The sequence below is a fragment of the Pseudomonas sp. FDAARGOS_761 genome (assembly GCF_013343155.1).
Classification (GTDB): Bacteria; Pseudomonadota; Gammaproteobacteria; order Pseudomonadales; family Pseudomonadaceae; genus Pseudomonas; species Pseudomonas aeruginosa.
In genome coordinates this window covers 2673737-3582067 of record NZ_CP054572.1, presented here as the reverse complement: position 1 = coordinate 3582067, position 908331 = coordinate 2673737, and the positions used below count along the sequence as shown (strand labels likewise).

Here is a 908331-nt window from a genome sequence, read left to right as displayed (position 1 = left end):
GGTTTCGTCACCGGCCAGGAATTCCTGGTCGATGGCGGCATGACCCGGAAAATGGTCTACCTCGACTGAGTGTTGCCATGTCGATGTGAAAAAGGCGCTGACCCGCAAGGGGCCGCGCCTTTTTTGTTGTCCTCCGCTGTCTCGCAGGAGAGCCTGAGGAACGTTACTCCGCTTTCAGGTCGCGCAGGTCGACGGTCTGACCGTCGAACAATTGTCCGGCGCTGCTCGGCAAGATGCTCCCACGGCCTTCTGGGCTGCGACGGCCGTCGAGCACGCGGATGTCGCTGTACTTCTTCCCGGAAATCGCCGCCAGGCCTGCGCCGTCGAGCACTACGGTCGGGCGCAGGAAGACCATCAGGTTGCGCTTGGTGTGAGTGTCCTTGGTCGAGCGGAATAGCTTGCCCAGCCAGGGAATGTCGCCGAGCAGCGGTACCTTGGACTCTGCCTGCACCACGTCGTCCTGGATCAGGCCGCCGAGCACGATGACCTGGCCGTTCTCGGCGAGGATGGTGCTCTTGATCGAGCGCTTGTTGGTGATGATGTCGGTGTTGCTGACCTGCTGCACGCTGGGGGCGATGGAGGAGATTTCTTGCTCGATCTCCAGGCGCAGGGCCGCGCCGTCGTTGATGTGCGGGGTGACCTTGAGGTTGACGCCGATGTCCTTGCGTTCGACCGTGGTGAAAGGATTGCTCGAACCTTCGCTGTTGGTAGTGTAGGAGCCGGTATTGAAGGGGACGTTCTGACCGACCAGTATTTCCGCTTTCTGGTTGTCCAGGGTCAGCAGGCTCGGGGTCGACAGCAGGTTGCTCTTGCTGTTCGCCGACAGCGCGGTGACCAGCGCGCCGAAGCTGCTGCTGCCGATACCGACGATGGCGCCGTCGGGAAGCGCCGGCGGCTTGTCGTCCTTGAGCGCTTGCAGCAGGGTGCCGATGGACAGCCCGGTATTGCCGAAGTTGGTCCTGGTCCCGCCCATGCCGCCCTTGTTGATCGCCCATTGCACGCCGACGGCATCCTGGATGTCGCCGGAGATTTCGACGATGGCCGCTTCCACCAATACCTGGGCGCGCGGCACGTCGAGCTGGCGAACGATGTCCTCGAGGGCGTTGACCGTATCCGGGTCGGCCAGCAGGATCAGCGCATTGGTGCTTTCGTCGGCACGGATCAGGATGTTGCTCGGTCGGCCGCCGCCGGTCTGTTCGCCGCCCTGGCCGCCGTTGTTCTTCATGCCTTCGGAGATCTGGCCGAGGGTTTCCGCGAGGGTCTTGGCGTCGTTATGGCGCAGGCGGATCACCCGGGTGTTGGCCGAGCGCGCGGTCGGGGTGTCCAGCGACTGCGCCAGTTGCACCAGCTTGGCGCGCGCCTGCGGCGGGCCGAGGATGATCAGGCGGTTGGTGCGCGCGTCGGCGATCACCTGGGCGCCCGCCGCGCCCTTGGCCTGGCCGCGGCTCATGGCGTTGTTGAGCACCTCGGCGGCGTCCATCACCCAGCCGTAGCGCAGGTTGATCACGCTGTAGTCGTGGCTGCCCTTCTGGTCGAGTTGGCGGATCACGTCTTCGATTCGCGCGATATTGGCGCTGCGGTCGCTGATGATCAGCGCGTTGGCTGAGGGCACCGCGGCGAGGTGGCCATATTGTGGGACCAGCGGACGGATCAGCGGGATGAGTTCCGATACCGGGCTCTGCTGCACCTGGATCACTCGCGTCTCCAGGCGATCCGGCGCGCTCTGGCCGCCACCGGCCTCGGTCTTGGCCTCAGCGTTGGGCACGATGCGCGCCTGGTCGCCCTGGGCGACCACGGTGAAGCCGTGGGTGCTCATCACCGAGAGGAACAGCTGGTAGACCTCGCTCAGCGACAGTTGCGCCTTGGAGACCACGCTGACCTGGCCCTTGACCCGCGGGTCGACGACGAAGGTCTCGCCGGTGATTTCGGAAATCTGGTCGATGAATTCGCGGATGTCGGCATCCTTGAGGTTGATCGTCCAGTGCGCCTCCTGCTGGTTGCCGGCCGGGACGAAGGCGTTCCCGCCGCTGTTTTCGGCGTGCGCCGCCTGGATGCCGAGGGCCAGGCTGAGAAGGACGGCGGGAACGTACGAACGACTGGAAGGGGCAAACAGGGCGCGGAGCAAAGGCTGGGACATCGGGTCAGTCGCTTTCCGTAGGCGTGGTCGTGGGCTCGCTCGAGTCTTCTTCGGCGGGTTCTGCGATGGGCGTGGCTTCCATCTGCTGGCGCAAGGCGTCCAGGCGCTCGCGCAATGCTGCAGCGTTCTCATCCTGCAGGCTTTGCAGTTGTTCGATCGAGTCGTTCTCGCTTGTAATGTCGTCCGCGCTGGCCAGCAGTCCCCCGGAACGGTGCGGGAAGGGCAGGCTTTCCAGGCGCCCGCCGCGCTGCAGTTCGACGCGGTCGCGGTAGACCGCGTGCAGCTTCACGCCGTCGCTGATCTCGCCGCCGACCGCGTAGCGGTGCGGCTTGTCGCCCTGGCGCTGGATGATCGCGCTGGACAGCTTGGGATCGCTCTGGACGAAGCTGCCCTTGAGCACCAGGTCGAGGTTGGTGGCCGGTGGCGGGGCGTTGGGGTCCTGGGCGCTGGTGCCGAAGAGGCGCGCCAGGCGGGTCGGATCGCTGCGGATCGACTCGTGGCTGACCGGCGAGGCGGCGACGGCTACCGGGCTGCGTTGCAGGCGCAACCAGCCGGCCGCCTGCCAGGCGAGGCTGATGCTCATGGCGATGATCAGGGCAACAGCCAGAAGGGCCGGGGCGTACCGCTGCAGCCAGCGGGAAGAGGCGCCGGAGAAAGGCAATACATCACTCCTGGTCTTTATCGTTATGTCTGAAGATCGCCGAGGGATCATAGCAGTTCGTTGCCGGTAGGCTACCTACTTCTATCAATAGGTGTGACTGGCCGGGCCAGGCACGCTTGTGCTTAAGATAACGGCTCGCCAGGATACTTCTGCAAGAGGAACTCGGGATCGGCCGCACAAAACGACTAACAACTAACAATACTGACGGTAACCGTTCAGTGGTCATATACGACCAAGATACTTCTGTAAGGTTACCGCTATAAGGCATCCATGATGACAGCCCCATTACCCGACATCGCCGCGCCGGCCGCACCGCCACGGCGTCTGCCGTTCAGCTTCGCCAAGCGCCAGGGCCTGTTGTTCCTGTGCCTGGAGGAGCAGTACTGGCTGGCCTGCCGGCCGCAGGTGGAGCTGGCGGCGATCGCCGAGGCGCAGCGCTTCGCCGGCCGCCGCCTGCCGCTCAAGGCGCTCGGCGAGGACGCCTTCAACCAGGCCCTGGCGGCCTCCTACCAGCACGACTCCTCGGCGGCCATGCAGCTCGCCGAGGACCTCGGCGGCAGCCTGGACCTCGCCGCGCTGGCCGACCAGGTCCCGGAAACCGAGGACCTGATGGAGCAGGAGGACGACGCGCCGATCATTCGCCTGATCAACGCGATCCTCGGCGAGGCGATCCGCGAGAACGCCTCGGACATCCACCTGGAAACCTTCGAGAAACGCCTGGTGGTGCGCTTCCGCGTCGACGGCGTGCTGCGCGAGGTGCTGGAGCCCAAGCGCGAGCTGGCGGCCCTGCTGGTATCGCGGATCAAGGTCATGGCGCGGCTGGACATCGCCGAGAAACGCATTCCCCAGGATGGACGGATTTCCCTGCGGGTCGGCGGGCGCGAGGTGGACATCCGCGTCTCGACCCTGCCCTCGGCCAACGGCGAACGGGTGGTGCTGCGTCTGCTCGACAAGCAGGCCGGGCGCCTGAACCTGCAACACCTGGGCATGAGCGAGCGCGACCGCAAGCTGATGGACGAAACGGTGCGCAAGCCGCACGGCATCCTGCTGGTCACCGGCCCCACCGGCTCGGGCAAGACCACCACCCTGTACGCCAGCCTGACCACGCTCAACGACCGCACGCGGAACATCCTCACCGTCGAGGATCCGATCGAATACCACCTGGAGGGCATCGGCCAGACCCAGGTCAACGCCAAGGTCGACATGACCTTCGCCCGCGGCCTGCGGGCGATCCTCCGGCAGGACCCGGACGTGGTGATGGTCGGCGAGATCCGCGACCGGGAGACCGCCGAGATCGCGGTGCAGGCTTCGCTGACCGGCCACCTGGTGCTCTCGACCCTGCACACCAACAGCGCCATCGGCGCGATCACCCGACTGGTGGACATGGGCATCGAGCCGTTCCTGCTGTCCTCCTCCATGCTTGGCGTGCTGGCCCAGCGCCTGGTGCGGGTGCTCTGCCCGGCGTGCAAGGAGCCCTACCGCGCCGACGAGGCCGAGTGCGCGCTGCTCGGCGTCGATCCCGCCGCGCCGCCGACCCTGCATCGCGCCCGCGGCTGCGGCGAGTGCCACCAGCATGGCTATCGCGGGCGTACCGGTATCTATGAACTGGTGGTGTTCGACGACCACATGCGCTCGCTGATCCACAACGAATCCTCCGAGCAGGAAATGACCCGGCATGCCCGCACCAGCGGACCAAGCATCCGCGACGACGGTCGGCGCAAGGTGCTGGAAGGCGTCACCACGGTCGAGGAAGTCCTGCGCGTGACCCGGGAAGAATAATGGCCGCCTTCGAATACCTCGCCCTCGACCCCAGCGGTCGCCAGCAGAAGGGCGTGCTGGAGGCGGACAGCGCGCGCCAGGTTCGCCAGTTGCTGCGCGAGCGCCAATTGGCGCCGCTCGACGTGAAGCCCACCCGTACCCGTGAGCAGAGCGGGCAGGGCGGGCGCCTGACGTTCGCCCGCGGACTGTCCGCGCGCGACCTGGCATTGGTAACCCGCCAACTGGCCACCCTGGTCCAGGCCGCGTTGCCGATCGAGGAGGCGCTGCGCGCCGCCGCGGCGCAGTCCACCTCGCAGCGCATCCAGTCGATGCTCCTCGCGGTGCGCGCCAAGGTCCTCGAAGGCCACAGCCTGGCCGGCAGCCTGCGCGAGTTTCCCACCGCCTTTCCCGAGCTGTACCGGGCGACGGTGGCTGCCGGCGAGCATGCCGGGCACCTCGGCCCGGTGCTGGAGCAACTTGCCGACTACACCGAGCAGCGCCAGCAGTCGCGGCAGAAGATCCAGCTGGCGCTGCTCTATCCGGTGATCCTGATGGTCGCTTCGCTGGCCATCGTCGGCTTCCTGCTGGGCTACGTGGTGCCCGACGTGGTCCGGGTGTTCATCGACAGCGGGCAGACCCTGCCGCTGTTGACCCGCGTGCTGATCGGCGTCAGCGACTGGGTCAAGGCCTGGGGCGCGCTGGCCTTCGTCGCGGCGATCGGCGGCGTGATCGGCTTCCGCTACGCGCTGCGCAAGGATGCCTTTCGCGAGCGCTGGCATGGTTTCCTGCTGCGCGTGCCGCTGGTCGGTCGGCTGGTGCGTTCCACCGACACCGCGCGCTTCGCCTCGACCCTGGCGATCCTCACCCGCAGCGGCGTGCCGCTGGTGGAGGCGCTGGCGATCGCCGCCGAGGTGATCGCCAACCGGATCATCCGCAACGAAGTGGTCAAGGCCGCGCAGAAGGTCCGCGAGGGCGCCAGCCTGACCCGCTCGCTGGAAGCCACCGGGCAGTTCCCGCCGATGATGCTGCACATGATCGCCAGCGGCGAGCGCTCCGGCGAGCTGGACCAGATGCTGGCGCGCACCGCGCGCAACCAGGAGAACGACCTGGCGGCGCAGATCGGCCTGATGGTCGGCCTGTTCGAACCGTTCATGCTGATATTCATGGGCGCGGTGGTGCTGGTCATCGTCCTTGCCATTCTTCTTCCGATCCTTTCTCTCAACCAACTCGTGGGGTAATCGCGTGAATCAGAGCCGCCCATTGCAGCGTCGCCAACAGTCGGGCTTCACCCTGATCGAAATCATGGTCGTGGTGGTCATCCTCGGCATCCTCGCCGCCCTGGTGGTGCCGCAGGTGATGAGCCGTCCCGACCAGGCCAAGGTCACCGTGGCCAAGGGCGACATCAAGGCCATCGCTGCCGCGCTGGACATGTACAAGCTGGACAACTTCGCCTATCCGAGCACCCAGCAGGGCCTCGAGGCGCTGGTGAAGAAGCCCACCGGCAACCCGCAGCCGAAGAACTGGAACAAGGACGGCTACCTGAAGAAGCTGCCGGTCGATCCGTGGGGCAATCCCTACCAGTACCTGGCGCCGGGCACCAAGGGCCCGTTCGACCTGTATTCGCTGGGCGCCGACGGCAAGGAAGGCGGCAGCGACAACGACGCCGAAATCGGCAACTGGGACAACTGACCGGACATGCAGGCTTCGCGCGGCTTCACCCTCATCGAGCTGATGGTGGTGATGGTCATCATCAGCGTGCTGATCGGCCTGGCGGTGCTCAGCACCGGCTTCGCCAGCACCTCGCGGGAGCTGGACAGCGAGGCCGAGCGGCTCGCCGGGCTGATCGGCGTGCTGACCGACGAGGCCGTGCTGGACAACCGCGAGTACGGCCTGCGCCTGGAGCGCGATGCCTATCAGGTGCTGCGCTACGACGAAGCGAAGGCGCGCTGGTTGCCGGTGGCGCGCGACAGCCACCGCCTGCCGGAGTGGGCGGAGCTGACCTTCGAGCTGGACGGCCAGCCGCTGGTGCTGGCCGGCAGCAAGGGCGAGAAGGAGCAGAAGAAAGGCACCGATCAGCCGCAATTGCTGATCCTTTCCAGTGGCGAACTCAGCCCGTTCCGCCTGCGCCTGGCCGAGCGCGGACCCGAGGGGCGGGCGTTGTCGCTGAGCAGCGACGGTTTCCGCCTGCCACGGGTCGAGGTGGCGCGGCGATGAGGCGCGCGCGTGGTTTCACCCTGCTGGAAGTGCTGGTGGCCCTGGCGATCTTCGCCATGGTCGCGGCCAGCGTGCTCAGTGCCAGCGCGCGCAGCCTGCAGAACGCCTCGCGGCTGGAAGACAAGACCCTGGCGATGTGGATCGCCGACAACCGTCTCAACGAATTGCAACTGGAACAGACGCCGCCCTCCAGCGGCCGCAACCAGGGCGAGCTGGAGTTCGCCGGGCGCCGCTGGGAGTGGCGCACCCAGGTCGACAGCACCGCCGAGCAGGATATGCGGCGGGTGATCGTCTGGGTCGCGGCGAAGCCCCTCGGCCGCGAGCGTGGCAGCATCGAGGAACGCGCCGCGGCGCGCCTCGTCGGTTTCCTCGGGAGCCAGCCATGAGGCTACAGCGGGGCTTCACCCTGCTCGAGCTGCTGATCGCCATCGCCATCTTCGCCCTGCTGGCCCTGGCCACCTACCGCATGTTCGACAGCGTGATGCAGACCGACCAGGCGACTCGCGTGCAGGAGCAGCGCATGCGCGAGCTGGTGCGGGCGATGGGCGCCCTGGAGCGCGACCTGACCCAGGCGGTCGAACGTCCGGTACGCGACGAACTGGGCGATAACCGTGGCGCCTTCCTCAGCGAGGGCGAGAACGACCAGATCGTCGAATTCACCCGTGGCGGCTGGCGCAACCCGCTCGGCCAGGCGCGCTCGCGCCTGCAGCGGGTGCGCTGGTCGCTGTCCGGGGAGACCCTCGAACGCCGCTACTGGCTGGTTCTGGACCGCGCCCAGGACAGCAAGCCACGGGTGCAGCAGGTGCTGGACGGGGTTACCGCGCTGAGCTGGCGCTTCCTCGACAAGGAGCACAACTGGCAGGGCCACTGGCCGACCGACGAAGGCAGCGAGGAGGAGCGCCTGGAAAGCCTGCCGCTGGCGGTGGAGATGACCCTGGAGCACCGCCACTACGGCAAGCTGGTGCGCGTCTGGCGTCTGCTCGATCCGCCGCTCAAGCAGGACCAGCCGCAGGGCCAGCCGGGCGGCGAGAATGGCGAGAACGGCGAGGGCGGGGTGCCGCAGCCGCCGGAAGGCATGCCGGGGGCGCCGGAATGAGGCGCGGGCAGAGCGGCGTCGCGCTGATTACCGTGCTGCTGGTGGTGGCGGTGGTGACCATCGTCTGCGCCGGGCTGATCATCCGCCAGCAGTTGGCGATACGCAGCAGCGCCAACCAGTTGCACGTGCGCCAGGCCTGGCACTATGCGCTGGGCGGCGAACGCCTGGCGGAAGCGGTGCTGCGCCGCGACCTGCGCCAGGGCGGCGAGAATACCCGCGAGCCGGTGGACCACCTGGGCGAGGCCTGGGCGCGACCGATGACGCCGTTCAAGCTGGACGACGGCGGCGAGCTGCGGGTGCGGATCGAGGACCCCAGCGGGCGTTTCAACCTCAACGGACTGGTGCGCAAGCGCAAGGTCAAGCCGGATTCGGTGAAGCAGTTCCGTCGCCTGCTGGCCACCCTGGGGATGAAGGAAGAGATCGTCCAGGGCTTGCCGGACCGGCTGGCCGACTGGCTCGACGCCGACCAGAATCCGCAGGGCGAGCAAGGCGCCGAGGACAACCAGTACCTGCTGGAGGCGCCGGCCTACCGCGCCGCCAACCGCAGTTTCAAGGACGTGTCCGAGCTGCGCCTGCTGAAATTGTCGGAAGCCGACTATCGACGCCTGCTGCCGTTCGTCAGCGCCTTGCCCGAAGATGCGCCGCTGAACGTGAACACTGCCAGCGTGCCGGTGCTGGCCGCCATGTTCGAGATCGATCCGGGACAGGCGGAAAACATCGTGGACGCCCGCGGTCGGGAAGGTTTCCAGAGCAAGGACGATTTCACCAAGCATCTGACCCAGTTGGGTTCGAAGACCGGAAACGTCAGTTATGCCGTTGGTACCCGCTACTTCCAGGTGATCAGCGAGGTCAGCCTGGGCGACCGCCGGCAGGTGCTGGTGAGTACCTTGCAGCGGGGCAAGGACGGCAAGATACGCGTGATGGCCCGCGACATGGGACAGGGCGGCCTGCCCATCCCGTCGACGGGCGGCGACGATTGGAAGAAGGACGAGTGATGAGTGGAGTGAGTGCGCTGTTCCTGCCGCCCGCCAGCACGGCGGGGGCCGATGGGGAACTGGCGGTATGGTGGGTGCAGGATGGCGAGTGCCGGCGCGCGCCGTTCGCCCAGGCGCTGGCGGAAATCCGTGCGCCCTGGCGGCTGTACCTGCCGGTGGAGGCGGTGACCGCCTGCGCGGTGAACCTGCCTACGCAGAAGGCGCGCTGGTTGCGCCAGTCGCTGCCGTTCGCGGTGGAGGAACAACTGGCCGACGATGTCGAGCAGATGCACCTTGCCCTTGGTCCGGCGCTGGCCGACGGCCGCCACCGGGTATTCGCCGTGCAGCGCACCTGGCTCGCCGCCTGGCTGGCGCTGGCCGAGGGCGCGGGCAAGGCGCCGGCTTCGCTGCATGTCGATGCCGATTGCCTGCCGGGCGAGGGCAGTTGCCTGTTCTGGCTGGAAGAGCGCTGGTTGCTCGGCGGCAGCGGCGCCGTACGCCTGGCCTGCGGCAGCGAGGATTGGCCGGTACTGCGCGACAGTTGCCCGCCGCCCCAGCGGGCCTTCGCCGCGCAGGAGGTGGCGCCCCCGGAGGGAGTGGAAGTCCAGCCCCTGGCGGGCAATCCGCACGTCTGGCTGAGCGAGCAGCCGCTGGGCACCGACCTGGCCCAGGCCGAGTTCGCCGCGCGCCAGCAGAGCAGCCAGTGGCGCCGCTGGCGGCCGCTGCTGGGGTTGGTCGGGCTGTGGCTGGTGTTGCAATGGGGCTTCACCCTGGTCCAGGCCTGGCAGTTGCAGCGCGAAGGCGACCGCTACGCGGCGCAGAGCGCAGAGCTCTACCGCCAGTTGTTTCCGGAGGACCGCAAGCTGATCAACCTGCGCGCGCAGTTCGACCAGCACCTGGCCGACAGCGCCAGCAGCGGCGGCGAGGGCCAGTTGCTCGGCCTGCTTGGCCAGGCCGCCACGGTGATCGGCGGCGAGCCGACGGTGAGCGTCGAGCAACTGGACTTCAGCGCCGCTCGCGGCGACGTCGCCCTCCAGGTGCGGGCTCCCGGTTTCGACGTGCTGGAACGGCTGCGTTCGCGTCTCAGCGAGTCCGGGTTGGCGGTGCAGCTGGGTTCGGCCAGCCGCGATGGCTCGACGGTCAGCGCGCGCCTGGTGATAGGAGGTTGAGATGAAGGTGATGACGCAATTCCACGAGCGCCTCAGGGCCCAGGCGGAAACCTCGCAGCTGGCGATCCGCTGGCGCGGGCTGCCGGCGCGGGACCGCCTGGCGCTGCTCTGGCTCGGTGCGTTCCTCCTGCTGGTGGTGCTCTACCTGGCGCTGTGGCGCCCGGCCGAGCGCCATCTGCAGTCGGCGCGGCAGTACTTCACCGAACAGCGCGCGCTGCATGCCTACATCCAGCAGCAGGCGCCCAACGTGCGCCAGGCCGATGCCGCGGCGCCACAGGCGCAGATCGACCCGGCGGCGCTGCAGGGCATGGTCACGGCTTCGGCGGCCCAGGCCGGACTGAGTGTCGAGCGCCTCGACAACGAAGGCGAGGGCGCCGTGCAGGTGGCCCTGCAGCCGGCGCCATTTGCCAAGCTGCTGCCCTGGCTGGAGCAGTTGAACGGGCAGGGCGTGCAGGTGGCGGAGGCCGGCCTGGACCGCCAGGTCGACGGCCGGGTCTCGGCGCGCCTGAGCCTGCGGGTCGAGTGAGCGGCCCGTGGCTGGGGCCGGCATGGGCCCCGGCGCCGACCTTGGCGACAGGCGATCGCCGAAATTTCAAAAAAAATTCAATCAGGGCATTGACTTAGGTTTTTCGGTCGGTAGAATGCGCCCCACTTCGAGAGTGAAGGGTGATTAGCTCAGCTGGGAGAGCATCTGCCTTACAAGCAGAGGGTCGGCGGTTCGATCCCGTCATCACCCACCAATCTCGCAAGTTACGCGCAGCGGTAGTTCAGTCGGTTAGAATACCGGCCTGTCACGCCGGGGGTCGCGGGTTCGAGTCCCGTCCGCTGCGCCATTCACTTCCCCTCCCGAGTTCACCACCCCGAACTCGCCGTCTTCCGCCAGAAGGCGGGCAGCCAGGCTGCAACGAGAGGAAGTCGCTTTACCGGGCATCTTGCCCAGCCGACGCGCAGCGGTAGTTCAGTCGGTTAGAATACCGGCCTGTCACGCCGGGGGTCGCGGGTTCGAGTCCCGTCCGCTGCGCCATACATCTTCACCACGCCGAGGCGGGGTGAGCCACGAAGAAAGCGGCCAATGGCCGCTTTTTTCGTTTCCGTCGTCCCCTGCGTCTTCCGTTTTCTCCTTGTTTGCCGGATTTCCTGCTCCGTCGGTCCGCGCGCGGTAATCCCGCTGTCATCTTCCTCGTCTACAGCTGAAAGACACAGACGAACGAAAGGTGATCCGCGATGGACGACTACCAGGAAGAACTGCTGGAGCAGCATGCCGCCGAATGCGACCTGCCGGAGCCGGCGGACGACGCCACCGAGATGTGATCAGGCGCTCTGTCGCTGGGCGCGGCGGAATTCGCCGGGCGTCTGCCCGCTCCAGCGCTTGAAGGCGCGCTGGAAGGCTTCCGCCGAGGCGAAGCCGAGCAGGTAGGCGATTTCGCCGAAAGCCAGGTCGGTCTCGCGGATGTAGACCATCGCCAGGTCGCGGCGGGTGTCGTTGAGGATGCTGCGGAACTGGGTGCCTTCCTCGGCCAGCTTGCGCCGCAGGGTCCAGGTCGGCAACTTGAGGCGCGCGGCGACTTCCTCGAGGTCCGGCTCGCGGCCATTGAGCATCGGCCCCAGCAGGCGGCTGACGCGCTCGCGCCAACTGCGGGTGCGGGTCAACTGCTCCAGTTCGCGGTTGCAGAGTTCCAGCATCTGGTTCCAGGTGCTCGGACAGTGCTCGGCATTCGCCAGGGCCAGGCTGGCCTGGCTCAGGCGCAACTGGTTGGTCGGCGCGCCGAATTCCACCGGGCAGCCGAAGAATGCCTCGTAGCGCTCGGCCCAAGGCGGCGCTGGATATTCGATCTCCACCCGCTCCGCTTTCAACGGCTGCCTTGCCAGGGCGCCGAGATGGCTGATCCAGCCTGCCAGCACCGAATCGACGACGAAGCGGTTGTAGGCGTTGTAAGGGCTGATCGAATAGAAGCGCAGCCAGGCGCCGCCGGCGTCTTCCACCAGGCTCGACTGGCCCCGGTAGTTCTGCGCGTAAAGCGGTTCCAGGTGGATCATTGCCCGCGCGGCGGCGCGCAGGTTGGGCGCCTGGGCGACGCTGACGCCGGCCAGGCCCATCTGTCCGAGACGGCTCAGGCGGCCCATCTGCAGGCCGAGGGCGGGGTCGCCGCTGAGCTGTATGGCGGCATGGCCGAGGCGCATGTAGCGAGGGATCGACAGGCGCGCCCCGGGTTCGGCCAGGCGCCGCTGGTCGAGGCCGTACTGCTCGAGCAGTGGCGCGGGCTCGACGCCGGCGGCGAGCAGGGCGTCGGCCAGCGCCTGGACGAAGCCGACCGAGAGGTCGCCGAGGCGAACCCGGGGCGCGCTCATAGCCAGAGATTGACCAGTTGCGCACCGCCGCCGGGATTGGCCTGGCGCATGCCCTGCGGCGAGCCGAGCAGGCTCTGGCCGTCTTCGGTGACGTTCCACAGGCGGCTATGGGCGAAGGCCACGGCGGCGCCGCGTGCACCGCTGGCCAGCAGGCGCTCGCCGACCGCCAGGCGCTGCCAGGCCTCGGCGTTGCTCAGGCTGTTCGGCGCCAGGCGCACGTCGCCGGGAACCAGCTCGGCATCGAAGCCGGGCCAGGGTTGCTGCCAGCGACCGCTCTGGTTCAGGGCGGCGGGGATCGCCAACAGTTCGACGCGCTGTTCGACCAGGGTGGCGTAGGTGTCCGGGTACCAGCTGTCGGTGCCGATCAGCACGCCCAGGCGTCCTGCCGGCGTATCCAGCACCTGCAGGCGCTCGCCGCGACCATTGTTGAGGTAGCTCAGTTCGTGACGGGTCGGGAACACCTTGCGTTGCGGCTGTCCGAGCGGCCGGCCGTCGGGACCGAAGGTCAGGCTGACGTTGTACAGCTGGCCGGTGCCGGGACGCAGCTCGCCGTCCTCGACCTCGGGGTCGGGCAGGACGATGGAGCCGGCGACCACCGTCACCTTGAAATCATGGGCGAGCCCGCCGAACAGGGTCTGGTAGTCGTGGGCCATGTCCACCGCCTTCATCCGGAACAGGGTGTCGGTGAGACGCTGATCGCCGCGCGCGGTGATCCAGCCGCGCGCCACCTTCAGCGGGTTGCTCGCGGCCATCCAGTCCATCGCCGTGGGCCAGTCGGCGGCGGCATAGACCTCGGGCTTCTCGCCGCTGGCCACCAGCCAGGTGCCGACATGCTCGGGGAACACCACCACCGTGCGCTCGTTGAGCAGGCCCTGGCGGCGGGCATTTTCCAGGTAGGCGTGGAATTTCAGCTGCAACCGTTCGGCGCTCTGGTAGTCCGGCGTGAACAGTTCCGGCTGGACCGCCAGCAGGTTGCCGCGCTCGCCGGGCTGGCCCTGGACCACGCTGACCTGGCTGCGCAGGTCGGACAGGTAGTGGCCTACCGGGCGGCGTTCGGCCCAGCCGGCGTAGGCGGCGAAGAGGGTGATCAGAATCAGGAAGATCAGCTTGCGCATGCGGGTCTCCAAGGCAGCCCACAGGGTAGGGGAGTGGCGTCGGCTTGCCAAGCATCCCTGTGCATTCCGATCAGTAACTTGTCATTTAGGATCATTGAGCGCTCCGGTGGCGCTCCTTAGAGTCGTCGCCATACCGACCGCTGCCCGTCCCGCGCATTGCGCCCGAGGCCGCGGCATATCCGTGAACGCGTTTCGCCCGATGTGGAGACCCCCGATGACCGCCGCCGTTCCCTATCCGCACCTGCTCGCCCCGCTGGACCTCGGCTTCACCACCCTGCGCAACCGCACCCTGATGGGGTCCATGCACACCGGTCTGGAAGAGAAGCCGCAGGGCTTCGAGCGCATGGCGGCGTATTTCGCCGAACGCGCCCGTGGCGGCGTCGGCCTGATGGTCACCGGCGGCATCGGCCCGAACGAAGAGGGCGGCGTGTATTCCGGCGCGGCCAAGCTGAGCACGCCGGAAGAGGCGGAGAAGCACAGGATCGTGACCCAGGCGGTGCATGAGGCGGGCGGCAAGATCTGCATGCAGATCCTGCATGCCGGCCGCTACGCCTACAGCCCGAAGCAGGTGGCGCCGAGCGCGATCCAGGCGCCGATCAATCCGTTCAAGCCCAAGGAACTCGACGAGGAAGGCATCGAGAAGCAGATCGCCGACTTCGTCAACTGCGCCAGCCTGGCCCAGGTCGCCGGCTACGACGGCGTCGAGATCATGGGGTCGGAAGGCTACTTCATCAACCAGTTCCTCGTGCAGCACACCAACCAGCGCACCGACCGCTGGGGCGGCAGCTACGAGAACCGCATGCGCCTGCCGGTGGAGATCGTCCGCCGGGTGCGCGAGGCGGTGGGGCCGAACTTCATCATCATCTATCGCCTGTCGATGCTCGACCTGGTCGAGGGCGGCAGCAGCTGGGACGAGATCGTGCTGCTGGCCAAGGCCGTCGAGAAGGCCGGCGCGACCCTGATCAACACCGGTATCGGCTGGCACGAGGCGCGCATCCCGACCATCGCCACCAAGGTGCCGCGCGCGGCCTTCACCAAGGTCACCGCCAAGCTGCGTGGCGAGGTCGGCATCCCGCTGATCACCACCAACCGCATCAACACTCCCGAGGTGGCGGAGAAGGTCCTGGCCGAGGGCGATGCCGACATGGTCTCCATGGCCCGGCCGTTCCTCGCCGACCCGGACTTCGTCAACAAGGCCGCCGCCGGCCACGCTGAACGGATCAACACCTGCATCGGCTGCAACCAGGCCTGCCTCGACCACACCTTCGGCGGCAAGCTGACCAGTTGCCTGGTCAACCCGCGCGCCTGCCACGAAACCGAGCTGAACTACATTCCCACCGCCAGGCCGAAGAAGATCGCCGTGGTCGGCGCCGGTCCGGCCGGCCTGGCCGCCGCCACCGTGGCCGCCGAGCGCGGGCACCGGGTCAGCCTGTTCGACGCCGCCGGCGAGATCGGCGGGCAGTTCAACGTGGCCAAGCGGGTTCCCGGCAAGGAAGAGTTCCACGAGACCCTGCGCTACTTCCGCAACAAGCTGGAGAGCACCGGCGTCGAGCTGCACCTGAACCGCCGGGTCGGCGTGGACGATCTGGTCGCGGGCGGCTACGACGAGATCGTCCTCGCCACCGGCATCGTCCCGCGCACGCCGGCGATCCCCGGCATCGAGCATCCGAAGGTGATCAGCTACCTGGACGCGATCCTCGAGCGCAAGCCGGTGGGCGGCAAGGTGGCGGTGATCGGCGCCGGCGGCATCGGCTTCGACGTCTCCGAATTCATCACCCATGCCGGTCCGTCCACCAGCCTGGAGCGCGAAGCGTTCTGGAAGGAGTGGGGGATCGATACCCGCCTGGAGGCCCGCGGCGGCATCGCCGGGGTCAAGGCCGAGGTGCATCCGGCAGCGCGCCAGGTGTTCCTCCTGCAACGCAAGAAGAGCAAGGTCGGCGACGGCCTCGGCAAGACCACCGGCTGGATCCATCGCGCCGGCCTGAAGAACAAGCAGGTGCAGATGGTGAATGCCGTGGAGTATCTCGGGATCGACGACGCCGGCCTACATATCCGCGTTGCCGAGGGCGAGCCGCAGGTGCTGCCGGTGGATACCGTGATCGTCTGCGCCGGCCAGGACCCACTGCGCGAGTTGCAGGACGGCCTGCTGGCGGCCGGCCGGAGCGTGCACCTGATCGGCGGCGCCGATGTCGCCGCCGAGCTGGATGCCAAGCGCGCCATCAACCAGGGTTCGCGCCTGGCTGCCGAACTCTGAGAACCTGTCCGCGATCTGTTGCGTAGCGGAGAAACTGCGTTGAAAACGGCTTTTCTCCAGCTCGCACAGGTTCTGCGTATCGTCCCTGTCCGCGCTCGTCGGCGCGGCGGGGCGCTGCGCACCGGTTTGGTGAACGGTGGCGCTCTGCCACGGTGATCTCCGTCCGCTCAAAACCCGACCGCTTCACAATTTCCCCTACCGCTCGGCGGGCCGTCCGGCATCGCCCGGGTGTCTGCCAACCCAGTCACATTGCCCGCGACATTTTTTCCCCTAGACTTGCCCGAACAACGAGATAGCGCCTGTTTTTCAGGTGACATGCCAGATGGGTACTGCCGGATGCGGGCCGCCTCGCCAGGCGTTCGAGGGTTAGCGATGAGCATGCAGAAAAAGCCACAGATGGCGGAGGCCGTGCTGTTCTTCAACGACAGCGGCGTCTGCAAGGAAATGCTGTATCCCGAATTCGAGGCGCTGCTCGATGGCCTGGTGCGCATGCCGGAATACGCCGACCGGCAGATGCACCTGGCCTATGTGTTGATCAATCCGCGCCTGCAGGCGCGGGCGGCGGTGTTCTTCTATCTCGATTTCGACGAGCAGGGCGGCGCCGACACCGGCTGGAACCTGCCTCTGCGCAACCTCGCCGAACGCGCCGGACGCGGCCCCGACATGGGCGGCGGGCCGATCCGCCTGGCCTGTCGCAGCCAGTGTCCGGTGTCCTGGCACCAGATGCACCTCTGGGACCCGGAGAGCAGCGCCGGACGCAACCATTTCGTGCTCATCCGCGACGCGCTCAGGCGCAATCAGCTGGGCCTGCTGGTGGACGAAGAGCCTGCCGCGGTGGAGCCGCAGCGGCTGCAGATGGCCGCCGAAGAGCAATGGTACGCCGCCGGTCCCGCCGCCCCGAAGGCAGCGCCCGCGGAGCCGCCGCGCAAGCAGGAGGACGAGCAGACGGCGCGCCTGGCGCAACTGGTCAAGCAGCAGCGACAACAGCTCGCCGCCCTGGCCCGGCAGCAGGAGCAGCGCCTGGCCGGGCTCGCCCGGCAGCACGAAGAGGAACTGGCCAGGCGCGAACAGGACGCCCGCGGGCAACTGGACATCCTGCGCAGCGAAGTGCTCAGCCTGCAACAGGCCCTGGAACGGCAGGCGCGGGAGAACGCCGAGTTGCAGCAGCGTCTGCTGGAGCAGGGCGAGCAGTTCCAGCGCAACCGCGAGGAACTGACCCGGCAACTGCGTTTCATCGAGAACCAGGGGCGCAACGAGACCGACCTGCTGCGCTCGGAGTTCGCCGACGAACTGGAGGCTCGGGTGGCGGTGGCGGTGGCCGGCTACAAGGAGCAGGTCTCGATCCGCGACGTCGAACTGGCCTACCGCAACGAGCTGGACCAGCAACTGGAGCAGGAACTGGCCGAGCTGCGCGCCGAGCGCGACCGTCTGGCCGCCCAGGGGCCGGAGCAACTGCTGGAGCGTCTATCCGGCCAGGGCGTGGTATTCGTCGCCTACCATCCCGGCGCCGGGCACCTGACCATCCCCTTGCAGGACATCCCGCGTTACCAGGACAATCCGCTGGCCTACGCGGCGGCCAAGTGCTTCGTCTCCGAGAGCCAGTACCGCCAGTGGCTGGACCACTTCCAGCAGCCGCGCTGCGAGGCGCTGCTGCCCGGCGGCGAACGCTGCAACCTGCCGCTCGACCGGGTCGACAACCCGGCGCGCTTCGTCGCCGGCGACACCAACTGCTGCGCCCGGCACAAGACCACGGGGCGCCTGCGCACCGTGAGCTGACTTCTTGCCGTTTCCCCACTGGTCACCGCATACACCCTTGCAGCGTCTCGAACTCGACTGGCTGCAACGGGCCGGGGTCGAACTGGCGCTGCTGCGCCTGGACCAGGCCGATCCGTTGATCTCCGGCAACAAGGGGTTCAAGCTCGCGCCACACCTGGCGCTGGCCCGCGAGCAGGGGCTGGACGGCCTGATCAGCCTCGGCGGCGCCCACTCCAACCACCTGCACGCGCTGGCCGGCGCCGGCGCGCGTTTCGATTTCCGTTGCGTCGGCCTGTTGCGCGGACACGAAGTCGATACGCCGACGGTGCGCGACCTGCGCAGTCTCGGCATGGAACTGCACTGGCTCGGCTACGGTGGCTATCGCCAGCGGCATGCCGCCGGCTTCTGGCTTCCCTGGCGGGAACGTTACCCAGGTTTGCTGCCGGTCGCCGAGGGCGGTGGCGGGCTGCTGGGCGCGCGCGGTTGCATCGGACTGGTGGAGCGCATAGCGACCCAGTTGCCGACGCTCGGCTGGGACGATTACGACGCGATCTGGGTGGCCGCCGGTACCGGTACGACACTGGCCGGCCTGGTGCTCGGCGAGGCCGGGCGGCATCCCGTGGTGGGCGCGCTGGCGGTGCCGGAGGACCACGGCGTCGCCGCCCAGGTCGCGGCGACCCTTGCCGAGGCGGGCTGGGCCGATACCGGCTATCGCCTGCTGGACGCCAGCCGTGGTGGTTTCGCCCGCCTCGATGGGCGATTGGCGCGGTTCATCGTCGAGTTCGAGACGGCCAGCGGCGTCGCCCTCGAACCGCTGTACACCGGCAAGCTGCTGCTCGCCCTGCGCGAGGCCGTGGAGAGCGGCGCGGTGGCTCGCGGCAGCCGGCTGGTGGCGCTGCACAGCGGAGGCCTGCAGGGCCGCCGGGCATTGCAGGAGCGTTTGCTGGCGTTGCTCTGATCAGGCATCCGCGGCCTGGCGCGCGCTACCCCACAGGCTGAGCCCCGGGGGCCAGTCGTCGCTGGCCAGGAACAGGCGCTCGGCCTCTACCCAGTAGCCGTCGCGCGGCACCACCCTTACCAGCATTTGCGGACGTGCCTCGTCGGCGAAGGCGATGTTCCAGCAGGCGCCGTCGCGCGGTGGGTCGAGCGGGTCCTGCCGCCGCATGGCCGGCGCCAGCCAGTGCTCGCGCGACAGATGCAGCCAATGCTGCCCGGCCTGCGGTCCGGCCAGGCTGGCCAGGTACGCCGGCCAGTCGCGCTGGCGGAGCCAGCGGCCACGCAGATGCCGTGGCTCGATGTCGGCGGGCAGGCTGCCCGGCCCGGGCCAGGGATGGAACAGGTAGCCGCTCAGCCACAATGCGGAAACGGCCGATTCGGCGCCATGGGCGGCCAGCACCTGGCGACCCTCGCGGGTCGCCGCCAGCGGCAACTGGTGTCGGCAGAGGTGTTCCAGCTTGCGTGACAGGCGGTCCTGGCCGCCGGGCCCGAGCCAGTCGCCGGGGCCGGACTGGGGCCCCAGGTAGAGTTTGATCGCCAGTTCCAGATGGTGGATGCCGTCGTCGTCCCGCAGCAGCAGGTCGAGTTCGCCAAGGGTATGCCCGCCGTCGCGCACCGGCAGGTTGGCGGCGATCAGGCGCACGTCCGGGGCTTGTTCCAGGGCGAATTGCCAGAGATGTTCGTAGTACAGGCCGAGACGCTGCCGTGGCCACTGCGCGAGCCAGGCGGCGAGGTGCTGCGGCTGTCGCTCCTGTTCGCGCAACCAGGCGGCCAGGCGCTCCGGCTCCTGGCGCCAGCGGCTGGCGGCGAGCGGATGGCGCTGCGGCTCCGGGGTCCGGCGCAGCAACGGCGGGGCGAGCAGGGTCCAGGCCAGGTCGCGGACGGCCGGGTGGCGCAATTCGTCGAGCAATTCGGTCAGCAGCGTCATACCCAGAGGTTAGCCGGGTTGCGCCACTCGCGGCGATTTCCCGTACATGCGCGGGTTTGCCGCTGTCCGCGGCTTTCGCCCATAATCCGCTCTATCCCGCCCGCCAGCTTTTCGCAGGAACCGCATGGAACCCTTTCGCAATATCGGCATCATCGGCCGCCTCGGCAGCACCCAGGTGCTGGACACCATCCGCCGGCTGAAGAAATTCCTGATCGATCGCCACCTGCATGTGATCCTCGAGGACACCATCGCCGAAGTCCTGCCCGGACACGGCCTGCAGACCTGCTCGCGGAAGATCATGGGCGAGATCTGCGACCTGGTGGTGGTGGTCGGCGGCGATGGCAGCATGCTCGGCGCGGCCCGCGCGCTGGCCCGGCACAAGGTGCCGGTGCTGGGGATCAACCGCGGCAGCCTGGGCTTCCTCACCGACATCCGCCCGGACGAACTGGAGGTCAAGGTCGGCGAGGTGCTGGACGGCCAGTACATCGTCGAGAGCCGCTTCCTCCTCGATGCCCAGGTGCGTCGCGGTATCGACTCGATGGGGCAGGGCGATGCGCTCAACGACGTGGTCCTGCACCCGGGCAAGTCGACCCGGATGATCGAGTTCGAGCTGTATATCGACGGCCAGTTCGTCTGCAGCCAGAAGGCCGACGGCCTGATCGTCGCCACGCCCACCGGTTCCACCGCCTACGCGCTGTCCGCCGGCGGTCCGATCATGCATCCGAAGCTGGATGCCATCGTCATCGTGCCGATGTACCCGCACATGCTTTCCAGCCGCCCGATCGTGGTGGACGGCAACAGCGAGCTGAAGATCGTCGTGTCGCCGAACATGCAGATCTACCCGCAGGTCTCCTGCGACGGGCAGAACCATTTCACCTGCGCCCCCGGCGATACCGTGACGATCAGCAAGAAGCCGCAGAAGCTGCGCCTGATCCACCCCATCGACCACAACTACTACGAGATCTGCCGGACCAAGCTCGGCTGGGGCAGCCGCCTGGGCGGAGGCGACTGATGCAACTCGACCCCGGACGTGGCTACGACCTGATCGGCGATGTCCACGGCTGCGCGCATACCCTGGACCGCCTCCTCGACCTGCTCGGCTACCGCCTGCAGGGCGGCGTCTGGCGCCATCCGCGGCGCCAGGCGCTGTTCCTCGGCGACATCGTCGACCGCGGCCCGCGCATCCGCGAGGCCCTGCACCGGGTGCACGCGATGGTCGACGCCGGCGAGGCGCTGTGCATCATGGGCAACCACGAATTCAACGCGCTCGGCTGGAGCACCCCGGCGGCGCCCGGCAGCGGCCGCCAGTACGTCCGCGAGCATACGCCGCGGCATGCCCGGCTGATCAAGGAGACCCTCGAGCAGTTCGAGGGCCACGATGCCGACTGGCGCGACTTCCTCGGCTGGTTCCAGCAACTGCCGCTGTTCCTCGATGCCGGGCGCTTCCGCATGGTCCATGCCTGCTGGGATGGCGAGCTGATCGCGACCCTGCGCCGGCAGTTCCCCGACGGGCGGATCAGCGAAGCCTTCCTGCAGGAGTCGGCGGAGCCCGGCAGCTTCGCCGACCTGGCCTGCAACCGCCTGCTGCGCGGCACCGACATGCGCCTGCCGCACGGTGCCACCCTGACCAGCAGCGATGGCTATACGCGCGCCTTCTTCCGCACCAAGTTCTGGGTCGAGGACGAGGCGCCGCGCACCTACGGCGATATCGTCTTCCAGCCCGACGCGTTGCCCGAAGCGATCGCCCGCGAGCCGCTCAGCGAGGAGCAGAAGTCCAGCCTGCTGACCTACGGCGCCGACGAACCGCTGTTGTTCGTCGGCCACTACTGGCGACGCGGCACGCCGGCGCCGATCCGGCCGAACCTGGCCTGCCTGGACTACAGCGCGGTGATGTACGGCAAGCTGGCGGCCTACCGCCTGGATGAGGAAACCCGCCTGGACCGGCACAAGTTCGTCTGGGTCGAAGTGAAGCGGCCGGAGGCTGACGAGTGAGCGCGGTGCAGGTCCTGAAGTTTCCCCTGTCGGTCGACCTGGCCGGCTTCGTCGGCCTGCTGCGGCGTCTGAACGTGCCGCACCGGGTCAGCGAGGAATCCGGCCAGCAGGTCCTCTGGGTGCCCGACGAGCGGCTCGCCGAGCAGGTCCGCGAGTTGTACCGGCGTTATCCCGAAGGCGATCCGCAGGCGACCCTGGAGGCCGCGCCGCGACCGGCGGGGCAGGGTTTCGTCCGGCAACTGCGGATGAGCCCGATGACCGCCGCGGTGTTGCTGCTGACCTTCGTCGTCGCCGCCGTCACCTACCTTGGCGACAACTTCGCGACGATGCGCTGGCTGACCTTCCAGGACTTCCGTATCCAGGGCCAGTACGCGCTGTTCACGCCGTTGGCCGAGAGCCTGGCGGCGGGTCAATGGTGGCGGCTGTTCACGCCGATGCTGATCCACTTCGGCTGGCTGCACCTGGCGATGAACGCCATGTGGTTCTGGGAGCTGGGCCGGCGCATCGAATTCCGCCAGGGCCGTCCGATGCTGCTCGGCCTGACCCTGCTGTTCGGCCTGGTGTCCAACGTGGTGCAGTACGCGGTGAGCGGCGCCAGCCTGTTCGGCGGGTTGTCCGGGGTGCTCTATGGCCTGCTCGGGCACTGCTGGATCTTCCAGTACCTGGCGCCGAACCAGGCCTATCGCCTGCCCAGGGGCGTCGTGGCGATGATGCTGATCTGGCTGCTGGTGTGCCTGTCCGGGGTGATCGACCTGCTCGGCTTCGGCTCCATCGCCAACGGCGCGCACGTTGGCGGGCTGCTGGTCGGTTGCCTCAGCGGTTTGCTGGGCGGCCTGCTGGCGCGGCGTCGCCGTTGAGCGAGGGGCTGCGGCAGCTTCGATGTGCGCCGCCGGCCCCGGCCCGGTAGAATGGCCGGTACGCCTTTTCACCGGAGCCGGCCATGTCGTCCTTCAACCAAGCGATCGAGAACATCACTCCAGAGATCTACCAGAACCTCAAGCTGGCCATCGAGATCGGTAAGTGGCCGGACGGCCGCAAGCTGACCCAGGAGCAGAAGGAACTCTGCCTGCAGGCGGTGATCGCCTGGGAGCTGCAGAACCTCCCCGAGGAGGAGCGCACCGGCTACATGGGCCCGCAGCACTGCTCCTCGCATTCCGACGAGCCGATCCCGAACATCCTGTTCAAGTCGGACTCCGTGCACTGATGGAAGAAATCGCCCGCGGCGCGCTGAGCAAGATGACGGCGCGCCTGGAAAGCAATGCCCCCGTGCAATACGCCTTCCGCCTCGACGACCGCGAAGTCGCGGTGAACCCGCTGATCGGCCGGCCGCTGCGCCTGGAGTACCTCGGCAGCATCTTCTGCACCCATTGCGGCCGCAAGACGAAGAAGAGTTTCAGCCAGGGCTATTGCTATCCCTGCTTCACCCGGCTGGCGCAGTGCGACAGTTGCATCGTCAGCCCGGAGAAGTGCCACTACGAGCAGGGCACCTGCCGCGAACCGGAGTGGGGCGAGCGGTTCTGCATGACCGACCACGTGGTGTACCTGGCCAACTCCTCCGGGGTGAAGGTCGGCATCACCCGCGCCAGCCAGATTCCCACCCGCTGGATCGACCAGGGCGCGCGCCAGGCGCTGCCGATCCTGCGCGTGGCCACCCGCCAGCAGTCCGGCCTGGTGGAAGACCTGCTGCGCAGCCAGGTCGCCGACCGCACCAACTGGCGAGCCATGCTCAAGGGCGAGGCCGAGCCGGTCGATCTGGCGGCAGTCCGCGAGCAGTTGTTCGACCAGTGCGCCGACGGCCTGCGCGAATTGCAGCAACGTTTCGGCCTGCAGGCGATCCAACCGGTTATCGATCTCGATCCGCTCGAGATCGCCTACCCGGTCGAGGCCTACCCGAGCAAGGTCGCCAGCCTCGACCTGGAAAAAACGCCTATCGTCGAAGGCACGCTTCGCGGTATCAAGGGCCAGTACCTGATCCTCGACACCGGGGTGATCAACATTCGCAAATACACGGCCTACCAGATCGCCGTGCATCACTGAGCAGAAGGGCCACAAGCCATGCGCACCGAGCAACCGAAAGTCATCCACCTCAAGGACTATCAGGCGCCGGACTACCTGATCGACGAGACCCACCTGAAGTTCGAACTGTTCGAAGACCACAGCCTGGTGCACGCCGAGTTGAAGCTGCGGCGCAACCCCGAGCGCGGCGCCGGCCTGCCGCCGCTGTTGCTGCATGGTCAGCAACTGGAGCTGCTGGCGCTCGAACTGGACGGCCAGGCGCTCGGCGCGGACGACTACCAACTGGACGACGAGCAGCTCGGGGTGCAACCGCGGCAAGCCGAGTTCGTCCTCAGGAGCACGGTGCGTATCCATCCGGAGAGCAACACCGCGCTGGAAGGCCTGTACAAGTCCGGCAAGATGTTCTGCACCCAGTGCGAGGCCGAGGGTTTCCGCAAGATCACCTATTACCTCGACCGTCCCGACGTGATGAGTCGCTTCACCACCACCGTCAGCGCCGAACAGCAGCGCTACCCGGTGCTGCTCTCCAACGGCAACCCGGTGGCCAGCGGTTCCGAAGGCAACGGCCGGCACTGGGCGACCTGGGAAGACCCGTTCAAGAAGCCGGCCTACCTGTTCGCCCTGGTCGCCGGCGACCTCTGGTGCGTCGAGGACAGCTTCCGCACCATGAGCCAGCGCGACGTGGCGCTGCGCATCTACGTCGAGCCGGAGAACATCGACAAGGTCCAGCACGCCATGGACAGCCTGAAGAAGTCGATGCGCTGGGACGAGGAGGTCTACGGCCGCGAATACGACCTGGACATCTTCATGATCGTCGCGGTCAACGACTTCAACATGGGCGCGATGGAGAACAAGGGCCTCAACATCTTCAACTCCAGTTGCGTCCTGGCCCGCGCCGAAACCGCCACCGACGCCGCCCACCAGCGGGTCGAGGGCGTGGTGGCGCATGAGTATTTCCACAACTGGTCGGGCAACCGGGTGACCTGCCGCGACTGGTTCCAGCTGTCGCTCAAGGAAGGCTTCACCGTATTCCGCGACTCGGAATTCTCCGCCGACATGAACTCGCGCACGGTCAAGCGCGTCGAGGACGTCGCCTTCCTGCGCACCAACCAGTTCGCCGAGGACGCCGGGCCGATGGCGCATCCGGTGCGCCCCGACTCGTTCATCGAGATTTCCAACTTCTACACCCTGACCGTCTACGAGAAGGGCTCGGAAGTGGTGCGGATGATCCACACCCTGCTCGGCGCCGAAGGCTTCCGCAAGGGCTCGGACCTGTACTTCCAGCGCCACGACGGCCAGGCGGTGACCTGCGACGATTTCGTCAAGGCCATGGAAGACGCCAATGGCGTCGACCTGACCCAGTTCAAGCGCTGGTACAGCCAGTCCGGCACTCCGCGCCTGGCGGTGGAAGGCGAGTACGAGGCCGCCGCCCGCCGCTACACCCTGACGGTGCGCCAGAGCTGCCCGCCGACTCCCGGCCAGCCGAGCAAGGAACCCTTCGTCATCCCGCTGGAGCTGGGCCTGCTCGACGGCCAGGGCCACGAACTCCCGCTGCGCCTGGAAGGCGAGGCCGCGGCCCAGGGCGGCAACCGCGTGCTGGCGGTGACCGAGGCCGAGCAGCGCTTCGTCTTCGTCGAGGTGCCGGAGCAGCCGCTGCCATCGCTGCTGCGCGGCTTCTCCGCGCCGGTGAAACTGAGCTTCCCCTACAGCCGCGACCAGTTGCTGTTCCTCATGCAGCACGACAGCGACGGCTTCAACCGCTGGGAGGCCGGCCAACAGCTTTCGGTGCAGGTCCTGCAGGAGCTGATCGGCCAGCACCAGCGCGGCGCGCAACTGGTACTCGACCCGCGCCTGATCGAGGCCTACCGCACCCTCCTGGCGGACGAGGCGCTGGACCAGGCGATGGTCGCCGAGATGCTCTCGCTGCCCAGCGAGGCCTATCTCACCGAGATCAGCGAAGTCGCCGATGTCGACGCGATCCATGCCGCCCGCGAATTCGCCCGCCAGCGTATCGGCGAAGCGCTGTTCGAGCCGCTGTGGCAGCGTTACCAGGCCAACCGCAAGATTTCCCGCGACACCGCCTACCTCGCCGAGGCCTCGCACATCGCCCGGCGCAGCCTGCAGAACATCGCGCTGTCCTACCTGTCGCTGTCGGGCCGGGAGGAAATCCTCGCCGCCTGCCTGGAGCAGTACGAAGGCTGCGACAACATGACCGAGCGCCTGACCGCCCTGGCGGTGCTGGTCAACTCCGGCTTCGAGGCGGAGAAGGGCAAGGCCCTGGCCATGTTCGCCGACTACTTCAAGGACGACCCGCTGGTGATGGACCAGTGGTTCAGCGTGCAGGCCGGCTCGCCGCTGCCGGGCGGGCTGGAGCGGGTCCAGGCGCTGATGCAGCACCCGGCCTTCACCCTGAAGAACCCGAACAAGGTGCGCGCGCTGATCGGCGCGTTCGCCAACCAGAACCTGGTCAACTTCCATCGTCCTGACGGCGCCGGCTATCGCTTCCTCGCCGACCAGGTGATCGTGCTCAACGCACTCAACCCGCAGATCGCCTCGCGCCTGCTGGTGCCGCTGACCCGCTGGCGCAAGTACGACGAGGCGCGGCAGGCGCTGATGCGCGGCGAGCTGGAACGCATCCTGGCCTCCGGCGAGCTGTCCAGCGACGTCTACGAAGTGGTGAGCAAGAGCCTGGCCTGATCCGCCAGCTTCTCCCGGAAGAGGGTGTTACTGGCCACTGGCTGGTAACGCCCTTTGTTACTTCTGGGAATCGCTTCACTGTTTTCCATTGATGGAGCCCGCTTAATCGTGTTTCGCGAACCTCCCTGCGCAGGCTCTGCGAAGGGACTTTTCGCGCCACCGGCGACATTCGCCTGGCGCGTTTTGTCGGACACTTCCTGTTTTCTGGTCGGTGAATGAACAGTCATCTGGCAGGAAGTCCTGTTTTTGTCGCAATCCATTGAATTCCCTGGAGGATTCCGTTGAGTTGGCATCCCGGTTGCACTGCCTCGTCGCGCGGTTCCCTTTCGTCGACGCGAGGCCGGTGACGCCGCGACCACCCATAACAAGGCCGCAGAGAAACGGCCGAACGGCGAACCGCCCGCAGTGGCGGCGCCCAACGCATGACCACATGGAGTGAGTTCCCGATGTACATCCCCAACCGCCAGCCCCGGCTGCGCTCCGCGCCGGCCCGGGCCGGCTTCGCCTTCGCCGGGCTGCTGCCGCTGCTGGGCGGCCAGGCCCAGGCCGTCGAATTCAGCTTCCTCGACAACGAGGTGTCCGGTTCGCTCGATACCACCCTGTCCTACGGCACCCTGTGGCGGGTGCAGGGGCAGGACAAGAGCAACAACGACATCAACACCAACGACGGCAACCGCAACTTCGATACCGGCCTGGTTTCCGAGGTCTACAAGATCACCTCGGACCTGGAGGCGACCTGGCGCAACTATGGCGTGTTCATTCGCGGCACGGCGTTCTATGACACCCAGATCATGGACAAGCGCAACGACTACTACAGCCACAACGATCCATCGCAGCCGAGCCAGAGCTATCCCCACGACGACCGTTTCACCAGCCAGACCCGCGACATCGCCGGGCACAAGGCGGAAATCCTCGACGCCTACGTCTACGGCAGCTGGGACATCGGCAACATGCCGCTGAGCGCGCGCTTCGGCCGCCAGGTGTTCAACTGGGGCGAGGGCATCTTCTACCGTGGCGGGGTCAACACCACCAACCCGGTGGACGCCGCCAAGTACCGCCTGCCCGGTTCCGAGCTCAAGGAAGTGCTGATGCCGGTGGAAGCGCTGAGCTTCAACATCGGCCTGACCGACAACCTGTCGATGGAAACCTTCTACCAGTGGAACTGGAAGGAAACCCGCCTCGACCCGGTCGGTACCTTCTTCTCCGAGACCGACCTGTTCGCCGACGGCGGCAACACCGGCTACAGCGACTTCACCGGCACCGCGCTGGACACCCCGGTGCCCGGCTTCGGCAACGTCATCGGCCTGTACCAGGCGCTGGGCAACAATCCGCTGCTCAGCGGCGCGCTGAAGAACACCGGCCTCTATGCCAACGGCGTGACCCCGGCCTACGGCAACGTAATGAAGGTGTCGTCCATCGGCAAGGACATCAACGCGCGCAACGACGGCCAGTTCGGCGTGGCCTTCCGCTACATCGCCGAGGAACTGAACAGCACCGAGTTCGGCTTCTACTTCGTCAACTACCACTCCAAGGAGCCGACCCTGTACGCCGACATCGGCGACTATGCCGGGGCCGACCTGGCGGCGCTGGCCAACACCCTGCGGCCGATCGCCGGTAACCTCGCCGAAGCCCTGGCCAACGGCCTGGTGACCGCCGACGTGATGGGCAACATCAATGCCCGGCGCGAGTTCGCCGAAGACATCCGCATGTACGGCTTCAGCTTCAACACCACGGTGGGCGACGCCTCGGTGTTCGGCGAGCTGGCCTACCGGCCGAACCTGCCGATCGGCATCGCCGCCACCAACGACCTGATCGGCGACCTCGCCCACGGTGCGGCGGAAGCCGCCAACGGCGGGCAGATCAACGTCGGCGGGCAGATGGTCGGCCTCGGCGGGCAGATCCACAACTACGAGCGGGTCGAGGCGTTCAACACCTCCCTCGGGACCATCTACAACTTCGGCCCGTCACTGAGCTTCGACTCGTTGACCGGCGTCGCCGAGCTGGCCTCGGAACACCTGCGCGGCAGCAGCCTGAAGTACACCGCCTATGACGGCAGCACCCGCTACTACGCCGGGCGCGGCAACAGCTCGTACGTTTCCGGCGGCGACCGTGGCGACCAGGTGAACCGCAACGCCTACGGCTACACCCTGCTGCTCAGCGGCACCTGGAACGACGTGTTCGCCGGGGTCAACGTGTCGCCCTACGTGGTCTACAAGGACGACTTCGAAGGCAACTCCTACCAGACCGGCAACTTCATCGAAGGTCGCAAGGCCTACACCCTGGGGGTCAAGGCCACCTACCTGAACAGCCTGGAAGGCGAACTGCAGTACACCGAGTTCTACGGCGGCGGACAGAACAACAACATCCGCGACCGCGACAACATCGGCCTGACCGTCAAGTACTCCTTCTGACCGAACCGATAACGACACGGGCGCCGCGAGCGCCCGGCACCTCACACGGAGATCCCTCATGTTGAACAAGCACCTGCTGATCGGCGCTTCCCTGGCGCTGGCACTGGGCAGCGGCGGCGCGCTGGCCGGCGTTTCCGCCGGCGAGGCGGCGCAACTGAAGTCGAGCCTCACCCCGCTGGGCGCGGAGAAGGCCGGCAACGCCGCCGGCAGCATTCCCGCCTGGACCGGCGGCATCACCCAGGCGCCGGCCGGCTACAAGCCGGGCCAGCACCACCCGGACCCGTTCGCCGCGGACAAGCCGCTGTTCACCATCGACAAGGCCAACCTGGAGCAGTACAGGGAACACCTGACCCCGGGCCAACTGGCGCTGTTCAAGACCTACCCGGACAGCTTCCGGATGCCGGTCTACCCCAGTCGCCGTTCCGGCTCGGCGCCGCAGTGGCTGTACGACAACACCTTCGCCAATGCCACCAGCGCCAGGCTGCTGGACGGCGGCAACGGGTTCGCCGACGCCTATGGCGGGGTGCCGTTCCCGATTCCGAAGAGCGGCGTGGAGGCGCTGTGGAACCATGTCGCCCGCTACCGCGGCACCTATGTCGTGCGCCGCGCCTCGGAAGTCGCGGTACAGCGCAACGGTAGCTACTCGCTGGTGACCTCGCAGCAGGAAGCGCTGTTCAAGTACTACCTCAAGGGCGGCAGCTTCGCCGACCTGAACAACCTGATGTTCTACTACCTGTCGTTCACCAAGAGCCCGGCGCGCCTGGCCGGCGGCGCGGTGCTGGTGCACGAGACCCTCGACCAGGTCAAGGAGCCGCGCCAGGCCTGGGGCTACAACGCCGGCCAGCGCCGTGTGCGGCGTGCGCCGAACCTTGCCTACGACACGCCGATCGCCGCCGCCGACGGCCTGCGCACCGCCGACGACACCGATATGTTCAACGGCGCGCCGGACCGCTATGACTGGAAGCTGCTGGGCAAGAAGGAAATCTACATTCCCTACAACAACTACAAGGTCAGCAGCCCCGAGGTGAAGTACGAGGAACTGCTCAAGCCGGGCCATCTCGATCCGCAATACACCCGCTACGAACTGCACCGCGTGTGGGTGGTGGAAGGTACCCTGAAGCCGGGCGCGCGGCATATCTACTCCAAACGCACCCTGTACCTCGACGAGGACAGCTGGAGCGCGGCGGTGGTCGACCAGTACGACGGTCGCGGCGAACTGTGGCGGGTGTCCATGGCCTACCTGAAGAACTTCTACGACCTGCCGTACACCTGGAGCGCGCTGGACGTGTTCCACGACCTGCAGGCGCGTCGCTACCACGTGCAGAACCTGGACAACGAGGAGCCGGGTACCATCGACTTCACCCAGGCGATACCGGACGACTCCTACTTCAAGCCCTCGGCCCTGCGCCGCCGCGGCACTCGCTGATCGCTCCGCTCGCCGGCGCCGACCGCTTCCCTCCGGGGAGGAGGGCGGCGCCGATCCCCCGTTACAGACGGCTTACACGCTTAACAAAAGATAACGTGGCTTCAATTGTCTCCGTCGCCAAACGCTGGCTATATAACGCTCACCACGAACCACTAATAACAACAACGGGGACGGTATCCATGCGTGAGCCCACGACGTGGCGCACTTCGCCCGGCCAATCCGCGGACGCTTCGCGGCATCCGGCCATTCCTTCCAGATCGCCCCTGGCCAGCAGGGCCCTGTCGTTTCTCGGGGCGCTTTCTCTTCTGACCTTCGCCGCGACCCCGGTCCTGGCCGAGTCGACGCCAACCGCCGCGCCGCCGCAATTCGCCGTGGAATCGCCGAAGGCCGCCAGCAGCCTGCTGCTCAGCGTCGCCCATGCCGGCAAGCGGCTGGTCGCGGTCGGCGACCGTGGGCATATCCTGCTCTCCGACGACGACGGCAAGACCTGGACCCAGGCCAAGGTGCCGACCCGCCAGTTGCTCACCTCGGTGTTCTTCGTCAACGAGCGCAAGGGCTGGGCGGTCGGGCACGATGCGCAGATCCTCGTCAGCGACGACGCCGGCAGCACCTGGACCAGGCAGTTCGAGGACCTCGGCCGCGAAGCGCCGTTGCTGGACATCTGGTTCGCCGACGAACAGCACGGCCTGGCCGTCGGTGCCTATGGCGCGCTGCTGGAGACCCGCGACGGCGGCCAGCACTGGGAAGACGTCAGCGAGCGCCTGGACAACGAGGACCAGTTCCACCTCAACGCCATCGCCGCGGTCAAGGACAACGGCCTGCTGGTGGTCGGCGAAGCCGGCAGTCTGTTCCGCTCGAAGGACTGGGGCGCCACCTGGGAAAAACTCGAAGGCCCCTACGAGGGCTCGCTGTTCGGCGCCATCGGTACCGCCGATGCGGGCGGCGTGCTGGTCTACGGCCTGCGCGGCCACCTGTTCCGCTCCGCCGATTTCGGCGACAGCTGGGAAGAGATACCGCTGAAGGCGGCGTCCGGCGACCTGGAATTCGGTCTCTCCGACGGCGCGCTGCTGGCGGACGGGCGGATCGTCGTGGTCGGTCACGGCGGTAGCGTTCTCGAAAGCACCGACGGCGGGCGCAGCTTCAGCGTGTTCAACCGTCCCGACCGGCTGTCCCTGGCCGGCGTCAGCGCCACCGGCGACGGCCACCTGATCCTGGTCGGCCAGGGCGGCGTGCACCTCGCTGCGGCGAACGGTGCCGCGCTCGAACAACCACAATAAGGCGGGGTCGCATGAGTGCCATGAACCAGCATCAGCAAAACAAGGCGAGCCTGCTCGAACGCCTGATCTTCAACAACCGGCCGGTGGTGATCTTCCTCTGCCTGCTGGTCAGCGTCTTCCTGTTCTACCAGGCCACCCAGGTGCGGCCGTCCACCAGCTTCGAGAAGATGATCCCGCTGGAGCACCCGTTCATCCAGAAAATGCTCGAGCACCGCAACGACCTGGCCAACCTCGGCAACACCGTGCGCATCTCGGTGGAGGCGGTGAACGGCGACATCTTCACCAAGGAGTACATGGAAACGCTCCGGCAGATCCATGACGAGGTGTTCTACATCCCCGGCGTCGACCGTTCCGGCCTGAAGTCGTTGTGGAGCCCCAGCGTGCGCTGGACCGAAGTGACCGAGGAAGGCTTCGCCGGCGGCGAGGTGATCCCGCAGACCTACGACGGTTCGCCGCGGGCGCTGGAGGAACTGCGCAACAACGTGCTCAAGTCCGGGCAGATCGGCCGCCTGGTAGCGAACAACTTCAAGTCGAGCATCGTCGACGTGCCGCTGCTGGAGATGTACCCGAATCCGAAGAACCAGAGCGAACTGATCAAGCTCGACTACCGCCAGTTCTCCCATGAGCTGGAAGAGAAGATCCGCGACAAGTACCAGTTGCAGAACCCCAACGTGAAGGTGCACATCGTCGGCTTCGCGAAGAAGGTCGGCGATCTGATCGACGGGCTGGTGATGGTGGTCGGCTTCTTCGGTATCTGCCTGCTGATCACCCTGGTCCTGCTGTACTGGTTCACCAAGTGCATCCGCAGCACCATCGCCGTGCTGATCACCACCCTGGTGGCGGTGCTCTGGCAGCTCGGCCTGCTCAACCTGGTCGGTTTCGGCCTCGATCCCTACTCGATGCTGGTGCCGTTCCTGATCTTCGCCATCGGCATCTCCCACGGCGTGCAGAAGATCAACGGCATCGCCTTGCAGTCCAGCGGCGCCGACAATGCGCTGATGGCGGCGCGGCTGACTTTCCGCCAACTGTTCCTGCCCGGGATGATCGCGATCCTCGCCGACGCCGTCGGCTTCATCACCCTGCTGGTGATCGACATCGGGGTGATCCGCGAGCTGGCCATCGGCGCCTCGATCGGCGTGGCGGTCATCGTCTTCACCAACCTGATCCTGCTGCCCGTGGCGATCTCCTACATCGGCATCAGCAAGAAGGCGGTACAGCGCAGTAAGGACGACGCGGTGCGCGAGCACCCGTTCTGGCGCCTGCTGTCGAACTTCGCCAGCCCGAAGGTGGCCCCGGTGTCCATCGCCATCGCCTTGCTGATGCTCGGCGGCGGCCTCTGGTATGGCAAGCACCTGAAGATCGGCGACCTCGACCAGGGCGCGCCGGAACTGCGTCCCGACTCGCGCTACAACCTCGACAACGACTTCATCATCCGCAACTACTCGACCAGTTCGGACGTGCTGGTGGTGATGGTCAAGACCACCCCGGAAGGCTGCTCCACCCACCAGGCCCTGGCGGCCATGGACGAGCTGGCCTGGAAGCTGGAGAACACCGAGGGCGTGCAGTCGGCGATCTCGATGGTCACCGTGTCCAAGCAGGTGATCAAGGGGATGAACGAAGGCAACCTGAAATGGGAGACCCTGTCGCGCAACCAGGACGTGCTGAACAACTCCATCGCCCGTGCCGACGGTCTCTACAACACCGACTGCTCGCTGGCGCCGCTGCTGGTCTTCCTCAACGACCACAAGGCCGAGACCCTCGACCGCGCGGTGGCGGCGGTGCAGGCCTTCGCCGCGGAGAATGACAAGGACGACCTGCAGTTCCAGCTGGCCGCCGGCAACGCCGGGATCGAGGCCGCCACCAACGAGGTGATCAAGCAGTCCGAACTGATCATCCTGGTGCTGGTGTACATCTGCGTGGCGGCCATGTGCATGATCACCTTCCGTTCCTTCGCCGCGACCCTCTGCATCGTCCTGCCGCTGATCCTCACCTCGGTGCTGGGCAACGCGCTGATGGCGGCGCTGGGCATCGGCGTGAAGGTCGCGACCCTGCCGGTGATCGCCCTCGGCGTCGGCATCGGGGTGGACTACGGGATCTACATCTACACCCGCCTGGAGTCTTTCCTGCGCATGGGCCTGCCGTTGCAGGAGGCCTACTACGAGACCCTCCGCTCCACCGGCAAGGCGGTGCTGTTCACCGGCCTGTGCCTGGCGATCGGCGTGGCCACCTGGATCTTCTCGGCGATCAAGTTCCAGGCCGACATGGGCCTGATGCTGACCTTCATGCTGCTCTGGAACATGTTCGGCGCCCTTTGGCTGCTGCCGGCCCTGGCGCGTTTCCTGATCAACCCGGCCAAGCTGCAGGCCAGGAAGGCCTCGCTGTTCGCTCACTGAGTCGCACCGAGCCTCGCCAAGACCGCGGCCCCGGCCCCGGCCGCGGTTTTTTTCGCGCGGAGGAAGGCCGCCGCGCTTCAGTCCGGTGTGGCGGGGAACAGCAGCTCGCAGCGGAAGCGCTGCTCGTCGCTGCTGTAATGCATGCGCCAGCCGCTCTTCTGGCACAGGCGCTGGACCAGGTCGAGGCCCAGGCCATAACCGAACGCCATCGACTCCTCCGTGCCCTGGGCCGCGCCGATGGGGTTGCTGATCAGCAGGCTGCGGTCGCGCACGACGATTTCCACCACGCCCTCGTCGCTGTACTGCAGGGCGTTGCGCAGCAGGTTGCCGATGATGATCCGTGCGCGGGTCTGCGGCAGGCTGTGTGGCTCCACGTCGAGGTGGAAGGTCAGGCCGCGGCGCTGGCTCAGCGCCTGCTGTTCCTCGAGCAGTTCCTCCAGCAGGCGGCCGACCTCGATGTGTCCGTCGTCGCGCAGTTCGCCGCTCTCGCGGCTGAGCCAGAGCAGGGTCTCGGTCATCTGCTGCATGCCCAGCGCCGAGCGGCGGATGCGTTGCAAGGCATGCGGGGAGGGCGCGCGGCCGGGTTGGTCGAGCAGCTCCAGGTTCATGCCGATCACCGCCAGCGGGGTGCGCAGCTCATGGCTGGCGTAGCGCAGGAAGCGCTCCTCGCGCTGGCTGAAGTCCTTGATCCGGGTCACGCTGTTCCACAGGGTATCCGCCAGCACGTTGAGTTCGCGGTAGTTGAAGCGCGGCCGCTGGCTGTCCGGGGCGAGGTCGTCGAGGGTCATCGACCAGCGCGTCAGCTTGCGCAGCGGGGCGACGATGAACCAGACCAGCAGGCCGACGGCGGCCAGCGAAGGCAGGGTGACCGACAGGGTGACGATCCAGGTCTGCCTGATGCGGGCGTCGATGATGGCGTCGGACAGCGGCGTGTCGATGCTGCCGGCGGCGTCGTTGTCGTAGAGGTAGAGCGTCTTGCCGTCGGCCAGTGGCTGGCGGACCACCACGTAGGCATCGTCGCTGGGCGCGTCGTCATCCTCCTCTTCGTCATCGTCGTCCCAGTTGCCGAGCAGTTGCATGGCGCCGATGCTCTTGTAGGGCGGGGTGTCGAGCATCTCCCTGAGTTTCGGCGGCAGCCCCGCGGTGCCGACGCTGCCCTTGAAGTAGTAGCTGTCCGGCGCCGGCGTAGCCGGGTCTTCCTGGTAGCGCTGGGCGAAGTACAGCCCTTCCTCTTCCATCATCATGCTGAGCAGGTAGAGGGCGCCGGTCTCACCGTAGTCGCCGAGCATGCGCGTGTAGACCAGCAGCACCCCGGCGAGGATCAGGCTGACGCCGCCGCCGACGATGGGGATCAGGCTCAGGCCGCGTTTCATTTGCGCTCCAGCTGGAAGCCGACGCTGTGCAGGGTATGGATCAGAGGGGTGGCGAACCCCTTGTCGACGGTGCTGCGCAGGTGGTGCATGTGCACGTTGAGGGTGTTGCTTTCCGGCGGCTCGTCGCCCCAGACGCTGCGCCCCAGCTGCTCGCGGGTGACCAGCGCGGGGCTGGCGCGCATCAGGCACTCGAGGATCTTCCAGGCGGTGGGGGACAGCGCTAGGGGCGTGCCGCCGCGGCTGGCCTGGCGGCTGTCGAGGTCCATCACCAGGTCGTCGACCTGCAGGCGCTGGGCCTGGCCGCTGCGGCGCCGGCTGAGGGCTTGCAGGCGGACCAGCAGCTCCGGCAGTTCGAAGGGCTTGAGCAGATAGTCGTCGGCGCCGGCGTCGAAGCCGTCGAGCTTGTCCTGCAAGGTATCCAGGGCGGTGAGCATGAGTACCGGGGTCTGCAGGCCGGCTTCGCGCAGCTGGCGACAGACCTGCCGGCCGTTGATGCGCGGCAGCATGATGTCCAGCAGGATCACGTCGTAGCGGTTGGCGCGCGCCAGGTTGAGGCCGGCCTGGCCGTCGCGGGCGTGATCGCAGACCACCCCGGCGGCCTCGAGGTAGTCGATGACGGTGCCGGCGAGATCGAAATTGTCTTCGACGACGAGTACGTGGATATGCATGGCCTGGGTCGCGTGACGAATGGGCTGGTCGACTGGCGGTGGATGGCCGTCGCGCCATGGGCGGTTCGGGAGAGGCGGGCGGTCGGCGGTTTTCGCGAGTCGGGCAGCGATGTTCGTCGATCGGGGCGCGGGCTGTCCAGTTGCCTACCCGGTTTGCGCCTCCGCTGTGACCCCGTGCCGCTCCCGTCGGCGTGTCCGCGTTAAGCCTTTTTTAACCCCCCGGGAGCTAGCGTGCGCCTGCTCGGAACGCTAGCCGCCAGGCTATTGCCGGGTGCCATCCGCGAAGAGTGCGGGTGCCTTTCGTTTTTGGGGGATTTTTTGCCATGTCGCGGACGACGCGTTGGAAGGATGTTCGAAAGTGCGGGATACGCACACTGGTGCCGCTGGGCGTTTCGCTATCGCTGTCGCCCTGTGCGTTGGCCGAAGCCCGGTCCAGCGGCTGGGAGCAGGACTTCATCGGCGTGCCGGTCGCGCGCGCGTTGGGCCTGACCGGCAAAGGCGTGGATGTCGGGGTGATCGATGGCGGTTTCCTTCCGCAGCATCCGGCGTTCGCCGGCCAGGCGATCACTCCGCTGGCCAACCGAGTGGCCATCGACGGCGAGGAAGCGATCGCCGATCCCTCCCGGCCGCTCTTCGATCGCGATGAGCAAAGCGGAGAAATCCAGGTCGCCAGCCATGGCGCGAATGTCAGCGGAATCATCGCGGCCAGGCCGGAGGTCATTGCCGATTTCACCTATCGTGGTGGCGTGGCGCCGAAGGTCGGGCTTTTCCAGACGCAAATCAGGCCCAGCGACGAAGCCGATGACGAGGATGCCGACATAGAGGAGGAACAAGACGAAGCGGCGAGCCAGGCCAGCCTGCTGCAACCGGGCAGCGAGGAACTCGTCCATGGCGCCCTGAGCACCCTCTACCGGGGCGCGCCGACGGTACGGATCATCAACAACAGCTACAACGACGATCCTATCGGCAATGACGCCGCCGCGGTGGATGCCGCTTATGCGGCGATCGATCCCGCAGCGCCGCATCCCTACCTGAATGCCCTGGCCGACGGCGTGCGCGACGGGCGCCTGCTGGTGTTCGCAGCCGGCAACGAAAGCCGCGCGCAGCCCGGCTTGCTCGCCACCTTGCCGCGCTTCATGCCCGGACTGGAAAGCGGTTTCCTCAGCGTGGTCGCGCTGGGTCCGGACCGCGAACTCACCGACTACTCCAACCAGTGCGGGGTGACGAAAGACTGGTGCCTGGCGGCGCCCGGCGACATGTACGTGGCCGCGGCGAACGGTGCCTCGGCCGAACGCTTGACCTACACCTATGCCGACCAGAGCGGTACCTCCTACGCCACGCCGCTAGTCAGCGCCAGCGCGGCATTGCTGGCCGAGCGTTTTCCCTACATGGACATGGCGCAGGTGCGGATGACCATGTTGAGCACCGCCGTCGATCTTGGCGAGTCTGGGGTCGACGCGCGTTTCGGCTGGGGGTTGCTGGACCTGGCCCGTGCGGTACGTGGACCAGGCCAGCTGTTCGGCGATCAGCGGGTGACGCTGGACGCGGCGCGCGGCGGCTGGAATGCCAGGGATGTCTGGAACAACGACATCCGCGCCGGTGGCATGCTTGGCAAGGCCGGCAGCGGCGCGCTGCGGCTGTCGGGCGATAACCGTTTCGCCGGGGTCGCGGTCGAGGCCGGCGAACTGGCGCTCGCCGGGCGCAACCGGTTCTCTGCCGCCAGCGAGGTTCGCGGCGGGCGCCTGGTGGTGGACGGCACGCTCGAAGGACCGGGGTTGAGGGTAGCCCGGGCCGGCGAGCTGGGCGGCGGCGGCACCATTGCCGCGCCGACCCGGATCGACGGCGTGCTCGCCGCCGACCGCCTCGCGGGCGCGCCGAGTTTCACCCGCTCGCTCGAACTGTCGCCGTCGAGCACGACCCGGGTGGCGCTGGGCGGGCAACCGCCGATCCGCCTCGACGGCGCGGCTGCTTTCGCCCGGTTGGGCGGGCGGCTGCAACTGACGGCGGCCGATGCGGCGGGGGCGGGGCAGAAGTTCCTGACGGTCGCGCGGGGCGCCACCTACCAGGGCGGTTTCGATGCCTTGCAACAGGCGCCGGGCCTGGCCGCGCGGGGCCTGCGCCACGACTTGCGCTTCGCTGCGGATGGCATCGCCCTGGCCCTGGCTCCGCTCGACCTGCCGGGGCAGGTCAACCTACAAGGCAACGCCGGGCGTTCTGCGGCGGCGTTGAACGCGCTCCGTGACCGGCCCATCGCCCTGCGCCCCGGCGCCTACAACGATTGGCTGCAGGCCAGCCTGGCGCGCGGCGATCTCGCTGGCCTGCCACGCAGCGCCGGCGGCCAGGTGTATGCCGACAGCCTGGCCTACCTGAGTCGGCAGCCGTCGCAAGTGGATCGCGCGATGTTCGGCGAGCTTTCCTGGGCGCAGCCCGGGCAGGCGCCGCGGTTGTGGTTCCAGGGGCTCGCTTCCGGCTTGCGCAATGAGGGGCGCTCAGGCGTCAGCGGCAGTCGCGAGCGTAGCGACGGCATTGCCCTGGGCCTGGTCCAGGCGCTCGACGAACGAACCCAGGGCGGCGCGACGCTGGCGCAGACCAAGGGACGGATCAACAGCGCCGGCGGCAAGGTCGAGCTGGACATCACCCAGCTCGCCGTGGGCTTGCTACACGCCTTCGACAGCCTGGAACAGGGCGGTTACGTCAGTGCCATGCTCGGCGCCGGCTACCTCGACGCCGCCAGCAAGCGGCGCCTGCCGGGCTTTGCCACGGCCAAGGGCGACAGCGAGGGCTGGCTATACCACGCCAGCGTCAAGAGCGGCTACCGCTGGCGCAAGGACGATTGGCGGGTCGAGCCGCGGGTCGGCCTGCTGGCGACCCGCACGGAATGGAAAGGTTTCCGCGAAAAGCACAGCGAGCTGGCGCTGGACGTCGACCGCGCGGCCAGGGATGCGACCTTCGCCACCCTGGAACTGAGCGTCGCGCGCAGCCTGCGGGTGGCCGACTGGTCGCTGGAGCCGGAGCTGAACCTGGGCTACGAGCGTGCCCTGGGAGTGCCGGCGAGCCACACCGAGGCTAGCCTGCAGGGCGTCGACCTGAAGCAGGTTTCGGCCCATCGGGGGCGCGACCTGTTCAGTGCGGGGATGGCGCTGCACGCCCGCCGCGGTCCGTTGCAGGGCAGCCTGGAGCTGCAGGGGACGAAAGGCGAGCGGGTCGGCGGCAGCGCCGTCAACCTGCGCCTGAGCTACGACTTTTAGCGCTGGCTACTTGAGCACCTTGATTGGCTTCACCGGGGTGCCGTCGCTCCATTGGCCCATGCCGGTCTGCTCCGGCGTAGCGCCCAGGGCGTACTGGCGGTTGCGGTTGTAGAACGCCGCGTCGGTGAGGCCATCGAACAGCTTCCAGGTGCCGTACCAGTCGAGGGCGTCGATCACCAGCGGGTCGTGGCCGGTATAGCGGCCTTCGGCCTGCTGCACTTCGAGGCGCTTCTCGACGCGGTCGAGCAACCAGTCGCTGTCTTCTTCCTTCGGATACTGCGGGCCGAATACCGGCGCGGTGGGCGCCGCGTGGTTGGCCAGCAGCGGCGGAGCGCCGTGGCGATCGCTGCGCAGCAGCAGGAGGTTCTTGTCGCTGGGCGGAATGTGCCGGCTCTGGCGGTAGATGCGCTTGGCGTCGGTGCAGGCCACGTGGCTGTCCTCGTCGCCGCAGACCGCCAGCAGCAGGGTACCTTTGGCCAGCCCCGACAGGCGTTCCTGGGCCATGCCGTCCCAGCGCTTGCCCTGGCTCTTGCCGGGCTCGACCACCATCAGCGCCTTCGCTGCCGGCAGCTTCAGGCGTTCGCTGGCGGCCGCCAGGTTGGCGGCGAGCAGTCCGCCGGCGGAGTGGCCGAGGTAGGCGACCTGGTTCAGCCGCGGGCGCACCCCCAGCTCGCCGGCCTGCAGGCGCCTGAGGGCGTCGCCGAGGGCGCCGGCGGCATTGTCGAGGAAGTCTGCGTTGGGCGTCTTCAGGTCCGGCTGGTAGCGCGGGTAGACCACCACCATGCCGCGGCGGACGATATGGTCGATCCAGGCGCGGTAGAGGTCCGGCTGCATCACGCTCCAGCCGTGCAGGAAGATCACCAGCGGAGCGTTGCCGGGGACCGGTTGCTCGGGGGTGAACACCCAGTATTCGCGAGCGCCTTCGCCGAAGTGCCACTGATGCACGCTGGCATGGCGATAGGCCGCGCCGCCCGGCCCTTCGGCCGGCTGCGTCGGCGGCGTGGGCGCGGTCGGCGGTTCGGCGGCCGTCGCGGCGTGGCCCAGGAGCAGGCCGCACAGGACGAGGTACAGGGTACGGAAGCGCATGCGGGCCCTCTTGCGGAATCGGAATGTCGTGCCAGTCCTAACCATAGCGCCGTTCAGCGCGGATAGAGCGGTGGCAGGCCGCCATTGTCGACCGCTCCCGCCGGCGCTTGTTCCGTGGTGGGCAGGGCGCGGATCGCCCGCCACAGGTCCTCGCCCTGCCAGGAATGGCCGCTCTCGCTGTACAGCGCGCCGTTGAGGCCATCCAGGGCGTCGGACAGCGGTACGAAGCGGGCCGCCATGTCGGCCAGGGTATCGGGTTGCTGACGGGCCCAGGCGTCCAGGGCCTGGCGGGTCGCCTGGGGATCGTTGGCCAGGCAGGCGCGGCGCAGCTCGTCGAGCAGGCTGCGGCTGCTCGGGCCGTTGGCTGCGGCGCGGATCACCGCCGGCAGCTGGCGGGCGCGCCACCAGAGGCCGAAGCCGAGCAGGGTGGTCAGGGCCAGCACGGCGGTAGCCAGTTGCCAGGGCCAGAGCGTCGGCTCCAGGCGTTCGCCGAGCGGCAGCGCCGCCGCCGGCGGCTCCGCCTCGGCCTGCGGCGCGGCGGCCACTTCCAGGGTGCGCGGTGGCAGGCTGGTGCGCTCCAGGCGGTCTTCGCGGGTGTTCCACCAGACCACTTCGAGCGCCGGCAACTCGATGCGCCCGGCGTGCTCGGGCACCAGCGCCTCGCGTTCCTCGCGACTGCCGATGAGGCCCTGGTCGGTGCTCTGGTCGGCCAACTGCGGTTGGTCCGGGTAGCGCCGCAGGCCTTGCACGTCGGGCAGCGGCAACGGCGGAAGCTGGGTGCCGGAAAGCCCCTCGACCTTCAGCAGCACGTTGCGCGTCAGCGATTCGCCGACCTGCGCTTGCTCCGGCTGCGGGCTCCAGCTTTCGCTGATGCTCAGCGCGCGGGCCGGCATCCAGGGCGCGTCGGCCGGATAGTCGGCAGGCTTGGGCCGGACCTGCAGCGGGATGCTCGGCGAAGTCACCCGCATCTGCCGGCCGGGGCGCGGGCCGAAGGGGTTGTAGTCGTCGCTGCCACGGTCGACCAGGGTCGCGCTGAAGGCTTGCGCAGGAATCTCCAGGGCGCCGCTCTTCTGCGGGAAGATCGCGTAGCGCACCTCGATCACGCCGTGGCGGATGCCGTTGATCTCCTTCTCGTAGGTACGCGCCTCGCCGAGCTGTTCGACCTTCGCGTCGTTCATCGCCAGCGGGGTCAGGCTGCTGTCGTCGTATAGCGACACCGAGTGGTAGATGCGCAGGGTGAGGATCGCCTGGGCCTGCACGTAGACCGTCTCCTGGTCGACGCTGGCATCGATGAAGACCGGCGCCAGCTTGCTGCTCTTGGCGCGGTCGCGCGCCTCCAGTACGTGCAGCCTGATCGGCTGGGTGCTGCTGGCGCCGAGGCTGATCGGCGGGATCGCCACGTAGCCGCTCTGCTTCGGCAGGAGGGTGACGATCCAGCGGGTGGTGGCCTGGGCCCGGCCGTTCTGCGTGGCGAGACGGTTGACCTGGCGCGTGCCGAGGACCTCGAAGAGGGCGTCCAGCGGGCTCAGGTCGGGCTTGCCGAAGAGGGTCGGGTCGTCCGATTCCAGCGTCAGTTCGACGCTTTCCCCTTCGGTCAGGCGGGCGCGGTCGACGCTGGCGCTGAAGCTGGCGTGGGCGGAGACGCAGAGGAGCGCGAGAAGCAGGCTGCAGAACAGGCGGATCATGGCGTGGCTTCCTGGCGTTGCTGCTGTTGGTACCAGAACTTGCGCCGCAGCAACTCGGCGGGATCGTCGGGAATCTGTCGCAGCCATTGCTCGAGGGCCTGGCGACGTTCGTCGTCGAGTCCGTCGTCGGCTTCCTCGTCGCCCGTCCGCTCGTCCTCGGCGTCGGGCTGCGGCTGCGCTTGGCCGGGTGCTCCGGCGGTCTTCTCGCCTTCGTCTTCCGGCAGGCTGGTCGAGGGCGCCGCGGCCTGGGCCTTCTGCGCATCGACGGTCGCCGCGTCGCGCGGCGGCCGCTGGCTGCTTCCGGATGGCGGGCTCTGCTGGCTCGCTTCCTGGCGCTGTTCCTTGTTCTCGCCGGCCTGCTGCTGCGCCGCCTGTTCCTGGCGCTGGCGCAGCAGTTCCTCGACCAGGGCCTTGTTGCGTTGCGCGGCGACCAGTTGCGGCTGGCGCTCCAGGGCTTGTTCGTAGGCGTCGACGGCGGCTTCCAGTTCGCCCTGGCGGGCCAGGGCGTTGCCACGGTTGTAGTGATCGTCGGCCTGGTCGCCCTGGGCGAAGGCCTGGGCCGCGGCGGCGTAGTCGCGGGCCTGGTAGAGCGACAGGCCTTTCCAGCGGAAGTCCTCGAAGCGCTTCGCCGCCTCGTCCGCCTGGCCCCGTTGCAACAGGCGCTGGCCTTGCTGGTCCGGACGCAGCCAGAGGTCTTCGAACTGGAAGGCCATGGCCGGTTGCGGCAGGCTCAGCATCAACAGCGGCAGGCAGAACAGCCAGCCGCGCCGTCCGGCACAGGCGGCCAGCAGGAGCAGCGGCAGGAGCAGCCAGTAACCCTGGTCGGCCCAGCGTTGCAGGCGCAGCAGGGCGTTCTCGCGGTCTTCCTCCAGCGTGCCGCCGCGGGCCAGCAGGCCGAGGCTGTCGAGGTCGCGGTCGTTCGGCCGCAGGCGCTGGTAGCCGGCGCCGATCTCCGCGGCGAAGCGGCGCAGCCCGCTTTCGTCGAGCCTGGGCAGGAGGATGCCGCCCTGGTCGTCCTTGAGGAAGCTGCCATCCTCCTGCTGCACCGGAGCGCCCTTCGGCGTGCCGACGCCGAGCACGGCGAGGCGCGCCGCCCGGTGCTCGAGGGCGCTGCGGATGCCCTGGCGCTCGGGTTCGCTCAGCCCGCTGGTCAGCAGCAGCAGGCGGCCGCGGCCCTGGGCGCCCTGTTCCAGCAGGTCGAGGGCCTGGCGCACGGCGAGGTCGGCGCGCTGGCCGGGCTCGGGCATGATCGAAGGTTTCAGGGCGTCGAGCAGGTTGCGCGCGGTGAGCTGGTCGTCCGACAGCGGCACCAGGGTATGCGCGCTGCCGGCGTAGACGACGATCGCGGTCTGCGCGTCGTTGCGCGTGCGAAGCAGGTCGAGCAGCTTGCGCCGGGCCTGTTCCAGGCGGGTCGGCGACAGGTCGCCGGCAAGCATCCCGGGAGTCAGCTGGAGGATCGCCACCAGCGGGTCGCTACGCTTCATCGAGGGCTGTTCCAGTTGCTGCCAACTGGGCCCGAGCAAGGCCAGCAGGGCCAGCAGCCAGGCGATGCCGAGGCAGATCCAGGGCATGCGGTTCTGCCGCCCGGCGCCGCCGACCAGCAGCCAGGGCTGGAAGGCCGTCGGCAGCAGCAATTGCCAGCGTCCGGCACGACGCTGGCGATGCAGCAGCTTCCACAGCAACCAGCCAAGCAGCGGCGCCAGCAGCAGCCAGTAGGGGCGCAGCCAGTGCGGCCAGGCGTCCAGCAACAGGTTCATGGTTGCCTCCCGGAACGGCGGCGCGGCCAGGTCCGGTTTTCCCGTGGCCAGAGTTCCAGCGCCACCAGCAGCACGCTCAGGCCGAGGGCGGCGGCCAGCGGCCAACTGTACAGCGCCAGGGCCGGGCGCGCCCGGGTAGTCTGCTGGGCGACCGGTTCGAGGCGGTCGAGGGTCGCGGAAATGCTTTCCAGCTCGGCGCTGGATCGCGCGCGGAAGTATTCGCCGCCAGTGATCTCGGCGATACCGCGCAGGGTCGGCTCGTCGAGATCGAGCCCCGGGTTGAAGCCGAACAGGCCGGGCACGCCGCCCTGCTGCGGGTCGGCGCCGACGCCGATGGTGTAGATCTTCACCTGTTGCTCGGCGGCCAGTTGCGCGGCGATCTGCGGGGCTATCTGTCCGCCGGTGTTGGCGCCGTCGGTGATCAGCACCAGCACCCGGCTTTCCGCGGGCCGCTGGCGCAGGCGCTTGACCGCCAGGCCGATGGCGTCGCCGATCGCGGTGTTCTTGCCGGCGATGCCGATCTGCGCCTCGTCCAGCCAGACCCGCACGGTGTGCCGGTCGAAGGTCAGCGGCGCCTGCAGGTAGGCCTGGCTGCCGAACAGGATCAGGCCGACGCGGTCGCCACGACGGTCTTCGATGAAGTCGCCGAAGAGTTTCTTGATCAGTTCCAGGCGGCTGATCTCGTCGTCCTGCCAGCGCATGTCGCGGTAGTCCATGGAGCCGGAGACATCCACCGCGAGCAGCAGGTCACGGCCGCTGGCGGGTAGCGGCAGGGGTTCGCCGACCCACTGCGGGCGGGCCGCGGCGAGCAGCAGGAGGAACCAGAGCAGGGCGAAGCGCACCTGCTGCCGCCAGGCCGGCAGGCGTGCGCGGGCACGGCGTCCGGCGAGGCTTTCGAGTTCGTCGAGGAAGCTCACCTTGAGCGCCGCCTCGCCGCTGTCGGCGGCCGGCAGCACCAGGCGCAGCAGCCAGGGCAACGGGGCGAGGGCGAAGACCCAGGGCCAGGCGAACTCAAACATGCTTGCGAATCCAGGTGGCGACGGCGGCGTCGAGGCCGTCCACGGCCTTGTCGTCGAGGGTGCAGTCGGCACGGTAGCCGCCTTCCACCAGGATCATCCAGCGGGTCAGGCCGGCGGCCGGGCAACGGTTGTCGAGGAACGCCAGCCAGGCGCGGCCGCTGAGGGCGTGGCTGCCGCTATCTGGCCAGCGCGCCCTGCAGACCCGCTTGAGCAGGCCGTTGATGGCCTGCAACCAGGGCCCGGCGGAAGCCCTGCCGTAGGGCTTGGCAAGCGCGGCCAGTTCGGCCAGGGCCGCTTCGCGCAGCGGATCCAGCGGCGCTTCGCCGCGGGTGGCGATGGTGCGCCGCGGCAGGTGCCGGCGCAGTCGCCAGAGCCCCCAACCGAGCAACGGCAGCAGGGCGGCCAGCAACCACCAGCCGGGCGCCGGCGGCCACCAGCCGATGGGCGGGGGGGCGATAAGCGGTGCCAGCCGGTCGAGCGGATTCATGCGCGATACCCCGGCTGGTGTTGTTCCAGCAGGTCCCGCAACTGCTCCACCAGGTCTTCCTGGGTCGACAGCGGCAGCAGCGGCACGCCCAGTCGCTGGGCCAGCCGCTGCCAGCGCGCGCGGCGCGCCTCGGCCAGTTCGCGATAGGCCTGGCGCAGCTCGTCGGCGTGGGTGTCCAGCTCGAGGTCGGCGGCGCCTTCGCGGAAGCGCAGCAGTCCGGCGGCGGGGAGGGCATGGTCGAGCGGGTCGGACAGCGGCAGCAGCACCAGGTCGGTATGGCGTGCGATCAGGCTGAGTTGCTGCTCGGCGACGTCATTGAGGGTGCGCTCGTCGCACAGCACCAGGATCAGGCTGCCCGGGCGCAGCACTTCGCGGGCGCGGCGCAGGGCCAGGCCGAACAGTTCGCCAGGTCGCTCGGCCGGCGTCTCGCGCAGCTCGCGATTGGCCCGCAATAGCTGGTTGAACAGTTGTAGCAGGCTGTGCTTGCTGCGTCGCGGCTTGATTTCGTGGCAGTCGCGGTCGCTGAATACCAGGCCGCCGATACGGTCGTTGTGGGCCAGCGCCGACCAGCCGATGAAGGCCGCCGCGCGTGCCGCCAGCACCGCCTTGAAGCACAGGCCGGAGCCGAAGAACAGGCGCTGGCTCTGTTCGACCAGGACGAACACCGGTCGCTCGCGTTCCTCGTGGAACAGCTTGGTGTGCGGCTCGCGGGTGCGCGCGGTGACGCGCCAGTCGATGGTCCGTACGTCGTCGCCGGGCTGGTAGATGCGCACCTGGTCGAAGTCCACGCCGCGTCCGCGCAGGCGCGAGTGATGCAGGCCGACCAGCGGGCTGCGGCGGTTCTGCGAGGAGAACAGGCGCGCTTCGTGGAGCCGGTGGCGCATTTCCAGAAGCTCGTCGAGGCCCAGTTCGACGCCAGGGGCGGCGCTCAGCATGGCGGCGGCCTCAGGCCACGGCGACCACGTCGAGGATGCGCTGCACGACCCGGTCCTGGTCGATGCCGGCGGCTTCCGCCTCGAAGGTCAGGATCAGGCGATGGCGCAGCACGTCGAACAGCACCGCCTGGATGTCCTCGGGGCTGACGAAGTCGCGTCCGCCCAGCCAGGCGTGGGCGCGCGCGCAGCGGTCGAGGGCGATGGAGCCGCGCGGGCTGGCGCCGTAGGAGATCCATTCGGCGAGTTCCGCGTCGTGCTTGGCCGGGGTGCGGGTGGCCATGATCAGTTGCACCAGGTATTCCTCCACCGCGTCGGCCATGTACAGGCCGAGGATTTCCTGGCGCGCGGCGAAGATGGTTTCCTGGGTCACCCGGCGCTCCGGCCGGGCCTCGCCGTTCAGTGCCTCGCCACGCGCCTGCTGGAGGATGCGGCGTTCCACCGAGGCCTCCGGGTAGCCGATCTTGACGTGCATGAGGAAGCGGTCGAGCTGGGCTTCCGGCAACGGGTAGGTACCTTCCTGCTCGATCGGGTTCTGTGTCGCCATCACCAGGAACAGCTGTGGCAGGTCGTAGGTGCTGCGGCCGACCGAAACCTGGCGCTCGGCCATGGCTTCGAGCAGCGCCGATTGCACCTTGGCCGGGGCGCGGTTGATCTCGTCGGCCAGCACCAGGTGATGGAAGATCGGGCCTTGCTGGAACACGAAGGTGCCGGTCTCCGGACGGTAGATCTCGGTGCCGGTGATGTCGGCGGGGAGCAGGTCGGGAGTGAACTGGATACGGTGGAACTCGGCTTCGAGGCCTTCGGCGAGGTCCTTGATGGCCTTGGTCTTGGCCAGTCCCGGCGCGCCTTCCACCAGCAGGTGGCCGTCGGCTAGCAGCGCGATCAGCAGGCGGTCGACGAGTTTTTCCTGGCCGAGGATCTGGCTCGACAGGTAGCCCTTCAGTCCCTGCAGGGCGCTCTTGTGCTGCGTGCTTTCTGGCTCGTTGCTCATTGTCTGGACTACCGGTTCCAAGGCCTGCTGGGGTGTCGCTCGGTGGCGCACGGCGAGGCCGGCGCGGGCGGGCGGGGAGAAGGCTCCGCTCTGCGGCGGATGACGGCCCCCCGATCCCGCACATGTTAGCGCACGGCGACTGCCTAGCGTACTCTCCGACGCTCGTGCCGCGCCTATTCGTGAACCCGCGCGGGTATGCCGGTGAAAAGCCTCCGCCTCTCGCCGTGACCTGCCTCGCGAAGCGCGGCGGATCGACGCGCCCGGGGAACTTCGCCGGCGCACGCGGGTCGGTTTCCGCGATGCGAACAGCGAATGGACAGAGCGTTTGTCAGGAGCGACATTGCCGGGGCTTGCCCGGCGCAAGGGGGAGGGCCGCGCCCGGCGTGGGTGGCGGCGCTGGGTCGGTGGGCTGCTGTTGCTGCTCGGCGCGCTCGCCAGCGGATGTTCGAACGCGCCGCGCAACGCCGCCGGCGAGGACACCAGCCAGGGTTCGATGCGCGCCGGCGAATTCCTCCAGACCGATGCCGATCGCATGGCCACCCTGGCCATGCGCGACAACCTGCAAAGCCTCTACCAGTTGCTCTGGAAGCTGTACAAGCGCAATCCCGCCGAATGGAAGAAGACCGGCCTGCCGAGCCAGGCCGACGCCGAGCTGGCGATCCGCCGGGCCATCGAGCAGAACCGCGAACTCAGCGACCTGGGCGGCCGCCGCGACATCGCCGCGCTGTCCTACTCCCTCGATCCGGCGTTCAGGGGCGACCGCGTCGGCGCCTTCATCTATTCCCTGGCCAGCATGCTGATCACCGCCCATGGCGGGCGTACCGAGTTCTACGTCTACCAGGGGATCGACGCGCAGTACGTCTACAACGCCGCGCGCAACGTCGAGGTCGCCACCTGGATGCTGGCTACCCGCAAGGACGACAAGGGCGCCCCGTTGCTGCTTTCCAACGCCCTCACCGACGACGCCAGCAACCTCAGCTACGCCCGCGAGTTCGCCAAGATCGTCGCGCGCCTGGACCTGCTCGCCGAGGTGCTCGGCGAACGCTACCGGCGGATCAGCGTGAACTACGCCCAGGGACTGCTGTTCATGCATTTCCTGCCGGTGCAGTGAGCCGATGCTCCCGGGGTGAACGAATATGTCGCAGCACGGTAAGTGTTTTGCCTTGCCGGCTCGTTAAGCTCTGTCGGATATGACCGGCGGGTCGCTCGCCGAAAAGGGCGGTTCCCGGTCAGCCTTTGCTGTGCGCCTGCCTGCCTGGATTAATGCTCAGCTTCTGCTGAACTTCATGGACGCAGCGAGGGTCGGTCCGAAGGTGCGTTGCTCGCGACCTTTCCCGCGAACCGCTCGCCTCCATGAAATAACAAGCCAAGCGGAGTACAACCATGGCGTTCTTCACCGCGGCCAGCAAAGCCGATTTCCAGCATCAACTGCAGACGGCACTGGCGCAGCACCTCGGCGACAAGGCGTTACCACAAGTCACGCTGTTCGCCGAACAGTTCTTCAGCCTGATCTCCCTCGATGAACTGACCCAGCGTCGGCTTTCCGACCTGGTCGGTTGCACCCTTTCCGCCTGGCGCCTGCTGGAGCGCTTCGACCGCGACCAGCCCGAAGTCCGCGTATACAACCCCGACTACGAGAAGCACGGCTGGCAATCCACCCACACCGCGGTGGAAGTGCTGCACCCGGACCTGCCGTTCCTGGTCGACTCGGTGCGCATGGAACTGAACCGCCGCGGCTACAGCATCCATACCCTGCAGACCAACGTCCTCAGCGTGCGCCGCTCGGCCAAGGGCGAGCTGAAGGAAATCCTGCCCAAGGGCACCCAGGGCAAGGACGTCAGCCAGGAATCGCTGATGTACCTGGAGATCGACCGTTGCGCCCACGCCGGCGAACTGCGGGCGCTGGAGAAGGCCATCCTGGAAGTGCTCGGTGAAGTACGCGTGACCGTCGCCGACTTCGAACCGATGAAGGCCAAGGCCCGCGAACTGCTGACCTGGCTCGGCAAGGCCAAGCTGAAGGTGCCGGCGGAGGAGCTGAAGGAAGTGCGCAGCTATCTCGAATGGCTGCTGGACAACCACTTCACCTTCCTCGGCTACGAGGAATTCAGCGTCGCCGACGAGGCCGACGGCGGGCGCATGGTCTACGACGAGAAATCCTTCCTCGGCCTGACCCGTCTGCTGCGCGCCGGCCTGAGCAAGGATGACCTGCACATCGAGGACTATGCCGTCGCCTACCTGCGCGAACCGGTCCTGCTGTCCTTCGCCAAGGCTGCCCATCCGAGCCGCGTGCACCGCCCGGCCTACCCGGACTACGTGTCGATCCGCGAGCTGGACGGCAAGGGCCGGGTGATCCGCGAGTGCCGCTTCATGGGCCTGTTCACCTCCTCGGTGTACAACGAGAGCGTCAACGACATTCCCTTCATCCGCGGCAAGGTCGCCGAAGTGATGCGGCGCTCCGGTTTCGACACCAAGGCCCACCTCGGCAAGGAACTGGCCCAGGTGCTGGAAGTACTGCCGCGCGACGACCTGTTCCAGACCCCGGTGGACGAGCTGTTCAGCACCGCCCTGGCGATCGTCCGCATCCAGGAGCGCAACAAGATCCGCGTGTTCCTGCGCAAGGACCCCTACGGTCGCTTCTGCTACTGCCTGGCCTACGTGCCGCGCGACGTGTATTCCACCGAGACGCGCCTGAAGATCCAGCAGGTCCTGATGGAGCGCCTGCAAGCCAGCGACTGCGAGTTCTGGACTTTCTTCTCCGAGTCGGTGCTGGCCCGCGTGCAGTTCATCCTCCGCGTCGACCCGAAGTCGCGCATCGACATCGACCCGGCGCGCCTGGAGGAAGAAGTGATCCAGGCCTGCCGTTCCTGGCAGGACGACTACAGCAGCCTGGTGGTGGAAAACCTCGGCGAGGCCAAGGGCACCAACGTCCTGGCCGACTTCCCGAAAGGCTTCCCGGCCGGCTATCGCGAGCGCTTCGCCCCGCACTTCGCGGTGGTCGACCTGCAGCACCTGCTCAGCCTGTCCGAGCAGCGCCCGCTGGTGATGAGCTTCTACCAGCCGCTGGCGCAGGGCGAGCAGCAACTGCACTGCAAGCTGTACCACGCCGACACCCCGCTGGCCCTGTCCGACGTCCTGCCGATCCTGGAGAACCTCGGCCTGCGCGTGCTCGGCGAATTCCCCTACCGCCTGCGCCACCAGAACGGCCGTGAATACTGGATCCACGACTTCGCCTTCACCTACGCCGAAGGGCTGGACGTGGACATCCAGCAGCTCAACGAGATCCTCCAGGACGCCTTCGTCCACATCGTCAGCGGCGAAGCCGAGAACGACGCCTTCAACCGCCTGGTGCTGACCGCCAACCTGCCGTGGCGCGACGTCGCCCTGCTGCGTGCCTACGCGCGTTACCTGAAGCAGATCCGCCTGGGCTTCGACCTCGGTTACATCGCCAGTGCGCTGAATGCCCACACCGACATCGCCCGCGAGCTGGTGCGGCTGTTCAAGACCCGCTTCTACCTGGCGCGCAAACTCACCGCGGAAGACCTGGAAGACAAGCAACAGAAGCTGGAGCAGGCGATCCTCGGTGCCCTCGACGAAGTCCAGGTGCTCAACGAGGACCGCATCCTGCGGCGCTACCTCGACCTGATCAAGGCGACCCTGCGGACCAACTTCTACCAGCCCGACGGCAACGGCCAGAACAAGAGCTACTTCAGCTTCAAGTTCAACCCGAAGGCCATCCCGGAGCTGCCCAGGCCGGTGCCCAAGTATGAGATCTTCGTCTACTCGCCGCGCGTCGAGGGCGTGCACCTGCGCGGCGGCAAGGTGGCTCGCGGCGGCTTGCGCTGGTCGGACCGCGAGGAAGACTTCCGCACCGAGGTGCTCGGCCTGGTCAAGGCCCAGCAGGTGAAGAACGCGGTGATCGTGCCGGTCGGCGCCAAGGGCGGCTTCGTCCCGCGCCGCCTGCCGCTTGGCGGTAGCCGCGACGAGATCCAGGCCGAGGCGATCGCCTGCTACCGGATCTTCATTTCCGGCCTGCTCGATATCACCGACAACCTCAAGGAAGGCGAAGTGGTGCCGCCGGCCAACGTGGTCCGCCACGACGAGGACGATCCCTACCTGGTGGTCGCCGCGGACAAGGGCACGGCGACCTTCTCCGACATCGCCAACGGCATCGCCGCCGAGTACGGCTTCTGGCTCGGCGACGCCTTCGCCTCGGGCGGCTCCGCCGGCTACGACCACAAGGGCATGGGGATTACCGCCAAGGGCGCCTGGGTCAGCGTGCAACGGCACTTCCGCGAGCGCGGCATCGACGTGCAGAAGGACAACATCAGCGTCATCGGCATCGGCGACATGGCCGGCGACGTGTTCGGCAACGGCCTGCTGATGTCGGACAAGCTGCAACTGGTGGCCGCCTTCAACCACATGCATATCTTCATCGACCCGAACCCGGACGCCGCCAGCAGCTTCGTCGAGCGCCAGCGCCTGTTCAACCTGCCGCGTTCGAGCTGGGCCGACTACGACGCCAAGCTGATCTCCGCCGGCGGCGGGATCTTCCTGCGCAGCGCCAAGAGCATCGCCATCACCCCGGAAATGCAGGCGCGCTTCGACATCCAGGCCGACAGGCTGGCGCCCACCGAGCTGATCCATGCGCTGCTCAAGGCGCCGGTCGACCTGCTCTGGAACGGCGGGATCGGTACCTACGTGAAGTCGAGCAAGGAAACCCACGCCGATGTCGGCGACAAGGCCAACGACGGTCTGCGCGTCGACGGCCGCGAGCTGCGCGCGAAGGTGGTGGGCGAGGGCGGCAACCTGGGCATGACCCAACTGGCGCGGGTCGAGTTCGGCCTGCACGGCGGTGCCAACAACACCGACTTCATCGACAACGCCGGTGGCGTGGACTGCTCCGACCATGAGGTCAACATCAAGATCCTGCTCAACGAAGTGGTGCAGGCCGGCGACATGACCGAGAAGCAGCGCAACGCGCTGCTGGTGAAGATGACCGACGCGGTCGGCGCCCTGGTGCTGGGCAACAACTACAAGCAGACCCAGGCGCTGTCCCTGGCGCAACGTCGCGCCCGCGAGCGGATCGCCGAGTACAAGCGGCTGATGGGCGACCTCGAGGCGCGCGGCAAGCTCGATCGCGCCCTGGAGTTCCTGCCTTCCGACGAGGAGCTGGCGGAACGCATCAGTGCCGGCCAGGGGCTGACCCGCGCCGAGCTGTCGGTGCTGATCTCCTACAGCAAGATCGACCTCAAGGAATCGCTGCTGAAATCGCTGGTGCCGGACGACGACTACCTGACCCGCGACATGGAGACCGCCTTCCCGGCATTGCTGGCGGAGAAGTTCGGCGACGCCATGCGCCGCCATCGCCTGAAGCGCGAGATCGTCAGCACGCAGATCGCCAACGACCTGGTCAACCACATGGGCATCACCTTCGTGCAGCGCCTGAAGGAGTCCACCGGCATGAGCGCGGCCAACGTCGCCGGGGCCTACGTGATCGTCCGCGACGTGTTCCACCTGCCGCACTGGTTCCGCCAGATCGAGAACCTCGACTACCAGGTGCCCGCTGATATCCAGCTGACCCTGATGGACGAACTGATGCGTCTCGGTCGCCGCGCCACCCGCTGGTTCCTCCGCAGCCGCCGCAACGAGCTGGACGCGGCGCGCGACGTGGCCCACTTCGGCCCGCGCATCGCCGCCCTCGGCCTGAAGCTCAACGAGCTGCTCGAAGGGCCGACCCGCGAGCTGTGGCAGGCGCGCTACCAGACCTACGTCGACGCCGGCGTGCCGGAACTGCTGGCACGCATGGTGGCCGGCACCAGCCACCTGTATACGCTGCTGCCGATCATCGAGGCGTCCGACGTGACCGGGCAGGACACCGCGGAAGTGGCCAAGGCCTATTTCGCCGTGGGCAGCGCGCTGGACCTGACCTGGTACCTGCAACAGATCACCAACCTGCCGGTGGAGAACAACTGGCAGGCGCTGGCCCGCGAGGCGTTCCGCGACGACCTCGACTGGCAGCAGCGGGCGATCACCGTCTCGGTGTTGCAGATGCAGGACGGACCGAAGGAGGTCGAGGCGCGCGTCGGCCTGTGGCTGGAACAGCACCTGCCGCTGGTCGAGCGCTGGCGGGCGATGCTGGTCGAACTGCGTGCCGCGTCGGGTACCGACTACGCCATGTACGCCGTGGCCAACCGCGAGCTGATGGACCTGGCGCAGAGCAGCCAGCACGGTGTCTGCATCCCCTGATGCGAGCGGCCTGACGGCAAGCAAGAGCCCCGCCTGAGTGCGGGGCTCTTTCATTCTGGCGCGGCGAAAACCTGCGATGTTTGCGGTGGCTGAGGCGCTGCGCGGCGACAAATGTCCGGCGCCCGGCGTTAGCCCGGAAAGGACAACCTGACTCACAGATTTAATAAATATTTAGTTATTAGAAAATCTATTGATAGGTTCATATGGATCTATGACTTCTCCGCTTCGTATGCCTTGGCCGGGATCCTGTCGATCGCATAAACCCCCGGCAGCCCGTACTTCCTTCCCCGCCCGGTGAGTTTTCCGATGACGTCGCGGCGGTCACGCGGGAGGCAAGAGCAGGCAAAAGGACACTATGTCGCCATGGGTGCGTCTAAAAATTGACAGTTTCCGCTTAAAAAATTAGCAATTAGCATATTTAGTCATTAGATTGACGTTAATCGCCTGCGGCTGCTTTGGCCGTGCCCGCACTGTCAGGGATTCGACGTTGCCATCGGAAACCGCATCCATGCTCCCGACCTGCCGCTTCGGTCGGTATCGACCCTGCCGCGTGGGCTGGGCATGCGGTTCAGCAAGAAAGGAATCGCCGTGCTGCGTCTGCCGTCCCGCCGTAACACCCTTCGACCCATCGAACGCCCGCTCGCCTGGCTTGCCGGCCTGGCGCTGGCGCTTTGTGCCGGCGCTGCCGCAGGGGCTGCCGGCGGGCCGTCCAGCGTGGCGTTCTGGTACGCCGAGCGGCCGCCGCTGGCCGAGCTTTCCCAGTTCGACTGGGTGGTGCTCGAAGCGGCGCACCTCAAGCCGGCCGATGTCGGGTATCTGAAAGAGCAGGGCAGCACGCCCTTCGCCTATCTGTCGGTCGGCGAGTTCGACGGCGACGCCGCCGCCATCGCCGACAGCGGCCTGGCCCGGGGCAAGAGCGCGGTCCGCAACCAAGCCTGGAACAGCCAGGTAATGGACCTCGCCGCGCCGAGCTGGCGGGCGCACCTGCTCAAGCGCGCCGCGGAGCTGCGCAAACAGGGCTACGCCGGCCTGTTCCTCGATACCCTGGACAGCTTCCAGCTACAGGCCGAGGAGCGCCGCGAGGGCCAGCGCCGGGCGCTGGCCAGTTTCCTCGCCCAGCTGCATCGCCAGGAGCCGGGCCTCAAGCTGTTTTTCAATCGCGGTTTCGAAGTGCTGCCGGAGTTGCCCGGCGTCGCGTCGGCGGTGGCCGTGGAGTCGATCCATGCCGGTTGGGACGCCGCTGCCGGGCAATACCGCGAGGTGCCCCAGGACGATCGCGATTGGCTGAAGGGTCACCTGGATGCCCTGCGCGCCCAGGGCATGCCCATCGTCGCCATCGACTACCTGCCGCCGGAGCGGCGCGACGAGGCGCGCGCGCTCGCTGCGCGCCTGCGTAGCGAAGGCTACGTGCCGTTCGTCAGCACCCCGGCGCTGGACTACCTGGGGGTGAGCGACGTCGAGGTGCAACCGCGGCGCATCGCGCTGCTCTACGATCCGCGCGAGGGCGACCTGACCCTGAGCCCCGGCCACGTCTACCTCGGCGGCCTGCTCGAATACCTCGGTTATCGGGTCGACTACCTGCCCACCGACCAGCCGCTGCCCGAACGTCCGCTGAGCGGTCTCTACGCCGGGGTAGTCACCTGGATGACCAGTGGACCGCCGCTGGCCAGCGACGCCTTCGACAACTGGATCGCTGCGCGTCTCGACGAAAAGGTGCCGGTGGCGTTCCTCGCCGGCCTGCCCACCGAGAACGACGGCCTGTTGCAGCGCCTGGGTATTCGCCGGCTGTCGCAGAAGCTCAAGGTCAAGCCGAGCACCGAGACCCACGACCAGGCGCTGTTGGGCGCCTTCGAGGCGCCGCTGGTGATCCGGATCCGCGACCTGCCGGCGCTCACCGTACTCGACCCGGCGCGGGTGGCCCCGGCGCTCAAGCTCAAGGGCGACGGCAAGGAGTACGTGCCGGTGGCGACCGCCGACTGGGGCGGCTTCGCCCTGGCGCCCTATGTGCTGGAGGAGGGTAGCGAGCACCGGCGCTGGATCCTCGATCCGTTCGCTTTCCTGCGCAAGGCCTTGCGCCTTGCGCCGCTGCCGAGTCCCGACGCGACCACCGAGAATGGCCGGCGCATCGCCACCGTGCACATCGATGGCGACGGCTTCGTCTCCCGTGCCGAGGTGCCCGGCAGTCCCTATGCCGGCCAGCAGGTGCTGGAGGACTTCATCAAGCCCTATCCGTTCCTCACCTCGGTCTCGGTGATCGAAGGCGAGGTCGGGCCGAAGGGCATGTACCCGCACCTGGCCAGGGAGCTGGAGCCGATCGCCCGGCGCATCTTCGCCGACGACAAGGTCGAGGTCGCCAGCCATACCTTCAGCCATCCGTTCTTCTGGCAGCCGCAACTGGCCGAGCAGGGCGAGAACTTCGAGGCCCAGTATGGCTACAAGATGGCCATCCCGGGCTACGACAAGGTCGACTTCGTACGCGAGGTGATCGGGGCCCGCGACTACATCGAGCAGCGCCTGACCACCCCGCGGAAGCCGGTCAAGATGATCTTCTGGTCCGGCGACGCGCTGCCCGACGCCGCCACCATCAAGCTCGCCTACGACGCCGGGCTGATGAACGTCAACGGCGGCAATACCGCGCTGACCCGGGCCTTTCCCTCGCTGACCGGACTCTACCCGCTGATCCGGCCCACCCGCGGCGGCGTGCAGTACTACGCGCCGATCATCAACGAGAACGTCTACACCAATCTCTGGCAGGGGCCGTACTACGGCTTCCGCGGCGTCATCGATACCTTCGCCCTGACTGACAGCCCGCGCCGCCTGCGCGGCCTGCACCTCTACTACCACTTCTATTCGGGGACCAAGCAGGCCTCGATCCGCACCATGCACCAGATCTACGCGGCGATGCAGGCGGAGCATCCGTTGTCGCTGTGGATGAGCGACTACATCCCGCGCCTGGAAGGCCTGCATCGCGCCAGCCTGGCCAAGCGTGCCGATGGCAGCTGGCAACTGCGTGGCTTCGCCGCCCTGCGCACCCTGCGCCTGGACCCGGCGCTGGGTTGGCCGGACCTCGCTCGCTCCACGGGAGTCGCGGGCGTGCGCGACCTGCCCCAGGGGCGCTATGTACACCTGAGTGCGGCGAATGCGCACCTGGTCCTGCGCGACAGCCGCGATCCGCGGCCGGCGCTGGAGGAGGCCAACCTGCCGCTGAAGCACTGGCGCTACCGCGACGATGGCCGCGTCGAGTTCGCCTTCGCCGGGCACCTGCCGTTGCGCCTGGTGGTGCGCGCGGCGGGCGATTGCCGGCTTAGCGCGGCCGGCAAGGCCTTCCCGGGAAAGGCCGGCAACGGCCTGTGGACGTTCGAGTTGCCGATGGAGCAGGTGCGCGATGGCCAACTCGCCTGCCGCTGACAAGCATCCCAAGGCGCGCCTGCTGAATCCCTGGGCCCTGCTGCCGGTCGCTCTCGGGGTGGCGCTGGTGCTGTGGCTGACCTTCAACAGCGAAGAGGTATTCATGCCCAGCGGCGATGGCGAGCCCGACGCGGTCTCGGTGAACTACGCCGAACTGCTGTTGCAGGCGCACCCGGAGAACGACGCGCTGCGCCTGACCCTGATCGACCTGCTGGTCAAGCTCGGCGACTTCGAGCAGGCGCGTCATCACCTCGCCCTTCTGCGCGGCAAGGACCGCCTGGCAACGCCGTTCTACGAGGTGGAACTGGACATCCTCGGCGCCCTGGCCAGGCCCGAGGGCATGGATGAGGAGCAGACGCGCCGATTGCTGGAGCGCCTGCGCAAGATCGAGCATGTTTCGTTGAACGACGCCATGCTCGAACGACTTGCCCGTCATGCCCTGGCCCTGGACGCGCCGGACCTGGCGGCGCGGACCTTTGCCGAACTGGCCGGCCGCGACCCGCAGGGCCGGCAGCGCTGGCTGGACGAGGCGGCGCGCTGGTACCTGGCTTCCGGCGAGCCGCTGCCGGCGGCGGACATCCAGCGGCAACTGGCCGAAGCGCAAACCGAGCCGGCGAAGCGCCTGGCCTATCTGCGCCAGGCCTTCGCCAGCCTGCTCGCTGGCGAGCGCGGCGAACAGGCGGCGTTGTTGCTGGACGAGCGGCTGGACGCCTTGCCGGAGGATGAATCGACCCTGGCCTGGCTCGCCGAGGGCGTACGCGCCGCCGAAGGCAGCCAGCGCTACGACCTGGCCGAACGCTTCATCCGGCGCTGGCGCGAATTGCGCCCCGAGGACCATGAGGCGCTGGCCGCCGACCTGCGCCTGAACATGGCCGCCGGGCGGATCGAGCGGGCCTGGGAGGTCGGCCAGGAGCTGCTGGCCCTGCGCCCGCAGGACAGGACGCTGCTGGCCGATCTCGCGCGCCTTGGCGAATGGACCGGCAACGGCCCGCAGGCCCTGGGCCTGTGGAAGCAACTGCTGGCCGGCGCCGATGACCCGGCCCTGCGCGAGCATGCCTGGCGCCTGTCGCTGCAGATGTTCGATTTCGACAGCGCCATCGAGCTGCTGGCGCCCATCGGCGCGCAGCGACAGATGACCGACGAGGAACTCGATGCGCTGGTCTACAGCCATGAAACCCGCGGCACGCCGGAAGAGGGCGAGGCATGGCTGCGCGGCTACGTGCAGGGTTATCCGAAACAGCGCCTGGCCTGGCAGCGCTTGCAGCAGATCCTCGAACACACCCAGCAGTTGCAGGAAGAGACCGGGGTCTGGGCGCGGATGGCCCGGCATTTCCCGCTGAGCGTCAAGGAACGCATGCAGTGGGCGGAAACCCACTGGAACCTGTTCGATCCGCGCCAGGCCTGGAAGGTCCTCGCCGGCGTGGATACCCGCGCGATCCGCGAGCCGGAGTTCTGGCGCCTGCGCGCGGCGCTGGCCTGGGCCCTGGAGCAGGACGACGATGCCCGCGCCGCCTACGAGCGCATGCTGGCCCTGGACATCCGCCTGAACAGCAGCGACGAGGACCAGTTGATCGCCCTGTACCGGGACAGCAATCCGCAGCAGGCCTTGCAGGTGCTTATCGGCAGTTGGCAGCGCAGCCGCGATCCGCGGCGCCTGGCCAGCGCCCTGCAACTGGCGGAGAACCTCCACGACTGGCCGGCCCTGAAGAGCCTGCTGGCCGAGGCCGAAGGCCTGCCGGAAGCGCAGGGCAGCCCCTATTACTGGGTGGCCAGGGCGCGGTTGGCGGAACAGGAAGGCCATGGCGACGTCGCCGAGCGCCTGTACCGGGAAGCCCTGGTGCGTTTCCCCGGCGAGAACCTGGTGCGCGAACGCCTGCTCTGGTTCTACATCGACCGTGGCCGTCGCGACAGCCTGGTGCCCCTGTTGGCGCAGTGGCATGGCCTGGCGCTGCGGGACAGCACGCTGTGGCTGCCGTTCGCCAGCGCCAGCCTGCTGCTCGAGCGTAACGACCAGGCGCTGGCCTGGTTCCGCCTGTACCTCAAGTCCAATCCCAACGACTGGCTGGTGCAGGCCGCCTACGCCGACGCGCTGGATGCCAGCGGCTACCAGGACAAGGCCCTGCGCCTGCGCCGGCAACTGCTCCGGCGGCTCGACCGCGAGGCGGTCAGGGCCACCCCGGACAGCTTCGCCGCCTACCTGCGCCTGCTCGCCGTGGCCCAGGGGCCGCTGCTCGCCCAGGGCGAGGCGCGGCGGGCCTGGAATGGCGAGCCGGCGATGCTGCAGCTGTGGTTCGAGCAGTTCCTCGACCAGCTCGCCGCCACCAACCAGGAGCCGCTGAAGGATGACTGGCTGGCCTGGGCGCGCGGCCAGGGCTTGAAGATCGGGCGCAACGAAGAGATCCTGGCCGCCCTGCGCAGCCAGAATCGCGCCGCCCTGCAACGCCTGCTGGAGCGCGGCGAGCTGGATCCGGCGCAGCGGGTCGAGGCGCTAGTGCGTCTCGGCCATGGCGGCGAAGCGCTGGGCGAGGCCCTGGGCGCACTGGGCGACGGCCACTCGCGCGACAACCGCGAGCAGTTGCGGCGGCAGGCGGCGGAAATCCTCGAACGCACGCCCCAGGGCCTGCAACTGGGTTGGAACAAGCGCGACTTCGGCGGTCTCGACTTCAAGGGACCGACGCTGCGCGCGGCGCGCCACCTCGGCGACGACTGGTACGCCGATCTCGAACTGGGCAGCGGTCGCTATCACGGTGATGCGCTGGATAGTTCGCTCCTCGGTAGCGAACGCAACGCCAGGCTGACGTTGCGGCGCGAACTGGCCGATGGCTTCGCCGCGGCGACGCTCGATGGCAGTTGGCGCGACGACGAGGACCGCCACGGCCTGGGCCTGCTGCGCAACTGGCGGCTGAGTGCGCGCGACGAACTGGAAGCGGGCCTCGACTGGCACCGCGAGACCGACGAGACCGGCCTGATGCGCGCCCTCGGCATGCGCGACAGCGTGAAACTCGGCGGCCGCCACACCCTCAGCGGGCGCGACCAGTTGAGCTGGTCGCTGGCGCACAACCGCTTCTCCACCCGCCAGGGCGACGACCTCGGCAACGGCGAGGCGCTGTCCCTGGAGTGGGCCCACACACTGTTCTTCGATGGCCCGGCCTGGCAACTGCGCGGCGGCATCGACTACCAGCGCAATCGCCTGGAGAACCGTCTGCCGGACGACCTGCTGGCGGCCCATGGCGGTGCGCTGACGCTCGATGGCGCGCGCAGCCAGGACCTGCTGCAGGACCGCTATGGCCAGGTCTACCTCGGCAGCACCTGGCGCCGTGGCTTCCCTGGCGCGCTGAACCGCAGCCGTCCGCAATACACCTGGATCGTCGACACCCTGGCCGGCTGGCAGTGGACAGAGAAGGAGTTCAACTACGGCATCGATCTCGGCATCGGCATGGAGCTGCTGGGCGACGACGAACTGGCGTTCACCTTCGGCTACCAGTCGGCTCCCCAGGGCGGCGGCGGCGATGCCGGCGGCACGCTCGGGGTGACCTACAGCACGCGCTTCGGCCGCTGAACGCGGCCCGGATACGGAATTCAACAGGAGGAACACAACATGCAATCCATCCGCTGCCTGGCTCTCGCGGCCGTCGCCCTGTTCATGGCGGGCTGCTCCAGCTTCACCAGCGAAAGCGCTACGCCGCTGGCGCGCGGCGCGCAGTGGGGCCTGGTGCCGCTGCTCAATTACTCCCAGGCGCCGCAGGCCGGCGAGCGTGCCGAGCAGATCCTGCTCAGCGTGCTGGCCGAGGAGGGCGTGCGGCCGCGCCTGTACCCGGCGCAGCCGCAAGGCGACCTGCAACTGGTCGACGACCGCGAGCGCCAGCAGCGCGCGCTGGACTGGGCACGCCAGCAGAAGCTGGCCTACGTGGTCACCGGCAGCGTCGAGGAGTGGCAGTACAAGAACGGCCTCGACGGCGAGCCGGCGGTGGGCGTCAGCCTGCAGGTGCTGGAGCCGGCCTCCGGGCGGGTGCTCTGGAGCACCAGCGGGGCGCGCGCCGGCTGGTCCCGGGAAAGCCTGGCGGGCGCCGCGCAGAAAGTCCTGCGCGAGCTGGTCGGCGACCTGCGGCTCGAGTGACGGCGATGTCCGCGCACAAGGATTTCACCCTCGCACCGCGCGCCAGCGGCAGTGTCTCCTGGGTCGAGACGCTGGTCATCAGCGCGCTCGCGCTGGGCCTGGGCTGGTGGTTCAGCCCGGACGACCCGCTGCAGGTCAACGCCACCTTTCCCTGGGTGATCCTCGCGCCCCTGTTGCTGGGCATGCGCTACGGCTTCGTCCGCGGGTTGGCCAGCGCGGCGCTGCTAGTGGCGGCGCTGTTCGCGTTTCGCGTCCAGGGCGTCGAGGCCTATGCTCAGGTACCGGCGGCCTTCATCGTCGGCGTGCTGCTCTGCGCCATGTTGGTGGGCGAGTTCCGCGACATCTGGGAACGCCGCCTGGAGCGCCTGGAGCTGGCGAACGAGTACCGCCAGTTGCGCCTCGACGAATTCACCCGCGCCCATCACATCCTGCGCATCTCCCACGATCGCCTGGAACAGCGGGTCGCCGGCAACGACCAGAGCCTGCGCAGTTCGCTGCTCGGTCTGCGACAACTGCTGCGCGAGCTGCCGGGCGATGAGGCACCGCTCGATGCGCTGGCGGAAACCGTGCTGGCGCTGCTGGCCCAGTACGGTTCGCTGCGCATCGCCGGACTCTACCGGGTGCGCCACGACCGCACCCCGGAGCCGCAACCCTTGGCGACGCTCGGCGAGATGCCGGCGCTGGACGCCGACGATCTGCTGGTGCGCACCTGCCTGGAGCGCGGCGAACTGGTCAGCGTGCGCCAGGAACTGCTGGAGCGCGGCGAGCAGCGTGCGCACAGCGCGCTGCAGGTGTGCGTGCCGCTGGTCGACACCGATGGGCGGATCCTCGCCCTGCTGGCGGTGGAGCAGATGCCGTTCTTCGTCTTCAACGAACGTACTTTCAGCCTGCTGGCGATCCTCGCCGGGCACGTCGCCGACTTGCTGCAGAGCGACCGCCGCGCACTGCAACTGGCCGACATCGACGCCCAGCGCTTCTCCCAGTACCTCAAGCGCTCCCTGCTGGACGCCCGCGACCATGGATTGCCGGCCTGCCTGTATGCCTTCGAGTTGACCGATGCGCGCTACGGCGAAGAGGTCCAGCGTCTGCTGGAAGGCAGCCAGCGTGGCCTCGACGTGCAGTTGCGACTGCGCAACGACGAGGGCCGGCGGGTCCTGCTGGTGTTGTTGCCGCTGACTTCCGCCGAAGGCTCCCAGGGGTATCTGCAGCGCCTGAGGATTCTCTTCGCCGAACGCTTCGGCCAGGCCCGCGAGCTGGAGTCGCTGGGCGTGCGCATCCGCCAGTACGAACTGGACGCCGGCAACGATCGGCAGGCGCTGGGACATTTCCTTTTCAACGAGTGCGGCCTGAATGATCAGCAAGTGGCTGTTTAGCGGCGCCTTCCTGTTCGAGCTGAGCAGTTGGGCGAGCGTCTTCGCCGACCTGCCGTTCGGCCAGGCGCTGGCGCTCTACCTGTTCGCCCACGGCCTGGGCAGCGCGCTGCTGTGCGTCGGCGTATGGCTGCTGCTGCCGCGGCGCTACAAGTTCCCGCTGCCGTGGAGCCCGCTGTTCCTCTTCAGCCTGGCCTTCTTCGTGCCGCTGATCGGGGCGGTCGGCGTCGCCGCGGCGGTATTCCCGGCGCTGTACCTGCCGCGCCAGCGTGGCGAGCAGGCCTGGCAGGCGATGGGCGTCCCCGAGCTGCCGTTCCGGCCGAAGGAAAAGCGCCTCGACATGATGTTCAGCGACGGCGGCCTGCAGGACGTCCTGCGCCATGCGCCGGACCCGAACCAGCGGCTCACGGCGATCTTCGCCACCCGGCGGATGCCCGGCAAGGAGGCGATCCCGATCCTCAAGCTGGCCCTGCGCGACCCTGCCGACGACGTCCGCCTGCTGGCCTACTCGATGCTCGACCAGAAGGAAAGCCGGATCAACCAGCGCATCGAGGCCGCCCTCGGCCGCCTCGCCGGCGCCACGCCGGCGCGACGCGGCGCGTTGCACGGGACCCTGGCGCGCTGGTACTGGGAACTGGCCTACCTGGGGTTGGCCCAGGGCAGCGTGCTGGAGCACATCCTCGAACAGGCGCGCGAACATACCGAGCAGGCGCTGCGCGGCGGACCCTCGGCCGAGCTGCATCTGCTGGCCGGGCGCATCGCCCTCGAACAAGGCCGCCTGGAGGATGCCGGGCCCGCCCTCCAGGCCGCCGAGGAGGCGGGAATCGATAGCGCCCAGCTGGCGCCGTTCCGCGCCGAGGTGGCGTTCTTCCAGCGACGCTACCGGGACATTCCCCGCCTCCTCGCCGGAATGCCCGACGACATGCTGCAACGGCCGCCCTTCGCGGCCCTGGCGAGATACTGGACATGACCGAACACACCGCTCCGACGGCGCCCGTCGCCGATGTCTGCCTGCTGCTGGAGGGCACCTGGCCCTATGTCCGCGGCGGCGTCTCCAGCTGGGTCAACCAGTTGATCCTCGGTCTCCCCGACCTGACCTTCTCGGTGTTCTTCATCGGCGGCCAGAAGGATGCCTACGGCAAGCGCCACTACCCGATCCCGGACAATGTGCTGCACATCGAGGAACACTTCCTGGAAACCGCCTGGAGTTCGCCGAACCCGCAGACGCGACAGGGCAGTAGCGAGACCGAAAAGGCGTTGCGCGACCTGCACCGTTTCTTCCACTACCCGGAGACGCCGGACGTGGAGGAGGGCGACGCGCTGCTCGACCTGCTCGCCGAGGGCCGCATCGGCCGCGAGGACTTTCTCCACAGCAAGGCCAGTTGGGAAGCGATCACCGCAGGCTACGAGCGCTATTGCACCGATCCGTCCTTCGTCAATTACTTCTGGACCCTACGCTCGATGCAGGCGCCGGTGTTCATGCTCGCCGAGGCGGCCCGGCGGATGCCGCGGGCGCGCATGCTGCACTCGATCTCCACCGGCTACGCCGGCCTGCTGGGCTGCATCCTGCAACGTCGCTGGGGCTGCCGCTACCTGCTCAGCGAGCACGGCATCTACACCAAGGAGCGCAAGATCGACCTGGCCCAGGCCAGTTGGATCGCGGAGAACCCCGACGAGCAGCTGAGTACCGGACTGGATGCCGAGGTCAGCTACATCCGTCGCTTGTGGATCCGCTTCTTCGAGCGTGTCGGCCTGCTCACCTATCGCGCCGCCAATCCGATCGTCGCCCTCTACGAAGGCAACCGCCAGCGCCAGGTACTCGATGGCGCCGAGCCACGGCGCACCCGGGTGATCCCCAACGGCATCGACCTCGATGCCTGGGCCGGCGCCCTCGAACGGCGGCCGCCGGGGATTCCGCCGGTGGTCGGGCTGGTCGGCCGGGTAGTGCCGATCAAGGACGTGAAGACCTTCATCCGCGCCATGCGCGGGGTGGTCAGCGCGATGCCGGAGGCGGAGGGCTGGATCGTCGGTCCGGAGGAGGAAGACCCGGACTATGCCAGCGAATGCCGCAGCCTGGTGGCCAGCCTCGGCCTGCAGGACAAGGTGAAGTTCCTCGGTTTCCGTCGGATCGGCGAGGTCCTGCCGCAACTCGGCCTGATGGTCCTCACCTCGATCAGCGAAGCGCAGCCGCTGGTGATCCTCGAGGCCTGGGCTGCCGGCGCCCCGGTGGTGAGCAGCGACGTCGGCTCCTGCCGCGAACTGATCGAAGGCGCCGACGCCCAAGATCGCGCCCTGGGCCGCGCCGGGGAGGTGGTGGCGATCGCCGACCCGCAGGCCACTTCGCGGGCGATCCTCGCCCTGCTGCGCAATCCGCAGCGCTGGCAGGCGGCCCAGGCGGTCGGCCTGCAACGGGTCGAACGCTACTACACCGAGGCGCTGATGCTCGGACGTTACCGCGGGCTGTACCGCGAAGCCACGGAGATTGCATGACATGGCCGGCATCGGCTTCGAACTGCGGAAGATCCTTTCCCGCGATTCCTATACGGCGACCCTGCGCGCCTATCTCTACGCCGGGCTGATCAGCTCCGGTCCCTGGGTGCTGTCGATCGTCAGCGTGATGCTGATCGGCGTGCTGAGCCTCGGCGTGGTGGTGCCGGACGTGCTGGTCCGGCAGTTCCTGATCACGGTGACCTACCTGATGGCGTTGTCGCTGATCTTCACCGGGGGACTGCAACTGTTCTTCACCCGCTTCATTTCCGATCGCCTGTTCGAGCGCAAGCACGAGGCGATCCTGCCCAACCTGGTGGGCGTGCTGTTGCTGGTGACGTTGGCGTCGGGCCTGCTCTCGGCGATATTGCTGGCGACCCTGTTCGATGAGCCGTTCGCCTACCGCCTGCTGGTGATGGCCAACTTCGTGGTGCTCTGCAACCTGTGGCTGGTGATCATCTTCCTGTCGGGAATGAAGGCCTACAAACGCATCCTGCTGGTGATGTTCATCGGCTACGCGCTGATGGTCGCCTGTGCCTACCTGCTGCGCTTCATGCAGATGGACGGCCTGCTGCTGGCATTGCTGATCGGCCACGCCAGCCTGCTGTTCGTCTTCCTCTACGACATCCTCCGCGAGTACCCGGCCAGGCGCATGGTGGCCTTCGACTTCCTCGACCGCCGGCAGGTCTTCGTCAGCCTGCTGCTGACCGGCCTCTGCTACAACCTGGGGATCTGGATCGACAAGTTCATCTTCTGGTTCAACCCATCCACCTCGGACCTGGTGATCGGCCCGCTGCGCGCCTCGATCCTCTACGACCTGCCGATCTTCCTCGCCTACCTGTCGATCATTCCCGGCATGGCGGTGTTCCTGGTGCGCATCGAGACCGACTTCGCCGAGTGGTACGAGCGGGTCTACGAGGCGATCCGCGGCGGCGAGACCCTGCAGCACATCGGCCTGCTCAAGGAGCAGATGATCCTCGCCATCCGCCAGGGCCTGCTGGAAATCTGCAAGGTGCAGGGGCTGGCGGTAGTCCTGCTGTTCCTGCTGGCGCCGCAACTGCTCGGCTGGCTGGGAATTTCCCGCTACTACCTGCCCCTGTTCTACATCGACCTGATCGGGGTGAGCATCCAGGTAGTGTTCATGGCCTTGCTCAACGTCTTCTTCTACCTGGACAAGCGCCGCATCGTCCTCGAACTCTGCGTGCTGTTCGTGATCGTCAACGGCGCCCTGACCTTCGTCAGCCTGCTGCTCGGGCCGAGCTTCTTCGGCTACGGCTTCACCCTGTCGCTGCTGGTCTGCGTGCTGGTCGGGCTGTACCGCCTGACCACCGCGCTGGACGACCTGGAGTACGAGACCTTCATGCTCAATCGCTGAGGGGTTTCGCCGGCGGCAGGGTCTTTCAGAAAGGGCCGATTCACCCGGTTGAATCGGCCCCTTTTTTTGATTCCTCGATGCGTTTTTGCAGCTTCTGCATATCCACCAGGCGTTGCGTACCGAAGGTTCGCATCGGCAGGTCGCCGCTCTCTATCCAGGCATAGAGCAGGTCCGGCCGATCGCTGAGGCCGGTCAGGAAGGCGAAACGCATCAGGGTTATATAGCGGGGGCACTCGGCGAAACCCTCTTGGGGGAGTTCTTCCACTTTCATCAGGCGTCCTGCACCATGGTCCGATGTTGGAGGGGAACCCTCGGTCTAGAGGGCTTGGATTCATATTGATCTACTAACAGTTAGTGAATCAATATGCATAGGGAACCATCAGACGCGGACTACACATGGTAAAGAATCGACGTTTGTTCACTGCTGGCAAGCGCTTGCGCGCCCTGCGCGAGCTGATGGGCTTGAGCCGTCCGCAGTTCGCCGAGTTGGTGGGGATGACGGCCAAGCGCCTGGAGAACATCGAGAACGAACTGCAGCGCATGCACGACGAGGACTTCGAGAAGGTCTGCGGAACCTTCCCGGAGTTCAGCGACTGGATCGCCTATGAAGGCAGCATCGAGCCGCAGTCGATCGCCTGGAAGGTCGCCGACTCGGCGCAGGCGGCCGCGGTCTACCTGGTGGAGCGCAACCCGGTGCTGCTGGAGCGGCACGGCATCGACATGCAGGCCTGGCGCGAACGCCACCGCGAGATACGCGAGGCGCTGCTGGCGGCGGAACAGGCGCCGGAGGCGGAGCCGGCGCCCCTGGAAGAGCCGCCGGAGCCCAGGCGCCAGCGGAAGAGGAAAACGCCCGCGAGCGGCAAGGGCGACTGAGGCGCATCGCGCCAGAAACGAAGGGAAGTATCTGTACATGGTCTATGTAGTGAGGAAGCGCTGCCTGTTTCGCGCCGGCGAGCGCCTGTTCGGGTTGCGCGGGCTGACGGGGTTGAACCGACCGCAGTTTTCCGAAGTGGTCGGCATGGATCCCAAACGCCTTGAGAACATCGAGAGTGGCCGGCAGCGCATGCACGACGAGGATTTCGAGAAGGTCTGCGGGACCTTTCCGGAGTTCAGCGACTGGATCGCCTATGAAGGCAGCATCGAACCGCAGTCGATCGCCTGGAAGATCGCCGAGGCCGCCCAGGAAGCGGCGGTCTATCTGGTGGAGCGCAACCCCGAGCTGCTCGAACTCCACGGTCTCGACGTGCCGGCCTGGCGCGAGAAGCATCGGGAAATCCTCAAGAAGCTGCGCAAGCGGGAACTGTCGCCGCCACCCGAAAAACCACCGAAACCCAGGCGCAAGCGCAAGCCGAGAAGCAACCTGCCCACACCCACCGACGGTACCTGAGACCGGCTCCCTCTCCCCAGCCCTCTCCCGCAAGCGGGAGAGGGAACGGGGCTCCCGAAGCCCAGCGGTAGGGCGGATAACGCGCAGCGTTGTCCGCCGTCAGCCCCAGGTGGGCCTCAGAACACCACTCCTACCGGATAGACGAAGGCGTTCACGTCGTAGAACGGCGTGCGCTGGTAGAACCATTGCAGGCGCGCCTGCGGATCGGCGGCGAAGGCCTTGTCCTCGCGCAGGCGTTTGTCGAAGGCGGCCTTCAGCGCCGGGTCTTCCGCCAGCATCTTGCGCGCCATCGGCTCCATCACGTATTCCTCCGGCTCCTCGGCGGCCACCAGGGTGGAATTGAAGAAGCCCCAGGACCAGAAGGAATCCGGACTCTGCGGTTGCAGCAGGTCGATGGCCAGGACGCCCAGCGGCTGGGCGGTGTCGATCGACAGCGAGCCGGCCGGGAAGGTCTGCAAGCGCTGGAACGGCTTCGGCGTGCCGCTGACCAGCAGGCGACCTTCGTAGCCCGGAATCCGGTTGCCTTGCACGCGATCCGGTTCGAAGCCATCGGCGAGCTTGATGTCGTCCATGCGGTACAGGGTCACGGCGATTTCGGTCGGACGCTCCAGGGTGGTGTAGCGGATGCCGTGGGCCTTGATCCGGGCGATCACTTCGTGCCACTGCGCCGGGACGATGAAACGCTGGGGACGCGGCACCACCAGGTCGGGTACGCCGTTGTCGGTCACCGGCAGTTTCAGCGTCTTCGGCCGGTTGCTCCAGACGATGGTGCGGGCCCCGGTGACCGGCGATTGCTCGTAGCGGTAGTCGCCGACCACGAATGGCGTCTCGGCGGTCTCGCCCGGCTTCCAGGTGAGGATCACCTCCTTCTGCCGCAGCAGGCGCTCGCGGTCGCTGGCGATGGCCTGGCGCAGGCTGGCGGCCTGCTCGCCGATCACCTCGAACATCGCCTTGAGCATCACGTAGTTGCCCAGCACCTGGGTCTTGTACGGATGCAGGGCGTGTTGCTCGATGAGGATCGACGGCACGTTGCGGATATCGCCGTACTGGTTGGAGAAGCGCGCCAGGTCGGTGCGGTAGGGGTAGTAGCCCTGGGTCGGATCCTGATTGTCGTTCAGGCTGATGCATTCATGGACCATGTGCCCGAGGCTTTCCAGCGCCTGGTACACCGGCTTGCGCATGACCTGGTCCATCCAGGCGCTGCTCGCCGGTGACCAGCCATTGCCGTTGTGGCAGTAGGAGCTGTCGTAGGGATACATGGCGCCGTCGGTGGAGTGAGTGTCGGCGAAGAAGCTCAGTTCGTAGTGGTTGAACACCCAGGCGACGTTGCGGATCTCCGCGCTGTCGAGCTTGGTGAAGTCGCGGTTGAGATTGAGATTGCGGCCGTTTACCCGCCAGCCGGTCTCCCGCGGGCCGTTCTGGTTGATCCGCCCGTAGGCGCTGCGGCGCAGGTCGCCGTCGACGTTGACCACCGGGATGAACAGCAGGTTGATCTTCTCCAGCAGCCCGGCGAGCGGGCGGTCCGCAGCGCTCATGTCGCGCAGCAGCATGAACATGGCGTCCTTGCCGTTGGCCTCGCCGGGATGGATCTCGGCTTCCACCAGCAAGGTCGGCTTGGCGGAGCGCTTCAGGCCGGCGGCGGACTTGTCAGCCTCGGTGGAGGCGGTCACCAGCAGCATCGGGTGGCCCTCGGCGCTGCGCTCGGGCAACTCGCGCAGGGCGATGCGGCCGGAGGAGGCGGCTACCAGTTTCTCCAGGTAGGCGCGGGTCTCGCGGTAGTCGCTGGTGCGCTGGAAGTCGCTGCTCTCGGCCTGGGTGATCAAGGGGTCGCCGGGCTTGGCGAGGTAGCGCAGGCTGCCCAGCTTCTGCTCGAACATCGGTGGCAGGATGCGCTGGCGGGCCGCGGCCGGGTAGGCGCTGTCATCGATGTAGGCGGGCGCGTGGGGCAGCTCCGCGTGAGCGGGCAGGGCGCTCGCCAGCAGGACGCCGGCGAGTAGCGAACGGGGTTGGCAAGGGAACACGATGAACCTCCATGTGGATGGGAACGGCCGCGGCGTGGGTGGGCTTGCGCGACGCGAGCCACGCGTCGTCGCGCAGCCAGTGCAGTGAAACGCCGGCGGCAGGCATCGGTGTTGACGCCGGGCAAGGCGCGGCGAAGCCGATGGCGAGAGCGCCGCCGGTGGATGGTTCAGGGCTGGGTTTGCAGACCCTTCAGCAGTGCCTGGTGGAAGCGTTCCGGAGCCTGTATCTGCGGGGTATGGCCAAGGTCGGGGAATTCCACCAGGGTCGCCTGGGGAATCCGTCGGGCGGCGTCCTTGCCCAGTTGCGCGTAGTTGCCCAGCCTGGCTTTCAGTTCCGCCGGCGCGGCGTCCTTGCCGATGGCGGTGTTGTCTTTCTCGCCGATCAGCAGCAGGGTCGGCATCTGCAACCGGTCCAGTTCGTAGACTACCGGCTGGGTGAAGATCATGTCGTAGGTCAGCGCCGAGTTCCAGGCCACCGACTCGCGCCCCTTGCCGCGATACATGCCGGCCTGCATCTGTACCCAGCGATCGAACTCGGGGCGCCATTCGCCGGCGTAGTAGGTGGCTTGCTGGTATTGGCGAATGCCTTCGGCGCTGGTCTGCAAGTCGCGCCTGTACCAGTCGTCGACACTACGCCAGGGCACGCCCAGGGCCTTCCAGTCCTCCAGGCCGATGGGGTTGACCAGCACCAGTCGTTCGACCTGCCGCGGGTAGAGCAGGGCGTAGCGGGTAGCGAGCATGCCGCCCATGGAATGGCCGATCACGCTGGCCCGGGCGACGCCGAGCCGTTCCAGCAGGGCGTGGGTGTTGGCTGCCAGTTGCTGGAAGCTGTACTGGTAATGGGCCGGCTTGCTCGACTTGCAGAAGCCGACCTGGTCGACGGCGATCACCCGGTAGCCGGCGTCGGCGAGCACGTCGATGGTGCGCTCCCAGGTCCCGGCGCAGAAATTCTTGCCGTGCATGAGCAGGATGGTGCGGCCGTTGGCTTTCTTCGGCGCGACGTCGAGGTAGGCCATGCTCAGCGGCTGGCCCTGGGAGGTGAAGTCCAGATAATGCACCGGATAGGCGTAGTCGAAGCCTTCCAGGCGTTCGCCGTAGACCGGCGCCTGGCTGGCCAGCGCCGGCCCGCAGGCGAGGGCGAGGGCGAGACAGAGACTGAGGCGGGGTAGGGACATGCGATCGCTCCTGTGTGGGTCTGCTGGAGGATGCACGTCAGGGCGCGAGCTGGCCAGTCCTGGCCGGTTGCCTACAGTTGCTTCAGATACTTCACCACGTCTGCCGCGCCAGCCGCCCGCAGACCTTCGCCGAGGGAATCGGCGCGTTCGTCGTTGCGGGGCAGCAACAGGCACTCCGGGGTTTCCGGGGTGAACAGGGCGAGTCGCGCATAGGGCAGGCCGGTATCCAGCAGCAGGCTCATGAAGGTCGGCTCGGACCAGGCCTGGGTCGGAATCCGCAGCATGTGGTAGCGCTGTTCCAGTTCGTCCAGCGCGCCGGGCTCCAGTTCGTAGCGTTCCAGGTGTGCCGGCAGCTTCAGTTCCAGTTCGCGGCGGCGGGCGTAGACGATCGCCGCGGCGAAGGCGCAGGCCTGACGTTCGCCCGCCCAGAACAGGCGCTCGCCGTGCCAGGCGGCCTGGCGCAGGCGGATGCTGTCGCCGTTGGTGAAACGCGGCAGGGCCAGGCTCAGGGCCTTGACGAAATCCTTGTAGCTGATGATCCGTACGCCCCGGCAGACCTCGGCCGTGGCCAGGTCTTCCAGGCGTGGGCAAGGTGTCTGGACGAGGATCTCGCGGCTGCATACGCCTTCGATGGTCTTCAGGTCGACCGACTCCAGGGTGGAGTGACTGACCCGCACCAGGCGCTTGAGGACCGCGTGGGCTTCCGCCTTGTCTTCCTGGACCGGGCCGGACAGCGCGCCGCGCGGCAGATCGACCAGGGTGTGCAGGGGCGGTCCGGCCTGCCACCAGACGCTCGGCTCCGGCCGTCGCAATGGCTGGAACGGCAGCTCGAGGGCGGCCGCCCGTTCGCGCAGCTCCCGGCCATCGCTTCGCGCGGCACCCAGGCGCAGGCGGTTGGCGAGTGCGGAAAGGCGACCGGTGAAGGTGCTGTTGCTACGCGAGTTGGAACTCATGATCGACGGAGGGCTCCTCGGGCTCGGCGACCGACGCGGAAAGGGGCGGGAGGGGACGGCGACGGTCCGTCCATTGAAGCACAGGTTCGGGCGTGACATTCAACCGCGTGGTTTGTGGCAAGCTGTCGTGGTTCATTCAAGCGGGGGGCTCCATGCCCAGTCTCATCATGGATATCGCCCTGTCCGGCGAACGCCTGCAGGCCATCTACGGCGGCAGGGCCAATCGGGTCCTGCTGCGCAGCCGCGACGGTCGCCGGGTGAACCTGCCGGCCCATCACCTGCGTCCGTTCATCGGCCACGATGGCGTGCATGGCACGTTCCGCCTCGATTTCAGCGAGGACGGCCGCCTGCTGGCGCTGCAACGCCTCGCCTGAGCGGGTGCTCGACGGCTATAATCGGCACCCTTCATTCTGCCGACCGATACCCGACCATGTACACCCTGGCCCGCCAGCTGCTGTTCAAACTGTCCCCGGAAACCTCCCACGAACTGTCCATCGACCTGATCGGGGCCGGCGGTCGCCTGGGCCTGAACCGCCTGCTGACGCCCAAGCCGGCCAGCCTGCCGGTCTCTGTGCTGGGCCTGGAGTTTCCCAATCCGGTGGGGCTGGCCGCGGGCCTGGACAAGAACGGCGACGCCATCGACGGGTTCGGCCAGCTCGGTTTCGGCTTCATCGAGATCGGCACCGTCACTCCGCGACCGCAGCCGGGCAATCCCAAGCCGCGCCTGTTCCGCCTGCCGCAAGCCAACGCGATCATCAATCGCATGGGCTTCAACAACCACGGCGTCGACCACCTGCTGGCACGGGTGCGCGCGGCGAAGTATCGCGGCGTACTGGGGATCAACATCGGCAAGAACTTCGATACCCCGGTGGAGCGCGCGGTCGACGACTACCTGATCTGCCTGGACAAGGTCTACGCCGACGCCAGTTACGTCACCGTCAACGTCAGCTCGCCGAACACGCCCGGCCTGCGCAGCCTGCAGTTCGGCGATTCGCTCAAGCAACTGCTGGAGGCACTGCGCCAGCGCCAGGAAGCGCTGGCGCTGCGGCATGGCCGGCGGGTACCGCTGGCGATCAAGATCGCCCCGGACATGACCGACGAAGAGACCGCGCTGGTCGCCGCGGCGCTGGTCGAGGCGGGGATGGACGCGGTGATCGCGACCAATACCACTCTCGGCCGCGAAGGTGTGGAAGGCATGCCGCATGGCGACGAGGCGGGTGGCCTGTCCGGCGCGCCGGTGCGGGAGAAGAGCACGCACACGGTGAAGGTGCTGGCCGGCGAGCTGGGCGGACGGCTGCCGATCATCGCCGCCGGCGGTATCACCGAGGGCGCGCACGCGGCGGAGAAGATCGCCGCCGGGGCGAGCCTGGTGCAGATCTATTCGGGTTTCATCTACAAGGGACCGGCGTTGATCCGCGAAGCGGTGGACGCCATCGCCGCATTGCCGCGGCGGAATTGAAAAGGGCTCCTTGCGGAGCCCTTGGGCTTGCGCCCGCCGCCCGGATGGGGCGTGCCTTGGGGAAATCGGTGCTATCCGTGTTGTCGCTTACACGTGCTGGAGTTGATTGAGACGTTGTAAGCCGGCCGTGCCAGTGAGGCCGTCCCAGTTGTCGCCACGGCCCTCGCGCCAGCCGTTGAGCCAGGACTGCCGCGTCGTAGGATGGGTGAACGGACAAAGATCACGAGATTTACCGGTTATGCCGTTCTGATAACCACGCAAGAAGGCTCTTTCCAACGGATCACGCTTAAGTCTTCTCATAGGGTGTTGCCCTCACTTGTTGACTGTTATGTCCCGTTGGCCCCCAGGGGAGGCCTGGCGAAGCTTTCGCCGAAAGGGGTCGTTGCCGGCGTGACGACCCTCGCCCGACACCGTTGCGGTGGCGGATTAACTGGAGTTCTAACCAAAGCGTTCAGGCGTGTGAATGACCGATTTGTCATAAAGACTTAACGCTTTCGTCGATAGGGCCATATGTTGCAGGCTCATGACGCCTGGTTTCCGGCGCTAACGCCGCAGGGTCGCGGGGTTGCGCCTTATAACGATTTGCACCCCCACCAATTGAGATTTCCTCGCATTCCGACGAAGGGTCGCCCAGACTGCGACTCGGGGTCGCAGCGAGCAACGCCGGGAGCGTTCCGGCAATCGAACCACGGCACCTGGTGCCAAAGAAGTGCCCATGAGGGTGCTTCCACTGACAAGGGCTACGGCCCGGGAAGGCGATATGGCTGATGTTTACGAATTGTTTCTGACCTGCCCGAAAGGCCTGGAAAGCCTGCTCCTCGAAGAGGCGCAGGGGCTCGGCCTGGACGAGGCGCGCGCCCAGGTGTCGGCGGTGCGCGGGCAGGGCAGCCTGGAGGTGGCCTATCGCCTCTGCCTGTGGTCGCGCCTGGCCAACCGGGTCTTGCTGGTGCTGGCGCGATTCCCGGTGGAGAACGCCGAGTCCATGTACATGGCGGTCCACGCGGTGAACTGGGAAGACCACCTGGACGCCGGCGGCACGCTGGCGGTGGAGTTCAGCGGCAAGGGCTCGGGCATCGACAACACCCATTTCGGGGCGCTGAAGGTCAAGGATGCGATCGTCGACAACCTGCGCGAGCGCTCCGGCCGACGTCCGTCGGTGGACAAGGTCAATCCGGACGTGCGCGTCCACCTGCACCTCGACCGCGGCCAGGCGACCCTTTCCCTGGACCTCTCCGGGCATAGCCTGCACCAGCGCGGCTATCGTCTGCAGCAGGGCGCCGCGCCGCTGAAGGAGAACCTGGCGGCGGCGGTGTTGATCCGTGCCGGCTGGCCGAAGATCGCCGCCGAGGGCGGTGCCCTGGCCGACCCGATGTGTGGCGTCGGCACCTTCCTGGTCGAGGCGGCGCTGATGGCTGCCGATATCGCGCCGAACCTCAAGCGCGAGCGCTGGGGCTTCAGCAATTGGCTGGGGCACGTGCCGGCGCTGTGGCGCAAGCTCCACGAGGAAGCCCAGCAGCGCGCGGCGGCCGGCCTGGCCAGGCCGCCGTTGTGGATTCGCGGCTACGAGGCCGACCCGCGCCTGATCCAGCCGGCGCGCAACAATATCGAGCGTGCCGGAGTGGCCGACTGGGTGAAGATCTACCAGGGCGAACTGGCGACTTTCGAGCCGCGCCCGGACAAGGGCCAGACCGGCCTGGTGATCTGCAACCCGCCCTATGGCGAGCGCCTCGGCGACGAAGCCAGCCTGCTGTATCTCTACCAGAACCTCGGCGAGCGCCTGCGCCAGAGCTGCATCGGCTGGAGCGCCGGGGTGTTCACCGGGGCGCCGGAACTGGGCAAGCGCATGGGTATCCGCAGCCATAAGCAATACGCGTTCTGGAACGGCGCGCTGGCCTGCAAGCTGCTGATGATCCAGGTCGAGCCGCGCCAGTTCGTCACCGGCGAGCGTGGCGAACGCAACGACGAAGGCCTGGCGCGGGCGCCGAGCGAGCCGGCACGGCTGAGCGAGGGCGGGCAGATGTTCGCCAATCGCCTGCAGAAGAACCTCCGGCAACTGGGCAAATGGGCGCGCCGCGACAAGATCGAGTGCTATCGCCTGTATGACGCCGACATGCCGGAGTATGCCCTGGCGGTGGATATCTACGGCGATTGGGTTCACGTCCAGGAGTACGCCGCGCCCAAGTCGATCGATCCGGCAAAAGCCCAGGCGCGCCTGTTCGACGCCCTGGCGGCGATTCCGCAGACCCTGGGCGTTGCCCAGGAGCGGGTGGTGGTCAAGCGCCGCGAGCGCCAGGCCGGCAAGAAGCAGTACGAACGGCAGAGCAGCGAGGGCAAGTTCCTCGAGGTGGGCGAGGGCGATGTGCGCCTGCTGGTGAACCTGACCGATTACCTGGATACCGGGCTGTTCCTCGATCACCGGCCGATGCGCCTGCGCATCCAGAAGGAGGCGGCCGGCAAGCGCTTCCTCAACCTGTTCTGCTATACCGCCACGGCCACCGTGCATGCGGCCAGGGGCGGCGCGCGCAGCACCACCAGCGTCGACCTGTCGAAGACCTACCTGGACTGGGCGCGGCGCAACCTGTCGCTCAACGGCTTTTCCGACAAGCAGCGCCTGGTGCACGGCGACGTGATGGAGTGGTTGCGGGAAGACGATGGCCAGTACGAACTGATCTTCATCGACCCGCCGACCTTCTCCAACTCCAAGCGTATGGAAGGCGTGTTCGACGTGCAGCGCGACCATGTCGAACTGCTCGACCTGGCCATGGCGCGGCTGGCGCCGGGCGGGGTGCTGTATTTCTCCAACAACTTCCGCAAGTTCGAACTGGACGAGAGCGTGCAGGCCCGCTATGCGGTCGAAGAGATCACTGGCGAAACCCTCGATCCGGATTTCGCGCGTAATCCGAAGATCCATCGGGCCTGGAGAATCACCGTTCGCTGAGGCGAGCGGTATTCATGCAAAAGGCCGCCGGCGGGCAACCGCTGGCGGCCTTTTTCGTACCGCGCCTTATTTCCGCGCGTGCAGGCTCAGCAGTACCTGGTCGAGGATCGCCGAAGCGCCCCACGGCCGCGGGCTGTTGAGGATCGCCACCACCACCCAGTTGTGGCCGCTGGCGTCGCGGCTGAAGCCGGCGAGGGCGCGCACGGTGTTGAGGGTGCCGGTCTTCACGTGCGCCTCGCCGACCAGTGCGGTGCGCCGCAGGCGTTTGCGCATGGTGCCGTCGAGGCCCGCCAGCGGCAGCGAGGAGATGTACTCCGCTGCATAGGGGCTGTGCCAGGCGGCTTGCAGCATCGCCGCCATCTCACGGGCGCTGACCCGTTCCTGGCGCGACAGTCCCGAGCCGTTCTCCATCACCAGGCGCGGCGCGGTGATGCCCTTGCGTGCCAGCCACTGCCGCACCACCCGCTGCGCGGCCTGGGCGTCGTCGCCGTCGGCGCTGTTGCGGAACTGCGCGCCGATGGAGAGGAACAACTGCCGGGCCATGGTGTTGTTACTGTATTTGTTGATGTCGCGGATGATCTCGACCAGGTCTGGCGAGAAGGCCTTGGCGATCAGCGTGGCGTTGCGCGGTACGCTGCCCTGGCGGTCCTTGCCGAGGATGCTGCCGCCCAGTTCCTGCCAGATGCCGCGCACCGCGCCGGCGGTGTAGCCGGGGTGGTCGAGCAGCGACATGTAGGTCTGCGCGCTACAGCCCTGGGGAATCTGTCCGGTGGCCAGCAGGGTGGTGCCGTCGAACTGGGTCACCGGGCTGAAGCGCAGCTTCGGCCAGGCCGGGCAGGTGGCCGGCGCGGTCATCTTCACCTGGTTGTCGATGCGTACGTTGGCCAGCGGCGGGTCCATCTGCACGTTGACCTTGTTGCCGTCGGTGCGCACCACCATGCGCACGCTCTTCAGGTTGACCAGCAGCGAGTCCGGACCGACCAGGAACGGCTTGGTGTCGTCGCCGCCGTCGTCGTTGAATACCGGCAACTGCGGGATGTTGAAGTAGCTGCGGTCGAGTACCAGGTCACCGGTGACCTTGGTCACGCCATTGGCGCGCAGGTCGCGCATCAGCAGCCAGAGCTTCTCCATGTTCAGTTTCGGATCGCCGCCGCCCTTGAGGTAGAGGTTGCCGTTGAGCACTCCGTTCTTGAGCTGGCCGTCGGTGTAGAACTCGGTCTTCCACTGGTAGGTCGGGCCGAGCATTTCCAGGGCGGCATAGGTGGTGAACAGCTTCATGGTCGAGGCCGGGTTCACCGATACGTCGGCGTTGTAGTAGGTGGGGTTGCCCGGGCCGTCGAGCGGAATCAGCACCAGCGACAGATCGTTGCCGGTCAGCTTGTTGGTCTGCAGGGCTTTCTGCACGTTGGCCGGCAGGGTGGCGTTGACCTGGGCGAGGGTGGGAAGGGCGAAAGGCAGGAGCGTGGCGAAGGCAAGAGTACGCAGCGACTTGAACATTAATGAAGAACCCTTGAAGACGGAGGGTAGAAAATGAAATGAAGATGAAAAACGAAGCGAACCTGAAAAAAGAGACGGACATCACGCGAAGAGGCCGTCTTGCTCATTATGCCGCAAGGCGGATAACGATGCGCTGGAGTTTCGCGGAGTTCGCCGTCATATCGCCGAATGGTCGGAACTGGTAGAGTGCGCCGGCAATCCGGCCGCGCCGCGCGGAGCTTGCCGGGGTTCGCCCGCGGCTCCAGCGGCGTCGGCTACTGTCTGTAATGCGAGGCTCCGCCAATGGAGCGTCAATCCAGGAGATGCCGCCATGGCTACTAATCGTTCCCGCCGCCTGCGCAAGAAATTGTGCGTCGATGAATTCCAGGAGCTGGGTTTCGAATTGAACTTCCACTACAAGGAAGGCGTGGATGCCGATGCGGTGAACGCTTTCATGTTGCGCTTCATCGATCAGGCGATCGAAGCCAACGAACTGACCTATGGCGGCTGCGACGAATTCGGTTTCGTCTGCCTGGCGCGCCGTGGCTCGGTCAATGAAGAGCAGCGGGCCCTGATCGAGGCCTGGTTGAAGCAGCAACCGGAACTGGCCAGCGTCGAGGTCGGCGCGTTGGTCGACGCCTGGTACCCGGAACAGCCTGTCCTGCCGAAGCTCTAAGCGATAGCGCCGCCATCCCGCCCGAGGATGGCGGTCGCGTCTTCCCTCCCTTTCAATCCTGCTCCGGCGCTATCTGGCCCGGCGCCCGTCGTGCTTTCCTTTGCCCTGCCGAAGGCATGTCGGCGGCTTGTGGCCGTACATGCGGATAGCATTACTCCGAAGCCCCTGACGAACTATTCAACTCGCTCTGGCAGATAACGAGCCGGGAGAGCGCGTATATATGCGGGTGTTTTTCATGCAGATAACCAGGCCAATTGCTTGGCAATATACGAGGTTTTGAATTCGCCGTAAGAAATAAATTAAGTTTCCGTGAGAATATTCCTTAAAGTATATGAGTTGCCATCGAATATCTCGACAATATGGCTCCCGTCTATATCTTGCTCAGGAGAATTTTTTCTGAATTTTTATTGGCAAGGAAATCAGACAATGAGCCGTATCCTGATAGTCGACGATCATCCCGTGATTCGCATGGCCATGAAGATGTTGCTGGAAGCCGAAGGGCACCAGATCGTCGGCGATACCGATAATGGCGTGGATGCCATCAGCCTCGGGCGGGAGCTGAAGCCGGACCTGGTCATCCTCGATATCGGCATTCCCAGGCTGGACGGCCTCGAGGTCATCAGCCGCCTGATGGTGCTGGCGTTGCCCCTGAAGATCCTCGTCCTGACCGGCCAGAGCGCCTCGCTCTTCGCCCTGCGCAGCATGCAGGCGGGCGCCGCCGGGTTCGTCTGCAAGCAGGGCGGACTGGCCGAACTGGTGACGGCGGTGAATGCGGTCGCCTCGGGATACAGTTACTTTCCCAGCTCGGCCATGCGTCCTGTGCAACAGGGCGCCTATTCCGACGATGTGGAATTGCTCGGACGCCTGTCCGATCGCGAAGTATCGGTATTGCAATACCTCAGCCAGGGTTATTCGAACAAGCAGATATCCGAGCAGATGTTTATCAGCAACAAGACCGTCAGCACTTACAAGGCGCGCTTGTTGTTGAAGTTGAACGCCGGCTCGCTGGTGGATCTCATCGAGTTCGCCAAACGCAATACGCTTATCTAAGGGCCGGAACCGAATGAAGTTCCAGAAACGCAGTGCGTGCATGCTCGGCCTGCTTCTCATATTCGCCTGCATGGCGGGATATGCCGTTCCGGCGAGGGCGACGGCTGGCGAATATGCTTCCATGCTCCGGATTCCCGCTCCGGATCGTCCGGGGGACGCCGATGTGGTCGACGAAGCGCCGCTACGCCAGGCTGCCGACGGGCTGCGCTCGCCATCCCCTTCCAGCCTGGTGCTCGGCCTGCTGGTGGCCTGCCTGGTCTGCGTCGGATGCCTGGGCTGGAATACCGTCCTGCAGCTCAGGCTCAGGCGTTGGCAACGTACCGAAGCCGACCTGAGCGGCCGCCTGGCATTGAAGCAGGCGCTGGTCGACGGGATTCCCTACCCGGTGAGCATCCGCACGCTCGACGGTCGCCTGCTGGCCTGCAACCGCAATTACCTGGAAAGCCTGCGGATGACCCGTGAGCAGGCCCGCGGCACCCTGTTGACCGATTCCGACTGGGTCGAGGGCAGCAAGGCACGGCTCATGCACCAGCAGTGCCTGGCGGTGGCTCGGGGAGGAACGGCGAGCTTCACCGACATGGCGGTGCGCATCGGCGGGCAATTGCTGGAGATCCACCATTGGGTCACGCCCTACAGGGATCGCCAGGGACGGGTGCTCGGCCTGATGAACGGCTGGATCGACATCACCGAACGGGAGCGCCTGGCCCGCCAGTTGCGCGAGGCGATGCGCCAGGCGGACGAGGCGAATCGGGCGAAGAGCGTCTTCCTGGCGACCATGAGCCACGAGATCCGTACGCCGATGAATGCGGTCATCGGTATCCTCGAACTGGTCCTGCAGCGCCTGGCGCCGGAGCAGCGCGAACGCGCCTCGCTGGAGGTCGCCTACGAGGCTGCGGGGTCGCTGCAACTGCTCATCGGCGACATCCTCGACGTCGCCAAGATCGAGTCCGGCCACCTGACCCTCACGCCCGAGCGGGTTCGCCTGCGCCATGTCGTGGAGTCGGTGCGCCGCATGTTCGAAGGCCTGGCCCGGCAGAAAGGCCTGAGGCTCGTTGTGGAGCTGGACGATGCCCCAGGACGGGACGTGCTGATCGATCCCCTGCGCTTCAAGCAGGTGCTCTCCAACCTGGTGAGCAATGCGATCAAGTTCACCGAGCGGGGACAGGTGACGATCCGTCTCCAGGAAAGGAGCCTGGACGAGGGGAGGGCGATCGTCCGGGTGGACGTGGAGGATTCCGGTATCGGTATCGCTCCGGCGGACCAGGCGCGCCTGTTCCAGCCTTTCATCCAGGTGGCCAAGGGACGCACGGTGCAGGGCGGGACCGGCCTTGGGCTGGCGATCTGTCGGAAGTTGGTGGACCTCATGGGCGGCGATGTCGAGATGCACAGCGAGCCGGGCAAAGGCACCCGGGTGTCGCTCGACCTGCTCTTGCGCCAGTGCGGGCCGAAAATGCCTGAATCCGGCCAGGACCCGCTGGCAGCATCCATGGAGCCGTCTCGCCGCCTGCATATCCTCATCGCCGACGACTATCCGCCCAACCGGGTACTGCTGCGCCAGCAACTGGAGTTTCTCGGCCACCGGGTGGCGGAAGCGGAGGATGGCCAGGTGGCGCTGGAACTCTGGGCCGACGAGCGCTTCGAGGTGCTGATCAGCGACTGCAACATGCCGCGCCTGAACGGCTATCAGCTGGCACGCAGGATACGCATCCAGGAACGGTGCGAGCGGCGCGCGCCGATCCTGATCCTCGGCTATACCGCCGACGCCGAGCCGGACGAGGTACAGCGCTGCCGCGACGCGGGCATGGATGATTGCCTGTTCAAGCCGCTCGGCCTGGAGACCCTGCGCAACTACCTCGCGACCTCTTTCGGCCGCGACGCCGCGCAGCCCCGGGGGCTCTATGACGCGGACGCTCTCAGCAGCCTCGGTGGCGGCCGCCCGGAACGGCTGCGCGAACTGCTGGAGACCCTGCTAGGCAGCAACCGTCAGGACCTCCAGCGCCTTGCCATCCTCCTGCGCGAGGGCGACAGGACCCGGCTCGCCGAGCATGCCCACCGCATCAAGGGCGCCGCGCGGATGATCGGGGCGCGTACCCTGCTGGAGGCCTGCGAGGCCCTGGAGGACGCCTGCCGGCGAGGTGGCGACGGGGAGTGCCTGCAGGCGTCTGGCGAAAGACTCCGGCTGGCCCTGGAGGCGTTGCAGGAGGAACTCCAGGAGCAGTTGGCGGCCGCTGCGGTATGAGCCCTTCCGTTCAGGAGGGGCTCGAGCGTCCGGTCATTTCCCGGGCCATTTCCGTGGCGTAGCTGTCGGTCATGCCGGCGATGAAATCGATCACCTGGAGAAAGGCGCGGTACAGCGGCCACTGCGGGTCGGGCGCGTTGCGTCCGAGCAGGTCGAGGATGCGCCGGTTCTTGAACGACGGCGTATGCCCGCCGTATTGCTCCAGCGCGGCGCCACAGAAGGCGTTGAGGAGGATCTCCAGAGTGGTGTAGGCGCCGATCTCGTGGAGGGTCTTGCGCTTGTCCTGGAAGATCTTTTCCCGCGCGATGGCCTTGGCCCGCTGCACGCAGAGCTTGGCCGGGCCGTGCATGTGTTCCACCAGGTCGCCGGCAAGCTGCCCGGCGAGCAGGGCCTGCTGCTGGTCGACGAAGGCACGGGCGGCGGCATTGGTCAGGTGCTCGATGGCCTTGCCGCGGAGGATCGCCAGTTTACGCCGGCGGGAGTCCCTGGGGCCGAGTTGGCGATAGGTGTCGGGCAGGTCGTCGCCGACCAGGCCGAGCAGCAGCGCCTCGACCTCGCTGTATTCGAGCAGCTCCATTTCCAGGCCGTCTTCGAGGTCGATCAGGCCGTAGCAGATGTCGTCCGCCGCTTCCATCAGGTAGACCAGCGGATGGCGAGCCCAGCGCTCGTCGTCGAGTTGCGGCATGCCGAGCTTATGGGTGATCTGCTCGAGCAGTGGCAGTTCGCTCTGGTAGCAGCCGAACTTGTGCTTCTTGTAGCCCAGCGCTTCGGCGTGGCGCGAGGTCCAGGGGTACTTCAGGTAGGTGCCCAGGGTGGCGTAGGTCAACCGCGTGCCGCCGTCGAACTGGTGGTATTCCAGTTGGGTGAGGACCCGGAAGCCCTGGGCGTTGCCTTCGAAGTGGAGAAAGTCGGAACGCTCGGCGTCGCTCATTTCGTCCAGCCAGCCACGTCCGGCGGCTTGCTGGAACCAGTTGCGGATCGCGTCTTCGCCGGAGTGCCCGAACGGTGGGTTGCCGATGTCGTGGGCCAGGCAGGCCGACTGGACGATGACCCCGAGGTCGCTGGGGTCGCACCACTCGGGTAGCTCCTCGCGGAGGATCTCGCCGACCCGCATGCCCAGCGAGCGGCCGACGCAGGCGACTTCCAGGGAGTGGGTCAGGCGGGTGTGGATGTGATCGTTGCTGGAGACCGGATGGACCTGGGTCTTGCGTCCGAGGCGGCGAAACGCGCCGGAGAAGATGATCCGGTCATGATCCTTGTGGAAGGCGCTGCGGCCCAGTTCATCGTTGCTGTGTACCGGCTTTCCGAGCCGTTCGCGGGTGAGCAGGGTCTGCCAGTCCATCGGGAATTCCAGGGATGCGCTGAGGCGATGCGGACACGCTAACGGTTTGCCTCGGCAAGCTCAATCGTCGCGTTGGGGAAACGGAGGGCGCCGACCGTTGCCGGTCGGCGCATCCTTCAACGGCCTTTCCGCGTGCGCAGGCCGAGCAACAGCGGGGCCAGGGCGACGCCCAGGCGCAGCAGACGCTGCCAGCGTCCGCCCTTGCCAAGCAGTACGCCCAGCAGTGCGGCTCCGCCGGCGCCCCAGAGCGCCGCATTGCCACCGCCGAACAGTTGCTGGCTGAGGTTGTGGCCCAGCCCCTGGGCCTGGCGGAAGGGTTGCACCAGCAGTTGGCTTTCGCGGCGCAATTGCTGGCGCTGCATTTCCAGGCGCAGGCGGATCACCGCCTTGCGCAATTCGCGACGCGACAGGCCGGTCGCGTTCACCGGTAGTTGGCTCATGCGCGTTTCCTTGTCATGGCAGCAGTCGCTCGCGGTCGTTGGCCAGTTCTTCCAGGGTGGCGCTGAACGGCGAGCTTTCGTCGTTGATCGACTGGTACAGGCGCCAGCCGCAGAACAGCGAGCCGATCACGTAGAACAGGCACAACCCGAGCGCCGCTGCGAGCCGGTTGGTGTCCCAGAACACGATCAGCACCAGCAGCGACAGGCCGACCAGCAGGAGCAGGGCGAATACCAGGGCCAGCCCGGCGAACAGCAGCAGGCGCAGGGTGTTGGCCTTCTGTTCCTGCAGCTCGATGCCGAACAGCTCGACGTGACCGTGCAACAGGCCGAGGAAGGCGGCGCCGAAGCGCCGCAGGGAGGGGCGGCCGTCCGCCGGGTCCTTTCCTTCGCTCATGGCTCAGCGCCGGCTGACCAACAGGCCAAGCAGGAAGCCGACGCCGGCGGCGATGCCGATGCTCTGCCAGGGGTGTTCGCCGACGTACACCTCGGTGGCGTCCACCGCGGCCTGGCTGCGTTCGCGGACGTTGTCCTTCAGCGAGTCCTTGGTGTCGCGCAAGGTGTCGCGAGCGCGCTTGAGGCTGTCGTGGATCTTGCCGCGGATTTCTTCCGCCTGGTCGCCCGCCACGTCGGCGGTGCTTTGCAGGAGTTTCTCGGTATCGGCGACCAGTGCCTGGAATTCAGCCAACAGTTCATCCTTTGCAGCGTTTGCAGTGGTCTTGCGGGGCATGACGAGCTCCTCTGGTCATGGGGTGTGTTTTTTTCGAGCCGAGCGCGGGGCGGAAGGTTCAACCGATGGGTAATTTCCGCGCGTTGCCGGTCGCTCCCGGCGCTCCTTTCATTAAAGACTGCCACAGCGTGCCTGTCGGCGCGGCTGCGGCGAGATGACGCCCATCCGGCTGCCTCGCAACGGGGCGCGAACTGGTATGGCGCTTGCAATTCCCTGGTGCGTACGTCGGCCGGAATGCCCCTTGCGAGGGCGCCAGGCGCTCCCGGAGGGTACTTCGGGATGAACGTCCAACCCAATGAAAATCAAGGAAAGTCCGGGAGCTTTCCATGCTGGCTCAAGCACCTTGCGAAATGTCCGCCGAAGAAAAGCGGCGGTTCGCACGACGACTACTGCTTCGTCATGGTGCGTCGAAGGGTGGGCGTGGGCGTTTCTGGTGCTTTCTCTCTACGCGCGAAGGCTGCCTCAATCCATGGATAACCTGAATAGTGCGGTGCAAGTCCTGATCCACGGCTCCAATACCCTGTTCATCCTGCTCGGAGCGGTGATGGTGCTGGCGATGCACGCCGGCTTCGCCTTCCTCGAGGTGGGCACCGTGCGCCTGAAGAACCAGGTCAACGCCTTGTCGAAGATCCTGTCCGACTTCGCCATCTCGGCGCTGGCCTATTTCTTCGTCGGCTACTGGATCGCCTACGGCGTGACCTTCTTCCACCCGGCAGCGGCGCTGACCGTGGACAGTGGCTATGCGCTGGTGAAGTTCTTCTTCCTGCTGACCTTCGCCGCGGCAATCCCGGCGATCATCTCCGGCGGCATCGCCGAGCGTGCCCGGTTCGGCCCGCAGTTGTGCGCCACGGCGCTGATCGTGGCCTTCGTGTACCCGTTCTTCGAAGGCTTGGTGTGGAACGGCAATTTCGGCTTGCAGGAATGGCTGAAGTTGGAGTTCGGCGCACCTTTCCACGATTTCGCCGGCTCCGTGGTGGTGCATGCGCTGGGCGGCTGGCTGGCATTGGCGGCGGTGCTATTGCTGGGCAGCCGCAACGGCCGCTATCGCGACGGCAAGCTGGTGGCGATGGCGCCGTCGAGCATCCCGTTCCTGGCACTGGGGTCGTGGATCCTGATCATCGGCTGGTTCGGCTTCAACGTGATGAGCGCCCAGACCCTCGCTGGGGTCAGCGGGCTGGTGGCGGTCAACTCCTTGCTGGCGATGGTTGGCGGCACCATGGCGTCGCTGCTGATCGGCCGCAACGACCCGGGTTTCCTGCACAACGGTCCGCTGGCCGGGTTGGTGGCGGTGTGCGCCGGTTCCGACCTGATGCATCCGATCGGCGCGCTGGCTACCGGCCTGGTGGCGGGGGCCCTGTTCGTCTGGGCGTTCACCGCGACCCAGGTGCGCTGGAAGATCGACGACGTCCTCGGTGTCTGGCCGTTGCACGGTCTTTGCGGGGTCTGGGGCGGGATTGCCTGCGGCATCTTTGGCCAGCAGGCATTGGGTGGGCTCGGCGGGGTGAGCCTGGCCAGCCAGGCGCTCGGCAGCCTGCTGGGGGTGACGGTGGCTTTCGCCGGTGGCCTGTCGGTCTATGGGCTGATGAAGGCGCTGCTGGGCATCCGCTTGAGCCAGGAGGAGGAGTACTACGGCGCGGACCTGTCGATCCACAAGATCGGCGCGATCAGCCACGAATGAGGGGGCGGACTTCCTTGGTCCGGCGGGGTATCGGCGGATAACGCCCCAGGCGCTATCCGTCCTGCACGTTGCGAGCGAGGCATCCCGCCATGAAAGAGGCCACCCAAGGGTGGCCTCTTCGTTCCGCCGCGGGGCTCTGGGGAGGGGCGGATGGCCGTAGCGCGGCTATCCGCCGGTCCTGCCGTTACCAGAGCGGCAGCGTGTAGCTGACGATCAGGCGATTTTCGTCGTAGTCGTTGGTGTAGTTGGTGCGCATGGTCGCGTTGCGCCACTTCACCCCGAGGTTCTTCAACGGGCCGCTCTGGAACACGTAGGCGATGTCCATGTCGCGTTCCCATTCCTTGCCTTCGCCCGAGGTGGTCAGCAGGTCGATGTTGTCGCCCTTGACGTAGCGGGTCATGAAGGTCAGGCCGGGAATGCCGACGCCGGCGAAGTTGTAGTCGTAGCGCGCCTGCCAGGATTTCTCGTCCTTGTTGGCGAAGTCGCCGATCTGGATGAAGTTCACCAGGTAGGGGTCGGCGCCGTTGATGTAGGCGAAGCCGGTGTCGCCGCTCATCTTCTGGTAGCCGACGCCGAAGGCGTGGTAGCCGAGGCTGTAGGTGAACATGGCGTTGAGCGCCTTGTTGTCGACGTTGCTGGAGCCGTCGTCGGTGGAGCGCGCCCAGCGGATGTCGGATTTCAGCGACTGCTTGTCGGCGATCGGCAGGGTGTGCACCAGGCCGAGGTAATGCTGCTTGTAGAAGTTGTCGAGCTTGCCGTAGTGGTAGCTGGTGCTGAGGTTGTCGGTCCACTTGTAGCTGCCGCCGGCGAAGTCGAACTTGTCCGAAGTCAGCCCGGAACGGACCACGATGTTGCGCTTGCCGCCACCGGTGATGGTCATGTCCTCGTTGTCCGAGGAGTCGCGCTGGTTGACCTTCTTCAGGCGCCCGGCGTCGAGGGTCAGGCCGTCGATCTCCATGGAGTTCAGCGCGCCGCCCTGGAAGGTCTGTGGCAGCAGGCGGCTGTCGTTGGGCATGATCACCGGCAGCTTGGGGGTCAGGGTGCCGATCTTCAGGGTGCTCTTCGACGCCCGCAGCTTGGCGGTGATCCCTGCCTCGCCATAGTCGTCCTGGGCGCGGCCGGTCTCGCGGTCGCGCTTGAGCAGGCCGGTGCCGCTGCGGTCGGGGCTGGAGTCGAGCTTCACCCCGAGCAGGCCGATGGCGTCGACGCCGAAACCGATGGTGCCCTCGGTGTAGCCGGACTCGTAGCGCAGGAGGAAGCCCTGGGCCCATTCCTCGGCCTTGGACTGGCTGGCGCCTTCCTGGCGGAAATCACGGTTGAAGTAGAAGTTGCGGAGTTCGATGCTGGCCTTGCTGTCCTTGATGAACTCGGCATGGGCCAGGGTTGGGACGGTAATGCTGGAACCCAGCGTGGCAAAAGCCACGGCACGGGCGATCGGGGTCATGCTCATTGTTATTGTCTCCTCGAGCGCTTGGGGCAGGCCGATGGCGGCGGCGTGACGCCACGTCGGCCTGTGACAGCCCGGTTACTTAAGCACTACAGGAAGACGGCCACTGTTAGACATTAGTCGAGGGTGGCCGCGAATTGGCACGAACCCTGTCTAGGACGGGCTTTCCCGCTATTCCAGCCAGTGCGGGAAGTAGCCCAGGGCGGCCTGGACCCGCGCATCGTGCGCCGGAATCACGCTCAGGCGCGGGTCGCTGCGGAGCAGCAGGCGGATCTTCGCCAGTTGCGCGAGGGTGCGCGCGGGATCGCGATCGACCAGGGCGCGGCCGGCGAAGAATTTCTGCCGTGGGCCTTCGACGCCTTCGAGTCGCCAACTGGTGTCGCCGCTGAAGAACAGCCGGCGCCCGCTGTCGAGGGTGACGAACAGACCGACCGAGCCGGGCGTATGGCCGGGCAGGGGGACCAGCACCAGGCGGCCGTCGCCAAACAGGTCGAGGCTTTCGTCGAAGCCCATGAACGGCTGCGGATCGAAGCTGTAAGGTCGCCAGCGCACGCCATGGCGGAATTGGCTGGGGAAGGCGGCCGGCGGGGTGGCGATGCGGCTGAAGGCGATCTCCTCGTAGGGTGCCCAGACCGGTACTTCGGGGAAGTCGACCAGGCCCGAGGCGTGATCCCAGTGTGCGTGGGACAGCAGGATGCGATCGACGCGGATACCGGCTGCGTCCAGTTGGTCGCGCGCCGGGACGACTTTCTGGTAAGCGAACAGCGGCGCTGCCCACCAAGGCATGTCGGCGCGGAACTGGGCGTCGATGTCGCGCCCCAGGCCAGTGTCGAAGAGCAGGGTGGCGGCGTGGTGCTCGATCAGCACCGCGGTATGGCTGAGCGGCACCCGGCGCACCCAGGAGCCGCCGTCGACGGTGAGCGCATCGAGGGTTTCCACTCCCGAGGTGCGCAACAGGGCGACTCGCATTTCCGCCGCCTGCACCGGCAGGACGAGGAGGGCGATCAACAACGAGGCAAGGCGATACAGGAAAGGCATCAAGATTCACCGGCAGGAAGAAAAGGGGATGGCTGGGGCTCGCCGAATGCCAGCGGCAGGCGGCCGCGCCGCCAGCGCCAGCCTGCGGGGCGCAACGCCAGCAGGCGCTCGGCGCCGGCGGGCCAGGGGATGGATGGCTGCGAACCCGGCCAGAACAGCTCGGCCTCGGCGTGCAGGTGCAGCAGGTCGCCGTTGTCGAAATCGATGAACAGGAGGCCGCAGCGAGGCTCCTGGAGCAGGTTGCCGAGGGTATTGAACAGGCGGTTGCCGGCGTAGTCGGGCAACCACAGGCGGCCATCCGCGCCGAGCCGGAGAAAGCCCGGCGGCCCGCCCCGATGGGAGACGTCGACGCCGCCCCTGAGTGGGTCGGCATGCTGGCTGGCGATGAACAGCGTATCGCTGCGCGAGACCAGCGACAGCCAGCGCGGATCGAGTCCTTCGCCCTGCAACGCGGGACTTGCGATCCTGGAGACGGGCTGATGGCTGCGCGCCTGGATGTACTTGGGACAGTTGCCGAAGGACTGCTCGACGCCGACCGTGAAACCCTTTCCGTCCCGCGCCAGGACCCGTCCATTCATGCGGTTGCGGCGGCGTGTCGGCCATTCCAGGCCGAGGATGCCGAGGCGGGTGCCAGCCTCGAGATTGGCCGCCAGCGGATCGTCCGCTTGCGGCAGGTTGTCGATGCGCAGGCGGGTCGGTTCCGGCGAACGGGCGAAGCCGGGGGGGCCCCAGAGCACCGAGGCGCTGGGGTAGCCGTCGGCGTCGAGGCTGCCCACCAGCAACAGCGGTAGCAGGGCGAAGAACTCCCGATGCTGGTCCGGCATGAAGGTGCGGATCGCGCGGCTGCCGAAGCCGGCGACCTGCTCGCGAACGCCGGCGCGTTCCTGGATCGCCAGTTCGCCGGCGTGGAAGGGACTCTGTTCCTGGCTCATGCTGCCTCCTGTCGAGCTACAGGCCGGGCATCGGGATGTAGCCGGGCAGCGCGCGGATGCGGGCGATCCAGGCGTTCAGCGCCGGGTAGTGGTCCAGCGCCAGGCCGCCCTCGGGGGCCAGGGCCAGGTAGGGGTAGAGGGCCACGTCGGCGATGCTCGGCTGTTCGCCCTGGGCCAGCCAGCGATGCTCGGCCAGGTGCCGCTCGACCAGGCGCAGCACTTCCAGGCCTCGCTGGTGGGTCTGCTCGCGATCCAGCGGCAGGTCGAAGCGGGCGATCAGCCGGGCGCTGGCCGGACCGTTCTGCACCTCGTTGGCCGAATAGCTGAGCCAGTAGGCGATTCGGCCTTGGCTGACGGGGTCGAGCGGATACCACACGGGATCGGCATGGCGCCGCGCCAGATAGACGAGGATGGCATGGGAGTCGCCCAGTTGCAGCTCGCCGTCTTCCAGCACCGGGATCTGCCCGCGGGGATTCATGCGGAGGAAGGCTTGGGTCTTGTGCTCGCGGTTGAGGAAATCGACCGGCCGCAGCGTCGCCTCGCGGCCGATGAGGGAGAGGAACAGGCGGACCTTGTAGGCGTTGCCGGAGAGATCCAGGTCATGGAGTTTCATCTGAGGGTTCCAGGCGGGTATTGGTGTCTGGATATTAGACAGACAGGTCTGTATATTTCAAGGCACGCGTTCGCCTTTTTCCGTCGGTATTCGTCCGGGGAGCGACGCAGAGCGGTTCAAGGGGGCGGCAGGGTCGCGCATAATGGGCCGCTCAGGAGGCTTTCCATGACATCCCGCAAACGCGAGCAACTGCTCAGCACCGCCGTCGACCTGTTCTATCGCGAGGGTTACCACGCCACCGGCATCGACCGCATCCTGGCCGAATCCGGCGTGGCGAAGATGACGCTGTACAAACACTTTCGCTCGAAGGACGAACTGATCATGGCCGCCCTGGAGGTGCGTCGGCAGCGCACCGCCGAACGCATGCTCGAAGCCGAGGCACGGTTGCAGCCGCGCGCGGCGATCCTGGCGGTGTTCGATGGTCTGCAGGAGTTTCTCCAGGACGAGGCGTTCCGTGGCTGTGCCTTCATCCATGCCGCCGCCGAGTTCCATGAGCGCTCGCATCCGATCCACCGCCAGGCGGCCGAGCAAAAGGCCTTCGTCGAAGCCTACTTCCAGCGCCAGCTGGAGCGCCTGGGCGTGCGTTCGGCGGCACTGCTTGCGCGGCAGTTGCAATACCTGATGGAGGGCGCCCTGGTGATGGCGCACATCCACGGGCCGGCGGACCAGGCCCGCGAGGCCCGGCAGGCGGCCGAAAGTCTGTTGCAGGTCGCTGGCATCTGAGCGCGGGTGCTACCATCGCCGCGAAACACTGCACAGGTCCTTTCGATGCCCCCGGAATGCCAACTCTTCGGAACCCTCGGTTGCCACCTCTGCGAAGTCGCGGAGGCGGTGCTGATGCCCTTCGTCGAACATGGCCTGCTGGTCGAACTGGTGGACATCGCCGACGACGAAGCCTGGGTCGAGCGCTATGGCCTGCGGATCCCGGTGCTGCGCCGCTGCGACAATGGCGCCGAGCTGAACTGGCCGTTCGAGGCCGAGCAGGTCGCAGCCTTCCTCAGCCGCTGATGCCTATTCATTCGCGCTAAGCGCGGCACCGCTGGTAACCCCGCGCGCTATGCGCAAACCGGACTGCGTTCCGCTTCCTTCCCCCATGCCGCGCGGTGCCTGGCTTCGGCGATGCTGGCGAAGCGATGCATAGGCGTTTCTCAATGGTTTTCATAGCCTGAGCCTATTGGCTCGGCAGGCTGCGTTCGGCTAGGCCTAAGGGCGATGGATAAACCCTGAGTTCCCTTCAGGACTGACTGGAAACAGCCGGGAACCCGCGTGGCGCAGGACGCGTCGCAGGTCGTTCGGTCCGCTGTCGCGGACCGCCGGGGTGTGGGGTCGGGACGACGAGGCTCGGCGTTTCCTCATAACGAAAGAGGACGCCTGATGAAAACGCCCGCCTGGACGCGCCATGCCCTCTGGGTCATGCCGCTCGCCCTGGGGCTGCAATCCGCCGTGGTCGCGGGGGATGAGCAGCCAAGCAAGACTTCCAGCTATTCGCCGGTGGTGATCAACGAGGACTTCGCCACCATCATGAAGCGCATGACGGCGAACAAGCCGTCGATCGAGCAGGCCCACAAGACGCTTCTCGAGCAGCGTTACGATCTCAGCGACAGGCCGGCCAAGGGTGCCAGCATGACGCGCGGCAAGCCGCTGCAGGAAGGGGGCCGGGTGAAGCTGCCGGCCGGCACCAGCTGGGAGGAACTGGCCAGGCTGAGCCCCGAGGAAATCCGCAAGCAGGGGCTGTTCCCCGGCGGCTTCCTGCCGCTGCCACACCCCAACCATGCGGAGGGCGGGATGGTCTTTCCCAAGTTCCTCATCGACGAGATCAAGCGCCAGGAAAGCCGCGACCTGACCCGTTTCGACCTCGACTACGACCTGCCGGACCACTTCCTGCCGGAATTCCCGGCACCGATGTTCCTTACCACCCGGCCTGACCTGGGCGATGTGTCCAAGGGCAAGCTGGTGACCATCGACAACTATTTCGAGCTGTTCAACGGGATTCTCAATCCCAAGCAGCTGGAAGGGCTGCGCCTGCTGCTAACGGCCTTTCCGCAGCAGCAGTTCAACCTCACCGACGATCGCCGTAGCGAGCATCCGAGCCGCGGCGTGGCCTGCTTCGACTGCCATGCGAACGGCCACACCAATGCCGCTACCCACCTGGCCGGCGACGTGCGCCCGCAGCCGTTCCGCCACCGCATCGACACGCCGACGCTGCGCGGGGTGAACATCCAGCGGCTGTTCGGCTCGCAGAGGGCGCTGAAGACCGTCGAGGACTTCACCGAGTTCGAGCAGCGTGCCGCCTACTTCGACGGCGACCCGGTAATCGCCACCAAGAAGGGGGTGAACGTGCTCGAGCGTGGCAGTCAGGTGCATTTCATGGGTGAGTTCCAGGCGCTGCTGGACTTCCCCCCGGCACCGAAGCTGGATGTGGAGGGGCGGCTCGATCCGGGCAAGGCCAGCGAGCAGGAATTGCGTGGCGAAAAGCTGTTCTACGGCAAGGCGGCCTGCGCCGGGTGCCATGCGCCGCCTTACTTCACCGACAACCTGATGCACAACCTGAAGGTGGAGCGCTTCTACGATCCGAAACTGGTCAATGGCGTGATGGCGTCCGCCGACGGGCCGATCAAGACCTTCCCGTTGCGCGGGATCAAGGATTCGCCGCCGTACCTGCACGACGACCGCCTGCTGACCCTGGAGGACACGGTGGAGTTCTTCAACCTGGTGCTGGAGCGCAAGCTGTCCGCGGAAGAGAAGGGCGACCTGGTGGCCTACCTGCGTACCCTGTGAGAAAAGACCGAATCGCAGGCAATAAAAAACCCGCCGTTGAGGCGGGTTTTTCGGGATATGGTCGGAGCGACTGGATTCGAACCAGCGACCTTCTCGTCCCGAACGAGACGCGCTACCAAGCTGCGCTACGCTCCGTTTTGTTGGGGCGCATTCTACAGAAAAAGTTTTGGCACACAAGGGGTTAGATGAACTTTTTTTCGAGCCCCGGTTTCCCCGGGCGGAAAAGCAAAGACCCCGTCGCTCGTTCGAGTCGACGGGGTCTTCAGGAAAACCTGTTACGCGACGGTATCAGAGTTCCTTGACGGTGCGGACCTGGTCCTTGTTCACGCGGGCGCGCTTGCCGTCGAGCTGTTCGAACTCGTAGAAGCCGGAATCCTCGTCATAGGAAGGGGTGTCTACGGCCTGGATTTCACGTCCGTCGTTGAGGGTGATCACGGTAGGGCTGGAACAACCCGCGAGGGCGCCGAGGCCTACGGCGAGGAGGAGGGCGGGTAGCATCCGCTTGATCATTGCGCAGTTCTCCTGTGCGGTCAGACTTTGAAGTTACGAGTTTCTGACAGACGAGTTCTAGGAAGAGTTCCCCCCTAAAAACGAGTGTTCCCCCCACCTTCGAGAAAATTCGACTCGACGTCCCTTCCGTTTTACTTCAGTTCGCGGTGATTAGCCAACAGCTCGGGGGTGTTCAGGTTGGCCAGCCGCGGATCGCCCGCGGCCAGCTCGATGGCCTCCGCGCCAAGCGGCAACAGGACGTGGCGTGGGCTACGGTCGCCCTGGCGCCAGGCGTGTTCTATCTCTTCGGCCAGGTGCGTCGGGATCAGGCTGAACAGCGGTTCCCACTGGCCGCCGCAGCGCAGCATCCAGGGGCGCGCCGGTGTGCGGCCGGCGGCCTGCAGCAGGGTTTCCAGCAAGGCGCGGTCGATGCGCGGCGCGTCGCAGGGCAGCACCAGCAGCCAGGGATGCCGGGCCACCGCCAGGCCGGCGCGGATGCCGGCGAGCGGGCCGGGGAAGTCTCGGCTGTCGTCGCTCACCAGGCGGTCGGCATAGGCCGCATAGCGTTCCTGGTTGCGGTTGCAGGAGACGATCAGGTCATCGGTGAGCGGGCGCACCAGGCGATGCAGGTGGGCGATCAGGGGCAGGTCCTGCCACTCGATCAGGCCCTTGTCGCGACCGCCCATGCGCTGGCCGCGGCCTCCCGCCAGGAGAAGGATGGAGCAGGGGGGCAGGGCGCTATCGGGCATCTGGGGTCTCCGTGTCGGGCCTGTGATATAACACCGCGATCACGTCCACAAGCAAGGGCCAACCCCATGAGCCACAAGGCCGAAACGGCATTCGTGCCGTTGAACATCGCCGTCCTGACCGTCAGCGATACCCGTACCCTGGAAACCGATACCTCAGGCCAGTTGTTCGTCGACCGCCTGACCGAGGCCGGGCACAACCTGGCCGCTCGCGTGCTGCTGAAGGATGACCTGTACCGGATCCGCGCACAGGTCGCGACCTGGATCGCCGAGGACAGCGTGCAGGTCGTGCTGATCACCGGCGGCACCGGTTTCACCGGCCGCGACAGCACCCCGGAAGCGGTGGCCTGCCTGCTGGACAAGCAGGTGGACGGCTTCGGCGAGCTGTTCCGGCAGATTTCGCTGGCCGACATCGGTACCTCCACCATCCAGTCGCGGGCCCTGGCCGGGCTTTCCAACGGTACCCTGGTCTGTTGCCTGCCGGGCTCCACCAATGCGTGCCGCACTGCCTGGGAAGGCATCCTCGTCGAGCAACTGGACGCCCGTCATCGCCCGTGCAACTTCGTCCCGCACCTGAAACAGGCGGCGCCCTGCGAGAGCCGCGGGTGAGCGGCTGCTGCGAACAGCCGGGGCTGATGCCGGTCGAGACGGCGCTGGAACGGCTCCTCGAACTGGCCGCGCAAACGCCTATCGATACGTGTGAGCAGGTGCCCCTGGAGCAGGCTGGCGGCCGCGTGCTGGCGGTCGACCTGCTGGCCGGCCTGGACCTGCCGCCGTGGCCGAACAGCGCCATGGACGGCTACGCCTTGCGACTCGCCGACTGGAACGGCGAGCCACTGCCGGTCAGCCAGAAGATCTTTGCCGGACAGGCGCCGGAGCCGCTGCAAGCGGGTACCTGTGCGCGGATCTTCACCGGTGCGCCGCTGCCGGAAGGCGCCGATCTGGTAGAGATGCAGGAAAACGCCGAAGCGCTCGACGATGGCCGCGTGCGCTTCACCCAGCCGTTGCGCGCGGGCCAGCATGTGCGCCCGCGTGGCCAGGAAATCCGCCAGGGCGACCTGGTCCTGCCGGCCGGCACGCGCCTGCGCTCCATCGAACTGGGGCTGGCGGCTTCGCTCGGCTGCGCGACCCTGGAGGTGCGATGCAAGCCGCGGGTGGCGCTGCTGTCCACCGGCGACGAGCTGGTCGAGGCGGGCCAGCCGCTGCAGGCCGGGCAGATCTACAACAGCAACCGCCCGTTGCTCAAGGATTGGCTGCAACGCCTGGGCTGCGACGTGCTCGACGCCGGTATCCTTCCCGACGACCTGGCACGTACCCGCGAGCGCCTGGCCGGGTTGGCCGGGGTGGACCTTATCCTTTCCACTGGCGGCGTATCGGTGGGCGAGGCCGACTTCCTCGGCATGGCGCTGCGCGAAGCCGGCGAGCTGACCCTCTGGAAGCTGGCGATAAAACCCGGCAAGCCGCTGACCGTCGGCCAGTTCCAGGGCATCCCGGTGATCGGCCTGCCGGGCAATCCGGCTTCGACCCTGGTCACCTTCGCCCTGCTGGCGCGTCCCTACCTGCTGCGCCGGCTCGGCGTGGCGCAGGTCGCGCCGCTGCGGGTGGAGGTACCGGCCGGCTTCGCCTGGACCAAGGCGGGGCAGCGTCGCGAGTACCTGCGTGGTCGCCTGGAGCAGGGCCGTGCGGTGCTCTATCCGAACCAGAGTTCCGGGGTACTGCGCAGCGCTTCCTGGGCCGAGGGGCTGGTGGAGGTCCGCGAGGGACGTACCCTCGTGGAAGGCGAGGGCGTGGCGTTCATTCCGCTGAGCGAACTGCTCGACTGAGCCGACGGTGGCCGGATGGCCGCCGTTCTCATTGCGCCGCCGGCTCCTTCCGCCGTTGCCGGTACTCGCCGGGCGTCTGCCCGGTCCAGCCCTTGAAACTGCGATGGAACGAGCGGGACTCGGTGAAGCCCAGGTACTGGGCGATGTCCTGGATCGGCAGCTCGCTATGCAGCAGGTAGTGCTCGGCCAGTTCGCGGCGCAGTTCGTCGAGGGTCTGCTGGTAGCTGCTGCCGGCTTGCTGCAGGTGGCGTTGCAGGGTGCGTACGGTCATGCCGAACTTCTCCGCCACCCGTTCCTTGCGCGGCAGGCCGTCCTTGAGTAGCTGGCGCAGGGCGTTCTTCACCCGCAGCGGCAGCGGCTCGTCATCGTCCAGCTCGGCCATCAGCGCCAGGGCATGTTCTTCCAGGGTGCGCAGCAGCGTCGCGTCGGCCTGGCGCAGCGGCAGCGCCAGGTAGTCCAGTGGTACCAGCAGCGCCGAACAGGGTTGGGTGAAGCGCACCGGACAGCCGAAGAAGGTCTCGTAGTCTTCCACGCGGGTTCCGTCCGGCAGGTCGTGTTCCAGCCAGACCTCGTCCGGCGAACCTTCCAGGTCGGCGATCCAGCGCGCGTAGAGGACCCAGGAAGCCAGGACGTGCTCGACCATGTGGCGCCGTACCAGGGGTGTCTGGTGGCGGCAGTTCCAGATCAGCCGGACCTGCCCGCCGGCCGCCTCGATGCGGCTGGTGCCCATGTCGCCGACCAGCTTCTCGTAGGGCGTGATGCGGCTCATGGCCTCGCCCAGGGTGGCGCAGTTCATCGCGATGTAGCCGAGCACGCTCCAGGAGCCGGGCTGGACGAAGCGCGCCGAATGCAGGCCGAACAGGGGATCGCCGGAATGCTCGCAGAAATAGCCGAGCAGGCGCTCGTGGGCTTCGCCCGGCAGGCGCTGGCGATTGTCGTTGAGCTGGTCGGCCTGGAGGCCGGCGGCGGCCAGGGCAGGGGCGATGTCCAGGCCGAGCCGTTCGGCGTGGCGCAGGTACTTCAGCAGGGCCGGAACCGAGGTGGAGCCAAGGGTCTGCATGGTCGTTGTTCTTGTCGTGGCGGGTGGAACAGGCCGTCCGGCGTGCGTGCCGGCTGTCTTGATCGGTCACAGGGAGTGTCTCGATCCGACAGTGACAGGCGAGGGCGGCTGGCTAGTATAGGCAGCCAGAAAGGTTCCGATAAACAGGTTGCCGCGACAAGCGAGGGGAGAGGTTCATGCGTCGTTGGAATGGCTGGGGCGAAGAAAGCACCGTGGTCGAATTGCCGGACAGCGCCCGTGGGTTCCTGGCGGAACTGGTCGGGCAGGGCGCACGCTTGCCGGACGCCAGCCTGGAGGCGGCGCTCGCGAAGGTCCCGGCGTCGCGCCTGGAGGCCGATCCGCGCTACAGCATCGACCCCCGTGAGCGTCTGCTGCATGCCCGCGGGCAGAGCCTGCCGGACTGGCTGGCGATGCGCGAGGGCGACTTCGGCGTCTACCCGGACGCCGTGGCCTATCCGGAAACCGCCGAGCAGATCCGCGAGTTGCTGGCCCTGGCCGACTCCCGCGACCTGCAACTGATTCCCTATGGCGGCGGTACTTCCGTGGCCGGCCATATCAATCCGCAAGCCTCGCGGCGGCCGGTACTGACGGTCTCGCTGGAGCGCATGAACCGCCTGATCGATCTGGACCGCGAGAGCCTGGTCGCGACCTTCGGCCCCGGCGCCGCCGGCCCGCAGGTGGAGAGCCAGTTGCGTGCGCTGGGCTACACGCTCGGGCATTTCCCGCAGTCCTGGGAGTTGTCGACCCTCGGCGGCTGGGTCGCCAGCCGCTCCAGCGGCCAGCAGTCGCTGCGCTACGGGCGGATCGAACAACTTTTCGCCGGCGGGACCCTGGAGACCTTCGCCGGGCCGCTTGAAATCGCTACCTTCCCGGCATCCGCGGCGGGACCGGACCTGCGCGAACTGGTGCTGGGCTCTGAGGGACGCTTCGGGATCATTTCCTCGGTGAAGGTGCGGGTCTCGCCGCTGGCCGAGGACGAGCGCTTCTACAGCGTCTTCCTGCCGAACTGGCAGCAGGCCCTGCAAGCCACCCGCGAGCTGGCCCAGGCGCGCGTGCCGCTGTCGATGCTGCGCCTGTCCAACGCCGTGGAAACCATGACCCAACTGGCCCTGGCCGGCCATCCCGGACAGATCGCCTGGCTGGAAAAATACCTGGCACTGCGCGGCGCGGGCGAGGGCAAGTGCATGCTGACCTTCGGCGTGACCGGCAACCGTCGGCAGAACGGATTGTCGCTGAGCCAGGCGAAGGCCTTGCTGAAACGCTTCGGCGGGGTCTTCACCGGCACCCTGCTGGGGCGCAAGTGGGCGCAGAACCGCTTCCGCTTCCCCTACCTGCGCGAGGCCCTGTGGCAGGCGGGCTACGCCGTGGACACCCTGGAGACCGCCACCGACTGGAGCAACGTCGACGGCCTGCTGCAGAAGATCGAGGCCAGCCTGCGCGACGGCCTGGCCGCCGAGGGCGAGAGGGTCCATGTGTTCACCCACCTCTCGCATGTCTATGGCGAGGGGTCGAGCATCTATACCACCTACGTGTTCCGTCCGGCCGCGAGCTATGCGGCGACGCTGGAGCGCTGGAAGCGTCTCAAGCATGCGGCCAGCCAGGCGATCGTCGACAATCGCGGCACCATCAGCCACCAGCATGGCGTCGGCAAGGACCACGCACCCTACCTGCCCCGCGAGAAGGGCGAACTGGGCGTCGCCGCGCTGCGTGCCATGGCCGGTCACTTCGATCCGGCCGGGCGGCTCAACCGCGGCACCTTGCTGCAGGACTGAGCGGAATGACTTCAGCCTGGAACGAGGAGTGGCGTCGCCGCCGCCTGCCGGCGCTGGCGGGGCAGGAGTGGGACCTGATCGTGGTCGGCGGCGGCATCAGCGGTGCCGGCATCCTCCGCGAAGCCGCGCGGCGCGGCTGGCGCTGCCTGCTGCTGGAGCAGCGGGACTTCGCCTGGGGCACCTCGAGCCGCTCGTCGAAGATGGTCCATGGCGGCCTGCGCTACATCGCCAAGGGCCAGTGGCGGCTGACCCGCGACTCGGTGCGCGAGCGCCAGCGCCTGCTCGGCGAGGCGCCTGGGCTGGTGGAGCCGTTGAGCTTCGTGATGGCCCACTACCGCGGCGGCTTTCCCGGCCCGCGGCTATTCGGCGGCCTGCTGAGCGTCTACGACGCCCTTGCCGGGCGGCGCAACCACCGTTTCTACGACGCCGCCGCGTTGCGCTACCTGGCGCCGGGCCTGAAGGAACAACGGCTGCTCGGCGGCACGCGATTCTTCGATGCGGTGACCGACGATGCGCGCCTGGTGCTGCGGGTGCTGGCCGAGGCGCGTCACGACGGCGGCGAGGCATTCAACGGCATGCGTGTGCGCGAATTGCTGCGCGAGGGCGGCCAGGTGGTCGGCCTGCGCGCCGAGGACCGCGAGAGCGGCGAGCTTCTCGACTTTCGCTGCCGTGCCCTGGCGGTGGCCACCGGGGCCTGGGCCGATGAGTTGCGCCAGCCCGGCGGAAGCGAGCACATCCGCCCGCTGCGCGGTAGCCATCTATTGCTGCCGGCCTGGCGCCTGCCGGTGGCCCATGCCTTCAGCTTCATGCACGCCACGGACCGGCGACCGGTGTTCGTGTTCCCCTGGGAGGGTGCGACGGTGGTCGGCACCACCGATCTCGACCATCGCGACGGCCTTGGGGAGGACGCGCGGATCAGCCGCGCCGAACTCGACTACCTGCTGGCGGCCTGCGCCCAGCAGTTTCCCGCCGCTGCCATCGAGGCGTGCGACGTGCTGTCGACCTGGGCCGGCGTGCGACCGGTGGTCAGCAGCGGCGACGACAGCGGCAAGCCTTCCGACGAGAAACGCGAGCATGTGCTCTGGCGCGAGCCGGGCTGCGTGACCCTGGCCGGCGGCAAGCTGACCACCTTCCGGCCGCTGGCGGTGGAGGTGCTACAAGCCTGCGCGCCGCTGCTCGGGCGCACGGTCACGGACGATGGCGCGGCGGTCTTCGACGCCTGCGAAGGCCCGCTCATCGACGGGCTCGGCAGCGGCCAGCGACGCCGCCTGGCCGGTCGCTACGGACGCGACCTGGTCCGCCTCAAGCGGCTGGTGGACACCCTCGGAACGGACTGCGTGGGTGCCAGTGAAACGCTCTGGGCCGAACTGGCGTTCGCCGCCGAGGCGGAAATGGTGCTGCATCTCGACGACCTGCTGTTGCGCCGCACCCGCCTCGGCCTGCTGTTGCCCGGAGGCGGCGCGGCATACCTGCCGCGTATCCGCGCACTCTGCCAAGCGCGCCTGGGCTGGGACGACCCGCGCTGGGAACGTGAGCAACAGGCCTATCTGGACCTCTGGCGCCGGCACTACAGCCTGCCCGTCTGACCAGCCGAGACGAGAACGAGATGAACGACAAGAACTATCTGCTGGCGATCGACAATGGCACCCAGAGCGTGCGCGCCCTGCTGTTCGACTTGCAGGGCAACCTGCTGGGCAAGGGCAAGGTGGAGCTGGAGGCCTACTACTCGAAGCATCCGGGCTGGGCCGAACAGGACCCCGAGTACTACTGGGCGATGCTCGGCGAGGCCTGTCGGCGGCTCTGGGACCAGGTGGACATCGATCGCGGGCTCATCCGCGGGGTGTCGCTGACCACCCAGCGTGGCACGGTGATCCACGTCGATGCCGAGGGCAGGCCGTTGCGTCCGGCGATCCTCTGGCTCGACCAGCGCCGGGCGGAGGTCCGCGAGCGCATCAGGGGGCCGTGGGGCTGGCTGTTCAAGCTGGTCGGCGCCGAGGGCGCGGTGGAGCATTTCCGCGCCCAGGCCGAGGTCAACTGGGTGGCGCAGGAGCAGCCGGAGATCGCCGCGAAGACCGACAAGGTGTTGCTGCTTTCCGGCTTTCTCAGCCACCGCCTGACCGGCCGTTTCGTCGATTCGGTGGGGTGCTGCGTAGCCTACCTGCCGTTCGACTACAAGCGCCTGCGCTGGGCCGCCCCGCGCGACTGGAAATGGCAGGCGCTGGCGGTACGCCGCGAGCAGTTGCCGGAGCTGTTCAAGCCGGGCGAGCGGCTCGGCGAGATCAGCGCCGAGGCCAGCCGGCACACCGGCATTCCACAAGGCCTGCCGTTGATCGCCGCGGGGGCCGACAAGGCCTGCGAGGTGCTCGGCGCAGGTGCGCTGGAGCCCACCATCGCCTGCCTCTCCTACGGCACCACGGCGACCATCAACACCACTCGCGCCCGCTACCTGGAAACCGTGCCGCTGATTCCACCCTATCCGGCGGCGATTCCCGATCATTTCAATACCGAGGTGATGATCTATCGCGGCTACTGGATGGTCAGCTGGTTCAAGCGCGAGTTCGGCTTGCGCGAGATGCAGCAGGCGCGCGAGCAGGGGGTCGAGCCGGAGCAACTGTTCGACGAACTGGTCAACGGCGTGCCGCCCGGCTCGATGGGCCTGACCCTGCAACCCTACTGGTCGCCGGGAATCCGCGAACCGGGACTGGAGGCCAAGGGGGCGATGATCGGTTTCGGCGACGTGCATACCCGGGCGCACATCTACCGGGCCATCCTCGAGGGCCTGGCCTATGCCCTGCGCCAGGGCAAGGAGCGCATCGAGAAGCGTTCGGGCACGCCGATCGTGCGCCTGCGCGTGGCCGGCGGCGGCTCGCAGAGCGACGCGGCGATGCAGCTCACCGCCGACATCTTCGGCCTGCCGGCCGAGCGCCCGCATGTCTACGAGGCGTCCGGCCTGGGTGCGGCGATCGACTGCGCGGTGGGGCTCGGCCTCTATCCGGACGTCGCCAGCGCGGTGGCCGGGATGACCCGCGTCGGCCGGGTTTTCCTGCCCCAGGCGGAAGCCCGGCAGATCTACCAGCGGCTCTATGGCGAGGTCTACCTGCGCATGTATCGCCAGTTGCGCCCGCTCTACCGCAGCATTCGCGAGATTACCGGCTACCCTGCCTGAACCGGGCGCCGCACTTCCGTCCCGGATACGCGGTCAATAGGCAAAGACAAGGCCACGACGAGGGGTTCGGTTCGATGGACAAGGACAAGGTTCTGCTGGTCCTGCATGGCAAGCAGGCGGGCAACGAAGAGGTTCGTGCCGCGGTCGCGGCGCAGCGCGAGGCCGGACGGGAGCTGGCGGTGCGAGTAACCTGGGAGGACGGCGACGCCCGGCGCATCGTCGAGGAGGCGCTGGCGGCCGGCTATGCGACGCTGGTCGCCGGCGGTGGCGACGGCACGCTGCGCGAGGTGGCCGAAGCGCTGGCGCGCGGGCGAGGCGAGGCGAGCCTGGCGATCCTGCCGCTGGGCACCGCCAACGATTTCGCCCGCGCCGCCGGGATTCCCCTGGAACCGGCCGCGGCGCTGGCGCTGCTCGACCAGACGGCGCGGCCGATCGACCTGGGCGAGGTGAACGGCAAGCTGTTCCTCAACATGGCCACTGGCGGCTTCGGTTCGAAGGTCACGGCGAATACCTCGGAGGACCTGAAGAAGGTTCTCGGCGGTGCCGCCTACCTGTTGACCGGGTTGACCCGTTTTTCCGAAGTGCATGCCGCCCAGGGCCGTTTCAGCGCCCCGGACTTCCAGTGGGAAGGCGAGTTCCTCGCCCTGGGCATCGGTAACGGGCGCCAGGCCGGCGGCGGACACGTACTGTGTCCGCAAGCGCGAGTGGACGACGGCCTGCTGGACGTGAGCATCCTGCCGACGCCGCAGGACATGGTCGGTACCCTGGGCACCCTGCTCGGCGGTGGCAACGGAGTGGAAAGCCTGTTCGTCCGCGCGCGGGTGCCATGGCTGGAAGTGGAGGCGGCGGAAGGTCTCGACGTCAATCTCGACGGCGAGCCGCTGGAGGGACGCAAGCTGCGTTTCTCGGTTTCCCCGGGCGCGCTGCGCGTGCACTTGCCGGCCGGTTCGCCGTTGTTGCGCGAGCCGCCGCGCGAGGACTGAGGGCGGGGCCGACTGATCCGCTGCCTGGAGTGGCGTCTGTGTCTTGTCGGCCTTTCCCGCGACACCGTATAACAGCATCTTTCCACCAAGGATGCTGGTTCCATGTTCCGTCTCTCCGCGCTGTACCGCTATCCGATCAAGTCTTCCGCCGCCGAGTCCCTGGAGCGCGTCGCGCTCGATGCGCTGGGCGTGGTCGGCGACCGACGCTGGATGGCGGTGGACACCGAAACCGGACGTTTCTTCACCCAGCGCCTGCTGCCGCAGCTGGGGCGTATCCAGGCGCGCTGGGCGGCGCCGGAGGTCCTGCGGCTGAATGCGCCGGGGATGTCCGAGCTGAGCCTCGAAGTACCGGCAGCCGACGCCAACCTGCGTGGCGTCACGGTCTGGCGCGATACCTTGCAGGCGCCGGATGCCGGCGACGCCGCAGCGGACTGGCTGACGCGCTTCCTCGGCCGCCCGACGCGCCTGGTGCACATTCCCGAGGCGCGCGCGCGGCAGGTCGATACCGGCTACGCCGAGCCGGGGCAGAAGGTGCATTTCGCCGACGGTTTCCCGCTGCTGCTGATCGGCCAGGCTTCGCTCGACGACCTCAGCCAGCGGGTCGGCCGGCCGTTGGAGATGCTGCGCTTCCGTCCCAACCTGGTGGTGGAAGGCAGCGCCGCGTTCGCCGAGGACGGCTGGAAACGCATCCGCATCGGCTCGGTCGAGTTCGTCGTGGCCAAGCCCTGTTCCCGCTGCATCCTCACCACCCTGGATCCGGCGACCGGCGAGCGCAACGAGGACCGCGAGCCGCTGACGACCCTGAAGACCTACCGGGAAAAGGATGGCGCGGTGCTGTTCGGGCAGAACCTGATTGCGCTGGGACAGGGCGGCCTGGAGGTGGGGATGCCGGTGGAAATCCTCGACTGAGGAACGGTCGCCCGCCGTTGCGGCGGGCGGCCATTGCCGGCGATCAGAGCTTGGCGTCGACGCAACCGGTGCTCAGGCACTCGCGCTCGCGTTCGCGGAGGAAGTCGAGGCGCTGGCGGGTCTTCTCGGTGGCGCAGTCGAGATTGACGAAATAACCGTTGTCCTTGCTTTCGCTGCAGGCCGCGTCGCGCTCCTTGATCCAGGCGATCTGGCTCTTCTTCAGCAGGGCTTTCTGGCCGTCGTTCAGGTGCTTGCGCAGGGTGCCGAACTGCTGGTTCAGCTCGCGGTCGGCCTGGGAAAACTCGCCGCTGCGGCAATACACGCTGTCGAAGGCGTTGCGCGGCGTACCGCAGGCGTCGGCGGCCAGGGCGCCGTCGGCGAGCAGCAGGCTGGAGGCGGCGAGCAGGGCGGTAGCGAGGGGCTTGTTCATCTTGAGGTCCTTTTCAAGGTACTGGAAAGGCCCGGGCGTCCGGGCCGGGTTGGGGGTCAGAGATCGTCGAAGTAGCGTTCGTGCCAGTCGACGATGGGCTGCGGTGCATTGAGCTTCTGCCCGTAGATCACCGCATAGGACAGCACGTTCTGCACGTACTGGCGAGTCTCGTCGAACGGAATGGTCTCGATCCACACGTCGAAGGCCAGGTGGCGGGTATCTTTCAGCCACTGGCGGACGCGGCCCGGACCGGCGTTGTAGGCGGCCGAGGCGAGTACCCGGTTGCCGTTGAACTGGCCATGCACCTGGCTCAGGTAGGCGGCGCCGAGGCGGATGTTGACGTCGGGCACGATCAGTTGCTGGGTCGAGGCCAGCGGGATGCCGAACTTGCGCGAGGTCTCCTTGGCGGTGCCGGGCATCAGCTGCATCAGCCCGGTGGCGCCGACTCCGGAACGGGCATCGGACATGAACGCGCTTTCCTGCCGGGTGATGGCGAAGATCCAGCTGGAGTGCAGGCCGCGGTTCTTCGCTTCGCGCACCAGGGTGGCGCGGTGCGCCATCGGGAAGCGGATGTCCAGGTCGTCCCAGTACTGCGCCTGGCTGATCGAGCGGATCGCCGGGAAATACCACTGCATGTCGTAGGCCAGCCTGGCCTGGGCGATCAGCTCGTCGCGATCGAACAGGCGCGCGGCGTGGTACCACTCGCGGCGGGCGTTGATCACTTCGCCACGGTTGAAGAACTCCATGGCCCGGCGCGTGCTGGCGGCGTTGCGTACGCGTTGCAGGACGCGCGGGTCGATGTGCGCAGGGCGGTTGCCGAGCTTGTACGGCACGCTCAGGCGGTCGGCGGCGAGGAAGCCGTAGAAGTCGCGCTCGCCGGCGAGCTTCTGGTACAGCGCGATCGGCTCCTTGCTGTTCGGCTGTGCCAGTTGCAGGCTGCGTGCCTGCCAATAGCGCCAGCGGCTGGTGGCGGCGAGATCCTGGGGCAGCTTGCGGGTCAGCGCATAGGCTTCGTCCCAGCGGCCCAGGCGCAGCAGCAGGCGGGTGCGCCATTCGGTGACGGTGTTGTCGCGCAGGCCGGGATCGTACTGGGTCATCAGCGGCAGTGCACGCGGATCGAAGCGCTTGGCCAGGCTGAGACCGATCTCGCGGGCGATGGCGACCTTCTCGTCGCTGGAGAAGGGTAGCGCCGAGCTGTAGTAGTCGAGCAGGCTCAGGGCCTTTTCCGGGTCCTGCCGCGCCAGGCGGCGCAGGCCGAGACCGACCACGTCGGCGGTGGCATGGTCGCGCTGGCTGAAGCGGCCGGTCTGGCTCAGCTGGGCGGGGTTCTGCGCCACGCTGACCATCAGCGCGCCCTGGTTGCCGAGGGTCGGCAGGCGCTGCGCGAGGTGCGAGGCGAGGCTGTAGTTGCGCGCTTCGGCGGCCAGCTTGAGGCGTTTCCAGACCTTTTCCTCGGTGAGCTGGCCTTCGCCCTGCCAGAGGCCGAACAGGGTGTCGCAGGCAGCCGGCTGCGACTTGCCGACCAGCCACAGGCGTTCGCTGGTGGCGTAGCCTTCGGCCTTCTGGCCGTGGCCCAGCTGGTACTGGCCATACAGGCAGTCGAGTTCGGTGAAGTTCAGCTTCGGATCGTAGTAGTTGACGAAGGTCTTCCAGTCGCCGCGGTCGGCCAGCAGGCGCAGCCAGCGCAGTTTCAGCCAGCCGATCTGCGGCAGGTCGCCGTGTTCGGTGAGGAAGCGCTCGACCTCCTCGTTGCTGGCGGACTTCAGCCGATGGGTCAGTTCGTCGTAGGCCAGGTAGGGTTCCAGCGGGTAATCGCGCAGGGCGCTGCGCGAGGCCATGTAGGGCGCGCTGTTGCCCTTGGCCAGGGCGGCCTTGGCCTGGTCGTAGAGACGGCGTTGTTCGGTCAGGGAAGCGGCGTGGGCCGCGTCGACGGAGGAAATACTGAGCAAAAGACAGGAAACGAGAGTGAACAGGCGACCGCGCATGACTTATCCGGGCAGGTGATGTCGGGTAACGTCGGCAGGTCCGCAACGGCTGCCTACGGGCGTTTCGACCGCTCGCGGGACTGGCGCGCGACCGCTGTCGCGGGGCGCGCCCGAAGCCGGGCGGATGGCTCGCCTAAGCTTAGCCGTTGCGGCATGGCGGTGAAAGCGCCGTGCCATCCGATGCCTATCCGGCGTAAAATGCGCGCCCTGTTTCCGGAGGCGCCCATGACCCTGCTCAAGTTCACCGATGTATCCCTTGCCTTTGGCACCACTCCCTTGCTGGACAAGGTGTCGTGGCAGATCGGCCGTGGCGAGCGGGTCTGCGTGATCGGGCGCAACGGTACCGGCAAGTCCAGCCTGTTCAAGGTGGTCAAGGGCGAACAGCAGGCCGACGACGGCGAAGTCTGGCGCGCACCGGCGCTGAAGATCGGCGAATTGCCCCAGGAACTGCCGCGTGCCGACGAACGGACAGTGTTCGACGTGGTGGCCGAGGGTCTGGCGGAAGTCGGCAAGCTGCTCGCCGAGTACCACCACCTGAGCCTGAACATCCATACCGACGATGACCTGGCGCGCCTCTCGCGGGTCCAGCAGGAACTCGAGGCGCGCGATGGCTGGCGCCTGCAGCAACTGGTGGACAGCACCCTCAGCCGCCTGCAGTTGCCGGCCGACAAGACCCTCGCCGAACTCTCCGGCGGCTGGCGTCGGCGCGTGCTGCTGGCCCAGGCGCTGGTCGCCGAGCCGGACCTGCTGCTGCTCGACGAACCGACCAACCACCTGGACATCGGCGCCATCGCCTGGCTCGAGGAAGCGCTGCTGGGCTTCAACGGCGCGGTGCTGTTCATTACCCACGACCGCGCCTTCCTGCAATCCCTGGCGACCCGCATCCTCGAGCTGGATCGTGGCCACCTGATCGACTGGAACGGCGACTACGCCAGTTTCCTGGTGCACAAGGAACAGCAACTGGCCGCCGAAGAAGCTGCCAACGCATTGTTCGACAAGCGCCTGGCCCAGGAAGAAGTGTGGATCCGCCAGGGCATCAAGGCCCGCCGCACGCGCAACGAAGGGCGGGTTCGGGCACTGAAGGAAATGCGTCGCGAACGCGCCGAGCGCCGCGAGCGCCAGGGCAAGGCCAGCTTCCAGCTGGAAAGCGCGGACAAGTCCGGCAAGCAGGTGATCGTGGTGGAGCACGTCAGCTTCGCCCATCCCGGCGGCCAGCCGCTGGTACGCGACTTCTCCATGGTCCTGCAGCGCGGCGACCGTATCGGCCTGCTCGGCGCCAACGGTACCGGCAAGACCACCTTGCTCAAGCTGCTGCTTGGCGACCTGCAGCCGACCTCGGGCAAGATCGAGGTGGGCACCAAGCTGGAAGTGGCCTACTTCGACCAGTTGCGCCATCAGCTCGAACCCGAGCAGACGGTGATCGACAATATCTCCGAAGGTCGCGAGTTCATCACCATCGACGGCCAGAACCGGCATGTGCTCAGCTATCTCGGCGACTTCCTGTTCAGTCCGCAGCGCGCCCGCACCCCGGTGAAGGCGTTGTCCGGCGGCGAGCGCGCGCGCCTGTTGCTGGCCAAGCTGTTCAGCAAGCCGGCCAACCTGCTGGTGCTCGACGAACCGACCAACGACCTCGACGTGGAAACCCTGGAACTGCTGGAGGAAGTCCTGCTCGGCTTCCAGGGCACCGTGCTGATGGTCAGCCACGATCGGGCCTTCCTCGACAACGTAGTGACCAGCACCCTGGTCTTCGAGGGCGAGGGCAAGGTTCGCGAATTCGTCGGTGGCTACCAGGACTGGCTGCGCCAAGGGGGCACGCCGCGCCTGCTCGGCGTGAGCGAGTCGAAGAGCGGCAAGGCCGAGCTGAATACCGCGCTGGCGCCCGCCGCCGAACCCGCGCCGGCTGCTGCGGCGCCGAGCGAGGCGCCGGCGAAGAAAAAGCTCAGCTACAAGTTGCAGCGCGAGCTGGAGGCTTTGCCCGGGCAGATCGACGCGGTCGAGGCGGAGCTGGCGGGTGTCCAGGAAACCATCGCGCAGCAGGATTTCTATCTGCGCCCGCAGGACGAGCAGCGCGAAACCCTGGCGCGGCTGGACGCGTTGCAGCAGGAACTCGATGCCTTGCTCGAACGCTGGGCCGAACTGGAAGACTGATCCATCTCGAAAAAGTGAGCTGCATCAATGTGATAGCGGCTCATCTCGATGATCCTTGCGGGCCTTGCCGGCGGTGGGTGCAGTCCCCCGTCGGTCCCTCTGGCTGGCGTCATTGACGGGCCGGCCGTCTCCCGAGAAAGGATCAGTCCATGGCAATCGAGTACCGCATCACGCTGGACGACCAGCATCAGCTCAACTATCGCATCGAGCTGGAGCGGCACTACGACCCGCAGGCGGCTGCCGCAGCGCCGCGCTGGACGCGCCTGGAACACAATCGCTGCAGCAACTGCCCGCTCGATCGCGAACGCTACAGCCATTGTCCGGCGGCGGTCGACCTGCATGGGGTGATCGAGGATTTCCGCAACCTGCCGGCGTTCCGCAAGGCCGGCATCTGCGTGCGCACGCCGGAGCGCGAGTACATCAAGCAGGCGGGCCTGGAGGAAGGACTGCGCGCGCTGATCGGCTTGATCATGGCCAGCAGCGCCTGTCCGCTGCTGGCGCCGCTGAGGCCGATGGCCATGCAGCACCTGCCGTTCGCCAGCAACCAGGAGTTCGTGCTGCGGGTGGTGCCGCTGTACCTGATGCGCCAGTACTTCAACTTCCGCGAGGGGCGGCATGCCGATTGGGAACTGAAAGGGCTGGTGCGGCTGTTCCAGCAGTTGCAACTGGTCAACCAGGCGTTCTGGCAGCGAATCCACGACACCTGTGTCAGCGATTCCAACCTGAAGGCGTTCCTGACCTTCTTCTCGCTGTCGTCGAGCATCAGCTATTCGCTGGAAACCCAGTTGCAGAAGATCCGCCCGCTGGTGATGAGCGCCGAGGAAACGCTCGGCTGAGGCGCAGGCCCCGGCCGAGCGGGGAGAGATCAGGCTTTCTTCAGGTGCACCGCGAGCACGTCGCAGGGCGCGCCGTGCAGCACGTCGTTGGCAGTGGAACCGAGCAGCAGCGCCAGGCCGTGGCGACCGTGGCTGCCGACCACGATCAGGTCGCAGGCCTGTTCCGCGGCGAGGCGGTGGATTTCCTGGCGCGGTTGCCCGTAGACCAGGTGGCGCTGCTCGCTGCCGAGGTCCGGATAGCGTACGGCGAAGGCATCCAGGCGTTCACGGGCCTGGTCGAACTGCTGCTGCTGCAACATCGACAGGTCCATCGGCACGTCCCCACCGAAGGCCATGGCCATGGGCTCGACCACATGCACCACCGAGAGCCGGGCCTGGTTGCTGGTGGCCAGGGCCGCCGCACGCTTCATCACCGGGTCGCATTCGTCGGTCAGGTCGACGGCGACCAGAATGTGTTGATAGGGCATGAACGTCTCCTCCCAGAAGGGGATAGTGTTTTCATTATGGACTTTCGCGCCGCGCGTGGAACCTGTTCCGTTGCGCTGGGCAAAAAGCTGCTCCGCCGTGGTCGCATTCGCCTGTAAACTGCGCCTCCCTTGGCGACTGCGATCGATCCTGCCTGCGCGCGTGGATCGAGGCAAATGCCTTAACAGTTTTTCGAGTGTCCGTTCCTTATGACCACTTGGCTGGTGATCCTGCTGCTGGCTGTCATGCTCAGTCCCCTGGCCTGGCTGATGCCGTCCAACAGGCAGCGCGGCAAGATGGCCCTGCGCCTCGAGGCGCGCCGTCTCGGCCTGGCCATGCAGCTCGCGCGCCAGGATTGGCCGCATTGGCTGGAGAGTGCTCCGCCGACGTCCTGCGCGCAGTTCCACTGCCCGCGCCGACGCGGCCGGGAGGCCTGGTGCTATTGGCAGAATACCCCGGCCCAGTGGCTGAACCAGTGGCGCGAGCCGTGCGCGGACGATGAGTTGCTGGACGCCCTGCGCAGCCTCCCCGGGGATGTCTACAAGGTGGAGGCGACCGCCCAGTTCCTTGCCCTGTATTGGGGCGAGCGCGGCGATAGCGCCGACCTCGGGCGCATCGCCGAGTTTCTCCGCCAGCGCGCCTGAGGCGGCGCGCCGAGGTTCATTGGTTGCGCGCGGCATACAGCGCGGCGACCTTCTCCAGGCCATCGATGATCCGGTCTGCATTCTTGTTGACCAGGAACGGCACGCTGTTCTGGTTGTAGTTGCGCAGGGACTTCTCGATGTAGTGCCACTTGATCGCCACGCTGCGCAGCGCCCTGGCGATCTCCTCGTCGTTCTGCGGCGCCTGCTGCAGCTTCAACAGGTTGACCGAAAAGCGGCTGGCCAGGTCGTCCAGTGGACGCTCCTCGCCGCCGCCGAAGAAGCTGGCGCCCACCGACGCGTTGCGCGAGGCATAGTCCAGAGCAATGTCCTGCATCAGCAGGCTCTGTTCGCGGCTCTGCTCGGTGAGCGTCGGCACCGTGGCGGCGTTTTCCCGTTGCAGGCTGCGATACAACTGGCCGCCGAGGTCCATCAGTTGCTGGTTGCGCCGTGCCAGGTCGGCGACCGGTTGGAGGTCGCTGTAGCCCTTGTTGCGCACCGCGCCGGTCAGCTTGTCGAGGTCTTGCGCATAGTCCCGCCATTGCTCGCGAAGCTGGCCCAGCAGGCGCCGGGATTCGCTGCCGTTCACGCCGTCGAGTCGCTGCAGGCGGGCTTCCGCCGTCTGCGCCGAGCTTTCGATCAGGCTGGCGTAGCGTTGATCGCCTTCCTGGCCGACGTACATGAAGAAGGCGTTCAGGGATTTCTGCGTGGCGAGCCGCATCTGGTGCAGGGCGAGCAGGTCATCGGCGGTCCCTGCCGCGAAGACGGGGAGGCTCAGCAGGCCGAGCAGGGCCAGACAAAGAGTGAACGGACGGCAGATCATGGGTTCCATCTCCATGTGGCCCTGGAGGCCTTCTTGTTGTTCTTTTGTAACGGCCCGTGGCCGATCATGCATGGCGATCTGCGGCGACTCTAGCCTGCCTTTCCGCACCGGGACAAGCGCCCACGGCGCCGATCATCGAACATCTGAATGGTCCGACAGAGGCTGGCTGAATGGCCCTGCGCAGAGGGCCTGGAGGAGGGCAGGTGTTTTCCGGATGGCTGATTGACAATTCCCGGCTTTTGCCGGAATGTGTGCGCACCCAAGTCAAACGGGCGTATGAATCGAGCGTTTGCCTCGCGCAGGCCTCGACAATAGAGACCCGGTTATCGCGTCGGCGGGTGTGCCGAAGGGTTTGGGACTATGCTCGGCGGTTGCCGAAAGGGTCCCGACACGGCGTCCGATGTGTAAGTTCAAGCTTCCATAATAGCGTGGAGATCAGTTGATGATTTACCAAGGTAAAGCCATCACGGTTAAGCCTCTTGAGGGCGGCATCGTCGAGTTGAATTTCGATCTCAAGGGCGAGTCCGTCAACAAGTTCAACCGTCTCACCCTCAGTGAGTTGCGTGCGGCAGTCGATGCGATCAAGGCCGATGCATCGGTCAAGGGCGTGATCGTGACCAGCGGCAAGGACGTGTTCATCGTTGGTGCCGACATCACCGAGTTCGTTGACAACTTCCAGCTGCCCGACGAGGAACTGATGGCGGGCAACCTCGAAGCCAACAAGATCTTCAGCGACTTCGAAGACCTGGACGTACCCACCGTTGCCGCGATCAACGGCATCGCCCTCGGCGGCGGCCTGGAGATGTGCCTGGCCGCGGACTTCCGCGTGATGAGCGCGACCGCCAAGGTCGGCCTGCCGGAAGTCAAGCTGGGCATCTACCCGGGCTTCGGCGGCACCGTCCGCCTGCCGCGCCTGATCGGCTGCGATAACGCCGTCGAGTGGATCGCCTCGGGCAAGGAAAACAAGGCCGAGGACGCCCTGAAGGTCGGCGCCGTCGACGCCGTGGTCGCTCCCGAGCAACTGCAGGCCGCAGCCCTGGACCTGGCCAAGCGCGCCGTCGCCGGCGAGCTGGACCACAAGGCACGGCGCCAGCCGAAGCTGGAAAAGCTGAAGCTGAATGCAATCGAGCAGATGATGGCCTTCGAAACCGCCAAGGGCTTCGTCGCCGGCCAGGCCGGTCCGAACTACCCGGCGCCGGTGGAAGCCATCAAGAGCATCCAGAAGGCCGCCAACTTCGGCCGCGACAAGGCGCTGGAAGTCGAAGCCGCCGGCTTCGTCAAGCTGGCCAAGACCTCGGTCGCGCAGAGCCTGATCGGCCTGTTCCTGAATGACCAGGAACTGAAGAAGAAAGCCAAGAAATACGACGAAGTCGCCAAGGACGTGAAACTGGCCGCCGTGCTCGGCGCCGGCATCATGGGCGGCGGTATCGCCTATCAGTCGGCGCTCAAGGGCACCCCGATCCTGATGAAGGATATCCGCGAAGAGGGTATCCAGATGGGCCTGAACGAGGCCGCCAAGCTGCTCGGCAAGCGCGTCGAGAAGGGTCGCCTGACCCCGGCGAAGATGGCCGAGGCGCTCAATGGCATCCGTCCGACCATGTCCTATGGCGACTTCGGCAACGTCGACATCGTCGTCGAAGCCGTCGTCGAGAACCCCAAGGTCAAGCAAGCCGTGCTCGCCGAAGTGGAAGGCGCGGTGAAGGAAGACGCGATCATCGCCTCCAACACCTCGACCATCTCCATCAGCCTGCTGGCCCAGGCGCTGAAGCGTCCGGAAAACTTCTGCGGCATGCATTTCTTCAACCCGGTGCACATGATGCCGCTGGTGGAAGTGATCCGTGGCGAGAAGACCGGTGAAACCGCCATCGCCACCACCGTCGCCTACGCCAAGAAGATGGGCAAGAGCCCGATCGTGGTCAACGATTGCCCCGGCTTCCTGGTCAACCGTGTGCTGTTCCCGTACTTCGGCGGCTTCGCCAAGCTGCTGAGCTTCGGCGTCGACTTCGTGCGCATCGACAAGGTGATGGAGAAGTTCGGCTGGCCCATGGGCCCGGCCTACCTGTCCGACGTGGTCGGCATCGACACCGGCCACCATGGCCGCGACGTCATGGCCGAGGGCTTCCCGGACCGCATGGCGGTCGAGGGCAAGACCGCCGTCGACGTGATGTACGAGGCCAACCGCCTGGGCCAGAAGAACGGCAAGGGCTTCTACGCCTACGAGACCGACAAGCGCGGCAAGCCGAAGAAGGTCACCGATCCGCAGGCCTACGAAGTGCTCAAGCCGATCGTGGTCGAGCAGCGCGAAGTGACCGACGAGGACATCGTCAACTTCATGATGATCCCGCTGTGCCTGGAAACCGTGCGTTGCCTGGAAGACGGCATCGTCGAGACCGCTGCCGAGGCCGATATGGGCCTGATCTACGGCATCGGCTTCCCGCCCTTCCGTGGTGGTGCTCTGCGCTACATCGATTCGATCGGTGTCGCCGAGTTCGTGGCCCTGGCCGACAAGTACGCCGAGCTGGGCGCGCTGTACCACCCGACCGCGAAGCTGCGTGAAATGGCCAAGAACGGTCAGAAATTCTTCGGTTAATCGCGGAACGACTAGAGCGAGAGTGAATTTATGAGCCTGAATCCGAGAGACGTCGTCATTGTCGACTTCGGCCGCACCCCGATGGGTCGTTCCAAGGGTGGCATGCACCGCAACACCCGCGCCGAGACCATGTCGGCGCACCTGATCAGCAAGCTGCTGGAGCGTAACCCGAAGGTCGACCCGGCCGAAGTGGAAGACGTGATCTGGGGCTGCGTCAACCAGACCCTGGAACAGGGCTGGAACATCGCGCGCATGGCGTCGCTGATGACCCAGATCCCGCACACCAGCGCCGCGCAGACCGTCAGCCGCCTGTGCGGTTCGTCGATGAGCGCGCTGCACACCGCCGCCCAGGCGATCCAGACCGGCAATGGCGATGTATTCGTCATCGGCGGCGTGGAGCACATGGGCCACGTCGGCATGATGCATGGCGTCGACCCGAACCCGCACCTGTCCCTGTACGCGGCCAAGGCCTCGGGCATGATGGGCCTGACCGCGGAAATGCTCGGCAAGATGCACGGTATCAGCCGTGAGGCGCAGGACAAGTTCGGCGCGCGTTCGCACCAACTGGCCTGGAAGGCCACCCAGGAAGGCAAGTTCAAGGACGAGATCATCCCGATGGAAGGGTATGACGAGAACGGTTTCCTGAAAGTCTTCGACTTCGACGAGACCATTCGTCCGGAAACCACCGTCGAGACCCTGGCCGAGTTGAAGCCGGCGTTCAATCCGAAAGGCGGCACCGTGACCGCGGGGACCTCCTCGCAGATCACCGACGGTGCCTCCTGCATGATCGTGATGTCGGCCCAGCGCGCCCAGGACCTGGGCATCCAGCCGATGGCGGTGATCCGCTCCATGGCCGTGGCGGGTGTCGACCCGGCGATCATGGGCTACGGCCCGGTGCCGTCGACCAACAAGGCGCTCAAGCGCGCCGGCCTGACCATCGCCGACATCGATTTCGTCGAACTCAACGAAGCCTTCGCCGCCCAGGCCCTGCCGGTGCTGAAGGACCTCAAGCTGCTCGACAAGATGGACGAGAAGGTCAACCTCCACGGCGGCGCCATTGCCCTGGGTCACCCGTTCGGTTGCTCCGGTGCACGCATTTCCGGCACCCTGTTGAACGTGATGAAGCAGAACGGCGGTACCCTTGGCGTGTCCACCATGTGCGTGGGCCTGGGACAGGGTATCACCACCGTCTTCGAGCGCATCTAAGCGTTCGTCGAAGGGGAAAGCCGGGGCCTCGTGCCCCGGCTTTCGTTTTTCAGTGTCAGTCGTTTCCGGCTGCATCGAGCGAATGACGCCCCGGGAGCGCGGGTTTGCCTATTGTGCGATCCGTGCCTATACCGGGCTGTTGTATGTCGGCATTGTGCCGTTGTTTTCCGATTTTCGAGACAAGGTAAGGAACATGGACCTGCAGGCTGGGCTCTATCGTCATTACAAGGGACAGAACTACCGGGTCCTGGGTGTCGCGCGGCATTCGGAGACGGAAGAGGCGCTGGTGATCTACCAGGCGCTGTACGGCGAATTCGGTCTCTGGGTGCGTCCGCTGGAGATGTTCACCGAGGCCGTGGAGGTCGATGGCGAGTGGGTGCCGCGCTTCGTTCTGGTGAGTCCCGAGGCCGATCCCCTGGGCTTGCAGAAAGCTCCCGGCGGGGAAGACCGCGCTTGACCTTGGCTCGTTCGCCACTATATATAGCGGTGCCGCGCTAGTCGCTCCCTCCTTTATATTCATCTTTTCGACGCAGGAACCTTCCGATCCATGGGTAAATCGCTGGTCATCGTGGAATCCCCGGCCAAGGCCAAGACCATCAACAAGTACCTGGGCAGCCAGTACGTGGTGAAGTCGAGCATCGGCCACATCCGTGACCTGCCCACCAGTGGTTCGTCGAGTTCCAAGGAGCCGGCGGCCAAGGGCCGCAAGAGCGCCTCCGAGGCGCCGGCGCTGTCACCGAAGGAGAAGGCCAGGCGCCAACTGGTCTCGCGCATGGGGGTCGACCCCGAGCATGGCTGGAAGGCCAAGTACGAGATCCTGCCCGGCAAGGAAAAGGTCATCGACGAGCTGCGCCGCCTGGCCAAGGACGCCGACACCGTCTATCTCGCGACCGACTTGGACCGCGAAGGGGAGGCCATCGCCTGGCACCTGCGGGAAGCCATCGGCGGTGACGAAAGCCGCTACAAGCGCGTGGTATTCAACGAAATCACCAAGAAGGCCATTCAGGAGGCCTTCTCCCAGCCCGGCGAGCTCGATATCAACCGGGTGAACGCCCAGCAGGCGCGGCGTTTCCTCGACCGCGTGGTCGGCTACATGGTCTCGCCGCTGCTCTGGCAGAAGATTGCCCGCGGGTTGTCCGCCGGCCGCGTGCAGTCGGTGGCGGTGAAGCTGGTGGTGGAGCGCGAACGCGAGATCCGCGCCTTCGTCCCGGAAGAGTACTGGGAGGTGCATGCCGACCTCGGTACCGCCAAGGGCGCCAACGTGCGCTTCGAGGTTACCCGTGAGAAGGGCGAGGCCTTCAAGCCGCTCAACGAAGCCCAGGCCATGGCGGCCCTGGAAAAGCTCAAGGCGTCGGCCTATAGCGTCGCCAAGCGCGAGGACCGGCCGACCTCCAGCCGACCCTCGGCGCCGTTCATCACTTCCACCCTGCAGCAGGCGGCGAGCAACCGCCTGGGCTTCGGGGTGAAGAAGACCATGATGATGGCCCAGCGTCTCTACGAGGCCGGCTACATCACCTACATGCGTACCGACTCGACCAACCTGTCGGCCGATGCCATTGGCATGGTCCGCGGTTTCATCGAAGACGAGTTCGGCCAGAAGTACCTGCCGGGCAAGGCCAACGTCTACTCGAGCAAGGAGGGCGCCCAGGAAGCGCACGAGGCGATCCGTCCTTCCGACGTCAACCTCAAGCCGACCCAGCTGTCCGGCATGGAGCGCGACGCCGAGCGCCTGTACGACCTGATCTGGCGCCAATTCGTGGCGTGCCAGATGACCCCGGCCGAATACCTCTCGACCAGCGTGAGCGTCACCGCCGGCGATTTCGAACTGCGCGCCAAGGGCCGCATCCTCAAGTTCGACGGTTATACCCGGGTACTGCCGCAGCAGAGCAAGCCGGGCGAGGACGACGTCCTGCCGGAAATGAAGGAAGGCGAGAACCTCAAGCTGATCAAGCTCGATCCGAGCCAGCACTTCACCAAGCCGCCGGCGCGCTACTCCGAAGCGAGCCTGGTCAAGGAACTGGAGAAGCGCGGTATCGGCCGCCCCTCGACCTACGCGGCGATCATCTCCACCATCCAGGAGCGCGGCTACGTAACCACCCACAACCGCCGCTTCTATGCGGAGAAGATGGGCGACATCGTCACCGATCGGCTCAACGAGAGCTTCGCCAACCTGATGGACTACGGTTTCACCGCCGGGATGGAGGAGCATCTCGACGACGTGGCCCAGGGCGAGCGCGACTGGAAGCACCTGCTCGACGAGTTCTACGGCGATTTCAAGAAGAAGCTCGAGGTGGCCGAAGTCAGCGAGAAGGGGATGCGCGCCAACCAGCCGACCCTGACCAACATTCCCTGCCGCGAGTGCGGCCGGCCGATGATGATTCGTACCGCCTCCACCGGCGTGTTCCTCGGCTGCTCGGGCTACAGCCTGCCGCCGAAGGAACGTTGCAAGGCGACCGTCAACCTGATTCCCGGCGACGAGATCGCCGCGGACGACGAGGGCGAGTCCGAGTCGCGGGTGTTGCGTGGCAAGCATCGCTGCCCGATCTGCAGTACCGCGATGGACGCCTACCTGCTGGACGAGAAACACAAGCTGCATATCTGCGGCAACAACCCCGACTGTCCGGGCTACGAGATCGAGGAAGGCCAGTACCGGATCAAGGGCTACGAAGGGCCGAGCCTGGAATGCGACAAGTGTGGCAGCGAGATGCAGTTGAAGACCGGCCGTTTCGGCAAGTTCTTCGGTTGCACCAATCCGACCTGCAAGAACACCCGCAAGCTGCTGAAGAATGGCGAGGCGGCGCCGCCGAAGATGGACGCCATCCGCATGCCTGAATTGAAGTGCGAGAAGGTGGACGATATCTACGTGCTGCGCGACGGCGCTTCGGGCATGTTCCTGGCCGCCAGCCAGTTCCCGAAGAACCGCGAGACCCGCGCGCCGTTGGTGAGCGAGATCATCCCGCACAAGGCCGAGCTGGATCCCAAGTACCATTACCTCTGCGACGCCCCGCAGAAAGACCCGGACGGCCGTCCCGCGGTGATCCGTTTCAGCCGCAAGACCAAGGAGCAATACGTGCAGTCCGAGGTCGATGGCAAGCCCACCGGCTGGCGCGCCTTCTACGATGGCGGCAAGTGGAAGGTCGAAGACAAGCGCTGATGGATGGCGCGCCCGCTTGCATGGGGCGCGCTTATACTGCGCGAAGGCCGGGCGCTGACCTGGCCTGCGCTCCGCATTCCTTCCAGTTTTAATCGGGAGTACCGGCATGGCCCAAGAGCTTTATACCCGCACCAACCAGAAGCTGTATTTCGCCGGGTTGGCTCTGGAGGCCTGGAAGCGAGCCGATGCCGAGCGGGCGATGAATGCCCAGGCGATCATCCAGGGGGAGCGCGAATCGGCGCTGTTCCACCTTTATGGCGCAGTGCTCGGTGTATGCCATGAGATCGCCGGTTACTACCGTCTGCCGCAGGCTGCCGCTCCTCGCGTGGATGCATTGCTGAATGCCGAAGTGCTGGCGGCCGCGCCCAGCCCCGAGCTGGCTGAGCTGGTGGAGTTGGCGTCGCAGCCGGAAACCTGGCTGGGCCAGTTGCTGGGCGCCTACTCCGAGCTGTTCCTGCCGCCGCGACCGACCAAGGCAGCGAAGATCGACCCCAGCACACCGTTGATCGTTGCCGTGAGTATCGACGAAGACGCCCCCTTGCTTTCTCGCGAAACCCTCGAGGAATGGCGGCAGTCGCTGAAGCAATTGGTCCTGCGTTTTCGCGAGAGCCTGACGGAGCTGTAACGCCGTCGTCATTCGCCGATCAGCGGTAGGAAATTTTCCTACCGTTCCACTCGGTTGATTTGCCAGCAAAAAAATTTAGCGGATGCCGTCCGGGCGCTCTGGAACCGCCGTTACAGGCGCGAGAGCGGAACCGGAAGGCGGATGCGGGCTAGGGATGCACTGGATGGGCTGTTACAATGTCGCGTCTTCGTAGAGAGCGTCTGTCATGCCAACATCCTTCCTTGAAATCGTAGAAATGCCCGACGGGCGCATCGTGCTGCGTCGCGCCGATGACGAGGAGGCGTTGGTGACCCTGGAGTTCTCCGGGGACGCGAAGAATTTCCTGCAAGGCCAGCATGTCGAAGTGGCCAAGGCCATGTTCAATGTCGGCGTGCAAATGGCCGGTCGTCTTGCCGAGGGTGAGATGGAACACGACGAAGGCCCCCGCGTCCTGCACTGAACGCTGTCCCCCGCCGTTTTTTCAACCCAGACGAATATTCAGGCTCTGTGCTTGGCCCAGTTGGGCGGCGCGGGACAGTTGCTTGCGCGCCGCCCGGCTCAGCGGTTCCAGCCAACTGACCACGGTGTGGCTGCGACCCAGGCGCAAGGCCTCGCAACTGAGCGCCAGGGCAGCGGCGTTGTCCTTCGCCTGCAGTAGCAGGATGCGCTCGCGGTTCAGGCCGGCGCGGCGCAGCCATTCATGGGTCAGGCTCGCCGGCGGAGCGATCAGGGTCAGCCAGCGGGCATCCTGTTCCTCGCTGAGCTCGCGGAGAATCGGTGCGAGCAGGGTCAGGCAGTGCCCTGGCAGGCCGCTGAGCGAAAGTTCGCTAAAGGCAGCGGGTTCCTCGATGGAGGCGCTGGAAGGGCTGTCGATGACATCGTCGAGCAAGGGAGCGCCGTTGCTGGCCCAGAACGCTTCCTGGAACAGTGGCAACTGGGCGCTGGGCAGCGAGTGGGAGGTCTGCATGGTATCTCCTGTCAGCGTCGGATCACGCCGACGCTCAAGCCTTCGATGATCAGTTCCTGCTCCTTCAGATCGACTTCGATCGGAGCGAACTCAGGGTTTTCCGCCAGCAGCCAGACCTTGCTGCCTTCGCGCTTGAAGCGTTTCACCGTGACCTCCTCGCCGATCCGCGCGACCACCACCTGGCCGTTGCGCGCTTCGCGGGTGACGTGGACGGCCAGCAGGTCGCCGTCGAGGATGCCGATGTCCTTCATGCTCATGCCGCGCACGCGCAACAGGTAGTCGGCGCGAGGATTGAAGAAGGCGGGATTGATCCGGCAGGATTCCTCGATGTTCTGTTCGGCGAGGATCGGTGCGCCGGCGGCGACCCGTCCGATCACCGGCAGGCCCTCATCGTCGTTGGCGGCATGCGGTTCGAAGCCGGGAATGCGGATGCCGCGAGAGGCGCCCGGAGTCATTTCGATGGCGCCCTTGCGTGCCAGCGCCTTGAGGTGCTCCTCGGCGGCGTTCGGCGACTTGAAGCCGAGTTCCTGGGCGATTTCCGCCCGGGTCGGCGGAAAGCCGTGGTCTTCCAGGCAGCGCTTGATGAAGGAGAGGATCTCGGCTTGGCGGGGCGTCAGCTTCTGCATGTCGTCGCTCTGTGTTTTTATCCAGTGACTGGGATTATATACAGTGAGCGAGGTGTGGCAATGATTTTCCGCATGACATTTCGTCCTGCGTCACGATGAAGTTGGCCAGTGTCTTGCTTCCGTTTTTCGGGACTTCTCTGTAATTTTCCTGACTGGTGCGTCATCTGCCGCTTGACAAGGGATGTGGCTGAAACGTATGTTTCAAACAAGTGTTTGTCAGGCGGAGAAACCATGGCCCAGTCGGAAACCGTCGAACGCATTCTCGATGCGGCGGAACAGCTGTTCGCGGAAAAAGGCTTCGCCGAAACCTCGTTGCGTCTGATCACCAGCAAGGCCGGGGTCAACCTGGCGGCGGTGAATTATCACTTCGGTTCGAAGAAGGCGCTGATCCAGGCGGTGTTCTCGCGCTTCCTCGGGCCATTCTGCGCCAGCCTGGAAAAGGAGCTGGATCGTCGCCAGGCCAAGCCCGAGGCCCAGCACGCCACCCTGGAGGACCTCCTGCACCTGCTGGTGTCCCAGGCGATGGCGGTGAAGCCGCGCAGCGGCAACGACCTGTCGATCTTCATGCGCTTGCTCGGCCTGGCCTTCAGCCAGAGCCAGGGGCACCTGCGCAAGTACCTGGAGGAGGTCTACGGCAAGGTCTTCCGGCGCTACATGCTGCTGGTCAACGAGGCTGCGCCGAAGCTGCCGCCCATCGAGCTGTTCTGGCGCGTGCACTTCATGCTCGGCGCGGCCGCCTTCAGCATGTCGGGGATCAAGGCCCTGCGGGCGATGGCGGAAACCGATTTCGGCGTGAACACTTCCACCGAGCAGGTGATGCACCTGATGGTGCCGTTCTTCGCTGCCGGCATGCGCGCCGAGAGCGGCATCGACGATCCGCTGCTGGCCGGGGCGCAACTGCGCCCGCGGAACAAGACGCCCGCCAAGGCCTGATCGCAGACGGCGCCCCAGGGCGCCGTTTTCCTTTCTCCTTTCTCTGTGCTCCGGGCGGAACTCCATGCGCCGGGCCGGCTCCATTGGCAGGCGCGCGGTACCGCCCCGGGACTTAAGTCTTTCTGCCGGGTGCAGTACAGTGTGCGCTGTCTGAGGCCCGTGACGGCGGGCTTCGCTGATTTCCAGGCCATAGGACTTTTCATGCAAGGCTCTCTGATGCTCGACATCGGCGGCACCTGGCTGACCGCCGAGGACCGCCAAATCCTGCGCCACCCCGAGGTGGGCGGGCTGATCATCTTCGCTCGCAACATCGAGCATCCTACCCAGGTTCGCGAACTGTGTGCGGCCATTCGCGCTATCCGCCCCGACCTGTTGCTGGCCGTCGACCAGGAAGGAGGGCGCGTGCAGCGCCTGCGCCAGGGCTTCGTGCGCCTGCCGGCGATGCGCGCGATCGCCGACAACCCCAATGCCGAAGAGCTGGCCGAGCACTGTGGCTGGCTGATGGCGACCGAGGTGCAGGCGGTAGGCCTCGACCTGAGTTTCGCGCCGGTGCTGGATCTCGATCACCAGCGCAGCGCCGTGGTCGGTAGCCGCGCCTTCGAGGGCGACCCGGAGCGTGCCGCGCTGCTTGCCGGTGCTTTCATTCGCGGCATGCATGCCGCCGGGATGGCCGCCACCGGCAAGCATTTTCCCGGTCACGGCTGGGCCGAGGCCGACTCCCATGTGGCGATTCCCGAAGACGCGCGCAGCCTCGAGGAAATCCGGCGCAGCGACCTGGTTCCGTTCGCCCGCCTGGCCGGACAGCTCGACGCGCTGATGCCGGCCCATGTCATCTATCCGCAGGTCGACCCGCAGCCCGCCGGCTTTTCCCGGCGCTGGTTGCAGGAGATCCTGCGCGGCGAGCTGAAGTTCGACGGGGTGATCTTCAGCGACGACCTGTCGATGGCCGGCGCCCATGTGGTCGGCGACGCCGCCAGCCGCATCGAGGCCGCCCTGGCCGCGGGCTGCGACATGGGCCTGGTGTGCAACGCCCGGGCTTCCGCCGAGCTGGCCCTGGCTGCCCTGCAACGCCTGAAGGTGACCCCGCCGTCGCGTCTGCAACGCATGCGCGGCAAGGGCTACGCGAATACCGACTATCGCCAGCAGCCGCGCTGGCTGGAAGCACTGTCCGCGTTGCGCGCCGCGCAACTGATTGATTGAGGGAGCTGTCGATGAGTGTCTACGCGATTATCGGAGGAACCGGCCTGACCCAGCTGGAAGGGCTGACGCTGAGCGAGTCCCTGCCGATCGAAACGCCGTATGGCGCGCCGTCCGCGCCGCTCCAGCGTGGCCGCTACGCCGGGCGCGAGGTGCTGTTCCTGGCGCGTCACGGTCATCCGCACCGCTTCCCGCCGCACCAGGTGAACTACCGCGCCAATCTCTGGGCGCTGAAGCAGGCGGGTGCCGAGGCGGTGATCGCGGTGAACGCGGTGGGTGGCATCCATGCGGCGATGGGAACGGGGCACCTGTGCGTGCCGCACCAGTTGATCGACTACACCTCGGGACGCGAGCACACCTATTTCGCCGGCGATATCGAGCATGTCACCCATATCGACTTCAGCCACCCCTATGACGAGCCGTTGCGCCAGCGCCTGATCGAGGCATTGCGTGCGTTGGGGCTGGCGCACAGCAGCCATGGGGTCTACGCCTGCACCCAAGGGCCGCGCCTGGAAACGGTGGCGGAAATCGCCCGGTTGGAGCGGGACGGCAACGATATCGTCGGCATGACCGGCATGCCCGAGGCAGCACTGGCCCGCGAGCTGGACCTGCCCTACGCCTGCCTGGCGCTGGTGGTCAATCCCGCGGCGGGGAAGTCGGCGGGGATCATCACCATGGCCGAAATCGAACAGGCGTTGCACGATGGCATCGGCAAGGTGCGCGAGGTGTTGGCGCGGGTCCTGGCCGGCTAGGCGGCCATCGCAACGAAAAAAAAAGGCCGCTATTGCGGCCTTTTTCGCTATTGCGCAGGAGGTGCGGCGTCGAAACCGCCTTCGACGGGAGGCGCGTCCGCCGGTGCCTGCTGTTCTTCCAGTTCCATGGGATTGGGGGCGGCGGGACGGGCGCCGACCGGCACCACCTTGATCAGGATGCCCAGGCTCGGATGGTCGAGATAGGTCAGTTCGCCATTCTTCAGCCGCGTGCCCTGCCTTATGTGCTGGCTGCCGGCGAGGAAACCGTCGTCGCCGAAGCGATTGACCCAGAAATCGGCCTCCATGTCGACGAAGCGCACCTGGCTGAGGGTCAGCGTACCTTCCACCGGGAAATGATGATCCTGTTCCTGGCCTTCGCTGAGGGCGATCTTCACCGGGGTCTCGCCGATGTCCTGGCGCCAGGCCTTGTGCAGCAGCACGGTGTAGCCGTTGTCCTGGCTGAGCTTGGCGAGCTGGTTGTCGAGCGCGGTGGCGCGCAGGGCGTCGCTGGCCAGCGGCTGTGCGCCGGTGGCCCAGTCGTCCGGCGCCGGCTGGCTGGACGGCACGGCATCGCCGGCCTGGCGGAACACCACCAGTTCCACCTGGTAGGGACCGCCGGCGAATGCCGCGGGGGCGGCCAGTGAGAGCAGCAGGGCAAGGCAACGGAACAAGCGCATAGGCTAATCCTTAGGTGGTTTGCGGTGTCAGGCGCTCGAACAGCGCCTCCAGGGTATTGAAGCGTTCTTCCGGTCGTTCCATGGGCACCTGGAAGCGGAACAGGGTTGCGCCTTCGAACTTGTAGCGGTTCGGCTGGCCCTGGATCAGCTTGATCAGTACCAGCGGGTCGACCTGGGTATCGGCGGCGAATTCTATACGACCGCCCTGCGGTCCGGCATCGACCTTGAGGATTCCAAGTTTTTCCGCCTGCAGCTTCAGAAGGGTCAGGCGCATCAGGTTCTTCGCCGGATCGGGCAGGAGCCCGAAGCGGTCGATCATCTCCACCTGCAACTCGCGCAAACCTTCCTCGTCAGGGGCGTTGGCGATGCGCTTGTAGAGGATCAGCCGGGCATGCACGTCGGGCAGGTAATCCTCGGGGATCAGTGCAGGCACCCGCAGGTTGACCTCCGGCCCGCCGCCCAGTGGCTGCTCGAGGTTCGGTTGCTCGCCCTTGCGGATGGCCTTCACCGCCCGTTCGAGCATTTCCATGTAGAGGGTGAAGCCGACCGCCTGGATCTGCCCGCTCTGGCCGTCGCCGAGCAACTCGCCGGCGCCGCGGATCTCCAGGTCGTGGGTGGCGAGGACGAAGCCGGCGCCCAAATCCTGGGCGTTGGCGATGGCTTCCAGGCGTTTCTCGGCGTCCGGGGTCATCTGACGGCGCGGCGGTGTCAGCAGGTAGGCGTAGGCCTGGTGGTGGCTGCGACCGACACGGCCGCGCAACTGGTGCAACTGGGCCAGGCCGAACTTGTCGGCGCGCTCGATGAGGATGGTGTTGGCGCTGGGCACGTCGATGCCGGTCTCGATGATGGTCGAGGCCACCAGCACGTTGAAGCGCTTGTGGTAGAAGTCGCTCATCACCTGTTCCAGCTCGCGCTCGTGCATCTGTCCGTGGCCGATGCCGATGCGCGCCTCCGGGACCAGTTCGGCGAGGTCGCGGGCGCACTTCTCGATGGTCTTCACTTCGTTGTGCAGGTAGTACACCTGGCCGCCGCGCAGCAGTTCGCGGAGCAGCGCTTCCTTGATCACCGCGTTCTGCTGCTCCATGACGAAGGTGCGCACCGACAGGCGGCGCGCCGGCGGCGTGGCGATGATGGACAGGTCGCGCATGCCGGAGACGGCCATGTTCAGGGTCCGCGGGATCGGCGTGGCGGTGAGGGTGAGGATGTCCACTTCGCTGCGCAGGGCCTTGAGCTGCTCCTTCTGGCGCACCCCGAAGCGGTGTTCCTCGTCGATCACGACCAACCCCAGGTTGGCGAACTTCACGTCTTCCTGGAGCAGCTTATGGGTCCCGATGAGGATGTCGATCTTGCCTTCGGCCAGTAGCCGCGCGGCGTTCTCGACTTCCTTGGCGCTCTTGAAGCGGCTCATCACCTCGACGCTCACCGGCCAGTCGGCGAAGCGGTCGCGGAAGCTGTTGTAGTGCTGCTGGGCGAGCAGGGTGGTGGGCACCAGCACCGCCACCTGCTTGCCGCTATGCACGGCGACGAACGCCGCGCGCATCGCCACTTCGGTCTTGCCGAAGCCGACGTCGCCGCAGACCAGGCGGTCCATGGGCCTGGGCGCGAGCATGTCGGCGACCACCGCCTCGATGGCGCTTTGCTGGTCCGGCGTCTCCTCGAACGGGAAGCCGGCCGAGAAGGTCGCGTAGTCGGCCTGCGGATCCTTGAACGCGAAGCCTTCGCGGGCGGCGCGGCGGGCGTAGATGTCGAGCAGTTCGGCGGCGACGTCGCGAACCTGTTCGGCGGCCTTGCGCTTGGCCTTCTGCCAGGTTTCCGAGCCGAGTCGGTGCAGCGGCGCCAGGGCGTCGTCGGCGCCGGTGTAGCGGGCGATCAGGTGCAGGTTGGCGACCGGCACGTAGAGCTTGGCGTCCTCGGCGTATTGCAGCATGAGGAATTCCGCCTGCTGGTTGTCCACCTCGAGGGTGATCAGGCCCAGGTAGCGGCCGACGCCATGGTCGATGTGCACCACCGGCGCGCCTTCGCGCAGCTCGGTGAGGTTCTTGATCACCGCGTCGCCGCCGTCGCGGGTCTTTTCCCGGCGCCGGCGCTGCATGACGCGCTGGCCGAACAGCGGGCTTTCGGCGACCAGGGCGAGTGCCGGATGGTCCAGCAGCAGGCCCTCGTCCAGCGGCGCGATGCTGATCGCCAGGCGTGCCTGGCTGGCGAGGAAGGCCGGCCAGCCGTCGACTTCCTCGGGGCGCAGCTTCAGTCGGGCCAGCAGCTCCAGCAGGACTTCCCGGCGTCCGGGCGATTCGGCGCAGAACAGTACGCGGCCGGGGAACTCCTCGATGAACCGGCGCAGCGCGGCCAGCGGCTCGGCGGCCTTGGCTTCGATCGCCAGGTTCGGCAGCGGCAGGGCCGGGAAGCGCTCGCGCCCGACGCCCGGCTCGACGTCCTCCTGGCTGGCGACCACCCGTGGCCAGTTCTTCAGCCGGGCGAAGCAGTCTTCCACCGGAAGGAACACTTCCGCCGGCGGCAGCAATGGCCGTTCCGGATCGACCCGGCGGTCCTCGTAGCGGCTGCGTACGTCATTCCAGAACTGCTCGGCGGCCTGTTCGATGCCGGGCAGGGAGAACACCTGGGTGTCTTGCGGCAGGTAGTCGAAGAGGGTCGCGGTTTCCTCGAAGAACAGCGGCAGGTAGTACTCGATTCCCGAGGGTGTCAAACCGCTGGCGAGGTCCTGGTAGATCGGGCAGCGCCGGTAGTCGACGTCGAAGCGCTCGCGGAAGCGGCCGCGGAAACCGGTGACCGCTTCCTTGTTCAGGGGGAATTCGCGTGCCGGCAGCAGGCGGATCGACTCGACCTTGTCGATGGAGCGCTGGGTCTCCGGGTCGAAGGTGCGCAGGGTCTCGATCTCGTCGTCGAACAGGTCGATACGGAAGGGCAACTCGCTGCCCATTGGGAACAGGTCGATCAGCGCGCCGCGGACGGCGAACTCGCCGTGCTCGTAGACCGTGTCGACGCAGCGGTAGCCGGCGCCTTCCAGGCGCAGGCGCATCCGCTCGACATCGAGTTTCTGGCCGACGTCGAGGACCAGGCTGCTGCCGAGCAGGAAGCGGGTCGGCGCCAGGCGGTGCAGGGCGGTGGAGATCGGCACCACCAGCACGCCGTGCTTGAGCTGCGGCAACTGGTAGAGGGCGGCGATGCGCTGGGAAATGATGTCCTGATGCGGCGAAAAGACGTCGTAGGGCAGGGTTTCCCAATCGGGGAAATGCAATACCGGCAGGTCGGGGGCGAAGAACCGCAGTTCCTGTTCCAGGCGTTCGGCATTCTGGCTGTCGGCGGTCAGCAGCAAGGTGAAGCGCTTGGCGGAACTGGCGGCCTCGGCGACAGCCAGGCTCAGCGCGGCACCGGGGAGGTTGCCCCAGTGTTGCTTGCCGGCGCTGGCCGGCAGGCTGGGAAGACGCAGTACGGACACGGGCAAGCTGGGCTCCGGTCGGGAATTTGACCCGCCGGATTGTAACTTTCCCGACTGCTGGATGTCAGTCTTCCGACTGCTGCAGATTGCCGAGCCTGGCCGGCGCGGTCATAATGTAGCCCCTTTTTTCATCCCCTACATGTGGAAGGTATTGCCCGTGACTCAGAAGCCCGACCAGTGTCTCGGTGAATGGATCGATCGTGAAGCCATCGCGGAAGCCATGATCCCGCTGATTGGCCAGCTCTACCGCAATAACAATGTGGTGACCTCGATCCATGGCCGTGGTCTGATCAACCGCTCGGTGATCGCGATCATGAAGGCGCATCGTTTCGCCCGTCATCGCATGGCTGATGACGCCGAGCTGTCGGTTCACGAGACGTTCCCGATCCTCAAGGCGATGAGCGAGCTCAAGCTGGGTGCCGCTTCCGTCGATCTGGGCAAGATGGTCGCCAAGTTCAAGGCAGAAGGTAACGGCCGCAGCATCGAGGACTTCGTCAAGGCCGAGCTGGCCGAAGTGGCCGGCAAGCAGAACGGCGATGCCCGCGAAGGCACCGACGTCGTGCTCTACGGCTTCGGCCGCATCGGTCGCCTGCTGGCGCGTATCCTGATCGAGAAGACCGGCGGCGGCGACGGCCTGCGCCTGCGCGCGATCGTCGTGCGCAAGGGCGCCGAGAACGACCTGGTCAAGCGGGCCAGCCTGCTGCGTCGGGACTCGGTGCACGGTCCGTTCGACGGCACCATCACCATCGACGAAGAAAACAACACGCTGACCGCCAACGGCAACCTGATCCAGGTGATCTACTCCAACGACCCGGCGTCGATCGACTACACCCAGTACGGCATCAAGAACGCCCTGCTGGTCGACAACACCGGCAAGTGGCGCGACGCCGAAGGCCTCGGCCAGCACCTGAAGTGCCCGGGGATCGATCGCGTGGTCCTTACCGCGCCGGGCAAGGGTGCGCTGAAGAACATCGTGCACGGTATCAACCACACCGACATCGGCGCCGACGACAAGATCATCTCGGCCGCCTCCTGCACCACCAACGCCATCGTGCCGGTGCTGAAGGCTGTCAACGACCAGTACGGCATCGTCAACGGTCACGTCGAGACCGTTCACTCGTACACCAACGACCAGAACCTGATCGACAACTTCCACAAGGGCAGTCGTCGTGGCCGCAGCGCGCCGCTGAACATGGTGATCACCGAGACCGGTGCCGCCACCGCCGCGGCCAAGGCCCTGCCGGTGCTGAAAGGCAAGCTGACCGGCAATGCGATCCGCGTGCCGACGCCGAACGTGTCCATGGCGATCCTCAACCTGAACCTGGAAAAGGCCACCACCCGCGAAGAGATCAACGAGTACCTGCGCCAGATGGCCATGCACTCGGACCTGCAGAAGCAGATCGACTTCGTCAGCTCCCAGGAAGTGGTTTCCACCGACTTCGTCGGTTCGCGCCATGCCGGCGTGGTGGACGCCGAGGCGACCATCTGCAACGACAACCGTGTCGTCCTGTACGTGTGGTACGACAACGAGTTCGGCTACAGCTGCCAGGTAGTGCGCGTGATGGAAGACATGGCTGGGGTCAACCCGCCGGCCTTCCCGCGTTGATGCGCGAGGCGTAGAGGAAAACGGGAGCTCTCGGGCTCCCGTTTTTCATTTCTGTGGATAACCAGAACAAGAAACTACTCACTTCGATTTAGGGTTTTTCAATGGATGGTCAACATCTGCACCAGGGCGAGCTGAAGCGTGGCCTGAAGAATCGCCACATCCAGTTGATCGCGCTGGGCGGGGCGATCGGCACCGGGCTGTTCCTCGGCTCGGCGGGCGTCATCAAGACGGCCGGCCCGTCGATGATCCTCGGTTACGCCATTGGCGGCTTCATCGCCTTCCTGATCATGCGCCAGCTCGGCGAGATGATCGTCGAGGAGCCGGTGGCCGGTTCCTTCAGCCACTTTGCACACAAGTACTGGGGCGGCTTCGCCGGTTTCCTCTCCGGCTGGAACTACTGGGTGCTGTACATCCTGGTGGGCATGTCGGAGCTGACCGCGGTGGGCAAGTACATCCAGTACTGGTGGCCTGACGTGCCGACCTGGGCCACGGCGGCGGCGTTCTTCGTGCTGATCAACGCGATCAACCTGGCCAACGTGAAAGCCTTCGGCGAGACCGAGTTCTGGTTCGCGATCATCAAGGTAGCGGCGATCATCGGCATGATCCTGCTCGGTATCTACCTGCTGGTCGGCGGCGGTGGCGGGCCGCAAGCCTCGGTGAGCAACCTGTGGGACCGCGGCGGCTTCTTCCCCAACGGCCTCAGCGGCCTGGTGATGACCCTGGCGATCATCATGTTCTCCTTCGGTGGCCTGGAGCTGGTGGGCATCACCGCCGCCGAGGCGTCCGAGCCGAGGAAGGTGATTCCCAAGGCGATCAACCAGGTGATCTACCGGATCCTGATCTTCTATATCGGCGCCCTGGCGGTGCTGCTCTCGCTGTATCCATGGGACCAGTTGGTGGAGACCATCAACGCTTCCGGCGACGACTACAGTGGCAGCCCGTTCGTGCAGATCTTCTCGTTGATCGGCAGCGGCACCGCGGCCAACATCCTCAACTTCGTAGTCCTCACCGCGGCATTGTCGGTCTACAACAGCGGCGTCTACTGCAACAGCCGGATGCTCTACGGCCTGGCCGCCCAGGGCGACGCGCCGAAGGTGCTGATGTCGGTGGACCGCCGGGGCGTGCCGGTGCTGTCGATCCTGGTCTCGGCGCTGATCACCTTCCTCTGCGTGATCGTCAACTACGTATTGCCGCACAAGGCGCTGGAACTGCTGATGTCGCTGGTGGTGGCGGCGCTGGTGATCAACTGGGCGATGATCAGCCTGTCGCACCTGAAGTTCCGCGCGGCGATGAAGCGGCAGGGCGTGGACACCTTCTTCAAGGCACTCTGGTCGCCGTTCAGCAACCACCTGTGCCTGGCCTTCGTGGTGTTCATCCTTGGCATCATGCTGATGATCCCCGGGATCAACATCTCGGTGTACGCCATCCCATTCTGGCTGCTGCTGATGTGGTTGTGCTACCGGGTCAAGCTGTCGCTGGCGGAAAGGCGCGGGCTCGGCCAGCAGGCCTGAGCCTGCGGGTGGCGCGGGACGGGAGCTTCGGCTCCCGTTTTTCATTTCGCACGGGCAAGTTTTTCTGTCGTTTTCTGTTACGCGTTTCAAGGCCCGGTGTGCGGCTTGGGTGGCTCCCGGGGAGGTGGCTCTTTATAATCCCGGAGTTACCTTGCGGGGCCATTCATCAATCGTGCCAATTCAGTACGTTGTGCGCGATGATGGTCATTTTCTGACTTGGGCCTCGTCTTTTCTGTCCACGACCACTAGGCACTAGACATGATCAAGATAAAACGTGGCCTGGACCTGCCCATCAGCGGCGCCCCCGAACAGCGCATCGAGGCAGCACGCCCGGTACGCAGCGTGGCGTTGATCGGTTTCGACTACCACGGCATGAAGCCGACCATGGCGGTGCAGGTAGGCGACCGGGTGAAGCTGGGGCAGGTGCTGTTCACCGACAAGAAGAATCCCTCCGTCAGCTATACCGCACCCGGCGCCGGTGTGGTCAGTGCCATCCATCGTGGCGAGAAGCGCGTCCTGCAATCGGTGGTCATCGATCTCGACGGCGACGAGCAACTGGAGTTCGCCCGTTATCCCGCGGACCAACTCGCCACGCTGAGCGCCGAGCAGGTCCGCGACAACCTGTTGCAGTCGGGCCTGTGGACCGCGCTGCGGACCCGGCCGTTCAGCAAGGTGCCCGATCCCGAGTCCAGCCCCAGTTCGATTTTCGTCACTGCCATCGATACCCAGCCGCTGGCCGCCGATCCGCAGGTGGTTATCGCGGAGCAGGGCGAGGCCTTCCAGGCCGGGCTGACGGTGCTCGGGCGCCTGGCCCGGGTGTTCCTGTGCAAGGCGGAAGGCGTTTCGCTACCCGGCGAGGCGCTCTCCGGCGTGACCGCGCAAGCCTTCGCCGGTCCGCATCCGGCGGGCCTGCCCGGCACCCATATCCACTTCCTCGACCCGGTGGGTGCCGGCAAGAGCGTGTGGAACCTGAACTACCAGGACGTGATCGCCATCGGCAAGCTGTTCACGACCGGGCAATTGTGGACCGAGCGGGTGATCGCCCTGGCCGGTCCGGTGGTGGAAAAGCCGCGTCTGGTGCGCACCCGGTTGGGCGCCAACCTCGACGAACTGGCCGCCGGCCAGCTGCAGCCGGGCAACAACCGGCTGATCTCCGGCTCCGTGCTGGGCGGTCGCACCGCCCATGGCGCCTACGCCTACCTGGGGCGCTACCACCTGCAGTTGTCCTGTCTCAAGGAGGGCGACCAGCGTGAGTTCCTCCACTACCTGCGCGCCGGGGTGGAAAAGCATTCGTTGCTCAACGTGTTCGTCTCCAGGCTGCTCGGCGGCAAGCGTTTCGCCTTCACCACCAGCACCAACGGCAGCCCGCGGGCGATGGTGCCGGTAGGCAACTACGAGGCGGTGATGCCGCTGGATATCCTGCCGACCCAACTGCTGCGCTACCTGATCGTCGGCGACACGGAAATGGCCCAGAAGCTCGGCGCCCTGGAACTCGACGAAGAGGACCTGGCGCTGTGCAGCTACGTCTGCGCCGGCAAGTACGAATACGGCCCGATTCTGCGGGACAACCTGGCACGCATCGAGCAGGAGGGCTGAGCCATGGGTTTGCGTAACCTGCTCGACAAGGTCGAGCATCATTTCGAGAAGGGCGGGCGCTACGAGAAGTGGTACCCGCTGTACGAAGCCGTGGACACCTTCCTCTATCGTCCCGGCAGCGTCACCCGCACCACTGCACACGTGCGCGACGGCATCGACCTGAAGCGCATGATGATCATCGTCTGGCTGTGCACCTTCCCGGCGATGTTCTTCGGCATGTACAACGTCGGCCACCAGGCCAACCTGATCTTCGCCCAGAGCCCCGACCTGTTGAGCGCCCAGGATGGCTGGCGCTTCGCCCTGATCGGCGCGCTGGCCGGGTTCGACCCGAACAGCCTGTGGGATTGCCTGGTCCAGGGCGCCGCGTACTTCCTGCCGGTGTACCTGACCACCTTCATCGTCGGCGGTTTCTGGGAGGTGCTGTTCGCCAGCATCCGCCGCCACGAGGTCAACGAAGGCTTCTTCGTCACCTCGGTGCTGTTCGCCCTGACCCTGCCGCCGTCCGTCCCGCTGTGGCAGGTAGCCCTGGGGATCAGCTTCGGCGTGGTGCTGGGCAAGGAAGTGTTCGGCGGCACCGGGAAGAACTTCCTCAATCCGGCACTGGTCGGCCGGGCCTTCCTGTTCTTCGCCTACCCGGCGCAGATGTCCGGCGACGCGGTATGGACCTCGGTGGACGGCTTCGCCGGCGCCACCTCGCTGAGCCTGGCCGCCGCCGGCGGGGTGGACAACATCCTCGGCCACGGCCTGACCTGGATGGATGCCTTCCTCGGCCACATGCAGGGTTCGATGGGCGAGACCAGCACCCTGGCGATCTTCATCGGCGGCGCCGTGCTGCTGCTGACCCGCATCGCCTCCTGGCGCATCGTCGCCGGGGTGATGCTGGGGATGGTCGCCATGAGCTATCTGTTCAACGCCATCGGCTCGGCCAGCAACCCGATGTTCGCCATGCCCTGGTATTGGCACCTGGTCACCGGCGGCTTCGCCTTCGGCATGATCTTCATGGCCACCGACCCGGTCTCGGCGTCCATGACCGATACCGGCAAGTGGCTGTTCGGCGCCCTGATCGGAGTGATGGTCATGCTGATCCGGGTGGTCAACCCGGCGTTCCCGGAAGGCATGATGCTGGCGATCCTGTTCGCCAACCTGTTCGCACCGCTGATCGACCATTTCGTCGTTCAGGCCAACATCAAGCGGAGGCTGGCGCGCAATGGCTAATCAAGAATCCACCACCCGCACACTGCTGGTAGCCCTGGTGGTGTGCCTGGTCAGCTCGGTGTTCGTCGCCGGCGCGGCGGTGGCGCTGAAGCCGACCCAGGCGGAAAACCGCCTGCTCGACAAGCAGCGCAGCATCCTCGCCATCGCCGGTCTCGGCGAGCCGGGCATGTCCGGCAAAGAGGTCAAGGCGCTGTTCGACAGTCGCATCACCGCCAAGGTGGTCGACCTGCAGAGCGGCACCTTCAGCGATGCCCAGGACCCGCTCGGCTACGATCCGCTGAAAGCGGCCAAGGACCCTGCGCTTTCGGAAGCGCTGCCCGCCGCCGAGGACATCGCCTCGATCAAGCGCCGCGAGCGCTATACCACGGTCTACCTGGTGGAGACCGACGGCAAGCTCGACACCCTGATCCTGCCGGTGCGCGGCTACGGTCTGTGGTCGACCCTGTACGGCTTCCTGGCGCTCAAGGGCGACCTCAACACGGTCGCCGGCTTCGGCTTCTACCAGCATGGCGAGACCCCCGGTCTCGGCGGCGAGGTCGACAATCCGAAATGGAAGGCGCTGTGGGTCGGCAAGACCCTCTACGACGCCCAGGGCGATCTTGCCGTACAGATCATCAAGGGCTCGGTGGACCCGCAATCGGCGAAGGCGACCCACCAGGTCGACGGCCTGGCCGGCGCCACCCTGACCAGCAAGGGTGTCGACAACCTGCTGCATTTCTGGCTCGGCAAGGACGGTTTCGACGCCTTCCTCGCCAATCTGCGCAAAGGGGAGGCGTGATGGCTGCTCAACCCACGATCCGCGAAGTCCTGTTCAATCCGGTCTTCCAGAACAATCCGATCGGCCTGCAGATCCTCGGGATCTGCTCGGCGCTGGCGGTAACCTCGAACCTGAAGACCGCTACCGTCATGGCCATCGCCCTGACCCTGGTGACCGGCTTCTCCAACCTGTTCATCTCGATGATCCGCCGGCAGATTCCCAGCTCGATCCGGATGATCGTGCAGATGGTGATCATCGCCTCGCTGGTGATCGTCGTCGACCAGGTGCTCAAGGCCTATGCCTATAGCCTGAGCAAGCAGCTCTCGGTGTTCGTCGGGCTGATCATCACCAACTGCATCGTGATGGGCCGCGCCGAAGCCTTCGCCATGGCCAACCCGCCGCTCGTGTCGTTCTTCGACGGCATCGGCAACGGTCTCGGCTACAGCGCCATGCTGCTGGTGCTGGGCTTCGTCCGCGAGCTGTTCGGCGCCGGCAAGCTCTACGGCATCAGCGTGTTGCCGACGGTCAACGATGGCGGCTGGTACCAGCCGAACGGCCTGCTCCTGCTGCCGCCTTCGGCGTTCTTCCTGATCGGCCTGATCATCTGGGCCCTGCGGACCTGGAAGAAAGACCAGGTCGAGGCCCCGACCTACAAGATGGCCCCGCAGGTATCCAGCAAGGAGGCTTACTGATGGAGCACTACATCAGCCTGTTCGTGAAGGCCGTGTTCGTCGAGAACATGGCGCTGGCGTTCTTCCTCGGCATGTGTACCTTCATCGCCATCTCGAAGAAGGTGGAGACCGCCATCGGCCTGGGTATCGCGGTGATCGTGGTGCAGACCATCACCGTGCCGGCCAACAACCTGATCTACACCTACCTGCTCAAGGACGGCGCGCTGGCCTGGGCCGGGCTGCCCGAGGTGGACCTGAGCTTCCTCGGCCTGCTCAGCTACATCGGGGTGATCGCCGCCATCGTGCAGATCCTCGAGATGCTCCTCGACAAGTACGTACCCAGTCTCTACAACGCGCTGGGCGTGTTCCTGCCCCTGATCACGGTGAACTGCGCGATCATGGCCGGCTCGCTGTTCATGGTCGAGCGCGACTACAACCTTGCCGAGAGCACGGTGTACGGCGTCGGCTCGGGCTTTTCCTGGGCGCTGGCGATCGCCGCGCTGGCGGGTATCCGCGAGAAGCTCAAGTACAGCGACGTCCCCGAGGGCCTGCAGGGCCTGGGGATCACCTTCATCACCATCGGCCTGATGTCGTTGGGCTTCATGTCGTTCTCCGGCGTGCAGTTGTAAGGAGAGGCCCGTGATCGGATTCGAGATTTTCCTGGCCATCGGCATGTTCACCGCCATCGTCCTGGGCCTGGTGGCGATCATCCTGGTCGCCCGCGCCAAGCTGGTGTCGAGTGGCGACGTGACCATCCAGATCAACGGCGAGCACAGCCTGACCGTGCCGGCCGGCGGCAAGCTGCTGCAAACCCTGGCGACGAACAACGTGTTCCTGTCTTCCGCCTGCGGCGGCGGCGGCACCTGCGCGCAGTGCAAGTGCGTGGTGGTCGAGGGCGGCGGCGAGATGCTGCCCACCGAGGAGTCGCACTTCACCCGGCGCCAGGCGAAGGAGGGCTGGCGCCTGTCGTGCCAGACCCCGGTCAAGCAGGACATGCAGATCCGCGTGCCTGAAGAGGTCTTCGGGGTGAAGAAGTGGGAATGCACGGTGGAGTCCAACCCCAACGTCGCCACCTTCATCAAGGAGCTCACCCTGCGCCTGCCGGACGGCGAGAGCGTGGATTTCCGCGCCGGCGGCTACGTGCAGCTGGAATGCCCGCCGCACGTGGTCGAGTACAAGGACTTCGATATCCAGCCGGAATATCGCGGCGACTGGGACAAGTTCAACATGTGGCGCTACGTGTCGAAGGTCGACGAGACGGTGATCCGCGCCTACTCGATGGCCAACTACCCGGAAGAGCAGGGCGTGGTCAAGTTCAACATCCGCATCGCCTCGCCGCCGCCGGGCAGCGACCTGCCGCCGGGGCAGATGTCGTCCTGGGTGTTCAACCTCAAGCCGGGCGACAAGGTCACCGTGTACGGGCCGTTCGGCGAGTTCTTCGCCAAGGACACCGAGGCCGAGATGGTCTTCATCGGCGGTGGCGCCGGCATGGCGCCGATGCGTTCGCACATCTTCGACCAGTTGCGCCGGCTCAAGTCGAACCGCAAGATCAGCTTCTGGTACGGCGCGCGCTCGCTGCGCGAGGCCTTCTATACCGAGGAGTACGACCAGCTGCAGGCGGAGAACCCCAACTTCCAGTGGCACCTGGCGCTGTCCGACCCGCAGCCGGAGGACAACTGGACCGGCCTGACCGGCTTCATCCACAACGTGCTGTTCGAGAACTACCTGAAGGACCACCCGGCGCCCGAGGACTGCGAGTTCTACATGTGCGGCCCGCCGATGATGAATGCCGCGGTGATCAAGATGCTCACCGACCTGGGCGTGGAGCGCGAGAATATCCTGCTGGACGATTTCGGTGGCTGAGCGTTTCCGTCCGCTTGCCAAGGCCGGACTGGCAGCGCTGGCGCTGGTCCTGGCCGGTTGCGGCGACACCCTGGAAAGCTTCGGCGGCCCGACCATGGGCAGCACCTATTCGATCAAGTACGTGCGCGGCGCCTCGGCGCCCGACGTCCAGACGGCGAAAGCCGCGGTGGAAGCGATCCTCGCCGAGGTCGACCGGCAGATGTCCACCTACCGCGACGACTCCCTGGTCTCGCGTTTCAATGCGCTGCCGGCGCAGTCCTGCATGGAGCTGCCGCCACCGATGCTGGAGTTGCTGCGCTATGGCGGCGAGTTGTCGGAACAGAGCCAGGGCGCCTTCGACATGACCGTCGAGCCGCTGATGAACCTCTGGGGCTTCGGTCCGCAGGCGCGGGTGGAGAAGGTTCCCAGCACCGAGCAGATCGCCGCGGCGCGCCGTGACGTCGGCCATCGACACCTGCGCATCGACGGCCAGCGCCTGTGCAAGGACGCCGCCGTACAGCTGGACTTCGACAGCATCGCCGCTGGCTATACGGTGGACGCGGTAGGCGAACGCCTGAAGGAGCTTGGCGTGCGCAGCTACCTGGCGGAAATCACCGGCGAGTTGAAAGCCGAAGGGCGCAAGCCGGACGGCACGCCCTGGCGCATCGCTATCGAAGCGCCGCGCGAGGGCCAGCGGGTCGCCCAGCAGGTACTGGCGCTGGACGGCTACGGCGTCTCGACCTCGGGCGATTACCGCAACTATTTCGAAGAGAACGGCCAGCGCTATTCGCACACCTTCGACCCGCGCACCGGCGCGCCGATCGACCATCACCTGGCTTCGGTCACGGTGATCGATCCGTCGACGCGCAACGCCGACGGCCTGTCGACCCTGCTGATGGTGCTCGGTCCGGAAGAGGGCTACCGTTTCGCCGAGAAGCACCGACTGGCGGCGCTGTTCGTCAGTCGCCAGGGCAACGGTTTCGACAGCCGCACCACGCCACGCTACGAGCAACTGTTCGGCAACCAAGGAGAACGTCCATGACCTGGCTACTGGTCTTCGTCATCATGCTGCTGGTGGTCTTCGGCATGTCCATCGGGGTCATCATGGGCCGCAAGCCGATCGCCGGTTCCTGCGGCGGCATCGCCAACCTGGGGATCGAGAAGGAGTGCTCGATCTGCGGCGGCGACCGGCAGAAATGCGAGGAAGCCAACCGCGACGAATCTGTAGTGCCCGGAAAACTCGCCTACGACGCGACCAAACGCTAATGTGCGACATTTCGCACGGGGCGTAACATATGCCCGCCTCGAGGTCGGACCGAGCCTTGCCCGGCGAATGCCGTCGTTCGCACCGACCCGATGATCGAATCGATCCGCCGCGCACATGTTGTGCAGCGGCTTTGCCGGAGGCGCCAGTGGGCGCCTCGGCCTGTTCTGAGGAGTACGCATGGCTGTCTACAACTACGACGTGGTGATTTTGGGCACGGGTCCGGCGGGCGAAGGGGCGGCGATGAACGCCTCCAAGTACGGACGCAAGCTGGCGGTAGTCGACAGCCGTCGCGTGGTCGGAGGCAACTGCACGCACCTCGGCACCATTCCTTCCAAGGCCCTGCGCCACTCGGTGAAGCAGATCATCGAGTTCAACACCAACCCGATGTTCCGCCAGATCGGCGAGCCGCGCTGGTTCTCCTTCCCCGACGTGCTGAAGAGCGCCGACCGGGTGATCTCCAAGCAAGTCGCCTCGCGTACCGGCTACTACGCGCGCAATCGCATCGACATGTTCACCGGCACCGCCAGCTTCGTCGACGAACGCACCGTCGAAGTGGTGACGCCGAGCGGCGCGGTGGAGCGCCTGGTCGCCGACCAGTTCGTGATCGCCACCGGCTCGCGCCCGTATCGTCCTTCGGACATCAATTTCAACCACCCGCGGGTCTACGACAGTGACACCATCCTGTCCCTGAGCCACACCCCGCGCCGGCTGATCATCTACGGAGCCGGGGTGATCGGCTGCGAATACGCGTCGATCTTCAGCGGCCTGGGCGTGCTGGTGGACCTGATCGATACGCGCGACCAGTTGCTCAGCTTCCTCGATGACGAGATTTCCGATGCGCTGAGCTACCACCTGCGCAACAACAACGTGCTGATCCGCCACAACGAGGAGTACGAGCGCGTCGAGGGGCTGGACAACGGTGTCATCCTGCACCTGAAGTCGGGCAAGAAGATCAAGGCGGACGCGCTGCTCTGGTGCAACGGCCGGACCGGCAACACCGACAAGCTCGGCCTGGAGAACGTCGGCATCAAGGTCAACAGCCGTGGCCAGATCGAGGTGGACGAGAACTACCGCACTTCGGTGAGCAACATCTTCGCCGCCGGCGACGTGATCGGCTGGCCGAGCCTGGCCAGCGCTGCCTACGACCAGGGCCGCTCTGCCGCCGGCAACATCGTCGAGAGCGACAGCTGGCGCTTCGTCAACGATGTGCCGACCGGCATCTACACCATTCCGGAGATCAGCTCGATCGGCAAGAACGAAAGCGAACTGACCGCGGCGAAGATTCCCTACGAAGTGGGCAAGGCGTTCTTCAAGGGCATGGCCCGGGCGCAGATTTCCAACGAGCCGGTGGGCATGCTGAAGATCCTGTTCCATCGCGAGACCCTGGAGATCCTCGGCGTGCACTGCTTCGGCGACCAGGCTTCGGAAATCGTCCACATCGGCCAGGCGATCATGAACCAGCCGGGCGAGCTGAATACCCTGAAGTACTTCGTCAACACCACCTTCAACTACCCGACCATGGCGGAAGCCTATCGGGTAGCGGCGTTCGACGGCCTCAACCGGCTTTTTTGAAGGACTCCGGCCGGCGGCCTGAGCCGGCCGGAGGGGATGTGCTCAGCGATTCCCGAGGGTGGCGCTGGCCAAACCGGGAAAGTCTGTGATCAGGCTGTCCACGCCGAAGTCGGCGAGCCGGCGCATCAGCGCCGGTTCGTTGACCGTCCACACCGAGACGTGAAGCCCCTGGCGCTGGGCCTTGAGCAGGCGTTCCGGGGTGCATAGGGTCCAGTTCAGGGCGAGCAGGGCACAGCCATAGTGCTGGGCGACCTTCAGCGGGTCGAGCCAGGCGTATTCGGCGACCAGCCCGCGCGACAGCTCCGGGGTCAGTTCGTTGAGGGCCTTGAGCACGGTCCGCGAACCGCTGGTGACGGTGACCTTGTCGCGGTTGCCGAAGCGCTCGGTCAGCTCCCTGATCCGCGTTACCGTCCGCGCCGCGCGTTCGCGCGAGGCGCTCTTCACTTCCAGTTGCCAGTGCTCGAACGGGCACTTCTCGAACAACTCCTCCAGCCGCGGGATCGGCGTCGGCCGTACCCAGCCGGGGCCGCCTTCGCGCGCGTCGTAGGTGACCAGGGTGGCCGCGTCGTGTTCGGCGACCTTGCCGCGGCGGCCGGTGGTGCGCTTCAGGGTCGGGTCGTGGATCACCATCAGTTCGCCGTCGCGGGACAGGTGCAGGTCCAGTTCGCAACGGTTGACGCCATGCTCCAGGCAGCGCTGGAAGCTGGCCAGGGTGTTTTCCGGCGCTTCGCCCTTGGCGCCGCGATGTCCATAGATGAGAGTCACTGTGGCTCCTTGTTCGAGGGTTGCGCGGGATTCCGCGGCCGATGATGGCGAACGCTGTCGATCACCCGGCCGCTTTCGAAATATACCGAGAAGTCGCGGTAATCCCAGCGCACGATGGGCGGCTGGCCGACCGCGGGATGTTCCTCGTCGGCCAGGCCGAAGCGTTGCAGCACGGCTTCGCGGCTTTCGCCGCGCGCGGGCAGGGCGACCCGGGTATCGCCCTGGGCGCCCAGCGGAATGCTCAGGGTGTCGGCGAACAGCGGCGGGGCGAGGAGGAGGGAGCACAGCAGTAGCGAACGGAGCATCGGTACATCTCAGGTCGAAGAAGGTTGGCCCGGCTCGCCGAGCGGGCCTTGTCCGGCCCGTGCCAGGCGGCGCTGCTGGGCCTGCTTCTGGAGGATATGCCGGGCCAGCAACTGGCGCTGTGCGTCGCTCAACGCTTCGAACTCGGTGCCGATCTCGAATTCGTCGTCGTGTGGCTGGGCGTGGATTACCCGGGCCCGCAGTTCGAGGCCGAAACCCTGCGGCAACAGGACCATGCGCAGGACGAGCAACTGGCCGACCGGCAAAGCGCGGTCGTGGTGGAAGCTGACGCCCCCCTCGGACAGGCTGACCTTGCGCGGTTCGCCGATCTCCTTGAGCAGGCTCTGCACCATGACCTGGCCAAGCAGGTCGATGCGCTTGTTCATCACCTTCAGGTAGTTGGCCAGCGTGCGGTCGCGTTCGCTGATGTGGCGCAGCAGGTGCTGCGACTCGTAATCCATCAGGTGGAGGTCGCTGAGCAGGCTGAACAGGGTGGCCCCCGGCTCGCTCTCCAGGCCGTCTTCGACGGCCCCGGCAGGGCGAAATTCCAGTGCGAGGGTATCTTCGATACGGTAGTATTCGCGGCGGTCATCCGCGTCACGAGTGGACATGGCGAACCCACGGCGGCAGTGATGGTCAGAGTGTAAGGCCGCCGGCGATGCCTCGCCACTTCGCCATCCCGACGCATCCATTTTCTGCCAGCTAAGGGCGACATGTTCAGACCCCTGTCCGTTTTCATCGGCACGCGCTATACGCGGGCCAAACGTCGCAGCCATTTCGTCTCCTTCATTTCGCTGACCTCGATGATCGGCCTGGCACTGGGCGTGCTGGTGATGATCGTGGTGCTCTCGGTGATGAACGGCTTCGATCGCGAAATGCGTACCCGCATCCTCGGCATGGTGCCGCAGGCCACCGTCGAGTCGTACCAGCCCATCGATGACTGGCGCGCCCTGGCCGAGAAGGTTAAGGCCCACGAGCATGTCACCGCGGTAGCGCCGTTCACCCAGATGCAGGGCATGCTCAGCGCCAATGGCGCGGTGCAGACGGTGATGGTCGATGCGGTCGATCCGCTGGAAGAGGCCAAGGTCTCGATCATTCCCGATTTCTTCAGGCAGGGCTCGCTGGCGGAACTCAAGGCCGGCGGCTTTGGCATCGTCATTGGCCAACTGGCTGCGCAGAAGCTCGGCGTCGGCATCGGCGACAAGGTCACCCTGATCCTCCCCGAGGTGGCGGTCACCCCGGCCGGGGTGTTCCCGCGTATGAAGCGTTTCACCGTGGTCGGCACCTTCCGCGTCGGCGCCGGTGAACTGGATGGCGGCCTGTCGCTGATCCACCTGGAAGACGCCGCGCGCCTGCAGCGCTGGAAGACCAACCAGGTACAGGGGCTGCGCCTGAAGCTCGACGACCTGTTCCAGGCGCCGCGGGTGGCCTGGGAGATCGCCCGGACCCTGACCGACAATGACTTCTACGCCCGCGACTGGACGCGCAGCCACGGCAACCTGTACCAGGCCATCCGCATGGAAAAGACCATGATCGGCCTGTTGTTGCTGCTGATCGTCGCGGTCGCCGCGTTCAACATCATTTCCACCCTGGTGATGGTGGTCACCGACAAGAAGTCGGACATCGCCATCCTTCGTACCCTCGGCGCCACGCCGGGGCAGATCATGGCTACCTTCATGGTCCAGGGCACGGTGATCGGGGTGATCGGCACGCTGGTCGGCGGGGTCCTCGGGGTGGTCGCGGCGCTCAACGTCAGCGCCTGGATTTCCGCCCTGGAAAAGCTGCTGGGCCACCAGTTCCTCGCGTCCGACGTGTACTTCATCGATTACCTGCCGTCGCAACTGATGCTCGACGATGTCGTGCTGGTCTGCGGCGCGGCCCTGGTCCTCAGCTTCTTCGCCACTTTGTATCCAGCCTGGCGTGCGGCGCGCACCCAGCCTGCGGAGGCTTTGCGTTATGAATGACAAGTCGGTGCTGAGTTGCCGCAACCTGAGCAAGAGCTACGACGAGGGGCCGCAGTCGGTGCAGGTGCTGTCCGGCGTCGAGTTGAACCTGCTGCCTGGGGAGCGGGTGGCTATCGTCGGCAGCTCCGGTTCGGGCAAGAGCACCTTGCTGAACATGCTCGGCGGCCTGGACACGCCCTCCGCCGGCAGCGTCTGGCTCGCCGGCGAGGAACTCTCGGCGCTGAACGAGACGGCCCGCGGGCTGCTGCGCAACCGCGCGCTGGGCTTCGTCTACCAGTTCCACCACCTGTTGCCGGAGTTCACCGCCCTGGAGAACGTCTGCATGCCGCTGTTGATCGGCCGCACGCCGATCGCGGAAGCCCGCCAGCGGGCGGCCGAGCTGCTGGAGCGGGTCGGGCTGGGGCATCGCCTGTCGCACAAGCCGGCCGAGCTGTCCGGCGGCGAGCGCCAGCGGGTGGCGATCGCCCGCGCGCTGGTCAACCGTCCGCAGCTGGTACTGCTCGACGAGCCCACCGGCAACCTCGACCAGCATACCGCCCAGGGTATCCAGGAGCTGATGCTGGAACTGAGCCGTTCGTTGCAGACCTCGTTCCTGGTGGTAACCCACGATCTCCAGCTGGCCGGGCACATGGATCGCATCCTGCGCCTGGAAGAAGGCCGACTGATCGCCGCGTAGCGGGGCGACGGCGTGCCCGCCGTCCGCTCCCGTCCGGCGAATCCCCCATCGACTCGGTGCATCCGCGACATGTTCAGACCGTTACCGTTCTTCATAGGCCTGCGCTACACCCGCGCCAAACGCCGCAACCACTACATCTCGTTCATCTCGCTGACCTCGATGATCGGCCTGGCGCTGGGCGTGCTGGCGATGATCATCGTGCTCTCGGTGATGAACGGCTTCCAGAAGGAAATGCGCACGCGGATCCTCGGCATGGTGCCGCATGCCACCATCAGCGCGACGCAGCCGCTGGACGACTGGCAGACCGTCGCCAACGCGGCGCTGCGGCACCGCGAGGTGGTCGGCGCGGCGCCGTTCGCCGAACTGCAGGGCATGCTGTCGTACAAGGGCAACATGCTGCCGGTGCTGGTCAACGGCATCGACCCGCAGGAGGAGCGCAAGGTTTCCATCATCGGCGAGCACATCGTCCAGGGCAGCCTGGACGACCTCAAGCCTGGCGAGTTCGGCATCGTCCTCGGCGAGATCACCGCGCGGCGCTTCCATGTCAATGTCGGCGACAAGCTGACCCTGATCGTCCCGGAAGCCACCAGTGCGCCGGGTGGCATCACTCCGCGCATGCAGCGCTTCACCATCGTCGCCCTGTTCAAGGTCGGCGCCGAACTGGACAACTCGCTGGCGCTGATCGACATCGCCGATGCCGGACAGTTGCTGCGCCTGCAACCGGGCCAGGTGCCGAGCGTGCGCCTGGAACTGAAGGATCTCTACCAGTCGCCGCAGGTCGCCGCCAAGGTGGTCAAGGAGTTGGGGCAGGGCTTCAGGTCCAGCGACTGGACCAGGACCCAGGGCAGCCTGTTCAACGCGATGAAGATGGAAAAGACCATGATCGGCCTGCTCCTGCTGCTGATCATCGCGGTCGCCGCCTTCAACATCATCGCCACCCTGATCATGGTGGTCGCCGACAAGCGCACCGACATCGCGATTCTTCGTACCCTCGGCGCCACGCCGCGGCAGATCATGGCGATCTTCATGGTCCAGGGCACCGTCATCGGCGTGATCGGGACGGTCATCGGCGGGGTGCTCGGGGTGTTCGCGGCGTTGAACATCACCGGGATGATCGACCGCATCGAACGGTTGGTCGGACACAAGGTCTTCAGCTCGGACGTGTACTTCATCAACTACCTGCCTTCCGACCTGCAGGTGCTGGACGTGGTGCTGATCTGCAGCGCTGCATTGCTGATGAGCTTCCTCGCCACCCTGTACCCATCCTGGCGCGCGGCGCGGACACAACCGGCCGAGTCGCTGCGCTACGAGTGAGCGAGAAGGCCTGCGCCAGTCCCTGCACGGGGCGGACAAGGCCCACGAAAAAGCCGCCTTCGAGGCGGCTTTTTCATGTCAGGCGGATCACTTCGCGGCGACCCGTTCGCGACGTTGCCGGCAGCGTCGGCTCCAACTGCGCTGCACCCACCAGCGCCAGTAGAGCATCGTCAGCGCGTAGCCGAGGATGGCGGCGATGATGCCGCACACCACCGAACCGAGCAGGAAGGGCTGCCAGAGGCTGGACAGCTCCTGGCTGATCCATTCCCAGGTGAGATGGTCCGGCAGGGTGCGCGGCGGCACCTGCATCAACCAGGCGCCCAGCTTGTAGGTGCAATAGAAGACCGGGGGCATCGTGATCGGATTGGTCAGCCAGACCAATCCGACGGAGATTGGCAGATTGCTCCGAATCCACACCGCCAGACCGGCCGCCAGCAGCATCTGCATCGGCATCGGGATGAAGGCGGCGAACAGCCCGGCGGCCATGGCGCGCGATACCGAGTGGCGATTGAGATGCCAAAGGTTGGGATCGTGCGTCAACTTGCCGAGAAAGCGCAGCGACTTCTGCGAGCGGATGCTTTCCGGATCGGGCATGTAGCGCTTGAACAGGCGACGCGGCATGTGGGCTCTCGGTGGATATAGGCTTGCGTATTATGCCAAGCAAGATGACAGGATTTCGTTGCCCATTGTATGACCCCATGTGACATGTCGGGGAGCGGAGGGCACGCCACGGGGATGGGAGGAACCGTTCATGCGCCTGGGATTGCCAGCCCTCGCCGCGGGGCTGCTGGCCCTGCGCTTCCTGGCGGAATTGCCGTCGGTCGGCTGGCTGCTGGGCATGGCCGCCGCCGGACTGTTGCTGCTGTTCGGCCGGCTGTACTGGCTGGGGTTGTTCCTGCTCGGGTTCGCCTGGGCCTGCGGCTCGGCGCAAGTCGCCCTGGACGGACGCCTGGCCGCCGAGCTGGATGGTCGCACCCTTTGGCTGGAGGGGCGTGTGGTCGATCTGCCGGCGAGCGGCGAGGGCGACACGCGCTTCCGGCTGGAGGAGGTCAGCGCTGCGCGGGGCGTGCTTCTTCCCGAGCGTCTGCGCCTGAGCTGGCGCGGCGCGCCGCCGCTGATGGGCGGCGAACGCTGGCGCCTGGCGGTGACCCTGAAACGCCCCCGCGGCCTGGTGAACGCGGCGGGTTTCGACTACGAGGCCTGGTTGTTGGCGCAGCGGGTCGGTGCTGTGGGCACGGTGAAGGCGGGCGAACGCCTGCAGCCGGCCAGCGGCCTGGATGCCTGGCGCGATGCCTGGCGCCAGCGCCTGCTGGCGGTCGACGCACAGGGGCGCGGCGCCGCCCTGGCGGCGCTGGTGCTGGGGGATGGCTCGGGATTGAGTGCGGCCGAGTGGCGCATGTTCCAGGACACCGGCACCGTGCATCTGATGGTCATCTCCGGTTCGCATATCTCGTTGCTGGCGGGGATGCTCTATGGCCTGGTGGCGGCCTTGCATCGCCTGGGCTGCTGGCCGCGGCGCCTGCCCTGGCTGCCCTGTGCCTGCGCCCTGGGTTTGCTTGGTGCATGGAGCTACGGGTTGATGGCGGGTTTCGAGGTCCCGGTGCGGCGCGCCTGCCTGATGGTCAGCCTGGCGTTGGTCTGGCGCCTGCGTTTCCGCCACCTGGGCTTGCTGACCCCGCTGCTGGGAACGCTGGTGCTGGTCTTGCTGGTCGAGCCGCTGGCCAGCCTGCAGGCGGGGTTCTGGCTGTCGTTCCTGGCGGTTGCCCTGCTGCTCTGGCTGTTCGCCGGGCGCCTTGGGCGCTGGCGCTGGTGGGCGGCCTGGGGGCGGGCGCAGTGGGGGATGGCGCTGGGGCTGGCGATGCCGCTGCTGGCGCTGGGCCTGCCGTTGAGCCTGAGCGGAGCGCTGGCCAACCTGCTGGCGGTGCCTTGGATCGAACTGTTGGTAGTGCCCCCGGCCCTGGCGGGGAGCCTGCTGCTGTGGGTGCCCGGGCTGGGCGAGGGGCTGCTTCGCGCCGCTGGCGTTTCGCTGGACCTGCTGTTTCGTGCACTTGGCCTGCTGGCGGGCCTGGCCGAGGCCTGGCAGCCACCCGCCGCAGCGGCCTGGAGCGTAGCGCTGGGCATGCTCGGCGCGCTCTGCTGGCTGGCGCCGGCTGGCTTGCCGTTGCGTGCCCTCGGTGCCGCGTTGCTACTGCCGGCGTTGTTGCCGTCATCGCCGCCTGTCGAATGGGGGCGGGCGGAAGTGCGGGTGCTGGACGTCGGCCAGGGGCTGGCCGTGCTGGTGCGTACCCGGGAGCATGCCTTGCTCTATGACAGCGGTGCGCGGCAGGGGGCGTTCGACATGGGCGAGCGGGTGGTGGTGCCGGTGCTGCGCAGCCTGGACCTGCGGCGCCTGGACGGCCTGTTGCTGAGCCATGCCGACAACGACCATGCAGGCGGTGCTCCTACGGTCGCTTCCCGATTCCCGCCGGGTTGGCTGGTCAGCGGCGAACCCGCGCGCCTGCCTTCGCCGTTGTTCGCGGACAGCTGCGACGAGCGGAGCTGGTCCTGGGATGGCGTGGTTTTCGAACAGTGGGCATGGGCGCAGGCCGGCGACAGCAACGACCGCTCCTGTGTGCTGAGGGTCGAGGCCGATGGCGAAGTCCTGCTGCTGACCGGGGACATCTCGCGTGCGGCCGAGCATGCCTGGCTGGCGCGACAGGCCGATCCCCGGGTCGACTGGTTGCTGGCGCCGCATCATGGCAGCCGCAGTTCCTCCGGAGTCGCCTTCGTGTTGCGTACGCGACCTCGCCATGTGCTGGTCTCGCGAGGTTGGCGCAACGCCTTCGGCCATCCCCATGGCGAAGTGATGGAGCGTTACGCGAGGGTCGCCGCGCAGGTCCACGACACGGCACGCGACGGTGCCCTGACGTTTCTCCTCGGAAGCCGTGGCGGCGCACGCCGGGAGCGTGATTCGGCGCACTTCTGGCGGGAAAAATGAGAACCGTGGCGGTCGGCGGAAAATGGTCGCTGTGCTAGAGTGGCGCCACTTTTTTTTCGGGGATATGCCACTGTGTGGGAACTGGTTCAAGCCGGCGGCTGGATGATGCTGCCGATCATTCTGAGTTCGATCGCCGCCACCGCCATCGTCGCGGAGCGCCTGTGGACGCTGCGCAAGAGCCGCGTCGCGCCGCCCGAGCTGCTCGGCCAGGTGTGGAAGCAGATCAAGGGCAAGCAACTGAGCGCCCAGAAGCTCAAGGACCTGCGCGCCAACTCGCCGCTGGGAGAGATCCTCGCCGCCGGTCTGGCCAACTCCAAGCACGGTCGCGAGATCATGAAGGAGTGCATCGAGGAGGCTGCTTCCGGTGTCATCCACGAGCTGGAGCGCTACCTCAACGCCCTCGGCACCATCGCCGCGATGGCGCCGCTGCTGGGCCTGCTGGGTACGGTGTTCGGCATGATCCAGATCTTCGGCGCCTTCATGGACAACGGCATGGCCAACTCGCCGATGCTTGCCGCGGGCATCTCCAAGGCATTGATCACCACCGCCGCCGGCCTGCTGGTGGCGATTCCGGCGGTGTTCTTCCATCGCTACCTGCTGCGGCGGGTCGACGAACTGGTGATCGCCATGGAGCAGGAGGCCATCAAGCTGGTGGAAGTGGTGCAGGGCGATCGTGAAGTCGACTACGTCGAGGAAGGCAAAGCGTGAAATTCCGCCGCAGACGGGCGGGTGCCGCCCGTGAAGACGTCTTCATCAACCTGGCGTCGCTGATCGACGTGATCTTCGTCCTGCTGCTGTTCTTCGTGGTCAGTACCACCTTCACCCGCCCCGAGCAGCTCAACATCGAGCTGCCATCGGCGGAGAGCGGCGAAACCGCCGGCACCGAGCAGAAGCAACTGGAACTCTCGGTGGATGCCGAGGGGCACTACGCCTTGAACGGGCAGGCGCTGGCCAAGAGCGACCTGGCCACCCTGATGGCGGCGATGCAGCGTGAATCGGCGGGCGACAACAACCTGCCGGTGGTGATCAGCGCCGATGCCAAGTCCACCCACCAGTCGGTGGTCACGGCGATGGACGCAGCGGGCAAGCTGGGCTTCGTCCACCTGCGCATCACCACGGTCGAGAACACGGCGGCCAAGCCCTGATGTCGTTCTCCGAGCGGCTGCTCGCCGCCTGGTACCAGGGGCATCCGGCGCTGGCGTTGCTGCGTCCGCTGGAGGCTCTCTATCGCCGGGTGGCGAACGGCCGCCGGGCGGACTTCCTGTCCGGGCGCAAGCCCGCCTATCGGGCGCCGCTGCCGGTGCTGGTGGTAGGCAACATCACCGTCGGCGGAACCGGCAAGACGCCGATGATCCTCTGGATGATCGAGCACTGCAGGGCTCGCGGCTTGCGGGTTGGCGTGATCAGCCGCGGCTATGGTGCCCGGCCGCCCACCACGCCGTGGCGGGTGCGGGCCGAGCAGGACGCCGCGGAGGCCGGCGACGAACCGCTGATGATCGTCCGGCGCAGCGGCGTGCCGCTGATGATCGACCCGGATCGTCCGCGCGCCCTGCAGGCGCTGCTCGCCGAAGAGCAGTTGGACCTGGTCCTCTGCGACGATGGCTTGCAGCACTATCGCCTGGCGCGCGATCTGGAGCTGGTGCTGATCGATGCCGCGCGCGGTCTCGGCAATGGTCGTTGCCTGCCGGCCGGTCCGTTGCGCGAACCGGCGGAGCGTCTGGAAAGCGTCGACGCGCTGCTTTACAACGGCGCCGACGAGGATCCTGACGGCGGTTACGCATTCCGCTTGCAGCCTACTGCGCTGATCAACCTGCAGAGCGGCGAGCGTCGACCGCTGGAGCATTTTCCCGCGGGCCAGGAGGTCCATGCCCTGGCCGGGATCGGCAATCCGCAGCGTTTCTTCAGGACGCTCGAGGCGCTACACTGGCGGGCGATTCCGCATGCCTTCCCGGATCACGCGACCTACACGGCGGCCGAACTGGCGTTCAGCCCGCCGCTGCCGCTGCTGATGACCGAGAAGGATGCCGTTAAATGCCGGGCTTTCGCAGCGGCCGACTGGTGGTACCTGGCGGTCGATGCGGTGCCTTCCCCAGCATTCGTCGCCTGGTTCGACGCCCGACTCGAGCATCTCCTGGCGCGCTGACCGGCGGCCGTGCCGCCATTGTATGAAGGACTCCGCCATGGACCCGAAACTCCTCGATATTCTTGCCTGCCCGTTGACCAAGGGCCCGCTGGTGCTCAGCGAAGACAAGACCGAACTGATCAGCAAGCAGGCTGGCCTGGCCTATCCGATCCGCGACGGCATCCCGGTGATGCTGGAGAGCGAGGCTCGCTCCCTGAACGTGGACGAGCGGCTGGACAAGTAATGACCCAGGCGTTCACTGTCGTCATTCCCGCCCGCTACGCCTCCACTCGTCTGCCCGGCAAGCCATTGCAGGATATCGCCGGCCAGCCAATGATCCAGCGCGTCTGGAACCAGGCCCGCAAGAGCGCCGCCAGCCGCGTGGTCGTCGCCACCGACGACGAACGCATCCTGGCGGCGTGCCAGGGGTTCGGCGCCGAGGCGCTGCTGACGCGTGCCGAGCACAACTCCGGCACCGATCGCCTGGAGGAAGTCGCTTCCCGGCTCGGCCTGGCCAGCGATGCCATCGTGGTCAACGTCCAGGGCGACGAACCGCTGATCCCCCCGGCGCTCATCGACCAGGTGGCGGCCAACCTGGCGGCGCACCCGGAAGCCGCCATCGCTACCCTGGCCGAGCCGATCCATGAGGTCTCCGCGCTGTTCAATCCGAACGTGGTCAAGGTCGCCACCGACATCGACGGCCTGGCTCTGACTTTCAGTCGTGCGCCCTTGCCCTGGGCTCGCGACGCCTTCGCCCGCGATCGCGACAGGCTGCCGGAGGGCGTGCCCTATCGTCGCCACATCGGCATCTACGCTTATCGCGTGGGTTTCCTTGCCGATTTCGTCGCCTGGGGACCGTGCTGGCTGGAGAACGCCGAAAGCCTCGAGCAATTGCGCGCGCTCTGGCACGGGGTGCGAATCCATGTGGCCGATGCTCGCGAAACCATGCTTCCGGGCGTGGATACGCCGGAAGACCTCGAACGCGTTCGCCGCGTGCTGGGGGGCTGATGCGCGTCCTGTTCGTCTGCCTGGGCAACATCTGCCGGTCGCCCACCGCCGAAGGCGTGTTCCGGCGCAAGGTCGAGGAGGCCGGTCTGGCCTCCCGTATCCATGTCGATTCCGCTGGCACCGCCGGCTGGCATGTCGGCAAGGCGCCTGACCAGCGCACCCGCCTGGCCGCGCAAAGGCGTGGCTACGACCTGTCGGCACTGCGTGGACGCCAGGTCGGCATCGAGGATTTCTCCTGCCATGACCTGATCCTGGCCATGGACCTGTCCAACCTGGCTGACCTCGAGACCCTGCGTGCCGGGCGCGGTGCCGCCGAACTGGATCTGTTCCTGCGTCGCTACGGATCCGAGCGGGACGAAGTGCCCGATCCCTACTATGGCGGCGAAGAAGGCTTCGAGCAGGTCCTCGACCTGATCGAACATGCCTGCGACCGTCTGTTGATCGAAGCCAAGGGGCGACTGTGAGCCTGGAACTGCAAGAGCATTGCTCGCTGAAGCCCTATAACACCTTCGGCATCGACGTGCGCGCCCGCCTGCTGGCCCACGCCCGGGACGAGGCTGATGTGCGCGAGGCCCTGGCCCTGGCTCGGGAGCGTGGATTGCCGCTGCTGGTGATCGGTGGTGGCAGCAACCTCCTGCTGACCCGTGACGTCGAGGCGCTGGTTTTGCGCATGGCCAGCCAGGGGCGGCGAATTGTTTCCGATGCCGCGGATTCGGTGCTGGTCGAGGCGGAGGCGGGCGAGGCCTGGGACCCATTCGTGCAATGGAGCCTGGAGCGGGGCCTGGCCGGTCTGGAAAATCTCAGTCTGATTCCCGGCACCGTGGGTGCGGCGCCGATGCAGAACATCGGCGCCTATGGCGTGGAGCTGAAGGATGTCTTCGACAGCCTGACGGCGCTGGATCGCCAGGATGGAACCCTGCGTGAGTTCGATCGCCAGGCCTGCCGTTTCGGCTACCGCGACAGCCTGTTCAAGCAGGAGCCGGATCGCTGGCTGATCCTCCGCGTGCGCCTGCGCCTGACACGGCGGGAGAGGCTGCACCTGGACTACGGGCCGGTACGCCAGCGCCTGGAGGAGGAGGGCATCGCCAGTCCGACGGCCAGGGACGTAAGCCGGGTAATCTGCGCCATTCGCCGGGAAAAGCTGCCCGACCCCGCCGTATTGGGCAATGCCGGCAGCTTCTTCAAGAACCCGCTGGTGGATGCGGCGCAGGCCGAACGCTTGCGTCAGGCCTTCCCGGATCTGGTCGGCTATCCGCAGGCGGACGGTCGGCTGAAGCTGGCTGCAGGCTGGCTCATCGACAAGGGTGGCTGGAAGGGTTTCCGCGATGGCCCGGTGGGGGTACACGCGCAGCAGGCGCTGGTCCTGGTCAACCATGGCGGCGCCACTGGTGCCCAGGTCCGGGCATTGGCCGAGCGTATCCAGGAGGACGTCCGTCGGCGTTTCGGCGTCGAATTGGAGCCTGAACCCAATCTCTACTGAGGGTGCGGCTGGAGAATGAAAAAGGGATGCCGGCGGCATCCCTTTTTCATTGTGCGTGTTCGGCGGCTCTGGTCATGACGGGCGGTATGCCGGAGTGCCGCGGAATGGCGCGCAAAAAAAGGGGATGCCATGGCATCCCCTTTTTTCAGCCTGTCACTCAGGCATGCGGGCGCGAGGTTTCGCTTTCCTCGGTCTTTTTCGCGTGCTCCGTGTCGGCGGCGTCTTCGCCGGAAGCTTCAGGCTCGGCCTGTACCGCTTCCTGGGCTTCGTCCGCCTGAGACGGAACGTCGGCCTGGGCGATTTCTTCAGCCTGGGGTGCAGCAGGTTCCTCCTGGACCGACGCTTCCTCGCTCGCTACAGCCGGGATCTCCTCGACGGCGGGAGCGGCCTGAGCTGCCGCTTCGGCTGCTGCTGCGGCTTCGCGTGCCAGACGCTCGGCTTCGCGTTGCAGGCGACGTTTTTCCCGTGGGTCGTTGAGGGCACGGCCGGTCGCGTTGGCCGGCACCGCCGCGATGGCCGGGGTCGGCTCCTCGGTGGCTGCGGGCTCGCTAGGGGCTGCTACCTCGACGGGCGCCGGGGCGGCAACTTCTTCGGCCGCTTCCGTTGCCGGTTGCACGGCGCTCTCGGCGTCTTCGCGGCTTTCCACGCTTTCGCTGGCGAAGGGAGCTTCTTCAGTGACTTGCGCGACCAGCAGGGTGCTCTGGTCGGCTTCGTCCCGGACCACGCTGACGGTCACCGGCGCTTCGATGTCGGCGGTTTCGCCGGCATTGGCCTCGCTGTCCGCGCCCTGGGTTTCCACGGCTTCGCTGGTCGGTGCGTCGGTTTCATCGCTTGCCGTGGTTTCGCTGGCAGCCTCGCTGGTAGTGGCCGGGGCTTGCTCCACGTTTGCTTCTACGGCTTCGCTGGCGACAGCGATACCGGCAGCAGCGGCGGCTGCGACGGTGTTCAGCGGCGCGGCGGCGTTATCGGTCGCCTCGCTGCCTTCCAGCTCGCCGCTGACCTCGCGCTGGCGTTCGCGGCGGTTGCTGCGACGACGCTGGCCGCGGGAGCGGCGGCGCGGGCGCTCGCCATCGGTATCGTCCTGCTCGTCCTGCTCCAGGCTCTCGTCGTTCGGCAGCGCCTCGGCTTCCAGGGCCGCGGCGTCGCGAGCCTGGCGATCCTCGCGCGGCTGGCGCTCTTCGCGGGCCGGGCGCTCGGCGCGTTCTTCACGGCCTTCGCGGGGTTGGCGCTCTTCGCGAGCCGGGCGTTCGGCGCGCTCTTCGCGGCGGCGTTCGCTGCGTTCCTCGCGACCTTCGCGGCCTTCGCGCGGCTGGCGTTCTTCGCGGGGCGTCCGCTCGGCGCGCTCTTCACGGCCTTCGCGCGGCTGGCGCTCCTCGCGAGCCGGGCGCTCGGCGCGCTCTTCGCGGCGGCGTTCGCTGCGCTCTTCGCGGTTCGGGCGTTCGGCGCGCTCTTCGCGCGGTTGGCGCTCTGCGCGTTCCTCGCGGGGCTTGCGCTCTTCGTCGCGGCGATTGCCATCGCGGCCATCGCGGCGGCGGTTCTGCTGGCGGCCGTTGCGACGCTCGTCCTGGCGGGTTTGGCGCTCGGCAGCCGGCTTGCTGGTTTCAGCAGGCTTGGCGGCAGGTTGATCCTTGCCTGCGAACAGGCCGACCAGGGACTTCACCAGGCCCTGGAACAGGCTCGGCTCGGGCATCGGCTTGGCCGGCTCGACCGGTGCTTCGGTGTGTTGCGGTGCGGGCTGCTGGGGAGCGACGGTCTTGACTGCTGCTTCCTGGCGGACCAGGGTGCGGGTCGAGCTGACCGGCTGGGCTTCTTCGTGCTCGATGGTGGCCATTTCGTAGCTGGTCTGGCCGGCAACCAGTTCGGGGCTGTCATCGCGCAGACGCTGGACTTCGAAATGCGGGGTTTCCAGATGATCGTCCGGCAGGATGAAGATGCGCGCGCGGGTACGCAGTTCGATCTTGGTGATGGCGTTGCGCTTCTCGTTGAGCAGGAAGGCGGCGACCTGGAAGGGCACGCGGGCGCGGACTTCCGCGGTGCGGTCCTTCAGGGCTTCTTCCTCGATCAGGCGCAGGATGGCCAGCGACAGCGACTCGACATCGCGGATGATGCCCTGGCCGTTGCAGCGCGGGCAGACGATGCCGCTGGTCTCGCCGAGGGACGGACGCAGGCGCTGGCGGGACATTTCCAGCAGGCCGAAGCGCGAGATGCGACCGACCTGGACGCGCGCGCGGTCGGCCTCGAGGGCTTCGCGGACACGCTCTTCCACGGCGCGCTGGTTCTTCGCCGGGGTCATGTCGATGAAGTCGATGACGATCAGGCCGCCGATGTCACGCAGGCGCAGCTGGCGGGCGATTTCCTCGGCCGCTTCCAGGTTGGTCTGCAGGGCGGTTTCCTCGATGTCGCCGCCCTTGGTGGCGCGCGCCGAGTTGATGTCGATGGAAACCAGGGCCTCGGTCGGGTCGATGACGATGGAGCCGCCGGACGGCAGCTTCACTTCACGCTGGAAGGCGGTCTCGATCTGGCTCTCGATCTGGAAGCGATTGAACAGCGGAACGCTGTCCTGGTACAGCTTCACCTTGCTGGCGTACTGCGGCATCACCTGGCGGATGAAGTTCAGGGCTTCTTCCTGGGCGTCGATGCTGTCGATCAGCACTTCGCCGATGTCCTGGCGCAGGTAGTCGCGGATGGCGCGGATGATGACGTTGCTTTCCTGGTAGATCAGGAAGGGCGCGCCACGTTCGCCGGACGCTTCCTTGATCGCGCTCCACAGTTGCAGCAGGTAGTCGAGGTCCCACTGCAGTTCCTCGGTGCTGCGGCCGAGGCCGGCGGTGCGCACGATCAGGCCCATGTCGGCCGGTGCGTTGAGGCCGTTCAGGGCCTCGCGCAGCTCGTTGCGCTCTTCGCCTTCGATACGGCGGGAGATGCCGCCGGCGCGCGGGTTGTTCGGCATCAGCACCAGGTAACGGCCGGCCAGGCTGATGAAGGTGGTCAGGGCGGCGCCCTTGTTGCCGCGCTCTTCCTTCTCGACCTGGACGATGACTTCCTGGCCTTCGCTCAGGACTTCCTTGATGTTGATCCGGCCTTCGGGGGATTTCTTGAAGTATTCGCGGGAGATTTCTTTGAGGGGGAGGAAGCCGTGGCGTTCGGCGCCGAAGTCGACGAAGGCGGCTTCGAGGCTGGGTTCGACGCGAGTGATGCGGCCTTTGTAGATGTTGGCCTTCTTCTGCTCGCGGGCGCCCGACTCGATGTCGAGGTCGAACAGGCGTTGGCCGTCGACCAGTGCAACACGCAACTCCTCGGGTTGAGTCGCGTTGATCAGCATTCTTTTCATGTAGTACCAATGGTTTCCGGGGCTACCGGAAACGGCGATCGGCACACACGACTCTCACGGTCGGTGCTCGGGCGCGTATTCAGGAATGGCGGGCCATTCCCGTGTCCAGCGGCGCTCGGCACTGGGTGCCGGTCCGCGACTACGTCTCCTGCTTCCTGTGTTTCAGAAGCACTTGAGTCAGGAGGAGGAATCGGCTGTCGGAGGCGGACGAAAAATGCGTCTGGATCAAGCTAGAAGCTACGCAGTCCAACAGCCGTACATCTCCACCCTACACATGTTCCTTAAGAATCGGGCGCCGCTCGCAGTATCCGGAGCGGGTTGGCATCTCGCGCTCACCGAAGTGGTCGCGGCTCATGTTTCAAGGCTTTGGTTTCGAGTCGTTAGCGGGTTGGAAATTTTCGTATTTCCGCTGAAACGCCTCTGTAGGACGGCCTGACGTCCGTTCAAAGTGTTTGCAGGCGAGGGGGAAATGCAGGTTGGCAATCATCCGCAGGCCAGGCCGCTTATGGCGGCTTCCCGACTATAGCAGCAATGATTAAGTGCTTCAATTGAATGAAAAATTGTTATGATGTACGGATGACTACTCCCGCCTCTCCGACCACCGGTGTCCAGCTGCTCGATGTGCCGCCGGAACTGGCTGGTCAACGTATCGACAATTTCCTTATCGCCCGTCTCAAGGGTGCGCCCAAGACCCTGATCTATCGCATCCTGCGTAAGGGCGAAGTGCGCGTGAACAAGGGGCGGGTCAAGCCCGACTATCGGCTCCAGGCCGGAGATCAGGTGCGCGTGCCGCCGCTGCGCCTGGCCGAGCGTGATGAGCCGGCGCCGCTGGCGCAGGGGCTGCTGGAGCGGATGGAGGCGGCGATCGTCTACGAGGACAAGGCGCTGATCGTGGTCAACAAGCCCGCCGGGATCGCCGTGCATGGCGGCAGCGGCGTGAGCGCCGGGGTCATCGAGGTGTTTCGCCAGTTGCGCCCCGATGCCAAGGATATCGAATTGGTGCATCGTCTCGATCGCGATACCTCCGGCCTGCTGATGATCGCCAAGAAGCGCAGCATGTTGCGTCACCTGCATGAGGCCCTGCGGGGCGAGAAGATCGTCGACAAGCGCTATCACGCCCTGGTCCGTGGCCACTGGCCGGCTGGCAAGAAGAACGTGCGCGCGCCGCTGCTGAAGAACAACCTGCGTTCGGGCGAGCGGATGGTCGAGGTGAACGTCGAGGGCAAGGACGCGCTGACCGAGTTCCGGGTGCTGCGTCGCTTCGGCGATTTCGCCACCCTGGTGGAAGCGCGCCCGATCACCGGGCGGACCCACCAGATCCGCGTGCATGCCAAGCACGCCGGGCATGCCATCGCCGGCGACCCGAAGTATGGCGATGAGGATTTCTCCCGCGAGATCCGCGAGCTGGGCGGCAAGCGCCTGTTCCTGCATGCCGCGCAGTTGCGCGTGCCGCTGCCCGACGGGCAGGTGCTGGAGCTGGAGGCGCCGGTGGACGAGATGTGGCAGCGTTCGCTGGAGCGTTTGAATGACTGATTACGCGTTGCTGGTATTCGATTGGGACGGCACCCTGGTCGACTCGATCGCGCGCATCGTCGATTCGATGAAGGCAGCGGCGCGGGAAACCGCTCTGCCGGAGCGGGACGATACCCGGATCAAGGGCATCATCGGCCTCGGCTTGCCCGAGGCGATCGCTTCGCTCTATCCGGAGGTTGGCGATCCTGCTCTGGTCGAGCGTTTCCGGCGTGCCTACAGCGAGCATTACCTGGCGCAGGAGGTGCAGCCGTCGCGGTTGTTCCCCGGCGTGGCCGAAGCCATGGTGCATTTTCGCGAGGCAGGGTTCCGCCTGGCGGTCGCCACCGGCAAGAGTCGGCGTGGCCTGGACCGGGTGCTGGCGGGGCATGGCTGGAGCGATTTCTTCGATATCACCCGCTGCGCCGACGAAACGGCCAGCAAGCCGGACCCGTTGATGCTCCACGAGATCCTGGCGCACTGCCGGGTCGAGCCGGGGCGGGCGCTGATGATCGGTGATTCGCCGTTCGACCTGGAAATGGCGCGGCGGGCGGGGATGGATTCGGTTGCGGTGGCCTATGGCGCCCAATCGCTGGAGCAGTTGCGGCCTTATGCGCCGCGGCTGGAAGTTGAGCATTTCACCGAGTTGCGCGCCTGGTTGGGCGGTGCTCGACGTGAGGCGGTTTCAGGAGTGGTTGAGCATGTCTGACGAGTGGAAGTCGGAAACGCCGAAGGCGAATGACGACAAGAGCTGGAAGCTGCTGGAGAAGGCGGTTCTCGCCGGGGTCCAGGAGCAGCGGCGGGCGCGGCGCTGGGGGATATTCTTCAAGTCGCTGACCTTCATCTATCTCTTTGTCGTGCTGCTGGCCTTCAGTCCGTTCGGCAGCCTGGAGAAATCGGCCTCGCGCAGCGGTAGCCACACGGCGCTGATCGAGGTGAAGGGTATGATCGCCGACGATGAGCCGGCCAGTGCCGACAATATCGTCACGGCCTTGCGCGCGGCGTTCAAGGATGAGGGTACCAAGGGGATCGTCCTGCGGATCAACAGTCCGGGCGGCAGTCCGGTGCAGTCGGGCTATATCTATGACGAGATTCGTCGCCTGCGCGGCGAGCACCCGAACGTCAAGGTCTATGCGGTGATCAGCGACCTGGGTGCCTCCGGCGCCTACTACATCGCCAGCGCCGCCGACCAGATCTACGCTGACAAGGCCAGTCTGGTCGGTTCCATCGGCGTGACGGCGGCCAGCTTCGGTTTCGTCGGCACCATGGAGAAGCTCGGTGTCGAGCGACGCGTCTATACCTCCGGCGAGCACAAGTCGTTTCTCGATCCTTTCCAGCCGCAAAAGCCCGAGGAGACTCAGTTCTGGCAGCAGGTGCTGGATACTACCCACAAGCAGTTCATCGACAGCGTGAAAAAAGGGCGCGGCGACCGGCTCAAGGTCGAGGGGCATCCGGAGCTGTTCTCGGGTCTGGTCTGGTCCGGCGAACAGGCATTGCAGCTCGGTTTGATCGACGGTCTGGGCAATGCCAGCTATGTGGCGCGCGAAGTGGTGAAGGAGAAGAAGATCGAGGATTACACCGTGCAGGAGTCGCCTTTCGATCGCTTCGCCAAGAAGTTCGGTGCCAGTGTGGCGGAGCGCCTCGCGCTGTGGATGGGCTGGCAGGGGCCGGTACTGCGCTGAGAGCGTTTCCCTTCCTTATATAAAGAAGCCCGGCCGAAGCCGGGCTTCTTTATATGGGAATGCCGGATATGGGAATGCCGGCTCAGGGGATTTCGACGCCTTCCTCGAGGAGCATGTCGACCAGGCGGATCAGCGGCAGGCCCACCAGGCTGGTGGCGTCCTCTCCTTCGGTGGCGCGGAACAGGCTGACGCCCAGGCCTTCCGCCTTGAAGCTGCCGGCGCAGTCCAGCGGGCGTTCCGCTTCGACGTAGCGGCGGATGCGGCTCTCGTCGAGGTGGCGGAAGTGCACGGTGAACGGCACGCATGCCACCTGGATGCGCCGGCTGGCGCTGTTGAGGAGGGCCAGTCCGGTGAGGAAGGTCACGCTCTTGCCGCTGGCGTCCCGTAGCTGCTGGATGGCGCGTTCGGGGGTGTGCGGCTTGCCGAGGATGTCGCCGTCGAGTACGGCGACCTGGTCGGAGCCGATCACCAGGTGTTGCGGATAGCGTCCGGCCAGCGCTTCGGCCTTGCTGGCGGAAAGGCGGCGCACCAGTTCCTCGGCACTTTCCCCGGGGCGATGGCTTTCGTCGATATCGGGGCTGGCGCTTTCGAAGGGAAGGCGCAGGCGGGTCAGGAGTTCGCGTCGGTAGGGGGAGCTGGAGGCGAGGATCAGGTCGGGCATGAGGTTCTCCGTGGCGAGCGGCCGATTTTAACGAAAAGACTCGTCCTTACAGCGGTTTATGGCTAATTTCCTTTGACAGGCGCGGGGGCGTCCCTATAATGGCGCGCTTATGTTGAATGGGCCGATTCCACCTCATATCGATCCGCGCAAGTTGGTCGACCGCGGCGCCACCCTCGAGGGTGTGTACGCGCTCGCCGATATGCCGCGTGTATGCGAGCAACTGACCAGCGATGCCGGTGAGGTGCGCGTGAAGGTTTCCTTCGAGCGCGACCACCAGAAGCTGGCGGTCATGCATATGCAGCTCGATACCGAGGTGAGCATGGTATGCCAACGCTGCCTGGATGCGGCGGCCATTCCCGTGCATGGCGAATATACCTACGCCATTCTTCGGGAAGGTCAGTCCGCCGACGGTCTGCCGAAGGGGTACGATGCGCTGGAAGTGGGGGAGGAACCCCTGGACCTGCTGGCGCTGGTCGAGGACGAGCTGTTGCTCGCCTTACCCATCGTTCCGGCCCATGACCCCGAAGTATGTCAGCACCCGGCTGGATTCGTCGTCGAAGACGAGCCGGAGTCGAGCGAAGTCGAGGACAAGCGTCCTAATCCGTTCAGCGTACTGGCACAGTTGAAGCGTGACCCAAACGTTTAGGAGTTAATCAATCATGGCTGTTCAGCAGAACAAAAAGTCTCGTTCCGCTCGTGACATGCGTCGTTCCCACGATGCGCTCGAGTCCAATGCTCTGTCCGTGGAAAAGAGCACCGGTGAAGTCCACCTGCGCCACCACGTATCCCCGGACGGCTTCTATCGCGGCCGTAAGGTAGTAGACAAGGGCTCCGACGAGTAATCCTTGTCCGCACCAATCATCGCGATTGATGCAATGGGTGGGGACTTCGGTCCCCACTGCGTTGTTCCGGCCTCTATTGCCTTCCTGGCCGAGAATTCCTATTCGCAACTGATCCTCGTCGGTCAGCCTGCCCTCCTCGAAGAACTCCTTTCCCGCTATCCGTCGCTCGACCGGCAGCGCCTGCGCGTGCATGCGGCCAGCGAAGTGATAGGTTCAGACGAACGTCCCTCCCAGGCCTTGCGTGGCAAGCCGGACGCTTCCATGCGCGTGGCGCTGGAGCTGGTCCGCGACGGCCGGGCGCACGCGTGCGTCAGCGCCGGCAATACCGGGGCGTTGATGGCGCTGTCGCGGCACCTGCTGAAGACCCTGCCCGGTATCGACCGCCCTGCGATGGTGACGGCGGTTCCGACCGAGAAGGGGCATTGTCATCTGCTCGACCTCGGCGCCAACGTGGATTGCAGTGCCGAGCATCTCTACCAGTTCGCGGTGATGGGCGCGGTGGCGGCAGAGGCCTTGGGCTGCGTCTCGCCCCGGGTCGCCCTGCTCAACGTGGGGACCGAGGAGATCAAGGGCAACCAGCAGGTCAAGCTGGCGGCGAGCCTGTTGCAGAAGGCCCAGGGGTTGAATTTCAGCGGATATATAGAGGGCGATGGCCTGTATCGCGGCGAGGCCGACGTGGTGGTCTGCGACGGTTTCGTCGGCAACATCCTGCTGAAGGCCAGCGAAGGCCTGGCTGCCATGGTGTCGGCGCGGATCGAACAGCGCTTCCGCGATGGACTGGCGGCGAAGCTGGTCGGTGCGCTGGCGTTGCCGCTGCTGCGCCGGCTGCGCGGCGATATCGCTCCGGCACGCTATAACGGCGCCAGTTTCCTCGGATTGCAGGGGATAGTGGTGAAAAGCCATGGGTCTGCCGCCGAGGAGGGTTTCCAGAGCGCCTTGCGTCGCGCGGCACTGGAAGTCCGGGAAAACCTGCCGCAACGATTGCATGGCCGTCTCGAGCATCTGCTGCTCTAATGTGTGACCGGGCGGTCCAGGCAGCCATCCAACACTCAGTTTCCTGCGCCAGTCGCGGCTGGCGCGTTATCTCTGACGAGCAAAAGACCACAAGGGACCTATTCAATGTCTGCATCCCTCGCATTCGTCTTCCCCGGCCAGGGTTCGCAATCCCTCGGCATGCTGGCCGAGCTGGGCGCCCAGCAGGCGCTGGTGCGCGATACCTTCGCCGAGGCCTCCGAGGCGCTCGGTTACGACCTTTGGGCGCTGGTCCAGAATGGACCTGAAGAGCACCTGAACCAGACCGACAAGACCCAGCCGGCCATCCTCACGGTTTCGATCGCGCTCTGGCGCCTCTGGCTGGCCTCCGGCGGCGCGCGCCCGGCGTTCGTCGCCGGGCACAGCCTGGGCGAATATTCCGCGCTGGTCGCGGCCGAAAGCCTGGCGTTCGCCGATGCGGTCAAGCTGGTCGAGCGTAGGGGCCAACTGATGCAGCAGGCGGTTCCGGCGGGGCAGGGCGGCATGGCCGCGATCCTAGGCCTGGAAGACGCCGATGTATTGGCGGCCTGTGCCGAGGCGGCCCAGGGCGAGGTGGTCAGCGCGGTCAACTTCAACGCGCCGGGGCAGGTAGTGATCGCCGGTGCCGCGGCTGCCGTTGAGCGTGCCATCGAGGCGTGCAAGGCGCGCGGCGCCAAGCGCGCGGTGGCGCTGCCGGTCAGTGTGCCGTCGCATTGCGAACTGATGCGTCCGGCCGCCGAGCGGTTCGCCGCCTCGGTCGAAAGCTTGCAGTGGCAGGCGCCGAAGATTGCGCTGGTGCAGAACGTCAGCGCCGCCGTGCCGGCTGATCTCGATACGCTGCGCCGCGACCTGCTGGCACAGCTGTACAGCCCGGTTCGCTGGGTGGAGAGCATCCAGCTGCTGGCGGAAAAGGGCGTCACCGAGCTGGTCGAGTGCGGGCCGGGCAAGGTCCTGGCAGGCCTCAACAGGCGCTGTGCGAAGGGCATCAATACCCATGGCCTGGATGGTGTCGAGGCGTTCGCCGCCACGCGCGCCGCCCTGGCCTGAGAGAGAGTGAAAGGAGAGAATCCCATGAGTCTGCAAGGTAAGGTCGCATTGGTAACCGGCGCCAGCCGTGGCATCGGCCAGGCGATTGCGCTGGAACTGGGGCGCCTGGGTGCCGTGGTCATCGGCACCGCGACCAGCGCGTCCGGCGCCGAGAAGATCGCCGAAACCCTCAAGGCCAATGGCGTCGAGGGTGCGGGCCTGGTCCTGGACGTTTCCAGCGACGAATCCGTAGCCGCGACCCTGGAGCACATCCAGCAGCATCTCGGCCAACCGCTGATCGTGGTCAATAACGCCGGCATCACCCGCGATAATCTGCTGGTGCGCATGAAAGACGACGAGTGGTTCGATGTGGTCAACACCAACCTGAACAGTCTCTACCGTCTGTCGAAAGCCGTTCTGCGCGGTATGACCAAGGCCCGCTGGGGGCGCATCATCAACATCGGTTCCGTGGTCGGCGCCATGGGCAATGCCGGGCAAACCAACTATGCCGCGGCGAAGGCCGGCCTGGAGGGCTTCACCCGTGCGCTGGCCCGGGAAGTCGGTTCGCGTGCCATTACCGTGAATGCGGTGGCGCCGGGCTTCATCGACACCGACATGACCCGCGAGCTGCCGGAAGCCCAGCGCGAAGCGCTGCTGGGCCAGATTCCGCTGGGTCGCCTGGGGCAGGCGGAAGAGATCGCCAAGGTGGTCGGCTTCCTCGCTTCGGACGGCGCAGCCTATGTGACCGGGGCCACCGTGCCGGTCAATGGTGGGATGTACATGAGCTGAATGTGACGTTACCTTTCTCGGGTCTGTCATAAGCGCTGTCTAGAATTCGTTGCGGAATTGCAGCCGGGTTATTAGATAGAATTATCGAAGTGGCCGTGGGAAGGTGAGGCGTTCAGCTTGAAAAGCAGAAAACCCTTTCTATACACTTACCCGCAGCCCAGCTGCTCGGATTTTCCATAGGAGTGAAAACAAGGTATGAGCACCATCGAAGAACGCGTTAAGAAGATCGTCGCTGAACAACTCGGCGTGAAGGAAGAAGAAGTCACCAACAGCGCTTCCTTCGTCGAAGACCTGGGCGCCGACTCCCTTGACACCGTCGAGCTGGTGATGGCTCTGGAAGAGGAATTCGAGACCGAAATCCCTGACGAGAAAGCTGAAAAGATCACCACCGTTCAGGAAGCCATCGACTACATCGTTGCTCACCAGCAATAAGTAGTCGTCGGATTTTCCGACGTGGAAAAGCCGCACAGCCTGTAAGGGCGTGCGGCTTTTCTTTAGCGCCTTACCTACTCTGGTAGTCTGTCGGCGCAACCCCGTGAAATGAGAAAGAGGAAGTCGTAGTGTCGCGTAGACGCGTCGTCATTACTGGCATGGGCATGCTGTCGCCGCTGGGCCTGGATGTCCCGAGCAGTTGGGAAGGTATTCTCGCCGGTCGCAGCGGGATCGCCCCGATCGAGCATATGGACCTGTCCGCCTATTCCACCCGCTTCGGTGGTTCGGTCAAGGGTTTCAATGTCGAGGAATACCTGTCCGCCAAGGAAGCCCGCAAGCTCGACCTGTTCATCCAGTACGGTCTCGCCGCCAGCTTCCAGGCCGTTCGCGATTCCGGCCTGGAGGTCACCGACGCCAATCGTGAGCGTATCGGCGTATCCATGGGTTCCGGTATCGGCGGCCTGACCAATATCGAGAACAACTGCCGATCCCTGTTCGAGCAGGGGCCGCGGCGCATCTCGCCGTTCTTCGTGCCCGGTTCGATCATCAACATGGTTTCCGGCTTCCTGTCGATCCACCTGGGTCTGCAGGGGCCCAACTACGCCCTCACCACCGCCTGCACCACCGGTACCCACAGCATCGGCATGGCTGCTCGCAACATCGCCTATGGCGAGGCCGACGTGATGGTCGCCGGCGGTTCCGAAATGGCTGCCTGCGGTCTCGGCCTGGGCGGTTTCGGCGCGGCTCGCGCGCTCTCCACTCGCAACGACGAGCCGACCCGTGCCAGCCGTCCGTGGGACCGGGATCGCGACGGCTTCGTCCTGTCCGACGGTTCCGGCGCCCTGGTGCTCGAAGAACTGGAGCACGCCCGTGCCCGCGGCGCGCGGATCTATGCCGAGCTGGTTGGCTTCGGCATGAGCGGCGACGCCTTCCACATGACCGCGCCGCCGGAAGATGGCGCCGGTGCCGCCCGCTGCATGAAGAACGCGCTGCGCGATGCCGGCCTGGATCCTCGTCAGGTCGATTACATCAACGCCCATGGCACCTCCACCCCGGCCGGCGACATCGCCGAGATCGCCGCGGTGAAGAGCGTGTTCGGCGAGCATGCCCATGCGCTGTCGATGAGTTCGACCAAGTCGATGACCGGCCACCTGTTGGGTGCCGCCGGTGCGGTGGAGGCGATCTTCAGCGTGCTGGCCCTGCGCGACCAGGTCGCCCCACCGACCATCAACCTGGACAACCCGGACGAAGGTTGCGACCTCGACCTGGTGGCCCACGAAGCCAAGCCGCGCAAGATCGACGTGGCCCTGTCGAACTCGTTCGGTTTCGGCGGGACCAACGGCACCCTGGTGTTCCGCAGGTTCGCCGACTGATGCTGGACTGGGTCGACGGCCGGCCCGCCGCCGAGCTGTCCGTGCGCGATCGCGGACTGGCCTATGGCGACGGGCTGTTCGAGACCCTGGCGGTGCGCGCCGGCACGCCGCGTCTCCTGGAACGCCACCTGGCGCGCCTGGAAGAGGGGTGTCGACGCCTGGCGATCCCTCTCGACACCGCAGCGTTGCGCCAGGAGTTGCTGGCGTTCTGCGCGGCGCTGGGCGACGGTGTCGCCAAGCTGATCGTCACCCGCGGCGAGGGTTTGCGTGGCTACGCGCCGCCTGCCGAGGCCTCGCCGCGGCGAATCCTCTCCGGATCGCCGCGTCCGGCCTATCCCGAGCGCCACTGGCAGCAAGGCGTGCGCCTGTTCGCCTGCCGTACGCGCCTGGCCGAGCAGCCCCTGCTGGCCGGCCTCAAGCACCTCAATCGCCTGGAGCAGGTCCTCGCCCGTGCCGAGTGGAGCGACGCCGGGCATGCCGAAGGGCTCATGCTGGACGTGCACGAGCGGGTGGTGGAGGGCGTGTTCAGCAACCTGCTGCTGGTTCTCGACGGCACCCTCGTGGCGCCTGACCTGCGGCGCTGCGGCGTCGCGGGAGTGATGCGCGCGGAATTGCTCGAGCGCGCCGAAGGAATCGGCGTCCCGCTGGCGATACGGGATGTTTCCATGGCTGAACTGGCGACGGCCGACGAGGTCTTTCTGTGCAACAGCCAGTTCGGCATCTGGCCGGTCCGGGCATTGGACGAGCACGTCTGGCCGGTCGGCGAGCTGACCCGTAAACTGCAAGACCAACTTCGCGACGACCTGGATTTCTGACTTTGATGCGCAAACTGCTGGTGCTGCTGGAGAGTGGCCTGTTGTTCGTTGGCCTCTGCGTCGGCCTGGCTGCATGGCAGCAGCAGCGGGCGCTGGAGCAGCCCCTGCAATTGACCGAGGAGCGCCTGCTGGACGTTTCCTCGGGCTCCACGCCGGGCGGCATGCTCGCGCGTCTGGAGCAGGAAGAGGTGCTCCATGGCGCGTTCTGGCTGCGCCTCTACTGGCGTTTCAACCTGCCGGGCCAGGCCCTGCACAGCGGTGAATACCGCCTCTTGCCGGGGATGACGGGCGCCGACCTGCTGGAACTCTGGCGTGAAGGCGAGGTGGTGCAGTACAGCCTGACCCTGGTCGAGGGCTGGAGTTTCCGCCAGGTGCGCGAAGCGCTCGCCAGGCAGGGCAAGCTGGAGCAGACCCTGGCCGGCCTGAGCGACGGCGAGATCATGCAACGCCTCGGCAAGCCCGACGAAGTGGCCGAAGGGCGCTTCTTCCCCGATACCTACCGCTACACCCGTGGCATGCGCGACATCGACATACTGCGCAAGGCCTACCAGCGCATGCAGACCATCCTCGCCAAGGAATGGGATGGCCGCAGCCAGGACCTGCCTTATCGCGACGCCTACCAGGCGCTGATCATGGCCTCGCTGGTGGAAAAGGAAACCGGCGTGCCGGAAGAGCGTTCGCAGATCGCCGGCGTCTTCGTCCGCCGCCTGCAGCGCGGCATGCTGTTGCAGACCGATCCGACGGTGATCTATGGCATGGGCGAGCGCTACAACGGCAAGATCACCCGCGCCGACCTGCGCGAACCGACCCCTTACAATACCTATGTGGTGCCGGGCATGCCGCCGACCCCGATCGCCCTGGCCGGGCGCGAGGCGATTCGCGCCGCGCTGCATCCGGCCGAGGGCGAGACCCTGTATTTCGTGGCGCGCGGCGATGGCAGCCACGTGTTCTCCAGCAGCCTGGACGAACACAACAAGGCGGTCCGCGAGTATCAGTTGAAGCGTCGCTCGGACTATCGCTCCAGCCCCGCGCCCATCACCCCGCCGCCACAATGAGCGGCGCAGCCAAGATAAGGAGTGCCGTGTGACCGGCCTGTTCGTCACCCTGGAGGGCCCGGAAGGGGCCGGCAAGAGCACCAACCGCGACTACCTGGCCGAGCGCCTGCGCGAGCGCGGCATCGAGGTGCAGTTGACCCGCGAGCCTGGCGGCACGCCTCTCGCCGAGCGCATCCGTGAGCTGCTGCTGGCGCCCAGCGACGAGCCGATGGCCGCCGATACCGAGCTGTTGCTGATGTTCGCCGCGCGGGCCCAGCATATCGCCGGGGTCATCCGTCCGGCACTGGCGCGCGGGGCCGTGGTGCTCTGCGATCGCTTCACCGATGCCACCTATGCCTACCAGGGCGGCGGGCGCGGCTTGCCGGAGGCGCGCATCGCCGCGCTGGAAAGCTTCGTCCAGGGCGACCTGCGGCCCGACCTCACGCTGGTCTTCGACCTGCCGGTGGAAATCGGCCTGGCGCGGGCGGCGGCGCGTGGCCGGCTCGACCGTTTCGAGCAGGAGGACCGACGCTTCTTCGAGGCCGTGCGTCAGACCTACCTGCAGCGCGCCGCGCAGGCCCCGGAGCGTTACCAGGTGCTCGACGCCGGGTTGCCGCTGGCCGAGGTGCAGGCTGGCCTGGATCGGCTGCTGCCGAATCTGCTGGAGCGTCTGAATGGCTGATATCTATCCCTGGCAGCAGGCGCTCTGGAGCCAACTGGGCGGCCGCGCCCAGCACGCCCACGCCTATCTGCTCTACGGTCCCGCCGGGATCGGCAAGCGCGCCCTGGCCGAGCATTGGGCCGCCCAGCTGCTCTGCCAGCGGCCCGCCGCCGCTGGCGCATGCGGCGAGTGCAAGGCCTGCCAGTTGCTGGCCGCCGGTACTCATCCGGACTACTTCGTGCTGGAGCCGGAGGAAGCGGAGAAACCGATCCGGGTCGACCAGGTCCGCGACCTGGTTGGCTTCGTGGTGCAGACCGCGCAACTGGGCGGGCGCAAGGTCGTGTTGCTCGAGCCCGCCGAGGCGATGAACGTGAATGCCGCCAACGCCCTGTTGAAAAGCCTCGAAGAGCCCTCGGGCGATACCGTGCTGCTGCTGATCAGCCACCAGCCCAGCCGCCTGTTGCCGACCATCAAGAGCCGCTGCGTGCAGCAGGCCTGCCCTTTGCCGGGTGCGGCGGCGAGTCTGGAATGGCTGGCGCGGGCCCTGCCCGACGAGCCGGCCGAGGCCCTGGAGGAACTGTTGGCGCTTTCCGGCGGCTCGCCGCTCACCGCCCAGCGCCTGCACGGCCAGGGCGTGCGCGAGCAGCGCGCGCAGGTGGTCGAGGGGGTGAAGAAGCTGCTCAAGCAGCAGATCGCCGCCAGCCCACTGGCCGAAAGCTGGAACAGCGTGCCGCTGCCATTGCTGTTCGACTGGTTCTGCGACTGGACGCTGGGCATCCTGCGCTACCAGTTGACCCGCGACGAGGAGGGGCTGGGGCTGGCCGACATGCGCAAGGTGATCCAGTACCTGGGCGACAAGTCCGGGCAGGCCAAGGTGCTGGCCATGCAGGACTGGCTGCTGCAACAGCGGCAGAAAGTGTTGAACAAGGCCAACCTCAACCGTGTCCTGCTTCTCGAAGCCCTGCTGGTGCAGTGGGCAAGCCTGCCCGGGCCGGGCTAGAATCCCGCTGATATTCGACTGGCAGGAACCTGCATGAGTTTGCCACCCAATCTGGGGCCGCGTAACGGCATCCTGTCCTTGACCATCAAGGACAAGTCCGTGCTTTACGCCGCCTACATGCCGTTCATCAGGAACGGCGGGCTGTTCATTCCCACCAACAAGAACTACAAGCTTGGCGACGAGGTCTTCATGCTGCTCAACCTGATGGAAGAGCCGGAGAAGATCCCGGTGGCCGGCAAGGTCGTCTGGATCACCCCGAAGGGCGCTCAGGGCAACCGTGCGGCGGGCATCGGCGTGCAGTTCAACGACGGTGACAACACCGCCCGCAACAAGATCGAAACCTACCTGGCTGGGGCGCTGAAGTCGGACCGGCCGACCCACACGATGTAACGCTAGACAGGATCATGCTGGTCGATTCCCACTGCCACCTCGATCGCCTCGACCTGGCCGCCCATGGCGGCTCGCTCGATGCGGCGCTGGATGCCGCGCGAGCGCGTGGCGTCGGTCAATTCCTCTGCATCGGCGTCAGCGCCGACAATGCCCAGGCGGTGAAGGCCCTGGCCGAGCGCTATGCCGACGTGCACTGTTCGGTCGGCGTGCACCCGCTGGACCTGGAGCCCGGAAGCGCGCCAGCGCTGGACTGGCTGCTAGGCGAACTGGCGCATCCGCGGGTGGTGGCGATCGGCGAGACCGGCCTCGACTACCACTACGAACCGGAAGCCGCCGAGTTGCAGCAGGAGGCGTTTCGCCTGCACCTGGAAGCCGCGCGGATCACCGCCAAGCCAGTGATCGTGCACACCCGCGAGGCGCGCGCCGATACGCTGGCGCTGCTGCGCGAGGCGGCGTTGCCGCAGGCCGGCGTGCTGCATTGCTTCACCGAGGACTGGGAGATGGCGCGATCGGCGCTGGACCTGGGCTTCTACATTTCCCTGTCCGGCATCGTCACCTTCCGCAATGCCGATGCCCTGCGCGAGGTGGCTCGCCAGGTACCGGCCGACCGCCTGCTGGTGGAGACCGACTCGCCCTACCTGGCGCCGATTCCCCATCGCGGCAAGCCGAACCTGCCGGAATACGTGCGCGATGTCGCCGAATTCCTCGCGACGTTGCGTGGCGTCAGCCTGGAAACCCTGGCGGAGCAGACTACCGCCAATTTCCATCGGCTGTTTCCGTTGGCCCGCTAGGCCGACAAACGGATAAAAAAAACCCGGGTTCTGGGGGATGAATCCGGGTCAAGACCATTAGGAGTGGAACAAAGGTACGCATTCCTCGGTACCTTCACTGGCTGGGTACTTGGGGGGAGATACCGCGCGCCAGTACCTTTCAGTATTGGTCATGTTCGTGGGGCGTCCAGACAGGGCTGGCGGTTTTTTAAACAGATTTGGAATACCCTCGCCGTCCTTGAGCACCTAGGTGCCTGCGACCTGGCGCAAGATCGCCAGGGTGTCGTCGATCACCGTCGAACTCGTGTAGAAGTGCGGGGAAAAACGGATACCTCCGCCACGCTGGGCGCAAATGACCCGCTCCTGGCGAAGCGTTTCGAAGAGTGTCCGGCTGTCCTGGCCGTCCAGGCTGAAGGTCAGGATACCCGCGCGTCGGCTCGGGTTCCGCGGACTGTGCAGGCGTACCCCGGGAATTCCCGACAGACCGTCCTGTAGCCACTGGACGCGCTCGGCGATGTCTCTGCCGACCCGCTCCATGCCGACCTCCTCCAACAGCCCCAGGCTGGCCTCCAGGGCCATCGCGCCGAGCATGTTCGGGCTGCCGCATTCGAAGCGCCGGGCGCTGCGCGCCGGCCGCCAGTCGCGACGCTCGTAATCGAGGGCATGTTCCAGCATGTGCCAGCCATATTCGTGCAGCGCCAGGCGCTCGCGCTGCTCGGGATGGCAATAGAAGACGCCCAGCCCTTCGGGGCCGAGCATCCACTTGTGCCCATCGGCCATGGCGAAGGCACAATCGTAGGCCTGTACGTCGAAGGGCAGGGCGCCGAGCTGCTGGATCGCGTCGATGCAGAACAGCACGCCGCGGCGGCGACATCCCGTGCCGATGCGCTCCAGGTCAAGGCGCAGGCCGCTGGCGTACTGCACCGCGCTGATCGACAGCAGGCGGGTGCGTGGGCCGCAGGCGGCGAGCAGGGCGCCCTCGGGGTCGTCGCCGGCGAGACCGACCTCGACCACTTCGACGCCGCGCGGGCGCAAGGCTTCCCAGACCACTCTATTGGAGGGGAACTCCTCGTTGCCGATGACGACCTGGTCGCCCTCTCGCCAATCCAGGCCGAAGGCTACGAAGGAAAGCGCCTCGGAGGTGTTCTTGACCAGTGCGAGGTCGCTGCCGGCGCGCGCATTGAGCAGTCGGGCAAGGCGCTCGCGCAGGCGATGTTCTATCTTCAGCCATTCCGGATAGTCGCTGGCGCCGTGGGCGACGTTCTCCCGGGCGAAGGCGCTCACCGCGTCGGCGGCGCGTCTAGGCAGGGTGCGACCGCTGCGTGGTTGAGGTAGCGCAGACCGTTGGTCTGGTCGAATTCGTCCTGGTAACAATTCATCGTCGGATGTTCCGTGCATTTTCGTGCTGAATAGGCATAATACGCGGCTTCGATTTTTGACTCATTTTGACCTGACAGTCTTTTTATGCAGAAAGAGCCTCGCAAAGTTCGTGAATTTCGTCGCCGTGAACAGGAGATTCTCGATACCGCCCTCAAGCTGTTCCTCGAACAGGGGGAAGACAGCGTAACGGTCGAGATGATCGCGGATGCCGTCGGCATCGGCAAAGGCACGATCTACAAGCACTTCAAGTCCAAGGCGGAGATCTACCTGCGCCTGATGCTGGACTACGAGCGCGATCTCGCCGCCCTGTTCCATTCCGAAGACGTAGCCCGCGACAAGGAAGCCCTGTCGCGCGCCTACTTCGAGTTCCGCATGCGCGATCCGCAGCGCTACCGCCTGTTCGACCGCCTGGAAGAGAAGGTGGTGAAGACCAGCCAGGTGCCGGAGATGGTCGAGGAACTGCACAAGATCCGCGCCTCCAACTTCGAACGCCTGACCCAGCTGATCAAGGAGCGTATCGCCGACGGCAAGCTGGAGAACGTTCCGCCGTACTTCCATTATTGCGCTGCCTGGGCGTTGGTGCATGGCGCCGTGGCGCTGTACCACTCGCCGTTCTGGCGCGAGGTGCTGGAAGACCAGGAAGGTTTCTTCCACTTCCTGATGGATATCGGCGTGCGCATGGGCAACAAGCGCAAGCGCGAAGGCGACGCTCCCAGCGCCTGATGCCTGTGGTGCCGGGACGCAGTCACTGCGCCCCGCGCACTCTTTGCCGGCAGGGATATACTCGTCGCCCATCGATCCGCCGGCGGGACGTCGGCTGCCCATTTCCGGCGAATCCGCCGGCGGCACCGGCCCGCTGGCGGCTCCACGTTCGTTCAGGAGTTCTCCGATGAGTGTCCGTGAATTCCCTATCCACTACATCGAACCGGTGTTCCGGCCCCCGAGCGAGGCGCATTCGCTGATCCTCCCGGTGACCAATGGCTGTTCCTGGAACAAATGCGGCTTTTGCGAGATGTATACCCAGCCGCAAAAGAAATTTCGCGCCCGCGACGAGAACGAGGTACTGGAGGAGATCCGCCGCTGCGGCGAGCGCCTGATCGTCAAGCGGGTGTTTCTCGCCGATGGCGACGCCCTGGTATTGCCGACCCGCCGGCTGCTCGCGGTGCTGCAGGCGATTCGCGAGCACTTGCCGGAGGTGGAGCGGGTATCCAGCTACTGCCTGCCGCGCAACCTGCGCAGGAAGTCGGTCGACGAGTTGCGCGAACTGGCCGACGCCGGGCTGCGAATGGCCTATGTCGGCGCCGAGTCCGGCGACGACGAAGTGCTGGCACGGGTCAACAAGGGCGAGACCTATTCCTCTACCCTGGATGCGCTGGAAAAGCTTGGCGAGGCGGGGATCAGTCGTTCGGTGATGATCCTCAACGGTCTGGGCGGAATGACCCTGAGCGCGCAGCACGCGGACAACTCCGCGCGCCTGATGAACGCCGCCCAGCCGGAGTACCTGTCGACCCTGGTGGTGAGTTTCCCTACCGGCGAGCAGCGTTTCCGTGCTGGCTTCGCCGATTTCGAGGCGCTGGATCGGCGTGCCCTGTTCGTCGAGGTCGAACGCCTGTTGCAGGGATTGGAGCTCGAAGACACGGTATTTCGCAGCGACCACGCTTCCAACTATCTGGTGCTCAAGGGCGAGCTGGGTGCCGACAAGGCGCGCCTGCTGGCCGAGGTCCGCCAGGCCATCGAGCAGCCGCAGCACGCTGCCCTGCGCCAGGAGTGGCAGCGTGGCCTGTGATGGCGCGGAAGCTGCATCGGCTCGTCATTCGCCGGTTTTCCGACGCCGGCAGGGGAGATGACCGATGTTGCACCTGTTCCGTATCGCCCTGGCGATGCTCCTCCTGGGCAGCCTGTCCGCCTGCATGAAGCCCAGCGACCTGGCCGACGGCGCCGACTACTACCTGCGCGACGCCGGGGTGCTCGATCACAGCGCCAGCCAGCGCAGCAACAACCGGCGGATCCAGGCCGACTCCTTCATCTACATCGGCCAGGGCCCGTTCGTGCCGCCGGGCTACCGGTACGCGCGGCCGAACGTGGTGGCCGAGCAGGCCTTCGAAGGTTTCGTCGAGTATTTCCCGCTGGTGCGCCGCGCCAAGGCGCCGCTCGGCCTGGACGACGCGATGCGCGAGGCGCGTGCCGCCGGCGCCCACTACCTGCTGTACTGCCGTTTCGCCCGGGGCGACAACAGGATCGGCAACTGGGAGGAGTGGGAAGACGAAGAGGAACTCGGCCGGGTCGGGCGCGATCGCAGTGTCATCCAGGTCATGCTGATCGAGACCAGCACCCGTTTCCTGGTGGACAGCGCGACCATTCGCAGCCGCGGCGGTTTCCTGACGTTCTACGACGCCACCCCGGAAGACCTGCTGCGTCCGCCGCTGGAGCAATACGCCCAGGAATTGCTGGGCCTGAACAGTCGAGGAACAGGCTATGAGTGATACCGGCAAGGCCAACGACCTGCTGGCGCAGATCCCCAGGGGCGAAAAGAAGGGCCTGCCGCCCGTGCACCTGTGGAATCCGCCGTTCTGCGGCGACATCGACATGCGCATCGCCCGCGACGGCAGCTGGTTCTACCTGGGCACGCCGATCGGACGCAAGCCGATGGTGAAGCTGTTCTCCAGCATCATTCGCCGCGACGGCGACGACTATTTCCTGGTGACTCCGGTGGAAAAGGTCGGTATCCGCGTCGACGATGCGCCCTTCGTCGCGGTGACCCTGCAGGTGCAGGGCGAGGGCGGGGCGCAGGTACTGCGCTTCGCCACCAACGTCGAGGACGAGGTCGAGGCGGACGCCGGGCATCCGCTGCGCGTCGAGATCGACCCCCGCACCCAGGAACCCACGCCCTACCTGCGGGTGCGCGACAACCTCGAGGCGCTGGTGCATCGCAACGTGTTCTACCAACTGGTCGAGCTGGCGGTGCCGCGCCGGATCGACGGCATCGAATGGCTCGGCGTCTGGAGCCACGGCGAGTTCTTTCCCATCGGTCCGCAGCCGGACTGACAGGCGCAGCATGAAAAAAGGCTCCCGAGGGAGCCTTTTTCGTTTGCCTTACATGTTGGGGTAGTTCGGCCCGCCGGTACCTTCCGGCGCCACCCAGGTGATGTTCTGCGCCGGGTCCTTGATGTCGCAGGTCTTGCAGTGCACGCAGTTCTGCGCGTTGATCTGGAAGCGCTTGCTGCCGTCGTCGTTGGCCACCACTTCGTACACGCCTGCCGGGCAGTAGCGCTGGGCCGGCTCGTCGTAGAGCGGCAGGTTCTTCTCGATCGGAATGCTCGCATCGGCCAGCTTGAGGTGGATCGGCTGGTCTTCCTCGTGGTTGGTATTGGAGAGGAACACCGAGGACAGCTTGTCGAAGCTGAGCTTGCCGTCCGGCTTCGGGTAGTCGATCTTCGGCGCTTCGCTGGCCTTTTTCAGGCAGGCGTAGTCCGGCTTGTCGTCATGCAGGGTGACGGGGATCTTGCCGCCGAAGATGTTCTGGTCGATGAAGTTGAACGCGCCGCCGCCGATAGCGCCGAACTTGTGGATGGCCGCGCCGAAGTTGCGGCTGCGGAACAGTTCGTCGTACAACCAGCTGGCCTTGAACGCATCGACGTAGTTGGACAGCTCGTCGCCGCCTTCGCGGCCGGCGGCCAGGGCCTCGGCGATCGCGTCGGCGGCGAGCATGCCGGACTTCATCGCGGTGTGGCTGCCCTTGATCTTGGCGAAGTTCAGGGTGCCGAGGTCGCAACCGATCAGCGCGCCGCCGGGGAAGACCATCTTCGGCAGCGAATTCAGGCCGCCCTTGCAGATGGCCCGGGCGCCGTAGGCCACGCGCTTGCCGCCTTCCAGGTACTGCTTGACCACCGGGTGGTGCTTGTAGCGCTGGAACTCGTCGAACGGCGACAGGTGCGGGTTGCTGTAGGACAGGTCGATGATCAGGCCGACGAACACCTGGTTGTTCTCCAGGTGGTAGAGGAACGAGCCGCCGGTATTTTCGTCGTTCAGCGGCCAGCCGGCGGTATGGACCACCAGGCCGGGCTTGTGCTTGGACGGGTCGATGTCCCAGATTTCCTTGATGCCGATACCGTAGTGCTGGGCATCGGCCTCGCTGTCCAGGTTGTATTTCTTGATCAGTTGCTTGCCGATGTGCCCGCGGCAGCCTTCGGCAAACAGGGTGTACTTGGCCCGCAGCTCCATGCCGGGGGTGTAGTAGCCTTCTTTCGGGTTGCCTTCGCGGTCGACGCCGAGGTCGCCGGTGACGATGCCGCGGACCACGCCGTTCTCGTCGATCAGCGCTTCCTGGGCGGCGAAGCCCGGGTAGATCTCCACGCCCAGTCCTTCGGCCTGCTGGGCCAGCCAGCGGCAGAGGTTGCCCAGGGAGATGATATAGTTGCCCTCGTTGTGCATGGTCTTGGGCACGAAGAAGTTGGGCACCTTGGTAGCGCTCTCGGCGCTCTTCAGGACGTAGATGTCGTCGCCGGTCACCGGAGTATTGAGCGGCGCGCCGAGTTCCTTCCAGTCGGGGAACAGCTCGTTCAGCGCGCGCGGCTCGAACACCGCGCCGGAGAGGATGTGGGCGCCCACTTCGGAACCCTTCTCGACCACGCAGACGCTGATCTCTTGACCGGCTTCGGCGGCCTTCTGCTTCAGTCGGCATGCGGCGGACAGACCGGCGGGGCCGGCGCCGACGATGACGACGTCGAATTCCATGTATTCGCGTTCCACTATCGATCTCCTACTCAAGGCTCACGGTATCTGTTTATTGGTGGCTGAGATCTTTCCCTGATCAGAGCGGGCGCATTATATATAGCTGCATGGGCAGGTCCAATACAAACGTTTGTTTGAATTCTTTGGAAGCCTGATAGAATCGGCATTCGAGGGGGGGAAACCACCCTTTTGCCGTATTGACCGAAAAGGGTGATCCGGTCAAGATACGGGCGGTTTTGCGGTCGCTGTCTAGCAGAGTGTCGGTTTCCGGCCGGCGAGCATCACCGGCCAGGCCTGTCTGGCGACATCCTTATTCACCGGAGAATAACGAGGAATCCATGAAGGTTCTTGTAGCAGTCAAACGAGTGGTCGACTACAACGTCAAGGTCCGCGTCAAGGCGGACAACTCCGGCGTCGACCTCGCCAACGTCAAGATGTCCATGAACCCCTTCTGCGAAATCGCCGTGGAAGAAGCCGTGCGCCTGAAAGAGAAGGGCGTGGCTACCGAGATCGTCGCTGTCTCCGTCGGCCCGACCGCCGCCCAGGAGCAACTGCGCACCGCGCTGGCGCTGGGCGCTGACCGTGCGATCCTGGTGGAGAGCAACGACGAGCTGAACTCCCTGGCCGTGGCCAAGCTGCTCAAGGCCGTGGTCGACAAGGAGCAGCCGCAGCTGGTGATCCTCGGCAAGCAGGCCATCGACAGCGACAACAACCAGACCGGCCAGATGCTCGCCGCGCTGACCGGCTACGCCCAGGGCACCTTCGCCTCCAAGGTCGAGGTCGCTGGCGACAAGGTCAACGTGACCCGCGAGATCGATGGCGGTCTGCAGACCGTCGCGCTGAACCTGCCGGCCATCGTCACCACCGACCTGCGCCTGAACGAGCCGCGCTACGCGTCGCTGCCGAACATCATGAAAGCCAAGAAGAAGCCGCTGGACGTGGTGACCCCGGACGCCCTGGGCGTTTCCACCGCTTCCACCGTGAAGACCCTGAAGGTCGAGGCGCCGGCTGCACGCTCCGCTGGCATCAAGGTCAAGTCCGTGGCTGAACTGGTAGAGAAACTGAAGAACGAGGCGAAGGTAATCTAATGGCTATCCTGGTTATCGCTGAGCACAACAACGCGGCCCTGGCGGCTGCCACCCTGAACACCGTTGCCGCTGCCAAGGCCATTGGCGGCGACATCCACGTGCTGGTCGCCGGACAGAACGTTGCCGCCGTGGCCGAAGCCGCCGCCAAGGTCGAGGGCGTCTCCAAGGTGCTGGTCGCCGACAACGCCGCCTACGCCCATCAACTGCCGGAAAACGTCGCACCGCTGATCGCCGAGCTGGGCAAGAACTACAGCCACGTGCTGGCCCCGGCTACCACCAACGGCAAGAACTTCCTGCCGCGCGTCGCCGCGCTGCTGGACGTCGACCAGATCTCCGAGATCGTCGAAGTGGTCAGCCCCGACACCTTCAAGCGTCCGATCTACGCCGGTAACGCCATCGCTACCGTGCAGTCCTCGGCTGCGGTCAAGGTGATCACCGTGCGTACCACCGGCTTCGACGCCGTCGCCGCCGAAGGCGGTTCGGCTGCCGTCGAGCAGGTTTCCGGCCCGGCCGATGCCGGCAAGTCCGCCTTCGTCGGCGAAGAGCTGGCCAAGTCCGACCGTCCGGAACTGACCGCTGCCAAGATCGTGGTCTCCGGCGGCCGCGGCATGCAGAACGGCGACAACTTCAAGATCCTCTACGCCCTGGCCGACAAGCTGGGTGCCGCAGTCGGCGCTTCCCGCGCCGCGGTCGACGCCGGTTTCGTGCCGAACGACATGCAGGTCGGCCAGACCGGCAAGATCGTCGCCCCGCAGCTGTACATCGCGGTGGGCATCTCCGGCGCCATCCAGCACCTGGCGGGCATGAAGGACTCGAAGGTGATCGTCGCGATCAACAAGGACGAAGAGGCGCCGATCTTCCAGGTCGCCGACTACGGCCTGGTCGCCGACCTGTTCGACGCCGTACCGGAGCTGGAAAAGGCCGTCTGAGCCCGATTCCAAGCCGACAAGACCCGCTCCCCGGAGCGGGTTTTTTTATGTCCGGGCTGCGACGCGTGACCCTTTGGTCACGATTCCTGCCTTCGGTCCGCCCAAGCGGAGGTGTCTCATTTACAATGCGCGACGTCTCTAGCTCCTGAATGTGCTTTTCCGGCATCTAGCAACCGAGGTTTTCATGATCATCAAACCGCGCGTGCGTGGCTTCATCTGCGTCACTACCCATCCGGCAGGCTGCGAGGCCAACGTCAAGCAACAGATCGACTACGTCGAGGCCAAGGGCCCCGTCGTCAACGGACCGAAGAAGGTCCTGGTCATCGGTTCCTCCACCGGCTATGGCCTGGCTGCCCGCATCACCGCCGCGTTCGGTTCCGGCGCCGATACCCTCGGGGTGTTCTTCGAGCGTCCGGGCAGCGAGAGCAAGCCGGGCACCGCCGGCTGGTACAACTCGGCGGCCTTCGAGAAGTTCGCCCACGAGAAAGGCCTGTATGCCCGCAGCATCAATGGCGACGCTTTCTCCGACGAGGTGAAGCGGCTGACCATCGAGACCATCAAGCGCGATCTCGGCAAGGTCGACCTGGTGGTCTACAGCCTGGCCGCGCCGCGCCGTACCCATCCGAAGAGCGGCGAAGTGTTCTCCTCGACCCTCAAGCCGATCGGCAAGTCGGTCAGCTTCCGTGGCCTGGACACCGACAAGGAAGTGATCAAGGACGTCGTCCTGGAGGCGGCCAGCGATCAGGAGGTCGCCGATACCGTTGCGGTGATGGGCGGCGAGGACTGGCAGATGTGGATCGATGCGCTGCTGGAGGCCGACGTGCTGGCCGACGGCGCGAAGACCACCGCGTTCACCTACCTGGGCGAGAAGATCACCCACGACATCTACTGGAACGGTTCCATCGGCGCGGCCAAGAAGGATCTCGACCAGAAGGTCCTCGGTATCCGCGACAAGCTCGCCCCTCTGGGCGGCGATGCGCGCGTGTCGGTGCTCAAGGCGGTGGTGACCCAGGCCAGCTCGGCGATCCCGATGATGCCGCTGTACCTGTCGCTGCTGTTCAAGGTGATGAAGGAGCAGGGCACCCACGAAGGTTGCATCGAGCAGGTCGACGGCCTGTACCGGGAGAGCCTGTACGGCGCCGAGCCGCGCCTCGACGAGGAAGGCCGCCTGCGTGCCGACTACAAGGAACTGCAGCCGGAAGTGCAGTCCCGTGTCGAGGAGCTGTGGGACAAGGTAACCAACGAGAACCTTTACGAGTTGACCGACTTCGCCGGCTACAAGAGCGAGTTCCTCAACCTGTTCGGTTTCGAGGTCGCTGGGGTCGACTACGAGCAGGACGTCAACCCGGACGTGCAGATCGCCAACCTGATCCAGGCCTGAGGCCTGTATCCGAGCCGTCCTCGCGACGGCTCCCGCTCCCCCGAACCGGCGCCCAGGCGCCGGTTCGCGTTTTCAGCGACCGGCCACCTGGGCGTTCCGTACGCCGTCGAGGAAGGCCTGGTAGTGCTGCGCGGTTTCCTCCGGGCGTTCGACCATCGGCACGTGTCCGCAGTTTTCCATGATCACCACGCTGGGCCGCTTCAGCAGCGGACGCATCACCTCGATGCTGGAGACGTCCAGCACGCGGTCGCGGTCGCCCCATAGCAGCAGGGTCGGTGCCTCGATCTTCGGCAGTTCCGGCTCCAGCGGGATGTAGCGCTGGCGCAGTTGTTCGAATATCTGCGCGTTGAACGCCGACGCGGCTACCGCGCGTTCGCCGAGGTAGCGCTTGAGCGGCGCCGGCAGCGGCGGTTGCTGGACGAACACGAAGTCGAGCAGCTTCTGGAAGTCTTCCGGCTGGCGCACCACCAGGGGATTCTCGCCGCGCTCCAGGTCCTCGAACAGTTCGCTCTTGCGCGCCGGCATTACCCCGGCGTTGTCGATCAGCGCCAGCGATAGCACCTGTTCCGGATGGCGCGCCGCGTAGAGCGCGGCGATGTGCCCGCCCATGGAGTTGCCGGCCAGGTGCAGGCGGCGCACGCCGATGGCGGCGGCGAAATTGGCGACTCGCTCGGCCTGGGTGCCGACGTCGTAGCTGGCCTGTTGCGGCTTGCTGCTGTCGCCGAAGCCGGGCAGGTCGAGGGCGACCACATGGTAGCGCTCGGTCAGCGGCCGGGCGAAGCGCAGCCAGTTGTCCTTGTCGGCGCCGAAGCCGTGGATCAGCAACAGGGTCGGGTTCTTTTCCGAGCCGCCTTCCAGGTAGGCGATCTCCAGGTTGTCGACCTGCACGCTGTGCTCGCTGAGACCGGCGAGGCCGCGCTCGACGGTGCGTACGCTGGCGAGGAGGGTAGCCGGGACGAAGTAGAGGACGCCGGCGGCGACCGCCAGCAGCAGAACCAGACCGAGGAGGAATCGTTTCATGGGTGTCCGAAGGCTTCAGGAAAAAAGGGGCCAGCGCTGAACGCTAGCCGTGCCGGCCCGCTGTCGCAAGCCTTGCGACGAGTCTAGGCGTGCTGCCGGTGGTCGGCGCCGAACCTAAGGACGGCGGTTCATTCGCCGGGTCGATAGAGATGTCGATGCTCGGCGCGGTACAGCGAAGAGTCGGCGAAGCCTTCGGCGGCCAGCACCTCGCCGACCAGGATCAGCGCGGTGCGACGGAAATTCCTGGCGGCGACCTTGGGCAGGATGTCGCCGAGGGTGCCGCGAACCTGTTCCTGGTCGGGCCAACTGGCCCGGTGGATCACCGCGACCGGGCAGTCGGCGCCGTAGTGCGGCAGCAGTTCCTCGACGATCTTCGCCAGGTGGGCGACGCCCAGGTGGATCGCCAGGGTCGCCCGGTGCCGCGCCAGGTCGCCCAGGCTCTCGCCTTCCGGCATCTTCGTGCGTGCGGCGTAGCGGGTCAGGATCAGCGTCTGGGACACTTCGGGCAGGGTCAGCTCGCAGCCGAGCAGGGCGGCACAGGCGGCGGTGGCGGTGACTCCGGGGACGATCTCATAGGGGATGCCGAGTTCGCGCAGGTGGCGAATCTGCTCGCCGATGGCGCCGTACAGGGAGGGATCGCCGGAATGCACGCGGGCTACGTCGAGGCCGCGGCGATGGGCTTGCGCGAGTAGCTCGACGATCTGTTCGAGGTCCAGCTCGGCGGTGTTCACCACCTGGCCGGCCTGGTGCCCCTCGAGCAGCGCTTGCGGAACCAGCGAGCCGGCGTAGAGGATCACCGGGCACTGGCGGATCAGGCGCTGCCCCTTGACGGTGATCAGGTCGGGGTCGCCGGGACCGGCGCCGATGAAATAGACGGTCATGGGAGTTCTCGTTCGGTGAGAAGACGTGCCAGGGCGATGCTCGCCCGATCATCGCTGCGTTTCGCCCCGAGCAGATCGGCGCGACTGCCACCCAGGCGTTCGGCCAGGGCCAGGGCGGCGGCCTCGGCGACGCTGGAGCAGCCGGTTTCGCGCAGCGCGACGGCGGAGGGGCTGAGCAGGCGCGGCTCGTAGTCGTGCAGGACGGCGGGCGCCAGGAAATGCACGGGGCGTTCGAGCAGCGTGGCCAGTTGCCGCAGGCCGGGTTCGTCGCGTTTGCCGTCGATGCTGGCGAGGGCGTCCAGGTCGGCCAGGCTGCGCCCGTGTTCGCCCAGCGTTCGCTCCAGCAGCGCGCGTAGATGCTCGGCGCTACAGCCTCGGCGGCAGCCGATGCCGGCGATCAGCAGGCTGGGGATGGGCAGGGGCATGCGCGCACCGGAGGAGATGGAAGGAGAGGCACTATGGACCCGCGACCGGCAAGGGTCGCGGGTGGCAGGAGGTCAGGCGTCGACGCCGCCCCGGTTGCGCCGGAACAGCCAGGCAGCGGCCAGGCCGAGGGCGGCCCAGAACAGCGCATTGCTGACCAGCGAGGCGATCACGAAACGCTGGGCCAGGGCTTCCGGCGCCAGGCTGGCATGGACCTCGGGCTGCGGCGCGCCGAACAGGTGCGGCAGCGCCAGCAGGACGGCGCCGACCAGCTTCAGCGGCCAGTTGCCGCCGAACACCAGCAGGGCCAGGCCCACCGCGGTGGCGGCGGCGGTGGCGATCCACCAGTACTGGCGTTGCACCAGGTCGGCCGCGGCGGTACCCGGCAGCTCCGGCGGCAGGCCCAGCGACGGCGCAAGGCAGAACACCGCGTAGCCGGCCAGGCCCCAGAGCAGGCCCTGCCAGGTCTGGCCCGGCGCGCGCAGGGTGAAGAGGCCGGCGAGCATCAGGGCGAAGCCGACCGCCACCACCAGGTTGCCGCCGGTGGTGGAGAGGGTACGCTGCCAGCCGTCCTCCGGCTCCCAGGCCTCCTCGTCGTGGACATGGGCGGCGACGCCGGGGGCGTGTTCGTGGGGCTGGGTCGCGACCGGCTCGCTCTTCTCGTAGGTCTCCGCCTCGAGGATCAGCGGGGTGACCCAGAGAATCTGCAGCAGGGTCAGCAGCAGGGCGGCGAGCAGGCCGGCGAAGCCGGCGGTCTGGGCGATGCGCTTGATCATTCTGGTTCTCTCGCGACTCAGTGGCAGGGGAAGCCGGAGCTGTGCCGGGTATCGTGGGCGGCGTTGTGTACCGCGTCGATGTGCGAGAAACCGGCGAAATAGACCAGCAGCGCGCCGAGCAGGCCGGCGCCGATGGCCAGGCTCAGTCGCTTCGACAGGGAGGTGGTGGAGCTGGCGTGCGCCAGGGTGCTGCTGGACATGGTGCGTTCCCTCTGGATTGGCATGGGCGTGGCAGAGGAGTACGCACGAGGAACGGGACCGGACGGCCCGCTTCACGCTTGCGCCCGCCCACCGCGGGTGAATCAAACGAAAGGTTCCAGGCCGGTCTCCGGGCTCGCGCGCGATGCGCTTACCGTTGCGGGGGCAGCGCCGGACTGGCTCGGAGAGCGTCACCGGCTTCCCGTTTCACCTCGTGCGCGCCGGCACGAGACACCTGGGACAACCCGCCTAGGACAGCATGAAGGACCGCCGGGCGTCAACCGGCCCGATTGACCCTGGCCCGCGCACTGCGTAGCCTTGCCGGTTCGAGGTTCCTCGCCGGCGACGGCGGGGCTAAGAGGGAACGCGGTCGATGCCGCGGCTGCCCCCGCAACTGTGAACGGCGATCGTTCCCCAATGCCACTGCGTGACGCGGGAAGGCGGGGAACCGGCGGAGACGCCAGACCGTGAGCCAGGAGACCTGCCTCGTCGATCCCGTGGCGCGATGCCCGGGGACAAGACTTCCATACAACCGGGCGGGGTGATCCGGTGGCGAATCCGTTGCGCGGCCCCTGCGTCCGCGCCACTCGTCCGCATGCCCGCCGAGCTGAACAAGGGCTGCCCATGAAAACCCTGGCGAAACTCCCCGTCACCATCGTCACCGGCTTCCTCGGCGCCGGCAAGACCACCTTGCTCCGGCACATGCTGGACAACGCCGAAGGCCGGCGCATCGCGGTGATCGTCAACGAGTTCGGCGAACTCGGCATCGACGGCGAGATCCTCAAGCAATGTTCCATCGGTTGCAGCGAAGAAGAGGCGCAGGGCCGCGTTTTCGAGCTGGCCAACGGTTGCCTGTGCTGCACCGTGCAGGAAGAGTTCTTCCCGGTGATGCGCGAGCTGGTGGCGCGCCGCGGCGACCTTGACCAGATCCTCATCGAGACCAGCGGCCTGGCCCTGCCCAAGCCGCTGGTGCAGGCTTTCCAGTGGCCGGAAATCCGCAACGCCTGCACGGTCGACGCGGTGATCACCGTGGTCGACAGCCCGGCGGTGGCGGCCGGCACCTTCGCCGCCCATCCCGAGCAGGTGGACCAGCAACGCCGCCAGGACCCCAACCTCGACCATGAATCGCCGCTGCACGAACTGTTCGAGGACCAGTTGGCCAGCGCCGACCTGGTGATCCTGAACAAGGCCGACCAGCTCGACGCCGAGGCCCTGGCGCGGGTCCGCGCGGAGATCGCCGGGGAGCTGCCGGCGGCGGTGAAGATCGTCGAGGCGAGCCGGGGCGAGCTGCCGCTCCCGGTCTTGCTGGGCCTCAACGCCGAGGCCGAGCTGCACATCGACGGCCGGCCGACCCACCACGACCACGAAGGCCACGAGGACCACGACCACGACGAGTTCGACTCCTTCCACGTCGATCTTCCCGAGGTGGAGGAATCTGCGCTGCTCGAGGCCCTCGGCGAACTGGTGGAGCGTCACGACATACTTCGCATCAAGGGGTTCGCCGCCATTCCGGGCAAGCCCATGCGCCTGTTGGTGCAGGGCGTCGGCAAGCGCTTCGACAGGCATTTCGACCGCAAGTGGCTGGCCGACGAAGCCCGCAGTACCCGGCTGGTGGTGATCGGCCAGGAGCTGGACCAGGCCGCCATCGCCAACCAGCTGCGCACAGCGCTTGCCTGATCCGTGATCCCCGGCCGGGGCCGGCGATGGCGATTCGCCGGCCCCAGCTTCTTGCGTCCTACCGGTAGAACGTCCATGCACCTGTTGCGCACCCAACCTGGCGGCTTCGTTCCCGACGACGGCATCGCCCACCTGGCCCAGACTCCCGCCGAGCTGGTGATCCTCTGCAGCGGCGATTCGCACCTGGCATTGCTGGCCGAGGCCGCCCGTGCGCTGCCGGACGACTACCCGAGCCTGCGCCTGGCCAACCCCATGCAGTTGCAGAACCACGCCTCGGTGGACCTCTACGTCGAGGAAGTGCTGCGGCACGCACGGGTGATCCTGCTTTCGCTGCACGGCGGCATCGGCTACTGGCGCTACGGCGTGGAGCAACTGGTGGCGCTGGCCGAGCGCGGCGCGCTGCTGATCCCGGTGCCCGGCGACGACCGCCCCGACCCGGAGCTGAGCGCCCTCGGCAACCTGCCGGCGGAGCAGGCCGAGCGCTTCTGGCAATACTTGCGCCAGGGTGGCCTGGAGAACGCCGGGCAGTTCTACCGCTGCCTGGCCAGCCAGTGCCTCGGCCGCGACTACGCCTGGCGCGAACCGCAGGCGCTGCCGCGGGTGGCGCTGTTCCATCCACGGCATGCCGAGGCGACCCTGGAACACTGGCGTGCCGACTGGCAGGCCGGGCGTCCGGTGGTCGCGTTGCTGTTCTATCGCACCCACCTGCAGGCAGCCAACACCGCCTTCATCGCACGCTTCTGCGAACGCCTCGCGGCGCAGGGGCTCAACCCGTTGCCGATCGCGCTGGCCAGCCTCAAGGAAAGCACCTGCCTGGCGCAGGTGGAAGACTGGCTGGAGCGCAGCGACGCCGCGCTGATCGTCAATACCACCGGTTTCGCCCAGTCCAATCCGGAGGCGCCCGAGTTGCGTCCGTTCCGTCGCGACGTGCCGGTGTTGCAGGCGATCTGCTCGCTGGACAACCGCCCGCTCTGGCTGGACAACCCGCAAGGCCTGGGGCCGCGCGACCTGGCCATGCACGTGGCGCTGCCGGAGCTGGACGGACGTATCGTCACCCGGCCGATCAGTTTCAAGGGCCTGGCCTGGCGCAGCGAACGCAGCGAGAGCGACGTGGTCTGCTACCTCGCCGACGACGAGCGCATGGGTTTCGTCGCCGAACTGGCGCGGCTCTGGGCCGAGCTGGCGCGCAAGCCAAACGCGGAAAAACGGGTGGCGCTGGTGCTGGCCAACTACCCGACCCGCGATGGCCGGATCGGCAACGGCGTCGGCCTGGACACCCCGGCCGCGGCGCTGAACATCCTTCGTGCCCTGCGCCAGCAGGGCTACCCGGTCGACGGACTGCCCGCCAGCGGAACCGAGCTGATCCGCCAGTTGCTCGGCGGCGTCAGCAACGACCTGGAGCATCTCGACCTACGGCCCTGCGCCCAGAGCCTGGCGCTGGACGACTACCTGGCCTGCTTCGCACGCCTGCCGGAGCGCAATCGCCAGGCGGTGCTGGCGCGCTGGGGCGAGCCGCAACAGGACCCGATGTTCCGCGACGGACGGATGATGGTCGCCGGCCTGCGCTATGGCCTGACCTTCGTCGGCATCCAGCCGGCGCGCGGCTATCAGCTCGATCCGGCAGCGATCTACCACGATCCCGACCTGGTGCCGCCGCACGGCTACCTGGCGTTCTACTTCTGGCTGCGCCACGCCTACCGCGCCGATGCCCTGCTGCACGTCGGCAAGCACGGCAACCTGGAATGGCTGCCGGGCAAGGGAGTCGGCCTGTCCGCCGAATGCTGGCCGGACGCGTTGCTCGGTCCGCTGCCGAACATCTATCCGTTCATCGTCAACGACCCGGGGGAGGGCGCCCAGGCCAAGCGCCGCACCCAGGCGGTGATCATCGACCACCTGATGCCGCCGCTGACCCGCGCCGAGAGCTACGGCCCGTTGCGCGACCTGGAGCGCCTGGCCGACGAGTTCTACGATGCCTCGCTGCTCGACCCGCGCCGCGCCGAACAGTTGCGCGGCGAGATTCTCGTCCTCCTGCGCGACAACCGTCTCGACCGCGAGATCGGCTTGCAGCTCAGCGACGATCCGGACAGTTGGCTGCCGCAGCTGGACGCCTATCTCTGCGACCTGAAGGAGTCGCAGATCCGCGACGGCCTGCATGTGTTCGGCGAATCGCCGAGCGGGCGATTGCGCCTGGATACCCTGCTGGCGCTGCTGCGGGTTCCGCGCGGCGATGGCAAGGGCGCCAACGCCGGGTTGCTGAAGAGCCTGGCGGACGACCTTGGCCTGGGCTTCGATCCGCTGGCCTGCGACATGGGCGAGGCCTGGCAGGGCGCGCGGCCGGCCTGCCTGGAAGAGCGGGGCGGGGAGCCCTGGCGTACTCTCGGGGATACCCGCGAACGCCTGGAATTGCTGGCGTTGCACTGGATAGAACGCTGCCTGGGCGGCGAATCGCCGCCTGCCACCTGGCGTGCCAGCGGCGAGGTGTTGCGCGGCTTGTGCGAACAGGTGGCACCGACCCTGGACGCCTGTGGCGCGGCCGAGATCGACGGGCTGCTGGCAGCCCTCGAAGGGCGCTTCGTACCGGCCGGTCCGAGCGGCGCGCCGAGTCGCGGGCGACTCGACGTGCTGCCCACCGGACGCAACTTCTTCTCGGTGGACGTGCGCAACCTGCCGACCCCGACCGCCTGGCGCATCGGCTTCCAGTCGGCCAACCTGCTGCTCGAGCGTCACCTGCAGGAACATGGCGATCACCTGCGCCAGCTCGGCCTCTCGGTGTGGGGCACGGCGACCATGCGCACCGGCGGCGACGACATCGCCCAGGCCCTGGCCCTGCTCGGCGTGCGACCGGTCTGGCAGGCCGGCAGCCAGCGCGTCGCCGATTTCGAGATCCTCCCGGTCTCCCTGCTGGACCGCCCGCGGGTCGACGTGACGCTGCGGGTCTCCGGGTTCTTCCGCGACGCCTTCGCCAACCTGATCCGCCTGTTCGATGCGGCGGTGCAGGCGGTCGCCGAGCTGGACGAGGCGGAGGAGTTGAACCCGCTGGCCGCTCGCGTACGCCTGGAACGCCAGCGCCTCGAGGCGCAGGGTACGGCGCCGGCGGAGGCGCGCCGGCAGGCCGGCTGGCGGATCTTCGGCGCCAAGCCGGGTGCCTACGGCGCCGGCGTGCAGGGCGCAATCGAAGAGCGGCTGTGGGAGACCCGCGCCGACCTTGCCGAGGTCTACCTGAACTGGGGCGGCTACGCCTACGGTGCCGCCGACGACGGCACGCCGGCGCGGGAACGCTTCGCCCAGCGCCTGGAACGCCTGCAGGCGGTGCTGCACAACCAGGACAACCGCGAGCACGACCTGCTCGATTCCAACGACTACTACCAGTTCCAGGGCGGCATGCTGGCGGCGGTGGAAACCCTGCGCGGCGCGCCGGTGGCCAGTTACCACGGCGACCACAGCCAGCCGGACAACCCGCGCATCCGCACGCTCAAGGAAGAACTCAACCGGGTGGTGCGGGCGCGGGCGGTGAATCCGAAGTGGATCGCCGGGATGAAGCGCCACGGCTACAAGGGTGCCTTCGAACTGGCGGCGACGGTGGACTACCTGTGCGCCTTCGATGCCACCAGCGAGCTGATCGACGACCACCAGTACGCGCTGCTGGCCGACGCCTACCTGCTCGACGCGGAGACCCGCGAGTTCGTCCGCCAGCACAATCCGCAAGCCTTGCGCGACATGGCCGAGCGCCTGGTGGAGGCGCAGCGGCGCGGGCTCTGGCAGGAGCCGGGGGCCTATCGCGAGGCCCTGGAGAACCTGCTGCTGGACGTCGAAGAGGAATAGCGGAGCGGCATGGCCGCTCGCGCCGCTTTCAGCGCCCCTCGGCGAGCCGCCGGGCGGCGTCGCGGAGAATCCGCTCGGTGCCTTCCCAGCCGAGGCAGCCGTCGGTGATCGAGACGCCGTAGCGCAGTTCGCCGCCGAGCGCCTGGCAACCGTCGAACAGGTGGCTTTCCAGCATTACCCCGACCAGGTCGCTGGCGCCGACCAGGCGCTGGTCCAGCACGCTGGCGAGGACGCCGGGCTGGTTCAGCGGGTTCTTGCCGCTGTTGGCGTGACTGCAATCGACCATCATCCGCGTGGCGATGCCCTGGCTTTCCAGGGCCTGGCGTACGGCCTGCACCTGCTCGGGGCCGTAGTTCGAACCGTGGCGGCCGCCGCGCAGCACCACATGGGTGTCCGGATTGCCGCGGGTCTCGATCAGCGCCGGGTGACCGTGCGGGTCGAGGCCGAAATGGCGGTGGCCGTGGGCCGCCGAACGGATCGCGTCGCAGGCGATGCCGACGCCGCCGTCGGTGCCGTTCTTGAAGCCCACCGGCAGGCCGAGGCCGCTGACCAGCTCGCGGTGGATCTGCGATTCGCTGGTGCGCGCGCCGATCGCCGCCCAGCTCAGCAGGTCGTCGAAGTAGCCGGCGGCCAGCGGTTGCAGGAGTTCGGTGGCCAGCGGCAGGCCGAGGCGCAGCATGTCCAGCATCAGTTGCCGGGATAGCGCCAGGCCGGCGGCCATGTCGTCGCTGCCATCCAGGTGCGGGTCGTAGGCGAGGCCCTTCCAGCCCACCGTGGTGCGTGGCTTTTCCACGTAGGCGCGCATCACCAGGAGCAACTGGCCGTCGAGTTCGTCGCTCAGCGCGGCGAGGCGTTCGGCGTATTCGAGGGCGGAGCGGGGATCGTGGATCGAACAGGGACCGACTACCACCAGCAGGCGTGGGTCGTCGCCGTCGAGGATGGCGCGGATGGCGTCGCGGCTGGCGGCGACCTGGCTGGCCAGCTCCAGCGGCAACGGCTGGCGAGCCTTGAGTTCGAGCGGGCTGGGCAGGCGTTCCAGGGCGGTACGGGCGGTGGCGCTGGGCAGGGCGACGGCCTGGGCGTTCGGCGAAAGGGCGGTCAGTGCGGATACGGATGAGTTCATGGTCTGGCTTCCTGGGCTGGCGGCGGGCATCCCGCGCGCGTCGTGCCCTATCGAGGTGTTCGGCAATGTCGTGGGTTGGCGAGCGGCTGGCGGCCGTCGCTAAATCGCCAGGTGTTGAGCGGGTAGCCAGTGCGGTAGCGGTATGCGGTCATGATCGATGTCCTGTGCGTTGGTCTGTGGTTGTGGCCTTGTGGGCCGGAAAATCGGGCTGGAAAAACAAAACCCCCGGTCGGGGAGCCGACCGGGGGTTTGCGTGTGCAGGGTAGGCGTCCCGTATACCGTGGGCGCCGTTGGGGTATCAGGCGCCGGAGTGGCTAAACCAATACCCGAAGAAATACGCGGCACGGGGTGCCTGCGGCGCACGCGCGCGCAACGACAGGCCAGGGCGCGAGGCGCTGGAGTGCAGGTGCGGATGGCGGGTGTGCGGCATGGGTTTCTCCCGTGAACGAGTCCCGAGCTTACTGCAAGCGAGGCGGCCGGTTCAACGACTGTTTCACGGTTCGATACCGGCGCCGCCGGCCTGATAGACTTGGCGGTCCGTATTTCCGTCCGCCGCAGGAATCCCCATGAGCGCTACCGTGCATTACCCCCTGTCCGCCGTGGTCGCCGCCGACGAACTGAAGCTGGCGCTGTGCCTGGCCGCGGTCGATCCGGCGATCGGCGGGGTACTGATCGAGGGGCCGCGCGGAATGGCCAAGTCGACCCTGGCGCGGGGCGTCGCCGAACTGCTGCCGGCGGGCGAGTTCGTTACCCTGCCGCTGGGCGCCAGCGAGGAGCGCATCGTCGGCAGCCTCGACCTGGACGCCGCCCTCGGCGAAGGTCGCGCGCGGTTTTCCCCGGGCGTGCTGGCCAAGGCCGACGGCGGCGTGCTCTACGTCGACGAGGTGAACCTGCTACCGGACCACCTGGTGGATTTGTTGCTCGACGTCGCCGCCAGCGGCGTCAACCTGGTCGAGCGCGATGGCATTTCCCACCGGCATCCGGCGCGTTTCGTGCTGATCGGCACGATGAACCCGGAAGAGGGCGAACTGCGCCCGCAACTGCTCGACCGTTTCGGCCTCAACGTGCGCCTCGACACCCAGCCGCCGCCGGCCGAGCGGGCAGAGATCATCCGTCGCCGGCTGGCCTTCGATGCCGACCCGCAGGCCTTCGTCGAACGCTGGGAAGGCCAGCAGGACACCCTGCGCCGCCGTTGCGCCGAGGCGCGCCGGCGGCTGGCGCGGATTCCCCTGGACGATGCGGCGCTGGACAGCATCGCCCGACGCTGCTTCGAGGCGGCTGTCGATGGCCTGCGCGCCGACCTGGTCTGGCTGCGCGCGGCGCGCGCCCATGCGGCCTGGCGCGGCGGCGAGCGGATCGAGGCGGAGGACATCGATGCGGTGGAACATTTCGCCCTGCTGCATCGCCGTCGCCAGTCGAGCCCGCCGCCATCGGCGGCCAATCCACCGCCACCGCCCGCGGCCCCTGCCGCGCTCCCGGAGCGCGCCGGCGACGGCGAAGGGCAGTGGGGCGAATTGCCGGCTCGGCCGGTGGCCATGGGGACCGCCCGCGAGCTGCCGCGCTGGCCAAAAAAGCCCTGAGCATCCGCCCGCGCTCGGTCATGGGTGCGGATGCCAGGAGCAGACCCGGAGCCCTGCGCGGCGGTCTTGGCGGCGCCCTGAGCCAGGGTGCGGAGGGCGCCATCCAATGGTTGCCGACCCTGCTGCGCGGACGTCCCCGACAGCGCCGCGACCTGCTTCGCCAGCCGCGCAGCCGGCACCCGGGCGAACTCTGGCTGGTGATCGTCGATGCCTCCGCCAGCACCCGCCGGTACGGCGCCCTGGCCCAGGCCAAGGGGTTGTTGGCGACGCTGTTCGAGGAGGCCTATCGGCAGCGCGTCCGCCTGGCCGTGCTGCACGCCACCGGGCAGCAGGCGCAATGGCTCTGGCAGGGGCAGAAGGCTTCGCGGGAGTTGCAGGACTGGCTACGCCAGCTGGGCGCCGGCGGCGGTACGCCGCTGCTCGACGCCCTGCACCAGGCCGCTGGCTGGCTGGCGCGCCGACAGCGGCAGAAACCCGCCGAGCATCAGCGTCTGCTGGTGCTTACCGACGGCCGCCTGCGCGACTGGCCGGCGCTGCCGGAGGCTGCCTGCCCGAGTCTGCTGATCGACCTCGAAAGCGGCCCGTTGCGCCTGGGCAAGGCCGAGCGCCTGGCCCGGGAGCTGGGGGCCGAGTATCGGCATATCAGTGAATTGAACGAAGTCTGAGGGCGTTTCGGCGAGCCCTGCGGCTTTTTCGGTCAAATTGTATTTCGAGTGTCATTCAATAAATATTATGCGCGTAATATCTTCCTGCGATCCAGCCAATCCATCTCACGGAGATATCCTCATGTCGCCGATTTCAGTCGTTATCGCCGGTTACGCCCGTTCGCCGTTCCACTTCGCCAGGAAAGGCGCGCTGGTCGATATCCGCCCGGATGACCTGGCCGCCGCGGTGCTCAAGGGCCTGGTGGAGAAACTCGATCTCGACCCTGTTCTGCTGGAGGACGTGGTCATGGGCTGCGCCTATCCGGAGGCGGAACAGGGCATGAACATCGCGCGCATCGCCAGTTTCCGCGCCGGCTTCCCGCAGAGCCTCGGCGGCGCGACCCTCAACCGTTTCTGCGGTTCGTCCATGAGCGCTGTCCACTACGCCGCCGGGCAAGTCCTGCTGGGCGCCGGAGAAGCCTTCATCGCCGCCGGGGTGGAGTCGATGACCCGGGTGCCGATGGGCGGCTTCAACCTGTCGCCCAATCCCGCGTTGCTGCAGGACTATCCGGCGGTATACATGAGCATGGGGCAGACCGCCGAGAATGTCGCCGAGCGCTACGCCGTCAGCCGCGTCGAGCAGGAAGAGATGGCCGTACGTTCCCACGCCAAGGCAGTCGCCGCGCGCGAGGCCGGCTTGCTGCGCGAGGAGATCGTCGCCATCGACACACCTGCCGGCCGGGTCGCCGAGGATGGCTGCATCCGCCCGGGTACCAACCTGGAGAGCCTGGCCCAACTGAAGCCGGCGTTCGGCGGCAGCGTCACCGCCGCCACCTCGTCGCCGCTCACCGATGGCAGCGCTGCGCTGCTGGTCTGTAGCGAGGAATTCGCGCGCCGCCACGGGCTGGCGATCCTGGCGCGGATCAAGGCGGTGGCGGTGGCCGGTTGTGCGCCGGAGATCATGGGCATGGGTCCGGTGCAGGCGACGCGCAAGGTCCTGCAACGGGCCGGGCTGGGCATCGCCGACATCGACCTGGTGGAGATCAACGAGGCCTTCGCCAGCCAATCCATCGCCTGCATCCGCGAACTGGGGCTGGACATGGACAGGATCAACCTGGATGGCGGCGCCCTGGCCATCGGCCATCCGCTGGGCGCCACCGGCGCGCGGATCACCGGCAAGGCCGCCGCGTTGCTGCGGCGCACCGGCGGGCGCTATGCCATCGCCACCCAGTGCATCGCCGGCGGCCAGGGCGTGGCGACCCTGCTGGAAGCGGTGGAGTGATCGCGCGCCAATGAAAAAAGGCCCGGTGGATGAGCCGGGCCTGGATGGGGAACCTGCGCCGGCGGCCCGGCGCAGGGTAGTCGCGGTTACTTGATGAAGTCGTGACCCCAGCGTTCGATCTGGCTGGCGCTCTTCTGCATCTGCAGCGACCGCGATTGTGCTTTCTGCCCGGCGGCGGCGATCTCGTCGTCGACCACCTTGGTCGACAGCGACAGCCAACTGGTCACGAAGGCCATGGCGTCGCTGTGGATCTCCAGGGCGTCCTGGTTGATGTTGGCGATGCCGTCGCACTTGCTGTGGTAGCACTCGTCGTAGGCCTTGCCGGCGGTGCCGCCGTACTTCTGCGCCTGCTCTTCGGTCTTCAGGCCCTCGGCGCCGGTGAACAGGCCGCCGAAAGCGATGCCGCTGTTGAAGAACTCGGCGTAGTCGGAGCGGAAGTCGATCTCGGTGCCTTCCGATTGCTGGCCGCGCAGGCGGAAGTAGGCTTCGAACAGGCGCTCGATGGCGGCCGAGCCGGGCGGACCCTGGAGGCCGAAGTCGGAACCGTCGCCGTCATAGATGAAGTTGCCGAAGTTCGGCGAGCCGATCATGTCGAAGTTCAGGTAGGCCTTGATCTTCTTCTTCTCTTCCGGGGCGAGGTTCTGCACGTAGTGGGTCGAGCCCACCAGGCCGGCTTCCTCGGCGCCCCACCAGGCGAAGCGCACCTTGTTGACCGGCAGCGCCTTGGCCAGCAGCACGGCCATCTCCAGTTGGGCGGCGCTGCCCGAACCGTTGTCGTTGATACCGGGGCCTTCGAACACCGAGTCGAGGTGCGCGCCGACCATCACCACGTTGTTCGGGTTGCCGCGACGGGTCTCGGCGACCACGTTGTAGGTCTCGGTCTTCTTGCGTACCACGTCGACCACCAGGTGCAACTGCAGGTCCGGGGTCTGCGACCAGGCCACGCCGTTGTCGTAGGTGGCGAAGATCACCGGGATGCCGCCCTCGTAGGACTCGCCCACGGTGACGTTCTCCAGGCCCTTGCGGTCGTCGGTGTTGCCCTGGTTGAAGATGATCACCCCGGCGGCACCGGCGGCCGCGGCGTTCTCGGCCTTCTGCTCGAAGTTGCAGGTGCCGCGCTGGATCAGCGCGATCGAGCCGGCCGGGAAGTTGGCGAAGTCTTCCGCTTCGCAACCGCTGGTGGAGGTGTTGCCGGCGCCGAGGGACAGGTCCACCGGGACCACCTTGGCGGTGACATCGCCTGCCTCGGTCTGCGACAGGTAGGTGAAATCCTTCTCCCATTCGTAGGTGACCGGCTGCGGCACGGTGGCGCTCAGGCTACCCGGGCCTTTCGGGTAGTAGGCGGTGAACGGGAAGGGCTGCACGCTGACCTTGTAGCCGGCTTTCTGCAGGGTCTGCTTCACGTAGTCGACGGAGGCCTGGTAGCCCGGCGTGGCGGCGGCGCGGTTGCCGTCGTTGAGGCTGGCGATGTCTTCCAGCTTCTGCAGGCGCTTGACCACGTTGCTGGCTTGCAGGCAGCGCGGCAGGCCAAGCGGGGTGCTGACCAGCAACGGCGATTTGCAGATCGACGGGTTGGGTTTGCCGGGGGTCCAGAACTCGGTGAACTGTTGCGCTTCCGAAGGTGCCGCCAGGGATGCGGCGGAAACCGAGAGGGCGAGGGCGCCGAGTGCGTATCTGAGATTGTTCTTGTTGCTCATGAGACTCCGTTCCTTGTGAGGCGATGATCGATAAGCCGTTGATGGCATGGCGCTATTGCCCGAAATGTCGCCTCGGGCACGGCCTGACTGCCAGACTAGGAGCGCTTTCCGGGCTGTCCTGGCGTAATTCCTGAAATGTGAATTTCATCAACTTTTCGCGGAAGAATTGCTGATAGCTCGCTGGCGGGATGGAGGGCGGCTTTCTATCGTTAATGCCCTTCGGCGCGGGCCCATGGCCGTTGGTCGGGGCTGGGAGGATGGTGCAGCAGGAAGGAAACCGTCTGGCGCGCGGATAAGCGCGCGAGCGGAGGTGAACGGCGGCAGCGCTGTCACAGATTTGTTGGAATTTTTGTATACATTCTTCTGGATATTTTCGGATCGAATTGTCTACAGTGTGCGCACAACAATAAAAGCGAGAACAGCGCACCATGAAAACGACGTCCTCCGGAACTCCATCCGTTCCACGGCCTGAAGACGAGAACCTCGGTGTCGGCGCCAACATGGCCTACGGCCTGCAACATGTGCTGACCATGTATGGCGGTATCGTCGCGGTCCCCCTGATCCTCGGCCAGGCCGCTGGCCTCGCGCCCGGCGACATCGGCCTGCTGATCGCCGCTTCGCTGTTCGCCGGCGGCCTGGCGACCCTGCTGCAAACCCTCGGCGTGCCGTTCTTCGGCTGTCAGTTGCCGCTGGTCCAGGGGGTGTCCTTCGCTGGCGTGGCGACCATGGTGGCGATCATCGGCAGCGGTGGCAGCGGCGGCATTCCCGCAGTGCTCGGCGCGGTGATGGCGGCCTCGCTGATCGGGTTGCTGATCACGCCGATCTTCTCGCGCATCACCAAATTCTTCCCGCCGCTGGTGACCGGCATCGTCATCACCACCATCGGCCTGACCCTGATGCCGGTCGCCGCGCGCTGGGCGATGGGCGGCAACAGCCACGCGCCGGACTTCGGCAGCATGGCCAACATCGGCCTGGCGGCGATCACCCTGGTCATCGTGCTGCTGCTGAGCAAGCTCGGCAGCGCCTCGATCTCGCGCCTGTCGATCCTCCTGGCGATGGTCATCGGCACCGTCATCGCGGTGTTCCTCGGCATGGCCGACTTCTCCAAGGTCACCGAAGGCCCGCTGGTGGCGTTTCCCACGCCGTTCCACTTCGGCATGCCGACCTTCCAGGTCGCCGCGATCATCTCGATGTGCATCGTGATCATGGTGACCCTGGTGGAAACCTCGGCGGACATCCTCGCGGTAGGCGAGATCATCGACACCAAGGTCGACTCGCGGCGCCTGGGCAACGGCCTGCGCGCGGACATGTTCTCCAGCATGCTGGCGCCGATCTTCGGCTCCTTCACCCAGAGCGCCTTCGCCCAGAACGTCGGCCTGGTGGCGGTGACCGGGATCAAGAGCCGCTACGTGGTCGCCACCGGCGGGTTGTTCCTGGTGATCCTCGGCCTGCTGCCGGTGATGGGCCGGGTGATCGCCGCGGTGCCCACCGCCGTGCTCGGCGGCGCCGGCATCGTGTTGTTCGGCACGGTCGCCGCCAGCGGCATCCGCACCCTGTCGAAGGTGGACTACCGCAACAACATGAACCTGATCATCGTCGCCACTTCGATCGGCTTCGGCATGATCCCGATCGCCGCGCCGACCTTCTACGATCACTTCCCCAGTTGGTTCGCCACCATCTTCCATTCCGGCATCAGTTCCTCGGCGATCATGGCGATCCTGCTCAACCTGGCGTTCAACCACTTCACTGCCGGCAACTCCGACCAGCAGTCGGTGTTCGTCGCCGCCAGCGAGCGGACCCTGCGCTACCAGGACATCGCCGCCCTGCACGAAGGCGACTATTTCCTCGACGGCAAGCTGTACGACGCCCAGGGCAACGAAGTGCCGCTGGCCGGCGACGACAGCCATGGCGCGCCGCCGCGACGGCGCAGCGAAACCGCTGAAGCCGGCAGCGCCTGAGCCGCGCCGCGATGAACGACGGCCCTCCTTGCGAGGGCCGTTTTCGTTGTGCGCTTCAGAACAGCGCCTTGCCGCGGTCCAGGCGCTGGTCCACCAGCCATTTGCCGTGGGCGATGGAGGCGCGCTGGGCGTTTTCCAGGTCGGCGAGGAAGGCGAAGCGCACGGGCAGGGCGATGCGCTTGCTGGTGTGGCCTTCGGGATCGGTGATGTGGCAGCCGCCGGCCCAGGGCGTGGGAATGCCCGGATGCTCGACGACGTCGGCGGTGATGGTGTAGCTGCGGTGCTGGCAGTGCAGGCTGGCCATGGCATGCTCCTCTCTGTCGGAGGCCGACCCGGCTACCTGCGCGACGCCTGTGGTTGCCACGGAGGAGCCTCGGGGCGGCGAGGTTTTCCCTGCGTGTCCCTACCTCTATAGCAGATCGTCGCCGAGCCGCCGCGAGAGCCGACGAAGGGCCCCGCTCAGCGGCGCTGGCGACGGCCGAGCATGCGCTCCAGGGTGCCGTCGCGGCGGACCCACTGGTGGTAGCCGGCGGCGAGCGCATGGAGCAGCACCACCGAGGTGCTCAGCCACAGGCCGACCACGCGGTGAACGGCGTCGAAGGGCTTCTCGAACGCCTCCCAGCTCAGGTTCCAGGTTTGCGAAATCCAGGCGAACAGCGCGGTGTCCTTGAAGCTGGGTACCACGAACAGGCCGAAGTCGGTGGGCAGGCGGGTGCCGACGTAGCCGGTGAGCGGCATCACCAGCATCAAGGCATACAGCGACAGGTGCGCGTAGTGCGCCAGGCGGTGCTCCAGCGGCGTGCCGGGGACCGCTGGCAGGCGCGGCCCGCGCAGCCGCGAGACGATCCGTGGGATCAGCAGCAGGCCGACCAGCAGGCCCAGCACCCAGTGCAGGTTGAGTACCGGCAGGCGCTGCGGGTGGTCGTGGCCGAGCACCCAGATGACGAAATAGGCCAGCACGATCGCGCCGATGAAACAGAACGCCATGCTCCAGTGCAGCAGGCGGGTGGACAGGCTGTAGACGGTCGCTGGATGCGTCACGGGAATGCCTCGCAGAGAGTGAAGGCGTGCAATCTATGAAACGTCCGGAGAGCGATCAAACGTATTTATGGATAATCGATAACGGAAAGCTTAATCGAAACTTTCACATGTGACGTTATTGCACCGAAACAGTGCTGCGAGTCGCTTTTTTCCGAAACGGAGCCCACTTGGCGGAATAATTCCGGGTCGGGATCATTGTAAGTGGGTTTTTCCTTCGCCGAGGCTATTCCTCACGCTGGGAGAGCCTGGGGGCGGCGCGCGGCAGACCCCGCAAGCATTATCGGGAAATATATTCCGTTGTCTTTCCGCTGACGTTTTGCCGACAGCAAGCTGACACAGATGTAATTGAACTCGATCGCTTCGTTTCTATAGTCTTCGAACACTTCGCCGTGCACTTTCAAGGACGGCAAGTGCATATCCTGCGTCTTTTCCGCCATGACGATTCTCGAGGTGAGAGCATGAGTAGTGAGCACGATGGCAAGGACCAGGACGACCTGTTCTCCCCGTTGCCTTACCTGCTGGTTTCCGGCGCTGTCGTGCTCATGACCCTGCTGCTGCGCTGCCTGTTCTGCCCGGGCGAGCAGTTCTGATCGCCCGGACCGGGACGACTCAGCGACCGCGGCTGAGGAAGTCGATCACCAGGCGATTCATCGGCGCGGCGCACTCTTCCGGCAGCCAGTGGCCGCAGCCGGGCAGGACATGGCCTTCGACGTCGTCCGCATAGGCTTTCATCTGCTCCAGCTGGAACGTGCCCATGCCGCCGTGGCCGCCGCCGGCGAGGGTCATGGTCGGCATCTGCAGGCGGGTCTTCGCCAGTTCGGCGTTCTGCCGCACGCTCTCGTTCAACGCGCGGTAGTACTCGAACGAGGCGTTCAGGCTGTGCGGCTTGGCGTACGACCTGGCGTACAGGTCCAGCAGGCGCTCGCTGAACACCTCGGTGTTGCTGGCATGGGACTTGATGAAGTGCTCGAGGAAGAAGCGCTCCTTGCCGGCGATCAGGGTTTCCGCCAGGCGGTCGTCGGCGGCGAAGAAACTGAAGTGCCAGACCAGCGACTCGCCCTGGGCGGTGAAGGCCGGGAAGCGGTAGATCCGCGCGTCCGGGATCGGCGCTTCCATGTACACCAGGCGGGCGATGTCGGCCTGGTTCTTCACCACCATCGGGTAGGTGTTCCAGATACCGATGTCATGGGCCACCAGGTCGAACGGGCGATCCGGGCTGAATTGCCGGGCCAGCTTGTGCAGGTAGACGGCGACCTGTTCGCCGCTATAGCCGGTCTTCGGCGGCTCGGACTGGCCGAGGCCGGGCAGGTCCGGCGCGATCACGGTGAAGCGCTTGGCCAGTTCCGGCATCAGTTGGTGCCATTCGTACCAGGTCTGGCCGAAGCCGTGCACCAGCATCACCAGCGGCCCCTGGCCGCCTTTCACGTAGTGCAGCTTCACGCCGTCGACTTCCCGGTAGGCGCTTTCGAAGCCATTCGGGACGGGGAATTCCTCGGCGGCGAAGCCGCCCAGGGAGAAGGTCAGGGCGATGCCGGCCAGGAGGCCGCGGCAGAGTCTATCGAGGATCATGGTTGTGCTTCCTTGGTGGGGTCAGTGAGGGATGTGGCCGCCGAGGGACGGCTCGGTGGCAGCTTGGCGTGGCGCCAGCATCAGCAGCAGGGCCACGGCCATCGCCGCCAGGCAGACCAGCGCGCCGACCTCGCCGAGCGGCGCCAGGCCGCTGCCGTCGATCACCCGGCTGCCGGCGAGGGCGCCGATGCCGATCCCGGCGTTGCAGGCGGAGATGTTCAGCGAGGCGGCGAACGCCGGGGCCCGCGGCGCGGACTTCATCACCCGCACCTGGCCGACGATGAACAGTGCTGCCTGGGCCACGCCCCAGGTCGCCAGGGTGGTGGCGAGCAGCCAGGCGTTGCCGAGGGTCGGCACCAGGGCGAGCATGCCCAGCGCCATCAGCAGGACGAACAGTAGGGTTGCGCCCAGCGGGCTACGATCCACCAGGCGCCCGCCGAGCCAGTTGCCGAGCAGGCCTACCGCGCCGAAGCCCATCAGCGTCCAGCCGACCAGCGAGCCGCTGAAGCCGGCCAGGCGCTGGAGGATGTCGGCCAGGTAGGTGTAGGGGGTGAACATGCCGGTGAAGACCAGCAGCGACAGCAACAGGTGGCCGAGCACCAGCGGTTGGCGCAACACGCTCGCCTGGCTGCGCAGCGAGACGCCCGGCCGTCCGGGAATGCGCGGCAGCCAGGCGGCCAGCAGCAGCGCCTTGGCCAGGGCCAGCGCGGCGAGTGCGGCGAATGCCAGGCGCCAACCCCAGGCGTCGGCGATCAGCGTGCCGATGGGAATGCCGAGCACGGTGGCGGCGACGATGCCGAAGAACACCAGCGCCACGGCGCGTCCTTCGCGCGAGGGGCCGGCCAGGTGCGCGGCGGTTTCGCTGGCCATGGCCCAGAACACCGGGAGCGCCAGGGCCGGGACGAAGCGCGCCACGGCCATCGTCCAGATATCGCCGGCCACGGCGGCCAGCGCATTGGCCGCGGCGAACAGCAGCAGGCAGGCTACGAACAGCCGCTTGCGTTCGACGCCCGCCAGCGCGGCGGTGAGGAATGGACCGAAGGCGGCGACGCTGAAGGCGAACAGGCTGACCAGCAGGCCGGCCTGGGCGACGCTGACCTGGAGGTCTGCGGCAAGCGCCGGGAGCAGGCCGACGATGACGAACTCGGTGGTCAGGATGGTGAAGCCGGCGGCGGCCAGCAGGAGGATGGGCAATAGCACGGCAAGACTCCTCCGCGAGCGCAGCCGTGGCCGCGCCCGGGAACGATGCATGGGAGGGAAGGGAATCAGGCCGTAGCGGACTGGCCGAGGGTCGGGTAATCGGTGTAGCCGGCAGCGTCGCCACCGTAGAACCGCGCCTGGTTGGCCTCGGCCAGCGGCGCGCCGAGACGGATCCGCTCGACCAGGTCGGGGTTGGCGATGAACGGCCGGCCGATCGCCACCGCGTCGGCCAGTCCGGCCTCGAGTATCGCTTCGGCGCGCTCGGCGTCGTAGTTGCCGCAGACGATCAGCGGCGCGCGGAAGCGTTCGCGCAGGCGCTCGCGGAAGCCTTGCGGGTAGGCCGGGCCGCCGCTCCATTCCCACTCGGCCAGGTGCAGGTAGGCGATGCCGCGTCGCTGCAGGGCTTCGGCGAGGTAAAGGGTCATCGCTTCCGGCTCGTCGTCGTGCATGTCGTTGATCGTGCCCCAGGGCGACAGGCGCAGGCCGACGCGCTCGGCACCGACCGCGGCGACCAGCGCGTCGACGATCTCCAGCAGGAACCGCGCGCGGTTCTCCAGGCTACCGCCATAGGCATCGCTGCGCCGGTTGCTGGCGCTGGCGAGGAACTGGTCGATCAGGTAGCCATTGGCGCCATGCAGCTCGACCAGGTCGAAGCCGGCGTCGAGCGCGTTGCGCGCGGCGCGGACGAATTCGTCGCGGACCCGGCGGATGTCTTCCAGGGTCATTTCCCGCGGCGCGTCGGCCGGCGCCATGGATCCGCCGCCCTGGCCATCGGCGATGAACACCTGGGCCTTGGCCTGGATCGGCGAGGGCGCGATCGGCGCCTCGCCGCCGGCCTGCAGCGAGCGATGCGACATGCGCCCGACATGCCAGAGCTGCGCGGCGATCAGTCCGCCGGCGGCGTGCACCGCCTCGGTGACCTGGCGCCAGCCGGCCAGTTGCGCCTCGCTGTAGATACCGGGGGTGTAGGCGTAGCCCTGGCCGAGGGGGGAAATCTGCGTGCCCTCGCTGACGATCAGCCCGGCGCCGGCGCGCTGCGCATAGTAGAGAGCGTTCAGGGCGGTCGGCACGTCGCCCGGCTGTTGCGCCCGGGAGCGGGTCATCGGCGCCATGACGATGCGGTTGCGCAAGGCCAGGTTGCCTACGGCGAGCGGGGAGAGGAGCAATTTGGACATGGTCTTTTCCTTTCGAAGGCGGCAGGGAGATGGCTTGAATATCTGTATCGGTCGCTAAATAATATGGCGACGGCAACGCTCGTCAAGTAAATTTATAGTGATCGATACAAATAATGGAGGTCAGGATGGCAACGCGAGGCAGGCCACGGGCATTCGACAGGGACACCGCCCTGCAGCGAGCCATGGACGTGTTCTGGGTGCGTGGCTACGAAGGCGCTTCGCTGGCGGCCCTGACCGAGGCGATGGAAATCAGGCCGCCCAGCCTGTACGCCGCCTTCGGCAGCAAGGAAGGGCTGTTCCGCGAAGCCCTGGCCCACTATCTCGGCCAGCACGGCCGCTATCGCCGGGATGTCCTCGATGGCGCGCCGAGCGCCCGCGAGGGCGTGGCCGAGCTGCTCCGCGAGACCGTCGCGCGCTTCTGTTCCGACGAGTTCCCGCGCGGTTGCCTGGTGGTGCTCGCGGCGCTGACCGGAACCCCGGAAAGCGAGGCGGTGCGGGACGCGTTGAGCGCCGAGCGCGGCGAGTCGATCCGCCTGTTCCGTGAGCGCATGCGGCGCGGCATCGCTGACGGCGACCTGGCGGCGGACACCGACGTGGAGGAGTTGGCGACCTTCTATGCTACCGTGCTGTTCGGCCTCAGCGTGCAGGCCAAGGACCGGGTGCCTTGCGAGCGCCTGCTGGCGGTGGTCGAACGGGCGCTGCGCGCCTGGCCCTGAGCGGGCCGCATCAGGCCGCCGCGCTGCGGCGCAGCCATTCCAGCAGCAGGGTGGCGGGCTCTCCGGCCTGCAACGGTCGCGGGGTCAGCAGGTGATAGCTGCTGCCGTCGGCGAGGAATCCCAGCGGCGCCGCCAGCAGGCCGGCGGACAGATCGTCGCGCACCAGTTGCCAGGGGCCGATGGCTACGCCGAGTCCGGCGCCGGCCGCCTGCAGGCTCAGGTAGAAGTGCTCGAAGCGCTGCCCTTCGGTCGTCGCCGGCGCCTGTCCGGCGAGACGGGTCCAGGTGTTCCAGGCTTGCGGGCGGGTCGCCGTGTGCAGGCGCGGTGCGACGGCGCGAAGCCCGGGCGGGCCTGCATTGAGGTGGAAATGCCGTTCGACGTCGCTCGCCCGGCAGACCGGCCCGACCTGCTCGTCGAACAGCCAGTGGGCATGGCTGCCGGGCGGCCAGGGGAAGTCGTTGCGGCGGATCGCCAGGTCGATGCCGCGGCCGAAGGCGAACGGCCCGCCGCCGGCGACCAGCTGGATCGACAGTCGTGGCTGTTCCTGCATGAATCCGGCGATCCGCGGGATCAGCCAGCGCATCAGCAAGGTCGGTTCGCAGGACAGCACCAGCGCGGTGGGTCCGGCCTCCGCGCGCAGGGCCTCGCCGGTGCGCTCGATCAGGTCGAGGGCCGGGCCGGTGCCGGCGAGCAGGCGCCTGCCGGCCTCGCTGAGGAAAACCCGCTGGCCGCGGCGTTCGAAGAGCGCACAACCGAGTTCCTCCTCCAGGGTCCGCACGGCGCGGCTGATGGCGCCGTGGGTCAGGCACAGGGCCTCGGCGGCACGGGAAAAGTTCTCCAGGCGGGCGGCGGCCTCGAAGCAGCGCAGGGCGTTCAGCGAGGGCAGGCGGCGGCGCCTGAATGGTGAGTTTTCCTCACCATGATTGTCAGTATTCATCGTTCTCGCTCGGCGCTGGAGACCGGTAGATTGTGCCATCCATTCTACCTTGGAGCCTTCCAGGCATGACAGAGTTGCTAGCTTTCCTGACCATCACCGTGCTTGCGGTGATCAGCCCCGGCGCCGATTTCGCCATGGTCTCGCGCAACAGCCTGCTGTATTCCCGCCGTGCCGGCCTGCTCACCGCGCTGGGCATCGGCGCGGGGGTGACGGTACATGTCGGCTACAGCATCCTCGGCGTCGGCGTGCTGGTGCGCGAGTCGCTGGCGCTGTTCACCGCGCTGAAGCTGGCGGGCGCCGCCTACCTGGTGTTCCTCGGCCTGCGCATGCTGCTGGCGCGAGAGGACACGGTGGCGGAGGAGGCGGCGGGCGGCGCCGGGGTTTCGTCCTGGGCGATGTTGCGCAGCGGCTTCCTGACCAATGCGCTCAATCCGAAGACCTGCCTGTTCGTGGTCAGCCTGTTCATGCAGGTGATCGATCCGCATACCGCGTTGCCGGCGCAACTGGGCTACGGGGCCTTCATCGCGCTCGCCCACGTGGCCTGGTTTGGCCTGGTCGCCTGCTTTCTCTCGAGCCCGGCGGTGCGCGGCCGGCTCCTGCGTTTCCGCCGGCGCATCGACCAGTTCTTCGGCGCCCTGCTGGTCGGTTTCGGCGTCCTGCTGGGGGCGAAAAGCCCATGAGCATGGACCACTGATGGCCGCTTGCCGCCTTTGAAGCGAGGCCGGCGGCTCCCTAGAATGCGCCGTTCATGCCGTCGCCAGTTGAGGGACGGTCCCAGGATCGCGGGACGCATGGGAGTTGCATGAAGAAGGGAGCGACGCTTTTCGCCGTCCTCTGGGCGGTACTCGGCCTGGGCCTGCTGGTCGGTTTGCCGGTGGCCATCCATTTCATTCTCGGCCAGTACGACGAGGCCGGGTTCAGCGGGCCGCAACTGGTCTTCGAGGAACAGGGCCATTCCTATCTGGCGTTCACCCTCGACGACTATCGCGCCAACGAAGTGGACAACGGCGTGGTGCACGGCAGCAGCCGCAGCTATGCCCAGGTGGTCGATCTCGAGGACGGCAGCCTGCGCTGGAGCGCGCGCCTGGATGCCGACAACGAGCGCGGCGACGACTGGGGTTCCGGCGAACTGCTGGGCCAGTCGTCGCGCTACCTGTTCTTCCTGCGCAACGAACTCTACGTACTCGACCGGCGCGACGCCGCCCCTGCGCTGGCGTTCGACGAGCTGGAGCGGCGCACTGGCGGCCTGCCGTTGAAGTCGGCGCCCTGGGGGAAGGACGCCTATCGCTACGACGAAGGCCGGGGCGGATTGCTGATGCTCGCGCTGGACGGCCGCGTCTGGTTCCTCGACGGCGACAGCCTGGCTCTGCGCGAAGCTCCGGAAGTCGATGCCGCGCGGTATTTCCAGGGCGACCCGCCGCCGCCGGCGAGTGCCGGGATCGCTTGGCAGGCGCCGGGCCTGACGCGCCTGCCCGACGGACGCCTGCTGATCCTCGCCAGCGATCACGAGGCCCGCGCGCTGGAGCGTGGCGAGGCGCTGCCGGCAGCGAACCAACGGGCGCGACGCCAGCGCCTGTCACTGGGCACCCTGGATTGGCGGTCGCCGGCAGAGAACCGACTGCGTCCGCTGCTCGACGCGGCCTTTCTGCAGGCTGGCCTGCTGCCCGATCCAGCCGCTGCCGAAGAGCCGCAGCGGCTGCTCGAGCGACCGTCCGAGCGGCAGCGCCAGCGTCCGTCGCTGCCGTCCGAGCCGCAGCCGCCGGAAGAGTTCGACGAGCGCGTGGAGCGTTTTCCCAGTACCCGTGCGTTCCTTGCGGCGCGCGACGCCTACCGCCAGGAACGGCGACGCTGGATCGCCGCGCACGACGCCTGGCGGGAACGGGTCGCCGACCTGGAGGCGGCGGCGGATGCCGAGTACCGTCGCCGGCGCGACGAGCAGACGCGCGAGGAGGCGTTGTACCGTCGCTATGCCTCGGCGCTGCCGGGCGGCGATTCCAGGTTGGCGCGCCGTCCCTGGCGAGTCGACGGCAACTGGCTGGTGCTGCACCGGCGCAGCCTGGCCGAGCGTAGCGAACTGCTGCTCAGCTCGGTGTCTGCCGACGGCAGCTTGCTCTGGACCCTGGGGCTGCCCATCGAGCGTCCCGAACGGCTGTTCCGCCTGGATGCCCGCAACCTGCTTCTCAGCGGCCGTGGAGAGGACGGCGGACGGTTGGTGCGGGTCGATCTGCGCCGGGGCAGCGGCATCGTCCATCGCCTCGGGCGCGGCGGCGCGCCATTGCAGCGGGTCGAGTGGCCCGAAGGCCAACCGTGATCGCCTGCGCCCGGCCTGGGTGGCTGCCCAGCGGGGGGCCGGGCGCCGACTCAGGGGTTCCTGAAGACGAATACGCCGCTGTCCACCAGGCGCGTCAGGCGGATGCGCAGCAGCAGGGTGCGGTGGGCGGCGAGGAAGCGCGGCACCTGCGCCAGCGGAATCGCCAGGCCTTCGCTGTCGCCGGGGCCCACCGCGGTATAGCCGACCGGCTGGCGCGGCGGATCGAACGGCGGCTGGGCCGACACGCTGAGCGACAGGGTGTCCACGGCGAAGCCGGCGAGCAGGTCGTCGAGGGACTCGATCGACAGGTACAGCGAGCGGTAGGCGGGGTTGTCCTCGTAGGGATGGACGTCGGCGATGACCTGCTCGTAGAAGCGCTGCTCGAAACGCCGGTCGCTGTTCAGCTTGCGGAAGAACTGGATGAAGTAGTCGCGCACCTCCTGGTCGAGGTCGTCGCAGACGTGGCTGACCAGGTTCAGGTAGCGCGGCGAGCGGCGCTCGATGCCGGGGTCGAGCTGATCGATGCGGCGCTGCCAGGGGAAGCTTGCGCCGCTGCTCCGGTAATCGGCGTCCTCGACCTCCAGTGCGGCGCGGATCAGCTCCAGGGTATGCGGGTTCTTCGGCCCGCGGTCCTTCAGCGCCACGCTGGCGTGGTTCTCGCCGTCGACGATGGCGAAGGCGATCTCGCCGCGCGATTCTTCCAGGCGCCAGCCGGGCCTGGCGCGCTGGCGGACATCCAGTTCGAGGCTCAGGCGGCAGGCGTTGAGGTTCGCCGTGGCGATCCGCACCGTGCCGTCGCCGCCGACTTCGTTGGCGATGGCTTCGACGCCGCTGTAGCCGACATTGCCCACCAGTACCGTGGCGAGCAGGCGGCCGGCGCCGTACCAGGCCTCGGCGCCGAACAGGTCGCGCTCGGCGAGTTGCCAGGAGTACGGCGAGCCCAGCTCCAGTCCCTTCAGCACCTGGGTGCCGGTCTGCCCGACGAAGCGGTTCCAGCCTTTCAGTACGCGACCGATGAAGGAGCGTCCCTTGTGCGCCAGCGGCGAGCCGAAGTTGGCCGGGGCGAGCATCAGGAAGCGCTTGACCGGCGCGCTGGCGGGGTCGAAGTGGCGGGTCAGCCAGTCGCGCAGCACCAGGGCGCCGGTGCTGTGCACCACCACGTCAACCGTGCGCGGTGCCCGCGACAGTCCCTGGGCGGTCCAGGCGCGATCCAGGGCGGCGGCGAGGTCGGCGTAGGTGACGTCGTCCTGCAGGGAGATCCAGTCGGCGAGGCGGATCTGCGTCGGCGCGCTGCCGAACCAGGCTTCCAGCTGCTCGGCGAGGCGGCGGAACGACTTCGAATCGTCGCTCCAGCCGTGGACGATGACGATCGAACGGGGCATGTCCGGCATCCTCTGGGGCTGATCCGGGCGACTATAGATCATGCGCCGCTGCGACGTGCCCTGACCTGTGAAAACGTCTAGGATGCGGCGGTCGCCCCCGACTGCCGCCGGCGCGGCATCGCCAGCGCGTTGCTGTGGCAGGCGCGGGACGACTGTCGCGGCGACCGCCTGTTCACTTCCTGCAACCGCTCCAACCTGCCGATGCGGCGCCTGCTGGAGCGCGAGGGATTCCAGCCGAGCGGGGTGATCGACAACCTCGACGAAGGCGATCCGGAGCTGGTCTTCGTGCGTTTCCTCGCGCCGTCGCGCTGAGTCCCGGGCTCATTTCAGGTTGCCGGCGAGGAACTGGCGCAGGCGCTCGCTGCGCGGCGCGCCGAACACCTGGTCCGGCGTCCCTTGCTCTTCGATCACGCCCTGGTGGAGGAAGATCACATGGCTGGAAACCTGGCGGGCGAAGGCCATCTCGTGGGTGACCAGGACCATGGTGCGACCTTCCTCGGCCAACTGCTGCATGACTTTCAGCACTTCGCCGACCAGTTCCGGATCGAGCGCCGAGGTCGGTTCGTCGAACAGCATCACCTGCGGCTCCATGGCCAGGGCGCGGGCGATCGCCACGCGCTGTTGCTGGCCGCCGGAGAGTTCGCAGGGATACTGCCGTTCGACCTTCTCCGCCAGGCCGACCTTGGCCAGGTAGTGGCGCGCGCGGGCCACGGCGTCGTCGCGGTTCATTCTCAGGACGTTGACCGGGCACTCGACCACGTTCTCCAGCACCGTCAGGTGGCTCCACAGGTTGAAATGCTGGAAGACCATCGCCAGCCGGCTGCGGATCCTCTGCAACTGCCGGGGATCGGCGGCGCGCAGCTCGCCCAGGGTGCCGGGACGGGTGCGCAGTTCCTCGTCGCCGACGCGGATGCGCCCGGCACAGGGCTTTTCCAGGAAGTTGACGCAGCGCAGGAAGGTGCTCTTGCCCGAGCCGGAGGAGCCGATGATGCTGATCACGTCTCCCTTGCCGGCCCTGAGCGAAACGCCCCTGAGCACCTCATGGCTGCCGTAGCGCTTGTGGATGTCTTCGACCTGCAGGCTGTACATGCGCGTGTCTCCGGGAGAGGTCAGTGGGTTTGCGGTCTGAGGTAGGCCAGCCAGCGCAGCTCGCCGCGGCGGAACAGCCAGATCAGCAGGAAGGCGGTGCCGGCGTAGAGCGCGCCGGCGATGCCGAAGGACAGGAACGGCGCATAGGTGGCGGAATTGACGTCGCGGGCCACCTTGAGCAGGTCCGGCACGGTGGCGGTGAACGCCACCGAGGTGGAATGCAGCATCAGGATCACTTCGTTGCTGAAGTACGGCAGTGCCCGGCGCAGCGCCGAGGGCAGGACGATGCGCCGGTAGAGGGTGAAGCCGCCCATGCCGTAGGCGCGCGCCGCTTCCACTTCGCCGTGGGGCGTGTTCCTGATCGCGCCGGCGAAGATTTCCGTCATGTAGGCGCAGGTGTTGAGGACGAAGGCCAGTACCGTGCAGTTGAAGCCGTCGCGGAAGAACGCGTTGAGAAAGTCCTGGGCGCGTATGGCATTCAGGCTGTAGACGCCGGTGTAGAAGAACAGCAACTGGATGTACAGCGGGGTGCCGCGGAACACGTAGGTGTAGAGCCAGACCGGGTAGCGCAGCAGCGGGTTGCCGCCGGTCCGCGCCACCGCCAGCGGGATGGCCAGCAGGAAGCCAAGCGCCACGGCGAGGATCAGTAGCCACAGGGTCATCGCCAGTCCGGTCAGTTGCAGGCCGTCGGTCCACAGGTAGGCCTGCCAGTATTCGTCGAGTACCGCGTTCATGGCAGCGGCCTCCTGACGCCCAGCGAGCTGCGCCGCTCCAGCCACAGCAGCGCGGCGTTGGAGATTGCGGTGATGGCCAGGTAGATCAGCCCGCAGACCAGGGTGAAGTGGAAGAACTGCAGGGTGCCCTTGCCGGCGTCCTGGGTGGCCTTGACCAGGTCGCCGAGGCCGATGATCGAGACCAGCGCGGTGGACTTGACCAGCACCTGCCAGTTGTTGCCGATGCCCGGCAGGGCGTAGCGCAGCATCTGCGGCAGGAGTACCCGGCGGAACACTCGCCAGCGCCCCATGCCGTAGGCTTGCGCGGCTTCGACCTGGCCGGCCGGGACCGCCTGGAAGGCGCCGCGGAAGGTTTCCGTGAAGTAGGCGCCATAGATGAACGCCAGGGTGACGCAGCCGGCGGCGAACGGGTCGATGTCGACCTGGGCGATGCCGAGGGCGTCGGTGACGCGGTTGAGGAGGATCTGCAGGCTGAAGAACAGCAACAGCATGATGACCAGGTCGGGGACGCTGCGGATCAGCGTCGTATAGCCGCTGGCCAGGGCGCGCAGCGGGCGGTTGGCGGCGAGCTTGGCGCTGGCGCCGAGGAGGCCGATGAGCACGGCGCCGAGCAGGGAGCCCAGCGCCAGTTTCAGGGTCACCAGGGTGCCGGTGAGTATCTGCGGGCCGAAGCCGTCGAGGAACATTTCACTCTCCATTGCTTGTTGTTGTCGGTCGAGGTGAAAAACGGCCGGACGCCGTTCAGGGCGCGCCGTAGAGGTCGAAATCGAAGTAGCGGGCATTGATTCGCGCGTAGGTCCCGTTGGCGCGGATCGTCGCCAGCGCCTTGTTCAGGTCCTCGCGCAGCGCCACGTCTTCCTTGCGCAGGCCGATGCCGTCGCCGACCCCGAAGTAGCGGGGGTCGTCCAGCACCGCTCCGGCCAGTTCGAAATCCTTGCCGACCGGCTTGTCGAGGAAGCCGTAGCTGGCCTGCACCGCGCCTTGCAGCGAGGCGTCGAGGCGGCCCATGACGAGGTCGGCGTAGACCTGGTCCTGGTTCTGGTAGGAGACGACCCGCACCCCCTTGGCGGCCCATTCGGCCTTGGCGTAGGCCTCCTGGTTGGAGCCCTGGCCGACCCCCACGCGCTTGCCGCGCAGGCTCTCGGCGTCGGGCAGGAGCGCCGAGCCACGGCGTACCACCAGGCGGCTCGGTGCGTTGGAGACGCGGTCGGTGAAGGCGATGTGCTGTGCGCGTTTCGGCGTGATGGTCATCGACGAGACGATGGCGTCGATCTTGCGCGACAGCAGCGCCGGGATGATGCCGTCCCAGTTGCTTTCGACCCATTCGCAGCGGGCTCGCAGCTCCGCGCAGAGGGCTTCGCCGATCTCGATGCCGAAGCCTGCCAGGCGGCCGTCCGGCTGCTTGTATTCGAGCGGCGGGTAGGTCGGGTCGACGCCCAGGCGCAGGACCTTGCCGGTCCAGTCGGCGGCGCCGGCCGGTGCGGCGAGGAGGAGGGAGAGGGCGATGCTGCCGAGGGTTCTTGTCATTGTGGTTGTCCTCTGTCGATCCGCGCGCGCCAGGCCGCGCGCCCGTTGAAAACCCTGGCTCAGGCCAGGAAACGCTCGGCCAGCCGCACCCAGTAGCTGGCGCCGACGGCCAGGCAGTCGTCGTTGAAGTCGTAGCCGGGGTTGTGCAACTGGCAGCCGCTCTCGCCCTGGCCATTGCCGATCACCAGGTAGCTGCCGGGGCAGCGTTCGAGGATGAAGGCGAAATCCTCGCTGGCGGTGAACGGCCGCAGTCCGTCGATCAGGCATTCCTCGCCCAGCCAGTCGCGGGCCACCTCGCGGGCGAACGCGGTCTGTCCGGGATGGTTGACCAGCACCGGATGGCAATGCCGGTAGTCGACCTCCGCCCGCGCGCCGAAGCTGGCGGCCTGGCCGCGGGCCAGTTCGCCGATGCGGCGCTCCAGCAGGGCACGGGTTTCCGCGGTCAGGGCGCGGACGCTGAGGATCATTTCGGCGCTGGCCGGGATCACGTTGGAGACCGTCCCGGCATGGATCGCGCCGACGCTGACGATCGCGGTGTCCTGCGGATCGACGTTGCGCGAGACGATGCTCTGCAAGGCCAGCACGATGGCGGAGCAGACCACCACCGGGTCGACGGTGCGCTGCGGCACCGCGCCGTGGCCGCCGCTGCCGATCACGCGGATGACCACGGTGTCGGCCGAGGCCATGAAGGGGCCGGGATGGAAGCCGAGGTGGCCGACGGGGTATCCCGGGACGTTGTGCATGGCGAAGATGGCGTCGCAGGGGAAGCGCTCCAGCAGCCCGTCGTCGAGCATCGCGCGGGCACCGCCGAGGCCCTCTTCGGCAGGCTGGAAGATCAGTTGCAGGGTGCCGCGCCAGTGCGGCGACTCGACCAGGTGCCTGGCCGCGGCGAGGAGCATCGCGGTGTGGCCGTCGTGGCCGCAGGCGTGCATCACGCCGTCCACCTGGCTGGCGTAGGGCAGGCCGGTGGCTTCCTGGATCGGCAGCGCGTCCATGTCGGCGCGCAGGCCCAGCGCGGGGCCCTCGCCGCGGCACAGGGTGCCGACCACGCCGGTGCGACCCACCCCACGGCTGACCTGGTAGCCCCAGGCCTCCAGGCATTCGGCGACCAGCGCGGCGGTTCGCCGTTCCTCGAAACCCAGCTCCGGGTGGGCATGGATGTGGCGGCGCAAGGTAACCATTTCTTCCCGCAGCGCCGCGATGGCGGGCAGGACGGCAGGCTCGGTCATTCTTCTTGTTCTCCTCAAGGGCTCCGACCGGTGGGCGGCAGGGTGTTGTCGAAGCCGATGGTAGGCAAGCGGGGGACTGGCGGGGAGGCTCGCTTTGGCTATGATGACAACCTTTCGTTGTCACCTCGGTAAGCCCGTGAAACTCCACCAGTTGCAAGCCCTGGTCGCCAGTGCCGACGCCGGCGGCATCCGCGCCGCCGCCCGCGCCCTGGGGATTTCCCAGGCGGCCGTGACCCGCGCGCTGCGCGAACTGGAAACCGAACAGCATCTGCCGCTGTTCGTCCGCACGCCCAGCGGCCTGACCTTCACCGAATACGGCAAGGCGCTGCTGATCCACGCCCGGCTGGTGCTCAAGCAACTGGAGCACGCGCAGGTCGAACTCGACCACCTGCGTGGCCAGGCCAGCGGCCGGCTGTGCATCGGGGTGACGCCTTGGGTGGCGCTGACCTTCCTCTCGGAGGCGGTGCAGGCGTTCCGCGAGCGCATGCCGGAGGTGCGCCTGGAGCTTTTCGAAAGCCTGATGGCGGTGGCCCAGCCATTGCTTCGCGACGGCAGCATGGATTTCGCCATCGGCCCGCTGCACGGCGCCCAGGCGGCCCAGGAATTCGCCTGCGAGAAGCTGCTCGACTACGACACCGCGGTGCTGGTCCGCCAGGGGCATCCGCTGGCGGGTTGCGGCTCGATCCACGAACTGCTGGAACAGGATTGGGCGTTGAACTACACCGGCGACGGCCACGACACCCTGATGCGCGAGCTGTTCTGGCGCCACGGCGCCTTGATCGACGAGCGGCGCATCGTTCGCGCGCACTCCGTGGCGATCCTGCAGACCCTGGTGGAGCAGGCCGACATGTGTACCTGGGTGCCGGCGATCATCGGCGCCGCCCCGCCGTTGCTCGGCCGGGTGGTGCCGCTGGCGCTGCGGGAAACCTTCGAGCCACGGCGGCTGGGCATCATCACCCGGCGCGGCGGCGCCCTCAGCAATCCGGCGCAATGCTTCGTCGAGTGCCTGCTGCAGGTGATCCGCCGCCACGCCCGCTCGGCGAAGAAGGATGACCGGCGCCTGTTCGAAACCCTGCGCCTGCTAGTCTGATTCCTACTGGCACGGACGTACGGTCGCTCAAGATCGGTCGTGCTGCGACCGATAGCCTGGAAAGCCACGAGCGAGGATGCCGGCATGCTGCAATGGTTCGCTAACCTATCGTTCCGCAGGAAAATCGCCCTGCCGATCCTCCTGCTCGCGGTGCTTCTGCTGCTGGTGGGCGCGCTCGGCGTGCATGGCATCGCCCAGCAGAACGAATCCAACCAGCGCCTGGGCAAGCGTTTTCTCCCCGGCATCGCCCTGCTGCTCAACGCCGACCGCGATCTCTACCAGGCCTTCGTCGCCGAGCGCAGCCTGCTCGATAGCCTCCTGAACGCCGAGCAGATCGCCGGCCTGAGGAACGATCACGCGGAAAACCTGCAGCAGGCCCTGGATCGGGTGCGCCAGTACGCGGCGATGCAGCCGGGCGAGGCGGAACTGGCCAAGGTCGCCGAGTTCGAGCGCGGCTATGCCCTCTGGAGCGCGACCTCGGCGCGGGTGCTGAGCCTGGCGGCCAGCGATCCGAGCGCCGCGGCGCAGCTCAGCTACGGTGACAGCGATCGCCAGTTCGGGGCGATGCGCGAGGTGATCAACCAGCTCGACGAGATGGAAGAGGCGGCCGCGGCCGCCGACGGCGAGGCGTCCTCCGCGCTGGGCGAGCGCCACCGCTGGCAGCAGGTGGCGCTGGTGGCGTTCGGCCTGCTGGTGTGCCTGTCGCTGGTACTGGTGTTCCCCGGCCTGGTGACCCGTCCGTTGCAGCGCCTGCTGCAACGCCTGGAAGAGATCGCCAACGGCGATGGTGACCTGCGCGTGCGTCTGGAGGTCACTTCGCGCGACGAACCCGGCCGCCTCGGCAGCGCCTTCAACGCCTTCCTCGACAAGTTGCAGCCGCTGATCCGCGAGGTCGGCCGGGTCACCGGCGAGGTCGCCGATTCCGCCGGTTCGCTGGCCGGCATGACCGCCGCCAACGATCGTCTGATCAACAGCGAGCACGCGTCGGTGGACCAGGTCAGCACCGCCGCGACGCAGATGAGCAGTGCCGTCCACGAGGTGGCGCGCAACGCCCAGAGCGCCGCGCAGGTGGCCGATGACGCCCGCCGGCAGGCGCGCGAGGGTGCCAACGTGGTGGAAGCGACCATCGAGGTGATCCGCCAGTTGGCGCAGGAAGTGGAGAGCAGTTCCGAGAGCATCCAGCAACTGGCCCAGGAAACCGCCAGCATCGACGCGGTGCTGACGGTGATCAAGGGCATCGCCGAACAGACCAACCTGCTCGCCCTCAACGCCGCCATCGAAGCCGCGCGGGCTGGCGAGCAGGGTCGCGGCTTTGCCGTGGTGGCCGACGAGGTGCGGGCGCTGGCGGCGCGCACCCAGGATTCGACCAAGGACATCCAGGCGCGCATCGAGCGCCTCCAGGCCGGGGTGCAGAACGCCGTGCGGGCCATGCAGTCGGGCAGCCTCAAGGCGCGCGACAGCGTCGAGCGCGCCGCCGGGGTCGACGGCGTGCTGGCCGCCACCGGCGACGCGGTGGGGCGGATCAACGACCTCGCCGCGCAGATCGCCTCGGCCTGCGAGGAGCAGAGCCGGGTGATCGACGAAATCGCCCGCAACATCAGCGAGGTGCGCGAGATTTCCGCCCAGGCGGCGGAACATTCGGAGCAGGGCACCGGGGCCAGCCGCCGGCTGTCCGAGCTGTCCTCGGAACTGGCGCGGCTGGTCGGCCGTTTCCGCGTCTGAAGCCCCGCCTAGCGCGGCGCCAGCCAGATCGCCACGCCGGCCAGTGCCGCCGGGACCAGGAAGACCAGCAGCAGGATCGGCAGTTCTTCGCGCAAGCCGTAGCCGGCGTGCTGGACGCCGACCCACAGGTTGACCAGCGCGACGGCCAGCCAGATCGGCAGGAACAGGCCGGCAGCGAGCGCCGGCCCGGCCTCCCAGAGTTTGCCGAAGAGCAGGAACAGACCGAGCAGGGCGATGCCGCCGGCGATTACCAGGGTCACGTGCATGGGGTCTTTCCCGGACAGGTGCCGGTCGCCGTGGCGGCGACCGGGACGCTGGGTCACTTGGTGGTGTAGCCGCCGTTGATGAGGATGGTCTGGCCGGTGATCCACCAGCCTTCGCTGACCAGGTGGCGGATGAACGGCACCACGTCCTCGATGTCGGTCAGGCCGGTCCTGGAGAAGGGCGACAGCGCCGCTGCGGTCTTGTGGTAGGCCACCGCGTCGGCGCCCTCGGCGGGATAGAAGAAGGGCGTGTCCATCGGACCCGGGCCGACCGCGGTGACCGAAATGCCGCGCGCGCCGAATTCCTTGGAGGCGGCGCGGGTGAAGTGCTCCACCGGCGCCTTGGTGCCGGCATAGGCGGCGTAGTACGGGGTATAGGCGCCAAGCAGGGAGGTCACCAGGGTGCAGATCTTGCCGTTGTCGTTGACGTGCTTGCCGGCTTCGCGCAGGAAGAAGAACGCAGACTTGGCATTGACCGCGCTCATCTCGTCGTATTCGGCCTCGCTGATCTCGGTGAAAGGCTTCTTCAACACCTTGCCGACGGTGTTGATGGCGATGTCCGGCTTGCCCACCGCGGCGATGGCGTCGGCGAACAGCTTTTCCATGGCCGCGGCGCTGGTGAGATCGCCCTGCAGCGCTACCGCCTTGGCCCCGGCTGCCTGCAGCGCGGCGACGGTGGCGTCGGCGTCGGCCTTGCTCGCGGCGCTGTTGTAGTGGATGGCGATGGCCTTCGCGCCGTGGGCGGCGAGATCGCGGGCGATCAGCCCACCCAGGTTCTTGGCGCCGCCGGTGACGAGGACGGTCTTGCCTTTGATGGAGTGGTCGACCATGGGGTGTTTCTCCTGCGGTGAGTGGAGAACCCAGTCTAGGGAGGGCGGCCTTGCGGAGTAATCGCGGCGGCCTGGATAGATTGTCCAGAAACGCCGATCAATTCCCGCCTCCGGAGGAGCGCAGCCGGCTGCACGAATCTTCTAGAACCCCGGGACGGGCGCGTTATAGTCGCGACGACGAAACCAACGAGTGGGAAGACCTGACGCACGATGGGCAGCCGAGACTGGATCGACCTGGCCCGCGACGCCGAGACCGGGATCGAGACCCTGCGCGCCCATTTCGAGGGCCACGCCTACGATCCGCACTGGCACGACAGCTACCTGATCGGCTACACCGAGATCGGCGTGCAGCAATTCAACTGCCGCCGACGCCGACACGACAGCACCGCCGGCCAGGTATTCCTGGTCGAACCGGGGGAGATCCACGACGGTCGCGCGCCGATCGCCGGCGGCTTCACCTACTCGATGCTGTACCTGCAGCCGGACTGGCTGCGGCGCGAACTGCGGGCGACCTTCGACGATGCGCCCAGCGACCGCGACCCCGGCTTCCACGCCAACCTCACCGAAGACCCGCGCCTGACCCTGGCCATCGCCCAGGCCTTCCGCGTCCTGCATGGCCGCGAGCTGCGACTGCTGCGGCAGACCGCCCTGGAGCTGGTGCTGGAGCGGCTGCGCGTGCACCTCGGCTGGCGCGAGGCGAAGCCATTCGATCCACGCCTGCCGCTGGTGGCGCAGAAAGCCCGCGACTACCTGCATGCGCACTTCTACCAGGACATCGGCCTGGACGAGCTGGCCAGCGCCTGCGGCACCGACCGCTTCCGCCTGAACCGTGCATTCAAGGCCGCCTACGGCTTGCCACCCTACGCCTACCTGGTCCAGTTGCGGCTGGCCAAGGCGCGGCAGATGCTCGCTGTCGGCGGGCAACCGGCGGACCTCGCCAGCGCCCTCGGCTTCGCCGACCAGAGCCATCTCGGCCGCTGGTTCCGGCGCGCCTACGGGATGACCCCGGCGGCCTACCGCCGGCAGTGCACCCAGCTTCCAGACTGAGGCCCGGCGCGTCGCCAGGATGAAGGCTCCCCCGCCACAGGAGCCCGTCCATGCAATCCCTCGTGCCCTTCCTGCTGTTCGCCGTCGTCGCCTCGATCACCCCCGGACCGACCAACATCCTGGTCCTGAGCAACAGCCAGCGCCACGGCCTGGCCGCCGCCTGGCCGATCGTGCTCGGCGCCTGCGCGGCGGTGGCGGCGCTGATCCTGCTGCTCGGGCTCGGCCTGGGCGAGCTGCTGCGGCGCCACCCATTGCTCCAGCAGGGGCTCGCCTGGCTTGGCGTCGGCTGGCTCAGCTACCTGGCCTGGAGCCTGTTCCGCAGCGCGGGCGGCATCGACGGCGCGGAGCCGCCGCGGCGCCTCGGCGTGCTCGGCGGCGCGGCGTTGCAACTGGTCAATCCCAAGGCCTGGATGATGGCCCTCGCCGCGCTGGCACTGTTCGCCGGGGAAGGCGCCGGACAGGCCGGGCGGATCGGCCTGCTGGCATTGCTGTTCTTCCTGGTTTCGCTGCCGTGCCTGGCCAGTTGGGCCTTGCTCGGCGTCGGCAGCGCGCGGCTGCTGCGCTCGCCGTCGCTGATGAAGCGCTTCAACCAGGGCATGGCGCTGTTGCTGCTGGCATCGGCCTGGGCCGCCCTGCTGCTCTGAGGCGGTCCGGTAGCTTCCTGACAAACCTGTGGGTTGGTACGCCGGGCCCGGGTTGGCTATGGTGGGACGATCCGTAGCCATGGCGCGGTCGCCGTCAGCACGCCGCGCAAGGAACCTCCATGTTGAAACCCGACATCACTGCCTTCTTCGACCCGGCCACCTCCACCTACAGCTACGTGGTGCGCGACCCGTCCAGCCGCGCCTGCGCCATCGTCGACCCGGTGCTCGACTACGACCCGGCCGCCGGGCGCACCAGCCATGCCAGCGCCGAACGCCTGATCGCCCACGTTCGCCAGCACGACCTGCAGGTGGAATGGCTGCTGGAGACCCACGTGCACGCCGACCACCTGTCGGCGGCCATCTTCCTGCAGCGCGAACTGGGCGGGCGCCTGGCCATCGGCGCGCGAATCACCCAGGTGCAGGCGAAATTCTCCGGCCTGTTCAACCTGGGCGAGGCGTTCCCGGTGGACGGCCGCCAGTTCGAACACCTGTTCGAGGACGGCGAGTCGTTCCGCATCGGCGCCCTGGAATGCCGCGCGCTGCATACCCCGGGGCATACCCCGGCGTGCATGACCTACCTGGTCGGCGACAGCGCCTTCGTCGGCGATACCCTGTTCATGCCCGACTACGGCACCGCCCGCTGCGATTTCCCCGGCGGCGACGCGCGCCAGCTGTATCGCTCGATCCAGCGCCTGTTCGCGCTACCCGACGCGACCCGCCTGTTCATGTGCCACGACTACACGGCTCCAGGCCGCGACGAGCACCGCTGCGAAACCAGCGTCGGCGAGCAGCGCCGGCACAACGTGCACGTCCGCGAAGGCGTCGACGAGGAGGCGTTCGTCGCCATGCGCCAGCAGCGCGATGCCACCCTCGGCATGCCGACCCTGATGCTGCCGGCGATCCAGGTCAACATGCGCGGCGGCAACCTGCCGCCGGTGGAAGGCAACGGGGTGCGTTACCTGAAGATCCCGCTGGATCTGTTCTGATCAGCTGCGGCGACGCAGCAGGAGAATGAAGAACAGCCCGCCGATGGCCGCGGTGGCGATGCCGATGGGCAGGTCCTGGGGGGCGATCAGGGTGCGCGCGGCGACATCCATCCAGACCAGGAACAGCGCGCCGAGCAGGGCGCACACCGGCAGCAGCCGGCGGTGCTCGGCGCCCACCAGCAGGCGCGCGGCGTGCGGCAGCATGAGACCGACGAAGCCGATGGCGCCGCTCACCGAGACCAGCACGCCGGTCAGCAGCGAGCAGCAGACGAAGACCCACAGGCGTACGCGACGGGCGTCCAGGCCGAGGGTCACGGCGGTCTGTTCGCCGGCCATCAGCGCGTTCAGCGCACGGCCCAGCCCGAGCAGCACCAGCAGGCCGCCGGCCACGCACAGCGCCGGCAGCCAGATCAGCGACCAGCGCGCCAGGCCGAGGCCGCCGAGCATCCAGAACAGCACCGAGGAGGCGGCGCGGTGGTCGCCGAGGAACAGCAGCAGGTTGGCCAGCGCCAGGAGCACGAAGGACACCGCGACCCCCGCCAGCAACAGCCGGTCGCTGCCCAGGCGGCCGCCGCGGCTGGCCACGCCGAGCACCAGCAGCATGCTGCCGAGGGCGCCGAGGAAGGCCGCCAGCGGCAGGGTCAGCAGGCCGATCACCTCGCCGATGTAGAGCACCACCAGCACCGCGCCGAGGGTCGCGCCGGAGGTGGCGCCGAGCAGGTGCGGATCGGCCAGCGGATTGCGCGTGACCGCCTGCAGCGCCGCTCCCACCAGCGCCAGGCCGGCGCCGACGCAGGCACCGAGCAGTACCCGTGGGGCGCGAATCAGCCAGACGATGTGCTCCTGGCCGGCGCTCCAGGCGCCGGGCTCCGCCGCCACGCCGAACAGGCGCTGGAGGACGATGCGGCCGACCAGGCCGCTGTCCAGTCGCGCCGGACCGAAGCCGAGGGCGACCACGCAGGACAAGCCGAGCAACAGGACCAGGCCGCCCAGCAACAGGCAATAGGCGCGAGGGCTGCGGAACAGGGTCATGGACGTGGCGCCCGAGGGTGGAGGCCGGCGACCAGGGTTTCTATCGCCGCGGCGTTGCCGATGCCCGGCGTGGCCTGGTTATAGGGCAGGACGATGAAGCGTCGCTCGCGGATCGCGGTCAGGCTGCGCAGCGCCGGGTTCTGTTCGAGGAAACGCTGCTTCTGCGCGGCGCTGGTCTCGCCGTAGTCGACGATGACGATGACCTGCGGATCGCGGGCGACCACGCTTTCCCAGTTGACCTGGGTCCAGCTGGCCGCCACGTCGTCGGTCACGCTGCGACCGCCGGCGGCCTCGATCAGCGCCTGCGGCATGCCCAGGCGGCCAGAGGTGAAGGGGCGGTCCTCGCCGCTGTCGTAGAGGAACACCCGCGGCGCCTCGGCGTTCGCCGGGATGCCGGCGCGGGCGCGCTCGATGCGTGCCTGGAGGCTGGCGACCAGGCGCTCGGCGCGCGGTTCGACGTCGAAGATCCGTCCCAGGTTGCGCAGGTCGCGGTACAGCTCGTCGAGGCTGGCGCGGCGCGGCTCGCCGATCTGCGCGCAGGATTCGCTCAGCTCGTAGACCTTCACCCCCAGCGGCTCCAGGCTGGCCGGAGTGAGGTCGCCGCCGACGCGCATGCCGTAGCCCCAACCGGCGAAGAAGAAGTCGGCGTCGACATCGAGCAGGGTTTCCGCCGTGGGGTAGCGCGCCACCAGCTCGGGCAGCGGCTTGAGCGCGGCGATCAATCCGGGATCGGCATTCTTCCACCAGCCGCTGATGCCGGTATAGCCGACCATGCGCGTCTGCAGACCGAGGGCGACCATCATCTCGGTGAGGTTGATGTCGTGGCTGACCGCGCGCGACGGCGCGCGCTCGAACGTCACTTCGCGCTCGCAACTGCGCACGCTGAGCGGGTAGCGCTCGGCCAGCGCGGCATCGGCGCAGGCGAGCAGGGCGCCGAGCAGCAGGTGGTGCAGGATCGGGTGCTTCATGCTTGGGTAATCCAGGTCAGGCGCGGGTGGTCGGCGAGGGGGTGGCGGTCGACCAGGGCGCCGACGCCGAACACCCGCCACAGCAGGTCGGCGTCGAGCACCTCGGTCGGCGTGCCCTGGGCGACGATGCGCCCGCCGTCGAGCACGTAGAGGCGGTCGCAGAAGGCCGCCGCCAGGTTGAGGTCGTGGAAGCTCGCCAGGGTGCTCAGGCCGAGGCCGCGCAGCAGGCGCAGAAGCTCCAGCTGGTAGCGCGGGTCGAGGTGGTTGGTCGGTTCGTCGAGGATCAGCAGGCGCGGTTCCTGGACCAGCGCGCGAGCCAGCAGGGCGCGCTGCTTCTCGCCACCGGAGAGGCTGGCGAAGGGGCTCGCGGCACGCCCTTCGAGACCGACCTGGAGCAGCGCCTGGCGGACCCGCTGGCGGTCGTCCGCGCCGTGGCCGTCGAACAGGCCCTTGTGCGGCGTGCGGCCCATGGCGACCACGTCCTCGACGGCGAGGCCGAAGTCCTCGGGGAATTCCTGCAACACCACCGCGATGCGCCGGGCGGCCCAGCGCGGCGGCTGGCGCCAGAGGTCGTCGCCGTCGAGCACCACCCGGCCGCGCTGCGGTCGCGCATAGCGGAAGGCGCAGCGCAGCAGGCTGGTCTTGCCGCTGCCGTTGGGGCCGATCAGGCCGACGAAGCTGCCGGCCGGGACTTCCAGGTGCACGCCGCGCAGCAACTCGGTGGAGGCGTCGGGCGACCAGTGCAGGGCATCGAGGTGAAGGGACGACATGGCTACTCGCAGGTCCGGTGGTTCAGCAGAGACGATTGCCGCGGTGCCGACTTCAGAAACTGAAGTCGGCGGTGACGTTGAACGAGCGCGGCTGGCCCATGATCCATTGCTGGCCGTTGTTGTTGTCAGCCAGGGCGTACTGGCGGTCGAACAGGTTGTACAGCTCAAGGCCGAGGGTCAGGTCCGGCCGTACCCGCCAGCCCAGGTTGGCGTCGACCACCGTGTAGCCGGGCAGGCTGGCCTGGTTGGCGGCGTCGGCGTAGCGCCGGTCGACGTAGCGCAGCCCGGCGCCGACGCGCAGGGTCTCGGCGAAGGACTTGTCCAGCCAGAGGTTGGCGGTGCGCCGTGGCACGTTCCTGGGGCGGTTGCCGTTGCGCGAGTAGGTCTGCTTGTCGATCGTTTCGTCGAAGTCGTCGTATTCGGCACGCACCAGCGCGGCGTTCGCCGACAGCCGCCAGTCCTGGGCCAGGTTCAGTTCCAGGCTGGCCTCCAGGCCGTCCGAACTCTGCTGGCCGACCTGCTGCGCGTCGTGCGGCGGCAGCGGGTTGGCGCTGAGCAGCTTCTTCTTGACGATATGGTAGGCGGCCAGGGTCCATTCGCCGCGACCGTCCGGGAACAGTTGCTTGAGGCCGACCTCGGTCTGCTTCGAGTGGGTCAGGTCCATTTGCTGCTGGGCCGCGTTGAGGGTGATCAGGTTGCTCACGCCGTCCTCGCTGGTGGAGTACTGGCCGTACAGCGACAGTTCCGGGGTCAGCGCGAAGACCAGCCCGGCGCGCCAGTTGCCGCCCTGCAGGCTGCGGTCGCTGCGGGTGCCGGCGCGCAGGTCGTCGCGGTCGATATGGTTCTGGTCGCGGCGCACCCCGGTCACCAGCGACAGGCGCTCGTTGAGCTGCAGGCGGTTCTCGGCGAACAGGGCGAAGGTGCGGGTCTGGCTGCGCGAGTGCGGCCGGTAGGGCGAGCGGCTTTCGAAGTAGCCAGGCGCGGGGTGCCAGGGGTCGATGTAGTCGCCGCCGACATCGGTATAGGGCGAGTTGTTGGTCAGGCGGAAGCGGATGCGGTTGTACTCGGCGCCGACCAGGGTGCGGCTGTCGAGGCCGAACAGGGCGTGCTGGAAGGCGAAGGTCTGGCGGTCGCCGATCTGCTCCTGCTCGTGGCTGATGCGCAGGTAGTCCCTGCGCAACAGCTCTTCGCGCGGGACGTCCCATTCGTAGGTTTCGGCGTTGCGCCAGTGACGGCGGGCCTTGATGTAGTACAGCTGGTTGCTCGCGGTGACGCTGTCGGAAAGGCTCCAGTCGCTGGTCAGGCGGGTCCACTGGTCGTTGTAGCGCTGCACGTCGTTGCGCACGTTGTAGTTCTTCTCGCGCAGGCGCTTGTGGTACTTGCCGCCGACCAGCGGGGTGCCGAAGTCGTTCATCGGCTCCTGGTCGCCATAGTCGTGGGCGAGAGTGAAGGCCAGATCGTCGCTGGCCTGCCAGCGCAGCGCCGCGCTGATGCCCAGGTTGCGCGAGTCGCCACGGTCGATCCAGCCGTGGCTCTGCTGCTGGTTCAGGTTGAGCCGGTAGCTGAGGCTGTCGGTCAGCGAGCCGCCGCTGTCCAGGGCCAACTGGCGGTTGTCGTAGGAGCCGTAGCCGAGGCGCAGGTGGTTGCGGATCTCGCCGGCGAAAGGCTTCTTCGGCACCACGTTGATCACCGCGCCGGTGGCGCCTTCGCCGTACAGCACCGAGGCCGGGCCGCGGATCACGTCGATGCGCTCGACCATCCACGGATCGCTGGGGAAGTTCACCGTGCCCATGCCGGTGTACAGGCGCGTGCCGTCGAACAGTTGCATCACCGATGCGTGGCCGCTGAAGCCGCGCGCCGAGAGGCCGGTACCGCCATCTCCTGGGGTGCCGATGAAGCTGATGCCGGGGCTGCGGGTGACGGCGGCCTGGACGCTGGGGTTGTTGCGCCGGCGAACTTCCTCGCCGCTGATGCTGCTGGTGCTCGCCGGGGTGTCCAGGGCGCTGAGGCCCAGGCGCGAACCGGCACTGACCGGCGTGGCGAGATCGATGTGGTCGAGTTCGGCGGGGTCCTGGCGAACGCTGACCAACTGGCTGGGCAGGGCGAGGGCGGCTTCCTCGGTTTCGGCGAGGGCGGGCGGTACCAGCAGCAGGCTGGTGGATAGGCCGAGGGCGAAAGGCTCGGTGCGCAAACGGCTGAAGCGGGGCATGGGCGTTCCATCTCATGACCGGGCAGGACGGAACGCGCAGGAAATCGCAGGCGCGACAGCGCCTCGAACAACCGGCTCGCTCCCGCCCACCGCGGGTGTGCCAACAGGGCGTTGCAGGCCGGTCTCCGGGCTTGCGAGGGTCGTGAAATCCTCGCCTTCCCATGCTGGAGCACAGTGGCCTGAAGAGGATTTCGCTCGCTTACCGTTGCGGGGGCAGCGCCGGACTGATCACCGAAGTGACGCACCGGCTTCCCGTTTCACCTCCTGCGCGGCGGCAGGAGGCACCTGGAACGGGCCGGATGGGAACATCCGCACCGTTTCCAGTCAAGCCTTGAACGATCTGGATTGAATAAAATGTTATACTATAACAATTCACCTGTGCAGTCTTTCTTCGCCGGACCCACGCCCCGGCGCAGCTTCCCGGGTCATCACATTTTCTTCACGCCGGCCTGCTATGCTGCCGGCCTTCCTTGGGGAGTAGCCTGCCGTCACCCGTTGACGGCGCGCTGGTCAACATTCTTGGCAACCTGCCATGGCCAGCGCATCCAACCGGATTGGTGAGACCAACGACATTCCTGCGCCAAAGCCGGGCCGCGGGGTCATGTCGTTGACTCATGCCCGGCTGGAGTATCCGCGTGAATCCCGTTTCCCTGATCTTCCTCGCCTTCGCCATGTCCACCGATGCCTTCGCCGCGGCCATCGGCAAGGGCTCCAGCCTGGATCGGCCGCGCCTGTCGGAGGCGCTGCGCACCGGGATAATCTTCGGCGTGATCGAGGCCATCACCCCTCTGGTCGGCTGGCTGCTTGGCCAGGCCGCCAGCCAGTTCGTCGCCGACTGGGACCACTGGATCGCCTTCGTCCTGCTGGTGCTGCTCGGCCTGCACATGATCCACAACGGCCTGCGCGCGGATCATGCGACGGAACAGGAAAAGCCCGGCCAGCATTCGTTCTGGATTCTCGCGGTGACGGCGCTGGCCACCAGCATCGACGCGCTGGCGGTGGGCGTCGGCCTGGCCTTCGTCGACGTCAACATCTTCCTCGCCGCTGGCGCCATCGGCCTGGCCACCATGACCATGGTCACCCTCGGCACCATGCTCGGCCGGGCGCTCGGCGCAGTGACCGGCAAGCGCGCGGAGATGGTCGGCGGGGTGGTGCTGATCCTGGTCGGTGCGACCATTCTCTACGAGCATCTCCGCGCGGCGTGAGCGGCATCGGAGACGGGGCGGGACAGGTCGCGGCGAGTGGGTGGGCGTTCGCTTCAGGCGCTTTCCCAATCGCGGATTGCCGCCAGCAGCGCCTCGCCGTCGGCGAACTCGCGGTCCGCCGGCGGCAGCGGCGGACGTGCCAGGACCAGCATCGGCAGGCCCATTTCCCGCGCCACCTGGAGCTTCGGCTCGGTGGCCTGGCTACCGCTGTTCTTGCTCACCAGCACGTCGCAGGCGAGGCGCTCGAACAACGCCCGTTCGCCATCCAGGCTGAACGGCCCGCGCGCGCCGATCACCTCGGCGCGCGGCGCGGCCGGCTGGCCTTGCAGGCAGCGCACGGTCCAGTGCTGGTGCGGCGGGACCTGGCCGAGATGCTCCAGCGGTTCGCGGCCGAGGGTGAACAGCGGACGGCGGAAGGGTGCGAGGGCGGCGATCAGCTCGCGCCAGTCGGCTACCTCGCGCCAGTCGTCGCCGGGCCCGGCCTGCCAGCCGGGCCGGCGCAGCGCCCAGCAGGGCACTCCGGCCAGTCGCGCGGCGCGCACGGCGTTCTGGCTGATCCGTGCGGCGTAGGGGTGGGTGGCGTCCACCAGCAGGTCGAAGCCCTGCTCGTCGATGAACGCCGCCAGCCCTTCGGCGCCGCCGTAGCCGCCGACCCGGACCCGGCAGGCCAGGTCGCCGGGCACCTTGCCCAGCCCGGCGAGGCTGTAGAGATGCGCCGGACCGAGCCGGCGGGCGAGGGCCAGGGCCTCACCGATCCCGCCGAGCAGCAACAGGCGCTTCATCGGCGCTCCTCGCAGGCCTGGCCGACCAGGTTGCCCTGGCGGTCGATGGCGAAGACTTCCAGCGCCACCTCGGTGGGCACGATGCCGCGGGCGAAGCGCAGGGCGTGGGCGCAGACCGCATCGCCCAGGGCCACGCCTTCGGCGTGTGCCTGGGCCAGCGCCTGCTGGCTGGTGTTGGCGGCGCGCATGCAGTCCTGTAGCGCGGCGCTGGCGCCGAGCGCGGCAGCCCAGCCGGCCAGTTGCGGCAGGTCGATGCTGGAGTGGCGGCTGTGCAGGTCGAGGTGGCCGCCGGCGAGCTTGCTGATCTTGCCGAAGCCGCCGCACAGGCTGAGCTTTTCCACCGGTGCCTTGCGCAGGTGCTTGAGCACCGCGCCGGCGAAGTCGCCCATCTCGATCAGGGCGATCTCCGGCAGCCCATAGCGCCGGCGCATGGCGTCCTCGCTGGCGTTGCCGGTACAGGCGGCGATGTGGCGGACGCCGTTGGCGCGAGCGACATCGATGCCCTGATGGATCGAGGCGATATAGGCCGAGCAGGAGAACGGCCGGACGATGCCGCTGGTGCCGAGGATCGACAGCCCGCCGAGGATGCCCAGGCGCGGGTTCATGGTCTTCAGCGCCAGCTCGGCACCGCCCTCCACGCCGATGGCGACTTCGAAGCCGCCGGCGTAGCCTCGTTCGGCGGCGAGCTGGGCGAGGTGGCGTTCGATCATCTGTCGCGGCACCGGATTGATCGCCGGCTCGCCGACCGCCAGGGTCAGCCCCGGGCGGGTCACCGTACCGACCCCGGGGCCGGCATGGAAGCGCACGCCAGGCTCGGCGCCCAGGCGCACCCGGGCGAACACCAGGGCGCCGTGGGTGACGTCGGGATCGTCGCCGGCATCCTTGAGGGTGCCGGCTTCCGCGCCGTTTTCCCAGGCGCGGCAGAATTCCAGGCGCATCAGCACCTGCTGGCCCTTGGGCAGGACGATCTGCACCGCGTCGCTGATCGTGCCACCCAGCAGCAGGCGCGCCGCCGCCAGGCTGGTGGCGGTGGCGCAACTGCCGGTGGTGTAGCCGCTGCGCAACGGCGCGGGCTGCTCGGGGGTTTCCTCACGCATCGCGGGGAGGCTTCCTGGCGGCGGGTTTGCGCAATTCCAGCAGGGTGATCGGCAAGGCCTGGCGCCAGGTGTCGAAACCGCCCAGCGGTCGCGCGTGGGCGACGCCGAGGCGGGTGAGGTCGCCCCCCAGGCGTTGCTGCCAGTCGAGCAGCACCCGTTCGCTCTGCAGAGTGACGGCGTTGGCGAGCAGGCGGCCGCCGGGCCGCAGGCGCTCCCAGCAGGTCTCCAGCACGCCCTCGGCGGTGACCCCGCCGCCGATGAAGATGGCGTCCGGCTCGGGCAGTTCCAGCAGCGCCTCCGGGGCGCTGCCGGCGACCAGGTGCAGGGTCGGTACGCCGAGGGCGTCGCGGTTGTGGCGGATATGTTCCTGGCGCTCGTCGTTGGCTTCGATGGCGATCGCCCGGCAACTGGGGTGCGCGCGCATCCATTCGATGCCGATGGAGCCGCAGCCGGCGCCGACGTCCCAGAGCAGCTCGCCGGGGCAGGGCGCCAGGCGCGCCAGGGTCACGGCGCGGACGTCGCGCTTGGTCAGCTGGCCGTCGTGGCGATAGGCTTCGTCGGCCAGGCCCGGGGTCAGCGGCAGGCGCACGGCGCCGGTGCCGGCGCGGCATTCCACCGCCACCAGGTTGAGATCGGCGGCGCGCGGCAGCGACCAGTCGCCGGCGAGGCCGTCGAGACGGCGCTCGAGCGGCCCGCCGAGGTGTTCCAGCACGCTCAGGCGACTGGCGCCGAAGCCACGGGCGTTCAACAGGCGGGCGATGGCGGCCGGGCTGTCGCCGTCGTTGCTGAGGACCAGCAGGCGCCGGCCGTCGTGGACCTGTGCCTGCAGCGCCGCCAGCGGGCGCGCCACCAGCGACAGGCAGGCGACTTCCTGCAGGGCCCAGCCGAGGCGGGCGGCGGCCAGCGAGAGGGAGGAGGGCGCCGGCAGGACCCGCAGTTCGGTCGCCGGCAGTTGCCGGGCGAGACTGGCGCCGACGCCGAACAGCATCGGGTCGCCGCTGGCCAGCACGCAGGTCGGCTGGCCGCGTCGGGCCAGCAATGGTTCCAGGGAGAACGGCGTCGGCCAGGTTTCGCGGGCGGCGCCGATGCACGGCGGCAGCAGTTCCAGCTGGCGTGCCGCGCCGACGATCCGGCTGGCTTGTAGCAGGGCACGCCGGGCCTGCTTGCCGAGGCCGGGATAACCGTCCTCGCCGATGCCCACCAGGGTCAGCCAGGGCGGCGTCGAGTCTGCCGATGACACGGTTCCGATACTCCTGAAATGCGTCTGTGAAGGGCCCGCGACGGCTTCCGGACGGAATGGGTTTTCCCGGCCCCGGGCTGGGCGGCATAATAGCGCGTTCGTCGGTGCCCGGCCCTTTCGCGTTAGCGCGGGGCCAACGAGGGCCGAAGAGGGAACACGGAGCCGCGGTCTTTTCGAAGCCCGGGCCTAGCCGTGGCTGCCCCCGCAACTGTATGCAGCCTGTATTCGCGCCATTCGCCACTGGATTACCGGGAAGGCGGCGCGAAGCGGAGGTTCCTCCCCCGGGTGGAACGCCGGGCTGCGAGCCAGGAGACCTGCCGCCGAAACCAGTCGCGAGTGCCAACATCGGGCGGGGTGTACCGATGCCGTGGTCTGTCCCTGGGGGACAGCGGTGCGGTCGCCGCGACGCCGATTCGAGTAGCGTTTTTGAACGACGACCAGACCCCGGCGCCCCTGCCCGTACCACGTCCGTCACCCTGTCCCGGCCTGCTGCGTATCGTCCAGGCGCTGGACGGCGGCATCTGCCGCATCAAGCTCGATGCCGGTCGCCTGGACGCCGCCCAGGCACGCGCCGTGGCGGCCGCGGCGCGGGATTGCGCCAGCGGCGTGATCGAGGCGACCAACCGTTCCAACCTGCAATTGCGTGGCGTCCGCCGCGGCGAGGAAGAGCGGCTCGTCCGCCGCCTGCTGGACGCCGGCCTCGGTCCCCGGCATGGGGCCCTGGCCGGCGCCGACGACGTGCGCAACCTGATGCTCAGCCCGGCCGCCGGGCTCGATCCGCACCTGTCGCTGGACGTGCGCCCGCTGGCCGCGCGGTTGCTGCTGCGGCTCCAGGCGGACAGCCGCTACCACGCGCTGTCGGCCAAGTTCGCCATCCAGCTGGACGGCGGCGAAGACCTGGCGATGCTCGAACATCCCCATGACATCTGGCTCTCGCCGATGCCTGCGGCGCCGACCGCGACGCTGGTCTTCGGACTCGCCGGCTGCCCGGCCCGCGACCGCCCCCTGGCGGCGTTGCCGGCGGAGCGGGGCGAGTCCCTGGTGCTGGCGCTGCTCGACCTGTTCCTCGAACGCGCCCAGCCGCAACAGACGCGGATGCGCCACCTGTTGCAGGAGCTGGCCGGAGAATCCTTGCTGGAGGCCTTGCAGGCGCGCCTGGATTTCCCTCTGCGGCGTGACGAGCGGGTGGCGGCCTGGCGGCGTCCGCCGGGGCGTGCGTGGAGTCATCTCGGCGTCCAGCCGCAACGCCAGCCGGGCCTGGCGATGGTCGGCGCGGCGGCGCCGCTCGGCCGGCTCGACAGCGCTTGCCTGGAAGGCCTGGCCGAGCTGGTCGAGCGCCATGGCGACGGCAGCCTGCGCCTGACCCCCTGGCAAGGCGTGCTCCTGCCGAACCTGGCGCAGGCCGAGGCCCACCAGGCGCTGCTCGGCCTGCGCGGACTCGGCCTGCTGACCGAGCCCGACGCGCCGTTGGCGCGGCTGATCGCCTGCAGCGGTTCCAGCGCCTGCGCCAGGGGCCTGGCCGACACCAAGGGCGACGCCTTGCGCCTGGCCGAACGCCTCGGCCCGCGCAGCGACCTGCCGCAACTGCACCTGTGCGGCTGCGAACGGTCCTGCGCCGCTGCCCACCGCGCGCCGCTCACCCTGCTGGCGCGCAGCGGCGGGTTCTACGACCTGTACCGGCGCGACCCATGCCACCCCGGATTCGGCCAGTTGCTGGCCAGCCGCCTGACTTTCGCCACGGCCGCCGACTACCTGGCGGCCCTGCCTTCCCAGCCCACTTCCGGAAAACCCGCATGATTGACTACATCCGCGATGGCCAGGCGATCTATCGCCAGTCGTTCGCCACCATCCGCGCCGAAGCGAACCTCGCCGGCATCCCGGCCGACCTGGAAAAGCTCGCGGTCAGGGTGATCCACGCCTGCGGCATGGTCGACGTGGTCGACGACCTGCGCTTCTCGCCCGGCGCCGGCGCCGCCGGCCGCGCCGCGCTGGCCGCCGGTGCGGCGATCCTCTGCGACGCGCGGATGGTCGCCGAAGGCGTGACCCGCTCGCGGCTGCCCGCCGCCAACCGGGTGATCTGTACCCTCAACGAAGCGGACGTGCCGGCGCTCGCCACGGAACTCGGCAATACCCGCTCGGCGGTGGCCCTGGAGCACTGGCGCGAGCACCTGGAGGGCAGCGTGGTGGTGATCGGCAACGCGCCGACCGCGCTGTTCTACCTGCTGGAAATGCTCGACGCCGGCGCGCCGAAACCGGCGCTGATCCTGGGCTTCCCGGTCGGCTTCGTCGGCGCCGCGGAATCCAAGGAGATGCTCGCCGCCGATAGCCGCGGGGTGCCCTACGTGATCGTCCGCGGTCGCCGTGGCGGCAGCGCCATGGCCGCCGCGGCGGTGAACGCCCTGGCCACGGAGCGCGAATGATGAGTGTCGTGAAGGGCCGCCTGCTGGGCCTGGGCGTCGGGCCCGGCGATCCCGAACTGATCACCCTCAAGGCCCTGCGCCTGCTGCGCGCGGCGCCGGTGGTCGGCTATTTCGTGGCCAAGGGCAAGAAGGGCAACGCCTTCGGCATCATCGAGGCGCACCTGGACCAGGCCCAGGTGCGCCTGCCGCTGGTCTACCCGGTGACCACCGAGAAGCTGGAACCGCCGCTGTGCTACGAGACCATCATCAGCGATTTCTACGACACCGCCGCCGAACAGCTGGCCGCGCACCTGGACGCCGGCCGCGACGTGGCGGTGATCTGCGAGGGCGACCCGTTCTTCTACGGTTCCTACATGTACCTGCACGACCGCCTGGCGACGCGCTACGAAAGCGAAGTGGTGCCTGGCGTCTGCTCGATGCTCGGCGGCGCGGCGGTGCTCGGTGCGCCGCTGGTATACCGCAACCAGAGCCTCTCGGTGCTCTCCGGAGTGCTGCCCGAGGAGGAGTTGCGCCGGCGCCTGGCGGATGCCGACGCGGCGGTGGTGATGAAACTCGGTCGCAATTTCGACAAGGTCCGCCGCGTGCTGGTCGAGCTTGGCCTCGAGCGCCGCGCGCTGTACGTCGAGCGGGCGACCATGGCCAACCAGCGGATCGTGCCGTTGGAACGGGTGGAGCCGATGGCCTCGCCGTACTTCTCGCTGATCGTCGTCCCCGGCGACAAGTGGCAGGGAGGGGCCGGCGGTGAGTGACGCCCAGCAGGTTCCGGCCATCGTCATCCTCGGCCAGGGTGCGCTGGATACCGCGCGGCGGGTCCAGGCGCGCTATCCCGGGGCGCTGGTCCACGGGCTCGCCGGGCGGGTCGAGGCCGACCGTTCCTATACGGACTTCGGCGACACCCTGCGCGAACTGTATTGCGCCGACCGCCCGATCGTCGCCCTGTGCGCCGCCGGCATCGTCATTCGCAGCCTGGCGCCGTTGTTGCAACGCAAGGGAGCGGAGCCGCCGGTGCTGGCCCTGGCCGAGGACGGCAGCGCGGTGGTGCCGCTGCTCGGCGGGCTGGCCGGGGTCAACCGGCTGGCGCGGGAAATCGGCGAGGTGCTGGCCGTGGCGCCGGCGATCACCACCAGCGGCGAGCTGCGCTTCGGCACCTGCGTGCTCAACCCGCCCGCCGGTTATGTCCTGGCCGACCTGGAGCAGGGCAAGCGCTTCGTTGCCGATTTGCTCGGTGGCCAGCCGGTGCGCGTCGAGGGTGCCGCCGGCTGGCTCGACGCGGCCCGTTTGCCGCGCGACCCGGCGGCGGCGCTGGCGATTCACGTGACGCCCTCGGCGCGTGCGCCGCGGGCCGAGGAACTGCTGATCCATCCGCGCTGCGTGCTGGCGGCGCTCGAACCTGCCGACGCGGCGGCGGACGCGGTGCGCCAGGCGCTGGTCGATGCCGGCCTGGCCGCGGCGGCGCTCGGCGGCTTGCTGGCCGACAGCGCGCGGATGGCCGATCCGCGCCTGCAGGCCGCCGCCGATGCGCTCGGCGTACCGCTGCGCTTCCTGCCGCAGGCCGATCCCGCTGCGCGCCTGCGCCAGGCCTTGCCCGCCGCCGAGCAGGTCGGCGACCGGCTGGCGGTGGCCGCCGCGCCCCTGGCGATGGACCGCATCGGCCAGCGTCGCGGCCGACTCACGGTGATCGGCCTGGGGCCCGGCTGCGCCGAGCTGATGGTGCCTGCGGCGCGGCGGGCACTGGACGAGGCCGAGGACATCCTCGGCTACCAGACCTACGTCGACATGGCCGGACCCTTCCGCGCCGGACAGGTGCTGCATGGCAGCGACAACCGCGAGGAATTGCAGCGCGCCCGGCATGCCTTCGAACTGGCGGCGACGGGCAGGGCGGTGGTGCTGGTATCGTCCGGCGACCCCGGCGTGTTCGCCATGGCCGCCGCGGTGCTGGAAGCCCTGCATGGCGCTGGCGAGCCGGCCTGGGACGTGGTCGAGCTGCGGATCTTCCCTGGCGTCTCGGCGGCCCTGGCCACCGCGGCCAGGGCGGGGGCGCCTCTGGGCCACGATTTCTGCCTGCTGTCGCTGTCCGACAACCTCAAGCCCTGGGAGGTGATCGAGCGGCGCCTCGACCTGGCCGGCGCCGCCGACCTGGCGATGGCTTTCTACAATCCGATCTCGCGGGCGCGGCCCTGGCAACTGGGACGGGCGCTGGAGATCGTCGCCCGCCATCGTTCGCCGCAGACCCTGGTAGTGCTCGGTCGCGACATCGGGCGGCCCGGCGAGCGCCTGCTGCGCACCACACTGGGCGAGCTGCGTGCGGAGCAGGTGGACATGCGCACCCTGGTGATCATCGGCTCGTCCACTACCCGCAGCTTCCCGCGCGCCGACGGCGAAGCCTGGGTCTACACGCCGCGCTGGTACCCATCGGAATAGCGGGGCGGGAGTGCGCGCGGAAATGTGGCAGACTGCTGCGCGCATCCCTGTACCGCGGAGCCTGAATCCATGTCCTTTCGCTGTTCCCCGTGCCGCCTGGCCGGCATCCTGCTGGTGGCGCTGTTCGTTCCGGGGCTGGCCGCGGCGGCCGGCTCCTGCGAGCGCCTGGTGGCCACCGGCAACCCGGAGTACCCACCCTACCTGTGGCGCGACCCGCAGGATCCGAAGCGCCTGATCGGAGCCAATGCCGACCTGTTGCAGCGCCTGGGCAAGGAGCTCGGCGTGCGCATCGACGTGCTCTACAGCGGCTCCTGGGAGAAGGCCCAGGAAGAGGTGACCAGCGGTCGCGCCGACCTGCTCGCCGGGGCCTACCTGACCCTGGCACGGCTCGGCAGCATGGACTATGTGCATCCGCCGTTCCTGATGACCAGCGGGGTGGTCTGGGTGAACAAGGACGCCGCGTTCCCGTTCATCGGCCGCGACGACCTGATCGGGCACAAGGGCAGCGTGCTGGCCGGCAGCAGCCTGGGCGAGGAGTTCGACCGTTTCGCCAAGGCCAGCCTCGACCTGAAGCCGGTGCCGAGCCTGACCCAGGGCTTGCAGGACCTGATGCTCAAGCGCAGCGAGTTCCTCCTCTACCAGGCGCTGCCCGGGCAGGCTCAGGTCGAGGCGCTGGGCATGGCCGACGACCTGGAGGCGCTGGAACCGGTGCTGAGCAGCGAGGGGCTGTACCTGACGCTGTCGCACAACTCCGCTTGCAACGATCCGTGGCTGCGCGGACAACTGGCGAAAAAGATGACAGAATTGTCGGCTGCCGGCGTTCCCGTAACGCTCTTGCAGGACAATCTCGAACGCTGGAAAGCCCAGCAATTGCCGGCTTCCGGCGCCAGTTCGACTACGCAGGAAAGTGACTTGTGAGCATTCGATGGATGATGGCCGCAGGCCTCGCCGCGCTGACCCTGAGCGGTTGTGCGAGCAACGACCCGGCTCCGCTGGAGCAGATGCGCCTGACCGAACAGGCGCTGGAGCAGGCCAAGGCGGTGGGTGCCACCGACGACGTGGCCGAGCTGAAACTGGCCCAGGACAAGTACGCCGCGGCGCAGATCGCGCTGACCGCGGAGTCCTACAAGAAGGCGCGCCTGTTGGCCGAGCAGGCCGAGCTGGACGCACGCCTCGCCGAGTCCAAGGTGCTGACGCAGAAGAGCAAGGACCAGCTCGGCGAGCTGGACAAGAGCCTGAAACGTCTGCGCAAGCAACTGGGGGAGACCGACTGATGCCGGGCAAAGCGACTCTCTTCGCCACCCTGCTGGCCTGCGCCGCGCTGGCTGGCTGCGCCGACCACAAGCTCAGCGAACAGTCGCTGGCCAAGGCGCAGAGCGAGTTCGACCAGGTCAAGGAAGATTCCGACGTGCTCCGCGCGGCGCCCAAGGATGTGATCCGCGCCGGCGAATCGCTGGCCCGCGCCGAACGCCTGTCCAGCTACTGGGGCAGCAGCAGCGACGTGATCCAGTATGCCTACCTGAGCCAGCGCTACAGCGAGATCGCTCGCCAGCACGCCTTGCTCAACCTCAACCAGGAGCGCCTGACCCGCCTGCAACTGGAGCGCGAGCGCCTGCAACTGGCCCTGCGCGAAGCCAAGCTGCTCAGCGTGCAGGAGCAGGGCCAGCGCCTGAGCGAGGAGATCGCCAGTCTCAGCACCGAGGAAACCGAGCGTGGCCTGGTGCTCACCCTTGGCGACGTGCTGTTCGACTTCAACCGCGCCGAACTCAAGCCGGCGGCCAACCGCACCGCGCTGAAGCTGGTGCAGTTCCTCCAGCTCAATCCGCGGCGGGTGATCCGCATCGAAGGCTATACCGACAGCGTCGGCGACAGGCAGGCCAACCTCGACCTGTCGCGCGAGCGCGCCCAGGCGGTGGCCGACGTGCTCGCCGATCTCGGCGTGGATCCCGCGCGCATGCAGGTGGTCGGCTACGGCGAAGCCTTCCCGGTCACCGACAACGCCTCCAACCGGGGACGGGCGCAGAACCGCCGGGTGGAGATCGTCTTCTCCAACGACAAGGGCCAGCTCAGCGCGCCGCGCTGAGAACCGCGCCGCCGCAGGAAGCCCCGGTACCCCAAAGGGTCCGGGGCTTTTTTCGTCTGGCGAACCGGGTGGCGCTGGATTCCTCTGTCAGAACTTGCGCAAGAGCGGGCTATCATCGGGATCGAACTAGTTCGAGCGGCAATCCGTGCAGCATAAGCACCTTGTATTTCGTTATAACGAGTAGAGAGGCGCCATGAGTTCGAACGAAACCCTGCCGGGGCTGGTGATCGCCGATTCCTTCCCGGTCATGCAGTGGGCGCTGCAGCGCTACCTCAGCGAGGAGTGCGGACGCCAGGTGCTGGCGGTGGTCGGCGATAGCGACAGCCTGGTGGAGCGCCTGGCCGACCTGCCGCCGGAAAGCATCCTGATCACCGAGCTGGGCTTGCCTGGCCAGCGCAGCCGCGACGGTATCCACCTGGTGGAATGGCTGACCCGGCACTGCCCGCAAATGAAGGTGATGGTCTACTCGGTGTTCAGCGCGCCGTTGCTGGCCAAGGCGGTCCTGCGCAGCGGCGCCTCGGCCTACATCAGCAAGCGCAGCCCGCTGGAGACGTTGAAGGCGGCGCTGGAGTGCATGGCGCTCGGACAGACCTTCCTCGACCCCGGCCTGCACCCGCAGCGGCATACCGGCAAGCCGCTGAGCCCCACCGAGGTGGACATCCTCCGGCGCCTGGCGCGTGGCGACACGGTCAGCGAGATCGCCCAGCGGACCATGCGCAGCGTGTCGACCATCAGCACCCACAAGAAGAACGCGATGGTCAAGATAGGCCTCAACAGTGACGCCGAACTGATCGCCCTGGGCGTGATGAACTGGCTCCACGAACTCGCCTGACCGGGGTTCGAAACATCTCGACCGCCAGTTGCGGAACAATCCTCGCCAGCCCCCGGGAGCCATCCCGCCGCAGCCGAGGAATCCGCATGATCCGCCAGCCCCGCTTTGCCCGTTTCGTCCTGCCGTTGTTGCTGAGCCTGTGCCAGCCGTCCTTCGCCGCCGAACTCCGCGCGGTTGCCGAAGCACGCCGCCAGGAACTCCTGCTGGAGGACTCGCCGGTGGCGTGCGGCGAGGCGGGCTGCACGGCGCGGGAAAGCCTCAGCCTGGTGGCGTTGCAGGTGCAGGCCCGGGTTCTGGTCACCCGCCTCGGCCGCGATGATTTTTCCCCGGTCGCCCGCCAGCCCGCCGCCGTCCCGGACTACCGCCTGTTCGGCGATCTCGGCCTGGCGCCAAGCCCCTTCGCCTGGCACGCGTCGACCGGCGAGAGCGCGGCGGCGGACGCGTTGCGTTTCTGACTTTCCCTATGGCCGCTCCCCAGGCGGCTCTTGGCGGACTGTTTCCCGCCCGCACCCGGCCGGTGGCGACCGACCGGGTTTTCTTTTTCTCGCGAACGCGCCGTCTCTGCGACCGACCCGTACAGTTTTGCGACTGTATGCCTGGTTGTCGGCCGAACTGTTCTGGAGCAGTTTCACGAATTGAGCTACTGTTTCGGTTCAATCGCCGAGGAAAACCCGCCATGACCAATCTGCTGCTTTACCAACGCATCGCCCAGCAGTTGGCCGAGGACATTCGCCGTGGCGTCTACCAGCCGGGCGAGCGGGTACCGTCGGTGCGCAAGCTCAGCACCCAGTTGAACGTCAGCCACGCCACCGTGCTGCAGGCCTACGCCACCCTCGAGGACCAGGGACTGATCCGCGCCCGTCCGCAATCCGGCTTCTACGTCCACCGCACCCCGGCACTGACCGCGCCGACCCCGGATATCGCGCGGGTCGAGCGTCCCGGCCTGGTCACCCGCAGCAGCATCATCAACCAGGTGCTCGCCGAGTCCCGCCGCGAAGGGGTGTTCCCGCTCGGCGCGGCGGTGCCGCACGTGGACTACCTGCCGGTGCGCGCCTTGCACCAGCAACTGGCCAAGGTCACCCGCTTCCAAAGCCCACGGGCGTTCAGCTACATGTTCAGCCCCGGTTTCGAGCCGCTGCGGCGGCAGGTGGCGATCCGCATGCGCGACGCCGGCGTGGTGGTCGACCCGTCGCAGGTGACCATCACCCACGGCTGCGTGGATGCGATCCACATGGCCCTGCGGGTGCTGACCCGTCCCGGCGACCTGATCGCCACCGAGTCGCCGAGCTACTACGGACTGCTGCAACTGGCCGACGTGCTGGGCCTGAAGGTCATCGAGATCCCCAGCGACCCGCGCACCGGGATCAGCCTGGAGGCGCTGCAACTGGCGGCCAACCAGTGGTCGATCAAGGCCTTGGTGCTGACCGCGCGGCTGAGCAATCCCTTCGGTGGGACGATTCCCGAGGATCGCCAGAAGCAACTGCTGAAACTGACCGCCGAACACAACATCGGGGTGGTCGAGGACGACATCTACGGCGAACTGATGTTCGACCAGGGCCAGGCGCGCTCGCTCAAGTCCCACGACCGCGACGGCCGGGTGATCTACTGCTCGAGTTTCTCCAAGACCATCTCGCCCGGCGTACGCATCGGCTGGATCATCGCCGAGCGCTACCAGGAGGAGATCCGTCGCCTGCAGACCTTCACCACCCATTCGGCCTGCACCGTGACCCAGATGGGCGTCGCCGCCTACTTGGAGAACGGCGGCTACGACCGCCACCTGCGCTACATCCGCCAGGAGTACCGGAAGAACATGACCGCCTACCAGTTGGCGGTGCAGCAGTACTTCCCGGAGGGGACGCAGATGACCCGGCCCAAGGGGGGCTTCATCCTCTGGGTCAGCCTGCCGGCCAAGGTCAACACCAAGGAACTCCACGTGCGGGCCCTGGAGCAGGGCATCAGCATCGCCCCGGGGCTGATCTTCAGCAACACCGAGCAGTTCAACAACTGCCTGCGGCTGACCTGCGGGATTCCCTGGAACCGCGAGGCGGAGCGGGCGATCATGACCCTCGGCATGCTTGCCGGGCAGCTTTGCCAGGAAGGCCTGATCGCCGCCTGAGCGCGAGGCGCTCCCTTGGCTGAGGGGCGCCCGTGGCAGTCCGCGAAGAATTTTTCCGGGGATTAACCCGAATCCACCGACAGCTTCGTCTCAGCGGGTATTCTCCGCTGCACGACGAGGTCGTCTCGATGTTTTTCCCGGCTTCCATCCGGAGCGGCACTTTCGCCGAACTGTCCGACGCTGGAAAATGTCTACCGATAGCCGCTCCGGTCGCGCTTCTGGCGACGGCCCGGGCGTTTCGTGGCGACGCCGATGCGCGCCGCGAAGGATGTGGCCGATGAGCCTGCTCTCGGTCGCCTTTGACACAGGACAGGAGTCGACCAGCGGCATGCATGCCTCCACCAGCGCCACGACGGCCGCCGGCAGCGACGAAACGCTGCTGGCGCGTTACCGCAAGGGCGACAGCGCGGCCTTCGAGGTGCTCTACCAGCGCCATCGGCAAGGTCTCTACCGTTTTCTCTGCGGCCTGGCCGGACAGACCGAACTGGCCGACGAGATCTACCAGGAAACCTGGCTCAGCCTGATCCGCAGCGAGAGCCAGCCACAGGGCCGGGCGAGCTTCCGCACCTGGCTCTACCAGATCGCCCGCAACCGCTTGATCGATCATTGGCGCAAGCATGGCCAGCGCCAGCCGTTGCAGGACAGCTACGACGAACAGTTGCACGCGCAACCCGACCAGGGCGCCGGCCCCGAGCAGCAGCTCAGCCTGAGCCGCGACGGCGAGCGCTTGCAGAGCGCGCTGGAGACCCTGCCCGAGGAACAGCGCGAGGTATTCCTGATGCGCGCCCACGGTGAACTGGAACTGGCCGAGATCGCCACGCTCACCCAGTCGCCGCTGGAGACGGTGAAGAGCCGTTTCCGCTACGCGGTGCAGAAGCTGCGCCGGCTGCTGGCCGAGGAGGTGGCGGTATGAACCCACAGAAGCATTCCGCGAGCGTCGCCGAAGAGCAGATGCTGGCGCATTTCCGCGCCCACGCGCCGCAGCAGCCGGCGCCGGCGCTGGACCAGGCGATCCTCGCCGCCGCGCGACGCCAGGCGGCGCATGTCGAACCCGCCCGGTCCTGGTGGCGGCGCTGGCTGGAAGCCTCCCGCAGGCCGCGTTGGCAGGCGGCCTTCGCCAGCCTGCTGGGCGTGGCGCTGGTGCTGGGGCTGGTGAGCCACAACGTGCTGGATGACCCCGAGCGCCAGGCCCGGCCCGAAGTGGCGTTCAGCGATGTGCCCCTGCGCGACGGAGTCGCCGGGGCCGCTGCGGCGAAGCGGGCCATGCGCGCGCCGGCGGCGCCGGCTCCGCTGTCCGGCGAGATGTCGGAGCCCCCGGCCTTGCTGGCCAGCTACGCATCGTCCGGGGAGGCGCCGCAACTGATGGCCGAGGCCGCGCCGCCGGCTCCGGCTGCCCTGGCCGACCGACCGCCGGCCCAGGCCGCGCAGCAGGCGAAGGTCCAGGCGGAGCTGGCTGGCGACTTCGTCGCCCAGGCCAGGGGCAAGGCGGTTGCGGTGAAGCCGGAGGTGCTCGACGAGGCGCTCGGGGCGGTCCTTGCCCTGCGTGAGCAGGGCAAGACGGAGCAGGCCGCGACCCAGTTGGCCGAGCTGCAGAAACGTTTCCCCGGAGAGAACCTGGTGGAACGACTGGAACGCCTCGCGACGATAGCCGCGAGCGCCAAGAAACGGCCGTGACGACCATGGCCCGCGACGCCGTGATGGCGTCGCGGGCTGACATCAAGCGGTTATCCGTGCATGACAGGTTAGACATGGGGCGAACAACCGAGAGAGTGCCAGGATGACGATAGTGACCCCTTGCCTTGGTTGCAGTCTGCCGTCAGCATTGCCGCAATTGGCCATACCTGCGTGACTATGAAACGTCTTTGCCGAATTTGCGTCGTTGTTCTTTTCGGTTGCTTCCTGGCGGCCTGTGATGACGGCTCCAAGGCACCGGAAAAGAAAGCCCCGGAAGCACCGCCGCAGGAGCAGCGCGCCCCTGCCAAGCCAGTGAAGCCTGCACGAGCGGAGCCAGCGCCTGCCGTGCCTGCCGCGCCGAAAACAGCTTCGAAGAAGGTCGCGCCAGCCGCGGAGCAGGTTGCCGAACCCAAGCCGCCGGCCAAGCCGAAGCCTGCGGCTGCGCCGCCGAAGCCGGCCAGCAGGCCGGTCGCCAAGGACAAGCCGGCGCCGGCGAAGCGCGCTTCCACCGCTCGTCTCGACCCCGAGGTGCGCAAGCCGCTGCCGAGCGCCAAGCTGGACCTGCGCCTGCCGAAGGAACTGGTGCAGAAGATGGCGCCGCCCGGCACGGAAGAGACCCATAAGCCCAAGCCGCTGTTGCCGCCGATGTTCGAGGAAAAGGACGACAGCGACTTCCGCCTCAACGGCCAGTTGCTCTATCGCGACCGCGAACTGGGCGTGTCGCGGCCCCTGGAAGGGGCCGAGTTGCAGTTCGAGTTCCGCCAGTAGGCCGCCCCGGCGCTCAGAAGCGGTAGCGCTGCTCCTGCAACGCCTGGTACAGCTCCGCGTCCAACGGCTGGTAGCCGGCGCTGCCGGGCAACCTGACGAAGAGTTTGTCGCTCACCCGCGCGGGATCGTAGGCGTCGCGCTTGAGGTCGGTCTTCTTGTACTTGAAGGTGCCGGTGGTCTCGACTTCGCGCAGCAGGCGCAGGAACACCGGCGTGGCATAGGCCGGCAACTCGCGGTCGAGGTGCGCGGCGAGGGCGTCGCGGTCCAGTTCGACGCCATCGGCCAGGCGCAGTGCGGCCATCCCGCAGCGGCCGTTGGTGCCGGGAATCTCCACGCCGTAGACCACCGCATCTTCGACCCCGTCGAAGGCGCCGAGAGCGTTTTCCACCTCGGTGGTGGAAACGTTCTCGCCCTTCCAGCGGAAGGTGTCGCCGAGACGGTCGACGAACTGGGTGTGCTTGAAACCGATGTCGCGCATCAGGTCACCGGTGTTGAACCAGGCGTCGCCCTTCTTGAACACGTCGCGGAGGATCACCGCTTCGCTCTTGGCCGGATCGGTGTAGCCGTCGAACGGCCACTTCGCGCTGATCTCGCTGATCAGCAGGCCGACCTCGCCCTTGCCGACCTTCTCCATGAAGCCCTTGGCGTCGCGCACCGGGCGGTCGTTCTCCAGGTCGTAGCGGACGATGGCGTAGGTGGCTGGGGAGAAGCCCACCGTATTGTCGAAATTGAATACGTTGGTGAAGCCGATGTTGCCTTCGCTGGAAGCGTAGAACTCGGTGATCCGCTGGATCTCGAAGCGTTGCTTGAACTCGGCCCAGATCGACGGGCGCAGGCCGTTGCCGATCATGCAGGTCAGGCTATTGCCGCGTTCCTCGGCGCACGGTGGCTGGTTCAGCAGGTAGCGGCAGAGCTCGCCGATGTAGCCGAAGCAGGTCGCCCGGTAGTGCTGCACGTCCTTCCAGAAACCGCTGGCGGAGAACTTGCGGCGCAGGGCCATGGCCGCGCCGCCGGCGAGCGCCGCGCTCCAGCAGACGGTCACGGCGTTGTTGTGGTAGCAGGGCAGGGTCAGGTAGAGCACGTCGTCGCGGCCCAGGCCCAGGCCGGAATGGCCGAAGCCGCCGTAGGCCTTGATCCACTTGCCGTGGCTCATGATCGAGGCTTTCGGCAGGCCGGTGGTGCCGGAGGTGTAGATGTAGAAGCAGGAGTCCTTGAGCCGCACCCTGCCGGTGTCCTCGAGGTTCTCCGAGGTCTGCCCCTGGGCCAGGCGCATCAGGTTGCGCCAGCCCATCGGCGGCGAGCCGGGATCGCCGAGGGTGTCGCCGTCGTCGACCCAGTAGCAATGGCCGGCGTTGCCGAGCACCTCCTGGCGGACTTCCTCGAACACCTCGCGCAACTCTTCGCCGACCACGAAGTGGCCGGGCTTCACCAGGTTCAGGCTGTGCACCAGGACCTTGCCGCGCTGGGTGGTGTTGACCAGTGCGCCGATGGCGCCGAGCTTGGCCAGGGCGGCGAGGATCGCCAGCAGCTCGACGCGGTTTTCCAGCATCACCGCGACCACGCTGCCGTGGCCTACGCCCTCGGCCTTGAAGGCGCGCGCCAGGCGATTGGCCCAGCCGTTGAACAGGGCGTAGCTGATCCGCCGCTGGCCGTCGAGCACCGCCGGGTTGTCCGGGTACAGGCGTGCCGCGCGCTCCAGCGCCCAGCCCAGGGACAGGCTCTTCTCGCGGTTACGGATCGCGGTGTAGTACAGGCCGCGCAGCATGCGCGGCACGCGGCCGAAGGTGGCAGGCAGGCGGGCAACGAAACGGTTGAAAGTGATCAGGTCGGCGTGGGTCATGGCTCTCGCGCTTTGTCGTTGTTGTGCGGGGCGTAGGACGCTCCCGCGACTCTAGACCGCAGCCGCCGCCTCGGCTATGACCGTTGCGCGGTCGCCCCGGGGCACTTCGGCAAATAGCCCGGAAGCCCGCCGCAGAGCGCCGCGCGCCTTTCGTCGGAGACCTCAGTCGAGGAACAGGTCGGGCACCAGCGCGCCACCCTCCGGGTCGTAGCGGTACTGCTCGAAATCGCTCTGGCCGCGCTCGCGCAGCAATTCCTCGTCGACCAGCAGGCGCCCGCTGAGGCTGCGCCCCTCGCTGGTGAGAATGGCGTGCGCGGCGTCGGCCATGATCGCCGGGGTGCGCGCGCGGCGGAAGGCGTCACGGCTGCCCAGCTCGAACTCGATGGCGGCGGTGGCGATCATGGTCTTCGGCCACAGTGCGTTGACGCTGATGGCGTATTTCCCGAACTCCTCGTGCATCCCCAGGGTAAGCATGCTCATGCCGTACTTGGTGACCGTGTAGGGGCCGTGCTGGGCGAACCACCTGCCGGCCAGGTTGATCGGCGGCGACAGGCTGAGGATGTGGCCGTTGGCGCTCCTGCGCAGGTAGGGCAGGGCGGCCTGGCTGCAGACCAGCACCGCGCGGGTGTTGATCTGGTACATCAGGTCGAAGCGCTTGGGCTCCAGCTTTTCCACCCCGACCAGGCGGATCGCCCCGGCGTTGTTGACCAGCGCGTCGATCCCGCCGAAGCGTTCGGCGGCGCGGGCCATGGCCGCCGCCACGGCCTGCTCGTCGCGCACGTCGAGTTGCAGCGGCAGGGCCTGACCGCCGGCGGCCTCGACCTCGGCGGCGACGCTGAAGATGGTGCCTTCCAGCTTCGGATGCGGCTCGGCGCTCTTCGCCGCGATCACCAGGTTGGCGCCATCGCGCGCGGCGCGCAGGGCTATCTCCCGGCCGATGCCGCGGCTGGCGCCGGTGATGAACAGGGTCTTGCCGTGCAGTGACATGGGCGTCTCCGTTTTCTTGTCGTTGTCGTTGCGGATGAGCGGCGGGGTGTCTCAGGCGTCGGCTTCCACCTCGACCAGCACCTGCCGGTTGCGCACCTGCTCGCCACGGCCGACCTGGACGCGGCGGACCACGCCGTCGACTCCGGCCTTCAGCGGGTGTTCCATCTTCATTGCCTCCAGCACCAGCAGCAGTTGGCCCTTGCCGACCCGTTCGCCCTCGCCGACCAGCACCTCGACGATGGCGCCGTCCATCGGCGCCTTGAGCGTGCCGGAACTGGCGCCGACCTGGGCGCTGGCGCCGGCGTGGGTGACGTCGAGCAGTTCGAGGTTGCCGCCGTGGCCGTATAGCCAGAGGCGCCCGCCGTCCAGGTGGTAGGCGTGGCGACGGCGAATGCCGTCGAGTTCGGCGCTGGCCCAGCGTCCGTCGCAGTCGAGCAGGCGCACGGCGATCTCGCGTCGCTCCAGGCGCGCCAGCAGTCGCGGCCGACGGCCGCTTTCGAGGACCTCCAGGCCGATCTCCAGGCGCTGTTCGGCGTGCTTCAGGACGATCTTCCACGGCGCCCCGGCGGCGCTGCGCCAGCCGGCCAGGCCGGGCTGGTGCGCACTGGCCTCGGCGCCGGCCTGGTAGAGCAGGGCGGCGGCCAGGGCCAGTTCCTCGGCGCCCGGCTGGCGCGGTTGCAGGCTGGGGTCTTCGGCGAAGCGTTCGCCGATGAAGGCGGTGGTCGCCTCGCCGGCGGCGAAGTCCGGATGCGCCAGGAGGTTGGCGAGGAACCGCTGGTTGCCGTCGACCCCCAGCAGCACGCAGCGCTCCAGCGCGCGGATCAGCTTGCGCCGGGCTTCGTCGCGGGTCGCCCCGTAGGCGATCAGCTTGGCCAGCATCGGGTCGTAGAAGGGCGTCACCGCCTGCCCCTCGACCAGGCCATGGTCGATGCGTACGCCGGGCAGCAGTTCCGGGTCCCAGCGCAGCACCGTGCCGGTCTGCGGCAGGAAGCCGCGACCGGCGTCCTCGGCGTAGAGGCGGACCTCGATGGCATGCCCGCGCAGTTCCACCTGCTCCTGCCGCAGCGGCAGCGGATGGCCCTCGGCGATGCGGATCTGCCAGGCCACCAGGTCCTGGCCGGTGACCAGTTCGGTGACCGGGTGTTCGACCTGCAGGCGGGTATTCATCTCCAGGAAGTAGAAGCGACCATCCTCGCCGAGAAGAAACTCGACGGTGCCGGCGCCCACGTAGTTGACCGAGGCCGCGGCCTTCACCGCCGCCTCGCCCATGGCGCGACGCAGGTCGGCATCGAGCACCGGGCAGGGGGCTTCCTCGATGACCTTCTGGTGGCGACGCTGCACCGAGCAGTCGCGTTCGCCGAGGTAGAGCAGGTTGCCGTGGCGGTCGCCGAACACCTGGATCTCCACGTGGCGCGGGCGCGGCACGGCCCTCTCCAGGATCAGCTCGGCGCTGCCGAAGGCGCCCAGCGCTTCCGAGCGCGCGGTGCGCAACTGTTCCAGCAGTTGGCCGGGTTCCTCCACCAGGCGCATGCCGCGGCCGCCGCCGCCGGCGCTGGCCTTGATCATCAGCGGGTAGCCGATGCGTTCGGCCTCGCGCCGCAGGGTCGCGTCGTCCTGTTCGGCGCCTTCGTAGCCGGGGATGCACGGCACCCCGGCGGCGAGCATGGCGATCTTCGACAGGCGCTTGCTGCCCATCAGGTGGATGGCTTCCGCATCCGGGCCGATGAAGACGATCCCGGCGGCTTCGCAGGCACGGGCGAATTCGGCGTTCTCGGAGAGGAAGCCGTAGCCGGGGTGGATCGCCTCGGCGCCGCTGCGACGGGCGGCGTCAAGGATCGCCTCGAGGTTCAGGTAGGACTGCGCCACCGCTGCCGGGCCGATGCACACGGCCTCGTCGGCCAGTTGCACATGGCGGGCGTCGGCGTCCGCCTCGCTGTACACGGCGACGCTGCGGTAGCCCAGTTCATGGGCGGTGCGCAGCACCCGGCAGGCGATTTCACCGCGGTTGGCGACGAGGATCTTGTTGAAGCTGGGCATGTCGTTCGGCTCCTGGAGGCTGTTGCCCTGTTTCGCGGTCGTGGCTCACTGGGCCCAGACCGGCTTGCGTTTCTGTACGAAGGCCAGGGTGCCTTCGCTGCCTTCGGCGCCGCCCACCGCTTCGGCGAACTGGCGCGCCGCATCGTCCAGCAGGGCGCCGAGTTCGCCGCTTTCGCTGGCCAGCAGCAGGGCCTTGGTGGCGGCGTTGGCGTTCGGCGCGCAGCGGCGCAGTTGCTCGAGGGTTTCCTCCAGGCGCTGTTCGAGGGCATCGGCGTCGGCCTCGCAGAAATGCACCAGGCCCAGGCGCAGTGCCTCGCGGCCGTCGAAGCGGGCGGCGGTGAGGGCCAGGCGGCGGGCCTGGGTCAGGCCGATGCGGCGGACCACGAAAGGCGCGATCTGCGCCGGGAGAATGCCGAGGCTGGTTTCCGGCAGGCCGAACTGCGCATCGGCGGCGGCGATCGCTACGTCCGACACGCAGGCCAGGCCGAAACCGCCACCGAGCACCGCGCCTTCCACCAGCGCCACCAGCAGTTGCGGGGCGGCCTGGGCTTCCTCCAGCAGGCTGCCGAAGGCGCGGTTCAGCGTGCGGTAGGCTTCCGCCCCGGCGGCGCGGGCACCGGCCATGTCCTTGATGTCGCCGCCGGCGCAGAAGTGCCCGTCGGCGCCGCGCAGCACCAGCGCCCGCACGCTACGGTCGTCGCGCACGGCGGCGAGCACCGCGCGCAGTTCGCCGACCATCGCCAGGCTCATGGCGTTGCGGCTTTGCGGGCGGTTCAGGGTGATCCGCAGGACGCCCTCGACGGGTTCCAGCAGCAGGGTCTCGCAATGCGGCAGGCTCATGCCGGTTTCCTCCTGGAACGTCAGCCTTTCTTCTTGCCCGGCAGGATGCCCATCAGCTTGCAGATGATGCCGAGCATGATCTCGTCGGCACCGCCGCCGATGGATACCAGGCGGGTGTCGCGGTAGGCGCGGGAGACCGGGTTGTCCCACATGAAGCCCATGCCGCCCCAGTACTGCAGGCAGGCGTCGCTGACCTCGCGGCCGAGGCGGCCGGCCTTGAGCTTGGCCATGGAAGCCAGGCGCGTCACGTCCCTGCCTTTCACGTACAGCTCGGTGGCCTGGTAGACCAGGGCGCGCAGCGCCTCGACCTCGGTCATCATCTCGGCCATGCGGAAGTGGATGACCTGGTTGTCGATCAGCGGCTGGCCGAAGGTCCTGCGCTCCTTGCAATACTCGATGGTGACGTCGATGCAGTGCTCCAGGCCCTTGATCATGTTGGCCGCGCCGAACAGCCGTTCTTCCTGGAACTGCAGCATCTGCATCATGAAGCCGGCACCTTCCGCGCCGATGCGGTTGCGCTGCGGTACGCGGACGTTATCGAAGAACACCTGGGCGGTCTCCGAACTGCGCATGCCGAGCTTGTCCAGGTGCGGACTGAGGGTAATGCCCGGGGTCTTCATCGGGACCACGATCAACGACTTGTTGACGTGCGGCTTGTCGTCGGAGGTATTGGCGAGCAGGCACATGAAGTCGGCCGACGGCGAGTTGGTGATCCACATCTTGCTGCCGTTGATCACATAGTCGTCGCCGTCCTTGCGCGCGGTGGTCTTCAGGCCGGCGACGTCGGAGCCGGCGCCGACCTCGGAGACGCCGATGCAGCCGACCATCTCGCCGGCGATGGCCGGGCGGAGGAACTCCTCGCGCAACTCGTCGGAACCGAAGCGGGCCAGGGCCGGGGTGCACATGTCGGTCTGCACGCCGATGGCCATCGGGATGCCGCCGCAGGTGATGCTGCCGAATTCCTCGGCGGCGACGATCGAGTAGCTGTAGTCCAGGCCCATGCCGCCGAACTTCTCCGGCTTGGAGATGCCCAGCAGGCCGAGTTCGCCGGCCTTGCGGAAGATCTCGTGGATCGGGAAGCGGCCGTCCTTTTCCCACTGGTCGACGTTGGGGTTGATTTCCCGCTCGACGAAGCTGCGAACGGTGCGGCGGAGTTCCTCGTGTTCCTGGGTGAAGATCATGGGTTGTCTTTCCTCCTGGGCATCATTGTTTTCCGGCAGGATCCGCTTGCTCTTTCCCAACCCTCTTCCTTCAGGGAGAGCGGGGAGAGGGGCTGTCGCCGGCTCGCCTGTTGCAGTCAGAACCTCGCGACCCCGAAGCTGTTGCCCTTCAGCGGCCGCGCCTCGGCTTCCGCGCAGATATCCAGCAGGTAGCCGAGCAGCCTGCGGCTGTCGCGCGGGTCGACCAGGCCGTCGTCCCACAGGCTGGCGGTGCCGTAAAGCGCGGTGGACTGGCTGTCGAGCTTCTGCGCGGTGACGGTTTCCAGCATGTCGAGCATCTTCGGGTCGGCTTCCTTGCCTTCCTTGGCGTGTTTCTCCTCGGTGACGATGCGCAGCACCTTGCCGGCCTGGGCGCCGCCCATCACCGCGGTGCGACTGTTCGGCCAGGCGAAGATGAAGCGCGGGTCGAGGCCGCGTCCGCACATCGCGTAGTTGCCGGCGCCGTAGGAGCCGCCGACCACCAGGGTCAGCTTGGGCACGCGGGCGTTGGCCACCGCCTGGATCATCTTCGAGCCGTGCTTGATCACGCCCTGGCGCTCCGACTCGGTGCCGACCATGAAGCCGGTGGTGTTGTGCAGGAACAGCAGCGGCGTGTTGCTCTGTTCGCAGAGTTGGATGAACTGCGCCGCCTTGGCCGCGCCCTGCGGGGTGATCGGTCCGTTGTTGCCGATCAGGCCGCAGGCGTGGCCCTCGATGCGCAGGTGGCCGCAGATGGTCTGGCCGTCGAACTCGTTCTTGAAGTCGAGGAACTCGGAGCCGTCGGCGATGCGCGCGACGATCTCGCGGACGTCGTAGGGCTTCTTCGGGTCGGCCGGAACCACCCCGAGCAGCTCCTCCACCGGGTACAGCGGTTCGCGCCAGGAACGCGCCGGGCGCGCCGGCAGTTGTGCGTTCCACGGCAACATGCCGACGATCTCGCGGGCCAGGCGCACGCCGTCGGCGTCGTTTTCCGCCAGGTATTCCGCGGTGCCGGCGACCTGCGCGTGCAGTTCGGCTCCGCCGAGTTCCTCGTCGCTGGCGATCTCGCCGGTGGCGGCCTTGAGCAACGGCGGCCCGGCGAGGAACATCTTGGCCTTGCCGCGCACCACCACCACGTAGTCCGACAGCCCCGGCTGGTAGGCACCGCCGGCGGTGCTGGAACCATGCACCACGGTGACCTGGGGAATGCCCATGGCGGAGATCCGCGCCTGGTTGGCGAAGCCGCGCGCACCTTCGACGAAGATCTCCGCCGCATAGTTGAGGTTGGCGCCGCCGCTTTCGGTGAGGGTCACCACCGGCAGCTTGTTCTCCATGGCGATCTGCTGCAGGCGCAGGGTCTTCTTCAGCCCGGTCGGGGAGATGGTGCCGCCCTTGATCGCGCTGTTGCTGGCACTGACCAGGCAGCGCACCCCGGCGATGTAGCCGATCCCGGCGATGATCCCGCCGCCGGCCTGGGTGCCGTCCTTGTCGTCGTGCAGCTTGTAGCCGGCCAGCGAGGACAGTTCGAGGAACGGCGCGCCCGGATCGAGCAGCAACGCCAGGCGTTCGCGCGGCAGCAGTTGTCCGCGTTTCTCGAACTTCGGCCTGGCCTCGGCGGCCTTGTCCAGGACCTTCTGCTCCAATTCGCGGAAGCCGGCCACGGCGGCGAGCATGGCCTCGCGGTTACGGGCGAAGTCCTCGCCGTTGACGTCGAGTTCCGACTGGATCGCGGGCATGTCAGTCCTCCTGGTCCTTCAGTACGTCGGGCAGGTAGGCGCGGTGGAAGCCGTTGTACGCGCGGCTCTGTCCCGGCTTGCCCTTGAGCAGCGGGAAGGCGCGGCTGCCCTGGCTGGCGGCGCCGTCGATGCGGATCGTGTTGCCGCTGACGAAGGCGGCGCCGGGGGAGAGCAGGAAGACGATGGCGGCGGCGACTTCCGACTCGCTGCCGATGCGCTTGAGCGGCACGTGCTCGCGCAGGGTCGGGATCACCGCCTTGAACGCGCCTTCGTAGGTATCCATGCCGCTGGACGCGATCCAGCCCGGCGCCACCGCGTTGACCCGCACGCCGGCATGGCCCCACTCGACGGCGGCGGTCCTGGTGAAATTCTCCATGCCGGAGCGCGCGGCGCCGGAGTGACCCATGCCGGGCATGCCGCCCCACATGTCGGCGAGCATGTTGACGATGCTGCCGCCGGTCTTGCTCATCGACTGGTTGAACACTTCGCGGGCGACCAGGAAGCCGCCGACCAGGTTGGTGCGGAGCACGGTCTCGAAGCCCTTCTGGCTGATCGAGGCGAGGGGCGAGGGATACTGGCCGCCGGCGTTGTTGACCAGGTGATGGATGGTCCCGCGTTCGGCCAGGATATTCGCCACCAGCGTCTTCACCGCTTCCTCCTCGCGGATGTCGCAGGCGTGCCAGCTGACGCTGCCGCCGTCTTCGACGATCTCGCCGGCGGTCTTCTCCAGCTTTTCCGCCTTGCGTCCGACCAGCACCACGTGGGCGCCGAGGGCCGCCAGTTCATGGGCGGTGCAGCGGCCGATGCCACTGCCGCCGCCGGTGACGATGATGGTCTGGCCGTCGAACAGGCCAGGTCGGAAGATCGAGTCGTAGCTCATTGTTCTGGTGACTCCGATGAATCCCGTGGGGTGGTTGCAGCGGAACGCCGCATTCGTCGTTCCTGGTCGTGGTTATCTGCCCTGCGTTTCCAGCGCGTCGGCGAGCGCCTGCGGCACCGCCACCGGGAACTCCAGCAACTGCTGGGCGAAGGCCTTGCCCTGCGGGTCAATGCGCAGGCTGGCGACGCCGCCGCCGCCGAGGGCGTTCTCCAGCAGGAAGTTCAGGCTGTGGCTGCCCGGCAGGTACCAGCGGCCGACCCGGCCGGTCTGCGGGTCGAGCACATGCTGCATCCAGTCCACCACCGCGCCTTCCTCCAGCGCCTCGGCGATCCACGGCAGGTACTCCGGACGCCGCGCCATGACCCCGATGTTGCTGTGGTTGCCCTTGTCGCCGGAGCGCGCCACCGCCAGCTTCACCAGCGGCACGCTGGCGCTGGCGGGCTGCTCCGGGCGTGGCGGCTGGCGCGCCTCGGCCAATCGTGCCGGGTCGAAGGCTTCGAGGACCGGCAGTTCCAGCGGATGGCGCTGGCCGTCGATCTCCACGCTCAACGCGCATTGCGCCTTGTCGATCAGGAAAGAGAACAGGCGGATCACCGGATACACCGTCGGCCGGCCGCCGACGATGCCGGTCAGGCCGGGCGCCATCCCGGTGGCGGCCTGGGCGATCTCGCGGGAGAACAGCACCAGGGCTTCCTTGCGCGGATGCCGGACGGCCAGCTTGACCACCACTTCGCGGCTGTCCTGCCGTCGCCCATGGGGACCATAGGTGGCTTCGCTGCCGAGCAGTTCGACATTGACCTCGCGGTAGGGCTCCCAGCCGCGCTCGGCGAAGATTTCCTCGGTCCTGGCGATGATCGCCTGGCTGACCCGCTCGGCCTTCTTCAGCGCATCGATGCCGGCGATCAGGCAACTGGCGGTGCAGCGGAAACCGTCCGGATAGGTGGCGCTGACCTTGTACCGGTCGGTGGGCGGCAGGCCGCGCGCGCCTTCCACCGCGACCCGGTCGGGACCGGCCTGGCGCAGGCGCACCTCGGTGAAGTCGCAGACCACGTCGGGCAGCAGGTAGGCGCGTGGGTCGCCGATCTCGTAGAGCATCTGTTCGCCGACGCTCAGTTCGCTGACCAGGCCACCGGTGCCGGGCGCCTTGGTCACTACGAAGCGCCCGTCGGCCTCGACCTCGACGATGGGGAAGCCGATGTGCTCGTAGTCCGGCACCTGCTCCCAGTCGGTGAAATTGCCGCCGGTGCATTGCGCGCCGCATTCGACGATGTGCCCGGCGAGGGCGGCCTGGGCCAGTCGGTCGTAGTCGTCCCAGGCCCAGCCGAACTCGTGCACCAGGGCGGCGCTGACCACCGCGCTGTCGACCACCCGGCCGGTGATCACGATGTCCGCGCCCAGGCGCAGGGCCTCGACGATGCCCGGCGCGCCGAGGTAGGCGTTGAGCGAGACGCACATCGGCGGGAAAGGCGCGTCGCTGAACATCTCGCGGATGCCGGACTTGGCCAGTTCGGCCTGGCGCGCTTGCAGGTTGTCGCCATGGAGCACGGCGATCTTCAGCTGCACCCCGGCCTTCTCGCAGGCCGCGGCGAGGGCGGCGGCACAGGCCTGCGGATTGATCCCGCCAGCGTTGCTGATGACGCGGATCTTCTTCTCGGCGATCTCGCCCAGCAGTGGTGCGAGGACCTCGACGAAGTCGGTGGCGTAGCCGGCGTCCGGCTGTTTCAGGCGGGCGCCGGCCATGATCGACATGGTGATCTCGGCCAGGTAGTCGAACACCAGGTAGTCCAGCGGCGCGCCGCGCACCAACTGGGCGGCCGCGGTGCAGGTGTCGCCCCAGAAGGCCGAGGCGCAGCCGATGCGTACGGTCTTTTGCATTGTTCTTGACCCGTGACGGCGGAAGTGTGGGGCGACATTACCAAGCAAGCGCTTGGTTGAGAAGGGGGCGGAAACAAATCCGTTCTCGGCTGTTACCCAAGCGCTTGCTCGGTCGTCTTCGCAGGCATACATTTCATGAATGCCGACAAGCACTTGCGGGGCAATCCCGAGGCCGGTCGGCAAATACGGAGCGGCCGGGCGCGCGGATGAGCGGCACCGAGCCGCCGACGATCCGGAAAAGGGGTACTCAGCGTTGGACGATCAGAAAGCCCGGGAAGTGATGCTGGAGCTGGTGGCTACCGGACAGCTCACCGATCCGGAAAGCGCCCGCGGCAAGCTGCTGCAGACCGCCGCCCACCTGTTCCGCAGCAAAGGCTACGAACGCACCACGGTGCGCGACCTGGCCAGCGCGGTGGGCATCCAGTCGGGCAGCATCTTCCATCACTTCAAGAGCAAGGACGAGATCCTGCGCTCGGTGATGGAAGAGACCATCCTCTACAACACCGCCCTGATGCGCGCCGCCCTGGCCGACGCCGAGGACCTGCGCGAGCGGGTGCTGGGACTGATCCGCTGCGAGCTGCAATCGATCATGGGCGGCACCGGCGAGGCGATGGCGGTGCTGGTCTACGAGTGGCGCTCGCTGTCCGCCGAAGGCCAGGCGTACATCCTCGGCCTGCGCGACATCTACGAGCAGATGTGGCTCGACGTGCTGGGGGAGGCGCGGCTGGCCGGCTACTGCCAGGGCGATCCGTTCATCCTGCGGCGCTTCCTCACCGGCGCGCTGTCCTGGACCACCACCTGGTTCCGTCCGGAAGGACCGATGAGTCTCGACCAGCTCGCCGAGGAGGCCCTGGCGCTGGTGATCAAGAACGCCTGATCACTCGGAGATCAGGCGGAACGGGTAGCTCAGCAGGAGGAAGTGCAGGGTGTTGATCGAAGCGTGCAGCAGCACCGCCAGGGACAGCCGCCCGCTGAAGTGCAGGACCATGCCGTAGCCCAGCCCGGCGATCCCGGCCAGCAGCGCGTACACCGGGTTCACCAGCAGGTGCAGCGCGGCGTAGGCGAGGGTCGCGACGATGATTCCCGGCCAGGCGCCGAACCAGCGGATCAACTGGCTTTGCAGCAGGCCGCGGAAGAACGCCTCCTCGGCCAGGGAGACCACCCCGACGTTCAGTACCAGCCACCACCAGAAGGCATCCGGCCACTTCGGCTGCCAGCTCGCGGCATTGGTCATGATCGACAGCAGCGGCACCACGAAGAAGGTCAGGCAGAAGGCCAGCGCGGTGATATCCAGCGACACCAGCGGCTGCTTCGGCCGGCGCAGCCACCAGGCGAGCAGGGTAAGGGCGACCAGGGCCTTGTCCCAGGGCAGCCAGATCATCTGGATCGGCGGGCTGGCGCTGGCCAGGTCCCAGGGGAACAGGCGCAGGGGAATGAAGCCGGGCAGGTAGTGGATGGCGATCAGGGCGCTGGCGGCGAGGCTCACCGGCCACCAGAGCAGGGTCGGCAGCCAGCGTTCGGCGTAGGTCACCCAGATGATGTAGAGCAGGACGATGACCGCCGTCAGCAGCGCGATGTGCCCGGTGAAGAAGCCCCCGAGCAGGAACAGAATGGGTAGAAGCGGTATCAGACGCCCGAGCATGCAGCCTCCCGTTTAAAGGAGGGATTCTAAAGGCATTTCGACCCGCGGATGGGAAAAGCGCAAGGAACGGACCTTCTGCCAGAGGGAAACACACGGGGAACGAACCCCAGGTTGCGCAGGAAAAACCACGCGCGGCCCGCATGACTCCGCCACGCGAGCCTTCGCCTCGCCGGTTTTTCGCCCGCCGGGGTTTTCCTACGAGACCTAGTGACCCGCCGGCAGGCCAATAGGTTCAGCGGTCCTTCGCCTCCTGCGCGTCCAGCTCGGCGTTGCGTTCATGGATGCGTTTGAGCTGTTCCTCGCTCAACGGCAGCTTCTTCGCCGAGTCGCGCAGCAGCAGGAGTCCGCCGACGATGGAGCCCAGGGCGAGGACGATGATCAACCAGGCGTACCAGGGCATGTTGTTCTCCCTCATCGATATGAATGTTCACCATACGCCGGGTTTGCCTTTCTGTCAGGCAACGTTCCGGCGCGAGGTCCTGTGGTTGAGACTCCCGGCGGCGCTTGGAAGTTGCGGGCGGAGAAAGCGCTGAGCCTGGTCGGCGTGATGCCTGTCACATGTTGGCAATCTGACATTGCTTAACTGGCGGGTATCCCTTCATTGCCCCGTCCGGGCCTGCCAGCGAGAGGTTGCCGATGTCTCCGAGCGCGTTGTCCCGTCTGTTGCGCCCGGTGGAACCCCTGACTCCGGCGATGAGCATCAGCGACGTCGCCGACCGCCTGCTGATGCCGGAGCACCGTGCCTTCCTCTCGCTGCCGGTGGTCGACGACGAGCGCCGGGTCCTCGGCCTGGTCAGCCGCTACACCCTCCAGGACATCTTCATGCAGCGTTTCGGCCGCGACCTCTGGGGCCGCCATCCGGTGCGCGACGTCATGAACCGGGCGCCCCTCAGCGTCTCCCTCGGCGCCAGCCTGGAAGAGGCGGCGCAGCAGGTCACCGGTCGCCTGCAGTATCCGATCACCGAGGACTTCGCCCTGGTCGACGAAGAGGGCCGCTACCGTGGCCTGGGCACCGTGCTCGACCTGCTGAAGGCCATGGAGGCGCGCATCGCCCAGCGCAACCGGGTGCTGCGCAAGGCGCTGGTGGACCTCAAGGAGTCCCAGGCGCAACTGGTGCAGTCGGAAAAGATGGCTTCGCTCGGGCAGATGGTGGCCGGGGTCGCACACGAGCTGAACACGCCGCTCGGCTACGTCGGCAACAACCTGGCGCTGCTGGAGGAGCTGAGCGATCCCTTGTTGCGCCTGGCCGATGCCCAGGCGGCGCTGGTCGACTGCCTGGGCGACCCGCAGTGCGACGAAGCGCGCCTGGCGCAGGCGCTGCAGGCGGCCGACGCGGTGCGCCGCGAGGCCGCCGTCGAACAGTTGCGCGAGGACCTGCGGCAGTTGTTCGTCGATACCCGCTACGGCCTCGGCCAGATCGGCGAGCTGGTTTCCGGGCTCAAGGACTTCGCCCGCCTGGACCGCGCCTTCAGCGAGGAGGTCGACCTCAACGACTGCGTGCGCAACGCCGTGCTGATCGCCCGCACCGCCATCAAGGACAAGGCCGAGATCAGCAGCCAGCTTGGCGAGCTGCCGCTTATCGCCTGCGCGCCGTCGCAGATCAACCAGGTGCTGCTGAACCTGCTGACCAACGCCGCGCAGGCCATGGAGCGTTTCGGTCGCATCCTGCTGAAGAGCTGGGCCGACGAGCGCCAGGTGTTCCTCTCCGTGCAGGACAACGGCAAGGGCATGCCCGCCGAGGTCCTCGGGCGGATCTTCGACCCGTTCTTCACCACCAAGCCGGTGGGGCAGGGCACCGGGCTCGGCCTGTCGATCAGCTACAAGATCATCCAGCAACATGGCGGGACCATCCGCGTGGCCTCCGAACCGGGCCGCGGAACCCGCTTCCTCATCAGCCTGCCGCGAGAGCAGGCCCGCGAACTGAAACGGAGCGCCTGACATGAGCCCATCTCCCGTCCGCATCCTCTTCGTCGATGACGAGGAGCGCATCCTGCGCAGCCTGGCCATGCAGTTCCGTCGCCATTACGAGGTGCTCACCGAGAGCGACCCGCGGCGCGCCCTGGAGCGCCTGAAGACGGAACGGATACAGGTGTTGGTCAGCGACCAGCGCATGCCGCAGATGAGCGGCGCCGAACTGCTGGCGCAGGCTCGCGAGCGCTATCCGGAAACCCTGCGGATTCTCCTCACCGGCTATTCCGACCTCGACGCCGCCGTCGACGCGCTCAACGACGGCGGCATCTTCCGCTACCTGACCAAGCCCTGGAATCCCCAGGAAATGGCCTTCACCCTGCGCCAGGCGGCGGAGATCGCCAGCCGCCAGGGCCTGCCGGCACCGCCCGCGGCCACGCTGGCGGCGCCGCTGAGCGTGCTGCTGCTCGACGACGACCCGGAAACCCTGGACTGCGTCGGGGCCTTCTGCCATGCCGGCGGGCATCGCCTGCTGCGCGCGCGCAACCTGGCCGAGGCGCTGGTGTGGCTGAACACCGAACCGGTGGAGGTGCTGGTCAGCGACCTGAAGCTGGCCGGGGAGCATACCGCGCCGCTGCTGAAATCCCTGGCCCAGGCCCATCCGCGCCTGCTCAGCCTGGTGGTTACGCCGTTCCGCGACACCCAGGCCCTGCTCGAGCTGATCAACCAGGCGCAGATATTCCGCTACCTGCCCAAGCCGATCCGCAGGGGATTGTTCGAGAAAGGCCTGAAGGCGGCCGCCGAGCAGGCCTTGTTGTGGCGCGGGCGAAGCCTGCCGGAGGTCGACCGGCTGGCCGAGGTGCCGCGCGACGAGCGCGAGAAGGAACGGGTCGGCAGCCTGCTCGGCATGCTCGGCCGCCTGCGCGAGCGGCTGACGGCCTGAACGCCGGCCTAGCCGGCGTCGCAACCGGCGGCCTTGGTCTGGCGGCTTTCCACCAGGCGTGCGCGGAGTACGTCGTAGCTCCAGTTGAAGGCCATGGTGTAGGGCAGGAAGAACAGGATCAGGCCCATGTCGAGGAGGAACGCCTCGACCAGTCCGATCGACAGCCACCAGGCGGCCAGCGGTACCAGCACCACGATCAGCCCCAGCTCGAAGAGCATCGCATGCAGCACCCGGACCTGCAGGGTGCGCTGGAAGCCCATGCGCCGCTGGGCGCGGTCGAAGAGGCTGTTGAAAAGCATGTTCCAGAGCATCGCCACGGTGGAGAACATCAGCGTCAGCGCACCCATGTGCGCCAGGGGCTTGTTCATCACCAGCGACAGCACCGGCGCGGTGAGGAGGACGGCCAGGCCCTCGAAGGCCAGGGCGTGGAAGATCCGCTCCTTGAGAGTCTTGTCGAGGGCGGTGTGGGTGTGGGTCATGGCGAACGCTCCCGGTTCGTCGTTGAAGTCGGGCTGTATTGTCATCGGTCTTTGGGATAGGGTTAAGTTGGATACCATCGGAAAAACCGATATGCATTTGTCGCCCGAATCCCTCGAGGCCTTCGTCCAGGCCGTTTCCCTCGGCTCCTTCAGCGCCGCCGCGCGCAAGCTGGGCAAGAGCCAGTCGACCGTCAGCGAGGCCATTGCCCGGCTGGAGATCGACCTCGGCCTGGAACTCTTCGATCGCAGTGGCCGCCAGCCGCAACTGACCGAGGCCGGACGCACCCTGCTGGGACGGGTCGAGGAGGTCCTCGGCGCATCCGACCGCCTGCGCCGGGTCGCCGCGCTGCTCGCCGGCGGCTCGGAGCCACGGGTGACCCTGGCGCTATCCGACACCTACCATTCGGCGCGCTACGAGGCGCGCCTGGCCGAACTGGACGAGCGTTACCCTGAGCTGGAGTTCGAATGCCTGATCGCCGAGGACCAGGACGTGATCGCCCAGGTCAGCCGCGGCCGCGCCACCCTCGGCCTGCTCGCCGCGCAGCCGCACTACCCGCCGGAGCTGGGCGTGGCGGCGGTCGCCGAGCGTGCCGAGTTCGGCCTGTTCGCCGCCGTCGACCATCCGCTGGCGGGCCTGGAGCGGGTCAGCGAGCGCGACCTTTCCGAATGGCGTTTGCTGCGCCTGAACACCTATAGCGAGACCGGCGCGGCGATCAACGACGGCCTGCCGTCCAGCGGCGGGCGCTGCTGGTCGGCGCCCAACTACCTGTTGCTGCTGGAAATGGCCACCCACGGCTTCGGTTGGGCCGAGCTGCCGCGCTGGCTGGTCAGCGGCTACGCCAACGGACGGCTGAAGGAGTTGCCGGTGTCCGGCTGGCCGCGCAGCCAGGCGGTGGACGTGGTCTGGTCGCGGCAGCGGCCGTTGGGACCGGCGGCCAACTGGTTGCTGGACCGCTTGCTGGATCGCGACCTGCCTATCTAGGGAGGGCCGGCTGAGCCCCGGTTCAGCCGGCGAAGCCGCCGGCGGCGAGGAAGGCGAGTTCCTCGGCGCTGGACGGGCGACCGAGGATCGGATTGCGATGGGGAAAGCGCCCGAAGCGGCGGATGATCTCGCGATGCTCACGAGCGTGGGCGAGGAAGGGCTGGCCGAGTCCGTGGTTCAGCGCTACCGAGCGATCCTGGTCGGCAAGGTTCTCGGCATGGGCGAACGGCAGGTAGAAGAACAGCCGCAGCGCGTCCCCGACCTGGCGGTCGAGGCCTTGTCCCAGAGCCCGCTCCGCCCAGCGCCGCGCTTGGGCGTCGCTGGCGTACATGCGCGGGGTTCCACGGAAGGCGTTGCGCGGGTACTGGTCGAGCAGCAACAGCAGGCCGAGATGGTCCTCGGCTTCACCGGCAGCCGGGCGCAGCGCGTTGGCGCAGGCAAGCTCGTAGAGGTGGGCGAAGCGCTCGCGGAAGCGCCGGTCGAAATCGGCGTTCCTGGCGAACCAGAGGGTAGGGCCGGCATCGCGCCAGAAACCGACCACTTCCGGCAGCGGGGACGCGCTGGGAGGAGGCAAAAGCACTGCATGGGGCATCTGCGGATCCAGGAAGTAGAGTAGGGACTCCAGGCTATTGGTCCGGGTTCTTTGGATAAACGTGGGTGGCATGGATAGACTGTCCAGCCATCCCGAATAGAGAGAAGGGGCCTGCCCATGGATCGTCTGGACAGCATGCGTGTGTTCCTGCGTGTTGCCGAAACCGGCAGCTTCACCAAGGCCGCGGACCTGCTGGACATGCCGCGGGCGACGGTCTCGGCGGCGGTCCAGCAGCTCGAAGCGCAACTCGGCAGCCGGCTGTTGCATCGCACCACCCGGCAGGTCCAGCTGACCCACGACGGCAGCGTGGTGCTGGAGCGTTGCCGTCACCTGCTGGAAGACATGGAAGAGCTGGAGAGCCTGTTCCACGACGGCAGCCGTGCCAGCGGCCGGCTCAAGGTCGACGTGCCGAGCCGGGTGGCGCGACTGCTGATCGCCCCGGCGCTGCCGGAATTCTTCCGCCAGCATCCGGACATCGAACTGGAACTGGGCTCGAGCGACCGTTCGGTGGACCTGGTGCAGGAGGGCGTCGACTGCGTCCTGCGGGTCGGCCAGTTGGGCAACAGCAGCCTGGTGGCGCGACGCCTTGGCGAGATGCAACTGATCAATTGCGCCAGTCCCGCCTACCTGGAAGAGCATGGCGAGCCACGGACGCCGGCCGACCTCGACCGGCACTGGGCGGTCAACTATGCCTCGCCCAGCAGCGGCCGGGTGTTGCCCTGGGAGTACCGCGAGGATGGGCGCACCCTGACCCGCGCGTTGCGCAGCCGGGTCACGGTGAACAACGCGGAAAGCTACATCGCCTGCTGCCTGTCCGGACTGGGCCTGATCCAGATCCCTGCCTACGACGTGCGCGAGCACCTCCAACGCGGCGAGCTGCGCGAGGTGCTGCCGCAGTGGCGGGCCGAAGCGATGCCGGCGTACGCCCTGTATCCGCACCGGCGGCATCTGTCGCGGCGGGTCAGGGCATTCGTCGACTGGCTGGAGCAACTGCTCCGCGCCCGCCTCTAGTCCGCGACGTTCATCTCCCCGGCGCGTTCCGGGCTACGGCAAACGGCCGGATTCTGCGACAATGCGCGCCGTTTTCGATTCGCCGCGAGAGAGCCCATGTCCGCCTGCCAGTCCCCCATCATCGTCGCCCTGGATTTCCCCACCCGTGAGGCCGCCCTGGCGCTGGCCGATCAGCTGGACCCGAAACTGTGCCGGGTGAAGGTCGGCAAGGAACTCTTCACCAGTTGTGCCGCGGGTATAGTCGAGACCTTGCGTGGCAAGGGCTTCGAGGTGTTCCTCGACCTGAAATTCCATGACATCCCGAACACCACGGCGATGGCGGTGAAGGCCGCTGCCGAGATGGGCGTGTGGATGGTCAACGTGCACTGCTCCGGCGGCCTGCGCATGATGGCCGCCTGCCGCGAGACGCTGGAGGCCTTCAGCGGACCCAGGCCGTTGCTCATCGGCGTGACCGTGCTGACCAGCATGGAGCGCGAGGACCTGGCGGGCATCGGCCTCGACATCGAGCCCCAGGAGCAGGTACTGCGCCTCGCCGCCCTGGCGCAGAAGGCCGGCATGGACGGCCTGGTCTGCTCGGCCCAGGAAGCGCCGGCGCTGAAGGCTGCCCATCCGGGCCTGCAACTGGTCACGCCGGGCATCCGCCCGGCCGGCAGCGCCCAGGACGACCAGCGGCGCATCCTCACCCCGCGCCAGGCCCTGGACGCCGGCTCCGACTACCTGGTGATCGGCCGGCCGATCAGCCAGGCCGCCGACCCGGCCAAGGCGCTGGCGGCGATCGTCGCCGAACTGGGCTGAGGCGGCTTCCCCCACGCCTGCCGTCGGTGACCGTCGCGCGTCGTGTCGAGCCGGACATGGCGCAGGCATCATCCGCACCGGCACCCAGGGGGGCGCCTGTCCCTCCCCAGCGTCTAGGCTTGTAGCGGGCACTCCGGCAAGTACCGGTGGCAACGGTTTCACAGTTTCGTGAGGAAAAATTGCAAGTGCCTTGCCGGCTGGCCCCAGGCCAGTAGGATCGCTGTTTTCCCCGGAAACGCGAGGTCGGGATGCTGAACACCCTGGAAGCCTGCCTGAAGGCGGTCGATGAGATTCTCCTGGGCAAGGACCGCCAGGTGCGCCTGGCCCTGGCCTGCCTGCTGGCCCGTGGGCACCTGTTGATCGAAGACCTGCCGGGGATGGGCAAGACCACCCTCAGCCATGCCCTGGCGCGGGTGCTCGGGCTCAGTTTCCAGCGCATCCAGTTCACCTCGGACCTGCTGCCGGGCGATATCCTCGGTACCTCGGTGTTCGACAAGGACAGCGGGCAATTCGTCTTCCATCCCGGGCCGATCTTCGCCGAGCTGGTGCTCGCCGACGAGATCAACCGCGCCACGCCGAAAAGCCAGAGCGCCTTGCTCGAGGCGATGGAAGAAGGCCAGGTGACCATCGAGGGCGCCACCCGGCCCTTGCCGGAACCGTTCTTCGTCATCGCCACGCAGAACCCGGCCAGCCAGGGCGGCACCTTCTCCCTGCCGGAATCGCAGCTGGATCGCTTCCTGATGCGCCTGTCGCTGGGCTACCCCGGACGCGCGGCGGAACGCTCGCTGTTGCTCGGCGAAGCCCGGCGCGATCTGCTGCCGCGCCTGGAGCCCTTGCTCGACCACGCGGCGCTGGCCGCTTTCCAGGCCGAAGTGCCGAAGGTCCGCGCCAGCGATGCGCTGGTGGACTACGTGCTGCGCCTGGTCGAAGCGACCCGCACGCAGCCGGCCTTCGCCCTCGGCCTGTCGCCGCGCGGTAGCCTGGCGTTGCTCGCCGCGGCGCGTGCCTGGGCGCTGCTGGCGGGACGCGACTATGTGATTCCGGAAGACGTCCAGGCGGTGTTGCCGGCGGTCGCCGGGCATCGCCTGCGCGACCAGGCGGACCCCACCGGGCACGGTGGCGGCGCGCTGGTGCAATGGCTGCTGCGCGAAGTCCCGGCGCTCTGATGCGCCTGCGCAACTGGCCGCGCTGGCAGCGCTGGCTGAACCGGCGGATACCGCCGGCGAGCAGCGTCGAGCTGAACCAGCGCCGCGTATTCATCCTGCCGACCCGCCAGGGCGGCGCTTTCGGTCTGGCGCTGCTGGTGATGCTGCTGGCGGCGATCAATTACCAGAACAGCCTGGCCTACGGGTTGACCTTCCTGCTGCTGTCCCTGGGCGTGGTGACCATCCTCCATACCTATCGCAACCTTGCCGGCCTGCGCCTCACCGCGTTGGGAGCGGACCCGGTGTTCGCCGGCGAGCGCGCCGGTTTCCGGGTGCGCCTGGAAAGCCCGCGGCGGGCGCGCCAGGCCATCGCCGTCGGCTGGCCGGAGCGGCCGCTGGAATACGCCGACCTGGCAGGCGACGCGGCTGCCGAGGTGCTGCTGTTCCACCCGACCGAGCGACGCGGCTGGCTGCGGCCGGGGCGCCTGCGGGTGGAGAGTCGCTTTCCCCTCGGCCTGCTGGTGGCCTGGAGCTGGGTCGACCTGCGCCAGCAGGCGCTGGTCTACCCTCGGCCGCTGGCCGGCGAGCCATTCCTCGCGCCGGGCGCGGAGGATGCCGAGGACCAGGGGCGCGCGCTGGCGAGCACGGGCGTCGACGACTACCAGGGACTGCGCGCCTACCAGCCGGGCGACTCGCGGCGGCGCCTGCACTGGAAGGCGTTTTCCCGTGGCCAGGGGCTGCTGGTGAAGGACTTCGCCGCGCTCGGCGGGGAAGACCTGTGGCTGGAATTCGAGCGCCTCGGCGGGGACCTCGAAAGTCGCCTGGGCCGCTTGTGCCATGCAGTCCTGGAACTCTCCGAGCGGCAGCAGCCCTATGGCCTGGCGCTGCCCGGCACGCGCCTGCAACCGGCCAGCGGCGAGGCCCAGCGCGAGGCCTGTCTGCGCGCGCTGGCGCTGTTCGGAGCGGCACGATGAACGCGATTCCGCGGGTCGCGCTGGTCTGGCTGCTGGTGGCGCAGGTACTGGTGATCCTGCCGCACCTGGCCTACATGCCGCTGTGGATCGCGGCCATGTGGCTCGGTTGCGCGGCCTGGCGGGTGCAGGTCTTCCGCATGCGTGCCGGCTATCCGCGCGCCTGGGTCAAGCTGGCCCTGGCGTTGCTCGCCGGGGCCGGGGTCTGGTTGTCGCGCGGCAGCCTGGTGGGCCTGGACGCGGGGGCGGTGCTGCTGATCGCCGCGTTCATCCTCAAGCTGGTGGAAATGAAGACCCGCCGCGATGCGCTGGTACTGGTGTTCCTCGGTTTCTTCGCAGTGGTGGTGGGCTACCTGTTCGACGACGGTTTCCTCGCCGCGCTGTACAGCCTGCTGCCGGTGACCGCGTTGCTGGCGGCGCTGATCGGCTTGCAGCAGAGCGCTTTCGCCAGCCGGCCCTGGCCGACCCTGCGGCTGGCCGGCGGGCTGTTGCTGCAGGCGCTGCCGCTGATGCTCCTGCTGTTCCTGTTCTTCCCCCGCCTGGGGCCGCTGTGGTCGTTGCCGATGCCCGGCAACAAGGGGGTCACCGGACTCTCGGAGAGCATGGCTCCAGGGGATATCGCCGAGCTTGGGCGCTCCGCCGAACTGGCGTTCCGGGTCCGCTTCGAGGGCGCACCGCCGCCGCGCGAGCAGCTCTACTGGCGCGCCTTGACCATGGAGCGTTTCGACGGACGACGTTGGGCTCAGGCGCCGCAATGGTCGGGCGAGGATGCTGTGCACTGGCAGAAGCGTGGCCCTGAGCTGCGCTACGACGTGATCATGCAGCCCAGTTCGCAGCCCTGGCTGTTCGCCCTCGACGTGGCGCAGACCGACCAGACCGACACGCGCCTGATGAGCGATTTCCACCTGCAGCGGCGGCAGCCGGTCGAGCAACGTCTGTTCTACCGAGTCAGTTCCTGGCCACAGGCGCTGCGCGAGTCCAGCATCGATCCGCGCATGCGCTGGCGCAACCTGCAGTTGCCGATGCACGGCAATCCGCGCGCGCGAGCGCTGGCCGACGAGTTGCGCCAGGCCCATGCGCAACCGCAGGCGCTGGTCGCGGCCCTGTTGCAGCGCTTCAACCGCGAGCCCTTCGCCTACACCCTGAAACCGCCAGCGACCGGCGCCGACGGGGTGGACGATTTCCTGTTCGACACGCGCAGCGGCTTCTGCGCGCATTACGCCGGGGCGATGGCTTTCGTCCTGCGCGCAGCGGGCATTCCTGCGCGAGTGGTGGCCGGTTACCAGGGCGGCGAGCTGAATCCGGCGGGCAACTACCTGCTGGTGCATCAGTTCGACGCCCACGCCTGGGTCGAATACTGGCAGCCGGAGCAGGGCTGGCTGAGCGTCGACCCGACCTACCAGGTGGCGCCCGAACGGATCGAACAGGGGCTGGAGCAGGCCCTGGCCGGAGACAGCGAGTACCTCGCCGACGCGCCGCTGTCGCCGTTGCGCTACCGTGGCCTGCCCTGGCTCAACGACATGCGTCTGGCCTGGGACAGCCTGAACTACGGCTGGCAACGCTGGGTCCTGGCCTACCAGGGTGAGCAGCAGGGCGCCTTCCTGCAGCGCTGGTTCGGCGGGCTCGATCCGACCCGACTGGGCCTGTTGCTCGGTGCCGCGGCGATATTGTCGGTCGGTCTGCTCGCGCTGTTCCTGCTCAAGCCCTGGCAAGGCCGTGGCGATCTGCGCAGCCGCCAACTGCGCCGCTTCGAACGCCTGCTGGAGATGCATGGCCTGCGCCGTTCCCCCGGCGAAGGGCTACGCTCCTACGGCGAGCGCGCCGCCCGCGTCCTGCCGGCGCAGGCGCCAGCCATCGCGGCCTTCGTCGGCGCGCTCGAAGCGCAACGCTATGGACACGGCGGTGCCGATGATCCAGGGTTGCGTCTGCGCGCATTGCGCCGGGCGCTGCCCTGGCGCCTGGTGCGCGCGCCCACGCGGGATGGCCGGGGAGAGGAGAAGGCATGACGGGGTTCATCGATGAACTGCTGGCCGAGGTGATCGGCCAGCAGGTGGCGTTGATGTCGGCGGTCGCCCGCCTGGAGGCGCGCACGGATGGCGAGGCACTGCACGACCTGCGCATCGCCCTGCGCCGTCTGCGCAGCCTGCTGCGGCCGATCCGCGGGGTTCCCGGCGTCGAGGAACTGGAGCATGCCGCCGCCGAGATCGGGCGGCTCAGCGGGCCGATCCGCGACCTGGAGGTGCTGCTGCCGGCGCTCGCCGCCGAAGGGCTGCGGGATGCGCTGGCGGTGCGCCGGCCGGTGCTGGAGTCCGGCTACGTAGCGGTTCTCGCCAGCCAGCCGCTGCACCGCCTGCAGCTTTGCCTGGACGTCTGGCCGGCCCTGTTGCGTACGGCCCAGCGGCATGCCGTGCTGGATGGCTTGCACGGCCGGGTGCGCAAGCGCCTGCGCCGGCAATGGAAGACCCTGCGCGCCGAGCTGGCGGACACCACCTACGAGCACTGGCACCCGCTACGGCTGCGGATCAAGCGCGTGCGCTACGGGCTGGAGGCCTATCCGCACGATTGCAGCATTCCCGGCTCGCTGCTGGCGCCGCTCAAGGCGGCCCAGTCGGCGCTGGGCGATTGGCACGACCTCGAACAGTGGCTGTTGCGATGCCAGCGCGAGCCGGACCTGGCGCCCGTGCGCGAGGTCTGGACGGCCCGCTTCGAACTGGCCCGGGAGCGTGCCGGACGGGCCCTGTCGACATTGCAGCAGGCGCTTGCCGGGCACTGACGCCGCCCGTATTCCGATCGGCTTTTTCCCAAGGATCGCCTCGCCTAAGATGGGCCCTCGAATCCCCTCGCGAGGCACACATGAATTTTTCCGAATTGATCCAGGCGGTCCGCCGCGACCCTTCCTCGGTGGTAGTACCGGCCAGTTGGGGCCAGGGCCGCGCCACCTTCGGTGGCCTGGTGGTGGCGTTGGCCTACGAGGCCATGCTTGCGGTGGTCGAGGCGGGGCGTCCGTTGCGCTCCATCGGCGTCAGCTTCGTCGGACCGCTGGCCCCCGAGCAGCCGGCTAGCTTCAGCGCCCGGTTGTTGCGCGAGGGCAAGGCGGTGAGCCAGGTACAGGTCGAGGTCCGTCAGGGCGAGCAGGTGGTGACGCTGGTCCAGGCCAGTTTCGGCGTCGCCCGCGCGTCGGCGGTGGCGGTGGAAGCGTTGCCGGCGGCCGGGATGAAGGGCCCCGAAGAGAGCCAGGAGCTGCCCTATATCCGTAACGTGACCCCGGAGTTCACTCGCTACATCGCCATGCGCTGGGCAGTGGGCGGCCTGCCGTTCTCTTCGAACAAGTCGCGCCAGATGGGCGGCTGGATGCGTTTCCGCGACGAACCCGAGGGAGAGCCCATGGAGGTTTCCCACCTGCTGGCGCTGCTCGACTCCTGGCCGCCGGCGCTGTTGCCGCACCTGGGCACCCCGGCGATGGCCAGCTCGCTGACCTGGACCGCCGAGTTCCTCCAGCCGCTGCCGCAGCAAGGCAGCGGCGACTGGTGCCGTTACCTGGCGGAGATCGAGGAGGCGCGCGACGGCTACGGCCACGTGGCGGCGCGGATGTGGAGCGCCGACGGCCAGTTGCTGGCGATCAGCCGGCAGATGGTCACGGTGTTCGGCTGAGGCGCATGTCAGGCGGGCGCGTACTCGGTGCGGTTGCGCCCGCCGCTCTTGGCCTGGTAGAGCGCGCTGTCGGCGCGCACCAGCAGGCTTTCCAGGTCGTCCCCGGCGTCCCTGCGCAGGGCGACGCCGATGCTCACGGTCATTCGCAACGGTTCGCCGTCGGGATTGCTCACCCGCAGCGCCTCGACGCCGGCGCGCAGCCGTTCGGCGACGTCCAGCGCCTGGTCCAGGCCGATTTCCGGTAGCAGCGCGGCGAATTCCTCGCCGCCCAGGCGGCCGAGCAGGTCCACTTCGCGCAGGCCCTGGCGCAGGGTCTCGGCGACACGTTGCAGGGCGCGGTCGCCGGTCAGGTGGCCGTGGCTGTCGTTGATGTTCTTGAAGTGGTCGATGTCCAGCATCAGCGCCACGCAGGGGTGGTGGAAGCGTTCGGCGGCCTTGAGCATGAGTTCCGCCTGGTGCAGGAACGAGTGGCGGTTGTGCAGGCCGGTCAGGGTATCGGTGCTGGCCAGCAGGCGCAGTTCCTGCTCCATGGCCTTGCGCCGGCTGATGTCGTAGCACCAGATCAGGGTCGCCGGCTCGCCGTCGATTTCCAGGTGGCGCGCGCAGATCACCGCCCAGCAAGGCGTTTCCCCGCATAGCTGGGCTTCCCAGCCATCCACCTGGCCGCGCGCCTCCAGGGCGTTCTGCAGGCGGCTGTATTCGCTGGCGCTGGCGAACAGCCGGGGCAGGTTGAAGTCGTCCTGGGCCTGGCAACCCAGGCGCTTGAGCAGGCGCGGGCTGACGTAATGGATGCTGGCGCCGCAGGCGCTGAGCAGGACCACGTCGCTCGGGCTGGCCTCGAGGATGAAATGCAGCAGCGCCTTGCCTTCGCTGAGCTGGCGGGTGCGCTCGCCGACGCGTTTCTCCAGGGTGGCGTTAAGCTCGATCAGATGCCCGGCCAGTTGCTGCGCGCGCTTGAAGTCGGCGACCAGGCGCAGCACCAGCAGGGCACCGCCGGCACCGATCCCGAGCAGCGCCCAGAACAACGCGTAGAACGCCCGGTGCAGGCGCTTGCGGTCGACGTCCAACTGGTTGGTCAGGGCGATGTTGCTGGCGACGACGATCTGGTGGGTCGGTTCGAGCAAGGGCGGGACCTGCTGGACGATCTCCGCGGCCAGGCGGCGCGCGGCGACGGGATCGCCCCAGGGGGCCTGGTCCGACCAGCGATCGCTGAGCTCGATCAGGCGTTGCAGGGTGGCCTGTACCTCCGGACGCGGTTCGGCGAGATGCCTGAACAACGACTGGCGGCGCAGCGGCGCGATCAGGCTGGCGAGGACTTCGAGACGGATCGCCAGGTCGTCGGCTTGGCCTTCGCCGCTCTCGATGTGCCGCGCGGCGTCCAGCGTGCGATCCAGTTCGGCGCGCAGCGAGTAGGTCTGCCACAGCTCGTTGTGCAGGTTCGGCTGGGCCAGTTGCTGGGCCTGGCGCACCGCCAGCCACAGCGCAGCCCCGGCGATCAGCGCCATGAGCAGCACCAGGCCGAGCAACAGCCCCATGATCTGGCGTTGCCGGCGCAGCTTTGTCGGATCGAGCAGCGGCACAGTCATGTCCGTTACTTACTCAAGAGTGATGGAGCTGACCTGCCAGACGGTACGGTTGTAGTAGACCTGGTTTCTCAACTCAGGATAGCGGGCCATCGGGTAGATGATGAAAAGCGGTCCGCGTTCGCGGATCGCCATGTAGGCGCCGTTGCGGCGATAGGCGAGGATGGGCTGGTAGCTGTCGAGGTCGCTGTACGGGATGATCGCCGAGTAGTCGTTCAGCGCCAGCACGCGCAGGCGCTTGGGCGGCGCCAGGTCCAGGTGGCGCAGCAACAGGCTGAGGCGCACGCCTTGCCAGCGGGCGTTGGCCTCGCCGGGGAGCTGGGCTTCCAGGGTCTCGCTGGGCAGGGCTTCGAGGTCGGACAGGGTCAGCCGTACGGGAGCGCCGCCGGACCGCTGCAGGGTGACGATCGGACGTCCGCCCAGCGGCACGGGTTCCGCGGCCTGGGCAAGAGGCAGCCCCAGGCAACAGGAAAAGACGATTAATTGACGCATTGACGGCATGTTGTCGGTCCACGACAGGATTCCGTCGATTATATCGGCAGCGTCGCGCTAAAACTGAAGGGCTGTGCAAAATCCCGGACGAACTGTCACTTATGCCGTTCGCGCCAGGCCCGCCACCAGGCGCCGCTGAGGACGAAACGGGGGAAGGTGACGAACTGCTCGACGAGCAGGCGACTGACAGCGTCGCGCCGATCGCTGAATGGCTCGGGTGCCTGTTCCTCCAGCGCGTGTCCCTTGGCCTGGATCGCCAGGCCGGCGCCGATGCCGATGACACCGAGTACCACCTGCAGCAGGTCCAGGCCGAACAGGCCGCCGAGCAGCAGGATCGCAGCGACGACGAACAGCGGCACGGCGATCAGGTGCAGGACCAGGTTGGTCGGGTTGCGGTGGTTGGCGGCATAGCCGCGCCATTGCCAGGCGAGCAGGTTGGGATGACGTTTGCCCATGTTCTCGGTACTCCGTGACGGCGACCCGCGAGGCGGGTCGTTGCATGTCGTCGAGTCTAGGCGGGGTGCGGCAGCGCGGCGAATGATTCCTGCCTATCCGGGCGATAGGCAGGTGCGCCTGCGGATCAGAGGCGTAGCTGGCCGATGGCGCGGGTCAGATCGCCCGCCAGGTCGACCAGTTGCTGGCTGGTGGCCGCCGACTCGACGGTCTGCTGCACGGTGAGTTCGGTGACGTCGCGGATGCCCACCACCGAACGGGTCATCTCTTCCGCGACCTGGCTCTGCTGTTCCGCGGCGACGGCGATCTGCGTGTTGCTTTCACGCATCTGCGCCACCGCGTTGGCGATCGCCGCCAGCGCCTCGCCGGCGTCGCCGGCCTGGCTGACGCAACCGTCTGCCTTGAGCGAGCTTTCCTGCATGAACTCCACGGCGTCGCGGGTACCCGACTGCAGGGCGAGGATCATCTGGGTGATCTCGTCGGTGGAGTCCTGCACGCGACGGGCGAGGTTGCGCACCTCATCGGCCACCACGGCGAAGCCGCGGCCCATTTCCCCGGCCCGCGCGGCCTCGATGGCGGCGTTGAGGGCAAGCAGGTTGGTCTGTTCGGCGATGCCGTGGATCACGTTGACCACGCCGCTGATCTTCTGGCTGTCTTCGGCCAGCTTCTGGATCATCTCGGCGGTGTCCTGGACGCCCTGGGACAACCCGGCGATCGACGCGCTGACCCGGCTCACCGCCTGCTGGCCGGCGCCGGCCAGGCGGTCGGCTTCCTGCGACTGGTCACGGGTATCGGCGGCGTGCTGGGCGATATGGAAGACCGTGGTGGACATTTCGTTGATCGCGGTGGCGGTCTGGTCGGTCTCGCTCTGCTGGCCGAGCATGCCCTGGCGTACCTGGCCCATGCTGCGGGCCAGCGCCTGGGCGCCTTCGTCGAGCTTGGTAGCGGCCGCGGCGACGGTGCCGACGATGCGCTGGTAGCCGGCCTGCATGGCGTTGAAGGCGCTGGCCATCTGGCCGACTTCGTCGCGTCCCTGCAGCGGTACGCGAGCGGACAGGTCGCCGCTCTTTTCGACGTGCAGCATCACGTCCTTGAGGGTATGCAGGTGGGTGAGGATGAAGCGGATCAGCAGTTGCGAGGCCGCCAGCAGCGCCAGCATCAGCACCAGCACGGCGACGGCGTAGGCGCCGGCCCGGTCGGCGAAGACCTGCCACAGGTCGCTGGCCGGGGCAAGCACGGCGAAGCGCTGGCCGGAGCCGGTCTGGCCGACCCAGGCGCCGAGCAGCGGGGTATCGCCCTGGCGCGCGCCGGACAACTCGATCCAACCCTGCCCCTTGCCCAGCGCCTGGGCAGCGGTGCCGCCCAGGTTCGCGGCCTGTTCCAGCGGCAGCAGGTTGCTGCGGGCGGGCAGGGCGCTGCCCGCCGGCCAGCTCTGAACCAGCTCGCCCTCGGCGGCGGCGGCGCGCTGGGCGGAAGCGTTGCGCCCGGCGGCTTCCTGCTGCATGGCGAACAACACCAACAGCAGGGTGGTGAAGAAGGCCACCGCGTTGACGGCCCAGAACTTGTATTTCAGTGGAATGTCGCTGATCCAGGTGCCCATAGGGGGATTTCTTCTTATCGGCAAGCTAATGGCAAGGCGCCATTATCTTGAAAGCTGAGTAAGGGGCAATCGTTGATGCGGGTCAACGAGACCGTTCGTCAGCTTAGCGGCCGATCCGCCGGGAGCTTGAGGGCGATCTCAGTCGATCGTCGGCAGGCCGAAGAACGCCCGCGCCGCGGCGCTGGTGTGAGCGGCCAGGCGCTCCGCGCTCTCGCCGCGATGGCGGGCCACGCAGGCGAGCACCTCGACCAGGTAGGCCGGCTCGTTGCGCCCGTTCTTCGGCTTCGGCCGCAGGCTGCGCGGCAGCAGGTAGGGCGCGTCGCTTTCCAGCATGAGACGGCCGACCGGGATCTCGCCTACCAGATCATGCAGGTGGGTGCCGCGGCGCTCGTCGTTGATCCAGCCGGTGATGCCGATGTGCAGGTCGAGGTCGAGGTAGCCATACAGCGCCCGGCGCTCGCCGGTGAAACAGTGTACGACGGCGGCCGGCAGGCGATCGCGGAAGTCGCGCAGGATCGCCAGCAGGCGCTCGCTGGCGTCGCGTTCGTGGAGGAACACCGGACGCTGTAGCTCGACGGCCAGTGCCAGTTGTTCCTCCAGGGCCTTTTCCTGGGCCGGACGGGGAGAGAAGTCGCGATTGAAGTCGAGACCGCATTCGCCCACCGCGCGTACCCGCTGGTCGTCGAACAGGGCGCGCAGGCCGCGAGCGGTGTCGGCGTTCCAGTGGCTGGCCTCGTGGGGGTGGACGCCGGCGGTGGTAAACAGCCGGCCGCCCTCGTCGAGTTCGCCGCAGAGCTGCAGCGCCTGTTCGCTGTCGGCCAGGCTGGTGCCGGTGATCACCATCTGCACCACCCCGGCGGCGCGCGCGCGGGCGAGCAGTGCTTCACGTTCCGGGGCGAAGCTGGCGTGGGTCAGATTGACGCCGATATCGATGAGTTGCATGGTGCCTTCCTGGAATTCGCAGCGAGGCGGCGCCCCCTCGATCGCGCCGGACCCGCCGGGGGATGGGTGGCAAACCGCTTGTAGAACAATCCGTTATAATCGCAGATCGGGTTCTTCGGCGCCCGGATTATCTACCCAATGCCTCCGTTTGCAGCCGCTGTCGGAGAGGAACTTGCCAAGACTGCCATGCTCTGATTGATCCGGTCCCCCGGAGAGGGACATCGAGCCTGGCCTCTGGAGACCTGGATGACGCGTCTGTTGCTGCTTTCGCTTTGCCTGCTGGTGCTCGCACCCTTGCCGGCGGCTGCGCGCATCACCGGCCAGCCGGACAACTGGCACAGGGAACAGCCGGAGACCCGCGACCTGGCGAGCATCCGCCGCGCTGGCGTGCTCAAGGTGCTGGTCAACCAGAGCCGCAACAGCTCGGGTGAGGTGAAGGGCGAGCCGATTGGCGTCGAGTACCGTCGCCTGCGCGCCTTCGAGCAATACCTCAACAGCCGCTCGCCGTCCGCGCGGAACCTCACCCTCAAGCTCATACCCAAGCCCAAGGACCAGTTGCTTGCCGCCCTGCAGCGTGGCGAAGGCGACCTGGTCGCCCCCGGCGAACTGCTGCCGGCGCACGACGGCCTGCAGGTCAGCCCGAGCGCGCCGGTGCGCGCCGATGTGCCGCTGGTGCTGGTGGCGCGCAAGGGCAACCGGCGCTACACGCGCCTGGAGCAGTTGTCCGGGCGGACCATCCCGCTGCCGGCCGGCAGCGCCGCCGAGGGCGCCATCGAACTGGTCAACCAGCGCCTGGCGCAACGCCGCATGGCACCGATCCGGATCGAAAAGCTGGACGCTTCCCTGGCCGTCGAGGATGTGATGGAAATGGTCCAGGCAGGCATCCTCGGCTTCACCGTGGTCGAGCAGCCCATCGCCGAACGCTGGGCCAAGGTGCTGCCGAAGCTGCGCGTCGACCGCCACCTGGTGCTGGACAATCGCGCCGACATGGCCTGGTACGTGCGCCGCGATGCCAGCACCCTGCGCGCGACCATCGACCGCTTCCTCGCCGACTACCGCGCGCCGGCCGACCAGGACGTGGCTTTCCAGCGCGTCTACCGGCGCGCCTACAAGGTCCGCAACCCCCTCGGCGCGGCGGACCGCAAGCGCCTGGAAGCGGTCCGTCCACTGCTGCAGCGCTACGCGCAGCAGAGCAGCATGGACTGGCTGGCGCTGGCGGCGGTGGCCTACAAGGAGTCGCACCTGAACCCGAAGGCGCGCGGTTCCGGCGGCGCCAGCGGGCTGATGCAGATCACCCCGGCGGCGGCGCGCAGCGTCGGGGTCGGCAACGTGCACGACAAGGACAGCAACGTGCTGGCCGCCAGTCGCTACCTGACCAAGATCCGCAAGCAGTTCTTCTCCAGCAAGCACCTCGACGAACGCGAGCGCCTGGCGTTCACCCTGGCGGCCTACAACATGGGCCCGGAGCGGGTACAGAACCTGCGCACCCAGGCGCGTCGCCGGGGGCTCGATCCGAATCGCTGGTTCTTCCAGGTCGAGCGGGTGGCTGCGGAAGAGATAGGCATGGGTGTGGTGAGTTATGTCAGCAGCGTCAACAAGTACTACCTTGCATATGAACGCGAACGGGTTCGCCTGGAGCCCGGGGTGCGTGCGAAGACGGCGACGGCTCAAAAATAATCTATAAATTCGATATTGATAACGCGTTTTTTGCGGTTTTAATATCGAATTATCTTTCCTATAGTGTGCCCATCTTATCCCACACCTGAGGACGCACCATGAATCCACTGATCAAGACCATCCTGTCGACCAACGCCGGTGCCGGCCTGGCCATCCTGCGTATCGTCACCGGTCTTACCCTGATGTCCCACGGTTCGCAAAAGCTCTTCGGCATGTTCGGCGGCGCCGGCCTGAACGGCATGGCGCAGTGGTTCGAATCCATCGGCCTGACCCCTGGCTACCTGCTGGCGACCCTGGCCGGCAGCGCCGAGTTCTTCGGCGGCCTGGCGCTGGTGATCGGCCTGCTGGTGCGTCCGGCGTCGGTGGTGGTGGGCTTCACCATGATCGTGGCGATCTTCAGCGTGCACATCGGCAATGGCTTCTTCATCACCGACAACGGCTATGAATATGCCCTGACCCTGCTGATGATCAGCGTGGCGCTGCTGATCGATGGCGCCGGCAAGTTCTCGCTGGACGGCAAGCTGTCCCGCTGAACCGGGCTGGCGACGAAAAAGGGCGGACACCTTCGGGTGGCCGCCCTTTTTCGTTGCGGCGCGCAGCACAAGGTTTCCGCCTCGCCGGCCACGCCAGGGCTGCACCCCTGAGGGTAGCGTTATCCGCCGAAGCGCCCTTCGCCGCGTTCTTGGCGTTTCCGTGTCGGTCAGCGCTGCTCGGCCTGGCGCATCTGTTCCAGCGCGCCCAGGCGCAAGCGTTCCTGTTCGCTGAAGCGCTCCTCGGCCAGGCGTTCGACCGCCGCGCGGCGGTCGGCTTCGCTCAGCCCGGTATTGCCTTCGATCCGGCTCTTCTCGGCGAAATAGTCGTCCAGCCGGCCCTTCCAGGCCGAGCGTTGCCGATCGAGTTGCTCCAGGCGGGTGGTGGCTTCGGCGCCCACCAGTTGCTGACGCATCTGGCGGATGGCTTCCGGGCCGGCGCCAGCGGCCTGGAGGGCGGCGGTCTGCTGCTGCAGTTCGCTTTGCAGTTGCGGCAGCACGCTTTCCTGCTGGTCTTCCGGCAGGCTGGCGCGCAGGCGGTCGATGGCGGCGGCCTTTTCCTCGGCGCTGAGCTTGCCGTCCTGGCGGATCGCCAGGCGCTCCAGGGTGAACTGGTTGTAGGTTTCCTCGTCGGCGAAGAACGCCACGTGCGCTTCGTTGCTGAAGATCCGCGCGCGCAGGGCTTTCACCGCGGCTTCCCGCTGGCGCAGGGCGTCGAGGTCGGCCAGGCGCGGCAGGTCGCGTTCGAGCAGCACCAGTTCCTTCTTGTAGTCGATGTATTGCTGCATCAGCGCCAACGCCTGGCCGCGCGCCGGCTCCTGGAGTTCGGCGGCGATGTAGGCGCGCAGGCGGTCCAGGCTTTGCTGCAGGGGCTCTTCGCCGACGGCGCTGAGGAAGTAGTCGAACAGGTTGCGGATGTCGCGGGTGATCAGCAGGTTGCCGCTGGCGTCGACACTGAAACTGCCATCGACGCTGGTGCCCCTGAAGGAGGTTGGCAGCGGCGCGACCTTGGCCGGCATGACCTGGGGGGCCGGCACCGCTTCTCCCGCGGAGGCTGCTGGCGGGGCGTGGACTGCGCCCGCCTGCGCGCTGGCCGGGGGCGCCGTCTCGGGTGCGGGGGAAGGTTCCAGCCAGACGAACCAGGCCAGGCTGGCGGCGAACGCCAGTGGAATCAGCAGGAGGATTTTCTTCACGCGAGGGGGCTTCCGGGAAAGGGCCGGGGCCGAGGCCCCGGCCGGGGTCCTACAGGCTGGCGTTCTTCAGGCGGTTGGCGTGCTGGCGGTAGACGCTGACCGGGCTGGTCTCGAACAGGCTGGTGAGGCCGAAGACCTGGTTCACCTCGTCCAGGTGGTTCATCCGGTAGTTGTCGCGGATCACCATGCCCAGGTGCGAACTGCAGGTGCCGACCAGGCCGTCGTTGGCGGTGCCGTTCTTGAAGGTCAGCGACGAGGCGCCGAGGAAGGCGTCGCTCGGATCGAGGAAGTTGGTCAGCGGCGAGGAACCGCTCCAAGAGTAATAGCTCACGCCGTTGACCTTGTAGGCGCCTTCGCCGCAGGCCGAGGTGGGGATGCCCTGCGGGTACTTGGCGTTGAAGCGCGCGGCACCCTCGCTGTTCAGCGACTCCAGCGAGCCCAGTGAATTCTGCGTACCGGTGCTGCCGCTGGAAAGGAAGCTGATCAGCGCGCCGAGGCTGTTGACCAGCCCGGAGAGGACTGCCTCGCCGGCCGAACCCGGTGGGATCTGGCGCAGGAAGTCGGCGGTGTCCGAACCCTTGTGCGGGGCGCCGACGCTGGTGGCGGAAGCGATCAGGTCGGGACGTACGGCGGCGACGTAGCGGATGGTCGGCCCGCCGTGGCTGTGGCCGATCAGGTTGACCTTGGGCTGGCCGCTGAGGGCGACGATTTCCTCCACCTGTTGCAGCAACTGCTCGCCGCGGACTTCCGAGGTGTCCAACTGGCTGACTTCGGTGACGTAGACCTGGGCACCGTCACGGCGCAAGGCGCTGGGAATGCCGAACCAGTAGTCGACCCCGAGGATGTTGTCGAAGCCGAGCATGCCGTGGGCCAGCACGATGGGGTATTTGGTCTGGGTGTAGGTGCTGGCCTGGATCAGAGGGCTGGCAGCGAGAGAGGCGAGGCCGATGGCCAGGCCGAGGGGGAGCAGAGACTTCTTCTTCATGTTGTTCTCATCTCAGGTTGATGGGGCCGAGGGGCGCGTCCTGCCAGCCATCGCCCGAATCCTTCCGGGAGAACCGCTTCGCTGTCCCTTGCGCAGGAACCGTGCCAGCTTCGGCTTTTTTCCTCCAGGCCAGGAAATCCGCGGCTTCCTGGCGGCCGGTCATAACTTTCGTGGCAGAGCGGGAGAGGCGGGTTGTTACGGCGCGAAACGCTCGTTTGAATCTTCCCCGCACAACGCCCAGCGACCGAGTGTGCGGTAGCGCACACCCGCGGCGTCGTTTTGCGAGCAAAACAGGCTGAAATGGTCGACCTGCCATACGAAGGTTGGGGGTAGCGGGGCGTCCTCCAGCGGCGCGACATCGCGAGCCAGGGTCAGATGGGGGCTGAATGGGCGGGTTTCCACAGGCAGCTCCAGTTCGGCAAGGCCGGAGCGCAGGGCGCGGCGCAGGCGCAGGAGGGCGCCGGGCGGTTGGCTGGGGGCCAGCAGCAGGATGCCGTTCCTCCAGCGTAGCAGACGGTCGAGACACAGGTCGAAGGGCGCGGCCTCGATGGCCGCGGCCATGTCCAGCAGGGCCTCGAGCCGAGCGGACGGGACCTGCCCGAGGAAGGCCAGGGTCAGGTGCAGGTTCGCCGTCGCCACCTGGCGTCCGGGCAGTGGCTGGTCATCGCGCCACCGGCCGATCCGCTCGGCGAGGGGAGGTGGACAGGGCAGGGCGAAGAACAGGCGAAGAGAGCGATCGGGCATGGGCGCCTCCGCGTGTTTCTTGACAGTCTCCATGCGGCTTTTCTAGGATGCGCGTGCGCCGATTTAAACAGCAACTTGCGGGGCGCCCGGCAGCAGCCGAAATACCGCTAAAGCGCTGGCTCGGTGTTGCCTCTCACCGCTGTCCAGCGGGACCGAAGAGGCGGAGACATGACGTCATGACCTGTCCCAGCACGCAATTGCGCCTGGCACCCATCACCACCGGCCTGGTCCGGCGGAACCCGAGGATTCTCCTCAGCGGGCCGCACCAGCCGACCCTCGTCCGTTACCTCGAAGGCTGGCCGAAGCGCTGGAACGGTTCGCGTACCTTCCTTATCCAGTTCGCCCAGGACGGCAAGGACCTGGCGCGCTTCCCCAGCGACGCGTTCGACTTCGCCGTGGTCCAGGCCCCCGGGGCGGAAGACCTGGACCTGGTGGTCCGGCAACTGATCCGGGTCGCCCGCCAGGGCCTGATCACCCGCCGTATCCTGCGCTGAGCGCGTGGCCCCTCAGGGCGCCGGCGGATATTCGATCTCGACGACGAACCAGAGCTTTTCCCCGGCCGGGGTGCGCACCAGCACCTCGGCGTCCAGCTCCTTGCCGACCAGTGCGCGGGCGAGCGGCGAGTCGATGCTGATCTGGTTGTTGCGCAGGTCCAGTTCGTCGGGGCCGACGATGCGATAGCGGGCCTGCTCGCCGTCTTCGTCTTCCAGGGTCACCCAGGCGCCGAAGTACACCCGGTTCGGATCCGCCGGCCGCTCGCCGACCACTTTCAGGTTCTCCAGGCGCTTGCGCAGGAAGCGCACGCGGCTGTCGATCTCGCGCAGCATCTTCTTGCCGTAGATGTATTCGGCGTTTTCCGAGCGATCGCCGAGGGCGGCGGCTTCGCTGACCGCCTGGGTCACCTGGGGACGGCGCACGTGCCAGAGTTCATGCAGCTCTGCGCGTAACCGCGCGGCGCCCTCCGGAGTGATCAGCGGGGTGCCGGCGGTGCGCGGTGGACGATAGCGACTCATGGTTCGGGTGGTTCCACAAATGAACGGATGAAAGCCTGCCAGTGTATCCGATCAGCCCTCGCGCAGGACCCGCAGCGGGCTGCTGTTGAGGGCGCGACGGGTACCCAGCAGGCCGGCGCCGCCTACCAGCACGGCGCCTACCAGAGGCAGCGCGAGCAACCAGGGGTGCGCTTGCCACGGCAGGTCGAAGACCAGTCGGTAGAGCAGCAGGCTGACCGCCTCGCAGCCGAGCGCCGCGAGCAGGCCGCTGACTGCGCCGAGCAGGGCGAACTCGACCCGCCGGGTACGTTGCAGCAACTCGCGCTCGGCACCCAGCGCGCGCAGCAGGGCACCCTGGCGCACGCGCTCGTCGAGGGTCGCCTGGAGGCCGGCGAAGAGCACCACGAAGCCCGCCGCGAGAACGAACACCAGCACGTACTCCACGGCCAGGGTGACCTGGTCGAGGATGCTCCGCAGCTGGCTCAGCAGGGCGTCTACCGGCAGCAGGGTGACGGTGGGGAAGGCGCGGGCCAGTTCGATCAGGTCGCGTTCCTGGCTGGCCGGCAGGTAGAAGCTGGTCAGGTAGGTCACCGGCAGGTCGGTCAGGGTGCCGGGCTGGAAGACCATGAAGAAGTTCGGCTGGAAATTGTCCCACTTCACCTTGCGCAGGCTCTGGACCTGGACCTCGCGATTCTGCCCGGCGACGCTGAAGGTGAGCCGGTCGCCGACCTGGATACGCAGGTTGGCGGCCAGCTTCTCTTCCACCGACACGCCCGGCAGGGCCCCCGGCTGCGGCGCGCTCCACCAGCGTCCGGCGGTGAGCTGGTTGCCGGAGGGCAGTCGCTCCGACCAGGTCAGGCCGAGGTCGCGCTGCAGGGCACGCTCGCTGCGCACGTCTTCGTCGAGCGCCTGGACCGGCTTGCCGTTCACCGCTACCAGGCGCCCGGGAACCATGGGGAACAGCGGCTCGGCGCCGGGGGAGAGCTTTTGCACGCGACGTTCGAAGGCGTCCTTTTCCGTCGGCAGGATGTTCAGGGCGAAATGGTTGGGGGCGTCCGGCGGCAACTGGGCCTGCCAGGTATCCAGCAGTTCGCCGCGGAGCAGGGCGATCAGGGCCATGGCCAGCAGGATCAGGCCGAAGGCCAGGCTCTGTCCGGCGGCGGCCAGCGGGTGCCGCAACAACTGGCCGAGTCCCAGCCGCCATGGCAGGCTGGCACGCGCCAGTGCCCGGCGCAGGCCGTTCAGGCCGAGCAGCAGGAGGGCGCCGAGCACCAGCGTGGCGACCAGGCCGCCGCCGAGCAGGGCGAGGGTCAGCTTCAGGTCGAGACTCAACCGCCACATGATCAGGCCCAGGGCGAGCAGGGCGCAGGCGTAGGCCATCCAGGTGCGCATCGGCACCGGCAGCAGGTCGCTGCGCAGGACCCGCAACGGCGGTACCCGGCCCAGGGCTGCCAGCGGCGGCAGGGCGAAGCCGGCCAGTGCTACCAGGCCGGTGGCGATCCCGGCGAAGGCGGGGAACAGGCCGCCGGCCGGTACGTCCGGCGGCAGCAGCGTGGCGAGCAGGCGGAACAGGCCGAGCTGCGCCAACCAGCCGAGCAGGGCGCCGATGGCGCTGGCGAGCAGGCCCAGCAGCAACAGTTGCAGCGCGTAGAGGAGCAGGGTTTCGCTGCGCGACAGACCGAGGCAGCGCAGCAGCGCGCTGGCGTCGTAGCGCCGTGCGGCGAAACGGGCGGCGGACAGCGCCACGGCGACGCCGGCGAGCAGCACCGCGGCCAGGCTGGCCAGGTTCAGGTAGCGCTCGGCACGGCCGAGGGCATCGCCCACCTGGCGGTTGCCGTCGCGGGCATCCTGCAGGCGCTGGTTGGCGGCGAGGCTGCCCTTGACCTGCTGGCGATAGGCCTGGAGGGCTTCCGGCGGGCCTTCCCACAGATCGCGGTAGCGCACCCGGCTGCCCGGCTGGACCACCCCGGTGGCATCGAGGTCGGCCAGGCTCATCATGGCGCGGGGCGTCAGGCTGTAGAAGTCGCCGGCGCGGTCCGGCTCGTAGGTGAGGATGCGCGCGATGCGCAGCGGCTTGCGGCCGATCTCGATGCTGTCGCCGACCTTCAGGTCGAGGCTGACCAGCAGGCGCGATTCGACCCATACCTCGCCCACCTGCGGACGACCGCCGGCCTGCTCGGCGGCGAACGGCGCGGCAGCGCTCTTGAGCTGGCCGCGCAAGGGGTAGCGGTCGCCGACCGCCTTGATGCTGCTGAGCTGGATGCCCTGGTCGGTGGCGATCACGCTGGAAAACTCGACGCTGTCGGCGTGGCGCAGGCCCAGACGGGTGCCGCGTTCGATCTGTTCGGCGCTTGCCGGCTGGGTACCGTTGAGCACCAGGTCGGCGCCGAGGAACTCGGCGGCGCGGGCGAGCATGGCGCCGTTCAGGCGGGCGCTGAAATAGCCGATGGCGGTGCTCGAGGCGACCGCGATCAGCAGGGCGAAGAACAGCACGCGCAGCTCGCCGCTGCGCGACTCGCGGAACAATTGGCGACCGGCGAGGCTCAGTAGGCGGGAGAGGGGCACCGGCTTCATCAGGGTTCGACCCGGTCGATCAGGCGTCCGCTTTCCAGACGGATCAGGCGCCGGCAGCGATGCGCCAGACGCTCGTCGTGGGTAACCAGGACCAGGGTGGTACCGCGTTCGCGGTTGAGTTCGAAGAGCAGGTCGCTGATCCGCTCGCCGGTGGCGCTGTCGAGGTTGCCGGTGGGTTCGTCAGCGAACAGCACGTCCGGCTCCGCCGCGAAGGCACGGGCAATGGCGACCCGCTGCTGCTCGCCGCCGGAGAGCTGGCGCGGATAGTGGCCCAGGCGTTGGCCGAGGCCGACTCGCTCGAGCAGTTCTCTGGCGCGCTGGCGAGCGTCGGCGCGGCCTTCCAGCTCCAGGGGCAGCATCACGTTCTCCAGCGCATCGAGGCTGTCGAGCAACTGGAACGACTGGAACACGAAGCCTACATGGGCCGCGCGGACGCGCGCCCGCTGGTCCTCGTCGAGGTCGCCGAGGGCGTGCCCGGCGAGACGGACCTCGCCGCCGCTGGGCTGGTCGAGCCCGGCGAGCAGGCCGAGCAGGGTCGACTTGCCGGAGCCGGAGCTGCCGACGATCGCCAGGCTGTCGCCGCGGGCGAGGTCGAGGGAGAGGTCGTGGAGGATGGTCAACTTGCCTTCCGCGCTACCGACAACCTTGCTAAGGTTCTGCGCGTTGAGAATGCTGGCGCTCATGGAGGTTCCGATGCGTGCATTGCTGTTGAGCGGCTGCCTGGCCCTGGTCCTGCTGACCCAGCAGGCCGCGGCGCAGACGCTGTTGGTCGTGGGCGATAGTATCAGCGCCGCTTTGGGACTGGATACCAGCCAGGGCTGGGTCGCCCTGTTGCAGAAGCGCCTCGCCGACGAAGGTTACGACTACCGGGTGGTGAACGCCTCGATCAGCGGCGACACCTCCGCGGGCGGCCTGGCGCGCCTGCCGGCGCTGCTTGCCGAGGAGAAGCCGGCGCTGGTGGTGATCGAGCTGGGAGGCAACGACGGGCTGCGCGGAATGGCGCCGGCGCAATTGCAACAGAATCTTGCCAGCATGGCGCAAAAGGCCCGGGCGGAAGGGGCGAAGGTGCTGCTGCTGGGTATCCAGTTGCCGCCGAACTACGGCCCGCGCTACATCGAGGCCTTTTCCAAGGTCTACGGCGCGGTTGCGGCGCAGGAAAAGACCGCCCTGGTGCCGTTTTTCCTCGAAGGGGTCGGCGGGGTCCAGGGGATGATGCAGGCGGATGGCATCCATCCGGCGCTCGCCGCCCAGCCGAGGCTCCTGGAAAATGTCTGGCCGACGCTGAAACCGCTGCTTTGAGACTTCCCCGGGAAACCGCTTTCGGCTAAGGTTGCGCACCCCTCAGGAGCCCCCCATGCCGCGTCCCGCCTGGACCCTCTACGCCTATCAACTGATCGAGCCCGACGATCAGCTGGACCTGTTCGCCTGTCGCGAGGTCCGGGTGCATGTGGTGGCGCGTCAGCTGGAGCTGGATACCCCGGCGGACCGCACGCTTTGCGGCAAGCTGCTGCCGGCCCAGCCGCGCTGGCAGCCGCTGGAACGGGCGCGTCTGCGCGACCGGCTGCTGTGTCCCGATTGCCGGAAACAACTGGAGGCGGAAAAGCGCGGGGAGCGCCTGTCCTGGTTGGTCTGAGCCCTCCCGGTGAAACCTGGCGGGGTGTTACACTGTCTTTCCTACTCCTTCATCGCACTCGCCAAGGATTCTCCGGAATGTTGTCGCGCGTACCCGTTGTCTCACTGTCTTTCGCCGCGCTGCTTTCGGCCGGCTCCGCATCGGCCCTGGAACTGCAGCTCCCGCCTCCGGGCGAGGACGTCGTCGGCCAGGTCCAGGTGATCAAGGCCAAGTACGAGGACACTTTCGCCGACCTCGGCGAGCAGTACAACCTGGGCTACAGCGAAATGGTCGCCGCCAACCCCGGCGTCGATCCCTGGTTGCCGGGCGTCGGCACCGAGGTGATCATCCCGACCCGCTTCGTGCTGCCGCCTGGCCCGCGCGAAGGCGTGGTGATCAACCTGGCCGAGTACCGCCTGTACTACTACCCGAAAGGGCAGAACGTGGTGCACACCTATCCGCTGGGCATCGGCCGCGAGGGCTGGGGTTCGCCGATCGCGAACACCCGCATCACCGCCAAGACCAAGGACCCGGCCTGGTATCCGCCGGCCTCGATCCGCGCCGAGCACGCCGCCGATGGCGATCCGCTGCCGACCGTGGTGCCGCCGGGCCCGGACAATCCGCTGGGACCGTACAAGCTGACCCTGGGCGTGCCGGGCTACCTGATCCATGGTTCGAACAAGAAGTTCGGCATCGGCACCCGCACCAGCCATGGCTGCTTCCGCATGTACAACGCCGACGTGACCCACCTGTTCTCGATGATCAGCGTCGGCACCAGCGTGCGTATCATCAACGAGCCCTACAAGTTCGGCGTGAGCAACGGCAAGGTCTACCTGGAGGCGCATACGCCGCTGAACGACCATGGCGACCCGTCGGTGGTGGATAAGCACACCGCGGTGATCAATACCCTGCTCAAGCGCGACGACCTGGCCAAGCGTATCCAGTTGAACTGGGACGTGGTCCGCGAAGTGGTGGCCTCGGAGGATGGCGTGCCGGTGGAAATCGCCCAGGAATCGGCGCCGGCGATGACCGCGACGGTGGATAGCGATCCTACCCAGCTTACGCCCTGACGGAGAGCGTCGAGGCAGAGGCCCGCGTACCCGCAAGGGACGCGGGTTTTTTCATGCCCGGCGAAACGCAGGCATAAAAAAACCGGCCCCGAGGGACCGGTTTTCAACAGGTCGTGAGACCTATTACTTGCGGCTGGCTTTTTCCAGCATGCGCAGGGCACGCTCGTTAGCCTCGTCAGCGGTCTGCTGAGCTTTCTGAGCAGCGCCCAGAGCTTCGTCAGCCTTGCGATAGGCTTCGTCAGCGCGAGCCTGAGCACGAGCAGCTGCGTCTTCGGTAGCGGTCAGACGAGCTTCGGTTTCTTTGGAGTGGCTGCTGCAACCGGTGGCCAGAACAGCAGCCAGAGCCAGAGCAGAGAATTTCAGAACGTTGTTCATCGTGTTCCCCTTAAGGTGGACATTTCCATAACAGCAATCTCCCCAGCCGGGGAAATTAGCCGGCTACATACTACCCATTACTTGTAGTAAGTAAACTGACCAAGCGCAAGCCGAGCAACTTTTTTTTTAGTCCCCCCGACTTTAGCAGTAGTTGGAGTGTCGTTTGTTCAAAAAATATCCAGCGTGCGGCGCAAGTAAGCAATTTCCCGGACCTTGGGTAGAGTTGCTGCAAGAGGCGGGGGATGAGGGCTGCCGGGTTGTCGAGAATGTTCCGCCGGAGTGGCTGGCGCTTATCGACTTGGCGGGGAGTGGCAAGTAACAACTAAGTTGCCAGCATGTTGCCGGAAATGCCGTAAGTATTGGTGCGGAAATGAAAAAGGCCCGGCTAACTTGATTAGCCGGGCCTTCTTGCGATCTGGCGGTGAGGGAGGGATTCGAACCCTCGATACGGTTTCCCGTATACACACTTTCCAGGCGTGCTCCTTCAACCACTCGGACACCTCACCAGGTTCTCGACAGCGCCGTGTCTGTCGAGGCGCGCAATTTACTCGAACATTTCCCGCTTGGCAAATATTTTTTTAACTTTTTCATCGGCTTAGGTCGTCGGAGGAAAGTCCGCGGGGTGCCTTGGTAGACTGCCGGGCACGAAGAGGAGAGGCGGATGGCGAGCTGGGAGATTTTCTGTAGCGTGGTCGACAACTATGGCGACATCGGCGTCACCTGGCGCCTGGCTCGCCAACTGGCCGCCGAGCACGGTCAGGCGGTGCGCCTGTGGGTGGACGAGCCGCAGGCCTTCGCCCGGATCTGTCCGCGGGCGGACCCGGCGGCGCACGTGCAGAGCCTGGATGGGGTCGAAGTGCGTGCCTGGGGCCGGCCGTGGGCACCGGTGGCGGCCGCCGACGTGGTGATCGAGGCCTTCGCCTGCGAACTGCCGGAGGCGCACCGGCAGGCCATGCGCGAGCGCGAGCGGCCGTCCCTGTGGCTGAACCTGGAGTACCTGAGTGCCGAGGAATGGATCGGCAGTTGCCACGCATTGCCGTCGCTGCAGGCGTGCGGGCTTTCCAAGTACTTCTTCTTTCCCGGGTTCCGCGAGCCCAGTGGCGGCCTGTTGCGCGAGGCCGGCCTGCTGGAACGTCGGCGCCGTTTCCAGGCCTCTGCCTCGGCGCAGGATGAGTTTCTCGCCTCCCTCGGCGTGCGGCGGAAGGTTGGCGAGCGACTGATTTCGCTGTTTGCCTACGAAAACCCGGCGCTGCCTGGCTGGCTGGAACAACTGCGCGACGCCCGCCAGCCGAGCCTGCTGCTGGTGCCGGAGGGGCGGGTGCTGGCGGATGTCGCCGATTGGCTGCGGGTGGCTACCCTGGCCGTCGGGGACGTCCACGTGCGCGACGCGTTGCGGGTCCAGGTGCTGCCGTTCATGGCGCAGGACGACTACGATCGCCTGTTGTGGTGCTGCGACCTGAACGCGGTGCGCGGCGAGGACTCCTTCGTTCGCGCGCAGTGGGCGGGACGGCCGCTGCTCTGGCACATCTATAGACAGGAAGAGGAGGCGCACCTGGCGAAGCTCGAGGCATTCCTCGAACTCTATTGCGCCGGCCTGCCCGTCGACCTGGCGGAAAACCTGCGCACCTTCTGGCTGGCGTGGAACGCCGGCGGTGGACTTGCCGGGGCCTGGGAGGGGCTGGAGAGGCAACTGCCCGAGTGGCGTAGGGAAGCGCAGCGCTGGGCCGACGAACAGGGCATGCGTCCGGATCTTGCGGCAAGGCTGGTGCAATTTTACGCAGATTGGCTATGATACGCGGCCTGATTTTTTGTCTTTCATCCATCGGATATTCGTATGAAAACCGCTCAAGAGTTCCGCGCCGGCCAGGTTGCCAACATCAATGGCGCTCCCTGGGTCATCCAGAAGGCCGAGTTCAACAAGTCCGGCCGTAACGCTGCCGTCGTCAAGATGAAGCTGAAGAACCTGCTGACCGGCGCCGGTACCGAGACCGTGTTCAAGGCCGACGACAAGCTGGAGCCGATCATCCTCGATCGCAAGGAAGTGACCTACTCCTACTTCGCCGACCCGCTGTACGTCTTCATGGACAGCGAGTTCAACCAGTACGAGATCGAGAAAGACGATCTGGAAGGCGTGCTGACCTTCATCGAAGACGGCATGACCGACATCTGCGAAGCCGTGTTCTACAACGACAAGGTGATCTCGGTAGAGCTGCCGACTACCATCGTTCGCCAGATCGCCTACACCGAGCCGGCCGTCCGCGGCGACACCTCGGGCAAGGTGATGAAGACCGCGCGCCTGAACAACGGCGCCGAGCTGCAGGTTTCCGCGTTCTGCGAAATCGGCGACTCGATCGAGATCGATACCCGCACCGGCGAGTACAAGTCCCGCGTCAAGGCCTGATCCCGCGCGACGAGAAAAAGCCCGGCATTCGCCGGGCTTTTTCGTTTCCGCTGTCCGCCGCCGCGGCGCGGAGAGTCAGAAGCTTCAAACCGACACGTTCAGGCGTACGTCGATATTGCCGCGGGTAGCGTTGGAGTAGGGGCAGACCTGGTGGGCGGCGGCTACCAGCGCTTCGGCGGCTTCGCGCTCCAGGCCCGGCAGGCTGATGTGCAGTTCGACCTCCAGGCCGAAGCCGCCGGGAATCTGGCCGATGCCGACCTTGCCGGTTATCGAGGCGTCGGCGGGAAGGGTCTGCTTGCGCTGGCCGGCAACGAACTTCAGGGCCCCGATGAAGCAGGCCGAGTAGCCGGCGGCGAACAGTTGTTCCGGGTTGGTGGCCGCGCCGCCCTGGCCGCCCAGTTCGCGCGGAGTGCTGAGTTTCACGTCGAGCACGCCGTCCGAGGATACCGCACGGCCGTCACGGCCTCCGGTGGCGGTTGCGCTTGCGGTGTAGAGAGCCTTGATGGTTTGCATGAGGGTCACCTGTCTAGGTTGTGCGTTAATTTCTTGCGCGCTAAGTAAGTGCGTGAAATGAAATTTATCGTCATGCTATTTTGTGCGCAAGATAAATCGTTGGAAGATTTGGCGATAAAAACCAGACAGGTAGGTATAAGCCCCTCAGTCCGGTGCTTGCAGGTTGCCGCGCAGGGCCAGCAGCTCATCCTTGAGGGCGACCAGCTGTGGCAAGTCGAGGCCGGTACTCTCCAGGATGCAGGCGGGAATGCTCTCGGCCTGTCGCTGCAGGGCGCGGCCCTTGTCGGTCAGGCGCAGCAGGACTACGCGTTCGTCTTCGCTGCTGCGAGTGCGGGTAATCAGACCTTCGCCCTCCAGGCGCTTGAGCAGAGGCGTGAGCGATCCCGGGTCGGTAAGCATGCGTGCGCTGATTTCGCCCACGGTCAGGCCGTCGCGTTCCCATAGCACCAGCATGGCGATGTACTGCGGATAGGTGAGGCCGAGCGCTTGCAGCAGGGGCTTGTAGACCTTGGTCATCTGCAGCGAGGTGGAATACAGGGCGAAGCACAGCTGGTTGTCCAGCTTGAGCTGCTCGCAAGGGGTGGTGGGCAGTCGGGACATGGCTGTCTTCCAAGTAAGTAGGGCGCTGTGCATGAATTTAGCGTAGTGGCTATTGGCTTTCCAGGTTTCCCGCCGGGTGGTGTCTTCAGCGCTCGCCGAGACGCTGCTGCAGGGTCTGGTCCCAGGGTGGCGGAAAACCGAAGCGCTCGCGGAGGAAAGCCAGCAGCAGGCGGGTTCGCGAACTGGCTTCGCGTTCCAGGCGCAGGGCATAGATGCAGGTGGGCTCGGCGGCGGGCAAGCCGTCGTCGCAGAACAGTGCCTGCAGTTCGCCGCGCAGCAGGTACTCGCTGCACAGCCAGGTCGGCAGGTGGGCGATGCCGAGGCCGGCCAGCGCCGCGTCGACCATCGCTTCGGCGTTATTGGTGGCCAGCCGCGTCCGTTTCGGCCGCAGGTGCTGGAGCTTGCCGTCGTGCTGGAAGCGCCAGGCATAGGGTGGCGACAGGTTGTCCCAATCGATGGCGGCATGCTCCGGCAGTTCGCCGGGGGATGCGGGAACGCCGTGTTCGCGCAGGTACTCCGGGCTGGCGCAGACCACCCGCACCATCGGCGCCAGCGAAGTGGCCACCAGGCGGCTGTCGGGCAGCGGGCCGGCGCGCAACACCAGGTCGACCTCGCCGAGATGTTCGCCCTGCAGGTCGATGAAGCTGCCGATCAGGCGCAATTGCACGTCCAGGCCGGGGTTGGCCTTGAGGAAGTCGGCGATCGCCGGGGCCAGGTGGCGGCGGCCGAAGGGCACCGGCGCATCGATACGGATCAGGCCCTGCGGCGCGGTGCTCAGGGACACCGCTTCGGCGCGGGCCAGGCGCAGTTCGGTGACGATCCGCCGGGCGCGGTCGGCGAAGGCCAGGCCGGCCGGCGTGGCGCGTACCGCATGGGTGGTGCGCACCAGCAGGGTGCTGCCGACGGCGCGCTCCAGGGCGTCCATCCGGCGCGCCACGGCGGATGGGGTGAGCGGGTGCTTGCGGGCAGCGGCGGAGAAGCTGCCGCCATCGAGGACATCGAGGTAGAGAACGAACTGTTCGCTGAGGGTATCGGGCAACATGCTCATGCCTTTGCGTGATTGGCATAGCCATTGTGCTTTCTTGTGCGTTTCCCATCCAGCCACGCTTGCCTAGCATGGAGGCGTCGAAAGAGGGGCTGACATGCTGGATGTATTTCTCGATTTCCTGCTGGGGATGGTGCTCGGTTGCCTGGGCGGTCTGTTCGGGATAGGCGGCGGCCTGCTGGCGATCCCGGCGCTGGGGGTGATCTTCGGCCTCGACCAGCAATTGGCGCAGGGTACCGCGCTGGTGATGGTGGTACCGAACGTGGTGCTGGCGTTGTGGCGCTACCACCAGCGCAACCGCATCGATCCGCGCCAGGCCGGAGTCCTTGCCCTGACCGGCCTGCTTTGCGCGTTCCTGGCGTCCAGCGTGGCCGCGCGGATCGATGCGGCGCGGATGCGCGAAGCGTTCGTGATCTTCCTCCTGGCGCTGGCCGGCTACATGTTCTGGCGCCTGTTCCGGCGCCCGCCGCAGGGCGGCGCGACGCCGCGCTACGGCTTGCCCTGGATGGGCGTGCTGGGCCTTGGCGCAGGTTCGCTCGGCGGGCTTTTCGGGGTGGGCGGCGGGGTGCTGGCGACACCGGTGCTGACTTCGGTGTTCGGCCTCGCCCAGGTCGTCGCCCAGGGCCTCGCGCTGGCCCTGGCCGCGCCGAGCACGGCGGTGGCGCTGGGGACCTACGCCATGCACGGTCATGTCGACTGGCGGATGGGAATCCCCCTGGCGCTGGGCGGCCTGCTGAGCATTTCCTGGGGCGTGAGGCTGGCCCACGCCGTGCCCGAGCGCAGCCTGCGCATGGCCTTCTGTGCCTTCCTCGCGTTGTGCGCGGTGCTCCTGCTGGTGCGCGGTTGAGTCAGAGACGGAAGCCCTCGCCGATGTATTCGGCGAGCTTCTCGGTGACCGGCGACTGGCTGTGCGGGTTGCGCATCAGCATGATGCTGGCCGAGGGCAGGGCGGGCAGGCCCTCGCTCTCGTCGAGGATGCGCAGGTTGCCGGTGAGCAGGCTACGCAGTTGCACGGTCACGGCGAGGCCGGCGCTGACCACCGCGAACAGCGCCGACAGGCTGGGGCTGCTGTAGGCGATGCGGTAGTCCAGTTCCGCCGCCTCCAGGGCGTTGCAGGCCCAGGCCCGGCAAAAGCAGGTGGTGTTGAACATGGCCAGCGGGATCGGCCGCTGGTCGTGGGGGCAGAAGCCCTCGGCGGCCATCCAGACGAAGGGCTCCTGGCGCAGCAACTGGCCGATCTCGGTGCCCGGCTCACGGGTGACGATGGACAGGTCGAGGTCGTTGCGCGCCAGCAGGTTGAGCGAGGTGTCGCAATGCACCTCGACCTGCACCAGCGGATAGGCTTCGGCGAAGCGCGACAGGATCGCCGGGAGGAAACGCATCACGTAGTCGTCCGGGGTGCCGATGCGCACCGAGCCGACCATGTGCGGGCGGCGCAGGGTGTTGAACACCTCGCCGTGCAGCTTGAGGATCCGCCGGGCATAGCCGAGCAGCACCTGGCCTTCGGCGGTGAGGCGGGTCTGTCTTCCGTCGCGCTCGAACAGCGAGCGCTGCAGGACGTCCTCCTCTAGCCGCTTCATCTGCATGCTGACCGCCGACTGGGTGCGATTCACCGCCTCCGCGGCACGGGTGAAACCACCGTGCTCGGCGATGGCGACGAAGGTGCGGAGCAATTCCGTATCGATGCCGGGCTGGTAGCTCATTCATCAATCTCCAAGATGCATTGCATAAGAATGATTCGTTGGATTGATCCTATGCCTGGCGGGAGACTGTGCCTATCCCGAACGGAGGGCAAGACGATGAAAGGTCAACAGGATTATTTCGGCAGTCACTGCCACGCTGCATCCCATCCCGCCTCGACCGCTGCGCCGTCGTTGTGGCGTCGCTGGCGGCGCTGGTTGCAGTTGGCCCGCGAGCGCCGGGAACTGCTGAGGATGAGCGACGAAGCGCTGAAGGACCTCGGCCTGAGTCGGGCGGATATCTTCCAAGAGGGCGAGCGGCATTTCTGGGACGACCCGCTGCGTCGGCATTGAGCGAACCGCAGCGGCGCGCCGGGCTGGCGCGGCGGCGGGGGCACGATAGACTCGCAGTCTCCTTCATCGACTGGGGCGCTCCATGAGTCTTTCGCTTTCCCTCGCCGAAGCCCGCCGCCTGGCCCTGGCCGCGCAGGGCTTCGACGGCCGGCGGACGCGCCGCAGCGTGCAGCGGCGGCATCTGCGCGAAATGCTCGCGCGCCTCGGCCTGCTACAGATCGATTCGGTGAATGCGCTGGTGCGCTCGCACTACCTGCCGCTGTTTTCCCGCCTCGGTCCCTACTCCATGACGCTGCTCGACGAGGCGGCCTGGAGTGTCGGCCGTCACCGCCAGTTGTTCGAATACTGGGGGCACGAGGCCTCGCTGCTGCCGCTGGAGCACTACCCGCTGATGCGCTGGCGGATGCGTCAGGCCGCCGACGGCCAGGGCATCTACCAGCAACTGGCACGTTTCGGCCGGGAACAGCAGCCACTGATCCGCCAGGTGTTGCAGGCGGTGCGCGAGCAAGGCGCGCTGGGTGCCGGCAGCCTGAGCACGCGGCAGGAGCGGGCCGGTCCCTGGTGGGACTGGAGCGCGGAAAAGCATGCGCTGGAATGGCTGTTCGCCGCCGGTGAGCTGACGGTGGCCGGACGGCGCGGCTTCGAGCGGCTCTATGACCTGCCGGAGCGAGTGTTTCCCGCGGAATTGCTGGCGCGTCCCGAGCTTTCGGAGGCACAGGCCCAGCGCGAGCTGTTGCGGATGGCGGCGAGCGCCCTGGGCGTGGCCACCGAAAAGGACCTGCGCGACTACTATCGGCTGAGCCCGGCGCAGAGCCGCGCGCGCCTCGCCGAACTGGTGGAGGCTGGCGAGCTGCTGCCGGTCCGGGTCGAGGGCTGGAGCCAGCCGGCCTACTGCCCCGGCGAACCGCAGGTGCCGAGGCGGCTGGGCGCCAGTGCCTTGCTCTCGCCCTTCGACTCGTTGGTCTGGGAGCGGGCGCGGGCCGAGCGCCTGTTCGATTTCCGCTATCGTCTGGAGATCTACACGCCGAAGGAAAAACGCGTGTACGGCTACTACGTGCTGCCATTCCTGTACAACGGCCGTCTGGTCGGCCGCGTCGACCTTCGCGCCGAGCGGGCGCGGGAGCGCCTGGCGGTGCATGCGCTGCATGCCGAGGCGAACGGCATGGACGATGCCGCCCTGCACGAGCTGGCCGAGCAGTTGCGCAGCATGGCCGCCTGGCTGGGCCTGGCGACGGTGGCGATCGAGGGGCGCGGGGAGTTGGCGGTGCGCTTGCGCGGGGTGCTGCTCTAGCGAACGCTCCCGCCGGGCGGCGGGAGCGGCCGCGGCGCGCTCAGCGGCGTACCTGCTTCAGGGTTTCGGCGATCAGGAAGGCCAGTTCCAGCGACTGGTCGGCGTTCAGCCGCGGGTCGCAGTGGGTGTGGTAGCGGTCGCTGAGGCCGTCTTCGGTGATCGGTCGCGAACCGCCGATGCATTCGGTGACGTTCTGCCCGGTCATCTCGATGTGGATGCCGCCGGCGTAGCTGCCTTCGGCCTGGTGCACCTCGAAGAACTGGCGGACTTCGGCGAGCACGCGGGCGAAGTCGCGGGTCTTGTAGCCGCTGGAGGCCTTGATGGTATTGCCGTGCATCGGGTCGGAACTCCACAGCACCTGGCGGCCCTCGCGCTGGATGGCCTGGATCAGGCGCGGCAGGTGGTCGCCGACCTTGTCGGCACCCATCCGCACGATCAGGTTGAGGCGGCCCGGATCGTTGTCCGGGTTGAGAATATCGATCAGGCGGATCAGCTCCTCGCTGTCCATGCTCGGTCCGACCTTGACCCCGATCGGATTGCCTACGCCGCGCAGCATCTCGACATGAGCGCCGTCGAGCTGGCGGGTGCGGTCGCCGATCCAGAGCATGTGCGCCGAGCAGTCGTACCACTCGCCGGTCAGGCTGTCGCGGCGGGTCAGGGCTTCCTCGTAGTTCAGCAGGAGCGCTTCGTGGGCGGTGAAGAAGCTGGTTTCGCGGAGCTGCGGCGCGCTGTCCAGGCCGCAGGCGCGCATGAAGGCGAGGGTCTCGTCGATGCGGTCGGCGAGTTGCTGGTAGCGCTCGGCCAGCGCCGAGTTGGCGATGAAGTCGAGGTTCCAGCGGTGCACCTGGTGCAGGTCGGCGAAGCCGCCCTGGGCGAAGGCGCGCAACAGGTTGAGGCTGGCGGTGGACTGGTGGTAGGCCTGCAACAGGCGCTCCGGGTCCGGCACGCGGCTCTTCTCGTCGAAGCCGATGCCGTTGACTATGTCGCCGCGATAGGCAGGCAGGGTCACGCCGTTCTGCGTTTCGTCGCCGGAGGAGCGCGGCTTGGCGAACTGGCCAGCCATGCGCCCGACCTTCACTACCGGGCAGCTGGCGGCGAAGGTCATTACCACCGCCATCTGCAACAGTACCTTGAAGGTATCGCGGATCTTCGCCGCGGAAAATTCGGCGAAGCTTTCCGCGCAATCCCCGCCCTGGAGCAAGAAGGCGCGTCCGGCGGTGACTTCGGCGAACTGCCGGCGCAGCTCGCGAGCCTCGCCGGCGAAGACCAGCGGCGGGTATCCGGCGAGGGTCTGCTCGACCCTGGCCAGGTGCGCGGCATCGGGGTACTCGGGTTGTTGCTGGATCGACTTGGCCCTCCAGCTCTCGGGGCTCCAGGACTGGCTCATCTACGACTCTTGGCAATGCTCGGGAAAGCGGATTGCGGCATGGTAGAGCAGCTCGCCGCAGCGCCGCCAGCGATCGTTGCAATAGCGGAAATCCATCGTCGGGCCGGCTTTGCTATGCTGCGGTGCTTTTGCCGGAGCGCCTGGCGATAGCCGGCGAAGCGGCGGGGGGAGGTGAGTGGTGAGCGAAGAACGTCTGCTGGTCGAGGAGCGCGACGAATACGGGGTCATCCGGGTCATCGAGTCCGGCGACTATCGCTTCCTCGAGTTCGGCGACGGTGTCGAGCAGAGCTGCGTGTTCATGCCCGATCCGGCCTGGCTGGAATACGACTACACCCGCGCCATGCTGCTCGGCGGGCTCTGCCATTCGCAACCGCGTCGCGCGTTGTTCCTCGGTTTCGGCGCCGGTAGCCTGACCCAGGCCTGCCTGCGTCACCTGCCGCTGGAGGAGGCCGAGGCCATCGAGCTGCGCCCGGCGATTCCGCGCCTGGCCCGTGAGCATCTGGGGCTGCGCGACGACCCGCGCCTGCGATTGCGCATCGGCGACGCACTGGAGAGCCTGGGCGAATGCGCGGAGGCCGACCTGATCTTCCTCGACCTCTATACCGATACCGGCCCGTCGGCCGCGCACCTGGCCTGGAATTTCCTCGGCGCCTGCCAGGAGCGCCTCGCCGAGGATGGCTGGCTGGTGATCAACCAGTGGAGCGGCACCGATGGCAAGCCGCTGGGCGCGCCGCTGCTGCGCGGGCGCTATCACCATCATTACTGGGAGTGTCCGGTGGCCGAGGGCAACGTGGTGATGCTGGTGCCGGCGAACCTGGCCCTCGAACTCGACCAGGAAGCCCTGCGGACGCGTGCCGCGGCGCTGGAGCCGCAACTCGGCTATTCGTTGCAGGGCTATATCGACAGCCTGCGCCCGGCCCAGTAGCCAGGGCGCGCGGACAAGGGTCCGGTCTAGCGTCCTTCGAAGCGTCCCGGGCGGCGTTCCTGGAGCGCGCGCAGGCCTTCCTTGGCGTCCTCGCTGTCGAGCAGGCGCCTGGCGGCTTCCGGCAACGCAGCGGCGGCGACCGCTTCGCCTTCCAGCAGGGCCTGGCGCGCCGAGCCGAGGGTGGCGCGCACGCCGAGCGGCGCCTGGGCCGCGACCCGTTCGGCGAGAGCGACGGCGTGGTCGAGGAGGTCTTCCGGGGCGGTGACTTCCTGCACCAGGCCGAGACGATAGGCTTCGTGGGCGTCGAATTCGTCGCCGGTGAGCAGCCAGCGCATGGCGTTGCCCCAGCCGGCGACCTGGTGCATGCGCAGTGTCGCGCCACCGAACGGGAGGATTCCGCGCTGCACTTCGAGCTGGGCGAAGCGCGCGTTGCTGGCGCAGAGGTTGATGTCGGCCGCCAGCATCAGTTCGATGCCGATGGTGTAGCAGTAGCCTTGCACGGCCACCACCAGCGGCTTGCTTGGACGCCGGCCGCCGAAGGTGCCCCAGGGATCGACGGCGCCTTCGGGGAGTTTCCAGCCCTGGCGGAAGGTCTCGCCGACATTGGCCAGGTCCAGCCCGGCGGTGAAATGCTCGCCGTGGGCGAAGAGCAGGGCACAGCGCAACTTGTCGTCGGCCTCGTATTCGCCGAGCGCGGCGACCAGGTCGTCGAGCATCGGCAGGTCGAAGGCGTTGCGCTTGGCCACGCGGTCGAGGCCGAGCAGCAGCAGGTGGCCGCGCCGTTCGCGGCTGATGCGTCCTGGGAGGGTGTCGTTCATGCGGCGGTTTCCTGGCGGGGGGCGGGCAACGTCGGTATAGACGTCTGGAATCGGGATGTCCATTGTCAGTCTCTCCGATGACGCATGTCGGAAAAAACGCACACAAACGTCAAAATTCCGGTATGATGCGCGCCGGTCAAAACTGACCCCGTTCAGGACCTGCATTTTTCGGAGCGCTGTGCTCTGGCTGTGTATCCGCTCTGCGGATTTCCTTTACGTAATCTTCTAATTCAAAAGCAATCTCGCAAATCCCCGCCCCAGCTGCCTGGGTGGCCGTTTCGGCCGTACAGGGCATGAGCAGCCATGGGTCATGGGTCTTTGCGGATGTATACGAGGCAAACCCATGACTCAGGAAACCGTCGGCTTCGCCGCGCTCGGTATTCACCCCAATGTGCTCGCGGCAATCGTCGCCGTAGGCTACGAAGAGCCTTCGCCTATCCAGGCTCAATCGATTCCGCTGATCCTCGAAGGCCACGACATGATCGGCCAGGCGCAGACCGGTACCGGCAAGACCGCCGCGTTCGCCCTGCCGCTGCTGTCGCGCATCGACCCGAGCCGTCGCGAGCCGCAGATGCTGGTGCTGGTGCCGACCCGCGAGCTGGCCCTGCAGGTCGCCACCGCCTGCGAAACCTATTCCAAGCAATTGCCGGGCGTCGGCGTGGTCGCCGTCTACGGCGGCGCGCCCATGGGGCCGCAGCTGAAGGCCCTGCGCCAGGGCGCACAGATCCTCGTCGCTACCCCCGGCCGCCTGTGCGACCACCTGCGCCGCGACGAGAAGCTGCTGGCCACCGTCCAGCGCCTGGTGCTCGACGAAGCCGACGAGATGCTCAAGCTCGGCTTCATGGACGACCTGGAAGTGATCTTCGAGGCGCTTCCCGAATCGCGCCAGACCGTGCTCTTCTCGGCGACCCTGCCGGCGTCCATCCGTGGCATCGCCGAGCGCCACCTGAAGCAGCCCAAGCACGTCAAGATCGCCGCCAAGACCCAGACCGTGGCGCGCATCGAGCAGGTCCACCTGATGGTCCATGCCGACCAGAAGGCCGGTTCGATCCAGCGCCTGCTGGAAGTCGAGCAGTTCGACGCGCTGATCGCCTTCGTCCGCACCAAGCAGGCCACCCTCGACTACGCCGAATTGCTCGAGCGCCAGGGCTACCGCGCCGCCGCGCTCAACGGCGACATGCCGCAGGCCCAGCGCGAGCGGGTCATCGAGTCGCTGAAGGACGGTTCGCTGGACATCGTCATCGCCACCGACGTTGCTGCCCGGGGCCTGGACGTACCGCGCATCACCCACGTGCTGAACATCGATATGCCCTACGACCCCGAGTCCTACGTGCACCGCATCGGCCGTACCGGCCGTGCCGGTCGGGAAGGGCGTGCGCTGTTGCTGGTGACTCCGCGCGAGCGGCGCATGCTGCAGGTGATCGAGCGGGTCACCGGGCAGAAGGTCGGCGAAGTCCGCCTGCCGGATGCCGAGACCGTGCTGGAGGCCCGCCTGGCGCGCCTGGCCGCGAGCCTGACGCCCTTGCTCGACAGCGCCGTCGAGCAGCGCGGCGCGGTGCGCGACGAGCTGTGCCGTCGCCTCGGCTGCGATGCCGAGACCCTGGCCGCCGCACTGCTGGCGCGCCTGACCGCCGGCAAGGCGCTGGACCTGGAGTCGGTGCGCCGCGAACAGCCGCTGACCCCATCGGCACCGCGCGAGCGTGCCGACCGTGGCGAACGCGGCGAGCGTCCGGAGCGCAGCGGCGAGCGTCGTCCGATGGCGCCGCCGAGCGAAGGCCGTGCCCGCTGCCGCACCGCCCTCGGCGCGCGCGACGGGGTCGCGGCGAAGAACCTGCTGGGCGCGATCCTCAACGAGGGCGGCCTGTCCCGCGAGGACATCGGTCGCATCCAGATTCGCGATACCTTCAGCCTGATCGAACTGCCCGAGGCCAACCTCGAGCGCCTGCTGACCAAGCTCAAGGACACCCGCGTCGCCGGCAAGGCCCTGCGCCTGCGCCGCTATCGCGAGGACTGAGGTCCAGCGCGATGAACAAAAGCCCCGCTTCGGCGGGGCTTTTTCATGGGCTTGATGTTTGCTGGCCGGGCTGTTTTTCGCGCCTGCCCCGGCTTCTCGTTTCGTCACCCCGGGCGAGTCCCTCTGGCAAGCGTCTAAAGGAAACAAAAGACTTGCCCAGCCGCCAGGGCAGGCACCACGTCGTGCATGCCAGACCTGCACATACCGAAGCCCTGATCCGCCGCCTATCCATGACATCGCGGATAACGCCTATGGCGTTATCCGCGCTACAGGACTATATCGCTCGCGATTTCCTGGCTGCCAGCCGAGTCCACCCAGCTTGCGGCGGGAAGCCAATGCTCTCCGCCAGTCCCACGAGAAGCTCTGTCAATCGAAGCGATAGATATCCATCCCCAACGAGCCCAGGGTAAAGCCGCTGTGCTCGACGCGCATCCCGCCGCCGCCCGCGCCGCGGGCGAAGAACAGCGGCAGCAGGTGCTCGTCGCTGGGGTGGTTGCGCGCCGCCCAGGGCGCCTGCCGGCGGTAGTCGTGAAGCGCGGCCTCGTCGTCGGCCTGGAGCTTTTCCACCATCCAGTCACGGAACTCCCGCGCCCAGGGCGCGATGGCTTCCGGTCCGGCGTGCCAGTCCAGTTCGCCCAGGTTGTGGGTGATGCTGCCGGAACCGATCAGCAGCACGCCTTCCCCGCGCAGTTGGCGCAGGGCCTGGCCGACGCGGCTCTGCAGGGCCGGACCGAGGCGGCTCGGCAGGGACAGCTGGAGCACCGGGATGTCCGCCTGCGGGTACATCAGGCTCAGCGGCACCCAGGTGCCGTGGTCGAATGGTTGCTGTGGGTCGGCCTGGGCCGGCAGGCCGGCGGCCTGGAGCAGTTCGATCGTCCGCTGCGCCAGCGCCGGCGCGCCCTTGGCCGGGTAGCGCACGGCGTAGAGGGGCGGCGGAAAGCCGTAGAAGTCGTGCCAGATATCCGGCGCCGCGGCGCCGGTTACTCGCAGGTCGTCGCTTTCCCAGTGCGCGGAAACCACCAGGATCGCCTTCGGCCGCGGCAGCTCTGTAGCCAGGCGGCGCAGTTGTACGCCGCTGGCGCCCGGTTCGAGGGCGAGCATCGGTGAGCCGTGGGAAATATAGAGAGTCGGTAGCATGATTCACCTCATGACTCGGATGAGCCATGTTCCTCCCTCGATCAATCGAAAACCAGTATATGTTTTTGAGGATACCTATCGATCCAGACGTTAGGTCGCGGTCTCGCGCGCTACGCCGGTTGGGCTTTCCGCCCAGTAGCGCCGATCGTCGAGAATCGCCCGGTCACGCTCGAACGCCAGGGGCAGGCGTTCCCTGAGGAAGTCCACCCAGGTGCGGATCTTGGCGTCCAGGTAGCGCCGCGAGGAGTACAGCACGAACACCTCGCGGACATGCAGTCGATGGCCCGGCAGTAGCCGCAACAGGCTGCCTTCCTGCAGCGCGCGGGCGGCGACGAAGCCGGGCAGCAGGCAGACGCCGAGCCCGGCCGCGGCGGCGGCGCAGGCGGCCTCGGGGAGGTTGACCTTGAGCGCCTCGTCGAGATCGAGCAGCGTTTCGCCGCGTTCGCCGACGAAGACCCAGCCCTGCGGGCAGGACGGCGCGGCCACGTTCAGGCAGCGATGCCGCAGCAGGTCCTCCGGCGTGCGCGGCACGCCATGCCGTGCCAGGTATTCCGGCGCGGCACAGACCACGCTGAACACCTGGCCGAGATCGCGGGCGACCAGGGTCGAGTCCGGCAAGGTTCGGCCGAGGGTGATCAGCACGTCCAGGCCTTCCTCGAGCAGGGCCGGGGTGCCCTGGGCCAGCGTGAGGTCGACGGAGACGTCCGGGTGGCCGTCCAGATAGTCCACCAGTAGCGGCATCAGGTGCTCGAGGCCCAGTTCGGTCACCGCGTGGAGGCGCAGGCGACCACTGGCGTGGGACTGGCTGTCTTCGACGTCCGCCGCGGCGGCGGCGACCGTACGCAGGATCTGCTTGCAATGCTCGTAGTAGCGCAGACCGCTTTCCGTCACCACGACGCTGCGCGTATTGCGTTGCAGCAGGCGCGCCGAGAGCGCCTGTTCGAGCCCGGCGACCTGGCGCGAAACGGTCGCCGGAGAGGTGCCCAGCGCCTGGGCGGCCTGGGTGAAGCTGCCGTGCTCCACCACGCGGACGAAGGTCCGGATACCGTGCAGCAGGTCCATTTCCAACTCCTTCGCCGGTCCGCGCCCGGCGTCGTCTCAGCCCGACGCCGGGTCGGACGTTGGGCTCCAGCCGCCGCCCAGCGCCTTGTAGAGGTTGACCAGGGTCAGAGACACCGCTTCGTCGCTGGCGACCTGCTGTTCCTGGTTGTCCAGCAGTTGCCGCTGGCTGTCGAGCACGCTGAGGAAGTCCACCGCGCCGGCGCGGTATTGCTCGCGGGCGCTCTGCAGGGCGCGGCGGTTCTGCGCCACGGCTTCGCCGAGGCGCTCCTGGCGGCGCTGGTTGGCGGCGTAGTCGTGCATCGCGTCGTCGACTTCCTGCCAGGCACGCAGCACGGTGCGCTGGTAGTCGATGGCGGCTTCCTGCTGCTGTGCCTCGCGTAGCTCCAGGCGTCCGCGCAGGCGTCCGCCTTCGAAGATCGGCAGGCTGAACGCCGGGCCGATGGCGAACTGGCGATGGTCCCAGTCGCCCAGGCTGGACAGTTGCAGGGATTCGAAACCGAAGTTGCCGTTGAGCGTGATGCGCGGATAGAAGTCCGCCTTGGCCACGCCGATGCTGGCGGTAGCGGCGTGCAGGCGCGCTTCGGCACGACGGATGTCGGGGCGGCGCTGGGCCAGTTCGGACGGCAGGCCGACCGGCACGCTGCCCGGCGGACGCGGAATCTCCCGCGCCGGGCCGAGTTCGGCGAGCAGGCTGCCGGGGCTGGCTCCGACCAGGTAGCCAAGGGCGTTGACCAGGTGCGCCTGGTTCTTTTCCACCTCGGGCAGGCGTGCCTCCATGCTGGCCACCTGGGCCAGCGCCTGGGCTACCTCGAGGTCGGTGGCGACGCCGTTGGCCAGGCGCGTGCGGGTGAGTTCCAGGCTGCGCCGTGCGGTCTCGAGGTTGTCGCGGATGATCGCCGCACGGCTCTGTTCGCCGCGCAACTGGATATAGTCGCGCGCGGCTTCCGCCAGCACCGAGACCTGCACGTCGCGCAGTTCGTTCTCGCTGGCTTCCACCGTCGCGTCGGCGGCTTCCAGTTCGCGTCGCACGCGGCCCCAGAAGTCCAGCTCCCAGGAGGCGTCGAAGCCGGCCAGGGCGTGGTTGTAGTTGCCTTTGCCGGCCTTGCCGGAAGGATCGAACAGGCCGGCGCTGGTGGTCCGCTGGCGCTGGTAGTTGCCGCTGGCGTCCACCGAGGGCAGGGCGTCACCGCCGAGGCTGCGACGGATCGCGCGGCTCTGCTGCAGGCGCGCCGCGGCGCTGCGCAGGTCGAGGTTGGCACGCTGGACCCGTTGCAGCAGGGCGTTCAATTGCGCGTCGTCGAACAGCGTCCACCATTGTGCTGCGAGTGGCGCGGCGGCGAGGTGGCTGGGGTTGCCGGCAGCGGCCTGGAGCGACCAGTCGCCGGGCGCAGGGCGGTCCGGGCGGGTGAAGTCGGGACCGAGGCTGCAGGCGCCGAGCGCAAGGCTGGCAATAAGCAGGAGCGGAGTGCCTTTCATTGCTGGGCGACCTCGGCGGAGTGGGTGCCGGTCGCGGTGTCGATCCGTGCTTCCACCGACATGCCCACACGCAACTTGCCCGCCATGGCCTGGCGCGGCTCGAGAACGATCTTCACCGGGATCCGCTGGACCACCTTGGTGAAGTTGCCGGTGGCGTTGTCCGGGGCGATCGGCGCGAAGCTCAGGCCGGTGGCCGGTGCGATGCTGTCGACATGGCCGCGCAGAACCTCGCCGGGGAAGGTATCGACGCGGATCTCCACGGCCTGTCCGGGAGAGACGTGGGTCAGTTGGGTTTCCTGGAAATTGCCGACCACGTAGGCCTGCTGCAGGGGCACCACCGCCAGCAGCGCGCTGCCCGGCGTGACATAGGCGCCGACGCGCAGTTGGCGGCGGCCGACCTGGCCGTCGAAGGGTGCGCGGAGTTCGCAGTAGGAGAGGTCCAGGCGGGCCTGGTCGCGTCGCGCCTGCATGCGTTGCAGGTCGCCACGGGCCTGGCCGACGCGGGCTTCGAGGACGCTCACCTGCTTGCGCGTGGCATCCACCGCGGCCTGGCCCTCGGCCAGCCGGGCGCTGGCGGTATCGATCCGCGATTGCGCCTGCTGGGCGTTCTGCAGGCTGCCGGCGCCCTTGCTGGCGAGGGTCTGGTAGCGGCTTTGCTCGTGACGGGCGAAGACCAGCTCGGCCTGCTCGGCGCGGACCTTGGCCCGCGCCTGTTCGATCATTGCCTGCTGGCGTTGCAGGTTGGCCTCGGCATTGGCCAGGTTGGCCTCGGCACCGAGCACGTCGGCCTCGGCGGCGGCCAGGGCGGTGCGGAAGTCGCGGTCGTCGAGGCGGGCGAGCAACTGGCCGGCCTTGACCGGCTGGTTGTCCTCGACCAGAACGTCCTGGACGAAGCCGGCGACTTTCGGCGCGACCAGGGTGAAATCGGCGTGCACATAGGCGTCGTCGGTGCTCTGCACGACCCGTGGGGCGAGCAGGTGGAACAGCAGGTAGACCAGCAGGATCAGGACCAGCAGGGCGGCGAGCAGCAGGCTGCCCTTGCGCGAAGTGATGAACGACATACAGCGACCTTTCAGTGTGTGGGAGCGACCGGGCGGGGCGGGTAGGCCCGTTGCGGCAGGATCGGAATCAGGATCAGCAGGGCGCAGGCCAGGCCGGTCATCGCCAGCAGCACGTCGGCGTTGCCCAGCACCTGGGCCTGTTGGCGGGCCTGTTCGGCCAGGTGCTGCCAGTGCGCGCCGGAGTCGGCGCCCGGTTGCAGGCCGGCGAACTGTTGCAGGCGCAGTTCGACGGCCTGGGGCGCATTGCCCAGGTGATCCACCAGGCGGTTGGAGTGGTAGTGCTCGCGGGCGGTGCCGAGGGCGCCGATCACCGCGGTGGCGACTACCCCGGAGAAGCCGCGGACGGTGTTGAACCAGGCTGAGGCGAAGGGCCCCTCGATGGGCGCGATGACGCTGGTGGAGAGCATCAACAGCGGAATCACCGCCATCGGCTGGCCGACCACCAGTAACAGCATCGGCAGGTAGAAGTCCTCGCGCACCCAGTCCGCCGTCAGTTGGCTGAAGCTCAGGCAGGCACCGGCGCACAGGCACAGGCCGCAGGCCAGCACCCAGCGGCAGTCGACCCGCGGGATGTTGCAGAGGGCCGCCACCAGCGGCAGCGCGACGAGCTGCGGAAGGGCCACCAGCAACACCATGGGTACGCTCTGCAGGGGGCGGTAGCCGCGGATCTCGGCGAGGAATTCGGTCGGCACGCCCATGCTCGCGCCGAGCACCACCAGCACGCCGGCCAGGGTGATCAGGGCGAAGGTCAGGTTGCGCCGCTTCAGCAACTGCAGGCGGAAGAACGGCAGCGGGTGGCTCCATTCGTTGACCAGGAACAGCCCTAGCAGGAGGCTGCCGCTGCCCAGCAGCAGGCAGATCAGCGGCGACTCGAACCAGTCCAGGCGTTCGCCTTGCAGCAGACCGATCACCAGGGCGCAGATCGCCGGGAAACCGGTGAGCAGGCCGATGCCGTCGAACTGGCGGAAGCGTTCCAGGCGCACCGGGTCCTGGGGGATGCCATGGGACACCGCGGCCATCGCCACCAGGCACAGTGGAATGACCTGCCAGAACACCCACTGCCAGCCGACGTATTCGAACCAGAACGCCGCCAGTGGCAGGCCCAGGTTGGGCCCGAAGGTCGCGGTGAGGGCATAGGCGCCCAGGCCGTAGAGCTTTATCCCGGGTGGCAGGAAGCGTAGCGCCACGGTCATCAGCATTGGCGGCAGGCAGCCGGCCATCAGCCCTTGCAGGGTGCGCAGGACCAGCAGGCTCTCGAGGTTCGGCGCGAACGGACAGAGCAGGGCCAGCAGGGCGAAGCCGCCGATGGCGAAGAGCGTGAAGCGGCGCAGGGAAAAGGTCACCGAACACCAGGGCGCGAATGCCATGGCGGCGACCTGGGTGGCTTCGTAGAGCACGGTCAGCCAGGTGCCTTCGTCATGGCCGATGGCGAGTGCGCCGCGCACATCGGTCATGGCGATCTCGGTGACATGACCATTGAGACCGGCGGTGAGCGAGGCGAGCAGCACGCCGAGCAGGCCGACCACGATGCGCGCGCCGAAAGGCTGGGCGGCGGGGGCGGCGGGGGCGGCGGGGGCTGCGGTTGGCGTCGGCTGGCCGAGCGGGGTGGCGAGCGAAGTCATCGCGACCTCGCTACGGCGAGGGTGGGGAAACAAGGCATGGGCGGAAACTCTTCTGATTTCCGCCGCAGTCTAGGGGCGTCCAGATAGTGTGAAAATTGAAATGATCGAAATGAATCAGTGCGTTTTACGCATCTATATCAGTTGGAGCCCAGCAGCGGATGGGGATCGTTCTGCACTTCCTCGCAAAGCCGCTTGACCGTTTGCCGGAACCAGCGGTGCGCGGGATCGTTGTCGAAGCGTGGATGCCAGGCCTGGACCACCATCACGGTCTTCAATGGCACCGGGATGTCGAACTGGCGCAGGCCCAGGCCCAGTCGGTTGGCCCGCCACAGGGAGTGCTCGGCGATCGGCAACAGCAGGTCGGAACCGGGCAGGGCGAAGATCGCCGAGTGGAAGGTTGCGCAGACCAGCTTGACCTGGCGGGTCACCCCCAGCTCTCCCAGGGCTTGGTCCAGTGGGCCGTGGTGGAGTCCGCGGCGCGAGACGCTGATGTGGGGGAAGGCGGCGAAGCGCTGCGGGGTGATGTCGCCGTCGAAGATCGGATGCCCCTGGCGGGCCAGGCCGACGAAGCGGGTGGTGAGCAGTTGCTGGGTCTTGACCTCGGGCTCCATCCAGGACGAGGCGCCGATGTAGAGGTCGATGCGGTTCTGCCGCAGGGCTTCGTCGTCTATGTCCGATTCCGGGGCGAAGCGCAGGGTACAGCGTGGCGCTTCCTTGCTGAAGATTTCCAGTATGCGGGTGGCCAGACCGCCGACCAGGGTGTTGTTGGAACGCAGGGTGAAGCAGCGCTCCAGCTTGTCCAGTTGGATGGTCTCGCGGGTGTTGAACAGGTCGCGGGCCTGATCCACCAGTTGTCGGACCTGCTCCTGCAGTTCCAGGGCGCGGGGCGTGGGCACCAGCTTGCGGCCGGCGCGGACCATGATCGGATCGCCTACCGCCTCGCGGATCCGCGACAGGGTACGGCTCATCGCCGGTGGGCTGAGGTGCATGCGGCGCGCGGCTCCGACCACGCTGCCCTCTTCGAGAAGAACGTTGAGGGCGACCAGGAGATTCATATCGGGAAGATGCATGGAGTGGAAGTATAAGCACCCTTGAGTGCGCAAGGTGCAGTCTTTTGCTCTCCCAGGCGTGCGTTCGCTGCATTGCTGGATTGCGTCCGCGATGCCTTTACGCGCGCCGGTGGCTACCGAAGAATGCCGGTGTACGCCCTGTCCGAGGATTTGCCGATGTTCCATACACTCCTGGTCGCCATCGACGGCGGCCCGCAGACCCGTCGCATTGCCGAGCTGGCGCGGCAGGCCGCCGCGCCGGGCGCGAGGGTCCACCTGCTGTGCGCGGTGGACGCCGGCTATGCGTTGCCGGGCCGGCCGACGCTGCTCGACTATCCGCCCGCCGCGCACGAGTGTGAAGAGGCCCGGCAGGTGCTCGACGAGGCCCGTGCGCTGCTAGCCGGGTGCGAGCTGGAGGTACGGGCCGAGCTACGCGCCGGCGACCCGGTGCAGGTGATCCTGGGCGAGGCGCGGCGCCTGGGCTGCGAGCTGATCGTCATCGGCCATCGGCACCTGGGACGGCTGGAGCGCCTGCTCGATCCTTCGGTCGGCGACCGGGTGATCCGCGAGGCGCCGTGTCCGGTGCTGGTGGAAGTGCGCGAGGAAGATGCGCAGGGGAGTTGACCTGCCGGCCGATTGTCGCCACCTTGCGGGTTTTTCCACGAATGCGGAGGGCAGGATGCAGGCGGATTTTTGGCACGCCCGCTGGGCGAACAACCAGATCGGCTTCCATCTGGACGAGATCAATCCCTACCTGATGCGCCACCTGTCGCGGCTGCGATTGCAAGCGGGCGAACGGATCCTGGTGCCGTTGTGCGGCAAGACCCTGGACCTGGCCTGGCTGGCCGCCCAGGGGCTGGAGGTGCTGGGGGTGGAGCTTTCGGAAAAGGCCGTGAGCGACTTCTTCGAGGAGCACGACCTGCGCCCCGAGATCGATCAACTGGGTGGTTTCCGCCGCTACCGGGTCGCCGGCATCACCCTGCTGCAGGGTGATTTCTTCGCCTTGCAGGCAGAGCACCTGGCGCAGTGCAGGGCGTTCTACGACCGCGCCGCGCTGATCGCCCTGCCGCCGGAGATGCGCGAGCGCTATGCCGGGCATCTCCAGGCGGTCCTGCCGACGCGCAGCCTCGGCTTGCTGGTCACCATCGACTACCCGCAGGCGGAGATGGCCGGTCCGCCGTTCGCCGTGCCCGACGAGGAGGTGCGTGGCTACTACGCTGGCGGTTGGCGGATCGAGGAACTGGAGCGCGGCGACGTGCTCGGCGTCAACTGGAAATTCCTCGAGCGCGGGGTGTCCTGGCTGAACGAGGCCGTCTACCTGCTGGAGAGAGGCTGAAACGGGGCGCCGCGCGGCGCCCCGTCCATTTTCAGCGGAGTTCGTCGACCAGCACCGCAAGGGTGCTCAGGACGTCCTGGCCGAGCCGCTTGGAGCGGGCGCCGGACCAGCCGGTCGCGGGCTCCGGGTTGTCGTCGTGGTCCTTGAACGGCATCTCGATGGTGAACGCCAGGCAGTCGTAGGTCTGCCCGACGAAGTTGCAGGCCAGCGCCAGGTTGGCCTGGCCCGGCGCACTACGTGGGTAGCCATGGCGGATCTGGAATTCGCCGCGCGCCATCAGTTCCTCGCGGAAGCGTTGCTCGAGTCGTTCCAGGCGGGGCGTATAGCCCGGGTTGCCCTCGCAGCCGGCGGCGAATACGTGGGGGATTTCCTCGTCGCCGTGGATGTCGAGGAACAGGTCGACGCCATGGCGCTTCATCTCCTGCTGGACGAACCAGACTTCCGGGCTGCGCTCGGCGCTCGGCTCCAGCCAGGCCCGGTTGAGATCCTGGCCGGCGGCGTTGGTGCGCAGGTTGCCGTGGAACGCGCCGTCCGGGTTCATGTTCGGCACCAGGTACAGGTCGGCCTTTTCCAGCAGGCGCTGCATTTCCGTGTCGTCCGGCCGCTGCAGGCGCTCGATCAGGCCTTCCATGAACCATTCGGCCATGTGTTCGCCGGGATGCTGCTGGGCGATGACCCACAGCTTCAGGTGGCTGTCGGGATGGCGCCTGACCCGCAGCAATTCGATGTCGCGGCCTTGCACGCTGGTGCCGACGGCGAGCCGTTCGACGCCCTCGATGCCGAGCGCACGTTCGACCAGGCGGGCATGCCGTTCGCGGCTGTAGGGCTCGAAGTAGGCGAAGCGGACTTCGCTTTCCTCCGGTTCAAGCTGGAAATGCAGGCCGTCGGCGTCGTATTGCGACGGTACGCGGAACCAGCGTTCGCCATCGTACGAGGCGACTGCCTGGTAGCCGCTCCAGGCATGGCTGTAGGCCGACTGGCCGGCGTTGACCAGGGTGAAGCGGTGCTCGGTGGCGGCAGTCATGCCCTCGACCTTGAAGTGGAACCACTGGAAATGCTGGCTGGCCAGGTCGGGACGGATCGCCAGGCGGATCCGGCGAGGATCGCTGGCATCGATGACCTGGATGTTGCCGCTGTCGAAATCGGCGCGGATCTGCATGGGAACCTCATCGGGCGAAATCACGGACCCGCATGTTCCGGGGCTGGCCCGCGGCTGTCAAAGCGACCATGGATAGGTGGCTTTCCCGGGCATAAAAAAAGGGCGACCGATGGTCGCCCTGTCCCAAGTGTGAAAGCGGATCAGCGTGCGCTGGCGCGCAGCGCTTCGATACGATCTTCCAGCGGCGGGTGGCTCATCAGCAGGCCGGCCAGGCCGTGCTTGAGGCCGCCATTGATGCCGAAGGCGTTCAGGGTGTCGGGCATCTGCACCGGCACGCCCTGTTCCGAACGCAGGCGTTGCAGCGCGGCGATCATCGCGCCGGTGCCGGCCAGGTGGGCGCCGGCGGCGTCGGCGCGGAACTCGCGGCGGCGCGAGAACCACATGACGATGATGCTGGCGAGGATGCCGAGCACCAGTTCGGCGAAGATGGTCGCGACGAAGTAGCCGATGCCCGGGCCGTCCTCGTTCTTCAGGATGGCCTTGTCGACGAAGTTGCCGAAGATTCGCGCGAAGAACATCACGAAGGTGTTCACCACGCCCTGGATCAACGCCAGGGTGACCATGTCGCCGTTGGCGACGTGGCCGATCTCGTGGGCGAGGACGGCTTTCACCTCATCGGGCGAGAAACGTTCGAGCAGGCCCTGGCTGACCGCGACCAGCGCGTCGTTCTTGTTCCAGCCGGTGGCGAAGGCGTTGGCCTCGTAGGCGGGGAAGATGCCGACCTCCGGCATCTTGATGCCGGCCTCGCGGGACAGCTCTTCGACGGTCTGCAGCAGCCACTGTTCGTGACGGGTGCGCGGCTGGCTGATGACTTCGGTACCGGTGCTCATCTTCGCCATCCACTTGGAGATGAACAGCGAGACCAGCGAACCGGCGAAACCGAACACGGCGCAGAAGACCAGCAGGCTGCCGTAATTCTGGCCGGTGAAGCGGTCCACCCCGAGCAGTTTCAGGGTGATGCTGGCAATCACCAGGACTGCCAGGTTGGTGGCCAGGAACAACAGGATGCGCATCATGGTGTAAAGCTTCTCCTCACGGCTGAAGGCACGGAGCGCGGTTCGCAGGCCGCCGGGGCGGGCGAACGGGCTCCTGATAATCATGCGGGGTTATATAAGGGGCGGTCCATGGCGATTCAATCGAGGGACTATTTCAAACTGTGTCGCCTTGCGCGCCCAGGTTGCCCTCGAACAGCAGGCGGGTCAGCCCGGCCAGGCGTTCGCCGTCGCCCTGCGCCAGCGCCTGGCGCAACTGGTTGGCCAGGCTGGCCTGTTCGCGGCGGACGCTGGCCGGCGCCTCGGCCAGCGCCGCCGCGGCCCGGGGGACGATACGGGTAAGTCTTAGGAAGGCCTTTTCGCTGAGCACCGCCTGGTCGAGAGCCTCGTAATGAATGGTGTTGGCGAAGCGCAGGTAGCCTTCCTCGGCGAGCCAGAGCAACGCGCCCAGACAACTTTGGTGACGTTTGCTCGGCAGGCCGAACTCGTCCGGCGCCTCGCGGCCGATCAGGTCTTCGACGTAGAGCGCGGTCTTGCGCGGAAACGCCTGGTAGAGAAGCAGGAGGCCGCCAGCGGCGTCCTTGTGGAAGTCGTCGATCTGCAGGTCCATGGATGGGTCGCCGGGCAGGGCGGCGCCAGCGGCGCCGCGGGAGCGGGGGGTTACTGCTGGTAGCCCTTGAGGAAGCTGCCGATGCGCAGGATCGCCTGCTCCAGGTCATCGACGCGGGGCAGGGTGACCACCCGGAAGTGGTCGGGCCACGGCCAGTTGAAGGCGGTGCCCTGGACGATCAGCAGTTTTTCCGAGAGCAGCAGGTCGAGGACGAACTTCTCGTCGTTGTGGATCGGGCAGACCTTCGGGTCGATCCGCGGGAAGGCGTACAGCGCGCCCATCGGCTTCACGCAGCTGACGCCGGGGATGTCGTTGAGCAGTTCCCAGGCGCGGTTGCGCTGCTCCAGCAGGCGCCCCGGCGGCAGGACCAGATCGTTGATGCTCTGGTAGCCGCCCAGAGCGGTCTGGATCGCGTGCTGCGCCGGGACGTTGGCGCACAGGCGCATGTTGGCGAGGATGTCGAGACCTTCGATATAGCTCTGTGCCCGCTGCTTGGGTCCGGAGATCGCCACCCAGCCGGAGCGGAAGCCGGCCACCCGGTAGGATTTGGACAGGCCGTTGAAGGTCAGGCAGAGCACGTCCGGCGCCAGCGAGGCGGTGGAGACGTGGACGGCGCCGTCGTAGAGGATCTTGTCGTAGATCTCGTCGGAGAACAGCACCAGGTTGTGCTGGCGGGCCAGCTCGACCATGCCTTCCAGCACTTCCCTGGAATACACCGCACCGGTGGGGTTGTTCGGGTTGATGATCACCATCGCCCTGGTGTTCGGCGTGATCTTCGCCTTGATGTCTTCGAGGTCCGGCCACCAGTTGGCCTGCTCGTCGCACAGGTAGTGCACCGGCTTGCCGCCGGCGAGGCTGACCGCGGCGGTCCACAGCGGGTAGTCGGGAGCGGGGATCAGCACCTCGTCGCCGTTGTTCAGCAGCGCCTGCATGGACATCACGATCAGTTCCGACACGCCGTTGCCGAGGTAGATGTCCTCGATGCCGACGCCCTCCACCTGCTTCTGCTGGTAATACTGCATCACTGCCTTGCGCGCGCTGAACAGACCCTTGGAGTCGCTGTAGCCCTGGGCGGTCGGCAGGTTGCGGATGACGTCCTGGAGGATTTCCTCGGGAGCTTCGAAACCGAACGGCGCCGGGTTGCCGATATTCAGCTTGAGGATGCGGTGACCCTCTTCCTCTAGGCGTTTGGCGTGCTTGAGCACCGGCCCGCGAATGTCATAGCAGACGTTGGCGAGCTTGTTCGATTTGCTGACCTGCATGATGTGTCGAGTCCCGAAGTGAGCGAACACCGTGGAACAGGCTGCGAAAAGCCCGCTGGATCGCGGCTTGGCAGGCTGTAACGCGGATGACAGACTGGCGTCTATAAGGAGCACGCATGATACGTGCGGCCCGTCCCCCGGAAAAGGGAGCGCCGGGCATTTTTCAGATCGCGAGGTAGAGCCGATGAGCAAGATCGACAAACCCCTGGACTCCTGGCGCGAGGAGTTGACCGAAGAGCAGTTCCACATCTGTCGCCTGGGCGGTACCGAACGCGCCTTCAGTGGCGAATACCACGCCACCAAGACCCCCGGGATCTATCATTGCACCTGCTGCGGCACGGCGTTGTTCGACTCCGACGCCAAGTACGACTCCGGCAGCGGTTGGCCGAGCTATTTCCAGCCGGTGGACGCCGAGGCGGTCCGCGAACTGGACGACTTCAGCCACGGCATGCACCGCATCGAAGTCCGCTGCGGCCGCTGCGATGCCCACCTGGGGCACGTCTTCCCGGATGGCCCCCGGCCCACCGGGTTGCGTTACTGCATCAACTCGGCCTCGCTGAAGCTGGTGCCGCGGGAGAGCTAGAGAGCGACGACCCGTCTTTGGTTCGGGTCGTTTTTCATTCAATCAAGTTGTGTGCAATTGAATTGCGAGCTACTTTGTTTCGAGACCCACCCTCAACAAGGAAGACAAGCCATGAGCGATTCGCTGCTGAGCATTCCCTGCACCACCATCAAGGGCGAACAGAAGACCCTGGCCGATTTCGGCGGCAAGGCGTTGCTGGTGGTGAACACCGCCAGCAAATGTGGCTTCACCCCGCAGTACCAGGGGCTGGAGGCCTTGTGGGAAAAATACCGTGAGCGCGGACTGGTGGTGCTCGGCTTCCCCTGCAACCAGTTCGGCAAGCAGGAACCGGGCGACGAGGGCGAGATTTCGCAGTTCTGCGAACTGAACTACGGGGTGAGCTTCCCGCTGTTCAGGAAGATCGAGGTCAACGGCGCCGGCGCCCACCCGTTGTTCGTCAGCCTGAAGAAGCGCGCGCCGGGCCTGCTCGGCAGCCAGGGCATCAAGTGGAACTTCACCAAGTTCCTGATCGGCCGCGATGGCCAGGTGGTGAAGCGCTACGCGCCGACCACCAAGCCGGAGGAGCTGAGCTCGGCGATCGAGGCGCTGCTTGAATGAGCACCCGGGGAAAAGTCGCCAGGCCGGATGGCGTCGAAGAATCGCTGCTGCTCGACAACCAGCTGTGTTTCAAGCTGTACGCCGCCTCGCGCGCAGTGATTCGCGGCTATCGGCCGCTGCTCGAACAGATCGGCCTGACCTATCCGCAGTACCTGGTCATGCTGGTGCTCTGGGAGTGGCATGCGAGCCCGCCGGAGCAGCCGACGGTGAAGGCCCTGGGCGACCGCCTGCTGCTCGACTCGGGAACCCTGACGCCCTTGCTCAAGCGCCTCGAACAGCTCGGCCTGGTGGATCGCCGTCGCGCCAGCCACGATGAGCGGGAGGTGCACCTGGCGCTGACGGTGCCAGGGATCACCTTGCGCGAACGGGTCATTCCGCTGCGCCAGCAACTGATCTGCAGCACCGGTTTCGACCTCAACGAGATGTTCGACCTGCACCAGCGCCTGGGCGGGTTGCTGTCGCGTTTTCGCCTGGTGGTGGGAGGCTAGCCGTCGTCGCGAGACCGGCTAGTCGCCCGCGGTGAGCGGGCACCAGCGGTCGAGGATGGCCTTCAGTTCGTCGCGGTGGAAGGGCTTGGCCAGGTAGTCGTCCATGCCGGCGGCACGACAACGTTCGCGCTCGTCCGGCAGGGCGTTGGCGGTCAGCGCGATGATCGGCAGGCCGCCCCAGCGTCCGCTGTCGCGGATCTGCCGGGTCGCTTCGTAGCCGTCCATCACCGGCATGTTGCAGTCCATCAGGACCAGGTCGATGGGATGCTCCTCCAGCATCTTCAGGGCATTCAGCCCGTGTTCGGCGATCCATACCTGGCAGCCGAGCTTGTGCAGCAGGCCCTTGGCGACCAACTGGTTGACCGGGTTGTCCTCCACCAGCAGGACCCGGGTGTTGCGCTGTTCTCCCGCGGTGTCCGAGGCGCTCGACGGGGCTATGGCGGTGTGTTCGAGCACGTGTTTCAGGGCCTGGTACAACTGGTTGCGACTCAGCGGCCTGGCCAGTTGGCGCAACGGCGACAGGCGGCGGGCCAGCTCCGGTTCGAGGAAACTGCCGTAGGCGGTGACCAGCAGGATCGGCGTACCGATGCTCGGACGCAGTCCCATCAGGCAGTCCGGGCAATCCGATATCAGTACGTCGAGCGAGTGGCCGAGCAGGCTGTCGTCGGTCTCCAGGCGCTTGTACTCCAGGCCCCAGCGCGGCAGCCAGGTTTGCAGCAGCTGCGCCAGCCCGCTGTTGGCCGAGCATTGCGCGATCACCCGGCCGCGCAGCGGCAGCGCCTGTAGCGGAGGGCTGACCGGTGCCAGCGGCAGGCCGACGCTGAACAGGCTGCCCAGGCCGACCGTCGACTCCACCGTCAGTTCGCCCTGCATGGCCTCGCACAGCTTGCGCGTGAGGGCCAGGCCGAGGCCGGTGCCGCCGTATTGGCGGGTGATACCCGCGTCGGCCTGGGTGAACGGTTGGAAGATGCGATCCAGCGCCTCCTGGGCGATGCCGATGCCGGTGTCGCGCACACTGATGCGCACACCCTCGGCGGTGGCTTCCACGCGAACGTCGACCCGCCCCAGGCGGGTGAACTTCAGCGCGTTGGACAGCAGGTTGCTGACGACCTGGCGAATCCGCGTCGGGTCGCCGGAAACCTGGGCGGGCAGGGCGGGGTCGACCAGGCAGGTCAACTCCACGCCGGCCGCGGCGTTCTGCGAGAGGAGGCTGGCGGTGTCTTCCACCAGGACGCCCAGGTCGAACGGGATCTGTTCCAGGACCAGTTGCCCGGCCTCGAACTTGGAGAGGTCGAGCACGTCGTTGAGCAATTCCACCAGTACCTTGCCGGAGTCGTGGGCGATCGACAGCTGTTGGCGCTGTTCCGGGGTGAGCGGGCCGTCGAGGCTCAGCGAGAGCATGCCGAGCAGGCCGTTCAGCGGCGTGCGGATCTCGTGGCTCATGTTGGCCAGGAAGCTGGCGCGGGCCTGGGCCATGTCGAGAGCGGTCTGGCGGGCTTCTTCGAGTTCCTGGTTGGACAGCGTCAGGCGCGCGTTGGCGGCCTTCAGCTCGGCGGTACGGGCGGCGACGATGCTTTCCAGCTCCTCCAGGTACTGGGTCAGGCGGTTCTCCGCCTCCCGGCGCTGTTCGATCTCTACCGAGATGCGCCCGAGCTGGCGGTTGATGACTTCCACCAGCACGCCGATCTCGTCGCGTTCGTGGCCCTTGGGGCAGGGCAGGCGCATGCGTGCCGGCGAGCGTGGATCGTGTCCGCTGAGGGCCTGGATCAGGCTGACCAGGGGCTTGGTCAGCAGGGTGTAGAAGAGCACCAGCAGGATCAGCGACAGCAGCAGGCTGCGCACGAAGCCGGAGAGCAGGGTGATGCCGGCGCGACGGAGGAAGTCGTTGCCGAACACGAAGGTGTCGATTTCCAGCTGCAGTACGCCGAGGGCCTCGCCCGGCGCATGGTCGACATGCAACGGGTCCTCGTAGACCCGCTTGTGGCCGAAGAGGAAGTCGCTGAGCGGCCGCAGGCGGCTTTCGGCGGGTTCGCGCGAGGCGCTGGCCAGCGGCAGGCCGGAGGTGTCGATGATTTCCGCGCGGACCACGGCGGGCGAACGCAGCAGGCCGAGGACCAGCTCCTGGGCCAGCTCCGCATCGATGTTGTAGGCGATTCGCGCGGCGGGGTTGTGGCTGACGTCCAGCAGCGCGCGCACTTCGCGATTGATGGATGCGTCCTGGCTGGCATAATCGACGCCAACCTGAATCAGGCTGAGCAGGGTTCCCAGGATAAAGGCCACCAGCACGGTGAGGCTGGCCTGTTTGAACGACAGGCGATGGGTCAGCGCTATATCCATGGGGGCGGGGATCAGCCTTGGCGAGGTTCTGCCGCCTAGCATAGCCCATCCCGACCGTCTGTCGGGGTTCCTGGGCGCAACCGATGATCGATCCGTGACGTCAGTCCGATCCGAGGAGAACAGAGTGGATTCCCGATTGAGCGATTTTCTTGCCCGCGCCGAAAGCGTGCTCGCGCGCCTGGAGCCGCTGCTGCCGGCCGTACGCGAAGCCGTCGACTGGGAGCGCAGCCTGGCGGCGCGCTGGCACCGCGACGGCCGCAGTGGCTACCTGCAGCCGCTGGAGGTCAGCCTCGACCTGTGCCTGGCCGACCTGCTGGGCGTAGAGCGGCAGCGCGAGCAACTGGAACGCAACACCCGCCAGTTCGTCGCCGGCCAGCCGGCCAACCACGCGTTGCTCTGGGGGGCCCGCGGGACCGGCAAGTCCTCTCTGGTTCGTGCGCTGCTGGCCGAGCTGGCCGGCGCCGGGCTGCGCCTGATCGAGATCGAGCGCGACCACCTGGCCGACCTGCCGCGCGTGGTCGAGCAACTGCAAGGCCTGCCGCAGCGCTTCGTGCTGTTCTGCGACGACCTCTCGTTCGATGCCGGGGAAGGCGACTACCGGGTACTCAAGAGCGTGCTCGACGGCTCGCTGGAGCAGGCGCCGGACAATGTGCTGCTCTACGCCACCTCCAACCGCCGGCACCTGGTTTCGGAGAAGCAGAGCGACAACGAGAACTGGAAGATGGTGGACGGCGAGCTGCATCCCAACGAAGCGGTGGAGGACAAGATCGCCTTGTCCGACCGTTTCGGCCTGTGGCTGTCGTTCTATCCCTTCACCCAGGAGCATTTCCTCAGCGTGGTTCGCCACTGGGTGGACGTGCTCGCGGAGAAGGCCGGGCTGGCCTGGAGCTGGAGCGAGGAGCTGGAGAAGGAAGCGATCCGCTGGGCGCTTGGCCGCGGCAACCGCAACGGCCGTTGCGCCTATCAGTTCTCCCGCTACTGGGTGGGCAAGCAACTGCTGGAGCGCCAGGCATGATCGATCTGCAGCAATCTGGCGCCGGGCTGGCCGGCTACGCCCTGCTGGCGGCGCAGGCCGAGGCGCTATTCGCCGACGAGCGTGATTTCATCGCCAACGCCGCGCAGTTCTCCGCCTTTCTCTTCCATGAGCTGGGCGACCTGAACTGGGCCGGCTTCTATCTGAACCGCAACGAGGAACTGGTCCTGGGACCGTTCCAGGGCAAGGTCGCCTGCGTCCGCATTCCCTTCTCCAAGGGCGTCTGCGGCGCCGCGGCGCGTACCCGGCTGACCCAGCGGGTCGACGACGTCCACGCGTTTCCCGGCCACATCGCCTGCGACAGCGCTTCCAGCAGCGAACTGGTGGTGCCCCTGCTCAAGGACGGCCGCCTGGTCGCTGTGCTCGATCTGGACAGCCCGAGCGTGGGACGCTTCAGCGCCGAGGACCAGGCCGGGATCGAAGGCCTGGTGGAGATATTCCTGCGCCTGACGGACTGCTGAGCGACGCGTTCAGGCTTTCGCTGCGAGCTTGTCGAGGGTCCGTCGTTCCCCCGGCAGCAGCGCTTGCATCGCCGGGCGTTCGAGCATCCGCGCGAAATGCGCGGCGAGGGCCGGCCAGCGTTGCTCGTCCAGGTTTTCGCCGGCGTGACGCAGGTTGACCAACTGGCTGGCGATCGCCAGGTCGGCGAGGGTCAGTCGCTCGCCGACGAAGAAGGCCCGGCCGTCGAGATGGTTTTCCAGGTAATCGAAGTGCGCTGGCAGCTTTTCCTCCAGCGCGCGACGCACGTCGTTCTCCTCGCAGGCCTGGCCCATCGCCGGCTTGAGTATCCGGTTGCGGAAGATCGTCAGCGTGGCCAGGGGAGCGATCTCGTAGTCGGCGTATTTTTCCAGCCAGCGCACCGCTGCGCGGCCGGCGGGGGCGTCGCCCTGGAGATTCGGCGGTTCGGGATAGCGTTCTTCCAGGTACTGGCAGATCACGCTGGAGTCGGCGAGGGCCAGGTCGCCGTCGCGTAACGCCGGGATGCGGCCCAGCGGACTGATCTCGCGATACCAGGCCGGCTGGCCGAACGGGGCGATCGCTTCCAACTGGTAGTCGAGGCCCTTTTCGGCCAGGAGCAGGCGGACCTTGCGGACGAACGGAGACAGCGGGGCTCCGTAGAGTGTCAGGCTCATAACGATTTCCTCGGTCGATATGAGCCTGGGTTATAGCACGGCTGCCGTGGGCAGGCCGGAATCAGTCGTAGACGTTCTTCTTCTTCCACAGGTCGTCTGCATCGAGGGCCTTCAATCCCTCGTTGAGTTCGCTGGGCTCCTCGCTCGCCGGCTGGCTGTTGTTCAGCACCATCGCGTTGGCGCGGGCCAGCTGCGCTTCCATCTGCTGCAGCTCCGCCTGGTAGCGCGCCAGCTCGGGCTGCTTGCGCAGGTACTGGGCGCCGCGCTCGAAGGCCAGGCGCGCCTGGCGCGGTTCGTTCTGCTGCAGGGCCTGCTGGCCGAGATTGCCGAAGAACTCGATATGCAGGCGCACCAGGAGGTGGCGAATCTCCTTGACCCAGATCTGCGCCTCGCTGCGCGGCAGGTGGCCGTCCTGGGTGAAACGGGTGAGCTGGGCATGCAGGGCTTCGAAGAGGAAGCGGACTTCCTTGGCCTTGTCCTCGGTCAGGATCGCCTGGGGCGGATTGCGCACCGGGATCGACTCGCCCTTGGCGACCAGCGCGCGCAACTCTTCTATGCGAGCCTTGAGCCCGGCATCGGCTTTCTTCTCCAGCGCCAGTTGCTGCTCGCTGAGGCTGAGCTCGATCTGGCTCATCAACAGCTTCAGAGACGGGCTGACGAACTGGCCGGGAAGGCTCTCGGAAATCTGCGCGCAGCGCCGGACCCGGTCGTTGAGTTCGGCTTTCAGGCGCGCTTTCTCCAGCTTGCTGTTTTCCACCACGTGGTTGATATAGCCAATGGCGATTAGGAGGGCGATCCCGCCGATGATGAGGGCGGTAATGAGGAGTGGCGACACCTTGGGACTCCGCTGTAAGAATTTTCTCAGTCTAATGTCTTGGTGCTACCACTGATAGCAGCAGCTCATTATTTGCACAGAAGTCTTTGATTTAAAAAAATTTTCTCAGAAGGGTTGACGCCTCCCCGGACGCTCCATAAAATGCGCGCCACTTCCAGCGTGAAGCCAAACGCGAAACACTGGAAGCCGGAAAGATCTGTTGTAAGTTCCGGGCCGCGTCCCCTTCGTCTAGTGGCCTAGGACACCGCCCTTTCACGGCGGTAACAGGGGTTCGAGTCCCCTAGGGGACGCCATTGCGGGAATAGCTCAGTTGGTAGAGCACGACCTTGCCAAGGTCGGGGTCGCGAGTTCGAGTCTCGTTTCCCGCTCCAAATTCTACAGCCTGGCTTCGGCGGGGTTGGTGAAAGTTAGGCGTCAAAGGTTCGGTTTCGGCCGAACGGGCAACAAGTTGTAACGCGGGAATAGCTCAGTTGGTAGAGCACGACCTTGCCAAGGTCGGGGTCGCGAGTTCGAGTCTCGTTTCCCGCTCCAAACATGATCCAGGTTTCGGCCTGGGTCGAAGAGAAAAGGGCCTTCGGGCCCTTTTTTCGTTTCTGCGAACCGCACCGCCCTGGTGCTTTTCCCGATTCCCCCCATGTTCCCCTCGGCAGGCCGCTGTCCCGCCGCATCTGCTCGCTCGATCGTCGAGACGAAAAAGGCCACTCGTGGAGTGGCCTTCTCTGGTGTAGCGACGGCGGCGATCAGGGCAGCGCTTTGAGCACCGTCAGCAGGCTGGTGAGGTTGTCGGCCACGCCCAACTGGCCGATCTTCTCGGTGGCGCCGCCGGCGGCGCTGGTATCCAGACTGTAGATCTGCATCACGCCCATGTTGGAAGCGGCCAGGGCCAGGGCGTTCTGCTGTTGCTGGGCAGCTACCGAATTCTCGAACAGGATGCCGGTGGAGTGGGCCATGGTCTGGAAGATCGAACCCAGCGCCATGGCCGGGGCTTCACCGATCACCTTGACGTTGGACTGGGTGACGGCATCGGTGATCTGGTTGTTTACTGCGGTTGGGAAGCTCATGGTGATTCTCCTGAATCATTGCGAAGGATGTACGGCGATTGCTTGGACCCGGCGGGTCAGGCTCAGGTGAAGGATTTCAGTACGGTCAGCAGGCTGGTGAGGTTGTCGGCCACGCCCAACTGGCCGACTTTCTCGGTGGCTCCGGCATCGGCGGCGGTGTCGAGGCTGTAGATCTGCATCACGCCCATGTTGGAGGCGGCCAGGGCCAGGGCGTTCTGCTGTTGCTGGGCGCTCACCGCGTTCTCGAAGAGAATCCCGGTGGAGTGGGCCATGGTCTGGTAGATGGTGCCCAGCGCCATGGCTGGCGCCTCACCGACGACCTTGACGTTGGACTGGGTGACGGCATCGGTGATCTGGTCGTTGACTGCGGTCGGAAAACTCATGATGTGACTCCCTGTGAGTGAACGGCACGGCTCATGTCGTGCTGTCTTGATGAACGCTCCAGCCAGGGAGTTGTGAATCCGTCGGCGCCAGGCCTGGCGGGCGGCGAAAATGCAAGCGCCCCGCGAGGCGGGGCGCTTGTCGGTGCGGTCTCATGCGGCGGGCGGGTCGGGCTTGTCCGGCGGCGGTGCGGACGTGTTGTGGTTGCTCTGGTTGAAGATGGCGATAGCGTTCTCCAGTTGCTGCTTGAGCGAGCCGAAGTTCTGCTCGAAGCACAGGCGTACCTCGCTCTTCACTAGGTTGGCCAGGCGGTCGGCAATCTGCGACATCACCAACTGGTTGGCGCTTGCCTGGCCGCTCTGCAGGTGGCCGGGACGCAGTTCGGCCAGGCTGCCGGCGGCATTGACCGCCTCGAGAATCGCCTGCTCGCCGCTGTCCTGGGCGCGGAGGGCCTGGGTCGAGGCCTGCTGGACGTTCTGCAGGATCTGGCGGATGGAGCCTTCGGAACGCTGCCGGCCGTTCTCGATCACCTGTTCGGCCTGCTGTCGCGCGTGCACGGCCGGATCGCTGCTGGCGTCGTTGCCGAGGCCGAGCTGGAACTGTCTCAACTGCTCGTGTTCTTCGCTGGTGAGGGGGCGTTTCAGCCAGCGTTGCGCCAGCTGGACCAGATTCCTTCCCAATTCTTCCGAGATCGACATGCGCGGACTCCTCTGCGATGGACGCGCGGTGCGCGGGGTGTCGTGGCGAGGCTTCAGTACTGCTGCGTGCCGTCCGCCGAGGGGGCCTGCGCGCTGCTGCCGGTATCGCCGGGGTAGGCGGCGGCAGCGGCCTGCAGGGTGCTGTAGGCGGTGCTCAACTGCACCGCCAACTGTCCGAGGCTGGCCGGGTCGTCCACGCTGTCTCCCTGGGACAGGGCCTGGAGCCAGCCTTGCAGGCATTCGGTGAGGAGTGCCTTGACCTGGGTGACGAGGGTTTCGAGTTCTTCCTTCATGACGCTTCTCCTGGGGTGGGTGCTCATCCGAGCAGTTTCAGCACGGCCAAGAGCTTGGCCGCATCGCTGTCCGATATTTCCAGCAGGCGCTTTCCGCTCGCCGGCCTGCTGGGGGGCGGTTGGTCCCGTGCCTCCTCGCTGGCGTCCGGCGAACGCTGCGCCGGGCGGTCCGCGGCGGCGAGCGCGCGGCGTCTGATGTAGCGTGCGTAGGCGCTCATCGGTCGCTCCTCAACTGCTGCGGGTGGAGATGCGCACGACCGAGGCGGGGGCGGCGAACCCTTCGAAGCGCTGCAGCTCTCGGTCCCGATGGGGCGCGCCGGCCAGGTCGAAGGCGCCGATGGTTTCCTCCCAGTAGGCGCTGCCCAGTTGCACCAGCAGGCGTTGGGCATTCTCCAGCGAAGCGACCGGTACCCGGCCGTGGCGGTCCGCGGCGGCATAGTTGAGCAGGAGCGCCATGCGGATCGCTTCGTCCTGTACGTTGGAGTGCTCGACACCCTGGCCGTCGGCGCCCAGCAGATAGGAGCGCCAGTTGAGGACCTGGGCGAAGAGGCGCCGGTAGGCTTCGAACTGGAAGTAGTGATCCTCCTCGGAGCGGTAGAGCGCGCACTGACTTACGAAGAACTGTTCCAGCGCGGGTTTCGCCCAGCCGGGTGTACCCGGGAGGTGTTCGCCCAGTTCGTCGAAGCCGCTCTGGCTTTCCGCCAGGGCATGGACGTACTGCATCTGTTGTGGGTCCAGGCGCTGTTCGCCCTGGTAGGCGATGGCCAGACTGAGTTCCTTGAGCTGGTCGGTGCCGACGTATCCGTCGAGATGGCGCAGGCCACGGTTCAGGCGGTATTCCTGCAGCGAGTCGAAGAGGCCGGAGGCGCCGGTAATGAAATTGCTTCCCAGGTTGGTGTCGAAGCACAGCTCGGGGAACTTGCTGGCCAGATAGTTGCGGTAGTAGTAGGCATGGCCGATGCGCAGGCTGAACAGATCGCTCTCCAGCAGGCGGCGGTAGTAGCTGTTGCCGTCGGCGTCGCGGCTGGCCAGCGCCTGGCAGAGGTTCACGACGTTGGTGCGGGCGTAGTAGGCGACCAGGGCCTGGGTAGTCCCGCTGGTGATGTCGAAGCGGCGTAGCCGCAGGCCGGAGGCGGTCAGGCTGTTGCCGAAAAACAGTTCGTCGAAAAGGCCGGCGAGGGCGCTGGGCGCCTTGTCACGGTCCTGCAGGTTCTCCCGTTCGCGTAGCCGCGCCTTGCCCTGGCGGATGGTGTTGCCATAGCACTTCCAGGCATAGGCGGAGAGCGCTGTGTAGAAATCGTCCAGCGCGTTGGCGTTGCGCAGGAAGTAACCGCACAGCGACCGGTTGTCGTCGGACACCCCGGTCCCCTCTCCACAATGGATGTGCAGGACCACCTTGCGGGTTTCCGGCTTGCCGTCCAGGTAGCGGCGAAACACCGCGGCCTGTCCGAGGAGGAAGTCGAAGAACTGTCGGTACAGGCCGGTAGCGGTCTCCATGCCGAGCAGGTCGATGCCGACCAGCCGGGCCTGCGGTGGCTGCCCCTGCTGTATTTCGAAATGACGGAGGATCCTGTGCAGCTCGGCATCGAAGGCGGCTTCGCTGGCATAGCCATGCGCGGTGTGGGCGAGCAGGCGGTAGGCGGTCTTCTCGGAGGCGTTGAATTGTTCGAACAGGGAATCGAGGACGGCCACCTCGTCTTCCCCCGTCGCCGTCTGGGTATGGCTGATTCCTTCGTGGAGGAGGAACCCCAGCGTCAGGCAGGCGAATTCGCCCGGATGGCGATCGCGGATGGCGCCGCGGGCCCAGTAGGCGTCGTCGAACGGCGTGTACTTGTTGCCGCTCCATATCTTGCGGTTGAAGTAGCGGACGAACTGGTCCGTCTCGCTGTCGCGAACCGCGCTCGCACCGAGCAGTTCCAGGGTGCCGAGGTAGATCGCCGGTTGGTCGATGGCCGCTGGCGGCGAGGTCCGGCCAAAGCGCTGCGCCAGGATGAGGCAGGCGAGATAGATGTTCTCCGCCGCGCATTCGCCGCGCAGGTAGCCCTGACGGTCGGTCGCGGCGAACGGATTGCGCCTGACCATCCGCTGCAGAGCCAGTTCGAACAGCTCATAGTGCGCGGCCTGGCGAGCCTCCTCCAGTGCCTTGCCGTCGACGTCCGGGGCGACGCCGCGGGCACTCATCAGCAGCCCGATCAGGGAAAGCTCCTGGCCTTTCTCCAGGCTCACCTGCCGCTCGCCGACGCGGAAGACCCGGCGGTCGCGCGTCCAGCGGCTGTTGCTTTCCACCGGCAGGATGCCGGCGAAGTGACTATGGAAGTCGAAGGGATAGCGATGGAACCTGACCGGTTCTTCCAGCTTGAAATAGGCCATGACGGCTCTCCTGTGCCAGGGCCGGACGCCGCCGGCCCCGCCGGTGGTGGCTACGATTGGGTGTCCTTGCCGCCGCGACTGGCGAGGGTCTCGCTGTACTTGGCGATGCTCTGGTCGATCTTGTCGATGGCGAAGCTGGCCGATTCCGCCTCGATCGCCCCGGCCGCCGCGGCTACCGCGGCGGCGGCGCCCATCAGCAGGTCGGTGGCGAGGGCGCCGAGCGCGTCCTCGGCAGCCTGGGCCAGCTTGTTTTCGGCGATGTTCTGGGTCATCTGCCGGAGCAGGATCGCCTGGCTGGCCAGGGCGATCTTGCTGACTCCGTCGAAGTAGCTGGCGGCGGATTGCGCCACCAGTCCGGAGGCCTGGCTGATCATCATGTTCGGCGCGATGGCGATCTGCGACGGCGCATAGCCGGCGGTTTCGCTGTTGCTCATCTGCACCGCCTGCACGACTTGACTGTTCAGGGCGCTGGTGTCCGGCGGCGGCGCCTCGGTCTGCTTGAGCAGGCGCTCGCTCATGCCGGCCAGCGGCGAAGGGCGCGACGGCAGCTTCACGTCGCCGTTGGCGGACGCCCTGCCGCCGCTGGCTGGCGTCTGCCGGCCGGCCTCGCCGGGGGCGGCGGCTTGCTCGCTGTCGCCGGATGGCGCGGGCGCGGGCGCGGATTTCTTGCCGAAGCCGAACATGTCTGGGCACTCCTGGGATCAAGGGGCGGGTCAGATACCTTTCTTGTCTTCTATCGCCATGATCATCGACACCGCCTTGGAAACCACCGCGGTGGAGATCTGGTTCAGGGCCTGCTGGCTGTAGACTGCGTTCTGCAGGGACAGGCCCGCGGAATGGCTGGCGATCTGGTAGAGCGCGGCGATGGCCTGGGCCGGGGCTTCGGCGACCACCTTGACGTTGGTCTGGGTGACGGCATCGGTGATCTGGGCATTCACAGCCGTGGGGTCAGCCATGGGACTCTCCTTGAATGGGCAGGTGCTCGTCGGGCAGGGGGCCGGTCGCACGGGCCTCGACTCGCTTGTCAGGAATGAACGCGGCTGCGTCTGTCTTGTGAAACGTCGCCGGCGAAAAAGTCGGCGCTCAGCCGCGAGCGCAGCAACTGCACGCGCTTGCGCACCAGCGGCGGGGCGATGCCGAGCTGGCTGGCGATGTCGGCATAGGGCAGTTCTTCGATGAAGCGCAGCTCGAAGAGCTGCTGCTGTTGGCGCGACAGCGAGGCCAGGGCCTTGTCCACCTGGTCGAGACGTTCCAGCTGCTCCAGGCGTTCCAGCGGCGAGCCGACGGCGGCGAAGCGCTCCAACTGGCCATCGTGCAGGTCGATGCCGCGGTCGATGAGGCGGTCCTCGCGGATCTGGTGGCGCGCGCTGTCCAGGTAGACGTGTTCCAGGACCAGGAACAGGAAGCCCTGGGGGTCGCGTACCCGCTCCGGTGACTGGCGCAGGAACAGCAGCGCCTTGACCGCGGTGCTCGACAGCCATTCTTCGGCCCGATGGCTGTTGCCGCGCGCAAGGCGTTGTGCGCGTTTGCGCAGGCCAGCCTGCGCGGCACGCCAGCTTTCCTCGAACAGGCGATCGGAACCGGTTTCGTTGCCGCCTGGCTGATTCGGACGATCCATAACCGCTACCTCCCTGGTTGCTCGTGTCGGCGAGCAGTCTGTGAGGCGGGCGGTGGGCGAGGCTGTTACCTGGGTGACAGGGGCGCGGCCGGCAGTTCGGCCTTGCGTCGCAGGCGACCGAGGTCGTTGATCAGGATCCGGTCGTTGCGGCAGCTGATCAGCCCTTCGCGTTTCCATATTTGCAGTTGCGCGTTGAGCTTCGGCCGGCTGGCGTTGAGCATCGCTGCTAGGATGCTCTGGTTGGTCGGTAGCGTCGCGCAGGCTCCCTCGGGCTGTTCGCTCGCCAGGCTGGCCAGGAGATGGCGCGCCAGGCGCGACTCCAGGCGATGCAGGCAGACCCTCTCGACGAAACCGGAGGCTTCGCGCAGGCGCGAACAGAGGAGGGCCAGCGCGCGGTTGAGGAATTCCGTGTCGGCGATCAACGGGGCGAAGTGACGTCGGTGGAGGATCAGCACCGACGCCGCGCCGGAGGCGTAGGCGGAGGTCTCGCGGCGGTTCGGCTGGATCAGCGCGGTTTCCCCGATCACTTCGCCAGGACGGATGTCATTGACGATCAGTTCCCGCCCGTCCGGCCCGTAGAGCACGGTATAGAGGTGTCCGCCGAGGACCAGGCCGATGAAGTCTTCAGGGTCGTGCTTGAGGAACAGGACGTCCTTGTCGCGCAACCGGCGCTCCGACGCATGGGTCGCCACGTGCCGCAGCAGATCGGGCAGCCCGTGCAGCAGCGGGCACCGTTGCAGCAGGGTGTAGTGGCGTGAACAGCGGTCTTCCGTTGACTCGTTCGAGTGCATGCCTGCGCCTTCGCCAGATTGATCGGCAGCTCCGGCGAGGTACGACATGCTCGCTGCAGAGCAATCAGTGGGGACGTGTGCGGCGAAGGGGTGTGAAGCTCCGGCTACCCGGCAGAACTGCTAGGTACGGACTCGGCGCGCTCCGGCAATCGGGCGGGCGGTCCGTTTTTTATTCGGAAAGGGTAGCGAGGTTTGGGCTGGCGGGAGGCGGCCCCGAGCGCACGGATGGCGGTCGGGGCGGGACGGCCGGTGGCCGTGGCGGGCTCAGTGCCGCGGGCTGTCCTCGGGCAGCGCGAGCAACTGCTTTTCGCGGTTCCAGTCGAACGTTTCGCCGCGCTTTTCGGCTTCGTAGCGGCGCTCGTCGAGGCGCTGGAACAGGTCGATCTCTTCGTCCGGCATGAAGTGCAGGCAATCGCCGCCGAAGAACCACAGCAGGTCGCGAGGTACCAGGTGGGCGATCTGCGGATAGCGGTGGAAGACCTGGGAAATCAGGTCCTGGCCGAGGTATTGGGCGCCTTCCGGGTCGCGCGGCAGTTCGTCCATCAGTTCGTCGAAACGCTCGAGGAACAGCCCGTGGTTTTCTTCCGGCACCTGCTCGGCCTCGCCCAGGGCGCCGAGGATGTTGCGCAGGTGCTGGAGCAGGGCGAGGTGGTGCTCGAGGTAGGAGTTGGCCATGACGGGTCCTCTGGAAAAAAGCTGGGCAGTATAAAGGGTTTCGCGGCGCCGGCCAGTTTCAGCGGATCGCCGGGGACTGGCTCTGGCGCCGGCGGTTTTCCAGTTGCCGGCGTTCGCTGTCGAGGCGCCGCTGGTCCTGCTCCAGGCGCCAGCGCTGCTGGTCCAGTTGCTGCTGGCGGATCAGGTTGTCCTGCATCTGTCGCTGCTGCCGTTGCCGCTGCAGGTTCTGCTGCTGGCGTTGCAGTTGATCCTGCTGCAATTGCAGGCGTTGTTCGTCGAAGCGCTGGCGCTGTTCCTGGAGCTGGCGTTGGCGCTGTTCGCCGGCGCGCTGCACCGCCTGCTGGTGCGGCTGCACGCCATAGGGCGCAGGCGGTGCGGCCTGCGCCGGGGGCAGGAGGAGAAACGAGGCTGCCAGGCCGGTGGCAAATAGCTTGAGCATGATGGCCTCCCGTACGTCAGGGATGTGCCCGTCGATTCTAGCCAATCGCCCGGGTTTGGGTGGGTGAAGACGACAAAGGCGCCGGAAGGCGCCTTTGTCGGTTGCGACCGTCGCTTTGCCGCGGAGTGTCAGCGGATCCTGCCGTCGGCCAGTTGCAGTTCCTCCTTGGCGAAGTCGTCGACGTCGATCACCTTGCGCCGTGCCGCTTCGGCCTGGTGCAGGGCTTGCGCCTGCTCGGCGCTCAGCACGCCGGCGGCGGCGCCGGCATCGATCGGGTTCTGCCCCGCTTGCGGCTGGACCCTGCCTTCCTTGATCGCCTTGTGCAGGGTTTTCTCCAGCGCGGCGCTTTCGCGTACCGCGTCGAAGGCGTGGGCGAGGGCACCGACCGGGTCCTGCGGGTCCTTCGGCAGGAACGCGCCAGCGAGGATCGCCTGCAACGCCGGGTCGTCGTCCGGACGGCCGAGGATTTCCGCGATCTCGGCGTCCAGTTCGTCGCTCGGCCCTTTGTGCCGGCGGCCGAACGGCAGTACCAGGACCTTCAGCGCGCAGCCGAAGAAGCGGCTGGGGAAGTTGTTCAGCAGGTCCTCCAGCGCCGCCTCGGCCTTGCCGAGGTTTTCCTCCATGGTCCAGCGCAGCAGCGGATGCAGGTAGTCCGGGTTGCCCAGGTCGTGGTAGCGCTTGAGCGCCGCCGAGCCCAGGTAGAGATAGCTGAGGACATCGCCGAGACGCGCGGAGAGGCGTTCCTTGCGCTTCAGTTCGCCGCCCAGCAGCATCATGCTGAAGTCGGCGAGCAGGGCGAAGGACGCCGCCAGGCGGTTCAGCGCGCGGAAGTAGGGACGGCTGATGCGGTCGCCGGGCGCGTTGCCGAGGTGGCCGCAGCTGAGACTGAGGAGGAAGCTGCTGGCGGCGTTGCCGACGGCGAAGCCGATGTGCTTCACCAGCAGCGCGTCGAACTCGCGGGCGGCCTGGTCCTTGTCTTCGCGCTGGGCCAGTTCCATTTCCTTGAGTACGTACGGATGGCAACGGATCGCGCCCTGGCCGAAGATCATCAGGTTGCGCGAGAGGATGTTCGCGCCTTCCACCGTGATGAAGATCGGCGCGCCCTGCCAGGAACGACCCAGGTAGTTGTTCGGGCCCATGATGATGCCCTTGCCGCCATGGATGTCCATGGCATGGGCGATGCACTCGCGGCCGCGCTCGGTGAGGTGGTACTTGAGGATCGCCGAAAGCACCGAGGGCTTCTCGCCGAGGTCCACCGCGTTGGCGGTGAGGATTCGCGCGCTGTCCATCAGCCAGGCGTTGCCGCCGATGCGGGCGAGCGCCTCCTGGATGCCTTCGAAGGCGGCGATCGGTACGTTGAACTGCTCGCGGACCTGGGCGTAGCGACCGCTGACGTAGCTGCTGGCTTTGCCGGCGCTGGTGCCCACCGCCGGCAGCGAGATGGAGCGTCCGACCGACAGGCAGTTCATCAGCATCATCCAGCCTTTGCCGATCATTTCCTGCCCGCCGATGATGTACTCCAGCGGCACGAACACGTCCTTGCCGGAGTTCGGACCGTTCATGAAGGCGGCGCCCAGCGGCACGTGGCGGCGGCCGATCTCGACCCCGGGGGTGTCGGTGGGGATCAGCGCCAGGGTGATGCCCAGGTCCTCCTCGTCGCCCAGCAAATGGTCCGGATCGTGGCACTTGAAGGCCAGGCCGAGGAGGGTGGCCACCGGGCTGAGGGTGATGTAGCGCTTTTCCCAGGTCAGGCGCAGGCCGAGCACCTCGCGACCTTCCCATTCGCCCTTGCAGACGATGCCGACGTCGGTCATGCCGCCGGCATCGGAGCCCGCGTAGGGGCCGGTGAGGGCGAAGCAGGGGATGTCGTCGCCCTTGGCCAGGCTCGGCAGGTAGCGCTGGCGCTGCTCGTCGGTGCCGTAGTGGAGCAGCAGCTCGGCCGGGCCGAGGGAGTTCGGCACCATCACCGTCGAGGCCAGGTCGCCGCTGCGGGTGGCGAGCTTCATCACCACCTGCGAGTGGGCGAAGGCGGAGAAGCCCTTGCCGCCGTACTCCTTGGGAATGATCAGGCCGAAGAAGCCGTGCTGCTTGATGAAGGCCCAGGCTTCTTCCGGCAGGTCCATGCGCTGGCCGATGTCCCAGTCGCTGACCATGGCGCAGAGTTCTTCGGTCGGGCCGTCGACGAAGGCCTGCTCTTCTTCGGTGAGTTGCGCCTTGGGGTAGTCGAGCAGTTTCTGCCAGTCCGGGCGGCCGCTGAACAATTCGCCATCCCACCACACGGTGCCCGCCTCGATGGCCTCGCGCTCGGTGTCGGACATCGGCGGCAGGACTTTCTGGAACCAGGCGAACAGCGGACCGCTGAGCACGCGCCGGCGCAGGTCGGGCAGGGCGAGGGGAAGCGCCACCGCCAGCCAGAGAAGCCAGAAGACCAGCAGCAGCCAGCCGGGCGCGTGGCTGAACACGCCCATCAGGATCAGGTAGGCGGCGCTGATGCCGAGCGCGGGAGCGGGTGGGGTACGCCGATGGGCGAGGTAAGCGACACCGAGTACCAGTACGACTAACCAGAGCAACAACATGCGGAATCCTCCATGAAGACGCCAGGCGGCGTCTCGAGCTTAGCCCGTTTGCCGCCGTTTGGCGGCAGGGCCGGTCAGCTTGGCCGGTTTGTCACGTTATAGGCGAAAACTTCCCGTTTAGACTGGGACAAATTGCCCGCCGGGAGCCCGCCATGCAGTCCTACCTACAATCCGGCCGCTTCGTGGATAGTGACCACCCCGTGGTGGTGGAGTTCGCGGAAAAATCCCGGGGGAATTCGGCGAAACCGCGTGACCAGGCGGTCGCGCTGTACTACGCGGTACGCGACGGGGTGCGCTACAACCCCTACGTGTTCAGCCGCGATCCGCAGACCCTGAAGGCCAGCCACGCGCTGCAGCAGGGCGAGTCCTATTGCGTGCCCAAGGCCATCCTGCTCGCCGCCTGCGCCCGGCATTGCCGGATTCCGGCGCGGATCGGCCTGGCCGACGTGCGCAACCACCTGGCCACGCCGCGCCTGCTGGAAGCGCTGCGCAGCGAGGTGTTCGCCATGCACGGCTATACCGAGCTGTACCTCGAGGGCCGCTGGGTGAAGGCCACCCCGGCGTTCAACCGTGCCTTGTGCCGCGCCTTCGACGTCGCTCCGCTGGAGTTCGACGGCGTCGCCGACAGCGTCTTCCATCCGTTCAACCGCCAGGGCGAGCGCTACATGGAATACCTGGCCGATCACGGCCAGTTCGCCGACCTGCCGGAGGAACTGTTCTTCTCTCACCTGCAGCAGCACTATCCGCACCTGTTCTCCGGCCGCCCGCTGGCCCTGGGCGGCGATTTCCAGGCCGAGGCCGGACAAGATGAAGGGCGTCGATAGTCACCATCAGCCGGCGCGTCTTCCTTCTTCGGTCCATCCTCGGTAGGGTGCGGCATGTCGTCCGGGCGCTCCGGCGACCCATCCGCCGCATCAACCGAAGAGGGAACGCAGAGTATGTTGACCATCTGGGGCCGGAAGAACTCGAGCAATGTGCGCAAGGCGCTGTGGTGCGCCGAGGAGGCTGGCCTGGAGTACCGGACGGTGGATGCCGGCGGGGCGTTCGGCCTGGTGGATGAGCCGGCGTTCCGCGCGATGAACCCGAACGGTCGGGTGCCGGTGATCGAGGACGACGGCTTCGTCCTCTGGGAGTCCAACGCCATCGTCCGCTACCTGGCCGCCCGCTATGCGCCGGGCGACCTCTATCCGCAGGACCCGGTGCGCCGCGCCGACGCCGACAAGTGGATGGACTGGACCACCTCGACTCTCGCCGGGCCGTTCCGCGACCTGTTCTGGGGAACGCTGCGTACGCCGCCGGAGCAACGCGACGAGGCCCTGATCGCAAAGGCGTTGCAGACCTGCGGCGAGTTGCTGCGGGTGCCGGACCAGACCCTGGCCGGCCAACCCTGGCTGTCCGGCGAACGCTTCGGCATGGGTGACATTCCCCTGGGCTGTTTCATCTACGCCTGGTTCGAGATGCCCATCGAGCGCCCGCCGCTGCCCCACCTCGATGCCTGGTACCTGCGCTTGCGCGAGCGCCCGGCGTTCCGCACCGCGGTAATGACCGAACTGACCTGAGCCGGCTACTGTTGCATTTTGTTACCCGTAGCCTTATCTAGCTCTTCCTCTTCACCTTCCGACACGGGAAGCCTAATGAGTTCCGCCCTGTCCATCCGTCAATTGACGAAAACCTACGGCAACGGTTTCCAGGCCCTCAAGGGCATCGACCTGGACGTCGCCGAAGGTGATTTCTTCGCCTTGCTCGGCCCCAACGGCGCGGGCAAGTCCACCACCATCGGGATTCTCTCGACCCTGGTGAACAAGACCAGCGGTTCGGTCTCGGTGTTCGGCCACGACCTCGACAAGGACCCGGCCGGCCTCAAGCGTTGCCTTGGCGTGGTGCCGCAGGAGTTCAACTTCAACCAGTTCGAGAAGGTCTTCGACATCGTCGTGACCCAGGCCGGCTACTACGGCATCCCGGCGAAGATCGCCAAGGAGCGCGCCGAGCGCTACCTGACCCAACTGGGCCTGTGGGACAAGCGCAACGAAGCCTCGCGGATGCTCTCCGGCGGCATGAAGCGGCGCCTGATGATCGCCCGCGCACTGGTCCACCAGCCGCGCCTGCTGATCCTCGACGAGCCCACCGCCGGGGTCGACATCGAGCTGCGTCGTTCGATGTGGAGCTTCCTCACAGAACTCAACCAGGAAGGCATCAGCATCATCCTCACCACCCACTACCTGGAAGAGGCGGAGCAGCTCTGCCGCAACATCGCCATCATCGACCACGGCGAGATCGTGCAGAACACCAGCATGCGCGACCTGCTGATGACCCTGCATTCGGAAACCTTCCTGCTCGACCTGAAGAACGTCCAGGCCCTGCCGCCGACTCTCGACGGCTACCCGACGCGGCTGGTGGACGATCACACCCTCGAAGTGCAGGTGGAGAAAAGCCAGGGCATCAACGATCTGTTCGCCCAGTTGGGCGCACAAGGCATCGAGGTACTGAGCCTGCGCAACAAGACCAATCGCCTGGAGGAGCTGTTCGTGTCGCTGGTGGAGAAGAACCTGACGAGGATCGCCCGATGAGCAGCGAGCTGAGCGCCAACCTGGTCGCCCTGAACACCATCGTCTACCGCGAGGTGCGCCGCTTCACCCGGATCTGGCCGCAGACCCTGCTGCCGCCGGCGATCACCATGGTCCTGTACTTCGTGATCTTCGGCAATTTGATCGGCCGCCAGATCGGCGATATGGGCGGCTTCACCTACATGGAATACATCGTGCCCGGCCTGATCATGATGTCGGTGATCACCAACGCCTACGGCAACGTGGTGTCGAGCTTCTTCGGCAGCAAGTTCCAGCGCTCGGTGGAGGAGCTGCTGGTGTCGCCGGTATCGCCGCACACCATCCTCCTCGGCTACACCATCGGCGGTGTGCTGCGCGGCCTGGCGGTGGGGGTGATCGTGACCATGCTGTCGCTGTTCTTCACCAAGCTGCAGGTGCACCACCTGGGCATCACGGTGCTGGTGGTGGTGCTTACCGCGACCATTTTCTCCCTGGGCGGTTTCATCAACGCGGTGTTCGCGCGCAACTTCGACGACATCTCGATCATCCCGACCTTCGTGCTGACGCCGCTGACCTACCTGGGCGGGGTGTTCTACTCGATCAACCTGCTGCCGCCGTTCTGGCAGACGGTGTCGCTGGCCAACCCGATCCTGCACATGGTCAACGCCTTCCGCTACGGCATCCTCGGCGTCTCCGACATTCGCATCGGCGTGGCCATCGGCTTCATGCTGCTGGCCACCGCGGTGCTCTATCTCGGCTGCGTAAGGCTGCTGGTGAGCGGGCGCGGCATGCGCCAATGAAACGCTCGAAGGCATGAAACAGAAGCCCCCGTCATGGGGGCTTCGCGTTTCATCGGCGCGGGCGAGCGAAATCGATGACGAAACGGGTCCAGCCGTCGGCAGACTCGCAGCGGATCTCGCCGCCGTGGGCCTGGACGATGGAGCGGCAGATCGCCAGGCCGAGCCCGGCGTGTTCGCCCTGGCCTTCGCGGCGCGCCGGATCGGCACGATAGAACCGGTCGAACAGGCGCGGCAAGCGCTCGGGAGGAATCGCCGGACCCTGGTTCTCCACGCTCAGGCGCCGGTCGCCGAGACGGATGCGGATCTCGCCGCCATCGGCGGTGAAGCGCAGGGCATTGTCCAGTAGATTGGCCAGCACCCGCCGCAGCATGCCGCGGTCGCCCGGCAGGCTCAGGCTGCCTTCGCGCAGCAGGCGGATATCGTGGTCTTCCGCCAGCGGCTGGTAGAACTCCAGCAGCGAGTCGACTTCCGCGCCCAGGTCCAGGGCCTGCCGGCTGGGCGCCAGCAGGCCGTGGTCGGCCTTGGCCAGCAACAGCATGTCGTTGACCATCGCGGTGAGCCGCTCCAGCTCCTCGAGGTTGCCGTGCAGGGCCTCGCGATAGTCCTCCAGCGAGCGCGGGCGGGACAGTACCACCTGGGTCTGGGTCAGCAGGCTGGTGAGCGGGGTGCGCAACTCGTGGGCGATGTCGGCGGAGAACGCCGAGAGGCGCTGGAAGGCTTCTTCCAGGCGCGCCAGCATGGCGTTCAGCTCGCCGGCCAGTCCGCGCAGCTCCTCTGGCATCCGGCTGGCGTCGAGGCGGGTGGTGAGGGAGTTGGCGGAAACCCGCGCGGCGACCTCGCGCATCCGTCGCAGCGGCGCCAGGCTGGCGCCGGTGGCCCAGGCGCCGAGCAGCGCGGTGGCCAGCGCCGACAGGCTCATGGTCAGCCAGATCAACTGGCGCATGCGTTGCAGGAAGTGCTGGTGATGACTGATGTCGAGGATCACGGTGAGTCGCGGCGAAGCGTCGTTGCCGGGCTCCAGCGGGGCGCCGAGTTCGCGGTTGGCGGGCAGGCCGGGATGCGCAGGCTGCGGCAGGCGCTCGAACCAGAGGTTGCCATCCGGGCCGTTCAGGCGCAGGCCGAGGTCGGGGTGGCGTGCCAGTTCGCGCAGCAGTTCCGCTTCGCGGCGGCGCATCTGCTGTTCCGAGCCGAGGCCGCGCAGTTCGTCGCGAAACACCGCGAGCTTGGCGGACATCGCCAGGTGGTCGAGTTCGACGAAATGCTCGTCGATGGCCCTGCTGAAGATCAACCCGGCGATCAGCGAGACCGCCGCCGTGCAGGCGGCGAACAGCAGGCTCAGGCGGACGCCGAGGGACATCCGCGAGCCGAACCCGGCGCTCATTCGTCGCGCTCTTCGAGAACGTAGCCCATGCCGCGCACGGTATGGATCAGGCGCTGCGGGTAGTCGTCGTCGACCTTGGCGCGCAGGCGGCGGATGGCCACCTCGATGACGTTGGTGTCGCTGTCGAAGTTCATGTCCCAGACCTGCGAGGCGATCAGCGACTTGGGCAGCACCTCGCCGCTGCGCCGCAGCAGCAGTTCGAGCAGGGCGAACTCCTTGGCGGTGAGGTCGATCCGCTTGCCCTGGCGTTGCACCCGGCGGCGCAGCAAATCGAGTTCGAGGTCGGCCAGTTGCAGGGTGGTTTCCTGCAACTGCTGGCTGCCCCGGCGCAGCAGGGTGCGCACCCGGGCGAGCAGTTCGACGAAGGCGAAGGGCTTCACCAGGTAATCGTCGGCGCCTTGTTCGAGGCCGCGCACGCGGTCCTCGACGGCATCGCGAGCGGTCAGGAACAGCACCGGTACGGTCATCCCGGCGTCGCGCACGCTGCGCAGGATCTGCCAGCCGTCACGGCCGGGCAGCATGACGTCGAGGATCAGCAGGTCGTAGTCGCCGCCCAGGGCCAGTTGTTCGCCTTCGTTGCCATCGTCGCTCAGGTCGACGGCGAAGCCTGCCTCGGCGAGCCCTTGGCGCAGGTACTGGCCGATGCGCGGTTCGTCTTCGACGATCAGCAGTTTCATGTTCATCCCTCGTTACATTTGCCGGCCATGCCGACCTGTTTCTGACAGCATCGTAATCAGTGGGTAACGGGGGCGACAGTGGCCCCCGCGCAGACTACAGGGGAACTCATTCGAGGAGACTTCCCATGCGTACCTTCACTGCCTCCACCCTCGCTTTCCTGTTGGTCCTCGCCCCGACCGTTCCGGCCATGGCCGACAGCGGCGGCGACATCGTCTTCGAGCGCATGCAGGCCCAGGCCGCCAAGGCTCGTGCCGCGCACCAGGAGAAACTGGCGAAGCAGGCCGAAGCGACGAAGAAGGACAAGGAAAACTGCTGATCGCCAGTTCTTCCATCCCCCGGCTCCACACGGGATGACGGAGGGCTCCGATCCCGTCTTCACCCGCCACCGGTTTCCTGGTTTCCGGTCGGCGGGTTTTTTATGCCCGTCGGTGGCGCTGGGCGATCTTAGCCTTCGCGGTCCGCAACGGCGGCAAGCTGACAAAGATGTAATGCTCCCGACAGCCAGCCGGCAGGCGCAGCGGCACAGGATAGGCGACATCAACCCCGATGGAGATTCCCCGTATGTTTCCGCGTCGCCTGCTTCCCGCTTCCCTGATCGTCCTCGGCGTGCTTTTCGGCGCCAGCGCCCAGGCTTCTCCGGCCCATGGCCAGGCCTTCGGCAAGCCGGCCCAGGCCGCGCAGGCCAGCCGCAGCATCGAGGTGGTGCTCGGCGACATGTACTTCAAGCCGCGGGCGATCGAGGTCAAGGCCGGCGAGACGGTCCGCTTCGTGCTGAAGAACGAAGGCAAGCTGTTGCACGAGTTCAACCTGGGCGACGCGGCGATGCATGCCGAGCACCAGAAGGAAATGCTGGAGATGCAGCAGTCCGGGATGCTCACCCCGACCGGCATGGCGTCGATGGACCATAGCCAGATGGGCCAGGGCATGGCCGGCATGGACCATGGCCGGATGATGAAGCACGACGACCCCAACAGCGTACTGGTCGAGCCGGGCAAGAGCGCCGAGCTGACCTGGACCTTCGCCAAGGCCACCCGGCTGGAGTTCGCCTGCAACATCCCCGGCCACTACCAGGCCGGAATGGTCGGCCAACTGACCGTGCAGCCCTGAGCCGGTGGACGGCCGGCGTGAAGATGCCGGCCGATCCGTATACACTTGCCGCCGCCCGCCAGTGCGGCGCGGCGCGCGGGGAAGGGCCCTGCGCGATTCATCCAGCAGGTTTCCCGCATGCAGCATCCCGCCGAACATTCGCCGCTGGGCAAGACCAGCGAATACGTCTCCAGCTACACGCCGTCGCTGCTGTTTCCCATTTCACGCACGGCGAAATGGGCCGAGCTTGGCCTGAGCGCCGAGACCCTGCCTTATCGCGGCGTGGATATCTGGAACTGCTACGAGCTGTCCTGGCTGACCCCGGCCGGCAAGCCGGTGGTGGCGATCGGCGAGTTCTCGATCCCGGCGGACTCGCCGAACATCATCGAGTCGAAGTCGTTCAAGCTCTACCTCAATTCTCTCAACCAGTCCGCCTTCGACAGTCGCGAGGCGCTCCGTACGGTGTTGGAGAAAGATCTCTCGTCCGCTGCCGGGGCGCCCGTGGGCGTGCGCCTGCGCAGCCTCGACGAGGTGGCCGAGGAGGGCATCGGGCGTCTGCCGGGGCGCTGCATCGACGAGCTGGACATCGCCGTCGACGGCTACGAGCAGCCGCGCCCGGAACTGCTGCGCTGCGACGCCGGGCGGATCGTCGAGGAGCAGCTCTACAGCCACCTGCTCAAGTCCAACTGCCCGGTCACCGGCCAGCCCGACTGGGGCACCCTGGTGGTCGACTACCAGGGCCCGGCGCTGGACCCGGCCAGCCTGCTGGCCTACCTGGTTTCCTTCCGCCAGCACCAGGACTTCCACGAACAGTGCGTCGAACGCATCTTCCTCGACCTGCAGCGCCTGCTGCAGCCGCAGGCGCTCAGCGTCTACGCGCGCTACGTACGCCGTGGCGGCCTGGATATCAATCCCTACCGCAGTCTGGCGGAGGTCGCACCGGACAACCGACGCCTGGTGCGCCAGTAACGCCTCGCAACACGCGGATACGAAAAAGCCCCGGCCATGCCGGGGCTTTTCATTTCGGCAAGTCGTTCAGATACCCATGTTGGCCATGCTCTGCACGATGGAGCGGAGCGTGCCGGCGAGGGTCGGGTGGCTGACCTCGAAGCGCTCGACGGCGAGGTTGACCCCATCGACCAGGCTGCCTTCGTTGAGGGCATCCTCGTTGGCCAGTTTCAGTTCGATGTCCCTGATCAGGAGTTCCAGTTCGGCGCGCTGCTCTTCGTTCAGCGGCGGTTGTTGCTCCAGTTGCTCGCGCAGGGCGGACAGTTCGCGCAGCAGACTCTCTTTCGGCATGGTATTTCCCTCGACGTACAAGTCTTCGGTGGACCTCCGGCGGGCGCCGAAAGGTCCGTCCATGCCGAACAGATTAACCTGTCGGGCGCAGATGTGCGCGATCCGGATCAATCCGCAGCAGGCGTTCCAGCAGCGGGAAGAAGTGCGGCAGTTCGGGGGTGCGCATGGCCGGGTCCTTGGCCAGGTCGTCGAGGCGGCGCAGGGTCAGGCCGTCCTGGGCATAGGGCGCCTTGATATAGGCCGCGGCGGCACGCTCGTCGAACGGCCCGCCTTGCAGCACCAGGCTGTGCCGGGAGGCCGGCGACAGGCTGGCGTGGTAGCTCGGGTCCACCGCGCAGAGGAAGCGCTTGGCCGATACGTGCAGGCGCACCGGCTGCCAGACCGACTCGGGGAACAGCTCGCGTAGCAGGCGTGCGCCGAATTCCTCGTGGCGCAGGTCCTCCTCGTCGATCTGCGCCGGGTCTTCGTAGAGGTGGCCGATATCGTGCAGCAGGGCGGCGACTACAAGGCTGTCCGAGCAGCCGGCGCGCTCGGCCAGGGTCGCACACTGCAGCGCGTGCTCGGCCTGGCTGACTGCCTCGCCATAGGGCTCGGCGCCATGGCTGGCGAAGCGTTCGGCCAGTTCGTCGAGAAAGCGGTGACGGGCGCGGCTCATGGTTTTTCTCCTTTCAGGCGGCGGACGGCGAGGTCGTGCAGGCAGGGTTGCAACTCGCCCAGGTGATCGATCACGGAATGCACGCCCAGGCGGTACAGTTCCAGGGTGGCGTCGGCGCGCAAGCGGTCGCGCTCGGTGTGTCCGAGAGCGTCCCAGTCGGCCGGCGAGAGGCCGCACGACGGCCCGCTGGCGGCCAGGCCGATGGTCCATAGCCCGGCATTGAGTCCGGCCTGGAGTTGACGCGGTTGGGCGCTGACCAGCACGCAGCCGTCGAGGCGCTCGATGCCCAGCCGGGCGAGGGCCTGCCAGCAGCCATCGGGGGCCGGCCAGGGGCGCGCGCCGGCGAGGGGGATCAGGGCATCCGCTCGGCCGAGCGGCGCGGCAAGGCGCTGGCAGACCGATTCCGGTAGCTCGTCCTGCCAGGCGTAGGGAATCCGTTGTTCGTCCAGGCTCTCCAACAGGGCCGCGGCACCGGCGATGGCCTCGGCCTGTTCCCCGGCGGCTTCGTCGAGGGCCTGCTCCAGGCGCTGGCGCTCGCTCTTGTTCGGCTTGCGCCGCAACAGGAAGCTTTGTGCCTCGGCGAAGGGCAGCAGACTGGCGTCGCGGAGGTGTTCGGCAGGGCTATGCGGATGGCTGCGCAGCAGCGCCAGGGACAGGGTCCGGGCGCCGAAATCCACCAGTCCGCCGGAGAGTCCGAAGAGCAGGGCGGTGAAGCGCGGGAGTTGGTCGGAGCTGGGCATGCGAAAGGCGTCTGGCAAATGGTCTAGGCCAGCCTAGAGGGGTTTTGTGACGCCGCCGTGACGTTTTCGTGGCAGTGGCGATAGGCCGACGGGCTGCCGTTATAATCGGCCGGTCTGAATCAGCGAGGCCGTCATGCCGGTCGATCAATCTCGTCAGTACCTGCGCATCCGCGACCAGCTCGCCGCGGATATCGCCCAGGGCGTGCTGCAGGTGAAACTTCCCTCCGAGCGGGAGTTGGCCGAGCGCTTCCTGTGTACCCGCATCACCCTTCGCGAAGCCCTGCAGCAACTGGAAACCGAAGGCCTGGTCTATCGCGAGAACCGCCGCGGCTGGTTCGTCGCGCCGCCGCGGATCCGCTACAACCCGACCCGCACCACCGGCTTCATGGAATACGTCAGCGCCCAGGGACGCCAGCCGCGTACCGAGACGTTGCACGCCGAGCGGCGAGCAGCCGGCGCCTGGCTGGCCAAGCGGATGGGGCTGGAGGACAGCGCGCCGGTGTATTTCCTGCAACGGCGCCGCTGGGTGGACGAGCGTCCGGTGCTGATCGAACTGATCGCCCTGGATGCCGGGTGGTGCCCGGGCCTGCTGGATCACGACCTCGATACTTCGCTGATGAGCCTGCTGCGCGAGCGTTTCGGCCTGCAGCCGACGCGCTGCCAACTGGCGATGCATCCGACCGCGCTGAACGCGGCCCAGGCCGAGCCGCTGCAACTGGCGCCGGGTTCGCCGGCGCTGTACCTGGAGCGACTGAGTTACGCGGAGGGGCAGAGGGTGGTCGAGTTCGACCAGGAGTTCTGGCGCCCGGACGCCCTGGAGATCGTGCTCGACGCGGCCTATCCGGGCGCCTGAGTCAGGCGATCGCGGCGCGTATGCTGTCCGGCACGGGCGTCGAGCGGTTTTCCGCGTGGCGCACCCAGACCAGCTTGCAGTGGCCTTCGCCATAGGTGCCTTGCGGATCTTCCAGGGTGCGCAGGCGATGTTCCAGTACCAGGCTGCTGGTGCCCAGCTTGCCGGCGTACAGTTCCACCACCACGGTGGCCGGATGCACCACCGGCTTCAGGTAGGTGTGCAGGCTTTGCAGCACCACCGGCCCCTCGGCAGCGCCTTCCAGGTCGACGCCGAGGGTTTCGAACCAGGCCACCCGGGCCTCTTCCAGGTACTGGAAATAGAGGGTGTTGTTGACGTGCCCGTAGCTGTCCATGTCGCCCCAGCGCACCGGGATATGGGCCGTGTGTAGCAATTGTCTGTCAGCCATCTCGTAACTCTTCTAGTCTCAAAATCGATGCGAGCCTATATACTGCGCGCACGCTGAAGCCGCGCTGGCGGCCAAGACTAGTCATGCAAAGGAGATACAGCAATGCGCGCCCGCGGCGTGAACTGGATCGAACGTAGTGCCCGAATCCTGGCTTGCGCCAGCCTCGCATTGGCACCCACGCTGTCCCTGGCGGCCAGTGAAGAAGACCCTTGGGAAAGCATCAACCGTCCCATCTTCACCTTCAACGACACCCTGGACACCTATGCGCTGAAACCGCTGGCCCAGGGTTACCAGAAGGTCACCCCGAACTTCGTTCAGGACGGCGTGCACAACTTCTTCAACAACCTCGGCGACGTGAAGAACCTGGCCAACAACCTGTTGCAGGCCAAGTTCCACAATGCCGGTGTGGACACCAGCCGCCTGCTGTTCAACAGCACCTTCGGTCTGGCCGGCTTGATCGACGTGGCGACCCCGATGGGCCTGCAGCGCAACGACGAGGACTTCGGCCAGACCCTGGGCTACTGGGGCGTCGGCAGCGGCCCGTACGTGATGCTGCCGTTCCTAGGCCCGAGCACGCTGCGCGATGCCCCGGCGAAGATCCCGGACATCTATGTCGGTCCCTACCACTACATGGACGACGTACGCGCGCGCAACGTGATGTTCGGCATCAACACCGTCGACACCCGTGCCAACCTGCTGAAGTCGGAAAAACTGATCAGCGGCGACAAGTACATCTTCATCCGCAACGCCTATCTGCAGAACCGCGAATTCAAGGTCAAGGACGGCGAGGTGGAGGACGACTTCTAAGTCGACCCGCTTCGTGCGACACCTGGAAAGGCGGCCCTTGGGTCGCCTTTCGTCGTTTCAGTGGATCGCGACGATGCTCAGCCCCAGGCTATGCCGCCCTGGGCCGAGCCGTTCGCAGCGCACCACGCGGGCTTCCAGTTCCAGGCCGGTGAGGGTCTCGTGGGTGGACGGGATGCTCACCCGCAGGTGGTCGCCCGGAGCCAGCTCGCTTTGCGCTTCCAGCAGCAGCCCGCTGGCGGACAGGTCCCGGCACAGGGCCACCGACTCGCGGCCTTCGCAGCGGATGGTGACCGGGGTGTCGAGCTTCATGCGGATGAAGTCGCGCTTCTCGCTGTAGTTGTGCTCGATGGGCTGCATGGGCTGATCCTCATGGTCGGGGCGATGGGAGGGCGACTGGCAATCCTGGCGATTATCGTCAAAGTTTATACCGTGCGGACGGGATCGGACGGACAAAGGCGGATTTTCCGGCAAAGGTCAACGGCTTGAACTGCTCAACGGATGGGAGTACCGTCTGCGCCTTGTCGAACCCCGTAGCCGCGCTGTTGTCACTTACAATAAGCGCCTAGGACCCACTGTTTCCGGCGCCGTTTGCCTGGATGACCCATGCATAAAGTCAGTGCCACGCTGCTGATCATCGATGACGACGAGGTGGTGCGCGAAAGCCTCGCCGCCTACTTGGAAGACAGCAACTTCAAGGTGTTGCAGGCCCTCAACGGTCTGCAGGGCCTGCAGATCTTCGAAAGCGAACAGCCGGACCTGGTCATTTGCGATTTGCGCATGCCGCAGATCGACGGCCTCGAACTGATCCGCCGCATCCGCCAGACCGCTTCGGAAACGCCGATCATCGTGCTTTCCGGAGCCGGCGTGATGAGCGATGCGGTGGAAGCCTTGCGCCTGGGCGCCGCCGACTACCTGATCAAGCCCCTGGAAGACCTCGCGGTGCTCGAGCATTCGGTGCGCCGGGCCCTGGATCGCGCCTACCTGCGGGTCGAGAACCAGCGCTACCGCGACAAGCTGGAAGCCGCCAACCGCGAATTGCAGGCCAGCCTGAACCTGCTCCAGGAAGACCAGAACGCCGGCCGCCAGGTGCAGATGAACATGCTTCCGGTGACGCCGTGGAGCATCGAGGGGCTGGAGTTTTCCCACCGGATCATTCCGTCGCTGTATCTCTCTGGCGACTTCGTCGACTACTTCCGGGTCGACGAGCGACGCGTGGCGTTCTACCTGGCCGACGTTTCCGGCCATGGTGCTTCCTCGGCCTTCGTCACGGTGCTGCTGAAGTTCATGACCACGCGTCTGCTCTACGAGTCGCGGCGCAACGGCACGCTCCCGGAGTTCAAGCCGTCCGAGGTGCTGGCGCACATCAACCGCGGCCTGATCAATACCAAGTTGGGCAAGCACGTGACCATGCTCGGCGGGGTCATCGACCTGGAGAAGAACAGCCTGACCTACAGCATCGGCGGCCACCTGCCGCTCCCGGTGCTGTTCGTCGACGGGCAGGCGAGCTACCTGGAAGGCCGTGGCCTGCCGGTGGGCCTGTTCGACGATGCGAGCTATGACGACCGGGTCATGGAGTTGCCCCCTTCCTTCAGCCTGTCGCTGTTTTCCGATGGCATCCTCGATGTGCTGCCAGGAGCTACGCTGAAGGAGAAAGAGGCTTCGCTACCGGAGCAGGTGGCAGCCGCCGGAGGCACCCTCGACGGGCTGCGCCAGGTCTTCGGGCTGGCCAACCTGGCGGAGATGCCGGATGATATCGCCTTGCTGGTGTTGAGCAGGAACCTTGCATGAGTACCGGTAAAATCCAGTTTGCCGAACAGAACGGCTCCTTCGTTCTGAAATTCGTCGGTGAGGTCCGCCTCACCCTGTGCTCGGCCCTGGATTCCACCATCGAAAAGATCTTCGCTGCGCTGAATTTCTCGGCGATCATCATCGATCTTACGGAAACCCAGAGCATCGATAGCACCACGCTCGGCCTGCTGGCCAAACTGTCCATCCTGTCGCGGCAGAAAATCGGCCTGTTGCCCACGCTGGTGACCACCAATCCGGACATTACCCGTCTGTTGCAGTCGATGGGTTTCGATCAGGTGTTCAATATCGTCGATCGTCCGATTCCGTGTCCGGAGTGCCTGTCCGACCTGCCGCCGCAGGACCAGTCGGAAGATGTGGTGCGCGACAAGGTCCTGGAGGCGCACCGCATCCTGATGGGCCTCAACGAATCCAACCGCGAAGCCTTCCACGACCTGGTCAGCGCCCTGGAGCGCCATTAACCGGTCGATCCCTTCTCGAACTCCTGCTGAATTCCGCTGCGCCGGAACGGGACGCCCTGCATGCGCGTCCCGCCGGCAGCGGCGATCAGTGGCGGGTCGCCAACTGGTATTCGAGCTTTTCCTGGTCGCGTGCGAACAGGCGGATGCCTTCGGCCAGCTTTTCGGTGGCCATGGCGTCCTCGTTCATCTGCCAACGGAAAGCGCTCTCGTCGAGCACCTGGCGCGGCTCGCCTTCGCCCGGCAGCAGCAGGCGCGGCAGCTCGCCCTGGGCGTCAGCCAGTTGTTGCAGCAGGTCGGGACTGATGGTCAGGCGGTCGCAGCCGGCCAGTTGCTCGATCTGGCCGAGATTGCGGAAGCTGGCGCCCATCACCACCGTCTTGTAGCCGTTGGCCTTGTAGTAGCGATAGATGCGCGAGACCGACTGCACGCCGGGATCCTCGGCGCCGGCGTAGTCGCGGTTCTCGCTCTTCTTGTACCAGTCGTAGATGCGCCCGACGAACGGCGAGATGAGGAACACCCCGGCGTCGGCGCAGGCCACCGCCTGAGCGAAGGAGAACAGCAGGGTCAGGTTGGTCTGGATGCCCTCGCGTTCCAGAATCTCGGCGGCGCGGATTCCTTCCCAGGTGGAGGCGATCTTGATCAGCACCCGCTCGCGGTCGATGCCCTGTTCGTCGTACAGCTCGATCAGGCGGTGGGCGCGGGCGAGGGTGGCCTCGCTGTCGAACGACAGGCGCGCGTCGACTTCGGTGGAAATACGTCCGGGAATGACTCCGAGGATGTCCTTGCCGACTGCCACGGCGAAGCGGTCGCAAGCCAGTCCGGCGTCGCCGCCGCTACCCGCGGTAGCCTGTCGAAGGTGCTCGGCGTAGCGCGGCAGGGCAGCGGCCTTGAGCAGCAGCGACGGGTTGGTGGTGGCGTCCACCGGCTTCAGGCGGGCAATGGCATCGAAGTCGCCGGTGTCGGCGACCACCGTGGTGTATTGCTTGAGTTGTTCCAGCTTCGAAGTCATGGCGAGGTCTTGTCAGGTGGGTTCTTGGGAAGAAGAATCCCCCGACCTTACCCGAGCCGCAGGCGCGGCTCAATGGGAGCTATCGCCCCGCCAGAAGTTCCAGCGCCTGGTCGAAAACCCGCAGCGGATCGGCGGCCTTGTGCACGTCCACCGAGAGCAACTGGCGGAATCGCCGGGAGCCGGGGAAGCCCTGGGCCAGGCCGAGGATATGGCGGGTCACGTGATGCATCGCGCCGCCTTCCGCCTGGTGTCGCTCGATGTACGGACGCAGACGGAGCAAGGCCTCGCTGCGACTGAGCGGCGGCGCTTCGCTGCCGAACAACTGGCTGTCCACCGCGGCCAGCAGGTAGGGGTTGTGGTAGGCCTCGCGACCGAGCATCACGCCGTCGAAGGTCTGCAGGTGCTCGCGGCAGGCCTCGAGGGTCTTGATGCCTCCGTTGAGGACGATCTCCAGGTCCGGGAAGTCCTTCTTCAATTGCGCCGCGACCTCGTAGCGCAGCGGCGGCACCTCGCGGTTCTCCTTGGGCGAGAGCCCTTCGAGGATGGCGATCCGTGCATGCACCATGAAGCTCCGGCAGCCGGCTTCGCGCACCTGGCCGACGAAATCGCAGAGCTCGGCATAGCTGTCGCGCCCGTTGATACCGATGCGGTGCTTCACCGTCACCGCTATCTCCACCGCATCCAGCATCGCCTTCACGCAGTCCGCCACCAGCGCCGGATGCCCCATCAGGCAGGCGCCGATCATGTTGTGCTGGACCCGGTCGCTGGGGCAACCGACGTTGAGGTTGACCTCGTCGTAGCTGGCCTCTTCCGCCAGCCGCGCGCAGGCCGCCAATTCCGCCGGCACGCTGCCGCCCAGCTGCAGCGCCAGCGGGTGCTCGCATTCGTCGTAGCGGAGGAAGCGCTGGCGATCGCCGTGCAGCAACGCGCCGGTCGTGACCATCTCGGTGTAGAGCAAGGTGTGACGGGACAGCTGGCGCAGGAAGAAGCGGCAGTGGCGATCGGTCCAGTCCATCATCGGTGCAACGGAGAAGCGGCGGGAGAGGGCGGCGGGGGTGGTAGTCGGTTCTGGGCGCATCGGGACTTCGGCAGGGAGAGCGGAGCAGGGCGAGGGATTTTATCAGGTATGGAGGTGGAGGAGGGGCGCGATGAGCGTGCTAGTGTGAATGCGTGCAAGAGCCGAGGCTGGTGGGATGCCGAGATGATTATAAGTCTGCCGTCGGTCCGGCACCTGTATTCATTCAAGAGTTTTTCATCAGGAATTTTTTCAATATTTATTTTTGAAGAATTTTATAGTTGGCCGGGTAGTCAAGGTTTGTAGGGTAGAGCTGTTGAGTGGTGGCGAGTGTGTTGGCCTAATTTGACCGAAGGAGTGAGGGATGAATACTTATTTTGATATTCCGCATCGGCTAGTGGGAAAGGCTCTGTATGAATCATATTATGATCATTTTGGCCAAATGGATATATTGTCAGATGGAGGTTTGTACCTAATATATAGGCGGGCAACAGAGCATGTAGGTGGTAGTGATGGGCGTGTTGTTTTCAGTAAACTGGAGGGTGGTATTTGGAGTGCGCCTACAATAGTTGCCCAGGCGGGAGGACAGGATTTTCGAGATGTAGCTGGTGGGACGATGCCTAGCGGAAGGATCGTCGCGGCCTCGACGGTTTATGAAACAGGAGAGGTGAAGGTCTATGTATCTGATGATTCAGGTGTGACATGGGTACATAAATTCACATTGGCTAGAGGTGGGGCGGATTATAATTTTGCTCATGGAAAAAGTTTTCAAGTAGGGGCGCGCTATGTGATTCCTCTTTACGCGGCGACGGGAGTCAATTATGAACTGAAATGGCTAGAGTCTTCTGATGGCGGAGAAACGTGGGGCGAAGGAAGCACGATCTACAGCGGGAACACACCATACAATGAGACTTCTTACCTTCCTGTGGGAGATGGCGTAATTCTGGCTGTAGCCAGAGTAGGATCTGGTGCCGGAGGAGCGTTACGTCAGTTTATAAGTCTGGACGACGGCGGCACATGGACTGATCAGGGTAATGTGACTGCACAAAATGGTGACTCTACCGATATTCTCGTAGCCCCTTCTCTCTCCTATGTTTATTCTGAGGGAGGTACACCACATGTAGTTCTCTTATACACGAACAGAACGACTCATTTTTGTTATTACAGAACAATCCTGCTGGCGAAAGCCGTAGCAGGCTCCTCCGGCTGGACGGAGCGTGTTCCTGTGTATAGTGCGCCAGCCGCCTCCGGTTATACTAGTCAAGTCGTTTTGGGAGGTCGGAGAATACTGGGTAATCTATTCAGGGAGACGTCTTCTACGACGTCGGGAGCTTATCAGTTTGAAGTGTATCTGGGAGGAGTCCCGGATTTTGAGTCAGACTGGTTTTCTGTTTCTTCAAATAGTTTGTATACCCTGAGTCATGGACTCCAGAGGTCGCCGCGTCGGGTGGTCGTTGAGTTTGCAAGGTCATCGAGTCCATCAACATGGAACATTGTCATGCCCAGTTATTTCAATGATGGAGGGCATAAAGGCAGTGGGGCTCAGATTGAAGTGGGTAGCTTGAATATTCGGCTTGGAACTGGAGCGGCAGTATGGGGCACGGGATATTTCGGAGGAATCGACAATAGTGCCACGACTCGATTCGCTACCGGGTATTATCGGGTCAGAGCATGGATTTAGCTGCCCACTGACTAGAAATCAAGCGGAGCGATTGCTGAATCGCATCTACCGGACGGGCAGGAGGTCTAGCTTGCTCGGCCCATTAAAAACTGCAGCGGTAAGGGTAGGCTGCGACCGTTTTTCAGTCACTGACAAAACCTCCGTAATATAGTGCTTACACCTGGTACATCTGGAAACTCTCCGAAGAGACTGGCGTGGCCTCAATGCGCGCGGGACCCACTCTTCCGGATGTGCACGTTTCCCGAGCCTGGCCTGCCAGACAACGCCGCTCCCAATGCCTGGAGGTTTGCGTAGGCGTAGAACCAACGAGAGCCGTGGCAGCTCCTGGCCCTGCCGGTGTGCCCCTGCCGACCTAGTTCATTTGAAATATTGCGATCCAGGCTGGGGCCAGTAAGATGGGCCGTCCGACGACCCGCACCAGCCTCTATCAAGGATCGATACATGAGACTGTCCCGCCCGCGTTTTACCCTTTCCGCCGCCTTGCTGCTTTCTCTTTCCCTTTCCGGTTGCGTGTCTGAACTCGATTCGGGCGCCTATGGCAGCATGGACGATCCGCGCAACGCGCAGATGCTGGACCTGGTGGACCAGGCGCTGAAAGGGAACATGGCCGTGGTACTGGTGGCCGACGTGATGCCGCACAAGTCCCTGAGCGATGCGCTGACCATGACCCAGTGGACGCCAACGGCGATCTGGGAGTACGAGAAGGACCCGAAGGTGACCTTCGGCCGCAAGTTCCAGACCAACGCGCTGCAGCGGAAGCCCGACGAGACCTATCTGTTCAAGGCCTTCGAGGTGCATATCCTGCCGCCCGGCAAGTACCTGCTGACCGGCGGCGACGACTACCAGATCCATGGCTTGCTCGACCAGGTCGGCGCCCGCGGCGGTCCGCCCGGTTCGGGCCATGGCGCCAACGGCACCGCGTACCTGTCCCCCGAGCTGTATCGCGAGTACTACCGGGAAGAAGTCTGGAAAGATGCCACCTATGGCAGCGAGATCAAGACCGAGAAGGTCTGCACCGCCGTGCATGTGGCCTCGGGCGCCTGCGTGAGCTGGGGCGAGCAGCAATACACGCAGACGACCCAGGGCTCCCAGGCCGGCTATTACCAGCAGACCGACTCCCGCGACGTACCTTCGATCAAGATCCAGGCACGCTTGCCGGTCGACAAGGCGCTGGCCAGCTTCAGCGTGCAGGGCGGGCAATTGCTGCTGGCCCCGCGCATGCACCTGAAGACCCCCGGCTACAAGTACCAGCAGTCGAAGTGCCGGGCGATCGATCCGAAGAAGATCGAATGCCCATTGGAAAACCTGACCGTCTACACCTGGCCGGCGCCGATGGACTTCAGCCAGTCCCTGATCGCCCAGCGGGCTCTGAGCGACAAGCACCGGCAACTGCTGTCCAGGCTCCAGCCCCTGCAGATCACACCGCTGCGCAAGCAGGGCATGGAAGACCCGGTCTGGGGCGTGCCGCTGTCATTGAAATAGCGGGTGTTCGCTCAGGGGCGCCGGGTGCCGCCCCTATCCACGATCGGCAGGGAAGCGTTTCCCCACAAAGGAAGGTGACATGAACGTCTATCGCAAGGTTTCCCGCAGTGCCGTGACTTGGCTGTGCTCCGCGCTGCTGGCCGCATCCGGCCATGCCTGGGCCGAAGACTGGTGGGTGGTACACAAGGGCGACGACCCTGCCGAGCTTGACGTGTTCCTGGCCGATGCCGATTCGCTGGCACCGGTGCCGGGTATCGAAAACGCCTGGCAGGTGCAGATCGCCATGCTGTTCGACTCCTTCCATCTGCTCAGCGCGCACCAGTACCGCTGCGATACGCGAGAGGTGAAGGTGGTCACCGCCAAGACCTTCTCCAACAACGGGCAACCCACGAACCTCCAGTTCACCTTCGCCAAGGGCTGGACCCCGCTGCCCAACGAAAGCCATGAGGCTGTCCTCCAGTTCATCTGCGCGCCGCAGCAACGCGAACGCAACGGCATGCGCTCCACCGGCAGGGGCGTGCCATTGCAGGCGGTGATCACCGCCGTCGGCATGGTCGAGATGGAGCGCGCCCAGGGCAATCTCGCCGAGGCCCGGCGCAAGCTCGAAGAGGCCAAGAGCGATCGCGTCATGGGCGAACTCGATCGTCTGCTCGGCAACGAGCCCCGGAAGCCCTGAGCCGCTCTGACTGAAGCAGGGTGAGGCGAGGCGGTTCGGGCCGTTTTCCGGGACGATCGGCGTAGGTCCGGAAGGCGCGTCGGGAGGGTATCGATGAAGTGGTATAGCCGCATCAGCCTGGGGCTCAGCCTCGCGGTCGCGAGCGCTTTCCTGGTGGCGTACTGGCGATCGCTCGACAGCCATAGCTATCCCAATATGAATGCGCCTGGGCTGTTCGCCTACCTGCTGGTCTTTCCTGCCTGCGCCCTGTTGCTGCATTCCACTGCGTTGGCATTCGTGCTCCAGCAGCGAAAGCTGGGGAGCGCTCGCGAAAGAGCGCTGCAATGGACGATCAACCTGGTGCTGTGGGTGGCGCCGCTTTGTTATGTCCTTGCCAGCGTCTAGCCCGATGTACTTCCCCTCAACCCGCAGAGCGACAAGCCATGAGGGCCGTTTCATCATTTTCCTGGGGGCAATGAGTGTGTTGTCCATTTCAATGGGTGGACGTTCAGCCGGCCCCGCCAGTAGACCGTGTAGCGTAGCTTCGTTTTCGCAGGAATGATGCCGAGCTTGGGACGGAAGTTGATGTCACGGTGCGATGGGGCTCAGAGGACTTGGGGCGGTGGGGCTTTGTCACGATCCCGGTCATATCATGGGCTGCTGACAAGGGAGCATGGCGATTGCGGCTGCCCTTTTCCCGGTGAAGTGCGAAACGGATTTTTCAGGAGGAAGCATGAGCTACGACACGACCGGTTCCATGGTGGGGGCCACAGTAGGAGACCCTAGCGATGAGCGATGGAATGCGTTGATTGACGAAACCGACCTCGTAAAGGGCGCATCACTTATAGGCAGATCGGCAATGGTTTTAGCCAGCCTGGCCGATCTTCCAGATGTTCCGCAAAGCTACACCCATGAGTACATCGTTCAAGGCCACAGACCCGGTATTACCACTGGTGGTGGCAGGTTCTACTGGGATGGGGCGGTTGCGCGGAATCGCCACAACGGCGGGACTATCATCAGCCCCACTGTTCCTGCGTACACTGCCCAGACGGGGTTGGCTGGCTATCTGGATGGCTCGGGGGAAACTGAGCCGTCCGCCTTTGGCTGCTTTGTCCGCAAAATCGAAGGCCATGGCATTCGCCTCGAATGGTTCGGCTGGCTGCCAGGGGAACTCGCCACCGCGCCAGCGCAAAAGCTTCTGCAACAAACCCGTTCGAACGAAGGCTCTGCGGCCCACATCGGTTACACGGCCATGTTTCCCCCGGCGACCGTTCGCTCCGGTCCATTAGTTATCGGTTCGGACCAGATCATCGCCGGAACCAGCCGGACTGTCATTCTCCAGGAGCCCGGTACGGTGACGATGGATGTCCAGCCGTTCATCAGCATGGCCGGACAGAGCAATGTGTTCATCTTCGGCAATGGAATGCAGATCAATGGACAGAAGAACGAGGCACGCAGCGGCGAAGGTCGATATGGACTTTTCATCTATGGCTCGAAAAAAGTCCTGGTCCAGGACCTGACAATCAACGCGTTCTCCGGTGATGGAATGGCCGTTACCGGCGATGCGGGGCGACCAAGCGAAGATGTACGCATCGACCGAGTCCTTTGCAACTTCAATGGACGCAATGGCTTTTCGGTCATCAATGCCAGGCGCGCGACGCTGCTGAATTGCCGAGCGACTAACACGAATACCAATGGACTTGGTGCATCAGCCAATGGACCCTGGGCGGCCTTCGACATAGAGCCCAATGAAGGAAGCGGTTACTTCATCGAAGATATCAACCTGATCGGTTGTTCGAGCGAGGGCAATGCTGGGAACGGACTCCAGTTCACCATCCCGAATACGGACTCCCCTGTCTCCGTCAGGGTCTCCGGATTCCAGTCCCGACGAGACGGTTCGGCTACTCAATACGGGGCGAAGAATGGCGGAGTGGGTTTCATATATGGAGGGGGCGTCTCTCCGAAAAACACTATGTCGGGTCTGATCCAACTGGTTGGCATCGTTGTCGACGAGCCTTTTGGCAGCGCTATGCGTTTCCGCAACTGGAGCGCCAGAAACGCGCCGGTACTCATCAGGGATGTCACGATAAGAAATGTGAACTTCGGCGTGGCCACGGGAAACATAAATCGATGCGGAGTCTGGCAGGACTCTTCTGACTCCATGGAAGTGATTGAACCAAAGGGCAATTTCGAAGTGGATGGGCTGACCGTCTTCGACGATAACCAACAGCTCATTCGACCCGTGTGGACCATGGGAATAGTGGCGGCTCCTACAATCGCCAAGGTGAGGAATGTCTACGTCAACCGACACGGCTATCCTGCTGTTTTGCCGTTACGTACGAAAGTACAAGGAGGCGTAGGGTGGAGCGAGCTGCCGATGGTGTCCTTGTCCTCGTCCTCAGCAATCGCAGGAACGGATTATGTCGGACAAATGGTCGAGTTGACGGGGAGCGGAGGATTCGTACTGCCGGAGGCCGCTCTTGCCTCGGGCTGTGTCTTCAGGATCAGGAATGGTTCGAGCGGCAGCATCAACGTCACGGCACTGGCTGGAGGAATCACGGGCAGTACCTACGGTAGCTACACCAACACAGGAAGCAGCCTGACCTTGATCAATGGGCAGTATGCCGAGCTATGGAGCAATGGAAGCACCTGGGTCCTGAAATGACGCGTAAACCTTTTATTTGGCTTGCCTCCGACTGTCATGGCGTATGGTCGGTATGCCAGGACAGCTTTTCGAGCGGCTCAGCGCTTCGGCGCAAAGACCATCTTCACCGGCGCATCGTGCTTCAGGCGCGAGCCGTCCGCTTGGTTTCCGGGCTCGAAGCTAGGGTGCCAGGCCCTGAGTTCCGTATCGGACAGCCACTCCAGTTGCAATTGGTCCGCGGATGCGCGCAGGTCGAATTGCGACAGCGACTGCACGACTGCATGGCACTTTTCCGATTTCCCGGTTTCGAGGAGGGAGACCTGTATTTCTTCGCCCCAGGTGATCGAACCTTTCTCCGGGCATTTCCGAACCTCGACGTGGTATTGCCCGTTCGGCGACGGCAGGTCGGAAATCAGCTTGTCGGGGCCGCAGGCGGCGAGGAGTACGCTCAGTATCAGCAGGGGGCTTTTTTTCATCCATGACCTCTGTGGAAATCTCGGAAAGGAATTCCTTTCTTTTCCTGGCGGAAAATGGGCAGGAAGCGTGCCTGCCCATCCTACGCGCGGACTGCTCGATCTGCCCATGGGCATCCACAGCTTCGTAGATGAGCGATATCAGATGGCACTGAGCGATTTCAGGATCAGATAGGTGCAGATGAGCACCCCTGCCATGGACAAGAGGCCCAGGGCGACAATGCTGAGTTTCATCGGGTTTCCTCGTTGAACTGCGATGGGCTGCTGTATCAAGGAGGGGAGAGGCAGCAGGTGAGAGGGAAAGCCCCGGGGGGATGAGCGGCCCCCGGGGCTTTGGTGACCACCATAGGAGAAAGTCACCTTGATAAGACTAGCCCTGTTTCGCTGTGCGGCAAGCGAAGCGGCATCGCTTTTCCCGCGGGATCGGGAAAATGCCTAGCCATACCGCAGTGATGGCCACGGAGGGTCCATGCGCCTCGTCCATTTCCTGATTGCCCTTCCCGCCGCGCTGCCGGCTGAGCCTCAGATAACCGCGAGGCGCGGGTTCAGCGGTCGTCGCCGATCTCCAGTTCGATGAAGTCGATGACTCCTGCCGCGCGGTTGTCGAGGCGCTCGAGTTCCTGGCCGTCCAGCGTCTGCAACAGCGAGGTGCCGTGTTCCAGGCGCTCGCCGGAGGCATGCGAAGCGGCTTCGCGGGTAGGACTGAACAGCCAGGCGTGCGGATGTTGCGCGCGCCAGGCGGCGCGGGGCGAAAGGCTGACCTCGGTGCCCGCCGGGTAGTGCCAGGCGCCCAGTTGCAAGGCCTCGGCGAGGACCGTGCCGCCGAGGCCGTACAGGCGGCGGTCGCGGTCGAAGGCCAGGGCGCCGCCGCTCAGCGCGATGCCGCGCACCGACACCCGTTGCCCGGTTTCCGGCATTACCCGCCAGCGCTCGGCGTCGCGGTAGCCGTCGGTGTAGACCATGCCGTCGCTGGCGAACAATCGCGCACCGGCGGGGAAGTCGATCTCGTCGGCGCGGTTGCCGGTCGCCAGGCTACAGCCTTCGAAGGCGGCGGGACGCCCGTCGCGCTCGCTGGCGAAGGCGATTTCCTGGCTGGCGTCGCAACGCCAACCTTCGATCTCGGCGACGCCCTCGCCACGCAGGCGCAGCGAAGTGGGATGGACGCCGGTGGTTTTCCATGGGGCCTGCGGGTCGTCCTGCTCGCTCTGCAGCCAGCGTTGCAGGTGGCGGGTGGCGACGCCGCGGATCGTCACCGGGATGGGGAATTCGGCTTCGCGGAAGCTTTCTGGCTGGTGCTTGAGTTCCAGCTTCAGCCGGGTGCCGGCAGGCATCTCGATGCCTCCGAGGCGCGAGGGGCGCTCGAGCACGGCGCTGTGCGCGGCTTCCTCGCGCGCGCGTTCGCGCTCGTACTGCCAGAGACCGATCTCCAGCCAGGCGCGCAGTCCCAACGGGATCAGCAGGAGCAGCATCAGCAGGCCGCGGCTCGGCCAGCGACGGCGCAAGCGCTGGCGCGCGCGCGGGCTGAAGGCCAGGAGCGATAGCCAGACCAGCAGCCAGATGCCGGCGACGAACGACGACAGGTAGATGAGCGGGACGATCAGGGGAAGAGGGGCGACGGGGATCACGCGGGCGTCCTTGCGGGCTGGGTTCCATGACGTCTCCGGCGCGGCGTGCCGGGTACCTGCCAGAGTTTACAGGGCGCGTCCCGATGCCGCAGCGGCAAACTGTCTTCAGGCCTTGCCCGCCGGGGGCCACGCTCTGGAGAGGGAGGCGCTCGGGGACGGAATCGGCGAAGTGACGATTCAAGCCCAGGCGCGACGGGCCGATGGGGTGGTTATCGGTTTCTGCAGTCCAGTGGGGAAAAGCCAATGAACGAAAGCGTCGCCAGGGTGTTCGATCGGATTCTGCGGGGGCTCGGGTTGAAGACCCTGAACGCCCAGTTCCTACTGTCCTATGCATTGATGTTCGGCCTGGCCGCCTGCGCCTCGGTGGCGTTGTACCTGAGCATGTCGATCTCGCCGGAAACCATCAACGTGGCCGGTGCGCAGCGCATGCTCAGCCAGAAGATGGCCCGCGAGGCGCTGCAATTGCGGCTCGGCGCCGGCGACCCAAAGACCCTGGCCGCGACCATCGCCCAGTACGAACGCTCGGCCGCCGACCTGGATGCGGGCAATGCCGAGCGCAACGTGAGCCGGATGGGCGCGCCGGAGATCGCCGCCCAGCGGCAGAAGGTGGCGCAGATCTGGGGCCGCTACCGGGCCATGCTCGACCAGGTGGCACAGCCTGCCAGCCAGGTCGACCTGCGCGGCTTCTCGCAGTATTCCGCCGAGCTGTTGGGCGAGCTGAACAAACTGGTCTCGCTGATGAGCGCGCGCGCCGACAGTGTCCAGCACACCCAGATGTGGATCGCCTTCGGTTGCCTGTTGGCGATCCTGGTGCTGGTGGTGCTCGGCCGGCAGTTCGGCCTGGCGCCGCTGATGCGGCAGTTGCGTGGGTTGGAGGTGGCGCTGACCGAGGTCGGTGCGGCTAACTTCACCCATGCCCTGGCGGCGGGCCATGCGGACAACGAGATCGGCCGCATCGTCGCCGGCTACGAGCGGATGCGCCAGGACGTCAGCGGTCTGCTGGCGAACGTCAAGCGCAGCGCGGCAGAGACCGACAAGGACGTGGCCGAGGCCCTGGAGCAGGCGCTCGGTGCCGGTGACCAGGTGGCGCGCCAGCACCAGGACCTGGACCAGGTGGCCACCGCGATGAACGAGATGAGCGCCACCGTGGCCGAGGTCGCCCGCCACGCCAACCATGCGGCGCATTCCACCCGCGACGCCGCGGCCCTGGCCCACGAGGGACGCCGTCTGGTGGAGCACGCCAGCAGCCAGACCGGTGCCTTGGCGGAGGAACTGGAACAGACCGCCCTGGCGCTGAACACCCTGCACCAGCACGCCGGCAGCGTCGGCCAGGTGCTTACGGTGATCAGCAGCATCGCCGAGCAGACCAACCTGCTGGCGCTCAATGCCGCCATCGAGGCGGCGCGGGCCGGGGAGGCCGGGCGCGGCTTCGCCGTGGTGGCGGATGAGGTGCGTTCGCTGGCCAACCGTACCCAGCAGTCGACCCAGGAGATCCAGGGGCTGATCGAGCAGTTGCAGGACGGCGCCAACGATGCGGTAGCCGCCATGCGCGGTAGCGCCAGCCATGCCCAGAGCAACCTCGCCGAGGCCGACAGCGCGGCCCAGGCGCTGGGGCGCATCGTCGCCACGGTGGAAGAGCTGGACGGCCTCAACCAGCAGATCGCGACCGCCGCCGAGGAACAGAGCCAGGTGGCCCAGGACATCGACCGCAACATCACCAACGTCTCCGGACTCTCCGAGCAGGCCCACGAAGGGACCGCCGCAGTGCTTTCGGCCAACCAGAGGGTCAAGGAGCACATGGCTGGCTTGCGCGTGGTGCTCGGTCGCTTCCGCACCTGAGGCTGGCTGCGGGCGTCGGCGCTAGTCGGCGGACAGCTCGCGGATCAGCGCCACCGTCAGGTACAGGCGCGGGGCGATGCTCGACAGTTCGAGGTATTCCGCCTCGCTGTGCAGGCCGGCGCCGACTACGCCGAGGGTTTCCAGCACCGCCGGCTTGTCGCTGCCGGGCACGTAGGCGTAGCCGGCGTCCGTGCCGAAGCGCATGGTGATCGGCTCGATGCGCTTGCCGATTCGACCGTAGAGCGTCTGCGCGGTTTCCGCCAGGCGCTGCGAGGCGGGGTTCTTCACCAGGGGCGGACGACCCTTGTCGAGACGCAGACTGACTTCGGTATCGGCGATCAGGCGTTCGCCGGTCAGCTTCCGGGCGTCGGCCAGTACCCGCTCGCTCTCGGCCGGGTCCGAGTAGCGCATGTCGGCTTCCGCCGAAGCCTCGGCGGGAATGATGTTGCGCTTCTCGCCGCCCCTGGCGAGGGTCCAGTTCAGCGTGGTGCCTTTCGCCGGATCGCCGAGGTCCTTGAGACGCAGCAACTGGTGCGACAGTTCGAGAATGGCGTTGCGGCCTTGCTCGGGTGCCGAGCCGGCATGGGACGAGCGACCCTTCACCTCGAGCAGCAGGCCGTCGATGCCATTGGTGGCTACCGTCACTGCGTCCCGGTCCGGCGGCTCGTAGGAGAAGACGTAGTCCTGCTGCCGGGCCAGCTCGGCGATCAGTTGCTTCGAGCCGGCGGAGCCGGTTTCTTCGTCGGGATTGAACAGCACGGTGATCCGTCCGTAGTCCCTGAAGCCTTGCTGCCTGAGCAGCGCCAGGGCATGCAGCACCATCGCCACGCCGCCCTTGGCGTCGGCCACGCCGGGTCCGTAGGCGCGCTCCGCGTCCTCGCGGAACGGACGCTTCGCCGCGCTGCCGGCGGCGAACACGGTGTCGTAGTGAATCATCAGCAGGAAGCGCTTGCTGCCGGTGCCATCGAGGGTGGCCACCAGGTTGTCGCCGGCCGAGGGCGTCGCCGGTGCGCTGCGGACTTGCGCGCCGAGCGCCTGCAGGCGTTCGGCGAGCAGCGCGGACAACTGGCCGAGGCCTTCGGCCTGGCCGGTACCGCTGTCCACCGCGACCAGTTGCCGGAGCGTGTCGAGGTAAGCCGGGCGTTCGGCTTCGGCCTGGCGCAGCAGCTCGGTGGCTGGCGTGTCGGCAGCGAAGGCGGCGGGCGAAAGCAGGAAGGCGAGGGCGAGCGGCAAGAGGTGGGGCAGGCGGCGGGCGTGCACGGAAGGTCCTCGTCTGGTGGGCGGAGGCGGCGCGGTTGTGCGCCGCGGTATCCGATTGACCTTAGGTCATGAGACGGTTTCCGCCAGCAGCGCCTCGACCTTGCGCCGCAATTCTTCCAGCAGGGCCCGTTCCTCGGCCGAATAGTCGCGCGGTCGGCTGTCGAGTACGCAGACGGTGCCGTACGGGGTGCCGTCGGGCGTATGAACCGGATAGCCAAGGTAGTTGCTCAGGCCGAACTCGACTTCATCCTCGTTGCCGGCCCATTCCGTCTCCTGGCGCGAGTCGCGCACGTGCAACGGGGCGTCGCGGTCGACCACGCGTTCGCAGTAGAGGGGTTGGGCGCCGTCTTCATGGACGCTCTTGCGGCCTTCGGCGCCGATCGGGTAGGTGTCCTCCAGGCGTCCGGCGGAGGCCTCGACGCGCATGTGCCGGGGCAGGGAACGCATGATCAGCACCGACGGCACGTCGAGCCGGCGGGCCAGTGCGTCGATATCCCGGCGCAGGGATTCGAATCGTTCGGAGGATTTCGCCATGCCCGACCTCGCCCATGTCTGGTGGATGAACCGCGACTGTAGCGGCGAAAGGGGGCTTGGCCTAAATACCCTTTGTTGCGCTCCCCCTCGCTCGAGCGCATAAGCGCCCGGCTGTCACCCCTCGGTCGGGCCGGGCAGGTACTCCAGCAGGTCTCCCGGCTGGCACGCCAGGTAGGCGCAGATGGCCTCCAGGGTAGCGAGGCGAATGCCCTTTACCTTGCCCTGCTTGAGCAGCGACAAGTTCTGTTCGGTGATGCCGATGGCCTGGGCCAGGTCCTTGGACCTGGCCTTGCGCAGGGCGAGCATGACGTCCAGCCTGATTTCGATGGGCATGGCGGACCTCAGACGAACTGGCGGTTTTCCTCGGCGAGCAGGGCGGCCTTGCGCTGGATGCGCGCGATCACCATCACCGAGGCGGCGGCGAACAGGCTGACCAGTTCCGCCGAACCGAAGCTGAGACTGACGATGCGTTGCCCCTGGGGTTGGAGGAAGGTGATCCAGACCGTCAGCAGCGGCTCCAGCAGGAAGTTCGCCAGCACCCAGCAAGCCAGGCACAGGCCGACCTTGCCGAGCAGCGCCGCGGCTTCTTCGCAGAAATACTCGCCGCGCCCGTAGTGCTGGAACAGCCGCCGCAGCGCTTGCAGTCCGCTGGCCAGGACCAGCAGCGGCAGGCTCGACAGGAGGATGCCGCCGAGGGCTTGCCAGAGCGGCATGTCTCGCGCCGCAACGCCGAGGTCGCCGGCGACGCCGGTGGCAGTGAGGGCGAAGCCGAGGCCGTGCTCGCTGGCGAGGTCGGGGAAGATCCAGCACGCGGCGTTGAGCAGCAGCATGCCGGCGATCAACAGCAGGGTCAGGGTAGCCATCAGGCGGCTGTAGCCGGCCAGGCGGTCGCTTGTCATCGGGGGTACTCCTGGGAAGGTGGGCAGGTCCCTCGGAAACGAGGGAAATTGGAGTGATCATAATTTAATAATAAGTTATCGTAAAACGATAATTTTATGATCGCTGCATCCAGCCTGGAGCGCTCCGCAAAATCCCCCCGTGCCTGCCGGGGGCACGGAGGGGAAGCGTCCTACTTCTGCAGCAACTGGACGTTGTCGATGAACATCGACTCCTGCTGGTTACCGCTGAGGATCATCAGTTCAGCACGCTTGATCGGCCCCTTCGGCAATTGCACCTGGCCGCGCAGGCTGGCCCAGCGGCCATTCTCGACCACCTTGTAGCCCAGGGGCAGGTATTCGCCGGGCCGACCCTGGCTTTCCAGGTAGAGGTAGGCATAGGTCATGGCCTGCGAGCCGCGACCGTCGCCGACCCGTACGTCCGCGCTGAACGCGTAGGTCCGGCCTGCTTCCAGGTTGCCCAGCAGGCTGGTGCTCGCGCCGGTGCCGGCGTAGCGCCGCTGGTAGGCTTCCAGGGCCAGCCGCCCGGCGCTGGCGACGCGCGTGGCGCGGGCGCTGGCATGCACGCCGCTCCAGCCGCCGATGCCGCTCTCGAAGTCGTAGGCGATGCGTTTCGGCGCCGGCGGTACGCTCGGCGGCGCGGCCTGGGCTTCCTGCAGGTTCATCTCGTCGACCAGCAGGCTGGCGCCGCTGTCGCTCCAGACCGCCACGTAGAGGTTGCGCTGGTCGGCGGCGGGACGGTAGTCGAAGGTCTTCTCCAGGCGACTGAACTCGTTGCCGCTGACCGACAGTTCGACGCTTTGCGCCGGGTTGTAGGCCAGGGCGCCATCGGCGCGTTCGCTGAGCAGCGCCATGCGCACGGTTTCACGGGTATTGGCGGCCTTGAGCATGACCTTGCCGCTCAGCCGGTAGCCGCTGCCGGCGCGCAGGGGGGCAATGGGGCGGACCAGCAGGTCGAAGCCACGCACGTCGACCAGCAAGGCATTGTCGCGGCAGCCCTTGGCGACGTTCACCAGGCTCAGCTGGGCGTTGCCGGACCATGCGCGCCAGCCTTCCATGCTGGCGAACTCGCCATCGCCGAGCAGGCCGCCGAGCTTGGCTTTCGTGCACCATGGCAGGTCCGGCGGGGTCGGCGTGTCGCCGCCGGAGCCCGGGTTGAGCGTGCCGGGTACCTTGGTCGGGCGAAAGTCGGCGATCTGCGTGGCCATGCTGTTCAGCGCGCGTACGGCGTCGGCGTGTTCTTCGCGGCCGCAGGGCTGGTTGGCGCATTCGGCGTTGACCAGGCGCGGGTTGGCGAAGAACGGTGCCTGCTTGTTGGTGCCGAAGGCATGCGGGTAGGCCATCACGGTGGCGAAGCGCCCCTGCACGCCGTAGCCGCGGCTCCATTCGTAGGTGCCGCTGTGGGCGTAGCGCGGATCGTAGTAGCTGGACTCCAGGTCCTGCTCGTAGGAGTGGCGCAGGCCCATGTTGTGGCCGGCTTCATGGGCGAAGGTGTTGAGCCCGCAGTCGACCCCGGTGAGGTTGTAGGCAATGTCCTTGGCGTTGCCGTGGAAGCGCCCGCTGTTCTTATCGCCCGAGCCCATGTAGCCGATGCCGCAGGTGATGTAGCCGTTGCCGCTGTTCTGCGAGCGGTTGACCAGGCTGACCAGGTCGGCGCCGTACTGCTCGCGCAGGCGCTGCACCTGCGGGTCGCGCATGAAGCGATCGAGGTTGGTGCCGGTCACCGTCGGGTAGTCGGCCCAGTCCAGGCGCTGCTTGTGCACCAGACGCAGGCGCAGGTTGACGCCGCTCTTCTCGTAGGCGGTGTTGGCGAACTCGATGTAGCTGGCGATCCGCGCATCGATGTCGCGTCCGTTTCCGGTCTGGGTCGCCGCGGGGGTGTAGAGCACCATGATGTCGACGGTCTTCGGCGCGGCCTGGGCGGCAGAGGCTACCGCCAGGGCGAGGGTGGAGCAGAGCAGGGATTTCTTCATGGGTTGCCTGTGTTCGGACAATAGGAAGCCATGGCGCCCCGAGGGCACCGCTGGGGAAACATGCTGGGAAGGTGGGCTCAGCCCTGGGCGGGCGGCGGCATCGGTGGCAGCTCGGCGAGCGGCGCGTCGACATGATCGCCATGCGGGTCGCTACGCGCGGCGATGTCGTTCTCGTCGATCACCCGGGTCTTGCCGCTGCGGTTGTCGACGATGATCGAGTAGCTGCCGTCGAGGGTGGCGACATTGATGTGGGTTTCCAGGCTGCCGCGCACCACGGTCAGGCTTTCCGCCTCGTCGCCGTCCACCAGGCCGCCGCGCCAGACCGGCAGGCCGGCGCTGTTATGGGTGCTGGCGAGGCGTGCCTGCAAGGGCCGCTCGCGACCCGGCAGGCTCATTTCCAGCACCTGGCCGAGCGCCAGCGTGTCGAGCAGGGCGGGTTCGATCTGCGCCAGGTATTCGGGAATGCCCTGGGCGCCTTCGCGGCTGCGCAGTTCGCCTTGCCAGAGCGTCACCCGCTCGCGTGGCGCGGGCGCTGCGACGGGGGCCGGGGCGAGCATGTGGGTAGTGTCCGCCGTCGGCGCCGCGAGCGCCGCTGCCGGGGCAGAGACTGCCTGGGCGGCGGGGGACTGGCGGGCCTGCGGCGGTGCCTCGGGCGGAGCCGGGTCGAGCAGCCAGCCGCCGATCAGCGCACCGCCGATGGCGGCGGCCGAGGCTGCGTAGATCCATGTCTTGGCCACGTTGTTTCTCCTCTGAGTGAACGTGGCGCGGAGTCTAGGAAGAAGCCTCTCCCGGCGTGGCGGCAACCGTTCACATTTGCGCCAGGCCGCGCGCCGGCGTGACGAAACTGCGAATCAGGCCGGAGCGCTGCGGGCGCCAGGTCACGTGCGCTCTGTGCGCTGCGGCAAGGCTGGCGTTCGGCCGCCACGCTGTTCGCGGCGGAAGGCTTCGGCGCACCTGGCCGACCTCGCGCTTGAAGAACTGGACGAAGTTGCTCGGCTCGTCGAAGCCGATGCCATCGTCTTCGGCAGCCCCACCTATATGGGCGGACCGGCCTGGCAGTTCAAGAAGTTCGCCGATGCCACCTCAAAGCCCTGGTTCGTCCAACTGGCTTCGCTGACGCCTCGCGCTGGCTATGGGGTGTCGACATCCCGGCCGACGCTGGCATGTTCGCTCATCTCCAGGCAACCCGGTACGGCCTCTAGCCGCGCTGGGGCCTCAGCCTCGCGCCAGTTGCAGGAGACGGGCGCGCTCCTGCATCAGCGGCCGGCAACTGCGGATGCCTTCGACGATGCTGTAGAGGCTTTCGATCTGCTGCTGGCTGAGGCTGTTGTTCTGGGCCCAGCCGAGCAACTGCAGCCAGGTCCAGCGGGCGATGGTCTCGCTCTGCGTCTCGGCCTTCCTGCGGTCGTCCCCGTCGCTCTGTCCGACCAGGGTCTCCACCAGCCCCGAGGCGCACAACGGCAGCAGCTCCCGGTACTGCTCCGGGTGCGTGTCGCGCAGGCGACGCAGGGCCATTATGGCGGTGGTTATCGAGTCTGAATCCAAGCTTTTGTTCACAGTTCACTCCTTGTGCGTACAGGCTGGCGGCTGGTGGATCCCTGGGCCGCGAGCAACTGTTCGATGAAACGCGTCAGCTCTTTCTTGAACTCGGGTGTCAGGCTGGACACCTTGAGGATGAGCTCGGCCAGCTCGTCCTCGGGGCAATAGAGGTAGGCCATGGGGACCTGGAGGACCATGGCCAGCTGTTCGGAAGTCCGCATGTTGGGGGAGTGCCGTTCGCGTTCGTATTGGTTCATCCGTGCGCTGGCGGAAAACTCGTCCATTCCCACCAACATGCCCAACTGCTTCTGCGAGTATCCCGCTCTGATTCTTGCGGCTTTTAGCCGGGTACCTAGCATCCATACAACTCCCGTCCCGTTGGCCCGCTCGCTCAAGGTTGGGCAAATCTGGACAAGATGGAAGCTCAGGAATCCTTAGTTTTCGCCGTGCCGGAGGCTCTGTCGTCCGGGGCGGCGCGCGGTTTCGACGCCGTGTACGAGGCTGCGGCGGGGATATGCGTCGATGTCGCCGAGATCGCGCATGCTCCGGTTTTCTCGCGGCGAGCCGGAGTATATGCGAATTGCATAAAGACGAATGCCGCTTCGTCGGCTGGGCGCGGCGGGTCGTCGTGCCGCCTGGGGCGGGCATCGGCGCCGAGGCGGCGGAAAACGGCGATCGGGACGATACTCAGGGGAGGTCGGCGACGCGGAACCAAGCTTCGCCTCCCAGGGCTGATAGTCGGGTTTCACGCAGAGGTCATTCCCATGAGAACAACAACAAGCATTCGCCGTGTCGCTGCTGTCCTGGCAGCGCTGCACCTGCTCACCTTCGCCGAGGTTCCGCTCGCCCAGGCGGCGATGATCGGCACCGCCGAGGTCATGCAGCAACAGCAGCACAACCTCGATCGCCAGCAACTGCTGAAGATGCTCGACGACCAGGGTGTACAGAAGAAACTGGAGGCCATGGGCGTGCCCCGCGACCAGGTGGCGAGCCGCATCAACAGCCTGACCAACGCCGAGCTGGCACAGTTCAACCAGCAACTGGACCAGGCACCGGCGGGCGGCATCATCGGCATCATCGTGCTGTTCCTGGTGATCTTCATCATCACCGACATGCTTTGCGCCACGGACATCTTCAGCTTCATCAAATGCATCAATCGGTGAGGCGGCTGGCAGGGGCGCTGCTGCTCGCCGCATTGCTCGGCGGCTGCGCGCAGCCGCCGAGGCTACCGCCGGAAAGCGCGGCGCTGCCCGCACGGGTGGAGCTGCGCGACGTGCCGTTCTTCCCTCAGGAAGCCTACCAGTGCGGTCCCGCCGCGCTGGCCACGATGCTCGGCCAGCGCGGCCTGGCGTTGACGCCGGGACAATTGAAGGACGAGGTGTTCATTCCCGGTCGCGAGGGCAGCTTGCAGTTGGAGATGGTCGCCGCGGCGCGCCGCCACGGCATGCTGGTCTATCCGCTGCAAGGCGGACTGGAGAGCGTGCTCGAGGAGGTCGCGGCGGGCAACCCGGTGCTGGTGCTACAGAACCAGGCTTTCTCCTGGTGGCCGCGCTGGCACTTCGCGGTGGTGGTCGGCTTCGATCGGGAGCGCCGCGAACTGGTGCTGCGCTCGGGCATCACCCGGCGCTGGGTCACCGACTTCACCAGCTTCGAATCGACCTGGAAGCGTTCGGGACGCTGGGCGGTGCTGACCCTGCCGGGTGACCGCCTGCCGGCCACGGCAGCGGCGGTCCCGTGGCTCAAGGCCGCCAGTGACAGCGAGGAAACCGGCCACCCCAAGGTTGCCCGGCGCGCCTACGAAGAAGCCGTGCGACGCTGGCCTGAGGACGCCTTCGCCTGGTTCGCCCTGGGCAACAGTCGCTACGCCGCAGGCGATTCCGCCGCTGCCGAACAGGCCATGCTCACCAGCGTCGAGCGTCGCGCGGATTTCGCCGCGGGTTGGTTCAACCTGTCCCAGTTGCTGGCGGAACGCGGTTGTGCGGCGCCGGCGCGCCAGGCGCAGGCCTGCGCGCGGGCATTGCAGCCTGGGGAAGCCCGCTTCGCTGCGGCCTTGCCGCAGGCCGTCGCACCCGCGGCTCGGTGCGCCGAGCTGCCGGCCTGTCCCGTTGGCGCACCGCCCCGCTGAGGCGGCCCAGCCGAAGGTTGTCGGAACCCCGTTCCAGCGAGACGGCTCTATACCTGGGTGGACCCCACTCAGGTGCAGAGCATGGCCAACGACAAGCAGACTTCGACTCCCGGCCCCCGACAACCGGCCAAGGGCGGCGCGGCGGGCAAGCGCCAGGGGCGTGCAGCGGAGGGCGCGCGCAAGCCGCGTGCGCGCGGCGAGGAGCGGAAAGAGAAACCGGCCGACGGACGTTCGGCCACGGCGCTGACCGCCAACGAGCGGCGGGAGATCGACGACAAGCAGCCACCGCGCGCCGCTGTCCTGCACGAGGTGATTCGCGTCCAGGGCGAACACGAGCTGCAGCGCACGGTGGCGGCGCTCTGGTGGTCGGCGGTGGCGGCGGGACTGACCATCGGCCTCTCGTTGATGGGCATGGGCCTGTTCCGCGCGGCCCTGCCCGAGCAGGAATGGGCGATCATCGTCAGCAGCTTCGGCTATCCCATGGGCTTCCTGGCAGTGATCCTCGCCCGCCAGCAACTGTTCACCGAAAACACCCTGACCGCCGTGTTGCCGGTGATGACCGAGCCGACCCTGGAAAAGGCCTGGCAACTGTTGCGTCTCTGGAGCGTGGTGCTGTTCGGCAATATCGTCGGTACGCTGCTGTTCGCCTGGGCGGTGCTGCATCTGCCGATCTTCAATGAAGCGGCCGACGCGGCGTTCCTCGAGATCGGCCGCGAGGTGATGCACAACGACCTGGCGCAGATGTTCGCCAAGGGCATCGTTTCCGGCTGGATGATCGCCACCATGGTCTGGCTGATCCCGGCGGCGGAGGGCGCGAAGATCTGGATCATCGCGATGGTCACCTACCTGATGGCGCTGGGCAGCTTCACCCACATCGTGGTGGGTTCGGCGGAGGTAGGCTACCTGGTGTTCGCCGGGGAAATCGACTGGTCCGAGTTCCTGCTGAAGTTCGCCCTGCCTACCCTGGGCGGCAACATCGTCGGCGGTAGCCTGATCTTCGCCCTGATCAGTCATGCGCAGATCCGTAGCGAAGGTTGAGGCGCGGATGGAAAAAACGGCACCCCGGGGTGCCGTTCTACCGACGCGGACTAGACCCCGAGCTTGTCGCGCAGGCTGTAGTACCAGGCGCCGATGGCGGTGAACGGTACGCGGAACAGCTTGCCGCCGGGGAAGGGGTAGTGCGGCAGGCCGGCGAATGCGTCGAAGCGCTCGGCCTGGCCGCGCAGGGCTTCGGCCAGGACCTTGCCGGCGACGTGGGTGTAGGTCACGCCGTGGCCGCTGCAACCCTGGGAATAGTAGATGTTGTCGCCGATGCGGCCGACCTGGGGCAGGCGCGAGAGGGTCAGCAGGAAGTTGCCGGTCCAGGCGAAGTCGATCTTCACGTCCTTCAGTTGCGGGAAGGTCTTGAGCATCTTCGGCCGGATGATCGCCTCGATGTCCGCCGGATCGCGAGCGCCATAGATCACGCCGCCACCATAGATCAGGCGCTTGTCGCCGGAGAGGCGATAGTAGTCGAGCAGGTAATTGCAGTCTTCCACGCAGTAGTCCTGCGGCAGCAGGCTGTGGGCCAGTTCCTCGTTCAGCGGCTCGGTGGTGATCACCTGGGTGCCGCAGGGCATCGACTTGGCCGCCAGTTCCGGGACCAGACCGTTGAGGTAGGCGTTACCGGCGACCACGATGAACTTCGCCTTCACTTTGCCTTGCGGGGTATGCACCACTGGGCTGGCGCCGCGCTCGATGCGGGTCGCCGGGCTCTGCTCGTAGATTCTGCCGCCGAGTGACTCCACTGCCGCCGCTTCACCGAGGGCGAGGTTCAGCGGCTGGATGTGGCCGCCGCTCATGTCGAGCATGCCGCCTATATAGTTGTCGGTCGCCACCACCTCGCGGATGCGCTTGGCGTCCATGATCTCCAATTGGTTGTGGCCGTAGCGTTCCCACAACTGTTTCTGTGCGCGCAGGTGATCCATCTGCTTCTCGGTGAAGGCGGCGAACACCCCGCCGTCCTTCAGGTCGCACTGGATACCGTAGCGGGCCACACGCTCGCGGATGATGCGCCCGCCTTCGAAGGCCATCTCGCCGAGCAACTGCGCTTCGCGCTTGCCGACGGTGCGCTCGATCACGTCGATGTCGCGGCTGTAGCTGTTGACGATCTGGCCGCCGTTGCGCCCGGAAGCGCCGAAGCCGACCTTGGCGGCTTCCAGTACGGTGACCTTGAAACCATTCTCCAACAGGAACAGGGCGGTGGAGAGGCCGGTATAGCCGGCACCGATCACGCAGACGTCGGTTTCGACCTCGCCCTGGAGTTCCGGGCGGGGCGGCGCGGGATTGGCCGACGCGGCGTAATAGGAGGAGGGGTAGGGGGTGTGCGGCATCTTGCACCTCTGTTTTTTATTTTTTACGGATGCCCGGATGCTACCCGAGTCGAAATCGGCCGGCTAGCCTCCGTGCAAAATTTTCAACGGACCCCCTGAAAATAAAAATTCCACTTTTTCAGAGAGTTAGCGAAAAAAAAGCTTGACGGTGTTTTTGGGGTCTGTAGAATGCGCGCCATCAGCAGGCACGTAGCTCAGTTGGTTAGAGCACCACCTTGACATGGTGGGGGTCGTTGGTTCGAATCCAATCGTGCCTACCAAACAAATCCCGCACTGCTGGCGGGGCAAGAAAGGCGATCCGAAAGGGTCGCCTTTTTTCGTTTGGGTCGGTCTTTGCCGACCCTGGCGCCTTCACGCTGGAGGCGTTGCCGGGCACCGGAACCGTCCCGCTCGCGGACGGCCTGGCGGGAGTGACTTGTCCCGCGACGACTTCACCGGGCCGTGCACGTACGTCGAACTCGGTGCCGGAGTCATTGCTAGCGGTTCGGGCACGGCGATCCTCTTCGGCCTCGATCCCAAGCTGCTGGCGGCGGCCTACCTGGGGGCGTTGTTCTGATGCAGGAGGGCGATCCGGGAGGATCGGCCTTTTTACTTTGCGCAGGCGTGCGGCGGCCAGAGCTTCGTTGAGTTCCATGGCCAGCGGGGCGGTGGCGGAAATCGTTACCGGCGTGGTGATCGTCAGTGTGCCGATCACGGGCATGCTGCGTTCCTCGCTTCGGTGCGCTCGGACGTCCGGCGCGGGGAACGGTCGTCGGAGATTCCGAACCGGCGTGGATCGATTCTTTCCAAACAAGCCCATCCACTCGTTCGAGGTGTCGTGCTTGTGTCCAGGTTGATCATGCCCGGAGGGCCGTTGTCGCAAGAATCCGATGTCCGGATCTTCTGTTCAGCCAAGGAGCGGCTGGACTTCTACCGGCGGGAAATCCACTACGAGACGGGCCAGCTATCCAGTCGGACCAACGCCTACCTGACGGCGCAGTCGTTCCTGGTCATCGCCTATGCCTCGTCGATGGCCAACTTGAACCCGGCCTGGGGCGAGCTGTTCACCCTGGTGGTGCCGGCGCTCCTGGCACTGCTCGGGATCGTCAATTCCCTGCATGCCTGGCCGGGCATCCAGGCATCCTCGGAGATCATCTGCCACTGGCAGTTCAAGCAGTCCTGCCTGCTGCACAGCGATCCGGAAATCGGCCTGGCCTACGATGATTCGCCATTGTTCAGCGAACGCGAGGTCAACCGCGGCAGCTTCGAGAAAACCTTGCTGTTCTCGCGACGCGTGCCGTTTCTGTTCGCCGGCTTCTGGTGTGCGCTGGGCGTGTTTTCGCTTTGGTTGCAACTGGCCGGTTAGCGCTGGTGGCCCATCGCTTCGGCAAGGCTTGGTGTTGGCGGAGGCTTGCCGGCTCGATAGGCGGGCGCCGTCGGATCCGGGAACGCTCGGCGTCAGGGCGCTGCCTGCTCGCAGAGATCGTTGCCGAGGAGGCGCGCGCCCAGGCCGCGAAGCAGGTAGGTCTCGACATGGCTGCCGTCCGGGCAGTCGACTCGGTAGCCGAGCGCCAGGCCGGCGGAAAGAAGAACGAACAGGAACAGGCCGATATGTTGCAGTTTGCTCATGGTGTTTTTTACGAAAGAGGCTTGAGGGCGCAGGCGATTCTAGTGCAATGAGGCAGGGGGAGGAGCCGATTTGCATGCCTAAGCGGTCTACATGGTCCAGGGCGCCCAGCGATTCGACAGTCGCCCTGCGCCGATCGACGGCGAGCCGGAGCGAATCCGGCCGCAACTGCGTCTGTACCTGGGTTGAGCCGTTGACGGGCGCTGTCGCTGCCTTTATAAGACCGCCTCACGCAGCCGGCAGGCAGTCGAAGATGAGCGACGAAGACGATATTCACGAACCCGAACACGATCACCTGCTGGATAACGATTACCTTGAGGACGAGCGTGACGAAGATACGTTCGGCGCGCTCGACGAGCCCGATGCCTGCGGAACCGGCAGGCGACGTTCCTGCGAATATTGCGACGCGGTCCAGGTGCCAGTCGATAGCGAGGGTTTCTCTATCTGCGCCGATTGCGCAGGGCTGGAGGACTAGCCCTGGTCAGACGCTGACCACCCGGTTGCGTCCGGCACGCTTGGCGTCGTACAGCGCGGCATCCGCCCGGGCGAGTGCCCGTTCCGGTTCTTCGCCGCTGCCGGCCAGGGTACAGCCGGCACTGATGGTCACCGGCACGGACGTGCCGGCACAGTCGATCGGGGTCGCTTCCATCAGTTCGCGGATGCGATTGGCGATCATGGTCAGTTCCGCGGTCTCGCGGACCCGGACCATCGCCACGAACTCCTCGCCGCCGAAACGCGCCAGGAGATCTTCCGGCCGCAGCGCCGCGCGCAGTCGCGAAGCCGCCTCGCGGAGGACGCTGTCGCCGGCCCGGTGCCCCAGGGTGTCGTTGATACGTTTGAAATGGTCGATATCGCTGTAGATGATGCCGATGCTCTGGCCGCTGGCCCGCGCCAACTCCAGTTCATGCTGGTGCAGCGCGTGGAAGCCGGCCCGGTTCCACAATTGGGTGAGGGGGTCGAGCAGTGACTTGCGCTGCTCCCGGTCGATCTCCTGGCGCAGGAAGCGGGTGTGCTCGGTGAGGCTGCGTAGCTGGAGATATCCTTCGGCCAGGATCGACAGTCGATTGAGCTGGCGTCCTTCCCGGAGATCCAGCAGCCGCGGGCTCGGGTCGATCAGGCAGAGTGTGCCGATGGCCTGGCCATTGCTGGCGTGCAGGGGCTCGCCGGCGTAGAAGCGGATGAAGGGCGGCCCGGTGACCAGCGGATTGTCGTGAAAACGCGGATCCCTGGAGGCGTCCGTCACCATCAGCGGTTCGCTGGCCAGGATGGCGTGGCCGCAGAAGGACAGGTCGCGCGGCGTCTGTTCGGCATCCAGGCCGATACGGGCCTTGAACCATTGGCGGTCGTGGTCGATCAGACTGATCAGCACGGTCTTCACCCCGAAGGTTTCCCGCGCCAGTTCCACCAGGGCGTCCAGATAGTGTTCGGCGGGGGTGTCGACCAGCACCATGTCGTCCAGGGCCTGCTGGCGCAGGGCTTCGTCGGGAGGGAGGGGGCAGGCGAGCATACTGGATCCTGATCACGGTGGAGTCTTTCGGTATAGCTGCCGGACAGGCTGAAGGCCAGCCTGGCGTCCGCAGTCGGCGCAAGGGTGAAGAGGGCAAAAAAAATCCCGGCCGCGTGGAGCAGGCCGGGAAAGGATCCAGGGATGTACAGCGCCCACAGCTTATGTCGGCGGCGGTTTCGATGAAGCTGCCGGATCTGGTAGGCGCGATTTTCGCGTCGATGTGTGACCCGCTTCGCCGACTATCCTGGCAAGTGGGGTCGCGAACCAATAGGATTTGCGGGTTTTATTCAATCTGGGTGAATGCGTGCAGGAAATCTACTCTGAAGAACAGATGCGCAAGGCGCTGGGCCTTGCCGAAACACGACCGAAAAAGGCCCGGACCGAGGCTAGCCAGCCGGTCCGCTACACCATCGTCGAACTGAGCGTGCGCAAGGACGGGGCGGGATTGCCGCTGCGTTTCGAACATCGCTCGCGCTCCATCAGCAAGGTCACCGCGCAACTGGAAGCGGAGAAGGAAGCCAAGCGCCAGGGTTACCAGGTCTGGGCGCTGCTGGATATCCGGCAGATCTGAGCGAGGCGCCTGCGCTGGCGCAACCGCGCGGGGGCGCGGCATTGTCCTGGTCGAGGTCCGGCTGCTAAGGTGCGCAGCCCATCGACACAGGAGTCCGGAACATGGAACTGACGATCTTCCAGGTCGACGCATTCGCCGACAGTCCCTTCCAGGGCAATCCGGCGGCGGTCTGCCCCCTCGATGCCTGGCTGGACGACGAGCGCCTGCAGGCTATCGCGGAAGAGAACAATCTTTCGGAAACCGCCTTTGTCGTCGGCCGCGACGGCGACTATCGATTGCGCTGGTTCACGCCGCAGGTCGAGGTGGACCTGTGCGGCCATGCGACCCTGGCGACGGCCTGGGTGCTGATCCACAAGCTCGACGACGCTTCCCCGGTACTGCGTTTCGCCACCCGCAGCGGCGAGCTGAGCGTACGGCGCGAGGGCGACTCGCTGGCGATGGACTTCCCGGCCAAGCGTCCGGAGCCTTGCGCGACACCGGACGGACTGCTGGAGGCGCTGGGTATTGCCGAGGCGGAAGTGCTGAAGACCGACGATTACCTCGTGGTGGTCGACGACGAAAAGACGATCGCTGCCCTGGCGCCTGACTTCGCCCGGCTGAAGGGCTTGCCGTGCCGCGGGGTGGCGGTGACCGCGCGCAGCCAGCGCTTCGATTTCGTCTCGCGCTGGTTCGGGCCCAACGTCGGCGTCAACGAAGACCCGGTGACCGGTTCCGCGCATACCTCCCTGGCGCCGTACTGGGCGCAGCGCCTGGGCAAGACCCGGCTGAGCGCCGAGCAGGGCGGGGCGCGCAAGGGGCGCCTGGAATGCGACGTGCGCGGCGAGCGGGTGGTCATCTCCGGCAAGGCGGCGTTGTACATGAGCGGTACGCTCCATCTCTGATCCCGAAGCAGGAGTGCGACGATGCCGGCACCGCAGGTAGGCGTGGGCGTCCTGATCTTGCGGGACGGCAAGGTGTTGCTGGGGCGCCGCAAGGGCAGCCACGGCGCTGGCTGCTGGTCGGCGCCCGGCGGCCATCTCGAGTTCGGCGAGGCGGTGGAGGACTGCGCCCTGCGCGAAGCCCTGGAAGAGACCGGCCTGGCGCTGAGCGAACTGCGCCACGGCCCGTTCAGCAATGACGTCTTCGAGGGGCGCCACTACCTCACCGCGTTCATCCTGGCCGGTTGCGCGGAGGATGCCGAGGCGCGCCTCATGGAGCCGGGCAAGTGCGACGGCTGGGCCTGGTTCGATTGGGCCGATCTGCCGGAGCCGCTGTTCGCGCCCCTGGCGAGCCTGCGCCGGCGGGGCTATTCGCCCTTCGATCCGGTGCGCTGAGCGACAGGCAAAAAAAATCCCGACCGCGGGGGAGCTGGTCGGGAAATACCCTTGGGGTTCGCACACACCGTGAGCATAGGCCAGTCCGCAACGGCATCAAGAGGAGCCTGTTCGAACTGCTAGGCCCCTTTGAGGCCGTTGCACCGTCGTCATCTCCGCTCGACGGCGAGCGAAGGGGCTGCCCGCTTGCGTTGCGGTATCCAGAACAGCATCAGCGGCAGCAGCGAGGCCCAGCCCAGCAGGACATCGCCGGCCAGGTGGATGTGTTCGCCGGGCATCAACAGTCCCTGCAGGAACATCAGGCCGAAGTGCGCGGCATTGGCCGCCACGGTGAAGTCGATGAACAGCCGGTGGCGGAAGGGCTGGCTGGCGGCGCGCCAGAGGAATGCGCCCCAGACCAGGTAGATCGTCGAGATCATCAGCTCGTAGTGCTGTCCGCCGCCTTGCTGGTCGCCCCAGCGAACCAGGCGGAGCAGCAGGCGCCCGGCGTCGGAGTCGAGCAGCGACTGGTCGAGCCGCAGGAGCAGCGTGGCCAGGGCCAGGCCGAAGAACAGCAGGAAGCCGCCGGCCATCAGGCGAATGCTCAGGGTCAGCCAAGGCGTGGCGGAAACCGGGGAAGGGGAAGCAGTCATGCAGATCACCTGTAGGCCATGTCGATGGCGTTGCCTTCGGTCAGGTCGTCGAAATCCGCACGGCGGAAAGGACGCTCTTCGCGGGTGATGGTGCGCACCCGTTCGATGTATTCGCGCATGGCGCGGCGGGTATTGCCTTGGGAGGCGGCGGAGAGGAAGCCGGCCTTTTCGCTGGCCATGCCCTCCGTCCAGTCGCGGGAAGCCGCCTGGTAGATCGAACGCTTGATCAGGTGCACCGCCTGCGGCGAGCGCCGGGACAGGCGTTGCGCCAGCGCGTCGGCGGCTTCCAGTAGCTCCTCCGCTGGCGCCAGCCCGTTGACCAGGCCCAGCGCAAGGGCCTGGCGCGGCTCCAGCAGTTGTCCTTCCAGGCACAACTCCAGGGCTTTGGCCACGCCCAGGCTGCGCGCCAGCATCTGGGTGCCGCCGCCTCCCGGTATCAGGCCGATGAGTACTTCCGGTTGGCCGAGGAAGCGTTCCACCTGGTCGTCCTCGGCCATCAGGCGCAGGTCGCAGGCCAGCGCCAGCTCGCAGCCGCCGCCCAGGGCCAGGCCGTTGATCGCGGCGATGAACACCTTGTCCATGCGGCGCATGTGCGCGGTGACCTCATGGAACAGGTTCATGTCGGCGACGCCGGCCAGCAGGGTGTGACGCAGCAGCTTCCTCGCTCCAGGCAGGTGGCGCAGGAGGCTTTCGCTTTCCAGCAGCAGGCGTGTCAGCCAGGCCGGCATGGAGAAGGTGATGGGGGCGACGGCGCGCTCGATCTCGTCGACGTCGAAGTGGGTCAGGAAGACCCCATCCGCCGCTCCGGAAAGGATGACGGCACCGATGTCCTGGCGCTGCTCCAGGTCGTCCAGCAGGTCGGCCAGTTCCTGCATCACCGCCGTGGTGAGGAAGTTCGCCGGGGGATTGTCGAGCAGGACCTGCAGGACGCGTCCTCGTTGTTCTATGCGCAGGTGTCGCGGTGCTAGAGTCATTGCGGCTTCCTCATTGGATAACGATTGTTATATAACGATCATTATCCAATGTCGCGCCATCGTCTCCCCAACCAACGGATAGTCTGCATGCGCTACAAACCGGAACAGAAACAGGCCACCCGCGCCCTGTTGTTGAGCAAGGCCGCTCCGCTGGTGAAGCGCCAGGGCTTCGCCAGCACCGGCCTGGACACCTTGATGAAGGCGGCTGGTCTTACTACCGGGGCGTTCTACTCGCAATTCTCCAGCAAGGCGGAGTTGCTCGAAGCGATCCTGCAGCGCGAGCTGAGCGCCCAGCACGATGCCTTTCCGCTGGACAGCCTGGAGCAACTGGCCGGCGCCACCCGTCTCTACCTCAGTCGCGGTCATGCGCAGCATGCCGACATGGGCTGCCCGATTCCGGCGCTGGCCGCCGAGGTGGGCCGGGCAGGGCCCGAGGTGCGGGAAACCTTCGAACGCGCCCTGGAACAACGGCAACGGCGGCTGGCCGAACTGATGGGCGACGAGAACCGGGCCTGGGTGCTCACCTGCCTGTCGGTCGGCGCGGTGCTTCTCGCGCGTGCCCAGGCGAGCGAGGTGGCGCGCGACAAGGTCCTGGATGCGGCGCTGGAGCATGCGCTGGGCCTGCTTTCGGCGAGCGGAGCGGTTTCGCCGCAAGCGGACCGGGACTGATTGCACAACTGCAATGTTCGGCGTCTAGCGTCAGGCTTTCCCTCCGACAGGTAAGCCCATGAACGCCCATCATCTCGAACTCGCCAAGGCCCTGCTGGTGTTTGCCCTTGCCGTCGCCGGCCTGGTGGTCGGTCTCATGCCGATGGAGTTCTGAGCGACGCAGGTCCGACTTCGCGCTTTTCCCTCGTCTTCGAGTGGTCTCTGGCGTTGCACCGGTTTAGGATGCGCGGGTATTTCGGAGCCGCTTCGCTTGGCGTCGCCTGCCGCTGCGCTCCGAAACCGAGCATTGCTCGAACCAGAACGAGATCGAAGGTGCATCGCCACGAGCGGCGCACGGCCTGATGATAGATGGAGGCAACATGAGCGCGGCTCAGCCAGGCATTCTCACCCCGATTCCGGTGGTGGGTCGCTACCTGTTTTTCAGCATTTCCCAACCCGAGCAGGTGGCCGCGACCTTGGCCAGCCTGGCCGCGGCCACCGATGGTTACCAGCTGGTGGTGGGTATCGGCCATTCGCTGATGCTCAGCCTCGGCAAGACCGTCGAGGGCATGAAGGACTATCCGGTGCTCGCCGCGCCCGGCATCGACCTGCCGTCCACGCCCTCCGCGCTGTGGTGCTGGCTGCGCGGCGAGGATCGCGGCGAGGTGACGCTGCGTTCGCACGCGCTGGAACGGTCGCTGGCGCCGGCCTTCCAGCGGACCGGCGCGGTGGATGCGTTCCTCTACGGCGAGGACCGCGACCTGTCCGGCTACAAGGACGGCACCGAGAATCCCAAGGGCGATGCGGCGCTCGAAGCCGCGCTGGTCTCCGGGCGCGGTGCGGGCCTGGATGGCGGCAGTTTCGTTGCTGTCCAGCAGTGGCTGCATGACTTCGACCGGATGCAGGCGATCCCCGGCGAGGAGATGGACAACATCATCGGCCGCCGCAAGTCCGACGATGAAGAACTGGAAGACGCGCCGGCCTACGCCCACGTCAAGCGCACCGAGCAGGAAAGCTTCGAGCCCGCCGCGTTCCTCCTGCGGCGCGGCGCGCCCTGGTCCGACGAGCACCGCGCGGGGCTGTTGTTCGCCGCCTTCGGCCGCTCGTTCGAGGCCTTCGAGGTCCAGTGGCTACGGATGATCGGCGTGGAAGACGGGGTGCTCGATGGCCTGTTCCGTTTCACCCGGCCGATCAGCGGCAGCTACTTCTGGTGTCCGCCCATGGCCGACGGCCGCCTCGACCTGTCCGCCCTCGGCCTCTGAGCCCGCCGCGGCAGCAGGCCAGGCCTGCTGCCGCGTCCTGCGCGGCGCTAGTGGGCGGTGGCCACGGCGGCCTCGTCGATCAGCGCCGCTACTTCCTTCGCTCGCGAGGCCAGTGACGCGTGGCTGGCATCGAGGGTGACGATCTTCCTCGGTGCGATCCGCGCGGCCATCCGCTCCTGGTTCTCCGGCGCAATCATGCGATCGGCGCTGGAAATCTGGTACCAGGAGGGCTTGCTCTTCCAGGCCGGGCTGCCGATGGCATCGCCGAAAGTGCTGGCCAGCGGAGCCTTCTGGGTGATGCCCATGACCAGCCCTTCGTCCGCAGCGAGATCCTGGCAGAAGCTTTCGTGGAACCTGTCCGCCTTCACCCAGAGATAGCCATCGCTGTCCGGCGCCAGGTTCGCTGCGGCCAGGGGCAAGTGCTCCTGGGTGATGCCACCGGGACTTTCGCCGCTGTCGGGGGCGAAGGCGGCGATATAGACCAGCCCGACCACATTCGGCTGGTTGCCGGCCTCGGTGATCACCGCGCCGCCATAGGAGTGTCCGACCAGCAGGACCGGCCCCTGTTGCTGCGCGATCATCTTGCGCGTCCGCTCGGCATCGTCCGCCAGCGAGGTCAACGGTAGTTCGACGGCATGCAGGTTGTCGTGGCCGAGGCGTTTCAGTTCGAGAATGACCTTGCTCCAGTGGGCGGCGCCGCCCCAGAAGCCGTGGACCAGGATGATCGCAGGCAGGTTGCTCATCGTGTTGCTCCCTTGTGGGTGAGGGTTGCTGGCATGAGGCATCGCCCGGCGAGCATACGAGGTCGCGATGGGCGGGCGATAGCGGGAGGCGAGGACGTTCGTCGAAAAGAACAACTCCTTGTTCCGGTAGGCGACGTGATATCGGCACGGCGGTATGTTGCAAGTCCGGACCCGACCGATCGGGTTGTCGCGACGGGCATGGAGGGGTGATCGGTCGGTCGGGTTCGCGTCTTTTCGGGGCACCCGAATCTGAAAAAATCTTGCTTCTCGCCATACCGGGGGAGCGGGGCGGGTAGATTTTCTTCCGAATCCTTCACTTTCTACCCGGTCATGGAAAAAGCTCTGAAATTGGCGTCATGCCTCTACGGCCTGCTGATTCTGCTCAGCCTGGCGATGGTCGCCTTCCTCAGCCAGTTTCCGTTTCTCCTCAGCTCGGGAGCGGAAAACCTCTCGATGTCGATTCTGCCGCTGCTGATCCCGCTGATGGTCGGGCTGGTCGTCTGCGAGGCGGTGCGGGCGGTGGTGCCGAAGAAGCGCTAGGCGCGGCGCCGGGATCAGCGGCCGAGAATGCGCTGGCGGCGCATCCGGTACTGCTCGTAGGGAAGGCCCTGGCGGTTCAGCTCTTCCAGCTGGCGTTCGCTGGCGCTGCGGGAAAACGATTCCTCGACTATCGAGTCCGGCGTGACAGGCTGTGCGCAGGCGCTGACCAGCAGCACACCCAGGACCAGGGCAATGCGTGGCATGCGATCTCCATGGACTACGGCAGAAGGGAAAAAAAGGCCATTACCAAGCGGGGGGAGGGTTGGTAATGGCCTGTACAAGGGACATTTGCCAGGCCTTGGGGATCTGGCGAAAAAGACGATATCAAGGGGGAATTTGATTAGCCAGCTAACAAAGTGGAATGAAGTTTTGCGGCAGGCGTAACAATTCTGTCCGAATCGTCATTCTTGCGTCACCGCCGGGACAGAGCGGTTTCGGCAGACTGCGGGGGAGTCGCCGAAGGAGATTCGTCGTGGACGATACGCTCAGGTTCGCCTCGCGCTTGTGCAAGTTCATCGTCGCCGCCAGCTTCCTGCTCGTGGCGGTCGCCAGCCTTTGCCTGTGGTGGACGGGCCAGGCCTACGAATACGCGGCGCTGGCGTTCTTTCCGTTCGCCGTGCCCATGCTGCTGCTGATCATGGTCTGCGACCTGCTGGCAGCGCTGAATGGCAGGCGTCGCTGAGCACCCGGGCTGCCTAGCGCTTTCAGCTAGGCGGATGTCGAACCCAGACAACCGGCGCCCCGCGCGTGGCCCTATGGTGAGGCATTCATCCACTGCCTTCCTGGAGCGACCATGTCAGATTTCATCACCGTACTGCGCGATACCTGTCCCGTACCCGTGCTGGACGCCACCAAGTGGAAGCGGATCGACGGCGATCCGCATACCGTCAACCTCAACGCATACGCCTCGGCGGACGGCAGCAAGCTGATGGGCACCTGGATCTGCACGCCGGGCAAGTGGGAGGTGAACTACGAACGCTGGGAGTTCTGCCACTTCCTCGACGGCTACTGCATCATCACCCCGGAAGGCGAGCAACCGGTGCACCTGAGGGCGGGCGACGTGTTCGTCATCGAGCCGGGCCTGCGTGGTACCTGGGAGGTAGTGGAGACGGTGCGCAAGTACTTCGTCTTCGCCTGACGGTATTGCCGCACGTCCGGGATGCCTGCCGGACGTCGCGCCTCAGTCCTGGTGGACGATGCGGCGGATGGTGCCGCCGCAGGACTGGTAGCAACTGCGGTACTCGTCCTGGCAGTCGTCGCCGAAATCGAAGTTGCGCTGCGGGTAGGGGCAGGACTTGCGCTTCTTCTTGTCGCTGTTCTGCATGCAGTAGTTGTAGGCCGTGTTCTGCGCCTGGTAGAGCGCCTCGTCCTGGCGCTGCTGCAGCTTGGCGAGGGTCTTGCACTGGCGCTTCTCGGCATTGCACTGGCTCACGCAGTGCAGGCCGGCATCGCTGGTCGGCGGAATGTAGGAGTAACTGACACTGGGGCCGCAACCGCCGAGCAGCAGGGCAAGACCGAGGAGGGGGAGCAGAAGGTGTTTCCGGAACGGCATTGTCGATATCGATAAGCAATGGCAAGCGAGAGCGAATGCTATCACCGGCTTTCCGATGCTGTGCGGCGCCACCCGATAAGGTTGAACTGGCGCACGAAACGCAAAAAAGAAAACCCCGGGACTGGCCCGGGGTTCTCGTCGCGCTCGCGGGTTCGATCAGAACACGCTGAACGGGTACTCGACGAAGGCACGGATTTCGTTGCCGTCGTCGTTGTACGAGCGGGCGTCGTTGGAGACACGCAGGAACGAGCTGCGCAGACGCAGGGTGAGGTCCTTGGCCGGACCGCTCTGCACCACGTACTGGACCTGGTTGAAGATCTCGCGCTCCTTGCCGTTGCTGGTCTCGGCGGTCTTGATGTTGTCGCCCCGCACGTAGGCTACGCGGTAGGTCAGGCCGGGCACGCCGTACTTGGCGAAGTCCAGGGCGTAGCTGACCTGCCAGGAACGCTCGTCCTCGGCGTTGAAGTCCGACCAGTAGGAGTTGGCCAGCCAGATGGTGGTGCCGCCGTCGCCGATGCCGCCGGCGTTCTGGTACCAGCCGTAGTTGTAGCCGGTGTCGCCGGTGTTGCGCTGGTGGGCGATCATGAAGGTGTGGGCGTCGATGGTGTAGGACGCCGCCAGGCTCCAGATCTTGTTGTCGCGGTTACCGTTGAAGTTCTGGTCGGCGAAGTCGCTGTCCAGCTTGGTGCGATAGCCGTTGAAGTCGAAGTTCAGCGACTGGTCGGCCTGCAGCGGGATGGTGTAGTTCAGGTTGATGTACTGCTTCTTCAGTACGTCCTCGACGTCGGAAGCGTACAGCGAGGCGTTGAAGTGATCGGTGAAGGCGTACTTGCCGCCGAACACGTTGATGCTCTTCAGGCCGCCGCTGTCGCGCCCTTCGGCGCTCTTGCGGGATTCCGCGGTGAAGCGACCGGCGTTCAGCTCCAGGCCCTCGATCTCCTTGGAGGTGATCAGGGTGCCGCTGTAGCTTTCCGGGAGCAGGCGCGAGTTGTCGTAGCTGAGCACCGGCAGGCTGGGCATCTGGTCGCCGTACTTGAGCACGGTGTTGGAGATGCGGAACTTCACCGCCGCGCCGCCCTTGGACAGATCGTCTGCCGCGGAGCCGCTGTCGCCCTGCTTGAAGAAGTCGATACCGGCGGCGCCGCTACGACCCTTGCCGCCGTCCAGGCGTACCGCGTACAGGCCGAACGCGTCGACACCGACGCCCACCGTCCCCTGGGTGAAGCCGGAGGTGAAGGTGGCAGTGGCGGCCTGGCCCCATTCGGCCTTGTCCTGCCGGCCATGTTTGTAGTCACGGCTGATGTAGCCATTGCGGAAGAACAGATCGAGGTGGCTGTCCTCGACAAACCCCTTTGCTGCTTCTTGGTCATTGGCCATCGCCTGGCTTGCAGTCGCGATGCCCAGTGCCAGCAGGCAAATCCTTTTCTTCAACATCTTATTGTTCCTGGTTGTTGGCTTGATGTGCGCTGAAATTGAAGGAAGCGCAAGGTTCGAAGTGCACGGGAGTCATTTGTCCCATTTACCGTGCGTGGCGGTTCTGGTTTCTTGTTTCTCCCGTTGGCGGCGCAACAATACCAGAACATTGTTCGATCCAAGAAAGCTTCGAGTCATTTGCTAATAACCAAAGTGCAAGGAAAGCCCCTTCCATAGGCTCTGAATCGGGCGTTGCCGGATCGCTTCGTCATGCGCCTGCAATATCAACCTTATCGATAAGTACCATGCCGCGAAGTCGCTGCAGTTCTCGCTTTGGGCGGTGATACCGTCGAATCGTGAACGGATCGACAAAGAGGGACGTGACATGAAGATTCTTATCGCTGTATTCGCCGCCCTGGCCTTGTCCGCCTGTGCCTCGCCTCCCGCTTCGAACGCCCCGGCGCTGGCCGCCAGCACCAGCAAGGCTCCCTACGATTACGCGATGTGCGTCTTGCCCAAGTGGCAACGCCAGGCGCCCGGCGTGGCGCTGGTGGAGGAAGGCCGCGGCTATCGCCTGGCGGACGCCGGTCAGTGGCTGGAGGTGCAGCCGGCGAGGGGTGGCAGCCTGGTGCGAATCCATGACCAGCAGCCCTGGGTCACCCGCGGGGCCTTCATCGATGCGGCCAGGACCTGTTCCTGAGCCGCGAGGAAGAGGGAAGAGCTCCGGCCCCCCTAGCATGAAGTGTCCGGAGCTCTACGGCCGCAAACGGAGGATGGCCGCAGAACGATCATCTGCCTATGGCCGGCGCTGCGCTTGATCGAGATCAAGTACTGGAGGCCGGGGAGCCGGCGTGTGCGGCGATTCGCGTGACGGGTCTCGTTTTTTCTGTGAAGTGCATTGCATAACGCTTCAATCGGGACGGGTGGCCAGCATGCCAACCAGTTCCTGGGCGGCCTTGCGCAATGGCTGGTTTTTCAGCCAGATAGCGTGGACAGGCAGTTTCAGCTCGTTCTTGGTATTCCTGAAGTCCAGGCGTACCAGCCTTCCCGTTGCCAGCAGCGGCGCGACCCGGGACAACGGGAAATTGCCCCAGCCGATCCCCGCCTCGACCATTTCCAGTGCCGTGCCCAGGCTGTCGGTGCGCCAGCAGGCGCCGGCAATCAGCGGACGGGTGTCGGCCAACGGCAGGTCGCAACTGGCCACCAGGATCTGCCGCACGTTCACCAGCTCTTCCAGGTACAGCGCCTGCCCCGGCTTCTGCAGGGCGGGATGGTGCGGCGAGATGGTCGCGACCAGCGATTCCGCGCCGACATACTGGAAGCGCTCCTGCGGGTTCACGCTGATGCCGGCGAATCCGAAGCACAGGCTGATGCGGCCGCCATGGAGCAGGGCGAGGGCATCGTCCTGCGCCGCGCTGAGCACCTCGACATCGAGCAGCGGGTAGCGCTCGGAAAGGGTGCGGAGGGCGCCGAACAGCCGCCCGCTGTCGATGTCCGCAACCACGCCGAGCGACAGGCGGCTTTCCAATCCCTGGGAGAGTTCCAGCGCATGCACCTGCAACTGGGCGAGCTGCTCGGCGATCATCCGCGCTTGCGGTGCCAGGGCCCTGGCCAGCGCCGTAGGACGGGCTTCGCGGTGGGTTCGCTCGAAAAGGGCGAAACCCAGCTCCGCCTCCAGGTTGGCGATGCCCATGCTCACCGCCGAAGGCACTCGACCCAAGGCACGGGCGGCGCCGGAAAAGGAGCCGCGGTCGAGGACGGCGAGGAACAGCTCGATGGTATCGCTGGAAAAGTTCATGGCAATTCTCCTGTCAGCAGATCTGAAAGCTGCTGACTTTTTCTGTCAAGAAAATTGATCCAACCTTGCCCGCCTTTCCGCTATCACGCCCGAGAGGTCCACGTGCAAGGCATCAAGCGCAAACTGGTCTACGTGACCGCCTACGAATTGATCGGGATGAGTATCTCGACCCTGGGGCTGGCCCTGCTCGCCGGTTCCACGCCCACTACCACCGGCCCCCTGGCGGTGGTGATCACCACCGTCGCGGTGACCTGGAACTTCATCTACAACTGCCTGTTCGAGTTCTGGGAGCGGCGCCAGGCCGTGCGCGGACGCAGCATTGCGCGGCGGGTGGCGCACGCCATCGGCTTCCAGCTGACCCTGGTGGTCTACCTGATCCCGCTGATCGCCTGGTGGATGGGGATTTCCCTGCTGGAGGCGTTCTGGCTGGACCTGGCGCTGATCGTCCTGATCCCGTGCTACACCTTCCTCTTCAACTGGGCCTTCGATCGCCTGTTCGGCCTCCCGACTTCCGCGTTGCCGGCCGGCGAGGCGGCCTCCGTCTGAGGATTTTTTTTCTTCAGCGCCATTCGCGCTCGCCTTGGCCGGGGCAAATCGCCTACCTTAGACGGACGTGCGCTGTGGTGCCGGTTCAGGGAGGAAGTACGACCGCAAGCCATGAAGGTCTGCCCCGGCGAGGATGGGGTGCGGCATTTCGATGAACGGATTGGGGTCACTATGCGGATTTTGGGGATGCTACTGGGGGCCGTCTTGCTGGCGGGTTGTTCGACATCGACGCCCTCGCTCGACGAGACGGACCAGGTACCGAAGGAGCGTTTGTACAACTACCAGTTCCGTGACGACGGCGACGCCTTCCTGGTGGTTTCCCGGGACCGCGAGTTCCTCGGCAGCGTCTGCAATACCCGCTTGATCATCGATAGCCGCCTGGCCGCCGAGATCCAGGCCGGCGAGAGCGCGCGTTTCCGTCTTCCGGCGGGGCTGCGGGTGGTATCCGTGCAGGGCGATGGGATCTGCCGCGGCGAGGCGCCCAAGCAGGTGGTGCATGTGCAGAACGGGCAGACCACGCATTACCGGATCACCGTGGACTCCGGCCTGAACATCGGCCTGGTGCCGGGCTGACGCCGGCGCAACGAAAAAGCCGCCCGTGGGCGGCTTTTTCATGCGCGGCGTTTATTCGCTGACCGCTTTCTCGACCTTTTCGGTCGCCGACCAGATCCGATAGCGGACCTCCACGTCCTTCGGCGCATAGACCACGATCGGCAGCTTGCTGTTGTAGCGCAGCAGGAAGCCTTCGCCGACCACCGGGATGAAGCGCTGCTCCTTCTTCTGGCCGGGGCAGGCCATCATCGTGCTCATCGGCCCGCTGACCTTGTCCAGGCGGTAGTAGGAGTAGCCCCAGCCTTCCAGGGTGTGTTCTTCCAGCTCGCCGCCCAGGCGCTGCTGGTTGCAGTCGGCCTCGAGGGTCTTGCCGGCGATGATCTCGACCTTGAATGCGTCTTCCGCGTCCTGTTTCGGCAGGTGGATGACCTGGCGGGTGAAGCCGGCATCTGCCTTCGGGTAGGGAACCTTTTCATCCAGTTTGGCGGCCATGGCGGTGCTGGAAAGAGCGGCAACGCCGGCGGCGATCAGTAGTGCTTTCATGTCCTTGAGGTTCTCCTTACGTGGTAACGCGAGCAGGGTAAGACACCGAGGCACGGGTGAAAAGTTCAGTGGGGGACGTAACGGAATGTTCCATGTCCTGGGCCAGCTGGTCGGGGCACGGCCGAATCGCGGGCAAAAAAAAGACCATCTGCGGGGGGAGGGCGATGGTCTTCAAAGGAGCGTCGGGGACTTGGGGTTCTCCCGACGTCGCTACGATCTCACGCCGCTCCGCTGGGGAAAAATGCTTTGGACTGATAGTGGCTATCGATGCCGGTGACTTGAAATTCCCCGCCAACTCATAGCAAGTTCCGCACGATAGAGCCGTCAGCGCATCAGTTTGCGTTTTTTCAGCGGGTCAGTTGCAAGGCCAGTTCATCGACCTGTTCGGCCCAGTCGGAGTCCTCGGCCAGGGCCTCGCGCAGGAAGCTGGCCTGGGCAGGGTTCCAGAATGGCGCATCGGGCAGCGCCGTGCCCTCCTCGAGGTGGTGCCGGGCGAGAAAGGCGACGATGTCGTCCCGCCCAGCGGGGAGCCCCAACTGGCGGAACAGGTTGGAAAAGGTGTGCGGGCTGGTGTCCATGACGGTTCCTCCTGGATTCGCTGTTTTTCCACTATAGCCGGCGGGACGGCAGGGCCGCCGTGGGAGCCGGGGGTGGGTAATTTTGTCGCAGATGAAAAAGACTGTTGTGCGCGGCGTGCTTCATGGCGAAGGGGCGGGCGCTTATTATTAGCAAGCTAATGATAACCGGAGTCAGCCTATGTCCAGAATCGAAGTCGCCGTGCTGGTGGGGACGTCCGTTCCCGAATCGCTGCGCAGCAAGGGATTGCTGGCCTGTTGGATCCTGATGGTGGACGGCGCCATGTGGGCCGGCCCCTTCACCAGCCGTGACGAGGCGGAAGCCTTGAAGGGAACCTGGGAACTGAGTTGGCCGCTGGAGGCGGCGATCTCCGCCTGAGCCAAGGCCCTTGCCTTGCCGAAAAGCCCGCCGAGCGCGGGCTTTCTGTTGCCTGCGGAAACGCCCTAGCGGCGGCCCACCAGCAAGCCGAGGAGGAAGCCGGCGCCGGCCGAGACGGCGATGGTCTGCCAGGGATGGTCCTCGACGTATTCCTCGGTCGCTTCGGCGGCCGCCTGGCTGCGTTGCACCACGCCGCGGCGGGTGCGCTCGATGGCGTCGCGACCACGATGCAGCACGGAATTGATCTGTTCACGCAGGTTCGCGCCCTCCTTGCCGGCCAGGCTGCCGGTGCCGCTCATCAACTGGTCCACCTCGGCGATCAGGTCCTGCAGTTCGGCCATGGCCTGGTCCTGGATAGCCTGCTTGGCGCGAGCGGAGCGGGTTTTCAGAGTCATGTCGGTCTCCTTGACGAGGATGGTTACCTAGGTATGGAGTCGCCCGCTTCGCTGAAAGTTGCACGGCATGGCCTGCGTCGGGGGCTTCCGTAGCATGCGGGAGAGCCGTTTCAGGATGCCCCGGCCTCGCCGCGCAGGTAGCGGTCGAGGTCGATCGCTTCGCCGCTCTTGAGTTTCAGGCGTCGGCGCAGGTCGTCGAACATAGCGTCGTACTCGCGGCGCTGGCGCACGATCGGTCCCTGCCGCAAGCGCAGGCCGTGGCGCCGGGCCAGGCGACTGGCACGGCTGGCGAAATGCACGGCGGCGTCGCGCGGCAGTTCGAAGCTTTCGCTGAAAGGCTGGCCGTCGATCCGGCCCTCCATGTCGAAGTGTACGGCCACCGGGCGGGCCTCGGCCTCCAGGACCCGGTAGCGCAGGTGGATATCGAATGCCTGGCGGTCGACTTCGCTGGCCGAGGCGAGATGCAGATGGCCGGGAATGAACATGGCCTGCCTCCTTTTCGGATAACCGGGGAAATGCCCTTGCCTGCCAGGGTATGCTTCGCCGGCCTCGGGACGGCTGTCCCAGGTCAGTTTTTTTCCGGATTGGAGTGGGGATGCGAATGGCGNTGGGAGCGTTCGGGTGTTGACTGACTGGGCCGCGTACGCCGGGCTGTTCCTCTCGGCGTTCGGTTCGGCGACCCTGCTGCCGTTGCAGTCGGAAACCGTGCTGGCCGCCTTGCTGCTGCGCGGCGGCCAGTCGGTCGCGTGGCTGCTGGCGCTGGCCATCGTCGGCAATGTGCTGGGTTCCTGGGTCAACTGGTGGCTGGGTCGCTACCTCGAGCATTTCCGCGGTCGCCGCTGGTTTCCCGTGGGCGAGGTGCAGTTGCTCAGGGCGCAGCGACACTATCGCCGCTACGGCCGCTGGACCCTGCTGCTCAGTTGGGTGCCGGTCATCGGCGATCCGCTGACGCTGGTGGCCGGCATCATGCGTGAGCCCTGCTGGAGTTTCCTGCTGATCGTCGGCCTGGCCAAGACGCTCCGCTACCTGGTCCTGGCTGCGCTGGTGCTGGGCTGGGCCGGCTGAGCGCTTCGTCGGCGAGCGTAGAACTATTTTTCGCGGGGCAATGTCCATTGCTGCGAGGTGTAACTGCCGCCTCATCGCCCCCGGGGCCTTTAGTTGCCGCTGTGGTCCCGGGGGCTTCTCTTTTCCTGCCTGTTTCCGGCGATGCGAGGTGCGCAATGTCGAGGGTGGTTGCGGGATCGCTGGTCTGCCTGCTGCTCGGTTCGGCGCCGGCCTGGGCTTCCACGGCCGAGGCGTGGCAGGCGCACGACGCCATGGTGCGTGCCGCCTGCCTGAAAGCCAGCGGCTTGCGCCAGGTACGCGCGGTGGGGCAGGTACTGCCCTTCGACGATGAGGTGGGCTATTCGGCGCTGCTCCTGCAGGGCCGCTATCCGCAGCCGCACATGCAGGGCCGCCAGGGCCGCGAGCTGTGTCTGTACCGGCGCGCCACCGGCAAGGCCAGCGTCAGCGAGGCCGACGCCCTGCTCAAGCCTTGAGTTCGGGGTCGTCGTTGTCCGGAAGTTCGCGTTCGCCAGGGTCCTTGCCGTCTTCCGAATGGTGTTCGATCACCGCGTTCAGTTCTGCGCCGAACAGCACCACTGCCGCCGACAGGTAGAAGTACAGCAGGAGGATGATGATCGCCCCGATGCTGCCGTACATGGCGTTGTAGTTGGCGAAGTTCTTCACGTAGAAGCCATAGGCGAGGGACGCGGCGATCCAGGCGATCACCGAGAGCACCGAGCCGGGGGTGATGAAGCGGAAACGCTGCTCGACATCCGGCACCAAGTAGTAGAACAGCGCCACCGCGAGCATCAGCAGGAACACCGCAAGAGGCCAGCGCAGCCAGGTCCAGAGCGTCACCAGGTACTGTTCCAGACCGACCAGGCCGGCGATCCAGGCGATTACCTGCGGCCCGGTGACCATCAGGCCGGCCGCCACCAGCAACAACAGGGCGATGCCGAGGGTGTAGAGGATCGACAGGGAGAAGCGCTTCCATACCGGGCGGCTCTCCTTCACGTCGTAGGCGGCGTTGAGCGCGATCATCATCGAGCGGATGCCCGCCGAGGAGGTCCACAGCGCCACCGCGATACCGATCGACAGCAGGCCGCCTTTCTGCTGCTGCAACTGGTCGATCACCGGGTTGACCTGATCCATCGCCTCGGGCGGCAGCAGCAACGCCGCCTGCTCGCGCAGCCAGGCGAAGAACTCCGGCAGGTGCAGGTAGCCTACGAGGGTGATCAGCACCAGCAGGAACGGAAACAGCGAGAACAGCATCTGGTAGGCGAGGGCCGAGGCGTAGGTCGGCATGTCGTCCTCGAGGAACTCGTTCACGGTGCGCTTGACCAGGCCGAACAGGCCTATTTCCCGATAAGCCGTACGGAACATTCCATCTCCTTGCTGTGTGCGTGCCGATGACGATCGACCACCGATGGCCGCTTGCCGCCAGGCGTTTTCCGTTGGGTGAAATTCGTCGCGTCCTTTCTGGGACGCCACGGCGGGCGAATTGGTTCGTCGCCGGCGTCATCATTCGGTCGCATCCGTTAGCCAGACTGCGCCTGCCCGCCGCGCGGCGGGCCTCCGTCCAACTTCTCAGAAATGGAGCGCACCATGTCTGTCGACCTGAAGAAAATCGCCGCTGCCTTTCCCGAGTTCCAGTTGTCCAGCAAGAGCCGCCACGACGGCGCGCTGTTGTTGCAGTTGCAGGCCGCCGACGGCCGCTACGTGGCTCGCACCATACCCTCGCCGCAGCTCAGCGCGCCGCCGGAGACCGAGTGGCTGATCCGCAGCATCCGCCGGGAACTGGCCGTGCCGGGCATGGAAATGGCGATGGCGGCACGCTGAGTTTTTTCGCCGCGGGAACCGATGATGCGATAATTCCGCCTTTCCACACAGCTAACGGGAAGGCAATGAAGCGCGAGAAGGTTCGGGACAGGCAGGCGGCAGGGAAGATCTCGGCGACCCACATCATCGCCAATCCCACCCTGGCCAGGGAATGGATCGTGTTCTTCAAGAAGGACGGCGGGCGCAGCTATTTCCTGGTCGACGAGAGCGACGAGGTGATGTCGTTCCGACGGCTCGACGACGCGGTCAAGGAACTGCGCGGGCTGGGCATCAAGTTCGCGGAGATCCATCTGTAGGAGCGGCGTCGCGCGGTCCCCACTGGCCAGCCTTGCGCGCCCGCGCTTCTTCCTCGGCGAACCGGTACTGGCCGCGCGCCTCGGCCGTCTGGCCGCTGTCCGGCGCGTCGCGCCAACTGGCCAGGCCAATGGTCAGCAGGGCCAGCCCGGCATCCAGGGTATGTCCGCAGGTGGGGCAGTCGGCCGGGGTCACCCAGGCCGCCCCGAGGATGCGGAAGCGCGCGTCGCGGCCTTGCTCGCGGATGGTCGCCGATTTGCCGAGCAGCATGTCTTCCAGGGCTTCCCGGGCGCGCCGACGCCAGGGCTCGGCGGCCGGTAGCTCGACGGCGTCGAGCTGGATGCGCAGTGCCTTGTTCGCGCCGGGCAGGCGGCAGCCCAGGCTGGCGTCGTCGTGGATCGCCACCACCGTGCAGTCGAAGCGGCGCTCCCCGGCGTCGGCGGCGAACGCCAGGGTGGCGCAGAGCGGCAGCAGGGCGAGGGTGCGGAAGATCATGGGCTACTCCGGCGGAGGTCAGCGTCGACGCGAGGATAGGTTGCTGCAGGTCGCCAGGTCCACCGGGCCGACATAGGGATTGCCCCAGCCCATCACGCAACCGACCATGTGGTTGCGCTGGCGCTCCCAGGTCTGTGGCGGGTACTGCTTGTGCCAGGCGTTGTAGAGCTGGCGATCCTGCTTCGACAGGCGCAGGCCGTAGCGGTCGCTCATGTAGAAGTAGGTGCGGGCGATCATCCCGCGGATCTGCGGGCGTGGCATCGCCTTGCGCGCCTTGAAGTCCACCACCATCGGGCAGGCGCCGTATTGCTGGGGTTTCTGCGGCAGCCAGCCGAAGCCGAAGTTGCTGCGGTCGCCGTTGACCTCGCCGATGCTCGGCACCAGGTTGTGCAGGTCGGCCTCGGCGCGCTGGTAGGTGCTGTCGTGCCTCGCGCAGTTGCTCCGCCCTCCGTTCTGCCAGCAGCGCCGCTGGTGACCGATCACCCAGGCCGGAACGATGTGTTCCCACTCGATGCGCCGCGCGCGGTTGGCGTTCTTCCTCGGCTTGTAGCCGCAACTGGCGAGGTCGACACGATTTCCCGAGTAGCGACAGCCGCAGTAGAACTCCACGGATTGCCGGGCGTAGAGCTTCCAGCCGATTTTCTTCGCTTCGGAGAACGTGCGCGGGGCGTTGGCCTGGCCGGCGCTGGCGAGGAGGAGGGCGAAAAGGCCTACAAACAAACGGGAAAGCATGCGGCAACTTCCAAAAAAATCCGCATGTTACTGATTTTGCAGGAGATGCCAATCGTGGCCAGTCCATGGCCAGGCGAGGGGCGGGCCTTCCCGTTTGCGCCGCGTCCATGCGATGGTTAGTATGCGTTCCGTATATGTTTTGTAGTCGAGGTGTAGTGTGGGCCTGGTGAAGATTTCCGAGCAATTGCACGAAGAGGCGCGCATCGCCTGCAAGGCCATGTCGCGCTCGATCAATGCCCAGGCCGAGCACTGGATGCGCATCGGCATGCTGATCGAAGCCAATCCCGGCCTGACCTATGCGCAGGTGCTACGTCAATTGATGGACGAAGCGCGCGAAAGCGACCGCCGCGAGCAGGACGCGGCGAGGATCTCGGGATGATCAAGAGCGCGGAGGAAATCCAGCGCATGAGCGTGGCCGGCGCGCTCACCGCGAAAGTCCTCGAAGCCCTCGACGAGGTGGTGCGGCCGGGCATCAGCACGGCAGAGATCGACCGCTTCTGCGAGCGCTACATCGTCGACACCCTCGCGGCGATTCCCGGCAGCAAGGGGCAGTACGGCTATCCGTTCACGGTGAACACCTCGGTCAACGAGGTGGTCTGCCATGGCTGGCCGTCGGCGCAACAGATCCTCCGCGACGGCGATATCGTCAACGTCGACGTCACGGTGATCAAGGACGGCTATTTCGGTGACAGCAGCAAGATGTACCGGGTCGGCGCCATCGACCGCAAGGCGCAGAAGCTGCTCGACGTCACCCGCGAATGCCTGTACCGGGCGATCCGCGTGGTGCGCCCGGACGCCACCCTCGGCGATATCGGGCATGCCATCCAGAGTCACGCCGAAGCCAACGGTTATTCGGTGGTCCGCGAATACTGCGGGCATGGCATCGGCCGCAAGATGCACGAGGCGCCGCAGGTCCTGCACTTCGGTCGCGCTGGCGCGGGTGCGCGGCTGAAGGCCGGGATGACCTTCACCATCGAACCGATGATCAACCAGGGCGGCCACGCGGTGAAGCTGCACAAGGACGGCTGGACCGTGACCACCCGCGACCGCCGCCTGTCGGCCCAGTACGAGCACACCGTGCTGGTCACCGAGCGGGGTTGCCGGGTCCTGACCCTGCGCGACGAGGAGCGCGAGGCGCTGGCCGACCTGGCTGGCTGATCGACGCCCGGCCTGGTTACACTGCGACGACTTTTCCGAAGGGAGGCTGGCGGGTGTCCGGCAGGCGTTTTGGCGAGTTCGAACTGCGCGCCACCTGGTTGCGCGAGGACAGCGGCTATCTGGCCGAGATCGAGATAACCAGCATCGACGACGGACGCACCGAATGGCTGGTGCTGCCGGGCCAGCCGCCGTGCGAGAGTCCGGCGGCCGCGCTGTCGCTGGCGGAAGCGGCGCTGTACCGGGTGCGCGGCTTCGATGCGCGGGGCCGGCCGCTGTTTTCCGACTGAGCCTGCTGGCAAATCGCATGATGCATTTCGCACGATCTTGCAGTTTGCACGGACCGCTTCGCTGAGTCTTTTCGTAAGTTATTGATTTTAAATTGTTTTAATTTTCCATGTGGCTGGCATGAAAGCTGCCACCTTTCCCCGTGTTGCGGCTGCGCTGAAGTTCGCGGTCGGTTTTCATGCAAGAGGGGATAAACGATCATGGAAAAGTCCATCAAGATGCTGTTCGATGCCTTCCAGGCCACCTTTGCCGTATCCACCCAGATGCGTCCAGACGGCGGCGCCCTGCTGACCCTGCGCAACGGCGAAGAGATCGTGACCCGTCGCGTGGTGTCCGCCGCTCAGTTGGCCGACGAGAAGCGCATGTACTGGTTCATCAACGCCGTGCGCCGCGACCTGGCCCTGGAGGCGGGGAGCCTGCCGGTGGATGTGGTCGGCACCCTGCGTCGTTTGCAGGAGCGCGGCCTGCCGAGCTACATGGCGGGCTGAACGGTTCGTCCGGAATCCTGGCGGAGGCCTCCGGCAGGGCGGGCGAGAGTGCTAGAGTGAAGCTTCGAGGGGGCTGGGCGAGGATCGACCGGCCCCGCTCGTGTCGGAAGGGAAGGCCAGGGCTGGTCTGCCCGTTCGGCGCTTCGGCAGGCTGGCGCAGAACGATGCAAGGTCGTTCGGGTCAGCATCAGGGATGAAATGACTGACAGGAGTCGGGATGCTGCGTTACGTCGTGGGTTTTCTCGCGTTCACCGTGCTGGCGGCCTATCTGTTGCTGGGGGTTTCCCAGCACGCCTTCCTGCCGTGACCGGTCGGCGTGGCGGCTTCAGCTGCGTTGTGGAAGAGGCTGTGGCGGTCGCGCGGGATGCCGGTTTTCGGCTTGCCGTGCCTTGCGTTGCAGGCGCGCGCGCCGACGCGGCACGCGCAGGAAGGCCCACAGGGTGACGCCGGCGAGGCCCAGCCAGGCGACGATCAGCAATGTGACGAAGGATTCGGGAGTCATGGTTCGTCCTCCTCTTACCCAAGGATAGACCCTGCGGGAAGGGGAATTACTGCAATCGGTCTTCGACCATGGTCTGAAACGCGGTCACTCGGGGCCGGCGCCGACCAGAGCCAGGCAGCCGGTGAGGCTGGTCAGCAGGGGCAGGGCGAGCAGGAAAGCCAGCCAGATGGCCTCCATGCGCAACAGCGTGGCGCCGAGGAACAGCGCGACCAGGAGGATGGTCATGAGCAGGGCGGTCCAGCCGAAGTACATGGCGAAGTTGTCGATGCCCAGGCCGATGCCCCAGCCCAGCAGCAGGGCCCATACCCCGGCCAGTGCCAGGCCGAGGGCCAGCATGCTCGCCAGGGTCCGGGCGGACGGGGCATGCAGCGGGTGGTTGCGGAATAGCTCGTAGAAGATCGGCGTATTCATCGGCGTCACCTCCGCAGGGGAACTTCCAGCCTAGCCCAGCGGGCGAGACGGCCCTAGACCTATTTGTCATTACGGGGCGTGACCTCAGGCCGCTAACATCCATCTTTTCCAGGCGATGCCGTGCATCGGGCTGCGGGCCCGATCACCGTTCGTCGCGCTGAGTCGAAAAAGAAACCGAAAGGGTTGCGTGCATGAGTGGCGAACTCGCCTCGTTCGAGGTGGATGGGTATCAACTGGTCTATCAGGACCTGGGCGAGGGCACGCCGGTGCTACTGGTCCACGGTTCGCTCTGCGACTACCGCTACTGGCAATGGCAGTTGCGCAGCCTCGGCGAGCGCCACCGGCTGATCGTGCCGAGCCTGCGTCACTACTACCCCGAGCGCTGGGACGGGCAGGGTGCGGACTTCACCAGCGCCCGCCACGTCGCCGACCTGCTGGCGCTGGTCGAGCGGCTCGGCGAGCCGGTACACCTGCTCGGCCATTCCCGTGGCGGCAACCTGGCGTTGCGCCTGGCGCTGGCCGCTCCGGACGCCCTGCGTTCGCTGAGCCTGGCCGATCCCGGCGGTGACTATGCCGCCGAGGTCTACGCTCACGCCGGCCTGCCTGCGCCCGAGGAGCCATTGGAACGCAACCAGTTCCGGCGCCAGGCGCTCGAATTGATCCGTGGCGGCGAGGCGGAGCGGGGGCTGGAACTGTTCGTCGATACGGTGAGCGGCGCCGGGGTATGGAAACGCTCGTCGGCGACGTTCCGCCGAATGACCCTGGACAACGCCATGACCCTGGTCGGGCAGGTGGCCGACCAGCCGCCGGCGCTGGCGCTGTCGGAACTGCGCTCGATCGACCTGCCGAGCCTGATCCTCAACGGCGAACGCAGTCCGCAACCGTTCCCGGCCACCGCCGAGGCGCTGGCGGCGGCCCTGCCGCGCGCCAAGCTGCAACGCATCCAGGGTGCGTCCCATGGCCTCAATGCCACCCGTCCGGCGGCTTTCAACCGGTCGGTACTGGAGTTCCTGGCGCGCGTCGATGGCGTTGCGCCGGACGTGGAAACGTCCTGAAGCGAGGCCGGGCGAACTGACCGCTCGTCAGCTCGCCACGGATGCTTTACCATGGGCGCTTCGCGCCGGATCAGCTCCGGCGTTTTTCGTCAGTATCCATTCCCAGTGATCTCCGTCCGCGCGCTTCGGCGCAGGGGTGCCGCAAGGCGCCTGCCACTGTGAGGCAGGCCGGCCCGGCGGGCGACGCTTACTGGCACATCCCAACCCACGTGGCCTTTGGTAGGGGTCACCACTAGGAGAGGAGGCGCCATGCCCATCATTACTCTTCCCGACGGCAGTCAACGTTCCTTCGATCACCCGGTCTCCGTGGCCGAGGTGGCCCAATCCATCGGCGCGGGCCTGGCCAAGGCGACCCTCGCCGGCAAGGTCGACGGCCGCCTGGTCGACGCCTGCGACACCATCGATCGCGACGCGACCCTGCAGATCATCACGCCCAAGGACGAGGAAGGACTGGAGATCATCCGCCACTCCTGTGCCCACCTGGTCGGCCATGCGGTCAAGCAGCTCTATCCGACCGCGAAGATGGTCATCGGCCCGGTGATCGAGGAAGGCTTCTACTACGACATCTTCTTCGAGCGCCCCTTCACCCCCGAGGACATGGCGGCGATCCAGCAGCGCATGCGCGAGCTGATCGACAAGGACTACGACGTGATCAAGAAGATGACCCCGCGCGCCGAGGTCATCGAGCTGTTCAAGTCCCGTGGCGAAGACTACAAGCTGCGCTTGATCGACGACATGCCGGACGAGAAGGCCATGGGCCTGTACTTCCATGAGGAGTATGTGGACATGTGCCGCGGCCCGCACGTGCCGAACACCCGCTTCCTCAAGGCGTTCCAACTGACCAAGATTTCCGGCGCCTACTGGCGCGGCGACTCGAAGAACGAGCAACTGCAACGTATCTACGGCACCGCCTGGGCCGACAAGAAGCAACTGGCGGCCTACATCCAGCGCATCGAAGAGGCCGAGAAGCGCGACCATCGCCGCATCGGCAAGCAGCTCGACCTGTTCCACCTGCAGGAAGAGGCGCCGGGCATGGTGTTCTGGCACCCGAACGGCTGGAGCGTCTACCAGGTGCTCGAGCAGTACATGCGCAAGGTCCAGCGCGACCATGGCTATGTCGAAGTGCGTACCCCGCAGGTGGTCGACCGCATCCTCTGGGAGCGTTCGGGCCACTGGTCGAACTACGCCGAGAACATGTTCACCACCTCCTCGGAAAGCCGCGACTACGCGGTCAAGCCGATGAACTGCCCGTGCCACGTGCAGATCTTCAACCAGGGCCTGAAGTCCTACCGCGACCTGCCGCTGCGCCTCGCCGAGTTCGGCGCCTGCCACCGCAACGAGCCGTCCGGCGCGCTGCACGGGATCATGCGCGTACGCGGCTTCACCCAGGACGACGCGCATATCTTCTGCACCGAAGAGCAGGTGAAGAAGGAAGCGGCCGATTTCATCAAGCTGACCCTGCAGGTCTACCGCGACTTCGGTTTCACCGACATCGCCATGAAGCTGTCGACCCGTCCGGCCAAGCGCGTCGGTTCCGACGAGCTGTGGGATCGCGCCGAAGGCGCGCTGGCCGATGCGCTGAACGAATCCGGCCTGGCCTGGGAATACCAGCCGGGCGAGGGCGCGTTCTATGGGCCAAAGATCGAGTTCACCCTGAAGGACTGCCTCGGCCGTAACTGGCAGTGCGGCACCCTGCAGTACGACCCGAACCTGCCGGAGCGCCTGGACGCCAGCTACATCGCCGAGGACAACAACCGTAAGCGCCCGGTGATGCTGCACCGTGCGATCCTCGGGTCCTTCGAGCGCTTCATCGGCATGCTCATCGAGCACTACGCCGGAGCCTTCCCGGCCTGGCTGGCGCCGACCCAGGCGGTGGTGATGAATATCACCGACAAGCAGGCCGATTTCGCCGCCGAGGTGGTGCGGATCCTCGGGGAAAGCGGATTCCGTGCCAAGTCCGACTTGAGAAACGAGAAGATCGGCTTTAAAATCCGCGAGCATACTTTGCTCAAGGTTCCCTATCTCTTGGTTATTGGAGATCGGGAAGTTGAATCGAAGGCCGTCGCGGTGCGTACGCGCGAAGGGGAAGACCTGGGCTCCATGCCCGTCACCCAGTTCGCTGAGCTGTTGGCACAGGCGGTTTCCCGGCGTGGTCGCCAAGACTCGGAGTAATCATTATTAAGCGTGAAATGAGACAGGATAAGCGAGCTCAACCGAAACCCCCGATCAACGAGAACATCTCGGCTCGTGAGGTACGGTTGATTGGAGCTGATGGCCAGCAGGTTGGTGTTGTTTCGATCGATGAGGCGATCCGCCTAGCCGAAGAGGCGAAGCTGGACCTGGTTGAGATTTCGGCCGACGCGGTGCCTCCTGTCTGCCGCATCATGGACTACGGCAAGCACCTGTTCGAGAAGAAGAAGCAGGCTGCGGTCGCCAAGAAGAACCAGAAGCAGGCGCAGGTCAAAGAAATCAAGTTTCGTCCAGGGACGGAAGAAGGGGATTACCAGGTAAAACTACGCAACCTGGTACGTTTCCTTAGTGAAGGGGACAAGGCCAAGGTATCCCTGCGATTCCGCGGCCGTGAGATGGCTCACCAGGAGCTGGGGATGGAGCTGTTGAAGCGGGTCGAAGCCGACCTCGTGGAGTACGGCACCGTCGAGCAGCATCCTAAGCTGGAAGGACGCCAGCTGATGATGGTCATCGCTCCCAAGAAGAAAAAGTAACCACCAGGGCACTGGCAGGCCTTGCGGTTATGCGTAATCACTCAATGCGGAGTATCCGAACATGCCAAAGATGAAGACCAAAAGTGGCGCGGCCAAGCGCTTCAAGAAGACTGCTGGTGGCCTCAAGCACAAGCACGCCTTCAAGAGCCACATCCTGACCAAGATGACCACCAAGCGTAAGCGTCAACTGCGCGGCACCTCGATGCTGAACAAGTCTGACGTTGCGCGCGTAGAACGCTCCCTGCGTCTGCGCTGATTATTAAGGTAGAGGATTAATTCATGGCTCGTGTTAAGCGTGGCGTTATCGCCCGTCGTCGTCACAAGAAAATTCTGAAGCTCGCCAAGGGCTACTACGGTGCACGCTCGCGCGTGTTCCGCGTTGCCAAGCAGGCGGTGATCAAGGCTGGCCAATACGCCTACCGTGACCGTCGTCAGCGCAAGCGTCAGTTCCGCGCACTGTGGATCGCCCGTATCAACGCTGGTGCTCGTCAGAACGGTCTGTCCTACAGCCGCCTGATCGCCGGCCTGAAAAAGGCGGCCATCGAGATCGACCGTAAGGTCCTGGCCGATCTGGCAGTGAACGAAAAAGCGGCGTTTACCGCGATTGTCGAGAAAGCGAAGGCAAGCTTGGCTTAAGCCCTACGACAATCACCGGACTTCGGTCCGGACGTAACGTCACCGATAGGGGAAGAGCCTTACCGCTCTTCCCCTATTTTGTATCTGGAGTCCATACATGGAAAACCTGGATGCGCTGGTCTCTCAAGCATTGGAGGCTGTGCGACACACCGAAGACGTCAATGCCCTGGAGCAGATCCGGGTTCACTACCTCGGCAAGAAAGGCGAACTGACCCAGGTGATGAAGACCCTGGGCGACCTGCCGGCCGAAGAGCGGCCGAAGGTCGGCGCGCTGATCAACGTGGCCAAGGAAAAGGTCCAGGATGCGCTGAACGCGCGTAAGACCGAGCTGGAAGGGGCCGCGCTGGCCGCCCGGCTGGCCGCGGAGCGCATCGACGTCACTCTGCCTGGCCGTGGCCAGCTGAGCGGCGGCCTGCATCCGGTCACCCGCACGCTGGAGCGCATCGAGCAGTGCTTCAGCCGCATCGGCTACGAAGTCGCCGAAGGCCCGGAAGTCGAAGACGACTACCACAACTTCGAGGCGCTCAATATTCCGGGCCACCACCCGGCGCGTGCCATGCACGATACTTTCTATTTCAATGCGAACATGCTGCTGCGTACCCACACCTCACCGGTGCAGGTGCGGACCATGGAGTGCCAGCAGCCGCCGATCCGCATTGTCTGCCCGGGGCGCGTCTACCGCTGCGACTCCGACCTGACCCACTCGCCGATGTTCCACCAGGTGGAAGGCCTGCTGGTGGACGAGGGCGTCAGCTTCGCCGACCTCAAGGGCACCATCGAGGAATTCCTCCGCGCCTTCTTCGAGAAGCAGCTCGAAGTGCGCTTCCGTCCGTCCTTCTTCCCCTTCACCGAGCCCTCGGCCGAAGTGGACATCCAGTGCGTGATCTGCAGCGGCAACGGCTGCCGCGTGTGCAAGCAGACCGGCTGGCTGGAAGTCATGGGTTGCGGCATGGTGCACCCGAACGTGCTGCGCATGTCCAACATCGATCCCGAGAAATTCCAGGGCTTCGCCTTCGGCATGGGCGCCGAGCGCCTGGCCATGCTGCGCTACGGGGTGAACGACCTGCGTCTGTTCTTCGATAACGATCTGCGCTTCCTCGGACAATTCCGCTAGGCCAGAACGCAACCGGATTCCTTAGGAGAACAGGATGAAATTCAGTGAAAAGTGGCTGCGGAGCTGGGCAAATCCGCAGGTTTCCCATGACGAGCTGGTCGCTCGCCTGTCCATGGTCGGCCTCGAGGTCGACGCCGACCTGCCGGTCGCCGGCGCCTTCAGCGGCGTGGTGGTCGGTGAGGTGCTCTCGACCGAACAGCATCCGGACGCCGACAAGCTGCGCGTCTGCCAGGTCAGCAACGGCAGCGAGACCTTCCAGGTCGTCTGCGGTGCGCCCAACGTGCGCGCGGGCCTGAAGATTCCCTTCGCCATGATCGGCGCCGAACTGCCGGGCGACTTCAAGATCAAGAAAGCCAAGCTGCGTGGCGTCGAGTCCTTCGGCATGCTCTGCTCGGCCAAGGAATTGCAGATCAGCGAAGAGAACGCCGGTCTGCTCGAGCTGCCGGCCGACGCGCCGGTCGGCCAGGACGTCCGCACCTACCTGGAGCTGGACGACTACACCATCGAGGTCGGCCTGACCCCGAACCGCGGCGACTGCCTGTCGCTCGCCGGCCTGGCCCGCGAAGTCAGCGCCATCTACGACGTCCCGCTGGCGTCGGTGGCGGTGGACGCGGTCGCCGCGCAGCACGACGAGATCCGTCCGGTCGAACTCGCCGCGCCGGCCGCCTGCCCGCGCTACCTCGGCCGGGTGATCCGCAACGTCGACCTGAGCCGGCCGACCCCGTTGTGGATGGTCGAGCGCCTGCGCCGTTCCGACATCCGCAGCATCGACCCGGTGGTCGACGTCACCAACTACGTGATGATCGAACTGGGCCAGCCGATGCATGCCTTCGACCTTGCCGAGATCAACGGCGGCGTGCGCGTGCGCATGGCCGAGGACGGCGAGAAACTGGTCCTGCTCGACGGCCAGGAAATCACCCTGCGCGCCGACACCCTGGTGATCGCCGACCACCAGCGCGCCCTGGCCATCGCCGGGGTGATGGGCGGCGAGCACAGCGGCGTCAGCGACAGCACCCGCGACCTGTTCCTCGAAGCCGCGTTCTTCGACACCATCGCCCTGGCCGGCAAGGCTCGCTCCTATGGCCTGCACACCGACTCCTCGCATCGCTTCGAGCGCGGCGTCGACAGCCAACTGGCGCGCAAGGCCATGGAGCGCGCGACGCGCCTGATCCTCGACATCGTCGGCGGCGAGCCGGGGCCGATCGTCGAGCAGGCCAGCGAAGCGCACCTGCCGAAGGTCGCGCCGATCAACCTGCGCGCCGAGCGTGTGACCCAGATGCTCGGCATGCCGCTGGACGCCGCCGAGATCGTGCGCCTGCTGCAAGCCCTGGAGCTGACGGTGGTAGCCGACGGGGAAGGGCAGTGGTCGGTCGGCGTACCGAGCCATCGCTTCGACATTTCCCTGGAAGTCGACCTGATCGAGGAACTGGCCCGTCTCTACGGATACAATCGCCTGCCGGTGCGCTACCCGCAGGCGCGCCTGGCGCCGAACAACAAGCCGGAAGCGCGCGCCGCGCTGCCGCTGCTGCGGCGCCTGCTGGTCGCCCGCGGCTACCAGGAAGCGATCACCTTCAGCTTCATCGATCCGGCCCTGTTCGAACTGTTCGATCCGGGCACCCAGCCGCTGACCCTGGCCAACCCGATCTCCGCCGACATGGCGGCGATGCGTTCCAGCCTCTGGCCGGGCCTGGTCAAGGCGCTGCAGCACAACCTCAACCGCCAACAGTCGCGGGTCCGCCTGTTCGAAAGTGGCCTGCGCTTCGTCGGTCAACTGGAAGGCCTGAAGCAGGAAGCCATGCTCGCCGGCGCCATCTGCGGCAAGCGCCTGCCGGAAGGCTGGGCCAACGGCCGTGACGGCGTGGACTTCTTCGACGCCAAGGCCGATGTCGAGGCAGTGCTGGCCAGTGCCGGTGCCCTCGGCGACTTCAGCTTCGTGCCCGGCGAGCACCCGGCGCTGCACCCGGGGCAGACCGCGCGCATCGAGCGGGAAGGGCGGCTGGTCGGCTACCTGGGCGCGCTGCATCCGGAATTGGCGAAGAAACTCGACCTCGAGCAGCCGGTGTTCCTCTTCGAGCTGCTGCTGGCCGAAGTGGTCGACGGCCACCTGCCGAAGTTCCGCGAGCTGTCGCGCTTCCCCGAAGTGCGCCGCGACCTGGCGCTGCTGGTGGATCAGGACGTGCCGGCACAAGACATCCTGACACAAATCCGTGCGGCGGCCGGCGAATGGCTGACGGACCTCAGGCTGTTTGATGTGTATCACGGTAAAGGCATTGATCCGCATAGAAAAAGCCTTGCCGTCGGCTTGACCTGGCAGCATCCATCGCGCACTCTTAATGACGATGAAGTCAATAGCACGACGCAGAACATCGTCACGTCGTTGGAAGAAAGGTTCAATGCCACGTTAAGGAAATAGCGTATGGGGGCTCTGACGAAAGCTGAAATTGCGGAACGTCTGTACGAAGAGCTGGGCCTGAACAAACGGGAAGCCAAGGAGTTGGTGGAGCTGTTCTTCGAAGAGATCCGCCAGGCGCTGGAGCATAACGAGCAGGTCAAGTTGTCCGGTTTCGGCAACTTCGACCTGCGCGACAAGCGCCAGCGCCCCGGACGCAACCCGAAGACCGGCGAAGAAATCCCGATCACGGCCCGCCGCGTTGTCACCTTTCGTCCAGGGCAGAAACTGAAGGCCAGGGTTGAGGCATATGCTGGAACCAAGTCATAACGACGAGCTGCCACCGATTCCCGGCAAGCGCTACTTCACCATCGGCGAAGTCAGCGACTTGTGCGCGGTCAAGCCCCACGTGCTGCGCTACTGGGAGCAGGAGTTCCCGCAGCTCAACCCGGTGAAGCGCCGCGGAAACCGCCGCTATTATCAGCGCCAGGACGTGCTGATGATCCGCCAGATCCGCGCGCTCCTCTACGACCAGGGCTTCACCATCGGCGGGGCGCGCCAGCGCCTCTCCGGCGACGAGGCCAAGGACGACGTCACCCAGTACAAGCAGCTCATCCGCCAGATGATCGCCGAGCTGGAAGAAGTCCTGCTGGTCCTGAAGAAGTGACGGAAGCAAAAAAAACTTCCACTTATCAGAAGCTTAGTATATAGTGCGGCTCACTTCGGAAGCACAGTCACTGAGCTTGGAAGTACAGTCGGGGCGTAGCGCAGCCTGGTAGCGCACTTGCATGGGGTGCAAGGGGTCGAGTGTTCGAATCACTCCGTCCCGACCAAAAATCCCTAGAAAATCCAGTCACTTAGCGGTGACTGGATTTTTTATGCCTGATGCTTTTGTAGCGTCTCCGAATTTTGCCCCACTTTTTGCTCCGCCGGTGTTTTTTGCTGCAATCTGCCGAGTGATAGGTGACCTGCTCCCAGTTTTAGTAGCGCTGCCTAGTTAGTAGGCCCTGGGGTTGATATCAATTTTTCCTGCTTCAATTGCTGCTGGCGAGCTCGCCAACTTGCAGCAAATTCCGCCGGGGTGAGATTGCCAATGGCGCTGTGCGGTCGGTGCTCGTTGTAATCCCGTCGCCAGGCCGCAACGCGGATTCTGGATTCGGCCAGCGAACAGAACCAGTACTCGTTGAGGCATTCATCCCGGAACTTGCCGTTGACCGACTTGATGAAGGCATTCTGCGTGGGCTTGCCAGGCTGAATCAGCTTCAGTTTGATGTCGCGCTGATAGGCCCATTGATTGAGCGCCTTGCCGGTGAACTCGGGACCTTGGTCGGTGCGGATCGCCTGCGAGTAGCCCCGAAAGTGTGCCATTTCGTCCAGAGCCCGGGTGACGTGAAACTGCTGATACCGTGCTCCACCAGGATGCCAACCGACTCCTTGGTGAAGTCATCGACCACCGTCAGGCATTTGATCCGCCGCCCTGTGCTGAGCGCGTCGAAGACGAAGTCCATCGACCAGACTTGGTTCGGTGCGCTCGGCAGGCTCAAGCGTTCGCGCTCCACCGCGATGCCGTGGCGGCGCCTCCGCCGCTTCACCATCAAGCCAGCGGCTCGGTATAGGCGGTAGATCCGCTTGTGGTTGACCTTCACGCCAGCACGCCGCAGCAGGATGTGCAGGTGGCGATAGCCAAAGTGCCGACGCTGCTGGGGCCAGCTCCACTAGTTGGGCTTGTAGCTCGGTGTTTTGCACGCTGGCTCGCGGGTGGTAGCGCAACACCGAGCGGGGCAGCCCGATCAACTGACAGGCACTGCCCTCGGAGATGCCAGTTCGCGCCTGCATCTCCTGCACCGCCTCCCGTCGCGCTGTCGGGCTTACCCTTTCCCTGGGCGACTACTTTGAGCGCCTTGATGTCGAGGTGGGCCTCGGCGAGCAGCTTCTTCAGCCGGCTGTTTTCCAGATCGAGATTCTTCAGGCGCTTGGCATCCGGCACGGTCATGCCGCCGAACTTGTCCCGCCAGGTGTAGAACGAGGCATCACTGAAACCGTGCCGGCGGCACAGCCCCTTTACCGGGACACTGACTTCGACCTGTTGAGGAAGTCGAGAATCTGCTCTTCGGTAAAACGCTTTTTCACTGCCGTCTCCTGCTCGGAAAACGGACTCTACTAAGTTTGACTTGGTACTGAAAGTGTGGGGCAGGTCATTTGGCCAACATAGGCCATTTGTTCGATTGATGAGCCATGCTGAGTTTCTTTTGAGCAATAGCTGGCAAAAGCAGGGAGTGCAGCATCAACCGGGAGTAGTGGGGGCGGAGGAGGATAGGGTGTCGGATCAGGCTGGCAGGTTGAAGTGGTGCCCGTAGATCAGTCATAAGTTGTTGGCCAGCACGTGATGATCCAGTCTCTCACCGAGCTGGGCGCCAGTGGCACAGCTACCGGTCCCGCCAACGAGTCCTCCGAGAATGGCGCCTGATACGGGTCCGAGCGTGTTGCCCGGCGGGTCAGCAATAGAATCAATTACTGCACCAGCCCGACCTCCGGCCAAGGCAGCACTGGCGCCGCGAGCGGCATCGCCTACAGTACCAACCGCGGCGGTGATTTTCATTGCATGGTGGACTGACGCGAATTTTGGGGGGTTACAGCAGGGGCACTGCAATGATGTATGACTGAGAACTTTTTGAATAAAATGGTTCTTTTTTTATATCTTGCTACGCTAGGCAGAAACTGAATAAGAGCTGCTGGCAACAGAGGTTGAAACGTGACATGGGTTGATTGTTGGGGTATTGCAATCAGGACGCGTCGGTACGATATGCCAACATATATATATCGTCTCTGGGAGCAACGAATGGATAATCTGAAAACACGAATCGTCAATTCATACAATGACCTGTCAGCGGACGCTGACTCATTTTCGGAGTCGAGCGGAAAGTCGCGAACTGTGGTGGAGCCAGTGCTCAGGCTGTTGCGCAAGGCGTTACTCTTGGATATTTCCGGTGGCGAAAAGCGAGTTCCTGATGCTGATGAAATCAAAGACTGGGTGCTGAAACTATTCGCGAAAAATCCCACCGTTGGTGACATGGTGCGAGCCCTTCTATTGATTAAGGAGGATCTAGTTGTTAGCGAGCACCAACTGCCTTCTATCGAAGAGGCACTGCGCGAAATCGGCCTATTGGAGCAGCTCCACTTGCCAGACTTCTTCTTCGTTTCCTCGGAGTTGGAGGGAGAGCCTTGTGGTGTACTGTTCGAACGTTATGAATCGGACGGTGAAGTCCTCGTGTTTCTGGCCACTCTCTTCGATAAGAAGAACCTAATGCAAAAGGTTGGCAGGATGGCGATTCGTGTCAGCAAAGAGTCTCCTGAGCCTTTCTTGTCCATCTGTACCCCGGACGGCTGGCTTAGGGTGCCAAAAAATCAGATCGTGCCGGGTTCAGTCAGTTCCTTCACGGTCCAATGCCTGCTTGAATATAAGTATTACATTTATCCCACTCTGCCCTTGAGCTCCATTATTGCTCCCGAATTGACTAGGAGAAAGGATAACATTCATTTAGTAAGCCTGATAAAAGAGGCTTATCTGGACAAAGTAGTTTGCACACGAGTCCGCGTTCCCCTAGACGTCGTGCAACCACGAGACATCGACTATGCACTGCATACGCCGGATGAGCAGATACGAGATTGTATGCCTTATGCGGCACATACTGAGTTCCTGCTATACGAAGAGGATGGAGTGCTTATCATGGATGATGACTATACCCCATATTTAGCCTGCCAAGCGCTCAGGGTCAAGGAAGTCACAGCGGTCATCTTGGGTAAGTTTAACCAGTCGCGGGCCAAAGTTCTTTCCATTGGGTACAGCGAGCTTATGCCTCCCATCTCCGTTTCACCCAGTGCACACCAGTCGCAGAAGCGCCTTAGAGACAAGCAAGAGCTTCTTAAGAAAAAATTACAATCCCTGAGGCCTTCCTTCCTCCCGGCGGCAAAAATGGAGAGGAGTTTCATTGAGTTGTGCTGGTTACTGAACAGGGTTAAAACTCGGGAAAGAGATCTACACAGATTCCTGAAGGAAAATTACCAGATACTGGACTCTCACCTGGCGGCAATCTTCAGCGAAGTACCCATAGGCAAGTATCGGGCAGACCTAGTTCTGCAGTATCACCAGTCTGACAAGCGTGTGGTGCTGGTCGAACTTGAGCCACACGATAAGCAAATTTTTACCAAAAAAAATCGCCTTAGGCACCAGGTGACTCATGCTCTACAGCAGGTAGAAGATTGGATACAGGAAATACATAGAGGCGTACCCAATATACCAGGCTGGCTTCAGGGAAGTTACACTGCAGAAGGCATGATAGTTATTGGACGCTCGAAAGACCTGACAGAAGAGCAGAGGGAAACTCTCGCGCTGAAGAATGCCAAATCCAGCATCAAGATACTGACCTACGATGATTTGCTGGAGCGCCTGTCTCGGCTTATAAAAACGCTTGACAAGGAATAGCCTTGAGTTGGTGTACCCCTTTTGATGAACGGCATTTTTTCATTGGCAACCGTTTCAGGTCGTTCCTGCCGATTAGCATCAGTAGCTGAGGGGCGATCCAGGAGGGCTATGGAATCGGAGGTGGGGCAGCCAGAGTTCCCTCTGAGCCCACATGCGTTCCGTCGGGGTGTTGGTCGCTGCTTTACTGGCGAGGGCGTTGGCTCTGCTACAACTCGCGGTTTTGAGACATCTTAACGCGTATATCCTGTTGACATATCTCGGCTGAGGGCTAGGGTGTGATGGACCTTGTGTATGTCCCCCGGAGGTGGTTAATGGAGCAAGGAGCCGTGTTTCAGAATAACTGTAGCCAGGCTGTGTGTTTGTCCAAAGCAGCTGCGTTGTCAGGTGAGGTGAAGCGTGTCGACATCGTTGTGGTTGGCAGGACCAAGATCATCATACCGGCAGGTGAGGTCTGGGAAAGTTGGTTCGATGATAAGGGCGTGACGGCTGGTTTATGCCTGAACGAGATCAATTATCAGGTAAGGCGAGCGAGGCGTTTTGATGCTGAAGTATCATGCTGATACCAATATCTGCATCTTCACTATCAGGTACCGTCCGCAGCATATGCGGGAGCTGTTTAAGCGCCACTGTGATTAAATTATCCTCAGTGCCATAACCTCTATGGAGCTGATTTATTGGGCCGAGAAATCGGCGACTCCTGAGCGCAATCTGTCTGACATTGATGGACTTGCTGCGCGCCTGGAAGTACTGAAGTACGACCAAGGTGTTGCCGCTCATACCGGACAGCTACGTGCAAAGCTGGTCAGGGCTGGTACTCACTGAGGTTCTTACGATTAAATTATTGCCAAACATGCTCGTTCGAAGGGATTTATTTTAGTGACGAATAGTCTGAGTGGGTTTGAGCGTGTACCTCTGCGCATTGAGAAATGGGTAGACTGCGATCGACTGTTGGAGTGTTGAGCGCATGAGAAAATACCAGCCACCGTTGACGTTAACGCCACGCATGTTGGCGCTGGCTGCCGAGATTGGGGAGCGTGTTGGGCATTTGTCCGCTCTGCATGAAGGGGCGCTGACGCCGCAACTGCGTCGGGGTAACCGCATCCGTACTATCCAGGCGTCACTCGCTATTGAGAACAACACGTTAAGCGTCGAGCAGGTCACTGCTGTGTTGGATGGCAAGCGTGTGCTTGGTTTGCCGCGTGAAATTCAGGAAGTGCGCAATGCCTTTTCAGCCTACGAGGTGATGCCCGAGTGGCAACCGAGTTTGCGTGATGATTTACTGGCAGCCCACGCGCTGCTGATGCACGGGCTGATCGATGATGCCGGTAGCTATCGGCGCGGGGGTGTAGGCATCTATCGAGGAGAACGTTTGCTGCACATGGCACCACCGGCCAACCGGGTTCCGCAGTTGATGGACGATTTGCTGGCATGGCTGAGCCGCTGCGAGCTGCATCCACTGATCGCCAGTTGCGTGTTCCATTACGAGTTCGAGTTCATCCACCCCTTCGCAGATGGCAATGGGCGAATGGGGCGCCTATGGCAAACCTTGATACTCAGCCAATGGCGAGCGGTTCTTGCGTATTTGCCCGTCGAGAGTGTGATTCGCGAGCAGCAGGATGCTTATTACGAGGCATTGGCTGTTTCTGACAAGGCAGCAGAGGCGGCGCCTTTTGTCGAATTCATGCTGGCTGCCCTGCGTCAGGCATTGCTTGAAGGTGTTTCAGGCGATCAAGTAAGCGATCAAGTAAGCGATCAAGTAGCACGCCTGCTGCAAGCGTTACCGCCAGGTGAGGCCCTCAAAGCCAGCGAATTGATGCAGCGCTTAGGGCTGGCGCACCGTCCGACCTTTAGCAACAACTACCTCAAGCCTGCCCTGGTTGCCGGCTTGATCGAGATGACCGACCCCGCGTCGCCGCGCAGTCCGGCACAGAAGTACCGGCGAACTGGGTTTTCCAAGTAAGCCTTAAAAGGCCTGTGTGGAGCCTAGATATCTCTTATCGGTGCTTGATTGATGGCATGATGATGTTCATCACCTCCATCGTTCATGCGCTAAATGATGATTGTCGTAACAGTTGAGCAGGGAATGCCCGTTTGATGTCGCCACTTCCTCAACCCAAGGGCCTGATATTCGATCTTGAGGTAGTGCCGCCCAAGAACAATCAACCTGCCCGAATCATGATGGTCGGTGCCCTTCGGCCTGACTTAGGGGCAGAGTTGGAGCTGAAGGTCTCTGGAGACCCGTCCCCAGCTTTGCAGCAGCTGGATGCACTGTCCGACGGGGCGAGTTTCGTGCTCGGCCACAATGTCATCGACCACGATCTGCCTATCTTGCGCGAACATTTTCCCGGCATGGCTTTGCATGCTCTGCCGGTCATCGACACCCTGCGTCTGTCGCCACTGGCGTTTCCACAAAACCCGTATCACCGGCTGATCAAGGATTACAAGCTTATCCGTGACAGCCTCAACTCGCCGTTGTCCGACTGCCGCTCGACGTTGGTTCTTTTTCTGGATCAACGCCAGGCCTTCACGCAGTTGAACGAGACCAACCAGACGGAGCTTCTCTGCTATCAGGCGTTGCTGGCGCCGAGTATGCGGGGAGATCTGGGGGCTTTCTTCGCATCCCTGACTGGGCAGTCTCCGGTGTCTGTACCCGAGCTCCGAGCGCGGTTTCCACAATTGCTGCAAGAGACGGATCCAGCCCTTCAGCGTGACTTGAAGGTATGCCGAGCACGGCTTGAGCAACTACTTGAGGAGGATTTACAGCGGGAGGATCTGCATTGGCCGTTGGCCTACGCACTGGCCTGGCTCCGTGTATCTGGCGGCAACTCGGTACTGGCGCCCTGGGTGCGACATCAGTTTCCAGAGGTTGGGCGGCTAATCTCCGAGCTGCGTGATATGCCGTGTGAGCGCGAGGATTGTCAGTACTGTCAGACGACTCATGACCCACGCCACGAGCTGAAGCGCTATTTCGGCTTCCCCGATTTTCGTTACGAGGGTCCTGGAGAGAGTCTCCAGCACGATATAGTGCTGGCCGGCATGCGTGGTCAACACGTCCTGGCCATCCTGGCGACCGGCGGGGGCAAGTCGCTGTGCTATCAGTTGCCGGCGCTGAACCGGTTTCATCGTAACGGCAGCCTTACCGTCATCGTCTCGCCGCTGCAGTCGCTGATGAAGGATCAGGTCGACGGGCTGCTGGAACGTAACGTCCAGTGCGCCGCAGCGCTGAATGGCCTGTTGACGATGCCGGAGCGCGCCGAGGTACTGGAGAAAATCCAGATGGGCGATGTCGGCATTTTGCTGGTATCGCCCGAGCAGTTCCGCAACAAGGCTTTCCGGCGAGCGATCCGCCAGCGTCAGGTCGGTGCCTGGATTTTCGATGAGGCGCATTGCCTGTCGAAATGGGGTAGCGACTTTCGGCCAGACTACCTGTATGTCTCCCGCTTCATCCGGGAGTACACCGGTGATCAACCGCTGGCGCAGATTGGTTGTTTTACCGCGACGGCCAAGCCTGATGTGCTCGCAGATATCCAGAGCCATTTCAGGGAAAGCCTGGGCATTGAGTTCAAGGTGTTCCCCGGAGGGCACGAGCGAACCAATCTGCATTTTGATGTGCTGCCCTGCACCAAGGCAGAGAAGTGGTCGCGTACGGATGGATTATTGCGAGAGCACCTGGACGCTCAGGAGGGCGGTGCAGTCGTCTTCGTTTCCAGTCGCAAGAGTGCTGAGGAGCTGTCCGATTTCCTGATTGGCCAAGGATGGCCTTGCAAGCACTTTCATGCCGGTCTTGAGCCCAACACCAAAACGGATATTCAGGACGACTTCAAGGCTGGGCAACTGAGAATCATCGTAGCTACCAACGCCTTCGGAATGGGCGTGGACAAGGCTGATATCCGTCTCGTCGTGCATGCCGACATACCAGGTTCGCTGGAGAACTACCTGCAGGAGGCGGGCAGGGCTGGGCGTGATCAGGGCGATGCGCGCTGTGTGCTGTTGTACGACCCGCAGGACATCGAAACCCAGTTCGGCATGAGCGAGCGCTCGAAGCTCAGCATCCGCGACATCCAGCAGATCCTGCGCAAGTTGCGTAACGAGAGCAATCGGCGTAAGGGCGGCAAGCTGGTCATCACGGCGGGTGAAATCCTGCTGGACGATGATGTTGAAACCAGCTTCTCCGCGGATGAGCGTGATGCCGAAACCAAGGTCGTTACGGCGGTTGCCTGGCTGGAGCGTGGTGATTACCTCAAACGTGAGGAAAACCATACGCAGATTTTCCCGGCACGGCTGGATGTGAGCGAGGAAGAGGCCGAGAAGCGCTTGCTGAAGGCCGAGTTGCCGCAACGTCGATTGGAGGAGTTCAAGGCTATTCTGCGCTTTCTCTACGGCGCCGATGTTGATGAACGGGTGAATACCGACCAGTTGATGCAGTTGACCAGTCTGGAGTCGGAAGAGGTTGCCAGCGCACTCAAGCAATTGGAGGAGATGGGGCTGCTGGTCAACGACTCGCAGATAACGCTGTATGTGCGCCATGGTGTGACGGGGGCTTCCAGTCAACGCCTTTCCAGCTCCCTGGAGCTGGAAAGGGCTTTGTTGCAATGCCTGCCAGAGCAGGCACCGGACGCCGAGCATGGCGATTGGCAGGATTTGAATCTGCCGGCATTGACCGCTGAACTTAAGTCCGCGACAGGGTTGGATGAACTGCTCCCGCTGCATGTGCTGCGGCTGTTGCGCAGCCTGGCCCAAGATCATGATGCCGATGATCAGCAGCGCAGTAGCCTTGAGCTCAGGCAACTCAATCGTGACTACCTCAAACTGCGTATCAAGGGTGGTCACTCCTGGGCGAAGATTGTTGGCTTTGGTGACGTGCGGCGTGCATTGGCTAGCAAGTTCCTGGAACTGTTGGTCGGTAAGCTACCGGCAGGATTGCGTGGCGCGGATCTGCTGGTCGAAACGAGTTTTGGCGAATTGCTCCAGGTGATCGAAGGTGACCTCGAACTGCCGCATCTGATTCCGCCGAACAGGCGCCGTAAGGTGATTGAGCATGTCCTGCTTTATTTGCATCGGCAGGACATTTTGACCCTCAACCACGGCATGACGGTCATGCGTCGGGCCATGACCATCGAGGTCAAGAAGGAAGACAAGCGTAAGACCTTCCTCAAGGAGGACTACTTGCGACTCGACGAGCACTACCGCGAGAAGCGCATTCAGGTTCATGTGATGCGTGAATATGCGGAAGTGGCGCTGAAGGAGATGGCTGAGGCGTTGCGCCTGGTGCTGGACTACTTCACCGACTCCAAGCAGGCGTTTATCAAGCGGCATTTTAATGGGCGGGAGGACGTGCTCAAGCTGGCGACCAGCGAGGAGTCATGGAAATCGATTATCGAGTCGCTGAGCACTACTCAGAAACTGATAGTCGCCGACGATGACGACATAAATCGGCTGGTGCTGGCTGGGCCGGGCTCCGGCAAGACACGTGTGATCGTGCATCGCATCGCTTACCTGCTGCGGGTGCGGCGAGTACCAGCGACCAGCATCGTGGCGTTGACCTTCAACCGCCACGCGGCGAACGAGATCCGCAAGCGGCTGTTGGCCTTGGTCGGGGCCGATGCCTACGGTGTCAGCGTCCTGACCTATCACAGCATGGCCATGCGCTTGACCGGCACCCGTTTCGAGCGAGGCGCGACGGTCGACGAGCGAGCCCTCAAACAAGTATTGAGCGATGCCGTCGAGTTGCTGGAGGGTAAGCGCAATATTGAGGGCGAGGACGACCTGCGCGAGCAGCTACTGCGCGGCTACCGTTACATCTTGGTTGATGAATACCAGGACATCGACGACCTGCAATACCGTCTGGTCAGTGCTCTGGCTGGGCGGCACGCGGAGGAAGATGGTCGGTTGTGCATCATGGCGGTAGGCGACGATGACCAGAACATCTATGCCTGGCGCGATACCAATAATCGTTATATCGAGCGCTTCCGCGAGGACTATGAGGCCTCGACCAGCTTCCTGGTCGATAACTATCGTTCTTCCCTGCGCATCATTGAGGCGGCCAACCAACTCATTGGCCAGAATTTGGCTCGACTGAAAGAGGCCAATCCCATCCGGATCGACAGGGCTCGGCAGGAGCTGCCCGCTGGCGGGCTATGGGAAGAGCGGGACGAGCAGCGGAAAGGTCAGGTAATGCGACTGCTGATCGACCCGAGCGACCGTGAGCAGGGCAACCTGCAGGCACAGGCGGCCATGGTGGAGTTGGGACGGTTACTCGCGCTAGAACAGGGGAGCTGGAACGGCTGTGCGGTTCTGGCTCGGACGCACCGCTATCTGTGGCCGATCCAGGCTTGGTGCGAGCAGCACGATATTCCTTATTTCCTGGCAGCAGACAAGGAAACGGCGTTACCCATTACTCGGCAGCGCAGTTTTGTGGCTGCAATCGACTATATGCGAGAAATCAAAGGTGCTTTGTGCGCGGCTGACGCATGGCAGCGTTTGTCGGGTAGCAATCAACTGGTGGAAGCCGAGTGGAAGAGTTTTTTCCAGACGGCCTTTGAGCAAATGCGAGGAGAATTGGGCGACTGCCAACTTGGCAGTGGTGCCTTGATCGACTGGCTGTACGACTACGCCCGTGAATTGCGTCAACAGTCCAAGGACGGCCTCTATCTTGGTACCGTGCATTCGGCCAAAGGTCTGGAGTTCCGCCATGTCGTTCTGCTGGATGGTGGCTGGAGCACGCAGGTCGATACCCTGGCTGATGAGCGACGTTTGTACTACGTGGGGGTGACGCGAGCCGAACAGACCCTGACGTTGTGCGAATTCGCTGACGGCAATCCATTCAGTCGCAGCCTGATGAGAGATGTTCAGCAGCATGAGTTTCAGGGACAACCTCTTCCTGGGTTGGAGGTGCGCTTTCAGCAACTCACGCTGAAGGAGATCGATATTGGTTTTGCCGGTCGTCAATCACCACATGCCCAGATACACAAGGCCATTGAGGCGCTTCGCGAGGGCGATCCGCTGACGTTGAAGGAAGAGGCTGGTCGGTATCAACTGCTCGACAGGCAAGGCAACGTGGTTGGGCGAACCGCTAAGTCATTCCAGCCACAGATCGGCTTCGATCAATGCGAAGTCGCAGCCGTCATGGTGCGGTTTACTGAGGATAGTGAGGAGCAGTATAGGGATTTGAATAAGTGTGAGCGCTGGGAGGTGGTTGTGCCGAGGGGGAGAGGGTAGGTGCTACGTTGGACAGGTAGCATACGGATATTTTGGGAGTTGGCTGTGAGGACGAAATCTTTAATACTGGCGATCGGCCTGCATTGAGTAGAGAGTGGATTGGAAATGGCAAGGAAGCGCAGAGGTAGAGGGAAGCCCAATTTGTCTGGCGGATTGATCCTCGCGGCTATCGTGCTGGGCCTTCTCGCTTCTATTCCTACGCAGGCCTGGATGGTTTTGATCGGCGTAGCGATTATCGGCTTTGGCGTATGGCTGATAGTGAGGTTCTCCGATAAACCGTCGGTCGTAGCTTTCCCTCCTAGCAAGCGCCCCTCTTCTTCGAAGGCAACACGGTCAGACAATGCAGCTCTGTCCCATGATCTGACATTTTCTCTAGATGAAGTCGCTCCCTTACAGGCAAATACGCTCACTCGTACTCAGAAAAAGGTTTCGGCTCAGGCTCCAGCGTCATCGTCTGAGAGGAGAGATAGCGCCGGGCTGTTTACCGTGACGCTTGAGGTATCGGAGCGGCCGTCCCATCGAATCCCAAGTGCGCCTGCTAATTTGGCCGTTTCTAAAGCGCGTTGGTTACCTCAGGACGAATTCATCGAGATTGCCGGAGAGAAGATTTCAGGCGGGATGATTTATGTCGGCGAGGATCGGAACAGCCGTTATGGTTCCTCGGAGCCCAGCCTGATCAACCCCAAGCTTAAGGTCGCGCGAGGTATTGTAGATATCGCCGAGCGCCTTACTTCCTACTGGTCGAGTTACGACAGCATCTCCCCTGAAGCACGACGTGCTTATCTACAATGGCTATCCAGCGGTCGGAAAGCCCCGCATGCCAACATCGGCTACGTCTTCCTGTTCTTCTATGGTCTGGAACGCAGGGTGTTTGTCGATGCGAAGACGGATCGAGCAGCGGCCGCCGAGACTCCCAGCATCATTGCCGAAGTCGAGAGGTTGCTCTCAATTTATGGTGAGAACCATTCCTTCAATAACTATGCAAGCCGCTTCGTGGACTTCCTTCGTCAGGGCGCGGTGCTTACTCGACTCTATTTGGAAACACCACCAACACCGTTGCCTTACGGCTACGAAATGCCTATCGAGTTGCGTATCGGCTTGGGGCAGTTGGCCGTCGATAAGCATCCGCTACCAGCCAACTGGGCATTGGCCTGGGTGCTATCCGATCACAGCATCGGAAAACGGACACCCGTAACTCGCTGTGAGGATGCATTTGCCCGCTTGTTTCATATGCGCTACGAAGAGCGGTATGGCGCAGGGATAGTCCTCCCACAGAACAAAACTCGGTTGAAATTTCAGTACAACACCGCCTCTGCGGGGCTACCTTCCCAGGAATTGGATGGCCTATCCGAAATTCCCGACGTAACTGCCACCTCTGCAGCGCGGAAGAAGCTGCAGCAACTGGTCGACGAATGTACGGTGCAATTGGAGCCATACAGCCGTTATCTCGGCCGTAATCCTGGCGCACCAGATGCATTGGAAGGGCTCCTACAATTACCTGTTAGCCTCTGGCCTGCGGGCGCTCGGGCAGAGCTTGATGAGTTGAAGCAACGCATCGGCGACGGCATGGTGGTCATGAGCTTCGGTGAGCTGGCGGGGCGGCTGCAGAGTGCAGGAGCCTTGTCGCGAGACAAAGTCCTCACACTGGCCCGAGCTTTGGAATCATTGCACATTGGTATCGAGCCAGATGTACTGGCAGGCAGCAGAACGCCCAAGCCTGAGGATCGCGTGGCGCTCTTCGCGACCCAGGCTGAAGATGGTGATCTACGTGCTTCACCGGCATACAGCGTCGCTTCTGTCACTTTGGATCTCGCCTGCGCTGTGGCGGCTGCCGATGGCGACACCTCGCCGAAGGAAATCATGCTGCTATCCCAGCATGTCGACTCTTGGAGCCATTTGAGTGGCGCGCATCGGAAGCGTCTGAAGGCCCATTTGCGTCTGCAGCTCAACCAGCCGCCAACTTTGCAGAGTTTGAAGAAGAAGCTGGAGCCCTTGGCCGACTCGGCGAGGAGGGCAGTGGCGGCATTCCTTGCCCACCTGGCGCAAGTAGATGGTGAGGTCAGCCCAGCAGAGGTGAAGCTGCTTGAGCGTGTCTACAAGACCCTACAATTAGATTCGCAATCGTTGTACAGCGACCTTCATGTCGTAGCCAGTGGCAATCCTGCTGGTTCATTGCAGGCCACGCCTGCTGCTCCTGGGGCAACTCAGTCCAAGACCATTGGCGGCTTTGCTTTGGATCACGATCGCATTGCTCAACTGCAGCGTGAGACCGAACAAGTGTCAGCGCTGTTGGCTCAGGTCTTTGTCGGCGAGCAGCCTGTTGAGCCGGAGGAGGTTTCCATTGAAGAGGCCGGTGAGGATACCTCTGGCGTCTGCGGATTGGATGCCGATCTCTCCGCCTTTCTACGTGTGCTTGTATCCCGTAATGAGTGGACGCGAGACGAGTTGGAGGCGGTAGCAAGCGATATGGAACTCATGCTCGATGGGGCATTGGAGCAGATCAATGATATGGCCTTCGAGCATTTCGATATGCCCGTCACTGAGGGTGAAGATCCCTTCGAAATCAATCCAGACGTCATGGAAAATCTACCGCTATGAGCAGCATCAGAGCCAAGGATCGCGATACGGTCATTCAATCCCTGCGAGCCGGTGTTGTTCCGCGGGCAGGCCAACACCTGATCCAGGTCGGACGTGCCGGTGAACTCGAAGCTCTCATTCGTGACGTTGAGCGTTTGGCCGAGAGCGGCTCCGCATTCCGGGTAGTGATTGGTGAATATGGTGCGGGTAAGACATTCTTCCTCAATCTGGTGCGTTCCATTGCAATGGAACGCAAGCTCGTCACCATGCATGCGGACTTGAACCCGGATCGCCGCCTACACGCTACTGGTGGGCAAGCACGTTCGCTGTATGCCGAGCTAGCGAAGAACATGGCTACCCGTACTAAGCCAGATGGCGGTGCTTTGCAGGGAGTTGTCGAGAGGTTTATCTCTCAGGCTAAGACCGAGGCCAAGGCATCCGGCAAAGACAGCGAGGTAGTTATTCGTGAGCATCTCGCCCAATTGACCGAGATGGTTAATGGCTACGATTTTGCCGAGGTGATCGCTGCTTACTGCAAAGGTTTTGAAGAAGGCAACGAGCAGCTAAAGGCTGAAGCGATTCGTTGGTTGCGTGGTGAGTTCACCACAAGAACCGATGCGCGATCCGCTCTGGGGGTGCGAACCATTGTCGACGATGCGTCCGTCTACGATCAGCTCAAGCTGCTTGCTCGGTTTGTCCGGCTGGCAGGCTTCAGTGGTCTGATGGTGTGCCTTGATGAGCTGGTCAACTTGTACAAGCTCTCCAATACACAGGCTCGTAACGCTAACTACGAGCAGATCCTGCGTATCCTGAACGACTCTCTGCAGGGGACAGCAGAGGGGCTTGGTTTTGTGCTGGGGGGGACACCCGAGTTCCTGATGGATACTCGCCGTGGCCTTTACAGCTATCCGGCCCTGCAGTCGCGTCTAGCGGAAAATAGTTTCGCCAAGTCCGGGCTGGTGGATCTCTCCGGACCTGTTATCCGGCTCGTCAGCCTGACACCTGAGGATTTCTACGTGCTGCTCCAGAAACTACGCCATGTCTATGCTGCGGGCGATAGCCAGCGGTACTTGCTGCCTGATGAGGCATTGCCGCTGTTCATGGGGCACTGCAATCAGCGGCTGGGAGAGGCCTACTTCCGTACCCCGAGGACTACCATCACCGCATTCATTAACCTTCTGGCGGTGTTGGAGCAGAACCCTGGAACCGACTGGCGAAGCCTCCTGGGTGCTGTAGAAATTGCGCCGGATAGAGGTGGCGAGGCCGACACTCAAGTAGATGCTGACGATGAGCTTGCCACCTTCCAGCTCTGAGTCCACTGGGTTCACATTACTCGAGCCAAGAATTCAGCGCTGGATCTGGGCCGAGGGCTGGACGTCCCTGCGGGACGCTCAGGAGCGCGCTATTCCGGCCCTCTTGGGGGCGGATCAGGATGTGATTATCGCGGCCGCGACAGCGGCGGGGAAAACTGAAGCTGCTTTCCTGCCCATTCTCAGCAACCTTCTGCAGGATCAGGACTCGCCTGGAGCTGTGCTGTATATCAGTCCGCTGAAGGCGCTGATCAATGATCAATGGGATCGCCTGACCAGGCTTTGTGATGATTTAGAGCTGCCTGTTATCGCTTGGCATGGAGATATTTCCGCAAGCCGCAAACATCGTTTCCTAAAGTTTCCGCAAGGCATTCTGCTGATTACTCCAGAGTCGCTTGAGGCGCTATTCGTGAACAGGGGAACAAGCCTCGCTGGGCTGTTTGTAAATATGCGCTACCTGGTAGTGGATGAGCTGCATGCCTTCATCGGCAGCGAGCGGGGCAAACAACTGCAGTCGCTTATGCATCGTGTGGAGTTGGTCATTGATCGACCTCTACCCAGAGTAGGGCTTTCCGCGACACTTGGAGATATGGCGCTGGCGGCAGCCTTCCTGCGTCCCAATGCTCCTGAGCATGTATCGGTGATTGAGTCGAAGGGGGCTAGCCAGGTACTGAAGGTTCAAATCAGGGGATATGAGGAGGCTCGACAGAACCTATCGGCGATATCTGAGGGTGAAGAGGTCTTCTCTGCTGACCATGCCATTGCAGAACATCTCTTTCAGGTGTTGAGGGGTAGCAATAACCTGATCTTTCCCAACAGCCGATCCCAGGTGGAGTGGTTCGCCGATAACCTGAGGCGGCGTTGCGAGCAGGATGGCGTGCCGAACGAGTTCTGGCCACATCACGGGAGTTTGGCGAAGGATATTCGAGAGGAAACCGAGAAAGCTCTGAAAGCTGGTGATCGACCTGCCACTGCAGTTTGCACCACAACACTAGAACTCGGGGTGGACATTGGCAGCATCAAGACGGTAGCGCAGATCGGGCCTCCACCGTCAGTTGCTAGCCTCCGTCAGCGCTTGGGGCGATCCGGTCGCCGTCCAGGTGAGGCAGCCATTCTCCGAAGCTACTGTAAGGAGCGGCAGTTGGATGATGGCTCTCCATTGTCGGCTCGGCTTCGCCAAGACCTGGTGCAGAGCATCGCTATGATCAGGCTGCTAATGCAAGGATGGTTTGAACCGCCTCGTGTTCAGGGGCTGCATTTGTCGACGTTAGTACAGCAGTGCCTCTCGGTGATTACCCAGCGAGGCGGGGCAACGGCAGCAGAGCTGTGGAGTACTCTGATTCGAAGTGGCCCGTTCGCCGGAGTGGAGCAGGGCAGTTTCCTCAGCTTGCTTCGTACTCTTGGCGAGCGCGATTTGATTGCTCAGGAAGCATCGGGTCTCCTACTGCCCGGAGTGCTGGGTGAGCGTATGATCAATCATTACGACTTCTACAGTGCATTCGTCAGCAACGAGGAGTTCCGCCTGGTATGCGATGGCAAACCACTTGGAGCATTACCGGTATCCAGGCCACTGACTATCGACCAACGCATTATCTTTGCTGGACGACGCTGGCGAGTCACGGATGTGGATACCGAGGCCAAGGTTATCGTCGTGAGATCTGACCCTGGTGGTGCTCCACCGTCCTTCGACGGACTTGGGGCTCGTGTCCATGATCGTGTCAGGCAAGAGATGAGGACAGTTTTACTTGAGGCGGACACCTATCCCTATCTTGACACTGCAGCTCAGAAGCTCTTAGCCGAGGCTCGTAGCACCTTCTCGGATCTTGGGTTGGCGCACTCAAGCATGATCGAAAGTGGAGGTAAGACTTACCTCTTTACCTGGCAAGGAGATTGGGCGAACGATGCTCTGGCCATCTTGTTAACTCATATGGGGCTACCCAGCGAGAATGTTGGTCTGGTCACTGAGGTAGAGGGGGATAGGGCTTCGCTTGAGAGCAAACTGCAAGAGATAGCTGGATGGGGTGGTATTGATGAGCCTACCGTTTTGGGTGACGTACAGAACATGGTTCAAGAAAAATGGGATTGGGCGCTTCCGCCGAAATTACTCATACAGTCGTACGCCACGATGTATCTGGACTTGGAGGGAGCAAAAGAGTTGGCAAATATTCTGTTGAGTTGTCGACACTGAATTGTAGGGGTCTGCTGATCCCGGACACCGATTTAGGCGAAAATCCTCGCCGTGAGAGAGGTGTCTGATGAGCAAGCAACGACGTACGTTTTCCGCCGAGTTCAAACGAGAGGCCGCGGCCCTGGTGTTGGACCAAGGCTACAGCCATATCGACGCCTGCCGTTCGCTGGGGGTGGTGATTCGGCCTTGCGCCGTTGGGTGAAACAGCTCCAGCAGGAGCGCGATAGCGTGACCCCGAAGAGCAAGACGTTGACGCTTGAGCAGCAAAAGATCCAGGAGCTAGAGGCTCGGATCAACCGGCTGGAGCGGGAGAAAGCGATCCTAAAAAAGGCTACCGCTCTCTTGATGTCGGACGAACTCGATCGTACGCGCTGATCGACCAGTTGAGTGAGCAGGAGTCGGTGGAAGTGGTCTGTTCAGCTTTCGATGTGGCGCGGTCTTGCTACTACGTCCACCGTCTTCGACGTCGTCGGGTCGATGCGCGCCGCGTGGCGCTACGCAGCCAGCTCAACCAGTTGTTCTACCAGAGTCGGGGCTCGGCTGGCAGTCGCAGCATCCTGGGCATGCTGCGCGAAGAGGGCGTCGGTTGATGCGTGAGCTGGGCTTGGTCAGCAAGCAACCGGGCTCGCACGCCTATAGACAGGCCATGTTGAGCGGCCGGATATCCCAAATCGGCTGAACCGCGAGTTCGCGACCGAGCATCCCAATCAGGTGTGGAGTGGCGACATCACCTACATCTGGGCGCAAGGCCGCTGGCATTACCTGGCGGCGATGCTGGATCTGCAGACACGGCGGGTGATCGGCTGGGCGTTCTCGGTCAAGCCGGATGCCGAGCTGGTGATCAAGGCCCTGGACAATGGCCTACGAACAGCGCGGCAAGCCACAGCAGGTGCTGTTCCATTCGGATCAGGGCTGCCCGGATCGAATGCCTCGCCGAGGCGCCAGCCGCCCCTTCACAACCCCCTCTGCCGCACCACCCCCATCTCCCGCTGCTCCTCCTCGCCAATCTCCTTCAACGCCACTTCCCCCACCCCCAGCGCGCGTTCCACGCTGAGTTCGCCGCCCTGGGCGGCGAGCAGGGCCTGGAGGCGTTGGAATTCGCCGCACCAGAGGGTTTCGATGTCGCGGTCGCGCTGGTTGTCGCGGTTGGCGTTGAGGGCGACGGCGCGCAGTTGCAGGCGGCCGTTGTCGGCCTTGCCGCCGACTTCCAGGCCGTAGCCGGGGGTGGCGGGTTTGCGCAGGACGACCCTGCCGGTCTGCGCCCAGGCGGTGGCCATGCCTTCGCGGACTTCGTAGCCGAGGCTGGCGAGGCCCTGGAGCACGGCCTGGCGGCGGGCGAGGGCGGCCTGTTGCTGGAGGTGGGCGGTGAGGATGGCGTTGCATCGCTCGGTGAGTTCGGCGAGTTGCTGCGGATCGCTGTCGGGCTGGCAGGCGGCGGCGCGCTGGAGCAGTTCGGCGTGTTCGGCGGCGCCCAGGGCGGCGACTTCGCTGGCGAGGTCTTGCAGGTGTTCCAGTCGCTGGCGTTGCTGCTGGTGTTCGCGGGCGGCCTGGGCGAGGTCGAGGACCAGGCTGTCGAGCAGCAGGTTGCGGCGCTCCAAGCGCTGTTCGGCTTCGGCGCGGGCCAGTCGCTCGAGGAACGCTTGGGCGCTGGCCTCGCCTTGCAGCAGTTGCAGTTCGGCGATGTGCCGGTCGATGCGCGCCAGGTGCTGTTCGCGCGGGGCGTCCTGTTGCTGGCGGGCGCGCCACTGTTCCAGGGTGATGGGCGCTTCGTCGGTCTTCAGGCGCTGGGCGAGTTCGTGCTGGGCTGCGCTGAGGCGTTCTTCGGTGGGAGCACTGGCGAGGGCGGCTAAGCCTTGGGCGAGCAGGGCTTCCGCGTCGTCGCGGAGGGCGCCGTCGGCCAGCGCTTGCAGGTTTTGCCGGAGTGCGGCGCTGGCGGCATCGGGCCTGGCGTCGAGGGCCTGGAGCAGGGCGCTGGCGTTTTCCTGGAGGCGGCGGTGTTGCTGGCGCGTTTCCGCGGCCTGGCGGATGGCGCGCTCTTCGCGTTCGGTGAGGTCGCGCTTGAGGAATTCGCTTTCGATCTTCACCTGTAGTTGCACGTCCAGCCAGCGTTCCTGTTCGAGCAGGGCGTGCAGGCTGGCGCGGCGGGCGTGGGCGGCGGCGCGCTCGGCGTCGCTGAGCTGGGCGAGCCGGCTGGCCTGGTTTTCCCAGCGCGCGAGGGCCTTGTCCAGGCGTTGCAGGTCGCGCTCGCAGGTGGCGATGGCTTCTTCCCGGGTGACGATTCGTACGACTTTCGGTCCGCTCATTGGGAGGCCTCCGCTGCTGCCGTGGGATGGGTTTCCGCGCTGGGCGCCAGGGCCTTCTCGATGGCGGCGCGCAGCCGTGCGCGTTCGTTGTCGCCGTCGTGGTACCAGCCCTGGGAGGAAACCCGGTGGAGGTGCGGGATCGCCCGTCGCAGCACCGAGGGTCGCCAGATTTCCCGGGCGCGGGCGCGTTCCAGCAGCGGGTGGCAGGGGGCGTCGCATTCGATGCCGATGGCGTAGAGGCCGGTGGCCGGGTTCTCGATGGCGAAGTCGAGGCCGAAGGCGTCGCCTTCGCTGGCGGGCGCGGCGGACCAGCCCAGCGAGCGAATGTACTCGCCGACGATCTCGCTGAAGCCGTCGTGCCGCTGGTAGTGCTGGCGGCGTTGGTCGCTGCGGTCGGTGTGCAGGCGCTCGAGCAGTTGGCCGGTACCGGCGAACTCGCCGGCGGACAGTGCGCGGGCGTATTCCAGGTAGCCTTGCAGGTAGTCGCGCGGGCTGCTCGGCGAGCGCTGGGTGCCGAGCATGTCGGAGATGTCGCCGATCGGCATCGAGGTGATCATCACCACCTTGCGCCGCGCGCGGGTCACCGCCACGTTGAGGCGGCGCTCGCCGCCGGTCTGCCCGAGCACGCCGAAGTTGCGCCGGAAGCTGCCCTGGCCGTTGCGGCCGAAGGTGGAGGAGAAGACGATCACGTCGCGCTCGTCGCCCTGCACGTTCTCCACGTTCTTCACGAACACGCCCATGTCCTCGCCGTCTTCGCTGCGCTCGCGCTCCTCGCTGTAGGCGGCGCGGAACGCCTCGTCCTGCTCGGCGCGCAGTTCCAGGCGCTCCTCGATGAGGTCGGCTTGCTTGCGGTTGAAGGTGACCACGCCCACCGACGGCCGCGCCGTGTAGGGTTGGCGCCAGAGTTCGGCGAGGTAGTCGACGACTCGCTCGGCCTCGCGCTCGTTGCTCTGGTTCTGGTACAGGCCGTTCACCTGGATCAGTTCCAGCGGCTTGATGCGCAGGATGTTGGCCTGCGGATGGCGTACCGGCACGCTCAGGCGGTTGCCGTAGAACGAGGCGTTGGAAAAACCGATCAGCTCGCGGTAGGCCGAGCGGTAGTGGATCTGCAAGGTGGTGCTGGGCAGGGCGTTGCGCGCCAGTTGCAGGAGGTCCGGGCAGTCCTTGATCTCGCGGCGGTTCCAGGTGTCCTCGTAGGCTTCGAGCTGCTCCTCGTCGGCGTCCTCGTCGGGCGCTTCGCCGTCGAACAGCTCGGCCTCGTCGCTTTCCACGCGGCTGGAGAAGAACGCGGTCGGCGGCATCTGCTTCTCGTCGCCGCTGACCACCGTGACCCGCCCGCGATAGAGGGTCGGTAGGGCGAATTCCACCGGCATCTGCGAGGCTTCGTCGTAGATCACCGTGTCGAACAGCCCAGCCTTGAGCGGCAGCACGCGGCTGGCCAGGTCGGGGTTCATCAGCCAGACCGGGCGCAGGCTCATCAGGCCGAGTTCGGCGCCCAGCTCGATGAACTCGCGCAGGCGCCGCGAGCGCTTGCCGGTCAGGCGGGTGACGTCTTCCCACTGCTTGCGGCTGCCCAGGCGCGCGGCGTCGATTCCCTTGCCGAGCAGTTCGCGGTTCAGCGCGCGCATCTGCACGTCGGCTTCGGCGAGGCTGGCGACCCTGGCCCTGGCTTCGTCCTGGCTGAACAGCAGTTCCGGATTGTCTTGTTCCAGGCGCTGCTTCCAGCCCAGCCGCGCTTCGCGATTGAGCATGCGGCGCACCGTGGCTTCGAGTGCTTCGGCGGGAATCGCGTCGAGTCGTTCCTGGCGCTGGCGCAGTAGGGCCAGGAATTCCAGGTCGGTGGCTTCGAGCTGGTTGGCGCGGCCACGGAAGCGCTGGTAGGCGACCAGTTGCGGCAGCGCCTCGCGCAGGCGGCCGAGGGCCGGCAGGTTGCTCTGGTTGCCGGCGATGGCGCGGTGCAGCTGTTCCAGCAGTTCGTCGCCGAGCCAGTCGGCGAGCACCTTCAGTTTGTCCAGGCTGAGCTGGCGAGCGGCCTGGCGGATCAGCGCGGCGTCGAGGTCGCCGAGCAGCGCTTCGAAGCGCTGTTTCTCGCCGGTGAGGATCACTACGTCGAGCTGCTCGGAGCGCGGCGCTTGGGCCAGGCCGCGAGCCAGGGCCTGGATCTCGCGCAGTTGCTGGCTGGCGTGGCCGGCCAGGTTGGCCAGTTCGGGGCCGGCGTCAGCGGCGAGCGCCGCCAGCCCCAGGCTCTGTTGCAGCGCCGCCAGTTGCCGGCGCAGCGGCCGCCACTGGCGCTCCAGGTCGCAGGCGCCGAGGAGGGTGGCCAGGCGGCTGTCGTCGTCGGCCTCGCCGTGCTCGCGCAGGAAGCGCCGCAGGCGGCCGCGCCGCAGCAGGCGCAGCGGGTTGAGCCGAGCCAGCCAGGTGCGTGCCTCGAGCACCTGGCGGGCGTGGGCCTGGAAGCGTTCGAGGTTGTTCTCTTCGAGCATGGCGAGGGCCGGCGACAGCAGCGGCGCATGCCGTTCGAGGTCGAGCTGGCGCAGTTGCCGTTCGATCTGCTCGGCCTCCGCCAACAGGCCGTCGCCACGGCTCGGCTGCCCTGGCGTGGCGTCGCGGAACAGCGGCAGCCAGTGGGCCAGGCGCTGGCGCTGCTCCTCGCGCAAATTCAGCAGGGTACCGACCTGGCTTGCCAGCCAGGCGCGGTAGGGCGTCGGGTCGTCGACCTCGAAGCTCGCCGGGTGTTCGTCGAGGGCTTTCTGCCGGGCCTTCTCCGCTTCGCCGAAGGCGCGCAGGCTGTCGGCGAAGGCTTGCAGGGTGGCCTGGTCGGTGGCGAAGGCGCGCAGTTGCGCCAGCGGGCTGCCTTCATAGTGGGCCGGTAGCCAGAGGCGGACCAGCGGCGCGCAGTTTTCCTCCAGGCGCGCCATGCTGCCGATGTCCAGCGCCGCCAGGCGCTGGCGCAGGGCCGGGAAGTCCAGCGGCGGCGAGCCTTTCTCCAGCTCGATCAGTTCGCCGAGCAGACGCCGGTAGCTCAGCCCGGTGGCCTCGTCCACGCGGTGCAGGCTCTGGTGGTAGCGGTCCAGTTCGCCTTCCAGCGCCTCGATACGCGCCGCCAGGCGCTCGCGCTGGCGCTCCCAGCCCTGGGCGCCGCCGGCGTCGGCGAACAGCGCTTCGAGTTGCTCGCGGATGTTGCGGATCACCGGTTCGCGGTCGCGGTTGACGTCGTTGAGCATGACGATGCGCTGGCCCAGGCCCTCGGCCACCAGGCGCTTGTGCACCACTTCCAGGGCGGCGTGCTTCTGGCAGACGATCAGCAGGCTGCGCTGGCGGCCGATGGCGTCGGCGACCATGTTGACGATGGTCTGGCTCTTGCCGGTACCGGGCGGGCCTTCCACCAGCAGCCCCGGGCTCTGCCGGGCCTGCAACACGGCGGCCTCCTGGGACGGGTCGCTGGCCACGGTGAAGTAGCGCTGCAACTCCGGCGGGCTCTCGCGGGCTTCCGGCTCGCCGTTCTCGCGCAGGCGCAGCGCGGTCTCCAGGCCGGTGCCGGAGGGCGGCAGGCTCTTCAACTGGCGCAGGTCCTCGCCGATCGCTTGGCCCATGAAGGTGACGTGGAACAGCACCGCGGCGCAGGCCAGTTGGTCCTGGTAGGGCGTGACCTCGGTGGAACTCGGCGGCAATCCTTCCAGCACCCGCCCGCGCGGGGTGGCGAGCAGGCCGAAGGCATCCATCACGTCGGCGGCGCGCAGCGCGGAGCGGCCGAGCAGTTCGTCGGCGACCTTGCGCCAGCGCTTGCACGGCTCGGGGCCGAGCAGGCTTTCCAGGGCCGGGTTGAGGCGCACTTCCTCGCGCTCGCCGTCGAAGGCCAGCGCCACCTGGCCGCGGCTGCCGACTTCCAGTTGCAGCTTCAGCGGCCACAGCAGCAGCGGCACGATGCGCGTGCGGGTGGTGCCGCGCGGGTCGCGGTTGAGCAGGAAGGGGAAGCCCAGGTAGAGCCCGTCGATGCCGGTGTCGCGCTTGTACAGCGAGCTTTGCCGGGACAGCGCGTTGAGCCGCACTTCCAGTTGCGGGTTGGCGAGGAAGCTGTCCGGGTCGAGGCTCACCGCGCGGGCGTTGCGTTGCAGCAGGTGGTCGAGCAGGGCGGCGGCGGGGCGTCGCGCGCTGTGCAGTTCGTTGAGGTCGATGCGTGGGGTGCTCTTGCCGATGCTCATGCGCACCAGCGGCCCGCGCATCACCGCGGCGACCACTTTCTTCTCGAAGAAATCGAGGATCTGCGACACGTACTGCTGCTTCTGCGGTTCCAGCCACTGTTCCGGCGGGATCGCCAGCAGCACCAGGACCCTCGCCAACGGCATGCGCCGCTCCAGGCGGAACTGCTCGGCCCATTCGTCGACCCTGGGCACGCCGCTGCGGGCGAAGCCGCTGATGCGTTCGTCGACGCGGCGGTACAGCTCCTGCCGCGAGTGCTGCAACAGGCCGCGCGCGGTCTCCGCGTCGAACAGGTGCACATCGGCGTCGCGGGCCAGGCCGGCGGCTTCCTCGACGATCGCCTCGGCGGCACGGAACTGGCCGATGTTGGCGCTGAGCAGGACGATCAGGTCTTCCTCGGCGATCACCCGGCGCTCGGCCAGGGCCAGCAGGCCGGGGTGCTCGGTGTCCGGCAGGAGGCGCTGGCGCTCCTGCCACTGCGCGGCGAGGCGCGCCCGCGAGGTCGACAGCAGGTAGATGCGCAACTGTTCTTCGGCGAGTTCGATGTGCTGGTGCAGGGCGCGCTGGCGGACGTTCTCGGCGCGGGTCTTGAGCCGCGACAGCCAGCTTTCGGTGTGCAACTGTTCGAGCAGGTCGGGGACCGAGCCGCTGATCAGCCGGTAGCCCTCCAGCGGATGCTCCAGCAGCCAGCCGGGGGTGACGATCTCGCCGCGCTGGATCAGCGGGATTTCCGGGTTCAGCAGCTTGAGCGCCAGCATCAGCCGGAAGTCGTCCTCCAGCCCCTCATGCTGGGCCACCTGGCGCAGGCCGGCGAGCAGCCTGGGCGACAGGCCGATGTGCTCGGCCCAGGTGACGATCGCCCCGCGCAGCAGGTGGTCGAGGGCCTCCGCCCAGTGCTCGGCCTGGGCCGCGGCCAGGGCGAAGACCGTTGGCTTGCGGAAGCGCCGGGCGCCGAGGGCGATGCTGGCGCCTTCGGCGTCGTCCTTTTCGCTGTCCGCCGAGGCCGGCGCGTCCACCGCCTCGCCGTTCAGCCAGGCCTGTACCTGCGGCCACTGCCAGCGCTGGTGGCGGTCGCGTGCAAGCAGGCCGCGCAGCAGCAGGTGCAACTGCGGGTCGAGGTCGTCGGGCAGCGCTACGCCGTTGGCCAGCACGTGGATCAGGAAGGCGTTGGCGTTGACTCCTTCGAAGCAGGCGCCGCGGGTCAACTGCTCCAGCAGGATCATGCCCAGGCTCCACCAGTCGGAAGCCGCCGCCACGCCGCCGGCGATCGCCTCGGGGGCCATGTAGCGGCTGGTCTCCAGCGGCGAGACGATATCCAGGTCGAACTCCGACAGGCGCGCCGAGCCGAAGCCGCTGATCACCAGGTCCAGCGGCTCGTGGCTGCGCACCAGCAGGCTGGCCGGGCGCAGGTCGCGGTGGCGCAGGCCGGCTTCGTTGAACACGTGCAGGGCGTGGCCCAGCTCGCGGACCACGTGGCGCACCGCCTCGCGGTCCTCCAGCACGGTGCCGAGGTCGGCGAGGCTGCCGCCGGTGAGTTCCTCGACCACTTCGTAGGCGCGCTCGTCCCAGCGGCCGGTGGCGAGGATTTCCGGTACGTGTTCGCGCGGCAGGCGGCGGATCACGTCGTAGATCGCCGGGTCCGGCTCGGCGCCCGGGCGATACAGGGTGAGCACCGCCTGGCGGGCGCTTTCCGCATGTTCGGCTAGGTAGCGCTCGCGCACGCCGTCGCTGCTGGCGATCTGCCGCAGCAGGCGCCAGCCGTCGATCAGGGTTTCCGTGACGGCGGGCTGCGGCGTGGCCTCGGCCTGCATCGGCAGCGGGCCTTCGGCCGGCGCGGCGCCGCACTCCAGGCACATCAGGTCGCCGGGTTGCAGCGGGTGGCCGTTGGCGCAGAGCGGGGCGGACGCCGTTGGCGGCTCGCTGGCGGGCGGCGCGATGGCTTCCTGGGTCAGCACCGGCTGTGGTCGCCAGCCGGCGGGATGGATGGCTTCGGCGGAAAGGTCCCAGCCGCAGGGCTGGCCCTGGATCGAGCCTTCGCAGAAGATTTCCGAAAGCGAGCGTTCGCTCTGGCAGTTGGGGCAGAAACGTATCATCGGTATCGATCCATTCAGCGCGGCCGATGGGCGCTGACGCTAAGTTGGTGGCCCTGTTCGCGCAGCAGGTCCTGTAGCCGCAGCAGGTCGTCGCGGCGCGGGATGCCGGCCATCCACACGCTGCCGTCATGGTCGAACATCAGGTCGAGGGCCTTGTCGTCTTCGCGCAGTGGCCGCTGGTAGCCGCCAAGGCGCGAGCGGCCGAGGTCGGTGAGCAGGCTCAGGCGCTGGTTGTCGCTGCCGCGCAGGGCCAGGCTCTGTTCGGCGTGCTGTTGGTAGGGGTCGCTGATCAGCGCGTCGATCAGCCCGGCGGCCTGTTCCAGTTGCGCGTGCAGATGCTCCAGCGGGTAGCCGCTGTAGACCAGGATGTCGGCGCGGCTGCGCTGGCGCAGTTCGCCGAGCAGGGCGAGGAGGGCAGCGAACTGCTCGAAGGGTTCACCGCCGGAGACGGTGATGCCCTCGGCCTGCTCCAGCCATGGCTGGATGTCGGCGAGCAGGCGTGCCAGGGCGATGCGCCGCTGGCCCGGCCCCCAGGTATCGGCGGAGATGCAGCCGGGGCAGCGGATGCTACAGCCCTGGAACCAGATGCCCAGGCGCCGTCCCGGGCCCAGGGTGGTCACCGGGAAATGCACCCGCGACAGGCTCAGTTCCATCTCAGCGGCGTTCCAGGGTCAGGCCGTCGGCGTCCAGGGCGCTGATCAGGAAGCGCTCGCCCGGCTGCGCGTCCTGGTCGAACAGCGCCCGCGACAACGGGTTGAGCAGGCGCGCTTCGAGCTGGTTGCGGATGCCGCGGCCGCCGTTGGACAGGTCGCCCAGGCAGAGGTCGTGCAGCGCCTGGCGCGGCGCCTCGGCCAGTTCGATGACGAGGCGCTGCTCGCGGAGGTCGGCGAAGGTGCCGTCGACCATTTGGGTGAAGATCTGCTCGGCGACGTCGGCGCGGATGAAGTCGAAGACGATGATGTTCTCGCCGATCCGGTTGAGGATTTCCGGGCGGTTGAGAACCAGCTTGAAGTAGCGCTCGATCTCGCCGTGGACCTTGCCCTGCACCGCCTCGAAGGGCTCGCCGGGGAGCACGTTGGCGACCCGTTCGCCGTTCTCCCCCTGGCGGTAGATGCCCAGGTTCGAGGTGAACACGATCAGCGCCTCGGAGAAGTACACGCGATCGCCGCGCCCGGAGGTGAGCACGCCGTCGTCGAGGATCTGCAGGAACTTGTCGAGGATCCGGGGGTGGGCTTTCTCGATCTCGTCGAAGAGCACCACGCTGAAGGGTTTTTCGCGGATCGCGTTGGTCAGTTCGCCGCCGACGTCGTAGCCGACGTAGCCGGGCGGCGCGCCGATCAGGCGCTGGTCGGCATGCTCGGCGCTGAACTCGGACATGTCGAAGCGGATGTAGGCGCTCTCGTCGCCGAACAGCAGGCTGGTGACGGTCTTCGCCAGCTCGGTCTTGCCGACCCCGGTGGGCCCGGCGAGGAAGGCCACGCCGCGCGGGCGGTTGCCCTTGCGGCTGGCGCCGACCCCGGTCATCGCGCGCTTGACGATGTCCAGCATGTGGGTCACCGCGTGCTGCTGGCCCTTGACCCGGCGGCGGACGATCTCGTCGGCCTGGCGGATGCGCTGGCGGTCGATCTTCAACCAGGGGTCTTCGGTGACGCCGACCTTGTAGCGGCGCACGGCGTCGGCGATGCGTTCCATGGCCAGGCCTTCCACGCGCGCCAACTGGACGATGGCGTTGAGATCGAGGAGCAGCAGGCCTTCGGTGTTCTCGACGAAGGTTGCGGCGGCCTGTTGCAGGGCCTCCTCGGCGACGCCCGCGCCGCCGAGCCCGCGGAGCAGCGCCGGGGCCAGGGCCCGGCGCGCCGGCTGGTCGGGCTTCGACACCGGGATATGGCGCAGGCGCGGGTTGTCCACCAGCAGCCAGTCGGGCAGGTCGCCTTCCTTTTCCACCACCCACAGCACGCTGTTGAAGAACGGTTTGCGCTGTTCCCCGGCGGGACGGCTGCGGGCCTGGTGGGAGAGCACCAGGGCCTGGGTGAACAACTGATGCTCGGCGGCGCTCAGGGCGTCGTTGCGCACCGCCAGGCGCGAGGCGAAGTCGACGATCAGGGCGATCGGCTCGCCGCTACGGTTGACCAGGCGTTGCAGGGTCGCGCCGAGCAGGTCGATGCCGGCCGGCGCGGCGCCGTCCACCGGGGTCAGGCCGAGGTCGAGAAGCACCTGCGGAGTGGCCCCCGCCTCGCTGCCCGGCCGGCCGAGCACGCGGAACCCGGCCAGCGGATCCCAGGCCAGCACCTGGGTGTAGCCGGCGTCCAGCAGGGCGTCGCAGAGGGTCTGGTTGAAGCTCTGCGCGGTGACCGTACCCGGCACCACTTCGCAGGCTTGCAGGTCGCGGATGTTCCCGGAGAGGACGAATTGACTCTTGAGGGGCAGGAAGCGCAGGAGGTCGCGCAACCAGCGTGGCTTTTCGAACAGTGCAGTCCCTGGCATCGATAGTCGCTCACAGCGTGTGTCGTGGCCACAGCATATTGCCCCGAGGGCCATGTCTCCAACCCTGACCTCGCCGGAGGCGACGAAAACCGCTACGAGTTCCGGGTGCCAGGCTTGGCGGAGCGCCTGCTCAACCGTCGTAGCTCCGGCAGCCCCAGCGGAACGCCTGCGCCGCCGCCTCGATCCCGCGGCCGATCACCAGGCGCGGCGGGCTTTCGTCGAGGCCGGGACGCGGCGGCAACGGACGGCTGTAGAGCACCTCCAGCTCGCCGAAACCATCCAGCGCGGCGCGTTCCGCCGGGTGCGGCGTCGCGCCCTGGCGCCGGGCGAAGTCTTCGAGGTCGCCCTCGGCGTAGGCCATCACCAGCACGCCGCTGTCGCCGCGTACCCGCACCGCGTTCACCAGGCTGCCGTCGATGCGCAGCGGGGTGGCGAAGCGGTAGAGCAGGTCGAGGGTCTCGCCGGGCGCGCGATCCAGCACTTCGACGCCCTCGGCGCGCAGGCGCTCGGCGGTTGCGCGGTCGCGGCCGTCGGGGAAGTCGCCGCGGCAGTGCAGGGCATCGGCGAACAGCGCGGTCAGGTTCGGTGCTGGCGGGGCAGGGGACGTGCAGGCGGCCGGCAGGAGCAGCGCCAGGCCGGCGGCGAGACGGAGCAGGTAGGGGCGGGTCATGTAGCCTTCCGTTGGCGGACAGTGCGGTGGGAGAAATTGCCAGCAGACGCTTCCGCGATACTGGCGGCCGGCGCTCAGAGCAGTACGGGCAGCGCGTCTTCGCCCAGCCCCGCTTCCCTCAATCGAGCCCTGGCCCTGGCGGTCGCGCGCACGGCGTCGAGGTCGCAGCCGCGAGGAATATAGACCGGATCGAAGCCTTCGAGCACCAGGTAGGTGGAGGCCTGGCCGCGGGCATTCAGGCAGGCGTTGAAAGCCTGGTCGGCCGGGCGCAGAAAGACATCGCACCAGTACGGCAAGCGCTGCGCGAACAGCGCCTTGGCGATCTCCAGGTGCTCTTCGAACAGTTCGTCCATGCTGCCTCCCTTCTCCTGGCGGAATAACGTCACTCTTCGCTACGGCCGTCGCCTTCGCGATCCCTTTCATAGTGCCGTGCCAGCGGAAACGCCGGCAACCAGCCCTCGCGGCGGATGGTCCAGAGTTCGTAGGTGGGCTGGAACTGGTCGGGAGCGTCGAGGGCGCCGAGGCTGACCTCGATCTCGTCGGCGCTGCGCGAGAACACCGACGAGCCGCACTGCGGACAGAAGAAACGCCCGGCGTAGTCGCGGGTCTCGCCCTCGATGCTCACCGCCTCCTCGGGGAAGATCGCCGAAGCGTGGAACAACGCGCCGTGGTGCTTGCGGCAGTCGAGGCAGTGGCAGAGGCCGACCCGATAGGGCTGGCCGCTCGCCACCAGGCGGACCTTGCCGCAGAGGCAGCCGCCGGTGAATCGATCCATTTCGGTACTCCTCTGCAAGGCGTTGGGGCGCTCAGCCCTTGAAGGCCTTCTCTATGGTGGCGATATCGATCCTGCCCATCGTCATCATCGCCTCGAAGGCGCGCCTGGCCGCCGCGCGGTCGGGGCTGGCGATGGCTTCGCTGAGAACCCGCGGGGTGATCTGCCAGGAGATGCCCCATTTGTCGCGGCACCAGCCGCAGGCGCTTTCCTCGCCGCCATTGTCGACGATGGCGTTCCACAGGCGGTCGGTCTCGGCCTGGTCGTCGGTGGCGACCTGGAAGGAGAACGCTTCGCTGTGGCGGAAGGCCGGGCCGCCGTTGAGGCCGAGGCAGGGAATGCCCATCACCCGGAACTCCACCGTCAGCACGTCACCCTCCTTGCCGGAAGGGTAGTCGCCGGGCGCACGATGGACAGCCAGCACGGCGCTGTCAGGAAATGTCTCGGCGTAGAAGGTCGCGGCCTCCAGGGCGGCACTGTCGTACCAGAGGCAGATGGTGTTCTTGCTGATCATGGCTGGGTCTCCATGGGCGGGGGCGACCGTGGAAGTCTAGACCTGCGGGCGTTTCGAGCCGTGCTGGGTGCCGAACGGTGGCGCTGCCGGGCGATCGCATGCGCAGTTGCAGTTCCGCTTCGGGCGTAAATAGAATGAGACTCATTATCATAAGTGTCGTGGACTGCCATGCTCCCTCCCGCCAGCCCCCATCCACCGCAAGAAGAACGGCCAGCGTGCCCGACGGCCTCGATAGGCAAACCCCGCGTCGAGCATGGGAGCCGGCTCCGGCAATGGCTTCGCCTGTGCCTGGGCAATGCCCAGGATGCCGCCGATTTCGCCCACGGCACCTTCGTGCGCGTGTTCGCCTCGCGTAGCGCCGAGGCCCTCCGCGAACAGTGCTGCTACCTGAGCGCGAGCGTCCGGGCGCTGATGAGCGACAGCTTCCGCCGCTGCGCCACCGAGCAGGCCTATCTGGACAGCCTGGCCGCGCGGCCGGAGCCGCTGGACATTCCAGCGCAAACGCGACTGTCGATCCTGGAGACCCTGACTGCCATCGACCTCGCCCTCGACGGCATGGGCGAGCGTACCCGCCAGGTGTTCCTCGCGGTACAGCTCGAAGGGCTTACCTACAGGTCGGCCGGCGAGCGCCTGGGCGTCTCGATGACCACCGTGGAGAACCACATGGTTCGCGCCATGACCCGCTGCCTGTTGCTCTGCAAGGACTGACCATGGAACTGGAGATCGAGGTGCTGGAGGCCGCCGCCACCTGGTACGTGCGCTTCGGCGCGGAACCGCCGAACGATGGCGAGCGCCAGGCCTGGCGCGAATGGCTGGAGGCCGACCCGCGACACCGTCGGGCCTGGGAGCGTATCGAGCGCTTGCAGGGCCAATGGGCGGTGCTGCCGGTGGAGACCTCCCTGCACACGCTGGCAGGCGTGCGTGCGCGGCGCCGAGCGCTGCTCAAGACGCTCGCCCTGCTGGCCTGCGCCGCGGGTAGCGGCTGGCTGGCGAGCGGCGGCCTGTCTTACCGTGCGCTCCTCGCCGGGGAGCGCACGGGCGTCGGCGAACGTCGCCAACTGCGCCTGGCGGACGGTACCCGGGTCGACCTGAGCAGCGCCACCGCGCTGGACCTGGCCTACGACGAAAGCCTGCGCCAGGCGTACCTGTGGCGGGGCGAGATCCTCATGGAAAGCGCGCAGAGCGCTCGCCCGTTCCTCGTGCACACCGCACAAGGCAGCGTGCGCGCGCTGGGAACCCGTTTCAGCGTGCGTTGCGAGGGGCCGCGCACGCGCGTTTGTGTCCTCAGCCATGCAGTGGAGCTACGCCCGTTGCAAACGCCGACCCGGCCGATGCGCCTGCCAGCCGGCCAGCAGGCTCTCTTCGACGAGCGACGCGGCTACTCGTCGACGCCCTTGCGCGAAGGCGAAGGCAGTTGGACGCAGGGCGTGCTGACGGTGGTGGACTGGCCGCTGGGCGAGTTCATCGCCGAGCTGTCCCGCTATCGCGCCGGGGTGTTGCGCTGCGCCGCCGAGGTGGCGGAGCTGCGCCTTTCCGGCGCCTACCGCCTGGACCGGATCGACGCGGTCCTGCAGAACCTGGGCAAGTCGCTGCCTGTGCGCGTGCGCTACCTGACGCGTTACTGGGTCACCGTCGAGTCGGTCTGAAGGACAGACGCAGAACAACGTCGCGGGCTTGCCGATGGTCATTCTTGTTCGGCCAACACATGAAGCAGCCGCGGACGTTGCCAAACAGGAAAATCTGATGTCGCATTCCCTTCCGGGTTCCTGCGCACTACGTCCGGCTCATAGTTACCGATGCGTTTCCCTGCCTATGCACCCGAGTTCTCGGCCAGGGCCTGGGAGGGGGCTTCGGCCCGACCTGTCCCACGCCTGCGCCAGACCAGCCAGGTGGACGAGGCCCCGCTCGCAGCAGCGACGGCAGGAGGGCTCTTGGCTGTCGCTGCGCCAGCGTGGCGAAGCTGGCGGCGCCGAGGATTCCGATCTGCGCTACCCTATGCCGCGTTTCGCCCGGCCTCGCCGGGCTTTCCGGGCAGCGCCTCGGCGGCGCGCCCTCGACCATGCAAGGACAACCCATGGAAGCGGTCTCCGTCTCGCAGCATCTGGCTGCTCTGTTCGAATCCCACCGGATCGAGTGCGTCGTGCACGGCGAATGGGTGGCGCCAGCCGGGCGGCTACCGGCGATCCGCGCCACCTGGTATGCGGGGGAGAAGACCGGGCGGCTGGATGTCGACGTGCTGCTGGAGGACGAGCGCCAGTTGCAGGAAGCCTTCGCCGGCATCGGCAGCGGCGAGGACGGCTTGCAGGACGCGTTGCGTAACTTCGCCTCCAACTCTTTCCACGTGCTGCTTTCCGCGCTCTGGGGCCAGGCCGAGGAGGACCAGGTGATGGTGGAGACCTGGGAGATCGGCGAGCGGCGTTTCGAGGTGCATATCGGCAACCTCGGCCTGCGCGGCGCCGAAGGCAAGGCGCCGCCGCTGCCGGCCGGGCTGTTCCCGAGCATCGAGCGGGCGATTCGCGCCGAGCCGCTGGACGCGCGCCTGCACTGGTTCCGGCATTTCTTCTGTGCCTTCGGCAACCAGCGCACGGTGGAGGCGCTGTTCGACAACCAGCCGTGGGAGGCCGGCATGCAGAACCTGGCCGCTCTCGACTGGCAGGATTCGCAGGGTTACTACAGCGTGCGCAACTTCCTCATGCTCAAGCCGCTGGCGTAGGCCGCCGCGTCGCGCAGCCCGCAAGGCGTCGATGGCGGCTCCATTCCTGTCAGGTCGCCCTTCGACGAGTTCGACCCCTACCACACGACCAGCACTGCGACGATCCTGCGGCCCCTGGCCGACGGCACGATGCAGATGTCGTTCTTCATCGGCAAGCGGCGCCACGACTTCCAGATGAGGCGCGCGCAGGACTGACGCGCCGCGTTCAGCCGAGCAGGGCGGCCACCTGCTCGGCCGTGGCCTTGGCCGACTGCGGGTTCTGCCCGGTGACCAGGCGGCCGTCGACCACCACCTTGCTGGTGAACGGCAGCAGGCTTCTTTCGTAGAGCGCGCCGCGTCGTTTCATTTCTTCCTCGACGTTGTACGGCACCTTGCGGGCGACCCCGGCGAGCACTTCCTCGATCCAGGAGTAGCCGGTCAGGCGGCGCCCGGCGACCAGCAGGCGGCCATCGTCCAGGCGTGTGTTGAGCAGGCCGCAATAGCCGTGGCAGACCGACGAGACGATGCCGCCGCGCTGGTAGATCTCGCGGGTCAGGCGCTGCAGCCCGGCGTCGTCGGGGAAGTCCCACATCACGCCGTGGCCGCCGGTGAAATAGATGGCGTCGAACGCCTCCGCGTCGACCTGTTCGGGGGCGGCGGTGTCGGCCAGCAGCGCCAGGCGCGCCTCGTCGGCCAGCCAGGCCTTGGCGCTGGCGTCGGCGTGGGGCCAGCCGAGGGCGCGCGGCTCCAGCGGCGACTCGCCGCCGCGGGGGCTGACCAGGCGTTGCTGGTAGCCCCGGGCGGCGAAGATCTCGTAGGCATGGGTCAACTCCGACAGCCACAGCCCGGTGGGCTGGGTCGGATCGGCATAGTGGGCGACGTTGGTGACGACGTGCAGGATGCGCTTGGTCATTGCGTTGACCTTCCTCGGTGAGTGATCCCTTCGGCAGCCGGTTTCGGCAGGCTGTTCGGGTGGGTTGGCGTCACTCTAAGATTCAAGTCGACTTCAAGGTCAAGCGTCGGAAAGCCGCTGCTCCGCCGGCGTGGAAGAGGCCCCTCGCGAGCGGGTTTGCCGTGGACGCCCGACCGTCTGTGGAGGGCCTTCCTCGCGCAGGCGCTCCAGCACGCGCTGGGTGTTTTCCGTGCACTGCAGGCCGTCCGGCTTGTTCTCGATGCTTTCGATGGCCACCAGCAATTGCGCCTTGTTCTGTTCCAGGCGTCGTTGCAGGGCCTCGATCTCGGCCACCTTGCGGCGCAAGCCTTCGAGCAGCTCGCCGTGCTGCCAGGCGCCGTCGCCGCTCGGCAGCAGGCGAGCGATCTCCTCCAGGGAGAAGCCGGCGCCCTGGGCGCCGGTGACCAACTCCAGGATCCACACGGTATCTGCCGCGTAGTCGCGGTAGCCGTTGGCCTTGCGCTGCGAGCGGATCAGGCCGCTGGCCTCGTAGAAGCGGATGCGCGATGTCGCCAGGCCGGTGAGCTTGGCCAGTTCGCCGATTTTCATGTCACACCTCGAAACGCGTTGACCTTCAAGCCTACTTCAAGCCTAGGGTGGTTTCACGGCCGGGCGACGAACTCGCCTCCATCGACGGGTTCGCCAGGCCGCATGGGCGCTACCGCCGGTCGCGTTTTCCTCGTCCAGGCGGCGCAACGCAGGCGGCTTTCTACTCTACACAGGGGTACGGCGGCCGCAGGGTGGCGCCGTTGCCTGCATCCACACCGATCGGGAGAAGCGACATGGGTTACGTGACAACGAAGGATGGCGTCGAACTCTTCTACAAGGACGGGGGGCCGCGCGACGCCCAGGTGATCTACTTCCATCATGGCTGGCCACTGAGTTCCGACGACTGGGATGCGCAGATGCTGTTCTTCCTCGCCGAGGGCTTTCGCGTAGTGGCCCACGACCGCCGTGGCCACGGTCGTTCCAGCCAGGTCTGGGACGGCCATGACATGGACCACTACGCCGACGACGTGGCGGCGGTGGTCGAGCGCCTCGGGGTGCGCGGGGCGATCCATGTCGGCCATTCCACCGGCGGCGGCGAGGTCGTCCACTACATCGCCCGCTATCCCGACGACCCGGTGCCGAAGGCGGCGATCATCAGCGCGGTACCGCCGCTGATGGTGAAGACCGAGGGCAATCCGGGCGGCCTGCCGAAGAGCGTCTTCGACGATCTCCAGGCGCAGCTCGCGGCCAATCGCGCGCAGTTCTACCAGGACATTCCCGCCGGCCCGTTCTATGGCTACAACCGTCCCGGGGCGCAGCCCTCGGAAGGGATCGTCCGCAACTGGTGGCGGCAGGGCATGATGGGCGGCGCCAAGGCCCACTACGATGGGATCGTGGCCTTTTCCCAGACCGACTTCAGCGATGACCTGAAGCGCATCGACATCCCGGTGCTGGTGATGCATGGCGACGACGACCAGATCGTGCCCTACGAGAATTCCGGCGTACTCTCGGCGAAGCTGTTGCGCAACGGCACGCTGAAGATCTATCCGGGGTTCCCGCACGGCATGCCGACCACCCAGGCCGAGGTGATCAACGCCGACCTGCTGGCCTTCATCCGCGGCTGAGCGCGCCGGGTGCCGGGGCGCGCTCCCGGCACCCGGTCGGGGCTCAGGCGGCGCGGAAAAAAAAGCGTTGACCTTGAAGTCGACTTCAATCTTATCGTCGGGCCACTGTCCTCATGAGGTAGGCCCATGAACCTGTTCGATACGCTGACGCTTCCCAACGGCTCGACCATTCCCAATCGCCTCGCCAAGGCCGCCATGGAGGAGAACATGGCCGATGCCGCGCAGGCCCCCTCCGAACGCCTGATGCGCCTCTACCAGGCCTGGGCAGACGGCGGCGCCGGGCTGCTGATCAGCGGTAACGTGATGGTCGACAGCCGTGCCATGACCGGCCCCGGCGGGGTGGTCCTGGAAAACGACGCGCAACTGGAGAAATTCCGCCGCTGGGCGCGCATCGGGCGTTCCGCCGGCGCGCAGTTCTGGTTGCAGATCAACCATCCCGGCCGGCAGATGCAGGCCAATCTCGGCCAGCAGGCCTGGGCGCCCTCGGCGGTGCCGCTGGAACTGGGCGGGATGTCCAGGCACTTCGCTACGCCGAAGGCGATGGACGAGGCGATGATCGCCGAGGTGATCCAGCGGTTCGCCCGCAGCGCCGGCCTGGCCGAGCGGGCCGGCTTCAGCGGGGTGGAGATCCATGCCGCCCACGGTTACCTGCTCAGCCAGTTCCTCTCGCCGCTGAGCAACCGCCGCAGCGACGCCTGGGGCGGCTCCCTGGAGAATCGCGCGCGCCTGCTGCTGGAGATCGTCCGGGCGGTGCGCGCCGAGGTTGCCCCTGGCTTCGCGGTGGCGGTGAAGCTGAATTCCGCCGATTTCCAGCGCGGCGGCTTCAGCGCCGACGATGCCCGCGAGGTGGTACGGATGCTCGATGGCCTGGGCATCGACCTGGTCGAGCTGTCGGGCGGCAGCTACGAGGCGCCGGCCATGCAGGGCGAAGCGCGCGACGGGCGGACCCTGGCCCGCGAGGCCTACTTCGTCGAGTTCGCCCGCGACATCCGCGCGGCGGCGCGGATGCCGGTAATGGTCACGGGCGGCATCCGCCGGCGGCCGGTGGCCGAGCAGGTGCTGGCTAGCGGGGTGGACATGGTCGGCATCGGCACGGCGCTGGCGATCGAGCCGAACCTGCCGCGCGACTGGCGCGCCGGCAAGGACTCGGCGCCGCAGTTGCGGCCGATAACCTGGAAGAACAAACCCCTGGCCTCGCTGGCGAACATGGCCGCGGTGAAGTTCCAGCTGCGCAAGCTGAGCCGGGGCAGGGCGACCAACCCACGGGTGTCGCCGCTGTGCGCGCTGCTCGCGCAGCAGGCCGGCGCGCTCCTGCAGACCCGCCGTTACCGGCGGCTCATGCGTTCGCGCGCCGAAGCCTGAGCGCCGTCAGCGCCTCAGGCGCCGTTGCGGTCGAGTTCGGCCAGCTTGCCCGGCAGGCCGAACCAGGCGTCGTGGTCGTCGGGCGCCGGCTTCTTGCGGGTGATCTGCGTCCAGTTGGGATGCGCGGCGAGTTCGCCATTGAGGGCGATGAACTGCCGTTGCCCGAGCGGCACCTCGTCCTCGGCGCGAATCGCGGCGACCGGGCATTCCGGCTCGCAGAGCGCGCAGTCGATGCATTCATCGGGGTGGATGACGAGGAAGTTGGGGCCTTCGTAGAAGCAGTCCACGGGACAGACTTCCACGCAGTCGGTGTGTTTGCAGCGGATGCATTCTTCCAGCACGACGAAGGTCATGATCGTCCTCCCTGGCTCAGGCGTTCGTAGCGGCGGGCGTCGCCAGCCGTTCCAGGCGCGCCGGCACGTACTTGTGCCAGGGCGTGCCGGCGAGGAAGTCGCGCTGGGTGCAGTCGGTCACCTCGTTGGGCGCCACGCCCCGGCGCACCACCTCGCCCTCGGCGTTGCGGTAGTCCAGGCCCTGGCCGTTGGGCAGGGAAATATTGCCCGGCTGCATCATGTCGCTGATCTCCACTTCCGCCTCGACGTCGCCGCGGCGGGTCACCACGCGCAGCACCTCGCCGTCGGCGCAGCCCAGCGCCTCGGCGTCCTGCGGGCTGATGCGCAGGGTGCCGTAGCGCCCGCGGCGGTGCCAGCCGGTGTCGCGCACGGCGGTATTGCTGGTGTCGCTGCGCCGCTCGCCGGCGGCGAGGATGAACGGGTAGGCCGGATCGTGGGGTGGCGCGCTGTGGGCGAGCTTGGCCAGTTCCGGCAACAGTTCGGGGATGTGCAGGTTGATCCGCTGTTCGGGACGGGCGACGGCCTGCCAGCTTTCGGCGTAGGTGGTTTCGGCGAAGACCACCCCGGACGGGTTGTCGAGCATGGCCTGGAACAGGCGGTCGGCGGCCAGCGGCGGCAACCCGTCGAAGCCGGCGCGGGCAGCGGTCTTGCGGTTGTTCAGCACGTGCAGTTGGCAGATGCCCCAGATCGCCGCGGCCGCTTCCATGCCGGCGGGCAGGGTCGGGCCGAGGGTACGGTAGAGCAGGACCGGCGCGTATTTCATGACCTTGGGGCGGGTCGCCGCGGCGGCGAGGAAAGCCGCCGAGAACGCCTTGCGCCCGAGCTTCAGGGCCAGGCGCAACGGCCGGTAGTCTTTCTCGCCGAGCACGCCCATGGCTTCCAGCAGGCGGGCGTGGATCTCCGCTTCCGGCAGGGTGCCGGGGCGCGCCGGGAACAGCGGCGCGCGCAGATGGAAGGCGTTGCGCGGGAATTCCAGGTTGAAGAAGGTCGCCTCGGCCTTTTCGAACTGGCTCGCCGCCGGCAACACATAGTCGGCGTGGCGCGCGGTCTCGGTCATGGCCACGTCGATCACCACCGACAGCTCCAGGGCGCGCATGGCTTCGCGCATGCGCTGGCTATCGGCCAGCGAATGCAGCGGGTTGCCGGTCTCCACCAGCATGGCGCGATAGCGCTTGGGATGGTCGGTGAGGATTTCCTCTGGAATCACGTTGCAGGGAATCAGGCCGATGATGATCTTGGCATTGGCCACCGGGCTGCGCTTCTCGACGCGTGGCGCGCCCTTCTTGCCCATCGAGGTATCGCCCTTGCTGGCCTTGGACAGCGAGAGGAAGGGCACGAAGGCGTTGCTGGTGCCGGGGCGCCCGTAATGGCCGGTGAGCAACCAGACCAGGCGTTGCAGGTAGCTGCCGAGGGTCGAGTGCAGGTTCATCTGCATGCCCAGGTCTTCCAGCGCCGATACGCTGCTGGCGCTGGCGATACGCCGGGCGGCGGCGCGCAGCTTGTCTTCCGCCACCCCGCAGGTCTCGGCGCAGTAGGCCACCGGGATGGCGTTCAGTTCGTCGACGATGTGCTCGTAGCCGCTGGTGTGTTCGGCCAGCCAGTCGCGCGCCAGCAGCCCGTCCTGGACGATGATCCCGACCAGCGCCGCCAGGCACCAGGCGTCGGTGCCCGGACGGATCTGCAGGTGGAAGTCGGCCAGGGCGGCGGTTTCGCTCAGGCGCGGGTCGATCACGATGATCGAGCGTGCGGGGTCCTTGGCCATGGCGTTGAGCAGCAGGCGGGCGCGGGCGAAACCATGGGATTGCCAGGGATTCTTGCCGATCAGGATGGCCACCTCGCAATGCTCGAAGTCGCCGTGCACGCCGGTACCGAACATCTTGCCCTGGACCCAGAACTCGCCGGTCTTTTCCTGGGCCAGGGCGTTGGAGCGGTACTTCACCCCGAGGGCCTTCAGCGTGCTGTCGCCGTAGGCGCCGCCGAGGTGGTTGCCCTGCGCGCCGCCGCCGTAGTAGAGGATGCTTTCGCCGCCATGCCTGCGCTTGATGGCGAGGAACTTCTCCGCCACCTCGCGGATCGCCGTGTCCCAGTCGATGGCTTCGTAGCTGCCATCGGGGCGCCGGCGCATCGGCGTGTCCAGGCGGTCGGCGCCGTTCTGGTAGTAGTCCATGCGCTGCGATTTCTCGCAGACGTAGCCCTGCGAGGCGGGGTGGTCGTCATCGCCGCGGATCTTGCTGATGCGGCCATTCTCGGTCTGCACTTCCAGCCCGCAGTTGAGGCTGCAGAGGATACAGGCGGTCTTCTTCCATTGCGGGGACGGCGTAGTCACGGTGTGTTCCTCGTTGTTGTCGTTGCCGGCGCAACCTGGGGCGCACCCCAGCCGTGCGGGCTTCGTTCTTTCGGGACTGCCTGACGCTGTGCTGCAAGGACGACGCGCGGGCGGCACACGGAACCCCGTCGTATCGGCCTTTCCCTCTCATGCTCGACGCTTCTACAGTTCCGAATCGGAACTTACTATGCGGGCGCTGATATGGGACCCGTCCGTAGTGCTGGTTTGTCCGATCCTGGCAGGAGCGCGCCGGGTCCATGACCTTTTCGGCCGGATACTAAGTTCCAATTTGGAACTGGTCAAGCTCCGAAGCGGCCCCCTAGAATGGACGGAGGTTTTTCCGGGAGAACCCCATGAAATGGCAAGAAGTCGGCGAAACGCCCTGTTCGATGGCGCGCAGCCTGGCGATCCTCGGCGACCGCTGGACGCTGCTGATCCTGCGCAACTGCTTTCTCGGCATGCGCCGCTTCGATGAGTTCCAGGCCAGCCTCGGGGTCACCCGTCAGGTACTGGCCGACCGCCTGAGCCGGCTGGTGGAGGCGGGCGCGCTGAAGAAGGTGCCTTACCAGGAGCGACCGCCGCGCTACGAATACCGCCTCACCGAGATGGGCCACGACCTGCATCCGGTGCTGCTGGCCCTGGCCAATTGGGGCGACCGCTGGCTCGACGAGGGCCGCGGCGCTCCGGTGGAGTATGTGCACAAGGCCTGTGGCCACAAGTTCCGGCCGACCATGGTCTGCCCGGAGTGCGGCGAGCCGGTGGGGTCGCGCGATGTGACGGCGGTGCCGGGGCCGGGGTTCGCGGCGATGGCTGGCAAGCTCGCGCAGAACTGAATCCGCGCGCACTCTGCCATGGGCGGGCCGCGACCCGCTCGGTTCGCTCAGCCGGCCTTGCGGAAGACGAACATTAGCCCCACCACGATCAGCCCCATGCCCAGCAGGCTGAGCCAGCCGAGGCGGTTGCCGAAGACCATGAAGTCCATGATCGCGGTCACCGCCGGCACCAGGTAGAACAGGCTGGTGACGTTGACCAGGTTGCCCTGGGCGATCAGCCGGTAGAGCAGCAGGGTCGCGCCCACCGAGACCACGACGCCCATCCATAGCGCGGGGACCAGGAAGCCGGCGTTCCATTCGAACTCGAACGGCTGGAAGGGCACGAACGCCAGGCACAGGCCGAGGCCGGCGAGGTACTGCAGGGGCAGGGTGCCCAGCGGGTTCTCGCGGATGCCCTTCTGCATGATCGAGCCGCCGGTGACGCCGGCCAGCGCCAGCAGTGCGCAGAGGATGCCGGCCGTGGACATCCCGGCCAGACCGATGCCCTGGTAGACCACCAGCACCAGGCCGGCCAGGCCCAGCAGCAGGCCGAACAGGCGCGCCGGCGACTGCCGGCGTTCGAGGATGACGGCGGTGAGGATCGGTTGCACGCCGAGGATGGTCGCCATCATGCCGGGAGTGACCTGCAGCTTCAGCGAGAAGATATAGAAGATCGGATAGACCCCCAGCATCACCAGGCCGGTGAGCAGGGCCTTGCCGCGCTCACGCGCGCTGCGCGGCGTGCGCAGCCTGAGCAGCGGGGCGAGCGGCAGCAGGCAGGCGAGGGCGATGCCGAAGCGGAACACCAGGAAGGCGAACGGCGAGGAATGCGCCAGGCCCCATTTCGAGGCGATGGCCCCGCTGCTCCAGAGCAGGACGAAGAGGCTGGTGCTGGCCAGGCCGGCCAGTGCGGATTTGTTCAGTGCAAACATGGATCTGCCACCTTGTAGTCGGGCATGCCGCGGGCTCGGGCCGGCGGCGGACGGCACGCCTCGGCAGCGGATGGCGCTGCTTGCGGCGGGCTGTGGAAGGGCGTTGGGGCGCTACCGCGCTCGTCAGGGACTGACGCCCGGCGGCGGGCAGGCGGCCGAACCGGGAGGGGGAGGCGGAGGCGAGGCGACTACAGGAGGGGAAACGCAGCCCAGGCTGGCGCACGGCTGGAGCGCGCCGACCTCGCCGGTGGCTACCGGAAGGGCGGGGAGCGAGCTGTGCGAGCGCTGGTTCATGGAGGCTATCCGGTCGATGGAGACAACGAGAGGGACTATAGCGGGCCGTCCGGGATTTGACGAGCCTGTGGGCGAGCCTTGCGCTAAAACGCCAGCCCGGCGACAAACCGGGCCGGCGCCGGGCTTCACTTGCCGGTCTTCACCGTGTTCCAGGTGCGCGTGCGCACGCGGTCGATCTTCTGCGGCATGGATTCCAGGGCGAACAGCTTGGCCATCTTCTCCTGCGGCGGGTAGATCGCCGGATCGGCCTTGATCTCGGCGTCCACCAGCGGGTCGGCGGCCAGGTTGCCGTTGGCGTAGTGCACATGGTTGCTGATCGCCGCCATCACCTCGGGACGCAGCAGGTAGTTCATGAAGGCGTAGCCGGCCTTCTCGTCGGGCGCGTCGACCGGCATCGAGACCATGTCGAACCACAGCGGCGAGCCTTCCTTCGGCGTCGAGTAGCGCACTTCCACGCCGTTGTTGGCCTCCTTGGCGCGGGTCGCGGCCTGCAGGATGTCGCCGGAGAAACCGACCACCATGCAGATCTCGCCGTTGGCCAGGTCGCTGACGTACTTCGAGGAGTGGAAGTAGCGGATGTACGGGCGCACCTTCAGCAGCGCCGCCTGGGCCTGCTTGTAGTCGTCGGCCTTCTGGCTGTGGTGTGGCAGGCCGAGGTAGTTGAGGGTGATGGGCAGCAGCTCGGGGCCGTTGTCCAGCACCGCCACCCCGCACTTGCTCAGTTTCTGCATGTATTCGGGCTTGAAGAAGATATCCCAGGAGTCCAGCGGCGCGTCGTCGCCGAGCACCGCCTTGATCTTCGCCGGGTTGTAGCCGATGCCGGTGGTGCCCCAGAGGTAGGGGAAGCCGTACTGGTTGCCCGGATCGTTGACCTCCAGGGCCTTGAGCAGCACCGGGTTGAGGTTCTTCCAGTTGGGCAGCTGGGACTTGTCCAGCTTCTTCAGGGCGCCGGCCTGGATCTGCTTGGCCATGAAGTGGTTCGACGGGAATACCACGTCGTAGCCGGATTGGCCGGTCATCAGCTTGCCGTCGAGGGTCTCGTTGCTGTCGTAGACGTCGTAGGTGGCCTGGATGCCGGTTTCCTTGGCGAAGTTCGCCACGGTTTCGGGAGCGATGTATTCGGACCAGTTGTAGATCTTCAGGTTGTCCGCGGCGAGGGTTGCGCCGCTGCCGCAAGCGAGGGCGAGGAGGGTGAGGGAAGCGATGCGGGTCTTCATTGTTGTAGGTGTCCTGTCGGCTGACGACAGCGTCGGCGACGGACTGGTTCGCCGCCGGCGCTCAGGGGGCGCCGGCAACGCTGGCCGGCACCCGGGTTTTATCCCGCGTTGCCGGAAGCGAGGAAAGGGGCGGCTTTTACCTGCGGGCCCGCAGACAGGCGCCGGCACCGCAGCGGGGCGTCGCTCCGCCCGCGTGCCTCAACTCAGGGCGACCTTGACCCCGAGGGCGATCAGCAGGCCGCCGAGCAGCTTGTCCACCACCCCCTGGGCCCTGGCCAGGCCACGGCGCACCACCGCGCTCTGGATCAGCACCACCAGCAGCGGCCACCAGAGTGCGGCGAGGCCGACGATGATGCCGGCGTACCAGAGCTTCTCGGCGAAGCTGGAGTCCAGGCTCAGCACCTGGGTGAACACGGCGAGGAAGAACAGCGTGGCCTTGGGGTTGAGCAGGTTGCACAGGTAGCCCTGGAGGAAGGCGCTCCAGTGGCCGACGCGCTGCACGCCGCCGACCGCCAGGTCGAGCGTGCCGCCGCCGCGCGAGCGCAGGGCCTGGATGCCGATCCAGATCAGGTAGACCGCGCCGGTGTACTTCAGCGCGTTGAACAGCCACGGCGTGGTGGTGATCAGCACCGCCAGGCCGGCGACGCAGTAGGCCATGTGGGTGGCCACGCCGAGGATCACCCCCAGCGAGGTCATCATCGCCGCCGAGCGCTGGTAGCGCGCCGCGTTGCGGATGATCAGGAAGAAGTCCGGGCCGGGCGAGAGCATGCCCAGGGTGGCGAGGGTGGCTACGAAGAGCGAGGTTTCCAGCATGATTCGATACGCCTGGCGCAAGGCGGCGCCGGTTCGCTGCGGCGCCGCGGGTCGGTGGTTACTGGGTCAGTTCCTGTTCGCTGAACAGGCCGTCGAAGAGCATGCTCGAAAGATAGCGCTCGCCGGAATCGGGGAGGATCACCACGATGGTCTTGCCCTGCATGTTCGGCTCCTCGGCCAGGCGCACCGCGGCGGCCATCGCCGCGCCGGAGGAGATGCCGCAGAGGATGCCTTCTTCCTGCATCAGGCGCAGCGCCATGTTCTTCGCTTCGTCGTCGCCGATCTTCTCGACCCGGTCGACCAACGACAGGTCGAGGTTCTTCGGCACGAAGCCGGCGCCGATGCCCTGGATCTTGTGCGGGGCGGGCTTGACCTCCTCGCCGGCGAGGGTCTGGCTGATCACCGGCGAGGTCACCGGCTCCACCGCCACGGCGAGGATCGGCTTGCCCCGGGTGTTCTTGATGTAGCGCGAGACGCCGGTGAGGGTGCCGCCGGTGCCGACCCCGGAAACCAGCACGTCCACCGCGCCCTCGGTATCGTTCCAGATCTCCGGGCCGGTGGTCTTCTCATGGATCGCCGGGTTGGCCGGGTTGTCGAACTGCTGCGGCATGAAGTACTTCCCGGGATCCCCCGCGACCAGTTCCTCGGCCTTCTGGATCGCACCCTTCATGCCCTTCGCCGGTTCGGTCAGGACCAGCTCCGCGCCCAGCGCCTTGAGCACCTTGCGTCGCTCCAGGCTCATCGACGCCGGCATGGTCAGGATCAGTTTGTAGCCGCGTGCGGCGGCGACGAAGGCGAGGCCGATGCCGGTGTTGCCGGAGGTCGGCTCGACCAGGGTCATGCCGGACTTCAGTCTGCCGCTGGCTTCGGCATCCCAGATCATGTTCGCGCCGATCCGGCACTTCACCGAATAGCCGGGGTTGCGCCCTTCGATCTTGGCCAGGATGGTGACGCCGCGCGGGGCGATGCGGTTGATCTGGACCAGCGGCGTGTTGCCGATGGACTGCGCGTTGTCTGCGAAGATGCGGCTCATGATGGTGTCCTTGTCGCATGGAGAAAGATCAATCAGCCTATTCCGCCCCCGCCCGCGCGTCCAGACGCGTTCGAACCAGCGGCGCGCCGCGCGTGTCCACTGTCCAGGAGGGCCGTACCGATGAAGAAACGCTATGCCATTCCCCTGGGCAGCCTGGCGGCGCTGCTTCTGTTGTTGCTGGCGCTGCACCTGGCGCTGCCGTACCTGGTGCGCGACTACCTGAACGGCAAGCTGGCCGACATGGGCGACTACCGTGGGCACATCGCCGACGTCGACCTGGCGCTCTGGCGCGGCGCGTATCGGATCGACGGGCTGAGCATCGTCAAGGACAACGGCAAGGTGCCGGTGCCGTTCCTCGACGCGCCGAGCATCGACCTGTCGGTGAGCTGGCAGGCGCTCTGGGATGATCACGCAGTAGTGGCGCGGGTGGTCTTCGAGCGTCCGCAGCTCAACTTCGTCGATGCCGGCGGCGACCGCGACGCCTCGCAGACCGGTGCCGGCACCGACTGGCGCGAGCAACTGGACAAGCTGCTGCCGATCACCCTCAACGAGGTGCGGGTGGTGGACGGCACCCTGCGTTTCCGCAACTTCACTTCGAAGCCGCCGGTGAACCTGCACGCCTCGGCGCTCAACGCCAGCATCTATAACCTGACCAACGTGGCCGACGCCCGGGGCGAGCGGCCGGCGCGTCTCGAAGGCACGGCGCGGATACTCGGCCAGGCGCCGCTGGAAGTGGCGGCGCATTTCGACCCGCTGAGCGACTTCGAGGACTTCGACCTGCGCCTGCGGGTCACCCAGGTCGAGCTGAAGCGGCTCAACGACTTCGCCAGCGCCTATGGCAAGTTCGACTTCAATGCCGGCACCGGCGACCTGGTGCTGGAGGCCCAGGCTAAACGCGGCCAGCTGGACGGCTACATCAAGCCGCTGCTGCGCGACGTGGACGTGTTCAACTGGCGGCAGGACGTGGAGGATGGCGACAAGAACCTGTTCCGCTCGGTGTGGGAGGCGCTGGTCGGCGGGGGCGAGACGGTGCTGAAGAACCAGCGCAAAGACCAGTTCGCAACCCGTGTGAGCCTGAGCGGTAATATCCACCAGCGGGACGTCAGCGCGTTCCAGGCGTTCCTCGGGATTCTCCGCAACGCGTTCGTCGAGGCGTTCAACGCCCGTTTCGAGCGTTCCCCGGCGACGCGCGACGACGACGGCTGAAGACGCGGGCGGAACGGCGGGTCGCGAGGTGGCCGGGCATTCAGTGACTGAATGACCCGTCTGCGTTCACAGTGCGCTTGTCCCCGCGTTATAGTCGGGTTTTCAAACAATACTGAACTGCCCGGTTTTCCAGCCAGGGCGTTACCGTTCGAGGATTTCCTGATGAAGTTCGAAGGCACCCAGTCCTACGTCGCCACCGACGACCTCAAGCTCGCGGTCAACGCCGCCATCACCCTGCAGCGGCCGCTGCTGGTGAAGGGCGAACCGGGCACCGGCAAGACCATGCTCGCCGAGCAGTTGGCCGAGTCCTTCGGCGCCAAGCTGATCACCTGGCACATCAAGTCCACCACCAAGGCCCACCAGGGCCTCTACGAGTACGATGCGGTAAGCCGCCTGCGCGATTCGCAGCTGGGCGTGGACAAGGTTCACGACGTGCGCAACTACATCAAGAAGGGCAAGCTCTGGGAGGCCTTCGAGGCCGAGGAGAGGGTGATCCTGCTGATCGACGAGATCGACAAGGCCGACATCGAGTTCCCCAACGACCTGCTGCAGGAACTCGACAAGATGGAGTTCTACGTCTACGAGACCAACGAAACCATCAAGGCGAAGCAGCGCCCGATCATCATCATCACCTCGAACAACGAGAAGGAACTGCCCGACGCCTTCCTGCGCCGCTGCTTCTTCCATTACATCGCCTTCCCCGACCGCGAGACGTTGCAGAAGATCGTCGACGTGCACTACCCGAACATCAAGCAGTCGCTGGTCAGCGAGGCGCTGGACATCTTCTTCGACGTGCGCAAGGTGCCCGGCCTGAAAAAGAAACCTTCGACTTCCGAGCTGGTCGACTGGCTGAAGCTGCTGATGGCCGACGAGATCGGCGAAGCGGTGCTGCGCGAGCGCGATCCGACCAAGGCGATCCCGCCGCTGGCCGGCGCCCTGGTGAAGAACGAGCAGGACGTGCAGCTTCTCGAGCGCCTGGCGTTCATGAGCCGCCGCGCCAGCCGCTGAGTGCGTCGGCCCTTTCCGGGGAAAGGGCCGCGGGGCGGCACGCCAGACAGCGGAGGAACATCCCATGCTCAGCGGAAGTTGCCTGTGCGGCGCGGTACGTTACGAGATCGACGCGCCCATCGAATCGGCCAGCCATTGTCATTGCAGCCAGTGCCGCAAGGCCCACGGCGCGGCGTTCGCCACCTACGGCAAGGTGCGCCGCGAGGCGTTCCGCTATGTCGCCGGGGCGGACGCGGTGGCCGAATACCACTCGTCGCCAGGCGTCACCCGTACCTTCTGCCGCCACTGCGGATCGAACCTGCAGTGGCTTGGCGGCAACGAGGACCCGACGTACACCTCTATCGCCCTCGGCACCCTCGACTCGCCGCTGCCATCGGTAGCGCAGCGGCACATCTACGTGGGTTCGAAAGCCGACTGGTACGTCATCGCCGACGACCTGCCGCAGGAACACCAATACTGACCGGCGCTCGCGCGCCGGGATCAACGGACAACAGACGAGGTCGCAGCCATGCTGCTCAACCTGTTCAACGAAATGCGCGCAGCCAAGGTGCCGGTGTCGGTGCGCGAGCTGCTCGACCTGATCGACGCCCTGAAGCACCGCGTGGTGTTCGCCGACATGGACGAGTTCTACTACCTGGCGCGCACCATCATGGTCAAGGACGAGCGCCACTTCGACAAGTTCGACCGGGCCTTCGGCGCCTACTTCAAGGGCCTGGAGAAGCTCGACGACCACCTCAAGGCGCTGATCCCCGAGGAATGGCTGCGCAAGGAATTCGAGCGCCTGCTGACCGACGAGGAAAAGGCGCAGATCCAGTCCCTCGGCGGCCTGGACAAGCTGATCGAGGAGTTCAAGAAACGCCTCGAGGAACAGAAGGAGCGCCATGCCGGCGGTAACAAGTGGATCGGTACCGGCGGTACCAGTCCGTTCGGCTCCGGCGGCTTCAACCCGGAGGGCGTCCGCGTCGGCGACGCCGGCAAGCGCCAGGGCAAGGCGGCCAAGGTCTGGGACCAGCGCGAATACAAGAACCTCGACGACCAGGTCGAACTGGGTACGCGCAACATCAAGATCGCCCTGCGGCGCCTGCGCAAGTTCGCCCGTGAGGGCGCGGCGGAGGAGCTGGACATCGACGGCACCATCGACCACACCGCGAAGGACGCCGGGCTACTCAACATCCAGATGCGCCCGGAGCGGCGCAACACGGTGAAGCTGTTGCTGCTGCTGGACATCGGCGGCTCGATGGACGCCCACGTCAAGGTCTGCGAGGAGCTGTTCTCGGCCTGCAAGACCGAGTTCAAGCACCTGGAGTATTTCTACTTCCACAACTTCATCTACGAGTCGGTCTGGAAGAACAACCTGCGCCGCAGCAGCGAACGCACCGCCACCTTCGACCTGCTGCACAAGTACGGTCCGGACTACAAGGTGGTGTTCGTCGGCGACGCGGCGATGGCGCCCTACGAAATCACCCAGGCCGGCGGCAGCGTCGAGCACTGGAACGAGGAAGCCGGTTACGTCTGGATGCAGCGCTTCATGGAGAAGTACAAGAAGCTCATCTGGATCAACCCCTATCCGAAGGACACCTGGAACTACACGGCGTCCACCGGCCTGGTCCGCGAACTGGTCAAGGAACAGATGTATCCGTTGACCCTGAGCGGCCTGGAGGAGGGTATGCGCTTCCTCTCGCGCGGTTGAGCCAACTGCCTGCGGGACCGGCGACAGGCGCGGCGGCACGCAACTTGCCTACCCTGTGTATCCCGTCCGCGCGGTAACAGCGCGGCGCGGCCACCGGTAACTATGGGCACGCCATGATCGATTCGACCTTCTCCCGCGCCACCTGGCTCAACTCGCTGCACATGTCGACCCTCACTCTCTCGCTGCTGGAGAAGGAAGGGTTCGCCCGCGAGCAACTGCTCGAAGGCAGTGGCATCACCCCCGCCGATCTGCTCGACCTGCGGCGCCTGATCAGCCCCTGGCAGGAGCAGCAGGTGTTCGCCAACGCCTGCCGGCTCAGCGACGAGCCGGCCCTCGGCCTGCGCCTGGGGCTGCGCACGCGGATTTCCGCCTACGGCCTGCTCGGCTACGCGCTGCTCTCCGCACCGACCCTCGGCGAGGCGCTGCGCATCGGCCTCAGCTATCCGGTCTTGCTCGGCACCTACTTCCACCTGTCGCTGGAGGTCGCCGACGGCCGCGCCTGGCTGGTGGCCACCGGCTACGGCGAGGACGAGGCGCTGCGGCCATTCAACACCGAGCTTTGCCTGGGCTCGCTGAAGGTCACCTGCGCCGACCTGCTCGGCCAGCCGCTGCCCTTGCTGGAAGCGGCCTTCGACTATGCCGGCGACGAGGCGATGGCGCGGGCCTACGCCGAGGGTTTCGCCTGCGAGTTGCACTTCGAACGCGAGCGCAGTGCCATCGGCTTCGCCGCCGAATGGCTGGAGCGCCCGTTGCCGCTGGCCGACCCGGTGACCCACCGGGAGATGCTGGAACAGTGCCGGCGGCAGAACATCGACCTGGCCGCGCGTCGTGCCTGGCTGGACAAGGTCCGGGCGATCCTCGCCGAGCGCTTGCAGGACCCGCCCGGCCTGGAGGAACTGGCCAGGCGCCTGAACTGTTCGTCGCGCAGCCTGCGCCGGCACCTTCAGCAGCAGCGCACCAGCTACCAGCAATTGCTCGACGAGTTGCGCTTCGCCCGCGCCAAGGAGTTGTTGCAGAGCGGCGACATGCCGATCTACCGGATCGCCGAGGAACTCGGCTTCAGCGAGACCGCCAGCCTGCGCCATGCCTTCCAGCGCTGGAGCGGCCAGCCGCCGAGCCATTTCCGCGCCTGAGCGCTCGCTCAGGCGGAGGGGCTGGTGTCGGCGTGGCGCCGCCGCCGTTCGTCCGCCACCTCACCCAGGGATTTTGCCGCGCCGTCGCCAATCCCGGCCATGAAGGCACGATCGAAGCGGAAGTCGGCGCCGCGCAGCCCGACGAGGAAGCGCCGTACGTCCTGGGCGTTGCGCTAGTCGCGGCACACTGCGGTGTCGCGGGTGATGGTGTCGCCGTGCCAGCCGAAGACCATCTGTCGTTTCTCTGCGCGCGCTGGAGCGGGCGGGCCAACGACGGCCCGCCCACGGGCCGTCAGGACACCGGCTCTTCGATCAGCCGGTCATAGGGCGGCAGGCCGCTGTATTGGCCCAGGGCTTGCTCGTAGGCGTTCTTCAGGTCGTCGGCGGCGAGGTCGTAGCCGACCAGCAACTGTTCGAGTTCAGCGGCGTTCTGCGGGTCGTCGTTCTGCAACTGCGCGTCGAGTTCGCGGGTGCGCGCGGCGACGCACTGGATCGCCACCATCAGGGTCTGGGGTTTCAGGTTCATGGTTCACTCCTAGAGCCCGCGGGCTTTTTCCCATTGGCGGCGGATGGCGTTGCGCACGAAGTTGTCCAGTTGGCCCATGAGGACCTCCCGGTACATCGGCTTGGCCGGCATGATGGTGTAGTGGGTGGCTTGCAGGCGCTTGTTGTAGCTGTCCTGCTTCACCTTAAGGTCCGGCGGGATGTCGGTGCCGTCGGGTATCACGAAGTCGCCGTCGGCGCGGCGCAGCACGCCGGCGCGGTCGAACACCGAGGTGCCGCCGGTGTCCGGGGCGTAGAGGCCGTCGCGGCCGGCGACGATGTCCGGCGCGCGGGCGGGGACGCCAGGGGTGTTGGGGCTGTCGAAGGTCGGATGCAGCAGCGGGGCGACTTCCGCAGCCTCGGCGAGTTCCTTGTCGGGACGCAGGTAGCGACCGACGTCGCCGTCGTAGTTGGCCTTGAATACCGCCCGGTAGAGGGTGAGGCTGGTTTTCTCGTAGTCGTAGGACATGCGTGGACTTCCCTGTGGGTTGCGTTCGCGGCGCCGCGGGTGCGCGGCATCGCTACCGACCACCGTCCTTGTGGCGCCATCGGCGAGCAGGATAACAGCCGTGGGCGGATCCGCCAGGGGCAGGCGACGACCGTCGCCCGGGAGGCTCAAGGCCTGGCCGCGCCGTGCAGGTAATGGCGGATGCGCACCTCCACGCCGGCGCTCTGGAAGCGCCGGGCGGCGGCCTCGACCCGCAACTCGCCGCGGGTCACCCGCTGGTGGTGGCGCAGGTGCTCCAGCCAGGATTCGTCGATGAAGAACTCCAGCCACAGGCGACGGTTGCCGCTGTCCTGGACCAGCCCCCAGGACACCGCGCCGTTGCGCCGACGCATGGCGCGCACCTCGACCATCGCCGCCTGGAATGCCGCGGCGTCCTGCGGGTCGATGTCGTACTCGAGGGTGACCATCACCGGGCCGCGTTCCTGGTCCACCTCTTCGTCGACCAGTGGTGCCGGCCAGTGCAGCGACGGCGCGAGGTCCTCGGCCTCGGTGACCGGCAGCCGGCAGTGCAGCGACGCGAACAGGCCGAGCAGCAGCGCGGCGCTGGCGCAGAGCAGGGCGAAGGCGATCGACAGGTGGCTGGCGACCAGACCCCACAGGGCGCCGCCGGCGGCCATGCTGCCGAAGAACACCAGGATGTAGACCGCCAGCGCGCGGGCGCGGACCCAGGCCGGCACGGAGGTCTGCGCGGCGACCTGCAGGCTGGAGAGCACGGCGATCCATGCCGCGCCGCTGAGCAGCATCACCGGCACCAGCAAATAGAGGTTGCGCAGCAGCGCCAGGGCCACCAGCACCAGTGCGTAGAGCACGCTGGAGAGCAGCACCAGGCGGTCGCTGCCGAGGCGTTCGCGCAGGCGCGGCAGGAACGCGGCGCCGAGCACCGCGCCGACGCCGACGCTGCCCAGCAGCAGGCCGAAGTCCATGGCGTTGCCATGCAGTTCGCCGCGCACGATCAGGGGCAGCAGCGACATGCCGGCGCTGGCGCCGAGGAAGAACGCCACCGCGCGCACCAGCACCGATTGCAGCGGCCTCGAGCTGCGGCTGTAGCGCCAGCCGGCGCGCAGGGCGCCGAACAGGCGTTCCGCCGGCAGCACCGAGGGCACGGCCTCGCGTTTCCAGGCCAGCAGCACGGCGATCACCGCGAAGAAGGAGAGGGCGTTGAGGGCGAAGGTCAGCCAGGGGCCGACCAGGCTCACCAGCACCCCGGCGATGGCCGGTCCGACCGCCCGCGCCAGGTTGACCCCGACACTGGACAGCGCCACCGCCGCCGGCAGTTCGTCCTTGCCCACCAGTTCCGGAGTGGTGGCGCTCCAGGCCGGCATCATCAGCGCGGTGCCGATGCCCATGCACAGGGTCAGGCCGAGCAGCAGCCAGACGCTGGTCAACTGGAGCAGGGTGAGGCTGGCCAGCAGGGTGGCCACCAAGGCCATCCACAATTGCACGCCGAGCAGGTAGCGGCGCTTGTCGACGATATCGGCGAGGGCGCCGGCCGGCAGGGCCAGGAAGAACATCGGCAGCGATCCGGCGACCTGCACCAGGGCCACGTTCAGCGGGCTGGCGGAGAGCGAGGTCATCAGCCAGCCGGCGCCCACCTCGTGCATCCAGGTGCCGATGTTCGAGGCGATGCTGGCCAGCCATAGCCAGCGGAAGGTGGCTTGGCGCAGGGGACTCCAGGGTGAGGCGGCGGGTGCGGTCATGGTCAGAGCGAGCCTTTGAGTGGGTATTCGACGATCAGGTAGAGGCGGTCGATGTCGTCGCCGGCCTGGGCCGCGTTGGCCCGGTGGCTGAGGTGCGAGACGTTCAGCGAGAGGTCCTTGAGCGGGCCCGAGGCGAACACGTAGCGCAGGTCGAGGTCGCGCTCCCAGTGCTTGCCGCCGCTGCCCTGCAAGGGCCGGTAGCGGCCATCGGCGCCCAGCGGGTTGTAGGCGCCGCCGGCCGGCGCATGGCTGCCGTCGATGGCGCGGCCGCTGACGTAACGCGCCATGAAGCTCAGCCCCGGCAGGCCGAACGGGGCCAGGTCGAGGTCGTAGCGGGCCTGCCAGGAGCGTTCGCCGGGACCGTTGAAATCGGCGTACTTGATCGAGTTGGCGAGGTAGATGGAGTCACCTCCGACGAAGTCGAACGGCGTATCCCCATGGACACGCTGGTAGGCCAGGGAGAAACCCTGCGCGCCGACGCGGTACTTCAGTTGCAGGCTGTAGGCCAGGGTGTCGATCGCGCCGGCCCGGCTGCGGCCCTGGTCGCGCGTGCGATAGAGGTTGCCATCCAGGCTGAACGCGGCACGTTGCAGGTTCATGTTGAGATAGACCTGGCGCCAGACGTTGTCCAGTTGCGCGGCGAACAGCGAGCCGCTCAGGTTGTCGCTGGCCGCCAGGCTGGCGCCGGCGAAGCCGATGGCGCTGCCGGCGGTGCTCGCGCCGTAGCCGTCGAAGTCGCCATGGCCGGAGCTGGAGGCCTGTTCCTTGAAGGCGGTGAAGCGCCCGGCCTGGATCCGCACGCGGTCGAGGTCGTCGCTCTGCAGGAAGAAGCCCCTGGCGTACTGGGGTTGCAGGCGCTTGTCGCTGGTATCGAAGACCGGGGTCTCGACGGTCATCTCGCCGACCTTGAGCAGACTCTCGCCGAGCCGCAGCTTGAGTGCGGCGCCGGCGTCGGAATACTCGCTGGCGTTATCGCCGGATGAGTCCAGCGGCAACAGGCCGGTGCCGGCATGGCCACGTCCGCCGTCGAGCTTGAAGCCGGCGAAGCCGTGGAGATCGAGGCCGAAACCGACGCGGCCGGGGGTATAGGCCGACTCCAGGTCGGCGATCAGGCCGTGTGCCCATTCCTTGCGGTAGCCGCGCCTGGCGTCCGCGCGGCGATAGTCGTTGTAGAGGAAGTAGTTGCGGTTGAGCAGGCGCCACTCCAGGTAGTCGGGTGCCTTGGCTTCCTCTGTCGCGGCGTGGCATGGCGAGGTGCCGCCCAGCGCCAGGAAAAGGGCCAGGCGGCCGACCGGTCGAACGCGGATCATCGGGAAAACTCCGGGCGAGGCGGGCCGCGAAGGGCCCGCCCGGGTACGTCAGAAAGCGAAGCAGGAACAGCCGAATGCGCCCCAGAAACCCTGGAAGTCGCTCACCGGTACGTTGGAGTGGCGCGCGCGGTTGTGCTCGTGGGCGTGTACCGCGCAGGCACCGACGCACTGGTGGACCTGGGCGGTCAGCGGCGCGCCTTGCCGCCAGTGGCCGGGTACCTTGGCCACCGGCGACCAGTCCGGCAGCACCGGCGGCGCCGGCGGACCGAGCTTGTCGAACTCGGCGGCGGCATAGACGATCTTGCCGTCGACCACCGTGAGCACCGACTCGATCCACTTGATGGCCTCTTCCTCGACGCCGAAGAAGTCCGCCGACAGCGCCGCCAGGTCGGCGAGCTGTCCAACCTTGATCTGTCCTTTCTTGCCCTGCTCGCTGGAGAACCAGGCGCTGCCGTGGGTGAACAGCTGCAACGCGGTTTCCCGCGGCAGGCCCTGCGGATACAGGGCCATGCCGCCGACGGTGCGGCCGCTGACCAGCCAGTACAGCGAGGTCCAGGGGTTGTAGCTGGAGACCCGGGTGGCGTCGGTGCCGGCACCCACCGGCACGCCCTCGGCGAGCATGCGCTGGATCGGCGGCGTGGCCTCGGCGGCCTTGGCACCGTAGCGGTCGACGAAGTACTCGCCCTGGAAGGCCATGCGGTCCTGGATCGCGATGCCGCCGCCGAGTGCCCGCACCCGCTCGATGTTGCGCGGGGTGATGGTCTCGGCGTGGTCGAAGAACCAGGGCAGGCCGTTGAACGGAATGTCGCGGTCGACCTTCTCGAACACGTCGAGCATCCGCGAGATCGATTCGTCGTAGGTGGCGTGCAGGCGGAACGGCCAGCGCTGCTCCACCAGGTGGCGGACCACCGGCTCCAGCTCCTGCTCCATGGTCTGCGGCAGGTCCGGGCGCGGTTCGAGGAAGTCCTCGAAGTCAGCGGCGGAGAACACTAGCATCTCGCCGGCGCCGTTGTGGCGGAAGAAATCGCTGCCCTGGCCGTACTTGACGCTGCCGGTCCAGTTCTTGAAGTCGGCGAGTTCTTCCTTCGGTTTCTGGGTGAACAGGTTGTAGGCGATGCGTACGGTGAGCTGGCCCTGGTCGGCCAGTTCGCGAATCACCTGGTAGTCGTCCGGGTAGTTCTGGAAGCCGCCGCCGGCGTCGATCGCGCTGGTCAGGCCGAGGCGGTTGAGTTCGCGCATGAACTGGCGGGTGGAGTTGACCTGGTACTCCAGCGGCAGCTTCGGTCCCTTGGCCAGGGTGGCGTAGAGAATCATCGCATTGGGCCGGGCGATCAGCATGCCGGTGGGTTCGCCGCTGCTGTCGCGGACGATCTCGCCGCCGGGCGGGTTGGGCGTGTCCTTGGTGTAGCCGACCACGCGCAGGGCGGCGCGGTTGAGCAGGGCGCGATCGTACAGGTGGAGGACGAACACCGGGGTGTCCGGCGCGGCCTTGTTCAATTCCTCCAGGGTCGGCATGCGCTTCTCGGCGAACTGGAACTCGTTCCAGCCGCCGACCACCCGCACCCACTGGGGGCTGGGCGTGCGTTCGGCCTGGTTCTTGAGCATGCGCAAGGCGTCGGCCAGGGAGGGCACGCCTTCCCAGCGCAGCTCCAGGTTGTAGTTGAGGCCACCGCGGATCAGGTGCAGGTGCGAGTCGTTGAGACCGGGGATCACGGTGCGCTTCTGCAGGTCGATCACCTGGGTGGCGCTGCCGCGATGGAGCATCGCCTCGGCGTCGTTGCCGACGGCAAGGAACTTGCCGTCCTTGATCGCCACGGCGGTGGCGGTGGGGTTGTCGCGGTCCACGGTGTGGAAGCGGCCGTTGTGCAGGATCAGGTCGGCGGTCATGGAACCTCCTGGGTTGCTTGCGGGAGAAAGGCTGGCGGCGTTGGCGAAGGGCAGGGCGGACCACAGGACTCCGGCGGCGCCCAGCACCGAACTGGTAGTGAGGAAATGGCGGCGGTCCTTGCTCGGCGGATCGTGGCTCATGGCGTGCTCCTGGCAGCGGGGCGGAATCGGTCAGCGAGGGCGGCGGCGAGAGAGGCCACCGGACAGGATAGGTGCGGCGGGAAACGTACGGGACGAAAGAGCGGTTTTCCCGAATGACGCATCCTCCTGCAAGCGCAACTTGCTGGTGGTCGATAGCAAGTAAGGCGCGAGACATGTCCTGAACTTCATGGGGGCTTTTTCTTATAGGGCGGACTGTCGATTCTGCTAGCTGGTAATCCTTCTTTTATTGTCTCTGTGTGCGCTTTTTGTATGGATGTGTCGAATATTTTGAATATCGCCTTTCAACTTTATCCGGGGCCGCAGTTCAGTGATTTATTTTCTCGAAAAGTTTGTTTTTTCCAATATCCATGCTTCATAGTCTGGCCGGCCACGGGAAATTATCTGTTGGCCCGCGTGCTGTTGTGCGCAACAGCTGGAATTCATCGTTCGTTGTCAGGAAACAATCATGAGCCACTATCTCGAAGTTCTAACTCCGCAGAACAGCCAGATCATCTTCATCGACCAGCAGCCACAGATGGCATTCGGCGTACAGTCCATCGATCGCCAGACGCTGAAGAACAACGTAGTGGGCCTGGCCAAGGCGGCGAAGGTATTCGACATCCCGGTCACCATCACCACGGTGGAAACCGACAGCTTCTCCGGCCCGACCTATCCGGAGCTGCTGGCGGTGTTCCCCGAGCAGAAGATCCTCGAACGCACCTCGATGAACTCCTGGGACGACCAGAACGTGCGCGACTCGCTGGCCGCCGCGGGGCGCAAGAAGGTCGTGGTCGCCGGGCTGTGGACCGAGGTCTGCAACACCACCTTCGCCCTCTGCGCCATGCTCGAGGGCGGCTACGAGATCTACATGGTGGCCGATGCCTCGGGCGGCACCTCCAGCGACGCCCACAAGTACGCCATGGACCGCATGGTCCAGGCCGGCGTGGTACCGGTGACCTGGCAGCAGGTCCTGCTGGAGTGGCAGCGCGACTGGGCCCGCCGGGATACCTACGACGCTGTGATGGCCATCGCCAAGGAGCATTCCGGGGCCTACGGCATGGGCGTGGACTACGCCTACACCATGGTGCACAAGGCGCCCGAGCGGGTGACCCACGGCGAACGCATCGGCCCGAATCCGGCCAAGTGAATGCCGGCCGTGCCGCTCCGGCCCGCCGGGCGGCACGGCTGCGAAGGAGAACGAAGATGAAGCTCTACGTATTGTCGCTGGGCGCCGGACTGTTGGTGGGGATCGTCTACAGCCTGCTGCAGGTGCGTTCGCCGGCTCCGCCGCTGGTGGCGCTGGTGGGGTTGCTCGGCATCCTGCTCGGCGAGCAGGTCATCCCGGTCGGCAAGCAATTGCTCGGCGGTTGCGCGTTCGCCTCGGCCTGCGACAAGGCGGGTTCGGTCGGCCATGTGCTGGGGCAACTACCGGGTCGGCATCGCCTCGACCAGGCCGCTGGCCCGTCGGAAAAGGAAAAGGGTTGAGCGCTATATCATCGAGTAACAGCGCAGTAATCTGGTAGTTATCTTCGTCGGTTAGATTTCCCCGGAACGGCTCCCTCGGATTAATCTCTGGGGGAGCTTTCGTGCGTCGTTTTTCGCGTCGAGAGAAAAGTGTCACGAGATCATCAGGCGCATGGAATCAGGGGGAGTCATGACTGTTGCCATAGACAGAACAAAGGGCGACCAATCCACGCCAGGGAACATCATAAGGGGAGAAGGGTACGCCTTGATTCGCAATAGTGAGGCGACTCCCGATCCGGACAAGGTGATCCATATTCCTTGTGCCGATTCGTTTTCCGTCATCGTTCAGTTGCGCGACTTCAATTCCCATCGTCTCTGGAATGGAAACAAACTGGTTTTCGATGGCGGACATCCACGGAAAAGTATCTCCATCGCCTATCTTGGCGATGAAATAAAGTGCCAGCACCGGACAACTTACGACAATGTCCGCTTCATGTTGCCGCGCGCTTCGATAAAGGAGTTTCTCTACGAAGAAGGGCAACGCGCGTCCGCCGAGCCGGAGCGGATCATCGGTGTCGACGATCCGGTGGTCTATCACCTGGCGCTGGCGCTGCTGCCCAGCTTCGCCAGGGCGGGGGAGCGCAACGAACTGTTCATCGAGCAGGTCATGCTGGCGCTGTTGACCCACGTTCAGGATCGCTTCGCTTCGACCCAGGTCCCGGTCTGCACCGGCAAGGGCCTGGCGCCCTGGCAATTGCGCAGGGCCAAGGAGCTGATCGCCGGGCATCTGGCCGAGGGCGTATCGGTGGCGCGCCTGGCCGAGGAGTGCGGGCTCTCGCGCAGCTATTTCACCAAGGCCTTCAAGTGCAGCACCGGTGTTTCGCCCCACGAATGGCTGATGCGCATGCGCGTCGACCGGGCCAAGGAGCTGATGCTGGGCAGCGACGAACCGCTTTCGCAGATCGGCGTCGCCTGCGGCTTTTCCGACCAGCCGCATTTCTCGCGGATCTTTCTCCGGCTGGCCGGCGCCTCGCCCTCGACCTGGCGTCGGGTCAAGCGGCAGCGCACCGACGCAGCGCTCTGAACCGCGACCGTGCGTGACGGACGGTACGGAAGCCGCCGGATGCTCGGCTAGAATGCCCTGGCTTCGGCGGTCGCCACCGGCCGCCCACTTCGCAACGGAACAGGGAATCGCAGATGAAAGCAGTACGCCAGGGTCGCGGCGTAACGGGGTTGCTCATGCTCCTGGCGCTGGCCGGGTGCAGTTCGCGGTCGGCGGAGCCGCCGCCGCCCAACCCCGACGAAGTACGGGCGAAGATCGTCCGCCTGATGCCGGCCACGGTGCGCGATCGCCAAGGGTGGGCCAGCGATATCTACGCGGCCTTTTCCGCCCAGCAGATCTACCCCAGCGACGAGAATCTCTGTGCGGTGCTGGCGGTGACCGAGCAGGAGTCCACCTACCAGGTCGACCCGCCGGTGGCCGGCCTGGGCAGGATCGCCACCCGCGAGGTCGAGCGTCGTGCCGGCAAGCTGCACGTGCCGGCGTTCCTGGTCAGCTCGGCGCTGAATATCAAGTCGCCCGATGGCCGCACCTACAGCCAGCGCCTGGCCGCGGCGCGCACGGAGAAGGAACTGAGCGAGACATTCGACGATTTCATCGCCATCGTGCCCATGGGCGGCAAGCTGTTCGGCGGCTTCAACCCGGTACACACCGGCGGGCCGATGCAGGTCAGCATCGCTTTCGCCGAGCAGCACGCGGACGGCTATCCCTATCCGCTGGACGGCAGCATCCGCCGCGAGGTGTTCAGCCGGCGCGGCGGCATGTATTTCGGCATCGCCCACCTGCTTGGCTATCCGGCGGACTACCCGGCGCCGCTGTACCGCTTCGCCGACTTCAACGCCGGCTGGTATGCCAGTCGCAACGCCGCGTTCCAGAATGCGGTGAGTCGCGTCTCGGGGATTCCGCTGGCGCTGGATGGCGATCTGATCCGCTACGGCACGCGCACGCCGGGCTCCACCGAACTGGCCGTGCGCAGCCTCGGCAAGCGCCTGGACATGAGCGACGCGGCGATCCGCCGGGCGCTGGAGCAGGGCGACAGCCCGGAGTTCGCCGATAGCGCGCTGTACCGCAAGGTCTTCGCCCTGGCCGAAAGCGCCACCGGCAAGACGCTGCCCCGCGCCGTGCTGCCGGGGATCGCCCTGGAGAGCCCGAAGATCACCCGCAAGCTGACCACCGCCTGGTTCGCCAAGCGCGTCGACGAACGCTACCAGCGCTGCATGGCGCGCGTGCGGAAACGCTGAGTCCATCGTCGCGCGGGTCGAACCTGGCGCCGCCGCGGGAGTCTGCCGTCCTGTCAGCCAAGTTCATGGAGAAGCAGCGTATGAAGACCCGATACAGCGCCGAGGCACCGGCGCGCGACGAACTGGACCGGCTCGCCGGTCCGACGCTGGTGGAGTTCGGTACCGACTGGTGCGGCCATTGCCAGGCCGCCCAGCCGCTGCTGGCGGAAGTATTCGACGACTATCCGGAGGTCGGCCACCTGAAGGTCGAGGACGGTCCCGGGCGCCGCCTGGGGCGCTCGTTCCAGGTCAAGCTGTGGCCGACCTTCGTCTTTCTTCGCGACGGCCGGGAGGTGGCGCGGGTAGTCCGCCCCGGCAGCGCCAGCGTGCTGGAAGAAGCGTTCGAAAGCCTGGTCGGCGAGGGCTGAGGACCCGGCCCGCGGGCCGGACGGCGTTCAGGCCGGCATCGCGTGATCCACCTGTTCGCGGATCTCCTGGTAGCGCAGTTCCATCAGCTTGCGCTGCTCGCGCCGGGCCAGGGCCTGGGCGTAGCGGCGTTTCTCGATCGCGGTCTCCGGTTCCAGCGGACGCACCGCCACCGGCCGGCGCTGGTCGTCCATCGCCACCATGGTGAAGAAGCAACTGTTGGTATGGCGCACGGTGCGCTCGTGGATGTTCTCGGTCATCACCTTCACCCCGACCTCCATCGAAGTGCGCCCGGTGTAGTTCACCGAGGCGAGGAAGGTCACCAGTTCGCCGACATGGATCGGCTCGCGGAAGATCACCTGATCCACCGACAGGGTCACCACGTAGCGTCCGGCGTAGCGCTTGGCGCAGGCGAAGGCCACTTCGTCGAGGAGCTTGAGCAGCGCGCCGCCGTGGACGTTGCCGGAGAAGTTCGCCTTGTCGGGGGTCATGAGCACGCTCATGGTCAGTTGGTAGCTGCCAGGTTCCATCGTTCACCTATCACGCAAGTTGGTCACGGGCCATTGCAGTGGGCCGGCGGCCGCTCTGCGGCGGCCTCTGGCGATAGGGTAGGGAGAAACGCCGGCGCGATTAGCACCGCAGTCGACAATGGTGTTTTCCGCGAAACGGGCTTGCGGCGCCGCTCCGTATGCGCCAGGGGCTAGTCGCGGGGGCCGCCGCGTCCTTCCCGGCTGGCATCCATCCAGCGCAGCACTTCTTCGCCGAACTCCGGCGGCGCGATACGCCCCACCCGGCGTACCAGGTCGAGGATGGTCTGCTGGGCCAGCGCTTCTTCCATGCGCTTCTGCGCGGTGAGCATCACCGCGTGGATCGAGCAGGTGTTGCGGGTCGCCCAGGAAGGCGGGTTGCCTTCGAAGATCGCGCAGCGCTCGCGGACCTCGCGGCATTCGAAGATCGATTTGTCGCCGTCGATGGCGCGGACCACGTCGAGCACGCTGATTTCGTTGGCCGGCCGTGCCAGGCGAAAGCCGCCGCGCACGCCTTCGGTGGCAGCCACCAGGCCGGCCTTGGCCAGGCGGGTGAAGACCTTGGCCAGCAGTTCCGGCGGCACGCCCTGCAACTCGGCGAGGGTGCGCACGCTGGACTCGCGGCTGTCGCCTTTCTCGTCGGCGAGGAACAACAGGCAGTGGATGCCGTATTCGACGCCGGCGCTATAGAGAGCCATCACTAACTCCGACAGAAATATTCGCAATATTCTGCGCGGTTTTCAGGTCGCTCACAAGGACAGGTCGTCCGCTGTCTTCCGCCTCGAAGCGCTATATCTCCGATTCTTTCCGTATGTTTTCGCCGTATTTCCCTCTCTTTCACGGCGAGGGGCGGTTGCCTGTCGGAGCACTTTTCGGGGATTGATTTCCGTAACTACGACAAATATAGTCGTAGTTACGGAGAGGCTTTTCTCCGGATATCCCGTCCTTTCCCTCCAGGAGCCCCCAATGAAACAACGTATCCTGATCGTCGGTGCCGGATTCGCCGGCATGTGGAGCGCGCTGAGCGCAGTGCGCCAGCTCGACCGCCAGGGCCGCGACGACGTCGAGGTCGCGGTGCTCGCGCCGCAGCCCGAGCTGCGCATCCGCCCGCGTTTCTACGAGCCTGACGTGCAGCGCATGGCGGCGCCGCTGGGCGAATTGTTCGCCGCGGTCGGCGTGCGTTTCGTGCAGGGCAGCGCGCAGCGCATCGACGTGGCCGGCAAGCGGGTGGAGTACCGCGATGCCGAGGGCACGCCGGCGCAGCTGGACTACGACCGCCTGGTACTGGCGGCCGGCAGCGGCGTGTGGCGTCCGGCGAGTGTCGTCGGCATCGACGCTGCCTTCGATGTCGACCAGTTGGAAGACGCCCTGCGCCTGGAGGCACACCTGCATGCCCTGCGCGACTTGCCGGATTCGCCGGCACGCAACACCGTGGTGGTCGCCGGCGGCGGCTTCACCGGCATCGAGACCGCCACCGAGATGCCGGCGCGCCTGCGGGCGATCCTCGGCGAGAAAGCGGCGCTGCGAGTGATCGTGGTCGACCGCGGCGCCGCCATCGGCGCATCGATGGGCGCGGACCTGAGCGGCTTGATCGCCGAGGCCTCGGCGGAACTGGGCGTGGAGTGGTGCCTGGGGCGTTCGGTGGCGGCGGTGGATGCCGAGGGCGTGACGCTCGACGACGGCCAGCGGATCGAGGCGAAGACCGTGGTCTGGACCGTGGGCGTGCGGGCCAGCACCCTGACCGGGCAGATTCCGGGCGAGCGCGATGCCCAGGGTCGCCTGCATGTCGACCGCAACCTCAAGGTGCTCGGTCTCGACGATGTCTACGCCACCGGCGACGTGGCCCGCGCGGCTACCGACGACCTCGGCAACCATGCCCTGATGACCTGCCAGCACGCCATCGCCCTGGGTCGCTCGGCCGGCAATAACGTGGCCGCCGACCTGCTCGGCGTCGAGCCGATTCCCTACAGCCAGGTGAAGTACGTGACCTGTCTCGACCTCGGCGGCTGGGGCGCGGTGTTCACCGAGGGCTGGGACCGCCAGGTACGGTTCGTGCGCGAGGAGGGCAAGAAGATCAAGACCGAGATCAATGGCGTGTGGATCTACCCGCCGGCGGCGGACCGCGCCGTGGCGCTGGCGGCGGCCGACCCGCTGATTCCGGTGGTGGCGTAGGGCGATTTTCCCTCACCCCAACCCTCTCCCGCAGGCGGGAGAGGATGCCGTGCAGCGTAGAGGGATGTCGCGGCGCGCGGATGTCTGGCCTCCGGTAGGGCGAATAACCGCGAAGCGGTTATCCGCCGTTGCCTCGGTTCTCTTGGGAGCGTGCGCCTTCAGCGCTGGCGTTCCACCGCCGGACGGGCGAGCAGAAGGCGCAACGAGGCCCCCAGCGTTTCGCCATGACCCAAGCCGTCGAGCGGCTGGAAGTCCAGCGTGAGCCCGGCAACCCGGCGCAGGTCATCTACCAGCCGCGCCATCGCCTGGCCCGGCTCGGCTTTCAGCGAGCCGCGCGGGCTGGCCGGTTCGGCGCTGCCGCGCCAGAGCAGGAGTTCCGTGCGCTTTCCGCGCAGGCGCTGTTCGAGCCCCGCTCGCTCGCCGAGGATCGCCCCGTCGCGCCACCACAGCGACGGGCTGGCCGCGGCGTAGCGGGCGAACTCGCCGGGACGGGTGAACAGTGCGTGGAGCACCAGCAAGCCGCCGTAGGAGTGTCCCCAGAGGGTTTGTCGCGCAGTGTCCAGGGGCGCCTGCGCCGCCACGGCCGGGCGCATGCCGTCGCGCAGCAGGTCGAGGAAGGCGTCGGCGCCGCCGCTGGGCAGGCCGTTGAGCGGGTCGCGCTGATCGGCCTGGCCGGGACTCGCGGGGGTGTAGTCGAAGGTACGCCCGGCGCGGTCGATGCGCAGCGGCGTGCGGTAGCCGATGGCGACCAGCAGCGGTGCGTCGCCGTCGGCCAGGCGTCTCAGGGTTGACTCGTCGAGGGCGCCGACGGCGGCGTTGCCGTCGAGCATCCAGACCACCGGGTAGCCGGCGGCGGGCGGTGCCTGCAGCGGTCGGCCGAGCCACAGCCGGTAATGCCGCTGGCCATCGACGGAGTCCAGGTCCACGGCGCTGAAGCGATAGGGCAGGTCCTGGCGTTGCAGCAGGCTGCGGTCCATGGTCGCCTCGGGGTCCGGTTGCGCCAGCGGCGCGCCGCCGGGCAGGGCCGCCGCCAGGGCGAGGCCCAGGGCGGCGACGAGCAGGGAGGTTCTCATCAGGCTTTCTCGTTATGGTTCAGAACGACGCGGTCAGGCTGGTATAGAAGGTCCGTCCGGGCTCGTTGTAGGTCGCCGCGCCGGCCCCGTCGATGCCGACCACGCCCTGGGCATTGCCGGCGCGGAACAGGCGCTTGTCGAACAGGTTGTCGACGCCGGCGCCGAGGCTCAGGTTCTTGCTCAACCGATAGGTGCCGCCGAGGCCGGCGATGGCGTAGGGCGAGAGCTGGTCGTTGGCGCTGCCGGTGACACGGTCGCCGTGATAGTCGTATTTCTTCGGCTTCTGCTTGCCGTACCAGGTGACCGTGGCTTGCAGCGAGAGGTCGTCGGTGGCCTGCCAGTCGAGCATCGAGTTGAGGGTGTAGCGCGGCGTCACCGAGAGCACGTCGCCGGTTTCCTTGTTCTTCGATTGCAGCATGTAGGTGAAGTTGTTGCTCCACTTCAGGCCGTCGGCCAGGGGCAGGGTCAGGGTGCCTTCGAGGCCCTCGACCACCGCCTTGGGCACGTTCTCCCACTGGTATATCGCCGCGTTGGCGTAGTCGCCCTTGCCGCCGCTGGCGTGGTCGACCGGCGACAGGCCGGATTCGATCTTGTTCTTGTAGTCGTTGCGGAAGTAGGTCAGCCCCGCTACCAGGCCGTCGTGGCTGTACTCGATGCCCAGTTCCTTGTTCACGCTGGTCTCGGCCTTGAGGCCGTCGTTGCCGCGCAGGTAGCAACTGGTGCTTTGCCCGTAGCAACCCTGGCCACGGCTGTAGAGCAGGTAGTCGGGGTTCAGCTGGTACAGGTTGGGGGCCTTGTAGGCGCGGGCGATACCGGCCTTCAGGGTGACCCGCTCGGTGAGCGCGTGGGACAGGTTCAGCGATGGGCTCCAGTTGTCGCCGACGATGTCGTGGTGGTCCCAACGCAGGCCTGGGGTGAGCATGGTGCCGGGCATCAGCTCGATGTTGTCCTCGGCGAACAGCGAGAAGATCCGCGCCGAGGAACTGCTGCTGCGGTTCTTTCCGGCGAGACCGGGGATCGAGCCGCCTTCCTCGGTGTTCTGGGTGTTGGAGCTGGGGTCGTCGAGCTTCTGCTCGGTCCACTCGCTGCCGAGGGTCAGGGTCTGCTCGTAGCCCAGGTGCAGCGGCAGGTTGACCTCGCCGTGGGCGGTCAGGTCGCGCAGGGTGGCGGTGTAGAAGCCGGCGTTGTTGGGGTCGAAGATACCTTCGGTGCCGCCGGCCAGGCCTTCGTTGATCCGGCTGTTGCGGGTCTTCTCGTACTGCAGGTAGGCCAGCGAGCTGCCGAAGTCCCATTCGCCGCGATGGGTGACCGAGTAGGTCTCGCGGTACATGCGGTTGGTCTCGTGGCCGAGCATCTGCTTCACGTAGTTGTTGCTGTTGGTGTTCTGCGTGTCGCCGGTGTAGATGTTGCCCTGGCGGCTGAAGCCGGCCTCGAACTCGAGAGTCTGCTCGGGCGTCAGGCGCCAGCTGAGCAGCCCGTCGATGTCCTTGTTGCGCACGCCTTCGCGACCGGCGGGGAGGGTGCCGGCCTGCTTGCCGGTGCGGTTGGATTCGTGGCCGGCGTTGATGTCCCAGTCGTCCGAGTCGGTCTTGGCGATGTTGCCGTAGACGCGGTAGCTGAGATTTTCCGTGAGCGGCCCGTTGAGACCGAAGCTCATCCGTTCGCTGGCGCCTTCGGCCTTGTGCTGCGGGAAATTGCTGTAGACGCTGAGATTACCGTGGGTTTCCGCGCCGGCCTGCTTGGTGATGATGTTCACCACGCCGCCCGCCGCGCCGTTGCCGTAGCGCGCCGCCGCCGGGCCGCGGATCACTTCGATGCGCTCGACCTGGTCGGCCGGCACCCAGTTGGTGTCGCCGCGGCTGTCGCGCTCGCCGCGCCAGCCGTAGCGCACCGAGTTGCGCGAGCTGACCGGCTTGCCGTCGACCAGGATCAGGGTGTTCTCCGGGCCCATGCCGCGGATGTCGATCTGCCGGTTGTTGCCACGCTGGCCGCTGGAGCTGTTGCCGGTCAGGTTGACCCCCGGCATGGTCCGGATGATCTGCGACAGGTCGTTGCTCGGCGGTCGCTTGGCGATGTCCTCGGCGGTGATGATGGAAACTCCCGGCGCCTGCTTGGTTTCCTCCTGGGCGGTGGCGACCACGGTCTGCTCGCCCAGCTCGATGACGGAGCCGTCGCCCTGGCCGGCGGCGTGTACGGCGTTGGCGAGCAGGCAACTGGACAGCAGCAGGAAGGGAACGGCGGGAAGGGCGCGTGAGGACATCGGTGATCTCCGGGCAATGCAGCGAAATGCAAGAGATCACGAATGATATTGATTGTTATTTGAGAGTAAAGCGCATTAACTTTCTAAACACTTCGCCCTCAGGCGGCCGCCGGCAGCCACAGGTGCAGGCACAATCCGGGCTTGCCGTTGCTGGCCCAGAGCCGGCCGCCCTGTAGCTCGATGGCGCGCCGGGCGATCGCCAGGCCGAGGCCGAAACCTTCGCCGGCGCTATCGTCCAGGCGCTGGTAGGGGAGGAAGATGCGTTCCAACTGGTCTTCCGCCACGCCAGGGCCCTGGTCCTGCAGGCGCAGGTGCCAGAAGTCGCCCTCGCGCTCGCCGTCGAGGCTGACCGTGCCGTTCTCGGGCGAGTGACGGATGGCGTTGCGCAGGAGGTTCTCCATGGCCTGGGCCAGGCTGTCCAGGTGGACCTCGACGCGACAGTCGACGCCCAAGCGGCAGGGTAGCCGCGCCGGGTCCCAGCCGCTTTCGAAACAGGCGTCATCGCGCAGCGCTTCCCACACCGACAGCGCCAGCACCGGCTCGGTGGGCAGTTGCGGGCGCTCGGTGTCCATCCAGGCGAGGTCGAGGGTGTCTTCCAGCAGTCGTTGCATGTCGCCGATTTCGCGATCCAGGCGCTGGCGCAACTGTTCCGGCGGTAGCTCGCTGTCGTGGGCGATGCGCAGGCGCGCCAGCGGCGTGCGCAGTTCGTGGGACAGGGTGCGCAGCAGCAGGCGCTGCTGGGCGAGACTCAGGCGCAGGCGCTCGGCCATGTGCTCCAGGGCCTGGGCCAGCTCGCCCAGTTCGTCGCGGCGGGCCGCCAGCGGTGCGGCGAGGGGAGTGCTTTCCAGTTCGTCGGCGCGCAGGGCGTCGGCGCGATCGCGCAAGCGGTTCAGCGGCACCACCAGGTGGCGATAGAGCAGCAGGCCGAGCAGGGCGGCCAGCAGGGTCGGGACTATGCCGTGGGTGACCAGGTGGGTCCAGGGGGTCAGTCCGCCGGGCAGCAGGCGCTCCGGTAACTGGATTACCAGCCGGCCCTGCTCGGGATGTCCGGGGAACTCGATGCTGACGTACGTCAGTTCGTCCTGCAGGCGCCGGCTCATCGGCCAGTCGAGCTTGCGCATGAAGGTCAGGTGGCTCGACTCCTCGGCGCTTAGCGGCGTGCTGCCGAGGCTTTCCAGGTGCGGTCCGACCAGCGCCACCCAGGTATCTTCCTTCGCCGACAGTTCCTTGCGGAAGCGTTCGGCGCCCGCGGCGCCCTCTCTGCGCCAGGCATCCTCCGCCTGCCGCGCGTAATCCGCCAGGTAGTGGCGGTCGGCCGGGGCGAGGAAGTAGGTGCTGCGCTCCACCGACAGGCCCCAGGTGTAGATCAGCCAGGTCAGCAGCAGGCAGAAGCCGACCTGCAGCAGCGCCAGTTTCCATAACAGCGGGTGCCTGCGCATCAGGGGTGTTCCGTCTCCACCAGCAGGTAGCCCTGGCCGCGCACCGCCTGGATCTGCAGGTGACGGACGGCGACCGCGGCGAGCTTGCGCCGCAGGTTGCAGACGTGCACGTCGAGACCGCGGTCGAGGCGCGTGTAGCTGCGGTGCAGCACGCTCCGGTAGAGGAACGGCTTGCTCAGCGCCTCGCCAGCGTGTTCGCGGAGCGTCGCCAGGAGGCGGTACTCGGATGGCGTCAGCCCCGCCGGAAGGCCCTGGTGGAGCACATCCTGGGCCTGGTCGTCGAACACCAGCCGGGTATCCCGCCGCTGCGCCGACGGCAGGCGGTCCAGTCGTACGCGGCGCAGCAGGGCGTCGGTGCGGGCATCCAGCTCGGCCAGGCTGAACGGCTTCGGCAGGTAGTCGTCGGCGCCGCGGGTGAAGCCGCTGATGCGATCCTGTTCGGCGCCCAGGGCCGACATCAGCATCACCGGCGTGGCCTGCTCGCGGCGCAGCGACTCCAGCAGGGCCAGGCCGTCGAGGCTGGGCAGCATGATGTCCAGCAACACCAGGTCGAACGCTTCGCGCCCGGCGGCTTCCAGCCCGTGCGAGCCATCGCCGCAGACGGTCACGCGGAAGCCGCGCCGGCGGAAATGCGCGTCGAGATCCTCGCGCAGACGCGGGTCGTCTTCGACCAGCAGCAGGCGGGGAGATGGGTTTGAGATATGAGAATGATTCACGTTCGTGAATATCTCATTTTTGCCGGGGATCGAGCAATGGGCCAGTGCGCCGCAGCGTGCTCGGAGCGGAAATACTTTTCGACAAAGCCGTCGTTGCTTCGGTTTTTTTTCTGGCTTAGGGTCGGCGGGTCCGCAGGAGGCGGGCAGGGGTGTCGTGGCTATTGGCTAGCCTTTCGCGACGGCACGGGGTTGTACGATCATCTGGCGCGCTGCTGGCGCGTTGTTCGGGCCGCCCGCCGCAGGTGACTATCAAGGAAGATTCCCCATGCTGTTCTCCCAACACACCCGCCTGGTACACGTGGACTCCCCGCTGGGCCCCGAGGTCCTGCAACTGCAACGGCTGGAAGGCCGCGAGGAGCTGGGCCGGCTGTTCAGCCACGAACTCGAACTGGTCTCGAGCAATCCCGCCTTGCCTCTGGATGCCCTGTTGGGCAAGCCGATGAGCCTCGCGCTGGAACTCCCCGGCGGTAGCCGGCGGCACTTCCACGGCATCGTCGCGCGCTGCAGTCAGGGCGCCGGCGCCGGCCAGTTCGCCAGCTACCAGGTCACCCTGCGCCCCTGGCTGTGGCTGCTGACGCGCACTTCGGACTGCCGCATCTTCCAGAACCAGAAGGTCCCGGACATCATCAAGCAGGTGTTCCGCGACCTCGGCTTCTCCGACTTCGAGGACGCCCTGAGCCGCTCCTACCGCGAGTGGGAATACTGCGTGCAATACCGCGAGACCAGCTTCGATTTCGTCAGCCGGTTGATGGAACAGGAAGGCATCTACTACTGGTTCCGCCACGAAAAGAAGCGCCACATCCTGGTGCTCTCCGATGCCTACGGCGCGCACCACAGCCCGGCCGGCTACACCAGCGTGCCCTATTACCCGCCGAGCCTCGGCCATCGCGAGCGCGACCACTTCTTCGACTGGCACATGGCGCGCGAGGTCCAGCCCGGCTCGCTGAGCCTCAACGACTACGACTTCCAGCGTCCCGGCACCCGCCTGGAAGTGCGCTCCAATGTCGGGCGCGCCCATGCCGCGGCCGACTACCCGCTCTACGACTACCCTGGCGAGTATGTGCAGAGCCAGGACGGCGAACACTATGCACGGACCCGCATCGAGGCGATCCAGACCCAGTACGAGCGAGTTCGCCTGCGGGGATGCGCCAGGGGTATCGGGGCGGGCCATCTGTTCCACCTGAGCAACTACCCGCGCCTGGACCAGAACCGCGAATACCTGGTGGTTGGCGCCGAGTACCGGGTAGTCCAGGAACTCTACGAGACCGGTAATGGCGGGGGCGGCGCGCAGTTCGAGAGCGAGCTGGACTGTATCGACGCCGGCCAGGCTTTCCGCCCCTTGCCGTCGACCCCGGTGCCGGTGGTGCGCGGCCCGCAGACCGCGGTGGTGGTCGGGCCCAAGGGCGAGGAGATCTGGACCGACCAGTACGGCCGGGTCAAGGTGCATTTCCATTGGGACCGCCACGACCAGTCCAACGAGAACAGCTCCTGCTGGATGCGCGTCTCGCAGGCCTGGGCCGGGAAGAACTGGGGCTCGATCCAGATCCCGCGGATCGGCCAGGAAGTGATCGTCAGCTTCCTCGAAGGCGACCCGGACCGGCCGATCATCACCGGGCGGGTCTACAACGCCGAGCAGACGGTGCCCTACGAGCTGCCGGCGAACGCTACCCAGAGCGGCACCAAGAGCCGTTCGAGCAAGGGCGGCACGCCGGCCAACTTCAACGAGATCCGCATGGAGGACAAGAAGGGCGCCGAGCAGTTGTTCATCCATGCCGAGAGGAACCAGGACATCGAGGTCGAGAACGACGAGACCCACTGGGTCGGCCACGACCGGACCAAGACCATCGACCACGACGAGACGGTGCATGTGAAGCACGATCGCACCGAGACCGTGGACAACAACGAGACCATCACCGTGCATGCCAACCGCAGCAAGACGGTCGACCGCAACGAGACGGTCAGGATCGGCATGAACAAGACGGAAACCATCCTCATGGCCTCGTTGCAGAACGTCGGCATGGGGCGCATGGAAAACGTCGGGCTCGGCTACAGCCTGAACGTCGGCATGATGATGAACACCGTGGTCGGGCTGAACCAGAGCACCCAGGTGATGAAGAAGAAGACCTTGTCGGTGGGCGATAGCTACGAAGTGAGCGTGGGCGGCAGCGACGATGGCTCGAAGATCACCCTGGACGGTCAGAGCATCACCCTCGGCAGCCAGCGCATCGAGCTGACCGCCGACCGCGAGATCCTCTTGCGCTGCGGCCAGAGCACGATCCGCCTGACGCCGGGGGAGATCGAGATCCTCTCGCCCAATGTCGATATCAACTGTTGAGCGGCGGGCAGATGTCCTGTCGCGGCTTTTCCCAAGGAAGGATGGATAGATGAGCGGCCTACCGGTTTCCCATGTCGGCGAGAAAGTCTCGGGAGGGGTGATCTCCACCGGCTCGCCCACCGTGCACGTCGGCAGCAGCGCGGTCGGCCTGGCCGACCGGGTGTCCGCCTGCGTGCCGTTGGTGGGCAAGCCGGTCAACCCGATGCTCGGCAGCAAGCTGCTGCCGGAAGAGGTCGATTTCGCCCTGGCGGCGCCGGACACCTTCACCTTCGCCCGTGGCTACCTGTCGAGCAACCCCCGTATCGGCCGGCTCGGCCGGGGCTGGTGGCTGCCGGGCGAGAGCATGCACCTGGAACTGAGCGAAGACGCCTGCGTGCTGGTCGACGCCCAGGGCCGCCGGATCGGCTTTCCTGCGCTGGCTCCCGGCGCGCAGCATTATTCCGGCAGCGAGGAGCTGTGGCTGCGCCGCGGCGGTTCGAGCGGCGGCGAAGCGCAGGCCTGGCGCGGGCGCTGGGCGGCGGTGCCGGCCGAACTGCAGACGCAGGAGGGCTCCGTGCTGGTGCTGTCCGGCCACAGCTACCTGCATTTCCAGCGTTGCCCCGACGGTATCTGGCGCCTGCAGGCCAGCTTCGGCCGCGCCGGCTACCGCACCGAGTTCCGCTGGAGCGGACGTGGCCTGCTCACCGGCGTGCGCGACAGCGCCGGGCGCAGCTATGCGCTGGTCTACCAGCAGGCCTGCGAGCCGAGCGAGGGCGACGACGGCCTGCGTCTGTTCGGCGTGATCCTGGCCAGCCACGACGGACCGCCTCCGGACTACATCGATCCGCAGAGCCCAGGGCTCGACTGGCTGGTGCGCTACCAGTTCAGCGACAGCGGCGACCTGATCGCCGTGCGCGACCGCCTCGGCCAGGTGGTCCGGGTATTCGCCTGGCGCGAGCACATGCTGGTCGCCCACGGCGAGCCGGGCGGGCTGGAGGTTCGCTACGAGTGGGATGTCCATGCTCCGCACGGGCGGGTCGTGAAGCAGATCGAGGCGGGCGGCCTGACCCGTACCTTCCGCTACCTGCGCGATGCCACCGAGGTCAGCGACAGCCTTGGCCGCGTCGAACGCTACGAGTTCGCCGGCGAGGGTGGGCAGCGGCGCTGGACCGCGCTGGTCAGGGCCGACGGCAGCCGTAGCGAGTTCGACTACGACCTGTTCGGCCGCCTGGTCGCCATGCGCGACCCGCTGGGGCGGGAGACGCGGCGCCGGCGCGATGGCCAGGGGCGGATGCTCGAGGAGGAGTCGCCGGGCAAGGCGCGCTATCGCAAGCGCGTCGACGAAGAGACCGGGCTGCTGGTCGAGCTGGAGGACGCGATGCAGCGCCGCTGGACCTTCGAGCGCGACGAACGGGGCAATGCGACGACGGTGCGCGGCCCGGCCGGCAGCACCCGCTACGCCTACGAAGACCCGCGCCTGCCCGACCGGCCGACGCGAATCGTCGACCCGCGCGGCGGCGAGCGGCGCCTGGAGTGGAACCGCTTCGGCCTGTTGGCGGCGTTGACCGATTGTTCCGGCCAGGTCTGGCGTTACGACTACGACAACGAAGGGCGTTTGGTCGCCAGCAGCGACCCGCTGGGACAACTGACCCGGCGCCGCTACGACCCGCTGGGGCAACTGATCGGCCTGGAATTGGCCGACGGCAGCGCCCTGAGCTATGAATACGACGCCCTTGGGCGGCAGACCCGTATCGCCGATGCCGAGGGGCACGCCACGCTGTTTTCCTGGGGCCACGGCGATCTGCTGGCGCGGGTTTCCGACGCCGGCGGCGGCGAACTGTCCTACCTGCACGACGAAGCCGGCAGGCTGGTCGCCCTGACCAACGAGAACGGCGTCCAGGCGCAGTTCCGCTACGACCTGCTGGACCGTCTGGTGGAAGAGACCGGTTTCGACGGTCGTCGCCAACGCTATCGCTACAACGCCGCTGACGAACTGGTCGCCCGCGAGGATGCCGACGGTCGCGAGACCACCTATGCCTACGACCGCGACGGCCGCCTGGCGAGCATCCGGGTTCCCGCCACCGAGCACGCACCGGCCCTGGTCGAGCGTTACCGCTGGTTGCCCGACGGCCGCCTGGCCAGCGCCGGCGGGGCGGATTGCGAGGTGCGCTACACGTACGACGAGGTCGGTAACCTGCGCCTGGAAAGCCAGGTACATGCCGACGGTTGGGTCTACAGCGTCGAGCACAGCCACGATGCGCTGGGCGTGCGCCAGACCAGCCGCTACGGCGACGCGCCGCCGGTCGCCTGGCTGACCTACGGCCCGGGTCATCTGCACGGCGCGCTGGTCGGTGCGGTCGAGCTGGCCTTCGAGCGCGACGCCCTGCACCGCGAGGTGCGTCGCGACGCCCGCCGTGACGGGCAGGATGACGCGTTGTTCACCCAGGAGCGCCAGCACGCGCCGCTGGGACGCCTGCAGCGCAGCCGTCTGCGTCTGGCCGGCGGTTTCGACTGGCAGCGCGGCTATCGCTACGACGGACTTGGACAACTGGTCGGCATCGACGACAACCAGTATCCGTCGGTGCGCTACGAATACGACCTCGGCGGTCGCCTACTGGCCAGCCGGCGCGCTGGCGCGGCGGCCAGCGCCTACCGCTACGACGCCGCCGGCAACCGCCTGGAGGGCGTCGGCGAGCATGCGCGCGAGGACGCTCGCCAGGCATTCGCCGAGAACGAACTGTACCGCTCCGGTTTCAGTCGCTCCGAGGCACGCGCGAGCCAGGCCGGCGAAGGTCCGGCGCGCTGGGCCGGCAACCGCGTGGAGAGGATCGCCGGCAACCGCTATCGCTTCGATGCGCTGGGCAACCTGGTCGAGCGTATCGGCGCCGACGGCGAGCGCCTGCGCCTGGCCTACGACGGCGCGCAGCGCCTGGTCCATCTGTCGCGCGATTGCGCCGACGGCACGCGGCTGGAGGCGCGCTACCGCTACGACGCGCTGTCGCGACGGATCGCCAAGGTGGTGCTGCGCGAGGGTGTCGAGCAGCAGGTGCGCTTCGGCTGGGACGGCGATCGCCAATGCGCCGAAGCCTTTGCGCGGGAACTGCGCACCACCGTTCACGAACCGGGCGGTTTCGTCCCGTTGCTGCGCCTGGAGCAGGCCTGCGAGCCCGATCCCCCGGAGCTGCTGCAACTGCGCCAGGCGTTCGCCGCCGAAGGCCAGCCGCTGCCGGCGCAATGCGTGCCGGCGCTGGGCGAGGCGCGGATCGCTTTCTTCCACACCGATCACCTCGGTACCCCCCTGCAGCTGAGCGACGAACGTGGCCAACTGCGTTGGCAGGGCGTTCCGGACGACTGGCGGGCGGTAGCGCCGGAACGACAGCCGGGTGCGCAGCCGATCCGCTTCCAGGGGCAGTACCACGATGAGGAAAGCGGCCTCTACTACAACCGCTACCGTTACTACCTGCCGGAAGCCGGGCGCTATGCCAGCCAGGACCCGCTCGGCCTGGGCGGTGGGCCCAACCCCTATGCCTACGCGCTGAACGCGCCCACGCTGGCCTACGATCCCACCGGCCTGATCATCCCGCTGGTGGTGATCGGCGCCTTCGCCGCCCGCGCCGCGATCGGAGCGGCGCTGGGCGCCGGCATCGAGCTGGGGATGCAGACCGGCAAGCAGGTGCTGGGGCAGATGAAGGACAACTGGGACAGCGATCGCGACCTCACCGATATCAAGTGGAAGTGCATCGACATCAACTGGAAACACGTCGGCGCCTCGGCGGCCATCGGCACCGTGGCGCCGGGCATGCTCAGCACCGGCAAGACCGTGGTGCAGTCCGCCAAGGCGATCAGGACCCTTTCCGGACAGGCGGCCAACACCGCCAACCGCGCGGCCAAGCTGGCCGCGCGCAAGGCCGCCCATGCCGATACCATCAAGAAGGCCGTGGCCACCCAGGCCGCCTGGCAGACGGGCAAGCAGATCGTCAAATGCCCGCTGAAGGACGAAGAAGAGGAGTGTCCGCCGCAATGATCAAGCATTACCTGCTGATGACCCTCGTCTGCATACCGCTGGCGTTGCTCTACGTCTGCCTGGAATGGTTCTTCGGCAACACCTGGGTGACCGTCGGGGTGTTCTTCGGCGTGCTCGTCGTGCTGCGCCTCGGGCTCTACCTCTACCGCCGCTCGAAGGGCATCAGGGACGGCTACCTGGACGAGTGAGGCCGACCCGGCATCGCGGAGCATCGACCCATGCAGGACCTCTTCGTCAATGGCTCCGCCAGTCTTCCGCCGCCGATGCTGTCGCGCAGGCGCTGCTGGCGGCGTTCGCCTGGTAACCTGGCGACCTGCCTGTCTTCTTTGCCAAGGTCCGAGGAACCGACCATGCACGACCTGCCTACCTACGACGATGTGATCGCCGCCGCCGCGCGGATCGCCGGGCATGCCAACCGCACGCCGGTGATGTCCTCGCGTACCCTCGACGAAGAACTCGGCGCGGAAGTCTTCTTCAAATGCGAAAACCTGCAGCGCATGGGAGCGTTCAAGTTCCGCGGCGCCTTCAACGCGCTGTCGCGGTTTTCCGCCGAGCAGCGTGCCGCCGGGGTGGTGGCGTTCTCCTCCGGCAACCACGCCCAGGCCATCGCCCTCTCGGCGCGCTTGCTGGGGATCCCGGCGACCATCGTGATGCCGGCCGACGCGCCGGCGGTGAAGATCGAGGCGACCCGTGGCTACGGCGGGCAGGTAGTGCTCTATGACCGCTATACGGAAGATCGCGAGCAGATCGGCCGCGACCTGGCGCAGCGCCATGGCCTGACCCTGATCCCGCCCTACGATCACCCCGACGTGCTGGCCGGGCAGGGCACCGCGGCCAAGGAACTGTTCGAAGAAGTCGGTCCGCTGGACGCCTTCTTCGCGCCCCTCGGCGGCGGCGGCTTGCTCTCCGGCTGCGCCCTGGCGATCCGCGCGCTGGCGCCGGCCTGCCGGATCTACGGGGTGGAGCCGGAGGCCGGCAACGATGGCCAGCGTTCGCTGCGCAGCGGCGCCATCGTGCATATCGATACGCCGCAGACCCTCGCCGATGGCGCCCAGACCCAGCATTTGGGCAATCTCACCTTCCCGCTGATCCAGCGCAACGTCGATGACATCCTCACCGCCAGCGACGCCGAACTGGTAGATGGCATGCGCTTCCTCGCCGCGCGGATGAAGCTGCTGGTCGAGCCCACCGGTTGCCTCGGCCTGGCCGCCGCCCGCCAGCGCAAGGACGAATTGCGCGGCAAGCGGGTCGGGATCCTGCTCAGCGGCGGTAACGTCGACCTGGTGCGTTTCTGCGCCTTGCTCGGCGGCTAGCCGGCCGCTAGAGGCCGAGTCCTTCGCTGGCTGCCCAGCGCGCCATCAGACGGTTCGACGGCAGGCTTTCGTCGAGCAGCTTGCGCGTGCTTTCCACCCCCGCGACCGGCAGGCCCTGCGGGTCGAGCAGGCCGATCTGCACCAGCACGCCGGCCTGGTCCCAATAGATGTGCTCGTGGTAAAGGCGGTCGCCGCGAAAGCGCACCACGCCGAGCATGGGGATTTCCACGAAGCGCCCGGTGGGTGGGACGCCGGGCAGCAGCCAGTCGATCTCGCAGCTGTGGGTGAAGCGCATGACGAACTCGTCGACCACCTGCAGCGCCCCCACCGTCCGCGAAATCGGCGTGAGGGTCATGTCCGGCGGGTTGCCGTGGATGAAGTGATGGCGGTAGAAGCGGCTCAGTTCGCGCTGGCCGACGCCGCCGGTGAGGGTCGGGACATGGTTGACGTAGGGCTCGGCGACCATGGTCGCCATGGTCGCGGCGACGTCGCGGGTATCGAACTCGTGGCGCACATGCTCGTCCCACAGCGCGGAGAGGTCGAAGTTCGGCCCGATCTCCCGCTTCAGGGCGGCGATGCTGCGTTCGTGGGCCATCAGGTAGGCCGGTTTGTCGAAGTGCATGCCGCCGACGCGGGCGAAGGCGTGATCGACGCCGGGGTAGAGGTACAACTCGGTCTTGGGCAGGTTGCGCAGGCAGGGCAGGATCGCGTCGCGGGCCTGCTGCGGGCAGTAGGCGTCCTGTTCGGCAAAATGCAGCACCAGCCGGCCCTTGATCTGTTTCGCCTCGTCGAGCAGCGCCTCGATGCCCATGCCGTAGTAGCCCACCGAGCAGGAGACGTCGGTGCGCGTCGCGGCGAGGTAGGCCAGCTTGCCGCCCATGCAGAAGCCGACGAAGCCGATCCCGGCGTGGACCACCTCCTCGCGTTGGCGCAGGTGCTCGATACAGGCGGCGATGTCGTCCACCGCGGCGTCCAGGTCGATGCGCTGGAACAGCTCGATGGCCTTGGCGAAGGCCGCTTCGTCGTAGCCCAGGTCGACGCCCGGCTGCAGCCGCCAGAACAGGTCGGGGACCAGGGCCACGTAGCCCTCTTCGGCGTACAGGTCGGCCACCGCGCGCATGTTCGCGTTGACGCCGAAGATTTCCTGACCGATCACCACGCCCGGCCCCTTGCCGCTGGCGGGGAGCGCGAGATACGCGTCGAACCGGCCGCTGCCGTCGGACGCGGCGATGCTGACGTACTGTCCCATGCCTGGATTCCTCATCGGGTTGTTGTTGGAGTGGGAAAACGGGAAAGCGAAGCGAACCAGCCTAGTAGGAACCGGTCGGCGGGTCATTGGCTATCCGCATGCTGGCGGGAGGGTATCCGGATTGTCCGGGAGCGAGGGGCGGGAGGCGGCGCGCTCCTCGGCGAGCCGCTCGCGGATACCGCTCAGGCCCGCTGGCGCTGCCAGGGCGGGCCAGCGGCGAACCGCGCTTCCACCCATTGGCGGAACGCGCTGGCCGCCGCCGTGGCGTAGCGCGCCGAGGGGCGCACCAGGTAGACGCCGGCGTCGGCATCCAGTTGCCACTCCGGCAGCACCCGTACCAGCCTGCCGGCTTCGAGGTCGCGGCTCATCAGCCACTCGCCGGCGGCGAAGATGCCCAGGCCCTGGCGTGCGGCGCAGAGCAGGGCCTCGTTGTCGTTGCTGACCATCGAGCCGCGTACCCGCACGGGCTGCTGTTCGTCCTGGCGGGTCAGCTTCCACTCCGGGTACGAGTGCAGTCCGCTGAAGCCGAGGCAATTGTGTGCCGCCAGGTCGGCCGGGATACGCGGTACCCCATGCCGCTTCAGGTAGTCGGGAGCGGCGCCGAGGATGCGCCGGTGGGCGCACAGCCGCCTGGCCACCAGGCGGCTGTCGGCCAGTTCGCCGACCCGGATCGCGAGGTCGAAGCCTTCCGCGATGATGTCGACGAAGCGCTCCGAATAGTCGGTTTCCAGCACCACCTGCGGATGCGCCAGGGCGAACTCCGCCAGCAGCGGACCGAGCCAGAGCCGGCCCATCGCCGACGGCAGGGCGATGCGCAGGCGTCCGCGCAGTTGCGCGGCGCCCAGGCTGGCTTCGTGCTCGGCCTCGTCGAGCAGGTCGACGGCCTGGCGGAAGCGGCTCGCCAGGCGCTCGCCTTCATCGGTGAAGCGCAGTTGCCGGGTGGTGCGTTCGACCAGGCGGATGCCGAGGCGACGCTCCAGTGCGCCGAGCCGCTTCGAGAGCACCGAGGGATGTCGTTGCAGGGCGCGGCCGGCGGCGGCGAACGAACCGTGCTCGGCCAGGGCCAGGAGCGTGGCGACTTCATCGGCCTGCCGGCTGTCGAACGGTTGCATGCATGCGCCTCTTGCGGGTGGGTCAGGGCAAGAGTACCAGCGCGCCTTGCGAGCGTCCCTCCAGCAGATCGGTATGCGCTACGGCCGCCTCGGCCAGCGGGTAGCGCCGCCAGACCCGGGGCTGGATGACACCGTCTGCATGAGCGCGCAGCACAGCCTGCGCGCGTAGCCGGTATTCCTCCGGGTTGGCGGTGTGGGCGGCGAGCGAGGGACGGGTGAGGAACAGCGAACCCTTGGCGTTGAGGGTGGCGACTTCGACGGCTGGCGGCACGCCGGAGGTAGCGCCGAAGGACACCAGCAGGCCGCGCGGACGCAAGCTGTCCAGGGATGCCTCGAAGGTAGCGCGACCGATGGGGTCGTAGACCACATCGACCTTGCGCCCGACAGTCAGCTCGGCGACCTGGGCGGCGAGACTGGCCGCGTCGAACACCAGCACCTCGTCGCAGCCGGCAGTCTTGGCCCGCTCGACACTTTCCGCCTTCGACACCACGCCGATCACCCAGGCGCCCAGGTGCCGGGCCCAGGCCGCCATCAACTGGCCGACGGCGCCCGCCGCGCCGTACAGCAGGATGCGTGTGCCGGGCCCGACGGGGTAGGTGGCGTGCAGCAGGTAGTGCGCGGTGATGCCCTTGAACAGCAGCGCCGCCGCGTCCTCGAAAGCGAGTGTGTCGGGCAGCTTCAGCAAGCGCTCGGCGGGGTAGAGCCGGGCGCTGGCATAGGCGCCCAGCGGGCCGGTGGCATAGGCGACGCGGTTGCCCGGCGCCAGTCCGGAGACTCCCGGACCCAGCGCGGCGACCACTCCGGCGCCTTCCAGGCCGAGGCCGGACGGCAGCGGAATCGGTACCGCTCCCGAGCGCTGGCCGAGGTCCAGCGGATTGACGCCGATGGCGGCCTGCTCCAGCCAGACCTCGCCGGGGCCCGGTTGCTGCGCCCGGACTTGCTCCAGGCGCAGGACCTCGGGGCCTCCGTTTGCGTTGAGGGTGATGCGACTGGGCATGGCGGTCTCCTTGGCTGCGTTCGTCGTTCCGGCAGTCTAATGAAGCATCCGGGGATGACCAGGTAGGTTCTTTGCAGTTGATTGCTGCACCGCATGCAGTAGTGAGACGGTGCTCCGAGGTGACCGAAAGTCGTGTTTCCGTATCGACGGGATTCGCCTAGTGTAAGGCGGCAGCCTGGACGGCCATGGTCCCTGTGGTCGCCGGGATCATTTCGGGAGAGTCCCATGACGGCACCTTTCAAGGATCATTTCTCCACGGGTTCGGCGAACTACGCCGCACATCGTCCGACCTACCCGGCGCGGCTGGTCGACGAGCTGGCCGCGCTCTGCCCCGGCACCCGCCTGGCCCTGGACTGCGGCTGCGGCACCGGACAGCTCACGGTGCTGTTGGCCGAGCGTTTCGAACGGGTGGTCGGTACCGACGCCAGCGCCGCGCAGATCGACAAGGCGCAGGCGCGCGAGCGGGTCGAGTATCGCGTGGCCCTGGCCGAGGACAGCGGGCTGGCGGCGGCCAGCGCTGACCTGGTGACGGTCGCCCAGGCCGCCCACTGGCTGGACCTGCCGCGCTTCTACGAGGAAGTCCGGCGTGTGGCCCGTGCGGACGCCATCCTGGCTCTGGTTACCTATGGCGTATTGCATGTCGACGGCCCCATGGAACCGCTGGTCCAGCACTTCTACCACCAGGTCGTCGGCCCCTACTGGCCTGCCGAGCGGCGCCACGTGGAGGAGGGCTACCGCAATCTGCCGTTCCCCTTCGAGGAGCGTCGCCTGCCGGACCTGGCCATCGAGGTGGCCTGGACCCTGGACGAACTGCTGGGCTATGTCGGTACCTGGTCGGCGGTGAAGGAAGCCGGCAAGGCCCTTGGCCAGGATCCGGGCGCCGCGTTCGTCGATGAGCTGCGCGAAGCCTGGGGCGACCCGCAGACGCGCTATCGGGTCAGTTGGCCGCTGACGGTGCGCGCCGGGGTGATCCGCTGAGCCATCGGACGCAATCCGAAACTCAACCATGACGGCGGGGAGAGCGCCGATCGCGTCCGCCTGCCGTCTACGCAGGTCGCTGCAACCCCTTGGCAGCCGCGGCGTCGCTTGAGCGCGGGCACAGGGGGCAGGTGGTGCGCCGAGTCGTATTCGTCGAACTCGCCATGCCGCCCCAGGGCGGGTCGGCGTGCAGGTTGCCAGTCCCTGGCGTACGGGGCGCTCAGTGCGTGCTTTCGTTTCACTGAGCCAGGTTTTCCAGCGCTATGAAGAAATCGCCCCGATTGCAGGATGAGTCTTGCTTTCGTCCCGGTTTCACTGCCGCTGGCTGCTGAATCGAGGGTGCACTCCGCGCAGTCCGGCCCCACACCTTGAGAGTCGTTGCCATTGCCGGGGTTACCCACGTGCTTTCCAGCAGGTACGGAGCCGATGGGAGATCGAGTTGGCGAGAGTGCCGGCTTGCTCCGGCCTTCTGAAGACTCTTCTTGAATCAGAAAAACCTTACGCCAGAAGTAGTGGGGGCTGATGGCCCAGCTCGCTTCGATCCTTCATGGTTAGCGGGTTCTGTTCTTCTTCGCCGTGGAGAGTTTTTCTGTGAGTGGTTCCCTCTTGGTACCGGCCAGTCTCGCCAGTCGCATCAGGCTCCTGCTGGTCATGACCCGGCGCGAGGTCGAACTGCGTTATCGCGACGCCATGTTGGGCCGCATCTGGATCATCGTCTCGCCGTTCCTGCTCTTGCTGATCTATACGTTTGTCTTCGGCTTCGTGCTGAAGTCGCGCTGGGGCGGAAGCCAGAGCACGCTTTCCTTCGCCTTGACCCTGTTTTCCGGACTCCTGCTGAACGGGATCCTCGCTGAAAGCCTGTCCAGGGCCCCGACTATCATCCAGGCCAACGCCAACTACGTGAAGAAGCTGGTTTTTCCCCTGGAGATACTCCCCCTCACACCGCTACTGGCCGCTTTCTTCAACGCCATGCTCGGCTACCTGGTGCTCTGTATCTTTCTTCTCTTCAGCGGCGTCGAGCCGGGCTGGCAACTGGTCCTGCTACCGCTTGCCCTGCTCCCCTTCCTGCTCTGCGTGACGGGGCTGGCGTGGTTCCTCGCGGGGCTCGGGGTCTATGTTCGCGACATAGGGCAGTTCGTCCAGTTTCTCCTGGTGCTTCTGCTATTCATCAGCCCGGTGTTCTATCCGCTGTCATCCTTGCCACCGGTAATGCAGCCCTACCTGTACCTCAATCCGCTGACGATCCCGGTGGAAATGGTCAGGGCGATCCTTTTCGATGCTCCCTATCCGACCCTTGGGGTCTTCAGCGTTTATTGCGTTGCGTCGCTGCTGGTCTGTTCATCGGGCTTCCTCTGGTTCCGTCGGGTACAGGAAGGTTTTGCAGATGTCCTCTGAGGCCGTTTCCCCGGGCCCGCAGGTGACGGCCGAGTGGATACCGCTGGGGCAGCGTTTGCTCGAACGCGGGTTGGTGAGCGGCCAGGAACTCGAGCGGGCGCTCGACCTGCAACGCCGGCTTGGCGGCCGCCTGGGAGGTATTCTCGTGCGTTCCGGAGCCATCTCGGAAAATACCCTCATGCAGGTGCTGGCGGAGCAACTGCGGTTGCCGCTGGTGGGGGACGACCTGCGGAAGCCGAGCGAAGAGTCCATCGCCGCATTCCTGCTCAGTACCCCGATCAATACCGACTGGTTCGTCGAAGAACAGCTGGTGGTCTGGGAGGAGGGCGAGCAACTGCTGTTCGCGGCGCGTGATCCGTTATCTCCTTCGATACGCGAAACCCTGGGCTATTTCTATCCGGAGCGCTCGATTCAAGCAGTGCTGTGCCGCTCCCAGGATCTGGACGGCTGGTTGGCGCATTCCCTGGACCTGGCCCGGCAAGGTGCGGATCGGCCCGCCTACGGCAGCGAAGACATCCGCTACCTGCGGGAGCTGGCGGAGGAGGCGCCGGTAGTCGAACTCGTCAACAACGTGATGAGCCAGGCCATGGAAAAGCGCTCTTCGGATATTCACATCGAACCCCGGGAGTTCGACTTCCGTATCCGCTTCCGCGTCGACGGCGTCCTGCACGACCAACTGAGCCTTCCCCGCGAGCGATTCGCGGCGGTTGTCTCGCGGATCAAGCTGATCTCCGCCATCGACATCGCGGAGCGACGGTTGCCGCAGGATGGACGCATGAGCATCCGGGTCAGCGGTACGGAGCTCGACGTGCGGGTCTCCACCTTGCCAGGGGTGCATGGCGAATCGGTGGTCATGCGCCTGTTGCCGAAGGAGCGCGAGGGGTTGCGCCTGGACCGGCTCGGGATGCTCCCGGACCACTTGCAGAGGATGCGTGCATGGGTAGCGGAACCCCACGGCATCATCCTGGTGACCGGCCCCACCGGATCGGGCAAGTCCACGACGCTCTATGGCGCGCTGGAGGAAATCAATGATGGCGTGCGCAAGCTCATCAGCGTGGAAGATCCCGTGGAATACCAGGTGCCCAACATCACCCAGGTCCAGGTCCATGCCGACATCGGCCTGACCTTCGCTGCCGCCTTGCGCTCGATCCTGCGGCAGGATCCCGATGTGATCATGATCGGGGAGATACGCGACCTGGAGACGGCGGAGATCGCCGTACAGTCCTCGCTCACCGGTCACCTGGTGCTTTCGACCCTGCATACCAACGATGCGGTGAGTGCCTTCACGCGCTTGATCGACATGGGCGTGGAACCCTTCCTGGTGGCTTCGCCGGTGCGCGGTGTCCAGGCCCAGCGACTGGTGCGCAGGTTGTGCGCCCACTGCGCGGAACCTTGCGAGCCAACCCTTGCTGCGGCCGATCTGGCAGCGACCGAGGCGGCCACCGCGCGGCTGTTCCCGGGGCAGGCAGCGCAATGGCGCGTGGCGCGAGGCTGCGGCCGCTGCGAAGGTACCGGCTACAGCGGCCGTGTGGGCATCTACGAACTCGTCGATCTGTCTTCCGAGATGCGCGACCTGATCGTGCAGAGAGCTTCCCTCGAACAGATGCATCGGCTTGCCGCCAGCCAGGGACAGCGCAATCTGCGTGAAGATGGCTTGATCAAGGCCTGGTTGGGTATGACCAGTCTTGACGAGGTGCATCGCGTGACCAGCGGCTAAGTCCATGAATTTCATCTACCAAGCCGTCGATCGCAAGGGCAGGCGCGTTCGTGGCGAACTCTGCCTCCCCACGCGCCAGGATGCGCTGCGGCAGTTGCAGCGCCAGGGGCTCACCCCGCTCAGCCTGGAGGTGAAACGCCGCAACCTGGGCTCGCGACGTCGGCTCAAGGCCGAGGAATTGAACATGGCCATCCACGAGCTGGCCACCATGCTCGCGGCGGGAGTGAGCATGGCCGACGCGGTGGAGGCCCAGGAGCGAGGCGCGCGCCACCCGAAGTTGATTTCCGCCCTGCAGGCGATGGCCAATGGTCTGCGCCAGGGGCAATCCTTTCCCGTGGTGCTGGAGAGCGCCGGCCTCGACCTGCCGCGCTATGTATATCAACTGGTGGCGGCCGGCGAGATGACCGGAAACCTCGCAGGAGCCCTGAGGGACTGTGCCACGCAGATGGAATACGAACGGCGAACCCGCGCCGAGTTGCAAGGGGCGCTGATCTACCCTGCGATTCTGGTGCTCAGCGGGGTGCTCGCCGTGGCGACCCTGTTCGTCTTCGTCGTTCCGAAATTCGCCAATCTCCTGAACGAGACCGCCCAGCTTCCGTGGCTTGCCTGGGCAGTGCTGAGCATCGGGGTATGGAGCAACGAGAGTTCCGGCTTGCTGGCGTTCGCCGTCCTGCTGCTTGCTGGCGGCATTGCCGTGGCGCTGCGCAATCCGGCGCTCCGCGCCCATGCGCTCGACCAGTTGGTGCGCCTGCCCGTAGTCGGGGAATGGTTGATGCAGGCGGAAATAGCGCAATGGTCGAAGGTGCTTGGAACCCTGCTGGGAAATCGTGTGCCGCTGGTGGAGGCCCTGGCGCTTTCCGCCGATGGCGTCCGCATTGCCCGGCAGCGCCGGACCCTGGAGCGAGTCACCCAGGATGTGCGGGCCGGCATCGCCTTGTCGGCAGCGTTGGAGGAGCGCCAGGCGGTCACGTCCATCGGTTCGAGCCTGGTGCGGGTTGGAGAGGCCTCCGGGCAGCTCGCGGAGATGCTGCAGAGCCTGGCGACGCTCTATGGAGAGGTCGGGCAGGCGCGAATGAAAAAGGCCCTGGTGCTGATCGAGCCTCTGGCGATCCTGCTGATCGGCTCTGTGTTCGGCCTGATCATTACCGGCGTGGTACTGGCGATTACCAGCGCCAACGACATGGTGCTTTGAATGCCGGGTATCGATGCCGCGGCTGGTTGGATGAGACGTGAAGTGGAAACCGTATGAACAGAGCTGCACAACAGGGCTTCACCCTGCTCGAGATGATTGTGGTGTTGGTGATTATCGGCATGCTGATGGGGCTCGTCGGGCCGCGACTGTTCAATCAGGCCGACAAGGCGAAGGCGCAGACGGCGGATACCCAGGTGAAGATGCTCAAGGGCGCGTTGCTCACCATGCGCCTGGACATCGGCCGGCTGCCGACCGAAGAAGAAGGCCTGGCGCTACTCAACACGCCGCCTTCCGATGAACGTCTCGGGGCCTTCTGGCACGGGCCCTACCTCGAGGGCGGCGTACCGCTGGACCCCTGGAACCGACCTTACCTGTACAGCGACAGGCCGAGTGCCGAACAACCCTTCACTCTCTACAGCCAGGGCGCGGATGGGCAGCCCGGTGGGAAAGGCCTGGATGCCGATGTCGGTTACGCGCCCAAACGTTGACCAGGCCGCGTTCACCTTGCTCGAACTGCTGGTGGTGCTGGTGATCGTCGGGGCCATTGCTGCGGTAGCGTTGCCCGGCCTGGTGAGGATGCAGGAGACCTGGGCGCGCAGGACCGCGCTGGACGATCTGTTCAATCAATTGCAGACCCTGGGCTATCGCGTGCGCAGCGACGGGCGGGAGCTGCTCATTGATGAGAGCGGGGCGGTTCCCGAGCAGTTGCTGCGACTGCCCGATGGCTGGACGGTTACTGCTCGGCCGCCGATACGTTACATGGCAAACGGAGTTTGCCTGGGCGGAAAGTTGCAGGTCCATCATGGGCGCGCGACACATACGCTGCTGCTTCAGCCACCCCTCTGCGCGCCCGGGACGATCCGCTGATGCCGGCGCGGCAGGAAGGCTTCACGCTCCTGGAGGCGGTGGTTGCGCTGACGCTCCTGGCAGTGGTCGGCGGTGCGCTTTTCGCCTGGCTCAACAGTGCCTTTCGGAGCATGCAGCGGGTCGAGGCGGCCGAGCTGCGCATTGAGACGGCCCGGGTGGCGATGGCCTATCTGGAGCGCATGAACCCTGCGCTCGAACCCGCAGGCAGGGTCCGGCTGGGGCATTACCGGCTGGAGTGGCGAAGTTCGCCACTGTCCGCATCGAAAGCGGCGGTGGGCCGCCATAGCGGCAGTCCGGGCATCTACGACGTGACCTTGTTCAGGGTCGTCGCCAACATCCGGGCCGGCGATGGAACGCCGCAGACGCTGCAACTGGAGCTTCCCGGGTACGTGGTCATCCCAGCGCGACTGGGTGATGGACCATGATCCGCTCGCGACGAAAACAGGGTGCATTCACCCTGCTCGAGATGATCGTGGTGCTGCTGGTCGTTTCCTTCATCGGCACGTTGCTCATGCAAGGGTTGAGCTATGCCAGCAGGGCCAACCAGTCCTTGTACCAGAACCTGGGGCGCGGACAGGTCCGGGCGCTGACCTTCGATTGGTTCCGTGATGCGGTGGAGAACCTGGTCGCTCCCGAGGCTGGCGAGGTCCGCTGGCGTCTGCGAGGGGACGAACTCAGTTTCGAGGCCATGTCTGCCGCGGCCCTGGATCGCCGTGCGGGCATCCCGACGCCCTTGGCCTTCCGGCTCGAGCGGCGGGCAGGAGAGGACAGGACCGAGTTGATCTATGTGCGAAGGCTGGAGGACAGTCGCTGGCCCCTCCTGCATCTGCGCGGCGAAGCTCGCTTCCGCTATCTGGACGGTCACGGCCAGTGGCACCGGGACTGGCCGCCGAGCGCGCAACTGGCCGATACCCTTCCCGAGGCGATGGCACTGACGGCTCCCGAGGAGCGCCTGTTTGTCCTTGTCGCGGTCGCGCTGCCCAGAGCGAGGCCCGCCGAACATGATTTCTGATGGCGCATGCCGACATGCGGCGTCTGCCCGCTCGTCTGGCTTCGTTCTGGTCGGAGTGGTCTGGTTCCTGGCCATCATGACCCTGCTGGCCAGTGCCGCTGTACTCTGGGTCGGGCGCTCGCTGGATGCCACGGAAAACCGGCGCAAGGCGCTGCTTCGTGAGCTGGAGGAGCATGCCTTGCTGGCGCGGGTCCAATGGCTGGTGGCTACCCAGCGCTATACCGTCGCGGGCCTGAGCGTACCGGGAAATGCTGGCGCCGCGCCGAGCAAGGTGGACATGGACACTTCGATCCTGCCCATTGGCGGGGAGCTGCCTCTGGATGGCCGGGAGTTCTGCATGGCCAATGGCTGGTGCATTGCGCTGCTCGATCGCTCCGCGCGCCTCAGTCTTTCCGGCATCGATCCGCGGGTACTGTCCAGGCTGCTGGCGGGGTTGGGGGTTCCCGCCGAGCAGGTGCAGGTCATGGTCGCCCAATGGTTCAGCTATCTCTATCCCGGCGCCGCTCCACGACTGGGTAGCGCCGCGCAAGCCAGCGACAGGTCCTCTCCGGGCCAGGCCCGGCGCCGTCCGTTGCGCTCGGTGATGGAAGTCTTCCGGCTGGAGGCCTGGCGCCCCTGGGAAGCGCATTTGCTCGACGCCGGTTGGCGCGATCTGGTTGCGGCGGACGAGGCGGCGCTGAACATCAACACCGCGGATGCCCGAATCCTGTCTCTTGCCTGGGGACTACCGGAGGACGCTGTCGGCCGACTGCTGCAAGCCCGCTGGCAGCGTCCGTTCACCCGGATGTCGGACCTGCATGACGTCCTCGGGGGGCATGCGAGGCTGGTTCCCGAGGATGGCTGGGCGCGCCTGGCCAGTCCGGTCCTGTCGATTCGGCTCTACCCGCCAGGAGCCGAGCAGGGGACGGAATACGAGGTCCGCTTCAACTCAGAGCACCGCCTGCTGCCACCCTGGCAGCTTCTCTCGAAGAGGTCCGTGAAGATAAATGATCGCTACTCGAATCCTCCGCTGCATCCCGATATCGCCCCCGGGGTTCTTGCCGCCCCGCCTGTGGCAAGGCCGTGGTAAGGATGGCCGGGCGCAGCTTGAGTGGGTACGTAGAGGTACAGGGTTGGCGCGGCGCGCCCCAGCGCAGTGGATCGTGGATCGGGCGTGGTGTGTCTATCGCTGTCTCGATCTCAATCATGTGCCGCGCTCTGACCGGTATCAGGCACTGGCGTTGAAGCTTGCCGCCCTGGCGCCTTTTCGCCGCGCAGGCCATTACGTAGCCTGGCGGGGTGGCCATGCTCTGGTCTGGTTCTGGGATGAGGAGGTCCGGGAGGCCGTTGCCGAAGACTGCGTCGACCAACCTCGGCGTTATCGCTGTATCCCCGAATCCCTCCTGCAGGCTCCCCCTCGGTCGGTCGCGGAAGGCGAGACGGTTCGGCTGCTTCGGGTTCGCTCCGGGCTGGATCTGCAGGTCTGGAGAGATGACTGCCTTGTCCTGAGCCATTTCTTTCCCAGCCCACCCCAGCCAGAACAATGGGTTCGGTTGCTCCGGGGGCTGGCGGGAATACGCATTCCGGAGAGCCTGGTTGCCGAGCCTGGGGAAGCGCTGGGCCGTCCCTGGGCCGTTCCGGCGGCGGAAGCAACGCTGCTGCGATGGGAGCGTTGGTTGCCGCATGGGCTCATAGCCACCCTGTTGCTGGGATGCGGATTCAATCTGGGGGAAGGTTTGTCCTGGTGGTGGGCCGAGCGTGCGCTGCGAACGCAGTACGACCAACTGAACGGCCAGGTCTCGCCGATCCTCAGCGCACGCAACCAGGCATTGCAGACCAATCGGATGGCCACGGAGCTGGGGCGCGCTTTGCAGCATCGCTCGCAGGTGGCGCTGCTGGGACAGGTAGCGGAACTGTTGCCGAAGGACAGTCGGTTGCTCGCCTGGCGCTATCGAGGCTCCGAGCTGGACTTGCGGATTGGCACCGACAGTGTCGACCCGCGTCTCTATGTGCGGCGTTTCATGGAGTCGGGGAGTTTCGAAGATGTCAGGGTGGAACCTTCGCAGAGCGAGGGGCTATCGCTGAGCCTGGTCCTGCGTACGCCGGGGGAGGGTGCCTGATGTCGGACTTCCAGCGATCACTGCAGTTCCAGGGGCGGAACCTGCAACGACAATGGCAGGAAAAACCACTCTTGCGCATGGCCATCTGGAGCCTGTGCCTGCTGCTGGTTGTGCATCTGGTCATGCTCAGCATGGATTGGAGGGAGGAACGAGGGGAGGAATATCGTCGTCTGGCCGGGGAATGGCTCAAGCTCCAGGACGTTTCCCGGCAGACCGCCTGGCCGGAGCGGGCGATGCAGGCGGAGCAGGTCCTGAACCTTCAGCGAGAGCGCTTCTGGCAGGCGCCGAATGCGTCGCAGGCGAGGGCCGATGTGCAGGCCTGGCTGACCGAGCGGGTTCGCCTGGCGGGCGTCCCTGACGCGGAAGTGAGCGTACTGCTTCCTCGCGGCTTCGAGAAGCAAGGGACGATCGCGCGTATCGAGGCCCAGGTTCGCGGGCAGTTGGAGCCAGCCTCGTTCAGTCGGTTGTTGCAGGATATAGAAGCGGAGCAGCGGCAAGTAGCGGTGGAGTTTCTGGAACTGAACAATATGTTGTCGCCCATGCTCAATCTACAGTTGTCGTTCCTGTTCGTAGCGGCCTATTGAAGCGGATGCGGATCGGGCAGCACCCGTTTGCCGGAAGAGTTCGGCAGAGGGCGGTGCCCGTCGATGGAGCGAGTTGCCGCCAGGCGGCCGGGAAACCGAATCCGCTCGGGACGCCTGCGATTCGGCTCCCCGGCCCGCCATTGTCGCATTCGCGCAGCGAAGAACGGCCAGTCTGGTCCGGCCTGTAAACAAGTGCAAAATTTTACTTCATGGTCGGCTTGGCACTCCGAGCCGGCTCGTCCATGCTGGAGCACAACTTTCCCATGGATACCATTGCCATGAAGTTCCTGCTGCCCCTGCTGCTGTTATTTCCGCTTTCCACTCTCGCCGACGACAAGGACTACGACCAATGCATACTCGACTACCAACGCACGGCGAAGAGCGGGGTGGCGGTTCACTTCATCACCCAGGCCTGCGACAAGTTGTATAACGACGGCTCCTTCCTGCTGTCGCGGGAAAAGGCTTATTACGAGTGTCTGCTGGAGAACCTGCCGGGGGTGGAGAACAACCTGGCGGCGCAGAAGATCAGGAGCGCTTGCGAATCGAAGTCGCAGAATTGATCTGGCGAGGAGGGGAGCGAAAGTAGCCAGTGGGGTTTCCGACGGCATCGGCAGGATGCCGTCGGGAAAACCGGCTTAGCGTTGCAGCCAGGATTCGACGGTTTCGGAACCGTACTGTTCTTTCCAGGCTTTCAGAACCTTGTGGTTGCCGCCCTTGGTTTCGACGACTTCACCGTTGTTCGGGTTCTTGTAGACCTTCAGGGCGCGGGCACGGCGCTGCGGAGCGGCGCTGACGGTGACCGGAGCCTTGGGGTCGAGGATGGCGATGATGTTGTGCAGGGTCATGCCGTACTTGTCCATCAACGCCTGCAACTTGTCCTTGAATTCCAGTTCCTGCTTCAGGCTGCTGTCGCTTTTCAGCTTTTCCAGCAGGGCCAGTTGCTCCTGAAGTTTGCGCTCTGCCTCGCGGAACTCGGCAAGTTTGGACATTCGTTTCACTCCCGTTCTAAAAATATGGTGCTGGGTTTTGGTGCATTTATAGTGGCTTTACGGACTTTCCATGTCCGCGGCAAAGGATAAGTCTTTATCTACTGGAAGAACAATATAGTTGCACGGTTTTATTGACTAACGGACTGTGGGGACAGCTTGCCGGATGTTTCCCGGAAGAATATGAAACCTTTATGTCCGTGGGGATAATGCTTCGTACAACCCATGGGAGAGAGATGGCAGAACGGGCCCGTTGTGTGGAAGCCCGTTTTAGAGCAGATGGCGAAGCGCCAGGGGAGAGTCGGGCGAATCAATCGCCCCGATATTCGCAACCGCTCGTGCAAGTTTCGTGGACGCGGACCTTGGAGAGTTCCGGCAACAGCGGCTTGAGTTGTTGCCAGATCCAGCGGCAGAGGTTTTCGCTGGTGGGGTTTTCCAAGCCTGGAATATCGTTCAGATAATTGTGGTCGAGTTGCTCGTAGATCGGCTTGAAGATCGCCTTGATTTCCGCGAAGTCGCGGATCCAGCCGGTATGCGGATCGACCTCGCCTTCGATGTGGATGGCGACACGGAACGAGTGGCCGTGCAGGCGCCCGCATTTGTGGCCTTCGGGGACGTGGGGCAGGCGATGGGCGGATTCGAAGGTGAATTCTTTGAAGAGTTCCACTGTAGTGCGCTCTGGATCGGGGTTATCGGACAACCGGAATGGGGGCGCCATGGTAGCAGGTTTGCGCGCCGGACCCGGTCTGCTCCGACCGGGCGGTCGTTCACCTGAGTTGCAGGCGGCGCGCCAGGCGCGCCAGGTTGGCGCGATCCAGGCCCAGCTCGCGTGCAGCCGAGGCCCAGCTTCCCTGGTGACGGGCCAGGCAGTCCTGGATCAGGTGGCGTTGGTAGGCGTCGGTGGCCGCGCGCAACGAGTGACCGGTCGTTGGCGCGGCGGGCGCGGGCTCGACCACGCTGCGAGGTGGCGCGGGGGTTTCCGCGGGCAGGTCGAGATCCTGCCGATGCAGGGTGACGATCCGCGACCGCTCCGGATTGTGGCCGAGGGCCTTGAGCGAGGCGCGGCCGACCAGGTGCTCGAGTTCGCGCACGTTGCCCGGCCAGCGATAGTCGAGGAGCGCGGCCTGGGCCTCGTGGTCCAGGCGCAGGCTGCGCAGTCCCAGGCGCGGTCGGTTTTCCTCGAGGAAGTAGCCGGCCAGCAGGAGGATATCGCGGCCGCGCTCGCGCAGCGGCGGCACGCGCAAGGGATAGACGCTGAGGCGATGGTAGAGATCGGCGCGGAAGCGCCCGGCGCGCACTTCCTCGGCCAGGTCGCGGTTGGTGGCTGCGATCAGGCGTACGTCGACGCGGTGCTCGCGATCGGAGCCGACCCGCTGCAACTGCCCGCTCTGCAGCACGCGGAGCAGCTTGGCCTGCACCGCCAGCGGCAACTCGCCGACCTCGTCGAGGAACAGGCTGCCGCCGTCGGCCAGTTCGAACTTGCCGCGCCGTTCGTTGACCGCGCCGGAGAAGGCGCCGCGCACATGGCCGAACAATTCGCTTTCCACCAGGGTCTCGGGCAGCGCGGCGCAGTTGAGACTGATCATCGGCTTGCCGCTGCGCATGGAATGCCGGTGGATGGATTGCGCCACCAGTTCCTTGCCGACCCCGGTCTCGCCGGTGATCAGTACGCTCAGGTCGCTGTTGGCGACCAGGCGGATTTCTTCCAGCAGCGCCTTGTGCGCGGCGCTCTGGCCGATCATTTCCCGTGGCCGCTCGCCAGCGGCTTCGAGATAGGCCTCGGCGCGCTGGTGCTCCTCCTCGGCGCGGCGGGTCAGGTCGCGCATCCGCTCGCTGGCCTTGACCGTGGCGGCGGCGAGGCTGGCGAAGGCCTCCAGGGTGTCCAGGTCGGCGCTGGCGAAACGCGACGGATCGAGGGTATCCAGGGTCAGCAAGCCCCAGGGCTGGTCGTCGAGGTACAGCGGACAGCCCAGGCAATCATGGATTTCCAGGTGGCCGTGGAGGCCTTCCACCAGACCGTCGTAGGGATCGGGCAGGCCGCAGTCGGCGGGGAAGCGGGTCGGCCCGCGGCGCTCCAGGAGAGCCTCGAGGCGCGGATGTTCGCCGACCCGGAAGCGCCGGCCGAGGGTGTCCGGGCTGAGGCCGTCCACCGCCAGCGGGATCAGGTATTCGCCGTCCAGGCGCAGCAGCGCGGTGGCGTCGCAGGGCAGCAGGTCGCGCAGGGCCTGGAGCAGGCGGCGGTAGCGTTCGTCTTCCGGCAGGTCGCGGGACAGGTCGGCAACCAGCGGGATCAGGGTGGCAAGCAAGGGATTGGTGGTCATTTCGACCTCTTTGCAGTCCTAATGACTCTGAATGGTTGCAGTCATTATGACCTATGCCGGCCTGCAAGGCCCGTGAATTCTGGTAGTTTGCCTTGGCACGCTTCCTGAAATGCTTCGAGGTGAAACAAAACCTTGCATGCGTCAGGAGTCATCTATGTTGTCCAATGCCCAACGTGCCCTCATCAAAGCCACCGTACCGCTGCTGGAGACCGGCGGTGAAGCGCTGATCACCCATTTCTACCGCACCATGCTCGGCGAGTACCCCGAGGTTCGCCCGCTGTTCAACCAGGCCCACCAGGCCAGCGGCGACCAGCCGCGGGCGCTGGCCAATGGCGTGCTGATGTACGCCAGGCACATCGACCAGTTGCAGGAACTCGGCCCGCTGGTGGCCAAGGTGGTGAACAAGCATGTCTCCCTGCAGGTGTTGCCCGAACACTATCCGATCGTCGGCACTTGCCTGTTGCGGGCGATCCGCGAGGTCCTCGGCGAACAGATCGCCACCGACGAAGTCCTCGAAGCCTGGGGCGCGGCCTACCAGCAACTGGCCGACCTGCTGATCGAGGCCGAGGAGTCGGTGTATGCCGCCAGCGCCCAGGCCGATGGCGGCTGGCGCGGCGTGCGGCGCTTCCGCGTGGCACGCAAGCAGGCGGAGAGCGAGGAAATCACCTCGTTCTACCTGGAGCCGGTGGACGGCCAGCCGCTGCTGGCGTTCCAGCCGGGACAGTACATCGGCCTGCGGCTGGACATCGACGGCGAGGAAGTGCGCCGCAACTACTCGCTTTCCGCTGCCAGCAACGGCCGCGAATACCGCATCAGCGTCAAGCGCGAGGCGGGTGGACGGGTCTCCAATCACCTGCATGACCGGGTCGCCGAGGGCGACGAGCTGGATCTGTTCCCCCCGGCTGGCGATTTCGTCCTGCGTGACAGCGACAAGCCGCTGGTGCTGATCACCGCCGGCGTCGGCATCACCCCGGCCCTGGCCATGTTGCAGGAAGCGCTGCCGCAGGCGCGGCCGATCCGCTTCATCCATTGCGCCCGGCATGGCGGCGTGCATGCCTTCCGCGACTGGATCGAAGACGTGTCGGCGCAGCACGAGCAGGTCGAGCACTTCTTCTGCTACAGCGAACCGCGTGCCGGCGACAGTCCCGACGCCGAGGGATTGCTGAGCCGCGAGAAACTGGCCGACTGGTTGCCGCAGGAGCGCGACCTGGACGCCTACTTCCTCGGACCCCGGCCTTTCATGGCGCAGGTCAAGCGCCACCTGGCCGACCTCGGCGTACCCTCGCAGCAATGCCACTACGAGTTCTTCGGTCCGGCCGCCGCGCTGGACGCCTGAAGCGACGGGTCGGCGCGAGGTGCGTCGGCCCTTTTCGGAAAAAGGAGATCGAGATGAACGCTCTGTTCGATTGTCCACGGCGGGTGCTGCGGATCGGTCACGGGCTGCTGGCGGCCGGCCTGGCGCTGCTCGTCGCCGGCGTGATCGCCGCCTATTTCCTCGACCGCTACCTGAACATGCCGGCGCTGGTGTTTTCCCATGCGCTGGTGATCCTCGGCCCGACCCTGTTGAAGATTGGCTACGTGATGCGCCTGAGCGCGCTGTTCCGCATGCGTCGACCCGGTTGGGAGGTCTGCTGTGCAAGTGCTTGATCGTTCCAGGCTGATGGCCATACCGCCGATCTGGCGCCTGGGCTTCCGCCCGTTCTTCCTCGGCGGCGCGCTGTTCGCGGTGCTCGCCATCGCGCTCTGGCTGGCGGCGCTGGCCGGGCTCTGGAGCGGCTGGCAACCGGTCGGAGGCTGGCTGGCCTGGCATCGTCACGAAATGCTCTTCGGTTTCGGTGTGGCGATCATCGCCGGCTTCCTGTTGACCGCCGTGCAGACCTGGACCGGCGTACCCGGCCTGCAGGGCAAACCCCTGGCCCTGCTCGCCGGGCTCTGGCTGGCGGCGCGCCTGGCCTGGCTATTCGATGCGCCGCTGGCGCTGCTGCTGGTGCTGCAACTGAGCTTCCTGCCGCTATTGGCCTGGGCTATCGGTCGCAGCCTGTGGCGGGTGCGGCAGAAGCGCAATTACCCGGTGGTGGGTCTGTTGCTGCTGTTGACCCTGGCCGACGCCCTGGTCCTGCTCGGCCTGTTCGAGGGCAACGACGACTGGCAACGGCGTGCCTCCATCGCCGCGCTATGGCTGATCGCCGGGATGATGAACCTGATCGGCGGGAGGGTGATCCCGTTCTTCACCCAGCGCGGTCTCGGCCGTCAGCAGCAGGTGCCGGCGATCGCCTGGCTGGACAATGGCATCCTGCTGGGCTGCGTGCTGGTGGCGCTGCTCACCGCCGCGGGCGTCACGACGCAGCCGACGCCCTGGCTTGCAGGACTGTTCGCCGCCCTCGGTGGTGCGCAACTGTGGCGCCTGTGGCGTTGGCGCGATCGCGGCATCTGGCAGGTGCCGCTGCTCTGGTCTCTGCACCTGGCATATTTCTGGATCGCCGTGGCGCCGCTCGGCATGGCGCTCTGGAGCCTGGGCCTGGCGCTGGCGCCGAGCCAGGCGCTGCACGCGCTGGCGGTGGGCGGCATGGGCGGGTTGATCCTGGCGATGCTGGCACGGGTCACTCTCGGCCATACCGGTCGCGCGCTGCAACCGCCGGCAGCGATGCCCTGGGCTTTCGCTCTGCTCAATCTCGGCTGCGCGGCGCGGGTGTTCCTGCCCAGCCTGTTGCCGGCGAACTGGGCGCTGCCCCTGGCAGGCGGACTGTGGGCTTTGGCGTTCCTGCTGTTCGCCTGGTTCTATGCGCCGATGCTGTGTCGTCCGCGGGTCGACGGCCATCCCGGTTGATCAGGGGGCTTGCCGCAGACGCCGCAGCTCCTGGTTCAGCCAGTCGGCGGAGTTGCGCGTCTGCGTGGCGCAGCGCACCTGGTAGGGCTTGCCGCTGAGGCTGCTCTGGGTCGCGGCGCGCTCGATGAAGTCCTCGCTGCTGGCGACCAGATCCTTGCGCTCCAGGTAGTCGAGCTTCTTCTGCAGGTGGGCGCGGGCTTCCGCGGCCGGGTATTCGCTGCCGTTGCGGATGAAGGTGCAGCCGCTGTCTTCAACAAAGCTCAGCAAGTGGCCGATCTCCTGGCTCGCCTGCGGGGAGGGCGCGGCCAGCGCCGGCAGGCTCGAGGCCAGCAGCCAACAGGCGGCGCAGGTAGTCCGCCAGGTAATCGTGAAAGCGCGCATCGTTCCAGTACTCCATGTGGCTCAACGGGGTGTGCCGCTTGTACCAGGGACCGACCGGCAGGGCGAGGTCCTCGTGGACGACCGCGGCGTAGTTCTGCAACGGCCGCAGCGGATAGCCGAGCGGATCGGCCGGCGCGTAGACGTTCAGCCAGCGTGCCTGCTGGCGGATCGCCGGGGTCAGGCAGTGGCCGGGAAAGCGGATCGGACAGACCTTCTCGTAGGCGAAGGTGAACAGCGGGATGTTACAACCGAAGGTGACCAGCCCGGCCAGGGTTTCCAGGCCGAGGAAGGGGTCGATCGAGCAACTCGGCGTGCGGTTGAGTTTCTGCTGGTCCCAGATGAAGTTGGATACGATGTGCCCGCCCAGGGAGTGGGCGAGGATCACCAGCGGCGTCTGCGGCCCGACCTTCGCGCGCAGGGCCATGATCCCGCTGCGCACGTGCTGGTGGACCTGCTGGTAGGTGGTGTCGTAGGCGGCGCTGACCTTTCGGTAGCCGCTGGCGTCGCCGAGGAACAGCGTCACCGCCCGGCGCAGCCAGCGCCAGCCCAGCGGCTCGCGCTCGATGCGCTTGAGGTAGTCCAGCTCGCGGGCGTCCAGTACGCTGGCCCAGTACAGGCTCTGGAAGGCCACCTCGCCGGCTTCCGCGCCGAGACGTCGGCGCAGCGCCGCTACCAGTTCGCGGGCGTAGCTGTGCAGACCGTTCTCGTCGCGGCTATCGGGCTGGTCGCCGATGCCGTGGATCAGCGCTACGGCCAGTTTCATGCAGGATCCTTCTCGTCGGTGGCGGCTCAGTCCAGCGCTTGCAGGCGTTCGCCGAGCCGGCCGCCGTCGACCAGTTCGAGGAATTCGTCGCCGAGCCTGCGGCTTTCCGCCATCGCCTGGCGCCAGTAGCGCTCGCGGCCGTCGTCGTCGCCGAGGTAGCGGGTGAAGTCCTTGCGGTCCGGCAGCTTGGCGTGCGGCAGGCGCGCCAGGTACTCGCGCGACGGCGCCAGCAGCAGCACGTCCTGCAGGCGCCCGGCGTCGCCACGGCGCCAGGGCAAGCCCTTGTCGAACCAGCCGGGGATCACCTTGTCGGTGAAGTGCGGGTAGAGCACCACGCCGCGGTCCTCGTAGGGCAGGTCGAGATGGTAGTCGAGCAGGCCGCCGTCGCGGTAGGTGCCGGGGCCGGCGCCAGGCAGGTCGCGGACGCCTTCCATGACCATCGGGATCGAGCCGGAGGCGAGCAGCGCCTGGCGCAGGTTGCCGCCGTCCAGGTGCAGGTAGCGCGACGGGAAGTCGGTCAGCGCGGCCAGCGGGGGCGCCTGGCGGGCGTCATGCAGGATCACCCGTTCGAAGTGGCGGTGCAGGTGGCGGCGGCCGATCAGGTTGTCGCGGATCACCGAGGACAGCCCCAGGCCGAGGCTGGCCTTGTGGTCGTGGGCGAGGCGCCCGTGGCTCTTCACCACCACCACGTTGAGGCGGTACAGCGGGTTGTCGAGGATCCGCGCGTCCTGGCCGGCGAGCAGGTCGTCGAGCATCGCCGCGCACTTGCGCGAGACTTCGGCGATGCTCACGCCCTTGGGAAAACGCTGCCGGGTGTACAGCTCGCCGAGGCGGGTGAGGCCGGCCACGGCGTCGGGCAGGCAGGCGCTGGCGAAGCGCCAGGAACCGATGGAGGCGCCGATCAGCGAGCGTTCGCGCGGGGCGCGCGGCAGCCACTCGCCGAAGATCGCCAGGTCCAGTCCCTGGATGCCCAGCGCCTTTGGCCCGCCGGCGGCACCGGGGACGATGCCGACGTCGGCCGGCTGCAGGCCGCGCTCGCGGATGCGGGCGAGGGCGCGGCGACCGGCCTTGAGGGTCAGTGCGGGGGACTTGATCTGGATGGCTGGCATGCTGGTCTTCTCCCTTGCGGACCGGCGATTATAGGACGAGTTGTCGCAGGACCAAGCGCTTTCGAACGCCGGCGAGCCCCATCGCAGAGGCTTTCCGTTACCCTATGGCGCGCCCCGGCCATGTCCTTGCGGCAAATTCAGCTTCAATTAAGAGCGCCCGGTTAATCTGCAAACCGTCGAAAGCAACACGATTGATTCCCACGGAGAGATTCCCATGAAGAAACTGACTGCCCTGTTCGCCGCCACCGCCATCGCCCTGACTGCCGGCCTGGCCCAGGCCCGCGACCTCGGCCCGGACGAGGCGCTGAAGCTGCGTGACGCCGGGACCATCAAGTCCTTCGAAGAGCTGAACAAGAACGCCATCGCCAAGCATCCCGGCTCGAGCGTCCACGATACCGAGCTGGAAGAGGAATACGGCCGCTACATCTACCAGGTCGAGTTGCGCGACCCGCAGGGCGTGAAGTGGGACCTGGAGCTGGATGCCGCTACCGGCGCCGTGCTCAAGGACCACCAGGACGACTGATGAAATGGCTCATGCGCTACGCCGGGATCGTCGCACTGGTCCTGGCGGTCATCAGCCTCGAGGCGATGGCGCGCGACCTGGACCAGGACGAGGTCCTGCGCCTGCGCCAGGACGGTGTGATACAGCCGCTCGAATCCCTCATGCAGGAAGCCCTGGGGCGTTACCCCGGGGCGCGCCTGCTGGAGGTCGAGCTGGAAGAGGAAGACGACGTCTATGTCTACGAGGTGGAACTGCTCACCCGCGACGGCGTCGTGCGTGAACTGGAACTGGATGCCCGCAACGGCCGCATCCTGAAGGACGAGGAAGACGACTGATGCGGTTGCTGCTGGTTGAGGATCACGTTCCCCTGGCCGACGAACTGATGGCCAGCCTGACCCGCCAGGGCTACGCGGTGGACTGGCTGGCCGACGGCCGCGACGCGGCGGTGCAGGGCGCCAGCGAGCCCTACGACCTGATCATCCTCGACCTCGGCCTGCCCGGGCGCCCCGGCCTGGAGATACTCCAGGAGTGGCGTGGCCTGGGACTCGCGACTCCGGTGCTGATCCTCACCGCGCGCGGTTCCTGGGCCGAACGCATCGATGGGCTCAAGGCCGGTGCCGACGACTACCTGACCAAGCCGTTCCATCCGGAAGAGTTGGCCTTGCGCATCCAGGCCCTGTTGCGCCGCGCCCATGGGCTGGCCAACCAGAGCCAGCTGGAGGCCGCCGGGCTGCGCCTGGACGAGCAGCGCCAGTGCGTGTGCCTGAACGGCGCCGACGTCGACCTGACCGCCGCCGAATTCCGCCTGCTGCGCTATTTCATGCTGCACCCCGGCCAGGTCCTGTCCAAGGGGCACCTGGCCGAGCATCTGTACGACGGCGAGACCGAACGCGATTCCAACGTCATCGAGGTCCACGTCAACCACCTGCGGCGCAAGCTCGGCCGCGAGGTGATCGAGACCCGCCGTGGCCAGGGCTACCGCTACGCCGGGGTGGCCGCCGGATGAGGTCGATCCAGCGGCGCCTGAGCGTCGGCCTGTTCGCGGTGCTGCTGGTGGTCGGGCTGGTCCTCGCGCAGACCGGCCTGTGGCTGTTCGACCAGGGCCTGCGGCGCTATTTCGCCGGCAACCTGCGCGAGGAGGCGGAGAACCTGCTGGTGGCCATGGTGCGCGGGCCGAACGGCATGCAACTGGACGAGCAACGCCTCAACCCGGCGTTCCAGCGCCCGTATTCCGGGCGCTATTTCGTCATCGAGCTGGAAAAGGACACCTGGCGCTCACGCTCCCTGTGGGACAGCGAGCTGGAGGTGCCGCACAAGAAAGGGCTGGTGCAGGGCCTGGTCGATGGGCCCGAGGAGCAGCGACTGCTGGTGTTCCGCGGCCACTACAAGCGCATGGGCCAGAAGCTGCGGATCGTGGTGGCGCAGGACTATACGCCGATCCTGGAAAGCTTCGCCCGCGTGCAGTGGATGGGTCTGGGCGCCGGCGCCCTGGCGCTGCTCCTGGTATTGCTGTTGCAGCGCCTGACCGTGCGTCGTTCGCTGCGTCCGCTGGAGGAGGTGCGCCTGCAGATCGCCCAGCTGCAGCAGGGCCAGCGTAGCCAACTGGACAACCAGGCTCCCGAGGAGCTGGAGCCGCTGGTGGAGCAGATCAACCACCTGCTGGCGCACACCGAGGAGACCCTGAAGCGTTCGCGCAACGCCCTGGGCAACCTCGGTCACGCCCTGAAGACGCCGCTGGCGGTGCTGGTCAGCCTCGCCGAGCGCGAGGAGATGGCGCGCCAGCCGGAGTTGCAACAGGTCCTGCGCGAACAGCTGGAACAGATCCAGCAGCGCCTCGGTCGCGAGTTGGGCAAGGCGCGCCTGGTCGGCGAAGCGCTGCCTGGCGCACATTTCGATTGCGCCGAGGAGTTGCCGTCGCTGTGCGACACCCTGCGCCTGATCCACGGCCCGCACCTGCGGGTGAGCTGGAGCGCGCCACCGGGGCTGCGCCTGCCATGGGACCGCGAGGACCTGCTGGAGATGCTCGGCAATCTGCTGGACAACGCCTGCAAGTGGGCCGATAGCGAAGTCCGCCTGACTGTCGCGCAGGGCGAGGGCATGGTCCGCCTGAAGGTCGACGATGACGGCCCCGGCATCCTCCCCGACCAGCGCCAGGCGGTGCTCGAGCGGGGTACCCGGCTCGACGAACAGGTCAGCGGCCATGGCCTGGGCCTGGGCATCGCGCGCGACATCGCCGAGGCCTGCGGTGGCCGCCTGAGTCTCGAAGACAGCCCGCTGGGCGGCCTGCGAGTGAGCATCGAGTTGTCGTTGCAGAAGAGCGGCCGCGCCGCCAGGGCTTAACAGTTCTTCACCATTTGCCGACAGTCCCGGCAAGATTTCCTCCTGCGCTTTCCCTAGCATCCCGGGCTTCTTGCAAGGAGGTCTTGGACGATGAAACGGCGGACGGGTACGGGCCGCTGGCGCTGGGCGCTGATGCTGCCGGTGCTGGTGTTCCTGTTGGGCGAGTCCAGTGGACAGCGAGAGGAGGGGCGGTCGCCGCGGTTACCCGCGCAGGCTCGCTACGAGCAGGCCGTGGAAAACGCGTTGCGCAGCGAGCGCGGCGAGCCGCGACAGGCCGGGACAGCGGCAGCGAAGGTGGCCGAGACGGGAGCCCCGGCGCGTCTGCGTGGCTGGCTGCGCTCGCTGGCCCGCCTGGCGATCTGGGGGACCTACGGCCCCCCGGCGCTATTCAGGCCGTGAACGGTCAGGCCTTGAACTGTTCCATCAGGCCCTGCTGGTGGTTGGCCAGGCGGTTCAGCGACTGACTGACCTGGGCCGATTCCTCGGCCTGGCTCGACAGCGACTCGGTGACGTCACGGATCGCCGCGACATTGCGGTTGATCTCCTCGGCTACCGAGCTCTGTTCCTCGGCGGCGCTGGCAATCTGTAGATTCATGTCGTTGATCACCGTCACCGCCTCGCCGATCCGTTGCAGCGCGGCCACCGCTTCATCCACCTGCTCGACGCTGCCCTGGGCCTGGCGATGGCTGCCGTGCATGGCGTCGACCACGTCGCGGGTGCCCTGTTGCAGGCCTTCGATCACCCCGCGGATCTGTTCCACCGAGTCCTGGGTGCGCCGGGCGAGGTTGCGCACTTCGTCGGCGACCACCGCGAAGCCGCGGCCGGCGTCGCCGGCGCGGGCCGCCTCGATGGCCGCGTTGAGCGCCAGCAGGTTGGTCTGCTCGGCGATGGCGCGGATCACTTCCAGCACCGAACCGATTTCCTCGCTGCTGCTGGCCAGTTGCTCGACCTGGCCCATGGCGCTGGTCAGGTTGGCGGCCAGGCTGTCGATGCTCTGGGTGGTGCGGTCGATCAGCGCCAGACCGTCGCGGGTCGCCTGGTCGGCACCGCGCGCGGCGTCGGCGGCCTGGGCGGCGCTACGGGCGACGTCCTGGGCAGTGGCGGTCATCTCGTGGGATGCGGTGGCGACCTGGTCGATCTCGCGGAACTGCTGCTGCATGCCGGCGCTGGTCTGGCTGGAAATCGCCGCCGACTGGTCGGCGGTACTGCGCGCATCGCGCACCGAGACCTTCACGTCGCGGATGATCGGCTGCAGCTTGTCGAGGAAACGGTTGAACCAACCGGCCAGTTCGCCCAGCTCGTCGCGCCCGGTGTGCGGCAGACGCTGGGTCAGGTCGCCTTCGCCGCTGGCGATGTCGCGCAGCATGTGGGCGACGCCGAGGATCGGCCGGGTCACGCCGCGGGCGGTCAGCCACAGCACCAGCAGGCCGAGCACCGCGGCGCCGAGGCCGAGGCCCAGTTCGACCCAGGTGCCTTCGCGGCGCATGTCGTCCAGTTGCCGCTCCAGCGCCAGGGCCGGGCCGAGCAGGGCGCTCTTCGGCACTTCGAGGAGCACGCCCCAGGGCTTGGCGCCGGGAATCGGCTGCAACGGTTGCAGCACCTTGAGGTCGTCGTTCTCGTTGAACAATTGGCTCTTGCCGGCGGCCAGCAGTTGCAGGAGTTCGCCGGCGTGCTGCGGATCCGCCTTGGCCAGGTTCTTGCCGAGCAGGCCGGCGTCGCGGCTGTTGCCGGCGAACAGCCCGGCCGGGCTGAGGATGCCGACCTGGCCGACGCCGTCGTAGAGTTCGCGGTTGCCCTGTTCGCTGAGCGCCTGCAGATTGCTCAGGTTGATGTCCAGGCCCATCACGCCGATCACCTTGCCATCCAGTTCGAGGGGGAAGGCGATGCTGGTCATCAGCAGTTGGCGCTCGCCGACCTTGTCGAAGTAGGGATCGAGCACGCAGGGTTGAGCGCTTTCCTTCGGGCAGGTGTACCAGGCGTTGTAGGCCGCGCCGCTGGGCCCGCTGCTGGTGTCGGCGAGTTCGGACTCGACCATCGACTCGGACTCCAGCTGTCCCGGCGTGGCCTGCGCCCAGTACAGGGAGAAGCGTCCCTTGTCGTTGCTGCCCAGGGCGGGCTGGTCGACGAACAGTTCGTCCTTGCCGTCCAGTGCGTTGGGTTCGAAGACCACGTACAGGCCGAGCACCTCGGGATTGGCGGCGAGCGCGGTGCGCACCTGGCGGGTCAGGTCTTCGCGCAGGTCGTAGGCGTCGAGGAAGCGCTTCTGCGCCTGGTCGCGGAGGAACAGGATCTGCCGGGAGAAACCCTTGCCGTATTGGAAGGCATCCATGAAATAGCGCTGGATGCGCAACGCCTGCAATTCCCCGCGGGCTTCCAGGCGCAGGCGCGCCGATTCGTCGAGCATCTGCGTACTGGCGCTTTTCACCAGTACGCTGCTGTGCTGCATGCGGTAGACCGAAAGGCCGACCAGCAAGGCGACCACGCCGAGCAGGCAGAGGCCTGCCAGCAGGGTGATCTTCCATTGGATGGACAGGCGGCGAAGGAACATGGGAGGGGTCCTTGTACGAAGAAACTGCGGGGGCCCAAGGCTTATCGGCAGGGCTCGCCCATTCTTGACGACGGTTCGTTCGCTGGCGCCGGATTGCCGTCGTGCGGCGAATCGCACGCAAGAACCGTGCACAACGGTTTATAGCCAGGCGACATTCGCCCATGCGCGGCTTTGACAGGCGGGGATGGCTGTAGCAGAGTACGCCCCTTTTTTCGGTCGCAGGCGGCCGGGTTCGTTTCATTTGCAAGGAGTTCAACGATGAACGCAGTGGTGCTGGCGGTCGCACTGATGCTCGTCCTCAGCCTTTGCCGTGTGCATGTCGTGCTGGCGCTGATCATCGGCGCGGTGGTCGGCGGACTGTTCGGTGGCCTAGGCCTGGAGGGGACTCTCAAGGCCTTCAACGGCGGCCTCGGCGGCGGCGCCACGGTGGCCCTGTCGTACGCCATGCTCGGCGCCTTCGCCGTGGCCATCGCTCGCTCCGGCGTGGCCCATGCGCTGGCCGACAAGGTCCTGGTGCTGCTCGGCCGGCACGACGAGCAGGGCAAGGGCGCCGGTGCGTTCAAGTGGATCCTGGTCGGCCTGCTGCTCTGCGTGGCGGTATCCTCGCAGAATATCCTGCCGATCCACATCGCCTTCATCCCGCTGCTGGTGCCGCCGCTGCTCTATGTGCTGAGCAAGCTGCAGATCGACCGGCGATTGATCGCCTGCGTCATCACCTTCGGCCTCATCACCCCGTACATGTTCCTGCCGGTGGGCTTCGGCAACATCTTCCTCAATGAAATCCTGCTGGCCAACGTGGCGCGCAACGGCGTCGACGTCAGCGGGATCAACGTCACCCACGCCATGTTCATCCCGGCCCTGGGCATGCTCGCCGGGTTGCTCATCGCGGTGCTGTTCAGCTACCGCCGCAAGCGCGTCTACGACTTGCAGCGGATCGAGCAGGCCGAACGCGTCGATGTCAGCTATAGCCCGAAAAGCCTGGCGGTGGCCGGGGTCTCCATCGTCGCCGCGTTCGTCGTGCAGCTGTGGCTGGACTCGATGATCATCGGCGCGCTGGTCGGTTTCGTGGTCTTCTCGCTGTCCGGCGTGGTGCGCTGGAAGGAGACCGACGACCTGTTCACCGAAGGCATGAAGATGATGGCCACCATCGGTTTCATCATGATCGCCGCGGCCGGTTTCGCCGAGGTGATGAAGGCCACCGGCGAGGTGCAGAGCCTGGTCGACGCCTCGGTGGCCTGGATCGGCAACAGCAAGGCGGTCGGCGCCATGCTGATGCTGCTGGTCGGCCTGCTGGTCACCATGGGCATCGGCTCGTCGTTCTCCACCGTGCCGATCATCGCCGCGATCTTCGTCCCGCTGGCGGTGCAACTGGGCTTCAGCCCGCTGGCCATCGTCAGCATCGTCGGCACCGCCGGCGCGCTGGGGGATGCAGGTTCTCCGGCGTCGGACTCGACCCTCGGGCCGACCTCCGGGCTCAACGTCGACGGCCAGCACAATCACATCTGGGACACCGTGGTGCCGACCTTCCTGCACTACAACCTGCCGTTGCTGGTGTTCGGCTGGGCCGCCGCGATGTTGCTCTGAGTCCCATTTCGGGCGGTCGCCTGACGGAATGTCGGGCCGGCCGCTTAAGCTTCCGACGGGATTGCCGATGAAACGGGAATCCCGTTTTTTATTGGGCGTCATGCTAGGAGTTGATGATGCGTCTGACCCTGAAATCCAAAGTCCTCCTGCTGGCCATGGTGCCGGTGCTGCTCTTCGCCCTGGTGCTCAGCGGCGGAGCGGTGCTGATCCTGAAAAAACAGGCTGATGCCGAAGTCAAGGATACCCGCGAGCGCCTGCTCGGCGACCGTCGTGCCGAACTCGAGCACTACGTGCAGATCGCCATGGGCAGTATCCAGGCCGAGTACGACCGCTCGGCCAACGGCGACCTGAACGCCCGTGCCGAGGCCATTGCGCGCCTGTCGAAGGTCAAGTACGGCAAGGACGGCTATATCTTCGGCTACGACTCCCAGGTGGTGCGCCTGTTCCGTGGCGACAGCCCGGTGGACGTCGGCAAGAGCTTCCGCGACCGCCGCGATCCCAGCGGCGTCTACCTCAACCGCGAACTGGTGGAGGCAGGCAAGAACGGCAGCCACTACGTGACCTATACCTCGCCGCTGCCGGGTAACGAAAGCGTCATGGTGCCGAAGCTGTCCTATACCCTGTACCTGCCGAAGTGGGACATGGTGATCGGCTCGGCGATCAACCTCGACGGCGTCGAGGCTCAACTGGTGGAGATCAAGCAAGCCATCGACGAGCGTATCGGCACCCTGATCGCCAGCATCGTGGCGATCGCCGGGGTCCTTCTGGTGGTCCTGCTGGTGATCGGCCTGGCGGTGGCCAACGCGATGCTGCGTCCGCTGCACCAGATCCGCCAGAACCTCGACGACATCGCCGCCGGCGAGGGCGACCTGACCCGCCGCCTGCCGGTGACCAGCCACGACGAGCTGGGCGAGCTGGCCGGTTCCTTCAACCGCTTCGTCGAGAAGATCCACGGTCTGGTGCGGCAGATCGCCGGGATGACCGGCGACCTCAAGCAACTGGTGGAGCAGATGTCGGCCCAGGCCGAGCGTTCCGAGCAGGCCATGGAGCGCCAGCGCCACGAGACCGATCAGGTCGCCACCGCGATCAACGAGATGTCCGCCGCCGCCCATGAAGTGGCGCAGAGCGCCCAGCGCGCCGCCGAGGCCGCGCAGCAGACCGACCACGAAGGCCAGGCGGCCAAGCGCGTGGTGGACGGCAGCATCGAGCGCATCCACGCGCTGGTGGACGAGATCCGCGACAGCGGTTCCTCGCTGGACAGCCTGCAACAGGACGTGCAGTCGATCGTCAGCGTGCTCGGGGTGATCCGCTCGATTGCCGAACAGACCAACCTGCTGGCGCTCAACGCGGCCATCGAGGCGGCCCGTGCCGGCGAGGCCGGACGTGGCTTCGCGGTGGTCGCCGACGAAGTGCGGGCGCTGGCCAGCCGCACCCAGCAGAGCACCCAGGAAATCCAGGGCATGATCGATCGCCTGCAGCAGGGCACCAACGCCGCGGTCGACGCCATGCGCCGTTCCGGCGAGGCCGGCGAGGGCACCAGCAACCAGGCCAACCAGGCCGGCGATTCGCTGGACGCCATCGCCCAGTTGATCGCCACCATCAACGCGATGAACGCGCAGATCGCCAGCGCCGCCGAGGAACAGACCGCGGTGGCCGAGGAGATCAACCGCAGCGTGCACCAGATCGCCGGCGCGGTGGACAGCGTCGCCGACGAGGCCCAGCAGGGCGCGCAGACCGCCCGCAGCCTGGCGCAACTGGGCCAGGGCCTGGGCCGGCTGGTCGGTCAGTTCCGCATCTGACCCTTCCCCCGGGCGACCGCTGCCGGCAAAAGAGCCAGCCGGCAGTGGTGCGCCACAGAGCCTTCCTGTCATTATTCGGCGGAGTCGGCCGGCAGTCGTGAACGATCCACCTCCGCCGGCTGACTAATGCTTTGCTTCCCACTGCCAGATGGATTGGACATGCTCGACACGAAACTGGAATCCCGGACTTTTCTCCTGTTGCTGGCGGTGGTCACGCTCGCCTTCGGCTGGCTCTTGCTGCCGTTCTACGGCGCGGTGTTCTGGGGCACCATCCTGGCGATCATCTTCGCCCCGGTGCAACGCCGCCTGCAGGTGCGTCTGAGGGATCGGAAGAACCTCGCCGCGCTGATCACCCTGCTGATCTGCGTGCTGATCGTGATCATCCCGGTGATCTTCATCGCCGGTTCGCTGGTGCAGGAAGGCGCGAGCGTCTACCAGCGGGTCAAGTCCGGCGAACTGAACTTCGCCGCCTACCTGCAGCAGGCGGTGGCCGCCTTGCCGCCATCGGTGCACCAGTGGCTGGAGCGCTTCGACCTGGCCAATCTCTCGAGCCTGCAGGAGAAGCTCTCCTCGGTGGCGATGCAGGCCAGCCAGGTGGTGGCGACCAAGGCGTTCAGCATCGGCCAGAACACCCTCGACTTCGTCATCAGCTTCGGCATCATGCTCTACCTGCTGTTCTTCCTCCTTCGCGACGGTCGCGTGCTCGGCCGGCGGATCAAGCAGGCGGTGCCGCTGAGCCAGGAACACAAGCACCACCTGTTCGCCAAGTTCACCACGGTGATCCGCGCCACGGTGAAGGGCAACATCGCCGTGGCTGCCACCCAGGGCGCTCTCGGCGGCCTGATCTTCTGGGTGCTGGGCATCGAGGGCGCCTTGCTCTGGGGCACCCTGATGGCCTTCCTGTCGCTGCTGCCGGCCATCGGCGCGGCGCTGATCTGGGCGCCGGTGGCGGCCTATTTCCTGCTCACCGGGGCGATCTGGCAGGGCGTAGTGCTGATCCTGTTCTGCGTGGTGGTGATCGGCCTGGTGGACAACATCCTGCGCCCGATCCTGGTCGGCAAGGACACCAAGATGCCGGACTACGTGGTGCTGATCTCCACCCTCGGCGGCATGGCCCTGTTCGGCCTCAACGGCTTCGTCATCGGCCCGCTGATCGCCGCGCTGTTCATGGCCAGCTGGGACCTGTTCACTGGTCGCGAGGAAGAACCACAGGCCTGAGTCGCGCCCGTGGCAGACAAGCCCCGCGAATGCGGGGCTTGTTCGTTTCAGGCCTTGAAGCATCATGGACGGCGCTGTCGTGGCTGAGCCGCTCCAGGCAGTGCCTGGGGCCTTCGGCTAACAGTGCGTCGAACCCGGTACATCGCGACCGTTGCGCAACCGGACATGGAGCAGCGCTTGCCGGCACTCCTCAGGGCTCGCCGCTATCAACCGGCGGCGGACCTCGGCTTGAGCGCGCAGGTGGCGAGGAAGGTCGGCATGAAGCGGTCGATGACGAAGCGCGGGTGCGGTTGCCAGTCTTCGTAGAGATCCTGCAGCAGCAGGCCGGCGGCGAGCTGGCCGGCGATCTGCTGGGTCAGGCTATGGCCGAACACCAGGGCTTCGCCTTTCTCGCGCTTCGCCGCGAGGGCTTCGGCGGAGAGGCTTTCCAGGTCGGAGTAGGGCAGGCGATGTCGCGGCCGGATCAGGCCCTGCTCTGCCAGTTCCGGCGAGCGGTCCTCGATGAACAGCGCCGGGTTGTAGAAGCTCGCCAGCAGCTTGCCGCCCGGCCGCAGCACCCGCGCGCATTCGCGCCAGACCGGCAGGACATCGTCGACGTAGAGATTGGAGATGGGATTGAAGACCAGGTCGAAGGAGACATCGGCGAAGGTCGAGAGGTCGCGCATGTCGCCCTGCACGCAGGCCAGTTCGAGGCGGTCGCGGGCGGCGACCTGGCGGTCCTTGTCCAGCTGTCCCGCCGAGGCGTCGAACAGCGTGACCCGTGCGCCGGCGGCGGCAAGGATCGGCGCCTGCTGGCCGCCGGCCGAGGCCAGGCAGAGGATCTCGCGGCCGCGTACGTCGCCCAGCCAGTGAGCGGGTAACGCGCCCGGGGTCAGCTTCACCGCCCAGTCGCCGCGGCGTGCGGCGGCGACCTCTTCGGCGCTGACCGGTCGCGACCATTCGCAGTCACGGGCGGCCTGGGCGTCCCAACTGGCGCTGTTGTGTCGCAGGACGTCGATATCGTGGAAGGTGGGCATGAGGCCTCCGGGTTCATCCATGGAGCGCGGAGCATGCCACGGCAGCGGGGCAGGGTGCGTGGGGCGGGCCAAAGAAAAACCCCGCCGAGGCGGGGTTTTCGTGGAGCGGGCGACTCAGCCGGCGAGGGCCAGGCCGGAATGCTGGAGGATTTCCAGCAGCGGCTGCGGGTAGACGCCGAGGAAGAACGCCAGCAGGGCGATGGCCACCAGCATGATGCCGCCGGCGCGCTGGCCCCAGTTGAACGGTGCGTCGTGCTGGCGGATGCCGGGCTCGACCAGGAACAGGGTGACCATGACCCGCAGGTAGTAGTACAGGCCGATGGCGCTGCCCAGCACCAGGGCGCCGATCAGCCACCACAGGTGCGACTCGACGCCGACCGCGATCACGTAGAACTTGCCGATGAAGCCGGCGGTCAGCGGGATGCCTGCCAGCGACAGCATCATCACGGTCATCACCGCGGTCAGCACCGGCCGGCGCCAGAACAGGCCGCGGTACTCGAACAGCGCATCGGCGTCGCGGCCGCTGTACGGGGTGGACATCAGGGTGATCACGCCGAACGCGCCGAGGGAGGTCAGTACGTAGGTGGCCAGGTAGACGCCGACCGCTTCCACGGCCATGCCCTTGCTGGCGATCAGGGCGACCAGCAGGTAGCCCAGGTGGGCGATGGACGAGTAGCCGAGCAGGCGCTTGATGTTGCTCTGGGTCAGTGCCAGCAGGTTGCCGAAGAGGATCGAGGCGACCGCGATGACGCTCAGGGAGATGTTCAGCAGTTGGTTGTCCAGAGCCGCCGGGGCGATCTGGAACAGCCGCAGCAGCACGGCGAACACCGCGACCTTGCTGGCGGTGGCGAGGAACGCCGAGACCGGTGCCGGGGCGCCTTCGTAGACGTCCGGGGTCCACAGGTGGAAGGGCACCAGCGACAGCTTGAAGCCCAGGCCGACCAGCATCATGCCGACGCCAACGCTGACCAGCGGACCGCTCAGCACGTGCTCGGCGACCTTGGCGCCAAGGCCGGCGAAGCCCAGGGTACCGGACTCGGCGTAGAGCAGGGCCATGCCGAACAGCAGGAAGGCGGAGCCGGCGGCCGAGAGCACGGTGTACTTGATGCCGGCTTCCAGCGAGCGCTTGTTGAAGAAGGCGTAGGCGACCATCCCGTAGACCGGGACCGAGAGCAGCTCCAGGCCGATGAACAGGCTGGCCAGGTGCTGCGCGCTGACCAGCACCAGGCCGCCGGCGGTGGCCAGCAGCAGGAGCAGGTACAGCTCTTCGCGGTTACCCGGATAGCTTTCCATGTAGGCGTGGGCGAGGGTCACGCAGGCCAGGGCGGAGACCAGCACCAGGGCCATGTAGAAGCAGGCGTAGTTGTCCACCAGCACCAGCGGGGTCACCTCGATCGGGGTGACGCCGAGGACCGGCAGCAGCGACAGCAGGGCCAGGTTGAGGCCGATCACCGAGAGAGTGGCGGTGAACGAGTGATTGCGTTTCCAGGCTACCGCCAGCATCACCACCACCAGGGTGGCGCTGGTGATCAGCAGTGGCAGGAGCGCGATGAAGTGTTGGATCGTAAAGGTCATTTCGCGACTACCGTCCTGCAAGGGTGGAAAGGGCTGCGCCCAGCCATTGCTGCACGCCGTGCATGCTGGCCGCGGAGATGTCCAGCACCGGCTGCGGGTAGACCCCGAGCAGGACCAGCAGGACCGCCAGGCCGAGCACCATGCTCAGTTCGCGGGCGTCGAGGCCGAGGATCGGCTCGTCGGACTGGCTGGGTCCGAAGTAGGCGCGGTGGATCATGATCAGCGAGTAGACCGAGGCGAAGACCAGGCCGAAGGTGGCGATCACGATGATCACCGGGACCACCTTGAAGGCGCCGATCAGGATCAGGAACTCGCCGACGAAGTTGCCGGTGCCGGGCAGGCCCAGCGACGCCGAGGCGAAGAACAGGCTGATCGCCGGCAGGTAGGGCATGCGCGACCACAGGCCGCCCATCTTGCGCATGTCGCGGGTATGCAGGCGCTCGTAGAGCTGGCCGCAGAGGATGAACAGCGCCGCGGCGGAGAGGCCGTGGGCGATCATCTGTACCACCACGCCCTGCAGCGCGACCTGGCTGCCGGAGTAGATGCCGATCATCACGAAGCCCATGTGCGAAACGCTGGAGTAGGCGACCAGGCGCTTGATGTCGGTCTGCGCGAAGGACAGCAGGGCACCGTAGAAGATGCCGATGATGCCGAGCCACATGGCGATCGGCGCGAATTCCGCCGAGGCGTTGGGGAACAGCGGCAGGGCGAAGCGGATCAGGCCGTAGGCGGCGGTCTTCAGGAGGATGCCGGCGAGGTCCACGGAGCCGGCGGTGGGCGCCTGGGCGTGGGCGTCCGGCAGCCAGGAATGCACCGGCACCACTGGCATCTTCACTGCGAAGGCGACGAAGAAGCCGAGCATCAGCAGCCATTCCACGTGGGGGCTCAGCTGGGTCTTCAGCAGGGTGGCGTAGTCGAAGGTGATCACGCCGGTGGCATTGAAGTTGACGAACACCAGGCCGAGGATCGCCACCAGCATCACCAGGCCGCTGGCCTGGGTGAAGATGAAGAACTTGGTGGCGGCGTAGATGCGGGTCTTCTTGCCGTCATCGGAGCTGTGTCCCCACAGCGCGATGAGGAAGTACATCGGCACCAGCATCATTTCCCAGAAGAAGAAGAACAGGAACAGGTCGATGGCGAGGAACACGCCGATCACACCGCCCAGGATCCACAGCAGGTTCAGATGGAAGAAGCCGATGCGGCGCTGGATCTCGTTCCACGAGCAGAGGACCGAGAGCACGCCGAGCAGGCCGGTGAGGGCGACCATCAGCAGCGACAGGCCATCCATCGCCAGGTGGACGCTGATGCCGAGACGCTCGATCCACAGCACCTTGAATTGCAGGGTCCATTCCGGCTCGCCGCCGGGCGCGGGCGCCAGCTGGAAGTCGCCGGTGGCCCAGATCCACAGGCTCAGGATCAGGACCAGGGTCATCGAAAGCAGCGCGATCCAGCGGGGCAGGGTCTTGCTGCTGTGTTCGGCGATCCAGCAGAGGAAACCGCCGATGAAGGGGATCAGGATTAGCCAGGGCAGAATCATGACAGGCTCAGTCTCTCCGTGAATTCGTTAGGCCAGCAGCAGCGCGCCGAGCAGGATGGCGGCGCCACCCACCAGGGAAGCGGCGTACCAGCGCAGGCGGCCGTTCTCGGTGAGGCTGAGGAGGTTGTGTCCGCCGCGCACGCTGAACGGAACGACGCCCAGGGTACGGTCGATGGGGTCGCGCCCCAGCAATTGGCAGAGCAGCAGGTAGGGTTTCACGAACAGCTTGTCGTACAGCCAGTCGAAGCCCCAGGCGTGGTACCACCAGGTACCGAAGAAACGACCCGGGGCGCTCTTCGCCAGGGCGCTGACGAAGCGGCGCTGGCCGAGGAACAGCAGGCCGGCCAGCAGGATGCCGGCGATGGCGATTGCGCCCGAGGCCAGTTCCAGGCTGTGCTTGGCTTCGCCACCGGCGTGGCCGACGCTTTCCGGCAGGACGCCGGCCAGCGGCGGGGTGATCAGGGCGCCGACGAAGGTCGACAGGACGATCAGCACGCTGAGCGGCAGCCAGTGGGAAATCCCGTGGCCGGCGTGGGCTTCGGTCTTCGGCTCGCCGTGGAAGGCGACGAAGATCAGGCGGAAGGTGTAGATCGAGGTCAGGAACGCACCCACCAGGCCGGCGATCAGCAGTTCGCGATGGCCGCTGGCGAAGGCCTCCCAGAGGATCTCGTCCTTGGAGTAGAAGCCCGCGGTGAGGAAGGGCAGGGCGGCCAGCGCCGCACCGCCGACCACGAAGCTGGCGTAGGCCAGCGGCAGCTTCTTCCACAAGCCGCCCATCTTGAAGATGTTCTGCTCGTGGTGGCAGGCGACGATCACCGCGCCCGAGGCGAGGAACAGCAGGGCCTTGAAGAAGGCGTGGGTCATCAGGTGGAAGATCGCCGCGTCCCAGGCGCCGACGCCGAGGGCGAGGAACATGTAGCCGATCTGGCTCATGGTCGAGTAGGCGAGGATGCGCTTGATATCGGTCTGCACCAGGGCGGCGAAGCCGGCCAGGACCAGGGTCACCGCGCCGACGATGCCGACCAGTTCGAGGATGTCCGGGGCCAGGGTGAACAGGCCGTGGCAACGGGCGATCAGGTAGACGCCGGCGGTCACCATGGTGGCGGCGTGGATCAGCGCGGAGACCGGGGTCGGGCCGGCCATGGCGTCGGCCAGCCAGGTCTGCAGCGGCAGCTGGGCGGACTTGCCGACCGCGCCGCCGAGCAGGGCCAGGGTCGCCAGGGTCAGCCAGAGGTTGCCTTCCGGGAACTTCTGCGGCGCCAGCACCAGCAGCTCCTGGATGTTCAGGGTGCCGAACTGCTGGAACAGGATGAACAGGCCGAAAGCCATGAACACGTCGCCGACGCGGGTGACGATGAACGCCTTGAGCGCCGCGTTACCGTTGTTGCGATTGCTGTAGTAGAAGCCGATCAGCAGGTAGCTGCACAGGCCCACGCCTTCCCAGCCGAAGTAGAGGAACAGCAGGTTGTCGCCCAGCACCAGGAACAGCATGCTGGCAATGAACAGGTTGGTGTAGGCGAAGAAGCGCGAATAGCCGGTTTCGCCACGCATGTACCAGGAGGCGAACAGGTGGATCAGGAAGCCGACGCCGGTAACCACGCCGAGCATGGTTACCGAGAGGCCGTCCAGGTACAGGGTGAAGTTGGTGCTGAAGTCGCCGGCCGCCATCCACTGCCACAGCACCAGGCTGTAGGCGCCGCCTTCCGGCGGACTGCTGTGGAAGCTGAAGATGGCCCAGGCCGCGCTCAGGGCGGAGAGGCCGACCGAGCCGACGCCGACCAGCGCCGAAAGGTTTTCCGACCACCTGCCGCGGGAGAACGACAGCAGCAGGAAGCCGACCAGGGGGAACAGGAAGGTAAGAGGTAGAAGGTTCATCCGCGCATCTCGCTGGCAGCGTCGATATCGAGGGTGTGGAAGCGGCGATACAGTTGCAGCAGGATCGCCAGGCCGATGCTCGCTTCGGCGGCCGCGAGGCTCAGCACCAGGATGAACATCACCTGGCCGTCGGGTTGGCCCCAGCGGCTGCCGGCGACCACGAAGGCGAGGGCGGCGGCGTTCATCATCACTTCCAGGCTCATCAGTACGAACAGGATGTTGCGTCGCACCATCAAGCCGACCAGTCCGAGGGCGAACAGGACGCTGGCGAGGGCCAGGCCGTGTTCCAGTGGTATTGCGTTCATAGCGTTACGTTCCCTTGGGGCGGGCGCAGGGCGCCCGCCGAACCTTTATTGTTTGGCGTCTTGACGACCCAGGTGATAGGCAGCGACCAGGGCCGCGAGCAACAGCATGGAGGCCAGTTCGACCACCAGCAGGTACGGGCCGTAGAGGCTGATGCCGACCGCCTTGGCGTCTACCGTGGTATGGCCGATGCCGGCACCGCTCGGGGTGCGGGCGAGGACCACCAGCAGTTCCACCAGCAGGACCAGGGCCAGGGCCGAAGGCCCGACCCAGATGCCGGGCGTGAGCCACTTGCGCTCCTGCTCGACCACGGCCGGGCCGAGGTTGAGCATCATCACCACGAAGACGAACAGAACCATGATGGCGCCAGCGTAGACGATGATCTCCAGGGCGCCGGCGAAGGGTGCGCCGAGGCTGAAGAAGGTCATCGAGATGGCCAGCAGGGAAATGATCAGGTAGAGCAGGGCATGCACCGGGTTGCTGTTGGTGATGACCCGCAGCGTGGCCAGTACGGCGACGCCGGCAGCGAAATAGAAAGCGAATTCCACGCGACGTCTCCTTATGGCAGCAGGCTTTTCACGTTGATCGGTTCGGCTTCGTTCTGCGCGGCGCCTTTCGGCTTGCCGGCGATCGCCATCCCCGCAACGCGGTAGTAGTTGTAGTCCGGGTTCTTGCCCGGGCCGGAGATCAGCAGGTCGTGCTTCTCGTAGACCAGGTCCTGGCGCTTGAACTCGCCCATCTCGAAGTCCGGGGTGAGCTGGATCGCGGTGGTCGGGCAGGCTTCCTCGCACAGGCCGCAGAAGATGCAGCGCGAGAAGTTGATGCGGAAGAACTCCGGATACCAGCGACCGTCCTCGGTCTCGGCCTTCTGCAGGGAGATGCAGCCAACCGGACAGGCCACGGCACACAGGTTGCAGGCTACGCAGCGTTCCTCGCCGTCGGGGTCGCGGGTCAGGACGATCCGGCCACGATAGCGCGGCGGCAGGTAGACCGGCTCTTCGGGGTATTGCAGGGTGTCGCGCTTGCGGAAGGCATGGCCGAAGATCATCACCAGGCTGCGAAGCTGGGTGAAGGTGCCATGCACGACGTTGATGATTTCTTTGATCACGGTGGTTCTCCTTACTGGGCCGCGGCCAGCACGAGCGCGCCGGTCACCAGCAGGTTGATCAGGGTCAGCGGCAGGCACACCTTCCAGCTGAACGCCATCACCTGGTCATAGCGCGGACGCGGCAGCGAGGCGCGGATCAGGATGAAGAGCATGATGAAGAAGCCAGTCTTGGCGGCGAAGTAGAAGAACGACAGCCAGGGCAAGGTGTCCAGGAACGGACCGTGCCAGCCGCCGAAGAACAGGGTCGCCAGCAGCGCCGAGACCAGCACGATGCCGATGTACTCGCCGACGAAGAACATGCCCCATTTCATCCCGGCGTACTCGATGTGGTAGCCGTCCGCCAGTTCCTGCTCCGCTTCCGGCTGGTCGAACGGGTGACGGTGGGTCACGGCGACGCCGGCGATGATGAAGGTGCAGAAGCCGAAGAACTGCGGAATGATGAACCAGACGTTGTCGATCTGGTACTGGACGATGTCGCGCATGTTGAACGAGCCGACCTGGGCGACGATGCCCATCAGCGACAGGGCCAGGAACACCTCGTAGGAGATGGTCTGGGCCGAGGCGCGCAGGCTGCCGAGCAGGGCGAACTTGTTGTTGCTCGACCAGCCGGCGAACAGCACGGCGTACACCGTCAGGCCGGCCATGGCGAAGAAGAACAGGATGCCGATGTTCAGGTCCGCCACGCCCCAGGTGGGGGTGATCGGCACGATGGCGAAGGCGACGAGCAGGGCGCCCATCGCGATCACCGGGGCCAGGGTGAAGATCATCTTGTCGGCGAACGGCGGGGTCCAGTCCTCCTTGAAGAACATCTTGACCATGTCCGCGCCGAGCTGGAACGCACCGAACGGACCGACCCGGTTGGGGCCGTAGCGGTCCTGCCAGAGGCCGAGCAGGCGGCGCTCGACCCAACTGAGCAGGGCGCCGCAGATGACCACGGCGAGCAGCACCACGATGGCCTTGACCACGGTGAGGATGATGGTGACCAGAGCGGGAGTCAGCCAACTCATTGTGCAGCCTCCTGCAGATCTTCCACGGAGCAGCCGGCGATCGCCGCCGGGATGCCGGCGAAGCCGACCGGCAGGCCGATCAGGCCGGCGCCGAGTTGTTCATCGATGCGCAGCGGCAGGCGCAGGGCCTGGCCCTTGAGCTGGAAGCCGAGGGTCGCGCCGTCGTTGACGCCGAGGCGGTCCGCGTCTTCCTTGGACAGGGCGACGTAGGTCTCCGGGATGCGCTGCTGGATCGGCGCGGCCCGCGAGCTGTTTTCCTCGCTACCGAACAGGTGGTACAGAGGCACTACCTTCCAGCTGTCGGCCTTGGCGCTGAACGGCACCGGCACGGCCTGGAACCAGTCGAGGCCTTCGCCCTTCGGTTCGATCAGGCGCACGCCGGGGTCGCCGGCGCGCAGGTGGCCGCCGACCTCGTCCTGGAACTTGTTCCAGGCCTGCGGCGAGTTCCAGCCCGGCGACCAGGCGAACGGGATCTGCTGACGGTCTTCCTGGCTGCCGGAGTAGCCTTCCATGGAGAAGGCGAACGCCGAGTCGATGTCCTGCGGGGTGCGCGGCTCGTGCACGCTGATGTTGGCGCGCATGGCGGTGCGCCCGCTGTAGCGGTGCGGTTCGCGGGCCAGCTTGAGGCCCTTGATGCGGAACGAGGCGGCCGGTGCGGCGTCGCGGATACCGGCCAGGATCGGCTTGGCCTCGGCCACGGCTTCGGTGACGTGGTCCAGCTGGGTCCAGTCGACGCGCTTGCCTTGCAGGGTGCTGTGGATCGCATGCAGCCAGCGCCAGCCCTCGCGGACCATGTTCCTGGCGTCGTAGTAGGTCGGGTCGAACACCTGGAAGAAGCGCTGGGCGCGGCCTTCCTGGCTGACCAGGGTGCCGTCGCCTTCGGCGAAGCTGGCCGCCGGCAGCACCAGGTGCGCCTTGGCGGTGGTGGCGGTCTGCTGGTGATCGGCGACGATCACCACCCTGGCCGCCGCCAGGGCTGCGTCGACACGGGCGGCGTCGGTGCGGCGGTAGAGATCGTTCTCCAGCACCACCACGGCGTCGGCCTGTCCGGAGGTCAGTCGCTCGAGCGCGGCTTCCACGGAGTCGCCGCCGAAGAGCGCCAGGCCGAGGCTGTTGGCTTCGCCGACCACCAGGCTGATGGAACCGTTCTTCTCGCGCTGCTTGAGGGCCTTGGCGATGTTCGCCGCGGCTTCGATCAATGCCTTGTTGCCCAGCGAGTTGCCGGACACCACCAGCGGACGCTTGGCCGCCAGCAGGGCATCGGCGATGCGCTGGGCGAAGGCCTGGGCCTGCGGGTCGAGGTCGGCCACGGATGGAGCGCTCGGGTCGATCGCGTGGGCCACGGCGAAGCCGAGGCGGGCGAGGTCGTCCGGTGCGGCGTGGACGGTTTCCTCGGCCACGTCGTCGAGGCGGGTCGCGCTGACGCTGGCGATGAACAGCGGGTTCTGCGCGTGCTGGGCGATGTTCTTCACCGCGGCGTCGAGCCACGGCTGGACCTTCATGTCGGCGGCCATCTCGACGGCCTTGCCCTTCACCGACTGGCGCAGGGCCAGGGCGATGCGGGCGGCGGTCTGGGTCAGGTCCTCGCCGAGGACGAAGACCGCGTCGTGGTCCTCGATGTCGCGGATGCTCGGCACCGGCAGCGGGCCTTCCTGCATGACCTGCAGGATCAGGCGCAGGCGGTCGAGCTCGCCTTCGTTGATGCCGCTGTAGAAGTTGCCTTCGCCAACCAGCTCGCGCAGGGCGAAGTTGCTTTCCAGGCTGGCGCGCGGCGAACCGATGCCGACCACCTTGCGCTCCTTCAGCAGGGCGGCGGCCTGGTCGAGGGCGCCGTCCAGGCTCAGCTTCTGCTTGCTCAGCACCAGCAGCGGCTGGCGCGGACGGTCTTCGCGGTTGACGTAGCCGTAGCCGAAGCGACCGCGGTCGCAGAGGAAGTAGTGGTTGACCGAGCCGTTGTAGCGGTTCTCGATGCGGCGGATCTCGCCGTAGCGCTCGCCGGGGCTGATGTTGCAGCCGCTGGAGCAGCCGTGGCAGATGCTCGGGGCGAACTGCATGTCCCACTTGCGGTTGTAGCGCTCGGAGTGGGTCTTGTCGGTGAACACGCCGGTGGGGCAGACCTCGGTGAGGTTGCCGGAGAACTCGCTTTCCAGCACGCCGTCCTCGACCCGTCCGAAGTAGACGTTGTCGTGGGCGCCGTAGACGCCGAGGTCGGTGCCGCCGGCGTAGTCCTTGTAGTAGCGCACGCAGCGGTAGCAGGCGATGCAGCGGTTCATCTCGTGGGCGATGAACGGGCCGAGTTCCTGGTTCTGGTGGGTGCGCTTGGTGAAGCGGTACCGGCGCTCGTTGTGGCCGGTCATCACCGTCATGTCCTGCAGGTGGCAGTGACCGCCTTCCTCGCACACCGGGCAGTCGTGCGGGTGGTTGGTCATCAGCCATTCGACGACGCTGGCGCGGAACTGCTTGGCCTCTTCGTCTTCGATGGAGATCCAGGTGTTGTCGGTGGCGGGGGTCATGCAGGACATGACGAGGCGACCACGCTTGTCGTTCTCGTCGGTGTACTGCTTCACCGCGCACTGGCGGCAGGCGCCGACGCTACCGAGCGCCGGGTGCCAGCAGAAGTAGGGAATGTCGAGACCGAGGGACAGACAGGCCTGCAGGAGGTTGTCTGCACCATCGACTTCGAGCGTCTTGCCGTCTACGTGGATAGTGGCCATGGTTCAAGTCTTCGTTGGCCCGTTGTCAGCGGGCGTGGCTAATAGAAACTCACGGTTCCGTCGGGCCTGCGGCCGGGCCGCGGCACGACGACGAAACATCGCCGGACGGCTGGCCGTCCGGCTGCAAAGCATCAGGCGCCGACCGTTGCCGGGCGCGGCGCGGCCGAAGGCTGGCGGGAGATGCCCGCCTCGAATTCGGCACGGAAATACTTGAGGGCGCTGCCCAGCGGCTCGACGGCTCCCGGCGCGTGGGCGCAGAAGGTCTTGCCTGGGCCGAGGAAGTTGACCAACTGCTCGAGGGTCTCGAGGTCGCCGGGCTGGCCTTCGCCACGCTCCAGGGCGCGCAGCAGCTTCACGCTCCACGGCAGGCCGTCGCGGCAGGGGGTGCACCAGCCGCAGGACTCGCGGGCGAAGAACTCTTCCATGTTGCGCAGCAGGGAAACCATGTTGATGCTGTCGTCCACCGCCATGGCCAGGCCGGTGCCCATCCGGGTGCCGACCTTGGCGATACCGCCGGCGAACATCTGCGCATCCAGGTGCTCCGGGAGCAGGAAGCCGGTACCGGCGCCGCCGGGCTGCCAGGCCTTGAGCTGGAAGCCGTCGCGCATGCCGCCGGCGTAGTCCTCGAACAGCTCGCGGGCGCTGACGCCGAACGGCAGTTCCCACAGGCCGGGGTTCTTCACCTTGCCGGAGAAGCCCATCAGCTTGGTGCCCATGTCTTCGCTGCCGGGGCGGGCCAGGGTCTTGTACCAGTCCACGCCGTTGCCGACGATGGCCGGCACGTTGCACAGCGTCTCCACGTTGTTCACGCAGGTCGGCTTGCCCCAGACGCCGACGGCGGCAGGGAAGGGCGGTTTGGAACGCGGGTTGGCGCGGCGGCCTTCCAGCGAGTTGATCAGCGCGGTCTCTTCGCCGCAGATGTAGCGGCCGGCACCGGTGTGGACGAACAGCTCGAAATCGAAGCCGCTGCCGAGGATGTTCTTGCCGAGCAGGCCGGCGGCCTTGGCTTCGTCGATGGCGCGGTTTAGGTTGCGCGCCGCATCGACGTATTCGCCGCGCAGGAAGATGTAGCCGCGGTAGGCCTTCAGCGCGCGCGCGGAAATCAGCATGCCTTCCACCAGCAGGTGCGGCAGCTGCTCCATGAGCATGCGGTCCTTCCAGGTGTTCGGCTCCATCTCGTCCGCGTTGCACAGCAGGTAGCGGATGTTCAGCGACTCGTCCTTCGGCATCAGGCCCCACTTCACGCCGGTGGGGAAGCCCGCGCCGCCGCGGCCCTTGAGGCCGGAGTCCTTGACGGTCTGGACGATGTCGTCCTGGGCCATCTGGGTCAGCGCCTTGCGCGCCGCGGCGTAGCCGTCCTTGCTCTGGTATTCCTCGAGCCAGACGGGCTGGGCGTCTTCGCGCAGGCGCCAGGTCAGCGGATGGGTTTCCGCCGAACGCGTCATGCGGTTGGCCGGACCAATGGAGGTAAGGGTCATACGTAGGCCTCCAGCAGTTTGGCGACACCGTCGGGACGCACGTCGCCATGGGTGTCGTCGTCGATCATCAGCGCCGGGGCCTTGTCGCAGTTGCCCAGGCAGCAGACCGGGAGCAGGGTGAAGCGTCCGTCGGCGGTAGTCTGGCCGAGACCGATGCCGAGTTGCTTCTGGATCTCGCCGACCACCGACTCGTGGCCGCCGATGTAGCAGACCATGCTGTCGCAGACGCGAATGATGTGGCGGCCCACCGGCTGGCGGAATATCTGACTATAGAAGGTGGCGACGCCTTCGACGTCGCTGGCCGGGATCCCCAGCACCTCGCCGATCGCCGGGATGGCGCCGTCCGGCACCCAGCCGCGCTGCTTCTGGACGATCTTCAGGGCTTCGATGGACGCCGCGCGCGGGTCCTCGTAGTGATGCATTTCATGCTCGATGGACGAGCGCTCGGTTTCGCTGAGGACGAAACGGTCGGTCTGAATCAGGTTGCTCTGGCTCATGTCAGCGGTCCACGTCAGCCATAACGAAATCGATGCTACCCAGGTAGGCGATCAGGTCCGCGATCATGCTGCCGTTGATCACCGAGGGGATCTGTTGCAGGTGCGCGAAGCTGGGCGTCCGGATACGCGTGCGGTAGCTCATGGTGCTGCCGTCGCTGGTCAGGTAGTAGCTGTTGATACCCTTGGTCGCCTCGATCATCTGGAAGGCTTCGTTGGCCGGCATGACCGGGCCCCAGGAAACCTGCAGGAAGTGGGTGATCAGGGTCTCGATGTGTTGCAGCGTGCGTTCTTTCGGCGGCGGCGTGGTCAGCGGATGGTCGGCCTTGTACGGGCCTTCCGGCATGTTCTTCAGGCACTGTTCGATGATCCGCAGGCTCTGGCGCATCTCGCCCATCTTGACCATACAGCGGTCGTAGGCGTCGCCGTTGTGGGCCAGCGGTACCTCGAACTCGAAGTTCTCGTAGCCGGAGTAGGGGCGGGCCTTGCGCAGGTCGAAGTCGCAACCGGTGGCGCGCAGGCCGGCGCCGGTGGTGCCCCACTCGAGGGCTTCCTTGGTGTTGTACTGGGCGACGCCGATGGTCCGGCCGCGCAGGATGCTGTTCTTCAGGGCCGCGGTCTCGTACTCGTCGAGGCGCTTGGGCATCCAGTCGAGGAACTCGCGGACCAGCTTGTCCCAGCCGCGCGGCAGGTCGTGGGCGACGCCGCCGATGCGGTACCAGGCCGGGTGCAGGCGGAAGCCGGTGATGGCCTCGACCACCTTGTAGGCGCGCTGGCGGTCGGTGAAGGTGAAGAACACCGGGGTCATGGCGCCGACGTCCTGGATATAGGTGCCCAGGTACAGCAGGTGGTTCAGGATACGGAAGAACTCCGCCATCATGATCCGGATCACGTCGACCCGCTGCGGCACCTTGATCCCGGCGAGCTTCTCCACCGAGAGTACGTAGGGCAGGTTGTTCATCACCCCGCCGAGGTAGTCGATGCGGTCGGTGTAGGGAATGAAACTGTGCCAGGACTGGCGCTCGGCCATCTTCTCGGCGCCGCGGTGGTGGTAGCCGATCTCCGGGACGCAGTCGATGATCTCCTCGCCGTCCAGTTGCAGGATGATGCGGAACGCGCCGTGGGCGGACGGGTGGTTCGGGCCGAGGTTGAGGAACATGTAGTCCTCGTTCTCGCCGTGGCGCTTCATGCCCCAGTCTTCCGGCTTGAAGCGCAGGGCCTCCTGCTCCAGGTCCTGCTTGGCGGCGGACAGGGAGTAGGGATCGAACTCGGTGGCGCGCGCCGGGTAGTCCTTGCGCAGCGGATGGCCCTGCCAGGTCGGCGGCATCAGCATGCGGGTCAGGTGCGGGTGGCCGGTGAAGGTGATGCCGTACATGTCCCACACTTCGCGCTCGTACCAGTTGGCGTTGGGCCAGATACGGGTGGCGGTGGGCAGGTTGAGGTCGCGCTCGGACAAGGCGACCTTGATCATCACGTCACTATTACGCTCCAGCGACATCAGGTGGTAGAACACGCTGAAGTCGGCGCTCGGCAGGCCGCGGCGATGGGTGCGCAGCCGCTCGTCGACGCCGTGCAGGTCGTAGAGCATCACGTAGGGCTTGGGTACCTGACGGAGGAAGGTCAGGACTTCGATCAGTCTTTCGCGCGGGACCCAGAGCACCGGCATGCCGGTACGGGTGGGCTGGACGGTGAAGGTCTCGGCGCCAAAGCGGGAATTCAGTTCGACGACGATATCCTGGTCGTCTGCCTTGTAAGGCGGGATGTACAGAGCGGAGTCTGCAGTCATGGTCTCGGTCGCTTTCGGTCAACGGTGGGGTGAACGCGGCTGGTCTCGGCCGGCCAGCGGGGCTGGCCGGGAGTTCCGGATCACACTTCGTCGGGGCTGCGCAGGTTGGTCACCTGGATGCGCTGCTCGCGTTTCAGGTCTTTCTGGGCCGGCATTTCGGCGCGGTAGACCCCCTGGTCGCCAACGACCCAGGACAACGGGCGGCGCTCCTGGCCGATGGATTCCTGCAGCAGCATCAGGCCTTGCAGGAACGCCTCCGGACGGGGCGGGCAGCCGGGGATGTAGACGTCCACGGGGAGGAACTTGTCGACCCCCTGGACCACCGAATAGATGTCGTACATGCCGCCGGAATTGGCGCACGAGCCCATGGAGATGACCCACTTGGGTTCGAGCATCTGCTCGTAGAGGCGCTGGATGACCGGGGCCATCTTGATGAAGCAGGTGCCGGCGATGACCATGAAGTCGGCCTGGCGCGGCGACGCCCGGATCACTTCGGCGCCGAAGCGGGCGATATCGTGCGGCGCGGTGAAGGCGGTGGTCATCTCCACGTAGCAGCACGACAGCCCGAAGTTATAGGGCCAGAGCGAGTTCTTGCGACCCCAGTTGACGGTGGAGTTCAGCACATCCTCGAGCTTGCCCATGAAGATGTTCTTGTGAACCTGGCCCTCGACCAGCGGGTCGGCTACGGTTTCCCGTTCGCCTATCGGGTATTGGTCGTTGGCCGCATCGGGATCGATCCGGGTAAGTTTGTATTGCATCGCCAAAGCCTCATTGTTTTAGCTTCGCCTGCCGCTTGCGACGGCTTTCGGGAGCCCAATCGAGCGCACCGATCCGCCAAAGATAGACAAGACCCGCCAACAGAATTGCTATGAAAATGGTTGCCTCGATCAGGCCGGCCCAGCCGCTTTCGCGAACCGACACCGACCAGGCGAAGAGGAAGAGGGCTTCGACGTCGAAGATCACGAAGAGCATCGCGACCAGATAGAATTTTGCCGAGAGACGCAGGCGTGCGCCTCCGGTGGGGACGATCCCGGATTCGAAGGGTTCGTTCTTGCTGCGACCAAATGCCTTGCTGCCAAGCAGGGACGAAACCCCTAGCATGAAGGCGAGAAGGCCAACGACCCCTAGAAGGAAGGCAGCGAATCCCCAGTGATGAGCTGCAAGTTCAGCTGGGTTTGGCATGCTGATACTCCTTCTGTACCGGATATATAAGATCGTGGGTTCTGGGCGCAATGCCCGACTTCTTGTGCAACCCGCTGCGTAGTGAGCTAAGGGTTGTATGTATCTTTCCGATTTTATGCCCAAAGCGCCGGACAAGTAAATTTTTCTAACACAAACAGACGCTTCTCTGCTTTTTCCAGCGCTTTGGTTAATCCCCGAAAGCCTCGTGAATGCTGTCTCTGCGAGAAATGGCGCGGCCTGGCTGGCTTTTGGTCGTATTGCCGCGAAGCGTGGGGGAGGGCTCTTTGCAAGACCTCAAACGATAATGAATATCGTTTGCAATGTCGCATCCGTATAACTTCGCTACATATATTCTTCGCCGCGTTACTATTGTTTACCCTTTTATTGGTAATTACTCGCGATCAATCCGTTATTGCATTAAACCGGGAATATTTTCCGGGCCGGGCGCATGGCGGTTTTTCTTCTTTCCGCACCATGACAACCCGGCTGTGGCGCCGCCTGGGGCTGCGCCCGCGGTTCTTCGTGACGGATGCGAAGGCGCTGGGCAAGGTTTGCGGCGGTTCGCTTCGCAGCGCAGATGTAGTCGCTCTGGAGGTGCGCTACCTAGGGGCTGCGGTAGCGTCCCGGGGTTTCTTGCCGACCCAGGCCCAGACCATCTCGCAGGCGATCGGCTGGTTGCCGTTCTCGTCGCTGACCAGCACCGCCACGCGGACCTCGCCCTTGTCCTGTTGCCGGATCTGCTCGATCTGTCCGGCCTCCAGCGTCGCGATGGCGGTCAGGTCGCCCTGGGCGCGCTTGAGATAGTCGATCTTCATGGTCTTGATCAGCGGCAGCTTGTCGTCCGGTACGTTCATTCCGACCAGGAAGCCACTGGCCGACTCGGCGAGCAAGGCCATCGCTGCGGCATGGATACCTTTTATGTGGTTCTGCACCGGTCGACGGTTCTTCAGGCTGAGGATGGCGCGCTCCTGCCCCAGTTCATGGATGCGCACCCTCGCCGTGCCGGCGAAGCGCACCTGGGAGCCCAGCAGCAGCGTCAGGCTGCGGCTGCGCAGGCGGCGGGGGAGGAGGTTGATGGCGCCGACGGCGCGGCTGAGACGATTGCGCTTGGGCATGCTGGCGTCCTTCCATAGAGAGGGGAGCCTGCATTCCACCCGCTTTGCCCGGGCTTGCCCACGGCTGTAGCGGCGACCTGCGCCGGCATTCCGGCCAACGCAGGTCGTCGTGGCACGTCAGAGCAGGCGTCGGCCGTCTTCGCGGGTGATCACCACGGTGGCCGAGCGTGGCCGGCGGCCCGGCCCGTCCGGCCAGGTGCTGAGGAGGTTATCGGCGGTCGAGCCTTCCCCCGGGTGCTGGATGTTGATGAACAGCGTACGGAAGTCCGGCGTCGCGGCAATGCCGGTCACCTCGCAACCCAGCGGACCGGTGAGGAAGCGCTTCAGTTCGCCGGTGCGCGGGTCGGCCACCAGCATCTGGTTGTTGCCGAACGGGCCGCTGCTCAACTGGCTGCCGCTCATGTCGGTCTGGATCCACAGGCGGCCTTCCGGGTCGAACCAGAGGCCGTCGGGGCTGGCCAGGATATTGTCCTGGTTCAGCGGCTTGCCGTCCGGGCCGCGGCTGTCTTCGCCGGGACCGGCGAGCATGAACAGGTCCCAGGTGAAGCGTTGCCCGGCATAGTCGCGGCTGCGTTCGCGCCAGCGGATGATATGGCCGTAGGCGTTCTTCACCCGTGGGTTGGCCGCGTCGGCGACGGTGCGCGACGTGTTGTTGGTGAGGGTGAAGTAGACGTCACCGTTGTCCGGGTTGACCGCGCCCCACTCCGGGCGATCCATCTTGGTCGCGCCGAGGACATCGGCGGCCAGGCGGGTGTTGATCAGCACTTCGCCCTGGTCGGCGAAGCTCACCCCGGCCTTGCGACAGGCCGCGCGGAAGTTGCCGTCGGCGATGTCCAGCGGCAGCCACTGGCCGCTGCCATCGGCGTTGAAGCGGGCGACGTAGAGGGTGCCTTCGTCGAGCAGGCGAGCGTTGCTGCGACCCGGACGGAACTTGTCGCGGCTGACGTACTTGTAGATGTACTCGTTCTGCGAGTCGTCGCCGGAGTAGCAGACTACCTGGCGGCCCGGCTTGACCGGGGCGAAGACCAGGCCTTCGTGGGCGAAGCGGCCGAGAGCGGTGCGCTTGACCGGTACCGATTGCGGGTCGAACGGGTCGATCTCGACGATCCAGCCGAAGTTGTTCGGTTCGTTGCGGTAGTCGTCCTGAGCCTGTTTGCCCTTGCGGGTGGCGTCGAAGCGCTCGAACTCGTCGCCCGCCAGGGTCTCCCAGCCGAAACGGCTGGTGTTGCGAATGCCGTAGCGGGTCAGTTCGCGCGGCAGTTCGCTGTCCTGGGTGGAGAAATAGCCGACCCAGTTCTCCTCGCAGGTGAGGTAGGTGCCCCAGGGGGTGAAACCGTTGGAACAGTTGTTGTGGGTGCCGCGGGTGCGGGTGCCGTCCGGACTGTGGCGGGTGCGCAGCAGTTCGTGGCCGCGCGCCGGGCCGGCGATACGCATCGGCGTGGCGGCGGTGATCCGCCGATTGCGTTGCGACGGTACGACATTCCACTCGCCACGCACGTTGCGACGGATCTCCACGACGGAAACGCCATGGGCGTTGATTTCCTTGCGCACTTCATCGGCGACGGTGCGCTTGCCATCGACCACGGTCGGGCCATTGGTGTGCAGCAGCGGCGCGTCGATGTATTCATGGTTGAGCACCAGCAGGCCATGGTTGCTGATGTGTCCGCCGCCGAAGCCGAACTGCGCGTCGATCGGGAAGAAGTGCATGCCGTCGTGGTGCATGCCGATCTGTTCGGCCTGGTCCTGGGCGCTGTTGCTGGCGTCGTCGAGGAATCCCGGATAACTGCCGCTGATCGGGGTGCCCCAGGGTATGAAGGGCGTCGCCTTGTAGCCGGCGGGCACCCGGATGGTATCGGCGCGGCCGCTGGCGATGGCTTCGAAGGGTAAGCGGTTGCGGCGTTTGAAAGGCAAGCCGCGCAGGCCTTCCGCGGCGGGCGCCTGCGCTTCGGCGGGAGCGGCGCTGGCGGGGAGCGCGACGCCGAGGAAGGCGAGGGCGCCGAGCGCCGCGCCGCCGGCCAGGACCTGGCGGCGGCCGAGGCCGGCGATCAGGTCGTTCATGTGCGGGTTGTTCGAATGGTTGCTGGGCAACTCGTCGCCATCACCGAACAGGATGGCATCTTTTTTCTCCAGGCTCACGGACGTGCTCCTTGTGGGCTGATCGACGGAGCATTGACGCTAACCGCTGAAAGCGACGGGACGATGACAGGCACTCGAGGCCTTTTGCCATGATCCGGAAATGAAAAACCCCGGCCGGAGCCGGGGTTTTCGCGAGGCGGGCCGGGCAGATCGTGGCTGCCCGGCTGGCCCCTGTTCCTTAGTGGAACTGGTTCATGGTGTTGTCTTTGCCGCTGGCCTTCAGAGCGGCTTCGCCTGCGAAGTACTCTTTATGGTTGTCGCCGATGTCGGAGCCCGCCATGTTCTGGTGCTTGACGCAGGCGATGCCCTGGCGCAGTTCCTGGCGCTGCACGCCCTTCACGTAGGCCAGCATGCCTTCGTCGGCGAAGTAGCCCTTGGCCAGGTTGTCGGTGGACAGCGCGGCGGTGTGGTAGGTCGGCAGGGTGATCAGGTGGTGGAAGATGCCGGCGTGGGCCGAGCCATCGCGCTGGAAGGTGCGGATCTTCTCGTCGGCGACCTTGGCCAGCTCGGTGTCGTCGTACTCGACGCTCATCAGCTTGTTGCGGTCGTAGGCGGAAACGTCCTTGCCTTCGGCGACGAACGCATCGAACACCTGCTGGCGGAAGTTCAGGGTCCAGTTGAAGGACGGGCTGTTGTTGTAGACCAGCTTGGCGTTCGGAATCACTTCGCGGATGCGATCGACCATTGCCTTGATCTGGCCGACGTGCGGCTTCTCGGTTTCGATCCAGAGCAGGTCGGCGCCGTTCTGCAGCGAGGTGATGCAGTCCAGGACGCAGCGATCTTCGCCGGTGCCCTTGCGGAACTGGAACAGGTTGGAAGCCAGGCGCTTCGGACGCAGCAGCTTGCCTTCGCGCTTGATCACGACGTCGCCGTTGCCCAGCTCGGCCTCGGAGATCTCTTCGCAATCCAGGAAGGAGTTGTACAGGTCGCCCAGGTCGCCCGGCTCATTGGTCACGGCGATCTGCTTGGTCAGGCCGGCGCCCAGGGAGTCGGTACGGGCGACGATCACGCCATCGTCCACGCCCAGCTCGAGGAAGGCGTAGCGTACGGCATTGATCTTGGCGAGGAAGTCGATGTGCGGAACGGTGACCTTGCCGTCCTGGTGGCCGCACTGCTTCTCGTCGGACACCTGGTTTTCGATCTGGATGCAGCAGGCGCCGGCTTCGATCATCTTCTTGGCCAGCAGGTAGGTCGCCTCGGCGTTGCCGAAGCCGGCGTCGATGTCGGCGATGATCGGCACCACGTGGGTTTCGAAGTTGTCGATCTGGGCCAGCAGCTCGGCTTCCTTGGCCTTGTCGCCAGCGGCGCGGGCAGCGTCCAGGCCGGTGAACAGCAGGTCCAACTCGCGGGCGTCAGCCTGGCGCAGGAAGGTGTACAGCTCTTCGATCAGGCCGGAAACCGCGGTTTTCTCGTGCATGGACTGGTCCGGCAGCGGGCCGAAGTCGGAGCGCAGCGCGGCGACCATCCAACCGGACAGGTAGAGGTAGCGCTTGTTGGTGGTCTTCAGGTGCTTCTTGATCGAGATCAGCTTCTGCTGCCCGATGAAGCCGTGCCAGCAACCCAGCGACTGGGTGTAGACGGAGGAGTCCGCATCGTATTCGGCCATGTCCTTGCGCATGATGGCCGCGGTGTACTTGGCGATATCCAGGCCGGTCTTGAAGCGGTTCTGGATACGCATGCGAGCTGCGTACTCGGGGTTGATCGCGCTCCAGCTGCTGCCGTTCTTCTCTTTCAGCGCGGCAACTGCCTTGATCTCGTTCTGATATGCGGACATGGTCAATCCTTCAAGAAATGTATTGGTTGAGCACCGACTGACCCACTCAAAACCTGCTGGTGAAGGTTGTCTTGCGGGTGGCTCACCGCTGCATGGCGAGAGAATGACCGTGGCGAAGAATGACGCCGAGGAGGGGGTGGAGACGAACAGTTCGCGGACCGTGCTTCTCGACTGGCTCAAGTGCCGTTCGGCTCGTGGTTGCCGGTGGGCGACTCGCTGTCGAGTCTTTCGATCTGGCTGATACGTAAACGCTTCCCCGTCCCTCAGGACAACTTCGTTCCAGTCGCAATCTCGTCAAGCCGCCTTGTGGGCAGATCAACACGGTGGAGGCCGAGGGCGTATCGGCGCAGGCACCGGGAGCTCGTCGTTTCAGAGCCCCTGATTAGCGGGAGCGGGGCCATCATGCTCTGGAAAAAATCCGTCGTCAAACGTTTTGTAGTGTTTTTTCAAGACTACTACACGAAGGTCTAAGAGTGACCGGATGGTCTTGTCTGGTCGAGATGTTTCCGTTTGCATCGAAAATGCCCGCAAGAGCCCGCGCCCCGCGGCTTTGCCGGAGCGGGAGGCAATTCGCGCTGGAAAGAGCGCCGTCGGTCAGTCGAGGGTTTCGACTTTCAGGCGCAGGCTGGTGTCGTCGCGTCCCTGGGTCGAGTAGCGACGCACGAAGCCGCGCTGGTCGGCCTGGTTCTGTTCGCTGACGCCGCCCAGGGTGATCCACTCGCCGAGCTTGCCGCTGACCCGGGTGTCGGTGCTCTGGGTATCGATGACGCCGGGATGGCTCTGGCTGAGGCGGTCATTGCTGGAGCTGATGGTGACGTGCACCAGATTGCCGGTCAGCGTCGCGGTGACGTAGAAGCCGCGGTTGACGTTGCGGTATTCGGTCTGGCTGTAGATCTGCCCGTAGGGACCGGTGGCGGTGCTGGTGATGGGGACGCTCTGGCCGACCTGGATCAGCGCCGGGTAGCCCTCGGTGGCCTGGACCTGCTGGCTGCCGCCGGAACGGCTGTCGGTGGAGCGACGGATGATGCGGACGCGATCCTTGCCGTTGACCTCGCCGCGGCCGCTCTGGATCTCGATGTTGCCGGCGCTGGCCGAACCATCCACCGAATAGCCGCGGCTGTCCTGTTGCAGGTTCTCGCTGGTATCCACGGTGATCAGCAGGCGATGCGGGCGCGAGTCGATCTGCTGCAGGACCGATTGCAACTCGCGGATCTTCGCCGGCTCGGCATTGACGATCAGCTGGTTGCCATAGGCGGTGACCTTGCCTTCGCTGCCGATGACCGACTGGGCCACCGCCATCACGTCGTCGGCGGTGCGGTAGTTGAGCGGGATCACTTCGGTGCGCGGGGCGGCCGAGGCGCCGAGAACGACCGTCGCCAGCAGCGAGGAGAGCAGGGTGGTGCGCAACAGGGTCACAGGAGGAAGCTCCGCAGGTCCGGGTCGGAAAGGCTGGTGTCCCAGGCCTGCTCGAAGCGGGCCTGGAGTTGACGCACCCGCCCGGCGGCACGGTAGCAGGCGTAGCCCGCCGGTTGCGCCGGTTTCGGGCGCAGTAGCAGGCCCTGGTCGTCGGCCAGGAGGAAGGCGTCGTCCTCTTTAGGGTAGTCCGGGTTGAGCCGGCGGATCAGGCAGTTGCTCGACAGGCGGCGCGAAAGGCTGATCAGGCGGTGGCCGTTGCGCACGGCCTGGGCGCTGTCGCCAACGAGGATACGCAGGCGATTGCGTGGATTGGCCAGGAGGAAACGGGTGCAGGCTTCCTGGATGCTGCTGTGGTGATAGAGCCAGCTTTCCAGGTCGGGACTGTGCAGGCAGAGCGAGCGGCGGGCCTGCTGCAGGAGGGCCAGGGCATGGGCGCGGGCTTCCTGCGGATGCTCGAAGCGCTCCAGCGGCTCATGTTCGCCGAGGCGGAATGGCGCTGGTTCCCAGCGTTCCGCGGGTAGTGCGGCGCTTGCCGGGTTGCGTACCGCAAAGCGCCCCGGAGAGCTGAATTCGATGGCCGGCAGGTCGGCCGGCGAGGTCTCCGGGGTGTCGCTCATCGGGCCTCAGTCGCTGTCGCGAACCATGTCGACATGGGGCAGGCCGGCATCGAGGAATTCGCCGCTATCGACCTTGAAGCCCAGTCGCTCGTAGAAGGGAATGGCGTAGACCTGCGCGGTCAGCAACTGACGCTTCAGGCCGCGTCGCTCGGCTTCCTCGATGGCCGCGCGCATCAGCGCGTCGCCGACCTTCAGGCCGCGCCAGTCCTTGAGTACCGAGACCCTGCCGATGTGCCCGTCGCCCAGCAGGCGCGCGGTGCCGATCGCGTATTCGCCTTCATAGGCGAGAAAATGCACGGCTTCGTCGTCTTCGGCGTCCCACTCCAGTTCCGGCGGAACCGACTGTTCGGCAATGAAGACCGCTTCGCGGATGCGGCGCAGCTCGGCATTGTCCTTCTGCCAGTCGGCTACGCGTACGCGGATCTTATTCATCTGCAAACTCCAAACTGCCCTGTTTGACCAACTCCGCCAACAGCTTACGCGCATCGTCGTCGGCCAGCCATTGGCCGAGGTTTTCCAGATGCAACGCATCGGCCGAGCAGACCAGCTTCAGCAGTTCCTTGAGTTGGCCGGGCAGGAGTACGCTCTGGCCGCTGGCGAACAGCACCAGGCCGATGTCGATCTCGCTCCAGGCCAGGCGGGCGCTGGGGTTGCGCACCAGCAGCGCGCCATCCTCGAGGGCGCCGAATAGCTCCTCTTCGGGGATATCCTCGCCGGCAACCAGTTCAGGATAGCGCGGCTCGGTCATGAACTGGCCGAACCAGGTCAGCAGCAGGCGCTCGTCGCTCATGTGCTCCTGGATCAGGCCCTGCAGGCGCTCCAGAGCGTCGCGCTGGATCTGGTGCGGATCGTCGCCTACCGGTTGCAGGCCGGCATCGGTGTAGCGCTCCTCGTCGGAGAGGAACTGGCCGAGGAAGTCGGTGAAATGGGTCAGCACTTCGGCGGCGCTGGGCGCGCGGAAGCCGATCGAGTAGGTCATGCACTCGTCTTCGGCAATGCCGTAGTGGGCGAGGCGCGGGGGCAGGTAGAGCATGTCGCCGGGCTCCAGGACCCACTCGTCGCTCTGTTCGAAGTCGGCGAGGATGCGTAGGTCGGCGTGCTCGCGCAGCGGGCTGTCGCTGCTGCACATCTGTCCGACTTTCCAGCGCCGGCGTCCGTGGCCCTGAAGCAGGAATACGTCGTAGTTGTCGAAGTGCGGACCGACGCCGCCGCCGGGAGCGGCGTAGCTGATCATCACGTCGTCGATCCGCCAGCTGGGCAGGAAGCGGAATTGCTCCAGCAGTTGGGCGACTTCCGGGACGAACTGGTCGACCGCCTGCACCAGCAGGGTCCAGTCCTGTTCCGGCAGGTGCTGGTAGTCCTCCTCCTGGAACGGGCCACGGCGCATTTCCCACGGGGTTTTCCCGTGTTCGAGGACGATGCGCGATTCCACCGACTCCTCCAGCGACAGCCCGGCCAGCTCGTCGGCGGACAGCGGGCTTTCGAAGTCCGGGATCGCCTGGCGGACCAGCAGCGGTTTGCGCTGCCAGTAGTCGCGGAGGAATTCGGCAGCGGTCAGTCCGCCCAGAAGTTGCAGGGGAGTATCAGCATTCATGGTTAAGTCCTTGAAACAAAAACGCCCGGCGCAGCCGGGCGTGCAAAAGGGTTGCGTGCTCAGATGCGCTTGGCCTGGGCGGCGGCATTGCCGACGTAGCCGGCCGGGGTCAGCTTCTTCAGCTCGACCTTGGCCTCGGCGGGAATCGCCAGCTCTTCGATGAAAGTCTGCAAGGCTTCGGCGCTGATGCCTTTGCCGCGGGTCAGTTCCTTCAGCTTCTCGTAGGGGTTTTCCACACCATAGCGACGCATCACGGTCTGCACCGGCTCGGCGAGGACTTCCCAGCAGGCGTCCAGGTCCTCGGCGATGCGCTGGGCGTTCAGCTCCAGCTTGCCGATGCCCTTCAGGCTGGCCTCGTAGGCGATGACGCTGTGGGCGATGCCGACACCGAGGTTGCGCAGCACGGTGGAGTCGGTCAGGTCGCGCTGCCAGCGCGAGATCGGCAGCTTGCTGGCCAGGTGCTGGAACAGCGCGTTGGCGATGCCGAGGTTGCCCTCGGAGTTCTCGAAGTCGATCGGGTTGACCTTGTGCGGCATGGTCGAGGAGCCGATCTCGCCGGCCACGGTCTTCTGCTTGAAATAGCCGAGGGAGATGTAGCCCCAGACGTCGCGGTCGAAGTCGATGAGGATGGTGTTGAAGCGGGCGATCGCATCGAACAGCTCGGCGATGTAGTCGTGCGGCTCGATCTGGGTGGTGTAGGGGTTGAAGGTCAGGCCGAGGTCGCCTTCGATGAACTGGCGGGCGTTGGCTTCCCAGTCGACTTCGGGATAGGCGGACAGGTGGGCGTTGTAGTTGCCCACGGCGCCGTTGATCTTGCCCAGCAACTCGATGCCGGCGACCTGCTTGATCTGCCGCTCCAGGCGGTAGACGACGTTGGCCAGTTCCTTGCCCAGGGTGGTCGGTGAGGCGGGCTGGCCGTGGGTGCGGGAGAGCATCGGCACGTCGGCGAATTTCACCGCCAGTTCGCGGATGGCCTCGGCGATCTGGCGCATCAGCGGCAGCAGCACGCTGTCGCGACCCTCGCGGAGCATCAGGGCGTGGGACAGGTTGTTGATGTCCTCGGAGGTGCAGGCGAAGTGGATGAACTCGCTGACCGCGGCCAGCTCCGGGAGCTTGGCGGCCTGTTCCTTGAGCAGGTACTCCACGGCTTTCACGTCGTGGTTGGTGGTGCGCTCGATTTCCTTGATGCGTTCGGCGTGTTCCAGCTGGAAGTCGCTGGCCAGGCTGTCGAGCAGGGCGTTGGCTTCGGCGGAGAACGGCGCGACCTCGGGAATCCCGGCGTGGGCGGCGAGGCGCTGCAGCCAGCGGACTTCCACCATGACGCGGAAACGGATCAGGCCGTATTCGCTGAAGATCGGACGCAGGCTGCTGGTTTTGCCGGCATAGCGGCCATCGACGGGGGATACCGCGGTGAGCGAGGAAAGCTGCATGAGACGTTCTCGTGGCTGGAAGTCAACGAAAAAGGGGCGCATATCATACATGAAAGGTGCGCCCCGGTGGGGCATTCAGCGGGGCCTTTCGGCGGGGCGGTTGCCCAGCAGGGGGATCAGGCTGGCGGCGAAGATCAGGGCGGCGCCGAGCAGCGACGTGTGGCTGGGCAGTTCGTCCCAGCGCAGCCAGGCGATCACCCCAGCGAAAACGATGGCCATGTAGGCGATCGGTCCGATCACTCCCGGGGAGGCCAGGGCATAGGCCTGCGACATGGTCAGTTGGCCGAGGCTGGCGAACAGTCCGGCGCCGAGCAGCAGGAGCAGTTCCTGGCCGTTCAGCGGCTGCCAGGCCCAGGCCAGCGGCACGGCGGAGAACAGGGTGCCGAACAGGGCGAAGTAGAAGACGATGCGATAGGCCGGCTCGCTGTCGCTCATTTCGCGGATCGAGACGAAGGCACAGGCGGCCATCAGGCTGGAGGCGATGCCGACCAGGGCGATCGGCGCCACTACCGCGCCGCTGGGCCTGGCCACCAGCAGCACGCCGAGGAAGCCGACCAGGGTGGCGACCATCATGCGGCGGGTCAGCGGCTCCTTGATCCACAGGTGTGCGATCAGCGGCGTGAACACCGGCGCGGCATAGCTGAACAGCATGGCGTCGGTCAGCGGTAGGTGGGCGAGGGCGTAGAAGTAGCAGTACATGCCGCCCAGGCCGTAGGTGGTGCGCAGCAGGTGCGATAGCGGGCGGCGGGTGCGCAGCGGGCCGATGCCGCGAGTCAGCGCCAGGGGCAGGAAGAACAGCACGCCGACGAGGTTGCGGAAGAACACCACGGTTTCGTTGTTGACGGTGCTGGAAGCCTCGCGGATCAGGCCGCCCATCAGGGCGAAGAACAGCGCCGAAAGAGCCAGCATGGCGGCGCCCTGGGTCGGGCTGTTGCGCCGTTGCGGCTGGCTCCCGGCCATGGCCATGGCTAGCCGCGCAGCAGGGGATAGAGTTCGTTGAGCAGCCGGCGCCGGCTGAACACCATCTGCCAGCGGCTGCCGCCCAGTTGCCGCCAGAGCCGCGCCGAGCGGATGCCGGCGAGCAGCAGGGCGCGGATCCGCGCGGCGTTGCTGCTGACCTGCAGGTGGCGCATGTCGCCGTGTACCTGGATGCGCTGGCGGAAGGTGCTGAGGGTGTCCTGGTAGATGCTGGCGAACGAGGCGATGACGTTCTCGTGGACCAGGCCGAAGTGCTGGACCTGCTGTTCGACCTGGTCGAGGCGCTGGCCGATCAGGTCGAGCATGTCGCCGCGCTTGTCCAGTTGCCGTTCCAGGGTCAGCATCGCCAGGGCGTAGCGCAGCGGTTCGCGCTGCAGGCTGCCGGGCTTGCGCTCCAGGGCGCTGGCCAGGGCCTTGAAGCCGTCGCGCAGGTTGAGGCTGTCGCCACCGTAGACGTCCAGGGTGCTGGCCGGGTTGCGCGCCAGCAGGCTGCCGAGCATGCAGCCCATCGGGGCTTCGCTGATCTGCCCGGTGCGTGCCAGCTTGTCGACCAGGGCTGCGGATTCGAAGACGGCGCCGAGGGCAATCAGTTGCTGTCGCGGATCGCTCACGGGCGTCCTCCGAAATCCCAGGCTTCCGCCGTTTCGATCACGCCGCCGCCGAGGCAGACGTCGCCGTCGTAGAACACCACCGATTGCCCCGGGGTCACTGCGCGCTGCGGTTCGTCGAACACCGCGCGGTAGCCTTCGGCGGTTTTCTCCAGGACGCAGTCCTGGTCGCTCTGCCGGTAGCGCACCTTGGCCCGCAGGCGACGTGGCCGCTCCAGTTCGACCGGGTTGACCCAGTAGATTCGCGAGGCCAGCAGGGCGCGGGAGAACAGCAGCGGGTGGTCGTTGCCCTGGCCGACCAGCAGTACGTTGCGTTGCAGGTCCTTGCCGAGTACGTACCAGGGATCGTCGCCGGCTTCCTTGAGACCGCCGATGCCGAGGCCCTGGCGCTGGCCGATGGTGTGGTACATCAGGCCGCTGTGGCGACCGATGACCTTGCCTTCGGTGGTCTCGATGTCGCCCGGCTGGGCCGGCAGGTACTGCTTGAGGAAATCGGTGAAGCGTCGCTCGCCAATGAAGCAGATGCCCGTGGAGTCCTTCTTCTTCGCCGTGGCGAGGCCGTGCTTCTCGGCGATGGCGCGGACTTCCGGTTTCTCCAGTTCGCCGACGGGGAACAGGCTGCGGGCGATCTGCTCGCCGCCCACCGCGTGCAGGAAGTAGCTCTGGTCCTTGTTCGGGTCCAGGCCCTTGAGCAGCTCGGTGCGCCCGTCGCGGTCGCGGCGCCGCACATAGTGGCCGGTGGCGATCAGGTCCGCGCCGAGCATCAGCGCGTAGTCGAGGAATGCCTTGAACTTGATTTCGCGGTTGCAGAGGATGTCCGGGTTCGGCGTACGGCCTGCCTTGTACTCGGCAAGGAAATGCTCGAACACGTTATCCCAGTATTCCGCGGCGAAGTTCGCCGTGTGCAGCTTGATGCCGATCCGGTCGCAGACGGCCTGGGCGTCGGCCAGGTCCTCGCGGGCGGTACAGTATTCGGTGCCGTCGTCCTCGTCCCAGTTCTTCATGAACAGGCCTTCGACCTGATAGCCCTGCTGCAACAGGAGCAGGGCGGAGACGGACGAGTCGACGCCGCCGGACATGCCGACGATCACGCGCTCGCGGCGTGGGGTGGGGGCGGATTCAGACATAGCGATCAGGCGTCACGGGCGAATTCGTAAAACGCGGATTCTATCAGGCCTGGGGCAGGGAGGGCGACACGTGGGTGTCGCGGATCAGCGCCAGGGGATAGCGGCCGCCGGCCAGGTAGTCGTCGATGCAGCGCAGCACCAGGTGGCTGCGCCAGCGCTGCGGCTGGGCGGCCAGTTCGTCGCGGGTCAGCCAGCGCGGGCCGATGATGCCGTCGTCGAGGGCGCGTTCGGGATGGTGGCGCACGGGGCGGGCGGCGAAGCATACGCGCTGGTAGGTGACGCCGTTGGACGGGGCGGTGTACAGGTAGATGCCGGTGACGGCGCTCAGCTCGACCTCCCAGCCGGTTTCCTCGAGGGTTTCGCGCAGGGCGGCCTCGAGCAGGCTTTCGGCGGGCTCCAGGTGCCCGGCGGGCTGGTTCAGCACCTCGCGGCCGTCGGCCTGTTCCTCGACCAGCAGGAAGCGGCCCTGGTCCTCGACGATGGTCGCTACGGTGACATGGGGATGCCAGCTCATGGATGTCTCCTCGGTACGGAAAAGGCCTCGATAAAAAGAAACCCCGAGCGTAGGCCCGGGGTTTCTGCTTCGTCAGCGTGACGCCATCAGGCCAGGCTGTCGATCGCTGCGTTGAAGGTGGCGCTGGGGCGCATCACCTTGCTGGTCAGCTCCGGGTTGGAGCGATAGTAGCCGCCGATCTCGGCCGGCTTGCCCTGGACCGCATTGAGTTCGGCGACGATGGTCGCTTCCTGCTCGGTCAGGGCCTTGGCCAGCGGTGCGAAGTGCGCTTTCAGTTCGGCGTCTTCGTCCTGGGCGGCCAGGGCCTGGGCCCAGTACATCGCCAGGTAGAAGTGGCTGCCGCGGTTGTCGATGTCGCCGACCTTGCGCGACGGCGACTTGTTGTTGTCCAGCAGCTTGCCGGTGGCTTCGTCCAGCGCCTTGCCGAGCAGCTTGGCCTTGGCGTTGCCGGTCTTGATCCCGGTTTCCTCCAGGGACACGGCCAGGGCCAGGAACTCGCCCAGGGAGTCCCAGCGCAGGTAGTTCTCTTCCACCAGTTGCTGGACGTGCTTGGGTGCCGAGCCGCCGGCGCCGGTTTCGTACATGCCGCCGCCCGCCATCAGCGGAACGATGGAGAGCATCTTGGCCGAGGTGCCCAGTTCCATGATCGGGAACAGGTCGGTCAGGTAGTCGCGCAGGACGTTGCCGGTCACCGAGATGGTGTCCTTGCCGCGGATCAGGCGTTCCATGCTGACGCGAATGGCCTCGTTGTAGCCCATGATGCTGATGTCGAGGCCGGTCAGGTCGTGGTCCTTGAGGTACAGCTCGACCTTCTTGCGCAGTTCGCGGTCGTGGGCGCGCTCCGGGTCCAGCCAGAAGATCGCCGGGGTGTCGGACTGGCGGGCGCGGGTGACGGCCAGCTTGACCCAGTCGCGGATCGGCGCGTCCTTGGTCTGGCAGGCGCGCCAGATGTCGCCGGTCTCCACCTCGTGCTGCATCAGCACGCTGCCGTCGGCCAGGACCACGCGCATGGTGCCGTCGGCGGTCATTTCGAAGGTCTTGTCGTGGGAGCCGTATTCCTCGGCCTTCTGCGCCATCAGGCCGACGTTCGGCACGCTGCCCATGGTGGTCGGGTCGAAGGCGCCGTTGGTCTTGCAGAAGTTGATCATTTCCTGGTAGATGCGGGCGTAGGTGCTTTCCGGCATTACCGCCTTGGTGTCTTTCTGCTTGCCGTCCTTGCCCCACATCTGGCCGGAGTTGCGGATCATCGCCGGCATCGAGGCGTCGACGATGACGTCGCTCGGAATGTGCAGGTTGGTGATGCCTTTCACGGAGTCGACCATCGCCATTTCCGGGCGGTGGCTGTACACCTCGTGGATGTCGTGGAGGATCTCTTCCTGCTGGGAGGCGGGCAGCGACTTGATCTTGTCGTAGACGCTGGAGATACCGTTGTTCGGGTTCACGCCGAGCTCTTCGAAGAGTTGGCCCCACTTGTCGAAGACGTCCTTGTAGTAGACGCTCACCGCATGTCCGAAGACGATCGGGTGGGAAATCTTCATCATGGTCGCCTTGACGTGCAGGGACCACATGACGCCGGTTTCCTTGCAGTCCTGCAGGGTCTTCTCGAAGAAGTCGCGCAGCTTGCCGCAGCTCATGAACATGCTGTCGAGCACTTCGCCTTCCTGCAGGCTCAGTTGCTTCTTGACCTCGACCTTGCCGTCCTTGCCGACGAACTCGATGCGCACGTCACCGGCCTTGGCCATGGTGATGGACTGTTCGCTGGAGAAGAAGTCGCCGCCGCGCATGTAGTCGGCGTGGGAGCGCGAGGCCATGCTCCACTTGCCCATGGAGTGCGGGTGCTTGCGGGCGTAGGCCTTCACCGCGGCAGGCGCGCGACGGTCGGAGTTGCCTTCGCGCAGGACCGGGTTCACGGCGCTGCCGAGGATCTTCGCGTAGCGTGCGCGAACCTCTTTCTCTTCGTCGGTCTGCGGGTCTTCCGGGAAGTCGGGAACCTTGTAGCCCAGGCCCTGCAGCTCGGCGATCGCGCCTTTCAGCTGGGGCACCGAGGCGCTGATGTTGGGCAGCTTGATGATATTGGCGTCGGGCGAGGTGGCCAGGACCGCCAGGCGGGCGAGGTCGTCTTCGATACGCTGGTCGGCGTCGAGGCGGTCGGCGAAGTTGGCCAGGATGCGTCCTGCAAGAGAGATGTCGCTGGTCTCGACGTCGATGCCGGCGGACGCGGCAAAGGCCTTGACGATGGGGAGGAGCGAGTAGGTGGCGAGCGCAGGTGCTTCGTCGGTGAAGGTGTAGGTGATCTTCGAGCGGATGGACATCTACGGTAACTCTCTTTTTTGCTGGGCGCGCACAGAGTCTCGATACGCGTTGGTGGACGCGATGCCTTCGCTCAACATCGGGTTGAATCGAAATCGAGATATGCCGCGGGATATAGGGGCGCCAGTAGAGCGTTGTACGGCGGGCTCATGGTGGCGAACCCGACGCTGCGAGGGGAGAGGGTCTGGTCCCAGACTGCTCGGACCTCGATGACTGCGAAGTCATGGCGCGCAGTATACCACCCTCTCGCCGGGCTGATGCGCTCGCCTGTTTAGACTAAGGAAGATGTGGTTTCCGGGCGGACAACTGGGCTACCCTAGAAGGCTGCAACAGGGTTTTAACCACAACACGGAGTTCAGCATGGGATACCAAAAGATCCAGGTGCCGGCGACCGGTGACAAAATCACTGTGAATGCCGACATGTCCTTGAGCGTACCGAAGAACCCGATCATCCCGTTCATCGAGGGTGATGGCATCGGCGTCGATATCAGCCCGGTCATGATCAAGGTTGTCGACGCTGCAGTGGAAAAAGCATACAAGGGCGAGCGCAAGATCGCCTGGATGGAAGTCTACGCCGGCGAGAAGGCCACCCAGGTCTATGACCAGGACACCTGGCTGCCCCAGGAAACCCTGGACGCCGTGCGCGACTACGTGGTTTCCATCAAGGGCCCGCTGACCACCCCGGTCGGTGGCGGCATCCGCTCCCTGAACGTGGCCCTGCGCCAGCAACTCGATCTCTACGTCTGCCAGCGCCCGGTACGCTGGTTCGAAGGCGTGCCCAGCCCGGTGAAGAAGCCCGGCGACGTAGACATGGTGATCTTCCGCGAGAACTCCGAGGACATCTATGCCGGCGTCGAGTGGAAGGCCGGTTCGCCGGAGGCGGAGAAGGTCATCAAGTTCCTCACCGAGGAAATGGGCGTCAAGAAGATCCGCTTCACCGAGAACTGCGGCATCGGCATCAAGCCGGTTTCCCAGGAAGGCACCAAGCGCCTGGTGCGCAAGGCCCTGCAATACGCCGTCGACAACGACCGCAGTTCGGTGACCCTGGTGCACAAGGGCAACATCATGAAGTTCACCGAGGGTGCCTTCAAGGATTGGGGCTACGAAGTCGCGCGCGATGAATTCGGCGCCGAGCTGCTGGACGGCGGTCCGTGGATGCAGTTCAAGAATCCGAAGACCGGCAAGAACGTCGTGGTCAAGGACGTGATCGCCGACGCCATGTTGCAGCAGATCCTGCTGCGCCCCGCCGAGTACGACGTGATCGCCACCCTGAACCTGAACGGCGACTATCTCTCCGACGCCCTGGCAGCCGAGGTCGGCGGCATCGGCATCGCGCCCGGCGCCAACCTGTCCGATTCGGTGGCCATGTTCGAGGCGACCCACGGCACCGCGCCGAAGTACGCCGGCCAGGACAAGGTCAACCCGGGTTCGCTGATCCTCTCCGCGGAGATGATGCTGCGCCACATGGGCTGGACCGAGGCGGCCGACCTGATCATCAAGGGCACCAACGGGGCGATCGCCGCCAAGACCGTGACCTATGACTTCGAACGCCTGATGGACGGCGCGACCCTGCTGTCCTGCTCGGAGTTCGGCGACGCGATGATTGCCAAGATGTAGGAAGGGCTAGCGCCCGAACGAGAAAAAGGCCGGTTCGCACCGGCCTTTTTCATTTCCGCATCCGCGCTGGGGTCAGGCTTCGATGGGCGTCGCCTGCGGCTCTTCCTGCGGGGCGGGGGCGGAGGGTGCGGCGGTTGTCGCGGTGGCGGGGCTGATGTTGATGGCATGCAGTCCCTTCGGTCCCTGGATGATCTCGAAATTGACCGGCTGGCCCGCCTTGAGTGTCTTGTAACCGTCCATCTGAATGGCCGAGTAATGGGCGAACAGGTCCTCATCTCGGCCCTCGGCCAGGATGAACCCGTAGCCCTTGGCGTTGTTGAACCACTTGACCTTACCGCTGAGCATGCTCATATCCCTCTGCAAAGGACTCCAACGCTGGAGTATCATCCACTACGATCCCGCGTCCGACCTGGGTCGAGACGGGTGCGGAACCCCTGATACCCTGTAGGGGTATTCCATTGTTTGTAACACCCTTTTGCAGTTAGTCAAGGCGCTGAACCATACGCCTGAGAAACGGATCAACATCATGTCGGTCCATAACTTTCCAGAAAGGCAAAGCTTTTTTTCCTCATGCATGCACCTAGCCAGATTCGACTAACATTCAATCAGGACCATCCCGAGCCTCATGAACACGAGGACGAAGGGGCGGGGCTCGCGGTACAGGAGTCGAAGCCTGTATTACAGCCGCCACCGTTGTATAAGGTGGTACTGTTCAACGACGATTACACGCCGATGGACTTTGTTGTTGAAGTGCTGGAAGTGTTCTTCAACATGGACCGGGAAAAAGCCACCAAGATCATGTTGACGGTACATACTCAGGGTAAGGCGGTCTGCGGCTTGTTTACCCGGGACGTGGCCGAAACCAAGGCGATGCAGGTCAATCAGTATGCACGGGAGAGCCAGCATCCATTGCTCTGCGAGATAGAGAAAGACAGTTGATCGGATGTTTGGGAGCGAGGTGAAGCCATGTTGAATCGAGAGCTCGAAGTCACCCTCAATCTCGCCTTCAAGGAGGCGAGGGCCAAACGCCATGAATTCATGACGGTTGAGCACCTGCTGCTGGCCTTGCTGGACAATGAGGCGGCGGCAACGGTATTGCGTGCGTGCGGTGCCAACCTGGACAAGCTGCGGCGCGACCTGCAGGAATTCATCGATTCCACCACGCCGCTGATCCCGCAGCACGACGACGAGCGCGAAACCCAGCCGACGCTGGGCTTCCAGCGCGTCCTGCAGCGTGCGGTGTTCCACGTGCAGAGTTCCGGCAAGCGCGAAGTGACCGGGGCCAATGTCCTGGTGGCGATCTTCAGCGAACAGGAAAGCCAGGCGGTGTTCCTGCTCAAGCAGCAGAGCATCGCGCGTATCGATGTGGTGAACTACATCGCCCACGGCATCTCCAAGGTGCCCGGGCATGCCGAACATCCGCAGGATGGGGAGCAGGATATGCAGGATGAGGAAGGTGGCGAGTCGGCCACGTCCAACCATCCGCTGGACGCCTATGCCAGCAACCTCAACGAACTGGCTCGCCAGGGGCGGATCGACCCGCTGGTGGGGCGCGAGCATGAAGTCGAGCGGGTGGCGCAGATCCTTGCCCGTCGGCGCAAGAACAACCCGCTGCTGGTAGGTGAGGCGGGGGTCGGCAAGACGGCCATCGCCGAGGGCCTGGCCAAACGCATCGTCGATGGCCAGGTGCCGGACCTGCTGGCCGACAGCGTGGTCTACTCCCTCGACCTGGGTGCCTTGCTCGCGGGTACCAAGTACCGCGGCGACTTCGAGAAGCGCTTCAAGGCCTTGCTCAACGAGTTGCGCAAGCGCCCGCACGCGGTGCTGTTCATCGACGAGATCCATACCATCATCGGCGCCGGTGCGGCATCCGGCGGGGTAATGGACGCCTCCAACCTGCTCAAGCCGGTCTTGTCCTCGGGCGAGATCCGCTGCATCGGCTCGACCACCTTCCAGGAGTTCCGCGGCATCTTCGAGAAGGACCGGGCCTTGGCGCGGCGCTTCCAGAAGGTCGACGTGACCGAGCCGTCGGTGGAAGATACCTATGGCATCCTCAAGGGCCTCAAGGGGCGCTTCGAGCAGCATCACCACATCGAGTACAGCGACGAGGCGCTGCGCGCCGCGGCCGAGCTGGCGGCGCGCTACATCAACGACCGGCACATGCCGGACAAGGCCATCGACGTCATCGACGAGGCGGGCGCCTACCAGCGCCTGCAGCCGGAAGAGAAGCGCGTGAAGCGCATCGAGGTGGCGCAGGTCGAGGATATCGTGGCGAAGATCGCGCGGATCCCGCCGAAACACGTCACCACCTCCGACAAGGAGTTGCTGCGCAACCTCGAACGCGACCTCAAGCTGACCGTGTTCGGCCAGGACGACGCCATCGAGTCGCTGTCCACCGCGATCAAGCTGTCCCGGGCCGGGCTCAAGGCGCCGGACAAGCCGGTCGGCTCGTTCCTCTTCGCCGGTCCCACCGGCGTGGGCAAGACCGAAGTGGCGCGGCAGTTGGCGAAGGCCTTGGGCGTGGAACTGGTGCGCTTCGACATGTCCGAGTACATGGAGCGGCATACCGTGTCGCGGCTGATCGGTGCGCCTCCGGGCTACGTCGGCTTCGACCAGGGCGGCCTGCTCACCGAGGCGATCACCAAGACCCCGCACTGCGTGTTGCTGCTCGACGAGATCGAGAAGGCTCACCCGGAGGTCTTCAACCTGCTGCTGCAGGTGATGGACCACGGCACCCTGACCGACAACAACGGGCGCAAGGCGGACTTCCGCAACATCATCCTGATCATGACCACCAACGCCGGCGCAGAAGTGGCGGCGCGCGCGTCGATCGGCTTCAACCAGCAGGATCACACCACCGATGCGATGGAAGTGATCAAGAAGAGCTTCACCCCGGAGTTCCGCAACCGCCTGGATACCATCATCCAGTTCGGCCGCCTGAGCACCGAGACGATCAAGAGCGTGGTCGACAAGTTCCTCACCGAGCTGCAGGCGCAGTTGGAGGACAAGCGCGTCCAGCTCGAGGTCAGCGATGCGGCGCGCGGCTGGCTGGCGGAGAAGGGCTACGACGTGCAGATGGGTGCGCGACCGATGGCGCGGCTTATCCAGGACAAGATCAAGCGGCCGTTGGCCGAGGAGATCCTGTTCGGCGAGCTGGCCGAGCATGGCGGCCTGGTGCATGTCGACCTGAAGGGCGACGAGCTGGCCTTCGAGTTCGAGATCACGGCGGCGGAGCCCGCCTGATCCGAGCGCGGCAACGAAAACGCCCGGCAGATGCCGGGCGTTTTCTTTTGCAATCGGCGAGCCGCAGCGGCTCGTGTCGACTCAGCGGGCGCGGTAGGTGATGCGGCCCTTGCTCAGGTCGTAGGGCGTCAGTTCCACGCGGACCTTGTCGCCGGTGAGGATGCGGATGTAGTTCTTGCGCATTTTGCCGGAGATGTGCGCGGTGACGACGTGCCCATTTTCCAACTCCACACGGAACATGGTGTTGGGCAGGGTGTCGACGACAGTACCTTCCATTTCGAAGCTGTCTTCTTTCGACATGCAGTAGAGCCCTCGGTATCTATGGGTGGCCCTTTCAATGAGAGGTGGGCCGTGAAAAGCGGCGTGCATTGTGCCAGAAAATCGACAATAGCGCCACACGGCTATCAGGTGAGGGCGACCCAGCGCTGGTTGACGAACAGTTCGATGGGCCGGTACTGGGTCTTGTAGTTCATCTTGCGGCAATTCTTGATCCAGTAGCCCAGGTAGACGGCCTGCAGGCCCAGGCGTTCGGTCTCGGCGATCTGCCAGAGGATCGCGTAGCGTCCCAGGCTGCGCTGCTCTTCGTCGGGATCGTAGAAGGTATAGACGGCCGAGAGTCCGTTCGGTAGCACGTCCGTCACGGCTATGGCCAGCAGGCGGCCATGCAGGCGGAACTCGAAGAAGCAGCAGAAGGGCAGGTCGCGGACCAGGAAGGTGGCGAACTGGTCGCGGCTGGGCGGATACATGTCGCCGTCGGCGTGGCGTTGCTCGATGTAGCGCCGATAGAGGTCGTAGTACTCCTCGTTGAAGCTCGGTCGCTTGCGGATCACCTGCAGTTCCGCATTGCGCTTGAGGATGCGCCGCTGCTGGCGGTTCGGGCTGAAGCCGGCGACCGGTATGCGCGCGGCGATGCAGGCGGTGCAATGCTGGCAGTGCGGACGATAGAGATGGTCGCCGCTGCGGCGGAAGCCGACCTCCGACAGCGAGGCGTACAGCTGCGTGTCCATGGGCTGGCTGGGATCGAGGAACAGGGTGGTTGCCTGCTCCTCGGGCAGGTAGCTGCACGGGTGCGGTTGCGTCGCGTAGAACTTCAGTCGGGCGAGTTCGGTCATGGTGAACTCCAGCAGGGACCCATAAGCAAGTTTATGCCAGGCACGGAAACTCGCCTAAAAATCCAGGTCGCCGGTAGGAGGCTGGTCGCAATAGCGTTGCAGGTAGTCGGCGAATTCCCCCCGGCCGATGGCGCGGGCGCCCAGGCTGTGCAGGTGGCGGGTCGGCATCTGGCAGTCGATGAGGACGAAGCCGGCGTCGCGCAGATGGCGGACCAGCGTGACGAAGCCGACCTTGGAAGCGTTGTCGGCGCGGCTGAACATCGATTCGCCGAAGAACAGCCTGCCCATGGCCAGGCCGTAGAGGCCGCCGACCAGTTGTCGCTCCTGCCAGACTTCCACGGAGTGGGCAATTCCGCGCAGGTGCAGCTCCTGGTAGGCCAGTTGCATCGGCGTGGTGATCCAGGTGCCGTCGGCGTAGTCACGCGGCGCGGCACAAGCCTGGATCACCGCCCGGAAGTCATGGTTGAAAGTGACTTCGAAGCGTTGCTGGCGCAGGCACTTGGCCAGGCTGCGGGAAACGTGCAGTTCGTCGGGGAACAGGACGGTGCGCGGGTCGGGCGACCACCAGAGGATCGGCTGGCCATCCTGGTACCAGGGGAAGCAGCCGTGGCGATAGGCTGCGACCAGGCGTTGCGGATTGAGGTCGCCGCCGGCCGCGAGCAGCCCGTTGGGCTCCTGCAGGGCCTTGTCGAGGGGCGGAAAGTCGAAGTCGGTGCGGGAAAGCCAGGTCAGCATGGCGGGGTAGGGGAGGGCGGGCCTCCCCCGGGTCCGATCAATGGTCGTCGAGGTATTTTTCGGCATCCAGCGCGGCCATGCAGCCGGCGCCGGCGGAAGTGATGGCCTGGCGGTAGACGTGGTCGGCCACGTCGCCGGCGGCGAACACGCCTTCGATGCTGGTCTGGGTGGCGTTGCCTTCGCTGCCGCCGTGGATCCGCAGGTAGCCGTCGCGCATTTCCAGTTGGCCCTGGAACAGGTCGGTGTTCGGCTTGTGGCCGATGGCGATGAACACGCCGGCCAGCGATAGCTCGCTGGTGCTGCCGTCGATGGTGCTCTTCAGGCGTACGCCGGTGACGCCGCTGGCGTCGCCCAGCACCTCGTCCAGGGTGGTGTTCCAGTGCAGGCGCACGTTGCCGTTCTCGGCCTTGTCGAACAGCTTGTCCTGGAGGATCTTCTCCGAGCGCAGCTTGTCGCGACGGTGGATCAGGTGGACTTCCTTGGCGATGTTGGCCAGGTACAGCGCTTCCTCGACGGCGGTATTGCCGCCGCCGACCACGCAGACCACCTGGTTGCGGTAGAAGAAGCCGTCGCAGGTGGCGCAGGCGGAAACGCCCTTGCCCATGAAGGCTTCTTCCGACGACATGCCCAGGTATTGCGCGGAGGCACCGGTGGCAATGATCAATGCATCGCAGGTATAAGTGCCACTATCGCCCTTCAGTGTGAAGGGGCGCTGTTGCAACTCGGCGGTGTGGATGTGGTCGTAGACGATCTCGGTGTCGAAACGCTCGGCGTGCTGCTGCATGCGGGTCATTAGCGCCGGGCCGGTAAGGCCTTCGACGTCGCCCGGCCAGTTGTCGACTTCGGTGGTGGTGGTCAGCTGGCCGCCTGGCTGGATGCCGGTGATCACCACTGGCTTGAGATTGGCGCGTGCGGCGTACACGGCGGCGGTATAGCCGGCCGGACCGGAGCCCAGGATGATGAGGCGCGAATGCTTGACTTCACTCATAAAAAGACTCCATAAGCCTTTGTCACATAAGAAAATGCGTGCTCCAATGGAGCCGCCTGAAGAGTTCTGCCGGCTATGCTACACCTATCCGCAAAAGGCCGGCAAAACCCCGGGGCCGGGATCAGCCACGCACGGATTGCCGCTGATTTCGGGTGTGATTTTTCAGAGTTTCCCTAAAGCCGTACAATAGGCGCGTTTTGACCAAGACAGCTTCTAAAGCACCAGCCGTGCGCAGGAAAAATAGCGATTTGAAGGATTCGACCACCGCGAGCCATGCCGCCGCATGGCGTCAGCAACTGCATTCCCGCCTGAAGGAAGGGGTCCTGATCGCGCTGGGCGCGCTCTGCCTCTACTTGTGGATGGCTCTGCTCACCTATGACCCGGCCGATCCGAGCTGGAGTCACTCGAGCCAGGTTGACCAGGTGCAGAATGCCGCCGGTCGGCTCGGTGCGGTATCCGCCGATATCCTGTTCATGACGCTCGGCTACTTCGCCTACCTCTTTCCGCTGTTGCTGGGCATCAAGACCTGGCAGGTATTCCGCCGCCGCAACCTGCCGTGGGAATGGAACACCTGGCTGTTTTCTTGGCGCCTGGTCGGGCTGATCTTCCTGATCCTGGCCGGCTCGGCACTGGCCTACATCCATTTCCACGCCAGCGGCCACATGCCGGCCAGCGCCTCGGCCGGCGGCGCCATCGGCCAGAGCCTGGGCCGCGTCGCGGTGGATGCGCTGAACGTGCAGGGTAGCACGCTGGTGTTCTTCGCCCTGTTCCTCTTCGGCCTGACGGTGTTCGCCGACCTCTCCTGGTTCAAGGTGATGGATGTCACCGGCAAGATCACCCTGGACTTCTTCGAACTGATCCAGAACGCCTTCAATCGCTGGATGGGCGCGCGCGCCGAGCGCAAGCAACTGGTCGCGCAACTGCGCGAGGTCGACGAGCGCGTCGCCGAGGTGGTGGCGCCGAGCGTGCCGGACCGCCGCGAACAGTCCAAGGCCAAGGAGCGCCTGCTGGAACGCGAAGAGGCCCTGGCCAAGCACATGAGCGAGCGGGAGAAGCGCCCGCCGCCGAAGATCGATCCGCCACCGCCTCCGAAGGCCCCGGAGCCGAGCAAGCGCGTGCTGAAAGAGAAGCAGGCGCCGCTGTTCGTCGATACGGCGGTGGAGGGCACCCTGCCGCCGCTGTCGCTGCTCGACCCGGCGGAAGTGAAGCAGAAGAGCTACTCGCCCGAGTCGCTGGAGGCGATGTCGCGCCTGCTGGAGATCAAGCTGAAGGAGTTCGGCGTCGAGGTCAGCGTGGATTCGGTGCATCCGGGCCCCGTGATCACCCGTTTCGAGATCCAGCCCGCGGCGGGGGTCAAGGTCAGCCGCATTTCCAACCTGGCCAAGGACCTGGCGCGCTCGCTGGCGGTGATCAGCGTGCGGGTGGTGGAAGTGATTCCCGGCAAGACCACTGTCGGCATCGAGATTCCCAACGAAGACCGGCAGATGGTGCGCTTCTCCGAAGTGCTGTCGTCGCCGGAGTACGACGAGCACAAGTCCACCGTGCCGCTGGCCCTGGGCCACGACATCGGCGGTCGGCCGATCATCACCGACCTGGCGAAGATGCCGCACCTGCTGGTGGCCGGTACCACCGGCTCCGGTAAGTCGGTGGGGGTCAACGCCATGCTCCTGTCGATCCTGTTCAAGTCCACGCCGAGTGAGGCGCGACTGATCATGATCGACCCGAAGATGCTCGAACTGTCGATCTACGAAGGGATCCCGCACCTGCTCTGCCCGGTGGTCACCGACATGAAGGAAGCCGCCAACGCCCTGCGCTGGAGCGTGGCGGAGATGGAGCGGCGCTACCGCCTGATGGCGGCCATGGGCGTGCGCAACCTGGCTGGCTTCAACCGCAAGGTGAAGGACGCCGAGGAGGCCGGCACGCCGCTGACCGACCCGCTGTTCCGTCGCGAAAGCCCGGACGACGAGCCGCCGCAGCTGAGCACCCTGCCGACCATCGTGGTGGTGGTCGACGAATTCGCCGACATGATGATGATCGTCGGCAAGAAGGTCGAGGAGCTTATCGCCCGTATCGCGCAGAAGGCGCGGGCGGCCGGTATCCACCTGATCCTGGCGACCCAGCGGCCGTCGGTGGACGTGATCACCGGCCTGATCAAGGCCAACATTCCGACCCGGATCGCCTTCCAGGTCTCCAGCAAGATCGACTCGCGCACCATCCTCGACCAGGGGGGCGCCGAACAACTGCTCGGCCACGGCGACATGCTCTACCTGCCGCCGGGCACAGGCCTGCCGATTCGCGTACACGGCGCCTTCGTTTCCGACGACGAGGTGCACCGGGTGGTCGAGGCCTGGAAGCTGCGCGGCGCGCCCGACTACATCGAGGACATCCTCGCTGGCGTCGACGAAGGCGGCGGCGGTGGCGGTTCCTTCGATGGCGGCGACGGCTCCGGCGAAGGCAGCGAGGACGACCCGCTCTACGACGAGGCGGTACGTTTCGTCACCGAGAGTCGCCGGGCATCGATCTCCGCCGTGCAACGCAAGCTGAAGATCGGCTACAACCGCGCCGCGCGGATGATCGAGGCGATGGAGATGGCCGGCGTGGTCACCCCGATGAATACCAACGGCTCCCGCGAAGTCATCGCGCCGGCGCCGGTTCGTGATTGAACCCGACAGGTTTTAGAGGATTCCGATGCGACTTATCCGCACGTTGTTCGTTGCCGCCCTGGCCATGGGCGCTTCGCTGGCCCATGCCGACGACAGCGCCGCCGTCCAGCGCCTGACCGGCCTGCTGAACAAGGCCCAGACCCTGACCGCGCGTTTTTCCCAACTGACCCTGGACGGTAGCGGCACGCGCCTGCAGGAAACCGCCGGCCAACTGAGCCTGAAGCGGCCGGGACTGTTCCGCTGGCATACCGATGCGCCGAACGAGCAATTGCTCATTTCCAACGGCGAGAAGGTCTGGCTGTACGACCCGGACCTGGAACAGGTGACCATCCAGAAGCTCGACCAGCGCCTGACCCAGACGCCGGCGCTGCTGCTCTCCGGCGACATCTCGAAGATCAGCGAAAGCTTCGCCATCACCTACAAGGAAGGCGGCAACGTAGTCGATTTCGTGCTCAAGCCGAAGACCAAGGACACCCTCTTCGACACCTTGCGCCTGTCGTTCCGCAGCGGCAAGGTGAACGACATGCAGATGATCGATGGCGTCGGCCAGCGCACCAACATCCTGTTCTTCGACGTGAAGATGAACGAGGCGCTGGATGCCAAGCAATTCACCTTCGACGTTCCGCCGGGCGTCGACGTGATCCAGGAGTAAGCGCAAGCCGTGGATCTGTTCCGCAGCGAGCCCGTCGCGCAGCCCCTGGCGGCACGGCTGAGGCCCGCAAATCTGGACGAATACGTGGGGCAGGAACACCTGCTGGCCCGCGGCAAGCCCTTGCGCGAGGCGCTGGAGCAGGGCGCGCTGCACTCGATGATCTTCTGGGGCCCGCCGGGAGTCGGCAAGACCACCCTGGCGCGGCTGCTGGCGCAGGTGTCGGACGCCCATTTCGAGACCATTTCCGCGGTGCTGTCCGGGGTCAAGGAGATCCGCCAGGCGGTCGAGGTGGCCAAGCAGCACGCGGCGCAATACGGGCGCCGGACCATCCTGTTCGTCGATGAGGTGCACCGCTTCAACAAGAGCCAGCAGGATGCCTTCCTGCCCTATGTGGAAGACGGCACGCTGATCTTCATTGGCGCGACCACCGAGAACCCGTCCTTCGAGTTGAACAATGCGCTGCTCTCGCGGGCTCGCGTGTATGTCCTCAAGAGCCTCGACGAAGCCGCCCTGCGCAAGCTGGTGGGCCGCGCGCTGAACGAGGACAAGGGCCTCGGCAAGCGCAAGCTGAGGCTGCCGGAGGAGAGCTTCCAGGTTCTCCTGGCCGCCGCCGACGGCGATGGGCGGCGCCTGCTGAACCTGCTGGAGAACGCTGCCGACCTCGCCGAGGACGGCAGCGAGATCAGCCCCGAGCTGCTGCAGAATCTGCTCGGCGATACCCGCCGACGTTTCGACAAGGGCGGCGAGGCGTTCTACGACCAGATCAGCGCGCTGCACAAGTCGGTGCGCGGCTCCAATCCCGATGCGGCACTCTATTGGTTCGCGCGCATGCTCGACGGCGGCTGCGATCCCCTGTACATCGCCCGGCGGGTGGTGCGCATGGCCAGCGAGGAGGTTGGCAACGCCGATCCTCGCGCCCTCGGCCTGTGCCTGTCGGCCTGGGACGTGCAGGAGCGCCTGGGCAGCCCCGAAGGCGAGCTGGCGGTGGCCCAGGCCATCGTCTACCTGGCCTGTGCGCCGAAGAGCAATGCGGTGTACAGCGCGTTCAACGCGGCGATGCGCGACGTCGCCGAAAGCGGCTCGCGGGAAGTGCCATTGCACTTGCGCAACGCGCCGACCAAATTGATGAAGAGCCTCGGCTATGGCGAGGAATACCGCTACGCCCACGACGAGCCGGATGCCTATGCCGCCGGAGAGGATTATTTCCCCGAGGATCTGGAGCCGCGGCGTTACTATCAACCGGTGCCGAGGGGCCTGGAACTGAAGATCCGCGACAAGCTGGAACACCTGGCCGAGCTGGATCGCACCAGTCCCCGCCAACGCAGAAAATCCTGAGCGGTATGGGCTCGGCGGAGCTAGCCAGGCTTCCGCGACGGCGTCGATGACGTCGCCGGGGCCGGCGAAGCGCCAACCGGGCCAAGAACCGCCGATAACCGACACGAGACGAGAAAAGAGCATGCTCGATCCCAAACTGGTACGCACCCAGCCGCAAGAAGTGGCTGCCCGCCTGGCCACCCGTGGCTTCCAACTGGATGTCGCGCGCATCGAAGCGCTGGAAGAGCAGCGCAAGTCGGTACAGACCCGTACCGAGCAACTGCAGGCCGAGCGCAACGCGCGCTCCAAGGCGATCGGCCAGGCCAAGCAACGTGGCGAGGACATCGCGCCGCTGCTGGCCGATGTCGACCGCATGGGCTCCGAGCTGGAGGAAGGCAAGCGCCAACTGGACGCCATCCAGGGCGAACTGGATGCCATGCTGCTGGGCATTCCCAACCTGCCGCACGAGTCGGTGCCGGTCGGTGCCGACGAGGACGCCAACGTCGAAGTGCGTCGCTGGGGCACGCCGAAGACCTTCGATTTCGAGGTAAAGGACCATGTCGCCCTCGGTGAACGGCACGGCTGGCTGGATTTCGAGACCGCTGCCAAGCTTTCCGGCGCGCGCTTCGCCCTCATGCGCGGCCCGATCGCCCGCCTGCATCGCGCCCTGGCGCAGTTCATGATCAACCTGCATACCGCCGAGCATGGCTACGAGGAGGCCTACACCCCCTATCTCGTCCAGGCTCCGGCGCTGCAAGGCACCGGCCAGTTGCCGAAGTTCGAGGAGGACCTGTTCAAGATCGGCCGCGACGGCGAAGCCGACCTCTACCTGATCCCGACCGCCGAGGTTTCGCTGACCAACATCGTCTCCGGGCAGATCCTCGACGCCAAGCAATTGCCGCTGAAGTTCGTCGCCCATACCCCGTGCTTCCGCAGCGAGGCCGGTGCCTCCGGGCGCGATACCCGCGGCATGATCCGCCAGCACCAGTTCGACAAGGTGGAGATGGTGCAGATCGTCGATCCGGCCACCTCCTACGAGGCGCTGGAAGGCCTGACCGCCAACGCCGAGCGCGTCCTGCAACTGCTCGAGCTGCCGTATCGGGTGCTGGCGCTGTGCACCGGCGACATGGGCTTCGGTGCGACCAAGACCTACGACCTGGAAGTCTGGGTTCCCAGCCAGGACAAGTACCGCGAGATTTCCTCCTGCTCCAACTGCGGCGACTTCCAGGCCCGGCGCATGCAGGCCCGCTACCGCAATCCGGAAACCGGCAAGCCCGAGCTGGTGCACACCCTCAACGGCTCCGGCCTGGCCGTCGGCCGCACCCTGGTGGCGGTGCTGGAGAACTACCAGCAGGCGGACGGCTCGATCCGTGTGCCGGAAGTCCTCAAGCCCTACATGGCTGGCATCGAGGTGATCGGCTGACATGGATTTCCTGCCGCTGTTCCACTCCTTGCAAGGGCGCCTCGCGCTGGTGGTCGGCGGCGGCGAAGTCGCCCTGCGCAAGGCGCGCCTGCTGGCCGACGCCGGCGCGCGCCTGCGCGTGGTCGCGCCGCAGATCCACATCGAACTGCGGCATCTGGTGGAGCAGGGCGGCGGCGAGCTGCTCGAACGCGACTACCAGGACGGCGACCAGCCCGGCTGCGCCCTGATCATCGCCGCCACCGACGACGAACCGCTGAACGCCGAGGTGTCGCGAGCGGCCAATGCGCGCGGGATACCGGTCAACGTGGTGGACGCGCCGGCCCTGTGCAGCGTGATCTTCCCGGCCATCGTCGACCGTTCGCCGCTGGTGGTGGCGGTCTCCAGCGGCGGCGATGCGCCCGTGCTGGCGCGGCTGATCCGGGCCAAGCTGGAAACCTGGATTCCCTCGACCTACGGGCAACTGGCCGGACTCGCCAGCCGCTTCCGCCACCGGGTCAAGGAATTGCTACCCGACCTGCAGCAGCGCCGGGTGTTCTGGGAAAACCTGTTCCAGGGCGAGATCGCCGAGCGTGTCCTGGCCGGCCGTCCGGCGGAAGCCGAGCGTCTCCTGGAAGAGCGCCTGGCCGGCGGCCTCGCGCACATAGCCACGGGCGAGGTATATCTGGTCGGGGCCGGGCCGGGGGATCCGGACCTGCTGACGTTCCGTGCCCTGCGCCTGATGCAGCAGGCCGACGTGGTGCTCTACGATCGCCTGGTGGCGCCGTCGATCCTCGAATTATGCCGCCGCGATGCCGAACGCCTGTACGTCGGCAAGCGCCGCGCCGAACATGCGGTGCCGCAGGATCGGATCAACCGCCTGCTGGTGGAGCTGGCCAGCCAGGGCAAGCGCGTGCTGCGCCTGAAGGGTGGCGACCCGTTCATCTTCGGCCGCGGCGGTGAGGAAATCGACGAACTGGCTGCCCACGGCATACCTTTCCAGGTCGTGCCGGGAATCACCGCGGCCAGCGGCTGCGCGGCCTACGCCGGGATTCCACTGACTCATCGCGATCATGCGCAATCGGTTCGTTTCGTCACCGGTCATCTGAAGGACGGCACCACCGACCTGCCGTGGCAGGACCTGGTAGCGCCTGGCCAGACCCTGGTGTTCTACATGGGCCTGGTGGGATTGCCGGTGATCTGCGAGCAACTGGTCGCCCACGGTCGCTCCGCCCAGACCCCGGCGGCGCTGATCCAGCAGGGGACCACCACCCAGCAGCGGGTATTCACCGGAACCCTGGAAAACCTGCCGCAACTGGTGGCTGAGCACGAAGTGCATGCGCCGACCCTGGTGATCGTCGGCGAAGTCGTGCAACTGCGCGACAAGCTGGCCTGGTTCGAAGGCGCCCGCGAGGACGCCTGAGCCTTCAGCCTTCTCCCCAGATGCCCTTGCCGGGAAGTCGTTCCCGGCCTGGCGCGCGCGCCAGGTCGAGACGCGGGCCCAGCGGTACTATCCCGGTCGGGTTGATGGTGCGGTGGCTGGCGTAGTAGTGCCCCTTGATATGTTCGAAGTCCACTGTCTCGCCGATGCCCGGACGTTGGTACAGCTCGCGCAACCAGCCGGAAAGATTCGGGTAGTCTTCGATGCGCCGCAGGTTGCACTTGAAGTGTCCGTGGTACACCGCATCGAAGCGCACCAGGGTGGTGAACAGGCGGATATCGGCCTCGGTCAGGTATTCGCCGGCCAGGTAGCGGCGTTCGCCGAGCAAGCCTTCCAGGTAGTCCAGCTCCTCGAACAACTGGACGAAGGCCTCCTCGTAGGCGTCCTGGCGAGTGGCGAAGCCAGCACGGTACACGCCGTTGTTGACCGCAGGATAGATGCGTCCGTTGAGGCGTTCGATCTCCTCGCGCAGCGGCTCCGGGTAGAAGTCCAGCGCGTTGGCGCCGATGGCGTCGAAGGCGCTGTTGAAGATGCGGACGATATCGGCTGATTCGTTGTTGACGATCTTCTGCGCCCGCTTGTCCCACAGCAGCGGCACCGTGACCCGGCCGCTGTAGTGCGGGTCGTCGCGGGTATAGCGCTGGTGCAGAAAGGCCAGGCCGTCGAGGCGATCGCCAGTGGAGCCGTGGGCGGGGTCGAAGGTCCAGCCGTTCTCGCGCATCAGCCAACTGACCACCGAAACATCCACCAGCGACTCCAGCCCCTTCAGCTTGCGCACGATCAGGGTCCGATGGGCCCAGGGGCAGGCCAGCGAGACATAGAGATGGTAGCGCCCGCCCTCGGCGGGGAACGCCGGCTCGCCCAGCCAATGGCGGCGCTGGGCGTTTTCGCGCTGGAAGCGGCCGTCTTTCTGTGTGTCATACCACTGGTCGTGCCAGCGGCCATCGATCAACTGTCCCATGAGCGGGTTCCTCCATACGTCGTTGGAGGAACAGTCTAGTGTCGGTTGATCGATAAATTTATATAAATAAAGGGCTATTCGTATCGATCAGATCGATTCGTTTCGGGTCGCCCAGTAGTGTGCGGCTTCCTTGAAGGCTTCTTCGCGATTCTTGCCAAGGGCCCGTAGCGCCAGGGCCATGCTGGAGAGCACCGCCAGGTGGCCATAGGCGTCGCCTTCGCGGCCGTCCCAGACGGCCCGAAGGAAACCCGGGTCGAGCTGTTCCGGCTTCATGTGCCGGTGCGTCGACAATGCCGGCCATTCCTCGTCCCAGGCTTCGCCCTGGTCGCAACCATACAGGTGGGCGACGACGTCCGGGTTGACTTCGACCTCGCCGCCTTCGCCCTTGATGACGATGGCCCGGTCGCCGAGCAGGCGGCTGGCCTCGCGGTGGGTTTCCTGGTAACCGGGGTGGAAGATGCTCTGCAGGATGCAATCCGCATTCAGGGGGTTGAGCAGGCGAACCAGCGAATGGATCGGCGAGCGCAGACCGAGGGTATTGCGCAGATCGATCATACGTTGCAGCACCGGCATCCAGGCGCCGAGCGGAATGAACGCCAGGTGGCCGCGCTCCAGGGCCTGTTCTACCTGCAGCCAGTCGTGGCAGAGCGGGATCTCCAGCGCCGCCAGCAACTGTTCGCTGTACAGGCGTCCGGCGGTATGCGCGCCGCCGCCGTGCATGAGGATGCGCACGCCATGGCCGGCCAGGCACTTGGCGGCCAGCAGGTACCAGGGCAGGTGGCGCTTCTTGCCGGCGTAACTCGGCCAGTCGAGGTCGACGCGCAAGGACGGGACTTGCAGGCGCTCGCGCACCGCCTCGGTGAAACCGGCCAGTTCCTCGCTGCTTTCCTCCTTGTGCCGCAGGAGCATGAGGAAGGCGCCCAGCTGGGTGTCCTCGACCCTGCCGTCGAGGATCATGCCGAGGGCCTCGCGGGCTTCCTCCCGGGTCAGGCTGCGCGCTCCGCGCTTGCCTTTGCCGAGGATGCGGACGAACTGGGCGAACGGATGTTCGGCGGGAGTCGAGAGAGTCATAGACAGTTGCTCGGTTTCGGCAGGCCGGCCAGCTTCGCGCCAAGCTTGGCCGGGGCGCCCTTGAACAGGTGGTTGAGGTGCAGGCTGTTGCCCTTGTCCGGACCCAGTCGCTGGGCGACGTACTTGATCAGCGGGCGGTTGGCCGGAGACAGCTGGAACTCCGCATAGAACTCGCGGAGCAGTTGGAGAATCTCCCAGTGCTCGGCGGTCAGGGCCAGCTCCTCGCGGGCGGCCAGGGCTTCCGCCACCGGCTCCGACCAATCGTCGAGGGCGGCGAGGTAGCCGTCCTTGTCCAGCCGGATTTCCCGGCCTTCCAGCGTAAGGAGCGTCATAGCCAACTGTTGACCTTGTCGAAGCGGGTGGCGAGTTCGACGAAGCCGGGGTAGTCCACCGCCACCAGGCGAGCGGGGACGTCCTCGATACCGCGCGCCTGGAGGTCTTCCAGCAGGGCGAACAGTTCGATTTCCGCCGGCATCAGTTCCAGGGCCTGGCAGGCGTGGCTGCCGGCCAGCAAGGCGTGCACGGCGTCGCCGCAGAGCAGCAGGCCGTCGCCGGGGTTGAGCAGGTACAGGCAACTGCCCAGGCGGCCGTCATTGAACGGCGAGCGGGACAGTACGTGGAGGGTCGTGGCCATCAGAGGGTAATCACCTGGTCGTAGCGTTGCAGCAGGTCGCGCAGGGCCTGGTCGTCGAGCACCTCGACCGCGAGGGCCAGGCGCTCTTCCGCCAGGCCACGCTCGCGCAGGCTGCGGGCCGAGACGTAGAGGTCGTCCACGCCGAACATCGGCAGGGCCTGCAGGTTGGCCTGCAGGTCCTTCTGCTGCAGGTGCGCAGGATGCTGGCCGGGAGCCAGCTGGAACGCGCCGTCGTCGAGGAACAGCATGCCGACCGGTAGATCGAAGGCGCCGCCGGCCAGGGCTATGTCCAGCGCCTCGCGGGCGCTCGGGCCGGACCAGGGCGACTGGCGGCTGATGATCAGCAGCGACTGGCTCATCGGTCGCCTCCGAAGCAGACCAGGCGGTCCGTGCTTTGCGCCGCCTCGTGCAACTGGCCGAGTCCGGACAGTTCCCATGGTGCGCCAAGGTTGGCGCCGGGACGGCCGTAGCGTTCGGCTTCCTCGGCGTTCAGCACGCCGCGGCGCAGGGCGGCGGCGATGCAGACCACGGCGTCCAGGCCGTTGCGCTCGACCAACTCGCGCCAGGCGGCGGGCAGGTCGAACTCGTCCTGGCCGCTCACGACGTTGGCCGAGGCGCTGTGCACGCCGTCCTGGTAGAAGAACAGGCGGACGATTTCGTGCCCGCCGGCCAGCGCGGCTTCGCTGAAGCGCAGCGCGCGGCGGGCGGCGGGGGAGTGGGGAGGGTCGAATAGGGCGATGGCGAATTTCATGCTGCGATACGCGAAGGATTTCTTCGAATGATAAACCAATGCCTGTGTTTTGCCGGTCCGCAAATGAAAAAGCCCGTCGCGGGGACGGGCTTTTCCGGAGGCGCTTTCTATCAGTCGTCGCCGCCGGCGATGCCGAAGATCTGCAACAGGCTGATGAACAGGTTGTAGATCGACACGTACAGGCTGATGGTGGCCATGATGTAGTTGCGTTCGCCGCCGTGGATGATCGCGCTGGTCTGGTAGAGGATCATCGCCGAGGAGAACAGGACGAAGCCGGCGCTGATCGCCAGTTGCAGGCCACTGATCTGGAAGAACAGCGATACCAGCACGGCGCCCAGCAGGACGAAGAAGCCGGCGGTGATGAAGCCGGACAGGAAGCTCATGTCCTTGCGGGTGGTCAGCACATAGGCGGACAGGCCGAAGAACACCAGGGCGGTCATGGCGAACGCCGAAGTGATGACGCTGCCGCCGTTGGGCAGGCCGAGGTACATGTTGAGGATCGGGCCGAGCGTGTAGCCCATGAAGCCGGTCAGGGCGAAAGTGCTGACCAGGCCCCAGGCGCTGTTGCGCAGCTTCACGGTGAGGAAGAACAGGCCGTAGAAGCCGATCAGCACCACGAACACGTTCGGATAGGGCAGGCGCATCTGCTGCGAAACGTAGGCCACCAGGCCGCTGAAGGCCAGGGTGAGTGCCAGCAGGCCGTAGGTATTGCGCAGAACGCCGCTGACTTCACGCTGTTCCGCGACGGCGGAGTTCAGCTGATATTGCTGTTCTTGCATGGTGTGGGTACTCCTTAACGGGAACGGGTCCATGACGTACTGATGGGCATGATAGCAAAGCCTCTGCCAGGGCCAATCGATAGAGTTTGACAGTGTGTTGCTATCCGGTACTATGGCGCCCCGCGATGCGGAGGTGTGGCCGAGTGGTTTAAGGCAACGGTCTTGAAAACCGTCGATGGGGAGACCTATCCTAGAGTTCGAATCTCTACACCTCCGCCATTTCATCGCTGAAAGCCCCGTTAGCCGGGGCTTTTGCATTTCTGGATCGTCTCCCCACCGTTGCGCGGCGACACTGACCATTTCCGCAACATCCATGTCATTTCCGCAACTCTTCCTTACTTCGTTGGCTCCACGATCTCGCCGACACGACGATAGACGGTCTCGGTGATGCGCTTGTCGGTGTGTCCAAGCAGCCTGGATGCCCGGCCGAGGTCAGCAATTTCAGAGGCTGCCTTCGGGCGGATGTCTCGGAACTGAAACTGACGAATCGCGGTGGCCAGTGTCTCGTCGAGTTCCTCCAGCGCCGCGCCGGCGGCGGCCGACCGTGCTTCGTCAAAGCGAATGCGCAGCATGGAGGATGTCATCCGGCGCCCATCGGGTGTTGTGATCAGATACGGGCCGGCTACGCCGCGCTGCCGCCGCTGCTCGCACAGCCGCGCAACGAGTTCTCCAAGCGCTGTCGGGCTGCCGTCGACATCGAGCATGATGCGCAACTTCTTCGACGTCTTGCCCTGGGCGATCTGCAAGTGCCCGTCCTGAATGTCCGCCTCCCGAATGATCAGCACGTCGCTCGGCCGCTGAGCGGTGAGATAGGCAAGGTCCATTGCGTCGCGGAGTTCTGGTGGTGCCGCGCCGTATACCGCGTTCCAGACCTCGGCCCTGGCGTAGAAGTCGCGCGGCGTCTCGCGGTTCTTGCGAACCCCCTTCACCGGGTTTTCAGCCGTGACGATCCCCCACTCCCTGGCGATGTTGAAGATGTGGGAGAAGAGGGAGAGCTCCCTGTTCGCCCGAACCTTCGCGGACCGCTTGTCCCGGTACTGTGCCAGCACTTGGGGGGTGAGCGCCTCGACCGGCGCTTCTGAAAACGCCTTTCGCAGTTGCGTCAGCGAGAGGAGGTTGTCCTTTTGGGTGCGTGGCGCTTTCCCGGGGATGATCTCTTTCTCGTACCGGTCGAACACGTCACCCCATTTGCGCAGGGTCTTCGGAGCCGGACTGGCATCCAGCCGCGCCCACTCCAGCTTTGCCATGTCCAGGTCGGTACCGAGCGGGATTTCCTTCCTCTTTCCGTCCTCGCCGCGGCCGTCGTAGTAGTAGCCAACCCACAACTTCCCTCCTTTCAGCTTCCTGGTCCGGCGAATCATCCGGGGCGGGAGATCCCTGTTCTTCGGCTGCTTCGGCCGCATTTCAACTCACCTTCGACAGATCCAGCGTCCATGGTTCCTGTACAGCGACCGTTCCGTTCGGTTTCACTCCGGCCAGCCGCAGGCGGGCATAGATCCGCCCGACGACAGGTCGCTGCGCAGCATTCAATTCGTACTTCCAGCCATGAGATGCCAGCCACTCGACCTGTTTTTTCGATGACTTGGCGCCGATCATGGCTTCCAACTCTTCCTTCGAGAGGAACTCAGATGGGGTTTCCATGGGCAATACCTCCCCGTCCTGCTGGCGCTGGTCGGGAAAATGGTTTTCGGGGATTGGCAGCCTATTCGGCTACCGTTCGAGTTAGAAAGAGCAGCCCCATTGCAGGGCTGCGAATGCTGGCGCTAGCTCGATCATTGCGTGTAGCGCGACTAGGCTGGCGCCGATGACGGCTAGGAGAGGGCTTTCTTCATTGGGGCTGCGGGGCTGGCGCAGTTGCAAGGTGGTGCCAGCTGTCGACCTCGAATTCTGCCGGGCGCAGTCCAAGGCGGGCGCCGTCCTCCATGACCGCTGTGACGGCGCCGTGGCTATTCGTCCACACTGGATAGGTTTGACCCGCTTTTGCAACTGGCGCATCGCCCTTGATGTAGGCGAGCCCGATGCCAGGCATTGAGTCGGCGGTCACTGTCTTCAGCATCCGTACCGTGCGCGGCACTCGATCGCCGAACGGGTAGCTACTGCTTCGATTGTGGAGTGCCGGGCAATCGATTTTGTTTTCTGTAGGCATGGGGATACCTCGCGGTTATATTTCACGCGGATCTAAATATAGGGAGTCAGGGATGTGGCTGTGGCAGAACTATCTTAAGTACCGTGTTGCCTTGCGGAAGCAGGCGAAGGCACAAGAGGCGCTGGATAAAGAATTTCCACCAGATGAGCCTGAGGAACTGACAAACAGCTGGATGTCTGACTACGTCAAACGGGAGGACGACCTGCTGCACTGGAAGTGGCTTATCCACACCGAGTACCTACGCAACAAAGCAGACGTTCTGGGTGCACAAATGCCTGACATCACTGAGCCAGGAATGTATGGGCGGGTCGAGTGGGATGATGATCCAAAGCAACCTTACTACCTCACTGAGAAAGGCATAAGAGCTGCCCGCGATGCAATCAGGGCGGAGGAGAGTCATCGACGCCAGGCAGTAGGGTATTGGTTTGGGATGGTAATGGCTTCGATTGCGGCTGTTACTGGATTGATATCTGCATTCAAGGGCTAGATTAATCACCACAGAAATAGTCGATGTCTTCGGCCAGGTAGTCGAAATCAAAATCCGTCTGCCTGGCTCGCTCATCGGCTGACCAGACCAGCGCTCTGTAATTGGGGAGGACCTGCCGAAACACCTGGCCGAACCTTTCTTCTGTGCCAGACCACCAGAGTACCCTGGACGGGTGTTCCTAGATGGTCCTGATCAGCTTTGCCTCGTTCTTCTTCCGGCACAGGTCGCAGTTGCCGTAGTCGGAGTCCATGTCCAGCTCAAAGGGCTGTACAGACTTCCGCCCTCGAGAATGGCTCGGACCATCTGGTCGTTGAACAGGATTGGCCGCTCCCGCGGCTTTTCTGCGGACATAGGGAATACTTCTCGCCTGCTGGCGCTTTGCAGTTAACTGGGGTAGGTTCCGTTGGCCCGGCATGGGGCCGGATCAAGGAGAGAGAAGTGAAACGACCAATCGTCGACCATTCTTGGACCAAAATCGTCGAGACTGGAGGAATAGGCCTCGCAGCTGCCGAAAAGAAGTTGCAGGCGGTAACTGAATTGGCTCGCACAATCCGCGCAGCTGAGGGAAAGGATGCGGCAGATAATGTTTTGCATAACGGACTAATCGAGACAGCCCTACTTCGATGCAAGCAATTCCACGAGGGGCAATCTGCGCTCATTATTGATGATCTACACATCAATTACACGTACGCGACAGAGGCCATGAAGAAATCTGAGCAGATCATCGACAGAGAGTTGAGCTATCTAGACCTTTGATCAATTCAGGTATCTGTTCATCTAGATGCGGAGCAACTTGCTGGCGTGAGCGCTTCCAGGGATCCCGGCGCCCGGGCTTGGGCTGCTGGCGCGGGGTGATGAGTGCGTCGCGCAGGCTCATGCCGGCGGCGACGCGGCGGCGGACGGTCGTTGCGTGGACCGGGCTCTGGAAGTGCTCCACCAGCTCGGCGATCGTCCCGGTCACGCCGTCGACGGTGAAGCGTCGGCTCTCGCTCCAGCGTTCGTGGGCGCGCTCCAGTGCTGCGGCCTGCGCCGGCGTGAACCTGCCGCGCGACGCTTCGTACGCCAGGCGGTTGCCGAGCGTCGTGCCGTTCTTGGCCCACTCAATGGGCCCCATGGCTCCGATGATCAGGTCGAACTTCCAGCGGCCGAGGCCAAGTGCTTGCATCGTTGCGCGGCGGGAAAGCCCGCGCGCGGCGGACTCCCGGATGAACTGCTCAGTGTTCATGCTGCCACCTGCTGCGGACTCGGGCGTAGCCGCCGCTTCCATGGGTCGTTCGCCCGGGCGTATGCGGCCATCGTGTTCGGGCTCACGCTGTTGCCGCACATGTGGACCTGCTGGGACAGAGTGAACCGTTGCCCGTTGTGGCCCCGCTCGATGATGTAGCTGTCGGGGAAGCCCTGGGCGCGGTACAACTCACGCGGTTTGAGCATGCGCAGGCGGATGTCGACGATCACGTAGGGGCTGCCGCTGATCCACACGGTGACCAGGGCCAGCCGGTCCTTGGTGGTCACGGTGCTGACCGGCTCGTCCAGCGGACGGATGTTCTCGCCCATGCCGTGGTACTTCATTAGGAACGCCGCCACCCACACGGCGCCGTCCAACTGCTCGGGTGTGAGGCTGCCGGCGATCATTTCCGGCGTGACCAGCATGTGGTGACCGCCGGTTGCCACGGTAGGCGCCGGCTGGTCCGCCGGCGTGCTGCTGTGGCCGGTGGTATTCGTCACCAGCAGGGCGCTGACCAGGCCGTGGTGCTGCCCACCTGCGCTGACTGTGTGCAGCGGTTCGTCGGCGGCGCGCGCGTCGCAGTTACCGCGCAGGTGCAGCAAGTGAGCGGTGACCAACTGCTGCTGGCTGCCGCTGTTCGTGACCGTGCTCATCGGCGCGTCGGCCGGCCGGCTGAAGGTCGTGTTGTAGCCGCCGTTCATCTGGGCGAGGAAGGCGGTGGCCACTCCGCAGTCAGCTTTCGCGGTGATGGTGTACATCGGCTCGGAAACCGAACGCGGCTCGGTTTGGCCGGCGCGGCCGCCTACGCCGACCAGAACCGCGCTGGCCATGCCGAGGGCGTGCGCCGCGCCGGCCGGGCGCTTGCACTCGCCGCCGCTGGTGATCGTCGGCATCGGCTCGTCGATGGGGGAACCCGTGGCGTCGAACCTGAACTTCACCAGGTGGGCGGCAGCGACTGCGTGCTTGGTGCCGCCGGCGACCACGGTGCCGAGGGGTTCGTCCAGTTCAAGGACGCGCGGTGCCTGTCCGTCGCGCTCGCCGTAGCCAACTTGGATCAGCGTCGGGGTGGCAACGGAGAAAGCGCCACCCTTCGGCCAGGCCGTGACAGTGTTCAGCGGCTGGTCCACCGGATGCACGGCTTCGCGCGACCAGTTCGCGATCGGCACGATGAAGGGCTTGGCGCGCTGGAGCACTTCTTTCTCAATGCCCTTCGCGATGCGGCGCATGGTCGCTTCGGCCAGCGGCTTCTTCCGGTTGCGGATCGACTGGCCGAGGTCGCTCCAATCGATGCACTCTGCTGCCGTGCGGTACGGCAGCATCCCCTTGCTGGGCTTCGCGGCATGGGTCTTCTCCGCCGCCACTGGCGCGAAACCGCCGTCGGTGGCCACCAGGTACAGGCGCTGGCGGGTGGTCGGGTCGCCGTAGTCGCAGTTGCGCTCGACCCAGTAATCCACCTGATAACCGAACCCGCGCAGCGCGTGCAGGAACTGACGCCAGGTGCGGCCCTTGCGCTTCGGATCGGGCACAAGGAACTGCTCGTGCCGCGGCACCCGCTCGCCAGGCTGGGCAACGGTGCCGTCGAGACGCACGACACGGCCGGTCGCTTTGTCGCGCTTGGCGATCAGCGGGCCCCACTGCAGGATCTGCTTCACGTTCTCCAGGCTGATCACCCAGGGCCCGCGGCCGAGCTTCTGGAGCTTGCCGGCCCACTTGACAACAACCCAGGACAGGTCGCGGATCTCTTTCTTGCGCGGCTGGCCGCCGGCGGCCTGGCTGTGGTGTCGGCAGTCCGGTGAGGCGTGCAGCCAGCCCACGGTCTTGCCCTTCGTGCTCGCAATGGGGTCGATGCCCCAGACATCGGTCGGCAGATGCTCGGCGTGCGGGTGATTGGCCTCGTGCATGCTGATCGCCGCCGGGTTGTGGTTGATGGCCAGGTCGACCTTGCGGCCCAGGCCCATTTCCAGGCCGGTGCTGGCACCGCCGCCGCCGGCGAACAGGTCGACGATGATCGCGTCGTCGGTGTCGTCCAGGGCCAGGCCGTACTGGGTTTTGAAGTCGAGCAAGGAGGGCTTCTTGAGGGAAGTCATGCGGCGGGTTCCTTTTCGCGAACGTGACGATGCACTGCGCCATGCGTGATGGCGCAGTGATGTCGTTGGGGCTAGAGTTGGGTGACCCGGCATAGGGCCGGACCTGGGGGATCAATGAGCTACTTCAAAAACACTGAAGAGTCACTTCAAATACACGAGTACATGACCGAGGAAGGGCTGTGCTTCGGTTGCGGCAGGATGATCTATGGGGGAGTGGTCCGCTACGACGGTTACGCTGATTCGGAGACCGTGAAGGGGCTCTTCTTCCATCCGAGTTGTGCTGCGGTGGTAGGACAGCGACTTATCTGCGACGGATATCCAAACCGTCGCGAGGGCTGAAACTGCTGAGGCAGCCTACGTCCAATCCACCGCACCTGTGAAACGAGTGGATTGGCGCGAACTACTAATTCTATGTATTAAGACTTGGAGCTTCTGATGTTTGTCGAATTGCATTTCATGTGCCTGGCCTGCGGCGGTATTATGCATGAGGTGTTGGACTGTCCAGAGGCCTATGATGCTGCTAAAACTAACGAGGATAGTGAGACATCTATAACATCTCAGGTTGGGTGTGTGTGGTGTAAGGATGAACATGAGTTTATTGTAAAAAATTCATCTAGCGGGGTGTTGGTTGAAGCCTCTGAGCAGGCACGTGTTGAGTGGTTGGGTGATCCATATATGGGACATTCTGGCTACGAAGAAGAGCTAGCTTGGGCCATCGAATCTGATCCGAAGGAACCATATCGAATATTCTCCGAGCAAGTGCACAGCGTAGCTGGTCTGCTCGATGTAGATATGCCGGAGAATATAGAGTTCTCTTTGCATGTAATGTTGCATGGGCACTTAGTTGCAGCCGTAGAGGGCTATCTGGCAAATACTTTTGTCGGGTTGGTGACAGCTTCTGATAGTCTTACACGAAAAATGTATGAGACGGTTCCAGAGTTAAGGAATAAGAAATTTGACTGGAGAGAGGTTGTGGAGCAGGAGAATCCGGCAAAGCTTGCGATAGCATCATATTTGTCTGATCTGGTTTTTCATAATCTCTCTAAAGTCGGTCTGATGTTTAAATCGGTTCTTGGTTATGAGTTCTTAAATGTTGAGTGGCTTTATAGAGCGATTGAAGTAAGGCACGATTGCGTTCACAGGGCTGGTTTCACTAAGAAGGGGCAGAAAGTATCTGTGAATAGAATCAGTATCGATGATCTTCGATCGCAAGTAGTGGAGCTTGTTGAATCTGTAGAGGCGCATGCCAAGTTAGTCCGTGAGGGAAAACTGCTTTGAAAACGAACAGGCACTGGACGCCGCCCTGCCTGACGCGGGCGGCCCACGAGGCATGGTTGAATCGCCCACAGGGCGGCGTCCGGTGCGTGCTGGGAGAGAAAGCGCCCCGGGTGGGGCGCTGTATCGAGGGTCAGGCCGCAGCTTGTTGTTGCTGGTCGACGAGTTGCCCGGCATCGATCCAGACCGCCTGTAGCCAGCCCGGCGTCTTCGCCATCGGTTCCTTGAGCGTGCCGGCGACGATCAGCGTGTCGATCTCGCCGCCGGCGGCCAGGCTCTGGAACAGCTTCATCGCCTGCTGAGTGCGGGCAGGGACATCCAGTACGTCGAAGCGATCCAGCAGCGCCAGGCGCAGGCCGGAGATCGTCGCGATGGCCAGGGCGATGGTCGCGTCGCACCGCCAGCGTTCGGACTCGGACAGCAGGCCGTACAGTCGACCGCCGAACGTGACATCGATGTCGGCGCTGATCTGTACCGGCGACCAGCCGGCAATGCCGGATAGGCGCTGCAGCAGCTCGTTCACCGGCCCGATCGCGTCGGCCAGGATCTCCGCCGGGATGCCCGTGGGGGAAAGGGCATCGGCCAGGGCGCTCCAGGCGCAGACCTCGGCGTGGAAGCCGGCGGCCTGCTTGATGACGTCTTGGCGCTGCGCGGCGGCGTTGAACGCTTCCTGCAGCGACTGCACCTTGGCCTGCTGCCGGTCACGCGCCTGGCGCAGTTCATTGATCGCCTGTTCGCCGTTGGCGATCGCCTCGGCGCTGGGCGCCTGGGCGGTTTCGGCTTCCAGCGCGGCGGCCTGCGCGGCGGCGTCCTCGCTCTCCTTCAGGTCCCGCTGGCTGTTGGCGACGGCCCGCTGAGCGCTGGCAAGATAGCCGCGGTATTCCTCCAGGCGTTTCGCCGCCTCGGGATCGGCAACCTTCGCCGGCGGCTGGTGCGCGACCAACTGGCCGGCCTGCAGGTCCACGGCGCCCTGGCAATGAGGGCAGGTCATCGGCTGGTGGGCGGGCTCGCCGCTGGCGGCGGTCTCGGCTGCCATGACCTTCTCCGACCACTCGTCCTGATTGGCCTCGTCGGTGGCCAGCTTGTTGCGCCGACGGTCGGCCAGTGCTGCGGTTTCGCGGAGAGCGGCAATGCGGCTGGCCCGCGCCTGGGCGTCGGCGTGGGCGCGCTTGCTGGAGCCCAGGGTCTGCTGGGCCTCGTCCAGGTCCTGGGCGGTGGCTCGCAGCTCCGCGCGCGCCGACTCCAGTTCCTCCTCGCTGACGATGACCGGCGGCGCCTCCGGCTCCCACCCGTTCGCCTTGTCGCTGCCGTAGTTCTCGCCGGTGATTGCCTTCCAGGCGCCGCGCGCCTCGCTGGCGTAGTCCTTTGCCTGGCCGACCATGGCGGAGAACCCGGAACGGAGCAGGGGCTTCACCTTCTCGAACAGCGCCAGGTCGATGCCCTTGGCCTTCAGGCGCTTGCCGACCTCGGCCGGGCTGGCGCTGGCGTCGGTCAGGTCGAACAGCACTCGGCGGCGATCTTTTGCGTCCAGGGCGGCGAAGCGGCTGGCGTCGAGCACGAACGGTAGGAACGGCGAGTCGGCGAGCGGGGAGCCTTTGCCACTGGGCAGTGCGACCCCGCAGGCCTGCACCTCGTCGGCTTCGTCAAGCCACTCGACGCGGGCCTCGCCCTTCTTGGCGCCCTCGGTGATCAGCTTGTCGATCTCCTTCTTCAGCGAGACGCGGCGCGGCTGGCCGTTGAAGGCCATAGCCACGCCATCAAGCAAGCTGCTTTTACCGGCGCCGTTGTGGCCGGCCACAAGGAGCACCGGCGCAGAAACATCAAGGGCCGCATGACGCAGCCCTTGAAAATTGGTGATTTCGAGTTTCGTGATGCGCATGGCTCACTCCAGGTCGAGGGCGATATCCCCCGGCTTCTTGATGACGCGGTAGGTGTTCAACTCGCGGGATTCTTCGTTCTCCTGCTCGAGCACGATGACGCCCTGGTCCAGCAGTTGGAGAACGACGCGCTCGGCTTCCTCGGTGGTGAGAGCGAAGCGCGACTGCAGCCAGCCCGGGGTGATCTCGTCCTTGCGCAGAACCATGACGGTGATGTCGTCGATGGTGTGGCCGCCGTAGGTTGTGGCGCCGGGCTCGGTGGCGCTGCTCAGCAGGTCTTTTTCCGGTTCCGGCGGCGATTGCAGGATCACCTCGCGCTCGCCGTTGGAGTTCGGTGCCGATACAACGCCGGCGGCTTCCAATTCCTCGACGATGCGCGCGGCGCGGTTGTAGCCGATTTTCAGGTAGCGCTGGAGTCCGCTGATGCTGACCCTGCGTGTGTCGATGACATGGCTGACCGCTTCAATGTAAAGCGGGTCCTGCGCGCCAGTGCCATCTGCGTCGCCGCCATCTTCGAGGGCGAGAGAGTTCTGGTCCGGATCGGGCTGGATAGCATCCATGCCCTCCAGGTACTCAGCGGCGTCGGCCACCACCAGCATGCAGACCTTGCCGGTGCGGTCGATCAGGTCGTGGCGCAGCGGGTTGAACTGGCTGACCTTGAAGGTCGCCTTGATGCCTTCCTTGATCGCCACGGACTCCAGAATTCCGTCGATGGCCGGCCGCTCGCCAGCGGAGATCAGCTTGACCGCGTGTTTCACGGTGCGCTCTACGGTGCCGCGCATGCGCTCGATCACGGCGGCCTGGCGTTGCTCGGACATCTTCTGCCAAACATCCGGTAGGGCGCGTACCTCTTGTAACAGGGCCTGGAGAAGGTCTCGACCGAGAGATTCGGCGGCGATGGAGGTGATGTTGCTGGGCAGTTCTTCGGCGAGGTCGTCGACGAGTTCTTCAGCGATGGTTGCGGCGGCTTGGGCTGTCATTGGCTGCTGTTCCTACTGGTTGGCGATTCGTTCGAGGGTGGTGTGCTGGGACTCGCTGAGGAACATCCGCGGGCCGTAGCGCTGGAAGTTGGCGCGCAGGTCGGCGGTGAACTCTTCTTCCCAGGTGGTGGCGGCATTCAGCTCCGCTGCGCCGAGGAGGCTGTTGAACTCCTCGACACGATCGAACTGCTCTTCGATGGTTCGGCTGGGCATGGCCGGTTACTCGAGATTGAGCTCGTCGGTGCCGGTGTCCGGCTGCTGGCCCGGGGCGGGTTCGGTGATTTCGCCCGTCTCGGTGTTCACGCCGTCCGGGACCTGGTCCTGAGACTGGTCGTCAACAACGCTGTATTCGCCGGTGAGGATGGACGCGTTGTCCTGGTCCAATCCGGCGTCGGCGCGTTCGTCCAGGGTGACTGCGGTCTGCAACTCGATGCTGACCGGCAGGTACTTGAACAGCCGGCGGATGACGGTCTTCTTGGCCATCTCTTCGTAGTGGGTGACCCAAGGCCCGTTTCCGGATGCCTTGCTGGTGGCGCGTACTTTGTCGACGTCGGCCTTACTCATGACCTCGAATTGCACGCCGCCGTCCTTCAGCTTGGCGACCGCGTAGACGTGGGTCATGACGCCGCGTTCACCTTCTCCCGGAACGTGCTGGACGTCCTCGTCGAGGCCGTAGCGATAGCTGAACTGGTCGTTCTGGTGCACGGTGCGCGCGGTGAGCGAAACGATCTGGCCGGAGCGCCGGGCAAGGTCAATCATCCCGCGGTAGCCGATGATCAACTGGACGTTCGACAGGCCATCTTTCGCCTTGCCGTTGCCGAACGGCAGCAGGTAGGCATGGCCGAGAGCGTTACCCGGTTCCAGGCCGAGCTGCGCGCATTGCATCACGGCGCCGAGGAAACTCTCCTGATTGCACTTCGCCAGGGTCGGTACTTTGCGAATCTCGGTCAGCGCGATGCGCGCGAGTCGGTCGGCGGTCATGTGCTTCGGAAGCGCCAGGGCCATCTGGGCTTTGATCTTCGGGTCAGTCATCAGGTGGGCCAGCGTTTTCGGCTGGCCATTGTTGGCGACATTGCCGGTCGCGGCGGCTTTCAGGGCGGTTGCGGACATGCGGGGCTCCGGTTACTTGAGGCGGAAAACGCGGGATTCGCTGGTCTTCTTGAACTGCTCGAACAGCGCGGGGTGAGCTTCCTTGAAGGCGGATTGGTCGAAGCGGTTGGTGGTCTGGGACTTCCACGTCAGTACCGACTTGCCGTTGACCGTGAGTTGGGCGTGGTCCTGCATGAAGAGCTTGATGCGCTCCTCTGCGGACTCGATCTCGTACTCCAGGCTCTTGGCCTTGGCTTTCAGTTCGCGCAGGCGGTTGAACACCTCCACGACCTTGCCATCGGCCTCGATACTGGTTCCGGCGTCACGCTCGAACAGCCGGAGGATGTCGCTGACAGCGGTTGCTTCAGGCGGATCCAGGCGCTGGATGCGTCCCCAGAACTCGACCTCCTTCTCGCGAATCGCCGCGATGGTTTCGTCGTCCCGCTCGACGCAGTACACGCGGAAGTCGTCGCCGCCGATCAGCACGCCGAAGATGCAGACCTGGCGGCCGGTGACCATCAGGCCGTGCATGGCCTGGGCGGTGTAGTGGACTGGAATGGCATCGGTCTGAACCTCACCCCAGTCCTTTGCCTTGAACGGGCTGACCGTCTTGATCTCGATGTTTTCGCCGCTGGCGGCCTCGGCGTCGATCTCGGCGGCCATGAAGTCGTGCTGCTGGTCGCGGTAGCGGTTACCGCGGCCGACGATCTTCAGGCCGGTCTCTTCGGCCAGCAGGTCGATGACGTAGGGCTCCATCCGCTGGCCACGGGTGAAAATCTTCTGCTTCGCCGGGTCGACGGGACCGGTGCGCGGCTGGACCTTATCCAGGTACACGTCCAACGGAGTGCGCCAGGGGCTGATGCCGAGGATGCCGGCGACATCGCTGCCGCCGAGGTACTTGGTGCGGTCGAGCGCGCCGACCGATGCGAGAGCTGCAGTCATGGGGCTGGTCTCATTTCAGGGTGAGGGTGGTTGTCGCGTGAAGGCGGGAGCTACGCCGGAAGCGCAGAACGCAGAGGTCGCCGCATATGTCGGCGAAGAACGGGTTGTTGTAGCCGTGACGGTTGGCCAACTCGACGGCCTGGCGGATGCTCTTTCCGGCAAACTCTTCGATATCGTCGAGCTGGTCGTCGATGATCGAGCGAACGGGGCGGGTGGTCATAGGTCGATGCTCCTCAGTTCTTGCTGTCTCGCATCCGCCGCGGCGTCGAGCCGGCGGCGCATGTCGTCGTATTGCCGGGTGCCGATGGCGTCCAGCGTGTAGGCCATCTCGATCTGGCCGCGCCATACCAACTGGTCGTGGCGCGGGATCACCGACCGACGCATTGCGATGATCGCTTCCTCGATCACGCCCTCGGCGCGCTCATTCGCCCAGGCCATCGTCATCCTCCTGCTCTTCGTCGTCGGGCTCCGGGTCCGGCTGGTCCCAGAGCGGGTCGACGGCACGGTCGTAAGCGAGTTGCGCGTTGCTGAAAGCCGCGCGGTTGCGGCGCTCGCGGTATGTCCACATCGGGATGCTCTCCGTGGTTCACCTGCATTCGGCAGCACCCAGGCACACGGCAGTCGTGCCCGGTGGGGCGCCGTGGTGGGTGCTCTCGAATGGGGGTTGAAAAAAGCCCGGCCGGAGCCGGGCGAAGAGGGGGAACGCTGCATGCGCAGCGGGGAGTGATCTGGCCGGTCGCGACTCCGGCTCTGGCATCAGTGCGCTTCTCGGGTGTTTGCCGCTGCTGCGGTGACTGTGCTGATGCCCGGAACTTCATCGGCCATGGCCGCCCACGTGCGCGCTTGTTCCCGCGCTTCCCGCGTGTCTCCAGGGAGCTTTCGGCTCCCAGCTTCCACGCCGCAGATCACTCTCCGCTACGCCCTGGCCGAGCCAGGAGCAGGAAAGAGAAGGGCGCCGCCAAGCGCCCTGTCTCCACTTACATGCACCGCCTTATGTGAAAGCGGTTGGGTACAGGCTCGACCGCATGTTGGCGATCTGCCGTTGGGGCTGGGCTACATGGTGAGGTCCTCCGTTGTACGCGCCGTTGGACCGGCGGGCGCTCGCCGTGGGTTAAACGCCCGGCAATGGGCCAGGCGCCGAAGTCAGGAGATCGCCGTGCAGGCCCGCAACGCCACCGGCGCCGACTGGCCTTCGATCCAGATAACCGCCGCCCCGCCAAGCGACACGCTGGCCCGGCCGACGGTGCGGGTGCGCTGCGGTTCGGCCCCCCGATACGGCCGGTACTCGATCAGCGCTGGCGCCGGGTGCTCGCGGTTCCAGGCCTCGACCAGTTCCGCCGGCGGCACCGGTCGGACGTTGCCGATCTGCTGGTAGATCTCGGAGCGGTGGATGGCGACGTCGTCCGGGGCGGTGATGCCGAGGCGCACCTGGTCGCCTTGGCTGCCGAGGACCGTGACGGTGATGTTGTCGCCGATATGCAGGGTTTCGCCGGGGCGGCGGGTCAAGATCAACATGGCGTAACTCCGTTCGAGGGATTTCGAGAGCAACCGATCTATCTCGGTTCGCAGTGGTAGAGGGCGGTCGCCCGCATTGGTAACTGCAAGCGGGAGGGAGAAAGGGATTTATTTCAAATGAGAATTATGCTGCTGGTTTTTTGTTCTATGGGTAGTCTTGAATATGACTACACTGAATGCCTGAGTTGGTGCGTATATATAGTTGCGAACACAACAGGGAGGTTGTCGATATGGTGATTAGCTTCGAGCCGCTCGATGTTGAGGGTGTTGATTTTCGTGGGGTTGATGTTGTCGCTTATAAAGCAAGAAAAGGTCGTGGAAGGTCGGGGGATATTGGTTTGGGAAAATGCTTCGGCGCAATAAGGTTGCTTGACAATAACAATGCTCGAATTGGAAAAGACCATAAGGCTTCAAGCACCCCTGCTGGATCAGCGGGGCTCCACAGCGAGCGGGTTGCCTTGGAGCGGTGCGTTAGGGCCAACTGGGAGCCTCCGCTTACCAATATAATGATACTTGGCATGCAGAATTCTCCTGGTCCTATAGGAAGAGAACTCTATGCACGGGGAGTCCGAACAATTATATGCTTCACGGAACTCCCACCTTGTCCAGCCTGTTTGACGTGGTGGAAGGCGCTTGATAGTAAGTTTCACCCTGGTTCTATCAGATTGCAGTACTTCGGTTGGTTCGAAGACTACTATGGAGGCAAGACGCCAGAGGAAAGGATGGTCGATGACTCTGACGGAAATAATAGAAATGAGCATGCGATAGAGGCTTTCAAGTCCTATCGAGATTCGTTCGAGGCCCCTACCAGATAGTCCCCAATCGAACATTGGCAAAACAGAATCTGGGGGCGAACCCGCTTTCAGCATGGTCCCACTGCTCGTCTTTGTCGCCGGGGAAGTTGCTGCACGCCACGTTCAGGCCGGCTCGCAGTGGGATAAGGCAACGCAACCGGACACGCCGGCGAGCCAGACGACAGCGGTGTGTCCGCCGAGGATCTGGGCTTCAGTAGTGGTACGGGTGCGCTTCGGCGCCGCGCCGCGATGGAATCGGTAGTCGACCTCGGTGCCGACGGGGTATGCGGAATTCCAGGCAGCAACGGTCGCCGCCGGGTTGGCGTTTCGCTTCATTGGATGTCTCTCTTTGAGTGATGGGCTGGTGGTGCAGTTGCTGGTAGTGGCGATTCGCCCTTGCTAATCTCTGGTCGTCGAGATTTCGGGGCGTTTGCCATGGATGCGAAAAATCTTGCAGTTCTGATGCAACTGAAGAAGGCGATGGAGGAGGCGAATCCGCCAGCCATCCCTACACCGTTTGATTCGACGCCGGAAAAGCCTCAAAAAACGGGCTGGATCGTGAAGAACTGTCGGTTCTGCAAGACCACAAAGTTCCGTTATCGGGCCGAGTGGGTTAATCCTCCCGTGATGTGCGAGGGATGTCGAAACGAGCGCAAGACTCGCTACAAGCCTGGCAAGGGCGATACCCTCTATGCTGAAACGAAAGTCTTTCATGGTGGCGGCCCTGGCACGGGACGCCGAAAGTGAACGGTAAAAAGAAGGCTCAGAAGAAAAGGAGCCGCGCGCTTTCAACGAAAGAGAAGGTCGCCAGGCTTGAAAAGCAAATCGAAGAGCTTGAGGCAGCCCTTCCCGAAGCATCGTCAAGACGAGCAGGCAGTATCGAACGCCAACTTCGTCTTCTGGGGGAGCAACTTCGAATCCAGAAAATACACCTCGTGTCCAAGCTAGACAGTGTTCGCCACTACACTGTTTCTGGCTCCTACGGAACCGGTCGTCGTACGAATTTATGCTTTCCGCATGGCTCAGCGTTGAGCCATCTGGAGAGCATCCGGCCCGCGCAATGCGAGCCGGTATCTCTCTTCCTCTTGCACAGGCTGCGGTCGCTTACCCGCGAGGTTTTCACGATTGCCCGGGAAGCGTGCCTCGGTCGGCTATTCATCGCTACTGGCCCCAATCTCGCTTGAGTGGCCTGTGCCCGGCACGGAATGTTGTCCGCTGCCGCCTACCGTTGCGCGGTAGGTCCGCTGGCTATGCATCGGCCAGCTCGGCGTCCATCTGGTTTTTAAAGAGCGGTCGGCTCGGTGGCCTGGCCGGCGGTGTGTTGCTGGCGTGATCAAATAATCACGTAACGTGATTGATCTGTCAAACACGAAATGTGATTAATTTTTCGCAGCGCAAGAAAAAGCCCGCTCAAGGCGGGCACGGTTTAAATCGAGAGGGCTATCGGTTGAGTTTGCGGAGCAGCGCGTCCGGCCCACCGTGGTGTTCGATGAACTGGCCGAATGCATGGCCGCCGGCGCCGTAGAAGTTCGCGGAGCGATGCACCAAATTCGCTTTATCGGTATCGCTTAACGGGCACGCCATAATGCGGCGACAGAGCAGGAGGAAACGCAGATAGTCACCGCCGTCGGCGTCGATGGGGCCGATGTCCGAGGCCATCTGGCCGGCCGTATCGGGACGAGGCTTCGCCACCCAGGTTCCCTGCCACGGCTCCTCGGCGATCTGTGGGAGCAGGGGGTGCTCTCTGCGCTCGATCCGTCCGTGTTGCTGTAGCGCGTGCAGTGGTGTCCGTAGTTGTACTGTCGCTGAGAACCGGTAGCCGTAGATGACCTCGTCGGTGCCCAGAACTCCCCGGGCACGCTGGCGCGCGGCGAGTGCAATGAATGGCGACCAGGAATCGATGACGGCTCGTTTGGGGTGGGTCTGATCTAGAGCGACGAGCAATAGGTGATCGGGAAGGATATCCGGAGGAATTGACGCCTCTGGCGCGTCAATAACTTCGACTGCCAGCAGCAGGGCGAGAACGGAGTGGTCCTCCATTTGGAAGCTCCCATTCGCCGGCTTCAGAACACTGAGCGCGGCGGTCTGGAATCGATGACCCTTCCAATGATCTCGACGTTGTCGTCAACCTTCAGCGTTTCGAAGGTGGGATTTAGGGGTTGGAGGTAGGAGCTTCCTGCGTCGCGGACGTACTGCTTGAACGTCGTTTCCCAGCGACCGTCCTCGCCACGCAAGCGGGCAACATAGAACTTCCCACTGATCACGTCGAAGCCTTCAGGCTGGACCAGAATGCGATGCCCTGGCGGGAACGACACCGGAGCAAGGCCGGTTGGGTCGAACATCGATCGGCCTTTGACCTCAAGCCAATACCCATTGGTCCCTGCGTTCTCCTCGGACGACAGCCATTCCTCGGCGTCGCCAGGTAAGAAATTGTCGCACGACTCCATCCATCCTCCAGCTGCAACCCAACTGATGAGCGGGTAGGCCTGCGGTCCCCGCGACGGCTGTAGCGGAGGCTCCACGTTCTGAAGGCTTCCAGAAATGGTCAATTCCGATCCAATCAGTTCAGCGACCGTTACGTCAAGCACCTGAGCTATTAGCTCCAGGTCGTCCAAGGACGGTTCGCGCGTGTCCTTCTCGTAGTTACCGATCCGTGATTGCGAAGCCCAGCCACAAGCCTTCGCAAGCTTCGCCTGCGAAATGCCTTTGAGTGAGCGGTAGTGCGCTATGCGTGAGCCAAGTGTGTTCATGCCGTCGATTCTAATCACGGCCTGCAATAAATCCCTTTCACTAATTGTGTTTGCTATCATCACAATGCGTGTTTATCCTGTTGGCGTGACTCGATAGGAGCCAGTCAATGAATCGAATCCGTGAACTCCGCGAGGGCGCGAACGTAAAGCAGGCCGATCTCTATCGCCAGTTGAAGTGGAAACAATCCCGCTTGGCGAACTATGAGCGCGGTGCGCGCACCCCCGGGCTAGACGAGGCAAGGCGCATTGTCCATGCACTGAACGCCTTGGGTGTGGCGTGCTCGATGGCGGATGTTTTCCCAGAGCCTGAAACCGGCGCCGAGCGCCTGGCCAGTTGATCGCCCTGAGCCGAACCATCGTCGCCCAGGAGGGCCACCATGCATACGTCGAATCCTCGACACGAAACCCGCGATGCCGTGTTGATCGCCATCGCTGAGGACATGATCGCCCGGACCAGCATGTCGCAGGACGGGTTCGCCGAACGCTTGAACATCGAACTGAACCTGCGGGCGCCGGAACGCTGCCGGGCCAAGGATTACCCGGACCTGAAGGCCCTGGAAGGGGCGGCCACCAGTCACGTCGACTACGCCCGGATCTACAAGAACTGGAGCAAGCGGGTGGAACGCTGGCTCGACGGCGACGTCGAGATCCCAGCCTGGATTGAAGAGTCCTGGGTACAGGCACTGGAGCAACCCTGGCGCGAACGCGCACTGCTGGAGTTGTCCGGCCGATACGGGCTGCTCCCGGTGCGCCCGGTCGTGGCCGAGGGCATGGACGCCATGAAGGTGTTCGGCGCGCTGATGCGTCGCCTCGGTGATGTCGCCGGCGTCGGCACCAGGGTCTTCGACGACATGGTCCTCGATGCGCGGGATGGCCAGTTCCTTCCGGACCTGATCAACGCCCTGGACTCCACTGCGGCGAAATGCACCACGCTCAGCCGCATGGCCAAGTCGGTTCTGGCGGGCGAAGGGTGATCCGTGCCGTCCTTCCAGATCAACGACGAGGAGCGGGAGGCGCTCCGCGGCCTGCCCATGCTTGCCCGTGAGATCTACGTGTTCGCCCTGCGCCCGTTCATGGACTTCGCAACAGGCATCGTCGGCGAGCGGCGCGGCATTTCGTGGAAGTCGATCGCCGAGGAGCTCTACGTCGAGCCGCACCAGGGCATCAAGGGCGGCGAGCCTTCCGAAAAGGAGCTGCGGCGGGCGCTGGTCTGGCTGCAGAAGGTGGGCCTGGTGGGCCCCAACTTGGCCGAAAGGCGCCTGATTTTTGAGTTGCCGAAGGCTTCACGGGATCAATCCGTCCGAAAAAAAGTGGGCACTAAGTGGGCAGATGAAGCGGGCAGTTATGTGGGAGGGTCGGAACCCAGTAACTACGCGGCTTTCCCGGAAAAAGAGGGCAGATATGTGGGTGGGGGTGAAAGTGAAAAAGTGGGCACACCTCCGGTATCCGGTAATAACCGTACCGTACCTAACGCGTGCGTGCGCGAATGCCCAGCCGATCCGGCCACTGCGGGACAGTGGTGCCAGTTCTTCATCCGAGAGCGCGGATTCCAGATCCACGCGGTGCAGACCGCCAGGACCATGCCGCTGTTCGCCTCTTGGGTCGAGCGCGGTGTCACCGCGGAGCAGATGCTCGCGGCAATGGAGATCGCCGAAGCCAAGCTCGGCGCCCCGCCTGACTCCCCTCTGTACTACCGAAATTTTCTCGATGAACTCTTGCTGGAGCGCCACCGGATGGCAACAGCACCGCATGCGGAGCACCGCCATGAGCAAACCGATGGACGAAATGCCGAAGGCCAAGCCGGCCATCGTGCCGCAAAGCGCGGCCTCTCACATCGACAGGGCCCTCGCTCAGCCGTCGACCGCGTCAATGCCATCGTCGCAGCCAACGAGGCTGCCCGACAGGCTGCTGGAACGGCTCTGGGTGAAGATGACCGAGATGTACGGGCACCGCTGGACGTCGAGTTTTGGCGACAACCCGAACCCTGACGGTGCCTGGGCTACCGTGCTCCAGGGGCTGACCGGCCAGCAACTGGCCCACGGACTCAACATGCTGACGTTCATGGGCAGCCGGTTCGATTGGCCGCCGGCGGCGCCGACATTCCGGGAACTCTGCTTGAGCGTGCAGCCGGAGTCGCTCGGTCTGCCGGACCACGACACCGCGTTCCACCAAGCTCTGGCGTGCCGCTACCGCCACCATGTGGTCAAGGCCGCCGCCGAGGCCACCGGCGTTTTCGATCTGCGCACCGGCGAGGTGAACGACGATCGCCTCCGCAAGCGCTTCGGGTTCCACTACGCAGAGATGGTCCGGCGGTGGGCAAACAACATCCCGCTGAGCCAGCCCGTCATCCACGCGATTGAGCATGACACCGGGAAGAGCCTGCTGGACCTGGCCGAGGATGAAGCCGAGCAGCAGCTCCGCCGGCGGATGCAGGCCCAGGGACTGGACGGGCTCAGTGGCGCCCAGGCGCGGGAACTGCTGCTGGCAAAGATGCGCCGGAAAGCGCCGGAGGTGCGCCGTGATTCATGACTTCCGCCCGGTGATGTTCACCGTACCCGGCGAGCCGGTGGGGAAGGGGAGGCCGCGCATCGGTCGCGTCGGCGCCCATGCCAGGATGTTCACGCCGGCGAAGACCGTGGCGTACGAAGGCCTGGTTGCCATGGCCGCACAGCAGGCAATGGCGGGGCGCCCGCTGATAACCCGGCCTTGCCTCATCGAGATATGGATGTACCACCAAGTGCCAGCCTCATGGTCGAAACGCAAGCGTGCCCAGGCTCTGGCCGGCGAGATCGCCGCCATGCGCAAACCGGATGCGGATAACTGCCTCAAGGCCATCTGCGATGCCTGCAACGGCGTCGTATGGCGTGACGATGTTCAGGCCACCCGCGGCATATTCCAGAAGCTCTGGAGCGAAACGCCAGGCGTTCGAGTGAAGATCGTCCCTCTCCTCGAGGGCGAGCAGTGACTACAGGAAACTACAGGGGAGAGTCGAAATGAGACTGATCAGCGCGCGCCAGGCTTGGCATGACGCCTTCTACGAGAGTCGGAGCTCAGTGCTGGCGGTGGCGGCCGACAAGGCCGCGCTGGGCAAGAAGGGGCGGGTGGCCAACGAGACGCACCCCGACCGCAAGGACACCAACGGGCGTAGCGCCCACATGCTGGCCGCCGGCCTGGTGCAGGCTGCCATCCGCTCGCTGCCGAAGCCGCTGCAGCACTTCGGCCACACGCTGTACTCGCCGCTGGCTACCGGCGACGATGTGGCGATTGCCCACGGCCTGGTGTGGATCGGCTCCGGGCTCGGCCAACTGACCCAGCGCCAGGGTGAGCGGGCCTACTGGATGGCGCTGGCGGCGATCAACTCGCACAAGCGGGCGGTGAATGGCCGCGACACGCTGCGCCCGGGCGAGGTCTGCCTCTTCATCGAGGAGCGCCTCGGCTGCCGGATCGACCCCGGCAACTGGGCGCGGGACTATGCCAGTACCTGGGAGCGCCTGGCGCGCCACATCGACCGGCTCGACGCCCAGGCGCTGAGGCCGGTCGCCGAGGTGGTGGCGAAGCAGAGCGGCCTGCGGAAGGGGTCGGGCTGGCGCTGGCATCAGGTTGACCGCGATACGGTGGCGGTGCAGCGCGCAGAGGCCTACGCCGAGCGCCGGGACCATCACCAGCAGCGCTTGGCCGAACGCCTGCGCGGGATGTCGGACCAGCAGTTGGCGCGGTGGGCGGCGAGGATGAAGCGGTACGGGGAGGCATACCGGGAGGAGTGGGGCGAGGACATCCTGGAGTGCCCCAGTGTCCATCAGCGCTACCACGACCGCGTGGCGGCCTACTGGGCCCAGCGGGAGCGCCTGAAACGGGTCGCTTGACGATTTGAAGAGCATTTGGGTATCGTTTTGCCATTGTGCAGAACTACACCCGCACGAATAAACACACCAAAACCCGGCCTCGCGCCGGGTTTTTTGTTTTCAGCCGGAGGACCAGATGGAACCCACGACCTCCATCGGTATTGGCGCGCTGTTTGCCAAGTACAGCGTGACCATCGCTGGGTTCTGGGGCTCTATCCTCTCGCTCGGCTTTCTGAAAGATCTCACCCGTTTCCAGGCCGCTCTGGCAGTCGGAACCGGGTTTGGCTGCTCCACCTACTGGACCCAGCCTGTCGCCGGCTGGCTCTCCCGAACCTACCTCATCCCCCTGGATGATGCCTTCCTCGCCGGCGTCGCGTTCACCATCGGTCTGCTGGCTATGAACGTGATCCCCGGCCTGAAAGCCTTTGCGGAGCGCTTCCTCACGCCCCGAGGTGCCTGACCATGATGAACTCGATCCTCATGGGATTGGACTCCCTGCTGTGCATTCTGGTGGTACTTGCCGCGCTAGACTTCCTGCGCTCCGTCCACCTGTTCGAGCGTCCGATCCTGAGCCTGTCGTTCTACCTGGTCGCCCTCGGAGCCTTCGGCTTGCTGGCCGAGCTGGCAAAAGGCTACTGGGTCAGCCCTTGGGCGGTGGTGATGCACCTCGGCATCGTTGGCTACGCCTGGACGCGTCGGAAGCAGATCTTCCACCAGGACTGGCGGCGGGATGGGGCGGAACGACGCAGGTGCTGAGTCATTGAAATAGTGGCAAGCGGCCCTATATCGTCATTTCCAACCAGCAAAGGAGATATGCAATGTCGGAGTTAGTTAAGGGCGACGAGGTTCAACTGAAGAGCGGTGGGCCGAAGATGGTTATCTCGGAACTTGGAGACTTCAGTCCCATGGGCCCCAGGGAAGGCGCACGATGCGTTTGGTTCGACAAGTCCAAGAAGATGGAGGACGTGTTCGATATCGCTGTCCTCAAGAAATATTCTGATCCCGGAATCGGCACCGTTTCTGTGCGTAGAGGCTAAACAATAGCCGCCAAGCCCCGCCTAGTGCGGGGCTTTTCGTTTGTGAGGTAAATCATGGCGCTGACCAAGAAACAGCGCCTGTTCGTCGACGAGTACCTGATAGACCTCAACGCGACGCAGGCCGCGATTCGGGCCGGCTACAGCACCCGGCGCGCGACGGAGATCGGCTATCAACTGCTCCAGCGGCCGGAGGTTGCCCAGGCCATCCAGGCCGCCATGGCCGAGCGCTCGAAGCGCACCGAGATCGAGGCCGACTATGTGATCCGGCGGCTCCGCGAGATCGACGAGATGGACGTGCTCGACATCCTCGAGGACGACGGTTCGTTCCGGTCGATCCGCGACTGGCCCCGGGCCTGGCGCCAGTTCCTGTCCGGCATCGAGATCGCCGAGCTGTTCGAGGGCCGCGGTGACGACCGCCGCATCGCCGGCGTGCTCCGCAAGGTCAAGTGGCCGGACAAGCTCCGCAACCTGGAGCTGCTGAGCCGGCATGTCGGCACCGAGTCTGCCGCGCTGGACTTAGAGCTCAAGCGCCTGGATGTGGCGAAGAAGCGCGCCGAGCTAAAGCTGCTGGAGAACCCTGAGGACGAAGCGCCGCCGACCAGCGTCGCGGTGACCATCATCGACGCGAGGGTCCGCGATGCCGACGCTTAACGTGCCGCAGGCGAAGTTCCTGGCGCTGCCACACAAGTTCTGCGGCTTCGTGGCGGGGTTCGGCTCCGGCAAGACCTGGGTGGGCTGCTCGGGCCTCGCCCAGCACGCCTGGGAGTGGCCGCGCATCAACGCCGGCTACTTCGCCCCGACCTACGCCCAGATCCGCGACATCTTCTATCCAACCATGGAGGAGGTGGCTTTCGACTGGGGGCTGCGGACCAAGATCAACCAGGCGAACCACGAGGTTCACTTCTACAGCGGCAGCGCCTACCGCACGACGATCATCTGCCGCTCCATGGAGAAGCCCCAGACCATCGTCGGTTTCAAGGTCGGCCGCGCGCTGAGCGATGAGATCGACGTTCTACCAGCGCAGAAGGCCCAGCAGGCCTGGCGCAAGATCATCGCGCGGATGCGGTACAAGGTGGACGGCCTGCGCAACCGTGTCGACGTCACCACCACCCCGGAAGGCTTCAAGTTCGTCTTCCAGCAGTTCGTGAAGCAGTTGCGCGAGAAGCCGCACCTGCAGGACCTGTATGGACTGGTCCAGGCCAGCACCTACGACAACGAGGCGAACCTGCCGGACGACTACATCGATTCGCTGATGGAGTCGTACCCGCCGCAACTGATCGCGGCGTACCTGCGCGGCCAGTTCGTCAACCTGACGTCGGGCACCATCTACACCGCCTACGATCGCACTCTCAACGCCTCGCAGGAGACGGTTCAGCCAGGCGAGCCGATATTCGTGGGTATGGACTTCAACGTCGGCAAGATGGCCGCCGTTGTGCATGTGAAGCGATTGGGACTGCCGCACGCGGTCGACGAGATCGTCAACGGGTACGACACCCCGGACATGATCCGCCAGATCAAGGAGCGGTTCTGGCTGTACGCCGACGGCGAATATCGGCCGACCCGCCAGATCAGGATCTACCCCGACGCCTCCGGCGACTCTCGCAAGTCCGTCCGGGCCAGCGAGACCGATATCGCGCTGCTCAAGCAGGCCGGCTTCGTCGTCTCGGCGCCCACCGCCAACCCGCCGGTCAAGGACCGGATCAACTCCATGAACGCCATGTTCTGCAACGCCAAGGGCGAGCGGCGGTATCGGGTCAACCCCGACCGGTGCCCGACCTATGCCGACGCCCTGGAACAGCAGGTGTGGGGCACAAACGGCGAGCCGGACAAGTCGTCCGACATCGATCACCCGAATGATGCGGGTGGCTATTTCATCCACAAGGAATACCCGATCACGAAGTATTCCCTCGCAGGTGTTTCCTAATGGGCGTAAGGCGCTTCCTCACTGACAAGCTGGTCAACTTCGTGGCCAACTTGGGCACGGAGCGAGACAAGGCCGCCGGCAGCTTCTACGCGCCGGTCGTGCTCACCGATGAGCAGTTGCACAACGCGTATCGCGGCGCCTGGTTCCCGCGCAAGGTCGTCGATATCCCGGCGAAGGATGCGACCAGGCGTTGGCGGGCATGGCAAGCCAGCAAGGCGCAGATCGAGAAGATCGAGGCCGAGGAGAAGCGCCTTCAGGTCCAGGCCCGCACCATGGAGGCTCTAATCAAGGCGCGGCTCTGGGGCGGCGCAGCGATCTTCATCGGTACCGGCGAAACTGACACCAGCAAGCCTCTGGTACCCGAGCGCGTCCAGGCCGGCGGCATCAAGTATCTGACGGTGATGAGCCGGCGCGACCTGTCGGCAACCGAGCAGGATCGTGACGTCATGTCACCGAACTACGGCAAGCCCAAGGCCTACCGGCTCGGCGGCAGCGCGATCGAGATTCACCCGTCCCGGCTGGTGATCTTCACCGGCGCCGACATCCCTGACCAGGACCTGGCCAGCGGCAATCAGTTCGGCTGGGGAGACTCGGTCCTGCAGGCCGTGTTCGAGGCCATCCAACAGATCGACAGCACCATGGCCAACGTGGCCAGCCTCATCTTCGAAGCGAAGGTCGACGTGATCCGTATCCCTGACTTCATGCAGGGGATGCAGGACCCGAAGTACGAGAAGCTGGTGCTGGAGCGCATGCGTCTGGCGGCCATGGCGAAGGGAATCAATGGCACCCTGATGCTGGACAAGGACGAGGAGTACGACAGCAAATCGGCGAACTTCGGCACGCTGCCGGACATCATGGACCGCTTCATGCAAGCGGGCTGCGGCGCTGCCGATATTCCGGCTACGCGCATGCTCAGCCAGTCACCCGCCGGCATGAACTCCACCGGCGAGGCGGACCTGCGCAACTACTACGACCGCATCCAGTCGAGCCAGGAACTGGACATCACGCCGGCCATGTCGGTACTGGACGAGTGCCTGGTGCGGTCCGCGCTGGGCAGCCGACCGCCGGAGATCCATTACGTTTGGAACAGCCTCTGGCAGACCACAGCGAAGGAGCGGGCGGACATCGGGAAGATCACCGCCGAGACTATCAAGACCATCGCCGAGACAAGGCTCTTCCCCGAGGACGCGCTCAGCAAGGCTGCCGAGACCCTGTTGGTCGAGAACAGCGTGATGCCGGGCTTGGAATCGGCGCTGGAGGAGTTCGGCTCCGAAGTACCCGAGGACGGGCAGGACGAGGAGGGTGGCAACGGATCGTCCAGCCAGGCGCTGAACGACGCGGCACCTCGCACGCTGTACGTCTCGCGCCGGGTGCTGAACGCCGGCGCGATCATTGACTGGGCGAAGGCCCAGGGCTTCGAGACCACGCTGCCAGCAGAGGACCTGCACGTCACCATCGCGTATAGCCGGACGCCGGTGAACTGGATGAAGGTCACCCAGGCCTGGACGGTCAAGCCGAACGGAAACCTGACCTGTTCCGCCGGCGGCCCGCGCCTGGTCGAGCAGTTCGGCAAAGGGGCTGTGGTTCTGCTGTTCAACTCCTCTGACCTGACCTGGCGGCACGTCGAAATTCGCGATGCCGGCGCCAGTTGGGACTGGCCGGACTACCAGCCCCACATCACCTTCACCTACCAGCCCGGCAGCGTCGACCTTGACCAGGTTGATCCGTACCGCGGCGTCATCGAGCTCGGCCCGGAGGTCTTCGAAGAGATCGACGAGGGCTGGGCGGATCGCCTCGACGAGGAATAACGATGCTTCTTCATGACTCCGTGTCGGTGTCCGGCGTTCGCCGGACCGCTGACGGCTACCTCGTGGCCGATGCCCGGGTAGCGCGCACTGGCATTCAGGAATACCTGGGTTCCGAGGTCGGCAAGCCCGACATGCCCATTGTCCGCGTGTACCGGCCGCCCGAATCGGTTTTCGCCGAGGACGCCATGCGCTCCTACGCCTACCGCCCCATGACCAACGGCCACCACGGCGAGGTCACCGCTGAGAACTGGAAGCAGCTCGCCATCGGCCAGACTGGCTCGGAGGTCCTGCGAGACGGCGACTTCGTGCGCGTGCCTCTGGTGTTGATGGATGCCGATGCGATCCGCGACTACGAGGCAGGAAAGCGCGAGCTATCCATGGGGCTCGAGGCAGAGGTCATTTTCGAGGATGGGGTGACCCCCACCGGCGAGACCTACGACGCCCGGCTTGGCCCGATGCGAATGAACCACCTCGCCCTGGTCGATCACGCCAGGGGCGGCGAGCAACTGCGCATCGGGGATTCGCGCACCCCCGATGCCAAGAAACCTGCGCAAACAACCCCCACAGGAGGCCATGACATGGCTGATGCACTCCGCAAACTCCTGGTCGATGGCCTCACGATCGAGACCACCGAGCAGGGCGCCCAGGTCGTCGAGAAGCTGCAGAAGCAACTCGGCGACGCCGGGGCGAACCTCAAGACCATCCAAGACGCCCACGCCACCGCGATGGCAGCGAAAGACGCCGAACTGGCGAAGAAGGACGCCGAAATCGATGGGCTGAAGGCCAAGGTACTGAGCGACGCCGACATCGACAAACTGGTGCGTGAGCGCGCCGACCTGATCGCCAGCGCGATGCTGATCGCTGACGGCGACTATGCCGGCAAGTCCGCCGCCGAGATCCGCAAGGCGGCTGTCGTGGCCAAGCTGGGCGACGCCGCCATCAAGGACAAGCCGGAGGCATACATCGCCGCCCGCTTCGACATCCTGCTCGAGGATGCCGCCAGTAACGACCCGGTGCGTGTCCACCTGAAACAGCAAGACAGCAAACCGTCGAACCCGGCTGACAACGGTCAGGCGGCCTACGAGGCGCGCGTCAACGGCGCCTGGAAAGGAGGTGACAAATAATGCCCGCCGTTCAAACCACCTACAGCGCGAACATCCGCCCCGGCCTGCCGGGCATGATCGTCGACGAAGTCCCGAAGACCCTGATCTCACGCACCGTCGAGGCCGCTGGCGGCCTGGCGTTCGGCATCCCGGTCATGCAGGGCACCGCCGACAAGGCCGGCCGTGCGCCGACTACTGGCGATACCGCCGCGAAGTTCGTCGGCATCAGCGTCCGCGACCGCTCCGTCAAGGCCGAGGCCAACCAGTACAGCCAGTACGAGTCGGCCCGCGTCATGACCGAGGGCGCCATCTGGGTAACCGCCGCCGTGCAGGTCGCCGCAGGCGATCCGGTCTACTTCGTGCCGGCCACCAGCGCCTGGACCAACGTCGCGACCGACAACGTGCAGGTCGCCGGAGCGCGCTTCGACACCAGCACCACTGGCACCAATCAACTCGCTCAAGTCCGCCTGGGCTAAGGAGAAACCATGAGCCGATTCAAGCTGCTCGACGCCCAGGCCGCCCTGGGCTTCGTGGTCTCGCAGACCACCTACATCGAGCGCCAGGTCAACGAGATCGTTTACCCGGATATCCAGTATCCGCAACTGATCCCGGTCGATACCTCGGCGCCCGAGTGGATCAAGACCGTCACCTTCTACTCCGCCGACAAGGTCGGGAAGGCCGACTGGGTCAACGGCAACGCCGACGACCTTCCGCTGGCCAGCACCGAGCGCTCGAAGTTCGAGTCGAGCGTGCACATGGCTGCCATCGGCTATGGCTATGGCCTGGAAGAGATCAGCCAGGCGCAGATGCTCGGCATCAACCTGACCGGTGACGATGCCGCCGCCGCGCGTCGCGCCTACGAGGAGTTCGTGGACCGCGTAGCCCTGGCGGGTGACGCGTCCAAGGGCTTCAGTGGCCTGTTCAACTACCCGGGTGTTACCGCGGGCTCCGCCGTCACCGGGAACTGGGAAACCGCCACCGCCGACCAGATCCTGGCCGACGTGAACACCGCGCTGACCCTCCAGACTCAAGGCACGCTGTTCACCGCGTTCTCCGACACCCTGCTGCTGCCTTACGCGAAGTTCCTGCTGATCGCCACCCGCAAGGTGAACGAACAGGGTCTGGAGACGATCCTCACCTATCTGCAGAAGAACAACGTCTACACCGCCACCACTGGTCGCCCGCTCACCATCCGCGGCCTGAACGGCCTGGATGCCGCAGGCGCCGGCGACACCGCGCGCATGGTCAGCTACCGCCGCGATCCGTCGGTGCTGAAGATGCATATCCCGATGCCGCACCGCTTCCTGCCGGTGTACCAGGCCGGTCCGATCCGCTGGGAAGTTCCCGGCATCTTCCGCCTCGGTGGCGTGGACATCCGTCGTCCGGCGGAAGTTCGCTACACCGACGGCATCTGACGGGGGTGGACCATGGCGCTCATCACCAATACCAACCGCATCACCCCCATCGGCCTGCCGAGCGGTGCCGTCATCCCGCCGGGCGCGTCTGTTGACGTGCCCGAGTGGGACGATATCAAGGACCGCAAGAACCTCGCCTTCTACGTGGTCACCGGCGTGCTGGTGGTCGAGGGCGGCGTGCAGAGTGACGGCCAGGGCGGCGAAGAGGCGTACCGCCAGCAACTGTTCGCCGAGCTGAAGGCCCTGGGCGTGAATGCCGGCGCCAACAGCAAGACCGAGACCCTGGTTTCGAAACTGGCAGAGGTCAAGGCCAAGGCCACGCTGCCCGCTGACGAAGCGGCTCAGAAACAAGCGCTGATCGAGCAACTGGCCGCCCTCGGAGTGCCGGCTGGTCCTGATGCCTCCCTGGAAGAACTCCAGAAGGCCCTGGCCGACAAGCAGGCCGAGCAGCAGTAATACCCGCCTCACGGATGGTCGACCGGGCCAGGATGGCCCACCTATTCGAGAACGATGATGGCCGACTTCTACGGAACCGTGGCTGGTGCTGATGCCTACCACCAGACCCGAGGCAATGCCGCCTGGGCGGCTGCTGCTGAGGCCGACAGGGAAGCAGCTCTGGCCCGGGCATCAGCCTACATCGACGGCCTTGGCACCCAACAGCCGGTCTCTGGATGCGTGCTGGTCTTTCCTGGCAAGAAAGCCGGAGGGCGAGCCCAAGCACTGCAATGGCCGCGCGTAGGCGCCGTTGACCGTGACGGGGAGCCCGTTCCGGCTGATGAGGTGCCGCGGGAGGTCGAGCAGGCCACCTACGAGGCCGCGCTGCGCGAACTGTTGAAGCCCGGCAGCCTGAATCCGGACTACGTTGCGATCACCGCGGTGAAACGCGCCAAGGTCGGGCCGCTCGAAACCGAGTTCTTCGGCCCAGCCGAAGGCGACGAGCAGCCCAACAAGCCCTTCATCGGGGTCATCAACGATCTCTTGGCGCCGATCATGGTGTTGCGGTGCCCGATGCCAGCGGTATTCACGGTATGACCGAGGCCGAGATCCTGCGCGCAATCGAGGGAAAGGAGCCGGCGTTGCAGAGGGCATACCTGGACCGGGTCAGGTCGGTGACGGATGCCGCTGTCGTGGCTGAGATCGAGCGCTACATCAACGAGCAGGATGAGGATTCCATTGTCTCGGTGCTGTCGCTGGGGTTGCTGGCGGTGTTCCTGGAGCAACTGCGGTCCACCTACCTGGCCGGCGCGACCCTCGAAATCAAGTTTTTCCCGGGACGGCCGGTCCCGGAGTTCGACCCTGTAGGCCCGGGGCCGTCGACCTGGTTATCGGAGCATGCCCGCGTCCTGCAGCGCGACATCGATGATGCTACGCGCCTGGCTGTCCGCCACACGATCCAGATGGCCGACCTCCTGGGGCGCCCGCCGCGCGCGACAGCACTCGATATCGTCGGCCGGCGAAGCCCGCAGACCGGGCAGCGAACCGGTGGAATCACTGGACTCTCAGGCAACTACGCCCAGGCAGTGGCCAACGCCCGCGCCCAGTTGCTCAGCGGGGACCCTGCGCAGATGCGCCAGTACCTGACACGCACTCGCAGGGATCGGCGGTTCGACAGGTTGGTCGAGCGAGCCGTCGAGGCGCGTCGCCCGGTCCCGTCGGCGGATGTCGATCGCATCGTAGGCCGCTATTCCGAGCGACTGCTGCGGACCCGTGCCGAGCAGATCGCCGCGACTGAGGCACACGACGCCTTCAGCGCCGGACGGGATCAGGTCTACGAGCAACTCGTCGCCAATGGACTGGAGCGCAGCAGAGTCCTGAAGACCTGGCACAACGTCGGCGACAACCGCGTTCGGCACACTCATTCGCCGATGCAGGGCCAGCGACAGCAACTCGGTAGTCCGTTCGTGACGGGCGGTGGCGCGCTGCTGATGTTCCCCGGTGACCAGACGCTTGGGGCCGGCGACAACGAAACCGCCGGCTGCCGGTGCTGGGTCGAGTACGAAATCGGAGGTATCCGTGCGTGACGAAATGCAGGCTATTTTCGGCCAGATGTTCGACAGCGTGTTCAGCGAGTCGGTGACCTCGTTCGCTGGCGAGTATCCGGGGCCGGGCGTCTTCGATCCGGTCACCGAGACCGCCACCAGCCAACCCGTGCGGTACTCCGGGCGCGGGGTCTTCCACAACTACGAGGCCAACCGCATCGACGGAATCAACATCCTGGTCGGCGACATCCAACTGATCGCTCTGATCAACGAGGTGTCGGACCAGCCCGCCGTCGGACATGAACTGAGCACTACCGACGTGGTGCCGATCCTTGGTGGGCCGTTGGCGGGCTATCGCATCGTGCGCGTTGGCGGTGATCCCGCCGGCGTGCATCACGATCTGCAGTTGAGGAAAGCGTGATGGCAAAGGGGAAGGGCGGGAGATCATGGAGCGTCCCTCCGTCGGCTTTCGCCGAGAATGTCGGGCAGGCCGTGGCGAACCACCAGCGGCGGCTGACCATCGAAATGCTCGAGCAGATCACCATTCATGCACCAGTCGATACCGGTCGATTCAAAGCCAACAACATCGTCAGCGTTGACCTCCCGGCCTACTACTCGCTTGACCGCTACGACAAGGACGGTCACGAGACCCTGGCGATGGGGGAGGCTGCACTGGCGGCGCTTGCGCCGTATTCGGTCGTCTACATCCAGAACAACCTGATCTACGCCGGCGCGCTGGAGGATGGTCACTCCGGCCAGGCCCCGGCGGGCATATATGGCGTCAGTTTCCATAGCGTCACGGCGAGACATTCATGACCTTCGAACAGATCCGGGCAGTCATCATCACGCGCATGACCGAATGGGCCGCGATCCCGGGCGATGACGTCGATTACCCGAACAACCCAAAGGGCCCGTTCAAGCCGGACGGGAGGCCGATCTGGGCGCGCCTGGCGGATATCCCTGGCGCCTCTGCGGCTACCGAGATCGGCAACGGCCCCTGTGTTCGCCGCAGCGGCCTGATCATCGTGCAGCTCTTCGTGCCGACCTACAAAGGCACGCTGCTGCTGACCCGGACCGCCGATACGCTGCGCGAGCACTTCGAGTTCTATAGCGACCCGGTCCTGCCGTTCGAGTGCTTTGCCGTCTCCCAAGCCGTTCCCGGCGATGATGGGCACGGCTGGTACCAGGCCAACCTGACGATCCCCTACCGGGCTGGTTGAGCCCGACTCACCCACCGCCGCACGGCGGTTTTTTTTCGCCTATCACAGGAGAAACGCCCCCATGAGTAGCGGCGCGAAGGTCCAGCTTGCCTGGATCAAAGAGGTAACCCCCGGCGTCACCCCGCCGGGCGACTGGCACACGCTCACCCGTATCAGCAACGGGGTGACACCGACCTACAACTCCGAGGCCAACAACGAGATCGGTGCCGACCGTATGGCTCAGGGTACCGCCATGACCACCGTCGACGTTGGCGGTGACATCGAGAGCAAATGGCGCTACGGGGCGCTGGATGAATTCATGGCCTCCTGCTTCGGCAAGAACTGGGTCGCGAACGTCCTGACCATGGGTAACGACCGCATCTCCTTCTCCCTGGCCACCTATGCCGCGGATATCGGCGTCGCCGGTATCGCCCGTGGCGCCCAGGTTGCGACGATGGCGTTCGACTTCCCGGGCGACAACGAGATCACCGTCACCACCACGTTCGCTGCCACAGGTTGGAGCGATAAGGCCGATGACACCTCGTTCATCGTCAACGCCCAGCCGGAGCCGGCGCAGCGCCGCTACTCGTTCAAGGACATCAGCGGCCTGAAGCTCAACGACCAGCAGGTGGGAGAGGGCAATGCCTGCGTCGACAGCTTCAACCTGCAGTTCGACAACGCGGTACAGACCCAGCGCTGTATCGGCAACGGCAACCCGTTCCCGGGCAACATCATCCCCACGACTTTCACGCCGTCGGGATCGATCACGATCAGTTGGTCGAAGATGGCCTATCAGCTCTGGAAGGCACAGCAGACCGGTGACGCCATCAGTTTGGAGTTCACCGTCAGCAACGCCGACGGCGGCTATCGCATCAGCCTCCCGGAGATGGAAGTGAACGGGTCCTGGCCGGATGCCGGCGCCGAGGAAATCGTCCAGGTCGAACTGAACTACACCGCGCGCCGTATCCCGCCGACCATCACCCGCCTGCCGGCGCCGATCGTGATTGCAAGCGTCACCGTCACGCCGGATACCGCCTCGGTCGCCGCCGGTGAAACCGTAGACCTGGAAGCCGAGGTTCTACCGGCCGGCGCCAGCCAGACCGTCACCTGGTCCACCTCCGATGCAGCGATCGCCACCGTGAACGACACCGGCCTGGTCACCGGCGTGGCTGTAGGCACCGCAACGATCACCGCTACCAGCACGGCGGACCCGACCAAGACCGATACCTGCGCGATCACCGTAACCGCGTAAAACCCCTTGTCTGGCGCGCCCTGCGGTGCGCGCCGGGCCTTTTTACCGCAGAGGAACACCATGGCCATCACCCTGAAGAAAAAGCCCGAAATCGACCTGTACGGCACCCGCTGGCTGCATCTCAAACTGGACGAGCAGGGGCATCTGTCGCCTTGCGACGTAGAAGCGGAGGCCGACCTTTCGCTGTTGGTGGCGTCGACTGGCGATCCGCTTTTCCAATCCCACCACGCGATGATCAACCGCCACATGCAGGCGATCGATGCTCAGGCCGGCGTCGGAACCAGCCAGTTCAGCCCGCTGACTCTGGCCGATGTTCAGTTCGACAATATCGACGACCTGCTGATTGGCCTGGTGGCCAGGCACATCATCAAGGACTGGAAGGGTGTGCAGGACGAGGCGGCGCCCGGTGTGCCCGCCGACTACACGCCGGAGCGCGGCCAGGCGCTCATGCGCCAGCACCCTGATGCCTACTGGCTTGCGCTCAAGACCGGCGCCGACATCGCGGTTCGCGCGGATCTGCGTACCCAGGAGACCGTGGGAAAGTCCTGAGCGCGTATCGCTGGGCTCGGGACTGGGCGGGACCCGACAACGAGAAGAAGCGATGGAAGCATGAACGGTTCGGGCTCCCGGTCCCCGCGGAGCCCACCATAGACGCCGTCTGCGCCGAGGTGTTCGAGGCCTACCACCGGATCAGCAGGGGCCGGCAGTTCATCGGCATGATCGGCGCGCCGGCCCCGCTTTCTCACCGCGATATTGACGCCTACCTCCTGCGTTACCCCACCGCCATCCCCATCGCCGAGTTCGAGGCGGCGGTCCTCGCGATCGACGACGAGTACCGCGTCCAGTGGGCCGCGGCGCAATCAGAACCTGCTGAACAAGAACCCGGAGACCGCCATGGCGGAAGAAAGTCGCCTCTCAATAATCATCGACTCCCGGGGCGCTGAGAAGAACGCGACTAGTCTTAGCGACGCACTGGACCGAGTTGAGCGCAGCGGGGACGAAGCCGCCGGCAGCACCTCTCGCCTCAGTGAGGTGACTGTCCGCCTGGGCTCGAACATGAGCAAGGCTGCGGCCGCTACCGTTGCGTCGCTGTCGCGTATCGAGCGCGCGACGGAGTCGACCAGTTCGCAGATGACGGCGCTTGTCTCCCGCGCTGTCGCCCTGGAAAACGCGATGTCGTCGGTGGGCCAGGGTATCGGTCGGCTCGACACCGGCATCACCCAGTCGAACGCGCAACTTGGGCAGTTGAACACCCAGATGTCGCATCTGGTGTCGACGTTCAGCACGTTTTCCCAGGGGCAGAGCGCGATCAACGCGCAGTTGTCGCGCATCGCTGCGAACATGTCGCGGGCAGCGGACGAGACCCAGAACCTGGACCAGTCCACCAGCCGTGCCGGCCGCGGCGCGCGCGAAGCCGCGAGTGACCTCGACGCAGAACGCGCCGGCCTGGCGCGCCTGTTGGGGCAGATCAACCCCACTGTCGCGGCGCTCGACCGCCTCGACGACATGCAGCAACGGCTCACCCGCTACAAAAACCTGCGCCTGGTCGATGCTGAGACGGTGGCGGAGTACACCGAGCGGCTGAAGGCAATGCGCAATGCCCTTGGCGACGCCGAGGGCGGCATGAACCGCGCCGGGATGTCGGCCAAAGCGCTGTCGGCGAACATGCGGATGCTGCCGGCTCAGATCACGGACATCGTTATCGGCCTGTCCTCTGGCCAGGCCCCCCTGACCGTGCTGCTCCAGCAGGGCGGCCAACTCAAGGACATGTTCGGCGGAATCGGGCCGGCTGCGCGCGCCGTCGGGGGCTACATCGCTGGACTGGTAAACCCCTACACCATCGCCGCCGCCGCCGCTGGTGTGCTGGCGTTGGCTTTCTACCAGGGTTCGGTGGAGTCGTCGCGCTTGACCAACGCCCTGGTCAAGAACGGCAACGCCGCCGGAACCACTGCCGGCCAACTCTCGGTCTTCGCGCAGCAGGTCGGAGCAGGGAACGCAACGGTAGCCCAAGCAGCCAGTGCGTTGACGCAACTGGCTGGCGCCGGCAACCAGCTGACCATCCTCTACCCGAAGATCGCCGCCGCGGCGATCAGTTGGTCGAAGGTCACCGACCAGTCTGTCGAGGAGGTGGTCGACAGCTTCAATGACCTGGCCAAAAACCCAGTCGATGCGGTGAAGAAGCTCGACGACCAGCTCAACTTCCTGACCGCAAGCCAGTACGCGAACATCCAGTCGCTGCAGGAGCAGGGGCGCACAATGGATGCTGCCCGCATTGCGACCGAGGCATACGCCAACGCGCTGGCGAGCCGCTCCACGGAGATGGAGCAGAACCTGGGGGTGGTAGAGCAGGCTTGGAACGGACTGAAGAGTGCCGCGAAGTCAGCATGGGATGCCATGCTCGATGTTGGCCGCACCGAGTCGCCGGAACAGCAACTTCAGAAGGTCTACAAGCAGATTGAGAATGCCCAGAAGGGCATTGGGCGAGGTGGCCGGGCCGCGTTTGGCCTGGGTATCAGCCAGCCCAGCCTCGATGCGCTGTATAAGCGCGCCGCTGACCTTCAGGCGAAGATCGCCGCCGATGGCGCGAAGAACCTGGAGCAGGCAACGAACAACGCGATCCAGGCGGCCGGCAAGAAAGGCATCGATACGATCAACACTACGTTCGCCGCCGCGCAGACGCAGACCGAGAAGCTCCAGAAGCAACTGGTGGAACTCGACAAGGCTCGAAAGGCTGCCATGGAGGCGGGCGGATTCACAGCCGAGGAGGAGACCAAGTTCGCGGTCGCACGCAAGAACATCGAGCAGCAGATCGCCGACATCAAGGCGCGTGAAGCGAAGAAGAGCGCGCCGAAGACCCGCGGCCAGAATGTCGGCGTGCGTGAGGCTGACAATACCGCCTCCCGCTTGCTGGCCCAGTACGATCCGGCCGGCCAGGCTGTGCGCACCCTGACCAAGGAGGAGACTCAGCTTCAACTGGCGCTCTCCAGGGGCAAGATCACTCGCGAGGAGTACGGCAAGGCCCTGGCTCAGGCATCGCTGAACTACGCCGCGGCAATCAAGGGAGCCCAGGGCCTCACCGCAGCCGAGCAGTACCAGGCGCAGCTTGAGCGGCAGTTATTGCTCCAGCGTGAGCAATACACTGCGCAGGCAGCCGCCGTAGGCATGGGCGGTCTTGAAGCAGAGCGCTATCAGCAGCGCATTCAGCTTGAGCAGCAATCGAATGACCGTGTCCTGCAACTGCAGACGGAACTGGCCCAGGCTACGACCGAGAAGCAACGTCAGGAGCTTCAGGCGCAGATCGATCTGGAGCGTGAATACCTTCCCAAGCGGATTCAAGCGCAGAAAGATGGCTACCAGCAGATGGATAAGGCCCGCCAGGACTGGCTGGCTGGTGCAGCATCTGGAGCTCGGACCTGGTTCGAACAGATCGATGACACGGCGAGCCAAACCCGTTCGGCGATGATGCGCGGCCTGGATGGGTTGAACGATGAGCTCCATACCTTCGTTACGACAGGGAAGGCCTCGTTCCGTAGCCTCACCACTTCGGTGCTGAGCGACTTGGCGAGAATCGCGCAGAACAAGTTCATTACGTCGCTCATCTCGTCCATGTCTGGCAGCAGCAACGGTGTGATTAGTGCGATCGGCAGCTATTTCACCGCGAACGCCAAAGGCGGTGTCTACAGTTCGCCAAGCCTCTCGGCATTCAGTAACGGGGTGTACAACAGCCCGCAGTTCTTCGCCTTCGCGAAAGGGGCGGGCGTGTTTGGCGAGGCCGGGCCGGAGGCGATTATGCCGCTCACCAGGGCGGCAGATGGCAGTCTCGGAGTTAGGGCTATTGGGAGTGGTGGCGCGAAGAGTGCTGGTGGCAATACGTTCCAGATCAACACCAATGTCACGGTGACTGCAGGCACGACTTCGCAGTCCGTCACTTCGGACACCAATGACAACTACGCCATGCAGCTATCGAAGATGATCGCCGATGTGGCGCGTGGCGTGATAGCCCAAGAATCTCAACCCGGCGGCATCATCTGGAGAATGCAGAATGGCCGTTGAGACCTTTACTTGGTGCGTTCACTCACAGTCTTCTGGAACAACGGACTATGCGACGCTGAACAGAAAGTTCGGCGATGGTTACGAGCAGGTGGCCGAGAACGGGCTGAACAACGTCGCGCAGTCCTGGAATATTTCCATCAGCGGGACCGGCACCAAGATCAAGGAAATCAGGAACTTCCTCGATCGACACGCTGGTGCAAAATCGTTCCTTTGGACGCCCCCGCTTGGCGAACTTGGTTTCTACCGGGGAACCGCACCTTCGATCAGCGGAGGAGGGGGGGACTACTACACCCTGACCGCCACCTTTACCCAGGCATACCACCCATGAGCATCAACACCCAGATTCAGAAACTGGAGCCGGGCGCCGAGATCATGCTCTTCGAGCTCGACGGCAGCGAGTTCGGTGCCGAGGTGCTGCGTTTCCATGGCCACGCCATCCCCCACACTCCGCAGGAGCTAGCAGCCGCTGGCGCAAACGCAGACCAACTACCTGCGAAGTCGATCTGGTGGCAGGGACAGGAGTACTCCGCCTGGCCCGTCCAAATCAGCGGCATCGAGGCGAACGGCAACGGCACGGCAGTACGCCCGAAGTTCTCAGCAGGCAACGTGACGGGCAGCATCACCGCTCTCTGCCTGGCGTTCGACGATCTGGCGAACTTCCAACTCACCATTCGAGAGACGCTGGCGGAATATCTGGATGCGGAGAACTTCCCCGACGGTAACCCAGATGCTGACCCTACCCAGGAATCCATCAGCGTCTGGTATATCGACCAGAAATCCGCCGAGGACAACGAGGCTGTTACCTGGGATTTGGCAAGCCCGGGAGATGTCGGCAACGAGGCTGTCGGCAGGCAGATGACTACGCTGTGCCACTGGTGCATGACCGGCGGCTACCGTGGCCCTGACTGCGGCTACACAGGCCCGTATTTCGACATTGACGACAACCCGACCGACGACCCTGCGAAGGACCAGTGCGCCGGGCTCTATCGGTCCTGCAACAAGCGTTGGGGGCAGGGCAACCAGTTACCCTTTGGCGGCTTCCCCGCTGTCTCGATCATCGCCAGGAGTTGACCATGAAGTACCTGCTGACTGTCGACCATCTCTATCAGGAGACAGGCCTCGGCCGCATCGGTGCAACGCTGACCATTCCGCTGTTGGGCGGCGGGGTTGTGGTCGATGAGGTACGAGTCTCGGGGAGAACCGAGTCGACCTATCGCCGTACTGTCGATGTGCCGCCCGGAGCCGTGCCGGGCGCGCACGCCTGTGACGGCTCCACAAAGTTCACCTTCCAGCCGCTGGAATAACCATGCTCAAGCACATCCTTGCCGCCGTGCAGAAGCACGCCGCGGCAGAGTACCCGCGCGAGTGCTGCGGGGTGATTGTCGGTTCCGGCAAGGCGCAGCAATACGTCCGGTGCCGTAACACTGCTAGCCAGCCGCAGGAAGAGTTCCGGATGCATCCGGAGGACTATGCCGCAGCGGAGGACCTGGGCGAGGTGGCGGCCATTGTGCACAGCCATCCGGACGCGACCAGCCGACCGTCGCCGCATGACCTGGCCATGTGCGAAGCGTCTGGCCTGCCGTGGCACATCCTCAGTTGGCCGGAAGGCGACCTGCGGACGATCGCGCCGGCGGGCAACATCCCGCTGCTGGGACGGCCCTTTGTTCATGGCGCCTGGGATTGCTGGCAGGTCTGCGCCGACTGGTACCAGCGGGAATGGGGCATCGAATTCCCGCACTTCGAGCGTTCCGACGGCTGGTGGGAGCGGGCAGACGGTCCGAGCCTCTACGAGCAGCAGTTCGAGGCCGCAGGATTCGTCCGGGTGGAACGGCCGCAGCGCGGCGACATGATCGTGATGGAGGTGGGGCGTACTGCGCACCCGAACCATGCTGGGATCTACCTGGGCGACGATCCGTCGCTGCCGGGAGAGGAGACCAAAGTTTTCGGCGCTGGCCCGTTCCTGTTGCACCACCTGTACGGAAAGCCCAGCGAGATCATCGTCTACGGCGGTAACTGGCACGAGCGGGCTCGCCTAGTGCTTCGGCATCGCCAAGCCAGGCAATAGGTTGTGCTAACCTCCAGCGATCTGTAAGGAGGGAACCATGAAGAAGTTGATCGGGGTGGCCGCGCTGATGGCGATGGCAGGGTGCTCGTCGATGAGTGAGTTGCGACAGGAGCAGCCCTACCGGTCGTTTTCCAGCACCAAGGGGGTTGAGCAGGCGGCAGAGTGCGTTTTGTTTGCCTGGCAAAATCAATCCTTAGCAGGCGTTCATTATGACGTTTCGCTGCAGCCGCTACCTGGCGGCGGGCGCACTGTTGTCTCGCAAGGACAGACTGAGTTCGTCGACGTGGTTTCCACCGATAGAGGGTCAGATATCAGCATTTACTTTCAGTCCGGGATAATGGACTGGCGAAAGAACAGTCGAATCGAGGCAGTCAAGAGCTGCCTGTAAACCAAGCCGCCTTCGGGCGGCTTTTTCATGTCTGGAGGAAGCATGTCCGTGAGTGCCCTGAAGTACCGACAGATGACCATCATCAAATTATCTGGGCCACTGATCCGGGAGTTCGGTCGTGAACATCGCCGGCAACTCGACACCGGAAGCGTCCAAGAAGCGTTCAGCGCCCTGCGCAACACGCTCCCCGGATTCAAGGAGGCAATCATGCGCCTCCAGCGCTTGGGTATGCGATTCGCCATCTACCGGAACCGCAGGAACGTCGGAGAAGACGAGTTCTCCACCTATGGTGCCAGGGAGGTGCGGATTGTCCCGGTTATCGCCGGCAGCAAGCGCGCCGGCCTGGTTCAGACCATCATCGGTATTGCAATGGTCGCGGTAGCGACGATCGCCACCGGCGGCATCGGCGGATTTGCTGCTGGCGGTGCTTGGGGATTTGTAGGCGCTACTGGTGCCTCTTTAGCCCTCGGCGGCGTAGTCCAAATGCTCAGCCCCCAAGCCCAGGGCCTGAAGCAGAGTGCGGCGCCGGAGAACCTGCCCAGCTACGCCTTCGGCAGCGCCAGAAACACCACCGCCAGCGGGAACCCGGTGCCGATCTGCTATGGGAAGCGCCGCTGGGGAGGGGCGATTATCTCGGCGTCGATCTATGCGGAGGATAAAACATAATGCCCAACGAAAAGTCGATATCGCCTTCTAGCAGAATAGGTGCTGAGAAGGTGGTCGTAACCAAAGCCATGCTTGATGTCGGATATGACATCCTGGATGAATATCTCTCATACAATAACGGTTTTATCTCTAGGTTCATCCTCGAAGAAGCTTTTCGGGCAATGTGTCTTTGTTGGCTGCAAGAATCTGCTGTCGAGTCAAATATCTCCCCAGTCGTACTGGGCGACACCATCTCGCGTTAGGTGCAATAGATCGATCTTGCCCCCGATGTAAACTGCTGCGCCCCTTGACTTGAGCGCCTCCTGCTTGATCTGGGCCAACATGATCTGCCGGGCGCAATCAGGGAAGGTCGTGAAGTCGATCCCTTCCTTGTTCATCAGATCAGGCTTTATGCCCAGGCCGTACATCAGGCTCTCGGACGTAAATCCATTCTCGGAAGAGTACTTGTAGCCATGAATCTCACCCTCCTTTCCGGAAAACCCGAAGTGGTAAATCGTTGCTGTGTAGTTATGAGGGGAGGTGAGATGTCGCTCAACTTCACGCCAAATGGCCTTGAGAACTTGCGGAACATCTTTGTCGAACGAATCTATGTCAGCGACGGAGTCCTGTTCATTCACGAAGGTGAACCATTGCGTTATAAAGAGCTCCAGTCCAGTCCCCGCGATGATCATGCGGCGTGCGGGGATAGGAATGGCCTTCCTGGTGTAGTGGAGAAATGTCCCATCAAGCTCGGTGACAAGGGTGTCGGTAGCCACAATGGCCTCTTCTGAATCCGTATAGAAAAGCAGTGAGGACATAGCCCCTCCTTGGAAGCGTGGTACGCAAAAACTACTACGCCGCTCCACCCTGGCCTATCTGGCATTTCATCCACGCTGTACAACCTTCCAGCCCGCCTCGCGCGGGCTTTTTCATGCCCGGAGGAAAGCATGGGCGCAGTTCATCCGCACCTGGCCGGCCGCAAGGGCGGCAGTAGCAAGCCGAAACAGCCGGTCGAGGCACCCGACAGCCTGCGCTCGGTCGCGATGGCCAAGATTCTGCTCGCCGTGGGCGAGGGCGAGTTCGCCGGCGTTCCGAGCGAGCGCGATATCTACCTCGACAACACCCCGCTGATGGACCCGAGCGGTAACCTGAACTTCCCCAACGTTAAGTGGGAGTGGCGCGCGGGGTCGGTGGACCAGGACTACATCCCGGGCATCCCTGCCGTTGAGAATGAAACCAGCGTCAACGTCGAGTTGCGCAGCGATACGCCCTGGGTGCGCTCGCTGAGCAATACCCAGCTTTCCGCAGTGCGCCTGCGCTTCGCCTGGCCGGCGCTCCAGCAGCAGGACACCAACGGCAACATCGGCGGGTACCGGATCGAATACGCCGTAGATCTGGCCACCGACGGCGGCGCCTATCAGGAGGTGCTGCGCGAGGCCGTCGATGGCAAGACCACCACCCGTTACGAGCGCTCCCGCCGGATCGACCTGCCGGCGGCCACCAGTGGCTGGCAGTTGCGCGTGCGGCGCCTGACGCCGAACCAGAACAACAACCGTATCGCCGACACCATGCTGATCGCCGGCTACACCGAGGTGATCGACGCGAAGCTGCGCTACCCGAACACGGCCCTGCTGTACGTCGAGTTCAGCGCAGAGCAGTTCAGCAACATTCCGGCTGTCACAGTCGACTGCCGCGGGCGGAAGGTCCAAGTGCCGAGCAATTACGATCCGGAGACCCGGGCCTACCTCGGCATCTGGGACGGCACGATGAAACAGGCATGGACCAACAACCCGGCATGGGTCACCTACGACATCAGTACCAATGCGCGTTTCGGCCTGGGCAAGCGGATCAAGCCCTGGATGGTGGACAAGTGGGAGATGTACAAGATCGCCCAGTACTGCGACCAGTTGGTGCCGGATGGGAAGGGTGGCCAGGAGCCGCGCTTTCTGTGCGATCTGAACCTGCAGTCTCGCGCCCAAGCCTGGACGCTGCTGAGGGACATTGCGGCGATCTACCGGGGGATGAGCTACTGGGCGCAGGGGCAATTGGTGTCCCAGGCTGATATGCCGCGCAGCGCTGACTTCGACTACGTCTTTACCCGGGCGAACGTGATTGACGGGAAGATGACCTACGGCGCCGCCTCGGCTCGCGCCAGATACAGCCGCGCCCTGGTCAGCTACGACAACCCGGCGAACAACTACGACACCGACGTGACGGGCTATTCCGACACGACGTTGCTACGCCGCTATGGCGACAACCCGGTGGAAATTTCTGCCATTGGTTGCACTCGCGAGAGCGAGGCGCAGCGCCGCGCGAAGTGGGTGGTGCTGACAAGCGTGCAGGATCGGACAATCTCCTTCACCACTGGGACGGAGGGCCGGATCCCCCTGCCGGGCTACATCATCCCTGTGGCCGATTCGCTGCTGGCTGGTCGCGAGATTGGCGGCCGGATCTCGGGTGTTGCTGGCCGCGTGGTAACGCTCGATCGCGTCACTCAAGCCAAGGCCGGTGATCGCCTGATCATCAACCTACCGAGCGGGCGCGCCGAGGGCCGGACGGTGCAGTCGGTCAACGGCAAGGCCGTCACCGTCACTGCTGCCTACTCGGAGACGCCGGAGCCGGAATTGTGCTGGGCGCTCGACGCCGATGACCTGGCTGTCCAGCTCTATCGAGTGATGAGCACCAAGCGTGACGACAACGGCCAATGGACCATCAACGGCCTGCAGTACGAGCCAAGCAAGTTCGACCACATCGATACCGGCGCGCGTCTTGAAGATCGCCCGATCAGCGTCATCCCGATCACCACCGTGGCGCCGCCGGCGAGCGTCACGCTGACCTCGCACTACCAGTTCGATCAGGGGCTGGCGGTGAGCACCATGACGATCACCTGGCCGGCAGTGGAGGGCGCCGTCGCCTACGACGTCGAGTGGAAGAAGGACAACGGCAATTGGATCCGCCTGCCGCGTGCCGGCACCACCAGCGTCGATGTGACCGGCATCTACGCAGGTGGATACCTGGCGCGAGTGCGTGCGGTGTCGGCGTTCGACATCACGTCGGTCTGGAAGAGCTCGATCCTGACCCAACTCAGCGGCAAGACCGGCGCACCGCCGGCGCTGGCGTTCCTGCGTACCACCAGCGGACCGTGGAAGATCGGCCTGGAGTGGGGATTCCCGGCCAGTGGCGCGGCGGACACCGCCTACACCGAGATCCAGCAGTCGGTCACCCCGGGCGGCAGCGAACAGAATGCAACTGCCCTGGGCTTGTTCGCATACCCGACCGACACCCACACGCTGACCTCGCTGGCGGCCGGCGCTCGCCTGGCCTTCCGCGCTCGGCTGATCGACCGGACCGGTAACGTCGGCCCATGGTCGGCCTGGGTCGACGGCATCAGCTCGACGGATGCGAGCGAGTACAACGAACTGATCACCAAGGAGTACGTCGAGTCCGCACTGGGCGAGCAGTTCTTCGCCGACATCGATCAGATGCAGCTCGATATCAGTGGCCTGCAGGACCAGATCGACAATCTGACCGATGTGCTGGCCTACGACCCGACGAAGACCTACGCGAAGAACGATATCGTGCGGGTCGGCAACCGGCTGTATCAAGCGAAGCAGGCGGTGCCGCTCAACGCCTCGCCGCCGAACGCGACCTACTGGGCCGACATCGGACAGTCGATCGAGACGGCCAACGGCCTGGCCCAGCAGGTGGCAACCAACACCGCGGATATCACCGAGCTCGACGGCAAGGTCGAGGCGGCTGCTTCGAGCCTGGATGTTCTGCAGGCTGCTGCCCGCCGGGAGCCCGCGACGGGAGAGAAGGCGGATGCGCTGAAGGGCTGGGACACCATTGCTCGAGCCGCCACCGAAGTCACCGTGCGGGCGAACGAGGACGAAGCGCAGGCGAAGCGGACGAGCTTGCTGGAGGCGCGGACCGGGACGGCGGAGGGCAGGATCGCCACCGTGGAGTCCGTCGTTGCGTCGAACAATGCTGTCACCGTCCAACGCCTGGATCAGCTATCCAGCCAGGTCGCGAGCAACGCCTCGGCGATCAGCACCGAACAGACCGTCCGCGCCAACGCGGACAGCGCCTTGGGGCAGCGGGTGGATACCGTCAGCGCGCGCACCGATACCAACGAGGCGAACATCCAGACCACCTCTCAAGCGGTTACCTCGCTGGATGGCAACGTCAAGGCGCTCTACAGCGTGAAGCTCCAGGCGCATGCCAACGGGCAGAAGTATGCGGCGGGATGGCAGCTGGGCTTCGACAGCGGTACGAGCGTGACGACCATGGCGTTCCAGGCTGATCGCTTCCTCTGGTTCAACAGTTCCAGCGGGCAGACCGTGGCGCCGGTCTCGATCGTCGGCGGCCAGATGTTCATCAACAACGCGATGATCCAGGACGGTTCGATCACCAACGCGAAGATCGGCAACGTGATTCAGTCGACCGCACTCGGTGCCAACGGCGAGCCACTGTGGAAGCTCGACAAGAGCGGGGCTCTTACACAGAACAGCGCTACGGGCGGGGGCTTCATGAGGCAGACAGCGGAGGCCACCAAGGTCTACGACGCGAATCTTGTGGTGCGGGTACAGATCGGGAATCTAGACGTATGAGCTACGGCATCCGCCTGAGAAATGCGGCCGGCTCCATCTTGATGGAACTCACCGGCCAATCGGCGCGCACGGTTTACCGGCAATCGCTCGGCGCCATTACCAACGGGATGACGGTGACGGTGCCGGGTTTCGATCCAGCGCGCGGTGTTGTGTTCATCATTGCGAGCGGAAACGCATTCGGTGAAGTGCCCCTATACACAATTTCCGGCAACGTGGTGACGTTCCACTGGAACGGTTCATCCGGAACAACCTATGTACTGCATGCGGTGATGTTCTCATGAGCTATGGGGTATTAATCCGGGGAAACAGTGGGCAGACAATTATCGATGACTCGAACCCTTGTATTCACATTGCGGCATCAGGAACATACGGCGTACAGACAACTAGCGAAACTATCGTAAGTTATCCATCAGCGATCCAGTCCCCGTACGAGCCGTATGTGTACTTCAGGCCTAATGGTCCACATCAGATCTACTTGTTCAGGCATATCGGCAGTCCAGGGAACTGGACTGGATTCGCCTTCTGGCAGAGCATCTATCGAGACGTGGATCCCCCTGTCTACGGCGGAAAGTGGAAAGCGGGCGCGGTCATGTTGCCGAAAACCGGAGGGTGGGGAATGCAGGTTTTCGACACCCAGTCGCGGGTGATGTTCGACAGTAACCGGGACATCGTTCGCTATCTCGGTGGTGCGCAGGTTTGGAATAAATATGCGTATAACCCGAACTGGCCTGGCGGTTTGGCGCTGCAAACGTGGTATTTGCCGTTCCCCTACGGAACTGAGGCTTACTTTCAAGTTAGCCACTTCAATGTAAGCGCATTTATCACTGCCGAGGCTCCGCGTATTGGGTTTCTTGAGAACTCAATGAGCTTGATATTTGTTTCATCAATTGTTCAGACGGAAACTAATCAGCAGTTCAATTGGCCGCTCATTGCAGTAGCGTAAACACATCTGGAGGACTATATGACTTGGTATTCCACAGGCACGGTCGCTGTCACGCTGAATTCGCCGACAGTCACCGGCACTGGGACCACATTTTCCGCCAACGTCCGGGTCGGCGATGCCTTCAAGGGGCCGGATGGGCGCTGGTATGAGGTCACAAACGTCGCCAGTTCGACGGTCATCTCGATCAAGCCCAACTACCAGGGCAGCACGGCCAGCGGCCAGGCCTATGCGGTGGCGCCGATCCTGGGCTACGACAAGGACCTGTCGGATCGATTCAACCTGATCGCCAACCAGTGGGGGGCAACCCTGGCGGGGATCAAGCCTTGGGCGCTTTCTGCAAATGCGGCGGCAGCGCGGGGGGATCTCGGCCTCGGCAGTGCGGCTGTCCGCGAAGCGCTCGGTGGTTCGGGCGCGCTGTACTCGCGAGACAGCATTCTCGGCGCAGTCTCTCAGGCGAGCGGCATACCGTCTGGTGCGATCATTGAGCGCGGCGCGAATGCAAATGGCGATTACGTGCGATATGCCGACGGAACACAGATGTGTTGGTTCAACGCCAGCGTTACTGATCAGGCGATTGATGTCCCATATGGAAGTCTGTTTACCGGAACCCGTTCGTGGTCGTTTCCTATCGCCTTCTCTGGCAGCCCAACCGTGAACCCCGGCCTATTTCGCTGGGGGACTGGAGCAGGCTGGGGCACTGTTGGCGGTATCGCAAGCGCGACGGCGGCTACGTTGCGCGGATTTGACATTGTTTCGCGCGCGGCTGGAACAGCGACAGTGATCTCGGCATCCGCGATGGGGAGGTGGTTCTGATGAACTTCTTGCTTGTTCTTTCGCCGCAGTATGGTCCCGCAGAATTTGGCGACTACACAACCGTCTCGGTTTCCGGCGGCGTGCTTACCGTCGAGGGTCGTGACTATGCGTTCCCCGACCTCGCCGACGGCGTCGAACTCACGATGGAGGACTTCGCCGATCCATATCCCGTCTACCAGGTTCGGCGGCGAGGCGACACGATTTCGGTGTGGATCATCTACAGATATCCGGCGGGTGCGACCCATGCTGCCAGATACCCTGAGCCTGTTCCCGTTCCGGGGGATTTCGACGGGCCTGTTGATCTGCCGACCTGACAAACCTATCGACGAACGAAAGCCCGCCCTGCGCGGGCTTCGTCGTTTCTGGAGCTCACATGCCTATCACTGAGCAGCAACTGCTGCAGATACTCCCGAACGCCGGCCCTCGAGCCGGCGTTTTTGTTGGTGCGCTGAACCGCGGGATGACGCGCTTCGGTATCACGTCGCCTGTGCGCGCGGCGGCGTTCCTCGCCCAAGTTGGCCACGAAAGCGGCCAGTTGACCCACCTGGTGGAGAACCTCAACTACAGCGCCCGCGGCCTGGCTTCGACCTGGCCGAGCCGGTACCTCGGCGCCGACGGCCAGCCCAACGCCCTGGCGCAGCGCCTGGCGCGCAACCCCAGGGCCATCGCCAACAACGCCTACGCCTCGCGCAACGGCAATGGGGACGAGGCGTCCGGCGACGGCTGGCGCTTCCGCGGGCGCGGGCTGCTGCAGATCACCGGCCGGTCGAACTACCGCGCCGCCGGCGCCGGGCTGGGCCAGCCGCTGGAGCAGGAACCCGAACTGCTTGAGCAGCCAGAGTTCGCTGCGCTGTCGGCGGCCTGGTGGTGGGCCAGTCACGGCTTGAACGACCTGGCCGACCGGGGCGAGTTCGCCGCCATCACTCGGCGCATCAACGGCGGCATGAACGGCCAGGTAGAGCGCCTGGCGCTGTGGGAGCGAGCTACGGAGGTATTGGCATGAGCGCCTTCGTCCGAGTGTCGCCAATCCTGGAGAAGGCAGACGGCAAACTGTTCTTCGATTGCCCAGGCTGCGAGATGCTGCACGGCGTCAACGTCGAGGTCGACGGTCCGCCGCGCTGGAGCTGGAATGGCAGCGTCGACAAGCCGACTTTCCATCCGTCGATCCTGTGTCGCTATCCATGGCGCCTACTGGAGAACGGGGAGCGCGAACAGGTCGTCTGCCACTCCTTCGTTACCGATGGCCGCATCCAGTTCCTGAGCGACTGCACGCACCACCTGGCTGGCCAGACGGTCGATCTGCCGCAACTGGAGGATGACGAATGACCTGGCTCAGCTACTGGAAGCCCCTGGCCCTGGTGCTTGCCGCGCTGCTGCTGATCGGCGTGGGCGCCGCCGGCGGTGTCTGGATCGGCGCGCGGCACTACCGGCCTCAGCTCGACCGGGCCGCCCAGGACCTGACGGCCTGTCGCGCGGCCCGGGGCAACCTGGAGTCCCTGGCAGGCCAGCAGAACGCGGCCATCGCCGGCCTGGCTGATCAGGCCGAGCTGCGCCAGGCGAAGGCCGCCCAGGCGGTTGCCGATGCTCAGCAGCAGGCAGGCCAGCGCTTCGCCGCCGCGCAGCGCCTGCAGCAGGAGCACGCCGAGGGTGAACAGTGCGCAGCGGCAGAGGCGGTCATCGACAAGGAGCTGGGGCTATGAAGCTGCAGGCGTGGCGAAAGACTGCAGGTGCAGCGATTTCCGGCAGGTGCAGCCGAAAGGTGCAGGTGGTGCAGGTGCTGGGGTTGGTGTTCGCGCTGGCGGGGTGCGCCGCCCGGCAGGAAGCCGAGCCGCGCACGGTGCGCGTAGATGTGCCGGTGGCGGTGCCTTGCCGAGTGCCGCCGGTGGAGGTGCCGGCCTGGGCAACCGCTGGGCTGAAGAAGAGCGACGATATCCAGACCAAGGTCCGTGCGTTGCTCGCCGAACGCTTGCAGCGGATCGGTTACGAGGCGCAGCTCTTGGCTGCGAACCGGGCCTGTCAGAATTAGGAGTAGACTACGGCCTTTTCCTACGGAGCAGGGCGATGCTGGTGATTCGATTGGCGGGGAAGTGGACGTTAAAGCTGGACCGCCAGATAGGCAGTTCCGGAAAACACGGGATATGGGCATTCCACTGCTCTGAAAGCACTTTCGCGCCGTCTTCGAACGACCTGCGGCGTACTGCGGCGATCCTTCCAGCCGAGCCCAAGGAAGGCCAGACGGTGGACGTATCGATCTGCGACACCGCGCACTCGCCAGATGGATGGATCGCCGTCGGCGCAGGCGTAGCAGCCTACGAAGCGGAGCGCTGAGGCTCTATCAGATGGGCGCCCTGGTTTCGGACGTTCCCAACTGCTGGGTCGACCGCGTACCAGGTGAACGCCTCGCTCGGCTCGCCCTGCATCAACACGATCTCTTCTGCGCGTTCCGGCGGCGTCGCCGGGTCCAGCCACTCGCGGGCCAGCTCGGGCGATAGCACGACGGGCCGCCGGTCGTGAATATCTACCAGGCCGCCGGCGCTATCGGCGGTGATGATCACGAATCCATGCTGTTCTCCTGGTTCGTCATCGAGGCCGGGGAACTGGCCGATCGCTGCGCACAAGACCGGCGAGCCGTCAGCGTGCTGGATGTGATACGGCTGTTTCCGTGGCCCGTCCTCGACCACCCACTCGAACCAGCCTGAAACGGGGCAGAGCGCACGATGGCGCCACGCGGCGCTGAAGAAGCGTCCATGCGCCACTTTCTCGACACGAGCGTTGATCGGCGCCGCGCGATCACGGGCCCAGAACGGCCTCCATCCCCATCTGATCGGCTGGGCGACCAGCGCGTCCCCTTCGAGTCGGAGCGTTGTAACTTGGGTCGATGGCGCTACGTTGTAGCGCTCGGGCTGCTCGCCGACCAGGTTGACCAGGACGTTGGGCATCGACAGCGCGTCGACGAACTCGTGCAGGCCGGTGTACTGGCTGAGTCTTCCGCACATCACTCTGCTCCGGCATGGGTGGGTTCCCGGTAAGGGTAGTTCAGGCCCAGCGCCATGGCCGGAAGTCATCGGGGACCTGCTCGACGAGTTGCAGCGTGACGCCGGCGTCGAGTTCGATCAGCAGGCCACGCACCACGCCCGCGCGCTCAAGCGCCTGGCCCTGGCGCAAGTATGTTATCCCGTCCAGGGGATCCCGGCCGAGGTAGCCCAGCCGCTGTCGTGCGGGTGCGGGCCCGTGGTAGATGCCCTCGTCGTCCACGCTCCCGACGACGACGCCGGCGTCTAGCACGTTGTAGCAACAGTCGGCGCAGTAGTGCGTCTCGCGCGTTATGCCGTGCTCGATCGCCCATGAGTACATGCCGAGGGCGTCGGTGACCATATCGTGCCGGTCCTGCAACCCCACGATGCCGCACTGGTAGAGCTCGTTGGCCTCGGCGACCAGGTACAGGTACTGCTCATCTGCGGCGTACAGCCAAGCGGCATGCTGCCGTATCGCGGCGAGCCATTGGGTGACGCGCTGGTGGTGGCAGATACGAGGGTCGGAGTAGGACATGGAATCTCCGGCGGGCGGTTGGGCCGGAAATTATGCTGTATGAATATCCAGTATTCGAGGGTGGCCGACGAGTGGAGAATGGCGCTCGGGCATGTCTGGAGGAGGGCGAAATCATTTCCGCAATTTAAGAATCGACCCAGGCAGCAAGCGGCATCCATCGAAGGAAAAATGTCTGAATTGCGGAAACGAAATCCAGCCGCAACCCGCATAAACCTTGAATTCAGCGATAGACTTGAAAACCGTCGAAGGGGAGACTCTTCCGTGAGTTCGAATCTCACCGCCTCCGCCATATCCGCGTACTGAAAAGCCCCGCCGAGCGGGGCTTTTGCATTTTCGGTGCGCTGCTCTTCCGCACTTCCGGATCGTTTCCGCAGCCTGCCCGGCGTCGATTCGATGACTCTCCGATTTCGTCGGGTAATGGCTTCAGATCACGAAGAAGCCGTGGGTTCCGTCGCGACCGAGTTGCTCCACCAGGCCGAACTCCCAGTCCAGGTAGCCCTGCATCGCTTCGCGCAGATTGTCGGTACCTTCGTAGGGGCGGCGGTAGCGGTCGATGCGCGGCGACGCCAACAGGCTTTCGCCGTCTTCCGTCGGCAGGCCCGCGGCGACCCAGGCGTTGGTGCCGCCGTCGAGAAGGAACACCGGCTTGCCGCTGAGTGCCTGGACTTCCGCCACGGCGAAGCGCGCCAGCAGGCTGCTGCCGCAGGTGAGTACGTAGCGCTCGGCCGTGCCCAGCCGTTCCAGTGCCTGCTTCAACTGGCTGCGCAATACCCAGGCGGCGCCGGGGATGTGGCGTTTCGCATAGTTGGCGCTGGCGGTGAAGTCGAGCACCCGGGTGCCCGGTTCGCCCAGCCAGTCGGCGAGGGTGGTCGGGTCGATGGTGTCGGCCCGGGGTTGCCTCGGCAGCGGCGCGCTCCAGGCGCCTCTCTCGCTGAAGTCGGCGTCGGAGAGTCCGTCCAGTACCGCGACCTGCCAGCCCATCTGGGCCAGCCAGGAGGCGCTCATGTTGGCGCGTACGCCATCGTCGTCCACCAGTACCAGGCGCGCGCCGTGCACGCTGGCGACATGGTCGGTTTCCTGAACCAACTGGCCACCGGGCGTGGAGCGGGAGCCAGGCAGGTGACCGGCTTCGTATTCCTCGGGCGTGCGTACGTCGAGCAGGTAGGTGGTGCGGTCGTGCTCGTCCTGCCATTGGGCCAGACCGGCCAGGTCGAGGCGTTCGACGCCGGCGCGGTCGGCGACGGCACGGGCGCGCTGGGCGGCGGCCTTGCGAGTGTCCTGCGAGATCGCACCGAAGCGTCGCGTCTGGCCGTGTTCCAGTTGCTGACCGGCCAGCGTCCAGCCGATGGTGCCGTTGCGTAATGCCGCCACCGGGTTGGGGATGCCGGCGTTGAGCAGCGACTGGGTACCGATGATGCTACGAGTGCGCCCGGCACAGTTGACTATCACCCGGGTGCGCGGGTCCGGCGCCAGTTCGGCGACGCGCAGCACCAGTTCGGCGCCGGGCACGCTGATGCCGCCGGGGATACTCATGGTCTGGTATTCGTCGAAACGACGGGCATCCAGGATCACCGCGTCGGCCCTGGCGTCGAGCAAAGCCTGTACTTCCTCCGCGGCCAGCGATGGCGTGTGGCGCTCGGCCTCCACCAGTTCGCCGAAGGCCTTGCTCGGCACGTTCACATCCCTGAACAGCTCGCCGCCGGCGTTGCGCCAACCGGACAGGCCGCCATCGAGCAAGGCCACGTCGCTGTAGCCGAGGTCGAGGAGGCGTTGCGCGGCGACCGGCGCCAGGCCTTCGCCGTCGTCGTAGACGGTAATCGGCGTGTCGCGGCGCGGCACCCGGGCATGGATCTCCAGTTCCAGCCTGGACAGCGGCAGGTTGGCGGCGAACAGGGGATGGGCCAGGGCGAACGGGTCCTCTTCGCGCACGTCGAGCAGCGCCAGCTCCCGGCGGGCGAGGAGAGCGGCGCGGATATCGTGGAAGGTGCGTACGGCGATCTGGCTCATGCGGGGTTCTCTTTCGACAGGTCCCAGATATTGGGCAAGCGGCTGTTGGAATAGCCGGAAATGAAGGGTTTTTCCTCACCTTCGGCGCTGAACACGGCACGCCGTACCGCACCGATATTGGCGCCGTAGACGTGGATACTGATGGATGTGCGGTCGCTGAAGGCGTTGCTCACCTGGTGCACGTCGCCAATGCGTGGCGACAGCGCTTCGACCTCGCCGGGCTCCAGGCGTCGACGGGCTCCGCTGGGATGCGGACGCCCCCCCGCATCGAAGGCGTACGGCTGCGAGTATTCGGCCCCGCGGAGCATGCCGATCAGGCCCCAGACCCGATGATCGTGTACCGGTGTGATCTGGCCCGGCCCCCAGACGAAGCTGACCACCGAGAAGCGCTGCCGTGAGTCGACATGCAGCAGGTACTGTTGGTAGCGCTGTGGATCGGGGCGGGCGCAGTCTTCCGGCAGCCAGTCGTCCTGGCGCACCAGCTCGGCCAGCAGGGGGTGGGCTTGGGCGAGCAGGGTGGATTCGTCGGGACGGCTGTCGAGCAGTGTCGCCAGCTCGCCGATGAACTGGCGCAGGCGGTCGAGGCGCAGGATGGATGACATGCGGGGATTCACTCCGGGAAGTTCTGGCGGTACGGTAGCAAACGCTTTTTTATTCCTGAAATGCATTTTGAATCTAAGCTAATATGCGAGAAATGCAATTGGTGCCGGCCCCATGAAAATCGATGACATCGACGCCTTCGTCGCGGTGATCCGCAACGCTTCCCTGAGCCAGGCCGCCGAGAGCCTGGGCCTGACCCAGTCTGCGATCACCCGGCGGGTACAGAGCCTGGAGGAGTCCCTCGGAGTGGCATTGCTGGACCGCAATACCAAGCCGCTCAAACCCACCGCCAGCGGACTGCGGGTCTACGAACAGTGCCGGCGGGTGCTGCGCGAGGTGGATGGCCTGCGCGAACTGGTGGCCGGCGACGCCACACCAAGTGGCGTGCTGCGCCTGGGCGTGCCGCAGAGTATCGGCGAGGTGGTGTTGCTGGATGCCCTTCGGCGGCTGGCCGACGAGTACCCGGAGCTGCGCGCGCAGGTCGGCACTGGCTGGGGCAGCCATTTGCTGGCGCGCCTGGAGAATGCCGAACTGGACGCGGCAGTGGTGTTGTTTCCGCCAAGCAAGGTGTTCCCCGAAGAACTCGGCGCCACGCCCCTAGGGCGCATGGAACTCTGCGTGGTGGTCGCCCGCGACAGTGCCATCCAGGCGCGACGCCTGCTCGATTGCTACCACCATGGCTGGGTGCTCAACCCCGATGGCTGCGGCTTCCGTGCCGGCCTGCAACGGGCCCTGGCCGATCAGGGCCTGGGCCTGCAACTGAACCTCGAGACTTTCGGCAGCGAGCTGCAACTGGGCCTGGTCGCCGCGGGCCGGGGTCTCGGCCTGGTGCCGGCGCCGGCCCTGGCGCGTAGCCGCTACCGCGATCAGTTGCAGGTGCTGCAATTGGAGGATTTCCAGCCGCTGATCCAGCTCTGGCTGGTGCGTCCGCGCCTGCTGGGCAATCTGGAGACGCCGGCACGGCTGTTCGGCAGGGCGGTGGCCGAGGGGTTGGATATGCAAGCCGGTTGAGTAGCGGCGCCGGGAGATCCCCGGGAGACGGGAGCGTGAATGAGAAGGGGCTGCAGTCGGGATCAACATTCCCCTGCGAGCCCCTTTTCGCTTCAGAGGGAAGAGGGAGCGAGGGCGGCTACGCATAGTGTCCGCCTTGGGAAACGCAAAGACGGAAAAGCTAAATATGCGTGTTTAGCATATTAAGATATGACAAAAATGAATTTCCATCATGTAGTTTCAGCCTGTAGCTTCTAAGAAAAGCACCCATGCAGATGTTTTTCTTATAACGACAGCCGCCAACCTTATCAGTCGAGCGGCCCAGGCGAGGGCAACAGCGTGAGCGTGGAAATTCTCGGCATGATCACCGCCACACCGAGTTCCGAGGTGGACCAGCCGTTGGGGGAGGCTGTGGACGCCGGTTTCGTCCGGCGTTTCGCCCAGGCCCATGAGGACGCCGGCTTCGACCGGGTGCTGGTGGGGTATTTCAGCAATGCCGCCGAGGGCGCGGTGGTCAGTTCCTTCGTCGCCGCTGCCACCCGGCGCCTTGGCGTTCTCCTGGCCTATCGCCCGGGGGTGATCGCAGCGCCGCTGGCGGCACGCCAACTGGCCACCCTGGATCAGTTCAGCGAGGGCCGCCTGGCCCTGAACGTAGTCAGTGGTGGTAACGACGAGGACCTCGCGCGCGATGGCGACTACCTCGACCATGACCGCCGCTACGCCCGTACCGACGAATACCTGCAAGCCCTGCGTGCTATCTGGACCGCCACGGGACCGGTGGATTTCGACGGCGAGTTCTACCGCTTCCAGGGCGCCTCGCCAGCGGTGCGCCCGCGCCAGTCGCCGCACATACCGATCTATTTCAGTGGCTCCTCCGACGCAGCCATCGAGGTCGCCGCCAGGCACGCCGACACCTACATGCTCTGGGGCGAGCCGCTGGCCGCGGTCGACGGGCATATCCGCCGAGTGCGCGCCGCCGCCAAGGCCCAGGGACGCGATCCGCGCTTCTCGGTGTCATTCCGGCCGATCGTCGCGGATACCGAGGAGGCCGCCTGGAAGCGTGCCGCCGAGGTGCTCGAACAGGTCCGCGAGAACCGTGCGCGCCTCGGTCTGCCGCTGCGCGACCACCAGCCGCAGAACGTCGGTTCGCAGCGCCTGCTGGCCGCCGCCGAGCAGGGCGAGGTGCGCGACAGCCGTTTGTGGACCGGCGTGGCCCGGCTGACCGGGGCGCGCTGGAACTCCACCGCCCTGGTAGGCACCCCCGAGCAGGTTGCCGCTGCGCTTGGCGAGTACTACCGGCTGGGCGTCTCGACCTTCCTGATTCGAGGCTTCGATCCGCTCGGCGACGCCGTGCGCTACGGCCAGGGCCTGATTCCCGCCATACATGACCATATCGCCCGCCTGCCGCTGTTGCGGCACGCCGGTTGAGGAGCTCCGATGAAACTCAAGCAATACCTGCTAACCAGCTTCGCCACGCTTCTGCTCGGTGCCTCCCTGGCCCAGGCCGCAGACCTGCCGACGTTGCGTGTGGGCGACCAGAACTACTACAACGTGCGGGCTTCAATGGAGGCCTCGGGAGTTCTCGAAGGCGCGCCTTACCAGGTCGAATGGAAGCATTTCCAGTCCGCCGCGCCGGTGGCCGAGGGGTTGCAGGCCGGAGCGCTGGACCTGGGTTTCCTCGGCGACTCGGGCTTCATCTTCCTCGCCGCCAAGGGTGCGCCGGTGAAGCTGGTCGGCGTCTCGCGGCAGAACCTCGATACCATAGCCCTGCTGGTGCCGAAGGATTCTCCGGTGCGCAGCATTGCCGATCTCAAGGGCAGGAAAGTCGCCTACTGGCCCGGTGCCTGGAGCCAGCAACTGACCTTGCGCGCGCTGGAGAAAGCCGGCTTGCCGAAGGACTACGTGGAGTTCGTCAAGCTGATGCCGATCGACGCCGCCGCCGCCTTGCCGCGCGGCAGCATCGATGCCTTTCCGGTGTGGGAGCCGTATATCTCGCAGCAGATCGTGGTTTCCGGCGCACGGCCGATTCTCACCGCCCGCGACCTGATGCCGGGGCTGTCCAGCATCGCCGCCAACGCTGCTTCCATCGAGCCCAGGCGCGCGCAGATCGCCGACTTCCTCGGCCGCCTGCGCAAGGCACGGGCCTGGGTCGAGGCACACAAGGAGCAGTACGCCGACCTCTGGGCGCAGAAGGCCAATCTCGACCGGGCAGTCTCCCGCCATTGGATCGGCCAGGCCGGCATGAGCGTCGGCCCGGTAGACGCCCAGGCCGCCACCGACTACCAGGAGACCGCGGATTTCCTGCTGCAGACCGGTGCCTTGCCCAAGCCGTTCGACACTTCCACGGTGATCGACACGTCCTTCAACGAAGCCTTCCACTGAGTACGGACCATGAGCATCCAGTTTCTCGGCATGATCGGCCATCGCCTGGCCTCGGAGACCCTCGCGCCGGTCGGACCTATCCTCGACAAGCCTTACATCGCCGCTTTCGCACGCGCCCACGAAGAGGCCGGCTTCGATCGAATCCTGGTCGGCTACTGGTCGGACCAGCCGGATGGATTCCTGGTGGCCGCCGCCGCTGGCCTGGCCACTTCCCGGATCGGTCTGCTGCTGGCGCACCGCCCCGGTTTCGTCGCCCCGACCCTGGCCGCGCGCAAGCTGGCGACCCTCGAACACCTCCTCGACGGGCGCCTGGCGGTGCATATCATCAGCGGCGGAAGCGACGCCGACCAGCGCAAGGACGGCGATTATCTCGACCACGACCAGCGCTATGCCCGCAGCGACGAATTCATCGAACTGCTCAAGCGCACCTGGACCAGCACCGAACCCTTCGATTTCCACGGCGCGTACTACCGCGTGGAGCACGCCTTCTCGGCCATCCGTCCACAGCAGAAACCGCACATTCCGGTGTATTTCGGCGGCTCCTCGGAAGCCGCGCTGAAGGTCGCCGGCAAGCAGGCCGATGTGTTCATGCTCTGGGGCGAACCCCTGGCACAGGCCGCCGAAACCATCTCCGCTGTGCGCGAACAGGCGCGCTCGAATGGTCGCGAAGTGGAATTCAGCCTGTCGTTCCGGCCCATCCTCGGGCGCACGGAGGACGAGGCCTGGGCCAAGGCCGAGGCGATACGCGCAAGCGCCGGCGCGCGCCTGGGCGAGGCCGGCTTCCCCAAGGGCAAGCCGCAGAGCGTCGGCGCCCAGCGTCTGCTCAAGGCGGTGGAGCAGGGCGAGCGCCTCGACGAGCGCCTTTGGACCGGAATCGCCAGGCTGGTCGGTGGCGGGCACAACTCCACCGCCCTGGTCGGTACCGCGGAACAGGTGGCCGACGCGCTGCTCGCCTACTACGACCTGGGCGTGCGCAATATCCTCATTCGCGGTTTCGATCCCCTCGCCGATGCCGTGGAATATGGCCGCGAGCTGATCCCGCTGACCCGCGCCAAAGTCGCCGAGCGCGAGCGCCGGCGCGCCACGGCCTGATCCCATGGCCGTCCTGCAGACTCCCTCGGCGGCGTTCGACGAATGGCTGCCGGAACTGACCCGGCAACTGGCGGAAAGCGCCGATGCCCATGACCGCAGCGGAGATTTTCCCCATGCCAACCTGGCCCTGCTGCGACACCACGGGCTGCTCGCCCTGGCCTTGCCGCCTGCGCTCGGCGGTCCCGGCGCCAGCCTCGGCGAGCTGCGCAGGGTAATCGGCGCGGTGGCTCGCGGCGAACCCTCCACGGCCCTGGTGCTGTGCATGCAGTACCTGCATTTGCGGCGCCTGGCCGATAACCCCGATTGGCCCGGCGCGCTCAAGCGGCGCGTGGCGCGCGAGGTGCTGGAGCAGGGGGCGTTGATCAATAGCCTGCGCGTGGAGCCCGAGCTGGGTTCGCCGTCACGCGGCGGTCTGCCGGGTACGCTGGCGCGGCGTGTCGGCGACGGCTGGCGGCTGTCCGGGCACAAGCTCTACACCACCGGCATTCCCGGGCTGACCTGGCTGGCGGTATGGGCGTGCAGCGACGAGCCGATCCCACGCGTGGGTACCTGGCTGGTGCGCCGCGACAGCCCAGGCATCCGTATCGTGGAGAGCTGGGACCATCTGGGCATGCGCGCCAGCGGCAGCCACGAGGTGCTCTTCGAAGAGGTGGCGGTGCCTCTGGAAAACGCCATCGGCCTGCATCCCCACGACCAGCCTCCGGCGCCGGACCAGGCCGTGCTGCGCGACTTCGCCCAGGCTAGCGCGGTGTTGCTTGGCGCTCTCTACGACGGTATCGCCGGGAGCGCCCGCGAGTGGCTCGTCGGCTGGCTGCGCGAGCGCGTGCCGGCCAGTCTCGGCGCGCCGTTGGCGAGCCTGCCGAGGATGCAGGAGGCGCTCGGCGAGATCGACGGCCTGCTCCTGCAGAACCGCCTGCTGCTCGATGCCGCGTGCTGCGGACAGTTGCCCGCCAGCGACTCCGGGCTGCTCAAGGTCGCGGTCATCGACAACGCGTTGGCGGTGGTCGAGAAGGCCCTGGAACTGAGCGGCAACCACGGCCTCAGCCGGCACAATCCGCTACAGCGGCACTACCGCGACGTGCTTTGCGGACGTGTCCACACGCCACAGAAAGATAGCGTCTGGAGCGCGGCGGGGAGGGCGGCGCTGAGTCTTTGAAACGTACCTCCCACGATTCTCGACCCTGGCCTTGTCGGCGACCGCACCGGCGGAACGGATAGCCCAGGATAGCCCCGGCTCCGTGCGGAGCTGCCTGGAGATTGCCCATGAAACGACCCCTGTGTGTGCTTGCCGGCCTGCTGGCCGCGACCCTGCTGGCTGGAGCCGCCAGCGCCGCCGACCTCATCAGCCTGCGCCTGGGCGATGTGAAGGGCGACCGCTACGCCGCCCTGCGCGCGTCCGGCGAGCTCGACGACCTGCCGTACAAGCTGGAAATGTCGGCGTTCCCCTCCGGTGCACCGGTGCTCGAGGCGCTCAACGCCGGGGCCCTGGACATAGGCTTTACCGGCGACATCCCGTTCCTCTTCGTCTACGCTGCCGGCGCGCCGCTCAAGGCGGTGGGCGCCTGGCACTTCAACCCGGCGACCGTGGCGCTGGTGGTCGGCAAGGACTCGCCGATCCGTTCGGTGGCCGGCCTCAAGGGCAAGCGCATTGCCGTCAATCGCGGCGGCTGGGGGCATTTCCTCGCCCTTGGCGCGTTGCGTCGCGCCGGCCTCGGACCGCAGGACGTAAGCTTTTCCTTCCTTGGTCCGGTGGACGGCCGCGCCGCCCTGGTGCGTGGCTCGGTAGACGCCTGGGTGCCCTGGGAGCCCTATACCTCCAGCGCCGTGCTGCTCGATCAGGCGCGGGTCATCGACAACGGTGCCGGGATCATGACCGGCTACTCCTATGCCCTGGCCAGCGACGCTGCGATCGCCCGCAAGAAGGCCGCGATCAGCGACCTGCTGACCCGCCTGGCGCGTGCCCAGGCCTGGGCCCTGAGGCACCCGGAGGCGTTCGCCGAGGCCCTGGCCAAGGATCTGAACATGCCGCGCGAAGTCACTCGGCGCTGGGTTGGCGAGGCGCGCATCAGTCCTGTGGTCTTCGGTCCGGAGGTTGCCGCCACCCTGCAGACCGCCGCCGATTTCTTCCATGCCGAAGGCGTGCTGCCGAAGTCGCTGGAGGTCGCCCCGGCGTTCGACTTCAGCCTGTCCGCCGGTGCCGCCGAAGTGGCCCGCCAGTTGCCCGCCGACCTCCGCGTCGGCCAGCGTTGAGGAGTTACGGAATGCGTCAGACCCTGAGCCTGTTCCTGCTTCTCTGCCTGCTCGTCGGCCAGGCCTGTGCCGACGAGCGCGTGACCCTGCGCCTGGCCGACCAGAAGGGCAACATGCGCGCCCAGTTGGAGGCTGCCGGCGCGCTGGACAACCTGACCTACGACATCCGCTGGTTCGAATTCCCCGCCGCCGCCCCCCTCGCCGAAGCACTCAATGCCGGTGCGGTGGATGCCGGCATCATCGGCGACGCGCCATTGCTCTTCGCCCTGGCCGCCGGTGCCCGGCTGAAGGCCATCGCCGTCGACAAATCCGATCCCTACGGTACCGCCGTGCTGGTGAGAGGGGATTCGCCGTTGCGCTCGGCCAACGACCTGAAAGGCCAGCGCATTGCCACCGGGCGCGGTTCCATCGGCCACTTCGTCGCGCTCAAGGCCTTGGCCTCGGTCGGGCTGGGCGAGAAGGACGTCGAATTCCGCTTCCTCGGCCCGGTGGACGCGAAAATGGCCCTCGCCAATGGTTCCGTGGATGCCTGGGCGACCTGGGAGCCCTACACCGCGTTCGCGGAGACCGCCGACAAGGCTCGGGTACTGGTCGACGGTCGCGGCCTGTGGGCTGGCAACAGCTTCCTCGCTGCTACCGATAGCGCACTGGCCGACCCGGCGAAACGCGCCGTGCTGCAGGACTACCTGCAACGCCTGGCCAGCGCCCAGCGCTGGGCGTACCTGCACCTGGACGAGTATTCGCGAAGCCTGGCGCAGATCATCGGCTTCCCCGAGGACGCCGCGCGCTTGCAGTTCGAACGCCGGCGCTTGCGTTGGCAGGCGCTGGATGAGCGAACGCTCGGCCAGCAGCAGGAGACCGCCGATTTCTACCAGGCCCATGGATTGATTCCGCAGCGCCTCGATGTGCGGCCGACCTTCGCCAGCGGCTTTGCGGTCAGGCAGGCGTCGGATGCGGATATCCGGTAGGCGCTGCCCGGGCATTAATTGATAACTATAAGTTATTTATCGATTGTTTTTTATTCCAATAATCTATCCGTTCCGTCGCCGGCAGCTGGAACTCCCGTCCCTGCGGGCGCTCGCACCTATCCCAGGAGTCATCGCATGTCTCGTCCGTTCCTGCGTCGCTTGGCCATCGTGTTTGCCGCTTCCGCCGTCCTGTCGGGCATTGGTGGCGCACATGCCGAGGAGGTCCTGCGCATCGGCTTCCAGAAATCCTCGACTCTGCTGACCCTGATCCGCAGCCAGGGCACCTTCGAGCGCGAGTTGGCCAGGCAGGGCATCCGGGTGTCCTGGCATGAGTTCCCCAGCGGCCTGCCGTTGCTCGAATCGCTCAATGTCGGCAACGTCGATCTCTCCGCCGACGTCGCCGACACCGTGCCGGTGTTCGCCCAGGCGGCGGGTGCTCGCCTGACCTACTTCGCCCGCGAAACACCTTCGCCCGCGGCGCAGGCGATACTGGTCGGCGAACATTCGCCGCTGAAGTCCCTGGCCGAGCTGAAGGGCAAGCGCATCGCCGTGACCAAGGCCGCCGGCAGCCACTACCTGCTCATCGCCGCGCTGGCCAGCGCCGGGCTTGAGTTCTCCGACATCCAGCCAGCCTACCTGACGCCAGCCGACGGCCGCGCCGCCTTCGAGAACGGCAAGGTCGACGCCTGGGTGACCTGGGACCCCTACGTGGCAAGCGCCCAGCGCCAGCAACGCGCGCGGGTACTGGCCGACGGCCAGGGCCTGGCCAGCTACCAGCGCTACTACCTCGCCTCCAGCGACTACGCCAGGAAACATCCTGAAGTGCTCCAGCAGGTCTTCGCCGAACTGCAGCGCACCGGGCGCTGGCTCAAGAGCCACCCGGCCGACGCGGCCAAGGTGCTGGGGCCGCTGTGGGGCAATCTCGATGCCGCTACCGTCGAGCAGGCGAATGCGCGGCGCAGCTACGACGTACAACCGGTGAGCGCAGATGGTCTCGACGAGCAACAGCGCATCGCCGACGCCTTCCACGCCCAGGGACTGCTACCCAAACCGGTGGATACGCGCGCCGTGGAGGTATGGCAGCCGCGGCACTGAGCGGCGCGGCTGCCCTGTGATGCGCGGCACCGGCGGCCAGCGTAGCTTGCCGCTGGCGCGCGTCCTTCAGGCCAGCCCATAGCTGATCTGCTCGGCCTTGACGTGGAACGCCTGCTCACGGCTCGGAAGATGCTGGTTGGCATCGGCGTTGCCCTGGCGCAGGCGTTCGGACCTCAGCGTTGGCAGGCGGAACACATCCTGCCGCTCGGTCTGCAACGCATTGCCGCGCATCAGCTCCATCAACGGAACCTGCATGGCCGGGGTGCTCTGGCCGAGGAAGTAGTTGGGCACCTCGTCGCACCACAGCAGCATGTAGTCGCTCACCGCATCGTGCTCGGCGTCGAGCACCACGTACTCGACGCGGTGGCGCAGGACCACTTCGGCGTCGATGCTCCAGCGGGTGTCCACGGTGAACAGCGGAACGTGCTTTTCCACGTCCACCAGCAGGCCATTCACCGCCTTGCAGCCGGACTTGCGGCAGGCCACGTGGTAGCGCTTGTCGGGGAGGGGGTGACGCGCCACCACGTCGCGCCCGCCAAGCAGGTGCAGGTCGAACTCCTTGATGCGGATGTCGATCAGCTCGCACGGCAGGTCGAACCCCGCAGGCGTCAGCAGCCTGGGGCAGAAATGGATAAGCATGGTTTTCTCCATCAGGCATGCCCGGGGCTTTCCCGCCCAGGGGGAGAGGTATCTCTATCGATCGGTCGCGGGTCAGACGGCAAGCCGCGTCCTGACGGACGAGGCAGAGCCTCGCCCGGTGAAGGGCGCGAACGCCGGCCCTGGCGGACCTCGCTGGATTTTTCTGGCTCCGGGCGCTCCCGTGCTTCCAGGGGCGTCTCGGACGGGTTTCAGCTCCCGGTCTTGACTCGGCTCCAGACCCGGGTACGGATTCTCTCGACCTTCAGTGGCAGGGTTTCCAGCGGGAAGAGGGTCGCCATGGTTTCCTTGCTCAGGTAAACCGCCGGGTTTTCCCGCAGCTTCCGCTCCACCAGCGGCAGCGCCGCCTGGTTGCCATTCGGATAGCCCACGTAGTTGGAGGTCCTGGCGATGACCTCCGGACGCAGCAGGTAGTCGATCAGCGCATAACCCTGCTGCGGATGCGGTGCATCCTTGAGCAGCACCATGTTCTCGGCCCAGACCAGCGAGCCTTCCCGGGGAATGCTGTAGGCGATATGGCGACCGTTACCGGCCTGTTCGTTGTTGACCTGGGCCATGTAGGCCGTGCCCTGCCAGCCGACCACCACGCAGACGTTGCCGTTGGAGAGGTCGGTGTCGACTCTGGAGGAGTCGAAATAGCGAATGTAGGGGCGAACCTTCAGCAACAGTTCCTGGGCTTTCTGGTAATCCTCGGGATTCTGGCTGTTGTGCGGCAGGCCCAGGTAGTTGAGGGCGATGGAAACCAGCTCGGTGGAGGAGTCCAGCGTGGCCACGCCGCACTGGCTGAGGCGGGAGATATTCTCCTCCTTGAAGACCAGGTCCCAGGAGTCGACCGGCGCGTCGGGGCCGAGCAGCTTACGGACCTTGTCCACGTCGTAGGCGATCCCGGTGGTTCCCCAGAGATAAGGTACGGCATAGCGATTGCCGGGATCGTTGGCCTGAAGCTTCCCGAGGATGTCCGCGTCGAGGTTCTTCCAGTGGGGGAGCCGATCGCGGTCGAGTTCCTGGAGGACGCCTGCCTTGATCAGTCCGGGCAGGATGTTGGAGGTGATCACCACCACGTCGTAGCCGGAGCGGCCGACCATCAGTTTGCCCTGCGCGGTCTCGGCGCTGTCGAAGGTGTCGAGGACGACACGGGTGCCGGTTTCCTTCTGGAAAGCCTTGGGCGTTTCCGGGGCGATGAAGTCATACCAGTTGTAAAGATGGACGCTGGTTTGCGCAGCCCATGCACTGTCCGCCGCTGTCGCACCGATCGTCGTCAGGATCGATAACGCCAGTGCACAAACTTTTTTCATTGGATTTCCTTTCCGAAACGAAACAAGTTGGATTTTGCACCTACCAGAACTGGTAGTTCTGACCTGTGGCTATCTTCGAAGGCATCGATATTATGCACATTGGAACTCTTCATGACATAACGCCGAGTGACTAATCCCAGAGGAGTAGTTGTGTGGATATCGCATTGCACGGCGGCGCCTGGCACGAGTCACTGGGAAAGTTGCTCGAAGCGCTGGACCGGCCGTTCTTCTGGCGGATCATGGCGCAGACCCTCGGCCAGTTCGCCCCCGTCGACAATTGGGCGGCCCTGATATTCAGCGACTCCAGCCCCTTGATTCTTTCCTTCATGGAAGAGGAGATAGAAGAAATCGAGCCGGACCCGCTGATCAGTCGATATATAACCGGACTCTATCTGCAAGATCCTTTCTACCAGGTATCCAGAAACTGTCGGCGCGGCGGGCTTTTTCATCTTGCGGATATCGTCTCCGAAGATTTCGAAACGACCGAGTATTACAATGCGTACTTTGCGCATTATGTGGTGACGGACGAAGTTCAATATAACGTCCCGCTGGATGGTGAAAGAACCCTATGCCTGTCGTTGGGCAGCGAGAGCCGCTTCGGTGCCGAGCAGATCGCGCTGTTCGAGCTGCTTCGCCCGTGGGTCATCGCGCTGATGAAAAAACGCATCCACTTCGAGGATGCGGTCAGGGAGGAGGCGAAACCGATCGCAGCGGCGGAGGTGGAAGTCCAGCCCTGGAGAGGGTTGATATCGCCGCTGACCGCGCGGGAGTCGGATGTCATCCGGCTGATGCTGGATGGATACTCGAACAAGGAAATAGCGGATCGGCTGACGCTGTCGATCGCCACTATCAAGGTGCATCGCCGGCACATCTACGCGAAGCTGAACGTGAAGTCCCACTCCGAGATATTCGCGCTGTTGATCAACCCGCCCGCGCCGCGGCTCGCCGACGCACGCTAGTGCGCCGCCTGCGGAGGAACCCGGGCGCATAAGGTTATGCGAAATTCATATTGCCCGACGCTGAAAAAGCCGGCGTCGGATTGCACTCATGGGCGAATTCCATCCAGGACGATTCGACCATGCCCGATGTACGTCTTTCCTCTCGTTCGTTGACCCCCGTGCTCTGTGCGGTGGGGCTCGCCTGCGCGCTGCAGGGCGAGGTGCAGGCCGCCGACGGTGGGCCGCGCGACGCGGCCACGGCGCCCCGGGTATTCGACATAGCGCCCGGCGAACTGGCCGAGGTGTTGTTGAACATCGTGCGCCAGGGACACGTGCCTATCGCCTTCGACCAGCGCCTGGTGGCGGGGTTGCGCGGACCGGATATCCGCGGCCGGCTCAGTGTCGAGGACGCCTTGCGGCGTGCCCTGGCCGGCAGCGGGCTGGTATACGCGCAGGACGAAAGCGGTGCCTTCGTCCTGCGCGGCGGACAGGCGCCTGTGCAGGAGACGCGAGGTGCGGCGGCGGCACCGACCTTGTCCACCGTGGTGGTCACCGGCACGCGCAAGAGCGATGTGAAGGCGCAGGACAGCCTGAGCCCGATCGACGTGGTCAGCGCTACCCAGCTACGTAGCAGCGGCGCGGTCGACCTGCGCGATGCACTGGTCAAACTGCTGCCCTCGCTGACCCGCCAGGCCCAGCCGTTCAACGCCTCGGCGTTGACCCACACGCAGTCGCTGCGCGGGCTGAGCCCCAACCATGTGCTGGTGCTGGTGAACGGCAAGCGTCGCCACGAAACGGCCAATCTCAATATCAGCGGGGGGCTGGAGAAGGGCTCCACCGGCGTCGATCTGGACACCATCCCGATCAACGCCATCGAGCGGGTCGAGGTGCTGCGCGACGGTGCTTCGGCACAGTATGGTTCGGACGCCATCGCCGGGGTGATCAACGTCATCCTCAAGTCCGCCGACCACGGCGGGTCGGCGGCCGCTGACGTCGGGCAGACCGGCGACGGCGACGGCTTCACCCATGGCGGCGGGGGGAACATCGGACTGGCCTTCGGCGATAGCGGCTTCGTCAACCTCACCGCCGAATATCGCGAGCAGGAGCGCACGATGCGCAGCGGCATCGATGAGCGCACCGGTCGGCGCGACAACATTTCCATGGGCGATCCCGCGTTCCACCGGCAATCGTTGGCGCTCAACTCCGGTTTCGGGTTGGGCGACGATATCGAGGTGTACGGCTTCGGCACCTATACCCGGCGCAAGGCCTCCTCGGCGGCCAACTATCGCCTGGCCTCGGTGGCGCCGACGCTGTATCCGGACGGCTTCACGCCGCGCCCGAACAGCGACGAGGATGACTATGCGTTCCTCGCCGGGGTGCGCGGCGAGCGTCTGCTGGATGCCTGGCACTGGGACCTGAGCAGTGGCTACGGCGCCGACCGTCCCGATATCGGCATGACCCAGTCGGTGAACGCGGCGATCTACCGTGAAACCGGCAACAGCCCGAGAAGCTTCGACCTGGCGCGCTACCGCAACAGCCAATGGACCAGCAACCTGGACCTGGGGCGGGAATTCCAACTGGATTTCCTCGCCGCCCCGCTGGCGCTGTCGCTGGGCGCGGAATACCGGCGGGAAACCTACCGCATCGACGCCGGCGACCCGGCGTCCTACTACAGCGGCGGGGCGGAATCCCTGGCTGGCCTCTCGCCGCTCAGCGAGGGGCAATGGTCGCGGCACGCCTGGGCGTCCTACCTGGACCTGGGTACCTCCCTGACCCCGGCCTGGGAGGTCGACGTGGCGGTGCGCCACGAGAAATTCAGCGACTTCGGCAGCACCACCAACGGCAAGTTCGCCACCCGTTACCAGTTCGATCCGCGGGTGGCGCTGCGCGCCAGCGTAAGCAGCGGGTTCCGCGCGCCGTCCCTGGTCCAGGAGCACTACACCGGCCTCAGCGTCGGCCCGACCATCGCCCTCGGCCTGCTGGCGGCCAACTCGCCGGCAGCGAAGATGCTCGGCGCCGACGAACTGCAACCGGAGAAGTCGACCAGCTTCAACCTTGGCCTGGTACTCAACCCTTGGGAAAACGTCGGGCTGAACATCGACGCCTACCAGATCAGCATCCGCGACCGCATTGTCGACAGCGCCACCTATTCCGGCCAGGAAGCCATCGATGCCCTAGCTGCGGCGGGGATCTCGTTGCCGGCCAGCGCCAGTACGGTCAGTACCCATTACCTGGCCAACGGTGCCGACACCCGCACCCGCGGTGTCGACATCACCGGTCACTACCTCGTCGCGCTTGGCGAGTACGGGCAGGTCGACTGGGAACTGTCGGCCAACTTCAACCGCACCACCTTGCGCAAGAACCATCGAGGCGCCAACGGCGAGCCGCTGCTCAATGCCCAGCAGGTCGCCTGGATCACCAGCTCCACCCCGCGCAGCCAGGTTTCCCTCGGCGGCACCTGGAGCCGCCAGGACTGGGAGGTCAGCCTGCGCCTGACGCGCTACGGCCGGACCAGCTCGGAACTCGACTACACGGTAGGGCCGGACGCCTGGTCGACGGAGAAATTCAACCATTTCGTCAACGACCCGAAGTACATCACCGACATCGCCGCGCGCTACCGGCTCAGCGCCGACCTGACGCTGACCGCCGGCGCCGACAACCTGTTCGACGTCCGTCCGGACAAGCTGCCCGCGCAGAACACCACCTATGGCGACGTGCTGCGCTACGACACCTATGCCTCGCAGATCGGCTTCAACGGCGCCTTCTACTACCTGCGCGCGGCCTACCGCTTCTAGAGGGCCAGGCGTGGCGCAACGAGAATTTTCCGCGACCAGCGGCGGCGTGCTGCTGGCGTCGGTGGTGGCGATCATGCTCGGGCCCACCGGCATCCTGCTGAACACCTTCAGTCTGTTCATCGCACCGATGAGCGCCGAGTACGCCTGGGACCGCGCCGAGGTGTCGTTGCTGGTGACGCTGTTCGGACTGGCGGTCGCCATCACCAGCCCGCTCAAGGGCTGGCTGATCGACCGTTGGGGCGCGCGGCGGACAATGCTCGGGCTGACCGCGGCCCTGTCGCTGCCGCTGCTCGGCCTGGCAGCGGTGAATGCCGTCTGGCAACTCTACGCGCTGTTTCTGCTGATCGGCCTGCTGGCGCCAGGCAACCTGCCTTACGGACGTATCCTCGGACTCTGGTTCCGCCAACGCCTGGGCGTGGCCTACGGCCTGCTCGGCCTGGGCTTCGGGGTGGGCGGGCCGCTGGGCCTGCTGGTCGGCCACCAGAGCCTCGAAGCGTGGGGCTGGCGCGGCGCTTTCCTGGTCTACGGCGTGCTCGAACTGGGCCTGGCGCTGCCGCTGCTGGCCTGGCTGTTCCGCGAGCCAGCGCCGGGCGCTGGCGTGGCCGCCGGCACGGCCGTAGCGGAAACCGCGCTGAGCGGATCGACGGCGCCCCAGGCCTGGCGCAGCGCCAGTTTCTGGCTGGTGCTGGGCAACCAGGTGCTGGCGGTGTTCGTGATGTCCGGGATCATGACCCATGGTGTGCCGATGCTGGTGGAGCGCGGTTTGTCCCGGGGCGAGGCGGGCACCGCGCTGTCGGCGTTGTGGGTCGGCATGATGCTGTCGCAGCCGCTGATGGGCTGGCTTCTCGACCGCGTGGCGACGCCGCGGGTGGCGTTGCCCTTCGCCCTGGCGGCGGTGCTCGGCATGGCCTGGTTCCTGGTGGGCGACACACCGAGCGGTCTATGGCTGGCGGTGTTCCTGGTCGGCCTGGGCGGAGGAGGGGAAAGCGGCACCACCAAGTACCTGTTGATGCGCTACTTCGGCCTGCGCAGCTTCGGTGTGATCTACGGTTCGATCCAGCCGTTCACCTTCGCCCTGTCGATCAGTCTCGGCGCTTACCTGCTGGGCTGGCTGTACGACCGCGCCGAAGGCTACGGGACGGCCGAATGGGTGCTGCTCGCGGCTTTTTCCCTGGCTGCGTGCAGCCTGTTCGCCTTTCGCCCCTATCCGCAGAAATTGCCCTGAGGGGAATCATACCGGCTAGCGTTCGCCCTGGCGCCGCGCGGTCTTGCCGCCGATGCGGGTCTGGCGATAGTCGTTGGCGCACTGTCCCGTCCAGCGGCGGAAGGCGTGGCGAAAACTGGAGGTATCCATGTAGCCCAGCCTCTCGGCGACTTCCTCGATGCGCAGTCGCTCGTCCCGCAGCAGTTGGCGCGCCCTGTCGTGGCGGACCAGGTCGAGCACTTCCCGGTAGTTGGTGCCCTCGTCGGCGAGCCGTCGGCGCAGCGTCCGCTCGGTGACCTTCAATTGCCGGGCGACCCAGGCGATGCTCGGGTAGCGGTCCTGCAGCACCTCCAGCAGTGCCACGATGCGTTGGCGGTAGCCGCCCATCTCGCGGGTGACGCGGGTGTTGAAAGCCTTGCTGCCGAGCGCCAGCGAGGCCTGGAACACGGCGGAGTTGGCAGTGGCGATCTCGGCCTCGAGCAATTCCTCGGGGAGGGTGAAGGTGATGCCTTCGCCGGCGAAATACACCGGCACCCGGAAATACTCCTCGTATGCCCGCACGTCGCCGTTCCTTTCCGGGAGGCGCAGGCGGACCAGTTCCAGATCGCCCAGCAGCAGGTCGCGGAACACCGCGTAGGCGGCCGACGCCAGGACGTTGGCGTGGTACAACCGGGCCGACTGCGGCCAGTCCGGCTTGTCCTGCAGGTCGATATCCACATCCACGGTGTCGCAACTGGAACGTCTTACCGCGATCCCGCGGATGTCCTTGCGGAACAGCAGCATGTTGGTCTTGATCAGTTGCAAGGCTTCGCCCACGGTGCCGGCACTCTGCAGCGCCAGCCCGGCGACGCCATAGTCGGAAAGGCGGTAGTGCTCCCCCAGGCTCAGGCCTTCCAGGGGGGAGCGCCCGTTCAGCACGATCCACTCGTAGAGCGCTTCGCTGGGCAGGCGCGGCTCGGCAGCCGAACCCTGGCGCATGTCCGGAGGCGTGATGCGTTGCACGGCGAGGTAGTTGTTGAGTGGTCGCCACTCGAAATCGTACTGGATGTTTTCGGACGGGCTCATCGGTTACCTCTTGCACGCGATGCTATCGCCCTGAAGGCGTCAGGGCTTCGTTATTCCATGCGGATGTCGTTTCGGTTGATTTTCGTACGCTGGGCTTCCGGCAATCACTACCTTGCGTAAGGGGTTGACAGGAGCGGGGTCTGCGTATAGCCGCGCCTCCGCGACGCCGTGCCGATCGGTCGTGCATGCTCGCCGTGGCCCGGCCGAACGCTGCCGTCCCGGCCACTCTCGCCGGGGTGGCTGCGCCTGGATGATCGTCGTGGGCGATGGTGGCGCGGGCCGATCGCCGTGAGCTTCAAGCGCCATCGCCGTTTGCCGGCGCTCGGGAGGCTGCTGGCCAAGGAAAACCGTAGCGCCGCGGCGGGCGGCTGCTAGCGGGGATTTCCGGCCACGCGTGCCGTGCCCGGGCCACGCTTGCCTTCCCGGCGCGCCGGACTTCCGGTGGCCTGGAGGACAGGAAAAGCGAGCGGCGAGGTGTCGGCGAGCAGGGTCAACTCGATCTTCTGATAGGGTCGGTGGGCTGTCCGGGGCGGCTAGGATGGACATTTTCATCGTCTCGGGCAGGCCTGTCGCGACCGCGCGAAGTCGCGACGGATGCCGCTGCTAAGGAGCAACGGATGACCGTTCTTATCCAGGGGGCCGGGATCGCCGGCCTGGCGCTGGCGCGCGAATTCACCAAGGCAGGCATCGACTGGCTGTTGGTCGAGCGGGCCAGCGAGATCAGGCCCATCGGTACCGGCATCACCCTGGCGAGCAATGCGTTGACGGCGTTGTCCAGCACCCTGGATCTCGACCGGCTGTTCCGCCGTGGCATGCCGTTGGCCGGCATCAACGTATACGCCCACGACGGTTCGATGCTGATGTCGATGCCTTCCAGCCTGGGTGGGAATTCCCGCGGCGGCCTGGCGTTGCAGCGCCACGAACTGCATGCGGCGCTACTGGAGGGGCTGGATGAGTCGCGCATTCGGGTCGGGGTCTCCATCGTGCAGATCCTCGACGGACTCGACCACGAACGCGTGACCCTGAGCGACGGCACTGTCCACGACTGTTCGCTGGTGGTCGGTGCGGATGGCATTCGTTCGAGCGTGCGACGTTATGTCTGGCCGGAGGCGACCTTGCGTCATTCCGGCGAAACCTGCTGGCGCCTGGTCGTTCCCCATCGGCTGGAGGACGCCGAGCTGGCGGGAGAGGTCTGGGGGCACGGCAAGCGCCTCGGCTTCATCCAGATCAGCCCGCGCGAGATGTATGTCTACGCGACCCTGAAGGTGCGCCGGGAGGAGCCCGAGGACGAGGAGGGCTTCGTCACCCCGCAACGGCTGGCCGCCCACTACGCGGACTTCGACGGCATCGGCGCGAGCATCGCCCGGCTCATACCGAGCGCCACCACGCTGGTGCACAACGACCTCGAGGAGTTGGCCGGCGCCTCCTGGTGCCGCGGACGGGTAGTGCTGATCGGTGACGCCGCACACGCCATGACGCCGAACCTGGGGCAGGGCGCGGCCATGGCCCTGGAGGACGCCTTCTTGCTGGCGCGCCTGTGGTGTCTGGCGCCGCGCGCCGAGACGCTGATCCTGTTCCAGCAGCAACGCGAGGCGCGGATCGAGTTCATCAGGAAGCAATCCTGGATCGTCGGCCGCCTTGGTCAATGGGAATCGCCCTGGAGCGTCTGGCTGAGGAATACCCTCGTTCGCCTGGTGCCGAATGCCAGTCGCAGGCGCCTGCACCAGCGTCTTTTCACCGGTGTCGGTGAGATGGCCGCGCAGTAGCCGCCGGTGCCAGTGGCGTCTTGGTCGCCTGTTTTCGACTTCGGCGATGGTCGCTATGGAGAAGTCCCGGGCAACCAGGGCGCTTGCGCTTTACCAGGCCCGGCGTCGCTGGGCTCTCCACAGGTTCGCCGGTTTTTGCTGCGATCCGGTCTGCCGCTCGCCGGGGGCTGGCGGTATACTTCGCAGCGCCCGTTCGATGCCGTCGAATGATGTTTCCATGACGCTTGATTTATGACGCCTTTGCGCCAAGCTAGGTCATGGGATGGCTTTCTGTTAAGGTTGCCGAAATCTCCTGGGGGCCCGTGTGGGCGGTTGTCTGCTAATGCGCGACGAGGTGCAGCGTGATTAAGGTGCTGGTGGTCGACGACCACGATCTGGTACGCACCGGTATTACCCGCATGCTGGCCGACATCGAAGGCTTGCAAGTGGTCGGCCAGGCCGACTGCGGTGAAGACTGTCTGAAACTGGCCCGCGAACTGAAGCCGGATGTCGTCCTGATGGACGTGAAGATGCCCGGTATCGGCGGCCTGGAGGCAACCCGCAAGCTGCTGCGCAGCCAGCCCGACATCAAGGTCGTGGTAGTCACCGTCTGCGAAGAGGATCCGTTCCCCACCCGCCTCATGCAGGCCGGCGCCGCCGGCTACATGACCAAGGGCGCGGGGCTGGAGGAAATGGTCCAGGCGATTCGCCAGGTCTTCGCCGGCCAGCGCTATATCAGCCCGCAGATCGCCCAGCAACTGGCGCTGAAGTCCTTCCAGCCGCAGCAGCACGATTCCCCCTTCGATTCGCTGTCCGAGCGCGAGATCCAGATCGCCCTGATGATCGCCAACTGCCACAAGGTGCAGAGCATCTCCGACAAGCTGTGCCTGTCGCCGAAGACCGTGAATACCTATCGCTACCGCATCTTCGAGAAGCTCTCGATCACCAGCGACGTGGAACTGGCGCTGCTCGCCGTCCGCCACGGCATGGTCGATGCCGCCAGCTAGATGAGCGCCGTTTTCGACGCGAGCGCCTTCCTCGCTACCTGTAGCAATCGTCCGGGCGTCTACCGCATGTTCGATGCGGACGCCAAGCTTCTCTACGTGGGCAAGGCGAAGAGCCTGAAGAAGCGCCTGGCCAGCTATTTCCGCAAGTCCGGCCTGGCGCCGAAGACCGCTGCGCTGGTGGCGCGCATCGCCCAGGTGGAAACCACCATCACCGCCAATGAAACCGAGGCGTTGCTGCTGGAGCAGACGCTGATCAAGGAGTGGCGGCCGCCCTACAACATCCTGCTGCGGGACGACAAGTCCTATCCCTTCGTGTTCCTCTCCAGCGAGGATGAGTATCCGCGGCTGTCCCTGCACCGCGGCGCGAAGAAGCGCAAGGGGCGTTACTTCGGTCCTTATCCGAGCGCGGGAGCGATCCGCGAGAGCCTCAACCTGCTGCAGAAGGCGTTTCTCGTCCGCCAGTGCGAGGACAGCTATTTCCGCAACCGTACGCGGCCCTGCCTGCAATACCAGATCAAGCGCTGCAAGGGGCCCTGCGTGGGACTGGTCAGTCCTGAGGAGTACGCCGAGGACGTGCGCCACTCGGTGATGTTCCTCGAAGGAAGGAGCAACGCGCTGGCCGACGAGCTGAACGTCGGCATGGAGCAGGCGGCGATGCGCCTGGACTTCGAGAAGGCGGCGGAGTTGCGCGACCAGGTGGCGATCCTGCGGCGGGTCCAGGACCAGCAGAGCATGGAAGGTGGCAACGGCGACGTCGACATCGTCGCCGCCATCGTCACCCCTGGCGGCGCTTGCGTACACCTGATCAGCGTACGCGGCGGGCGGGTGCTGGGCAGCAAGAACTTCTTCCCGCAGGTCGCGATCGAGGAGGAGGTGGGCGAAGTGCTGCTGGCGTTCCTTGGCCAGTACTATCTCAGCCACCAGGAGCGCGACCTGCCGGCGGAGTTGATCGTCAACGTGACGCACGAGGATTTCCCGGTGCTGGTTTCGGCGATCGCCGAAGCGCGAGGCCGCGAACTGGAGATCAGCTACCGGGTGCGTGGTACCCGCGCCCGCTGGCAGCAACTGGCGGTGACCAACGCCGAACAGGCCCTGGGCGCACGCCTGGCCAACCGCCAGCATGTGGCGGCACGCTTCGAAGCCCTTGCCGAGGCGCTCGACCTGGCGGAGCCGCCGCAACGCCTGGAGTGCTTCGATATCAGTCACTCCAGCGGCGAGGCTACCGTGGCTTCCTGCGTGGTGTTCGGCCCGGAAGGGCCGCTGAAGTCGGACTATCGCCGCTACAACATCGAAGGCGTCACGGCCGGCGACGACTACGCGGCGATGCACCAGGCGCTGACCCGCCGCTTCAGTCGCCTGAAGGACGGCGAGGGGAAGATGCCCGACATTCTCCTGGTGGATGGCGGCAAGGGGCAATTGGCCATGGCCCAGGAGGTGCTCCAGGAACTGGCGGTCGCCGGTCTGATCCTGCTCGGCGTGGCCAAGGGCGTGACCCGCAAGCCGGGGCTGGAAACCCTCTACCTGAACGATGCCTCCCACGAGTTCACCCTACCGGCCGATTCGCCGGCGCTGCACCTGATCCAGCAGATACGTGACGAAGCGCACCGTTTCGCCATCACCGGCCACCGTGCGCGGCGCGGCAAGGCACGGCGGACGTCGACGCTGGAGGATGTCCCCGGCGTCGGCCCGAAACGTCGGCGTGACCTGCTCAAGTATTTCGGCGGGTTGCAGGAATTGTCGCGGGCGAGTATCGATGAACTGGCCAAAGCCCCCGGTATCAGTAAAAAGCTTGCCGAGCAGATTTATGCCGTCCTGCACAGCGAGTAGAATGCCGGCTCACCTCGCAGCCTAGATGGTCCGATGAATATCCCCAATCTGCTCACGTTACTGCGCGTCCTGCTCATTCCGATCTTCATTCTGCTGTTCTATCTGCCGACGTCCTGGAGCTACCTGACCGCCAGTGCCGTGTTCGCCCTGGCCGCCGCCACCGACTGGCTGGACGGCTACCTCGCCCGGCGCCTCGGCCAGAGCACGCCGTTCGGCGCCTTCCTCGACCCGGTCGCGGACAAGCTGATGGTGGCGGTTGCGCTGGTCCTGCTGGTGGAAGAGCACGCCAACCTGTGGCTGACCCTGCCGGCGGTGATCATCATCGGCCGCGAGATCGTGGTTTCCGCCTTGCGTGAGTGGATGGCCGAACTGGGGGCGAGGGCGCAGGTCGCGGTGTCCAACCTGGGCAAGTGGAAGACCGCGGCGCAGATGCTGGCGCTGGTCATTCTCCTGGCGAATCCGCCGCTGATGACCTTCTGGGTGATTCTCGGCTACGTGCTGCTGATCATCTCCGCGGCGCTGACCCTGTGGTCCATGGTGCACTACCTGCTGGCCGCGTGGCCGCATCTGTCGACCACCCCGAAAGAGAAATAAACTTTTTTGAATCAAGGAGTTGACACGGCGCCGCGATGCTATAGAATGGCGCCCGTCACCAAGACGATGCGGGAATAGCTCAGTTGGTAGAGCACGACCTTGCCAAGGTCGGGGTCGCGAGTTCGAGTCTCGTTTCCCGCTCCAGATATAGATCCACAGGCTTGCCTGTAGATCATTGAAAAAAGGGCCTCAGGGCCCTTTTTTCGTTTCGGCGGGTTCCATCGGCCCGGCATCGGCCAGCATCTTCTAGTCCATTCTTTAGTGCATCAGTGCTGGGCGGCGGCTACAGATCGTCTATCCCTTGATCCGCGCAATAGAGCATTGAGCATGGTGCGTTGCCATTCGGCATTCGAAGGGCACCGGCAAGGTCCATATAGTCTTGGTCATCGATGGCCTTTCCCAGGCTGTTTCGCCCGAGGATGGCAAGAGCCGGCATTTCCCACTATCGCTGGAAGGACAAGCAAAAGGTGCTTGGTCGGGCAGCTATCCTGAAGTCGCTCTCAAAGAGGCTCGCAGCCGATGCGTCGTGTCCGCGAATTGATCGCATGCGCTCGGCTCTTGCGAGCAACGGACACAGGAGTGCCGGGAAGCCCGGTGTGTGGAAGGGGCGCCTTCTCGAAGATACATCTACCGAGTCATCGGAATGCCCTGTCGCATCGACGACCCGGCATTGGGTCGGTTCCCGCGATTTGACCCGTTCATGCGGTCGATGAGTTACGCGCAGAGCGAGCCCCCTTATCTCTAGGTATTCAACTTAGGCGGAGCCGACGGGGAGGCGCTCATTCCGGAAGCTGGTGGGCATCGGCGTCGCCTCATCGATGCGTTGGTTGTACCGCAGTGTGGGCCGGGTTCGGTTCGACCGACCGGTTCTGCTGGGTTAGTTGTACTCCAGGATGTAGGTCAAAATGGAGTCAGCTTTACCCGCGGTGATTTTTCCGCCAGTGGCGACATAGCGAGCCGATCCCACAAAGCGGTACATCTCCGTCCCTGCACCGCTGGCCAGCCAGTCCAGGGGCAGGGCCCTGGCTTGGGTGAATGGCAATGCCGCTCCCTTACTGGACGTCAACGAAATGCCGACTCCTTGGGCTACACCGGCTTCTCCTCTGCCTGTGAGGTTCAACAGGCCATCCTGGATCGAGTTGCCTTCAAAGTAGACCTTCACAGGAGGTTTGACACTCGGATTGAGCCCTTCGCACACAACATCCAGTGAAAAGCCATGATCTGGCACAGCCCCTCTTTTGATGTCATACGCCGTTGGGCGCCCCATGTTGACGTCAATGGTCGACTTTTGTGTGCTGCACGTGGTGAAGAAAGCGTTATGTTCAAGCGTTGCGCGAAGGTTATATCCCTCTATGGTGAATTCAGCCCTGGATGGATTTGTGTAGTTGGTATCGATGAAAAAATTGGTTGAGTAGTTAAAAGGGGTGATGTCTCCCTTTCCTACTCCCATTGCGGTTCGGATGAAATCAACTACGAGAACAGTGGGCATATAGCGCATGGTGCCGATGTTGCCCGTGGGGTAGGTGGCGGGAGCTGCTGTCGGTTCGGTCCAGTTATAGCGTGCTCGGTGTCCAATTCTGATACCGACCCCTGGCACTCCAGACTCATAGAGGCCATTTCCATCTATTGGAATGAGGGTCGTTTTGGGAGCTGTAAAACCGAATTGTCCGGGCTTTCCGTCACTTCCGCACCACGCCCAGCCACCTAGAGTTTCTCCTGAGCCGACTTGCACGGTCATTGTTCCCATCGATTTACCGATCGGTGCGTGCTTCAAGGTGAAAACGGATTGGAGGCTCTGTATCGGCAGGGGGGTCTTGGTAGGTAGTTCAGGCTTGCCGCAATAGGCCACCGAGGAGAGCGACCAAAGGCATCCAGCGGTCGATATACCAATGCAGAAGAGTAGCTTGACGTGTGCGGGGGCTGGCTTTTTCACGGGAACCCTTGAACTCGTAGGATGATTTGCTCACGCTGATTATTCCATCCCTGGTCTTTCAACTGAGACAGGACCGGTCCGGGGGGCTTGTATGAAATTTCTTAACTTTCTGATTGGAAGTAACGCTGGAATCTGATCCTCTCAACCAGCCATAACACTTGAGGTTGCGCAGGTCTCTGGCGGGAATGCTTGCCAGGCGTAGTGCCTCGCATCCTGTCGGCGGATTCATCGCAAGGCGGTCTTCCTGCGATGCTATGGGGCAGGAGCTGCGGCCGCAGGATGAAGCGTTCGTGGAGCGGCTTCGGGAAAAGCCGTGGCGCGGAAGGCTGGGAAAGGAACTCATGGGAAGGGCCACGCAATGGCTGCCTGGCGTTCCTCGACTGTGCCTGCCTGTCCTGTCTCGAAGACTAGTCCTTAATTCAGTCCATCGATCCGAGGTGAGTGCAAGGCTCTCCTTTGGAGTCAGTATCATGGAGGCTCGTTTCCCGCTCCAGGATATCGATATGCAGATTTCACCAAGTTCTGCAGAACCTCGAAAAGGATCGAGAGGCCCTTTTTTCGTATCAGCGTAAAAACACCGGCAGCCGCTCGTTTCCGCCACGGCTGTCTGGGAAAAATACCCGTTCACCTGCTAACATGGCGACATCGGTGCCGATGTGTCCGCAGGCTCTGGGGCGCGGATGCCATGCCCTCTATCCGGCCGGAGAACTTTGCCATCGAAGACTCGACATGCTGACAAGGTCGTTGCTGTCCGCGGTCTTTTGCCTGTTGCCGATCATCCTGCAGCCGCTGCCCGTCGCGGCCGAATCCATCCTGCTCGATGGTCGTATGACGACAACGACGCGCCCCTGGCTCGACAAACGAGCCAGGCAGTGGCTGGATGCCCGGGAGCCGCTGACGATAGGCGTGGTTTCTCCCGACTATCCGCCGCTATCCATCTTCTATGCAGGTTCCTACAAGGGCTTCACGGCCGATTACCTGGCCCTGGTGTTCGAGCGGCCGTTGCGCGTCAGGGACTTTCCGTCGCGGCAGGCGGCAATCGCTGCGTTGTCGCGGGGAGAGATCGATCTGCTCGGTGTCGGTAGCGAGGTCGAGGCCCGGCAACACGGATTGCTGGCATCCGCTGCGTATCTTTCCGACCGGCCGGTACTGGTGTCTTCCAGCGGCGCCCCGTTCGATTCGCAGGCGGAGTCCTGGCTGGCCACGGTCAAGGGTTATCTTCCCGCCGAACGTATCAAGGCCGCCTATCCGCACAGCAAGGTCATCTGGTTCGACTCGCCGCAGCTTGCCCTGGAAGCGCTGAGCATGGGGGACGTCGATGGCGTGCTGGGTGACGCCGTCTCCGCGCACTATCTCATCCAGACCCATTACCTGCTGAACTTGCGTATCGAGAACTTCGCGCCCATCGACAGCCAGGGTTTCCGTTTCCTGCTCCGGCCGGGGGATGAGCCTCTGCTCGCGGTCCTCGATCGAGCCCTGCCGCGTATCAATGGGCGCTACGGCGACGAACTGTTGCGCAGTTGGAGCGCCGGGCGGCGCCTGCGTTTCGACGATCCCAGGGTGACGCTTGCGCCGGCGGAACAGCGTTGGCTCTCCACGCATCCGGTCGTGCCGGTGGTAATCAACCATTCCCTTGGCGCGCTCGGGCAACTGGATAGCGAGGGGCGGCTGAGCGGTATCGGGCGTGACTATCTGGACCTGATCGGCAAGCGCAGCGGCCTGCAGTTTTCCTTCAGCGGAGCCCGAAACTTCGTCGAGGCGAAACGTCGACTGGATGCGGGCGAGGCGTTGGTTACGCCGACCATGCCCTCGACGGAGCGTCTCGATTCCGGCCTCGAGGTCCTGACTCCCTACCTGCGTAGCACCACGGTGCTGATGAGCGCCAGCCGGGGCGGCCGGGGCGAACGGCTGGAGCGTGTCCATGGCCTCGCGGATCTCGACGGCAAGCGATTGGCCACGACGGTTGGCTATTTCCTCAACGACACCATTCGGCGCGATCACCCTGAGATCAAGCTCCAGGTCTATCCGACCTTTCTCGCCGCGATGCAAAGCGTCGATGCCGGACAGAGCGAGGCTTCCATCAGCAGCGATTATACCGGTCGCTATCTGTCCGCCCAGCATTTCGACAACCGGATCCAGGTCGTCGGTATCCTCGATGATCTCTCCATTCCGATCAGCATCGGTGTGGCGAGGAACCAGCCCGAGCTGCAGGGCATCCTGGAGAAGGCGCAGCTGGCGATCGCTCCGGAAGAAGTGGCGGAAATCCTCCACCGCTGGGAGCCTCGCTTCGCCAAGGGAGGGACGGACTTCTGGCGCGATCACCGGAGCAAGATTCTGCAGATCGGCGGATTGTTCGGCGTACTGATTTCCATCTCTCTCATCTGGGGTTTCTACCTGATGCGCCAGGTGCGCAAGACCCGCCAGGCAGAAGAGCAAGCCGACGCTGCCAACCGTGCCAAGAGCGTGTTTCTTTCGACGATGAGTCACGAGATCCGCACGCCATTGAACGCGGTCATCGGCTTGCAGGAGCTGGTGCTGAAAAAGGGCGAGAAGGGCGTGTTGGATCTCGATTCGCTGAGCATCGCCCAGGAAGCTGCCCAGGGGTTGCTGCTTCTGCTGGGCAATATTCTCGATTTGTCGCGGATCGAATCCGGTCGGTTCGATTCCGCTCCCGAACCAGTGCTTCCTGGCGAGTTGATCAGAGGGATCCTGCCGCTGGTTGGCGGGCTGACGCGGCAGAAGAATCTTTCCCTGGCACTGGAACTCGACGGGGATCTCGAGCAGTGGGTGCTGGTGGATCCCCTGCATTTCAAGCAGGTGTTGTTCAACTTGCTGGGCAACGCCATCAAGTTCACCGAGCGCGGTGGGGTAACGGTGCGGGCGGTGGGGCGGCGCGAGGCGGAGAGGCTTCATTTGCTGCTCGAGGTAAGCGACACCGGCCTCGGTATTTCGGAGGAGGACCAGGCCAGGCTGTTCCGGCCATTCTCGCAGGTCGGCTCGCCTGCGCTTGGCCAGGCGTCCGGCAGCGGCCTGGGGTTGTACATCAGCCGACGCCTGGTACACCTGATGGGCGGCCAGATCAGCCTGCGCAGCGAGCTGGGCAACGGCTCCTGCTTCTCGGTCGAGTTCGATCTTCCGCTGACCGAACCTCCGCCCAGCGAGTCCAGCGAAGCGCGTTCCGGAGTTGCCGAGGTCGAGGAGCGGAAAGAGGCAAGGGCGCTCTCGATATTGCTTGCGGAAGACCATCCGTTCAATCGGCTGACCCTGACCATGCAGTTGGAAAGCCTTGGGCACCGGGTGACCTCCACGGAAGATGGCGAGGAAGCATTCGAACGTTGGCAGGGCGAAGACTTCGACGTCGTGATTACCGACGGCATGATGCCGCGGATGGATGGCTACGAGCTGGCGCGACGGATCCGCTCGCAAGAAGCCCTTGGCGGTCGGCGTCGCTGCTTGGTGATAGCGCTTACCGCCAGCGCCGAGAAGGATGCGCTGGAGCGTTGCCTGGCTGCCGGCATGGACCGGGTCCTGTTCAAGCCGACTACGCTCGATGAGCTCGCTCGGGCGCTGAACGGGGGAGAGCCGCTCATGCCTACGAGCGTCGATTCGCAATGAAAGTGCCCGACTGGTTGCCGTTTTGCGTGCCGCGAGCGGATGTATCGGGTAATCTCTCGCAGAAATGAACCAGCACTAGTGAAGCGAACGATGGGTTTTGAACAACTTGCCGAGCTGAGAGACCGTCTGCGCGCGCAGGCGGCGCAGGCGAAACCGGCTCAAACCAAAAGCTCCGCGGGACGCGCGAAGAAACGTGAAGCCGTCGAGCCGGGAGTCGAGGCTATCTGGAGGCTGCAACGGCATTTCCCGCTGGCGTTTCCGAAAAGCCCCGCGGCCAAGGTTCCGCTCAAGCAGGGCATCCTCCAGGATGCGCAGCAGCACCTCGAGCTACTGGGAATCACCGCCGAACAACTGAAACAGGCCATCGCCACCTGGTGCCAGGGCAGCCGCTACTGGAGTTGCATGGTGGAAGATGCGCCGCGGCTGGATCTGCAAGGCCAGGTTGCCGGCAAGGTAACCGCCGAGCAGGCGGTGTATGCGCGGCGGCAGGCGTCTCGCCGGCAGCGCGAGCAGATGCGCGAGAAGCGCGCCAAGCGTGCCCAGGCAGGTAGCGAAGCGCCGGCCGCCACGGAGGCGCCGACGCCTGAAGCGCCCGCAACCGAAGCGAGTCCCGAGGCGAACTGATCGCCGGGGCAGGGCGCGTCGGATCCTGGCGCGCTCCTCGGTTGCCGGTCGCCGCGGGGCCCATTTCGCGGACGTCTGGGCCCGTTTCTCCCGGCTTGTGCTACGCAATAGCCTGATCTGCAAAGTTTTTTTCGTAGAGCGCTTGCCAAGCCCGGCGAATCCGTCCATAATTGCGTCCATTCCAGCGATGGGTGAGCTAAAAATCTTTTGAAATCAAAGGGTTATAAGTTCAAAATCGCACCAGGAAAGAGATTTCAGCGATATGCCAAACGCATGTCGCTTCGCTCAAAGGCTGAGTAGCAGAGTGGTTATGCACCGGATTGCAAATCCGTGAACGCCGGTTCGATTCCGACCTCAGCCTCCAACAGGAAAGCCCCGTAGCTCAGTGAGTTACGGGGCTTTTTTCTTTCCTGTCCGGTATTGCTGAAGCAAGTTCCTTGGGGTGTCCCCATAACGCTTTCATACTTTTACGGCCTCGCAACCGCCTCCCTCTCCCGATAAGCCGCTCCGTAATTACTACTTTCCCGGAGTGTCCGAGGAGTACCCCTGCACCTGTCACGTTTTCGGCCGTTGCCTGCAATTCAGCCCCGTGCGCGGCTTTTATCTGGACGCAAGATCCGGTCTGGGTCGGTCATCGGCTGGTCGTCATCGAACATGACCAGCCGAGCCGGTCTGTCCTGCCGCCTGCCTTCCGGGCCTCTATCGATCAACCGTTGTGGCGACCGCGAGCGGAAGGCGCTTGGCGGAGGGCCCGTTTCATCTTGCCTTGCGTTTCAAGGAAACCGGCAGGCCCCAGGTCAGGTCTTCCATGCCTGCTTCGCCGAGTATCTCGGTTTTCATCGGCTGGATCCGCGCGAGCACCTGGCGGCCCGTTTCATCAAGCCTTGGCTGCTCGCGATCGATGAACCTTTTCGTCAGCTCCATGGGCGCTGGCCTCATGAAGACCTGGAGATCCTGCAAGGTGCACTTGATGTTTTGCGTGTCCACGGCCTTGCAGGTCTTCCTGTCATAGCTCACGGCCGGGGTCTTCAAGTGGAACCGATCGCTGAGCAGGATCTGCCCAGGCTGAATGGTGAAGGACAGCGGGGCATAGGCGTCGGGTATCTGCGCTTGCAGCTTGATGGAGGGGACATCCTCGATCTTCGTGCCTTCGGCCCAACCGGCATCCGAGACCATTTCCCGCTGGCTGTATTGCTGCTCGGTCCAGCCCACGCATTGGCCGGAGGCCATGTGCACGGCGCTGCAGACATTCTGTGTGTAGGTTTTGTCTGCATAGGAGGCGTCGCGCCAGTAGTTCTCCTTCACGAACCGGCGATACAGCACGGCGGACAGGTTCACCGAACCAAGTGGGCTGGCAGCCGGCTGCCCCTTTGGCGCCTTGATCTGGGCAAGGGTGCTGTCGATCTTGTAGTCGATCCCTCCGGACAGCAGGTAGGTTCCCGGCGGGACGATGTTGACCTCGAGGAAGTCCCACAGATAGACGGCTTCCTTGATCTTCTCCAGGTCGTTGTTGGCAAAGGCCTGCATGTAGGCGATCCCGGGCACGTCCTTGTTCTTGAATATGACCCGATGCGAGTAGCTGGAGAGGTCCGTCACGCTCTTGTTGGGCATGAGCGCCGGTACCAGCACTACGGACATGCCTTCGCGGGTAGCCTCATCGATCATGTTCAGGAGCTGGTTGGTGGGGTTCTGCTGGGAGCCGCCGAGTCCGGCGTTGCCTAGGGAGGCGCAGGCTGACAACAGGCTTGCCGGGAGCAGGATCGCGAAGGGGCTCAGACGCCGAGCGATGGTTTTCATGAGATATCCTTATCTATACGGGCCAATGACTTAAGGCGAGTGCGGGAAGAATCCTAATCTACTCCTTGCGGATTCCCAAGGAGCGTTCGTCCCGCGCGTAGGAAGGAGCGTTTGAGTCGAGCGCGTCACAGCCTGTTGCTGCAATCCTGGGTACTCACATGCGTTCGAATGCTGGCGAGCCAGTGCGTACCGCGTTGGTGATGGCTCGCTGCGGGTAGAGTTCGTGCCGGTCATCGAGGGCTGGCTGCGTGGGGGCGCAATGAAGACGCGGATCCCAGCTCTTCTGGCGATTCGTGAGTGCGGATCAAATCTGTTTTACCGCCGTACGACTTTTTCCGTTTCCTGCGCCTATCTAACCTGCCGCTCTCTTCAACCCGGGATCGACAGGCATCTCCGCTGTGGTTCCAGCATGTACGGAACACCATGAAAAACATTCTCCTACTCAACGGCGGAAAGCGTTTCGCCCATTCCGACGGTCGCCTCAACCAGACCCTGCACGAAACCGCCCTGGCCCATCTGGACCGCCGTGGCTTCGACTTGCGCCAGACCTTCATCGACGGCGGCTATGACATCCCGGCGGAGGTGGACAAGTTCCTCTGGGCCGACGTGGTGATCTACCAGATGCCCGGCTGGTGGATGGGCGCCCCGTGGACGGTGAAGCGCTACATCGACGAAGTCTTCACGGCCGGTCATGGCAGCCTCTATGCCAACGACGGCCGTACCCGCTCCGACAGCACGCAGAAATATGGCAGCGGCGGTCTGGTGCAGGGCAAGCGCTACATGATCTCGGCGACCTGGAATGCACCACGGCAGGCGTTCGACGATCCGAGCGACTTCTTCGAAGGGAAAGGCGTGGATGCGGTGTATTTCCCCTTCCACAAGGCCAACCAGTTCCTCGGCATGTCCGGCCTGCCGACGTTCCTCGCGGTGGATGTGATGAAGCGCCCGGACGTCCCGGCTGCCGTCGCTGCCTACCAGGCGCACCTGGACAGGGTGTTCGGGCGCGCCGGCTGAGTTCGACGGCGGGCCTCGTGTCGCTTCGCTGGATGGAGTGGCGGATCGAAATCCAGGCTCTCGGGACGAGGCCTAACGGTCACGGATCCGCTATCCGGGCTTTTGTCGGCCACGACCCGCGAGTGATCCGAAATTCGATTTTTCCATCGATCCGTCGAATTAGATTTCATCGGGGACGGGGAGGAAAGGATGCTTTGCACGAATATTCGAATGGGCGCATCGTAAAATGAGCGCGCTTCGACCGCGTCGAAGCCACCCCCGACAACGTTGCCGGCAGGTCGCTCATCGACTTCCGACGCCTGCCGCCGAATTCAGGAGATTCACATGTGTCCTTGCCCTCACTCCCAGGCCCAGGGAGAAACGGACGGAGAGGCTGAGTGGCATAACGCCGCCCTGGACTTCACCCATGCGATGAGCTACGGCGATTACCTGAAGCTGGACAAGGTCCTGGACGCCCAGTTCCCGCTTTCGCCCGACCACAACGAAATGCTGTTCATCATCCAGCACCAGACCTCGGAGCTATGGATGAAGCTGATGCTCCACGAACTGCGGGCCGCCCGGGAGCACGTCAAGTCAGGCAAGCTCGGTCCGGCGCTGAAAATGCTCGCCAGGGTCTCGCGGATCTTCGACCAGCTGGTACACGCCTGGGCGGTGCTGGCCACCATGACGCCGACCGAGTACAACACCATCCGCCCGTACCTGGGCCAGTCTTCCGGTTTCCAGTCCTACCAGTACCGCGAGATCGAATTCATCCTCGGCAACAAGAACGCCACCCTGCTCAAGCCCCATGCTCACCGCGCCGAGCTGCTGGCAGCCCTGGAGCAGGCCCTGCATACGCCGTCGCTATACGACGAAGCGATCCGCCTGATGGCCGCCCAGGGGCTGCCGGTAAGCCAGGAGCGGCTCGTCCGGGACGCGGCGGCCGGCACCTGTTACGAGGCCTCGGTGGAGGCGGCGTGGCGACAGGTCTACCAGACGCCGGAGCGCTACTGGGACCTGTATCAGCTGGCGGAAAAACTGATCGACCTGGAGGATTCGTTCCGCCAGTGGCGCTTCCGTCACGTGACCACGGTGGAGCGCATCATCGGTTTCAAACCCGGCACGGGCGGAACCGAGGGAGTGGGGTATCTGCGTAGCATGCTCGATACCATCCTCTTCCCCGAACTGTGGCGGCTCCGTTCCAACCTGTAGTACCGGATGAGGCGCAGCATCCGCCTGCGCCTCAGTCGTTGCCGGCGCCTCCCGCCGCCCACTCTTGCCGCAAAAGCCCCATGAGAACGACATTCCAGCGTTCCCGGCCGACCCGGGTGGCGGAGCGGCGCAGGCCTTCTTCGCGGAACCCCGCGCGTCGATAGAGATGACGGGCGGCAGCGTTCCAGTCGTACACGTTCAATTCAACGCGCTCGATGTCGGCGTCGGCGAAAGCCTCGGCGAGCAGCGCCTCCAGCATCGGCAGCCCCAGGCCCTGGCCGCGCGCGTTTGGCGCCAGGGCTATGCGAGCCAGGCGGACGACGCCGTTGCGGCGGTCGAACAGCAACTGGCAATGGCCGATGACCTGGCCATCCAGGCAAGCGCTCCAGAGCAGGCGCAGCGGCGGTTGCCGGCGGCTTTCCGCGAGGTCTTCATGCATCTGCTCGAGGCTCAGCGGATGCCGCAGGGCGGGGCCGGCCCATTGCACCAGCTCCTTTTCCGTGGCGAACCAGCGTTGCAGGGTGGGGAAGTGTTCCAGCTGGAACGGGACGAGTTGCAGGTCCGGGACGGAACCCGTGCCGGGTGTGGGCATGCGGAGTGCCTCGCTCAGGTCATCGGGGGGAGGCGGCGTTTAACCGGGGACTTCTTGACGATGGCGGTGTTGGTTTCCGCGTAGCCGTTGATCCTGTCCAGCAGCGTGTCGAGCTGTTCCATCGAACGGACCTGGAGGCGGGCGATGAAGCAGTCGTCACCGGTGACCTTGTCGCACTCGGTGAACTCGGCGATGTCCTGGATCTGTCGCTCGACCTCGTGCAGCTTGCCGGGCAGGGGGCGGATGCGCACGATCGCCTGGAACTGGTAGCCGAAACAGCGGGGGTCGACATCCAGGGTGTAGCCGCGGATCACGCCGCGTTCTTCCAGTTTGCGCAGGCGTTCGGCGACGCTCGGGGCCGATAGTCCGCTGACCTGGGCGAGGGCCTTGAGGGACAGTCGCGAGTCAGCCATGAGGGCGTTGATCAGGCGTTGGTCGATGTCGTCGGTCATGTCGGCCTCGAAAGTTTTTTTTCAAAATAGCCCTGATAAAAAAGGTCGTCACGGGTTTTTGCCTGAGTAATGCGATGGAGGGCTGGAAGACGGCTTTGGATAATCATAGGCCTGTCTTGCGGGAGAGCGCTCATGAACGATCCGATCCGTCGCGGTACGCTGGAAATGACTTCGGCCATGCTGATCTGCGGCACCATTGGCTGGCTGGTGCTGCTCTCCGGGCAGCCCGTGCTGGACGTGGTGTTCTGGCGCTGCGTATTCGGTTTCGCCGCCCTGCTGGTCGCCTGTGCCGTGCTGGGCTTCCTGCGCCGCGGCAGCCTGGGGCGCGAGGCGTTCCTGCTGGCGCTCCTCAGCGGGGTGTTCATCGTCGGCAACTGGGTGTTGCTGTTCGCATCCTACTCACGGGCTTCGATCGCCATCGGTACCGCGGTCTACAACGTCCAGCCGTTCATGCTGGTGGGGCTAGGCGCGGCGTTTCTCGGCGAGAAGGTCACGGCGCGCAAGCTGGGCTGGCTGGGGCTTTCGTTCGCCGGCATGCTGGCGATCGTCAGCGCCCACGGCGACAGCGACGCCCCGCGCGGGGACTACCTGTTCGGTATCCTCCTGGCGCTCGCTGCCGCGCTGCTGTATGCCTTTGCCGCGCTGATCGTGAAGCGCCTGCAAGGCACGCCGCCGCATCTTATCGCCTTGATCCAGGTGGGCACCGGCGTGCTGATGCTCGCACCGCTGGCGAACCTTGCCGAACTGCCCCGGGGCGTTGCTCCCTGGGCCAGCCTGGCGACCCTGGGAATCGTCCATACCGGGCTGATGTACGTGCTGCTCTACGGCGCCATTCAGAAATTGCCGACGGCGCTGACCGGTGCGTTGTCCTTCATCTATCCGGTCGCGGCGATCCTGGTGGACTGGCTGGTCTTCGAACATCGCCTGAGCCTGGCGCAGTGGCTTGGCGTGGCCGCCATCCTGCTTGCCGCGGCGGGCATGCAGCAGGGTTGGAGCGTGCGCCTGCCGGGGCCGGCAGTGCGACGCGGCTGAGGCGGCGGGGAAAAGAAAAAGCCCCGCGACGGGGGCGGGGCTTTTCTACGGCGATCTCGGCCGATCAGTTGCCGAAGACCTTGAAGCGTTCGCTTTCGGCGATGAAGGCTTTCTCGCCCGCCGGGGCGGCGATGGCGCCGAAAGGCATCTGTGCGCGCAGCTTCCAGCTTTCCGGCAGGTTCCAGGTCTTGTGGGTCTGGGCATCTACCAGCGGGTTGTAGTGCTGCAGGCTGGCGCCGACCTTGTGCTCGGCGAGGACGGTCCAGACCGCGAACTGAGCCATGCCGCTGGCCTGCTCCGACCACACCGGGAAGTTATCGGCGTAGAGGGCGAACTGCTCCTGAAGCTGGCGCACTATCGTCTGGTCTTCGAAGAACAGTACGGTGCCGGCACCGGCAGCGAAGGAGTTGAGCTTGGTTTCGGTGGCGGCGAAGGCGTCGGCGGGAACGATCTTCTTCAACTCGTCCTTGGCGATGTTCCAGAACTGCTCGTGCTCGGCGCCGAACAGCACGACCACCCGCGAGGTCTGCGAGTTGAACGCGGAAGGGCTGTGCGAGACGGCCTCCTTGACCAGTTCGACGACTTTCTCCTGGGAGATAGGCAGTTGCTTGTCCAGGGCGTAGATGGTGCGGCGGTTCTTGATGGAGGAGAGGAATGCGTCAGACATCGTGAGGCTCCTTGTTTGGAAATTGGATTCGATATTAGCGACGGCCTCGATGAGATCAATGGGAAATAACCGGTGATTCCTATCGACTGATGCGATGGATGCCCTGTTTCCCCAGGAAAGCCGGGTATCCGCAGTCCAGCGAGGCCAGCAGCGAGGGATGGCGAACACGGATGAAATCGGAATATCGAGAAAGTCGATGGGCATAAACCCGCGAGGACCTGACCGTTGATTCAGGTCAAGCAGGGTGGAGGCCAGGGAGGCGGCCAACCTTTAGTGATGGTGACCCGGCGGCCCGGCTCGGTGATGGTTCGATTGTAGGATTGTCGGACAAAAACTGGAGCGCACGATGTTTGAAAATTTCTCTCCCACCACCATGCTGGCCATCAAGAAGTACGCCTATTGGCTCTGGCTGCTGCTGGCGTTGTCCATGCCGTTCAACTACTGGATGGCCCAGGACAGCGCACATCCGGCCTTCTGGGCATTTTCCCTGGTGATTGCGGTATTCGGCATCGGGCCGCTGCTGGACATGCTGTTCGGCCGCGACCCGGCCAACCCCGACGAGGAAACCCAGACGCCGCAGTTGCTCGGCCAGGGCTATTACGTATTGCTGACCCTGGCCACGGTGCCGGTGCTCATCGGCACGCTGGTCTGGGCCGCTGGCGTGTTCGTCGCTTTCCAGGAATGGGGCTGGCTCGGCCGGTTGGGCTGGATCCTCTCGATGGGCACGGTGATGGGAGCGGTGGGGATCGTCGTCGCCCATGAGCTGATCCACAAGGACTCGGCGCTGGAACAGGCTGCCGGCGGCATCCTGCTGGCCGCCGTGTGCTACGCGGGGTTCAAGGTCGAGCATGTGCGTGGCCACCATGTGCATGTGTCCACCCCGGAGGACGCTTCGTCGGCGCGTTTCGGCCAGTCGGTCTACCAGTTCCTGCCGCATGCCTACAAGTACAACTTCCTCAACGCCTGGCGCCTCGAAGCGGTGCGGCTGCGCAAGAAGGGCCTGCCGGTGTTCGGCTGGCAGAACGAACTGATCTGGTGGTACCTGCTGAGCCTGGCGTTGCTGGTCGGTTTCGGTTGGGCGTTCGGTTGGCTGGGGATGGTTTTCTTCCTTGGCCAGGCGTTCGTCGCGGTGACCCTGCTGGAAATCATCAACTACGTCGAGCACTACGGCCTGCATCGGCGAAAGGGCGAGGACGGGCGCTACGAGCGGACCAACCATACCCACTCCTGGAACAGCAACTTCGTCTTCACCAACCTGGTCCTGTTCCATCTGCAACGGCATTCCGACCATCATGCCTTCGCCAAACGCCCCTACCAGGCCCTCCGTCATTATGACGACAGCCCGCAGATGCCCAGCGGTTACGCCGGGATGGTGGTGCTGGCGCTGATCCCGCCGCTCTGGCGGGCTGTCATGGACCCCAAGGTGCGGGCCTACTATGCGGGCGAAGAGTTCCAGTTGACGGCCGAACAGAGCGAGCGGCCGGCAGCTTCCTGAGAATGGCCGGCGACTCCCGCTCCGTGCCCGGATAGCTCTTCGTTCGGGCAATCCCGCCTTGCCTGGGGTTGACTATCCTTAGCGATATCTCGCATGGAAAGGAGCCCAGGGATGAACATTCGGCAGAGGATCCTCGCTTCGGGCGCCATCGGCATCGTGGCTGTGGTGCTGCTCGGCGGGGTCGGCTTCTGGGGGCAGTTGCGGCTGGGCAAGGCGCTGTCGGAGAACGAGCTGAGCGTCAATGCGATGCGTAACCACTTGGAAGGCGACATGATGCACGACGCCTTGCGCGCCGACGTCCTGGCGGCGTTCGTGGTCCAGCCCGGCGACGGCGCGGCGGCCGAGCAGGTCCGCGAGGACCTGCAGGAGCACAGTCAGTGGTTTCGCAAGGTGGTCGAGCAGAACCAGGGGCTGCCTCTCAACGACGCCATCCACCAGGCGCTGGTCGAGTTGCGGCCCGACCTGGAAGCCTACATCGGCGCCGCCGAGAGCATCGTCGGCAAGGCGTTGCTCGATCCCGTGGCGGCGCGGGCCGACCTGCCGCAGTTCGTCCAGGCCTTCAAGGATCTGGAAGGGCGCAACGAAGCGCTCAGCAGCCTGATCGAGAAACACGTCGAGCAGACCAACCGGGCGCGCGAAGACAGCATGCGCTATTCCGCCTGGATGCTCGCGGGCGGCATCCTGGTCGCCTGCCTGGTCCTCGGACAGCTCTGTCGCCAGTTGCTGCGCGCCGTCCTGCAGCCGCTGCGCAAACTGGTCTCATCGGCCCGGGTGATCGCCCAGGGCAACCTACAGGAGCCGATCGGCGTCGACAGCAATGACGAGGCCGGCCAGTTGCAGCGGGCGTTGGGCGAGATGCAGGAGAACCTGCGGCAGATGATCACCATCATCCGCCAGGAAAGCGAAGAACTCCATGACACCTCCCAGTCCATCGGCCAGACCTCGCAGTCGATCGTCCACGGCGCCAGCCAACAGGCCGACAGCGCCACCAGCATGGCTGCGAGCATGGAAGAGATGATCACCAATATCTCGCAGATTTCCGACCACGCCGACAACGCCAGGGTGATCTCGGCCAAGTCCGAGGAGCTGGCCAGCAGTGGCGGGCAGGTGATCCTCAACGTGGTGGAAGGGATGAGCCGCATCGCCGACGTGGTCAACCAGTCCTCCACCAGCATCACCGCTCTCGGTCAGTCGTCGGACGAGATCCATTCGATCATCCAGGTGATCAAGGGGATCGCCGAGCAGACCAACCTGCTGGCATTGAACGCCGCCATCGAGGCGGCGCGGGCCGGAGAGGCCGGGCGCGGTTTCGCCGTGGTCGCCGACGAGGTGCGCGGGCTGGCGGCGCGGACCACCCAGTCGACCCAGGAAATCACCGCGATGATCGAGCGTATCCGCGCCAGCACGGGGCAGGCGATCAACAGCATGGAGGCCGGCGTGAGCCGGGTGAACGAGGGGGTGTCGTTCGCTCGTCAGGCTGGGGTATCGATCAACGAGATCCTCGATGGAACCCGTCATGCCGCGTCGGTGGTCGACGAAATTTCCCAGACCATCCGCGAACAGTCGCGCGCCAGCGATGAAATCGCCCAGCGCGTGGAACTCATCGCCCAGCGTTCTCAGCAGAACACCCAGGCGATGCACGAGATGGCCGCCACCGCCAGGCGCCTGAACGAGGTTGCGGCGACCATGCGCTCGTCGGTAGAGCGCTTCAAGATCTGACGGGGGCCGCCTAGGTCGCCGACTCCGGGAGGCGCACGAACAGCGTGTAGCGTGCGCCTTCGATCGCTTCGAAGGCGATCAGCTTCTCGATCAGCGCCAGGTTCAGGATCTTGCCCGCGTTGAGCAGCAGCATGCCGTTGTTGGCGGTGAGGTTGCGCGCCAGCACCATGCCCGGAACCAGATCGCGGGTGCCATGGGCACGGACTTGCGGATCGGCCAGGGTGACGTCGGCAAGGGTCGTCGCGCAGACCTGGATGAACGGCTCGATCAGCTCGGGGTCGTACAGCCGGCCGGCGTACTTGCGGATGTACATCAGCGCTTCGTCGCGATTCATGCGCCGTTCGAGGATCAGCCCACGCTGCAACTCGACGAAATCCACCGCCAGCTTCAAGAGGCGCGAGCCCAGGGGGATGGACTCGCCCTTGAGGTGGTCCGGATAGCCGCTGCCGTCCCAGTGCTCCTGGTGATGGCGAATCAGGCGGGCGGCGTCCTGCATCGGCTCCAGCGACATCAGCAGCGACTCGCTGAGTTCCGGGTAGCCGCGGAAACGATCGCGGTCGTGGTGATAGAGCAGGTCCGAGGGCGAGCGGAGCAGGGTGTCGTTCCAGCTCAGCTTGCCGATGTTGTAGAGCGCCGCGGCCATCGCCAGGTCGCGACCATCCGATTCGTCGACGAGACCGCCGGCACAGCAGGCGCGGACCAGTTCGATAATTTGCTGGTTGGTCTGCTTGTCCTTGGGCAGGCGCTGGTTGACCAGCAGCGAGAAGACTTCGGTGCCGACCACGTAGCTGCGCTTTAGCTCCTCATAGGCGAGGTCGAGCATGTCGGCGGTCTGCTGCAGTTCGGCGGTGCGCGCCTGAACGCGCTTTTCCAGCGTGGCGTTGAGTTGCTGGAGGCGGTCGTTCTGCTCCTGGGTAAGTCGCTCCAGGCGCCGCCGCTCGCGCTCGGAATACAGGTATTCGAGCGACTGGCGCAGGGTCAGCAGCAACTCGTCGTCGTTCCACGGCTTGCTCAGGTAATGGTGGATGCGCCCTTCGTTGATGGCCTTGGCGATGGTCGGCAGGTCGGCATGGCCGGTGAGCAGGATGCGAATGGTTTCCGGGAAGCGGCGATGGATTTCCGCGAGCAGGGCGGCACCGTCCATGTTCGGCATGCGGGCGTCGGACACCACCAGGTCCACGGGCCGGCTTTCCAGCAGTTGCAGGGCCTGCTCGCCGCTTTCCGCCAGCAACAGGTCGTAGGGCTGGTTGCGTAGCAGCCGGCGCAGGCTGCTGAGGATCAGCGGCTCGTCGTCGACCAGCAGTACGCTGAAGCGGATCTCCGTCTCGTTGGAAGGAGGTGCGCTATCGTTCATGAGTGTCTGTCCACCGGGTGAGTTTTGCCTGAGTGCTTCAGGCAAGCATAGTCCGAGTCTGGCCTGGACGAGGGGCATGCACGCGGCGGCAGGGCGAGCGGAGGTGCGGATCATGGAGGCGTTACCCATCAGGAACCGGCGCTTGCTGGTGATCGATGAGCGGCAGGCGGATCGAGACCGTGTATGCGGGTTGTTGCAGGGAACCCTAGGGGCCGAATCGCCTCCCGTGGCGCCTGAGCGGGGCTACCAGGTGGATACGGCGGGAAGCGCCGAGGAGGCATTGGGGCGGATACGCTCGGCCCTCCAGGCCGATGCGCCGTATGCCGTGGTGTTTCTCGGGATGTCGTCGGTAGGCGCGGATATTCCCGTTCTCGAGCGGTTCTGGCGTCTCGACTCCCGCTTGCAGGTCGTGGTGCATGCGCCTCCCGCCGATTTTCCGCTATTGGCGCCGTGGGCCGCGGAAGAGCGCCTGCTGCTCCTCGGCCTGCCTTTGCAGGGACAGGAGGTCCGCCAGATGGCCGGCAATCTCAGCGCCAAGTGGAACGTGACGGCTCACCTCCAATTGCAGATGAGCCGGATGGAGGCTGCCATCCAGGAGATCACCCAGGAAGTCGGCCAGGCCAAGGAGGCGCTGGAGAAAGAGATCGGCGAGCGCAAGGAGCTGGAAAGCCAACTGGTGCAGACGGAGAAGCTTGCCTCGATCGGCCACCTGGCCGCCGGCGTCGCCCATGAGATCAATAACCCCATCAGCTACGTTTCCTCCAACTACACCACCCTGGAGGAGCACGTCAGGCGTTTGCTGGAGGTACTTGAAGCCTATGAAGAGGCTCGCCCCGCGATCCGCGACGAGGCGCTGGCAAGACGCCTGGAGCAGCTCGGTGAGCGGGTCGAACTGGCCTTCGTCAAGGAAGATGTCGCTGTGTTGCTGCGCGAATCCAGGGAGGGAATAGGGCGGGTGCGCAAGATCGTCCAGGACCTGAAGAACTTCTCCCGCGTCGACGCCGAGGACGACTGGCAGTGGACCGATCTGCACCAGGGGATCGAGTCGACCCTCAATATCGTCGCCAGCGAACTGAAGTACCGGGCCGACGTGGTCCGCGAATACGGCGATCTGCCCGAGGTGAAGTGCCTGCCGTCGCAGATCAACCAGGTGGTGATGAACCTGGTGATGAACGCAGCCCAGGCGATGGGGCCGGAGCGGGGGCGCATCGTGATTCGCACGGGGCATACCGTGGAGCATGCCTGGATCGAGGTGGAAGACTCGGGGCAGGGCATCTCCGCCGAGATCCTGCCGCGCATCTTCGATCCGTTCTTCACCACCAAGCCGGTAGGCAAGGGGACCGGCCTGGGGTTGTCGCTCTCCTACGGCATCGTCCAGAAACACGGCGGCACCATCGAGGTACGCAGCCAGCCGGGAGTCGGCAGCGCTTTCCGGATCGTGCTTCCCCTGGAATCGCCCGGCAACCTGGGCGGAGCCCACGGAAATTAACTGTTGCGCCGGCTAGGGTAACGTAAGACAATGATTTATCTACCGTTTGGGGTGGGTCTCGGGTTGGGATGCCGGTTTGGTTCCCATTGCCGGCTCACTTGAAGCGAGATCCTGCCCGGATGGCGAAATCGGTAGACGCAAGGGACTTAAAATCCCTCGGGGGTAACCCCGTGCCGGTTCGACCCCGGCTCCGGGCACCATCGTGTTTCCTGGCGTTCAGCCGACTTCTGCGCTCCTTCCCCGATTTTCTTCCGGCCCGCCATCGCGCGGCAGTCAACGAGTCGACGTTGCCTTCTTTCCCTCCTCGGCCTTGGAGGCGTTTCATTCTAGTACGGCTCCGTATAGGGTTCGCCCTGGCTGGCGAGCGGGAGTGTTTGTTCAGCTTGAAGTAGTTGTCTTTGGAAGTTTGATTTTTTGTCGTTATCTTCTGCTCCTGCTTTTTAATTTCCTTTCCGAATATATTCAATTCACTGGCGGAATTATCCTCTTTTCTCCTGCATGAATTGGTAGGCGGTACTTCCTCGTTGCTGTGCTTTGCTGACAGGGAAGGATCGCGAATCAGGGTTTTTCGCCTCTTTCGTTTATGAACAGGAATTCATATATCGGAGATCAATCATGGCTTGGAAAGGTGAGGTTCTGGCTAATAACGAAGCAGGGCAGGTAACGTCGATTATCTACAATCCGGGCGATGTCATTACCATCGTCGCCGCCGGTTGGGCCAGTTACGGACCTACCCAGAAATGGGGGCCGCAGGGCGATCGGGAGCATCCGGACCAAGGGCTGATCTGCCACGATGCGTTTTGTGGCGCGCTGGTCATGAAGATTGGCAACAGCGGAACCATTCCGGTCAATACCGGGTTGTTCCGTTGGGTTGCACCCAATAATGTCCAGGGCGCAATCACTCTTATCTACAACGACGTGCCCGGAACCTATGGCAATAACTCCGGCTCGTTCAGCGTCAATATTGGAAAGGATCAGTCCTGATAACTTGTCTCTGAAAAAAAAGGGCCCGAATGGGCTCTTTTTTTAAATACAAATAAAGTGAAGTTGCCCGTGTGGCCGTTATGAACGGACAGGCAGCGCTTCGCAGTTGCGACTACCAATGACAAGGGTATCGAACTCCTGGGGCTGCCGCTGTCGTGGGAAACCGAGCGAGTGGGGGCGGGGAACTGCTTCAACACGCTTCGGTCTGAACGGGAATATCGATTCCTGACCCGATTCAGAATTCCGTCCACATAGTAGACAGTACCGAAGCCGATGCCCTGCCGACTTTCCCTGGTTGTATTTCCCGCTCTCTTCTCCATTGCCGCCGCTGGCGCCGCGGAGGAACTCAAGGACATGGCAGGTTCGACCATCGTCGTTGCCGGAAGACTCGAGGCCGTCGAATGCCCTGGCGCAGGCCTGTACGATTGCACGGGGTGGCCTGCCAACCTGTACCGTTTCGAGGGACAGGACGTGTGCCTCAGCATCGAGGCTGGCTGCGATTACAGTTGCGATGGCATTCTCAGCGAGAAGGGCGGCACGCAATCGATCCTGGTTTCCGGCTCCTATCGCGATCACATCCGCAAGGTGGAAGGCACGCAGGTCTCCTGCCCGCGCTAGAGACGCTACCCGGTTCGGCCGCACACCCGGAGCGCTGGAAACATCGCGAGGCGCAACGGACGGTCTGCCGCCCGCTGAAGAAGGCGAGCGGATCGGGATGTGCTAGGGTGCCCGTTTGCAGGGAGGACCCAGGGCATGGAGCACCCATACAAGACCCCAGAGGCGGACCTGGCCGACGAGAGGCTGACTGCGGGAGGTTTCCTTTCCGGTGGGCAGCCGCTGTGGAAGGCATTCTGGCTGTTCTTCGCTGCGGGTTTCTTATTGCTCAGTGTCGCCGCCAGGCAGGCGATGGTGGCCATTGTCGATCCGCTGATGCAGGAAGCTCCCGGCGAACATGCGGTGGCCCTGACCTTGTGGGGAATGATCGGTGTCGAGCTGGTGAGGCTGGCCTACCTGTGCCTCAGCCTCGTCGTGGTCTGGCGCTGCGGGCGCAACTCCCGCTGGGTGGCTGCGCGCCATGCCAGCAGGGCGGTGCTGTCGGCACTGATACTCCTGACCCTTTACTCGATCTATCTGGTCTGGGCCTTGCTCGCCAGTCCCTGAGCGACGCGCCGAGGCTGGCGAGCATGCTGGTACGGCCCATTCCACGTGCCTGCGTCGGCTAGCGCCGCAGCCAGTCCTCCAGTTGCTCCGGCAGCATCGGCTGGGCGATCAGATAGCCCTGGCCCTCGTGGCAGCCCCAGGCCTGCAGCAGGTGGAAGGTGTCGTGGGTCTCGATGCCTTCCGCGACCACCCGATAACCCAACTGGCTGGCCAGGCCGATCACCGCCTGGGTGACGCTCTGCGCCTTCGGCGAGCCGGCGAGGTCGCGGGTGAATGATTGATCGAGCTTGATGGCGGTGACCGGCAGGTCGCGCAGGTAGGTCCAGTTGCTGTAGCCGGTGCCGAAGTCGTCCACGGCGATGCCCATGCCAAGCTCCCGGGCACGCAGCAGCACCGAGCCGACCGCCGAGGCGTCGCGGATGAGGACGCTTTCGGTGAATTCCAGCTCGAGGGCGGAAAGGTCGATGTCGTAGGTTTTGGCGAGTCTGACGGCCTCTTCCAGGAAGCTGCTGTCTTCCATGTCCGATGCCGATACGTTGATCGCCAGCCTGAGCGGGATGTTCCGTGCGTTCCATTGCGCCAGCTGGGCCATGGCATGGCGCAGCACCCAGTCGCTGAGGGGGCGCATCAGTGCGGTTTTCTCCGCCAGGGGCACGAATTCCGCGGGGCTGACGAAGCCGAGTTGCGGGTGCCGCCAGCGCAGCAGCGTTTCCACGCCCGTGCACCTGCCTGTCGGCAGGTCGATTTTCGGCTGATATACCAGATGGAAGCCTTCTTCGGTTCCGATCGCCTGGGACAGCGAGGTCAGCAATGTGAAGGCTCGCTGCTGGGCCTGGTCCAGCGGCGGGTTGTAGCGGGCCCAGCCGACACCGCGGTCGCGGGCGTCGTCGGCCGCGCTGACCACCAGGCGCAGCCAGTCCTGGTCGCCGGCGAGGGGATCGTCGGCAAGCGGTAGTACGCCGAGTCCCACGATGGCCTTGATCGGGATCCCGCGACATACGACGGGGCTTTCGAAGGCCCGCAGCAAGCGGAGGCAGACCGACTCGGTTTCTTCCTGTTGCTGCCGTGGCAGGAGCAGTCCGAAGCGCGTCGGGCTGATCTTGTAGAGGGTGAAATCCGGCAGTTCCGCGCGGATGCGGTCGCGCGCCTCGAGCATGAGGTCGTTGGAAAAGGGATAGCCCAGCGTACGGATGATGGTATTCAGCAGGGCGAGGGGCAGGAGGTCGGCGGCGATCACGGTGAGGGCGCCGTCGCGCTGCAGGCGCAGGGAAACGTCCTCCTGCAGGCGGAGACGGTTGTACAGGCCGGTTGGCTCGTCGATGTAGTTGTTCGAGCGCAGCGTATGGATACGGGCCATCACCAGGCGGGCAAAATGCTCGAGCATGGCGATGTCGCGCTCGGACAGCGGCCCGCGTGGTTCCCGGTCGATGACGCAGAGGCTGCCGAGGTTGAGACCCTCCGCGGTGGCCAGCGGAGCCCCGGCGTAGAAGCGGATGCGCGGTTCGCCTTGCACATAGGGATTGTCCCGGAAGCGCGGGTCGAGGGTGGCGTCGGCCACCTCGAAGACTCCCTTGCCCAGGATCGCGTAGGCGCAGAACGAATCCCGTCGCGGCGTCTGCCGGGTATCGAGGCCGATGCTCGCGCGAAACCACTGGCGCTGGTGGTCGAGGATGGAAATGAGCGCGATGGGCGTCTGGAAGTAGGACGTAGCGGCGGCGAGGATTTCCTCGAATACCTCGTCCGCACCTTCTTCCAGCAATCCGAGTTGGTCGACGTAGGCTTGCCTGGAATGCTCGTTCGCGGGATAGGGTGGGGTTGCCATGCTGGACTCCTGGGCTACTGCGATGTCGGGCATCGGCAATCAATGATGTCATTGTGCTTTTATTTCGTGGAGCGCGGGCTCTTTCCCAGATTGCAGCGATGAAAGGGCATGGGGGTTGATCGCGGTCATGCCGGTAGGGCCTTCGACGCCGACGCCAGCTCTGCGAAACCGATTACCTGCCAATCGGACGTTTCCTATATCGACCGGCACCACCGCTCGCTAAAACGGTCGCACATGCTTCCACCGAGAAAAGACATGTCCGATACGTTCTCCTTCGCCTCGCGCCTCTGCAAGTTCGTCATCCTTCTCGTCATCCTGCTGATCGGCGGAGCCAGCCTCTACCTGTGGTGGCTGGGGCGGCCTTACCAGGACGCCATGTCCGCCTTCGTCCCGTTGCTCATGCCGATGCTCGTGCTGGTGCTGGCGTTCGATACGTTCCGGGCCCTCGCCCGAACGAGGCGCTAGGCGTCAGCGAGGCAGCTCTGTATTCCCGTCGTTCTACCCTGCCAGTTCTGGTAGGCGGCGGGTCTTCGCAGGCAAGCGCTTGAACTGGGTGAGGTTTCCGGATTTGTCCTGTTTCCGTGGCGAAGCCGTGCTTGCCTAATCCCCCGGTTCATCTAGATATACCCATGGCTTCCTCAGGGTTAAGGAGAAGTCATGCAACGAATCGTCATCGTCGGGGGCGGAGTGGGCGGCACTTATGCTCGCCAACCTGCTGGTCGTCCGGCTCTACCCGGAGATACTCGGCGGCGAGGTGCAGGTACTGCTGATTTCCGACTCGCCGGATCACTACTAAAAGCCGGCCTTCATGTACGTCGCCTTCGAGCAATTCTTCCTCGAAGATCTGAAACGACCGCAGCGCTCGCTGCTGCGGCCGGAAGTGATGTTCCAGCTCGACCGGGTCGACCGTTTCGATTTCCCCCGCCAGGAACTGCAGACCCGCAGCGGCAGGCGCCATGGCTACGACTACCTGGTGATCGCCACGGGTTGCGTGCCGGCTCCGGAACGTATCGAGGGGCTGAAAGAGGCTGGCGACCATTTCTACCAGTACCAGCCGGCCCGTCGGTTGGCCGAGCGGCTGGCGAGCCTGGAGTCGGGGCGGGTATTCATCACGGTGAGCTTCCCGAGGACGCCGAATGTGCCCCACCAGTGCGGGATCGCGCCTGTGGAGACGACCCTGATGCTCGACGACTACTTGCGCCGCCGGGGTGTCCGCGAACGTGTCGAGATCGTCTACACCTATCCCACCACGGCCCAGTTGCTGCGCAACTGTTTGTTCCTGCAACGACCGACCTGCGAAATCCTGCCGAGCCTGTTCGAGCAACGCGGCATCCGTTTCCAGCGCGGTTTTACCCTGGCCAGGGTCGACCCGGAGCGGCGCATCGCCTATTCGGAGGAGGGCGACGAGCAGCCGTTCGACTTGCTCATGGCGACACCGCCGATCCACGCGGTGGATGCGGTCAGGGAGTGCGGCCTGTCCCAGGCCGCCGCCGACGAAGGCTGGTTGCCGACGAACCATGAAACCTTGCAGGTGTATGGCGTCGACCGGGTGTATACCCTGGGCGATACCGTCGATCTGCCGGTGAGCAAGGCCGGTGGGGCCTGTCACAACCAGGCGCCGGTAGTCGCCAGCAACATCGCTGCCGAGATTCGTCTCGGTAAGCCCTGCGCGATCTACGATGGACGAGTCCAGGCTGTCGCGCAGATGGGCCTGAACGCCGGAATGCCGCTCTGGTACGACTATCGGCACGACGTAAAGCCGACCCCGCCGACCAAGCTTGGCGGGTTGTTGCGCCAGGGTTTCAATCGCGGCCTGTACTGGGCCGTAGCCCGTGGAATGCTTTGACCCCGCACGGGGAGGAGCCGACATGGATAGCCATCAGCAGCCATACGCGTCGCAGGCGCAGGCCGATACCACCCTGTTTCCCGAGCAGACCCGCGAGAGTCTCCAGGCCCTGGCCGTCAAGTTGCAGCCGCTGATCGAGAGCCACCGCCTGGACAACCTGGTGGATCTGCTGTCACTGCTTTCGGATATCGTCGATCTGCTGGACCCGGCCATGGTGGACAGGCTGGCGCAGCTCTTCGAGCAGGTCACCAGTGTCGGTTGGTCAGTCGGTAACGCGGTACGCGTGGCCAAGGCGGAGCTGCTCCGAGAGCAGCCGCCAAGCCTGAAAGACCTGCTGCGGTTGTTGCGCGACGCCGATACCCGGCGCGGGCTGGCTCTCGTTCTGGGTAGTTTGCGCAGCCTGGGGTGCCAACTCGCCGCGGAGCAGGAGGTTGCCCATGGTGCATGACCTTCTCCGAGATCGTGCGGATCTAGAGGCGCGTTGGAACCCTTCCGCCTACATGCAGTTCGCCCGATTGCGCCAGCGGCCGGTGGTTGAGTTGCTGGACCATATCGAGCTGTGCTGTCCGGAACGGATCTACGATCTTGGCTGCGGAACCGGCATCGCCACCGAATTGCTCGCCCGCCGCTGGCCGCTGGCCGAACTGCACGGCGTGGACAGCTCCGTGGAGATGCTCGAGGAGGCCGCGCGCTTGCCGATCAAGGCCAGTTGGGAACGCGCCAACCTGCGCCACTGGTGCGCCGAGCGCCCTGCCAGCCTGCTGTTCGCAGCGGCGGTACTGCACTTTCTCGAAGATCACGGCAAGCTGCTGCCACGCCTGCTGGGGCAACTGGCTCCGGGAGGCTGCCTGGCGGCGCACATGCCGAACTGGCGCGATGCTTCCTGGTATCGCCTGATGCTCGATGCGCTGGACAGTGCGGGCCCCGGCGGTGCATCGCTGGGCAGCCCCGCGTTGCGCTACCGGCTGCATCGGCGCAATGTGCTGTCGCTGGACAACTACTACCGGCTACTGGCACCGCTGACGGCGGAGCTGGACATCTGGGAGACCGAGTACCTGCAAGTGGTGGACGGCAACGACCCGATCTTCGATTGGATCAAGGTCTCCGCCTTGCGTCCGGTGCTCGGCGAACTGGACGAGGAGGCGCGTCGGCGCTTCCTCGACCGTTACCTGGAACTGCTGCACCGTCACTATCCACGGGAACTGGATGGACGAACGCTGTTCCCGTTCCGCCGAGTATTCATCGTCGCCAGTCTCGGCCGCTGAACGGGCGTTTCAGTGATCGGAGAGAATGTCCACTGCGCCCGGCTTGTCGTAGGCGCCGAAGCGATCGACCAGGGTCGCGCTGGCGGCGTTCAGGCCCAGCACGTCGACCTGCACGCCGCGCTGGCGAAAGCCCAGGACCACCTTGTCCAGTGCCGCGACGGCGGTGACGTCCCACAGGTGGGCGTGGCGCAGGTCGATGAGCACATGCTCCAGCGTCTCTTTCAGGTCGAAGGCAGCGACGAACCTGCCGGACGACGCGAAGAACACCTGCCCGCTCACCTGGTAGTGGCGGCGGGTGCCGTCGGCGGAGCGTTCGCTGTCGATATCGAGGTAGTGCCCGATCTTGTTGGCGAAGAACAGCGAGGCCAGAAGAACGCCGGCGACCACGCCGAAGGCCAGGTTGTGGGTGGCGAGGACCACGCCGACCGTCACCAGCATGACCAGGTTGGTCGATAGCGGGTAGCGCTTCAGGTTGCGGATCGACTCCCAGCGGAAGGTACCGATGGACACCATGATCATCACCGCCACCAGGGCCGCCATGGGAATCCGCCCGACCCAGTCGCTGAGGAACACCACCATCAGCAGCAGCGCGACGCCGGCCACCAGGGTCGAGAGCCGGCTGCGCCCGCCGGATTTAACATTGATCACCGACTGGCCGATCATCGCACAGCCAGCCATGCCGCCGAGCAGGCCGGTGGCTATGTTCGCCAGCCCCTGGCCCTTGCATTCGCGGTTCTTGTCGCTGCCGGTGTCGGTCATCTCGTCGACGATGGTGGCGGTCATCAGCGACTCCAGAAGGCCGACCACCGCCAGGGCGGCGGAGTAGGGCAGGACGATCAGCAGGGTGTCGAGGTTCAGCGGCACGTCCGGCCAGAGGAACAGCGGCAGGCTGTCGGGCAACTGTCCCATGTCGCCGACGGTGCGGATGTCCAGGCCCAGGTAGATGGATATGCCGGTGAGGACCAGGATGCATACCAGCGGAGAGGGCAGCAGCCGGCCGATCCGGGGCAGGTGCGGGAAGCCGTAGACGATCGCCAGGCCCGCGGCGGTCATCGCGTAGACCGGCCAGCCGACATCGGTGAGTTCGGGTAGCTGGGCCATGAAGATGAGGATCGCCAGGGCATTGACGAAACCGGTCACCACCGAGCGCGAGACGAAGCGCATCAGCGAGCCCAGGCGCAGGTAGCCGGCGAGTATCTGCAGCACGCCGCAGAGCAGGGTCGCCGCCAGCAGGTATTGCAGGCCGTGGTCCTTCACCAGGTTGACCATCAGCAGCGCCATGGCGCCGGTAGCGGCGGAGATCATTCCCGGACGGCCGCCGGCGAAGGCGATCACCACCGCCATGCTGAAGGAGGCGTACAGGCCGATCTTCGGGTCGACCCCGGCGATGATGGAGAAGGCGATGGCCTCGGGGATCAGCGCCAGGGCGACGACCAGGCCGGCGAGCAGGTCGCCGCGAATATTGGAGAACCAGTTCTGTTTCAGCGTCTGTAGCATCGGGATATCCAGGGACGAGGCGCGGCCCGTGCCGTCGGTCGACGGTGCGGGCCGTGGGATGGCATTGAAAAAACAAGGGATGACGACAGGCGTTCAGGCGAACGAACGCTGGCCGCGGTCGCTCGGACCGTTGCCGGAAGGGGCAGGCATGGCTATGGCGGAGTGGGCAGCCAGGTCATCGGGGAGTGCGGGTGGTCGCTTGCAGGGAGCGGCAGCATAGCCGATTCGATAGGCCCGACCAAGCTCTACTCCGGACATTCCCTGGGGGCGCAAGCGGTGGCGCTGAATCAAACAGGCGAAACGGTTCTAAGCTATCGAGGGATCGTCCTCGCATGGAGAGAAGATCATCATGTTCAACACTCGTTCTGTGCTCGCGCTGGTCGTGAGCCTGTCCCTGATCGGCGGTACGCCTGCCGTCCTGGCCGACCCGGGCAATGGCAAGGGCAATCCGCATGGCAACCAGATGGACGGCGGAAAGGCTGACAAGGGCAACAAAGGCAACCAGGGCGGCCCCGGCAACAAGGGCGGCGGCGCCGGCCAGAAGGGCAACGGCGGCGGCAACTGGGACTCGGGACCGCGTATCGACGTCGGCGGGGTACGGGTGATCCTCGGCGACAACCGCGGCTACTGGAACCCGGGGCCGGCCCTGCCGCCCGGCATCCAGAAGAACCTGGTGCGCGGCAAGCCACTGCCGCCCGGCATCGCCAAGAAACTCGACGGCCGCCTGCTAGGCCGGCTGCCGCACTACGACGGCTACGAGTGGATGCAGGCCGGCACCGACCTGCTGCTGGTGGCGGTGGCGACCGGGCTGATCTACGAAGTGCTGGACAACGCTCTCGACTGAGCGGGCCAGGGCGGGTAGCGCCATAGGCGCTATCCGCCAGGCCCCGTTGGAGTGGCGGATAACCGTGTTGCGCTTGTCCGCCCTACCTCGTGGAAGTCCTTTTCTTACCCCAGGTCAGGCCCGCAGGCGTTGCAGGGCATCGCCCAGTTGCGCGGAGAGGTTGTGGAGATCACGGCTGGCGGCTTCGGTCTGCTCCACCTGTTCCTGGTTGCTGGAGGCGATCGAGGCGATTTCCGTGAGGTTGCGGGAAATGTCCTCGGCCACGGCGGTCTGTTCCTCGGCGGCGGTAGCGATCTGGCGGTTCATGTCGCGGATCGATTCGACCGAGGCGGTGATCTGGCGCAGCATGGCACCGGCGTTGGCAACCTGCTCGGCACCGGCCTCGCTGCGCGACTGCCCGCTTTCGATGGCGCGTGCGGCATTCACCGCGCCGTTCTGCACGGTATCGATGATCTGGTGGATCTCGGCGATGGACTCGGCGGTGCGCTGTGCCAGGGTGCGGACCTCGTCGGCGACCACCGCGAAGCCACGGCCGGCATCGCCGGCGCGGGCGGCTTCGATGGCCGCGTTGAGGGCGAGCAGGTTGGTCTGCTCGGCGATGCCGCGGATCACGTCGAGGACCTTGCCGATCCTGCCGCTATCGCTTTCCAATTGGCGGATGACCTCCACCGTATGGTCGATCTCCTTGCGCATCTCGCCGATGCTGCGAATCGTTTCTTCCATCACGTCTTCGCCGCGCTGGGCGGAATCGTCCGCCTCGTCGGCGGCCTTGGCCGCGTCGCCGGCGTAGCGCGCCACTTCCTGGGCGGTGGCGGACATTTCCTGCATCGCCGTGGCGACCTGGTCGGTGCGGCTGAACTGCTCGCGGGTACCGGCCGCCATCAGGCTGGCGATCGCGTTCAGCGAGCCGCTGGCGCTGTCCAGGTCTCGGGTACTGCGCCGCAGCCGCTCGAAGATGTCCACCAGGAAGTCGCGCAGCGTGTTGGCGGCCAGGGCCAGCTTGCCGAGTTCGTCCTTGCGCCGGATCTCGATGCGCTCGCCGAAGTCGCCATGGCTGAGCTGGGTGATGTGCTCGATCAGGCGTTGCACCGGACGGACCAGGTTGCGATTGACCAGCCACAGGCTGAGCAGGGCGACGGCCAGGCTGGCGCCGATCAGCACCAGGCTGCCGAGCAGCATGGTGCGCCGGGCCTCCGCGCTGATGGCGGCGGAACGGAGATCACTGGCCTGGTGCAGTTCGTCACGCAAGGCCTGCATCTGCGCGGTGGTGGCGCGGTCGATGCCGGTCACCGCCTGGTCGCCGGCGATGGGGTCGGCGCCCGCCTCGAGGAACCGTTGCCTGCCTTGTCGGTAAGCCGTACCGAGTCGCCGGTGCTCTTCGCGCAGGCGCTCGACACGATCCTTCAACTCGCCTTCGGCCACGCTGCCCAGGCGCTCGAGGATGTCCTGCACCGCTCGTTCCTGGGCCTCGAACTGGCTCCAGTATTTCGTCTGGGCCTCTGCCTGGCGTCCGCGCAGCAGGACGTTCTTCCATTCCTGGACCTGGCCGCGGAATTGCAGGTTGGCCTCGTCGATCAGTTGCGCCGCCCGCACGGGGCCGCCGAGCAGCTCGCGGTAGGCGCGTACGTCGCCGGTCAGCGAGCCGAAGCAGGCCAGGGCTATGAGTAGCAGCGCCGCCAGGCTGCCGCCGAGCAGGACAAGGATTTGCGCACGTAGGGATTGTTGCAGCATGGAACGCCTCGATGGATTGCCAGGTTGGACCGGCACGCAGGCTGCGACGAGGCAGCCGAGGACGTCCCTGTGGCCCGGCGAGGCGGGCATGGCGCGTGTTCCGGCTCGCAGAGTATCGACAGCGGATCTGACAACTTGAGGACGACGCAGGGGCCGGGCCAGAGCCGACGAAGGGAAATAGCTGGCATGGATGTTCTGCGGGGCTTCGGTTAATCTCTGTGACGAATGTCACATTGTGCCAGTCGAAGGATCTGACTCATGGATGTCCCTCCCACCGTTCAGGATGAACAGGCCGTTTCCCGCCAGTTGCACTCGTTGAGTGTGCGCAATCTCGCTCACCTGGCTGCCGCCCTGACCCAGCTCGGCTTCGAGCTGTCGCGCAGCTCCGACCCTGGCACCCGCCAGGCGGCCAATGCCTTCATCGGCCAATTGGCCAATATCAACCAGGACATCGATCGACAGATCGAGCTGCTCGGCGCGCTGGACGCCGACAGCGTGGGGTTTCGCCTGCTGGACGAGGTGCAATACCCGGATGCGCCCGAATGAGCCGACGCCAGGAGCACGCAAAGAGTGGAGGGGGTGTGCGGGCCGAGAGCGGCAGTCTCCCGGCGTGGCGCTGATCAGTCTTCCTGGCGCAGGTCGCTGAGCATCTGCTCCCAGTACTGGTTGGCCTTGCGGTTGAGATCGAAGGCGGCTTGACGCAACTGGTCGTACTCGGCGCCGCTGTAGCCGCTTTCGCGCAGCTTCTGGCGAGCGGCGTCGGCTTCTTCGCGCAGACGGTTGTAGGTCGCCTGGTCGTCCGCCCAGGTCCTACCTGTGCGCCGGGTGTACTTGTCCTGGGGTTCAGCCATGGGTTCTCCTTGCGGGCCGGATGGGACTTGGAAAAACGCTGCGCTGAACAGACTTTTTCCAATGGCAAAAATTCAAAAAAAACTGACGGATTGCGCGACTTCGCTATTGGTACCGATGTCCCATACCTGTACGCCAGCCGGTGAAATTTGTGCGTTCCTCGCCAAGTCGGCTAGCTTGTTCAGGCTTGCGTCTTGGCGCTCGCCGTCTCTCCGGTAAGCTGGGAACCTTGTCGCCATGGGCTCGGAGACTGCGCGGACGGCGCCATGGCGACAGGTCCGACCTTTCCCTCCGATGGGTTTTGCGAGTAAGGAAATGCTATGAGAAGCAAGGCGTCCGGCTTGGCGCTGGTGGTAGTGGCGGGGCTTGTGGCGGGTTGCGCCAGCAGTGGCTATCAGCCCGAGGTCGACTGGCCGGCCGGCTGGCAGGTGATCACCGAGAGCATCCCACCCGAGGCCCGCGACGTGGAGCAACTGGGCTCCCGGCAACTGGCGACCAAGCTCGGGCCGGGAGGTGAGAAGGAAGCCAGCATCGAGTTGCTCAGCCTGAAGATGATGGAAGAGGAGTCGGTGGAGATCGACGGCCAGTTCCAGAGTGTCTTCGATGTCGTCCAATCGGGCTACCGCAAGGCCGGGCTGGGCTCGCGCTGCACCACACCGATCCGCTCGAACCTCGGCGGCCTGGCATCGCTGGAGACCCACTGCCGGATCAGCCAGGGCAACGAGGTGCTGCTGACCCAGATCGTGGCGATGGCCCTGGGACAGCGCGCGATGTACTCCCTGGTATATACCGCCAGTCCGGCCAACAGCGTGGTCTACCGGCAGAGCTACCTGCGCACCCGGGCCAGCCTGGTCCTGCGCTGAAGGGCCAGCCGCTCGACGCCTGGACGCGACCGGCGTCGCTCAGGCTTCCTCGGGCGGCGCCTCGACGCTGAGATAGCGATGGGCGCCGCAACGCCGGCAACGTTGGCGCAGCATCAGGTCGGGGCCTACCGTGACCAGGCTACCTTCGTCCCAGCGGCAACCTCGCAAGAAACAACGCAAGCGCATGACTCCTCCCCGCGGGGCGGCTCGCCCCGTCCACGAAACAGGCAGTGGTGGTGTGGTTCACTCCGGCTTGTTCTTGTCTGGAGGTGGGAAAAGCCTGCGGCGAAGCGTCTAGAATGGGCAACCTAAATTCGCCGGTTCATTCCGCGGCGGGATTCATCACCCAACTGGCGGCGGTGACCTGCGGTGCCAGGCACAGCTCGCCGACCATCTGTTCCACCAGCGAGTCCTCCTTGTGCAGGGTGAACACCACGGCGTTCACTTCCACGTTGCCGCTGCCTTTCAGCGCGTGGCTTTCCAGGCTCTGCAGGTTCAGGCGGTTGTCGCCCATGCGTTGCAGCAACTGCATGCGCACCAGCGCTTCGTTGCGCGCCTCGCAGGACACGCTGATCTGGTAGAAGCGCTCCTGCTCGGCCTCGCCCGAGGTGTGGCGGTCCACCACCCGGCCGAGAGCGGGCAGGAACAGGTTGGCGATGACGATCAGCGCGGTCGTCATGCAGGCCGCCAGGATGAAACCGCTGCCGGCCAGTACGCCGATCGCGCCGGTGCTCCAGATGCTCGCCGCAGTGCTCAGGCCGCGTACGCTGAGGCCGTCGCGCATGATCACGCCGGCGCCGAGAAAACCGATGCCGCTGACTACCTGGGCCGCCATGCGGGTCACGCTGACCTCGTTGTCGAGCAACAGCGGCAGGATCGAGAAGCTGGCCGCACCGAGTGCGACCATCGCGTGGGTGGCCATGCCGGAAGAGCGTTGTCGCCATTGCCGCTCGAGACCGACCAGCGCACCGAGGCCGAGGGCCGTCACCAGGCCGATGGCGATTTCCGGGGTCATGCTGTGCTCCTGTGAAAAACCGCCCATTGTACGCCGTTCCGCTGGTTCACGCCGGGACCAGCGGCCCCGGGCGGACAAGCCTCTTGCGTTTACCTTTACGTTAACGTAAACATGCTCATCGACTTCACCGACACCGCTCGCCGGTGTCCGTCGTAGCGCCCTGGCGGCGCAGGACGACGGTTCAGCGACATTCCCAGAACAACCACAACAAGGGAAAGCCATGAATCAGCCGAGCTATACCTCGGGTCGCCAGGATGTCGCCTTGCTGGCGACCACCGTCGGCGACGCCTTCGATGCCACCGTCGCGCATCATGCCGAGCGCGAGGCGCTGGTGGTGCGGCATCAACGCCTGCGCTACAGCTGGCGGCAACTGGCGGAGCGGGTCGATACCTACGCCCGCGCCTTCATCGCCCTGGGCCTGCGCCCCGGCGAGCGTCTCGGGATCTGGGCGCCGAACTGCGCCGAATGGTGCATTACCCAGTTCGCCAGCGCCAAGGTCGGCGCGGTCCTGGTGAACATCAACCCGGCATACCGCAGCAGCGAGCTGGAGTACGCCCTCAAGCAGTCCGGTTGCAGCTGGCTGATCTGCGCCGACGCCTTCAAGACCAGCGACTACCACGCGATGCTCGGCGACCTGCTGCCGGAGCTGGCGCGGGCACGTCCGGGCGAACTGGCCAGCGAGCGCCTGCCGGAGCTGCGCGGCGTGATCAGCCTGGCCGAGCGGGCGCCGGCGGGCTTCCTGCACTGGCAGGGCCTGCCGGGGCTGGCCGCCGCGGTAGGCGCCGAGGAACTGCGCCAGCGCCAGGCCTCGCTGCAGTTCGACGAGCCGATCAACATCCAGTACACCTCCGGTACCACCGGCTTCCCCAAGGGCGCCACCCTCAGCCACTACAACATCCTCAACAACGGCTACATGGTCGGCGAAAGCCTCGGACTCGGCGCGGAAGACCGCCTGGTGATCCCGGTGCCGCTGTATCACTGCTTCGGCATGGTGATGGGCAACCTCGGCTGCGTCACCCACGGCTCGACCATGATCTACCCGGCGCCCAGCTTCGACGCCGAGGCGACCCTGCTGGCCGTGGCCGAGGAGCGCGCCACCGCGCTGTACGGGGTACCGACCATGTTCATCGCCGAGCTGGATCATCCGCGCCGCCGCGAATTCGACCTTTCCAGCCTGCGCACCGGAATCATGGCCGGCGCCACCTGCCCGATCGAGGTGATGCGGCGGGTCATTGGCGACATGCACATGGCCGAGGTGCAGATCGCCTACGGCATGACCGAGACCAGCCCGGTGTCGCTGCAGACCGGTCCGGACGATGGCCTGGAGCTGCGCGTGACCACTGTCGGACGCACCCAGCCGAGGCTGGAGAGCAAGATCGTCGACCAGACGGGCAGGGTGGTGCCGCGCGGCGAGATCGGCGAGCTGTGCACCCGCGGCTACAGCGTGATGCTCGGCTACTGGAACGACCCCCAGGCCACCGCCGAGGCCATCGACCCGGCGCGCTGGATGCACACCGGCGACCTGGCGGTGATGGACGACGACGGCTACGTGCGGATCGTCGGGCGCAGCAAGGACATGATCATCCGCGGCGGCGAGAACATCTATCCGCGCGAACTGGAGGAGTTCTTCTTCACTCACCCGGCGGTGGCCGACGTGCAGGTGATCGGCATCCCCGACGAGCGCTATGGCGAGGAAATCGTCGCCTGGATCAAGCTGCATCCGGGCCACCACGCCGATGACGAACAGTTGCGGGCGTTCTGCAAGGCGCGTATCGCTCACTTCAAGATCCCGCGCCACTTCAAGTTCGTCGACGAGTTCCCGATGACCGTTACCGGCAAGATCCAGAAGTTCCGCATGCGCGAAGTCAGCATCGAAGAGATTCGCCTGCTCGCGCTGCGCCAGGGGCGCGATTGAGAGGATGGAGCCGCGCCCCGCTCCTGCGCTAAGGTGGCGGGCGGCGCGCAGCGAGGCGAGAGGGGCGGGTGAAGAACGACGGCGAGACTCAGGCGAGCACCAAGGGCACCATCTCGGTGCGCCTGGTCGGCGAGGCGCTGGTGGAGTGGCGCCGGCAGGGCGGCGAGGAGGGGGAGGTCCTCCAGGCCGCCGGTATCGATCCGCAGCTGCTCGGCAAACCCTACGCGCGGGTCACCTCGCACGCCTATTCGCGGCTCTGGCTGGATCTCGCGCGGCGCATGGACGACGAGTTCTTCGGCATGGACGCGCGGCGCCTGAAGAGTGGCAGCTTCGCTTTCATGAGCCGCTGTGCGATCCACGAGCAGACCCTGGAGCCGGCGCTGACCGGCATCCTGCGATTCCTCTGCCTGCAGTTCGACGACTTCCAGCCGCGCCTGCAGCGCCGCGGCGGCCTGGCGGAAATCGTCCTCGACGAGGCGCCGGGCCGGTACGGGCGAGCGCTGTCCTACTTCACCCTATGGATGATCACCCATGGCCTGGCCTGCTGGCTGGTCGGCCGGCGCATCCCGATCCTGGCCATCGACCTGCGCTGTCCGCAGCCGGACTACATCGAGGACTACCGGGTGATGTTCAGCGACAACCTGCGTTTCTCCCGTCCCCTCAGCCGCCTGCTGTTCAATGCCGACTGCCTGGCCCTGCCGGTCCGCCGCGACAAGCGGGAGCTGCGGCGCTTCCTGCTCGGCGCGCCGGCCAACATCCTGGTCCGCTATCGCGATCCGCAGAGCCTGGCGGCGCGGATCAAGGCCTACCTGCGCAGCCTGCGGCCGGGACGCTGGCCGGACGCGGACGCGCTCGCCGGGCATTTCTTCATGGCGCCCTCGACCCTGCGCCGCAAGCTGTCCCTGGAAGGGCAGAGCTACCAGGCGCTGAAGGACCAGGTCCGCCGCGACCTGGCCATCGCGCGGCTGGACGCCGGCGCGGCGAATTTCGCCGAACTGGCGCTGGAGCTGGGCTTCGCCGATGGCAGCGCGTTCCACAAGGCGTTCAAGAAGTGGACCGGCTCGACCCCCGGGCAGTACCGGACGCAGGTCGCGGCGGAAACCGCGTCGGCCGAATCGTCAGGCGTCTTGTCCGAAACGCTCGGCCATCGATAGGGTGAATGCCCGCGCAGCGTCATCCGCGGTATGTCGCGAACGGTTCGGGGGGACAGGCAGCCAGCCCGGATTGTCCAAACCGCTCAGGCAGATTGAAGCCTTTCGACATTGCCCCGCGCCAGCCACGGCGTAAAGATTCCGGCTACTCCATACAAAAACAAGCCGAGGAGTCCTGCAATGCGCGACTACGCCACCACTGCCGCCGGGTTCGACTTGCAGCGGACCGCCGCCGCCACGCTTTCCGGCACGCTCCAGGCGCTCAACGCCTGCGTCGAATGCTGCGACCGGCATGCCCTGCCGGGTCGGATCGCGTTGTTCTGGGAGGGCAAGGATGGCAGTCGCGCCAGCTATACCTTCAGCGAGCTGAAAGCGCTCTCCGGACGTTTCGCCAATTTCCTCCAGGCCCAGGGCGTACGCCCGGGCGATTGCGTCGCCGGCCTGTTGCCGCGCACGCCCGAGCTGCTGGTCACCATCCTCGGCGCCTGGCGCCTGGGCGCGGTGTACCAGCCGCTGTTCACCGCCTTCGGCCCGAAGGCCATCGAACACCGCGTGGCGACCGCCGGCAGCAAGGTGCTGGTCACCGATGCGGCCAACCGCGACAAGCTCGACGAACTCGCCGATCCGCCTCTGGCCGTCACCGTCGGCGGACCGAAGGGGCAGGGCATCCGTCGCGGCGATTTCAGCTTCTGGGCCGAGCTGGAGCGCTATCCGGCCGAATTCGAGCCGGTTCCGCGCAGCGGCGAGGATCCGTTCCTGATGATGTTCACCTCCGGCACCACCGGCCTGGCCAAACCGGTGCCGGTGCCGCTCAAGGCGATCCTCGCCTTCGTCGGCTACCTGCGCGAGGCGGTGGACCTGCGCCCCGAGGACGCCTTCTGGAACCTCGCCGATCCGGGCTGGGCCTACGGCCTCTACTACGCTGTCGCCGGTCCCCTCGCCATGGGCCATCCGACCACCTTCTACGAAGGGCCGTTCAGCGTAGAAAGCACCTGCCGGATCATCCGTGACTACGGCATCACCAACCTCGCCGGATCGCCCACCGCCTATCGCCTGCTGATGGCCGCCGGCGCGGCCGCGGAAACTGCGCTGAAGGGGCGCCTGCGCGCGGTCAGCAGCGCCGGCGAGCCGTTGACGCCGGAGGTGATCCGCTGGTTCGCCGACAGGCTCGGCACCACCATCCACGACCATTACGGGCAGACCGAGCTGGGCATGGTGCTGTGCAACCACCATGCCCTGGCGCATCCGGTGCGGGTCGGCGCCGCCGGATTCGCCTGTCCCGGGCACCGGGTGGTAGTGCTGGACGACGATCTCAACGAACTGCCGCCCGGCCAGCCGGGCATCCTCGCCCTCGACCGGCGGCGTTCGCCGCTGATGTGGTTCCCCGGCTACCAGGGCCTGGAAACCGCAGCCTTCGTCGGCGACTACTACCTGAGCGGCGATACCGTCGAACTCAACGAAGACGGCAGCATCAGCTTCGTCGGCCGCGCCGACGACGTCATTACCACCTCTGGCTACCGGGTCGGCCCGTTCGATGTGGAGAGCGCGCTGATCGAACACCCGGCAGTGATGGAGGCGGCGGTGATCGGCAAGCCCGACCCGGAGCGCACCGAACTGGTCAAGGCCTTCGTCGTGCTCTGCGCCGGCCACCGGCCGACGCCGGAACTGGCGGACGAACTGCAGCGATACGTGCGCCAGCGCCTGTCGGCGCACGCCTACCCGCGGGAGATCGAGTTCCTCGAGGAACTGCCGAAGACCCCCAGCGGCAAGATCCAGCGCTTTCTCCTGCGCAACCAGGAGATCGCCCGGCAACGCGAGGCGGCCCCACAGGCGGCCGCCGCGAACTGATTCAGCAGGAGAAAACGACGTGCGTATCGAAAATCGAGTGTTCCTGGTCACCGGCGGTAGCTCCGGGCTCGGCGCCGCCACCGCGAAGATGCTGGTGGAGCAGGGCGGCAAGGTGGTGCTGGCCGACATCAACGCCGAGGCCGGCGCGGCCAAGGCCGCCGAGCTTGGCGCCCAGGCGCGCTTCGTCAGGGCCGACATCGCCAGCGAGGCCGACGGCCGCCAGGCCGTGGCCACTGCACTGGAGGCCTTCGGCGGCCTCCATGGCCTGGCCAATTGCGCGGGCGTGGCGCCGGCCGAGAAGGTCCTCGGACGCAATGGCATCCATGCCCTGGAGAGTTTCCGCCGGGTCATCGACATCAACCTGGTGGGCAGCTTCAACATGCTGCGCCTGGCCGCCGAGGCCATGTCCCAGGGCCAGCCGGACGAGGGCGGCGAGCGCGGGGTGATCGTCAATACCGCCTCGGTGGCGGCGTTCGACGGGCAGATTGGCCAGGCCGCCTATTCCGCCTCGAAGAGCGGGGTGGTCGGCATGACCCTGCCCATCGCCCGCGAGCTGGCGCGCTTCGGCATCCGAGTGATGACCATCGCCCCGGGCATCTTCGAGACACCGATGATGGCCGGCATGCCCCAGGAGGTGCGCGACTCCCTCGGCGCCAGCGTGCCGTTCCCGCCGCGCCTGGGGCGTCCGGACGAATACGCCGCGCTGGTCCGGCAGATCATCGAGAACAGCATGCTCAACGGCGAAGTGATTCGCCTCGACGGCGCCATCCGCATGGCCGCCCGCTAATACAGGAGGAAGATCCCATGACCCGCGAAGATCCGATCGTCATCGTCAGCGCCGTCCGCACCCCGATGGGCGGCTTCCTCGGCGACTTCAAGGACGTCAACGCCGCTACCCTCGGCGCCGCGGCGGTGCGCGCCGCGGTGGAGCGGGCGCGCCTGCAAGCCGACGAAGTGGACGAGGCCGTGCTCGGCTGCGTGCTCGCCGCCGGCCAGGGCCAGGCGCCGGCGCGCCAGGCGGTGCTTGGCGCCGGGCTGGCGCGCGGCACGCCGTGCTCGACGCTGAACAAGATGTGCGGCTCGGGCATGAAGGCGCTGATGCTCGCCCACGACACGTTGCTCGCCGGCAGCGCCGGGGTCGCGCTGGCCGGGGGCATGGAAAGCATGTCCAACGCGCCCTACCTGCTGGAGCGCGCCCGTAGCGGCTACCGCATGGGCCACGGCAAGGTGCTCGACCACATGTTCCTCGACGGCCTCGAAGACGCCTACGACAAGGGCCGCCTGATGGGCACCTTCGCCGAGGACTGCGCCGAGGCCTACGGCTTCACCCGCGAAGCACAGGACGAGTTCGCCGTGGCCTCGCTGACCCGCGCGCAGCAAGCCATGCGCGACGGGCGCTTCCAGGCCGAGATCGTGCCGCTGACGGTCACCGCCGGCAAGACCGAGCGCCTGGTGGATAGCGACGAGCAGCCGCCGAAGGCCCGGCTGGACAAGATCCCGACCCTGAAGCCGGCGTTCCGCGAAGGCGGCACGGTGACCGCGGCCAACTCCAGTTCGATTTCCGACGGTGCCGCCGCGCTGGTCCTGATGCGCCTTTCCGAGGCCGAGCGACGCGGGCTCGCGCCGTTGGCGGCGATCCGTGGGCATGCTTCGTTCGCCGACGCGCCGAACCTGTTCCCCACCGCGCCGGTCGGTGCGGTGAAGCGCCTGATGCAGCGTACCGGCTGGTCGCTGGGCGAGGTCGACCTGTTCGAGGTCAACGAAGCCTTCGCCGTGGTCGGCATGGCGGCGATGCGCGACCTCGACCTGTCCCACGAACGCCTCAACGTCCACGGCGGCGCCTGTGCGCTGGGCCACCCGATCGGCGCGTCCGGCGCACGGATCGTCGTGACCCTGCTCAACGCCCTGCAGCAGTACGACCTGGAACGCGGCGTGGCGGCGGTCTGCATCGGCGGCGGCGAGGCGACCGCGATCGCCGTCGAGCGCTTGCGCTGATGCAGGCAGTGAAGAAGAGGAACCCGCGATGATTCCCTGCGAAGAAGAGATCCAGATCCGTGACATGGCGCGGCAGTTCGCCCAGGAACGGCTGAAACCGTTCGCCGCCGACTGGGACCGCGAGCACCGTTTTCCGGCCGAGGCGATTCGCGAGATGGCCGACCTCGGCTTCCTCGGCATGCTGGTGCCCGAGGAGTGGGGCGGCGCGCAGACCGGGCACCTGGCCTACGCCATGGCCCTCGAGGAGATCGCCGCTGGCGACGGCGCCTGCTCGACCATCATGAGCGTGCACAACTCGGTCGGCTGCATGCCGATCCACAAGTTCGGCAGCGCCGAGCAGAAGGAGCGCTTCCTCCGTCCGCTGGCCCAGGGTTCGATGCTCGGCGCCTTCGCCCTGACCGAGCCGCAAGCCGGTTCCGACGCCAGCTTCCTGAAGACCCGCGCCCGCCGCGACGGTGACCACTACGTGCTGAACGGTACCAAGCAGTTCATCACTTCGGGCAGCCACGCGGGGATGGTGATCGTCTTCGCGGTCACCGATCCGGATGCCGGAAAGCGCGGCATCAGCGCGTTCATCGTGCCCACCGACACGCCCGGCTACGAGGTGGTGCGGATCGAGGACAAGCTCGGCCAGCACGCCTCGGACACCTGCCAGCTGGCCTTCAACGACCTGCGTATCCCGGCCGCGCTGCGCCTGGGCGAGGAGGGCGAGGGCTACCGCATCGCCCTGGCCAACCTCGAAGGCGGCCGCATCGGCATCGCCGCCCAGGCGGTCGGCATGGCGCGCGCGGCGTTCGAGGCGGCGCGCGACTACGCCCACGAGCGGGAAACCTTCGGCAAGCCGATCATCGAGCACCAGGCAGTGGCCTTCCGCCTGGCCGACATGGCCACCCGCATCGCCGTGGCGCGGCAGATGGTCCACCACGCCGCCAGCCTGCGCGAAGCCGGCCTGCCGTGCCTGACCGAAGCCTCGATGGCCAAGCTGTTCGCCTCGGAAATGGCCGAGGAAGCCTGCTCCGCGGCGATCCAGACCCTCGGTGGCTACGGCTATCTCAAGGACTTCCCGGTGGAGCGCATCTATCGGGACGTGCGGGTCTGCCAGATCTACGAGGGCACCAGCGACGTGCAGCGCCTGGTGATCGCGCGCAGCCTGTAGCGGCGACTATCCGTCGTTTCCGCAACGGCGCCCTCTTCCTTCAGGGAGAGGGCGCGCTGAGGCACCTCGGAAGCAAACGACTGTGGCCTCGTTCGCCCTACGCCCCTTGGCAGGCGCTCACGCCGGCTGTGCCGCCTTGTTCTCGCGCGCGGTGACCTGCTGGCACAGCTCGATGATCTGTTCGCGCATCCAGCGGTTGGCCGGGTCCTGGTCAGTGCTCTCGTGCCAGTACAGGTGGGTTTCCAGTTTCGGCACGTCGCTCACCGGCAGCACCGCGTAGTGCAGGTCGTGGTGACGGGCGAAGCGTTCCGGCACGGTCATCGCCATGTCGGTCTGCTGGACCACCGTGGAGGCCATCAGGTAGTGCTGCGAGCGCAGCGCGATCTTGCGCTGGATGCCCATCTTGCCCAGCGCCAGGTCGATGTAGCCGAGGCCGCTGCGGCGGCTGGAAATATGGATGTGGGTCAGGCCCAGGTAATCGTCCAGAGCCAGCTTCGGCTTGCCCGCCAGTGGGTGGCCGCGGCGCATGGCGCAGACGTAGCGGTCCTCCATCAGCTTGACGTGGCGCACCTGGGGATCGGTGTTCAGCGGCGCGTCGACGGCGAAGTCGAGGCGGCCGGCGGCGAGTTCCTTGGTGGTCTCGCGGCGCTTGGCGAGGAAGCTCTCGATATGCACGTTCGGCGCCAGGCGGCGCAAGCGCTGGAACAGCGGGGGGAGGATGACCGCCTCGGTGAGGTCGGTCATGCTGATGCGGTAGGTCTTGTTCGCCTGCTGCGGATCGAAGCTGCGGCTCTCCTGCACCGAAACCCGCAGCAACTGCAGCGCGTTGCGCACCGGGCCGATGATGTTCTGCGCCATCGGGGTCGGCACCATGCCCTGGGCGGTGCGCACGAACAGCGGGTCGTTGAAGGTCTCGCGCAGGCGGGAAAGGGCGTTGGATACGGCTGGCTGGGTGATGCCGACGATCTGCCCGGCGCGGGTCAGGTTGGCTTCGGTATAGATCGCATCGAACACGATGAACAGGTTCAGGTCGACTTTGTTCAGGTTCATGGCACTGGCTCCGCGACTTTTCTTGTTATTGGGGGCTTGGATGACCCCCATATGGATCATGAATGTTCATGGACGGAAAAAATAGACTGGGCAAATCTTAAGCCCTGTTCCGGCATCGTTACCAGCGCCTTTGTCCGATGCCTCGCCTGCCAACCCGTCAGAAGGTATCCCCCATGGATTTCGCCTATTCCCCCAAGGTCCAGGAGCTGCGTGAACGCGTCAGCGCGTTCATGGAAGCGCATGTCTATCCCGCCGAGGCCGTGTTCGAGCGCCAGGTCGCCGAGGGCGACCGCTGGCAGCCGACGGCGATCATGGAAGAGCTGAAGGCCAAGGCCAAGGCCGAAGGGCTGTGGAACCTGTTCCTGCCCGAGTCCGAGTACGGTGCCGGGCTGGCCAACCACGAATACGCGCCGCTGGCGGAAATCATGGGCCGTTCGCTGATCGGGCCGGAACCCTTCAACTGCGCCGCGCCGGATACCGGCAACATGGAGGTGCTGGTGCGCTACGGCAGCGAGGAGCAGAAGCGTACCTGGCTGGAACCGCTGCTGAGCGGCGAGATCCGCTCGGCCTTCGCCATGACCGAACCGGGCGTGGCCTCGTCCGACGCCACCAACATGGAGGCGCGCGCCGAGCGCCAGGGCGACGACTGGGTGATCAACGGACGCAAGTGGTGGACCTCCGGCGCCTGCGATCCGCGCTGCAAGATCCTGATCTTCATGGGCCTGACCAACCCGGACGCGCCGCGCCACCAGCAGCACTCGATGATCCTGGTACCGGTCGACACCCCCGGGGTGAAGATCCTCCGTCCGCTGCCGGTGTTCGGCTACGACGACGCGCCGCATGGCCATGCCGAAGTGCTGTTCGAGAACGTGCGGGTGCCCTACGAGAACGTCATCCTCGGCGAGGGCCGCGGTTTCGAGATCGCCCAGGGGCGCCTCGGCCCGGGCCGCATCCACCACTGCATGCGCTCCATCGGCATGGCCGAGCGCGCCCTCGAACTGATGTGCAAGCGCGCGGTCAGCCGTACCGCGTTCGGCAAGCCGCTGGCGCGCCTGGGCGGCAACATCGACCACATCGCCGACTCGCGGATGGAGATCAACATGGCGCGCCTGCTGACCCTGCAGGCCGCCTACATGATGGATACCGTGGGCAACAAGATCGCCCAGAGCGAAATCGCCCAGATCAAGGTGGTGGCGCCCAACGTGGCGTTGAAGGTGATCGACCGGGCGATCCAGATGCACGGTGGCGCCGGGGTTTCCAACGACTTCCCGCTGGCTTACTGGTACGCCATGCAGCGCACCCTGCGCCTGGCCGACGGTCCGGACGAGGTGCACCGCGCGGCGATCGGCAAGTTCGAGCTGGGCAAGTACGTGCCCAGGGAGATGCTGCGCAGCAGCCGCTGACGGCTGTGGTATAGGGGAAAGGCCCGCGGGTGCGGGCCTTTTTCATTCCGGGGAGTCTGCCCCTTTTTCCTCGGCGTTGCGTTCCAGCTGCCACGCGCGACGGCTGTGCAGCAGGGCGGCGAACTCGCGGGCCGCCCGCTCGTTGCGGAAGCAGATCCCACGCGTGCCGAGGCGGACCCGCCAGAAAGGTTCAGCGTGGGTGTCCAGACGTTCGATCCAGAGCGTGTTCGGCATTCGGTTCGGCCTTGTCCTCGACGGTGGCTTTCGGCGTGCGGGTCTTCAGCAGGGAGAGCAGGATACCGCCCGCCAGCAGGCCGAAGGTTACGCCAAGCGAGAGGCCGGCGGGAATCTTGCCGATCACACCGTGGAGCATGATCTTCGCACCGATGAACACCAGCACCAGGGCCAGGGCGTATTTCAGGTAGACGAAGCGGTGGATCATCGCCGCCAGCGAGAAGTACAGGGCGCGCAGGCCGAGGATGGCGAAGATGTTCGAGGTGTAGACGATGAACGGGTCCTGGGTGATGGCGAAGATCGCCGGCACGCTGTCCACCGCGAACACCAGGTCGGCCAGCTCGATCAGCACCAGGGCGAAGAACAGCGGGGTGGCGTAGCGCACCAGCTTGCCGCTGGCGTCCGGCAGGCGGACGAAGAAGTGATGCTCGTGCAGTTCCTTGGTCACCCGCATGTGCTTGCGCAGGAAGCGCAGCACCGGGTTGTGCTCCAGGTCGGGTTCTTCCTCGTGCTTGTTGAACAGCATCTTCACGCCGCTGAACAGCAGGAAGGCGCCGAACACGTACATGATCCAGTCGAATTCCTTCACCAGCGCGGCGCCCAGGCCGATCATGATCGCCCGCAGGACGATGGCGCCGAGGATGCCCCAGAACAGCACCTGGTGCTGGTAGCGGCGGGGGATGCCGAAGAAACTGAAGATCATCGCCATGACGAACACGTTGTCCATCGATAGCGACTGTTCGACCAGGAAGCCGGTGTAGTACTCCACCGCGCTGGTGGGGCCGAAGGCGTACCAGACCCAGCCGCCGAAGGCCAGGCCGCAGGCGAAGTAGCCGGCGGACAGCAGCAGGCTTTCGCGCACGCCGATTTCGTGGTGGTCGCGTTGCAGCACGCCGAGGTCGAGGACCAGGAGAACGATGACGATGGCCAGGAAGGCCAGCCAGAACCAGATAGCCGTACCGAGGAACGGTTCGGTGAGAAATGCATGCAGAGCTGCCATTGGGCCCCCTCGCTTCGAATTGTCGGATGGTCATGTGACTCCGACATGGCGGCAATTGCTTACCGTCAGAGGGGCCCGCAGTCACTCGGAAAAAATAAACCAGGCTCCGGGCGCCGGCAAAACGGCGAGGTTACAAAGTGCTACAGCGTTCAGTAGACCCAGACTTCCACCCGCCGGTTCTTCTGTCGGCCCAGTTCCTGGTCGTTGCTGGCGACCGGCAACTCGTCGCCGAAGCCGGCGATCTCGCGGAAACTCACGCCGCCGCGGGCCAGTTCGCGGCGCACGGCCATGGCGCGCAGACGCGAAAGCAGGACCGAACGCTCGGCGTCGGACTTGGGATCGCCGAAGCCCACCAGCACGGTGCGCTCCTGCAACTTCCGATTTTGCCGCAGGTAGTCCAGCAAACGCTGTACGTCGAGCAGTGCCTTGTTGTCGAGCAGCGCGCTGCCTTCCTGGAAGCGGAAGTTCACCGTCAGGCGCCGCGCCTGTTCCGCGAGCTTGCGGTATTCGGCGGGCATCTGCGGGCGCGGTGCGATCTGCACCGCCTGGATCTTCTGCGCGACGAAGCCGCTGCGGGTGACGATCGCCTGGCCGCGCGGGCCCTGGGCGAAACGTACCAGGGCCTGGGCCCAGGGGTTCTTCTCGCCGGGCTTCAGGTAGAGGAACAGGCGGCGCGACAGCGGGTAGTCCTCGGTGGCGATCAGGCTTTCCTGGGGCGCCATCGGCAGCGATTCGCCGTCGGCGATGGCCAAGGCGCGGGCCCGGCCCACCGACGCGATGCCGACGAAGCCGATGGCGTGCGGATCGGCGCTCACCGCGGCCGCCAGCCGATCGTTGGATTCGAAGCGGCGGGCGTCGCTGGCCAGGCTCTTGCCGTGACTGGCCAGCACCAGTTCCTTGAAGGTGTCGTAGGTGCCGGACTGCTCGTCGCGAGCGTACAGGCGGATGGCGCCGCCCTTGCCGCCCAGTTCTTCCCAGGTACGCACCTCGCCGGCGAACACCGCCGCCAGTTGCGCGGTGTCCAGCGAGGCCAGCGGGTTGTCCGGATGCAGGATGATCGCCAGTCCGTCGATGGCGATCACCTGCTCGGCATATGGGCTGCGCAGGTCGCCGAAGCCGGCCAGGGCGCGAACTTCGCTGTCCTTGACGGGGCGCGAGGCCGCGGCGAGTTCGGCGTGGCGTTCGAGGAGGGCGGCGAAGCCGGTGCTCGAACCGTGGGCGGATAGCTCCACCCTCACCAGGCGGCCGTCGCGGCTCTTGCCGAGCAGATGGAGTTCGTTTTCCCGTTCTCCGGGGGTACGGCGGATATCCTCCAGGCCTTCCTCTTCCATCAGGCCCTCGACCAGGGCCGGCAGGAGCTTCGCGCCGATGGTGTTGGAACCCTGGATGCGCAGCGCCGGCGTGTCGTCCGAGGGGATCGGCAAGGGGGCGGCGAATACCGTCCAGGGGAAGGCGTAACAGAGGAATCCGAGGAAAACCAGGCTCAGGGTACGGCTCCAGAGGTCTTTGTCACTGGCGCGCTGGCGGTGTGGCATCGCGGGCATCGTCTTCTATGGGGGAAGGGAATTTGCCGGCGAGATTAAGTCAGACGGGTGACGCTAAGGTTACAGCGTTGGGGAATCATGGCCCTGCGCCATTGTCTCGGTCAGGAAGTCGAGAAACACTCGGGTCTTGCCGGCCAGTTGGCGTGATGGATAGACCGCGTGGATCGCCGTCTCGTCGGCCTTCCAGCCGGCCAGCAATTCAACCAGGCGGCCTTCGGCCAGTTCCGCCTGTACGTACAGCCGTGGGATCAGGCTCAAGCCGAAGCCGGCGAGCAGGGCATCGCGCACCGCCAGGCTGGAGGACACCCGGTAACGCCCGGCGATAGGCACCGCTATGCACTCGCGGCCCTTGCGGAAGGTCCAGCGGTCGGCATGGCCAGAGAGGCTGAAGCGGATGCACTCGTGTTCGCGCAGGGCCTCCGGCCGCAGCGGCTGGCCATGCTGACCGAGGTAGGCCGGCGCCGCGCAGAGCACGTGCTCCAGGATCAGCAGCGGGCGGGCGACCAGGCCGGAGTCCGCAACCCGGTCGCTACCGCGCAGGGCCAGGTCGATGCCTTCGGCGATCAGGTCCTGGCGGCCGTCCTGCAGGAGCAGTTCCAGGCGCAGGTCCGGATAACGCTGGAGAAAAGCCGGAATGGCCGGGGTCAGGCAGGTGAGGGCGAGGGTCAGCGGGGCGCTGACCCGCAGCAGGCCGCTGGGGCCCTGCTGCATCGAAGTGAGCGCGGCGTCGGCGGCCTCGAGGTCGTCGAGGATGCGCTCCAGGCGCTGCCGGTAGACTTCGCCGGCCTCGGTCAGGCTCATGCTGCGGGTGGTGCGATTGATCAGGCGCACCTTGAGGTGCGCTTCCAGCCCGGCGACGTTCTTGCTCACGGCGGCCGGCGAGAGATTCATCTGCCGGGCCGCGGCGGCGAAGCCGCCATTCGCGGCCACGGCGCGGAAGACCTTGAGGGCGGTGAGGTGATCCACGGCGATAATTCACTATCAGTAATCAATGAATCAGGGATTAAAGCATTATCAACCCGAGGTGTGCTGGCTAAAGTCTCGCCATAGTCCACGGTCCTAGAGGTGAATGACCATGCAACCCTTCGTCGTCGAACGTCTCGATCACATCGTCCTGCGGGTCCGCGACCTGGAACGCAGCATCGCGTTCTATCGCGATGTCCTCGGTTGCGTGGTGGTGAAGTGGCGCGACGACCTGGAGCTGGCCCATCTGCGCCTGGGCACGTCGATGCTCGACCTGGTCGCGGTGTCCGGGTCGCTCGGCCGGGAGGGCGGTGCGGCGCCGGGTGGGGAAGGGCGCAACGTCGATCATTTCTGCGTGCGCATCGAGCCGTTCGACGAGGCCGCGCTGATCGCCCATCTCGAGGGGTTCGGCCTGGTCCCGCAGGTTCCCGCGGAAATCCGCTTCGGCGCCGAGGGCGACGGCTGGTCGCTGTACTTCTTCGATCCGGACGGCAATCGAGTGGAGCTGAAGGGGCCGCGGGTGGACAATCCTGCCTGAGGGAAAGGTCGCGCGCCGGATAGGGGGGCGTCGGCGAGATCGCCCGGGCCAGGCAGCGACCGCCTGAAGGCTCATCCGGGGATGAGCCTTTTCCTTAGGCTGGGTCTCAGGCCAGTTCCAGCCAGATCGGGGCGTGATCGGAGGGTTTCTCCATACCGCGCAGGTCGTAGTCGATGCCGGCGTCCTTGAAGCGCGACTGCAGCACCCGGCTGGCCAGGATCACATCGATGCGCAGGCCGCGCTTGGGGTTGTCCTCGAAGCCACGGCTGCGGTAGTCGAACCAACTGAAGCGGTCGTTCACCTCCGGATTCAGGGCCCGGAAGCTGTCGACCAGGCCCCAGTTCTTCAAGGTAGCCAGCCATTCGCGCTCTTCCGGCAGGAAGCTGCACTTGCCGGTCTTCAGCCAGCGCTTGCGGTTTTCCTCGCCAATGCCGATGTCGCAGTCCTCCGGCGAGATATTGATGTCGCCCATCACCACCAGGGCCTGCTCGGGCTTGAAGCTGTTCTCCAGCAGCGACTGGAGATCGGCGTAGAAGCGCTGCTTGGCCGGGAACTTGGTCGGATGCTCGCGGTTCTCGCCTTGCGGGAAGTAACCATTCATCACGGTGATCGGGTTGCCCTGGGCGTCGCTGAAGGTGCCCCAGATGAAGCGCCGCTGGGATTCCTCGCCGTCGCTCGGGAAGCCGCGATGCAGTTCCAGGGGCGCCTGGCGGGAGAGCAGGGCGACGCCGTAGTGACCTTTCTGCCCGTGGTAGTGGACGTGGTAGCCGAGCGCCTCGATCTCGGCCTGGGGAAACTGGTCGTCGGCGACCTTGGTTTCCTGCAGCCCGATCACGTCGGGCTGGTGCCGCTCGATCAGCGCCGCCAACTGGTGCGGCCGGGCGCGCAGACCGTTGATATTGAAAGAGACGATTTTCATGGTGGGCGTCCTGGCAAAAACAGGAATGCTAGCCCAGCCGGGGGATGCCTGGCGACCCTGGAGGCGCTGTGCTAGTGTCCGCCGGGTACCCGATGGCTGTGTGGCTTGGCGCTTTGCCGGCCCTGTGGTCTGCCGCGGACGGGGATGGCCAGGCCATCCGCTCGACCAATCGCCGTGGCGAAGCGTGCGTGTCGCTGCGCCGGCGGCCGACAAGGAATGCGTTCCATGCCTGATCAGGTCACCGATGTCCGTCTGCTCGACGACGGCTATAGCCGCGAAGTCCGCTCGCTTTTCTACCACGCCTACCGCCACGAACCGACCTTCGCCTACCTGATGGATGCGCAGCGCGCCGGCTACGACCAGCGCGTGCGTGCGTGCGTCCGGGAGATGGTCGAGCGCCATCTGGGCGAAGAGTTGCCGGCCATCGGCCTGTTCATCGACGATCGGCTGGTCGCGGCGGCCCTGATCACGCCGCCGCAGCGGCGCCTGGATATCACCGAGAGCTGGAGCTGGCGCCTGCGCATGCTGTTCAGCGTCGGCCTGGCCGCGACCCGGCGCTACCTGGATTACCACCGGGCGGTGCAGGCCTGCCTGCCGGTCGGCCCCCATCACCAGTTGCCGATGCTCGGCGTGCATCCCGAGTACCAGGGCAGGCAGATCGGCGAGCAGTTGCTGGCGGCCGTGCAGCGCTGGTGCGCCGAGGACTCCGCTTCGCAGGGGCTGGTCCTGGATACTGGCAATGCGCGCTACCTGGACTTCTACCAGCGGCACGGCTACCGCGAGATCGGCGAGGTGACGCTGGGAGCGGTGCGCGAGCACGTCCTCCTGCATCCTGGCGAGACGCCGGCGGCGACCTGAGCGTTCCCCCGGACGCGCGAGAAAAGCCATGCCTGTCAGGCGCTTGGCGTCATAAAACCCGAATGTCAGGAGGTGGTCGGCGGCGTCCGCGCAAATCTGGACGCGCGCCACCCGCCTGCGTAGCATCCGCGCCATGAGACTGACTCAAGGATTGTTCCGGTTCCCGCTGGCCGGGCTGCTGTGCCTGAGTACGGCCGCCTTCGCGGAGAGCCAGCTTAGCGTGCGCGTCACCCCCGCCAATGCTGCCCTGAAGGCCAATATCGAGGCCTACGTGGGTAGCCTCGGCGAGCGGGACGAGGCGGCGTTGCAACGTTTCCGCCGCAATGCCGAGGCGCAGGCGGAAAAGGCGGCCCAGGCGCTCGGCTACTTCCAGGCGCAGATCGACAGCGAGGTGAAGGACGGCAAGCCGCCGAAGCTCACGCTCAAGGTAGTGCCCGGCGAGCCCGTGCGCCTGCGCCAGGTGAACATCCAGGTGCTCGGCGAGGCCGCCAGCCTGGAGAGCTTCCGCTTGCCGTCGGGGAAGCAGCTGAAACCGGGCGCGAAGCTGAACCAGGGTGTCTACGAGGACGCCAAGCGGCTGATCCAGAACCAGGCCTCGCGCTACGGCTTCTTCCAGGGCCGCTTCAGCACCCAGCGCCTGAGCATCGATCCGCGCGCCGGCATCGCCGACATCGACCTGGTCTACGACAGCGGCCAGCGCTACACCTTCGGCAAGGTGAGCTTCGACGGCGACTCGATCATCGAGGAAGAACTGTTGCGCCGCATGGTGCCGTTCAAGGCCGGCCAACCCTATGACTCCGAACTGATCGCCGAACTCAACCAGAACCTGCAATCCAGCGGCTACTTCGAGGGCGTGCGGGTCGACGCCGCGCCGACCCAGGCTCAGGCCGACGGCGCGCGCCAGGCGATCCCGGTAGCGGTCCGGCTGGAGGCGCGCAAGCCCCGGACCATGGGCGTCGGCCTCGGTTTCTCGACCGACGTCGGGGCGCGCGCGAGGTTCAACTGGACTCGCCATTGGGTGAATGCCGAAGGACATAGCCTGGGATTCGAGTCGGAAATCTCCGCACCGCGGCAGAACGTCGGCGCCTGGTACGAGATTCCCCTCGATCCGCCGCTCACCGACAAGCTGCGCTTCACCAGCGGCTACCAGTTCGAAGACCTGGTCGACACCGAGAGCAAGCTGCTGACCCTTGGCGGCGAATGGCACAGCAAGCAGCCCGATGGCTGGCAGCGGGTGGTTTCGCTGAACTGGATGCGCGAGGAGTACAAGCTGGGCGACGACTCCGGGCTGAGCAGCTTCCTGATGCCGGGGATCGGCTACTCGCTGCTGGAGACCGACAACAAGGTCGACCCCAGCCATGGCTACCGCCTGCAGTTCAACGTCAAGGGGGCGAAGGAAGGCCTGCTGGCCGACGCCGACGTCCTCCATGTCGACGCCATGGCCAAGGGCCTGACCAGCTTCGCCGGCGGCCATCGCCTGCTCGGCCGCCTGCAGGTAGGCGGAATCGCCACCAACGACTACAAGTCGATCCCGCCCTCGCTGCGCTTCTTCGCCGGCGGTGACCAGAGCGTGCGCGGCTACGACTACCGGACGCTGTCGCCGGAGAATTCCGATGGCGACAAGATCGGCGGCCGCTACATGATCGCCGGCAGCGTCGAGTATCAGTATCCGCTGGCCGAGCGCTGGCGCCTGGCGACCTTCGTCGACCAGGGCAACGCCTTCAACTCGCTGGACTTCCCGTCGATCAAGACCGGGGTCGGCTTCGGCGTGCGCTGGGTCTCGCCGGTCGGCCCGTTGCGCCTCGATCTGGCCCATGCGCTCGACGACGACGGCGGTTTCCGCCTGCACTTCTCCATGGGGCCAGAACTGTGAAGGCGCTGAAGATCACCTTGCTGGCCATAGTCGGGCTGCTCCTCGCGCTGCTCCTGGGACTCGCTGCGCTGCTCGGCACCCAGGCCGGCAGCGCCTGGCTGCTCGGCCGCGTGCCGGGCCTGCAGGTCAGCGGCTTCGAGGGTCGCCTCGGTGGCGCCTGGCAGGCACAGCGGCTGTCCTGGGCGCAGGACGGTACGCAACTGGTCGTCGAGCGGCCTGAACTGCGCTGGTCGCCGGCCTGCCTGGCGGGGCTGCGCCTGTGCCTGCAGCGGGTGGCCGCCGAAAGGGTCGCGCTGGACCTGCCGCCGAGCGGCGACAGCGCCGACAGCGGGCCGATCAGCCTGCCGACGCTGAAACTGCCGCTGAGCATCGAACTCGGCGAAGTGGCGGTCGGCAGCTTCCTGCTCGACGGCAACCAGCAGGTCGCCGAACTCAAGCTGGCGGCCCATTGGCTGGCCGACGGCCTGCACATCGACTCGCTGACGGCGCGGGGCTTCGGCCTGGACCTGGCGCTCCAGGGGCGCTTGCAGCCGAGCGGCGACTGGCCCTTGCAGGCCGAAGCCATGCTCGGCCTGCCCGCTCCCGAAGGTAAGCCGTGGAAGCTGGCCGTCCAGGTCGGCGGTGAGCTGCAGCAGGCGCTGACCCTGAAAGGCCGCAGCAGCGGTTACCTGGACGGCAGCCTGGAAGGACAGTTGCAGGCGCTGGCGGAAAACCTGCCGGCACGATTGCTGATCCGCGCCGACGGTTTCAAGGGTGCGGCCGGACTACCGGACACCTTGACCCTGAATGCCATCCAGCTCGATGCCGGCGGCGATCTCAAGAGCGGTTACCTGATCCGCGGCGGCGCCAGCCTGCCGGGCGAGGGCGGGGCGGTGGCGTTGAGCCTGGACGGGCGGGTCGACGCCCAGGGCGCGGATATCCGCCAACTGCGCCTGGACGCTGGCGGCGAGCAGCGCCTGGAGCTGGTCGGACGCCTGGACTGGCGCGAAAGCCTGGCCGCCGACGCGACCCTGGACTGGAAGGATTTCCCCTGGCTGCGCCTGTATCCGCTGGCGGAGCCGCCGCCGGTGACGCTGAAGACCTTCAAGGCGGAAGTGCATTACCAGGACCAGCGCTACCTGGGCAATTTCAGCGCGGCGGCGAGCGGTCCGGCGGGCGACTTCACGCTGGCCAGCCCGGTGTCCGGCGACCTCGTCCAGCTCAACCTGCCGTCGCTGCAGCTCCGCGCCGGGCAAGGCCAGGCCGAGGGCCGGGTGACGTTGCGTTTCGACAATGGCGTGGCTTGGGATACCGCCCTGCAGCTCAGCGAACTGAACCCGGCGTACTGGGTCGCCGAGCTGCCGGGTTCACTGGCCGGTCCCTTGCGCAGCCAGGGAAGTGTTCGCGACGAGCGACTGGCGTTGGGCGTGGATCTCGACGTCAAGGGCCGCCTGCGCGGCCAGCCGGCGCAATTCCAGGCGCGCGCCGAAGGCGAGGGGCAGCGCTGGACGCTGGGCAACCTCGACCTGCGCCTGGGGGATAACAAGGTGCAGGGCAGCGGGGCGCTCGACCAGCGCCTGCAAGGCCGCCTGGACATCGCCCTGAACCGTCTCGGCCAGCTTTGGCCGCAACTCTTCGGTCGCCTCGAGGGACGCCTCGACCTGGCTGGCAGTCTCGCGGCGCCGCAAGGCAGGCTGAACCTCAAGGGACAGCAGATCGCCTACGCCGAGCAGCGCATCGCCGGCCTCGACCTGCAGGCGAACCTCGATGCCCGGCAGAACGGCACTCTGGCGCTGGTCGCTTCCGGCCTGCGCAGCGGCGAAACCGATCTCGGCCTGTTCAAGGCCAATGCCCGCGGCGACCAACGCCGCCAGCAACTGGAACTGGACCTGCAAGGTGCCTTGCTCAAGCTCGGCCTGGCCTTCGACGGGCAACTGGAGCGCGGCAACTGGCGCGGTCGCCTGGCGCGCGGCGAGTTGAGCAGCGGCGGCCAGGACTGGAAGCTACAGCAGCCGGCGCGCCTGGAGCGGTTGGCCGACGGCAAGGTCAATTTCGGCGCACATTGCTGGGTATCCGGCGGCGCCAGCCTCTGCGGCGGCGAGCAGCGCCTGCTGCCCGAGCCGCGGCTGCGCTACACCTTGCGCGACTTCCCGCTGGACAGCCTGAAGCAATGGTTCCCCGAGGATTTCGCCTGGCAGGGCAAGCTGAACGGCGACCTGCAACTGGACGTTCCGGCCCGCGGCCCGAGCGGCGTGGTCAGCCTGGACGCCGGCAGCGGTACGCTGCGCCTGCGCGACCAGGGCCAGTGGGTCGACGTCGGCTACGACAGCCTGCGCCTGGAGAGCCGGCTGGCGCCCAACCGCGTCGATACCTCCCTCGACTTCCGCGGACCGAAGCTCGGCGAGTTGCGGGTGCAGGCGCAGATCGACCCGCGCCCGGCGAGCAAGCCGCTGAGCGGCGAGTTCAGCCTGGCCGGCCTCGACCTGTCGGTGGCGCGCCCGTTCGTGCCGATGGTGGAGAAACTGCAAGGCAGGCTGAACGGCAGCGGCCGGCTGTCCGGCGGCCTGCTGGCGCCGCGGGTCGACGGACGGGTGACGCTGAGCGACGGCAACATCGGCGGCGGCGAGCTGCCGACCAGCTTCGAGAACCTTTCCCTCGACGCTCGCATCGCTGGCGAAAGCCTGGAACTCGGCGGCGGCTGGCGCAGCGGCAGGTACGGCCAGGGCAGCCTGTCCGGCAACCTGAGCTGGGGCGAGGCGCTGAACGTCGCCCTGAACATTCGTGGCAACCGCCTGCCGGTGGTGGTCGATCCCTATGCGCAACTGGAGGTTGAACCGGACCTGAAGATCGGCATGGCCGGCCAGGAGCTGGCGATCTCCGGCAAGGTCCTGGTGCCGCGTGGCGACATCACCATCCGCCAGTTGCCGCCATCGACGGTCAAGGTCTCCGACGACGCGGTGATCGTCGGCTCCGAGCAGCCCGAGCAGCAGCCGCTGAAGATGAAGATGGACATCGATGTCGAGGTCGGCCAGGACAAGCTGGCGTTCTCCGGCTTCGGCCTCAGCGCCGAACTGGCCGGCCACCTGCACATCGGCGACAACCTGGATACCCGCGGCGAGCTGAACCTGAACAAGGGCCGCTATCGTGCCTACGGCCAGCGCCTGACGATCCGTAGGGCGCGGCTGTTCTTCGCCGGACCGATCGACCAGCCGTACCTGGATATCGAGGCGATCCGCCGGGTCGACGATGTGGTCGCCGGCCTGCGCCTGACCGGCAGCGCCGAGCAGCCGACCAGCGCGGTATTCTCCGAACCGGCGATGAGCCAGGAGCAGGCGCTGTCCTACCTGGTGCTGGGGCGGCCGATGAGCACCGGCGAAGACAGCAACATGCTCGGCGAGGCGGCCCTGGCCCTGGGCCTGGCGGGTAGCGCACCGCTCACCGGGGAAATCGCCAAGCAGCTCGGCATCCAGGACTTCCAGCTGGACACCGAGGGCACCGGCAACAGCACCAGCGTGGTCGCCAGCGGGAATATCACCGACAAGCTCAGCCTGCGCTATGGTGTTGGAGTGTTCGAACCGGCAAATACCATCGCCTTGCGCTACCAGTTGACCAAACGCCTCTATCTCGAAGCGGCGAGCGGCCTGGCCAGTTCGCTGGACCTGTTCTTCAAGCGCGATTTCTGACGGATGCGCTGATACGGACCATGCGTAACGCATAAAAGTGTGTCACTTTTAGCGGCGCATCGACGTCGTAGAATGGAGCGGGCGCCGACCGCCAGGTCGGTGCCCGAAGCAACTCGGCACAAGGACTGGCTGACATGATTTCCGTCTATCAACTCAAACCGCGCTTTCAGAATCTTCTTCGTCCCGGCGTGCAGCGCCTCTACCAGCGCGGCATCACTGCCAACCAGGTGACCCTGGCGGCCTGCCTGCTGTCGCTGCTGGTCGGCGCGCTGGTCGCCGGTTTCGCCAGCCATCTCTGGCTGTTCGCCCTCGTTCCGCTGTGGATGTTCCTGCGCATGGCGCTGAACGCGGTGGACGGCATGCTCGCCCGCGAGTTCGGCCAGAAATCCGACCTGGGCGCCTACCTCAACGAACTCACCGACGTGATCGCCGACAGCGGCCTGTACCTGCCGTTCGCCCTGTTGCCGGGAGTCAATCCGCTGTGGGTGGTGCTGGTGGTGCTGCTGGCGGTGATCAGCGAATATGCCGGTGCGCTGGGCACCATGGTCGGCGCTTCGCGCCGCTACGACGGCCCGATGGGCAAGAGCGACCGGGCGCTGTGTTTCGGCGTGATCGGCGCCGGGGTGGCCAGCGGCCTGTTGCCGCTGGCCTGGATCGACTGGCTGATGTTGCTGATCGCGGCCCTGCTGCTGCTGACCATCGGCAACCGTGTGCGCCAGGGCCTGGCCGAGCTGGCCGCGAGTCGGCGGGGCCGCGACGACCAGGCCTGAGCGGGAATGGGCGAACGCCATGGAGGTGGGCGCCCGCAGGAAGCAACCCCGCCGGGTTCCCGGCCGGGGCAACGACATAGGGACATCACATGCGCGACGTACAGGAATTGCGTTTCACCACCCACGACGGGGTAGAACTCTTCTACCGCCACTGGCCGGCCAGCCGCCCGGCGCCGGACGGCACGCGCCAGGCGGTGCTGCTGTTCCACCGCGGCCATGAGCACTCCGGGCGGATCGCCCACCTGGTCGACGAACTCGACCTGCCGGAACACGACTTCTTCGCCTGGGACGCCCGTGGCCACGGCCTCTCGCCAGGCGCCCGCGGCGACAGCCCGAGCTTCGCCACCAGCGTGCGCGACGTACAGACCTTCGTCGACCATATCCAGGCCGTCCACGGTATCGCCGAAGAGCGGATGGCGGTGGTGGCGCAGAGCGTCGGCGCGGTGCTGGTTGCCACCTGGGCCCACGACTACGCGCCGAAGGTGCGCGCACTGGTGCTGGCTTCGCCGGCGTTCCAGGTCAAGCTCTACGTGCCGTTCGCCCGCAGCGGGCTGAAACTGATGCGCCTGTGGCGCGGCAATTTCTTCGTCAACAGCTATGTCAAGGCACGCTTCCTCAGTCACGACCCGCAGCGGATCGCCTCCTACGACAGCGACCCGCTGATCGCCAAGGCGATCTCGGTGAACGTCCTGCTCGGCCTCTACGAAGCTGCCGAGCGGGTGGTAGCGGACGCACAGGCGATCCAGATTCCCACCCAACTGCTGATTTCCGGGGCCGACTTCGTCGTCCATCGTGCGCCGCAGGAGCGCTTCTTCGAGCGTCTCGGCAGCCTGCGCAAGGAAAAGCACATCCTGCCCGGCTTCTTCCACGACACCCTTGGCGAGCGCGATCGTCACCTGGCCGTCGGCCGTGCCCGGCGCTTCCTCCTCGAGGCATTCGCCACGGTCCCCGAACGACCGAGCCTGCTCGATGCCGACCGCCTGGGTCATACCTGCGCCGAGGCCGAGGCGCTGGCCGCGCCGTTGCCGAAGAACTCGCCGCGCGATCTCTACTGGCGCGCCACCCGTGCCGGCCTGCGCCTGGGCAGCCTGTGGTCGGACGGGGTCAAGCTGGGCTTCGACACCGGCTTCGATTCCGGCAGCACCCTCGACTACGTCTACCGCAACCAGCCCAGCGGCAGCGGCCCGCTGGGTCGCCTGATCGACCGCAACTACCTGGACTCCATCGGCTGGCGCGGCATCCGCCAGCGCAAGCTGCACGCCGAGGAGCTGCTGCGCCTGGCCATGCAGCGGTTGCGCGAGGAGCAGCGCGAGGTGCGCATCGTCGACATCGCCGCCGGCCACGGCCGCTACATCCTCGAAGCCCTGCAAGGCGTCGAGCCGCTGCCGGAAAGCATCCTCCTGCGCGACTACAGCGAGATCAACGTGCGTGACGGCAGCGCCCTGATCGAAAGCAAGGGCCTCGCCGGCATCGCCCGCTTCGTCAAGGGCGATGCCTTCGATCGCGCCGACCTGGCGGCGCTGCAACCGAAGCCGAGCCTCGGGGTGGTTTCCGGGCTCTACGAGCTGTTCGCCGACAACCGCATGGTCGGCGACTCCCTCGCCGGCCTCGGCGAGGCGTTGGAGGAGGGCGGCTACCTGGTCTACACCGGACAGCCCTGGCACCCGCAGCTGGAACTGATCGCCCGCGCGCTGACCAGCCACCGCCAGGGCCAGGCCTGGGTGATGCGGCGCCGGACCCAGGCGGAAATGGACCAACTGGTGGCCGCCGCCGGCTTCCGCAAGATCACCCAGCGGGTCGACCAGTGGGGCATCTTCAGCGTATCGCTGGCGCAGAAGGTCGCCCGCTGATGGCGCCGCGCGAGCCGGGGGTACTGAAGCGGGCGGTGCTCTGGCTGCTGTTCCTCGGCCCGTTCTTCTTCGCCAGCTATGGCCTGGCCAACTGGTTGACCAGCCAGCGCGGCGACGTCGGCAGCCTGGTCTTCGACTGGGAACGCGGGATGCCGCTGTGGCCCTGGACCATCCTGCCGTACTGGTCGATCGACCTGCTCTACGGCCTGTCGCTGTTGTTGCCGCGGGACAAGCGCGAGCTGGACACCCACTGCCTGCGCCTGCTCAGCGCCCAGGTGCTGTCGGTGACCTGCTTCCTGCTGTTCCCCCTGCGCTTCACCTTCGAACGGCCGGAACTGGGCGGCGTGTTCGGCTGGCTGTTCGACGTGCTGATGGGGTTCGACAAACCGTACAACCAGGCACCGTCGCTGCACATCGCCCTGCTGGTAGTGCTCTGGGTCTGCTACGCGCGCTACGCCAGCGGCGCCTGGCGCTGGCTGCTGCATGGCTGGTTCGCGCTGATCGGGCTGTCGGTGCTGACCACCTGGCAGCACCATTTCATCGACGTGCCCACCGGCGCGCTGGCCGGTTGGCTGTGCGTCTGGCTGTGGCCGCAGGCGCAGCCCGCGCCGTTCGCCCGCGCCAGCCTGAGCCGCGACCGGCAACGGCGGCGGCTGGCCGCTCGCTATGGCCTCGGCGCGCTGGCCTGCGCCGCCGTCGCCTTTGCCGTCGGCGGTGCGGCGTTGTGGCTGTGCTGGCCGGCGCTGGCGCTGGCGCTGGTGGCGCTGAACTACCTGCTGTTCGGCGCCGCCGGCTTCCAGAAGGGCAGCACTGGCCGCCTGAGCGCCGCCGTGCGCTGGCTGCTGGCGCCATATCTGCTTGGCGCGCGGATCAACGCCTGGCTCTGGACCCGTCGCCGGCCGCAGCCGGACGAGGTGCTGCCGGGCCTCTGGCTGGGGCGCCTGCCGTCGTCCGCGGAACTGGCCGACGGCCGCTTCCGCGCATTGCTCGACGCTACCGCCGAACTTTCCTGCGAGCCGCAGGGGCTGGCCTATCGCAGCCTGCCGTTGCTCGACCTGGTCGCGCCGGACGTCGGGGACTGCCGGCGCGCCGCCGCGCTGATCGACGAACTGCTGGCGCAAGGGCCGCTGCTGGTGGCCTGTGCCCTGGGCTATTCGCGCAGCGCCACGCTGGTCGCCGCCTGGCTGCTGCTCAGCGGCCGCGCGGCGGACGTCGAGTCGGCCGTGGCGGTGTTACGCCGGGCGCGACCGCAAGTGCTGCTGGGCGAGGCCCAGCGGCGGACCCTCGCGGCGCTGAGCGGGAGCGTGCCGGAGCCGTCGGCGGAACTGGGCGAGGTGCGCCATGCCTGAGCAATCCCTGGCCCTGGTGGCGGCGCTGCTGCGCCGTGGCCGCGAGATCGACCGGCTGTCCGCCGCACTGACCCTGCTGGCCATCGGGCTGGGCCTGTATCAGGCCGTGCAGGGCATCGGCTGGCGCTATTTCGCTGCGGCGATGCTGGCGATCGCCATGCTCGGCCTGTGGCAGAAGTACTGGGCGCTGCGAGTGGCCCTGGACGCCGAACTGTTCGAACGTTTCAGCCGCGCCGGCGACAGGCTGGAGGCGCAGACCCAAGACCTGGACCGGGCCCTGGCCGACCTCGGCCTGGCCCGCGCGGACGCCGCGGGGCGCACCTGGAACCAGCGCAGCCGCGGCGCCCTGCGCCTGCTACGCTGGCAGGCGCTGGCCTGTGGCGCCCAGTTCCTGCTGGCCTTGTCGTGCCTGTTGTCGATCCCTCTATTCAACGCTCAAACCTGAAGAGTCTTCCCATGCTCGAATCAGTCGTCGCCTATGGCATCATCGCCGGCGCCCGCGCCATCACCGGCTTGCGCAGCCTCTGGCTGGGCACTACGCCGATCCCCAAGCAACGCATCTATTACGCCAACCACAGTAGCCATGGCGACTTCGTCCTGCTCTGGGCCTCGTTGCCGCCGGAGGTGCGGCGGCGTACCCGGCCGGTGGCGGGCGCCGACTACTGGAACAAGGCCGGGCTGCGCAGCTACGTGATCAACAAGGTGTTCAACGGCGTGCTGGTCGACCGCCAGCGCAGCGATGCCAATGCCAATCCGCTCGAACCCCTCGACCGCGCCCTGGACGGCGGCGACTCGCTGATCATCTTCCCCGAGGGCACCCGCAACCTGGACGATGAGGTCAAGCTGTTGCCATTCAAGAGCGGTATCTACCACCTGTCCCTGGCCCACCCGGAGGTCGAGCTGGTGCCGGTCTGGCTGGCCAACCTCAACCGGGTCATGCCCAAGGGCCGCATGCTGCCGTTGCCGCTGCTCTGCACCCTGAGCTTCGGCAAGCCGCTGGTCGCCACGGCGGAAGAAGGCAAGGAGGCGTTCCTCGAACGAGCGCGCATGGCCCTGCTGGACCTGGCGCCGGAAGAGGAGGCCTGAGATGAACGAACAGACCTGGATGCTCTTCGGCGGGATCGGCGCGCTGCTGCTGCTCGCCTCGCTGGTCGGCTTCGTCCTCAAGTGGCGCGCCGGTCCCGGCCCGAACGCGGTGATCGACAACCTGAACGCGCGGATCAACGCCTGGTGGGCGATGGTCCTGGTGATCGGTTTCGCCTTCTGGCTCGGCCAGGCGGCGGTGATCCTGCTGTTCTATGGCGTGTCGTTCTACGCCCTGCGCGAGTTCATCACCCTCACCCCGACCCGGCGCAGCGACTACCCGGCGCTGGTGGCGGCGTTCTACTTCGTGCTGCCGATGCAGTACCTGCTGATCTACATCGACTGGTACAGCATGTTCTCGATCTTCATCCCGGTGTACGTGTTCCTGCTGTTGCCGATCCTCGCCTCGCTGGGCGGCGACACCAAGCACTTCCTCGAGCGCGCCTCGAAAGTGCAGTGGGGCCTGATGCTGGCGGTGTTCTGTATCTCCTTCGTGCCGGCGCTGCTGACCCTCGACATTCCCGGCTTCGAGGGGCGCAACCTGCTGCTGATCGCCTACCTGGTGATCGTCGTGCAGCTCTCCGACGTGATGCAGTACATCTGCGGCAAGCTGTTCGGCAAGCGCAAGATCGCTCCCAACCTGTCGCCGTCGAAGACCGTCGAAGGCTTCGTCGGCGGCATCGCCCTGGCCACCGCCATCGGCGCCTCGCTGTGGTGGATCACCCCGTTCAACCTCTGGCAGGCGGCGCTGATCGCGCTGCTGATCAACCTGCTGGGCTTCTTCGGCGGCCTGGTGATGTCGGCGATCAAGCGCGACCGTGGGGTCAAGGACTGGGGGCACATGATCGAAGGTCACGGTGGCATGCTCGACCGCCTGGACTCGGTGTGCTTCGCCGCGCCGATCTTCTTCCACGTGGTGCGCTACTGGTGGACGCCCTGAGGTTCGCCCGTCGCCGTTCCCCGCCGTGTAGGCAGCCAGGAAATTGCGAGCGATAGAGACCCGTAGGGCGGATACCGCCACAGGCGGTATCCGCCGAAACCCCGGATAAGCGGCGGATAACCGCAAGCGGTGATTCGCCCTACAACCAGGCTCCGGCATATGGAGACGTGACCGCAGCTTCACTGTCTCAGAGATTGACCAGGCGCATGCCTTCCTCGCTATAGCGACTGCCGGCGACCGCCTCGGCGGGGAAGATCGCATCCAGCTCGGCCAGTTCCGCCGCGCTCAGGCGCAGTTCCGTCGCGGCGACGTTCTCCTCCAGGTAGCGCCGCTGCTTGGTGCCGGGAATCGGGATCAGGTCATCGCCCTGCGCCAGCACCCAGGCCAGCGCCAGTTGCGAGGGTTTCACGCCCTTGGCCGCGGCCAGTTCGCCGACCTTGTCCACCAGCTTCAGGTTCTTCGCGAAGTTCTCGCCCTGGAAGCGCGGGCTGAAACGACGGTAATCGTCGGCGGCGAAGTCTTCCGGGCGCTTCAGGGTGCCGGTAAGGAAACCTCGGCCCAGCGGGCTGTAGGGGACGAAGGCGATGCCCAGGCGACGGCAGGCGGCGAGCACCCCGGTGTCCTCCGGATCGCGAGTCCACAGCGAGTACTCGCTCTGCAACGCGCTGATCGGGTGCACCCGGTGGGCACGTTCGAGGGTTTCCGCCGAGGCTTCGCTGAGGCCGATGTGGCGGATCTTGCCGGCCTTCACCAGGTCGGCGAGGGCGCCGACGCTGTCCTCGATGGGCACCTGCGGGTCCATGCGGTGCTGATAGTAAAGGTCCAGGCGGTCGGTACCGAGGCGCTTCAGGCTGCCTTCGATGGCGCGGCGGATATACGCCGGGCTGCCGTCGACGCCGCGCGCCTGGGGATTGGCAGGGTCGCGGACGATGCCGAACTTGCTGGCCAGGAACACCTGCTCGCGTTTGCCGCGCAGGGCCTCGCCGAGCAGTTCCTCGTTGCTGTGCGGGCCGTACATGTCGGCGGTATCGAAGAAGTTCAGCCCGAGTTCCACGGCGCGATGCAGGGTGGCGATGGCCTCCTGGCGGTCGCCGCCGGTGGTGTAGAAGTCGGTCATGCCCATGCAGCCGAGGCCGATGGCGGAGACGGAAGGGCCGTTGTGGCCGAGTTGACGGGTTTTCATGTGTCGAGCCTCGCGGGAGGGAAGGAAAACGCCGTCATTCTTCGCTCCGCATTGGCCTGGATAAAGCCCATAATTACGGTTTTACCATTCGTATTTTCCAAATAATCGAGGACGTCCGATGGATCGTTTCCAGGCCATGCAGGCCTTCACCCGCATCGTCGAGCTGGGCGCCTTCGGCAAGGCCGCGGACAGCCTGGAGCTGCCGCGCGCCAGCGTGACCCAGGCGATCCAGCAATTGGAGGCGCACCTTGGCGTGCAGTTGCTGCAGCGCACCACCCGCCAGGTCAGCCTGACCCTCGACGGGCAGGCCTACTACGAGCGTTGCGTGCGCCTGCTGGCGGACCTGGAGGAGGCGGAAAGCTGCTTTCCACGCGTCCTGAACAACCCGCGCGGGCGCTTGCGGGTCGACCTGCCGGGCGCACTGGGGCGGATGCGGGTGATTCCGTTCCTGCCGGAGTTCTGCGAGCGCTACCCGGAACTGGAGCTGCAGTTGAGCAGCAACGATCGCCTGGTCGACCTGCTGCGCGAGGGTGCGGACTGCGTGCTGCGGGTCGGCGAGCTGCACGATTCCAGCCTGGTCGGCCGGCACCTGGCCGACCTGCCGCAGGTGACCTGCGCCAGCGCCGCCTACCTGGAGCGTCATGGCCATCCGCGGCAGCTCGCCGAACTCGGCGGGCACCTCGCGGTGAACTACCAGTCGCCTTCCAGCGGGCGTACCGCCGACTTCGAGTTCAGCGTCGACGGGCGCCTACGCACGCTGCCGATGCGCAGCCGGGTCAGCGTCAACAACGCCGATGCCTACGTCGCCGCCTGCCGGGCCGGGCTCGGGCTGATCCAGGCGCCGCACTATCACGTCGCCGCCGGCCTGGCCGACGGCAGCCTCCGACAAGTGCTCGGCGAATGGTTGCCGCCATCGCTGCCGCTGCATGCCGTGTATCCCTCGCAGCGCCAGTTGTCGCCGCGGGTGAGGGTGTTCGTCGACTGGCTGGTGGAACTGTTCGGTCGCCAGGCGGCCGGCGAGACGCAATGAGACGCAGGCTTCCTGGTGAAGATTTTTCTCGATTTCGCCGGGATAACCTCGTTAGGATCGGCAGCCTTGGCCTGTCGAGCAGGGATGTTCGTCCGAGTTCCGGATGCCCACTGCCGCCAGGCCGCATTCATTCGAACAAGAATAAGGATCGCTGATGGAAAGCTTGCAGAAGTGGGTGGTCGACCTGAACGGCGTGGTCTGGGGGCCGTTGATGCTGGTGCTGATTCTCGGCACCGGCCTGTACCTGATGCTGGGGTTGAAGTTCATGCCCCTGGTGCGCCTGGGAGTCGGCTTTCGCCTGCTCTGGCAGGGGCGTAGCAAGGATGACGAGAGCAGCGGCGAGATCAGCCCGTTCCAGGCGCTGATGACCTGCCTGGCGGCCACCGTCGGTACCGGCAACATCGCCGGGGTGGCCACGGCGATCTTCCTCGGCGGCCCGGGCGCGCTGTTCTGGATGTGGTGCACCGCGCTGGTGGGAATGGCCACCAAGTTCTCCGAAGTGGTGCTGGCGGTGCACTACCGCGAGAAGGATGAGCGCAACGAACACGTCGGCGGTCCGATGTATGCCATCAAGAACGGTCTGGGCAAGCGCTGGGCCTGGCTCGGCGCGGCCTTCGCGCTGTTCGGCGGGCTCGCCGGCTTCGGTATCGGCAACATGGTCCAGGTCAACAGCATGGCCGATGCCCTGGAGGTTTCCTTCGGCGTGCCCGACTGGGTCACCGGGGTCGCCACCATGCTCGTCACCGGGCTGGTGATCCTTGGCGGCATCCGCCGTATCGGCAAGGTCGCCGAAGCCCTGGTGCCGTTCATGTGCGTCGGCTACATCGTCGCCTCGGTGATCGTCCTGGTGGTCCATGCCGAGGCGATTCCCGGCGCGTTCCAACTGATCTTCACCCACGCCTTCACGCCGATCGCCGCCACCGGCGGCTTCGCCGGCGCAGCGGTGATGGCGGCAATCCGTTTCGGCGTCGCACGCGGGATCTTCTCCAACGAGGCTGGCCTCGGCACCGCCGGCATCGCCCAGGCCGCCGGCACGACCCATAGCGCGGTGCGTTCGGGCCTGATCGGTATGCTCGGCACCTTCATCGATACCCTGATCATCTGCAGCCTGACCGGCCTGGCGATCATCACCTCGGGCGTCTGGACCAGCGGCGCCAGCGGCGCGGCGCTGTCCTCGGCGGCGTTCGAGGCGGCGATGCCGGGCGTCGGCCACTACATCCTGTCGTTGGCCCTGGTGGTGTTCGCCTATACCACCATCCTCGGCTGGAGCTACTACGGCGAGCGCTGCTGGGAGTACCTGGTGGGCACCCGGGCGATCCTGCCGTTCCGGATCGTCTGGACCCTGGCGATTCCGTTCGGCGCCATGACCCAGCTGGACTTCGCCTGGCTGGTGGCGGATACCCTCAACGCGCTGATGGCGATTCCCAACCTGATCGCCTTGCTGCTACTGAGTCCGGTGGTGTTCCGCCTGACCCGGGAGTATTTCGCCAAGGCCAGGAGTTGAGCCTCGGGGGACGGCGACGCTCAAACCCGAGGTTTTCGCTCGGGTAAAGCGTGCTAGCATCGTCGCCGGCCCCGAATGCTTCCGCTGCCGGCCACAGGGCCGGCGGCTTCTCACTGACTAGAAGGATCAACGCAATGGCTCAAGTGACTCTCAAGGGCAACCCGGTCAACGTCGATGGCCAGCTCCCGCAGAAAGGCGCCCAGGCTCCGGCCTTCAGCCTGGTCGGCGGCGACCTCGCCGACGTGACCCTGGAAAACTTCGCCGGCAAGCGCAAGGTGCTGAACATCTTCCCCAGCGTCGACACCCCGACCTGCGCCACCTCGGTGCGCAAGTTCAACGTCGAGGCCGGCAAGCTGGCCAACACCGTGGTGCTGTGCATCTCCGCCGACCTGCCGTTCGCGCAGAAGCGCTTCTGCGGCGCCGAAGGCCTGGAGAACGTAGTCAACCTGTCGACCCTGCGCGGTCGCGAGTTCCTCGAGAACTATGGCGTGGCCATCGCCAGCGGCCCGCTGGCCGGCCTGGCCGCGCGCGCCGTGGTGGTGCTCGACGAGCAGAACAAGGTGCTGCACAGCGAACTGGTCGGCGAAATCGCCGACGAGCCGAACTACGCGGCGGCCCTGGCGGCTCTCTGAGCCCCACGGCCAACCCGCTTCGTCCCATGACCGTCGGCCAGGCTGGCTGGTAACGGGCGAACCCGATTCCCTTGGCTGCTCGCCTCGGGCCATGAGCAGGGCGGATAATCGCAGCGCGGTCATCCGCCCTGCGTCGCAGAGACGCAGCGCTAGCGCATGGCGACCTGATGGCGCCGGCTGACGCTGGCGAAGGCGCTCCGGAACGCCTGCATCTCTTCCTCGCTGCCTACCGTCACACGGACCCAGTTGGGCCAGGAGGCCCACGGGCGGCCGACGTGCACCCGCTGTTTCTCCAGTTCGGCGATGACCAGCTCGGCGGGACGGCGCATATCCACCATGAAACAGTTGGACTGCGAGGCGGTGCAGCGGAAGCCCTGCTGGCGCAGCCAGGCGATGGTGCGCTCGCGGACCTCTGCGTTCTGCTGCTTGCGCCGTGGCACCAGATCGTCGTCACGCAGGCTTTCCAGCCCGGCGTGGGCGGTCGGCGAGGGCACCACGTTGTGGCCGCCGAAGCGCTCCAGCCGCGCCAGCAGCTGCGGATGCCCGATGGCCAGGCCGAGCCGGGCGCCGGCCATCCCGTAGAGTTTCGAGAAGGTACGCAGGACCAGCACATCCTGGCGCTGGACGGCCAGGCCAACGACGCTGGGTGCGTCGGAAAAATGGATATACGCCTCGTCGACCAGCACCACGCTGCGCTCGGGCTTGCGTTCGATCGCCCTGACGATCCGCTCGTGCGGGGTGAGGGTGCCGGTCGGGTTGTTCGGGTTGCAGATATAGATCAGCCCGGCGTCGCGTTGCGCGGCGGCGAGCATGCGCTCGATGTCGTGGGCCGCCTCGGCGTCCAGCGGCACGGCAGCGACCTTCGCCCCCTGGACCTGGGCGGCGCCGACCACGGAGTCGTAGGAGGGATCGGCCATGACCAGTCTGCGCTCCTTGCCGGTGAACGCCGCGACGGCGTATTGCAGCGGCTGGCGCGAGCCGCAGTAGGCATGCACGCATTCGGCGGGGATGCCGTTCTGCTTGGCGAACAGGCCGACCAGGGCGTCCTGCGCGTCGTAGTCGTAGCGGCCGCAGAGCGCGGCCGCCTGCTGCATGGCGGCCCTGGCCTTGGCGGAGGGGCCGTAGGGGCTTTCGTTGAAATCCAGGAAGGTCTCTTGCGGCTTCCCGGCGGCGCTTGTCGCGCCGCTCCCGGCGAAGGCTCGCGGGCTCAGCAGGATGCTGCTGGAGGCCAGGGCGGTCAGGGTCACGAACGAACGACGACTCAAAGCGGGCATAGCTTCACCTCCGTGTACCGAATGGGATATGCGTGCGGTGGGTTCCTCTCGGGCGTGTGTCACCAGAGTGGAGAACGAGGAGGGAGCCGGTCCGTTTATGGTGGCGTGATAATGGCGCCAGAATATCGGCGGGTGTTCTTCGGATTGCGCACGCGGCGCTCCCGGGCGGCGAACCGCCGGGGAGCGCCGCGCGGGCTCAGAGCGTGAGGGTGAAGCGCCCGGTCAACGCGCCCGGCAGGTGCATCGAGTCGGTCTGGCGTTCGCCGTAGGTATTGCTGGACAGGCGCAGTTCGCGCTCGTGGCTGAGGTCTTCCAGGTGGGCGCCGAGGAAGCTGTACAGGCTGTCGTCGAAGCGCATGGTGCTGACCGGCGCCCGGATCTGGCCGTTCTCCACCCAGAAGGTGGCGAAGCGGGTCATTCCGGTCAGGCGTGCGGCGGGCATGTCCGAGTAGTTCAGGTACCACAGGTTGCCGATGTACAGGCCGGTATCCAGGGCCTCGAGGATGCGCGCCTGCTCCAGGCTGCCGCCGGCCATGTCCAGCGCCGTGGGCGCCTCGTTGGCGCCGGCGCCATTGGCTACCAGGCCATATTCGCGGGCGCTGCGCGAACTCACCAGGCGTCCGCTCAGGCGGCCGTTGCCGACCAGTTCGACCTCGGCGCGCGGCGAGCCTTCCGCGCTGAATGCCGGGGAGGGCGAGGTGGCAGGGCGCTCGGCGAGGTTCAGCAGCGGGCTGAGCAGGGCGTCGCCGTTCTGCAGGCGTTGCAGGGGGCTTTCGCCGGTAGCCAGGGCGCGCGCGGAGAAACCGCCCCAGCAGAGCATCTGCATGACTTCTTCGAGCGCCGCCGGCGCCAGGTAGGCGCGGTAGTCGCCGGGGCGCAACTGGCGCAGCGGCTTGCCCAGGTGGCCGAGCTGCTCCCGGGCTTGTTCGAAGCGCCGGGCGAAGGCTTCGTCGTCCCAGCGCTGGCCGGCGTAGTCGGCCTTCACCGCCTGGCCGTTGCCGTGGAACAGGCTCCAGTCGAAGTTGAAGCTGCTGCCGGCATGCCAGCCGAAGGCGCCCCAGGAGTTGGCGAAGCCACGGAACAGCGGTCCGGCGGCATAGATGCCGACCAGGTCGAGGTCGCGCGCCCGGCGTTCGAGGCTGGCCAGCAGCGCGCCGCTGTCGGGCGCTGCGCCGAGGTCCTGGTTCTCTCGCTGCCAGGCCGAGGTGTCGAGCAGCAGATAGGGATCGGCGGGAATCCAGGCCAGGCTCTGGCGCAGTTGCCGAAGGCCTTCGACCAGACGCTGGCGGTCTTCTTCCGGCGCGCCGGAGAGCGTCAGGTCGAGGCTCGCCTGGCGTTCGTCGCGGATCAGCCGGAGCAGCGCGCTGGCCTGGCGCACCCGACCGGCCTGGCGCACCCGCGCCCGGTTGAAGCGGATGAACTCGGAGTCCTCGGCGCTGTACCAGAGGGTGAAGTCCTCGCCCTCGGCCAGGTGTCGGCGCAGGTCCTCGGCGAGGGCTTCGAAATGCTGTCTCTGGTGCATCAGGCGTCTCCCCCGAATACGTCCACATCGCTGAATACGCAGGCCGGCGAGGCGTGGCCGACACGGATCACCTGGTTCGGCTCGCCCTTGCCGCAGTAGGGGGTGCCGAGCACCTCGAAGGTGCCGGCGTCGCCCACCGCGCTGAGGTTGCGCCAGAACTGCGCGGAGATGCCCCGGTAGTTGGGGTTCTTCACCACGCCCTTGAGTTCGCCGTCCTCGATCAACTGGCCCCATTCGCAGCCGAACTGGAACTTGTTGCGTGCGTCGTCGATCGACCAGGAGCGGTTGTAGGACATCAGCACCCCGCGCTCGATACCGCCCACCAGTTGGGCGAAGCTCTTGTCGCCGGGCTCCAGGTTGAGATTGGCCATGCGGTCGATGGGCGCGCGGTTCCAACTGCTGGCGCGGCTGTTGGCGACGCCCTCCAGGCCGCTGCGGTGTTGCGACAGGGCGCCGCCGAGCGGGCGCAGCAGGCGGCCTTCGCGGATCAGGTATTCCTTGCGCGCGGGGCTGCCGTCGTCGTCCTGGCGGTAGCTGGCCAGTTCCTCGGGGATTTCCGGGTCGAAGCTGACGTTGAGCAGGCTGGAGCCGTACTGGTAGCGACCGAAGTCCTCGGTCTTGATGAAGCTGGTACCGGCGTAGTTGCGCTCGTCGCCGAGGATGCGATCCAGCTCCAGCGGGTGGCCGATCGACTCGTGGATCTGCAGGATCATCTGGTCCGGCATCAGCAGCAGGTCGCAACGGCCGCTCGGGGTGTTCGGCGCCGCCAGCAGTTGCAGGGCCTGGTCGGCGATGCGCGGCGCGGCGCCGACCAGGCCGAGGCGCTCGATCACTTCGGCGCCGCCCTGCTGGCCGGCATGGTGGCCGCCGAAACTGCGGGTCTGGCTGTCATGGCCGTCGTAGGCGGTGACGCTGGCGCCGGGATAGACGAAGCGCTGCTCGTGGTATTGCTCGGCGCCGGCGCTGTTCAGGTAGAGCTGTTCCTGGCGGCTGACTTCGAGGAATACGCTCCAGTTCACCAGGCGCTCGTCGCGCGGCACCTTGGCGGACTCCTCGGCGAGCAGTTCGTAGCACTCGGCGAGGGAGGGGAAAGGGGCGTCCTGGTTCGGCGAGCGATACTGCGAGCGGCCGCTTGCCGGCGGCAATCCGCGGACGTCGAACAGGGCGTGCCGGGCGATCCGCTCGGCTTGCCGTTCGGCCTGCTCCAGGGCGGCCTGCAGGCCGGCCGCGGAGAGATCGTTGGTGGCGGCGTAGGCTTCCACGCCGTTCAGCCGTACGCAGAGCATGGCGCCGCGGTCCTGGCTGAAGTGCGGCGGTTCGCTGACGTTGCGGCGCACCGAGAGGTACTCGCCGCTACGCTGGACGTAGCGCAAGGAGTGGAATTCGGCGCGACTGCGGAGCGCCGCGAAGCGGTGTTTCAACGGGTCGATCATCTGTGCGTCCCTGGCCGATTGCGGAGTGGGCGAGTGCAGGACGCTCTATTTCAAGCCTTCGCCCGTAACGGAGCAAGCCGTTTGTTGTCATAGCCTGGTGCCAGGCTGCGGGTGGCTCGCCGAAGCATGCGGGCGGAATGCCTAACTATCGGTAAAGCAAGGGTAAATAGCGGGTAAAGAGGCTTTGCCTGGGCCCCCGCAATGCTTATCGTGCAGCCTGGAAAAAGCGCCTCCGTTCTAAGCCTGAAGAAGAACCATGACTCCAACGACCGGTAAATCCAAGTTCCGTACCCTGCGCCCGTGGCTGATCACCGCCCTGGCCTTCGCCGCCGTGATCGGCCTGGTGATGTGGCTGGCGGCGCCCGCCTCGGCACCGTCCTCCGACGGGCGACCCGGTCGCGGCGGCAAGCCGGGCGCCGCGCTGCCCAAGGCCAACGCGCTCACCGTCGGCGTGGCCAGGGTGGAGCAGGGCGACCTGGCGCTGCATTTCAACGCGCTTGGCACCGTCACCGCCTTCAACACGGTGAACGTCAAGCCGCGGGTCAACGGCGAGCTGGTCAAGGTGCTGTTCCAGGAGGGGCAGGAGGTCAAGGCCGGCGACCTGCTGGCGGTGGTCGACCCGCGTACCTACAAGGCGGCGCTGGCCCAGGCCGAGGGCACGCTGATGCAGAACCAGGCGCAACTGAAGAACGCCGAGATCGACCTGCAGCGCTACAAGGGGCTGTACGCCGAGGACTCGATCGCCAAGCAGACCCTGGATACCCAGGAAGCCCAGGTCCGCCAGTTGCAGGGCACCATCCGTACCAACCAGGGCCAGGTCGACGACGCCCGCCTCAACCTGACCTTCACCGAGGTCCGCGCACCGATTTCCGGGCGCCTCGGCCTGCGCCAGGTGGACATCGGCAACCTGGTCACCAGCGGCGATACCACGCCGCTGGTGGTGATCACCCAGGTCAAGCCGATCTCGGTGGTGTTCAGCCTGCCGCAGCAGCAGATCGGCACCGTCGTCGAGCAGATGAACGGCCCCGGCAAGCTGGCGGTCACCGCGCTGGACCGCAACCAGGACAAGGTTCTCGCCGAAGGCACCCTGACCACCCTGGACAACCAGATCGACACCACCACCGGCACGGTCAAGCTCAAGGCACGCTTCGAGAACGCCGACGGCAAGCTGTTCCCCAACCAGTTCGTCAACGTGCGCCTGCTGGCGCAGACCCTCAAGGGCGTGCTGACCATTCCGGCCAACGCTGTGCAGCGCGGCACCAACGGCATCTATGTGTACGTGGTCGGCGCCGACAACAAGGTCAGCCAGCGCAGCGTCGCCATCGGCACCAGCGAGAACGAGCGGGTGGTGGTGGAAAGCGGCCTGAAGGCCGGCGAGCAGGTGGTGGTGGAAGGCACCGACCGCCTGCGCGACGGTATGGAAGTGCGTGTCGCCGAGGCCTCCCCGCAGGTCCTCGAGGGCGAGCCGCAGAAACCGCAGACTGGCCGCCCCAGCGGCCTCCAGGGCGACTCGGTGGGTAGCGGGAGCGCTGAATGAACCCGTCCCGCCCGTTCATCCTGCGGCCGGTCGCGACCACCCTGCTGATGGTGGCGATCCTGCTCTCGGGCCTGATCGCCTACCGCTTCCTGCCGATCTCGGCGTTGCCGGAAGTGGACTACCCGACCATCCAGGTGGTCACCCTGTACCCCGGTGCCAGCCCGGAGATCATGACCTCGTCGATCACCGCGCCGCTGGAGAACCAGCTCGGGCAGATTCCGGGGCTCAACGAGATGTCTTCCAGCAGTTCCGGCGGCGCCTCGGTGATCACCCTGCAATTCAGCCTGCAGAGCAACCTCGATGTCGCCGAGCAGGAAGTCCAGGCGGCGATCAACGCCGCGCAGAGCCTGCTGCCCAACGACCTGCCGAACCAGCCGGTGTTCAGCAAGGTGAACCCGGCGGACGCACCGATCCTGACCCTGGCGGTGATGTCCGATGGCATGCCGCTGCCGCAGATCCAGGACCTGGTGGATACCCGCCTGGCACAGAAGATCTCGCAGATCTCCGGGGTCGGCCTGGTCAGCATCAGCGGCGGCCAGCGTCCGGCGGTGCGGGTGCGCGCCAACCCGACGGCGCTGGCGGCGGCCGGGCTGAGCCTGGAGGACCTGCGCAGCACGGTGACCAGCAACAACCTCAACGGCCCCAAGGGCAGCTTCGACGGCCCGACCCGTGCCTCGACCCTGGACGCCAACGACCAGTTGCGCTCGGCCGACGCCTACCGCGACCTGATCATCGCCTACAAGAACGGTTCGCCGCTGCGCATCCGCGACGTCGCCAGCGTCGAGGACGACGCCGAGAACGTGCGCCTGGCCGCCTGGGCCAACAACCTGCCGGCGGTGGTGCTGAACATCCAGCGCCAGCCGGGGGCCAACGTGATCGAGGTGGTCGACCGGATCAAGGCGCTGCTGCCGCAGCTGCAATCGACCCTGCCGGGGAATCTCGACGTGCAGGTGCTGACCGACCGCACCACCACCATCCGCGCCTCGGTCAAGGACGTGCAGTTCGAGCTGGCGCTGGCGGTGGCGCTGGTGGTGATGGTCACCTTCCTGTTCCTGCGCAACGTCTACGCCACCCTGATTCCCAGCTTCGCCGTGCCGCTGTCGCTGATCGGCACCTTCGGCGTGATGTACCTGTCCGGCTTCTCGATCAACAACCTGACCCTGATGGCGCTGACCATCGCCACCGGCTTCGTGGTCGACGACGCCATCGTCATGGTGGAGAACATCGCCCGCTACCTGGAGCAGGGCGACTCGCCGCTGGAAGCGGCGCTCAAGGGCTCGAAGCAGATCGGCTTCACCATCATCTCGCTGACCTTCTCGCTGATCGCCGTGCTGATCCCGCTGCTGTTCATGGGCGACGTCGCCGGGCGGCTGTTCCGCGAGTTCGCCATCACCCTGGCGGTGGCGATCCTGATTTCCGGCTTCGTCTCCCTGACCCTTACGCCGATGCTCAGCGCCAAGCTGCTGCGCCACGTCGACGAGGACCAGCAGGGCCGCTTCGCGCGCGCCGCGGGGCGGGTCATCGATGGTCTGATCGCACAATACGCCAAGGCCCTGCGGGTGGTCCTGCGGCACCAGCCGCTGACCCTGCTGGTGGCCATCGCCACCCTGGCGCTGACCGCGCTGCTCTACCTGGCCATGCCCAAGGGCTTCTTCCCGGTGCAGGACACCGGGGTGATCCAGGGCGTCGCCGAAGCGCCGCAGTCGATCTCCTTCCAGGCCATGTCCGAGCGCCAGCGCGCCCTTGCCGAGGTGGTGCTGAAGGACCCGGCGGTGGCCAGCCTGTCCTCCTACATCGGCGTCGACGGCAGCAACCCGACCCTCAACACCGGCCGCCTGCTGATCAACCTCAAGCCGCACAGCGAGCGCGACGTCACCGCCAGCGAAGTGATCCAGCGCCTGCAGCCCGAACTCGACCACCTGCCCGGGATCAAGCTGTACATGCAGCCGGTGCAGGACCTGACCATCGAGGACCGGGTCGCCCGCACCCAGTACCAGTTCACCTTGCAGGACGCCGACCCGGACGTGCTCGCCGAGTGGGTACCGAAGCTGGTGGCGCGGCTGCAGGAGTTGCCGCAGCTCGCCGACGTCGCCAGCGACTGGCAGGACAAGGGCTTGCAGGCCTACCTGAACATCGACCGCGACACCGCCTCGCGCCTCGGCGTGAAGCTCTCCGACATCGACAGCGTGCTCTACAACGCCTTCGGCCAGCGGCTGATCTCGACCATCTTCACCCAGGCCACCCAGTACCGCGTGGTGCTGGAGGTGGCGCCGCAGTTCCAGCTCGGCCCGCAGGCCCTGGAGCAGCTCTACGTGCCGTCCAGCGACGGCACCCAGGTGCGCCTGTCGAGCCTGGCGAAGGTGGAGGAGCGGCATACCCTGCTGGCGATCAACCATATCGCCCAGTTCCCCTCGGCGACCCTGTCGTTCAACCTGGCCAAGGGTTACTCCCTGGGCGAGGCGGTCGAGGCGATCCGTGGCGTCGAGGCCAGCCTGGAGCTGCCGCTGAGCATGCAGGGCAGCTTCCGCGGCGCGGCGCTGGCCTTCGAGGCCTCGCTGTCGAACACGCTGCTGCTGATCCTCGCCTCGGTGGTGACCATGTACATCGTCCTGGGCATCCTCTACGAGAGCTTCATCCATCCGGTGACCATCCTCTCGACCCTGCCCTCGGCCGGGGTCGGCGCGCTGTTGGCGCTGATGCTGGCGGGGCAGGAGATCGGCATCGTGGCGATCATCGGCATCATCCTGCTGATCGGCATCGTCAAGAAGAACGCGATCATGATGATCGACTTCGCCCTCGACGCCGAGCGCAACGAAGGCAAGCCGCCCCATGAGGCGATCTACCAGGCCTGCCTGCTGCGCTTCCGGCCGATCCTGATGACCACCATGGCCGCGCTGCTCGGCGCGCTGCCGCTGATGCTCGCCGGCGGCGCCGGCGCCGAGCTGCGCCAGCCGCTGGGCATCACCATGGTCGGTGGCCTGCTGCTGAGCCAGGTCCTGACCCTGTTCACCACCCCGGTGATCTATCTCTACTTCGACCGCCTGGCCCGTCGCTGGGCGGCCTGGCGCAAGCAGCGCGGGCTGGACCTGAACACCGAGGCCGGGTTCGACGGGGACGCCGGGCGATGAGTCTGTCCACGCCCTTCATCCGCCGCCCGGTCGCCACCACGCTGCTGACCCTGGCGTTGCTGCTCGCCGGCACCCTGTCGTTCGGCCTGCTGCCGGTGGCGCCGCTGCCCAACGTCGATTTTCCGGCCATCGTGGTCAGCGCCAGCCTGCCGGGCGCCAGCCCGGAAACCATGGCCTCGTCGGTGGCCACGCCGCTGGAGCGCTCGCTGGGACGGATCGCCGGGATCAGCGAGATGACCTCCAGCAGTTCGCTGGGCTCGACCACCGTGGTGCTCGTGTTCGACCTGGAGAAGGACATCGACGGCGCCGCCCGCGAGGTGCAGGCGGCGATCAACGGCGCGATGAGCCTGCTGCCCAGCGGCATGCCGAACAATCCCAGCTACCGCAAGGCCAACCCCTCGGACATGCCGATCATGGTTCTCACCCTGACCTCGGAGACCCAGAGTCGCGGCGAGATGTACGACCTCGCCTCGACCGTGCTGGCGCCGAAGCTGTCGCAGGTGCAGGGGGTAGGGCAGGTGAGCATCGGCGGCAGCTCGCTGCCGGCGGTGCGGGTCGACCTCAACCCGGATGCCATGAGCCAGTACGGGCTGTCCCTGGACAGCGTGCGCACGGCCATCGCCGCGGCCAACAGCAACGGCCCCAAGGGCGCCGTCGAGAAGGACGACAAGCACTGGCAGGTGGACGCCAACGACCAGTTGCGCAAGGCCCGCGAGTACGAGCCGCTGGTGATCCACTACAACGCCGACAACGGCGCCGCGGTGCGCCTCGGCGACGTGGCCAAGGTCAGCGACTCGGTGGAGGACGTGCGCAACGCCGGCTTCTCCGACGACCTGCCGGCGGTGCTGCTGATCGTCACCCGCCAGCCCGGCGCCAACATCATCGAGGCCACCGACGCCATCCACGCGCAACTGCCGGTGTTGCAGGAACTGCTCGGGCCGCAGGTCAAGCTGAACGTGATGGATGATCGCAGCCCGTCGATCCGCGCGTCGCTGGAAGAGGCCGAGCTGACCCTGCTGATCTCGGTGGCGCTGGTGATCCTGGTGGTCTTCCTGTTCCTGCGCAACGGCCGCGCCACGCTGATCCCCAGCCTGGCGGTGCCGGTCTCGCTGATCGGCACCTTCGCGGTCATGTACCTGTGCGACTTCAGCCTGAACAACCTGTCGCTGATGGCGCTGATCATCGCCACCGGCTTCGTGGTGGACGACGCCATCGTGGTGGTGGAGAACATCGCCCGACGCATCGAGGAGGGCGATCCGCCGATCCAGGCGGCGATCACCGGCGCCCGCCAGGTCGGTTTCACCGTGCTGTCGATGACGCTCTCGCTGGTCGCGGTGTTCATCCCGCTGCTGCTCATGGGCGGCCTCACCGGACGGCTGTTCCGCGAGTTCGCGGTGACTCTCTCGGCGGCGATCCTGGTGTCCCTGGTGGTATCCCTGACCCTCACGCCGATGCTCTGCGCGCGTCTGCTGCGTCCGCTGAAACGGCCCGAAGGCGCTTCCCTGGCGCGGCGCAGCGATCGCTTCTTCGCCGCCTTCATGCTGCGCTACCGCGCCAGCCTGGGCTGGGCGCTGGAGCACTCGCGGCTGATGGTGGTGATCATGCTGGCCTGCATCGCCATGAACCTCTGGTTGTTCGTGGTGGTGCCCAAGGGCTTCCTCCCGCAGCAGGACTCCGGGCGCCTGCGCGGCTACGCGGTGGCCGACCAGAGCATCTCGTTCCAGTCCCTGAGCGCGAAGATGGGCGAGTACCGCAAGATCCTCTCTTCCGATCCGGCGGTGGAAAACGTGGTCGGCTTCATCGGCGGCGGCCGCTGGCAGTCGAGCAACACCGGTTCGTTCTTCGTCACCCTCAAGCCGATCGGCGAACGCGACCCGGTGGAGAAGGTCCTCACCCGGCTGCGCGAGCGGATCGCCAAGGTGCCCGGCGCGGCGCTCTATCTCAATGCCGGCCAGGACGTGCGCCTGGGCGGCCGCGACAGCAACGCGCAGTACGAATTCACCCTGCGCAGCGACGACCTGACCCTGCTCCGCGAATGGGCGCCGAAGGTCGAGGCGGCGATGCGCAAGCTGCCGCAGCTGGTGGACGTCAACAGCGACTCCCAGGACAAGGGCGTACAGACCCGCCTGGTGATCGACCGCGACCGTGCGGCGACCCTGGGGATCAACGTGGAAATGGTCGACGCGGTGCTCAACGATTCCTTCGGCCAGCGCCAGGTGTCGACCATCTTCAACCCGCTGAACCAGTACCGGGTGGTGATGGAGGTCGACCAGCAGTACCAGCAGAGCCCGGAGATCCTCCGCCAGGTCCAGGTGATCGGCAACGACGGCCAGCGCGTGCCGCTGTCCGCGTTCAGCCACTACGAACCGAGCCGGGCACCGCTGGAGGTCAACCACCAGGGCCAGTTCGCCGCCACCACGCTGTCCTTCAACCTGGCGCCGGGCGCGCAGATCGGCCCGACCCGCGAGGCCATCATGCAGGCCCTGGAGCCGCTGCACATCCCGGTGGACGTGCAGACCAGCTTCGAGGGCAACGCCGGCGCGGTGCAGGACACGCAGAACCAGATGCCCTGGCTGATCCTCCTGGCGCTGCTGGCGGTGTACATCGTCCTCGGCATCCTCTACGAGAGCTACGTGCACCCGCTGACCATCCTCTCGACCCTGCCTTCGGCCGGGGTCGGCGCGCTGCTCGCGCTGATCCTCTGCCGCAGCGAGCTGAGCCTGATCGCGCTGATCGGCATCATCCTGCTGATCGGCATCGTCAAGAAGAACGCGATCATGATGATCGACTTCGCCCTGGAGGCCGAGCGCAACCACGGCCTGAGCCCGCGCGAGGCGATCCTCGAGGCCTGCATGATGCGCTTCCGGCCGATCATGATGACCACCCTGGCCGCCTTGCTCGGCGCCTTGCCGCTGATCTTCGGCATCGGCGGCGACGCCGCGTTGCGCCGGCCGCTGGGCATCACCATCGTCGGCGGGCTGATCGGCAGCCAGTTGCTGACCCTGTACACCACCCCGGTGGTCTACCTCTATCTCGACCGCCTGCGCCACTGGGTCAACCAGAAACGCGGCGTACGCACGGACGGTGCGCTGGAGACACCCCTATGAAACACACCCCCTCGTTGCTCGCCCTGGCCCTGGTCGCCGCCCTCGGCGGCTGCGCCATCGGCCCCGACTACCAGCGACCGGACCTGGCGGTGCCCGCCGAATTCAAGGAAGCCGAAGGCTGGCGCCGCGCCGAGCCGCGCGACGTGTTCCAGCGCGGCGCCTGGTGGGAGCTGTACGGCGACCAGACCCTGAACGACCTGCAGATGCACCTGGAACGTTCCAACCAGACCCTGGCCCAGTCGGTGGCGCAGTTCCGCCAGGCCGAGGCGCTGGTGCGCGGCGCGCGGGCCGCGTTCTTCCCGTCGATCACCGGCAACGTGGGCAAGACCCGCAGCGGCCAGGGCGGCGGCGATAGCACCGTGTTGCTGCCGGGAGGCTCGACGGTGAGCAGCGGCGGCTCTGGCGCGATCAGTACCAGCTACTCGACCAACCTCAGTGTCAGCTGGGAGGTCGACCTCTGGGGCAAGCTGCGCCGGCAACTGGAGGCCAACCAGGCGAGCCTGCATGCCAGCGCCGCCGACCTCGCCGCGGTGCGCCTCAGCCAGCAGTCGCAACTGGCGCAGAACTACCTGCAACTGCGGGTGATGGACGAACAGATCCGCCTGCTCAACGACACGGTGACGGCCTACGAGCGTTCGCTGAAGGTGGCCGAGAACAAATACCGCGCCGGCATCGTCACCAGGGCCGACGTGGCCCAGGCCCGCACCCAGCTGAAAAGCACCCAGGCCCAGGCCATCGACCTGAAGTACCAGCGTGCCCAGCTGGAGCACGCCATCGCCGTGCTGGTCGGCCTGCCGCCGGCGCAATTCAACCTGCCGCCGGTGGCGAGCGTGCCGAAGCTGCCGGACCTGCCGGCAGTGGTGCCGTCGCAATTGCTCGAACGACGGCCGGACATCGCCTCGGCGGAACGCAAGGTGATTTCCGCCAATGCCCAGATCGGCGTGGCCAAGGCCGCCTATTTCCCCGACCTCACCCTGAGCGCCGCCGGCGGCTACCGCAGCGGCAGCCTGAGCAACTGGATCAGCACGCCGAACCGCTTCTGGTCGATCGGCCCGCAGTTCGCCATGACCCTGTTCGACGGCGGCCTGATCGGCTCCCAGGTGGACCAGGCCGAGGCGACCTACGACCAGACCGTGGCGACCTACCGGCAGACCGTGCTCGACGGTTTCCGCGAGGTGGAGGACTACCTGGTGCAATTGAGCGTCCTCGACGAGGAGAGCGGGGTGCAGCGCGAAGCCCTGGAGTCGGCCCGCGAGGCACTGCGCCTGGCCGAGAACCAGTACAAGACCGGCACCGTCGACTACACCGACGTGGTCACCAACCAGGCCACCGCGCTGAGCAACGAACGCACCGTGCTGACCCTGCTCGGCAGCCGCCTGACCGCCAGCGTCCAGTTGATCGCGGCAATGGGCGGCGGCTGGGACAGCGCCGACATCGAGCGGACCGACGAGCGGCTCGGCCGGGTCGAGGAGGGCCTGCCGCCTTCGCCCTGAGTTCTTCTCGCTGCCTGTTCCTGACGAATGCCTTTCCCCGCTATTGCGCTTGCATGACACACCGCCGTCCGCGTCTCGGCTAGAGTGCGGCGGCGGATGTGGAGGTGAATACGTGTCGGGGAAGTTTCCGGAAAAGCCCTCGCGCCGAGGCTACTGGCTCGGCTGGTTGTGCCGCCTGGCCATGCTTGGCGGCGTCGCCGCGATGTTCTGGGCGCTGCTGCAATGCTTCGTCCTGCTGCACGGCGATCCGCCGCTCCAGCGCGCCCCGCTGCGGACGCCCTGGACCCTGCTGGCGCTCGGCCTGGCGCTGTTCCTCGCCGGTTTCTGCGGCGAGTACCGGCTGTGGCGGCGCCGCGCCGGTTGCTGAAACCGGCGTCAGGCAGCGCCCGTCGAAGGGAACAGCAGGCGCAGGTGGGTCTTCTGCTGCGGTACGCTTTCCGCTTCGGCGCGGCCGCCGTGGTAGGCCATGATCGATTGCACGATGGCCAGTCCCAGGCCGGTGCCGGCCTGGGCTCCAGTCTGGCGTCCGGCGCGGCGGTAGAAGCGCTCGAACAGGTGCGGCAGGTACTCCGGTGGGATGCCCGGGCCGTCGTTGCTGACCCTCACCTCGGTGTGCCCCGCGCGCTCCCCGATCCGCACGTCGATGCGCCCGCCTTGCGGGGTGTGGCGCACGGCGTTGGACACCAGGTTGGAAATGGCGCGCTGGATCATCAGGTTGTCGCCGTGGGCGAAGCCGCTGCCGGACAGGCGCAGTTCGACGCCCTTGTCCTCGGCGACCATCTCGTACAGGTCGATGACCTTGGCCGCCTGCTCGTGCAGGGCGACGCAGCCGAACTGGGCCTGGATCGCCGGGTTGTCCACCTGCACCAGGAACAGCATGTCGGTGACGATCCGCGACAGCCGCTCCAGTTCCTCGGCATTGGACTCCAGGGCTTCGCGGTATGCCGCGCTGTCGCGATGCTGGCTGAGCAGCACCTGGTTGCGCACCAGCAGGTTGCAGATCGGCGCGCGCAGTTCGTGGGCCAGGTCGTCGGAAAACTGCGAGAGCTGGCGTACGCCATCCTCGAGGCGGCCGAGCATGTGGTTGAAGCTGCGGGCCAGGCTGTCCAGCTCGCGCGGCAGGTTCTGCTCGGGGATGCGGTAGGAGAGATCCTGCGGGCTGACCTGGGCGGCCACCCGGCGGAAGCGGTTCAACGGTTCGAGGCCGGCACGCACCACCCACCAGGCGGCCAGGGCGATCAATGGCAGGAGGAAGGGCAGGGCCAGCAGGGTGGCGCGGAGGAAACCGTCGAGCAGGCGCTCGTCGGCGTTGCGCTCGCTGCTCAGCAACACCTGTACCGGGGTGCCGTTCTTCATGCGCATGGAAGCGCCGATGCTCAGCAGGCGCTGGTCGTTGCCGGTGCTCCAGCTCTGGAACACCGGCTGGCGGGCATCCGCCTGCAAGCGGGCGAGAAGCGCGCGGTTGGCCGCGACGCTGGCCGCGGCCTGGTCGCCGAAGCTCATCAGCGGCTGGCCGCTGCGGCTGTCGAGAATGCTCAGGTGCAGGCCGCTGTGAGCCACCAGTTGGTCCTGCAGGGCATGCGCCTGTACGGCCGGGTCGCTGCGCAGGTCGAGATCGTCTTCTAGGCTGTGGCGGATCTGCTCCAGCTTCAATTGCAGGTTTTCCCGCTCGCGGGCTTCCAGCTCGCGGCCGAGGTTCCAGTGCGCCATCGCGCCGAGCGCCAGGGCCAGCAGCGCGCCGAGGGCGCCGACCAGCAGGGCCAGGCGCAGCGACAGTCGGCCTGGTGGCGTCATCGGCGCGCTTCCAGGACGTAGCCGACGCCGCGAATGGTATGGATCAGCTTGAGGTCGAAGCCGTCGTCGATCTTCGCCCGCAGGCGGCAGATGGCGACTTCCACCACGTTGGAGTCGTTGTCGAAGTTCATGTCCCAGATCAGCGAGATGATCTGCGTCCGGGTGATGACGTCGCCGTTGCGCCGCATCAGCAGGTGCAGCAGGGCGAACTCCTTGGTCGTCAGGTTGATCCGCACCCGGCCGCGGAAGGCCCGGTGGCGGCTGGCGTCCAGCTCCAGGTCGGCGACCCGCAGGACGTCCTGCATCGGTGCCTGGTCGTGGCGGCGCAGCAGCGAGCGGACCCGCGCCAGCAGTTCGGGGAACTGGAACGGCTTGACCATGAAGTCGTCGGCGCCGAGATCGAGGCCGCGCACCTTGTCGGTCAGCCTGCCATGCCCGGTGAGCATCATCACCCGCGCGCTGCTGCGTTCGCGCAGGCGGCGGAGCAGGTCCCAGCCGTCGATGCCGGGCAGGTTGACGTCGAGGATCACCAGTTCGTAAGGGTGTTGCAAGGCCATGTGCAGGCCGTCGATGCCATCGTTGGCGCGGTCGACGATGTAGCCGCTTTCGGTCAGGCCCTGGTGCAGGTAGTCGGCAGTCTTGACTTCATCTTCGATAATAAGGATGCGCATGTTCGCCCCTATATAAAGTATGGATTCATTTGCAAGTAAATGTTTAAGTGCATTGCTATAAAGTTACATTGCGGGCGTTGCCTGGATAGAGTCCTGGAAATGTAATTTCATATCGTTGCGCTGCTTCGATGATAATTATCGAATGACCGGGTAGTTCTCCCGGGAGTCCGCCTGAAAACTTTGGAAATGTCCGCGGCGCAAGCACCGCTGGGCGTGAGGGGCAATGCCTTTTGTAAGCGCATGTTGCTTTTGTCCCTATGTTTCATCCAACTATTGCCAGTCTCTTCGAAGGTTGCCGAAGTGTAACCGCTAATTGTCCGTGGAGAATATTCATTACCGACTTGTAATTCTTCCGTCACCTTGCCGATAAGCCCCGCTACCTAACATCTGCCGCATCCCGGAAGTGCAACTTCGAATATCGCCGGCGAGATATCGCCGATGAACGGTTGCGTGGTTCCGGGCCGGTAATGGATCGCCGTCGCCGACGACGATCAGCAGACGAGGAGCGGAACATGCCGATACTTCGGCCACTGGCCAGCGCGGGGAAACGCGCCTGCTGGCTACTGATGGGACTCTGCCTGGGCCTGCCGGCCCTGGCGAACGAGGCGCCGGTGAGTTTCAACGGCACTTCGATCAGCCTCGAGCAGGCGTTGGAGCGGGCCCTGCGGAGCAACCCCGAGCTGGCGGCGGTGGGGCGCGAGACCGAGATCGCCAGCGGCGCGCGGCAGCAGGCCGGGCTGATCCCCAACCCGGATCTGTCCTGGAGCGTCGAGGACACCCGCCAGGGCAATCGCCAGACCAGCGTCAGCATCGCCCAGCCGCTGGAGCTGGGCGGCAAGCGCGGCGCGCGGGTGGAGGTGGCGAAACGCGGCAGCGAGATCGCCTGGACCCAACTGGAAGTCCGTCGCGCCGAACTGCGGGCCCAGGTCCGTGGCGCCTACTACGCGGCGCTGACCGCGCAGGAGCGGGTGCGCCTGGCGAAGACCTCCCTGGACCTGGCCAGGCGCGCGCTGCAGGCCGCCGACCGACGGGTCAAGGCCGGCAGCATCTCTTCGGTGGAACGGGTCCGCGCCCAGGTCCTGGCGGACAACGCCCAGCTCGACTTGAGCCAGGCGGAGCTGGAGCAGCAGCGCACCTATGTGCAGCTGTCGAGCACCTGGGACGAGCCGCAGCCAGGCTTCGCCAGGGTCGGCGGTGCGCTCGACGCGGTGCCGGCGAGCATCACCCGTGGCGCCTTGCTGCGCCATCTCGACGAGTCGCCGACCTTGCGCCTGGCGGCCCAGGAGGTAGCGCGCGGCGAGGCCCAGGTCGACCTGGAGAAGCGCCAGCGCATCCCCAACCTGACGGTCAGCATCGGCAGCAAGTACGACCAGACCGCCCGCGACGGACGTGGCGAACGGGTCAACCTGATCGGCCTGTCGATGCCGCTGCCGCTGTTCGACCGCAACCAGGGCAACATCTACGCCGCCCAGAGCCGCGCCGACCAGGCCCGCGACCTGCAGCGCGCGACCCAGCTGCGTCTGCGCAGCGAAGCGGTACAGGCCTACGACCAGTTGCGCACCTCGGAACAGGAGCTGGCGCTGGTCCGCCGCGACCTGCTGCCCGGCGCACAGAGCGCGCTGGACTCGATGACCCGCGGCTTCGAGATGGGCAAGTTCAACTTCCTCGACGTGCTCGACGCCCAGCGCACCCTGGTCGGCGTCCGTGCCCAGTACGTGCGCGCGCTGGACGCCGCGGCGCAGGCGCGGGTGAGCATGGAGCGCCTGCTCGGCGAAGACATCGGCCACCTCGGCCAGTGAGATTTCCGGGGCGGGCCGCCGGCGCGCCCCCCGAACGGTTCGGGAGAACAGAATGGGCAAGAAGACGATTATCGCGGTGACCGCACTGGCACTGCTCGGCCTGGGCGGCGGCGCCTACCTGGAGCTGGGCGGCAAGGCGCCGGCCGGCGCCGGCGAAGCGGCCGCCGAGGGCGAGGGCAGCGGACCGCGCGGCGGCATGTTGTTGCGCCAGGGCGACCTGACCCTGGAACTGCTGGTGCCGGAGGACGGCAGCCCGCTCAAGGCCTGGGTCGAGCGCGGCGGCAAGGCGCTGGCGCCGCAGGAGGTGGTCCTCGGCGCCGACGTCGAGCGCGCCACCGGCGAGGTCGAGGACCTGCTGTTCAAGGCCAGCGGCGATGGCCTGGTGGCCAATGCCGGGATCGCCGAGCCGCATGCCTTCACCGCGCGCCTCAAGCTGATGGCCGGCAAGCAGGGCTACGACTTCGCCTTCACCCGCGAGGAGGGCAAGCTGGAGCTGGATGCCGAGCAGATCGAGGCCGCCGGCATCACCCTCGATACGGCGCGGACGATCAGCCTGGCCCAGGTGGTCTCGCTGCCCGGCGAGATCCGCTTCAACGAGGACCGCACCGCGCATATCGTCCCGCGCCTGCCGGGGATCGTCGACAGCGTGCCGGCCAACCTTGGCCAGGCGGTGAAGCAGGGCGAGCTGCTGGCGGTGATCAGCAGCCCGCAGTTGTCCGACCAGCGCAGCGAATTCGCCGCCGCCCAGCGCCGCCTGAGCCTGGCGCAGAGCACCTACAAGCGCGAGCAGCAGCTGTGGAAGGAGGGCATCTCCGCCGAGCAGGAATTCCTGCTCGCCCGCCAGGGTTTGCAGGAAGCCGAGATCGCGCTGAACAACGCGCGGGCGAAGATCGCCGCGCTCGGCGGCAATCCCAGCCTGCAGGGCGGCAACCGCTACGAGCTGCGCGCGCCGTTCGCCGGGGTGCTGGTGGAAAAGCACCTGACCCAGGGCGAGCCGGTGGACGGCACCGCCAACGTCTTCACCCTGTCCGACCTGTCCTCGGTCTGGGCCACCTTCAACGTGCCCGCGCAACTGCTCGGCCAGGTCCGCGTCGGCAGCAAGGTCAAGGTGCTCGCCCAGGCGCTGGATAGCGAGGTGGAGGGCACCGTGTCCTACATCGGCGACCTGCTCGGCGAGCAGACCCGCGCGGCCACCGCCCGGGTCACCCTGAGCAACCCCGAGAGCACCTGGCGCCCGGGCCTGTTCGTTTCCGTGCAGGTGGCCGAGGCGACCCGCAAGGAAGTCCTGACGGTCGCCGACGGCGCGGTGCAGAACGTCGACGGCGAGGACGTGGTGTTCGTCCGCGTGGCCGACGGCTTCGTGGTCCAGCCGGTCAAGCTGGGCATCAGCGACGGCCAGCGCGTCGAGGTCCTCGAGGGCCTGCGCGCCGGCAGCCAGGTCGCCGCCAGCGGCAGCTTCATCCTCAAATCCGAACTGGGCAAGGGCTCGGCGGAACACGGTCACTGAGTCCCGCTCCAGGAGTCTTCGCATGTTCGAACGCATCATCCAATTCGCCATCGAGCAACGCTGGCTGGTCCTGCTGGCGGTGCTGGGGATGGCCGGGGTCGGCATTGGCAGCTACCAGAAGCTGTCCATCGACGCGGTCCCGGACATCACCAACGTCCAGGTGCAGATCAATACCGCCGCCCCCGGCTACTCGCCGCTGGAAGTGGAGCAGCGGATCACCTACCCGGTGGAGACCGTCATGGCCGGCCTGCCGGGTTTGCAGGAAACCCGTTCGCTGTCGCGGCCGGGGATTTCCCAGGTGACGGTGATCTTCGAGGAAGGCACCGACATCTACTTCGCCCGCCAGCAGGTCAACGAACGCCTGAGCACGGCGCGCGAGCAACTGCCGGAAGACATCTCGCCGACCCTCGGGCCGATCTCCACCGGTCTCGGCGAGATCTACCTGTGGACGGTAGAGGCCGAGGAGGGCGCGACCAAGGAGGACGGCAGCGCCTACACGCCCACCGACCTGCGCACCATCCAGGACTGGATCATCCGTCCGCAGTTGCGCAACGTGAAGGGCGTGGCCGAGATCAACACCATCGGCGGCTACGCCAAGCAATTCCTCATCGCCCCGGATCCGAAGAAGCTCGCGGCCTACAAGCTGACCCTCGGCGACCTGCAGAACGCCGTGCTGCGCAACAACGAGAACGTCGGCGCCGGCTACATCGAGCGGCGCGGCGAGCAGTTGCTGATCCGCGCGCCGGGCCAGGTCAAGGACATGGACGATATCCGCGGGATTATCGTTTCCAACGTCGACGGCGTGCCGATCCGTATCCGCGACGTCGCCGAGGTCGGCCTGGGCAAGGAGCTGCGCACCGGCGCGGCCACCGAGAACGGCCGCGAAGTGGTGCTCGGCACGGTGTTCATGCTGATCGGCGAGAACAGCCGGGAAGTGGCCCAGGCGGTCGGCCAGCGCCTGGAGGAGATCAACCGGACCCTGCCCAAGGGAGTCAAGGCGATCACCGTCTACGACCGCACCACCCTGGTGGACAAGGCCGTGGCCACGGTGAAGAAGAACCTGGTGGAAGGCGCGGCGCTGGTGATCGCGGTGCTCTTCCTGTTCCTCGGCAACATCCGCGCGGCGCTGATCACCGCCACCATCATCCCGCTGTCGATGCTGTTCACCTTCACCGGGATGGTCGGCAACAGGGTCAGCGCCAACCTGATGAGCCTCGGCGCGCTGGACTTCGGCATCATCGTCGACGGCGCCGTGGTGATCGTCGAGAACGCCATCCGCCGCCTGGCCCACGCCCAGGCCCACCACGGCCGCCAGCTGACCCGCGCGGAACGTTTCCACGAGGTCTTCGCCGCGTCCAGGGAGGCGCGCCGGGCGCTGATCTTCGGCCAGATCATCATCATGGTGGTGTACCTGCCGATCTTCGCCCTCACCGGGGTCGAGGGGAAGATGTTCCACCCGATGGCGTTCACCGTGGTCACCGCGCTGCTTGGCGCGATGATCCTCTCGGTGACCTTCGTCCCGGCGGCGATCGCGCTGTTCATCACCGGCAAGGTCAAGGAGGAGGAGAACTTCGTCATGCGCCGCGCGCGTCTGGCCTACGAACCGGCGCTGCGCTGGGTGCTCGGACACCGCGCGCTGGTGGTCGGCGGCGCCCTCGGCGCGATCCTGCTCACCGCGCTGGTGGCCTCGCGGATGGGCAGCGAGTTCATTCCCAGCCTCAGCGAGGGCGACTTCGCCATGCAGGGCCTGCGGGTGCCGGGCACCAGCCTGACCCAGTCGGTCGAGATGCAGCAGACCCTGGAGAAGAAGCTGATGGGCAAGTTCCCGGAGATCGAGCGGGTCTTCGCCCGCACCGGGACCGCCGAGATCGCCTCCGACCTGATGCCGCCGAACGCCTCCGACAGCTACGTGATGCTCAAGCCGCAGAGCCAGTGGCCGGACCCGAAGAAGTCGCGGGAGGCGCTGCTGGAAGAATTGCAGGCCGCGGCCCTTGAGGTGCCGGGCAGCGTCTACGAGTTCTCCCAGCCGATCCAGTTGCGCTTCAACGAACTGATCTCCGGGGTGCGCAGCGACGTCGCGGTGAAGGTCTTCGGCGACGACATGCAGGTGCTCAACGACACTGCGGAGAAGATCTCCAAGGTGCTGCAAGGCATCGACGGCGCCTCCGAGGTGAAGGTCGAGCAGACCACCGGCCTGCCGGTGCTGACGGTGGACATCGACCGCGACAAGGCGGCACGCTTCGGCCTCAATGTCGGCGACATCCAGGACACCGTGGCCACCGCCCTCGGCGGACGCAATGCCGGTACCCTGTTCGAGGGCGACCGCCGCTTCGACATCGTCATCCGCCTGCCGGAAACCCTGCGCGCCGACCTGCCGGCACTGTCCAACCTGCTGATCCCGCTGCCGCCGAACAACCTGGCGCGGATCGACTTCATCCCGCTGTCGGACGTGGCGCGCCTCGACCTCTCGCCGGGACCGAACCAGATCAGCCGGGAGAACGGCAAGCGGCGCATCGTGGTCAGCGCCAACGTGCGCGGTCGCGACATCGGCTCGTTCGTGCTGGAAGCGCAACAGAAGCTGCAGGACGGGGTGAAGATCCCGGCCGGCTACTGGACCACCTGGGGCGGCCAGTTCGAACAGTTGCAGTCCGCCGCCAAGCGCTTGCAGGTAGTGGTGCCGGTGGCGCTGCTGCTGGTGTTCACCTTGCTCTTCGCCATGTTCAACAACGTCAAGGACGGCCTGCTGGTGTTCACCGGCATCCCCTTCGCCCTCACCGGCGGGGTGCTGGCCCTGTGGCTGCGCGGGATACCGCTGTCGATCTCGGCGGCGGTGGGTTTCATCGCCCTGTCCGGGGTGGCGGTGCTCAACGGCCTGGTGATGATCTCCTTCATCCGCAACCTGTTGCAGGAAGGACGCAGCCTCGACCAGGCGGTGTGGGAGGGCGCCATCACCCGCCTGCGTCCGGTGCTGATGACCGCCCTGGTGGCGTCCCTCGGTTTCGTGCCGATGGCCCTGGCCACCGGCACCGGCGCCGAGGTGCAGCGGCCGCTGGCGACGGTGGTGATCGGCGGCATCCTGTCCTCGACCATGCTGACCCTGCTGGTGCTGCCGGTGCTCTATCGCTGGACCCACGGGCGCGACGCCGGACCGCGCGAGGAGACGCCGGCGGCCGGCTGAAGCGGGCGCGCAAGCGGGCCGGCAGGGGAAACCCTGGCGGCCCTTTTTCGTTGGCCGTTGGACGGATTCCGTTCGATTATCGCACGCGATTGCCGGCCCGGATTGTCGCCGGCGGGGGGCTTGCGTAGTGTGGGTGGACGTTCCGCGCCCGGCGCTTGGCGCCGCGCGGCGATAACAACAACGATAGCAGCCTGAGTGTCCTGCCCATGAATGCCTCCTTGCTCAGCGAGCGCAGCCGGGTGTTCGAACGTGCCGACCCCTATGCGGTGTCCGGCTACGTCAACCGGCACGTCGGTACGCACTGCATACGCCTGCCGGCCGCCGGCAGGCCGCAAGCCAGCCTCGACCACCGCACCTTCGCCAGCCTCGACCTGTGCCGGATCAGCTACGGCGCGGCGGTACGGGTCACCTCGCCGGCGCTGGAAAGCATCTTCCACCTGCAGATCCTCCTGCGCGGCCACTGCCTGTGGCGCGGCGGCGGGCAGGAACACGCCCTGGCGCCGGGCGAGCTGTTGCTGATCAACCCGGACGATCCGGTCGACCTGACCTATTCGGCGGACTGCGAGAAATTCATCGTCAAGCTGCCCTGCGCGCTGCTCGAAGCGATCTGCGCCGAGCAGCGCTGGAGCCATCCGGCACGCGGCGTGCGCTTCCTCGAACATCGCTATCGCCTGGACCAGCTGGAAGGCTTCGTCGGCCTGCTCGCCCTGGTCTGCCGCGAGGCCGAGTCCGGCGAGCGGCTGGCGCGGGTCGACAGCCACTTCGAGCAGATCCTCGGCAGCAAGCTGCTGACCCTGCTGAAGACCAATGTCAGCCGCGAGGACCCCGGCGATGCGCAGGTCGTCTTCGCCCGCCTCGATGCCTATATCCGCCGCCATCTGCAGAGCGAGATCGAGGTCGCGGCGCTGGCCGAGCAGGCGCACATGAGCACCCGTTCGCTGTACGCGCTGTTCGAGCGCCAGCTTGGCGAGAGCCCTCGGCAATACATTCGCCGGCTGCGCCTGGAGCGCATCCGCGCCTGCCTGGAAGACCCCGGCTGCCGGGTACGCAACCTCACCGAACTGGCCCTGGACTTCGGTTTCGCCCACCTCGGCCGCTTCGCCGAGCAATATCGCCGGCAGTTCGGCGAGCTGCCTTCGGAAACCCTGCGCCGGCGCGCCTAGCGCCGACCGCCACGGCGTGCAGGAATCGGCCAGCGATCCGCAGGCAACGGATATCCCCAGCAGCACGCGCTACCTAACCTGACCGGGCCTGAACAATAACAACGGAGGCCCCGGCCATGTCCCTGGGTAGCGATTACTTGCGTTCTCTGCTCGAGGAAGACCCCGAGCGCGGCGTCTACCGCTGCAAGCGGGAGATGTTCACCGACCCACGCCTGTTCGAACTGGAGATGAAGCACATCTTCGAGGGCAATTGGGTCTATCTCGCCCACGAAAGCCAGGTTGCCGGAATCAACGACTACCTGACCACCCAGATCGGCCGCCAGTCGATCGTCATCGCGCGCAACCGCGACGGCCAGCTCAACGCCTTCATCAACGCCTGCAGCCACCGTGGCGCGATGCTCTGCCGGCACAAGAGCGGCAATCGCAGCAGCTATACCTGTCCGTTCCACGGCTGGACCTTCAACAACTCCGGCAAGCTGCTCAAGGTCAAGGACCCGGCCGAGGCCGGCTACCCGCAGGGCTTCGACTGCGAGGGCTCGCACGACCTGACCCGGGTGGCGCGCTTCGAGTCCTACCGTGGCTTCCTGTTCGGCAGCCTCAACCCCGATGTCAGGCCGCTGGCCGAGCACCTGGGCGAGTCGGCGAAGATCATCGACATGATCGTCGACCAGTCGCCGGAAGGCCTCGAAGTGCTGCGCGGCTCTTCCAGCTATGTCTACGAAGGCAACTGGAAGCTTACCGCCGAGAACGGCGCCGACGGCTACCACGTCAGTTCGGTGCACTGGAACTACGCGGCGACCCAGAGCCAGCGCCAGCAGCGCGACGCCGCGGACCAGCCGCGGACCATGAGCGCCGCCGGCTGGGCCCGGCAGGGCGGCGGCTTCTACTCGTTCGAGCATGGCCACATGCTGCTCTGGAGTCGCTGGGCCAACCCCGAGGACCGGCCGGCCTTCGAGCGCCGCGCCGAGCTTGCCCGCGACTTCGGCGAGGCCCGCGCCGACTGGATGATCGAGAACTCGCGCAACCTCTGCCTGTACCCCAACGTCTACCTGATGGACCAGTTCAGCTCGCAGATCCGCATCGCCCGGCCGCTGTCGGTGGACCGCACGGAAATCACCATCTACTGCATCGCGCCGAAAGGCGAGAGCGCCGAGGCGCGCGCCCGGCGCATCCGCCAGTACGAGGACTTCTTCAACGTCAGCGGCATGGCCACCCCGGACGACCTGGAGGAGTTCCGTTCCTGCCAGCAGGGCTACCAGGGCAGCGTGGTCGGCTGGAACGACCTGTCGCGCGGCGCCGAACACTGGATAGAGGGCGCCGACGCGGCGGCCGCGGCCATCGACCTGCGGCCGCGCCTGAGCGGCGTGCGCACCGAGGACGAAGGGCTGTTCGTATTGCAGCATCGCTACTGGCAGGAGGCGCTGCTCGCCGCCCTGGAACGCGAACGGACGCAGCGCGTGGCGCTGCGGGAGGTGGCGTCATGAGCCTGGGCTACGACGCCCTGCGCGATTTCCTCTACCGCGAGGCGCGCTATCTCGACGACAAGGATTGGGACGCCTGGCTGGCGTTGTACGCCGCGGACGCCAGTTTCTGGATGCCGTCCTGGGACGACCGCGACCAGCTCACCGAGGACCCGCAGCGGGAAATCTCGCTGATCTGGTACGGCAACCGCGGCGGCCTGGAGGACCGGGTATTCCGCATCCGCACCGAGCGCTCCAGCGCGACCCTGCCGGACACCCGCACCTCGCACAACCTGAGCAACATCGAACTGCTCGGCGAGGACGACGGCATCTGCCGCGCGCGCTGCAACTGGCACACCCTGAGCTATCGCTACAAGACCGTGGACAGCTACTTCGGCACCACCTTCTACGACCTCGACGTATGCGGCGAGAGTCCGCTGATCAAGGCCAAGAAAGTGATCCTGAAGAACGACTACGTTCGCCAGCTGATCGACGTCTACCACGTCTGACGCCCGCGCCGGCGGGCTGTCGAGGGACATGCCATGAACCATCGGATCGCACTCAACTTCGAAGACGGGGTGACCCGCTTCATCCATGCCGCGCCCGGCGAGACCGTGGCCGACGCGGCCTACCGCCAGGGCATCAACATCCCCCTGGACTGCCGCGACGGCGCCTGCGGCACCTGCAAGTGCCTGGCCGAGGCCGGGCGCTATGCGCTGGGCCAGGACTACATCGACGATGCCCTCAGCGCCGAGGAAGCCGCCCGCGGCTACGTGCTGACCTGCCAGATGCGCGCCGAAAGCGACTGCGTGCTGCGCGTGCCGGCGTCCTCGACCCTGTGCAGGACCGGCCAGGCGCGCTACGAGGCGCGCATCAGCGAAGTCCGGCAACTGTCGCCGAGCACCATCGGCCTGTCGCTGCGCGGCGAGGCGCTGGCCAGCCTGGCGTTCCTGCCCGGGCAGTACGTCAACCTCCAGGTGCCTGGCAGCGAGCAGCGCCGCGCCTACTCCTTCAGCTCGCTGGCGAAGGATGGTGAGGTCAGCTTCCTGATCCGCAACGTCCCCGGCGGGCTGATGAGCGGCTTCCTCAGTGGCACGGCCAGGGCCGGCGACAGCCTGGCGATGGACGGCCCGCTGGGCAGTTTCTACCTGCGCGAGATTCACCGGCCACTGCTGATGCTGGCCGGCGGCACCGGCCTGGCGCCGTTCACCGCGATGCTCGAACGGATCGCCGAGCAGGGCAGCGCGCACCCGCTGCACCTGGTCTACGGGGTGACCCACGACGTCGACCTGGTCGGGCTCGAGCGCCTGGAGGCGTTCGCCGAACGGATTCCCGGCTTCACCTGGAGCGCCTGCGTGGCCAGCGCCGACAGCGACTATCCGCGCAAGGGCTACGTGACCGAGCACATCGCCGCGCAGCACCTGCACGAGGGCGACGTCGACATCTACCTGTGCGGGCCGCCGCCGATGGTCGAGGCGGTCGAGCGCTACCTGCGCGAGCAGGGCGTGCGCCCGGCGAATTTCTACTACGAAAAGTTCGCCGCCAGCGCGGCCTGAACCCGAGCGAGCCAAGGAGATTCCCATGAACGACAGATTCCGCGACAAGGTCGCCCTGGTCAGCGGCGCCGCCCAGGGCATCGGCCTGGGCGTGGCCCGGCGCCTGCTGGAGGAAGGCGCGCGGGTGGTGGCGGTGGACCGCTCCGAGCTGGTCCACGAATTGGCCGGCGACGCCTGCCTGTGCCTGACCGCCGACCTGGAGCGCTACGCCGAATGCCAGCGGGCACTGGAGCGGACCCTGGAGCGTTTCGGCCGGCTGGACATCCTGGTCAACAACGTCGGCGGCACCCTCTGGGCGAAGCCCTACCAGCACTACGCCGAGGACGAGATCGAGGCCGAGCTGCGGCGCTCGCTGCTGCCCACCTTGTGGTGTTGCCGCGCGGCGCTGCCGGCGATGCTGGGGCAGGGTAGCGGGGCGATCGTCAACGTCTCGTCGGTTGCCACCCGCGGGGTCAACCGGGTGCCCTATGGCGCCGCCAAGGGCGGGGTGAACGCGCTGACCGCCTGCCTGGCGTTCGAGACCGCCGACCAGGGCATCCGCGTCAACGCGGTGGCGCCGGGCGGCACCGACGCGCCGCCGCGAAGGATTCCGCGCAACGCCGCGGCGCAGAGCGAGGAGGAGCGGCGCTGGTATCGACAGATCGTCGAGCAGACCCTCGACAGCAGCCTGATGAAGCGCTACGGCAGCATCGACGAGCAGGTCGCGGCGATCCTTTTCCTCGCCTCCGACGAGGCGTCCTACATCACCGGCGTGACCCTGCCGGTAGCTGGCGGCGACCTCGGCTGAGCGCATCAGTCGCCGCTTTCGGTGAACTTCTCCAGGTACAGCCGCAGATGCTCCAGGGAGCGCTCGCGCAGCCACTGGCGGACCGCCTCGACCATCGGCGGCGGCCCGCACAGGTAGAGGTCGAAAGCTTCGTCGCGCAAGCGGGCGGCGTCGAAATGCTCGTGCAGGTAGCCGCGCCGGCCGTCCCAGTCGGCGTCCGCCTCGCTGAGCACCGGGACGAAGCGGAAGCCGGGAAGCCGCTCGGCGTAGCCGGCGATCCGCTGCAATTCGCAGAGATCGGCGGCGCGGCGTACCCCGTAGTAGAGATGCACCGGCCGCTCGCAGCCGCGCTCGGCCAGTTCGTCGAGCATGCCGAGGAACGCCGACAGGCCGGTGCCGCCGGCCACCAGCAGCAACGGGCGCTCCACCTGACGCAGGTAGAAGGTGCCCAGCGGCGCCTCGAAGCGGATCTCGTCGCCGACCCGGCACCCTTGGCGCAGGTAGTCGCTCATGGCGCCGCCCGGGAGCAGGCGGATGAGGAACTGCAGGTGGTTCTGCGGATTCGGCCGGTTGGCGAAGGAGTAGGCGCGCCGGCAGTCGCTGCCGGGTACTTGCAGGCGCGCGTACTGGCCGGGCAGGAAGTCCAACTGGCGGCCCGCGGCGCCGGCGTCGAGGCGGAGCAGCGCGGTGTCCTCGGAGAGCAGGCGCAGTTCGCGCACCACGCCGCTGTGCGCCTGGGCCGCGGCGGCGTGGCAGAGGGTCGAGGCGAAGTCGAAGTAGAAGGCCGCGTCGGAGCGCACCCGGGTCTGGCAGGCGAGCACCTTGCGCTGCTCCAGGTCGGCGGCGGAGAGGGTGTCCTCGTCGGCGTAGTCCAGGCTGTAGCTGCCCGCCTCGCAGCGGCCCATGCAGGTGCCGCAGACCCCTTCGCGGCAGTCCAGCGGCAGGTTGATGCCGTGGCGCAGGGCGGCGTCGAGGAGCAGGTCGTCGTGGCCGACGGGCAGGAACAGGGTCTTGCCGTCGGCGAAGCTGAGGGCGACTTTGTGATTCATCGTGACGGGGCCCGCCGTTCAGAGGTGGTAGAAGTCGAGGACCGAGTCGATCCGGTCGTTGAGCAGGACGATGTGCTTGCGCGCGATCAGCCAGGTCTCGCCATGGGGTTTCAGGCGGTAGGTGGCATGGCCGAAGAAGCTGCCGGTCTGGTCCAGGCGCTGGAACAGGGTCTGCCAGTTGACCCGCACTCGCAGCAGGCCTTCGCCTTCCTCGGCGATGCGCACGTTGCCGATCTGGTGCAGGGTGCGCGGCATCGGCACGGTGGACGCGGCCTTGCCGGTGCGGATACGGAACACCCGGTCTTCCAGGCCGGCACGGCTGGGGTAGTAGATCAGCGACATCTCGCGCTTCGGATCGCGGGTGTAGCGGTGCTCGGACTCCCACTGCGGCAGGTGGAACTCGCACTGTTCGTCGAACTGCGCGAGGTAGCCGTCCCAGTCCTGGGCATCGCAGAGTTCGGCGTGGCGGTAGAGGAACTGTTCGACGCGGTACTGCAGTCCGGCGTTCATGGGGTCACCTCCTTCGCGCGCAGGGCCAGGCGCTCCAGGCCGTCGAGGAGGAAGCGCCGCCAATGCGCGTGCTGGTTGACGTAGAGGCCTTCGTGGGTGATCTCGGTGCCGGTCAGCAGCGGCGCGATACCCAGCGCCTGGCTGTTCGGCGTCGCGCCTTCGAGCCACTTGCCGTGGCCGCGGGAGATGTCGCTCCAGCGCTCCAGGCGGGCCTGGAAGCCACGCTGGGCTTCGCGGAACTCCACCAGGTCGTCGGGCGTGCCCATCCCGGAGACGTTGAAAAAGTCCTCGAACTGGCGGATCCGGTTCTCCCGGTCGGCGTCCGACTCGCCCTTGACGCCGATGCACTGGCTGACGATCTCGGTACGGTTCCAGGCCAGCGGGCGGACGATGCGCAGCTGCGAGCTGATCTGGTCGATGACGAACAGGCTGGGGTAGAGATTGAGATTGCGCAGGCGATGCATCATCCACTCGGCGCGGGCCTGGCCGTATTCCGCCACCAGCCGCGGCATCACGCTGGCGTAGCCGGGGCGTACGGCGGGGTTGGGCATCTCGCTGAAGAGCACGCTGTGGCCGTTGGCGAAGGAGAACCAGCCGTCGTCGGTGGCCGCGTCGCCGGCGCCGAGCTTGCTGTAGTCGAGGGTGGCGGCCGCGCCGCCGCGCTCGGCCTCGACCTGCTGGCGGTGCTGCACGGTGGCTACGTAGTTGTAGTGCACGGTACTGACGTGATAGCCGTCCAGGCCATTCTCGTTCTGCAGCTTCCAGTTGCCTTCGTAGGTGTAGGTGGAGGTGCCGGGCAGCACTTCCAGCTCGCCGCTGGGAGACTGCGCCACCAGCATGTCGAGGAACACCCGGGCGTCGCCGAGGAAGTCCACCAGGTCGTCCTCGCCGGCGACGTCCAGGCTGACGAAGACGAAGCCCCTGTAGCTCTGGATGCGCGCTTTCTTCAGGCCGCGGGTGGCCTTGTCGAAGCCTTCCGGGTATTCGCCCGGCGCCTTGACCTTCACCAGCCGGCCGTCGTTCTTGTAGCACCAGGCATGGAACGGACAGGTGAAGGTCGACTGGTTGCCCTTGCCGACCCGCACCAGGGTCGCGCCGCGATGCTGGCAGGCGTTGACCAGCGCGTGCAACTGGCCGTTGCCGTCGCGGGTGACGATCAGCGGCTGGCGTCCGGCGCGCAGGGTGACGAAGTCGTGGGGCCTGGCCAGTTCGCTTTCGTGGCAGGCGTAGATCCAGTTCTTTTCGAAGATCAGCTCCATCTCCAGGTCGAACAGCTCCGGTTCGGTGAACATGTCCCGGGCGATGCGGAAGATGCCTTCCTCGGGACGGAAGTCGAGGCAGCCGCCGACATAGTCGCGCCACTGTTCGAGGCTTCTGCGGTTAGCGTTCATGCGTTCTCACCCTTGTGCGTTGTCGTTATGGGTGAGCCATTCAACGGCCGCGAGCGGGGGCGGGCTATCCGCTTAGTCGACGATGCGCATCCCGAAAATGTGCGGCCGCCGAGGAGCGGCCGAGGGCCTCGCGGAGGGCTCGTTCCGGGTTCGAGCGGCGCTTGCGGCGGACGCTTTGTCCGGAAAGTCGGCGAACGCTATCCGGATAGTGGAGGATGCGGGGAGTCGGCCTTGCGCCGGCACATGCCTTGCATTTTGCTGAAAACAGAGCGCCAGCAGAGCGCACCCCCAGCCTTGCCGTGTCGAGTGCCGAACCATGATGAGGAGCCATCCCGTCGCCGATCGTGGCGATCTCCATGCCGACCACCTGGACCTGGCCGCCGCCCGTTCCTGGATGTCGAAGGTCTGCGGGCCGCACCGGCTCGAAGCGGCGAGCCCGGGACTGGTGCAGTTCCAGCACCACGGCAACGTGCTGAAGTCGATGTGCACCACCCTCGGCTACATCGGCTACGGCACCGACGTCACCATCACCGTCGAGGATGCCGCGGCGTTCAACGCCTACAGCCTGAGCCTGCCGCTCAGCGGCGAGCAGGAGCTGTGCCGGGGCGGGCTGCGCCTGCTCTCCGACGTCCGCCGCGGGGTGATCATCGCGCCCAACGAGCGCCAGGAGCTGAGCATCGCCGGGGACTGCCGCAAGTTGCAGGTGGTGATCGGCCGCACGGCGATGCGCAAGGTCCTGGAGGAGATGTTGCAGCGGCCGATCGATACGCCCTTGCGCTTCGATCCGGAGATGGATGCCCTGGACGGCGCCTCGGCGTCCTGGTGGCGCACCGTGCGGCACATCAGCGAGGAGATGGCGCGCAGCGAACTCTACGCCCAGGCGTTTTTCAGCAGCGACCTGGAACGCGCGCTGATCAAGGGACTGATCCTGGCCCAGCCGAACAACTACAGCGAGGCCCTGCAGCAGGGCCTTGGCGGGCGCCCGCCGCACTACCTGCTGCGCGCTCGCGAGTTTCTCCAGGCCAACGCCCGCGAGACCCTGAGCCTGGAGGACGTGGAACGCGCCGCCGGGGTCTCGCGGTTCAAGCTGTTCGAGGGCTTCCGTCGCTACTTCGGGGTATCGCCGATGAGCTACCTGAAGCACTACCGGCTCGCCGCGGTGCGCGAGGAGATCCTCGCCAGCGGCGGCGCCCGCAGCATCTCGACGATCGCCCTGGGCTGGGGCTTCAGCCACCTCGGACGCTTCTCCGTGGACTACCGCAAGCGCTTCGAGGAAACCCCGAGCATGACCCAGCGCCGCGCCGCGCGGCGCTCCTGAGAGGGCACTCAGGCGTCCTCGCGGCCGATCAGCGCCAGGCAGCGCCGCAGGTGCGGGGAGCCGTCGCCCTGGCGCCGGCTGACGATGATCGGCGAGGTCAGGGAGGCGTCGGCCAGGGCCTGGTAGGCGACGTCGTCGCGGTGCTGCAACTGCACCGAGGCCGGCACCAGGGTCGCGCCGAGTCCGGCGGCGACCAGGCCGATGGCGGTCTGCATCTCGTTGGCCCATTGCGTCACGCGCAGGCTCAGGCCGTGGGTGGCGAACAGCGCCAGCACATGGTCGGCGTAGCTCGGCCGCGGCTGGCCGGGGTAGAGCACGAACGGCTCGCGCGACAGGCGCTCCAGGCTCAGCGGCTGGCCGAGCAACGGGTGGCCGGCGGGCAAGGCGGCGACCAGCGGCTCTTCGCTGAGCACGCTCTGGCGGATCGCCGGGTCGTCGATGCGGATGCGTCCGAAACCGATGTCGATGCGCCCGCTCTTCAGCGCCTCGACCTGTTGCAGGGTGGTCATCTCCAGCAGGCCCAGCTCCAGCTCCGGGTCGCCGCGCAGGTGGCGGATCAGCTCCGGCAGCACGCCATACAGCGCCGAGGGCACGAAGCCGATGCCGAACCACTGGCGCTGGCCCTGGCCGATCCGCCGGGTGCTGTCGCAGATGCTCTCCAGTTGGTCCAGGAGCGTCGCGCTCTGTTCGTGGAAGAAGCGCCCGGCTTCGGTCAGGCGCAGCGGCCGGCCGCGCTCCAGCAGGGCCACCCCGAGCATTTCCTCGAGTTGCTGGATCTGCCGGCTCAGCGGTGGCTGGGCGATGTGCAGTTGCTCGGCGGCGCGGGTGAAGTTGAGAGTCCGGGCCAGCGCCTGGAAGTAGCGCAGGTGACGAAGCTCCATGATACCTCCAGGGTATGGTTCGAGAGGAAGATGATATTGGACCCCAGTGAAGAAGGCGATGGATGCTTGGCCGAAACGACGGCGAAACCTGCTCGGTATCGAGCGAGCCTTGAGCGGCGAACCGTCGAAAACCCGACCGCAACCCTGGTGGACCCCCGAGAATGAGCCAAGCCGTGATCCAAAGCCTCGAGTCGATCATCGTCGATCTGCCGACCATCCGTCCGCACAAGCTGGCCATGCACACCATGAACCGGCAGACCCTGGTGATCCTCCGCCTGCGTTGCAGCGACGGCATCGAGGGCCTCGGCGAAGCCACCACCATCGGTGGCCTGGCCTACGGCAGCGAGAGCCCGGAGAGCATCAAGAGCAATCTCGACGCGCATTTCGCTCCGTTGCTGCTGGGCCAGCCGGCGGACAACGTGAATGCCGCGATGCAGCGCCTGGACCGGCACATCAGGGGCAACACCTTCGCCCGCTCGGCGGTCGAGACCGCCTTGCTCGACGCCCATGGCAAGCGCCTCGGCCTGGCCGTCAGCGAACTGCTCGGCGGCCGCCTGCACGACAGCCTGGAGGTGGCCTGGACCCTGGCCAGCGGCGACACCGGCCGCGACATCGAGGAAGCCGAGCGGATGCTCGACCTGCGCCGCCACCGGCACTTCAAGCTGAAGATCGGCGCCGGTGAGGTGGATGCCGACGTGGCCCACGCGATCGCCATCAAGCGCGCCCTTGGCGAGCGCGCCAGCGTGCGGGTGGACGTCAACCAGGCCTGGGACGAAGGCGTTGCCCAGCGTGCCTGCGCGACGCTCGGCGACAACGGCATCGCCCTGATCGAACAGCCCATCGCCCGCCACAACCGCATCGGCCTGGCGCGCCTGAGCAGCCGCGGCGGCGCGCCGATCATGGCCGACGAGGCCATCGAGAGCGTCGAGGATGCCTTCCACCTGGCTCGCGAGGGCGCCGCCCCGGTGTTCGCCCTGAAGATCGCCAAGAACGGCGGACCGCGCGCGGTGCTGCGTAGCGCGGCGATCGCCGAGGCGGCCGGGATCGGCCTGTACGGCGGGACCATGCTCGAGGGCGGCATCGGCACCCTGGCCGCCGCCCACGCCTTCGTCACCCTCGACCGCCTGGCCTGGCACAGCGAACTGTTCGGCCCGTTGTTGCTGACCGAGGACATCCTCCTCGAGTCGCCGCGCTACCAGGATTTCCACTTGCACGTGCCGCGTGCGCCGGGTCTCGGCCTGGCGCTCGACGAGGAGCGCCTGGCGCGCTTCCGCCGGCGCTGAAGCCATTCCGCAGACAGAGGAGAAACGACCGATGCTGTTCCACGTGAAGATGACCGTGAAGTTGCCCGTCGACATGGACCCGCAACAGGCCGAGCGGCTCAAGGCCGAGGAGAAGGAAATGGCCCAGCGCCTCCAGCGCGAGGGCAGCTGGCGGCACCTCTGGCGAATCGCTGGGCACTACGCCAACTACAGCCTGTTCGACCTGCCCAGTGTCGAGGCGCTGCACGACACCCTGACCCGGCTGCCGCTGTTTCCCTACATGGACATCGAGATCGACGGGCTTTGCCGGCATCCCTCGTCGATCCATGCCGACGACCGCTGAGATTCCCTTCCCACGCCCGACAACAACAAGCAGAGGCAAACGCCATGACCGTGAAGATTTCCCAGACTGCCGACGTCCAGCGCTTCTTCGAAGAGGCCAGCGGCCAGCTCAACGAACGCGGCGATCCGCGCACCAAGGCCCTGGTGCGGCGCATCCTCGACGATACGGCGAAGCTGATCGAAGAGATGCAGGTCACGCCCGACGAATTCTGGAAAGCGGTGGACTACCTGAACCGCCTGGGCAGCCGCCAGGAAGCCGGCCTGCTGGCCGCCGGGCTGGGCCTGGAGCATTACCTGGACCTGCTGCTCGACGCCCAGGACGCCGAGGCCGGCCTCACCGGCGGCACGCCGCGCACCATCGAAGGGCCGCTGTACGTCGCCGGCGCGCCGCTGAGCGACGGCGAGGCACGGATGGACGACGGCCGCGACCCCGGCACCGTGATGTTCCTCCAGGGCCGCGTCAGCGGTCCCGACGGCCAGCCGCTGGCCGGAGCCATCGTCGACGTCTGGCACGCCAATACCCAAGGCACCTATTCCTACTTCGACAGCAGCCAGTCCGAATACAACCTGCGCCGGCGCATCCGCACCGACGCCGACGGCCGCTACCGTGCGCGCAGCATCGTGCCCTCCGGCTACGGTTGCCCGAGCGACGGCCCGACCCAGGAACTGCTCGACCGCCTCGGCCGCCACGGCCAGCGGCCGGCGCACATCCACTTCTTCGTCTCGGCGCCCGGCCATCGCCACCTGACCACCCAGATCAACCTGGCGGGCGACCGCTACCTGTGGGACGACTTCGCCTACGCCACCCGCGATGGGCTGATCGGCGACCTGCGCTTCAACGACGACCCCGCCGCGGCCCGTGACCGCGGCGTGGAGGGCGGACGCTTCGCCGAACTGGATTTCGACTTCCAGCTCCAGGCCAGCCCGGCGCCTGCCGCCGAGCGCCGCAGCCAGCGGCCGCGGGCATTGCAGGAGTAAGGCGGGGAGCGGGGAGGGCGGCTGGTCGCTGGCGACCATGCCGCCTTCTTCCGCCAGGCGCGACGGCGGATAAAAAAAGGCGCCATGACTGGCGCCTCAGGACTTGTCCAAAGGAGCAACCCAAAAAGGACAAGTGTATTGCTCGGTGAAAGGCTGCTCAGCCGTTGCCGTTCTTGCGCTCGGCGCATTTGCTGCGGTCGGTCTTCTGCGCTTGCGCTTCCAGTTGTTGCTTCTGCAGGCGCTTCTCGCGCAGTTCTTTCTGCGCGGCGCGGAACTCGGCGTTGTACTGCCAGGAGCGTTCGCTGCCGTCCTGGGCCTGGGCAGTGGCGGCGCCGGTCGCCAGCAGGGCGGCCAGCAGCATCGGGATGATCTTCATGGCAAACCTCTCGGGTTGGCTCGTCGCCGGGGCGAGGTATTCGTCCCGTTTGAGCAAAGAGTAAGAGCGGACGGATTACCCGAGGGTGAGTGGAAAATTACGTTTCCGATAACTTCGGCGATGCTCCGTTGCATGGCGGAGCAGTCTGCGCGAAGCGCATTAAGTGCGAGTTAAGATTGCGGAAAAGTAATCCCCGCCTCATGTCTGCGTCATTTCCCCGGTTCCAGAATCAGCCCCACGGTCAATGCCGGTTGCGGCAGGACTGCGCGGGGGCGCGATCGACCAGAAGTTCACGCACAGCCAGCGTCGCAGGGCATGGCCGCAGAAGAAAAACAGACATGAACCGATCTGGAGCAATCGCCATGCAAGGGGATGGAAAGAAACGACTGTGGACGCTTCCACTGCTGCTGGGCGCTGGAGTGATGGCCTCGGCCGTCGCCGAGGAGAACGCCGAGCGGAGCAAGGAAGGTTTCATCGAGGGCAGCGAGGTCAACCTGCTGCTGCGCAACTTCTACTTCAACCGCGACTTCCGCAAGGGCCAATCGAGCCCGGCGGGCGGCGGCTACACCGAGGAATGGGTGCAGGGCTTCATGGCCAACTTCTCCTCGGGCTTCACCCAGGGCACGCTGGGCGTCGGCATCGACGCCTTCGCCCAGCTCGGCGTGCGCCTGGACAGCGGCGGCGGGCGTTCCGGCGCCGGCGGTAGCGTCGACCTGCTGCCCTATGACGACCAGGGGCGGCCGCAGGACGACTATTCGCGAGCCGGCGGCGCGGTCAAGCTGCGCTGGTACGGCACCGTGCTGCGGGTCGGCGACGTGTTCCCGGAAACCCCGGTGATCCAGTACGGCAACAGCCGGCTGTTCCCCTCCAGCTTCCGCGGCTTCACCCTGGTCAACGACAGCCTGGCGAAGGGCCTGACCCTGCAGGCCGGCAAGCTGAACTCGATGACCCAGCCGAACAGCACCAGCGGCAGCGACGACTTCTACAGCTTCTACACCGGCCGGCGCATCGACTCGCCGTGGGTCGCCTACGCCGGCGGCGACTACCAGGCCACCGAGCACTGGAGCGTCAGCCTCTACGGCAGCCGCCAGAAGGACGCCTGGGACCAGTACTACGCCGGCACCAGCTTCAACTATCCGCTGGACGACAAGCTGTCCCTGCTCGGCGGCGCCAACTACTACAAGGTCAAGGACCAGGGCAGGCAGGTGATGGGCGAACTCGACAACGACATCTGGAGCGTGCGCGGCGGCTTCGCCTACGGCCCGCACCAGGTGCTGCTGTCGTACCAGCGCAACAACGGCGACGACGACTTCGACTACCTGCGCCAGACCGACTCCATCTACCTGGACAACTCGATCCAGTACAGCGACTTCAACTCGCCCAAGGAACGCTCGCTGATGCTCCGCTACGACCTCGACATGGCCGCCTTCGGCGTGCCGGGGCTGAGCTTCATGACCCGCTATGGCAAGGGCTGGGACGCCGATTATTCGAATGCCAACAGCGTCTACATGCGCACCGACGCCAACGGCAACCCGCTGACCAACCAGGGCCGCTGGGAACGCGACGTGGAGGTCAAGTACGTGGTGCAGGGCGGCGCGGCCAAGGACCTGGCGTTCCGCGTGCGCCAGGCCACGGTGCGCTCCGACAGCTTCGAGTCGGACCTCGACGAAGTCCGCCTGATCGTCGAGTACCCGCTGCAAATCCTCTGAAGGCGCGCCGCCGCCCCATCCGGGGCGGCGCTCTGCGACAGCCCGTTGCTGGCGGCTGCGCGGCGGCGCTGCTACTTTCCTCTGGGTAGGCGGGCCGAAGGGCGGTTCCTGGCCGGGCATGGCTTCGACCTGCCGGTGGGCGCCGCGACCCGAACCTCGGCCACGCCATTCCACCCATGCCGCCCGGGCACCGGCGTGCCCGTGGCAGCCCAGGCTACGGGCGCCGCGTAGCCAGCCAAGCGGGAGTCGACATGGCCTCGTGGACCTTGGTGGACGCCAGCGCGATCGCTGTCCGCCATCCCTACACCTTCTACAAACCGGACGCGGAGACCATCGACCGGGTCGCCGCCGGGGAAAGCGTCAAGCTGATCTTCGCCTTCGATACCGACAACCCCGATGCGCCGCGCGCCGAGCGGCTCTGGGTGACGGTCGAGGGCATCGAGGCGGATGGCGCCTTCAGCGGCCGCCTGGACAACTATCCGCAATACATCCGCGACCTGTCGCTGGGCGAGCGCATCGTCTTCGAGGCGCGGCACATCATCAACACCGAGCACGACCCGCGGGAAACGCCGATCTCGCGCTATGCCCGGCGCTGCTTCGTGACGCGCCGGGTGATAGACGAGGGGAAGGCGGTCGGCTACCTCTACCGCGAGGCGCCGGAAGAGGAAAACGACAGCGGCTGGCGGCTGATGGCCGGCGACGAGTCGGACGACTACATGAATACCGCCGGGACCACCGCCTACGTCAGCCTGGGCTCGGTGCTGAACGCCGACGACAGCATCCTGCCGCTGCTCGACGCGCCGCCGGGACGGGCGTTCGAGCGACTGGCCGACGGTTCCTTCATCGAGGTGCAGGGACCGGAGGGTTGAGCCTCAGCCAGGCAGCTCGGCGAGGAAGCGCTCCAGGCGCTCGGCCAGGGCCAGGTAGTCGTCGGGACTGCGGTTGCTGCCCATCTTTCCCGACCTGACCCGCCTGGCGTCGCTGCGCTCGCGCTCGGCGCGGCTGGCGAGGGCCAGACGCAGGGCGCTGGCCCGCGCCGGCGACTCCTCCAGCAGCGGTCGCGCCATGATCCGCGCGGCGTCGGCGTCGCCGTATTGCAGGGCGAGGAGCACCGTATTCGGGTCGGAGATCGCGCCGAGCCGCAACAGGCGTTCGGCCAGGAGCGCATCGAGGTGCGCGGCGCCAATCTGCAGGCTGTCCTGGTGCACCGCGACGCCCTGGTCGAGCAGCCATCTGGCGGCCTCCAGGCGCCCGCGGGCGAGGCAGGCCTCCAGCACGCCGCCGCGTCCGCGCAAGGTTTCGGCGAAGTCGCAGCCGGCATCGCGCAGGCGTTGCAGCAGGTCGATATCGCCGTCTTGCGCAGCTTCGGCCAGGGCCAGTTGACGCAGCCTTGGCTCGGCGGCCAGGCTGCCGTCGGCGAGGGCCGGCCGCCAGTCGAGGATGCGCTGGCGCAGCAGGACTTCCAGGCGGCCCTTCAGCGCCTTGCCGGGCTCCCCGGCGGCCTCCAGGGCGTCCAGCGCTTCCAGCAGCTCGTCGGCCACGCCGCAGGCGTTCTCGGCGTCGAACGGGTCCTGTTCGAAGGACAGCAGGCGGAACAGCCCGCCGACGTCGTCGGCCAGGCGCGTCAGCGAATCCTGGTGCAGGCGTCCGGCCCAGGCCGGCGGCAGGCCGTGGCTCCAGGCGATTACCGCGCCATACTCGGGGCCGGGTTCGACGCAGACGTAGAGCCGCTCCAGGTACTCGAAGCCACCGAACGGCAGGTAGGCCAGCTTGCCGTTCCAGTCGCAGCCTTCTTCTGCCGCGGCTTCCGCCGCCAGCTCGCGCTCGTGTTCGATCCAGCCCCAGAGGTCGTGGTAGCCGTCGCTGTCCGGATAGAACAGTTCGCTGAAAGAGAACGGGTGGCGGTGGCCGTCGTAGTCGACTTCCAGGTCATAGCCGAGGCGCCCGCCGAAACAGGTGCGCCAGAGGCGCAGCAGGTCTTCTGGAATCGGTCCGGCCAGGCCTTCGGCAAGACGCTGGACGTGTTCGGCGGACACCGGCGGCTGGGCGTCGTATACCACGCAGCCGTCGAACACGGCCAGGCGATGGGCCAGCAGGAGTTGGCGTTCGGCGGGGGAGAGTTCCATTCTCTGTGGTCCTGTCGATTCGGGGCGGCCACTCTAGCACGGCGAGGGTGCGCGTTCCGCAACGCCTTGGCTATCATGCGCGGCTTTCCATCCGCCCTGGCCGGAGTCCGTCGAACCATGCACACCTTGCAGCAACTGCGCAGCGGCGAACTGGCCGGCGCCACGCGCCTGGACCTGTCCTGCGGCCTGCGCGAGTTCCCCCGGGAAATCTTCGAACTGGCCGACTCCCTGGAGGTGCTCAACCTCAGCGGCAACGCCCTGGACAGACTGCCGGACGACCTCGGCCGGCTGCATCGTCTCAAGGTGCTGTTCTGTTCCGCCAACGACTTCGCCGAATTGCCGGCGGCGGTGGGCGACTGTCCGGCGCTGAGCATGGTCGGCTTCAAGTCCAACCGCATCGAGCGGGTGCCGGCCGCAGCCCTGCCGCCAGCGCTGCGCTGGCTGATCCTCACCGACAACCGCATCGCCACGCTGCCCGAGGAACTGGGCCGCCGGCCGTTGCAGAAGCTGATGTTGGCCGGCAACCGCCTGGAGGCCTTGCCCGAGAGCATGGCCGCTTGCGAAGGCCTGGAACTGCTGCGGATCGCCGCCAACCGTTTCCAGCGCCTGCCGGCCTGGCTGGCGACGCTGCCGCGCCTGGCCTGGCTGGCCTACGCCGGCAACCCGTTGTGCCGCCTGCCGGCGCTGGCCGACAGCGGCATCGCCGCGCTGGACTGGAGCGAGCTGAGCCTGGAAGGGCTGATCGGCGAAGGAGCCTCCGGGGTCATCCATCGCGCCGGCTGGCGCCAGCCGGACGGCTCGACGCGCACGGTGGCGCTGAAGCTGTTCAAGGGCGAAGTGACCAGCGATGGCACCCCTGCCAGCGAGATGGCCGCCTGCCTGGCGGCGGGGCGCCATGCGCAATTGATCGAGGTGCTCGGCCGGCTCGCCGGGCATCCGCAAGGGCGCGACGGGCTGGTGCTGGAGCTGCTCGACGACGCCTATCGCAACCTGGCGGGGCCGCCGAGCCTGGAGTCCTGTACCCGCGACGTCTATCCGCCGGGACTGCGCTTCGAGCTGGCCACGGCGCTGCGCCTGGCGGCCTCGCTCGCCGGGTTGATGGCCCATCTGCATGGACGCGGCATCAGCCATGGCGACTTCTATGCGCATAACATCCTCTGGCGCGAGGAGGGTGCCTGCCTGCTCGGCGATTTCGGCGCCGCGTCCTTCCTCCCGGACGACGCCGTGCTCGCCGGCGCCCTGCGGCGCCTGGAAGTGCGTGCCTTCGCCTGCCTGCTGGAAGAGTTGCTCGAGCGCAGCGAGGCGCTGCCGGGGCAGGCCTCGCTACGTGCGGCGCTGGTCGAGTTGCAGCGACGTTGCGCGCTGCCACGGGTGAGCGAGCGGCCGGACTTCGGCGAGATCCAGGCGATCTTGCGCGACCTTGCCGCTCGCAGCCAGGCGTTTCCTCAAGTTCGATGAATTTGCCCGAGATTGACCGCAGGCTGATAAATATCAACGCAGTTCTAGCGGGCTTGGAGCTAGACTGACAAGTATGTCAGGAACGCGGCCAACGAGGGTAAACATGGATTCCTACGGCGTCACTTTCGCAATCATCGTGCTGGGCATGCTCTTCATCGGCACGGGTTTCACCAAGCGCGACACGCCGTTCGGCCTGTTCCTCATGTGGGTCGGGGTGATCTGCATGCTGGCCATCATCAGCTACCGCATCTATATCGCCACCCATTACTGAAGCGCCACCCGCGCCCGCAATGGCGGGCGCGGAGGTCCGCCGCTCAGTCGCGCGTCTCGCCCATGGCCCGGGCATAGCCGGACGGGGCGAAGCGCAGGGTCACCAGCAACATCGCCACCACGCTCGCCGCGAGCAGCAGCCAGGAGGCCTGGAAGCTGCCGGTGGCGTCGCGCAGCCAGCCGGTCAGGTAGGGCACGATGCCGGTGATGATGAAGCCGATGCCCTGCACGAAGGCCGCCAGGCTTCCCGCCGCACGCGGCTCGTGGAGGTGGTCGAGGGTCAGGGTCAGGCTGAGGGCGAAGCAGGCGCCCAGGCCGTAGCCGATCAACGCCACCCACAGCGCCGCGTGCTGCAGCGGCATCGACAGCAGGCCGCAGAAGCCGCCGAGCTGGACCAGCAGCGCGGCCAGCAGCCAGGGCCGGCGGTCGAGGCGGCGGCGAATTAGCAGCGGCACGCTGAGCGCGGCGAGCACCTGGAAGATGGTCATGATCCCGACCAGCCCGCCGCTGTCCTGGGCGCTCCAGCCGAGCTGGCGGTAGTACACCGGCAACCAGGCCACCATGCTGGTGTAGCCGCCGTTGATCAACCCGAAATACACCGCCAGCAGCCAGCCACGGCGATTGCCGAAGAAGTGCCGGACCGGCCCCTCGCCAGCGCTCGGCAGCACCTCCCTTGGCCGCGCGAACATCCACAGCAGCAGCGCCAGCAGGGCCGGTACGGCCCAGGCGCCGAGGCCGGCCTGCCAGTTGGAGAAGTGTTCGGCGATCCGCGGGCTGAGCACCGCCGCGGTTCCGCCGCCGGCCATCAGCGAGGCCGAGTAGAGACCCATCGCCGCCGGGACCCGCCTCGGGAACCAGCGCTTGACCACGCCCGGTACCAGTGCCTGGATGATCGCCACGCCGCTGCCGGCCAGCACGGCGCTGGCGATCAGCGCCAGCCCGCTATCCAGTTCCAGGCGCCAGAGGCAGGCCGCGGCGATGGCCAGCAGTCCGCAGACGATGCCGCGGTGCTCGGCCAGCCAGCGCCCGAGCCAGGGCAGGAACAGCGCCACCAGGCCCATGCAGAGCACCGGCAACACCGTCAGCAGCGACGCGCCCTGGAAGCCGAGACCGGTGCCGGCGGTGATTTCCTCGAGCAGCGGGCCGATGCCGGTGAGGATCGGTCGCAGGTTGATGCCGAGGCAGAAGATCACCAGCAGGCCGACCCAACTGACCTCCGCCGCGCCGACGCCGGTGGCGGCCTGGCCGCCGGAAGGGATTCGCGCGCTCATGCCTGGCGTTGCCGCCATTGCCGGTACAGACCCTCTTCGCCGGCAGGACGCAGGGCGCGTAGCGGCAGGCTCTGCCGCTGTGGCGGGCGCGCCATCTCGGCGTAGAGCGTGGCCGTGGACAGGCCGAACGCTTCGCCGTCCTCGTTGGAATAGGCGAACCAGGCCGCCTGGATGCCGCAGAGATGCATGGCGGCCAGGCACATCGGGCAGGGATGGCCGCTGGCGTAGATCACGCAACCGTCCAGGCGCGGGCTGCCGAGTGCCTGACTGGCCTGGCGGATCGCCTGCAGTTCGGCGTGGGCGCTGGGATCGTGGGTCTCGTGGATCTGGTTGACGCCGCGGGCCAGGACCCGCCCGTCGCGCACCAGCACGGCGCCGAACGGGCGGCCGCCGGCCTCGACGTTGGCGCGGGCGAGGGCGATGGCCTCGCGCATGAAGGTTTCATCGGACATGTCTTTCTCCTTCGCTTTCATTGGGCGCCGGCGGCCAGCAGCAGCCGCTCGATCCCGCCCTGGCCGCGCTGGCGGGCGTGGGCCAGCGGGCTGACGCCGTCGGCATCGGCCAGGTTGACGTCGGCGCCGGCGTCGATCAGCAGGCGCACGATCTTCTGGTGGCGCGGACCGCCGTCACTCAGCAGGATCGCCTCGAGCAGCCCGGTCCAGCCGAGCTTGTTGACATGGTTGGGATCGACCCCGGCTTGCAGCAGCGTCTTCACCACTTCCACATGGCCGCGTTCGCAGGCCGGGATCAGCGCGGTGCCGCCGTAGCGGTTGGTACTCTTCAGGTCGGCGCCGTGGAGCAGGGTCAGGCGCAGGATTTCCAGGCGGCCCTCGGCGCCGGCCAGCAGATACGGACTGTCGAGCCGGCTGTTCTGCCGGTTGACGTCGGCGCCGGCCTCGATCAACTGGCGCGCCACCGCCAGGTGGTCGTTGGCGGTGGCCAGCAGCAGCGGGGTGCTGCCGTCGGCGCTGGGCGCGTCGACCTCGACCTTGCGTTCGAGCAGGCTGGCGACCTGCGCGGTATCGCCGCGACGCGCGGCTTCGAGCAATGCTCCGGCGTCGCTCGCGCCGGCGCCTCCGCTGAATGCTGCGCAGACCAGCATGGCTCCGCTCCTGCATAGATTGGCCAGGGACATGTCGATGGGCTCCGATAGGCGTTGGCGAAAAGTATGGCGTCGATGTCATGTATGCTGAAATTAAATGATGTAATGCCTTTCAGTGGGAGTGTGCATGCTCGATCTGGTCCTGCTCCGTACCTTCGTCAGCGTTGTCGACACCGGCAACTTCACCCGCGCCGGCGAACACCTGCACCTGACCCAGTCCACCGTCAGCCAGCAGGTCATCCGCCTCGAACAGAACCTCGGTTGCCGCCTGCTCGACCGCAGCCAGCGGCAGGTCTTGCCGACCGAGGAAGGCGAGCGCCTGCTTGGCTACGCGCGGCGCCTGCTGCGGCTCTCGGACGAGGCCAGCGAGGCCCTCAGCCCGGCCCATGGCGACGGCGTGCTGCGCCTCGGCGTGCCGGAAGACCTCGCCGGCGAAGTGCTGATGCCGGTGCTGACGCGCTTCACCGAAGAGCGTCCGCGACTGCGCCTGGAGGTCGAGAGCGGTCTCAGCCATCACCTGCTGCGCCTCTATCGCAGCGGCGAGCTGGACCTGCTGCTGGTCAAGCAGTGGGGGGCCGACAGCGACTGCCATGCACGCTGGGCCGAGCCGCTGGGCTGGTTCGGCAGCGCCACGCGGCCGTTCGGCGAGGGTTCGCCGGAGGAGCCGGTGCCGCTGGTGGTGTTCCCGGTCGGCGCGCTGTATCGCCAGGAGATGATCCATGCCCTGGAGAGCATCGGGCGTCGCTGGCGCATCGGCTATTCCAGCGCCAGCCTGGCCAGCCTGGTGGCCGCGGTCGGCGCCGGACTGGGGGTCAGCCTGCTGCCGCTGGGCTGCGTCGGGCCCGAGCATCGCCTGCTTGGCGCGCAGGCCGGCTTCCCGCCCATCGCTGGCCTGGAACTGGCGCTCTACGCGCGGCCCGAGCTGGACAGCGCCGGGCGCACCCTCCGCGACCGCCTGCGCGACCTCTGCGATGCACGCCTGGAAGGGTTGCAGGGCGAGCGCTGAGCACTGTCTCCGGGCTATGATCCGGCTCCCTCAGCGAATGGACACGGAAGCCCGCCACATGTCCCGACCCAACCTGCAAGTCGACCTGCTGGTCGAGTCCTTCAACTACAAGGCCTGGTCCGACCGCCGCACCCTCGATGCCATCGCCCGGATCGACGCCGAGGCGTTCCCGGCCTCGCTGGCCTTCGCCTTGCAACAGCTCAATCACATGGCGATCGTCGAGGAACTGTTCAGGGCGCGCCTGCTGGGCGAGCCGGCGCCCCACCAACAGACCAACAGCGAGGTGGTGCCTGGCTACGACGTCCTGCGTCGCCGGCTGGAGGATTCGGCCGCCTGGTTCGCCGGCTATGTCGCCGAGCTGCCGCTGGAGCGTCGCGGCGAATGGCTGCGCTTCCGCTTCGCCGATGGCCGCGACGGCGGCATGACGCGCCAGGAGATCCTCTTCCATATCGTCAACCATGGCACCTACCATCGCGGCGCCATCGGTCATGCCCTCGACCTGGCGGGCGCGCCCCGGCCGGCGGATACCTACACCCTGTATATCCACTCCGCGCAGCCGGAGCGGCGGGAATAGCCCGCGGCAATGGCCGCCGAGCCTCTACGCCATCGCCGAGAAACGACGTAGGGCTCGACCGAGCCCCCGCGCTGCGCATAAAAAAGCCCCGCGACCAGGAGCTGCAATCGCGGGGCTGGAGTGGCCGATTTCCATCGGCCGGGGATAGCCGGTTCAGGCGCTGGGTTGCCAGCCACCGCCGAGGGAGCGGTAGATCGCCACGATGCCGCGGTACAGCTCGACCTCGGCCTGGGCCTGGGCATCTTCGGCGGAGAGTTGCTCGCGTTCGGCGTCCAGCAGCACCAGGAAGTCGGTGGTGCCTTCGCGGTAGCGGATCGCCGCCTGTTGCGCGGCGGCGCGGCTGGCTTCCGACTGGCGGACCAGCGAGACCAGGCGCTCCTGGCGCTTGCCATAGTCGCTGAAGGCATTCGCCGATTCTTCCAGGGCCAGCAGCACCTGCTGTTCGTAGCTGGCCAGCGCGGCGTCGGCGTCGGCCTTGGCGCCGCGCAGGCGGGCACGCACGCTGCCGAGGTCGAAGGCGGCCCAACTGATGCTCGGGCCGACGCTCCAGGCGCGGGCGGCGCTCGAGCCGATCTGCGAGCCCCGCCCGGCGGTGAAGCCGAGGAAGCCGCTGAGGCTGACCCGCGGGAACAGGTCGGCGGTGGCAACGCCGACGTCGGCGGTGCTGGCGGCCAGGCGCCGTTCGGCGGCGCGGATGTCCGGCCGGCGGCGCAGCAGCTCGCCGGGATCGCCGATCGGCAGGGCCTTGGTGATCGCCGGCAGGTCGCGCGGCGAAAGGTCCACCGTCAATTCTTCCGGCCGTTGGCCGAGGAGGGTGGCGATACGGTGCCTGGCACGCTCGGCTTCCGCCTGCAGTTGCGGCACGCTGGCGGCGGTGGCCGCCAGGCGCGCATCGGCGCGCAGTACGTCGAGTTCGGCACCGACCCCGGCGTCGCGCAGTTGCTCGGTGAGCTGGCGCGACTCCTTCTGGTTCTCCAGGTTGCTCAGGGCAATCTTCTCGCGCAGTTGCGCGCCGCGCAGCTGGCCGTAGGCGTCCACCAGCTCGGCGATCAGGCTGACCTGCAGTTGCTGCAGGTCGGCCTCGGCCGCTTCGCTGAGGGCGTCGCTGGACTCCAGCTGACGGCGGATGCGCCCGAACAGGTCAAGCTCCCAGGCGCTATCCAGGCCAAGGTCGTAGCGCTCGCTGTTGACCCGGTCCTCGGTCACTCCCGGTTGCTGGCCCTTGCCGATGTCGGCGCTGGCGCGGCTGGTGACCACCGGGAAGCGATCGTTGGCCACGTCGTCGCGCAGGGCGCGGGCGGCGCGCAGGCGGGCGAAGGCCACGCGCAGGTCGCGGTTGCCGCTCAGCGACTGTTCGACCAACTGGTTCAGGGTCGGATCGTCGAACTGTTTCCACCACAGGCTTTCGAAGCGGCTGCGGTCGTAGGGCTTGCTCGCCGTGGCGTCGATCTTCGCCGCCGCGGTGTCGGGGGTCCGGTAGTCCGGACCCACCGTGCAGGCGCTGAGCGCCAGCAGACTGAACAGACCCAGGGCGGGCGCGAGCCCGCTCCGGATCGACTGCGCGTGAATCATGCATGCACCTCTGGCAGGCCTTTGTCGTTGGCGGCGCGGCGCGCTTCGCGGTTCTCCACGAAGCGGCGGATGAGGACGTAGAACACCGGCGTCAGCAGCAGGCCGAAGAAGGTCACCCCGATCATCCCGGAGAACACCGCCACGCCCATCGCATGGCGCATCTCGGCGCCGGCGCCGGTGGAGATCACCAGCGGCACCACGCCCATGATGAAGGCGATGGACGTCATCAGGATCGGCCGCAGGCGCAGGCGGCAGGCTTCCAGCACCGCGGCGACGCGGTCCATGCCTTCCTCCTGCTTGTCCTTGGCGAACTCGACGATCAGGATCGCGTTCTTGCACGCCAGCCCCACCAGAACGATCAGGCCGATCTGGGTAAAGATGTTGTTGTCGCTGCCGGCCAGGATCACCCCGGTGATCGCCGACAGCAGAGTCATCGGCACGATCAGGATCACCGCCAGCGGCAGGCTCCAGCTCTCGTACTGGGCGGCCAGCACGAGGAAGGCCAGCAGCACGCAGAGCGGGAAGACGAACAGCGCGGTATTGCCGGCGAGGATCTGCTGGTAGGTCAGCTCGGTCCACTCGTAGGTCATGCCGTTGGGCAGTTCCTCCTTCAGCAGCTTCTCGATCGCCGCCTGCGCCTGGCCGGAGCTGTAGCCCGCGGCCGGGGCGCCGTTGAGTTCGGCGGTGATGAAGCCGTTGTAGTGCATCACACGGTCCGGACCGGAGGTGTCGCTGACCTTGATGAAGGACGCCAGCGGGACCATCTCGCCGAGGTTGTTGCGCACCTTCAGTTGGCCGATCTGCTCGGGTTCGAGGCGGAACTGCTGCTCGGCCTGGACGTTGACCTGATAGGTACGGCCGAAGCGGTTGAAGTCGTTCGCGTACAGCGAGCCGAGGTAGACCTGCAGGGTGTCGAAGATGTCGCTGATCGCCACGCCGTGGGTCTTGGCCTTCTCGCGGTCGATGTCGGCGTCGATCTGCGGCACGTTGACCTGGTAGCTGGAGAACACCGAGCTGGGTTCCAGCTCAGGCAGCGCACGGGCCTTGGTGATGATGTTCTGGGTCTGCTTGAACAGCTCCTCGTAGCCCTGGTTGCCACGGTCCTCGATCTGCAGGCGGAAGCCGCCGATGGTCCCCAGCCCCTGTACCGGCGGCGGCGGGAAGATCGCGATGTAGGCGTCCTGGATGTCGGCGTACTTGGCGTTCAACGCGGCGGCGATGGCCCCGGCCGACTGGCTCGGGTCCTTGCGTTCGTCGAACGGCTTCAGTGGGGTGAACACGATGCCGCTGTTCGGGCTGTTGGTGAAGCCGTTGATCGACAGGCCGGGGAAGGCCACCGAGTCCGCCACGCCGGGCTGCGCCAGGGCGATCTCGGACATCTGCTTGATCACCGCCTCGGTACGGTCCAGGCTGGCCGCGTCGGGCAACTGGGCGAAGGCCACCAGGTACTGCTTGTCCTGCTGCGGGACGAAACCGGTCGGCGTGCTGGAGAAGCCGAAGTAGGTCAGCACCATCAGCCCGCCGTAGACCAGCAGGGCGATCGAGCTGCCGCGCAGGACCCGGTTCACCGTGCCGACGTAGCCATGGCTGGCGCGGTCGAAGAAACGGTTGAACGGACGGAACAGCCAACTGCCGAGGAGCTTGTCGAGGAACACCGAGAAGCGGTCCTTCGGCTCGTGGTGGCCCTTGAGCAGGACCGCCGCCAGCGCTGGCGACAGGGTCAGCGAGTTGAACGCCGAGATCACCGTGGAGATCGCGATGGTCAGGGCGAACTGGCGGTAGAACTGCCCGGTGAGGCCGGAGATGAACGCGGTCGGGATGAACACCGCGCAGAGCACCAGCGCCGTGGCGATGATCGGCCCGGTCACCTCGCGCATGGCACGCTTGGTGGCTTCCACCGGCTTGAGGCCGAGGCCGATGTTGCGCTCGACGTTCTCCACCACCACGATGGCGTCGTCCACCACGATGCCGATGGCCAGCACCAGGCCGAACAGCGACAGCGCGTTGAGCGAGAAGCCGAGCATGTGCATCACCGCGAAGGTGCCGATCAGCGACACCGGCACCGCGGCCAGCGGGATGATCGAGGCGCGCCAGGTCTGCAGGAACAGGATCACCACCAGCACCACCAGCACCAGGGCTTCGAACAGGGTGTGCACCACCGCCTCGATGGAGCCGCGGACGAAGATGGTCGGGTCGTAGACGATGGAGTAGTCCATGCCCTGCGGGAAGCTGTGCTTCAGCTCGGCCATCTTCTCCCGCACCAGGTTGGAGATCTCGATGGCGTTCGAGCCGGGACGCTGGAAGATCGGGATCGCCACCGCCGGCTTGTTGTTCAGCAGCGAGCGCAGGGCGTACTGGTTGGAGCCCAGCTCGACCCGGGCGATGTCGCGCAGACGGGTGATCTCGCCGTTGGCGCCGGCGCGGATGATGATGTTCTCGAACTCTTCCTCGGTGACCAGGCGACCCTGGGTGTTGATCGACAACTGGAAGCTGGTATCGCTCGGCGCCGGCGGCGCGCCCAGGGTGCCGGCGGCGACCTGGCGGTTCTGCTCGCGGATGGCGTTGACCACGTCGGTGGCGGTGAGGTTGCGCGAGGCGACCTTGTTCGGGTCCAGCCAGACGCGCAGCGAATAGTCGCCGAGGCCGAACAACTGGACGTCGCCGACGCCGTCGAGGCGGGCCAGTTCGTCCTTCACGTTGAGCACCGCGTAGTTCGACAGGTAGAGCATGTCGTAGCGGTTATCCGGCGAGGTCAGGTGCACGACCATGGTCAGGTCGGGCGAGGCCTTGTCGACGGTGATGCCGAGCCGGGTCACTTCTTCCGGGAGCTTCGGCTCGGTCCGGGTGACGCGGTTCTGCACCTGCACCTGGGCGTTGTCCAGGTCGGTGCCGAGGGCGAAGGTGATGGTCAGGGTCAGCTTGCCGTCGGAGGTCGACTGGGAGGACATGTAGAGCATGTTCTCCACCCCGGTGATCGCCTGTTCCAGGGGAGAGGCGACGGTCTCGCCGATGACTTTCGGGTTGGCGCCGGGGAAGTTGGCGCGGACCACGACGGTCGGCGGCACCACTTCCGGGTATTCGCTGATGGGTAGCTGGAACAGGGAGATGGCGCCGCCGATCAGGATCAGCAGCGACAGCACCGCGGCGAAGATCGGCCGCTGGATGAAGAATTGGGAGAAATTCATCGGTTCTTCCTATCGCCGCGCTCAGCCGCGCGGCTCGTTGCGAGTGGCGTTGTCCTTGGACGCCGCCACCTTCGGTGGTTCGCTGTCGCCGACCGACTGCCGCAGGCGCGCGAGGGTGGCCAGGGTGTCGGCGCTGGCCATCTCGACCTTCTGCGGATCCACCTGCATGCCCGGGCGGACCCGCTGCAGGCCATTCACGACGATCCGGTCGCCCTTGCTCAGGCCGCTGCGGACGATGCGCAGGCCCTCCAGCTTCGGTCCCATCTCGACGGTGCGGTAGACGGTCTTGTTGTCGCCATCCAGGACCAGCACGAACTTCTTGCCCAGGTCGGTGCCGACCGCTTCGTCCTTGATCAGGGTGGCGGCGTAGGTCTTGCTGCCGACCAGCTTCAGGCGCACGTAGAGGCCCGGGGTGAACTCGCCCTTGGCGTTGTCGAACACGGCGCGGCCGCGGATGGTGCCGGTACGCGGGTTGACCTGGTTGTCGAGGAAGTCCAGCCGGCCCAGGTGCGGGTTGCCGTCCTCGCTGCTCAGGCCGAGGTACACCGGGCTCTCGCTGCGCGTGTCGCGACCGGCCTGGCGGGCCAGCTCGACGTACTTGAGGAACACGCGCTCGTCGGCGTCGAAGTAGGCGTAGACCTTGTCGGTGCTGACCAGGGTGGTGAGCAGGGTCTCCCCGGAGTTGACCAGGTTGCCGGCGGTGACCTCGGCGCGGCTGACGCGACCGTCGATCGGCGCGGTGATCCGGGTGAAGCTCAGGTTCAGGCGTGCCGCGTCCAGTTGCGCCTGGGTCGCGGCGACCGCCGCCTTGGCTTCCTGGGCGGCGGTGGTGCGGGCGTCGGCGAGTTCCGCGGAGATCGCGTTGCTGGCGCGCAGGCGTTCGCCGCGCTGGGCTTCGTTGACGCTCCGCGCCTGGGCCGCGCGGGCCTGTTGCAGCTGGGCTTCGAGGCGCTTGACCTCGGCCTCGAACGGGCGCGGGTCGATCTGGAACAGCAGGTCGCCTTTCTTCACCAGGGCGCCTTCATGGAAGGCCACGCGGTCGATGTAGCCCGATACCCGCGGGCGCAGCTCCACCGACTCCGGGGCCTCCAGTCGGCCGGTGAATTCGTCCCACTCGTTCAGCGGTTGTTCGATGACTTCGGCGACGCTGACCTTGGGCGCCGCCATGCCTTGGGTGGTTTCCGGGGCCTTGCCGCAGGCGCTCAGGACCAGTACGGCCGCGAGTGCGAGGGGGTAGCGCCAGGAGAAGTGGGATGACTGTTCCATGCTTGACTCCGCCAGTCGGTTTTTCGGGATTGGCGAAGTCTGCGGGCTGCTCCGGCAGGGAACTAATCGAACGATGAGATTTTGATTATCACGAACAGTGATACATGGTTTTTCGTTTTCTGTAACAGTCGATGGTTATGGACAGTGCTTTCGATGGAATAAGCCACAGGCTCGCGGTGCGCGATCGATTTCCCCGTTGCGACGCCTCGTGCAGGTAGCCGCCGGAGGGCTCAGAGACTGTCCGGATCGCCGATGAACATGCTGATCCGCGAGCGCAGCCAGCGTTCCGCCGGGTCGTTGTCCTGGGCGCCGCGCCAGGCCATCGACAGTTCGAAGGCGCGGGTCTCGAACGGCGGGTCCTCGGCGCGCAGGCCGCCGGCGGCGATCAGCGCCTGGGCGGCGTAGTCGGGCACAGTGGCGATGATGTCGGTGCCGGCGAGGAGGGTGCCGAGGCCGTTGAACTGCGGCACCGCCAGGACCACCTTGCGCTTGCGGCCGAATTTCTCCAGTTCCTCGTCGACGAAGCCGCTGAGGTCGCCGGCGAAGGACACCAGCGCGTGCGGTCGCGCGCAGTAGTCGTCGAGGGTCAGCTGGCCGGGCGCGGAGTCGGCGCGGAGGATCTTCGGCTTGCTGCGGCGCACGGTCTTGCGCTTGGCGTTGGCCGGCAGTTCGTCGGTGTAGCTGACGCCCACCGAGATCTCCCCCGAGGCCAGCAGGTTCGGCATCAATAGATAGTTGGCGCGGCGCACGACGAGGACGATCCCCGGCGCCTCTGCGCGCAGGCGGCGGAGCAGGGGCGGCAGCAGGCCGAACTCGACGTCGTCGGAAAGGCCGATGCGGAACACCGCGGTGCTGGTCGCCGGATCGAACTCGCTGGCGCGACTCATGGCGGTGGAGATGGAATCCAGCGCCGGCGACAGGTGGGCGAAGATTTCCTGGGCTCGCGCGGTGGGCTCCATGCTGCGTCCGGTACGGACGAACAGCGGGTCGTCGAACAGCGTGCGCAGGCGCGACAGCGCGGCGCTGATGGCCGGCTGGCCGAGGAACAGTTTCTCTGCGGCGCGGGTCACGCTGCGTTCGTGCATCAGGGTCTCGAACACGATCAGCAGGTTCAGATCGACGCGGCGCAGGTCGTTTCGGTTCATGGCGTTCCTCGTTTCCAGGGGCTAGAGGCTGCAACCGCGGGGGCTCGCCGTCAAGCCTTGCGTGCGAGACGGGGCGGGGCCTGGCGAGGTGCCGGAGGGGCATAGGATCACTGACAGGCATAGCCATTATCAATAACGACGGGTGGTTTTGTCAGGCATGGGCGGATACAGTCACAACCCATGAGGTTATTCACCCCGTGATGCACTGCAGAGGTTTGCGATGTCCCGAGTGATCCGTTTTCATCAGTTTGGCCCGCCAGAGGTCCTCAAATGCGAAGAGCTGCCGACCCCGGCGCCGGCCGCAGGGGAAGTCCTGGTGCGTGTCCAGGCGATCGGCGTGAGCTGGAAGGATGTGCTCTGGCGTCAGAACCTGGCCCCGGAGCAGGCTGCGCTGCCGTCCGGTCTCGGCTTCGAACTGGCCGGCGAGGTGCTGGCGGTCGGCGCCGGCGTCGGCGACCTGCCGCTGGGTTCCCGCGTGGCCAGTTTCCCCGCCCATACCCCCGATCATTATCCGGCCTATGGCGACGTGGTGCTGATGCCACGCGCGGCCCTGGCGGTCTACCCCGAGGTACTCACCCCGGTGGAGGCCAGCGTCTACTACACCGGCCTGCTGGTGGCCTATTTCGGCCTGGTCGACCTGGCCGGGTTGAAGGCCGGGCAGACCGTGCTGATCACCGAGGCGGCGCGCATGTACGGACCGGTCTCGATCCAGTTGGCCAAGGCTCTCGGCGCGCGGGTGATCGCTTCCACCAAGTCCGCCGAGGAGCGCGAGTTCCTCCGCGAGCAGGGCGCCGACAAGGTGGTGGTGACCGACGAGCAGGACCTGGTCCTGGAAGTCGAGCGCTTCACCGAGGGCAAGGGCGTCAATGTCATCCTCGACGAATTGGGCGGCCCGCAGATGACCCTGCTCGGCGATGTCTCCGCCACCCGCGGCAAGCTGGTGCTGTATGGCTGCAACGGCGGCAACGAGTCGGCGTTCCCGGCCTGCGCCGCGTTCAAGAAGCACCTGCAGTTCTACCGCCACTGCCTGATGGATTTCACCGGTCATCCGGAGATGGGCCTGGAACGCAACGACGAGTCGGTGAGCAAGGCCCTCGCGCACATCGAGCAACTGACCCGCGATCGCCTGCTCAAACCGGTGGTCGACCGGGTATTCGAGTTCGACCAGGTGGTCGAGGCGCATCGCTACATGGAAACCTGTCCGAAGCGTGGCCGGGTGGTGATCCACGTCGCCGATTGAGGACGACCCGCAGCGAAAGAGCCCGGCCAGCGAGCCGGGCTTTTTCGTGGGCGCGGTTTCAGATCCACAGATCGTTGACGGCCGTCCGCTCGCCGCCCTGGTCGCCGGTGTTGCGCACGCCGCAGGGCTCCACCAGGAGCATGCGCACCTCGCCCTCGGCGAACGGCTTGTGCTCCACGCCGCGCGGCACCACATACATCTCGCCGGGGCCCAGGTGCACCGCGCCGTCGCGGAAATCGATGCGCAGGCGACCGGCGAGGACGATGAAGGTCTCGTCGGTGTCGGCGTGGCTGTGCCAGACGAAGTCGCCTTCGATCTTCACCAGCTTGAACTGGTAGTCGTTCATCTGGGCGATCACCCTGGGTTGCCAGCGGTCGTCGAACAGGGCGAGCTTGGCGGCGAAGTTGATCGCTTGGGTTGTGCTGGTGGACATCGGTGCGCTCCGGTGGTTGGTCTCTGGCGCCAGGGTAGGCGGCTACGGAGCGGGCGGTCTTGGATGATCGTGCAACCTGGCTAGGCGCGGCCGAGCATACGCAGCCAGCGTGCCGGCGGCAGGCCGTAGCTCTGGCCGAAATGGCGGGTCATGTGGCTCTGGTCTGTGAAACCGGCGGCAAGCGCGGCTTCGGCCAGCGTCTGGCCGCCGAGCATCAGCCGGCGGGCGATGTCCAGCCGGCGCTGGATCAGGTAGCGGTAGGGGCTGGTGCCGAACAGCGCGCGGAAATCGCGCGACAGGCTCCAGCGTTCGCGCTGGGCGACCTGCGCCAGTTCGTCGAGGCCCAGCGGGCGCTCCAGGTGCGCGTGGATGTACTGCCGGGCGCGCTCGGCGGCGACGAAGTCGAAGTGGCGCCTGCCGCGCGCCCGGTTGCCGGCCACGGCGTCGAGGGCGTGGGCCAGTTCGAACAGGGCGTCCTGTTCTTCCAGCGGCTCCAGCGGGGTATCCATGGCCTGTAGCAGGGCCCGGCTGGCGGCGATCAGGCGCGGGTCGTCGGACAAGCCCCCGCGCACGAACGGCAGCGGCCGGCCGCCGAGGGCCTGCTGGATCAGCGCCGGCTCGACGTAGAGCATCCGGTAGCGGAACCCTTCCTGGCTGCCGGCCTCGCCGTCGTGCAGCTCGTCGGGATGCAGCACCAGGCAGCCGCCCGGCAGGCTGTGGCGCTGGCTGCGGCGATAGCGGAAGCTCTGCACCCCGGCCAGGGTCTGGCCGATGGCATAGGTGTCGTGGCGATGCGGATCGTAGCCGTGGCCGGCGAAGTAAGCCTCGATGCGTTCCACCGCACCGTGTTGCGGGGCGCGTCGAACCCAGTCGCGGGGCGTATTGGCGTGGCTCATGGGGAAAGGCTCGTGGCGCGGAAGGTTCAGGCTAGCGCTTCGTTGGCGCGACTGGAATAGCCGGACGGCGTCTCGCCGAATACTGTGCGGAAGGCACTGGCGAAGCTGCTCGGGCTTTCGTAGCCGAGCGACCAGGCGACCTCGCCGACCGCCTGGCCCGCTGCCAGCCGTTCGACGGCCGCGTGCAGTCGCGCCAGTTGCCGCCATTGCGCGAAGCTCATACCGGTCTCGGCGCCGAACAGCCGGCTCAGGCTACGGCTGCTGAGGCCCGCCCAGCGTGCCCATTCGGCCGCCGGCCGCGGATCGCCGGGGTTGGCCAGCAATGCCTCGGCGATCCTGCGCAGGCGCGAATCCCCCGGATAGGGCAGGCGGGTCCGCTGGGGCACGGCGTGGCGCAGTTCGTCCAGCAGCACGCGCAGCAGGTTCTCGCGTTCGGTGCTCCAGGCGGAGCCGGTCGGCCAGCGGGTGGCGCGTTCGACGATCAGCGCCACGAAAGCCGAGCAGGCGAGCACGCCGGGGTGCCGGGGCAGGTCGCGGCAGTGTTCGGCGGCGAGGTAGGCGCTCCAGCCCGCCAGGCTGCCGTGGGAGTGCGCCGAGTGTGGGTGACCCGGTGGGATCCAGGCGATCTGGCGCGGAGGCAGGGCCTGGCGGCCATGCTCGTCCTCGACCACCAGAAGGCCGCGCTCCAGGCAGTAGAGCTGGCCGCAGGCATGGCGGTGGGAGGCCGTGCGGCTGGCTGCGCGGTCGATGCGCAGGGCGAAGAGCGGGACGGGCAGGGGTTCCGGAAGCATTTGGCGGAAAAGCGACGATGATTGGCTCGGGATGGATAATAGGCCATTCGACTGCGGATGTAGCCTGGCGGCTCATCATTCTTGCCTGGAGCACGCTATGAAAGCCGAAGACATCCTTCCCGACCGACAGGACCGCATCCACCTGGGCGGCGTGGAGATACGCAAGGGCAGCGTCGGTGCGTTCATCGCCAACGCCCGGCTCCTGCTTGAGGAGGAACTGCCCGCGACGCAACGGCGGCAGGCCGAAGAAGACCTGCGCGCCCTGCTGCCGGCGATCCGGGCACTGGGGCTGCTGGAACTCTTCGAACTGCGCGACGCGCGACTGCGGACGCTGGTGGCGGATTGGGAAAACGCCGCTGGCCGCTCCTGAGAGCGGCACACGGGCACTTGGAGGTATCAGTCGTCGATGCAGCTTTCGATCAGGCGTTGCAGGGCTTCGCGCTCACTGACCGGCGTGCGCATCGGCATGTGCGCGAGGCTGCCGTCGCGGCGCTCGATGATGTACTCGGTCTCGAAGTGCAGGGTGCAATCCTCGAGGCTCACATAGGTGACGCCATAGGTCGGGGCCTTGCGGGAGCGGGCTGAGAGCATGGATGCCTCCTTGGGCTCATTTCTTCTCGCTGGTCGATGCGGGCGCGCTGGCCTGAACCGGGCGAGTAGGGGTCACTGCATTGCTGTAGAACGCGGAAGCGGCGAAGTAGCTGGCGAGGGCGCTGAAGCTGGACATGATCGGTTCTCCTGAGGAAGGGTGGGCGTCTGCCCTTGGAGAGCATGTTTGCCCAGCGGGAGAACCGGCAGAAGTAAAAAGCCTGCATGGTGTATATCGAGCGCGGTGATGGATCAAGCGACCCCCTCCAGCCTTGCGACTGTTCGCCGGTGTTACCATATGACGTGTTTTTTTCTCAGGAATTCCCATGGCCAAGCGTGGACGCCCCTGCGGCTTCGATCGTGAACAGGCATTGCGCCGGGCGCTCGACGTGTTCTGGGAGGCCGGTTACGAAGGCGCGACCATGGCCGCGCTGAAGGAGGCCATGGGTGGCATCTGCGCGCCGAGCATGTATGCCGCCTATGGTTCCAAGGAGGCGCTGTTCCGTTCGGCGGTGGAACTCTACCTGAGCCAGGAATGCCAGCTTTCCAAGGGCGCCTTCGCCCTGCCGACGGCGCGCGAGTCGATCGCCGCGCTGCTGGAAAGCGCCGCCGTCAGCTACACCACGGAAGGCAAGCCGCGCGGTTGCCTGGTCGACCTCAGCACGACCAATTTCTCGCCGGCCAACAAAGGCGTCGAAGACTACCTGCGCGATCACCGGCGGCGCGCCGCGCGCCTGCTGCGCGAGCGTTTCGCGCGAGGCGTGGCTGACGGCGACGTGCCGGCCGGAGCCGATATCGACGCGCTCACCAGTTTCTACAGCAGCGTGCTCCAGGGCCTGTCGATCCAGGCCCGCGACGGCGCCAGCCGCCAGCAGTTGCTGGCCATCGGCCGCTGCGCGATGGCGGCCTGGGATTCCCTGCTGGCGGTCGAGGCCGCCTGACGCCACAGCGCTCCTTGGCTGGAAAAAGCCCATGGATTCTCCGTGGGCAAAAACTATAACGCGTGATATAGAATTTATCCAAACCCCGGGCGAGGTCCTTCCGCGCGTGTCTCGCGCCCTGGCCATCGCCCGCTGCCGATTGGAGCCTTCATGACAACGCTTGCTGATATTCCCCTGTCCATGCTCGACCTGGTGCCGGTGCGCACCGGCGGCAGCGTGGCCGAAGCCCTGCACAACTCCCTGGACCTGGCGCGCCATGTGGAGCGCCTGGGCTTCAACCGTTTCTGGCTGGCCGAGCACCACAACATGGATGGCATCGCCAGCTCCGCCACCGCGCTGCTGATCGGCCATATCGCTGGTGGCACCTCGCGGATCCGCGTCGGCTCGGGTGGGGTGATGCTGCCGAACCATGCGCCGTTGGTGGTGGCGGAAAACTTCGGCACCCTGGAGACGCTCTACCCGGGCCGCATCGACCTCGGCCTTGGCCGCGCCCCGGGCGCCGACCAGGCGACCATGCGCGCCTTGCGTCGCGATCGCCTGGGCAACGGCGACGACTTCCCCGAGCAGGTCGCCGAGCTGGAAATGCTGCTCGGCCCGCGCCGTTCCCAGCAGAGCCTGCTGGCGGTGCCGGGCGAGGGTACCCAGGTGCCGATCTGGCTACTCGGTTCGAGCCTGTTCAGCGCCCACCTGGCGGCGCAGAAAGGCTTGCCCTATGCCTTCGCTTCGCATTTCGCACCGCGTTACCTGCACGAGGCGCTGCGCATCTACCGCAGCAACTTCCAGCCCTCGGCGGTACTCGACAAACCCTACGCGATGATCGGCGTGCCGCTGATCGCCGCACCTACCGACGAAGAGGCCGAGTTCCTCGCCACTACCGCCTTCCAGCGCGTGCTGGCGCTGATCCGTGGCGAGAGCCTGAAACAGAAGCCGCCGGTGGAAAGCATGGCGCCGTTGTGGCTGCCCCACGAGCAGGATGCGGTCGGCAGCTTCTTCGGCCTGGCGGTGATCGGCGGTCCGGAGAAGGTTCGCGCGCGCCTGGAGATCCTCCTGGAGCAGACCGGCGCCGACGAGCTTATCTTCACCAGCGACTTCTACGAGCACGCCCATCGGCTGCGCTCTTGCGAAATCGTCGCGGGGCTGAAAGGGGCGTGATCCGGGTCCTGTAGGAAAACGATGTAGTCCTGCGTGCGGTAGGGTCTTTCGGTGATAGGTTTTTTGGTTCTAAACTTAGAACTAAAAACAATAAGCCAGAGAGGAACCCTGCCATGCCGGTTGCACACCGACTGCTGTTTTCATTGACCGCCTTGCTGGCGGCGACGGCCCAGGCCGCCGTCGACGGCCAGAAACTCTATACCCAGGGCGGCGCCAACCCGGCCGCCGCGGCCTGCGTCACCTGCCACGGTGCCGATGGCATGGGCCTGGTCGCCGCCGGCTTTCCACGCCTGGCGGGCCTTCCCGCCGCCTACCTGAGCAAGCAACTGCATGACCTCAAGCAGGGCGGCAGTCGCGAGCACCCGGTGATGAAGGGCATAGCCGATGCCCTCGGCGACGACGAGATCCAGGCGCTCGCCACTACCCTCGCGGCAATGCCGGCGCCCAAGCCGGTGGCGCTGTCGCGCGTGGCCACCCCGCACAGCCCCGGCGAGACCCTGGCGGTGCGTGGCGCCTGGGAGCGCAACATTCCAGAGTGCGTGACCTGCCACGGTCCGGCTGGCAGCGGCGTGGGGGAGGCTTTCCCGCCGTTGCAGGGGCAGGGCGAGATGTACCTGAGCAACCAGTTGCGCGCCTGGCAGCTTGGCACTCGCCGCAACGACCCGAACGATCTGATGGGACATATCGCCAAATCCCTCAGCGAAGAGGAGATCCGCAGCGTCAGCCAGTTCTTCGCCACCCTCGGTCAGGCAGGAGGCCAGCCATGAACATGCCGTCGATCCTTTCCCTGGCCGTCGTTGGCCTGCTGATCGCTCCCGTCCAAGCGGCAACGGCGCCCTCGGAGCCGTTCCAGCCGCCGGCGGAAAGCAGCCTCCCGGACAACGCCTTCGGCGAAATGGTCCGCCAGGGCCAGGCGCTGTTCGTGGAAACCCGGAAGAACGCGCCGCATCTGGTCGGCAACCAGCTCAACTGCGTCAACTGCCATCTCGAACAGGGCCGCCGGGCCAACTCCGCGCCGCAGTGGGCGGCCTACCCGGTCTATCCGGCGTTCCGCGCCAAGAACAACAAGGTCAATACGTTCGCCGAGCGCCTGCAGGGCTGCTTCCAGTTCAGCATGAACGGCAAGGTGCCGGCGGCCGACAGCCCGGAGATCAAGGCCCTGACCGTCTACGCCTATTGGCTGGCGAGCCAGGCGCCGACCGGGGTCAGCCTGCCCGGACGCGGCTATCCGGACGTGGCCCCGCCGGAAGGCGGCTACAGCATCGAGCGCGGCGCCAAGGTCTATGCCGCGCAGTGCGCGATCTGTCACGGCGCCGACGGCCAGGGCCAGATGGCTCTGGGGCAGGCGGTGTTCCCGCCGCTGTGGGGCGCGCAGTCGTTCAACTGGGGCGCGGGCATGCACCGCATCAACACCGCGGCTTCCTTCATCAAGTACAACATGCCGTTGGGCAAGCCCGGTACCCTCAGCGACCGCGACGCCTGGGACGTCGCCGCCTTCATGAACAGCCACGAGCGCCCGCAGGACCCGCGCCTGGTGGACGGTTCGGTGGAGAAGACGCGGCAGAAGTTCCATGCCAACGACGGCGTCAACCTGTATGGGCAGAAGGTCAACGGCGTGCTGCTGGGACAGGGAATCTGACCCTCGTGGCCTGGCGTCCGCAGGACGGAGACGCGGTCCGGCGGAAGCAGGTCGGCGCCTGGGTAGGGCGGATAACGCCAGCGGCGTTATCCGCCGATGCCTGGGCCTGGGTCCGGCGGATAGCCGCGGGGCGGCTATTCGCCCTACGGAGTCGGTTGGCGGGTGGGTGGGGCGCGTGGTGCCCGCGCATCACTCGCGCAGCGGCATTTCCAGCGTCACCCGCAGGCCGTCCGCGCGGCTGTCGAAGTCCAGCCGGCATTGGCAGCGTTGCACGATGGCCTGGACGATGGCCAGGCCGAGCCCGCTGCCGCCGCTCTTGCCGTGGCGCCAGAAGCGCCGGGTGAGATGCGGCAGGTCGGCTTCGGCGATGCCCGGGCCGTGGTCGCGGACGTGGAAGCGCGCGCAGCCTTGCTCGGTTTCCACCGCCAGCTCCACCCGGGTGCCGGCGGCGGTGTGGCGCAGGGCGTTGTCCAGCAGGTTGCGCAGCGCGGCGATGGCCAGCACCGAGGGGACTTCCAGCGGCGCCTCGGACAAGCCGTCGGCCAGCTTCAGTTCGAACATCCGCACGTCGCCGTGGCCGGCGTCGTGCATGGCCACCCGGGCGGCGTCCTCGGCGCTGCACTGCACGCCGTCGTCGAACGACAGGCTGCCTTCCACCCGCGCCAGCAGCAACAACTGGTCCAGCGTCCGGTGCAGACGGTCGGCGCCTTCCTCGGCGTGGGCCAGGGCCTGCTCGGCGGCGGCGCCCTCGGTCATGCGCGCGACCTGCAGGTGGGTCTTGATCGCGGTCAGCGGGCTGCGCAGTTCGTGGGCGGCATCGCCGGTCAGGCGTCGCTCGCGTTCGATGGCCTGGGCGATGCGCTGGAACAACTGGTTCTGGGTTTCCACCAGCGGTTTCAGTTCGCTCGGCAGGGCCGCCAGCTCCAGTGGCTCCAGCGAGTCGGCGCCGCGCCGGGTGAGGGCGTCGCGAATCCGCTTGAGCGGCGCCAGGCCCTGGCCGGCGCCGAGCCAGAGCAGGGCCAGGCTGCCGAGCAGGGCGACCGTCACCGGCACCGCGGCGGCCACCACCACCGAGCGTTGCAGCACGTCGCGCTCTTCCAGGCGGTCGGCGGTGCTGACCCGCAGATCGCCGGCCTGCACGGTGAAGCTGCGCCACAGCACGCCGTTGATTTCCTGGTCGCGGAAGCCGCTGGCGGTGCTGTCCAGCGCCCGCTCCGGGGTGGCATGGCTCTGCGCCAGGACTTCGCCGCGCAATGAGCTGACCTGGCAGGCCATGCCGTTGGGAATCCCCAGTTGCTCCGCGCTCAGGCGCGTGGTCTGGCCGTCCGCCGGCTGCGGCTGCGGCAACTGCTGGAGCAGGCCGGCGACCATCCGCGCCGAGGCCGCCAGGCGTTGGTCGAAGGAGCGCATCATCTGCCCGCGCAGGTCGCAGAGCATCCAGGCCGCGGCCAGCGACCAGAGCAGGATGAAGGCCGAGCCGAGGATCAGGGTCAGGCGCAGGCGCAGGCTCATGCGTCGTCTCCGTCGCCGCGCGCCGGCCCGAGGCGGTAGCCGAGGCCGCGCACGGTCTGCACGATGGCGTTGCCGAGCTTGCGCCGCAGGTGATGGATGTGGACGTTGAGGGCGTTGCTCTCGACCTCGTCGCCGAAGCCATAGACGCTGTCCTTGAGCTGCTCGCCGCTGAGGATCCGCCCGCGGTTGTTGAGCAATGCCTGCAACAGCGCCTGTTCGCGTCGCGACAGCTCCACGGGGCGACCGTCGAGCCAGGTTTCGCGGGTGCTCGGATCGTAGCTGAGGCGACCGTGTTCGATGACGTTGACGCAGCGCCCGGCGGAGCGCCGTTGCAAGGTATGCAGGCGGGCGCCGAGTTCGCGCAGGTCGAAGGGCTTGAGCAGGTAGTCGTCGGCGCCGGCCTGCAACCCGGCGACCCGGTCGGTCACCGCGTCGCGCGCGGTCAGCACCAGCACCGGCAGGTCGACGCCCTGCTGGCGCAGGCGTTGCAGCAGGCGCAGGCCGTCCTCGTCGGGCAGGCCGAGATCGAGGACCAGCACGTCGAAGCGCGCCACCTGGAGCAGCGCCTGGGTATCGGCGGCGCTGGCCACCCGGTCCACGGTCAGGCCCTGGGCGTTGAGGCCGGCGACGATGCCGCTGGCGATCAGGTCGTCGTCTTCGGTGAGCAGTACATGCATGGCGGTATCGCTGGTTAAAGGGATAGGAGTCTGAAGCGGGCGAATTAAGCCAGGATTATGCCCCGCCCGGCGCGTCGCCGGGTTTTTCCCGTGGCCGCGTTAACGGCCTGTTAATCGTCGCTGGCCATGCTGCCGCCGAGTTCATCGTAGAAGGCGTTATCCATGCGTGTGTTGATCCTGCTCCTGATGCTCCTGCTGCCGGGCCTGTCCCAGGCGCAACCGGGCGACGACCTGTTCGCGCCGCGCGGCGCGACGCAGACGGATTTCCTGCCGGTGGAGAAAGCCTTCCGCTTCACCTGGGAGCGCCTCGACGACGGCCAGGTGCAACTGCGCTGGCAGATCGCGCCGGGCTACTACCTGTACCAGAAGCGCCTGCGCTTCGACGGACTCGACCCGGCCTTGCAGCCGCAGCTGCCGCCGGGCGAAAGCCACAGCGACGAGTTCTTCGGCGAGTCGCAGATCTATCGCCAGAGCCTGGAACTGACCCTGCCGGCGGCCGCCGCCGGACAACTGCGCCTGGGCTGGCAGGGCTGCGCCGACGCCGGCCTGTGCTATCCGCCGCAAAGCCAGGCGCTCGACCTGGGCGGTACCGGCCCTGTCGCCGCCGTCGCCGGGACGAGCGGCGAAGTCGCCGAGGACCAGGGCCTGGCTGGCAGCCTGCAGGCCGGCAACCTGGCCTGGAGCCTGTTGCTGTTCTTCGGCCTCGGCCTGCTGCTGGCGTTCGCTCCCTGTTCGCTGCCGATGCTGCCGATCCTCGCTGGGCTGGTGGTCGGCAGCGGCGCCGGCCCTCGTCGCGGCCTGCTGCTGGCCGGTAGCTACGTGCTGAGCATGGCGCTGGTCTACGCCGGACTCGGGGTGGTCGCGGCGCTGCTTGGCGGCAACCTGCAGGCCTGGCTGCAACAGCCGTGGCTGCTGGGCAGCTTCGCCGCGCTGTTCGTGTTCCTCGCGCTGCCGATGTTCGGCTTCTTCGAACTGCAACTGCCGGCGGCCCTGCGCGACCGCCTCGACGGTCTCAGTCGCGGCCGCAAGGGCGGCAGCCTGGCCGGCGCGGCCGCGCTCGGCGCGTTGTCCGGGCTGCTGGTGGGGCCGTGCATGACCGCGCCGCTGGCCGGCGCCTTGCTCTATATCGCGCAGACCGGCAATGCCCTGCATGGCGGCCTGGTGCTATTCAGCCTGGGCCTCGGCATCGGCATGCCGCTGTTGCTGCTGGTGACGGTCGGCAGCCGCTTCCTGCCCAAGCCCGGTCCCTGGATGAACCTGGTCAAGGGCGTGTTCGGCTTCCTTTTCCTCGGCACCGCCTGGATACTCCTGCGTCCGCTGCTCGGCGAGGCGCTGTGGATCGGCCTTGGCGGCGCGTTGCTGCTGGTCCTGGCCTACGCCGCGCTGCACACGGCGCGAGGCCTGGCACGGCACGCGGTGCTGTTCGGCGCGGCGGGCTGCATCTTCGGTCTCTGGGGCGCGGCGATGCTGCTGGGCGCCGCGGCCGGGGCCGACGACCCCTGGCGTCCGCTACAGGTGTATGCGGCGGCGAACCGGGGCGCTACGCCGACGGCCAGCGCGCATGAGGCGTTCCTCACGGTGAGCCAGCCGGCCGAGCTGGACCGTCAGTTGGCTGCGGCCAAGGCCGAGGGACAATGGGTGCTGCTCGACTACTACGCTGACTGGTGCGTGTCCTGCCGGATCATGGAGAAACAGGTGTTCGCCAAACCCGATGTGCTCGCCGCCCTGCAGGGCGTGCGCCTGCTGCGGCTCGACGTGACCGCGGACAACGCCGCCAGCCGCGAGCTGCTGCGCCGCTACCAGGTACCCGGCCCGCCGAGCCTGATCTGGATCGGCCCGGAAGGCGAGGAGCGCCGCGCGCGCCGGTTGACCGGCGAAGTCGACGCCGGCGGCTTCCTCGCCCATTGGCAGGCGACCCGGGAGCGCGGCTGATGCTGAGTTTTTCCCTGGGGCCGCTGGTGGTCTCGCTGCAACACCTGCTGCTGTTCCTCGCCCTCGGCGCCGCGCTGCTCGGTGGTTGGCTGGCGGCGCGCGGCGGCGGGCGCAACGCCGAGCCGGTGCTGTTCAACCTGTTGTTGCTCGGCCTGCTGGTGGCGCGCCTGGCCTTCGTGGTGCGCTACTGGCCGCAGTACCGTGGCGACTTCGCACAGATGCTGGATATCCGCGATGGCGGTTTCCTCGCCTGGCCAGGCCTGCTCGCCGCCGTGCTCGGCGCGCTGTTCTGGGCCTGGCGGCGACCGGCGCTACGTCGCTCGCTGGGTGTCGGCGCCAGCCTCGGGCTGGCGTTCTGGCTGCTTGGCAGCCTGGGCCTGGGCATCTACGAGCGCGGTACGCGCCTGCCCGAACTGAGCCTGCGCAACGCCGCCGGCGAGTCGGTGCAACTGGCCGATTTCCGGGGCCGCCCGCTGGTGATCAACCTCTGGGCCAGCTGGTGCCCGCCGTGTCGGCGCGAGATGCCGGTGCTGCAACAGGCGCAGGCGGAGAATCCCGACGTGGTGTTCCTCTTCGCCAACCAGGGCGAGAGCGCCGAGACCGTGCGCCATTTCCTCCAGGGCGAGAACCTGCGCCTGGACAACCTGCTGTTCGACAACGGCGGGCAGCTTGGCCAGCAGGTCGGCTCGGTCGCCTTGCCCACCACCGTTTTCTACACCGCCGAGGGCCGCCTGCTGGGCAGCCATCTCGGCGAACTGTCCCGCGGCAGCCTGGCGCGCTACCTCGAAGCCTTCGAGCCGGCCGCTGCCGCCCCCGCAACCAGGAGTTCCGAATGAGACTGCCGCGCAACCTGATCACCCTTGGCCTGGGCCTGACCCTCCTCAACGCCGGCCTGGCCACGGCGGCGGAGGAGCTGCCGGCGCCGATCCGCATGGTCCAGGAGAAGGGCGCCCGCATCCTCGGCAGCTTCGACGCCCCGGATGGCCTGCGCGGCTACGCCGCCGAATACCAGAACCAGGGCATGGCGCTGTACCTGACGCCCGACGGCAAGCACGTACTCACCGGCCACCTGTTCGACGCCCAGGGCAAGGACCTCAGCCGCGAACCGCTGGAGCGCCTGGTGTATGCGCCGCTGGCCAAGGAAATGTGGCAGAAGATGGAGCAGAGCGCCTGGATCGCCGATGGCCGTGCCGACGCGCCGCGCGTGGTCTACCTGTTCAGCGACCCGAACTGCCCGTACTGCACCATGTTTTGGGAGCAGGCGCGGCCCTGGGTGGACGCCGGCAAGGTGCAGTTGCGGCATATCATGGTCGGCATCATCCGCGAGGACAGCGAAGCCAAGTCCGCCGCGCTGCTGGCCAGCAAGGACCCGCAGAAGGCCCTGCACGACCATGAGCAGGCGGGCAAGGCCAGCACCCTGAAGCCGCTGGCGAAGATCCCGGCGGCGGTGCGCAAGCAGCTCGCCGGCAACATGGAACTGATGGAGTCGATGGGCGCCGCGGCGACCCCGGCGATCTTCTATCTCAATGCCGAGGGGCGCATGCAGCAGCAACAGGGCGCGCCGCAGCCGGACCAGTTGGCGGAGATCCTCGGTCCGCGCTGATCCTCCGGGCCGGCGCCGAGCCGCCGGCCATCTATACTCCCTGCGTTACGCCAACCCAGCGGAGCGAGGGCCATGGACGACGCATTCAGCGAGGAAGGCAGCGCGCAGCCGCGCCATGACGCTCAGCGTCCGGCGCTCGCTCCGCGGAGCGACGGTTTCGACATCCACACCTACCATCCCGACTTCGTCGCCGATCCCTATCCGCTGTTGCGGCTGATCCGCTCCCGTGCGCCGGTCTGCCGCGACCAGGCCTCGATCTGGTGGATCAGTCGCTATGCCGATGTCTCGGCGTGTCTGCGCGACCGCCGTTTCTCCGCCGACCCCGCTCGCCTTGGCGCCGCCGGCGTCCGCCAGGGCGGCGCCAGCTGGTTCGGCCACCAGCAATTGCAACCACTGGCGCGCTTCTACGACAACTTCATGCTGTTCAATGACGCGCCGCGGCACACCCGCCTGCGCAAGCTGTTCGCTCCGGCCTTCGGCCCCGACGCCGTGCGCCGCTGGGAGGCGTGCATCGAGGCGCTGGTGGAAGAGCTCCTCGACAGCTTGCTGGAGCGCCGCGAGCCCGATCTGCTCAGGAACTTCGCCGAACCGCTGACGATCCGGGTGGCCGCCGAGCTGTTCGGCTTTCCCCGCGAAGACACCGGGCAACTGCTGCCCTGGGGCCGCGACCTGGCCGCCGGGCTCGATCTCGCCGCCAGCCACGGCGATGCCGGGCAGATCAACCGCAGCGCGGCCGCCTTCAGCGACTACCTGCAACGCCAGGCGCGCGGCTGGAGCGATGGCTCTTCGCGCCCGCCGTCCGGCGCGGCGCCGAGCATCCTCGACGGCGCCGCGATGCTGGAGGCCGGACTGGGCCTCGAGGACCTGGTAGCGGCCTATGCCATGGTGTTCATGGCCGCGTTCGAAACCACCATCAGCATGGTCGGCAACGCTACGCTGGCGCTGCTCACCCATCCCGACCAGCTCGACCTGCTGCGGCGGTGCCCGGAGCTGGCGGCGAACGCGGTGGAGGAACTGCTGCGCTTCGACGGCGCGGTGCGCGGCGGCGTGCGTTGCACCCTGGAGGAGGTGGAGATCGGCGGCCAGCGGATTCCGCCTGGAGAGAAGGTCTGGCTGAGCTTCCTCGCGGCGAACCGCGACCCGGAGATGTTCGCCGCCCCCGACCGCTTGCAATTGCAGCGAGCGAACGCCAAGCAGCACGTGGCGTTCGCCCATGGTCCGCACTACTGCCTGGGCGCGTACCTGGCCCGGCTCGAATTGCAATGCGCATTGCGCGGCCTGGTGCGTCGCCGTTTCGCCCTGGCCTCGGAACCGGCGGACCTGCGCTGGCGGCGCAGCTCGGTGTTCCGCACCCTGGAGCGCTTGCCGATCGTCCCGGAAGGCGACGCTCAGAAGACCTGCGAGTAGCGCAGGATCAGCCGGCTGCCCTCGCTGCGGTTGCGTGCGCCGTATTCGTGATAGGCGTTGAGGAACAGCCGCGACTTGCCCCAGCCGAACATCAGCGCCGGGCCGATGGCATCGACCCGCTCGCGGGAGTCCGGGCGGTCGTGCCCGTCGACCCGCTCGTCGGTGATCTGTCGCAGGCTGTAGCCGGACAACCCGAGCCGCCAATGCGCATCCAGCGCCAGCGATACCGAGTAGTTGGCGTGGAACGCCTGGCCCGGTTGCAGGTAGTCGTCGGCCAACGGCGGCGCCGGGTCGCGATTCTTGCCCGGCAACAGGTACTGCAGGCGAGCGCTGGCTTCCCAGCCTTCGGCGAATTCCCAGGTCAGCGCGTAGTGCGGGTTGAAACTCCAGTGGTTGCTGCCGGGATTGATCGCCCGATGCCTGTCATAGCGCCCGGTGGGTAACTGGAAGGCGAGGTTCAGGCGCTGCCAGTAGGGCCGGCCGAACAGCTCGGTCTGCGGCCATTGCAGGATGAACGGACTGACGATCAGGTTGCCGAGGCCGTTGGCGCTGCCAGCGTGGGGTTCGAAGTCGGGATCGGCGAGCAGCACCGGGACGAGGATTTCCGCGCCGTAGTAGGCGCCGAACAGCTGGTGCTGGCTGATGTGGGCGAAGTGGCTGGTGGCGAGCAGGGTGCGCAGGCGATTGTCGAGCGGGCGCCGGTGACCGTTGGCGTCCATGAAGTCGTCGGCCTCGTAGATATTCACGAACTGCTGGAACAGCGTGCCGGGCAGGGCCTTGCCGTCGAGGAAGGAGGTCTGGCCGAGGTTCATCCCCGGCAGCGCGGCGATAGCCTGGAACGAGGGCAGCAGCAGGGGCAGGGCCAGCAGGCTGGCCCGGGTGCGGGTGGTCATGGGCGTGTCCTTCTTGTTGTTGTTTTCCACGGGGCAGCGCGTCAGTCCGGCAGGTAGTCGGGCTGGCGCTCGGGGCTGGCGTGCTGGAAGGCTTCGAGCGCCAGGCAGCGCCCCTCCAGTTCCAGCAACGCCGGGTAGGGCGCCAGGTCACAGCCCATGCGCCGGGCGTTGGCCAGTTGCGGCACCAGGCAGCACTCGACGATGCCCGCTGCGGCGCCGGCGAAGAAGGCGCCGCGACGGTGTCGGTTCAGCAGGGTCTCCGCCGCCGCCAGGCCCTCGGCGACCCAGTGCGCGTACCAGCGCTGGCGGTCCTCGGCGTCTATGCCGAGGACCTGGGTCAGGTATTTGAGCACCCGCACGTTGTTCAGCGGATGGATGTCGCAGGCCACCAGCAGGGCCAGTTCCAGCGCCTGGGCGCGATGCAGTGGGTCGAGAGGGATCAGGCGCGGTTCGGGCTGCACGGCGTCGAGGTAGTCGATGATCGCCAGCGACTGGCTGAACCGGCGGCCGTCGGCGTCGACCAGGGTCGGCAGCGCGCCCATCGGGTTGCGCTGGCGGTCGGCCGGGCGCAGTTGCTCGCCCTGCCGCAGGTTGACCGGCACTACCTGGTAATCCAGACCTTTCAGGGCCAATGCGATACGCACCCGATAGGACGTGGAGCTGTTGAAGAAGCTGTAGAGCTGCATGGGAAGTCCTGTTCAGAGAGTGACGGAAGAAGGCCTGGCCCGGCGCCGGCCCAGGCGATGCACGGCCACGGCGGCGAGCAGCGCCGGGATCACCAGCAGGGCGAGGATGCCGCTGAAGCCCAGGCCCAGGCCGAGCAGGGCGCCGCCGCTGAGGGAGCCGACGATCGAGCCGATGCGGCCCAGGCCGAGGGCCCAGCTGACCCCGGTGGCGCGGCTGCGGGTCGGATAGAAATCGGCGGCCAGGGCGTTGGCGCCGACCTGCGAGCCGCTGATGCAGAAACCGACGCCGGCGACGCACAGCGCCAGCAGGGCGAAGCTGTGGTAGAGGCTGGCGATGCCGAGGATGAACAGGGCGCCGCCGACGTAGGCCAGGCTCAGCACCCGGTGCGCGTCGAAGCGATCCATGGCGCTGCCCAGGAGGAGTGCGCCGAGGGTGCCGCCGAGCTGGAACATGGCGCTGATCGTCGCCGCCTCGCCGAGACTGAAGCCGGTGCCGCCGATCAGCGTCGGCAGCCAGTTGGTCAGCAGGTAGATGATCAGCAGGCCCATGAAAAAGGTGGCCCAGAGCAGCAGGGTGCCGCCGCGCAGCTCGGCGCCGAGGATCTGCCGCAGGGGCGAGGTGCCGTCGGACTCGTCGGCGGGCAGTTCGAGGCGCCCGGCCCAGCCGTCGGGCAGGCGCCCCAGGCGTTCGAGGATGCGCCGCAGGCGCGCCGCGTCCGGTGCGCGGCGGGCGAGGAAGCGCACCGACTCCGGCAGGCATGCCCAGAGCAGCGGCAGGCTCGCCAGGGGCAGGCCGCCGCCGAGCAGCAGCACGCTTTCCCAGCCCAGCGCCGGGACCATCCGCGCGGCGAGCAGGCCGCCCAGCGCCGAGCCGAGGGTGAAGCCGCAGAACATCGCGGTGACCATCAGCGCGCGGTGCCGGCGCGGGCAGTATTCGGAGGTCAGGGTGATCGCGTTGGGCATCGCCCCGCCCAGGCCGAGGCCGGTGAGAAAGCGCAGAAGGGCCAGGGTTTCCACCGAACCGGCGTAGGCCGAGGCAAGGCTCCAGCCGCCGAAGAACAGCACCGAGAGCAGGAGTACGCTCTTGCGTCCGAAACGGTCGGCCAGCGGGCCGGCGGCGAAGGCGCCGAGGGCCAGGCCGGCCAGCGCGGCGCCGAGGATCGGGCTGAGTTGCGCCGGGCTCAGTTGCCAGTCGTGGGCCAGGGCCGGGGCGATGAAGCCGATGGCGGCGGTGTCGAATCCGTCCATGGCGACGATCAGGAAGCACAGCGACAGGACTCGCAACTGGAAGGCGGAAACCGCCTGCGCATCGATGAAAGCCTGGACGTCGATCTTGTTGTTCTTGTCGGGCGTAGGCATGAGCGTTCCTCGGCCGTCGCCGCGGCGACGGCCCGGATGAAGGGCAGGGTGGGCCCGCGCCGTGCGCGGGCGGTGGGTCAGACCACGCGGACGCTGAGTTCGCCGAGGCCGTCGATGGCGCCGAGCATCCGCTCGCCGCGCTCGACCGCGCCGACGCCTTCCGGGGTGCCGGTGAAGACCAGGTCGCCGGGGCGCAGCTCGAAGAAGCGCGACAGGTAGCTGACGGTTTCCGCCACCGACCAGATCAACTGGTCGATGTCGCTGCGCTGGCGATCCTCGCCGTCGACCTGGAGGCTGATGGCGGCGTGGCGCGGATGGCCGACCTGGCTGGCAGGGTAGAGCGGGCCGATCGGCGCCGAGCGGTCGAAGGCCTTGCCGATCTCCCAGGGCCGGCCCATCTCGCGCATGCGCATCTGCAGGTCGCGGCGGGTCATGTCCAGGCCCACCGCGTAGCCCCAGACGTGTTCCTCGGCCTGCTCCAGGGGGATGTCGCAGCCGCCCTTGCCGATCGCCGCCACCAGTTCGATCTCGTAGTGGTAGTTGCCGGTCTGGCTCGGGTAGGCCAGCTCCAGGGTGCTGCCGGCGGCGACCGGGACCACCGCGTCGGCCGGCTTGCAGAAGAAGAACGGCGGCTCGCGCTCGGGATCGAAGCCCATTTCCCGGGCGTGGGCGGCGTAGTTGCGGCCGACGCAGTAGACCCGCCGCACCGGGAAGGTCTGGTCGCTGCCATGGATGGTGAGGCTGACGGGCGCTTCGGGCGCGAAGAGATGGCTCATGGGACGGGTCCTTCAGTGGGCGAGGGGGTCGCGGGATTCGCGGGATTCGCGGAGGATGCCGAGCGCCTGCTGCACAGGACGGTCGGAGAAACTGAACAGCACGCAGTCGGTGGCGCCGGCTTCCAGGCGCAGCTCGGCCCAGGAGGGCACGACGAACAGATCCTTGGCCTCGAAGGCGAAGCGCCGGCCGCCGATCTGCGCCACGCCGCTGCCTTCCACCACCGAATAGACGCTGGCGTCGGTGCTGCGCGCGGGCTGGCCGAGGAAGCCGGCCGGCAGCAGTTGCAGGCAGGTGGCGATGGTCGGCATGGCCCAGCCGCCGGTGGCCGGGTTGACGTAGCGCAGCTTGTGGCCTTCCCAGGGATCGGGCCGTTCGAGGCGCGCCAGGCGCTCGAGGGCCTCGCGGCTGCGCGCGTAGGGGTAGCTGAACAGCGGCGAGGTCGGCGTCGTCGGCTGGTGGCGCAGCGGCAGCATGTTGCTGCCGTAGCGGGCGAGGCTGTCGCCTTCGCCACGTCGCAACGGCTGCACCGGTTCGCCGTAGCTCTCGGCGAAGGTGGCACCGAAGAAACGCAGCATCGGGATGTCCAGGCCGTCCAGCCAGACCACCGGCTCGCCGCCTTCCGCGGCGGCGCGGTTGCCGTGGTCGTGCCAGGTCCAGGACGGGGTGATGATGAAGTCGCCCGGCTCCATGCGGGTGCGTTCGCCGTCCACCGAGGTGTAGGCGCCGTAGCCCTCGACGACGAAGCGCAGGGCCGACTGGGTGTGCCGGTGGCTGGGGGCGATCTCGCCCGGCAGGATCAGTTGCAGGCCGGCGTAGAGGCTCGGGGTGATCGCCGACTGGCCGGGAAGGTCCGGGTTCTCCAGCACCAGCACGCGGCGCACCGCTTCCTCGGCGCTGATCAGGTCGCCTGCCTCGAGCAGGAACGGGCGCAGTTCGCGATAGCGCCACAGCGCCGCCTGGCAGCCGCCGGCGGGTTGCGCCGGGACCAGGCTGTGCAGGGCTTCCCAGAGCGGGGTGAGGTGCTGCTGGCGGATGCGTCGATAGAAGTCGGCGCGCTTCTCGGTGGAATTGTCGTTATGCATACCGATGAATCTCCGGCGGGAGGAGGCGGGGCCGCCTCGGTCTGGTAGTCATTATTCGAGGTGAAGGCATAACCGAATAATGATATTTAGACATCGACCTATACGTATTCGAGGATGGCTTGCGATGGACTGGACCCGCCGCCTGCGCCTGCAACACCTGCAACTGCTGGTCAGCCTGATGGAGACCGGCAACCTCAGCGGCACCGCCCGGGCCGCACACACCACCCAACCGGGCCTGTCGAAGTGGCTCAAGGAACTGGAGGAGGACGTCGGCGCGCCGCTGTTCGAGCGCCACGCCCGCGGCCTGCGCCCGACGCCCTACGGCATGACCCTGTTCAACCACGCCCAGCGCGTGCTCACCGAGATGGAGCGGGCGCGGCAGAACCTCGAGGCGATGCGCAGCGGCAGCGGCAGCCGGGTGCTCCTTGGCACGTCGCCGGCCTCCGCGCCGAGCCTGGTGCCGCGCGCATTGCGGGCGTTCCTCGGACGCTACCCCGGGGCCCAGGTGGAACTGCTCGAAGGCACCATGAACGGCCTTCTCGAACGGCTGGAGAAACGCCAGCTCGATGTGGTGGTGGGGCGCCTGGACAACTATGCGCCGCGCGCCAGCCTGCGCTGCGAGGTGCTCTACAGCGAGGCGATCGTGGTGATGGCGCGGCCCGGTCACCCGCTGGCCCAGGCCGCCGCGCTGGACTGGGAAGACGTGCGGCGCTACGACTGGATCGTCTGGCCGCCCGGCTCGCCGATCCGCAGCAAGCTCGACATGGCCCTGACCCAGGGCGGCCGGCAGCCGCCGGCCTACCGCCTGGAGTCATCGTCGATGCTGGCCAACATCGAATTGTTGCGTGGCAGCGACATGCTATCCATCGGCTCGGCGCGGGTGGTCGAGCACCTTGCCGGGCTCGGCCTGGTGGCCAGGCTGGCGCTGGAGATTCCCGGCGAGGGCGCGGTGGGCATGTGCTGGCGCGACGAACCGCACCGCGACCGTGCCAGCGAAGACCTGCTGGCCTGCCTGCGCGAAGGCGCGGCGGCCGAGTAGGGCACCGGCCGGCGGAGGCTATTGCAAAAAGGCCGCGGCTTCTCGACAATGCGATTCATTATCATTCATGTGTCGCCCCAACTTTCCCATGTCCGCCCCGATCCTTCTCAGCGCCCACCATCGCGCCATGCATGCGCTGTACAGCGAGCACCATGGCTGGTTGCAGAACTGGCTGCGCGGCAAGCTGGGCTGCGCGGCGGACGCCGCGGACCTGGCCCAGGACACCTTCCTGCGCATCCTGCTCAAGCGCGAACTGCGCGAGATCGGCATGCCGCGCGCGTTCCTGCGGACCATCGCCCGCGGCCTGGTGATCGACCACTGGCGTCGCGAGGAACTGCAGCGCGCCTACCTCGAAAGCATCGCCCACCTGCCTGAGGCACAGGCGCCGTCGCCCGAGGCGCGGGAACTGGTGCTGGAACTGCTGGAGGAGATCTCGCGGATGCTCGACGGGCTCAAGCCGAAGGTCCGCACCGCCTTCCTCCTGGCCCAGTGCGAAGACCTCAGCCACCGGCAGATCGCCGAACGCATGGGGGTTTCCCAGCGTAGCGTCGAGCGCTACGTGGCCGAGGCGCTGTACCACTGCTACCTGCTGCGCTACGGCGAATGAGCGGAGCCGTGGACGGGACGCGCGGTAGGGTCGACGAAGCGGTGGTCAGGCAGGCCATCCACTGGCTGGTCCGCCTGCGCTCGCAGCCGGGCGACGATCGCCTGCAGCGCGCTTGCGCGACCTGGCGCGCGGAGCACGGCGAGCACGAGCGGGCCTGGCAGCAGGTCAGCGCGCTCAACGAAGAACTGCACGGACGCTTCAAGGCGCTGCCCGGCGGGGTCGCCTACGGCACCCTGGACAGCAGCGCACAGCGCCTGCAGCGGCGCCAGGCGCTGAAACTGCTATCGCTGCTGGTGGCCGGCAGCGCCGTGGCCTGGGTCAGTCGCGACAGCCTGCCCTGGCAGCGCCTGAGCGCCGACTACAGCACCGCCACCGGCGAGCGGCGCAGTATCGAGCTGGTCGACGGCACCCGCCTGCAACTGAACACCGACAGCGCGGTCGACGTGCGCTACGACGCCGGCCAGCGCCTGATCTTCCTCGCCCGCGGCGAGATCTTCCTCGCCAGCGGCGCCGATACGCAATCGCCCACGCACAGGCCGCTGCGGGTACGTACCGCGCAAGGGCTGTTCGAGGCCCTCGGCACCCGTTTCAACGTACGCCTGCAAGATGCCGCCACCTGTCTCAGCGTCAGCGAGGGTTCGGTGCGCATCGATGCCTTCGGCGCGCGTCCGCTGCAGGCTCCGGTGGCCGAGGCGGGGCAGAGCTATCGGATCGCCGCCGACGGCGTGCGGCGCCTCGAACGGCCGCAGATGGACGCCGTGGCCTGGGCCGATGGCCTGATCGTCACCCGCGACATGCGCCTGGCCGACTTCCTCGCCGAGGTCGCCCGCTACCGCAACGGCTACCTCGGCTGCGCCGCGGAGGTCGCCGACCTGCGCCTGTCCGGGGTCTACCGCCTGGACGACACCGACAAGCTGTTGCAGGTGCTCGCGCGGACCCTGCCGGTGCGCCTGCAGCGGCATACCCGCTGGTGGGTGAGGGTGGTCGCCGCCTGAGTCGCGCCGGCGGCCGCGTGGACGCTTGCTTTCGCCCGGAGCGAAACGCACTGAAAATTATTTTCATTATTTTTGTCGGTTTTCCACGACTGGTCCGGCTTTACCGATTGAACACCCTTCAACGACTCCAACGGATCCCGTTCATGACCGCCACCGCCGTCGTCCTCCGCAATGCCCCGTCGTCCCTCGATTTCCCCCGCGCCTCGCGCCTGAGCCGTTCGGTGCGCGCGGCCCTGCTGTCGTTGGCCATGGCGGCCGGCGCGGCGCCGCTCTGCGCCTCGGCCGCCGAAGCGGCGGCGGAACAGGCACGGCCCTATGCGATCCCCGCCGGACAGTTGGGCGACGTGCTCAACCGCTTCGCCCGCGAAGCCGGCATCACCCTCTCGGCCACTCCGGCGCAGACCGGTGGCTACAGCTCCCAGGGGTTGCGCGGCAGTTTCACCGTGCAGCAGGGCCTGGCCCGGCTGCTCGCCGACACCCCGCTGGAAGCGGAAGACCAGGGCGACGGCAGCTTCGTCTTGCGCGAGGCGCCGGCAAAGGACGGCGACGTGCTGAACATGCAGGCGGTGGAGGTCTTCGCCCTCGGCAACAACCTGGGCAGCACCGATGGCTACCTGGCCACCCATAGCCAGATCGCCACCAAGACCAGCAAGCCGCTGCTGGAAACCAGCCAGACCGTCTCGGTGATCACCCGCGAGCAGATCGACGACACCGCCTCCAAGACCGTACAGCAGGCGATGCGCTATACCCCCGGCATCTTCACCGGCCAGGTCGGCGCCTCCAACCGCTACGACTACGTGGTGATGCGCGGCTTCGCCGACAACAGCGTGGACAACATCTACCTCGACGGCCTCAAGGCCATGGGCGACAGCGGTACCTTCAGCTCGATGCAGGTCGACCCGTACTTCCTCGAACGCATCGATGTGCTCAAGGGCCCGTCCTCGGTGCTCTACGGCCGTAGCCTGCCGGGCGGCCTGGTGGCGCTGACCAGCAAGAAGCCGTTGTACGAGGACTACCGCCAGATCACCGGCAGCATCGGCAACATGGGCCAGAAGGAGATGGGCTTCGACTTCAGCGGGCCGCTCGACGAGGAGAAGCGCATCGCCTACCGCCTGGTCGGTCTCGGCAAGGGCTCGGACACCCAGTTCGATCACGTCAAGGAGGAGCGCTACGCCATCGCCCCGACCCTGGCCATCGACTTCAGCGATGACACCACCCTGACCCTGCAAGGCTACCTGCAACACGATCCCAACGGGGGCTACCACGGCGGCGTACCGGCCGACGGCACCCTGTCGCACCACAACGGCCGGCACATCTCCCGCGAGTTCTTCGATGGCGAGCCGAGCAAGGACGACTTCGACCGCACCCAGCGGATGTTCGGCTACCAACTGGAGCACCGCATCGACGACGTCTGGTCGGCGCGGCAGAACTTCCGCTACCTGGACTCCGACGTCGACCTGTCGCAGGTCTACGCCTACGGCTGGAGCGCCAGCGAGCCGAACAAGCTGAACCGCTACTTCAGCGGCGCCCGCGAGCACCTGCAGGCGTATATCGTCGACAACATGCTGCAGGCCGAATTCGCCACCGGCGCGGCGCGCCACACCCTGCTCACCGGCCTCGACTATCAGCGCCGGCGCACCGTGGTCGACTGGCGTTCCGGCTCGGCCTCGGCGCTGGACGCGTTCAACCCGATCTACGGCGACGACGCCATCAGCTATTTCCCGGACGACAACCACACCCGCCGCCTGGAGCAGACCGGCGTCTACCTCCAGGACCTGATCGACGTCGACCAGTGGCGCTTCTCGCTCGGCCTGCGCCAGGACTGGGTCAGCGTCACCGACAAGAACCGCAGCACCGGCAGCAAGGCCGACGACGACTGGGAGAAATTCACCGGGCGGATCGGCGCGCTGTACCTGTTCGACAACGGCCTGGCGCCCTACGTCAGCTACTCCGAGTCGTTCAACCCGAACGCCTACTCCGACGCCTCCGGCACGCCCCTGGCGCCCACCGAGGGCAAGCAGTGGGAACTCGGCCTGAAGTTCCAGGCGCCGGGCAGCAACAGCTTCTACACCGCCTCGCTGTTCCATATCACCCAGGAAAACGTCGCCTCCAAGGAACCCCAGGACAACTTCTACACCTCGGTCGGCGAAGTGCGCTCCCAGGGGCTCGAACTGGAGGCCCATACCCAGCTCAGCGACAACCTGAAGCTGCTCGGCAGCTACACCTACACCGACATCACCTACACCAAGTCGCTGGACGGCAACCAGGGCCATACGCCGAACCAGGCGCCCAAGCACATGGCTTCGCTGTGGGCCGACTATGCCTTCGACGCCGGCCCGCTCAGCGGTCTGAGCATCGGCGGCGGCGCGCGCTACGTCGGCGAGACCTGGGCGGACAAGGAAAACACCTTGCGGGTGCCGGACTACACCCTGGTCGACGCGCGGATCGGCTACGACCTCGGCAAGCTCGGCCTGAAAGGCCTGGACGTCAGCCTCAATGCCAACAACCTGCTGGACAAGGACTACGTGGCGTCCTGCTACAGCCTGGACTTCTGCTACTTCGGCGAGAAGCGCAACGTCACCGCGACGGTGAACTACCAGTTCTGACCGTCCACCCGGGCCCCGGCGCCAGCGCCGCGGTACCGGCCAAGCAGCCCGGCGCGCAACGTACGCGCCGGGCACTCGCCGGCGTCGCCGGCCGTACCCTGGTTACCTGGAGCCCCCATGCGCCCCGTCCTGGTCCTGCTGCACCGCTATGTCGGTCTGGCTACCGCGCTGTTCCTTTTCCTCGCCGGTCTCACCGGCAGTCTGCTGGCCTTCCATCATGAAATCGACGAATGGCTGAACCCCGGCTTCTACGCCGTGGGCGAGGGCGGCGAGCGCCTTTCTCCGGGCAGCCTGGTGCAACGCGTCGAGTCACGCTATCCGCGACAACTGGTGTGGTACATGGAGTATCCCGAGGCGGGCGGGCATCCGGCGTTGCTCGCCACCGTGCCGCGCGAGGCCGGCGCCAAGGTCGAGCACGACGTGTTCTACCTCGACCCGGTCAGCGGCGAGGAAGTCGGCAAGCGCCTCTGGGCGGCCTGCTGCTTCCAGCCGGCGAACCTGGTTCCCTGGGTCCTGGAGTTCCACCACAACCTGACCTTGCCGGGGAACTGGGGCCTGTACCTGATGGGCGGGGTGGCGATGTTCTGGTTCCTCGACTGCTTCGTCGGAGCCTGGCTGACCCTGCCGCGCGGCCGGCCGTTCTGGAGCAAGTGGGCGACCGCCTGGAAGATCAAGCGCGGCAACGCCTACCGCTTCAACTTCGACCTGCATCGCGCCGGCGGCCTCTGGCTCTGGCTGCTGCTGGCACCGGTGGCGCTGAGCAGCGTCGCCCTGAACCTGCCGAGCCAGGTGTTCAAGCCGCTGGTATCGCTGTTCTCGCCGATCGAACCGAGCGTCTACGAGGCGCGCGGGCGGCTGCCCAGGGAGCAACTGGGGGAGACCCGCCTGGACTACGACCGCACCTTCCAGTTGGCCAGCGTCGAAGCGGCGCGGCTGGGCATCGCCGAGCCGATCGGCGAGCTGTACTACAGCTTCGAATACAACTTCTTCGGCGCCGGCTTCGGCGACCACGACGACCCCATGGGCAAGTCCTGGCTGTTCTTCCACGGCAGCGACGGCCGCCTGCTCGGCCAGGAAGTCGCCGGGCAGGGCAGTTGGGGAGAGCGTTTCTACCGCTTGCAGTACCCGATCCACGGCGGGCGCATCGCCGGCCTGCCGGGACGCATCGCCATCGCCGCCCTCGGCCTGGCCATCGCCGGGCTGTCGCTGACCGGTGTCTACATCTGGTGGCGCAAGCGCCGGGCGCGCCACTGGAACGGCCGCTAGACGGCTGTTAGTCTGGCTGCCTCCCACACCACCAGAGGATGGACGAATGAACGCAAGGATCGCCGCATTGGGACTGCTCCTGCCCCTGGCCGCCGGCAGCGCCGTGGCCACGGAGGAGGGCAGCTCGGTCAAGGATGCGGCCAAGGCCGCGGTGTCCTCGGCCATCGAGACCGGCAAGAACCTCCTCGGCGGGGTCAGCGAGGGCATCACCAGCGGCCGCCAGTCGGCCCAGGGCGCTGATGGCGCCAAGGTGGTCTCCGACAACGCCGGCTTCGCCGAGATCGGCCAGGTCGAAGTGCTCAAGACCGAGCCGCGCGACCAGCAACTGGCCGTCACCCTCGGCTTCAAGAACGACGGCGACGCCACCGTGCGCCTGATCAACCTGACCCAGACCGGCGCGCTGCTGGTGATCGACAACGATGGCTACTCCAACGCCCTGGTCGCCCTCGCCAACCCCGACGACGTCACCGTCCCGGCCAAGGCCGGCATCCGCCAGACCTTCGTCTTCGAAGGCGGCGCGGAAGGGATCAAGGCGGTGCGCCTGTGGGGCAAGGACCTGCCGGTGAAGTGAATTCGAGTCTGCGTCAAAGCAGCCCCGCCTTGGCGGGGCTTCTTTCTGCCGGGCCACGAGCGCAAATAATCAGCTCACCAGAACCCGGCCGAGCACTGCCTGGAGACCGATAGGTCCTTCCCATTACGAAAATGACGACCTCGCATCGATCCTGAAACGTCCGTACAGCCAGGACGACGCAATGAAGGCAAAGTGCCATTCCCTCCTGTCCCTGTTTGGATTAGCATTCCTACTTTTGGACTAATCCCCCCTCAACACGCCCATGTCGTTTAGCTATGCGGTGGATATTGAAGGGAACTCGCAGGACATCGGATGTTGCGTTCTAGCTATCGAGCGGTTGTCGCTGGCTTGGTTTTACTGCCGCTGCTTGCCAGCGCCGCCCCCTTCACCTCCCCCGGCGACCGCGACCTGATCCGCGACCGCCAGCAGCGCCTGCTGGACGAACAGCGCAAGCGCCTGGAGGAACTCCAGCAACTGCCCGGCAAGGGAGCGCCCGCCGCTGCGGATGCCTCCGGCGACGACGAGCGCTGCTTCGAGATCCGCCGCATCGAGCTGGAGGGCGCCGGGCACCTCGGCGAAAGCGCGCGTCGCCAACTGCTGGCGCCCTACCAGGGGCGCTGCCTGGGCGTCGGCCAGCTCAATGCGTTGCTCAAGGCCGTCACCGACCATTACCTGGATCGCGGCTACGTCACCACCCGCGCCTACCTGCCACAGCAGGACCTGGCCTCCGGGACCCTGCGCATCATCGTCGTCGAAGGCCGCCTGGAGGGCCTGGACAGCTCCGCGCTGGCCAGCCCGCGCGAACTGGCGATGAGCTTTCCGGGCAGGACCGGCGAGCTGCTCGACCTGCGCGAACTGGAGCAACTGGTCGACCAGTTGAGTCGCCTGCCGTCGCGCCAGGCGCAACTGGAGCTGGTGCCCGGCAGCGAGGTCGGCGGCAGTCGGGTGCGTCTCAAGGGCGAGCGCGACAAGCCCTGGCGGGTCTCCGCCACGCGCAACAACGACGGCGACGTCAGCACCGGCGAGCAGCAGATGGGCCTGGGTCTGGACTGGGACAGCCCGCTGGGCCTGGCCGACCAGCTCAACCTGCGCGCCAACCGCGACGCGGTGACCGACCGCTGGCGCCATTCCGACAGCCAGAGCCTGTTCTACACCCTCCCCTGGGGCTGGTGGACCTTCACCTACGGCTACAGCCAGAGCGACTACCGCACGCGCAACGAGGCCAGCGGCTTCCCCTTCAAGCTCGATGGCGACAGCCGCAGCCACCAGTTCCGCGCCGAACGCGTGCTGCACCGAGACGGCGTGAGCAAGACCGCCATGAGCCTGGGGCTCAGCCACCAGCGCACCAACAACTATGTCGAAGACACCCGCCTGGAAGACCAGAGCACGCGGATCACCGAGACCCAGCTCGGCTTCAACCACGGTCGGCGGATCGGCAGCGGTTTCGTCAACCTCGACCTCGGCTGGCAGCAGGGCATCGGCGCCCTTGGCGCGCAGGGTCGCGGCCACCCGCACGCGGGCGATCCGAATGCGCGCTACGACAAGTACAGCCTGACCCTCAGCTACCTGCAGCCGTTCCAGCTATGGGGCGAGCGCTTCAGCTTCGACAGCCTGGCCACCGGGCAGAGGAGCGAGGACGTGCTGTTCAGCCCGCAGCGCATCAGCCTCGGCGGCAACAGCTCGGTGCGCGGCTTCAAGGACCAGACCCTGACCGGCGACAGCGGCGGCTACTGGCGCAACCAGTTGCGCTGGCGGCGCGCGGTGGAATGGGCGCCGCTGCGGCCCTGGCTGCAGGAATACGGCGTGGCCTTCGCCTACGACGTCGGCGTGATCCGCCACGACCGCTACAACGACGGCGCCAGCGGGCGCATGAGCGGCAACGCCATCGAACTGGATGCCCGCGGCCGCTATTTCGCCGCCAGCGTCGGCTTCGCCCGCTCGCTGGAGCGGCCCAGCGCCATCGAGCGGCGCGAGCACCCGATCTATTTCCGGGTCGACGCGTTCTTCTGAAGACGCGGCGACCTCCTGAACGCTTTAGGAAAGCGCCTACCTGCATCGAGGCCCTTTCCTTGGAAAACCTTGCTTAACCTCGCCGGGCCCCCACCCGCCAAGGAGTAACGATATGGACATCCGCAGCCCGCTGAACCAGTGCATCGCCCTGTCCCTGGCCGGCATCCTGTTCCTCAACCCGATCGTCGCCGCGGCGGCGGGGCTGGCGCTGGACAAGGCCGCCGGCGGCAACACCGGCCTGGGCCAGGCGGGCAACGGCGTGCCCATCGTCAATATCGCCACGCCCAACGGCGCCGGGCTGTCGAACAACCATTTCCGCGACTACAACGTCGGCGCCAACGGGCTGATCCTCAACAACGCTACCGGCAAGACCCAGGGTACCCAGCTCGGCGGGATCATCCTCGGCAACCCCAACCTCAAGGGCCAGGCGGCGCAGGTGATCCTCAACCAGGTCACCGGCGGCAACCGCAGCACCCTGGCCGGCTACACCGAGGTGGCCGGGCAGTCGGCGCGGGTGATCGTCGCCAACCCGCACGGCATCACCTGCCAGGGCTGCGGCTTCATCAACACGCCGCGCGCGACCCTCACCACCGGCAAGCCGATCATGGACGGCCAGCGCCTGGAGCGCTTCCAGGTGGACGGCGGCGACATCGTCGTCGAAGGCGCCGAACTGAACGTCGGCAACCTCGAACAGTTCGACCTGATCACCCGCAGCGCCAAGCTCAACGCCAAGCTCTACGCGAAGAACCTCAACATCGTCACCGGCCGCAACGACGTCCAGGCCGACAGCCTGCAGGCCACGCCGCGCGCCGCCGATGGCAGCGAGAAGCCACAGCTGGCGATCGACAGCTCGGCGCTGGGCGGGATGTACGCCGGGGCGATCCGCCTGGTCGGCACCGAGCAGGGCGTGGGGGTGAAGCTGGCCGGCGACATGGCCGCCAGCGGCGGCGACATCCGCATCGACGCCAGCGGCAAGCTGAGCCTGGCCCAGGCCTCCAGCCAGGGCGACCTGAAGATCGCGGCCCAGGCCGTGGAGCTGAACGGCAAGACCTACGCCGGTGGCAGCGCCGAGATTCGCAGCGCGGAGGAACTGGTCAACCGGCAGAGCCTGGCGGCGCGCGAACGCATCGCGCTGGAGGCGGCGCATATCGACAACGCCGGGGTGATCGAAGCCGGCGTCGAGCCAGACGAGCGGCGCAACGCGCGCGGCGACCTCGAGCTGCGCAGCGGCACCCTGCGCAACGCCGGCAGCCTGGTGGCCAGCCGCGCGCTGGAAGCGAAGGCGAGCCAGGCGCTGGACAACCAGGGCGGCAGCCTGAAGGGGGCGACCGTCCGGGTCGACGCCGGGCACCTGGACAACCGTGGCGGCAAGCTGCTCGCCGAGGGCGAACTGCGGGTCGAGGCGAGCAGCCTGGACAACCGCCAGGACGGCCTGTTGCAGAGCCGGGACCGCGCCGTGGTCAAGACCCGTGGCGATCTCGACAACCGTGGCGGCCAGGTCGTCGGTCTGAACGAGCTGCAGGTCCAGGCTGCCGCACTGGACAATCGCAGTGCCGGTCTCCTTTCCAGCAAGGGAGACATGGACATCGAGGTCGCTCGTCTGGACAACAGTGCGGGCGGCAAGCTGGTCAGCGAGCGCCGTACGCTCTTGAAGGCGGATCGGCTCGATAATCGCAGCGGTCGCATTGTCGCCGGCCAGGATCTCGACTTGAGCTCTCGGTTGATCGACAACCGAGCGGGCGATATCTCCAGCACGTCGAGGGTGGTGGCGAGCGCTCGCGAACAGTTGGACAACCGCGGTGGCAAGATCGTTGGTGACAGTGGCCTGGACATCACAACGCCACGCATGCTCAACCAGGACAAGGGGGTACTCGCCAGCCGCGATGGGCTGCGCCTGAGCGCTACGGAGTTGTTCAACGGCGGGGGAGGCCTGCTGTCCAGCCAGAAGGGTATCGACGTCTCCCTGGCCGGTGCGTTCGATAACCAGTCCGGCAGCCTGGACAGCCGGGGCTTCCTGACGGTGAAGTCAGCCTGGCTCGACAACCAGGGCGGTACGCTATCCAGCGCAGGGGCATTGGCAGTGACCAGCCAGGGCGCCCTGAACAATCAGGGCGGCAGACTGGCGAGCGACGCCGGACTTAGCTTGAGCAGCGCCAGCCTCGACAACAGCCAGGCCGGTGCGATCAGTGGCAAGGGGGCCGTGGAGATTCGTACCGGCAACCTGAACAACAGCCGGAAAGCCAGTATCGGCAGCGATGCGGGACTCACCCTGGTCGCCGCTCGGGTAGACAACAGCCAGGCGGGCCGGATCGCCGCCAAGGGTGTGATCGATGCGGATCTCCAAGGGCTGGACCAGCATGACAGGGGCAACCTGGTCAGCGATACCGGCATCACGCTCGATCTGAACAAGGGAAGCCTGGTCAATCGCGCTCAAGGCCTGATCGCCACGCCTGGCACTTTGCTCCTGCGCCAACTCGGCGTGGTGGACAACAGCGGTGGGGAAATCTCCAGCGACCGCGCGTTCACTCTTGCCAGCTCCGCGTTGAACAACCAGGGGGGACGCCTGCTCAGCGGCGGAGCCCTGACCTTGCGTATCGCGCAGGCCCTGGACAACAGCCTCGAGGGGATTGTCTCCGGTGCTGGAGGTCTGGATATCCAGGCATTCGTCCTGGACAACCGTAGTGGCTCCATCGGCAGCAAGGGCGCCATCGATATCGGTGTGACCCGCCTGGAAAACGACGCTGGCACACTGATCGCTGAACGCGGCCTGAAGCTGGTAGCCGATGAGGCGAACAGTTCCAAGGGGCGTATCGCCGCCAATGGTAGCCTGCATGCCAAGGTTGGCACGCTGAGCCAGAAGGGAGGAGAACTGACCAGTCAGGACTCGCTGACTCTCGACCTGGGCATCCTAAACAATAACGCTGGCCGTATCGCTGGCAACCAGGGCGTGGACATCACGGCCCGGCAGGTGGACAACAGCGTCGGCGAGATTGCCAGCCAGGGCGTGGTGGCGCTGAACCTCACTGAGCAGCTGGACAACCGTGGCGGCAAGATCGTCGGTGACAGTGGTCTGGGCATCACCGCGCCGCACGTGCTCAACCAGGACAAGGGGGTACTCGCCAGCCGCGATGGGCTGCGCCTGAGTGCTACGGAGTTGTTCAACGGCGCGGGGGGCCTGCTGTCCAGCCAGAAGGGTATCGACGTCTCCCTGGCCGGTGCGTTCGATAACCAAGCCGGCGGCCTGGACAGCCGGGGCTTCCTGACGGTGAAGTCAGTCCGGCTCGACAACCAGGGCGGTACGCTATCCAGCGCAGGGGCATTGGCAGTGACCAGCCAGGGCGCCCTGAACAATCAGGGCGGCAGACTGGCGAGCGACGCCGGACTTAGCTTGAGCAGCGCCAGCCTCGACAACAGCCAGGCCGGTGTGATCAGTGGCAAGGGGGCCGTGGAGATTCGTACCGGCAACCTGAACAACAGCCGGAAAGCCAGTATCGGCAGCGATGCGGGACTCACCCTGGTCGCCGCTCGGGTAGACAACAGCCAGGCGGGCCGGATCGCTGCCAAGGGTGCGATCGATGCGGCTCTCCAAGGGTTGGACCAGCATGACAGGGGCAATCTGGTCAGCGATACCGGCATTACGCTCGATCTGAACAAGGGAAGCCTGGTCAATCGCGCTCAAGGCCTGATCGCCACGCCTGGCATCTTGCTCCTGCGCCAACTCGGCGTGGTGGACAACAGCGGTGGGGAAATCTCCAGCGACCGCGCGTTCACTCTTGCCACCTCCGCGTTGAACAACCAGGGGGGACGCCTGCTCAGCGGCGGAGCCCTGACCTTGCGTATCGCGCAGGCCCTGGACAACAGCCTCGAGGGGATTGTCTCCGGCGCCGGAGGTCTGGATATCCAGGCATTCGTCCTGGACAACCGTAGTGGCTCCATCGGCAGCAAGGGCGCCATCGATATCGGTGTGACCCGCCTGGAAAACGACGCTGGCACACTGATCGCTGAACGCGGCCTGAAGCTGGTAGCCGATGAGGCGAACAGTTCCAAGGGGCGTATCGCCGCCAATGGTAGCCTGCATGCCAAGGTTGGCACGCTGAGCCAGAAGGGAGGAGAACTGACCAGTCAGGACTCGCTGACTCTCGACCTGGGCATCCTAAACAATAACGCTGGCCGTATCGCTGGCAACCAGGGCGTGGACATCACGGCCCGGCAGGTGGACAACAGCGTCGGCGAGATTGCCAGCCAGGGCGTGGTGGCGCTGAACCTCACTGAGCAGCTGGACAACCGTGGCGGCAAGATCGTCGGTGACAGTGGTCTGGGCATCACCGCGCCACGCGTGCTCAACCAGGACAAGGGAGTACTCGCCAGCCGCGATGGGCTGCGCCTGAGTGGTACCGAATTGTTCAATGGCAATGCCGGACTGCTCAGCAGTCAGAGACATATAGAGGTCACTCTGGACGGCGTGCTGGACAATCAGGGCAAGGGCGCGCTGCTCAGCGACGGTACCCTGACGGTGAGCGCCGGGCGCATACACAACCAGGACGCCACTCTGTCCAGCGCCGGTGCGCTGAGACTGAGCAGCCAGGAGGCGGTGGACAACCGTGGCGGCAAGTTGGTGACGGACTCCAGCCTGCGCCTGACCAGCGCCAGCCTGGACAACAGCCGATCAGGGATCATCAGTGCCAACGCTGCGGCGGAGATCCATACCGGGGTTCTGAACAACAGCCAGAAAGGCAATCTTGGCAGTAATGACGGGCTCGGCCTGATTGCTACTGAGGTGGATAACAGCCAGGAAGGTCGGATCACTGCCAAAGGCATGATCGACGCAAATATCAAGGGACTCGATCAGCAGGGCAAAGGGCGGCTGGTCAGTAATGCCGGCATCATACTCGACCTGAACGAGGGAACCCTGGCCAATGGCGCTCAGGGCCTGATCGCCACGCCTGGAACCTTGCTCCTGCGCCAACTCGGCATGGTGGACAACAGCGGCGGGGAAATTTCCAGCGACCGAGCCTTCACACTCACCACCTCCGCGCTGACCAACCAGGGTGGCCGCCTGCGCAGCGGCGGTGTACTGACGTTGCGCATCGCCCAGGCTCTGGACAACAGCCTCGAAGGTGTTCTCTCCGGCACCGGAGGCCTGGATATCCGGGCGCTTGCCCTGGACAACCGCAGTGGCTCCATCGGCAGCAAGGGCGCCGTCGATATCGACGTGTCCCGTTTGGAAAACGATGACGGCGACCTGCTTAGCGAAGGTCGTCTGAAACTGACTGCCGAGCGAGCGAACAGTGTCAGGGGACGGATCGCGGCCAGGGGTGACCTGCACGCCAGCGTGACAGCCTTTAACCAGGCGGGTGGCGAATTGAGCAGCGAGGGTGCGCTGATGCTCGAGGCCGATAGCCTCGACAACCGCAGCGGCGGTCTGGTCAGTGCTGATGGCAACCTGACCGTTTCCGCCCGGAGGATCGACAACCGTGCGGGCGAAATCGCCAGCCCGGGCCAGGTGACACTGGATGTCGCCGAGCAGTTGGACAACCGAGGCGGCAAGGCCATCGGCGATAGCGGACTTCGCCTCGCCGCGCCACGGGTACTCAACCAGGACGGCGGGGTACTCGCCAGTCGTGATGGGCTGCGCCTGAATGGCGCCGAACTGTTCAATGGCAACGGCGGCCTGCTCAGCAGCCAGCAAAGCATCGACGTCATTCTGGACGGCGTATTGGGCAATCAGGCGGGCAGCTTGAGCAGCCAGGGACGCCTGAGCGTGAAGAGCGGTCGGCTGGACAACCAGGGCGGTGCAGTCTCCAGCGCCGGGACCTTGTCGCTTTCCAGCCAGGGTGCGTTGAACAACCAGGGGGGCAGGGTGGTCACCGACGCCGGTGCCGTCCTGCGCAGCGCCAGCCTCGACAACAGCCAGGGCGGCATCGTCAGCGCCAAGGGGGCCGCGGAGATCCGTACTGGCAGCCTCAACAATAGCCAGAAGGGCGGCATAGGCAGCGGTGCCGGGCTCGCGCTGGTCGCGGATCTGGTGGACAACAGCCAGAACGGCCGGATCACTGCCAAGGGTGCGATCGATGCCAACCTGAAGGGGCTGGATCAGCAGGGCAGCGGCAGGCTGGTCAGCGATACGGCCATCGCGCTCGATCTGCGCGGGGGAGAACTGGTCAACCGTGCTCAGGGCCTGATCGCCACGCCTGGAGCCTTGCTGCTGCGGCAACTGGGTGTCGTGGACAACAGTGGCGGTGGCGAGATCTCCAGCGATCGAAGCTTTACCCTCGCCGCGACCGCGCTGAGCAACCGGGGTGGCCGCGTGATCAGCGGCGACTCCCTGACCCTGCGCATCGCCCAGGCACTGGACAACAGCCTCCAAGGCGTTCTTTCCGCAAGCGGAGGGCTAGATGTCGCTGCACTCGTCTTCGACAACCATAGCGGCATCGTTGGTAGCAAGGGCGATACACGCATCGGGGTGAACCGCCTGGAGAACGAGGCAGGCCGCGTGGTCAGCGAAGGCGCCCTGGATCTGACCGCCAAGCAGGTGAGCAGCGCCAAGGGGCGCATTGCCGCGAAGGGCGATCTGCAGGTCACGGTTGGCACCCTGGAGCAGCAGGGTGGAGAACTGGCCAGTCAGGGAACGCTGACTCTCGACGCCGATAGCCTGGATAACCGCAATGGCGGCCTGGTGAGCGCCGATGGCGGGGTCACCGCCGAGGCACGCCAGATCGATAACCGCGGTGGGGAAATATCCAGCGTGGCCAAGGTGGCTCTGGCTGTCCGGGAACAACTGGACAACCGGGGGGGCAAGGTGATCGGCGACAGTGAGCTGAGCCTAACCGTGCAGCGCCTGCTGAACCAGGCCAAGGGTGTGCTCGCCAGTCGCGATGGATTGCACCTGGACGGCGCGGAACTGCTCAATGGCGATGGCGGCCTGCTCAGCAGCCAACGCCTGGTGGATGTAACGCTCAGTGGTGCATTGGACAACCAGGGGAGCGGTGCACTGGTCAGCGAAGGGTCGCTGACAGTGAAGGCCGACCAGGTCAATAACCAGGCGGGGACTTTCTCCAGTGCGGGTAGCCTGCTCGTTACCAGCCGGGGCGAGTTGAACAACCAGGGTGGCAGGTTGGTGACCGATGCTGGAGCCACCCTGAACAGCACTGGCTTCGACAACAGCCGTGCGGGCCTGGTCAGTGCGAAAGGGGCTGTGGCCATTCGTACCGGAGCCCTGAACAACAGTCAGAAGGGATCCATTGGCGGCAATACGGGCGTCACTCTGGTCGCCGGGTTGGTCGACAACGGCCGGGAAGGACGGATCAGCACCAAGGGTACGCTCGACGCCAACCTGAAAGGGTTGCTTCAGCAGGGGGGAGGCTCGCTGGTCGGCGAGCGCGGTGTCACCCTCGACCTCAACGGTGGCACCCTGGACAACCACGACCTCGGTCTGGTTTCAACGCCTGGCGCGCTCCTGCTGCGCCAACTCGGCATGGTGGACAACAGCGTCGGCGGAGAGATATCCAGCGACCGTGCTTTTACCCTCGCCGCCAACACACTGAACAATCAGGGCGGGCGGCTGATCAGCAGCGAAGCTTTGACCCTGCGCATCGCCAAGACACTGGACAACAGTCTCAAGGGGCAGGTCCTGGCGACCGACGGACTGGCCATCGAGTCTCAGGTCTTGGACAACCGTGCGGGAACCATCGGCAGCAAGGGTGATGCCCGTATCAGCGTAACCAGCCTGGACAACGCCGAACAAGGCAGCCTGGTGAGTGAAGGCCGCCTGGAGCTTGTAGCCGACCAGGTGAGCAACGGCAACCAAGGCCGTATCGCCGCCAGAGGCGTGCTGGAGGCGGCGGTCGGTACGCTGCTCCAGCAAGGCGGCGAACTGGTCAGCCAGGGGAGCCTGGACCTTCGCGCCGACACGCTCGACAACAGCCAGTCCGGGCTGATCGCCGCGAATGGCGGCATCGCTATCGAAGCGCGGCAGGTCGACAACCGCGCCGGCGAGATTTCCAGCACCTCGAAGGTCGCCGTGAACGCCCGCGAGCAACTGGACAACCGCGGCGGCAAGGTCATCGGCGACAGTGGACTGCGCCTCACCGTGCAGCGCCTGCTGAACCAGGCCAAGGGGGTGCTGGCCGGGCGCGACGGCCTGAGCCTGGACGGCGGCGAACTGTTCAACGGCGACGGCGGTCGGCTCGACAGCCAGAACGGCCTGAGCGTGAGCCTCGGCGGCGTGCTGGACAACCAGGGCGGCGCGCTGGTCAGCGAAGGCAGCCTGACGGCGCGCGCCGCGCGCCTGGACAACCGTGGCGGAACCTTCTCCAGCGCCGGTGCGCTGGCGCTGACCAGCCAGGCCGCGCTGGACAACCAGGGCGGCAGGCTGCTCAGCGATGCCGGCGTGACGCTGAAGGGCGCCAGCCTCGACAACAGCCGTTCCGGCGTGATCAGCGCCAAGGGTGCGGTGGATATCCGCACCGGCGCGCTGGACAACAGCCGCAACGGCGGCATCGGCAGCAACGCCGGCATCACCCTGGTGGCCGCCCGGCTGGACAACGGCCAGCAGGGCCGGGTCAGTGCCCAGGGCCTGCTCGACGCCAACCTGAAAGGCCTCGACCAGCGCGGAGGCGGCGTTCTGGTCAGCGAAACCGGCGTCACCCTCGACCTCAATGGCGGCACGCTGGTCAACCGCGATGGCGGCCTGATCGCCACGCCCGGCGCGCTGCTGCTGCGCCAGCTCGGCGCGGTGGACAACGGCGCCGGCGGGGAAATCTCCAGCGACCGCGCCTTCACCCTCGCCGCCGCCAGCCTGGACAACCGCGGCGGGCGCCTGATCGGCGCCGACAGCCTGACCCTGCGCATCGCCCAGGCTCTGGACAACAGCCTGGCCGGGGTGATCTCCGGCGCCGCCGGCCTGGACATCGCGGCCGCTCGCCTGGACAACAGCGCCAAGGGCACCCTGGCCAGCCGCGCCGGCATCGACCTGCGCGTCGACGGCGCGCTGGACAACCACGCCGAAGGCACCGTCTCCGGCGCCCGCCTGACGCTCGCCAGCGCCTCGCTGGACAACAGCGGCAAGGGCCTGCTCTCCGGCAACGCCGGCCTGAGCGTCGTCACTGGCGCGCTGGACAACGCCGAGGGTGGCCAACTGATCAGCCAGGGCGTGCTGGACGTCAGCAGCGCCGACCTCGACAACCGTGGCGGCGCCCTCAGTGGCAAGCAGTCGCTGCGCCTGAGCGCCGCCAACCTGGACAACCATGGCGGCCTGCTCACCAGCGACGGCGAACTGGAACTGACGGCAGGGCGCGTCGATTCCGCCGACGGCGGCGAAATCTCCGCCCGGGGCGACCTGCGCCTGACGGTCGAGCGCCTGGTGCAACGCCAGGGCCGGCTGATCGGCGAGCGCGGCGTCAGTCTCGACCTGCGAGGCGGCGACCTGGACAACCAGGGCGGCCTGATCAGTGCCCGCGGCCCGCTGAGCATCGAGCGGCTGAACGTCCTCGACAACCGCCAGGGCGGCGAGATTTCCAGCCAGCAGGGCTTCGAGCTGCTGGCCAGGCGCATCGACAACGGCCAGCAGGGGCGCATCATCAGCGCCGGGAAACTGCGCCTGGACGCCGACGCGCTGGGCAACGCCGGCGCCGGCCTGCTCTCCGGATGGCAGGGCCTGACGGTGACAGGCGGGAGCCTGGACAACAGCGCCGGCGGCACCCTTTCGAGCAAGGACGGCGAGCTGGCCATCAGCCTCGGCGGCGCGTTGGACAACCACGGCCAGGGCGCGCTGGTCAGCAAGGGCGCGCAACGGATCGACGCCGCCAGCCTGGATAACGCCCAGGGCATCGTCTCCGGCGAAAGCGACGTGACCCTGAGCATCGCCGGGAAGCTGGACAACGGCCAGGGCGGCCTGGTCTCGGCGCAGCGCGCGCTGAGCTTCGAGCGCGACGATACGCTGCTGAACAACGCCGGCGGCCGGATCAACGGCGGCAGCCTGCTGCTCAAGGGCGCCAGCCTGGATAACAGCGACGGCCAGTTGATCAGCCAGGGCCGGCTCGACGCCATCCTCGGCGGCGCCCTGGTCAACACCGGCGCGGCGCGCCTGGCCAGCGGCGGCGACCTGCTGCTGCGCAGCGCCAGCGTCGACAACCGCGGCGGCAAGCTGGTCAGCCAGGGGCTGCTGGAGATCAGCGCCGGCAGCCTCGACAACAGCGCCTCCGGCACCCTCGCCAGCCAGGCCGACATGAGCCTGCGCCTGGTCGGCGGCGCCCTGCGCAACCAGCAGGACGGCCTGATCTTCAGCCAGGCCGGCGCCCTCGAGGTGCAGGCCGGCAGCCTGGACAACCGCCAGGGCACGCTCCAGGCCCAGGGTGACAACCGGCTGCGTATCGGCGGCGCGCTGGACAACCAGGGCGGCCGCCTGGACAGCCGGGCCGGCAACCTCGACCTGCAGAGCGGCAGCCTCGACAACGGCGCCGGCGGCGTGCTCAACAGCGCCAAGGGTTGGCTGAAGCTGGTCACCGGGCTGTTCGACAACAGCGCCGGCGTCACCCAGGCGCAGTCGCTGGAGATTCGCGCCGGGCAAGGCGTGCGCAACCAGCAGGGCCATCTCTCGGCGCTGGGCGGCGACAACCGCATCGTCACCGCCGACTTCGACAACCAGGGCGGCGGCCTCTACGCCAGCGGCCTGCTCAGTCTCGACGGCCAGCGCTTCCTCAACCAGGGCGCGGCGGCGGGCCAGGGCGGCAAGGTCGGCGCCGGGCGCATCGACTTCAGCCTGGCCGGCGCGCTGGCCAACCGCTTCGGCCAGTTGGAAAGCGAAAGCGAGCTGCACCTGCGCGCCGCCGCGATCGACAACAGCGGCGGCAGCCTGCGCGCCCTCGGCCGCAGCGGCAGCACGCGGCTGGTCGCTGGCGGCCTGAACAACGCCTACGGCGTGCTGGAAAGCGCCAACCAGGACCTCGACCTGCAACTGGGCAGCCTGGCCAACGCCGGCGGGCGCATCCTCCACACCGGCAATGGCACCTTCGGCCTGGATTCCGCGCAGGTGATCCGCGCCGGCGGGGAACTGACCACCAATGGCCTGCTGGACATCCGCGCCAGCGAATGGACCAACAGCAGCGTGCTGCAAGCCGGACGCCTGAACCTGGACATCGGCACCTTCCGCCAGACGGCCGAGGGCAAGCTGCTGGCGGTGCAGTCCTTCACTGGCCGCGGCGGCGATTGGAGCAACGACGGCCTGCTGGCCAGCGACGGCAGCTTCCGCCTCGACCTGAGCGGCGGCTACCGTGGCAACGGCCGCGCCACCAGCCTCGGCGACTTCGCCCTGAACGCCGCCAGCCTCGACCTCGGCAACGCCGCCAGCCTCGCCGGCGGCGCCAATGTCACGCTCGGCGCCGGCAACCTGCTGGTCAACCGTGGGCGGATCACCGCCGCCGGCGACCTCGTGGCCAGCGCCGCGAGCCTGAACAACTACGGCACCCTGGGTGGCGGCGGCAGCCTGCGATTGAACGTGCCCGCCCTGCTCAACGAGCGCGGGTTGCTGTTCAGTGGCGCCGACATGACCCTGCGCGCCGGCGACATCACCAACCTCTACGGGGATGTGTACAGCCTCGGCAGGCTGGATATCGCCCGCGACGATGCCGGCAACCGTGCCGCCAGCCTGGAAAATATCTCGGCGAATATAGAAAGCTCTGGAGATACCAGGATTTCTGCCAGCAATATCGTAAATAAGAAAGAATTTTTTGAGGTGTCATCTGAGCTTGTTTCCAGTGCAATCGGGATGCGGAGAACGTCGCCTGGTAACGGCCACATGGTCTTGCTGGAGAATTACGAGTCGAGTCTGAAAGCTGATGCTCCATCCGCAAGTATTTCTGCAGGAGGGAGTCTCTATGTGCTGGGCTCAGATTTTCTCAATTCGGCATCCTATGTAACGGCTTCGAAAGACATCGATGTGCGTGTAGACAGATTTACCAATCAGGGCGCTACATTAGGAAAGTACTCGGTAAGGAGATCCTTCGAACACCCTTGGCTGCGCGAAGACAAAAGTATTCTGAGTTTTTGGCGCTCGGTAATGGAATATAATGCTTCGAATGATTCGCAATATCTTCCTTCCAGAAGAGGCGGGGCTCCAAATACCGTCAGTGGTGGATCCATACATTATTGGGATGAGAACTGGAATGAGTCGATTGCCTATACTGGTTGGAAAATGGGAGGGACGGCTAACCGAGAAACCCATGTGTTGATTGGTTGGCAAGATTACTGGACCTTTATTACACCTAGTAATTTTTATGGAATATTTCCTGAGGCGAAATACACAGAAGGTGTAAGGGTGCCACTTCCTGATGCAATAAGGAATGTCAATTACTTTGATGTTCTTACTGTTTCGGATGGTGCACAGAAAGGTGTGGCTGATGCCGTTGTGCAGGCGGCGGGAAAGGTCAGTATCACGGCTAGCCAAGAAATAAATAATAGCGTCGTTCGAGAAGGACTGCCGGTATCGTCCGAGCTAGGGATAGCCTTGAATACACAAGTGTCGGCTAATACCTCATCTACTATTGTCAACTTGAACAGTCAACTGCCACCAGACTTGGCAAGGCAACAGATCACTCCTCTCACCCTACCGGGCTTCAGCCTGCCTCAAGGCCAGAATGGGCTCTTCCGCCTGGCGTCCCAAGGAGCCCAGGTGAACCAGGCAAGTGGTGCTCTGAAATCCGCCAGCGATCTCACCCAGAGCGGCCATGGCGTATCTGTATCCGCACAGGCAGGCAGTGACGCAAGTGGCTGGAGTACCCAGGCGCGTCGTGTCGGCGATGATCGGGTCACCTCGCTTGCCGGTTCCGCCTATCAGGGCCGGGTAGCTGAGGCTATCGATGCGCTACGGGCTTCTGCGCCAATCTCGGGCGACGGGGGAAACACTGGCCGTTTCCAGGCCGGTGAGCACCAGGCGACCACGGGACTGGGTGGACTCGTCGAGGGCAATGCATCGGGTCACAGCGGCAATGGCGTCATCCTCGCCGATCTGCGCGGTGGTCTACCCTCGTTCTCAAGCCTTCCCGCGGCTGATCGTATTCAAAGCACAGTGCCCGGTCACGATGGGAATGGAACTATTCTCGCCAATTGGCAGGGTGCGCAGGCGACGGTCCAGGCCTCGCCTTCGACAGTGCGTGTAGAGGGGGTAGTCTCCAGTCCAGGTGGCAATGGCAGCATCCTTGCCGATCTGCCGGCTGAGCAGTCGTCGGTGCAGGCACTGCCTTCGGCCGTTAGGGCTCAGGGCAGCCTACCTCGCCTCGAAGAGCGGAGCGCCGTTCTTGCCGAGCCTCCGGTTGGGCAGCCAGCGTTGCAAACCCTGCCGTCGGTTGCGCGCGTTGAGGGCGTGCCCAGCAATGCCACACCGAGCAACAGCCACAAGTATCTGATCGAGACCAACCCGGCGCTCACCGAGCTGAAGCAGTTCCTCAACTCGGACTACCTGCTCGGTGGCCTGGGTATCAATCCGGATGACAGCAAGAAGCGCCTGGGCGACGGTCTATACGAGCAGCGCCTGGTACGCGAAGCGATCGTCCAGCGTACGGGGCAGCGCTTCATCGCCGGATTGAACAGCGACGAAGCGATGTTCCGCTATCTGATGGACAACGCCATCGCCAGCAAGGACGTATTGGGACTGACCCCTGGCGTCACCCTCAGCGCCGCCCAGGTGGCCGCGCTGACCCACGACATCGTTTGGCTGGAAGAAGTCGAGGTGAATGGCGAGAAGGTCCTCGCCCCCGTGGTCTACCTGGCCCAGGCCGAGGGGCGGTTGGGCCCGAACGGCGCGCTGATCCAGGGGCGCGACGTGAACCTGATCACCGGCGGGGACCTGAGGAACGCCGGTACCCTGCGCGCGCAGAACGACCTCAGCGCGACAGCCGGCAACATCGACAACAGCGGCCTGATCGAGGCCGGCAACCGCCTCGACCTGCTGGCCAGCGGCTCCATCCGCAATGACCAGGGCGGCATCATTGCCGGGCGCGAGGTAAGCCTCTCCGCCCTTACCGGAGACGTCATCAATGAACGGACGGTGACCCAGCACCAGTCCTCCTACAGGGGAACCGGTACCACTGAGGCATTTGCCGATAGCGCCGCGCGTATCGAGGCTGCGCAGAAGCTGACCGTTTCGGCAGGACGCGATGTAGCCAATATTGGCGGTGTCATCGACAGCAAGGGCGACCTCGCCTTGCAAGGCGGCAGGGATGTCCTGGTTTCGGCTGCGGTAGCGGAGCGGGGCTGGACGGCAGGAAGCCAGGCATACCAGACCCAGACGACCCAGATGGGCGCCGAGGTCGTGGCGGGGCGCGATATCAGCGTCAGCGCCGGACGCGATATCAGCGTCGCGGGCAGCCACATCGACGCTCGTCGCGACGTGACATTCGAGGCGGGTCGCGATGTGGGCCTGGTCGCGGCTGCCAACGAAGAGCATGCCTATGGCAAGACCAAGAAGGTCACTTTCCAGGACGACAAGATCACCCAGCAGGCCACTCGCGTGGACGCTGGCGGCGATCTGGCGATCAATGCCGGACAGGACCTGCGGCTGGTCGCGAGCCAGGCCAGCGCCGGCGACGAAGCCTACCTGGTGGCCGGCGACAAGCTGGAGCTGCTGGCCGCCAACGACAGCAGTTACTACCTCTACGACAAGAAGAGCAAAGGCAGCTTCGGTAGCAAGAAGACCCGGCGCGACGAAATCACCGATGTGACGGCAGTGGGCAGCCAAATATCCAGCGGCGGCGACCTCACCCTGCTCAGTGGCGGCGACCAGACTTACCAGGGCGCGAAGCTGGAATCGGGCAACGACCTGGCCATCGTCAGCGGCGGCGCGGTGACCTTCGACGCGGTGAAGGACCTGCACCAGGAGAGCCACGAGAAGAGCAAGGGCGACCTGGCGTGGCAGTCGTCGAAGGGCAAGGGCCAGACCGACGAAACCGTACGCCAGAGCCAGCTCGTCGCCCAGGGCAACCTGGCGATCAAGGCCGTGGAAGGGCTGAAGATCGACCTCAAGCACATCGACCAGAAGACCGTGAGCCAGACCATCGACGCGATGGTGCAGGCGGATCCGCAACTGGCCTGGTTGAAGCAGATGGAGCAGCGCGGCGATGTGGATTGGCGGCGCGTGCAGGAACTGCATGACAGCTGGAAGTACAGCAACTCCGGGCTGGGCGTCGGCGCGCAGTTGGCGATAGCGATTGTCGTGACTTACTTCACGGCGGGTGCGGCGAGTGCGGCATTGGGATCGATGGCGGGTGTGGGGGCGGGCTCAGGAAGCATGATGGCTGCTGCCGGTAGCACTGCAATGGTCCAGGCCGGTACAGCAGTAGGAACAGCTGCCGCCGGCTGGGCGAATGCCGCTGGAACTGCCGTGGCTATGGGCATGGCCAGCAATGGAGCGATCAGCACCATCAACAACCGGGGAAACCTGGGGGATGTCGTCAAGGACGTGACCTCCAGCGATGCGCTGAGGGGCTATGTAGTCGCTGGCACGACTGCGGGGCTGACTGCCGGCGTCTACGACAAATGGACCTCGACCCAGACCGGCACCTCGACCGCTCTACCGAACACCGGGGCCGTGGCGCCCGCCGCAGGGTTGGGCACCTGGCAAGGTGTGGGCCAGTTCACCTCGAACCAGTTGCTGCAGAATGGCACTTCGGTGCTGTTGGACCGAGCGCTGGGCGGCAAGGGCAGCCTGGGCGATGCGTTGCAAAACAGCCTGGCAAATGCCTTCGCGGCCTACGGCTTCAAGCTGATTGGCGACACCACCCATGGCGTACTGGACGACGGCAGCCTCGGCAAGATCGGCTTGCACGCCCTAATGGGAGGTCTGGCCGCCGAAGCGGTCGGTGGCGATTTCCGTACCGGAGCCCTGGCTGCGGGAGTCAACGAGGCGCTGGTGGATAGCCTCGCCAAGCAATACGCCAGCCTGCCCATCGATGACAAGAAGGGCCTGCTGATCATGAGTTCGCAGTTGATCGGCGTGCTGGCGGCTTCGACGCAGGGCGATGCGGACGCCAAGAGCTTGCAGACAGGAGCCTGGGTGGCGGGGAATGCCACCCAACACAACTACCTCAGTCATTGGCAGGAGGAGAAGAAGCGGCAGGAGGTCGATGGCTGCAAGGACAAACAGCTCTGCAAAACCGGAATAGAAGCCAAATGGGCAATTATTTCGGCCCAGCAGGATGTCGGTATCGTCGTAGGTGTTGGAGGAGGCATCGGTCTTTCGACAGCTGAAACCGCAGTGGGTGTTTATGAGCTGGTCAAGAACTGGAGGGAAACCTACGCAGCTCTGGAGCAGTTGGCCACTTCGCCAGAGTTCCGGCAGCAGTTTGGCGATAACTACCTCAAGGGGCTGGAGGAGCGCGCCGCATTCTTGACCCAGGCTTACGAGGATGCCGGTTGGCAAGGTTCGGTCACAGCTGGTGTCGAGGGCGGTAGGTTCGCTGCGGAACTTGTTGGCGTTCTGACGGCAGTGAAAGGTGGCGCGCAGATAACCGCCAAGCTGCCAACAGCAGCCAAGAACCTGGTCAACGCGATTGCGGAGTCACCTGTTTCCGGTAGTATGAGTTCGCAGCTCGGGGCAGTGGGGGACTTGGGTCGGCTGGGTGGGGGTGCAAAAGGAACTACTCCCACTGTAACTGCCGAAGGGCGTATTGGTAACTCTGTATTTACCGACGTTAACCAAACTGCCAGGCCTGCCGCTCAAGCGAATCCCAATCAGCCGACTTTGATTGCGGACCGAGTGGATGCAAAGATTGCGGCTAATGGAAAACCTCACCCGAATGGAAATATGGCGGATGCTCATGCCGAAATTGGAGTTATTCAGCAAGCATATAATGCAGGGAAAACCACTGGTGCAGATATGGCCTTGAAGGTTGAAGGTAAAGCTGTTTGCAGCTATTGCCGTGGTGATATCGCGGCAGCGGCAGAAAAGGCTGGTTTGAACTCTCTACAGATAAACGAAGTGACTACAGGAAAAACTCTATATTGGAAGCCTGGTATGCGGTCTTTGAGGGAGCTTGAATGATGGCTGCTTTCTCGCTGTCTTGGGTTTTTGGCGTGGGTGCTCAAGCTAAGGGGGGAAGGAATAGATTTCCCTCTTGGGATGATGTCCTCTCTTGTCTAGAGCTAATCAGAGAAGGTAAAGGTTCGGTCGCTCTTGAACTTATTTCCAAGACGGCTGTGGGGCCGCAGTCGCTACAAGTACAGTCTGAAGGCGGAAAGTATGTCGTCTCTTTGGGGGAAGACGATGGGGTGGACTATATTGTTCGATCTTATAGAAATTTAAAGCTGCAAGGCATACCCTTCGAAGTGTTGGGGGATGTTTGGGATGGCGTCTTGATATGCGATGAATTTTCTATACTGAAAAATATATTTGAAGAATTCTTCCTAACAGGTGACGTCAGTAAGGAGCTTCTCAATTAAGATTTTTTCTTAATAAAAACTCCAGCCAAGACCATAAAATGTGATAGCTATGACTTGATCTGACATTATTGTTGCTCGAAGAGAGCGAAAGACCATAAAGGGGACAGATTTATTTTCCCTACTCTAATTCTCTGAGCAGAGAGGCTCCAGTGCAGACACCGTAAGGAGGCTCCGCGATGCCCTAGGTAAGGACGATTGGTTTAGCGAGTTATTCGCTTTGAGTGGTTTGGCGTGGGCGGTTGCTGAAATTATAGTAGTAAAAATAAATCTGTCCCCTTTTTCCTTGTCCCCTTTTTCCTTAGAGTCGGTTGAAATAACCGGTGCGAAGGTTTCCAATAAAATCACAGATGCTCGTTTCCCCGAATAAAGGGGACCGAATAAAGGGGACAGATTTATTTTCCCTACTCTAATTCTCTGAGCAGGGAGGTTCCAGTGCAGACGCCGTAAGGAGGCTCCGCGAAGCCTAGGCAGAGGCGAGTGGTTCTACTGAACTATCGAATAAAGGGTGAATAAAGGGGACGGTGAATAAAGGGGACAGATTTATTTTTCGGTGTTTATGAGCTGGTCAAGAGCTGGAGGGAAACCTATGCAGCTCTGGAGCAGTTGGCCACTTCGCCAGAGTTCCGGCAGCAATTTGGCGATAACTACCTCAAGGGGCTGGAGGAGCGCGCCGCATTCTTGACTCAGGCATACGAGGATGCCGGCTGGCAAGGTTCGGTCACAGCTGGTGTCGAGGGCGGTAGGTTCGCTGCGGAACTTGTTGGCGTTCTGACGGCAGTAAAAGGTGGCGCGCAGATAACCGCCAAGCTGCCAACAGCAGCCAAGAACCTGGTCAACGCGATTGCGGAGTCACCTGTTTCCGGTAGTATGAGTTCGCAGCTCGGGGCAGTGGGGGATTTGGGTCGGCTGGGTGGGGGGCAAAAGGAGTTCAAAAACTTCCTGAACTCGGTGGGGTTGATACGTTTCTTAGCTCTCAAGCAGCAAATTTAAACAAGAAGTTGGGTGCGAAAATAGGTGAAGGCAGACTGCCTTACGAGGCCAGTCGCGCTGGTGTTGAGCAGGCCAAGCTAGCAGTTAAAGAAACATTGGAGAACGCTACCGCTGTTAGTGACATAATTCCTAAGTCGGCTGTCCGAGGGAGTTATGACCTTGTTCATGTTTACAGCTCTAAAACTAATAGCACTGTTAACCTACGAGTGTTGCCCGGCGGCAAATATGAATTCGACACTTTGATTTCAGTGAAATCCTCAAAATTTTAGTCGCGGGGTTTGGCCTTATGATCATTGGTGAGAAGATTTTTGAGTTTAGATTTCGGTCGTTCTTTATGTCGGGGTCTTTGGTTTGTAAAATGTTGGTTCTGTTTCTTAGGTTTTCAAGATCGGGATGGGTTTCATTAGATATTGGGGAAGGTGTGTTAAGGATTTTGTCTTTTGGCTCTGAACCAAAGCTGTTGGGGCTGGATGAGATTTCCGATGACTTTGCGTACCCGATCCAGAGTTCGAATGAATTGGATAGATATTTTGGCAAGGACCTGCTTGCTGTTTACAAGTATCTTTTTTCGGATGTGGAAGATGGTTGTGTCGGCGTGTATTTCGATTTTGGAGATTGTGGTTTTAGCGTTTTGGAGTCAGAGGATAACTTGTCCATAATTGATGGCGTGGTTAGAGTTTCAGATGACGTGGCTTTATCTAAGTTAGAGATTTAGATGGGGCAAAAGCAACAGGCGGGAAGCCCACCGTTGAGCTGTTCGGCGGGAAGAATGCGCAGACTCCCGGCGCAATAAACGTAGATATCCGCGCCGATATTCAATCAGGCATCCGTGCTGATGCGATGAAATTGCCTTTCAAAGACGGATCGCTAGGCGAGGTAATCGCTACAAACCCATATATGGGTCCTGGCGAGAAGATGATGAGTTTTCTACCGGAGGCTACTCACGTAGTGGAACCCGGAGGGAAAATCTATATTAACGCCCATAAAGGGGACAGATTTATTTTCCCTACTCTAATTCTCTGAGCAGAGAGGCTCCAGTGCAGACACCGTAAGGAGGCTCCGCGAGGCCTAGGCAGAGGCGAGTGGTTTTACTGAACTATCCGCTTCACGTGGTTCAGTGTGGTAAGATCGGCAGTGGTATACAGTGGGAATGAGAAATATAAATACTAGTCAAAATTAGAGTAGGAAAAATAAATCTGTCCCCTTTTCTCAGAGCAAGGCTATCCCAATGGAATTCCGGTTGAGGTCATGAATTTTCCAGGTGCTAAGTAGTGAAAGAAATAGAGATATTGTCAGCTCTAGAAGGGCTTGGCTGGAGATGCGACAAAGATGAGGCTGGGGATTATTTTTGCCTAATGGACATTGGTGAAGTCCAGATTCAGATTATTCCGACTATAGGGAAGCGCTCTGATCATTTTAGGGTTTCATTAATGCCATCTGTTTCTACGAAGAATTTTACGGCGGCAGTTGCATTCGTTTTGGGTGAGGCCAGTAATTATGTGCCGATTATTGTGAGTAATTACGTGCCGGAGAAAATAGTCGATTTCTCACTGGATGATGTCGTTAGACTTTCTCAAAGTGCTATATCTTGGGCTTCTGCTCAAGATATAGAAAAAGGCTTGGCAGCTTATAGAGCTTTGCCAACAAATTCGAAGGGTGCTATGCCGTTGCGGCACCTGGCAGCTTTGGCGATAGCTGGAGACGTTAGCTGTCTTGCAAATTATCAATTCAGCTTCGAGCAGGGTGACAGATTAGGGTTTGTTCCGTATATCACCCAAAACATGATAGAGCGCGCTCTCTTGATTGCGCGAAATGTGCGTTGACGCTAATTACCCAAAGCGAATAAAGGGGACAGATTTATTTTCCCTACTCTAATTCTCTGAGCAGAGAGGCTCCAGTGCAGACACCGTGAGGAGGCTCCGCGATGCCCTAGGTAAGGGCGATTGGTTTAGCGAGTTATTCGCTTTGAGTGGTTTGGCGTGGGCGGTTGCTGAAATTATAGTAGTAAAAATAAATCTGTCCCCTTTTTCCTCTCCCTTTTCCTCTGTTAGCTCTCTCTGGAGCATGGATAGCCATTGATTTCCAGAGATAGTTTCATTTCGTAAGCTTTTTTAATTAAGCCGTTAGAAAAACAGAAAGGAAATATGACGGTTTCCTCGATGTCATAGTAAATGGCAATTCTTAAAGCCAGAGCATCAAGCTCTTTTTCACTGCTCATAAAATTTAGATTTTCAAGGAAATCGTAAGTGTTCTTTTCAAACTCTGGCCAGCTTGAGAAGCTGAAGTCGTTTGAGGACACTGAAATATTTCCATTCTTTTGATTTTCTTTGTATGCATATTGTTTAGGTAGGTTTACATGAAATTTAGATGAACTGAAGTTTTGGCTAGAGTTTGCGGTTATTTCTAAAGTGCACTCAAATGACATTGTCTTCTTTCCTGTGGATTTTAGCACATGGGTATTTTTGGCTTTGGGCAGCCAAACATTGTAGGGTTAATTTCGCACGCTTCCTCAAAGCCAGGAGGGAGTATTAGAGGCGGTATTGAATCTAAAATTTCATTAATTGGGCTAGATCGCCCCTTGCTGTCGAATAAAGGGGACAGATTTATTTTCCCTGCTCTAATGCTCTGAAAAGGAGGTTCTAGACGCCGTAGGGGGACTCCGCGATGCCTCGGTAAGGGCGATTGGTTTAGCGAGTTATTCGCTTTGAATGGTTTAGCGTGAGCGGTTGCTGAGATTATGGTAGTAAAAATAAATCTGTCCCCTTTTCCCACGTTAACTGGCTCCTCGCTCAAATAAGTGAAGGATTTCACCCTCATCGAGCAGCTTGGCAAGTTCGGCAGGCGAGACTCCATCATCATTTAGTGATTCGGGGTCTGCACCCTGATTTAGAAGGTATTCGACAGCTGCGCTATGCCCCTGCTCGACTGCGTCGTGCAGGGCTGTATATCCATGTTCTCCTTTGCAGTTGATGTCAGCTCCATGACCCAATATCAGCTGAATTTCATCAATGTCACCGCGCGTTGCGGCAATGTGGATTGGTCTATCCCCGAATAAACTAAGGCTGTTAACATCTGCGCACTCCAGCCCGCTGAACTCGGGAAGAGTCGAATACTCTGCGAGCAGTAGAGAAACTTTCTCTTGATTAGTTGCATTGCTCACCGCAAACCCTCCGCAGGAAGTCCTTCAGATTTTCAATGGCCTGCCTAGTGTTATTAATCTCTGTAACGTGGCCTGCATCATTATCGTTAAACCATTTCTTGCTGAAGTTCTCACGCAAGGCCAAACACTGCTGAAGCCTCTCTAAGTTAGCCTTAGCGTCTTTGCATTGGTCCCCTGTCGGCGGTATGGGAGTCTTGCAAATCCGGCTGTATTCCTTCCGCTCCCTAGCCTTTTCTGCCGCAGTTCCTGGGCTAGTGCCAGCTGATGCACTGCCACCCTCACTAGCCTCGTCGTGATAGGCATCCCAAGCAGCATTTGCTCCCCAGACGCCCAACCCAAGACCAATAAGCCCCCCAACCACTGCACCAGGAGGCCCACCGACAACAAAACCAGCTCCTGCGCCTGCAGTAGCTGTAGGACTCAGTCCGTTAGGGTCAACCAGCCCTACCGGATTGGACCCAACATAGGCGTAAGTATTCAGCCCGCCATCTAGACCAATCGGATCACTCTCCACATACCGCCCAGTCTCCGGATCATAGTCGCGGAAGTAGTTGTAGTGCAGCCCGCTTTCCGCATCGTAGTACTGCCCGGGGAAGCGCAGGTTGACCTGGGTGCTGCCCTGGCTCAGCGCTTCGCCGCGGCCGAAGGCGTCGGACTGCCACTGCCAGGCGATCTGGCCGCTGGCGTCGGTGGCCAGGCGCGGGGTGTCGAGGTGGTCGCCATGGAGGTAGAGCAGGGTCGGGTTGCCGACCTTGCCCTGGGCGTCGTAGTCGGCGTCGATGGTGGCCAGCGGCAGGCTGTCCAGCCACAGGTAGTACTGGGCTCGCAGTTTCCGGCCGCTGCCGTCGTGTTCGGCTTCGCCGAGCAACTGGCCGTCGGGACCGTAGAGGTAGGTGGTGACGCTCTCGGGGGTGAGCTTGACGATGCGCTGGCCGAGGGCGTTGTAGCGGTATTCGGCGACCTGCTGGCCGTCGCGGCTGACGCTTTGCAGGCGGCCCTGGGCGTCGTAGGCCAGTTTGCGTGCGGCGCGGTCCTGGGTGAGGTTGCCGGCGGCGTCGCTGGTCACCGCTTGCGCGCCGATGGCGGTCAACCGGTTGCTGCCGGGCGCGTACTGGTAGTCCTGGCTGCTGGCGGTGCCGCCTGAGGCGGGGTTGTCGCTGCGTTGGGTGCGGTTGCCGACCGCGTCGTAGGCATAGCTGCGCCCGCCCTGGACGCCGCGTTCCTCGGTCAGGCGGTCCAGCGGGTCGTACTGGTAGTCCAGGGTGCCCCAGAGGCTGTGGCGGTGCTGCTGGATATTGCCATTGGCATCGTGCTGGTAGTCGCTCTGCCAGGGGCCGACCTTCTGCCGCAGCAGTTGGTAGTCCTGGTCGTACTCGCGGCTGAGGGCGATGCCGTTGCCCCAGGTCAGGCGCTGCAGCGGGCCGAAGGGCAGGTAGGCGATCTGCCCGACCAGGGTGCTCGGCGCCTTGTCGCCTACTGCCAGGGTCACGCTGGCGACCTGGCCGCCGGCGTTGCGCGGGTAGCCGATGGCGAGGCCGGAGGGGTAGCCGATCTCCAGCAGTTGGTTGGCCGCGTCGTAGCGGTAGGTCACGCGGTCGAGCAGGGTCTGCTGGTCGAGGCGGATGCTGCGTACCTGCTCGACCAGGTTGCCGCGCTCGTCGTAGCGGTACACCAGGCTGTCGCGGGCACCTTCGATGGCGCCCAGGCGGCCGATGCCCTGGTTGCCGTCGGCGGTGAGGTCGTAGCGGTACTGTACGTCGAGGCTCGGGTCGCTCGGCGAGTGGCGCTCGATCAGGCGATTGAGGGCGTCGTAGCGATACTCGGTGACCGCACCGCGAGCGTCGGTGCGGCGGATGACGTTGCCGGCGGCGTCGTGCTCGAAGGTGGTGGTGCCGCTGTCCGGGCTGACCAGTCGGGTCAGGTTGCCGAGGCCGTCGTATTCGTAGCGGGTGGTGACGCCGCGCGGGTCCTTGACCTCGGTGAGGTTGTCCTGGGCGTCGTAGGCGAGTTGGGTCTTGCCGCCGAGGGGATCGCTCTGGCCGACCAGCCGGTCGAGGGCATCGAAGGCCTGGCTGTGGGCGAACTGGCGCGGGTTGGTTTCGCCGACCGGATTGTCGTTGAGATCGTAGGCGAAGCTGCGTGTCTGGCCGCCGGCGCCGACCGCACGGAGCAGCCGGCCAAGCTCGTCGTAGGCCCATTGCTGCTGGCGCACCAGGCTGCCGCTGGCGTCCTTGATGCGCTGGGCGGTGCGATTGCCCTTGGTGTCGACGTCGTATTCGAGGCGTTCGCCGAGGTTGTTGCCGATCGCCACCAGCCGCCGTGCGTCGTCGTATTCATAGCTCAGCCAACTGCCGTCGCCACGAGTGACGCGGGTGATCTGGCCGACCGCGTCGTAGTCGAAGCGGGTGGTGCTGCCGGCGGTGCTGACGGAGGCCAGCCAGCCGTCGACGCCGGTGTAGGCGAGGCTGCTGGTGACGCCGTTGGCATCGGTGATGCTGCCGGGCTTGCCGCGCTCGTCATAGTCGCCGAGGCGGGTGACCTGGCCGAGGGCGTTGGTCACCTGGGTCAGGTTGCCGCGACTGTCGTAGGCATAGAGGGTGACGTCCTGCACATCGGTGCGCGGACCGTCGGCGCGCTCGATCAGGCCGAGGGCGTTGTAGCTGTAGCTCCAGGCGCGCTCGGCCGCCTGCGCGGGCAGGGCGAGGGCGCAGGCCAGGGCGAGGGCGCCGAGGCGGGGGAAGTATGGGGGGATGCGCATGGGTGTCGTCCTTGTCAGCGGGTGGTGACGGTCTCGCCGGTCTTGCGTCCCTCGGCGTCGTACTGGTAGCGGGTGATCCGGCCGGGCTCGCTGACCTGCACCGGGAGGAACAGGGTCGGGTGCCAGTCGGTTGTGATGGTGCGCGCCTGCGCAGTGCCGGCGGCCTCGGTGCGCGAGGTTTCCAGACCACGGGCGTTGTACTGGTAAGTGGTCAGGTTGCCGTTGTTGTCGCGTTTGCTGGCCAGTTGACCGCGGCTGGTATAGGTGAAGGATGAGTTGCTACTGGGGCAGTCGACCGAAGGCTCGCCAATTATCGCGATGATACGTTGGAGACCCTGTAGGTTTTGGAATCGATAACGGGTCACTTTGCCCAGTTCGTTGGTAACGGTAGTCGAACCATCATTGTTGTAGACGATTTGAATCTTCTCCATGCCGCCGGCATGTTCGCTCGAGATAGCTCTGCCTTGATCGTCGTAGGACCAAGTCGCGAATCGTATGCCGCGTTCATCGGTGAGGCCGGTTAGTAGTCGAGGATTGTGCTCGTCCTCGTAATGATAGAGACGTGTTTTGCTCATGCCATTCAAGGTGATTTGGGACTTGATCAACTGCCCACTCGTACTGTAGTCGTAACGCCCTTCAACAGAGCTTGATCGGAAACCAAGTGGCTGGTTGTTCTCGTCTTGAGTGAGTTCAAGAGAGTTTCCGAAGTTGTCTGTCACGAAGAGCTTGTTCTGACTATAGGAGATGCTGCGCTGTACTCCCGACTGTAGGTTCTGTCGTATCAGAGCACCCCTGTCGTTGAAAATGAACTGGTCGTTGTTTTTCGCGGAATATATCCAGCGATTGTCTAGCTTGATCAGGCTGCCCAGTTCGGTTGCTTCTGCCGTAATAGTTCCGTTGTTCAGGCTGAAAATATTTAGCCTGCCGGTCTCTCTGGTGAGATAGATGGTACTCCTCGGTAGGTCAATGTCCAAACGCATGGAGAAGTTGTGCCGCCAGTAGCCATCAAGACTGTTGTAATTTCGGCTGAGGATCAGGGCGTTCCCTCTACCGCCCCGCAGATCTATTTCTTCCTGATATTTATTGCCAATAGCGAAATTTATAGGGTTTCCTCCGTACGGCGATGGGCAAGATATATCAGAAGGACCTTTGTTCTTGGCGGGCTGTGTTTTGATAACGCAAGTTTTCCTGATCTGCTTGGGAGCGATAGTCTCAGATCTAGGCCAATGATCTTCGGGGCATGTCCATACTGTTTGAGTGCCCAGGGAGCCTGCTGGGGCTGGTGGGCTAATAGTTACGATGCCGGCAGCATTTATGCTTTGACTAATGGAGTGTCTTATTAGTGAATGGCTATTGTATTCTCCATTGGTTTTTCCGAATATCTCACTGCCTTCTGCATGGGTGATGATGAACTTGGTACAGCTATATACTGCTTTGCTTGTACATTGCTTGAATGTTTCTTCTTGTTTTTCGTTTATCTTTAGTATTACTTTTGTTAATGTTTCTTCGATGATGGGAAGGTAGATGTCGTTGGCGAATTTATATTTCTTTTTTGGTTCAAGAATTGCGCCGGGAGATGCGTATGTCATTGTCGAAAAAGCGGCAGCTATGCACAAGACAAGGCTTGAGTAGGTGCGAGGTGGCTCTGAGTCTAGAGGAGGTTTCGTCATGTCAATTTCTTTTGGAGTAAGCTTGTTTTAGTTTAAGGTCACTGCTGGTTCGTCTCGCATACCGAAAAGAAGTCTTCATTGGTTCGCCATGATTCCTTCACTGGTTCTGCGTCCCTCGGCGTCGTACTGATAGCGGGTGCTCCGGCCGGGCTCGCTGACCTGCACCGGGAGGAACAGGGTCGGGTGCCAGTCGGTTGTGATGGTGCGCGCCTGCGCAGTGCCGGCGGCCTCGGTGCGCGAGGTTTCCAGACCGCGGGCGTTGTACTGGTAGGTGGTCAGGTTGCCGTTGTTGTCGCGTTTGCTGGTGAGCAGACCCTGGTCATCGTAGGTGAAGGTGGAATTGCTGCCGGGACAGTTGGGCGAGGGTTCGCCTTCGATGGCAACGATGCGCTTGATGCCCTGGATCACTTGGAAGCGGTAGGTGGCCTGCTTGCCGTATTCGTTGGTGACGGTGGTGGAGCCGTCATCGTTGTAGGCGAGGGTGACCTTTTCGGCGCCGTTGGCGTGTTCGCTGGAGATGGCGCGGCCTTGGTCGTCGTAGGTCCAGGTGGCGTAACGCGTGCCTTGTTCGTCGATGATTCCAACCATTAACCCGGCATTGCCACTGTCAGCATAGAGATACTTCCGGGTGCGGTTGAGTCCTTGGGACGTGGTTTTCTTCGAAACCAGCCTGGCGCCCCCGTCATATATATATTCCACTTTCAGGGAACCGTTGTAATCGACGAGGTAGGGTTGTTTCGTTGCGTTCCAGGAAACGGTTAGGGTGTTTCCGAACCCATCTTTAGCCTTGGTGGTGGAGAGGTTCGGATAGGTTATCGTGATGACCTGCCCCCTGACTTTCCTCTGGATAAGCCGGCCCTGGACATCGAAAAGTGAGCTGGTTCCGTCCCTATAGTCATACCTCCAGCCTGCCTGGTCTTTTGAAAGTGTACCCGTCGTTGCGTCGGACGATATTGCGCCGTCAGTCAGCCTGAATAGTTCCTGACGACCATCGGGTAGAGATAGGGAAATATTTTCGCCTACTATTTTTAAGCCTTCCTGGAAGGTGTGCGTCCACATTCCGGTAATGCTGTTGTAGTATCTCTCGAACTGGAGAGGGGAGTGCGACGGATCTATATCGGTTTCACGTTGAAGTTTATTGCCGATACTGGCATTTATAGGGTTTCCCTGGAAAGATGAGGGGCCTTGGCATCCGTTTTCGTTGGGGATTCCCGCGTTCTTTCGATCGGAGACGTCAGTGGGGCACTCGTACCGGCCATTGAAAAGGTTGTATGGGCAGCCAGTTGGAGGAGCCTGAGTAACGTTTACAGCCGTGCCGGAGGCCCCCCACCAGTTAGGATTTCCGTAGGTAGCAGTGCCGGATGTAGCTGCTAGCGGAGACTTTCTGAATATGCTGATGCTGCAAAAAAATGAATTGTATCGGGCATCTATAAGTGTTTTTCTGCTGATGTACCCTAGAACTACGTGACCCCCCTTCAGATTGCTATCTATATAGTACCTGTCGCTGGCCGCGCAAGCGGCTTCGAGCGAGGGTTGTCGCCTATCTGGATATGGCACGTGTCCAGGTTGTCCAGGGGCTGGTCCCGAAACTGAAAGCTCCCAGCCTTCCTCCGCATGCACTACGGCGATGAATATATTTAACAGGAGAAAAGCGAGAGCTTTGTACATTTCCATTCCTTGAAGTCTATTTGCACTGCTGATTATCAACGAGACTCAGCATCAGACTATAGATTGAACACCAGATGAACATCCTCCGGCTCCAACCGATACAACTCCTCATCCGGCTCCATGCACAGCCGGCATCCGAGTCTCGTATAAAAATCCACCGTGTTCTGCGACGGCGTAGCCGAAACGTAGAGCGCGCTGGCGCCGAGGTGGCGGGCCTGGGTGGCGGCGAGGTGGAAGAGGTGGGCGCCGAGGCCGCGGCGGCGGTAGGCGTGGCTGAGGTGGAGGAACTTCAGTTGCAGCCAGTCGCGCTCGGGGCCGAGGCGGCGCGGGTCGAGGACTACCGCGCCGATCAGGCGGCCCTGGTCGAACAGGCCGAGGAACCAGCCGCCGCGGTCGAAGCAGTCGAGCAGGATCGGCGTGTAGTGCTCGGCCTCGCCCTCCGGCCAGCCGCGCATGTCGTAGAACTCGGGGCGCAGCACCAGTTGGCCGGCCTCGACGGAATACAGGTGCTCGATCACTTCGCTGCGGTCGATCTCCCAGACCAGGGGGATTTCGTCGCGGCGCAGCAGGCGTGCTTCGGTCATCGTGGTTTCCTTGCGCTAAGGCCGTACATCAGCGGCAGGCGCGGACGATCGGCGGGCGGCAGCATGCGTCCGCCGCCGCCGTCGCGCATGCCGTCGAAGCCGGCCCAGCCGTTGGCGTAGGGGTATTCCTCCAGCCGTTCGAGTTGCAGGCCGGCGCCGAGCAGGGCGCCGATCACATCGGCCAGGCCCCACTGGAACTCGTAGCTGGGATGAGGGTTGCTGAAGTTCTCGACGCCGGCGCGGTAGCCGGAGGGCGCCAGGCTGGCGCCGGACTCGGCGACATAGTCGCTGACGCCGCTCTCGGCGATCGGCTCGCGACTGAAGTAGTCGTAGGCCGGTTGCCAGTGTGGGTCGAAGTACAGGGCGAAAGGATGGAACTCCACCAGGACGAAGCGCCCGCCGGGAACCAGTACCTGGGCGATGCCGTCGGCCCAGCGCTTGAGGTCGGAGAGCCAGACCAGCGTGCCGTAGGAGGCGAAGACCCGTTCGAAGCGTTCGCCGCGGGTGGCGGCGACGGGCAGCCAGCGGAGGATGTCGTCGCGCTGGAAGTCGGCGGCGATGCCGCTGTCGCGGGACAGCTGGCGGGCGAAGTCGATGGCGCTGTCGGCGATGTCGACCCCGGTGACGCGGGCGCCAAGGCGCGCCAGGCTCAGGCTGTCCTGTCCGGCGTTGCATTGCAAATGCAGCAGGCGCAGGCCGTCGAGATGGCCGAGCAGTTGCAGTTCCTCGGGATAGAGCGTGGAACCGCCGTTGCGGAAGAAGGCGGCCTGGTCGGCCTTGTGGCTGTTGTGCGCCCGGGTGGCGGCGTTCCACGACAGCCGGTTGGCCTCGTGCAGGTCGGATCGCATGGTTCGACTCCTTCCCTGGAGTGCGCCACCGCGCGGATGGCGGGTCCGGGGGATTACATGTCCTTGATGCTGCGCACCTGGTCCTTGTTGACGCGGGTGCGCTTGCCGTCCAGTTGCTCCAGTTCGTAGAAGCCGGAACTACGATCATAGCGCGGGGTATCCACCGCCTGGATCTCGCGGCCATCGTTGAGGGTGACGATGGTCGGGGTGGAGCAGCCGGCCAGGACGGCGAATGCGGACGAGAGCAACAGGGCGGGCAGCAGACGGGAGGTCATCGGAATTTTCCTTCGGACGGTTTTCGAGGCGGCGGATTCTACTCCAGTCGCGGCGCAACCGCTCTAGCCTGGATCACAGCGGCAAATTTCCGCTGTGATCGTACGTCTCTTCCGGTGAGCCGCCCGGATGGCGGCGCCTATTCGAAGGGAGATTCCATGTCTGCCGTTTCCACCTCGTTGTTGCTTTTCCTCAACCTGCTGACCCCGGCTCAGGCCGCCCAGCCCGTGCCGCTGGCCGATGGCCGCATCGAGATCGCTGCCGGCGAGAGCCGCCAGCGCTACCTCGACCTTGCCCCCGGCGAGTTGCAGTTGCTCGACCTGGAGGTCGACCGCGGCCGCGTCCGCCTGCGCGCCACCACGCCCGACGGCAAGGCGTTGCGCGCGACGGAGCTGGCCGGACGCCAGTCGCTCGGTCTGCAGGCCGGCGAGCGCCAGGGCCTGCGCCTGACCTTCAGCGCCGACGAAGACACCGCACTGACCCTGATCCCCACCCAGCGCCTCACCCCGCAGACCCCGGCGCTTGATTCGCCGGCGCCGCAGAGCCCGACCCTGCAACGCCTGCAGGCGGAGCTTGCGGAAAAGCGCCCCGGCGCGCTGAAGGCGTTCTGGAAGCAGGTAGCGAAGCAGGGCACGCCGCTGGTGGAGCCGCTGGATGCCGAACGTGTGCTGGTCACCTTCCTCTGGCGCCAGCAGCGTCCCGGCGACGTGCGCCTGCTGTGGCCGACCCCGGAGGTCAACACCCGCCGCTTCGAGGCCCTGGCCGGCAGCGACGTACGCTACCTGAGCCTGCCGCTGCGCCGCGACGCGCGGGTTTCCTACCAGCTCAGCGCCGACCTGCCGGATCTGCAACAGGCCGATCGCGGCACCTTGCGCCTGGCCTTGCAGGCGGCGGCGCGGCCGGACCCGCTGAGCCGTACGCCGTGGCTCAACAGCCGCGCGCTGCCGCGGGCCGAGCAGGCCTCGCTGGTGCAGCTCGGCGGCGCCCCTGCCGAGACCTGGGACCAGCCGCGCAAGGACGTGCCGCGCGGCAAGGTGGAGCGCCTCGGCTATAGCAGCCAGGCCCTGGCCAACCAGCGCCAGCTGACGCTCTACACGCCGCCGGGCTACGACCCAGAGGGCCAGCGCTATCCGCTGCTGGTGCTGTTCGACGAGGACCACTACGCGCGCGACGTACCGACCCCGACCATCCTCGACAACCTGATTGCCGCCGGGCGTATCCGCCCGACCCTGGCGGTAATTGTCGGCAATGTCGATGCCAGCAGCCGGGGCCGCGAGCTACCCTGCAACGAGGCCTTCGCCGACATGCTCGCCCACGAGCTGCTGCCCTGGTTGCAGCAGCGCTATGCATTGAGCGAGGAGCCTGCCGATCGCGTGCTTTCCGGTTCCAGCTACGGCGGGCTGGCCTCGGGCTGCATCGCCTACCGTTACCCGGAACGCTTCGGCAAGGTGCTGAGCCTGTCCGGCTCGTTCTGGTGGGGGCCGGACGAGCAGCAGCCGCAGTGGCTGGTACGGCAGTTCGCCGCTGGCGAGCGTTTGCCGCTGGCGTTCTTCCTCAGTTCCGGCCTGCTCGAGGAGCCCGAGGCGGACGGCATTCTCGGCAGCAACCGCAGCCTGCGCGCGGCGCTGCAAGGCAAGGGCTACCCGCTGCACTACCGCGAGTTCCCCGGCGGTCACGACTACGCGGCGTGGAGCCTGGAGCTTGCCGAAGGGTTGCAGGCCTTGTTGCCGGCGCATTGAGCCGGCTGGCTGGCGTGGGGCGGATAGCCGCTTGCGGTTATCCGCCGTGCCGCGGCCTGGAGATGGGGAAGGCTGTCCGGAGCGTATTCGCAATGCCCACCGCGTTGCGGAATCGGAAAAAATCGTCCAGGGCCATTTGCCAGCGTCGGCGGATAGGGGACAATCGGCGTTCGCCTCAATCGAACGACAAGGATGTTCTCGATGCGCCGACTCTTGCGCCCGGTATTCTGCGCCGCGCTCTTCTGCCTGTACCCAGCGCTGGTCCAGGCTGCCGCAGAAAGCGAAATCCTCGGCCTGTTCCAGCGCTGGCAGGCCGCCCACGGGCAGCGCAGCGGCAAGGCCCTGGAAGGGGTCTATGCGCCGCGCCTGGACTACTATGGCCGCGCGCAGACGCGCGAGCGCACCCTCTCCGCCAAGCAGGCCTTCTTCGCCCGCCATCCCGACTTCGAGCAGCGCATCGTCGCTGCGCCGCAGATCGTGCCGGGCGACCAGGAAGGCCGCTACGAGGTGCGCTTCGTCAAGCAGGTACGCCTCGACGGACGCCTGCGCAACTATCCGGGGCTGCTCCTGGCCGAGCGCGCCGGGCCGGGCGATACCTGGCGCTTCGTCGGCGAGAGCGACGAGATCACCCGCTACGCCGTCGACCCGCGGTACACCCCGCTGGCTCGCGGCCGCTTCGCCGGTACCGAGGCGGACTTCGCCTGGGTAGTGGCCCACGCGCCGAACAGCGCCGCCTTGTGCGACGAATACGAGGATTGCCGCTGCGACCTCTGGAGCGCCGACGCGCGCGTCCCGCCCAAGCCGCTGGGCAGTTGCACCGGCGCGGTGCTCAGCGTCCTCGGCGGCCTCGACGACAGCGGCCGCGAGCGCCTGCAACTGCTGCGTACCTGGTGGACCAGCACCTGGACCAAGTCGTCGCTGCTGGAAATCCGCGATGGCCAGTGGGTGCGGGTGCTGCCGGACATCTCCACCACCTGGGACGATGCCGAGGCCGAACTGGTGCTGTACAAGGCCGACCCGCAGCAGCCGGGCCGAGTGCTGGTGACCGAAACCGTGATGGACGACGAGGGCGACTGGAGCCACCGCACCCGCAGCGAGGCGCTGCGCCCCGTACCCTGACGCCGGCCCCTTGGGCTGGGCGGCGCCAGGCCGTACAATCGACGGCTTTATGGCGAGCGTCGCCGCAGTCCAGGTTCCCGCATGCGCATCCACGTCTCCTTCATCGACCGTGTCGGCATCACCCAGGAGGTGCTGGCGCTGCTGGGCGGGCGCAACCTGAACCTGGACGCGGTGGAAATGGTGCCGCCGAACGTCTACATCGACGCGCCGACCCTCAGTCCCGAAGTGCTGGAGGAACTGCGCGCAGCGCTGCTGGGCATCCGTGGCGTGCAGGCGATGACCGTGGTCGACATCCTTCCCGGCCAGCGCCGCCGCTTGCAGCTCGATGCGTTGCTGGCGGCGATGGCCGATCCGGTGCTGGCGGTGGACGGCAAGGGCCTGGTGCTGCTGGCCAACCCGGCCTTCAGCGAGCGCTGCGGACGCGACCCGGCCGGCGAGCGGCTGGCCAGCCTGTTCGACGATGAAACCCTGGAGGATGCGCTGGTCGAGCAGGGCTTCCGCCTGCCGCTGCGCGAAGTGACCTTCATGGGCCAGGCCCTGCTGCTCGATGCCACGCCGATCACCGAAGGGCCGGGCGAGGGCGAGCGGCACCTGGCCGGCGGCCTGTTGACCCTCTACGAACCGAACCGCATCGGCGAGCGCCTGGCTGCCTTGCACCATGACCATGCCGAGGGGTTCGAGATGCTCCTCGGCGATTCCCAGCCGATCCGCACCCTGAAGACCCGTGCGCAGCGCGTGGCGGCGCTCGACGCGCCGCTGCTGATCCACGGCGAGACCGGTACCGGCAAGGAACTGGTGGCGCGCGGCTGTCACGCCCTGAGTGCGCGGCACAACTCGCCGTTCCTGGCGCTGAACTGCGCGGCGTTGCCGGAGAACCTGGCCGAAAGCGAGCTGTTCGGCTACGCCCCCGGCGCCTTCACCGGCGCCCAGCGCGGCGGCAAGCCAGGCCTGCTGGAGCTGGCCCACCAGGGCACGGTGTTCCTCGACGAGATCGGCGAGATGTCCCCCTATCTGCAAGCCAAGCTGCTGCGCTTCCTCAGCGACGGCAGCTTCCGCCGGGTCGGCGGCGACCGCGAGGTGAGGGTCGACGTGCGGATCCTCAGCGCCACCCACCGCAACCTGGAGAAGATGGTCGCCGAGGGCAGCTTCCGCGAGGACCTGTTCTACCGCCTCAACGTGCTCAGCCTGGAAGTCCCGCCGTTGCGCGAGCGCGGCCACGACATCCTGCTGCTGGCGCGGCACTTCATGCAGCAGGCCTGTGCGCAGATCCAGCGCCCGGTGTGTCGGCTGGCGCCGGGCACCTACCCGGCGCTGCTGAGCAACCGCTGGCCGGGCAACGTGCGCCAGTTGCAGAACGTGATCTTCCGCGCCGCTGCGATCTGCGAGAGCAGCCTGGTGGATATCGGCGACCTGGAGATCGCCGGCACCGCCGTGGCGCGGCAGAACGACGGCGAGGTGGGCAGCCTGGAGGAGGCGGTGGAGGGCTTCGAGAAAGCCCTGCTGGAGAAGCTCTACGTCAGCTATCCATCGACCCGCCAGTTGGCGGCGCGCCTGCAAACCTCGCACACCGCCATCGCCCACCGCCTGCGCAAGTACGGCATCGGTCCGCGCGCCTGAAGCGGGCTCAGCCCTCGCTGGAATACACCGGCTTGCCGGCGAACCAGGTCTTCAGCACTTTGGTTTCGCCCAGTTGCGTCTCCGGCACCTCGAACACGTCGCGGTCAAGGACGATGAAGTCCGCCTGCTTGCCCGGCTCCAGGCTGCCGATCCGGCGCTCCAGGCCGATGGTCCGCGCAGCGTTGCGGGTGTAGGCGTAGAACATGGTCTGGCGGTCCAGGCGTTCGCCGGCATTGAGCACGCCCTGCGGGCCCTTGCGGGTCACCGCCTGCTGGATGGCCTTCCACGGCGACAGGCTGGACACCGGCCAGTCGCTGGCCCCGGCGATGGTCGCGCCCTTGCTCAGCAGGGAGTGCGCCGGGTACTGGTAGCGGTAGGCGAAGGCGCTGATGTAGGGCTTCATCAGGTCCACCGTGGTTTCGTCGGCGGCGGCCCAGTACAGCTGCATCGAGGCGATCACGCCGAGCGGCCTGAAGCGCTCGAATTCCTTGGGATTGACCAGTTGCAGGTGGGTGATCGAATGGGCGATGCCGCTGTCGCGGTCGCGCCGCGCCTGCTGCATGCCGTTCAGCGCCTCGCGCACCGCGCGGTCGCCGATGGCGTGGACGTGGACCAGCCAGCCGCGGGCGTCGGCGGCGCTGACCAGTTCGCCGAAGTGCGCCGGGTCGATCAGCAGTTCGCCCGTCTTCCTGCTGTTGCGGTAGGGCTCGAGGAGCGCGGCGGTCTGCGCCGGGTATTCCGGTACGCCGTCGGCGAACACCTTGATTCCCGGCAGGGTCAGGTTGGGGCTGCCGAGGAAGCGCTGGCGCACCTTGTCCAGCACCTCGAGGTCGGCCGGCCGGCTGCGTGGGTTGGCGACCAGGAGGGCGGCGACGTGGGCGCTGAGTTCGCCGCCCTTGGCCAGCCGCTGGTAGACCGGTAGCACGCCGACGGTGTTCTCGTCGGGCCTGAGGCTGAACAGGGCGTCGCCCGGCGAGCCATTGGCGGCCGGGTCCATCCATGCGGTCAGGCCCAGCGAGTTGCTGTAGCGCACCGCGCTGCGTCCGGCTTCTAGCATCTGTTCCGCGCTCGGCGCCGGCAGTACCGCGAGCACCGCGTCGAGACCGGCATCGGCGAGGAAGCCGTTGGGGGTGGCGTCGGCGTCGTGGCCGATGGTGTTGCGCTGTTCCTCGGGCAGGGCGCGGACCCGCGCGGCGTCGATGCCGGCGCGTTTCAGCATGGCGGCGTTGGCCCAGCCGGTGTGGTGGTCGCTGCCGATGAAGGCCAGCGGCTGGTCGGCCCATTCGCCGTGGTCGAAGCGCGCGCGGAAGTCCTTGACCTGGCTCCAGTAGGCGGTATGCATGCCGCTGACATTGAGCATGTCGCCATGTCGCGCCTTGCCGTTGTCGCGCCAGGCGCGCAGGCGCCGCTCCAGTTCGTCGAGGCCGACCTGTTCGTTGCCCATGTCCGCGCCGGCCAGCTCCAGGCCGCCGAACACCGCGTGCGAATGGGTGTCGATCAGGCCGGGCATCAGGCGCTTGCCGCCGAGATCGACGACCTGGCTGTCGCCATCGGCCAGGGCGCGCAGCCCGGCCTCGTCGCCGACCGCGAGGATCCGCCCGTCCTCCACCGCCAGGGCCTCGGCGAAGGGTTGCTGCGGATTGGCGGTGAAGATCCTGGCGTTGACCACCAGCAGGTCGGCGGCGCCGAGGGCGTGCAGGGGGATGGCCAGGCAGGCGCCGGCGAGGAGGGTGGGAATCCGTTGCTTCATGGTGGTTTCCTTTGCTTCTTGGTCTTGTGTAGCGTGGCCCGGGCAAGGCGAGACTAGCCAAAGCGCCGGCCCGGCAGAACCGGGCGCGGCGCACAACACTTGTGCCGGAACGGAAGGAGTCGATGGACAAATTGAATGCCCTGGCGATGTTCGTCGCCACTGCCGAAACCGGTAGCTTCAGCCGTGGCGCCGAGCGCCTGGGCAAGACGCCCTCGGCGCTGACCAAGGCTGTCGCCCACCTGGAAGCGGAACTCGGCGCCCGCCTGTTCGAGCGCACCACCCGCAGCCTGGCGCTGACCGAGGCCGGGCAGATCTACCTGGAGGCGGCTCGTCAGTCCCTGGAAACGCTGCGCACGGCGGGGCAGGAGATCGAACTGCTGGAGTCGGAGTTGCGCGGCGAACTGCGCCTCGCCGCGCCGCCGTCGTTCGCCGCGGCGTTCCTCCAGCAGGCCTGCGCCAGCTTCCTCGAGGCGCATCCGCGGATCAGCCTGCGGGTGGACCTCGACGAAACCTTCCTCGATCTCAGTGAAGGCGGCTACGACCTCGGCCTGCGCGACGGCCCCATCGACCTGCCGGGGCTGGTGGCGCGGCCGCTGGCGCCGAACCAGATCGTGCTTTGCGCCAGTCCCGCCTACCTGGCGCGGCAACCCGCGCCGCAAGGCCCGGAGGACTTCGAGCGGCACGCCTGGCTGGTCTTCCAGCACCCTTCGCTGAACCAGAACTTCTGGTGGATGGAACGCGACGGCGCCCGCCAGCGTATCGACCAGCCGCGCCCGCGACTGGCCAGCGACAACTACGACTTCCTGCTCGCCCACCTGCTGGCCGGGCTGGGCCTGCAGTTCTGTCCGCAGTGGAGTGTCGCGCCGCTGCTCGGCGAAGGGCGGTTGGTGCGCCTGCTCGGCGACTACCACTTCGACCCGGGGCCGTTCGGGCCCTCCATCCATGTCCTCTATCCGGGGCACCGGCGCAACACGCGGAAGGTCCGCGCGTTCCTCGAGCACCTGCGCGCCAGCTTGCAGCGACAGGGGCTGTGCCATCGGCTGTAACGCTTCGGTTACGAGTGGAACGAATTCGTTCCGATTGCCGGAAAAACCTTTGCTATCAGGCGTTTGCGCTTTGGTTCGGGAAATGTCCGGCGGGTCTGTAACGAAAGCGTTCCATGGCGGCCCTGTCCGGGTTTCCCCCGCGCCCGGCCACGCCCCGTGGCGACAGGGCCGGGGCCGCTTGGCACCTTGCTTGCTACGGGCAGCCGCAGAACAAAGTCCCGTCCCGACCGGGCGACCCGCTGACAATGAGGATCCAGCATGAGCAAGTTGCGCTTTACCACCGACCACGAATGGCTGCGCCAGGACGACGACGGGCTGCTGACCGTCGGCATCACCGCCTACGCCCAGGACGCCCTCGGTGACGTGGTATTCGTGCAGTTGCCGGAACTCGGCGAACACGCCGCCGGCAGTGAAGTGGCGGTGCTGGAGTCGGTCAAGGCCGCCAGCAACATCCTGATGCCGCTGGACGGCGAGGTGGTGGCGATCAACGACGCGCTGCCGGACGCCCCGGAGCTGGTCAACCAGGACCCGCTCGGCGAGGCCTGGTTCTTCCGCTTCCGTCCGGCCGACGCCGGCGCCTGGGAAAAGCTGCTCGACCAGGCCGCCTACGACCGCCTGCTGAACGCCAACGCCGACGCCTGAGGATCCCGTCATGACCGATAACCTGAACCTCGGCGCCATCGACCTGGGCACCGACGACGAATTCATCGCCCGCCATATCGGCCCGCGCGCCGCCGACACCCAGGCCATGCTCCAGCGCCTGGGCTACGACTCGCTGGACGCGCTGATCGGCAACGTGATCCCGGACAGCATCAAGGGCAGCAGCGTGCTCGACCTGCCGGCCGGCATGGGCGAGGCCGAGGCGCTGGCCAGCCTGAAGGCGATCGCCGCGCGCAATCGCGCGTTGCGTTCCTTCATCGGCCAGGGCTACTACAACTGCCACACCCCGGCACCGATCCTGCGCAACCTCCTGGAGAACCCGGCCTGGTACACCGCCTACACGCCGTACCAGCCGGAAATCTCCCAGGGCCGCCTGGAGGCGCTGCTGAACTTCCAGACCCTGGTCAGCGACCTCTCCGGCCTGCCGATCGCCAACGCCTCGATGCTCGACGAGGCGACCGCCGCCGCCGAGGCCATGACCTTCTGCAAGCGCCTGTCGAAGAACCGCACCAGCCAGGCATTCTTCGCCTCCCGCCATTGCCACCCGCAGACCCTCGACGTGCTGCGCACCCGTGCTGAGCCGCTGGGCATCGAGGTGGTGGTCGGCGACGAGAGCGCCATCGAAGACTTCTCCGCCTACTTCGGCGCGTTGCTGCAATACCCCACCTGCGACGGCGAGATCGTCGACTATCGCGAACTGGTCAGCCGCTTCCATGCGGTCGATGCGCTGGTCGCGGTGGCCGCCGACCTGCTGGCGCTGACCCTGCTGACCCCGCCGGGCGAGTTCGGCGCCGACGTGGCCATCGGCAGCGCCCAGCGCTTCGGCGTGCCGCTCGGTTTCGGCGGCCCGCACGCGGCCTATTTCGCCACCCGCGACGCCTTCAAGCGGGACATGCCGGGACGCCTGGTCGGCGTCTCCATCGACCGCCACGGCAAGCCGGCCTACCGCCTGGCCATGCAGACCCGCGAGCAGCACATCCGCCGCGAGAAAGCCACCAGCAACATCTGCACCGCCCAGGTACTGCTGGCCAACATCGCCAGCATGTTCGCCGTCTACCACGGCCCGCAGGGCCTGCTGCGCATCGCCCGGCGCACCCACCGGCTGACCGCGATCCTCGCCGCCGGCCTGGAGCGCCTGGGCGTGGCCGTCGAGCAGAAGCATTTCTTCGACACCCTGAGCCTGGCCACCGGCGCGCGTACCGCGGCGATCCATGCCAAGGCCCGCGCCGCCGGGATCAACCTGCGCGAGATCGATGCCGGCCGTCTCGGCCTGTCGCTCGACGAGACCGTCCGCCAGGCCGATGTGGAGACCCTCTGGGGCCTGCTGGCCGAAGAGGGCCAGGCGCTCCCGGACTTCGCCGCCCTTGCCGCCAGCATTGGCGACCGCCTGCCGGCCGCGCTGCTGCGCCAGTCGGCGATCCTCAGCCACCCGATCTTCAACCGCCATCACTCGGAAACCGAGCTGATGCGCTACCTGCGCAAGCTGGCGGACAAGGACCTGGCGCTGGACCGCACGATGATCCCGCTGGGCTCCTGCACCATGAAGCTGAACGCCGCCAGCGAGATGATCCCGGTGACCTGGGCCGAATTCGGCAACCTGCACCCGTTCGCCCCGGCCGAGCAGAGCGAAGGCTACCGCCAGCTCACCGACGAACTGGAGGCGATGCTCTGTTCCGCCACCGGCTACGACGCCGTGTCGTTGCAGCCCAACGCCGGCTCCCAGGGCGAGTACGCCGGCCTGCTGGCGATCCGTGCCTACCACCAGAGCCGCGGCGACAGCCAGCGCGACATCTGTCTGATCCCGTCCTCCGCCCACGGTACCAACCCGGCTACCGCCAGCATGGTCGGCATGCGCGTGGTGGTGGTGGCCTGCGACGCGCGCGGCAACGTCGACGTCGAGGACCTGCGCAACAAGGCCAGCGAGCACAAGGAACGCCTGGCCGCGCTGATGATCACCTATCCGTCCACCCATGGCGTGTTCGAGGAAGCGATCCGCGAGATCTGCGCCATCGTCCACGACTGCGGCGGCCAGGTGTACATCGACGGCGCCAACATGAACGCCATGGTCGGCCTGTGCGCCCCGGGCAAGTTCGGTGGCGACGTTTCCCACCTGAACCTGCACAAGACCTTCTGCATCCCCCACGGCGGCGGCGGCCCGGGCGTCGGCCCGATCGGCGTGCGCGCGCACCTGGCGCCGTTCCTCCCCGGCCACGCTCGCGGCGAGCGCAAGGAAGGCGCGGTGAGCGCGGCGCCGTACGGCAGCGCGAGCATCCTGCCGATCACCTGGATGTACATCCGCATGATGGGCGGCGAAGGCCTCAAGCGCGCCTCGGAAATGGCCATCCTCAATGCCAACTACATCGCCCACCGGCTGGAGGAGCACTACCCGGTGCTCTACGCCGGCGGCAACGGCCTGGTCGCCCACGAATGCATCCTCGACCTGCGTCCGCTCAAGGACAGCAGCGGGATCAGCGTCGACGACGTGGCCAAGCGCCTGATGGACTTCGGCTTCCATGCGCCGACCATGTCCTTCCCGGTGGCCGGCACGCTGATGATCGAGCCCACCGAGAGCGAGTCGAAGGCCGAGCTGGACCGTTTCTGCGACGCGATGATCCGCATCCGCGAGGAAATTCGCGCGGTGGAACGCGGCGAGCTGGACAAGGAAGACAACCCGCTGAAGAACGCGCCGCACACCGCCGCCGAACTGCTCGGCGAATGGAACCATGCCTACAGCCGCGAGCAGGCCGCCTATCCGCTGGCCAGCCTGGTGGAGGCCAAGTACTGGCCGCCGGTGGGCCGCGTCGACAACGTCTACGGCGACCGCAACCTGACCTGCTCCTGCCCGCCCATCGAGGCGTACAGCGAGGAGTGACGGACGAGGAGGGCGCCGCCAGCGGCGGCGTCCTCGCGTTTCCGGCGATACCCCTTTCCCGGCGCCGCGCTTGCGTAGCGGCGCCGCGGCCACGCTCGCGCCAGCGAGCGTCCTGACACCGACACGACAAGAGGCCAGCGCCATGTTCAGCAAGCACGACCAGCTCCAGGGCTACGACGACGAACTGCTCGCCGCGATGGACGCCGAAGACCGGCGGCAGGAAGACCACATCGAACTGATCGCCTCGGAGAACTACGCCAGCAAGCGGGTCATGCAGGCGCAGGGCAGCGGCCTGACCAACAAGTATGCCGAGGGCTATCCGGGCAAGCGCTACTACGGCGGCTGCGAACACGTCGACAAGGTCGAGCGGCTGGCCATCGACCGCGCCAGGCAGCTGTTCGGCGCCGACTACGCCAACGTCCAGCCGCATTCCGGTTCCTCGGCCAACGCCGCGGTGTACCTGGCGCTGCTCAACGCCGGCGACACCATCCTCGGCATGAGCCTGGCCCATGGCGGCCATCTCACCCATGGCGCCAAGGTGTCGTCCTCCGGCAAGCTGTACAACGCCGTGCAGTACGGCCTGGACACCGCTACCGGGCTGATCGACTACGACGAAGTCGAGCGCCTGGCCGTGGAGCATAAGCCGAAGATGATCGTCGCCGGCTTCTCCGCCTACTCCAAGACCCTCGACTTCCCGCGCTTCCGCGCCATCGCCGACAAGGTCGGCGCGCTGCTGTTCGTCGACATGGCCCACGTTGCCGGGCTGGTCGCCGCCGGCCTCTACCCGAACCCGATCCCCTTCGCCGACGTGGTCACCACCACCACCCACAAGACCCTGCGCGGTCCGCGCGGCGGTCTGATCCTGGCGCGCGCCAACGAGGAGATCGAGAAGAAGCTCAACTCCGCGGTATTCCCCGGCGCCCAGGGCGGCCCGCTGATGCACGTGATCGCGGCCAAGGCGGTGTGCTTCAAGGAAGCGCTGGAGCCGGGCTTCAAGGACTACCAGGCGCAGGTGATCCGCAACGCCAAGGCGATGGCCGAGGTGTTTATCGGGCGCGGCTACGACGTGGTTTCCGGTGGCACCGACAACCACCTGATGCTGATCAGCCTGGTGAAGCAGGGGCTGACCGGCAAGGCCGCCGACGCGGCGCTCGGAGCGGCGCACATCACGGTGAACAAGAACGCCGTGCCGAACGATCCACAGAGCCCGTTCGTCACCTCCGGCATTCGCATCGGCACCCCAGCGGTGACCACTCGCGGTTTCCGCGAGGGCGAGTGCCGCGAACTGGCTGGCTGGATCTGCGACATCCTCGACGATATCGACAATCCCGAGGTCGGCGAACGGGTCAGGGGCCAGGTCGGCGAATTCTGCCGGCACTTCCCGGTCTACGCTGATTGAACAGGAACGCCGCCGTGGTGGCGGCCAATCCGCAAGCGGAGACGAGCATGTCCCTGAGTGTCTTCGATCTGTTCAAGATCGGCATCGGGCCGTCCAGCTCCCACACCGTGGGGCCGATGCGTGCCGCTGCGCGCTTCGCCGAGGGGCTGAGGCGCGAGGGGTTGCTGGAGGCCACTGCCAGCGTCAAGGTCGAGCTGTACGGCTCGCTCGGCGCCACCGGCAAGGGCCACGGCAGCGACAAGGCGGTACTGCTCGGCCTGGAGGGCGAGCAGCCGGACACGGTGGATACCGCCGCGATTCCCGCCCGGCTCGATGCCATCCGTTCCAGCGGCGAGCTGCGCCTGCTCGGCGAGCGGCCGATCCGCTTCGTCGAGAAGGAACACCTGGCGCTGATCCGCAAGCCGCTGGCCTACCATCCCAACGGCATGATCTTCCGTGCCTTCGACGCCGCCGGCCTGCAGGTCCGCAGCCGCGAGTACTACTCGGTGGGCGGCGGTTTCGTGGTCGACGACGAGGCCGCCGGCCTCGACCGCATCGTCGAGGACCGCACGCCGCTGGTGTTCCCCTTCAAGACCGCGCGGCAACTGCTCGACCATTGCGTCCGCGAAGGCCTGTCGATCAGCCAGTTGATGGCCGAGAACGAGAAGGCCTGGCGCCCCGCCGAGGAAACCCGCGCCGGCCTGCTGCGTATCTGGCAGGTGATGCAGGATTGCGTCGAGGCCGGCTGCCGCAACGAGGGCATCATGCCCGGCGGACTGAAGGTCAGGCGCCGCGCGGCGGCGCTCCACCGCCAGTTGTGCCAGCGGCCGGAGGCCGGCCTGCGCGATGCTCTCAGCGTGCTCGACTGGGTCAACCTCTACGCCCTGGCGGTGAACGAGGAGAACGCCAGCGGCGGCCGCGTGGTGACCGCGCCGACCAACGGCGCGGCGGGGATCATTCCGGCGGTTCTGCATTACTACGCGCGCTTCATCCCCGGGGCCGACGACGACGGCGTGGTGCGCTTCCTGCTCACCGCCGCGGCGATCGGCATCCTCTACAAGGAAAACGCCTCGATCTCCGGCGCCGAGGTCGGTTGCCAGGGCGAGGTCGGGGTGGCCTGTTCGATGGCCGCCGGGGCGCTCTGCGAAGTGCTCGGCGGTAGCGTGCAGCAGGTCGAGAACGCCGCCGAAATCGGCATGGAGCACAACCTCGGGCTGACCTGCGACCCGGTTGGCGGGCTGGTCCAGGTGCCCTGCATCGAACGCAACGCGATGGCTTCGGTGAAGGCCATCAACGCGGCGCGCATGGCCCTGCGCGGCGACGGCCAGCACTTCATCTCTCTCGACAAGGTCATCCGCACCATGCGCCAGACCGGCGCCGACATGAAAAGCAAATACAAGGAAACCGCGCGCGGCGGCCTCGCCGTGAACATCATCGAATGCTGAACCGCGCCGCTGCGCCGGCGCTTCTTTTTTCTTTCCCGACAATCGATCGCGGCTCTCCGGCAGACAGGAGGCCGGGATGCCATGGAGTGAAACATGACCGCAGAAACCCTCGCCAAGACGCCCCTGCACGCCCTGCACCTGGAACTGGGGGCGAAGATGGTGCCCTTCGCCGGCTACGACATGCCGGTGCAGTACCCGGCCGGGGTGCTCAAGGAGCACCTGCACACCCGTGAGCAGGCCGGTCTGTTCGATGTCTCGCACATGGGCCAGATCCGCCTGGTGGGCGCCGATGCGGCGCTGGCCCTGGAAAGCCTGGTGCCGGTGGACATCCTCGACCTGCCGGTGGGCCAGCAGCGCTACGCGTTGTTCACCGACGAGCAGGGCGGGATCCTCGACGACCTGATGGTGGCCAACCTCGGCGATTGCCTGCTGCTGGTGGTCAACGCCGCCTGCAAGCACCAGGACCTGGCGCACCTGCGTCGTCACCTGGAGGGCCGTTGCAGCGTCGAGCCGCTGTTCGAGGAGCGTGCCTTGCTCGCCCTCCAGGGACCGGCGGCGGTGCGGGTGCTGGAGCGCCTGGCGCCGCAGGTGGCGCAGATGACCTTCATGCAGTTCGCCCGCGTCGAGCTGCTCGGCCAGGACTGCTACGTCAGCCGCTCCGGCTATACCGGTGAAGACGGCTACGAGATCTCCGTGCCCGCCGCCCATGCCGAGGCCCTGGCGCGGCGCCTGCTGGCCGAGCCGGAAGTGGCGCCGATCGGCCTCGGCGCGCGCGACTCGCTGCGCTTGGAAGCCGGCCTGTGCCTCTACGGCCACGACATGGACAGCGCCACCACGCCGGTCGAAGCCAGCCTCGGCTGGGCCATTTCCAAGGCGCGCCGCGCCGACGGCGTGCGCGCTGGCGGCTTCCCCGGCGCCGAGCGGATCTTTGCCCAGCAGGCGCAGGGCGTTGCCAGCAAGCGCGTCGGTTTCCTGCCGCAGGGGCGGATGCCGGTGCGCGAGGGCGCCGAGATCGTCGATGCCCAGGGCCGGGCGATCGGCAAGGTCAGCAGCGGCGGTTTCGGTCCGAGCCTCAACGCGCCGTTGGCCATGGGCTACGTGCCGAACGAACTGGCCGGCCTGGGCAGCGAGGTGACGGCGATGGTGCGCGGCAAGCCGGTGACCCTGGTGGTCAGCAAGATGCCCTTCGTGGCGCAGCGCTACTACCGCGGTTGAGCCCCTGGCCCTCTCTCGCTTCGGCGGGAGAGGGCCGCGACCGGCCTCACGGGTGTTTCGGCCGCTGCCGTTGCAGGCCGAGCTTCTTGGCCCGGTGGAATACCGCCGCGCGGGTCTTGCCGGTCTGCTGCGCGCACCATAGCGAACCGCGCTGCTGGTAGTGCTGGCGCAGCAGGTCTTCCTCGGACTTGCTCCAGATCGCATTGTTGCGGTCGCGCTGGCTGTGCGGGGAAAGCTCCTCGGCCTTGCTGGCGACACTCTGGTAGCTGCGGCCGAGCATGTAGGCGCACCAGGCCAGGCTGCGCTTGCTGCCGTGGCGGCGGATGAACTCGACCTCTTCGCTGGACCAGGCGGCCGGTGCCTTCGGCGGCGCCTTGCGGTCCAGCGAGCGGGCGAGGGCGGCGCGGGCGCGCGCCACCGCCTGGTCGCCGGGATTGTTGCGGCGGGTCACGCCGAGGGCGCGGCGCCAGCGTCCCACCAGGCTCGGACTGAAACCCCACCAGAACTGCACCGACTCGGCGCATTCGGTACGTACCGCGCGCAGCAGGTCGCCGCAGAGGATCGGCGAAGGGCGGCCGCTGCGCTTGCGCGTCGGCCAGCGGAACAGGCCGTCGGTGAAGCCGCCGACTTCCACGGCGCCTTCCAGTTCGTCGACCAGCCAGTCACCGGGGATCACCAGTGGGCTGGTGTAGGGCGCGCCGAGCAGCAGGTGGTTGATGGTAGCGACAGAGGTAGGGGTGTCTGCAGTCATGGGACGATCCTTGCTGATACCGGGCCAGCTGGGCTGGCCATATCCCTGAGAGCGGCGTCGCTGCGGCGTGGCGGGCGACGGCGCGTTCGCTTCCCGTGGTTCGGGCGGTCTTCCGGCGGAGGGCGACTGCCTGTCGCGCCTCCTTGGGAATGGGTTGGAGGCCGTGCTCATGGACGGGCTCCACGATAGATGCGCCAGGCCAGCCGGCCGGGACGGGCGGCGATCGCCGCGCCCACCTCGATGCGCGGCAGGTCCAGCGGGTCGCAACGGGGATCCACCAGGCCATTGCGCGCGCCGAAGGCGAAGCGGTAGCCAAGCCGGCCGAGGGCGGCGCGCAGGCCGGGTTGCGCAGGCGTCGCGGCGAGCGTGGCGCGAGCTTGGCAGAACACCGGCAGAGGGGCGGCGCAATGCTGCTGGAGCTGGCGGTGGGCGCGGCCGAGACAGTCCTCGGCGCAAAGGCCTGTCGCTGGGTGCGGGTCCTGGCCGTGCAGGCCGAAGCGAACCAGGCCGCTGTTTTCCAGGCGGCGGACCCGTTCCCAATCTCCCGCGCCGTACGCCGCGGGGGCCGTGCAGGCCGCGCGCAAGGCCTGCTGCGAAGCCGGGTCGAGGCGTTCCAGCTTGCGCAGGAGGAGGTCGAGGCTACGGCTGCGACGCTGGTCGTCGCCGGTGCGTTCGAGCACCCGCATGAGCGCAGCGCCGCCGTAACGCTCCAGCAGTTCCAGCAATGGCTCGGCGGTAGCCGCATCGGCCTGCCAGAGGGTGTCGGCGACCGCTTCGCGCCAACTGCGCGGGTCGCCGCCGATGAAGGCGCTCGCTGGCATTTCGTAGCGCTCCAGCAGCGGGTAGACCAGCTCGGCCAGTTCCGCAGGGTTGCCGTCGACGCTCAGGGCGATCCGCAAGCAGGCTGGAGCGGGGCTCTCGAGCAGGTGTTCCAGGGGCACGCAGAGGAAGTGCCGCTGTAGCCACAGCAGCAGGGTCTCCAGGCCCTGGCGGTCGAGGCAGCGCCCTTGCCGGTGCGGCAGGGCCGCGCGCCGGCGATCCGCGACTACCCGTCCCAGGCGCAGCACGATGCCGTTCTGGCGCAGCCGGCGCTGGCCCACGGAGGAGTTCAGGAACGTCATCCCGATCAGGCTTCGCATGGCATCCCCCGGCTCATCGACGATCCGTCACCGGCGATGGTTCCGCGTGCGCGGCAGGGCTTTCGCCAGCCTGTCCGGACGCTGCGCCGTGAACTCCGGCCCCGGCGGTCGATTCGGTCATGGGCGAGCCTCCTGGGTAATCCGCACAAACGTTTGCTGCGGCCACGCCAACGCGTGGCTCGAACCGGGGCTTGGCGGGGACCCGGCGGGTGTTCGGTAAGGACTGCATGGCACCGGATAACGCTGCAAAGGATCGATGTGATTCTTTTTTGACGCTACCACAGTCGATAGTCGAATTATTGACGCTTTGCCGCTGTTATAAAACCGTCAGGCTATGCGAAAAGTCCTGCTGGCTACGCGTGGAGGCCCGGAGCGGCGTGCCTTTGAGGGGGAAGCGGGGGAGCCGGCAGGCCTATGCGGATTGGTTATAAGAAATCCGTTTCGAATGAAAATTGCCGACGAATGGTCGTTTGCGCGGATGTCCGGTGGTTTTTCCCGACTGCTTAGAACCTTTCGGTTGGTCGGGGGCTTGCCAAGTGGGCTGCCCCCAGTCTTTCGTCTTCCAGTCAAGAGCCTGGGGATGCAGACTGTTTTTCAAATCATGACAACTTCTTAACGCGCATTGTTATAAAGTTGCGGACGTTTGCGCCGGCCTGGCCGGCACCTTCGAGTTTTGCCTGGAGTGAAGATGAGAGTCGACCTGGACGCCGAGGGCGTCGCCGCCGAATCGCTGCCGCGTTTCCAGCAGGCGCCCCGGCAGTTGCGCCAGTTGTGGCGATGGGCAGCGGCCAGCGTCGCATTGGCCGCCGCCTGCGCCGTGCTGGGGTTCTTCATCGGCCTGTTCGCCGCCGACTCGCTCTGGCCGCCGCTGCTGTACAACCTCGGCGCGGCCTGGCTGGTTCTGTTCGCCGGTCTGCACGCGGCCTACCGGGTCGCGGCCTGGCGTTGCGTGGTCCTCGGCGCGGAGGCCAGCGCGCGGCCTGCCTGGCTGCGCTGGCAGCGGGGCGAACCCGACGCCGCCGCCGACAGCGCCTATGAACGGCTGCTGGAGCGCCTGGGCCAGGCCATCGCCCACGGCCTGGCCCAGCTCGGGCACGCTGCGCTGTGGCTGGCGGCGAGCGCGGCGCTGGCGTTGTGCCTGGTAGCCGCCGGCTGGCGTCTCGACCTGCCGCCGGCCAGTTCCGGGCAAGCGGCCGACCTCGCCATCGGGATCTGCCTGCTGCTGGCCTTCGCGGTGCTGGTGCTGGAACGTCGCTTCGCCAGCCAAGGGCCGGCGCAGTGGCCGGAAGCCCCGGCCCTCGGGCAACTGGCGCGGGCGCTGATCGGTACCCTGGTGCTGGCCGCCCTCTGTCTGTTCCTGGCTCGCCAGGGACACCCCTGGGCCCCGCGCCTGGCGGTACTGCTCGGCCTGTTGCCGGCGGCGCTGGCGCTGGAGTTGCTGGGCAGGGCGATCCTGGCGATGTTCGCGCCGCAGCGTGCCGGCCTCGAACCGCGCCTGGTCGCCACCAGCCTGCTGGCCGACCTGTTGCGCTGGCCGCCGCGTCCCCTGCAGCGTCTGCAGCATGAGTTGCACCAGCGCTTCGGCATCGACCTGCGCCAGGTCTGGGCCTTCGGTTTCATGCGGCGGGCGTTCCTGCCGGTGCTGGCGGTGGTGTCGCTGAGCGGCTGGCTGCTCAGCGGCGTACGCGAGATCGGCATGGATGCACGGGGCGTCTACGAGCGCTTCGGCAAGCCGGTCGCGGTGCTCGGCCCCGGCCTGCACCTGGGGCTGCCCTGGCCGCTGGGGCGGGTGTTGGCGGTGGAGAACGGGGTGGTCCACGAGTTGGCCACCAGCGTCGCCGCCGGCGACGGCGGAGCCGAGCCGCTCGCGCCCGCCGAAGGTCCGGCCCCGGATAGCGCCAACCGCTTGTGGGACGCCTCCCACGTCAGCGAGAAATCGCAGGTCATCGCCAGCCTGGCCGACCGCCGGCAGAGCTTCCAGATCGTCAACATGGACGTGCGCATCGTCTACCGCATCGCTCTCGACGACGCGGCAGCGCTGGCGGCGACCTACCGCAGCGCCGACGTGCCGACGCTGGTGCGCAGCACCGCCAGCCGCGTACTGGTGCATGCCTTCGCCTCGCGGACCCTCGATGAGGTCCTCGGCGAGCAGCGCGCGGGCCTGGCCGAGCAGATCGGCCAGGCCGTGCAGGCCGATCTCGACCGCCTCGGCAGCGGCGTCGAGGTACTGGGCGCGGCGGTCGAGGCGATCCATCCGCCGGCCGGTGCGGCGAACGCCTACCACGCGGTGCAGGCCGCGCAGATCACCGCACAGGCGCTGATCGCCCGCGAGCGCGGGCAGGCTGCCGCGCAGCGCAACGAGGCGCAACTACAGGCCAGCGTGGCGCACGACCGGGCCAGCGCGCAGGCCCGCGAGACCCTGGCCGCCGCGCAGGCCGCCGACCGGCGCTTCGCCGCCGAGCGGGAAGGCTATGCCGACGCCGGCCAGGCTTTCCTGCTGGAGGCCTACTACCGCCAGCTCGGGCTCGGCCTGGGCAAGGCCAACCTGCTGCTCATCGACCACCGCATCGCCGGCGCCGGTGCGCCGACCATCGACCTGCGCAGCTTCGGCCTCGGCCGCCTGGATTCCCCGTCTTCGTCCCGTCCGTCCGCCGCTCCGGCGTCCGCGGCCGGGCAATCCGCACCATGAGGAGAGCGCTCTTGAGCCTCGGTCACTCCCACTCGCACAGCCACCACGAGCATCATCACGATCACGATCACGATCACGATCACGATCACGGCCATGGCGCACAGGCCGCGCCGCCCTGGCGCCGGCTGCTGGTCGCCGCGCTGCTGGTGCTGTTCGCCGTCGCCGCCGCTTGCCTGGTGCAGGTGCGTTCCGGCGAGGCGATGGTCATCACCCGTTTCGGCAACCCGGCGCGGGTCCTGCTCGAACCGGGCCTGGCCTGGCGCCTGCCGTTGCCGTTCGAGAGCGCGATCCCGGTCGACCTGCGCCTGCGCACCACCTCCAGCGGCCTGCAGGACGTCGGCACCCGCGATGGCCTGCGGATCATCGTCCAGGCCTACGTGGCCTGGCAGGTACAGGGCGACGCCGACAACGTGCAGCGCTTCATGCGCGCGGTGCGCAACCAGCCGGACGAGGCTGCCCGGCAGTTGCGCACCTTCGTCGGCTCGGCGCTGGAAACCACCGCCAGCGCCTATGACCTGGCCGACCTGGTGAATACCGAGGCGTCGCGGGTGCGTATCGGCGACTTCGAAGCGCGCCTGCGCGAACAGATCGACAATCAGTTGCTGGCGACCTACGGGGTCAAGGTGGTGCAGGTCGGCATCGAGCGCCTGACCCTGCCCAAGGTGACCCTCGGCGCCACCGTCGACCGCATGCGCGCCGAGCGCGAGACCATCGCCACCGAGCGTACCGCCGAGGGCCGTCGCCAGGCCGCGGAGATCCGTTCGGCGGCGGAGCGCGACGCCCGGGTGATCCAGGCCGAGGCTTCGGTGAAAGCCGCGGAGATCGAGGCCCAGGCGCGGGTCGAGGCGGCGCGCATCTACGGCAAGGCCTACGCCGGTTCGCCGCAGCTGTACAACCTGCTGCGCTCGCTGGACACCCTCGGCACCATCGTCAACGGCGATACCCGCCTGGTCTTGCGCACCGATGCCGCACCGTTCCGCGTGCTGGTCGACGGGCCGCCGGCGCTCCCCGCCGAAGCGCCGGCCAACGGGCGCCGGCCATGAGCGACGAAGCGCACGAGGGGCTGCGCAGCCCCTGGCTGCAGGCCGGACGCCTGGCGTTCCTCGCACTGTTCGGCGTGACCCTCCTGGCGGCGCTGGCCTGGGTGTTTTCCAACGTCCGCCAGATCGGCCCGGAGAACCGCGCCGTAGTGCTGCGCCTGGGCGCGCTGGAGCGCCTGGCCGGTCCCGGCCTGCTGCTGGCCTGGCCGCAGCCGCTGGAGCAGGTGGTGCTGCTGCCGTCCGCCGAACAGGTGATCGAACGCCGCGTCGAGGGCCTGCTGCGCTCCGAGCAGGCGCGTCGCGCCGACCTCGACGTCAGCCTGTCCAGCGACGCGCTGGCCGGCTCCGGCTACCTGCTGACCGGCGACGCCGGGGTGGTGCAACTGGACGTGCGGGTGTTCTACAAGGTCGACGACCCGTACGACTACGTCCTCCAGGGCGCCCACGTGCTGCCGGCGCTGGACCGGCTGGTGGCGCGCAACGCCGTGCAGGTCTGCGCCGCGCGCGACCTGGACACCATCCTGGTGGCGCGCCCGGAGTTGCTCGGCAACGACAGCGCGGTCGCCGAGCGCCGCGAACGCCTGCGCGGCGACCTGGTGCAGGGCATCAACCACAGCCTGGCGGCGCTGGCCGCGGCCGGCAGCGGGCTGGGCATCCAGGTGGTGCGGGTCGACGTGCAGTCGAGCCTGCCGCGCAATGCGGTAAGCGCTTTCAACGCGGTGCTGACCGCCAGCCAACTGGCCGAGCAGAACGTCGCCAAGGCGCGCACCGAGGCGGAGAAACTCACTCAGGCCGCCACCGAGGGGGCCGACCGCACCCTGCAGGTCGCCCGCGCCGAGGCCGGCGAACGGCTGGCCCAGGCGCGCCGCGACACCGCCAGCATCGTTGGCCTGGCCCCGGCGCTGGGCGCGACCGATCCCGGCCTGCTCTGGCGCCTGTACCGCGAGCGGGTGCCGGCGATCCTCGGCAAGGCCGGTTCGGTCGGCAGCGTCGATCCGCGTGATGACGGCCGCCTGATTCTGCAAGGCGGGCAGCCATGAGCCGCTGCCCGACGGTGCCCTTCGCGGGCTGTGAAACAATGGACGGACAAGCGAACGTGAAACGGCTACCCTGCGTCGGCATCAACCTTCGGTACGCGCTTCCGCCAGCGGAACGCGGCGCCGAGTCGAACAACCAGGCGAACGGGACGGGCAATGACGGCAGGCGGTATTCCATTCACGGGCAACGGTGCGCGGCTATCACCGGGCAGGGCCCTGCTGTGCGGGCTGGCGCTGTTGCTGTGCGGCGGCGAGGCGCTGGCGCGGCAGTTGCCGAGCGACATGCTGGTGGGCTTCGTGGCCAGCGCGCAGTACCCGGTCATCACCCTGAAGAAGCCCAAGCAGAGCCTGCTGCGCAGCGTGCTTACCCTGGGGCTGGGGAAGAAGACCGTCAGCTATTCGGTGGCGCCGTCGGTGCGCATCCGCACGGCGCAGAACCTGTTCATCGTCTATGGCCGCATGCCCCAGCTCAAGGGCAGTTTCGTCGGCCTGAAGAGCGACAACAACGGGCAGGTCAAGCAGATCTGGGAACTCACCGAGAAGGAAGCCCTGGACTACGTACGCCGGCCGGACGCGCGCTTCCCGCAATAGCCGCCGCGGCTCGCCCCGGGAGGTGCGCATGAGCGAGCCGTCCGCCCACGGCAGCCATGGCGGCTGCGCGCATCATCATCACCTGCCGTTCGGCGGCGGCCTGCTCAGCCGCGACGAGCAGCGCCGCGCCGCCCGCCAGCTGAGCCTGGCGATGCTCGCCCTTGGCCTGTTGCTGCTCGGCCTGGCCTGGAGCTGGCTGGCGGCGGACCAGGCCGGGGTCAGCCAGATCCTGCTCGGCGTCGCGTCGCTGCTGGTGGCGCTGCCGGTGGCCCGCTCGGCCTGGGACAGCCTGCGGCATCCGAGCCTGCACGGCGTCACCGACCAGTTGATCGCGCTGGCCATGCTCGGCGCCTGGGCCAGCGGCGACCTGCTGACCGCCGCGCTGCTGCCGATCATCATGATCTTCGGCCACGTGCTGGAGGAGCGCAGCGTGATCGGCTCCCAGGAGGCCATCGCTGCCCTCGGCGAACTGACCCGCAGCCATGCCCGGCGGATCGAGGCCGACGGCAGCCTGAGCGAGGTGGACAACGCCAGCCTGCGGGCGGGCGACCAGGTGGAAGTGCGCGCCGGTGACCGGGTTCCGGCCGACGGGCGGGTCCTGCAAGGCCAGGCCAGTCTCGACACCGCGCCGATCACCGGCGAGTCGGTGCCGCTCGAGGTGGCGCCGGGGATGGAGGTCTACGGCGGCGCGATCAACCTCGACGGCCTGCTGCGCATCGAGATAACCCGTACCGGCGAGGCCTCGACCCTGGGCAAGGTGATCGGCCTGATGCAGCAGGCCGAGCGCGCCAAGCCGCCGATCACCCGCCTGCTGGAGCGCTACGCCGGGCAGTACATGTTGCTGGTGTTGCTGATCGCCGCGGTCACCTGGTTCGTCACCAACGATGCCCAGGCCATGCTCGCCGTGCTGGTCGCCGCCTGTCCCTGCGCCCTGGTGCTGTCCGCCCCGGCCACGGCTATCGCCGGGATCGCCGTGGCCGCCCGTCATGGCATCCTGATCCGCAGCTCGGCCTTCCTCGAGGAACTGGCGGACCTGACTTCGCTGGTGGTCGACAAGACCGGCACCCTGACCCACGGCAGCCTGCGTCTGCAGGCGCTGCGCCTGGCCGATGCCGCCGAGGAGGCGTCGGTGCTGCGCCTGGCCGCCAGCCTCGGCGCCGCCAGCAGCCATCCGGTGAGCCGAGCGCTGGCGGCCCTGGCGGCGCACGATGCCTATCATCCATTGAGCGATATCCGCGAACGCCAGGGGTTCGGCGTGGTCGCACGAACAGCGGCGGGCGAAGCCGCCCTCGGCCGGCCCGAACTGTTCCAGCAACTGGGCATCGACGCCGGCGAGGTGCCGGCGCACGAGGGACCGATCGCCGGAATCGCCCTGGACGGGCGCTTCCTCGGCTGGCTGCTGCTGGCCGACAGCGTACGCGCGGAGGCCGCCGAGGCCCTGGCCGATCTGCGCGAACTGGGTCTGGGCCGGCAACTGCTGCTGACCGGTGATCGCCAGGCGGTGGCCGACGCCGTGGCCAAGCAGGTGGGGATTCGCCAGTTGGTGGCGCAGGCGTTGCCGGAGGACAAGTTGCGCCAGGTCGGCGCGGAGATCGGCAGCGGTTTCCGGCCGATGGTGGTCGGCGACGGCATCAACGATTCGCTGGCGCTGAAGGCCGGTGTGGTCGGGGTGGCAATGGGTGCCGGCGGCGCCGACATCGCCCTGGCCTCGGCGGATATCGTGCTGATCGGCAGCGACCTGCGCCGGCTCGGCACCTGCGTGCGGCTCAGCCGGCAATGCCGGCGGACCCTGCAGGTCAACGTGGCGATCGGCCTCGGCTGGACCCTGGCGATCGTCGCCGCGGCAGCCTTTGGCCTGCTCGGCGCGGCCGGGGCGATGGTCGCGGCGCTGCTGCACAACCTCAGCACCTTGCTGGTGCTGGGCAATGCCGGACGCCTGCTGCGTTTCGAGGAGCCCCTCGGGCAGCCCCGGCCGGCCGTGGAGGGACGCGAAGAGGAGGGTACACCGTGAGGCAGGCGCAAACGCGACGCAACGGCTGGCGCTGGCTGGCCCTGGCGGTCGGCACGCTGTCCGCGCTGAGCCTGGCCGAGGCGTCGATGGCGCGCTGGCCGGCGGGCTGGCAGGTCAGCGACCTGCCCGCCGCGCAGCCCGGCCAGGCCGGCGCCGGCCAGCGCCAGCGCGCGGTCAAGTTGCAGGCAGACGGCTCCCAGGCACTGGTGATGGAAGTGACGCGGATGCCCCTGCAGAGCGGGCAGGCAGTGAACCTGGAGAAAGTCCTCGGGCACATGCGCAAGCTGGTGCAGATCGAGTTCCTGCGCAACGGCCTGCAGACCGCCTGCACCTCGCCGCAGCCGTCCACCACCGGCGGGCTGGCGGCGCTGGAGACCACCTGCACCATTCGCCAGCGCGGCGCCGTGGTGATGAAGCAGACCTTGCTCACCGCGGCCGGCAAGACCTCGGCCTATTCGCTGTCCTATGCCGGCCTGGCCGAGGCCTACGACGCCAGCCAGGCGGAAATCCGCGCGGTACGGGAAAGCCTGCGCTTCGAGTGAGCGAAATCGGACGCGGTCGGGGCGGGGGCTGGAGTGTCGGCGGATAACGCCTGCGGCGCTATTCGCCCTACGGAGGGTTGCATTGGGGTAAGGCGGATAACCGCTTGCGGTTATCCGCCTTGCGTCTGTCGCGGATCATTTCTTCCCGGCGTTCTGCAGGATCTGCAGGGCCTGGGTGGTGGCGGTGATGCAGCCCTTGGTGTCGCCGCTGGCCTGGTCCTGCCTGGCCTTGGCCTGGAGTTCCTTGACCTCGGTGACCCGCGCACCGGTGACCGAGGTCTTGCCGCGCACGGCGAGGATATCGTCCAGCTTCTGCAGGTTGGCGCCGCACAGGTCGGTGCTTTCGGCGGCTTGGGCGGTGCCGCCGAGCAGGGCGGCGGCGATGAGCAGGGTACGCACGATCATGGCAGTTCTCCTTTGTGGGCCGGGTGGCCGGACGGGGGAGAGACGACAGGCTCCTGGGAGTCTTCTCCGCATGCCCAGTATCTGACCGGAGCGTCGCCGGAATGGTTCGGTCGCTCAGCCGTTGCCCCAGGGCGGGATCGACAGCGCCTGCTGGAGATGCTGGATGAACGCCTTGACCTTCGGCGACATCGCCGCCGCCCGCGAATACATCGCGTAGATCACGTCGTCGAGTGGGCGCAGGCTGGGCGCGGCGTCCACCAGGCGGCCGTTCTTGAGGTCCTCGGCGACGATGAACAGCGGCAGCAACGCCAATCCCTGGCCGCGCAGGGCGGCGTCGCGCATGGCCTGGCCGTTGTTGCTGCTGAAGCGTCCGCGTGGCGAGACGGCGCGGGGCTTGGCACCGGGGAACGCCGGTTCGAAGGTCCAGACCTGGCTCGGCGTGGCGTTGTTGTAGCCCAGGCACTCGTGCTGCATCAGTTGTTCGAGGGTGTCCAGCGTGCCGTGGCGTTCCGCGTAGTCGGGGCTGCAGCAGACCACCCGCTGGCTGTTGGCCAGCGGCCGGGCGATCAGCGAACTGTCGTCCAGGCGGGTGACGCGGATGCTCAGGTCGTAGCCTTCCTTCTCGAAGTCGGTGAGGCGGTCGTCCATCTGCAGGACGATCTCCAGGCGCGGGTGCTGGCTCATGAAGTCGGCGATGATCGGCGACAGCCAGAGGGTGCCGAAGCTCATCGGGGTGACGATGCGCAATTCGCCGCACAGGTCGTTCTCGCGCAGGGCGACGATCTCCGCGGCGTTGTTGAGTTCCTGCAGCGAAGCCTTGGCGGCCTTGTAGAAGAAATGCCCGGCCTCGGTCGGCTCGACGTTGCGCGTGGTGCGATAGAGCAGGCGGACGCCGAGGCGTCGTTCGAGATCGCTGACGCGCTTGCTGATCACCGACTTGGACAGGCTCATGCGCTCGGCCGCCGACGTCACGCTGTTGAGTTCGGCGACGTTGAGGAAGGCTTCGATATCGTCGAAGCGCAGGCTCATCGGTGGGCCCACGATACAGTGGCAATCGCTCGACGCATTCTCGGCTCCTCCTGGTCGTTTTCCTTGGGCTTTCTATCCGCTTGATTCGCAAGCTAAATCGATCCAGCCCTGAGCAAGCTTACCCAATCGAAAGGCGCCGCAGCGTTCGTTCTCAGCGAAAACGGTTTTCGCCTGGACGCGCTACCGGGAAGGCCGCCGGGGCTTTTACCCTGTAGTCGCGACTCGTCGCTCCGTGGCCGACCGCACCTGCCCGCCCCCGTAGGCGGCCACGGATTTCCTTGCGCCTTCTAGACTGGAAGCCAACCCGCCGCATCAACCCCGAACGAGAAACCAGCATGTCGAGTCGCTTCATCGCCGCCTGGTCCGCGGCCAACCGTTGCCTGGAGGTGCGGGGCCGGGCATGGAAGGGCTGAAACTCTACGCCCGCTTGCTCTGGCGGCCGCCGCGGGAAACCCTGCTGTTCGCCCTGCGCACCGTCGCCGCCGGGCTGCTGACCCTCTACCTGGCCTTTCTCTTCGACCTGGAGCAGCCGAAGTGGGCGCTGATGACCGTGGTCATCGTCAGCCAGCCGCTGGCCGGGATGGCTCTAAAGCGCAGCTTCGCCCAGGTCGTCGGTACCTTCGCCGGCGCCGTGGTGGCGGTGCTGATCATGGCGCTGTTCGCCCAGCAACCGTTGCCGTTCTTCGTCGCCCTGGGACTCTGGCTGGCGCTCTGCACCGCCGGCGGCACCTTGCTGCGCTACACCGATTCGCACGCCTTCGTGCTCAGCGGTTTCACCGCGGTGATCGTCGCCGTGCTGTCGATTCCCGATCCGGAAAACACCTTCATGCTCGCCGTGGTGCGGCTCACCGAGACCCTGCTGGGCGTCGCCTGCGTGGCCCTGGTCAGCCTGCTCAGCGCGCGTCCGCAGGCGGTGGCGAAGGGCTACTTCGCCCAGGTCGATGGCCTGATCCGCAGTACCGCGCGGCACGCCGCGGCGGTGATCCGCGGCGACGAGGGCGACGAGTCGTTCAACCAGCGGCAGATGCAACTGGTCGCCAGCATCACCGCGCTGGACGGCCTGCGCCGGCACCTCTATTTCGACGCGCCGAACCTGCGCCGCGCCGATGGCCTGGTGCAGTTGCTGGGCAACCTGCTGGTGCTGATGGCCTCGCGGCTGTTGCTGCTGCGCCAGCATCGCCTGCTGGTGCGGGCGCACTGGGTCGGGCCGTTGCCGGCGGATATCCAGGCGCTGCTGGATCGTGCGCTGCGGGTGCTGGACGCGCTGGCCGAGCAGGGGCGGGCGGTACCCTCCGAGGTGCTGGAGGAGTTCCAGGCGGTGCGCCAGGCCTTCGATGCCGCGGCGACGCGCGCGGAGTCCTACGACGAGGCGCTGAGCCCGGCGCTGCGCCCGCAGGTGGCGATCCTGCGCTGGGAATACGCGCGGCTGTTCCAGCGCCTGGGCGAAGTGCTCGAACTCAACGATGCGATCCAGTCCGGCCGCCAGGCCAGCAGTTTCTACCGCCGTGGCCAGGCGCAGGCGCTACACCTGGACTGGGCGCTGGCCTCGATGAACGCCGTGCGCGCTTTCGTCGCCTTGTCCTGCGCCGCCTGGCTGTGGATCACCAGCGCCTGGAACGGCGCCCTCAGCAGCCTGCTGCTGGTCGGCGTGATGTGCTCGCTGATGGCGACCTTCCCGCGTCCGCTGCTGGCGGCGCAGAACTTCCTGCGCGGGCTGCTGCTGGCGATCCTGATCTCGGCGGCGCTGCTGTTCGTGCTGTTGCCGGCATCCGCCGACTTCGAGTGGCTGGCGCTGTGGATGGCGTTGCTGCTGTACGTGGTCGCGGTCGGCCTGAGCAGCCCGCTGAGCGCCGGGATCGCCATGGGCATCGGCCTGGAGACCCTGCTGATGGTGGCGCCGCAGAATATCGCGGTCTACTACAGCAACGCTTCGCAGTGGTTCGAGTTCGTCGGCGGCTTCCTCGCCGCGGCGGTCCTCGCCGTGCTGGTGTTCGCTCTGGTCTATCCGTTCCGCGCCGACCCGCGCCTGCGCCGGCTGCTCTACCTGTCGCGCCAGGACGTCGCGGAAATGTCGCGCTGCGAGGCCAGCGAGGCGCAGCGCTTCGCCTTCGAGACGCGGATGATCGATCGCCTGGCGGTGATGGTCGGCCTGCTGCCGGCGAGCCAGGAGTCGGCTGCGGCGGAACGTTTCCAGTGCGCCCTGGGCTGCGTGGTGATGGGCGTGGCGTTGAACCGCCTGCGCGAGCCGCTGCATGACGCCGGGGTGGTGCCGCTGGAGTTGCAGCCGCTGCTGGGCGAGGCGCTGCGCGAGGTCGCCGCCTACATAGCCGGCGGCGCGGACGCCCCGCGGCAGGATCTCGCCCTGGCCGCCCTGCGGCGTTTCGGCCGGGGCCTGGAGGCCTTGCTGGCGCAGCCGTCGAAGGACCTCGGGGCGACGCGGCAGCGCTTCATCATGAATGTCGCGGTACTGATCCTGCAGCAGTCGCTGCAACGCTATCGGACGTTGCTGGAGGAGGACCGCGGCGCACCGGCGGTCGTCGAAGAACCAGAAGAGGAGGGCGGACATGCCCGCTGATGTCGAGATCGGGGGCGCCTACCTGCCGCCGATCGCCCAGGCGCTGCTGCTGGCCTGGCTGATCCTGCTGCTGCTCAACCCGCTGTTGCGGCGCTTCGGCGTGTTGCAGCGGGTCTGGCACGAAGCGCTGTTCCAGGGCGCGTTGTACTGCGCGATCTGCGCCGGTCTGATCCTGTGGATGGGGGAGATGTCCCGATGAACCTGTTGCAAGGCAAATGGCCGCGCCTGGCCACCCTGCTGGCGGTGCTGGTGGCGGCGGCGCTGGTGTTCCTCGCCTGGGAACGCTACACCCGCACGCCCTGGACCCGTGACGCGCGGGTCCGCGCCGATGTGGTGACGCTGTCGGCGGACGTTTCCGGGCTGATCACCCGGTTGCCGCTGAGCGACAACCAGCCCGTGGAGAAGGGCGCGCTACTGCTCAGCATCGACCCGGCGCGCTATGAACTGGCGGTGCTGCGCGCCGAGCGCGCGGTGAACGTGGCGCGGGCGGCGCTGGGCGAGTCGCGCGCGGCGATCGAGGCCAGCCAGGCCCAGTTGCGCCAGCGCCGCAGCGAGGCGCAGCGGCGCTCGGCATTGCAGAAGCGCTCGATGCTATCGGTGGAAGAGAACGAAAAGGCCCAGACCGACGTCAGCCTGGCCCAGGCCGAGTTGCTGAGGAACCAGGCCAGCCTCGGCCTGGCCCAGGCCAACGTGGAGCTTGCCGAAGCCGCCTTGCAGCAGGCCCGTCTCGACCTCGAACGTACCCAGGTACGCGCCCCGGTCAGCGGCTACGTGACCAACCTGCAGACCCGCGAAGGCGACTACGCCCACGCCGGGGTGCCATTGCTGGCGCTGGTGGACCGCGATTCGTTCTATGTCAGCGGATACTTCGAGGAGACCAAGTTGCCGGGCATCCGCGTCGGCAGCCGGGCGCGGGTGGAGCTGATGAGCGGCGAGCGCTTCGACGGGCGCGTGCAGAGCATCGCCCATGCCATCACCGACCGGGAGAATGCCGAGGGCTCGCGCCTGCTGGCGAACATCAACCCGAGCTATACCTGGGTCAAGCTGGCCCAGCGAATTCCGGTGCGCATCGCCATCGATCCCGCCTATCGCCAGCGCAACACCTTGCGCGCCGGCGTGACCGCGACCATCCGGGTGCTGCCCGCGGAGGACACCGCGAAAGTCGATTCCGCGGCGCCCGGGACTGCCGTGCGGCCTTGAGTCAGGCCGAACCGGTCAGTCTGTGCCGGTCATGGCTCAGGGTTGTTCGCGGACGATTTCCGCCAGTTGCAGGATCAATCGCTCGTCAGCCTGGTTGCCGCTCTGCTGGCGGAATTGCCTGGCCTCCTCGCGGGCGCGCTGGAAGGCCGCATCGACGCTGGCCTGGCCATGGCTGTCGCGAATCCACAGGTAGAGGCCCATGACCAGGCTCTGCAGGGTGGCCAGGTCGCTGCTCTGGGCGTTCAGCGCATCGATGAGTTGCTGTTTGGAAAACGCTTGCATGGTTGATCTCCGATCAATGGCGCCGCAAGGGCGCGGTTCGCCCCGGCGGTCGCCGGGGTGCGCGGAGCATGTGGAAAGTGCGGAGAGGCTGGCCAGCTTAGGCCAAGTCATTCAAATGATTAGGGAATTTTCTGACTTTCAGTGACCTTTCGACTGTTTTCGACGGCGAGCGATCGCTACGTTTTCATCTAACCGTCACCAAACCGTCATGAAGACGCGCCTAGCATTCGCGGTATTTCGGCATGACGTGGAGAGCAGCGCATGGACTCCTATGGCGATACCTCGGGCCGCATCGGTCGCGACTGGCTCGATCGACACGACGAAGAGCTGGAGCAGGAACTGCTCGACGACGAGCTGAACCTGGACGAGCTGTTCGGTCCCGAGCAGGAGGATGCGCCCGGCGAATTGAGTCGGCGCCGCTATTTCCGCGAACTGTTCCGCCTGCAACGGGAACTGGTGAAACTGCAGAACTGGGTGGTGCACACCGGGCACAAGGTGGTGATTCTCTTCGAGGGGCGCGACGCGGCGGGCAAGGGCGGCGTGATCAAGCGCATCACCCAGCGCCTCAACCCGCGGGTCTGCCGGGTCGCCGCGCTGCCCGCGCCGAACGACCGCGAGCAGACCCAGTGGTATTTCCAGCGCTACGTCTCGCACCTGCCGGCCGGTGGCGAGATCGTCCTGTTCGACCGCAGCTGGTACAACCGTGCCGGGGTCGAGCGGGTCATGGGTTTCTGCAACGACGAACAATACGAGGAATTCTTCCGCAGCGTGCCGGAGTTCGAAAAGATGCTGGCGCGCTCGGGCATCCAGTTGCTCAAGTACTGGTTCTCCATCTCCGACGCCGAGCAGCACCTGCGCTTCCTCAGCCGTATCCACGATCCGCTCAAGCAGTGGAAGCTCAGCCCGATGGACCTGGAGTCGCGGCGGCGCTGGGAGGCCTACACCAAGGCCAAGGAAACCATGCTCGAACGCACCCACATCCCCGAGGCGCCCTGGTGGGTGGTACAGGCCGACGACAAGAAGCGCGCGCGGCTGAATTGCATCCACCACCTGTTGCAGCAGATGCCCTACCGGGAAGTTCCGCAGCCGCCGGTACACCTGCCGGAGCGCCTGCGCCACGCCGATTACGTCAGGCATCCGACGCCCGGTGAGATCATCGTGCCGGAAGTCTATTGATGGCCGTTCGGCCGGACGCCGGGCTGGACGGGTAAATTCGCGGCGGGATGCGACGTTACTCAGGCAAGCCCCACGAGTAGCCGGCCATGCTTCCGTCCCCAGCCTCCAGCCTGTCGTTTCCGTCGCCCCTCGAGCGCCGCGAGGCCGATCCATATGCCCGCTGCGACAGGCAGCGGCCTGCGTGCAACGAGTCGCACGAGCCGGCGCAGGAGCGTCCTGAACCTGTCGCGACCTGCGCATTCATCGAGGAGGAGCGCCGGCGTGGCGATCCCACGGGCTTGCTTTACGCCCTTGGGCCGCGGGAGCGGGGAGAGCCGGAGCGGGTGGCGGAGTGGTTGGCGGCGCTGGTCCACCATTTCTACCTGGACGGTCCCGTTGAGCCGCCGAGGACAACGCTGGGAAAGGAGCGCTGCGAAACCGCGCCGGGCCTTTGCCGCTGCTGCGGCCAACCCTTCGATTTTCGCCACAAGCGCGCGGCGCTGTTGCTGCTGGGAACCCATTTCGCCGCCAGGGCCGAGGCGCAGGCGGCGTCGGTGCGCCGCTACCGGCGCTGAGGAATGCTCGCCGCCGTCAGCGGCGGGCGCTGAGATGGGTGACGTTGTCGCCCTGGCGCTCGGCGGTGACCTTGCGGCAGTGCACCAGGGCGTCGCGGATCATGAAGTTGACCAGGGTCGGCGAGACGCCCAGTTCCTTGGCGATGTCCTTCTGCGGCACGCCGTGCAGGCGGTACATCTCGAAGGCGTAGCGGGTGCGCTTGGGCAGCTCGGTGAGGGCATCCGCGATGTGTTCGAGGGTCGCGTAGTTGATGTGCGAGGTTTCCGGCGAGGCGCCCTGGATCACCACGTTCAGGCCTTCTTCCTCCGGCCCCGAGTATTTCTGTTCGAGCGCCTGCTTGCGGTAGTGATCGATGGCCAGGTTGCGGACGATCTGGAACAGGTAGCTGAGCTGTGCCTTGAACGACGAAGTGATCTGCGGCGCCGACTGGAGCCTGAAGAACGCATCCTGGACCACATCTTCGGCTCGCGAGCGGCAACCGGTAATGCGGGCGGCGATCTTCACCAGGATCGTGCGGTTATCGACGAAAGCCTGGAGGAGCGGGGTATCGCATCTGCGGGTAGACAGTTGTTCCGACATGGAAATCACCTTGCTGCGGAGGGGGCTGCAGAGCACTGGCGGTGGGGGAGACCCACACATGGCGCAACAAATTATGTTGAATGATAATGATTGTCAATTACGAAGAAATAACCAATCTCACCTTTATTCGTGAATGGTCCGCATGCTGGCAAATAGCCGCTGCGAATGATGGAGGGGAGAAATTCTTCGGCGTTTCAGAAGGATGGCCGCGCCAATGTTGCAGTCATGCGTCGCAGACGAAATTTTTTTAATAATCTTTAGGAATCAGCTAGTTAGAAATAGGTATTGAATGCCTCGCGGCTCCTGCCGACGTTCCGCGCAAGAACTGCGCGAAGGCGCTGCGACAACCGTCCCCGGCTGCTCCATGGCGTACATCGCTATCGCCGATGCGGCGATAGCGCCGGGCACAACCCATCAGAATGGATAGGGGTTGGCGTCCTTTCGCGCAATGCTCCGCGGTTGCCCGGAGATTGCGGTTACATGCGCTAATTATTTGCCGTTGTTATCCGTTCCCCTCTGTGACAGCGCGGGCAGGTGCCCGGCGCCCCGGCGTGCGCAGCAGGAGACGGAAATGCCGATCGATCATGGGAAAGCGCTCTGCCCCGGACGAGGGCCACGACAGCGGCGCAAGGAGGTCGGCAGGTGAGCCCGGCCGTTTCCCTGCAATTGTTCTGCCTGCCTTATTCGGGGGCCAGCGCCACGCTGTTCCGCCGCTGGCAGCCCAGCCTGCCGGGCTGGATCCGCTTGTTGCCCCTGGAATTGCCGGGGCGCGGCCTCCGCTTCGGCGAGGCCCTGCATACCGATGCCGCCAGCCTGGTCGCGCAATTGGCCAGCGAGCTGCAAGGCACCCTCGACAGCGCTTCTCCCTACGCCTTCTTCGGCCACAGCCTGGGCGGGCTGCTGGCCTTCGAACTGGCCCATGCCATGCGCCGGCGCGGCCTCGAAGGGCCGCTGGCGCTATTCCTCTCCGGTGTATCCCCGCCCGCCGAAAACGATGTCAGCGGCTACCGGCGCGCCAAGGCCGACGCCGAACTGGTTGCCGCGTTGCGCGACTACCGGGGTACTCCGGAGGCCGTCCTCAACGACCCGTCGCTGATGCAGATGCTGTTGCCGGTGGTGCGAGCGGACTTTCTCGTCACCGGCAGCTACCGCTACCAGGCGCATGGGCCGCTGGACGCGGCGCTGCACCTGTTCGGCGGACGCGAGGACAGCCTGCGCAGCGCCGAGTTGCTCGGCTGGCTGCATGAGGCCGGGGGCGACTTCACCCTCGACCTGCTCGACGGGCAGCACTTTTTCATCCGCGAACAGCAGGGGCAGTTGCTGCGCCTGCTGCGTCGCTACGCCGGCCAGCATCTGCTGCGCTGGCACAAGGACAAGGTCCGGGGAAGCATGCGCGCCGCCAGTTGAGGGGCGGCCGCGACGACTGTTTCCGGAGACTCACTAGAACTCGATTGCAAGCCGAATTCAGGCAGGAAAACACATGATGGACGCCTTCGAACTTCCCACCACCCTGGTCCAGGCCCTGCGTCGCCGCGCCGTCCAGGAGCCCGAGCGCCTGGCGCTGCGCTTCCTCGCCGAGGACGATGGCGAAGGCGTGGTCCTCAGCTATCGCGATCTCGACCTGCGCGCGCGGAGCATCGCCGCGGCCCTGCAGGCCCATGCGCAGTTGGGCGATCGCGCGGTACTGCTGTTTCCCAGCGGCCCCGACTACGTCGCGGCGTTCTTCGGTTGCCTGTATGCCGGGGTCATCGCGGTGCCGGCCTATCCGCCGGAATCGGCGCGCCGCCATCACCAGGAACGCCTGTTGTCGATCATCGCCGACGCCGAGCCGCGCCTGGTCCTGACCACCGCTGACCTGCGCGAGCCATTGCTGCAGATGAACGCGCAACTGTCCGCCGCCAACGCCCCGCAACTGCTCTGCGTCGACCAGTTGGACCCGGCCGTTGCCGAGGCCTGGGACGAGCCGCAAGTGCGTCCCGAGCACATCGCCTTCCTCCAGTACACCTCCGGTTCAACCGCACTGCCCAAGGGCGTGCAGGTCAGCCATGGCAACCTGGTCGCCAACGAGGTGCTGATCCGCCGAGGCTTCGGCATCGGTGCCGACGACGTGATCGTCAGCTGGCTGCCGCTGTACCACGACATGGGCCTGATCGGCGGCCTGCTGCAACCGATCTTCAGCGGCGTACCCTGCGTGCTGATGTCGCCGCGCTACTTCCTCGAACGTCCGGTGCGCTGGCTGGAAGCCATCAGCCAGTACGGCGGCACCGTCAGCGGCGGTCCCGATTTCGCCTATCGGCTGTGCAGCGAGCGGGTCGCCGAGTCGGCCCTGCAGCGTCTCGACCTGAGCGGCTGGCGGGTGGCCTTCTCCGGTTCCGAGCCGATCCGCCAGGACAGCCTGGAACGCTTCGCCGAGAAATTCGCCGCCAGCCGCTTCGACGCGTCCAGTTTCTTCGCCTGCTACGGCCTCGCCGAGGCGACCCTGTTCGTCACCGGCGGCCAGCGCGGCCAGGGCATTCCCGCCCTGGCGGTGGATGGCGAGGCGCTGGCGCGCAACCGCATCGCCGAAGGCGCAGGCAGCGTGCTGATGTGCTGCGGCCGCAGCCAGCCGGAACACGCCGTGCTGATCGTAGACGCGGCGAGCGGCGAGGTCCTCGGCGACGACAACGTCGGCGAGATCTGGGCCGCCGGGCCGAGCATCGCCCACGGCTACTGGCGCAACCCGGAAGCCTCGGCGAAGACCTTCGTCGAGCGTGACGGGCGCACCTGGCTGCGCACCGGCGATCTTGGTTTCCTCCGCGACGGCGAACTGTTCGTCACCGGGCGCCTGAAGGACATGCTCATCGTCCGCGGCCACAACCTCTATCCGCAAGACATCGAGCGCACCGTCGAGAGCGAGGTGCCGTCGGCGCGCAAGGGCAGGGTCGCGGCCTTCGCGGTCACGGTCGATGGCGAGGAAGGCATCGGCATTGCCGCCGAGATCGGTCGCGGCGTCCAGAAGTCGGTGCCGGCCCAGGAGCTGATCGACTCGATCCGCCAGGCGGTGGCCGAGGCCTACCAGGAAGCGCCGAAGGTGGTGGCGCTGCTCAATCCCGGCGCCTTGCCGAAAACATCCAGCGGCAAGCTGCAACGTTCCGCCTGCCGCCTGCGCCTGGAAGACGGCAGCCTGGACAGCTATGCGCTGTTTCCCGGCCTCCAGGCCGTGCAGGAGGCGCAGCCGCCGGCAGGCGACGACGAACTGCTGGCACGCATCGGCGAGATCTGGAAGGCCCGGCTGGGCGTGGCGCAGGTAGCGCCGCGCGATCACTTCTTCCTGCTCGGTGGCAACTCCATCGGCGCCGCCCAGGTGGTCGCCCAGGTGCGCGACAGTCTCGGCGTTGCCCTCGACCTGCGCCAACTGTTCGAGGCGCCGACCCTGCACGCCTTCAGCGCCACGGTGGCCCGCCAACTGGCCGCCGGCCTGCCGGCCGAGGCACCGATGGCGCACCTGCCGCGCGGTGTCGACCTGCCGCAGTCGGCGGCGCAGCAGCGTCTCTGGCTGACCTGGCAGATCGATCCGCAGAGCGCCGCCTACAACATCCCCGGCGGCCTGCGCCTGCGCGGCGAGCTGGACGAAGCGGCGCTGCGCGCCAGCTTCCAGCGCCTGGTCGAACGCCACGAAGCGCTGCGCACGCGTTTCCTCGAGCGCGACGGCGCGGCCTTGCAGCGTATCGATGAGCGGGGCGAATTCGCCTGGCAGTTCGTCGACCTCGCCGCCCTGGCCGAGCACGAACGCGCCGCGGCTGCCGCGCAGCGCCGCGAAGCCGAGGCGCAGCAGCCGTTCGACCTGGAAAAGGGGCCGCTGCTGCGGATCAGCCTGGTGCGCCTGGACGAACAGGAGCACCAGCTCTGGGTCACCCTGCATCACATCGTCGCCGATGGTTGGTCGCTGAACCTGCTGCTCGACGAATTCTCGCGGCTCTACGCCGAAGCCTGCGGTGGCCAGCCGGCCGACCTGGCGCCGCTGGAACTGCACTACGCCGAATTCGCCGCCTGGCAACGGCAGTGGCTGGACGCGGGCGAGGGCGCCCGCCAACTGGCCTACTGGCGGGAACGCCTGGGCGACGCGGCGCCGGTGCTGGAACTGGCCACCGACCATCCGCGCACGGCGCGCCAGGCGTCGCCCGCCGCGCGCTACAGCCTGCGGGTCGACGAAGCCCTGGCGCGGGCTATCCGCGAGGCCGCGCTGGACCATGAGGCGAGTGTCTTCATGTGGCTGCTGGCGGCGTTCCAGGCGCTGCTGCATCGCCACAGCGGGCAAGGCGAGATCCGCATCGGCGTGCCCAGCGCCAACCGCCAGCGCCTGGAGACCCAGGGGCTGGTCGGCTTCTTCATCAACACCCTGGTCCTGCGCGGCACGCCCCGGGCGCGCCAGCCGTTCGCCGCGTTGCTCGGCGAGGCTCGCGAGGCGACCCTCGGCGCCCAGGCCAACCAGGACCTGCCGTTCGACCAGGTGCTCGCGGCCTGCGGCCAGGGCGGCCAGTTGTTCCAGGTGCTGTTCAACCACCAGCAGCGCGACCTGTCGGCGTTGCGCCGGCTGCCCGGCCTGCTCGCCGACGAGCTGCCCTGGCACAGCCGCGAAGCCAAGTTCGACCTGCAACTGCAGAGCGAGGAGGACGCTCGCGGTCGCCTGACCCTGAATTTCGACTACGCCGCGGACCTCTTCGACGAGGCCAGCATCCGGCGTTTCGCCGCGCAATACCTGGAGCTGCTGCGCCAGGTCGCGGAAGACCCGCAGCGCTGCCTCGGCGATATCGCCCTGGTCGACGCCGAGCAGGCGGCGCACCTCGCCGAATGGGGCAGCGCGCCCTGCGAGCCGGCGCGCGCCTTGCTGCCGGAGCTGCTGGAGCGGCAACTGGCGCAGTCCGCCGAACGCGTCGCCCTGGAGTGGGACGGCGGCAGCCTCGGCTACGCCGAACTGCACGCCCGGGCCAACCGCCTGGCCCACTACCTGCGCGACAAGGGCGTCGGCCCGGACGTGCGGGTAGCGATCTGCGCCGAGCGTTCGCCGCAACTGCTGGTCGGTCTGCTGGCGATCGTCAAGGCGGGCGGCGCCTACGTGCCGCTGGACCCGGACTACCCCAGCGAACGCCTGGCCTACATGCTCGCCGACAGCGGCGTCGAGCTGCTGCTGACCCAGGCCCATCTGTTCGAGCGCCTGCCTGGCGCGGAGGGCGTCACGCCGATCTGCCTGGACAGCCTCAAGCTCGACAACTGGCCGAGCCAGGCACCGGGCCTGCACCTGCACGGCGACAATCTCGCCTACGTCATCTACACCTCCGGCTCCACCGGCCAGCCGAAGGGCGTGGGCAACACCCACGCGGCGCTGGCCGAGCGCCTGCAATGGATGCAGGCGACCTACGCCCTCGACGGCGACGACGTGCTGATGCAGAAGGCGCCGGTGAGCTTCGACGTGTCGGTGTGGGAGTGCTTCTGGCCGCTGGTCACCGGTTGCCGGCTGGTCCTCGCCGCCCCCGGCGAGCACCGCGATCCGGCGCGCCTGGTGGAACTGGTGCGGCAGTTCGGGGTGACCACGCTGCACTTCGTGCCGCCGCTGCTGCAACTGTTCATCGACGAACCCGGTGTCGCCGCCTGCGGCAGCCTGCGCCGCCTGTTCTCCGGCGGCGAGGCGCTTCCGGCGGAGCTGCGCAACCGCGTGTTGCAACGCCTGCCGGCGGTGGCCCTGCATAACCGCTACGGGCCGACCGAGACCGCCATCAACGTCACCCATTGGCAGTGCCGCACGGAAGACGGCGAGCGTTCGCCGATCGGTCGGCCGCTGGGCAACGTGGTCTGCCGCGTGCTGGACGCCGAGTTCAACCTGCTGCCGGCCGGCGTCGCCGGCGAGCTGTGCATCGGCGGCCTGGGCCTGGCCCGTGGCTACCTGGGGCGCCCGGCGCTGAGCGCCGAGCGCTTCGTCGCCGATCCGTTCTCGGCCGACGGTGAGCGCCTGTACCGCACCGGCGACCGTGCGCGCTGGAACGCCGACGGCGTGCTGGAATACCTCGGCCGCCTCGACCAGCAGGTCAAGCTGCGTGGCTTCCGCATCGAGCCGGAGGAGATCCAGGCACGCCTGCTGGCGCAGCCGGGGGTGGCCCAGGCGGTGGTGGTGATCCGCGAAGGCGTGGCCGGCAGCCAGTTGGTCGGCTACTACACCGGCGCTGCCGGCGCCGAGGCGGAAGCCGAGCAGAACCAGCGCCTGCGCGCCGCGCTACAGGCCGAACTGCCGGAATACATGGTCCCGGCGCAGTTGATGCGCCTGGCGCAGATGCCCCTTGGCCCGAGCGGCAAGCTGGATACGCGGGCGCTGCCGGAGCCGGTCTGGCAGCAGCGCGAGCACGTCGAGCCGCAGACCGAGCTGCAACGGCGCATCGCAGCGATCTGGAGCGAAGTGCTCGGCCTGCCGCGGGTCGGCCTGCGCGACGATTTCTTCGAACTCGGCGGGCATTCCCTGCTGGCCACCCGCATCGTCTCGCGCACACGCCAGGCCTGCGACGTCGAACTGCCGTTGCGCGCGCTGTTCGAGGCCAGCGAACTGGAGGCCTTCTGCGAACAGGTCCGCGCAGCCCAGGCTGCTGGACGTACCGACAGCCACGGCGCGATCCGCCGCATCGACCGCGAGCAGCCGGTGCCGCTGTCCTACTCGCAGCAGCGCATGTGGTTCCTCTGGCAACTGGAGCCGGACAGCCCGGCCTACAACGTCGGCGGCCTGGCGCGCCTGAGCGGGCCGCTGGACGTGGCGCGCTTCGAGGCCGCGCTACAGGCCCTGGTGCAGCGCCACGAGACCCTGCGCACCACGTTCCCCAGCGTCGACGGCGTGCCGGTACAGCGCGTACATGGCGATGGCGGCCTGCACATGGACTGGCAGGACTTCTCCGCGCTCGACCGCGACAGCCGCCAGCAGCACCTGCAGACCCTCGCCGACAGCGAGGCGCACCGGCCCTTCGATCTTGAGAGCGGGCCATTGCTGCGGGTCTGCATGGTGAAGATGGCCGAGCGTGAGCACTACCTGGTGGTGACCCTGCACCACATCGTCACCGAAGGCTGGGCGATGGACATCTTCGCCCGCGAACTGGGCGCGCTCTACGAGGCCTTCCTCGACGACCGCGAATCGCCGCTGGAGCCGTTGCCGGTCCAGTACCTGGACTACAGCGTGTGGCAGCGCGAGTGGCTGGAGAGCGGCGAGCGCCAGCGCCAGCTCGACTACTGGAAGGCCCAGCTGGGCAACGAGCATCCGCTGCTCGAACTGCCGGGCGACCGGCCACGCCCGCCGGTGCAGAGCCACCAGGGCGACCTCTACCGCTTCGACCTGAGCCCCGAGCTGGCCGAGCGCGTGCGGCGCTTCAACGCCGCCCGCGGGCTGACCATGTTCATGACCATGACCGCCACCCTTGCGGCCTTGCTCTACCGCTACAGCGGCCAGCAGGACCTGCGTATCGGCGCGCCGGTGGCGAACCGCATCCGCCCGGAGAGCGAAGGGCTGATCGGCGCCTTCCTCAATACCCAGGTGCTGCGCTGCCGGCTCGACGGGCAGATGAGCGTCGGCGAGCTGCTGGAGCAGGTGCGGCAGACCGTGATCGATGGCCAGTCGCATCAGGACCTGCCGTTCGACCACCTGGTGGAAGCCCTGCAACCGCCGCGCAGCGCCGCCTACAACCCGTTGTTCCAGGTGATGTGCAACGTCCAGCGCTGGGAGTTCCAGCAGACCCGGCAGCTGGCCGGGATGACCGTCGAGTACATCGCCAACGATGCGCGGGCGACCAAGTTCGACCTCAACCTGGAGGTCACCGACCTCGACCAGCGCCTCGGCTGCTGCCTGACCTACAGCCGCGACCTGTTCGACGAACCGCGCATCGCGCGGATGGCCGGACACTGGCAGAACCTGCTGGAGGCGCTGCTGGGCGACCCGCAGCGGCGCATTGCCGAATTGCCGCTGTTCGCCGCCGAGGAGCGGAAGCAACTGCTGCTCGCCGGCACGGCCGGCGAGGCAGGGCTCCAGGACACCCTCCATGGCCTGTTCGCCGCCCGCGTGGCGGCCAGCCCCCAGGCCCCGGCGCTGACCTTCGCCGGACAGACCCTGAGCTATGCCGAACTCGACGCCCGCTCCAACCGTCTGGCGCGCGTCCTGCGCGGTCATGGCGTCGGCCCGGAAGTGCGAGTCGGCCTGGCCCTGGAGCGTTCGCTGGAGATGGTCGTCGGCCTGCTGGCGATCCTCAAGGCTGGCGGCGCCTACGTGCCGCTGGACCCGGAATATCCGCTGGAGCGCCTGCAATACATGATCGAGGACAGCGGCGTACGCCTGCTGCTCAGCCACGCGGCGCTGTTCGAGGCCCTCGGCGAGCTGCCGGCGGGCGTGGCGCGCTGGTGCCTCGAGGAGGACGGCCCGGCGCTGGACGCCGAGGACCCCGCGCCGCTGGCAGCGCTGAGCGGGCCGCAGCACCAGGCCTACCTGATCTATACCTCCGGCTCCACCGGCAAGCCGAAGGGCGTGGCGGTCTCCCACGGCGAGATCGCCATGCACTGCGCCGCGGTGATCGAGCGCTTCGGCATGCGCGCCGAGGATTGCGAACTGCACTTCTATTCGATCAACTTCGACGCCGCCAGCGAGCGCCTGCTGGCCCCGTTGCTGTGCGGCGCCCGCGTGGTGCTGCGGGCCCAGGGCCAGTGGGGCGCGGAGGAAATCTGCGAGCTGATCCGCGCGGAGGGCGTGAGCATCCTCGGCTTCACCCCGAGCTACGGCAGCCAGCTCGCCCAGTGGCTGGAGAGCCAGGGCCGGCAGTTGCCGGTGCGCATGTGCATCACCGGCGGCGAAGCGCTGACCGGCGAGCACCTGCAACGGATTCGCCAGGCCTTCGCCCCGGCGTCGTTCTTCAATGCCTACGGACCGACCGAAACGGTGGTCATGCCGCTGGCCTGCCTGGCTCCCGAACGACTGGAGGAGGGTGCCGCCAGCGTGCCGATCGGCAGCGTGGTCGGCGCGCGGGTCGCCTACATCCTGGATGCCGACCTGGCCCTGGTGCCGCAGGGCGCGACCGGCGAACTCTACGTCGGCGGCGCCGGCCTGGCGCGCGGCTACCATGAGCGTCCGGCGCTCAGCGCCGAGCGCTTCGTGCCCGATCCCTTCGCTGCCGAGGGCGGCCGCCTGTACCGCACCGGCGACCTGGTGCGCCTGTGCGACAACGGCCTGGTGGAATATGTCGGCCGCATCGACCACCAGGTGAAGATCCGTGGCTTCCGCATCGAACTGGGCGAGATCGAGGCGCGCCTGCTGGAGCATCCGCAGGTTCGCGAAGCGCTGGTCCTGGCGCTCGACAGCCCGAGTGGCAAGCAGTTGGCCGGTTATGTCGCCAGCGCGGTGGCCGAGCAGGACGAGGACGCCCAGGCGGCGCTGCGCGAGGCGCTGAAAACGCATCTCAAGCAGCAATTGCCGGACTACATGGTGCCGGCCCACCTGCTGTTGCTCGCCAGCCTGCCGCTGACCGCCAACGGCAAGCTCGACCGCCGCGCGCTGCCGGCGCCCGACCCGGCGCTCAACCGGCAGGCCTACGAGGCCCCGCGCAGCGTGCTGGAGCAGCAACTGGCCGGGGTCTGGCGCGAGGTGCTGAACGTCGAGCGGGTAGGTCTCGGCGACAACTTCTTCGAACTGGGCGGCGATTCGATCCTGTCGATCCAGGTGGTCAGCCGCGCCCGCCAGCTCGGCATCCACTTCAGCCCCCGCGACCTGTTCCAGCACCAGACCGTGCAGAGCCTCGCCGCGGTGGCCCGGCACAGCCAGGCCAGCCAGGCCGAGCAGGGGCCGGTGCAGGGCGACAGCGCGCTGACGCCGATCCAGCACTGGTTCTTCGACCTGCCGCTGGCGCGCCGCGAACACTGGAACCAGTCGCTGCTGTTGCAGCCGCGGCAGGCCATTGACCTCGGTCTGCTGCGCAAGTCCCTGCAACGCCTGGTCGAACAGCATGATGCCCTGCGCCTGGCGTTCCACCAGGTCGACGGCGAGTGGCTGGCGCAGCATCGTCCGCTGCGCGAACAGGAACTGCTCTGGCACGTTCCGGTGCAATCCTTCGACGAATGCGCCGAGCTGTTCGCCAAGGCCCAGCGCAGCCTCGACCTCGAACAGGGTCCGCTGCTGCGCGCGGTGCTGGTGGACGGCCCGGCCGGCGAGCAACGCCTGCTGCTGGCGATCCACCACCTGGCGGTGGACGGGGTGTCCTGGCGGGTGCTGCTGGAGGATCTGCAACAGGTCTACCGTCAGCTCACCGAGGGCGCCGAACCGGCGCTGCCGGCCAAGACCAGCGCCTTCCGCGACTGGGCCGGACGCCTGCAGGCCTACGCCGGCAGCGAATCGCTGCGCGAGGAGCTGGGCTGGTGGCAAGCCCGGCTGGGTGGGCAGCCGGTCGAGTGGCCGTGCGACCGCCCGCAGGGCGACAACCGCGAGGCGCTGGCGGAAAGTGTCAGCCTGCGGCTCGACCCGCAACGTACCCGGCAATTGCTGCAACAGGCGCCGGCGGCCTACCGCACCCAGGTCAACGACCTGCTGCTGACCGCCCTCGCTCGCGTGCTCTGCCGCTGGAGCGGGCAGCCGTCGACGCTGGTGCAGTTGGAAGGGCATGGCCGCGAGGCGCTGTTCGACGATATCGACCTGACCCGCAGTGTCGGCTGGTTCACCAGCGCCTACCCGTTGCGCCTGACCCCGGCGCAGAGCCCGGGCGAGTCGATCAAGGCGATCAAGGAACAGCTCCGCGCGGTGCCGCACAAGGGCCTCGGCTACGGCGTGCTGCGCTACCTCGCCGATCCGGCGGTGCGCCAGGCGATGGCCGCGCTGCCGACGGCGCCGATCACCTTCAACTACCTCGGACAGTTCGACCAGAGCTTCGCCGACGCCCTGTTCCAGCCGCTGGACCAGCCCACCGGGCCGATCCACGACGAGCAGGCGCCGTTGCCCAACGAGCTGAGCGTCGATGGCCAGGTCTACGGCGGCGAGCTGGTGCTGCGCTGGACCTACAGCCGCGAGCGCTACGACGCGCAGACGGTGAACGAGCTGGCGCAGGCCTATCTCGCCGAACTGCAGGCGCTGATCGAGCATTGCCTGGAAGACGGCGCCGGCGGCCTGACCCCGTCCGACTTCCCGCTGGCGCAACTGAGCCAGGCGCAACTGGACGCCCTGGCGGTGCCGGCCGGCGAGATCGAGGACGTCTATCCGCTGACCCCGATGCAGGAAGGGTTGCTGTTGCACACCCTGTTGGAACCGGGCACCGGCATCTACTACATGCAGGACCGCTACCGGATCGACAGCCCGCTCGATCCCGAGCGCTTCGCCGCCGCCTGGCAGGCGGTGGTGGCCCGCCACGAGGCGCTGCGCGCGTCGTTCGTCTGGAATGCCGGCGAAACGATGCTGCAGGTGATCCATAAGCCCGGTCGCACCCGCATCGAGTTCCTCGACTGGAGCGAACTGCCGGAGGACGGCCACGAGGAACGCCTGCAAGCGCTGCACAAGCGCGAGCGCGAGGCCGGCTTCGACCTGCTCGAACAGCCGCCGTTCCACCTGCGCCTGATCCGCCTGGGCGAGGCGCGCTACTGGTTCATGATGAGCAACCACCACATCCTCATCGATGCCTGGTGCCGTGGCCTGCTGATGAACGACTTCTTCGAGATCTACAGTGCTCTCGGCGAAAGCCGCCCGGCGAACCTGCCGACGCCGCCGCGCTACCGTGACTACATCGCCTGGCTGCAACGCCAGGACCTGGAGCAATCGCGACGCTGGTGGAGCGAGAGCCTGCGCGGCTTCGAGCGGCCGACCCTGGTACCCAGCGACCGACCGTTCCTCCGCGAGCACGCCGGCGAGAGCGGCGGGATGATCGTCGGCGACCGCTACACGCGTCTGGACGCCGCCGACGGCGCGCGCCTGCGCGAACTGGCGCAGCGCTACCAGCTCACCGTCAACACCTTCGCCCAGGCCGCCTGGGCGCTGACCCTGCGCCGCTTCAGCGGCGAGCGCGACGTGCTCTTCGGCGTCACCGTGGCCGGGCGTCCGGTGGGCATGCCGGAAATGCAGCGCACCGTCGGCCTGTTCATCAACAGCATCCCATTGCGCGTGCAGATGCCGGCCGCCGGCCAGCGCTGCACGGTGCGCGAGTGGCTGAACCGGCTGTTCGAGCGCAACCTGGAGTTGCGCGAGCACGAGCACCTGCCCCTGGTGGCCATCCAGGAAAGCAGCGAGCTGCCCAAGGGCCAGCCGCTGTTCGACAGCCTGTTCGTGTTCGAGAACGCCCCGGTGGAAGTCTCGGTGCTGGACCGCGCGCAGAGCCTGAACGCCAGTTCCGACTCCGGGCGTACCCACACCAACTTCCCGTTGACCGTGGTCTGCTATCCGGGCGATGACCTCGGCCTGCACCTGTCCTACGACCAGCGCTACTTCGAGGCGCCGACCGTCGAGCGCCTGCTCGGCGAGTTCAAGCGCCTGCTGCTGGCCCTGGCCGACGGTTTCCATGGCGAACTGGAGGCCTTGCCGCTACTCGGCGAGGACGAGCGCGACTTCCTCCTCGACGGCTGCAACCGCAGCGCCCGCGACTACCCGCTGGAGCAAGGCTACGTGCGGCTGTTCGAGGCGCAGGTGGCGGCCCATCCGCAGCGCATCGCCGCCAGTTGCCTGGAGCAGCGCTGGAGCTACGCCGAGCTGAACCGCCGGGCCAACCGTCTCGGCCACGCCCTGCGCGCCGCCGGCGTCGGCATCGACCAGCCGGTGGCACTGCTGGCCGAGCGCGGCCTCGACCTGCTCGGCATGATCGTCGGCAGCTTCAAGGCCGGTGCCGGCTACCTGCCGCTCGACCCCGGCCATCCGACCCAGCGCCTGACCCGGATCGTCGAGCTGAGCCGCACGCCGGTACTGGTCTGCACCCAGGCCTGCCGCGAGCAGGCGCTGGCGCTGTTCGACGAACTCGGCTGCGTCGACCGGCCGCGCCTGCTGGTGTGGGACGAGATCCAGCAGGGCGAGGGCGCCGAGCATGATCCGCAGGTCTACAGCGGGCCGCAGAACCTCGCCTACGTGATCTACACCTCCGGCTCCACCGGACTGCCGAAGGGCGTGATGGTGGAGCAGGCGGGCATGCTCAACAACCAGTTGAGCAAGGTCCCGTACCTGGAACTGGACGAGAACGACGTGATCGCCCAGACCGCCTCGCAGAGCTTCGACATCTCGGTCTGGCAATTCCTCGCCGCGCCGTTGTTCGGCGCCCGCGTGGCGATCGTGCCGAACGCCATCGCCCACGATCCGCAGGGCCTGCTGGCGCACGTCGGCGAACAGGGCATCACGGTGCTGGAAAGCGTGCCGTCGCTGATCCAGGGCATGCTCGCCGAAGAGCGCCAGGCCCTCGACGGCCTGCGCTGGATGTTGCCCACTGGCGAGGCGATGCCGCCGGAACTGGCGCGCCAGTGGCTCAAGCGCTACCCAAGGATCGGCCTGGTGAATGCCTACGGGCCGGCGGAGTGTTCCGACGACGTGGCGTTCTTCCGCGTCGACCTGGCCTCCACCGAGAGCACCTACCTGCCGATCGGCAGTCCCACCGACAACAACCGCCTGTACCTGCTCGGTGCCGGCGCCGACGACGCCTTCGAACTGGTGCCGCTGGGCGCGGTGGGCGAGCTGTGCGTGGCCGGCACCGGCGTCGGTCGTGGCTACGTCGGCGATCCGCTGCGCACCGCCCAGGCCTTCGTCCCGCATCCGTTCGGCGCGCCGGGCGAGCGTCTGTACCGTACCGGCGACCTGGCGCGGCGGCGCGCCGACGGAGTGCTGGAATATGTCGGGCGGATCGACCACCAGGTGAAGATCCGCGGCTTCCGCATCGAGCTGGGCGAGATCGAGGCGCGCCTGCACGAACGCGCCGACGTCCGCGAGGCGGCGGTGGCGGTCCAGGAAGGGGCGAACGGCAAGTACCTGGTGGGCTACCTGGTTCCCGGCGAGACACAGCGTTCCAGCGCCGACTCGCCGGCCGGACTGATGGTGGAGCAGGGCGCCTGGTTCGAGCGGATCAAGCAGCAACTGCGCGCCGACCTGCCGGACTACATGGTGCCGCTGCACTGGCTGGTGCTGGACCGGATGCCGCTCAACGCCAACGGCAAGCTCGACCGCAAGGCGCTGCCGGCGTTGGACATCGGCCAGATGCAGAACCAGGCCTACCAGGCCCCGCGCAACGAACTGGAGGAAACCCTGGCACGGATCTGGGCCGAGGTGCTGAAGGTCGAGCGGGTCGGGGTGTTCGACAACTTCTTCGAACTCGGGGGGCATTCGCTGCTGGCCACCCAGATCGCCTCGCGGGTGCAGAAGGCCCTGCAACGCAACGTGCCGCTACGGGCGATGTTCGAATGCACCACGGTGGAAGAGCTGGCCAGCTACATCGAGTCCCTGGCCCCGAGCGAGATCAGCGAGCAGAAGGCCGAGCGCCTGAACGACCTGATGTCGAAGCTGGAAATGCTCTGATCGGATCCGGCCGCCGAGCCCTTCGCGGGGGGCGATGAAAATGGCCGGAAGGGAATGTTCCATACTCCCTTCCGGCCATTCTTCATATATGTGCGTATATATAAACGCCGATATATGGGTCGGCTTGATTCATTACAACGCGATATTCCCGACTTTCGCCGAAGCCGCGTTGTAACGCTGGTGCTGTTTACGCTTGACCGAAGAACTGCGCTTGAAACGCCGGGTCGCCGTAAAGATGTTCTTCAAGGTAATCGGGAATACCGTGATCAATCCGTTGCCCTTGTGATATTCCGGGTTCCGATCAAGGAAGAAACGCACATTCGGATTGCTGTGCGTAGCCCAGCGTGCCCGTTCGTGATCGGCCTCGGTGGTGGTCCAGCCGGTGTCGACCACCAGCGGATCGTTGCTGCTGCGCTTGAAGCTGAACTGGGCGATCAGGTGTTCGAGGAACTTCACGTGGTGGCTTTCCAGGTCGCAGTGGCAGGGCCAGACGTCATCCACGTACTTGGTCACCAGGGCGTAGCTGGAGGGATGGATCAGGGTGTCGAGGAACAGCAGGCGCTTGCCGGGGTTGAGCAACTTGTAGCGCAGCACCTGGCGGGTAAGGAAGGGAATGCTCTGGTTGGTCCCGCGGTACTCCGGGAGGATCCCCGACTCGGCGCGGATCACGCAGGCCTTGCTGTACTGGAAGACTTCCGAGTCGTGGAAATGCACGGCGCAATAGCCGACGATCTCGTGCTGGCGGTTGCGGTAGATGGCGATGCGGGTGAGGCGGGCAGTGGAGTGGATGACCTCGCGAGCGAAGGATTCATACTGGACGCCATGAAAGATCCTGGCGTGAATCGCGTAGAGTTCGCTTGCGAGGTTTCCCCTCTGTGTTTCGTCGAGTTTTCCCGGGTTGACGACTTCCCGGTAGATCCTGGCAGTCATAATCTTCTCCGAAGGAATCATCCAATATTAATTTTCGAATTTTTTTCATGCCGATGACTTCTTGTTGTTGTGCGTGGAGGTGAGGCTAGGGAAAGTCTATTTCCATATTGTTAACTGGCGCCGCCATACGCCTTAAGCTGCCAGATCTGACAGGGTATTAACTTATATTCGGAACTTGCTTCGGCTCGCTGCGCTGGCGGTCGCTCTTCGCCGCCGGCCTTTATTCTTTCGCTGTCCTTCCGGGAGGTGGCAGATGACGCAGAACATCCACGATCGCGACGACTTCTTCGCCGCCTGCCGGTCAACCTGCACGCCATACCGCTGTCCGGCTGGCGGCTGGACAGGGAGGGATGGTGCACCTGCTGGACCGCTACTCGATCGAAGGGCCGCGTACCACCGACTGGCTGGCCAGCGGCGTGGTCAAGCGTCACCGCACGCTGGGCAGCCTGCTCAACCTGTTGATCGGGTTCGGGCTTTCGTCTCGAACGGGTGGAGGAGTGGAGCCCCGGCGACGAGCAAGTGGCCGCTCGCCTAGAGCGGCCGCAACTTGCGCAACCAGCGTCGCCAACCCAGTTGCACCATGGGCTCGCCCTGGCGTTCGAGGAGGTCGGGCATCTCGCTGAAATTCACCCAGAGCTTGCCCTGCCAGTCGAGCATGTGCACCACCTGGCGCTCCCAGCGCAACTTGACGTAGCGCGGCATGCCGCTGTCGTCGGTGGCGCTGCGCAACTCCGGCACCACCTCGCCGCTGAGCCAGCGGCGCAATTCGCCGCCATCGCCGCGCTGCTGGTAGATCAGCGCGGCATACGCGCCGGACTCGCTGATCAGCCACTGCGCCTGGTCTTCGCCACGTTCGGAACGCAACGACTCCCGGCGCGCCTGGTCGTCGTCCAGGCGGGCGAGCATCTGTTCGGGCTGGCTGTGTTCGATGAGCCGGGCGAAGTCGTCGAGGACGAACCAGGCCTGGTCGTCGATCAGCAGCGCGCGCAGCAATCGCTGCTGTCGGAAGAAGTAGTGCGGGGCAAGCTGGGTATGGCCGTGCATAGGAGAAATCCTTCTCTGAGCTGTCCGCTGCCTGGCTTCTGCCGGCGCGGCAGGGAGACAGGCCGCTCGTGGGTGTTGGGCCAGCAGGCTGTGGCCTGCCGGGAACCGAAGTCGCCGGCGAAAAAAGCCTACTGACAGCGCCTGTAGGACGGCAATGGCTAAGCCTTGTACGAAGTCTCCGATGGCACAAGCCCGCTGAACAGCTAGGCCTATGAGGGTAGGCTCTTGTCCACTGTCTATATGGCGGTGAACTGCTCGCAGCCGAACCCGTTCCCTGAGCATTTCCTGGTCATCTGCGTGGCACTGGGCTGGCCCGGAAAACCTATAGCCATTTGGCGGAAAACAGGAGCGGCGGGTTTTTCCCTGCCAGAAAACCTCTTTTTTCGAGGTCTCGTAACTTGCTGATTTATAAGGGCGTAAGAAATCGTCCGAAAAAAGGGTCGGAAGCTTCGGGCAATTGGCGGCCGTTTCGCGAGGACCGGGACGGCGATCAAGCGTGCCGTTCGGGCGCGAAAGGTCCTGTGATGGGCGATGCCGCAAAGCCCCCGGCCAGGCCGGGGGCGTCGCGCCGGGAAGCGGCGCTACAGGCTCGGGTGGCCCGCCTCGATTTCGGACAAGGCATCGCTGAGCAGCGACAGCAACGCACCGTTGATGTAGGCCAGGGTGCCGCCGGGCTCTTCTTTCTCATCGAGCAAACGGGTCATGGCCAGGATGTTGATCGCCGACCTCAAGCGCACTTTCGCGTTGTCGAACAAGTGCGTGGGGAGTGCATGGGTGTCCACGTACAGGGTGGCGCTACGCGGACACATGTCGGCCTGGGAGGTGGGTAGCAGCGGGACGAAGCGGGGGGACGATTCTGTTACCTCGGGGTTGGACGTATCATTCGGCTTAGCCATGGGTCAGCTCCTTAGTAAGCTGGGTTGTGGTTAGCGGGTCGTAGGTGTTCCACCACCTGCGGCCCGCGTCTTTTTTGCCCTCAGAAAATAGAGGGCAGTGCCGTTCGGTCCTGTCCCTGCGGGATGGATTTGCCGGCCCCTCCATCATCCTCCTACTGGGTTTTTATCCAATTCCCGGGCTTCTGAGAGAGCCTGCGGAAATGTCCGGGGGAGCTGTCCGGCGTTTCCAGGGCCTGTAGGGCGAATACCGCCACAGGCGGTATCCGCCGATACCCCGGATAAGCGGCGGATAACCGCGAGCGGTTATTCGCCCTACGGAGCTGGGGAGCTGTCCGGCGTTTCCGGGGTGTGTAGGGCAAATAACGCCATGGGCGTTATCCGCCGATGTCGCGGATAAGCGGCGGATAACCGCGAGCGGTTATTCGCCCTACGGAGTTGGGACGCTGTCCGGCGTTTCCGGGGGGCGTAGGGCGAATAACGCCATGGGCGTTATCCGCCGATGTCGCGGATAAGCGGCGGATAACCGCGAGCGGTTATTCGCCCTACGGAGTTGGGGTGCTGTCCGGCGTTTCCGGGGTGTGTAGGGCGAATAACGCCATGGGCGTTATCCGCCGATACCCCGGATAAGCGGCGGATAACCGCGAGCGGTTATTCGCCCTACGGAACTGGGGAGGTGTCGGCGTTTCCAGGGCGTTATCCGCCGATTCAGAACGCCAGCAGGTAGCGCAGGGTCAGTTGGTTGCCTTCGCTGCGGTTGCGCGCGCCGCTTTCGGCGTAGAGGTTGGCGAACAGCGTTTGCCTGCCCTGGCTGTACATCACCCCCGGGCCTATGCCGAAGACCTGCTCGCGCGAGTCGGCCTGCCGGTGGCCGTCGATGCGGTCGGCGCTGATCTGTTTCAACTGGTAGCCGGCCAGGCCGATCCGCCAGTGCGGGTCCAGCGCGTAGGAGATCGAGAAGTTCGCGTGCAGCGCCTGTCCCGGCTGTACGTCGTTTGCGCCCAGGCGCGGCGAGGGGTCGTCGTTGCGGCTGATCCAGGCGTAGTGCAGGCGGCCGCTGAGTTCCAGGCGCTCGCCCAGTTCCCAGGTGAAGGCGTAGTGCGGGTTGAAGATCCAGGTGTTGCTGCCGGTGTTGATCGCGGCGTCCTTGTCGTAGTCGCCGGTGGGCAGGGAGAAGACGAAGTTCAGGCGCTGCCAGTAGGGGCGGCCGAACAGTGTAGCGGGGCCCCATTGCAGCATCAGCGGACTGACGATCAGGTCGCCCTGGCGGGTGCGCCGGCCGTCCGGGCCGCCGTCGATATCGAGGTCCAGGCGTACCAGCGGCAGCAGCACTTCGGCGCCGTAGTGGGCGCCGAGCAGGGTGTTCTGGCTGAGGTAGGCGAAGTGCGGCAACAGCGTGGTGCCACGAACCCGTTGCCGACCGGGAACCGAATGCCCGCCGGCGTCGCTGGCGTTGTTCGCCCGAACGTATTGCAGGGGCAGTTCGAAGAGCATGCCGGGACGGCTGACGCCGTCCATGAAGCTGGCGTTGCCGAGCGCCAGCGGCGGCAGCGCGACGGCGTCGGCGCGGGCCTCCAGGCAGAGTGCGGCGGAGAGGGCGCCGAAGGTGGGTAGCAGGGCTGCACGCATGAGGGAGTTTCTCTTTTTTCTGGTTCCGTGGGTTCAGAGCAACCTGATCGGGTAGTCGACCACCACCCGGTATTCGTCGGAGCTGGAGTTGCCGCGGGTGTTGCCGGGGGCGGTGTAGCCTTCGCCGGGGCGGTGGGTGGCCCAGCGCAGGGTCACGCTGAGGCCCTTGGCCGGGCCGGCGGGGAAGGCGTAGCGCAGCGACAGGTCGCGTTCCCAGTGCTGGGCGTTCTTGCCATTGGGGTTGTAGAGGTAGCCGTAGCCCGCGCTGTCCGGGTCGACCCGGGTCAGGTCGGCCTGGCCACGGCCGTAGGCGGCGCCGAACTGCCAGTCCGGGGCGGCGAGGAAGGCCAGGCTGGCCTGGTACTGGATCTTCCACGAGCGCTCGCCGGGGCCGTTGAAGTCGGCGTACTGCATGGCGTTGCTTTCGTAGAGGAAGGTCCGGTCGTTCTGCGCGATGAAGTCGAACGGGGTGTCGCCATCGACCTTTTGCAGGCTGAGGCTCAGCGACTGGCCGCCGCCGGCCAGGGTCAGGCCGGCGTTGTAGAGGTCGTTGTCGATCCGGCCGAGCTGGCTGCGGCCCTGGTCGCGGGTCTTGTAGTAATGCAGCCAGGGCGTCAGGGTCAATTGGCTGGAAAGCCGCCACGGCTGGCTGAGGCCGAGGTAGTGCTGGTTCCAGATGTCCTCCAGGCGGCCGCTGTAGAGCGTCGCCTGGCTGCCGCCGGGGGCGCTGTAGCTGGCGCCCAGCCAGGCGATGTGCGGGCTTTCGCGATCGGCGGCGATACCGCCCTTGGTGCCGTTGCCGTAGCCGCTGGTGAGATGACTGTGGCCGCTCTGGTTGCGCAGGCGGGTGGCTTCGACGAAGCCGGCGTCCAGTTCGAGCGCGCGGAAATGGTAGTTCTTCAGGGTCACGCCACGGTAGCTCTGCGGCACCATGCGACTGACGCCGCTGGCGATCACCGGGTTCTCCAGCAACTGGTCGCCGATCTTCAGCAGGCTGTCCAGGCCGCGCAGCTTGAGGGCCGCGCCGGCGGCGGAGAAGCTGTCGGCGGGGCGACCGGCGGAGTCCAGCGGCAGCACGCCGGCACCGCCGCTGCCGCCACCGCCGTCCAGGCGCAGGCCGTAGAAGGCGTGCGCATCCAGGCCGATGCCTATCGGCGTGTCGGTATAGCCGGAGCGGAACGACAGCATCAGGCCCTGGGCCCATTCGCGCTGGTCGCGGCGGGACGGGGTGTCGTGGTTGTCGCGGGCGAAATAGTAGTTGCGGAGGAAACCGTTCAGCGTCGAGCCTTCGACGAAGCCCGGCGGCACCTTCATTTCGGCTTTCTGCCGCTGGTTCAGGCCGGTGCTGATGTTGTCGCGATGGCCCAAGGAGTCGTCGGCGAGGGTCGAGCCCGGACCTATGGCAAGGGCAAGGCAGAGCGTAGCCCCGCGCTTCATGGAGGAATCAGGCATGGGTCCGGTCCGTAGTCGTTGCTGTCCACCAGGCTCCCGCTCGGCAAAAGAAGGGGCGTGCAGCCCCTTCCTTCCCATGGATCACTTGCGCTGCGAATCCAGTTGCTCGTGGTTGTTGACCACGGCCTGGGCCTTGGCGTAGCTCTCGATCAGCAGTTGGTAGTGCGGGAAGACCGCGCTGTAGGCCTCGGCGAACTGCACAGCGTCGTCGCGGTTCCAGGTGCGCTGGATTTCCGAGCAGACCGCGGCGGTGTCCATCGGCACCACGCCGGCCTGGACCACCCGTGCCAGGGTGACTTCCTGGGCCATCTTGGAGTAGGTGCCGGAGGCGTCGATCACCGCGAACACCTGATAGCCGTCGTGTACCGCGGCGATGCTGGGGAAGGCCATGCACACGCTGGTGATGGTGCCGGCGATGATCAGTTGCTTCTTGCCGGTGGCCTTCACCGCGGCGACGAATTCCGGGTTGTCCCAGGCATTGATCTCACCCTTGCGCGCGACGTACTGGGCGTGCGGCGCGGCCTCGTGGATCTCCGGGATCAGCGGGCCGTTGGGGCCCTGCGGTACCGAGGCGGTGGTGATCACCGGGATCTTCGCCAGGGTGGCGACCTTGGCCAGGGTGGTGGCGTTGGCGCGCAGTTCGGTCATCGGCATGTCCTTGACCGTCTGGAACAGGCCGCTCTGGTGGTCGATCAGCAACATGGCGGCGTTGGCCGGATCGATCTTCGGGGTCTGGCCGTTGAAGTTGGCGGGAGCGCTCATTTCCATTTCCTCTTGCAGGGTGGTCGTCCGTGAATTTCGGGCAAAGCCCGGCCGGGCCCGCGCTTCCTGCGCGGGCCATGTCGTAGGGGGGCGGACTTCAGTGGGCGCGGATGAAGCGCCCGTTCTCGAAGTCCTCGATGGCCTGGTCGATTTCCTCGCGGCTGCTCATCACGAAGGGGCCATAGCCGATGATCGGCTCGTCCAGCGGCTCGCCGCTGAGCACCAGCAACTGCACGTCGTTGTTGGCTTCCAGTTCCAGCCGCGGGTCGTCGCGGTCGAGCAGGGCGACCTGGGCTTCGCGAACGATCTCGTCGCCGACCGCGAGGGTGCCGCGCAGGACCACCACGGCGCAGGTATGTCCCTTGGGCAGGTCGAGGGCGAGGTGCTTGCCGGCCTTCAGCTGCACGTCCCAGACCGCCAGCGGCGAGTGGGTCAGCGCCGGCCCCTGGTGGCGGCCGTAGCGTCCGGCGATCACCCGCAGTTCGCCGGCCCTGTCGGGCAGGCCGACGCGGGGAATGTCGGCATCCAGCAGGGTCTGGTAGCGCGGCGGGTTCATCTTGTCGCTGGAGGGCAGGTTGACCCATAGCTGGACCATTTCCAGCGTTCCACCTGTGCTACGGAAGCGTTCCGAGTGGTACTCCTCGTGGAGGATCCCGGAGGCCGCCGTCATCCACTGCACATCCCCCGGCCCGATGCGTCCGCCGGCGCCGGTGGAGTCGTGGTGCTCGACCTCGCCCTGGTAGACGATGGTCACCGTCTCGAAGCCGCGATGAGGATGCTGGCCTACGCCGCGGCGCTGCTGTGCGGGGGGGAAATCAGCAGGCCCGGCGTAGTCCAGCAAGAGGAACGGGCTGATATGCTGGCCCAGTGTGTTGTAGGAAAAGAGCGAACGAACGGGGAATCCGTCGCCCACCCAGTGGCGGTTGGCGTTGCCGTAGATTCCCAGGACCTTTTTCACGTCGGTGCTCCTCGATTGAGTCGATGGAGCGATACGCTAGTTCCCGGGAGTGGGAACCGGTAGTCCGCAAATCAAGTCTCAGAGTCTCGCAGGTGGAACGATGAGTGGTGAGCTGGTGTTCGATCTGAACGCGCTTTTCATCTATGCCAAGGTGGTCGAGCACGGTGGCTTCGCCCCCGCCGGGCGGGTGCTGGGGATTCCCAAGTCGACCATCAGCCGCAAGGTCGCGCAGCTCGAGGCGCGCCTGGGCGTACGCCTGGTGCAGCGCTCGACGCGGCAATTCCAGGTGACCGAGATCGGCCAGGCCTACTACCGTCATTGCGTGGCGATGACGGTGGAAGCGGAGGCTGCCGAGGACGTCATCGAACAGAACCGCTCGGAGCCGTGCGGAATGGTCCGCCTGACCTGCTCGACGCCGCTGCTGCACTTCGAACTGGCGCCGATGCTGGCGCGCTTCATGGCGCAGTATCCGAACGTCGAGCTGTACGTGAAGACCTTCAATCGCCGGGTCGACGTGATCGCCGAAGGCTACGACATCTCGCTGTCGCTGCGTTTCCCGCCGCTGGAGGACAGCGACCTGGTGATGAAGGTGCTGGCACGCAGTCCGCAGGTGCTGGTGGCCAGCCCGGAGCTGCTGGCCCGCTACCGCCCGCCGGAGCTGCCGGCCGACCTGTCGGCGATGCCCTACGTCGGCTGGGAGCGTTCGCGCCTGGACGGCAGCCTGCGGCTGGTCGGCACGGATGGCAGCAGCGCGGCCCTCAACCTGCGCCCGCAACTGCTCAGCGACGACCTCGGCACCTTGCGCCAGGCGGTGCTGGAGGGCGTCGGGATCGGCGGCCTGCCGCTCTGCGTGGTCAGTCGCGACCTGGCCGAGCGCCGGCTGGTGCGGGTGCTGCCGGAGTGGACGCCGGTGGAAGGCATGGTGGTGGCAATGTTCCCTTCGCGGCGCGGGCTGTTGCCTTCGGTCCGCGCGCTGATCGACTTTCTCGCCGCAGGCTTCGCCGACGCCGCGCAGCGCCAGTACCCGGCGCCGGGCTGAGGCTCAGCGACCGGCGCCCGGGCCGTAGAGTCGGAGCAGTTGCAGGGTCACGCCGTTGGACCAGCCGAAGCCGTCCTGCAGCGGGTACTCGCCACCGCCGCCGCCGCCCTGGTTGCCGCTGATGTCGTATTTCTCCACCAGTTTTCCTTCGCGGTCGTAGACCTGCTGCACCTGGGCGAGGAATCGCCGGCCGATGTCTTCCGCCAGGGCGTCCCGGCCGTAGGCGCGCAGGCCCTGTACGGCGACCCACTGCAAGGGTGCCCAGCCGTTCGGCTCGTCCCATTGCTGGCCGCTGGCACGGGTGGTGGTGGCCAGTCCGCCCGGGCGCAGCAGTTGGGCGGCGACGCTGTCGGCGGTACGACCGGCGCGTTCGGCGGAGGCCAGCCCGGTGAATAGCGGGAAGAGGCTGGCGGCGTTGATCCGCTCGATGGGCCGCCGGCGTTGCCAGTCGTAGTCGGCGTAGTAGCCCGCCGGGTGCCAGAGGTGGTCTTCGATGGCCTGTCGTCGCTTCTCCGCGCGGGCTCCGTAGCCTTGCTCGCAGGCCTTCAGCGCGCTGCTGGCGCAGGCCTTGGCGATGGTTCGTTCGAGATGGTAGAGCAGGGCGTTGAGGTCCACCGGGACGATGGCGGTGGTGCGGATGCTGGCCAGTTCGCGGCCGTCGTCCAGCCAGCGGGAGGAGAAGTCCCAGCCGCTTTCCGCGCCGGCCCGCAGGTCGCGATAGACCTCGCCCGCGGGGCGCTGCGGGGCGCGCGCGGCGGTCGCCCGGTCCTCCAGGAAGGACTCCTGGCGCGGTGTGTCACGGTTGTCCCAGTAGCGGTTCAGCAGGCTGCCGTCGGCCAGTTTCACCACGTGCAGGCGCGCCTCGTTGGGGCGCAGCCCGGCGGAGCCTTCCATCCAGTAGGCGTATTCCTTCTGTAGCTGCGGCAGGTAGCGCCGGTAGGCGGCGTCGCCTTCGCGTCTTGCCTGGAGGTCCACCATGTAGGCGAAGAACGGCGGCTGCGAACGGCTCAGGTAGTAGCTGCGGTTACCGTTGGGAATGTGCCCGTAGGTATCGATCAGGTAGGCGAAGTTGTCGAGCATGTCGCGCACCCGCTGGTGCTGCCCGCTCTCCGCAAGGCCGAGCATGGTGAAGTAGGAGTCCCAGTAGTACACCTCGCGGAAGCGTCCGCCGGGGACCACGTAGGGTTTCGGCAGCGGCAGCAGGCTGCTGTGGGCCGGCACCTGCTCGTAGTGGCGGGTCAACGCCGGCCACAGGTCGCTGATGTGGCTGGCGAGATCGGCACCCGCTTCCGGCGGGGCGGTCTCGACGCTGCCGGACTCCTCGAAGTTGCGGCCGACGAAGGCGCGCAGGTCGAAGCCGGGCCGCTCCCTCTCGCGCAGGTAGTCGGCGCGGATCCGTGCAGGCTCGCGCAGCGGGAGCGCATCGACGAAGTGCTTCTGGTCGCTGAACAGCCGGCTTTCCTGCACCGCCTGGAACAGCTCGGGATAGGCTTCGTCGGGGGCGATCGCGCGTTCGCCGCTGGCGTCCTGCCAACCCCAGGACGCGGGCGGGGTAGGCGCCGGGCCCTGGCTGCAGGCCGCCAGCAGGAGCAGGACCCAGGCCGCGAGCATGGCGCGGGGTAGAGCGGTTCGATCAGGCATCGGCTGTCTCCTCTTCGGCAAACGCCGGGCGCGGATCGGTCGCCGGCGGGGTGCGCCTGGGGCGGCGCGGCAACCCGGCGGGAGGGCCGGGAAGGGCGCTACCCCTGTTTCGGTGAGTCGCGGCGCACGAAGTTCCATCGGAAGGATCGCCAGCGTACCTATCGCTTCCGACAGGTCCTTGCGGCTGAACTCCAGCGCTTCGTGCAGGTCCGTCGCAGAAGGGGCGCGAGCCCCCCAGTCGCCGTTTCGCCGTGCCGTTCCCCGCTGCCCGCGCCTTGCGCAGGGCCTCGGCGGTTCGAATCTCCTGCCCGTCCCTTCACGTCGGGAAGCCTGCGTTTCCCGAGAGGAGTGTTTCGCAATGGCCACCGCACTACGCTTCAGACCCCTGGACGCCTTCTACAACGTCCTCAACCCGGTTCCCTTCGGTTTCTTCGTCGCCGCTCTGGTCTTCGACGCCACCTATTTCGCCACGGCGGAGGTGATGTGGGGCAAGAGCGCGGCCTGGCTGATCAGTCTCGGCCTGCTGTTCGCCATCCTGCCCTGCGTCGTCGACCTGTGCCGCGTATGGCTGCTGCGGCGCGCGGCAGTCGTCGCGGCGGCCAGGGTTTCCTCCTTGCTGAAGTTCGCCGGCATCGTCCTGGCCATCTTCAATGCCTTCGTGCACAGCCGCGACGCCTATGCGGTGATGCCGGCCGGGCTATGGCTGTCGATCGCGACGGTGCTGCTGCTGGCGCTGGGAGAGGCGCTCCTGGCGGTATCCGCGGAGGAGGTGGCGCATGGCTAGCCTCCACTCGCTGCGCCCCGTCGCGCTTGCCCTCGGCCTGGTCCTGGCCGGCTGCAACCAGGGGTCGCAGAACGATCCGCAGCAGCAGACCGGCGCCAATCCGGCGCTTCCGGAACCGAAGCACTTCCTTCTGCCGCCGATGAAGGTACCGGAAGGCGTGGGCTGGTCGGGAGAGGCCAAGCCGACGGTGGCCCAGGGCCTGAAGATCGAGAAGATCGCCGATGGCCTGCAACACCCTCGCCAGTTGCTGGTCTTGCCCAACGGCGATGTGCTGGTGGTGGAGGCCAACTCGCCCGGCACCGCGCCGGTGACCACGCCGAAGCAACTCATCGCGGGGATGGTCAAGGGGAAGTCCGGCAAGGCCGGCAAGGGCGGCAACCGCATCACCCTGCTGCGCCGAGCCGGCGCCGGAGGCCAGTGGCAGAAGTACGTGTTCCTGGAAGGGCTGGACTCGCCGTTCGGCGTGCAGCGGGTGGGGGATTACCTGTATGTCGCCAATACCGGGAACATCATGCGCTACCGCTACGTGCCGGGTGAAACCCGGGTCGCCGACCCGGGGATGGAGTTCACCGACCTGCCGGACACCATCAACCACCACTGGACCAAGGCGCTGCTCGCCAGTCCCGACGGGCGCAAGCTCTACGTGGGCGTCGGTTCGAACAGCAACATCACCGAGAACGGCGCGGCGATCGAATACCGTCGCGCGGCGATTCTCGAGGTGGACGTCGCCAGCCGCGGCAGCCGCATCTACGCCTCCGGCCTGCGCAACCCGACCGGCCTGCAGTGGGAACCGGTCTCCGGCAAGCTGTGGACCATCGTCAACGAGCGCGACGAGATCGGCAACGACCTGGTCCCGGACTACCTGACCTCGGTACGGGAGGGCGGCTTCTACGGCTGGCCCTACAGCTACTTCGGCCAGCACCTGGATTCGCGAGTGAAGCCGCAGCGTCCCGACCTGGTGGCGAAGGCCATCGTCCCCGACTACGCGCTGGGTTCCCACGTGGCCGCGCTGGGCCTGTTCTTCTACACCGGCAACGAGTTGCCCGAGCGCTATCGCAACGGCGCCTTCGTCAGCGAGCACGGCAGTTGGAACCGCTCGCCGGTCAGCGGCTTCCAGGTGGTCCATGTGCCGTTCGCCGACGGCAAGCCCGCCGGTGCGCCGCAGCCGGTGGTGACCGGGTTCGTCTCCGCGGACGAGAAGCAATTGTTCGGCGCGCCGGTGGGGTTGGCGCAGGCGGCCGACGGGGCGTTGCTGATCGCCGACGACGTCGGCAACGCGATCTGGCGGGTGAGCGCTGCGGGCACCGACTAGCGGCCCGCTCGACGGTGTCCGGGCCGGAGCTGGCGGTCCGGGCACGGTGCTGCGGTCCGGCGCAGTAAATCCGTGCGTCCCTCCTGCGTCTCCTGTGCATCCGATCCGCGAATGCCGCCCCTGGCGGCCGGATCGCCGGTTGCCAGTGGAACACCACCACGCCTTGAGGGTTGAAGACATGCACGTCGCCACCAGCGTCATCGAAGACCAGCCGCTCCGCGCCACCCCGGCGGAGGGCGAAACGCTCTACGAGTTCTCCCAGTCGCCCTTGCTGGAACGGCAAAGCCGCCAGGAGTCCAACGCGCGCAGCTATCCGCGGCGGATTCCGCTGGCGCTGAAGAAGGCCAGGGGGCTGCTGGTGGAGGACGTCGAGGGGCGTACCTTCATCGATTGCCTGGCCGGCGCCGGCACCCTGGCGCTGGGGCACAACCATCCGGTGGTGATCGAGGCGATCCGCCAGGTTCTGGCCGACGAGCTGCCGCTGCACACTCTCGACCTGACCACCCCGGTGAAGGACCAGTTCGTCCAGGACCTGTTCGGCCTGCTGCCGCCGGCGCTGGCCGCCGAGGCGAAGATCCAGTTCTGCGGCCCGACCGGCACCGACGCGGTGGAAGCCGCGCTGAAACTGGTACGCACCGCCACCGGGCGCAGCACCATCCTGTCGTTCCAGGGCGGCTACCACGGCATGAGCCAGGGCGCGCTGGGGCTGATGGGCAATCTCGGACCGAAGAAGCCGCTGGGCGCGGTGCTCAGCACGGGCGTGCAGTTCCTGCCGTATCCCTACGATTACCGTTGCCCGTTCGGTCTCGGCGGCGAGGCGGGGGTCAAGGCGAACCTGCACTACCTGGAGAACCTGCTGAACGATCCGGAAGGCGGCGTGCAGTTGCCGGCGGCGGTGATCGTCGAGGTGGTCCAGGGCGAGGGCGGCGTGGTTCCGGCCGATCTCGACTGGCTGCGCGGCTTGCGGCGGATCACCGAGCAGGCCGGGGTGGCGCTGATCGTCGACGAGATCCAGAGCGGCTTCGCCCGTACCGGCAGGATGTTCGCCTTCGAGCACGCCGGCATCGTCCCCGACGTGGTGGTGCTGTCCAAGGCCATCGGCGGCAGCCTGCCGCTGGCGGTGGTGGTCTACCGCGAATGGCTGGACAAATGGCAGCCCGGCGCCCACGCCGGCACCTTCCGCGGCAACCAGATGGCCATGGCCGCCGGTTCGGCGGTGATGCGCTACCTGAAGGAACACGACCTGGCGGCCCACGCGGCGGCCATGGGCGAGCGCCTGGCCGAGCACCTGCGCATCCTCCAGCGCGACTATCCGCAACTGGGCGATATCCGCGGTCGGGGGCTGATGCTCGGGGTCGAGATCGTCGACCCGCAGGGCGAGGCGGATGCCCTCGGTCATCCGCCGACCGACGGCGCCCTGGCCTCGCGGGTCCAGCGCGAGTGCCTGAGGCGCGGCCTGATCCTCGAACTGGGCGGCCGCCACGGCAGCGTGGTGCGCTTCCTGCCGCCACTGATCATCGGCGCCGAACAGATCGACGAGGTGGCCCGGCGTTTCACCCGCGCCCTCGGCGCGGCGCTGGCCGGCTAATTTTCTCGCCGGGCTTTTCGTTATCCAACGCAAGGGCCGTGCTGCGCGCGGCCGTTCGATCCCATCAGGAGCAAGCAATGACTTCAGTGTTCGACCGTGACGACATCCAGTTCCAGGTAGTGGTCAACCATGAGGAGCAGTATTCCATCTGGCCGGAATACAAGGAGATTCCCCAGGGCTGGCGGGCGGCCGGCAAGAGCGGCCTGAAGAAGGACTGCCTGGCCTACATCGAGGAAGTCTGGACCGACATGCGCCCGCTGAGCCTGCGCCAGCACATGGACAAGGCGGCCGGCTGAGTGGGCGGTACGCCCGTACGGCTGTTCTGCCTGCCGTATTCCGGCGCCAGCGCCATGACCTACAGCCGCTGGCGGCGCAAGCTGCCGGCCTGGCTGGCGGTGCGTCCGGTGGAGTTGCCGGGGCGCGGGGCGCGGATGGCCGAGCCGTTGCAGACCGACCTGGCGAGCCTGGCGCAGCAACTGGCGCGCGAGCTGCACGACGAGGTCCGCCAGGGCCCCTACGCGATGCTCGGGCACAGCCTCGGCGCCTTGCTCGCCTGCGAGGTGCTGTATGCCTTGCGCGAGCTGGGTTGCCCGACGCCGCTGGGGTTCTTCGCCTGCGGCACCGCGGCGCCGTCGCGACGCGCCGAGTATGACCGCGGTTTCGCCGAACCGAAGAGCGACGCCGAGCTGGTCGCCGACCTGCGCGACCTGCAAGGTACGCCGGAAGAGGTGCTGGGCAACCGCGAGCTGATGAGCCTGACCCTGCCGATCCTGCGCGCCGATTTCCTGCTCTGCGGCAGCTATCGTCACCAGCGGCGCCCGCCGCTGGCCTGTCCGATCCGAACGCTTGGCGGCAGGGAGGACAAGGCCAGCGAGGAACAGTTGCTGGCCTGGGCCGAGGAAACCCGCAGCGGTTTCGAACTGGAACTGTTCGACGGCGGGCACTTCTTCATCCATCAGCGCGAGGCCGAGGTGCTGGCGGTCGTCGAGCGCCAGGTCGAGGCCTGGCGCGCGGGGCAGGGCGCCGCGGCGTTGGCGGTGGAGTCGGCGGCGATCTGCTGATGCCCGCGAGGGCGCCATAGGCCCTGCGGCGGGTCCGATGTCGACGAAAAAAAGGCCGGGGAGCAGCGCTCCCCGGCCTTTTTCGTTACGAGGCGCGGCTCAGCCTTTACCGGCCAGCAGCCCTTCGACTATCGCTTTCATGTCGCTTTCCAGGCCGGCCACCGGGTCCGCCGCCTCGGTGTCCACCACTACCAGGCGTGCGCCGCTGGCGGCGATGGCATCGGCGAGGGGCTTGGGTGGCTGGCGATGGTGCAGGACCAGGGCGATATCCTCGCTCTTCAGCTCCTCGGCGAAAGCCTGGATATTGGTCTCGGTCCAGCCGTCGTCGGCCTGGATCTCCACGTCCAGCGGGTCCAGGTTGAGCCCGGCGAGCAGGTAGCCGAGGCGTTCGGAGAGGCTGATCACGCTGAGGTTGTCGGCCTTCGCCAGGCGAGTCTCGTTACTGGCGGTCGCTTCCAGCAATTGCTTCTTCAGCGTCGCCAGGTTGGCCTGGATGGTCGCTGCGGCGCCGGGCGCCAGGCGTTCCAGGTCGCTGGCAAGGACATCGGCCATGCGCCCCAGGTTGGTCGGGTTGAGCCAGGGGTAGGCATGCAGGTCGCTGCCGGGGCGCAGGGCGATGCCGGGCAGGGCGCCGTCCACCGGACGCGCGGCGTCGATCTCGACGATACGGATATTGCTACGGCGGGCCAGCGGATAGAGCGGGTCGTCGCTCCAGATCGAGCGCAGGTCGATCACCGCGTCGGCCTGCCCGGCGGCCTTGGCCAGGCCGCCGGCGCCGCGCCCGGCGAAGAACGAGGCCTGGCGGCTGGCCGGCAGGTTGGCCGGGGCGACCCGTTGCAGCTTGACCTCGGTGTCCCGCAGCAGGCGTTCGGCGAGGGCGTGGGTGACCGGCAGGCTGGCCAGTACCGTGACTGGCGCGGACTGGGCCGCGGCCGGCGTCGCGGCGAGGGCCGGGAGCGGGCCGGCGAGTCCGGCGCAAGCCAGGGCCAGGGCGAGGCAATGGGGTTTCAGGTTCATCCGGGGGTTCCTTTCAGGTGCGGCAGGCAGCCGCGAGCGATGGCGGCGAGGCCGAAGGCCAGGCCGGCGACCAGGATGATCGCGGCGCCGGAGGGAATCGGCAGGTCGAACATGATCGGCAACAGGATACCGGCCAGCGTGCTGACGGTGGCGATCAGCACCGCCAGCCAGAAGAACCCTTTCAGCGACTGGCTGACCAGGCGCGCCGCCGCCGCCGGGATCACCAGCAGGGCTCCGACCAGGATCGCGCCGATCACTTTCACCGCGGCGACGGTGACCAGGGTCACCAGGGCCACGAACAGGTAGTCCAGGCTCTTCACCGCGACCCCGCGCACCGCCGCCAGTTGCGGGTTGAAGCTGGCCAGCATGATGCGGTTGTACAGCGGCAGGGCCAGGCACGGCACCAGCACGGCGACCGCCGCCAGCACCGCGAGGTCATGGCCGTTCACGGTCAGCACCGAGCCGAACAGCACGTTCTCGAGGATATGCACGTTGATCTTGCCCGCCAGCACCAGCAGCAGGCTGGCGCCGAGCGCCAGGGACACCGAGAGGAACACCCCGATCAGGGTGTCCGGGGCCAGGCCGGTGCGGTTGCGTAGGTAGTTGAGCAGGACGCCGAACAGCAGGCAGTAGCCGAACAGGCTGCCGTAGGGCCCGGTGTAGGGCTCGCCGAGGAGGATGCCGATGGCCACGCCGGTGAGCGCGGCGTGGCCGACCGCCTCGGAGAAGAAGGCGAAGCGCTTGACCACCACCAGGGTGCCGAGGCCGCCGAGCACCGGGCCGATCAGCAGGCCGGCGAGGAGCGCGTTGACGACGAAGCCGTAGGCCAGGGTCTCCGGCAGGTAGCCGGCGGCGGCCCAGGCCTGGACGGCCTGGCGCAGTTGTTCGTAGGCGTCGTTCATCGGCTGGCCTCCGCGTTCTTCCGGGGCTGGGTGGAGAACAGCGTGAGCAGGCGTTCCGGGGTCAGGCTGCTGGCCGCCGGACCGTCGAACAGCAGGTGGCGGTTGAGACCGCTGACCCGGTCGGCGAGGCGGCCGACGGCCTCCAGGTCGTGCTCGATCCAGAGCACGGTGACGCCGGCCTGGCGCCAGTCCAGCAGCAGCCGCTCGAAGACCTGGATGCCGCCCTCGTCGAGGGCCGACATCGGTTCGTCCAGCACCAGCAGTTGCGGCGGCGGTACCAGGCCCTGGGCCAGCAGCACGCGCTGGCGCTCGCCGCCGGAGAGGGCGCCCATGCGCCGACCGCGCTTGGCCAGCATGCCGACCCGTTCCAGGGCCGCGTCGATCGCCGGGCGCCGGCTGCGCGACAGGCCGAGGAAGGCCGGACGGCGCTGGCACATGGCGGCCATGAAATCGTCGACGGTGAGCGGCAGGCCGCGGTCGAACTCCAGCGCCTGCGGCACGTAGCCGATGCAGCCGGGCGCGCCGGGCCACTCCAGGCGCAGCTCGCCGCGATGCGGCATCTGCCCGAGCAGGGTCTTGACCAGCGAACTCTTGCCGCCGCCGTTCGGTCCGACCAGCGCGTGCACGCTACCGGCCTCGACGCGCAGGCGCACGCCATCGAGGATGCGGCTGCCGCCGAGGCTCAGGTCGATCCCGGCGAACTCGATGGCCGGCCCGCAAGGCGTGGCGCAAAGCCGTTCGGCTACGGTCATGCGCCGGACTCCTGGATGGCGCGGACCACGGTGTCGAGGTTGCGCGCCATTTCTTCCTCGTACTTGCCGGCGCTGTAGTCGCCATAGGAAATGTGCGACAGCGAATAGAGCTTCACCCCGGACTCGCGCTGGATGGTCTCGACGTAGGTGGAGGGGAAGTCGATCTCGGAGAAGATCACCTTCACGTCCAGCGCTTTGAGCTGGTCGATGGTCTTCTTCAACTGGCTCGGACTCGGCTCGATGCCGTGGGCCGGCTCGACCACGGCGGTGACTTCCAGGCCGAATTCGCGCAGCAGGTAGTCGTAGGCGCCGTGGATGGTGGCGACGCGGAAGTCGGCGGCCGGGGCCTTGTTCAGCCGCGCCAGGGCGTCGGCGCGCAGGGCCCGCAGGCGTTTGGCGTAGGCCCGGGCGTTGCGGGTGTAGGCCTTGGCGTTGGCCGGGTCGAGCTTGCCCAGTTCGCGGGCGATGGTGTTGACCTGGGTGATCGAGGCGCTGATGGACAGGAAGGTATGCGGGTTGACCACCTTGCCGGCGCCGCGCGCGGCCATGCCGGTGGCGGCCAGCAGCGGCACCTTGGCGTTCGCCTCGATCACCGGGATGCCGGGCTTTTCGCTGGAGGCGATCATGCGCTCGGCGAAATCGTCGTGGCCGACGCCGTTGAGCACCACCACGTCGAGCGTGCCGATGCGCTTGATGTCCTCGGCGCGCGGCTCGTAGGCATGCGGGTTGAAACCGGCGGGGATCAGCGGCACCACCTCGGCCTTGTCGCCGACGATGTTGCTCACGTAGCTGTAGTAGGGGTGCAGGGTGATGCCGATGCGCAGGCGCTTGCCGTCTTCGGCCTGGGCCAGCGGGGCGAGCAGGGCCAGCAGCAGGGCGGCCAGCAGGGCGCGGCCCGGGAGGAGGGCGGCGAGGCCGCGCGGACGGGATGAACGACGGGAGAACAGCATGGAAAAACGCCTTCTGTGGAGTCGATGTGCGATCAATGGCGGTGCTGACGGGTCACGCCGGCGTCGAAGCGGCTGACCACCTGGCGCCAGCCGGCGTCGGCCAGGGCTCGGGCGTCGCCCGGTACGGCGCCGGCAGCGGCCGCGGCGGGCTTCAGCCAGACTTCGGCGGGGTCGAGCAGCAGGAGGAACGAGCCGGCCACCTCGGGCTTGCCGCTGACGCCCAGGTAGCTCGGACGCCCGGCGGTTTCGCCGTGGCTCCAGCGGTGCTCGCCGCGGCTGCTCGCGGCGACGTCGGCGACGAAGGGCGGGAAGCCCTCGGCGGCCAGTTCGTCGACGGAGGGCGCGGCTTCGCCGTCGTCCAGGCGCGCCTGGATGTCTTCGGCGGCGACCTGCAGGTCGGCGTAGATGCCCTGTTCGGCGGCATTCAGGTCGAGCCGGGCGTCCACCTGGTGGGCGTCCAGGGCTTGCGCTTCATGGGACTGCTGGCGCAGCCCGACCACCGTGGCGGCGAGGGCCAGGATCAGCACACTGCCGAGCAGTACGTAGAGGGTCTCGTGGCCGGCGCCGGCCGGGCGGACGGTTTCGACGCTCATGGCGCGGCGATGTCGGCGTGGTCGATTTCCACCACGTGGCCGGGGCCGGCGTCGAACAGCACGTAGAACTCGCCGTCGGGACGCTTGAAGGTCAGGGTCGAGTCGGCGCCGAGCTTGCCGGGAACCAGGATCTGCTCGTCGTAGCCGATCACGTCGAGGGTTACGCCGGGGGCGCCGCTGCCGTCGGAGAAACCGCCCTTGCAGCGGATCTCGCCGGCCTGCACTTCCTCGCATTCGCAGATCGGGTTGTGCGCCAGGGCCGCGCCGCTCAGACCGAGCAACAGGGCGGCCAGGGGCAGGCGCCAGGGGCGGGTGTGGATGCTCATTGCTTACCTCGTTTGTTCAGCCAGGCCACGGTGGCGGGGGATGCCTCGGCCAGGGGAATGGAAGCCTGGTGCATGGAGCCGTCCCAGCCTTCCATGGTGATCCACAGCTCGGCGTCGGGCCGGGTGCGCGGCGGGATCGGCACGCTGGTGCCCATGCGGTAGGGGCTGCCGAAGAAGATCACCCCGGCGGCACGCAGGCTGCGCGGCTTGCCGATGCGCAGGTAGGTCGCCTTGACCTGGGGAATGCAGGCCTGGCAGAGGGCGGCATTGAAGTCCTTCATGAAGCCGGCGGGGCCTTCGTCGTGCGGCGGTTCGATACGCCATTCGGCGAGCTTGAGACTCCAGGGGCCTACCTGGACTTCGCCGATCTCGCGTTCACCCAGTCCGCTGCTGCCAGAGAACAACGCCATGTCGGCGAAATAACGCGGCATGAAACCGAGCGGGATCAGGATCAGCAGAACGTTCAGGTGGAAACGCCAGCGCAGCCAGAACTGGCGCAGCGGCGAAACGGGCTGGGCAACGGCGGCCTTGCTCATGGCTGTCCCTCCGCGGTCTGGTTGGCCATTAACGGCGCCGGCTTGGCCGGTTTCGGCTGGCGCGCCGGGCGCTTGCCGCGCTTGACCAGCGCGGCGGTGGCCTGTGCGGTGCGCTTGCTCCAGATCAGCAGGCCGCTGAGCACCATCATGCTCAGCAGCAGGCCGAAGACGAACCAGATCAGCTTGACCCAGATACCGCCGAAATCGCCGGTGTGCAGGGGACGCATGGATTCGGTGACGAACTGCAGGGGGGTACGGTCGCTGAGCAGGCGGGTGGTTTCGATCTTGCCGGTATAAGGGTTCAGCGCGGCCGACTGGAACATGAGCGGATACCAGCCGCGTCCGGCCACGAACATCGGGCTGTAGGCGTTGCCGGGCAGGAACACCGCGCTGGCCTCCAGGCTGGGGATACGCCCGGTGACGAGCCGCACCGCCTCGTCCAGCTCGATGTATGGAACCTTCTGACCGGGTGCGGCGCGGGGCACGTCGGCGCGTGCGATGACCGGAGGGATGCCGTCGTTGGTCAGGGTGACGTGGTTGTCGGCAAGGATGGCCTGGATCAGGAACCAGGTGCCGGTGATGGAAATCAGGGCGATGAACCAGATCGACCAGATGCCGCTCAGGCGATGGAAGTCGCCCCAGAAGATCCGGGCGCCCTGGTTGATGCGTAATCTGGGTTTGAGAAAGCCCTTCCAGAATCGTTTATAGACCACCAGCCCGGTGATGAGCGATGCCAGCATGGGGAGGCCGAGCAGCGAGACCATGTACCAGCCCCAGCTGTAGCCGTTGTTGAACGGAACCAGCCACCATCCGTGCAGGGCACGGGTGAACTGACGAAAGTCGAAGGAGGGGCTTTCGCCCTGGATGGCGCCGGTGTAGGGGTTGATGTACAGGGTCGCCTCGCTGCCGCCGGGATAGCTGACCTCGGCAGTAAGGGCGAAATGCTCTTCGTCGGGGCGCTGGATGGATTCGACCAGGAGGTCCGGTTGGGCTTCGTTGATCGCCTTCAGGACCTGGCTGAAGCTGAGCGGCTCGGCATCTTCGTAGGGCTTGCTGGCCCGGACGTCAGGGTTGGCCAGCCAGACGATCTCCTGGCTGACCACCGCCAGGGTGCCGGTGACGCAGACGATCAGGACGAAGAACCAGATGGGCAGGGCCAGCCAGCTGTGGACGAGGAACCAGAGTCTGGAGCGGGACTTTTTCGACATGAGGCTAACGGTAGGTTAGGGGTCGTGGGCACCGACCATGGGTTGCGGGGACTGGATGCGCCCCGTTCATCCATATAGGACGAATGAGGCCGGTAGAACCTGAAGGGGAAGATGAAAGCAAATGTTTCGCAGTTGCTTTCAGCCTGGTGCCGGCGGCTTGTCCGAGGGCTTCCGTAAACGCCTGATGGCTATGCAAAAAAACCGATCGGCCAAGGTGCGACCGGAAGTCGCTGTCCGGTTAATTTTCACGATGTGTCGTCCGTTTCACATGAATGACCGAGCCCCGCGCTCGTTGCCCATGTGCACGGAAGAAGACCGATGAACGCAGAAGATTCCCTCAAGCTCGCCCGCCGCTTTATCGAACTACCCGTTGAGAAGCGTCGGGTCTTCCTCGAAACCCTGCGAGGGGAGGGAATCGATTTCTCGCTGTTCCCGATTCCGGCCGGCGTGTCTTCGGCCGAGCGCGACCGCCTGTCCTACGCCCAGCAGCGCATGTGGTTCCTCTGGCACCTGGAGCCACAGAGTGGCGCCTACAACCTGCCCAGCGCGGTGCGCCTGAACGGACCGCTGGATCGCCAGGCGCTGGAGCGCGCCTTCGCCAGCTTGGTGCAGCGTCATGAAACCCTGCGTACGGTGTTCCCGCGCGGCGCCGACGACAGCCTGGCGCAGGCGCCCCTGCAACGCCCGCTGGAGGTTGCCTTCGAGGATTGCAGCGGCCTGCCCGAGGCCGAGCAGGAAGCCCGCCTGCGCGAGGAGGCGCAGCGCGAGTCGTTGCAGCCGTTCGACCTGTGCGAGGGGCCGTTGCTGCGGGTCCGCCTGATCCGCCTGGGCGAGGAGCGGCATGTGCTGCTGTTGACCCTGCATCACATCGTGTCCGACGGCTGGTCGATGAACGTGCTGATCGAAGAATTCAGCCGTTTCTACAGTGCCTATGCGACTGGCGCGGAGCCCGGCCTGCCGGCCTTGCCGATCCAGTACGCCGATTACGCCCTGTGGCAGCGCAGCTGGCTGGAGGCCGGTGAGCAGGAGCGCCAGCTGGAGTACTGGCGCGGCAAGCTCGGCGAGCGGCATCCGGTCCTGGAGTTGCCGACCGACCACCCGCGTCCGGCGGTTCCCAGCTACCGTGGCAGCCGTTACGAGTTCAGCATCGAGCCGGCCCTGGCCGAGGCCCTGCGCGGCACCGCCCGACGCCAGGGGCTGACCCTGTTCATGCTGTTGCTCGGCGGCTTCAATATCCTCCTGCAACGCTATAGCGGGCAGACCGACCTGCGGGTCGGCGTCCCCATCGCCAACCGCAACCGCGCCGAGGTGGAAGGGCTGATCGGCCTGTTCGTCAACACCCAGGTGCTGCGCTCGGTATTCGACGGCCGCACGTCGGTGGCGACCCTGCTGGCCGGGCTCAAGGACACCGTGCTTGGCGCCCAGGCCCATCAGGATCTGCCGTTCGAACGCCTGGTCGAGGCGTTCAAGGTCGAGCGCAGCCTGAGCCACAGCCCGCTGTTCCAGGTGATGTACAACCACCAGCCGCTGGTGGCCGACATCGAGGCGCTGGACAGCGTGGCCGGCCTGAGCTTCGGCCAGCTCGACTGGAAGAGCCGTACCACCCAGTTCGACCTGAGCCTGGATACCTACGAGAAGGGCGGCCGCCTGTACGCCGCGCTGACCTACGCGACCGACCTGTTCGAGGCGCGGACCGTCGAGCGCATGGCGCGGCATTGGCAGAACCTGCTGCGCGGCATGCTGGAAAACCCGCAGGCCAGCGTCGACTCGCTGCCGATGCTCGATGCCGAGGAGCGTGGCCAGTTGCTGGAAGGCTGGAACGCCACTGCGGCCGAGTACCCGCTGCAACGCGGCGTGCACCGGTTGTTCGAGGAGCAGGTCGAGCGCACGCCGACGGCGCCGGCGCTGGCCTTCGGCGAGGAGCGCCTGGACTACGCCGAGCTGAACCGCCGGGCCAACCGCCTGGCGCATGCCTTGATCGAGCGCGGGATCGGCGCGGACCGCCTGGTGGGCGTGGCCATGGAGCGTTCCATCGAGATGGTCGTGGCCCTGATGGCGATCCTCAAGGCCGGCGGCGCCTACGTGCCGGTGGACCCGGAATATCCCGAGGAGCGCCAGGCCTACATGCTGGAGGACAGCGGTGTGGAGCTGCTGCTCAGCCAGTCGCACCTGAAGCTGCCGCTGGCGCAAGGCGTGCAGCGGATCGACCTGGACCAGGCCGATGCCTGGCTGGAAAACCATGCCGAGAACAATCCGGGGATCGAGCTGAACGGCGAGAATCTTGCCTATGTCATCTACACCTCCGGTTCCACCGGCAAGCCCAAGGGCGCCGGCAACCGCCATTCGGCGCTGAGCAACCGCTTGTGCTGGATGCAGCAGGCCTATGGCCTGGGCGTCGGTGACACGGTGTTGCAGAAGACCCCGTTCAGCTTCGACGTGTCGGTCTGGGAGTTCTTCTGGCCGCTGATGAGCGGGGCGCGTTTGGTGGTGGCCGCGCCGGGCGACCATCGCGATCCGGCGAAGCTGGTGGAGCTGATCAATCGCGAAGGGGTCGACACGCTGCACTTCGTGCCGTCGATGCTGCAGGCCTTCCTGCAGGACGAAGACGTCGCCTCCTGCACCAGCCTGAAACGCATCGTTTGCAGCGGCGAGGCGCTGCCGGCGGACGCCCAGCAGCAGGTGTTCGCCAAGCTGCCGCAGGCCGGCCTCTATAACCTCTATGGCCCGACCGAGGCGGCCATCGACGTCACCCACTGGACCTGCATGGAGGAGGGCAAGGACGCGGTGCCGATCGGCCGGCCGATCGCCAACCTGGCCTGCTACATCCTCGATGGCAACCTGGAGCCGGTACCGGTGGGCGTGCTCGGCGAGCTGTACCTGGCCGGTCGGGGCCTGGCCCGTGGCTACCACCAGCGTCCGGGGCTGACTGCCGAGCGTTTCGTCGCCAGCCCGTTCGTGGCTGGGGAGCGGATGTACCGCACCGGCGACCTGGCGCGCTACCGCGCCGACGGGGTGATCGAGTACGCCGGGCGGATCGACCACCAGGTGAAGCTGCGCGGCCTGCGCATCGAGCTGGGCGAGATCGAGGCGCGCCTGCTGGAGCATCCGTGGGTGCGCGAGGCGGCGGTGCTGGCGGTGGACGGCAGGCAGTTGGTCGGCTACGTGGTGCTGGAGAGCGAGAGCGGCGACTGGCGCGAAGCGCTGGCCGCGCACCTGGCGACAAGCCTGCCGGAATACATGGTGCCGGCGCAGTGGCTAGCGCTGGAGCGGATGCCGCTGAGTCCGAACGGCAAGCTGGATCGCAAGGCGCTACCGGCGCCTGAAGTAAGCGTGGCGCAGGCAGGCTACAGCGCACCGCGCAACGCAGTGGAGCGAACCCTGGCGGAAATCTGGCAGGACCTGCTGGGCGTTGAGCGGGTCGGCCTGGACGACAACTTCTTCAGCCTCGGCGGCGACTCGATCGTCTCGATCCAGGTAGTCAGCCGTGCGCGCCAGGCCGGATTGCAACTGAGCCCGCGCGACCTGTTCCAGCACCAGAACATCCGCAGCCTGGCCCTGGCGGCCAAGGCGGGTGCGGCTACGGCGGAACAGGGGCCGGCAAGCGGCGAGGTGGCGCTGGCGCCGGTACAGCGCTGGTTCTTCGAGCGGGCGATTCCCAACCGCCAGCACTGGAACCAGTCTCTCTTGTTGCAGGCGCGCCAGCCGCTCGACGGCGACCGGCTGGGGCGTGCCCTGGAACGCCTGCAGGCGCAGCACGATGCCCTGCGCCTGCGTTTCCGCGAAGAGCGCGGCGCCTGGCACCAGGCCTACGCCGAGCAGGCCGGCGAGCCGCTGTGGCGCCGGCAGGCGGGGTCCGAGGAGGCGTTGCTGGCGCTTTGCGAAGAAGCCCAGCGCAGCCTCGACCTCGAACAGGGGCCGCTGCTGCGTGCGCTGCTGGTGGACATGGCCGACGGCAGCCAGCGCCTGCTGCTGGTCATCCACCACCTGGCGGTGGACGGGGTGTCCTGGCGTATCCTGCTGGAAGACCTGCAGCGTCTCTATGCCGACCTCGACGCCGATCTCGGGCCGCGTAGCAGTTCCTACCAGACCTGGAGCCGGCACCTGCACGAACAGGCCGGCGCGCGCCTGGACGAACTCGACTACTGGCAGGCGCAACTGCACGACGCTCCGCATGCGCTGCCATGCGAAAACCCGCACGGAGCCCTGGAAAACCGCCATGAGCGCAAGCTCGTCCTGACCCTGGACACCGAGCGTACCCGGCAGTTGCTGCAGGAAGCCCCGGCGGCCTACCGGACCCAGGTCAACGACCTGCTGCTGACCGCCCTGGCCCGTGCGACCTGCCGCTGGAGCGGCGACGCCAGCGTGCTGGTGCAGCTCGAAGGGCACGGCCGCGAGGACCTCGGCGAGGCCATCGACCTGAGCCGCACGGTGGGCTGGTTCACCAGCCTGTTCCCGCTGCGCCTGACCCCGGCCGCGGACCTCGGCGAGTCGCTGAAGGCGATCAAGGAGCAACTGCGCGGCGTGCCGGACAAGGGCGTCGGCTACGGCCTGCTGCGCTACCTGGCTGGAGAGGAGGCTGCGGCCCGCCTGGCCGCGCTGCCGCAGCCGCGGATCACCTTCAATTACCTGGGCCGGTTCGACCGTCAGTTCGATGGGGCGGCGCTGCTGGTACCGGCCACGGAAAGCGCCGGCGCCGCCCAGGATCCGTGCGCCCCGCTGGCCAACTGGTTGAGCATCGAAGGCCAGGTCTACGGTGGCGAGCTGAGCCTGCACTGGAGCTTCAGCCGGGAAATGTTCGCCGAGGCGACCGTCCAGCGCCTGGTCGATGACTACGCGCGGGAGCTGCACGCGCTGATCGAGCATTGTCTCGACCCGCGGCATCGGGGTGTGACGCCGTCGGACTTCCCGCTGGCCGGGCTTTCCCAGACGCAGCTCGATGAATTGTCCTTGGATCCTGATTCGGTGCGGGACATCTATCCGTTGTCGCCGATGCAGCAGGGCATGCTGTTTCACAGTCTTCATGGAACGGAAGGCGACTATGTCAACCAGTTGCGCATGGATATCGGCGGATTGGACCCGGATCGCTTCCGCGCAGCCTGGCAGGCCACCCTCGATGCCCATGAGATCCTGCGCAGCGGATTCCTCTGGAAGGACGGCTGGCCTCAGCCGTTGCAGGTGGTATTCGAGCAGGCGACGCTGGAGCTGCGGCTGGCCCCGCCAGGCAGTGATCCGCAACGGCAGGCAGAGGCTGAGCGCGAAGCCGGTTTCGACCCGGCCAGGGCGCCGTTGCAACGCTTGGTGTTGGTGCCGCTGGCGAATGGGCGGATGCACCTCATCTATACCTATCACCACATCCTGATGGATGGCTGGAGCAACGCCCAACTGCTCGCCGAGGTACTGCAGCGCTATGCGGGGCAGGAGGTAGCCGCTACCGTTGGGCGTTACCGCGACTACATCGGTTGGTTGCAGAGCCGCGATGCGATGGCAACCGAGTTCTTCTGGCGCGATCGGCTGGCCTCCCTGGAGATGCCGACACGCCTGGCGCGCCAGGCGAGGACGGAGCAGCCTGGCCAGGGTGAGCATCTGCGCGAACTGGATCCGCAGACGACCCGCCAACTGGCGTCCTTCGCCCAAGGTCAGAAGGTCACGCTCAACACCTTGGTGCAAGCGGCCTGGGCGCTGCTCCTGCAGCGGCACTGCGGGCAGGAGACGGTAGCCTTCGGCGCCACCGTGGCCGGACGGCCGGCGGAACTGCCAGGCATCGAGGCGCAGATCGGTCTGTTTATCAATACCCTGCCGGTGATCGCCGCGCCGCAGCCACAGCAGAGCGTCGCGGAATACCTGCAGGGGATGCAGGCGCTCAACCTGGCGCTGCGCGAACACGAGCATACGCCTCTGTACGACATCCAGCGCTGGGCCGGGCATGGCGGCGAGGCTCTGTTCGATAGCATCCTGGTGTTCGAGAACTTCCCCGTGGCCGAGGCTCTGCGCCAGGCTCCCGCCGATCTGGAGTTCTCCACGCCAAGCAACCACGAGCAGACCAACTACCCCCTGACGCTGGGTGTCACCCTGGGTGAGCGCCTGAGCCTGCAGTACGTCTATGCGCGGCGCGATTTCGACGCAGCGGACATCGCCGAACTGGACCGTCATCTGCTGCATCTGCTGCAGCGGATGGCCGAGACCCCCCAGGCAGCGCTGGGCGAGCTGGCCCTGCTCGACGCCGGGGAACGCCAGGAGGCGCTGCGGGATTGGCAGGCACCGCTCGAGGCGCTGCCGCGGGGCGGCGTCGCGGCGGCCTTCGCGCATCAGGCAGCGTCGGCGCCTGAGGCGATCGCGCTGGTATGCGGCGACGAGTATCTCAGCTATGCCGAACTGGATATGCGCGCCGAGCGTCTGGCGCGTGGCCTGCGGGCGCGCGGCGTGGTCGCGGAAGCGCTGGTGGCGATCGCTGCCGAGCGCTCCTTCGACCTGGTCGTCGGCCTGCTGGGCATCCTCAAGGCCGGTGCCGGCTACCTGCCGCTGGATCCGAACTACCCCGCGGAGCGCCTGGCGTACATGTTGCGCGACAGCGGCGCGCGCTGGCTGATCTGCCAGGAAACCCTGGCGGAGCGGCTGCCCTGCCCGGCAGAGGTCGAGCGGCTGCCGCTGGAGACCGCCGCCTGGCCGGCGAGTGCAGATACGCGGCCGCTGCCGGAGGTAGCTGGCGAGACGCTGGCCTACGTGATCTATACGTCCGGCTCGACCGGCCAGCCCAAAGGAGTGGCGGTCAGCCAGGCGGCGCTCGTCGCGCACTGCCAGGCGGCAGCACGCACCTACGGCGTCGGCCCTGGCGACTGCCAATTGCAGTTCGCCTCGATCAGTTTCGATGCCGCTGCCGAACAACTCTTCGTACCCCTGCTGGCAGGAGCCCGGGTCCTGCTCGGCGACGCCGGACAGTGGAGCGCGCAACATCTGGCGGATGAGGTGGAGCGGCACGCGGTGACTATCCTCGATCTACCGCCGGCTTATCTTCAGCAACAGGCGGAGGAGTTGCGCCACGCCGGCCGCCGGATCGCAGTACGCGCCTGTATCCTCGGCGGCGAAGCCTGGGACGCCAGCCTGCTGACCCAGCAGGCGGTGCAGGCTGAAGCCTGGTTCAACGCCTACGGTCCCACCGAGGCGGTGATCACTCCGCTGGCCTGGCACTGTCGGACGCAAGAGGGCGGTGCTCCCGCTATCGGCCGCGCGCTCGGTGCGCGCCGGGCCTGCATACTGGACGCAGCCCTGCAGCCATGTGCGCCGGGGATGATCGGCGAGCTGTACATCGGCGGCCAGTGCCTGGCTCGTGGCTACCTGGGCCGCCCCGGCCAGACCGCCGAGCGTTTCGTGGCCGATCCGTTCTCAGGTTCGGGCGAGCGCCTGTATCGCACCGGGGACCTGGCGCGTTATCGCGTCGACGGTCAGGTCGAATATCTCGGCCGCGCCGATCAGCAGATCAAGATCCGTGGTTTCCGCATCGAGATCGGCGAAATCGAGAGCCAACTGCTTGCACACCCGTATGTGGCGGAAGCAGCGGTCGTGGCGCAGGATGGCGTCGGTGGTCCGCTGCTGGCGGCCTACCTGGTGGGGCGTGACGCTATGCGGGGTGAGGACCTTCTGGCGGAGCTGGGCACCTGGCTGGCCGGACGCTTGCCTGCGTACATGCAACCGACGGCTTGGCAGGTGCTGTCCAGCTTGCCGCTGAACGCCAACGGCAAGCTGGATCGCAAGGCGCTGCCGAAGGTGGACGCAGCTGCCCGCCACCAGGCCGGAGAGCCTCCGCGGGAGGGGCTCGAACGTTCGGTCGCAGCGATCTGGGAGGCGCTGCTCGGTGTCGAGGGCATCGCCCGCGACGAGCACTTCTTCGAACTCGGCGGTCACTCCCTCAGCGCCACCCGGGTGGTCTCGCGCCTGCGCCAGGATCTGGAGCTGGACGTACCCTTGCGCATCCTGTTCGAGCGGCCGGTCCTGGCAGACTTCGCCGCTTCCCTGGAGTCCCAGGCGGCGAGCGTTGCCCCTGTGCTGCAAGTATTGCCGCGAGTCGCCGAGTTGCCTTTGTCGCATGCTCAGCAACGCATGTGGTTCCTCTGGAAACTGGAGCCTGAAAGCGCGGCCTATCATCTCCCCAGCGTACTGCACGTGCGTGGCGTCCTGGACCAGGCGGCGTTGCAGCAGGCCTTCGATTGGCTGGTGCTGCGCCACGAGACCTTGCGCACCCGCTTCGAGGAGGTCGACGGTCAGGCGCGCCAGACGATCCTGGCGAACATGCCGTTGCGCATTGTCCTGGAGGATTGCGCCGGGGCGAGCGAAGCAACGTTGCGCCAGCGGGTGGCCGAGGAAATCCGCCAGCCATTCGACCTGGCTCGTGGGCCGCTGCTGCGCGTGCGTCTGCTGGCGCTGGCTGGGCAGGAGCATGTGTTGGTCATCACCCAGCACCATATCGTGTCCGACGGTTGGTCGATGCAGGTGATGGTCGACGAACTGCTCCAGGCCTATGCCGCGGCGCGGCGCGGCGAACAACCGACGCTGGCGCCATTGAAGCTGCAGTACGCCGACTATGCTGCCTGGCATCGCGCCTGGCTGGACAGCGGCGAGGGCGCGCGGCAGCTGGATTACTGGCGTGAGCGCCTGGGCGCCGAGCAGCCGGTCCTGGAACTGCCCGCCGACCGGGTGCGCCCGGCCCAGGCCAGCGGACGCGGGCAGCGTCTGGACATGGCGCTGCCGGTGCCATTATCGGAGGAGCTGCTGGCCTGCGCCCGGCGGGAGGGTGTCACCCCGTTCATGCTTCTGTTGGCCTCGTTCCAGGTGCTGTTGAAGCGCTATAGCGGGCAGTCGGACATTCGCGTCGGGGTACCTATCGCCAACCGCAACCGCGCCGAGGTCGAGCGCCTGATCGGCTTCTTCGTCAATACCCAGGTGCTGCGTTGCCAGGTCGATGCTGGCCTGGCTTTCCGCGATCTACTGGGCCGCGTGCGCGAGGCGGCGCTGGGCGCGCAGGCGCACCAGGATCTGCCGTTCGAGCAATTGGTCGATGCCTTGCAGCCCGAACGCAATCTCAGCCACAGCCCGTTGTTCCAGGTGATGTATAACCACCAGAGCGGCGAGCGGCAGGATGCCCAAGTCGATGGTTTGCACATCGAGAGTTTTGCCTGGGACGGTGCTGCCGCACAGTTCGACCTTGCCCTCGATACCTGGGAAACCCCGGACGGCCTTGGGGCGGCGCTGACCTACGCGACCGACCTGTTCGAGGCGCGGACCGTCGAGCGCATGGCGCGGCATTGGCAGAACCTGCTGCGCGGCATGCTGGAGAACCCGCAGGCCAGCGTCGACTCGCTGCCGATGCTCGATGCCGAGGAGCGTGGCCAGTTGCTGGAAGGCTGGAACGCCACTGCGGCCGAGTACCCGCTGCAACGCGGCGTGCACCGGTTGTTCGAGGAGCAGGTCGAGCGCACGCCGACGGCGCCGGCGCTGGCCTTCGGCGAGGAGCGCCTGGACTACGCCGAGCTGAACCGCCGGGCCAACCGCCTGGCGCATGCCTTGATCGAGCGCGGGATCGGCGCGGACCGCCTGGTGGGCGTGGCCATGGAGCGTTCCATCGAGATGGTCGTGGCCCTGATGGCGATCCTCAAGGCCGGCGGCGCCTACGTGCCGGTGGACCCGGAATATCCCGAGGAGCGCCAGGCCTACATGCTGGAGGACAGCGGTGTGGAGCTGCTGCTCAGCCAGTCGCACCTGAAGCTGCCGCTGGCGCAAGGTGTGCAGCGGATCGACCTGGATCGCGGTGCGCCCTGGTTCGAGGATTACAGTGAGGCGAACCCGGATATTCATCTCGATGGCGAGAACCTCGCCTATGTCATCTACACCTCCGGCTCCACCGGCAAGCCCAAGGGCGCCGGCAACCGCCATTCGGCGCTGAGCAACCGCTTGTGCTGGATGCAGCAGGCCTATGGGCTGGGCGTCGGCGACACGGTGTTGCAGAAGACCCCGTTCAGCTTCGACGTGTCGGTCTGGGAGTTCTTCTGGCCGCTGATGAGCGGAGCACGTTTGGTGGTGGCCGCGCCGGGCGACCATCGCGATCCGGCGAGGCTGGTGGCGCTGATCAACCGCGAAGGGGTCGATACGCTGCACTTCGTGCCGTCGATGCTGCAGGCCTTCCTGCAGGATGAAGACGTCGCCTCCTGCACCAGCCTGAAACGCATCGTTTGCAGCGGCGAGGCACTGCCGGCGGACGCCCAGCAGCAGGTGTTCGCCAAGCTGCCGCAGGCCGGCCTCTATAACCTCTATGGCCCGACCGAGGCGGCCATCGACGTCACCCACTGGACCTGCGTGGAGGAGGGCAAGGACGCGGTGCCGATCGGCCGGCCGATCGCCAACCTGGCCTGCTACATCCTCGATGGCAACCTGGAGCCGGTGCCGGTGGGCGTGCTCGGCGAGCTGTACCTGGCCGGGCAGGGCCTGGCCCGTGGCTACCACCAGCGTCCGGGGCTGACTGCCGAGCGTTTCGTCGCCAGCCCGTTCGTGGCTGGGGAACGGATGTACCGCACCGGCGACCTGGCGCGCTACCGCGCCGATGGGGTGATCGAGTACGCCGGGCGGATCGACCACCAGGTGAAGCTGCGCGGCCTGCGCATCGAGCTGGGCGAGATCGAGGCGCGCCTGCTGGAGCATCCGTGGGTGCGCGAGGCGGCGGTGCTGGCGGTGGACGGCAGGCAGTTGGTCGGCTACGTGGTGCTGGAGAGCGAGAGCGGCGACTGGCGCGAAGCCCTGGCCGCGCACCTGGCGGCGAGCCTGCCGGAATACATGGTGCCGGCGCAGTGGCTGGCGCTGGAGCGGATGCCGCTGAGTCCGAACGGCAAGCTGGATCGCAAGGCGTTGCCGCGACCGCAAGCTGCTGCGGGGCAGACGCATGTTGCGCCGCAGAATGAAATGGAGCGACGTATCGCGGCCGTCTGGGCGGACGTGCTGAAGCTGGAGGAGGTGGGCGCCACCGACAACTTCTTTGCCCTGGGTGGCGATTCCATCGTTTCGATCCAGGTGGTGAGTCGATGCCGTGCGGCGGGCATCCAGTTCACTCCGAAGGACCTGTTCCAACAACAGACCGTACAGGGGCTGGCGCGAGTCGCCCGCGTAGGGGCTGCGGTGCAAATGGAGCAGGGGCCTGTGAGCGGCGAGACGGTGTTGTTGCCGTTCCAGCGGTTGTTCTTCGAACAGCCGATTCCCAATCGCCAGCACTGGAACCAGTCATTGCTGTTGAAGCCGCGCGAGGCCCTGAATGCGAAGGCACTCGAAGCGGCCTTGCAGGCCCTGGTCGAACATCACGACGCATTGCGTCTGCGCTTCCATGAAACGGACGGAACCTGGCATGCCGAACATGCCGAAGCAACGCTGGGCGGTGCGCTGCTCTGGCGTGCCGAGGCGGTGGACCGACAAGCGCTGGAGTCGCTCTGCGAGGAGTCGCAGCGCAGCCTGGACCTGGCCGACGGCCCACTGTTGCGGAGCCTGTTGGTGGATATGGCCGACGGCGGCCAGCGTCTGTTGTTGGTGATCCACCATCTGGTGGTGGACGGGGTGTCCTGGCGCATTCTGCTGGAGGATTTGCAAAGGGCTTACCAGCAGAGCCTCCGTGGAGAAGCTCCGCGGCTGCCTGGCAAGACCAGCCCGTTCAAGGCCTGGGCCGGCCGAGTGAGCGAGCATGCCCGTGGTGAGTCGATGAAGGCGCAGTTGCAGTTTTGGCGCGAGCTGCTGGAAGGTGCGCCGGCCGAGCTTCCGTGCGAGCATCCGCAAGGCGCTCTGGAGCAGCGTTTCGCCACCTCCGTGCAGAGTCGCTTCGACCGCAGCTTGACCGAACGCCTGCTGAAGCAGGCGCCGGCAGCCTACCGTACCCAGGTCAACGATCTTCTGCTGACCGCTCTGGCGCGAGTGGTCTGCCGTTGGAGCGGCGCCTCTTCAAGCCTGGTACAGCTGGAAGGGCATGGGCGCGAGGAGCTGTTCGCCGATATCGACCTGAGTCGCACCGTGGGTTGGTTCACCAGTTTGTTCCCGGTGCGCCTGAGCCCGGTCGCGGATCTTGGCGAGTCCCTGAAGGCGATCAAGGAACAGTTGCGTGCGATTCCCGACAAGGGCCTGGGTTATGGCTTGCTGCGCTATCTGGCTGGAGAGGAAAGTGCCCGGGTCCTGGCGGGGTTGCCGCAGGCGCGGATCACTTTCAATTACCTGGGCCAGTTCGACGCTCAGTTCGACGAGATGGCTCTGCTGGACCCGGCTGGCGAAAGCGCGGGGGCAGAGATGGACCCCGGCGCTCCGCTGGACAACTGGCTGAGTCTCAATGGCCGGGTGTTCGACGGTGAACTGAGTATCGACTGGAGCTTCAGCTCGCAGATGTTCGGCGAGGACCAGGTGCGTCGCCTGGCCGATGACTATGTGGCTGAGCTGACGGCGCTGGTCGACTTCTGCTGCGATTCGCCACGGCATGGCGCGACGCCTTCCGATTTCCCGCTGGCGGGGTTGGACCAGGCGCGTCTGGATGCCCTGCCGGTCGCGCTGGAAGAGGTCGAGGACATCTATCCGCTGTCACCCATGCAGCAGGGCATGCTGTTCCATTCGCTGTACGAGCAGGCATCGAGCGACTACATCAATCAGATGCGTGTGGATGTGTCCGGCCTCGATATCCCGCGCTTCCGCGCAGCCTGGCAGTCCGCCCTGGACCGGCACGCGATCCTGCGCAGTGGTTTCGCCTGGCAGGGGGAGCTGCAGCAGCCCTTGCAGATCGTCTATCGACAGCGCCAGTTGCCCTTCGCCGAAGAGGACCTGAGCCAGGCGGCGAATCGGGACGCCGCGCTGCTCGCGCTGGCTGCGGCCGAGCGCGAACGCGGTTTCGAATTGCAGCGTGCGCCACTGTTGCGGCTGCTGTTGGTGAAGACTGCCGAAGGTGAGCACCACCTGATCTACACCCATCATCACATCCTGCTGGACGGATGGAGCAATGCCCAGTTGCTCAGCGAGGTGCTGGAGTCCTATGCCGGACGCTCGCCGGAGCAGCCCCGGGATGGCCGCTATAGCGACTACATCGCCTGGCTGCAGCGGCAGGACGCGGCAGCTACCGAGGCATTCTGGCGCGAGCAGATGGCGGCTCTGGACGAGCCGACGCGATTGGTCGAGGCACTGGCTCAGCCGGGACTGACATCGGCCAACGGCGTCGGAGAGCACCTGCGTGAGGTGGACGCAACGGCTACCGCGCGGCTCCGGGATTTCGCCCGGCGCCACCAGGTCACTCTCAATACCCTGGTCCAGGCGGGCTGGGCGCTGCTCCTGCAACGCTATACCGGACAACACACCGTGGTCTTCGGCGCCACCGTCTCCGGGCGTCCTGCCGATCTGCCGGGTGTCGAGAACCAGGTCGGGTTGTTCATCAATACCTTGCCGGTGGTGGTAACGCTGGCTCCACAGATGACCCTCGACGAACTGCTGCAGGGGCTGCAACGGCAGAACCTGGCGTTGCGCGAACAGGAGCACACGCCTCTGTTCGAGCTGCAGCGCTGGGCGGGGTTCGGCGGCGAGGCGGTTTTCGACAACCTGTTGGTGTTCGAAAACTACCCGGTGGACGAGGTGCTCGAACGGTCCTCCGCTGGAGGCGTGCGTTTCGGTGCCGTAGCGATGCACGAGCAGACCAACTATCCGCTGGCCCTGGCGCTGGGTGGCGGGAATAGCTTGTCACTGCAATTCAGCTACGATCGCGGACTGTTCCCGGCCGCTACGATCGAGCGCCTGGGTCGCCACCTGACGACTCTGCTGGAGGCATTCGCCGAACATCCGCAGCGACGTCTGGTCGATCTGCAGATGCTCGAGAAGGCGGAGCTTAGCGCTATCGGCGCTATCTGGAACCGCAGCGACTCGGGCTATCCGGCAACGCCGCTGGTACACCAGCGAGTGGCCGAGCGGGCGCGTATGGCGCCGGATGCGGTGGCGGTGATCTTCGACGAGGAAAAGCTCACCTACGCCGAGCTGGATAGCCGGGCCAACCGCCTGGCCCATGCGTTGATCGCCCGAGGCGTTGGCCCCGAGGTGCGGGTGGCGATCGCCATGCAGCGCAGCGCGGAGATCATGGTGGCGTTCCTGGCGGTACTGAAGGCCGGCGGCGCCTACGTGCCGCTGGACATCGAATACCCGCGCGAGCGCCTGCTGTACATGATGCAGGACAGTCGCGCGCACCTGCTGCTGACCCATAGCCACCTGCTGGAGCGTCTGCCGATCCCCGAGGGGTTGTCCTGCCTGTCCGTGGATCGCGAGGAGGAGTGGGCCGGCTTCCCCGCTCATGATCCAGAGGTGGCGCTGCACGGCGACAACCTGGCCTATGTGATCTACACCTCCGGCTCCACCGGCATGCCCAAGGGCGTGGCGGTGTCCCACGGTCCGTTGATCGCCCATATCGTGGCCACCGGCGAGCGCTACGAGATGACCCCGGAGGACTGCGAGCTGCACTTCATGTCGTTCGCCTTCGACGGTTCCCACGAAGGCTGGATGCACCCGTTGATCAACGGCGCGCGGGTGCTGATCCGCGACGACAGCCTGTGGCTGCCGGAACGGACCTACGCCGAGATGCATCGCCACGGGGTAACGGTGGGGGTGTTCCCGCCGGTGTACCTGCAGCAACTGGCCGAGCATGCCGAGCGCGACGGCAATCCGCCGCCGGTACGGGTCTACTGCTTCGGCGGCGACGCGGTGGCGCAGGCCAGCTATGACCTGGCGTGGCGGGCGCTGAAGCCGAAGTACCTGTTCAACGGCTACGGCCCGACCGAGACGGTGGTGACGCCGCTGCTGTGGAAAGCACGGGCGGGCGATGCCTGCGGCGCGGCCTACATGCCGATCGGTACGCTGCTGGGCAACCGTAGCGGCTACATCCTCGACGGGCAGTTGAACCTGCTGCCGGTAGGCGTGGCGGGCGAACTGTACCTGGGCGGGGAAGGGGTGGCGCGCGGCTACCTGGAGCGTCCGGCGCTGACCGCCGAGCGTTTCGTGCCGGATCCCTTTGGTGCGCCGGGCAGCCGGCTGTACCGCAGCGGCGACCTGACCCGTGGGCGTGCGGATGGGGTGGTGGATTACCTCGGACGGGTGGATCACCAGGTGAAGATCCGAGGCTTCCGCATCGAACTGGGAGAGATCGAGGCGCGCCTGCGCGAGCATCCGGCGGTGCGCGAGGCGGTGGTGGTGGCCCAGCCGGGCGCGGTGGGCCAGCAGTTGGTGGGCTACGTGGTGGCGCAGGAGCCGGCGGTCGCGGATTCGCCGGAAGCGCAGGCGGAGTGCCGGGCGCAGTTGAAGACGGCGCTGCGCGAGCGCCTGCCGGAATACATGGTGCCGTCGCACCTGTTGTTCCTGGCGCGGATGCCGCTGACGCCGAACGGCAAGCTGGACCGCAAGGGCCTGCCACAGCCGGATGCGAGCCTGTTGCAGCAGGTCTACGTGGCGCCGCGAAGCGATCTGGAGCAACAGGTCGCGGGGATCTGGGCGGAGGTCCTGCAATTGCAACAGGTCGGGCTCGACGACAACTTCTTCGAGCTTGGCGGCCACTCGTTGCTGGCGATCCAGGTGACTGCCCGGATGCAGAGCGAGGTCGGCGTGGAGCTGCCGCTGGCGGCGCTGTTCCAGACCGAGTCGCTGCAAGCCTATGCCGAGCTTGCCGCGGCGCAGACTTCCAGCAATGACACCGATTTCGATGACCTTCGTGAATTCATGAGCGAACTAGAGGCGATCTGACCCATGCTTTCCAATCCAAACCTGGACCTCGTGTCCCGCTTCGTTCGCCTGCCTCTGGCGCAGCAGAAATTGTTCTATCAGCGTGTCCAGGCCAAGGGCATGAGCTTCGCCCGCCTGCCGATCCCGCAGACTCGCCAGGAGATGGACAACCTGCCGCTGTCCTATGCCCAAGAGCGGCAGTGGTTCCTCTGGCAGCTGGAGCCGGAGAGTTCCGCCTACCACATTCCTACCGCCCTGCGCCTGCGCGGCAGGTTGGACATTGCGTCCTTGCAGCGCAGCTTCGCGGCGCTCGTCGAGCGGCACGAAAGCCTGCGCACGCGGATCGCGCGGATGGGTGATGAATGGGTGCAGGTCGTCTCCGCCGACGTCTCGCTGGCGCTCGAAGTCGAAGTGCAACGGGGACTCGACGAACAGCGATTGCTGGAGCGGGTCGAGGCGGAGATCGCACGACCCTTCGATCTCGAACAGGGACCGTTACTGCGGGTGACTTTGCTGGAGGTGGACGCCGACGAGCATGTGCTGGTCATGGTCCAGCACCATATCGTCTCCGACGGTTGGTCGATGCAATTGATGGTCGAGGAACTGGTCCAGCTCTATGCCGGCTACAGCCAAGGGCTCGACGTGGTGTTGCCGGCCCTGCCGATCCAGTACGCGGACTACGCCCTGTGGCAGCGCAGCTGGATGGAGGCGGGGGAAAAGGAGCGCCAGTTGGCGTACTGGACCGGCCTGCTGGGCGGCGAGCAGCCGGTGCTGGAGTTGCCCCTCGATCACCCGCGGCAGCCGCTGCGCAGCTATCGTGGAGCGCAATTGGACCTGGAGCTGGAGCCACACCTGGCCCTTGCCTTGAAACAGCTGGTTCAGCGCAAGGGTGTGACCATGTTCATGCTGTTGCTGGCTTCCTTCCAGGCGCTGTTGCATCGCTATAGCGGACAGGCGGATATCCGTGTCGGCGTGCCGATCGCCAACCGTAACCGGGTTGAAACCGAGCGGCTGATCGGTTTCTTCGTCAACACCCAGGTGCTCAAGGCCGACATCAATGGCCGGATGGGTTTCGACGAGTTGCTGGCCCAGGCCCGCCAGCGCGCGCTGGAGGCACAGGCGCACCAGGACCTGCCGTTCGAGCAACTGGTGGAGGCTTTGCAGCCGGAACGCAGCCTCGGCCACAACCCGTTGTTCCAGGTCATGTTCAATCACCAGGCCGACTCTCGTTCGGCCAACCAGGGCGTGCAACTGCCAGGCCTGTCGCTGGAGCGGATGGAGTGGCGGAGCAGCTCCGTGGCCTTCGACCTGACGCTGGACGTGCACGAGGCCGAGGACGGTATCTGGGCATCGTTCGGCTATGCCACGGATCTGTTCGAGGCCTCGACCGTCGAGCGCCTGGCTCGGCACTGGCAGAATCTCCTGCGCGGCATCGTGGCCGAACCGGGCCGGCCGGTCGCCGAGTTGCCGCTGTTGCTGGACGAGGAGCGCGATTGCCTGTTGCGGGCCTGGGCAGAGAACGCCGACGAGGGTGGGTTGCCGCCCCTGGTCCAGTTGCAGATCCAGGAGCAGGCCCGTCTGCGTCCGCAGGCGCAAGCACTGGCGCTGGAGGGGCAGGCGTTGAGCTACGCCGAGCTCAACGCCCGCGCCAATCGTCTGGCTCACTGCCTGATAGCGCGTGGCGTCGGTCCCGATGTGCTGGTGGGAATCGCCGTCGAGCGCTCGCTGGACATGGTGGTCGGTCTGCTGGCGATCCTCAAGGCCGGTGGTGCCTATGTGCCGCTGGACCCGACCTATCCGCAGGACCGTTTGCGTCACATGCTCGAGGACAGCGCCGTCGGCCTGTTGCTCAGCCAGGAGCATTTGCTGCCCGGGCTGCCTTTGCACGAAGGGCTGGAGGTGCTCTCCATCGACCGCCTGGAACGGGACGCATCGGTGTCCACGGATGATCCGGTGGTGAACCTGCGGCCGGAGAACCTGGCCTATGTGATCTACACCTCCGGCTCCACCGGAAAACCCAAGGGCGTGGCCATCAGCCATGCGGCGCTTGCGCAGTTCTCGCGTATCGCCAGTGGTTATTCCGCGCTCACCCCGGAGGATCGGATATTGCAGTTCGCCACCCTGAGTTTCGACGGCTTCGTCGAACAGCTCTATCCGGCGCTGACCCGTGGTGCCTGCGTGGTCCTGCGTGGCGGCGACCTCTGGGATACCGGTGAGCTGTATCGGCAGATAGTCGAGCAGGGCGTGACCCTTGCCGACCTGCCCACGGCGTACTGGAACCTGTTCCTGCTCGATGCCCTGGCCGAGCCACGGCGTTCCTACGGTGCCTTGCGGCAGATCCACATCGGTGGCGAAGCCATGCCACTGGAGGGGCCGAAGCTCTGGCGGCAAGCCGGCATGGGCCGGGTGAGGTTGCTCAATACCTATGGACCGACCGAGGCCACGGTGGTGTCCAGCGTCTTCGATTGTTCCGCCGAGAACGCCCGGGTGGGCAATGCCAGTCCTATCGGCCAGGCGCTACCCGGCCGTACGTTGCTGGTGCTGGATGAACATCTCGGCCTACTGCCCGTAGGGGCGGTAGGCGAGCTTTATATCGCCAGCCGTGCCGGGCTGGCCCGTGCCTACCACGATCGGCCCGGCTTGACCGCCGAGCGCTTCTTGCCCGACCCCTTCGGCGAACCGGGCTCAAGGCTCTACCGGACCGGCGACCTGGCGCGCCGACGCGGTGACGGCGTGATCGAGTACATGGGGCGTGCCGACCATCAGGTGAAGATCCGCGGCTTCCGCATCGAGCTGGGGGAGGTCGAAGCCCGCCTCCTGGACTTGGAGGGAATACGCGAAGCGGCGGCTCTTGCGCTGGACGGTCAACTGGTGGCCTACCTGGTGGCTGAGGGGGGCGAGGACGAAACTCGCCAGCCGGCTTTGCGCGAGCGTATCCGCACAGCGCTACGGGCCTCGCTACCGGACTACATGGTGCCCTCGCACCTGCTGTTCCTCGAGCGGATGCCGCTCAGTCCAAATGGCAAGCTGGACCGTCGGGCGCTGCCGAAGCCGGATGCCGGCCTGATGCAACGCGACCACATGGCGCCGGCGAGCGCGCTGGAGAAAGATGTGGCCGCGATATGGGGCGAGTTGCTGGGCGTCGAACGGGTCGGCCTGACCGACAACTTCTTCGAATTGGGCGGACACTCGCTGCTGGCGACGCGCCTGGTCTCGCGGATTCGCCAGGATCTCGGTATCGAAGTCAGCCTGAAGAGCCTTTTCGAGCAGCCGGTCCTGCAGGGATTCGTCGAGAGCCTGGGCGAGAAACCGGCGGAGGTTCCGCCGATCACGCCCGTTACCCGCGAGCAGCCGCTGCCGTTGTCCTATGCACAGGAGCGCCAGTGGTTCCTCTGGCAATTGGAACCGGAGAGCGCGGCCTATCACATTCCCGCCGCCCTGCGCTTGCGCGGCGGCCTCGATGTCGTCGCGCTACAGCGCAGTTTCGAGCGCCTCGCACAGCGTCACGAGTCGTTGCGTACCCGCTTCCGCCAGGAAGGCCTGCGTACCGTTCAGGTGGTGGACGCCGATGGGCAGTTGCAGGTTTCCCGGCATAACCTGGCGAATGTCGATGACGCGTCGCTCAGGGCGGCAGTCGAAGCGGAGATGGCCAGGCCCTTCGACCTACGGACGGATGCGTTGCTGCGGATCAGTCTGTTCGAAGTGGCTCCGAATGACCATGTGCTGGTCATGGTCCAGCACCATATCGTCTCCGACGGTTGGTCGATGCAGTTGATGGTCGAAGAGCTGGTCCAGCTCTATGCCGCCTACAGCCAGGGGCGCGAAGCGGCCCTGCCGGCGCTGCCGATACAGTATCCGGACTATGCCGTCTGGCAGCGCGAATGGATGGAGGCCGGAGAGAGGGAGCGCCAGTTGGCGTACTGGATCGGCCTGCTGGGTGGCGAACAGCCGGTGCTGGAGCTGCCGTTCGATCGTCCCCGTCCTGCGGAGCAGAGCTTTCGCGGCGCGCGGCTGGAGTTCGAACTCGGCGCCGAGCGGGCCAGGCGGCTGAAGGCGCTTGCCCAACGGCAGGGTGCGAGTACCTTCATGTTGCTGCTGGCATCGTTCCAGGCGCTGCTGTATCGCTACAGCGGTCAGTCGGATATCCGTGTCGGCGTGCCGGTCGCCAATCGCAACCGGGTCGAAACCGAGCGACTGATCGGGTTCTTCGTCAACACCCAGGTGCTCAAGGCCGACATCGATGGGCAGATGGGGTTCGACCGATTGCTGCACCAGGTTCGCCAGCGCTCGCTGGAGGCGCAGGCGCACCAGGACTTGCCGTTCGAGCAACTGGTGGAAGCCTTGCAACCGGAGCGCAGTCTCAGCCACAGCCCGCTGTTCCAGGTGCTATTCAACTACCAGGCGGAGCGGGGCGAGCACGGCTTGCCGGAAGTCGCGGGACTGAGCATCGAAGAGCAGGCGTGGGAAAGCCATACGGCGCAGTTCGACCTGGTGCTGGATACCTGTGAGTCCGAGTCGGACATCTGGGCGGCGCTGGTCTATGCGACCGATCTATTCGATGCTTCGACCGCAGAGCGCCTGGTACGGCATTGGCAGAACCTGCTGGATGCGATCCTGGCGATGCCTGACGCTCGCCTGGGAGAGCTGGACATGCTCGACCGCGAGGAGCGCGAAGTCATCGGGCAGCTCTGGAACCGCAGCGACTCGGGCTATCCGGCAACGCCGCTGGTACACCAGCGAGTGGCCGAGCGGGCGCGTATGGCGCCGGATGCGGTGGCGGTGATCTTCGACGAGGAAAAGCTCACCTACGCCGAGCTGGATAGCCGGGCCAACCGCCTGGCACATGCGTTGATCGCCCGAGGCGTCGGCCCCGAAGTGCGGGTGGCGATCGCCATGCAGCGCAGCGCGGAGATCATGGTGGCGTTCCTGGCGGTACTGAAGGCCGGCGGCGCCTACGTGCCGCTGGACATCGAATACCCGCGCGAGCGCCTGCTGTACATGATGCAGGACAGTCGCGCGCACCTGCTGCTGACCCATAGCCACCTGCTGGAGCGTCTGCCGATCCCCGAGGGGTTGTCCTGCCTGTCCGTGGATCGCGAGGAGGAGTGGGCCGGCTTCCCCGCTCATGATCCAGAGGTGGCGCTGCACGGCGACAACCTGGCCTATGTGATCTACACCTCCGGCTCCACCGGCATGCCCAAGGGCGTGGCGGTGTCCCACGGTCCGTTGATCGCCCATATCGTGGCCACCGGCGAGCGCTACGAGATGACCCCGGAGGACTGCGAGCTGCACTTCATGTCGTTCGCCTTCGACGGTTCCCACGAAGGCTGGATGCACCCGTTGATCAACGGTGCGCGGGTGCTGATCCGCGACGACAGCCTGTGGCTGCCGGAACGGACCTACGCCGAGATGCATCGCCACGGGGTAACGGTGGGGGTGTTCCCGCCGGTGTACCTGCAGCAACTGGCCGAGCATGCCGAGCGCGACGGCAATCCGCCGCCGGTACGGGTCTATTGCTTCGGCGGCGACGCGGTGGCGCAGGCCAGCTATGACCTGGCGTGGCGGGCGCTGAAGCCGAAGTACCTGTTCAACGGCTACGGCCCGACCGAGACGGTGGTGACGCCGCTGCTGTGGAAAGCACGGGCGGGCGATGCCTGCGGCGCGGCCTACATGCCGATCGGTACGCTGCTGGGCAACCGTAGCGGCTACATCCTCGACGGGCAGTTGAACCTGCTGCCGGTAGGCGTGGCGGGCGAACTGTACCTGGGCGGGGAAGGGGTGGCGCGCGGCTACCTGGAGCGTCCGGCGCTGACCGCCGAGCGTTTCGTGCCGGATCCCTTTGGCGCGCCGGGCAGCCGGCTGTACCGCAGCGGCGACCTGACCCGTGGGCGTGCGGATGGGGTGGTGGATTACCTCGGACGGGTGGATCACCAGGTGAAGATCCGAGGCTTCCGCATCGAACTGGGAGAGATCGAGGCGCGCCTGCGCGAGCATCCGGCGGTGCGCGAGGCGGTGGTGGTGGCCCAGCCGGGCGCGGTGGGCCAGCAGTTGGTGGGCTACGTGGTGGCGCAGGCGCCGGCGGTCGCGGATTCGCCGGAAGCGCAGGCGGAGTGCCGGGCGCAGTTGAAGACGGCGCTGCGCGAGCGCCTGCCGGAATACATGGTGCCGTCGCACCTGTTGTTCCTGGCGCGGATGCCGCTGACGCCGAACGGCAAGCTGGACCGCAAGGGCCTGCCGCAGCCGGATGCGAGCCTGTTGCAGCAGGTCTACGTGGCGCCGCGAAGCGATCTGGAGCAACAGGTCGCGGGGATCTGGGCGGAGGTCCTGCAATTGCAACAGGTCGGGCTCGACGACAACTTCTTCGAGCTTGGCGGCCACTCGTTGCTGGCCACCCAGGTCATTGGCCGCCTACGCGAACGACTGCACCTGGAGGTGCCGATCAAGTCGATGTTCACCGCGGAGACACTGGGTGAGTTCTGCCACGGCGTCGAGACCCTCAAGGCCGAGAGCGCGCCGGTGGAAGATGCCCTGGCTAAATCCCTGGAGGCGCTCAAACGTCTATCTGCCGATGAACTTGAAAAACTGATTTCCTAAGAGGCGGTAGCGTGCAAGCACTCATAGAGAAGGTGGGCTCCCTTTCCCCCCAGGAAAGGAAGGCATTGGCTGTCCTGCTCAAGCAGCAAGGTGTCAATCTCTTCGAGATCGCGCCAGTGTTCAAGCGCCAGGACGGCGAGCCCCTGCGGCTCTCCTATGCCCAGGAGCGACAGTGGTTTCTCTGGCAACTGGAGCCGGAAAGCGCGGCCTACCATATCCCGAGTGTCTTGCGTCTACGTGGGCGGCTGGACCTGGATGCCCTGCAACGCAGCTTCGACAGCCTGGTTGCGCGGCACGAGACCCTACGCACCCGTTTTCGCCTCGACGGCGACGAGGCGCGCCAGGAGATCGCCGCATCCATGGCATTGCCGCTGGATATCGTCGTGTTGGGGTCGCTCGAGGAGGGCGCCCTCGCTCGGCAGGTCGAGACGACGATCGCGCGGCCGTTCGACCTGGAGCGTGGGCCGCTGCTGCGGGTGAGCCTGTTGCGGCTGGCCGAGGACGACCATGTGCTGGTGCTGGTCCAGCATCACATCGTGTCCGACGGTTGGTCGATGCAGGTGATGGTCGAGGAACTGGTCCAGCTCTATGCCGCCTATAGTCGAGGGCTCGAGGTAGCGCTGCCGGCTTTGCCGATCCAGTACGCGGACTACGCCCTGTGGCAGCGCAGCTGGATGGAGGCCGGGGAAAAGGAGCGCCAGTTGGCGTACTGGACCGGCCTGCTGGGCGGCGAGCAGCCGGTGCTGGAGTTGCCGTTCGACCGGCCGCGCCCGGTTCGGCAAAGCCATCGTGGTGCCCAGTTCATCCTGGAACTGGATATTGATCTGTCCCAGGCGCTCAGGCGCGTGGCCCAGCAGGAGGGGGCTACTGCCTTCGCCCTGTTGCTGGCTTCGTTCCAGGCGCTGCTGTATCGCTACAGCGGGCAGGCGGATATCCGTGTCGGCGTGCCGATCGCCAACCGTAACCGGGTTGAAACCGAGCGGCTGATCGGTTTCTTCGTCAACACCCAGGTGCTCAAGGCCGACATCAATGGCCGGATGGGTTTCGACGAGTTGCTGGCCCAGGCCCGCCAGCGCGCGCTGGAGGCACAGGCGCACCAGGACCTGCCGTTCGAGCAACTGGTGGAGGCCTTGCAGCCGGAGCGCAGTCTTAGCCACAACCCGCTGTTCCAGGTGCTGTTCAACTACCAGAGCGAAGCCCGTGGCAACGGCCAGGCATTCCGCTTCGACGAGTTACAGATGGAAAGCGTGCAGTTCGACAGCCGGACGGCGCAGTTCGACTTGACGTTGGACCTGACGGACGAAGAGCAGCGTTTTTGCGCCGTTTTCGACTACGCCACCGACCTGTTCGACGCCTCCACCGTGGAACGCTTGGCCGGCCATTGGCGCAACCTGTTGCGCGGCATCGTCGCCAACCCACGACAGCGGCTCGGCGAGTTGCCGCTGCTGGATGCGCCGGAGCGCCGGCAGACCCTCTCCGAATGGAACCCGGCCCAGCGCGAGTGCGCGGTGCAGGGCACCTTGCAGCAGCGTTTCGAGGAGCAGGCGCGGCAACGGCCACAGGCGGTTGCGCTGATCCTCGACGAACAACGGTTGAGCTACGGCGAACTGAATGCGCGGGCCAATCGCCTGGCGCACTGCCTGATCGCCCGCGGCGTTGGCGCGGACGTGCCGGTCGGCTTGGCACTGGAGCGTTCGCTGGACATGCTGGTCGGCTTGCTGGCGATCCTCAAGGCCGGCGGCGCCTACCTGCCGTTGGACCCGGCGGCGCCAGAAGAGCGCCTGGCGCATATCCTCGACGACAGTGGGGTACGGCTGCTGCTGACCCAGGGGCATCTGCTCGAGCGCCTGCCACGGCAGGCGGGGGTGGAGGTGCTGGCCATCGACGGACTGGTGCTGGACGGCTACGCCGAGAGCGATCCGCTCCCGACGCTATCGGCGGACAACCTGGCCTACGTGATCTATACCTCGGGCTCGACCGGCAAGCCCAAGGGCACGTTGCTCACCCACCGCAACGCGCTGCGCCTGTTCAGCGCCACCGAGGCCTGGTTCGGCTTCGACGAGCGGGACGTGTGGACGTTGTTCCATTCCTACGCCTTCGATTTCTCGGTCTGGGAAATCTTCGGCGCGCTGCTCTATGGCGGGCGCCTGGTGATCGTGCCGCAATGGGTGAGCCGTTCGCCGGAAGACTTCTACCGTCTGCTGTGCCGCGAAGGCGTGACGGTGCTCAACCAGACGCCGTCGGCGTTCAAGCAACTGATGGCGGTGGCCTGTTCCGCCGACATGGCGACGCAGCAGCCGGCGCTGCGCTACGTGATCTTCGGTGGCGAGGCGCTGGATCTGCAGAGCCTGCGGCCGTGGTTCCAGCGCTTCGGCGATCGCCAGCCGCAACTGGTGAACATGTACGGCATCACCGAGACCACGGTGCACGTAACCTACCGTCCGGTGAGCGAAGCCGACCTGGAGGGTGGCCTGGTCAGTCCGATTGGCGGGACCATCCCGGACCTGTCCTGGTACATCCTCGACCGTGACCTGAACCCGGTGCCGCGCGGCGCGGTGGGCGAGCTGTACATCGGTCGCGCCGGTCTGGCGCGCGGCTACCTGAGGCGGCCCGGGTTGAGTGCCACCCGCTTCGTGCCGAACCCGTTCCCCGGCGGCGCCGGCGAGCGGCTGTACCGTACCGGCGACCTGGCGCGGTTCCAGGCGGATGGCAATATCGAGTACATCGGGCGTATCGACCACCAGGTGAAGGTTCGCGGCTTCCGTATCGAACTGGGCGAGATCGAAGCGGCGCTCGCCGGTCTGGCCGGGGTACGCGATGCCGTGGTGCTGGCCCATGACGGAGTCGGCGGCACGCAACTGGTGGGATACGTGGTGGCGGACTCGGCGGAGGATGCCGAGCGTCTGCGGGAGTCGCTGCGGGAGTCGCTGAAGCGGCACCTGCCGGACTACATGGTGCCGGCGCACCTGATGCTGCTGGAGCGGATGCCGCTGACGGTCAATGGCAAGCTCGACCGGCAGGCGTTGCCGCAACCGGATGCGAGCCTGTCGCAACAGGCCTATCGAGCGCCCGGTAGCGAGCTGGAGCAGCGCATCGCAGCGATCTGGTCGGAGATCCTGGGAGTGGAACGGGTCGGCCTGGACGACAACTTCTTCGAACTGGGCGGTCATTCGTTGCTGGCTACCCGGGTGATTTCTCGGGTTCGCCAGGAGCAGCAGTTGGACGCAAGCCTGAAGGCGTTGTTCGAGCGGCCGGTTCTGGAAGCGTTCGCCCAGGGATTGGAACGCACGACGGATGCGGTCTCGACGATACCGCTTGCCGATCGGCAGCAACCGTTGGCACTGTCCTTCGCTCAGGAGCGTCAGTGGTTCCTCTGGCAACTGGAGCCGGAAAGCGCGGCCTACCATATTCCGAGTGCCTTGCGCCTACGCGGGCGGCTGGACGTGGATGCCTTGCAACGCAGCTTCGACAGCCTGGTCGCGCGGCATGAAACCTTGCGTACCCGCTTCCGGCTGGAGGGAGGGCGTTCGTACCAGCAGGTACAACCTGCGGTTAGCGTTTCTATCGAGCGGGAACAGTTCGGTGAAGAAGGCCTGATCGAACGGATACAGGCCATCGTTGTGCAGCCATTCGACCTAGAACGGGGGCCGCTGCTGCGGGTGAACCTGTTGCAACTGGCCGAGGACGACCATGTACTGGTGCTGGTCCAGCACCACATCGTGTCCGATGGTTGGTCGATGCAGGTGATGGTCGAGGAACTGGTCCAGCTCTATGCCGCCTATAGTCGAGGGCTCGAGGTAGCGCTGCCGGCTTTGCCGATCCAGTACGCGGACTACGCCCTGTGGCAGCGCAGCTGGATGGAGGCGGGGGAAAAGGAGCGCCAGTTGGCGTACTGGACCGGCCTGCTGGGCGGCGAGCAGCCGGTGCTGGAGTTGCCGTTCGATCGGCCGCGTCCGGCCCGGCAGAGCCATCGTGGCGCGCAGTTGGGTTTCGAGCTATCGCGGGAACTGGTCGAGGCCGTGAGAGCCTTGGCCCAGCGTGAAGGCGCCAGTAGTTTCATGCTGTTGCTGGCCTCGTTCCAGGCGCTGTTGTATCGCTACAGCGGGCAGGCGGATATCCGTGTCGGTGTGCCGATCGCCAATCGCAACCGCGTGGAGACCGAGCGGCTGATCGGCTTCTTCGTCAACACCCAGGTGCTCAAGGCCGACCTGGACGGTCGGATGGGCTTCGACGAGCTGCTGGCACAGGCCCGCCAACGCGCGCTGGAGGCCCAGGCGCACCAGGACCTGCCGTTCGAGCAACTGGTGGAAGCCTTGCAGCCGGAGCGCAATGCCAGCCATAACCCACTGTTCCAGGTGCTATTCAACCATCAGAGCGAGATACGCTCGGTGACGCCCGAGGTTCAGTTGGAGGACCTGCGTCTGGAAGGCCTGGCCTGGGACGGCCAGACTGCGCAGTTCGACCTGACGCTGGATATTCAGGAAGACGAAAACGGCATCTGGGCCTCCTTCGACTATGCCACCGATCTGTTCGACGCCTCCACCGTGGAACGCTTGGCCGGCCATTGGCGCAACCTGTTGCGCGGCATCGTCGCCAACCCACGACAGCGGCTCGGCGAGTTGCCGCTGCTGGATGCGCCGGAGCGCCGGCAGACCCTCTCCGAATGGAACCCGGCCCAGCGCGAGTACGCGGTGCAGGGCACCTTGCAGCAGCGTTTCGAGGAGCAGGCGCGGCAACGGCCACAGGCGGTTGCGCTGATCCTCGACGAACAACGGTTGAGCTACGGCGAACTGAATGCGCGGGCCAATCGCCTGGCGCACTGCCTGATCGCCCGTGGCGTTGGCGCGGACGTGCCGGTCGGGCTGGCGCTGGAGCGTTCGCTGGACATGCTGGTCGGCTTGCTGGCGATCCTCAAGGCCGGCGGCGCCTACCTGCCGTTGGACCCGGCGGCGCCAGAGGAGCGCCTGGCGCATATCCTCGACGACAGTGGGGTACGGCTGCTGCTGACCCAGGGGCATCTGCTCGAGCGCCTGCCACGGCAGGCGGGGGTGGAGGTGCTGGCCATCGACGGACTGGTGCTGGACGGCTACGCCGAGAGCGATCCTCTCCCGACGCTATCGGCGGACAACCTGGCCTACGTGATCTATACCTCGGGCTCGACCGGCAAGCCCAAGGGCACGTTGCTCACCCATCGCAACGCGCTGCGCCTGTTCAGCGCCACCGAGGCCTGGTTCGGCTTCGACGAGCGGGACGTGTGGACGTTGTTCCATTCCTACGCTTTCGATTTCTCGGTCTGGGAAATCTTCGGCGCGCTGCTCTATGGCGGGCGCCTGGTGATCGTGCCGCAATGGGTGAGCCGTTCGCCGGAAGACTTCTACCGTCTGCTGTGCCGCGAAGGCGTGACGGTGCTCAACCAGACGCCGTCGGCGTTCAAGCAACTGATGGCGGTGGCCTGTTCCGCCGACATGGCGACGCAGCAGCCGGCGCTGCGCTACGTGATCTTCGGTGGCGAGGCGCTGGATCTGCAGAGCCTGCGGCCGTGGTTCCAGCGCTTCGGCGATCGCCAGCCGCAACTGGTGAACATGTACGGCATCACCGAGACCACGGTGCACGTAACCTACCGTCCGGTGAGCGAAGCCGACCTGGAGGGTGGCCTGGTCAGTCCGATTGGCGGGACCATCCCGGACCTGTCCTGGTACATCCTCGACCGTGACCTGAACCCGGTGCCGCGCGGCGCGGTGGGCGAGCTGTACATCGGTCGCGCCGGTCTGGCGCGCGGCTACCTGAGGCGGCCCGGGTTGAGTGCCACCCGCTTCGTGCCGAACCCGTTCCCCGGCGGCGCCGGCGAGCGGCTGTACCGTACCGGCGACCTGGCGCGGTTCCAGGCGGATGGCAATATCGAGTACATCGGGCGTATCGACCACCAGGTGAAGGTTCGCGGCTTCCGTATCGAACTGGGCGAGATCGAAGCGGCGCTCGCCGGTCTGGCCGGGGTACGCGATGCCGTGGTGCTGGCCCATGACGGAGTCGGCGGCACGCAACTGGTGGGATACGTGGTGGCGGACTCGGCGGAGGATGCCGAGCGTCTGCGGGAGTCGCTGCGGGAGTCGCTGAAGCGGCACCTGCCGGACTACATGGTGCCGGCGCACCTGATGCTGCTGGAGCGGATGCCGCTGACGGTCAATGGCAAGCTCGACCGGCAGGCGTTGCCGCAACCGGATGCGAGCCTGTCGCAACAGGCCTATCGAGCGCCCGGTAGCGAGCTGGAGCAGCGCATCGCAGCGATCTGGGCGGAGATCCTGGGAGTGGAACGGGTTGGCCTGGACGACAACTTCTTCGAACTGGGCGGTCACTCATTGTTGCTGCTGATGCTCAAGGAGCGGATCGGCGATACCTGCCAGGCTACGCTGAGCATCAGCCAACTGATGACCCATGCCAGCGTCGCGGAACAGGCGGCATGCATCGAGGGGCAGGCGCGTGAGTCGTTGCTGGTGCCGCTCAACGGCAGGCGCGAAGGTTCGCCGCTGTTCATGTTCCATCCGAGTTTCGGCTCTGTGCACTGTTACAAGACCCTCGCCATGGCGCTGCGGGATCGTCATCCGGTCAAGGGTGTTGTCTGCCGTGCCCTGCTGGGCGCTGGTCGCGAGGTGCCGGAGTGGGACGATATGGTTGCGGAATACGCCGAGCAATTGCTGCAGGAGCACCCCGAAGGGGTTTTCAACCTGGCGGGATGGTCGCTCGGCGGCAACCTGGCGATGGATGTCGCGGCCCGGCTGGAGCAGCGTGGGCGGCAGGTGGCTTTCGTCGGCTGGATCGATGCGCCGGCACCGGTCAGGGTCGAAGCGTTCTGGAGCGAGATCGGGCCGACGCCGGAGGCAGTCCCGAACCTATCCGTGGGCGAGATGCGGGTGGAACTGCTCGGTGTCATGTTTCCGGAGCGGGCCGAGCATATCGAACGGGCCTGGTCATCGATCTGCTCCGCCACGACGGACGATGAGCAGCGCTGGACGAGGATGAGCGACTGGGCGGAAGCGGAGATCGGCGCCGAGTTCGCGACACTGCGCAGCGAAATCGCACAGAGCAACGAACTGGAAGTGTCCTGGGAGTTGAAACAGATCCTCGACGATCGCCTGAAAGCGATGGATTACCCGCGTCTGACGGCGAAGGTCAGCCTCTGGTGGGCCGCGCGCAGCACCAATGCCATCCAGCGGAGCGCGGTGGAGCGCTCGATGGCCGAGGCGATCGGGGCTGAGCGTGTCGAACCGGTGCGGGTGCTGGATACCCGGCACGACAAGATCATCGACCACCCTGAGTTTGTGCAGAGCTTCCGGGCCGCCCTGGAGCGTGCCGGGCGTTGATCTCAGGTCCGTTCCGTTCAAAGCCCGCCTTCAGGCGGGCTCTTTGTTTCTGTACAGGAATCATTTGGTGTCGTGCCGACAGGCGTCTTCGGCGATGGGTCGCGTGGGGTAGCCGAGAAGCAGAACGCCCCGCATTGCGGGGCGTTCTTTTTCGCAGCCGGGCTCAGAAGTCCCAGCGAGTGCTGAACATCAGGTTCCGTGGATCGCCATAGGATGCCGAGGTGTAGAAACCGATGTTGGTGTAGTAGGTCTTGTCGAAGACGTTGTTGACGTTGACGCTGGCCGACAGCTTGTCGGTGATCTGGTAGCGGGCCATCAGGTCCACCAGCCAGTAGTCTTCCTGGGAGAACTTTTCCCAGCGGCTGCGGGGATTGTTGTAGACCATCTGCCAGCTCTTGCCCTGCCAGCGGGCGCCGCCGCCGACCGTGAGCTTGTCCAGGGCGCCCTTGAACTTGTAGCTGGTGTAGAGGCTCAACTGGTCCTGAGGCTCCCAGGTGGAAACCTTCTTGCCACTGTCGTCGCGAATGATCTTGTGGGTATAGCCAGCCTGAACCTGCCAGCCTGGCGCCAGTTCACCCGAGATTTCCGCCTCGTAGCCCTTGGTCTTGGCCTTGATGCCCTTGTAGGCGTAGGTGATGGCGGGGTTGGTCGGTTTGCTGTTGTAGAGGGCGTCTTCCTCCGCGCGGTTTTCCTCATGAATCTCGAAGTAGGCGAGACTGGTATTGAGTCGTCCGTCGAGATATTCGCCCTTGATGCCGATCTCGTAGTTCTGGCCTTCGTCGGGTTCGAGCAGTTTGTTGCTGCTGTCGCGATACCAACTGTCCTGCGGCATGAAGATGTCGGTATAGCTGGCGTAGACGGAGTAGGTATCGTTCAGGTCGTAGACTGCGCCGACGTAGGGAATGAAGCGTCCGGACTCGCGAATGGTCGGATTCAGGCCGGTTACCCGGTAGTCGACCACGCGTCCACCTAGGAACAGGTTCAGGTCATCGGTCACATTGAAGCGGGCGGTCATGTAGCTGCCCAACTGGCGGGTCTTGTCATCGATGTACTGGGAGGGGGTACCCCAGTCGGGCTTGCCTATATCGCCGTCCCAGTTGATGAAGTCGTCGGTGGTGTTGTCGTAGTTGCGCAGGTTCCAGTAGCTCTTGCCCTCCCAGTGGGAGAAGGAAGCCGAGGTGCCGACCACCAGCTCGTGCTCGCGACCGAGGAACTGGAAGGGGCCGGTGAGATAGATATCCAGCGAGTTGCTCTTGGTTTCGCCGGTGTACTTCTGCGCAACGATCTTGGCGCTGTTGTCCGGTGCCGGCCAGTCGCCCATGATCGCGCCGAGGGGCGCGTGGTAGCCGTTGATCTTGTGATCGAGCTGCACCTTGCCGACCCAGCCGTTGGCGAAATTGTGCTCGAGGTTGGCGAAGACGGTGCGGGTGTACTGTTCCCAACTGCTCCACTTGGCTCCGTTGTTGAAGGAGCGGGAGACGTCGTTGCGGTTGCCCTGGCTGTCGAAGAGCGGGAAGCTGCCCGACCAGCCCGATCCCTTGGGATCGTTGTCCTGATAGTCGGCGCCGACGGTAAGCATGGTGTCGGGATTCAGATCGAACTCGAGGATGCCGTAGTAGACGCTGGTTTTGCGCTCGTAGTGATCCATGAACGAGTGCTTGTCCTGGTAGGCGGCTACCGCCCGGCCGCGGACGTTGCCGGACTCGGTCAGCGGGCCGCTGACGTCCAGTTCGGAGCGGTAATTGTCCCAACTGCCCGCGCCCAGTTCGACATGGCCCTTGAATTCATGGGTAGGTTTCTTGCGGATCAGGTTGATCGTGGCGCCGAGGGACCCCGCACCGGTGAGCAGGCCGGTCGCCCCCTTGAGTACTTCCACCCGGTCGTAGATGGCCATGTCACTGAGCGTATTGCCCGCGGAGTAGCCGACGTTGCGGGCCGTCGAGGGAATCCCGTCGTACTGGAAGTTGTTGATCGAGAAGCCGCGGGCATAGTAGTTGTTGCGGTCAGTGTCGTAGGCCGAGACGGTGATGCCCGGCGTATGGCGCATGACGTCGTCGATGTTGTTGAGGCCGAAGTCGTCCATGTTCTGGCGGGTGACCACGGTGATCGACTGGGGCGTCTCGCGCGGAGTCAGGACCAGGCGGGTCGCCGTGGCGATAGTGCCTGGCGTATAGGAGCCGCTGTCCTCGGTGATGGTGCCCAACTGGTTGGAGGTGATCATGGTGGCGCCGAGATCGACGCTGCTGTCCGCCGCCTCGGCGACGCTGATGGTTATCGCGTTGCCCTGGAAGTCCACCGATGCGCCGGTGCCACGAAGCAGCTCGGTAATCGCCTGGTTCGGCTCCAGCTTGCCCTTGATCGCACTGCTACGCTTGTTCCGGACCTCTTCCGGGCGATACAGCACCTGGATATCCGCCTGGCGGCCGAACTCCTGGAGTGCGCTGCCCAGCGCCTGGGGAGGGATGTCGAACTCGATTTCCTGCGCCTGGACATATCCCGCCAGCGGCAGGCTCAGGGCCATGGCGAGCGAGTGGGGAAGCATCCTGCGTTGGAAGGCACGGCGCATCAAAAACGCCTTACTCAGAGGACTGAGACCGTGTGGTGCTGGCATGGGTGATTGCTCTTCTTAGGTTGGCAAGTTGCGAATAAATGAGATCGCTTCTCAATTCTCTTAGTATGACGTTTTACCCACGGAAAACCGGATGAAAAAGTTTCACGCCGTCTCGGTTTCCTTGACGACCTTGCCTGCCGAGAGCCTTATCAACTGGTCCGCCATTTCGAAATAGCGATCATCGTGGCTGATCACGATGATGGTCTTGCCCTGGCGCTTCAGGTCCGGCAACAGTTCGGTGTAGAAGACCCTGCGGAAAGCCGGGTCCTGGTCTGCGGCCCATTCGTCGAAGACCAGGACCGGCCGCTCTTCGAGCCAGGCATTGATCAGCGCAAGGCGCTTGCGCTGCCCGGTGGAGAGATCGGTGGTGCTGAAGTTGCCGTCCATGACGCTGACCTTGTGGGCGATTTCCAGGCGTTGCAGATATTGGGTCGCGTTCTGCAACGAAGCCTGCTTGCCCTGGACCAGGTCGTCGAAGAGGTAGTAGTCGGCGAAGATGGTGCTGAAGAGCTGGCGGTAATCGTCGCGGGTCTCCGCGCTGACCGGTTCTCCGTTGAGAAGGATCTCGCCGGACTGCGGGCGATAGAGGCCGAGCAGCAGCTTGATCAGGGTCGTCTTGCCGCAGCCGTTCTCGCCGACGATGAAGACGATGTCACCTTGGGCGATACGCAGATTGATAGGGCCCAGATGGAACGGTTCGCTGCCTTCGACGGCGGGGGGGCTGTAGCGAACGTCGCGCAGTTCCAGGCTGTCGACGGTCTTGTCCGGGGCCTCCTGTTCGCTGAGCAGAAGATGGGGTTCGGGAGAGGAAAAACGCTCGGAAAGTTCGGCGACCCGCTGGAAGGCGACCTGGGCGCGGCTGACGATGGGAAGGATGGTCACCACCTGTTCGAGTGGTCCCTTCATGTACAGCAGGACCATCACGAAGCCAGTGATGGCGGCCGGATTGGACGAAGGCCAGTAGGCCTGGAGCGTAAGCGCCAGACCGATCACCACGAAGAACAGCATCGAGCCGAAGGTCTTGGCCAGGATGAATATATTGATGGAGCTGATGTGGAGGTCGCGGATGTTGTTCGCGGTTTCGCTGATGCGGCCGGTGTGCATGCGATAGCGACGGGGGCGGTGGATGCGCAGTTCCTTCGCGCCCGAAGCGATGGCGGTGTAGTGCTTCTGCAATTCGTCTTCGAGATCGCGGGCGGCATAGAACCCTTTGAAACCGCGGGAGCGCGCCAGGTACTGGGCTGCCGTGCCGATGACGATGGCGACGACTGTCAGCAGGAACATCGGGACCGATAGGTAGGCGAGGTAACCCAGGCAGCCGAAAGTGATGGTCAGGGCTATGGCCAGTGGGGTGAAGGAAAAGGAGAAGTCGCTGATGGTGTCAATGTCGTGTGTCAGTACCGGAATGAGACGGTGGGTCCGGTAGCGCTCGATCTGCTCGATGGGCGCCGAGAGGACTTTCTCGCCGAGTTCCTTGCGCAGCTTCGCGATGATGTGTTGGCCGACGTAGCTGGTACCGATGTCGGAGACGATCGAACTGACCAATGCCAGCAGGCAGAGTCCGCCGAACGACAGCAGTACGCCTTGGCCGAGGCCGTTTTCCGAGTGCAAGGCGTTGTTGATGCTGGCCAGCAGCAGGGTGATGGCAAGGCCGCCGGCCATGCCCAGTGCTATGGAGACGGCCACGATCGCTCGAAAGGGCCTGAGCAGGGCGAGCAGTTCGCGAATGGCGCCGCGCTTGGGATTGGTCATAGTTGCTTCCCGGATGTACTAGGTCGGTGGGGTCCCAGGATCGTTCCATGGCCGCTCCCGGCTGGGCCGGTAGGCATGGGACGGTTGAGTGGGGTGGCCTGGCGCAGGCTTTCGTTGCGGCACTGCGAATGCGGACGGCGACCGGCTCCAGGAGCATGCGTCACCCGTCTCGGCCTCCTTGCAGACAGACGAAGCAGGATGCCCGGTATTTAGCGGCGTTCGGCGGGGCGTAGGTTCTTCCACGTAAATTGCAGGCGATGCCGTTCGTTGCAGATCAGGAAGAGGTGTCGCGCCCGCCCGTCGCAGGTCGACGCGCGCTTCGACTCGACATGGCGCTGCCTTCCTCTGGCGCTCGATCCACTCCTGGGAATGATGAAATGACGAAAAGGAAACTGGCCTATATCTGGTCCCTGAGAAACGCCGCGGCCGACAAGGCCGGCCAGTACGTGCCGTACAAGGGCGAACAGCGGTACATGAAGTCGGTACTGGAGTCCTTGGTGGAGGCGCTGAACCAGACTGCGCTGGGCGATGCCTACGAGCTCGTGGGCGTGATCTACGACGACGACGCGGAGCTGCCTCGCGACCAGGGAAAAATCAAGGACTACGGTTTCGCCTATCGTCCCGGGCAGCAATGGTTCTATCCGGCAGACCTGCAGGTGCAAGGCAAGACCCTGAACGACCTCTTGCTCAGCGTGCCGTCCACCTACCGTCGGTACCCGCGGGGTACCCCCGAGCATGTGGCCGGCAAGAGCGATTTCGAGCGACGCCTGCATGACACCCTGGTGGAACTGGGCGCCGATGTGGTGGTATTGGACGGGCTCCTGGTCATCCTCGATGAGCTGGTACGCCCGGGCGCTCCGTTCGCACGGCGGATCATGAATATCCATCCTGGCGTGACGCGCGAGGACTCGCCTTACGAGCGTCGTGGCGCCTATGCGACCCTGGACGCGTTGTATGGAGCGCGGGGCGAGAAGGTGGTGGATTGGGCGACCATGGAAAAGGTCGCGGTCGAGCCGCTGTACTGGACCGGAGCATCGTTCCACTATGTGGACAATGGCATCGATTCCGGCGAAGTGTTCCATGATGTGCTGAAAACGGAGATTTCACCCGACGACACCATCCTCGAGCTGCGCTGGAACAACTTCAACAACAGCCTGTTCCCGGCCTTGCACGAAGGGCTGGCGCTGCTCGCCGAGAAGCTCTGAACCCGGTTCCTTCGAGGGGTTCGAAAAGGCCGGAGCGGTGTCGTCGCTCCGGCCTTCTTCATTCTGAATCAGAGTTCGCGCGCCACGCGGAAGCCGATCCAGTCGCCGCGGTCGCTGGGGGCCGCATTGTTGCGGTTGCCCGAGCGCGAGAAGATCGGCGGCTCGCCCCAGTCGTTGCCGCGGATCTGCACCAGCTCGCACTTGTCCTCCATCCACGCGCTGCCGTCGCTCGGCGCGCCGTTGTAGTGGTCGTGCCAGCAATCGGCGACCCACTCGTAGACGTTGCCGTGCATGTCGTAGACGCCGAAGGCGTTGGGCGGGAAGCTGCCCACCGGCGAGGTGAAGTTGTAGCCATCGCTGGCGCCGTAGGTGTTGGCGTGCTTGGCGATGCTGTATTCCTTGCCTTCGTCGAACGGGAAGGGGAAGGGGCCGGCGCTGCCGGCGCGGGCGCCGTACTCGCGCTCGGCCTCGCTGAGCATGCGGTAGTGTTTGCCGGTCTTCTTCGACAGCCAGGCGGCGTAGTTCTTCACGTCGTTGTAGTCGACGCATACCGCCGGCTGGCGAGGGCCTTGCTGGTAGCGCGGCTTGCCGGCGATGCATTCGCGGCCGGGGCGGGTATCGCCGTCGGCCAGCTTGACGCCGGTGGCCTTCAGGTAGGCGTCCAGTTCGCCGGCGGTGACCTGGTAGCGGCTGATGGCGAACGGCTTGGCGAAGGTCACGTCGTGCAGCGGGCCCTCGTCGGGCTGGCGGCCGACCTCGTCGTCCGGGGTGCCCATGGTGAAGCTGCCGGCGGGCAGCACGACCATCTCCGGGCAGTCCTTGCAATCCTTGAACACCGTGCCGGGCTTCTTCGCTTCGTCGGCGAAGGCGGGGGCGGTGGCGACGATCAGTGCGGCCAGGGCCAGGGGCGATAATGCGTGCATGGCGGTTCTCGTTGAGTGGCGAAAGGGGTCAGGCGAGTTGCGGGGCGAGGATTTCCAGCACCCGGTCGATCTCCGCCTCGTCGTTCAGCAGGCTCGGCGCCAGGCGCACCACCGGGCCGACATCGCGATCCACGGCGTCGCTGATTACCCGGTGCGCCATCAGGTGTTTGGCGACCGCCTCGCAATCGCGGCCTTCGACGCGGAAGAAGGTGAAGCCCGAGGACAGCTCGGGGCTGGTCGGCGTGACCAGGCGGACCTTGGGATGCTCGCCCAGGCGCTGCTTGAGGTAGGCGTTGAGCTGGTGGATACGCGCCTGGACCTCGGCCTTGCCCAACTGCAGGTGCAGCTCGAAGGCCGTGCCCAGGGCCAGGCGATGTTCGAAGGCGTGGTAGCCGCCAGGGGTCATCAGGGTGCCGAAGTTGTCGGCGCGGGAGAAGGTCGGGATGCTCGGCACCAGGTGCTCCTGGAGCTGTTCCGAGCGGGCGATGATGACCCCGGTGCCACGCGGACCGAACAGCCACTTGTGGGTGCCGGCGATGAAGTAGTCGCAGTCGAAGTCGGCGAAGCTGACGTCTTCCACACCGAAACCATGCACGCCGTCGACCACGTAGATGATCCGGTCCTGCTCGTCGCGCTTCTGGTTGAGTTCGCGCACCAGCTTGCCGATCTCGCGGATCGGCAGCTTCACGCCGCTGCCCGACTGCACCCAGGTCATGCCCAGCACCCGGGTCTGCGGGCGGATCTGAGCGGCGATGCTGGACAGGATCTCGTCGGCGGAAACCCGATGCGGGTCCTTGAACAGCGGGAACTCGCGGACCTGGGTACCCATGCGCTTGTGCCGGTATTCCAGGGTGGTGTAGGTGGAGTAGTGCTCGTGGGAGGAGGTCAGGATCTCCTTGCCCGGCTGCACCAGCAGGCCGCCGTAGATCGCCGCCAGGCCGTCGGTGGTGCTGCCGGTGAGCGCCACCTGGCCAGGTTGCACGGCGAAGTAGCGACCTGCCCAGGCGCGAGCCTCGTCCTCGTATTTCCAGATTTCCTCGCGATGCCAGTCCACCGCTTCGCCCGGGTTGCGGTCGAAGCGGACCCGCAGGCGCTCGATGGCCTCCCGCACCGGCCGAGGGTGTGAGGTGAGGAGGAAGTTTGCGAAGTGCAGATACTGCGGGTCGAGATCGAATTGCTGGCGCAGCGCTTTCCACTTATTGCCGGCGTCGCTCGGTGCGCCTTCGGCGCGGAGCGACTGGGCAGCGGAAAGCAGC

General features: G+C 66.2%; 807 protein-coding genes, 14 tRNA genes, 10 pseudogenes and 5 riboswitches (2 of these 836 only partly in view). Of the genes and pseudogenes, 472 read left to right on the top strand and 359 right to left on the bottom strand.

The features are described 5' to 3' along the window. A protein-coding gene (locus tag FOC67_RS16625; RefSeq protein WP_003091381.1) for an SDR family oxidoreductase crosses the window boundary here: on the top strand, positions 1-69 show its 3' portion. Its footprint begins 699 nt before the window's first position; only the last 69 of its 768 coding nucleotides appear in the window; the start codon falls outside the window, past its left edge; its stop codon occupies positions 67-69. 94 nt (positions 70-163) lie between these two features. On the opposite strand, the gene xcpQ is transcribed toward FOC67_RS16625, so the two are convergent. After that, on the bottom strand, positions 164-2137 hold the full coding sequence (xcpQ, locus tag FOC67_RS16620) for a GspD family T2SS secretin variant XcpQ (protein WP_009313777.1): 1974 nt from the start codon (positions 2135-2137) through the stop codon (positions 164-166). Positions 2138-2141: 4 nt separating this feature from the next. Further along, a complete protein-coding gene (gene xcpP / locus FOC67_RS16615) occupies positions 2142-2849 on the bottom strand; it encodes a type II secretion system protein N (RefSeq protein ID WP_003119750.1) in 708 nt (235 codons plus the stop codon). Between the two features lie 219 nt (positions 2850-3068). On the opposite strand from xcpP, the gene xcpR reads away from it, so the two are divergent. From xcpR to FOC67_RS16555, 12 genes are all read left to right on the top strand, one after another. Beyond that, positions 3069-4577 (top strand): GspE family T2SS ATPase variant XcpR, encoded by a 1509-nt coding sequence (gene xcpR / locus FOC67_RS16610; protein WP_003091377.1) that lies wholly within the window; start codon positions 3069-3071, stop codon positions 4575-4577. Next, positions 4577-5794, top strand: coding sequence for a GspF family T2SS innner membrane protein variant XcpS (gene xcpS, locus FOC67_RS16605; RefSeq protein WP_003091376.1), 1218 nt, complete (start codon positions 4577-4579; stop codon positions 5792-5794). Before xcpR ends, xcpS begins: the two co-directional genes overlap by 1 nt. Before the next feature lie 4 nt (positions 5795-5798). After that, entirely contained in the window at positions 5799-6245 is a 447-nt protein-coding gene (gene xcpT / locus FOC67_RS16600) for a GspG family T2SS major pseudopilin variant XcpT (protein WP_003130409.1), read from the top strand. Between the two features lie 6 nt (positions 6246-6251). Beyond that, on the top strand, positions 6252-6770 hold the full coding sequence (xcpU, locus tag FOC67_RS16595) for a GspH family T2SS minor pseudopilin variant XcpU (protein WP_003110066.1): 519 nt from the start codon (positions 6252-6254) through the stop codon (positions 6768-6770). Then, complete coding sequence (gene xcpV, locus FOC67_RS16590; protein ID WP_003091373.1) at positions 6767-7156, top strand: GspI family T2SS minor pseudopilin variant XcpV; 390 nt, start codon at positions 6767-6769, stop codon at positions 7154-7156. The genes xcpU and xcpV overlap by 4 nt, the downstream gene beginning before the upstream one ends. Then, positions 7153-7866, top strand: a complete 714-nt coding sequence (gene xcpW / locus FOC67_RS16585) for a GspJ family T2SS minor pseudopilin variant XcpW (RefSeq protein ID WP_003110067.1) — start codon at positions 7153-7155, stop codon at positions 7864-7866. Before xcpV ends, xcpW begins: the two co-directional genes overlap by 4 nt. Beyond that, a complete protein-coding gene (xcpX, locus tag FOC67_RS16580; RefSeq protein ID WP_009313778.1) occupies positions 7863-8861 on the top strand; it encodes a GspK family T2SS minor pseudopilin variant XcpX in 999 nt (332 codons plus the stop codon). Before xcpW ends, xcpX begins: the two co-directional genes overlap by 4 nt. After that, complete coding sequence (gene xcpY / locus FOC67_RS16575) at positions 8861-10009, top strand: GspL family type II secretion system protein XcpY (protein WP_009313779.1); 1149 nt, start codon at positions 8861-8863, stop codon at positions 10007-10009. Before xcpX ends, xcpY begins: the two co-directional genes overlap by 1 nt. Position 10010: 1 nt before the next feature. Beyond that, positions 10011-10535, top strand: a complete 525-nt coding sequence (xcpZ, locus tag FOC67_RS16570) for a GspM family type II secretion system protein XcpZ (RefSeq protein WP_003091369.1) — start codon at positions 10011-10013, stop codon at positions 10533-10535. A gap of 138 nt (positions 10536-10673) precedes the next feature. Beyond that, a tRNA-Val gene (locus FOC67_RS16565) sits at positions 10674-10749 on the top strand. A 16-nt stretch (positions 10750-10765) separates the two neighbouring features. Then, positions 10766-10842, top strand: a tRNA-Asp gene (locus FOC67_RS16560). A 114-nt stretch (positions 10843-10956) separates the two neighbouring features. Then, positions 10957-11033 (top strand) — tRNA-Asp (locus FOC67_RS16555). Positions 11034-11320: 287 nt separating this feature from the next. Here the strand turns inward: FOC67_RS16555 and FOC67_RS16550 are convergent. Together FOC67_RS16550 and FOC67_RS16545 are read right to left on the bottom strand one after the other, a co-directional pair. Next, on the bottom strand, positions 11321-12358 hold the full coding sequence (locus FOC67_RS16550) for an AraC family transcriptional regulator (RefSeq protein WP_003130614.1): 1038 nt from the start codon (positions 12356-12358) through the stop codon (positions 11321-11323). Next, positions 12355-13473 (bottom strand): carbon-nitrogen hydrolase family protein, encoded by a 1119-nt coding sequence (locus FOC67_RS16545; RefSeq protein WP_009313780.1) that lies wholly within the window; start codon positions 13471-13473, stop codon positions 12355-12357. The genes FOC67_RS16550 and FOC67_RS16545 overlap by 4 nt, the downstream gene beginning before the upstream one ends. Positions 13474-13687: 214 nt before the next feature. Here FOC67_RS16545 and FOC67_RS16540 point away from each other — a divergent pair, with 214 nt between their 5' ends. From FOC67_RS16540 to FOC67_RS16530, 3 genes are all read left to right on the top strand, one after another. Further along, positions 13688-15727: an NADPH-dependent 2,4-dienoyl-CoA reductase gene (locus FOC67_RS16540; protein ID WP_003110070.1), complete on the top strand. Its 2040-nt coding sequence runs from the start codon at positions 13688-13690 to the stop codon at positions 15725-15727. A 336-nt stretch (positions 15728-16063) separates the two neighbouring features. After that, a complete protein-coding gene (locus FOC67_RS16535; protein ID WP_078450962.1) occupies positions 16064-17503 on the top strand; it encodes a chromosome partitioning protein ParA in 1440 nt (479 codons plus the stop codon). Positions 17504-17540: 37 nt separating this feature from the next. Further along, entirely contained in the window at positions 17541-18440 is a 900-nt protein-coding gene (locus FOC67_RS16530; protein WP_009313785.1) for a 1-aminocyclopropane-1-carboxylate deaminase/D-cysteine desulfhydrase, read from the top strand. Here the strand turns inward: FOC67_RS16530 and FOC67_RS16525 are convergent, their stop codons facing one another. After that, positions 18441-19406, bottom strand: coding sequence for a DUF1853 family protein (locus FOC67_RS16525; protein WP_003091344.1), 966 nt, complete (start codon positions 19404-19406; stop codon positions 18441-18443). Between the two features lie 124 nt (positions 19407-19530). Between FOC67_RS16525 and FOC67_RS16520 the strand changes: the two genes are divergently transcribed. The 10 genes from FOC67_RS16520 (at position 19531) to FOC67_RS16475 (ending at position 33618) form a co-directional block, all read left to right on the top strand. After that, on the top strand, positions 19531-20418 hold the full coding sequence (locus FOC67_RS16520) for an NAD(+) kinase (RefSeq protein WP_003104985.1): 888 nt from the start codon (positions 19531-19533) through the stop codon (positions 20416-20418). Then, positions 20418-21398, top strand: a complete 981-nt coding sequence (locus FOC67_RS16515) for a metallophosphoesterase (RefSeq protein ID WP_003091336.1) — start codon at positions 20418-20420, stop codon at positions 21396-21398. The genes FOC67_RS16520 and FOC67_RS16515 overlap by 1 nt, the downstream gene beginning before the upstream one ends. After that, entirely contained in the window at positions 21395-22255 is an 861-nt protein-coding gene (locus FOC67_RS16510; RefSeq protein WP_003104987.1) for a rhomboid family intramembrane serine protease, read from the top strand. Before FOC67_RS16515 ends, FOC67_RS16510 begins: the two co-directional genes overlap by 4 nt. Positions 22256-22338: 83 nt before the next feature. Continuing rightward, positions 22339-22602 (top strand): YeaC family protein, encoded by a 264-nt coding sequence (locus tag FOC67_RS16505; RefSeq protein WP_003104989.1) that lies wholly within the window; start codon positions 22339-22341, stop codon positions 22600-22602. Then, a complete protein-coding gene (locus tag FOC67_RS16500; protein WP_003091329.1) occupies positions 22602-23435 on the top strand; it encodes a DUF2797 domain-containing protein in 834 nt (277 codons plus the stop codon). The genes FOC67_RS16505 and FOC67_RS16500 overlap by 1 nt, the downstream gene beginning before the upstream one ends. An 18-nt stretch (positions 23436-23453) precedes the next feature. Further along, a complete protein-coding gene (gene pepN, locus FOC67_RS16495; RefSeq protein ID WP_009313787.1) occupies positions 23454-26111 on the top strand; it encodes an aminopeptidase N in 2658 nt (885 codons plus the stop codon). A 446-nt stretch (positions 26112-26557) separates the two neighbouring features. Then, positions 26558-28522 carry a DUF1302 domain-containing protein gene (locus tag FOC67_RS16490; protein ID WP_003110074.1) on the top strand — a complete coding sequence of 655 codons (1965 nt, stop codon included), beginning with the start codon at positions 26558-26560 and terminating at the stop codon, positions 28520-28522. 58 nt (positions 28523-28580) lie between these two features. Continuing rightward, positions 28581-29948: a DUF1329 domain-containing protein gene (locus tag FOC67_RS16485; RefSeq protein WP_003091320.1), complete on the top strand. Its 1368-nt coding sequence runs from the start codon at positions 28581-28583 to the stop codon at positions 29946-29948. Positions 29949-30127: 179 nt separating this feature from the next. After that, positions 30128-31225 (top strand): YCF48-related protein, encoded by a 1098-nt coding sequence (locus FOC67_RS16480; RefSeq protein WP_009313788.1) that lies wholly within the window; start codon positions 30128-30130, stop codon positions 31223-31225. An 11-nt stretch (positions 31226-31236) separates the two neighbouring features. Next, on the top strand, positions 31237-33618 hold the full coding sequence (locus FOC67_RS16475) for an RND family transporter (protein ID WP_003138533.1): 2382 nt from the start codon (positions 31237-31239) through the stop codon (positions 33616-33618). 77 nt (positions 33619-33695) lie between these two features. Here FOC67_RS16475 and cprS read toward each other — a convergent pair whose 3' ends face one another. Together cprS and cprR are read right to left on the bottom strand one after the other, a co-directional pair. Beyond that, positions 33696-34991: a cationic peptide sensor histidine kinase CprS gene (gene cprS, locus FOC67_RS16470; RefSeq protein WP_009313789.1), complete on the bottom strand. Its 1296-nt coding sequence runs from the start codon at positions 34989-34991 to the stop codon at positions 33696-33698. Continuing rightward, positions 34988-35659 carry a cationic peptide response regulator transcription factor CprR gene (cprR, locus tag FOC67_RS16465; RefSeq protein ID WP_003091311.1) on the bottom strand — a complete coding sequence of 224 codons (672 nt, stop codon included), beginning with the start codon at positions 35657-35659 and terminating at the stop codon, positions 34988-34990. Before cprR ends, cprS begins: the two co-directional genes overlap by 4 nt. Positions 35660-36036: 377 nt before the next feature. On the opposite strand from cprR, the gene FOC67_RS16460 reads away from it, so the two are divergent. Further along, positions 36037-38907: a S8 family serine peptidase gene (locus FOC67_RS16460; protein WP_234306238.1), complete on the top strand. Its 2871-nt coding sequence runs from the start codon at positions 36037-36039 to the stop codon at positions 38905-38907. Positions 38908-38913: 6 nt separating this feature from the next. Here the strand turns inward: FOC67_RS16460 and FOC67_RS16455 are convergent, their stop codons facing one another. From FOC67_RS16455 to FOC67_RS16425, 7 genes are read right to left on the bottom strand one after another with little or no spacing between them, the layout of a single operon-like run. Then, positions 38914-39993, bottom strand: coding sequence for an alpha/beta hydrolase fold domain-containing protein (locus FOC67_RS16455; RefSeq protein WP_009313791.1), 1080 nt, complete (start codon positions 39991-39993; stop codon positions 38914-38916). A 53-nt stretch (positions 39994-40046) separates the two neighbouring features. Continuing rightward, a complete protein-coding gene (locus FOC67_RS16450; RefSeq protein ID WP_009313792.1) occupies positions 40047-41678 on the bottom strand; it encodes a BatD family protein in 1632 nt (543 codons plus the stop codon). Beyond that, positions 41675-43435: a VWA domain-containing protein gene (locus tag FOC67_RS16445; protein WP_003138538.1), complete on the bottom strand. Its 1761-nt coding sequence runs from the start codon at positions 43433-43435 to the stop codon at positions 41675-41677. The genes FOC67_RS16450 and FOC67_RS16445 overlap by 4 nt, the downstream gene beginning before the upstream one ends. Continuing rightward, positions 43432-44454 carry a VWA domain-containing protein gene (locus FOC67_RS16440; protein ID WP_003091297.1) on the bottom strand — a complete coding sequence of 341 codons (1023 nt, stop codon included), beginning with the start codon at positions 44452-44454 and terminating at the stop codon, positions 43432-43434. The genes FOC67_RS16445 and FOC67_RS16440 overlap by 4 nt, the downstream gene beginning before the upstream one ends. Continuing rightward, positions 44447-44941 (bottom strand): DUF4381 domain-containing protein, encoded by a 495-nt coding sequence (locus tag FOC67_RS16435; protein WP_031755669.1) that lies wholly within the window; start codon positions 44939-44941, stop codon positions 44447-44449. Before FOC67_RS16435 ends, FOC67_RS16440 begins: the two co-directional genes overlap by 8 nt. After that, entirely contained in the window at positions 44938-45876 is a 939-nt protein-coding gene (locus FOC67_RS16430) for a DUF58 domain-containing protein (protein WP_003091295.1), read from the bottom strand. Before FOC67_RS16430 ends, FOC67_RS16435 begins: the two co-directional genes overlap by 4 nt. A gap of 10 nt (positions 45877-45886) precedes the next feature. Continuing rightward, positions 45887-46867 carry a MoxR family ATPase gene (locus FOC67_RS16425; protein ID WP_003091294.1) on the bottom strand — a complete coding sequence of 327 codons (981 nt, stop codon included), beginning with the start codon at positions 46865-46867 and terminating at the stop codon, positions 45887-45889. A gap of 340 nt (positions 46868-47207) precedes the next feature. Between FOC67_RS16425 and FOC67_RS16420 the strand changes: the two genes are divergently transcribed. The 9 genes from FOC67_RS16420 to pelG all read left to right on the top strand — a co-directional run bounded on the left by FOC67_RS16420 (position 47208) and on the right by pelG (position 65870). Beyond that, on the top strand, positions 47208-47978 hold the full coding sequence (locus FOC67_RS16420; RefSeq protein WP_003116459.1) for a hypothetical protein: 771 nt from the start codon (positions 47208-47210) through the stop codon (positions 47976-47978). 272 nt (positions 47979-48250) lie between these two features. Then, positions 48251-53113 (top strand): NAD-glutamate dehydrogenase GdhB, encoded by a 4863-nt coding sequence (gdhB, locus tag FOC67_RS16415; protein ID WP_009313794.1) that lies wholly within the window; start codon positions 48251-48253, stop codon positions 53111-53113. A 561-nt stretch (positions 53114-53674) separates the two neighbouring features. Continuing rightward, on the top strand, positions 53675-56521 hold the full coding sequence (locus FOC67_RS16410; protein WP_009313795.1) for a bifunctional glycoside hydrolase 114/ polysaccharide deacetylase family protein: 2847 nt from the start codon (positions 53675-53677) through the stop codon (positions 56519-56521). Next, positions 56499-60080, top strand: coding sequence for a tetratricopeptide repeat protein (locus FOC67_RS16405; RefSeq protein ID WP_009313796.1), 3582 nt, complete (start codon positions 56499-56501; stop codon positions 60078-60080). Before FOC67_RS16410 ends, FOC67_RS16405 begins: the two co-directional genes overlap by 23 nt. A 39-nt stretch (positions 60081-60119) precedes the next feature. After that, the gene (locus FOC67_RS16400) at positions 60120-60638 is read left to right on the top strand and encodes a pellicle/biofilm biosynthesis outer membrane protein PelC (RefSeq protein ID WP_003091288.1); all 519 of its coding nucleotides are present in this window, start codon (positions 60120-60122) and stop codon (positions 60636-60638) included. A gap of 5 nt (positions 60639-60643) precedes the next feature. Beyond that, positions 60644-62011, top strand: coding sequence for a PelD GGDEF domain-containing protein (locus tag FOC67_RS16395; protein ID WP_009313797.1), 1368 nt, complete (start codon positions 60644-60646; stop codon positions 62009-62011). Further along, entirely contained in the window at positions 61989-62978 is a 990-nt protein-coding gene (locus FOC67_RS16390) for a lipopolysaccharide assembly protein LapB (RefSeq protein WP_009313798.1), read from the top strand. Before FOC67_RS16395 ends, FOC67_RS16390 begins: the two co-directional genes overlap by 23 nt. Continuing rightward, a complete protein-coding gene (pelF, locus tag FOC67_RS16385; RefSeq protein WP_009313799.1) occupies positions 62975-64498 on the top strand; it encodes a GT4 family glycosyltransferase PelF in 1524 nt (507 codons plus the stop codon). The genes FOC67_RS16390 and pelF overlap by 4 nt, the downstream gene beginning before the upstream one ends. A gap of 1 nt (position 64499) precedes the next feature. Further along, on the top strand, positions 64500-65870 hold the full coding sequence (gene pelG / locus FOC67_RS16380; RefSeq protein ID WP_003452522.1) for an exopolysaccharide Pel transporter PelG: 1371 nt from the start codon (positions 64500-64502) through the stop codon (positions 65868-65870). 40 nt (positions 65871-65910) lie between these two features. Here the strand turns inward: pelG and FOC67_RS16375 are convergent, their stop codons facing one another. Beyond that, positions 65911-66141, bottom strand: a complete 231-nt coding sequence (locus FOC67_RS16375) for a hypothetical protein (RefSeq protein ID WP_009313800.1) — start codon at positions 66139-66141, stop codon at positions 65911-65913. A 125-nt stretch (positions 66142-66266) separates the two neighbouring features. Here FOC67_RS16375 and FOC67_RS16370 point away from each other — a divergent pair, with 125 nt between their 5' ends. Beyond that, a complete protein-coding gene (locus FOC67_RS16370; protein WP_009313801.1) occupies positions 66267-66743 on the top strand; it encodes a helix-turn-helix transcriptional regulator in 477 nt (158 codons plus the stop codon). A 37-nt stretch (positions 66744-66780) separates the two neighbouring features. Then, positions 66781-67257 (top strand): helix-turn-helix transcriptional regulator, encoded by a 477-nt coding sequence (locus FOC67_RS16365; RefSeq protein WP_003103222.1) that lies wholly within the window; start codon positions 66781-66783, stop codon positions 67255-67257. A gap of 116 nt (positions 67258-67373) precedes the next feature. Here the strand turns inward: FOC67_RS16365 and FOC67_RS16360 are convergent, their stop codons facing one another. The 3 genes from FOC67_RS16360 to FOC67_RS16350 all read right to left on the bottom strand — a co-directional run bounded on the left by FOC67_RS16360 (position 67374) and on the right by FOC67_RS16350 (position 71406). Beyond that, a complete protein-coding gene (locus FOC67_RS16360) occupies positions 67374-69278 on the bottom strand; it encodes a M14 family metallopeptidase (protein ID WP_003130643.1) in 1905 nt (634 codons plus the stop codon). 167 nt (positions 69279-69445) lie between these two features. Further along, positions 69446-70453 carry an alpha/beta fold hydrolase gene (locus FOC67_RS16355; protein ID WP_009313802.1) on the bottom strand — a complete coding sequence of 336 codons (1008 nt, stop codon included), beginning with the start codon at positions 70451-70453 and terminating at the stop codon, positions 69446-69448. 71 nt (positions 70454-70524) lie between these two features. Then, on the bottom strand, positions 70525-71406 hold the full coding sequence (locus FOC67_RS16350) for a DUF6685 family protein (RefSeq protein ID WP_009313803.1): 882 nt from the start codon (positions 71404-71406) through the stop codon (positions 70525-70527). Between the two features lie 152 nt (positions 71407-71558). Between FOC67_RS16350 and FOC67_RS16345 the strand changes: the two genes are divergently transcribed. Continuing rightward, complete coding sequence (locus tag FOC67_RS16345; RefSeq protein WP_003103227.1) at positions 71559-71780, top strand: DUF2835 domain-containing protein; 222 nt, start codon at positions 71559-71561, stop codon at positions 71778-71780. A gap of 56 nt (positions 71781-71836) precedes the next feature. Then, positions 71837-72865 carry a quinone-dependent dihydroorotate dehydrogenase gene (locus tag FOC67_RS16340; RefSeq protein ID WP_009313804.1) on the top strand — a complete coding sequence of 343 codons (1029 nt, stop codon included), beginning with the start codon at positions 71837-71839 and terminating at the stop codon, positions 72863-72865. 87 nt (positions 72866-72952) lie between these two features. Here the strand turns inward: FOC67_RS16340 and rmf are convergent, their stop codons facing one another. Continuing rightward, positions 72953-73165, bottom strand: a complete 213-nt coding sequence (gene rmf / locus FOC67_RS16335; protein WP_003103238.1) for a ribosome modulation factor — start codon at positions 73163-73165, stop codon at positions 72953-72955. Positions 73166-73625: 460 nt separating this feature from the next. Here rmf and rlmKL point away from each other — a divergent pair, with 460 nt between their 5' ends. Then, the gene (gene rlmKL, locus FOC67_RS16330) at positions 73626-75803 is read left to right on the top strand and encodes a bifunctional 23S rRNA (guanine(2069)-N(7))-methyltransferase RlmK/23S rRNA (guanine(2445)-N(2))-methyltransferase RlmL (RefSeq protein WP_023085401.1); all 2178 of its coding nucleotides are present in this window, start codon (positions 73626-73628) and stop codon (positions 75801-75803) included. A 66-nt stretch (positions 75804-75869) separates the two neighbouring features. Here the strand turns inward: rlmKL and dacB are convergent, their stop codons facing one another. Continuing rightward, positions 75870-77300: a D-alanyl-D-alanine carboxypeptidase/D-alanyl-D-alanine-endopeptidase gene (gene dacB, locus FOC67_RS16325; RefSeq protein WP_003091272.1), complete on the bottom strand. Its 1431-nt coding sequence runs from the start codon at positions 77298-77300 to the stop codon at positions 75870-75872. A 310-nt stretch (positions 77301-77610) separates the two neighbouring features. Between dacB and FOC67_RS16320 the strand changes: the two genes are divergently transcribed. The 3 genes from FOC67_RS16320 to FOC67_RS16310 all read left to right on the top strand — a co-directional run bounded on the left by FOC67_RS16320 (position 77611) and on the right by FOC67_RS16310 (position 81244). Further along, on the top strand, positions 77611-77955 hold the full coding sequence (locus FOC67_RS16320; protein ID WP_003091271.1) for a YggL family protein: 345 nt from the start codon (positions 77611-77613) through the stop codon (positions 77953-77955). A 426-nt stretch (positions 77956-78381) separates the two neighbouring features. Further along, entirely contained in the window at positions 78382-79005 is a 624-nt protein-coding gene (locus FOC67_RS16315) for a response regulator transcription factor (protein WP_003091268.1), read from the top strand. Positions 79006-79018: 13 nt separating this feature from the next. Continuing rightward, entirely contained in the window at positions 79019-81244 is a 2226-nt protein-coding gene (locus FOC67_RS16310) for an ATP-binding protein (RefSeq protein ID WP_009313806.1), read from the top strand. Between the two features lie 10 nt (positions 81245-81254). Here the strand turns inward: FOC67_RS16310 and FOC67_RS16305 are convergent, their stop codons facing one another. From FOC67_RS16305 to FOC67_RS16290, 4 genes are all read right to left on the bottom strand, one after another. Further along, positions 81255-82586: a deoxyguanosinetriphosphate triphosphohydrolase gene (locus FOC67_RS16305; RefSeq protein WP_003091265.1), complete on the bottom strand. Its 1332-nt coding sequence runs from the start codon at positions 82584-82586 to the stop codon at positions 81255-81257. A 116-nt stretch (positions 82587-82702) separates the two neighbouring features. Then, positions 82703-83026 (bottom strand): hypothetical protein, encoded by a 324-nt coding sequence (locus FOC67_RS16300; protein WP_003130654.1) that lies wholly within the window; start codon positions 83024-83026, stop codon positions 82703-82705. Between the two features lie 13 nt (positions 83027-83039). Then, entirely contained in the window at positions 83040-83420 is a 381-nt protein-coding gene (locus tag FOC67_RS16295; protein WP_003091263.1) for a phage holin family protein, read from the bottom strand. A 3-nt stretch (positions 83421-83423) separates the two neighbouring features. Continuing rightward, positions 83424-83753 (bottom strand): YqjD family protein, encoded by a 330-nt coding sequence (locus FOC67_RS16290; protein WP_003091262.1) that lies wholly within the window; start codon positions 83751-83753, stop codon positions 83424-83426. 469 nt (positions 83754-84222) lie between these two features. Here FOC67_RS16290 and FOC67_RS16285 point away from each other — a divergent pair, with 469 nt between their 5' ends. Then, positions 84223-85431, top strand: coding sequence for an ammonium transporter (locus FOC67_RS16285; protein ID WP_009313807.1), 1209 nt, complete (start codon positions 84223-84225; stop codon positions 85429-85431). Positions 85432-85615: 184 nt separating this feature from the next. On the opposite strand, the gene opdQ is transcribed toward FOC67_RS16285, so the two are convergent. From opdQ to FOC67_RS16265, 4 genes are all read right to left on the bottom strand, one after another. Then, complete coding sequence (gene opdQ / locus FOC67_RS16280; RefSeq protein ID WP_009313808.1) at positions 85616-86881, bottom strand: porin OpdQ; 1266 nt, start codon at positions 86879-86881, stop codon at positions 85616-85618. Positions 86882-87049: 168 nt separating this feature from the next. Further along, a complete protein-coding gene (locus tag FOC67_RS16275; RefSeq protein WP_003109616.1) occupies positions 87050-87916 on the bottom strand; it encodes an MBL fold metallo-hydrolase in 867 nt (288 codons plus the stop codon). Beyond that, positions 87916-88848, bottom strand: a complete 933-nt coding sequence (locus tag FOC67_RS16270) for a pyridoxamine 5'-phosphate oxidase family protein (RefSeq protein WP_034045806.1) — start codon at positions 88846-88848, stop codon at positions 87916-87918. Before FOC67_RS16270 ends, FOC67_RS16275 begins: the two co-directional genes overlap by 1 nt. Before the next feature lie 16 nt (positions 88849-88864). Next, the gene (locus FOC67_RS16265) at positions 88865-89461 is read right to left on the bottom strand and encodes a glutathione S-transferase family protein (protein ID WP_003091251.1); all 597 of its coding nucleotides are present in this window, start codon (positions 89459-89461) and stop codon (positions 88865-88867) included. A gap of 165 nt (positions 89462-89626) precedes the next feature. Here FOC67_RS16265 and FOC67_RS16260 point away from each other — a divergent pair, with 165 nt between their 5' ends. The 3 genes from FOC67_RS16260 to FOC67_RS16250 all read left to right on the top strand — a co-directional run bounded on the left by FOC67_RS16260 (position 89627) and on the right by FOC67_RS16250 (position 92239). Next, entirely contained in the window at positions 89627-90184 is a 558-nt protein-coding gene (locus FOC67_RS16260) for a TetR/AcrR family transcriptional regulator (protein ID WP_003109619.1), read from the top strand. A 45-nt stretch (positions 90185-90229) separates the two neighbouring features. Beyond that, the gene (locus FOC67_RS16255; RefSeq protein ID WP_003109620.1) at positions 90230-90469 is read left to right on the top strand and encodes a glutaredoxin family protein; all 240 of its coding nucleotides are present in this window, start codon (positions 90230-90232) and stop codon (positions 90467-90469) included. Positions 90470-90835: 366 nt separating this feature from the next. Further along, the gene (locus tag FOC67_RS16250; protein ID WP_009313812.1) at positions 90836-92239 is read left to right on the top strand and encodes a cytochrome b6; all 1404 of its coding nucleotides are present in this window, start codon (positions 90836-90838) and stop codon (positions 92237-92239) included. A gap of 58 nt (positions 92240-92297) precedes the next feature. On the opposite strand, the gene FOC67_RS16245 is transcribed toward FOC67_RS16250, so the two are convergent. The 3 genes from FOC67_RS16245 to mobA all read right to left on the bottom strand — a co-directional run bounded on the left by FOC67_RS16245 (position 92298) and on the right by mobA (position 93477). Next, positions 92298-92374: transfer RNA gene (locus FOC67_RS16245), tRNA-Pro, on the bottom strand. Between the two features lie 153 nt (positions 92375-92527). Continuing rightward, complete coding sequence (locus FOC67_RS16240) at positions 92528-92749, bottom strand: YgdI/YgdR family lipoprotein (RefSeq protein ID WP_003091247.1); 222 nt, start codon at positions 92747-92749, stop codon at positions 92528-92530. 131 nt (positions 92750-92880) lie between these two features. Next, positions 92881-93477, bottom strand: coding sequence for a molybdenum cofactor guanylyltransferase MobA (gene mobA / locus FOC67_RS16235; protein ID WP_003160650.1), 597 nt, complete (start codon positions 93475-93477; stop codon positions 92881-92883). 66 nt (positions 93478-93543) lie between these two features. On the opposite strand from mobA, the gene moaB reads away from it, so the two are divergent. After that, the gene (moaB, locus tag FOC67_RS16230; protein ID WP_003091240.1) at positions 93544-94083 is read left to right on the top strand and encodes a molybdenum cofactor biosynthesis protein B; all 540 of its coding nucleotides are present in this window, start codon (positions 93544-93546) and stop codon (positions 94081-94083) included. Continuing rightward, on the top strand, positions 94080-95297 hold the full coding sequence (gene glp, locus FOC67_RS16225) for a gephyrin-like molybdotransferase Glp (protein WP_009313813.1): 1218 nt from the start codon (positions 94080-94082) through the stop codon (positions 95295-95297). The genes moaB and glp overlap by 4 nt, the downstream gene beginning before the upstream one ends. A 28-nt stretch (positions 95298-95325) precedes the next feature. On the opposite strand, the gene FOC67_RS16220 is transcribed toward glp, so the two are convergent. Then, the gene (locus tag FOC67_RS16220; RefSeq protein WP_003091237.1) at positions 95326-96357 is read right to left on the bottom strand and encodes an AraC family transcriptional regulator; all 1032 of its coding nucleotides are present in this window, start codon (positions 96355-96357) and stop codon (positions 95326-95328) included. A gap of 176 nt (positions 96358-96533) precedes the next feature. Between FOC67_RS16220 and FOC67_RS16215 the strand changes: the two genes are divergently transcribed. The 5 genes from FOC67_RS16215 to FOC67_RS16195 all read left to right on the top strand — a co-directional run bounded on the left by FOC67_RS16215 (position 96534) and on the right by FOC67_RS16195 (position 103187). Then, entirely contained in the window at positions 96534-98129 is a 1596-nt protein-coding gene (locus tag FOC67_RS16215; RefSeq protein WP_003119788.1) for an FAD-binding oxidoreductase, read from the top strand. A 5-nt stretch (positions 98130-98134) separates the two neighbouring features. Further along, positions 98135-99715 carry a glycerol-3-phosphate dehydrogenase/oxidase gene (locus FOC67_RS16210; protein ID WP_003109492.1) on the top strand — a complete coding sequence of 527 codons (1581 nt, stop codon included), beginning with the start codon at positions 98135-98137 and terminating at the stop codon, positions 99713-99715. A gap of 20 nt (positions 99716-99735) precedes the next feature. Continuing rightward, positions 99736-101295 (top strand): FGGY-family carbohydrate kinase, encoded by a 1560-nt coding sequence (locus FOC67_RS16205; RefSeq protein ID WP_003109491.1) that lies wholly within the window; start codon positions 99736-99738, stop codon positions 101293-101295. Between the two features lie 74 nt (positions 101296-101369). After that, positions 101370-102278 (top strand): lipid kinase YegS, encoded by a 909-nt coding sequence (gene yegS, locus FOC67_RS16200; RefSeq protein WP_003091230.1) that lies wholly within the window; start codon positions 101370-101372, stop codon positions 102276-102278. Between the two features lie 102 nt (positions 102279-102380). Continuing rightward, the gene (locus FOC67_RS16195; RefSeq protein WP_003122468.1) at positions 102381-103187 is read left to right on the top strand and encodes an MOSC domain-containing protein; all 807 of its coding nucleotides are present in this window, start codon (positions 102381-102383) and stop codon (positions 103185-103187) included. 43 nt (positions 103188-103230) lie between these two features. On the opposite strand, the gene FOC67_RS16190 is transcribed toward FOC67_RS16195, so the two are convergent. Further along, entirely contained in the window at positions 103231-103617 is a 387-nt protein-coding gene (locus FOC67_RS16190) for a lysozyme inhibitor LprI family protein (protein WP_003091225.1), read from the bottom strand. A gap of 56 nt (positions 103618-103673) precedes the next feature. Beyond that, on the bottom strand, positions 103674-105602 hold the full coding sequence (slt, locus tag FOC67_RS16185) for a lytic transglycosylase Slt (RefSeq protein ID WP_023097397.1): 1929 nt from the start codon (positions 105600-105602) through the stop codon (positions 103674-103676). A gap of 225 nt (positions 105603-105827) precedes the next feature. On the opposite strand from slt, the gene FOC67_RS16180 reads away from it, so the two are divergent. Beyond that, positions 105828-107750, top strand: coding sequence for an ATP-binding cassette domain-containing protein (locus FOC67_RS16180; protein ID WP_003091215.1), 1923 nt, complete (start codon positions 105828-105830; stop codon positions 107748-107750). Positions 107751-107899: 149 nt separating this feature from the next. Further along, positions 107900-108586: a hypothetical protein gene (locus FOC67_RS16175; RefSeq protein ID WP_003091213.1), complete on the top strand. Its 687-nt coding sequence runs from the start codon at positions 107900-107902 to the stop codon at positions 108584-108586. A gap of 29 nt (positions 108587-108615) precedes the next feature. Here FOC67_RS16175 and FOC67_RS16170 read toward each other — a convergent pair whose 3' ends face one another. Further along, positions 108616-109053 (bottom strand): universal stress protein, encoded by a 438-nt coding sequence (locus tag FOC67_RS16170; RefSeq protein ID WP_003091210.1) that lies wholly within the window; start codon positions 109051-109053, stop codon positions 108616-108618. A gap of 207 nt (positions 109054-109260) precedes the next feature. On the opposite strand from FOC67_RS16170, the gene FOC67_RS16165 reads away from it, so the two are divergent. After that, on the top strand, positions 109261-109695 hold the full coding sequence (locus FOC67_RS16165) for a hypothetical protein (RefSeq protein WP_009313816.1): 435 nt from the start codon (positions 109261-109263) through the stop codon (positions 109693-109695). Between the two features lie 16 nt (positions 109696-109711). Here FOC67_RS16165 and FOC67_RS16160 read toward each other — a convergent pair whose 3' ends face one another. Beyond that, positions 109712-110530, bottom strand: coding sequence for a hypothetical protein (locus FOC67_RS16160; RefSeq protein ID WP_003119795.1), 819 nt, complete (start codon positions 110528-110530; stop codon positions 109712-109714). Positions 110531-110957: 427 nt separating this feature from the next. On the opposite strand from FOC67_RS16160, the gene fadB reads away from it, so the two are divergent. From fadB to FOC67_RS16130, 6 genes are all read left to right on the top strand, one after another. Beyond that, positions 110958-113105: a fatty acid oxidation complex subunit alpha FadB gene (gene fadB, locus FOC67_RS16155; protein WP_003091204.1), complete on the top strand. Its 2148-nt coding sequence runs from the start codon at positions 110958-110960 to the stop codon at positions 113103-113105. Positions 113106-113135: 30 nt separating this feature from the next. After that, positions 113136-114311, top strand: a complete 1176-nt coding sequence (gene fadA, locus FOC67_RS16150; protein WP_003113978.1) for an acetyl-CoA C-acyltransferase FadA — start codon at positions 113136-113138, stop codon at positions 114309-114311. A gap of 193 nt (positions 114312-114504) precedes the next feature. Further along, positions 114505-114768 (top strand): DUF1653 domain-containing protein, encoded by a 264-nt coding sequence (locus tag FOC67_RS16145; protein WP_003109484.1) that lies wholly within the window; start codon positions 114505-114507, stop codon positions 114766-114768. 90 nt (positions 114769-114858) lie between these two features. Further along, positions 114859-117465 carry a type I DNA topoisomerase gene (gene topA / locus FOC67_RS16140; RefSeq protein WP_003091201.1) on the top strand — a complete coding sequence of 869 codons (2607 nt, stop codon included), beginning with the start codon at positions 114859-114861 and terminating at the stop codon, positions 117463-117465. A 106-nt stretch (positions 117466-117571) separates the two neighbouring features. Further along, on the top strand, positions 117572-118090 hold the full coding sequence (locus FOC67_RS16135) for a DUF6586 family protein (RefSeq protein ID WP_003091199.1): 519 nt from the start codon (positions 117572-117574) through the stop codon (positions 118088-118090). A 205-nt stretch (positions 118091-118295) separates the two neighbouring features. Continuing rightward, the gene (locus tag FOC67_RS16130) at positions 118296-118529 is read left to right on the top strand and encodes a hypothetical protein (protein WP_003109483.1); all 234 of its coding nucleotides are present in this window, start codon (positions 118296-118298) and stop codon (positions 118527-118529) included. A gap of 21 nt (positions 118530-118550) precedes the next feature. Here the strand turns inward: FOC67_RS16130 and sulA are convergent, their stop codons facing one another. Beyond that, positions 118551-119036, bottom strand: coding sequence for an SOS-induced cell division inhibitor SulA (gene sulA / locus FOC67_RS16125; RefSeq protein WP_003091197.1), 486 nt, complete (start codon positions 119034-119036; stop codon positions 118551-118553). 11 nt (positions 119037-119047) lie between these two features. Beyond that, positions 119048-119662 carry a transcriptional repressor LexA gene (lexA, locus tag FOC67_RS16120; RefSeq protein WP_003091196.1) on the bottom strand — a complete coding sequence of 205 codons (615 nt, stop codon included), beginning with the start codon at positions 119660-119662 and terminating at the stop codon, positions 119048-119050. Positions 119663-119893: 231 nt separating this feature from the next. Between lexA and psrA the strand changes: the two genes are divergently transcribed. The 3 genes from psrA (at position 119894) to FOC67_RS16105 (ending at position 122544) form a co-directional block, all read left to right on the top strand. After that, complete coding sequence (gene psrA / locus FOC67_RS16115) at positions 119894-120595, top strand: transcriptional regulator PsrA (RefSeq protein WP_003091195.1); 702 nt, start codon at positions 119894-119896, stop codon at positions 120593-120595. Between the two features lie 201 nt (positions 120596-120796). Beyond that, complete coding sequence (gene nagZ / locus FOC67_RS16110) at positions 120797-121795, top strand: beta-N-acetylhexosaminidase (RefSeq protein ID WP_009313817.1); 999 nt, start codon at positions 120797-120799, stop codon at positions 121793-121795. An 11-nt stretch (positions 121796-121806) separates the two neighbouring features. Beyond that, a complete protein-coding gene (locus FOC67_RS16105) occupies positions 121807-122544 on the top strand; it encodes an S-methyl-5'-thioinosine phosphorylase (RefSeq protein WP_003091193.1) in 738 nt (245 codons plus the stop codon). Between the two features lie 47 nt (positions 122545-122591). On the opposite strand, the gene FOC67_RS16100 is transcribed toward FOC67_RS16105, so the two are convergent. Then, entirely contained in the window at positions 122592-123221 is a 630-nt protein-coding gene (locus FOC67_RS16100) for a CsiV family protein (RefSeq protein ID WP_009313818.1), read from the bottom strand. 10 nt (positions 123222-123231) lie between these two features. After that, on the bottom strand, positions 123232-126678 hold the full coding sequence (gene mfd / locus FOC67_RS16095; RefSeq protein WP_003091189.1) for a transcription-repair coupling factor: 3447 nt from the start codon (positions 126676-126678) through the stop codon (positions 123232-123234). A gap of 139 nt (positions 126679-126817) precedes the next feature. On the opposite strand from mfd, the gene FOC67_RS16090 reads away from it, so the two are divergent. The 11 genes from FOC67_RS16090 to sthA all read left to right on the top strand — a co-directional run bounded on the left by FOC67_RS16090 (position 126818) and on the right by sthA (position 138715). Further along, positions 126818-128284, top strand: coding sequence for a glyceraldehyde-3-phosphate dehydrogenase (locus FOC67_RS16090; protein WP_009313820.1), 1467 nt, complete (start codon positions 126818-126820; stop codon positions 128282-128284). A gap of 101 nt (positions 128285-128385) precedes the next feature. Next, positions 128386-129795 (top strand): amino acid permease, encoded by a 1410-nt coding sequence (locus FOC67_RS16085; RefSeq protein ID WP_009313821.1) that lies wholly within the window; start codon positions 128386-128388, stop codon positions 129793-129795. Positions 129796-130053: 258 nt separating this feature from the next. After that, a complete protein-coding gene (locus FOC67_RS16080; protein WP_009313822.1) occupies positions 130054-131391 on the top strand; it encodes a Na(+)-translocating NADH-quinone reductase subunit A in 1338 nt (445 codons plus the stop codon). A 3-nt stretch (positions 131392-131394) separates the two neighbouring features. Next, positions 131395-132606 carry an NADH:ubiquinone reductase (Na(+)-transporting) subunit B gene (locus FOC67_RS16075; RefSeq protein WP_003109478.1) on the top strand — a complete coding sequence of 404 codons (1212 nt, stop codon included), beginning with the start codon at positions 131395-131397 and terminating at the stop codon, positions 132604-132606. Next, positions 132599-133384 carry a Na(+)-translocating NADH-quinone reductase subunit C gene (locus FOC67_RS16070; protein ID WP_003091184.1) on the top strand — a complete coding sequence of 262 codons (786 nt, stop codon included), beginning with the start codon at positions 132599-132601 and terminating at the stop codon, positions 133382-133384. Before FOC67_RS16075 ends, FOC67_RS16070 begins: the two co-directional genes overlap by 8 nt. Further along, positions 133381-134055 (top strand): NADH:ubiquinone reductase (Na(+)-transporting) subunit D, encoded by a 675-nt coding sequence (gene nqrD, locus FOC67_RS16065; RefSeq protein WP_003119802.1) that lies wholly within the window; start codon positions 133381-133383, stop codon positions 134053-134055. Before FOC67_RS16070 ends, nqrD begins: the two co-directional genes overlap by 4 nt. Further along, positions 134055-134663, top strand: coding sequence for an NADH:ubiquinone reductase (Na(+)-transporting) subunit E (nqrE, locus tag FOC67_RS16060; protein WP_003091182.1), 609 nt, complete (start codon positions 134055-134057; stop codon positions 134661-134663). Before nqrD ends, nqrE begins: the two co-directional genes overlap by 1 nt. A 10-nt stretch (positions 134664-134673) precedes the next feature. Next, positions 134674-135897, top strand: coding sequence for an NADH:ubiquinone reductase (Na(+)-transporting) subunit F (gene nqrF, locus FOC67_RS16055; protein WP_003091181.1), 1224 nt, complete (start codon positions 134674-134676; stop codon positions 135895-135897). Then, positions 135890-136918 (top strand): FAD:protein FMN transferase, encoded by a 1029-nt coding sequence (locus FOC67_RS16050; protein WP_009313825.1) that lies wholly within the window; start codon positions 135890-135892, stop codon positions 136916-136918. The genes nqrF and FOC67_RS16050 overlap by 8 nt, the downstream gene beginning before the upstream one ends. Continuing rightward, positions 136915-137142 (top strand): (Na+)-NQR maturation NqrM, encoded by a 228-nt coding sequence (nqrM, locus tag FOC67_RS16045; protein ID WP_003091178.1) that lies wholly within the window; start codon positions 136915-136917, stop codon positions 137140-137142. The genes FOC67_RS16050 and nqrM overlap by 4 nt, the downstream gene beginning before the upstream one ends. A 178-nt stretch (positions 137143-137320) precedes the next feature. Continuing rightward, positions 137321-138715, top strand: coding sequence for a Si-specific NAD(P)(+) transhydrogenase (sthA, locus tag FOC67_RS16040; protein ID WP_003091177.1), 1395 nt, complete (start codon positions 137321-137323; stop codon positions 138713-138715). 42 nt (positions 138716-138757) lie between these two features. Here sthA and FOC67_RS16035 read toward each other — a convergent pair whose 3' ends face one another. Genes FOC67_RS16035 through FOC67_RS16025 form a run of 3 tightly spaced genes read right to left on the bottom strand, consistent with a single transcriptional unit; the run spans position 138758 to position 140394 of the window. After that, the gene (locus FOC67_RS16035; RefSeq protein ID WP_003091176.1) at positions 138758-139480 is read right to left on the bottom strand and encodes a glycerophosphodiester phosphodiesterase; all 723 of its coding nucleotides are present in this window, start codon (positions 139478-139480) and stop codon (positions 138758-138760) included. Then, positions 139477-139785 carry a hypothetical protein gene (locus FOC67_RS16030; RefSeq protein ID WP_003091175.1) on the bottom strand — a complete coding sequence of 103 codons (309 nt, stop codon included), beginning with the start codon at positions 139783-139785 and terminating at the stop codon, positions 139477-139479. Before FOC67_RS16030 ends, FOC67_RS16035 begins: the two co-directional genes overlap by 4 nt. A 9-nt stretch (positions 139786-139794) precedes the next feature. Further along, positions 139795-140394, bottom strand: a complete 600-nt coding sequence (locus tag FOC67_RS16025; RefSeq protein ID WP_003091172.1) for a PilZ domain-containing protein — start codon at positions 140392-140394, stop codon at positions 139795-139797. 102 nt (positions 140395-140496) lie between these two features. Here FOC67_RS16025 and FOC67_RS16020 point away from each other — a divergent pair, with 102 nt between their 5' ends. The 3 genes from FOC67_RS16020 (at position 140497) to FOC67_RS16010 (ending at position 143737) form a co-directional block, all read left to right on the top strand. Then, a complete protein-coding gene (locus tag FOC67_RS16020; RefSeq protein WP_009313828.1) occupies positions 140497-141747 on the top strand; it encodes a lipoprotein-releasing ABC transporter permease subunit in 1251 nt (416 codons plus the stop codon). Continuing rightward, the gene (gene lolD / locus FOC67_RS16015) at positions 141740-142423 is read left to right on the top strand and encodes a lipoprotein-releasing ABC transporter ATP-binding protein LolD (RefSeq protein ID WP_003091168.1); all 684 of its coding nucleotides are present in this window, start codon (positions 141740-141742) and stop codon (positions 142421-142423) included. Before FOC67_RS16020 ends, lolD begins: the two co-directional genes overlap by 8 nt. 69 nt (positions 142424-142492) lie before the next feature. After that, the gene (locus FOC67_RS16010) at positions 142493-143737 is read left to right on the top strand and encodes a lipoprotein-releasing ABC transporter permease subunit (RefSeq protein WP_003105198.1); all 1245 of its coding nucleotides are present in this window, start codon (positions 142493-142495) and stop codon (positions 143735-143737) included. Between the two features lie 87 nt (positions 143738-143824). On the opposite strand, the gene FOC67_RS16005 is transcribed toward FOC67_RS16010, so the two are convergent. After that, positions 143825-144358 (bottom strand): DUF2062 domain-containing protein, encoded by a 534-nt coding sequence (locus tag FOC67_RS16005; RefSeq protein ID WP_003091165.1) that lies wholly within the window; start codon positions 144356-144358, stop codon positions 143825-143827. 130 nt (positions 144359-144488) lie between these two features. On the opposite strand from FOC67_RS16005, the gene FOC67_RS16000 reads away from it, so the two are divergent. The 8 genes from FOC67_RS16000 to murB all read left to right on the top strand — a co-directional run bounded on the left by FOC67_RS16000 (position 144489) and on the right by murB (position 151324). Next, complete coding sequence (locus FOC67_RS16000) at positions 144489-146714, top strand: DNA internalization-related competence protein ComEC/Rec2 (RefSeq protein ID WP_009313829.1); 2226 nt, start codon at positions 144489-144491, stop codon at positions 146712-146714. A gap of 72 nt (positions 146715-146786) precedes the next feature. Next, the gene (locus FOC67_RS15995; RefSeq protein ID WP_003091163.1) at positions 146787-147422 is read left to right on the top strand and encodes a MotA/TolQ/ExbB proton channel family protein; all 636 of its coding nucleotides are present in this window, start codon (positions 146787-146789) and stop codon (positions 147420-147422) included. Continuing rightward, the gene (locus FOC67_RS15990; RefSeq protein WP_003091161.1) at positions 147419-147859 is read left to right on the top strand and encodes a biopolymer transporter ExbD; all 441 of its coding nucleotides are present in this window, start codon (positions 147419-147421) and stop codon (positions 147857-147859) included. Before FOC67_RS15995 ends, FOC67_RS15990 begins: the two co-directional genes overlap by 4 nt. After that, positions 147859-148857 (top strand): tetraacyldisaccharide 4'-kinase, encoded by a 999-nt coding sequence (lpxK, locus tag FOC67_RS15985; protein WP_003091159.1) that lies wholly within the window; start codon positions 147859-147861, stop codon positions 148855-148857. The genes FOC67_RS15990 and lpxK overlap by 1 nt, the downstream gene beginning before the upstream one ends. Before the next feature lie 37 nt (positions 148858-148894). Beyond that, entirely contained in the window at positions 148895-149080 is a 186-nt protein-coding gene (locus FOC67_RS15980; RefSeq protein WP_003091157.1) for a Trm112 family protein, read from the top strand. Continuing rightward, positions 149080-149844: a 3-deoxy-manno-octulosonate cytidylyltransferase gene (kdsB, locus tag FOC67_RS15975; RefSeq protein WP_009313830.1), complete on the top strand. Its 765-nt coding sequence runs from the start codon at positions 149080-149082 to the stop codon at positions 149842-149844. Before FOC67_RS15980 ends, kdsB begins: the two co-directional genes overlap by 1 nt. Next, positions 149844-150308 (top strand): low molecular weight protein-tyrosine-phosphatase, encoded by a 465-nt coding sequence (locus FOC67_RS15970; RefSeq protein ID WP_003091154.1) that lies wholly within the window; start codon positions 149844-149846, stop codon positions 150306-150308. Before kdsB ends, FOC67_RS15970 begins: the two co-directional genes overlap by 1 nt. Continuing rightward, positions 150305-151324: a UDP-N-acetylmuramate dehydrogenase gene (gene murB / locus FOC67_RS15965; RefSeq protein WP_003091153.1), complete on the top strand. Its 1020-nt coding sequence runs from the start codon at positions 150305-150307 to the stop codon at positions 151322-151324. Before FOC67_RS15970 ends, murB begins: the two co-directional genes overlap by 4 nt. Positions 151325-151481: 157 nt before the next feature. On the opposite strand, the gene rne is transcribed toward murB, so the two are convergent. Next, entirely contained in the window at positions 151482-154655 is a 3174-nt protein-coding gene (gene rne / locus FOC67_RS15960; protein WP_031627547.1) for a ribonuclease E, read from the bottom strand. Positions 154656-155231: 576 nt separating this feature from the next. Between rne and rluC the strand changes: the two genes are divergently transcribed. From rluC to sppA, 3 genes are read left to right on the top strand one after another with little or no spacing between them, the layout of a single operon-like run. Then, positions 155232-156188: a 23S rRNA pseudouridine(955/2504/2580) synthase RluC gene (rluC, locus tag FOC67_RS15955; RefSeq protein ID WP_009313832.1), complete on the top strand. Its 957-nt coding sequence runs from the start codon at positions 155232-155234 to the stop codon at positions 156186-156188. Then, on the top strand, positions 156181-156873 hold the full coding sequence (locus FOC67_RS15950) for an HAD-IA family hydrolase (RefSeq protein WP_003130699.1): 693 nt from the start codon (positions 156181-156183) through the stop codon (positions 156871-156873). Before rluC ends, FOC67_RS15950 begins: the two co-directional genes overlap by 8 nt. Beyond that, the gene (gene sppA, locus FOC67_RS15945) at positions 156866-157846 is read left to right on the top strand and encodes a signal peptide peptidase SppA (RefSeq protein ID WP_003091146.1); all 981 of its coding nucleotides are present in this window, start codon (positions 156866-156868) and stop codon (positions 157844-157846) included. Before FOC67_RS15950 ends, sppA begins: the two co-directional genes overlap by 8 nt. An 82-nt stretch (positions 157847-157928) precedes the next feature. On the opposite strand, the gene FOC67_RS15940 is transcribed toward sppA, so the two are convergent. After that, complete coding sequence (locus FOC67_RS15940) at positions 157929-158507, bottom strand: nucleoside triphosphate pyrophosphatase (RefSeq protein ID WP_003110197.1); 579 nt, start codon at positions 158505-158507, stop codon at positions 157929-157931. Between the two features lie 109 nt (positions 158508-158616). On the opposite strand from FOC67_RS15940, the gene FOC67_RS15935 reads away from it, so the two are divergent. The 13 genes from FOC67_RS15935 (at position 158617) to FOC67_RS15875 (ending at position 168671) form a co-directional block, all read left to right on the top strand. Then, positions 158617-159153, top strand: coding sequence for a YceD family protein (locus FOC67_RS15935; RefSeq protein WP_003091144.1), 537 nt, complete (start codon positions 158617-158619; stop codon positions 159151-159153). Positions 159154-159166: 13 nt separating this feature from the next. Beyond that, positions 159167-159349 carry a 50S ribosomal protein L32 gene (gene rpmF / locus FOC67_RS15930; protein ID WP_003091143.1) on the top strand — a complete coding sequence of 61 codons (183 nt, stop codon included), beginning with the start codon at positions 159167-159169 and terminating at the stop codon, positions 159347-159349. A 3-nt stretch (positions 159350-159352) separates the two neighbouring features. Then, positions 159353-160363 (top strand): phosphate acyltransferase PlsX, encoded by a 1011-nt coding sequence (gene plsX / locus FOC67_RS15925; RefSeq protein WP_071534418.1) that lies wholly within the window; start codon positions 159353-159355, stop codon positions 160361-160363. A 105-nt stretch (positions 160364-160468) separates the two neighbouring features. Further along, positions 160469-161407 carry an ACP S-malonyltransferase gene (gene fabD / locus FOC67_RS15920; RefSeq protein ID WP_009313834.1) on the top strand — a complete coding sequence of 313 codons (939 nt, stop codon included), beginning with the start codon at positions 160469-160471 and terminating at the stop codon, positions 161405-161407. A 24-nt stretch (positions 161408-161431) separates the two neighbouring features. Continuing rightward, positions 161432-162175 carry a 3-oxoacyl-ACP reductase FabG gene (gene fabG, locus FOC67_RS15915; protein ID WP_003091137.1) on the top strand — a complete coding sequence of 248 codons (744 nt, stop codon included), beginning with the start codon at positions 161432-161434 and terminating at the stop codon, positions 162173-162175. A 195-nt stretch (positions 162176-162370) separates the two neighbouring features. Then, positions 162371-162607, top strand: a complete 237-nt coding sequence (gene acpP, locus FOC67_RS15910; protein ID WP_003091135.1) for an acyl carrier protein — start codon at positions 162371-162373, stop codon at positions 162605-162607. A gap of 128 nt (positions 162608-162735) precedes the next feature. Next, positions 162736-163980, top strand: a complete 1245-nt coding sequence (gene fabF, locus FOC67_RS15905; RefSeq protein ID WP_003104132.1) for a beta-ketoacyl-ACP synthase II — start codon at positions 162736-162738, stop codon at positions 163978-163980. Next, complete coding sequence (gene pabC / locus FOC67_RS15900; protein ID WP_003113994.1) at positions 163980-164795, top strand: aminodeoxychorismate lyase; 816 nt, start codon at positions 163980-163982, stop codon at positions 164793-164795. The genes fabF and pabC overlap by 1 nt, the downstream gene beginning before the upstream one ends. A gap of 5 nt (positions 164796-164800) precedes the next feature. Next, the gene (gene mltG, locus FOC67_RS15895) at positions 164801-165850 is read left to right on the top strand and encodes an endolytic transglycosylase MltG (protein WP_003130717.1); all 1050 of its coding nucleotides are present in this window, start codon (positions 164801-164803) and stop codon (positions 165848-165850) included. A 28-nt stretch (positions 165851-165878) separates the two neighbouring features. Next, positions 165879-166511 (top strand): dTMP kinase, encoded by a 633-nt coding sequence (gene tmk, locus FOC67_RS15890; RefSeq protein WP_003122486.1) that lies wholly within the window; start codon positions 165879-165881, stop codon positions 166509-166511. After that, positions 166504-167490 carry a DNA polymerase III subunit delta' gene (locus FOC67_RS15885; RefSeq protein WP_003110200.1) on the top strand — a complete coding sequence of 329 codons (987 nt, stop codon included), beginning with the start codon at positions 166504-166506 and terminating at the stop codon, positions 167488-167490. The genes tmk and FOC67_RS15885 overlap by 8 nt, the downstream gene beginning before the upstream one ends. 33 nt (positions 167491-167523) lie before the next feature. Beyond that, the gene (locus FOC67_RS15880) at positions 167524-167880 is read left to right on the top strand and encodes a PilZ domain-containing protein (protein WP_003091119.1); all 357 of its coding nucleotides are present in this window, start codon (positions 167524-167526) and stop codon (positions 167878-167880) included. Between the two features lie 14 nt (positions 167881-167894). Next, positions 167895-168671 carry a TatD family hydrolase gene (locus FOC67_RS15875; RefSeq protein ID WP_003091117.1) on the top strand — a complete coding sequence of 259 codons (777 nt, stop codon included), beginning with the start codon at positions 167895-167897 and terminating at the stop codon, positions 168669-168671. 225 nt (positions 168672-168896) lie between these two features. On the opposite strand, the pseudogene FOC67_RS15870 reads toward FOC67_RS15875, so the two are convergent. After that, positions 168897-170029: pseudogene (locus FOC67_RS15870) on the bottom strand (aminotransferase class V-fold PLP-dependent enzyme). Positions 170030-170114: 85 nt separating this feature from the next. Here FOC67_RS15870 and FOC67_RS15865 point away from each other — a divergent pair. The 4 genes from FOC67_RS15865 (at position 170115) to FOC67_RS15850 (ending at position 173075) form a co-directional block, all read left to right on the top strand. Continuing rightward, entirely contained in the window at positions 170115-170753 is a 639-nt protein-coding gene (locus FOC67_RS15865) for a TetR/AcrR family transcriptional regulator (RefSeq protein ID WP_003091114.1), read from the top strand. A gap of 166 nt (positions 170754-170919) precedes the next feature. Beyond that, complete coding sequence (locus tag FOC67_RS15860; RefSeq protein ID WP_003091113.1) at positions 170920-171816, top strand: radical SAM protein; 897 nt, start codon at positions 170920-170922, stop codon at positions 171814-171816. 64 nt (positions 171817-171880) lie between these two features. Further along, positions 171881-172513, top strand: a complete 633-nt coding sequence (locus tag FOC67_RS15855) for a DUF4823 domain-containing protein (RefSeq protein WP_003091112.1) — start codon at positions 171881-171883, stop codon at positions 172511-172513. After that, entirely contained in the window at positions 172506-173075 is a 570-nt protein-coding gene (locus tag FOC67_RS15850; protein WP_009313837.1) for a DUF1285 domain-containing protein, read from the top strand. The genes FOC67_RS15855 and FOC67_RS15850 overlap by 8 nt, the downstream gene beginning before the upstream one ends. Positions 173076-173123: 48 nt before the next feature. Here the strand turns inward: FOC67_RS15850 and FOC67_RS15845 are convergent, their stop codons facing one another. Next, positions 173124-174779, bottom strand: a complete 1656-nt coding sequence (locus tag FOC67_RS15845; RefSeq protein WP_003091109.1) for an electron transfer flavoprotein-ubiquinone oxidoreductase — start codon at positions 174777-174779, stop codon at positions 173124-173126. 320 nt (positions 174780-175099) lie between these two features. On the opposite strand from FOC67_RS15845, the gene FOC67_RS15840 reads away from it, so the two are divergent. From FOC67_RS15840 to fabV, 3 genes are all read left to right on the top strand, one after another. Next, complete coding sequence (locus FOC67_RS15840) at positions 175100-175849, top strand: electron transfer flavoprotein subunit beta/FixA family protein (RefSeq protein WP_003091107.1); 750 nt, start codon at positions 175100-175102, stop codon at positions 175847-175849. Further along, positions 175849-176778: an electron transfer flavoprotein subunit alpha/FixB family protein gene (locus tag FOC67_RS15835; protein WP_003091099.1), complete on the top strand. Its 930-nt coding sequence runs from the start codon at positions 175849-175851 to the stop codon at positions 176776-176778. Before FOC67_RS15840 ends, FOC67_RS15835 begins: the two co-directional genes overlap by 1 nt. A 184-nt stretch (positions 176779-176962) precedes the next feature. Beyond that, complete coding sequence (gene fabV / locus FOC67_RS15830; RefSeq protein WP_003102929.1) at positions 176963-178159, top strand: enoyl-ACP reductase FabV; 1197 nt, start codon at positions 176963-176965, stop codon at positions 178157-178159. Between the two features lie 72 nt (positions 178160-178231). Here fabV and FOC67_RS15825 read toward each other — a convergent pair whose 3' ends face one another. The 5 genes from FOC67_RS15825 to FOC67_RS15805 form a co-directional block, all read right to left on the bottom strand. Further along, the gene (locus FOC67_RS15825; protein WP_003091085.1) at positions 178232-179179 is read right to left on the bottom strand and encodes an alpha/beta fold hydrolase; all 948 of its coding nucleotides are present in this window, start codon (positions 179177-179179) and stop codon (positions 178232-178234) included. Between the two features lie 128 nt (positions 179180-179307). After that, a complete protein-coding gene (gene cobM / locus FOC67_RS15820; protein WP_003102926.1) occupies positions 179308-180060 on the bottom strand; it encodes a precorrin-4 C(11)-methyltransferase in 753 nt (250 codons plus the stop codon). Beyond that, on the bottom strand, positions 180057-180485 hold the full coding sequence (locus FOC67_RS15815; RefSeq protein ID WP_003110203.1) for a cobalamin biosynthesis protein: 429 nt from the start codon (positions 180483-180485) through the stop codon (positions 180057-180059). The genes cobM and FOC67_RS15815 overlap by 4 nt, the downstream gene beginning before the upstream one ends. Before the next feature lie 72 nt (positions 180486-180557). Then, a complete protein-coding gene (locus FOC67_RS15810) occupies positions 180558-181259 on the bottom strand; it encodes a CbtA family protein (protein ID WP_009313838.1) in 702 nt (233 codons plus the stop codon). A gap of 17 nt (positions 181260-181276) precedes the next feature. After that, a complete protein-coding gene (locus FOC67_RS15805) occupies positions 181277-181459 on the bottom strand; it encodes a CbtB-domain containing protein (RefSeq protein WP_003091059.1) in 183 nt (60 codons plus the stop codon). A gap of 101 nt (positions 181460-181560) precedes the next feature. Then, a riboswitch (cobalamin riboswitch) is annotated at positions 181561-181711 on the bottom strand. A 58-nt stretch (positions 181712-181769) separates the two neighbouring features. Further along, positions 181770-181961: riboswitch (cobalamin riboswitch) on the top strand. Positions 181962-182081: 120 nt separating this feature from the next. On the opposite strand from FOC67_RS15805, the gene cobW reads away from it, so the two are divergent. Together cobW and cobN are read left to right on the top strand one after the other, a co-directional pair. Beyond that, complete coding sequence (gene cobW, locus FOC67_RS15800; RefSeq protein ID WP_009313839.1) at positions 182082-183134, top strand: cobalamin biosynthesis protein CobW; 1053 nt, start codon at positions 182082-182084, stop codon at positions 183132-183134. 75 nt (positions 183135-183209) lie between these two features. After that, complete coding sequence (cobN, locus tag FOC67_RS15795) at positions 183210-186956, top strand: cobaltochelatase subunit CobN (protein ID WP_174707743.1); 3747 nt, start codon at positions 183210-183212, stop codon at positions 186954-186956. A gap of 28 nt (positions 186957-186984) precedes the next feature. On the opposite strand, the gene FOC67_RS15790 is transcribed toward cobN, so the two are convergent. Continuing rightward, positions 186985-188079, bottom strand: a complete 1095-nt coding sequence (locus FOC67_RS15790) for a 3-deoxy-7-phosphoheptulonate synthase (protein ID WP_003091055.1) — start codon at positions 188077-188079, stop codon at positions 186985-186987. 566 nt (positions 188080-188645) lie between these two features. Between FOC67_RS15790 and FOC67_RS15785 the strand changes: the two genes are divergently transcribed. The 3 genes from FOC67_RS15785 (at position 188646) to FOC67_RS15775 (ending at position 191585) form a co-directional block, all read left to right on the top strand. Beyond that, the gene (locus FOC67_RS15785) at positions 188646-189659 is read left to right on the top strand and encodes an ATP-binding protein (RefSeq protein WP_009313842.1); all 1014 of its coding nucleotides are present in this window, start codon (positions 188646-188648) and stop codon (positions 189657-189659) included. Between the two features lie 20 nt (positions 189660-189679). Continuing rightward, the gene (locus FOC67_RS15780; RefSeq protein WP_009313843.1) at positions 189680-190324 is read left to right on the top strand and encodes a VWA domain-containing protein; all 645 of its coding nucleotides are present in this window, start codon (positions 189680-189682) and stop codon (positions 190322-190324) included. A gap of 121 nt (positions 190325-190445) precedes the next feature. After that, the gene (locus FOC67_RS15775; protein ID WP_003110287.1) at positions 190446-191585 is read left to right on the top strand and encodes a thiolase family protein; all 1140 of its coding nucleotides are present in this window, start codon (positions 190446-190448) and stop codon (positions 191583-191585) included. A gap of 86 nt (positions 191586-191671) precedes the next feature. Here the strand turns inward: FOC67_RS15775 and paaP are convergent, their stop codons facing one another. Further along, complete coding sequence (paaP, locus tag FOC67_RS15770; protein WP_003101464.1) at positions 191672-193282, bottom strand: aminopeptidase PaaP; 1611 nt, start codon at positions 193280-193282, stop codon at positions 191672-191674. 428 nt (positions 193283-193710) lie between these two features. Between paaP and FOC67_RS15765 the strand changes: the two genes are divergently transcribed. After that, a complete protein-coding gene (locus FOC67_RS15765; RefSeq protein WP_009313844.1) occupies positions 193711-195240 on the top strand; it encodes a nucleobase:cation symporter-2 family protein in 1530 nt (509 codons plus the stop codon). Between the two features lie 55 nt (positions 195241-195295). Here FOC67_RS15765 and FOC67_RS15760 read toward each other — a convergent pair whose 3' ends face one another. Together FOC67_RS15760 and FOC67_RS15755 are read right to left on the bottom strand one after the other, a co-directional pair. Continuing rightward, a complete protein-coding gene (locus FOC67_RS15760; protein WP_003091048.1) occupies positions 195296-195544 on the bottom strand; it encodes a hypothetical protein in 249 nt (82 codons plus the stop codon). Positions 195545-195699: 155 nt separating this feature from the next. Further along, entirely contained in the window at positions 195700-196281 is a 582-nt protein-coding gene (locus FOC67_RS15755; RefSeq protein WP_003110288.1) for a cytochrome b, read from the bottom strand. A gap of 458 nt (positions 196282-196739) precedes the next feature. Between FOC67_RS15755 and FOC67_RS29765 the strand changes: the two genes are divergently transcribed. Then, positions 196740-196871, top strand: a complete 132-nt coding sequence (locus FOC67_RS29765; RefSeq protein WP_003091046.1) for a hypothetical protein — start codon at positions 196740-196742, stop codon at positions 196869-196871. Positions 196872-196890: 19 nt separating this feature from the next. Here FOC67_RS29765 and cif read toward each other — a convergent pair whose 3' ends face one another. The 3 genes from cif to FOC67_RS15740 form a co-directional block, all read right to left on the bottom strand. Further along, on the bottom strand, positions 196891-197850 hold the full coding sequence (gene cif / locus FOC67_RS15750) for a CFTR inhibitory factor Cif (protein ID WP_003091045.1): 960 nt from the start codon (positions 197848-197850) through the stop codon (positions 196891-196893). A gap of 21 nt (positions 197851-197871) precedes the next feature. Further along, complete coding sequence (locus FOC67_RS15745; RefSeq protein WP_009313845.1) at positions 197872-199050, bottom strand: MFS transporter; 1179 nt, start codon at positions 199048-199050, stop codon at positions 197872-197874. Positions 199051-199115: 65 nt separating this feature from the next. Further along, on the bottom strand, positions 199116-200225 hold the full coding sequence (locus FOC67_RS15740; protein ID WP_009313846.1) for an alkene reductase: 1110 nt from the start codon (positions 200223-200225) through the stop codon (positions 199116-199118). Positions 200226-200350: 125 nt separating this feature from the next. Between FOC67_RS15740 and FOC67_RS15735 the strand changes: the two genes are divergently transcribed. Next, complete coding sequence (locus FOC67_RS15735) at positions 200351-200941, top strand: TetR/AcrR family transcriptional regulator (RefSeq protein WP_003119828.1); 591 nt, start codon at positions 200351-200353, stop codon at positions 200939-200941. A 10-nt stretch (positions 200942-200951) separates the two neighbouring features. On the opposite strand, the gene FOC67_RS15730 is transcribed toward FOC67_RS15735, so the two are convergent. Beyond that, positions 200952-201878: a LysR family transcriptional regulator gene (locus FOC67_RS15730; RefSeq protein ID WP_009313847.1), complete on the bottom strand. Its 927-nt coding sequence runs from the start codon at positions 201876-201878 to the stop codon at positions 200952-200954. 65 nt (positions 201879-201943) lie between these two features. Here FOC67_RS15730 and FOC67_RS15725 point away from each other — a divergent pair, with 65 nt between their 5' ends. Together FOC67_RS15725 and FOC67_RS15720 are read left to right on the top strand one after the other, a co-directional pair. Beyond that, complete coding sequence (locus tag FOC67_RS15725; protein ID WP_003091040.1) at positions 201944-202558, top strand: LysE family transporter; 615 nt, start codon at positions 201944-201946, stop codon at positions 202556-202558. 122 nt (positions 202559-202680) lie between these two features. After that, positions 202681-204189: a PA2928 family protein gene (locus FOC67_RS15720; RefSeq protein ID WP_009313848.1), complete on the top strand. Its 1509-nt coding sequence runs from the start codon at positions 202681-202683 to the stop codon at positions 204187-204189. 50 nt (positions 204190-204239) lie between these two features. Here the strand turns inward: FOC67_RS15720 and FOC67_RS15715 are convergent, their stop codons facing one another. After that, positions 204240-205571 carry a triacylglycerol lipase gene (locus tag FOC67_RS15715; RefSeq protein WP_003091038.1) on the bottom strand — a complete coding sequence of 444 codons (1332 nt, stop codon included), beginning with the start codon at positions 205569-205571 and terminating at the stop codon, positions 204240-204242. Positions 205572-205700: 129 nt separating this feature from the next. Here FOC67_RS15715 and FOC67_RS15710 point away from each other — a divergent pair, with 129 nt between their 5' ends. Then, entirely contained in the window at positions 205701-205883 is a 183-nt protein-coding gene (locus FOC67_RS15710) for a hypothetical protein (protein ID WP_024947403.1), read from the top strand. A 9-nt stretch (positions 205884-205892) separates the two neighbouring features. On the opposite strand, the gene FOC67_RS15705 is transcribed toward FOC67_RS15710, so the two are convergent. The 5 genes from FOC67_RS15705 to FOC67_RS15685 are packed head-to-tail and all read right to left on the bottom strand — an operon-like array spanning position 205893 to position 210150. Beyond that, entirely contained in the window at positions 205893-206660 is a 768-nt protein-coding gene (locus FOC67_RS15705) for an ABC transporter ATP-binding protein (protein ID WP_004350767.1), read from the bottom strand. A 20-nt stretch (positions 206661-206680) separates the two neighbouring features. Beyond that, entirely contained in the window at positions 206681-207394 is a 714-nt protein-coding gene (locus FOC67_RS15700; protein ID WP_009313849.1) for an ABC transporter permease, read from the bottom strand. Further along, positions 207391-208080 (bottom strand): ABC transporter permease, encoded by a 690-nt coding sequence (locus FOC67_RS15695; protein WP_009313850.1) that lies wholly within the window; start codon positions 208078-208080, stop codon positions 207391-207393. The genes FOC67_RS15700 and FOC67_RS15695 overlap by 4 nt, the downstream gene beginning before the upstream one ends. A 55-nt stretch (positions 208081-208135) precedes the next feature. Then, positions 208136-208921: an ABC transporter substrate-binding protein gene (locus tag FOC67_RS15690; protein WP_003124439.1), complete on the bottom strand. Its 786-nt coding sequence runs from the start codon at positions 208919-208921 to the stop codon at positions 208136-208138. A 59-nt stretch (positions 208922-208980) separates the two neighbouring features. After that, a complete protein-coding gene (locus FOC67_RS15685) occupies positions 208981-210150 on the bottom strand; it encodes a M20 aminoacylase family protein (protein WP_003114014.1) in 1170 nt (389 codons plus the stop codon). Between the two features lie 100 nt (positions 210151-210250). Between FOC67_RS15685 and FOC67_RS15680 the strand changes: the two genes are divergently transcribed. Together FOC67_RS15680 and FOC67_RS15675 are read left to right on the top strand one after the other, a co-directional pair. Next, a complete protein-coding gene (locus FOC67_RS15680; RefSeq protein WP_003130750.1) occupies positions 210251-211240 on the top strand; it encodes a LysR family transcriptional regulator in 990 nt (329 codons plus the stop codon). 84 nt (positions 211241-211324) lie between these two features. Then, on the top strand, positions 211325-212962 hold the full coding sequence (locus tag FOC67_RS15675) for a methyl-accepting chemotaxis protein (protein WP_003110302.1): 1638 nt from the start codon (positions 211325-211327) through the stop codon (positions 212960-212962). An 8-nt stretch (positions 212963-212970) separates the two neighbouring features. Here the strand turns inward: FOC67_RS15675 and FOC67_RS15670 are convergent, their stop codons facing one another. Then, on the bottom strand, positions 212971-213228 hold the full coding sequence (locus FOC67_RS15670; protein ID WP_003110303.1) for a hypothetical protein: 258 nt from the start codon (positions 213226-213228) through the stop codon (positions 212971-212973). Positions 213229-213281: 53 nt separating this feature from the next. Further along, positions 213282-214055, bottom strand: a complete 774-nt coding sequence (locus FOC67_RS15665; RefSeq protein ID WP_003091027.1) for an SDR family oxidoreductase — start codon at positions 214053-214055, stop codon at positions 213282-213284. A gap of 210 nt (positions 214056-214265) precedes the next feature. Between FOC67_RS15665 and FOC67_RS15660 the strand changes: the two genes are divergently transcribed. The 3 genes from FOC67_RS15660 (at position 214266) to FOC67_RS15650 (ending at position 216732) form a co-directional block, all read left to right on the top strand. Further along, positions 214266-215102: an AraC family transcriptional regulator gene (locus tag FOC67_RS15660; protein WP_003091026.1), complete on the top strand. Its 837-nt coding sequence runs from the start codon at positions 214266-214268 to the stop codon at positions 215100-215102. Between the two features lie 50 nt (positions 215103-215152). Then, the gene (locus FOC67_RS15655; RefSeq protein WP_003114018.1) at positions 215153-215746 is read left to right on the top strand and encodes a LysE family translocator; all 594 of its coding nucleotides are present in this window, start codon (positions 215153-215155) and stop codon (positions 215744-215746) included. Between the two features lie 119 nt (positions 215747-215865). After that, positions 215866-216732 (top strand): MBL fold metallo-hydrolase, encoded by an 867-nt coding sequence (locus FOC67_RS15650; protein WP_003138656.1) that lies wholly within the window; start codon positions 215866-215868, stop codon positions 216730-216732. Here the strand turns inward: FOC67_RS15650 and FOC67_RS15645 are convergent, their stop codons facing one another. The 4 genes from FOC67_RS15645 to FOC67_RS15630 are packed head-to-tail and all read right to left on the bottom strand — an operon-like array spanning position 216733 to position 221711. After that, complete coding sequence (locus FOC67_RS15645) at positions 216733-217764, bottom strand: iron ABC transporter permease (protein WP_023125645.1); 1032 nt, start codon at positions 217762-217764, stop codon at positions 216733-216735. It lies immediately after the preceding gene. Next, a complete protein-coding gene (locus FOC67_RS15640; protein WP_009313853.1) occupies positions 217761-218732 on the bottom strand; it encodes an ABC transporter substrate-binding protein in 972 nt (323 codons plus the stop codon). The genes FOC67_RS15645 and FOC67_RS15640 overlap by 4 nt, the downstream gene beginning before the upstream one ends. After that, positions 218729-219502 carry an ABC transporter ATP-binding protein gene (locus FOC67_RS15635; protein WP_009313854.1) on the bottom strand — a complete coding sequence of 258 codons (774 nt, stop codon included), beginning with the start codon at positions 219500-219502 and terminating at the stop codon, positions 218729-218731. The genes FOC67_RS15640 and FOC67_RS15635 overlap by 4 nt, the downstream gene beginning before the upstream one ends. Positions 219503-219554: 52 nt before the next feature. Beyond that, a complete protein-coding gene (locus tag FOC67_RS15630; protein WP_004363311.1) occupies positions 219555-221711 on the bottom strand; it encodes a TonB-dependent siderophore receptor in 2157 nt (718 codons plus the stop codon). 98 nt (positions 221712-221809) lie between these two features. Next, a riboswitch (cobalamin riboswitch) is annotated at positions 221810-222015 on the bottom strand. Positions 222016-222171: 156 nt separating this feature from the next. After that, positions 222172-222337, top strand: a riboswitch (yybP-ykoY riboswitch). A 9-nt stretch (positions 222338-222346) separates the two neighbouring features. Between FOC67_RS15630 and mntP the strand changes: the two genes are divergently transcribed. Beyond that, on the top strand, positions 222347-222916 hold the full coding sequence (mntP, locus tag FOC67_RS15625) for a manganese efflux pump MntP (protein WP_009313855.1): 570 nt from the start codon (positions 222347-222349) through the stop codon (positions 222914-222916). A gap of 53 nt (positions 222917-222969) precedes the next feature. Here mntP and FOC67_RS15620 read toward each other — a convergent pair whose 3' ends face one another. From FOC67_RS15620 to cbiE, 3 genes are read right to left on the bottom strand one after another with little or no spacing between them, the layout of a single operon-like run. Next, positions 222970-223698 carry a cobalt-precorrin-6A reductase gene (locus FOC67_RS15620; RefSeq protein ID WP_009313856.1) on the bottom strand — a complete coding sequence of 243 codons (729 nt, stop codon included), beginning with the start codon at positions 223696-223698 and terminating at the stop codon, positions 222970-222972. Continuing rightward, a complete protein-coding gene (locus FOC67_RS15615) occupies positions 223695-224795 on the bottom strand; it encodes a cobalt-precorrin-5B (C(1))-methyltransferase (RefSeq protein ID WP_003112035.1) in 1101 nt (366 codons plus the stop codon). The genes FOC67_RS15620 and FOC67_RS15615 overlap by 4 nt, the downstream gene beginning before the upstream one ends. Next, on the bottom strand, positions 224788-226035 hold the full coding sequence (gene cbiE / locus FOC67_RS15610; protein ID WP_003112036.1) for a precorrin-6y C5,15-methyltransferase (decarboxylating) subunit CbiE: 1248 nt from the start codon (positions 226033-226035) through the stop codon (positions 224788-224790). The genes FOC67_RS15615 and cbiE overlap by 8 nt, the downstream gene beginning before the upstream one ends. An 85-nt stretch (positions 226036-226120) precedes the next feature. Then, a riboswitch (cobalamin riboswitch) is annotated at positions 226121-226372 on the top strand. Between the two features lie 89 nt (positions 226373-226461). On the opposite strand from cbiE, the gene cobG reads away from it, so the two are divergent. The 13 genes from cobG to FOC67_RS15545 all read left to right on the top strand — a co-directional run bounded on the left by cobG (position 226462) and on the right by FOC67_RS15545 (position 238349). Then, positions 226462-227832 (top strand): precorrin-3B synthase, encoded by a 1371-nt coding sequence (gene cobG / locus FOC67_RS15605; RefSeq protein WP_009313857.1) that lies wholly within the window; start codon positions 226462-226464, stop codon positions 227830-227832. After that, entirely contained in the window at positions 227829-228455 is a 627-nt protein-coding gene (locus tag FOC67_RS15600; protein WP_003107929.1) for a precorrin-8X methylmutase, read from the top strand. Before cobG ends, FOC67_RS15600 begins: the two co-directional genes overlap by 4 nt. Continuing rightward, positions 228452-229204 (top strand): precorrin-2 C(20)-methyltransferase, encoded by a 753-nt coding sequence (locus FOC67_RS15595; protein ID WP_003091011.1) that lies wholly within the window; start codon positions 228452-228454, stop codon positions 229202-229204. Before FOC67_RS15600 ends, FOC67_RS15595 begins: the two co-directional genes overlap by 4 nt. Beyond that, complete coding sequence (gene cobJ / locus FOC67_RS15590) at positions 229197-230876, top strand: precorrin-3B C(17)-methyltransferase (protein WP_121335127.1); 1680 nt, start codon at positions 229197-229199, stop codon at positions 230874-230876. Before FOC67_RS15595 ends, cobJ begins: the two co-directional genes overlap by 8 nt. A 69-nt stretch (positions 230877-230945) precedes the next feature. After that, positions 230946-231794, top strand: a complete 849-nt coding sequence (locus tag FOC67_RS15585) for an ABC transporter substrate-binding protein (RefSeq protein ID WP_009313860.1) — start codon at positions 230946-230948, stop codon at positions 231792-231794. Then, complete coding sequence (locus FOC67_RS15580; protein ID WP_031627552.1) at positions 231791-232150, top strand: DUF4398 domain-containing protein; 360 nt, start codon at positions 231791-231793, stop codon at positions 232148-232150. The genes FOC67_RS15585 and FOC67_RS15580 overlap by 4 nt, the downstream gene beginning before the upstream one ends. Continuing rightward, on the top strand, positions 232150-232959 hold the full coding sequence (locus tag FOC67_RS15575) for an OmpA family protein (RefSeq protein ID WP_003091007.1): 810 nt from the start codon (positions 232150-232152) through the stop codon (positions 232957-232959). Before FOC67_RS15580 ends, FOC67_RS15575 begins: the two co-directional genes overlap by 1 nt. A gap of 193 nt (positions 232960-233152) precedes the next feature. After that, positions 233153-233791 carry a response regulator transcription factor gene (locus FOC67_RS15570; RefSeq protein WP_003091005.1) on the top strand — a complete coding sequence of 213 codons (639 nt, stop codon included), beginning with the start codon at positions 233153-233155 and terminating at the stop codon, positions 233789-233791. A gap of 86 nt (positions 233792-233877) precedes the next feature. Beyond that, complete coding sequence (locus tag FOC67_RS15565; protein WP_009313862.1) at positions 233878-234246, top strand: hypothetical protein; 369 nt, start codon at positions 233878-233880, stop codon at positions 234244-234246. Positions 234247-234467: 221 nt separating this feature from the next. Next, positions 234468-235907 carry a PLP-dependent aminotransferase family protein gene (locus tag FOC67_RS15560; RefSeq protein WP_003091003.1) on the top strand — a complete coding sequence of 480 codons (1440 nt, stop codon included), beginning with the start codon at positions 234468-234470 and terminating at the stop codon, positions 235905-235907. A 328-nt stretch (positions 235908-236235) separates the two neighbouring features. Then, positions 236236-236820 (top strand): ECF family RNA polymerase sigma factor SbrI, encoded by a 585-nt coding sequence (sbrI, locus tag FOC67_RS15555; protein ID WP_003119848.1) that lies wholly within the window; start codon positions 236236-236238, stop codon positions 236818-236820. Further along, entirely contained in the window at positions 236817-237581 is a 765-nt protein-coding gene (sbrR, locus tag FOC67_RS15550) for an anti-sigma factor SbrR (RefSeq protein WP_009313863.1), read from the top strand. Before sbrI ends, sbrR begins: the two co-directional genes overlap by 4 nt. Before the next feature lie 345 nt (positions 237582-237926). After that, positions 237927-238349 carry a hypothetical protein gene (locus FOC67_RS15545; RefSeq protein WP_003091000.1) on the top strand — a complete coding sequence of 141 codons (423 nt, stop codon included), beginning with the start codon at positions 237927-237929 and terminating at the stop codon, positions 238347-238349. Positions 238350-238362: 13 nt separating this feature from the next. Here the strand turns inward: FOC67_RS15545 and FOC67_RS15540 are convergent, their stop codons facing one another. The 8 genes from FOC67_RS15540 to FOC67_RS15505 form a co-directional block, all read right to left on the bottom strand. Further along, positions 238363-240189: a long-chain-acyl-CoA synthetase gene (locus FOC67_RS15540; protein WP_003138713.1), complete on the bottom strand. Its 1827-nt coding sequence runs from the start codon at positions 240187-240189 to the stop codon at positions 238363-238365. Between the two features lie 162 nt (positions 240190-240351). Further along, positions 240352-241176 carry an NAD(P)-dependent oxidoreductase gene (locus tag FOC67_RS15535; RefSeq protein WP_003101741.1) on the bottom strand — a complete coding sequence of 275 codons (825 nt, stop codon included), beginning with the start codon at positions 241174-241176 and terminating at the stop codon, positions 240352-240354. Positions 241177-241227: 51 nt separating this feature from the next. Further along, positions 241228-243213 (bottom strand): geranyl-CoA carboxylase subunit apha, encoded by a 1986-nt coding sequence (atuF, locus tag FOC67_RS15530; protein WP_003110272.1) that lies wholly within the window; start codon positions 243211-243213, stop codon positions 241228-241230. A gap of 45 nt (positions 243214-243258) precedes the next feature. Then, the gene (gene atuE / locus FOC67_RS15525; RefSeq protein WP_003090995.1) at positions 243259-244053 is read right to left on the bottom strand and encodes an isohexenylglutaconyl-CoA hydratase; all 795 of its coding nucleotides are present in this window, start codon (positions 244051-244053) and stop codon (positions 243259-243261) included. 20 nt (positions 244054-244073) lie between these two features. After that, entirely contained in the window at positions 244074-245234 is a 1161-nt protein-coding gene (atuD, locus tag FOC67_RS15520) for a citronellyl-CoA dehydrogenase (protein WP_003101733.1), read from the bottom strand. 116 nt (positions 245235-245350) lie between these two features. Beyond that, positions 245351-246967, bottom strand: a complete 1617-nt coding sequence (gene atuC, locus FOC67_RS15515) for a geranyl-CoA carboxylase subunit beta (protein ID WP_003138715.1) — start codon at positions 246965-246967, stop codon at positions 245351-245353. Position 246968: 1 nt separating this feature from the next. Then, on the bottom strand, positions 246969-247847 hold the full coding sequence (locus FOC67_RS15510; protein WP_009313867.1) for an SDR family oxidoreductase: 879 nt from the start codon (positions 247845-247847) through the stop codon (positions 246969-246971). 72 nt (positions 247848-247919) lie between these two features. After that, the gene (locus FOC67_RS15505; protein WP_009313868.1) at positions 247920-249722 is read right to left on the bottom strand and encodes an acyclic terpene utilization AtuA family protein; all 1803 of its coding nucleotides are present in this window, start codon (positions 249720-249722) and stop codon (positions 247920-247922) included. A 253-nt stretch (positions 249723-249975) separates the two neighbouring features. On the opposite strand from FOC67_RS15505, the gene atuR reads away from it, so the two are divergent. Next, positions 249976-250599 (top strand): atu genes transcriptional repressor AtuR, encoded by a 624-nt coding sequence (gene atuR, locus FOC67_RS15500; RefSeq protein WP_003114740.1) that lies wholly within the window; start codon positions 249976-249978, stop codon positions 250597-250599. Here atuR and FOC67_RS15495 read toward each other — a convergent pair whose 3' ends face one another. Together FOC67_RS15495 and FOC67_RS15490 are read right to left on the bottom strand one after the other, a co-directional pair. Continuing rightward, positions 250600-251364, bottom strand: a complete 765-nt coding sequence (locus FOC67_RS15495; RefSeq protein WP_003090986.1) for a CPBP family intramembrane glutamic endopeptidase — start codon at positions 251362-251364, stop codon at positions 250600-250602. 232 nt (positions 251365-251596) lie between these two features. Then, positions 251597-251764 carry a DUF2897 family protein gene (locus FOC67_RS15490; RefSeq protein ID WP_003090984.1) on the bottom strand — a complete coding sequence of 56 codons (168 nt, stop codon included), beginning with the start codon at positions 251762-251764 and terminating at the stop codon, positions 251597-251599. A 236-nt stretch (positions 251765-252000) separates the two neighbouring features. Here FOC67_RS15490 and FOC67_RS15485 point away from each other — a divergent pair, with 236 nt between their 5' ends. Next, positions 252001-253302, top strand: coding sequence for a sensor histidine kinase (locus FOC67_RS15485; RefSeq protein WP_003160587.1), 1302 nt, complete (start codon positions 252001-252003; stop codon positions 253300-253302). Position 253303: 1 nt separating this feature from the next. Then, positions 253304-254215, top strand: a complete 912-nt coding sequence (locus tag FOC67_RS15480; RefSeq protein ID WP_003090981.1) for a response regulator — start codon at positions 253304-253306, stop codon at positions 254213-254215. 8 nt (positions 254216-254223) lie between these two features. On the opposite strand, the gene FOC67_RS15475 is transcribed toward FOC67_RS15480, so the two are convergent. Next, the gene (locus FOC67_RS15475; RefSeq protein ID WP_003110276.1) at positions 254224-254694 is read right to left on the bottom strand and encodes a multidrug/biocide efflux PACE transporter; all 471 of its coding nucleotides are present in this window, start codon (positions 254692-254694) and stop codon (positions 254224-254226) included. Positions 254695-254785: 91 nt separating this feature from the next. Between FOC67_RS15475 and FOC67_RS15470 the strand changes: the two genes are divergently transcribed. Further along, a complete protein-coding gene (locus FOC67_RS15470; RefSeq protein ID WP_003090978.1) occupies positions 254786-255676 on the top strand; it encodes a LysR family transcriptional regulator in 891 nt (296 codons plus the stop codon). A gap of 22 nt (positions 255677-255698) precedes the next feature. Here FOC67_RS15470 and FOC67_RS15465 read toward each other — a convergent pair whose 3' ends face one another. Next, the gene (locus FOC67_RS15465; RefSeq protein ID WP_009313871.1) at positions 255699-256340 is read right to left on the bottom strand and encodes a DUF924 family protein; all 642 of its coding nucleotides are present in this window, start codon (positions 256338-256340) and stop codon (positions 255699-255701) included. Between the two features lie 45 nt (positions 256341-256385). On the opposite strand from FOC67_RS15465, the gene FOC67_RS15460 reads away from it, so the two are divergent. From FOC67_RS15460 to FOC67_RS15430, 7 genes are all read left to right on the top strand, one after another. After that, entirely contained in the window at positions 256386-257279 is an 894-nt protein-coding gene (locus tag FOC67_RS15460; protein WP_003101696.1) for a LysR family transcriptional regulator, read from the top strand. Between the two features lie 96 nt (positions 257280-257375). Further along, positions 257376-258074, top strand: a complete 699-nt coding sequence (gene pyrF / locus FOC67_RS15455) for an orotidine-5'-phosphate decarboxylase (protein WP_003090975.1) — start codon at positions 257376-257378, stop codon at positions 258072-258074. A 248-nt stretch (positions 258075-258322) separates the two neighbouring features. Continuing rightward, entirely contained in the window at positions 258323-259240 is a 918-nt protein-coding gene (locus FOC67_RS15450) for a MoxR family ATPase (RefSeq protein ID WP_003090974.1), read from the top strand. Further along, entirely contained in the window at positions 259240-260193 is a 954-nt protein-coding gene (locus FOC67_RS15445) for a DUF58 domain-containing protein (protein WP_004350726.1), read from the top strand. The genes FOC67_RS15450 and FOC67_RS15445 overlap by 1 nt, the downstream gene beginning before the upstream one ends. After that, on the top strand, positions 260190-262196 hold the full coding sequence (gene tgpA / locus FOC67_RS15440; protein ID WP_009313872.1) for a protein-glutamine gamma-glutamyltransferase TgpA: 2007 nt from the start codon (positions 260190-260192) through the stop codon (positions 262194-262196). Before FOC67_RS15445 ends, tgpA begins: the two co-directional genes overlap by 4 nt. Continuing rightward, positions 262193-262963: a CHAD domain-containing protein gene (locus FOC67_RS15435; RefSeq protein WP_003110280.1), complete on the top strand. Its 771-nt coding sequence runs from the start codon at positions 262193-262195 to the stop codon at positions 262961-262963. The genes tgpA and FOC67_RS15435 overlap by 4 nt, the downstream gene beginning before the upstream one ends. An 80-nt stretch (positions 262964-263043) precedes the next feature. Next, on the top strand, positions 263044-263841 hold the full coding sequence (locus FOC67_RS15430) for an acyl-CoA thioesterase II (protein ID WP_003090970.1): 798 nt from the start codon (positions 263044-263046) through the stop codon (positions 263839-263841). Between the two features lie 8 nt (positions 263842-263849). Here the strand turns inward: FOC67_RS15430 and FOC67_RS15425 are convergent, their stop codons facing one another. The 5 genes from FOC67_RS15425 to FOC67_RS15405 all read right to left on the bottom strand — a co-directional run bounded on the left by FOC67_RS15425 (position 263850) and on the right by FOC67_RS15405 (position 268911). Continuing rightward, positions 263850-265427 carry a diguanylate cyclase gene (locus FOC67_RS15425; protein ID WP_009313873.1) on the bottom strand — a complete coding sequence of 526 codons (1578 nt, stop codon included), beginning with the start codon at positions 265425-265427 and terminating at the stop codon, positions 263850-263852. 9 nt (positions 265428-265436) lie between these two features. Continuing rightward, positions 265437-265925: a molybdopterin-dependent oxidoreductase gene (locus FOC67_RS15420; protein WP_003130791.1), complete on the bottom strand. Its 489-nt coding sequence runs from the start codon at positions 265923-265925 to the stop codon at positions 265437-265439. An 86-nt stretch (positions 265926-266011) separates the two neighbouring features. After that, complete coding sequence (locus tag FOC67_RS15415) at positions 266012-266371, bottom strand: Mpo1-like protein (RefSeq protein ID WP_009313874.1); 360 nt, start codon at positions 266369-266371, stop codon at positions 266012-266014. Between the two features lie 125 nt (positions 266372-266496). Continuing rightward, positions 266497-267969, bottom strand: coding sequence for a methyl-accepting chemotaxis protein (locus tag FOC67_RS15410; RefSeq protein WP_009313875.1), 1473 nt, complete (start codon positions 267967-267969; stop codon positions 266497-266499). A gap of 138 nt (positions 267970-268107) precedes the next feature. Further along, positions 268108-268911, bottom strand: a complete 804-nt coding sequence (locus FOC67_RS15405; protein ID WP_003130793.1) for a TatD family hydrolase — start codon at positions 268909-268911, stop codon at positions 268108-268110. Between the two features lie 246 nt (positions 268912-269157). On the opposite strand from FOC67_RS15405, the gene FOC67_RS15400 reads away from it, so the two are divergent. After that, the gene (locus FOC67_RS15400) at positions 269158-270588 is read left to right on the top strand and encodes a transglycosylase SLT domain-containing protein (protein ID WP_003452390.1); all 1431 of its coding nucleotides are present in this window, start codon (positions 269158-269160) and stop codon (positions 270586-270588) included. Between the two features lie 98 nt (positions 270589-270686). Then, entirely contained in the window at positions 270687-271121 is a 435-nt protein-coding gene (locus tag FOC67_RS15395) for a DoxX family protein (RefSeq protein WP_003090958.1), read from the top strand. Positions 271122-271288: 167 nt separating this feature from the next. Here the strand turns inward: FOC67_RS15395 and FOC67_RS15390 are convergent, their stop codons facing one another. The 3 genes from FOC67_RS15390 to thpR form a co-directional block, all read right to left on the bottom strand. Further along, positions 271289-272311, bottom strand: a complete 1023-nt coding sequence (locus FOC67_RS15390) for a lipase secretion chaperone (protein WP_003160579.1) — start codon at positions 272309-272311, stop codon at positions 271289-271291. Between the two features lie 49 nt (positions 272312-272360). Continuing rightward, entirely contained in the window at positions 272361-273296 is a 936-nt protein-coding gene (gene lipA, locus FOC67_RS15385) for a triacylglycerol lipase (protein ID WP_003090955.1), read from the bottom strand. Positions 273297-273491: 195 nt separating this feature from the next. Beyond that, a complete protein-coding gene (thpR, locus tag FOC67_RS15380) occupies positions 273492-274040 on the bottom strand; it encodes an RNA 2',3'-cyclic phosphodiesterase (protein WP_009313876.1) in 549 nt (182 codons plus the stop codon). Between the two features lie 176 nt (positions 274041-274216). On the opposite strand from thpR, the gene FOC67_RS15375 reads away from it, so the two are divergent. Further along, positions 274217-274534: a hypothetical protein gene (locus FOC67_RS15375; RefSeq protein ID WP_003090952.1), complete on the top strand. Its 318-nt coding sequence runs from the start codon at positions 274217-274219 to the stop codon at positions 274532-274534. 12 nt (positions 274535-274546) lie between these two features. Here the strand turns inward: FOC67_RS15375 and greB are convergent, their stop codons facing one another. From greB to FOC67_RS15360, 3 genes are read right to left on the bottom strand one after another with little or no spacing between them, the layout of a single operon-like run. Beyond that, complete coding sequence (gene greB, locus FOC67_RS15370; protein WP_003090951.1) at positions 274547-275053, bottom strand: transcription elongation factor GreB; 507 nt, start codon at positions 275051-275053, stop codon at positions 274547-274549. 51 nt (positions 275054-275104) lie between these two features. Then, complete coding sequence (locus FOC67_RS15365; RefSeq protein WP_083842296.1) at positions 275105-277597, bottom strand: ABC transporter permease; 2493 nt, start codon at positions 277595-277597, stop codon at positions 275105-275107. An 8-nt stretch (positions 277598-277605) separates the two neighbouring features. Then, the gene (locus tag FOC67_RS15360; protein WP_003090949.1) at positions 277606-278289 is read right to left on the bottom strand and encodes an ABC transporter ATP-binding protein; all 684 of its coding nucleotides are present in this window, start codon (positions 278287-278289) and stop codon (positions 277606-277608) included. 10 nt (positions 278290-278299) lie between these two features. On the opposite strand from FOC67_RS15360, the gene tesA reads away from it, so the two are divergent. The 3 genes from tesA to FOC67_RS15345 all read left to right on the top strand — a co-directional run bounded on the left by tesA (position 278300) and on the right by FOC67_RS15345 (position 280288). Then, positions 278300-278905 (top strand): esterase TesA, encoded by a 606-nt coding sequence (gene tesA / locus FOC67_RS15355; protein ID WP_003119867.1) that lies wholly within the window; start codon positions 278300-278302, stop codon positions 278903-278905. A 55-nt stretch (positions 278906-278960) separates the two neighbouring features. Continuing rightward, positions 278961-279239 (top strand): hypothetical protein, encoded by a 279-nt coding sequence (locus FOC67_RS15350; protein ID WP_003090947.1) that lies wholly within the window; start codon positions 278961-278963, stop codon positions 279237-279239. 77 nt (positions 279240-279316) lie between these two features. Then, positions 279317-280288: a L,D-transpeptidase family protein gene (locus tag FOC67_RS15345; RefSeq protein ID WP_003090946.1), complete on the top strand. Its 972-nt coding sequence runs from the start codon at positions 279317-279319 to the stop codon at positions 280286-280288. A gap of 123 nt (positions 280289-280411) precedes the next feature. Here FOC67_RS15345 and oprI read toward each other — a convergent pair whose 3' ends face one another. After that, on the bottom strand, positions 280412-280663 hold the full coding sequence (oprI, locus tag FOC67_RS15340; RefSeq protein WP_003090944.1) for an outer membrane lipoprotei OprI: 252 nt from the start codon (positions 280661-280663) through the stop codon (positions 280412-280414). A gap of 416 nt (positions 280664-281079) precedes the next feature. Continuing rightward, positions 281080-281169 (bottom strand) — tRNA-Ser (locus FOC67_RS15335). Positions 281170-281324: 155 nt separating this feature from the next. Between FOC67_RS15335 and earP the strand changes: the two genes are divergently transcribed. Beyond that, on the top strand, positions 281325-282455 hold the full coding sequence (earP, locus tag FOC67_RS15330; protein ID WP_009313878.1) for an elongation factor P maturation arginine rhamnosyltransferase EarP: 1131 nt from the start codon (positions 281325-281327) through the stop codon (positions 282453-282455). A 42-nt stretch (positions 282456-282497) separates the two neighbouring features. After that, positions 282498-283064, top strand: coding sequence for an elongation factor P (gene efp, locus FOC67_RS15325; RefSeq protein ID WP_003090942.1), 567 nt, complete (start codon positions 282498-282500; stop codon positions 283062-283064). Between the two features lie 84 nt (positions 283065-283148). On the opposite strand, the gene ohrR (FOC67_RS15320) is transcribed toward efp, so the two are convergent. From ohrR (FOC67_RS15320) to FOC67_RS15310, 3 genes are all read right to left on the bottom strand, one after another. Further along, complete coding sequence (gene ohrR / locus FOC67_RS15320; RefSeq protein ID WP_003090941.1) at positions 283149-283577, bottom strand: organic hydroperoxide resistance protein OhrR; 429 nt, start codon at positions 283575-283577, stop codon at positions 283149-283151. A 144-nt stretch (positions 283578-283721) separates the two neighbouring features. Further along, a complete protein-coding gene (gene ohrR / locus FOC67_RS15315) occupies positions 283722-284177 on the bottom strand; it encodes a hydroperoxide stress response transcriptional regulator OhrR (protein WP_003090940.1) in 456 nt (151 codons plus the stop codon). A gap of 85 nt (positions 284178-284262) precedes the next feature. Next, on the bottom strand, positions 284263-285219 hold the full coding sequence (locus FOC67_RS15310) for a LysR family transcriptional regulator (RefSeq protein WP_009313879.1): 957 nt from the start codon (positions 285217-285219) through the stop codon (positions 284263-284265). 100 nt (positions 285220-285319) lie between these two features. Here FOC67_RS15310 and FOC67_RS15305 point away from each other — a divergent pair, with 100 nt between their 5' ends. After that, entirely contained in the window at positions 285320-286069 is a 750-nt protein-coding gene (locus FOC67_RS15305) for a sulfite exporter TauE/SafE family protein (RefSeq protein WP_009313880.1), read from the top strand. Between the two features lies 1 nt (position 286070). Here FOC67_RS15305 and FOC67_RS15300 read toward each other — a convergent pair whose 3' ends face one another. Further along, the gene (locus FOC67_RS15300; RefSeq protein ID WP_003090936.1) at positions 286071-286925 is read right to left on the bottom strand and encodes a LysR substrate-binding domain-containing protein; all 855 of its coding nucleotides are present in this window, start codon (positions 286923-286925) and stop codon (positions 286071-286073) included. A 96-nt stretch (positions 286926-287021) separates the two neighbouring features. Here FOC67_RS15300 and FOC67_RS15295 point away from each other — a divergent pair, with 96 nt between their 5' ends. Both FOC67_RS15295 and FOC67_RS15290 read left to right on the top strand, forming a co-directional pair. Beyond that, on the top strand, positions 287022-287255 hold the full coding sequence (locus tag FOC67_RS15295) for a DUF1127 domain-containing protein (protein ID WP_003090935.1): 234 nt from the start codon (positions 287022-287024) through the stop codon (positions 287253-287255). Between the two features lie 82 nt (positions 287256-287337). Further along, positions 287338-288546 (top strand): winged helix-turn-helix domain-containing protein, encoded by a 1209-nt coding sequence (locus FOC67_RS15290; protein ID WP_003110986.1) that lies wholly within the window; start codon positions 287338-287340, stop codon positions 288544-288546. A 40-nt stretch (positions 288547-288586) separates the two neighbouring features. On the opposite strand, the gene FOC67_RS15285 is transcribed toward FOC67_RS15290, so the two are convergent. Beyond that, entirely contained in the window at positions 288587-289933 is a 1347-nt protein-coding gene (locus tag FOC67_RS15285) for a class II 3-deoxy-7-phosphoheptulonate synthase (protein WP_009313881.1), read from the bottom strand. A gap of 175 nt (positions 289934-290108) precedes the next feature. Between FOC67_RS15285 and FOC67_RS15280 the strand changes: the two genes are divergently transcribed. Next, positions 290109-290858 carry a spermidine synthase gene (locus FOC67_RS15280; protein ID WP_003119872.1) on the top strand — a complete coding sequence of 250 codons (750 nt, stop codon included), beginning with the start codon at positions 290109-290111 and terminating at the stop codon, positions 290856-290858. 26 nt (positions 290859-290884) lie between these two features. On the opposite strand, the gene FOC67_RS15275 is transcribed toward FOC67_RS15280, so the two are convergent. Beyond that, positions 290885-291676, bottom strand: coding sequence for a crotonase/enoyl-CoA hydratase family protein (locus FOC67_RS15275; protein ID WP_003090929.1), 792 nt, complete (start codon positions 291674-291676; stop codon positions 290885-290887). Positions 291677-291986: 310 nt separating this feature from the next. Between FOC67_RS15275 and FOC67_RS15270 the strand changes: the two genes are divergently transcribed. After that, on the top strand, positions 291987-293690 hold the full coding sequence (locus FOC67_RS15270) for a DEAD/DEAH box helicase (RefSeq protein WP_003119873.1): 1704 nt from the start codon (positions 291987-291989) through the stop codon (positions 293688-293690). A 366-nt stretch (positions 293691-294056) separates the two neighbouring features. Here the strand turns inward: FOC67_RS15270 and FOC67_RS15265 are convergent, their stop codons facing one another. From FOC67_RS15265 to FOC67_RS15240, 6 genes are all read right to left on the bottom strand, one after another. Next, entirely contained in the window at positions 294057-294827 is a 771-nt protein-coding gene (locus FOC67_RS15265) for a class III extradiol ring-cleavage dioxygenase (protein WP_009313883.1), read from the bottom strand. 90 nt (positions 294828-294917) lie between these two features. Next, the gene (locus tag FOC67_RS15260; protein ID WP_003109674.1) at positions 294918-295889 is read right to left on the bottom strand and encodes a LysR family transcriptional regulator; all 972 of its coding nucleotides are present in this window, start codon (positions 295887-295889) and stop codon (positions 294918-294920) included. A 36-nt stretch (positions 295890-295925) separates the two neighbouring features. Further along, positions 295926-297365, bottom strand: coding sequence for an efflux transporter outer membrane subunit (locus tag FOC67_RS15255; protein ID WP_003090923.1), 1440 nt, complete (start codon positions 297363-297365; stop codon positions 295926-295928). After that, positions 297362-298426 carry an HlyD family secretion protein gene (locus tag FOC67_RS15250; protein WP_009313884.1) on the bottom strand — a complete coding sequence of 355 codons (1065 nt, stop codon included), beginning with the start codon at positions 298424-298426 and terminating at the stop codon, positions 297362-297364. Before FOC67_RS15250 ends, FOC67_RS15255 begins: the two co-directional genes overlap by 4 nt. A gap of 11 nt (positions 298427-298437) precedes the next feature. Continuing rightward, positions 298438-300048: an MFS transporter gene (locus tag FOC67_RS15245; RefSeq protein WP_009313885.1), complete on the bottom strand. Its 1611-nt coding sequence runs from the start codon at positions 300046-300048 to the stop codon at positions 298438-298440. A gap of 137 nt (positions 300049-300185) precedes the next feature. Beyond that, on the bottom strand, positions 300186-301118 hold the full coding sequence (locus FOC67_RS15240) for a LysR family transcriptional regulator (RefSeq protein WP_003090919.1): 933 nt from the start codon (positions 301116-301118) through the stop codon (positions 300186-300188). 156 nt (positions 301119-301274) lie between these two features. Between FOC67_RS15240 and FOC67_RS15235 the strand changes: the two genes are divergently transcribed. After that, on the top strand, positions 301275-301721 hold the full coding sequence (locus tag FOC67_RS15235; protein WP_003138749.1) for a universal stress protein: 447 nt from the start codon (positions 301275-301277) through the stop codon (positions 301719-301721). 55 nt (positions 301722-301776) lie between these two features. Beyond that, on the top strand, positions 301777-302433 hold the full coding sequence (locus FOC67_RS15230; RefSeq protein WP_003109680.1) for a thiopurine S-methyltransferase: 657 nt from the start codon (positions 301777-301779) through the stop codon (positions 302431-302433). Positions 302434-302464: 31 nt separating this feature from the next. Here the strand turns inward: FOC67_RS15230 and FOC67_RS15225 are convergent, their stop codons facing one another. From FOC67_RS15225 to FOC67_RS15210, 4 genes are all read right to left on the bottom strand, one after another. Beyond that, positions 302465-303592: a M14-type cytosolic carboxypeptidase gene (locus FOC67_RS15225; RefSeq protein ID WP_009313887.1), complete on the bottom strand. Its 1128-nt coding sequence runs from the start codon at positions 303590-303592 to the stop codon at positions 302465-302467. Between the two features lie 140 nt (positions 303593-303732). Further along, positions 303733-304608, bottom strand: a complete 876-nt coding sequence (htpX, locus tag FOC67_RS15220; protein WP_003090915.1) for a protease HtpX — start codon at positions 304606-304608, stop codon at positions 303733-303735. Between the two features lie 133 nt (positions 304609-304741). Continuing rightward, entirely contained in the window at positions 304742-305194 is a 453-nt protein-coding gene (locus FOC67_RS15215) for a hypothetical protein (protein WP_003115276.1), read from the bottom strand. Between the two features lie 50 nt (positions 305195-305244). Continuing rightward, entirely contained in the window at positions 305245-306456 is a 1212-nt protein-coding gene (locus FOC67_RS15210; RefSeq protein WP_003090913.1) for a pyridoxal phosphate-dependent aminotransferase, read from the bottom strand. A 184-nt stretch (positions 306457-306640) separates the two neighbouring features. On the opposite strand from FOC67_RS15210, the gene msrB reads away from it, so the two are divergent. From msrB to ospR, 3 genes are all read left to right on the top strand, one after another. Then, a complete protein-coding gene (msrB, locus tag FOC67_RS15205; RefSeq protein WP_003090911.1) occupies positions 306641-307039 on the top strand; it encodes a peptide-methionine (R)-S-oxide reductase MsrB in 399 nt (132 codons plus the stop codon). A 111-nt stretch (positions 307040-307150) separates the two neighbouring features. Continuing rightward, entirely contained in the window at positions 307151-307636 is a 486-nt protein-coding gene (locus FOC67_RS15200; protein WP_003090910.1) for a glutathione peroxidase, read from the top strand. Next, on the top strand, positions 307633-308124 hold the full coding sequence (ospR, locus tag FOC67_RS15195; RefSeq protein ID WP_003090908.1) for a hydroperoxide stress response transcriptional regulator OspR: 492 nt from the start codon (positions 307633-307635) through the stop codon (positions 308122-308124). The genes FOC67_RS15200 and ospR overlap by 4 nt, the downstream gene beginning before the upstream one ends. 18 nt (positions 308125-308142) lie before the next feature. Here ospR and sagS read toward each other — a convergent pair whose 3' ends face one another. Beyond that, on the bottom strand, positions 308143-310503 hold the full coding sequence (gene sagS, locus FOC67_RS15190; protein WP_003130830.1) for a two-component system sensor histidine kinase/response regulator SagS: 2361 nt from the start codon (positions 310501-310503) through the stop codon (positions 308143-308145). 82 nt (positions 310504-310585) lie between these two features. Here sagS and FOC67_RS15185 point away from each other — a divergent pair, with 82 nt between their 5' ends. Further along, the gene (locus FOC67_RS15185) at positions 310586-311476 is read left to right on the top strand and encodes an ATP-binding protein (protein ID WP_009313889.1); all 891 of its coding nucleotides are present in this window, start codon (positions 310586-310588) and stop codon (positions 311474-311476) included. After that, entirely contained in the window at positions 311473-311955 is a 483-nt protein-coding gene (locus FOC67_RS15180) for a GAF domain-containing protein (RefSeq protein ID WP_003090905.1), read from the top strand. Before FOC67_RS15185 ends, FOC67_RS15180 begins: the two co-directional genes overlap by 4 nt. Positions 311956-311964: 9 nt before the next feature. On the opposite strand, the gene FOC67_RS15175 is transcribed toward FOC67_RS15180, so the two are convergent. Together FOC67_RS15175 and FOC67_RS15170 are read right to left on the bottom strand one after the other, a co-directional pair. Next, on the bottom strand, positions 311965-312627 hold the full coding sequence (locus tag FOC67_RS15175; protein WP_003098798.1) for a glutathione S-transferase family protein: 663 nt from the start codon (positions 312625-312627) through the stop codon (positions 311965-311967). A 61-nt stretch (positions 312628-312688) separates the two neighbouring features. Continuing rightward, a complete protein-coding gene (locus tag FOC67_RS15170; protein WP_003090903.1) occupies positions 312689-313462 on the bottom strand; it encodes a hypothetical protein in 774 nt (257 codons plus the stop codon). A gap of 217 nt (positions 313463-313679) precedes the next feature. On the opposite strand from FOC67_RS15170, the gene FOC67_RS15165 reads away from it, so the two are divergent. From FOC67_RS15165 to FOC67_RS15155, 3 genes are all read left to right on the top strand, one after another. Next, positions 313680-313755, top strand: a tRNA-Glu gene (locus tag FOC67_RS15165). Positions 313756-313757: 2 nt separating this feature from the next. Then, positions 313758-313833 (top strand) — tRNA-Gly (locus FOC67_RS15160). Positions 313834-313917: 84 nt separating this feature from the next. Then, a tRNA-Gly gene (locus FOC67_RS15155) sits at positions 313918-313993 on the top strand. Between the two features lie 209 nt (positions 313994-314202). On the opposite strand, the gene FOC67_RS15150 is transcribed toward FOC67_RS15155, so the two are convergent. From FOC67_RS15150 to FOC67_RS15090, 13 genes are all read right to left on the bottom strand, one after another. Next, on the bottom strand, positions 314203-314523 hold the full coding sequence (locus tag FOC67_RS15150; protein ID WP_003108983.1) for a RebB family R body protein: 321 nt from the start codon (positions 314521-314523) through the stop codon (positions 314203-314205). Between the two features lie 62 nt (positions 314524-314585). Continuing rightward, positions 314586-314906 (bottom strand): RebB family R body protein, encoded by a 321-nt coding sequence (locus FOC67_RS15145; RefSeq protein ID WP_003108980.1) that lies wholly within the window; start codon positions 314904-314906, stop codon positions 314586-314588. Positions 314907-315056: 150 nt separating this feature from the next. Beyond that, positions 315057-315602, bottom strand: a complete 546-nt coding sequence (locus FOC67_RS15140; RefSeq protein ID WP_003090901.1) for a hypothetical protein — start codon at positions 315600-315602, stop codon at positions 315057-315059. 53 nt (positions 315603-315655) lie between these two features. Beyond that, on the bottom strand, positions 315656-315895 hold the full coding sequence (locus FOC67_RS15135; protein WP_003090900.1) for a hypothetical protein: 240 nt from the start codon (positions 315893-315895) through the stop codon (positions 315656-315658). Positions 315896-315918: 23 nt separating this feature from the next. Beyond that, the gene (locus FOC67_RS15130) at positions 315919-316113 is read right to left on the bottom strand and encodes a hypothetical protein (protein WP_003090898.1); all 195 of its coding nucleotides are present in this window, start codon (positions 316111-316113) and stop codon (positions 315919-315921) included. A 10-nt stretch (positions 316114-316123) separates the two neighbouring features. Further along, complete coding sequence (locus tag FOC67_RS15125; protein WP_009313890.1) at positions 316124-318265, bottom strand: hypothetical protein; 2142 nt, start codon at positions 318263-318265, stop codon at positions 316124-316126. Between the two features lie 50 nt (positions 318266-318315). Further along, entirely contained in the window at positions 318316-318948 is a 633-nt protein-coding gene (locus FOC67_RS15120; protein WP_003108962.1) for a hypothetical protein, read from the bottom strand. 30 nt (positions 318949-318978) lie between these two features. Beyond that, positions 318979-319221, bottom strand: a complete 243-nt coding sequence (locus FOC67_RS15115) for a RebB family R body protein (protein ID WP_003090893.1) — start codon at positions 319219-319221, stop codon at positions 318979-318981. Between the two features lie 68 nt (positions 319222-319289). Next, on the bottom strand, positions 319290-319883 hold the full coding sequence (locus tag FOC67_RS15110) for an RNA polymerase sigma factor (RefSeq protein ID WP_003090892.1): 594 nt from the start codon (positions 319881-319883) through the stop codon (positions 319290-319292). 65 nt (positions 319884-319948) lie between these two features. Continuing rightward, positions 319949-320674, bottom strand: coding sequence for a Crp/Fnr family transcriptional regulator (locus tag FOC67_RS15105; RefSeq protein WP_003108957.1), 726 nt, complete (start codon positions 320672-320674; stop codon positions 319949-319951). 264 nt (positions 320675-320938) lie between these two features. Next, positions 320939-321349, bottom strand: a complete 411-nt coding sequence (locus FOC67_RS15100; protein ID WP_009313892.1) for a PA2817 family protein — start codon at positions 321347-321349, stop codon at positions 320939-320941. Positions 321350-321407: 58 nt separating this feature from the next. Next, entirely contained in the window at positions 321408-321788 is a 381-nt protein-coding gene (locus FOC67_RS15095) for a PA2816 family glutamine-rich protein (protein ID WP_003090889.1), read from the bottom strand. A gap of 128 nt (positions 321789-321916) precedes the next feature. Then, a complete protein-coding gene (locus FOC67_RS15090; protein ID WP_009313893.1) occupies positions 321917-324364 on the bottom strand; it encodes an acyl-CoA dehydrogenase in 2448 nt (815 codons plus the stop codon). Positions 324365-324516: 152 nt separating this feature from the next. On the opposite strand from FOC67_RS15090, the gene FOC67_RS15085 reads away from it, so the two are divergent. The 4 genes from FOC67_RS15085 to FOC67_RS15070 all read left to right on the top strand — a co-directional run bounded on the left by FOC67_RS15085 (position 324517) and on the right by FOC67_RS15070 (position 327707). Then, positions 324517-325188 carry a transglutaminase family protein gene (locus tag FOC67_RS15085; protein WP_003119884.1) on the top strand — a complete coding sequence of 224 codons (672 nt, stop codon included), beginning with the start codon at positions 324517-324519 and terminating at the stop codon, positions 325186-325188. A gap of 114 nt (positions 325189-325302) precedes the next feature. Then, positions 325303-325923 (top strand): glutathione S-transferase family protein, encoded by a 621-nt coding sequence (locus FOC67_RS15080; protein WP_003090886.1) that lies wholly within the window; start codon positions 325303-325305, stop codon positions 325921-325923. A 75-nt stretch (positions 325924-325998) separates the two neighbouring features. Then, positions 325999-326931: an ABC transporter ATP-binding protein gene (locus FOC67_RS15075; RefSeq protein WP_003090885.1), complete on the top strand. Its 933-nt coding sequence runs from the start codon at positions 325999-326001 to the stop codon at positions 326929-326931. Continuing rightward, complete coding sequence (locus tag FOC67_RS15070) at positions 326928-327707, top strand: ABC transporter permease (RefSeq protein WP_003090884.1); 780 nt, start codon at positions 326928-326930, stop codon at positions 327705-327707. The genes FOC67_RS15075 and FOC67_RS15070 overlap by 4 nt, the downstream gene beginning before the upstream one ends. A 49-nt stretch (positions 327708-327756) precedes the next feature. On the opposite strand, the gene FOC67_RS15065 is transcribed toward FOC67_RS15070, so the two are convergent. Both FOC67_RS15065 and FOC67_RS15060 read right to left on the bottom strand, forming a co-directional pair. Continuing rightward, complete coding sequence (locus tag FOC67_RS15065; RefSeq protein WP_003138769.1) at positions 327757-329088, bottom strand: sensor histidine kinase; 1332 nt, start codon at positions 329086-329088, stop codon at positions 327757-327759. Continuing rightward, on the bottom strand, positions 329085-329765 hold the full coding sequence (locus FOC67_RS15060; protein ID WP_003098784.1) for a heavy metal response regulator transcription factor: 681 nt from the start codon (positions 329763-329765) through the stop codon (positions 329085-329087). Before FOC67_RS15060 ends, FOC67_RS15065 begins: the two co-directional genes overlap by 4 nt. 125 nt (positions 329766-329890) lie before the next feature. On the opposite strand from FOC67_RS15060, the gene ptrA reads away from it, so the two are divergent. The 3 genes and pseudogenes from ptrA to queF all read left to right on the top strand — a co-directional run bounded on the left by ptrA (position 329891) and on the right by queF (position 331821). Further along, complete coding sequence (gene ptrA, locus FOC67_RS15055; RefSeq protein ID WP_003090881.1) at positions 329891-330082, top strand: T3SS anti-activator PtrA; 192 nt, start codon at positions 329891-329893, stop codon at positions 330080-330082. 172 nt (positions 330083-330254) lie between these two features. After that, a pseudogene (locus tag FOC67_RS15050) lies at positions 330255-330873 on the top strand (plastocyanin/azurin family copper-binding protein). A 117-nt stretch (positions 330874-330990) separates the two neighbouring features. After that, entirely contained in the window at positions 330991-331821 is an 831-nt protein-coding gene (gene queF, locus FOC67_RS15045) for an NADPH-dependent 7-cyano-7-deazaguanine reductase QueF (protein ID WP_003090879.1), read from the top strand. Positions 331822-331887: 66 nt separating this feature from the next. Here queF and FOC67_RS15040 read toward each other — a convergent pair whose 3' ends face one another. The 3 genes from FOC67_RS15040 to FOC67_RS15030 form a co-directional block, all read right to left on the bottom strand. After that, positions 331888-332151 carry a DUF4404 family protein gene (locus tag FOC67_RS15040; RefSeq protein WP_009313895.1) on the bottom strand — a complete coding sequence of 88 codons (264 nt, stop codon included), beginning with the start codon at positions 332149-332151 and terminating at the stop codon, positions 331888-331890. A gap of 73 nt (positions 332152-332224) precedes the next feature. Beyond that, on the bottom strand, positions 332225-332806 hold the full coding sequence (locus tag FOC67_RS15035) for a phosphonate degradation HD-domain oxygenase (RefSeq protein WP_009313896.1): 582 nt from the start codon (positions 332804-332806) through the stop codon (positions 332225-332227). Next, positions 332803-333546 carry a hypothetical protein gene (locus tag FOC67_RS15030; RefSeq protein WP_009313897.1) on the bottom strand — a complete coding sequence of 248 codons (744 nt, stop codon included), beginning with the start codon at positions 333544-333546 and terminating at the stop codon, positions 332803-332805. The genes FOC67_RS15035 and FOC67_RS15030 overlap by 4 nt, the downstream gene beginning before the upstream one ends. 133 nt (positions 333547-333679) lie before the next feature. Between FOC67_RS15030 and FOC67_RS15025 the strand changes: the two genes are divergently transcribed. Then, positions 333680-334399, top strand: coding sequence for a UTRA domain-containing protein (locus FOC67_RS15025; RefSeq protein ID WP_003104061.1), 720 nt, complete (start codon positions 333680-333682; stop codon positions 334397-334399). 1 nt (position 334400) lies between these two features. Here the strand turns inward: FOC67_RS15025 and FOC67_RS15020 are convergent, their stop codons facing one another. Beyond that, positions 334401-334805: a thioesterase family protein gene (locus FOC67_RS15020; RefSeq protein WP_009313898.1), complete on the bottom strand. Its 405-nt coding sequence runs from the start codon at positions 334803-334805 to the stop codon at positions 334401-334403. A 102-nt stretch (positions 334806-334907) separates the two neighbouring features. Here FOC67_RS15020 and FOC67_RS15015 point away from each other — a divergent pair, with 102 nt between their 5' ends. Next, positions 334908-335612 (top strand): VacJ family lipoprotein, encoded by a 705-nt coding sequence (locus tag FOC67_RS15015; RefSeq protein ID WP_003090872.1) that lies wholly within the window; start codon positions 334908-334910, stop codon positions 335610-335612. A gap of 57 nt (positions 335613-335669) precedes the next feature. Here FOC67_RS15015 and pilZ read toward each other — a convergent pair whose 3' ends face one another. Further along, entirely contained in the window at positions 335670-335969 is a 300-nt protein-coding gene (gene pilZ, locus FOC67_RS15010; RefSeq protein ID WP_003104055.1) for a cyclic di-GMP-binding protein PilZ, read from the bottom strand. 246 nt (positions 335970-336215) lie between these two features. Here pilZ and rssB point away from each other — a divergent pair, with 246 nt between their 5' ends. Continuing rightward, positions 336216-337400 (top strand): two-component system response regulator RssB, encoded by a 1185-nt coding sequence (gene rssB, locus FOC67_RS15005; RefSeq protein WP_009313899.1) that lies wholly within the window; start codon positions 336216-336218, stop codon positions 337398-337400. Beyond that, a complete protein-coding gene (gene rssC / locus FOC67_RS15000) occupies positions 337397-337879 on the top strand; it encodes an anti-sigma factor antagonist RssC (RefSeq protein ID WP_003104052.1) in 483 nt (160 codons plus the stop codon). Before rssB ends, rssC begins: the two co-directional genes overlap by 4 nt. Positions 337880-337964: 85 nt before the next feature. Here rssC and tal read toward each other — a convergent pair whose 3' ends face one another. Continuing rightward, positions 337965-338888 carry a transaldolase gene (tal, locus tag FOC67_RS14995; RefSeq protein WP_003090868.1) on the bottom strand — a complete coding sequence of 308 codons (924 nt, stop codon included), beginning with the start codon at positions 338886-338888 and terminating at the stop codon, positions 337965-337967. Positions 338889-338967: 79 nt separating this feature from the next. Beyond that, positions 338968-339966 carry a tRNA dihydrouridine(20/20a) synthase DusA gene (dusA, locus tag FOC67_RS14990; RefSeq protein ID WP_031627556.1) on the bottom strand — a complete coding sequence of 333 codons (999 nt, stop codon included), beginning with the start codon at positions 339964-339966 and terminating at the stop codon, positions 338968-338970. Between the two features lie 301 nt (positions 339967-340267). Between dusA and FOC67_RS14985 the strand changes: the two genes are divergently transcribed. The 5 genes from FOC67_RS14985 (at position 340268) to FOC67_RS14965 (ending at position 346386) form a co-directional block, all read left to right on the top strand. After that, a complete protein-coding gene (locus FOC67_RS14985) occupies positions 340268-341584 on the top strand; it encodes a sialidase family protein (protein WP_009313901.1) in 1317 nt (438 codons plus the stop codon). A 441-nt stretch (positions 341585-342025) separates the two neighbouring features. Beyond that, positions 342026-343066, top strand: a complete 1041-nt coding sequence (locus FOC67_RS14980) for a hypothetical protein (RefSeq protein ID WP_003138782.1) — start codon at positions 342026-342028, stop codon at positions 343064-343066. Positions 343067-343145: 79 nt separating this feature from the next. After that, positions 343146-343742 carry a hypothetical protein gene (locus FOC67_RS14975; RefSeq protein WP_009313904.1) on the top strand — a complete coding sequence of 199 codons (597 nt, stop codon included), beginning with the start codon at positions 343146-343148 and terminating at the stop codon, positions 343740-343742. A gap of 93 nt (positions 343743-343835) precedes the next feature. After that, complete coding sequence (locus FOC67_RS14970) at positions 343836-344126, top strand: hypothetical protein (protein ID WP_009313906.1); 291 nt, start codon at positions 343836-343838, stop codon at positions 344124-344126. 328 nt (positions 344127-344454) lie between these two features. Beyond that, the gene (locus FOC67_RS14965; protein ID WP_009313908.1) at positions 344455-346386 is read left to right on the top strand and encodes a right-handed parallel beta-helix repeat-containing protein; all 1932 of its coding nucleotides are present in this window, start codon (positions 344455-344457) and stop codon (positions 346384-346386) included. A 77-nt stretch (positions 346387-346463) separates the two neighbouring features. Here the strand turns inward: FOC67_RS14965 and FOC67_RS14960 are convergent, their stop codons facing one another. Continuing rightward, positions 346464-346949 (bottom strand): hypothetical protein, encoded by a 486-nt coding sequence (locus FOC67_RS14960; protein ID WP_083842297.1) that lies wholly within the window; start codon positions 346947-346949, stop codon positions 346464-346466. A gap of 434 nt (positions 346950-347383) precedes the next feature. Beyond that, complete coding sequence (locus FOC67_RS14955; protein ID WP_009313914.1) at positions 347384-348463, bottom strand: hypothetical protein; 1080 nt, start codon at positions 348461-348463, stop codon at positions 347384-347386. A 243-nt stretch (positions 348464-348706) separates the two neighbouring features. On the opposite strand from FOC67_RS14955, the gene mcpN reads away from it, so the two are divergent. Further along, positions 348707-350302 (top strand): nitrate chemoreceptor McpN, encoded by a 1596-nt coding sequence (mcpN, locus tag FOC67_RS14950; protein ID WP_009313916.1) that lies wholly within the window; start codon positions 348707-348709, stop codon positions 350300-350302. Positions 350303-350323: 21 nt separating this feature from the next. On the opposite strand, the gene FOC67_RS14945 is transcribed toward mcpN, so the two are convergent. The 6 genes from FOC67_RS14945 to bamI form a co-directional block, all read right to left on the bottom strand. Next, the gene (locus tag FOC67_RS14945; protein ID WP_009313918.1) at positions 350324-351562 is read right to left on the bottom strand and encodes a M20/M25/M40 family metallo-hydrolase; all 1239 of its coding nucleotides are present in this window, start codon (positions 351560-351562) and stop codon (positions 350324-350326) included. Positions 351563-351628: 66 nt separating this feature from the next. After that, on the bottom strand, positions 351629-352096 hold the full coding sequence (locus tag FOC67_RS14940; protein ID WP_003130919.1) for a GAF domain-containing protein: 468 nt from the start codon (positions 352094-352096) through the stop codon (positions 351629-351631). A gap of 114 nt (positions 352097-352210) precedes the next feature. Continuing rightward, a complete protein-coding gene (locus tag FOC67_RS14935; protein WP_003090850.1) occupies positions 352211-352429 on the bottom strand; it encodes a helix-turn-helix transcriptional regulator in 219 nt (72 codons plus the stop codon). An 8-nt stretch (positions 352430-352437) separates the two neighbouring features. Beyond that, on the bottom strand, positions 352438-352995 hold the full coding sequence (locus FOC67_RS14930) for a DUF2975 domain-containing protein (RefSeq protein ID WP_009313922.1): 558 nt from the start codon (positions 352993-352995) through the stop codon (positions 352438-352440). Between the two features lie 170 nt (positions 352996-353165). Then, the gene (mep72, locus tag FOC67_RS14925) at positions 353166-354965 is read right to left on the bottom strand and encodes a metalloendopeptidase Mep72 (RefSeq protein ID WP_009313924.1); all 1800 of its coding nucleotides are present in this window, start codon (positions 354963-354965) and stop codon (positions 353166-353168) included. Between the two features lie 77 nt (positions 354966-355042). Beyond that, the gene (gene bamI, locus FOC67_RS14920) at positions 355043-355702 is read right to left on the bottom strand and encodes a biofilm-associated metzincin protease inhibitor BamI (RefSeq protein WP_003130923.1); all 660 of its coding nucleotides are present in this window, start codon (positions 355700-355702) and stop codon (positions 355043-355045) included. 154 nt (positions 355703-355856) lie between these two features. On the opposite strand from bamI, the gene FOC67_RS14915 reads away from it, so the two are divergent. Beyond that, positions 355857-356504: a flavodoxin family protein gene (locus FOC67_RS14915; protein WP_071534319.1), complete on the top strand. Its 648-nt coding sequence runs from the start codon at positions 355857-355859 to the stop codon at positions 356502-356504. Between the two features lie 14 nt (positions 356505-356518). Here the strand turns inward: FOC67_RS14915 and FOC67_RS14910 are convergent, their stop codons facing one another. Beyond that, a complete protein-coding gene (locus FOC67_RS14910; protein ID WP_003107213.1) occupies positions 356519-356800 on the bottom strand; it encodes a hypothetical protein in 282 nt (93 codons plus the stop codon). Positions 356801-357268: 468 nt separating this feature from the next. Here FOC67_RS14910 and FOC67_RS14905 point away from each other — a divergent pair, with 468 nt between their 5' ends. The 3 genes from FOC67_RS14905 (at position 357269) to FOC67_RS14895 (ending at position 359667) form a co-directional block, all read left to right on the top strand. Beyond that, positions 357269-357667, top strand: coding sequence for a PA2779 family protein (locus FOC67_RS14905; RefSeq protein ID WP_003090843.1), 399 nt, complete (start codon positions 357269-357271; stop codon positions 357665-357667). Further along, positions 357652-358629 (top strand): PA2778 family cysteine peptidase, encoded by a 978-nt coding sequence (locus tag FOC67_RS14900; protein ID WP_009313934.1) that lies wholly within the window; start codon positions 357652-357654, stop codon positions 358627-358629. Before FOC67_RS14905 ends, FOC67_RS14900 begins: the two co-directional genes overlap by 16 nt. 81 nt (positions 358630-358710) lie before the next feature. Then, a complete protein-coding gene (locus FOC67_RS14895; protein WP_009313936.1) occupies positions 358711-359667 on the top strand; it encodes a formate/nitrite transporter family protein in 957 nt (318 codons plus the stop codon). A gap of 50 nt (positions 359668-359717) precedes the next feature. On the opposite strand, the gene FOC67_RS14890 is transcribed toward FOC67_RS14895, so the two are convergent. Then, positions 359718-361001, bottom strand: a complete 1284-nt coding sequence (locus tag FOC67_RS14890) for an FAD-binding oxidoreductase (RefSeq protein WP_009313938.1) — start codon at positions 360999-361001, stop codon at positions 359718-359720. A gap of 183 nt (positions 361002-361184) precedes the next feature. On the opposite strand from FOC67_RS14890, the gene FOC67_RS14885 reads away from it, so the two are divergent. The 3 genes from FOC67_RS14885 (at position 361185) to FOC67_RS14875 (ending at position 362346) form a co-directional block, all read left to right on the top strand. Then, positions 361185-361261: transfer RNA gene (locus FOC67_RS14885), tRNA-Val, on the top strand. Positions 361262-361416: 155 nt separating this feature from the next. Continuing rightward, the gene (locus FOC67_RS29935; RefSeq protein WP_369810898.1) at positions 361417-361557 is read left to right on the top strand and encodes a hypothetical protein; all 141 of its coding nucleotides are present in this window, start codon (positions 361417-361419) and stop codon (positions 361555-361557) included. A gap of 267 nt (positions 361558-361824) precedes the next feature. Further along, positions 361825-362346, top strand: coding sequence for a hypothetical protein (locus FOC67_RS14875; protein ID WP_003119901.1), 522 nt, complete (start codon positions 361825-361827; stop codon positions 362344-362346). Positions 362347-362438: 92 nt separating this feature from the next. Here the strand turns inward: FOC67_RS14875 and FOC67_RS14870 are convergent, their stop codons facing one another. Continuing rightward, a complete protein-coding gene (locus FOC67_RS14870; protein WP_003099153.1) occupies positions 362439-362609 on the bottom strand; it encodes a hypothetical protein in 171 nt (56 codons plus the stop codon). A 251-nt stretch (positions 362610-362860) separates the two neighbouring features. Between FOC67_RS14870 and FOC67_RS14865 the strand changes: the two genes are divergently transcribed. Continuing rightward, positions 362861-363082 (top strand): hypothetical protein, encoded by a 222-nt coding sequence (locus tag FOC67_RS14865; protein WP_003114427.1) that lies wholly within the window; start codon positions 362861-362863, stop codon positions 363080-363082. A gap of 6 nt (positions 363083-363088) precedes the next feature. On the opposite strand, the gene FOC67_RS14860 is transcribed toward FOC67_RS14865, so the two are convergent. After that, the gene (locus FOC67_RS14860) at positions 363089-364114 is read right to left on the bottom strand and encodes a diguanylate cyclase (protein WP_009313941.1); all 1026 of its coding nucleotides are present in this window, start codon (positions 364112-364114) and stop codon (positions 363089-363091) included. Between the two features lie 331 nt (positions 364115-364445). On the opposite strand from FOC67_RS14860, the gene FOC67_RS14855 reads away from it, so the two are divergent. From FOC67_RS14855 to FOC67_RS14845, 3 genes are all read left to right on the top strand, one after another. Further along, positions 364446-364685 carry a hypothetical protein gene (locus FOC67_RS14855; protein WP_003099145.1) on the top strand — a complete coding sequence of 80 codons (240 nt, stop codon included), beginning with the start codon at positions 364446-364448 and terminating at the stop codon, positions 364683-364685. 101 nt (positions 364686-364786) lie between these two features. After that, the gene (locus FOC67_RS14850) at positions 364787-365566 is read left to right on the top strand and encodes a PhzF family phenazine biosynthesis protein (protein WP_003114424.1); all 780 of its coding nucleotides are present in this window, start codon (positions 364787-364789) and stop codon (positions 365564-365566) included. A 21-nt stretch (positions 365567-365587) separates the two neighbouring features. Then, positions 365588-365998, top strand: a complete 411-nt coding sequence (locus FOC67_RS14845) for an NUDIX hydrolase (protein ID WP_003138822.1) — start codon at positions 365588-365590, stop codon at positions 365996-365998. 149 nt (positions 365999-366147) lie between these two features. Here FOC67_RS14845 and FOC67_RS14840 read toward each other — a convergent pair whose 3' ends face one another. Both FOC67_RS14840 and FOC67_RS14835 read right to left on the bottom strand, forming a co-directional pair. After that, positions 366148-366630, bottom strand: a complete 483-nt coding sequence (locus FOC67_RS14840; RefSeq protein ID WP_003099136.1) for a DUF6632 domain-containing protein — start codon at positions 366628-366630, stop codon at positions 366148-366150. A 5-nt stretch (positions 366631-366635) separates the two neighbouring features. After that, positions 366636-367604 (bottom strand): enoyl-CoA hydratase/isomerase family protein, encoded by a 969-nt coding sequence (locus tag FOC67_RS14835; protein WP_003108887.1) that lies wholly within the window; start codon positions 367602-367604, stop codon positions 366636-366638. Between the two features lie 87 nt (positions 367605-367691). Here FOC67_RS14835 and FOC67_RS14830 point away from each other — a divergent pair, with 87 nt between their 5' ends. Both FOC67_RS14830 and FOC67_RS14825 read left to right on the top strand, forming a co-directional pair. After that, positions 367692-368273: a TetR/AcrR family transcriptional regulator gene (locus tag FOC67_RS14830; RefSeq protein WP_003090825.1), complete on the top strand. Its 582-nt coding sequence runs from the start codon at positions 367692-367694 to the stop codon at positions 368271-368273. A 341-nt stretch (positions 368274-368614) separates the two neighbouring features. Then, the gene (locus tag FOC67_RS14825; RefSeq protein ID WP_003119903.1) at positions 368615-369514 is read left to right on the top strand and encodes a Dyp-type peroxidase; all 900 of its coding nucleotides are present in this window, start codon (positions 368615-368617) and stop codon (positions 369512-369514) included. Positions 369515-369561: 47 nt separating this feature from the next. On the opposite strand, the gene FOC67_RS14820 is transcribed toward FOC67_RS14825, so the two are convergent. Beyond that, on the bottom strand, positions 369562-370257 hold the full coding sequence (locus FOC67_RS14820) for an alpha/beta hydrolase (RefSeq protein WP_003090823.1): 696 nt from the start codon (positions 370255-370257) through the stop codon (positions 369562-369564). 348 nt (positions 370258-370605) lie between these two features. On the opposite strand from FOC67_RS14820, the gene FOC67_RS14815 reads away from it, so the two are divergent. Then, the gene (locus FOC67_RS14815; RefSeq protein ID WP_003099127.1) at positions 370606-370797 is read left to right on the top strand and encodes a hypothetical protein; all 192 of its coding nucleotides are present in this window, start codon (positions 370606-370608) and stop codon (positions 370795-370797) included. Positions 370798-370811: 14 nt separating this feature from the next. Here the strand turns inward: FOC67_RS14815 and FOC67_RS14810 are convergent, their stop codons facing one another. Continuing rightward, positions 370812-371000 carry a hypothetical protein gene (locus FOC67_RS14810; protein WP_009313943.1) on the bottom strand — a complete coding sequence of 63 codons (189 nt, stop codon included), beginning with the start codon at positions 370998-371000 and terminating at the stop codon, positions 370812-370814. Positions 371001-371269: 269 nt separating this feature from the next. On the opposite strand from FOC67_RS14810, the gene FOC67_RS14805 reads away from it, so the two are divergent. Then, positions 371270-371479, top strand: a complete 210-nt coding sequence (locus FOC67_RS14805; protein ID WP_003090820.1) for a hypothetical protein — start codon at positions 371270-371272, stop codon at positions 371477-371479. A 111-nt stretch (positions 371480-371590) separates the two neighbouring features. After that, positions 371591-371935: a cupin domain-containing protein gene (locus tag FOC67_RS14800; protein WP_003090818.1), complete on the top strand. Its 345-nt coding sequence runs from the start codon at positions 371591-371593 to the stop codon at positions 371933-371935. Positions 371936-371977: 42 nt separating this feature from the next. Here FOC67_RS14800 and FOC67_RS14795 read toward each other — a convergent pair whose 3' ends face one another. Together FOC67_RS14795 and FOC67_RS14790 are read right to left on the bottom strand one after the other, a co-directional pair. Further along, positions 371978-372349 (bottom strand): hypothetical protein, encoded by a 372-nt coding sequence (locus tag FOC67_RS14795; RefSeq protein ID WP_009313944.1) that lies wholly within the window; start codon positions 372347-372349, stop codon positions 371978-371980. Positions 372350-372505: 156 nt separating this feature from the next. Continuing rightward, entirely contained in the window at positions 372506-373783 is a 1278-nt protein-coding gene (locus FOC67_RS14790; protein WP_003099122.1) for an OprD family porin, read from the bottom strand. Between the two features lie 364 nt (positions 373784-374147). Between FOC67_RS14790 and FOC67_RS14785 the strand changes: the two genes are divergently transcribed. Then, complete coding sequence (locus tag FOC67_RS14785; RefSeq protein WP_003090814.1) at positions 374148-374462, top strand: hypothetical protein; 315 nt, start codon at positions 374148-374150, stop codon at positions 374460-374462. A 210-nt stretch (positions 374463-374672) separates the two neighbouring features. Here the strand turns inward: FOC67_RS14785 and FOC67_RS14780 are convergent, their stop codons facing one another. Further along, positions 374673-375560, bottom strand: a complete 888-nt coding sequence (locus FOC67_RS14780) for a LysR family transcriptional regulator (protein ID WP_003090813.1) — start codon at positions 375558-375560, stop codon at positions 374673-374675. A 102-nt stretch (positions 375561-375662) separates the two neighbouring features. Here FOC67_RS14780 and FOC67_RS14775 point away from each other — a divergent pair, with 102 nt between their 5' ends. Together FOC67_RS14775 and FOC67_RS14770 are read left to right on the top strand one after the other, a co-directional pair. Beyond that, positions 375663-376106, top strand: a complete 444-nt coding sequence (locus FOC67_RS14775) for a PACE efflux transporter (protein WP_003090812.1) — start codon at positions 375663-375665, stop codon at positions 376104-376106. A gap of 186 nt (positions 376107-376292) precedes the next feature. Next, the gene (locus FOC67_RS14770) at positions 376293-376679 is read left to right on the top strand and encodes a hypothetical protein (protein WP_003160516.1); all 387 of its coding nucleotides are present in this window, start codon (positions 376293-376295) and stop codon (positions 376677-376679) included. Between the two features lie 51 nt (positions 376680-376730). Here FOC67_RS14770 and eco read toward each other — a convergent pair whose 3' ends face one another. Both eco and FOC67_RS14760 read right to left on the bottom strand, forming a co-directional pair. Then, complete coding sequence (eco, locus tag FOC67_RS14765; protein ID WP_009313947.1) at positions 376731-377201, bottom strand: serine protease inhibitor ecotin; 471 nt, start codon at positions 377199-377201, stop codon at positions 376731-376733. A 347-nt stretch (positions 377202-377548) separates the two neighbouring features. Beyond that, positions 377549-377779 carry a DUF2789 domain-containing protein gene (locus FOC67_RS14760; RefSeq protein WP_003090806.1) on the bottom strand — a complete coding sequence of 77 codons (231 nt, stop codon included), beginning with the start codon at positions 377777-377779 and terminating at the stop codon, positions 377549-377551. A gap of 178 nt (positions 377780-377957) precedes the next feature. Here FOC67_RS14760 and FOC67_RS14755 point away from each other — a divergent pair, with 178 nt between their 5' ends. Next, complete coding sequence (locus FOC67_RS14755; protein WP_003090804.1) at positions 377958-378155, top strand: hypothetical protein; 198 nt, start codon at positions 377958-377960, stop codon at positions 378153-378155. 65 nt (positions 378156-378220) lie between these two features. Here FOC67_RS14755 and FOC67_RS14750 read toward each other — a convergent pair whose 3' ends face one another. Together FOC67_RS14750 and FOC67_RS14745 are read right to left on the bottom strand one after the other, a co-directional pair. After that, a complete protein-coding gene (locus tag FOC67_RS14750; RefSeq protein WP_003090802.1) occupies positions 378221-378550 on the bottom strand; it encodes a YqjD family protein in 330 nt (109 codons plus the stop codon). Positions 378551-378660: 110 nt separating this feature from the next. Continuing rightward, positions 378661-379035, bottom strand: a complete 375-nt coding sequence (locus tag FOC67_RS14745) for a DUF5064 family protein (protein WP_003090800.1) — start codon at positions 379033-379035, stop codon at positions 378661-378663. Positions 379036-379171: 136 nt separating this feature from the next. Here FOC67_RS14745 and FOC67_RS14740 point away from each other — a divergent pair, with 136 nt between their 5' ends. Together FOC67_RS14740 and FOC67_RS14735 are read left to right on the top strand one after the other, a co-directional pair. After that, complete coding sequence (locus FOC67_RS14740; RefSeq protein WP_003114414.1) at positions 379172-379615, top strand: YqaA family protein; 444 nt, start codon at positions 379172-379174, stop codon at positions 379613-379615. A 155-nt stretch (positions 379616-379770) separates the two neighbouring features. Next, entirely contained in the window at positions 379771-380088 is a 318-nt protein-coding gene (locus FOC67_RS14735) for a hypothetical protein (protein WP_003108875.1), read from the top strand. Here FOC67_RS14735 and FOC67_RS14730 read toward each other — a convergent pair. Continuing rightward, positions 380078-380977 (bottom strand): YihY/virulence factor BrkB family protein, encoded by a 900-nt coding sequence (locus FOC67_RS14730; RefSeq protein WP_003090797.1) that lies wholly within the window; start codon positions 380975-380977, stop codon positions 380078-380080. The genes FOC67_RS14735 and FOC67_RS14730 overlap by 11 nt on opposite strands. A gap of 222 nt (positions 380978-381199) precedes the next feature. Here FOC67_RS14730 and FOC67_RS14725 point away from each other — a divergent pair, with 222 nt between their 5' ends. Both FOC67_RS14725 and FOC67_RS14720 read left to right on the top strand, forming a co-directional pair. Beyond that, positions 381200-381433: a DUF3509 domain-containing protein gene (locus FOC67_RS14725; protein ID WP_003090796.1), complete on the top strand. Its 234-nt coding sequence runs from the start codon at positions 381200-381202 to the stop codon at positions 381431-381433. A gap of 65 nt (positions 381434-381498) precedes the next feature. Then, entirely contained in the window at positions 381499-381729 is a 231-nt protein-coding gene (locus tag FOC67_RS14720) for a hypothetical protein (protein ID WP_003090795.1), read from the top strand. Here the strand turns inward: FOC67_RS14720 and FOC67_RS14715 are convergent. Together FOC67_RS14715 and FOC67_RS14710 are read right to left on the bottom strand one after the other, a co-directional pair. Beyond that, positions 381704-382222: a thermonuclease family protein gene (locus FOC67_RS14715; RefSeq protein WP_009313948.1), complete on the bottom strand. Its 519-nt coding sequence runs from the start codon at positions 382220-382222 to the stop codon at positions 381704-381706. The two genes, FOC67_RS14720 and FOC67_RS14715, sit on opposite strands and share 26 nt — an antisense overlap. 18 nt (positions 382223-382240) lie before the next feature. Next, positions 382241-382954, bottom strand: a complete 714-nt coding sequence (locus FOC67_RS14710) for an endonuclease (protein WP_003099106.1) — start codon at positions 382952-382954, stop codon at positions 382241-382243. A 157-nt stretch (positions 382955-383111) separates the two neighbouring features. On the opposite strand from FOC67_RS14710, the gene FOC67_RS14705 reads away from it, so the two are divergent. The 4 genes from FOC67_RS14705 to FOC67_RS14690 all read left to right on the top strand — a co-directional run bounded on the left by FOC67_RS14705 (position 383112) and on the right by FOC67_RS14690 (position 384885). After that, positions 383112-383333 (top strand): ParD-like family protein, encoded by a 222-nt coding sequence (locus FOC67_RS14705; protein ID WP_003090688.1) that lies wholly within the window; start codon positions 383112-383114, stop codon positions 383331-383333. After that, entirely contained in the window at positions 383330-384112 is a 783-nt protein-coding gene (gene map / locus FOC67_RS14700; protein WP_003108868.1) for a type I methionyl aminopeptidase, read from the top strand. Before FOC67_RS14705 ends, map begins: the two co-directional genes overlap by 4 nt. Positions 384113-384165: 53 nt before the next feature. Then, positions 384166-384399, top strand: coding sequence for a hypothetical protein (locus tag FOC67_RS14695; RefSeq protein WP_003090686.1), 234 nt, complete (start codon positions 384166-384168; stop codon positions 384397-384399). Positions 384400-384597: 198 nt separating this feature from the next. Next, entirely contained in the window at positions 384598-384885 is a 288-nt protein-coding gene (locus FOC67_RS14690; protein ID WP_003090684.1) for a DUF3509 domain-containing protein, read from the top strand. Between the two features lie 325 nt (positions 384886-385210). On the opposite strand, the gene FOC67_RS14685 is transcribed toward FOC67_RS14690, so the two are convergent. Together FOC67_RS14685 and FOC67_RS14680 are read right to left on the bottom strand one after the other, a co-directional pair. Then, positions 385211-385387, bottom strand: coding sequence for a hypothetical protein (locus tag FOC67_RS14685; RefSeq protein ID WP_003099098.1), 177 nt, complete (start codon positions 385385-385387; stop codon positions 385211-385213). An 84-nt stretch (positions 385388-385471) separates the two neighbouring features. Beyond that, positions 385472-385798, bottom strand: a complete 327-nt coding sequence (locus FOC67_RS14680; protein ID WP_003090681.1) for a hypothetical protein — start codon at positions 385796-385798, stop codon at positions 385472-385474. A gap of 191 nt (positions 385799-385989) precedes the next feature. Between FOC67_RS14680 and FOC67_RS14675 the strand changes: the two genes are divergently transcribed. The 10 genes from FOC67_RS14675 to FOC67_RS14630 all read left to right on the top strand — a co-directional run bounded on the left by FOC67_RS14675 (position 385990) and on the right by FOC67_RS14630 (position 394548). Next, a complete protein-coding gene (locus FOC67_RS14675) occupies positions 385990-386853 on the top strand; it encodes an alpha/beta fold hydrolase (RefSeq protein WP_003090679.1) in 864 nt (287 codons plus the stop codon). Between the two features lie 249 nt (positions 386854-387102). Beyond that, entirely contained in the window at positions 387103-389025 is a 1923-nt protein-coding gene (thrS, locus tag FOC67_RS14670; protein WP_003090677.1) for a threonine--tRNA ligase, read from the top strand. Beyond that, entirely contained in the window at positions 389025-389576 is a 552-nt protein-coding gene (gene infC / locus FOC67_RS14665) for a translation initiation factor IF-3 (RefSeq protein WP_003119938.1), read from the top strand. The genes thrS and infC overlap by 1 nt, the downstream gene beginning before the upstream one ends. A gap of 61 nt (positions 389577-389637) precedes the next feature. Then, on the top strand, positions 389638-389832 hold the full coding sequence (rpmI, locus tag FOC67_RS14660; RefSeq protein ID WP_003090673.1) for a 50S ribosomal protein L35: 195 nt from the start codon (positions 389638-389640) through the stop codon (positions 389830-389832). 23 nt (positions 389833-389855) lie between these two features. Then, positions 389856-390212, top strand: a complete 357-nt coding sequence (gene rplT, locus FOC67_RS14655; protein ID WP_003099086.1) for a 50S ribosomal protein L20 — start codon at positions 389856-389858, stop codon at positions 390210-390212. Positions 390213-390309: 97 nt separating this feature from the next. Further along, positions 390310-391326 carry a phenylalanine--tRNA ligase subunit alpha gene (pheS, locus tag FOC67_RS14650; protein WP_124169605.1) on the top strand — a complete coding sequence of 339 codons (1017 nt, stop codon included), beginning with the start codon at positions 390310-390312 and terminating at the stop codon, positions 391324-391326. A 34-nt stretch (positions 391327-391360) separates the two neighbouring features. Continuing rightward, a complete protein-coding gene (gene pheT, locus FOC67_RS14645) occupies positions 391361-393739 on the top strand; it encodes a phenylalanine--tRNA ligase subunit beta (RefSeq protein ID WP_009313950.1) in 2379 nt (792 codons plus the stop codon). Positions 393740-393742: 3 nt separating this feature from the next. Further along, on the top strand, positions 393743-394045 hold the full coding sequence (ihfA, locus tag FOC67_RS14640; RefSeq protein WP_003090661.1) for an integration host factor subunit alpha: 303 nt from the start codon (positions 393743-393745) through the stop codon (positions 394043-394045). Further along, a complete protein-coding gene (locus FOC67_RS14635; protein ID WP_003090655.1) occupies positions 394026-394382 on the top strand; it encodes a MerR family transcriptional regulator in 357 nt (118 codons plus the stop codon). Before ihfA ends, FOC67_RS14635 begins: the two co-directional genes overlap by 20 nt. A gap of 89 nt (positions 394383-394471) precedes the next feature. Next, a tRNA-Pro gene (locus FOC67_RS14630) sits at positions 394472-394548 on the top strand. Between the two features lie 160 nt (positions 394549-394708). Here the strand turns inward: FOC67_RS14630 and FOC67_RS14625 are convergent. Beyond that, a pseudogene (locus FOC67_RS14625) lies at positions 394709-395845 on the bottom strand (IS3 family transposase). Positions 395846-396077: 232 nt separating this feature from the next. After that, on the bottom strand, positions 396078-396314 hold the full coding sequence (locus tag FOC67_RS29760; protein WP_071535526.1) for a hypothetical protein: 237 nt from the start codon (positions 396312-396314) through the stop codon (positions 396078-396080). A gap of 240 nt (positions 396315-396554) precedes the next feature. Here FOC67_RS29760 and FOC67_RS14620 point away from each other — a divergent pair, with 240 nt between their 5' ends. The 9 genes and pseudogenes from FOC67_RS14620 to FOC67_RS14585 all read left to right on the top strand — a co-directional run. Next, complete coding sequence (locus FOC67_RS14620) at positions 396555-398198, top strand: Shedu immune nuclease family protein (RefSeq protein ID WP_009313951.1); 1644 nt, start codon at positions 396555-396557, stop codon at positions 398196-398198. Positions 398199-398509: 311 nt separating this feature from the next. Beyond that, positions 398510-398739 (top strand): annotated as a pseudogene (gene vapB / locus FOC67_RS29755) (type II toxin-antitoxin system VapB family antitoxin). Then, positions 398739-399158, top strand: a pseudogene (gene vapC / locus FOC67_RS14615) (tRNA(fMet)-specific endonuclease VapC). Before vapB ends, vapC begins: the two co-directional pseudogenes overlap by 1 nt. A 4-nt stretch (positions 399159-399162) precedes the next feature. Beyond that, positions 399163-400158 (top strand): Fic family protein, encoded by a 996-nt coding sequence (locus tag FOC67_RS14610; RefSeq protein ID WP_003138847.1) that lies wholly within the window; start codon positions 399163-399165, stop codon positions 400156-400158. Positions 400159-400292: 134 nt separating this feature from the next. After that, entirely contained in the window at positions 400293-405416 is a 5124-nt protein-coding gene (locus tag FOC67_RS14605; RefSeq protein ID WP_116819699.1) for a RecQ family ATP-dependent DNA helicase, read from the top strand. A 105-nt stretch (positions 405417-405521) separates the two neighbouring features. Then, positions 405522-408014, top strand: a complete 2493-nt coding sequence (locus tag FOC67_RS14600) for a TerB N-terminal domain-containing protein (protein ID WP_009313953.1) — start codon at positions 405522-405524, stop codon at positions 408012-408014. After that, entirely contained in the window at positions 408011-409306 is a 1296-nt protein-coding gene (locus FOC67_RS14595) for an ATP-binding protein (protein WP_009313954.1), read from the top strand. Before FOC67_RS14600 ends, FOC67_RS14595 begins: the two co-directional genes overlap by 4 nt. Beyond that, positions 409281-411491, top strand: coding sequence for a DEAD/DEAH box helicase (locus FOC67_RS14590; protein WP_003138851.1), 2211 nt, complete (start codon positions 409281-409283; stop codon positions 411489-411491). The genes FOC67_RS14595 and FOC67_RS14590 overlap by 26 nt, the downstream gene beginning before the upstream one ends. A gap of 67 nt (positions 411492-411558) precedes the next feature. Further along, positions 411559-412404, top strand: a pseudogene (locus tag FOC67_RS14585) (IS3 family transposase); the annotation flags it as partial. 40 nt (positions 412405-412444) lie between these two features. Here FOC67_RS14585 and FOC67_RS14580 read toward each other — a convergent pair. The 8 genes from FOC67_RS14580 to FOC67_RS14545 all read right to left on the bottom strand — a co-directional run bounded on the left by FOC67_RS14580 (position 412445) and on the right by FOC67_RS14545 (position 424527). Beyond that, entirely contained in the window at positions 412445-413794 is a 1350-nt protein-coding gene (locus tag FOC67_RS14580; protein ID WP_009313957.1) for a hypothetical protein, read from the bottom strand. Then, complete coding sequence (locus tag FOC67_RS14575) at positions 413791-420087, bottom strand: AAA domain-containing protein (RefSeq protein WP_174707742.1); 6297 nt, start codon at positions 420085-420087, stop codon at positions 413791-413793. The genes FOC67_RS14580 and FOC67_RS14575 overlap by 4 nt, the downstream gene beginning before the upstream one ends. Positions 420088-420101: 14 nt before the next feature. Further along, the gene (locus FOC67_RS14570; RefSeq protein ID WP_003131031.1) at positions 420102-420740 is read right to left on the bottom strand and encodes a 4Fe-4S single cluster domain-containing protein; all 639 of its coding nucleotides are present in this window, start codon (positions 420738-420740) and stop codon (positions 420102-420104) included. Position 420741: 1 nt separating this feature from the next. Beyond that, positions 420742-422625, bottom strand: coding sequence for an AAA family ATPase (locus tag FOC67_RS14565; RefSeq protein WP_003122571.1), 1884 nt, complete (start codon positions 422623-422625; stop codon positions 420742-420744). Positions 422626-422701: 76 nt separating this feature from the next. Continuing rightward, positions 422702-423241, bottom strand: coding sequence for a hypothetical protein (locus tag FOC67_RS14560; protein ID WP_003099071.1), 540 nt, complete (start codon positions 423239-423241; stop codon positions 422702-422704). Between the two features lie 74 nt (positions 423242-423315). Beyond that, a complete protein-coding gene (locus FOC67_RS14555) occupies positions 423316-423594 on the bottom strand; it encodes a hypothetical protein (RefSeq protein ID WP_009313960.1) in 279 nt (92 codons plus the stop codon). A 29-nt stretch (positions 423595-423623) separates the two neighbouring features. Further along, complete coding sequence (locus tag FOC67_RS14550) at positions 423624-424016, bottom strand: GFA family protein (protein WP_003090602.1); 393 nt, start codon at positions 424014-424016, stop codon at positions 423624-423626. A gap of 31 nt (positions 424017-424047) precedes the next feature. Next, positions 424048-424527 (bottom strand): VOC family protein, encoded by a 480-nt coding sequence (locus FOC67_RS14545; protein WP_003090600.1) that lies wholly within the window; start codon positions 424525-424527, stop codon positions 424048-424050. 168 nt (positions 424528-424695) lie between these two features. Here FOC67_RS14545 and FOC67_RS14540 point away from each other — a divergent pair, with 168 nt between their 5' ends. The 3 genes from FOC67_RS14540 (at position 424696) to FOC67_RS14530 (ending at position 427240) form a co-directional block, all read left to right on the top strand. Beyond that, on the top strand, positions 424696-425235 hold the full coding sequence (locus FOC67_RS14540; protein WP_009313961.1) for a sigma factor-like helix-turn-helix DNA-binding protein: 540 nt from the start codon (positions 424696-424698) through the stop codon (positions 425233-425235). A gap of 2 nt (positions 425236-425237) precedes the next feature. After that, a complete protein-coding gene (locus FOC67_RS14535; RefSeq protein ID WP_009313962.1) occupies positions 425238-426173 on the top strand; it encodes a FecR domain-containing protein in 936 nt (311 codons plus the stop codon). Positions 426174-426601: 428 nt separating this feature from the next. After that, positions 426602-427240, top strand: a complete 639-nt coding sequence (locus tag FOC67_RS14530) for a DUF6348 family protein (protein ID WP_003090593.1) — start codon at positions 426602-426604, stop codon at positions 427238-427240. A 205-nt stretch (positions 427241-427445) separates the two neighbouring features. Here the strand turns inward: FOC67_RS14530 and FOC67_RS14525 are convergent, their stop codons facing one another. Further along, positions 427446-428132 carry a type 1 glutamine amidotransferase domain-containing protein gene (locus tag FOC67_RS14525; RefSeq protein ID WP_003131041.1) on the bottom strand — a complete coding sequence of 229 codons (687 nt, stop codon included), beginning with the start codon at positions 428130-428132 and terminating at the stop codon, positions 427446-427448. A 99-nt stretch (positions 428133-428231) separates the two neighbouring features. After that, positions 428232-428720, bottom strand: a complete 489-nt coding sequence (locus FOC67_RS14520) for a MerR family transcriptional regulator (protein WP_003110523.1) — start codon at positions 428718-428720, stop codon at positions 428232-428234. 233 nt (positions 428721-428953) lie between these two features. On the opposite strand from FOC67_RS14520, the gene FOC67_RS14515 reads away from it, so the two are divergent. Both FOC67_RS14515 and FOC67_RS14510 read left to right on the top strand, forming a co-directional pair. Beyond that, a complete protein-coding gene (locus tag FOC67_RS14515; RefSeq protein ID WP_009313963.1) occupies positions 428954-429784 on the top strand; it encodes an alpha/beta fold hydrolase in 831 nt (276 codons plus the stop codon). A gap of 126 nt (positions 429785-429910) precedes the next feature. Further along, positions 429911-431146 (top strand): NADH:flavin oxidoreductase/NADH oxidase family protein, encoded by a 1236-nt coding sequence (locus FOC67_RS14510; RefSeq protein ID WP_003122573.1) that lies wholly within the window; start codon positions 429911-429913, stop codon positions 431144-431146. A gap of 14 nt (positions 431147-431160) precedes the next feature. Here FOC67_RS14510 and fdxA read toward each other — a convergent pair whose 3' ends face one another. Both fdxA and FOC67_RS14500 read right to left on the bottom strand, forming a co-directional pair. After that, positions 431161-431499 carry a ferredoxin FdxA gene (fdxA, locus tag FOC67_RS14505; protein ID WP_003090580.1) on the bottom strand — a complete coding sequence of 113 codons (339 nt, stop codon included), beginning with the start codon at positions 431497-431499 and terminating at the stop codon, positions 431161-431163. A 16-nt stretch (positions 431500-431515) separates the two neighbouring features. Further along, entirely contained in the window at positions 431516-433825 is a 2310-nt protein-coding gene (locus FOC67_RS14500) for a molybdopterin oxidoreductase family protein (protein ID WP_009313964.1), read from the bottom strand. A gap of 353 nt (positions 433826-434178) precedes the next feature. Here FOC67_RS14500 and FOC67_RS14495 point away from each other — a divergent pair, with 353 nt between their 5' ends. Then, positions 434179-434658, top strand: coding sequence for a helix-turn-helix domain-containing protein (locus FOC67_RS14495; protein ID WP_003090577.1), 480 nt, complete (start codon positions 434179-434181; stop codon positions 434656-434658). Between the two features lie 47 nt (positions 434659-434705). On the opposite strand, the gene FOC67_RS14490 is transcribed toward FOC67_RS14495, so the two are convergent. The 4 genes from FOC67_RS14490 to cysK all read right to left on the bottom strand — a co-directional run bounded on the left by FOC67_RS14490 (position 434706) and on the right by cysK (position 438926). Next, positions 434706-435569 carry a DMT family transporter gene (locus FOC67_RS14490; RefSeq protein ID WP_003116695.1) on the bottom strand — a complete coding sequence of 288 codons (864 nt, stop codon included), beginning with the start codon at positions 435567-435569 and terminating at the stop codon, positions 434706-434708. 419 nt (positions 435570-435988) lie between these two features. Then, complete coding sequence (locus tag FOC67_RS14485; RefSeq protein WP_003090575.1) at positions 435989-437080, bottom strand: polyamine ABC transporter substrate-binding protein; 1092 nt, start codon at positions 437078-437080, stop codon at positions 435989-435991. A gap of 198 nt (positions 437081-437278) precedes the next feature. Continuing rightward, entirely contained in the window at positions 437279-437893 is a 615-nt protein-coding gene (locus FOC67_RS14480; protein WP_003090574.1) for a LysE family translocator, read from the bottom strand. Positions 437894-437951: 58 nt separating this feature from the next. Next, positions 437952-438926 carry a cysteine synthase A gene (gene cysK / locus FOC67_RS14475; protein WP_003090573.1) on the bottom strand — a complete coding sequence of 325 codons (975 nt, stop codon included), beginning with the start codon at positions 438924-438926 and terminating at the stop codon, positions 437952-437954. Positions 438927-439046: 120 nt separating this feature from the next. Between cysK and FOC67_RS14470 the strand changes: the two genes are divergently transcribed. From FOC67_RS14470 to FOC67_RS14450, 5 genes are all read left to right on the top strand, one after another. Continuing rightward, positions 439047-440132 (top strand): DUF748 domain-containing protein, encoded by a 1086-nt coding sequence (locus FOC67_RS14470; protein WP_009313965.1) that lies wholly within the window; start codon positions 439047-439049, stop codon positions 440130-440132. A gap of 162 nt (positions 440133-440294) precedes the next feature. Continuing rightward, entirely contained in the window at positions 440295-441140 is an 846-nt protein-coding gene (locus FOC67_RS14465) for a MoxR family ATPase (RefSeq protein WP_003090571.1), read from the top strand. Positions 441141-441204: 64 nt separating this feature from the next. Then, positions 441205-441600: a GFA family protein gene (locus tag FOC67_RS14460; protein ID WP_003131045.1), complete on the top strand. Its 396-nt coding sequence runs from the start codon at positions 441205-441207 to the stop codon at positions 441598-441600. Between the two features lie 48 nt (positions 441601-441648). Continuing rightward, entirely contained in the window at positions 441649-442830 is a 1182-nt protein-coding gene (locus FOC67_RS14455; protein ID WP_003090569.1) for a VWA domain-containing protein, read from the top strand. Positions 442831-442943: 113 nt separating this feature from the next. After that, positions 442944-443963 carry an AraC family transcriptional regulator gene (locus FOC67_RS14450; RefSeq protein WP_003101519.1) on the top strand — a complete coding sequence of 340 codons (1020 nt, stop codon included), beginning with the start codon at positions 442944-442946 and terminating at the stop codon, positions 443961-443963. Positions 443964-443971: 8 nt separating this feature from the next. Here the strand turns inward: FOC67_RS14450 and FOC67_RS29845 are convergent, their stop codons facing one another. The 6 genes from FOC67_RS29845 to FOC67_RS14425 all read right to left on the bottom strand — a co-directional run bounded on the left by FOC67_RS29845 (position 443972) and on the right by FOC67_RS14425 (position 449908). Beyond that, on the bottom strand, positions 443972-444100 hold the full coding sequence (locus FOC67_RS29845) for a DUF6434 domain-containing protein (RefSeq protein ID WP_305965287.1): 129 nt from the start codon (positions 444098-444100) through the stop codon (positions 443972-443974). Between the two features lie 155 nt (positions 444101-444255). Further along, a complete protein-coding gene (gene tsi2 / locus FOC67_RS14445) occupies positions 444256-444489 on the bottom strand; it encodes a type IV secretion system immunity protein Tsi2 (protein ID WP_009313967.1) in 234 nt (77 codons plus the stop codon). A 9-nt stretch (positions 444490-444498) separates the two neighbouring features. Beyond that, entirely contained in the window at positions 444499-444975 is a 477-nt protein-coding gene (gene tse2, locus FOC67_RS14440) for a type VI secretion system effector Tse2 (RefSeq protein WP_003119469.1), read from the bottom strand. Between the two features lie 146 nt (positions 444976-445121). Beyond that, entirely contained in the window at positions 445122-446711 is a 1590-nt protein-coding gene (locus FOC67_RS14435) for an MFS transporter (protein WP_009313968.1), read from the bottom strand. 2 nt (positions 446712-446713) lie between these two features. Next, positions 446714-448021, bottom strand: coding sequence for an OprD family porin (locus FOC67_RS14430; RefSeq protein WP_003131049.1), 1308 nt, complete (start codon positions 448019-448021; stop codon positions 446714-446716). Positions 448022-448069: 48 nt separating this feature from the next. Continuing rightward, a complete protein-coding gene (locus FOC67_RS14425) occupies positions 448070-449908 on the bottom strand; it encodes an amidohydrolase (protein WP_003110530.1) in 1839 nt (612 codons plus the stop codon). 607 nt (positions 449909-450515) lie between these two features. Between FOC67_RS14425 and FOC67_RS14420 the strand changes: the two genes are divergently transcribed. The 5 genes from FOC67_RS14420 (at position 450516) to FOC67_RS14400 (ending at position 454221) form a co-directional block, all read left to right on the top strand. Next, the gene (locus FOC67_RS14420; protein ID WP_003090561.1) at positions 450516-451196 is read left to right on the top strand and encodes a hydrolase; all 681 of its coding nucleotides are present in this window, start codon (positions 450516-450518) and stop codon (positions 451194-451196) included. Between the two features lie 56 nt (positions 451197-451252). After that, positions 451253-451534 carry a XapX domain-containing protein gene (locus FOC67_RS14415; RefSeq protein WP_003101509.1) on the top strand — a complete coding sequence of 94 codons (282 nt, stop codon included), beginning with the start codon at positions 451253-451255 and terminating at the stop codon, positions 451532-451534. 169 nt (positions 451535-451703) lie between these two features. Further along, on the top strand, positions 451704-452597 hold the full coding sequence (locus tag FOC67_RS14410; protein WP_003119473.1) for a helix-turn-helix domain-containing protein: 894 nt from the start codon (positions 451704-451706) through the stop codon (positions 452595-452597). Positions 452598-452710: 113 nt separating this feature from the next. Next, the gene (locus FOC67_RS14405; protein WP_009313970.1) at positions 452711-453814 is read left to right on the top strand and encodes a DUF1615 domain-containing protein; all 1104 of its coding nucleotides are present in this window, start codon (positions 452711-452713) and stop codon (positions 453812-453814) included. Between the two features lie 80 nt (positions 453815-453894). Further along, positions 453895-454221: a thioredoxin family protein gene (locus FOC67_RS14400; protein ID WP_009313971.1), complete on the top strand. Its 327-nt coding sequence runs from the start codon at positions 453895-453897 to the stop codon at positions 454219-454221. A gap of 27 nt (positions 454222-454248) precedes the next feature. Here the strand turns inward: FOC67_RS14400 and FOC67_RS14395 are convergent, their stop codons facing one another. After that, entirely contained in the window at positions 454249-454749 is a 501-nt protein-coding gene (locus tag FOC67_RS14395; RefSeq protein ID WP_003090555.1) for an acyl-CoA thioesterase, read from the bottom strand. A 170-nt stretch (positions 454750-454919) separates the two neighbouring features. After that, positions 454920-455444 carry an Rrf2 family transcriptional regulator gene (locus FOC67_RS14390; RefSeq protein WP_009313972.1) on the bottom strand — a complete coding sequence of 175 codons (525 nt, stop codon included), beginning with the start codon at positions 455442-455444 and terminating at the stop codon, positions 454920-454922. A gap of 268 nt (positions 455445-455712) precedes the next feature. On the opposite strand from FOC67_RS14390, the gene FOC67_RS14385 reads away from it, so the two are divergent. Further along, entirely contained in the window at positions 455713-456918 is a 1206-nt protein-coding gene (locus FOC67_RS14385; RefSeq protein ID WP_003138874.1) for an NAD(P)/FAD-dependent oxidoreductase, read from the top strand. Between the two features lie 158 nt (positions 456919-457076). Here the strand turns inward: FOC67_RS14385 and pfeE are convergent, their stop codons facing one another. The 4 genes from pfeE to FOC67_RS14365 form a co-directional block, all read right to left on the bottom strand. Then, on the bottom strand, positions 457077-457991 hold the full coding sequence (gene pfeE, locus FOC67_RS14380; protein WP_009313973.1) for a ferric enterobactin esterase PfeE: 915 nt from the start codon (positions 457989-457991) through the stop codon (positions 457077-457079). Positions 457992-458010: 19 nt separating this feature from the next. Beyond that, complete coding sequence (gene pfeA, locus FOC67_RS14375) at positions 458011-460251, bottom strand: siderophore enterobactin receptor PfeA (protein WP_003090548.1); 2241 nt, start codon at positions 460249-460251, stop codon at positions 458011-458013. A gap of 98 nt (positions 460252-460349) precedes the next feature. Further along, complete coding sequence (gene pfeS / locus FOC67_RS14370; protein WP_009313974.1) at positions 460350-461690, bottom strand: two-component system sensor histidine kinase PfeS; 1341 nt, start codon at positions 461688-461690, stop codon at positions 460350-460352. Next, positions 461690-462406, bottom strand: a complete 717-nt coding sequence (locus FOC67_RS14365) for a response regulator transcription factor (RefSeq protein WP_009313975.1) — start codon at positions 462404-462406, stop codon at positions 461690-461692. The genes pfeS and FOC67_RS14365 overlap by 1 nt, the downstream gene beginning before the upstream one ends. 265 nt (positions 462407-462671) lie before the next feature. On the opposite strand from FOC67_RS14365, the gene tssI reads away from it, so the two are divergent. The 4 genes from tssI (at position 462672) to FOC67_RS14345 (ending at position 470057) form a co-directional block, all read left to right on the top strand. After that, positions 462672-464741, top strand: a complete 2070-nt coding sequence (tssI, locus tag FOC67_RS14360) for a type VI secretion system tip protein TssI/VgrG (protein WP_009313976.1) — start codon at positions 462672-462674, stop codon at positions 464739-464741. Positions 464742-464790: 49 nt separating this feature from the next. Next, positions 464791-468744, top strand: coding sequence for a type VI secretion system effector Tse5 (gene tse5, locus FOC67_RS14355; RefSeq protein ID WP_174707741.1), 3954 nt, complete (start codon positions 464791-464793; stop codon positions 468742-468744). Further along, on the top strand, positions 468741-468932 hold the full coding sequence (locus FOC67_RS14350) for a hypothetical protein (RefSeq protein ID WP_003090543.1): 192 nt from the start codon (positions 468741-468743) through the stop codon (positions 468930-468932). The genes tse5 and FOC67_RS14350 overlap by 4 nt, the downstream gene beginning before the upstream one ends. Positions 468933-469094: 162 nt before the next feature. Next, positions 469095-470057 carry a threo-3-hydroxy-L-aspartate ammonia-lyase gene (locus FOC67_RS14345; protein ID WP_009313979.1) on the top strand — a complete coding sequence of 321 codons (963 nt, stop codon included), beginning with the start codon at positions 469095-469097 and terminating at the stop codon, positions 470055-470057. 7 nt (positions 470058-470064) lie between these two features. Here FOC67_RS14345 and FOC67_RS14340 read toward each other — a convergent pair whose 3' ends face one another. The 3 genes from FOC67_RS14340 to FOC67_RS14330 form a co-directional block, all read right to left on the bottom strand. Then, positions 470065-471306, bottom strand: coding sequence for a dienelactone hydrolase family protein (locus FOC67_RS14340; protein ID WP_009313980.1), 1242 nt, complete (start codon positions 471304-471306; stop codon positions 470065-470067). Positions 471307-471488: 182 nt separating this feature from the next. Further along, positions 471489-472418 carry a LysR family transcriptional regulator gene (locus FOC67_RS14335; protein WP_003116706.1) on the bottom strand — a complete coding sequence of 310 codons (930 nt, stop codon included), beginning with the start codon at positions 472416-472418 and terminating at the stop codon, positions 471489-471491. Between the two features lie 22 nt (positions 472419-472440). Next, positions 472441-473415, bottom strand: a complete 975-nt coding sequence (locus FOC67_RS14330; protein WP_009313981.1) for a quinone oxidoreductase — start codon at positions 473413-473415, stop codon at positions 472441-472443. 225 nt (positions 473416-473640) lie between these two features. Between FOC67_RS14330 and FOC67_RS14325 the strand changes: the two genes are divergently transcribed. The 12 genes from FOC67_RS14325 to FOC67_RS14270 all read left to right on the top strand — a co-directional run bounded on the left by FOC67_RS14325 (position 473641) and on the right by FOC67_RS14270 (position 483819). Then, positions 473641-474393, top strand: a complete 753-nt coding sequence (locus FOC67_RS14325) for a class I SAM-dependent methyltransferase (RefSeq protein WP_003110095.1) — start codon at positions 473641-473643, stop codon at positions 474391-474393. 591 nt (positions 474394-474984) lie between these two features. Continuing rightward, positions 474985-475788, top strand: a complete 804-nt coding sequence (locus tag FOC67_RS14320; RefSeq protein ID WP_003097732.1) for an ABC transporter permease — start codon at positions 474985-474987, stop codon at positions 475786-475788. After that, positions 475778-477505 (top strand): GspE/PulE family protein, encoded by a 1728-nt coding sequence (locus FOC67_RS14315; RefSeq protein ID WP_009313982.1) that lies wholly within the window; start codon positions 475778-475780, stop codon positions 477503-477505. The genes FOC67_RS14320 and FOC67_RS14315 overlap by 11 nt, the downstream gene beginning before the upstream one ends. A gap of 4 nt (positions 477506-477509) precedes the next feature. Further along, positions 477510-478697 carry a type II secretion system F family protein gene (locus FOC67_RS14310; protein ID WP_003110091.1) on the top strand — a complete coding sequence of 396 codons (1188 nt, stop codon included), beginning with the start codon at positions 477510-477512 and terminating at the stop codon, positions 478695-478697. A gap of 53 nt (positions 478698-478750) precedes the next feature. Beyond that, a complete protein-coding gene (gspG, locus tag FOC67_RS14305) occupies positions 478751-479185 on the top strand; it encodes a type II secretion system major pseudopilin GspG (protein WP_003110089.1) in 435 nt (144 codons plus the stop codon). Continuing rightward, positions 479154-479564: a prepilin-type N-terminal cleavage/methylation domain-containing protein gene (locus FOC67_RS14300; protein WP_003110088.1), complete on the top strand. Its 411-nt coding sequence runs from the start codon at positions 479154-479156 to the stop codon at positions 479562-479564. The genes gspG and FOC67_RS14300 overlap by 32 nt, the downstream gene beginning before the upstream one ends. Further along, positions 479564-479989: a type II secretion system protein J gene (locus FOC67_RS14295; RefSeq protein ID WP_003113393.1), complete on the top strand. Its 426-nt coding sequence runs from the start codon at positions 479564-479566 to the stop codon at positions 479987-479989. Before FOC67_RS14300 ends, FOC67_RS14295 begins: the two co-directional genes overlap by 1 nt. Then, positions 479986-480576: a type II secretion system protein J gene (locus tag FOC67_RS14290; RefSeq protein WP_009313984.1), complete on the top strand. Its 591-nt coding sequence runs from the start codon at positions 479986-479988 to the stop codon at positions 480574-480576. The genes FOC67_RS14295 and FOC67_RS14290 overlap by 4 nt, the downstream gene beginning before the upstream one ends. Beyond that, positions 480566-481645 carry a general secretion pathway protein GspK gene (locus FOC67_RS14285; RefSeq protein ID WP_009313985.1) on the top strand — a complete coding sequence of 360 codons (1080 nt, stop codon included), beginning with the start codon at positions 480566-480568 and terminating at the stop codon, positions 481643-481645. Before FOC67_RS14290 ends, FOC67_RS14285 begins: the two co-directional genes overlap by 11 nt. A 646-nt stretch (positions 481646-482291) precedes the next feature. After that, a complete protein-coding gene (locus FOC67_RS14280) occupies positions 482292-482675 on the top strand; it encodes a hypothetical protein (RefSeq protein ID WP_128623048.1) in 384 nt (127 codons plus the stop codon). Next, entirely contained in the window at positions 482675-483259 is a 585-nt protein-coding gene (locus tag FOC67_RS14275) for a GspMb/PilO family protein (protein WP_003131073.1), read from the top strand. The genes FOC67_RS14280 and FOC67_RS14275 overlap by 1 nt, the downstream gene beginning before the upstream one ends. Positions 483260-483522: 263 nt before the next feature. Next, positions 483523-483819: a VF_A0006 family four-cysteine protein gene (locus FOC67_RS14270; protein WP_009877656.1), complete on the top strand. Its 297-nt coding sequence runs from the start codon at positions 483523-483525 to the stop codon at positions 483817-483819. A 75-nt stretch (positions 483820-483894) separates the two neighbouring features. Here FOC67_RS14270 and mvaU read toward each other — a convergent pair whose 3' ends face one another. The 3 genes from mvaU to norR form a co-directional block, all read right to left on the bottom strand. Next, positions 483895-484248: a histone-like nucleoid-structuring protein MvaU gene (gene mvaU, locus FOC67_RS14265; RefSeq protein ID WP_003090506.1), complete on the bottom strand. Its 354-nt coding sequence runs from the start codon at positions 484246-484248 to the stop codon at positions 483895-483897. Between the two features lie 307 nt (positions 484249-484555). Continuing rightward, positions 484556-484912 (bottom strand): 6-carboxytetrahydropterin synthase QueD, encoded by a 357-nt coding sequence (queD, locus tag FOC67_RS14260; RefSeq protein WP_003090505.1) that lies wholly within the window; start codon positions 484910-484912, stop codon positions 484556-484558. A 100-nt stretch (positions 484913-485012) separates the two neighbouring features. Next, on the bottom strand, positions 485013-486566 hold the full coding sequence (norR, locus tag FOC67_RS14255) for a nitric oxide reductase transcriptional regulator NorR (protein ID WP_009313987.1): 1554 nt from the start codon (positions 486564-486566) through the stop codon (positions 485013-485015). A gap of 154 nt (positions 486567-486720) precedes the next feature. Here norR and hmpA point away from each other — a divergent pair, with 154 nt between their 5' ends. The 3 genes from hmpA to FOC67_RS14240 are packed head-to-tail and all read left to right on the top strand — an operon-like array spanning position 486721 to position 489393. Next, positions 486721-487902 carry an NO-inducible flavohemoprotein gene (hmpA, locus tag FOC67_RS14250; RefSeq protein WP_003110082.1) on the top strand — a complete coding sequence of 394 codons (1182 nt, stop codon included), beginning with the start codon at positions 486721-486723 and terminating at the stop codon, positions 487900-487902. A gap of 53 nt (positions 487903-487955) precedes the next feature. Then, on the top strand, positions 487956-488213 hold the full coding sequence (ppyR, locus tag FOC67_RS14245) for a psl/pyoverdine operon transcriptional regulator PpyR (protein WP_003090502.1): 258 nt from the start codon (positions 487956-487958) through the stop codon (positions 488211-488213). Further along, positions 488200-489393, top strand: coding sequence for an NnrS family protein (locus FOC67_RS14240; protein WP_003122598.1), 1194 nt, complete (start codon positions 488200-488202; stop codon positions 489391-489393). Before ppyR ends, FOC67_RS14240 begins: the two co-directional genes overlap by 14 nt. On the opposite strand, the gene FOC67_RS14235 is transcribed toward FOC67_RS14240, so the two are convergent. Genes FOC67_RS14235 through FOC67_RS14225 form a run of 3 tightly spaced genes read right to left on the bottom strand, consistent with a single transcriptional unit; the run spans position 489394 to position 491646 of the window. Next, the gene (locus FOC67_RS14235) at positions 489394-489660 is read right to left on the bottom strand and encodes a DUF5329 domain-containing protein (RefSeq protein ID WP_003115326.1); all 267 of its coding nucleotides are present in this window, start codon (positions 489658-489660) and stop codon (positions 489394-489396) included. After that, the gene (locus FOC67_RS14230) at positions 489644-490537 is read right to left on the bottom strand and encodes a hypothetical protein (protein WP_009313990.1); all 894 of its coding nucleotides are present in this window, start codon (positions 490535-490537) and stop codon (positions 489644-489646) included. Before FOC67_RS14230 ends, FOC67_RS14235 begins: the two co-directional genes overlap by 17 nt. A 26-nt stretch (positions 490538-490563) precedes the next feature. Next, complete coding sequence (locus FOC67_RS14225) at positions 490564-491646, bottom strand: hypothetical protein (protein WP_003113385.1); 1083 nt, start codon at positions 491644-491646, stop codon at positions 490564-490566. Positions 491647-491860: 214 nt separating this feature from the next. Here FOC67_RS14225 and FOC67_RS14220 point away from each other — a divergent pair, with 214 nt between their 5' ends. From FOC67_RS14220 to FOC67_RS14200, 5 genes are all read left to right on the top strand, one after another. Further along, on the top strand, positions 491861-492169 hold the full coding sequence (locus FOC67_RS14220; protein ID WP_003090497.1) for a PepSY domain-containing protein: 309 nt from the start codon (positions 491861-491863) through the stop codon (positions 492167-492169). Next, positions 492169-492483: a PepSY domain-containing protein gene (locus FOC67_RS14215; protein ID WP_003097704.1), complete on the top strand. Its 315-nt coding sequence runs from the start codon at positions 492169-492171 to the stop codon at positions 492481-492483. Before FOC67_RS14220 ends, FOC67_RS14215 begins: the two co-directional genes overlap by 1 nt. Then, a complete protein-coding gene (gene carR / locus FOC67_RS14210) occupies positions 492483-493154 on the top strand; it encodes a two-component system response regulator CarR (protein WP_003090494.1) in 672 nt (223 codons plus the stop codon). Before FOC67_RS14215 ends, carR begins: the two co-directional genes overlap by 1 nt. Continuing rightward, entirely contained in the window at positions 493151-494488 is a 1338-nt protein-coding gene (gene carS, locus FOC67_RS14205) for a two-component system sensor histidine kinase CarS (protein ID WP_009313997.1), read from the top strand. The genes carR and carS overlap by 4 nt, the downstream gene beginning before the upstream one ends. 90 nt (positions 494489-494578) lie before the next feature. Continuing rightward, on the top strand, positions 494579-494887 hold the full coding sequence (locus FOC67_RS14200) for a hypothetical protein (RefSeq protein ID WP_009313999.1): 309 nt from the start codon (positions 494579-494581) through the stop codon (positions 494885-494887). Between the two features lie 4 nt (positions 494888-494891). Here FOC67_RS14200 and FOC67_RS29930 read toward each other — a convergent pair. Both FOC67_RS29930 and FOC67_RS29925 read right to left on the bottom strand, forming a co-directional pair. Then, positions 494892-495428 (bottom strand): annotated as a pseudogene (locus FOC67_RS29930) (methyl-accepting chemotaxis protein); the annotation flags it as partial. A gap of 369 nt (positions 495429-495797) precedes the next feature. Continuing rightward, positions 495798-496817, bottom strand: a pseudogene (locus tag FOC67_RS29925) (chemotaxis protein); the annotation flags it as partial. Positions 496818-497294: 477 nt separating this feature from the next. Between FOC67_RS29925 and FOC67_RS14190 the strand changes: the two are divergent. From FOC67_RS14190 to FOC67_RS14180, 3 genes are all read left to right on the top strand, one after another. Then, entirely contained in the window at positions 497295-498620 is a 1326-nt protein-coding gene (locus FOC67_RS14190) for a Na+/H+ antiporter family protein (RefSeq protein WP_003108736.1), read from the top strand. A 113-nt stretch (positions 498621-498733) separates the two neighbouring features. After that, a complete protein-coding gene (locus FOC67_RS14185) occupies positions 498734-500419 on the top strand; it encodes a methyl-accepting chemotaxis protein (RefSeq protein ID WP_079381390.1) in 1686 nt (561 codons plus the stop codon). Positions 500420-500578: 159 nt separating this feature from the next. Then, positions 500579-501637 carry an AI-2E family transporter gene (locus tag FOC67_RS14180; protein WP_003090487.1) on the top strand — a complete coding sequence of 353 codons (1059 nt, stop codon included), beginning with the start codon at positions 500579-500581 and terminating at the stop codon, positions 501635-501637. A gap of 206 nt (positions 501638-501843) precedes the next feature. On the opposite strand, the gene FOC67_RS14175 is transcribed toward FOC67_RS14180, so the two are convergent. From FOC67_RS14175 to FOC67_RS14045, 27 genes are all read right to left on the bottom strand, one after another. Then, a complete protein-coding gene (locus FOC67_RS14175) occupies positions 501844-502653 on the bottom strand; it encodes a class I SAM-dependent methyltransferase (protein WP_009314008.1) in 810 nt (269 codons plus the stop codon). Positions 502654-502767: 114 nt separating this feature from the next. Continuing rightward, the gene (gene nuoN / locus FOC67_RS14170; RefSeq protein WP_003090482.1) at positions 502768-504228 is read right to left on the bottom strand and encodes an NADH-quinone oxidoreductase subunit NuoN; all 1461 of its coding nucleotides are present in this window, start codon (positions 504226-504228) and stop codon (positions 502768-502770) included. 7 nt (positions 504229-504235) lie between these two features. Beyond that, complete coding sequence (nuoM, locus tag FOC67_RS14165; protein ID WP_003090479.1) at positions 504236-505765, bottom strand: NADH-quinone oxidoreductase subunit M; 1530 nt, start codon at positions 505763-505765, stop codon at positions 504236-504238. Between the two features lie 27 nt (positions 505766-505792). Next, positions 505793-507640, bottom strand: coding sequence for an NADH-quinone oxidoreductase subunit L (gene nuoL, locus FOC67_RS14160; protein WP_009314012.1), 1848 nt, complete (start codon positions 507638-507640; stop codon positions 505793-505795). Further along, positions 507637-507945 (bottom strand): NADH-quinone oxidoreductase subunit NuoK, encoded by a 309-nt coding sequence (gene nuoK / locus FOC67_RS14155; protein WP_003090475.1) that lies wholly within the window; start codon positions 507943-507945, stop codon positions 507637-507639. Before nuoK ends, nuoL begins: the two co-directional genes overlap by 4 nt. A 45-nt stretch (positions 507946-507990) precedes the next feature. After that, positions 507991-508491, bottom strand: coding sequence for an NADH-quinone oxidoreductase subunit J (gene nuoJ, locus FOC67_RS14150; protein ID WP_003090473.1), 501 nt, complete (start codon positions 508489-508491; stop codon positions 507991-507993). Between the two features lie 11 nt (positions 508492-508502). Beyond that, complete coding sequence (gene nuoI, locus FOC67_RS14145) at positions 508503-509051, bottom strand: NADH-quinone oxidoreductase subunit NuoI (RefSeq protein ID WP_003090467.1); 549 nt, start codon at positions 509049-509051, stop codon at positions 508503-508505. A gap of 11 nt (positions 509052-509062) precedes the next feature. Next, positions 509063-510058 (bottom strand): NADH-quinone oxidoreductase subunit NuoH, encoded by a 996-nt coding sequence (gene nuoH, locus FOC67_RS14140; protein ID WP_003090465.1) that lies wholly within the window; start codon positions 510056-510058, stop codon positions 509063-509065. After that, positions 510055-512772, bottom strand: coding sequence for an NADH-quinone oxidoreductase subunit NuoG (nuoG, locus tag FOC67_RS14135; RefSeq protein WP_009314013.1), 2718 nt, complete (start codon positions 512770-512772; stop codon positions 510055-510057). Before nuoG ends, nuoH begins: the two co-directional genes overlap by 4 nt. Before the next feature lie 131 nt (positions 512773-512903). Further along, positions 512904-514250, bottom strand: coding sequence for an NADH-quinone oxidoreductase subunit NuoF (gene nuoF, locus FOC67_RS14130; protein WP_003090462.1), 1347 nt, complete (start codon positions 514248-514250; stop codon positions 512904-512906). After that, a complete protein-coding gene (nuoE, locus tag FOC67_RS14125; protein WP_003090460.1) occupies positions 514247-514747 on the bottom strand; it encodes an NADH-quinone oxidoreductase subunit NuoE in 501 nt (166 codons plus the stop codon). The genes nuoF and nuoE overlap by 4 nt, the downstream gene beginning before the upstream one ends. Position 514748: 1 nt before the next feature. Further along, positions 514749-516530: an NADH-quinone oxidoreductase subunit C/D gene (gene nuoC, locus FOC67_RS14120; RefSeq protein ID WP_003090458.1), complete on the bottom strand. Its 1782-nt coding sequence runs from the start codon at positions 516528-516530 to the stop codon at positions 514749-514751. An 80-nt stretch (positions 516531-516610) separates the two neighbouring features. Further along, positions 516611-517288, bottom strand: coding sequence for an NADH-quinone oxidoreductase subunit B family protein (locus tag FOC67_RS14115; protein ID WP_003090455.1), 678 nt, complete (start codon positions 517286-517288; stop codon positions 516611-516613). 10 nt (positions 517289-517298) lie between these two features. Next, positions 517299-517712, bottom strand: a complete 414-nt coding sequence (locus FOC67_RS14110) for an NADH-quinone oxidoreductase subunit A (protein WP_003090452.1) — start codon at positions 517710-517712, stop codon at positions 517299-517301. 599 nt (positions 517713-518311) lie between these two features. Continuing rightward, positions 518312-518866 (bottom strand): DUF4442 domain-containing protein, encoded by a 555-nt coding sequence (locus FOC67_RS14105; RefSeq protein WP_003119967.1) that lies wholly within the window; start codon positions 518864-518866, stop codon positions 518312-518314. Positions 518867-518944: 78 nt separating this feature from the next. Continuing rightward, entirely contained in the window at positions 518945-520963 is a 2019-nt protein-coding gene (locus FOC67_RS14100) for a PhoX family phosphatase (RefSeq protein ID WP_003108746.1), read from the bottom strand. Positions 520964-521141: 178 nt separating this feature from the next. Then, on the bottom strand, positions 521142-522737 hold the full coding sequence (locus FOC67_RS14095; protein WP_003090447.1) for an isocitrate lyase: 1596 nt from the start codon (positions 522735-522737) through the stop codon (positions 521142-521144). A 594-nt stretch (positions 522738-523331) separates the two neighbouring features. Next, entirely contained in the window at positions 523332-524153 is an 822-nt protein-coding gene (locus FOC67_RS14090) for a secretin N-terminal domain-containing protein (RefSeq protein WP_003090446.1), read from the bottom strand. Continuing rightward, positions 524150-524770: a hypothetical protein gene (locus FOC67_RS14085; RefSeq protein WP_003143819.1), complete on the bottom strand. Its 621-nt coding sequence runs from the start codon at positions 524768-524770 to the stop codon at positions 524150-524152. Before FOC67_RS14085 ends, FOC67_RS14090 begins: the two co-directional genes overlap by 4 nt. 6 nt (positions 524771-524776) lie before the next feature. Continuing rightward, entirely contained in the window at positions 524777-525202 is a 426-nt protein-coding gene (locus FOC67_RS14080; RefSeq protein WP_003090444.1) for a GNAT family N-acetyltransferase, read from the bottom strand. Next, on the bottom strand, positions 525195-526364 hold the full coding sequence (locus tag FOC67_RS14075) for a cupin domain-containing protein (RefSeq protein ID WP_003090443.1): 1170 nt from the start codon (positions 526362-526364) through the stop codon (positions 525195-525197). The genes FOC67_RS14080 and FOC67_RS14075 overlap by 8 nt, the downstream gene beginning before the upstream one ends. 59 nt (positions 526365-526423) lie before the next feature. Then, the gene (gene purB / locus FOC67_RS14070) at positions 526424-527794 is read right to left on the bottom strand and encodes an adenylosuccinate lyase (protein WP_003090442.1); all 1371 of its coding nucleotides are present in this window, start codon (positions 527792-527794) and stop codon (positions 526424-526426) included. Between the two features lie 75 nt (positions 527795-527869). Next, positions 527870-528760 (bottom strand): DMT family transporter, encoded by an 891-nt coding sequence (locus tag FOC67_RS14065; RefSeq protein WP_003097658.1) that lies wholly within the window; start codon positions 528758-528760, stop codon positions 527870-527872. 2 nt (positions 528761-528762) lie between these two features. Then, the gene (gene hflD, locus FOC67_RS14060; protein WP_003116717.1) at positions 528763-529383 is read right to left on the bottom strand and encodes a high frequency lysogenization protein HflD; all 621 of its coding nucleotides are present in this window, start codon (positions 529381-529383) and stop codon (positions 528763-528765) included. Then, entirely contained in the window at positions 529380-530507 is a 1128-nt protein-coding gene (gene mnmA / locus FOC67_RS14055; RefSeq protein WP_003131114.1) for a tRNA 2-thiouridine(34) synthase MnmA, read from the bottom strand. Before mnmA ends, hflD begins: the two co-directional genes overlap by 4 nt. 43 nt (positions 530508-530550) lie before the next feature. After that, on the bottom strand, positions 530551-531021 hold the full coding sequence (locus FOC67_RS14050) for an NUDIX hydrolase (protein WP_003097654.1): 471 nt from the start codon (positions 531019-531021) through the stop codon (positions 530551-530553). An 86-nt stretch (positions 531022-531107) separates the two neighbouring features. Then, positions 531108-533333: an NADP-dependent isocitrate dehydrogenase gene (locus FOC67_RS14045; protein ID WP_003090437.1), complete on the bottom strand. Its 2226-nt coding sequence runs from the start codon at positions 533331-533333 to the stop codon at positions 531108-531110. 358 nt (positions 533334-533691) lie between these two features. Here FOC67_RS14045 and icd point away from each other — a divergent pair, with 358 nt between their 5' ends. Continuing rightward, positions 533692-534948, top strand: coding sequence for an NADP-dependent isocitrate dehydrogenase (icd, locus tag FOC67_RS14040; RefSeq protein ID WP_003090436.1), 1257 nt, complete (start codon positions 533692-533694; stop codon positions 534946-534948). Between the two features lie 72 nt (positions 534949-535020). Here the strand turns inward: icd and cspD are convergent, their stop codons facing one another. Beyond that, positions 535021-535293, bottom strand: coding sequence for a cold shock domain-containing protein CspD (gene cspD, locus FOC67_RS14035; protein WP_003090435.1), 273 nt, complete (start codon positions 535291-535293; stop codon positions 535021-535023). Positions 535294-535518: 225 nt separating this feature from the next. Between cspD and clpS the strand changes: the two genes are divergently transcribed. Continuing rightward, positions 535519-535887 (top strand): ATP-dependent Clp protease adapter ClpS, encoded by a 369-nt coding sequence (gene clpS / locus FOC67_RS14030; RefSeq protein WP_003097649.1) that lies wholly within the window; start codon positions 535519-535521, stop codon positions 535885-535887. A 27-nt stretch (positions 535888-535914) separates the two neighbouring features. Next, positions 535915-538191: an ATP-dependent Clp protease ATP-binding subunit ClpA gene (gene clpA / locus FOC67_RS14025; protein ID WP_003090432.1), complete on the top strand. Its 2277-nt coding sequence runs from the start codon at positions 535915-535917 to the stop codon at positions 538189-538191. A gap of 81 nt (positions 538192-538272) precedes the next feature. Here the strand turns inward: clpA and infA are convergent, their stop codons facing one another. The 4 genes from infA to trxB all read right to left on the bottom strand — a co-directional run bounded on the left by infA (position 538273) and on the right by trxB (position 541026). Continuing rightward, positions 538273-538491 (bottom strand): translation initiation factor IF-1, encoded by a 219-nt coding sequence (infA, locus tag FOC67_RS14020; protein ID WP_002553999.1) that lies wholly within the window; start codon positions 538489-538491, stop codon positions 538273-538275. A 104-nt stretch (positions 538492-538595) separates the two neighbouring features. Continuing rightward, complete coding sequence (locus tag FOC67_RS14015) at positions 538596-539303, bottom strand: arginyltransferase (RefSeq protein ID WP_003097644.1); 708 nt, start codon at positions 539301-539303, stop codon at positions 538596-538598. Between the two features lie 54 nt (positions 539304-539357). Then, complete coding sequence (gene aat / locus FOC67_RS14010) at positions 539358-540038, bottom strand: leucyl/phenylalanyl-tRNA--protein transferase (protein ID WP_009314032.1); 681 nt, start codon at positions 540036-540038, stop codon at positions 539358-539360. A gap of 37 nt (positions 540039-540075) precedes the next feature. Continuing rightward, entirely contained in the window at positions 540076-541026 is a 951-nt protein-coding gene (trxB, locus tag FOC67_RS14005; protein WP_003090421.1) for a thioredoxin-disulfide reductase, read from the bottom strand. A 227-nt stretch (positions 541027-541253) separates the two neighbouring features. Between trxB and ftsK the strand changes: the two genes are divergently transcribed. The 5 genes from ftsK (at position 541254) to cysG (ending at position 548477) form a co-directional block, all read left to right on the top strand. After that, positions 541254-543689: a DNA translocase FtsK gene (gene ftsK / locus FOC67_RS14000; RefSeq protein WP_003131123.1), complete on the top strand. Its 2436-nt coding sequence runs from the start codon at positions 541254-541256 to the stop codon at positions 543687-543689. Between the two features lie 25 nt (positions 543690-543714). After that, positions 543715-544341, top strand: a complete 627-nt coding sequence (lolA, locus tag FOC67_RS13995) for an outer membrane lipoprotein chaperone LolA (protein ID WP_003090414.1) — start codon at positions 543715-543717, stop codon at positions 544339-544341. 9 nt (positions 544342-544350) lie between these two features. Further along, complete coding sequence (locus FOC67_RS13990; RefSeq protein ID WP_003097632.1) at positions 544351-545676, top strand: replication-associated recombination protein A; 1326 nt, start codon at positions 544351-544353, stop codon at positions 545674-545676. A 121-nt stretch (positions 545677-545797) separates the two neighbouring features. Beyond that, the gene (gene serS / locus FOC67_RS13985; protein ID WP_003097631.1) at positions 545798-547078 is read left to right on the top strand and encodes a serine--tRNA ligase; all 1281 of its coding nucleotides are present in this window, start codon (positions 545798-545800) and stop codon (positions 547076-547078) included. Between the two features lies 1 nt (position 547079). Further along, positions 547080-548477, top strand: coding sequence for a siroheme synthase CysG (gene cysG, locus FOC67_RS13980; protein ID WP_009314040.1), 1398 nt, complete (start codon positions 547080-547082; stop codon positions 548475-548477). Positions 548478-548481: 4 nt separating this feature from the next. Here cysG and FOC67_RS13975 read toward each other — a convergent pair whose 3' ends face one another. From FOC67_RS13975 to FOC67_RS13945, 7 genes are all read right to left on the bottom strand, one after another. Then, complete coding sequence (locus FOC67_RS13975) at positions 548482-549456, bottom strand: glutathione S-transferase family protein (RefSeq protein WP_003108775.1); 975 nt, start codon at positions 549454-549456, stop codon at positions 548482-548484. An 87-nt stretch (positions 549457-549543) separates the two neighbouring features. After that, entirely contained in the window at positions 549544-550527 is a 984-nt protein-coding gene (locus FOC67_RS13970; protein ID WP_009314043.1) for a glycosyl transferase family protein, read from the bottom strand. Next, positions 550524-550859 (bottom strand): TusE/DsrC/DsvC family sulfur relay protein, encoded by a 336-nt coding sequence (locus FOC67_RS13965; RefSeq protein WP_003090393.1) that lies wholly within the window; start codon positions 550857-550859, stop codon positions 550524-550526. Before FOC67_RS13965 ends, FOC67_RS13970 begins: the two co-directional genes overlap by 4 nt. Continuing rightward, on the bottom strand, positions 550856-551161 hold the full coding sequence (tusB, locus tag FOC67_RS13960) for a sulfurtransferase complex subunit TusB (RefSeq protein WP_003090391.1): 306 nt from the start codon (positions 551159-551161) through the stop codon (positions 550856-550858). Before tusB ends, FOC67_RS13965 begins: the two co-directional genes overlap by 4 nt. Then, positions 551161-551520, bottom strand: a complete 360-nt coding sequence (gene tusC, locus FOC67_RS13955) for a sulfurtransferase complex subunit TusC (RefSeq protein ID WP_003090389.1) — start codon at positions 551518-551520, stop codon at positions 551161-551163. The genes tusB and tusC overlap by 1 nt, the downstream gene beginning before the upstream one ends. Further along, on the bottom strand, positions 551517-551912 hold the full coding sequence (tusD, locus tag FOC67_RS13950; protein ID WP_009314044.1) for a sulfurtransferase complex subunit TusD: 396 nt from the start codon (positions 551910-551912) through the stop codon (positions 551517-551519). Before tusD ends, tusC begins: the two co-directional genes overlap by 4 nt. A gap of 110 nt (positions 551913-552022) precedes the next feature. Further along, positions 552023-552691, bottom strand: coding sequence for a Bax inhibitor-1/YccA family protein (locus FOC67_RS13945; protein WP_003090386.1), 669 nt, complete (start codon positions 552689-552691; stop codon positions 552023-552025). Positions 552692-552820: 129 nt separating this feature from the next. Between FOC67_RS13945 and FOC67_RS13940 the strand changes: the two genes are divergently transcribed. Continuing rightward, positions 552821-552910 (top strand) — tRNA-Ser (locus FOC67_RS13940). Positions 552911-553026: 116 nt separating this feature from the next. On the opposite strand, the gene FOC67_RS13935 is transcribed toward FOC67_RS13940, so the two are convergent. From FOC67_RS13935 to FOC67_RS13925, 3 genes are all read right to left on the bottom strand, one after another. After that, on the bottom strand, positions 553027-554094 hold the full coding sequence (locus FOC67_RS13935) for a tyrosine-type recombinase/integrase (protein WP_009314045.1): 1068 nt from the start codon (positions 554092-554094) through the stop codon (positions 553027-553029). A gap of 1 nt (position 554095) precedes the next feature. Next, complete coding sequence (locus FOC67_RS13930; RefSeq protein ID WP_003116724.1) at positions 554096-554332, bottom strand: DUF4224 domain-containing protein; 237 nt, start codon at positions 554330-554332, stop codon at positions 554096-554098. 187 nt (positions 554333-554519) lie between these two features. Next, positions 554520-554837: a hypothetical protein gene (locus tag FOC67_RS13925; RefSeq protein ID WP_009314046.1), complete on the bottom strand. Its 318-nt coding sequence runs from the start codon at positions 554835-554837 to the stop codon at positions 554520-554522. Between the two features lie 52 nt (positions 554838-554889). Here FOC67_RS13925 and FOC67_RS13920 point away from each other — a divergent pair, with 52 nt between their 5' ends. Further along, positions 554890-555324 (top strand): hypothetical protein, encoded by a 435-nt coding sequence (locus FOC67_RS13920; RefSeq protein WP_031627568.1) that lies wholly within the window; start codon positions 554890-554892, stop codon positions 555322-555324. A 438-nt stretch (positions 555325-555762) separates the two neighbouring features. Further along, positions 555763-556080, top strand: a complete 318-nt coding sequence (locus tag FOC67_RS13915) for a hypothetical protein (protein WP_073672066.1) — start codon at positions 555763-555765, stop codon at positions 556078-556080. Here the strand turns inward: FOC67_RS13915 and FOC67_RS13910 are convergent. Next, positions 556046-556549, bottom strand: a complete 504-nt coding sequence (locus FOC67_RS13910) for a hypothetical protein (RefSeq protein WP_009314047.1) — start codon at positions 556547-556549, stop codon at positions 556046-556048. The two genes, FOC67_RS13915 and FOC67_RS13910, sit on opposite strands and share 35 nt — an antisense overlap. Beyond that, entirely contained in the window at positions 556546-558636 is a 2091-nt protein-coding gene (locus FOC67_RS13905; RefSeq protein WP_009314048.1) for a DNA cytosine methyltransferase, read from the bottom strand. The genes FOC67_RS13910 and FOC67_RS13905 overlap by 4 nt, the downstream gene beginning before the upstream one ends. 435 nt (positions 558637-559071) lie before the next feature. On the opposite strand from FOC67_RS13905, the gene FOC67_RS13900 reads away from it, so the two are divergent. Further along, complete coding sequence (locus tag FOC67_RS13900; RefSeq protein WP_009314050.1) at positions 559072-559914, top strand: hypothetical protein; 843 nt, start codon at positions 559072-559074, stop codon at positions 559912-559914. A gap of 130 nt (positions 559915-560044) precedes the next feature. Here FOC67_RS13900 and FOC67_RS13895 read toward each other — a convergent pair whose 3' ends face one another. The 9 genes from FOC67_RS13895 to csrA all read right to left on the bottom strand — a co-directional run bounded on the left by FOC67_RS13895 (position 560045) and on the right by csrA (position 566314). Then, positions 560045-561790: an AAA family ATPase gene (locus tag FOC67_RS13895; protein ID WP_009314051.1), complete on the bottom strand. Its 1746-nt coding sequence runs from the start codon at positions 561788-561790 to the stop codon at positions 560045-560047. 3 nt (positions 561791-561793) lie between these two features. Then, positions 561794-562768 carry a DNA translocase FtsK gene (locus FOC67_RS13890; protein WP_009314052.1) on the bottom strand — a complete coding sequence of 325 codons (975 nt, stop codon included), beginning with the start codon at positions 562766-562768 and terminating at the stop codon, positions 561794-561796. Positions 562769-562780: 12 nt separating this feature from the next. Continuing rightward, a complete protein-coding gene (locus FOC67_RS13885) occupies positions 562781-562981 on the bottom strand; it encodes a hypothetical protein (RefSeq protein WP_009314053.1) in 201 nt (66 codons plus the stop codon). A 6-nt stretch (positions 562982-562987) separates the two neighbouring features. Continuing rightward, positions 562988-563878, bottom strand: coding sequence for a recombination protein RecT (gene recT, locus FOC67_RS13880; protein ID WP_009314054.1), 891 nt, complete (start codon positions 563876-563878; stop codon positions 562988-562990). 12 nt (positions 563879-563890) lie between these two features. Continuing rightward, positions 563891-564799, bottom strand: coding sequence for a YqaJ viral recombinase family protein (locus tag FOC67_RS13875; RefSeq protein ID WP_009314055.1), 909 nt, complete (start codon positions 564797-564799; stop codon positions 563891-563893). 10 nt (positions 564800-564809) lie between these two features. Continuing rightward, positions 564810-565019 (bottom strand): hypothetical protein, encoded by a 210-nt coding sequence (locus FOC67_RS13870; protein ID WP_009314056.1) that lies wholly within the window; start codon positions 565017-565019, stop codon positions 564810-564812. After that, positions 565016-565237 (bottom strand): hypothetical protein, encoded by a 222-nt coding sequence (locus FOC67_RS13865; RefSeq protein WP_009314057.1) that lies wholly within the window; start codon positions 565235-565237, stop codon positions 565016-565018. The genes FOC67_RS13870 and FOC67_RS13865 overlap by 4 nt, the downstream gene beginning before the upstream one ends. Further along, positions 565221-565367 carry a hypothetical protein gene (locus tag FOC67_RS13860; protein ID WP_009314058.1) on the bottom strand — a complete coding sequence of 49 codons (147 nt, stop codon included), beginning with the start codon at positions 565365-565367 and terminating at the stop codon, positions 565221-565223. Before FOC67_RS13860 ends, FOC67_RS13865 begins: the two co-directional genes overlap by 17 nt. Positions 565368-565942: 575 nt before the next feature. After that, the gene (csrA, locus tag FOC67_RS29840; RefSeq protein WP_003099041.1) at positions 565943-566314 is read right to left on the bottom strand and encodes a carbon storage regulator CsrA; all 372 of its coding nucleotides are present in this window, start codon (positions 566312-566314) and stop codon (positions 565943-565945) included. Positions 566315-566490: 176 nt separating this feature from the next. Between csrA and FOC67_RS13850 the strand changes: the two genes are divergently transcribed. Next, positions 566491-567129 (top strand): hypothetical protein, encoded by a 639-nt coding sequence (locus tag FOC67_RS13850; protein WP_009314059.1) that lies wholly within the window; start codon positions 566491-566493, stop codon positions 567127-567129. Positions 567130-567231: 102 nt separating this feature from the next. Here the strand turns inward: FOC67_RS13850 and FOC67_RS13845 are convergent, their stop codons facing one another. Beyond that, a complete protein-coding gene (locus tag FOC67_RS13845) occupies positions 567232-567444 on the bottom strand; it encodes a hypothetical protein (RefSeq protein ID WP_009314060.1) in 213 nt (70 codons plus the stop codon). A gap of 99 nt (positions 567445-567543) precedes the next feature. Between FOC67_RS13845 and FOC67_RS13840 the strand changes: the two genes are divergently transcribed. Beyond that, positions 567544-567855: a hypothetical protein gene (locus FOC67_RS13840; RefSeq protein ID WP_124074828.1), complete on the top strand. Its 312-nt coding sequence runs from the start codon at positions 567544-567546 to the stop codon at positions 567853-567855. Between the two features lie 693 nt (positions 567856-568548). Here the strand turns inward: FOC67_RS13840 and FOC67_RS13835 are convergent. Further along, positions 568549-569148: a hypothetical protein gene (locus tag FOC67_RS13835; protein WP_009314061.1), complete on the bottom strand. Its 600-nt coding sequence runs from the start codon at positions 569146-569148 to the stop codon at positions 568549-568551. A gap of 23 nt (positions 569149-569171) precedes the next feature. After that, positions 569172-569858, bottom strand: coding sequence for a LexA family transcriptional regulator (locus FOC67_RS13830; RefSeq protein WP_049877187.1), 687 nt, complete (start codon positions 569856-569858; stop codon positions 569172-569174). Between the two features lie 107 nt (positions 569859-569965). Between FOC67_RS13830 and FOC67_RS13825 the strand changes: the two genes are divergently transcribed. From FOC67_RS13825 to FOC67_RS13675, 31 genes are all read left to right on the top strand, one after another. Next, complete coding sequence (locus FOC67_RS13825; protein WP_003116750.1) at positions 569966-570196, top strand: helix-turn-helix transcriptional regulator; 231 nt, start codon at positions 569966-569968, stop codon at positions 570194-570196. A 39-nt stretch (positions 570197-570235) separates the two neighbouring features. Beyond that, complete coding sequence (locus FOC67_RS13820; RefSeq protein WP_009314063.1) at positions 570236-570832, top strand: hypothetical protein; 597 nt, start codon at positions 570236-570238, stop codon at positions 570830-570832. 3 nt (positions 570833-570835) lie between these two features. Beyond that, on the top strand, positions 570836-571846 hold the full coding sequence (locus FOC67_RS13815) for a hypothetical protein (protein ID WP_031627571.1): 1011 nt from the start codon (positions 570836-570838) through the stop codon (positions 571844-571846). Then, entirely contained in the window at positions 571788-572387 is a 600-nt protein-coding gene (locus FOC67_RS13810) for a hypothetical protein (RefSeq protein ID WP_234306241.1), read from the top strand. Before FOC67_RS13815 ends, FOC67_RS13810 begins: the two co-directional genes overlap by 59 nt. Further along, the gene (locus FOC67_RS13805; RefSeq protein WP_031627573.1) at positions 572380-572823 is read left to right on the top strand and encodes a RusA family crossover junction endodeoxyribonuclease; all 444 of its coding nucleotides are present in this window, start codon (positions 572380-572382) and stop codon (positions 572821-572823) included. Before FOC67_RS13810 ends, FOC67_RS13805 begins: the two co-directional genes overlap by 8 nt. Positions 572824-572851: 28 nt before the next feature. Then, positions 572852-573721: a hypothetical protein gene (locus tag FOC67_RS13800; RefSeq protein WP_009314066.1), complete on the top strand. Its 870-nt coding sequence runs from the start codon at positions 572852-572854 to the stop codon at positions 573719-573721. Positions 573722-573836: 115 nt separating this feature from the next. Next, positions 573837-574160: a hypothetical protein gene (locus tag FOC67_RS13795; RefSeq protein ID WP_009314067.1), complete on the top strand. Its 324-nt coding sequence runs from the start codon at positions 573837-573839 to the stop codon at positions 574158-574160. A 2-nt stretch (positions 574161-574162) separates the two neighbouring features. Then, positions 574163-574456 (top strand): hypothetical protein, encoded by a 294-nt coding sequence (locus FOC67_RS13790; RefSeq protein ID WP_009314068.1) that lies wholly within the window; start codon positions 574163-574165, stop codon positions 574454-574456. Between the two features lie 62 nt (positions 574457-574518). After that, on the top strand, positions 574519-574737 hold the full coding sequence (locus FOC67_RS13785; protein ID WP_009314069.1) for a YodC family protein: 219 nt from the start codon (positions 574519-574521) through the stop codon (positions 574735-574737). Positions 574738-574791: 54 nt separating this feature from the next. Beyond that, positions 574792-575388 (top strand): terminase small subunit, encoded by a 597-nt coding sequence (locus tag FOC67_RS13780; RefSeq protein WP_009314070.1) that lies wholly within the window; start codon positions 574792-574794, stop codon positions 575386-575388. Continuing rightward, entirely contained in the window at positions 575375-576661 is a 1287-nt protein-coding gene (locus FOC67_RS13775; RefSeq protein ID WP_009314071.1) for a terminase large subunit domain-containing protein, read from the top strand. Before FOC67_RS13780 ends, FOC67_RS13775 begins: the two co-directional genes overlap by 14 nt. After that, positions 576661-578469, top strand: a complete 1809-nt coding sequence (locus tag FOC67_RS13770) for an anti-CBASS protein Acb1 family protein (protein WP_009314072.1) — start codon at positions 576661-576663, stop codon at positions 578467-578469. Before FOC67_RS13775 ends, FOC67_RS13770 begins: the two co-directional genes overlap by 1 nt. A 2-nt stretch (positions 578470-578471) precedes the next feature. Continuing rightward, a complete protein-coding gene (locus tag FOC67_RS13765; RefSeq protein ID WP_009314073.1) occupies positions 578472-579593 on the top strand; it encodes a DUF2213 domain-containing protein in 1122 nt (373 codons plus the stop codon). Next, positions 579593-580048: a DUF2190 family protein gene (locus FOC67_RS13760; RefSeq protein ID WP_009314074.1), complete on the top strand. Its 456-nt coding sequence runs from the start codon at positions 579593-579595 to the stop codon at positions 580046-580048. The genes FOC67_RS13765 and FOC67_RS13760 overlap by 1 nt, the downstream gene beginning before the upstream one ends. A gap of 9 nt (positions 580049-580057) precedes the next feature. Beyond that, the gene (locus FOC67_RS13755; RefSeq protein ID WP_009314075.1) at positions 580058-580987 is read left to right on the top strand and encodes a DUF2184 domain-containing protein; all 930 of its coding nucleotides are present in this window, start codon (positions 580058-580060) and stop codon (positions 580985-580987) included. A 12-nt stretch (positions 580988-580999) separates the two neighbouring features. After that, positions 581000-581443 carry a hypothetical protein gene (locus FOC67_RS13750; RefSeq protein WP_009314076.1) on the top strand — a complete coding sequence of 148 codons (444 nt, stop codon included), beginning with the start codon at positions 581000-581002 and terminating at the stop codon, positions 581441-581443. A gap of 57 nt (positions 581444-581500) precedes the next feature. Next, on the top strand, positions 581501-582019 hold the full coding sequence (locus FOC67_RS13745; protein WP_009314077.1) for a DnaT-like ssDNA-binding protein: 519 nt from the start codon (positions 581501-581503) through the stop codon (positions 582017-582019). Then, entirely contained in the window at positions 582016-583008 is a 993-nt protein-coding gene (locus tag FOC67_RS13740; RefSeq protein ID WP_003116766.1) for a hypothetical protein, read from the top strand. The genes FOC67_RS13745 and FOC67_RS13740 overlap by 4 nt, the downstream gene beginning before the upstream one ends. After that, the gene (locus FOC67_RS13735; RefSeq protein ID WP_238138326.1) at positions 583001-583387 is read left to right on the top strand and encodes a hypothetical protein; all 387 of its coding nucleotides are present in this window, start codon (positions 583001-583003) and stop codon (positions 583385-583387) included. The genes FOC67_RS13740 and FOC67_RS13735 overlap by 8 nt, the downstream gene beginning before the upstream one ends. Beyond that, the gene (locus tag FOC67_RS13730) at positions 583387-583782 is read left to right on the top strand and encodes a hypothetical protein (RefSeq protein WP_073672062.1); all 396 of its coding nucleotides are present in this window, start codon (positions 583387-583389) and stop codon (positions 583780-583782) included. The genes FOC67_RS13735 and FOC67_RS13730 overlap by 1 nt, the downstream gene beginning before the upstream one ends. After that, positions 583779-584186 carry a phage tail terminator-like protein gene (locus FOC67_RS13725; protein WP_003116769.1) on the top strand — a complete coding sequence of 136 codons (408 nt, stop codon included), beginning with the start codon at positions 583779-583781 and terminating at the stop codon, positions 584184-584186. Before FOC67_RS13730 ends, FOC67_RS13725 begins: the two co-directional genes overlap by 4 nt. 61 nt (positions 584187-584247) lie before the next feature. Further along, on the top strand, positions 584248-585417 hold the full coding sequence (locus FOC67_RS13720; protein WP_009314080.1) for a phage tail tube protein: 1170 nt from the start codon (positions 584248-584250) through the stop codon (positions 585415-585417). 60 nt (positions 585418-585477) lie between these two features. After that, positions 585478-585966 (top strand): hypothetical protein, encoded by a 489-nt coding sequence (locus FOC67_RS13715; RefSeq protein ID WP_009314081.1) that lies wholly within the window; start codon positions 585478-585480, stop codon positions 585964-585966. Positions 585967-586085: 119 nt separating this feature from the next. Beyond that, positions 586086-586361, top strand: a complete 276-nt coding sequence (locus FOC67_RS13710; protein WP_004349462.1) for a hypothetical protein — start codon at positions 586086-586088, stop codon at positions 586359-586361. After that, positions 586312-589470 (top strand): phage tail tape measure protein, encoded by a 3159-nt coding sequence (locus tag FOC67_RS13705; protein WP_009314082.1) that lies wholly within the window; start codon positions 586312-586314, stop codon positions 589468-589470. Before FOC67_RS13710 ends, FOC67_RS13705 begins: the two co-directional genes overlap by 50 nt. After that, positions 589460-589798, top strand: coding sequence for a phage tail protein (locus tag FOC67_RS13700; protein ID WP_009314083.1), 339 nt, complete (start codon positions 589460-589462; stop codon positions 589796-589798). Before FOC67_RS13705 ends, FOC67_RS13700 begins: the two co-directional genes overlap by 11 nt. After that, positions 589795-590541: a phage minor tail protein L gene (locus FOC67_RS13695; protein WP_009314084.1), complete on the top strand. Its 747-nt coding sequence runs from the start codon at positions 589795-589797 to the stop codon at positions 590539-590541. The genes FOC67_RS13700 and FOC67_RS13695 overlap by 4 nt, the downstream gene beginning before the upstream one ends. Positions 590542-590543: 2 nt before the next feature. Continuing rightward, positions 590544-590774 (top strand): hypothetical protein, encoded by a 231-nt coding sequence (locus FOC67_RS13690; RefSeq protein WP_009314085.1) that lies wholly within the window; start codon positions 590544-590546, stop codon positions 590772-590774. A 2-nt stretch (positions 590775-590776) separates the two neighbouring features. After that, positions 590777-591535: a C40 family peptidase gene (locus FOC67_RS13685; RefSeq protein WP_009314086.1), complete on the top strand. Its 759-nt coding sequence runs from the start codon at positions 590777-590779 to the stop codon at positions 591533-591535. A gap of 37 nt (positions 591536-591572) precedes the next feature. Continuing rightward, a complete protein-coding gene (locus tag FOC67_RS13680; RefSeq protein WP_009314087.1) occupies positions 591573-591923 on the top strand; it encodes a hypothetical protein in 351 nt (116 codons plus the stop codon). A gap of 42 nt (positions 591924-591965) precedes the next feature. Then, a complete protein-coding gene (locus FOC67_RS13675) occupies positions 591966-592589 on the top strand; it encodes a tail assembly protein (RefSeq protein ID WP_009314088.1) in 624 nt (207 codons plus the stop codon). A 197-nt stretch (positions 592590-592786) separates the two neighbouring features. On the opposite strand, the gene FOC67_RS13670 is transcribed toward FOC67_RS13675, so the two are convergent. Further along, positions 592787-593386 carry a hypothetical protein gene (locus FOC67_RS13670; RefSeq protein WP_009314090.1) on the bottom strand — a complete coding sequence of 200 codons (600 nt, stop codon included), beginning with the start codon at positions 593384-593386 and terminating at the stop codon, positions 592787-592789. Positions 593387-593515: 129 nt separating this feature from the next. Between FOC67_RS13670 and FOC67_RS13665 the strand changes: the two genes are divergently transcribed. The 10 genes from FOC67_RS13665 (at position 593516) to FOC67_RS13620 (ending at position 601262) form a co-directional block, all read left to right on the top strand. Then, complete coding sequence (locus FOC67_RS13665; protein ID WP_009314091.1) at positions 593516-597178, top strand: phage tail protein; 3663 nt, start codon at positions 593516-593518, stop codon at positions 597176-597178. Beyond that, entirely contained in the window at positions 597175-597459 is a 285-nt protein-coding gene (locus FOC67_RS13660) for a hypothetical protein (protein ID WP_004349473.1), read from the top strand. Before FOC67_RS13665 ends, FOC67_RS13660 begins: the two co-directional genes overlap by 4 nt. A 335-nt stretch (positions 597460-597794) precedes the next feature. Then, on the top strand, positions 597795-598121 hold the full coding sequence (locus tag FOC67_RS29740) for a hypothetical protein (protein WP_227343481.1): 327 nt from the start codon (positions 597795-597797) through the stop codon (positions 598119-598121). 18 nt (positions 598122-598139) lie between these two features. Next, entirely contained in the window at positions 598140-598934 is a 795-nt protein-coding gene (locus tag FOC67_RS13650) for a hypothetical protein (protein ID WP_009314093.1), read from the top strand. Then, on the top strand, positions 598934-599248 hold the full coding sequence (locus FOC67_RS13645) for a hypothetical protein (RefSeq protein WP_009314094.1): 315 nt from the start codon (positions 598934-598936) through the stop codon (positions 599246-599248). Before FOC67_RS13650 ends, FOC67_RS13645 begins: the two co-directional genes overlap by 1 nt. 59 nt (positions 599249-599307) lie before the next feature. Then, positions 599308-599937: a glycoside hydrolase family 19 protein gene (locus tag FOC67_RS13640; RefSeq protein ID WP_009314095.1), complete on the top strand. Its 630-nt coding sequence runs from the start codon at positions 599308-599310 to the stop codon at positions 599935-599937. Next, complete coding sequence (locus tag FOC67_RS13635; protein WP_009314096.1) at positions 599934-600260, top strand: DUF6527 family protein; 327 nt, start codon at positions 599934-599936, stop codon at positions 600258-600260. Before FOC67_RS13640 ends, FOC67_RS13635 begins: the two co-directional genes overlap by 4 nt. Further along, positions 600257-600634, top strand: a complete 378-nt coding sequence (locus FOC67_RS13630) for a hypothetical protein (protein ID WP_009314097.1) — start codon at positions 600257-600259, stop codon at positions 600632-600634. Before FOC67_RS13635 ends, FOC67_RS13630 begins: the two co-directional genes overlap by 4 nt. Continuing rightward, positions 600631-600960: a hypothetical protein gene (locus FOC67_RS13625; protein WP_009314098.1), complete on the top strand. Its 330-nt coding sequence runs from the start codon at positions 600631-600633 to the stop codon at positions 600958-600960. Before FOC67_RS13630 ends, FOC67_RS13625 begins: the two co-directional genes overlap by 4 nt. A 35-nt stretch (positions 600961-600995) precedes the next feature. Beyond that, positions 600996-601262: a hypothetical protein gene (locus FOC67_RS13620; protein WP_009314099.1), complete on the top strand. Its 267-nt coding sequence runs from the start codon at positions 600996-600998 to the stop codon at positions 601260-601262. On the opposite strand, the gene FOC67_RS13615 is transcribed toward FOC67_RS13620, so the two are convergent. The 4 genes from FOC67_RS13615 to FOC67_RS13600 form a co-directional block, all read right to left on the bottom strand. Then, a complete protein-coding gene (locus FOC67_RS13615; RefSeq protein WP_009314100.1) occupies positions 601244-601930 on the bottom strand; it encodes an SOS response-associated peptidase in 687 nt (228 codons plus the stop codon). The genes FOC67_RS13620 and FOC67_RS13615 overlap by 19 nt on opposite strands. A 40-nt stretch (positions 601931-601970) precedes the next feature. After that, positions 601971-602483: a hypothetical protein gene (locus FOC67_RS13610; protein WP_009314101.1), complete on the bottom strand. Its 513-nt coding sequence runs from the start codon at positions 602481-602483 to the stop codon at positions 601971-601973. 423 nt (positions 602484-602906) lie between these two features. Continuing rightward, entirely contained in the window at positions 602907-604490 is a 1584-nt protein-coding gene (locus tag FOC67_RS13605) for a rhodanese-related sulfurtransferase (RefSeq protein ID WP_009314102.1), read from the bottom strand. After that, positions 604487-605092: a 3-mercaptopropionate dioxygenase gene (locus FOC67_RS13600; RefSeq protein WP_003097613.1), complete on the bottom strand. Its 606-nt coding sequence runs from the start codon at positions 605090-605092 to the stop codon at positions 604487-604489. Before FOC67_RS13600 ends, FOC67_RS13605 begins: the two co-directional genes overlap by 4 nt. Before the next feature lie 112 nt (positions 605093-605204). Here FOC67_RS13600 and FOC67_RS13595 point away from each other — a divergent pair, with 112 nt between their 5' ends. From FOC67_RS13595 to FOC67_RS13560, 8 genes are all read left to right on the top strand, one after another. Further along, on the top strand, positions 605205-606101 hold the full coding sequence (locus FOC67_RS13595; protein WP_003090383.1) for a LysR family transcriptional regulator: 897 nt from the start codon (positions 605205-605207) through the stop codon (positions 606099-606101). A 339-nt stretch (positions 606102-606440) separates the two neighbouring features. After that, positions 606441-607508: an LLM class flavin-dependent oxidoreductase gene (locus FOC67_RS13590; RefSeq protein WP_083842290.1), complete on the top strand. Its 1068-nt coding sequence runs from the start codon at positions 606441-606443 to the stop codon at positions 607506-607508. Positions 607509-607517: 9 nt separating this feature from the next. Continuing rightward, on the top strand, positions 607518-608462 hold the full coding sequence (locus FOC67_RS13585; protein WP_003130939.1) for an ABC transporter substrate-binding protein: 945 nt from the start codon (positions 607518-607520) through the stop codon (positions 608460-608462). Positions 608463-608471: 9 nt separating this feature from the next. Next, entirely contained in the window at positions 608472-609554 is a 1083-nt protein-coding gene (locus FOC67_RS13580; protein ID WP_009314104.1) for an LLM class flavin-dependent oxidoreductase, read from the top strand. Positions 609555-609558: 4 nt separating this feature from the next. Then, positions 609559-610710, top strand: coding sequence for an acyl-CoA dehydrogenase (locus tag FOC67_RS13575; protein ID WP_003130944.1), 1152 nt, complete (start codon positions 609559-609561; stop codon positions 610708-610710). A gap of 107 nt (positions 610711-610817) precedes the next feature. Continuing rightward, a complete protein-coding gene (locus FOC67_RS13570; RefSeq protein WP_003113358.1) occupies positions 610818-611804 on the top strand; it encodes an aliphatic sulfonate ABC transporter substrate-binding protein in 987 nt (328 codons plus the stop codon). A gap of 11 nt (positions 611805-611815) precedes the next feature. Next, positions 611816-612772 (top strand): ABC transporter substrate-binding protein, encoded by a 957-nt coding sequence (locus tag FOC67_RS13565; RefSeq protein WP_003090373.1) that lies wholly within the window; start codon positions 611816-611818, stop codon positions 612770-612772. A 135-nt stretch (positions 612773-612907) separates the two neighbouring features. Next, positions 612908-613867 carry an aliphatic sulfonate ABC transporter substrate-binding protein gene (locus tag FOC67_RS13560; protein WP_003090371.1) on the top strand — a complete coding sequence of 320 codons (960 nt, stop codon included), beginning with the start codon at positions 612908-612910 and terminating at the stop codon, positions 613865-613867. A gap of 66 nt (positions 613868-613933) precedes the next feature. Here FOC67_RS13560 and qteE read toward each other — a convergent pair whose 3' ends face one another. Beyond that, positions 613934-614506 (bottom strand): quorum threshold expression protein QteE, encoded by a 573-nt coding sequence (gene qteE, locus FOC67_RS13555; protein ID WP_003090369.1) that lies wholly within the window; start codon positions 614504-614506, stop codon positions 613934-613936. A 209-nt stretch (positions 614507-614715) separates the two neighbouring features. Further along, positions 614716-615819, bottom strand: a complete 1104-nt coding sequence (locus FOC67_RS13550) for a polyamine ABC transporter substrate-binding protein (RefSeq protein ID WP_003090368.1) — start codon at positions 615817-615819, stop codon at positions 614716-614718. Positions 615820-615971: 152 nt separating this feature from the next. Here FOC67_RS13550 and vqsR point away from each other — a divergent pair, with 152 nt between their 5' ends. The 3 genes from vqsR to FOC67_RS13535 all read left to right on the top strand — a co-directional run bounded on the left by vqsR (position 615972) and on the right by FOC67_RS13535 (position 620777). After that, positions 615972-616778 (top strand): transcriptional regulator VqsR, encoded by an 807-nt coding sequence (gene vqsR, locus FOC67_RS13545; protein WP_009314107.1) that lies wholly within the window; start codon positions 615972-615974, stop codon positions 616776-616778. Positions 616779-616897: 119 nt separating this feature from the next. Next, on the top strand, positions 616898-619552 hold the full coding sequence (locus FOC67_RS13540) for a TonB-dependent receptor (protein ID WP_009314108.1): 2655 nt from the start codon (positions 616898-616900) through the stop codon (positions 619550-619552). Between the two features lie 10 nt (positions 619553-619562). After that, positions 619563-620777 (top strand): MFS transporter, encoded by a 1215-nt coding sequence (locus tag FOC67_RS13535; RefSeq protein ID WP_003108786.1) that lies wholly within the window; start codon positions 619563-619565, stop codon positions 620775-620777. 15 nt (positions 620778-620792) lie between these two features. Here the strand turns inward: FOC67_RS13535 and FOC67_RS13530 are convergent, their stop codons facing one another. Continuing rightward, positions 620793-621821, bottom strand: coding sequence for an AraC family transcriptional regulator (locus tag FOC67_RS13530; RefSeq protein ID WP_009314109.1), 1029 nt, complete (start codon positions 621819-621821; stop codon positions 620793-620795). Between the two features lie 617 nt (positions 621822-622438). Between FOC67_RS13530 and pqsH the strand changes: the two genes are divergently transcribed. The 5 genes from pqsH (at position 622439) to FOC67_RS13505 (ending at position 627138) form a co-directional block, all read left to right on the top strand. After that, positions 622439-623587, top strand: coding sequence for a 2-heptyl-3-hydroxy-4(1H)-quinolone synthase (pqsH, locus tag FOC67_RS13525; protein WP_003090354.1), 1149 nt, complete (start codon positions 622439-622441; stop codon positions 623585-623587). Positions 623588-623928: 341 nt separating this feature from the next. Continuing rightward, a complete protein-coding gene (gene uvrY / locus FOC67_RS13520) occupies positions 623929-624573 on the top strand; it encodes a UvrY/SirA/GacA family response regulator transcription factor (RefSeq protein ID WP_003090351.1) in 645 nt (214 codons plus the stop codon). Next, a complete protein-coding gene (gene uvrC / locus FOC67_RS13515; protein ID WP_003090350.1) occupies positions 624574-626400 on the top strand; it encodes an excinuclease ABC subunit UvrC in 1827 nt (608 codons plus the stop codon). It abuts the gene before it with no gap. Between the two features lie 33 nt (positions 626401-626433). Continuing rightward, positions 626434-626994 carry a CDP-diacylglycerol--glycerol-3-phosphate 3-phosphatidyltransferase gene (gene pgsA, locus FOC67_RS13510; RefSeq protein WP_003090349.1) on the top strand — a complete coding sequence of 187 codons (561 nt, stop codon included), beginning with the start codon at positions 626434-626436 and terminating at the stop codon, positions 626992-626994. A 68-nt stretch (positions 626995-627062) separates the two neighbouring features. Continuing rightward, positions 627063-627138, top strand: a tRNA-Gly gene (locus tag FOC67_RS13505). A 733-nt stretch (positions 627139-627871) separates the two neighbouring features. On the opposite strand, the gene FOC67_RS13500 is transcribed toward FOC67_RS13505, so the two are convergent. Next, the gene (locus tag FOC67_RS13500) at positions 627872-628732 is read right to left on the bottom strand and encodes a fimbrial protein (protein WP_223677416.1); all 861 of its coding nucleotides are present in this window, start codon (positions 628730-628732) and stop codon (positions 627872-627874) included. Between the two features lie 831 nt (positions 628733-629563). Between FOC67_RS13500 and FOC67_RS13495 the strand changes: the two genes are divergently transcribed. The 3 genes from FOC67_RS13495 (at position 629564) to FOC67_RS13485 (ending at position 633530) form a co-directional block, all read left to right on the top strand. Beyond that, on the top strand, positions 629564-632542 hold the full coding sequence (locus FOC67_RS13495) for a response regulator (protein ID WP_021264889.1): 2979 nt from the start codon (positions 629564-629566) through the stop codon (positions 632540-632542). 90 nt (positions 632543-632632) lie between these two features. Further along, positions 632633-633166 carry a ProQ/FINO family protein gene (locus FOC67_RS13490; RefSeq protein WP_003090076.1) on the top strand — a complete coding sequence of 178 codons (534 nt, stop codon included), beginning with the start codon at positions 632633-632635 and terminating at the stop codon, positions 633164-633166. Between the two features lie 290 nt (positions 633167-633456). Further along, positions 633457-633530, top strand: a tRNA-Cys gene (locus FOC67_RS13485). 392 nt (positions 633531-633922) lie between these two features. Here the strand turns inward: FOC67_RS13485 and FOC67_RS13480 are convergent. Then, a complete protein-coding gene (locus tag FOC67_RS13480) occupies positions 633923-634963 on the bottom strand; it encodes a hypothetical protein (RefSeq protein WP_003108795.1) in 1041 nt (346 codons plus the stop codon). A 423-nt stretch (positions 634964-635386) separates the two neighbouring features. On the opposite strand from FOC67_RS13480, the gene FOC67_RS13475 reads away from it, so the two are divergent. Both FOC67_RS13475 and kynA read left to right on the top strand, forming a co-directional pair. Then, a complete protein-coding gene (locus tag FOC67_RS13475) occupies positions 635387-635977 on the top strand; it encodes an NAD(P)H-dependent oxidoreductase (RefSeq protein WP_003090071.1) in 591 nt (196 codons plus the stop codon). A 324-nt stretch (positions 635978-636301) separates the two neighbouring features. Then, the gene (gene kynA, locus FOC67_RS13470) at positions 636302-637168 is read left to right on the top strand and encodes a tryptophan 2,3-dioxygenase (protein ID WP_003138969.1); all 867 of its coding nucleotides are present in this window, start codon (positions 636302-636304) and stop codon (positions 637166-637168) included. 31 nt (positions 637169-637199) lie between these two features. Here kynA and FOC67_RS13465 read toward each other — a convergent pair whose 3' ends face one another. Together FOC67_RS13465 and FOC67_RS13460 are read right to left on the bottom strand one after the other, a co-directional pair. Beyond that, positions 637200-637760: a GNAT family N-acetyltransferase gene (locus FOC67_RS13465; protein WP_003090067.1), complete on the bottom strand. Its 561-nt coding sequence runs from the start codon at positions 637758-637760 to the stop codon at positions 637200-637202. A 14-nt stretch (positions 637761-637774) separates the two neighbouring features. Next, positions 637775-638212 carry an Lrp/AsnC family transcriptional regulator gene (locus FOC67_RS13460; RefSeq protein WP_003090065.1) on the bottom strand — a complete coding sequence of 146 codons (438 nt, stop codon included), beginning with the start codon at positions 638210-638212 and terminating at the stop codon, positions 637775-637777. A 132-nt stretch (positions 638213-638344) separates the two neighbouring features. On the opposite strand from FOC67_RS13460, the gene FOC67_RS13455 reads away from it, so the two are divergent. Further along, the gene (locus tag FOC67_RS13455; protein WP_003090062.1) at positions 638345-639244 is read left to right on the top strand and encodes a DMT family transporter; all 900 of its coding nucleotides are present in this window, start codon (positions 638345-638347) and stop codon (positions 639242-639244) included. A gap of 64 nt (positions 639245-639308) precedes the next feature. Here the strand turns inward: FOC67_RS13455 and FOC67_RS13450 are convergent, their stop codons facing one another. After that, positions 639309-639911, bottom strand: a complete 603-nt coding sequence (locus FOC67_RS13450; protein ID WP_009314112.1) for a nitroreductase family protein — start codon at positions 639909-639911, stop codon at positions 639309-639311. Between the two features lie 346 nt (positions 639912-640257). Here FOC67_RS13450 and alkB1 point away from each other — a divergent pair, with 346 nt between their 5' ends. Continuing rightward, a complete protein-coding gene (gene alkB1 / locus FOC67_RS13445) occupies positions 640258-641406 on the top strand; it encodes an alkane 1-monooxygenase AlkB1 (RefSeq protein ID WP_003090058.1) in 1149 nt (382 codons plus the stop codon). A gap of 111 nt (positions 641407-641517) precedes the next feature. Then, positions 641518-643125: a methyl-accepting chemotaxis protein gene (locus tag FOC67_RS13440; protein WP_009314113.1), complete on the top strand. Its 1608-nt coding sequence runs from the start codon at positions 641518-641520 to the stop codon at positions 643123-643125. 10 nt (positions 643126-643135) lie between these two features. On the opposite strand, the gene FOC67_RS13435 is transcribed toward FOC67_RS13440, so the two are convergent. Then, positions 643136-644479 (bottom strand): HD domain-containing phosphohydrolase, encoded by a 1344-nt coding sequence (locus FOC67_RS13435; protein ID WP_009314114.1) that lies wholly within the window; start codon positions 644477-644479, stop codon positions 643136-643138. 76 nt (positions 644480-644555) lie between these two features. Here FOC67_RS13435 and FOC67_RS13430 point away from each other — a divergent pair, with 76 nt between their 5' ends. The 5 genes from FOC67_RS13430 (at position 644556) to FOC67_RS13410 (ending at position 648113) form a co-directional block, all read left to right on the top strand. Further along, positions 644556-645968 carry an ATP-binding protein gene (locus FOC67_RS13430; protein WP_031627579.1) on the top strand — a complete coding sequence of 471 codons (1413 nt, stop codon included), beginning with the start codon at positions 644556-644558 and terminating at the stop codon, positions 645966-645968. Positions 645969-646081: 113 nt separating this feature from the next. Beyond that, positions 646082-646168 (top strand) — tRNA-Leu (locus FOC67_RS13425). 415 nt (positions 646169-646583) lie between these two features. After that, on the top strand, positions 646584-646952 hold the full coding sequence (gene lecA, locus FOC67_RS13420) for a PA-I galactophilic lectin (protein WP_003102492.1): 369 nt from the start codon (positions 646584-646586) through the stop codon (positions 646950-646952). A 273-nt stretch (positions 646953-647225) separates the two neighbouring features. Then, the gene (locus tag FOC67_RS13415; protein ID WP_031627580.1) at positions 647226-647570 is read left to right on the top strand and encodes a hypothetical protein; all 345 of its coding nucleotides are present in this window, start codon (positions 647226-647228) and stop codon (positions 647568-647570) included. A 135-nt stretch (positions 647571-647705) separates the two neighbouring features. Further along, positions 647706-648113, top strand: coding sequence for a hypothetical protein (locus FOC67_RS13410; RefSeq protein WP_003108811.1), 408 nt, complete (start codon positions 647706-647708; stop codon positions 648111-648113). Between the two features lie 58 nt (positions 648114-648171). Here the strand turns inward: FOC67_RS13410 and FOC67_RS13405 are convergent, their stop codons facing one another. Further along, positions 648172-649935 (bottom strand): bifunctional diguanylate cyclase/phosphodiesterase, encoded by a 1764-nt coding sequence (locus tag FOC67_RS13405; RefSeq protein ID WP_009314117.1) that lies wholly within the window; start codon positions 649933-649935, stop codon positions 648172-648174. A gap of 255 nt (positions 649936-650190) precedes the next feature. On the opposite strand from FOC67_RS13405, the gene FOC67_RS13400 reads away from it, so the two are divergent. The 4 genes and pseudogenes from FOC67_RS13400 (at position 650191) to FOC67_RS13385 (ending at position 653046) form a co-directional block, all read left to right on the top strand. Then, entirely contained in the window at positions 650191-650400 is a 210-nt protein-coding gene (locus tag FOC67_RS13400) for a hypothetical protein (RefSeq protein WP_003090037.1), read from the top strand. A gap of 192 nt (positions 650401-650592) precedes the next feature. Further along, positions 650593-651781: pseudogene (locus FOC67_RS13395) on the top strand (NAD(P)/FAD-dependent oxidoreductase). A 22-nt stretch (positions 651782-651803) separates the two neighbouring features. After that, positions 651804-652229 (top strand): DUF1641 domain-containing protein, encoded by a 426-nt coding sequence (locus FOC67_RS13390; RefSeq protein WP_009314120.1) that lies wholly within the window; start codon positions 651804-651806, stop codon positions 652227-652229. Continuing rightward, a complete protein-coding gene (locus FOC67_RS13385; RefSeq protein WP_003090032.1) occupies positions 652219-653046 on the top strand; it encodes a trans-aconitate 2-methyltransferase in 828 nt (275 codons plus the stop codon). Before FOC67_RS13390 ends, FOC67_RS13385 begins: the two co-directional genes overlap by 11 nt. Before the next feature lie 9 nt (positions 653047-653055). Here FOC67_RS13385 and FOC67_RS13380 read toward each other — a convergent pair whose 3' ends face one another. Continuing rightward, complete coding sequence (locus FOC67_RS13380; protein ID WP_003090030.1) at positions 653056-654543, bottom strand: SulP family inorganic anion transporter; 1488 nt, start codon at positions 654541-654543, stop codon at positions 653056-653058. 349 nt (positions 654544-654892) lie between these two features. Between FOC67_RS13380 and FOC67_RS13375 the strand changes: the two genes are divergently transcribed. Then, the gene (locus tag FOC67_RS13375) at positions 654893-655387 is read left to right on the top strand and encodes an anti-virulence regulator CigR family protein (protein ID WP_009314125.1); all 495 of its coding nucleotides are present in this window, start codon (positions 654893-654895) and stop codon (positions 655385-655387) included. Between the two features lie 114 nt (positions 655388-655501). Here FOC67_RS13375 and ctpH read toward each other — a convergent pair whose 3' ends face one another. Beyond that, positions 655502-657208, bottom strand: a complete 1707-nt coding sequence (ctpH, locus tag FOC67_RS13370) for a methyl-accepting chemotaxis protein CtpH (protein WP_083842291.1) — start codon at positions 657206-657208, stop codon at positions 655502-655504. 168 nt (positions 657209-657376) lie between these two features. On the opposite strand from ctpH, the gene FOC67_RS13365 reads away from it, so the two are divergent. Further along, positions 657377-657664, top strand: coding sequence for a hypothetical protein (locus tag FOC67_RS13365; RefSeq protein ID WP_003090024.1), 288 nt, complete (start codon positions 657377-657379; stop codon positions 657662-657664). A gap of 74 nt (positions 657665-657738) precedes the next feature. Here FOC67_RS13365 and srfA read toward each other — a convergent pair whose 3' ends face one another. After that, positions 657739-657969: a stress response facilitator SrfA gene (gene srfA / locus FOC67_RS13360; RefSeq protein WP_003090022.1), complete on the bottom strand. Its 231-nt coding sequence runs from the start codon at positions 657967-657969 to the stop codon at positions 657739-657741. A gap of 318 nt (positions 657970-658287) precedes the next feature. Here srfA and FOC67_RS13355 point away from each other — a divergent pair, with 318 nt between their 5' ends. Continuing rightward, positions 658288-658830: a DUF4946 domain-containing protein gene (locus FOC67_RS13355; RefSeq protein WP_003139045.1), complete on the top strand. Its 543-nt coding sequence runs from the start codon at positions 658288-658290 to the stop codon at positions 658828-658830. A gap of 39 nt (positions 658831-658869) precedes the next feature. Here FOC67_RS13355 and FOC67_RS13350 read toward each other — a convergent pair whose 3' ends face one another. Both FOC67_RS13350 and FOC67_RS13345 read right to left on the bottom strand, forming a co-directional pair. Beyond that, positions 658870-659016 (bottom strand): PSPA7_2676 family Cys-rich small protein, encoded by a 147-nt coding sequence (locus FOC67_RS13350; RefSeq protein WP_003090016.1) that lies wholly within the window; start codon positions 659014-659016, stop codon positions 658870-658872. Positions 659017-659152: 136 nt separating this feature from the next. After that, positions 659153-659845: an MgtC/SapB family protein gene (locus tag FOC67_RS13345; RefSeq protein ID WP_003102512.1), complete on the bottom strand. Its 693-nt coding sequence runs from the start codon at positions 659843-659845 to the stop codon at positions 659153-659155. A 220-nt stretch (positions 659846-660065) separates the two neighbouring features. On the opposite strand from FOC67_RS13345, the gene FOC67_RS13340 reads away from it, so the two are divergent. From FOC67_RS13340 to FOC67_RS13315, 6 genes are all read left to right on the top strand, one after another. Then, positions 660066-661760 carry an AMP-binding protein gene (locus tag FOC67_RS13340; protein ID WP_009314134.1) on the top strand — a complete coding sequence of 565 codons (1695 nt, stop codon included), beginning with the start codon at positions 660066-660068 and terminating at the stop codon, positions 661758-661760. Positions 661761-661828: 68 nt separating this feature from the next. After that, the gene (locus FOC67_RS13335; protein WP_009314135.1) at positions 661829-662914 is read left to right on the top strand and encodes an AraC family transcriptional regulator; all 1086 of its coding nucleotides are present in this window, start codon (positions 661829-661831) and stop codon (positions 662912-662914) included. 177 nt (positions 662915-663091) lie between these two features. Continuing rightward, positions 663092-664759 (top strand): acyl-CoA synthetase, encoded by a 1668-nt coding sequence (locus FOC67_RS13330; protein ID WP_003090007.1) that lies wholly within the window; start codon positions 663092-663094, stop codon positions 664757-664759. Positions 664760-664778: 19 nt separating this feature from the next. Next, positions 664779-665546 (top strand): 3-hydroxyacyl-CoA dehydrogenase, encoded by a 768-nt coding sequence (locus tag FOC67_RS13325; RefSeq protein ID WP_003090005.1) that lies wholly within the window; start codon positions 664779-664781, stop codon positions 665544-665546. A gap of 17 nt (positions 665547-665563) precedes the next feature. Further along, entirely contained in the window at positions 665564-666754 is a 1191-nt protein-coding gene (locus FOC67_RS13320; protein WP_003108823.1) for an acetyl-CoA C-acyltransferase, read from the top strand. 28 nt (positions 666755-666782) lie between these two features. Continuing rightward, a complete protein-coding gene (locus tag FOC67_RS13315; RefSeq protein WP_009314137.1) occupies positions 666783-667910 on the top strand; it encodes an acyl-CoA dehydrogenase family protein in 1128 nt (375 codons plus the stop codon). 117 nt (positions 667911-668027) lie between these two features. Here FOC67_RS13315 and FOC67_RS13310 read toward each other — a convergent pair whose 3' ends face one another. Further along, the gene (locus FOC67_RS13310) at positions 668028-668960 is read right to left on the bottom strand and encodes a LysR family transcriptional regulator (protein ID WP_003090000.1); all 933 of its coding nucleotides are present in this window, start codon (positions 668958-668960) and stop codon (positions 668028-668030) included. A 173-nt stretch (positions 668961-669133) separates the two neighbouring features. On the opposite strand from FOC67_RS13310, the gene FOC67_RS13305 reads away from it, so the two are divergent. Then, positions 669134-670363: an acyl-CoA dehydrogenase gene (locus FOC67_RS13305; RefSeq protein ID WP_003089998.1), complete on the top strand. Its 1230-nt coding sequence runs from the start codon at positions 669134-669136 to the stop codon at positions 670361-670363. A 42-nt stretch (positions 670364-670405) separates the two neighbouring features. On the opposite strand, the gene FOC67_RS13300 is transcribed toward FOC67_RS13305, so the two are convergent. The 4 genes from FOC67_RS13300 to FOC67_RS13285 form a co-directional block, all read right to left on the bottom strand. Beyond that, positions 670406-670597, bottom strand: a complete 192-nt coding sequence (locus FOC67_RS13300; protein ID WP_003089995.1) for a hypothetical protein — start codon at positions 670595-670597, stop codon at positions 670406-670408. Further along, entirely contained in the window at positions 670554-671597 is a 1044-nt protein-coding gene (locus tag FOC67_RS13295; protein WP_003089993.1) for a TerC family protein, read from the bottom strand. Before FOC67_RS13295 ends, FOC67_RS13300 begins: the two co-directional genes overlap by 44 nt. 149 nt (positions 671598-671746) lie before the next feature. Further along, positions 671747-673141 carry a substrate-binding domain-containing protein gene (locus FOC67_RS13290; protein ID WP_003122636.1) on the bottom strand — a complete coding sequence of 465 codons (1395 nt, stop codon included), beginning with the start codon at positions 673139-673141 and terminating at the stop codon, positions 671747-671749. Between the two features lie 60 nt (positions 673142-673201). Then, positions 673202-674107, bottom strand: coding sequence for a LysR family transcriptional regulator (locus FOC67_RS13285; protein WP_009314138.1), 906 nt, complete (start codon positions 674105-674107; stop codon positions 673202-673204). A gap of 103 nt (positions 674108-674210) precedes the next feature. Between FOC67_RS13285 and FOC67_RS13280 the strand changes: the two genes are divergently transcribed. Continuing rightward, the gene (locus FOC67_RS13280; protein WP_003131260.1) at positions 674211-674642 is read left to right on the top strand and encodes a VOC family protein; all 432 of its coding nucleotides are present in this window, start codon (positions 674211-674213) and stop codon (positions 674640-674642) included. A 106-nt stretch (positions 674643-674748) separates the two neighbouring features. On the opposite strand, the gene xthA is transcribed toward FOC67_RS13280, so the two are convergent. Next, on the bottom strand, positions 674749-675561 hold the full coding sequence (gene xthA / locus FOC67_RS13275) for an exodeoxyribonuclease III (protein ID WP_003104469.1): 813 nt from the start codon (positions 675559-675561) through the stop codon (positions 674749-674751). A 144-nt stretch (positions 675562-675705) separates the two neighbouring features. Here xthA and FOC67_RS13270 point away from each other — a divergent pair, with 144 nt between their 5' ends. From FOC67_RS13270 to FOC67_RS13230, 9 genes are all read left to right on the top strand, one after another. After that, on the top strand, positions 675706-676419 hold the full coding sequence (locus FOC67_RS13270; protein WP_003139068.1) for a GNAT family N-acetyltransferase: 714 nt from the start codon (positions 675706-675708) through the stop codon (positions 676417-676419). A 133-nt stretch (positions 676420-676552) separates the two neighbouring features. Beyond that, a complete protein-coding gene (locus tag FOC67_RS13265) occupies positions 676553-678292 on the top strand; it encodes an autotransporter assembly complex family protein (protein WP_003122638.1) in 1740 nt (579 codons plus the stop codon). Then, entirely contained in the window at positions 678289-681954 is a 3666-nt protein-coding gene (locus tag FOC67_RS13260; RefSeq protein WP_009314142.1) for a translocation/assembly module TamB domain-containing protein, read from the top strand. Before FOC67_RS13265 ends, FOC67_RS13260 begins: the two co-directional genes overlap by 4 nt. Before the next feature lie 134 nt (positions 681955-682088). Continuing rightward, on the top strand, positions 682089-682724 hold the full coding sequence (locus tag FOC67_RS13255; protein WP_009314143.1) for a CDP-alcohol phosphatidyltransferase family protein: 636 nt from the start codon (positions 682089-682091) through the stop codon (positions 682722-682724). Between the two features lie 89 nt (positions 682725-682813). Beyond that, complete coding sequence (locus FOC67_RS13250; protein WP_009314144.1) at positions 682814-684574, top strand: bifunctional alpha/beta hydrolase/class I SAM-dependent methyltransferase; 1761 nt, start codon at positions 682814-682816, stop codon at positions 684572-684574. Next, positions 684574-685923, top strand: a complete 1350-nt coding sequence (locus tag FOC67_RS13245) for a phosphatase PAP2/dual specificity phosphatase family protein (RefSeq protein ID WP_009314145.1) — start codon at positions 684574-684576, stop codon at positions 685921-685923. The genes FOC67_RS13250 and FOC67_RS13245 overlap by 1 nt, the downstream gene beginning before the upstream one ends. Further along, positions 685916-686368, top strand: coding sequence for a hypothetical protein (locus FOC67_RS13240; RefSeq protein ID WP_003089966.1), 453 nt, complete (start codon positions 685916-685918; stop codon positions 686366-686368). Before FOC67_RS13245 ends, FOC67_RS13240 begins: the two co-directional genes overlap by 8 nt. A gap of 11 nt (positions 686369-686379) precedes the next feature. Beyond that, the gene (locus tag FOC67_RS13235; protein ID WP_003112154.1) at positions 686380-687009 is read left to right on the top strand and encodes a 1-acyl-sn-glycerol-3-phosphate acyltransferase; all 630 of its coding nucleotides are present in this window, start codon (positions 686380-686382) and stop codon (positions 687007-687009) included. Position 687010: 1 nt separating this feature from the next. Continuing rightward, complete coding sequence (locus tag FOC67_RS13230; protein WP_003089962.1) at positions 687011-687946, top strand: phosphatidate cytidylyltransferase; 936 nt, start codon at positions 687011-687013, stop codon at positions 687944-687946. Between the two features lie 187 nt (positions 687947-688133). On the opposite strand, the gene FOC67_RS13225 is transcribed toward FOC67_RS13230, so the two are convergent. Further along, entirely contained in the window at positions 688134-689129 is a 996-nt protein-coding gene (locus FOC67_RS13225; protein WP_003089960.1) for an aldo/keto reductase, read from the bottom strand. 118 nt (positions 689130-689247) lie between these two features. Between FOC67_RS13225 and FOC67_RS13220 the strand changes: the two genes are divergently transcribed. The 3 genes from FOC67_RS13220 (at position 689248) to tpx (ending at position 692295) form a co-directional block, all read left to right on the top strand. Continuing rightward, positions 689248-690159, top strand: a complete 912-nt coding sequence (locus tag FOC67_RS13220) for a LysR family transcriptional regulator (RefSeq protein ID WP_009314146.1) — start codon at positions 689248-689250, stop codon at positions 690157-690159. Between the two features lie 154 nt (positions 690160-690313). Continuing rightward, positions 690314-691663 carry a sodium:alanine symporter family protein gene (locus FOC67_RS13215; protein ID WP_003089954.1) on the top strand — a complete coding sequence of 450 codons (1350 nt, stop codon included), beginning with the start codon at positions 690314-690316 and terminating at the stop codon, positions 691661-691663. 134 nt (positions 691664-691797) lie between these two features. Further along, positions 691798-692295, top strand: coding sequence for a thiol peroxidase (gene tpx / locus FOC67_RS13210; RefSeq protein WP_003089950.1), 498 nt, complete (start codon positions 691798-691800; stop codon positions 692293-692295). A 149-nt stretch (positions 692296-692444) separates the two neighbouring features. Here tpx and FOC67_RS13205 read toward each other — a convergent pair whose 3' ends face one another. The 3 genes from FOC67_RS13205 to FOC67_RS13195 all read right to left on the bottom strand — a co-directional run bounded on the left by FOC67_RS13205 (position 692445) and on the right by FOC67_RS13195 (position 696524). Beyond that, complete coding sequence (locus FOC67_RS13205; RefSeq protein ID WP_009314147.1) at positions 692445-693569, bottom strand: pyridoxal phosphate-dependent aminotransferase; 1125 nt, start codon at positions 693567-693569, stop codon at positions 692445-692447. A 196-nt stretch (positions 693570-693765) separates the two neighbouring features. Further along, positions 693766-695091, bottom strand: a complete 1326-nt coding sequence (locus tag FOC67_RS13200; RefSeq protein WP_003089937.1) for a TldD/PmbA family protein — start codon at positions 695089-695091, stop codon at positions 693766-693768. Next, on the bottom strand, positions 695091-696524 hold the full coding sequence (locus tag FOC67_RS13195) for a TldD/PmbA family protein (RefSeq protein ID WP_003131289.1): 1434 nt from the start codon (positions 696522-696524) through the stop codon (positions 695091-695093). The genes FOC67_RS13200 and FOC67_RS13195 overlap by 1 nt, the downstream gene beginning before the upstream one ends. A 256-nt stretch (positions 696525-696780) precedes the next feature. Between FOC67_RS13195 and muxA the strand changes: the two genes are divergently transcribed. The 5 genes from muxA to FOC67_RS13170 all read left to right on the top strand — a co-directional run bounded on the left by muxA (position 696781) and on the right by FOC67_RS13170 (position 706156). Beyond that, positions 696781-698061, top strand: a complete 1281-nt coding sequence (gene muxA, locus FOC67_RS13190) for a multidrug efflux RND transporter periplasmic adaptor subunit MuxA (protein ID WP_003111498.1) — start codon at positions 696781-696783, stop codon at positions 698059-698061. Beyond that, positions 698058-701189, top strand: coding sequence for a multidrug efflux RND transporter permease subunit MuxB (gene muxB, locus FOC67_RS13185; RefSeq protein WP_009314148.1), 3132 nt, complete (start codon positions 698058-698060; stop codon positions 701187-701189). The genes muxA and muxB overlap by 4 nt, the downstream gene beginning before the upstream one ends. Continuing rightward, positions 701186-704296 carry a multidrug efflux RND transporter permease subunit MuxC gene (gene muxC / locus FOC67_RS13180; protein ID WP_003089914.1) on the top strand — a complete coding sequence of 1037 codons (3111 nt, stop codon included), beginning with the start codon at positions 701186-701188 and terminating at the stop codon, positions 704294-704296. Before muxB ends, muxC begins: the two co-directional genes overlap by 4 nt. Then, on the top strand, positions 704293-705789 hold the full coding sequence (opmB, locus tag FOC67_RS13175) for a multidrug efflux RND transporter outer membrane subunit OpmB (protein ID WP_009314149.1): 1497 nt from the start codon (positions 704293-704295) through the stop codon (positions 705787-705789). The genes muxC and opmB overlap by 4 nt, the downstream gene beginning before the upstream one ends. A gap of 112 nt (positions 705790-705901) precedes the next feature. Further along, complete coding sequence (locus FOC67_RS13170; RefSeq protein ID WP_003111752.1) at positions 705902-706156, top strand: hypothetical protein; 255 nt, start codon at positions 705902-705904, stop codon at positions 706154-706156. Between the two features lie 8 nt (positions 706157-706164). Here FOC67_RS13170 and FOC67_RS13165 read toward each other — a convergent pair whose 3' ends face one another. Both FOC67_RS13165 and FOC67_RS13160 read right to left on the bottom strand, forming a co-directional pair. Beyond that, entirely contained in the window at positions 706165-707583 is a 1419-nt protein-coding gene (locus FOC67_RS13165) for a sensor histidine kinase (protein WP_003089902.1), read from the bottom strand. After that, positions 707580-708254, bottom strand: a complete 675-nt coding sequence (locus FOC67_RS13160; protein WP_003089900.1) for a heavy metal response regulator transcription factor — start codon at positions 708252-708254, stop codon at positions 707580-707582. The genes FOC67_RS13165 and FOC67_RS13160 overlap by 4 nt, the downstream gene beginning before the upstream one ends. 512 nt (positions 708255-708766) lie before the next feature. On the opposite strand from FOC67_RS13160, the gene FOC67_RS13155 reads away from it, so the two are divergent. From FOC67_RS13155 to FOC67_RS13120, 8 genes are all read left to right on the top strand, one after another. Further along, on the top strand, positions 708767-710053 hold the full coding sequence (locus FOC67_RS13155; protein WP_009314150.1) for a TolC family protein: 1287 nt from the start codon (positions 708767-708769) through the stop codon (positions 710051-710053). Between the two features lie 52 nt (positions 710054-710105). Then, positions 710106-711560 carry an efflux RND transporter periplasmic adaptor subunit gene (locus FOC67_RS13150; protein ID WP_003109532.1) on the top strand — a complete coding sequence of 485 codons (1455 nt, stop codon included), beginning with the start codon at positions 710106-710108 and terminating at the stop codon, positions 711558-711560. Positions 711561-711582: 22 nt separating this feature from the next. After that, on the top strand, positions 711583-714738 hold the full coding sequence (locus FOC67_RS13145; protein WP_003139106.1) for an efflux RND transporter permease subunit: 3156 nt from the start codon (positions 711583-711585) through the stop codon (positions 714736-714738). A gap of 206 nt (positions 714739-714944) precedes the next feature. Further along, a complete protein-coding gene (locus FOC67_RS13140; RefSeq protein WP_003109534.1) occupies positions 714945-715901 on the top strand; it encodes an AraC family transcriptional regulator in 957 nt (318 codons plus the stop codon). Positions 715902-716017: 116 nt separating this feature from the next. Continuing rightward, on the top strand, positions 716018-717385 hold the full coding sequence (gene benA, locus FOC67_RS13135) for a benzoate 1,2-dioxygenase large subunit (protein WP_009314151.1): 1368 nt from the start codon (positions 716018-716020) through the stop codon (positions 717383-717385). After that, the gene (gene benB / locus FOC67_RS13130) at positions 717382-717870 is read left to right on the top strand and encodes a benzoate 1,2-dioxygenase small subunit (RefSeq protein WP_009314152.1); all 489 of its coding nucleotides are present in this window, start codon (positions 717382-717384) and stop codon (positions 717868-717870) included. Before benA ends, benB begins: the two co-directional genes overlap by 4 nt. Before the next feature lie 33 nt (positions 717871-717903). Further along, positions 717904-718917: a benzoate 1,2-dioxygenase electron transfer component BenC gene (gene benC, locus FOC67_RS13125; RefSeq protein WP_003109537.1), complete on the top strand. Its 1014-nt coding sequence runs from the start codon at positions 717904-717906 to the stop codon at positions 718915-718917. A gap of 25 nt (positions 718918-718942) precedes the next feature. Continuing rightward, on the top strand, positions 718943-719704 hold the full coding sequence (locus tag FOC67_RS13120) for a 1,6-dihydroxycyclohexa-2,4-diene-1-carboxylate dehydrogenase (RefSeq protein ID WP_003089880.1): 762 nt from the start codon (positions 718943-718945) through the stop codon (positions 719702-719704). 5 nt (positions 719705-719709) lie between these two features. Here FOC67_RS13120 and antC read toward each other — a convergent pair whose 3' ends face one another. From antC to antA, 3 genes are read right to left on the bottom strand one after another with little or no spacing between them, the layout of a single operon-like run. Beyond that, the gene (gene antC / locus FOC67_RS13115; RefSeq protein WP_003109538.1) at positions 719710-720732 is read right to left on the bottom strand and encodes an anthranilate 1,2-dioxygenase electron transfer component AntC; all 1023 of its coding nucleotides are present in this window, start codon (positions 720730-720732) and stop codon (positions 719710-719712) included. A gap of 18 nt (positions 720733-720750) precedes the next feature. Then, on the bottom strand, positions 720751-721242 hold the full coding sequence (gene antB / locus FOC67_RS13110; protein ID WP_003109540.1) for an anthranilate 1,2-dioxygenase small subunit: 492 nt from the start codon (positions 721240-721242) through the stop codon (positions 720751-720753). Beyond that, positions 721239-722633 carry an anthranilate 1,2-dioxygenase large subunit gene (antA, locus tag FOC67_RS13105; RefSeq protein ID WP_003089876.1) on the bottom strand — a complete coding sequence of 465 codons (1395 nt, stop codon included), beginning with the start codon at positions 722631-722633 and terminating at the stop codon, positions 721239-721241. Before antA ends, antB begins: the two co-directional genes overlap by 4 nt. 316 nt (positions 722634-722949) lie before the next feature. On the opposite strand from antA, the gene FOC67_RS13100 reads away from it, so the two are divergent. Continuing rightward, a complete protein-coding gene (locus FOC67_RS13100) occupies positions 722950-723951 on the top strand; it encodes an AraC family transcriptional regulator (RefSeq protein WP_003089872.1) in 1002 nt (333 codons plus the stop codon). Between the two features lie 8 nt (positions 723952-723959). Here FOC67_RS13100 and FOC67_RS13095 read toward each other — a convergent pair whose 3' ends face one another. Continuing rightward, on the bottom strand, positions 723960-724832 hold the full coding sequence (locus FOC67_RS13095) for a LysR family transcriptional regulator (RefSeq protein WP_003089870.1): 873 nt from the start codon (positions 724830-724832) through the stop codon (positions 723960-723962). Between the two features lie 161 nt (positions 724833-724993). On the opposite strand from FOC67_RS13095, the gene FOC67_RS13090 reads away from it, so the two are divergent. Genes FOC67_RS13090 through catA form a run of 3 tightly spaced genes read left to right on the top strand, consistent with a single transcriptional unit; the run spans position 724994 to position 727414 of the window. After that, positions 724994-726115 (top strand): muconate cycloisomerase family protein, encoded by a 1122-nt coding sequence (locus FOC67_RS13090; RefSeq protein WP_003139111.1) that lies wholly within the window; start codon positions 724994-724996, stop codon positions 726113-726115. 31 nt (positions 726116-726146) lie between these two features. Then, positions 726147-726437 (top strand): muconolactone Delta-isomerase, encoded by a 291-nt coding sequence (gene catC, locus FOC67_RS13085; protein ID WP_003089864.1) that lies wholly within the window; start codon positions 726147-726149, stop codon positions 726435-726437. A gap of 44 nt (positions 726438-726481) precedes the next feature. Continuing rightward, the gene (gene catA, locus FOC67_RS13080) at positions 726482-727414 is read left to right on the top strand and encodes a catechol 1,2-dioxygenase (protein ID WP_009314156.1); all 933 of its coding nucleotides are present in this window, start codon (positions 726482-726484) and stop codon (positions 727412-727414) included. 157 nt (positions 727415-727571) lie between these two features. Here the strand turns inward: catA and FOC67_RS13075 are convergent, their stop codons facing one another. After that, a complete protein-coding gene (locus FOC67_RS13075) occupies positions 727572-727790 on the bottom strand; it encodes a hypothetical protein (protein ID WP_003089862.1) in 219 nt (72 codons plus the stop codon). 362 nt (positions 727791-728152) lie between these two features. Here FOC67_RS13075 and FOC67_RS13070 point away from each other — a divergent pair, with 362 nt between their 5' ends. Next, positions 728153-729499 (top strand): OprD family porin, encoded by a 1347-nt coding sequence (locus FOC67_RS13070; protein WP_003139115.1) that lies wholly within the window; start codon positions 728153-728155, stop codon positions 729497-729499. 251 nt (positions 729500-729750) lie between these two features. Beyond that, complete coding sequence (locus FOC67_RS13065; RefSeq protein WP_003089860.1) at positions 729751-730368, top strand: DUF2185 domain-containing protein; 618 nt, start codon at positions 729751-729753, stop codon at positions 730366-730368. A gap of 3 nt (positions 730369-730371) precedes the next feature. Here the strand turns inward: FOC67_RS13065 and FOC67_RS13060 are convergent, their stop codons facing one another. After that, entirely contained in the window at positions 730372-731625 is a 1254-nt protein-coding gene (locus FOC67_RS13060) for an ankyrin repeat domain-containing protein (protein ID WP_009314157.1), read from the bottom strand. Positions 731626-731742: 117 nt separating this feature from the next. Here FOC67_RS13060 and FOC67_RS13055 point away from each other — a divergent pair, with 117 nt between their 5' ends. Together FOC67_RS13055 and FOC67_RS13050 are read left to right on the top strand one after the other, a co-directional pair. After that, entirely contained in the window at positions 731743-733083 is a 1341-nt protein-coding gene (locus tag FOC67_RS13055) for a leucine-rich repeat-containing protein kinase family protein (RefSeq protein ID WP_009314158.1), read from the top strand. A gap of 103 nt (positions 733084-733186) precedes the next feature. Then, complete coding sequence (locus tag FOC67_RS13050) at positions 733187-733354, top strand: hypothetical protein (protein ID WP_003089849.1); 168 nt, start codon at positions 733187-733189, stop codon at positions 733352-733354. A gap of 43 nt (positions 733355-733397) precedes the next feature. On the opposite strand, the gene FOC67_RS13045 is transcribed toward FOC67_RS13050, so the two are convergent. Genes FOC67_RS13045 through FOC67_RS13035 form a run of 3 tightly spaced genes read right to left on the bottom strand, consistent with a single transcriptional unit; the run spans position 733398 to position 735726 of the window. Beyond that, on the bottom strand, positions 733398-734624 hold the full coding sequence (locus FOC67_RS13045) for a CynX/NimT family MFS transporter (protein WP_019416358.1): 1227 nt from the start codon (positions 734622-734624) through the stop codon (positions 733398-733400). Further along, the gene (locus tag FOC67_RS13040) at positions 734621-735076 is read right to left on the bottom strand and encodes a nucleoside deaminase (protein ID WP_003109548.1); all 456 of its coding nucleotides are present in this window, start codon (positions 735074-735076) and stop codon (positions 734621-734623) included. Before FOC67_RS13040 ends, FOC67_RS13045 begins: the two co-directional genes overlap by 4 nt. A gap of 17 nt (positions 735077-735093) precedes the next feature. Beyond that, entirely contained in the window at positions 735094-735726 is a 633-nt protein-coding gene (locus FOC67_RS13035; protein WP_009314160.1) for an ankyrin repeat domain-containing protein, read from the bottom strand. A 127-nt stretch (positions 735727-735853) separates the two neighbouring features. Here FOC67_RS13035 and FOC67_RS13030 point away from each other — a divergent pair, with 127 nt between their 5' ends. Continuing rightward, positions 735854-736732: a LysR substrate-binding domain-containing protein gene (locus tag FOC67_RS13030; protein WP_003122653.1), complete on the top strand. Its 879-nt coding sequence runs from the start codon at positions 735854-735856 to the stop codon at positions 736730-736732. A 58-nt stretch (positions 736733-736790) separates the two neighbouring features. Continuing rightward, positions 736791-737306, top strand: coding sequence for a DinB family protein (locus tag FOC67_RS13025; RefSeq protein WP_003139121.1), 516 nt, complete (start codon positions 736791-736793; stop codon positions 737304-737306). Between the two features lie 153 nt (positions 737307-737459). Here the strand turns inward: FOC67_RS13025 and oprN are convergent, their stop codons facing one another. The 4 genes from oprN to mexT form a co-directional block, all read right to left on the bottom strand. After that, positions 737460-738878 (bottom strand): multidrug efflux RND transporter outer membrane subunit OprN, encoded by a 1419-nt coding sequence (oprN, locus tag FOC67_RS13020; RefSeq protein ID WP_003089836.1) that lies wholly within the window; start codon positions 738876-738878, stop codon positions 737460-737462. Next, on the bottom strand, positions 738875-742063 hold the full coding sequence (mexF, locus tag FOC67_RS13015) for a multidrug efflux RND transporter permease subunit MexF (RefSeq protein ID WP_003089834.1): 3189 nt from the start codon (positions 742061-742063) through the stop codon (positions 738875-738877). Before mexF ends, oprN begins: the two co-directional genes overlap by 4 nt. A 21-nt stretch (positions 742064-742084) precedes the next feature. Next, positions 742085-743329 carry a multidrug efflux RND transporter periplasmic adaptor subunit MexE gene (gene mexE, locus FOC67_RS13010; protein ID WP_003103549.1) on the bottom strand — a complete coding sequence of 415 codons (1245 nt, stop codon included), beginning with the start codon at positions 743327-743329 and terminating at the stop codon, positions 742085-742087. A gap of 230 nt (positions 743330-743559) precedes the next feature. Beyond that, complete coding sequence (mexT, locus tag FOC67_RS13005) at positions 743560-744474, bottom strand: multidrug efflux system transcriptional regulator MexT (RefSeq protein WP_003089829.1); 915 nt, start codon at positions 744472-744474, stop codon at positions 743560-743562. A 220-nt stretch (positions 744475-744694) separates the two neighbouring features. Between mexT and mexS the strand changes: the two genes are divergently transcribed. After that, positions 744695-745714 carry an oxidoreductase MexS gene (gene mexS, locus FOC67_RS13000; RefSeq protein ID WP_003103552.1) on the top strand — a complete coding sequence of 340 codons (1020 nt, stop codon included), beginning with the start codon at positions 744695-744697 and terminating at the stop codon, positions 745712-745714. Positions 745715-745772: 58 nt separating this feature from the next. Here mexS and FOC67_RS12995 read toward each other — a convergent pair whose 3' ends face one another. The 3 genes from FOC67_RS12995 to FOC67_RS12985 form a co-directional block, all read right to left on the bottom strand. After that, a complete protein-coding gene (locus FOC67_RS12995; RefSeq protein ID WP_003089825.1) occupies positions 745773-746147 on the bottom strand; it encodes a cupin domain-containing protein in 375 nt (124 codons plus the stop codon). An 80-nt stretch (positions 746148-746227) separates the two neighbouring features. Continuing rightward, entirely contained in the window at positions 746228-747043 is an 816-nt protein-coding gene (locus tag FOC67_RS12990; protein ID WP_003103554.1) for an AraC family transcriptional regulator, read from the bottom strand. 26 nt (positions 747044-747069) lie between these two features. Further along, positions 747070-747834 (bottom strand): helix-turn-helix domain-containing protein, encoded by a 765-nt coding sequence (locus FOC67_RS12985; protein ID WP_003122659.1) that lies wholly within the window; start codon positions 747832-747834, stop codon positions 747070-747072. Between the two features lie 97 nt (positions 747835-747931). Here FOC67_RS12985 and FOC67_RS12980 point away from each other — a divergent pair, with 97 nt between their 5' ends. Further along, the gene (locus tag FOC67_RS12980; protein WP_009314164.1) at positions 747932-748204 is read left to right on the top strand and encodes a hypothetical protein; all 273 of its coding nucleotides are present in this window, start codon (positions 747932-747934) and stop codon (positions 748202-748204) included. A gap of 26 nt (positions 748205-748230) precedes the next feature. Here the strand turns inward: FOC67_RS12980 and ptrC are convergent, their stop codons facing one another. Continuing rightward, positions 748231-748425 (bottom strand): type III secretion system co-regulatory protein PtrC, encoded by a 195-nt coding sequence (ptrC, locus tag FOC67_RS12975; protein WP_003089814.1) that lies wholly within the window; start codon positions 748423-748425, stop codon positions 748231-748233. Between the two features lie 16 nt (positions 748426-748441). After that, complete coding sequence (locus FOC67_RS29835; RefSeq protein ID WP_003116878.1) at positions 748442-748561, bottom strand: PA2485 family small membrane protein; 120 nt, start codon at positions 748559-748561, stop codon at positions 748442-748444. 187 nt (positions 748562-748748) lie between these two features. Between FOC67_RS29835 and FOC67_RS12970 the strand changes: the two genes are divergently transcribed. The 4 genes from FOC67_RS12970 to FOC67_RS12955 all read left to right on the top strand — a co-directional run bounded on the left by FOC67_RS12970 (position 748749) and on the right by FOC67_RS12955 (position 752154). Beyond that, positions 748749-749363 (top strand): TetR/AcrR family transcriptional regulator, encoded by a 615-nt coding sequence (locus FOC67_RS12970; RefSeq protein WP_009314165.1) that lies wholly within the window; start codon positions 748749-748751, stop codon positions 749361-749363. 150 nt (positions 749364-749513) lie between these two features. Beyond that, entirely contained in the window at positions 749514-750515 is a 1002-nt protein-coding gene (locus FOC67_RS12965) for an LLM class flavin-dependent oxidoreductase (RefSeq protein ID WP_003089806.1), read from the top strand. 113 nt (positions 750516-750628) lie between these two features. After that, the gene (locus tag FOC67_RS12960; protein ID WP_009314166.1) at positions 750629-751282 is read left to right on the top strand and encodes a cytochrome c; all 654 of its coding nucleotides are present in this window, start codon (positions 750629-750631) and stop codon (positions 751280-751282) included. Then, positions 751279-752154 carry a c-type cytochrome gene (locus FOC67_RS12955; protein ID WP_009314167.1) on the top strand — a complete coding sequence of 292 codons (876 nt, stop codon included), beginning with the start codon at positions 751279-751281 and terminating at the stop codon, positions 752152-752154. The genes FOC67_RS12960 and FOC67_RS12955 overlap by 4 nt, the downstream gene beginning before the upstream one ends. 189 nt (positions 752155-752343) lie before the next feature. Here the strand turns inward: FOC67_RS12955 and FOC67_RS12950 are convergent, their stop codons facing one another. Both FOC67_RS12950 and FOC67_RS12945 read right to left on the bottom strand, forming a co-directional pair. After that, positions 752344-753666: an ATP-binding protein gene (locus FOC67_RS12950; protein WP_009314168.1), complete on the bottom strand. Its 1323-nt coding sequence runs from the start codon at positions 753664-753666 to the stop codon at positions 752344-752346. Next, on the bottom strand, positions 753663-754343 hold the full coding sequence (locus FOC67_RS12945; RefSeq protein WP_003103570.1) for a response regulator: 681 nt from the start codon (positions 754341-754343) through the stop codon (positions 753663-753665). Before FOC67_RS12945 ends, FOC67_RS12950 begins: the two co-directional genes overlap by 4 nt. Before the next feature lie 162 nt (positions 754344-754505). Between FOC67_RS12945 and dsbD the strand changes: the two genes are divergently transcribed. The 4 genes from dsbD to FOC67_RS12925 all read left to right on the top strand — a co-directional run bounded on the left by dsbD (position 754506) and on the right by FOC67_RS12925 (position 759285). After that, a complete protein-coding gene (gene dsbD, locus FOC67_RS12940) occupies positions 754506-756275 on the top strand; it encodes a protein-disulfide reductase DsbD (protein ID WP_009314169.1) in 1770 nt (589 codons plus the stop codon). Next, complete coding sequence (locus tag FOC67_RS12935; protein WP_003089792.1) at positions 756275-757111, top strand: TlpA disulfide reductase family protein; 837 nt, start codon at positions 756275-756277, stop codon at positions 757109-757111. Before dsbD ends, FOC67_RS12935 begins: the two co-directional genes overlap by 1 nt. After that, positions 757108-757878, top strand: a complete 771-nt coding sequence (dsbG, locus tag FOC67_RS12930; RefSeq protein ID WP_003089790.1) for a thiol:disulfide interchange protein DsbG — start codon at positions 757108-757110, stop codon at positions 757876-757878. The genes FOC67_RS12935 and dsbG overlap by 4 nt, the downstream gene beginning before the upstream one ends. Before the next feature lie 72 nt (positions 757879-757950). Further along, positions 757951-759285: a cytochrome P450 gene (locus FOC67_RS12925; RefSeq protein ID WP_009314173.1), complete on the top strand. Its 1335-nt coding sequence runs from the start codon at positions 757951-757953 to the stop codon at positions 759283-759285. On the opposite strand, the gene FOC67_RS12920 is transcribed toward FOC67_RS12925, so the two are convergent. The 5 genes from FOC67_RS12920 to gtdA form a co-directional block, all read right to left on the bottom strand. Then, entirely contained in the window at positions 759267-760178 is a 912-nt protein-coding gene (locus FOC67_RS12920; RefSeq protein ID WP_009314174.1) for a transporter, read from the bottom strand. The two genes, FOC67_RS12925 and FOC67_RS12920, sit on opposite strands and share 19 nt — an antisense overlap. 41 nt (positions 760179-760219) lie before the next feature. After that, positions 760220-760864 (bottom strand): maleylacetoacetate isomerase, encoded by a 645-nt coding sequence (gene maiA, locus FOC67_RS12915; protein ID WP_009314175.1) that lies wholly within the window; start codon positions 760862-760864, stop codon positions 760220-760222. A 12-nt stretch (positions 760865-760876) separates the two neighbouring features. After that, complete coding sequence (locus FOC67_RS12910) at positions 760877-762223, bottom strand: aromatic acid/H+ symport family MFS transporter (protein ID WP_003160377.1); 1347 nt, start codon at positions 762221-762223, stop codon at positions 760877-760879. A 77-nt stretch (positions 762224-762300) separates the two neighbouring features. Then, positions 762301-762999: a fumarylacetoacetate hydrolase family protein gene (locus tag FOC67_RS12905; RefSeq protein ID WP_003116882.1), complete on the bottom strand. Its 699-nt coding sequence runs from the start codon at positions 762997-762999 to the stop codon at positions 762301-762303. A 12-nt stretch (positions 763000-763011) separates the two neighbouring features. Continuing rightward, on the bottom strand, positions 763012-764082 hold the full coding sequence (gene gtdA, locus FOC67_RS12900; protein ID WP_009314176.1) for a gentisate 1,2-dioxygenase: 1071 nt from the start codon (positions 764080-764082) through the stop codon (positions 763012-763014). Positions 764083-764206: 124 nt separating this feature from the next. Between gtdA and FOC67_RS12895 the strand changes: the two genes are divergently transcribed. From FOC67_RS12895 to FOC67_RS12840, 12 genes and pseudogenes are all read left to right on the top strand, one after another. After that, a complete protein-coding gene (locus FOC67_RS12895) occupies positions 764207-765121 on the top strand; it encodes a LysR family transcriptional regulator (protein WP_003089777.1) in 915 nt (304 codons plus the stop codon). A gap of 88 nt (positions 765122-765209) precedes the next feature. Then, positions 765210-765728 (top strand): sigma-70 family RNA polymerase sigma factor, encoded by a 519-nt coding sequence (locus tag FOC67_RS12890; protein ID WP_003089775.1) that lies wholly within the window; start codon positions 765210-765212, stop codon positions 765726-765728. 8 nt (positions 765729-765736) lie between these two features. Then, positions 765737-766723, top strand: a complete 987-nt coding sequence (gene foxR, locus FOC67_RS12885; RefSeq protein WP_031627584.1) for an anti-sigma factor FoxR — start codon at positions 765737-765739, stop codon at positions 766721-766723. Positions 766724-766866: 143 nt separating this feature from the next. Beyond that, a complete protein-coding gene (foxA, locus tag FOC67_RS12880) occupies positions 766867-769329 on the top strand; it encodes a ferrioxamine receptor FoxA (protein ID WP_009314178.1) in 2463 nt (820 codons plus the stop codon). A gap of 117 nt (positions 769330-769446) precedes the next feature. Continuing rightward, positions 769447-770595, top strand: coding sequence for a PepSY domain-containing protein (locus tag FOC67_RS12875; RefSeq protein ID WP_003089766.1), 1149 nt, complete (start codon positions 769447-769449; stop codon positions 770593-770595). Between the two features lie 46 nt (positions 770596-770641). Further along, a complete protein-coding gene (locus tag FOC67_RS12870) occupies positions 770642-771166 on the top strand; it encodes a hypothetical protein (protein ID WP_003139145.1) in 525 nt (174 codons plus the stop codon). Between the two features lie 312 nt (positions 771167-771478). Then, complete coding sequence (gene tpsB1 / locus FOC67_RS12865; RefSeq protein ID WP_023128838.1) at positions 771479-773176, top strand: two-partner secretion system transporter TpsB1; 1698 nt, start codon at positions 771479-771481, stop codon at positions 773174-773176. Positions 773177-773288: 112 nt separating this feature from the next. Then, a complete protein-coding gene (gene tpsA1, locus FOC67_RS12860) occupies positions 773289-790208 on the top strand; it encodes a two-partner secretion system exoprotein TpsA1 (RefSeq protein WP_174707740.1) in 16920 nt (5639 codons plus the stop codon). Then, positions 790205-790606 carry a hypothetical protein gene (locus FOC67_RS12855; protein ID WP_134279783.1) on the top strand — a complete coding sequence of 134 codons (402 nt, stop codon included), beginning with the start codon at positions 790205-790207 and terminating at the stop codon, positions 790604-790606. The genes tpsA1 and FOC67_RS12855 overlap by 4 nt, the downstream gene beginning before the upstream one ends. Before the next feature lie 549 nt (positions 790607-791155). Next, positions 791156-791551 (top strand): annotated as a pseudogene (locus FOC67_RS12850) (hypothetical protein); the annotation flags it as partial. A 403-nt stretch (positions 791552-791954) separates the two neighbouring features. After that, positions 791955-792311, top strand: a complete 357-nt coding sequence (locus FOC67_RS12845; protein WP_170868990.1) for a hypothetical protein — start codon at positions 791955-791957, stop codon at positions 792309-792311. A 556-nt stretch (positions 792312-792867) separates the two neighbouring features. Next, positions 792868-793419: a hypothetical protein gene (locus FOC67_RS12840; protein ID WP_049950049.1), complete on the top strand. Its 552-nt coding sequence runs from the start codon at positions 792868-792870 to the stop codon at positions 793417-793419. A 224-nt stretch (positions 793420-793643) separates the two neighbouring features. Here FOC67_RS12840 and FOC67_RS12835 read toward each other — a convergent pair whose 3' ends face one another. The 8 genes from FOC67_RS12835 to FOC67_RS12800 all read right to left on the bottom strand — a co-directional run bounded on the left by FOC67_RS12835 (position 793644) and on the right by FOC67_RS12800 (position 802559). Next, on the bottom strand, positions 793644-794021 hold the full coding sequence (locus tag FOC67_RS12835; protein ID WP_170937454.1) for a hypothetical protein: 378 nt from the start codon (positions 794019-794021) through the stop codon (positions 793644-793646). Between the two features lie 348 nt (positions 794022-794369). After that, positions 794370-794756 carry an ankyrin repeat domain-containing protein gene (locus FOC67_RS12830; RefSeq protein WP_071533930.1) on the bottom strand — a complete coding sequence of 129 codons (387 nt, stop codon included), beginning with the start codon at positions 794754-794756 and terminating at the stop codon, positions 794370-794372. Continuing rightward, complete coding sequence (locus FOC67_RS12825) at positions 794740-797514, bottom strand: RHS repeat domain-containing protein (RefSeq protein WP_174707739.1); 2775 nt, start codon at positions 797512-797514, stop codon at positions 794740-794742. The genes FOC67_RS12830 and FOC67_RS12825 overlap by 17 nt, the downstream gene beginning before the upstream one ends. Before the next feature lie 14 nt (positions 797515-797528). Next, the gene (locus FOC67_RS29735; protein WP_234306257.1) at positions 797529-799184 is read right to left on the bottom strand and encodes a DUF6531 domain-containing protein; all 1656 of its coding nucleotides are present in this window, start codon (positions 799182-799184) and stop codon (positions 797529-797531) included. Positions 799185-799259: 75 nt separating this feature from the next. Further along, positions 799260-800393 (bottom strand): DUF6531 domain-containing protein, encoded by a 1134-nt coding sequence (locus FOC67_RS29730; protein ID WP_371045309.1) that lies wholly within the window; start codon positions 800391-800393, stop codon positions 799260-799262. 515 nt (positions 800394-800908) lie between these two features. Further along, positions 800909-801436 (bottom strand): GNAT family N-acetyltransferase, encoded by a 528-nt coding sequence (locus FOC67_RS12810; RefSeq protein WP_009316195.1) that lies wholly within the window; start codon positions 801434-801436, stop codon positions 800909-800911. Further along, a complete protein-coding gene (locus FOC67_RS12805; RefSeq protein ID WP_003089732.1) occupies positions 801433-802284 on the bottom strand; it encodes a class I SAM-dependent methyltransferase in 852 nt (283 codons plus the stop codon). Before FOC67_RS12805 ends, FOC67_RS12810 begins: the two co-directional genes overlap by 4 nt. Positions 802285-802337: 53 nt before the next feature. After that, positions 802338-802559 carry a YgdI/YgdR family lipoprotein gene (locus FOC67_RS12800; RefSeq protein WP_003089729.1) on the bottom strand — a complete coding sequence of 74 codons (222 nt, stop codon included), beginning with the start codon at positions 802557-802559 and terminating at the stop codon, positions 802338-802340. A 156-nt stretch (positions 802560-802715) separates the two neighbouring features. On the opposite strand from FOC67_RS12800, the gene FOC67_RS12795 reads away from it, so the two are divergent. From FOC67_RS12795 to FOC67_RS12785, 3 genes are all read left to right on the top strand, one after another. Continuing rightward, complete coding sequence (locus tag FOC67_RS12795; RefSeq protein ID WP_003105800.1) at positions 802716-804296, top strand: esterase family protein; 1581 nt, start codon at positions 802716-802718, stop codon at positions 804294-804296. A 201-nt stretch (positions 804297-804497) separates the two neighbouring features. Further along, a complete protein-coding gene (locus FOC67_RS12790) occupies positions 804498-805415 on the top strand; it encodes a hypothetical protein (RefSeq protein WP_003122400.1) in 918 nt (305 codons plus the stop codon). An 81-nt stretch (positions 805416-805496) separates the two neighbouring features. Further along, the gene (locus FOC67_RS12785) at positions 805497-807032 is read left to right on the top strand and encodes a sigma-54-dependent transcriptional regulator (RefSeq protein ID WP_003105794.1); all 1536 of its coding nucleotides are present in this window, start codon (positions 805497-805499) and stop codon (positions 807030-807032) included. Between the two features lie 7 nt (positions 807033-807039). Here FOC67_RS12785 and FOC67_RS12780 read toward each other — a convergent pair whose 3' ends face one another. Next, a complete protein-coding gene (locus FOC67_RS12780; protein WP_003089724.1) occupies positions 807040-808782 on the bottom strand; it encodes an amidohydrolase in 1743 nt (580 codons plus the stop codon). A 122-nt stretch (positions 808783-808904) separates the two neighbouring features. On the opposite strand from FOC67_RS12780, the gene FOC67_RS12775 reads away from it, so the two are divergent. The 6 genes from FOC67_RS12775 (at position 808905) to gcvT (ending at position 817398) form a co-directional block, all read left to right on the top strand. After that, positions 808905-809828 (top strand): LysR family transcriptional regulator, encoded by a 924-nt coding sequence (locus FOC67_RS12775; protein ID WP_003089722.1) that lies wholly within the window; start codon positions 808905-808907, stop codon positions 809826-809828. Positions 809829-810086: 258 nt separating this feature from the next. Beyond that, the gene (gcvH, locus tag FOC67_RS12770; RefSeq protein WP_003089718.1) at positions 810087-810470 is read left to right on the top strand and encodes a glycine cleavage system protein GcvH; all 384 of its coding nucleotides are present in this window, start codon (positions 810087-810089) and stop codon (positions 810468-810470) included. A gap of 10 nt (positions 810471-810480) precedes the next feature. Continuing rightward, positions 810481-813360 (top strand): aminomethyl-transferring glycine dehydrogenase, encoded by a 2880-nt coding sequence (gcvP, locus tag FOC67_RS12765; protein WP_023100316.1) that lies wholly within the window; start codon positions 810481-810483, stop codon positions 813358-813360. A 142-nt stretch (positions 813361-813502) separates the two neighbouring features. Further along, positions 813503-814759: a serine hydroxymethyltransferase gene (gene glyA / locus FOC67_RS12760; protein ID WP_003162506.1), complete on the top strand. Its 1257-nt coding sequence runs from the start codon at positions 813503-813505 to the stop codon at positions 814757-814759. Between the two features lie 47 nt (positions 814760-814806). Further along, positions 814807-816183, top strand: a complete 1377-nt coding sequence (locus FOC67_RS12755) for an L-serine ammonia-lyase (RefSeq protein WP_003139205.1) — start codon at positions 814807-814809, stop codon at positions 816181-816183. Between the two features lie 93 nt (positions 816184-816276). Further along, entirely contained in the window at positions 816277-817398 is a 1122-nt protein-coding gene (gene gcvT / locus FOC67_RS12750) for a glycine cleavage system aminomethyltransferase GcvT (protein ID WP_003136335.1), read from the top strand. 46 nt (positions 817399-817444) lie between these two features. On the opposite strand, the gene FOC67_RS12745 is transcribed toward gcvT, so the two are convergent. Next, entirely contained in the window at positions 817445-818320 is an 876-nt protein-coding gene (locus tag FOC67_RS12745) for a hypothetical protein (protein WP_003136336.1), read from the bottom strand. Further along, the gene (locus tag FOC67_RS12740; RefSeq protein ID WP_009316188.1) at positions 818317-819288 is read right to left on the bottom strand and encodes a polysaccharide deacetylase family protein; all 972 of its coding nucleotides are present in this window, start codon (positions 819286-819288) and stop codon (positions 818317-818319) included. The genes FOC67_RS12745 and FOC67_RS12740 overlap by 4 nt, the downstream gene beginning before the upstream one ends. 688 nt (positions 819289-819976) lie before the next feature. Here FOC67_RS12740 and hflK (FOC67_RS12735) point away from each other — a divergent pair. From hflK (FOC67_RS12735) to FOC67_RS12710, 6 genes are all read left to right on the top strand, one after another. Further along, positions 819977-821977, top strand: coding sequence for a protease modulator HflK (gene hflK, locus FOC67_RS12735; protein WP_003136341.1), 2001 nt, complete (start codon positions 819977-819979; stop codon positions 821975-821977). Positions 821978-821988: 11 nt separating this feature from the next. Continuing rightward, complete coding sequence (gene hflC / locus FOC67_RS12730; RefSeq protein WP_009316187.1) at positions 821989-823020, top strand: protease modulator HflC; 1032 nt, start codon at positions 821989-821991, stop codon at positions 823018-823020. Further along, complete coding sequence (hflK, locus tag FOC67_RS12725) at positions 823017-824057, top strand: protease modulator HflK (RefSeq protein ID WP_003139212.1); 1041 nt, start codon at positions 823017-823019, stop codon at positions 824055-824057. The genes hflC and hflK (FOC67_RS12725) overlap by 4 nt, the downstream gene beginning before the upstream one ends. Before the next feature lie 153 nt (positions 824058-824210). After that, a complete protein-coding gene (locus FOC67_RS12720) occupies positions 824211-824645 on the top strand; it encodes a hypothetical protein (protein WP_003089693.1) in 435 nt (144 codons plus the stop codon). Positions 824646-824673: 28 nt separating this feature from the next. Then, the gene (locus tag FOC67_RS12715) at positions 824674-826656 is read left to right on the top strand and encodes a cation-translocating P-type ATPase (RefSeq protein ID WP_174707738.1); all 1983 of its coding nucleotides are present in this window, start codon (positions 824674-824676) and stop codon (positions 826654-826656) included. Further along, a complete protein-coding gene (locus FOC67_RS12710) occupies positions 826653-827198 on the top strand; it encodes a DUF4946 domain-containing protein (protein WP_003116899.1) in 546 nt (181 codons plus the stop codon). The genes FOC67_RS12715 and FOC67_RS12710 overlap by 4 nt, the downstream gene beginning before the upstream one ends. A 135-nt stretch (positions 827199-827333) precedes the next feature. On the opposite strand, the gene FOC67_RS12705 is transcribed toward FOC67_RS12710, so the two are convergent. Beyond that, positions 827334-827603, bottom strand: coding sequence for a hypothetical protein (locus FOC67_RS12705; protein ID WP_003089681.1), 270 nt, complete (start codon positions 827601-827603; stop codon positions 827334-827336). A gap of 114 nt (positions 827604-827717) precedes the next feature. Beyond that, on the bottom strand, positions 827718-828632 hold the full coding sequence (locus FOC67_RS12700) for a LysR family transcriptional regulator (protein ID WP_003136351.1): 915 nt from the start codon (positions 828630-828632) through the stop codon (positions 827718-827720). A gap of 400 nt (positions 828633-829032) precedes the next feature. Here FOC67_RS12700 and FOC67_RS12695 point away from each other — a divergent pair, with 400 nt between their 5' ends. The 3 genes from FOC67_RS12695 to FOC67_RS12685 are packed head-to-tail and all read left to right on the top strand — an operon-like array spanning position 829033 to position 832407. Continuing rightward, positions 829033-831207, top strand: coding sequence for an FUSC family protein (locus FOC67_RS12695; RefSeq protein ID WP_009316184.1), 2175 nt, complete (start codon positions 829033-829035; stop codon positions 831205-831207). Next, complete coding sequence (locus FOC67_RS12690) at positions 831197-831406, top strand: DUF1656 domain-containing protein (RefSeq protein WP_003102972.1); 210 nt, start codon at positions 831197-831199, stop codon at positions 831404-831406. Before FOC67_RS12695 ends, FOC67_RS12690 begins: the two co-directional genes overlap by 11 nt. Continuing rightward, on the top strand, positions 831403-832407 hold the full coding sequence (locus tag FOC67_RS12685; RefSeq protein WP_003102974.1) for an HlyD family secretion protein: 1005 nt from the start codon (positions 831403-831405) through the stop codon (positions 832405-832407). The genes FOC67_RS12690 and FOC67_RS12685 overlap by 4 nt, the downstream gene beginning before the upstream one ends. A 36-nt stretch (positions 832408-832443) precedes the next feature. Here the strand turns inward: FOC67_RS12685 and FOC67_RS12680 are convergent, their stop codons facing one another. Next, positions 832444-832689 carry a hypothetical protein gene (locus tag FOC67_RS12680; protein WP_003089668.1) on the bottom strand — a complete coding sequence of 82 codons (246 nt, stop codon included), beginning with the start codon at positions 832687-832689 and terminating at the stop codon, positions 832444-832446. Positions 832690-832950: 261 nt separating this feature from the next. Here FOC67_RS12680 and ppk2 point away from each other — a divergent pair, with 261 nt between their 5' ends. Next, positions 832951-833865: a polyphosphate kinase 2 gene (gene ppk2 / locus FOC67_RS12675; RefSeq protein ID WP_003089666.1), complete on the top strand. Its 915-nt coding sequence runs from the start codon at positions 832951-832953 to the stop codon at positions 833863-833865. Between the two features lie 86 nt (positions 833866-833951). Next, the gene (locus FOC67_RS12670) at positions 833952-834419 is read left to right on the top strand and encodes a hypothetical protein (RefSeq protein ID WP_003113069.1); all 468 of its coding nucleotides are present in this window, start codon (positions 833952-833954) and stop codon (positions 834417-834419) included. Positions 834420-834435: 16 nt separating this feature from the next. Here the strand turns inward: FOC67_RS12670 and pvdS are convergent, their stop codons facing one another. After that, positions 834436-834999 (bottom strand): pyoverdine signaling pathway sigma factor PvdS, encoded by a 564-nt coding sequence (pvdS, locus tag FOC67_RS12665; protein ID WP_003113068.1) that lies wholly within the window; start codon positions 834997-834999, stop codon positions 834436-834438. Between the two features lie 642 nt (positions 835000-835641). Between pvdS and pvdG the strand changes: the two genes are divergently transcribed. Together pvdG and pvdL are read left to right on the top strand one after the other, a co-directional pair. Beyond that, on the top strand, positions 835642-836406 hold the full coding sequence (gene pvdG, locus FOC67_RS12660) for a pyoverdine biosynthesis thioesterase PvdG (RefSeq protein WP_003139216.1): 765 nt from the start codon (positions 835642-835644) through the stop codon (positions 836404-836406). Positions 836407-836479: 73 nt separating this feature from the next. Further along, positions 836480-849508: a pyoverdine non-ribosomal peptide synthetase/polyketide synthase PvdL gene (gene pvdL / locus FOC67_RS12655; RefSeq protein WP_009316183.1), complete on the top strand. Its 13029-nt coding sequence runs from the start codon at positions 836480-836482 to the stop codon at positions 849506-849508. 132 nt (positions 849509-849640) lie between these two features. On the opposite strand, the gene FOC67_RS12650 is transcribed toward pvdL, so the two are convergent. The 7 genes from FOC67_RS12650 to FOC67_RS12620 form a co-directional block, all read right to left on the bottom strand. After that, the gene (locus FOC67_RS12650; RefSeq protein ID WP_009316182.1) at positions 849641-850438 is read right to left on the bottom strand and encodes a hypothetical protein; all 798 of its coding nucleotides are present in this window, start codon (positions 850436-850438) and stop codon (positions 849641-849643) included. A 531-nt stretch (positions 850439-850969) separates the two neighbouring features. Next, positions 850970-851482 carry a Bro-N domain-containing protein gene (locus FOC67_RS12645; RefSeq protein ID WP_003089651.1) on the bottom strand — a complete coding sequence of 171 codons (513 nt, stop codon included), beginning with the start codon at positions 851480-851482 and terminating at the stop codon, positions 850970-850972. Between the two features lie 581 nt (positions 851483-852063). Then, the gene (locus tag FOC67_RS12640; RefSeq protein WP_003113065.1) at positions 852064-852378 is read right to left on the bottom strand and encodes a hypothetical protein; all 315 of its coding nucleotides are present in this window, start codon (positions 852376-852378) and stop codon (positions 852064-852066) included. Positions 852379-853083: 705 nt separating this feature from the next. Further along, on the bottom strand, positions 853084-854004 hold the full coding sequence (locus FOC67_RS12635) for a transporter (protein WP_003111281.1): 921 nt from the start codon (positions 854002-854004) through the stop codon (positions 853084-853086). A gap of 33 nt (positions 854005-854037) precedes the next feature. Then, positions 854038-855456, bottom strand: a complete 1419-nt coding sequence (locus tag FOC67_RS12630) for an OprD family porin (RefSeq protein ID WP_003111282.1) — start codon at positions 855454-855456, stop codon at positions 854038-854040. Positions 855457-855537: 81 nt separating this feature from the next. After that, complete coding sequence (locus FOC67_RS12625; protein WP_003139235.1) at positions 855538-856218, bottom strand: hydrolase; 681 nt, start codon at positions 856216-856218, stop codon at positions 855538-855540. A 97-nt stretch (positions 856219-856315) separates the two neighbouring features. Continuing rightward, positions 856316-857176 carry a pirin family protein gene (locus FOC67_RS12620; protein ID WP_003089646.1) on the bottom strand — a complete coding sequence of 287 codons (861 nt, stop codon included), beginning with the start codon at positions 857174-857176 and terminating at the stop codon, positions 856316-856318. A 100-nt stretch (positions 857177-857276) separates the two neighbouring features. Between FOC67_RS12620 and FOC67_RS12615 the strand changes: the two genes are divergently transcribed. Next, on the top strand, positions 857277-858215 hold the full coding sequence (locus tag FOC67_RS12615) for a LysR substrate-binding domain-containing protein (RefSeq protein WP_003111285.1): 939 nt from the start codon (positions 857277-857279) through the stop codon (positions 858213-858215). Between the two features lie 3 nt (positions 858216-858218). Here FOC67_RS12615 and treA read toward each other — a convergent pair whose 3' ends face one another. Continuing rightward, positions 858219-859856, bottom strand: coding sequence for an alpha,alpha-trehalase TreA (gene treA / locus FOC67_RS12610; protein WP_003122365.1), 1638 nt, complete (start codon positions 859854-859856; stop codon positions 858219-858221). 358 nt (positions 859857-860214) lie between these two features. Between treA and FOC67_RS12605 the strand changes: the two genes are divergently transcribed. The 5 genes from FOC67_RS12605 to FOC67_RS12585 all read left to right on the top strand — a co-directional run bounded on the left by FOC67_RS12605 (position 860215) and on the right by FOC67_RS12585 (position 864601). Next, positions 860215-860640 (top strand): hypothetical protein, encoded by a 426-nt coding sequence (locus FOC67_RS12605; protein ID WP_003111287.1) that lies wholly within the window; start codon positions 860215-860217, stop codon positions 860638-860640. Further along, entirely contained in the window at positions 860633-861952 is a 1320-nt protein-coding gene (locus FOC67_RS12600) for a sorbosone dehydrogenase family protein (protein WP_003120116.1), read from the top strand. The genes FOC67_RS12605 and FOC67_RS12600 overlap by 8 nt, the downstream gene beginning before the upstream one ends. Positions 861953-862130: 178 nt before the next feature. Further along, complete coding sequence (locus FOC67_RS12595; protein ID WP_009316181.1) at positions 862131-863540, top strand: aspartate aminotransferase family protein; 1410 nt, start codon at positions 862131-862133, stop codon at positions 863538-863540. A 77-nt stretch (positions 863541-863617) separates the two neighbouring features. Then, on the top strand, positions 863618-863836 hold the full coding sequence (locus FOC67_RS12590) for an MbtH family protein (protein ID WP_003089636.1): 219 nt from the start codon (positions 863618-863620) through the stop codon (positions 863834-863836). Next, positions 863837-864601, top strand: coding sequence for a thioesterase II family protein (locus tag FOC67_RS12585; protein WP_009316180.1), 765 nt, complete (start codon positions 863837-863839; stop codon positions 864599-864601). 99 nt (positions 864602-864700) lie between these two features. Here FOC67_RS12585 and FOC67_RS12580 read toward each other — a convergent pair whose 3' ends face one another. From FOC67_RS12580 to FOC67_RS12545, 8 genes are read right to left on the bottom strand one after another with little or no spacing between them, the layout of a single operon-like run. After that, complete coding sequence (locus tag FOC67_RS12580; RefSeq protein ID WP_003120118.1) at positions 864701-865618, bottom strand: metal ABC transporter solute-binding protein, Zn/Mn family; 918 nt, start codon at positions 865616-865618, stop codon at positions 864701-864703. Continuing rightward, positions 865615-866520: a metal ABC transporter permease gene (locus FOC67_RS12575; protein ID WP_003106903.1), complete on the bottom strand. Its 906-nt coding sequence runs from the start codon at positions 866518-866520 to the stop codon at positions 865615-865617. The genes FOC67_RS12580 and FOC67_RS12575 overlap by 4 nt, the downstream gene beginning before the upstream one ends. Then, complete coding sequence (locus FOC67_RS12570) at positions 866517-867272, bottom strand: metal ABC transporter ATP-binding protein (protein ID WP_003106905.1); 756 nt, start codon at positions 867270-867272, stop codon at positions 866517-866519. The genes FOC67_RS12575 and FOC67_RS12570 overlap by 4 nt, the downstream gene beginning before the upstream one ends. After that, a complete protein-coding gene (locus FOC67_RS12565) occupies positions 867269-868222 on the bottom strand; it encodes a metal ABC transporter substrate-binding protein (RefSeq protein ID WP_003113055.1) in 954 nt (317 codons plus the stop codon). Before FOC67_RS12565 ends, FOC67_RS12570 begins: the two co-directional genes overlap by 4 nt. 32 nt (positions 868223-868254) lie before the next feature. Continuing rightward, on the bottom strand, positions 868255-868815 hold the full coding sequence (locus FOC67_RS12560) for a DUF6162 family protein (RefSeq protein WP_009316177.1): 561 nt from the start codon (positions 868813-868815) through the stop codon (positions 868255-868257). Further along, a complete protein-coding gene (locus tag FOC67_RS12555) occupies positions 868812-869141 on the bottom strand; it encodes a hypothetical protein (protein WP_003089624.1) in 330 nt (109 codons plus the stop codon). The genes FOC67_RS12560 and FOC67_RS12555 overlap by 4 nt, the downstream gene beginning before the upstream one ends. Continuing rightward, positions 869138-869677 carry a hypothetical protein gene (locus tag FOC67_RS12550; RefSeq protein WP_003111932.1) on the bottom strand — a complete coding sequence of 180 codons (540 nt, stop codon included), beginning with the start codon at positions 869675-869677 and terminating at the stop codon, positions 869138-869140. The genes FOC67_RS12555 and FOC67_RS12550 overlap by 4 nt, the downstream gene beginning before the upstream one ends. Further along, the gene (locus FOC67_RS12545) at positions 869674-870885 is read right to left on the bottom strand and encodes a PepSY domain-containing protein (protein ID WP_094954645.1); all 1212 of its coding nucleotides are present in this window, start codon (positions 870883-870885) and stop codon (positions 869674-869676) included. Before FOC67_RS12545 ends, FOC67_RS12550 begins: the two co-directional genes overlap by 4 nt. 318 nt (positions 870886-871203) lie before the next feature. Between FOC67_RS12545 and FOC67_RS12540 the strand changes: the two genes are divergently transcribed. From FOC67_RS12540 to pvdD, 3 genes are all read left to right on the top strand, one after another. Next, on the top strand, positions 871204-886653 hold the full coding sequence (locus tag FOC67_RS12540) for a non-ribosomal peptide synthetase (RefSeq protein ID WP_174707737.1): 15450 nt from the start codon (positions 871204-871206) through the stop codon (positions 886651-886653). Positions 886654-886752: 99 nt separating this feature from the next. After that, complete coding sequence (locus FOC67_RS12535; RefSeq protein WP_128671261.1) at positions 886753-893226, top strand: non-ribosomal peptide synthetase; 6474 nt, start codon at positions 886753-886755, stop codon at positions 893224-893226. An 11-nt stretch (positions 893227-893237) separates the two neighbouring features. After that, on the top strand, positions 893238-900584 hold the full coding sequence (pvdD, locus tag FOC67_RS12530) for a pyoverdine non-ribosomal peptide synthetase PvdD (RefSeq protein ID WP_174707736.1): 7347 nt from the start codon (positions 893238-893240) through the stop codon (positions 900582-900584). A 163-nt stretch (positions 900585-900747) separates the two neighbouring features. Here pvdD and fpvA read toward each other — a convergent pair whose 3' ends face one another. Together fpvA and pvdE are read right to left on the bottom strand one after the other, a co-directional pair. After that, positions 900748-903195, bottom strand: a complete 2448-nt coding sequence (gene fpvA, locus FOC67_RS12525) for a ferripyoverdine/pyocin S3 receptor FpvA (RefSeq protein WP_003139291.1) — start codon at positions 903193-903195, stop codon at positions 900748-900750. A gap of 102 nt (positions 903196-903297) precedes the next feature. Further along, on the bottom strand, positions 903298-904947 hold the full coding sequence (pvdE, locus tag FOC67_RS12520; protein ID WP_003103601.1) for a pyoverdine export ABC transporter PvdE: 1650 nt from the start codon (positions 904945-904947) through the stop codon (positions 903298-903300). 377 nt (positions 904948-905324) lie between these two features. On the opposite strand from pvdE, the gene pvdF reads away from it, so the two are divergent. After that, the gene (gene pvdF / locus FOC67_RS12515; protein WP_003114501.1) at positions 905325-906152 is read left to right on the top strand and encodes a pyoverdine biosynthesis hydroxyornithine transformylase PvdF; all 828 of its coding nucleotides are present in this window, start codon (positions 905325-905327) and stop codon (positions 906150-906152) included. A gap of 68 nt (positions 906153-906220) precedes the next feature. Here the strand turns inward: pvdF and FOC67_RS12510 are convergent, their stop codons facing one another. Beyond that, positions 906221-907075: a formylglycine-generating enzyme family protein gene (locus FOC67_RS12510; protein ID WP_003103606.1), complete on the bottom strand. Its 855-nt coding sequence runs from the start codon at positions 907073-907075 to the stop codon at positions 906221-906223. A 28-nt stretch (positions 907076-907103) separates the two neighbouring features. Then, positions 907104-908331, bottom strand: partial view of a pyoverdine-tailoring periplasmic protein PvdN gene (gene pvdN, locus FOC67_RS12505; protein WP_003122677.1) — the 3' portion only. The gene runs 56 nt beyond the window's last position; the window shows 1228 of its 1284 coding nt (coding positions 57-1284); its start codon lies beyond the right edge, outside the window — the gene reads right to left on this strand; it ends in the stop codon at positions 907104-907106.

Bases quoted from the DNA above. Each gene is read 5' to 3' on its own strand.
- FOC67_RS15655 (WP_003114018.1), top strand. From the start codon at position 215,153: ATGCAATCCCTCGTGCCCTTCCTGCTGTTCGCCGTCGTCGCCTCGATC.
- FOC67_RS13195 (WP_003131289.1), bottom strand. From the start codon at position 696,524: ATGATCGACCCGTTGAAACACCGCTTCGCGGCGCTCCGCAGTCGCGCC.
- FOC67_RS14735 (WP_003108875.1), top strand. From the start codon at position 379,771: ATGTCGAGGGTGGTTGCGGGATCGCTGGTCTGCCTGCTGCTCGGTTCG.
- FOC67_RS15620 (WP_009313856.1), bottom strand. From the start codon at position 223,698: ATGAAGCGCCTGTTGCTGCTCGGCGGGATCGGTGAGGCCCTGGCCCTC.
- FOC67_RS15275 (WP_003090929.1), bottom strand. From the start codon at position 291,676: ATGAACGACACCCTCCCAGGACGCATCAGCCGCGAACGGCGCGGCCAC.
- FOC67_RS12935 (WP_003089792.1), top strand. From the start codon at position 756,275: ATGCTGAGTTTTTCCCTGGGGCCGCTGGTGGTCTCGCTGCAACACCTG.
- FOC67_RS12555 (WP_003089624.1), bottom strand. From the start codon at position 869,141: ATGAGCATCCACACCCGCCCCTGGCGCCTGCCCCTGGCCGCCCTGTTG.
- FOC67_RS15225 (WP_009313887.1), bottom strand. From the start codon at position 303,592: ATGCAGATCCGCGCCGATTTCGACAGCGGCAACATCCAGGTCATCGAT.
- FOC67_RS15785 (WP_009313842.1), top strand. From the start codon at position 188,646: ATGAGCGCTACCGTGCATTACCCCCTGTCCGCCGTGGTCGCCGCCGAC.
- FOC67_RS13740 (WP_003116766.1), top strand. From the start codon at position 582,016: ATGACCGAGGCCGAGATCCTGCGCGCAATCGAGGGAAAGGAGCCGGCG.
- mcpN (WP_009313916.1), top strand. From the start codon at position 348,707: ATGAACGAAAGCGTCGCCAGGGTGTTCGATCGGATTCTGCGGGGGCTC.
- nuoG (WP_009314013.1), bottom strand. From the start codon at position 512,772: ATGGCCACTATCCACGTAGACGGCAAGACGCTCGAAGTCGATGGTGCA.
- pfeS (WP_009313974.1), bottom strand. From the start codon at position 461,690: ATGCGCAGGCACCCGCTGTTATGGAAACTGGCGCTGCTGCAGGTCGGC.
- FOC67_RS14555 (WP_009313960.1), bottom strand. From the start codon at position 423,594: ATGGACGAACTGTTCGAAGAGCACCTGGAGATCGCCAAGGCGCTGTTC.
- FOC67_RS13155 (WP_009314150.1), top strand. From the start codon at position 708,767: ATGCCGATACTTCGGCCACTGGCCAGCGCGGGGAAACGCGCCTGCTGG.
- rlmKL (WP_023085401.1), top strand. From the start codon at position 73,626: ATGGCTGATGTTTACGAATTGTTTCTGACCTGCCCGAAAGGCCTGGAA.
- pyrF (WP_003090975.1), top strand. From the start codon at position 257,376: ATGTCCGCCTGCCAGTCCCCCATCATCGTCGCCCTGGATTTCCCCACC.
- FOC67_RS14075 (WP_003090443.1), bottom strand. From the start codon at position 526,364: ATGAATGCTGATACTCCCCTGCAACTTCTGGGCGGACTGACCGCTGCC.
- FOC67_RS13540 (WP_009314108.1), top strand. From the start codon at position 616,898: ATGCCCGATGTACGTCTTTCCTCTCGTTCGTTGACCCCCGTGCTCTGT.
- FOC67_RS14565 (WP_003122571.1), bottom strand. From the start codon at position 422,625: ATGGCCCTCGGGGCAATATGCTGTGGCCACGACACACGCTGTGAGCGA.
- FOC67_RS14690 (WP_003090684.1), top strand. From the start codon at position 384,598: ATGGAAAAGTCCATCAAGATGCTGTTCGATGCCTTCCAGGCCACCTTT.
- FOC67_RS16485 (WP_003091320.1), top strand. From the start codon at position 28,581: ATGTTGAACAAGCACCTGCTGATCGGCGCTTCCCTGGCGCTGGCACTG.
- FOC67_RS15970 (WP_003091154.1), top strand. From the start codon at position 149,844: ATGCGCGTCCTGTTCGTCTGCCTGGGCAACATCTGCCGGTCGCCCACC.
- FOC67_RS12965 (WP_003089806.1), top strand. From the start codon at position 749,514: ATGACAACGCTTGCTGATATTCCCCTGTCCATGCTCGACCTGGTGCCG.
- FOC67_RS16545 (WP_009313780.1), bottom strand. From the start codon at position 13,473: ATGCGCAAGCTGATCTTCCTGATTCTGATCACCCTCTTCGCCGCCTAC.
- FOC67_RS13945 (WP_003090386.1), bottom strand. From the start codon at position 552,691: ATGCAAGAACAGCAATATCAGCTGAACTCCGCCGTCGCGGAACAGCGT.
- FOC67_RS14350 (WP_003090543.1), top strand. From the start codon at position 468,741: ATGATCAAGCATTACCTGCTGATGACCCTCGTCTGCATACCGCTGGCG.
- FOC67_RS16010 (WP_003105198.1), top strand. From the start codon at position 142,493: ATGTTCAGACCGTTACCGTTCTTCATAGGCCTGCGCTACACCCGCGCC.
- FOC67_RS15490 (WP_003090984.1), bottom strand. From the start codon at position 251,764: ATGCCCTGGTACGCCTGGTTGATCATCGTCCTCGCCCTGGGCTCCATC.
- FOC67_RS15470 (WP_003090978.1), top strand. From the start codon at position 254,786: ATGCATTTGTCGCCCGAATCCCTCGAGGCCTTCGTCCAGGCCGTTTCC.
- FOC67_RS15485 (WP_003160587.1), top strand. From the start codon at position 252,001: ATGTCTCCGAGCGCGTTGTCCCGTCTGTTGCGCCCGGTGGAACCCCTG.
- FOC67_RS15345 (WP_003090946.1), top strand. From the start codon at position 279,317: ATGTTGTCGCGCGTACCCGTTGTCTCACTGTCTTTCGCCGCGCTGCTT.
- FOC67_RS14550 (WP_003090602.1), bottom strand. From the start codon at position 424,016: ATGGATCGATTCACCGGCGGCTGCCTCTGCGGCAAGGTCCGCCTGGTG.
- FOC67_RS15510 (WP_009313867.1), bottom strand. From the start codon at position 247,847: ATGAGCTACGACTCGATCTTCCGACCTGGCCTGTTCGACGGCCAGACC.
- FOC67_RS15030 (WP_009313897.1), bottom strand. From the start codon at position 333,546: ATGCCCAGCTCCGACCAACTCCCGCGCTTCACCGCCCTGCTCTTCGGA.
- FOC67_RS13200 (WP_003089937.1), bottom strand. From the start codon at position 695,091: ATGCACCAGAGACAGCATTTCGAAGCCCTCGCCGAGGACCTGCGCCGA.
- FOC67_RS13315 (WP_009314137.1), top strand. From the start codon at position 666,783: ATGATTCCCTGCGAAGAAGAGATCCAGATCCGTGACATGGCGCGGCAG.
- FOC67_RS13100 (WP_003089872.1), top strand. From the start codon at position 722,950: ATGATGAGGAGCCATCCCGTCGCCGATCGTGGCGATCTCCATGCCGAC.
- FOC67_RS14870 (WP_003099153.1), bottom strand. From the start codon at position 362,609: ATGAGCAAACTGCAACATATCGGCCTGTTCCTGTTCGTTCTTCTTTCC.
- FOC67_RS15450 (WP_003090974.1), top strand. From the start codon at position 258,323: ATGCTGAACACCCTGGAAGCCTGCCTGAAGGCGGTCGATGAGATTCTC.
- FOC67_RS13440 (WP_009314113.1), top strand. From the start codon at position 641,518: ATGAACATTCGGCAGAGGATCCTCGCTTCGGGCGCCATCGGCATCGTG.
- pilZ (WP_003104055.1), bottom strand. From the start codon at position 335,969: ATGCAGCCCATCGAGCACAACTACAGCGAGAAGCGCGACTTCATCCGC.
- FOC67_RS13870 (WP_009314056.1), bottom strand. From the start codon at position 565,019: ATGACCACCCGCCCCGTTCGCTCGATCATCGACGACCAGCTCGACGAT.
- FOC67_RS14540 (WP_009313961.1), top strand. From the start codon at position 424,696: ATGCTCCCTCCCGCCAGCCCCCATCCACCGCAAGAAGAACGGCCAGCG.
- FOC67_RS15805 (WP_003091059.1), bottom strand. From the start codon at position 181,459: ATGTCCAGCAGCACCCTGGCGCACGCCAGCTCCACCACCTCCCTGTCG.
- FOC67_RS13500 (WP_223677416.1), bottom strand. From the start codon at position 628,732: ATGACCGTGCAAGTCGGCTCAGGAGAAACTCTAGGTGGCTGGGCGTGG.
- sulA (WP_003091197.1), bottom strand. From the start codon at position 119,036: ATGCAGACCTCCCACTCGCTGCCCAGCGCCCAGTTGCCACTGTTCCAG.
- FOC67_RS15145 (WP_003108980.1), bottom strand. From the start codon at position 314,906: ATGAGTTTTCCGACCGCAGTCAACGACCAGATCACCGATGCCGTCACC.
- FOC67_RS15375 (WP_003090952.1), top strand. From the start codon at position 274,217: ATGACCTGTCCCAGCACGCAATTGCGCCTGGCACCCATCACCACCGGC.
- FOC67_RS13725 (WP_003116769.1), top strand. From the start codon at position 583,779: ATGACCTTCGAACAGATCCGGGCAGTCATCATCACGCGCATGACCGAA.
- thrS (WP_003090677.1), top strand. From the start codon at position 387,103: ATGCCCATCATTACTCTTCCCGACGGCAGTCAACGTTCCTTCGATCAC.
- FOC67_RS14970 (WP_009313906.1), top strand. From the start codon at position 343,836: ATGAAGTGGTATAGCCGCATCAGCCTGGGGCTCAGCCTCGCGGTCGCG.
- FOC67_RS13090 (WP_003139111.1), top strand. From the start codon at position 724,994: ATGAGCCAAGCCGTGATCCAAAGCCTCGAGTCGATCATCGTCGATCTG.
- FOC67_RS14680 (WP_003090681.1), bottom strand. From the start codon at position 385,798: ATGAATACGCCGATCTTCTACGAGCTATTCCGCAACCACCCGCTGCAT.
- FOC67_RS15680 (WP_003130750.1), top strand. From the start codon at position 210,251: ATGATGACAACCTTTCGTTGTCACCTCGGTAAGCCCGTGAAACTCCAC.
- rpmI (WP_003090673.1), top strand. From the start codon at position 389,638: ATGCCAAAGATGAAGACCAAAAGTGGCGCGGCCAAGCGCTTCAAGAAG.
- cif (WP_003091045.1), bottom strand. From the start codon at position 197,850: ATGATCCTCGATAGACTCTGCCGCGGCCTCCTGGCCGGCATCGCCCTG.
- FOC67_RS16080 (WP_009313822.1), top strand. From the start codon at position 130,054: ATGATCAAGATAAAACGTGGCCTGGACCTGCCCATCAGCGGCGCCCCC.
- FOC67_RS13205 (WP_009314147.1), bottom strand. From the start codon at position 693,569: ATGCCCGCTTTGAGTCGTCGTTCGTTCGTGACCCTGACCGCCCTGGCC.
- pepN (WP_009313787.1), top strand. From the start codon at position 23,454: ATGCGCACCGAGCAACCGAAAGTCATCCACCTCAAGGACTATCAGGCG.
- yegS (WP_003091230.1), top strand. From the start codon at position 101,370: ATGGACAAGGACAAGGTTCTGCTGGTCCTGCATGGCAAGCAGGCGGGC.
- FOC67_RS12810 (WP_009316195.1), bottom strand. From the start codon at position 801,436: ATGACCGAAGCACGCCTGCTGCGCCGCGACGAAATCCCCCTGGTCTGG.
- tse5 (WP_174707741.1), top strand. From the start codon at position 464,791: ATGAGCGGCCTACCGGTTTCCCATGTCGGCGAGAAAGTCTCGGGAGGG.
- ospR (WP_003090908.1), top strand. From the start codon at position 307,633: ATGAGCACCCGGGGAAAAGTCGCCAGGCCGGATGGCGTCGAAGAATCG.
- FOC67_RS12645 (WP_003089651.1), bottom strand. From the start codon at position 851,482: ATGCACGGCCATACCCAGCTTGCCCCGCACTACTTCTTCCGACAGCAG.
- pheS (WP_124169605.1), top strand. From the start codon at position 390,310: ATGGAAAACCTGGATGCGCTGGTCTCTCAAGCATTGGAGGCTGTGCGA.
- FOC67_RS12625 (WP_003139235.1), bottom strand. From the start codon at position 856,218: ATGAGCGCTCCCGCCAACTTCAACGGCCAGACCCCGAAGATCGATCCG.
- hflK (WP_003139212.1), top strand. From the start codon at position 823,017: ATGAGCGACGAAGCGCACGAGGGGCTGCGCAGCCCCTGGCTGCAGGCC.
- pvdE (WP_003103601.1), bottom strand. From the start codon at position 904,947: ATGACCAATCCCAAGCGCGGCGCCATTCGCGAACTGCTCGCCCTGCTC.
- xcpS (WP_003091376.1), top strand. From the start codon at position 4,577: ATGGCCGCCTTCGAATACCTCGCCCTCGACCCCAGCGGTCGCCAGCAG.
- FOC67_RS15200 (WP_003090910.1), top strand. From the start codon at position 307,151: ATGAGCGATTCGCTGCTGAGCATTCCCTGCACCACCATCAAGGGCGAA.
- cobW (WP_009313839.1), top strand. From the start codon at position 182,082: ATGAAAACCCTGGCGAAACTCCCCGTCACCATCGTCACCGGCTTCCTC.
- FOC67_RS13650 (WP_009314093.1), top strand. From the start codon at position 598,140: ATGACTTGGTATTCCACAGGCACGGTCGCTGTCACGCTGAATTCGCCG.
- FOC67_RS12920 (WP_009314174.1), bottom strand. From the start codon at position 760,178: ATGACCACCCGCACCCGGGCCAGCCTGCTGGCCCTGCCCCTGCTGCTG.
- FOC67_RS13670 (WP_009314090.1), bottom strand. From the start codon at position 593,386: ATGTCCTCACTGCTTTTCTATACGGATTCAGAAGAGGCCATTGTGGCT.
- FOC67_RS16195 (WP_003122468.1), top strand. From the start codon at position 102,381: ATGTTCCGTCTCTCCGCGCTGTACCGCTATCCGATCAAGTCTTCCGCC.
- FOC67_RS16220 (WP_003091237.1), bottom strand. From the start codon at position 96,357: ATGCAGACCCTTGGCTCCACCTCGGTTCCGGCCCTGCTGAAGTACCTG.
- FOC67_RS15495 (WP_003090986.1), bottom strand. From the start codon at position 251,364: ATGCTCGGGCGTCTGATACCGCTTCTACCCATTCTGTTCCTGCTCGGG.
- FOC67_RS14285 (WP_009313985.1), top strand. From the start codon at position 480,566: ATGATTTCTGATGGCGCATGCCGACATGCGGCGTCTGCCCGCTCGTCT.
- FOC67_RS12650 (WP_009316182.1), bottom strand. From the start codon at position 850,438: ATGACTGCCAGGATCTACCGGGAAGTCGTCAACCCGGGAAAACTCGAC.
- fadB (WP_003091204.1), top strand. From the start codon at position 110,958: ATGATTTACCAAGGTAAAGCCATCACGGTTAAGCCTCTTGAGGGCGGC.
- nagZ (WP_009313817.1), top strand. From the start codon at position 120,797: ATGCAAGGCTCTCTGATGCTCGACATCGGCGGCACCTGGCTGACCGCC.
- FOC67_RS16290 (WP_003091262.1), bottom strand. From the start codon at position 83,753: ATGCCCCGCAAGACCACTGCAAACGCTGCAAAGGATGAACTGTTGGCT.
- FOC67_RS13730 (WP_073672062.1), top strand. From the start codon at position 583,387: ATGGCAAAGGGGAAGGGCGGGAGATCATGGAGCGTCCCTCCGTCGGCT.
- FOC67_RS14750 (WP_003090802.1), bottom strand. From the start codon at position 378,550: ATGACTCTGAAAACCCGCTCCGCTCGCGCCAAGCAGGCTATCCAGGAC.
- FOC67_RS15445 (WP_004350726.1), top strand. From the start codon at position 259,240: ATGCGCCTGCGCAACTGGCCGCGCTGGCAGCGCTGGCTGAACCGGCGG.
- paaP (WP_003101464.1), bottom strand. From the start codon at position 193,282: ATGAGCAACAAGAACAATCTCAGATACGCACTCGGCGCCCTCGCCCTC.
- FOC67_RS13890 (WP_009314052.1), bottom strand. From the start codon at position 562,768: ATGACAGCCCAAGCCGCCGCAACCATCGCTGAAGAACTCGTCGACGAC.
- FOC67_RS14325 (WP_003110095.1), top strand. From the start codon at position 473,641: ATGACGGCACCTTTCAAGGATCATTTCTCCACGGGTTCGGCGAACTAC.
- FOC67_RS14085 (WP_003143819.1), bottom strand. From the start codon at position 524,770: ATGAGCGACACCCCGGAGACCTCGCCGGCCGACCTGCCGGCCATCGAA.
- FOC67_RS13380 (WP_003090030.1), bottom strand. From the start codon at position 654,543: ATGCTACAGACGCTGAAACAGAACTGGTTCTCCAATATTCGCGGCGAC.
- FOC67_RS15855 (WP_003091112.1), top strand. From the start codon at position 171,881: ATGTTGCACCTGTTCCGTATCGCCCTGGCGATGCTCCTCCTGGGCAGC.
- FOC67_RS12855 (WP_134279783.1), top strand. From the start codon at position 790,205: ATGATGGCTGCTTTCTCGCTGTCTTGGGTTTTTGGCGTGGGTGCTCAA.
- fabG (WP_003091137.1), top strand. From the start codon at position 161,432: ATGAGTCTGCAAGGTAAGGTCGCATTGGTAACCGGCGCCAGCCGTGGC.
- FOC67_RS12605 (WP_003111287.1), top strand. From the start codon at position 860,215: ATGGCCACCGCACTACGCTTCAGACCCCTGGACGCCTTCTACAACGTC.
- FOC67_RS15020 (WP_009313898.1), bottom strand. From the start codon at position 334,805: ATGGCTGACAGACAATTGCTACACACGGCCCATATCCCGGTGCGCTGG.
- FOC67_RS13225 (WP_003089960.1), bottom strand. From the start codon at position 689,129: ATGAAAACCCGTCAACTCGGCCACAACGGCCCTTCCGTCTCCGCCATC.
- FOC67_RS13615 (WP_009314100.1), bottom strand. From the start codon at position 601,930: ATGTGCGGAAGACTCAGCCAGTACACCGGCCTGCACGAGTTCGTCGAC.
- ppk2 (WP_003089666.1), top strand. From the start codon at position 832,951: ATGGACTCCTATGGCGATACCTCGGGCCGCATCGGTCGCGACTGGCTC.
- nuoC (WP_003090458.1), bottom strand. From the start codon at position 516,530: ATGACTGCAGACTCCGCTCTGTACATCCCGCCTTACAAGGCAGACGAC.
- FOC67_RS14730 (WP_003090797.1), bottom strand. From the start codon at position 380,977: ATGTTCCGTACGGCTTATCGGGAAATAGGCCTGTTCGGCCTGGTCAAG.
- FOC67_RS13305 (WP_003089998.1), top strand. From the start codon at position 669,134: ATGGATTTCGCCTATTCCCCCAAGGTCCAGGAGCTGCGTGAACGCGTC.
- FOC67_RS15560 (WP_003091003.1), top strand. From the start codon at position 234,468: ATGACCAATCTGCTGCTTTACCAACGCATCGCCCAGCAGTTGGCCGAG.
- moaB (WP_003091240.1), top strand. From the start codon at position 93,544: ATGAGCCACAAGGCCGAAACGGCATTCGTGCCGTTGAACATCGCCGTC.
- FOC67_RS14975 (WP_009313904.1), top strand. From the start codon at position 343,146: ATGAACGTCTATCGCAAGGTTTCCCGCAGTGCCGTGACTTGGCTGTGC.
- FOC67_RS14220 (WP_003090497.1), top strand. From the start codon at position 491,861: ATGAAGAAACTGACTGCCCTGTTCGCCGCCACCGCCATCGCCCTGACT.
- FOC67_RS15575 (WP_003091007.1), top strand. From the start codon at position 232,150: ATGCCGGGCAAAGCGACTCTCTTCGCCACCCTGCTGGCCTGCGCCGCG.
- tpsB1 (WP_023128838.1), top strand. From the start codon at position 771,479: ATGTTGCGTTCTAGCTATCGAGCGGTTGTCGCTGGCTTGGTTTTACTG.
- FOC67_RS12990 (WP_003103554.1), bottom strand. From the start codon at position 747,043: ATGAGCCACGCCAATACGCCCCGCGACTGGGTTCGACGCGCCCCGCAA.
- FOC67_RS16260 (WP_003109619.1), top strand. From the start codon at position 89,627: ATGACATCCCGCAAACGCGAGCAACTGCTCAGCACCGCCGTCGACCTG.
- FOC67_RS15100 (WP_009313892.1), bottom strand. From the start codon at position 321,349: ATGGCCAACTCCTACCTCGAGCACCACCTCGCCCTGCTCCAGCACCTG.
- FOC67_RS13055 (WP_009314158.1), top strand. From the start codon at position 731,743: ATGCACACCTTGCAGCAACTGCGCAGCGGCGAACTGGCCGGCGCCACG.
- FOC67_RS12565 (WP_003113055.1), bottom strand. From the start codon at position 868,222: ATGCTGTTCTCCCGTCGTTCATCCCGTCCGCGCGGCCTCGCCGCCCTC.
- FOC67_RS12875 (WP_003089766.1), top strand. From the start codon at position 769,447: ATGCGCCCCGTCCTGGTCCTGCTGCACCGCTATGTCGGTCTGGCTACC.
- FOC67_RS12685 (WP_003102974.1), top strand. From the start codon at position 831,403: ATGAACCTGTTGCAAGGCAAATGGCCGCGCCTGGCCACCCTGCTGGCG.
- sagS (WP_003130830.1), bottom strand. From the start codon at position 310,503: ATGCTAGGCGGCAGAACCTCGCCAAGGCTGATCCCCGCCCCCATGGAT.
- FOC67_RS13250 (WP_009314144.1), top strand. From the start codon at position 682,814: ATGCGCGACGTACAGGAATTGCGTTTCACCACCCACGACGGGGTAGAA.
- FOC67_RS15475 (WP_003110276.1), bottom strand. From the start codon at position 254,694: ATGACCCACACCCACACCGCCCTCGACAAGACTCTCAAGGAGCGGATC.
- FOC67_RS13455 (WP_003090062.1), top strand. From the start codon at position 638,345: ATGAACGATCCGATCCGTCGCGGTACGCTGGAAATGACTTCGGCCATG.
- FOC67_RS16525 (WP_003091344.1), bottom strand. From the start codon at position 19,406: ATGACGCTGCTGACCGAATTGCTCGACGAATTGCGCCACCCGGCCGTC.
- FOC67_RS14490 (WP_003116695.1), bottom strand. From the start codon at position 435,569: ATGTTTGCACTGAACAAATCCGCACTGGCCGGCCTGGCCAGCACCAGC.
- infA (WP_002553999.1), bottom strand. From the start codon at position 538,491: ATGTCGAAAGAAGACAGCTTCGAAATGGAAGGTACTGTCGTCGACACC.
- FOC67_RS13390 (WP_009314120.1), top strand. From the start codon at position 651,804: ATGGATAGCCATCAGCAGCCATACGCGTCGCAGGCGCAGGCCGATACC.
- pgsA (WP_003090349.1), top strand. From the start codon at position 626,434: ATGAATATCCCCAATCTGCTCACGTTACTGCGCGTCCTGCTCATTCCG.
- xcpY (WP_009313779.1), top strand. From the start codon at position 8,861: ATGAGTGGAGTGAGTGCGCTGTTCCTGCCGCCCGCCAGCACGGCGGGG.
- rluC (WP_009313832.1), top strand. From the start codon at position 155,232: ATGACTACTCCCGCCTCTCCGACCACCGGTGTCCAGCTGCTCGATGTG.
- FOC67_RS12615 (WP_003111285.1), top strand. From the start codon at position 857,277: ATGAGTGGTGAGCTGGTGTTCGATCTGAACGCGCTTTTCATCTATGCC.
- FOC67_RS14785 (WP_003090814.1), top strand. From the start codon at position 374,148: ATGAAGATTCTTATCGCTGTATTCGCCGCCCTGGCCTTGTCCGCCTGT.
- FOC67_RS14410 (WP_003119473.1), top strand. From the start codon at position 451,704: ATGACTGTTGCCATAGACAGAACAAAGGGCGACCAATCCACGCCAGGG.
- FOC67_RS15825 (WP_003091085.1), bottom strand. From the start codon at position 179,179: ATGAAACGATTCCTCCTCGGTCTGGTTCTGCTGCTGGCGGTCGCCGCC.
- FOC67_RS14340 (WP_009313980.1), bottom strand. From the start codon at position 471,306: ATGGGACAGTACGTCAGCATCGCCGCGTCCGACGGCAGCGGCCGGTTC.
- FOC67_RS13925 (WP_009314046.1), bottom strand. From the start codon at position 554,837: ATGCCTACAGAAAACAAAATCGATTGCCCGGCACTCCACAATCGAAGC.
- rssB (WP_009313899.1), top strand. From the start codon at position 336,216: ATGCATAAAGTCAGTGCCACGCTGCTGATCATCGATGACGACGAGGTG.
- FOC67_RS16320 (WP_003091271.1), top strand. From the start codon at position 77,611: ATGGCTACTAATCGTTCCCGCCGCCTGCGCAAGAAATTGTGCGTCGAT.
- FOC67_RS16455 (WP_009313791.1), bottom strand. From the start codon at position 39,993: ATGCGCTTCCGTACCCTGTACCTCGTCCTGTGCGGCCTGCTCCTGGGC.
- FOC67_RS13700 (WP_009314083.1), top strand. From the start codon at position 589,460: ATGGCCGTTGAGACCTTTACTTGGTGCGTTCACTCACAGTCTTCTGGA.
- FOC67_RS14015 (WP_003097644.1), bottom strand. From the start codon at position 539,303: ATGACCGAACTCGCCCGACTGAAGTTCTACGCGACGCAACCGCACCCG.
- FOC67_RS16370 (WP_009313801.1), top strand. From the start codon at position 66,267: ATGGTAAAGAATCGACGTTTGTTCACTGCTGGCAAGCGCTTGCGCGCC.
- atuF (WP_003110272.1), bottom strand. From the start codon at position 243,213: ATGCCCAGCTTCAACAAGATCCTCGTCGCCAACCGCGGTGAAATCGCC.
- FOC67_RS29740 (WP_227343481.1), top strand. From the start codon at position 597,795: ATGCAGGTTTTCGACACCCAGTCGCGGGTGATGTTCGACAGTAACCGG.
- FOC67_RS14435 (WP_009313968.1), bottom strand. From the start codon at position 446,711: ATGACCGCACCCGCCGCCTCACCCTGGAGTCCCCTGCGCCAAGCCACC.
- FOC67_RS14960 (WP_083842297.1), bottom strand. From the start codon at position 346,949: ATGGGCAGATCGAGCAGTCCGCGCGTAGGATGGGCAGGCACGCTTCCT.
- FOC67_RS15690 (WP_003124439.1), bottom strand. From the start codon at position 208,921: ATGACAAGAACCCTCGGCAGCATCGCCCTCTCCCTCCTCCTCGCCGCA.
- FOC67_RS13330 (WP_003090007.1), top strand. From the start codon at position 663,092: ATGCGCGACTACGCCACCACTGCCGCCGGGTTCGACTTGCAGCGGACC.
- FOC67_RS13145 (WP_003139106.1), top strand. From the start codon at position 711,583: ATGTTCGAACGCATCATCCAATTCGCCATCGAGCAACGCTGGCTGGTC.
- FOC67_RS12600 (WP_003120116.1), top strand. From the start codon at position 860,633: ATGGCTAGCCTCCACTCGCTGCGCCCCGTCGCGCTTGCCCTCGGCCTG.
- FOC67_RS16520 (WP_003104985.1), top strand. From the start codon at position 19,531: ATGGAACCCTTTCGCAATATCGGCATCATCGGCCGCCTCGGCAGCACC.
- pvdL (WP_009316183.1), top strand. From the start codon at position 836,480: ATGATGGACGCCTTCGAACTTCCCACCACCCTGGTCCAGGCCCTGCGT.
- msrB (WP_003090911.1), top strand. From the start codon at position 306,641: ATGAGCAAGATCGACAAACCCCTGGACTCCTGGCGCGAGGAGTTGACC.
- FOC67_RS13410 (WP_003108811.1), top strand. From the start codon at position 647,706: ATGGAGCACCCATACAAGACCCCAGAGGCGGACCTGGCCGACGAGAGG.
- tpx (WP_003089950.1), top strand. From the start codon at position 691,798: ATGGCTCAAGTGACTCTCAAGGGCAACCCGGTCAACGTCGATGGCCAG.
- clpS (WP_003097649.1), top strand. From the start codon at position 535,519: ATGCATGCACCTAGCCAGATTCGACTAACATTCAATCAGGACCATCCC.
- FOC67_RS15420 (WP_003130791.1), bottom strand. From the start codon at position 265,925: ATGCCGTCAATGCGTCAATTAATCGTCTTTTCCTGTTGCCTGGGGCTG.
- opdQ (WP_009313808.1), bottom strand. From the start codon at position 86,881: ATGAGCATGACCCCGATCGCCCGTGCCGTGGCTTTTGCCACGCTGGGT.
- map (WP_003108868.1), top strand. From the start codon at position 383,330: ATGATCAAGAGCGCGGAGGAAATCCAGCGCATGAGCGTGGCCGGCGCG.
- slt (WP_023097397.1), bottom strand. From the start codon at position 105,602: ATGCGCGGTCGCCTGTTCACTCTCGTTTCCTGTCTTTTGCTCAGTATT.
- FOC67_RS15150 (WP_003108983.1), bottom strand. From the start codon at position 314,523: ATGAGCTTCCCAACCGCAGTAAACAACCAGATCACCGATGCCGTCACC.
- FOC67_RS14455 (WP_003090569.1), top strand. From the start codon at position 441,649: ATGCTGCTCAACCTGTTCAACGAAATGCGCGCAGCCAAGGTGCCGGTG.
- FOC67_RS14590 (WP_003138851.1), top strand. From the start codon at position 409,281: ATGAGCTTGCCACCTTCCAGCTCTGAGTCCACTGGGTTCACATTACTC.
- FOC67_RS14460 (WP_003131045.1), top strand. From the start codon at position 441,205: ATGCTCAGCGGAAGTTGCCTGTGCGGCGCGGTACGTTACGAGATCGAC.
- FOC67_RS16450 (WP_009313792.1), bottom strand. From the start codon at position 41,678: ATGATCCGCCTGTTCTGCAGCCTGCTTCTCGCGCTCCTCTGCGTCTCC.
- FOC67_RS12595 (WP_009316181.1), top strand. From the start codon at position 862,131: ATGCACGTCGCCACCAGCGTCATCGAAGACCAGCCGCTCCGCGCCACC.
- FOC67_RS12535 (WP_128671261.1), top strand. From the start codon at position 886,753: ATGAGCTTCGCCCGCCTGCCGATCCCGCAGACTCGCCAGGAGATGGAC.
- FOC67_RS15425 (WP_009313873.1), bottom strand. From the start codon at position 265,427: ATGACTGTGCCGCTGCTCGATCCGACAAAGCTGCGCCGGCAACGCCAG.
- FOC67_RS15860 (WP_003091113.1), top strand. From the start codon at position 170,920: ATGAGTGTCCGTGAATTCCCTATCCACTACATCGAACCGGTGTTCCGG.
- FOC67_RS13850 (WP_009314059.1), top strand. From the start codon at position 566,491: ATGCCTGAGTTGGTGCGTATATATAGTTGCGAACACAACAGGGAGGTT.
- FOC67_RS12695 (WP_009316184.1), top strand. From the start codon at position 829,033: ATGGAAGGGCTGAAACTCTACGCCCGCTTGCTCTGGCGGCCGCCGCGG.
- mexS (WP_003103552.1), top strand. From the start codon at position 744,695: ATGTCCCGAGTGATCCGTTTTCATCAGTTTGGCCCGCCAGAGGTCCTC.
- FOC67_RS13405 (WP_009314117.1), bottom strand. From the start codon at position 649,935: ATGGCAACCCCACCCTATCCCGCGAACGAGCATTCCAGGCAAGCCTAC.
- FOC67_RS16425 (WP_003091294.1), bottom strand. From the start codon at position 46,867: ATGAGCAACGAGCCAGAAAGCACGCAGCACAAGAGCGCCCTGCAGGGA.
- FOC67_RS14600 (WP_009313953.1), top strand. From the start codon at position 405,522: ATGGCAAGGAAGCGCAGAGGTAGAGGGAAGCCCAATTTGTCTGGCGGA.
- FOC67_RS15675 (WP_003110302.1), top strand. From the start codon at position 211,325: ATGCTGCAATGGTTCGCTAACCTATCGTTCCGCAGGAAAATCGCCCTG.
- FOC67_RS15695 (WP_009313850.1), bottom strand. From the start codon at position 208,080: ATGTTCCTCGACGGCTTCGGCCCGCAGATACTCACCGGCACCCTGGTG.
- lolD (WP_003091168.1), top strand. From the start codon at position 141,740: ATGAATGACAAGTCGGTGCTGAGTTGCCGCAACCTGAGCAAGAGCTAC.
- FOC67_RS14820 (WP_003090823.1), bottom strand. From the start codon at position 370,257: ATGAGCAACCTGCCTGCGATCATCCTGGTCCACGGCTTCTGGGGCGGC.
- FOC67_RS12835 (WP_170937454.1), bottom strand. From the start codon at position 794,021: ATGTCATTTGAGTGCACTTTAGAAATAACCGCAAACTCTAGCCAAAAC.
- FOC67_RS15940 (WP_003110197.1), bottom strand. From the start codon at position 158,507: ATGCCCGACCTGATCCTCGCCTCCAGCTCCCCCTACCGACGCGAACTC.
- lecA (WP_003102492.1), top strand. From the start codon at position 646,584: ATGGCTTGGAAAGGTGAGGTTCTGGCTAATAACGAAGCAGGGCAGGTA.
- FOC67_RS13920 (WP_031627568.1), top strand. From the start codon at position 554,890: ATGTGGCTGTGGCAGAACTATCTTAAGTACCGTGTTGCCTTGCGGAAG.
- FOC67_RS13755 (WP_009314075.1), top strand. From the start codon at position 580,058: ATGAGCCGATTCAAGCTGCTCGACGCCCAGGCCGCCCTGGGCTTCGTG.
- FOC67_RS15465 (WP_009313871.1), bottom strand. From the start codon at position 256,340: ATGCCACCCACGTTTATCCAAAGAACCCGGACCAATAGCCTGGAGTCC.
- FOC67_RS15565 (WP_009313862.1), top strand. From the start codon at position 233,878: ATGATCCGCCAGCCCCGCTTTGCCCGTTTCGTCCTGCCGTTGTTGCTG.
- nuoF (WP_003090462.1), bottom strand. From the start codon at position 514,250: ATGACCCTTACCTCCATTGGTCCGGCCAACCGCATGACGCGTTCGGCG.
- FOC67_RS15245 (WP_009313885.1), bottom strand. From the start codon at position 300,048: ATGACTTCGCTCGCCACCCCGCTCGGCCAGCCGACGCCAACCGCAGCC.
- FOC67_RS13490 (WP_003090076.1), top strand. From the start codon at position 632,633: ATGGGTTTTGAACAACTTGCCGAGCTGAGAGACCGTCTGCGCGCGCAG.
- FOC67_RS13935 (WP_009314045.1), bottom strand. From the start codon at position 554,094: ATGCGGCCGAAGCAGCCGAAGAACAGGGATCTCCCGCCCCGGATGATT.
- FOC67_RS15250 (WP_009313884.1), bottom strand. From the start codon at position 298,426: ATGTCGTTCATCACTTCGCGCAAGGGCAGCCTGCTGCTCGCCGCCCTG.
- nuoK (WP_003090475.1), bottom strand. From the start codon at position 507,945: ATGAACGCAATACCACTGGAACACGGCCTGGCCCTCGCCAGCGTCCTG.
- FOC67_RS15595 (WP_003091011.1), top strand. From the start codon at position 228,452: ATGATGAGTGTCGTGAAGGGCCGCCTGCTGGGCCTGGGCGTCGGGCCC.
- FOC67_RS16190 (WP_003091225.1), bottom strand. From the start codon at position 103,617: ATGAACAAGCCCCTCGCTACCGCCCTGCTCGCCGCCTCCAGCCTGCTG.
- FOC67_RS12910 (WP_003160377.1), bottom strand. From the start codon at position 762,223: ATGCCTACGCCCGACAAGAACAACAAGATCGACGTCCAGGCTTTCATC.
- FOC67_RS14385 (WP_003138874.1), top strand. From the start codon at position 455,713: ATGAAACAACGTATCCTGATCGTCGGTGCCGGATTCGCCGGCATGTGG.
- FOC67_RS15035 (WP_009313896.1), bottom strand. From the start codon at position 332,806: ATGAGCCGCGCCCGTCACCGCTTTCTCGACGAACTGGCCGAACGCTTC.
- FOC67_RS16535 (WP_078450962.1), top strand. From the start codon at position 16,064: ATGCGGGCCGCCTCGCCAGGCGTTCGAGGGTTAGCGATGAGCATGCAG.
- FOC67_RS14535 (WP_009313962.1), top strand. From the start codon at position 425,238: ATGGAACTGGAGATCGAGGTGCTGGAGGCCGCCGCCACCTGGTACGTG.
- tal (WP_003090868.1), bottom strand. From the start codon at position 338,888: ATGACTTCGAAGCTGGAACAACTCAAGCAATACACCACGGTGGTCGCC.
- FOC67_RS15650 (WP_003138656.1), top strand. From the start codon at position 215,866: ATGTTGAAACCCGACATCACTGCCTTCTTCGACCCGGCCACCTCCACC.
- FOC67_RS15405 (WP_003130793.1), bottom strand. From the start codon at position 268,911: ATGCAACTCATCGATATCGGCGTCAATCTGACCCACGCCAGCTTCGCC.
- FOC67_RS14530 (WP_003090593.1), top strand. From the start codon at position 426,602: ATGGAAGCGGTCTCCGTCTCGCAGCATCTGGCTGCTCTGTTCGAATCC.
- oprI (WP_003090944.1), bottom strand. From the start codon at position 280,663: ATGAACAACGTTCTGAAATTCTCTGCTCTGGCTCTGGCTGCTGTTCTG.
- earP (WP_009313878.1), top strand. From the start codon at position 281,325: ATGGCGAGCTGGGAGATTTTCTGTAGCGTGGTCGACAACTATGGCGAC.
- fabV (WP_003102929.1), top strand. From the start codon at position 176,963: ATGATCATCAAACCGCGCGTGCGTGGCTTCATCTGCGTCACTACCCAT.
- rplT (WP_003099086.1), top strand. From the start codon at position 389,856: ATGGCTCGTGTTAAGCGTGGCGTTATCGCCCGTCGTCGTCACAAGAAA.
- muxA (WP_003111498.1), top strand. From the start codon at position 696,781: ATGACTCCAACGACCGGTAAATCCAAGTTCCGTACCCTGCGCCCGTGG.
- FOC67_RS13810 (WP_234306241.1), top strand. From the start codon at position 571,788: ATGACCGAGATGTACGGGCACCGCTGGACGTCGAGTTTTGGCGACAAC.
- FOC67_RS16430 (WP_003091295.1), bottom strand. From the start codon at position 45,876: ATGCTGAGCGCCGCCCCTGGCGTCGAACTGGGCCTCGACGAGCTTCTG.
- FOC67_RS15265 (WP_009313883.1), bottom strand. From the start codon at position 294,827: ATGCTACCGACTCTCTATATTTCCCACGGCTCACCGATGCTCGCCCTC.
- FOC67_RS16005 (WP_003091165.1), bottom strand. From the start codon at position 144,358: ATGCCGCGTCGCCTGTTCAAGCGCTACATGCCCGATCCGGAAAGCATC.
- FOC67_RS12870 (WP_003139145.1), top strand. From the start codon at position 770,642: ATGAACGCAAGGATCGCCGCATTGGGACTGCTCCTGCCCCTGGCCGCC.
- FOC67_RS16355 (WP_009313802.1), bottom strand. From the start codon at position 70,453: ATGTCCCTACCCCGCCTCAGTCTCTGTCTCGCCCTCGCCCTCGCCTGC.
- kynA (WP_003138969.1), top strand. From the start codon at position 636,302: ATGTGTCCTTGCCCTCACTCCCAGGCCCAGGGAGAAACGGACGGAGAG.
- FOC67_RS16540 (WP_003110070.1), top strand. From the start codon at position 13,688: ATGACCGCCGCCGTTCCCTATCCGCACCTGCTCGCCCCGCTGGACCTC.
- FOC67_RS14215 (WP_003097704.1), top strand. From the start codon at position 492,169: ATGAAATGGCTCATGCGCTACGCCGGGATCGTCGCACTGGTCCTGGCG.
- FOC67_RS15635 (WP_009313854.1), bottom strand. From the start codon at position 219,502: ATGTCGTCCCTTCACCTCGATGCCCTGCACTGGTCGCCCGACGCCTCC.
- benA (WP_009314151.1), top strand. From the start codon at position 716,018: ATGTCCCTGGGTAGCGATTACTTGCGTTCTCTGCTCGAGGAAGACCCC.
- FOC67_RS15305 (WP_009313880.1), top strand. From the start codon at position 285,320: ATGCTGGATGTATTTCTCGATTTCCTGCTGGGGATGGTGCTCGGTTGC.
- FOC67_RS15290 (WP_003110986.1), top strand. From the start codon at position 287,338: ATGAGTCTTTCGCTTTCCCTCGCCGAAGCCCGCCGCCTGGCCCTGGCC.
- FOC67_RS15885 (WP_003110200.1), top strand. From the start codon at position 166,504: ATGGCTGATATCTATCCCTGGCAGCAGGCGCTCTGGAGCCAACTGGGC.
- FOC67_RS14980 (WP_003138782.1), top strand. From the start codon at position 342,026: ATGAGACTGTCCCGCCCGCGTTTTACCCTTTCCGCCGCCTTGCTGCTT.
- FOC67_RS13795 (WP_009314067.1), top strand. From the start codon at position 573,837: ATGGAACCCACGACCTCCATCGGTATTGGCGCGCTGTTTGCCAAGTAC.
- FOC67_RS14940 (WP_003130919.1), bottom strand. From the start codon at position 352,096: ATGGCGAAATCCTCCGAACGATTCGAATCCCTGCGCCGGGATATCGAC.
- purB (WP_003090442.1), bottom strand. From the start codon at position 527,794: ATGCAGCTTTCCTCGCTCACCGCGGTATCCCCCGTCGATGGCCGCTAT.
- FOC67_RS14725 (WP_003090796.1), top strand. From the start codon at position 381,200: ATGTCTGTCGACCTGAAGAAAATCGCCGCTGCCTTTCCCGAGTTCCAG.
- efp (WP_003090942.1), top strand. From the start codon at position 282,498: ATGAAAACCGCTCAAGAGTTCCGCGCCGGCCAGGTTGCCAACATCAAT.
- FOC67_RS15415 (WP_009313874.1), bottom strand. From the start codon at position 266,371: ATGGGCAAACGTCATCCCAACCTGCTCGCCTGGCAATGGCGCGGCTAT.
- FOC67_RS13695 (WP_009314084.1), top strand. From the start codon at position 589,795: ATGAGCATCAACACCCAGATTCAGAAACTGGAGCCGGGCGCCGAGATC.
- FOC67_RS14390 (WP_009313972.1), bottom strand. From the start codon at position 455,444: ATGGCTCTCTATAGCGCCGGCGTCGAATACGGCATCCACTGCCTGTTG.
- FOC67_RS15090 (WP_009313893.1), bottom strand. From the start codon at position 324,364: ATGTTGTTGCTCTGGTTAGTCGTACTGGTACTCGGTGTCGCTTACCTC.
- FOC67_RS14685 (WP_003099098.1), bottom strand. From the start codon at position 385,387: ATGACTCCCGAATCCTTCGTCACATTGCTGATCGTCGCCTGGCTGGGC.
- FOC67_RS12805 (WP_003089732.1), bottom strand. From the start codon at position 802,284: ATGCGATCCGACCTGCACGAGGCCAACCGGCTGTCGTGGAACGCCGCC.
- FOC67_RS13245 (WP_009314145.1), top strand. From the start codon at position 684,574: ATGGCGCCGCGCGAGCCGGGGGTACTGAAGCGGGCGGTGCTCTGGCTG.
- FOC67_RS15070 (WP_003090884.1), top strand. From the start codon at position 326,928: ATGAGCAGCGAGCTGAGCGCCAACCTGGTCGCCCTGAACACCATCGTC.
- pabC (WP_003113994.1), top strand. From the start codon at position 163,980: ATGCTGGACTGGGTCGACGGCCGGCCCGCCGCCGAGCTGTCCGTGCGC.
- FOC67_RS15585 (WP_009313860.1), top strand. From the start codon at position 230,946: ATGTCCTTTCGCTGTTCCCCGTGCCGCCTGGCCGGCATCCTGCTGGTG.
- FOC67_RS15210 (WP_003090913.1), bottom strand. From the start codon at position 306,456: ATGCAGGTCAGCAAATCGAACAAGCTCGCCAACGTCTGCTATGACATT.
- FOC67_RS13830 (WP_049877187.1), bottom strand. From the start codon at position 569,858: ATGAACACACTTGGCTCACGCATAGCGCACTACCGCTCACTCAAAGGC.
- FOC67_RS15880 (WP_003091119.1), top strand. From the start codon at position 167,524: ATGAGTTTGCCACCCAATCTGGGGCCGCGTAACGGCATCCTGTCCTTG.
- FOC67_RS14185 (WP_079381390.1), top strand. From the start codon at position 498,734: ATGATGCGTCTGACCCTGAAATCCAAAGTCCTCCTGCTGGCCATGGTG.
- FOC67_RS12720 (WP_003089693.1), top strand. From the start codon at position 824,211: ATGACGGCAGGCGGTATTCCATTCACGGGCAACGGTGCGCGGCTATCA.
- FOC67_RS15255 (WP_003090923.1), bottom strand. From the start codon at position 297,365: ATGAAAGGCACTCCGCTCCTGCTTATTGCCAGCCTTGCGCTCGGCGCC.
- FOC67_RS16550 (WP_003130614.1), bottom strand. From the start codon at position 12,358: ATGAGCGCGCCCCGGGTTCGCCTCGGCGACCTCTCGGTCGGCTTCGTC.
- FOC67_RS16100 (WP_009313818.1), bottom strand. From the start codon at position 123,221: ATGCGCTTGTTCCGTTGCCTTGCCCTGCTGCTCTCACTGGCCGCCCCC.
- norR (WP_009313987.1), bottom strand. From the start codon at position 486,566: ATGACCACCAATCCCTTGCTTGCCACCCTGATCCCGCTGGTTGCCGAC.
- FOC67_RS14180 (WP_003090487.1), top strand. From the start codon at position 500,579: ATGCTCGACACGAAACTGGAATCCCGGACTTTTCTCCTGTTGCTGGCG.
- pelG (WP_003452522.1), top strand. From the start codon at position 64,500: ATGGCCGGCATCGGCTTCGAACTGCGGAAGATCCTTTCCCGCGATTCC.
- xcpU (WP_003110066.1), top strand. From the start codon at position 6,252: ATGCAGGCTTCGCGCGGCTTCACCCTCATCGAGCTGATGGTGGTGATG.
- FOC67_RS15505 (WP_009313868.1), bottom strand. From the start codon at position 249,722: ATGCAAAAGACCGTACGCATCGGCTGCGCCTCGGCCTTCTGGGGCGAC.
- FOC67_RS13265 (WP_003122638.1), top strand. From the start codon at position 676,553: ATGAGACTGACTCAAGGATTGTTCCGGTTCCCGCTGGCCGGGCTGCTG.
- gcvH (WP_003089718.1), top strand. From the start codon at position 810,087: ATGAGCAAGTTGCGCTTTACCACCGACCACGAATGGCTGCGCCAGGAC.
- FOC67_RS12775 (WP_003089722.1), top strand. From the start codon at position 808,905: ATGGACAAATTGAATGCCCTGGCGATGTTCGTCGCCACTGCCGAAACC.
- FOC67_RS13610 (WP_009314101.1), bottom strand. From the start codon at position 602,483: ATGTCCTACTCCGACCCTCGTATCTGCCACCACCAGCGCGTCACCCAA.
- FOC67_RS16030 (WP_003091175.1), bottom strand. From the start codon at position 139,785: ATGCTCCGTTCGCTACTGCTGTGCTCCCTCCTCCTCGCCCCGCCGCTG.
- FOC67_RS12700 (WP_003136351.1), bottom strand. From the start codon at position 828,632: ATGAGCCTGCGCTTCGACGATATCGAAGCCTTCCTCAACGTCGCCGAA.
- FOC67_RS15125 (WP_009313890.1), bottom strand. From the start codon at position 318,265: ATGGCCTATTTCAAGCTGGAAGAACCGGTCAGGTTCCATCGCTATCCC.
- mnmA (WP_003131114.1), bottom strand. From the start codon at position 530,507: ATGTCTGAATCCGCCCCCACCCCACGCCGCGAGCGCGTGATCGTCGGC.
- FOC67_RS13845 (WP_009314060.1), bottom strand. From the start codon at position 567,444: ATGAAGCGAAACGCCAACCCGGCGGCGACCGTTGCTGCCTGGAATTCC.
- FOC67_RS12800 (WP_003089729.1), bottom strand. From the start codon at position 802,559: ATGACCTCCCGTCTGCTGCCCGCCCTGTTGCTCTCGTCCGCATTCGCC.
- FOC67_RS15175 (WP_003098798.1), bottom strand. From the start codon at position 312,627: ATGAGCCTGACACTCTACGGAGCCCCGCTGTCTCCGTTCGTCCGCAAG.
- FOC67_RS14510 (WP_003122573.1), top strand. From the start codon at position 429,911: ATGAACCTGTTCGATACGCTGACGCTTCCCAACGGCTCGACCATTCCC.
- FOC67_RS13150 (WP_003109532.1), top strand. From the start codon at position 710,106: ATGGGCAAGAAGACGATTATCGCGGTGACCGCACTGGCACTGCTCGGC.
- FOC67_RS13160 (WP_003089900.1), bottom strand. From the start codon at position 708,254: ATGCGCATCCTTATTATCGAAGATGAAGTCAAGACTGCCGACTACCTG.
- FOC67_RS13550 (WP_003090368.1), bottom strand. From the start codon at position 615,819: ATGAAAAAAGTTTGTGCACTGGCGTTATCGATCCTGACGACGATCGGT.
- FOC67_RS13560 (WP_003090371.1), top strand. From the start codon at position 612,908: ATGTCTCGTCCGTTCCTGCGTCGCTTGGCCATCGTGTTTGCCGCTTCC.
- FOC67_RS13140 (WP_003109534.1), top strand. From the start codon at position 714,945: ATGAATGCCTCCTTGCTCAGCGAGCGCAGCCGGGTGTTCGAACGTGCC.
- FOC67_RS14610 (WP_003138847.1), top strand. From the start codon at position 399,163: ATGAGAAAATACCAGCCACCGTTGACGTTAACGCCACGCATGTTGGCG.
- FOC67_RS12680 (WP_003089668.1), bottom strand. From the start codon at position 832,689: ATGCAAGCGTTTTCCAAACAGCAACTCATCGATGCGCTGAACGCCCAG.
- FOC67_RS14230 (WP_009313990.1), bottom strand. From the start codon at position 490,537: ATGAAACTGGCCGTAGCGCTGATCCACGGCATCGGCGACCAGCCCGAT.
- FOC67_RS13575 (WP_003130944.1), top strand. From the start codon at position 609,559: ATGGCCGTCCTGCAGACTCCCTCGGCGGCGTTCGACGAATGGCTGCCG.
- FOC67_RS14425 (WP_003110530.1), bottom strand. From the start codon at position 449,908: ATGACCGCCGACCTGATCCTGCACAACGGCCGCTTCCACACCGTGGAC.
- catA (WP_009314156.1), top strand. From the start codon at position 726,482: ATGACCGTGAAGATTTCCCAGACTGCCGACGTCCAGCGCTTCTTCGAA.
- kdsB (WP_009313830.1), top strand. From the start codon at position 149,080: ATGACCCAGGCGTTCACTGTCGTCATTCCCGCCCGCTACGCCTCCACT.
- FOC67_RS15395 (WP_003090958.1), top strand. From the start codon at position 270,687: ATGAATCCACTGATCAAGACCATCCTGTCGACCAACGCCGGTGCCGGC.
- FOC67_RS13675 (WP_009314088.1), top strand. From the start codon at position 591,966: ATGTCCGTGAGTGCCCTGAAGTACCGACAGATGACCATCATCAAATTA.
- FOC67_RS16435 (WP_031755669.1), bottom strand. From the start codon at position 44,941: ATGAATCCGCTCGACCGGCTGGCACCGCTTATCGCCCCCCCGCCCATC.
- FOC67_RS14545 (WP_003090600.1), bottom strand. From the start codon at position 424,527: ATGATCAGCAAGAACACCATCTGCCTCTGGTACGACAGTGCCGCCCTG.
- FOC67_RS14845 (WP_003138822.1), top strand. From the start codon at position 365,588: ATGCCGGCACCGCAGGTAGGCGTGGGCGTCCTGATCTTGCGGGACGGC.
- FOC67_RS14620 (WP_009313951.1), top strand. From the start codon at position 396,555: ATGGATAATCTGAAAACACGAATCGTCAATTCATACAATGACCTGTCA.
- FOC67_RS14300 (WP_003110088.1), top strand. From the start codon at position 479,154: ATGCCGATGTCGGTTACGCGCCCAAACGTTGACCAGGCCGCGTTCACC.
- sthA (WP_003091177.1), top strand. From the start codon at position 137,321: ATGGCTGTCTACAACTACGACGTGGTGATTTTGGGCACGGGTCCGGCG.
- FOC67_RS15780 (WP_009313843.1), top strand. From the start codon at position 189,680: ATGGGTGCGGATGCCAGGAGCAGACCCGGAGCCCTGCGCGGCGGTCTT.
- FOC67_RS15105 (WP_003108957.1), bottom strand. From the start codon at position 320,674: ATGCACTCGAACGAGTCAACGGAAGACCGCTGTTCACGCCACTACACC.
- FOC67_RS13620 (WP_009314099.1), top strand. From the start codon at position 600,996: ATGCTGGTGATTCGATTGGCGGGGAAGTGGACGTTAAAGCTGGACCGC.
- FOC67_RS14495 (WP_003090577.1), top strand. From the start codon at position 434,179: ATGAAATGGCAAGAAGTCGGCGAAACGCCCTGTTCGATGGCGCGCAGC.
- FOC67_RS15660 (WP_003091026.1), top strand. From the start codon at position 214,266: ATGGGCAGCCGAGACTGGATCGACCTGGCCCGCGACGCCGAGACCGGG.
- FOC67_RS13910 (WP_009314047.1), bottom strand. From the start codon at position 556,549: ATGAACACTGAGCAGTTCATCCGGGAGTCCGCCGCGCGCGGGCTTTCC.
- FOC67_RS16255 (WP_003109620.1), top strand. From the start codon at position 90,230: ATGCCCCCGGAATGCCAACTCTTCGGAACCCTCGGTTGCCACCTCTGC.
- FOC67_RS13785 (WP_009314069.1), top strand. From the start codon at position 574,519: ATGTCGGAGTTAGTTAAGGGCGACGAGGTTCAACTGAAGAGCGGTGGG.
- FOC67_RS12560 (WP_009316177.1), bottom strand. From the start codon at position 868,815: ATGAGCGTCGAAACCGTCCGCCCGGCCGGCGCCGGCCACGAGACCCTC.
- FOC67_RS12785 (WP_003105794.1), top strand. From the start codon at position 805,497: ATGCGCATCCACGTCTCCTTCATCGACCGTGTCGGCATCACCCAGGAG.
- FOC67_RS13095 (WP_003089870.1), bottom strand. From the start codon at position 724,832: ATGGAGCTTCGTCACCTGCGCTACTTCCAGGCGCTGGCCCGGACTCTC.
- FOC67_RS16285 (WP_009313807.1), top strand. From the start codon at position 84,223: ATGGATAACCTGAATAGTGCGGTGCAAGTCCTGATCCACGGCTCCAAT.
- tesA (WP_003119867.1), top strand. From the start codon at position 278,300: ATGCGTGCATTGCTGTTGAGCGGCTGCCTGGCCCTGGTCCTGCTGACC.
- xcpZ (WP_003091369.1), top strand. From the start codon at position 10,011: ATGAAGGTGATGACGCAATTCCACGAGCGCCTCAGGGCCCAGGCGGAA.
- FOC67_RS14470 (WP_009313965.1), top strand. From the start codon at position 439,047: ATGAAGAAACGCTATGCCATTCCCCTGGGCAGCCTGGCGGCGCTGCTT.
- eco (WP_009313947.1), bottom strand. From the start codon at position 377,201: ATGAAAGCACTACTGATCGCCGCCGGCGTTGCCGCTCTTTCCAGCACC.
- dusA (WP_031627556.1), bottom strand. From the start codon at position 339,966: ATGCGCCCAGAACCGACTACCACCCCCGCCGCCCTCTCCCGCCGCTTC.
- pvdS (WP_003113068.1), bottom strand. From the start codon at position 834,999: ATGTCGGAACAACTGTCTACCCGCAGATGCGATACCCCGCTCCTCCAG.
- FOC67_RS14770 (WP_003160516.1), top strand. From the start codon at position 376,293: ATGCTACTGGGGGCCGTCTTGCTGGCGGGTTGTTCGACATCGACGCCC.
- FOC67_RS16515 (WP_003091336.1), top strand. From the start codon at position 20,418: ATGCAACTCGACCCCGGACGTGGCTACGACCTGATCGGCGATGTCCAC.
- FOC67_RS12705 (WP_003089681.1), bottom strand. From the start codon at position 827,603: ATGATCGTGCGTACCCTGCTCATCGCCGCCGCCCTGCTCGGCGGCACC.
- FOC67_RS15665 (WP_003091027.1), bottom strand. From the start codon at position 214,055: ATGGTCGACCACTCCATCAAAGGCAAGACCGTCCTCGTCACCGGCGGC.
- cprS (WP_009313789.1), bottom strand. From the start codon at position 34,991: ATGAAACGCGGCCTGAGCCTGATCCCCATCGTCGGCGGCGGCGTCAGC.
- FOC67_RS14335 (WP_003116706.1), bottom strand. From the start codon at position 472,418: ATGCAACCGTTCGACAGCCGGCAGGCCGATGAAGTCGCCACGCTCCTG.
- lolA (WP_003090414.1), top strand. From the start codon at position 543,715: ATGCGACTTATCCGCACGTTGTTCGTTGCCGCCCTGGCCATGGGCGCT.
- FOC67_RS14715 (WP_009313948.1), bottom strand. From the start codon at position 382,222: ATGATCTTCCGCACCCTCGCCCTGCTGCCGCTCTGCGCCACCCTGGCG.
- FOC67_RS16270 (WP_034045806.1), bottom strand. From the start codon at position 88,848: ATGAGCCAGGAACAGAGTCCCTTCCACGCCGGCGAACTGGCGATCCAG.
- FOC67_RS15740 (WP_009313846.1), bottom strand. From the start codon at position 200,225: ATGTCCAAATTGCTCCTCTCCCCGCTCGCCGTAGGCAACCTGGCCTTG.
- lexA (WP_003091196.1), bottom strand. From the start codon at position 119,662: ATGCAGAAGCTGACGCCCCGCCAAGCCGAGATCCTCTCCTTCATCAAG.
- FOC67_RS13255 (WP_009314143.1), top strand. From the start codon at position 682,089: ATGATTTCCGTCTATCAACTCAAACCGCGCTTTCAGAATCTTCTTCGT.
- tusD (WP_009314044.1), bottom strand. From the start codon at position 551,912: ATGAAATTCGCCATCGCCCTATTCGACCCTCCCCACTCCCCCGCCGCC.
- FOC67_RS15720 (WP_009313848.1), top strand. From the start codon at position 202,681: ATGAAGAAGGGAGCGACGCTTTTCGCCGTCCTCTGGGCGGTACTCGGC.
- xcpP (WP_003119750.1), bottom strand. From the start codon at position 2,849: ATGATCCCTCGGCGATCTTCAGACATAACGATAAAGACCAGGAGTGAT.
- FOC67_RS15810 (WP_009313838.1), bottom strand. From the start codon at position 181,259: ATGATCAAGCGCATCGCCCAGACCGCCGGCTTCGCCGGCCTGCTCGCC.
- muxB (WP_009314148.1), top strand. From the start codon at position 698,058: ATGAACCCGTCCCGCCCGTTCATCCTGCGGCCGGTCGCGACCACCCTG.
- FOC67_RS15085 (WP_003119884.1), top strand. From the start codon at position 324,517: ATGCAGTCCTACCTACAATCCGGCCGCTTCGTGGATAGTGACCACCCC.
- FOC67_RS15670 (WP_003110303.1), bottom strand. From the start codon at position 213,228: ATGCACGTGACCCTGGTAATCGCCGGCGGCATCGCCCTGCTCGGTCTG.
- FOC67_RS13930 (WP_003116724.1), bottom strand. From the start codon at position 554,332: ATGGAAACCCCATCTGAGTTCCTCTCGAAGGAAGAGTTGGAAGCCATG.
- FOC67_RS16505 (WP_003104989.1), top strand. From the start codon at position 22,339: ATGTCGTCCTTCAACCAAGCGATCGAGAACATCACTCCAGAGATCTAC.
- FOC67_RS13300 (WP_003089995.1), bottom strand. From the start codon at position 670,597: ATGCCGAACACGCTCTGGATCGAACGTCTGGACACCCACGCTGAACCT.
- FOC67_RS14190 (WP_003108736.1), top strand. From the start codon at position 497,295: ATGAACGCAGTGGTGCTGGCGGTCGCACTGATGCTCGTCCTCAGCCTT.
- FOC67_RS12845 (WP_170868990.1), top strand. From the start codon at position 791,955: ATGTTGGTTCTGTTTCTTAGGTTTTCAAGATCGGGATGGGTTTCATTA.
- FOC67_RS15025 (WP_003104061.1), top strand. From the start codon at position 333,680: ATGCCGGTCGATCAATCTCGTCAGTACCTGCGCATCCGCGACCAGCTC.
- FOC67_RS15540 (WP_003138713.1), bottom strand. From the start codon at position 240,189: ATGACCCACGCCGACCTGATCACTTTCAACCGTTTCGTTGCCCGCCTG.
- tgpA (WP_009313872.1), top strand. From the start codon at position 260,190: ATGAACGCGATTCCGCGGGTCGCGCTGGTCTGGCTGCTGGTGGCGCAG.
- FOC67_RS13665 (WP_009314091.1), top strand. From the start codon at position 593,516: ATGGGCGCAGTTCATCCGCACCTGGCCGGCCGCAAGGGCGGCAGTAGC.
- FOC67_RS13035 (WP_009314160.1), bottom strand. From the start codon at position 735,726: ATGCTGGTCTGCGCAGCATTCAGCGGAGGCGCCGGCGCGAGCGACGCC.
- FOC67_RS13580 (WP_009314104.1), top strand. From the start codon at position 608,472: ATGAGCATCCAGTTTCTCGGCATGATCGGCCATCGCCTGGCCTCGGAG.
- FOC67_RS12590 (WP_003089636.1), top strand. From the start codon at position 863,618: ATGACTTCAGTGTTCGACCGTGACGACATCCAGTTCCAGGTAGTGGTC.
- FOC67_RS14395 (WP_003090555.1), bottom strand. From the start codon at position 454,749: ATGGAACCTGGCAGCTACCAACTGACCATGAGCGTGCTCATGACCCCC.
- qteE (WP_003090369.1), bottom strand. From the start codon at position 614,506: ATGCTTATCCATTTCTGCCCCAGGCTGCTGACGCCTGCGGGGTTCGAC.
- FOC67_RS12825 (WP_174707739.1), bottom strand. From the start codon at position 797,514: ATGCGCATCCCCCCATACTTCCCCCGCCTCGGCGCCCTCGCCCTGGCC.
- FOC67_RS14045 (WP_003090437.1), bottom strand. From the start codon at position 533,333: ATGTCCATCCGCTCGAAGATCACCTACACCTTCACCGACGAAGCACCT.
- FOC67_RS12690 (WP_003102972.1), top strand. From the start codon at position 831,197: ATGCCCGCTGATGTCGAGATCGGGGGCGCCTACCTGCCGCCGATCGCC.
- rssC (WP_003104052.1), top strand. From the start codon at position 337,397: ATGAGTACCGGTAAAATCCAGTTTGCCGAACAGAACGGCTCCTTCGTT.
- FOC67_RS15120 (WP_003108962.1), bottom strand. From the start codon at position 318,948: ATGTTCGGCTTCGGCAAGAAATCCGCGCCCGCGCCCGCGCCATCCGGC.
- FOC67_RS14515 (WP_009313963.1), top strand. From the start codon at position 428,954: ATGGGTTACGTGACAACGAAGGATGGCGTCGAACTCTTCTACAAGGAC.
- FOC67_RS13640 (WP_009314095.1), top strand. From the start codon at position 599,308: ATGCCTATCACTGAGCAGCAACTGCTGCAGATACTCCCGAACGCCGGC.
- FOC67_RS14855 (WP_003099145.1), top strand. From the start codon at position 364,446: ATGCGCAAGGCGCTGGGCCTTGCCGAAACACGACCGAAAAAGGCCCGG.
- FOC67_RS13075 (WP_003089862.1), bottom strand. From the start codon at position 727,790: ATGAAGATCATCCCGATGCTGCTGGCCGCCCTGCTGGCGACCGGCGCC.
- clpA (WP_003090432.1), top strand. From the start codon at position 535,915: ATGTTGAATCGAGAGCTCGAAGTCACCCTCAATCTCGCCTTCAAGGAG.
- FOC67_RS13885 (WP_009314053.1), bottom strand. From the start codon at position 562,981: ATGCCCAGCCGAACCATCGAAGAGCAGTTCGATCGTGTCGAGGAGTTC.
- FOC67_RS13750 (WP_009314076.1), top strand. From the start codon at position 581,000: ATGGCGCTCATCACCAATACCAACCGCATCACCCCCATCGGCCTGCCG.
- fdxA (WP_003090580.1), bottom strand. From the start codon at position 431,499: ATGACCTTCGTCGTGCTGGAAGAATGCATCCGCTGCAAACACACCGAC.
- FOC67_RS15180 (WP_003090905.1), top strand. From the start codon at position 311,473: ATGATCGATCTGCAGCAATCTGGCGCCGGGCTGGCCGGCTACGCCCTG.
- FOC67_RS14520 (WP_003110523.1), bottom strand. From the start codon at position 428,720: ATGAAAATCGGCGAACTGGCCAAGCTCACCGGCCTGGCGACATCGCGC.
- FOC67_RS13235 (WP_003112154.1), top strand. From the start codon at position 686,380: ATGCTCGAATCAGTCGTCGCCTATGGCATCATCGCCGGCGCCCGCGCC.
- FOC67_RS13295 (WP_003089993.1), bottom strand. From the start codon at position 671,597: ATGGCAGCTCTGCATGCATTTCTCACCGAACCGTTCCTCGGTACGGCT.
- FOC67_RS15645 (WP_023125645.1), bottom strand. From the start codon at position 217,764: ATGACCCTGTTCCGCAGCCCTCGCGCCTATTGCCTGTTGCTGGGCGGC.
- FOC67_RS15060 (WP_003098784.1), bottom strand. From the start codon at position 329,765: ATGAAACTGCTGATCGTCGAAGACGAACCGCGCATCGGCCAGTACCTG.
- FOC67_RS16475 (WP_003138533.1), top strand. From the start codon at position 31,237: ATGAGTGCCATGAACCAGCATCAGCAAAACAAGGCGAGCCTGCTCGAA.
- gtdA (WP_009314176.1), bottom strand. From the start codon at position 764,082: ATGCATAACGACAATTCCACCGAGAAGCGCGCCGACTTCTATCGACGC.
- FOC67_RS16300 (WP_003130654.1), bottom strand. From the start codon at position 83,026: ATGAGCCAACTACCGGTGAACGCGACCGGCCTGTCGCGTCGCGAATTG.
- FOC67_RS15850 (WP_009313837.1), top strand. From the start codon at position 172,506: ATGAGTGATACCGGCAAGGCCAACGACCTGCTGGCGCAGATCCCCAGG.
- FOC67_RS14755 (WP_003090804.1), top strand. From the start codon at position 377,958: ATGTCCAGAATCGAAGTCGCCGTGCTGGTGGGGACGTCCGTTCCCGAA.
- FOC67_RS16165 (WP_009313816.1), top strand. From the start codon at position 109,261: ATGACCACTTGGCTGGTGATCCTGCTGCTGGCTGTCATGCTCAGTCCC.
- tpsA1 (WP_174707740.1), top strand. From the start codon at position 773,289: ATGGACATCCGCAGCCCGCTGAACCAGTGCATCGCCCTGTCCCTGGCC.
- FOC67_RS13790 (WP_009314068.1), top strand. From the start codon at position 574,163: ATGATGAACTCGATCCTCATGGGATTGGACTCCCTGCTGTGCATTCTG.
- antC (WP_003109538.1), bottom strand. From the start codon at position 720,732: ATGAATCACAAAGTCGCCCTCAGCTTCGCCGACGGCAAGACCCTGTTC.
- oprN (WP_003089836.1), bottom strand. From the start codon at position 738,878: ATGATTCACGCGCAGTCGATCCGGAGCGGGCTCGCGCCCGCCCTGGGT.
- pvdF (WP_003114501.1), top strand. From the start codon at position 905,325: ATGACGAAAAGGAAACTGGCCTATATCTGGTCCCTGAGAAACGCCGCG.
- FOC67_RS13900 (WP_009314050.1), top strand. From the start codon at position 559,072: ATGTTTGTCGAATTGCATTTCATGTGCCTGGCCTGCGGCGGTATTATG.
- FOC67_RS16135 (WP_003091199.1), top strand. From the start codon at position 117,572: ATGGCCCAAGAGCTTTATACCCGCACCAACCAGAAGCTGTATTTCGCC.
- gdhB (WP_009313794.1), top strand. From the start codon at position 48,251: ATGGCGTTCTTCACCGCGGCCAGCAAAGCCGATTTCCAGCATCAACTG.
- FOC67_RS15705 (WP_004350767.1), bottom strand. From the start codon at position 206,660: ATGTACAGCCTGCAGGTCGAAGACATCCACAAGCGCTACGGCAGCCAT.
- FOC67_RS15310 (WP_009313879.1), bottom strand. From the start codon at position 285,219: ATGTTGCCCGATACCCTCAGCGAACAGTTCGTTCTCTACCTCGATGTC.
- FOC67_RS14745 (WP_003090800.1), bottom strand. From the start codon at position 379,035: ATGTTCATTCCCGGCCATCTGCATCTCGCCTCGGCCAGCGAAGTCGAC.
- dsbG (WP_003089790.1), top strand. From the start codon at position 757,108: ATGAGACTGCCGCGCAACCTGATCACCCTTGGCCTGGGCCTGACCCTC.
- FOC67_RS12550 (WP_003111932.1), bottom strand. From the start codon at position 869,677: ATGAGCAAGGCCGCCGTTGCCCAGCCCGTTTCGCCGCTGCGCCAGTTC.
- FOC67_RS15015 (WP_003090872.1), top strand. From the start codon at position 334,908: ATGCGCGCCCGCGGCGTGAACTGGATCGAACGTAGTGCCCGAATCCTG.
- FOC67_RS13820 (WP_009314063.1), top strand. From the start codon at position 570,236: ATGCATACGTCGAATCCTCGACACGAAACCCGCGATGCCGTGTTGATC.
- FOC67_RS29835 (WP_003116878.1), bottom strand. From the start codon at position 748,561: ATGTCCAGCTTCAGCGCCCTCGCCAGCTACTTCGCCGCTTCCGCGTTC.
- FOC67_RS13780 (WP_009314070.1), top strand. From the start codon at position 574,792: ATGGCGCTGACCAAGAAACAGCGCCTGTTCGTCGACGAGTACCTGATA.
- FOC67_RS14635 (WP_003090655.1), top strand. From the start codon at position 394,026: ATGCTGGAACCAAGTCATAACGACGAGCTGCCACCGATTCCCGGCAAG.
- pelF (WP_009313799.1), top strand. From the start codon at position 62,975: ATGACCGAACACACCGCTCCGACGGCGCCCGTCGCCGATGTCTGCCTG.
- ctpH (WP_083842291.1), bottom strand. From the start codon at position 657,208: ATGCCCGCCTCGCCGGGCCACAGGGACGTCCTCGGCTGCCTCGTCGCA.
- FOC67_RS15640 (WP_009313853.1), bottom strand. From the start codon at position 218,732: ATGAAGCACCCGATCCTGCACCACCTGCTGCTCGGCGCCCTGCTCGCC.
- FOC67_RS16205 (WP_003109491.1), top strand. From the start codon at position 99,736: ATGAACGACAAGAACTATCTGCTGGCGATCGACAATGGCACCCAGAGC.
- hmpA (WP_003110082.1), top strand. From the start codon at position 486,721: ATGTTGTCCAATGCCCAACGTGCCCTCATCAAAGCCACCGTACCGCTG.
- FOC67_RS13975 (WP_003108775.1), bottom strand. From the start codon at position 549,456: ATGGGACAGTTGATCGATGGCCGCTGGCACGACCAGTGGTATGACACA.
- FOC67_RS12925 (WP_009314173.1), top strand. From the start codon at position 757,951: ATGGACGACGCATTCAGCGAGGAAGGCAGCGCGCAGCCGCGCCATGAC.
- catC (WP_003089864.1), top strand. From the start codon at position 726,147: ATGCTGTTCCACGTGAAGATGACCGTGAAGTTGCCCGTCGACATGGAC.
- FOC67_RS13585 (WP_003130939.1), top strand. From the start codon at position 607,518: ATGAAACTCAAGCAATACCTGCTAACCAGCTTCGCCACGCTTCTGCTC.
- FOC67_RS14825 (WP_003119903.1), top strand. From the start codon at position 368,615: ATGATAGATGGAGGCAACATGAGCGCGGCTCAGCCAGGCATTCTCACC.
- FOC67_RS16160 (WP_003119795.1), bottom strand. From the start codon at position 110,530: ATGGAGATGGAACCCATGATCTGCCGTCCGTTCACTCTTTGTCTGGCC.
- mexF (WP_003089834.1), bottom strand. From the start codon at position 742,063: ATGAATTTCTCCCAATTCTTCATCCAGCGGCCGATCTTCGCCGCGGTG.
- thpR (WP_009313876.1), bottom strand. From the start codon at position 274,040: ATGCCCGATCGCTCTCTTCGCCTGTTCTTCGCCCTGCCCTGTCCACCT.
- FOC67_RS13045 (WP_019416358.1), bottom strand. From the start codon at position 734,624: ATGAGCGCGCGAATCCCTTCCGGCGGCCAGGCCGCCACCGGCGTCGGC.
- FOC67_RS15400 (WP_003452390.1), top strand. From the start codon at position 269,158: ATGACGCGTCTGTTGCTGCTTTCGCTTTGCCTGCTGGTGCTCGCACCC.
- glyA (WP_003162506.1), top strand. From the start codon at position 813,503: ATGTTCAGCAAGCACGACCAGCTCCAGGGCTACGACGACGAACTGCTC.
- FOC67_RS16170 (WP_003091210.1), bottom strand. From the start codon at position 109,053: ATGCCCTATCAACACATTCTGGTCGCCGTCGACCTGACCGACGAATGC.
- FOC67_RS13705 (WP_009314082.1), top strand. From the start codon at position 586,312: ATGGCGGAAGAAAGTCGCCTCTCAATAATCATCGACTCCCGGGGCGCT.
- FOC67_RS13355 (WP_003139045.1), top strand. From the start codon at position 658,288: ATGAGAAGCAAGGCGTCCGGCTTGGCGCTGGTGGTAGTGGCGGGGCTT.
- FOC67_RS13715 (WP_009314081.1), top strand. From the start codon at position 585,478: ATGGCCATCACCCTGAAGAAAAAGCCCGAAATCGACCTGTACGGCACC.
- FOC67_RS13480 (WP_003108795.1), bottom strand. From the start codon at position 634,963: ATGAAAACCATCGCTCGGCGTCTGAGCCCCTTCGCGATCCTGCTCCCG.
- FOC67_RS13475 (WP_003090071.1), top strand. From the start codon at position 635,387: ATGAAAAACATTCTCCTACTCAACGGCGGAAAGCGTTTCGCCCATTCC.
- rpmF (WP_003091143.1), top strand. From the start codon at position 159,167: ATGGCTGTTCAGCAGAACAAAAAGTCTCGTTCCGCTCGTGACATGCGT.
- gspG (WP_003110089.1), top strand. From the start codon at position 478,751: ATGAACAGAGCTGCACAACAGGGCTTCACCCTGCTCGAGATGATTGTG.
- FOC67_RS12985 (WP_003122659.1), bottom strand. From the start codon at position 747,834: ATGCTTCCGGAACCCCTGCCCGTCCCGCTCTTCGCCCTGCGCATCGAC.
- FOC67_RS12640 (WP_003113065.1), bottom strand. From the start codon at position 852,378: ATGGCTAAGCCGAATGATACGTCCAACCCCGAGGTAACAGAATCGTCC.
- FOC67_RS14965 (WP_009313908.1), top strand. From the start codon at position 344,455: ATGAGCTACGACACGACCGGTTCCATGGTGGGGGCCACAGTAGGAGAC.
- FOC67_RS13415 (WP_031627580.1), top strand. From the start codon at position 647,226: ATGCCCTGCCGACTTTCCCTGGTTGTATTTCCCGCTCTCTTCTCCATT.
- FOC67_RS12950 (WP_009314168.1), bottom strand. From the start codon at position 753,666: ATGAGCCTGCGCCTGCGCCTGACCCTGATCCTCGGCTCGGCCTTCATC.
- FOC67_RS15285 (WP_009313881.1), bottom strand. From the start codon at position 289,933: ATGAGCCAGTCCTGGAGCCCCGAGAGCTGGAGGGCCAAGTCGATCCAG.
- FOC67_RS16340 (WP_009313804.1), top strand. From the start codon at position 71,837: ATGTACACCCTGGCCCGCCAGCTGCTGTTCAAACTGTCCCCGGAAACC.
- FOC67_RS13645 (WP_009314094.1), top strand. From the start codon at position 598,934: ATGAACTTCTTGCTTGTTCTTTCGCCGCAGTATGGTCCCGCAGAATTT.
- FOC67_RS15700 (WP_009313849.1), bottom strand. From the start codon at position 207,394: ATGAACGCGGTACTCGACGAATACTGGCAGGCCTACCTGTGGACCGAC.
- ihfA (WP_003090661.1), top strand. From the start codon at position 393,743: ATGGGGGCTCTGACGAAAGCTGAAATTGCGGAACGTCTGTACGAAGAG.
- FOC67_RS12580 (WP_003120118.1), bottom strand. From the start codon at position 865,618: ATGAACCTGAAACCCCATTGCCTCGCCCTGGCCCTGGCTTGCGCCGGA.
- FOC67_RS14710 (WP_003099106.1), bottom strand. From the start codon at position 382,954: ATGCTTTCCCGTTTGTTTGTAGGCCTTTTCGCCCTCCTCCTCGCCAGC.
- pfeE (WP_009313973.1), bottom strand. From the start codon at position 457,991: ATGAGAACCTCCCTGCTCGTCGCCGCCCTGGGCCTCGCCCTGGCGGCG.
- FOC67_RS13270 (WP_003139068.1), top strand. From the start codon at position 675,706: ATGGCCAGGCCATCCGCTCGACCAATCGCCGTGGCGAAGCGTGCGTGT.
- FOC67_RS16310 (WP_009313806.1), top strand. From the start codon at position 79,019: ATGAAGTTCCAGAAACGCAGTGCGTGCATGCTCGGCCTGCTTCTCATA.
- FOC67_RS15360 (WP_003090949.1), bottom strand. From the start codon at position 278,289: ATGAGCGCCAGCATTCTCAACGCGCAGAACCTTAGCAAGGTTGTCGGT.
- FOC67_RS14050 (WP_003097654.1), bottom strand. From the start codon at position 531,021: ATGAGCTGGCATCCCCATGTCACCGTAGCGACCATCGTCGAGGACCAG.
- xcpV (WP_003091373.1), top strand. From the start codon at position 6,767: ATGAGGCGCGCGCGTGGTTTCACCCTGCTGGAAGTGCTGGTGGCCCTG.
- FOC67_RS13280 (WP_003131260.1), top strand. From the start codon at position 674,211: ATGACCATGCAACCCTTCGTCGTCGAACGTCTCGATCACATCGTCCTG.
- FOC67_RS13435 (WP_009314114.1), bottom strand. From the start codon at position 644,479: ATGAACGATAGCGCACCTCCTTCCAACGAGACGGAGATCCGCTTCAGC.
- FOC67_RS14400 (WP_009313971.1), top strand. From the start codon at position 453,895: ATGAAGACCCGATACAGCGCCGAGGCACCGGCGCGCGACGAACTGGAC.
- FOC67_RS16480 (WP_009313788.1), top strand. From the start codon at position 30,128: ATGCGTGAGCCCACGACGTGGCGCACTTCGCCCGGCCAATCCGCGGAC.
- FOC67_RS13630 (WP_009314097.1), top strand. From the start codon at position 600,257: ATGACCTGGCTCAGCTACTGGAAGCCCCTGGCCCTGGTGCTTGCCGCG.
- pfeA (WP_003090548.1), bottom strand. From the start codon at position 460,251: ATGTCCTCACGCGCCCTTCCCGCCGTTCCCTTCCTGCTGCTGTCCAGT.
- cprR (WP_003091311.1), bottom strand. From the start codon at position 35,659: ATGCATATCCACGTACTCGTCGTCGAAGACAATTTCGATCTCGCCGGC.
- icd (WP_003090436.1), top strand. From the start codon at position 533,692: ATGGGATACCAAAAGATCCAGGTGCCGGCGACCGGTGACAAAATCACT.
- atuC (WP_003138715.1), bottom strand. From the start codon at position 246,967: ATGCCCGCGATCCAGTCGGAACTCGACGTCAACGGCGAGGACTTCGCC.
- FOC67_RS13860 (WP_009314058.1), bottom strand. From the start codon at position 565,367: ATGTGGACATACCGCGAGCGCCGCAACCGCGCGGCTTTCAGCAACGCG.
- FOC67_RS15735 (WP_003119828.1), top strand. From the start codon at position 200,351: ATGGCAACGCGAGGCAGGCCACGGGCATTCGACAGGGACACCGCCCTG.
- sbrR (WP_009313863.1), top strand. From the start codon at position 236,817: ATGAACCCACAGAAGCATTCCGCGAGCGTCGCCGAAGAGCAGATGCTG.
- tssI (WP_009313976.1), top strand. From the start codon at position 462,672: ATGCTGTTCTCCCAACACACCCGCCTGGTACACGTGGACTCCCCGCTG.
- FOC67_RS15570 (WP_003091005.1), top strand. From the start codon at position 233,153: ATGAGTTCGAACGAAACCCTGCCGGGGCTGGTGATCGCCGATTCCTTC.
- trxB (WP_003090421.1), bottom strand. From the start codon at position 541,026: ATGAGTGAAGTCAAGCATTCGCGCCTCATCATCCTGGGCTCCGGTCCG.
- FOC67_RS12755 (WP_003139205.1), top strand. From the start codon at position 814,807: ATGTCCCTGAGTGTCTTCGATCTGTTCAAGATCGGCATCGGGCCGTCC.
- FOC67_RS15725 (WP_003091040.1), top strand. From the start codon at position 201,944: ATGACAGAGTTGCTAGCTTTCCTGACCATCACCGTGCTTGCGGTGATC.
- FOC67_RS16400 (WP_003091288.1), top strand. From the start codon at position 60,120: ATGCAATCCATCCGCTGCCTGGCTCTCGCGGCCGTCGCCCTGTTCATG.
- FOC67_RS13365 (WP_003090024.1), top strand. From the start codon at position 657,377: ATGGATGTCCCTCCCACCGTTCAGGATGAACAGGCCGTTTCCCGCCAG.
- lipA (WP_003090955.1), bottom strand. From the start codon at position 273,296: ATGAAGAAGAAGTCTCTGCTCCCCCTCGGCCTGGCCATCGGCCTCGCC.
- FOC67_RS15110 (WP_003090892.1), bottom strand. From the start codon at position 319,883: ATGGATCGTCCGAATCAGCCAGGCGGCAACGAAACCGGTTCCGATCGC.
- xthA (WP_003104469.1), bottom strand. From the start codon at position 675,561: ATGAAAATCGTCTCTTTCAATATCAACGGTCTGCGCGCCCGGCCGCAC.
- FOC67_RS29760 (WP_071535526.1), bottom strand. From the start codon at position 396,314: ATGAAAATCACCGCCGCGGTTGGTACTGTAGGCGATGCCGCTCGCGGC.
- dsbD (WP_009314169.1), top strand. From the start codon at position 754,506: ATGCGTGTGTTGATCCTGCTCCTGATGCTCCTGCTGCCGGGCCTGTCC.
- FOC67_RS15130 (WP_003090898.1), bottom strand. From the start codon at position 316,113: ATGAGCGCCTACGCACGCTACATCAGACGCCGCGCGCTCGCCGCCGCG.
- FOC67_RS15270 (WP_003119873.1), top strand. From the start codon at position 291,987: ATGGGTCTTTGCGGATGTATACGAGGCAAACCCATGACTCAGGAAACC.
- muxC (WP_003089914.1), top strand. From the start codon at position 701,186: ATGAGTCTGTCCACGCCCTTCATCCGCCGCCCGGTCGCCACCACGCTG.
- mep72 (WP_009313924.1), bottom strand. From the start codon at position 354,965: ATGAAGAAATCCCTGCTCTGCTCCACCCTCGCCCTGGCGGTAGCCTCT.
- FOC67_RS16180 (WP_003091215.1), top strand. From the start codon at position 105,828: ATGACCCTGCTCAAGTTCACCGATGTATCCCTTGCCTTTGGCACCACT.
- FOC67_RS16250 (WP_009313812.1), top strand. From the start codon at position 90,836: ATGAAAACGCCCGCCTGGACGCGCCATGCCCTCTGGGTCATGCCGCTC.
- FOC67_RS13310 (WP_003090000.1), bottom strand. From the start codon at position 668,960: ATGAACCTGAACAAAGTCGACCTGAACCTGTTCATCGTGTTCGATGCG.
- FOC67_RS15065 (WP_003138769.1), bottom strand. From the start codon at position 329,088: ATGAGCGCCGGGTTCGGCTCGCGGATGTCCCTCGGCGTCCGCCTGAGC.
- FOC67_RS15775 (WP_003110287.1), top strand. From the start codon at position 190,446: ATGTCGCCGATTTCAGTCGTTATCGCCGGTTACGCCCGTTCGCCGTTC.
- FOC67_RS13570 (WP_003113358.1), top strand. From the start codon at position 610,818: ATGAAACGACCCCTGTGTGTGCTTGCCGGCCTGCTGGCCGCGACCCTG.
- FOC67_RS12715 (WP_174707738.1), top strand. From the start codon at position 824,674: ATGAGCGAGCCGTCCGCCCACGGCAGCCATGGCGGCTGCGCGCATCAT.
- srfA (WP_003090022.1), bottom strand. From the start codon at position 657,969: ATGGCTGAACCCCAGGACAAGTACACCCGGCGCACAGGTAGGACCTGG.
- FOC67_RS13530 (WP_009314109.1), bottom strand. From the start codon at position 621,821: ATGAGCCCGTCCGAAAACATCCAGTACGATTTCGAGTGGCGACCACTC.
- nuoH (WP_003090465.1), bottom strand. From the start codon at position 510,058: ATGAGTTGGCTGACTCCCGCTCTGGTCACCATCATCCTCACCGTGGTC.
- FOC67_RS14110 (WP_003090452.1), bottom strand. From the start codon at position 517,712: ATGCCAAACCCAGCTGAACTTGCAGCTCATCACTGGGGATTCGCTGCC.
- FOC67_RS13765 (WP_009314073.1), top strand. From the start codon at position 578,472: ATGCTTCTTCATGACTCCGTGTCGGTGTCCGGCGTTCGCCGGACCGCT.
- pheT (WP_009313950.1), top strand. From the start codon at position 391,361: ATGAAATTCAGTGAAAAGTGGCTGCGGAGCTGGGCAAATCCGCAGGTT.
- FOC67_RS12545 (WP_094954645.1), bottom strand. From the start codon at position 870,885: ATGTCGAAAAAGTCCCGCTCCAGACTCTGGTTCCTCGTCCACAGCTGG.
- FOC67_RS13865 (WP_009314057.1), bottom strand. From the start codon at position 565,237: ATGGCCTGGGCGAATGAGCGCGCCGAGGGCGTGATCGAGGAAGCGATC.
- treA (WP_003122365.1), bottom strand. From the start codon at position 859,856: ATGCCTGATCGAACCGCTCTACCCCGCGCCATGCTCGCGGCCTGGGTC.
- FOC67_RS14345 (WP_009313979.1), top strand. From the start codon at position 469,095: ATGCACGACCTGCCTACCTACGACGATGTGATCGCCGCCGCCGCGCGG.
- tse2 (WP_003119469.1), bottom strand. From the start codon at position 444,975: ATGTCCTACGACTACGAGAAAACCAGCCTCACCCTCTACCGGGCGGTA.
- FOC67_RS15095 (WP_003090889.1), bottom strand. From the start codon at position 321,788: ATGCTCAAGCTATTTGCCACCGGCCTGGCAGCCTCGTTTCTCCTCCTG.
- ohrR (WP_003090941.1), bottom strand. From the start codon at position 283,577: ATGCAAACCATCAAGGCTCTCTACACCGCAAGCGCAACCGCCACCGGA.
- rmf (WP_003103238.1), bottom strand. From the start codon at position 73,165: ATGAGAAGACTTAAGCGTGATCCGTTGGAAAGAGCCTTCTTGCGTGGT.
- FOC67_RS16445 (WP_003138538.1), bottom strand. From the start codon at position 43,435: ATGAACCTGTTGCTGGACGCCTGGCCGCACTGGCTGCGCCCCTACTGG.
- FOC67_RS14760 (WP_003090806.1), bottom strand. From the start codon at position 377,779: ATGGACACCAGCCCGCACACCTTTTCCAACCTGTTCCGCCAGTTGGGG.
- cysG (WP_009314040.1), top strand. From the start codon at position 547,080: ATGGATTTCCTGCCGCTGTTCCACTCCTTGCAAGGGCGCCTCGCGCTG.
- FOC67_RS15535 (WP_003101741.1), bottom strand. From the start codon at position 241,176: ATGTCACTGCACGGCAAGACCCTGTTCATCACCGGCGCCAGCCGCGGC.
- FOC67_RS14310 (WP_003110091.1), top strand. From the start codon at position 477,510: ATGAATTTCATCTACCAAGCCGTCGATCGCAAGGGCAGGCGCGTTCGT.
- FOC67_RS15040 (WP_009313895.1), bottom strand. From the start codon at position 332,151: ATGCCGAAAGAGAGTCTGCTGCGCGAACTGTCCGCCCTGCGCGAGCAA.
- FOC67_RS14200 (WP_009313999.1), top strand. From the start codon at position 494,579: ATGAAACGGCGGACGGGTACGGGCCGCTGGCGCTGGGCGCTGATGCTG.
- cspD (WP_003090435.1), bottom strand. From the start codon at position 535,293: ATGCTCAGCGGTAAGGTCAAGTGGTTCAACAACGCCAAGGGCTACGGG.
- cobM (WP_003102926.1), bottom strand. From the start codon at position 180,060: ATGACCGTCTATTTCATCGGCGCCGGTCCCGGCGACCCCGACCTGATC.
- nqrM (WP_003091178.1), top strand. From the start codon at position 136,915: ATGACCTGGCTACTGGTCTTCGTCATCATGCTGCTGGTGGTCTTCGGC.
- ohrR (WP_003090940.1), bottom strand. From the start codon at position 284,177: ATGTCCCGACTGCCCACCACCCCTTGCGAGCAGCTCAAGCTGGACAAC.
- FOC67_RS13835 (WP_009314061.1), bottom strand. From the start codon at position 569,148: ATGGAGGACCACTCCGTTCTCGCCCTGCTGCTGGCAGTCGAAGTTATT.
- FOC67_RS29765 (WP_003091046.1), top strand. From the start codon at position 196,740: ATGAGTAGTGAGCACGATGGCAAGGACCAGGACGACCTGTTCTCCCCG.
- FOC67_RS15980 (WP_003091157.1), top strand. From the start codon at position 148,895: ATGGACCCGAAACTCCTCGATATTCTTGCCTGCCCGTTGACCAAGGGC.
- FOC67_RS12980 (WP_009314164.1), top strand. From the start codon at position 747,932: ATGAAAGCCGAAGACATCCTTCCCGACCGACAGGACCGCATCCACCTG.
- FOC67_RS13495 (WP_021264889.1), top strand. From the start codon at position 629,564: ATGGCGACATCGGTGCCGATGTGTCCGCAGGCTCTGGGGCGCGGATGC.
- FOC67_RS12960 (WP_009314166.1), top strand. From the start codon at position 750,629: ATGCCGGTTGCACACCGACTGCTGTTTTCATTGACCGCCTTGCTGGCG.
- FOC67_RS14985 (WP_009313901.1), top strand. From the start codon at position 340,268: ATGAATACTTATTTTGATATTCCGCATCGGCTAGTGGGAAAGGCTCTG.
- FOC67_RS16490 (WP_003110074.1), top strand. From the start codon at position 26,558: ATGTACATCCCCAACCGCCAGCCCCGGCTGCGCTCCGCGCCGGCCCGG.
- FOC67_RS14175 (WP_009314008.1), bottom strand. From the start codon at position 502,653: ATGCCCACCTTCCACGATATCGACGTCCTGCGACACAACAGCGCCAGT.
- nuoL (WP_009314012.1), bottom strand. From the start codon at position 507,640: ATGAACCTTCTACCTCTTACCTTCCTGTTCCCCCTGGTCGGCTTCCTG.
- FOC67_RS13350 (WP_003090016.1), bottom strand. From the start codon at position 659,016: ATGCGCTTGCGTTGTTTCTTGCGAGGTTGCCGCTGGGACGAAGGTAGC.
- FOC67_RS13240 (WP_003089966.1), top strand. From the start codon at position 685,916: ATGCCTGAGCAATCCCTGGCCCTGGTGGCGGCGCTGCTGCGCCGTGGC.
- FOC67_RS13685 (WP_009314086.1), top strand. From the start codon at position 590,777: ATGCTCAAGCACATCCTTGCCGCCGTGCAGAAGCACGCCGCGGCAGAG.
- FOC67_RS16210 (WP_003109492.1), top strand. From the start codon at position 98,135: ATGACTTCAGCCTGGAACGAGGAGTGGCGTCGCCGCCGCCTGCCGGCG.
- maiA (WP_009314175.1), bottom strand. From the start codon at position 760,864: ATGCAGCTCTACAGCTTCTTCAACAGCTCCACGTCCTATCGGGTGCGT.
- carR (WP_003090494.1), top strand. From the start codon at position 492,483: ATGCGGTTGCTGCTGGTTGAGGATCACGTTCCCCTGGCCGACGAACTG.
- FOC67_RS14095 (WP_003090447.1), bottom strand. From the start codon at position 522,737: ATGTCCGCATATCAGAACGAGATCAAGGCAGTTGCCGCGCTGAAAGAG.
- gcvT (WP_003136335.1), top strand. From the start codon at position 816,277: ATGACCGCAGAAACCCTCGCCAAGACGCCCCTGCACGCCCTGCACCTG.
- FOC67_RS13625 (WP_009314098.1), top strand. From the start codon at position 600,631: ATGAAGCTGCAGGCGTGGCGAAAGACTGCAGGTGCAGCGATTTCCGGC.
- FOC67_RS15480 (WP_003090981.1), top strand. From the start codon at position 253,304: ATGAGCCCATCTCCCGTCCGCATCCTCTTCGTCGATGACGAGGAGCGC.
- FOC67_RS16305 (WP_003091265.1), bottom strand. From the start codon at position 82,586: ATGGACTGGCAGACCCTGCTCACCCGCGAACGGCTCGGAAAGCCGGTA.
- FOC67_RS14415 (WP_003101509.1), top strand. From the start codon at position 451,253: ATGAAGCTCTACGTATTGTCGCTGGGCGCCGGACTGTTGGTGGGGATC.
- FOC67_RS14330 (WP_009313981.1), bottom strand. From the start codon at position 473,415: ATGCCCAGTCGCATCACCCTCAACGCAAACGGAGGCCCCGAGGTCCTG.
- mltG (WP_003130717.1), top strand. From the start codon at position 164,801: ATGCGCAAACTGCTGGTGCTGCTGGAGAGTGGCCTGTTGTTCGTTGGC.
- FOC67_RS14570 (WP_003131031.1), bottom strand. From the start codon at position 420,740: ATGGAACTGAGCCTGTCGCGGGTGCATTTCCCGGTGACCACCCTGGGC.
- FOC67_RS12575 (WP_003106903.1), bottom strand. From the start codon at position 866,520: ATGAACGACGCCTACGAACAACTGCGCCAGGCCGTCCAGGCCTGGGCC.
- cysK (WP_003090573.1), bottom strand. From the start codon at position 438,926: ATGAGCCGCATCTTCGCAGACAACGCGCAGTCCATCGGCAACACGCCG.
- FOC67_RS15730 (WP_009313847.1), bottom strand. From the start codon at position 201,878: ATGAATACTGACAATCATGGTGAGGAAAACTCACCATTCAGGCGCCGC.
- FOC67_RS14485 (WP_003090575.1), bottom strand. From the start codon at position 437,080: ATGAAGACCCGCATCGCTTCCCTCACCCTCCTCGCCCTCGCTTGCGGC.
- benB (WP_009314152.1), top strand. From the start codon at position 717,382: ATGAGCCTGGGCTACGACGCCCTGCGCGATTTCCTCTACCGCGAGGCG.
- FOC67_RS13760 (WP_009314074.1), top strand. From the start codon at position 579,593: ATGCCCGCCGTTCAAACCACCTACAGCGCGAACATCCGCCCCGGCCTG.
- FOC67_RS12790 (WP_003122400.1), top strand. From the start codon at position 804,498: ATGCGCCGACTCTTGCGCCCGGTATTCTGCGCCGCGCTCTTCTGCCTG.
- FOC67_RS13220 (WP_009314146.1), top strand. From the start codon at position 689,248: ATGGATCGTTTCCAGGCCATGCAGGCCTTCACCCGCATCGTCGAGCTG.
- FOC67_RS14225 (WP_003113385.1), bottom strand. From the start codon at position 491,646: ATGCCAGCCATCCAGATCAAGTCCCCCGCACTGACCCTCAAGGCCGGT.
- recT (WP_009314054.1), bottom strand. From the start codon at position 563,878: ATGTCCGCAACCGCCCTGAAAGCCGCCGCGACCGGCAATGTCGCCAAC.
- FOC67_RS15835 (WP_003091099.1), top strand. From the start codon at position 175,849: ATGGCTATCCTGGTTATCGCTGAGCACAACAACGCGGCCCTGGCGGCT.
- FOC67_RS12995 (WP_003089825.1), bottom strand. From the start codon at position 746,147: ATGTCCACCAGCACAACCCAAGCGATCAACTTCGCCGCCAAGCTCGCC.
- FOC67_RS12670 (WP_003113069.1), top strand. From the start codon at position 833,952: ATGCTTCCGTCCCCAGCCTCCAGCCTGTCGTTTCCGTCGCCCCTCGAG.
- FOC67_RS14580 (WP_009313957.1), bottom strand. From the start codon at position 413,794: ATGAGCGGACCGAAAGTCGTACGAATCGTCACCCGGGAAGAAGCCATC.
- FOC67_RS16410 (WP_009313795.1), top strand. From the start codon at position 53,675: ATGCGGTTCAGCAAGAAAGGAATCGCCGTGCTGCGTCTGCCGTCCCGC.
- FOC67_RS14910 (WP_003107213.1), bottom strand. From the start codon at position 356,800: ATGTTGGTGGGAATGGACGAGTTTTCCGCCAGCGCACGGATGAACCAA.
- FOC67_RS13050 (WP_003089849.1), top strand. From the start codon at position 733,187: ATGGATTCCTACGGCGTCACTTTCGCAATCATCGTGCTGGGCATGCTC.
- FOC67_RS16390 (WP_009313798.1), top strand. From the start codon at position 61,989: ATGATCAGCAAGTGGCTGTTTAGCGGCGCCTTCCTGTTCGAGCTGAGC.
- csrA (WP_003099041.1), bottom strand. From the start codon at position 566,314: ATGTTGATCTTGACCCGCCGCCCCGGCGAAACCCTGCATATCGGCGAC.
- FOC67_RS14865 (WP_003114427.1), top strand. From the start codon at position 362,861: ATGAGCGACGAAGACGATATTCACGAACCCGAACACGATCACCTGCTG.
- FOC67_RS13660 (WP_004349473.1), top strand. From the start codon at position 597,175: ATGAGCTACGGCATCCGCCTGAGAAATGCGGCCGGCTCCATCTTGATG.
- FOC67_RS12895 (WP_003089777.1), top strand. From the start codon at position 764,207: ATGGACTGGACCCGCCGCCTGCGCCTGCAACACCTGCAACTGCTGGTC.
- FOC67_RS15715 (WP_003091038.1), bottom strand. From the start codon at position 205,571: ATGCCCCGTTCGATCGTCATCGTCCACGGCTGGAGCGACGATTCGAAG.
- FOC67_RS13680 (WP_009314087.1), top strand. From the start codon at position 591,573: ATGAAGAAGTTGATCGGGGTGGCCGCGCTGATGGCGATGGCAGGGTGC.
- xcpQ (WP_009313777.1), bottom strand. From the start codon at position 2,137: ATGTCCCAGCCTTTGCTCCGCGCCCTGTTTGCCCCTTCCAGTCGTTCG.
- htpX (WP_003090915.1), bottom strand. From the start codon at position 304,608: ATGATGCGCATCCTGTTGTTCCTGGCCACCAACCTGGCAGTCCTGGTG.
- FOC67_RS14430 (WP_003131049.1), bottom strand. From the start codon at position 448,021: ATGATCCGCGTTCGACCGGTCGGCCGCCTGGCCCTTTTCCTGGCGCTG.
- FOC67_RS15840 (WP_003091107.1), top strand. From the start codon at position 175,100: ATGAAGGTTCTTGTAGCAGTCAAACGAGTGGTCGACTACAACGTCAAG.
- FOC67_RS13840 (WP_124074828.1), top strand. From the start codon at position 567,544: ATGGATGCGAAAAATCTTGCAGTTCTGATGCAACTGAAGAAGGCGATG.
- FOC67_RS13120 (WP_003089880.1), top strand. From the start codon at position 718,943: ATGAACGACAGATTCCGCGACAAGGTCGCCCTGGTCAGCGGCGCCGCC.
- FOC67_RS13290 (WP_003122636.1), bottom strand. From the start codon at position 673,141: ATGCCCGCGATGCCACACCGCCAGCGCGCCAGTGACAAAGACCTCTGG.
- FOC67_RS14810 (WP_009313943.1), bottom strand. From the start codon at position 371,000: ATGCCACGCATTGCCCTGGTCCTGGGTGTGCTGCTGGTCAGCGCCTGC.
- FOC67_RS14420 (WP_003090561.1), top strand. From the start codon at position 450,516: ATGAGCCACTATCTCGAAGTTCTAACTCCGCAGAACAGCCAGATCATC.
- sppA (WP_003091146.1), top strand. From the start codon at position 156,866: ATGTCTGACGAGTGGAAGTCGGAAACGCCGAAGGCGAATGACGACAAG.
- FOC67_RS15075 (WP_003090885.1), top strand. From the start codon at position 325,999: ATGAGTTCCGCCCTGTCCATCCGTCAATTGACGAAAACCTACGGCAAC.
- FOC67_RS14800 (WP_003090818.1), top strand. From the start codon at position 371,591: ATGTCAGATTTCATCACCGTACTGCGCGATACCTGTCCCGTACCCGTG.
- FOC67_RS16405 (WP_009313796.1), top strand. From the start codon at position 56,499: ATGGCCAACTCGCCTGCCGCTGACAAGCATCCCAAGGCGCGCCTGCTG.
- FOC67_RS12510 (WP_003103606.1), bottom strand. From the start codon at position 907,075: ATGCACGCATTATCGCCCCTGGCCCTGGCCGCACTGATCGTCGCCACC.
- FOC67_RS14905 (WP_003090843.1), top strand. From the start codon at position 357,269: ATGAGAACAACAACAAGCATTCGCCGTGTCGCTGCTGTCCTGGCAGCG.
- FOC67_RS13320 (WP_003108823.1), top strand. From the start codon at position 665,564: ATGACCCGCGAAGATCCGATCGTCATCGTCAGCGCCGTCCGCACCCCG.
- FOC67_RS15080 (WP_003090886.1), top strand. From the start codon at position 325,303: ATGTTGACCATCTGGGGCCGGAAGAACTCGAGCAATGTGCGCAAGGCG.
- FOC67_RS13965 (WP_003090393.1), bottom strand. From the start codon at position 550,859: ATGACGCTCCTTACGCTGGAAGGCCGGGAAATCCGGCTGGACAAGGAC.
- FOC67_RS14595 (WP_009313954.1), top strand. From the start codon at position 408,011: ATGAGCAGCATCAGAGCCAAGGATCGCGATACGGTCATTCAATCCCTG.
- FOC67_RS15935 (WP_003091144.1), top strand. From the start codon at position 158,617: ATGTTGAATGGGCCGATTCCACCTCATATCGATCCGCGCAAGTTGGTC.
- antA (WP_003089876.1), bottom strand. From the start codon at position 722,633: ATGAACGCTAACCGCAGAAGCCTCGAACAGTGGCGCGACTATGTCGGC.
- uvrC (WP_003090350.1), top strand. From the start codon at position 624,574: ATGAGCGCCGTTTTCGACGCGAGCGCCTTCCTCGCTACCTGTAGCAAT.
- FOC67_RS13375 (WP_009314125.1), top strand. From the start codon at position 654,893: ATGTTCAACACTCGTTCTGTGCTCGCGCTGGTCGTGAGCCTGTCCCTG.
- FOC67_RS15230 (WP_003109680.1), top strand. From the start codon at position 301,777: ATGCAGGCGGATTTTTGGCACGCCCGCTGGGCGAACAACCAGATCGGC.
- atuD (WP_003101733.1), bottom strand. From the start codon at position 245,234: ATGATCTTCACCCAGGAACACGAGGAACTCCGCCGCACCGTTCGCAGC.
- nuoE (WP_003090460.1), bottom strand. From the start codon at position 514,747: ATGAGCCAGAGCAACCTGATTCAGACCGACCGTTTCGTCCTCAGCGAA.
- FOC67_RS16090 (WP_009313820.1), top strand. From the start codon at position 126,818: ATGTGGAAGGTATTGCCCGTGACTCAGAAGCCCGACCAGTGTCTCGGT.
- FOC67_RS15350 (WP_003090947.1), top strand. From the start codon at position 278,961: ATGCCGCGTCCCGCCTGGACCCTCTACGCCTATCAACTGATCGAGCCC.
- FOC67_RS16025 (WP_003091172.1), bottom strand. From the start codon at position 140,394: ATGTCCACTCGTGACGCGGATGACCGCCGCGAATACTACCGTATCGAA.
- FOC67_RS13895 (WP_009314051.1), bottom strand. From the start codon at position 561,790: ATGCGCATCACGAAACTCGAAATCACCAATTTTCAAGGGCTGCGTCAT.
- pqsH (WP_003090354.1), top strand. From the start codon at position 622,439: ATGACCGTTCTTATCCAGGGGGCCGGGATCGCCGGCCTGGCGCTGGCG.
- FOC67_RS16345 (WP_003103227.1), top strand. From the start codon at position 71,559: ATGCCCAGTCTCATCATGGATATCGCCCTGTCCGGCGAACGCCTGCAG.
- FOC67_RS13745 (WP_009314077.1), top strand. From the start codon at position 581,501: ATGGCCGACTTCTACGGAACCGTGGCTGGTGCTGATGCCTACCACCAG.
- FOC67_RS14605 (WP_116819699.1), top strand. From the start codon at position 400,293: ATGTCGCCACTTCCTCAACCCAAGGGCCTGATATTCGATCTTGAGGTA.
- FOC67_RS13065 (WP_003089860.1), top strand. From the start codon at position 729,751: ATGGCCTCGTGGACCTTGGTGGACGCCAGCGCGATCGCTGTCCGCCAT.
- aat (WP_009314032.1), bottom strand. From the start codon at position 540,038: ATGCTGACCTGGCTTTCCCGCACCGACTTCGACTTTCCGCCCCTCGAC.
- FOC67_RS14935 (WP_003090850.1), bottom strand. From the start codon at position 352,429: ATGCCCATCGAAATCAGGCTGGACGTCATGCTCGCCCTGCGCAAGGCC.
- FOC67_RS13770 (WP_009314072.1), top strand. From the start codon at position 576,661: ATGGGCGTAAGGCGCTTCCTCACTGACAAGCTGGTCAACTTCGTGGCC.
- sbrI (WP_003119848.1), top strand. From the start codon at position 236,236: ATGCATGCCTCCACCAGCGCCACGACGGCCGCCGGCAGCGACGAAACG.
- FOC67_RS16295 (WP_003091263.1), bottom strand. From the start codon at position 83,420: ATGAGCGAAGGAAAGGACCCGGCGGACGGCCGCCCCTCCCTGCGGCGC.
- FOC67_RS15295 (WP_003090935.1), top strand. From the start codon at position 287,022: ATGAAAGGTCAACAGGATTATTTCGGCAGTCACTGCCACGCTGCATCC.
- FOC67_RS13025 (WP_003139121.1), top strand. From the start codon at position 736,791: ATGTCCCGACCCAACCTGCAAGTCGACCTGCTGGTCGAGTCCTTCAAC.
- FOC67_RS15235 (WP_003138749.1), top strand. From the start codon at position 301,275: ATGTTCCATACACTCCTGGTCGCCATCGACGGCGGCCCGCAGACCCGT.
- FOC67_RS16240 (WP_003091247.1), bottom strand. From the start codon at position 92,749: ATGATCAAGCGGATGCTACCCGCCCTCCTCCTCGCCGTAGGCCTCGGC.
- mobA (WP_003160650.1), bottom strand. From the start codon at position 93,477: ATGCCCGATAGCGCCCTGCCCCCCTGCTCCATCCTTCTCCTGGCGGGA.
- FOC67_RS13800 (WP_009314066.1), top strand. From the start codon at position 572,852: ATGAGACTGATCAGCGCGCGCCAGGCTTGGCATGACGCCTTCTACGAG.
- FOC67_RS13465 (WP_003090067.1), bottom strand. From the start codon at position 637,760: ATGCCCACACCCGGCACGGGTTCCGTCCCGGACCTGCAACTCGTCCCG.
- FOC67_RS15790 (WP_003091055.1), bottom strand. From the start codon at position 188,079: ATGAACTCATCCGTATCCGCACTGACCGCCCTTTCGCCGAACGCCCAG.
- FOC67_RS15630 (WP_004363311.1), bottom strand. From the start codon at position 221,711: ATGCCCCGCTTCAGCCGTTTGCGCACCGAGCCTTTCGCCCTCGGCCTA.
- FOC67_RS13340 (WP_009314134.1), top strand. From the start codon at position 660,066: ATGAATCAGCCGAGCTATACCTCGGGTCGCCAGGATGTCGCCTTGCTG.
- FOC67_RS16265 (WP_003091251.1), bottom strand. From the start codon at position 89,461: ATGAAACTCCATGACCTGGATCTCTCCGGCAACGCCTACAAGGTCCGC.
- FOC67_RS14065 (WP_003097658.1), bottom strand. From the start codon at position 528,760: ATGGCCATGGCCGGGAGCCAGCCGCAACGGCGCAACAGCCCGACCCAG.
- FOC67_RS14790 (WP_003099122.1), bottom strand. From the start codon at position 373,783: ATGTTGAAGAAAAGGATTTGCCTGCTGGCACTGGGCATCGCGACTGCA.
- FOC67_RS13040 (WP_003109548.1), bottom strand. From the start codon at position 735,076: ATGTCCGATGAAACCTTCATGCGCGAGGCCATCGCCCTCGCCCGCGCC.
- FOC67_RS16275 (WP_003109616.1), bottom strand. From the start codon at position 87,916: ATGCCTTTCCTGTATCGCCTTGCCTCGTTGTTGATCGCCCTCCTCGTC.
- FOC67_RS13690 (WP_009314085.1), top strand. From the start codon at position 590,544: ATGAAGTACCTGCTGACTGTCGACCATCTCTATCAGGAGACAGGCCTC.
- FOC67_RS13595 (WP_003090383.1), top strand. From the start codon at position 605,205: ATGAAAATCGATGACATCGACGCCTTCGTCGCGGTGATCCGCAACGCT.
- FOC67_RS12745 (WP_003136336.1), bottom strand. From the start codon at position 818,320: ATGAGCACGGCCTCCAACCCATTCCCAAGGAGGCGCGACAGGCAGTCG.
- fadA (WP_003113978.1), top strand. From the start codon at position 113,136: ATGAGCCTGAATCCGAGAGACGTCGTCATTGTCGACTTCGGCCGCACC.
- greB (WP_003090951.1), bottom strand. From the start codon at position 275,053: ATGAGTCGCTATCGTCCACCGCGCACCGCCGGCACCCCGCTGATCACT.
- FOC67_RS13230 (WP_003089962.1), top strand. From the start codon at position 687,011: ATGAACGAACAGACCTGGATGCTCTTCGGCGGGATCGGCGCGCTGCTG.
- FOC67_RS16215 (WP_003119788.1), top strand. From the start codon at position 96,534: ATGCGTCGTTGGAATGGCTGGGGCGAAGAAAGCACCGTGGTCGAATTG.
- FOC67_RS16020 (WP_009313828.1), top strand. From the start codon at position 140,497: ATGTTCAGACCCCTGTCCGTTTTCATCGGCACGCGCTATACGCGGGCC.
- FOC67_RS15760 (WP_003091048.1), bottom strand. From the start codon at position 195,544: ATGGCCAGCCTGCACTGCCAGCACCGCAGCTACACCATCACCGCCGAC.
- FOC67_RS12955 (WP_009314167.1), top strand. From the start codon at position 751,279: ATGAACATGCCGTCGATCCTTTCCCTGGCCGTCGTTGGCCTGCTGATC.
- FOC67_RS16105 (WP_003091193.1), top strand. From the start codon at position 121,807: ATGAGTGTCTACGCGATTATCGGAGGAACCGGCCTGACCCAGCTGGAA.
- FOC67_RS16070 (WP_003091184.1), top strand. From the start codon at position 132,599: ATGGCTAATCAAGAATCCACCACCCGCACACTGCTGGTAGCCCTGGTG.
- FOC67_RS14080 (WP_003090444.1), bottom strand. From the start codon at position 525,202: ATGAATAAGATCCGCGTACGCGTAGCCGACTGGCAGAAGGACAATGCC.
- FOC67_RS15765 (WP_009313844.1), top strand. From the start codon at position 193,711: ATGAAAACGACGTCCTCCGGAACTCCATCCGTTCCACGGCCTGAAGAC.
- fabD (WP_009313834.1), top strand. From the start codon at position 160,469: ATGTCTGCATCCCTCGCATTCGTCTTCCCCGGCCAGGGTTCGCAATCC.
- FOC67_RS16375 (WP_009313800.1), bottom strand. From the start codon at position 66,141: ATGAAAGTGGAAGAACTCCCCCAAGAGGGTTTCGCCGAGTGCCCCCGC.
- nuoM (WP_003090479.1), bottom strand. From the start codon at position 505,765: ATGATTCTGCCCTGGCTAATCCTGATCCCCTTCATCGGCGGTTTCCTC.
- mexE (WP_003103549.1), bottom strand. From the start codon at position 743,329: ATGGAACAGTCATCCCACTTCTCCTGGCGCTACCCCCTCGCACTCGCG.
- FOC67_RS16075 (WP_003109478.1), top strand. From the start codon at position 131,395: ATGGGTTTGCGTAACCTGCTCGACAAGGTCGAGCATCATTTCGAGAAG.
- FOC67_RS13060 (WP_009314157.1), bottom strand. From the start codon at position 731,625: ATGGAACTCTCCCCCGCCGAACGCCAACTCCTGCTGGCCCATCGCCTG.
- FOC67_RS15430 (WP_003090970.1), top strand. From the start codon at position 263,044: ATGAATTTTTCCGAATTGATCCAGGCGGTCCGCCGCGACCCTTCCTCG.
- FOC67_RS13165 (WP_003089902.1), bottom strand. From the start codon at position 707,583: ATGACGCCACCAGGCCGACTGTCGCTGCGCCTGGCCCTGCTGGTCGGC.
- xcpX (WP_009313778.1), top strand. From the start codon at position 7,863: ATGAGGCGCGGGCAGAGCGGCGTCGCGCTGATTACCGTGCTGCTGGTG.
- hflK (WP_003136341.1), top strand. From the start codon at position 819,977: ATGAGAGTCGACCTGGACGCCGAGGGCGTCGCCGCCGAATCGCTGCCG.
- FOC67_RS16395 (WP_009313797.1), top strand. From the start codon at position 60,644: ATGTCCGCGCACAAGGATTTCACCCTCGCACCGCGCGCCAGCGGCAGT.
- FOC67_RS16175 (WP_003091213.1), top strand. From the start codon at position 107,900: ATGGCAATCGAGTACCGCATCACGCTGGACGACCAGCATCAGCTCAAC.
- mexT (WP_003089829.1), bottom strand. From the start codon at position 744,474: ATGAACCGAAACGACCTGCGCCGCGTCGATCTGAACCTGCTGATCGTG.
- FOC67_RS15865 (WP_003091114.1), top strand. From the start codon at position 170,115: ATGCAGAAAGAGCCTCGCAAAGTTCGTGAATTTCGTCGCCGTGAACAG.
- FOC67_RS14900 (WP_009313934.1), top strand. From the start codon at position 357,652: ATGCATCAATCGGTGAGGCGGCTGGCAGGGGCGCTGCTGCTCGCCGCA.
- opmB (WP_009314149.1), top strand. From the start codon at position 704,293: ATGAAACACACCCCCTCGTTGCTCGCCCTGGCCCTGGTCGCCGCCCTC.
- FOC67_RS13825 (WP_003116750.1), top strand. From the start codon at position 569,966: ATGAATCGAATCCGTGAACTCCGCGAGGGCGCGAACGTAAAGCAGGCC.
- FOC67_RS14850 (WP_003114424.1), top strand. From the start codon at position 364,787: ATGGAACTGACGATCTTCCAGGTCGACGCATTCGCCGACAGTCCCTTC.
- FOC67_RS13345 (WP_003102512.1), bottom strand. From the start codon at position 659,845: ATGACCCCGGAAATCGCCATCGGCCTGGTGACGGCCCTCGGCCTCGGT.
- FOC67_RS12970 (WP_009314165.1), top strand. From the start codon at position 748,749: ATGGCCAAGCGTGGACGCCCCTGCGGCTTCGATCGTGAACAGGCATTG.
- FOC67_RS16085 (WP_009313821.1), top strand. From the start codon at position 128,386: ATGGATGGTCAACATCTGCACCAGGGCGAGCTGAAGCGTGGCCTGAAG.
- FOC67_RS14830 (WP_003090825.1), top strand. From the start codon at position 367,692: ATGCGCTACAAACCGGAACAGAAACAGGCCACCCGCGCCCTGTTGTTG.
- FOC67_RS15685 (WP_003114014.1), bottom strand. From the start codon at position 210,150: ATGACCGAGCCTGCCGTCCTGCCCGCCATCGCGGCGCTGCGGGAAGAA.
- fpvA (WP_003139291.1), bottom strand. From the start codon at position 903,195: ATGCCAGCACCACACGGTCTCAGTCCTCTGAGTAAGGCGTTTTTGATG.
- FOC67_RS14835 (WP_003108887.1), bottom strand. From the start codon at position 367,604: ATGACTCTAGCACCGCGACACCTGCGCATAGAACAACGAGGACGCGTC.
- FOC67_RS14780 (WP_003090813.1), bottom strand. From the start codon at position 375,560: ATGAACTTTTCCAGCGATACCATCGAGCTGTTCCTCGCCGTCCTCGAC.
- gcvP (WP_023100316.1), top strand. From the start codon at position 810,481: ATGACCGATAACCTGAACCTCGGCGCCATCGACCTGGGCACCGACGAC.
- FOC67_RS12780 (WP_003089724.1), bottom strand. From the start codon at position 808,782: ATGAAGCAACGGATTCCCACCCTCCTCGCCGGCGCCTGCCTGGCCATC.
- FOC67_RS15135 (WP_003090900.1), bottom strand. From the start codon at position 315,895: ATGAAGGAAGAACTCGAAACCCTCGTCACCCAGGTCAAGGCACTCCTC.
- FOC67_RS15410 (WP_009313875.1), bottom strand. From the start codon at position 267,969: ATGGGCACCTGGATCAGCGACATTCCACTGAAATACAAGTTCTGGGCC.
- FOC67_RS14290 (WP_009313984.1), top strand. From the start codon at position 479,986: ATGATCCGCTCGCGACGAAAACAGGGTGCATTCACCCTGCTCGAGATG.
- FOC67_RS15435 (WP_003110280.1), top strand. From the start codon at position 262,193: ATGACGGGGTTCATCGATGAACTGCTGGCCGAGGTGATCGGCCAGCAG.
- FOC67_RS14560 (WP_003099071.1), bottom strand. From the start codon at position 423,241: ATGACCCGCCCCTACCTGCTCCGTCTCGCCGCCGGCCTGGCGCTGCTC.
- tsi2 (WP_009313967.1), bottom strand. From the start codon at position 444,489: ATGAACCTGAAACCCCAGACCCTGATGGTGGCGATCCAGTGCGTCGCC.
- FOC67_RS12630 (WP_003111282.1), bottom strand. From the start codon at position 855,456: ATGCCTGATTCCTCCATGAAGCGCGGGGCTACGCTCTGCCTTGCCCTT.
- FOC67_RS13215 (WP_003089954.1), top strand. From the start codon at position 690,314: ATGGAAAGCTTGCAGAAGTGGGTGGTCGACCTGAACGGCGTGGTCTGG.
- FOC67_RS16145 (WP_003109484.1), top strand. From the start codon at position 114,505: ATGGACCTGCAGGCTGGGCTCTATCGTCATTACAAGGGACAGAACTAC.
- ptrC (WP_003089814.1), bottom strand. From the start codon at position 748,425: ATGCTCTCAGCCCGCTCCCGCAAGGCCCCGACCTATGGCGTCACCTAT.
- FOC67_RS14275 (WP_003131073.1), top strand. From the start codon at position 482,675: ATGTCGGACTTCCAGCGATCACTGCAGTTCCAGGGGCGGAACCTGCAA.
- FOC67_RS13875 (WP_009314055.1), bottom strand. From the start codon at position 564,799: ATGACTGCAGCTCTCGCATCGGTCGGCGCGCTCGACCGCACCAAGTAC.
- FOC67_RS15460 (WP_003101696.1), top strand. From the start codon at position 256,386: ATGGATCGTCTGGACAGCATGCGTGTGTTCCTGCGTGTTGCCGAAACC.
- FOC67_RS14450 (WP_003101519.1), top strand. From the start codon at position 442,944: ATGATCGATTCGACCTTCTCCCGCGCCACCTGGCTCAACTCGCTGCAC.
- FOC67_RS13905 (WP_009314048.1), bottom strand. From the start codon at position 558,636: ATGACTTCCCTCAAGAAGCCCTCCTTGCTCGACTTCAAAACCCAGTAC.
- FOC67_RS15260 (WP_003109674.1), bottom strand. From the start codon at position 295,889: ATGGACCTGCTGCACGGTATCCGGACCTTCGTCCGCGTGGTGGAGCAC.
- benC (WP_003109537.1), top strand. From the start codon at position 717,904: ATGAACCATCGGATCGCACTCAACTTCGAAGACGGGGTGACCCGCTTC.
- serS (WP_003097631.1), top strand. From the start codon at position 545,798: ATGCTCGATCCCAAACTGGTACGCACCCAGCCGCAAGAAGTGGCTGCC.
- psrA (WP_003091195.1), top strand. From the start codon at position 119,894: ATGGCCCAGTCGGAAACCGTCGAACGCATTCTCGATGCGGCGGAACAG.
- FOC67_RS13450 (WP_009314112.1), bottom strand. From the start codon at position 639,911: ATGTCTGACGCATTCCTCTCCTCCATCAAGAACCGCCGCACCATCTAC.
- lpxK (WP_003091159.1), top strand. From the start codon at position 147,859: ATGTCGTTCTCCGAGCGGCTGCTCGCCGCCTGGTACCAGGGGCATCCG.
- xcpR (WP_003091377.1), top strand. From the start codon at position 3,069: ATGATGACAGCCCCATTACCCGACATCGCCGCGCCGGCCGCACCGCCA.
- FOC67_RS14930 (WP_009313922.1), bottom strand. From the start codon at position 352,995: ATGACAAGCGACCGCCTGGCCGGCTACAGCCGCCTGATGGCTACCCTG.
- FOC67_RS13590 (WP_083842290.1), top strand. From the start codon at position 606,441: ATGATCACCGCCACACCGAGTTCCGAGGTGGACCAGCCGTTGGGGGAG.
- tusC (WP_003090389.1), bottom strand. From the start codon at position 551,520: ATGAGCCAGTCGCTGCTGATCATCAGCCGCCAGTCGCCCTGGTCCGGC.
- FOC67_RS14270 (WP_009877656.1), top strand. From the start codon at position 483,523: ATGGATACCATTGCCATGAAGTTCCTGCTGCCCCTGCTGCTGTTATTT.
- mvaU (WP_003090506.1), bottom strand. From the start codon at position 484,248: ATGTCCAAACTTGCCGAGTTCCGCGAGGCAGAGCGCAAACTTCAGGAG.
- FOC67_RS13605 (WP_009314102.1), bottom strand. From the start codon at position 604,490: ATGAGCCAGATCGCCGTACGCACCTTCCACGATATCCGCGCCGCTCTC.
- FOC67_RS14720 (WP_003090795.1), top strand. From the start codon at position 381,499: ATGAAGCGCGAGAAGGTTCGGGACAGGCAGGCGGCAGGGAAGATCTCG.
- antB (WP_003109540.1), bottom strand. From the start codon at position 721,242: ATGAACGCCGGACTGCAGTACCGCGTCGAACAGTTCCTCTACCGCCAC.
- FOC67_RS14315 (WP_009313982.1), top strand. From the start codon at position 475,778: ATGTCCTCTGAGGCCGTTTCCCCGGGCCCGCAGGTGACGGCCGAGTGG.
- FOC67_RS12740 (WP_009316188.1), bottom strand. From the start codon at position 819,288: ATGCGAAGCCTGATCGGGATGACGTTCCTGAACTCCTCCGTGGGCCAG.
- FOC67_RS13775 (WP_009314071.1), top strand. From the start codon at position 575,375: ATGCCGACGCTTAACGTGCCGCAGGCGAAGTTCCTGGCGCTGCCACAC.
- FOC67_RS14890 (WP_009313938.1), bottom strand. From the start codon at position 361,001: ATGCCGCACACCCCCTACCCCTCCTCCTATTACGCCGCGTCGGCCAAT.
- rne (WP_031627547.1), bottom strand. From the start codon at position 154,655: ATGAAAAGAATGCTGATCAACGCGACTCAACCCGAGGAGTTGCGTGTT.
- FOC67_RS13070 (WP_003139115.1), top strand. From the start codon at position 728,153: ATGCAAGGGGATGGAAAGAAACGACTGTGGACGCTTCCACTGCTGCTG.
- FOC67_RS12635 (WP_003111281.1), bottom strand. From the start codon at position 854,004: ATGCGTGCAGCCCTGCTACCCACCTTCGGCGCCCTCTCCGCCGCACTC.
- FOC67_RS15240 (WP_003090919.1), bottom strand. From the start codon at position 301,118: ATGCATCTTCCCGATATGAATCTCCTGGTCGCCCTCAACGTTCTTCTC.
- FOC67_RS14840 (WP_003099136.1), bottom strand. From the start codon at position 366,630: ATGACTGCTTCCCCTTCCCCGGTTTCCGCCACGCCTTGGCTGACCCTG.
- FOC67_RS16440 (WP_003091297.1), bottom strand. From the start codon at position 44,454: ATGTTTGAGTTCGCCTGGCCCTGGGTCTTCGCCCTCGCCCCGTTGCCC.
- carS (WP_009313997.1), top strand. From the start codon at position 493,151: ATGAGGTCGATCCAGCGGCGCCTGAGCGTCGGCCTGTTCGCGGTGCTG.
- FOC67_RS15115 (WP_003090893.1), bottom strand. From the start codon at position 319,221: ATGGCTGACCCCACGGCTGTGAATGCCCAGATCACCGATGCCGTCACC.
- FOC67_RS14675 (WP_003090679.1), top strand. From the start codon at position 385,990: ATGAGTGGCGAACTCGCCTCGTTCGAGGTGGATGGGTATCAACTGGTC.
- FOC67_RS12905 (WP_003116882.1), bottom strand. From the start codon at position 762,999: ATGAGCCATCTCTTCGCGCCCGAAGCGCCCGTCAGCCTCACCATCCAT.
- nqrE (WP_003091182.1), top strand. From the start codon at position 134,055: ATGGAGCACTACATCAGCCTGTTCGTGAAGGCCGTGTTCGTCGAGAAC.
- FOC67_RS13970 (WP_009314043.1), bottom strand. From the start codon at position 550,527: ATGACTCTCTCGACTCCCGCCGAACATCCGTTCGCCCAGTTCGTCCGC.
- FOC67_RS13030 (WP_003122653.1), top strand. From the start codon at position 735,854: ATGCTCGATCTGGTCCTGCTCCGTACCTTCGTCAGCGTTGTCGACACC.
- FOC67_RS14295 (WP_003113393.1), top strand. From the start codon at position 479,564: ATGCCGGCGCGGCAGGAAGGCTTCACGCTCCTGGAGGCGGTGGTTGCG.
- atuE (WP_003090995.1), bottom strand. From the start codon at position 244,053: ATGAGCCTGCCGCATTGCGAGACCCTGCTGCTGGAACCCGTCGAGGGC.
- FOC67_RS12890 (WP_003089775.1), top strand. From the start codon at position 765,210: ATGTCCGCCCCGATCCTTCTCAGCGCCCACCATCGCGCCATGCATGCG.
- FOC67_RS13430 (WP_031627579.1), top strand. From the start codon at position 644,556: ATGCACGCGGCGGCAGGGCGAGCGGAGGTGCGGATCATGGAGGCGTTA.
- cobN (WP_174707743.1), top strand. From the start codon at position 183,210: ATGCACCTGTTGCGCACCCAACCTGGCGGCTTCGTTCCCGACGACGGC.
- queF (WP_003090879.1), top strand. From the start codon at position 330,991: ATGCAGCATCCCGCCGAACATTCGCCGCTGGGCAAGACCAGCGAATAC.
- FOC67_RS16350 (WP_009313803.1), bottom strand. From the start codon at position 71,406: ATGAGTTCCAACTCGCGTAGCAACAGCACCTTCACCGGTCGCCTTTCC.
- ptrA (WP_003090881.1), top strand. From the start codon at position 329,891: ATGCGTACCTTCACTGCCTCCACCCTCGCTTTCCTGTTGGTCCTCGCC.
- FOC67_RS15950 (WP_003130699.1), top strand. From the start codon at position 156,181: ATGACTGATTACGCGTTGCTGGTATTCGATTGGGACGGCACCCTGGTC.
- acpP (WP_003091135.1), top strand. From the start codon at position 162,371: ATGAGCACCATCGAAGAACGCGTTAAGAAGATCGTCGCTGAACAACTC.
- FOC67_RS14525 (WP_003131041.1), bottom strand. From the start codon at position 428,132: ATGACCAAGCGCATCCTGCACGTCGTCACCAACGTCGCCCACTATGCC.
- FOC67_RS13400 (WP_003090037.1), top strand. From the start codon at position 650,191: ATGTCCGATACGTTCTCCTTCGCCTCGCGCCTCTGCAAGTTCGTCATC.
- FOC67_RS13600 (WP_003097613.1), bottom strand. From the start codon at position 605,092: ATGTCATCCATCCTGCGCCTCGACCGCCTGCGCCAGTTCATCGGCGAG.
- FOC67_RS14860 (WP_009313941.1), bottom strand. From the start codon at position 364,114: ATGCTCGCCTGCCCCCTCCCTCCCGACGAAGCCCTGCGCCAGCAGGCC.
- FOC67_RS13385 (WP_003090032.1), top strand. From the start codon at position 652,219: ATGGTGCATGACCTTCTCCGAGATCGTGCGGATCTAGAGGCGCGTTGG.
- FOC67_RS16000 (WP_009313829.1), top strand. From the start codon at position 144,489: ATGCGCCTGGGATTGCCAGCCCTCGCCGCGGGGCTGCTGGCCCTGCGC.
- FOC67_RS13635 (WP_009314096.1), top strand. From the start codon at position 599,934: ATGAGCGCCTTCGTCCGAGTGTCGCCAATCCTGGAGAAGGCAGACGGC.
- FOC67_RS14405 (WP_009313970.1), top strand. From the start codon at position 452,711: ATGAAAGCAGTACGCCAGGGTCGCGGCGTAACGGGGTTGCTCATGCTC.
- FOC67_RS12945 (WP_003103570.1), bottom strand. From the start codon at position 754,343: ATGCATGTACTGCTCACCGAAGACGACGACCTGATCGCCAGCGGCATC.
- xcpW (WP_003110067.1), top strand. From the start codon at position 7,153: ATGAGGCTACAGCGGGGCTTCACCCTGCTCGAGCTGCTGATCGCCATC.
- FOC67_RS14575 (WP_174707742.1), bottom strand. From the start codon at position 420,087: ATGATACGTTTCTGCCCCAACTGCCAGAGCGAACGCTCGCTTTCGGAA.
- FOC67_RS12570 (WP_003106905.1), bottom strand. From the start codon at position 867,272: ATGACCGTAGCCGAACGGCTTTGCGCCACGCCTTGCGGGCCGGCCATC.
- alkB1 (WP_003090058.1), top strand. From the start codon at position 640,258: ATGTTTGAAAATTTCTCTCCCACCACCATGCTGGCCATCAAGAAGTAC.
- nuoN (WP_003090482.1), bottom strand. From the start codon at position 504,228: ATGACCTTTACGATCCAACACTTCATCGCGCTCCTGCCACTGCTGATC.
- FOC67_RS13720 (WP_009314080.1), top strand. From the start codon at position 584,248: ATGAGTAGCGGCGCGAAGGTCCAGCTTGCCTGGATCAAAGAGGTAACC.
- tusB (WP_003090391.1), bottom strand. From the start codon at position 551,161: ATGGCCACGACCCTCCACGTACTGTCCCGCTCGCCGTTCAATGACGGC.
- topA (WP_003091201.1), top strand. From the start codon at position 114,859: ATGGGTAAATCGCTGGTCATCGTGGAATCCCCGGCCAAGGCCAAGACC.
- FOC67_RS14465 (WP_003090571.1), top strand. From the start codon at position 440,295: ATGAAGTTCGAAGGCACCCAGTCCTACGTCGCCACCGACGACCTCAAG.
- FOC67_RS29735 (WP_234306257.1), bottom strand. From the start codon at position 799,184: ATGACGAAACCTCCTCTAGACTCAGAGCCACCTCGCACCTACTCAAGC.
- dacB (WP_003091272.1), bottom strand. From the start codon at position 77,300: ATGTTCAAGTCGCTGCGTACTCTTGCCTTCGCCACGCTCCTGCCTTTC.
- FOC67_RS15215 (WP_003115276.1), bottom strand. From the start codon at position 305,194: ATGGACCTGCAGATCGACGACTTCCACAAGGACGCCGCTGGCGGCCTC.
- FOC67_RS14115 (WP_003090455.1), bottom strand. From the start codon at position 517,288: ATGCAATACAAACTTACCCGGATCGATCCCGATGCGGCCAACGACCAA.
- foxA (WP_009314178.1), top strand. From the start codon at position 766,867: ATGACCGCCACCGCCGTCGTCCTCCGCAATGCCCCGTCGTCCCTCGAT.
- FOC67_RS15600 (WP_003107929.1), top strand. From the start codon at position 227,829: ATGATTGACTACATCCGCGATGGCCAGGCGATCTATCGCCAGTCGTTC.
- FOC67_RS15140 (WP_003090901.1), bottom strand. From the start codon at position 315,602: ATGTCGATCTCGGAAGAATTGGGAAGGAATCTGGTCCAGCTGGCGCAA.
- FOC67_RS15300 (WP_003090936.1), bottom strand. From the start codon at position 286,925: ATGAGCTACCAGCCCGGCATCGATACGGAATTGCTCCGCACCTTCGTC.
- FOC67_RS16130 (WP_003109483.1), top strand. From the start codon at position 118,296: ATGCCAACATCCTTCCTTGAAATCGTAGAAATGCCCGACGGGCGCATC.
- FOC67_RS14795 (WP_009313944.1), bottom strand. From the start codon at position 372,349: ATGCCGTTCCGGAAACACCTTCTGCTCCCCCTCCTCGGTCTTGCCCTG.
- FOC67_RS12795 (WP_003105800.1), top strand. From the start codon at position 802,716: ATGTCTGCCGTTTCCACCTCGTTGTTGCTTTTCCTCAACCTGCTGACC.
- FOC67_RS14895 (WP_009313936.1), top strand. From the start codon at position 358,711: ATGGCCAACGACAAGCAGACTTCGACTCCCGGCCCCCGACAACCGGCC.
- FOC67_RS16500 (WP_003091329.1), top strand. From the start codon at position 22,602: ATGGAAGAAATCGCCCGCGGCGCGCTGAGCAAGATGACGGCGCGCCTG.
- FOC67_RS14480 (WP_003090574.1), bottom strand. From the start codon at position 437,893: ATGCTGGAAACCTCGCTCTTCGTAGCCACCCTCGCCACCCTGGGCATG.
- FOC67_RS13460 (WP_003090065.1), bottom strand. From the start codon at position 638,212: ATGACCGACGACATCGACCAACGCCTGATCAACGCCCTCATGGCTGAC.
- FOC67_RS12540 (WP_174707737.1), top strand. From the start codon at position 871,204: ATGAACGCAGAAGATTCCCTCAAGCTCGCCCGCCGCTTTATCGAACTA.
- FOC67_RS15615 (WP_003112035.1), bottom strand. From the start codon at position 224,795: ATGCGTGAGGAAACCCCCGAGCAGCCCGCGCCGTTGCGCAGCGGCTAC.
- FOC67_RS16365 (WP_003103222.1), top strand. From the start codon at position 66,781: ATGGTCTATGTAGTGAGGAAGCGCTGCCTGTTTCGCGCCGGCGAGCGC.
- FOC67_RS16315 (WP_003091268.1), top strand. From the start codon at position 78,382: ATGAGCCGTATCCTGATAGTCGACGATCATCCCGTGATTCGCATGGCC.
- FOC67_RS15815 (WP_003110203.1), bottom strand. From the start codon at position 180,485: ATGCCCCTGCCCATCCCCAGCCTGCTGATCGCCGGCATCGGCTGCCGC.
- FOC67_RS13565 (WP_003090373.1), top strand. From the start codon at position 611,816: ATGCGTCAGACCCTGAGCCTGTTCCTGCTTCTCTGCCTGCTCGTCGGC.
- FOC67_RS15875 (WP_003091117.1), top strand. From the start codon at position 167,895: ATGCTGGTCGATTCCCACTGCCACCTCGATCGCCTCGACCTGGCCGCC.
- ppyR (WP_003090502.1), top strand. From the start codon at position 487,956: ATGAACGCTCTGTTCGATTGTCCACGGCGGGTGCTGCGGATCGGTCAC.